The organism is Paenibacillus sp. AN1007, assembly GCF_040702995.1.
Lineage (GTDB): Bacteria > Bacillota > Bacilli > Paenibacillales > Paenibacillaceae > Paenibacillus.
Window position 1 is genome coordinate 707,501 of sequence record NZ_CP159992.1, and the last position, 922,746, is coordinate 1,630,246.

General features: G+C 46.5%; 815 protein-coding genes, 13 tRNA genes, 2 rRNA genes, 1 other RNA gene, 8 pseudogenes, 1 riboswitch and 2 other annotated features (2 of these 842 only partly in view). Of the genes and pseudogenes, 693 read left to right on the forward strand and 146 right to left on the reverse strand.

Going from position 1 to position 922,746, the window contains the following annotated elements:
• The 20 genes from ABXS70_RS03170 to tnpA form a co-directional block, all read left to right on the forward strand.
• Positions 1–1,883 (forward strand): 23S ribosomal RNA (locus tag ABXS70_RS03170) (it extends 1,043 nt beyond the left edge of the window).
• 95 nt (positions 1,884–1,978) lie between these two features.
• A 5S ribosomal RNA gene (gene rrf / locus ABXS70_RS03175) occupies positions 1,979–2,095 on the forward strand.
• An 84-nt stretch (positions 2,096–2,179) separates the two neighbouring features.
• A tRNA-Asn gene (locus ABXS70_RS03180) sits at positions 2,180–2,255 on the forward strand.
• Positions 2,256–2,259: 4 nt separating this feature from the next.
• A tRNA-Glu gene (locus ABXS70_RS03185) sits at positions 2,260–2,331 on the forward strand.
• A 7-nt stretch (positions 2,332–2,338) separates the two neighbouring features.
• Positions 2,339–2,414, forward strand: a tRNA-Val gene (locus ABXS70_RS03190).
• Between the two features lie 17 nt (positions 2,415–2,431).
• Positions 2,432–2,505, forward strand: a tRNA-Met gene (locus tag ABXS70_RS03195).
• Between the two features lie 26 nt (positions 2,506–2,531).
• A tRNA-Asp gene (locus ABXS70_RS03200) sits at positions 2,532–2,609 on the forward strand.
• An 18-nt stretch (positions 2,610–2,627) separates the two neighbouring features.
• A tRNA-Gly gene (locus ABXS70_RS03205) sits at positions 2,628–2,702 on the forward strand.
• Positions 2,703–2,708: 6 nt separating this feature from the next.
• Positions 2,709–2,785: transfer RNA gene (locus ABXS70_RS03210), tRNA-Arg, on the forward strand.
• 15 nt (positions 2,786–2,800) lie between these two features.
• Positions 2,801–2,879: transfer RNA gene (locus ABXS70_RS03215), tRNA-Leu, on the forward strand.
• A 7-nt stretch (positions 2,880–2,886) separates the two neighbouring features.
• A tRNA-Pro gene (locus tag ABXS70_RS03220) sits at positions 2,887–2,960 on the forward strand.
• Positions 2,961–3,150: 190 nt separating this feature from the next.
• Entirely contained in the window at positions 3,151–3,843 is a 693-nt protein-coding gene (locus ABXS70_RS03225) for a BofC C-terminal domain-containing protein (RefSeq protein WP_342552505.1), read from the forward strand.
• A 295-nt stretch (positions 3,844–4,138) separates the two neighbouring features.
• Positions 4,139–4,642, forward strand: a complete 504-nt coding sequence (gene ruvC, locus ABXS70_RS03230) for a crossover junction endodeoxyribonuclease RuvC (protein WP_342552504.1) — start codon at positions 4,139–4,141, stop codon at positions 4,640–4,642.
• Complete coding sequence (gene ruvA, locus ABXS70_RS03235) at positions 4,639–5,253, forward strand: Holliday junction branch migration protein RuvA (protein ID WP_342552503.1); 615 nt, start codon at positions 4,639–4,641, stop codon at positions 5,251–5,253. Before ruvC ends, ruvA begins: the two co-directional genes overlap by 4 nt.
• Before the next feature lie 56 nt (positions 5,254–5,309).
• Positions 5,310–6,320, forward strand: coding sequence for a Holliday junction branch migration DNA helicase RuvB (ruvB, locus tag ABXS70_RS03240; RefSeq protein WP_342552502.1), 1,011 nt, complete (start codon positions 5,310–5,312; stop codon positions 6,318–6,320).
• 116 nt (positions 6,321–6,436) lie between these two features.
• A complete protein-coding gene (locus ABXS70_RS03245) occupies positions 6,437–8,521 on the forward strand; it encodes a SpoIID/LytB domain-containing protein (RefSeq protein ID WP_366293817.1) in 2,085 nt (694 codons plus the stop codon).
• Between the two features lie 7 nt (positions 8,522–8,528).
• Positions 8,529–9,557 carry a tRNA preQ1(34) S-adenosylmethionine ribosyltransferase-isomerase QueA gene (gene queA / locus ABXS70_RS03250; protein WP_342552500.1) on the forward strand — a complete coding sequence of 343 codons (1,029 nt, stop codon included), beginning with the start codon at positions 8,529–8,531 and terminating at the stop codon, positions 9,555–9,557.
• Between the two features lie 34 nt (positions 9,558–9,591).
• Positions 9,592–10,728 carry a tRNA guanosine(34) transglycosylase Tgt gene (gene tgt / locus ABXS70_RS03255; protein WP_342552499.1) on the forward strand — a complete coding sequence of 379 codons (1,137 nt, stop codon included), beginning with the start codon at positions 9,592–9,594 and terminating at the stop codon, positions 10,726–10,728.
• 68 nt (positions 10,729–10,796) lie between these two features.
• A complete protein-coding gene (yajC, locus tag ABXS70_RS03260) occupies positions 10,797–11,108 on the forward strand; it encodes a preprotein translocase subunit YajC (RefSeq protein WP_342552498.1) in 312 nt (103 codons plus the stop codon).
• 222 nt (positions 11,109–11,330) lie between these two features.
• Positions 11,331–11,804, forward strand: coding sequence for an IS200/IS605 family transposase (gene tnpA, locus ABXS70_RS03265; protein WP_366293454.1), 474 nt, complete (start codon positions 11,331–11,333; stop codon positions 11,802–11,804).
• A gap of 159 nt (positions 11,805–11,963) precedes the next feature.
• Here the strand turns inward: tnpA and ABXS70_RS03270 are convergent, their stop codons facing one another.
• On the reverse strand, positions 11,964–12,353 hold the full coding sequence (locus ABXS70_RS03270; RefSeq protein ID WP_366293822.1) for a TIGR04086 family membrane protein: 390 nt from the start codon (positions 12,351–12,353) through the stop codon (positions 11,964–11,966).
• 178 nt (positions 12,354–12,531) lie between these two features.
• Here ABXS70_RS03270 and ABXS70_RS03275 point away from each other — a divergent pair, with 178 nt between their 5' ends.
• Entirely contained in the window at positions 12,532–13,284 is a 753-nt protein-coding gene (locus tag ABXS70_RS03275) for a DUF421 domain-containing protein (protein ID WP_366293825.1), read from the forward strand.
• Between the two features lies 1 nt (position 13,285).
• On the opposite strand, the pseudogene ABXS70_RS03280 reads toward ABXS70_RS03275, so the two are convergent.
• Positions 13,286–14,922, reverse strand: a pseudogene (locus ABXS70_RS03280) (polysaccharide biosynthesis protein).
• Between the two features lie 250 nt (positions 14,923–15,172).
• Between ABXS70_RS03280 and ABXS70_RS03285 the strand changes: the two are divergent.
• The 6 genes from ABXS70_RS03285 (at position 15,173) to ABXS70_RS03310 (ending at position 21,692) form a co-directional block, all read left to right on the forward strand.
• A complete protein-coding gene (locus tag ABXS70_RS03285; protein WP_145332921.1) occupies positions 15,173–15,412 on the forward strand; it encodes a post-transcriptional regulator in 240 nt (79 codons plus the stop codon).
• Positions 15,413–15,503: 91 nt separating this feature from the next.
• Positions 15,504–16,754: a protein translocase subunit SecD gene (gene secD, locus ABXS70_RS03290; protein ID WP_342552494.1), complete on the forward strand. Its 1,251-nt coding sequence runs from the start codon at positions 15,504–15,506 to the stop codon at positions 16,752–16,754.
• The gene (gene secF, locus ABXS70_RS03295) at positions 16,744–17,655 is read left to right on the forward strand and encodes a protein translocase subunit SecF (RefSeq protein WP_342552493.1); all 912 of its coding nucleotides are present in this window, start codon (positions 16,744–16,746) and stop codon (positions 17,653–17,655) included. The genes secD and secF overlap by 11 nt, the downstream gene beginning before the upstream one ends.
• Before the next feature lie 73 nt (positions 17,656–17,728).
• Positions 17,729–18,688, forward strand: a complete 960-nt coding sequence (locus ABXS70_RS03300) for a cation diffusion facilitator family transporter (RefSeq protein ID WP_342552492.1) — start codon at positions 17,729–17,731, stop codon at positions 18,686–18,688.
• 42 nt (positions 18,689–18,730) lie between these two features.
• Positions 18,731–21,139 (forward strand): single-stranded-DNA-specific exonuclease RecJ, encoded by a 2,409-nt coding sequence (gene recJ / locus ABXS70_RS03305; RefSeq protein WP_342552491.1) that lies wholly within the window; start codon positions 18,731–18,733, stop codon positions 21,137–21,139.
• Between the two features lie 37 nt (positions 21,140–21,176).
• The gene (locus ABXS70_RS03310) at positions 21,177–21,692 is read left to right on the forward strand and encodes an adenine phosphoribosyltransferase (protein ID WP_342552490.1); all 516 of its coding nucleotides are present in this window, start codon (positions 21,177–21,179) and stop codon (positions 21,690–21,692) included.
• A gap of 215 nt (positions 21,693–21,907) precedes the next feature.
• On the opposite strand, the gene uraA is transcribed toward ABXS70_RS03310, so the two are convergent.
• Positions 21,908–23,224, reverse strand: a complete 1,317-nt coding sequence (uraA, locus tag ABXS70_RS03315) for a uracil permease (protein ID WP_342552489.1) — start codon at positions 23,222–23,224, stop codon at positions 21,908–21,910.
• 315 nt (positions 23,225–23,539) lie between these two features.
• Here uraA and ABXS70_RS03320 point away from each other — a divergent pair, with 315 nt between their 5' ends.
• The 14 genes from ABXS70_RS03320 (at position 23,540) to ABXS70_RS03385 (ending at position 40,535) form a co-directional block, all read left to right on the forward strand.
• Positions 23,540–25,717 (forward strand): bifunctional (p)ppGpp synthetase/guanosine-3',5'-bis(diphosphate) 3'-pyrophosphohydrolase, encoded by a 2,178-nt coding sequence (locus ABXS70_RS03320; RefSeq protein ID WP_342552488.1) that lies wholly within the window; start codon positions 23,540–23,542, stop codon positions 25,715–25,717.
• A gap of 14 nt (positions 25,718–25,731) precedes the next feature.
• Positions 25,732–26,181, forward strand: coding sequence for a D-aminoacyl-tRNA deacylase (gene dtd / locus ABXS70_RS03325; protein ID WP_342552487.1), 450 nt, complete (start codon positions 25,732–25,734; stop codon positions 26,179–26,181).
• A gap of 95 nt (positions 26,182–26,276) precedes the next feature.
• Positions 26,277–26,444: a hypothetical protein gene (locus ABXS70_RS03330; protein WP_366293832.1), complete on the forward strand. Its 168-nt coding sequence runs from the start codon at positions 26,277–26,279 to the stop codon at positions 26,442–26,444.
• A 477-nt stretch (positions 26,445–26,921) separates the two neighbouring features.
• On the forward strand, positions 26,922–27,428 hold the full coding sequence (locus ABXS70_RS03335; protein ID WP_366293835.1) for a type 1 glutamine amidotransferase domain-containing protein: 507 nt from the start codon (positions 26,922–26,924) through the stop codon (positions 27,426–27,428).
• Positions 27,429–27,557: 129 nt separating this feature from the next.
• Positions 27,558–28,004, forward strand: coding sequence for a hypothetical protein (locus tag ABXS70_RS03340; RefSeq protein ID WP_366293838.1), 447 nt, complete (start codon positions 27,558–27,560; stop codon positions 28,002–28,004).
• Positions 28,005–28,954: 950 nt separating this feature from the next.
• Entirely contained in the window at positions 28,955–30,220 is a 1,266-nt protein-coding gene (gene hisS, locus ABXS70_RS03345) for a histidine--tRNA ligase (RefSeq protein ID WP_342552483.1), read from the forward strand.
• 71 nt (positions 30,221–30,291) lie between these two features.
• Positions 30,292–32,070: an aspartate--tRNA ligase gene (aspS, locus tag ABXS70_RS03350; RefSeq protein WP_342552482.1), complete on the forward strand. Its 1,779-nt coding sequence runs from the start codon at positions 30,292–30,294 to the stop codon at positions 32,068–32,070.
• An 18-nt stretch (positions 32,071–32,088) separates the two neighbouring features.
• The gene (locus tag ABXS70_RS03355) at positions 32,089–32,847 is read left to right on the forward strand and encodes a tRNA threonylcarbamoyladenosine dehydratase (protein WP_342552481.1); all 759 of its coding nucleotides are present in this window, start codon (positions 32,089–32,091) and stop codon (positions 32,845–32,847) included.
• Positions 32,848–33,063: 216 nt separating this feature from the next.
• Positions 33,064–34,362: an NCS2 family permease gene (locus ABXS70_RS03360; protein WP_342552480.1), complete on the forward strand. Its 1,299-nt coding sequence runs from the start codon at positions 33,064–33,066 to the stop codon at positions 34,360–34,362.
• 38 nt (positions 34,363–34,400) lie between these two features.
• The gene (locus ABXS70_RS03365) at positions 34,401–36,212 is read left to right on the forward strand and encodes an ABC transporter ATP-binding protein (RefSeq protein ID WP_342552479.1); all 1,812 of its coding nucleotides are present in this window, start codon (positions 34,401–34,403) and stop codon (positions 36,210–36,212) included.
• Positions 36,213–36,403: 191 nt separating this feature from the next.
• On the forward strand, positions 36,404–37,066 hold the full coding sequence (locus tag ABXS70_RS03370) for a TetR/AcrR family transcriptional regulator (RefSeq protein WP_342552478.1): 663 nt from the start codon (positions 36,404–36,406) through the stop codon (positions 37,064–37,066).
• Between the two features lie 110 nt (positions 37,067–37,176).
• Positions 37,177–37,986, forward strand: a complete 810-nt coding sequence (locus ABXS70_RS03375) for a DUF4097 family beta strand repeat-containing protein (protein ID WP_366296527.1) — start codon at positions 37,177–37,179, stop codon at positions 37,984–37,986.
• A gap of 13 nt (positions 37,987–37,999) precedes the next feature.
• On the forward strand, positions 38,000–38,170 hold the full coding sequence (locus ABXS70_RS03380) for a hypothetical protein (protein ID WP_342552476.1): 171 nt from the start codon (positions 38,000–38,002) through the stop codon (positions 38,168–38,170).
• A 184-nt stretch (positions 38,171–38,354) separates the two neighbouring features.
• A complete protein-coding gene (locus ABXS70_RS03385) occupies positions 38,355–40,535 on the forward strand; it encodes a UvrD-helicase domain-containing protein (RefSeq protein WP_366293845.1) in 2,181 nt (726 codons plus the stop codon).
• A 174-nt stretch (positions 40,536–40,709) separates the two neighbouring features.
• Here ABXS70_RS03385 and ABXS70_RS03390 read toward each other — a convergent pair whose 3' ends face one another.
• Positions 40,710–41,660, reverse strand: a complete 951-nt coding sequence (locus ABXS70_RS03390; RefSeq protein WP_366293848.1) for an EamA family transporter — start codon at positions 41,658–41,660, stop codon at positions 40,710–40,712.
• Positions 41,657–42,400, reverse strand: a complete 744-nt coding sequence (locus tag ABXS70_RS03395; protein ID WP_366293851.1) for an SDR family NAD(P)-dependent oxidoreductase — start codon at positions 42,398–42,400, stop codon at positions 41,657–41,659. Before ABXS70_RS03395 ends, ABXS70_RS03390 begins: the two co-directional genes overlap by 4 nt.
• A gap of 217 nt (positions 42,401–42,617) precedes the next feature.
• Here ABXS70_RS03395 and ABXS70_RS03400 point away from each other — a divergent pair, with 217 nt between their 5' ends.
• The 4 genes from ABXS70_RS03400 (at position 42,618) to crcB (ending at position 45,668) form a co-directional block, all read left to right on the forward strand.
• Positions 42,618–43,499: a LysR family transcriptional regulator gene (locus tag ABXS70_RS03400; protein WP_342552472.1), complete on the forward strand. Its 882-nt coding sequence runs from the start codon at positions 42,618–42,620 to the stop codon at positions 43,497–43,499.
• A gap of 61 nt (positions 43,500–43,560) precedes the next feature.
• Positions 43,561–44,868: a replication-associated recombination protein A gene (locus ABXS70_RS03405; protein WP_342552471.1), complete on the forward strand. Its 1,308-nt coding sequence runs from the start codon at positions 43,561–43,563 to the stop codon at positions 44,866–44,868.
• A 42-nt stretch (positions 44,869–44,910) separates the two neighbouring features.
• Positions 44,911–45,312 carry a CrcB family protein gene (locus ABXS70_RS03410; protein ID WP_342552470.1) on the forward strand — a complete coding sequence of 134 codons (402 nt, stop codon included), beginning with the start codon at positions 44,911–44,913 and terminating at the stop codon, positions 45,310–45,312.
• Positions 45,309–45,668, forward strand: coding sequence for a fluoride efflux transporter CrcB (crcB, locus tag ABXS70_RS03415; protein WP_342552469.1), 360 nt, complete (start codon positions 45,309–45,311; stop codon positions 45,666–45,668). The genes ABXS70_RS03410 and crcB overlap by 4 nt, the downstream gene beginning before the upstream one ends.
• A 142-nt stretch (positions 45,669–45,810) precedes the next feature.
• Here the strand turns inward: crcB and mnmA are convergent, their stop codons facing one another.
• Complete coding sequence (gene mnmA, locus ABXS70_RS03420) at positions 45,811–46,935, reverse strand: tRNA 2-thiouridine(34) synthase MnmA (protein ID WP_342552468.1); 1,125 nt, start codon at positions 46,933–46,935, stop codon at positions 45,811–45,813.
• Between the two features lie 353 nt (positions 46,936–47,288).
• On the opposite strand from mnmA, the gene ABXS70_RS03425 reads away from it, so the two are divergent.
• The 16 genes and pseudogenes from ABXS70_RS03425 to ABXS70_RS03500 all read left to right on the forward strand — a co-directional run bounded on the left by ABXS70_RS03425 (position 47,289) and on the right by ABXS70_RS03500 (position 64,674).
• Positions 47,289–47,708, forward strand: coding sequence for an Rrf2 family transcriptional regulator (locus ABXS70_RS03425; RefSeq protein WP_342552467.1), 420 nt, complete (start codon positions 47,289–47,291; stop codon positions 47,706–47,708).
• A gap of 141 nt (positions 47,709–47,849) precedes the next feature.
• Complete coding sequence (locus ABXS70_RS03430; protein ID WP_342552466.1) at positions 47,850–49,001, forward strand: cysteine desulfurase family protein; 1,152 nt, start codon at positions 47,850–47,852, stop codon at positions 48,999–49,001.
• Between the two features lie 163 nt (positions 49,002–49,164).
• Positions 49,165–49,686, forward strand: a complete 522-nt coding sequence (locus ABXS70_RS03435) for a PRC-barrel domain-containing protein (RefSeq protein WP_342552465.1) — start codon at positions 49,165–49,167, stop codon at positions 49,684–49,686.
• 10 nt (positions 49,687–49,696) lie between these two features.
• On the forward strand, positions 49,697–49,906 hold the full coding sequence (locus ABXS70_RS03440; protein ID WP_090915543.1) for a hypothetical protein: 210 nt from the start codon (positions 49,697–49,699) through the stop codon (positions 49,904–49,906).
• A 348-nt stretch (positions 49,907–50,254) separates the two neighbouring features.
• On the forward strand, positions 50,255–51,322 hold the full coding sequence (locus ABXS70_RS03445; protein ID WP_342552464.1) for an AI-2E family transporter: 1,068 nt from the start codon (positions 50,255–50,257) through the stop codon (positions 51,320–51,322).
• Between the two features lie 494 nt (positions 51,323–51,816).
• The gene (gene alaS / locus ABXS70_RS03450) at positions 51,817–54,438 is read left to right on the forward strand and encodes an alanine--tRNA ligase (RefSeq protein WP_342552463.1); all 2,622 of its coding nucleotides are present in this window, start codon (positions 51,817–51,819) and stop codon (positions 54,436–54,438) included.
• A 129-nt stretch (positions 54,439–54,567) separates the two neighbouring features.
• Positions 54,568–54,828: an IreB family regulatory phosphoprotein gene (locus ABXS70_RS03455; RefSeq protein ID WP_036616950.1), complete on the forward strand. Its 261-nt coding sequence runs from the start codon at positions 54,568–54,570 to the stop codon at positions 54,826–54,828.
• A 126-nt stretch (positions 54,829–54,954) separates the two neighbouring features.
• Complete coding sequence (ruvX, locus tag ABXS70_RS03460) at positions 54,955–55,371, forward strand: Holliday junction resolvase RuvX (protein WP_184186045.1); 417 nt, start codon at positions 54,955–54,957, stop codon at positions 55,369–55,371.
• A gap of 12 nt (positions 55,372–55,383) precedes the next feature.
• Complete coding sequence (locus tag ABXS70_RS03465) at positions 55,384–55,683, forward strand: DUF1292 domain-containing protein (RefSeq protein WP_090915532.1); 300 nt, start codon at positions 55,384–55,386, stop codon at positions 55,681–55,683.
• Entirely contained in the window at positions 55,684–55,998 is a 315-nt protein-coding gene (locus ABXS70_RS03470; RefSeq protein ID WP_342552462.1) for a DUF1292 domain-containing protein, read from the forward strand.
• Positions 55,999–56,073: 75 nt separating this feature from the next.
• Positions 56,074–57,114, forward strand: a complete 1,041-nt coding sequence (gene mltG / locus ABXS70_RS03475) for an endolytic transglycosylase MltG (protein ID WP_342552461.1) — start codon at positions 56,074–56,076, stop codon at positions 57,112–57,114.
• Positions 57,115–57,128: 14 nt separating this feature from the next.
• Complete coding sequence (locus ABXS70_RS03480) at positions 57,129–58,058, forward strand: peptidase U32 family protein (RefSeq protein ID WP_342552460.1); 930 nt, start codon at positions 57,129–57,131, stop codon at positions 58,056–58,058.
• A gap of 17 nt (positions 58,059–58,075) precedes the next feature.
• Positions 58,076–59,402, forward strand: a pseudogene (locus tag ABXS70_RS03485) (U32 family peptidase).
• Positions 59,403–59,456: 54 nt separating this feature from the next.
• A complete protein-coding gene (locus ABXS70_RS03490; protein WP_342552458.1) occupies positions 59,457–60,227 on the forward strand; it encodes a pentapeptide repeat-containing protein in 771 nt (256 codons plus the stop codon).
• A gap of 247 nt (positions 60,228–60,474) precedes the next feature.
• Positions 60,475–62,757: a methyl-accepting chemotaxis protein gene (locus tag ABXS70_RS03495; RefSeq protein ID WP_342552457.1), complete on the forward strand. Its 2,283-nt coding sequence runs from the start codon at positions 60,475–60,477 to the stop codon at positions 62,755–62,757.
• 207 nt (positions 62,758–62,964) lie between these two features.
• Complete coding sequence (locus tag ABXS70_RS03500) at positions 62,965–64,674, forward strand: penicillin-binding protein 2 (RefSeq protein ID WP_366296529.1); 1,710 nt, start codon at positions 62,965–62,967, stop codon at positions 64,672–64,674.
• Here the strand turns inward: ABXS70_RS03500 and ABXS70_RS03505 are convergent.
• Positions 64,653–65,801, reverse strand: a complete 1,149-nt coding sequence (locus ABXS70_RS03505; protein ID WP_366293867.1) for an AI-2E family transporter — start codon at positions 65,799–65,801, stop codon at positions 64,653–64,655. The genes ABXS70_RS03500 and ABXS70_RS03505 overlap by 22 nt on opposite strands.
• A 172-nt stretch (positions 65,802–65,973) precedes the next feature.
• On the opposite strand from ABXS70_RS03505, the gene ABXS70_RS03510 reads away from it, so the two are divergent.
• The gene (locus tag ABXS70_RS03510; protein WP_342552454.1) at positions 65,974–67,392 is read left to right on the forward strand and encodes a polysaccharide deacetylase family protein; all 1,419 of its coding nucleotides are present in this window, start codon (positions 65,974–65,976) and stop codon (positions 67,390–67,392) included.
• A gap of 187 nt (positions 67,393–67,579) precedes the next feature.
• Here the strand turns inward: ABXS70_RS03510 and ilvD are convergent, their stop codons facing one another.
• The 3 genes and pseudogenes from ilvD to ABXS70_RS03525 form a co-directional block, all read right to left on the reverse strand.
• Positions 67,580–69,265: a dihydroxy-acid dehydratase gene (gene ilvD / locus ABXS70_RS03515; RefSeq protein ID WP_145332657.1), complete on the reverse strand. Its 1,686-nt coding sequence runs from the start codon at positions 69,263–69,265 to the stop codon at positions 67,580–67,582.
• A 328-nt stretch (positions 69,266–69,593) separates the two neighbouring features.
• Positions 69,594–69,836: pseudogene (locus ABXS70_RS03520) on the reverse strand (general stress protein); the annotation flags it as partial.
• Between the two features lie 120 nt (positions 69,837–69,956).
• Positions 69,957–70,997 carry a fucose 4-O-acetylase gene (locus ABXS70_RS03525; RefSeq protein WP_342552453.1) on the reverse strand — a complete coding sequence of 347 codons (1,041 nt, stop codon included), beginning with the start codon at positions 70,995–70,997 and terminating at the stop codon, positions 69,957–69,959.
• A 232-nt stretch (positions 70,998–71,229) separates the two neighbouring features.
• Between ABXS70_RS03525 and ABXS70_RS03530 the strand changes: the two genes are divergently transcribed.
• From ABXS70_RS03530 to mgrA, 6 genes are all read left to right on the forward strand, one after another.
• A complete protein-coding gene (locus ABXS70_RS03530; RefSeq protein ID WP_342552452.1) occupies positions 71,230–72,195 on the forward strand; it encodes a sugar kinase in 966 nt (321 codons plus the stop codon).
• A 90-nt stretch (positions 72,196–72,285) separates the two neighbouring features.
• The gene (locus ABXS70_RS03535) at positions 72,286–72,951 is read left to right on the forward strand and encodes a bifunctional 2-keto-4-hydroxyglutarate aldolase/2-keto-3-deoxy-6-phosphogluconate aldolase (RefSeq protein ID WP_342552451.1); all 666 of its coding nucleotides are present in this window, start codon (positions 72,286–72,288) and stop codon (positions 72,949–72,951) included.
• Positions 72,952–73,039: 88 nt separating this feature from the next.
• Positions 73,040–73,807, forward strand: coding sequence for an alpha/beta fold hydrolase (locus ABXS70_RS03540; protein WP_342552450.1), 768 nt, complete (start codon positions 73,040–73,042; stop codon positions 73,805–73,807).
• A gap of 27 nt (positions 73,808–73,834) precedes the next feature.
• Positions 73,835–74,602 (forward strand): HAD family hydrolase, encoded by a 768-nt coding sequence (locus ABXS70_RS03545; RefSeq protein ID WP_342556427.1) that lies wholly within the window; start codon positions 73,835–73,837, stop codon positions 74,600–74,602.
• A 60-nt stretch (positions 74,603–74,662) separates the two neighbouring features.
• Positions 74,663–75,406 (forward strand): NAD-dependent protein deacylase, encoded by a 744-nt coding sequence (locus ABXS70_RS03550; RefSeq protein ID WP_342552449.1) that lies wholly within the window; start codon positions 74,663–74,665, stop codon positions 75,404–75,406.
• A gap of 200 nt (positions 75,407–75,606) precedes the next feature.
• Positions 75,607–76,623 carry an L-glyceraldehyde 3-phosphate reductase gene (gene mgrA, locus ABXS70_RS03555; RefSeq protein ID WP_366293874.1) on the forward strand — a complete coding sequence of 339 codons (1,017 nt, stop codon included), beginning with the start codon at positions 75,607–75,609 and terminating at the stop codon, positions 76,621–76,623.
• 166 nt (positions 76,624–76,789) lie between these two features.
• On the opposite strand, the gene ABXS70_RS03560 is transcribed toward mgrA, so the two are convergent.
• Positions 76,790–77,692: an AraC family transcriptional regulator gene (locus ABXS70_RS03560; RefSeq protein WP_366296532.1), complete on the reverse strand. Its 903-nt coding sequence runs from the start codon at positions 77,690–77,692 to the stop codon at positions 76,790–76,792.
• A 252-nt stretch (positions 77,693–77,944) separates the two neighbouring features.
• Between ABXS70_RS03560 and ABXS70_RS03565 the strand changes: the two genes are divergently transcribed.
• From ABXS70_RS03565 to ptsP (ABXS70_RS03615), 11 genes are all read left to right on the forward strand, one after another.
• The gene (locus ABXS70_RS03565; RefSeq protein ID WP_366293877.1) at positions 77,945–79,126 is read left to right on the forward strand and encodes a galactokinase; all 1,182 of its coding nucleotides are present in this window, start codon (positions 77,945–77,947) and stop codon (positions 79,124–79,126) included.
• Between the two features lies 1 nt (position 79,127).
• On the forward strand, positions 79,128–80,117 hold the full coding sequence (gene galE / locus ABXS70_RS03570; protein WP_366293879.1) for a UDP-glucose 4-epimerase GalE: 990 nt from the start codon (positions 79,128–79,130) through the stop codon (positions 80,115–80,117).
• A gap of 14 nt (positions 80,118–80,131) precedes the next feature.
• Positions 80,132–81,730, forward strand: a complete 1,599-nt coding sequence (locus ABXS70_RS03575; protein WP_366293881.1) for a UDP-glucose--hexose-1-phosphate uridylyltransferase — start codon at positions 80,132–80,134, stop codon at positions 81,728–81,730.
• Between the two features lie 272 nt (positions 81,731–82,002).
• Positions 82,003–82,590: an MSMEG_1061 family FMN-dependent PPOX-type flavoprotein gene (locus ABXS70_RS03580; protein ID WP_366293884.1), complete on the forward strand. Its 588-nt coding sequence runs from the start codon at positions 82,003–82,005 to the stop codon at positions 82,588–82,590.
• Positions 82,591–82,682: 92 nt separating this feature from the next.
• Positions 82,683–83,846 carry an iron-containing alcohol dehydrogenase gene (locus tag ABXS70_RS03585; protein ID WP_342552443.1) on the forward strand — a complete coding sequence of 388 codons (1,164 nt, stop codon included), beginning with the start codon at positions 82,683–82,685 and terminating at the stop codon, positions 83,844–83,846.
• A gap of 273 nt (positions 83,847–84,119) precedes the next feature.
• A complete protein-coding gene (locus ABXS70_RS03590; protein ID WP_342552442.1) occupies positions 84,120–84,656 on the forward strand; it encodes a protease in 537 nt (178 codons plus the stop codon).
• Positions 84,657–84,740: 84 nt separating this feature from the next.
• Positions 84,741–86,297: a flotillin family protein gene (locus ABXS70_RS03595; protein ID WP_342552441.1), complete on the forward strand. Its 1,557-nt coding sequence runs from the start codon at positions 84,741–84,743 to the stop codon at positions 86,295–86,297.
• A 163-nt stretch (positions 86,298–86,460) separates the two neighbouring features.
• The gene (locus tag ABXS70_RS03600) at positions 86,461–87,315 is read left to right on the forward strand and encodes a PRD domain-containing protein (protein ID WP_342552440.1); all 855 of its coding nucleotides are present in this window, start codon (positions 86,461–86,463) and stop codon (positions 87,313–87,315) included.
• A gap of 288 nt (positions 87,316–87,603) precedes the next feature.
• Positions 87,604–89,658, forward strand: coding sequence for a glucose-specific PTS transporter subunit IIBC (ptsG, locus tag ABXS70_RS03605; RefSeq protein ID WP_342552439.1), 2,055 nt, complete (start codon positions 87,604–87,606; stop codon positions 89,656–89,658).
• A 78-nt stretch (positions 89,659–89,736) separates the two neighbouring features.
• The gene (locus ABXS70_RS03610; RefSeq protein ID WP_036617010.1) at positions 89,737–90,012 is read left to right on the forward strand and encodes an HPr family phosphocarrier protein; all 276 of its coding nucleotides are present in this window, start codon (positions 89,737–89,739) and stop codon (positions 90,010–90,012) included.
• The gene (gene ptsP, locus ABXS70_RS03615) at positions 90,005–91,717 is read left to right on the forward strand and encodes a phosphoenolpyruvate--protein phosphotransferase (protein ID WP_366293891.1); all 1,713 of its coding nucleotides are present in this window, start codon (positions 90,005–90,007) and stop codon (positions 91,715–91,717) included. Before ABXS70_RS03610 ends, ptsP (ABXS70_RS03615) begins: the two co-directional genes overlap by 8 nt.
• Before the next feature lie 344 nt (positions 91,718–92,061).
• Here ptsP (ABXS70_RS03615) and gcvPB read toward each other — a convergent pair whose 3' ends face one another.
• The 3 genes from gcvPB to gcvT form a co-directional block, all read right to left on the reverse strand.
• The gene (gcvPB, locus tag ABXS70_RS03620) at positions 92,062–93,579 is read right to left on the reverse strand and encodes an aminomethyl-transferring glycine dehydrogenase subunit GcvPB (protein WP_342556425.1); all 1,518 of its coding nucleotides are present in this window, start codon (positions 93,577–93,579) and stop codon (positions 92,062–92,064) included.
• An 86-nt stretch (positions 93,580–93,665) separates the two neighbouring features.
• Positions 93,666–95,021, reverse strand: coding sequence for an aminomethyl-transferring glycine dehydrogenase subunit GcvPA (gene gcvPA, locus ABXS70_RS03625; RefSeq protein WP_342552437.1), 1,356 nt, complete (start codon positions 95,019–95,021; stop codon positions 93,666–93,668).
• Positions 95,018–96,160 (reverse strand): glycine cleavage system aminomethyltransferase GcvT, encoded by a 1,143-nt coding sequence (gene gcvT / locus ABXS70_RS03630; RefSeq protein ID WP_366293896.1) that lies wholly within the window; start codon positions 96,158–96,160, stop codon positions 95,018–95,020. The genes gcvPA and gcvT overlap by 4 nt, the downstream gene beginning before the upstream one ends.
• Positions 96,161–96,450: 290 nt before the next feature.
• Positions 96,451–96,574, reverse strand: a riboswitch (glycine riboswitch).
• A gap of 346 nt (positions 96,575–96,920) precedes the next feature.
• Here gcvT and gcvH point away from each other — a divergent pair.
• From gcvH to ABXS70_RS03655, 5 genes are all read left to right on the forward strand, one after another.
• A complete protein-coding gene (gcvH, locus tag ABXS70_RS03635; RefSeq protein ID WP_342552435.1) occupies positions 96,921–97,310 on the forward strand; it encodes a glycine cleavage system protein GcvH in 390 nt (129 codons plus the stop codon).
• 443 nt (positions 97,311–97,753) lie between these two features.
• Positions 97,754–99,199: a PTS mannitol transporter subunit IICB gene (locus ABXS70_RS03640; RefSeq protein WP_342552434.1), complete on the forward strand. Its 1,446-nt coding sequence runs from the start codon at positions 97,754–97,756 to the stop codon at positions 99,197–99,199.
• Between the two features lie 67 nt (positions 99,200–99,266).
• The gene (locus ABXS70_RS03645; RefSeq protein WP_342552433.1) at positions 99,267–101,375 is read left to right on the forward strand and encodes a BglG family transcription antiterminator; all 2,109 of its coding nucleotides are present in this window, start codon (positions 99,267–99,269) and stop codon (positions 101,373–101,375) included.
• A 1-nt stretch (position 101,376) separates the two neighbouring features.
• Positions 101,377–101,811 (forward strand): PTS sugar transporter subunit IIA, encoded by a 435-nt coding sequence (locus tag ABXS70_RS03650; protein ID WP_342552432.1) that lies wholly within the window; start codon positions 101,377–101,379, stop codon positions 101,809–101,811.
• Positions 101,808–102,953 carry a mannitol-1-phosphate 5-dehydrogenase gene (locus ABXS70_RS03655; RefSeq protein WP_342552431.1) on the forward strand — a complete coding sequence of 382 codons (1,146 nt, stop codon included), beginning with the start codon at positions 101,808–101,810 and terminating at the stop codon, positions 102,951–102,953. Before ABXS70_RS03650 ends, ABXS70_RS03655 begins: the two co-directional genes overlap by 4 nt.
• 215 nt (positions 102,954–103,168) lie before the next feature.
• Here ABXS70_RS03655 and ABXS70_RS03660 read toward each other — a convergent pair whose 3' ends face one another.
• Together ABXS70_RS03660 and ABXS70_RS03665 are read right to left on the reverse strand one after the other, a co-directional pair.
• Positions 103,169–103,417, reverse strand: a complete 249-nt coding sequence (locus tag ABXS70_RS03660) for a cysteine-rich CWC family protein (RefSeq protein ID WP_366293901.1) — start codon at positions 103,415–103,417, stop codon at positions 103,169–103,171.
• Between the two features lie 233 nt (positions 103,418–103,650).
• On the reverse strand, positions 103,651–105,702 hold the full coding sequence (locus tag ABXS70_RS03665) for a DNA mismatch repair protein MutS (protein WP_342556424.1): 2,052 nt from the start codon (positions 105,700–105,702) through the stop codon (positions 103,651–103,653).
• A 532-nt stretch (positions 105,703–106,234) separates the two neighbouring features.
• On the opposite strand from ABXS70_RS03665, the gene ABXS70_RS03670 reads away from it, so the two are divergent.
• The 14 genes from ABXS70_RS03670 (at position 106,235) to ABXS70_RS03735 (ending at position 129,385) form a co-directional block, all read left to right on the forward strand.
• Positions 106,235–108,571: a helix-turn-helix domain-containing protein gene (locus ABXS70_RS03670; protein ID WP_342552429.1), complete on the forward strand. Its 2,337-nt coding sequence runs from the start codon at positions 106,235–106,237 to the stop codon at positions 108,569–108,571.
• 304 nt (positions 108,572–108,875) lie between these two features.
• Entirely contained in the window at positions 108,876–109,829 is a 954-nt protein-coding gene (locus tag ABXS70_RS03675; RefSeq protein ID WP_342552428.1) for an ABC transporter permease subunit, read from the forward strand.
• 45 nt (positions 109,830–109,874) lie between these two features.
• Complete coding sequence (locus ABXS70_RS03680) at positions 109,875–110,747, forward strand: carbohydrate ABC transporter permease (protein ID WP_342552427.1); 873 nt, start codon at positions 109,875–109,877, stop codon at positions 110,745–110,747.
• A gap of 167 nt (positions 110,748–110,914) precedes the next feature.
• Positions 110,915–112,414 carry an extracellular solute-binding protein gene (locus tag ABXS70_RS03685; RefSeq protein WP_366293906.1) on the forward strand — a complete coding sequence of 500 codons (1,500 nt, stop codon included), beginning with the start codon at positions 110,915–110,917 and terminating at the stop codon, positions 112,412–112,414.
• A 23-nt stretch (positions 112,415–112,437) separates the two neighbouring features.
• Positions 112,438–113,541: a glycoside hydrolase family 88 protein gene (locus ABXS70_RS03690; RefSeq protein WP_342552425.1), complete on the forward strand. Its 1,104-nt coding sequence runs from the start codon at positions 112,438–112,440 to the stop codon at positions 113,539–113,541.
• Between the two features lie 121 nt (positions 113,542–113,662).
• Positions 113,663–115,192, forward strand: a complete 1,530-nt coding sequence (locus ABXS70_RS03695; RefSeq protein ID WP_342552424.1) for an extracellular solute-binding protein — start codon at positions 113,663–113,665, stop codon at positions 115,190–115,192.
• 352 nt (positions 115,193–115,544) lie between these two features.
• Complete coding sequence (locus ABXS70_RS03700) at positions 115,545–116,810, forward strand: S-layer homology domain-containing protein (protein WP_342552423.1); 1,266 nt, start codon at positions 115,545–115,547, stop codon at positions 116,808–116,810.
• Between the two features lie 619 nt (positions 116,811–117,429).
• Entirely contained in the window at positions 117,430–120,498 is a 3,069-nt protein-coding gene (locus tag ABXS70_RS03705) for a DUF5704 domain-containing protein (protein ID WP_366293911.1), read from the forward strand.
• A gap of 402 nt (positions 120,499–120,900) precedes the next feature.
• Positions 120,901–122,997 carry a type I pullulanase gene (pulA, locus tag ABXS70_RS03710; protein WP_366293914.1) on the forward strand — a complete coding sequence of 699 codons (2,097 nt, stop codon included), beginning with the start codon at positions 120,901–120,903 and terminating at the stop codon, positions 122,995–122,997.
• 274 nt (positions 122,998–123,271) lie between these two features.
• Positions 123,272–126,151 (forward strand): type I pullulanase, encoded by a 2,880-nt coding sequence (pulA, locus tag ABXS70_RS03715; protein ID WP_366293917.1) that lies wholly within the window; start codon positions 123,272–123,274, stop codon positions 126,149–126,151.
• Between the two features lie 281 nt (positions 126,152–126,432).
• Positions 126,433–127,065: a 50S ribosomal protein L25 gene (locus ABXS70_RS03720; protein WP_342552418.1), complete on the forward strand. Its 633-nt coding sequence runs from the start codon at positions 126,433–126,435 to the stop codon at positions 127,063–127,065.
• Positions 127,066–127,212: 147 nt separating this feature from the next.
• Positions 127,213–127,731: a hypothetical protein gene (locus ABXS70_RS03725; RefSeq protein WP_366293921.1), complete on the forward strand. Its 519-nt coding sequence runs from the start codon at positions 127,213–127,215 to the stop codon at positions 127,729–127,731.
• Positions 127,732–128,019: 288 nt separating this feature from the next.
• Positions 128,020–128,997, forward strand: coding sequence for a transcriptional regulator (locus ABXS70_RS03730; RefSeq protein WP_342552416.1), 978 nt, complete (start codon positions 128,020–128,022; stop codon positions 128,995–128,997).
• Positions 128,998–129,031: 34 nt separating this feature from the next.
• Positions 129,032–129,385: an HIRAN domain-containing protein gene (locus tag ABXS70_RS03735; RefSeq protein WP_342552415.1), complete on the forward strand. Its 354-nt coding sequence runs from the start codon at positions 129,032–129,034 to the stop codon at positions 129,383–129,385.
• Between the two features lie 23 nt (positions 129,386–129,408).
• Here the strand turns inward: ABXS70_RS03735 and ABXS70_RS03740 are convergent, their stop codons facing one another.
• Positions 129,409–130,512 carry a glycosyltransferase family 4 protein gene (locus ABXS70_RS03740; RefSeq protein ID WP_342552414.1) on the reverse strand — a complete coding sequence of 368 codons (1,104 nt, stop codon included), beginning with the start codon at positions 130,510–130,512 and terminating at the stop codon, positions 129,409–129,411.
• A gap of 212 nt (positions 130,513–130,724) precedes the next feature.
• On the opposite strand from ABXS70_RS03740, the gene ABXS70_RS03745 reads away from it, so the two are divergent.
• The 6 genes from ABXS70_RS03745 (at position 130,725) to msrA (ABXS70_RS03770) (ending at position 136,916) form a co-directional block, all read left to right on the forward strand.
• Entirely contained in the window at positions 130,725–131,039 is a 315-nt protein-coding gene (locus ABXS70_RS03745) for a DUF3817 domain-containing protein (RefSeq protein ID WP_366293926.1), read from the forward strand.
• A 273-nt stretch (positions 131,040–131,312) separates the two neighbouring features.
• Entirely contained in the window at positions 131,313–132,134 is an 822-nt protein-coding gene (locus tag ABXS70_RS03750) for a TerC family protein (RefSeq protein ID WP_366293929.1), read from the forward strand.
• Positions 132,135–132,883: 749 nt separating this feature from the next.
• Positions 132,884–134,335, forward strand: a complete 1,452-nt coding sequence (locus tag ABXS70_RS03755) for an RtcB family protein (RefSeq protein ID WP_342556422.1) — start codon at positions 132,884–132,886, stop codon at positions 134,333–134,335.
• Positions 134,336–134,355: 20 nt separating this feature from the next.
• On the forward strand, positions 134,356–135,639 hold the full coding sequence (locus ABXS70_RS03760) for an AAA family ATPase (protein WP_342556421.1): 1,284 nt from the start codon (positions 134,356–134,358) through the stop codon (positions 135,637–135,639).
• 280 nt (positions 135,640–135,919) lie between these two features.
• Complete coding sequence (locus ABXS70_RS03765; protein WP_145406117.1) at positions 135,920–136,177, forward strand: GlsB/YeaQ/YmgE family stress response membrane protein; 258 nt, start codon at positions 135,920–135,922, stop codon at positions 136,175–136,177.
• Between the two features lie 223 nt (positions 136,178–136,400).
• On the forward strand, positions 136,401–136,916 hold the full coding sequence (gene msrA / locus ABXS70_RS03770) for a peptide-methionine (S)-S-oxide reductase MsrA (RefSeq protein WP_342552411.1): 516 nt from the start codon (positions 136,401–136,403) through the stop codon (positions 136,914–136,916).
• Positions 136,917–136,993: 77 nt separating this feature from the next.
• Here the strand turns inward: msrA (ABXS70_RS03770) and ABXS70_RS03775 are convergent, their stop codons facing one another.
• Positions 136,994–138,268 (reverse strand): hypothetical protein, encoded by a 1,275-nt coding sequence (locus ABXS70_RS03775; RefSeq protein WP_366293934.1) that lies wholly within the window; start codon positions 138,266–138,268, stop codon positions 136,994–136,996.
• A 240-nt stretch (positions 138,269–138,508) separates the two neighbouring features.
• Between ABXS70_RS03775 and ABXS70_RS03780 the strand changes: the two genes are divergently transcribed.
• Together ABXS70_RS03780 and ABXS70_RS03785 are read left to right on the forward strand one after the other, a co-directional pair.
• Positions 138,509–139,099 carry a restriction endonuclease gene (locus ABXS70_RS03780; RefSeq protein ID WP_366293937.1) on the forward strand — a complete coding sequence of 197 codons (591 nt, stop codon included), beginning with the start codon at positions 138,509–138,511 and terminating at the stop codon, positions 139,097–139,099.
• 152 nt (positions 139,100–139,251) lie between these two features.
• Positions 139,252–139,527: a hypothetical protein gene (locus tag ABXS70_RS03785; protein WP_366293940.1), complete on the forward strand. Its 276-nt coding sequence runs from the start codon at positions 139,252–139,254 to the stop codon at positions 139,525–139,527.
• Between the two features lie 60 nt (positions 139,528–139,587).
• Here the strand turns inward: ABXS70_RS03785 and fabV are convergent, their stop codons facing one another.
• Positions 139,588–140,784 carry an enoyl-ACP reductase FabV gene (fabV, locus tag ABXS70_RS03790; protein WP_342552407.1) on the reverse strand — a complete coding sequence of 399 codons (1,197 nt, stop codon included), beginning with the start codon at positions 140,782–140,784 and terminating at the stop codon, positions 139,588–139,590.
• Positions 140,785–141,091: 307 nt separating this feature from the next.
• Between fabV and ABXS70_RS03795 the strand changes: the two genes are divergently transcribed.
• The 3 genes from ABXS70_RS03795 (at position 141,092) to ABXS70_RS03805 (ending at position 144,232) form a co-directional block, all read left to right on the forward strand.
• Positions 141,092–142,375, forward strand: coding sequence for an XRE family transcriptional regulator (locus ABXS70_RS03795; RefSeq protein WP_366293944.1), 1,284 nt, complete (start codon positions 141,092–141,094; stop codon positions 142,373–142,375).
• Positions 142,376–142,877: 502 nt separating this feature from the next.
• Entirely contained in the window at positions 142,878–143,297 is a 420-nt protein-coding gene (locus ABXS70_RS03800) for a hypothetical protein (protein ID WP_342552405.1), read from the forward strand.
• Between the two features lie 140 nt (positions 143,298–143,437).
• On the forward strand, positions 143,438–144,232 hold the full coding sequence (locus ABXS70_RS03805) for a hypothetical protein (RefSeq protein ID WP_366293947.1): 795 nt from the start codon (positions 143,438–143,440) through the stop codon (positions 144,230–144,232).
• A 144-nt stretch (positions 144,233–144,376) separates the two neighbouring features.
• Here the strand turns inward: ABXS70_RS03805 and ABXS70_RS03810 are convergent, their stop codons facing one another.
• The 3 genes from ABXS70_RS03810 to ABXS70_RS03820 form a co-directional block, all read right to left on the reverse strand.
• Entirely contained in the window at positions 144,377–145,030 is a 654-nt protein-coding gene (locus ABXS70_RS03810) for a hypothetical protein (RefSeq protein WP_366293950.1), read from the reverse strand.
• A 38-nt stretch (positions 145,031–145,068) separates the two neighbouring features.
• Entirely contained in the window at positions 145,069–145,887 is an 819-nt protein-coding gene (locus ABXS70_RS03815; protein WP_342552402.1) for a class I SAM-dependent methyltransferase, read from the reverse strand.
• 68 nt (positions 145,888–145,955) lie between these two features.
• Positions 145,956–146,954 (reverse strand): YafY family protein, encoded by a 999-nt coding sequence (locus tag ABXS70_RS03820; protein ID WP_342552401.1) that lies wholly within the window; start codon positions 146,952–146,954, stop codon positions 145,956–145,958.
• Between the two features lie 141 nt (positions 146,955–147,095).
• On the opposite strand from ABXS70_RS03820, the gene ABXS70_RS03825 reads away from it, so the two are divergent.
• On the forward strand, positions 147,096–148,529 hold the full coding sequence (locus ABXS70_RS03825; RefSeq protein ID WP_366293954.1) for a glycoside hydrolase family 1 protein: 1,434 nt from the start codon (positions 147,096–147,098) through the stop codon (positions 148,527–148,529).
• 128 nt (positions 148,530–148,657) lie between these two features.
• Here ABXS70_RS03825 and ABXS70_RS03830 read toward each other — a convergent pair whose 3' ends face one another.
• On the reverse strand, positions 148,658–149,326 hold the full coding sequence (locus ABXS70_RS03830) for a phosphatase PAP2 family protein (RefSeq protein WP_366293957.1): 669 nt from the start codon (positions 149,324–149,326) through the stop codon (positions 148,658–148,660).
• Positions 149,327–149,565: 239 nt separating this feature from the next.
• Here ABXS70_RS03830 and ABXS70_RS03835 point away from each other — a divergent pair, with 239 nt between their 5' ends.
• A complete protein-coding gene (locus ABXS70_RS03835) occupies positions 149,566–150,135 on the forward strand; it encodes a hypothetical protein (protein ID WP_366293960.1) in 570 nt (189 codons plus the stop codon).
• 227 nt (positions 150,136–150,362) lie between these two features.
• Here ABXS70_RS03835 and ABXS70_RS03840 read toward each other — a convergent pair whose 3' ends face one another.
• Positions 150,363–151,142 carry an AraC family transcriptional regulator gene (locus ABXS70_RS03840; RefSeq protein WP_342552397.1) on the reverse strand — a complete coding sequence of 260 codons (780 nt, stop codon included), beginning with the start codon at positions 151,140–151,142 and terminating at the stop codon, positions 150,363–150,365.
• Positions 151,143–151,173: 31 nt separating this feature from the next.
• Positions 151,174–151,758: a LysE family transporter gene (locus tag ABXS70_RS03845; protein WP_366293964.1), complete on the reverse strand. Its 585-nt coding sequence runs from the start codon at positions 151,756–151,758 to the stop codon at positions 151,174–151,176.
• Between the two features lie 466 nt (positions 151,759–152,224).
• On the opposite strand from ABXS70_RS03845, the gene ABXS70_RS03850 reads away from it, so the two are divergent.
• The 6 genes from ABXS70_RS03850 (at position 152,225) to mmsB (ending at position 160,672) form a co-directional block, all read left to right on the forward strand.
• Positions 152,225–153,238, forward strand: coding sequence for a substrate-binding domain-containing protein (locus ABXS70_RS03850; RefSeq protein ID WP_342552395.1), 1,014 nt, complete (start codon positions 152,225–152,227; stop codon positions 153,236–153,238).
• Positions 153,239–153,362: 124 nt separating this feature from the next.
• Positions 153,363–155,234 (forward strand): sensor histidine kinase, encoded by a 1,872-nt coding sequence (locus ABXS70_RS03855; RefSeq protein ID WP_342556420.1) that lies wholly within the window; start codon positions 153,363–153,365, stop codon positions 155,232–155,234.
• A 20-nt stretch (positions 155,235–155,254) separates the two neighbouring features.
• Positions 155,255–156,508, forward strand: a complete 1,254-nt coding sequence (locus tag ABXS70_RS03860; RefSeq protein ID WP_342556419.1) for a response regulator — start codon at positions 155,255–155,257, stop codon at positions 156,506–156,508.
• Between the two features lie 293 nt (positions 156,509–156,801).
• Positions 156,802–157,887, forward strand: coding sequence for a multiple monosaccharide ABC transporter substrate-binding protein (chvE, locus tag ABXS70_RS03865; protein ID WP_342552394.1), 1,086 nt, complete (start codon positions 156,802–156,804; stop codon positions 157,885–157,887).
• Between the two features lie 87 nt (positions 157,888–157,974).
• Positions 157,975–159,525 (forward strand): multiple monosaccharide ABC transporter ATP-binding protein, encoded by a 1,551-nt coding sequence (mmsA, locus tag ABXS70_RS03870; RefSeq protein WP_342552393.1) that lies wholly within the window; start codon positions 157,975–157,977, stop codon positions 159,523–159,525.
• Entirely contained in the window at positions 159,509–160,672 is a 1,164-nt protein-coding gene (gene mmsB, locus ABXS70_RS03875; RefSeq protein WP_342552392.1) for a multiple monosaccharide ABC transporter permease, read from the forward strand. The genes mmsA and mmsB overlap by 17 nt, the downstream gene beginning before the upstream one ends.
• Positions 160,673–160,788: 116 nt before the next feature.
• On the opposite strand, the gene ABXS70_RS03880 is transcribed toward mmsB, so the two are convergent.
• The 3 genes from ABXS70_RS03880 to ABXS70_RS03890 form a co-directional block, all read right to left on the reverse strand.
• Entirely contained in the window at positions 160,789–161,568 is a 780-nt protein-coding gene (locus tag ABXS70_RS03880) for a class I SAM-dependent methyltransferase (protein WP_366293969.1), read from the reverse strand.
• 155 nt (positions 161,569–161,723) lie between these two features.
• Positions 161,724–162,383 (reverse strand): magnesium transporter, encoded by a 660-nt coding sequence (mgtE, locus tag ABXS70_RS03885; protein WP_366293972.1) that lies wholly within the window; start codon positions 162,381–162,383, stop codon positions 161,724–161,726.
• A complete protein-coding gene (locus ABXS70_RS03890) occupies positions 162,373–163,095 on the reverse strand; it encodes a CBS domain-containing protein (RefSeq protein ID WP_366293975.1) in 723 nt (240 codons plus the stop codon). Before ABXS70_RS03890 ends, mgtE begins: the two co-directional genes overlap by 11 nt.
• Before the next feature lie 187 nt (positions 163,096–163,282).
• Here ABXS70_RS03890 and ABXS70_RS03895 point away from each other — a divergent pair, with 187 nt between their 5' ends.
• From ABXS70_RS03895 to ABXS70_RS04080, 38 genes are all read left to right on the forward strand, one after another.
• Positions 163,283–164,029, forward strand: a complete 747-nt coding sequence (locus tag ABXS70_RS03895) for a DNA alkylation repair protein (protein ID WP_366293978.1) — start codon at positions 163,283–163,285, stop codon at positions 164,027–164,029.
• Positions 164,026–164,580 carry a methylated-DNA--[protein]-cysteine S-methyltransferase gene (locus ABXS70_RS03900; RefSeq protein ID WP_342552388.1) on the forward strand — a complete coding sequence of 185 codons (555 nt, stop codon included), beginning with the start codon at positions 164,026–164,028 and terminating at the stop codon, positions 164,578–164,580. Before ABXS70_RS03895 ends, ABXS70_RS03900 begins: the two co-directional genes overlap by 4 nt.
• Positions 164,581–164,771: 191 nt before the next feature.
• Positions 164,772–165,095, forward strand: coding sequence for a YfzA family protein (locus tag ABXS70_RS03905; protein WP_342552387.1), 324 nt, complete (start codon positions 164,772–164,774; stop codon positions 165,093–165,095).
• A gap of 469 nt (positions 165,096–165,564) precedes the next feature.
• Entirely contained in the window at positions 165,565–166,839 is a 1,275-nt protein-coding gene (locus ABXS70_RS03910; protein WP_366293983.1) for a pitrilysin family protein, read from the forward strand.
• Positions 166,840–166,844: 5 nt separating this feature from the next.
• The gene (locus ABXS70_RS03915) at positions 166,845–168,125 is read left to right on the forward strand and encodes a pitrilysin family protein (RefSeq protein ID WP_342552385.1); all 1,281 of its coding nucleotides are present in this window, start codon (positions 166,845–166,847) and stop codon (positions 168,123–168,125) included.
• A gap of 26 nt (positions 168,126–168,151) precedes the next feature.
• Positions 168,152–169,003, forward strand: a complete 852-nt coding sequence (locus tag ABXS70_RS03920; RefSeq protein ID WP_342552384.1) for an ABC transporter ATP-binding protein — start codon at positions 168,152–168,154, stop codon at positions 169,001–169,003.
• Entirely contained in the window at positions 169,004–169,645 is a 642-nt protein-coding gene (locus ABXS70_RS03925) for an ABC-2 transporter permease (protein ID WP_366293987.1), read from the forward strand.
• 127 nt (positions 169,646–169,772) lie between these two features.
• The gene (gene lanKC, locus ABXS70_RS03930; protein ID WP_342552382.1) at positions 169,773–172,394 is read left to right on the forward strand and encodes a class III lanthionine synthetase LanKC; all 2,622 of its coding nucleotides are present in this window, start codon (positions 169,773–169,775) and stop codon (positions 172,392–172,394) included.
• A 68-nt stretch (positions 172,395–172,462) separates the two neighbouring features.
• Positions 172,463–172,585 (forward strand): class III lanthipeptide, encoded by a 123-nt coding sequence (locus ABXS70_RS03935; protein WP_342552381.1) that lies wholly within the window; start codon positions 172,463–172,465, stop codon positions 172,583–172,585.
• A gap of 171 nt (positions 172,586–172,756) precedes the next feature.
• The gene (locus ABXS70_RS03940) at positions 172,757–173,590 is read left to right on the forward strand and encodes a methyltransferase domain-containing protein (protein ID WP_366293991.1); all 834 of its coding nucleotides are present in this window, start codon (positions 172,757–172,759) and stop codon (positions 173,588–173,590) included.
• A 164-nt stretch (positions 173,591–173,754) separates the two neighbouring features.
• Positions 173,755–175,011: an amidohydrolase gene (locus ABXS70_RS03945; protein ID WP_342552379.1), complete on the forward strand. Its 1,257-nt coding sequence runs from the start codon at positions 173,755–173,757 to the stop codon at positions 175,009–175,011.
• 302 nt (positions 175,012–175,313) lie between these two features.
• A complete protein-coding gene (locus ABXS70_RS03950) occupies positions 175,314–175,781 on the forward strand; it encodes a GNAT family N-acetyltransferase (protein ID WP_342552378.1) in 468 nt (155 codons plus the stop codon).
• 9 nt (positions 175,782–175,790) lie between these two features.
• On the forward strand, positions 175,791–176,222 hold the full coding sequence (locus tag ABXS70_RS03955) for a GNAT family N-acetyltransferase (protein WP_342552377.1): 432 nt from the start codon (positions 175,791–175,793) through the stop codon (positions 176,220–176,222).
• A gap of 27 nt (positions 176,223–176,249) precedes the next feature.
• Positions 176,250–176,993, forward strand: a complete 744-nt coding sequence (locus tag ABXS70_RS03960) for a DUF1361 domain-containing protein (RefSeq protein WP_366293996.1) — start codon at positions 176,250–176,252, stop codon at positions 176,991–176,993.
• Positions 176,994–177,054: 61 nt separating this feature from the next.
• Positions 177,055–178,179 (forward strand): DNA polymerase III subunit beta, encoded by a 1,125-nt coding sequence (dnaN, locus tag ABXS70_RS03965; protein WP_366293999.1) that lies wholly within the window; start codon positions 177,055–177,057, stop codon positions 178,177–178,179.
• Between the two features lie 76 nt (positions 178,180–178,255).
• On the forward strand, positions 178,256–178,750 hold the full coding sequence (locus tag ABXS70_RS03970) for a hypothetical protein (RefSeq protein WP_366294002.1): 495 nt from the start codon (positions 178,256–178,258) through the stop codon (positions 178,748–178,750).
• Positions 178,741–178,881, forward strand: a complete 141-nt coding sequence (locus ABXS70_RS03975; protein WP_366294005.1) for a hypothetical protein — start codon at positions 178,741–178,743, stop codon at positions 178,879–178,881. Before ABXS70_RS03970 ends, ABXS70_RS03975 begins: the two co-directional genes overlap by 10 nt.
• A gap of 3 nt (positions 178,882–178,884) precedes the next feature.
• Complete coding sequence (locus ABXS70_RS03980; RefSeq protein ID WP_366294008.1) at positions 178,885–179,829, forward strand: GNAT family N-acetyltransferase; 945 nt, start codon at positions 178,885–178,887, stop codon at positions 179,827–179,829.
• Positions 179,826–180,557 carry a metallophosphoesterase family protein gene (locus ABXS70_RS03985; RefSeq protein WP_342552372.1) on the forward strand — a complete coding sequence of 244 codons (732 nt, stop codon included), beginning with the start codon at positions 179,826–179,828 and terminating at the stop codon, positions 180,555–180,557. Before ABXS70_RS03980 ends, ABXS70_RS03985 begins: the two co-directional genes overlap by 4 nt.
• Positions 180,558–180,615: 58 nt before the next feature.
• The gene (locus tag ABXS70_RS03990) at positions 180,616–180,771 is read left to right on the forward strand and encodes a hypothetical protein (RefSeq protein WP_342552371.1); all 156 of its coding nucleotides are present in this window, start codon (positions 180,616–180,618) and stop codon (positions 180,769–180,771) included.
• 113 nt (positions 180,772–180,884) lie between these two features.
• Positions 180,885–181,397, forward strand: a complete 513-nt coding sequence (locus tag ABXS70_RS03995) for a hypothetical protein (RefSeq protein ID WP_366294012.1) — start codon at positions 180,885–180,887, stop codon at positions 181,395–181,397.
• Complete coding sequence (locus tag ABXS70_RS04000) at positions 181,394–181,684, forward strand: hypothetical protein (RefSeq protein ID WP_366294015.1); 291 nt, start codon at positions 181,394–181,396, stop codon at positions 181,682–181,684. The genes ABXS70_RS03995 and ABXS70_RS04000 overlap by 4 nt, the downstream gene beginning before the upstream one ends.
• Positions 181,685–181,724: 40 nt before the next feature.
• On the forward strand, positions 181,725–182,219 hold the full coding sequence (locus tag ABXS70_RS04005; protein ID WP_366294018.1) for a DinB family protein: 495 nt from the start codon (positions 181,725–181,727) through the stop codon (positions 182,217–182,219).
• 6 nt (positions 182,220–182,225) lie between these two features.
• On the forward strand, positions 182,226–183,104 hold the full coding sequence (locus tag ABXS70_RS04010) for an aminoglycoside phosphotransferase family protein (protein ID WP_366294021.1): 879 nt from the start codon (positions 182,226–182,228) through the stop codon (positions 183,102–183,104).
• A 145-nt stretch (positions 183,105–183,249) separates the two neighbouring features.
• On the forward strand, positions 183,250–183,597 hold the full coding sequence (locus tag ABXS70_RS04015) for a hypothetical protein (RefSeq protein ID WP_342552366.1): 348 nt from the start codon (positions 183,250–183,252) through the stop codon (positions 183,595–183,597).
• A gap of 129 nt (positions 183,598–183,726) precedes the next feature.
• Positions 183,727–184,725 carry an endo-1,4-beta-xylanase gene (locus ABXS70_RS04020; RefSeq protein WP_366294024.1) on the forward strand — a complete coding sequence of 333 codons (999 nt, stop codon included), beginning with the start codon at positions 183,727–183,729 and terminating at the stop codon, positions 184,723–184,725.
• Between the two features lie 251 nt (positions 184,726–184,976).
• Complete coding sequence (locus ABXS70_RS04025) at positions 184,977–186,095, forward strand: response regulator (RefSeq protein ID WP_366294027.1); 1,119 nt, start codon at positions 184,977–184,979, stop codon at positions 186,093–186,095.
• A gap of 4 nt (positions 186,096–186,099) precedes the next feature.
• A complete protein-coding gene (locus ABXS70_RS04030) occupies positions 186,100–187,848 on the forward strand; it encodes a sensor histidine kinase (RefSeq protein WP_342552363.1) in 1,749 nt (582 codons plus the stop codon).
• A gap of 24 nt (positions 187,849–187,872) precedes the next feature.
• Complete coding sequence (locus ABXS70_RS04035) at positions 187,873–189,426, forward strand: response regulator (protein WP_342552362.1); 1,554 nt, start codon at positions 187,873–187,875, stop codon at positions 189,424–189,426.
• Positions 189,427–189,568: 142 nt separating this feature from the next.
• Positions 189,569–191,227 carry an ABC transporter substrate-binding protein gene (locus tag ABXS70_RS04040; protein WP_342552361.1) on the forward strand — a complete coding sequence of 553 codons (1,659 nt, stop codon included), beginning with the start codon at positions 189,569–189,571 and terminating at the stop codon, positions 191,225–191,227.
• Between the two features lie 121 nt (positions 191,228–191,348).
• Positions 191,349–192,314, forward strand: a complete 966-nt coding sequence (locus tag ABXS70_RS04045) for an ABC transporter permease subunit (RefSeq protein WP_342552360.1) — start codon at positions 191,349–191,351, stop codon at positions 192,312–192,314.
• A 13-nt stretch (positions 192,315–192,327) separates the two neighbouring features.
• Complete coding sequence (locus ABXS70_RS04050; RefSeq protein ID WP_342552359.1) at positions 192,328–193,230, forward strand: carbohydrate ABC transporter permease; 903 nt, start codon at positions 192,328–192,330, stop codon at positions 193,228–193,230.
• A gap of 209 nt (positions 193,231–193,439) precedes the next feature.
• The gene (locus ABXS70_RS04055) at positions 193,440–193,607 is read left to right on the forward strand and encodes a hypothetical protein (RefSeq protein ID WP_366294033.1); all 168 of its coding nucleotides are present in this window, start codon (positions 193,440–193,442) and stop codon (positions 193,605–193,607) included.
• Between the two features lie 471 nt (positions 193,608–194,078).
• The gene (locus tag ABXS70_RS04060; protein WP_342552358.1) at positions 194,079–194,444 is read left to right on the forward strand and encodes a hypothetical protein; all 366 of its coding nucleotides are present in this window, start codon (positions 194,079–194,081) and stop codon (positions 194,442–194,444) included.
• A gap of 30 nt (positions 194,445–194,474) precedes the next feature.
• Positions 194,475–194,645 carry a hypothetical protein gene (locus tag ABXS70_RS04065; protein WP_342552357.1) on the forward strand — a complete coding sequence of 57 codons (171 nt, stop codon included), beginning with the start codon at positions 194,475–194,477 and terminating at the stop codon, positions 194,643–194,645.
• A gap of 81 nt (positions 194,646–194,726) precedes the next feature.
• Positions 194,727–195,074: a hypothetical protein gene (locus ABXS70_RS04070; RefSeq protein WP_342552356.1), complete on the forward strand. Its 348-nt coding sequence runs from the start codon at positions 194,727–194,729 to the stop codon at positions 195,072–195,074.
• 131 nt (positions 195,075–195,205) lie between these two features.
• Complete coding sequence (locus ABXS70_RS04075; protein WP_342552355.1) at positions 195,206–196,024, forward strand: purine-nucleoside phosphorylase; 819 nt, start codon at positions 195,206–195,208, stop codon at positions 196,022–196,024.
• A 207-nt stretch (positions 196,025–196,231) separates the two neighbouring features.
• Positions 196,232–196,564, forward strand: coding sequence for a GRAM domain-containing protein (locus ABXS70_RS04080; RefSeq protein ID WP_342552354.1), 333 nt, complete (start codon positions 196,232–196,234; stop codon positions 196,562–196,564).
• A 256-nt stretch (positions 196,565–196,820) separates the two neighbouring features.
• Here ABXS70_RS04080 and ABXS70_RS04085 read toward each other — a convergent pair whose 3' ends face one another.
• Together ABXS70_RS04085 and ABXS70_RS04090 are read right to left on the reverse strand one after the other, a co-directional pair.
• Complete coding sequence (locus ABXS70_RS04085) at positions 196,821–198,059, reverse strand: MFS transporter (protein WP_366294040.1); 1,239 nt, start codon at positions 198,057–198,059, stop codon at positions 196,821–196,823.
• A gap of 56 nt (positions 198,060–198,115) precedes the next feature.
• The gene (locus ABXS70_RS04090) at positions 198,116–199,021 is read right to left on the reverse strand and encodes a winged helix-turn-helix domain-containing protein (protein WP_342552352.1); all 906 of its coding nucleotides are present in this window, start codon (positions 199,019–199,021) and stop codon (positions 198,116–198,118) included.
• 414 nt (positions 199,022–199,435) lie between these two features.
• Here ABXS70_RS04090 and ABXS70_RS04095 point away from each other — a divergent pair, with 414 nt between their 5' ends.
• The 10 genes from ABXS70_RS04095 to ABXS70_RS04140 all read left to right on the forward strand — a co-directional run bounded on the left by ABXS70_RS04095 (position 199,436) and on the right by ABXS70_RS04140 (position 211,691).
• Positions 199,436–200,842 carry a stalk domain-containing protein gene (locus tag ABXS70_RS04095; RefSeq protein WP_366294043.1) on the forward strand — a complete coding sequence of 469 codons (1,407 nt, stop codon included), beginning with the start codon at positions 199,436–199,438 and terminating at the stop codon, positions 200,840–200,842.
• A 103-nt stretch (positions 200,843–200,945) separates the two neighbouring features.
• A complete protein-coding gene (locus ABXS70_RS04100) occupies positions 200,946–201,809 on the forward strand; it encodes a phosphate ABC transporter substrate-binding protein (RefSeq protein ID WP_342552350.1) in 864 nt (287 codons plus the stop codon).
• A gap of 130 nt (positions 201,810–201,939) precedes the next feature.
• Positions 201,940–202,908, forward strand: a complete 969-nt coding sequence (pstC, locus tag ABXS70_RS04105) for a phosphate ABC transporter permease subunit PstC (RefSeq protein ID WP_366294047.1) — start codon at positions 201,940–201,942, stop codon at positions 202,906–202,908.
• A complete protein-coding gene (gene pstA / locus ABXS70_RS04110) occupies positions 202,905–203,813 on the forward strand; it encodes a phosphate ABC transporter permease PstA (RefSeq protein WP_342552348.1) in 909 nt (302 codons plus the stop codon). Before pstC ends, pstA begins: the two co-directional genes overlap by 4 nt.
• A gap of 51 nt (positions 203,814–203,864) precedes the next feature.
• Positions 203,865–204,620, forward strand: coding sequence for a phosphate ABC transporter ATP-binding protein PstB (gene pstB, locus ABXS70_RS04115; protein WP_366294051.1), 756 nt, complete (start codon positions 203,865–203,867; stop codon positions 204,618–204,620).
• A 402-nt stretch (positions 204,621–205,022) separates the two neighbouring features.
• Entirely contained in the window at positions 205,023–206,429 is a 1,407-nt protein-coding gene (locus ABXS70_RS04120; RefSeq protein WP_366294054.1) for a sucrose-specific PTS transporter subunit IIBC, read from the forward strand.
• 21 nt (positions 206,430–206,450) lie between these two features.
• On the forward strand, positions 206,451–208,697 hold the full coding sequence (bglX, locus tag ABXS70_RS04125) for a beta-glucosidase BglX (protein WP_366294057.1): 2,247 nt from the start codon (positions 206,451–206,453) through the stop codon (positions 208,695–208,697).
• The gene (locus ABXS70_RS04130) at positions 208,694–210,067 is read left to right on the forward strand and encodes a glycoside hydrolase family 32 protein (RefSeq protein WP_342552344.1); all 1,374 of its coding nucleotides are present in this window, start codon (positions 208,694–208,696) and stop codon (positions 210,065–210,067) included. The genes bglX and ABXS70_RS04130 overlap by 4 nt, the downstream gene beginning before the upstream one ends.
• Positions 210,068–210,080: 13 nt before the next feature.
• The gene (locus tag ABXS70_RS04135) at positions 210,081–210,587 is read left to right on the forward strand and encodes a PTS glucose transporter subunit IIA (protein ID WP_342552343.1); all 507 of its coding nucleotides are present in this window, start codon (positions 210,081–210,083) and stop codon (positions 210,585–210,587) included.
• A gap of 276 nt (positions 210,588–210,863) precedes the next feature.
• Positions 210,864–211,691: an AraC family transcriptional regulator gene (locus ABXS70_RS04140; RefSeq protein WP_366294059.1), complete on the forward strand. Its 828-nt coding sequence runs from the start codon at positions 210,864–210,866 to the stop codon at positions 211,689–211,691.
• Positions 211,692–211,759: 68 nt separating this feature from the next.
• On the opposite strand, the gene ABXS70_RS04145 is transcribed toward ABXS70_RS04140, so the two are convergent.
• Entirely contained in the window at positions 211,760–212,119 is a 360-nt protein-coding gene (locus tag ABXS70_RS04145) for a hypothetical protein (RefSeq protein ID WP_366294061.1), read from the reverse strand.
• A 182-nt stretch (positions 212,120–212,301) separates the two neighbouring features.
• Here ABXS70_RS04145 and ABXS70_RS04150 point away from each other — a divergent pair, with 182 nt between their 5' ends.
• The 9 genes from ABXS70_RS04150 (at position 212,302) to ABXS70_RS04190 (ending at position 220,209) form a co-directional block, all read left to right on the forward strand.
• Positions 212,302–213,249: a YafY family protein gene (locus ABXS70_RS04150; RefSeq protein ID WP_366294064.1), complete on the forward strand. Its 948-nt coding sequence runs from the start codon at positions 212,302–212,304 to the stop codon at positions 213,247–213,249.
• 67 nt (positions 213,250–213,316) lie between these two features.
• Positions 213,317–213,856, forward strand: coding sequence for a DinB family protein (locus ABXS70_RS04155; protein ID WP_342552339.1), 540 nt, complete (start codon positions 213,317–213,319; stop codon positions 213,854–213,856).
• A gap of 262 nt (positions 213,857–214,118) precedes the next feature.
• Positions 214,119–214,712 carry a YdeI family protein gene (locus tag ABXS70_RS04160; protein WP_366294067.1) on the forward strand — a complete coding sequence of 198 codons (594 nt, stop codon included), beginning with the start codon at positions 214,119–214,121 and terminating at the stop codon, positions 214,710–214,712.
• 186 nt (positions 214,713–214,898) lie between these two features.
• A complete protein-coding gene (locus ABXS70_RS04165) occupies positions 214,899–215,903 on the forward strand; it encodes an ATP-binding cassette domain-containing protein (protein ID WP_342552337.1) in 1,005 nt (334 codons plus the stop codon).
• A gap of 15 nt (positions 215,904–215,918) precedes the next feature.
• The gene (locus ABXS70_RS04170) at positions 215,919–216,707 is read left to right on the forward strand and encodes an ABC-2 family transporter protein (protein WP_342552336.1); all 789 of its coding nucleotides are present in this window, start codon (positions 215,919–215,921) and stop codon (positions 216,705–216,707) included.
• Positions 216,708–216,732: 25 nt separating this feature from the next.
• The gene (locus tag ABXS70_RS04175) at positions 216,733–217,527 is read left to right on the forward strand and encodes an ABC-2 family transporter protein (protein ID WP_366294071.1); all 795 of its coding nucleotides are present in this window, start codon (positions 216,733–216,735) and stop codon (positions 217,525–217,527) included.
• A gap of 317 nt (positions 217,528–217,844) precedes the next feature.
• The gene (locus tag ABXS70_RS04180) at positions 217,845–218,096 is read left to right on the forward strand and encodes a type II toxin-antitoxin system HicB family antitoxin (RefSeq protein ID WP_342552334.1); all 252 of its coding nucleotides are present in this window, start codon (positions 217,845–217,847) and stop codon (positions 218,094–218,096) included.
• Between the two features lie 712 nt (positions 218,097–218,808).
• Positions 218,809–219,384 (forward strand): papain-like cysteine protease family protein, encoded by a 576-nt coding sequence (locus ABXS70_RS04185; RefSeq protein WP_342552333.1) that lies wholly within the window; start codon positions 218,809–218,811, stop codon positions 219,382–219,384.
• Positions 219,385–219,405: 21 nt separating this feature from the next.
• Positions 219,406–220,209, forward strand: coding sequence for a hypothetical protein (locus tag ABXS70_RS04190; protein ID WP_366294075.1), 804 nt, complete (start codon positions 219,406–219,408; stop codon positions 220,207–220,209).
• Positions 220,210–220,352: 143 nt separating this feature from the next.
• On the opposite strand, the gene ABXS70_RS04195 is transcribed toward ABXS70_RS04190, so the two are convergent.
• From ABXS70_RS04195 to ABXS70_RS04210, 4 genes are all read right to left on the reverse strand, one after another.
• On the reverse strand, positions 220,353–221,675 hold the full coding sequence (locus ABXS70_RS04195; RefSeq protein ID WP_342552331.1) for an amidohydrolase family protein: 1,323 nt from the start codon (positions 221,673–221,675) through the stop codon (positions 220,353–220,355).
• 279 nt (positions 221,676–221,954) lie between these two features.
• Positions 221,955–222,566, reverse strand: coding sequence for a TetR/AcrR family transcriptional regulator (locus ABXS70_RS04200; RefSeq protein ID WP_342552330.1), 612 nt, complete (start codon positions 222,564–222,566; stop codon positions 221,955–221,957).
• A gap of 320 nt (positions 222,567–222,886) precedes the next feature.
• A complete protein-coding gene (locus ABXS70_RS04205) occupies positions 222,887–223,942 on the reverse strand; it encodes a hypothetical protein (RefSeq protein WP_342552329.1) in 1,056 nt (351 codons plus the stop codon).
• The gene (locus ABXS70_RS04210) at positions 223,932–224,876 is read right to left on the reverse strand and encodes a hypothetical protein (RefSeq protein ID WP_342552328.1); all 945 of its coding nucleotides are present in this window, start codon (positions 224,874–224,876) and stop codon (positions 223,932–223,934) included. Before ABXS70_RS04210 ends, ABXS70_RS04205 begins: the two co-directional genes overlap by 11 nt.
• Before the next feature lie 348 nt (positions 224,877–225,224).
• On the opposite strand from ABXS70_RS04210, the gene ABXS70_RS04215 reads away from it, so the two are divergent.
• From ABXS70_RS04215 to ABXS70_RS04225, 3 genes are all read left to right on the forward strand, one after another.
• Positions 225,225–225,347: a hypothetical protein gene (locus tag ABXS70_RS04215; protein WP_366294080.1), complete on the forward strand. Its 123-nt coding sequence runs from the start codon at positions 225,225–225,227 to the stop codon at positions 225,345–225,347.
• Positions 225,348–225,571: 224 nt separating this feature from the next.
• Entirely contained in the window at positions 225,572–226,609 is a 1,038-nt protein-coding gene (locus ABXS70_RS04220) for an ROK family protein (RefSeq protein WP_342552326.1), read from the forward strand.
• A gap of 265 nt (positions 226,610–226,874) precedes the next feature.
• A complete protein-coding gene (locus ABXS70_RS04225; RefSeq protein WP_342556418.1) occupies positions 226,875–228,074 on the forward strand; it encodes an MFS transporter in 1,200 nt (399 codons plus the stop codon).
• A gap of 84 nt (positions 228,075–228,158) precedes the next feature.
• On the opposite strand, the gene ABXS70_RS04230 is transcribed toward ABXS70_RS04225, so the two are convergent.
• Positions 228,159–228,791 carry a DUF4515 domain-containing protein gene (locus tag ABXS70_RS04230; protein ID WP_342552325.1) on the reverse strand — a complete coding sequence of 211 codons (633 nt, stop codon included), beginning with the start codon at positions 228,789–228,791 and terminating at the stop codon, positions 228,159–228,161.
• Between the two features lie 23 nt (positions 228,792–228,814).
• Entirely contained in the window at positions 228,815–229,084 is a 270-nt protein-coding gene (locus ABXS70_RS04235) for a hypothetical protein (RefSeq protein WP_342552324.1), read from the reverse strand.
• Positions 229,085–229,634: 550 nt separating this feature from the next.
• Here ABXS70_RS04235 and ABXS70_RS04240 point away from each other — a divergent pair.
• A complete protein-coding gene (locus ABXS70_RS04240; protein WP_366294085.1) occupies positions 229,635–233,432 on the forward strand; it encodes a DUF4073 domain-containing protein in 3,798 nt (1,265 codons plus the stop codon).
• A gap of 220 nt (positions 233,433–233,652) precedes the next feature.
• Here ABXS70_RS04240 and ABXS70_RS04245 read toward each other — a convergent pair whose 3' ends face one another.
• Positions 233,653–234,246 (reverse strand): DedA family protein, encoded by a 594-nt coding sequence (locus tag ABXS70_RS04245; RefSeq protein WP_366294088.1) that lies wholly within the window; start codon positions 234,244–234,246, stop codon positions 233,653–233,655.
• A 390-nt stretch (positions 234,247–234,636) separates the two neighbouring features.
• On the opposite strand from ABXS70_RS04245, the gene ABXS70_RS04250 reads away from it, so the two are divergent.
• Complete coding sequence (locus ABXS70_RS04250; RefSeq protein WP_366294091.1) at positions 234,637–237,864, forward strand: GNAT family N-acetyltransferase; 3,228 nt, start codon at positions 234,637–234,639, stop codon at positions 237,862–237,864.
• A complete protein-coding gene (locus ABXS70_RS04255; protein WP_342552320.1) occupies positions 237,851–238,729 on the forward strand; it encodes a TatD family hydrolase in 879 nt (292 codons plus the stop codon). The genes ABXS70_RS04250 and ABXS70_RS04255 overlap by 14 nt, the downstream gene beginning before the upstream one ends.
• Before the next feature lie 178 nt (positions 238,730–238,907).
• On the opposite strand, the gene ABXS70_RS04260 is transcribed toward ABXS70_RS04255, so the two are convergent.
• The gene (locus ABXS70_RS04260) at positions 238,908–239,318 is read right to left on the reverse strand and encodes a hypothetical protein (RefSeq protein WP_366294094.1); all 411 of its coding nucleotides are present in this window, start codon (positions 239,316–239,318) and stop codon (positions 238,908–238,910) included.
• 253 nt (positions 239,319–239,571) lie between these two features.
• Here ABXS70_RS04260 and ABXS70_RS04265 point away from each other — a divergent pair, with 253 nt between their 5' ends.
• Positions 239,572–241,632, forward strand: coding sequence for a methyl-accepting chemotaxis protein (locus ABXS70_RS04265; RefSeq protein WP_366294097.1), 2,061 nt, complete (start codon positions 239,572–239,574; stop codon positions 241,630–241,632).
• Positions 241,633–241,780: 148 nt separating this feature from the next.
• On the opposite strand, the gene ABXS70_RS04270 is transcribed toward ABXS70_RS04265, so the two are convergent.
• Positions 241,781–242,830, reverse strand: coding sequence for a hypothetical protein (locus tag ABXS70_RS04270; protein ID WP_366294100.1), 1,050 nt, complete (start codon positions 242,828–242,830; stop codon positions 241,781–241,783).
• Between the two features lie 241 nt (positions 242,831–243,071).
• On the opposite strand from ABXS70_RS04270, the gene ABXS70_RS04275 reads away from it, so the two are divergent.
• From ABXS70_RS04275 to ABXS70_RS04290, 4 genes are all read left to right on the forward strand, one after another.
• Positions 243,072–243,287 (forward strand): hypothetical protein, encoded by a 216-nt coding sequence (locus ABXS70_RS04275; protein ID WP_342552316.1) that lies wholly within the window; start codon positions 243,072–243,074, stop codon positions 243,285–243,287.
• A gap of 8 nt (positions 243,288–243,295) precedes the next feature.
• A complete protein-coding gene (locus ABXS70_RS04280; RefSeq protein WP_366296536.1) occupies positions 243,296–243,496 on the forward strand; it encodes a colicin E5-related ribonuclease in 201 nt (66 codons plus the stop codon).
• A gap of 36 nt (positions 243,497–243,532) precedes the next feature.
• Positions 243,533–243,958 (forward strand): SMI1/KNR4 family protein, encoded by a 426-nt coding sequence (locus tag ABXS70_RS04285; RefSeq protein WP_342552315.1) that lies wholly within the window; start codon positions 243,533–243,535, stop codon positions 243,956–243,958.
• A 276-nt stretch (positions 243,959–244,234) separates the two neighbouring features.
• The gene (locus ABXS70_RS04290) at positions 244,235–244,777 is read left to right on the forward strand and encodes a class I adenylate-forming enzyme family protein (RefSeq protein ID WP_366294104.1); all 543 of its coding nucleotides are present in this window, start codon (positions 244,235–244,237) and stop codon (positions 244,775–244,777) included.
• Between the two features lie 35 nt (positions 244,778–244,812).
• Here ABXS70_RS04290 and ABXS70_RS04295 read toward each other — a convergent pair whose 3' ends face one another.
• A complete protein-coding gene (locus tag ABXS70_RS04295) occupies positions 244,813–245,163 on the reverse strand; it encodes an iron-sulfur cluster biosynthesis family protein (protein ID WP_342552313.1) in 351 nt (116 codons plus the stop codon).
• A gap of 105 nt (positions 245,164–245,268) precedes the next feature.
• On the opposite strand from ABXS70_RS04295, the gene ABXS70_RS04300 reads away from it, so the two are divergent.
• The 11 genes from ABXS70_RS04300 (at position 245,269) to ABXS70_RS04350 (ending at position 260,203) form a co-directional block, all read left to right on the forward strand.
• Positions 245,269–246,141, forward strand: coding sequence for a metallophosphoesterase (locus ABXS70_RS04300; RefSeq protein ID WP_342552312.1), 873 nt, complete (start codon positions 245,269–245,271; stop codon positions 246,139–246,141).
• A gap of 92 nt (positions 246,142–246,233) precedes the next feature.
• Positions 246,234–247,262: a LacI family DNA-binding transcriptional regulator gene (locus ABXS70_RS04305; RefSeq protein WP_342552311.1), complete on the forward strand. Its 1,029-nt coding sequence runs from the start codon at positions 246,234–246,236 to the stop codon at positions 247,260–247,262.
• Between the two features lie 334 nt (positions 247,263–247,596).
• Positions 247,597–249,093, forward strand: coding sequence for a glycoside hydrolase (locus ABXS70_RS04310; RefSeq protein WP_366294109.1), 1,497 nt, complete (start codon positions 247,597–247,599; stop codon positions 249,091–249,093).
• Positions 249,094–249,208: 115 nt separating this feature from the next.
• The gene (locus tag ABXS70_RS04315; protein ID WP_366294112.1) at positions 249,209–252,238 is read left to right on the forward strand and encodes a beta-galactosidase; all 3,030 of its coding nucleotides are present in this window, start codon (positions 249,209–249,211) and stop codon (positions 252,236–252,238) included.
• A gap of 541 nt (positions 252,239–252,779) precedes the next feature.
• Positions 252,780–254,114 carry an AbfB domain-containing protein gene (locus ABXS70_RS04320; RefSeq protein WP_366294115.1) on the forward strand — a complete coding sequence of 445 codons (1,335 nt, stop codon included), beginning with the start codon at positions 252,780–252,782 and terminating at the stop codon, positions 254,112–254,114.
• Positions 254,115–254,129: 15 nt separating this feature from the next.
• Entirely contained in the window at positions 254,130–255,974 is a 1,845-nt protein-coding gene (locus ABXS70_RS04325; RefSeq protein ID WP_366294118.1) for an RICIN domain-containing protein, read from the forward strand.
• Between the two features lie 394 nt (positions 255,975–256,368).
• Entirely contained in the window at positions 256,369–256,926 is a 558-nt protein-coding gene (locus ABXS70_RS04330; protein ID WP_366294121.1) for a GNAT family protein, read from the forward strand.
• 88 nt (positions 256,927–257,014) lie between these two features.
• On the forward strand, positions 257,015–257,770 hold the full coding sequence (locus ABXS70_RS04335; RefSeq protein WP_342552305.1) for an exodeoxyribonuclease III: 756 nt from the start codon (positions 257,015–257,017) through the stop codon (positions 257,768–257,770).
• Positions 257,771–258,174: 404 nt separating this feature from the next.
• Positions 258,175–258,324: a hypothetical protein gene (locus tag ABXS70_RS04340; RefSeq protein ID WP_366294124.1), complete on the forward strand. Its 150-nt coding sequence runs from the start codon at positions 258,175–258,177 to the stop codon at positions 258,322–258,324.
• A 101-nt stretch (positions 258,325–258,425) separates the two neighbouring features.
• Complete coding sequence (locus ABXS70_RS04345; RefSeq protein WP_366294127.1) at positions 258,426–259,001, forward strand: hypothetical protein; 576 nt, start codon at positions 258,426–258,428, stop codon at positions 258,999–259,001.
• A gap of 224 nt (positions 259,002–259,225) precedes the next feature.
• The gene (locus ABXS70_RS04350) at positions 259,226–260,203 is read left to right on the forward strand and encodes a diaminopimelate dehydrogenase (protein ID WP_342552302.1); all 978 of its coding nucleotides are present in this window, start codon (positions 259,226–259,228) and stop codon (positions 260,201–260,203) included.
• Positions 260,204–260,277: 74 nt separating this feature from the next.
• Here ABXS70_RS04350 and ABXS70_RS04355 read toward each other — a convergent pair whose 3' ends face one another.
• Positions 260,278–261,132, reverse strand: coding sequence for a pentapeptide repeat-containing protein (locus ABXS70_RS04355; RefSeq protein WP_342552301.1), 855 nt, complete (start codon positions 261,130–261,132; stop codon positions 260,278–260,280).
• Between the two features lie 224 nt (positions 261,133–261,356).
• On the opposite strand from ABXS70_RS04355, the gene ABXS70_RS04360 reads away from it, so the two are divergent.
• Complete coding sequence (locus tag ABXS70_RS04360; protein WP_342552300.1) at positions 261,357–261,836, forward strand: GNAT family N-acetyltransferase; 480 nt, start codon at positions 261,357–261,359, stop codon at positions 261,834–261,836.
• Positions 261,837–261,958: 122 nt separating this feature from the next.
• Here ABXS70_RS04360 and gdhA read toward each other — a convergent pair whose 3' ends face one another.
• A complete protein-coding gene (gene gdhA / locus ABXS70_RS04365) occupies positions 261,959–263,335 on the reverse strand; it encodes an NADP-specific glutamate dehydrogenase (protein WP_342556417.1) in 1,377 nt (458 codons plus the stop codon).
• Positions 263,336–263,734: 399 nt separating this feature from the next.
• Between gdhA and ABXS70_RS04370 the strand changes: the two genes are divergently transcribed.
• The 7 genes from ABXS70_RS04370 (at position 263,735) to ABXS70_RS04400 (ending at position 269,195) form a co-directional block, all read left to right on the forward strand.
• The gene (locus ABXS70_RS04370; RefSeq protein ID WP_342552299.1) at positions 263,735–264,262 is read left to right on the forward strand and encodes a GreA/GreB family elongation factor; all 528 of its coding nucleotides are present in this window, start codon (positions 263,735–263,737) and stop codon (positions 264,260–264,262) included.
• Positions 264,252–264,758 carry a cation:proton antiporter regulatory subunit gene (locus ABXS70_RS04375; RefSeq protein WP_342552298.1) on the forward strand — a complete coding sequence of 169 codons (507 nt, stop codon included), beginning with the start codon at positions 264,252–264,254 and terminating at the stop codon, positions 264,756–264,758. Before ABXS70_RS04370 ends, ABXS70_RS04375 begins: the two co-directional genes overlap by 11 nt.
• A 3-nt stretch (positions 264,759–264,761) precedes the next feature.
• Positions 264,762–265,967, forward strand: a complete 1,206-nt coding sequence (locus ABXS70_RS04380; protein WP_342552297.1) for a cation:proton antiporter — start codon at positions 264,762–264,764, stop codon at positions 265,965–265,967.
• A gap of 379 nt (positions 265,968–266,346) precedes the next feature.
• Positions 266,347–267,063 (forward strand): expansin EXLX1 family cellulose-binding protein, encoded by a 717-nt coding sequence (locus ABXS70_RS04385; protein WP_342552296.1) that lies wholly within the window; start codon positions 266,347–266,349, stop codon positions 267,061–267,063.
• A 33-nt stretch (positions 267,064–267,096) separates the two neighbouring features.
• Positions 267,097–267,306 carry a hypothetical protein gene (locus tag ABXS70_RS04390; protein ID WP_342552295.1) on the forward strand — a complete coding sequence of 70 codons (210 nt, stop codon included), beginning with the start codon at positions 267,097–267,099 and terminating at the stop codon, positions 267,304–267,306.
• Positions 267,303–268,229: an NADP-dependent oxidoreductase gene (locus tag ABXS70_RS04395; RefSeq protein ID WP_366294135.1), complete on the forward strand. Its 927-nt coding sequence runs from the start codon at positions 267,303–267,305 to the stop codon at positions 268,227–268,229. Before ABXS70_RS04390 ends, ABXS70_RS04395 begins: the two co-directional genes overlap by 4 nt.
• A 228-nt stretch (positions 268,230–268,457) precedes the next feature.
• On the forward strand, positions 268,458–269,195 hold the full coding sequence (locus tag ABXS70_RS04400) for a cyclase family protein (RefSeq protein WP_342552293.1): 738 nt from the start codon (positions 268,458–268,460) through the stop codon (positions 269,193–269,195).
• Positions 269,196–269,288: 93 nt separating this feature from the next.
• Here ABXS70_RS04400 and ABXS70_RS04405 read toward each other — a convergent pair whose 3' ends face one another.
• Positions 269,289–269,492 carry a hypothetical protein gene (locus ABXS70_RS04405; protein ID WP_342552292.1) on the reverse strand — a complete coding sequence of 68 codons (204 nt, stop codon included), beginning with the start codon at positions 269,490–269,492 and terminating at the stop codon, positions 269,289–269,291.
• 208 nt (positions 269,493–269,700) lie between these two features.
• On the opposite strand from ABXS70_RS04405, the gene ABXS70_RS04410 reads away from it, so the two are divergent.
• The 4 genes from ABXS70_RS04410 to ABXS70_RS04425 all read left to right on the forward strand — a co-directional run bounded on the left by ABXS70_RS04410 (position 269,701) and on the right by ABXS70_RS04425 (position 273,451).
• A complete protein-coding gene (locus tag ABXS70_RS04410) occupies positions 269,701–269,949 on the forward strand; it encodes a hypothetical protein (protein WP_366294139.1) in 249 nt (82 codons plus the stop codon).
• Between the two features lie 146 nt (positions 269,950–270,095).
• Positions 270,096–271,295: an MFS transporter gene (locus ABXS70_RS04415; protein WP_342552290.1), complete on the forward strand. Its 1,200-nt coding sequence runs from the start codon at positions 270,096–270,098 to the stop codon at positions 271,293–271,295.
• Between the two features lie 226 nt (positions 271,296–271,521).
• Positions 271,522–272,529: an ROK family protein gene (locus tag ABXS70_RS04420; protein ID WP_342552289.1), complete on the forward strand. Its 1,008-nt coding sequence runs from the start codon at positions 271,522–271,524 to the stop codon at positions 272,527–272,529.
• Positions 272,530–272,809: 280 nt separating this feature from the next.
• The gene (locus tag ABXS70_RS04425; protein ID WP_342552288.1) at positions 272,810–273,451 is read left to right on the forward strand and encodes a sugar O-acetyltransferase; all 642 of its coding nucleotides are present in this window, start codon (positions 272,810–272,812) and stop codon (positions 273,449–273,451) included.
• A 63-nt stretch (positions 273,452–273,514) separates the two neighbouring features.
• On the opposite strand, the gene ABXS70_RS04430 is transcribed toward ABXS70_RS04425, so the two are convergent.
• The 3 genes from ABXS70_RS04430 to ABXS70_RS04440 form a co-directional block, all read right to left on the reverse strand.
• Complete coding sequence (locus ABXS70_RS04430) at positions 273,515–275,335, reverse strand: ABC transporter substrate-binding protein (RefSeq protein ID WP_342552287.1); 1,821 nt, start codon at positions 275,333–275,335, stop codon at positions 273,515–273,517.
• Positions 275,336–275,632: 297 nt separating this feature from the next.
• Complete coding sequence (locus ABXS70_RS04435; protein ID WP_342552286.1) at positions 275,633–277,147, reverse strand: ABC transporter permease; 1,515 nt, start codon at positions 277,145–277,147, stop codon at positions 275,633–275,635.
• A 12-nt stretch (positions 277,148–277,159) separates the two neighbouring features.
• A complete protein-coding gene (locus ABXS70_RS04440) occupies positions 277,160–278,536 on the reverse strand; it encodes an ABC transporter permease (RefSeq protein ID WP_342556416.1) in 1,377 nt (458 codons plus the stop codon).
• A 212-nt stretch (positions 278,537–278,748) separates the two neighbouring features.
• On the opposite strand from ABXS70_RS04440, the gene ABXS70_RS04445 reads away from it, so the two are divergent.
• A complete protein-coding gene (locus ABXS70_RS04445; RefSeq protein ID WP_342552285.1) occupies positions 278,749–280,500 on the forward strand; it encodes an ABC transporter ATP-binding protein in 1,752 nt (583 codons plus the stop codon).
• 73 nt (positions 280,501–280,573) lie between these two features.
• Here the strand turns inward: ABXS70_RS04445 and ABXS70_RS04450 are convergent, their stop codons facing one another.
• From ABXS70_RS04450 to ABXS70_RS04460, 3 genes are all read right to left on the reverse strand, one after another.
• A complete protein-coding gene (locus ABXS70_RS04450) occupies positions 280,574–281,362 on the reverse strand; it encodes a hypothetical protein (protein ID WP_342552284.1) in 789 nt (262 codons plus the stop codon).
• A 102-nt stretch (positions 281,363–281,464) separates the two neighbouring features.
• Entirely contained in the window at positions 281,465–282,226 is a 762-nt protein-coding gene (locus ABXS70_RS04455; protein WP_366294146.1) for a LuxR C-terminal-related transcriptional regulator, read from the reverse strand.
• A 28-nt stretch (positions 282,227–282,254) separates the two neighbouring features.
• A complete protein-coding gene (locus ABXS70_RS04460) occupies positions 282,255–283,319 on the reverse strand; it encodes a suppressor of fused domain protein (protein WP_342552282.1) in 1,065 nt (354 codons plus the stop codon).
• A gap of 149 nt (positions 283,320–283,468) precedes the next feature.
• On the opposite strand from ABXS70_RS04460, the gene ABXS70_RS04465 reads away from it, so the two are divergent.
• The 6 genes from ABXS70_RS04465 (at position 283,469) to ABXS70_RS04490 (ending at position 291,969) form a co-directional block, all read left to right on the forward strand.
• Entirely contained in the window at positions 283,469–283,762 is a 294-nt protein-coding gene (locus ABXS70_RS04465; protein WP_342552281.1) for an MbcA/ParS/Xre antitoxin family protein, read from the forward strand.
• 337 nt (positions 283,763–284,099) lie between these two features.
• The gene (locus tag ABXS70_RS04470) at positions 284,100–285,557 is read left to right on the forward strand and encodes a glycoside hydrolase family 1 protein (protein WP_342556415.1); all 1,458 of its coding nucleotides are present in this window, start codon (positions 284,100–284,102) and stop codon (positions 285,555–285,557) included.
• Positions 285,558–285,733: 176 nt separating this feature from the next.
• Positions 285,734–287,419, forward strand: coding sequence for an S-layer homology domain-containing protein (locus ABXS70_RS04475; RefSeq protein ID WP_342552280.1), 1,686 nt, complete (start codon positions 285,734–285,736; stop codon positions 287,417–287,419).
• A 23-nt stretch (positions 287,420–287,442) separates the two neighbouring features.
• Positions 287,443–288,879 carry a glycoside hydrolase family 1 protein gene (locus ABXS70_RS04480; RefSeq protein ID WP_366294150.1) on the forward strand — a complete coding sequence of 479 codons (1,437 nt, stop codon included), beginning with the start codon at positions 287,443–287,445 and terminating at the stop codon, positions 288,877–288,879.
• A 223-nt stretch (positions 288,880–289,102) separates the two neighbouring features.
• On the forward strand, positions 289,103–289,954 hold the full coding sequence (licT, locus tag ABXS70_RS04485) for a BglG family transcription antiterminator LicT (RefSeq protein ID WP_342552278.1): 852 nt from the start codon (positions 289,103–289,105) through the stop codon (positions 289,952–289,954).
• 128 nt (positions 289,955–290,082) lie between these two features.
• Positions 290,083–291,969, forward strand: coding sequence for a beta-glucoside-specific PTS transporter subunit IIABC (locus tag ABXS70_RS04490; RefSeq protein WP_366294154.1), 1,887 nt, complete (start codon positions 290,083–290,085; stop codon positions 291,967–291,969).
• Between the two features lie 167 nt (positions 291,970–292,136).
• Here the strand turns inward: ABXS70_RS04490 and ABXS70_RS04495 are convergent, their stop codons facing one another.
• The gene (locus ABXS70_RS04495) at positions 292,137–292,514 is read right to left on the reverse strand and encodes a PilZ domain-containing protein (protein WP_366294157.1); all 378 of its coding nucleotides are present in this window, start codon (positions 292,512–292,514) and stop codon (positions 292,137–292,139) included.
• A 142-nt stretch (positions 292,515–292,656) separates the two neighbouring features.
• Between ABXS70_RS04495 and ABXS70_RS04500 the strand changes: the two genes are divergently transcribed.
• The 12 genes from ABXS70_RS04500 to ABXS70_RS04555 all read left to right on the forward strand — a co-directional run bounded on the left by ABXS70_RS04500 (position 292,657) and on the right by ABXS70_RS04555 (position 304,245).
• Positions 292,657–293,124, forward strand: coding sequence for a DUF6386 family protein (locus tag ABXS70_RS04500; protein WP_342552275.1), 468 nt, complete (start codon positions 292,657–292,659; stop codon positions 293,122–293,124).
• 39 nt (positions 293,125–293,163) lie between these two features.
• Complete coding sequence (locus tag ABXS70_RS04505) at positions 293,164–293,859, forward strand: hypothetical protein (protein ID WP_342552274.1); 696 nt, start codon at positions 293,164–293,166, stop codon at positions 293,857–293,859.
• 21 nt (positions 293,860–293,880) lie between these two features.
• Positions 293,881–294,207, forward strand: a complete 327-nt coding sequence (locus ABXS70_RS04510; RefSeq protein ID WP_342552273.1) for a hypothetical protein — start codon at positions 293,881–293,883, stop codon at positions 294,205–294,207.
• 38 nt (positions 294,208–294,245) lie between these two features.
• A complete protein-coding gene (locus ABXS70_RS04515) occupies positions 294,246–294,650 on the forward strand; it encodes a hypothetical protein (RefSeq protein WP_342552272.1) in 405 nt (134 codons plus the stop codon).
• Positions 294,651–294,779: 129 nt separating this feature from the next.
• Positions 294,780–295,328 carry a sigma-70 family RNA polymerase sigma factor gene (locus ABXS70_RS04520; RefSeq protein WP_342552271.1) on the forward strand — a complete coding sequence of 183 codons (549 nt, stop codon included), beginning with the start codon at positions 294,780–294,782 and terminating at the stop codon, positions 295,326–295,328.
• Positions 295,318–296,496, forward strand: a complete 1,179-nt coding sequence (locus tag ABXS70_RS04525; RefSeq protein WP_366294164.1) for a DUF4179 domain-containing protein — start codon at positions 295,318–295,320, stop codon at positions 296,494–296,496. Before ABXS70_RS04520 ends, ABXS70_RS04525 begins: the two co-directional genes overlap by 11 nt.
• Before the next feature lie 234 nt (positions 296,497–296,730).
• A complete protein-coding gene (locus ABXS70_RS04530) occupies positions 296,731–297,741 on the forward strand; it encodes a pectate lyase (protein ID WP_342556414.1) in 1,011 nt (336 codons plus the stop codon).
• Between the two features lie 250 nt (positions 297,742–297,991).
• Positions 297,992–299,539, forward strand: a complete 1,548-nt coding sequence (locus tag ABXS70_RS04535; protein WP_366294168.1) for a methyl-accepting chemotaxis protein — start codon at positions 297,992–297,994, stop codon at positions 299,537–299,539.
• Between the two features lie 533 nt (positions 299,540–300,072).
• Positions 300,073–301,605, forward strand: coding sequence for a methyl-accepting chemotaxis protein (locus ABXS70_RS04540; RefSeq protein WP_366294171.1), 1,533 nt, complete (start codon positions 300,073–300,075; stop codon positions 301,603–301,605).
• A 208-nt stretch (positions 301,606–301,813) separates the two neighbouring features.
• On the forward strand, positions 301,814–302,515 hold the full coding sequence (locus ABXS70_RS04545) for a DUF4274 domain-containing protein (protein WP_342552267.1): 702 nt from the start codon (positions 301,814–301,816) through the stop codon (positions 302,513–302,515).
• Positions 302,516–302,521: 6 nt separating this feature from the next.
• Complete coding sequence (locus tag ABXS70_RS04550) at positions 302,522–302,983, forward strand: hypothetical protein (protein WP_342552266.1); 462 nt, start codon at positions 302,522–302,524, stop codon at positions 302,981–302,983.
• Between the two features lie 32 nt (positions 302,984–303,015).
• The gene (locus ABXS70_RS04555) at positions 303,016–304,245 is read left to right on the forward strand and encodes a GNAT family N-acetyltransferase (protein ID WP_366294174.1); all 1,230 of its coding nucleotides are present in this window, start codon (positions 303,016–303,018) and stop codon (positions 304,243–304,245) included.
• A 108-nt stretch (positions 304,246–304,353) separates the two neighbouring features.
• On the opposite strand, the gene ABXS70_RS04560 is transcribed toward ABXS70_RS04555, so the two are convergent.
• Positions 304,354–304,728, reverse strand: coding sequence for a VOC family protein (locus ABXS70_RS04560; RefSeq protein WP_342552264.1), 375 nt, complete (start codon positions 304,726–304,728; stop codon positions 304,354–304,356).
• 158 nt (positions 304,729–304,886) lie between these two features.
• On the opposite strand from ABXS70_RS04560, the gene ABXS70_RS04565 reads away from it, so the two are divergent.
• Positions 304,887–307,586, forward strand: a complete 2,700-nt coding sequence (locus tag ABXS70_RS04565; RefSeq protein ID WP_366294178.1) for an endo-1,4-beta-xylanase — start codon at positions 304,887–304,889, stop codon at positions 307,584–307,586.
• Between the two features lie 173 nt (positions 307,587–307,759).
• Here the strand turns inward: ABXS70_RS04565 and ABXS70_RS04570 are convergent, their stop codons facing one another.
• On the reverse strand, positions 307,760–309,379 hold the full coding sequence (locus tag ABXS70_RS04570) for an alkaline phosphatase (RefSeq protein ID WP_342556413.1): 1,620 nt from the start codon (positions 309,377–309,379) through the stop codon (positions 307,760–307,762).
• 195 nt (positions 309,380–309,574) lie between these two features.
• Between ABXS70_RS04570 and ABXS70_RS04575 the strand changes: the two genes are divergently transcribed.
• The 6 genes from ABXS70_RS04575 to ABXS70_RS04600 all read left to right on the forward strand — a co-directional run bounded on the left by ABXS70_RS04575 (position 309,575) and on the right by ABXS70_RS04600 (position 317,284).
• Complete coding sequence (locus ABXS70_RS04575; protein WP_366294181.1) at positions 309,575–311,551, forward strand: AraC family transcriptional regulator; 1,977 nt, start codon at positions 309,575–309,577, stop codon at positions 311,549–311,551.
• 583 nt (positions 311,552–312,134) lie between these two features.
• Positions 312,135–312,569: a hypothetical protein gene (locus ABXS70_RS04580; RefSeq protein WP_366294184.1), complete on the forward strand. Its 435-nt coding sequence runs from the start codon at positions 312,135–312,137 to the stop codon at positions 312,567–312,569.
• Entirely contained in the window at positions 312,535–314,394 is a 1,860-nt protein-coding gene (locus ABXS70_RS04585; protein WP_366294187.1) for a carboxylesterase family protein, read from the forward strand. The genes ABXS70_RS04580 and ABXS70_RS04585 overlap by 35 nt, the downstream gene beginning before the upstream one ends.
• 183 nt (positions 314,395–314,577) lie before the next feature.
• On the forward strand, positions 314,578–315,396 hold the full coding sequence (locus ABXS70_RS04590; protein WP_342552260.1) for a MerR family transcriptional regulator: 819 nt from the start codon (positions 314,578–314,580) through the stop codon (positions 315,394–315,396).
• A gap of 42 nt (positions 315,397–315,438) precedes the next feature.
• The gene (locus ABXS70_RS04595; RefSeq protein ID WP_342552259.1) at positions 315,439–316,626 is read left to right on the forward strand and encodes an MFS transporter; all 1,188 of its coding nucleotides are present in this window, start codon (positions 315,439–315,441) and stop codon (positions 316,624–316,626) included.
• Between the two features lie 214 nt (positions 316,627–316,840).
• Entirely contained in the window at positions 316,841–317,284 is a 444-nt protein-coding gene (locus tag ABXS70_RS04600) for an Hsp20/alpha crystallin family protein (RefSeq protein WP_342552258.1), read from the forward strand.
• Positions 317,285–317,478: 194 nt separating this feature from the next.
• Here the strand turns inward: ABXS70_RS04600 and ABXS70_RS04605 are convergent, their stop codons facing one another.
• The 4 genes from ABXS70_RS04605 to ABXS70_RS04620 all read right to left on the reverse strand — a co-directional run bounded on the left by ABXS70_RS04605 (position 317,479) and on the right by ABXS70_RS04620 (position 320,581).
• Entirely contained in the window at positions 317,479–318,036 is a 558-nt protein-coding gene (locus tag ABXS70_RS04605; protein ID WP_366294192.1) for a DUF1697 domain-containing protein, read from the reverse strand.
• Positions 318,037–318,092: 56 nt separating this feature from the next.
• Entirely contained in the window at positions 318,093–318,740 is a 648-nt protein-coding gene (locus ABXS70_RS04610) for a hypothetical protein (RefSeq protein WP_342552256.1), read from the reverse strand.
• A gap of 67 nt (positions 318,741–318,807) precedes the next feature.
• Positions 318,808–319,374 (reverse strand): TetR/AcrR family transcriptional regulator, encoded by a 567-nt coding sequence (locus ABXS70_RS04615; RefSeq protein ID WP_342552255.1) that lies wholly within the window; start codon positions 319,372–319,374, stop codon positions 318,808–318,810.
• A complete protein-coding gene (locus ABXS70_RS04620; protein WP_342552254.1) occupies positions 319,367–320,581 on the reverse strand; it encodes an MFS transporter in 1,215 nt (404 codons plus the stop codon). Before ABXS70_RS04620 ends, ABXS70_RS04615 begins: the two co-directional genes overlap by 8 nt.
• A 212-nt stretch (positions 320,582–320,793) precedes the next feature.
• Here ABXS70_RS04620 and ABXS70_RS04625 point away from each other — a divergent pair, with 212 nt between their 5' ends.
• From ABXS70_RS04625 to ABXS70_RS04640, 4 genes are all read left to right on the forward strand, one after another.
• A complete protein-coding gene (locus ABXS70_RS04625; RefSeq protein ID WP_342552253.1) occupies positions 320,794–321,600 on the forward strand; it encodes an alpha/beta hydrolase in 807 nt (268 codons plus the stop codon).
• A 29-nt stretch (positions 321,601–321,629) separates the two neighbouring features.
• Entirely contained in the window at positions 321,630–322,610 is a 981-nt protein-coding gene (locus ABXS70_RS04630; protein WP_342552252.1) for a sensor domain-containing diguanylate cyclase, read from the forward strand.
• Between the two features lie 65 nt (positions 322,611–322,675).
• The gene (locus ABXS70_RS04635; RefSeq protein WP_342556412.1) at positions 322,676–323,332 is read left to right on the forward strand and encodes a DUF2625 family protein; all 657 of its coding nucleotides are present in this window, start codon (positions 322,676–322,678) and stop codon (positions 323,330–323,332) included.
• A gap of 54 nt (positions 323,333–323,386) precedes the next feature.
• Positions 323,387–323,854, forward strand: coding sequence for an SMI1/KNR4 family protein (locus ABXS70_RS04640; protein WP_342552251.1), 468 nt, complete (start codon positions 323,387–323,389; stop codon positions 323,852–323,854).
• A 73-nt stretch (positions 323,855–323,927) separates the two neighbouring features.
• Here the strand turns inward: ABXS70_RS04640 and ABXS70_RS04645 are convergent, their stop codons facing one another.
• Positions 323,928–325,277: an MFS transporter gene (locus ABXS70_RS04645; protein ID WP_342552250.1), complete on the reverse strand. Its 1,350-nt coding sequence runs from the start codon at positions 325,275–325,277 to the stop codon at positions 323,928–323,930.
• A gap of 238 nt (positions 325,278–325,515) precedes the next feature.
• Here ABXS70_RS04645 and ABXS70_RS04650 point away from each other — a divergent pair, with 238 nt between their 5' ends.
• The gene (locus tag ABXS70_RS04650) at positions 325,516–325,896 is read left to right on the forward strand and encodes a VOC family protein (RefSeq protein ID WP_342552249.1); all 381 of its coding nucleotides are present in this window, start codon (positions 325,516–325,518) and stop codon (positions 325,894–325,896) included.
• 183 nt (positions 325,897–326,079) lie between these two features.
• Here ABXS70_RS04650 and ABXS70_RS04655 read toward each other — a convergent pair whose 3' ends face one another.
• Both ABXS70_RS04655 and ABXS70_RS04660 read right to left on the reverse strand, forming a co-directional pair.
• Positions 326,080–328,731: a cation-translocating P-type ATPase gene (locus ABXS70_RS04655; RefSeq protein ID WP_366294199.1), complete on the reverse strand. Its 2,652-nt coding sequence runs from the start codon at positions 328,729–328,731 to the stop codon at positions 326,080–326,082.
• A gap of 223 nt (positions 328,732–328,954) precedes the next feature.
• Entirely contained in the window at positions 328,955–329,326 is a 372-nt protein-coding gene (locus tag ABXS70_RS04660) for a hypothetical protein (protein ID WP_342552247.1), read from the reverse strand.
• A 231-nt stretch (positions 329,327–329,557) separates the two neighbouring features.
• Here ABXS70_RS04660 and hcp point away from each other — a divergent pair, with 231 nt between their 5' ends.
• The 6 genes and pseudogenes from hcp to ABXS70_RS04690 all read left to right on the forward strand — a co-directional run bounded on the left by hcp (position 329,558) and on the right by ABXS70_RS04690 (position 337,120).
• Positions 329,558–330,850, forward strand: coding sequence for a hydroxylamine reductase (gene hcp, locus ABXS70_RS04665; RefSeq protein ID WP_366294204.1), 1,293 nt, complete (start codon positions 329,558–329,560; stop codon positions 330,848–330,850).
• A gap of 343 nt (positions 330,851–331,193) precedes the next feature.
• Positions 331,194–332,585: a PTS transporter subunit EIIC gene (locus tag ABXS70_RS04670; protein ID WP_366294207.1), complete on the forward strand. Its 1,392-nt coding sequence runs from the start codon at positions 331,194–331,196 to the stop codon at positions 332,583–332,585.
• 74 nt (positions 332,586–332,659) lie between these two features.
• On the forward strand, positions 332,660–333,109 hold the full coding sequence (locus ABXS70_RS04675) for a V4R domain-containing protein (protein WP_342552244.1): 450 nt from the start codon (positions 332,660–332,662) through the stop codon (positions 333,107–333,109).
• A 188-nt stretch (positions 333,110–333,297) separates the two neighbouring features.
• Positions 333,298–333,840, forward strand: coding sequence for a CueP family metal-binding protein (locus ABXS70_RS04680; RefSeq protein WP_342552243.1), 543 nt, complete (start codon positions 333,298–333,300; stop codon positions 333,838–333,840).
• A gap of 229 nt (positions 333,841–334,069) precedes the next feature.
• A pseudogene (locus ABXS70_RS04685) lies at positions 334,070–335,072 on the forward strand (iron-siderophore ABC transporter substrate-binding protein).
• Positions 335,069–337,120, forward strand: a complete 2,052-nt coding sequence (locus ABXS70_RS04690; RefSeq protein ID WP_342552241.1) for an iron ABC transporter permease — start codon at positions 335,069–335,071, stop codon at positions 337,118–337,120. The pseudogene ABXS70_RS04685 and the gene ABXS70_RS04690 overlap by 4 nt, the downstream one beginning before the upstream one ends.
• Positions 337,121–337,178: 58 nt before the next feature.
• On the opposite strand, the gene ABXS70_RS04695 is transcribed toward ABXS70_RS04690, so the two are convergent.
• Together ABXS70_RS04695 and ABXS70_RS04700 are read right to left on the reverse strand one after the other, a co-directional pair.
• The gene (locus ABXS70_RS04695; protein WP_342552240.1) at positions 337,179–338,390 is read right to left on the reverse strand and encodes an aminotransferase class I/II-fold pyridoxal phosphate-dependent enzyme; all 1,212 of its coding nucleotides are present in this window, start codon (positions 338,388–338,390) and stop codon (positions 337,179–337,181) included.
• A gap of 93 nt (positions 338,391–338,483) precedes the next feature.
• A complete protein-coding gene (locus ABXS70_RS04700; protein WP_366294214.1) occupies positions 338,484–340,556 on the reverse strand; it encodes a methyl-accepting chemotaxis protein in 2,073 nt (690 codons plus the stop codon).
• 223 nt (positions 340,557–340,779) lie between these two features.
• Here ABXS70_RS04700 and ABXS70_RS04705 point away from each other — a divergent pair, with 223 nt between their 5' ends.
• The gene (locus ABXS70_RS04705; protein ID WP_342552238.1) at positions 340,780–341,808 is read left to right on the forward strand and encodes a hypothetical protein; all 1,029 of its coding nucleotides are present in this window, start codon (positions 340,780–340,782) and stop codon (positions 341,806–341,808) included.
• Between the two features lie 120 nt (positions 341,809–341,928).
• Here the strand turns inward: ABXS70_RS04705 and ABXS70_RS04710 are convergent, their stop codons facing one another.
• Together ABXS70_RS04710 and ABXS70_RS04715 are read right to left on the reverse strand one after the other, a co-directional pair.
• The gene (locus ABXS70_RS04710; RefSeq protein WP_366294217.1) at positions 341,929–342,648 is read right to left on the reverse strand and encodes an SDR family oxidoreductase; all 720 of its coding nucleotides are present in this window, start codon (positions 342,646–342,648) and stop codon (positions 341,929–341,931) included.
• 221 nt (positions 342,649–342,869) lie between these two features.
• A complete protein-coding gene (locus ABXS70_RS04715; protein WP_342552236.1) occupies positions 342,870–343,235 on the reverse strand; it encodes a helix-turn-helix domain-containing protein in 366 nt (121 codons plus the stop codon).
• 203 nt (positions 343,236–343,438) lie between these two features.
• Here ABXS70_RS04715 and ABXS70_RS04720 point away from each other — a divergent pair, with 203 nt between their 5' ends.
• Positions 343,439–343,993, forward strand: coding sequence for an NAD(P)H-dependent oxidoreductase (locus ABXS70_RS04720; protein ID WP_342552235.1), 555 nt, complete (start codon positions 343,439–343,441; stop codon positions 343,991–343,993).
• Between the two features lie 94 nt (positions 343,994–344,087).
• Here the strand turns inward: ABXS70_RS04720 and ABXS70_RS04725 are convergent, their stop codons facing one another.
• Complete coding sequence (locus ABXS70_RS04725) at positions 344,088–345,653, reverse strand: glycoside hydrolase 43 family protein (RefSeq protein WP_342552234.1); 1,566 nt, start codon at positions 345,651–345,653, stop codon at positions 344,088–344,090.
• Positions 345,654–345,685: 32 nt separating this feature from the next.
• Positions 345,686–347,620 (reverse strand): carbohydrate-binding protein, encoded by a 1,935-nt coding sequence (locus ABXS70_RS04730; RefSeq protein ID WP_342552233.1) that lies wholly within the window; start codon positions 347,618–347,620, stop codon positions 345,686–345,688.
• A gap of 598 nt (positions 347,621–348,218) precedes the next feature.
• On the opposite strand from ABXS70_RS04730, the gene ABXS70_RS04735 reads away from it, so the two are divergent.
• Positions 348,219–348,740, forward strand: a complete 522-nt coding sequence (locus tag ABXS70_RS04735) for a DJ-1/PfpI family protein (RefSeq protein WP_366294222.1) — start codon at positions 348,219–348,221, stop codon at positions 348,738–348,740.
• A 116-nt stretch (positions 348,741–348,856) separates the two neighbouring features.
• Here ABXS70_RS04735 and ABXS70_RS04740 read toward each other — a convergent pair whose 3' ends face one another.
• A complete protein-coding gene (locus ABXS70_RS04740) occupies positions 348,857–349,825 on the reverse strand; it encodes a phosphotransferase (protein WP_366294225.1) in 969 nt (322 codons plus the stop codon).
• 385 nt (positions 349,826–350,210) lie between these two features.
• Between ABXS70_RS04740 and ABXS70_RS04745 the strand changes: the two genes are divergently transcribed.
• The 18 genes from ABXS70_RS04745 to ABXS70_RS04830 all read left to right on the forward strand — a co-directional run bounded on the left by ABXS70_RS04745 (position 350,211) and on the right by ABXS70_RS04830 (position 365,494).
• A complete protein-coding gene (locus ABXS70_RS04745) occupies positions 350,211–350,762 on the forward strand; it encodes a sigma-70 family RNA polymerase sigma factor (RefSeq protein WP_366294228.1) in 552 nt (183 codons plus the stop codon).
• Entirely contained in the window at positions 350,755–351,990 is a 1,236-nt protein-coding gene (locus tag ABXS70_RS04750; protein WP_366294231.1) for a DUF4179 domain-containing protein, read from the forward strand. Before ABXS70_RS04745 ends, ABXS70_RS04750 begins: the two co-directional genes overlap by 8 nt.
• Before the next feature lie 32 nt (positions 351,991–352,022).
• Entirely contained in the window at positions 352,023–352,967 is a 945-nt protein-coding gene (locus ABXS70_RS04755; RefSeq protein WP_366294234.1) for a DUF5643 domain-containing protein, read from the forward strand.
• Between the two features lie 254 nt (positions 352,968–353,221).
• A complete protein-coding gene (locus tag ABXS70_RS04760) occupies positions 353,222–354,667 on the forward strand; it encodes a nucleotidyltransferase family protein (RefSeq protein ID WP_366294237.1) in 1,446 nt (481 codons plus the stop codon).
• Positions 354,668–354,684: 17 nt separating this feature from the next.
• Positions 354,685–355,194 carry a thiamine pyrophosphate-binding protein gene (locus tag ABXS70_RS04765; protein WP_342552226.1) on the forward strand — a complete coding sequence of 170 codons (510 nt, stop codon included), beginning with the start codon at positions 354,685–354,687 and terminating at the stop codon, positions 355,192–355,194.
• Between the two features lie 8 nt (positions 355,195–355,202).
• A complete protein-coding gene (locus ABXS70_RS04770; RefSeq protein ID WP_342552225.1) occupies positions 355,203–355,775 on the forward strand; it encodes a thiamine pyrophosphate-dependent enzyme in 573 nt (190 codons plus the stop codon).
• Positions 355,756–356,769 carry an aldolase gene (locus tag ABXS70_RS04775; protein WP_366294241.1) on the forward strand — a complete coding sequence of 338 codons (1,014 nt, stop codon included), beginning with the start codon at positions 355,756–355,758 and terminating at the stop codon, positions 356,767–356,769. The genes ABXS70_RS04770 and ABXS70_RS04775 overlap by 20 nt, the downstream gene beginning before the upstream one ends.
• Positions 356,759–357,646: a phosphoenolpyruvate mutase gene (aepX, locus tag ABXS70_RS04780; protein WP_342552223.1), complete on the forward strand. Its 888-nt coding sequence runs from the start codon at positions 356,759–356,761 to the stop codon at positions 357,644–357,646. Before ABXS70_RS04775 ends, aepX begins: the two co-directional genes overlap by 11 nt.
• A gap of 18 nt (positions 357,647–357,664) precedes the next feature.
• Entirely contained in the window at positions 357,665–358,924 is a 1,260-nt protein-coding gene (gene thrC, locus ABXS70_RS04785; protein WP_366294244.1) for a threonine synthase, read from the forward strand.
• Between the two features lie 14 nt (positions 358,925–358,938).
• Positions 358,939–360,039: a hypothetical protein gene (locus ABXS70_RS04790; RefSeq protein ID WP_366294247.1), complete on the forward strand. Its 1,101-nt coding sequence runs from the start codon at positions 358,939–358,941 to the stop codon at positions 360,037–360,039.
• Positions 360,032–361,168 carry an amidohydrolase family protein gene (locus ABXS70_RS04795; protein WP_366294250.1) on the forward strand — a complete coding sequence of 379 codons (1,137 nt, stop codon included), beginning with the start codon at positions 360,032–360,034 and terminating at the stop codon, positions 361,166–361,168. Before ABXS70_RS04790 ends, ABXS70_RS04795 begins: the two co-directional genes overlap by 8 nt.
• Positions 361,168–361,524 carry a Rieske 2Fe-2S domain-containing protein gene (locus ABXS70_RS04800; RefSeq protein WP_366294253.1) on the forward strand — a complete coding sequence of 119 codons (357 nt, stop codon included), beginning with the start codon at positions 361,168–361,170 and terminating at the stop codon, positions 361,522–361,524. The genes ABXS70_RS04795 and ABXS70_RS04800 overlap by 1 nt, the downstream gene beginning before the upstream one ends.
• Before the next feature lie 17 nt (positions 361,525–361,541).
• Positions 361,542–361,769, forward strand: a complete 228-nt coding sequence (locus ABXS70_RS04805; protein WP_366294256.1) for a hypothetical protein — start codon at positions 361,542–361,544, stop codon at positions 361,767–361,769.
• The gene (locus tag ABXS70_RS04810; protein ID WP_366296539.1) at positions 361,750–362,904 is read left to right on the forward strand and encodes a nucleotidyltransferase family protein; all 1,155 of its coding nucleotides are present in this window, start codon (positions 361,750–361,752) and stop codon (positions 362,902–362,904) included. Before ABXS70_RS04805 ends, ABXS70_RS04810 begins: the two co-directional genes overlap by 20 nt.
• Positions 362,901–363,671 carry a metallophosphoesterase family protein gene (locus ABXS70_RS04815; protein ID WP_366294259.1) on the forward strand — a complete coding sequence of 257 codons (771 nt, stop codon included), beginning with the start codon at positions 362,901–362,903 and terminating at the stop codon, positions 363,669–363,671. The genes ABXS70_RS04810 and ABXS70_RS04815 overlap by 4 nt, the downstream gene beginning before the upstream one ends.
• A complete protein-coding gene (locus tag ABXS70_RS04820; RefSeq protein WP_342552216.1) occupies positions 363,661–364,062 on the forward strand; it encodes a YjbQ family protein in 402 nt (133 codons plus the stop codon). The genes ABXS70_RS04815 and ABXS70_RS04820 overlap by 11 nt, the downstream gene beginning before the upstream one ends.
• Positions 364,063–364,083: 21 nt before the next feature.
• A complete protein-coding gene (locus ABXS70_RS04825; protein ID WP_366294262.1) occupies positions 364,084–365,250 on the forward strand; it encodes an alanine--glyoxylate aminotransferase family protein in 1,167 nt (388 codons plus the stop codon).
• The gene (locus tag ABXS70_RS04830) at positions 365,228–365,494 is read left to right on the forward strand and encodes a glutaredoxin domain-containing protein (protein ID WP_342552214.1); all 267 of its coding nucleotides are present in this window, start codon (positions 365,228–365,230) and stop codon (positions 365,492–365,494) included. The genes ABXS70_RS04825 and ABXS70_RS04830 overlap by 23 nt, the downstream gene beginning before the upstream one ends.
• Positions 365,495–365,547: 53 nt before the next feature.
• Here the strand turns inward: ABXS70_RS04830 and ABXS70_RS04835 are convergent, their stop codons facing one another.
• The gene (locus ABXS70_RS04835; protein ID WP_366294265.1) at positions 365,548–365,988 is read right to left on the reverse strand and encodes a hypothetical protein; all 441 of its coding nucleotides are present in this window, start codon (positions 365,986–365,988) and stop codon (positions 365,548–365,550) included.
• A 172-nt stretch (positions 365,989–366,160) separates the two neighbouring features.
• Positions 366,161–366,934, reverse strand: coding sequence for a CPBP family intramembrane glutamic endopeptidase (locus tag ABXS70_RS04840; RefSeq protein WP_342552212.1), 774 nt, complete (start codon positions 366,932–366,934; stop codon positions 366,161–366,163).
• A gap of 563 nt (positions 366,935–367,497) precedes the next feature.
• Here ABXS70_RS04840 and ABXS70_RS04845 point away from each other — a divergent pair.
• The 11 genes from ABXS70_RS04845 (at position 367,498) to ABXS70_RS04895 (ending at position 381,404) form a co-directional block, all read left to right on the forward strand.
• A complete protein-coding gene (locus ABXS70_RS04845) occupies positions 367,498–368,430 on the forward strand; it encodes an ABC transporter ATP-binding protein (protein ID WP_342552211.1) in 933 nt (310 codons plus the stop codon).
• Positions 368,423–369,166 carry an ABC transporter permease gene (locus ABXS70_RS04850; protein ID WP_342552210.1) on the forward strand — a complete coding sequence of 248 codons (744 nt, stop codon included), beginning with the start codon at positions 368,423–368,425 and terminating at the stop codon, positions 369,164–369,166. The genes ABXS70_RS04845 and ABXS70_RS04850 overlap by 8 nt, the downstream gene beginning before the upstream one ends.
• Before the next feature lie 7 nt (positions 369,167–369,173).
• A complete protein-coding gene (locus ABXS70_RS04855) occupies positions 369,174–369,899 on the forward strand; it encodes an ABC transporter permease (RefSeq protein WP_342556410.1) in 726 nt (241 codons plus the stop codon).
• A 3-nt stretch (positions 369,900–369,902) separates the two neighbouring features.
• Positions 369,903–370,625: a LytTR family DNA-binding domain-containing protein gene (locus tag ABXS70_RS04860; protein ID WP_342552209.1), complete on the forward strand. Its 723-nt coding sequence runs from the start codon at positions 369,903–369,905 to the stop codon at positions 370,623–370,625.
• Positions 370,626–370,947: 322 nt separating this feature from the next.
• Positions 370,948–371,166, forward strand: coding sequence for a plantaricin C family lantibiotic (locus tag ABXS70_RS04865; RefSeq protein ID WP_366294270.1), 219 nt, complete (start codon positions 370,948–370,950; stop codon positions 371,164–371,166).
• A 145-nt stretch (positions 371,167–371,311) separates the two neighbouring features.
• A complete protein-coding gene (locus ABXS70_RS04870) occupies positions 371,312–374,476 on the forward strand; it encodes a type 2 lanthipeptide synthetase LanM family protein (protein WP_366294273.1) in 3,165 nt (1,054 codons plus the stop codon).
• A 98-nt stretch (positions 374,477–374,574) separates the two neighbouring features.
• Complete coding sequence (locus tag ABXS70_RS04875; RefSeq protein WP_342552206.1) at positions 374,575–376,719, forward strand: peptidase domain-containing ABC transporter; 2,145 nt, start codon at positions 374,575–374,577, stop codon at positions 376,717–376,719.
• Positions 376,688–377,440 carry a response regulator transcription factor gene (locus ABXS70_RS04880; protein ID WP_342552205.1) on the forward strand — a complete coding sequence of 251 codons (753 nt, stop codon included), beginning with the start codon at positions 376,688–376,690 and terminating at the stop codon, positions 377,438–377,440. Before ABXS70_RS04875 ends, ABXS70_RS04880 begins: the two co-directional genes overlap by 32 nt.
• Before the next feature lie 2 nt (positions 377,441–377,442).
• The gene (locus ABXS70_RS04885) at positions 377,443–378,387 is read left to right on the forward strand and encodes a HAMP domain-containing sensor histidine kinase (protein WP_342552204.1); all 945 of its coding nucleotides are present in this window, start codon (positions 377,443–377,445) and stop codon (positions 378,385–378,387) included.
• Between the two features lie 522 nt (positions 378,388–378,909).
• Positions 378,910–379,497 carry a DUF1629 domain-containing protein gene (locus ABXS70_RS04890; RefSeq protein ID WP_366294278.1) on the forward strand — a complete coding sequence of 196 codons (588 nt, stop codon included), beginning with the start codon at positions 378,910–378,912 and terminating at the stop codon, positions 379,495–379,497.
• 353 nt (positions 379,498–379,850) lie between these two features.
• Positions 379,851–381,404: an acetamidase/formamidase family protein gene (locus ABXS70_RS04895; protein WP_342552203.1), complete on the forward strand. Its 1,554-nt coding sequence runs from the start codon at positions 379,851–379,853 to the stop codon at positions 381,402–381,404.
• A 208-nt stretch (positions 381,405–381,612) separates the two neighbouring features.
• Here ABXS70_RS04895 and ABXS70_RS04900 read toward each other — a convergent pair whose 3' ends face one another.
• Entirely contained in the window at positions 381,613–386,586 is a 4,974-nt protein-coding gene (locus ABXS70_RS04900) for a discoidin domain-containing protein (RefSeq protein ID WP_366294281.1), read from the reverse strand.
• A 592-nt stretch (positions 386,587–387,178) separates the two neighbouring features.
• Between ABXS70_RS04900 and ABXS70_RS04905 the strand changes: the two genes are divergently transcribed.
• On the forward strand, positions 387,179–387,862 hold the full coding sequence (locus tag ABXS70_RS04905; RefSeq protein WP_342552201.1) for a hypothetical protein: 684 nt from the start codon (positions 387,179–387,181) through the stop codon (positions 387,860–387,862).
• A 255-nt stretch (positions 387,863–388,117) separates the two neighbouring features.
• Here ABXS70_RS04905 and ABXS70_RS04910 read toward each other — a convergent pair whose 3' ends face one another.
• Positions 388,118–388,963 carry a sulfurtransferase gene (locus ABXS70_RS04910; RefSeq protein ID WP_366294284.1) on the reverse strand — a complete coding sequence of 282 codons (846 nt, stop codon included), beginning with the start codon at positions 388,961–388,963 and terminating at the stop codon, positions 388,118–388,120.
• A gap of 131 nt (positions 388,964–389,094) precedes the next feature.
• Positions 389,095–390,039, reverse strand: a complete 945-nt coding sequence (locus ABXS70_RS04915) for a DMT family transporter (RefSeq protein WP_366296542.1) — start codon at positions 390,037–390,039, stop codon at positions 389,095–389,097.
• 290 nt (positions 390,040–390,329) lie between these two features.
• On the opposite strand from ABXS70_RS04915, the gene ABXS70_RS04920 reads away from it, so the two are divergent.
• From ABXS70_RS04920 to sigK, 8 genes and pseudogenes are all read left to right on the forward strand, one after another.
• Positions 390,330–391,232 carry a polysaccharide deacetylase family protein gene (locus ABXS70_RS04920; RefSeq protein ID WP_342552199.1) on the forward strand — a complete coding sequence of 301 codons (903 nt, stop codon included), beginning with the start codon at positions 390,330–390,332 and terminating at the stop codon, positions 391,230–391,232.
• 130 nt (positions 391,233–391,362) lie between these two features.
• Positions 391,363–392,019, forward strand: coding sequence for a YkyA family protein (locus ABXS70_RS04925; protein WP_342552198.1), 657 nt, complete (start codon positions 391,363–391,365; stop codon positions 392,017–392,019).
• A 230-nt stretch (positions 392,020–392,249) separates the two neighbouring features.
• Positions 392,250–393,143: a hypothetical protein gene (locus tag ABXS70_RS04930; RefSeq protein ID WP_342552197.1), complete on the forward strand. Its 894-nt coding sequence runs from the start codon at positions 392,250–392,252 to the stop codon at positions 393,141–393,143.
• A 526-nt stretch (positions 393,144–393,669) separates the two neighbouring features.
• A complete protein-coding gene (locus ABXS70_RS04935) occupies positions 393,670–394,614 on the forward strand; it encodes an ADP-ribosylglycohydrolase family protein (protein ID WP_342552196.1) in 945 nt (314 codons plus the stop codon).
• 106 nt (positions 394,615–394,720) lie between these two features.
• A complete protein-coding gene (locus ABXS70_RS04940; RefSeq protein ID WP_342552195.1) occupies positions 394,721–396,004 on the forward strand; it encodes an MFS transporter in 1,284 nt (427 codons plus the stop codon).
• Between the two features lie 395 nt (positions 396,005–396,399).
• Positions 396,400–397,347, forward strand: coding sequence for an alpha/beta hydrolase-fold protein (locus ABXS70_RS04945; protein WP_342552194.1), 948 nt, complete (start codon positions 396,400–396,402; stop codon positions 397,345–397,347).
• A gap of 298 nt (positions 397,348–397,645) precedes the next feature.
• The gene (locus ABXS70_RS04950) at positions 397,646–397,825 is read left to right on the forward strand and encodes a hypothetical protein (RefSeq protein WP_342552193.1); all 180 of its coding nucleotides are present in this window, start codon (positions 397,646–397,648) and stop codon (positions 397,823–397,825) included.
• Positions 397,826–397,990: 165 nt separating this feature from the next.
• A pseudogene (sigK, locus tag ABXS70_RS04955) lies at positions 397,991–398,422 on the forward strand (RNA polymerase sporulation sigma factor SigK); the annotation flags it as partial.
• A 6-nt stretch (positions 398,423–398,428) separates the two neighbouring features.
• On the opposite strand, the gene ABXS70_RS04960 reads toward sigK, so the two are convergent.
• The 4 genes from ABXS70_RS04960 to ABXS70_RS04975 all read right to left on the reverse strand — a co-directional run bounded on the left by ABXS70_RS04960 (position 398,429) and on the right by ABXS70_RS04975 (position 402,498).
• Positions 398,429–399,976 (reverse strand): recombinase family protein, encoded by a 1,548-nt coding sequence (locus ABXS70_RS04960; protein ID WP_366294291.1) that lies wholly within the window; start codon positions 399,974–399,976, stop codon positions 398,429–398,431.
• Between the two features lie 105 nt (positions 399,977–400,081).
• Positions 400,082–400,426, reverse strand: coding sequence for a hypothetical protein (locus ABXS70_RS04965; RefSeq protein WP_110896477.1), 345 nt, complete (start codon positions 400,424–400,426; stop codon positions 400,082–400,084).
• 20 nt (positions 400,427–400,446) lie between these two features.
• A complete protein-coding gene (locus tag ABXS70_RS04970; protein WP_366294294.1) occupies positions 400,447–401,808 on the reverse strand; it encodes a DUF4041 domain-containing protein in 1,362 nt (453 codons plus the stop codon).
• A gap of 315 nt (positions 401,809–402,123) precedes the next feature.
• Positions 402,124–402,498 carry a helix-turn-helix transcriptional regulator gene (locus ABXS70_RS04975; RefSeq protein WP_110896479.1) on the reverse strand — a complete coding sequence of 125 codons (375 nt, stop codon included), beginning with the start codon at positions 402,496–402,498 and terminating at the stop codon, positions 402,124–402,126.
• Positions 402,499–402,652: 154 nt separating this feature from the next.
• Between ABXS70_RS04975 and ABXS70_RS04980 the strand changes: the two genes are divergently transcribed.
• A complete protein-coding gene (locus ABXS70_RS04980) occupies positions 402,653–402,877 on the forward strand; it encodes a helix-turn-helix transcriptional regulator (RefSeq protein WP_366294297.1) in 225 nt (74 codons plus the stop codon).
• A gap of 255 nt (positions 402,878–403,132) precedes the next feature.
• On the opposite strand, the gene ABXS70_RS04985 is transcribed toward ABXS70_RS04980, so the two are convergent.
• The gene (locus tag ABXS70_RS04985) at positions 403,133–403,405 is read right to left on the reverse strand and encodes a hypothetical protein (protein ID WP_366294300.1); all 273 of its coding nucleotides are present in this window, start codon (positions 403,403–403,405) and stop codon (positions 403,133–403,135) included.
• 145 nt (positions 403,406–403,550) lie between these two features.
• Here ABXS70_RS04985 and ABXS70_RS04990 point away from each other — a divergent pair, with 145 nt between their 5' ends.
• The 6 genes from ABXS70_RS04990 to ABXS70_RS05015 all read left to right on the forward strand — a co-directional run bounded on the left by ABXS70_RS04990 (position 403,551) and on the right by ABXS70_RS05015 (position 405,585).
• Positions 403,551–403,715, forward strand: coding sequence for a hypothetical protein (locus ABXS70_RS04990; protein WP_366294303.1), 165 nt, complete (start codon positions 403,551–403,553; stop codon positions 403,713–403,715).
• A gap of 25 nt (positions 403,716–403,740) precedes the next feature.
• Positions 403,741–403,986 (forward strand): hypothetical protein, encoded by a 246-nt coding sequence (locus tag ABXS70_RS04995; protein ID WP_366294306.1) that lies wholly within the window; start codon positions 403,741–403,743, stop codon positions 403,984–403,986.
• 119 nt (positions 403,987–404,105) lie between these two features.
• Positions 404,106–404,612, forward strand: a complete 507-nt coding sequence (locus ABXS70_RS05000) for a helix-turn-helix domain-containing protein (protein ID WP_366294309.1) — start codon at positions 404,106–404,108, stop codon at positions 404,610–404,612.
• A 10-nt stretch (positions 404,613–404,622) separates the two neighbouring features.
• Entirely contained in the window at positions 404,623–404,895 is a 273-nt protein-coding gene (locus ABXS70_RS05005; protein ID WP_366294312.1) for a hypothetical protein, read from the forward strand.
• Positions 404,892–405,122 carry a hypothetical protein gene (locus ABXS70_RS05010; RefSeq protein WP_366294315.1) on the forward strand — a complete coding sequence of 77 codons (231 nt, stop codon included), beginning with the start codon at positions 404,892–404,894 and terminating at the stop codon, positions 405,120–405,122. The genes ABXS70_RS05005 and ABXS70_RS05010 overlap by 4 nt, the downstream gene beginning before the upstream one ends.
• A gap of 79 nt (positions 405,123–405,201) precedes the next feature.
• On the forward strand, positions 405,202–405,585 hold the full coding sequence (locus ABXS70_RS05015; RefSeq protein WP_366294317.1) for a hypothetical protein: 384 nt from the start codon (positions 405,202–405,204) through the stop codon (positions 405,583–405,585).
• Here ABXS70_RS05015 and ABXS70_RS05020 read toward each other — a convergent pair whose 3' ends face one another.
• Entirely contained in the window at positions 405,586–406,206 is a 621-nt protein-coding gene (locus tag ABXS70_RS05020) for a hypothetical protein (protein ID WP_366294320.1), read from the reverse strand. It lies immediately after the preceding gene.
• A gap of 319 nt (positions 406,207–406,525) precedes the next feature.
• Between ABXS70_RS05020 and ABXS70_RS05025 the strand changes: the two genes are divergently transcribed.
• From ABXS70_RS05025 to ABXS70_RS05110, 18 genes are all read left to right on the forward strand, one after another.
• The gene (locus ABXS70_RS05025) at positions 406,526–407,473 is read left to right on the forward strand and encodes a lambda-exonuclease family protein (RefSeq protein ID WP_366294323.1); all 948 of its coding nucleotides are present in this window, start codon (positions 406,526–406,528) and stop codon (positions 407,471–407,473) included.
• 9 nt (positions 407,474–407,482) lie between these two features.
• Positions 407,483–408,340 (forward strand): recombination protein RecT, encoded by an 858-nt coding sequence (recT, locus tag ABXS70_RS05030; protein WP_366294326.1) that lies wholly within the window; start codon positions 407,483–407,485, stop codon positions 408,338–408,340.
• A gap of 196 nt (positions 408,341–408,536) precedes the next feature.
• Positions 408,537–408,752 (forward strand): hypothetical protein, encoded by a 216-nt coding sequence (locus ABXS70_RS05035; RefSeq protein ID WP_366294329.1) that lies wholly within the window; start codon positions 408,537–408,539, stop codon positions 408,750–408,752.
• Positions 408,749–409,033, forward strand: a complete 285-nt coding sequence (locus ABXS70_RS05040) for a hypothetical protein (protein WP_366294332.1) — start codon at positions 408,749–408,751, stop codon at positions 409,031–409,033. Before ABXS70_RS05035 ends, ABXS70_RS05040 begins: the two co-directional genes overlap by 4 nt.
• Before the next feature lie 16 nt (positions 409,034–409,049).
• The gene (locus ABXS70_RS05045; protein WP_366294335.1) at positions 409,050–410,036 is read left to right on the forward strand and encodes an HTH domain-containing protein; all 987 of its coding nucleotides are present in this window, start codon (positions 409,050–409,052) and stop codon (positions 410,034–410,036) included.
• Entirely contained in the window at positions 410,023–410,361 is a 339-nt protein-coding gene (locus ABXS70_RS05050; RefSeq protein ID WP_366294338.1) for a hypothetical protein, read from the forward strand. Before ABXS70_RS05045 ends, ABXS70_RS05050 begins: the two co-directional genes overlap by 14 nt.
• Before the next feature lie 13 nt (positions 410,362–410,374).
• Entirely contained in the window at positions 410,375–411,745 is a 1,371-nt protein-coding gene (dnaB, locus tag ABXS70_RS05055) for a replicative DNA helicase (protein WP_366296544.1), read from the forward strand.
• Between the two features lie 12 nt (positions 411,746–411,757).
• Complete coding sequence (locus ABXS70_RS05060) at positions 411,758–412,108, forward strand: hypothetical protein (RefSeq protein ID WP_366294341.1); 351 nt, start codon at positions 411,758–411,760, stop codon at positions 412,106–412,108.
• A gap of 12 nt (positions 412,109–412,120) precedes the next feature.
• Entirely contained in the window at positions 412,121–412,279 is a 159-nt protein-coding gene (locus tag ABXS70_RS05065; protein WP_167433668.1) for a hypothetical protein, read from the forward strand.
• The gene (locus tag ABXS70_RS05070) at positions 412,276–412,473 is read left to right on the forward strand and encodes a hypothetical protein (RefSeq protein ID WP_366294344.1); all 198 of its coding nucleotides are present in this window, start codon (positions 412,276–412,278) and stop codon (positions 412,471–412,473) included. Before ABXS70_RS05065 ends, ABXS70_RS05070 begins: the two co-directional genes overlap by 4 nt.
• A 138-nt stretch (positions 412,474–412,611) precedes the next feature.
• The gene (locus ABXS70_RS05075) at positions 412,612–413,031 is read left to right on the forward strand and encodes a RusA family crossover junction endodeoxyribonuclease (protein ID WP_366294347.1); all 420 of its coding nucleotides are present in this window, start codon (positions 412,612–412,614) and stop codon (positions 413,029–413,031) included.
• A gap of 20 nt (positions 413,032–413,051) precedes the next feature.
• Positions 413,052–413,924 carry a hypothetical protein gene (locus tag ABXS70_RS05080; protein WP_366294350.1) on the forward strand — a complete coding sequence of 291 codons (873 nt, stop codon included), beginning with the start codon at positions 413,052–413,054 and terminating at the stop codon, positions 413,922–413,924.
• Positions 413,925–413,977: 53 nt separating this feature from the next.
• Entirely contained in the window at positions 413,978–414,289 is a 312-nt protein-coding gene (locus tag ABXS70_RS05085; RefSeq protein WP_366294353.1) for a hypothetical protein, read from the forward strand.
• The gene (locus ABXS70_RS05090; protein WP_366294356.1) at positions 414,286–416,202 is read left to right on the forward strand and encodes a DNA cytosine methyltransferase; all 1,917 of its coding nucleotides are present in this window, start codon (positions 414,286–414,288) and stop codon (positions 416,200–416,202) included. Before ABXS70_RS05085 ends, ABXS70_RS05090 begins: the two co-directional genes overlap by 4 nt.
• Positions 416,203–416,215: 13 nt before the next feature.
• On the forward strand, positions 416,216–416,440 hold the full coding sequence (locus ABXS70_RS05095; RefSeq protein WP_366294359.1) for a hypothetical protein: 225 nt from the start codon (positions 416,216–416,218) through the stop codon (positions 416,438–416,440).
• The gene (locus ABXS70_RS05100) at positions 416,440–416,619 is read left to right on the forward strand and encodes a hypothetical protein (protein WP_366294362.1); all 180 of its coding nucleotides are present in this window, start codon (positions 416,440–416,442) and stop codon (positions 416,617–416,619) included. Before ABXS70_RS05095 ends, ABXS70_RS05100 begins: the two co-directional genes overlap by 1 nt.
• Positions 416,620–416,745, forward strand: coding sequence for a hypothetical protein (locus tag ABXS70_RS05105; protein ID WP_366294365.1), 126 nt, complete (start codon positions 416,620–416,622; stop codon positions 416,743–416,745).
• Positions 416,746–416,847: 102 nt separating this feature from the next.
• Positions 416,848–417,339, forward strand: a complete 492-nt coding sequence (locus ABXS70_RS05110; protein WP_366294368.1) for a hypothetical protein — start codon at positions 416,848–416,850, stop codon at positions 417,337–417,339.
• A gap of 44 nt (positions 417,340–417,383) precedes the next feature.
• Here the strand turns inward: ABXS70_RS05110 and ABXS70_RS05115 are convergent, their stop codons facing one another.
• A complete protein-coding gene (locus ABXS70_RS05115; protein WP_366294371.1) occupies positions 417,384–417,806 on the reverse strand; it encodes a hypothetical protein in 423 nt (140 codons plus the stop codon).
• Between the two features lie 15 nt (positions 417,807–417,821).
• Positions 417,822–418,241: a hypothetical protein gene (locus ABXS70_RS05120; protein ID WP_366294374.1), complete on the reverse strand. Its 420-nt coding sequence runs from the start codon at positions 418,239–418,241 to the stop codon at positions 417,822–417,824.
• A gap of 386 nt (positions 418,242–418,627) precedes the next feature.
• On the opposite strand from ABXS70_RS05120, the gene ABXS70_RS05125 reads away from it, so the two are divergent.
• From ABXS70_RS05125 to ABXS70_RS05155, 7 genes are all read left to right on the forward strand, one after another.
• Positions 418,628–419,239: a restriction endonuclease gene (locus ABXS70_RS05125; protein WP_366294377.1), complete on the forward strand. Its 612-nt coding sequence runs from the start codon at positions 418,628–418,630 to the stop codon at positions 419,237–419,239.
• Positions 419,240–419,689: 450 nt separating this feature from the next.
• On the forward strand, positions 419,690–420,328 hold the full coding sequence (locus tag ABXS70_RS05130; RefSeq protein ID WP_366294380.1) for a hypothetical protein: 639 nt from the start codon (positions 419,690–419,692) through the stop codon (positions 420,326–420,328).
• 250 nt (positions 420,329–420,578) lie between these two features.
• The gene (locus tag ABXS70_RS05135) at positions 420,579–420,824 is read left to right on the forward strand and encodes a hypothetical protein (protein ID WP_366294383.1); all 246 of its coding nucleotides are present in this window, start codon (positions 420,579–420,581) and stop codon (positions 420,822–420,824) included.
• A 109-nt stretch (positions 420,825–420,933) separates the two neighbouring features.
• The gene (locus tag ABXS70_RS05140) at positions 420,934–421,617 is read left to right on the forward strand and encodes a hypothetical protein (RefSeq protein ID WP_366294386.1); all 684 of its coding nucleotides are present in this window, start codon (positions 420,934–420,936) and stop codon (positions 421,615–421,617) included.
• Between the two features lie 27 nt (positions 421,618–421,644).
• Positions 421,645–422,160, forward strand: coding sequence for a ParB N-terminal domain-containing protein (locus ABXS70_RS05145; protein WP_366294389.1), 516 nt, complete (start codon positions 421,645–421,647; stop codon positions 422,158–422,160).
• Positions 422,153–422,761, forward strand: a complete 609-nt coding sequence (locus ABXS70_RS05150) for a protein Mom (RefSeq protein WP_366294392.1) — start codon at positions 422,153–422,155, stop codon at positions 422,759–422,761. Before ABXS70_RS05145 ends, ABXS70_RS05150 begins: the two co-directional genes overlap by 8 nt.
• Before the next feature lie 133 nt (positions 422,762–422,894).
• Complete coding sequence (locus tag ABXS70_RS05155; RefSeq protein WP_366294395.1) at positions 422,895–423,104, forward strand: hypothetical protein; 210 nt, start codon at positions 422,895–422,897, stop codon at positions 423,102–423,104.
• Here ABXS70_RS05155 and ABXS70_RS05160 read toward each other — a convergent pair.
• Positions 423,095–423,679, reverse strand: a complete 585-nt coding sequence (locus tag ABXS70_RS05160; protein ID WP_366294398.1) for a hypothetical protein — start codon at positions 423,677–423,679, stop codon at positions 423,095–423,097. The two genes, ABXS70_RS05155 and ABXS70_RS05160, sit on opposite strands and share 10 nt — an antisense overlap.
• 83 nt (positions 423,680–423,762) lie before the next feature.
• On the opposite strand from ABXS70_RS05160, the gene ABXS70_RS05165 reads away from it, so the two are divergent.
• The 31 genes from ABXS70_RS05165 to ABXS70_RS05315 all read left to right on the forward strand — a co-directional run bounded on the left by ABXS70_RS05165 (position 423,763) and on the right by ABXS70_RS05315 (position 449,169).
• Positions 423,763–424,650 carry a phage terminase small subunit-related protein gene (locus tag ABXS70_RS05165; protein WP_366294401.1) on the forward strand — a complete coding sequence of 296 codons (888 nt, stop codon included), beginning with the start codon at positions 423,763–423,765 and terminating at the stop codon, positions 424,648–424,650.
• Positions 424,647–426,335 (forward strand): DNA packaging protein, encoded by a 1,689-nt coding sequence (locus ABXS70_RS05170; RefSeq protein ID WP_366296546.1) that lies wholly within the window; start codon positions 424,647–424,649, stop codon positions 426,333–426,335. The genes ABXS70_RS05165 and ABXS70_RS05170 overlap by 4 nt, the downstream gene beginning before the upstream one ends.
• Positions 426,336–427,817, forward strand: a complete 1,482-nt coding sequence (locus tag ABXS70_RS05175) for a phage portal protein (protein WP_366294404.1) — start codon at positions 426,336–426,338, stop codon at positions 427,815–427,817.
• Positions 427,810–428,643, forward strand: coding sequence for a phage minor head protein (locus tag ABXS70_RS05180; protein ID WP_366294407.1), 834 nt, complete (start codon positions 427,810–427,812; stop codon positions 428,641–428,643). The genes ABXS70_RS05175 and ABXS70_RS05180 overlap by 8 nt, the downstream gene beginning before the upstream one ends.
• A 335-nt stretch (positions 428,644–428,978) precedes the next feature.
• The gene (locus ABXS70_RS05185; protein WP_366294410.1) at positions 428,979–430,220 is read left to right on the forward strand and encodes an XkdF-like putative serine protease domain-containing protein; all 1,242 of its coding nucleotides are present in this window, start codon (positions 428,979–428,981) and stop codon (positions 430,218–430,220) included.
• A gap of 29 nt (positions 430,221–430,249) precedes the next feature.
• The gene (locus ABXS70_RS05190; protein ID WP_366294413.1) at positions 430,250–431,182 is read left to right on the forward strand and encodes a major capsid protein; all 933 of its coding nucleotides are present in this window, start codon (positions 430,250–430,252) and stop codon (positions 431,180–431,182) included.
• Positions 431,182–431,514, forward strand: coding sequence for a hypothetical protein (locus ABXS70_RS05195; protein ID WP_366294416.1), 333 nt, complete (start codon positions 431,182–431,184; stop codon positions 431,512–431,514). Before ABXS70_RS05190 ends, ABXS70_RS05195 begins: the two co-directional genes overlap by 1 nt.
• A gap of 76 nt (positions 431,515–431,590) precedes the next feature.
• Positions 431,591–431,869 (forward strand): hypothetical protein, encoded by a 279-nt coding sequence (locus tag ABXS70_RS05200; protein WP_366294419.1) that lies wholly within the window; start codon positions 431,591–431,593, stop codon positions 431,867–431,869.
• Positions 431,866–432,189 carry a hypothetical protein gene (locus ABXS70_RS05205; protein ID WP_366294422.1) on the forward strand — a complete coding sequence of 108 codons (324 nt, stop codon included), beginning with the start codon at positions 431,866–431,868 and terminating at the stop codon, positions 432,187–432,189. Before ABXS70_RS05200 ends, ABXS70_RS05205 begins: the two co-directional genes overlap by 4 nt.
• Positions 432,179–432,703 carry an HK97 gp10 family phage protein gene (locus tag ABXS70_RS05210; RefSeq protein WP_366294425.1) on the forward strand — a complete coding sequence of 175 codons (525 nt, stop codon included), beginning with the start codon at positions 432,179–432,181 and terminating at the stop codon, positions 432,701–432,703. The genes ABXS70_RS05205 and ABXS70_RS05210 overlap by 11 nt, the downstream gene beginning before the upstream one ends.
• Positions 432,700–433,170 carry a hypothetical protein gene (locus tag ABXS70_RS05215; protein WP_366294428.1) on the forward strand — a complete coding sequence of 157 codons (471 nt, stop codon included), beginning with the start codon at positions 432,700–432,702 and terminating at the stop codon, positions 433,168–433,170. The genes ABXS70_RS05210 and ABXS70_RS05215 overlap by 4 nt, the downstream gene beginning before the upstream one ends.
• Positions 433,167–433,415 carry a hypothetical protein gene (locus ABXS70_RS05220; RefSeq protein WP_366294430.1) on the forward strand — a complete coding sequence of 83 codons (249 nt, stop codon included), beginning with the start codon at positions 433,167–433,169 and terminating at the stop codon, positions 433,413–433,415. Before ABXS70_RS05215 ends, ABXS70_RS05220 begins: the two co-directional genes overlap by 4 nt.
• Positions 433,396–434,748 (forward strand): phage tail sheath subtilisin-like domain-containing protein, encoded by a 1,353-nt coding sequence (locus tag ABXS70_RS05225; RefSeq protein WP_366294433.1) that lies wholly within the window; start codon positions 433,396–433,398, stop codon positions 434,746–434,748. Before ABXS70_RS05220 ends, ABXS70_RS05225 begins: the two co-directional genes overlap by 20 nt.
• Positions 434,749–434,751: 3 nt before the next feature.
• A complete protein-coding gene (locus tag ABXS70_RS05230) occupies positions 434,752–435,195 on the forward strand; it encodes a phage tail tube protein (RefSeq protein ID WP_366294436.1) in 444 nt (147 codons plus the stop codon).
• A gap of 132 nt (positions 435,196–435,327) precedes the next feature.
• The gene (locus ABXS70_RS05235) at positions 435,328–435,678 is read left to right on the forward strand and encodes a hypothetical protein (protein WP_366294439.1); all 351 of its coding nucleotides are present in this window, start codon (positions 435,328–435,330) and stop codon (positions 435,676–435,678) included.
• A 117-nt stretch (positions 435,679–435,795) separates the two neighbouring features.
• Positions 435,796–436,206, forward strand: coding sequence for a hypothetical protein (locus ABXS70_RS05240; protein WP_366294442.1), 411 nt, complete (start codon positions 435,796–435,798; stop codon positions 436,204–436,206).
• A gap of 158 nt (positions 436,207–436,364) precedes the next feature.
• Complete coding sequence (locus ABXS70_RS05245) at positions 436,365–439,661, forward strand: tail tape measure protein (RefSeq protein WP_366294445.1); 3,297 nt, start codon at positions 436,365–436,367, stop codon at positions 439,659–439,661.
• 3 nt (positions 439,662–439,664) lie between these two features.
• Positions 439,665–440,330 (forward strand): hypothetical protein, encoded by a 666-nt coding sequence (locus ABXS70_RS05250; protein WP_366294448.1) that lies wholly within the window; start codon positions 439,665–439,667, stop codon positions 440,328–440,330.
• Between the two features lie 15 nt (positions 440,331–440,345).
• The gene (locus ABXS70_RS05255; protein ID WP_366294451.1) at positions 440,346–441,326 is read left to right on the forward strand and encodes a hypothetical protein; all 981 of its coding nucleotides are present in this window, start codon (positions 440,346–440,348) and stop codon (positions 441,324–441,326) included.
• Positions 441,327–441,340: 14 nt separating this feature from the next.
• Positions 441,341–441,649 (forward strand): DUF2577 family protein, encoded by a 309-nt coding sequence (locus ABXS70_RS05260; protein ID WP_366294454.1) that lies wholly within the window; start codon positions 441,341–441,343, stop codon positions 441,647–441,649.
• Positions 441,650–441,652: 3 nt separating this feature from the next.
• Positions 441,653–442,096, forward strand: a complete 444-nt coding sequence (locus tag ABXS70_RS05265; protein ID WP_366294457.1) for a DUF2634 domain-containing protein — start codon at positions 441,653–441,655, stop codon at positions 442,094–442,096.
• Positions 442,093–442,917 carry a baseplate J/gp47 family protein gene (locus ABXS70_RS05270; RefSeq protein WP_366294460.1) on the forward strand — a complete coding sequence of 275 codons (825 nt, stop codon included), beginning with the start codon at positions 442,093–442,095 and terminating at the stop codon, positions 442,915–442,917. The genes ABXS70_RS05265 and ABXS70_RS05270 overlap by 4 nt, the downstream gene beginning before the upstream one ends.
• Complete coding sequence (locus ABXS70_RS05275) at positions 442,914–443,567, forward strand: putative phage tail protein (protein WP_366294463.1); 654 nt, start codon at positions 442,914–442,916, stop codon at positions 443,565–443,567. The genes ABXS70_RS05270 and ABXS70_RS05275 overlap by 4 nt, the downstream gene beginning before the upstream one ends.
• Positions 443,567–443,887: a hypothetical protein gene (locus ABXS70_RS05280; protein WP_366294466.1), complete on the forward strand. Its 321-nt coding sequence runs from the start codon at positions 443,567–443,569 to the stop codon at positions 443,885–443,887. Before ABXS70_RS05275 ends, ABXS70_RS05280 begins: the two co-directional genes overlap by 1 nt.
• Positions 443,880–446,324, forward strand: coding sequence for a tail fiber protein (locus tag ABXS70_RS05285; protein ID WP_366294469.1), 2,445 nt, complete (start codon positions 443,880–443,882; stop codon positions 446,322–446,324). The genes ABXS70_RS05280 and ABXS70_RS05285 overlap by 8 nt, the downstream gene beginning before the upstream one ends.
• Before the next feature lie 12 nt (positions 446,325–446,336).
• The gene (locus ABXS70_RS05290) at positions 446,337–446,699 is read left to right on the forward strand and encodes a hypothetical protein (protein ID WP_366294472.1); all 363 of its coding nucleotides are present in this window, start codon (positions 446,337–446,339) and stop codon (positions 446,697–446,699) included.
• On the forward strand, positions 446,692–446,823 hold the full coding sequence (locus tag ABXS70_RS05295; protein ID WP_366294475.1) for a hypothetical protein: 132 nt from the start codon (positions 446,692–446,694) through the stop codon (positions 446,821–446,823). Before ABXS70_RS05290 ends, ABXS70_RS05295 begins: the two co-directional genes overlap by 8 nt.
• Before the next feature lie 61 nt (positions 446,824–446,884).
• Complete coding sequence (locus ABXS70_RS05300; RefSeq protein ID WP_366294478.1) at positions 446,885–447,016, forward strand: CD1375 family protein; 132 nt, start codon at positions 446,885–446,887, stop codon at positions 447,014–447,016.
• A 133-nt stretch (positions 447,017–447,149) separates the two neighbouring features.
• Positions 447,150–447,536 carry a phage holin family protein gene (locus ABXS70_RS05305; protein WP_366296548.1) on the forward strand — a complete coding sequence of 129 codons (387 nt, stop codon included), beginning with the start codon at positions 447,150–447,152 and terminating at the stop codon, positions 447,534–447,536.
• Positions 447,523–448,443, forward strand: coding sequence for a glycoside hydrolase family 25 protein (locus ABXS70_RS05310; protein WP_366294481.1), 921 nt, complete (start codon positions 447,523–447,525; stop codon positions 448,441–448,443). The genes ABXS70_RS05305 and ABXS70_RS05310 overlap by 14 nt, the downstream gene beginning before the upstream one ends.
• Before the next feature lie 150 nt (positions 448,444–448,593).
• Entirely contained in the window at positions 448,594–449,169 is a 576-nt protein-coding gene (locus ABXS70_RS05315; RefSeq protein WP_366294484.1) for a sce7726 family protein, read from the forward strand.
• On the opposite strand, the gene ABXS70_RS05320 is transcribed toward ABXS70_RS05315, so the two are convergent.
• Entirely contained in the window at positions 449,105–450,217 is a 1,113-nt protein-coding gene (locus ABXS70_RS05320) for a beta family protein (protein ID WP_366294487.1), read from the reverse strand. The two genes, ABXS70_RS05315 and ABXS70_RS05320, sit on opposite strands and share 65 nt — an antisense overlap.
• Positions 450,218–450,619: 402 nt before the next feature.
• On the opposite strand from ABXS70_RS05320, the gene ABXS70_RS05325 reads away from it, so the two are divergent.
• From ABXS70_RS05325 to ABXS70_RS05350, 6 genes and pseudogenes are all read left to right on the forward strand, one after another.
• Complete coding sequence (locus ABXS70_RS05325) at positions 450,620–451,102, forward strand: hypothetical protein (RefSeq protein ID WP_366294490.1); 483 nt, start codon at positions 450,620–450,622, stop codon at positions 451,100–451,102.
• A complete protein-coding gene (locus tag ABXS70_RS05330; protein ID WP_366294493.1) occupies positions 451,095–451,583 on the forward strand; it encodes a hypothetical protein in 489 nt (162 codons plus the stop codon). The genes ABXS70_RS05325 and ABXS70_RS05330 overlap by 8 nt, the downstream gene beginning before the upstream one ends.
• Before the next feature lie 110 nt (positions 451,584–451,693).
• The gene (locus tag ABXS70_RS05335; RefSeq protein ID WP_366294496.1) at positions 451,694–451,894 is read left to right on the forward strand and encodes a hypothetical protein; all 201 of its coding nucleotides are present in this window, start codon (positions 451,694–451,696) and stop codon (positions 451,892–451,894) included.
• Between the two features lie 2 nt (positions 451,895–451,896).
• Complete coding sequence (locus tag ABXS70_RS05340; protein WP_366294499.1) at positions 451,897–452,190, forward strand: hypothetical protein; 294 nt, start codon at positions 451,897–451,899, stop codon at positions 452,188–452,190.
• A gap of 13 nt (positions 452,191–452,203) precedes the next feature.
• Positions 452,204–452,539: a YolD-like family protein gene (locus ABXS70_RS05345; protein WP_366294502.1), complete on the forward strand. Its 336-nt coding sequence runs from the start codon at positions 452,204–452,206 to the stop codon at positions 452,537–452,539.
• A 63-nt stretch (positions 452,540–452,602) separates the two neighbouring features.
• Positions 452,603–452,878, forward strand: a pseudogene (locus tag ABXS70_RS05350) (sigma-70 family RNA polymerase sigma factor); the annotation flags it as partial.
• Between the two features lie 100 nt (positions 452,879–452,978).
• Here the strand turns inward: ABXS70_RS05350 and ABXS70_RS05355 are convergent.
• Positions 452,979–453,140, reverse strand: coding sequence for a hypothetical protein (locus tag ABXS70_RS05355; protein WP_366294505.1), 162 nt, complete (start codon positions 453,138–453,140; stop codon positions 452,979–452,981).
• Positions 453,141–453,668: 528 nt separating this feature from the next.
• Between ABXS70_RS05355 and ABXS70_RS05360 the strand changes: the two are divergent.
• A pseudogene (locus tag ABXS70_RS05360) lies at positions 453,669–455,025 on the forward strand (amino acid permease).
• 90 nt (positions 455,026–455,115) lie between these two features.
• Here the strand turns inward: ABXS70_RS05360 and ABXS70_RS05365 are convergent.
• Positions 455,116–455,775: an ArsR family transcriptional regulator gene (locus tag ABXS70_RS05365; protein ID WP_366294507.1), complete on the reverse strand. Its 660-nt coding sequence runs from the start codon at positions 455,773–455,775 to the stop codon at positions 455,116–455,118.
• 242 nt (positions 455,776–456,017) lie between these two features.
• On the opposite strand from ABXS70_RS05365, the gene ABXS70_RS05370 reads away from it, so the two are divergent.
• Together ABXS70_RS05370 and ABXS70_RS05375 are read left to right on the forward strand one after the other, a co-directional pair.
• Positions 456,018–456,323 (forward strand): helix-turn-helix domain-containing protein, encoded by a 306-nt coding sequence (locus ABXS70_RS05370; protein WP_366294510.1) that lies wholly within the window; start codon positions 456,018–456,020, stop codon positions 456,321–456,323.
• 27 nt (positions 456,324–456,350) lie between these two features.
• Positions 456,351–456,710, forward strand: coding sequence for an iron-sulfur cluster assembly accessory protein (locus ABXS70_RS05375; protein WP_342552188.1), 360 nt, complete (start codon positions 456,351–456,353; stop codon positions 456,708–456,710).
• A gap of 71 nt (positions 456,711–456,781) precedes the next feature.
• On the opposite strand, the gene ABXS70_RS05380 is transcribed toward ABXS70_RS05375, so the two are convergent.
• Both ABXS70_RS05380 and ABXS70_RS05385 read right to left on the reverse strand, forming a co-directional pair.
• Complete coding sequence (locus ABXS70_RS05380) at positions 456,782–457,603, reverse strand: alpha/beta hydrolase family protein (RefSeq protein WP_342552187.1); 822 nt, start codon at positions 457,601–457,603, stop codon at positions 456,782–456,784.
• 52 nt (positions 457,604–457,655) lie between these two features.
• Positions 457,656–458,006, reverse strand: a complete 351-nt coding sequence (locus ABXS70_RS05385) for a MarR family transcriptional regulator (protein ID WP_366296550.1) — start codon at positions 458,004–458,006, stop codon at positions 457,656–457,658.
• A gap of 478 nt (positions 458,007–458,484) precedes the next feature.
• On the opposite strand from ABXS70_RS05385, the gene ABXS70_RS05390 reads away from it, so the two are divergent.
• The 17 genes from ABXS70_RS05390 to ABXS70_RS05470 all read left to right on the forward strand — a co-directional run bounded on the left by ABXS70_RS05390 (position 458,485) and on the right by ABXS70_RS05470 (position 478,040).
• Complete coding sequence (locus ABXS70_RS05390; RefSeq protein ID WP_342556407.1) at positions 458,485–458,724, forward strand: helix-turn-helix transcriptional regulator; 240 nt, start codon at positions 458,485–458,487, stop codon at positions 458,722–458,724.
• A complete protein-coding gene (locus ABXS70_RS05395; RefSeq protein WP_342552186.1) occupies positions 458,714–459,043 on the forward strand; it encodes a hypothetical protein in 330 nt (109 codons plus the stop codon). The genes ABXS70_RS05390 and ABXS70_RS05395 overlap by 11 nt, the downstream gene beginning before the upstream one ends.
• Positions 459,044–459,058: 15 nt before the next feature.
• Positions 459,059–459,985: an ABC transporter ATP-binding protein gene (locus tag ABXS70_RS05400; protein WP_342552185.1), complete on the forward strand. Its 927-nt coding sequence runs from the start codon at positions 459,059–459,061 to the stop codon at positions 459,983–459,985.
• Positions 459,969–460,712, forward strand: coding sequence for an ABC transporter permease (locus ABXS70_RS05405; protein WP_366294515.1), 744 nt, complete (start codon positions 459,969–459,971; stop codon positions 460,710–460,712). The genes ABXS70_RS05400 and ABXS70_RS05405 overlap by 17 nt, the downstream gene beginning before the upstream one ends.
• 431 nt (positions 460,713–461,143) lie before the next feature.
• Positions 461,144–461,350 (forward strand): plantaricin C family lantibiotic, encoded by a 207-nt coding sequence (locus ABXS70_RS05410; protein WP_342552183.1) that lies wholly within the window; start codon positions 461,144–461,146, stop codon positions 461,348–461,350.
• A 59-nt stretch (positions 461,351–461,409) separates the two neighbouring features.
• On the forward strand, positions 461,410–464,433 hold the full coding sequence (gene lanM / locus ABXS70_RS05415) for a type 2 lanthipeptide synthetase LanM (protein WP_366294518.1): 3,024 nt from the start codon (positions 461,410–461,412) through the stop codon (positions 464,431–464,433).
• Between the two features lie 102 nt (positions 464,434–464,535).
• Positions 464,536–466,686: a peptidase domain-containing ABC transporter gene (locus ABXS70_RS05420; RefSeq protein WP_366294521.1), complete on the forward strand. Its 2,151-nt coding sequence runs from the start codon at positions 464,536–464,538 to the stop codon at positions 466,684–466,686.
• Between the two features lie 159 nt (positions 466,687–466,845).
• The gene (locus ABXS70_RS05425; protein ID WP_342552180.1) at positions 466,846–467,025 is read left to right on the forward strand and encodes a class II lanthipeptide, LchA2/BrtA2 family; all 180 of its coding nucleotides are present in this window, start codon (positions 466,846–466,848) and stop codon (positions 467,023–467,025) included.
• 114 nt (positions 467,026–467,139) lie between these two features.
• Positions 467,140–469,980 (forward strand): type 2 lanthipeptide synthetase LanM, encoded by a 2,841-nt coding sequence (gene lanM / locus ABXS70_RS05430; protein WP_366294524.1) that lies wholly within the window; start codon positions 467,140–467,142, stop codon positions 469,978–469,980.
• Between the two features lie 39 nt (positions 469,981–470,019).
• The gene (locus ABXS70_RS05435; protein ID WP_366294527.1) at positions 470,020–472,155 is read left to right on the forward strand and encodes a peptidase domain-containing ABC transporter; all 2,136 of its coding nucleotides are present in this window, start codon (positions 470,020–470,022) and stop codon (positions 472,153–472,155) included.
• Between the two features lie 81 nt (positions 472,156–472,236).
• Positions 472,237–472,905: a ribonuclease H gene (locus ABXS70_RS05440; protein WP_342552177.1), complete on the forward strand. Its 669-nt coding sequence runs from the start codon at positions 472,237–472,239 to the stop codon at positions 472,903–472,905.
• A gap of 210 nt (positions 472,906–473,115) precedes the next feature.
• Positions 473,116–473,985, forward strand: a complete 870-nt coding sequence (locus ABXS70_RS05445) for an alpha/beta hydrolase (RefSeq protein ID WP_342552176.1) — start codon at positions 473,116–473,118, stop codon at positions 473,983–473,985.
• A 340-nt stretch (positions 473,986–474,325) separates the two neighbouring features.
• Positions 474,326–475,315 (forward strand): serine/threonine-protein kinase, encoded by a 990-nt coding sequence (locus tag ABXS70_RS05450; protein WP_342552175.1) that lies wholly within the window; start codon positions 474,326–474,328, stop codon positions 475,313–475,315.
• 181 nt (positions 475,316–475,496) lie between these two features.
• Positions 475,497–476,078: a hypothetical protein gene (locus ABXS70_RS05455; RefSeq protein ID WP_342552174.1), complete on the forward strand. Its 582-nt coding sequence runs from the start codon at positions 475,497–475,499 to the stop codon at positions 476,076–476,078.
• A gap of 44 nt (positions 476,079–476,122) precedes the next feature.
• Positions 476,123–477,028, forward strand: a complete 906-nt coding sequence (locus ABXS70_RS05460) for a nucleotidyl transferase AbiEii/AbiGii toxin family protein (protein WP_366294532.1) — start codon at positions 476,123–476,125, stop codon at positions 477,026–477,028.
• A gap of 16 nt (positions 477,029–477,044) precedes the next feature.
• Positions 477,045–477,485: an Imm48 family immunity protein gene (gene imm48, locus ABXS70_RS05465; protein WP_342552172.1), complete on the forward strand. Its 441-nt coding sequence runs from the start codon at positions 477,045–477,047 to the stop codon at positions 477,483–477,485.
• 18 nt (positions 477,486–477,503) lie between these two features.
• On the forward strand, positions 477,504–478,040 hold the full coding sequence (locus ABXS70_RS05470) for an RNA 2'-phosphotransferase (protein ID WP_342552171.1): 537 nt from the start codon (positions 477,504–477,506) through the stop codon (positions 478,038–478,040).
• Positions 478,041–478,201: 161 nt separating this feature from the next.
• On the opposite strand, the gene ABXS70_RS05475 is transcribed toward ABXS70_RS05470, so the two are convergent.
• The gene (locus ABXS70_RS05475) at positions 478,202–479,059 is read right to left on the reverse strand and encodes an SDR family oxidoreductase (protein WP_366294535.1); all 858 of its coding nucleotides are present in this window, start codon (positions 479,057–479,059) and stop codon (positions 478,202–478,204) included.
• 517 nt (positions 479,060–479,576) lie between these two features.
• Between ABXS70_RS05475 and ABXS70_RS05480 the strand changes: the two genes are divergently transcribed.
• Genes ABXS70_RS05480 through ABXS70_RS05495 form a run of 4 tightly spaced genes read left to right on the forward strand, consistent with a single transcriptional unit; the run spans position 479,577 to position 484,752 of the window.
• A complete protein-coding gene (locus ABXS70_RS05480) occupies positions 479,577–481,910 on the forward strand; it encodes an FtsX-like permease family protein (protein WP_366294538.1) in 2,334 nt (777 codons plus the stop codon).
• 12 nt (positions 481,911–481,922) lie between these two features.
• Positions 481,923–482,690 carry an ABC transporter ATP-binding protein gene (locus ABXS70_RS05485; RefSeq protein WP_366294541.1) on the forward strand — a complete coding sequence of 256 codons (768 nt, stop codon included), beginning with the start codon at positions 481,923–481,925 and terminating at the stop codon, positions 482,688–482,690.
• A 60-nt stretch (positions 482,691–482,750) separates the two neighbouring features.
• Positions 482,751–483,392, forward strand: a complete 642-nt coding sequence (locus ABXS70_RS05490) for a TetR/AcrR family transcriptional regulator (RefSeq protein ID WP_366294544.1) — start codon at positions 482,751–482,753, stop codon at positions 483,390–483,392.
• Between the two features lie 31 nt (positions 483,393–483,423).
• A complete protein-coding gene (locus ABXS70_RS05495) occupies positions 483,424–484,752 on the forward strand; it encodes an MFS transporter (RefSeq protein WP_366294547.1) in 1,329 nt (442 codons plus the stop codon).
• Positions 484,753–484,817: 65 nt separating this feature from the next.
• Here ABXS70_RS05495 and ABXS70_RS05500 read toward each other — a convergent pair whose 3' ends face one another.
• The 4 genes from ABXS70_RS05500 to nirB form a co-directional block, all read right to left on the reverse strand.
• Positions 484,818–485,450, reverse strand: coding sequence for a YfbR-like 5'-deoxynucleotidase (locus tag ABXS70_RS05500; protein WP_342552165.1), 633 nt, complete (start codon positions 485,448–485,450; stop codon positions 484,818–484,820).
• 244 nt (positions 485,451–485,694) lie between these two features.
• The gene (locus ABXS70_RS05505) at positions 485,695–486,480 is read right to left on the reverse strand and encodes a formate/nitrite transporter family protein (RefSeq protein WP_342552164.1); all 786 of its coding nucleotides are present in this window, start codon (positions 486,478–486,480) and stop codon (positions 485,695–485,697) included.
• 58 nt (positions 486,481–486,538) lie between these two features.
• Positions 486,539–486,865: a nitrite reductase small subunit NirD gene (nirD, locus tag ABXS70_RS05510; RefSeq protein ID WP_366294552.1), complete on the reverse strand. Its 327-nt coding sequence runs from the start codon at positions 486,863–486,865 to the stop codon at positions 486,539–486,541.
• Positions 486,866–486,923: 58 nt separating this feature from the next.
• Entirely contained in the window at positions 486,924–489,353 is a 2,430-nt protein-coding gene (gene nirB / locus ABXS70_RS05515; RefSeq protein WP_366294555.1) for a nitrite reductase large subunit NirB, read from the reverse strand.
• Positions 489,354–489,634: 281 nt separating this feature from the next.
• On the opposite strand from nirB, the gene ABXS70_RS05520 reads away from it, so the two are divergent.
• Positions 489,635–490,342, forward strand: coding sequence for a metal-dependent hydrolase (locus tag ABXS70_RS05520; protein WP_342552161.1), 708 nt, complete (start codon positions 489,635–489,637; stop codon positions 490,340–490,342).
• 283 nt (positions 490,343–490,625) lie between these two features.
• Here ABXS70_RS05520 and ABXS70_RS05525 read toward each other — a convergent pair whose 3' ends face one another.
• Positions 490,626–490,946: a hypothetical protein gene (locus tag ABXS70_RS05525; RefSeq protein ID WP_366294558.1), complete on the reverse strand. Its 321-nt coding sequence runs from the start codon at positions 490,944–490,946 to the stop codon at positions 490,626–490,628.
• Between the two features lie 197 nt (positions 490,947–491,143).
• Entirely contained in the window at positions 491,144–492,217 is a 1,074-nt protein-coding gene (locus ABXS70_RS05530; protein WP_342552159.1) for a M42 family metallopeptidase, read from the reverse strand.
• A 645-nt stretch (positions 492,218–492,862) separates the two neighbouring features.
• Between ABXS70_RS05530 and spoVAC the strand changes: the two genes are divergently transcribed.
• The 17 genes from spoVAC to leuS all read left to right on the forward strand — a co-directional run bounded on the left by spoVAC (position 492,863) and on the right by leuS (position 509,794).
• The gene (spoVAC, locus tag ABXS70_RS05535) at positions 492,863–493,315 is read left to right on the forward strand and encodes a stage V sporulation protein AC (RefSeq protein ID WP_342556406.1); all 453 of its coding nucleotides are present in this window, start codon (positions 492,863–492,865) and stop codon (positions 493,313–493,315) included.
• Positions 493,312–494,328, forward strand: a complete 1,017-nt coding sequence (gene spoVAD, locus ABXS70_RS05540; RefSeq protein WP_366294561.1) for a stage V sporulation protein AD — start codon at positions 493,312–493,314, stop codon at positions 494,326–494,328. The genes spoVAC and spoVAD overlap by 4 nt, the downstream gene beginning before the upstream one ends.
• Before the next feature lie 5 nt (positions 494,329–494,333).
• Positions 494,334–494,684 (forward strand): stage V sporulation protein AE, encoded by a 351-nt coding sequence (spoVAE, locus tag ABXS70_RS05545; RefSeq protein WP_090914950.1) that lies wholly within the window; start codon positions 494,334–494,336, stop codon positions 494,682–494,684.
• Positions 494,685–494,864: 180 nt separating this feature from the next.
• Complete coding sequence (locus ABXS70_RS05550; RefSeq protein WP_366294565.1) at positions 494,865–495,821, forward strand: MoxR family ATPase; 957 nt, start codon at positions 494,865–494,867, stop codon at positions 495,819–495,821.
• 66 nt (positions 495,822–495,887) lie between these two features.
• Positions 495,888–497,072, forward strand: coding sequence for a DUF58 domain-containing protein (locus tag ABXS70_RS05555; RefSeq protein WP_342556405.1), 1,185 nt, complete (start codon positions 495,888–495,890; stop codon positions 497,070–497,072).
• Positions 497,069–499,282, forward strand: coding sequence for a transglutaminase domain-containing protein (locus ABXS70_RS05560; protein ID WP_366294568.1), 2,214 nt, complete (start codon positions 497,069–497,071; stop codon positions 499,280–499,282). The genes ABXS70_RS05555 and ABXS70_RS05560 overlap by 4 nt, the downstream gene beginning before the upstream one ends.
• Positions 499,283–499,391: 109 nt before the next feature.
• Positions 499,392–499,919: a YqeG family HAD IIIA-type phosphatase gene (locus ABXS70_RS05565; RefSeq protein WP_342552155.1), complete on the forward strand. Its 528-nt coding sequence runs from the start codon at positions 499,392–499,394 to the stop codon at positions 499,917–499,919.
• Positions 499,916–501,043 carry a ribosome biogenesis GTPase YqeH gene (gene yqeH, locus ABXS70_RS05570; RefSeq protein WP_342552154.1) on the forward strand — a complete coding sequence of 376 codons (1,128 nt, stop codon included), beginning with the start codon at positions 499,916–499,918 and terminating at the stop codon, positions 501,041–501,043. The genes ABXS70_RS05565 and yqeH overlap by 4 nt, the downstream gene beginning before the upstream one ends.
• A 59-nt stretch (positions 501,044–501,102) precedes the next feature.
• A complete protein-coding gene (gene aroE / locus ABXS70_RS05575; protein ID WP_366294572.1) occupies positions 501,103–501,978 on the forward strand; it encodes a shikimate dehydrogenase in 876 nt (291 codons plus the stop codon).
• 68 nt (positions 501,979–502,046) lie between these two features.
• Entirely contained in the window at positions 502,047–502,340 is a 294-nt protein-coding gene (gene yhbY, locus ABXS70_RS05580) for a ribosome assembly RNA-binding protein YhbY (protein WP_342552152.1), read from the forward strand.
• Between the two features lie 14 nt (positions 502,341–502,354).
• Complete coding sequence (nadD, locus tag ABXS70_RS05585; protein ID WP_366294576.1) at positions 502,355–502,945, forward strand: nicotinate-nucleotide adenylyltransferase; 591 nt, start codon at positions 502,355–502,357, stop codon at positions 502,943–502,945.
• Positions 502,929–503,495, forward strand: a complete 567-nt coding sequence (gene yqeK / locus ABXS70_RS05590; RefSeq protein WP_342552150.1) for a bis(5'-nucleosyl)-tetraphosphatase (symmetrical) YqeK — start codon at positions 502,929–502,931, stop codon at positions 503,493–503,495. Before nadD ends, yqeK begins: the two co-directional genes overlap by 17 nt.
• A gap of 17 nt (positions 503,496–503,512) precedes the next feature.
• The gene (gene rsfS, locus ABXS70_RS05595) at positions 503,513–503,860 is read left to right on the forward strand and encodes a ribosome silencing factor (RefSeq protein ID WP_342552149.1); all 348 of its coding nucleotides are present in this window, start codon (positions 503,513–503,515) and stop codon (positions 503,858–503,860) included.
• On the forward strand, positions 503,857–504,762 hold the full coding sequence (locus ABXS70_RS05600) for a S1-like domain-containing RNA-binding protein (RefSeq protein WP_342552148.1): 906 nt from the start codon (positions 503,857–503,859) through the stop codon (positions 504,760–504,762). Before rsfS ends, ABXS70_RS05600 begins: the two co-directional genes overlap by 4 nt.
• 216 nt (positions 504,763–504,978) lie before the next feature.
• Positions 504,979–505,749: a class I SAM-dependent methyltransferase gene (locus ABXS70_RS05605; protein WP_342552147.1), complete on the forward strand. Its 771-nt coding sequence runs from the start codon at positions 504,979–504,981 to the stop codon at positions 505,747–505,749.
• A 202-nt stretch (positions 505,750–505,951) separates the two neighbouring features.
• Positions 505,952–506,908 carry an aminoglycoside phosphotransferase family protein gene (locus tag ABXS70_RS05610; protein ID WP_342552146.1) on the forward strand — a complete coding sequence of 319 codons (957 nt, stop codon included), beginning with the start codon at positions 505,952–505,954 and terminating at the stop codon, positions 506,906–506,908.
• Positions 506,909–507,023: 115 nt separating this feature from the next.
• Positions 507,024–507,276: a binding site (T-box leader), on the forward strand.
• Positions 507,277–507,349: 73 nt separating this feature from the next.
• A complete protein-coding gene (gene leuS, locus ABXS70_RS05615) occupies positions 507,350–509,794 on the forward strand; it encodes a leucine--tRNA ligase (RefSeq protein WP_366294582.1) in 2,445 nt (814 codons plus the stop codon).
• Here leuS and comER read toward each other — a convergent pair.
• On the reverse strand, positions 509,775–510,620 hold the full coding sequence (comER, locus tag ABXS70_RS05620; protein WP_366294585.1) for a late competence protein ComER: 846 nt from the start codon (positions 510,618–510,620) through the stop codon (positions 509,775–509,777). The genes leuS and comER overlap by 20 nt on opposite strands.
• Before the next feature lie 183 nt (positions 510,621–510,803).
• Here comER and ABXS70_RS05625 point away from each other — a divergent pair, with 183 nt between their 5' ends.
• From ABXS70_RS05625 to ABXS70_RS05635, 3 genes are all read left to right on the forward strand, one after another.
• On the forward strand, positions 510,804–511,463 hold the full coding sequence (locus ABXS70_RS05625) for a helix-hairpin-helix domain-containing protein (protein WP_366294588.1): 660 nt from the start codon (positions 510,804–510,806) through the stop codon (positions 511,461–511,463).
• 45 nt (positions 511,464–511,508) lie between these two features.
• Complete coding sequence (locus tag ABXS70_RS05630) at positions 511,509–512,030, forward strand: cytidine/deoxycytidylate deaminase family protein (RefSeq protein WP_342552142.1); 522 nt, start codon at positions 511,509–511,511, stop codon at positions 512,028–512,030.
• A 183-nt stretch (positions 512,031–512,213) separates the two neighbouring features.
• Complete coding sequence (locus tag ABXS70_RS05635; RefSeq protein ID WP_366294591.1) at positions 512,214–515,144, forward strand: ComEC/Rec2 family competence protein; 2,931 nt, start codon at positions 512,214–512,216, stop codon at positions 515,142–515,144.
• Between the two features lie 101 nt (positions 515,145–515,245).
• Here the strand turns inward: ABXS70_RS05635 and ABXS70_RS05640 are convergent, their stop codons facing one another.
• Positions 515,246–515,452, reverse strand: a complete 207-nt coding sequence (locus tag ABXS70_RS05640; protein WP_342552140.1) for a DUF5316 family protein — start codon at positions 515,450–515,452, stop codon at positions 515,246–515,248.
• 209 nt (positions 515,453–515,661) lie between these two features.
• On the reverse strand, positions 515,662–515,964 hold the full coding sequence (locus ABXS70_RS05645; protein WP_110898026.1) for a hypothetical protein: 303 nt from the start codon (positions 515,962–515,964) through the stop codon (positions 515,662–515,664).
• Between the two features lie 350 nt (positions 515,965–516,314).
• Between ABXS70_RS05645 and ABXS70_RS05650 the strand changes: the two genes are divergently transcribed.
• The 3 genes from ABXS70_RS05650 (at position 516,315) to holA (ending at position 519,428) form a co-directional block, all read left to right on the forward strand.
• Complete coding sequence (locus tag ABXS70_RS05650; protein WP_342552139.1) at positions 516,315–516,863, forward strand: sigma-70 family RNA polymerase sigma factor; 549 nt, start codon at positions 516,315–516,317, stop codon at positions 516,861–516,863.
• Positions 516,860–518,155, forward strand: coding sequence for a zf-HC2 domain-containing protein (locus tag ABXS70_RS05655; protein ID WP_366294596.1), 1,296 nt, complete (start codon positions 516,860–516,862; stop codon positions 518,153–518,155). Before ABXS70_RS05650 ends, ABXS70_RS05655 begins: the two co-directional genes overlap by 4 nt.
• A gap of 256 nt (positions 518,156–518,411) precedes the next feature.
• Positions 518,412–519,428, forward strand: coding sequence for a DNA polymerase III subunit delta (gene holA / locus ABXS70_RS05660; RefSeq protein WP_366294599.1), 1,017 nt, complete (start codon positions 518,412–518,414; stop codon positions 519,426–519,428).
• Positions 519,429–519,622: 194 nt separating this feature from the next.
• On the opposite strand, the gene rpsT is transcribed toward holA, so the two are convergent.
• Positions 519,623–519,895 (reverse strand): 30S ribosomal protein S20, encoded by a 273-nt coding sequence (gene rpsT, locus ABXS70_RS05665; RefSeq protein ID WP_090914815.1) that lies wholly within the window; start codon positions 519,893–519,895, stop codon positions 519,623–519,625.
• A 174-nt stretch (positions 519,896–520,069) separates the two neighbouring features.
• Between rpsT and gpr the strand changes: the two genes are divergently transcribed.
• From gpr to ABXS70_RS05695, 6 genes are all read left to right on the forward strand, one after another.
• A complete protein-coding gene (gpr, locus tag ABXS70_RS05670) occupies positions 520,070–521,071 on the forward strand; it encodes a GPR endopeptidase (protein ID WP_366294602.1) in 1,002 nt (333 codons plus the stop codon).
• 173 nt (positions 521,072–521,244) lie between these two features.
• Positions 521,245–522,537, forward strand: a complete 1,293-nt coding sequence (locus ABXS70_RS05675) for a stage II sporulation protein P (RefSeq protein ID WP_366294605.1) — start codon at positions 521,245–521,247, stop codon at positions 522,535–522,537.
• Between the two features lie 49 nt (positions 522,538–522,586).
• Positions 522,587–522,946, forward strand: coding sequence for a DUF3679 domain-containing protein (locus ABXS70_RS05680; protein WP_366294608.1), 360 nt, complete (start codon positions 522,587–522,589; stop codon positions 522,944–522,946).
• Between the two features lie 147 nt (positions 522,947–523,093).
• On the forward strand, positions 523,094–524,908 hold the full coding sequence (gene lepA / locus ABXS70_RS05685) for a translation elongation factor 4 (RefSeq protein WP_366294611.1): 1,815 nt from the start codon (positions 523,094–523,096) through the stop codon (positions 524,906–524,908).
• A 319-nt stretch (positions 524,909–525,227) separates the two neighbouring features.
• Entirely contained in the window at positions 525,228–526,412 is a 1,185-nt protein-coding gene (hemW, locus tag ABXS70_RS05690; protein ID WP_366294614.1) for a radical SAM family heme chaperone HemW, read from the forward strand.
• Between the two features lie 117 nt (positions 526,413–526,529).
• The gene (locus ABXS70_RS05695) at positions 526,530–527,000 is read left to right on the forward strand and encodes an N-acetyltransferase (RefSeq protein ID WP_342552131.1); all 471 of its coding nucleotides are present in this window, start codon (positions 526,530–526,532) and stop codon (positions 526,998–527,000) included.
• A 258-nt stretch (positions 527,001–527,258) separates the two neighbouring features.
• Here ABXS70_RS05695 and ABXS70_RS05700 read toward each other — a convergent pair whose 3' ends face one another.
• Positions 527,259–527,600 carry a hypothetical protein gene (locus tag ABXS70_RS05700; protein WP_366294617.1) on the reverse strand — a complete coding sequence of 114 codons (342 nt, stop codon included), beginning with the start codon at positions 527,598–527,600 and terminating at the stop codon, positions 527,259–527,261.
• Positions 527,601–527,664: 64 nt separating this feature from the next.
• Between ABXS70_RS05700 and ABXS70_RS05705 the strand changes: the two genes are divergently transcribed.
• The 15 genes from ABXS70_RS05705 (at position 527,665) to ABXS70_RS05775 (ending at position 541,362) form a co-directional block, all read left to right on the forward strand.
• Positions 527,665–528,186, forward strand: coding sequence for a hypothetical protein (locus ABXS70_RS05705; protein WP_366294620.1), 522 nt, complete (start codon positions 527,665–527,667; stop codon positions 528,184–528,186).
• A 263-nt stretch (positions 528,187–528,449) separates the two neighbouring features.
• Positions 528,450–529,175 (forward strand): response regulator transcription factor, encoded by a 726-nt coding sequence (locus ABXS70_RS05710; protein ID WP_366294622.1) that lies wholly within the window; start codon positions 528,450–528,452, stop codon positions 529,173–529,175.
• Positions 529,172–530,521: a HAMP domain-containing sensor histidine kinase gene (locus ABXS70_RS05715; protein ID WP_366294625.1), complete on the forward strand. Its 1,350-nt coding sequence runs from the start codon at positions 529,172–529,174 to the stop codon at positions 530,519–530,521. Before ABXS70_RS05710 ends, ABXS70_RS05715 begins: the two co-directional genes overlap by 4 nt.
• 183 nt (positions 530,522–530,704) lie before the next feature.
• Positions 530,705–531,736 (forward strand): heat-inducible transcriptional repressor HrcA, encoded by a 1,032-nt coding sequence (gene hrcA, locus ABXS70_RS05720; protein ID WP_342552126.1) that lies wholly within the window; start codon positions 530,705–530,707, stop codon positions 531,734–531,736.
• Positions 531,737–531,748: 12 nt separating this feature from the next.
• On the forward strand, positions 531,749–532,342 hold the full coding sequence (gene grpE, locus ABXS70_RS05725) for a nucleotide exchange factor GrpE (protein WP_366294630.1): 594 nt from the start codon (positions 531,749–531,751) through the stop codon (positions 532,340–532,342).
• Positions 532,343–532,490: 148 nt separating this feature from the next.
• Positions 532,491–534,329: a molecular chaperone DnaK gene (dnaK, locus tag ABXS70_RS05730; protein ID WP_342552124.1), complete on the forward strand. Its 1,839-nt coding sequence runs from the start codon at positions 532,491–532,493 to the stop codon at positions 534,327–534,329.
• A 132-nt stretch (positions 534,330–534,461) separates the two neighbouring features.
• A complete protein-coding gene (gene dnaJ / locus ABXS70_RS05735; RefSeq protein WP_342552123.1) occupies positions 534,462–535,580 on the forward strand; it encodes a molecular chaperone DnaJ in 1,119 nt (372 codons plus the stop codon).
• A gap of 191 nt (positions 535,581–535,771) precedes the next feature.
• A complete protein-coding gene (locus tag ABXS70_RS05740; RefSeq protein WP_366294635.1) occupies positions 535,772–536,140 on the forward strand; it encodes a hypothetical protein in 369 nt (122 codons plus the stop codon).
• A gap of 22 nt (positions 536,141–536,162) precedes the next feature.
• Entirely contained in the window at positions 536,163–536,342 is a 180-nt protein-coding gene (locus tag ABXS70_RS05745; protein WP_123062588.1) for a YfhD family protein, read from the forward strand.
• The gene (locus tag ABXS70_RS05750; RefSeq protein ID WP_366294638.1) at positions 536,335–536,727 is read left to right on the forward strand and encodes a hypothetical protein; all 393 of its coding nucleotides are present in this window, start codon (positions 536,335–536,337) and stop codon (positions 536,725–536,727) included. The genes ABXS70_RS05745 and ABXS70_RS05750 overlap by 8 nt, the downstream gene beginning before the upstream one ends.
• Positions 536,728–536,921: 194 nt before the next feature.
• Positions 536,922–537,887, forward strand: a complete 966-nt coding sequence (prmA, locus tag ABXS70_RS05755) for a 50S ribosomal protein L11 methyltransferase (protein WP_366294641.1) — start codon at positions 536,922–536,924, stop codon at positions 537,885–537,887.
• 2 nt (positions 537,888–537,889) lie between these two features.
• On the forward strand, positions 537,890–538,573 hold the full coding sequence (locus tag ABXS70_RS05760) for a site-2 protease family protein (RefSeq protein ID WP_366294644.1): 684 nt from the start codon (positions 537,890–537,892) through the stop codon (positions 538,571–538,573).
• 135 nt (positions 538,574–538,708) lie between these two features.
• On the forward strand, positions 538,709–539,473 hold the full coding sequence (locus tag ABXS70_RS05765; RefSeq protein ID WP_366294647.1) for an RsmE family RNA methyltransferase: 765 nt from the start codon (positions 538,709–538,711) through the stop codon (positions 539,471–539,473).
• Positions 539,474–539,475: 2 nt separating this feature from the next.
• The gene (mtaB, locus tag ABXS70_RS05770) at positions 539,476–540,822 is read left to right on the forward strand and encodes a tRNA (N(6)-L-threonylcarbamoyladenosine(37)-C(2))-methylthiotransferase MtaB (protein ID WP_366294650.1); all 1,347 of its coding nucleotides are present in this window, start codon (positions 539,476–539,478) and stop codon (positions 540,820–540,822) included.
• A 102-nt stretch (positions 540,823–540,924) separates the two neighbouring features.
• Positions 540,925–541,362, forward strand: coding sequence for an NUDIX domain-containing protein (locus ABXS70_RS05775; protein ID WP_366296553.1), 438 nt, complete (start codon positions 540,925–540,927; stop codon positions 541,360–541,362).
• Positions 541,363–541,427: 65 nt separating this feature from the next.
• On the opposite strand, the gene ABXS70_RS05780 is transcribed toward ABXS70_RS05775, so the two are convergent.
• A complete protein-coding gene (locus ABXS70_RS05780) occupies positions 541,428–542,429 on the reverse strand; it encodes a Na/Pi symporter (protein WP_366294653.1) in 1,002 nt (333 codons plus the stop codon).
• 223 nt (positions 542,430–542,652) lie between these two features.
• Between ABXS70_RS05780 and ABXS70_RS05785 the strand changes: the two genes are divergently transcribed.
• The 31 genes from ABXS70_RS05785 (at position 542,653) to rnpB (ending at position 581,237) form a co-directional block, all read left to right on the forward strand.
• Positions 542,653–542,892, forward strand: a complete 240-nt coding sequence (locus ABXS70_RS05785; RefSeq protein WP_366294656.1) for a hypothetical protein — start codon at positions 542,653–542,655, stop codon at positions 542,890–542,892.
• 186 nt (positions 542,893–543,078) lie between these two features.
• Positions 543,079–544,455 (forward strand): class I SAM-dependent rRNA methyltransferase, encoded by a 1,377-nt coding sequence (locus ABXS70_RS05790; protein WP_366294658.1) that lies wholly within the window; start codon positions 543,079–543,081, stop codon positions 544,453–544,455.
• Positions 544,456–544,874: 419 nt separating this feature from the next.
• Positions 544,875–548,378, forward strand: a complete 3,504-nt coding sequence (gene addB, locus ABXS70_RS05795; protein WP_366294661.1) for a helicase-exonuclease AddAB subunit AddB — start codon at positions 544,875–544,877, stop codon at positions 548,376–548,378.
• Entirely contained in the window at positions 548,375–552,610 is a 4,236-nt protein-coding gene (gene addA / locus ABXS70_RS05800) for a helicase-exonuclease AddAB subunit AddA (protein ID WP_366294663.1), read from the forward strand. The genes addB and addA overlap by 4 nt, the downstream gene beginning before the upstream one ends.
• A gap of 119 nt (positions 552,611–552,729) precedes the next feature.
• A complete protein-coding gene (locus ABXS70_RS05805; RefSeq protein ID WP_366294665.1) occupies positions 552,730–553,914 on the forward strand; it encodes an exonuclease SbcCD subunit D in 1,185 nt (394 codons plus the stop codon).
• On the forward strand, positions 553,911–557,330 hold the full coding sequence (locus ABXS70_RS05810) for an SMC family ATPase (RefSeq protein WP_366294667.1): 3,420 nt from the start codon (positions 553,911–553,913) through the stop codon (positions 557,328–557,330). The genes ABXS70_RS05805 and ABXS70_RS05810 overlap by 4 nt, the downstream gene beginning before the upstream one ends.
• Positions 557,331–557,559: 229 nt before the next feature.
• Entirely contained in the window at positions 557,560–558,045 is a 486-nt protein-coding gene (locus ABXS70_RS05815; protein WP_366294669.1) for a hypothetical protein, read from the forward strand.
• A gap of 272 nt (positions 558,046–558,317) precedes the next feature.
• Positions 558,318–558,677 carry a histidine triad nucleotide-binding protein gene (locus ABXS70_RS05820; protein ID WP_366294672.1) on the forward strand — a complete coding sequence of 120 codons (360 nt, stop codon included), beginning with the start codon at positions 558,318–558,320 and terminating at the stop codon, positions 558,675–558,677.
• Positions 558,678–558,857: 180 nt separating this feature from the next.
• Complete coding sequence (gene rpsU, locus ABXS70_RS05825; protein WP_005547957.1) at positions 558,858–559,031, forward strand: 30S ribosomal protein S21; 174 nt, start codon at positions 558,858–558,860, stop codon at positions 559,029–559,031.
• 15 nt (positions 559,032–559,046) lie between these two features.
• Positions 559,047–559,490, forward strand: coding sequence for a GatB/YqeY domain-containing protein (locus ABXS70_RS05830; protein WP_342552108.1), 444 nt, complete (start codon positions 559,047–559,049; stop codon positions 559,488–559,490).
• A 382-nt stretch (positions 559,491–559,872) separates the two neighbouring features.
• Entirely contained in the window at positions 559,873–561,186 is a 1,314-nt protein-coding gene (locus ABXS70_RS05835) for an NfeD family protein (RefSeq protein ID WP_366296555.1), read from the forward strand.
• A 161-nt stretch (positions 561,187–561,347) separates the two neighbouring features.
• The gene (gene floA / locus ABXS70_RS05840) at positions 561,348–562,355 is read left to right on the forward strand and encodes a flotillin-like protein FloA (RefSeq protein ID WP_342552107.1); all 1,008 of its coding nucleotides are present in this window, start codon (positions 561,348–561,350) and stop codon (positions 562,353–562,355) included.
• Positions 562,356–562,368: 13 nt separating this feature from the next.
• Positions 562,369–562,974: a hypothetical protein gene (locus ABXS70_RS05845; RefSeq protein WP_342552106.1), complete on the forward strand. Its 606-nt coding sequence runs from the start codon at positions 562,369–562,371 to the stop codon at positions 562,972–562,974.
• 189 nt (positions 562,975–563,163) lie between these two features.
• Complete coding sequence (gene yqfC / locus ABXS70_RS05850) at positions 563,164–563,457, forward strand: sporulation protein YqfC (protein WP_251507221.1); 294 nt, start codon at positions 563,164–563,166, stop codon at positions 563,455–563,457.
• Entirely contained in the window at positions 563,454–564,647 is a 1,194-nt protein-coding gene (gene yqfD, locus ABXS70_RS05855; protein ID WP_366294677.1) for a sporulation protein YqfD, read from the forward strand. The genes yqfC and yqfD overlap by 4 nt, the downstream gene beginning before the upstream one ends.
• Positions 564,648–564,653: 6 nt before the next feature.
• Positions 564,654–565,625 (forward strand): PhoH family protein, encoded by a 972-nt coding sequence (locus ABXS70_RS05860; RefSeq protein WP_342552104.1) that lies wholly within the window; start codon positions 564,654–564,656, stop codon positions 565,623–565,625.
• A 16-nt stretch (positions 565,626–565,641) separates the two neighbouring features.
• Positions 565,642–567,891 (forward strand): HDIG domain-containing metalloprotein, encoded by a 2,250-nt coding sequence (locus ABXS70_RS05865; RefSeq protein ID WP_366294680.1) that lies wholly within the window; start codon positions 565,642–565,644, stop codon positions 567,889–567,891.
• Positions 567,892–567,923: 32 nt separating this feature from the next.
• Complete coding sequence (ybeY, locus tag ABXS70_RS05870; RefSeq protein WP_366294682.1) at positions 567,924–568,421, forward strand: rRNA maturation RNase YbeY; 498 nt, start codon at positions 567,924–567,926, stop codon at positions 568,419–568,421.
• Positions 568,421–568,798 carry a diacylglycerol kinase family protein gene (locus tag ABXS70_RS05875; RefSeq protein ID WP_366294684.1) on the forward strand — a complete coding sequence of 126 codons (378 nt, stop codon included), beginning with the start codon at positions 568,421–568,423 and terminating at the stop codon, positions 568,796–568,798. Before ybeY ends, ABXS70_RS05875 begins: the two co-directional genes overlap by 1 nt.
• Before the next feature lie 382 nt (positions 568,799–569,180).
• Positions 569,181–569,594 carry a cytidine deaminase gene (locus ABXS70_RS05880; protein WP_342552100.1) on the forward strand — a complete coding sequence of 138 codons (414 nt, stop codon included), beginning with the start codon at positions 569,181–569,183 and terminating at the stop codon, positions 569,592–569,594.
• 32 nt (positions 569,595–569,626) lie between these two features.
• Entirely contained in the window at positions 569,627–570,526 is a 900-nt protein-coding gene (gene era / locus ABXS70_RS05885; protein WP_342552099.1) for a GTPase Era, read from the forward strand.
• Positions 570,527–570,670: 144 nt separating this feature from the next.
• A complete protein-coding gene (locus ABXS70_RS05890; protein ID WP_342552098.1) occupies positions 570,671–570,811 on the forward strand; it encodes a YqzL family protein in 141 nt (46 codons plus the stop codon).
• Positions 570,812–570,844: 33 nt separating this feature from the next.
• Positions 570,845–571,597 carry a DNA repair protein RecO gene (recO, locus tag ABXS70_RS05895; protein ID WP_366294687.1) on the forward strand — a complete coding sequence of 251 codons (753 nt, stop codon included), beginning with the start codon at positions 570,845–570,847 and terminating at the stop codon, positions 571,595–571,597.
• 412 nt (positions 571,598–572,009) lie between these two features.
• Positions 572,010–572,897 (forward strand): glycine--tRNA ligase subunit alpha, encoded by an 888-nt coding sequence (gene glyQ / locus ABXS70_RS05900; protein WP_366294689.1) that lies wholly within the window; start codon positions 572,010–572,012, stop codon positions 572,895–572,897.
• Complete coding sequence (gene glyS, locus ABXS70_RS05905; protein ID WP_366294692.1) at positions 572,890–574,965, forward strand: glycine--tRNA ligase subunit beta; 2,076 nt, start codon at positions 572,890–572,892, stop codon at positions 574,963–574,965. Before glyQ ends, glyS begins: the two co-directional genes overlap by 8 nt.
• A 205-nt stretch (positions 574,966–575,170) precedes the next feature.
• Entirely contained in the window at positions 575,171–575,659 is a 489-nt protein-coding gene (locus ABXS70_RS05910; RefSeq protein ID WP_342552094.1) for a DUF188 domain-containing protein, read from the forward strand.
• A 47-nt stretch (positions 575,660–575,706) separates the two neighbouring features.
• A complete protein-coding gene (gene dnaG, locus ABXS70_RS05915; protein ID WP_342552093.1) occupies positions 575,707–577,527 on the forward strand; it encodes a DNA primase in 1,821 nt (606 codons plus the stop codon).
• 44 nt (positions 577,528–577,571) lie between these two features.
• Positions 577,572–578,711 carry an RNA polymerase sigma factor RpoD gene (gene rpoD / locus ABXS70_RS05920; protein WP_154888049.1) on the forward strand — a complete coding sequence of 380 codons (1,140 nt, stop codon included), beginning with the start codon at positions 577,572–577,574 and terminating at the stop codon, positions 578,709–578,711.
• Positions 578,712–578,895: 184 nt separating this feature from the next.
• Positions 578,896–579,654 (forward strand): class I SAM-dependent methyltransferase, encoded by a 759-nt coding sequence (locus tag ABXS70_RS05925; protein ID WP_366294697.1) that lies wholly within the window; start codon positions 578,896–578,898, stop codon positions 579,652–579,654.
• A complete protein-coding gene (locus ABXS70_RS05930; protein WP_366294700.1) occupies positions 579,630–580,745 on the forward strand; it encodes a Nif3-like dinuclear metal center hexameric protein in 1,116 nt (371 codons plus the stop codon). The genes ABXS70_RS05925 and ABXS70_RS05930 overlap by 25 nt, the downstream gene beginning before the upstream one ends.
• Positions 580,746–580,827: 82 nt before the next feature.
• An RNA gene (rnpB, locus tag ABXS70_RS05935) (RNase P RNA component class A) lies at positions 580,828–581,237 on the forward strand.
• 258 nt (positions 581,238–581,495) lie between these two features.
• Here the strand turns inward: rnpB and ABXS70_RS05940 are convergent.
• Positions 581,496–582,725 carry a PLP-dependent aminotransferase family protein gene (locus ABXS70_RS05940; RefSeq protein ID WP_366294703.1) on the reverse strand — a complete coding sequence of 410 codons (1,230 nt, stop codon included), beginning with the start codon at positions 582,723–582,725 and terminating at the stop codon, positions 581,496–581,498.
• Between the two features lie 112 nt (positions 582,726–582,837).
• Between ABXS70_RS05940 and ABXS70_RS05945 the strand changes: the two genes are divergently transcribed.
• On the forward strand, positions 582,838–584,364 hold the full coding sequence (locus ABXS70_RS05945; RefSeq protein ID WP_366294706.1) for a PLP-dependent aminotransferase family protein: 1,527 nt from the start codon (positions 582,838–582,840) through the stop codon (positions 584,362–584,364).
• 85 nt (positions 584,365–584,449) lie between these two features.
• Entirely contained in the window at positions 584,450–584,701 is a 252-nt protein-coding gene (locus ABXS70_RS05950) for a hypothetical protein (protein WP_342552088.1), read from the forward strand.
• A 77-nt stretch (positions 584,702–584,778) separates the two neighbouring features.
• On the opposite strand, the gene ABXS70_RS05955 is transcribed toward ABXS70_RS05950, so the two are convergent.
• Positions 584,779–586,653, reverse strand: a complete 1,875-nt coding sequence (locus tag ABXS70_RS05955; protein ID WP_366294709.1) for a S8 family peptidase — start codon at positions 586,651–586,653, stop codon at positions 584,779–584,781.
• 300 nt (positions 586,654–586,953) lie between these two features.
• Between ABXS70_RS05955 and ABXS70_RS05960 the strand changes: the two genes are divergently transcribed.
• The 6 genes from ABXS70_RS05960 (at position 586,954) to thiI (ending at position 591,965) form a co-directional block, all read left to right on the forward strand.
• On the forward strand, positions 586,954–587,460 hold the full coding sequence (locus ABXS70_RS05960; protein WP_342552086.1) for a YpuI family protein: 507 nt from the start codon (positions 586,954–586,956) through the stop codon (positions 587,458–587,460).
• A 248-nt stretch (positions 587,461–587,708) separates the two neighbouring features.
• On the forward strand, positions 587,709–587,927 hold the full coding sequence (locus ABXS70_RS05965; RefSeq protein ID WP_110897971.1) for a DUF1540 domain-containing protein: 219 nt from the start codon (positions 587,709–587,711) through the stop codon (positions 587,925–587,927).
• A gap of 64 nt (positions 587,928–587,991) precedes the next feature.
• Complete coding sequence (locus tag ABXS70_RS05970) at positions 587,992–588,381, forward strand: hypothetical protein (protein WP_342556402.1); 390 nt, start codon at positions 587,992–587,994, stop codon at positions 588,379–588,381.
• Between the two features lie 219 nt (positions 588,382–588,600).
• Complete coding sequence (locus ABXS70_RS05975; protein WP_366294712.1) at positions 588,601–589,347, forward strand: lytic transglycosylase domain-containing protein; 747 nt, start codon at positions 588,601–588,603, stop codon at positions 589,345–589,347.
• A 219-nt stretch (positions 589,348–589,566) separates the two neighbouring features.
• Positions 589,567–590,715 (forward strand): cysteine desulfurase family protein, encoded by a 1,149-nt coding sequence (locus ABXS70_RS05980; RefSeq protein ID WP_366294715.1) that lies wholly within the window; start codon positions 589,567–589,569, stop codon positions 590,713–590,715.
• An 8-nt stretch (positions 590,716–590,723) separates the two neighbouring features.
• Complete coding sequence (gene thiI / locus ABXS70_RS05985; protein ID WP_366296557.1) at positions 590,724–591,965, forward strand: tRNA uracil 4-sulfurtransferase ThiI; 1,242 nt, start codon at positions 590,724–590,726, stop codon at positions 591,963–591,965.
• Positions 591,966–592,107: 142 nt separating this feature from the next.
• Here thiI and ABXS70_RS05990 read toward each other — a convergent pair.
• Positions 592,108–592,808 (reverse strand): annotated as a pseudogene (locus ABXS70_RS05990) (TerC family protein).
• Between the two features lie 88 nt (positions 592,809–592,896).
• Here ABXS70_RS05990 and ABXS70_RS05995 point away from each other — a divergent pair.
• From ABXS70_RS05995 to ABXS70_RS06020, 6 genes are all read left to right on the forward strand, one after another.
• Entirely contained in the window at positions 592,897–593,556 is a 660-nt protein-coding gene (locus tag ABXS70_RS05995; protein ID WP_366294718.1) for a TerC family protein, read from the forward strand.
• Between the two features lie 385 nt (positions 593,557–593,941).
• Positions 593,942–594,436 (forward strand): hypothetical protein, encoded by a 495-nt coding sequence (locus ABXS70_RS06000; protein WP_366294721.1) that lies wholly within the window; start codon positions 593,942–593,944, stop codon positions 594,434–594,436.
• A 188-nt stretch (positions 594,437–594,624) separates the two neighbouring features.
• Entirely contained in the window at positions 594,625–596,472 is a 1,848-nt protein-coding gene (typA, locus tag ABXS70_RS06005) for a translational GTPase TypA (protein ID WP_342552080.1), read from the forward strand.
• Between the two features lie 311 nt (positions 596,473–596,783).
• On the forward strand, positions 596,784–597,080 hold the full coding sequence (locus ABXS70_RS06010) for a YlaH-like family protein (RefSeq protein WP_342552079.1): 297 nt from the start codon (positions 596,784–596,786) through the stop codon (positions 597,078–597,080).
• A 92-nt stretch (positions 597,081–597,172) separates the two neighbouring features.
• A complete protein-coding gene (locus ABXS70_RS06015; protein WP_366294725.1) occupies positions 597,173–598,234 on the forward strand; it encodes an LCP family protein in 1,062 nt (353 codons plus the stop codon).
• A 96-nt stretch (positions 598,235–598,330) separates the two neighbouring features.
• Positions 598,331–598,783, forward strand: a complete 453-nt coding sequence (locus ABXS70_RS06020; protein ID WP_366294728.1) for a pyridoxamine 5'-phosphate oxidase family protein — start codon at positions 598,331–598,333, stop codon at positions 598,781–598,783.
• Between the two features lie 7 nt (positions 598,784–598,790).
• Here ABXS70_RS06020 and ABXS70_RS06025 read toward each other — a convergent pair whose 3' ends face one another.
• A complete protein-coding gene (locus ABXS70_RS06025) occupies positions 598,791–599,447 on the reverse strand; it encodes a YhcN/YlaJ family sporulation lipoprotein (RefSeq protein ID WP_366294731.1) in 657 nt (218 codons plus the stop codon).
• A gap of 228 nt (positions 599,448–599,675) precedes the next feature.
• Here ABXS70_RS06025 and ABXS70_RS06030 point away from each other — a divergent pair, with 228 nt between their 5' ends.
• Positions 599,676–601,010 carry a PhoH family protein gene (locus ABXS70_RS06030; RefSeq protein ID WP_342552075.1) on the forward strand — a complete coding sequence of 445 codons (1,335 nt, stop codon included), beginning with the start codon at positions 599,676–599,678 and terminating at the stop codon, positions 601,008–601,010.
• 244 nt (positions 601,011–601,254) lie between these two features.
• Positions 601,255–602,529 carry an ABC transporter substrate-binding protein gene (locus ABXS70_RS06035; protein ID WP_366294735.1) on the forward strand — a complete coding sequence of 425 codons (1,275 nt, stop codon included), beginning with the start codon at positions 601,255–601,257 and terminating at the stop codon, positions 602,527–602,529.
• On the opposite strand, the gene ABXS70_RS06040 is transcribed toward ABXS70_RS06035, so the two are convergent.
• Both ABXS70_RS06040 and ABXS70_RS06045 read right to left on the reverse strand, forming a co-directional pair.
• Positions 602,526–603,605 carry a hypothetical protein gene (locus ABXS70_RS06040; protein WP_366294738.1) on the reverse strand — a complete coding sequence of 360 codons (1,080 nt, stop codon included), beginning with the start codon at positions 603,603–603,605 and terminating at the stop codon, positions 602,526–602,528. The genes ABXS70_RS06035 and ABXS70_RS06040 overlap by 4 nt on opposite strands.
• A 179-nt stretch (positions 603,606–603,784) precedes the next feature.
• Complete coding sequence (locus ABXS70_RS06045) at positions 603,785–604,021, reverse strand: DUF2626 domain-containing protein (RefSeq protein WP_342552072.1); 237 nt, start codon at positions 604,019–604,021, stop codon at positions 603,785–603,787.
• Between the two features lie 316 nt (positions 604,022–604,337).
• Here ABXS70_RS06045 and ABXS70_RS06050 point away from each other — a divergent pair, with 316 nt between their 5' ends.
• The 36 genes from ABXS70_RS06050 (at position 604,338) to ABXS70_RS06225 (ending at position 646,644) form a co-directional block, all read left to right on the forward strand.
• Positions 604,338–604,988 (forward strand): RsfA family transcriptional regulator, encoded by a 651-nt coding sequence (locus tag ABXS70_RS06050; protein ID WP_342552071.1) that lies wholly within the window; start codon positions 604,338–604,340, stop codon positions 604,986–604,988.
• 166 nt (positions 604,989–605,154) lie between these two features.
• Positions 605,155–606,093: a 2-dehydropantoate 2-reductase gene (locus tag ABXS70_RS06055; protein WP_366294742.1), complete on the forward strand. Its 939-nt coding sequence runs from the start codon at positions 605,155–605,157 to the stop codon at positions 606,091–606,093.
• 17 nt (positions 606,094–606,110) lie between these two features.
• On the forward strand, positions 606,111–606,485 hold the full coding sequence (locus ABXS70_RS06060; protein ID WP_342552069.1) for a DUF3397 domain-containing protein: 375 nt from the start codon (positions 606,111–606,113) through the stop codon (positions 606,483–606,485).
• 150 nt (positions 606,486–606,635) lie between these two features.
• Complete coding sequence (locus tag ABXS70_RS06065) at positions 606,636–608,336, forward strand: peptide ABC transporter substrate-binding protein (RefSeq protein WP_342552068.1); 1,701 nt, start codon at positions 606,636–606,638, stop codon at positions 608,334–608,336.
• Between the two features lie 190 nt (positions 608,337–608,526).
• On the forward strand, positions 608,527–609,459 hold the full coding sequence (locus ABXS70_RS06070) for an ABC transporter permease (RefSeq protein WP_342552067.1): 933 nt from the start codon (positions 608,527–608,529) through the stop codon (positions 609,457–609,459).
• A 2-nt stretch (positions 609,460–609,461) separates the two neighbouring features.
• Positions 609,462–610,388 carry an ABC transporter permease gene (locus ABXS70_RS06075; RefSeq protein ID WP_342552066.1) on the forward strand — a complete coding sequence of 309 codons (927 nt, stop codon included), beginning with the start codon at positions 609,462–609,464 and terminating at the stop codon, positions 610,386–610,388.
• Positions 610,389–610,405: 17 nt separating this feature from the next.
• Positions 610,406–612,175: an ABC transporter ATP-binding protein gene (locus ABXS70_RS06080; RefSeq protein WP_342552065.1), complete on the forward strand. Its 1,770-nt coding sequence runs from the start codon at positions 610,406–610,408 to the stop codon at positions 612,173–612,175.
• Positions 612,176–612,329: 154 nt separating this feature from the next.
• On the forward strand, positions 612,330–613,961 hold the full coding sequence (bshC, locus tag ABXS70_RS06085; RefSeq protein WP_342552064.1) for a bacillithiol biosynthesis cysteine-adding enzyme BshC: 1,632 nt from the start codon (positions 612,330–612,332) through the stop codon (positions 613,959–613,961).
• A gap of 83 nt (positions 613,962–614,044) precedes the next feature.
• Positions 614,045–615,310 carry an adenosylhomocysteinase gene (locus ABXS70_RS06090; protein ID WP_342552063.1) on the forward strand — a complete coding sequence of 422 codons (1,266 nt, stop codon included), beginning with the start codon at positions 614,045–614,047 and terminating at the stop codon, positions 615,308–615,310.
• 275 nt (positions 615,311–615,585) lie between these two features.
• Positions 615,586–616,023, forward strand: coding sequence for a division/cell wall cluster transcriptional repressor MraZ (gene mraZ, locus ABXS70_RS06095; RefSeq protein WP_342556400.1), 438 nt, complete (start codon positions 615,586–615,588; stop codon positions 616,021–616,023).
• A gap of 18 nt (positions 616,024–616,041) precedes the next feature.
• Complete coding sequence (rsmH, locus tag ABXS70_RS06100) at positions 616,042–616,992, forward strand: 16S rRNA (cytosine(1402)-N(4))-methyltransferase RsmH (RefSeq protein WP_366294749.1); 951 nt, start codon at positions 616,042–616,044, stop codon at positions 616,990–616,992.
• Positions 616,993–617,018: 26 nt separating this feature from the next.
• On the forward strand, positions 617,019–617,447 hold the full coding sequence (locus ABXS70_RS06105; RefSeq protein ID WP_342552061.1) for a hypothetical protein: 429 nt from the start codon (positions 617,019–617,021) through the stop codon (positions 617,445–617,447).
• A gap of 12 nt (positions 617,448–617,459) precedes the next feature.
• On the forward strand, positions 617,460–619,808 hold the full coding sequence (locus ABXS70_RS06110) for a penicillin-binding transpeptidase domain-containing protein (protein WP_342552060.1): 2,349 nt from the start codon (positions 617,460–617,462) through the stop codon (positions 619,806–619,808).
• Between the two features lie 91 nt (positions 619,809–619,899).
• The gene (locus ABXS70_RS06115) at positions 619,900–621,852 is read left to right on the forward strand and encodes a stage V sporulation protein D (protein WP_342552059.1); all 1,953 of its coding nucleotides are present in this window, start codon (positions 619,900–619,902) and stop codon (positions 621,850–621,852) included.
• A gap of 198 nt (positions 621,853–622,050) precedes the next feature.
• Positions 622,051–623,538, forward strand: a complete 1,488-nt coding sequence (locus ABXS70_RS06120; RefSeq protein WP_342552058.1) for a UDP-N-acetylmuramoyl-L-alanyl-D-glutamate--2,6-diaminopimelate ligase — start codon at positions 622,051–622,053, stop codon at positions 623,536–623,538.
• Complete coding sequence (murF, locus tag ABXS70_RS06125) at positions 623,538–624,950, forward strand: UDP-N-acetylmuramoyl-tripeptide--D-alanyl-D-alanine ligase (protein ID WP_342556399.1); 1,413 nt, start codon at positions 623,538–623,540, stop codon at positions 624,948–624,950. Before ABXS70_RS06120 ends, murF begins: the two co-directional genes overlap by 1 nt.
• 12 nt (positions 624,951–624,962) lie before the next feature.
• Positions 624,963–625,931 (forward strand): phospho-N-acetylmuramoyl-pentapeptide-transferase, encoded by a 969-nt coding sequence (mraY, locus tag ABXS70_RS06130; RefSeq protein ID WP_366294755.1) that lies wholly within the window; start codon positions 624,963–624,965, stop codon positions 625,929–625,931.
• 3 nt (positions 625,932–625,934) lie between these two features.
• Positions 625,935–627,356, forward strand: coding sequence for a UDP-N-acetylmuramoyl-L-alanine--D-glutamate ligase (murD, locus tag ABXS70_RS06135; RefSeq protein ID WP_342552056.1), 1,422 nt, complete (start codon positions 625,935–625,937; stop codon positions 627,354–627,356).
• A gap of 48 nt (positions 627,357–627,404) precedes the next feature.
• On the forward strand, positions 627,405–628,502 hold the full coding sequence (gene spoVE / locus ABXS70_RS06140; protein ID WP_342552055.1) for a stage V sporulation protein E: 1,098 nt from the start codon (positions 627,405–627,407) through the stop codon (positions 628,500–628,502).
• An 8-nt stretch (positions 628,503–628,510) separates the two neighbouring features.
• A complete protein-coding gene (gene murG, locus ABXS70_RS06145; protein ID WP_342552054.1) occupies positions 628,511–629,620 on the forward strand; it encodes an undecaprenyldiphospho-muramoylpentapeptide beta-N-acetylglucosaminyltransferase in 1,110 nt (369 codons plus the stop codon).
• Between the two features lie 429 nt (positions 629,621–630,049).
• A complete protein-coding gene (gene murA / locus ABXS70_RS06150) occupies positions 630,050–631,333 on the forward strand; it encodes a UDP-N-acetylglucosamine 1-carboxyvinyltransferase (protein WP_342552053.1) in 1,284 nt (427 codons plus the stop codon).
• 59 nt (positions 631,334–631,392) lie between these two features.
• Entirely contained in the window at positions 631,393–632,160 is a 768-nt protein-coding gene (locus tag ABXS70_RS06155) for an FtsQ-type POTRA domain-containing protein (RefSeq protein ID WP_342552052.1), read from the forward strand.
• A gap of 295 nt (positions 632,161–632,455) precedes the next feature.
• A complete protein-coding gene (gene ftsA, locus ABXS70_RS06160; protein ID WP_342552051.1) occupies positions 632,456–633,730 on the forward strand; it encodes a cell division protein FtsA in 1,275 nt (424 codons plus the stop codon).
• Positions 633,731–633,880: 150 nt separating this feature from the next.
• Positions 633,881–634,990, forward strand: coding sequence for a cell division protein FtsZ (gene ftsZ / locus ABXS70_RS06165; RefSeq protein ID WP_342552050.1), 1,110 nt, complete (start codon positions 633,881–633,883; stop codon positions 634,988–634,990).
• Between the two features lie 359 nt (positions 634,991–635,349).
• Positions 635,350–636,330, forward strand: coding sequence for a sigma-E processing peptidase SpoIIGA (gene spoIIGA, locus ABXS70_RS06170; protein ID WP_342552049.1), 981 nt, complete (start codon positions 635,350–635,352; stop codon positions 636,328–636,330).
• 11 nt (positions 636,331–636,341) lie between these two features.
• The gene (gene sigE, locus ABXS70_RS06175) at positions 636,342–637,064 is read left to right on the forward strand and encodes an RNA polymerase sporulation sigma factor SigE (protein WP_342552048.1); all 723 of its coding nucleotides are present in this window, start codon (positions 636,342–636,344) and stop codon (positions 637,062–637,064) included.
• Between the two features lie 112 nt (positions 637,065–637,176).
• On the forward strand, positions 637,177–637,959 hold the full coding sequence (sigG, locus tag ABXS70_RS06180) for an RNA polymerase sporulation sigma factor SigG (protein ID WP_056696161.1): 783 nt from the start codon (positions 637,177–637,179) through the stop codon (positions 637,957–637,959).
• 213 nt (positions 637,960–638,172) lie between these two features.
• Complete coding sequence (locus ABXS70_RS06185) at positions 638,173–638,565, forward strand: YlmC/YmxH family sporulation protein (protein WP_342552047.1); 393 nt, start codon at positions 638,173–638,175, stop codon at positions 638,563–638,565.
• 54 nt (positions 638,566–638,619) lie between these two features.
• A complete protein-coding gene (gene pgeF / locus ABXS70_RS06190) occupies positions 638,620–639,519 on the forward strand; it encodes a peptidoglycan editing factor PgeF (protein ID WP_366294764.1) in 900 nt (299 codons plus the stop codon).
• A 7-nt stretch (positions 639,520–639,526) separates the two neighbouring features.
• On the forward strand, positions 639,527–640,228 hold the full coding sequence (locus ABXS70_RS06195; protein ID WP_342552045.1) for a YggS family pyridoxal phosphate-dependent enzyme: 702 nt from the start codon (positions 639,527–639,529) through the stop codon (positions 640,226–640,228).
• Positions 640,219–640,686, forward strand: a complete 468-nt coding sequence (locus ABXS70_RS06200) for a cell division protein SepF (RefSeq protein ID WP_090923746.1) — start codon at positions 640,219–640,221, stop codon at positions 640,684–640,686. Before ABXS70_RS06195 ends, ABXS70_RS06200 begins: the two co-directional genes overlap by 10 nt.
• Before the next feature lie 7 nt (positions 640,687–640,693).
• On the forward strand, positions 640,694–640,960 hold the full coding sequence (locus ABXS70_RS06205; RefSeq protein WP_342552044.1) for a YggT family protein: 267 nt from the start codon (positions 640,694–640,696) through the stop codon (positions 640,958–640,960).
• Between the two features lie 16 nt (positions 640,961–640,976).
• Positions 640,977–641,759, forward strand: a complete 783-nt coding sequence (locus ABXS70_RS06210; RefSeq protein ID WP_342552043.1) for a YlmH/Sll1252 family protein — start codon at positions 640,977–640,979, stop codon at positions 641,757–641,759.
• A 239-nt stretch (positions 641,760–641,998) separates the two neighbouring features.
• Complete coding sequence (locus ABXS70_RS06215; RefSeq protein WP_090923744.1) at positions 641,999–642,508, forward strand: DivIVA domain-containing protein; 510 nt, start codon at positions 641,999–642,001, stop codon at positions 642,506–642,508.
• Between the two features lie 57 nt (positions 642,509–642,565).
• Positions 642,566–642,857 (forward strand) — a binding site (T-box leader).
• A 103-nt stretch (positions 642,858–642,960) separates the two neighbouring features.
• On the forward strand, positions 642,961–646,059 hold the full coding sequence (gene ileS, locus ABXS70_RS06220; RefSeq protein WP_366294770.1) for an isoleucine--tRNA ligase: 3,099 nt from the start codon (positions 642,961–642,963) through the stop codon (positions 646,057–646,059).
• A gap of 222 nt (positions 646,060–646,281) precedes the next feature.
• Positions 646,282–646,644 carry a DUF5665 domain-containing protein gene (locus tag ABXS70_RS06225; RefSeq protein WP_342552041.1) on the forward strand — a complete coding sequence of 121 codons (363 nt, stop codon included), beginning with the start codon at positions 646,282–646,284 and terminating at the stop codon, positions 646,642–646,644.
• 59 nt (positions 646,645–646,703) lie between these two features.
• Here the strand turns inward: ABXS70_RS06225 and ABXS70_RS06230 are convergent, their stop codons facing one another.
• Positions 646,704–647,441 (reverse strand): TraR/DksA C4-type zinc finger protein, encoded by a 738-nt coding sequence (locus ABXS70_RS06230; RefSeq protein ID WP_366294773.1) that lies wholly within the window; start codon positions 647,439–647,441, stop codon positions 646,704–646,706.
• Between the two features lie 236 nt (positions 647,442–647,677).
• Here ABXS70_RS06230 and lspA point away from each other — a divergent pair, with 236 nt between their 5' ends.
• The 8 genes from lspA to ABXS70_RS06270 all read left to right on the forward strand — a co-directional run bounded on the left by lspA (position 647,678) and on the right by ABXS70_RS06270 (position 654,225).
• Positions 647,678–648,172 carry a signal peptidase II gene (lspA, locus tag ABXS70_RS06235; RefSeq protein ID WP_366294776.1) on the forward strand — a complete coding sequence of 165 codons (495 nt, stop codon included), beginning with the start codon at positions 647,678–647,680 and terminating at the stop codon, positions 648,170–648,172.
• Complete coding sequence (locus ABXS70_RS06240) at positions 648,165–649,127, forward strand: RluA family pseudouridine synthase (protein WP_366294779.1); 963 nt, start codon at positions 648,165–648,167, stop codon at positions 649,125–649,127. Before lspA ends, ABXS70_RS06240 begins: the two co-directional genes overlap by 8 nt.
• A 110-nt stretch (positions 649,128–649,237) precedes the next feature.
• The gene (locus ABXS70_RS06245) at positions 649,238–650,491 is read left to right on the forward strand and encodes an LL-diaminopimelate aminotransferase (protein WP_342552037.1); all 1,254 of its coding nucleotides are present in this window, start codon (positions 649,238–649,240) and stop codon (positions 650,489–650,491) included.
• Between the two features lie 179 nt (positions 650,492–650,670).
• Positions 650,671–651,582 carry a decaprenyl-phosphate phosphoribosyltransferase gene (locus ABXS70_RS06250; protein WP_342552036.1) on the forward strand — a complete coding sequence of 304 codons (912 nt, stop codon included), beginning with the start codon at positions 650,671–650,673 and terminating at the stop codon, positions 651,580–651,582.
• Positions 651,583–651,629: 47 nt separating this feature from the next.
• A complete protein-coding gene (locus ABXS70_RS06255; protein WP_342552035.1) occupies positions 651,630–652,262 on the forward strand; it encodes an HAD family hydrolase in 633 nt (210 codons plus the stop codon).
• 26 nt (positions 652,263–652,288) lie between these two features.
• Complete coding sequence (locus tag ABXS70_RS06260; protein ID WP_342556398.1) at positions 652,289–652,579, forward strand: EamA family transporter; 291 nt, start codon at positions 652,289–652,291, stop codon at positions 652,577–652,579.
• Positions 652,566–652,886, forward strand: a complete 321-nt coding sequence (locus ABXS70_RS06265) for an EamA family transporter (RefSeq protein ID WP_342552034.1) — start codon at positions 652,566–652,568, stop codon at positions 652,884–652,886. The genes ABXS70_RS06260 and ABXS70_RS06265 overlap by 14 nt, the downstream gene beginning before the upstream one ends.
• Positions 652,887–652,920: 34 nt before the next feature.
• A complete protein-coding gene (locus ABXS70_RS06270) occupies positions 652,921–654,225 on the forward strand; it encodes a DUF6080 domain-containing protein (protein ID WP_342552033.1) in 1,305 nt (434 codons plus the stop codon).
• A gap of 174 nt (positions 654,226–654,399) precedes the next feature.
• Here the strand turns inward: ABXS70_RS06270 and ABXS70_RS06275 are convergent, their stop codons facing one another.
• Positions 654,400–657,075, reverse strand: a complete 2,676-nt coding sequence (locus tag ABXS70_RS06275; RefSeq protein WP_366294784.1) for a YhgE/Pip domain-containing protein — start codon at positions 657,073–657,075, stop codon at positions 654,400–654,402.
• 688 nt (positions 657,076–657,763) lie between these two features.
• On the opposite strand from ABXS70_RS06275, the gene pyrR reads away from it, so the two are divergent.
• The 20 genes from pyrR (at position 657,764) to ABXS70_RS06375 (ending at position 678,624) form a co-directional block, all read left to right on the forward strand.
• Positions 657,764–658,327: a bifunctional pyr operon transcriptional regulator/uracil phosphoribosyltransferase PyrR gene (gene pyrR, locus ABXS70_RS06280; RefSeq protein ID WP_342552031.1), complete on the forward strand. Its 564-nt coding sequence runs from the start codon at positions 657,764–657,766 to the stop codon at positions 658,325–658,327.
• A complete protein-coding gene (locus tag ABXS70_RS06285; RefSeq protein WP_342552030.1) occupies positions 658,324–659,238 on the forward strand; it encodes an aspartate carbamoyltransferase catalytic subunit in 915 nt (304 codons plus the stop codon). Before pyrR ends, ABXS70_RS06285 begins: the two co-directional genes overlap by 4 nt.
• Before the next feature lie 126 nt (positions 659,239–659,364).
• Entirely contained in the window at positions 659,365–660,669 is a 1,305-nt protein-coding gene (locus ABXS70_RS06290; RefSeq protein WP_366294789.1) for a dihydroorotase, read from the forward strand.
• A gap of 393 nt (positions 660,670–661,062) precedes the next feature.
• Positions 661,063–662,205 carry a glutamine-hydrolyzing carbamoyl-phosphate synthase small subunit gene (gene carA, locus ABXS70_RS06295; protein ID WP_342552028.1) on the forward strand — a complete coding sequence of 381 codons (1,143 nt, stop codon included), beginning with the start codon at positions 661,063–661,065 and terminating at the stop codon, positions 662,203–662,205.
• A 1-nt stretch (position 662,206) separates the two neighbouring features.
• Positions 662,207–665,422 carry a carbamoyl-phosphate synthase large subunit gene (gene carB / locus ABXS70_RS06300; protein ID WP_342552027.1) on the forward strand — a complete coding sequence of 1,072 codons (3,216 nt, stop codon included), beginning with the start codon at positions 662,207–662,209 and terminating at the stop codon, positions 665,420–665,422.
• Between the two features lie 106 nt (positions 665,423–665,528).
• Positions 665,529–666,269 (forward strand): orotidine-5'-phosphate decarboxylase, encoded by a 741-nt coding sequence (gene pyrF / locus ABXS70_RS06305; protein WP_342552026.1) that lies wholly within the window; start codon positions 665,529–665,531, stop codon positions 666,267–666,269.
• Positions 666,266–666,907, forward strand: a complete 642-nt coding sequence (pyrE, locus tag ABXS70_RS06310) for an orotate phosphoribosyltransferase (RefSeq protein WP_123062502.1) — start codon at positions 666,266–666,268, stop codon at positions 666,905–666,907. The genes pyrF and pyrE overlap by 4 nt, the downstream gene beginning before the upstream one ends.
• A 290-nt stretch (positions 666,908–667,197) precedes the next feature.
• The gene (locus tag ABXS70_RS06315) at positions 667,198–668,124 is read left to right on the forward strand and encodes an ABC transporter ATP-binding protein (RefSeq protein ID WP_366294796.1); all 927 of its coding nucleotides are present in this window, start codon (positions 667,198–667,200) and stop codon (positions 668,122–668,124) included.
• A complete protein-coding gene (locus tag ABXS70_RS06320; RefSeq protein ID WP_342552024.1) occupies positions 668,087–669,202 on the forward strand; it encodes an efflux RND transporter periplasmic adaptor subunit in 1,116 nt (371 codons plus the stop codon). The genes ABXS70_RS06315 and ABXS70_RS06320 overlap by 38 nt, the downstream gene beginning before the upstream one ends.
• Positions 669,202–672,120, forward strand: coding sequence for an FtsX-like permease family protein (locus ABXS70_RS06325; protein ID WP_366294800.1), 2,919 nt, complete (start codon positions 669,202–669,204; stop codon positions 672,118–672,120). The genes ABXS70_RS06320 and ABXS70_RS06325 overlap by 1 nt, the downstream gene beginning before the upstream one ends.
• A 2-nt stretch (positions 672,121–672,122) precedes the next feature.
• The gene (locus ABXS70_RS06330) at positions 672,123–672,986 is read left to right on the forward strand and encodes an ABC transporter ATP-binding protein (protein ID WP_342552022.1); all 864 of its coding nucleotides are present in this window, start codon (positions 672,123–672,125) and stop codon (positions 672,984–672,986) included.
• Positions 672,987–673,007: 21 nt separating this feature from the next.
• Positions 673,008–674,468 (forward strand): extracellular solute-binding protein, encoded by a 1,461-nt coding sequence (locus tag ABXS70_RS06335; protein ID WP_342552021.1) that lies wholly within the window; start codon positions 673,008–673,010, stop codon positions 674,466–674,468.
• Between the two features lie 168 nt (positions 674,469–674,636).
• Positions 674,637–674,804, forward strand: coding sequence for a hypothetical protein (locus ABXS70_RS06340; RefSeq protein WP_342556491.1), 168 nt, complete (start codon positions 674,637–674,639; stop codon positions 674,802–674,804).
• 69 nt (positions 674,805–674,873) lie between these two features.
• A tRNA-Met gene (locus ABXS70_RS06345) sits at positions 674,874–674,947 on the forward strand.
• A 57-nt stretch (positions 674,948–675,004) separates the two neighbouring features.
• A tRNA-Ile gene (locus ABXS70_RS06350) sits at positions 675,005–675,078 on the forward strand.
• 198 nt (positions 675,079–675,276) lie between these two features.
• Positions 675,277–675,702, forward strand: a complete 426-nt coding sequence (locus tag ABXS70_RS06355) for a hypothetical protein (protein WP_342552020.1) — start codon at positions 675,277–675,279, stop codon at positions 675,700–675,702.
• A gap of 300 nt (positions 675,703–676,002) precedes the next feature.
• Positions 676,003–677,553, forward strand: a complete 1,551-nt coding sequence (locus ABXS70_RS06360; RefSeq protein ID WP_342556397.1) for an SAM-dependent methyltransferase — start codon at positions 676,003–676,005, stop codon at positions 677,551–677,553.
• Positions 677,554–677,683: 130 nt separating this feature from the next.
• Entirely contained in the window at positions 677,684–677,863 is a 180-nt protein-coding gene (locus ABXS70_RS06365) for a hypothetical protein (RefSeq protein WP_342552019.1), read from the forward strand.
• A gap of 152 nt (positions 677,864–678,015) precedes the next feature.
• Positions 678,016–678,138: a YjcZ family sporulation protein gene (locus ABXS70_RS06370; protein WP_342552018.1), complete on the forward strand. Its 123-nt coding sequence runs from the start codon at positions 678,016–678,018 to the stop codon at positions 678,136–678,138.
• A gap of 156 nt (positions 678,139–678,294) precedes the next feature.
• Complete coding sequence (locus ABXS70_RS06375; RefSeq protein WP_342552017.1) at positions 678,295–678,624, forward strand: DUF1904 family protein; 330 nt, start codon at positions 678,295–678,297, stop codon at positions 678,622–678,624.
• A 97-nt stretch (positions 678,625–678,721) separates the two neighbouring features.
• On the opposite strand, the gene ABXS70_RS06380 is transcribed toward ABXS70_RS06375, so the two are convergent.
• Both ABXS70_RS06380 and ABXS70_RS06385 read right to left on the reverse strand, forming a co-directional pair.
• A complete protein-coding gene (locus ABXS70_RS06380; protein ID WP_366294806.1) occupies positions 678,722–679,354 on the reverse strand; it encodes a hypothetical protein in 633 nt (210 codons plus the stop codon).
• Positions 679,355–679,518: 164 nt separating this feature from the next.
• Positions 679,519–679,710 carry a DUF6199 family natural product biosynthesis protein gene (locus ABXS70_RS06385; RefSeq protein ID WP_342552015.1) on the reverse strand — a complete coding sequence of 64 codons (192 nt, stop codon included), beginning with the start codon at positions 679,708–679,710 and terminating at the stop codon, positions 679,519–679,521.
• 271 nt (positions 679,711–679,981) lie between these two features.
• Here ABXS70_RS06385 and ABXS70_RS06390 point away from each other — a divergent pair, with 271 nt between their 5' ends.
• Together ABXS70_RS06390 and ABXS70_RS06395 are read left to right on the forward strand one after the other, a co-directional pair.
• Positions 679,982–681,130, forward strand: a complete 1,149-nt coding sequence (locus tag ABXS70_RS06390; protein WP_342552014.1) for an ATP-binding protein — start codon at positions 679,982–679,984, stop codon at positions 681,128–681,130.
• Between the two features lie 111 nt (positions 681,131–681,241).
• Positions 681,242–681,724, forward strand: a complete 483-nt coding sequence (locus tag ABXS70_RS06395) for a NucA/NucB deoxyribonuclease domain-containing protein (RefSeq protein WP_342552013.1) — start codon at positions 681,242–681,244, stop codon at positions 681,722–681,724.
• A 236-nt stretch (positions 681,725–681,960) separates the two neighbouring features.
• Here ABXS70_RS06395 and ABXS70_RS06400 read toward each other — a convergent pair whose 3' ends face one another.
• Positions 681,961–682,185, reverse strand: coding sequence for a hypothetical protein (locus ABXS70_RS06400; protein ID WP_342552012.1), 225 nt, complete (start codon positions 682,183–682,185; stop codon positions 681,961–681,963).
• Positions 682,186–682,408: 223 nt separating this feature from the next.
• Here ABXS70_RS06400 and ABXS70_RS06405 point away from each other — a divergent pair, with 223 nt between their 5' ends.
• The 14 genes from ABXS70_RS06405 to ABXS70_RS06470 all read left to right on the forward strand — a co-directional run bounded on the left by ABXS70_RS06405 (position 682,409) and on the right by ABXS70_RS06470 (position 729,599).
• On the forward strand, positions 682,409–682,858 hold the full coding sequence (locus tag ABXS70_RS06405) for a general stress protein (RefSeq protein ID WP_342552011.1): 450 nt from the start codon (positions 682,409–682,411) through the stop codon (positions 682,856–682,858).
• 224 nt (positions 682,859–683,082) lie between these two features.
• Positions 683,083–683,168, forward strand: a tRNA-Leu gene (locus ABXS70_RS06410).
• A gap of 51 nt (positions 683,169–683,219) precedes the next feature.
• Positions 683,220–683,444: a hypothetical protein gene (locus ABXS70_RS06415; protein ID WP_342552010.1), complete on the forward strand. Its 225-nt coding sequence runs from the start codon at positions 683,220–683,222 to the stop codon at positions 683,442–683,444.
• Between the two features lie 93 nt (positions 683,445–683,537).
• Positions 683,538–683,855, forward strand: a complete 318-nt coding sequence (locus tag ABXS70_RS06420; protein ID WP_342552009.1) for a PadR family transcriptional regulator — start codon at positions 683,538–683,540, stop codon at positions 683,853–683,855.
• Positions 683,852–684,412: a DUF1700 domain-containing protein gene (locus tag ABXS70_RS06425; RefSeq protein ID WP_342552008.1), complete on the forward strand. Its 561-nt coding sequence runs from the start codon at positions 683,852–683,854 to the stop codon at positions 684,410–684,412. The genes ABXS70_RS06420 and ABXS70_RS06425 overlap by 4 nt, the downstream gene beginning before the upstream one ends.
• Positions 684,402–685,172 (forward strand): DUF4097 family beta strand repeat-containing protein, encoded by a 771-nt coding sequence (locus tag ABXS70_RS06430; RefSeq protein WP_342552007.1) that lies wholly within the window; start codon positions 684,402–684,404, stop codon positions 685,170–685,172. The genes ABXS70_RS06425 and ABXS70_RS06430 overlap by 11 nt, the downstream gene beginning before the upstream one ends.
• A gap of 40 nt (positions 685,173–685,212) precedes the next feature.
• On the forward strand, positions 685,213–685,989 hold the full coding sequence (locus ABXS70_RS06435) for an ABC transporter ATP-binding protein (protein ID WP_366294814.1): 777 nt from the start codon (positions 685,213–685,215) through the stop codon (positions 685,987–685,989).
• Positions 685,990–685,991: 2 nt separating this feature from the next.
• Entirely contained in the window at positions 685,992–688,400 is a 2,409-nt protein-coding gene (locus ABXS70_RS06440; protein ID WP_366294817.1) for an FtsX-like permease family protein, read from the forward strand.
• 360 nt (positions 688,401–688,760) lie between these two features.
• Positions 688,761–689,984: an ACP S-malonyltransferase gene (gene fabD, locus ABXS70_RS06445; RefSeq protein ID WP_342552004.1), complete on the forward strand. Its 1,224-nt coding sequence runs from the start codon at positions 688,761–688,763 to the stop codon at positions 689,982–689,984.
• 42 nt (positions 689,985–690,026) lie between these two features.
• Positions 690,027–705,890 carry an amino acid adenylation domain-containing protein gene (locus tag ABXS70_RS06450; RefSeq protein ID WP_366294821.1) on the forward strand — a complete coding sequence of 5,288 codons (15,864 nt, stop codon included), beginning with the start codon at positions 690,027–690,029 and terminating at the stop codon, positions 705,888–705,890.
• Positions 705,891–705,960: 70 nt separating this feature from the next.
• Positions 705,961–713,733, forward strand: coding sequence for an amino acid adenylation domain-containing protein (locus tag ABXS70_RS06455; RefSeq protein ID WP_366294824.1), 7,773 nt, complete (start codon positions 705,961–705,963; stop codon positions 713,731–713,733).
• A gap of 24 nt (positions 713,734–713,757) precedes the next feature.
• On the forward strand, positions 713,758–724,812 hold the full coding sequence (locus tag ABXS70_RS06460) for an amino acid adenylation domain-containing protein (RefSeq protein WP_366294827.1): 11,055 nt from the start codon (positions 713,758–713,760) through the stop codon (positions 724,810–724,812).
• Positions 724,809–726,095 carry an MFS transporter gene (locus ABXS70_RS06465; RefSeq protein ID WP_342552000.1) on the forward strand — a complete coding sequence of 429 codons (1,287 nt, stop codon included), beginning with the start codon at positions 724,809–724,811 and terminating at the stop codon, positions 726,093–726,095. Before ABXS70_RS06460 ends, ABXS70_RS06465 begins: the two co-directional genes overlap by 4 nt.
• A 582-nt stretch (positions 726,096–726,677) precedes the next feature.
• Positions 726,678–729,599 (forward strand): insulinase family protein, encoded by a 2,922-nt coding sequence (locus ABXS70_RS06470; RefSeq protein ID WP_366294830.1) that lies wholly within the window; start codon positions 726,678–726,680, stop codon positions 729,597–729,599.
• A 242-nt stretch (positions 729,600–729,841) separates the two neighbouring features.
• Here ABXS70_RS06470 and ABXS70_RS06475 read toward each other — a convergent pair whose 3' ends face one another.
• Positions 729,842–730,549 carry a helix-turn-helix transcriptional regulator gene (locus ABXS70_RS06475; protein ID WP_342551998.1) on the reverse strand — a complete coding sequence of 236 codons (708 nt, stop codon included), beginning with the start codon at positions 730,547–730,549 and terminating at the stop codon, positions 729,842–729,844.
• Positions 730,550–730,812: 263 nt separating this feature from the next.
• On the opposite strand from ABXS70_RS06475, the gene ABXS70_RS06480 reads away from it, so the two are divergent.
• The 5 genes from ABXS70_RS06480 to ABXS70_RS06500 all read left to right on the forward strand — a co-directional run bounded on the left by ABXS70_RS06480 (position 730,813) and on the right by ABXS70_RS06500 (position 734,675).
• A complete protein-coding gene (locus tag ABXS70_RS06480) occupies positions 730,813–732,063 on the forward strand; it encodes a MalY/PatB family protein (RefSeq protein ID WP_366294834.1) in 1,251 nt (416 codons plus the stop codon).
• Between the two features lie 335 nt (positions 732,064–732,398).
• On the forward strand, positions 732,399–733,067 hold the full coding sequence (ung, locus tag ABXS70_RS06485) for a uracil-DNA glycosylase (protein WP_366296560.1): 669 nt from the start codon (positions 732,399–732,401) through the stop codon (positions 733,065–733,067).
• Between the two features lie 20 nt (positions 733,068–733,087).
• Positions 733,088–733,507 (forward strand): hypothetical protein, encoded by a 420-nt coding sequence (locus tag ABXS70_RS06490; protein ID WP_342551996.1) that lies wholly within the window; start codon positions 733,088–733,090, stop codon positions 733,505–733,507.
• Between the two features lie 316 nt (positions 733,508–733,823).
• Complete coding sequence (locus tag ABXS70_RS06495) at positions 733,824–734,387, forward strand: TIGR00730 family Rossman fold protein (protein ID WP_366294837.1); 564 nt, start codon at positions 733,824–733,826, stop codon at positions 734,385–734,387.
• A gap of 159 nt (positions 734,388–734,546) precedes the next feature.
• On the forward strand, positions 734,547–734,675 hold the full coding sequence (locus ABXS70_RS06500) for a hypothetical protein (RefSeq protein WP_272037590.1): 129 nt from the start codon (positions 734,547–734,549) through the stop codon (positions 734,673–734,675).
• A 170-nt stretch (positions 734,676–734,845) separates the two neighbouring features.
• Here ABXS70_RS06500 and ABXS70_RS06505 read toward each other — a convergent pair whose 3' ends face one another.
• Positions 734,846–735,130 carry a hypothetical protein gene (locus ABXS70_RS06505; RefSeq protein WP_342551994.1) on the reverse strand — a complete coding sequence of 95 codons (285 nt, stop codon included), beginning with the start codon at positions 735,128–735,130 and terminating at the stop codon, positions 734,846–734,848.
• A 225-nt stretch (positions 735,131–735,355) separates the two neighbouring features.
• Between ABXS70_RS06505 and ABXS70_RS06510 the strand changes: the two genes are divergently transcribed.
• The 7 genes from ABXS70_RS06510 to ABXS70_RS06540 all read left to right on the forward strand — a co-directional run bounded on the left by ABXS70_RS06510 (position 735,356) and on the right by ABXS70_RS06540 (position 742,398).
• The gene (locus tag ABXS70_RS06510) at positions 735,356–736,093 is read left to right on the forward strand and encodes a glycerophosphodiester phosphodiesterase (protein WP_342551993.1); all 738 of its coding nucleotides are present in this window, start codon (positions 735,356–735,358) and stop codon (positions 736,091–736,093) included.
• A 276-nt stretch (positions 736,094–736,369) separates the two neighbouring features.
• Complete coding sequence (locus ABXS70_RS06515; protein WP_342551992.1) at positions 736,370–737,425, forward strand: iron ABC transporter permease; 1,056 nt, start codon at positions 736,370–736,372, stop codon at positions 737,423–737,425.
• Position 737,426: 1 nt separating this feature from the next.
• Positions 737,427–738,458: an iron ABC transporter permease gene (locus ABXS70_RS06520; protein ID WP_342551991.1), complete on the forward strand. Its 1,032-nt coding sequence runs from the start codon at positions 737,427–737,429 to the stop codon at positions 738,456–738,458.
• A 50-nt stretch (positions 738,459–738,508) separates the two neighbouring features.
• Complete coding sequence (locus ABXS70_RS06525; RefSeq protein ID WP_342551990.1) at positions 738,509–740,224, forward strand: ABC transporter ATP-binding protein; 1,716 nt, start codon at positions 738,509–738,511, stop codon at positions 740,222–740,224.
• Between the two features lie 456 nt (positions 740,225–740,680).
• The gene (locus ABXS70_RS06530) at positions 740,681–741,004 is read left to right on the forward strand and encodes a hypothetical protein (protein ID WP_342551989.1); all 324 of its coding nucleotides are present in this window, start codon (positions 740,681–740,683) and stop codon (positions 741,002–741,004) included.
• A gap of 90 nt (positions 741,005–741,094) precedes the next feature.
• Complete coding sequence (locus tag ABXS70_RS06535; protein WP_366294845.1) at positions 741,095–741,880, forward strand: barstar family protein; 786 nt, start codon at positions 741,095–741,097, stop codon at positions 741,878–741,880.
• A gap of 131 nt (positions 741,881–742,011) precedes the next feature.
• Positions 742,012–742,398, forward strand: coding sequence for a DUF5071 domain-containing protein (locus ABXS70_RS06540; RefSeq protein WP_342551987.1), 387 nt, complete (start codon positions 742,012–742,014; stop codon positions 742,396–742,398).
• A gap of 170 nt (positions 742,399–742,568) precedes the next feature.
• Here ABXS70_RS06540 and ABXS70_RS06545 read toward each other — a convergent pair whose 3' ends face one another.
• Entirely contained in the window at positions 742,569–743,471 is a 903-nt protein-coding gene (locus tag ABXS70_RS06545; protein ID WP_366294848.1) for a manganese catalase family protein, read from the reverse strand.
• Positions 743,472–743,757: 286 nt separating this feature from the next.
• Here ABXS70_RS06545 and ABXS70_RS06550 point away from each other — a divergent pair, with 286 nt between their 5' ends.
• From ABXS70_RS06550 to ABXS70_RS06565, 4 genes are all read left to right on the forward strand, one after another.
• The gene (locus ABXS70_RS06550) at positions 743,758–744,072 is read left to right on the forward strand and encodes a hypothetical protein (RefSeq protein WP_342551985.1); all 315 of its coding nucleotides are present in this window, start codon (positions 743,758–743,760) and stop codon (positions 744,070–744,072) included.
• Positions 744,073–744,129: 57 nt separating this feature from the next.
• Entirely contained in the window at positions 744,130–744,462 is a 333-nt protein-coding gene (locus ABXS70_RS06555) for a DUF3889 domain-containing protein (RefSeq protein ID WP_366294851.1), read from the forward strand.
• A 180-nt stretch (positions 744,463–744,642) separates the two neighbouring features.
• Positions 744,643–744,870: a hypothetical protein gene (locus ABXS70_RS06560; protein ID WP_342551983.1), complete on the forward strand. Its 228-nt coding sequence runs from the start codon at positions 744,643–744,645 to the stop codon at positions 744,868–744,870.
• Positions 744,854–745,135 carry a hypothetical protein gene (locus ABXS70_RS06565; RefSeq protein WP_366294855.1) on the forward strand — a complete coding sequence of 94 codons (282 nt, stop codon included), beginning with the start codon at positions 744,854–744,856 and terminating at the stop codon, positions 745,133–745,135. Before ABXS70_RS06560 ends, ABXS70_RS06565 begins: the two co-directional genes overlap by 17 nt.
• 102 nt (positions 745,136–745,237) lie before the next feature.
• Here ABXS70_RS06565 and ABXS70_RS06570 read toward each other — a convergent pair whose 3' ends face one another.
• From ABXS70_RS06570 to ABXS70_RS06580, 3 genes are all read right to left on the reverse strand, one after another.
• Positions 745,238–745,474 carry a DUF3892 domain-containing protein gene (locus tag ABXS70_RS06570; RefSeq protein ID WP_342556395.1) on the reverse strand — a complete coding sequence of 79 codons (237 nt, stop codon included), beginning with the start codon at positions 745,472–745,474 and terminating at the stop codon, positions 745,238–745,240.
• 137 nt (positions 745,475–745,611) lie between these two features.
• Entirely contained in the window at positions 745,612–746,055 is a 444-nt protein-coding gene (locus ABXS70_RS06575) for a GNAT family N-acetyltransferase (protein ID WP_366294858.1), read from the reverse strand.
• Between the two features lie 271 nt (positions 746,056–746,326).
• Positions 746,327–746,602, reverse strand: a complete 276-nt coding sequence (locus tag ABXS70_RS06580) for a hypothetical protein (protein ID WP_366294861.1) — start codon at positions 746,600–746,602, stop codon at positions 746,327–746,329.
• 194 nt (positions 746,603–746,796) lie between these two features.
• On the opposite strand from ABXS70_RS06580, the gene ABXS70_RS06585 reads away from it, so the two are divergent.
• From ABXS70_RS06585 to ABXS70_RS06625, 9 genes are all read left to right on the forward strand, one after another.
• A tRNA-Val gene (locus ABXS70_RS06585) sits at positions 746,797–746,868 on the forward strand.
• Between the two features lie 240 nt (positions 746,869–747,108).
• Positions 747,109–747,828 carry a recombinase family protein gene (locus ABXS70_RS06590; RefSeq protein ID WP_366294864.1) on the forward strand — a complete coding sequence of 240 codons (720 nt, stop codon included), beginning with the start codon at positions 747,109–747,111 and terminating at the stop codon, positions 747,826–747,828.
• Positions 747,812–748,735 carry a recombinase zinc beta ribbon domain-containing protein gene (locus ABXS70_RS06595; RefSeq protein WP_366294867.1) on the forward strand — a complete coding sequence of 308 codons (924 nt, stop codon included), beginning with the start codon at positions 747,812–747,814 and terminating at the stop codon, positions 748,733–748,735. Before ABXS70_RS06590 ends, ABXS70_RS06595 begins: the two co-directional genes overlap by 17 nt.
• A gap of 164 nt (positions 748,736–748,899) precedes the next feature.
• The gene (locus tag ABXS70_RS06600; protein WP_342551978.1) at positions 748,900–751,116 is read left to right on the forward strand and encodes a M1 family metallopeptidase; all 2,217 of its coding nucleotides are present in this window, start codon (positions 748,900–748,902) and stop codon (positions 751,114–751,116) included.
• A 155-nt stretch (positions 751,117–751,271) separates the two neighbouring features.
• Positions 751,272–752,981 carry a CotH kinase family protein gene (locus tag ABXS70_RS06605; protein WP_342551977.1) on the forward strand — a complete coding sequence of 570 codons (1,710 nt, stop codon included), beginning with the start codon at positions 751,272–751,274 and terminating at the stop codon, positions 752,979–752,981.
• A 204-nt stretch (positions 752,982–753,185) separates the two neighbouring features.
• Positions 753,186–753,605 (forward strand): organic hydroperoxide resistance protein, encoded by a 420-nt coding sequence (locus ABXS70_RS06610; RefSeq protein ID WP_184190451.1) that lies wholly within the window; start codon positions 753,186–753,188, stop codon positions 753,603–753,605.
• 259 nt (positions 753,606–753,864) lie between these two features.
• A complete protein-coding gene (locus ABXS70_RS06615) occupies positions 753,865–754,053 on the forward strand; it encodes a hypothetical protein (protein WP_342551976.1) in 189 nt (62 codons plus the stop codon).
• Between the two features lie 514 nt (positions 754,054–754,567).
• The gene (locus ABXS70_RS06620) at positions 754,568–755,122 is read left to right on the forward strand and encodes a copper amine oxidase (protein ID WP_342551975.1); all 555 of its coding nucleotides are present in this window, start codon (positions 754,568–754,570) and stop codon (positions 755,120–755,122) included.
• 97 nt (positions 755,123–755,219) lie between these two features.
• Entirely contained in the window at positions 755,220–755,537 is a 318-nt protein-coding gene (locus ABXS70_RS06625; RefSeq protein WP_366294874.1) for a DUF1292 domain-containing protein, read from the forward strand.
• Between the two features lie 155 nt (positions 755,538–755,692).
• Here ABXS70_RS06625 and ABXS70_RS06630 read toward each other — a convergent pair whose 3' ends face one another.
• Positions 755,693–757,168 (reverse strand): aminotransferase class I/II-fold pyridoxal phosphate-dependent enzyme, encoded by a 1,476-nt coding sequence (locus ABXS70_RS06630; RefSeq protein WP_342556394.1) that lies wholly within the window; start codon positions 757,166–757,168, stop codon positions 755,693–755,695.
• Positions 757,169–757,345: 177 nt separating this feature from the next.
• Between ABXS70_RS06630 and ABXS70_RS06635 the strand changes: the two genes are divergently transcribed.
• Complete coding sequence (locus ABXS70_RS06635) at positions 757,346–758,656, forward strand: MFS transporter (protein ID WP_342551973.1); 1,311 nt, start codon at positions 757,346–757,348, stop codon at positions 758,654–758,656.
• A 434-nt stretch (positions 758,657–759,090) separates the two neighbouring features.
• Complete coding sequence (locus tag ABXS70_RS06640) at positions 759,091–759,690, forward strand: hypothetical protein (protein WP_342551972.1); 600 nt, start codon at positions 759,091–759,093, stop codon at positions 759,688–759,690.
• Positions 759,691–759,825: 135 nt separating this feature from the next.
• On the opposite strand, the gene ABXS70_RS06645 is transcribed toward ABXS70_RS06640, so the two are convergent.
• Positions 759,826–760,431: a suppressor of fused domain protein gene (locus tag ABXS70_RS06645; RefSeq protein WP_342551971.1), complete on the reverse strand. Its 606-nt coding sequence runs from the start codon at positions 760,429–760,431 to the stop codon at positions 759,826–759,828.
• 208 nt (positions 760,432–760,639) lie between these two features.
• Here ABXS70_RS06645 and gndA point away from each other — a divergent pair, with 208 nt between their 5' ends.
• Both gndA and ABXS70_RS06655 read left to right on the forward strand, forming a co-directional pair.
• Entirely contained in the window at positions 760,640–762,049 is a 1,410-nt protein-coding gene (gndA, locus tag ABXS70_RS06650) for an NADP-dependent phosphogluconate dehydrogenase (RefSeq protein ID WP_366294879.1), read from the forward strand.
• Between the two features lie 221 nt (positions 762,050–762,270).
• Positions 762,271–762,780 carry a shikimate kinase gene (locus ABXS70_RS06655; protein ID WP_342551969.1) on the forward strand — a complete coding sequence of 170 codons (510 nt, stop codon included), beginning with the start codon at positions 762,271–762,273 and terminating at the stop codon, positions 762,778–762,780.
• Between the two features lie 154 nt (positions 762,781–762,934).
• Here the strand turns inward: ABXS70_RS06655 and ABXS70_RS06660 are convergent, their stop codons facing one another.
• Positions 762,935–763,240, reverse strand: coding sequence for a rhodanese-like domain-containing protein (locus tag ABXS70_RS06660; RefSeq protein ID WP_342551968.1), 306 nt, complete (start codon positions 763,238–763,240; stop codon positions 762,935–762,937).
• A gap of 118 nt (positions 763,241–763,358) precedes the next feature.
• On the opposite strand from ABXS70_RS06660, the gene aroA reads away from it, so the two are divergent.
• From aroA to ptsP (ABXS70_RS06685), 5 genes are all read left to right on the forward strand, one after another.
• A complete protein-coding gene (aroA, locus tag ABXS70_RS06665; protein WP_342551967.1) occupies positions 763,359–764,654 on the forward strand; it encodes a 3-phosphoshikimate 1-carboxyvinyltransferase in 1,296 nt (431 codons plus the stop codon).
• Between the two features lie 36 nt (positions 764,655–764,690).
• Complete coding sequence (locus tag ABXS70_RS06670; protein WP_342551966.1) at positions 764,691–765,125, forward strand: CoA-binding protein; 435 nt, start codon at positions 764,691–764,693, stop codon at positions 765,123–765,125.
• A gap of 147 nt (positions 765,126–765,272) precedes the next feature.
• Entirely contained in the window at positions 765,273–766,553 is a 1,281-nt protein-coding gene (locus ABXS70_RS06675) for a hypothetical protein (protein WP_342551965.1), read from the forward strand.
• Positions 766,554–766,658: 105 nt separating this feature from the next.
• Entirely contained in the window at positions 766,659–768,539 is a 1,881-nt protein-coding gene (locus ABXS70_RS06680; RefSeq protein ID WP_342551964.1) for a glucose PTS transporter subunit IIA, read from the forward strand.
• Positions 768,536–770,296: a phosphoenolpyruvate--protein phosphotransferase gene (gene ptsP / locus ABXS70_RS06685; RefSeq protein WP_342551963.1), complete on the forward strand. Its 1,761-nt coding sequence runs from the start codon at positions 768,536–768,538 to the stop codon at positions 770,294–770,296. Before ABXS70_RS06680 ends, ptsP (ABXS70_RS06685) begins: the two co-directional genes overlap by 4 nt.
• 146 nt (positions 770,297–770,442) lie before the next feature.
• Here ptsP (ABXS70_RS06685) and ABXS70_RS06690 read toward each other — a convergent pair whose 3' ends face one another.
• A complete protein-coding gene (locus tag ABXS70_RS06690) occupies positions 770,443–770,991 on the reverse strand; it encodes a type 1 glutamine amidotransferase domain-containing protein (protein WP_366294886.1) in 549 nt (182 codons plus the stop codon).
• Positions 770,992–771,267: 276 nt separating this feature from the next.
• Between ABXS70_RS06690 and ABXS70_RS06695 the strand changes: the two genes are divergently transcribed.
• The 4 genes from ABXS70_RS06695 (at position 771,268) to ABXS70_RS06710 (ending at position 774,108) form a co-directional block, all read left to right on the forward strand.
• Positions 771,268–771,681, forward strand: a complete 414-nt coding sequence (locus ABXS70_RS06695) for a hypothetical protein (RefSeq protein ID WP_342551961.1) — start codon at positions 771,268–771,270, stop codon at positions 771,679–771,681.
• Between the two features lie 123 nt (positions 771,682–771,804).
• The gene (ytxJ, locus tag ABXS70_RS06700) at positions 771,805–772,152 is read left to right on the forward strand and encodes a bacillithiol system redox-active protein YtxJ (RefSeq protein ID WP_342551960.1); all 348 of its coding nucleotides are present in this window, start codon (positions 771,805–771,807) and stop codon (positions 772,150–772,152) included.
• Between the two features lie 92 nt (positions 772,153–772,244).
• Positions 772,245–773,252, forward strand: a complete 1,008-nt coding sequence (gene ccpA, locus ABXS70_RS06705) for a catabolite control protein A (protein WP_090923671.1) — start codon at positions 772,245–772,247, stop codon at positions 773,250–773,252.
• 160 nt (positions 773,253–773,412) lie between these two features.
• Positions 773,413–774,108 (forward strand): 5'-methylthioadenosine/adenosylhomocysteine nucleosidase, encoded by a 696-nt coding sequence (locus ABXS70_RS06710; RefSeq protein WP_366294890.1) that lies wholly within the window; start codon positions 773,413–773,415, stop codon positions 774,106–774,108.
• A 143-nt stretch (positions 774,109–774,251) separates the two neighbouring features.
• Here ABXS70_RS06710 and ABXS70_RS06715 read toward each other — a convergent pair whose 3' ends face one another.
• Positions 774,252–774,884 carry a GNAT family N-acetyltransferase gene (locus tag ABXS70_RS06715; RefSeq protein ID WP_342551958.1) on the reverse strand — a complete coding sequence of 211 codons (633 nt, stop codon included), beginning with the start codon at positions 774,882–774,884 and terminating at the stop codon, positions 774,252–774,254.
• Between the two features lie 270 nt (positions 774,885–775,154).
• Here ABXS70_RS06715 and acsA point away from each other — a divergent pair, with 270 nt between their 5' ends.
• Positions 775,155–776,879 (forward strand): acetate--CoA ligase, encoded by a 1,725-nt coding sequence (acsA, locus tag ABXS70_RS06720; protein WP_342551957.1) that lies wholly within the window; start codon positions 775,155–775,157, stop codon positions 776,877–776,879.
• 154 nt (positions 776,880–777,033) lie between these two features.
• Here acsA and ABXS70_RS06725 read toward each other — a convergent pair whose 3' ends face one another.
• The 3 genes from ABXS70_RS06725 to rpsD form a co-directional block, all read right to left on the reverse strand.
• Positions 777,034–780,135: a transglycosylase domain-containing protein gene (locus ABXS70_RS06725; protein ID WP_342551956.1), complete on the reverse strand. Its 3,102-nt coding sequence runs from the start codon at positions 780,133–780,135 to the stop codon at positions 777,034–777,036.
• Positions 780,136–780,287: 152 nt separating this feature from the next.
• Positions 780,288–782,393, reverse strand: coding sequence for a methyl-accepting chemotaxis protein (locus tag ABXS70_RS06730; protein WP_342551955.1), 2,106 nt, complete (start codon positions 782,391–782,393; stop codon positions 780,288–780,290).
• A gap of 189 nt (positions 782,394–782,582) precedes the next feature.
• Positions 782,583–783,182, reverse strand: coding sequence for a 30S ribosomal protein S4 (rpsD, locus tag ABXS70_RS06735; RefSeq protein WP_342551954.1), 600 nt, complete (start codon positions 783,180–783,182; stop codon positions 782,583–782,585).
• Between the two features lie 463 nt (positions 783,183–783,645).
• Between rpsD and ABXS70_RS06740 the strand changes: the two genes are divergently transcribed.
• The 5 genes from ABXS70_RS06740 (at position 783,646) to ABXS70_RS06760 (ending at position 788,738) form a co-directional block, all read left to right on the forward strand.
• Complete coding sequence (locus ABXS70_RS06740; protein ID WP_342551953.1) at positions 783,646–785,637, forward strand: sensor domain-containing diguanylate cyclase; 1,992 nt, start codon at positions 783,646–783,648, stop codon at positions 785,635–785,637.
• Between the two features lie 159 nt (positions 785,638–785,796).
• Positions 785,797–786,654, forward strand: coding sequence for a hypothetical protein (locus ABXS70_RS06745; RefSeq protein WP_342551952.1), 858 nt, complete (start codon positions 785,797–785,799; stop codon positions 786,652–786,654).
• Between the two features lie 111 nt (positions 786,655–786,765).
• Positions 786,766–787,881 (forward strand): aminopeptidase, encoded by a 1,116-nt coding sequence (locus ABXS70_RS06750; protein WP_342551951.1) that lies wholly within the window; start codon positions 786,766–786,768, stop codon positions 787,879–787,881.
• A gap of 96 nt (positions 787,882–787,977) precedes the next feature.
• Positions 787,978–788,223, forward strand: a complete 246-nt coding sequence (locus tag ABXS70_RS06755; protein ID WP_090923662.1) for an HPr family phosphocarrier protein — start codon at positions 787,978–787,980, stop codon at positions 788,221–788,223.
• A 221-nt stretch (positions 788,224–788,444) separates the two neighbouring features.
• Positions 788,445–788,738, forward strand: coding sequence for a YlaN family protein (locus tag ABXS70_RS06760; protein WP_111271074.1), 294 nt, complete (start codon positions 788,445–788,447; stop codon positions 788,736–788,738).
• Between the two features lie 227 nt (positions 788,739–788,965).
• On the opposite strand, the gene cax is transcribed toward ABXS70_RS06760, so the two are convergent.
• Positions 788,966–790,036: a calcium/proton exchanger gene (cax, locus tag ABXS70_RS06765; RefSeq protein WP_342551950.1), complete on the reverse strand. Its 1,071-nt coding sequence runs from the start codon at positions 790,034–790,036 to the stop codon at positions 788,966–788,968.
• 184 nt (positions 790,037–790,220) lie between these two features.
• On the opposite strand from cax, the gene ABXS70_RS06770 reads away from it, so the two are divergent.
• On the forward strand, positions 790,221–790,583 hold the full coding sequence (locus ABXS70_RS06770; RefSeq protein WP_090923659.1) for an Asp23/Gls24 family envelope stress response protein: 363 nt from the start codon (positions 790,221–790,223) through the stop codon (positions 790,581–790,583).
• 201 nt (positions 790,584–790,784) lie between these two features.
• Here ABXS70_RS06770 and ftsW read toward each other — a convergent pair whose 3' ends face one another.
• Together ftsW and ABXS70_RS06780 are read right to left on the reverse strand one after the other, a co-directional pair.
• On the reverse strand, positions 790,785–792,071 hold the full coding sequence (gene ftsW / locus ABXS70_RS06775; protein WP_342551949.1) for a putative lipid II flippase FtsW: 1,287 nt from the start codon (positions 792,069–792,071) through the stop codon (positions 790,785–790,787).
• Between the two features lie 12 nt (positions 792,072–792,083).
• Positions 792,084–792,431 (reverse strand): YugN family protein, encoded by a 348-nt coding sequence (locus ABXS70_RS06780; protein WP_090923657.1) that lies wholly within the window; start codon positions 792,429–792,431, stop codon positions 792,084–792,086.
• A 210-nt stretch (positions 792,432–792,641) separates the two neighbouring features.
• Here ABXS70_RS06780 and ABXS70_RS06785 point away from each other — a divergent pair, with 210 nt between their 5' ends.
• The 8 genes from ABXS70_RS06785 to ABXS70_RS06820 all read left to right on the forward strand — a co-directional run bounded on the left by ABXS70_RS06785 (position 792,642) and on the right by ABXS70_RS06820 (position 801,009).
• Positions 792,642–793,814 carry a M20 family metallopeptidase gene (locus ABXS70_RS06785; protein WP_342551948.1) on the forward strand — a complete coding sequence of 391 codons (1,173 nt, stop codon included), beginning with the start codon at positions 792,642–792,644 and terminating at the stop codon, positions 793,812–793,814.
• A 101-nt stretch (positions 793,815–793,915) separates the two neighbouring features.
• Positions 793,916–795,637 carry a DNA repair helicase XPB gene (locus ABXS70_RS06790; protein ID WP_342551947.1) on the forward strand — a complete coding sequence of 574 codons (1,722 nt, stop codon included), beginning with the start codon at positions 793,916–793,918 and terminating at the stop codon, positions 795,635–795,637.
• A gap of 28 nt (positions 795,638–795,665) precedes the next feature.
• Positions 795,666–797,429, forward strand: a complete 1,764-nt coding sequence (locus ABXS70_RS06795; RefSeq protein WP_342551946.1) for a helicase-associated domain-containing protein — start codon at positions 795,666–795,668, stop codon at positions 797,427–797,429.
• Between the two features lie 156 nt (positions 797,430–797,585).
• On the forward strand, positions 797,586–798,023 hold the full coding sequence (locus ABXS70_RS06800) for a YlbF family regulator (RefSeq protein WP_342551945.1): 438 nt from the start codon (positions 797,586–797,588) through the stop codon (positions 798,021–798,023).
• Between the two features lie 87 nt (positions 798,024–798,110).
• The gene (locus tag ABXS70_RS06805) at positions 798,111–798,374 is read left to right on the forward strand and encodes a YlbG family protein (RefSeq protein ID WP_026080981.1); all 264 of its coding nucleotides are present in this window, start codon (positions 798,111–798,113) and stop codon (positions 798,372–798,374) included.
• A gap of 164 nt (positions 798,375–798,538) precedes the next feature.
• Complete coding sequence (locus ABXS70_RS06810; protein ID WP_090923653.1) at positions 798,539–798,976, forward strand: hypothetical protein; 438 nt, start codon at positions 798,539–798,541, stop codon at positions 798,974–798,976.
• Positions 798,977–799,131: 155 nt separating this feature from the next.
• The gene (locus tag ABXS70_RS06815) at positions 799,132–800,043 is read left to right on the forward strand and encodes a selenium metabolism-associated LysR family transcriptional regulator (protein WP_342551944.1); all 912 of its coding nucleotides are present in this window, start codon (positions 799,132–799,134) and stop codon (positions 800,041–800,043) included.
• Positions 800,044–800,145: 102 nt separating this feature from the next.
• Positions 800,146–801,009, forward strand: coding sequence for a PHP domain-containing protein (locus ABXS70_RS06820; RefSeq protein WP_366294906.1), 864 nt, complete (start codon positions 800,146–800,148; stop codon positions 801,007–801,009).
• A 149-nt stretch (positions 801,010–801,158) separates the two neighbouring features.
• On the opposite strand, the gene ABXS70_RS06825 is transcribed toward ABXS70_RS06820, so the two are convergent.
• On the reverse strand, positions 801,159–802,955 hold the full coding sequence (locus tag ABXS70_RS06825; protein ID WP_342551942.1) for an NFACT RNA binding domain-containing protein: 1,797 nt from the start codon (positions 802,953–802,955) through the stop codon (positions 801,159–801,161).
• 453 nt (positions 802,956–803,408) lie between these two features.
• Between ABXS70_RS06825 and ABXS70_RS06830 the strand changes: the two genes are divergently transcribed.
• The 19 genes from ABXS70_RS06830 to spoVM all read left to right on the forward strand — a co-directional run bounded on the left by ABXS70_RS06830 (position 803,409) and on the right by spoVM (position 825,126).
• Positions 803,409–806,267 carry a cation-translocating P-type ATPase gene (locus ABXS70_RS06830; protein ID WP_342551941.1) on the forward strand — a complete coding sequence of 953 codons (2,859 nt, stop codon included), beginning with the start codon at positions 803,409–803,411 and terminating at the stop codon, positions 806,265–806,267.
• 176 nt (positions 806,268–806,443) lie between these two features.
• Positions 806,444–807,277, forward strand: coding sequence for a diaminopimelate epimerase (dapF, locus tag ABXS70_RS06835; protein ID WP_342551940.1), 834 nt, complete (start codon positions 806,444–806,446; stop codon positions 807,275–807,277).
• Between the two features lie 216 nt (positions 807,278–807,493).
• Positions 807,494–809,383, forward strand: a complete 1,890-nt coding sequence (locus tag ABXS70_RS06840) for a bifunctional homocysteine S-methyltransferase/methylenetetrahydrofolate reductase (RefSeq protein WP_366294911.1) — start codon at positions 807,494–807,496, stop codon at positions 809,381–809,383.
• A gap of 19 nt (positions 809,384–809,402) precedes the next feature.
• Positions 809,403–810,302: a YicC/YloC family endoribonuclease gene (locus ABXS70_RS06845; RefSeq protein WP_342551938.1), complete on the forward strand. Its 900-nt coding sequence runs from the start codon at positions 809,403–809,405 to the stop codon at positions 810,300–810,302.
• Positions 810,303–810,353: 51 nt separating this feature from the next.
• On the forward strand, positions 810,354–810,614 hold the full coding sequence (gene remA, locus ABXS70_RS06850; protein ID WP_006209218.1) for an extracellular matrix/biofilm regulator RemA: 261 nt from the start codon (positions 810,354–810,356) through the stop codon (positions 810,612–810,614).
• A 13-nt stretch (positions 810,615–810,627) separates the two neighbouring features.
• The gene (gene gmk, locus ABXS70_RS06855) at positions 810,628–811,200 is read left to right on the forward strand and encodes a guanylate kinase (RefSeq protein WP_342551937.1); all 573 of its coding nucleotides are present in this window, start codon (positions 810,628–810,630) and stop codon (positions 811,198–811,200) included.
• Between the two features lie 163 nt (positions 811,201–811,363).
• A complete protein-coding gene (rpoZ, locus tag ABXS70_RS06860; RefSeq protein WP_272037527.1) occupies positions 811,364–811,576 on the forward strand; it encodes a DNA-directed RNA polymerase subunit omega in 213 nt (70 codons plus the stop codon).
• A 147-nt stretch (positions 811,577–811,723) separates the two neighbouring features.
• Positions 811,724–813,001 carry a bifunctional phosphopantothenoylcysteine decarboxylase/phosphopantothenate--cysteine ligase CoaBC gene (gene coaBC, locus ABXS70_RS06865; protein ID WP_342551936.1) on the forward strand — a complete coding sequence of 426 codons (1,278 nt, stop codon included), beginning with the start codon at positions 811,724–811,726 and terminating at the stop codon, positions 812,999–813,001.
• 3 nt (positions 813,002–813,004) lie between these two features.
• The gene (gene priA, locus ABXS70_RS06870) at positions 813,005–815,554 is read left to right on the forward strand and encodes a primosomal protein N' (RefSeq protein WP_366294918.1); all 2,550 of its coding nucleotides are present in this window, start codon (positions 813,005–813,007) and stop codon (positions 815,552–815,554) included.
• 126 nt (positions 815,555–815,680) lie between these two features.
• Entirely contained in the window at positions 815,681–816,169 is a 489-nt protein-coding gene (gene def, locus ABXS70_RS06875) for a peptide deformylase (RefSeq protein ID WP_342551934.1), read from the forward strand.
• A gap of 12 nt (positions 816,170–816,181) precedes the next feature.
• Positions 816,182–817,141, forward strand: a complete 960-nt coding sequence (gene fmt, locus ABXS70_RS06880; protein ID WP_342551933.1) for a methionyl-tRNA formyltransferase — start codon at positions 816,182–816,184, stop codon at positions 817,139–817,141.
• A complete protein-coding gene (gene rsmB / locus ABXS70_RS06885; protein WP_342551932.1) occupies positions 817,138–818,682 on the forward strand; it encodes a 16S rRNA (cytosine(967)-C(5))-methyltransferase RsmB in 1,545 nt (514 codons plus the stop codon). The genes fmt and rsmB overlap by 4 nt, the downstream gene beginning before the upstream one ends.
• 265 nt (positions 818,683–818,947) lie before the next feature.
• On the forward strand, positions 818,948–819,988 hold the full coding sequence (gene rlmN / locus ABXS70_RS06890) for a 23S rRNA (adenine(2503)-C(2))-methyltransferase RlmN (RefSeq protein ID WP_366294923.1): 1,041 nt from the start codon (positions 818,948–818,950) through the stop codon (positions 819,986–819,988).
• A gap of 7 nt (positions 819,989–819,995) precedes the next feature.
• On the forward strand, positions 819,996–820,772 hold the full coding sequence (locus ABXS70_RS06895; RefSeq protein WP_342551930.1) for a Stp1/IreP family PP2C-type Ser/Thr phosphatase: 777 nt from the start codon (positions 819,996–819,998) through the stop codon (positions 820,770–820,772).
• The gene (gene pknB / locus ABXS70_RS06900; protein WP_342551929.1) at positions 820,769–822,988 is read left to right on the forward strand and encodes a Stk1 family PASTA domain-containing Ser/Thr kinase; all 2,220 of its coding nucleotides are present in this window, start codon (positions 820,769–820,771) and stop codon (positions 822,986–822,988) included. The genes ABXS70_RS06895 and pknB overlap by 4 nt, the downstream gene beginning before the upstream one ends.
• Positions 822,989–823,048: 60 nt before the next feature.
• Positions 823,049–823,966: a ribosome small subunit-dependent GTPase A gene (gene rsgA, locus ABXS70_RS06905; protein WP_342551928.1), complete on the forward strand. Its 918-nt coding sequence runs from the start codon at positions 823,049–823,051 to the stop codon at positions 823,964–823,966.
• Position 823,967: 1 nt separating this feature from the next.
• Positions 823,968–824,627: a ribulose-phosphate 3-epimerase gene (rpe, locus tag ABXS70_RS06910; protein ID WP_342551927.1), complete on the forward strand. Its 660-nt coding sequence runs from the start codon at positions 823,968–823,970 to the stop codon at positions 824,625–824,627.
• 3 nt (positions 824,628–824,630) lie between these two features.
• A complete protein-coding gene (locus ABXS70_RS06915) occupies positions 824,631–824,888 on the forward strand; it encodes a hypothetical protein (RefSeq protein ID WP_342551926.1) in 258 nt (85 codons plus the stop codon).
• Between the two features lie 157 nt (positions 824,889–825,045).
• The gene (gene spoVM, locus ABXS70_RS06920) at positions 825,046–825,126 is read left to right on the forward strand and encodes a stage V sporulation protein SpoVM (RefSeq protein ID WP_019424875.1); all 81 of its coding nucleotides are present in this window, start codon (positions 825,046–825,048) and stop codon (positions 825,124–825,126) included.
• Between the two features lie 299 nt (positions 825,127–825,425).
• Here the strand turns inward: spoVM and rpmB are convergent, their stop codons facing one another.
• Positions 825,426–825,614, reverse strand: coding sequence for a 50S ribosomal protein L28 (gene rpmB / locus ABXS70_RS06925; RefSeq protein WP_024631107.1), 189 nt, complete (start codon positions 825,612–825,614; stop codon positions 825,426–825,428).
• 277 nt (positions 825,615–825,891) lie between these two features.
• On the opposite strand from rpmB, the gene ABXS70_RS06930 reads away from it, so the two are divergent.
• From ABXS70_RS06930 to glsA, 10 genes are all read left to right on the forward strand, one after another.
• A complete protein-coding gene (locus ABXS70_RS06930) occupies positions 825,892–826,200 on the forward strand; it encodes a hypothetical protein (protein WP_342551925.1) in 309 nt (102 codons plus the stop codon).
• Positions 826,201–826,249: 49 nt separating this feature from the next.
• Positions 826,250–828,049 carry a DAK2 domain-containing protein gene (locus tag ABXS70_RS06935; protein WP_342551924.1) on the forward strand — a complete coding sequence of 600 codons (1,800 nt, stop codon included), beginning with the start codon at positions 826,250–826,252 and terminating at the stop codon, positions 828,047–828,049.
• Between the two features lie 96 nt (positions 828,050–828,145).
• Positions 828,146–829,009, forward strand: a complete 864-nt coding sequence (locus ABXS70_RS06940; protein ID WP_342551923.1) for a DegV family protein — start codon at positions 828,146–828,148, stop codon at positions 829,007–829,009.
• Positions 829,010–829,019: 10 nt separating this feature from the next.
• A complete protein-coding gene (gene recG, locus ABXS70_RS06945; RefSeq protein WP_366294932.1) occupies positions 829,020–831,065 on the forward strand; it encodes an ATP-dependent DNA helicase RecG in 2,046 nt (681 codons plus the stop codon).
• Positions 831,066–831,190: 125 nt separating this feature from the next.
• Complete coding sequence (locus ABXS70_RS06950) at positions 831,191–831,478, forward strand: stage VI sporulation protein F (RefSeq protein ID WP_342551921.1); 288 nt, start codon at positions 831,191–831,193, stop codon at positions 831,476–831,478.
• 854 nt (positions 831,479–832,332) lie between these two features.
• Positions 832,333–833,994: a sensor histidine kinase gene (locus tag ABXS70_RS06955; RefSeq protein WP_342556393.1), complete on the forward strand. Its 1,662-nt coding sequence runs from the start codon at positions 832,333–832,335 to the stop codon at positions 833,992–833,994.
• Positions 833,995–834,004: 10 nt separating this feature from the next.
• Positions 834,005–834,913 (forward strand): LytTR family DNA-binding domain-containing protein, encoded by a 909-nt coding sequence (locus tag ABXS70_RS06960; protein ID WP_342551920.1) that lies wholly within the window; start codon positions 834,005–834,007, stop codon positions 834,911–834,913.
• A 133-nt stretch (positions 834,914–835,046) separates the two neighbouring features.
• Positions 835,047–836,357, forward strand: a complete 1,311-nt coding sequence (locus tag ABXS70_RS06965) for an OFA family MFS transporter (protein ID WP_342551919.1) — start codon at positions 835,047–835,049, stop codon at positions 836,355–836,357.
• Between the two features lie 428 nt (positions 836,358–836,785).
• Positions 836,786–837,268, forward strand: a complete 483-nt coding sequence (locus tag ABXS70_RS06970) for a GNAT family N-acetyltransferase (RefSeq protein WP_342551918.1) — start codon at positions 836,786–836,788, stop codon at positions 837,266–837,268.
• 196 nt (positions 837,269–837,464) lie between these two features.
• Positions 837,465–838,406, forward strand: a complete 942-nt coding sequence (gene glsA / locus ABXS70_RS06975) for a glutaminase A (protein ID WP_342551917.1) — start codon at positions 837,465–837,467, stop codon at positions 838,404–838,406.
• A 294-nt stretch (positions 838,407–838,700) separates the two neighbouring features.
• Here glsA and ABXS70_RS06980 read toward each other — a convergent pair whose 3' ends face one another.
• Both ABXS70_RS06980 and ABXS70_RS06985 read right to left on the reverse strand, forming a co-directional pair.
• Entirely contained in the window at positions 838,701–839,054 is a 354-nt protein-coding gene (locus ABXS70_RS06980) for a YolD-like family protein (protein WP_342551916.1), read from the reverse strand.
• On the reverse strand, positions 839,051–840,295 hold the full coding sequence (locus tag ABXS70_RS06985; protein WP_366294938.1) for a DNA polymerase IV: 1,245 nt from the start codon (positions 840,293–840,295) through the stop codon (positions 839,051–839,053). Before ABXS70_RS06985 ends, ABXS70_RS06980 begins: the two co-directional genes overlap by 4 nt.
• Before the next feature lie 873 nt (positions 840,296–841,168).
• Here ABXS70_RS06985 and ABXS70_RS06990 point away from each other — a divergent pair.
• The 6 genes from ABXS70_RS06990 to ABXS70_RS07015 all read left to right on the forward strand — a co-directional run bounded on the left by ABXS70_RS06990 (position 841,169) and on the right by ABXS70_RS07015 (position 849,345).
• The gene (locus ABXS70_RS06990; protein ID WP_342551885.1) at positions 841,169–843,394 is read left to right on the forward strand and encodes a hypothetical protein; all 2,226 of its coding nucleotides are present in this window, start codon (positions 841,169–841,171) and stop codon (positions 843,392–843,394) included.
• Positions 843,395–843,440: 46 nt separating this feature from the next.
• Positions 843,441–844,652, forward strand: coding sequence for a HEAT repeat domain-containing protein (locus tag ABXS70_RS06995; RefSeq protein ID WP_342551884.1), 1,212 nt, complete (start codon positions 843,441–843,443; stop codon positions 844,650–844,652).
• A 22-nt stretch (positions 844,653–844,674) separates the two neighbouring features.
• Positions 844,675–846,075 carry a glycosyltransferase gene (locus ABXS70_RS07000; protein WP_366294942.1) on the forward strand — a complete coding sequence of 467 codons (1,401 nt, stop codon included), beginning with the start codon at positions 844,675–844,677 and terminating at the stop codon, positions 846,073–846,075.
• A gap of 33 nt (positions 846,076–846,108) precedes the next feature.
• Complete coding sequence (locus ABXS70_RS07005) at positions 846,109–846,912, forward strand: response regulator (protein ID WP_342551882.1); 804 nt, start codon at positions 846,109–846,111, stop codon at positions 846,910–846,912.
• A 115-nt stretch (positions 846,913–847,027) separates the two neighbouring features.
• On the forward strand, positions 847,028–848,395 hold the full coding sequence (locus ABXS70_RS07010; RefSeq protein WP_342551881.1) for a nucleotide sugar dehydrogenase: 1,368 nt from the start codon (positions 847,028–847,030) through the stop codon (positions 848,393–848,395).
• An 8-nt stretch (positions 848,396–848,403) separates the two neighbouring features.
• Positions 848,404–849,345, forward strand: a complete 942-nt coding sequence (locus ABXS70_RS07015; RefSeq protein WP_342551880.1) for a hypothetical protein — start codon at positions 848,404–848,406, stop codon at positions 849,343–849,345.
• A 235-nt stretch (positions 849,346–849,580) separates the two neighbouring features.
• Here ABXS70_RS07015 and ABXS70_RS07020 read toward each other — a convergent pair whose 3' ends face one another.
• Both ABXS70_RS07020 and ABXS70_RS07025 read right to left on the reverse strand, forming a co-directional pair.
• Positions 849,581–850,054 (reverse strand): stalk domain-containing protein, encoded by a 474-nt coding sequence (locus ABXS70_RS07020; protein ID WP_366294946.1) that lies wholly within the window; start codon positions 850,052–850,054, stop codon positions 849,581–849,583.
• Between the two features lie 203 nt (positions 850,055–850,257).
• The gene (locus tag ABXS70_RS07025; protein ID WP_366294949.1) at positions 850,258–851,142 is read right to left on the reverse strand and encodes an AraC family transcriptional regulator; all 885 of its coding nucleotides are present in this window, start codon (positions 851,140–851,142) and stop codon (positions 850,258–850,260) included.
• Between the two features lie 486 nt (positions 851,143–851,628).
• Between ABXS70_RS07025 and ABXS70_RS07030 the strand changes: the two genes are divergently transcribed.
• The 8 genes from ABXS70_RS07030 to ABXS70_RS07065 all read left to right on the forward strand — a co-directional run bounded on the left by ABXS70_RS07030 (position 851,629) and on the right by ABXS70_RS07065 (position 860,017).
• Positions 851,629–852,840 (forward strand): LLM class flavin-dependent oxidoreductase, encoded by a 1,212-nt coding sequence (locus tag ABXS70_RS07030; protein WP_342551876.1) that lies wholly within the window; start codon positions 851,629–851,631, stop codon positions 852,838–852,840.
• 210 nt (positions 852,841–853,050) lie between these two features.
• Entirely contained in the window at positions 853,051–854,325 is a 1,275-nt protein-coding gene (locus ABXS70_RS07035; protein WP_342551875.1) for an extracellular solute-binding protein, read from the forward strand.
• A 3-nt stretch (positions 854,326–854,328) separates the two neighbouring features.
• Positions 854,329–855,201 (forward strand): sugar ABC transporter permease, encoded by an 873-nt coding sequence (locus ABXS70_RS07040; RefSeq protein WP_342551874.1) that lies wholly within the window; start codon positions 854,329–854,331, stop codon positions 855,199–855,201.
• A 114-nt stretch (positions 855,202–855,315) separates the two neighbouring features.
• Complete coding sequence (locus ABXS70_RS07045; protein WP_342551873.1) at positions 855,316–856,131, forward strand: carbohydrate ABC transporter permease; 816 nt, start codon at positions 855,316–855,318, stop codon at positions 856,129–856,131.
• Between the two features lie 163 nt (positions 856,132–856,294).
• Positions 856,295–857,512 carry an MFS transporter gene (locus ABXS70_RS07050; protein WP_366294954.1) on the forward strand — a complete coding sequence of 406 codons (1,218 nt, stop codon included), beginning with the start codon at positions 856,295–856,297 and terminating at the stop codon, positions 857,510–857,512.
• 660 nt (positions 857,513–858,172) lie between these two features.
• Entirely contained in the window at positions 858,173–858,799 is a 627-nt protein-coding gene (locus ABXS70_RS07055) for a cell wall hydrolase (protein ID WP_342556388.1), read from the forward strand.
• A 170-nt stretch (positions 858,800–858,969) separates the two neighbouring features.
• Positions 858,970–859,293 carry a hypothetical protein gene (locus tag ABXS70_RS07060; protein ID WP_342551871.1) on the forward strand — a complete coding sequence of 108 codons (324 nt, stop codon included), beginning with the start codon at positions 858,970–858,972 and terminating at the stop codon, positions 859,291–859,293.
• Between the two features lie 49 nt (positions 859,294–859,342).
• Positions 859,343–860,017 carry a hypothetical protein gene (locus tag ABXS70_RS07065; protein ID WP_366294957.1) on the forward strand — a complete coding sequence of 225 codons (675 nt, stop codon included), beginning with the start codon at positions 859,343–859,345 and terminating at the stop codon, positions 860,015–860,017.
• Between the two features lie 145 nt (positions 860,018–860,162).
• Here ABXS70_RS07065 and ABXS70_RS07070 read toward each other — a convergent pair whose 3' ends face one another.
• Positions 860,163–860,927: a hypothetical protein gene (locus tag ABXS70_RS07070; protein ID WP_366294960.1), complete on the reverse strand. Its 765-nt coding sequence runs from the start codon at positions 860,925–860,927 to the stop codon at positions 860,163–860,165.
• Between the two features lie 321 nt (positions 860,928–861,248).
• Here ABXS70_RS07070 and ABXS70_RS07075 point away from each other — a divergent pair, with 321 nt between their 5' ends.
• The 7 genes from ABXS70_RS07075 to ABXS70_RS07105 all read left to right on the forward strand — a co-directional run bounded on the left by ABXS70_RS07075 (position 861,249) and on the right by ABXS70_RS07105 (position 866,383).
• Positions 861,249–861,536, forward strand: coding sequence for a DUF3139 domain-containing protein (locus tag ABXS70_RS07075; RefSeq protein ID WP_366294963.1), 288 nt, complete (start codon positions 861,249–861,251; stop codon positions 861,534–861,536).
• An 87-nt stretch (positions 861,537–861,623) separates the two neighbouring features.
• Positions 861,624–862,376, forward strand: a complete 753-nt coding sequence (gene yaaA / locus ABXS70_RS07080; RefSeq protein WP_366294966.1) for a peroxide stress protein YaaA — start codon at positions 861,624–861,626, stop codon at positions 862,374–862,376.
• A 285-nt stretch (positions 862,377–862,661) separates the two neighbouring features.
• Complete coding sequence (locus ABXS70_RS07085; protein ID WP_366294969.1) at positions 862,662–863,009, forward strand: hypothetical protein; 348 nt, start codon at positions 862,662–862,664, stop codon at positions 863,007–863,009.
• Between the two features lie 158 nt (positions 863,010–863,167).
• Complete coding sequence (locus ABXS70_RS07090) at positions 863,168–863,656, forward strand: HEAT repeat domain-containing protein (protein WP_342551864.1); 489 nt, start codon at positions 863,168–863,170, stop codon at positions 863,654–863,656.
• 235 nt (positions 863,657–863,891) lie between these two features.
• On the forward strand, positions 863,892–864,677 hold the full coding sequence (locus ABXS70_RS07095) for a hypothetical protein (protein ID WP_366294972.1): 786 nt from the start codon (positions 863,892–863,894) through the stop codon (positions 864,675–864,677).
• Positions 864,678–865,180: 503 nt separating this feature from the next.
• Positions 865,181–865,813 (forward strand): hypothetical protein, encoded by a 633-nt coding sequence (locus ABXS70_RS07100; RefSeq protein WP_342551862.1) that lies wholly within the window; start codon positions 865,181–865,183, stop codon positions 865,811–865,813.
• Between the two features lie 54 nt (positions 865,814–865,867).
• Positions 865,868–866,383, forward strand: a complete 516-nt coding sequence (locus tag ABXS70_RS07105; RefSeq protein ID WP_342551861.1) for a hypothetical protein — start codon at positions 865,868–865,870, stop codon at positions 866,381–866,383.
• 269 nt (positions 866,384–866,652) lie between these two features.
• Here ABXS70_RS07105 and ABXS70_RS07110 read toward each other — a convergent pair whose 3' ends face one another.
• A complete protein-coding gene (locus tag ABXS70_RS07110; RefSeq protein WP_342551860.1) occupies positions 866,653–867,210 on the reverse strand; it encodes a DUF4879 domain-containing protein in 558 nt (185 codons plus the stop codon).
• A gap of 515 nt (positions 867,211–867,725) precedes the next feature.
• On the opposite strand from ABXS70_RS07110, the gene ABXS70_RS07115 reads away from it, so the two are divergent.
• The 17 genes from ABXS70_RS07115 to ABXS70_RS07195 all read left to right on the forward strand — a co-directional run bounded on the left by ABXS70_RS07115 (position 867,726) and on the right by ABXS70_RS07195 (position 884,272).
• On the forward strand, positions 867,726–868,859 hold the full coding sequence (locus tag ABXS70_RS07115; RefSeq protein ID WP_366294977.1) for a WXG100 family type VII secretion target: 1,134 nt from the start codon (positions 867,726–867,728) through the stop codon (positions 868,857–868,859).
• 20 nt (positions 868,860–868,879) lie between these two features.
• Positions 868,880–869,224 carry a hypothetical protein gene (locus ABXS70_RS07120; RefSeq protein ID WP_154983734.1) on the forward strand — a complete coding sequence of 115 codons (345 nt, stop codon included), beginning with the start codon at positions 868,880–868,882 and terminating at the stop codon, positions 869,222–869,224.
• Positions 869,225–869,354: 130 nt separating this feature from the next.
• Entirely contained in the window at positions 869,355–869,684 is a 330-nt protein-coding gene (locus ABXS70_RS07125) for a hypothetical protein (RefSeq protein ID WP_342551857.1), read from the forward strand.
• Between the two features lie 235 nt (positions 869,685–869,919).
• Positions 869,920–870,408: a hypothetical protein gene (locus ABXS70_RS07130; RefSeq protein ID WP_342551856.1), complete on the forward strand. Its 489-nt coding sequence runs from the start codon at positions 869,920–869,922 to the stop codon at positions 870,406–870,408.
• A 406-nt stretch (positions 870,409–870,814) separates the two neighbouring features.
• Positions 870,815–871,252, forward strand: coding sequence for a hypothetical protein (locus ABXS70_RS07135; RefSeq protein WP_342551855.1), 438 nt, complete (start codon positions 870,815–870,817; stop codon positions 871,250–871,252).
• Positions 871,253–871,396: 144 nt separating this feature from the next.
• The gene (locus ABXS70_RS07140) at positions 871,397–871,996 is read left to right on the forward strand and encodes a pentapeptide repeat-containing protein (protein WP_366294982.1); all 600 of its coding nucleotides are present in this window, start codon (positions 871,397–871,399) and stop codon (positions 871,994–871,996) included.
• Between the two features lie 224 nt (positions 871,997–872,220).
• A complete protein-coding gene (locus ABXS70_RS07145) occupies positions 872,221–872,688 on the forward strand; it encodes a DUF2004 domain-containing protein (RefSeq protein WP_342551853.1) in 468 nt (155 codons plus the stop codon).
• 75 nt (positions 872,689–872,763) lie between these two features.
• Positions 872,764–873,249 carry a hypothetical protein gene (locus ABXS70_RS07150; protein ID WP_342551852.1) on the forward strand — a complete coding sequence of 162 codons (486 nt, stop codon included), beginning with the start codon at positions 872,764–872,766 and terminating at the stop codon, positions 873,247–873,249.
• A gap of 20 nt (positions 873,250–873,269) precedes the next feature.
• Entirely contained in the window at positions 873,270–873,686 is a 417-nt protein-coding gene (locus tag ABXS70_RS07155) for a hypothetical protein (protein WP_342551851.1), read from the forward strand.
• Positions 873,687–873,763: 77 nt separating this feature from the next.
• Entirely contained in the window at positions 873,764–874,159 is a 396-nt protein-coding gene (locus tag ABXS70_RS07160) for a hypothetical protein (protein WP_342551850.1), read from the forward strand.
• Between the two features lie 85 nt (positions 874,160–874,244).
• Positions 874,245–874,712, forward strand: a complete 468-nt coding sequence (locus ABXS70_RS07165) for a hypothetical protein (protein WP_342551849.1) — start codon at positions 874,245–874,247, stop codon at positions 874,710–874,712.
• A gap of 130 nt (positions 874,713–874,842) precedes the next feature.
• Positions 874,843–876,441, forward strand: coding sequence for a protein kinase (locus tag ABXS70_RS07170; protein WP_342551848.1), 1,599 nt, complete (start codon positions 874,843–874,845; stop codon positions 876,439–876,441).
• Between the two features lie 585 nt (positions 876,442–877,026).
• Positions 877,027–878,433, forward strand: a complete 1,407-nt coding sequence (locus ABXS70_RS07175) for a Wadjet anti-phage system protein JetA family protein (protein ID WP_342551847.1) — start codon at positions 877,027–877,029, stop codon at positions 878,431–878,433.
• On the forward strand, positions 878,423–879,064 hold the full coding sequence (locus ABXS70_RS07180; RefSeq protein WP_342551846.1) for a DUF4194 domain-containing protein: 642 nt from the start codon (positions 878,423–878,425) through the stop codon (positions 879,062–879,064). Before ABXS70_RS07175 ends, ABXS70_RS07180 begins: the two co-directional genes overlap by 11 nt.
• 2 nt (positions 879,065–879,066) lie before the next feature.
• Positions 879,067–882,468: an SbcC/MukB-like Walker B domain-containing protein gene (locus ABXS70_RS07185; protein WP_342551845.1), complete on the forward strand. Its 3,402-nt coding sequence runs from the start codon at positions 879,067–879,069 to the stop codon at positions 882,466–882,468.
• The gene (locus ABXS70_RS07190) at positions 882,461–883,714 is read left to right on the forward strand and encodes a Wadjet anti-phage system protein JetD domain-containing protein (protein WP_342551844.1); all 1,254 of its coding nucleotides are present in this window, start codon (positions 882,461–882,463) and stop codon (positions 883,712–883,714) included. Before ABXS70_RS07185 ends, ABXS70_RS07190 begins: the two co-directional genes overlap by 8 nt.
• A gap of 276 nt (positions 883,715–883,990) precedes the next feature.
• Entirely contained in the window at positions 883,991–884,272 is a 282-nt protein-coding gene (locus ABXS70_RS07195) for a DUF6809 family protein (protein WP_342551843.1), read from the forward strand.
• 180 nt (positions 884,273–884,452) lie between these two features.
• On the opposite strand, the gene ABXS70_RS07200 is transcribed toward ABXS70_RS07195, so the two are convergent.
• Both ABXS70_RS07200 and ABXS70_RS07205 read right to left on the reverse strand, forming a co-directional pair.
• Positions 884,453–885,823, reverse strand: coding sequence for a right-handed parallel beta-helix repeat-containing protein (locus ABXS70_RS07200; RefSeq protein ID WP_342551842.1), 1,371 nt, complete (start codon positions 885,821–885,823; stop codon positions 884,453–884,455).
• Positions 885,824–886,413: 590 nt separating this feature from the next.
• Positions 886,414–888,006 (reverse strand): catalase, encoded by a 1,593-nt coding sequence (locus tag ABXS70_RS07205; RefSeq protein WP_342551841.1) that lies wholly within the window; start codon positions 888,004–888,006, stop codon positions 886,414–886,416.
• Between the two features lie 200 nt (positions 888,007–888,206).
• Here ABXS70_RS07205 and ABXS70_RS07210 point away from each other — a divergent pair, with 200 nt between their 5' ends.
• Complete coding sequence (locus ABXS70_RS07210) at positions 888,207–890,189, forward strand: ATP-dependent DNA helicase (protein ID WP_366294993.1); 1,983 nt, start codon at positions 888,207–888,209, stop codon at positions 890,187–890,189.
• 208 nt (positions 890,190–890,397) lie between these two features.
• Here the strand turns inward: ABXS70_RS07210 and cysK are convergent, their stop codons facing one another.
• The 4 genes from cysK to ABXS70_RS07230 form a co-directional block, all read right to left on the reverse strand.
• A complete protein-coding gene (cysK, locus tag ABXS70_RS07215) occupies positions 890,398–891,441 on the reverse strand; it encodes a cysteine synthase A (RefSeq protein ID WP_366294996.1) in 1,044 nt (347 codons plus the stop codon).
• Positions 891,442–891,505: 64 nt separating this feature from the next.
• Positions 891,506–891,889 carry a hypothetical protein gene (locus tag ABXS70_RS07220; protein ID WP_366294999.1) on the reverse strand — a complete coding sequence of 128 codons (384 nt, stop codon included), beginning with the start codon at positions 891,887–891,889 and terminating at the stop codon, positions 891,506–891,508.
• A gap of 599 nt (positions 891,890–892,488) precedes the next feature.
• Positions 892,489–892,722, reverse strand: coding sequence for a hypothetical protein (locus ABXS70_RS07225; protein ID WP_342551837.1), 234 nt, complete (start codon positions 892,720–892,722; stop codon positions 892,489–892,491).
• The gene (locus ABXS70_RS07230; RefSeq protein WP_342551836.1) at positions 892,719–893,756 is read right to left on the reverse strand and encodes a nucleotide-binding protein; all 1,038 of its coding nucleotides are present in this window, start codon (positions 893,754–893,756) and stop codon (positions 892,719–892,721) included. The genes ABXS70_RS07225 and ABXS70_RS07230 overlap by 4 nt, the downstream gene beginning before the upstream one ends.
• Before the next feature lie 900 nt (positions 893,757–894,656).
• On the opposite strand from ABXS70_RS07230, the gene ABXS70_RS07235 reads away from it, so the two are divergent.
• Positions 894,657–895,385, forward strand: coding sequence for a YitT family protein (locus ABXS70_RS07235; protein ID WP_342551835.1), 729 nt, complete (start codon positions 894,657–894,659; stop codon positions 895,383–895,385).
• A gap of 203 nt (positions 895,386–895,588) precedes the next feature.
• On the opposite strand, the gene ABXS70_RS07240 is transcribed toward ABXS70_RS07235, so the two are convergent.
• Positions 895,589–896,080, reverse strand: a complete 492-nt coding sequence (locus tag ABXS70_RS07240; RefSeq protein WP_366295003.1) for a DUF2188 domain-containing protein — start codon at positions 896,078–896,080, stop codon at positions 895,589–895,591.
• Positions 896,081–896,346: 266 nt separating this feature from the next.
• Here ABXS70_RS07240 and ABXS70_RS07245 point away from each other — a divergent pair, with 266 nt between their 5' ends.
• The 3 genes from ABXS70_RS07245 (at position 896,347) to ABXS70_RS07255 (ending at position 899,253) form a co-directional block, all read left to right on the forward strand.
• The gene (locus ABXS70_RS07245; RefSeq protein WP_366295006.1) at positions 896,347–897,147 is read left to right on the forward strand and encodes a lipid II flippase Amj family protein; all 801 of its coding nucleotides are present in this window, start codon (positions 896,347–896,349) and stop codon (positions 897,145–897,147) included.
• Positions 897,148–897,323: 176 nt separating this feature from the next.
• On the forward strand, positions 897,324–897,917 hold the full coding sequence (locus ABXS70_RS07250) for a TetR family transcriptional regulator C-terminal domain-containing protein (RefSeq protein ID WP_342556387.1): 594 nt from the start codon (positions 897,324–897,326) through the stop codon (positions 897,915–897,917).
• An 82-nt stretch (positions 897,918–897,999) separates the two neighbouring features.
• On the forward strand, positions 898,000–899,253 hold the full coding sequence (locus ABXS70_RS07255; RefSeq protein ID WP_342551833.1) for an MFS transporter: 1,254 nt from the start codon (positions 898,000–898,002) through the stop codon (positions 899,251–899,253).
• A gap of 344 nt (positions 899,254–899,597) precedes the next feature.
• Here ABXS70_RS07255 and msrA (ABXS70_RS07260) read toward each other — a convergent pair whose 3' ends face one another.
• Together msrA (ABXS70_RS07260) and ABXS70_RS07265 are read right to left on the reverse strand one after the other, a co-directional pair.
• Positions 899,598–900,560: a peptide-methionine (S)-S-oxide reductase MsrA gene (gene msrA, locus ABXS70_RS07260; RefSeq protein ID WP_366295009.1), complete on the reverse strand. Its 963-nt coding sequence runs from the start codon at positions 900,558–900,560 to the stop codon at positions 899,598–899,600.
• A gap of 219 nt (positions 900,561–900,779) precedes the next feature.
• Positions 900,780–901,391, reverse strand: a complete 612-nt coding sequence (locus ABXS70_RS07265; RefSeq protein ID WP_342551831.1) for a VTT domain-containing protein — start codon at positions 901,389–901,391, stop codon at positions 900,780–900,782.
• A gap of 233 nt (positions 901,392–901,624) precedes the next feature.
• On the opposite strand from ABXS70_RS07265, the gene ABXS70_RS07270 reads away from it, so the two are divergent.
• Positions 901,625–902,569: a Gfo/Idh/MocA family oxidoreductase gene (locus ABXS70_RS07270; protein ID WP_342551830.1), complete on the forward strand. Its 945-nt coding sequence runs from the start codon at positions 901,625–901,627 to the stop codon at positions 902,567–902,569.
• 35 nt (positions 902,570–902,604) lie between these two features.
• Positions 902,605–902,919 carry a hypothetical protein gene (locus ABXS70_RS07275; protein ID WP_342551829.1) on the forward strand — a complete coding sequence of 105 codons (315 nt, stop codon included), beginning with the start codon at positions 902,605–902,607 and terminating at the stop codon, positions 902,917–902,919.
• A gap of 94 nt (positions 902,920–903,013) precedes the next feature.
• On the opposite strand, the gene ABXS70_RS07280 is transcribed toward ABXS70_RS07275, so the two are convergent.
• Entirely contained in the window at positions 903,014–903,832 is an 819-nt protein-coding gene (locus ABXS70_RS07280; protein WP_342551828.1) for an AraC family transcriptional regulator, read from the reverse strand.
• A gap of 192 nt (positions 903,833–904,024) precedes the next feature.
• Here ABXS70_RS07280 and ABXS70_RS07285 point away from each other — a divergent pair, with 192 nt between their 5' ends.
• The 7 genes from ABXS70_RS07285 to ABXS70_RS07315 all read left to right on the forward strand — a co-directional run bounded on the left by ABXS70_RS07285 (position 904,025) and on the right by ABXS70_RS07315 (position 909,494).
• Positions 904,025–905,137, forward strand: coding sequence for a Gfo/Idh/MocA family oxidoreductase (locus ABXS70_RS07285; RefSeq protein WP_342551827.1), 1,113 nt, complete (start codon positions 904,025–904,027; stop codon positions 905,135–905,137).
• 178 nt (positions 905,138–905,315) lie between these two features.
• Positions 905,316–906,284 (forward strand): sugar phosphate isomerase/epimerase, encoded by a 969-nt coding sequence (locus ABXS70_RS07290; RefSeq protein ID WP_366295016.1) that lies wholly within the window; start codon positions 905,316–905,318, stop codon positions 906,282–906,284.
• Between the two features lie 24 nt (positions 906,285–906,308).
• Positions 906,309–907,037 carry a ThuA domain-containing protein gene (locus ABXS70_RS07295; protein WP_342551825.1) on the forward strand — a complete coding sequence of 243 codons (729 nt, stop codon included), beginning with the start codon at positions 906,309–906,311 and terminating at the stop codon, positions 907,035–907,037.
• A 303-nt stretch (positions 907,038–907,340) separates the two neighbouring features.
• Positions 907,341–907,664, forward strand: a complete 324-nt coding sequence (locus ABXS70_RS07300; RefSeq protein WP_110895346.1) for a helix-turn-helix domain-containing protein — start codon at positions 907,341–907,343, stop codon at positions 907,662–907,664.
• A 185-nt stretch (positions 907,665–907,849) separates the two neighbouring features.
• The gene (locus tag ABXS70_RS07305; protein WP_342551824.1) at positions 907,850–908,578 is read left to right on the forward strand and encodes a hypothetical protein; all 729 of its coding nucleotides are present in this window, start codon (positions 907,850–907,852) and stop codon (positions 908,576–908,578) included.
• Between the two features lie 191 nt (positions 908,579–908,769).
• On the forward strand, positions 908,770–909,213 hold the full coding sequence (locus ABXS70_RS07310) for a hypothetical protein (protein ID WP_366295021.1): 444 nt from the start codon (positions 908,770–908,772) through the stop codon (positions 909,211–909,213).
• A gap of 107 nt (positions 909,214–909,320) precedes the next feature.
• Positions 909,321–909,494 carry a hypothetical protein gene (locus tag ABXS70_RS07315; protein WP_366295024.1) on the forward strand — a complete coding sequence of 58 codons (174 nt, stop codon included), beginning with the start codon at positions 909,321–909,323 and terminating at the stop codon, positions 909,492–909,494.
• A 138-nt stretch (positions 909,495–909,632) separates the two neighbouring features.
• Here the strand turns inward: ABXS70_RS07315 and ABXS70_RS07320 are convergent, their stop codons facing one another.
• Complete coding sequence (locus tag ABXS70_RS07320; RefSeq protein WP_366295027.1) at positions 909,633–910,349, reverse strand: Crp/Fnr family transcriptional regulator; 717 nt, start codon at positions 910,347–910,349, stop codon at positions 909,633–909,635.
• A 429-nt stretch (positions 910,350–910,778) separates the two neighbouring features.
• Here ABXS70_RS07320 and adhE point away from each other — a divergent pair, with 429 nt between their 5' ends.
• The 8 genes from adhE to metG form a co-directional block, all read left to right on the forward strand.
• Complete coding sequence (gene adhE, locus ABXS70_RS07325; protein WP_342551821.1) at positions 910,779–913,391, forward strand: bifunctional acetaldehyde-CoA/alcohol dehydrogenase; 2,613 nt, start codon at positions 910,779–910,781, stop codon at positions 913,389–913,391.
• A 114-nt stretch (positions 913,392–913,505) separates the two neighbouring features.
• Positions 913,506–913,811 (forward strand): hypothetical protein, encoded by a 306-nt coding sequence (locus tag ABXS70_RS07330; RefSeq protein ID WP_342551820.1) that lies wholly within the window; start codon positions 913,506–913,508, stop codon positions 913,809–913,811.
• A 300-nt stretch (positions 913,812–914,111) separates the two neighbouring features.
• Positions 914,112–916,370 (forward strand): formate C-acetyltransferase, encoded by a 2,259-nt coding sequence (pflB, locus tag ABXS70_RS07335; protein ID WP_342551819.1) that lies wholly within the window; start codon positions 914,112–914,114, stop codon positions 916,368–916,370.
• A gap of 86 nt (positions 916,371–916,456) precedes the next feature.
• Complete coding sequence (pflA, locus tag ABXS70_RS07340) at positions 916,457–917,209, forward strand: pyruvate formate-lyase-activating protein (protein ID WP_342551818.1); 753 nt, start codon at positions 916,457–916,459, stop codon at positions 917,207–917,209.
• 258 nt (positions 917,210–917,467) lie between these two features.
• Positions 917,468–919,753 (forward strand): stalk domain-containing protein, encoded by a 2,286-nt coding sequence (locus ABXS70_RS07345; protein ID WP_342551817.1) that lies wholly within the window; start codon positions 917,468–917,470, stop codon positions 919,751–919,753.
• Positions 919,754–920,060: 307 nt separating this feature from the next.
• A complete protein-coding gene (locus ABXS70_RS07350; RefSeq protein ID WP_342551816.1) occupies positions 920,061–920,528 on the forward strand; it encodes a Fur family transcriptional regulator in 468 nt (155 codons plus the stop codon).
• 2 nt (positions 920,529–920,530) lie between these two features.
• The gene (gene yidD, locus ABXS70_RS07355) at positions 920,531–920,785 is read left to right on the forward strand and encodes a membrane protein insertion efficiency factor YidD (RefSeq protein WP_342551815.1); all 255 of its coding nucleotides are present in this window, start codon (positions 920,531–920,533) and stop codon (positions 920,783–920,785) included.
• Positions 920,786–921,251: 466 nt separating this feature from the next.
• Positions 921,252–922,746: the 5' portion of a methionine--tRNA ligase gene (gene metG / locus ABXS70_RS07360; protein ID WP_366295035.1), read on the forward strand. It continues 557 nt past the right edge of the window; 1,495 of the gene's 2,052 nt are visible here — the first part of the coding sequence; its start codon is at positions 921,252–921,254; the stop codon falls past the right edge of the window.

Here is a 922,746-nt window from a genome sequence, read left to right on the forward strand (position 1 = left end):
AGCTAAGGTCCCCAAGTGTGTGTTAAGTGGGAAAGGATGTGGAGTTGCACAGACAACCAGGATGTTGGCTTAGAAGCAGCCATCATTGAAAGAGTGCGTAATAGCTCACTGGTCGAGTGACTCTGCGCCGAAAATGTAACGGGGCTAAACACACCACCGAAGCTATGGCTTGATGCTTGCATCAGGGGTAGGGGAGCGTTGTATAAGGGTTGAAGGTGTACCGTAAGGAGCGCTGGACATTATACAAGTGAGAATGCCGGTATGAGTAACGAAAAGATCAGTGAGAATCTGATCCGCCGAAAGCCTAAGGGTTCCTGAGGAAGGCTCGTCCGCTCAGGGTAAGTCGGGACCTAAGGCGAGGCCGAAAGGCGTAGTCGAAGGACAACAGGTCGAAATTCCTGTACCACCGTAAATCGTTACGAGCGATGGGGGGACGCAGTAGGGTAGTGACGCAGGCTGATGGATGCCTGTCCAAGCAGTAAGGCTGATGTGTAGGCAAATCCGCACATCATAAGGCTGAGCTGTGATGGGGAGTGAAAATTACAGTAGCGAAGGTCATGATCTCACACTGCCAAGAAAAGCCTCTAGCCAGATGAAGGTGCCCGTACCGCAAACCGACACAGGTAGGCGAGAAGAGAATTCTAAGGCGCGCGGAAGAACTCTCGTTAAGGAACTCGGCAAAATGACCCCGTAACTTCGGGAGAAGGGGTGCCCCGGTAGTGTGAATAGCACGAGGGGGCCGCAGTGAAAAGGCCCAAGCGACTGTTTAGCAAAAACACAGGTCTGTGCGAAGCCGTAAGGCGAAGTATACGGGCTGACGCCTGCCCGGTGCTGGAAGGTTAAGGGGAGTGGTTAGGAGCAATCCGAAGCTGTGAACCGAAGCCCCAGTAAACGGCGGCCGTAACTATAACGGTCCTAAGGTAGCGAAATTCCTTGTCAGGTAAATTCTGACCCGCACGAATGGCGTAACGACTTGGGCGCTGTCTCAACGAGAGATCCGGTGAAATTTTAATACCTGTGAAGATGCAGGTTACCCGCGACAAGACGGAAAGACCCCATGGAGCTTTACTGCAGCTTGATATTGAATTTGGGTACGATCTGTACAGGATAGGTGGGAGCCTTTGAAGCATGAGCGCCAGCTTGTGTGGAGGCACCGTTGGGATACCACCCTGATCGTATCTAGGTTCTAACCTGGTGCCCTTAGCGGGTACGGGGACAGTGTCAGGTGGGCAGTTTGACTGGGGCGGTCGCCTCCTAAAGAGTAACGGAGGCGCCCAAAGGTTCCCTCAGAATGGTTGGAAATCATTCGAAGAGTGCAAAGGCATAAGGGAGCTTGACTGCGAGACCTACAAGTCGAGCAGGGACGAAAGTCGGGCTTAGTGATCCGGTGGTACCGCATGGAAGGGCCATCGCTCAACGGATAAAAGCTACCCTGGGGATAACAGGCTTATCTCCCCCAAGAGTCCACATCGACGGGGAGGTTTGGCACCTCGATGTCGGCTCATCGCATCCTGGGGCTGAAGTAGGTCCCAAGGGTTGGGCTGTTCGCCCATTAAAGCGGTACGCGAGCTGGGTTCAGAACGTCGTGAGACAGTTCGGTCCCTATCTGTCGTGGGCGTAGGAAATTTGAGAGGAGCTGTCCTTAGTACGAGAGGACCGGGATGGACGTACCGCTGGTGTACCAGTTGTTCCGCCAGGAGCACCGCTGGGTAGCTATGTACGGACGGGATAAGCGCTGAAAGCATCTAAGCGTGAAGCCCCCCTCAAGATGAGATTTCCCAGTATGTAAGACCCCTTGAAGACGACGAGGTAGATAGGCTGGGGGTGGAAGTGCAGCAATGCATGGAGCTGACCAGTACTAATCGGTCGAGGGCTTATCCAATAGCAAGTTTTAAGTCGCGTAAGTTTCGTTTCGAATCTAGTTTTCAGAGAACAATCACTCTGATGAATGGAAGAAGCTATGCTTCGACCAATCGCGTTTGGTGGCGATGGCGGAGGGGTTCCACACGTACCCATCCCGAACACGACCGTTAAGCCCTCTAGCGCCGATGGTACTTGGACCGCAGGGTCCTGGGAGAGTAGGACGCCGCCAAGCGAACTCTTTCATCATACATAGAAAACAGGTTATGCATGTGGACGTTGTACGATGAATTGCATTTGTTCAGCAGATGCATATTATTCCCTGATAGCTCAGTTGGTAGAGCACTCGACTGTTAATCGAGTTGTCACAGGTTCGAGTCCTGTTCGGGGAGCCATTAAGGCCCGTTGGTCAAGGGGTTAAGACACCTCCCTTTCACGGAGGTAACAGGGGTTCGAATCCCCTACGGGTCATATATATGGAGGCTTAGCTCAGCTGGGAGAGCATCTGCCTTACAAGCAGAGGGTCGGGGGTTCGATCCCCTCAGCCTCCACCATATATTTTTATTAATGACGCGGGGTGGAGCAGCCCGGTAGCTCGTCGGGCTCATAACCCGAAGGCCGCAGGTTCAAATCCTGCCCCCGCAATTTAACTTTCTAATCGAGAGTGATTTGGAACCGTGGTGTAGTTGGCCTAACATGCCTGCCTGTCACGCAGGAGATCGCGGGTTCGAATCCCGTCGGTTCCGCCATTTTATACTTTTTTTCATGCGGAAGTGGCTCAGCGGTAGAGCATCGCCTTGCCAAGGCGAGGGTCGCGGGTTCGATTCCCGTCTTCCGCTCCAATATTTGCGCCCTTAGCTCAGCTGGATAGAGCGTTTGACTACGAATCAAAAGGCCGGGAGTTCGAATCTCTCAGGGCGCGCCATTATTTACATAGTTTGCCGGCGTGGCGGAATGGCAGACGCGCTCGACTCAAAATCGAGTGGGAAACCGTGGAGGTTCGAGTCCTCTCGCCGGTATATATAACGGGATGTAGCTCAGCTTGGTAGAGCACCTGGTTTGGGACCAGGGGGTCGCATGTTCAAATCGTGTCATCCCGATTCAAGAAAGCACTATCTAATCAGATAGTGCTTTTTACTTTTTAAAATAATAAATTATACATATAAGGTTCCAGAAAAGGATAAATGCTCACCGAGTAAGGCTTTTATCCTTTTCAAGCAGGCTTGGTTATGCATAAAATTTCATCCATTAGGTCACAATAGCTTTAAAAAAGTGATTGAAGGGGTTTATGTGAACAGGTTCAGCTTCAGAAAACAATTAAAGAAACGATGGCGGCGCTGGAAACGGACATTTTGGATGACTGCAGCGGTATGCGCAGTTATGATACTAGCATATCGTGGTTTATCTATATCTGCAGCAGTTGAGCGGTTATTAACGACTAATTTTGGTGAGGCTGTAAGCGTTATGGGTACAGTTAAAAAGGATACACGGTCGGATCAAGAGATTCAGCGTCTTGTCACACAGCTTAAAGCTGACAAAGAGCAGCTGATACGTGTTGTTTTACAAACGGAATATATTTGCGGTGTAGAGACGGAACAGTTGGGGAGAATGGATATTCCGCGGCTTAAAATACTGCTTGCTCAGCATCCGGAGTGGGAAGCGAAGATTACTTCTTCGGATACGATGCAGCTGAATCAGAGGGTTGAGGACCTTTCACCGATATGTAAACAAGAAGCATATATCAGCATTGATGCTGCTGGTAATCTTAAACTGTATGAGGGCAAACCTGCTGAAGAGAACGTCATTCGCACGTTTTTTCAACTCGATGTAGGTACGCTGGAAAGTTCACTGCCCGAAGGGGTGTTAGAGCAATTGCAGGAAGGCATTCGCATACAGGATAAAGATGAGTATGATAGTGTAATCTCGACATTTAGTGATTTTGCAGTGGATGAAACACACCGATTGCTTCGTAATGGCGGATAATTGGTGAAACAGGAAATTTTTAAGAATTGAATCGTAAAGGTAAAGGATATGCTAAAAAAAGGCTAGGCCGTATAAGTAAGAATTTTGACTCATGCCTTTCAACTAAGGACATCAAGAGGATGTCCTTTTTGTCGTTTTTAGAAAAGGCATCAAGGATATAAGTGACATGAAGAAAGAATACGCTCGAAATAAAGCAAGCTTTAGCATAGACAAAGTTTTTCCTGCCGCAAGGCGTATCTAATGTTATAATGAAATGAACGATACATATGTTCGCTTTTGTAAGGGAGAGATGGTTTTGCGTTTTTTGGGAATTGACCCGGGGATTGCGATTGTTGGGTTTGGCTTTGTGGACAAAATCGGGAACAAAGTAGTACCCGTACAATATGGATGTATTCAGACGGAGGCTCATACTCCTGATGAGGAACGGCTTCTTCACGTTTATGAGGGGATGGTGCAGCTGATCGATAAATATAAACCCGATGCAGTAGCACTGGAGAAGCTCTTTTTTAACCGTAATGTAACTACAGCAATGTCTGTCAGTCAGGCCAGAGGGGTCATGATCCTTGCTGCTGCTCAGAAAGGTTTGCCGATTGCAGAGTATACTCCGATGCAGATCAAACAGGCGATTGTGGGTTACGGCAAGGCGGAGAAGAAACAAGTGCAGGAGATGGTCAAAATGTTTCTTCGCCTGCAGGTTGTGCCTAAACCGGATGACGTTGCAGATGCGCTGGCTGTTGCCGTTTGCCATGCACACTCATATACATTAAATTCCAAATTGAATGAGGTATTGCGAAAATGATCGATTTTCTAAGAGGACAGTTTATACATGTCGAGAGTGATTATATTGTGCTGGACGTTCATGGCGTAGGTTACCGCGTATTCTGTCCTAACCCTTATGCGTTTGCCAAGCAGGAAGGCGAAATTATTGTATACACTCATCACCATGTGCGTGAAGATGCAATGTTTTTGTTTGGATTTGTGACGAGAGAAGAACAGCGTCTGTTCCGCAAATTGATTGAAGTGTCGGGAATTGGGCCAAAGGTGGCATTAGGTATTCTTGCTGGAGGTACACCAGATCACGTGGTTACGGCGATCTATCAGGAGAATCTGACATTCTTGACGAAACTGCCGGGCATCGGCAAAAAAACAGCACAGCGTATGATCCTTGATCTGAAAGACAAATTGGACGGCTTTGGAACGGCAGCGTATGAAACGGGGCTGTTTGCACCCCCATCGGAAGAGAAGGGAAGCGGGTCTGCGTGGGATGAAGCACGTGAGGGCTTGAAGGCGCTTGGATATACGGATAGTGAATTGGATAAAGTATGGCTCAAGTTGAAAAAAGACGTAACGACTGCAGATTCAGTTGATGTCCTGATGAAGCGGGCACTGCAGATGTTGTTTACGGGATAAGTTCAGGTTTCATAGTATACTAGAGGTGCAGCCTGCAAGAAAAGGTAGGGATAGACATGGATGAACGGATTATATCCGCTAACCTGATGATGGAGGATCAGAACGTTGAACTCAGCCTCCGTCCCCGGTATTTAAATGAATACATCGGGCAGAATCAGGTCAAGGAAAATCTTAAAATATATATCGAAGCTGCCAAGTTACGAAATGAAGCACTGGATCATGTGCTTTTATATGGTCCGCCGGGACTTGGAAAAACGACTCTCGCTAATATTATAGCAAACGAACTTGGTGTTAATCTGAGAACAACTTCAGGTCCTGCGATCGAGCGTCCAGGTGATCTTGCGGCTCTGCTGACCAATCTGCAGGAGGGGGATGTCTTGTTTATTGACGAGATTCATCGACTTCACCGTACTGTTGAAGAGGTCATGTACCCGGCTATGGAAGATTCTGCTCTGGATATTATGATTGGCAAGGGGCCGAGTGCACGTTCCGTTCGTTTGGATCTGCCCCCATTTACATTGATTGGGGCTACGACGCGTGCTGGACTTCTATCCGCCCCCCTTCGGGACAGGTTTGGTGTAATCAGCCGTCTGGAGTTCTATACCGTTGATGAGCTGGCATACATCGTTTCACGCTCGACAGAAATTTTGGGTGTCGAGATTGTAGGCGATGCTGCAGAAGAGATTGCCCTGCGTTCGCGCGGGACACCACGGATTGCCAACCGATTGCTAAAACGGGTGCGTGATTTTGCACAGGTGCGCGGTGATGGCATTATTACACAAGCTCTGGCAGAAGAAGCACTGCAGCGTCTTCAGATTGATCCGCGCGGATTGGACGAAATCGACCACAAGATGCTTAAATCCATGATTAACAGTTTTCGTGGAGGGCCGGTTGGACTGGATACCATTGCGGCTACGATTGGGGAGGAGTCACAGACAATTGAGGATGTTTATGAACCCTATCTGCTGCAGATCGGTATGATTCAGCGTACACCGAGAGGTCGGGTGGTAACAGATCTGGCATATCACCATCTTGGTCTGCCCGTTCCGCCAAGAGACGGCAAATAGCGCCTTACCTTCTTTGGTTATGGAAGTGAATCGAGGGAGTTATCATCAAATGAAGTGAATTCTCTATAGAATCTGACCGATATAAACGAAAGACATACGTGGAGAGGAGTCTGATTGTGGGAAAAGCAATACGAACGAAAAAGTGGAGTCGTCGATTGAAGGTACTGGCGGCTGCTCTATTAACAGCGGGATGTTTGCAGGTGCCTGCTTATGCGGCTGGTAATGATGGACAATTAATCAGAGTAGCCTTGTTTGCCAATTTAGGGAGCACATATAAATCAACGACTCCTATGATTACACTTGAATCGGCCGGAGAATGGAGCCTTCAGTCGGGGGGCGCTGCGAATGCTTCACTTCCTTCCGGACAGGCCAGATTTAGTGCGGATGGATTTCGAGTAAAAGTGTTAGAAACGGCTGATTTCAAAACAGCCGCAGCAGCCGCAAAATTGCTGCAGGCTTCAGCTGATAAACCTTTGCTGTACACCGCATCGTTTAATGGCAAGACGCTTTATCAGCTGTATACAGGTAATTACGGGACAGCTGCACTTGCCGCACAAGCTGTGACACGTGTTCAGAAAACAGCCGCAGCACAATTGGCAGGACAGCAGCCTGTTGTAACAGGAAGCGAACGTTTGTCGACAGGCACGTACAGTTCACTTCAGGAGGCAGAAGCTGTACAGGCAAATCTGCTTTCGGCAGGATTCACTGCATATCCTGTGCTTCTGTTGAATGGAAGCAGTCAAGGATATACAGTATGGGTTGGCGAGGCCTCATCCGCGGCGGAGTTGGACTCATTAAAGCAGCAGGTCGAAGCAAGCGCAGCCGGGATCAGTCTCTCCCCTGTAGGAAACAGTGCAGGTCTGATTATCCGACAGGATGCAGGATTGAGTCTGGATGCTCTCAAAACGGCTCCACACTACACTATTGCAGGCAGTGATGCCAAAGTACTCGTACAGGGGACAGGCAGCGGTATAAAAGTTGTGGAGCGATCTCAACGGATATACCGCGGAGATATGGAGGTCAGCATCGTAAATGGGGACTTGGCTCTAGTAAATGTTGTGCCGCTGGAAAAGTACCTGTACTCGGTTGTCGGTGCAGAAGTCTATTCTTCCTGGCCAGCAGAAGCACTTAAGGTACAGGCGGTAGCAGCACGTTCCTATGCGCTTCAGCAGGGGGAACGATTCAAGATTGCCAATGTGGTCGATACAACACTGAGTCAGGCTTACAACGGAATGAATTCGGAGAATGACAAAGTAACGAGTGCAGTAAATGCGACTGCAGGAGAAGTGATCAAAAGCGGCGGCAAAATTGTAGAAGCCGTATTTTCTTCCAATGCGGGAGGACAGACTGCTCATCCTTCTGAAGTATGGAACAGTGGAAACGGTCTGTTTACCAATGTAGACAGTCGTGGGGATCAGTCTGCGCAGGCCGGACTCCATACATGGTACCACGTTCTGCTGAATACAGGTGTGAGCGGATATATTCGTGAGGACAACGTAAAAGAAGTAACAACAAAAACAGAGGCGGGCCTTTCCAAAGTGACGGTTACAGCTCAAAATACAAATGTAAGACCCATACCGCTAATTCAATCCAATGTAGAGCCGGTTGCGAAAATCAATCCGGGCACTGAAGTTGTTGTACTGGCAAAAGTCGCTCAGTCCAATGATTACGCTTGGGTGAGAGGGCCATTTACTTCGGCACAGTTGGTCAAAACGCTGCAGGGCAAAACGACAAATGCCGTTCCTTCCTCCATCTCAACACTGGAAGTAACCAAAAGGGGGCCTTCAGGACGGGCCCTTGAAGTGACAGCCAATGGGCAGCCGTTGACGGTCAAATACGGAGATACGTACCGTTCTGCCTTAGGGGGATTGCCGAGCACTTTATTTGATATTGCGGGGACCGGAAGTTATACTGTATTAGGCGCTGACGGCAAAAAAGTCAGCAAAACCGGATCGCAGGGTGCTCCTGTTTTATCTGCTTCAGGCACAGGAAGCTCTTCCAGTAATGCACTGGTTGTGATGAGTGCGGATGGACAGGCCAGAGCCGTTACACAAGGTCAGACTTTTATGTTTATTGGTCAGGGTAACGGTCATGGACTTGGTTTATCTCAATGGGGAGCCAAGGGTATGGCGGATGAAGGGTATGATTACCAGACAATATTGAAACACTATTATCAGAATGCCACTATTGTTAAGGAATGAAATGAACATGAATGTGAACTTATATGATTTTGAACTGCCTGAAGAATTGATTGCACAGACGCCGCTGCTGGACCGCACAGCGTCTCGTCTGCTTACGTTGAACAAAGAGACAGGTGAGATTGGTCATCACCACTTTCCTCATATTATTAATGTTCTGGAGCCTGGGGATACGCTGATCTTAAATGATACACGTGTACTGCCTGCCCGCCTTTTTGGTACAAAAGAGGACACGGGAGCGAAAGCCGAGGTGCTGCTGCTTAAAAACCTAGAAGGTGACAAATGGGAGGCGCTGGTCAAGCCGGGTAAAAAACTGCGGGCTGGTTCTGTGATTGTGTTCAGCGATGAGTTAAAGGCCGTCATTAATGAAGTTGGCGAAATGGGGGCACGTACATTAACATTTGAGTACAGCGGAATCTTCCAGGAGATTCTGGATCGATTGGGAGAAATGCCGCTGCCGCCTTATATCAAAGAAACGCTGGACGATCGGGAGCGTTATCAGACGGTATATGCCAAACATGAAGGCTCAGCCGCTGCACCGACCGCAGGTCTGCACTTTACCGATGAGCTGCTTGATCAGATTCGAGCTAAAGGTGTGCATGTCGGCTTCATTACTCTCCATGTTGGCTTAGGCACTTTCAGACCGATGTCCGTGGATGTGGTGGAGGATCATGTAATGCATGAAGAATACTATTCTTTGTCTCAGGAAACAGCTGATTTGATTAACCAGACCAAAGAGCGAGGTAATAAAGTTTTTGCGGTAGGTACCACCAGCTGCAGAACGCTGGAGACAGTGGGAAGTAAGTTTGAAGATGGCATACTGCAGGAAAGCAGCGGCTGGACGAGTATTTTTATCTATCCCGGATACTCCTTCAAAGTCATTGACGGAATGCTTACCAACTTTCACCTGCCAAAATCCACACTAGTGATGCTTGTTAGTGCACTTGCAGGGCGAGAACATATTATGCGCGCCTATGAGGAAGCGATCAAAGAGAAATACCGTTTCTTCAGTTTTGGGGATGCGATGCTGATTTATTAATAAACGATTAACTTTTAGAGGATGATTATAACCAATGGCAGCAATTACGTACGAACATATCAAAACGTGTAAACAATCCGGTGCGCGTCTGGGACGGGTACATACACCTCATGGAGTTATTGAGACACCAACCTTCATGCCGGTAGGTACGCAGGCAACGGTAAAAACGATGAGTCCTGAAGAGTTGAAAGAAATGGATGCTCAGATTATTCTGAGCAATACCTATCACTTGTTCCTAAGGCCCGGACATGAAATTATTCGTCAGGCTGGTGGGCTGCACAAATTTATGAACTGGGATCGACCGATTCTGACAGATAGTGGTGGATTTCAAGTGTTTTCCCTCAGTGAGATGCGTAAGATTACGGAAGAAGGCGTACACTTCCGTTCCCATCTGAACGGAGACAAAAAGTTTCTTTCCCCGGAAGTAGCCATGGAAATTCAGAACGCACTGGGATCGGATATCATGATGGCTTTTGATGAATGTCCTCCATATCCAGCTGAATATGAATACGTTAAGAAGTCGCTTGAAAGAACGAGCCGCTGGGCAGAGCGCTGTCTTGAAAGTCATGCTCGTCCGCATGATCAAGGTTTGTTCGCCATCGTACAGGGAGGCATGCATGAGGACCTTCGTCGTCAAAGCGCGGCTGATTTGACTTCCATGGATTTCCCGGGGTATGCTATTGGTGGACTGAGTGTTGGAGAACCGAAACATTTGATGTATGGTGTATTGGACTATACAGTGCCTTTGCTGCCTTCCAATAAACCGCGCTATTTGATGGGGGTAGGTTCACCCGATGCATTGATTGAGGGATCGATTCGTGGAGTGGACATGTTTGACTGCGTGCTGCCGACCCGAATTGCCCGTAACGGAACAACGATGACAAGCCAAGGACGTCTGGTCGTTCGCAATGCCAAGTTTGCAACCGATTTTGGGCCGCTTGACCCGGAATGTGACTGCTACACTTGCCGCAACTATTCCAGAGCTTATCTGCGCCATCTGATCAAAGCAGATGAAACATTTGGCTTGCGTCTGACAACGATCCATAATCTTCATTTCCTACAGAACTTAATGCGCAATGTGCGCAAAGCCATAATGGAAGATCGTTTGCTTGATTTCCGGGATGAATTTTTCGATCAATATGGTCTGCATGATAATGACAAAGGTTTCTGATTAAAGGTTTTTGCGGAACCGATGCAACAAGCAATATCTGTATGTATAGTCGATAAGGGGGAGTTTTGATGTTTCAAGCTATGACTGCTCAAGCTGCAAATCCTGGTGGTGGAATTTTTTCGTTGATCGTACCTTTGGTACTGATGGTCGCCATTTTCTACTTCCTGATGATTCGTCCACAGAACAAAAAACAAAAGGCTCGTAATGCGATGCTGGGTCAGCTGAAAAAAGGCGACAAAATTGTTACGATCGGTGGTCTTCACGGTACGATTGCTGAAATTACAGAGGACATCGTGGTACTGCGTGTAAACGATGTTACCAAGCTTACGTTTGATCGTAATGCGATCAGCAGTGCTGTAAGTCGTGAAACGGCTGAATAATCGAATATATATTGAGAATATGCACCCGCATATTCCCGAACAGAGAATCGGATCTGAGCAGATCCGATTCTCTTTTTTTTATGGCTTTAGCCAGTTGAGTGCGTGAAACGCGCGAAACAAAAAACCACCCGCTATGCGGGTGGAGGGATGAAGGGTTTGACCATTATGACCATTCCAATACAATTGAGATGTTCAGGCTCAAAAAGAAAGGAATGGTCATTCATGGCAACCAAGAGCTACAGCCTAGCTCACACAAAGTGGATGTGTAAGTACCACATTGTGTTCACCCCGAAGTATAGACGGAAAGAAATCTATAATCAAGTGAGAAGAGATTTAATCGAAATCTTTAAACGTTTGTGCAAGTACAAAGGAGTCGAAATCATAGAAGGTCACATGATGCCCGATCATGTCCATATGTTAGTAGCCATCCCTCCAAAAATTGCGGTCTCCACGTTTATGGGATATCTAAAGGGAAAAAGTTCGCTCAAGATCTTCGAAAAACATGCCCAGCTTAAGTATAAATACGGAAATCGAAAATTTTGGGCCGAAGGGTACTATGTGAGCACAGTGGGTCTAAATGAAGCAACCGTAAGAAAGTATATTCGTGAGCAAGAAGCACATGATCAGGCGGTAGATAAGCTGAGTGTAAAAGAATACGAAGATCCATTCAGCAGTAATCGAAGCAAAAAGAAGTAAAACCAGTTTACTGGTAAGTGAAAGAGACAAATTACACTGAGCCTGAACAGCCCTGCTGTCAGGCTAGCGTCTTTAGGCGCAGTTTGGCAACAGGGGGTTATACCCCAAGAGCAAACCACCCGTTGGACGGGTGGTCCTGATTATGGGAGTTGATCACGATTAACGCTGTGTATTGACACCAAAGATACCGCCTAGAGCTGAGAGCAGAAAGGCACTAAGCAGCTGTAAGCTGTCCTTCCAGTTAAAAGAAGCGTCAAGGGCCAGAAATCCAATAAGCAGCACGAGGAGCCCATAAACGATGCCTGTAACTCCGCCATAATACCATCCCTTCTCACCAGACCGTTTCCCCGCAATGAAACCGCCAATGAGCAGTGACAAACCATGAACGACATAGGTATAGGTAGATAGCTCCTGTTCCCGTAAGCCGCTCATCCACAAGAAGAAAGAAAGAACTAACGCTCCAATAAACATCCAGACAAAAGCATGGCAGAGACCAGACAGAATCGGATTGGACATCCGAAATGAGAACAAGCGGCGAATCAATTGCATGAAGCAACCCCCTTGTACAAGTTTGAAATTATTACAGTGTATGGTCAAGCCTTCTCACTTATGAACTGATTTCCATTAAATGAACGGTTTATTTCTGCATGAGCATTTCAGGTTCAGGTCAAAATAGGGATTGCACTTAAAATATCCCCAGATGCTGAAATTCGAAGGAGGTCCTGTTATGAATTTCACGGATATCGGCCCCCATGTTTACCGAACCGTACTCATGTATTTTCTGGTCTATTGTGCGATTCGTGTTATGGGCAAACGTGAGATCGGCAAGCTGTCCATGTTTGATCTGGTCGTGTCGATTATGCTCGCTGAAATGGCTGCTTTTGTCATTGAGGATATTAAAAAACCGCTCTCTCATGGTATAGCTCCGATGCTGACGGTAATTGTTATGCAGATTGGGATGGCCTATGTTGGCTTGAAAAGTAGAAAGCTTCGCTTGATGATTGATGGGAAACCTACGGTGTTAATCTCTAAAGGTAAACTTCATCGGGATGAAATGCGGAAACAGCGTTATAATTTGGATGATCTGCTCCTCCAGCTGCGTGAACAGAACATAGACAGCATAGGTGATGTAGATTTTGCGCTTCTGGAGACGACGGGCAAATTAACCGTTTTTCCAAAAGATCAAAGTTCCGAAGGCACTTCTTCCGGGTCAGGTTCAGGTTCCAGCAGCTCATCTTCACGAAAAAAAAATCATATTCACTTGAAAGGTTTCCCCGACATCAAATATGAGGGCCTGCCTGTACCGCTAATTATGGATGGGAAAGTGCAGGATGAGAATCTGGAAATGATTGAGAAAACACGTTTCTGGTTGAAAAATCAAATTCAGCAAAAAGGCATCATGGATTTCAAAGATGTGTTTATTTGCTCAATTGACCACAATGGCAAGTTATATATCAGCCCTCGCGAGGACAAAAAGTAAATTACTTGCGGCGTTTAAACCATGAACCAATGAGCGGAGCACGGGATAAATCATGGAAGTCAATCATTTTGGTGATGCCCATAATGAGAAAATAAACGAGTAAACCTGTCGCTGGGGCTAGGATCATTCGCAGCCAAAATGGAAGAAGGGCAGCTGTGTGCTCGTAGACGAGAAGGGTCGCTGCACCCATAATGAACATGCCGGCTCCTGTTTTGACCCAATCCATCAACTTAAATCGGAAATTTAACAGCTGACGTACACTTCGCGCATGTAATAAGGTCACAATCATGGAATTAATACAGATGGCAATGACAGCACCAAAAATACCATATTCGGGCTGCGAAGCCAGCATCAGAATTAAAGAGATTTTGATGACAGCGCCAATAAATGTATTCAGCAAAGCTTTACCTGGACGATCAAGTGCCTGCAGCGCTGCCTGCAGCGGGGCTTGAATATAGATAAATAAAGCAAAAGGTGCCATCAGTTTCAGCATGCTTCCAATCGATGCATCATCATAGAGCAGCAGACACATCGGTTCGGCAAGCACATACATAAATACAGAAAACGGTGCACCAGTGACCAAAGCAAGCCGCAGAGCCTGATGCATTCTTTTATGAATGAGCGCACGATCACCCCGGGCAGCAGCTTCAGACAAAGACGGGACGAGTGATGTCGCAAGAGATGAGGTCAGCGCACCAGGAAGCAGCAGTAACGGGATGACCATCCCCTGTAATGCACCATATTGAGCTGTAGCGAGCCCTTTGGCGATACCGGCAATAGCAAGACTCTGGGCTGTTACGATTGTCTCAGCGAGGTAGGATAGAGAGCCAACAAGACGACCTGCTGTAACAGGGACAGATATAGCCAGCAAACGGCGGATTAATCCTCTTTGGGCATGATTCTTCCCCTCAGACAGCTCTGCTTCTGTTAACAAACTGGATTCCGGTTTCACTGACTTGGATGAAGGAGAGGGCTCCTGTTCTATTTTTATAGAAAGGGGCAGCTCTTTTTTGATTTTGCATAATTCCACAGTAGAATCAGCATTCCACCCAGCTCCCCGACCATTGCCCCCAGCATTGCGCCGGCCGCCGCATGTTCAATTCCTTTAGGAAGCAGCAGCCAGGCAAACCAGATCACACAAATGATGCGGATAATTGTTTCTGTAATAGACGAAATCGCTGTTGGCATCATGTTCTGCCTGCCTTGGAAATAACCTCTGTATACAGCGGAAACAGCGATGATAGCAATCATAGGACTCATGCTGACAAACGTATGATATACCCGTTCATCGGTGAGAACATACTGAGTGATCCAAGGGGCAAACAGAATGCAAAGAAACATAAAAACGACACCGAGAGTGAGTGTGAAACTGAGGCTTATCTGTAAAATACGCTGGGGCGAATAACGATTGGCACCCGTTTCGGCTTCCGCAACAAGTTTGGCTACGGCTAACGGAATCCCTCCGGTAATCAGCGTCACCAGCACGATGAAAAAGGGATAGCTCAGCTGATAGATGCCAACACCTTCTGCGCCGATCACTCGAGGCAGTGCGATACGCGGAATGAAGCCCAGAATACGGTTGATAATGCCTGCCGCGAGCAGAATCATGGCCCCCTGAATAAATGTCTGTTTCTTCAAAACTACCCCTCTTTCCCGGTTGAAGGTACAGGTTATCCTCATTGAAAGTACTGGTTATCCTCATTAATGGGACAAAGCCGTTGTACTTCATCCTATGCTGGCCTTTCATCATCTCATGACAACTTGGACACGATTAACAAAAAGAACCATATCCAGCAAGAAGGAATATGATCGGGGAAGGTCGAATGATGTAGTACTGATGCCGCATAAAGGCTTGTAAGCACGAAGGGAGGCTCCCCGCTTGGAAGAAATGAATGATGTGGAGTTGGAACAGTCCATAGAGATACTCTGCCGAAGCAAGGCAGAAGAATTAAGGCTTGTCGGTTACGAATATGTCACCAGCAAAGATGTTTGGAATTGCGTCAGTCATAAATACGAAAAACAGGGTATTCCACCGCTTCATCAACTGGTGAACGACATATTGTCACTGAAAGCAACAAGCTTTATGAACTTTATGACCGTGTCTGCATACCGGGGGTCCTCTTTCTAGACGAAAGGGATCTTTTTTGTTGAAAATTGACTGCTTTTTACGGCATCGCTATAATAGGAATATTGAGAACGAAAGGGGATCTAGGAACGGCATGAAAAGAATTATCAGTTTCATTCTGGTCGTGCTTGTCACCACAGGGGTTATGGTGGGTACAAGCCCGGAACTGCTCAAAAATATACGCTTGGGCCTTGATTTAAAAGGAGGCTATGAAATCCTGTATGAAGCAGAACCGCTCGATTCAGGGCAGCAGGTGAACAAAGCCTCCTTGGTGCAAACTGCCAAAAGCCTCGAAAGCCGTGCCAATGCACTCGGAACAAGTGAGCCGGAAGTAACCACGGAAGGAAGTAACCGCATCCGGTTGAAATTGGCAGGTGTTACGGATGAGGCGGAGGTTAGAGCCAAAATGAAAGAACCTGCGGTTCTGACTTTCCGTAGTAAAGCTCCGGGTGACAAAGACGGGGAGTTCAGTAAAATTGAGCTTCGCGGTAATGAGTTTGTCGAAAATGCGGCCAAGGTTGTCTTCACTCAATTAAATGAGCCGATGATTGACATTAAAGTAAAGGATAAAGCGAAATTCTCTGAAATCACCAAACGTTTGATCAATAAACCCCTTGCTATTTATCTGGATGATCAGCTGCTTTCAGCACCAGAAGTTAGGCAGCAATTGACCGACGGATCTGCTCAAATCTCAGGTTCTTACACGCGAGAAGAAGCAAATCAGCTCCGTGATACCATTAACCTGGGTGCACTGCCATTGAAACTTACGGAGAAATACTCCCAGAGCGTAGGAGCAACCCTCGGTAAATTGTCTCTGGATCAAACGATCAAAGCAGGCTTGATTGGCTCTGTTATCATCCTGATTTTCATGATTGGACTGTATCGCATACCGGGTATCATCGCGAGCTTTGCACTGATTACTCATACGTGGTTAGTGCTTGCGATTTTCTATTTGGGCGAATTCGTGCTCACCCTACCAGGTATTGCGGCTTTCATTCTAGGGATAGGTATGGCGGTGGATGCCAACATCATTACGTATGAACGGATTAAAGAAGAGATGCGCAGCGGCAAATCAATCTTGTCGTCCGTCAAGGCGGGAAGCAAACATTCATTCCGTACAATTATCGATTCTAATATTACGACGATTATTGCTGCGGCTGTAATGTTTTTCCTCGGTACCGGTGCGGTTAAAGGTTTTGCACTCGTACTGATTTTCGACATTGTGACCAGTATCATCACGAATATTTTCTTCTCCCGCTTCTTGTTGACCCTGCTTGTACGGGGGAACGTAGTCAAGAAGCCTAAGTACTTCGGAGTGAAGGAGAGTGAAATTCGTGCGCTTTAATTGGAATTATGATTATGTAAAAGGCAGTAAGATTGCCTATATTTTCTCGATTATTCTTACCGTTACGGGAATTGTCAGTATCCTCGCATTGGGATTGAACTACGCTGTTGATTTCCGTGCAGGTTCCAACGTTGATATTACGGTATCCAAAGCTATCAGCACAGAGCAAGTTAATCCGATCATCAAGGATATGGGTGTCAATGAAGGTGATGTACACATCACACCAGGCGCAGATCGGGTAAATGTTCGTTTCTCCAATGTATTGGACGAAAAACAGGAAAGCAAATTCAAACAAGAGTTCAGCAAGCTGGATGCAACTGCTTCCTACGATGTCAATACAGTAGATCCAGAGATGGCTAAGGAATTGGAGCGCAATGCGATTTATGCCGTTCTTATCGCAAGTATCGGGATTATGATCTATGTGGCCATTCGTTTTGAATGGCGCTTCGGTCTTGCAGCCGTTATTGCACTCTTCCATGATGCATTTGTTGTTATCAGTGTATTCTCCATTTTCCGTCTGGAAGTGGATCTGACCTTTATTACAGCGGTTCTGACGATCGTTGGTTTCTCGATTAACGATACCATCGTTATTTTTGACCGAATTCGGGAAAATCTGCGTTTTGCCAAAAAGACAAGCAAAGCCGATTTGCGTGAGGTCGTCAATCACAGTCTGGCTCAAACCATGACCCGTTCCTTAAATACAACGTTCACGGTATTTGCTGCTTCAATCTGTTTGTTTATTTTTGGGGGAGAGTCCATTCGCATGTTCTCACTTGCCATGGTAATCGGAACTTTGTTCGGTGCCTATTCTTCAATCTTCATCGCTGCTCCGCTCTGGCTTGTGCTCAAAGGCAAACAAATTAGCAAACCAAAAACAGCAGCTGCGAAAACAACTAATTAAACATCGGAATGTAAAGCCGCGTCTGCCAGGCGCGGTTTTGCAGCGTTAAGTACAGAATGAAGGGGGAATCAACATGACAAGAGCACCTGGCCCGTCTGCACATGCGGCTGCATGGAGCGGGATCGTCGGAAACATGGCACTTGCAGTCATCAAAACAGGAGTAGGATACATGGCAAACAGCAAATCTTTGCTTGCTGATGGCTTGTACTCTGCTTCTGAAGCTGCCTCTTCCTTGGTTGGTCTTTTTCCCTCAAGGTCTGTACATTCCAAAAGTAAAGTTCATAAGGAGCGTCTCAAGGAACATGCACGGGCTGCGAAACCCGGTATGACGGTGCTGTTAGCAGTGCTTATTCTGATGGGTGGCCTACAGCTGGCAATCTCGGCGTTAAGTAGTTTATCTAGTGGTGAACTCGCTGCACCAGGAAAGTCTGTACTTTTGGTCGCTGTTGCGGCACTGGCTGTAAAAGAAGCCATATTTCAGTTCCAGTACCGATACTTCCGTAAACGAAATCAGTCTCTAGCAATGTCGTATGCACTGCAGCATCGGCGTGCGCTGTATTGTTCGCTTACCGTTTTAATCGGCATCATTGGCGCCATGGCGGGTGAAGAAACGGGTCTAGGTCTGCTTCTCTATCTTGATCCCGCCGCTGCCCTCATCGCTTCTGGCTTTATCTTGTATAAAGGGTACAGAATGATTGTAGATACGGTGTATGGTTCCCTGATTCAAGAACTGGAGCAGGAGGATGCCGCTGATTACAAGGAAACCGTACAGCGGGTATACGGCATTATCACGATTGAACATCTCGTTGCTCGCGAACAGGAACATGATGTTACCATTGAACTGACTATTAGTGTGAATCCGAGAATCTCCATTCTGGAGGCGCAGGAAATCGCGAATCGGGCCAAGACCTTGTTATTAACACGTTTCAGTCATGTCAAAGAAGTTCAGATCCAGGCTGTACCTTATGATCCCGGATATCCTTATAAATCCAATCATGAACTGCCCGATCATGAAGCGACATTAATTCAGTAATGGCGCGCGCGGATCTTGCAGGTCAGGAAAGGAGCGTTATCATTGCTTTATTCGCAATATCAGTGGAATACACCACATATTAATCTGGAGGCGGCTGCGGGACTTTCGCAGGCGCTTTCCGTTTCCCCTCTCGTTGGACGTTTGCTTGCAAGCCGAGGTGTGCACAATGAAAAGGAGGCAGAACGATTTTTGCATCCTGACTTGAATCAGATGCATGATCCGTATCTGCTGCTGGGCATGAGTGAAGCGATTCCTCGAATTAAGCAGGCATTGGAACGGGAAGAACATATTTTAATTTATGGAGATTATGACGCAGATGGAGTATCCAGTACGTCACTTATGATACATCTGATGCGTCATTTGGGAGCTTCATATGATATCTATATCCCTCACCGCTCGAACGAGGGGTATGGTCTTCATAACCATGCCTTGGATTGGGCGCATCAGCAAGGAGTTACTTTGATTATTACCGTCGATACCGGAATTAGCGCTGTAGAACAGATTGCGTACGCTGCATCACTGGGCATCGAAGTCATTGTGACAGATCACCATGAACCTCCTGAAGTATTACCCGAGGCCTATGCATTAATTAATCCGAAACTGCCGGGCTGCCCGTATCCATTTAAGGGTTTGGCGGGAGCAGGTGTAGCTTTGAAAGTTGCACAGGCCCTGATCGGTGAAGTGCCGGGTGAATGGATGGAAATCGCCGCCATTGGGACAGTAGCGGATCTGATGCCGCTTGAAGGCGAGAACCGCGTAATTGTTAGTTATGGTATAGAATCCATGCGCGGTTCGAAACTGCCAGGGGTTAGTGCCTTGCTGGAGATTAGTGGTGTGGATCAAAGTCAAGTGACATCAATTAATATTGCCTTTGCCATGGCTCCACGGATTAATGCCAGCGGTCGGTTGGATCATGCCGGAAGAGCAGTATCACTGCTCACAACTGAAAACCTGGATGAGGCCCATACCCTTGCGGGACAGCTGGATCTGCTGAATCGGGAGCGACAGCAAGTCGTTGAGGGCATACTACAGGAAGCCACAATGCAGTTAGAACAGAAAATTGAGCAGCGTTCCGGTTCCGTGCCGGATGTGATCGTACTGGCTGGTGAAGGCTGGAATGTGGGCGTGGTTGGTATTGTCGCTTCCAAATTGCTGGATCGGTATTACAGACCCACACTGATTCTGGGTATCGACCCGGAAAGCGGCGTTTGTAAAGGCTCTGCACGTTCAATTGAAGGTCTGGATATCTATGAGGCACTTACAGCGAACAAACATTTCATGGATCATTATGGAGGACATCCTGCAGCAGCTGGAATGACTCTTCATCGTGATCAGTTGGAAGAACTTGAATCAGGTTTGAACGAATTTGCCGCAGCTGTGCTGACGGAGGAAGACTTTGTTCCGCAGCGGCAGGCTGATGATGAATGCAGCATCAGTGATGTTCCGCTCAAAGTAATTCAGGAAATTGACAGATTACAGCCATTCGGTATGAGTAATCCATCGCCGCGTTTTGTATTAAGAAACGTGACGATTAAGGAGATCAGGACGATGGGGCGTGAAAAGCGCCACTTGAAGCTGGTCCTTGAACAAGATGGACAGCAGCTGGAGGCTGTTGCTTTTGGTAAGGGAGCACTGGCTGAATTTCTGACTGCAGGTTCGGTCATTGATGTCATGGGTGAACTGTCGATAAATGAATGGAACGGTATGAGAAAGCCGCAGATGATGCTTCAGGATATCCATGTTCCCGGGGCACAGGTATTCGATATGCGAGGACATGCTGACCCGGTAAACGCCATGAGACACTTCCTGAGCACGCTTGATGTGCATCTCCGTTACAAAGCAGGTTCGATCGGAGCGATTGTAAGAAATGAAGCAAATGTTTCTGAAGGAAATTCATTGTATGAACCGTGCCTTTGGGTATATGATAGAAAGGTCGGGTTATTTCCGTGTAATGCTGCAGCAGAGCAGTATGGACAGGAACAAGTCCGGACGTTATTTGTGTTTGATACGCCGGAAACCCCGGAACAACTTGATGCAATGCTGGCTTTATTCAGCGGAGCCGAGAATATCATCCTTCTGCACGGATCAGGCAGCCTTCGAGATCGACTTCAGATGCCCTCCAGAGAACTGTTCAAGCGTATTTATATGCTGGTGTTTAAATGGAAAGCGGAACCCGTGGACGAGCAAGAGATAACTCCTGTGCTCAGTCGTCAGTGTGGTTGTTCTGCGCGAATGATTACGATGATGCTTGATGTATTTGAAGAGTTATCCTTCATTTCGCGTGAGGACGGCAAAATTACCGTTATGGACAATCCTCCAAAACGTGATTTGACCTCAGCACGTCAGTATCAGGCGCTGGAACATATGGCCGAGACAGAACAGGTGATGCTGGATGCATCTACACCTCAGCTGACACAATGGATGATATCCCGGATGAAGGGCGTATCTTAGATGGAAGTTTGTGTATTTATTTTAGGAGGAGATTATTTTGGATTTTAAAGAGTATATTCGTGTTATTCCTGACTTTCCACAACCGGGAATCAGCTTCAAGGACATCACAACATTGCTGAAAGATGGAGAAATGTATCGCAATGCAATCAATGAACTGAAACAAATGGTTGCAGAGCTGAAAATTGATGTCATTGCCGGACCTGAAGCACGCGGTTTTGTGGTAGGTGCACCATTGGCATACGCTCTCGGTGTTGGTTTTGCTCCAATTCGCAAAAGTGGGAAATTACCTGGTGCGACCATTGAAGCGGGATACGATCTCGAATATGGCAAGGACACACTGGCAATGCATACAGATGCAATCGAAAAAGGGCAGAATGTCCTGATTGCAGACGATCTGCTCGCAACGGGCGGTACCATTGCAACTTCCATCAACTTGATTGAGCAGCTGGGCGGTAATGTCGTTGGTGCTGCTTTCCTGATTGAACTGACAGATCTGAACGGCCGTGCCAAACTGCCTGAGAACATGAATGTATTCACATTGATGAACTACTAGAAACAGAAATCGCTTTGTACTTTACAGTGCTGCTGTGAATAATGAATTACAGCTTCCCCAGTTTCCCGGGAAATAATATACAGCATGAATGATTGGCAAAAAAGCCTGTTTCTCCAACGCTATGTTGGGAGACAGGCTTTTTGAGTTGTCTTTTACAAAGGTAACTGTCGATGGTCGAGAGAAGCTTGTGCAAATAAAATGTCGCGCTTCTATAACTAGTCTGGATTTTTTTCTGTAATCGGTTGTTTTTGTGTTTCCTCATTCAACAAACCAAGCACATCAAACAGTTTGAACAGCAGGCTGAGAAGCATTCCGGCGATCGTAGCCAGTGCCATGCCTTTCAGATGTACACCATAGAACGAAATTTCCGTACCGCTCAGACCGATCACAAGTACAAGTGTAGTCAGGATCAAGTTCGTCGGTTTGGCAAAATCCACTTTTTGTTCTACGAGAATACGCAGACCAGATGCTGCAATAACGCCGAACAGAAGCAGGGAAACACCGCCCATAACGGGTACCGGAATGTTGGCAACAAGGGCCGAGAACGTGCCGGAGAAGGAGAGAAGAATGGCAATGACAGCAGCACCGCCAATTACATAGATCGAGTAAACCCGAGTCAATGCCATAACACCGATGTTTTCACCATAGGTTGTATTCGGTGTTGATCCGACGAAGCCGGACATTATTGTAGATACACCATTACCAAGCAGGGAGCGATGCAGACCAGGGTCTTTGGACAAATCCTTGCCCACAATACTGCTTGTCACGAGCAGATGTCCAATATGTTCAACAATCACGACGAGTGCGACGGGTAAAATCGTGAGAATCACCGACCAGTCAAATGAAGGTGTTGTGACGGTTGGAAGAGAGATGAAATCAGCGTTAGCAATTGCACTTGTTTTAACGAGCCCCATGGAGTAGCCAAGCCCGTAACCGACCACAATACCAATGAGGATATGAATGATTTTAGGGAAGCCGCGGAAAGTTACAGCCCCAAGCACAGTGACTCCTAGAGTGACCATGGATAAGATAATAGGTTTGGCTTGAGGAAACCAACCGGGGTTGTTTACGGGGTCTGAGTTAATTAATCCAGCCATTCCGGCAGCGACAGGAACAAGTTCCAGACCAATCAAAGCAACGATGGCACCCATAACTGCTGGGGGAAAAACAACGTTGATCCAACCTGTTCCGGCATATTTAATAATGAGCGCCACGAGGCAGAATACGATACCTGTTACGATGAATGCTGCGAGGGCCATGGAGTAACCATTTTCAGGGTGTGCTTTTAATACCGCCATGACTGGAGCAATAAAAGCGAAGCTTGATCCGAGATATGCAGGGATTTTCCCTTTACACATCAGGATGTACAGCAGGGTACCAATTCCGTTCATTAAGAGAATCATGCTTGGATCGACCTTGAAGAGGTTAGGTACCAATACGGTACTTCCAAACATAGCGAACAAATGCTGCAGACTCAATAATACGCCGGGGCCCAAAGGCATCTTTTGATCAACCTGAATTTCACGTTGCAAAGCATCTCATCTCCTTTTTCCGATACACAAACTTTCAATAGATTACAGAGTTTCTTTCAAATAAGCAATAACAATTTTCAGGTTTGGGGTGCAAATCACTTATTTTCTCAAAATTCCCTTCTATTTCAGCAAATATCGGCAATAATGCATAATAACTGAATGAATTCAAATATTGGATAAACGGTCTTATTCGTCAGCAGTTGACGGGAAACGGGTGAGGCGTCATAATTATAGGAAATTACTTTTACGGGGAACCTGTGTTGATATATTGTCACGGGTTCCATTTTGTATAGAAAGGACACGGAACAGATCAGAATGGGCATAGAGCAATTACTCGAGAAGGCCGGGGCATATATCAAAGAACCCGATTTGGTGCGCATACGAGAGGCTTATGAATTTGCTGATCAGGCCCACCATGGACAGACGCGAAAATCGGGAGAACCGTATATTCTGCATCCGCTTGCGGTTGCCGACATTGTTGTGAATATGCAGATGGACACCATCTCCATTATAGCAGCACTTCTTCATGATGTAGTCGAGGACACTACGGTGTCGCTTGATGAGATCCGAACTCATTTCGGCAATACGTGTGCCATGCTTGTTGACGGCTTGACGAAGCTGGAACGTATCCAGTTTCGCTCTAAGGAAGAACAGCAGAACGAGAACTACCGCAAAATGTTCATCGCCATGGCGCAGGACATCCGTGTCATCGTGATCAAATTGGCTGACCGTCTGCATAACATGCGGACCCTCAAGTTTCAGTCAGAAGAAAGCCAGCGCCGGATCTCGTACGAGACGCTGGAGATTTTTTGTCCGATTGCAAACCGTTTGGGAATATCAGCAATCAAATGGGAAATGGAGGACATCGCCCTCCGTTATTTAAATCCGCAGCAGTACTACCGTATTGCAAATCTGATGCACAAGAAACGTGCAGAACGCGAGCAGTACATCGATACTGTAATGGACGGCATTACAAGTAAGCTCGAAGAGATGGGCATTCAAGCAGACTTGTCCGGCCGCCCGAAACATATCTATAGTGTGTTCAAAAAAATGACGACCAAGAACAAGCAGTTTAACGAGATTTATGACCTGCTTGCAATTCGTATTATTGTGGATAATATCAAGGATTGTTATGCTACACTCGGCATTATCCATACGTTATGGAAGCCCATGCCTGGACGGTTCAAGGACTATATCGCAATGCCAAAAGCGAATATGTATCAGTCCCTGCATACAACCGTGGTCGGTCCTAACGGTGAGCCGACTGAAGTCCAGATTCGTACATGGGATATGCATCGTACGGCTGAGTTCGGTATTGCTGCACACTGGGCTTATAAAGAAGGAGCTGCGGCTGGACCTCAGTTTGAAGATAAAATCACCTTTTTTCGGGAGATTCTTGAGCTTCAAAATGAAGCACAGGATGCTTCCGAATTTGTGGAATCGCTCAAAATGGATTTCTTCTCCGATCTGGTGTTTGTCTTTACACCAAAAGGTGAAGTCATTGAACTGCCCAGCGGCTCGGTGCCGCTAGACTTTGCCTATCGTATTCATACAGAAGTGGGTAACCGGACTATCGGTGCCAAAGTCAACGGACGAATTGTTCCACTCGATTATCATCTCAAGACGGGCGATATCATCGAAATTTTGACTTCCAAGCATTCTTATGGGCCCAGCCAAGACTGGCTAAAGATCGCGAAATCTTCTCATGCAAGAGCGAAGATTAAACAATGGTTCAAGAAAGAACGCCGTGAAGAGAACGTGGAAAAGGGCCGGGAAAGCTGTGAGCGTGAACTGAAACGGATGGGACTTGATCCTTCTGCGTGGATGACTGACGACAAGCTGATGGAAGCGGCGAAAAAATTCGCGTTTAACGATATCGATGATATGCTGGCGGCGGTTGGTTTTGGCGGAATTACAGCCGCTCAGATCATCACCAAAGCAACGGAGAAGCTCCGCAAGGAGCAGGAAGAATCCAACCAGCTGGAACTAAATTCCGAGATGCGAGAGCTGAAACCTGCGCCTGAACGCAGAAACAGACCAACCAACGGCATCCGTGTCAAGGGAATCGACAATCTGTTGGTTCGGTTTGCACGATGCTGCAACCCTGTGCCTGGGGATGACATTATCGGTTATGTTACACGCGGTCGCGGCGTTTCTGTGCATCGCAGTGACTGTCCAAATATCCCTTCAAGTGCGGATGGAGAAGAGGCAGCGCGGGTCATTGAAGTCGAGTGGGAAGAGAATATCGAATCCAGCTACAGTGTAGATATCGAGATTACAGGACATGATCGCAATGGACTGCTCAATGAAGTGCTTCAAGCTGTTTCGGAAAGTAAAACCAATATATCTGCGGTCACCGGACGGACCGACAAAAATAAATTAGCATTGGTGCACGTCACCATTCTGATTCGCAATACAGACCATCTGCATTCCGTCGTGGAACGAATCAAACGAGTGAAGGACGTTTATTCTGTGCACCGAATTATGCAGTAAGGAGCCCCTGTAGGATGAGAGTGCTGGTACAACGCTGTAAAGAGGCTCAGGTAACCGTGGGAGATGAATTGACAGGCAGCATCGAATCTGGGCTGATGCTGCTTGTGGGGATTACCCATGAGGATACCGAAAAAGATGCAGTATATCTTGCTGATAAAATTAGCGGGCTGCGTATATTTGAGGATGAGCAGGAGAAGATGAATCTCAGCCTGCTCGATGTGGGTGGAGCTGTTCTTTCGGTTTCACAATTCACCTTGTATGGCGATTGTCGTAAAGGCAAACGGCCCAGCTTTGCTGCGGCAGCCCGTCCAGACACCGCTGAGCGGTTGTATGAGACGTTTAATCAGCTGCTTCGAGATAAGGGGATTCAGGTGGAAACAGGACGTTTTGGAGCCATGATGGACGTTTCATTTACGAATTGGGGTCCTGTAACCCTGATGCTGGAAAGTCCGCTGCGGGATTGAACCTGCGCATAATTATTTTGTAAAAAGGCCATAATGGGAATGATTAAACGTTATTGCAGCGTTGTATCCTCTGATAACCAAAGGAGTCCTTATCTATGCGCCAATCTGCAAAATTAACCAAGGCACGGATCGAACCGCTGCTGATCCCCGGCAGTATGAGCGAGTCGCTTCATCTTGCCCGTTCTGCGGCATCGTGTGTTTCGACGTTATGGATGCTTCAAACTTCAGATAAAGACAGGCAGGATTATCTACCTCGTCCATAGAGTACGCTTGTTAAATGAATGGAGTACGCCGTAAAATGAATTATTGCGTGTTTTTCTAGGGCGTGTCTGAAAACGCTGAAGAGAGCAGATTTTGCCGAATTTTCGTTCCAAGCAAGGAAGTTTCACGCAGGTGTGCCGGGGCACGTCAAAGTAAACTGATGCAGCAGGGGGCGAAAAGAGGGTAAAAGATGCTCTTCAGTAGGTTTCAAGACACGCCCTAGGGCAGCAGCGCTGTAAGCTGCAAAGTTGAGAACACAAACGAAAGCCTCGATTGTTAAACAATCTGAGGTTTTTTTGCTGTTCACTGCCTCGGATAATTGGTCTACCTGACACATGATTGCAAAATCAATTGAACCTCGATTGTTATAAATCAGGCTGCCCGGGGTAATAACAAAGCGAGGCACCAATGACGTGCCATAGAGCAGCAGTGCTGAGATTCAAACCAAATTTTCGATTACGGAAAGGAGAACATACATTATGAGTAAAGTTGCTTTTTTACTTGCAAATGACTTTGAGGATTCCGAAATGCAGGTACCGTATGAAGAGGTGAAGAAGGCTGGACACGAGGTGCAAATTATTGGCTTGAAAGCCGGTGAAACGCTTCAGGGTAAGGGAGGCAAAGTCTCTTACACAACGGACAAAGCCATCTCGGAAGTGCAGGCTTCTGACTATGATGCCGTTGTGATTCCAGGCGGATCATCCCCCGAAAATTTGCGGACTGACGCAAACATTCTGAAATTCGTGACAGAAATTAACGATGCCAAGAAACCGATCGCTGCGATCTGCCATGGGCCGCAAATTTTGGCCAGCGCCGATCTATTGAAAGGACGCACCATCACATCTTACCCGCCGCTGAAGGATGACATGGTTAATGCTGGGGCGGAGTTTAAGGATCATGAAGCTGTGGTGGATGGCAATTACATTACATCTCGCACACCGGAAGATGAGCCGGCATTTGTCCGCGAACTGCTGAAAGTCATTTAAGGATACAGAGGTTAAAATCAAGGGTACGATGGCATTCTATTCATATATAACAACGTATCTAACATTGGTTACATCGTGCCGCCTCATGAGGTGTCACGCTGCATTTCATTCCATAAAGGAGGGTTTGACATGGCAAAGCATATTCAGGCGTATTTTCGAACGGAAGACGAGGCAGAGGGTGCAAGAACTTCACTACAGGCATTTCGTACCGAACAGCTGGAAGTAGGTCAGCTTGATGCTGCAATTGGCAGGGATACAAAAGTTATGGTACCGCTGGTTCCTTATAATACAGCTGGCGGTGTAGGTACGAACGGTGCGATGGGTGTAGGTGCAGCTCCCGGGGTTCCAGCAAGTGAAAATGTCATTCCGGTTGTCACCGACGTAGATCGTAATGCTGAGCGTGATCCACGGAACAGAGTGAATGAGGATGGAGACATGCTGGATGCAGCAGATGTGACTTCGGCCGATTATGATGACCTGCATTATGTTCTGTCTGCCAAAGTTAGCGATGAGGACTATGATGCCATTGTTCATAAACTCCGCTCCAACCATGCTTACGTGGAAGAATTGGATTAATATATAGATACGAGTATGCCCTTACACAGCCTGATATCATTATCAGACGGTGTAAGGGCTTTTCGATATATCATTTTTTAATGGTTAATGCCAAATAAACTGACGAAGAACCGAATACAATGTAAAAATATAAATTTTTAAAGCGCTATCATTTTTGTAATATTACTGTAATATTAGTAACACAAGCCTTTAACATACTGCGTTTATAATAACACACATGACCCCCTTTTTTTATATATCCTTTGAACCTGCACACCGTGTGCAGGTTATTTTTTTTCTATCTTTGCATGTTAGCCCTTGACTTTAGTACTGCGGTTCATTACAATCAGAAAATAATACGTTGACTATAGTCAACTAAAGTCGTTTTTTGAATAATATGACTGATTTGATGACGGGACCAAGTACTCCGTACCCACGTGACTAGAGAGGAATCCCTTAGGCTGCAAGGATCCCCATGATGAGCGGATGAATGACTTCCCCGAGAACAGACGGCGAACAAGGCAGAGAGAATCTGCGGATAATAGTAGCCGGCCTGCGCATGACGTGCGTTACACGTAGAGCGGAAGAGCTGTCGACATGGGTGCATTCTTGAATCATCCTGAACGAGCAGACCAACCTGAACGGCTATAGGATCAGGCTTCCGGAATGTGGGTGGTACCACGGGTGAATGTCTATACAATCTCTCGTCCCTTTGTTTGCTGTATATGAGCAAACAGGGCGAGGGATTTTTTTGTTTTTCAAGTTGAGATATCAGATTACACGAAGAACGGAGAGGACAGAAAGAACCTGGAAAAGCGAAGTGCTCGCCTTTATCACCGAATTTTATACATTTATAAATGTAGATCAGAAAAATTCGGGGATAACAGCGATTGAAAGGTTTTCTGTCCGCGTAGTGGGACTCGTGGAATATCTTAACGTTTACAAAGAAAATCAATGCTGGAGGGATACAGATGGCTTTTCAGAAACCAACAGGAACGCAGGATTTGCTGCCTGGAGTAGTCGAAAAGTGGCAGTATGTAGAAGAAAAAGCACGTGATCTGTGCCGTCGCTTTAATTATCGCGAGATTCGTACGCCGATCTTCGAGCAGACATCCTTGTTTGTACGCGGAGTAGGAGAAACCACGGATATCGTTGAGAAAGAAATGTACACCTTTGATGACAAAGGCAACCGCAGCATGACACTTCGTCCAGAAGGCACAGCGGGTGTGGTTCGGGCTTACGTGGAGAATAAACTGTATGGCGAACCCGATGTGAGCAAGCTTTATTACATCGGACCGATGTTCCGGTATGAACGTCCGCAGGCGGGGCGGCAGCGTCAGTTCCACCAGTTCGGTGTTGAAGCTCTGGGTGCGGTTGATCCGGCGATCGATGCAGAAGTTATTGCACTTGGTTACCAGTTATGTGTAGAGCTTGGCCTGAAAGACGTTAAAGTGGAAATCAACTCGGTTGGTAATGCGAAGAGCCGGGCGGAATACCGCGAGACACTGCTTGGGTTCCTCAGACCCATGAAGGACACGCTTTGTAAGGATTGCCAATCCCGGATGGAGCGTAATCCGCTCCGTGTACTGGATTGTAAAGTGGATCAGGACAAATTCGTGGGTGCTCCGTCCATACTGGACAGCCTAGACGAGGAGTCATTGAGCCATTTTGCCAAGCTTCAGAGCTATCTGGACGATTTCGGTGTCGATTACGCGGTGAATAATCGCCTGGTGCGGGGGCTGGATTATTACACCCTGACTGCATTTGAGTTGAAGGCCCAGGGCATTGGCGCTATCGATACCGTTGGCGGCGGCGGCAGATACAACGGTCTTGTCGGCGATATTGGCGGACCGGATCAGCCGGGGATCGGCTTTGGAATCGGTCTGGAGCGTATTCAGCTGATTCTCGAGCACCAGAATATTGAAGTAACAACACTGGCTCCGCTGGATGTGTATTTTGTCGCTCTGGGTGAAGCTGCGGATCGGGAAGTGAATCGCCTGCTCTTCAAACTTCGTCAATCCGGGTTATCCGGTGAACGCGATTATCTGGGCCGGAAGATGAAAGCACAGATGAAATCGGCAGACCGCTTTAAAGCCCGTTACACAGCAATCCTTGGGGATGATGAACTGGAACGCGGCGAGATTGCACTGAAGGCAATGGATACAGGTGAACAGCAAACCGTGAAGCTGGATGATCTCGTGACAGCGGTACGCGGGAACAACGAAATGTATAAATAACCGGGATCGTGTTAGAAAGGGCATCAGCCTGACTGCACAGAACGGAAATTCACATATTGAGGAGATTAATTATGAAAAGAAGTCATCATTGCGGCGCATTAACAAACGCACATATCGGTGAAACAGTAACATTGAACGGCTGGGTACAGACTCGCCGTGACTTGGGAGGCGTACTTTTTATCGATCTGCGGGATCGCAGCGGTATTGTACAAGTTGTTTTTAACCCGGCTTACTCCGGTGAAGCTTTGCAGATCGCAGATCGTGTACGCAGTGAGTATGTCATCGCGGTAACGGGCAAAGTAGTTAAACGTGATGCAGAGACTGTAAATAAAAACCTGCCAACAGGCGAGATCGAAGTTCAAATTACGGAAATCGAAGTGCTGAATGCAGCGAAAACACCTCCGTTCTTTATCGAAGACGGTGTTGAGGTGGACGAGTCCCTTCGTTTGAAATATCGTTATCTGGACCTGCGTCGTCCGGAGATGTTCGAAACATTGAAACTGCGTTCCAAAGCGTCTAAAGTATTCCGTGACTTCCTGGACGGAGAAGAATTTGTTGAGGTGGAAACACCAATCCTGACCAAGAGTTCCCCGGAAGGTGCACGTGACTATCTCGTACCAAGCCGTGTGCATGAAGGTGAATTCTTCGCCCTGCCGCAATCCCCGCAAATTTATAAACAATTGCTGATGGTTGGCGGACTTGAGCGTTACTACCAAATCGCACGTTGTTTCCGTGACGAGGACTTGCGTGCAGACCGTCAACCGGAGTTCACTCAAGTCGACATCGAGACATCCTTTTTGCAACAAGATGACCTGTTGCCGATGATGGAACAGTTGATGGCAAAATTGCTGCGTGAAACAAAAGGTATTGAGCTGGAATTGCCATTCCAACGGATTACGTATGCTGATGCAATGGGCAAATACGGTTCCGACAAACCGGATCTGCGTTTTGGCATGGAACTGGTGGAAATGAACGATATCGTTGCAAACAGCGGCGTGAAGGTATTTGCTTCCGTCATCGAAAAAGGCGGCGAAGTGAAAGTACTGAACGCCAAAGGCTGTGGTACGTGGAGCCGTAAAGAGATCGACGACCTCGGACCATTCGCTGCCCGTTACGGCGCTAAAGGTCTGGCGTGGATTCAAGTAAAAGACGGCGAGTTCAAAGGGCCAATCGTGAAGTTCTTCACGCCGGAAGAGATTGAAGCTGTTAAAGAACGTACAGGCGCTGAAGAAGGCGACCTGCTGCTCTTCTCCGCTGACAATAAAAAAGTGGTTGCTGACGTTCTCGGTGCTCTGCGTCTGAAAATCGGACGTCAACTGGGCCTGATCGATGACAGCAAGTTCAAGTTCGCTTGGGTTGTGGACTTCCCGCTGCTCGGCTATGATGAAGAAGCGAAACGTTATGTGGCAGAACACCATCCGTTCACACGTCCCAAAGATGAAGATGTACATCTGTTCGACACGGACCCGGGTGCAATCCGTGCTCAGGCCTATGACCTTGTGCTGAATGGTTATGAAGTCGGTGGCGGTTCGATGCGTATCTACAAACGGGATGTACAGGAAAAAATGTTTGCTGCACTTGGACTTACACCAGAAGTGGCTAACGATAAATTCGGTTATCTGCTCGAAGCATTCGAATATGGTACACCACCACATGGCGGTATCGCCTTTGGTCTGGACCGTCTCGTGATGCTGCTGGCAGGACGCACGAATCTGCGTGAAACGATTGCCTTCCCGAAAACGGCAAGTGCAACTGATCTCTTGATGAATGCACCTTCCGAAGTGGATGGATCACAGCTTGAACAGCTTCATATCCGTGTAGCCCGTAAACCGGTCGCGGAAAAGAAATAAAGGAGGCATCGATTCTCAATGCTCCATCAATTTTCAAGAACAGAGCTAGCGATCGGACCTGAAGGTCTGAATACGCTCAAAAATAGCACGGTAGCCGTACTCGGTATCGGCGGTGTTGGCGGGATTGCTGTAGAAGCGCTTGCCCGCAGCGGTGTTGGCCGCATCATCCTGATTGACAAAGATGTAGTTGATATCACGAACATTAACCGGCAGATTCATGCACTTACCACCACGGTAGGTCAGAAAAAGGCCGACTTGATGGTAGAGCGTGTGAAATTGATTAATCCGGAATGTGATGCCATCGCGCTCAACATGTTTTATACCGAAGAAACGTATGAGGAATTGTTTAAGTACGATCTGGATTACGTGCTGGATGCATCCGATACGATTATCTACAAAATACATCTCATTAAAGAGTGCCTGAAACGCAAAATTCCGATCATCTCAAGCATGGGCGCTGCCAACAAAATGGACCCGACGAAGTTCCAGGTTGCGGATATTTCAAAAACCTCCATGGACCCAATTGCTCGTGTGGTTCGCACCAAGCTGCGTAAAGATGGCATTAAAAAAGGGGTGAAAGTGGTATTCTCCACGGAGGAGCCGCTTAAGCCGCGTGCAGACGTGACGCAGAAAATCGTTCCTGAGAATGCGCCCGAGATTCGTAAAGCGAAACAGCCGCCAGCTAGCAATGCCTTTGTTCCCCCAGTAGCCGGATTAATTATGGTCAGCGTAGCTGTGAAAGACCTGCTTGAAAAAGCAGAGAAAACACAGGCATAAGGGGAACAAAACCAACAACATGGTATAAGCTCTACGCATGAAAGCGCGGGTGCATATGTGCACCTGCGCTTTTTGCTGTATAATATTGCGTATATGCTGTGATAACCGAACTGAAGTGCTGTGGATATATCATCACTATGTCATGTACTTCACTTTAAAAACGGTGTAAGATATGGGGTGGTGCGTGAATCGCAGTCAGAGAGGGGAACAGAACGAATGAAACACGGATGGTTGTCCAGACAGCTGGGCATGGAACCAGAAGATCAGTGGAAAAAGGAAATTGTTGCGGGAGCAATTTCTTATTTTGCTGTTGTATATATCGTAATGGTTAATGCAGCTATTCTTTCCGATGCAGGAATGCCGCTGCAGGCGGCTATGGTGGGCACACTGCTCACGTCCATTGCAGGATGTCTGCTCATGGCATTTGGCGGTAAATCCCCAGTTGTGGTGGTACCCGGCATGGGGATTAATGCTTTTTTTACATATACACTCGTGCACTCGATGAAACTGACATGGCAGGAAGCGTTGGCTGTGGTAGCTGTTACAGGCCTGCTGTTTGCTGTTGTCGCTTTTACATCATTATATAAAATGATCAGTGAAGCCATTCCGAAAAATCTGCAGCACGGCATTACCGTCGGGATTGGACTATTTCTTACCTTTATCGGTTTGCAAAAAAGCAGTATTGTAATCGCTCACCAGACAACCTTTGTTGCAATCGGTCATTTTAATGACCCCAATGTAATTACAGCCTGTGTAACACTGGTATTGTCTGTTATTCTATTTATCCGAAATGTGCAGGGCGGACTGCTCATTAGTATTCTGATTGGAACAGGACTTGCTTACATACTCGGTGCAGTGCATCCCGGGGAAGCCGTATCTGCGATGGATGCACTGCGGCAGTACAGTGGTTTGTTTGGCCAACTGTCTCTCATGAAGCTGGCAGACATCGCGTTCTGGATTGCCGTGTTCCTGCTGCTGTTAATTGTGGTATTCGAAAATATCGGACTCATTACCGCCCAGACGAATATGATTGGCCGTCCGGCACGGTTCAAGGGCAGTCTGCGCGCACTATCCATCAGCACGGTGCTGGCAGGGGTTTTCGGCAGCAGTCCGCCAGTGGCGGCGGCGGAGACAACAGCAGGTATTGCGGCAGGCGGGCGCACGGGATTGACCCCGCTTGTGACAGCTGTGCTGTTCGGAGCAACTTTTTTCTTCATTCCGCTGCTCGGGTATATTCCCGACAGTGCTATTGCTCCTATTTTGATTATCATTGGCGGTTTGATGGTGCAGGGTGTTAAGGATATGGATTTTAGCGATTTTACCGAGGCATTTCCTGCTTTTTTAATTATGGTCATGATTCCTTTTACTTACAGCATTGTGGATGGCATGGCTTTTGGATTCATAGCATATCCGCTGGCAAAACTGGCTGCAGGGAAAGGCAAGCAGGTACCGCTGGTCATGTATGGCATTTCCATTCTGTTTCTGGCTAACTTTGTCCTGCATGGTATGTTGTAAAACAAATACGAAAAGATCGAGAACGGGAGGAATGGGGAATGGAAGAACAGATGTTAGAGTCTAATGAGCCAAAAGTAGGGAAAAAGGGGTTTAAGGATTTTGTTAAACTGATTGCCTCCACGAACCCGCCAAAACTGATCCTGATCCTGGCTCTCATTCTGACGTTGATTCAAACGACGGCAGGGTTGATTGTGCCTTTGATGACCAAAGGTTTGATTGACGGGCTGACCGCTTCTGCATTGAACAAATCTGTTATTTGGCTGCTGCTTGGTGCTTTTGTTATTCAAGCGATCGCTTCCGGTATCAGCATCTATATGCTGAATTATGCGGGACAGCGTGTCGTGGCGACCCTTCGCACGAAGCTGTGGAATAAAGTGTTATCCCTGCGCATGCCTTATTTTGACCGTAATCGCACAGGGGATACGATGAGCCGGATCACCAATGATACAAGCCAGATTATGACGCTGATTGCAGATTATCTCGTATCATTTGTCTCTAACATTGTGGCGGTGGTTGGCGGTGTAGCACTGCTCTTTTATCTGGACTGGGTGATGTCACTCATCATTCTGAGCTTGGTACCGCTGACGATGCTGATTCTGCTGCCAGTGGGCAGAAAAATGTACAAAATCTCCAAGAGGCAGCAGGACGAAATGGCCGGGCTTACATCTGTGCTTAGTCAGGTGATCAGTGAAATTCGTCTGGTTAAAGCATATGGAACCGAAAAGCAGGAAGCGGAGGCGGGCGATTCACGCATTCGTAAAATGTTTGCTTTTGGATTACAGGAAGCGCGTATTCTCGCGTTGATCGGACCGTTATTTTCCTTTGTTATGACGGCTGTATTGGTTGTAATTCTTGGTGTCGGAGGTATGCGCGTTGCTTCCGGTCTATTATCACCGGGGGAGTTGGTTGCGTTCATTCTGCTGCTGTTCCAGGTCATTATGCCGATGGGGCAGTTTACAACTCTGTATTCACGTTTGCAAAAAGTAGTCGGTGCCACCGAGCGCATTCAATCGATACTGGCAGAAGAGGAAGAACCCGATCACAGCACGAAGCCGGCTCCACAAGGGAATGAGACGATTGCATTTCACAATGTACATTTCTCTTATGTCACAGGGGAAGAGGTTCTTCACGGGATCAATTTAACGGTTCCTACGCGCAAAGTGACGGCTATTGTTGGTCCAAGCGGCAGCGGCAAATCCACGCTGTTCTCGCTGATGGAACAATTTTATCTTCCCGATTCGGGTCACATTTCGTATGGAGGGCAGGACATAGCGGAGTATTCGCTGTCCTCATGGCGTAACAAGATCGGTTATGTATCACAGGAAAGTCCGTTGATGGCCGGTACGATTAAAGATAACATTACTTATGGTTTAAATCGGGAAGTGACAATGGATGAAATCAGGAAAGCTGCTGAAATGGCATATTCCGCTGATTTCATTAACAAGCTGCCGCAAGGCTATGACACGGAAGTAGGTGAGCGAGGCATCAAGCTATCCGGCGGACAGCGCCAGCGAATCGCCATCGCTCGTGCACTGCTGCGCAGCCCTGACATTCTGATGCTGGATGAAGCAACCTCTAGTCTGGACAGTACCTCGGAACACGAAGTACAGCAGGCGTTGTCCAACCTGATGGAAGGCAGAACGACCATTGTTATTGCACATCGATTATCGACGGTTGTGGATTCTGACCAAATTGTTGTGCTGGAGCATGGGCATGTTACCGGAACGGGGACTCACACCGAGCTGATCAGCACTCATCCGGTATACCGCGAGCTGGCGCAAAAGCAGTTCGTTGCACAGGACGGAGAAGACGTCTCGGTCACTCATCATAACATACAAGACGAATCATAATTATTTGCTCTCTTACGCTTATAAAACATAATTGTTGTAACTTGATGTGTGGAAGGGTTTCAGTCATTGCCTGTACGGGGAATGAGCTGAAACCCTTTTTATCTCCTTTCAAATCCCTCATATTGACAGTAAGACCATCCTATTCTATATTATAGATACCGACCGTTGGTATGTAAAAGGGGGTTCAAATCATGGCTAGGAACAAATATCCCGAGCAGACACTGGATCAGATATTAACCGTTTCAGCACAGATGTTTACCCAAAAGGGATACGAGAAGACCAGCATTCAGGACATTATCAATGAGTTAGGCATGTCTAAGGGTGCAGTATATCATCACTTCAAGTCTAAAGAGGATATTCTCAGTGCAGTCATGGAGAAGGAGCTTGGGCGGGCTGAAGAGATGTTTATGGAATTGATTCAAAATACATACGCTCCAAATGCAAAGCAGAAACTCATCAGCATATTGGAAAATATTGTTGTTGATCCTGGTATTCAATCGAACTCGATGGATCAGGTTCTGAGCACTCAGATCAAGAATCCGCAGTTTGTTCTTGGTGGAATCCAAAAAGGAGTTCTGAAGGATGCTCGCATGATTGCTGAACTGATGGAGCAGGGCATTGAGGACGGATCTATTTCCGCTGCATATCCGCTGGAGTGTGCTGAAATTTTCATGCTGCTCGTCAATATCTGGGTTAATCCACTTCTCTTTGGACGTGATCAGGCACAGACAACGGAAAGACTCCGGTTTTTGCAGCATATGATGCGTCTCCTAGGGGCAGATATCGTAAGTGATGAGCTTATTCAACGTATTATCAATAGGCACGCCAGTACAGGAAGTTACGTGGATAATTAACCATGCTGCTGTTCAACGGATTTTCAGGGGAGCAGCTTCGTTTTACTTATGATTTCATCGGATCTGCATGCCGGCTTTTTGGTGATGACCTAATGTCAGGGAGGGAAATGATGTTAAAGCACAGTGAACTCAGCCTCTGTAAAACGCTTGATGTGGACCAGCCCATAAATGATATTGATTTGGATTGGCTGTCGGGGGGGATCCGATTGCTTCCGAGTACTGATGAGATGATACATGTCATGCAGTATGCCAATAAGCATTATTCAGAGCGTAAGCTTATGCAGACCGGTATTAATGGGGATCGATTATGTATCACTGATGGACGAAAAAGGAGAGGTTTCATCGGATTGAATATCGGTCGGACGCTCTTGGAGCTGCACATCCCTCGGCGTGTCTTAACCTCTCTTCAAGTAAAATCAACAGGCGGACAGATGGAGATACATGAGATTCTGGCCAGCCGCTGTCAATGCAAAATCATTTCTGGCAGCATCGTGATGTCTGGAAAAATGGAGGAACTTGAGGTATATGCAGCGGCTTCACAGATTGTTGGAAGGCATCTAAAGGCAGACACACTTATGCTGCACTCCAATTCATCGAAGGTCAAAATCTCGGGAGAATTCCGGCATGTGGAATCCAAGACCACCGGGAGAGGGCTTTATATGGATTGTCTTCGGATTCCAGATTATCTTGGTTCTATATCGACGGGAATGAAAGCCGTAGTGTCGATCCCGGATCATGAAGGTTTTGAAGTCCATCTTCAGGAGAGAGCCGGCACGTTAAAAAGTGATTTTGAACTGACACCTCTGCATGGGAAGGTGGGATGTTTCTCATACAAAAACGGAAAGAAGCAGTTTCAAATTGAAATTCGTGGGGGAAGTTTTCATCTGAAGCAAAGCAGCGGAACAGTCCATCGATACTGAAGGAGGCACGCAAATGGCAGGCTGGATTGTAGGTATAACCTTTTCCATCATCATACTGATCATTGGAATCTATGGTGTAATCAACAGCAGACACAGGCGTGTGAGCACCAAGTGGGCGTGGTGGTTCGTTTTGTTCGGATGCTGCGCACTTGTCAGTGCTGTGATTAATTATCAATTCAGATGACAAGGGTTGACGATGTAGAGACGAATAAGTCGAAGTCAATGGCATATCAAGAAGTGAAATGAGGTCCGGATCATAAACCGGGTGTGGCTTTCGGGTTCCCTATGTGATATATTGGATATCCTTTTGTATTGCACGATCTACAGCGATGCAGAGCAAACATATATTCTTAGGAGGTAACTGAAACATGTCAGACAGCTTTCAAAGTGCCTATCAAGAAGAAGAGTACAGGTTAGAGCGAACGATGGAGGAAGTGGACCGCCAGCTGGAACGGCTGCGGAATTTCCCGGTGTATACCGGCCATGACTTCACGGAACAAGTGCTGGAAGCCGGGCGCGAAGAACGCCGGAATGCCTTGTCCAAGAGCGCGCAGCAGCCCTATTTCGGACGCTTGGATTTTGAAGAGCAGGGCAGTGGTGAACGGAAACCGCTGTATATTGGCAAAATCGGCGTAGACCGCGAAGAGGTCGGTGAGCATCCACTTGTCATCGATTGGCGTGCTCCCGTTGCGAGCCTGTTTTACTCTTTTACGGGAGGCGAGGCCTCCGCGACGTATGAAGCCCCCGAAGGGCTGATTGAAGGTCTGGTGTACTTGAAACGAAATGTGGTGATTCGTCAGCGCATATTGGAGCGAGTTGCAGATACCTATAATCGGGACAGTGACCAGCCCGCCGTATCGGATGAATTCCTCGTGTACCGCCTTGGCGAGAACAAAGACAACAAGCTGCGGGATATCGTATCCACGATACAGGCCGAGCAGGATCAGATCATTCGTGCGGCGAGAAACACCGCGTTAATCATTCAGGGGGTCGCCGGATCGGGAAAAACAACGGTTGCCCTGCATCGCCTTGCCTTTTTGCTGTATCAGTATAAGGAGCAGGTATCGGCCGAGAAAATGGTCATTTTTGCACCCAACCATATGTTCCTCGATTATATCTCGGATGTGCTGCCGGAACTGGGCGTAGGGGATATTCAGCAGCAGACATTCCCGGATTGGGCTATGAACCTGCTGGGGCTGGATATGCCGCTTGCAGATGCGTCAGAAACGCTGCACACGTGGTTTGAAACTCCCGCTGCACGGCCTGAACTGAATGATGATGTTCCAGGACGTTACAAAGGATCAATCCGTTTCATGGAGCTGATTCGTGAGTGGTTATCGGGGATGGAAGAAGCGTCTGTGCCGGATCTTGATTTTAGTCCATGGGACGGTGCTGTGCTCAGTAAAATGGAGATCGAGAACTGGTTTGGTACAGAGTACAAACACTATCCGCTGGCCAAACGCAAAGAGCGGGTGATGGCACGTATTCACCGCTGGATTGAGATGGAACTGAAAAAACCGATGCCGGAAGCGCTGCGTAAAGAACGTAAGAAGAAGGCTGCCACCCGGGAGAAGGCCTATGCCAAAAAGTGGCCTGAGTATGATCCGCTGATGCTGTATAAACAGCTGTTCAAAGCGGTGAAAGGCGGGGCGGTACCTGCTTCGTTAGCTAATCTCATTCCCAAACCGATCATGAAACAAACGGGTGCTGATCTGAAACAGGATATCATTCGAGAGGAAGATCTTCCTGCACTCGTATATATCCATACGCTGGTTCATGACATTGATGGATCAGAACGTTTTGATCATGTTGTCATAGACGAGGCACAGGATTTCTCTCCATTTCATGTTGCGCTGCTGGATCACTTTGTGAAAGGGCATTCCTTCACCATTTTGGGAGACTTGTCTCAAGGTATTCATGAGTATCGCGGCGTTCATACATGGGAAGAGATGAGCTCGCTTTTTCCGAAAGAGCAGCAGGCATACTTTGCTTTGACCCGAAGTTACCGTTCCACGATGGAAATTATCGATTATGCCAATACCATTCTGGAGCAGGGTGTGAAGAGCGGGATTACGGCCATTCCGGTGTTTCGGAGTGGTGATCCGGTGCGTACGCTTATGTATGGAAGGGAAGGGAGAACGGGCAGTTTGGAGCGAGCACTGAAGCTGCTTACCTCTAAAGACTACCGGACAGTCTCGATCTTGACGCGAACTCTGCATGAAGCCGAGGAGCTTCATCGTGAGCTGCAGACTGCGGGCTGGGATTTAAACCTGATCGATGGCGGCAAAAAGCAGTACAGCGGCGGACATTCCATTTTGCCCGTATATCTGTCGAAAGGGCTTGAATTTGATGCTGCTGTTGTAGCTGATGTTGATCCGTATCATTATTTGCCTGGCTCGGGCGATGCGAAACTGCTTTACGTCGGCTGTACACGTGCGCTCCATGAATTGTGGTTATTCCATGATGGAAGTATGCCGGTGTATGCAGCGGCAGCGCATAATCCAGAGGGAGAACAGATTACAACCCAAGGTTGGCCGGACGAGGCATAAGTCTGCCCTATAACTCGATTTGAACCTGCCAAGTACGAGCGCAGACAAACGGACGATTACTATTATAGGGAGAAATGATCCATTATTGCTTCCCTTCATGTATATATGGAAAGGCATGACGTTTAGGGCTGTCCCTATACGTCATGCCCTTTTTGTGTTAAGAACAGGATCGGGCTAGACTTGATCATGATCCGAAACCCCAGGGAGTGACGCGGCTTGTTTCTTCCGTGCTGGACGGCGGTTTACCATATAAATGCCTGTGCCAATCATTAAGCCTCCTGCTCCGGTAAACCAGTAGACCTGCTCTCCGAGCAGAATCCAGCTTGAAAGCACACCGAAGAATGGTGCGAGAAACAAATAGGAACTGGTCTGGGCGGGATCACTATGCTGTAATAGATAAAACCAGAGGGAGAACTGTAACATGGAGCAGGCAAATGTCAGCCACAGTAAAGACACAACGGAAACTGCGGTTATTGTAAAATGAGGCCGTTCCGTCCACAGACTGAGCAGAAGCAGTGCTGCGCCTCCAGCAAGCATCTGATAAGCCGTCAGCACAAATGGTTCAAAATCATTACCCCAGCGCTTAATAAGCAGTGTAGACACGGCAAAAGATATCGCGCCCCCGAAACCGATCCAGGTTCCGGGTGTGAGGCTCATATGCCATCCAAAAGTGAGCAGGATACCTGCAAAACCTAAAGTTACACCAATCCACTGGCTTAAACGATAGCTCAGACCGTATAGAACTGCACTGAGAACAATAACGATCAGCGGATTCGTAAATGTAAGGATGGCCGATTCACTGGATGAAATCCAGTTCATACTGTAATAGGCACAGCCCATCACCCCAGCAGATTGAAACAATCCAATGAGAATAATGCGGCTCCAAGCCTGCCATCTTTTTGGTAAAGGACGCTTACGCAGTAATAGGGCCATCAACCCTCCTGCCAGGATGTAGCGCAGTCCCATGAGAAGGAATGGAGGTGCATACGCCATACCTATCCTGCCTACAGGAAAAGAAGTACCCATAATGAGCGTCGTTAAAATAACCAATAAGGCAGCTTTAGCTGGAGTTAAAGCAGTGGAGGCGCTTGTTTTTGGTGCAGTGCTGCCAATCGCCTCGCTCATAATGTCTGCCCGCCATCGACAGTAATAAGCTGCCCTGTCATGGATTGCTGCTCAAGAGCAGCACAGATCATGTGAGCGATGTCCTCTGGCGAAGCGATGCGCTGCAGCAGTAATTGTCCGCCAAGTTGGTGCATCCGCTCTTCATTGCCGGCCCACCAGCGCGTTGCAGCGGCTCCGGGAATGATGGCATTAACCCGAATATGAGGAGAGAGTGCATGAGCCAGTGATAACGTCAAGCCGTGAACTGCAGCTTTGGATACAGCATACGGAAGCGATGAACCGGAACCTGTACTGCCTGCAATGCTGCCTAGGTTCACAATGGCCCCGCCTCCAGCCTGCACGATCCCTTCTTTTACAGCACGAGCGGAGTGAAACATGCCTTTCACATTAACATCAATGAGTTCATTCCAGACATCATCGGTGACCGAATCCAAATCATGTAAAGGAATGTGATAGGTCATTCCGGCGTTATTGACCAGATCCGTAATGGGGCCATACATTTCGGTTACCGCGGCGACCATTCGGCGTACCTCTCCATCACTGGCAATATTCGCCTGAATAGAACATGCCTGCCCGCCTAGTGCGAGTATGTGCCGAACGGTTTCTTCTGCGGCCTGCTGTGAGCGGGAGTAATTCAGGATCACCTTTGCTCCTCGTTCAGCAAGCTGTATACCTGCAGCCCGGCCTATGCCTGTGCCCCCACCTGTTATTAAAACAATCCTGTTTGTCCAGTATCTCATGCTGTACACTCCTTCTTTGTATTAACTTTTGGAGATCGGTGATTGGAGATTATATCCTGTAATGATCATGTGTGGTCTGATATGCAGGTAACAGGGATTAAGTCTCAATGAAATAAGCGCAATAAATCTAATGTCATTGTAGTCGCTTTTGTATATGGCGTATAATGATTACTAATGAACTGGACATCATTTTGAGTGATGTCAGAGTGGAGGCGTGATGGAAAGCGGGGATCTTCGAATATTTCAATGTGTTGCCCGGGAAGGGAATCTGACGAGAGCTGCAGCGAGGCTCGGGTACGTTCAATCCAACGTTACGGCACGCATACGGCATTTGGAGGCTGAGGTGAATACGCCCTTGTTCATCCGGCATAATCGGGGAATGACACTTTCTCCGGCGGGAGAGATGCTGCTGGCTTATGCCGATAAGATTATTGGTCTGCTGAATGATGCTTCCAGGGCACTTCAGGCTGCCAATACGCCATCCGGCCCTTTGCAGATTGGGTCTATACAGACAGCTGCCGCGGTGAGGCTGCCGCGTTTGCTTGCGAAATACTACAGCCAGTACCCGGATGTTGCGCTGGCGCTGGCATCAGGTCATTCACAGATGCTTATTGATCAGGTCATCGGGTATGAATTGGAAGGAGCATTTATCGGCTGCGCCTGTGACCATCCCGATATTAAATCTGTGGATGTATTCGATGAGGAACTATTTATTGTCTCGGCTCCAGTCCTGTCAGCGGATGAACTGGAACGAAAGCCGATTTTAGTGTATAGTCTGGGCTGCTCTTATCGTAAAATTCTGGAGGACTGGATGCTTCTAAGAGGTGTTCATCGCCCAGTCATTTTGGAGTTCGGGACATTGGAGGCGATTATCAGCGGCGTGACCTCGGGCATGGGGATTTCGCTGCTGCCTGAAATCGTCATTCATCAGCAGGTCGAAAACGGTCTGCTCCGCAAACATTCTCTTCCTCCCGGAATGAACCGTATGATGACACGGTTTATTACACGTAAGGATGTGTTTGTCAGCAGTGCGCTTGGGGCTTTTATGGAAATGCTCCCGCAGGAATGTGGTATGATAGGGAATGGAGATTTAATTTAAAATCTCCATTAATGTTATAACTGAGCAGAGATCGGTAATCCGTTAAGGAAGTGAACTATACATGGATTTATTTTCGTTTCAACAGGATACACAGCCGCAAGCCAGACTGCTGGCAGACCGTATGAGGCCTGAGCATCTGGATGAATATATCGGACAAGAACATATTATTGGACCCGGGAAGCTGCTTCGCCGAGCCATTGAGGCTGACCAGATCTCATCCATTCTGCTGTATGGCCCCCCGGGATGCGGCAAGACAACCTTAGCCCACATTATCTCTCAGCACACGCAGGGACAGTTTGTGCGGCTTAACGCCGTGGATGCCTCGGTTAAAGACGTACGCGAAGTGATTGAGCAGGCACAGACGAACAAACAGCTGTACGGCACCAAAACGATTCTGTTCCTTGACGAGGTACATCGTTTTAACAGCTCACGCCAAGATGCGCTGCTGCCCGCGGTAGAGAAGGGCACCATTATTTTCATCGGGGCGACAACAGAGAACCCTTTTCATTATGTAAATGGAGCCTTAATGAGCCGTTCTACTCTGTTCCAGCTTGAGTCGCTGACCAAGGAGCATTCACTGGTTGCCATGCGCAGAGCGCTAAGCGATGCGGATAAAGGGCTTGGTTTTATGGAGCTGCGAGCAGACGATGAAGCTTTGGAACACATTGCAGCAATGGCCAACGGCGATATTCGCCGCGCTTTGAACGCACTGGAGCTGGCTGCGCTCACTACACCGCCTGAGCAGGATGGAACGATTCACGTCACGCTGGCTGTTGCGGAAGAGTCCATTCGCCGTCCCATCGTAAAGGCAGACGAGTCCACGCAGTATGATGTCTTGTCTGCTTTTCACAAAAGCATCCGTGGTTCAAGCGATGCAGCGCTGTTCTGGTTTCTGTATGCGGTCGAGAAGCTCGGCATGGACCCGATGACGTTCATTCGCCGCCTGATTGCAGCAAGCAGTGAGGATATTGGACTAGCGAATCCGCAGGCGATGACTCAGGCGATCGGTGCGCTTGATGCGTATCGGAATAACGGCTGGCCTGAAGCCAAGCTGAACATTGCGCAGGCTATTTTGTTTGCGGTGGAAAGTCCGAAATCCAATGCGGTGTATACGGCCATTTCCAAGGCAATGAGTGCAATAGACGAGGTCAAATCGGCTGAAGTGCCGCTGCATCTGAGGGATACACATTATTCGGGAGCTGCCAAGCTGGGACATGAGGGATATCAGTACCCTCATAACTATCCCGGACATTATGTGAAGCAGGAGTATTTGCCCAAACAGCTGTCCCGCAGAGTCTTCTATGAAGCCACAGAGCAGGGGAATGAATCAAAGATCAGGTTGAATCAGCAGCGGCGAAGAGAGCTGTAGCCGCACTTGGATTCTCAAGCCTGAAGCAGGAGATGGACACAGATGAAAGAGTTCGTATATATTGGAGCTGGCGGTTTTCTGGGCACATTAACCCGTTATACCATCCAGCTTCTGATCCCCTCGGCCAATACAGGTTTTCCATGGGCAGTGCTGCTGATCAATGCGATCGGCAGCCTGTTTTTAGGTTGGTTCTTTACCATTGCCATTCCCGAAAAAGTAACACCGCAGCTTCGTCTTGCCATCGGTACAGGCTTTACCGGAGCCTTCACCACCTTCTCCACATTCACACTGGATATCGTTCGTTTATCAGAGGGCGGAGAATGGCTGAAAGCTGCAGCGTATCTCCTTTTTAGTGTGGCAGCCGGACTGCTGCTCTGTGCCTTCGGCATCAAGCTTGGAAACCGAATGCTCGCTGTCTCTCCAAAAGGGAGTGATACCCGATGATCGTGTGGATCGGAGCAGCCGGCGTATTAGGTGCGCTTGTTCGTTACAGTCTGGGGAAGGCCGTCTCCGGCAAACTGGGGACTTCGTTTCCTTGGGGCACCTGGATCATTAATGTCAGCGGTTCTCTTCTGCTTGGCATGCTGTATGGTGCGCATCAGGCCGCGATGCTGTCAGACTTCACGTGGATCGTGTGGGGAACCGGCTTCTGCGGAGCGTATACCACCTTCTCCACCTTTGGCTACGAAACCTTAACGTTAATGGGGCAGCGGCGATACGGCAGAGCAATTCTTTACGTGGTGAGTTCTGTTGTGGTGGGTGTGTTAGGTTGTATGACAGGTGTTTGGCTTACTGCATAATTGAAATATTTAAATTTTTTTGTGAAAAAAGCAGGAAAAAAGCCTTCCTTCATGGTAATACATGAAAGACGGCTTTTTTTGTAGGAATACATGGAATTGGCTCCATCACCGTCTGAGCGAAGGATACAAGCCCGAAGTACTTTTACTGCATTGCCGGTACAGGTACTTTCTGCACCTGATCAATCGTACCACCGCCGAGGCAGACCTCTCCATCATAAAAAACAACGGCTTGTCCCGGTGTGATCGCTTTTTGCTGCTGATCAAACTGTACATCTACGCTGCCGTCTTCCTGCCAAGTCAACGTAACGCCTTGATCCGGTTGACGATAACGGAATTTGGCTGTGCAGCGGAAAGGTTCTTTCGGTGTATGCTGCGCACCTGCAATCCAGTTGACACCTGCTGCTGTCAGACCTGTGGAGTACAAGCTGGCGTGAGCATCGCCCTGCACGACAAGCAATTGGTTTTTCTCCAAGTTTTTGTCAGCGACAAACCAAGGCTCGCCGCTGCCGGAACCGCCAATGCCAAGTCCTTGACGTTGACCAAGGGTGTAGTACATCAGACCGTCATGACGGCCTTTGACCTCACCTGTCACAATATCAACCATGTCTCCGCCTTTGGCTGGCAGATAGCCGCTCAGGAACTCTTTGAAGTTGCGTTCGCCGATAAAACATACACCTGTGCTGTCTTTTTTCTTAGCCGTATACAGACCGGCAGCTTCAGCAATTTTACGAACTTCCGGTTTGGGCAGATGACCAATCGGGAACATTGCTTTGGAGAGCTGCTTTTGATTAAGAGCATTCAGGAAATACGTTTGGTCTTTATTGTTATCTACACCGCGCAGCAGCTTAAATGTTCCATCCTCTTCAATGAGGCGTGCATAGTGGCCTGTAGCTACATAATCTGCGCCGAGATCCAGCGCTTTGTTCAGAAATTCACCAAATTTGATCTCACGGTTACACATGACATCCGGGTTCGGCGTGCGACCCGACTTATATTCATCAAGGAAATAGGTAAATACTTTATCGAAGTATTCTTTCTCGAAGTTGACAGTGTAGTACGGAATGCCGATCTGTTCGCACACCCGGCGCACATCCTCTGAATCTTCTTCAGCAGTGCAGTGGCCGAACTCGTCTGTATCATCCCAGTTTTTCATGAAAATGCCGATGACATCGTAACCCTGCTCTTTCAGAAGCAGTGCGGTAACGGATGAATCCACACCTCCGGACATGCCAACGACGACCCGTGTGTTTTCATTAGCTTTGGACATCGTTATCACCATTTCTATATATAAATGTGTTTCGTTACTATTCTAGCATAACCCGAACGAACTTACGATACACCCGGCCAATTTTGGATAGTGTCCACTCCAGGCGTACATTTCGGGATATCGTCAATCTTTCTTTTCCATAACACATGCAGATATGTTAACATTACTTGAGGGTTATGATCGGAATACGGAGGATTAGAAGGTTGAGACCTGTTCTCCCTGAAGTTCGCCTGGCGGAATCACGGAATTAACGGTCATGAACCACTTTGAGAAATACCATAAAGAACAGCGATGCGAACAATAAACCATGATGTTCCGCCTTGTTTTTTTGAAAATTGAAAGAGGTGACTCCTTTGAAAATATCGACAAAAGGCCGTTACGGCCTCACAATCATGATGGAGCTGGCTGCCAGAACCGGCGAAGGCCCCACATCACTGAAAAGCATTGCCGAGCGCAACCAGCTCTCGGAGCATTATTTGGAGCAGTTGATTGCACCGCTGCGCAATGCCGGATTGGTCAAGAGCATCCGCGGTGCATATGGCGGTTACATTCTGGCCGGAGACCCTGCAGCAGTAACGGCAGGGGATGTTATTCGTGTACTGGAGGGACCCATTTCACCAGTAGACTTTACCGAGGAAGATGATCCCGCGAAGCGTGATCTGTGGCTGCGCATCCGTGACGGCATTGCGGAAGTGCTGGATTCGACAACGCTGAAAGACCTGATTACATTTGAAGATCAGGAGAAGAAAGATAGTTATATGTTCTACATTTAGGAAGAAATTAGATGATCATCCAGAGGACACACTAAAGCCCCCATATTGGGGGCTTTAACCATGCCAACGGAGAATAAAGCTTGCTTTTACTAATGATTTGAACATAAAAATGAAATCCAACAACCAATGAGGTGACAAACTATGAAACGTATATATCTGGATCACGCCGCTTCGACACCCATGCATCCACGCGTCGCTGAAGTGATGATGAATGTCATGACCAATCAATACGGTAATCCGTCCAGTATCCACGCCTTTGGGCGAGAAGCCAAACGGACGGTTAGTGGAGCAAGGGACTTTATCGCAGCGTCTTTGGGATGCAGCCCCGATGAGCTTGTTTTTACGGGCGGTGGAACAGAGAGTGACAACCTGGCCATATTTGGCGCAGTGGCTTCCAGAGCAGAGAAGGGAAAACATGTGATCACTACGGCGATTGAACATCACGCTGTGCTGCATTCGTGTCAGGAACTAGAGCGGCAGGGATATGAAGTGACCTATCTGCCTGTGGACGAATCGGGGCGCATTAATCTGGAACAGCTGCAAGAAGCCGTTCGACCGGACACTGTGCTGATTACGATGATGTATGCCAATAATGAAGTAGGGACGATTCAGCCTATCCGTGAAGTTGGAGAACTGGCACGCCAGCATCATATTTTATTCCACACGGATGCAGTTCAGGCGCTGGGCAGCCAGCCGATCTCCTGCAAAGACCTGCCTGTGGATCTCGTCAGCTTCTCGGCACATAAAATTAATGGACCGCAGGGTGTTGGTGCATTGTATGTCAGACGCGGCGTTACATTGGAAGCCAGATCTCACGGTGGATTGCAGGAACGACAACGTCGTGCAGGCACGGAGAACATGGCTGGGATTGCCGGGTTTGCAGAGGCACTGAAATGGATCACGGAACAGGGAGACGAGCATCTGCAGCATGCCTTGGAACTGCGAAAGCTGCTGCTTGATCAGCTTGCTGTTCATGTGGGCGCAGAACATTTTCATGTCAACGGACATCCGGAGCATACTCTTCCCAATATTCTTAATATCAGCTTCCCCGAGGTATCTACCGAAACGATGCTGATGAATCTGGATATGGAGGGTATAGCCGCAGCCAGCGGTTCGGCCTGTACTTCAGGTTCGCTTGAAGTATCCCATGTGCTGAAAGCAATGAATTTACCAGAGGCATTTTTACAGACTGCGATTCGATTTAGCTGGGGCTTGGGTAATACTACAAAAGAAATCATCACAACCGCCGAAAAAATTGGAACCATTCTTGAACGGCTGCGTAATAGACCTTAAGGGGCTCTTTACGCATGGAACAAAAGGAGGGAAGAAGTTCCATTTCATCGGTTGGATAGAAGCGGTTTGATGACCGGCGTTTGACTGCCACTCATCAACTTTGGGCATACCTAGCAATAGCGCCGCGCCTATACAATGTGAAGAAGATGAGGGGGACCCAGCGATGAAGCTTCAGGAAATGATCGGACTTGCCGTTTTTGATGTTGAGGATGGGAAGCAGGTCGGTAAAATCCAGGATTTCATTGTGAACGATGATTGGGAGATTGAAGGCATTGAACTTGAGAATAAAGGCCTGTTTACCAATCATGTGAAAATAGTGCAATGGGAAGATATCGTTGCCTATGGCGAAGATGCCGTCATGATCCGTAATCAACAGGCTGTCCGCAAGACGGGGGCCGACGACATAAAATACACGTACCTCCTCGGTCGTTCGAAATTAAAGGAGATGTCCGTGCTCACCGAAGAAGGATTGCTGCTCGGACGAGTCTCTGATGTTTATTTTGACCAGGAGTTGGGAAATACAATAATAGGGATTGAAATTACGGACGGTTTTGTGTCCGATCTGATCGAGGGCCGTAAATGGCTGCCATGTACAAGTGATATGTCTATCGGAGAAAGTGCCATAATGGTGCCGCCGCTGAGTGAACAGCGCTTGGAAAATGCCATTCATTCTGTTAACGGATAGGTGAATGAATATGAAATGTCCAAATTGTAGTTCGAAAGATATCGGAAAAATTGGCTCCCATCAGTTTTACTGCTGGGGATGCTTTATTGAATTAACGGTAAATGGTGAGAAAATGTCTGTGTACCAAGTGGAAGAAGACGGCACATTAAGCTCTCTGGATGATTTGTTCTTTGGAGAAGAGCTGCCGCAGGATTTTCCTCACATTCATGCTTCTTCTTAAAGAAGCAGTTTAACTTCCTCTATATGCGGTTTTGTGACAACAACTGTCATTTTACGCTGCTGCATTTTGCTGGCAGATGGATATAGATGTGGTTACATAGCGGTCAGGAAGGACATGTATAATTAAATATATGATTTACTGATCCGTAAAATGCGCTTTCCTCTTTTCGAAGAGGGGAGCGTTTTTTTTGTTTTGACCTGAAGAGCTGTCTCCTTTGCTCCGACCGACTCTTCTTCCACAGCTTATCTCTGTTTTTGAAGTTAATAAAAATCCCCTCGCCTACATATACTGATTCTCAGAGCCAGTCCATATACTGAACTTTAGAGCCAGTTCAAAGGGGAGATCGAAGTGGAGCAGCTAACTAAAAATAAAATATTTCGTTATGCGATCTGGCTCCTGCTCGGATTGATCATTCTATATTTTATCTGGCTGCTGCGGCCATTACTTTTACATATTTACGGTTTCTTGAAAACGGTACTAGCTCCATTCATCGTCGCACTGATCATATCCTATGTGCTTAATCCAATTGTGAGCATGCTTGGCGGACGGAAAGTCCCGCGGTCCATTGCCGTTCTGTTAATCTATGCTTTTTTTCTGACCTGCATCGGAGTCATATTAATGAATGTCATCCCTGTCCTGATTGAACAGCTCGAAGAACTCAATGAGCATATGCCGGAGCTGTCCATGAGGGCGCAGAATCTGATGAATAACATGGACCATAAATTGATGCCGCCAAGTATACGAACAGGTATGAACAGCTGGTTTTTTCAGATGGAGGATCGACTTACGCAGGGAATTACCGTACTGATGGACAATATTGGAGCCACGATTAATGTGCTGTTTAACGTATTTATTGTACCGTTTCTGATTTTCTATATGTTAAAAGATTTTGATGTGTTCGAACGCACTGTCGTGGCCTATCTGCCTCGTGCCCGCCGTAAAGCAATTGTTTCCGTGATGAAAGAAATTGATACTGCACTCGGAAATTATATTCGTGGTCAATTTATCGTGTGTGTCATCGTGGGCATCTTCGCATATATCGGATACATCGTGATCGATATGCCCTATGCGCTGCTTCTGGCGAGTATTGTGGCTGTATTTAACATCGTTCCATATCTCGGGCCTTTTCTGGGAGCTGCACCTGCGGTGGTGATGGCTTCAACGGTTTCTTTTAAAATGGTACTGCTGGTCATTGCCGTGAACACACTCTGTCAGGTGCTGGAGAGCAATGTGGTTTCCCCGCAGGTGGTAGGTCGAACGCTGCATCTGCATCCGCTCTCGATTATCTTTGCGCTGCTTGTTGGCGGTGAGCTGGCAGGTGTTGTGGGACTTATTTTGGCAGTGCCTGTCTTTGCCGTGTTAAAGGTCATTGTGCAGCATTTTTTCGCGTATTATATCAAACGGAGGACAGAGTGACTCCATCCCTGCAAAAGTGGATCCAACTCTCCATGAGCCGTTCACAAGGCTGTACTTATGCCCTTCGCAAGGCGCGTTGACACTCGCAGACTCTATCGATATAATGAGGGTGTATGTTTACATGATAAAATCAATGATGAAATGAAGTATGCCGAGGGTTCCTTTCCTCAGAGAGCAGACTCCTTCGAATTCAGATAAGTTCTGAGTTCGCTGGCTGGAAGAGTCTTGAAAGTTGAAGCGGCAGAAAGCTGATTTCGGAGTGCAGGACAACCCTGCCGGGCGCGACCGTTACTCGCTTAAACGAGGAGATTGTTTGTTCATCCGTTGATCTGCGGGAGAAGAACAATAACCAGGGTGGTACCGCGATAACATCGTCCCTGATCATTTCAGGGGCGTTTTTTGTGTTTATTTTTAACACAGGTTATATCCAGATTTTCGTTAACCAACCGGGGCGATTTCGCTGCGGAACTTATAATTTAATGGGGGCAACCAGTATGAAAGCTAGTGAAATCCGTTCCAAATGGATCGAGTTTTTTGCAAGTAAAGGACACAAAATTGAACCAAGCGCATCACTCGTGCCGCATAACGACCCTTCCCTGCTGTGGATTAATGCGGGTATGGCACCGCTGAAACCTTATTTTGACGGACGGGAGAAGCCGGAGAATCCGCGTCTGGCGAACTCGCAAAAATGTATCCGTACCAACGATATTGAGAATGTCGGCAAAACACGCCGTCACCATACGTTCTTTGAAATGCTGGGTAACTTCTCGATCGGTGATTACTTCAAAGAAGAAACGATTACCTGGGCTTGGGAGTTTCTAACGAGCAAAGAGTGGATCGGATTTGATCCGGATCGCCTCTCTGTTACGGTTTACCCGGAAGATGAAGAAGCATTCAAGCTGTGGAATGAAAAAGTAGGACTGCCGGCTGAGCGCATCATCAAGCTGGACGAAAACTTCTGGGATATCGGCGAAGGCCCATGCGGTCCATGTACCGAAATCTTCTACGACCGCGGTGAAGCTTACGGAAACGATATGAATGACCCGGAGATGTACCCAGGCGGGGAGAACGAGCGTTATCTGGAAGTTTGGAACCTGGTATTCTCGCAATTTAACCATAACAAAGATGGCAGCTACACACCGCTTCCGAACAAAAACATTGATACAGGCGCGGGTCTGGAGCGTTTTGCTTCCATTCTTCAGAATGTAGATTCCAACTTTGACACAGACCTGTTCCAGCCAATGATTCAAAAAACAGCTGCACTCGCAGGTGTGAAATATAATGAGAGCGTTGAAATTGACGTTGCGCTCAAAGTTATCGCTGACCATATTCGTACGGTAGCATTTGCTGTTGGTGACGGCGTACTGCCGAGCAACGAGGGACGTGGATATGTTATCCGCCGTTTGCTGCGTCGTGCGGTTCGTTACGGTAAAGTATTGGGTCTGGATCGTCCGTTCCTCTATGAGCTGACCACAACCGTTGGTGAAGTGATGGGGATGTACTATCCGGAAGTTGTAGAAAAGCAGGAGTTTATTGCCAAAGTGATCAAAACCGAGGAAGAGCGTTTCCACGAAACGCTGTCAGACGGGCTTGCGATTCTGGCTGATATTAGCGGTACAGCGAAATCCGAAGGACGCACCGTAATTAGCGGACCGGAGGCATTTAAATTATATGACACGTACGGATTCCCGTTTGACCTGACAGAGGATTATGCGGCTGAGCATGGTCTGACAGTAGATCGTGAAGGCTTTGATGCATCTATGCAGGAGCAGCGTGATCGCGCCCGTGCGGGACGTCAGGAGAACGAAAGCATGAAGGTTCAGGGTGGACCGCTGGCGGATCTGGAGGTTAAAAGCGAGTTTGTTGGATATACTGACCTGTTGACGGAAGCAAAAGTAGTGGCGATTGTTGCGGGCGATGCTCTCGCAGATTCCGTAGGAGAAGGGCAGACAGCTCAGATCATTCTCGATAGAACACCGTTCTATGCGGAAAGCGGCGGTCAAGTGAGTGACCAAGGCTTGCTGCGCGGCACAGGTGCTGCGGCAAAAGTCCAAGGGTTGTTCAAGGCTCCGCAAGGGCAGCATGTGCATATGGTAACGATTGAGTCCGGTGAGCTTCGTGTGGGCGATGTGATCCAGGCCGAAGTAGACCGGGAGAAACGCGGCGATATCATTAAAAACCATACAGCTACACACCTGCTGCACAAAGCGCTGAAGGATGTGCTGGGAACGCATGTGAATCAAGCGGGTTCCCTGGTGGAACCGCAGCGTCTGCGTTTTGACTTTTCTCACTTCGGCAGCATTACACCGGAAGAGCTGACTGAAATTGAACGTCAGGTGAATGAACAAATCTGGAATCGCCTGAACGTTAATATTGAACTGAAGGGCATTGATGAAGCGAAGGAAATGGGTGCAATGGCCCTGTTCGGAGAGAAATACGGCGATATTGTACGCGTTGTTCAAATTGGTGATTATAGTTTGGAACTTTGCGGCGGCTGTCACGTAAATAATACTTCAGAGATTGGAATCTTCAAATTGGTCAGCGAAAGCGGAATTGGCTCTGGTGTACGCCGGATTGAAGCTGTTACGGGTCGCGGTGCATATCTGTATGTGGAAAGCCAGCTGGAGCTGCTCAAACAGTCCGCTGCGCTGCTTAAAGCCAATGTGACCGATGTGCCGAAGCGGATCGAAGGTCTGAATCAGCAGCTGAAAGAAGCGGCGAGAGAAACGGAATCGCTGCAGAGCAAACTGAGTGCGATGGAAGCAGGTCAGCTGACTGACCAAGTCGTACAAGCAGGGAACACACAAGTGCTGGCAGCCCGCGTAGATGCACCGAATATGGATGCACTGCGTACCGTTGCGGATGAACTGAAAGTAAAACTGCCGGATGCTGTTCTCGTACTCGGAGCACCAGCAGACGGTAAAGTGAATTTCGTTGTCGCCGTACCTGCTGCACAGGTGAAACAAGGTCTGCATGCCGGTAAAATTGTCAAGGAAGTTGCTGCAGTTTGCGGCGGCGGAGGTGGCGGACGCCCGGATATGGCGCAGGCTGGAGGCAAGGACGCAAGTAAGCTGGATGAAGCGCTAAAAGTGGCTGTTTCCATCATTAGCCAGTAAAGGACAAGCAAAAAACACAATTGCCTTATCCTTTGTGTACTTGTGGCAGTCAGAATATGTTATTATATAAACAGAAATCAATTCGGCAGGACATGGTCCCCATGTCCATGCAGGAGCGAGGTGTCATCAATGGACTCCATGGATAAGACGGTTAAATTCAATGTGAAAGGTGACGAGCAGGAAGCATCCTCGAAAGAGATTCTGCTCACGGTATATGACGCGCTGGTCGATAAAGAGTATAATCCCATTAACCAGATCGTTGGATATCTGATATCCGGCGACCCCGCGTATATTCCGCGTCACAACAACGCACGTAGTCTGGTCCGGAAAAAGGAGCGCGACGAGCTGATTGAAGAGCTTGTACGTTCTTATCTGGCCAATCACCGGTAATGTACGCCGCTTCCGTTTGTCTGCAGCTGTGCAGGCAGGCGGACAATGAACCGACAGAAGACAGACTGAAGTCTGAACAGGCGGTAGGAATATCGTTCTGAACAGGCCGCAGGATGGGAGAGCATGATGAAAAAATTAGGTTTGGACTATGGGGACCGCAGAATCGGGGTAGCAGTGAGTGACGCCTTCGGTTGGACTGCCCAGGGATTAGAAGTGCTTGAACGCCGCCGGGATGAAGGTGAGTTCACACGAATTGCGGAACTGGTGCGGGAGCACGAGATCAGTGAAATCGTAGTGGGACTCCCCAAAAACATGAACGGCACCGTAGGACCGCGTGGTGAATTATGCATTGCGTTTGCTGAGCGCCTGCGGGGCGAACTGAATTTACCTGTTCACCTTTGGGATGAACGGCTGACAACGATGGCAGCCGAACGTACGCTGATCGAAGCGGATGTCAGCCGCAAAAAACGCAAACAGGTCGTGGACAAAATGGCCGCCAGCCTGATTTTGCAAAATTATTTGGATGCCAATAGTACAAGGTGAGGGGGATCAACAATGGCTGAAGATCAACTGGGTATGGAAGAAGAAGCTGAGATCATTTACATTGCAGATGACGAGGGTAATGAAGAGGAATTTGAAGTCATCATGAAATTCGAAGTAGACGGTTCGGAGGCCAAGTATATGATGGTTGCTCCGGTTGAACCTGAAGATGGCGAGACGGATGTGTATGCATTCCGTTATGAAGAAGATGGCGATGATATTAAACTTTTTGTGATCCAAGATGATGCCGAGTGGGATATTGTCGAGGAGACCTTTAATACATTTCTTGCTGAAGATGAAGAGGAAGCGAACTAAATGACGGAATATAATCGCAAAGACCTGAAATGGACAGATTCGCTGCGTCTGGCATTCGGTGCTCATGTGGAGCTCGAGGAAGAGAACGGTAAATCACATCCGTATGAACTGCTCGCTGAATTTGAGGTACACGGGCAGCAGTACGCGGTGCTCCGCAGTTCATTGCGTCCGTATGACGAGGTTGAACTGCTGCGGGTTGTACCTGGCAGTGAGAACCAGGTCATGCCGGAATTAGTTACGATTGATGATGACGATGAGTGGGAGAGCATCTCGGAGCTGTATGATGAGTGTACACTCCCGATTGACGAGGATTAATCAGCTTCAAATCGAAAAAACCGGAAGGGCGGAGAAGTCCGCTCTTTTTGGTTGTGTAAAGGAGTTGTGTCTCTGTTGAAAGGCAAAGTCATAGGTATCCTGCTTCTCGTCCTGTTCATTCTGGCTGCAGCAGCTGGCGGGTATGTATGGAGCATGATGCGTCCGATGCAGGCTTCTACCGAGCCTGTTGTATTCGAAATCAAGAGTGGATCGGGAATTTCGAAAATTGCGGATCAGCTGCAGCAGGAAGGAATTATTCGAAACAGTCTCGTTTTCAAGGGATATTTAAAGTGGAATAAGCTGGGCAGCAATTTTATGGCGGGGAAATATGCCATGAATCCGGGGGTAACGTACGATGAGATTATTCATAAACTGAGCAGCGGCGATGTCGTACCTGAGGAGATGGTGAAGTTCACCATTCCAGAAGGGTATACGGTTCTGCAGATGGCGGACAAGCTTTCAGCAGATGGCATTGTGGATAAAAAAGAGTTCCTGAAGCTGGCTAATGACCCATCGGCCTTCGACGTGGATGTCATCAAAAATATCCCGGTAGATGAAGAATTGCGCTATGTGCTGGAGGGGTATCTTTTCCCGGAGACGTACGAATTAAAAAAAGGCAGCACTACTCATGAGGTAATGCAGCGCATGTTAGAAGAGTTCCAGACTAAAGTGAACTCCATTCCGGATTTGCAGGCAAAGCTGGAGCAGCGGAAACTGTCACTGCATGAATTGCTGACGATTGCATCACTTGTGGAACGAGAAGTAGTTGTGGACAAAGAGCGTGCACTGGTAGCAGGTGTAATCTACAATCGGATCAAAGAGGATATGAAGCTGGAGATCGATGCGACGGTGCAGTATCTGCTCGACAAACCGAAGGCTCGGCTGCTCTTTAAGGATCTGAAGGTACAGAGTCCATATAATACGTACTTGAACAAAGGGCTGCCGCCGGGGCCGATTGCCAGTCCGAGTCTTGCATCCATTGAAGCGGCACTGAATCCGGAAGCCTCAGAGTACCTGTTTTATGTAACCAAAAAGGATGGGACTTCAGGACATCTGTTTGCCAAGACATACAGGGAACATCAGCAAAATATAGCCAAAAGTAAGGCTGCGCAATAAGCGGAGGGGATTAGATGAGTAAGAAACATGAACTGCTCGTTACGGCGGCAAATGTAAAAGAAGCAGAAGCCATGCTTCAGGCCGGAGCGGATGCTTTATTGATTGGAGATGATCGCTTTGGCATGCGCCTTCCGGGCAGCTTCAGCGTGAAAGAAACAGCAGCGGTAGTGAACTTGGCTGCCAAACACGAGGCGCGAGTCATCGTATCCATGAATAATTTGATGTCTAATGAATTACTGAAAGAACTGCCAGAATATGTGCAGGCTTTGGGCCGAATTGGTGTTGACGCCGTCGAGTTTAATGATCCGTCCGTGCTGGCTGCGATCAAGGAAATTGCACCTCAGATTCGTCTGCACTGGAACGCAGAGATGACGTCTACAAACTATGCCACGGCCAACTACTGGGGAACCAAAGGGGCGAGCCGGGTTGTGCTTGCTCGTGAGCTGAACATGGATGAGATCACGGAGATGGTTCCCTTTTTAAAGGTTGAGGCGCAGGTTCAGGTCCACGGGATGACGAACATATACCACTCCAAGCGCAGTCTGGTCCAGAGTTATATGGCTCATCAAGGGCGCCCCGTAGAAGGACATCTTGGTAAGGAACGCGGGTTATTCCTGATCGAGGCGGAGCGTCGGGATGAGAAGTTCCCGATCTATGAGGATATCAACGGTACGCATATTATGAGTTCAGAGGACATCTGCATTCTCGAAGATCTTCATTTGATGATGGAGGCAGGTGTACACAGCTTCAAAGTGGAGGGAATCCTCAAGCCCGTGGCTTACAACGAAGCTGTTGTTCGTGCATATCGCAAGGCTATAGATCTGTATGAAGCAGACGCAGAGGCTTATGCATACGACGAAGAATGGCTGCGTGAGGTTCGTGAGCTGCAGGACCCTGAGCGGGAATTGTCATTTGGATTTTTCTACAAAGAACAAGTGTATTAATAGAAGAGGTGAACAAGATGGAAACAGTGGCGGTCAAGCGGAAGTTTTCCGGTAAACGTAACCGTCTGGATAAACCGGAGCTGCTGGCTCCGGCGGGTAATCTGGAAAAATTAAAATTTGCGATTCACTATGGAGCAGATGCTGTATATATCGGCGGACAGGCTTACGGACTTCGTTCGAACGCGGATAACTTCAGTTTTGAAGAAATGCGTGAAGGTGTAGAATTTGCGAAAAAGTACGGGGCCAAAGTGTTTGTAGCTACAAATATTTATGCCCATAACGAAGATGTGGCGGGAATTGAAGCGTATTTGCAGAATCTGTATGATGCAGGCATCTCGGCGGTTATTGTTGCCGATCCGGCCATTATTGAAGTGGCTTTGCGTGCGGTTCCGGGTCTGGAGGTGCATCTCAGCACCCAGCAGTCCACATTGAACTGGCAAGCCGTGAAGTTCTGGAAGGACGAAGGACTGCCGCGGGTTGTACTTGGTCGTGAGACGAGTTTTGAAGAGATTGAAGAGATCAAGGCGAACGTGGATATTGAAATCGAAGCTTTCATCCACGGGGCAATGTGTTCATCTTATTCGGGCCGCTGTGTATTGTCCAATCACTTTACAGACCGGGATTCCAACCGGGGGGCTGCTGTCAGTCCTGCCGCTGGAAGTATGATTTGTTCGAGGATGCGAGAGAAGATACGGTCTGGGTAAGCGAGGAGGAAATGCAGATGAAGGCTCCTGCGCCATTTAAGCTGGGAGATAATCAGCTGCCCTGTTCCAGGAACAGGATAATTCTTTCTCCATGGGCTCCAAAGACCTGTGCATGATCGGTCATATCCCTGAATTGATTGATGTGGGTGTGGACAGTTTCAAAATTGAAGGACGTATGAAATCCATCCATTACGTAGCAACGGTTGTCAACGTATACCGTCAGGCCATTGATTCGTACATGGCTGATCCTGAAAATTATGTGCTGAAACCGGAATGGGTAGAAGAAATGAACAAAGCGGCGAATCGTCCGCTCAATACAGGGTTCTTCTACGATACGCCTGATCATGAAGATCATATCTATGAGCCGGAAGAGAAGGCAGTGCCTTACGACTTTGCGGGCCTGGTTATGGATTACGATACAGAAACAGGAATGGCAACGATTCAGCAGCGCAATCACTTCAAGCCGGGCCAAGAGATTGAGTTCTTCGGTCCGAACGGTACCTTTTTCAAACAGGTGGTAGGGGAAATTCAGGATGCAGAAGGCAATGTGCTGGATGCTGCGCGTCATCCGCTGCAGCTGGTGAAGATGAAAGTGGATCAGCCGGTTTCCTACTTTGACATGATGAGAAAAAAGAAATAGGTTTATATAAAAGTTATGCTGTGCGTTCTCATCATATATGATGGGGGGATCGGGATGAGAAGACTTGAGTCTGGTATGTCAGCAGACAATGAATTATTTTCGGATATAGTTAGGTATGAACACGAAACGATAAGTGAAACGACCGTATCAAACTCGAATGTGGGTTCACCTATATTTTGGAGCTGTACCCTGCATCATCTTGTATTTGATACCTGTGATCTTACGAATGCGAGATTTTTTGCCGGTAGTACAATAGATCACTGCACATTTGTTCGTTCCGACCTGCGCTCTGTCGGCATTGGCAAAGATGAAGCTGTGTTTACCAATTGTGAGTTTTCCTCCTGTGATCTGAGAGGCATGACATTGGAAAACGCTGCGTTTATCAACTGTACTTTTGCTAAATGTAGATTTAATGACCGGGTTTTACAAGCAGCGAATCTCGTCAATTGTACTTTTACCGGCAAGCTGGTGGATATTACGTTTGAGGGAAATGGCAAACAAAAGCTGATCGCCAATTTGGAGAACTGCATCCTTGACGGTGTTCGTTTTGTGGGCTGTGACCTGACGCAGTGCATCCCGCCAAAATCCAAAAACCATCTGTATGTTGAACAGGTATCCGCACGTGTGAAAAATGCCCTGCAGAAGATAGAACATAACGCTGATCTATCTGAAGATGAACGAAAAGTCCTGGTACGCAGTCTGCGCAAGCTTGAGCAGACGGATCAATATATTTTTAACACGGCGCATATGAAGAAAATATATAGTGAAGATTTTGTTGAACGATTTTTCAGCAGTCTGGGAATTAGTCCCGATCTTAGAGGCTAACAAAAAGTCATCTCCAAAGCACTCAGAAATGAGGTGAAGGAGGTGACTTTTTGACAAATCAAATTTATGAGAAAAAAGACCCCTGTATATCGGCATATAGAGGTCTTTTTTTTATAGAAAAATAGGAAAAAAGTTGTAATATATTTCTGAAAAGTTGGAGGGAAAGCAGGAAAGCTGTCGAATACTACATATTTATAGGGGAGAGATTAAAAGAGTTAACAAGAATACTACTGGCAGGTGAATGAGAATGGTTCAAAAGAAGGATAAGGACAGTGGGGAAAACATGAAACAACCCGAGCAGGCTAAGCCTGATAAGACACAAAAAGAGAAGAAAATGAAAACGATTAAAATTAAAAAAGAAGGGGTACATAAAAAAACACTCAAATTTGATCGCAGCAAAATCCGATGGGATTGGATCAAGATGGATCGGATCAAAGAGAAACTGAAAAATAGAGAGTGGAAGGAGCTTGGCGGCACCTCATTCAGACAGATCAAGAAGGTGAACCCGGTCAAATCTGTAGGTGTTAAGCTTTTCTTAATCTTTTTCTCGGCTATTATGATTGTGGTTATTAGTTTGGGGCTAATATCCTATTCAAAGGCTAAAAACACGATTGAGGCGAACGCATCCAGAGCCAATCAGGAGACGATCGACCAAACCAAGCAGAAGCTTGATATCATTCTGGAACGATTTGTGGATACGTCTACACAGATTTTCTTCGATCCAGAGATGCAGTCTCTGCTGCAGAAGATGTCAGATCCGAATCTGACGGCATATGATACTTTCGTCAATTCGAGTTCAATCAATAAACAGTTATCCAATGTAGCTTTTACTAATAAATCCATGGAAGCGATTTATTTGGTACCTACGGATGAATCCAAATCCGTTATGGGCACAGGAAACAGCAGTTCGAGCATGGGAAGCATCCGCCAGGAAGCTTGGTATACGGACCTTATCACAAAAGGGGGTTACCGCTGGCTGCCCACAGAGGAGAAGACAGACGGGACAGCGTCAACCTTCCGAATTGCACGTTCCATGAAGAATCTGCAGGGTACAACGCAATCTTACGTGCTCATCATTGAGTTGAAGCTGGAGGTGCTGGAGGAGCAGTTGAAGTCACTGGATCTGGGGGCTGGATCTGTACTTCAATTGATTGCCCCGGATAACAAAGTGGTTGCCTCGTCCGTTGCAGGACGTTCAGGTAAAGAGACGGATCTTGGCTTTGTGAAAGATTTAAAGGAACCAGCGGGAAGCACAAACACCGAATATGATGTGGATGGCAAATCGACCAACATGCTGGCTGTTTACAGTACGCTGGATTCATCTGCCTGGAAGCTGATCGGTATGGTTCCCACTTCAATGCTGGTTAAGGACGCTCAAGGCATCCTAACAATAACATTGTGGATGGCCCTTGCGTTTGCAGCACTTGCTGTGTTGATTGGCGTCTGGATGGTTCGCATGATTGCTCGGCCGCTTAGCAAATTGAAAGATCTAATGCAGGATGGTGCAAAAGGAAATCTGAAAGTACGCACGCCGTATAGCTCCCAAGATGAGATTGGACAGCTTTCATCTGCATTTAATACGATGATGGAGCAGATTACCAAGCTGGTGGAGCAGACCAATCGTTCCGCACAGGAAGTGTTGGATACAGCTGCAGAACTGAGCAGTGCTTCCAAGAAAACAGCGGTATCCGCTTCTGAAATTGCGGTAGCCACGGAAGAGATTGCCGGTGGTGCAGGCAGCCTGGCGACGGAAGCTGAACGTGGCAATGAACTGACCGATAACATCTCGCGTCAGATGGAAAGTGTAATTGCCGCCAATGAAGAGATGGGGGATTCTGCCCGCCACGTTGAGAAGTCCAGTCAGACCGGAACGCAGCATCTGAATCAATTGATGACCAAAACGCAGAAGACAGAAGAGATGATCGGAGCATTGGTCAGCAAAGTGGATTCGTTAAAAGAGAGCACATCTTCTGTACTAAAAGTGCTCGATGTCATGCAGAATATTACGAAACAGACCAATATTCTGTCTCTTAACGCAACAATTGAAGCAGCGCGGGCAGGCGCGGCTGGACGTGGTTTCATGGTCGTCGCTGATGAAGTTCGCCAGCTCGCTGCGCAGTCCAGACAGTCCATCGATATGGTTGGGGAGATCACAGACAAAATTATGACAGAAATGAACGAAACGGTTAAAGCGCTGTCCGACGCTTATCCATTGTTCAAAGAACAGATGGATGCGGTAAAAGATACAAACGTGATTTTTGCTTCTGTGCAGGATCAAATGGGTGCTTTCGTGGAACGTCTCGGCATGGTAACGGGTTCCATTGGAGAGCTCAGCAAATCACAGGCAACGCTGTCTGAGGCGATGAGCAACGTCAGCGCTGTTGCTGAAGAGTCCTCCGCCACTTCAGAGGAAGTAGCTTCACTGAGCAGTGAACAGCAAAATATCAGCAATCAGCTCGTTAGTCTGTCTGGCAAGCTGGAAAATGTATCGAGTGAACTGAAAGAAACACTCTCGCGTTTCACAGTATAATCCCTACTAACAAACCTGTCTCTTCGTTGAGGCAGGTTTTCTATATTTTCCGGGTAATTCCAGAGAGGTTGACGCATAATACATGAAAAAGGCAAGGGTGGAATATTTGTGAATCTGCGGCTTGTATGGAAACGCCGTATAGCGATAATCAGTGCAGGTTTGACGCTCGTTTTTGCCGTGCTGCTCCTCAGACTTGGCTGGATTCAAATGGTCCAGGTAAACCGGACTGTTCCTGGAGACCAGCGAAGTATGAGAGAAATGTCTGTACTGCAGCGTGAACGGGGTGTAATGCTCGATTCCGGTCGTGGACAGTTTACAGATGTCCATGGACGTCCCTTAACCGGTAAGCTGCAGTGGGGTGTTGTACTTTTTCCACAAGAACATTCTTCGAAAGGAAACAGGAAGGAAGGCGAACTCAGCCAAATGGCATCGATCCTGCATACGAATACAGATCAGCTGAGGGAGGAGTGGGAGAAAGAAAAAACTCCGCATTTATGGACAGGAGGTCAATCAGAGCCTGTGCTGTTAAACGATAAGCAGCGTGAACGCTTACGTGAGCTTCATATACAGGGAGCTGATGTATATCCCGTCATGACGAGATATTTCCCTAAACCCGCTGGCAGCCAGTGGCTGGGTTACCTGAATGAACAGCCAGAGCCTGCAGGACGATTGAAAGAACATCAAGATGAGGTAAGACAGCCCTTTGCAATGAAATCGGGAGCAGCGGGGCTGGAACGAACGCTAGAACCTTTGTTAAGAGGAATAGGACCTACATTGGTGACGCGGATGGTATCGGGCAGCGGGCAGATCATTCCTGAAATAGAGCCGCGTGTGATTGCGCCTGCCAATGTTCATTATCCATTAACAGTGGAAACAACGATTGATGCGCGCCTGCAGCAGGGAATAGAAGAACTGACGCAAGCTTCCGTGCTGCAGGAAGGAGCCGTGGTTGTGCTTGATGCTGGGAATGCGGATGTACGCGCAATGGTATCACGTCCTTTTTATCAGCCGCAGCATGTAGATCCAAGGCAGCAGTCCTCCTGGGGCAATCGAGCCGTACAAGGTGCTGTACCAGGTTCTATTTTCAAAATAGTGACGGCTGCAGCAGCACTCGAAAATCGGGTCGCTTCTCGCGAAGAGAAATTCCATTGTGAAGGAGCCTATGGAAAGTATGGCTTCTCCTGCTGGAAGCATCATGGACATGGTGAACTGAATCTCGAAGAAGGATTTGCGCAGTCATGCAACATTGTTTTTGCTGAAACGGCTCGCAGACTGCGAATGGAACAGTTGGAACAGACCGCTGACCGTCTTGGACTTGGGCGTATGGTTGGCTGGCAGGCACAGCAGGCTGCGGGTATGCCGGTGTTAAAGCACTTTGATCATGAAGAATCGGGGCGTATTCAGACAGAGGCTGTAAAGTATTCAGATGACGAAGGAGCCAGGATACAGACCGCGATCGGACAGCGGGATGTACTGGTCACCCCGCTGCAGGCAGCTAACCTGATTGTCACACTGCTGCATGACGGAAAGGTGAGTGCTCCCCGGCTTGTACAGCGAATTCGATATGCGGATGGAGACACGATGCTGGACATGCCTCTGCATGACTCTCGTTCGGCAATAGGACAGATTTCTCCAGCCACAGCGCATCTGCTGTTAAGCTGGATGAATACAGTTGTACGGGAGGGAACAGGAAAATCCCTGCAGCATGCAAAATGGCATACTGCAGGGAAGTCAGGCACGGCTCAGGTCATGCAAAAGGGAGAGCCTAAAAACCACCAGTGGTTTATTGGCTATGGTCCCGTAGAAGAGCCGAAATATGCAGTCGCTGTGCTCGTTCAGAACGTCTCTCCAAACAGCTCGCATCAGGCAGCGGCCTTGTTTCGAAAGGTGATGGATTACTTGGCAGCCTCGTCGTGAGCGGAATCAGATATAGGCGTGTCCATCACTAACGGTGAAGACTCGAATTCGTCATTGGGCAGATGAATCCATTTTTGCAGATAGCCCTGCTGCAGCAGTTCTTTTAACAAAATCAGAAGAACGGGTGAAAGCACGACACCTGCGAGGCCGAAGATTGATAGGGAAATCAGCATAAACGACAGCATCAGATAAGCAGAAGAAACACCGATAGAGTTTCCTGAAATTTTCGGTTCAAGCAGCTGCCGCGTCAGCATGGTCACGGCCAAAATAACGATTAAACCGATGGCAAGTGTACTGTTACCCACGATAAATAGATAAACAATCCACGGAATAAAAATAACGGGCACACCGAGCAGCGGCACCAGATCAAAAATGGCGCAGACGGCTGCGATTGTAAAGGCATTGGAGGTTCCAAGAATCAACAACCCCGCATATATCAATACAAATGTAATCAGCATCATAATCAATTGTGCTTTCATGTAGGAACGAATTGTCTTGAACACATGGGTACGCATGAACGCATTGGCTGTCTTTAGTGTTTTGGGTGTCTTGGCACGAGCGAATTTGCGCCATGATTCAATCTCAATACTAAGGAAAAATGCCAGAATGATTGCGATACCGAAATTGGTAATAAAAGTAGAGAAAGAGCTGAGAAAACCGATAATAAATTGTGCCCCGCCGGTAACCCATTTGGACAGGATTCCAGACAGTGTGGCAAAGTATTCATTCACCTTTTCGAGCATCCCGTCGGGAAGGGCATTGGACTTGTCCTGTATAAACACGACCAGATTGGTGAATTCTCGCTGAATCATCTCGATATATACCGGGAAATTGAGCTGCAAATCTGATATTTGCGAGATGATGAAGAAACCTGCACCGAAAAATCCTGCGACAATCAGTCCTAGAAACAGCAGAACAGATATGGCGGTACCCAGTGTTTTGGGCAGGCCTTTTCGATGCAAAAATTTGGCCAAAGGCTCAATCATCCAGAAAACAATAAACGAAAGGAAAACGGGCGCGGCGATATGATACAACTTGCTGAAAGCAAACATGATCACATACACGGTTAACAGGAGTAGAGCGATATCAAAAACCGTACGTCCGTATTTTTTATAAAGCGGCAGCATGGACATAGACTCCTTTACAGGCAGAAATTAGATTGTATTCATTGTACATGATAGCGGTGTCTTGAGGAAACAGCATTTCATAAAAGAATGAACTGTGATAAAATTAAAGGCGGTTTATTTTAGAAAGTGCCTTATAGCTGTAAATTAGCAGAAGAAGTGGGGAATTCACATCATGACAACGATACTTCAGAGTATTTTACTGTGGTTATTGTATCTGTCCTCTTTTTATGCTTTTATTCCAAGTCTGATCAGCAGATTGTTCGGTTTCCGGGTGTTCAGAAGGGGAAAAAGTGATACTCAATATGCCCTGACTTTTGACGACGGGCCAGATCCTGATTACACCCCTCGGCTGCTCGATCTGTTACGTGAGCACGAGGTTAAAGCCACTTTTTTTGTGGTCGGAGAACATGCTGCAAGTCATCCCGACTTAATCAGACGAATGCATGAAGAAGGACATTTGATTGGCATTCATAACTACATTCATAAAACGAACTGGCTGATGCGTCCGCGTACGGTTCGGGATCAGATCGAGCGCACAGGTCATATTATTCAGGAAATTACAGGTGAGAAAACCTGTTATTACCGTCCACCCTGGGGCATTATGAATCTGTTTGACTTTTTCAGTAAAAAAGATCGCAAAATCATTCTGTGGTCCGCCATGTTCGAGGACTGGAAATGCAGTGTGGGTGCGGAGCAGCTGAAACAGCGTATGCTGAACAAGTTAAAGGGCGGTGAGGTGCTGCTGCTGCACGATCGAGGCACAACCCTCGGGGCAGATGCACGAGCGCCCGAACAGATGCTTGAGGCACTCGAAACTGTGCTGCAGGAAGCCCGGCGCAGAGGGCTGGAAAGTGTACGTGTGGATACGTTAATGACCGGCAGCGCTGTGAATGGATGGCGGTCTAATGTAGGCCCAGTACAAACGGCAGCCCGCCCGAAGCTGAAACTGTGGAAACGAGCTGTGGTTGCTTTGTGGTTAGGCTGGGAAAAGCTGTTTCACTGGGTTTATCATCTGCGGACGGCTTCATCGGAAGATCCCATGCTTCATTTCCGTTCCCGTGTATACCACGGTGCGCGAGTAGAGATGGAACATGGTCATGTGATGCAGAACGGTGATCCGATTATCGAACTGCATTTTGATAATAAGAAATTGTTCGAACTGGGTGTTACTTCACGCTCAACCATGCATTTGGCTATTCGTATGATTCGTACGATGGAGCAGCAGCTGCCTGACCTGGCACAGCTTGTGGCTTCAGAACCTGAATTACGCTCAGCCAAAGCAATTTACGGGGTGAGCATGATTAACCGTGGACCTGAAAAATTCGGTTTCACGGTGCAGGAGTTGGCCCCAGGTCCTTTCAGTATGGCCTCGAAGTTATATCTGAAGCTGCTGCTTCGTGTTATCCATCCTTCAGGCAAGGAGCGTTTGAAGCAGCGTACAGATCAGCTGGTGCCTAAAATGATTGTGATGCCCGTGGAGGAACTGCTGAAACGTTACGGACAGCATCATAAGCTTGTATCAGCCGCAGTGGAGGAAGAGAGAGACGAGTCTCTTATGATCGAAAACGAGATTTTGCCTGAGCGAAACTAAGGTACAGCTTCAGCTTTTCTATGACAGCGGCTTTATTATGGAATTATTATAATGTTAATTATGGATTACAGATCATCCAACCTATCCGAATTTCAAACGAAAAGAAAGGATGCGCTCTGCCGGTGAGGCAGGACGCATCCTTTTTTAATCCTGATATGTTCAGTACTATATCAGCACTTCATCCGTATTAAATTTTCAGTACGCCACCGTTGCTTGCATTGGTAACAAGCTTGGAGTAGCGAGCCAGCAAGCCGGTTTTGACTTTTGGCTCAAAACCTTTCCAGTTCGCACGACGTGCTTCGAATTCCTCGTCGCTAATTTGCAGCTCAATAGTACGGTTGTTCAGGTCGAGTTCGATGATATCTCCTTCTTCAACAAAGGCAATCGGGCCGCCTTCCGCTGCTTCCGGAGAGATATGGCCGATACTGATTCCGCGGGATGCGCCGGAGAAACGTCCATCCGTGATCAGACCAACTTTGGCACCAAGTCCCATACCTACGATCTGGGAAGTTGGCGCGAGCATTTCAGGCATTCCAGGTCCGCCTTTTGGTCCTTCATAGCGAATAACCACGACATGTCCTTCTTTAACTTTACCGTTAGCAATACCTTCAAGTGCTTCTTCCTGAGAGTCGAAACAGATGGCAGGGCCTTTGTGATATCCGCCAACTGAAGCATCAACCGCGCCAACTTTAATGATTGCACCTTCTGGCGCAAGGTTACCGAACAATACAGCCAGTCCGCCTTTTTCGGAGTGCGGGTTGTCCAGCTTGTGGATTACGTTGGTATCTTTAATTTCCTGACCTTCCACGTTTTCACGGATCGTTTTACCTGTTACGGTAATGCAGTCTGCGTGAATCGCGCCTGGTTTTTTGAGCAATTCATTCAGAACCGCGCTTACACCGCCTGCATTGTGAACATCTTCGATGTGCAGGTCAGAAGCAGGTGCCAGTTTCGCAAGGTGAGGAACACGGTTAGCAACTTCATTGATACGCTCGATCGGGTATTCAATGCCGGCTTCGTGTGCCAAAGCCAGTGTATGCAGTACCGTATTCGTAGAACCACCCATTGCCATATCCAAAGCGAACGCATTGTCGATCGCTTCTACCGTTACGATATCGCGTGGTTTCAGATCCAGTTTGATCAATTCCATCAATTGTTTTGCTGATTGTTTAACAAACTCACGGCGCTCAGGTGCTACCGCCAGAATCGTTCCGTTCCCCGGCATAGCCAGACCCATAGCTTCTGCAAGGCAGTTCATGGAGTTAGCAGTAAACATACCGGAGCATGAGCCGCACGTTGGACAGCCGAACTGTTCAAGCTCAAGCAAGCTCTTGTCGTCAATTTTACCGGCCTGGAAGGCACCTACACCTTCGAATACGGAAGTCAGGGAGAGAGCTTTACCGTTGCTGTCACGGCCTGCTTTCATCGGTCCACCGCTTACAAATACAGTAGGGATGTTGCAGCGCAGTGCGCCCATCATCATACCCGGTGTAATTTTGTCACAGTTCGGGATACAAACCATGCCGTCGAACCAGTGTGCAGAAACAACCGTTTCTACGGAATCCGCAATAATGTCACGGCTTGGCAGGGAGTAACGCATACCGATGTGTCCCATCGCAATCCCGTCGTCAACCCCGATCGTGTTGAATTCGAACGGAACGCCGCCGGCTTCGCGAATGGCATCTTTAACAATTTTACCGAATTCCTGCAGGTGAACGTGACCAGGTACGATATCGATATACGAGTTACATACCGCAATAAACGGCTTGCCGAAATCCTCTTCTTTTACGCCCGCTGCACGGAGCAGACTCCGGTGTGGTGCGCGGTCAAACCCTTTTTTGATCATATCGGAACGCATCTTATTGGCTGACATGGTGTATTCCCCCCAAATATATAATATTGAGCAGCATGAATGGAAAAATAAATGGCAGTACATCTGTCGTTTAAATTCATCCGTACTCTAAAAAATAGACCGGTAATCCGGTATCGAGCTTCCCGTAGTTTGTGAAATTCTCTGCTGCTTTAAACCCGTGAACACCCGGTTTTTCTATAGAGTCTATCACAACCATCGTCATATTTCTACAATCAATAGACAATAGAAAAGAAGCCTCGTCCCATTTTAATGGAGTTTGGCTTCTAATTAAGTGAAAGTGGTGTATACCGTAAAAGGGAGATGACTGCCCAAGTTAGGTTTAACTGCTTCCGCCCTTACGCCCAATTTCGCGATAGAATTCCTTGCTGTGATTTTCCGAAGTGGCTTCACCGCCCTTGCGGCCGATCTCTTTGTAGAAATCTTCATTATGAGCATCTGAAGTGGCTTCACCGCCCTTTTTACCAATCATCTGGTAGAAGCTGCGGTCATGATTTCTCGATGTGGCTTTCCCGCCTAACCGGCCAGCTTCCTCTCTGCTCATCTTGCGTTCTGGTGTTTGCCCTCGTGCCATTACGAATCACTCCTTACCCTGATAAGTTGTTTCTGCAGCGTGTATCTTGAATTACCACATTATTTCCAGCCTGAAACAGGATAAATGGAAGCCGCTGGGTGTACAGGATAAGGCAGAGAGTTACAAGGAACGTTTAAATATACCTGGTCGATGAAGTGAAATTCGTGAAATATCCGGTTCGATCAGAGCCTTGAAGGCATGACGTACAAGCGGGTGAGCCAGTGTAACCGAGAACAGCACAGCAGCGGCTAGGATAATCGGGATGAACAATGCACTTCCCATGTAACCGTATACTCCTGACCAGATTGCAAGGCGTACAAGAAAGCCGTGCAGGAGGAAAACGTACAGTGTACGACGTCCCATATCTGTAATTTTGGAGGTCAAGTTCGGCACCCAGGCAAGGAATAAAACTGCCGAAGTGATTTCCAAAAGGTATACACCAAGCCGGTAAATTCCGGCAAACCACTCCTGATGCCCCAGTTCAGCATACGTTTTGCTGCCAAGAAGCCATCCTTGTGGAATATTCAAGCCGCCGTACGCAATATATAACAGCAGGGCAGCAGAGAGAACCGCAGCAGCTCTGCGGCCCCAGCCTGGAAGGAGCCGAGCACGAATGGCTGCCCCGTAATCATACCCAATGACGAAGAATGGCAGAAATACGAAGGTACGGCTGCAGCTGAGCCAAAAACCGTCGACTGGCAGATAACCGGCAATAACACCCAGAGCGATTGAAGCAATCAACCGATATACCGGTTTCCAGGAGATGGTGAACCGAACCAGTAACCGCCAGCAGAAATGGCTGGCAAGGAACCAGAGAAGCAGGTAGGGTGCAAAGAAGGACAGCCGCATATGAGGTGTATGGAATACGGTCGCGTCCATTAACGCATACAGCGTCTGGAACAGCAGGTACTGTAACGCGATCTGCTTCAGCACGCTGCGTCCGGATGTGCCCTGAATCGAAGGTCTGGCAAAATATCCGGTGACCCAAACGAAAAGCGGCATATGAAACGTGTAAATCCATAGAAACAACGCTTCCGCTCCGGCAAAGCGGGTAATCAGCGGTTCAAGTGCATTCCCTGCCAGCACGCAGACAATTAACATAAAGCGTAAGTTGTAAAAGAAAGATTCCTGATCATCCTGAATCAGTATCTGGTTTCTCATGATGCAGCCCCCTCAAAACATCCTTAAAAGTTGTGTATGTGCAGCCGTTATACCTCTGTAATAAGGTTAATATGGATTTGCTTTGATCATTGTGATTTAATTCACATTGGTAAGCGTTATCTTTTCTCAAAGATGTGACAACAAAAAGAATGCTTCGGGATTGACAACGGTTGCATACGGGATGACAATGGTAGAAGAAGATGAGGTAGTCAATATTAAGGAGGAAGGCAGCATGTCAACGAGTCCCTTTCAGAGCCCTGATATTATTACATTCGGGGAGAGCATGGGGTTGCTGACGGCCAGAGATACAAGAGGGCTTGAATATGCAGCTTCACTGGACAAGACATTTGGAGGAGCTGAGAGCAATCTGGCCATCGGCGTATCACGCCTTGGACATACCAGCGGCTGGTTTGGGCGTCTCGGCAGCGATCCGATTGGAAACATGATTCTGAAAGCCATTCGCGGCGAAGGCGTGGATGTATCCCGGGCAAAATTAAGTAATGATGAGCCTACAGGTCTGATGATTCGTGAGAACGCTTCCGGGAAAGCCTCGGTGCATTATTATAGGAAGTTATCTGCTGCAAGTGCAATGACACCGGATGATCTCGATCCGGATTATATTGCGGGAGCCAAAATTTTGCATGTCACAGGTATTACTGCAGCCATCAGCGAATCCGGACTTGCCACGGTGGAAGCGGCCATACATATTGCCAAGCAGGCAGGGGTTAAAGTGAGCTTTGATCCGAATCTGCGCCTGAAGCTGTGGTCGGTGGATCAGGCTCGGCCTGTGCTGCTGCGGTTGGCTGAACAGGCCGACTACTTTTTACCGGGCCTGGACGAGATGAAACTTTTATATAACGAAGAAAGTGATCAAAAGGTGCTTGAACGATTAACAGCATTGAATGCAGTATGCGTCGTCAAAGGCGGTCCTGATTTGACCTATGTACTTGCGGATGATACCCTAACGGAAGTTCCGTACTTTAAAGCAGATCAGGTTCTGGATACCGTTGGGGCAGGAGATGGATTCTGTGCGGGTTTTTTAGCGGGTCTGCTAAAAGGATACACACCGCAGGAAGCGGCTCGTCTCGGTAATCTGACAGGTTCGATGGTGATTCAGGCCGTTGGGGATTGGGAAGCACTTCCGACTTGGGCTCAGGTTGAGGCCAAGCTGAATAATGCTGCACACATCGAGCGTTAAGTTCCGTTAAAAACAGGATGACTCATCTTCGTTCTTCAAATGTAAAGCTTGTATATACACAACCACCACATGGACAAGGGAGAGAATGAAATGAAGAAGCTTCAACTGCTGCAAAAAATGACGGACAATGGTGTGGTGGCGGTTCTGCGCGCAGATTCTGCCGATCAGGTCATTGCAATGGCTGAACAGGCAATCGCAGGCGGGATCAAGGTAATCGAAATCACGATGACCGTTCCAAGCGCACTCAAAGCGATCGAAAAACTAAGCCGTGTATACCATTGGAATACGCAGGATCCGGAGAAATTCGCTATCATTGGAGCCGGAACCGTGCTTGAGGCGCAAACGGCGAGAGCCGCAATTATGTCAGGTGCAGAGTTTGTCGTAGGTCCTTCTCTGAATCCCGAAACGGTGCAAATGTGTAACCTGTATCGCGTACCCATTCTGCCGGGTGTCATGACGATTGCTGATGTGCAGCGAGCACTGGAGCTTGGTGTCGATATTATCAAACTGTTCCCGGGCAATTTGTATGATCCTTCAATTATCAAAACGATGAAAGGACCTATGCCGCAGGCGAATTTTATGCCGACAGGCGGTGTGTCTCTGTCCAATCTGGGTGAATGGATCAAAGGTGGAGCTGTAGCCGTAGGGATCGGTTCTGATCTGACGTCAGAAGCTGTGAAAACGGGAGATTTGACTCACGTTCGCCGTAAAGCCGAACAATATATGGAAGCTTATCGTAAAGCCAAGGCTGAATAGTGTTTTTTGAATATGGAAGGGAGTCTGGTATAAGCAGGCTCCCGCTTCCATAAGCCGCGGCATCCGCGGAAGCAAAGAAAGGTGATTGATGTTGAGAAATCGGTATAATACGGGGCGCAAGAAGAGGGGCATTGGCAAGTTTCTGCTCGTACTTCTGGCGCTCATTGTCATTGGATGCGGCTACGTTGCATGGAAGCTGTTTACGCCTTATGGACCTCAGGAGGCAGCTCAGGCAGCGATGAAGACATCTGATGGCGTTGAAGTCAGCGAGCAGGAAAACTGGATTGATTTCAAGCCGGATAAACCTGTTGGCAAAAGTATACTTTTTTATCCCGGGGGTCTGGTTAAACCACAAAGTTATGCCCCTCTGGCTCATGAACTTGCAGCAGCCGGTCATCATACGATTATTGCTAAAATGCCCGTTAATCTGGCTGTAATCAAGCCCAATCTGGCAGATGATATATTGGCAGCATACCCGGACGAACAGTTTGTCATGGGAGGACACTCGCTAGGCGGATCGATGGCGGCTCGTTATACAGCTGCACACCCGGATGCACTTAAAGGTATTTTTTTCCTGGCATCCTATCCGGATGAAAAAGGAAGCGTGCAGAAGCTGGACATTCCGGCGTTATCCATTCTGGGTACCAATGATGGAGTCGTGAATATGGCCAAGTATCAGAACGGACGTATGTATTTGCCACCGGATACCGTGTATTACACTATTAAAGGAGGAAACCACGCTCAATTTGGCGACTATGGTCATCAAAAGGGAGATGGTGAGCCGGAAGTCAGTGAAGAAGATCAACTGAAGCAGACGGTTAAAACGATGATTTCTTGGTTGGATACCATCAAGTAGTCCCGATAATCTTTGGAGGTGGTCATTCTGGCAGTGCTGCAGGTGCAGGGAGACGAAATCTGCTGTAGGGCAATTCTGTTTGACAAAGATGGAACTTTACTGGATTTCTTGCAGCTGTGGGGGCCCTGGGCAGAGAGTATGCTTGAGCAGCTGCAGGGGTGGATGCATGAACGATCAGCTTCCTTTACGGTTGAGCTGGAAAAGGTGCTGGGCACCGTTCACGATCGGCACGGCCGCCTTATCGGGTACGATGTGCAGGGGCCGCTGGCTATAGCTGCGATAGATGAATGTAACGGCTGGCTTGCAGGGCAGATCTATGCAGCCGGTACACCGTGGAATGAAGCGATAACGACAATACGTCAATTTTCGAGTGCAGCGATGAAGTCTGTACGAGAGCGGAAATCGGCTGAACCTATGCCCGGATTGCTGGAACTGCTGCAGCGCTGCAGGGAAGCACAGATTCCGCTGGCTGTAGTCACATCTGACAGCACGTCAGCAGCGGAAGCACACCTGCAATGGATGGGCATCCGTTCCTTTTTCACTTCGATTGTTGGCTGTGACCGGGTAACTCGCGGCAAACCGGATGGCGAATCGTTCCAGTTGGCTTGCCAGGAGTTATCGGTTGAACCGCATGAGGCGGTAGTCATTGGAGACAGTAACGGCGATATGCAGATGGGGCGTTACGCAGGAGCAGCATATACGCTTGGATACTGTCCGCAATTGGATCAGGTAGTGCATCTGCATGATGCTGATGCTGTTATTCGCCATTATGATGAGCTGCGCGTCATGTTATAGAGGCTGCGCTGCGTCTCATATGTATCTTATGAATAGGGATATATCAAAGGAGGAGAGAGGATGAATGCAGCAGAGCAGCTGGCTGCCTGGATTCAGGAAAGCTCACGCATTGTTTTTTTCGGAGGAGCCGGAACTTCAACGGAAAGCGGGATACCCGACTTTCGCTCGGCCGCGGGGCTGTATCAGACGGAGCAGCACTCCCCCTATCCTCCTGAGGAACTGTTAAGTCGTCATTTTTTTGATCAGCATGCCGATATTTTTTATGACTTTTACCGGGGGAAGATGCTCCATCCCGATGCAGAGCCTAATGGCTGCCATCGTTTGCTTGCCCGACTTGAGCAGGAAGGGAGGCTGCACGCTGTCATTACGCAGAACATTGACGGACTTCATCAAAAGGCAGGCAGCAGTCATGTGCTTGAACTTCACGGTTCGGTTCATCGCAACGCGTGTATGGACTGCAAACAATTTTATTCACTGCATGATATTATGCATTCCAAAGATGTTGTACCTCGCTGCACCTCATGCGGCGGCGTAATTAAACCGGATGTGGTGCTGTATGAAGAGGAACTGGATCAGGCAACGCTGTACCATGCGATTGATGCCTTGTCTTCTGCAGATTTGCTGTTGGTTGGCGGAACGTCGCTGACCGTATATCCGGCAGCTCAATTAATTACCTATTTTCAGGGAAAACATACCGTCCTGCTCAATGCCACACCTACGGCTTATGATCAGCGAGCAGACTTGTTGATTACAGAGCCGATTGGCGAGGTAATGAAGAATGTGGACCAGCTCTTGGTTAATTAAAGAATGTGAACGAGCTTTTGCCTAAGTGAAGAATGTGGAACAACTCACTGCATAATTGAAGAATGTAAACCAGTTTATCGTTTCATTTGAAGTTTTGGCTCTGCTTTTTGGTGCAAACCTTGGATGGAATTATGGCATCCTCTAGCTGAGGCTGGACCTGGATATGGGATGCCCGAACCTGTGGAAAGAAGGGATTCTTGATGGTCTACGTAGTTGCTGAAACACGTTACGAAACGATGAAATATAATCGCGTTGGACGTTCAGGTCTGAAGCTTCCGGCAATTTCACTTGGACTGTGGCATAACTTTGGCGGGATCAACAGTTTTGAGAATGGACGCAGCATGATTACCCGCGCATTTGATCTCGGGATTACACATTTTGATTTGGCAAATAATTACGGCCCGCCTCCAGGCTCGGCGGAGCAGCTGTTTGGCCAGGTACTGGCTCAGGACTTGAAACCATACCGGGATGAATTGATTATCTCCACCAAAGCCGGTTATTATATGTGGCCAGGACCTTACGGTGAGTGGGGTTCCCGCAAATATTTGATTTCCAGTCTTAATCAGAGTCTTACTCGAATGGGACTGGACTACGTGGATATATTCTATTCTCACCGATATGATCCGGATACGCCGCTGGAAGAAACGATGATGGCACTGGACCACATTGTTCGATCAGGCAAAGCACTTTATGTGGGCATCTCCAACTATCCTGCGGAGCAGACAAGACAGGCTGCCGACATGTTGAAAAGTCTGGGCACGCCGCTGCTGATTCATCAACCAAGGTATTCCATGCTGGATCGCTGGATTGAGGATGGGCTTCAAGATGTGCTTGATGAGTACGGTGCAGGCAGCATAGCGTTCTGTCCATTGGAGCAGGGAGTGCTTACGAACAAATATTTGAATGGCATTCCGGAAGATTCTCGCGCCAAAGGCCCTTCCGTATTTCTGAATGAAAATAATATCTCTCCAGAGACACTCCGTAAGGTACGTGCCCTGAATCAGATTGCGGCAGCCCGTGGTCAGAGTCTTGCTCAGTTTGCACTGGCTTGGGTACTGCGGAACGGAAAAGTTACTTCTGCGCTGATTGGTGCAAGCCGTCCGTCTCAGATTGAAGAAAATGTCGCTGCGCTTAACCAACTGGAGTTTTCTTCAGATGAACTGGAGCGAATTGAATCGATTCTGCGACCGGAGTCTACGAACAAAAACAAGGATTAGAACCTGCCCTATACGTGAGGGAGCGTTCTGAAATAAATCACACACAAAAAGTGCATCTTAGCCATAAAGGCAGGATGCACTTTTTTAGTTTGCATACGTGACCCTAACCCCGTTGCTCAAGTCCCTAGTCTTGAATACATTTCCTGGCGAAGTAATGTTCAGCTGCTTATTGAGATGAATGATCCGCCGTACTTGTTGAATGTGACGGACGCGCGAGCAGTTTCTCGCGATAGAGGCTGGGGGCTTCTCCGTGGAATCGTTTAAACTGCTTCGAGAAATATAGTGCGTCGGGCATACCGACCGAGGCAGATACTTGTTCTATAGACAAATCCGGGCGTTCACGCAGCAGCTGGCGCGACTTGTCGATCCGCAGTTTCAGTAAATAGGTCACAGGTGTAAGTCCAGTTTCCTGTTTGAAAATACGTGACAGATACGCACGGTTATATCCCAGGCTTTCGGACATTTGTTCAATGGATACGGGGTAGGCATATTGAGTCGACATATACTGAATCATTTGTTTGACAGTCCGCCGGATTGAAGATTCGCCGGAAGTTAAGGTTTGTCCCTCCGAAAGGTGATTTTGAGCCTCGGCCAAAATCAGATATAACGTGCCGAGAGAAGTGAAATGAGCGCTCTCTTTACGTTCGGCAAATGCACCCTGCATAACAGCCAGCCAGTTCGATAGGTCGCCTGAGGTTCCGGCATGAAAAACGGATTTTTCTGGCCGAAATCCGGCTTCTTCTACATGCTGTGCGGCTTGACTGCCTGTGAAGGCAATCCAGCGATACTGCCATGGGTTACGTGCATGAGACTTGTAACTGACGAGCTGACCCGGGTGAATGAGAAAACAATCACCTGCATAGAGGTCGTAAGTATGCAGCTCGGTACGAAACGTACCTGCTCCCTTTTCTACATAATGTAAAAGATAATAATCATACAGCTTCGGCCCGAGCGCATGTCCGGGAAGGGTCTGGCTTGCACCAGCAAAGAGGACATGCAGCCCACCCTCGTTATAATAGACAGGGTTGGAAGCAACCGAATAACTGAGTGCGCCGCTCTTGGCTCCCATGGATTCCTGCGCTGATCGGGGAATACACGAATCTGTTGTACTGCGAGATGATGCTTGGGGCACAGGGCTTATTTTGGATTCCTTCATCTATGATCCTTCTTTCCGTTTTTCGTGCTTTAATGATTATAACCATTATAGAATGAAAGGTCACATTTATCCATATGAATCACACATGGGTTCATTTCAAGCGTGATCGCTTCCTTGTATAATAAGCTTAAGAAAACCACAACAAAGAGGCGAGGTGCATCAGCTTTGAATGTAACTGATTTGCAACAAAAGTTTATTGAGAAGTACGGAGAAAGTGGAGCGGACATCCGTGTATTTCATGCCCCTGGGCGTGTGAATCTGATCGGTGAACATATCGACTACAACGGTGGTTATGTGCTTCCGGCCGCGCTTGAGTTTGGCACAACGTTGCTCATTCGTGAACGTACGGATAACAAGCTGCATCTGGCTTCCACAAACATGGCTTACGAGGGAACGCTGGACACAGGTTCGATCGGCCAGGAGAAAACGGGAGAGTGGACGGACTACGCGGTAGGCGTCATGGTTGGACTGCAGGGCAAAGGTGTCCAGGTGACGAGAGGGTATGATTTTCTCTATCATGGCGAAATCCCGAACGGAGCAGGACTCTCTTCCTCTGCATCTCTGGAGGTACTTACCGGCTATGCCGTTCAATCCATGGAAGGGATATCAGCCATCGATACCGTAGAGCTTGCGCTGTTGTCCCAGAAAGTGGAGAATGAGTTTGTTGGTGTCAACTGCGGCATTATGGATCAGTTTGCTGTAGCGAACGGTGCCAAGGATCACGCAATTCTGCTCATGTGTGATACGTTAGAGTACGAGAAGGTTCCGTTCCGTACAGGTGCGTACAAACTGATTATCGGTAACACTAATAAGCGCCGTGGTTTGGTCGATTCAGCATACAATGAGCGGCGCTCCCAATGCGAGCAGGCACTTGCCGTTTTGAAGGAACAGCTGCCTGCACTGAAATACCTGGCTCAATTGAAGCCGGAACAGTTTGACACATTACAGGATCAGATCAAGGATGAGAAAGTCAGACAGCGTGCCCAGCACGTTGTGGAAGAAAATGCGAGGGTGCTGGCTTCTGTAGAAGCATTGCGAAACAATGATCTCGAAGCGTTTGGACAGCTGATGAACGCTTCGCATGAATCGCTGCGTGATCTGTATGAAGTAAGCTGCAGTGAGCTGGATGTTATGGTTGAAGAAGCACGGCGGATTCCAGGTACATTAGGTGCACGTATGACTGGCGCAGGTTTTGGCGGATGTACAGTATCTCTGGTACACGAGAATGATGCTGACCGTTTTGTGAGTGAAGTGGGTGCGGCGTATGAAGCACGCACGGGTCTTAAAGGTGATTTCTATGTATGTGGCGTAGGCGAAGGCGTTAACGAACTCAAGGAGGCGAAGTAAAATGGCAATTTTGGTGACAGGTGGAGCAGGATATATCGGTTCTCATACGGTGGCAGCATTGCTTGAACGCGGCGAAGAGGTTGTTGTACTGGATAACCTGCAGACAGGACATCGGGAGGCGCTGCTGGGCGGTAAACTGTACGAAGGTGATCTTCGTGACAAGGAGCTTTTGGCGAAACTGTTTGCGGAAAATTCAATTGATGCCGTCATTCACTTTGCAGCGAACTCGCTGGTTGGGGAAAGTATGAAGGAGCCAGCGAAGTACTACGACAACAACGTATTCGGTACACTCTGCTTGCTGGAAGCAATGAATGAAGCCAATGTACGCCGCATTGTCTTCTCTTCAACAGCAGCAACTTACGGTGAGCCTGAGAAAGTGCCGATCGAAGAGAGCGACCGTACCGAGCCTACCAATGTTTATGGAGAAACCAAATTGATGATGGAGCGCATGATGTCCTGGTTCGACAAAGTGCAGGATATCAAATACGTTTCCCTGCGTTACTTCAATGCAGCTGGCGCACACGAAAGCGGCAAAATTGGTGAAGACCATCAGCCGGAGAGTCACCTGATTCCGCTTGTGCTGCAAACCGCATTGAAACAGCGTTCGCATATCGCCGTATTCGGAGATGATTATGCAACAGAAGACGGCACATGTATCCGTGACTATATCCATGTTAGCGATCTGGCGGATGCGCATCTGCGTGCCGTAGATTACCTGCGCAAAGGGGAGAACAGCAACGTATTTAACCTAGGTAACGGTACTGGCTTCTCGGTAAAACAAGTGATTGAAACCGCGAAAAAAGTGACCGGTTTGGATATCCCGGTTGTTCAGGAACCACGTCGTGCGGGTGACCCTGCTGTGCTGGTGGCATCGTCTGCAAAAGCCAGATCCGTTCTGGGCTGGAACCCGAAATGGACAAACCTCGAAGACGTGATTCAAAGCGCATGGAACTGGCATCAATCCCGTCCAGAAGGCTACGGAAAAAACTAGGAGGCGAACATCTAATGTCACAGACTCAACCTGGAGCAGAGGCCACAGAGCGTACACACGAGCAGCAGGAAGCACTGCATGCCATTGAGCGTCTGGTCGCATTTGCCTTACAGAAAAAGCTGATCGAGGAAGCAGATTACGATTACAGCCGCAATCTGTTGATGGAACAGTTCGGCTTCTCAGAACCGTACGCCGGTGAACCGGATGCAGCCATTCCTGATGGTCCACAGACGATGCTGGATACCCTGATTGATTATGGATACACAATTGGACTTATTCCTGAGAACAGCGACACGTTCCGTGATCTGCTGGATGCAAAAATTATGGGTCATCTGATGGCGCGTCCATCGGAAGTTATCCGTGCATTTCGTCATACCGAACAGACTGAAGGCATTGAGGCGGCAACATCGCAATTTTACGACTTGTCCATTAACTCCAACTATATCCGGATGGACCGTGTCTCCAAGAACGTCTACTGGACACAGGATACTGCTTATGGCGAGATGGAGATTACGATTAACCTGTCCAAACCGGAGAAAAGCCCAAAGGAAATTGCTATGGCGAAGCTGCTTCCACCCCCGGTATATCCAAAATGTCAGCTGTGTCGTGAAAATGTAGGTTATGCTGGTCGGGTCAATCACCCGGCCCGCCAGAACCTGCGTGTCATTCCGCTGCAGCTTAACAATGAGCCGTGGTTGTTCCAGTACTCGCCGTACGTGTACTATAATGAACACTGCATTATTTTCCATCATGATCATGTGCCGATGAAACTGACGAAGGATACGCTGCGCAGACTGCTTGCATTTGTTCAGGAATATCCGCATTATTTTATCGGGTCTAACGCCGATCTTCCGATCGTAGGCGGTTCGATTCTGACTCATGATCACTTCCAAGGTGGACGTCATACGTTCGCCATTCAAAATGCACAGCCTGAGGCGGTTTTCCGTCACGCGGGTGCACCTGGGTTGACACTCAGCCTTGTTAAATGGCCGATGTCTGTGATGCGTCTTCATTCGCATGATCCTGCGGAACTGCTCGAAGCGGGTAATGCCGTTTACGAAGCTTGGAAAGTGTACAGCGATTCTGCAGTAGAGATCGAAGCATTTAGTGAGATCGATGGGGAAAAGGTGCCTCACAACACGGTAACGCCGATTGTTCGCCGCAGTGCGGATGGCGGTTTTGAGATGGACCTTGTTTTGCGTAACAACCGTACAAATGATGAGCATCCGGAAGGCATTTTCCACCCTCACCGGGAAATGCATCATCTGAAGAAAGAAAATATCGGTCTGATTGAAGTCATGGGACTTGCTATTTTGCCGGGTCGCCTGAAGCAGGAGCTGGACGGCATTGCCGACATTTTGGCAGGAAATACACAGCTTGCAGAAGCTGCTCAGGCGGCAGATCATGAGCTGAACAAACACTTACCGTGGACAGAAGCGTTGAAGCAGGAACATGGCTCCAGCTTGACGAAGGAAGAAGCGGTTGCCCTTGTGCAGAAGCAGGTTGGCTTGAAATTTTCCGAAATTTTGGAGCACGCAGGTGTGTATAAACATGATGAAGCTGGGCGTCAGGCATTCCGCCGTTTCGTAAGCAGCATGGGATATACAGAGTAATTGAGCTGTATAGGATTTGAAAAGTTCGCTCATTACCTTAACACCTGGACGTACCAGGAGTTTGCGGCAATAGAATGAATAGCAGGCATCCGTTCGATGATGAACGGATGCTTTTTATGCCCGTTGTTATAATGCGATAAACTACGAGCTGCGTTGTAACAGATGCTGTCTTTTTAGACTTTTTCCCACTTGCGGGTCATGTATAATGGAGAAAAAGGATAGAATCTCCACAGATAAACAAAAAAACTACATATTGAAATGGGGACGATTTAGTGGAAAAGCAGCCGCTTAACCTTCCATTGATCTCGGATGCCAAGGAACTCAAAAGCATGGTAGGAGAATCGAGCGAACGCGTACGTAACAAAGTAATCCCATTTGTTGATTCGCATGTTCAGAAGTTTATCGCTAAGTCACCTTTATTTTTCTTGTCCACTTCGGATCAGAATGGGAAATGTGATGTATCACCCCGCGGGGGAGACCCTGGATTCGTCCATGTAATGGACCCCTACAGACTGGTTTATCCTGAACGCCCAGGGAACCGCCGAATCGATTCCTTATTGAACATTTTATCGGACCCGGGTGTAGGTATGCTGTTTGCAATTCCGGGATTAAACGAGGTGCTGCGCATTAACGGAACAGCATGTATCACGAAGGATGAAGAATTCATTGCAGGTATGAACTGGAGTGGTAAAACGATTGGAGCAGCCGTCATTGTGGAAGTGGAGGAATGTTTCATTCATTGTCCAAGGGCCTTCAGTCAAGCCGGGTTATGGGATACTGAAACATGGGCAAACTCAGAAGATTTGCCATCCGTTAGCGAGCTGCTGCAGGCGCATCTTCAGATCAACGGGTTGAACTAAAGTGAGCGGCTATCGATTTGTTTTTCGATAAAAGGGGTACTATAATTGAGGTTGCACTAAAAATTAAACTCCCTTGGAGGCGATTATAGATCATGAGATCTTTTCAATTTTATAACCCAACCCGTCTGATCTTCGGTAAAGGCCAGCTGGAAGCACTGAAAACGGAAGTGCCGAAATACGGCAAACGGGTTCTGCTTGTATACGGCGGTGGAAGCATTAAACGCAGCGGACTGTATGAGCAAGTGCTCGGTTTGCTTCAGGAAATTGGAGCAGAAGTGACTGAGCTGGCAGGAGTTGAGCCTAATCCGCGTCTATCCACTGTACACAAAGGCGTAGACCTGTGTAAAACGAATGATATTGAGCTCATTCTAGCCGTTGGCGGCGGAAGTGTACTCGACTGTGCCAAAGCTATTGCTGTTGGAGCTAAATATGATGGGGATATGTGGGACTTTGCGCAGCGTAAAGCCGCTGCACAAGATGCACTTCCGCTGGGCACCGTGCTGACCATGGCAGCTACCGGTTCAGAGATGAACTCGGGGTCCGTTATTACGAATCAGGAAACTCAAGAGAAGCTGGGCTGGGGAAGCGCATATTCCTTCCCTGCATTCTCCATTCTTGATCCTGTAAATACATACACGGTACCGAAGGACCAAACGGTATACGGTATGGTGGACATGATGTCTCACGTATTGGAGCATTATTTCCATCTCGACCCGAACACGCCTGTTCAGCTGGGTTTCTGTGAAACCATTTTACGCACCGTAATGGAAGCAGCCCCACGATTGGTGGAGGACTTGGAAAATTACGAACTACGCGAAACGATTTTGTATTGTGGAACGATGGCGCTTAACGGTGTGCTGAACATGGGGCTGGCAGGAGACTGGGCAACCCATAACATTGAACACGCAGTGTCTGCGGTATATGATATCCCGCACGGCGGAGGACTTGCGATTCTGTTCCCACACTGGATGAGACATAACCTGGATGTGAAGGTAGATCGTTTCAAACGTCTCGCGATTAATGTGTTTGATGTGAACCCTGAGGGTAAATCAGACAGACAGATTGCCGAAGAAGGAATCGATGCGCTGAGCAAGTTCTGGACGTCCATTGGTGCACCGAACCGATTGGCCGATTATGATATCGATGACAGCCAGATTGAAGTTATGGCGGATAAAGCGATGCTGTTTGGACCTTTTGGTAACTTCAAAAAACTGCAGCGTGAAGATGTAGTATCCATCTACAAAGCTTCTCTGTAAGTGGGAGCTGAAATGCTCGCCTGTTTAAATACGTTTAAAATAGCAGTAAAAAAACGCAAGCTTCTATCTGGAGGCTTGCGTTTTTGTGCTGCTCTGAATACGCGCGAGAGAGGGAAATGGAGCATTCGTTAAGATTGTCATGATAATACCCATTAGCGGCTTCTGAATACAGCTTAGGAAAGATTTTGAAACATTTTGCCTGGAAGTACGTATTTATTTACATGTGGAATGCACAGTTGGGAGAACACGCAGCGCAGAGAGGAGGAAGAGGGGATGGAAGCAATTTATTGGGGATGTCTCATCGGAGGCGCCGTTTTTGCTATTGTAAGCCTTGTACTGGGTGATTTGATTGACGGGCTGCTGGATGGTGCCTTTGAAATGCCTGGTGTTGATTTTTTCAAACCTGTTGTACTTGCAGGGTCCATTACTGCTTTTGGCGGTGCAGGTATTCTGCTAACGCGGTACAGCTCACTCAGTGTGATGTCGAATCTAATCTTATCCCTATTGATCGGTATCGCTGCAGCCATGCTGGTATTCTTCGCATACATTAAACCGATGCGTAACAGTGACGTATCCATTGGTTTCTCGATGAAGGAGTTGTCGGGAAAAATCGGAGAGATCACGATTCCGGTACCTGCGAACGGATTTGGTGAAGTGATGATTCGTTTTGCATCCGGTAACACCATTCAGACCGCATCCAGCTTTGAACAGCTCCCCATTGCGGCGGGAGCACGAGTGGTTGTCATTGATGTGGTGGATGGCGTGCTCCGTGTATCCGAATGGGAGAAAGATGTACTTAAGGAAGTGTAAAGGTCAGCAGGTTTAGTTATACGATTATGGATCGCTGACAATCTAAGAGATTCAAGTACTTACGAGATAAGGGGAGAGATGTGAATGACAGCTAATTTGGATTGGGATGTATTGTTGATACCTATCGTGGTTGTGGGTGTTATTTTGATTTTGGGATTGGCATTCTGGGCGAGATACAAGACGGTTGGTCCGGATGAAGCCATGATTGTGACAGGTTCATTTCTGGGAAGCAAAAATATTTCAGAAGATGAATCAGGTCGTAAAATTAAAATCGTGCGCGGCGGCGGTGCGTTTATTCTGCCCGTGTTCCAGCAGTCCGAATTTATTTCGTTACTGTCACACAAGCTGGATGTATCTACACCGGAAGTGTACACCGAACAGGGTGTTCCGGTTATTGCAGACGGTGTGGCAATCATCAAGGTTGGAAGCGCTGTAGAGGACGTTGCCACAGCTGCTGAGCAATTTATCGGTAAACCGGTAGATTCACTGAGAGGTGAAGCACAGGAAGTGCTGGAGGGGCATTTACGGGCCATCCTGGGTACGATGACGGTGGAAGAGGTATACCGGAACAGAGATCGTTTTGCACAAGAGGTGCAGGGCGTGGCAGCCCGGGATCTGAAAAAGATGGGTCTGCAGATTGTTTCCTTCACCATCAAGGATGTTCGCGACAAGCAGGGGTATCTGGATGCGCTCGGTAAACCGAGAATCGCAGCTGTAAAGCGGGATGCCGAGATTGCCGAAGCAGAAGCAATGCGGGATGCTCGAATTCAGAAGGCAAACGCAGAGGAACAAGGACAGAAAGCCGAATTGCTGCGTGACACCAACATTGCTGAAGCAGCCAAAGAGAAAGAATTGAAAGTAGCAGCCTTTAAACGTGATCAGGATACTGCCAAGGCGGAAGCCGATCAGGCGTATCATATCCATGAAGCACGTGCGAGACAAACAGTTGTTGAAGAGCAGATGAAAGTTGAACTCGTACGTAAAGAGCGTGAGATCGACCTGCAGGAAAAAGAGATTACGGTTCGTGAGAAACAATATGACGCAGAAGTGAAGAAAAAAGCGGAAGCGGATCGTTATGCCGTTGAGCAGGCTGCGGAAGCAGACAAAGCAAAACGGATGCGTGAAGCCGATGCAGTTCAGTACTCTATCGAGACCCAGGCCAAAGCAACAGCCGAGCAAAAGCGGCTTGAAGGTCAGGCCATGGCGGATGCAGAACGGGCCAAAGGTACAGCCGATGCAGAAGTTATTCGTCTGCGCGGTCTTGCAGAAGCGGAAGCCAAGGAAAAATTGGCTGAGGCGTTCCAGAAGTTTGGCGAAGCTGCAGTACTCGATATCATCGTCAAAATGCTGCCTGAGCTGGCTGGTAAAATTGCTGAGCCAATTTCCTCCATTGACAAGTTGACGGTGGTTGATACAGGTAAAGGTGAAGGGGCTGCACGTGTCAGCAACTATGTAACGGAACTGATGTCGACGGCACCTGAAATGCTGAAAAGTGTATCCGGTATCGACGTGGAGCAGCTGATCAAAGGGCTGACCAAAACGAAAACACCTGCACCAGTGGCTGTCCATTCAACCGAACCTGTGAAAGCAGCTCCGTCAACGATCGACAGCATTGTGGAAAGAAGCGAAAGCAAAGAGTAAGGAATGGCATTGTGTTCCAATGCTCGTCTATTGACCTTAAGGCGAATTTTTGTTACTTTTTAAGCGAGACGTCCGGCGCGGTTTGCCCGCTCCGGATGTTTTTTGGTTTGTAACAAAGATGTGTGCAGCACATCCAAGATGGTGTGAAAAAAGAGGTGCAAAAATGAGCAGCCTGCATGTAGATAAAGCGCTAAATAATAATGTAATTATTGCACAGCATCCTGAGCACGGCGAAGTTGTGGTGATCGGCAAGGGTATCGGCTTTAACCGGAAGCCGAGTGATGACATCCCACTGACCGCTGTGGAGAAGATGTTCATTTTGAAAAACCAGCAGGAACAGGAGCAGTATAAGCAGCTTCTTCCGCAGGTGGATGAAGCTTTAATCGAGATTATTAACGAAGTCATCACGTATATCGCAGAGCGTACGGATGTTCCGCTCAATGAACATATTCATATTGCTTTAACGGATCATATTTCTTTTGCGTTGAAGCGCAAAGAGCAGGGCATTGTCATTCAGAATCCATTTTTATATGAAACAAGGGAAATTTACCCGGACGAATATCGGATGGGCGAATATGCGGTTCGCTTAATTAAGGAAAGGTTAGGCGTGGATCTGGGGCAGGATGAGATTGGTTTTGTTGCGCTGCATATTTACAGCGCGATGACGAACCAGAATATATCCCAAGTGCGCGAGCATTCGCAATTAATTACGGACTTGGTAAATCTGGTTGCGGACCAGCTGGATTATTCTTTTGAAACGCAATCCTTGGACTACTCCCGTCTTTTAACTCATCTTCGGTTTGCCTTGGAGCGCATACGCCGGGGAGACAAGGTGGAAGAGCTTCATAAGCTGGATTCTCTGCTTAAATTGGAGTATCCCGAAATGTACTCGCTTGCATGGAAGCTGACCAAAGTGATGGAAAAACGGTTGAAATTACCCGTTTATCCGGCAGAGGTTGGTTATTTAACCATACATCTGCAGCGGCTGAACCAGCGGAAAGAAGAAGAGAATAAGTGAAATCATATCAGAAATTTTAGCGAAATCACGTTTTTTTCTGTAAAGGCTTGCAATGCATCTGAAGTGGTGCTACAATTGTGACCGTAATCAAGCAACTGAATAAACATAAGCGACGTGTTACTGACTCGATCAGGCATGAGTTAATTAGAGTGTGATTGTTCTACCTTTTTAAGGGTATGCTATACCCTGAGGTTGGCACAGTTCACTTTTATTAGTTCATGCCTTTTTTGTGTTCCCTTGCTTGCATCACGACATACAGACTCATTATGAAAGGAAGAATACGACGCGATGTTTAAAAAGCTTTTTGGTGTACTGCAAAGAGTAGGTAAAGCTCTCATGCTGCCTGTAGCGATCTTGCCAGCCGCAGGTTTGCTGCTCGGAATCGGTAACATGCTGGTAAATGAAGACTTCCTGCAATATGCAACTGCGCTCGACACCCCTTGGGTAAACTCGATTGCAACCATCATGATGAACGCAGGTCAGATCGTATTTGATAATCTGGCATTGCTGTTTGCGGTCGGTGTAGCCGTCGGGCTCGCTGGCGGTGAAGGTGTAGCAGGTCTTGCAGCGATCATCGGTTATCTGGTCATGAACGTGACTTTGGGTTCCGCAGTAGGTGTCACACCTGCCATGATTGGCAAGGTGCCGGGTTATGCAAGTGTCCTGGGTATTCCTACATTAAGCACAGGGGTGTTTGGAGGTATCATTATCGGTATCGCCGCAGCACTGTGTTATAATCGGTTCTTCAAAATTGAACTTCCGTCTTACCTTGGATTCTTCGCAGGTAAACGTTTTGTTCCGATTGTCACGTCAGTAGTCTCTCTTCTGTTAGGGCTGCTGCTTGTAGTCATCTGGCCGCCAATCCAGAACGGATTAAATACGGTTTCTCACTTCATGGTAGATACCAGCCCGACCTTGTCGGCCTTCATCTTCGGTGTCGTAGAGCGGTCACTGATTCCGTTCGGGCTGCATCACATTTTCTACTCCCCATTCTGGTTTGAGTTCGGTGAGTATGTGAACAAAGCCGGCGATGTGATTCGCGGAGACCAGAAGATTTTCTTCAGCCAGCTGCGTGATGGCGTTGCGTTGACTGCGGGAACGTTCCAAGTGGGTAAATTCCCGTTCATGATGTTCGGTTTGCCAGCAGCCGCACTTGCGATGTACCATGAAGCAAGACCTGAGCATAAAAAATATGTGGCAGGTATCATGGGTTCAGCTGCACTGACATCGTTCCTGACAGGGATCACTGAACCACTTGAGTTCTCATTCTTGTTCGTAGCACCAATCTTGTTTGCTGTACACTGTATCTTTGCAGGTTTGTCTTTCATGACTATGCAGCTGCTTGATGTTAAGATCGGGATGACCTTCTCCGGGGGCTTTATTGACTTCCTGATCTTTGGTATCATTCCAAACCGCACGCCATGGTGGGACGTTATTATCGTCGGTCTGATCCTTGCCGTGATCTATTACTTCGGTTTCCGATTAATTATCCGCAAGTTCAATCTCAAAACACCAGGACGTGAGGAAGCATCTGCGGAAACGGCATCCGGCGGTTCTTCAGGTTCCACGGACGATCTGCCTCACAATATCCTTGAAGCCTTTGGCGGCAAGGAGAACATTAAACATCTGGATGCATGTATCACTCGTTTGCGGATTGAAGTCAATGAGAAATCCAATGTGCAGAAAGATCGTTTGAAACAATTGGGTGCATCTGGTGTGCTTGAAGTGGGTAATAATGTTCAAGCCATCTTCGGAACACGTTCCGATACGATCAAATCCCAAATGCAGGATATCATTGCAGGGCGTACGCCTGCACCGACTCCGGCTGCTGATGTTAAACCGACTCCTGAAGAGGAGAAAGCAGAAGGAGAACAAGGTGAACGCATTGTGGCAGAGGATATCGTCATGCCAGTCAATGGTGAGCTGATGGATATTACGAACGTACCTGACCCAGTCTTCGCTGAAAAAATGACAGGTGACGGGTTCGCAATTCTGCCACATGACGGAACGATTACTTCCCCTGTGTATGGTAAAGTATTTAATGTATTTCCAAGCAAACATGCCGTAGGTATTATGTCAGACGGCGGCAAGGAAGTGCTTGTTCACATAGGAGTTAACACGGTGAAACTGAAAGGTCAAGGTTTCAACGTGCTGGTTCAGGAAGGTGACCTTGTATCTGCAGGCCAACCGATTATGGAAGTGGATCTGGAGTACGTGAAAGCAAACGCTCCGTCCATCATTTCTCCAGTGATTTTCACCAACCTGCCAGAAGGCTCCACCATCACGCTGAAGAAGAGCGGCGTGCTCAAAGTTGGCGATCAGCCGATCATTGAGATAAAATAAGAACTGTTCCAAGCGATGGCAAGCAAGTGTAAAAATATGCAATGCCTAAACCAAACTACTGAAAGCGAGATGATTGTAATGCAACAAACATTCAGAATTACAGACGAAGATGGTATCCACGCACGTCCAGCGACAGCTTTGGTGAATACAGCAAACAAGTTCAAAGGTGCTGAATCCTTCGCAGAAGCTAACGGTAAAAAAGTAACATTGAAATCGATTCTGGGCGTTCTTTCCCTCGGTCTGGAGCAAGGTGACACGATCAGCATTATTGTTGAAGGTGAAGGCGAAGCAGAAGCACTTCAAGCTTTGACTGACGTTATGGTTAACGAAGGGTTGGGCGAAATTAATGCTTAATGTTTCCGGGATCGCGGCTTCGGCGGGTATTGCTATCGCCAAGGCGTTTATCTTGGAGCATCCTGACTACTCTGTAGAAAAACGCCAAATCAACGACGTTGACGCAGAGATCGCCAAACTTGACTCAGCTCTGGGTAAATCCCGGGCTGAGCTTGAGGCGATCAAAGAGCGTACTTTACAAGAGCTTGGCGAGAAAAAAGCTGAAATTTTTGCCTCACACTTGCTCATTCTGGATGACCCGGAACTGATTGATCCGGTGAAATCAAAAATTGCCGATGAAATGGTGAATGCAGAGTTTGCTCTGAATGAAACAGCTTCCCAATTTATCTCCATGTTCGAAAACATGAAGAGTGCATACCTGCAGGAACGTGCAGCGGATATGCGTGACGTAACCAAGCGTGTGCTAAATCACTTGCTTGGCATCGACTTCATGAGCCCGGCTGAGATCAGTGAAGAAGTGATCGTGCTTGCGGAGGATTTAACACCTTCCGATACAGCTCAATTGAACCGTCAATATGTTAAAGGTTTTGCAACCAACATTGGTGGACGTACTTCTCACTCTGCCATCATGGCTCGTTCCCTTGAAATTCCGGCTGTTGTCGGAACCAAGGACATTCTGGCTCAAGCGAAACAGGGTGACCTGATTATCGTTGATGGCCTGGATGGGCATGTTCTGGTTAACCCTACAGACGACGTCGTTGCTGAATACCGTGCCAAACAGGAACAGTATGATGCACAGCGTGCGGAATGGAGAAAACTGCGTGACGAACCAACCGTAACGGTAGACCATGTTCATGTGGAACTGGCTGCAAACATTGGTACGCCGAACGATGTAACAGGGGTATTGGAGAATGGCGGCGAGGCTGTAGGCTTGTACCGTACCGAGTTCCTGTACATGGGCAGAGACAAGCTTCCTTCCGAAGACATTCAGTACAATGCTTATAAAGCCGTACTTGAAAAAATGGAAGGCAAACCGGTTGTTGTGCGTACGCTCGACATCGGTGGAGACAAAGAGCTTCCTTATCTCGATCTGCCAAAAGAAATGAATCCATTCCTCGGCTTCCGCGCAGTTCGTCTGTGTCTGGACCGTCTGGATATTTTCCGTACACAGCTGCGTGCTTTACTGCGTGCAAGTGTACATGGAAACTTGCGTGTCATGTTCCCTATGATCGCAACACTGGGTGAATTCCGTGAAGCCAAAGCTGTCCTGCTCGAAGAGAAGGAAAAGCTTGTCGCTGAAGGGATTGCTGTTTCCGACAGCATTCAGCTCGGGATCATGGTCGAAATTCCTTCAACTGCTGTAATGGCGGATCAATTCGCCAAAGAAGTGGACTTCTTCAGTATCGGTACTAACGATCTGATCCAGTACACGATGGCTGCTGACCGGATGAATGAGCGCGTATCTTATCTGTATCAGCCTTACAACCCAGCCATTTTGCGTTTGGTTAAAATGGTTATCGATGCAGCGCATCGTGAAGGTAAATGGGTTGGCATGTGCGGTGAGATGGCAGGAGACGAAACAGCAATTCCACTGCTGCTTGGTCTTGGACTGGATGAGTTCAGCATGAGCGCAACTTCCATTCTGCCAGCGCGCAGCCAGATCACCAAGCTGTCCCGTGCGGACATGCAGGAACTCGCTGCCAAAGCTTTGGAAATGCAAACCGCTGAACAAGTGGTTGAACTGGTTCAAAGCATTCAAGCGTAATTTTGCCGGAGTTTCCTCCGGATTTAAGGTCTTCTTTTTCCGATAAAGGGCTGCTTCCATGCAGCAGTATTGCCGGTTTCCACGAGTAGTGGGGGCCGGCTTTTTTTGTTATGCTGCGCGTGAAACGATAGTTGGTGCTGCAGGTTAAAACGATAAAATCCCCTTGTAAGAAAGGAGATGGAAGCTCTCTTTCCTTACAAGGGGAGTACATGGAGTAAACCCACTAAAGGATTTTAATATCACGTTGGCTATTTTTTACACTTGAACGGAGTCAGAGTCATGGAAAAACTTATAGTGAATCTATCCACCCGGGTGGGCTTGGTATAATCTCTCGTTCAAGTTGTTTAGCTGCAGGCGCAGTTTAATACAGGTTTACGTGCTGCGGTCGTTTCATCCAGACGAGTAACTGGTGTACCATAAGGAGCGTTAAGCACCAATTCAGGTGTTTCTTCCGCTTCTTTGGCAATGCGGATCATCGTATCAATAAATCCGTCCAGCGTTTCCTTACTCTCGGTTTCAGTAGGCTCAATCATAATACACTCTTCCACATTAAGCGGGAAGTAGATTGTTGGCGGATGATAACCAAAATCGAGCAGACGCTTTGCCACATCCAGCGTGCGCACACCATACTGTTTCAGGCCGCGGCCTGACATAACAAATTCATGTTTGCATACACCCGGATACGGAATCTCGTAGTGAGGCGCCAGACGGGCCATCATATAGTTGGCATTCAGCACGGCGCATTCGGATACACGGCGCAAACCTTCCGGTCCATAGGTTCGAATGTAGGCATAGGCACGTACCAGAATGCCGAAGTTTCCATAGTAGGCTTTCACGCGGCCGATGGATTGATCTCCTTCGTAATCCAGAGCGTACACACCTTGTTCATTCTGAACAACCATCGGTTTAGGCAGGAACGGGATCAGACGGCTTTTCACGCCGACAGGCCCGGCGCCTGGTCCGCCACCGCCGTGAGGGGTGCTCATCGTTTTGTGCAGGTTTAGATGTACAACATCAAATCCCATATCTCCGGGACGCGTAATGCCCATTATGGCATTGGAGTTGGCTCCGTCATAATACAGCAGGCCGCCAGCTTCGTGCACGATGGATGCAATCTCTTGAATATCCTTCTCGAACAAACCGAGTGTGTTCGGATTCGTCAGCATCAGAGCCGCGGTATCCGAACTAACGGCTGCACGCAGCGCTTCCAGATCGACCAAACCGTCTGCACGCGAAGGAATTGTCACCGTTTCGAATCCGGCAACGGCTGCACTCGCCGGATTGGTACCATGCGAGGAGTCAGGTACGATTACTTTCGTACGCAGTTCCCCGCGACTTTCGTGATAAGCCCGGATCATCATCAGCCCGGTCCATTCTCCGTGAGCTCCGGCAGCAGGCTGCAGCGTTACGGCATCCATACCTGTTAGACCTGCAAGATCATTTTGTAAGGTATAGAGCAGTTCAAGCGCACCTTGAAGGCTGGATTCATGCTGATACGGATGTATTTTGGCAAAACCGCTGTATCGTGCTACATCTTCGTTAATCTTGGGATTGTATTTCATCGTACAGGAACCGAGCGGGTAAAATCCGTTATCTACCCCGAAGTTGCGGCGGGACAATGCAGTGTAGTGACGAATGACGTCAACTTCAAACACTTCGGGCAGGGCCGCCGCTTGGGAGCGAAGCATTTCCCGGGGAATCAGCGTATCAGCTTCCTGACGGGGAACATCACATTCAGGCAGGGAATAAGCCACGCGCCCAGGGCTGCTCAGCTCGAAAATCAATGTCTGCTCGGGAGCGTCAGATGGCGTTGACGGCACGGCTTGGGAACTGCCCGTGCTTTCAGGAGCTTGTGAGTCCATGCCATTCTGATGATTCACTGCCTGACTTGTTTTAGGCGTTTCAGATAAGCCGCCGTCAGCCGCTGCTTTTGTGGTCGTATTTTGAGTCACAGTGATCCCTCCAATGCACGTGCGAATTCGTCAATCTCTTCTTTGCTGCGTCTTTCAGTAACCGCGATGAGCATATGTCCCGCAAGCTCCGGGTACTCTCGGCCCAGTTCATATCCTCCGATGAAGCCGGCCTTCAGCAGTTTCAGCTGGAGGGCATCCAGATCCAACCCTTCAGGAAGCTGAATGACGAATTCGTTAAAAGTAGGAGCAGTAAAAGTCAGGTTCACGCCTGGAATGGCTTTAAGCGTATTCCGTGCATAGTGACTCTTCTGCAGATTAAGATCGGCGACATCAATCATGCCCTGTCTCCCCATGGTGGACATATAGACCGAAGCACTGAGCGCCAGCAGCGCCTGGTTCGAGCAGATGTTGGATGTCGCCTTTTCGCGGCGGATATGCTGCTCGCGGGCCTGCAGTGTCAGGACGAAGCCGCGTTTGCCGTTACGGTCAGTCGTCTGGCCGACGATCCGGCCGGGAATCCGGCGCATGTGAGCCTGAGACACGGCGAAGTATCCGCAAGTCGGTCCGCCGAGCGAAGCGGCGATCCCAAGGGGCTGCGCATCGCCTACAACGATGTCGGCACCCAGCTTGCCTGGAGCTTCCAGCAAACCAAGCGACAGCGGGTTGGCGCTGACCACGAGCAGGCCTTTGTGCGCATGCACAAGGTCGGCGGCCATTTTTACATTTTCCACAGCACCGAAGAAGTTGGGACTCTGAATCATCACTGCAGCGGTATCATCCGAGATGGCTGCCTGCAGAGCATCCCAGTCCGTCACACCGTCCTTATAATCAATCTCGACAATCTCCAAGCTCAAGCCATGCGCATAAGCCTGCAGTACCTGACGGGATTCGGGATGAACGGTGCGGGATACGATCAGCTGTTTGCGGCGTGTGGCTGCTGCAGCCAGATTGCCTGCTTCTGCAAATGCCGTTGCACCGTCGTACATGCTGGCATTCGCCACGGCCATGCCTGTCAGCTCACAGATATAGGATTGAAATTCAAAGATCGCCTGCAGCTCTCCTTGACTGATCTCGGGCTGATAAGGGGTATAGGCAGTGTAGAATTCTGATCGGGAAATGACATGGTTGATGACAGAAGGGATGTGATGGTCATAAATCCCTGCGCCAAGGAAACTGGCATGTGTCTCAAAGTTGGCATTGGAGCCAGCCTGCTTCGACATATGGCGTGTTAATGCGTATTCGTCCAGCTTGGAGGAGACAGGCAGCTCGCCCTGATAACGAATCTCTTGCGGGATATCCTTGAACAGATCTTCGAGCGTATCCACACCGATTGTGTCGAGCATCGCGCTCTGGTCCTGTTCAGTCATGGGAATGTAGCGGTGCTTGCTCATGCTTGTTCAGCTCCTTGGATGGGGGTCTTTGACGGACGCGGCCGTTTATGAAAAGGGGTTCTGACGACCTCGGCTTTGAGCTTCTTGCCGCGAATCTCGATTTCCAGTGGTGTACCGAGTACAGCATATTTGCTGTCAATCAAGGCGAGGCCGAGATTACGCTTCAATGTTGGTGACTGCGTGCCGGTTGTGACTTCGCCAATCTGTATCCCATCGGCATAGATCGGATAGTGCGGCCTCGGGATACCGCGTTCCAGCACCTCAATGCCAACCAGCTTGCGGGCAGGACCGTCCTTTTTCTGCTGTAACAAAGCTTCATGTCCGGTAAAAGGCCCGGTCTCAAGTTTCACAAACATGCCTAAACCAGCCTCGAGTGGAGAGATCGTTGGAGACAGCTCCTGACCATACAATGGCAGCTTGGCTTCAAAACGCAGCGTATCACGTGCGCCCAGACCGGCCGGGATTAATCCCGAATCAGCACCTGCTTCCATCAGCCCGTTCCAGATGACAGCAGCCTGTTCAGCTTTGACATACAGTTCAAACCCATCTTCACCGGTATATCCAGTGCGTGACAGCAGCAGTTTGACTCCGCATACCTCGGCATTTTGGATAAAGCGGAACGGTTCAATGGAGTTTGCATCTGTATTTGTGCCTGTAACCTTGCTTATAATCTCGGCGGACAGTGGACCTTGAAGTGCCAGCAGGGCCGTTTGCTCCGAATCATTAGTCATGTTCACACCAGGAACGATATGTTCCTGCAGCCATGCCCAATCCTTGTCGATATTGGAGGCATTAACAACCAGCATGTAGTGCTTCTCTGCGAGTTTATAGATAAGCAGGTCATCTACGACACCGCCATCCGGATAACACATCAAGGTATACTGTGCCTGACCTGGTACAATTGCAGTCACATCATTCGTCATCATGCTTTGTAAAAAGGCTTCTGCCTGTTCGCCGGTTACAGTGAATTCGCCCATATGGGACACATCAAACAGACCGGCACGCTCACGCACTGCCTCATGCTCTTTCTGAATGCCGCTGAACTGCACCGGCAGTTCCCAGCCTCCAAAATCAATGCAGCGTACACCTTCATACTGCGCATATAGGGGGAACAGTGGGGTTCTCAACAAATCGGACATCTAATCACCTCGTCATAGGCCGCATTCGGGCCGAGTATCGTGAAATGTACGTAAGTATTTGATCCATAGATTATGAAAAAAACGGCCAAGGCAGTCGATTCTTGCTTCCTGTGTTTCTTTTTTGGGGAAAAAGGAAAAGGACAGGCCAAAGAACCGGCATGCCTTATAGCACGCTGTATTCTTAGGCTCTGTCCCTTGTACCTGAGAGTTACCCCGCCGTGTATTCAGGCAGGTTTCCCCTTGGGTGATCATAACGTCCATACCGGACGATTAGATGCTCTCCAGAGTTGCGTCCTGTAAAAGTCCTTTTGCCTGAGAGATTCACCTCCGCTTGTCGGCAGGTTTACTCCTTCGGCGCCGCTTTGTGTACATCCCCGAAACGGGCGTACAGGCAGTCTCTCCCTTTACATTCATCCGCGGTTCGTACGTAGTTCTAATGGACTTCAGTTGCTCCTTTCATTAAAACGTGAATCTGATGGCGATGTCAAGAACAATATCATGCAATTTATTTCAAATACGAATATTTTATATTGAGAATAACTTAATGTTCGTTTATTTTAGAAGAGTGCGCTTACTATGTTAATATTCACCATTATATGTAGAAAGAGTGCTGCTTTGTTACAAGAGTTAAGGCAAGGATTTCAAATAAATTGTGAGCTATCTTGACATTTGAATCCGAAATATCTTACGCTGTTGTTTGGGGAAAAGGTGAAGGTCAAAGATCGCATGCACTCATTAATGAAAAGCGAGGCGGATATCGATGAGCGAATTAAGAAGTGATTTCCTTTACAGTGAAGAGCACGAATGGGTGCAGACCGTAGGGGAGGATACCGTACGTATCGGCATTACCGAGTTCGCGCAGCATCAGCTGGGTGATATTGTGTTTGTTGAACTGCCTGATCTTGAAGCGAATGTTAAAGCAGAAGACAGCATCGGTACCATTGAATCGGTAAAAACAGTGTCAGACCTGTTTTCGCCAGTCAGCGGTACAATTATTGCAGTCAATGAAGCACTGCAGGACTCGCCTGAACTGGTAAACAGCTCTCCTTATGAAGAAGGCTGGATGATTGAAATTCGTGTTGATGGCGATGTATCCGCTGCTTTATCTGGACTGCTGAATTCAGATGCATACCGTAAACACATCGAGTAGAAGATGAGTTTTTATTGAATTGGTTTGTTTGTACTTATTAACATATACGTCATCACATAATCATAGAAAGAGTTGTTCTCCAGACCTGCGTAAGCTGTTCAGCTTATGCAGGTTTTTTAGTGTTTTTTCGGGTGGATCGGGAGGGGAATCCAGCAGCAGCTGCTTAGATTCAGAATGAAATAACGGTAACAGAAGAAGCAATTATGTCTCTTTGTGAGCTGTATATGAACAAAAACATTAGCAGTTAAACCCTTACATATCAAAGGTTTAAACAGATATTCCAAAATAAAAACGATTACATAATCTAATGCTGTCATCATTGTTCATGACGAAAGTACGCTTTCATTTGATTGAACAGGAGAGGTTTCTCGCTTAGGATTACAGCAGGGATAAGTGATAGCCCTTTCATATGAATAACGACTTGATTCAAGGAGGATATACCAATGAGCAATTTGGACCAAACGTCCAATTCCAAAGGTGGGTTACGTGTCGGCGTGCAGCGTTTTGGACGATTCCTGAGCGGCATGGTCATGCCTAATATGGGAGCGTTTATCGCTTGGGGATTAATTACTGCCATGTTTATTAAAACAGGATGGTTCCCAAATGAGACATTAGAGCAGCTTGTAGGCCCCATGATTAATTATTTGCTGCCGCTCTTGATCGGTTACACCGGAGGTACAATGGTGCATGGAACACGGGGCGGGGTCGTCGGGGCGATTATGACCATCGGTGTAATTGTGGGTAGTGACATTCCAATGTTTCTCGGGGCCATGATTGCGGGGCCATTCGGGGCATGGGTGATCAAGAAGTTCGACAAATCGGTTGAGGGCAGAATTAGAGCCGGCTTTGAAATGCTGGTCAACAATTTCTCGGCAGGAATCATCGGCGGTATCTTAGGCATCATCGCTTTGTTAGGTATCGGACCTGCCGTGGAGGCGATCAGTAAAGTATTGTCTGCAGGCGTACAAGGTTTGATGAATCTGGGCATGCTGCCGCTGGTCAATCTGATCATCGAACCGGGTAAAGTGCTGTTCCTGAATAATGCGATTAACCATGGAATTCTGACACCGATCGCTACGGATCAGGCCAGAGAATTAGGTCAGTCAGTGCTTTACATGCTGGAGTCTAATCCAGGACCGGGGCTGGGGATTTTGCTGGCATACTGCTTCTTCGGACGCGGCATGGCAAGGTCATCTGCACCTGGTGCGGTAGTGATTCATTTCTTCGGCGGGATTCACGAAATTTATTTTCCATACATCCTGATGAGGCCGATTCTGATTTTGGCTGCCATCGCTGGAGGTGTAGCGGGTACATTAACTTTTATGCTGACAGGAGCAGGCTTGGTATCGGCACCTTCGCCGGGAAGTATCATCGCTTATTTCCTTTTGACACCAAAAGGGGGGTACATCCCGATGCTCGCAGGGGTTATCGTGGCAGCCCTTGTTTCCTTCCTGATCGCATCGCTGCTGCTCAAAACGGGCAAACAGAAGGATGAAGATCTGGATGCGGCATCCAGCCGGATGAAAGACATGAAGAGTCAAGGAAATACAGCAAATGCGGCCATTACATCGGGTAACCGTGAAGCGGACACAGCAGCAGCTTCGACTGTAAAAACGGATGTGAGCAAGATTGTTTTCTCCTGTGACGCCGGAATGGGTTCAAGTGCGATGGGGGCTTCGATTCTTCGCAAAAAGATGAAAGCCGAAGGCATCGACGTTACCGTAATCAATACGGCGATCAGTGAAATTCCACAGGATGCAGATGTTGTTATTACACAAAAAACATTAACAGATCGAGCGCGTACAGTTGCGCCGAATGCAGAGCATATATCCATTGACAACTTCCTAAAAAGCCCGGAATACGATGCGCTTGTTGAACGTTTGAAGTAAGCAGGAAACAACCTGCAATCCAGCTTCAAACCGGGCCAGCCGTTTTCCAAGAGCCGGAGGCTGAGACATGAGTATTACCAAAAGACAACGTGAAATTGTGGAATTCCTGCTGGAACATCCCCATGAGGTCACAGCCGGCGAAATCGCCGTTGAAGTAAAAGTGAGCACCCGTACGGTTCATCGTGAGCTGTTAATGATTGAGCAGTGGCTTGAACCGCTCGGAATGCGATTGGAAAAAAAGTCGGGAACCGGAATCCGTATTGATTCCGGTTCAGATGACCTCAGTACACTGCGTCAGCAGCTGGAAGGTCATGAATATATAGAATTTACGCCGGAGGAGCGTAAGCTCTTCATGCTCTGCATCCTGCTGGATGAGGCCGAGCCGGTCAAGCTGCTGGCACTAGCTTCCGATCTGAAAGTGACTGTGTCCACGGTCACCAATGATCTGGATGATCTGGAGTCACGCATACAGCAGGCAGGGTTGAGGCTTGTTCGAAGGCGAGGGTACGGCGTCAAAATTACCGGAAGTGAAGCGATTTATCGCAGAGCCATTGCAGCACTTGCGATAGAAGTTCTGGATGAGTCGGACCTTTTTGGCAGACAGCCTGATCAAAGCAGCTCCATTGTTAACCAGAAGCTTCTCAGCATGATTGGTCACGGTGATGTGCTTACGATTGAGAATGCCTTATGGCAGCCGGATATTGAATGGCTCGAGAAGATACCTGAACGGCAGTATATGAAGCTGCTCATCCAGTTATCAGCAGCGGTCGTTCGCATTCGTAAAGGTTTTAGTATAGGACGCTCCTTGTCAGGACCAAGAATGAATGCAGCTGCTGGTCAATCGGCGGAGCAGGTTGAACCGCGAGTACCTGGTTTTATGGCTTCCCGTTTGTGCAGCGTATTATCCTCGCAGCTTGAAGTGTCGTTCTCCGAGGAGGAGCAGGCTTATTTTCATCAATTACTGGTGGACACGGAGCAGCTGCTTCATTCTTCGCGTCTGCTGCCGATTGATGATCTGATTTTGATGGACAGAGTGCATTCACTTATAGATCAGATGCAGGAAAGAACAGATTATGCCTTCCAAGAGGATCGCTTACTTCGAGAAGGATTGATTGCACATATGGTGCCTGTGATGGAAAGGCTTGAGGGACATCAGGTCATTCGTAATCCGCTGCTGCAGCAGATTCGCAAAGATTATGACCTTCTTTTCGAACAAGTCAAAAAGTCAGTGCTGCAGGCCTGGCCCGGAGCAGATGTTCCGGATGAAGAGATCGGTTTTCTCGTCATGCATTTTGGGGCATCGATCGAACGGCTGCGTGCTTTAAAGCAGGAAATCCGGGCGATTATCGTGTGCAGCAGCGGCATTGGTTCCTCGCGCATGCTGTCCAGCCGGCTGTCCAAAGAGTTTCCCGAAATCCGGATTATAGACAGCGTCTCTTGGTACGAAGCTGCTCGAATGCCAGCCGAAGAATACGATCTTGTTCTATCCACCGTCGATTTGCCAATGGAGGAAGAGCAGTATTATAAGGTCAGTCCGCTTCTGACTGCAGAAGAGAGTGAACGGCTCCGGCATTTTATTAAGACAAGAACATTACGGCGACAGCATCACAAAGCGCATGCTGGCAGGAGGAACGAGACAGCGGAGCGTTATTCGGACTCTGACGGCATGGAAGCGACACTGCTTGAAATCGTGCGTATTATTGGTCAATTTCAGGTGTATGCACTGGACAATGCTCATCTTGATTTTGCCCAAAGTGTGCTTGCCATGTGTACGTCTGCTCATCGATCGGGTGTATTGAAAGACCCAGGAGAGGTTGCCAAGCTGCTTGAGGTGCGTGAGGCGATGGGAAGTCAGAAGATCCCCGGTACTCGGCTGGCCCTGTTTCATACACGGAGTGAGAGCATCTACAGGCCATCCATCCATCTGTTCCAGCTGGAGGAACCGCTGCTTCGGACCATGGATGATCCGGAGGGAGTGAGCGAAGTACTGCTGATGCTTGGTCCAAAGGCATTGTCGAAGGAAAGTCTGGAGGTTCTCAGCGAGATTAGCGCACTGCTGCTGCAGGAAGAGATGGTTTCGCTGCTGGGCAGGGGAAACAGGGATGATATCATTCACTACCTGTCTCGGGAACTGGTTGGATTTTATCGCAGTAAAAATGAAATGGGAGGGCAATAAGATGAGTATGTTAACAACAGACAAAGTCATCATGAACGCGACGGCTCAGGATAAATACGAGGCAATTCGCATGGCAGGACAGATGTTGAAGGATGCTGGACATATTACGGCAGAGTATATTGACAAAATGCTGGAGCGTGAAGAGATTGTATCCACTTATGTTGGTAACGGACTCGCCATTCCTCACGGTACGAAAGAGTCCAAAGCTTTCATTCTCTCTACCGGAATATCGGTGATTCAGTTCCCGCAGGGGGTTGATTTTGGAGAGGAAAAAGCATATATGGTGATCGGTATCGCAGCTCAAGGCGGAGAACACATGGAGATCCTGACGAGTATTGCGGTGATCTGTGCCGAAGAAGAAAATATGGAAGCGCTGCGTCATGCAAAAACAGCATCAGAAGTCATTACGATTCTGGAAAGTGAAATGGAGTTATGAAGGCTCTACACTTTGGTGCAGGCAATATTGGACGTGGATTTATCGGCTTGATTTTGTCCCGTGCCGGATATGCGGTGACGTTCTCGGATGTGAATCAGGAACTGGTGAATGCTCTTCAGCAGCGTGGTGAGTATACTGTCGAGCTTGCTAACGAGAATAAGGATCAGGAGATGGTATCCGGAGTAAAGGCAATTGATGGACGTGAACTCCAGACCGTCGCTGAGACAGTGGTTGAAGCTGATCTGATTACAACCGCAGTGGGAGTAACTGTGCTGAAGCGCATTGCTCCAGGCATTGCCGAAGGTCTGGAGCAAAGAAGACGTGCAGGTCCTGTGCAAAAGCCGCTGCATATCATCGCTTGTGAAAATGCGATCGGTGGAAGCGCGCAGCTGAAAGATCATGTATATGCTTTGCTGGATGAGCAGGCACGGGCGTTTGCCGATCAATATGTTTATTTTCCGAATTCAGCCGTTGACCGGATTGTGCCGATTCAGAATCATGAGGACCCGCTGCATGTTCAAGTAGAGCCTTTTTATGAGTGGGTAGTGGATCGCTCCCAGATGGCGCCTGCTTTTAAACCTATAGATGGTATTATCTATGTGGAGGATCTGGAACCCTACATTGAGCGTAAACTGTTTACCGTAAATACGGGTCACTGCGCTGCGGCATACATCGGTTATGTGAACGGATATGATACGATACAAAAGGCCATTACCGATGAAAACGTGAAATCGGTTGTCTACGGGATACTGCAGGAAACAGGCCGCGTGCTGGTGAAACGATTTGGCTTCAACCCCGAAGAACATGAGCAGTATATTGTGAAAATATTGGGGCGGTTCGTTAATCCTTATCTGACCGATGAGGTAACTCGTGTAGGACGCTCGCCGATCCGCAAGCTGTCTCCGAACGACCGGCTTGTCCGCCCGGCACTTCTGGCGCATGCGGAAGGCATGGAGGTGACTTATCTGGCTAAGGCCATGGCGGCAGCGTGCAGATTCAATGCGGCTGATGATCATGAGGCTGTCGAGCTGCAGAGCATGATTCGGGAAAAAGGTGTCACGGCTGCGCTGCAGCACTACACCTCCCTGGATGAGGGACATCCGGTGTTGGTGGAAGCGGTAAAGCAGTACCATCAGATGTAATTCCAGCGTCACAGATTGTGATATTACAGATTATGGATCCGTAAGGGGATACAGGTTTAAAATGCGCAGCAGTCAGATCTTAATTATCTGTTTATATAGAATTATAGATATACGGATTTAATCATGGATCAATGAATATATGATGAAAAAGAGCGAATGATTGCGGCAGCTGTATTAAAACGAATGGCTTTCAACAGAGCGGTTTGTCACCACAGTTAGGTCTGTTCGCGAACGAAGCTGTCCAAACAACGCTGGCAGATGCATGATTTACGACGCTGTTCAGCTGGAATACGCTCAAACACACCTTCTGGGAATGAAGCATGATTGCACCAGCATTCCGAATGCGGCTTACCAGCGGCGTAGGCGCAGCCGTTGCGATCCCCGCAGAGTGGGCAGACAAGTACATGGACTGGTTTACTTTGATGGCTGCCTTGTTGGTTATATACGCTCGTTTGCTTAGGCATGGTCTGTTCCCCTCCTTCATATGTTCAATCTGGACGACGATAATCAGATGTGTTCAGTATACCAGACATAAGCATCAAACCAATACTGTTATAGACGTATGCGCGAATGCAGCCAGGTTTTTAGATATACCACCGTATCAAGACTTCATCGTAAAAGCAGCTAATCATATGCTCGATCTCATCTTATAGAATCAGCCTAAATGATACATCCATTTAGGCTGATTCGTGTTATTTCATTCTTCCGGTGGCAGTTCAATCTGCAGACCTTCGACATGTTTGCGTCCCATCAGTTTTCGCTTTTTACGGTTTTCCTTACTTTCGAATACGATGTCCAGATCATATTGTTCTGGATACAGCATATCAGCGGAGATGTGCAGCCTCAGGCGTTTCTTGTGAATCTTGACTTTGCGCCCCCGAATCATAACCCCGATCTGACCTCGGTTGTCCTCTTCATCACTTACAATGCCGGCTTGATCCAGATAGGCTGCATAAACACGATCCCCTTTACGAAATGCCCGAACTGGGACTGGTGCCGTGTTCGCGTCGGAAGACGTATCTTCCGTAGGAGTGCTGTGTCCTTTAGAAGCATCGGTAACTCCCTCAGGCACAGCACATTCCTTTGGAGCTTTAAGCTTATTAGAATTATCCTGCTGTATACTGGCGGGGTTAGGATTGGTTATTTCGTCGTTATTCTGTGACTGTACCTCTTTCTGTTCGGTTTGCAGGCGATTTTTGCTCCAACGTTGATCTGCTGCAGCCTTCGAACGATCGATGATATGCTTGGGCATGCCGAGCTTCAGTGCGATGGAATAAGCGTAGCTCTCCCCGGCTTCCCCGATTCGAAGGCGATACAGGGGCTGCAGGGAGACGGTATCAAACTCCATACGTGCATTTTCAAAACCTGGTGTGGCTGCCGCAAAATGCTTGATTTCTCCGAAATGCGTTGTAGCTGCAACCGTGGCTCCGCGGCTGTGAAGTTCCTCCAGCATGGCGATCGAGAGCCCAACGCCTTCTCCAGGATCTGTGCCTGATGCCATCTCGTCAATCAGGACAAGCGTAGAAGAATTTGCCTGTTCCAGTATTGCAATCATATTCCGAATATGTGCGGAGAATGTGCTGAGAGCCTGTTCAAGACTTTGACCATCCCCAATATCCACGGCGATTTGCTCATACACAGCCATTTCACCGCCTTCGTCTACAGGAACCAGCAGTCCGGATTGCATCATTAGCGTGAGCAGCCCCAGTGTCTTGAGAGCAGCGGTTTTGCCGCCTGTGTTCGGACCCGTAATGATAAGTGATGAATAAGAGTATCCAATGGAAAAATCAAGTGGAACCATCGACGCCCCCATCAGGGGGTGTTTCGCTCGCCGCAGGTTAACCCTGCCGCTGCTGTTAACACGTACGGATCGCCCGTCTATGGCCGCTGCATACTTGGCTTTTGCAAATAGAAAATCCAATATGCCGACGGTTTCCGTATTAAGTGAAATCTCGCGGCTGTAAGATTCAGTCAGAGAAGTCAGGTCACCAAGGATTTTCATCTCTTCTCTCGATTCCTCAGCTTGCAATAGAGTCAGTTCCATCTGCAGACCTGCCAGCTCGGCGGGTTCAATATATACGGTTTGGCCGCTGCCCGATTCATCGAGTACACTGCCTTTGACATGTTTGCGGAATTCTTTTTTGATGGGCAGTACGGTCCTTCCATTACGCTGGCTGACGACCTGCTCCTGCATAATCGAACGGTGTCTGCTAATTAAAGCATCCAGTCTGCGCTTCATCCGTTCCTCATTCACACTTATTTTTTTACGGATTCGGACGAGTTCTTTGCTGGCTTGATCCTGTATGCGTCCGCTGTGGATACAGCGTTCGATCTCGCCTCGCAGGGTGTCGATGAGCATCATGGAAGATGAATATCGACTGACAACCGGAGCGATGCCGGATTTGCTCTCCATATACTTCATGAGCTGCGCACAACTGCGGATAAATTGGGCGAGATGACTGAAGTCACGTTCACTGAACAGATATCCGGTACCGAGCAGATCGATGATATTTTCCATGCCCTCCAGTGAAGGGATCGGCACACTTGCCCCAAAACGGACAAGAGCCGCCGCTTCTGCGGTTTCGTCCAATCGCATCTGAATCAGATGAGCATCGTTCATCGGTTTGAGTTCCCCTGCGTAACGTTTGCCCAGATAGGAAAGGGCATAGTCTGCAATGTTTTTTTGAATATGATGGAAGCCAAGAGTGGTTAAGGTTTGTTCGTTTGAACTCTTGATATCTGTCGCCATGTTATGGTTGTTGTTCACGTCTAAATCTCTCCTTCATGTAAAATGTTTTTTTGCTTTATTGAAAAATATTCCTCATTGAAAACACAAAAAGGGCGGAGAATGAACAAACGTCATTCTCCGCCCTGTACGTATGGGAAAGCAGAGTCCATATAGGGTCTATACCAAAAAAATCCGCGCTGAACACAGCGCGGAAATAGACCCGGACATAGGCAATCCCGGAGGCGATGTTTGATTCCGCTGTTCTTAACTAAGTACAGGGATCTGGCGCATCATGAAATACACATATGCCATATGGGCACAAGCGTCATGAAAGGCCATACTCCTGAATATGAAACTTGATTAGTTAAGAACGCTCACCGACATCAAAATCTCTCCTTCGACCTGAGGAATTATAGTAGTAATATAAACTGGAAATCACTTCAAGTCAATGGTTCAGAATAAAGATGTAGACTTGATTAAGAATGGGTTTTAAAATAACAATAGTAATTTAATCCAATGAAAGCGATTTTATTAGAAAAGGGAGATGCTCTGCTTGCCTAAATATTTACTGCGTCTGCTCTGCTTTACGATGATTCTTGGGGCCCTGCCGGTCATTGTGATTGGTTCCGTTTCCTATACGATTGCTTCGCGTGATATCGAACAGAAGGTGCGGGAGAGCAATCTTCAAATATTACATCAGACCCAGATGCGAGTGGAACAGGTATTACGAAGCTTACAGCTGTCCGCGATCCAGTACGTCAATTCACCCTTGGTGCTGCGGTCAATGAAGCAGCCGCTTGACAGCAGCGAATTTCAGGAAATTCGTGATCTGACATCTGGGTTCAACAACCTGCAGGCCGTGACAAGCATCGATCAGGCTTACCTCGTGAATCTTGATGAGGACTGGGTCGTATCCATGCGTTCATTTGGCAGGCTGAATGACTTCAGCATTCGAGACCGGATCGGAACTTATCTTACATACACCAACAGTTTGTTCTGGGTGACTCAAAATAAAAGTTCATCCAAAGAGAGTGTACCTGTATCGGCAGGCATGGGAGAGGCTTTAACAGAACAGGCGCCAGCCATGATCTCTTCTGATAATGTAGTCAGCATGGTTTTTAAAATTCCAATGGTTCCGACAAACGTTAAACCCAAGGGGTTTCTTGTCATCGATATTGCAGATGCCGAGCTGAGCAGCTTTTTGAGTCGAAATCCGAATTCAGGTGATCTGTATGTTCTGGACAAGGATCAAAGATATTTTTTAAATGACACGAATTATGGAAATAAATACGACCTGCTGAACAAAGATATTCAGGAGACGGTTCGGACGACAGGGGAAGCACAAGGTTTTTTCAGTGCAGAAGTGGAGGACAAACCCGTAGCCGTCAGCTATAGGCAGTCGCCGCTAAATGGCTGGTTATATGTATCGGTTGTATCCCTTGGCCAGATCACAGCCCAGTCGCAAAAAATTGCCGTGGTCACCGGGGTGGCCACGTTGATTATGTTATGTGTCACAGGGCTTGTAGCGATATACGGCAGCCGGCGCATGTATTCACCGATCTCAAGACTGCTGCAGTTTACGAAAGCGCTGGATTCACCGCTTCCTCCATCAGGACGCCGTCAGGATGAGTTCATCTATATCGAAGAACGATTATCGACACTGTTTAGTTCAGAAAAAACGATGCGTGAGCAGATGAAAGGGCAGCATGTCCACCTTCAGGAGTTTTTTATGACCAAGCTGCTGACAGGCAGGATATCGGAAGAGGACTTCAGATACCAGAGCGACGTGTACGATTTTCCGACGGGTTGGTCCCATCTGGGTGTACTGATGCTGCAGATCGATACACTTGAAGGCACGAGGTATGAGGAACAGGACCGGGATTTGCTGCTGTTTGCGGTCAACAACATGGTCGGTGAGCTGCTGCCTTCTGCAATCCGGTTTACACCTGTCATGCTGGATGATGCGCAGGTTACTGTACTTGCTTCTGAACTGGACGATGAAGTGCAGCTGAAGGAGTGGATGCATACACAGGCGGATTGGATTCGTGAACGAATCGTAACATATCTGAACCTGCCGGTAAGCATAGGCATTAGCCGGGCATACTCCCGCATTGGAGATACGCCTAGAGCGTATCAGGAGAGCAGGCAGGCTCTGCAGGGAAGAGTCAGCCTGGGCAGCCGTATCATTTTACACTACGAGGATATCCAGCCAAGAGGTCAGATGGAAGCTGCGCTGTATACGCAGCTGCGAATGATCGAAGATCAATTAGCCTCTGCACTCAAACAGGGGGACGAAGAGAAAACAGATACCTATTTCACACAATATTTAGGGCTGCTTGCGGACAAGAAACTTCATTTCAGTGAGTATCCGGTCATCATGGTACAGCTGTTGTCACGAGTATATCAATTGGTTCAGGAGCAGGGCGGGGATGTGGCGGAAGTGCTGGGAGAGAAGGCTTCCATGGCCTATCTGCTCAAGCTGTCTACTTTAGACGAGATGACGAACTGGTTCCGCAAGCGATTATTTCGGCCTGTGATTCGTTTTTGGAAAGAGCAGGAGGAGTCACAGTACATGAATATCGCCCGCCGGATGATTCGACTGATTGAAGAGCGGTATGACCGGGACCTGTCACTGGAGGCCTGTGCGGAAGAACTGAACTTCCATCCCGTCTATTTGAGCCGGGTATTCAAGAAGGAAGCAGGCGTTAATTTTACCGAATATCTTGCCGAGTACCGGATGGAAAAAGCCAAAACATGGCTGCAGACAACCGATCTGAAAATAGCGGAAATCGCCGAAAAATTAAATTATACGAACCCCACGGCATTTATCCGTACATTCCGCAAAATAACAGGAACAACTCCCGGCAAGTACCGGGAGCAGCAGCGATAGAGCAAAAAACCACATGGCCTGCTCTGCCCACCACGGCAGGCAGGCTTTTTGGCATTCGGCTTGAGGGTGTTCCAGACGAAGCGTCTGTTCAAAAGGCTGAGTTAAACCGGGAACATCCAGGTTAAAAGCGGTCCATTATGTGTAATATCCTGCACTCAGAAAACGCTGAAACCCTTGATAGCCAAAGGAAAACAAGAAGCTAAAACGAGATGATAGCCAGTGATTGCATTTATCCGCCACAATGGAGACATGAATTCAGGAAGTGATCTTTTGTAATCGTTTCCAACGTGGGGAGGAAGACACTATGAAAGCCGAAACGGCGGCTCGGACACGTCCCGCTGCCCGCAGTGACAAAAACCTGCTGTGGAGGGACATCATCAAAAATCGGTGGCTGTATATTATGCTGCTTCCGGGAGTGCTTTACTTTGTTATTTTTAAATACATACCGATGTATGGCATCACGATGGCTTTCCAGGATTATACGCCGTACAAAGGCATTCTGGGGAGCGATTGGGTAGGATTCAAACACTTCCAGCGTTTCTTTGGAGAACCGCAGTTCTGGACATTGTTCCGAAATACGTTTTTGCTTGCGATCTACAATCTGGTTTTCTTTTTTCCACTGCCAATCGTACTTGCCTTGATGATGAATGAGGTCCGGCGGGAGCGATTCAAACGATTCGTACAGACATTGGTTTACGTGCCGCACTTTGTTTCCTGGGTTGTTGTAGTCGGTGTGTTCTACATGCTGTTTACGACCGAAGGCGGCGCAATCAACGAACTGCTCTATAATCTGACGGGACAAAAAATTGCTTTCCTGCTTGAACCGGGATGGTTCCGCACGATGATTGTAGGACAATCCATCTGGAAAGAGGTAGGGTGGGGTACGATTATCTTCCTGGCTGCACTCTCTGGCGTAGATACACAGCTCTATGAAGCTGCCCGCATTGACGGGGCTAACCGCTGGCGCCAGACCTGGCACATTACGCTGCCGGCCATTCGCAGTACCATCATTATCCTGCTCATTTTGCGTCTGGGTCACTTCCTGGACACAGGCTTTGAACAGATCTTTCTGATGCTGACACCTACCAATCGTGATGTCGGCGAGGTGTTTGATACCTACGTGTACACGAAGGGTCTTACTCAGGCACAGTACAGCTATAGTGCTGCTGTCGGATTGTTTAAGTCGGTTGTCGGTCTTGCGTTGGTGCTTGGTGCCAATACGCTGGCCAAAAAATTCGGGGAGGAAGGCGTCTATTAACGCAGCTTAGGCAGACGCTCTTCATCAGACAGGAGTGAACATTAGATGCAGCAGGACAAAACATGGGGCAACCGAATCTTTGATTTTATGAATCATGGTTTCCTGTTATTGATTGGAATCGTAACTGTAATTCCTTTTATTTATATTTTGGCTGTTTCGTTTACCAGCCCGCATGAGGTGGCTAAAGGCGGATTTATTCTTTTTCCAAAAGAGTTCTCCTTGGCCGCTTATCGTTACATTTTTTCCACGGATACATTGATACGCAGTCTCGGTGTGTCGATCTATATTACGGTTGTTGGCACACTGATTAACCTGCTTGTTACGTCACTTATGGCTTACCCGTTGTCCAGAAAATATCTGCGCGGACGTCAGCCGATCCTGCTGGGAGTGCTGTTCACAATGCTGTTCAGCGGCGGTATGATCCCAACGTATTTTGTCGTAAAATCCCTGCATCTCACGGATACACTGTGGTCTCTGATGCTGCCAACGGCGATCAGTGCGTTCAACCTGATTGTGCTCAAAAACTTCTTCCAGGCCATCCCGGACGAACTGGAAGATGCCGCTAAAATCGACGGGTGCAACGATGTCAGCGTATTGTTCCGCATTGTGCTTCCGCTGTCGATGCCAGCGATGGCCACCTTCTCGCTTTTTTATGCGGTAGCACATTGGAACAGCTTCTTCAGCGCCGTCATCTACATCAACGATAGTGAAAAGTGGCCAGTCCAAGTCTGGCTGCGTGAGATTGTTATTCTTGCACAGAGCCGGATCGGGGATACCAGCATTGAGGAAACCGAAATCCAGCCGCTTACCATCCGCATGGCCGTTATCGTGTTCTCTACCATTCCGATTATGCTTGTCTACCCATTCCTGCAGAAGCATTTCGCCAAGGGAGTGATGCTTGGTTCGGTAAAAGGTTAACATGGGGCAGTCCACCGGCATGAAGTGCTTTCGAGAAAGCAAAGAGATGCTGCTTCCTGTGGTGAGGACTGAAGAGCTGCAGGAACGGAGAACGGACATATGTTTTAAATTCTGAAGCTGCAGTTGTATGTCAATGCGATTGTATATCAAAGGGAGGTTTTCATGAGATGAGAGCAGTAAAAAAGAAAGCCGTGGCTGTTTTGAGTACACTGGCTCTAGTGAGCGGGTTGCTGGCAGGATGCGGATCGGATGAAGGCCAGGCCGCCGAAGGCGGCATGCAGAACGTATCCATTGCTATTGCACAGGTAGGTGACGTGCCAAGCAAAGGCAATGAAGTTCAGAAAAAAATCGAAGAGTATACCAACACCAAGCTGGATATCCAGTGGATTCCGGCCTCGGCTTACAATGACAAAATCAATGTTATGATTGCCTCCAGCGACATGCCCAAAATCGTCAAGGTGCAGTATAACCCAACGGTGACCAGTGCAATGCGGAATGACGTGTTTTGGGAAGTAGGACCTCTGCTGAAGGATTACAAAAACCTTTCTGCCCAAAATGAACGTTTCTTCAACAACATCAAGGTTGAGGGTAAAATCTACGGCGTGCCTGTATTCTCTGATATTGCACGGGCAACGGTTATCTACCGTAAGGACTGGTTCGATAAGCTGAATCTGAAAGTACCAACAACACCGGATGAGTGGTACGAAACGATCAAAACGCTGTCCACTTCCGATCCAGAAGGCGACGGGCAGGCGAGTACTTTTGGACTGATGCTGTTTAAAAAGTATAACGAAGACCAGTATTCCTTCACGACACGGCTTGGTGTAAGTTTCGGTGCGCCGAATAAGTGGAAGGTTGAGGATGACGGCAGCTTCACCCCTGAATTCATGACACCGGAATATATGCAGGTGCTGGATCTGTTGAAGCGGCTGTATGAAGAGAAGCTGCTCAACCAGGATTTTGCCGTATTCGATTCAACGGAAGCGGAGAAAAAGTATGATTCCGGCGTAGTTGGTATGCGAGTGGGTGTGGCGCAGAACGGTAAAAGTCAGCAGGAACGTCTGTCCAAAAATAATCCGGATGGCGTAGTGGATATTGCGGGTCTGCTTGGACCAAACGGTGACCGGGTAGCTGGACAGACAGGTAATTCAGGCATCCTGGCATTCCCGAAAGCAGCAGTGAAATCAGAAGAAGAGCTGAAAAATCTGCTTTCGTTCATCGATAAACTGATGGACCCGGAGATGGCCACGCTGCTGATGCGTGGTGTGGAAGGCAAGCATTACGCTAAAGTTGGAGATAACGAGGTGGAAATGAGTGACTTTGATGCCTTCCAGCGTGAAGTGAAACCTTATCGTGACAACTTCCCTTATATTGAAGGCTACAATGTGCCTAAACTGAAAGATACCGAGCTTGGGGAGAAAGGCACAGCACTGGTGAAAGAACTGGCAGAACATGCTGTACCCAATCCTGCTTTGACGCTGTATTCCCCAACATATGGTGACCGCGGGGCAGACCTGGATCAGATGATTGCCGATGCACAAACCAAATATATCATGGGCAAGATCGATCAGAACGGCTGGGAAAAGGAAGTTGAGAATTGGGCTAAAGCAGGCGGAAGCAAAATTCGCGAGGAATACGCTGAAGATTACAAAAAACAGGCTCAATAAGGAGCGAAACCGGAGGTTAAATCATGAAGGAAACGCTGCAGCATACACCTATGCGTATGGCTGACCAATATATGGAGAGTTATCGCAGCCATGAGCTGTATACGACTTGGCATTATGAAAATGGCTGTCTGCTCAAAGCACTGGAAGAGCTCTACGCTCGTACAGGCGAACAGAGATATTTTGATTATATCCAGGAGCTTATGGATCATTTCGTTCAGGAGGACGGGTCGATTCGCTCCTACACGGTAGAGGAATATAATCTGGACCAGATTAACCAAGGAAAATCGCTGTTTTTTCTGCTGGAGAAGACGGGTCAGGAAAAGTATCGCAAAGCATCCGAACTGCTGATAACGCAGCTGAAAGGACAGCCTCGTACAAGTGAGGGCGGGTTCTGGCATAAGAAAATCTATCCATTCCAGATGTGGCTGGATGGATTGTATATGGCGACACCTTATTTGACTCAATATGGAGCCGTTAATGGTGAAGCAAAGTGGTTTGATAAAGCTGCGCTGCAGCTGCTGCTGGTGGAAGCACGCACTCGTGATCCGCGCAGCGGGCTGCTCTACCATGCCTGGGATGAGAGCAAAGAGCAGCGCTGGAGTTCCGGCGAGACGGGATGTTCGCCGCATGTTTGGAGCCGGGCTGTGGGCTGGTATGTGATGGCGGTTGTTGATACGCTGGATTATCTCCCGGTCGATCATGAGCAGCGCGGGCAGATTATCGGTATTTTCGAGCGGCTCGCCAATGCGCTTGTTCATGTGCAGGATCAGCAGACCGGTTTGTGGCCGCATCTGCTGGATCAGCCGGGGCGTGAGCGGAATTATCTGGAAGCCTCGGGCACCTCGATGTTTGTTTACGCATTGGCGAAGGGCGTGCGCAAAGGGTACTTGAGCGGAAAGTTCAAGGCGATCGCGGAAAAAGGATATCAGGGTCTGCTGCAGCATCTGCTGCAAACAGATCAGGAAGGTATACTTTCCCTGACACAGTGCAACGGAGGAGCAGGCCTTGGGGGAACACCTTACCGTGACGGATCTTACGAGTATTACGTGACCGAATCCATTCGTATTAATGATCCGAAATCGGTTGCTCCGTTTATTTTGGCGGGAGTAGAGATGGAGCTGGCGTAACGCTGGTTCTTTTCTCAAAAATATTATGATAACGCATACATTCTGAGTCGGAGGCATCTGTGAGTAAGGAATGAGGGCAAGTTCGCTGAACAATAGGCTTATCCAAAAGGAGAGATGGTTCATGAGTCCAAAAGGTCCAAAACGTTCAAGAAGCTCTATGTTTCGCGTGGGAAGCTTTATTATCGTTGGTGCTGTATCTGCTGGTCTCCTGGCAGGATGCGGAGTAGAAAAAGCACCAGCTGCGGGGGAAGGCAGGCTGCCGATTTCCATCTCATTGATGCAGGTAGGTGATGTGCCCAGCAAAGAAAATGCAGTGGAGAAGAAGATTGAGGACTACACAAATACCGATGTAAACGTGCAGTGGATTCCGCAGTCGGCATTCGACGACAAGGTGAATGTGATGGTGGCATCAGGGGAGATGCCAACGATTATGCGTGTCAATTACGTGCCAACCACATTTAATGCCGCAAGGACTGGACTGTTCTGGGAACTGGGACCTTATCTGAAAGATTATAAAAACTTGTCTGCCCAGTCAGAGGCCCATTTTAACAATATCAAAATCGAAGGGAAAATTTACGGCATCCCGAACTTCCGGGATATTGGCCGGACGGCTATCGTTTATCGTAAGGACTGGTTTGATAAGCTGAAACTGGATATTCCGAAATCACTCGATGATTGGTATGAGGTTATGCGTTCTGTCCGCAAGGACGATCCGGATGGTAATGGCAAGGAAGATACGTACGGTGCACTGCTTTTTAAAAAATATAATGAAGGTGTCTCTTCACCCCTGACCAGGATTGCTGTAAGTATTGGCGGAGTTAACAAATGGGGTGTGGACGATGCCGGGAAATTAACACCAGAGTTCCTAACACCGGAATATGTGGATACGATGAAGCTGTTCAAGCGTCTGTTCAATGAAGGGCTGATTAATAGTGATTTCCCTGCACTGGACCCTTCGGATGCAGACAAAAAAATGGATTCGGGTCTCGTGGCCATGAAACTGAACGGTGTCGCCCAGAACGGAAAATCATCGCAGCAGCGGCTTACACCTAATGCACCGGATGGTGTCATTGATGTAGCGCCATTTCAAGGTACGGATGGCATTCGTATTGCTGGTGAGCCAGGAAACTACGGTATGCTTGTCATTCCGAAAGCCTCTGTCACGGACGAGGAGCAGCTGAAAAAAGTACTTACATTTCTGGACCAACTGATGGATGAAGAACTCAGCACGCTGCAGCTGCGTGGATTGCTGGATGTGCATTATACCAAGACCGCTGACGGTAAGACGGAACTGAAAGATTTCGATGCTTACCAGCGTGAGGTCAAGCCGTACCGTGATAATCTGCTGAGTGTTGAAGGATATAATGTGCCTGAACTTGTCGATGTTCCAATTGGTATGAAAGGCACGAAGATGGCTCGTGAAAATGAACAGTATGCGGTTGCTAATCCTGCACTTACCCTTTCCTCTGAAATCTACACGGAGCGCGGTCAGGAACTGGATCAAATGATCTGGGACGCACAGACCAAATACATTATGGGCAAGATTGATGATGCGGGCTGGGAGCAGGAAGTTGGCAAGTGGAGAAAAGCAGGTGGTGACCAGCTCATTACGGAGCTGGAAGCTTCGTATAAAGAGCTGAACGGAAAATAAATGAGGGTGAAATAAAAAGACTTGATTTTATGTGATGAAAAGGTTTAATCTATAAAAGAGTAAATATTCCAAAATTTTATAAGTGAGACCGACCTTAAAGCATAAGGCTGTGAATCTGCGGATTCATGGCCTTTTTTGTGTATTCAGGGTGAGAAACGGGTCTTCGGAAGGAGGGATACTAACCTTAGAATAAGGGGGGAGAGTTATGAAAATATACCATATTACTAGATGTCCGTGGTATAATATTAACTATTATACCAAATTTAGGATTTTACGTTCTTTATGACAAGAACAAAAAAAGGTCGTGTAGATGGAGCAACCCCAAACTAAGGTACATAGGAGCGTGAACAAAGTGAAGTTGAAGCAGGTGGGACAGGGGAAGAAGAAAAACGCTGTTGGTTTGATTGGAATGTTGACTGCCGTTTTGATGGCAGGCAGTTATTTTTCCTTTGGAGCGGAACCCGGGCAGTGGACGACGACAGCGAGTGCGGCAAGTGTGAGTGATAATGCGATAACCCAGTTCAAGGATATTAAAGGCCATTGGGCTCAGGCCGCGATGGCCAAAGCGTACGAGAAAAAACTGATCTCCGGTTACCAGGATGGAACATTCCGGCCTAATGGCAGGATCACCCGCGGGGAATACGCGGCGATACTGGCTCGTGCGACCAGAATTGAGAGTGTTGAGGGGCAGGAAGCAGCTCCTTTTCCCGATCTTCAGGGCCATTGGTCTGAACCGGCAGTTCGTCAACTGGTCGGACAAGGTTTCATTCATGCTGGTGATTATGCAGGCGGCTTCAAGCCGAATACGGAGCTGACGCGGTACGAGATGATGAAGTGGATTGCAAACGGATTGATCCAGTCAGACCGTAGTTTTCAAGATGCTTTTAACGATACGAAGAATACGCTGCTGCCTACACCAGAAGTAAATCGTGGAATGATCCGTGATGAGCAGATTCCATACCTCGCTCTTGTACGCGGAACAGGCATTGTAAGTGGATTTCAGGATGGGACGTTGAAACCGGCAGATACAACCACTCGTGCAGAAATTGCGTCTATTATACTTCGATACATGGAAGTGGAGGGCAAAGATGCTTCGAAATACAGCGAGCTGAACGAGTTACGAGAGGTGGGAACAACTGGTACAAATTTAACGACGATTAGTAATTATAAGTATAGTTCTGGATCAGCCACAATTTCAGATTTATCAAGTGCTGACATTAGCCTTAGTAACAAGTCAGGAATATTACAAATTCATCGATTAATCGTTGTGGATGCCACTCGAAGCAAACCAAAAGGTATTTATGCTAGATTCTTTGTGCCTGATAAGTATGCGAGTGGCTCGTATAGAACCTTTGCAGATATTTCCTTCACGTCTAATCTGGAAAAATCAAATTTAATTACCTTTAACAAGGGGTTATCGGATTCACTGATACAATTTAATCGTATTAATTTGGATTTAGCTAAAGAACAACATAATGAAACGATACCTATGGATTCAGATCTTCTTATTAAAAAAGGAATTAAAAAAAGGTTTTGGATAACTTCAACTTTGAGGAATACATCATGGTCTTATTTTCTGAAATCTGATCATAAAGGAGAATTTAAAATTCAAAGGTAGTTTTGTAGGATGGTGAGTAATTTGTAATGAAAAAAGTGATATTATCTTGTTTAAATGTACTATTAGGATTATTGGTATTACAAATGTTGATTTTAACAGATGTACCATTAAACACGGTAAAAGCGCTGCAAACGAATATGGCCCTAAATCAATGAAAAGTCCCCAGAAAGTAACTATTTTGGCTACCCCTACCGTAGGGAATCCTGGAGTGTACTGGTACCAAGAAAATAACGGACAGTTTAGAGCAGATCATTCAGGAGGTCCAACTTACGCAAATAATGTAGGTAGCTGTTCAAATCCATTTCCTGCAGCTACGGAAGTTCCTGATAGTGTAGATTTTAGTAAATGGCCACCTAAAAACTGGCCTGATTATAATAACAACCAAATCAATGCTTCTCAGATTCATAATGTACGTATTCATGATATTAGTTATCAAGGAAGATCAGATCAAGATTCATACACTGGAATAGGAGAAATAAGACCGCCTTTTTCTTCAACAATAGTAGGCATAAGAACAATTACTGGAGGGTATCATGTACCAACAGAAACAGAACCATTTAAAAATGGTGGGAAAACAACATCTGGTTGTCCAAAATATAACGTTGTATACTACACTCCGATGGATATTATCTGGGAGGGTGACTTAATCGAAGAAAAAGAAATTGACGTCACACCTGATGCTGCGCTGAAGATTGGTCAAACGAAGCAGATGACAGCCAAAGTGAAGACGAAAAACTATGGTTCCACAGCTTGGGGTGAAGGTGTTGATGTGTCTGGCAGGGAGGCCGAGATTAAGTGGTTTACTTCGGATGAGACGGTCGCAAGTATTGAATTGAAGACGGGGATGTTAAAAGCTAAAAGTCCGGGTACCGTTACGGTACGTGCAATCTGGAACAACGGGACCTATCTTATCTCTGATACAGCCACCATTAAGGTTACGTCCGAGCCGGGATTGGTGGTGAATCTGCCTAATGCATGTAAGTCGTCAACGACACTATTGCAGGCAGAGGCTGTTTTGACTAAACCGGATGGGAGTATCCACAAGGTCACGGCACATCCCAAATTAACTTGGTACAGCTCCAATTCAGCAGTTGCGGTGATCGGTGCCGATGGCAAACTGACGACTAAGGGCATTGTGGGCAGCACGATGATTAAAGCTCATTTCCGGGATAGCGCCCAGCGTCTGGATGAGCAAGCTGAACAGGAGCTTGAGGTCAAGGATTGTTCGGATGGTGGAGGTACAGAAGGTGAAGGCCCAGGCGGTAATCCGCCGAATGCCTGTCCTGTCGGCATCAGTCCGCCAAGTAGAGGTGCAGTGATCGAGGCTAAGGTGATGGATCCTTCAGTTCGGGGTGTACTTCAGGCAGATACTCGGGGTGCAGAGAAGTTTGATGTCATTCAAGGAATCCCTACGTCGGAAGACTTGTATGCAAACGTGATGACCAAAGGCTACCTATTCCAGCACCGATGGGTGAATATGACTGGCACGGTCACTTATACGGTTAATGTCAAGAAAATGTACCATAAAACATGGACAATTCCGGGGCGTGCATCAAGTGGAAAAGATGATCCAGGAACAGAAGCGGAGCCAAAAGAAGTGGACGTGCCTATAGAGCTTTCTATGCAGGTAACAAGGACATACAGCTACTGGCAGATTGACCAGTTGGAGGTTTACAAACTGAATGAAGCGAGCATATCAAACTATGCGCTGGGCGGGTTTGGCGGTACCGTCACATTATCGCCAAATGCATATACGCCTCCAGCGTTACAGGCTGCAGCAGACCCCGAGGTGACCAGCCATGTCAAGGCGGCCAAATGCCAAGAACTTGATCTGGGTACCGAATCTGTTCCAGGTGGCTCCAAGGAACCGCCTACACCTGATGAAACTGCCCTGTTTCAATCTGAAGCTGAGGCTGAAGTTGGCGAAAATACCGTAAATAATGACAATGTGATTTTTGATGATGCAGTAGTTATGGATGCGGGTCCGGTTCAAAAAGAAGCCCCTAGGCCTGGAGTGATTCCAGAGCCGTATACGATTGGGGACGATGTGCTCTACCGGAGCGGATTAACGATCCAGAATACATTAATGAACAAAGCCGATCAGGCAACTACAGGTGTGATAAATTATGGTTTGCTGCCTGGAAACGTAAATGGTGGACAGAATCAGCGTTTTCCGATTCCAGGAATCAATCCGGTTACGGTACATACACCTGTCGTGAATTATTCATGGGTGTCTGATGACCAGGCGCATAATCAGAAAACGAACCCTGATCCCATGCGAGCTGCATTGATCCTGGAGCGTGAATTCCTGGTGCGCATCCCTACCACTGGACAGCACTTGGATACAGCGCGTTATCCGGGGTACGGTGATCGTGATTACGCAAAGTATTTTCGAAGTAAACAGGTGCGTTTTCCGTTTGATGTTTACACGGCTGACCGAAACCACTACATTCCAGCCGATACCTGGATTGATATTCCTATCCATCAACTGGACACCACCTTCGTACTTCCCGTGTGGGTCGATGAAGGAAACTATCAGATTGAGTTTTGTAACACTGCAGAGAATGCACCCATGAATTTCACAGAGCAATCGGATGCCAATACGAACCTGAACCATCATGCAGCTGTAGATACCATCGCTGTGGAGGTCATTGGCAGGCTGTACGATTTTCAGATAACGGATATCGCAGATTATAACTGGGAGAATGTATTTCGCAAACGACCGGGTAGTCCTGAAGCAGCAGGCATAAGTTACTGGACGGGTACCAACAAAATTGATGGTGATCCGCGAGGTAATTCAGCTCCATATGTTCTGCCGATTCGGCCAGGAAGTCATCCCGTGCAGGGATTTCGTAATGCTGCCGTAAAGACGGGGTACCATTTCAAGTTTGATGTAAAGACCAAGGGCAATATGTTTGGTAAACAGGATGGCATCCGAATTACGCCAACCTTTTATCATATACGCAAGGACGGTTCCAAGAGACAGGAAGTGGACTTGTATTACCATCGGGGGCAGGAGCGGCTGATTCAGATCGGTTCTGCACAAGATGTGGAGAAACGTTACGTAATCCTGAATGCCAGATTGCGGAACGTGCCAGGGATGGAACTCGGTGATGCCGCGCGTTATCAGTACAATCATGAATGGACTGCGGAAGAGCGAAGGAAATATACTATGGAACAGGCGATGGTTCGGTTCGTAAATCAGACTTCGCACAGCAAAACATGGACAGGTCGTTACAATTGGATGATCCTTCCGTCGCAGATTCGAACACTCATCGGTCCTAAAACAGAGATCCCTCCTGATGTGGATGCAGACCGGGCAAATGCTTCCATCCAGCGCTGGTACGGTGAATACAGCTTGCCGGCCGATGTATACGCTGTGCCCAAGGGAACGAATCTGGAACGTTTGGCACGGGAAACGCCGCTGGATGATAAGGCTGCTGTATTTCTAAATGATGGTTACATCATCGTGAATTTCAACTTGGAGACGCTGCAGCATGGAAACACCCTGGCTCCGCATCTGCAGTATATTCAGGCACCTTTGATGAATCAATGGCAGCTGGAAGGGTTTAATCCCAGTCCGCTGCATGAAGAAGGAAGAAATTGGCCAATGAAGGACGGCGATGTGGTATTCTATCATGTGGATCAGTCCAGTCGTGATGATTTTCAATCGCAAGTCCCTCATTAAAGCCTTATTCAAACCGCATTGAAGTTTAAATAGACGATTCATCCTCGTAACCTCTTAAGAAGCAGTTGTGGCGTTAATCCACGCAGAGCTGCTTCTTTTTTGTGTTAACCTATTATGCTTGGTCCGAGGAACGGGTATAAAAGGTAAGGAGCACTCATTGTAATTCACATTGACCATACATGATTCACTTCACCATTCTAGCGGATGTCTGAAAGCGCTGAAGGAAGCCGATCCTGCCGAAATTTTTGATCCAAGCCATGGAAGCTACCGAAGCCGTGCCGGTGCACGTCATGGGAAAATGAAGCAGCAGGGGTCGAAAAGGGGTAATAGATGCACTTCAGTGGGGTGCAGGACATGCCTAATCACATTACGTTCATACTACGCTCTGAGAGGGGATTCACTATGATTGATGATATGCAGAAAAAACAAACAGCCGAGAGCACGAGTACAGTTTCGATGGACAGTACATATACAGGAAGAGATCTGGGTGTTACAACCGGACCGAATGTTTGCTGTTTCAAGGTATGGTCTCCAGCAGCTGTTCAAATGGGGCTCGTCTTGTATCCTCCCTTAACGGGTGGGAATCCCGAGCAGACTCCTAATCAGTTGAAGCAAAGCATCCTGTCAATGCATCCGGATGAACAGGATTTGTGGGTTTTAGATGTGGAAGGGGACTTGCGGGGCTATCGATATATGTTTAAATCAACCTTCGCAGATGGAACGTCAACAACAGCGGTTGATCCATACGCTCGGGCGGTAACGATGAACGGAGAGATGGGTGTCATTGTGTACATGGAAGAGACTCATCCTGAAGGATGGGAGCAGGATATCCGTCCAGAGTGCAGTCATCCTACGGATGCGGTTCTATACGAACTGCATGTCCGTGATTTCTCCATCCATCCTTCTTCCGGCATTGTGAATAAAGGGAAGTATCTTGCATTTACGGAGACCGGGCTGCGTGATGCCGCAGGTAATAAGCTGGGGATCGATCATTTGGCTGAGCTGGGCATTACCCATGTGCATCTGCTGCCAGTATTTGATTTTGCAACGGTAGATGAGTCGAATGCAGATAATGATCTGAAGGATGCATCCAACTATAACTGGGGCTATGATCCGCTGCATTACAATGTACCGGAAGGTTCATATGCCACGCGTGCAGATGATCCCGAAACGCGAATTCGTGAATTCAAGTCTATGATTCTTGCGCTTCATCGTAAAGGTATAGGTGTTATTATGGACGTGGTTTATAACCACACGTTTGATACTGCGGAGAGTTCGTTTGAAAAGCTGGTTCCAGGGTACTATTATCGTCAGCACGCAGACGGGACGTACAGCAATGGATCAGGCACAGGCAATGAGACTGCATCGGAACGAGCGATGGTTCGCAAATTTATTATTGATTCGGTTCGCTTCTGGGCAGAGGAATATCATGTGGACGGTTTTCGTTTTGATCTGATGGGACTGATCGACATCACCACGATGAAACAGCTAGCATCAGAGCTTCATCATCAGGTGTCTCCCTCCATCTTGTTATATGGCGAACCTTGGGCAGCGATGGACTCGCCTTTGGGTGATGAGATGACCGTGAAAGGAACACAGCGCGGTGCAGGTTTTGCAGTGTTCAACGACGATTTTCGCGGCCTCATTAAGGGAGATAGCGACGGAGACGGCAAAGGATTTGCAACCGGCGAAAATGGGAAGGAAGATCAGTTATGGACAGGTGTACAGGGATCAATTCATGATTTTACAGAAGGCCCGGCCGAGACGATTAACTATGTAACGGTTCATGACAATCTTAATCTGTGGGATAAGGTGGCACGAACACAAGGGCTGCAGGATACGCTGGGCTTTCTGGTTTATAACGAGGATGGAAGTATACGAGGGTTTGACAACGTGGAAGAAGCCGTTCGGAAGGCTGATCCTTATCTTCAGATCGATCCGGACAATGTGCTTGAGAACGAAACGGTCAGACGCTGCCTGCTGGCGAACGGTATTGTACTCACATCACAAGGTGTCCCGCTGATTGCGGCTGGAGATGAGATGCTGCGCAGCAAATTTGGCGATGCAAACAGCCATGAGAGTGGAGATATAGTCAACGCCATCCATTGGGATCAGAAACAGCGTTTTAAACCGGTATTTGACTATTATCGGGGTCTAATTCAACTGCGACGGGAGCATCCGGCCTTTCGAATGCGCACACGTGAAATGATTGAGCAGCATGTCCGTCTTTTACACAAAGAACAAGGTCTGCTCGTATTCGAGCTGCAGGGTGAGGACGTTCAGGATACGTGGAAACGGATCATTGTAATCTTTAATGCTTCCCCAAAAACACGTTCTGTCTCCATCCCTTCAGGCAGATGGAAGGCAGCTGTTGAAGATGGGTGTGTACATGCAGATTCGCTGGGCACAATGGAGAACTCCAAAGACCACCAATACAGTGATAACAGCCAGGTGCAGGTCAAGAGATTATCCATGACCGTGTTATATTCTGAGTGCTGAAGGGCAGGGTTCTCGTAGGTAATCAACAATCGCAATCTAACACAATGGCAGCACTCTCTTTAATATCCAAGGGAGTGCTTTTTTTAGTTCCGCAGGTACAGACGCTGTCAACCACAGCGCTTGTTTACATAAGATATAGATGAAAGCGATTGCTCATGAAATGCTTCGCTCTAGCCGATATGTTGAGTATTGACAACCCCGGGTTGACAAATAGCGTCCCGCTTCGTAACATCGGGACAATACGAATTCAAAGGATATAAAGGCGGTGGGAACGATGCCCGAATGGACTTCTTTTCGTTATGAAGGCAGCGATCTTGGTTTAACGTATACCTGTGCCGCGAGTACGTTCAAAGTATGGGCGCCTACGGCACAGCTGGTTCATATATTGATTTTTGAAGATGAAGGCGAGTACAACGACCTTGGCATTGTAACGAATCATGATAACGGTCAGGCATATGAGATGAGGCGTGATACTGATGGAATCTGGCAGCTGACCCTTTCGGGAGACTGGGCCGGTTATTATTATATGTACCGCATCGTTCATCAGGACCAGCGGGTGGAAATCGCAGCGGACCCTTATGGCAGAGCTGTGACGGCCAATGGGCAGCGAACAGCAATCATAGATCTGGACACAACCGATCCGGAGGGTTGGGACCAGGATGTGAAACCGTCTTTTCTGCACCCGGTTGATGCCATAATCTATGAACTGCATGTACGTGACTTCTCTTCTGACCCTCAGGCAGAACTTCCTTACAAAGGGAAATACCTGGCTTTTACGGCTTCAGGACTTACCGACAGCGCCGGCAATCGGATCGGGATCGATCATTTGGTTGAACTCGGTATTACTCATGTACATTTACTTCCTACAGCTGATTATCAGACGGTAAATGAGCTTGCTGCAGCGCATGCCGAATCCAATGTCAAAGCACCGTACAACTGGGGTTATGACCCGCAGCATTACAATGTTCCTGAAGGATCTTATGCAACGAATCCACGAGAGCCGGCTGTTCGCATCCGTGAATTTAAATTGATGATTCAATCGCTGCATCGGCAGGGTATTCGCGTTGTCCTCGATGTCGTCTACAATCATACGTACAGCGTTGAAAAGGGTCCTTTTGATCGTATCGTGCCTGGTTATTTCTATCGATCTTATGAAGATGGTACACGCAGCAACGGTTCGGGAGTTGGCAATGAACTCGCAACCGAACGTCCGATGGTACGAAAATATATTTTAGATTCACTGCGCTTCTGGGCTGCAGAATATCATATTGACGGGTTCAGGTTTGATCTGATGGCACTGATTGATCAGGATACGATGAGTGAGCTCACCCGTGAATTAAAAGAACAGTTCGATCCTGCATTTCTTATCTATGGAGAACCATGGATGGGCGGAGATTCACCGCTAATGCGTCCAACACTAAAGGGAACACAGAAGGGGCAGGGCTTTGCTGTATTTAATGACCACTTTCGCAGTGCGATCAAAGGGGATAGCGACGGCAGCGGCAGAGGATTTATCACGGGTGCGGGAGGTCTGGAGTACGAGATCTTAAAAGGTGCTGCGGGAGCGATCGATGATTTCGCCACTTCTCCGGCGGAAACCGTCAATTATGTAACTGCTCATGATAATCTGAATCTGTGGGACAAAATTGCAACCTCCCTCAATCTTCGTCATGATCTGGGCTTTCCCGTATGGAAAGACGGACAGCCCGTGGGGGGCGGCAGTGCCGAGTCAGCGGTCAAGGCAGCCGATCCTTATCGGTATGTGGATGAAACGAATGTAATGGATCATGAGATGGTTCGCCGCTCGCTGCTTGCATCAGGCATCCTGCTGACGTCCCAAGGTATACCGTTTCTGCATGCCGGGGATGAGATGTTAAGGTCCAAGGTTGGAGATCATAACAGTTATCGAAGTGGTGATGCCGTGAATATGATTTCTTGGGCGAACAAGGAACGCTTTAGACCCGTATTCGACTATTATCGCGGGCTGATCCAGCTAAGGCGTGCACATCCAGCGTTCCGTATGATGGAGGCAGGGCAGGTTCGCAGTCATCTTCGCTGCCTGCGGATGGACGGAAACGTTATTGTTTACGTGCTCGAGCATGGAGCGAATGAAGATGCGTGGAACCGGATCGTCGTGATTTATAATGGCTCGGACGAATCTCAGTCCATACATCTGGAGGCGGGGGAATGGAAGATTGTCGTGAATCATCATAAAGCTGGAACGGACGTCATTGAAACCGTCACAGGCGAAGTTCAGGTGGAACGGTGGTCGCTCATGGTTCTATACGATATGGAGCGTGCTGTTGAAGCTGATCCTGCTGCGCTGGAAGTCAGTGCGCCGCGCCGGGTATTCGCTCCGCAGGAGACTTCAATCCTGCGGGCCATCGTGAGAGATCGTACTGGAAATATTCTGGAAGATATACCTGTCGTATGGAGTTCTTCCGATCCGGATATTGTAAGTATGGAAGAAAATGGTGCATTCCATACCCTGGCTCGAGGTGCGGCTTCCATCACTGCGCGCTGCGGTCCGATTATGACCTCCTGTACCATTCAGGTCGATGTTCGGTATGCTGACCGAATCGAAATTGTAGGGGAACCCGTACTGTACACAACGCGAATTAGCCGTTTCCGCGCGCTGGTGTTGGATCAATACGGGCAGCCCCTTACAGATGCAGATATTCGCTGGAGCTCCTCTCACACGGATGTGGCAGCTGTAAGTCACACGGGAATGGTTAGGGCGCTGACTTCAGGCAGCTCAGTAATCATCGCAGAAGCTGGATCAGTACGGGCAGCCTATGCCGTCACCGTCCACAGACATATGTCACGAACGGTAACGATTCGATACGAGCGGTCGGATCACTGCTATGATGGCTGGGATGTTTGGGTGTGGGGAACAGGTATGGAGGATGGTGCCGTTCGATTAGAGCGTGCTGGCAGTGCTGCAGAAGCCCGGTTTCGCGTGGCTCCGGGTCTGCATCATCTCGGCTTTATCATTAGGCTTAACGAGTGGGAGGCCAAAGATACTTGCGGAGACCGTTATGTGGATATTGCACCTGAGGATGAGGACGTGCAAATTATCGTGAAAAGCGGATCAGAAGAGATGCAGATTGTGCGCGAAAATGATCGTGAAGCTGATGACCGGAATAGTGCTTGATTTTTAATCTTTGCTTACGCTCATTGAACTTAATTTAACAGAACGAATTGCACAGCCGGAACGAAATTCGGCTGTTTTTTTATGTGCATAAAAAAGCATATGTTAGTAAAAAAAGGTTATAAAAATAAGGATTGATGTTTTAGAAGCTGGATCATTGGGGTAAATATAGATATGGCCCAACATATGGCCTCAGAAAAAAGACCTTTTTTGGTCTACGAGAGAAGCCGCAGAGCTTGCCAACAAAATCAAAGTAGGGATCCCTTGAAGGAGGATGTTCAATCATGAAATCCAACGGAAAAATGGCTCAACTTACAGCAGCACCAAGAACAGAAAAGAAAGGCGCGGCTTTGCGCCTGTTAAGACAAGGTGGACGAGTACCCGCCGTTGTATACGGACCGGGACAAGAAGGTGCCGCCATACATGTGGATGAAAAAGAAATGCTAAAAATGGCTCGTACAGGCCGCTCGGAGATGTTTAACCTCAACGTGGAGGGTGGCAAAACGATCCCTGTACTGATCAAGGATCAGCAGGAGCGTAACGGGCGTCTGCTGCACGTTGACTTTTTGCAAATTTCCAAAAACAAACCGATCAGCGTCAGCGTAGCGATTGATTTTCAGGGTACGGCCGCAGGTTCCAAAGCAGGCGGTGTATTCCAGACCCAGGAAACGCAGCTTGAGGTTGAAGGGCTGCCTGCAGACCTGCCAACTTCAATCGAAGTGGATGTCAGCGGTCTGGAAATCGGTGATCGCTTGACGGCAGGCGACATTAAATTGGATAAAGGTTTAACGCTTGTTACGTCACCGGAATCCATCGTTGCTTCGGTTATGCCGCCGCAGGCTGTTGAAGAGGAGCCAACCGCTTCTGCTGATGAGGCAGCACCAGAATCGGAAGATGAGCAATCCAAAGAAGAATAGACGACGCTGGAATCCAGGAAGATTCCTCGTAGAGCTTGTCCTAGCCCAGTCCACTCCTTGTGGGCTGGGCTTTTTCATTTGCGTTGGATTCTAGATCCCATTTGTGGTACAACGGGAAGATAGATGAAAAAGAAAGCAGGTTGCTGTATGTTTGATCCCACCATATACGATAATCTAAAAGTAGCCATTGAGAATGTTCTGTATGACCTGGATAATCTGGATGAGTGCATTCAGATCACCGGGCGAAGAGATCAACTGGAGATGGCAAGCATGTCCAGAGAGTTTGGTTTGCAATTCTGTCTCAGAGAACAAGCAGGCGTTACTGCTGAAGTGATCCTGAAAAGTTCATTGGAGACTATTGCAGCAGAGATTTTAGAAACACCCGGAGGGCCAGCGGGCTGTGAACTTGAACTCCGTTTTGCATTCACAACCAAAGAACCGGAAGCATGCTGTCATGATATTCAAGAGGTGATGCAGGAAAATTGGCCTGATCAGCTTATACTGCAGCATATTCATTATATTTTTGGAGAATCGCCGATGTCATTTCACGTTTCCGCCAATATTTATTTCGGCAGGCATGTGAACGAGGAACAAATGCATGATATTCCAGTGTTATGTGACCGAATGATTCATGTCCTGAACAAGTTGAAAGAAATACACGGATAGATCTGAGAAGCAAATAGAATTTTTCGAAGCCTTGTCTCGTTTGGAGATCAGGGCTTTTTTGTATTTATTTTAGATTTTTGTATAGGCTTTCAGGCTTAGTAAAATCGGATTATGGGTTATTAATTTACGCAAGCAAGTAAGAGAATGTATATTTAAAGAGGGGAAAAGTGCAATTGTACTATAAATAAAAGGTGAATTTGCGAAAAAAATACTTGGGACTAAAGATTTATATATGAACTAAAGGAACTAGTTTTCCTTGCCGATAAAATATCGAAGGGGAGAAACTACATGACAGAGAAATTAATTCGTCTGCTGCGTATACTTCAGGCTATACAAGCTAATCCCGGAATCTCTGCCAAGGAATTGGCACTGAAATGCGGTACAACTGTGCGCACAATATATCGTGATCTCCGAATTTTGGACAGGGTAGCCCCCATAATGAACGAAGGATACGGAAAGGGTTATCGCTTTATTGGCGATTTTGCCATGTATCCACTGGACTTTACCGAACAGGAAGCCATGCTCTTCTGCATGATTCCAGCCTTGGTCGATACATCTCAATTACCGGCTGAATTTGATTCTGCTTTTGATAAGGTAATATCGACTCATACCAAACTAAAAACAAGGAACCGTGAAATTGTGGAAAATATTGCAGGCATTATTCGAATGGGGATACCTGCTTACCGTGAAGAAGGAAAAGACCCCAACTTGTTAATTCCCATTATCGAAGCGATTTTAGACGGGCATACAATACAGGCTCAATATCATACGCTCACGGATAACGAAATTACGGTTCGGCATATTGACCCATATTATCTTATACCGCGCGACCAGCGTTTTTATCTGATAGGGTATTGTCATCTGCAGCAGAAAGTTCAAATGTTTCGTATAAGCCGTTTTCTCGATGTAGTAAGAACCAATGCTGTATTTGACATGGGCGACTTCAACATAACCCAGTATATGAAGAACACCTGGTCCGTTGACCGTGGTGACGAACTTATACATTTTAAGGTGAGATTCTCTGAAAAGGTTGCCCCCTACATAAAAGAAGAAGAGCTGTTTGTTCGCCCGCGAATGACAGATCTTGTGGATGGCGGATTGTTATTCGAAGTAACGCTGAACAGCAGTCGTGAATTTTTACAATGGTTATATCAGTTTGGCCCGGAAGCCGAGGTGCTTGAACCTCGTGAGTATAGGAAAGAAATTCGTAAACAACTTTTGGCATGGCTGGACCACTATGGAGATGAAGAGGCCCTGCAGCTGTAGACCAAGGAATATAGTTATAAAAAGGAGCATGTATATGAGTATCAAAATTTTTGCCGCCATGATGGGCATGGATAATTATCAAGGAGCACAGGCTCTGCATGTGGGGGATACGATTTATCTTGTAAAGGACCCGGACAATCGCCTGGATCACCAAGCCATTAAAGTCGTTATCCCACCGATTGGTGAGGTAGGTTATATCATAAATCACGCTGCAGAGGTACCTCACGGCTGCTGGACTGGATCTGGATTCTATGATGCTTTCTACCAACAGACCTGTGCAAAAGTGAGATTTATGATGAAGGAAATGGTCATTATTGAATTAATTGAAATTACACGTGTACCGATATCTCAGAAGGACTCGATCATTGCAGATTGGCAGTATCGTTAGAAAACTTGAACAGGAAATAAGGCTCATGAGCGAATGAGCCTTGTGTACACAGCTTCCAAGTGTAAGGCAGTCCTTGCCCAACCGAAGTTTGAAAATGCTGTTTCACGGCCGCTTTTCCCCATGGACTGCACAAGATCGGGACTGACAGCCAAATGGCGTAAAAAGGAAGCAAACTGCTGCGGCTTTTTGTAACCAGAGATCAGGTATCCGTTTATTCCTGAATGAATAATTTCACGTATACCGCCATTATCCGAAGCGATGACAGGTATTCCGGAAGCCATAGCCTCCACATTGACCAGGCCAAAGGCCTCGTGATTTTGCGAAGGGCATACCAGGCAGTCAACGCTTCGATAGAGCTGGTCGATCTGCTCATGATTCATCTGACCCAGAAAGACAGCATGCACGTCATGTTTCTGCGCAAGGTTACGAAGGGAACGTACATATTTCGGAGGTCCTTTGCCCGCAATAACCAGTTGTAAAGGGATTTGCTTCTGCGCTGAAGCAGCTGCGCGTATAAGAATATCTACCCCTTTGCCAGGGATCACTCGCCCGACATACAGGACAGCGAAATGTTCGGTAATACCGAATTTCTCACGCAGGTGCTGACGCTCTCCGCTGCTGGCCGCTGGCCGGAATCGATCAAGGTCTGTGCCAAGTGGGATCACGTTCAATCGTTTCTTTACAGCAGGGAAACGGCGGCTGAGTCTGCGTTTTAACGATTGGCTGTTCACTGCAATACAGTCGGCTTTTTTTAGTGAATTCATTTTTCCCGGTCCAGGTTGTGCGAAGGTGAGTGAGTGGAGATATAGGATAACAGGGGTTTGGGGAAAGGCCTGTTTGATCGCCGCCATGCTGTAAGGTCTGTTGTCTACTTGAATGACATCACAATCAAGTGCACGGAGCAAACGAATGGCTGAACGGGTATACCCCGCAGCGTTAGAAGCAGGGATTCGCCGAATCGTTATATCATCGATCTGTTCAAGCGCCGGGAGTCCTTTGACACTACGGCAAATAATGGTTACCTGATGGCGGAGGGCAAGCTCGCGTGCGATCCCCAATATACAGATTTCCACTGAACCATTGCCCGGCAGAGGCAATTTCTCCGGTGCAACCATAACAATATCCATGAATCCGCTCCTTCTTGTCCGACATCGGTAATACCTCTTGTCATTCATTGTATGTATGAGTAATGCGTTTGGCTCCTGTGAGACATATGAATCAAGTTAATGCATGAAAGTGGAATATTCTACTGCCGTACTGAGTGCGGATGAAGACGGCTTTTGTGATATACTGTGAAGGACACAACTTACGTTATTGCATAGAAGCAGGAGGAAAGAGGATGTTACGTTCAATGCTGGGGCGTTTCCGGCTGATGTTATGGTTACAGGGAGTTTCATATGTATTGCTGGTGTTCGCTGCGTTTCCCCTCCGGGATGCGGGAATTATGCCTCAAGCGGTCACTTGGTTCGGTAACTTGTATGGTTTTCTGTTCCTGATGTACCTCTTGTTTATGGTATCTTTATATACGGTCCAGAAGTGGCGTTTGCGCCGTCCCATCGCGCTGTTTTTCATTTCTTTTGTACCGCTGGGAAATATGATTTATGATTTTTTTGTTTTTCGAAAATTGTATCGTGACGCCGGAAATAAAGCTTGACTTTATTTTGTGTTATGAAATATGATGTTTACAAGTTATTAATCCGTTTCAACTAAAACTACATATTCCTGTTAAAGGGGAGTAGCTTTTACAGTAAAGTCGTCAATTCGGGATCACATCCCCGGCTTTATTGGCAGCGATTGTTGTTAGCGAGACCTTTACCAAGTCTATTGATGCTCGGTAAAGGTTTCTTTTTGTGGTTATAAAAGGACCTTACCAGTGATGGTAAAGGTCCTTTTTTTTGTACATCATAAGTTTAATAAGGAGGAGTCAATGTTGGAACCAGCACTATTATTAGAATACGGGTGGGTACTCGTGGTCCTGGTGGTTCTTGAAGGATTACTGGCAGCAGATAATGCCTTGGTACTCGCGATTATGGTTAAACATCTGCCTGAGGAGAAGCGTAAAAAGGCCTTATTTTATGGTCTGATGGGTGCATTTATTTTCCGTCTGGGATCATTGTTCCTGATTTCATTCCTGGTGGATGTGTGGCAGGTTCAAGCAATCGGGGCACTGTATCTCCTGTACATTTCGATAAATCATATCGTCAAAAAGATCATGAGTGGCCGGAATAAAACAGACGAAGCAGTCGACGATGCACCTAAAAAAGCGAAGAAACAATCCGGTTTCTGGATGACGGTGTTCAAGGTAGAAGTAGCGGATATTGCTTTTGCAGTAGACTCCATTTTGGCAGCCGTAGCTTTGGCGGTTGCTTTGCCACCGAGCGGCCTGCCGCCGATTGGCGGATTGGATGGCGGACAGTTTATCGTCATTTTCCTTGGCGGTTTCATCGGACTTGTCATCATGCGTTTTGCAGCTTCATTTTTCGTGAAGCTGCTTCATTCCCGCCCCGGCCTTGAAGTTGCTGCTTTTGTGATTGTAGGTTGGGTAGGAGTGAAGCTGTCAGTCATTACACTGGCACACCCTTCCCTGGGTGTTCTGGATGAGCATTTCCCTGAAAATAAAATATGGAAAATCGGTTTCTATATCATATTAATCACGATTGCTGTATGTGGATGGTTTCTATCCTCCAAAGTACCTGCCAAGGAAGACGAAAACCCTGTGAAGGAACTAGAGAAACAGGCAGATTTGTAAAGACAACGAAGTTCTTTGGCGCTGTATGAACTGCTTAAAGGTACAGCGATGACTGTTGGATCAGAACTGGAAAAAGAGGAGGCTGCCCAAGGGCGGCCTCCTCTTTTTTTAACTTCTTGGAAAGTATAGTGGTATTGAATTTCCAAGAAAAGGGTTGACATTTGAAAAGATGAGCCTTTAATATATACATATCAATGATGAAGGGAGGCCGAAAGACATGACGTTAGGTTATGATTTGAATCCAAAGCACAGCAGCACAACTGCATATCCGGCTCATCGTCTTTTTGGCCTCATACGGACGACATGAAAGAACGGGCATATTGTTTAAGGCATAGACTATTACGTCTTTAGACAGTATGTGTTCTTCGCTATATCAAGCGATGGATGACAGGTACAAACTTGATTTGTCCTGTTATCCATTATTGTCATGCAGTATAAGCCATGGACGATATGTCCGTGGCTTTTTTTATATTGTTTTACACCGAAACGAACGGAGAGGACAGAACAAACGAAGAAATCAAATGGGCCGCCAAAAGGAATTTTGAAAGAAAGCTGCTTCGCAAACATAGGCTTATCACCGGTATTTCCTTTAACAAAAAGGAATAAAAAAACGTAGTGATACCATTGATTGGACGCTTATTCTGTCATCGGAGTCTCCGTTCAGACATCTTTAAATCAACAATATATCCCATTAAAATGAAATTTGCTGAACGCACAGGAAGGAATTAAACTTAGATATGAATAACAAGATGAATGGTTTTGAAAATGTAAACGAGTTGACAGAGGGGTACCGTCATCAAGTCAAATTACCAGCAGGGGAACTTACCGTTTATGCAGCACAGCAGCTGTTCTCTTCACTGGATTACAAAGTTTTTGAGATGGCTAACAATAATTTGCAAATACCGGGCATTTCGTATATGGGCTATACCCCAGACGTGCATGTCGGTGTAGGCACATGTATTGGAACGACGGCGGTCTGGGAGGCGCAGAGCGGATATGTGTCGCCCTCGATCGTGGGCAGTGATATCGGCTGCGGCATGAGAGTACATCTGACCAATCTGCATAAGGATGACCTGAAAGAGGTAAAGCTGCGCCGTAAATTAGTTAAAGCGATTGAAAAGGTGCTGCCAATGGAGGCCAGCCAGCGGGGACATTTCTCGGATATAAGACTGGAGCACATTGTACGAAAAGGACTGCACGGACTGCCGAAAAAATACATTCCAGACAGTTACACTCCGAAGAAATCTACTTCGCTTACACATGTGGAGAGCAGTAAGTTCACATATGATGAAAATGTATTAAACCTTGTCCCGGATATGACCTGGCACCGGTCTCATCGTCAGCTAGGCACACTGGGCGGAGGGAATCACTTTGCCGAGATTCAGGCTATTGAGATCGCTGAGGAAAATCGTGAAACAGCCGAAGCATGGGGACTTTACGATGGACAGATTGTGGTCATGATTCACTCCGGTTCACGGGCATGGGGCGGGTATGTAAGCCAGACCAGCTCGTCTGCGATTGCCAAAGTAATGCAGCGGCTGGGACTCGGAACTTCCGATCCCAGATTGGTATTTGCCCCGCTGGAGCATGCGGAAGGCCGTCACTACGTGAATATGATGTACTCTGCGTTGAATTATGCTGTAGTAAATCGTCATCTTATCGCCTATGCCATGCGGGAGGCCTTCCAGGACGTGTTCGGACCGAAATGTGAATTCCGTACACTATACGACCTGATGCATAATTATGCTTGGGAGGAATCCCATGCAGCGCGAGGTTCTGTTTTTGTACACCGTAAAGGGGCAACCCGTGCTCTGCCTGCAGGTCATCCGGATAATCCAAAACCTTATATAGCTACGGGCCATCCGGCACTGATTCCGGGGTCTATGGGCACGGCTTCATATATCATGGTCGGTCAGCCTGAAGGAGCAGACAATTATTATTCAATATGTCATGGTGCGGGCCGGATTCGGTCGCGTACAGCGACCAAACGCCTGGTGACCGTAGACGATTTTGCGGCAGCGCTGGGCGTCGGAACAGAAGACGAGATTGTAGTCAACCAGCGGTCTTTGGAGTCTATTATTGATGAATCACCCCAGGCTTATAAAAATGTCGATGAAATTATAGATAGTGTTACCGGCGCGGGACTGGCTCAGGTGGTAGCCAAATGCAAACCGCTTGCTGCGGTAAAGGGAGCGAAATAATGAACGAAAAGGATAAAGAAATGACTAGAGCAGAAGCGATCTACACCTATGATGAGCAGCATGATACTCGTATTCGGGTGGAAGGGTATGCCGTATATTCCAGACTGATTCGCGGCATTGGCGAGGCTCTTTTGAAGCGTTACGGCGTAGAATACAAGCTGTATTCAAGCTCTGATCCGAACAATGAATATTGGGAACTGCTGCGAGAGGATTTGCAGAATGGCAGTGCTGATGTCGAGCTTGTAGCCCGTATCTTCGAGGATCTTGAGCTTCAGACACTGCATTACGAAGATGACGGAGATGTGCCTACATATGGCGTACATTACTCCATTCGTAATAACGTATTTGCGTATCCCAAATGGGGCGTTGCCCTCGTGCGGGTACCCTTTTTCCGCGAGAACGGAATCTACAGTGAAGATTTTGTATTTGCTGTAGGGGACGAAGAGATGAAGCAATTTCTGGGAAGTGTCCGGGAACGGGAGCGTCAGCAAAATATGAAAAAAGTAACGGTGTACACGGATGCCCGCAATGGCAGTGATCGGCATGTGGAGTCGATCACCCGTTCGGTAAGCAGAGAAGATGTGGTTCTCTCTGCACAGATTAAGCAGGATATTTTCCGCTCACTGGACCAGTTCTTCGAAGCAGACCGCTCCTTTTACCGGGATTACGATATCCCTTACAAACGCGGCATTTTGCTCTATGGCCATCCGGGAAACGGAAAAACAACACTTGTGAAATCCATCGCAGGAAGTATTCCCGGGCCGGCCGCTTATTGGCAGATTACGGAATACACGAACAGTGAATCGGTGCGTGAAGTATTTGATGCCGCAAAACGACTGGCACCGATGGTGCTGATCATTGAGGATATCGACTCGATGCCGGATGAAGTCCGTTCCTTTTTTCTAAATACGCTGGATGGCGCGACGTCCAAAGAAGGAATCTTCCTGATCGGTACGACAAATTATCCGGAAAAAATTGATCCCGGCCTCATGAATCGTGCGGGACGATTCGACCGTGCTTACGAAATTCCGCTGCCTGACGAAGCTTTGCGGCTGCAGTATTTGCGGCAGCGTGGATTCAGTGTGTTTGCGGGTGAAGAAGGAACCCTGGAGGCGGCTCGTCTTACAGATACGTTCTCGCTTGCACAATTGGGCGAATTATATGTCAGCGCTGCGCTGGAATGGCATCAAAATGGTCGGACGGATATCGTTCAGGTTATTCAGTCCATGCGGGGAGAGCTGGACAAGAGCCATAAGCATAATTGGCTTGCACAGCCGGGTAAAGGCCGGGCCGGATTTTATTGATCTGATTATAAAATATAAATTCACCTTAACTGGGTATACTAACCTTGTCTCTGCTAACATACAATGACATTCGGGAGGTCCAATCGCAGCCATGTGCTGATGAAAAGCAGGAAACTGACACGGCCTGTTGCCAAGCCTCACGGAATGCCTGTTTAGCAGAGAAGGATGCATGTTGACAATAGGTTATTTACTGCATTTTTTATGCCAATTGTTTAAATGCCTCCGGAGCGGTTAATAGTATGTCAGACGCAACAAAAACTTAAAATTAGAGGTGAATGATATGGGTTGGTTATGGTCATTAATTATCGGTGGTATCATTGGTTGGCTGGCAGGTCTGATTGTTGGTCGTGACATCCCAGGCGGCGTTATCGGTAACATCGTTGCCGGATTTATCGGTGGATGGTTAGGCGGAGTAATTCTTGGAGACATGGGTCCAGAAATGGGCGGGTTCCACATTGTACCGGCATTGATTGGTGCGATTGTGCTTGTCGCCATCGTTAGCTTGATTTTCCGTTCAATGGGACGAAGCCGCGGGTAAACTGCAGCATATCAAATGTCCTAATTGACAAGCTGGTGTACAGCTCCGAGCTGTCCCATAACATTGGTTTATAACTGCTTCCAAGTGAAGCTGAATGAAGAGGTTGATGAAGAGCCATTTCGGTGGCTTTTCATCAACCTCTTGTTGTTTTACAATATAAGAATGATTGCGTATCTAAGCTTATGCTTTCAATATAGTGTTTGGAACCAGAGGAGATGAGGAAATGGAGAAGGCAGTGTTTGCCGGCGGATGTTTCTGGTGTATGGTCACCCCTTTTGAGGAGCAGCCGGGAATCCACAGTATCGTATCAGGTTATACAGGCGGTCATGTCGAGAATCCGACATATGAGCAGGTAAAGACAGGGGAAACAGGGCATGTGGAAGTGGTGGAGATTACCTTTGATCCGGATGTATTTCCTTACGAACGTTTACTTGAGCTGTACTGGCCTCAGATTGATCCAACCGATGACGGAGGACAGTTTCAGGATCGGGGTTCGCAGTATCGTACCGCCATCTTTGTATACAATGAACGCCAGCGCCAGCTTGCGGAGCAATCCAGGCAGGAACTGGCGGCCAGCGGCCGTTTCAGTCAGCCCATTGTGACCGAAATTCGGGATGCTGTAACCTTTTACCCTGCTGAAGACTATCACCAAGATTATCACAAAAGAAACGAGAAGCATTACAAAGAAGATCGGGCGATGTCCGGAAGAGACGAATTCATTAACGAGAACTGGAAATAAGTGAAGCCGGAAAAGCCTGTCAGGGCTTTCCGGCTTCTTTTTACTTGAGTTAAAAGCGTATCAGGATAAAGGGGATATTACTTGGCTGACGACTTAAGTACAAATTTGGACAGCGCTTCATCCTTCATGGAATAGAAGACATCGTTGGTATAGGCCGATACACGATCTAATGAAGGAACGGCAGTGCTGACGGTATACACATGGACATCTTCCAGAGTCTGGGGATCAAGAATATATCCGGTTTTGGCAAAGTCAAGCTGATACTGCCCGTCCTGCGTTCGGTCAACATGCATGAGTACAGGCTTGGCATCCTGGAATAAACGCTCGGTTACTTTGCCTTTCATCGTATACAGTTCCAGCTTCGGACCAGTTAGAACGGTATATCCGCTGCCAGCCGTCTGAATGAAAGCATCACCCGCGATTGCACGTCCCCACGCGAGTTTGCCATCCGGACCAAATCCCATCAGACGATTACCTGTAGACTCAAAGTTGGCGCGCATCAGAACAGAGCCGTCGTCCAGAATCGCCAGAGACTCACCGCCACCATCGCCTTGCGTATTGGCATCTGCCGGGAATTGATAGAAGGACAGACGAGTTAACGAGGAATCATAGATTTCGATCTTGGGATTCGCTACCGGCTGCCAGAAGCTGCCTGATTTTACCTGTTTGCTCGCATCCACCACGATCCGGCCATGACCTGCTTGAAGCACAGTCCCTGTAATCGCTTTTTCAGTTAACAGTTTACCCTTCTTGTCATACAGGGAGAGCGTTGAACGCACGGAACCGTTAGCCTGTACACCCTGACTGGCAGCGACCAGCAGATTATCATTATCCATCAGCGAAATGGATGCAGATGAGTTCACGGTTTTCACCCAGTTGGTTTTACCGGAAGTGTTAAAAGAATATATTTTTTTGCTTTTATCCGAATATTCCATGTATACATAGGCTGTTCCGTTACTCGTGTATAAAGAATTGGAGTATGTCGTATAAGGTCCACTTTTTTCATGGAAAATTGTACTCCACTTCAGCTGTCCTGTCTTGGCATCCAGTGCTTGGAGGGAATCGAGCTGCCAGTCCAGAGTTGTTTTGCTGCTGGTTTTGATGACAGGCTGCGAAGCGTGCACATACACCAGGTTTTTGGAAGGTACAGCGTAGATTTCCTTGATCAAGACATCTTTTTCCGTGTTGGCTTCGGTTAACATGAGGGAAGTAGAAGTCCATGCCGGTTTAGGGAAGGACTCTGCCGCCGCTGCTGCGTATCCTGTTGAATTCATGTTGAGAAGAAGCATGCCGCTGAGCAAAAGAACTGCCCATTTTGTTGACTTATGTTTGTGAGTGTTAAAAATATGCAAGTCATAAACCACCTTTCGTTTTCGGTCAAAAATGCAACCGATTGTAGAATTCTACCATTAAATTCTAGTGTAATTCAACCGAACACGCTGTAACCTTTTTGCACTTTGCGTGTGATGATGCAATGTTACAGGAAATGAAACAGTTACAAGGAATTCATCTTCTTTAGATGTTCACCGAAGTTTGATATATTAAGTGCTGTGACACGAGGATGAGGAGTAATCTAGACAAGGAGAACAGACATGAATTGGAGTGAGAATCTAATCTTATGGGCAGTCGCGGGAATCGTCCTGTTATTGCTGCTAACCTGGATTATACGCCGAATCGTTTATCGCGGACAGCGAATACGAAGCGAGGCGAATCCCCACAAAATTACGATTAAAGATATCGATAAAATGGAAGACGGGTCAGAGTTCGAATTATATTTATACAACCTGTTCAAGCGGCTGGGCTATGACGAGGTCCATAAAACGACGAGCAGCCGGGATTTCGGAGCTGACCTCGTTTTTGTAGATCGAATGGGCAGGCGCAATGTGGTGCAGGCCAAACGATACGGGGCGAATCATCCGGTTGGTCTCAGTGCGGTGCAGGAGATTTATACGTCGATGCGTTATTATGAGGCCGAGCGGTCCATCGTGCTGACGTCTGCCCGTTACACGGATGCATGCCGAACGCTGGCCGCAGTCAATGGGGTGAAGCTGCTGGACCGGGAAGACTTGATGGACCTGATCGTTTTGTTCAAATCGCGAAGGCTGGACGAAGCGATGGACCTGATCGAAGAGCAGGATCATGAACCGATCGAGACGTGGCATTCTCGCCGCAAGCGTACTTGATGTCAGTCAGATGTGCGGGCTTGAAGCACGGGCTGCATCGCTTTTCTTTTCTAAAACAGTGCAGCTCACATTCCCGGCTGGCTTTACCTTCACTTGTATCGATACACATGATATATTGGAAGTAGTTCAATCTAAGGAGTGTGTAAACCAATATGGCACGTACACAGACACAAAAAGCGCTGCGCAAAGCAGCACGATCAGGACAATGGTGTCCCGAGCAAAGCCGGAGAGTCAATGGAGATTACGGGGCAGTATCCCAGCATGTCCGCCTCACGCCGACGAAACAGGAAAAATTGCAAAAGGTCAAACACAAGAAGCAGATCATCCAGGATGGTGGTGCTTCTTTTTATTTTATCTTGGGACAGAGAGAATCGGGAGTAGAGACTGGAAGAGTGAACAGAAGAAGTTACCGAATGAATGCCGTGTGACAATAAAAAAGGAGAAGCTGTGCAGCTCCTCCATGAATGCAAAACAAGATCGATCAAATTCTAGGATTGAACGAGGTGGGGAACTTCCACGTTAGGGTCAACATCGGCTTCATAGTCGACACCATCGGTCTCAAAACCGAACAGTTGGAAGAACTCGCGGCGGTAGCCTTCGAGATCAGACAGGTCGTAGATGTTCTCTGTTGTCAGCTCGTTCCAGATCTTCGCTACTTCCTCCTGTACGTCTGCTTTCATCTCCCAATCATCGATTCGAATGCGCCCCTGCTCGTCTGTCGGCACATCACCGCCAGCATACAGACGATCTGCAAACAGCCGCTGCAGCTGTTCGATACATCCTTCATGCAGTCCTTTTTCCTTCATCACTTTGTACAGCGCGGAAATATACAGCGGCACGACTGGAATGGCAGAGCTGGACTGGGTAACAAGCGCTTTGGCTACGGTAACGTAAGCACGTCCACCTGTTTTGCTCAGACGCTCATGCATGCTGCGTGCAGATGCTTCCAGGTGAGCCTTCGCCTGACCAATGGAGCCATCGCGATAGATCGCATGCGTCAGCTCAGGTCCGATATAAGAGAAAGCAATAGTCGTTGCGTCGTCTGCAAGTACGCCGCCCTGCTGCAGTGCATCTATCCACAGCTCCCAGTCTTCGCCGCCCATTACGTTGACGGTCTGACGAATCTCTTCTTCCGTGGCAGGTTCGAGCGTAACCGAACTAATCTCGCCTGTATGGAAATTTACCGTTTTGTTCGTGTAGGATTGTCCGATCGGCTTCAGCACCGAGTTAAAAACTTCGCCTGTATTCGGATCCGTACGGCGCGCCGAAGCCACGCTGTATACGACCAGATCCACCTGACCCAGTTCGCTGCGGATCAGCTCAATGGCTTTTGCCCGGGTTTCATTGGCAAAAGCATCCCCCGTGATGCTGTATGATTTCAGGCCAGCTGCATCAGCAGCCTTCTCAAATGCCGCGGAATTATACCATCCTGCGGAAGCTGTCCGTTTATCCGTAGAACTGGAAGGGCGATAAATGCCGATTGTATTCGCTCCTGCTCCAAAAGCGGACACGATGCGTGAAGCCAGTCCATAACCTGTAGATGCTCCAATGACGAGCACGTTGCGAGGTCCCTGAATCGCTGGCTTTGATTTTACATAATCAATCTGTTCCCGGACTTGTGCCGCACAGCCGACAGGATGAGAAGTTGTACAGATAAAACCGCGTGTTCTTGGTTTAATAATCATTATTGTGACACCCTTTCGTGTTTAATTCATGTCGGATCATGTTTAAATTCATGTTCAAATCTTTTAATTCATTTGCAAAATGTAATTAATTCATTGTACTACACCGCAGTACTGTGCCGTGTGTACTGATTGTAAAGCCCTTAAGCATCCTCCCTATTGTAAAACAATTACGTTCGAAACGGAAACCGTTTTGGTCAATTTTACTGAGAAGCTGGAAATTTTGCTCCCATTTTGGGATGATAAGCATGAAAGATGATAGACTTGATTGCAGCGGATGGACTTCTTACGATGAAAGGATAAATCGGTTATGTTGAAAGAACGGATCGAGTTTCTAAGCAAAAGAAAACAAATTTCGCGTAAAGACCTTGTGGAAGGTCTGGTTACGCAGGCACATTTTGCGAATATTCTGGCTGAGCGTTACCCGCTGCCGGAGGATTTGGCTGAGAGCATTGCCAAACGCCTGGGCGTAGGTGCTTCCTATCTGCTGCAGACGGCTGTGCAGGATGAGCAGACATTGGCCCGGGCAGAAGCGGTATTTGCACAGATGGCGGTGCCAGCCTCGGCGATCCCCGAGGAGACGGTACATGCACTCCAGGATCGGGACGATTCGCTTACCGTAGAGCTGACAACCGCTCTTATGAAGGCGGTATATTATCAGCAGCTGAATGATGCGGCTGCGCATGAATATATACATACATCCTATTTGAATTTTTATCTGGAGAAATACGGCCGTCCGGATGACGTGCAGCTGCCTCGGCCGCTGGCCAAGGCACTTCTTTTCTACAAAATTCAGTATTATCGCTCCAAAATGGCTTTTGTCGATGTGCTTACGCATGCAACCAGACTGGGCGGCCTGACGGAACCCGGCAGTGAACTATGGCTGTCTATACAGAATATCCAGATGGAGGCATATATTCAGACCCGGCAGTATGAAGAAGCGAAGCGTACGTTCGAACAGACGATGAAGCATGTGTATGATCAGCGGCTGTTTCATCGCCTGTCCGGTCTGTATGTGGCTTACAGCGGTTATTGCTTTACAATGGGACTGGTACAGGAAGCTTTGTCGGCATTATCGATGGCCGAAGCGAGTTTAGTGTATGCAGGGAATCCCGGAGATCTGGTAACCGCGATTGCAAACAACCGCATTGTGATGTTAACGATGTCAGGTGATCTGGATCTGGCACAGGCGGAGATTGAGCGTTTCGACACCCTGCTGCATGCAGAAACAGAGGAGACACGGCAGGCAATGAAGCCGCTGCTGCTGGTGTATCGCTGTGAGGTTGCATCCGCCCGCAAAAGCTGGGGCATGCTGGCGCAGAGCGTAGATCAGCTGTTAAACTGTGCTGTAACCGAGGATCAGAAGATGAACGCCATTTTCTATCAAAGCCAACTGGCGCTGGCACATGGTGAACAGGAGGCATTCTTAAACCATGCTCAGGCCTGTCTTCCTTACTTTGAATCGGTCCAGCAGTCGATGCGCCTGGAAGCTTTATATGAAGGAATGGCTGTAGTGAGCGAGGATCAGCGAAAGTATAAGGAAGCGGCAGCATATTATCGCAAACTGGTGTATTTGCTGCGGAAATCTTCCTGAAGTGATTCGGGAAACCGTGACAAACCGATTCAATAAAAACCGGAAGGAACGCTTCAACGCGTACCACCCGTGTCATGAAGCAGGGCAGCGCTGCTCCGAGGCGCTGTGACGTGAGGATAGCGAGGTTAGGTAAAGTAAATCCAAAGTAAAGTAACTTGAGGATAGGTGATGTGGTTTAATATAATGTAGTGTAATGTAATTTTAGAAGTGGAAGGAACAAGTGAGACATCCAATATATTCGTCTAAAAGCGGGTGTTTGAAAGGCTTGAACTGCCATTTTCGGGGTGAGTTTTGCAAAAAGATATGACTAGATGCTCGGTGAGCGGGGGAAAAAGACCTTTTTTTTGTGGAAAGCAGGGAAAAGAGCAAATAAATGAATGGAGGTGTGTGTTTAACAGGCACATATTTTCGTTTTTTTTGTATGTGACCAGATGTGTATTCAGAAGCTGCGGGTTGTGTTTATAATAAATCATATCCAAAAAAAACAAATGAGGTGTTCGATATGATGGGATGGTTTTCACGTAAAAACAAACAGGAAGATGCTGTTGCCAAAGCGGATCGCGTGATGAATAAAGGGCTTACGGGCATGATGATGAAAGGCTTGGTTCCTAAGGAGCATCGGGATGCGATTAATCAGAGTCTGGACTCGGCCAAACAGGCACAGCTGGCTTCCAGCGGCTCACTGCCCCTGACGGCCACTGGAACTGTGCTGCGTGTGACGGATACCGGGAAATTAATTAATTTTGATCCAATCGTTGTGCTGGTGCTTGAGGTGACAGAAACAGGAGGGCGTACTTATCAGCGCACCATGGAAACGCTCGTATCCAAGCTGCAGATTCCGCGTGCAGGTGATCGTGTAGGTTTGGGGCAGAACCCCGCGAATCCTTCTGAACTGATCTACATGGGACTGATGTCTGTTTAAGCGGCAGGGATGACGGGAGTCATGCGGAACACTTTGTACCGTGGAGTCGTTTTTTTGGAAGGTAAATAGGGAATATTAGGAAATAGTAGTACAGATATTACAGATAACAACGATAAATAGATATAGATAGGATGATGGACATGAGTCGTTTTTTTAGAGTAATTGGTATGCTTCTGATTTTTGGGGCGGGGTTTTCCCCGTTCGTGGCCCAGTGGCTGTGGAATGATCCATTTATGGTGATGCAGTCATGGTGGTTTAAACCGATGATCTTTAGCGGAATTGGTCTGGTGGTCATTTCAGCCATATTCGGTACAAGTCTGGGTCAGCGCAGAATCAAATCAGGATTGCCAGCGGTTGGCGTAATTCAGAGTATACAGCAGACGGGCACCTATATTAATGAACAGCCTGAAGTACGAATGATGCTGAAGGTATCTCGTCAGGGCCGCGATACGTATGACGCCGAACTCAGAACTATTGTTCCTTTGACCTCCTTGTCCCAGTTTCAGCCTGGAGCTTTCATCCCGCTTGTGGTATCGGAAAAAGATGAACGCAAAGTCGGGCTGGATCAGCATGGAACGGTATCGCAGGAGCACATGCAGCAGCTGTTGAACGAAAAAATGATGCAGCAGGGCATAGCGCCCGAGATGGTGGATATTGCACGTAACGGGGAGAAGGCAATGGCTAAAATCCTGGATGTCACCCCTCTGGGAAGTGGAAATAACGGAAATATCAAGCTGCAGCTTAAACTGAGCATCACGAAGCCGAGCGGTGAAACCTTTGAAGTAATTACGCAAAAGGAGGTTCTTCCTTCTACGCTGTCACAGATCCAGCAGGGCTATGTCATTAACGTATTTTATTCGAAAGAGGATCCTTCCAAGGTAGCTCTTGCACTTCAAGTCCAAGAGGAACAGCTGAACAATCTCTTCTCATCTTGAGTGTTCTTCATGCTCTTGAGAGCTATCCAGCGCTCAGCGCTTCAGCACTACATACGCTCATAACTTATTATTCAGCCAAATAAACCAGCCCTGCTTCAAGACGATGAAGCAGGGCTGGTTTTTAAAATTTTTAACACCAGTATATCAGGAACGACTGCTCGAAGCAGCGCTTATCAGCATCTCCCGGAATGAGGGGAATAGAGGGCGGGCGTACTGTTCAAGTTTCTCCCGGACAGGCTGTTCTTCAACTGCCAGGACCTCATGATCAAACGATACGACGGCGTAATCATTCACCTCGGTGGGTTGGTTCGTATCCCAGCACACAGGTCCTGCACCATCTTCATAACCTGCAAACGGAATATAACCTGCGGCAATTAATGGTTTCCACGCGGACCAGAGCCCAGACACTTCCCGCAAAGGGGCATCTGAAGCCAGATTTGGCAGAGCGACCGTAAATGCATCGTAACGAAGATAAATGTTCAGCACGCAGCGACTGCTGAGGTAAGCGGTGTACAGTGACGGAAGAGAAAAAGAAATAGCATGAGCAGCAGGGTGAATTAAAGTTTGTACCAAGTCGTTAATTTGTTTTTCTGTAACTTCCGAGTCCAACATTTTCCAACGGACCCAGCCCTCTTCGTCGATTTCACCATCCTGCATAGCCGCAGGCACGCCATAATCCCCTTCTTCTGTCTTAGCAGGGGAGGACATCAGCATCTCCCGGTGCGGAGAGTCAAAGTATGTGTCGAGCCAGCTCTTGATGAAAAGCCGGTCTTGTTCAAGTGTTTGTGCATCATTCATAGCAGCCACAACCCTTCATAGCTCATATCCCTTTTATTTTATACAATCCCGATTCGCATACGGTAAGAGAAAAGTGCTTCTTTTGATTTTCCGGCAAAAACAAGCTCTGCCTGACGTCTGAAATGCTCCGCCATGTCGTTCACTTCTGCTGCGCCCAGCTTGAGAGCTGTCTGCAGTCCGCCTTGACTAAGTGCCAGATTAGCATAGCGATCCGCCGTAAACTGCTCATAATGATGAAAGACAATCTCCCGGCTGTAGCGGAACAGACCGGACTCCCTAATCTGCTGCAGATGGCCTTCCTTATTCCATTTATGTGCCTGCTGCGCCTCACTCGATAGATGTGAAGCGAGCTCATCCGCTGTGCTCACGAGCTGCTGGTATGCAGCTTCAAGCTGCCAGTCCAGCACGGGAGGCCAGTCGCAGTCGTAGGCAGCAAAAATGCCGCCTGGCCGCAGCACCCTCGCGAACTCACGCAGGGTAGATTGCGGCTCCATCCAGTGAAACGATTGGGAGCAGGTGATAATATCCACACTGTCATCCGGCAGGCCAAGATCGTCGGACATGCCTGATGCGAAGCGAAGCTGCTCCGGCTTGCCTGCGGCTTCCCACTTGGCTGTGGCAGTGGAGCGCATGTCATCACTGGGTTCCACACCGATCACTCGCGACGCATGGTCCAGCCAGATCCAAGTGGACAGCCCTGTACCACAGCCAACATCTGCGACGAAGCGCGGCGAGGTGCCCAAATAATTGGTCAGAATATCGACGACTTCAGGGGGAGCGGAGGGTCTATTCTGATCATACAGTGTGCCAAATCCTTTAAAACGTTCCACGTTATTGAGCCTAATCTGCTGATTCATGTGTTTGCCTCCCAACATCAATGAAGTCCAGTGCATCTTACGGCTATGCTGTACAGTATAAACTCATCCTATATTCTATCATCATCGTGCATTTCCCGCCCATCATTTGCCAATAAATGCGCGGCAGCTTCCTGATGCCTGCAAAGCAGCTCCTCGCGTACAGCTGCAGGTTCTGTTACCGTTACTTTGGAGCCAAAGGACATTAGAAAAGAGTACAGCCGCTCACCCTCCTCGGCTTGAAAAGAGACCCGCAGCGTTCCATCTGCTCTCTGCCGAATCATGGCAGGATCAAGCACATCATAAACCCGGTAGGCGATGGATTGATCAAACAGAAGTTTAATCTGGATGGGTTCAGGCTGTCCCAGAGTGTCTCTATGTTCTCCTTGTGTAATGTCCTCATTCATTTTTCCATTTCTTACGGGTGCTGCGAGAGTACGTTCATATCCGCCGTGAACAAAGCGCAGCCCTGTAATCCGTTTGATTTTGTAGGTGACGAAGGTGTCGAGCGAATGGGATGCCGCAGGCTTGGATTGCTTCAAACCTTTGAAGTACCATGTATTGTTCTTAAAGATCAGCTTGACCGGCAGAGCAGTCTCCTCACTGGCCTCTCCATTGGAATCGATATAGTGAAACGAGAGCAGTTGACTGGCGAATATCGCCTGTTTCACCTGATTAAACAGCTCCATCTCCTGCTCAGGGATACTGCCCCAAGGAGAGTACTCAAATTCAATCCAGTCCAGTTTATGATCAAAAAGAGTCGTTAACCTGCTCAGCATGCGGGCGCTGTTCAGGTGGGGAATGGCACTGACGCTGTACAAGCCCAGCAAAATTTCATTTTGTTCATCCTCGCTCAGCAGCGACTTGTCCATGACATAGTGATCCATCAGATGAATGCCGCCGTGTTTGCCCGTTGTAGTATAGACGGGAATACCTGCGGCACTCAGGCGATCAATATCCCGGTATACGGTGCGAACTGAAACTTCGAACAGGCGCGCAAGCTCCGGGGCAGTTGTTTTCTTTTTTTCCAGCAGCAGCAGCAGTATTCGGAATAATCGGTTATGTTCCATGACAAAATTATATCATGACAACCCTTGTCAGGGTATGGGTGCTACACTTGGACTATAACGTTATCGTTCTTAACGAGTTTCAGTGGATTAAAGATAACAGACTTGCTCCTGCAGCAGTCAGCAAAAGAGGAGGAACGCAGCATGAAAATGAAGGACGGATTCTTTTGGGGCGGTGCTACGGCTGCCAATCAGTTTGAAGGCGGATGGGATCGGGACGGCAAAGGACCGAGCACAGCAGATAGGATGACAGGAGGAACACATACCACGCCCCGCCGAATTACACCTGTACTTGAAGAAGGTACCTATTATCCGAGCCATGAAGCGGTTGATTTTTATGGACATTATAAAGAAGACATTGCGATGATGGCCGAGATGGGTTTCAAAATGTTTCGCATGTCGATCAATTGGTCTCGCATTTACCCGAACGGTGACGATCTGGAGCCAAACGAAGAAGGTTTGAAGTTCTACGATAACGTCTTTGCCGAGTTGAAAAAATATAATATTGAGCCTTTGGTGACGATCTCTCACTACGAGACACCGTTTGGCCTCACACAAAAATATAACGGCTGGGCTTCTCGTGAAGTAATCGAGTTTTACATCCGCTACTGTACAACCTTGTTCAACCGTTATAAGGATCAGGTAAAATACTGGCTGACCTTTAATGAAATCAACTGTCTGACCATGCCGATTGGTGCATATATGGCAGGTGGATTGTTGTTTGAGGGCAAAGAAACATTGACGGACGGAGTAGATCAGCCACAGACTCGGTTCCAAGCGCTGCATCATCAATTCGTGGCCAGTGCCAAAGCGGTGAAGCTGGGGCACGAGATCAACCCGGATTTCAAAATCGGCTGTATGGTTGCTTTCATGACAACGTATCCGAATACGTGTAATCCTGACGATATTTTGCGTGCGCAGAAGAAAGATCAGTTGTCCAACATGATCTGTGGCGACGTACAGGTTCGGGGAGCATATCCAGGATTCGCAAAACGTTTCTTCGCAGAAGAAGGCATCGAGATTCAAATGCAGCCGGAAGACGAGCAGACGCTGCGTGAAGGCTGTGTAGATTTCTACTCCTTCAGTTATTATATGTCTCTCGTAGAGAGTGCGGATGCATCGCTGGATCGAGCGGAAGGAAATCTGCTGGGTGGTATCAAGAATCCATATCTTGAAGCCTCCGACTGGGGATGGCAGATTGATCCGAAGGGGCTGCGCTACACGCTGAATCATCTGTATGATCGTTATCAGGTGCCATTAATGGTGGTGGAGAATGGGCTCGGCGCGGTCGATGTCGTAGAAGAAGATGGTTCTATTCAGGATGACTACCGGATTGATTATCTGAAAGGTCATATTGAGCAGATGAAAGAAGCGGTTGCGGACGGTGTAGACCTGATTGCATATACAATGTGGGGCTGTATTGACCTTGTAAGTGCTTCGACTGGAGAGATGAAGAAACGTTATGGTTTCATTCATGTCAACAAAGATAATGATGGCCATGGTGATTTGAGCCGCACACCGAAGAAAAGCTTTTATTGGTACAAAAACGTGATTGCTTCCAATGGTGAGGAACTGTAAGAAGTGTTTACTATCCGAAGAAGCAGTTTGTGAAGTGAAGTAACTTTTGTTAAAAGAAGAAGAACAAAGACCCCAGCAATCTTAGGATCGCTGGGGTCTTTGTGATGCTCCCTGCAGGATGCATGCAGCTATGCGAAGCTTTTGGCATGCCGTCGGGACAGCCGCTGCAGGTGGCGTCTATAGAACCAGATGCAGGTGAATAACCAGCACCCGCTCAGAAAGTAGCCGCCAACGATGTCACTAGGGTAATGCACGCCCAGATAGATCCGGCTAATGCCGATCATCAGGATAAAAGCAGCACTGGCTGCAATCATACATACCCGCCCGGCAAAGCTCGGGATATGTTTCCAGATGAGAAAGGCCAGTCCGCCATACAGGCTGAATGCAGCCATGGAATGTCCACTGGGGAAGCTGTATCCGCTAACTTCGATAATGCGGTTAATGGTTGGGCGAGCTCTTTGAAACACCAGCTTGATCACGGTGTTCAGCAGAGTAGAACCGGCAAGCACGCTGGCCAGAAAGAGCAGCTCGCTTCTGTGGCGCAGAAAGGCATAAAGCACGAACATGACAATAACGGTAATGACAACCACCTGAAGTTCACTGCCAATCCAGGTAAAGAACTGCATGAACTGAGTCATGCCCGGCGATTCCATGCCCTGAATCCGGTCGATCAGCACAGCATCAAAGCGGTGAATTTGATTATCGCTGATGGAGAGTGCGGTGCTGATAAAAGCGAAGAGGCATAACGCTGCAGCGAGCAGCGGAATAGAGATTTTTTGCGTTCGATTATGCTTCAAATGTAGGGTTCCTCCGTGATGTAGGGTGTCTTTGTTACGGCTATATCTGTCGAACGAAAGTATGGTTTGCACGAATGCACCGATAAAGGTTCAATCATTCCATTCAATCGATATAGTCGAAGTATGTACATAACCTTTTTAACATAGTGTTAACATTCTACAATAAAACAAACAAAAACGAAAATGGATACGTTAATAACATAAAAGTAGTTTAAGTGAAGCTTATGGGGGGCGTAAGAATGAGGAGAATCATTTCGGCTGTTTTGATTCTGATGTTGTGTGCAGCAAGTTTAATCGTTTGGTCAGGAGATCGTGCCTATGCGTGCAGCTGTGTGGAATCCAGTGTCAAGGAGAAGCTGGAGAGGTACAGCGCAGTATTTACGGGGAAAGTGGTCAAGATCGGGGGAGACTCCATATTCAGCAGCAGGCAGTATAAGAAATATACGCTGGATGTGGACACGGCATGGAAAGGCGTAGATGAAAAAAAGATGAAAATTCTGATCAATAATATGGGCGAAGATGCCTGTGGAACAACATTGACCCATAATCAGTCTTATCTTATTTTTGCTAATCAGAATGAGAAGGATGGCAAATTATACAGCAGTCTATGCAGCGGTAATCTGCAGCTGGAACAGGCTGGAGAGGCGATCAATATGCTGGGTAAAGGCACTCCTGTAAGTTCTGTTGATTTCAGGGGCAGCAGCGGATATCGAAATTCGTGGATGATCTACCTATATGGTGGAGGTGCAGTTGTGATCCTTGCGCTGACGGGTGGTTGGCTGTGGAGAAGAAAGCAGCGGAGAGCATAATATCCATGGTGGGATTGACTGCAGTAATATCATAGTTAGTAGGTTTGAGAGCGGCCAAATGAAGGAACAGGAGCTGCACTGCAGTGAGCGCAGTGTGCAGTAACATTTGACAGACCAAACATCCCCTTATGGACGTGAGCACGTTCCGTAAGGGGGTGTTGATCTTTCAGCTGTGTTTTTGAGTTCGGTTGGTGATGAGCATCCGACCGGAGAGCTTTAACTCCATATTAACGCTGGAGCTGTAACATATAATCATACGCGGTAACACCGAATACTCGCTTGAAGTGTCTGTTCAGATGAGTCAGATCCACAAAGCCGCAGTCGGCTACAGCGGCATAGATGTCTTTGTGTTTCTCAAGGGATTGGCGGGCATGCTCAACCTTGCAGTTCAGAAAAAATTGATAGGGCGAAATTCCAGCATGGGCCTTGAACTCTCGAATAAATTGAAATTTGGAGAGGCCGAATTCAGCAGACAGATTATCCAGTTTCAGCACATTAGCCGTGCTGCAAAACATGATTTCTTTTGCTTTGCGAACGAGACTGTCCTGAGGCTTCCAGAGCTTTGAGGGCTGTTCTTCCCGGGCAAGCATATGCACCAGATCGAAGAGCCGGGTGCTGCACTCGGCTTCATCCTGTCTGTGCTGCACGGCATCGTTCAGCATCAGAATACTTCGGGCAAGCTTCGGATCATAAACGATAGGCGTGGAGAAGCGAAGTTCTTTTTTACCCATAATCTCTTCAACTAATTCGGGCTTCAGGTAAAGCATCACATAATCAATACCCTCTTTATCATACGAACTTCCATCATGGAACTGCTCCCGGTTAAACAGCATGACGCCGTTCGGATGTGAAGCCTGATAGTGACCGTCCAGATGATATTGCTGAATCCCGCGCAGGGTTACCCCTACAGCATATTCCTCATGACAGTGTTTTTTATAGGCGAAATCGGTGAAGCTGGCGGACAGAGCCAGCACGTCTTCGGATCGTTTGTAGCTAAACTGTTCCATACCGCACACCTCCGCAGATGAAGTAAGTTTGTTAGATCAGACCTGACACGATAATGGCTGAGTATATCAAAAAAAGTGCCATCAGCATACTGCATGTTCGCTGGTATCGGTTCAATAAGGACCGAAAAATAGTGCCGAACACAACCCAGCTCGAGTACGCCAGAAAACCAATACATGTAATCAGCATAACATAGAAGAACGCAGACCAGGATTCTGCATCCGTGTAGGGAAGTACATAGGCCGGAATGACGGTAAACGTAAACAGTACCACTTTGGGATTCACAAACTGCATCATGACACCGTTCCAAAAGCCCAAAATGGCCTGCGGAACTTCCTCGGTAGAGCCCATTCGATAGACTTGATATGCAAGGTACAGCATGTAGATGCTGCCGATCACCTGCATAAACTGTAATATGCCCGGCAAGATGTTAGCGAGAAGCTGATTCAGAAAAGTAGAGGCGATCAGCAGCATGCCAAAAGCCAAAGTGGCTCCCCAGACATAGGGCATGGTGCGGCGTGCACCTACCTTTTGAGCAGAAGAAAGAATCACAATATTGCTGGGGCCGGGTGTGAACGTAACAACGGTGCAGTAGATTAAAAAAGAAAGAATATTCATTTCCAGCTCCTTCCTCGATGAGAGATTTGTATAAAATTGAAAGACGATTGTTGTAATCATACGGCGAAGCATACCAGAGCTATAGTACATTATTGCAGCCGTGCTTGAGGTCATGGGGCGTGTTTCCTGATCAGTGCACTCTCTATAAAAGTTGTGCGTATTTTATTTACACGTTAACGGAGAGGACAGAAAAAACCTGAAAAAGCGAAGCGTTCGCCTAAAAGGTTTCTGCAAGAAAGCTGCATCGGAAGCATACGCTTATCACCAGATTTTCCCCTTTGAAAAAGGGAATCAAAAAAATCTGGGGATAACCGCTACTCTCCAGGTTATTCTGTCATCGGAGTGGACTGTGTAAATTTTTAGTCAACTTATATGGAGAGGTTCCCTTTTTGAATGATTGCGTTTACAATCTATAACGGAGTGAGGGTGTACAAACAGACATAGACCACTTGAGGAAGTGAATGAAATGAAAAAAATGCTGCTGATCTATATTGTGCTGATTGCGGCGTTTGCCCTTTATGTTTTGAGATTTGAATATACCAGTCAGGTGGACAGCTCGTGGGAAAACCGCGGACTGCGCGGTGATCTGGGTGAAACGTACATGATGATCACGTTCCAGTCGGGTCTGGAATATTGGAAGAGTCCGTTGAAAGGTTTTGAGGATGCTGCGGATGCGCTTGGCGTGACCGTCGAATACCGCGGGGCTACACGGTATGATGCAAAGGAACAGACCACCGTGATTGAGCAGGCCATTGCACGCAAACCCGCAGGCATCGCTATATCGGCGATTGATCCGAAATCATTGATTCCGGCCATCAACAAAGCAGTGGAAGCAGACATTCCTGTGATCCTGTTTGACGCAGATGCACCGGGGAGTAAGTCATATTCTTTTTTGGGGACAGATAACTACAAGGCAGGCGTAACGGCAGCGGATAAAATGGCCGAACTGCTCGGCCGTGAAGGAGAAGTGGCTGTATTAACGCTGCCGGGACAGCAGAATCATGAGGAAAGAACGAAAGGATTCCGTGAAACGATTGAGCAGCGATATCCTTCCATGCAAGTGGTTGAAGTGGCAGATGGACATGGGGATACACTTAAATCCCGGGATGAAACAATGCGCTTGATGAAGGCACATCCAAAGCTGGCAGGTATATTTGTTACTGAGGCCACAGCAGGCGCTGGGGCTGGCGAAGCGGTGCAAAATGCAGGTTCAAGCCATGGTCAGAAACTGCATATTATTTCTTTTGACACGAATAAAGCAACGCTGGATCTAATCCAAAACGGCACGATATCCGCTACGATTGCACAAGGAACCTGGAACATGGGATATTGGTCGCTTCAGTATCTGTTCCATCTGCATCATCATCTAACCGTACCCGCGCCTTCACCTTCCGGGGAAAATGCACCCCTTCCTGTTACGGTCGATACGGGGATCTCGGTCGTAACCCGTTCAAATGTGGATGATTATTATGCCAAATAACCAGGAGTCCAGCTCTTCTGCCAATCAATCAGTCAACGAACATGAGGCAGAAAATAACGTGTGGAGCCGGAGAACATGGCGTTCTGTGCTTGGCGATCGTGTCCGTCGTTTGCGTTTACGCAATATGCCGCTGCGGTATCAGCTGATGCTGCTCTTCCTGCTGTTCGCGATCGTGCCTTCCGTCGGAATGGGAGTGCTTGTCAACTGGACGGTTGAGCGGGTCGTGGAGCGTCAGGTAGAGGGACACACGATGCAGTTGATAGGCAAGGTCAATGAAGCGTTAAACACAAAGATGGAGAATTTGCAAAATATGACCTACCTGATCGCGTTTAATCCCGATGTGAATGCATTTATGGATGAGAAGCTTATCGGAGATGGTGGCGGTCGAACAGAATCATCCACCACTGAAGGTCATTCAGAATCTGAGCAGAATCGTCTCTATGGTATGAAGCAGACCCTGCAGGGATTCACCACGTTATACCCGGAAATTGCCGGCATTGTGCTTGTGAACAGCGGCGGTGACTACATCAGCAACGAAATGTATCCTCGAACGGACCAGCGTTTGACCCGGGAAGATTGGTATCAAAATGCTGCAGCGCAGCCGGGTATTTTCACCGTGCTGGGTCAGCCGCAGGAGCGCAACATGACAACCCATGTGCGGTATAAGAACGATGAGATCGTGTCGGTCGTCCGCTCGGTCACGGATGAAACGAGTGGAGCTGTGAAAGGTGCTGTATTGATTGATCTTAAGCTGAGGTCTGTTTCACAGGCCGCGCGTAATGTGACACTTGGGAAATCCGGGTATGTCATGGTGACAGATGCGAATGGACAAAGCGTATATAAACCAGAACATCCGTTAATTGAACATATTCCGGTCAGCTGGTTTAACGCCGGGGAGAGCGGAACATTTACGAAACAGGTGGATGGAGAGACATTGCTGTTCATGTATCAATCCTCTACGTTTACAGGCTGGAGAACGGTAGGGGTATTCCCAACCAAAGAATCGATATCCGAGGTGCGGCAGATTCAGTTTTATGTCGTCAGTTTTGTTTTTGTGGTGTGTTTATTTGGTCTGAGTGCATCTTTGTGGTTCTCGCGTTCGATTGCCCAGCCGATATTCCGGTTGATGTCGTATATGCGCAGGGCAGAGACGGGAAATCTCAATGCGGGCCGCTGGAGTGATCGGGCCGATGAAATCGGCATGTTGGGCAGCAGCTTTAACCGAATGCTGAGCCGGATTCGCCAGCTGATCTTGCTGAATGAGCTGCGTGAACGGCAGAAACGGGATGCGGAGATGCGCAGTCTGCAGGAGCATATCAAACCTCATTTTCTATATAATACGCTGGATACGATTCACTGGATGGCTCGCAAGGAAGGCGCTGACGGTGTATCGGATATGGTAGGGGCACTGTCCCGTTTGTTCCGGATCGGACTGAGCAAGGGGCAGGATTATATTCCGCTTCATTCCGAGCTGGAGCATATCAGCAGTTATTTGCAGATCCAGCAGACCAGGTACCGTGATCGTCTTCGCTGTACAGTAGATGTCCCAGATGATTTACAGAACCTATATGTGCTCAAGCTGCTGCTCCAGCCATTGGTGGAAAATGCAATTTATCATGGTATTAAAGGCAGACGCGGCCCGGGTCATATAGTCATTAAAGGGAATCTGCATCAGGGGCGGCTTCATCTGACGATTCAGGACGACGGAGCCGGAATGACCAAGGAACGGTTAGAGGAGATGCTGCGGCTGCTGGATATGCCTATGGAGAGTCTGGAATCGTCTTCACCAGAATGGACGGGCAAAAGTTATGGGATGCTGAATGTGCAGGCGCGGTTACGGTTGTCATTTGGCGGTGATTACGGGATTCTGCTGGACAGCAGGCCGGGTGAAGGAACCTGTGTGACAATAGTTCATCCACTGATGCGAGAACTGCCCGCAGCACCACTTCCCCAGAATGAGACGCGAGATCATCAGGATGAATCGAAAAAGGAGTGAAGAAGGCCGTGGATTATTCAATGACACCCGTCAATGCCAATGCAGCGGATACCTTGTATCGTGTGCTGATTGCAGACGATGAACCGATCATTCGGGAAGGAATCCGGGAGGCTATAAATTGGGCCGCACTCGGCATGGAGGTTGTGGGTGAAGCCGAGGACGGCGAAGAAGCACTCGAACGGGCAGTAGAGCTGCATGTACATGTGGTGCTGGTTGATATGAATATGCCGTTCCTGAATGGCATTGGACTCATTCGCGCCTTGCAAGAGCGCTGCCCGGGAGTTCGATATCTGATCATATCGGGACATGATGAATTTGCTTATGCTCAGGAAGCGGTCCGTCTCGGGGTGGAAGACTATATCCTGAAGCCCGTACAGGCAGAACAGCTGTATGCTGCACTCAAGCGGCTGCGTCAGCGGCTGGACGAGGAACATCAGCGGACAGCGTATGTCAGACAGGCAGCGCATCAGATTGAACGGAACATTCCACTGCTGCGTCAGCGATTTTGTCAGGAATGGATGGAGGGGCAGACGGGCGGTAAAAATCTGACAGAGCAGCTCACCTTTCTGCATCTTCCTGCGGTATCACCTGTGCAGATCGGTGTTGTGCGCTGGCCTGCTGCTGAAGCGCGCCAGACCATTTTGAGAGAAAATGACCGCCAGCTGTTTCTGTTTGCCGTGGAAAATATCATTACGGAACTGCTCGGAGACCGTGCGCATGTGCTGTTCCGCGATGCCAGCAGCGTCATTGGCATTTGTCTGTGGCAGGAGGCACCGGAGGAGATCGCATCTCTGTTGGAGCAGCAGATCAGCGCATGTCTGAACATTGCAGTGCATGCCCATGTGGAGCCGCACACCGGAACGCTGGAAGAAGTGCCGGATACATATCGGCATTGCCGTGGGCAGGTCTATGAAGAAGTGAAGCTCTCTCCACTCGTCCGCAGAGCAAGGCAGATGATTCAGGAAGAGTATGCGGAGCGGGAACTGACGCTGGAATCACTGGCATCCCGTTTGCAGGTGTCGGCGGTGTATCTCAGTCGTGTGTTGAAGAAAGAACTGGACGATTCTTTTGTTACGCTTGTCACTCGTGCCCGAATCCGTAAGGCTGCACAGCTGCTGGATTCCACTGCACTCCCGATCCATACAATCGCCGAACGAGTGGGGTATGATACGCAGCATTATTTCAGCACGGCGTTTAAGAAAACGATGGGCATCTCCCCTGCCCAATATCGCAAGAATGGCGGAACCGAACGTTCCACCGCAGATCCGATATAGGTAGGAATCCATCTGTCATGCGTCTGTATGTGCAGAGCAGCTTAAGTTCAATATATCGAGAATAGAAGTAGACCCGCCGCTAAAGGTAAAATGCCTGCGGCGGGTTTTTCGCTGTCCTCTTCCATCAAAAGTTAAATTTTTATAAAAAAGGTTCAAAACCTGCAAAGACCCTGCTGGTACTGAAATGCTACCATGGGATGCAGAGAGGAACAATAAGCTGCAGGATACTCTATATGTTGTAAGCGTTATCTTATGAAAAACGAACGCGATACGTGGAGAAAGGGGAACTTCATATGAAAAAAGGAGCAGCATTGATCTGGCTTCTAATCATGGCTATGATGCTCTCGGCCTGTAATCTGGCTGAAAGCGATGTGGGCAGCAAGGAAAAAGGGTATGTCGGCATATCCATGCCTACCAAATCATCGGAACGCTGGGTAGGAGACGGAGAGAACATGGTTCGTCTGTTTCAGGAGCAGGGCTACAAAACAGATCTTCAGTATGCGGAAGACGTGGTTGAGAATCAGATTTCACAGATTGAGAACATGATTACGAAAGGTGTAGATGTCATGGTCATCGCATCCGTAGACGGCAACACACTGACGGATGTTATCAAGAAGGCACATGACGAAGGCATTCAGGTCATCTCGTATGACCGACTTATTCGTAATACGCCATATCTGACTTACTATGCTACGTTTGACAACTTTAAAGTTGGAGTGCTGCAGGCCTCCTATATTGAACAGAAGCTGGGGCTTAAGGATGGTAAGGGGCCGTTTAACATTGAGCTGTTTGGCGGATCACCGGATGATAATAACGCGTACTTCTTCTTCGACGGTGCGATGTCCGTACTCAAACCATACATTGATTCTGGCAAACTGGTCGTCCGCAGCAAACAGATGACCATGGCGCAGATTGCTACACTGCGCTGGGACGGTGCTTTGGCCCAATCACGGATGGATAATCTGCTGAGCGCTTATTATTCGGGTGATAATCTGGATGCCGTGTTATCTCCGTATGACGGAATCAGTATCGGGATTATCTCGTCTCTGAAAGGCATTGGCTACGGCAAGCCGAACAAACCGCTGCCGGTTATTACGGGGCAGGATGCGGAACTGGCATCGATCAAGTCCATTGTGGCTGGAGAGCAGACACAAACGGTCTTCAAGGACACACGCAAGCTCGCCGAGAAAACAGTGGAGATGGCCAACAGCATTTTACAGGGAAAACAAGCAGAAGTTAATGATACTAAGTCATATAACAACGGATTAATGGTGGTTCCTGCATATCTGCTCGACCCGATCTCAGTGGATCGAACCAACGTGGAGAAAGATATTGTGGGCAGCAAGTATTACACGAAAGAAGAAATCGGCCTACCGTAAAGTGCGATGAAAGAGATTGGTTTGCCTTAAAATACGATGCAAAAGATCGGCGTGTTATACGCATGATCCAGGAAAGGAGCACATGCCATGACGGACGTCATCCTTGAAATGAAGAACATTACCAAAACGTTCCCGGGCGTCAAAGCGCTGGAAAACGTCAACCTGAAAGTACGGGAAGGCGAGATTCATTCCATATGCGGCGAGAATGGAGCAGGCAAGTCTACGCTGATGAAGGTGCTGAGCGGAGTGTACCCGCATGGAAGCTATGAAGGAGACATTTTGTTCCGCGGTAAGACATGTGAGTTCAAAGATATCAAGCAAAGCGAGGATCTGGGCATTGTCATTATCCATCAGGAGCTGGCGCTGATCCCGTATCTCTCCATTGCGGAAAATATATATCTGGGCAACGAGCGTGCAAGCAAAGGTATCGTGAATTGGAAGGAAACCTTTGTCGGGACACGTGAACTGCTGGGGAAAGTAGGGCTGAACGAAAACCCTAACACGCTGGTATCCAGCATCGGAGTAGGTAAGCAGCAGCTTGTTGAAATTGCGAAAGCGCTCTCCAAAAAAGTACGTCTGCTCATCCTGGATGAGCCCACCGCGGCGCTGAACGAGGACGACAGCGAAAATCTGCTGCAGCTGATGCTGGAATTCAAAAAGCAGGGCATTGCCTGTATCCTCATCTCTCACAAACTGAATGAAGTGTCGAAGGTATCGGATGCAGTGACGATTCTGAGGGACGGCAGGACGATTGAAACGCTGGACATGAAGAAGGATAACGTCACCGAGGACCGCATCATCAGCGGAATGGTCGGACGAGATCTGACGAGCCGCTATCCTGAACGTCATGCCACCATTGGTGACGTGGTGCTGGAAGTGAAAGACTGGACGGTGTATCACGAGCATCAGGCGGAACGTAAGGTGCTGGATCAGATCAATATGAACATCAGACGTGGTGAGATTGTCGGGATTGCGGGGCTGATGGGTGCCGGACGCACGGAACTTGCGATGAGCATCTTCGGCAAATCTTATGGACGTAACATATCCGGACAGCTGATCAAGGATGGCAAGCCAATTCAGAACAATAGTGTGACCGAGGCGATTCAGAATGGTTTTGCTTATGTGACGGAGGATCGCAAGGAATATGGCCTTATTTTAATGGATGATATCAAACGCAACATTTCCCTTACCGGACTAAGCAAACTGACTCGTAATGCCGTTGTAAACGAACATGAAGAAGTGCTGGTCGCGGAAGAAATGAAAAAAAGCATGAACATTAAAGCACCTAACATTCTGCAGAAAACCGGCAATCTGAGCGGAGGTAACCAGCAGAAGGTAGTGCTGAGCAAATGGATCTTTGCCGGGCCGGATATTCTGATTCTGGATGAGCCGACGCGTGGAATTGACATAGGGGCCAAGTTCGAAATCTATACGATCATTCATCGGCTTGCTGCCGAAGGCAAGGGTGTGCTGGTGATTTCATCGGAGCTGCCGGAAGTTCTGGGCCTGTGTGATCGGATCTATGTGATGAATGCCGGACGAATCACGGGTGAAGTCAGCCGGGAGCAGGCATCGCAGGAAACACTGATGAGATATATGACCAAGTCTGGAGGCGGTAAGCATGGAAACGGTAACTAAACTATTCAAAAATAACATACGTCAATATGGGATGATCATTGCTCTCGTTGTCATCATGCTTTTATTTGAGGTGCTGACCAGCGGGCTGCTGCTGAAGCCCATTAACATTACGAATCTGATTTTACAAAACAGTTACATTCTGGTCCTCGCCATTGGTATGGTGCTGGTTATTATTACAGGGCATATCGACTTGTCCGTCGGTTCGATTGCGGCTTTTGTCGGTGCCGTTGCCGCTATCATGATGGTCGATTGGCAGCTGCCTGCATGGCTTGCAGTCATTGCTTCCCTGCTGGTAGGTGCGCTGATTGGTGCTTGGCAGGGCTTCTGGATTGCGTATGTGAGGATTCCGGCCTTCATTGTTACGCTGGCGGGCATGCTGCTGTTCCGCGGACTTACAATGATTGTACTTGAAGGGCAGTCTATTTCACCTTTCCCTGGTGGATTCCAGAAAATCAGCTCGGGTTTCCTGCCGGATGTTCAATTCTCCGGTTTGGGTCTGGTATCCATTATTGTGGGGATTGCACTCACCATCTGGTACATTATTAACGAAATGCGGGAACGGGCTTCCCAGCGCAAGTATGGCTTTGAAGTGGTATCGCAAGGGCTGTTCCTGCTCAAGCTGATTGTAGTCGCAGCGGTAACCAACCTGTTTACATTCGTACTAGCAAGTTACGCAGGTATTCCTAACATTCTGGTGCTCCTGTTTGTGCTGATTGTCGTGTATTCCTTCGTCATGAATCGTACGGTGATGGGGCGTCACGTGTATGCACTTGGAGGCAATGAGAAGGCTGCAGGCCTGTCCGGGGTTAAAACGAAAAAAGTGACCTTCTGGGTGTTTGTGAACATGGGCACACTGGCCGCTGTATCGGGTCTGATCTTTGCCGCTCGTCTGAATGCGGCTACACCAAGAGCAGGTACCAACTTTGAGCTGGACGCGATTGCAGCCTGCTTCATCGGTGGAGCTTCAGCTTCGGGAGGGATTGGAACCGTATTTGGCGCCATCATCGGTGGTCTGGTTATGGGCGTGCTGAACAACGGAATGTCCCTGATTGGTCTCGGTATCGACTGGCAGCAGGGAATCAAGGGCTTGGTGCTGCTGCTGGCGGTGGCATTTGATATCTATAATAAAAACAAAAGAGCGGCTTAATATTATAGATGTAAAATATAAAATATACTGAATGTAACGTTTACTAAAGGTAAATATAACGAAATTTAATATGGATTTAGCGAAAAGGCTTGGCAAATGCCAAGCCTTTTTTGTCTTTATTTTGGAACAGCAATCCATAATGTCCATGAATCTTTTTCAATAATTGGAGTTGTACTGTTTTTAAGTTTGCTGTTAATAAATACAATCAGCTCGCCAAGCTCATGGTCTGTCAATTCATGAAGAATCGAGCGTCCAGTCCGCTGCGCCAGATCTTTATTTAATGCAGCCAGGTTCTGGTGAACACATCTGGTTTCCCAAAGCTGCACGGTTCTAACGATCATGAATCCATTGGAATCAAGCGATCTCTGGACCTCATGGGCTTCGTGCCGACGTGAGCGTTCCATGCCAATCAATTCAGGATACTTCTCAAAGAAGTAACCTCTCATGTTATGTTCGTCTCCTGGGAGTAAACAGTCTTCAGGTGTTCTGTCTTGGATGATGAACACACCATTGTTTTTCAGGATACGTTTTGCTTCTTGAAAACAGCTGTCTAAATCTTGCAAATGATGTATGAGCGCTCTTTCCAAGACGATATCAAAAGTATGGTCTGGAAGTCCCGAGTTGTAGGCGTTCCCCTGCTGCAATGTGACATTGCTCAAATTCTCACAATGCCGAGCAGCCCCTTTTAACATCTCATCTGAAAAATCTACACCCGTCACATGTGCAGCTCCTGAGTTTGCTAAAGCTCGGGTATAAATTCCTCCGCCGCAGCCGATATCAACAATCTCTTTCCCCGATACATCCACATACTCCTGAAGCAAAGAGAGCCATGATGCATCCGCAGTTCTGGTCGTATACGTCATTCTGTTGCGTTGATCGTGAAAATTGATGGGCACATTACCACCTCTTGTTTCATTGTGTGAAACGTAGTTTCAATAAATGATATATCTTACGATACCATATTATTCTTTTTGGTCAAGAGGTTCCAGCCCATATCCAAGTTTCTTACCTATAGACAGCTCGGTGTAAATTAAGCCTTGCACCGTTTTATCTACATCAGCGCACCTATGAAACGGGTGGCAATTCCAAAGTAGATAAACAGTGAAAGAATATCGTTCAGTGTTGTAATTAAAGGACCGGATGCAACAGCAGGATCAACCTTGAAGCGGCTGAGCAGCAGCGGAATGCAGGTGCCTGTCAGTGTGCCGATGATCAACGTGAAGAACAGGGATACACCGATAATCATACCGAGCAGCCAGTCCCCTTGCCAGAAATAAGCAATTACTGTAATCAGCAGACCGCAGACAAGGCCGATCATTGTACCCACTTTAATCTCTCGTCCAATTAAAGCCAGCACAGTTGATCTGTCGAGCTTGCGTCCAATAAGTCCGCGTACGACGACAGCGAGGGACTGAGTCCCCGTATTTCCCGTCATTCCGGCAATCATAGGCATGAAAAATGCGAGAGCAACGACCTGATTCAATGTATCTTCAAAAAAATCGACAATGCTTCCCGAAATCAATCCGATCAATAACAGTAAAATGAGCCAGGGCAGTCTGCGTCTGACCGCGACCAGCGGTTTGGTATCAAAATCAATATCCTTGCCGCCGCCGCCCATTTTGGCAAGGTCTTCGCTGGCCTCATGCATAATGATGTCAATGACGTCATCCATTTGGATAATCCCGCACAGCCGATTGTTCTCATCCACCACCGGAAGGGCAATGAACTCGTAACGCTCGCAGCAGTTGTGCCGCTTCTTCCTGATCCATATCTACGGTCGCGTGAATAACCCTCCTGGTCATTAACTCTTCAACCTTGGTTTTGTCGTCAGCCAAGGCGAGGGATCGATAACTAACGACACCAGCCAGCTTACCCTCATCGTCGACAACATAGAGATAACTGGAGGCGGATAGATGTAGTGTACCTTGCGACTGTCTAAGCGCTTCCTTCGCTGTATCGTGAGTGAACAAGGTACGATAGCGGTCTGTCATAATTCGTCCGGCCGTTTCCGGCGGATAGCTGAGTACAGACCGAATAATGGCGGAGTGATCCAGGTTCATGCTGGACAGCAATTCTTCCCTGCGCTTCGCTGGCAGATCGTGCATGAATCGGATAAGGTCACTTTTATCCATCTGCTGCATGACTTCCAATGTACGTTCTGGTCCAAGCCTTTCAAAAAGTTCGGCCTGTTCATGCAGCTTCAGATTTTCGGCTAAATCAGCAAGAATATCCGGTTTGAACAGAAGAAGAAAACGATTTTTATCGTCTTCAGGGAACTTTTTATAGATGAGTGAAAGATCATAGGGACGCAGCTCCTTCACGAGTTTATAGAATTCCGGCAGATTCTGAGACTGCACGTGCTGCTTGAGCTGCTCGGTGATTTCCTCTACGGAAAGCTCTTTGTTGGTCTGTGACCCTTTCATATCGACACTCCTTTTCTGTAAGATGGGCTCCATATTTTTAAACGAAAAGGGCCTGCAGCTAAACAACCGTACATGCATAGGGAGAAGCAGGATGTTGAAATCTTGCTTAAACATTCGACATAGGCTTACAAATGGAAGCGCTCAGGATATACTTGTTCTACAGCAGCAAATGAGGAGGTCGTGTGTATTGGAAACAGAGATTCGAACACAATTGCTCAGCCTGGCTGAGCCGGAATACCAAAAATTCTCAGCTTCTCTCATCCCGAATATTACAAATGTTTTGGGTGTGCGGCTGCCCGCTATCCGCAAAATAGCTAAACAGATTGCCGCGGAAGACTGGCGTACGTACCTGGATACGGCGAAGGATGAATTTTTTGAGGAGGTTATGCTGCAGGCAATGGTTATTGGTCATGCACAGGCGGATTTACATGAGCTGCTGACAAGAATTGCCGCGTTTGTGCCCAAGATTGACAATTGGTCGGTGTGTGACAGCTTCTGTGCCGGACTGAAATATACCAAAGTGCATCCCGAAGCGATGTGGAACTTCATTCAGCCCTACCTGCGGTCAGATCAAGAATACGAAATCCGGTTTGGTGTGGTGATGCTGCTGAATTTTTATCTGGAAGAGCCTTATATTCATCAGGTTTTACCTTTACTTGATCAGATTAAACATGAGGCATATTATGTGAAAATGGCTGTAGCTTGGGCCATCTCGATCGCTTATGTGAAACAGCCCGAGGCTGTTATGCCGTATTTGAAGCAAAATACGCTTGACGATTTTACGTACAATAAGGCTCTCCAGAAGATTATAGAATCGTACCGGGTGACGCCAGAGGATAAGCAATTGATGCGAAGCATGAAACGTAAGGTGAACAGACAGACACAAAAAACGGCTGACGTAATCGCGGGAAAAAAGAAGGTGAATATGGGATGAGACAAAAGATAATGTATGCCAATATACAGCTGGACGGACGCCCATGGAGTCTGCTTGCAACCGAAAAGGGAGTGTGCAGGATCGTGATGCCCAATGAAAAACTGGAGGATTGGACTGGCTGGATTAGTAAAATTGCACCAGGCACTGCACTCGAAGAGAATGAGCAGGCATTAAAGCGGACTGGAATGATGGACTGGCTGGTGTCTTATTTTGCAGGAGAAAAGACAGTCTATACGGAGGACATCCCGCTCGACCTGATTGGCACGCCGTTTCAGCAGCAGGTGTGGAAGGCACTCGGGTATGTGCCCTATGGACAGACACGTACGTATGGAGATATCGCTGCAGTGATCGGCAGACCTTCAGCTGTACGTGCTGTAGGTGCGGCAAATGGGGCCAATCCGATTCCCGTATTACTTCCATGTCACCGCATTATCGGTGCTAATCGCAAGCTGACGGGTTTTCGCGGCGGACTGGAGATGAAGCGCAGGCTGCTGGATATTGAACATATTGAAGGCGTGGCAGACGGAGGGCATGCGAGATTTGATTTTTGATATAGAATGCTCCTCCTGTTTGAGTTGGAATTTTCTCTTTATTTGTAATGTTACAAGTGAATTGTAAAAGAGATGTGGTATAAATCTATCTGTGACATGTATATTTATTACAGGTAAAGAGAAGTACATACATCAAAGAAAAAACAGCCGCGCCGCGCCTTCATTGTATAACACCCGGGAATTTCTATTTCATGAGAGGAGATGATGTGATGTCGTACGTTTCGCAGAAATCTCACCCGAATCGTACAAAACGCTGGATGATCCGAATTGGAATTTTTATAGTTATTCAAATCATCTTTATGGTTATTGACGGTACGTTCCTGGAACCCAAGTTAAATGATAGTAACAATGTATTTACTGAAATGCTTAAGGGGATATTGCAATCAAGATTGCTTAATGAATGGGTTGCTCCTTATTCCTTTCCTTTGTTTAATTTAGTTCTGATCGTTCACGCTGCTGCTTTATTGCTTCAAGCTGCGGCAGAGATGATCTCAGCTGTTCTCAAAAAAAGATAAACACAGGCACTGTGGTCAAATACAAATGTGAATGTAAATGCTGAATGAAATCAAAAACAAGCTGGTTTTCGGTTTAACGAAAGCTGGCTCGTCTTTTTTTTTATTAGGTATATGCAGTCTTCATATGTCTATCTTTATATTCTCCTTTATTTATATGACAAAATAAGACAGGGGATTGTCGATTTACTGTGAGGAGTGTCGTTTTTTATTTGGCGCTTTCGAGGATTTAATGGGCAATTATGGTATATTTCTATATTGGATTGTGATACAATAGTGGAAAATATATGTAAATATAGATTAAGTAATTTATTGAAAGTTTAAGGCATAACATAGGGGATGAAAGATAGTCTCTTGCTTTGACTGCATATAATAGAGTGAAATGTACATTTTATGAGAACATAAGAGGAAGCTGCAGCTTGGAAACAGCACATCATCCGTGACATGATATATTTAAGAGAGGAGATCTCAATTGGAAAATATAACGATAAATTCCGATGAAGGAGATAGCCTGAAACTTCACCTATATAACACGGATAAATTCAAGACCATAAGTCTGATGTTGACAATGAGAGCACCCCTGGATAAGCAATCCATCACTTCGAGAGCTTTAATTCCCCAGATTCTCACCGGAGGCTCAATGAAATACCCGACTCGCAAGCAATTACAACAGAAGTTGGATGAGATGTACGGGGCAGAGCTTTCTTGGGACACATACAAAAAGGGAGAGGATCATTGTATTTCCTTAAAAATGGAAATCTCAGCAGAACAATTTCTGAATGATAGCGATTCCTTATTGCATTCCTCCCTGCTTCTATTACACGAAATGATCTATAACCCTTTAATCGAGGATGGAGCGTTTCATCCACAGATTGTTGAACGGGAAAAACAGTTTTTAAAACAGCGCATGGATTCGATGTTCAATGATAAGGTGTTGTACGCCCATGTTCGTCTGGTGGAAGAGATGTTTGAAGACGAGGCGTATGCCAGTCCGCCGTATGGTAGAAGGGAAGAGATAAATTCTCTCCATGCGCAATCCGTATTCCAAGTCTATAATGACATGCTTCGAAATGATCGCTTTGATTTATTCATCGTTGGAGCTTTTAACGAGAGAGATGTCAGAGTCATGGTCAATGAAGTATTTTGTGAAAAGTATAATAATATCTCTTTAAATAGAAATTCTTCAATTAGATCCAAAGTAGATGCGGTGAAAGTGGTACAGGATCATCTGGAGGTCAAGCAAGGAACGCTCCTTTTGGGATATAGAATGTCTACAACCATACAAGATGAGCATTACGAGGCGGCAAGAGTAGCAAATGCTGTTTTCGGAAGGTTTCCATCCTCCAAGTTATTTCGTGCGATACGCGAAAGAGAAGGTCTTGCTTATTATGCTCACTCCCAGATTCAAAGCAGCAAAGGCTTGCTTGTAGCGATGGCAGGAATTGATTTTGAACATTATGAACGTGTGATCGAACTAATGAGAGATCAAGAATACGCGATGAAAAAGGGCGATTTTACGGAAGCCGAAATGGAACAAGGTAAAGCACTGCTGATCAACTTATTGTTAGAAGCACATGATTCCCCTGAAGGCATTATGGATATCTTTATTCAAGCTGTGGATAGCGGATTTTCTGCTGCGATTCAAGACCATATTAAAAGAATCAGCTCAGTAACCAAAGAAGATGTCGTTAACGCCGTGAATAAGTGGGAGCTGGATACAATCTACTTCTTGAATAGAAAGGAGTAAACGCTTTGGAAGCTATCCAATATAATATACTGGAAGAAACAATATACTTTGAGAAGCTGAACAATGGTCTTGAAGTTTACATACTTCCTAAGAAAGATTTTCATAAAACAGCTGCAGCACTCACTGTTAAATTTGGATCTGTAGATAAGAATTTCGTTTTATCAGGAGAAGATTCTATTACACTGCCAGACGGGCTGGCTCATTTTCTGGAACATAAAATGTTTGATTGTAAGGATTGGAATGTGTTTGACAGGTTTGCCCGGCTGGGAGTAAATGTCAACGCTTTCACGAGCTTTACTCGTACAGCTTATACAATATCGGCAGCTTCCAGCGTCCATGAAAGTCTTGAAACTTTGCTGGATTTTGTCCAAGAGCCTTACTTTACGGATGAAGCCGTAGAAAAGGAAAAAGGAATCATAGAACAGGAAATAAAAATGTACGACGATAATCCAGGCTGGCGTGCTCAATTCGGAGTTTTAGACAATTTATACACAAGCCATCCAGTAAAAATTGATTTGGCCGGGACAGCAGCATCCATTCGAAGTATTACCAAAGAGGATTTATACACGTGTTACCAGACATTTTACCATCCTGGCAATATGCTGCTTTTCGTTGTTGGGCCTGTAAGTCCTGAAGAAACGATGGAGCTTATTCGACAAAATCAAGAGCATAAGAACTTTCCGCAAAAGGTAGAGGCCAGCTGTATTTTCGCTGACGAAGATCGCGGCGTGAATCGAAGCTCCAGCGTAATGCGGATGCCGGTCCCTATTCCCCAAGTATTAGTAGGATACAAAGAAACAAAACCGTTACGACGAGGGCGGGAACTGCTTAAGTATGAGTTAGCTGTGAATGTATTGTTGGAGTTAATGTTTGGCATCAGTTCAGAGGCATACAATACAATGTATAACCTCGGCTATGTGGACAGTTCATTTCATTTCGAATATACAAGCGAGAAAAATTTCGGATTTACAATCATAGGTGGGAACAGCTGCGAACCGGAAAAAGTAATATCCTGTATAAACGAAACGATACAGCGGTTTAAAACGGAATCCATCCCTGAAGAAGATGCAGAGCGTGTGATCAAAAAAGAAATTGGCCGTTTTCTAAGTTCCATTAACTCCCTGCAATTTATTGCAAATCAGTTTACACGTTATCGCTCTAACGATACCGATTTATTTGACGTATTACCTGCACTGGAGCAGTTAACTCAATCTGATCTTGAAGATGTACTGCACTTGCATTTTTCTGATGAATCCAAAACAACGCTAGTTGTCAAAGATTACTGAACATGCAGAAAAACAGGAGTGAAAACATGACTAATCTTCTGGAGATTAAAAATATCAGGAAATCATATGGAGCCAAGGAGGCATTAAAAGATGTTTCTTTCAATGTTCCTCCTGGATCTATCGTTGGTTTCATTGGTGATAACGGTGCCGGTAAATCAACAACGTTCAAAATAGTACTGGGCCTTATTTCTAACGATGCCGGTACAGTTCAGTTGTTTGGCCAGAAAAATATGAATAAAAATCCTCAGATCAAGGAGAAGATTGGAGTTGTATTTGATGCAGCCAATCTTCCAGCCCATCTGACCATCAAGCAGTTAAATAACGTGTTTGGACATTTGTTCAAAAACTGGGACGAGAATAACTTTCAACGTTTAGTCCGTACTTTCTCGCTGCCTATGGATAAAAAAGTAAATGAGTTCTCACGTGGAATGTCGATGAAGCTGTCTGTAGCGGTTGCCTTATCACATCATGCTGAGCTGTTGATTCTCGATGAAGCGACGGGAGGACTTGACCCTTCATCAAGAGAAGAAATGTTAAATGAGTTAAAAAGCTTTGTAAGTGATGGCAGAGGGGGAATCGTACTTTCCTCACATATCATGAGTGATATCGAGAAAATAGCAAGTCATCTTGTCATTATAAAGGAGGGCGAGATCTTGCTGAATGAAGAGAAGGAAAAGGTCTTTGAAAAATATGCGATTGTCGACCTCGCTGGAGAACAGCTTGACTTACTTCATCCGGAAATTGTGGTGGCCAAGAGAAGTTGCGATTCTTATTATAATGTACTTGTATCAGATAAAAAACAATTACCAGAAGGTATGGTGACTAGACCAATCTCTATGGATGAGATCAGTTTATTATTAACAAGGAGTCATGAATAAATGAAAGGTTTATTAATGACAAGTTATTACTTGGTATATCGGAGTTCACTGTGGTACACAGGTCTGGCTATTTTGCTGTCGGTCATCATTCTAACGTACGCAGATGATTCCATGCACCGTTTGGCTGCCATGTTAAATATTTTGCTCATCGTCATGTCTGCACTCGATGTCATTAAATTTGAGGGAAAGTCAGGATATGATAAATATGTCCTTACCTTACCTGTGAGTAGAAGCCATGTCGTTCAAAGTCACTACCTATTCTATTTTCTAGTCGTCATTTATGGTGTTCTGTTATCTTTCGCTATCTTTTATGTCTATAGTCTTGTGTCAGGTACGGAGATATACAATATGTTCCATGCTATCTTTTTTGGCACTTTTGCAGTTCTCATAACCGGCGGTATCAATTTCCCTCTCTATTATATTTTTGGACCGGAAAAGTCAGATTCCATTACGTTGGGAAGTGTTGGCGGAGCAATTTTAATTACGATCGTTTCACAAGGTATTGTTGGCGGATTGGCCACGAGCCTGAATGCCAATGATCCTGACCAATTTGTTCCTATCATTTATTTATTATTTGGTTTACTTGTCTATATAATATCTTTATGTGTCTCTATGTTTATCTATCAGAAAAAAGAGTTTTGATAAGGGGATGTCTTCAGCGACAATAAGGTCAAGTGTTCTATCTAACTTGGCCCAGTGAATATAATTCTTATAACAATGTAAATTAGATATCTGATAGGGTGGATACTTAATTTTAGGAGGGAATGGAATGGAAGGGAACATGCTGTACAACCTGTATCTAAAACCGAATTCGGAATACTACGGGAAGTCGGAAAACAGCGAAGAAAAGATGCACATCTATGAGCTGAGTGACCTTCCTGACCCTTACGTTGTAATATCAGCAAACGAATCGGTTTGGAAACACTATCATGTTAAGGATTCACCTCTTCCTGATCAGGGATGGAAAATTCATGTCTCTGCATTATTCGAAGAATCAAAACGTTTATTAGAAAAGGTTTCGAAAATATGTATAGATGAACGGGTTGAATTCAAACACCTTAAGGATAAACAAAGCTTTATCAAGATGAATTCGAAAAACGCGAACCGAGCATCTTCAGGCAAATTCATAACGGTATACCCTGTGAATAATGATGAGTTCGTAAAGCTGCTGGATATGATCTCTTTTGCAACCTCAGGCTTCCAAAAAGGACCTTATATTCTGAGTGATAAACGGTGGAAAGATAGTAACGTGTTTTACAGGTACGGCGGTTTCAGGAGTATTTTTAATGAATATGGGGAGCATTGTATCAAAGATGATCAAGGTCGATTAATTAAAGACGAGAGAACCCCGTATTATCAGGTGCCTGATTTCGTCAAAGGTTTTGACGATTACCTTAATACAATAAATATATCAAAGGACTCGGATGATGCAGATTCCAGTGGTGACAGCAGCCTGGAACGGTATGAGATTGAAGCCGCACTGAGCTATAGTAATGCGGGCGGGGTATACGGTGCGACTCGTAAGCAGGACAATCTGAAAGTAATCATTAAGGAAGCCAGACCTAATGCAGGTCTGGATGGTGCAGCTCGGGATTCATTGTCCAGACAAACCAAGGAATACGAGGCGCTGAAGAAACTTAAAGATCTACCTGGAGTCGTAGAGCTAATCGAATATTTTCAAGAGTGGGAGCATTTCTTTTTGGTGGAAGAATTCATTGAGGGGGGAGATTTAAGGCAGTGGCTTGCTAAATATTTCCCGTTCTTTAGGGATCATGAAGACCTGAACATACATGCTGAACATGTCAAAAAGATACTGCTTCAATTATTTGCGTTAATCGAAGAGATGCATCATAAAGATATTGCTATGGGAGACTTCCAACCGGCCAACATTATGGTGATGGAGGATCTGACTGTAAAACTGATCGATTTTGAAACAGCTATGCCTGTAAATTCGGATGAAAAGCCTAGTATGATGACAATCGGATTTGCTTCACAAGAGATAAAAATCAGTGGTGCGCGAGATTGGTTTGGCTTAAAAAAATTGACAAGATATTTGGCTCTTCCAATTTTATCTTCCGAAGTTTTAGATACGTATTTACAGCATAACCACTTTCGGTGGATTAAAGAGCTGTATGATGATTCGTTTTATCAATTCATTGTAGACCTGCAGGGGAAGTGCGATCTTAAGATCCAGGAGTACCAGTCATATGTACCTGAAGCCATTAAAATGAATGAACAAACCATTGATCTGGATCTATCTTCAATTACAGCGAATTTAATTAAAGGTATGCAGCACAATTTAACGAATGATGAGCGATTCATTAACGGTGATATTCGTCAGTTTGAGATGAATGGAGGCAAATATAACTTTTTGACAGGAGGAAGCGGCGCTGCCTATGTTCTCACGAGAAATAAGGTCAGTTCAGTAGAAGTGAACCAATGGATTCAAGATTTCTTGCTGAAACATCTGAATCACATGGATGGGAACGGTCTGATAACAGGGAAAACGGGAGTCCTGGCCTTATTGTACGAAACGGGATATCAGGATGTTGTTTTACAAGAATTGAAGATGATGAGACGGAATATGAACGAAACCAATATCTCTTTACGCTCAGGTCTTTCAGGAATAGGTCTGTTTGTTGTCAGCTTATTTTTTGAAACAGAAGATTATGAATATGTGAAGTACGCTAAGGAAATAGAAGAATTAATAGAGAAGAACCTGGATCACGAAGGAAAGTTAAGTACCAATGACTGGATGGCTGTAGAAATCGGTGTAATAGATGGTTTATCAGGTGTGTCACTCTTCTATTCCGCCATGTATTCGGCAACGAGGGATACTTCATATTTGGACAAGGCAAAGCAGCTCATATCTGAAGATCTGAAGAAAACAATTATGGATGAATCTACCGGCTCAATCCAAACGGTGGATGAGAGAAATCGACAACTGCCCTATCTCTCCGGAGGATCGATAGGTATCGGCATATGCATATGGTTTCTCAATCATGTGAGTGGACAAGATTTTTTCAAAAGTGAAATGAAGGCGGTTTCAAAATTGTCGCGTATATGTTCTACCATCAGTGGAGGGTTATTTGATGGGGCGGGCAGCTTTCTCTTACTGCCTTCTATGGTGGAGCAGGGACAGGAACGTGAACAAATGGAACAAGAGGTTTTGAATCTACTGAATCTATTTTTAATAGATAAACGGGAATATTATGTTTATCCCGGTCAGTTTTCTTATCGATTAGCGGATGATGTGTATTCAGGCAGCTCGGGAATCATATTGGCCTTGATGGGCATCGTCAAAAATAATCCGCTGTATTGGCTTCCGTTGATCCATTCAGATCAATTTGCCGCAAAAACCAAAGCTGGTTCTGTACTAACAGCCAACTAAGCCGTTTTATAAACAAGACATGTGCTGCATACACAGGATTTCTAATCGCAGGAAAGGAGGTGAAATCTATGAATAAAGTATTGGAATTGCAAAAATTAGCAAACAAAGAGGGAAAAGGTAAGGCAGCAGAAGCTACCGTAACTGTAGTTACCGTTACTGTTTTTCTGTCAACAGTAAGCAACCACTGCTAACTTGAAATTCCAGTTAGTGCATAAAGTCCGCATTGATAAATTGCTGTAATAAGGTAATGAAGTGCACTTTACTTGCTGCTTAGCTGAGATACGCAGCTGCTTCTTCAGCTAAGCAGCAATCCCTCTTCTGTATAGACCACTCAATCAAATTCAACAGAAGGAGAGACCATAATGGAAAAATTATTAGAAATGGCGAAAATTCCCGAGCCATTTGAGGAAGGATCAGTACAAATCTGGCTTGACTCTAGCCGTGATGACCTAGTTTTGAAAGCTCATTTTGATGAAAATATTCCTGGTGGCAGTAAGAATAATGAATTTATTAATGAAACCGTTGATTTCATTCATACTATTGCTCCTCTAGATCAGTATACCAAAATTGTTGATCTTGGTTGTGGCCCAGGCCTGTATGCTCAAAAATTAGCGATGAGAGGTTATAAGGTCGTTGGTGTCGATTTCAATAAAAAGTCAATTGAGTATGCAAAGCGGGAAGCCGCAAAAGAAGGTTTATCCGTTGAATACAGAAACGAGGACATCACAAGCATTGAACTCGAGAATGAATTCGACATGGCTCTATTGATCTATGAAGTTTACAGCTTTTTTAGCCCGGAAAATAGAAAAAAAATACTTAACAATATCCACCGAGGTTTAAAACCCGGGGGATTAATTCTACTGGATGTATTATCAGAATACAGCTATAACAAATTTGAAACTCAACTGATGTGGGGACTGACCCGAAAAGATAACCCCTTCTCAGAGAAGAAACATTTGTCCTTATATGCTTCTGTGAAATATCCTGATTATGTGACTTTATCAAAAAATGTTTTGGTTTTTGGAGATGGTGAGTTGGTAAACTATCATTACTGGAATCAACATTTTACGGTACAGAGCCTGGAAAAAGAAATGAACGATGCCGGATTTACGCTTGAAAAAGTATACGCAGATGTGAATGGTGGAGAGTACCAATCGGACCGGGACTCTTTCGCGGTTCTTCTCAAGAAAAATTGAAAACTTGATTGCATCGCCTGCAATCCTTACATATGACCAAACATGATTTCCTCTTCTCTCACCTATATGATTGTTTATTGAAAATCATACGGTATGTTAATATAAAATTAATATAAAGGATTAGATTTAGTAAGAAACATGCCGAATGAAAAGAGGAATAGTCTATGGAAAAGACATATTGGCTCACTAATGTCATTTTGGAACAAGGATATATTCGTGAGGGAACAGAAGTAACAGGAACAAAAACTGGGCCTGCCCATCTTCGTATTGAAAATGGAGTAATTGCTGCCGTTGTGGATGGGGGCGAGCAGCCAACGGATCATTTACCACAGGTGGATGGTAAAGGGCTGCTTCTGCTTCCCTCGTTTGAAGAAGCACATATTCATCTGGATAAAACCTATTATGATGGACCGTGGAGAGCGGTTAGACGAATCTCCAGCATCTTTGAACGCATTGAGGAAGAGAAAGTGCTGCTCCCCAAACTGCTGCCTGAGGCCAGACGTCAGGCGGATGGTATTCTTGCCTTAATTCAATCCTATGGTTCCACGCATGTACGTGCACATTGTAATATTGAACCGGTCAGTGGGCTTCGGAGGCTGGAAGTAACCAGAGAGGCACTGAATAGCTATGCAGGCAAAATATCCTCAGAGATCGCTGCGTTTCCACAGCATGGGCTGCTGCGCTCGAATTCGGTGGGACTCATGGAACAAGCCATGTCTGAAGGGGCCACTCATGTTGGCGGACTTGACCCGTATACCGTAGATGAGAACATGGAAAAGTCGCTGCATACGATGGTTGAACTTGCAGTGAAACATCGGGCGGGCATTGACATGCATCTGCATGATGGAGGAGAGGCAGGCAGACAGACACTGCTTGAACTTGTCAGACTGACCGAAGAGGCGGGGCTTCAAGGTCAAGTTACGGTCAGTCATGCATTCTGGTTTGCTGGAGCAGAACAGCAGGAGGCCGAAGAGATGGCGGGCCGCATGGCATCGCTGGGAATGGGCGTGGCTTCAACCGTTCCCATTGGCAGAACAATGATGCCGCTTCCTATGCTGCAGCGCGCTGGTGTAAACGTGAAGCTGGCAACGGACAGTTTGACGGATCACTGGTCTCCTTTTGGTAGCGGCGATATGCTGGAGAAGGCCGGGCGCTTCGCTGAGCTGTACGGGTTTAGCGACGAGTTAGCTTTATCACAATCCCTGGCTGTTGTTACTGGCGGAGTAACACCGCTGAACGCCGCAGGGGAAAGGGTGTGGCCGATGGCTGGAGATGCCGCGAGCTTTGTGCTGGTCCATGCGAGCTGTGCTGCGGAAGCGGTTGCCCGGAGATCTGCAAGGGAGGCCGTATGGTATCAAGGCCGATTGGTGAGCGGATCCACAGCAGATATGAAGGGGCAGGCTGCAGAAAGACCGGATTAGAATAGAACAGGATCGTCACAGCGTGAGCCACGGAATCCGTGGCTTTTTTTGCTATTGCAAGAAAAGGAAGAATAAATTAAAAATGACAAAGGAAGAAAGGATGCGCAGATTCCACATTTTGGGTTATGATAGACGTGAATTACAAGAAAGAAGTCGTTCAATAACTTCCACAGCATTGGAGGCAGATGCGCAGTATTCTGTTTGGAATTAGTGGGGGGACAGACGCTGTTGCCGGGTACACAGCTTCTCAAGATTGTAATGGTCATAAAGACTTAAACATGGACAGATGAAGGAGATTGAAGATGGAACATTCGTTTGAAAAATTAGTAACTTTACAGCAGATAACCCAGGAAAATGAGCAGGAGTGCATTCTTCTCCAACCACGAGAAGATCAGCTCGCACTGGTAGCCAGCAATGCGGACTCTTTAGTTCATGCGACCAAGGAAGTGACTTCAAGACCTTACGGAATTTATGCAGACGATCAGATGGTGGGATTTGTTTTATTTGATAATGAAATCTATACAGACGGTCATTACTGGATTCTGCGTTTTATGATTGACAGAAATCACCAGGGTCAGGGGTATGGCAAACGTGCTATTCAGGAAATTATTCATTTCTTGCAGGAGCGAAGTGACTGTAAGCAGATCAGAGTATCACATGTACCACACAATATTGCGGCTAATACATTGTACAAGCGTTGTGGCTTTCAGGAAACGGCTGAAAGAGAGGACAACGGTGACATTATTTTGAGTTACCAGATGAGAGTATAAGGGGTAGTTATGATGATCAGAGAAGCTGAATTTAGGGATGCAGCAGCGATTGAAAGATTGTACAGAGAGCTGCTTCCGAGCCATACGCATACAAAAGTGCTCGCTGAACGAATAGAAGAGATTAGACGCCACGAACACAGCTATCTCTTTGTGTATGAAGTTGAGAAACAGGTGGTAGGTACGGCGCATTTACATATTTGTCTGGATGCTCTCGCGGGGAACCAACCGTTTGGTGTGGTGGAGAGGGTCATTATATCCAGTGAGGTGCAGGGCCAGGGGTATGGTACAGAATTAATGGAACATCTGGAACAGATATGTATACGGATGAATGCATCGAAGATGCTGCTCGCCAGCGGCGCTTCCAGACATGAGGCCCATCATTTCTATCAAAAGCTTGGATATGATGGGGAGTCCAGCAGAGCTTTTAAGAAATATCTATAATTTTAGGAGAAGGATCAGATCAATAGAATGAGGACTAACCAAGATGGATATAAACACAATAAGCTCTGGAATAAAGGACGTACAGCAGTGCTCTTGACGCTGCTGCTTATGACGTTATGCTGTCTTGGTACTGCGGCGTATCTGCGGGCAAAATCAGGATCGAATATGTATGCTTTTTTGGTCTGGGACATGTTTCTGGCATGGGTTCCACTGCTCATATCATCATTGATCGTTTATGTATTAGAATGTAAAGGTTTCAAACCCGGATGGTTGGGCGCTGCTCTAGTGGGCCTGCTTTGTCTGATTTGGCTTTTCTTTCTGCCCAATGCGGCCTATCTGTATACGGAGATGCTGCATGCCTTCCGGTATTTCACAGCTCAGCCAGAGTCCCCATTTTGGTATAACATGGATTTTTGGTATAGTCTTACACTTTCACTTGGTACGGCTATCGTGGGTTTATTACTCTCTACATGTTCTGTTAGGCAAATTGAAAACGTGCTGTATCTGTTTGTACATAAATATGTCTGCTGGATAATTATAAGTTTTATATTACTTCTGAGCAGTCTAGGCGTGTATATCGGCAGGTATAATCGCTGGAATTCATGGGATGTTGTATCCAGACCGGAGCAGATTATAACGGACTTGCTGCATGATTTCGGCGCAGTGGACAGTATGCTGCTCGAATTTGTAATCCTAATGTCTGTGGTGCAGGGATTCGTGTATATCATTGTTTCACTAATGAGTTCAAGAACAAACCAGCGGCAGCACTGAAATAGCGTTTCGGAACAGAATGGAATTCATGAATTTTTCATAAAAGCAAGGAGCGACCCCGATGAGAGTGATTATAAACCGTGTTCGTTTGTTGGAGCAGTTAACCAAAGCGGTTCGCTTCGTATCATCCAATGAGCATGTCCGAGTGCTCGAATGTATATATATGGAGACGTTTACAGACCGGATCAGCTTGATTAGCGGAGATGGTACAGCTTTTTTTATGACGGAGATTCCTGCAGAGGATATTCAGATCCAGCAATCAGGGAAGGCTGCGGTTCAAGCAAAGCTGCTGGCTGATATTGTACGAAAGATGCAGGAGAACGAAATCATATTATCCAGCGAGGCAGCAGGTGACCGCCTAATCGTCACCACTCACTCCGCCAGATCAACTTTTGTACTCCAGCTGCTGCAGGCTGATGAATATCCGCTTCCAGAGTCGATCGAGTGCAGTACGTTATTTACGATCAGCGGGGCAGGCTTAAAAGATGGGATTCGTCAAACTTTGTTTGCGGTCCAGAAAAAAGAACATATGCCTACGCTGACTGGAGTGAAAATGGAGGTTAAGGATGCTGCGTTAACGATGATCGGCTGTGACCGATATCGGATGGGGAAGGTGAAGCAGGCTCTGACATCTGAGATGCATGTAGTGAGCGAAACAGCTATCGTTCCTGGCCGAACGATGAATGAGCTTGAGAAACTTCTCGGAGATGAATTTGTGAACGTTAGATTGGGCAAAACCAAGATTGAATTTACGGGTGAACATTTCACCCTTCTGACTCATTCAATTACAGGAACTTATCCGAATGTTGAAATCGGTACAGACTCGGCTTATGCAGCTCGTTTTGTCGTTCCTGCATCTGATCTGATAGCCGCACTGGACCGCACTGCAATAATCGCATCTCAGGAAAAAACCAATCTGGTCCAAATGCGGGTCCAAGCGGAAAAGGTTGAATTCAACGCCTCAAGTCAAGTAAATCAATCATCAGAAACACTCTCTACATATCGTTTTCTAGGAACGGAATGTAAAGTGTCATTGAATGTAGGTTACGCATTAGAAGCTATAAAAGCGCTGGACGCTGAGCAAGTTCAAGTACAGATTAACCAGGGGATGCAGATGATCCTTTTTACCTCAGATGAAAAAGAGGGGGCACTGCAGCTGATTATGGCGGCTCGTACCGCAGGTTGATATTGGTTCATGCATAATGAGGAGATAGAAAACCAGGGTGAATATATATATGACACTGCTCAGGAGGTAACGACACATGGGTGAGGCTTCTGTTTTTATCAAACGTTTACCGGATATTGGTGAGTGTGAGCGGATCTTTAAGGCAGCAGCGATGATGGATGCGATATTGATGCCCGAATGGGAGTACCGGTATTATTCTTACAATGCACAGTGGGACAAAGGTGAACAGATGGCCTCGATGAGAGACGGAGAAGGGGATCACTATTTTGCATGGTTTGATTCCGGCAGTCTGATTATAAAAGGGTATGACAAAGCTTATGCTTCTCTTCATAAAAATCGGCTTGGTGATGTGTTGAAGGGTGTGCCTGCGGTATTTAATGCATTTCTGCATGAGCCTGCCTTTATGATGGATCAGACGACATTCTGCATTTGGAACGAAGCAGGGAAGAACGGCTGGGCTTCAAGTCAGCAGCTGACGGATGAAGCCTGCGTTTTAATCGAGATACTTGCGGGTGGTGCAGTGTATTATCATGCCTGGGCTCAGCGTATTATGAGGTCGAATTGGATCTAAATTGGGTTCAGCATGTATTTGCCTTGAAACCGCTGAACGAACAGCTGCTGCAGCGGTTAAATGCAGAGATTGAGCTTGACGAACTGGAAGAAGATATTGCAGAAATTGGTTATCCGGAGATGGAGGAATGACATATGAGTCTAACCGAATGGACTGCGGATACGCTTCAATATGATCTGTCAGATGAATATTCGATTCGACTGGCTGATGTTAAGGAGTGGGGGTTATTCTGTACCGTTTATTATGATATGGGGTACGTTGGATTTTTCAGAGAAGAAGAGTTCAATTCCTCAAGGTGCAGTGCGTACTGGATCTATCAAGGGGAGCGCAAAGTAGGCGGTGTAAGGATGGAGCCCAACAAGATGTATCACTTGTTTCTCATCCCCCCTTTCCAGCAGGGCTTTGAGATCGTCAAGCTTCTGAAACGGAAATTAATGCAGTGGTCAGACCGCAGCAAACGCATCGTGACCTTTGAGATTTTACCGAGCCAAGCAGACTGGTTTGCAAGGGCCGGATTCTGGCCGGCCGAGTTCAGATGCCGCTGGATGCAGCGGCCTACGGATCATTTTGATATCGAGTGGGACCCTAGGTGGTCTGTACAGAGTCCGAAGATCATTGAAAACGGGGCGGGTGGATTGAAGTACGTCAACGAAGAAGAAATCGCCCGGTGTGATCTGGAAAGTTTCGGTGGAAGTCTTGAAGCGGCTCGAAGAAAGCAGAAATCACTGGAAGATTTTACACCTGATGAGGACCCCAACTACACTAACGAGATTCTGACGCAGGCCTCTACACTGGTATATGATCAGGAAACCGGTCAGTTGATTGCCAACTGCCGCTTGTGTCTGCAGGACAATCAGGCTGCCGTATACAGTATCGGTGTGATCCCTTCGTACAGAGGAAGAGGACTCGCTTCCCAGATGTTACAACGAGCATTAACCATGCTCAAGGGGCAGTATCCTTTTTTACGGCTGTACGTCATGGAGGGAAATGATGCGGAGTCGGTGTATTTGAATCTGGGTTTTGTCCAGGGGGTTCAGGAGATTCAGACCATGTATATTCCTGAGGAGGAATCGGAATGAAGGCCGCCATTTTAACCGATATTCATGGAAATGCTCCAGCGCTTCAAGCCGTGTTAAGTGATATTGACCAGCAGGGGGACATCGAGCAGTTATTTTGTCTGGGAGACATGATTGGTATAGGTCCATATTCCAATGAAGTGATTGAAATGTTATACAGCCGTGAACACATGACGGCCATTGCAGGGAATCACGAAGAAGCGGTACTCCATTTACTTGAGGGAAGAGGTCCGTTGAAAGGGCACAAAGAATTGCAAGAACATCATGAGTGGGTTGGCAGACAGTTAAGCGAAGAATCCATCAAGCTAATACAGCGTCTGCCCAAATCTATAGACAAAGAAGTCGAAGGACAGCATGTGCTGCTGACTCATTATCATATGAGCGATAACAAGCTGGATGACATTGATCGGGAGCCTTCCGGCGTGAAGTTGGATGCAAAGTATAAAGAAACCTCGTATGACCTGATCTGTTTTGGACATTATCACATTCTTCATTATTTCAGGACGGCGCAGCGGGTCTATATGAATCCGGGAGCTTTAGGCTGTAATGAGTTTGCGGTTGCGCGATATGGCATTGCAGAGTTTCATAAGGATCGACTGGATGTGAAGTTCACGGCCGTTACCTATGACAACAGGCAGTATCTTCAAGCTTATGAGCGTCTGAACGTTCCGAATAAAGATTTTATTTTGAAAGCGTTCCATGGGAATCAACTTGACAAAGAAGTGCAGTAATGACTAAGGGCGATCTGGCGAGATTGCCTTCTTTTGTTTAGAAAAGGGAGGAAAAATAATGATGTTCGTTATAATTATTTGTTCACTCTTAATTTTAATTTTAGGCCAATATGTAATTAAAGCAGCCATTGATACTTCACGAAATAGCCAGCATACGAAAGAGATTTTGGTAGAGCTGCGGGAGATCAAAGCGCTTTTGAAAGAGAGACAGTGAACACAAGCGGGAACAATATGGCTTCTGGCTGCGGGAACTGCTGAATAGTTTGAAAATAGGATGTAACTAAAGTCGGCTTTAGGTTGTTTAAGTATTGGATGAGGTGATAAAAAATGAAGAAAACCCAACATTTCAAACGACTCTGGCTGTTTGTTGGGATGGCCGCGGCTGCTGCTGTCCTGTACTTCTGGTTGATGAATAACCGATTTGTGGATATTCATACTCCTCTGTCAAGTGCCGAAGTCGTGCGTGCGGATACGAGCAAAGCTGTATATACCAAGATTGGCGGCGGTGCCCATATCCGTTTTGACGATGCTGTTTTGAACGAAGAAGATATAAGCCGGGTTGTTCATTGGTTGAATGAAGCTCCAGGACTCGCCAAGACACCTGTGGATCGCATTGATGGCAGCATTCATATAGGGATTGCTTTGAGACTTAAGCATCATACTGGGGTCACCATTCAATACAACGGCAGCCAGATTTACGTTACGAAAAATGGCCGTTTTAACCAGACATCGAGGTATGCACTGCACCATCCGGAGTTAAAAAATTATTTGGATGAAGAACTAGAGGGGACGTATTTTGGAGGAAGTCCTGTTAAGGGAGAACAGGAGGGAACATCATGAAGATAAACTTGAAAATATTCAATCTTTCCGCTTGGCTTGCCGCACTGGCAGTCTGGTGTCTCCCGGGTACCATAGAGACAGAAGGCGGGCCGCTCCGAACCGAGTATGGATTTCCATTTCGTTTTTTGACGGATTATCATCTCCCGAACCCGGATGGAGCGATCTGGTTTATATCCGACATGCATATCAATTTGCTGGTGTACTTCTTTAATATTTTGTTTATTTATGCTGGAATACATGTGATTTTGTATCTCAAAAAGAGAATAAAAGAGAAGCAGCCGGGGTGAATTACAATGAAGCATCTTTGTTGAATAGGAGTGTGCAGATATGGAGACGTTTTTTCGCTATAACTGGATCGTACGTGAACAGTGGTATGCATGGTGTGCAGACCTGCCGCCAGAAGAGCTGCTTCGCCCGCGTACAGGAGGGGTTGGGAGTATACTGAGAACTTTGTTTCACGTTATTGATGTGGAATGGAGCTGGCTGCAGCTGCTGCAGGGAAAACCGGACGATGAGGAGGATTTTGCCAACTATCAGACGCTCCAAGCCGTGCGTGAGCTGGATCATAAACTGCACAAGGACGTGGAAGCATTTGTTCTAGCCTGGGAGCCTGGTATGGAAAAGAAAGCTTTCATAGACCGCCGAACCGACGGGCGCGCGGACATGGATGCTTGGGGTGAAATTATGCGGCATGTGATTGCACATGAAATTCATCACATGGGACAGTTATCCGTATGGGCCAGAGAAATCGGTCGGGTACCTGTATCCGCTAATGTTATAGGCAAAGGCTTGATCAAGCCTAACCCGAACGGAAGGTCGTGAACAAACGTGATACGGCTTGGTGACATGAACTGGGTTCATCTGGACGAAAAGATCAGGCAGGGTATGCAGCAGCAGAATCAGCAAATTATTCCGCTTACACCTGGGTTGGAAGCCGATGTGATGTGCATTAGATGGAATGATCAGTCGTACGTTCTGAAGATATGGAATAAGGAATCACGCCCGGATATCGGCAAACAATATCACCTGCTGCTGAAGCTGGGCCAGAGTGGAATTCAAGTGTCCAGACCCTATGGCTGGGGGAAGGATCAGGATCACAATCAGGTGCTGCTTACAAGTTACGATGGCGTACCAGTTACCCGGCTGGATCAAAAGGTTTTAAGGCGAATGGCCTGTACATTAAATGATATCCACCAGTATCTATTCAGCATCGCAGATACAGATGCAGATACAGAGGCGTCCAAAGAGTACATCCCTCGCTGCCGTTTTGTTGACTATTTTTTTCCTCAGATCGATAAACATGCTGATATTTATGATCGTGTGAATGATGTGATGCAGCGTGTACAGATCAGACAGGATCACTTGATTCACGGTGACTACAACTTGGGGAACATTGTCGAGATGAATGGACAGCACACGGTTATTGACTGGACCAATGGACAGTACGGAGATCCGAGATATGACACGGCATGGTCTGTCTTTTTAATCACCATCTATAACGGAGAAGAGTACGGTAAGCTTTATCGGGATGAGCTGCGGACTGTTTCAAGCTGTATGTTGGATGAAGAACGAGCCTTTGAGGCGCTTGCCTGGCTGCGCTGGGTGCTGCTGTCACGCGAGGGGGATGTTCCAAGAAATTCGGAAGTCATGCGGCGTATGCTGAACATTGCTGCGCATAACCTGTATCTGCACACCAGTTTGTTGTGAATGAAGTAACGTCTTCATCGAGCATATTTCCTTATACCCCAAGATGCCGTTTGGGTATTCCGAATATCTTTTCAAGGCGATTCCCAAGCCTGTCCTAAACTCATATTTTCTGCATACCTATGGTAGTAGAGGAGCGTGATGAGTTATGGAACAGAAAGTGCAGACTTATTTTGAATTGAAACAGCAGCAGAAAGAGATTGAACAGCGGTTATCCGTATTGCGAGATGAGATTGTGGCTTATTGTGCGGAGCAGGGGATCTATGAGACCGAAGTAGGCAGCTACAAGGTGAAAACGGTGCTCCAGCACCGCAAGGAATACGATGATCAGAAGCTTTACGCGTCCCTGCCTGATCCGGAAATTTGGAAGCTGGTGTCCAAGGTGGACAGCCATAAGCTGAAGAGTTTGATCAAGCTTCATATTCTTACTGAAGAACAGGTCAGCCCGGCGTGTACGGTGAAGCAGGTTACGATGCTGCAGGTCGACAAGTTATAACGTATGGCTTCAACCCTTCTTTCGTACCGAAATTGGTAGAATTTCAGGGGGCAAAAGTTTATTTTGTTCATGGAAAGCGCATTCATAATCCGTTATGATGAAGTAATAAACCTGCGAGGAGGAACCAGGATGTCTACTGAAATTCCGTCCCTACATACTGCTTATGCCGATTTGTTCAAGATAGGTGCGGCAGTACATACGAGAATGCTGCAGTCCGAAGGGGATTTTATTGCAAAGCATTATAACAGTGTTACCGCTGAGAACCAGATGAAGTTCGAAGAAGTTCATCCGCGAGAGCATGAATATACGTTTGAGGCAGCAGACGAGATTGTTGATTTTGCTGTTGGCCGGGGAATCGGTGTGCGCGGTCACACCTTGGTATGGCACAATCAGACACCAGCATGGGTGTTCGAAGATGCTTCCGGTGGTCCGGCTTCAAGAGAAACGATGCTGTCCCGGTTGAAGCAGCATATTGATACAGTCGTTGGCCGTTACAAAGGACAGATCTATGCTTGGGATGTTGTGAACGAGGCTATCGAAGATAAAACCGATCTGATTATGCGTGATACGAAGTGGCTGCGCTTGGTCGGAGAGGATTATTTGCATCAGGCGTTCAGTATGGCTCATGAGGCAGATCCGGATGCACTGCTGTTCTATAATGATTACAACGAGACAGACCCCGTGAAGCGGGAGAAAATATACAATCTGGTTCGGTCCCTCCTGGACAAGGGGGCACCTGTTCATGGTATTGGTATGCAGGGACACTGGAACATTCATGGTCCTTCCATTGAAGAGATCCGTCAGGCTATTGAACGTTATGCCTCACTGGATGTACAGCTTCATGTCACTGAGCTGGATCTGTCCGTCTTCCGTCATGACGATCGACGTACCGATCTGACGGAACCAACATCAGAGATGATGGAGCTTCAGGAGAAAAGGTATGAGGACATTTTTCGATTGTTCCGGGAGTATAAATCCAACATTACTTCCGTGACATTCTGGGGTGTGGCTGATAATTATTCGTGGTTGGATCATTTTCCGGTACGCGGCCGCAAAAACTGGCCGTTTGTATTCGATACACAGCTGCAGCCGAAGGGTTCGTTCTGGCGTATTCTTGGGCAGGACTGAGGCTCAGGCTTAGGCAGTAATTCAGGTATAAGCTCAGCTCAGTTTAGGTTGAAGTTTCAAGCTGCAGTGTACCGCAGTCTGTTGACGGTTACGAACTCATAGCCTTGCAGGCAGGCCCATAAAAAGGGCGAGCCTGCAGGGCTTTTTTGAAGTATCTTATAAATAGAGCAGATTTATTCTAATCTTAGCATTGTCACATTGACTATACGGTGCCATACTGGAGAAAAAAAGGGGAAATGGCAGGTGAATCCATGTACAAGGTCATAGTAGCAGATGACGAGCCATTTATGCTGGAAGGCTGGAGAACGATGATCGATTGGCAGGGCTGCGGATATGAGTTATGTGGAACTGCGACAGATGGAGAAGAAGCACTTGAACTGATCAGCCATGTGAATCCGGATCTGGTTGTAACCGATATTCAGATGCCGGTACTTGATGGACTTGGCTTGATTCGAACGATGCGTGAAGAATTAAACTATGATTCCCAGATCGTCATCGTGACTGGTTATTCCGAATTCGGTTACGCACAGCAGGCGATACGATATCGGGTGAATGAATATGTACTCAAGCCTTTGGTGCCTGAAGAGATTCATGAGTTATTGAAAAATCTGATTATTCCTCTGGACACCCAGAGACAGGAAATCGAGACGAGGTATGCGGAAGAACGAAATGAGGCAGCGGAGATGCTGGATACGTTTACTGACGCAGGTGGTGTGATTGAAGAAGCGGATCTCGAAAAAATGACTTCTCGTGCCAAGCAGTTCCTGGCTTTGATTGAAGCGGGAGATGTGAACCGGATTGATCGTGCTGTGGACGATATGCTGCAGGAGATGCGCGAATCCCGGGCTGCGAGGGGCTGGACTCAAAGCGCTGTCAGGTATGTACATGGAGAACTGCTGCGGAGATATGGGATAATTGGAGCGGATCAGACGCTTCTGCAAAAACGAACCTGGCATCACACAGAGAGTTGGTTCCATGGAGAGTTAAAGCAGCTGTTTAGGCAGATTGCCGAAACGTTCGCTTCATCTGCTCAGGCTGATCCGGGTTCAGGAGGGCTGGTAGCAGAAGCTGTTCAGTATTTGAAGGAACATTACCGCACCAAAATCAAACTGCAGCAGCTGGCGAATCACATTCATGTGAATGCAGCTTATCTGGGCCAGCAGTTCAAGCGGGAGATGGGCATCAGCTTCAGCGAATATGTGCATCGTCTTCGAATCGAAGAGGCACGCCGGATGCTTCGCCGAACGAATATGAAAATTTCAGATATTGCATTCGAATTGGGTTATCATGATGCGGAGTATTTTACCGAGAAATTTAAAGCGCTTACAGGCGAACTCCCGTCCTTATATAAAAACAATAATCAAGGGTGATCATGTGCATAAAAAAAAGTGGACTTTTCATACAGTGAATGATATCCCCCTTCGATACAAGTTTTTGCTAATTTATGTCGTGAGTATTCTTCTGCCCATTATCGCGATTAATCTGTTTTTCTATCAACGGACATCGGCAGATATCAAGGTGCGGGAACAGGAAAATCTGCGTAAATCCATTGACAGGGCCGCAGGTGAATTGGTGGGTATGATTGATGAGAGTGTTGCACTGAGTCGTATGATTGCAGCGGATGACTCCTTGTATGAAGCACTTGATCGTACTTATGAGTCACCTGTGGAGTATTACAACGAATACCACATTTTCCTGCGTGATAAATTGACTCGGTATATGTCAGCCAATATTCTTGAAGTTCGGATTTTCACGGATAACGATACCATTCAGACAGGTAGTCACTACATTGTCATGAAAGACAAGGGAAGTTCACTGCCTGGAATGAAGCAGTTAAATCAAGCAAGTGGGGATATTCTCGTTATCGATTATGAAGAACAGACCGGATTCAGCCGGGGGAAGCGAATCAGTGTCATCGGGAAGATGAAAACTTTTACTTCGTATGCTAACTATGCGAAGTATTCCAAAATCGATCTGGAAGTGAACCGGATTTTCAGCATACTTAATCGCGAGACGAACAGCCTGCAGCTCCGGCTTGTGGACGGAAATAGCCGCCCGGTTGTGTCCAGTGCACGCTTCCCTGCAGATGGACAGTGGTCTGCCAATGTGAATTCGGAATATGTGCTGGAGAAACCACTTGGCAATCTGGCTTATCTGGACGGCTGGAAGCTGATCGGGGTTGCGGACACGCGGCATGTCGACCAACTGCTGAAGGAAGCGCGGAATTCTATTTTGTGGCTGGCCTTAATAAGTGTAATCGTACCTTCGGTGCTCATCTATTTTATTCTGCGCTCGTATCACTATCGGATTCGCAAACTGTCACGGCATATGGAGAAAGTGCGTAATGAACGTTTTGATCTGATTGAGATACAGGAAGGCCGGGACGAGATCGGTGGTTTGATCCGCACATTTAATATGATGATTAGCAAAATTCATTCCCTGATCAATGATGTGTATAAGCTGGAGATCAGGCACAAAGATCTGGAACTGGATCAAGTACGAACCGAGTTATCCATGCTTCAGAGCCAGATGAACCCGCATTTTCTGTTTAATACACTAAATGCACTGCTCGTTGTGAGCACCAAAAACGGTTATACAGAAGTTTCGGAAATTATAAAGAGTTTATCGCTGCTAATGAGACAACTGCTCAGCAGATCAGATAATCTTATTACACTGGAGGAGGAGCTGCAGTTCACTACGCTTTATCTTCAGATTGAGAAGTTCAGGTTCGGGGAGTTGTTTGATTATACTTTTGATATTGATCCGGAGGCTGCGGGTAAACGCATTCCACGTATGAGTATTCAGCCGCTGGTTGAGAATGCATGCAAGCATGGTTTGCAGGCGCGCAAAACAGGACGATTAATTCATATTACTGCCAAGCTTGGCGAATCCGGGCTGGTTATTCGTGTCATAGATAACGGAATCGGGATGGAACAGGACAAACTGCGCCAATTATTACAGGATGTGCGGTCGGATCAGGCAAAAGACGGCTCACATGTAGGCATCCGCAACGTATACCGCCGCCTGGAGCTGTTTTATGACGGGGATGCAGCGTTTACGATTCGCAGTGAGAAAGGCAGCGGTACGGAAGCCGGGTTTCATATTCCGACAGATAGACTGTGACGTATGAATAAGGGGGTCAGCAAGATGTATAAGGTGCTTCTGGTAGACGATGAGCCGTTTGCGATCGAGGGGCTTCAGCTGCTCATTGATTGGCAGAAATTCGGTTTCGAGATTAACGGTGTATGTGCCAACGGAGAAGAGGCTGTTGAAGCTATACGTACAGACAAACCTGATCTGGTCGTCACGGATATTCATATGCCTGCGATGAACGGGCTGGAACTAATTGAGGAGGCACGTCGCCTGGGATATGATTCCACGATGTTTGTCATTACGAGCGGGTACAGCGATTTTAATTACGCAAGGCAGGCGATTCGTCTTGGGGTATGCAATTATTTGACCAAACCGGTGGATACGGTGGAAGCGGATGATATGCTGGAGCGTCTGGCACAGGAGTTGAAGGAAAAGCAGCAGCGGGATTCTGTTCGTGAAATGGCCAAAGCTCAGGAGATAAGGCATGTTTTGAGTACATTGATTACGGGTCAGGATGCTGAGAATGAAGAGGACATGGCACGCGATATATCTAAATTGAAGGAGCAGGCTCATAAGTGGACGTATGTAAAAGTAAGATTTCAGCGTGCCGATTCCGGTCAGATCCGCTCCACTATTAATGATATGGTGAGCCGTGAACCATGCTGCTATGTAGTTGAAAATGAACAGGATGCCTGCGGCATCGTATGGGGTGAAGGAGATGCCGTGCCAGATAATATGCAGGGCAGGAGCCATCGCGATTTTGCAGAGCGCCTGCTGTCTGCTCTGAACGAAGACATTCCTGACGGGGTACAGCTCGCCGTAGGGCTGCCTGTGCAGCAGCCGGAAACGTTATCTCTTTCCAAAAGTATGGCTGTTGAAACGGAGCGTTTTTTGTTTTTACATCCGGGGAATCTGTTGTTTGCCGAAGATATTCAGGAGCAGCATTTAAAATTCAATCCCGAATTTCTCCATGAAGTGGACAATATTATGGAGCGTTTGGAGAACGGTTCGCCTGAGCAGTTAAGTGTGTCGATCCGGGAAGCGTTCCATCAATTTGTAATCAACAAGACTGCACCTGAGTTTGTGCACATATTCATGACCCAAATTTTATTTCGAGGCCTTGCCCTGTGCAAGGAGCTTGGGGGGGAAACGAAAGAGCTGCTTCAGAATACGGCGTTCTATCCCGGCGATCGGTATCATCGGAACATTGAAGAATCAGCCAGTCTGCTTGAAGCGTTTTGCCTGAAGTGTCAAGCTGCCGCCGCAGCTCTTCGTCAAAAACAGCTCGGCGGAACACAGGCGATGGTGGCCGACTATTTGCAGGAGCATTTCAGGGAGACCTTCACCATTAAAGAACTGGCAGAACGTTTCTTCATGCATCCTGTGCATCTGGGGCAATCGTTTATGCGAAAGTATGGCAGAGGCGTGCTGGACATGGTGCATGATCTGCGGATCGGGGAAGCCAAAAGGCTTCTCAAAGATTCGGACGCTGCGTCATGTGCCATTGCGGAACAGGTTGGTTATAAGAGCTACCAGCATTTTCTTAAGCAGTTCGAGCGGAGGACAGGGATGAAACCGGCGGAGTACCGCCTTAAACATGCAAACTGAAGCATGTTTAAGGCGGTATGTGTGGATTAAAGACCTCCTGCAATTAAGGGGGGCAGATGCTTAAATCTGTTTATTTTGAAACCGCATACATTTCCTCATAATGAAGACAGTAAGGCAAACCACTTCCAAGGAGGCGCAATACATGGGGGGATTGAAGAAAAAGAAACTTTGGGGTTCCGTTTCTCTCGTTCTGGCATTAACTCTGGCACTTGCTGGATGCAGCAGTGAAGAGGCTAAAACGACGACACCCGATGGTAAGGAAGTATTAAACATCTCGGCTTTTATCGGAACACCGAATCAGGCACCTGCAGCGGATAACCGGATCTACAAAAAGATCGAAGAAGAGCTGGGTGTCAAACTGAACATGGAGTTTCTGGTAGGTGACTTGCAGCAGAAGCTGGGTGTTATGGTTGCGGGTGGAGATTACCCGGATCTTATTACGGCAGATACCAAACTGGTTGCGGCTGGTGCGGTGATCCCGCTGGAAGATCTGATCGAGCAGCATGCACCAAACCTTAAGAAGCATTATGCAAAAGATTGGGAACGGATGAAAGATTCCAGTGATGGACATATTTACTGGCTGCCTAACTACGGTGTATATACCGGTGAATTCATCAGTAACTATTATTCCGGCCCTGCGTTCTGGATTCAAAAGCAGGTGCTGAAAGAAGCTGGATATCCAACACCGAAAACGCTTGATGAGTATATGAAGCTGATTCGTGATTATACAGCGAAGCACCCGACAACAGAGGATGGTCAGCCGACCATTGGTTTCACCACACTGGCTTCTGACTGGAGAACATTCCCTCTCCTTAACCCGCCAGAGCACTTGACCGGTCATCCCAATGATGGCGGCGTTATCGTAGATGACAAAGGTGTTGCAACCGTATTCGCGGATAAAGATATTTCGAAACGATACTATAAAGAGCTGAACAATCTCTATAACGATGGATTGCTCGATAAGGAAGCATTCGTTCAAAACTATGACCAGTATTTGGCGAAAATCTCTTCGGGCCGTGTGGTCGGCATGTTTGACCAGCACTGGAACTTCCAACAAGGTGAAGACCCGCTTGTAGCTCAGAACAAAATTTCTCAAACCTATGTTGGCTTCCCGCTGGTTTACGACACAAGCATCAAGGATCATTACCTGGATCGCCCGGTAATTAACTTGAATAATGGCTTCGGTATCAGTAAAGATGCTAAAGACGCTGTTGCCATCATCAAATTCCTCGATGCATTGATGGATGAAAAATATCAAAAGCTTCTTTCCTGGGGTGAAGAGGGCGTTGACTATAAGGTAAATGATAAAGGCAGATTCTATCGTACACCTGAACAACGTATTCAACAGGAAGATCCGGCATGGAAATTGGCTAACAAAGCAGAAGGTTTCTATGGCGCAGCACCGAAAATGGAAGGTACGTTCTCTGACGGCAATGCAATTGGTGCAACGAACCAACCTGAGGAATTCTACGACAGCTTGAAGCCGGAGGATAAAGAACTTCTGGATGCATACGGTTTCAAAACATGGAGTGACTTCTTCTCTCCTGCACCTGAGAACCCAGTGTATTATCCGGCATGGCAGGTGGACCTGAAAGAAGGTTCAGATGCATCGGTAGCAAACAAACAAATGACGGATACATCTCTGAAATACCTGCCTAGAGCCATCATGTCTAATTCCAATGAGTTTGATTCGATCTGGAGCGAATATGTGGACGCTTACAAGAAAATTAATGTGAAAGCATACGAAGACCGAATCAATGAGCAGTTACAATGGCGGATTCAGAACTGGACCGTGAAATAAATAAAAGCGGTTGTTGGATCACTTCGGAAGGCGGCAAAGGGGGATGGATACAGCTTATCCCCTGCGCCTTCCGAACAATCCATCCCTATAATCCGCTGTATGTTGATAGGAGGAGTGAAGGATGGCGAATACGCCGGGAGCCATACAGGATAAATCTGCTCCAACCGTTGTTACCAAGACGCCTCTGATGAAGCGCCTGCGCAGTCAAAAACAACTAATGTTTATGTCTCTGCCCATCGTTGCTTACATTCTGGTTTTCTCGTATTATCCGATCTGGGGCTGGGTTATGGCGTTTCAGAATTACAGTCCAGCGAAGAAATTCTCGCAGCAGGAGTGGGTCGGACTTAAGCACTTCAAGTTTCTGCTTACGGACGACGCGTTTCTGAACGTGCTTCGCAATACGATCGCGATGAGTTTGATTAACATGATTCTTGGCTTTGTGACAGCCATTGTTTTTGCGATTTTGCTGAATGAAATCAAGAACAAACTGTACAAACGTACCATTCAAACGATCTCGTACCTGCCTCACTTCCTGTCATGGATTATCGTTACGGGCATTGTTGCCAGTTCGTTATCCGTAGACGGCGGGATTGTGAACGTGGTGCTGATGAAGCTGGGATTCATTAATGAACCGATTATGTGGCTCAGCGTTCCAGAGTATTTCTGGGGGATTGTCGGTGCATCACACGTATGGAAAGAGGTCGGCTGGAACGCTATCATCTATCTGGCAGCAATTACCTCCATTGATCCTTCACTCTACGAGGCGGCCGAAATTGATGGTGCCAACCGTTATAAGAAAATGCTGTATGTTACGCTGCCGGGAATCAAGTCCATCGTCATTATCCTGTTGATCATGAACATGGGTTGGATTCTGGAAGCCGGTTTCGAAGTACAGTACTTGCTTGGAAATGGTGTCGTTGTTGACTGGTCACAGACGATTGATATCTTTGTCTTGAAATACGGACTGCAGATTGGTAACTATTCACTTGCTACCGCCGCCGGTATATTCAAAACCGTCGTCAGTATCATACTGATTTTTGCGGCGAACTCAATATCTAAACGATTCGGCGAAGACCGATTAATATGAGGAGGACACATCGATGGGAATAAACAAATCTCGGATTGAGCCGATTGTCTTCCATACATTTAACGGCTTGCTGATGATCTTTATTGCAGTAGTGACTTTATATCCTTTCTTGAATACGCTGGCTATCTCTTTTAACGCCGGGAACGATACGATTCGGGGTGGAATCTATCTATTGCCAAGGGAATGGACCACTCAGAACTACAAGGCGGTATTTGCAGGAGGCACGATATTCCAGGCATTTGGAATCTCCGTCGCCAGAACAGTGCTCGGTACGGTCCTCAGCTTGTTCCTGACCTCCATGCTAGCTTACACCCTGAGCCGCAGAGATTATATTTTGCGCAAACCGATTACGATTATCGTCGTTATGACGATGTACTTCAGCGCAGGTCTCATTCCAACGTACTTCTTGATCAAAGACCTGCACCTGCTGAACAACTTCCTGGTATACATCATTCCAGGTCTGATCAGCGCATTTAACATGATCGTTATTCGAACGTATATCCAGACGCTGCCGGAAGGGTTGATAGAATCAGCCAAGATTGATGGTGCGGGTGATTTCAGGACTTTTATGTCCATCATCCTGCCGCTCTGCCAACCCGTACTCGCAACCGTAGCTTTGTTCATTGCGGTAGGACAGTGGAACTCATGGTTCGATACGTTCCTGTACGCTTCTTCCAAGCAAAATCTGAGTACGCTGCAGTACGAGTTGATGAAGCTGCTGTCATCTTCCATGAATACGAACAGCAGTGCAGCTGTATCCAGTGGGGCAGACATGGGGCAGGCACGCAACATGGTTACGCCGATATCCATTCGGGCTGCGATTACGATTGTTGCAGCACTGCCAATCCTGGTTGTATATCCGTTCCTGCAGAAATACTTTGTACACGGTTTGCAGCTGGGCAGTGTGAAGGAATAGAGTGAAAGCAGAAACAAGGGTGTAAAATCAAGAAAAAGAATGAAATCGATCTATGGTAAATGATCGATTCATTCTTTTTTTTTTTTTTTGTATAATTTTGAAACTTTTTATTTTTTTAGATGTTATTTATTATAGGCACCCGCCTGAAAATAAACAAAGAGATGACATAATGGAAAGAAAAATCATTTTTGGAGCAGGAGCAGTTAAGCTTGCTTATGATAGTAAACTTTCTGGTGCAAGCGGAAATGCTGTGTCATACATGGGATACAACATATGGGGATAATGTTATTCTAAAAAGTAATGGTAGTTTTTCAGTAACCATAAAAGGCGGTACCGATGCTGTCGATACTTTAATTGGACCTGACTATGCGTATTAATGTTCATTAAGTTACAGTGTCTATATATATAAAACTCAGCTACTTCTTTTTGACATATCTAATAAACCAAAATAAAAAAATCCAAGGCAAGATGTATAGCGTTATCCACTCAAATAGACTGATAAGATCAATTACACTAATGCCATTCTGAAACCTTTGATAACTTACTATTGATAATATAAATATAACTATAATACAAATTGAAATTTTCAATGGTCTGTTCGACATGATTGATCACTTCCTTCTTTTAATATGGAATATAATATGTTTTGTAAGCAATAATTACAATGAAGTATTTATTTGTCAATAGTGAAATGAAGTACACTTTTTTAGTATGATGTATTGTGAAGCCAAGTGCCACAGTTCCTCTGAAAAGGATTCTTGAGCGACTCTCGTTTTCCTTAATGTCAGGGATCTGCATAATGCCATGAACTAGTCTTACAGCAAGCATACTCTCACAAGGAGGTAGATATGAGAATTAAATACCTGGTTATGATTCTACTTATGTTTATGCTCGTGGGCTGTTCAAACAGAGTGATATCACTTGATGGAAAAAGCGAAAATTGGCGGGTGATGCTCACCAACAGCTCCGCAGCAGAGATGGTTGAATTCACCATTCGCTATATCGGTGACGAACAGATTGTGAAGGACGTACATTATCAGTTTGGCGGTCAAGAATTCGATGCAAACGGATATGAAGAACATTTGGGTATGCCGCAGCGGCATATTAAACACGCTTCAGGTTCCAAGTTTCTGGATCTTGAACCCTTTCCGATGCCTGTTCATATTCAATGGAATGAGGATCAAGTGGAGACCGTATATCTTCAGGGGTTGTAAAACCATATCTTCATGACGGAGTTGAAGAAGATGAAAAATATTCGGAATAATTCGTTAACTTTTGTCGGGAATTTCGTGATGGCCTATTTTATTTTCGGAGAAGGAACGCTCGGCAGACCGCTGATCTTTGCCTTCTGCATGCTCATGCTGATGATGGGGATAGACTGGTATAAAAGCAGAGCTAACTATACGCTGTATTAGTGTGCGTATGTGTACAAAGAGCCGATTTTGCAGAGGATCGGCTTTTTGGTGTACATTTTTAGAGAGGAGGTGCTTGATCTTTTGTCACAAACGCTATGTCTTGACCTATTCAGACGCTGGATGATGCAGAAACAGGAAAAGCTGCAGATGCTTCAGATCACTACAGAAGAGAGAAGACGAGATCCTGAGAAGGAGGAGGAGGGCACTTCTGACATAGATCTCTTCATTGGATATATTCATGAATCAGAAAGAGCCATTGGTCAAATCACGGTATGGGCCTCTAGGCAAATGGAATTTGAGGTCATTAATATCGACACAGAGGAGCGTTTGCTGTGGACGTATGTTGAACAGATTGAAGAACAGGATACCTATTTCGAAACGATATTGGAACCTTATTTTGGGGCGCTGCAGTCCGGGGTTAAGGCTTGATTCTGCTTATCCGGCTCCTGCATTGGAGAGAGAAAAGAGACTCGCATTTACATTAGCGCAGTTGTTCATTACACTTGATAGGTAAAGCTTATGTTTCTAAACCATTTCAGATGTTCAGGAGGAAGTTCATTATGCATCAATCTGCACATATTCAGGAAGCACGGGATTACATATTAAATCGAATCGATACCAAGCCGGCTGTAGGCATGATTCTGGGTTCCGGACTGGGAGCGCTGGCGGACGAGATTGAAAATGCCACGGTTATTCCGTATACGGATATACCTTATTTTGCTCAATCCGAGGCGATCGGTCACGCGAATGAGCTTGTTATTGGGGAACTGATGGGTCAGACGGTAGTAGCGATGAAAGGCCGTTTGCATTATTATGAAGGCTTCACATTAGACGAAGTGACGTTTCCAGTGCGTATCATGAAAGCATTGGGTGTAGAGAAGCTGCTTATTACCAACGCTTGCGGTGCCATCAATACCAGCTTTGAGCCAGGTCAGCTCATGCTGATTACGGATCATATCAATCTGGTGGGGAATAATCCGCTGATGGGACCCAACAATGCTGAACTGGGCGTGCGGTTCCCTGATGTATCCCAGGTGTATAATCGTGAACTGCGCAGCATCGCACTGCAGGTTGCTGAAGAGCAGCGTGTGAATCTGCAGCAGGGGGTTTACGCTTGGTGGAGCGGTCCTGCTTATGAGACGCCTGCCGAAATTCGCATGATTCGTACGATGGGGGCAGATGCTGTCGGTATGTCCACTGTACCAGAGGCAATCGTCGCGATTCATGGGGGTATGAAAGTACTCGGTATTTCTTGTTTGACCAACATGGCATGCGGCATTCTAGATCAGCCTCTCAGTCATGATGAAGTTATTGAGGTAGCCGCGCAGGTGAAAACTACATTCATCGGGTTGGTTAAGGGCATCCTGGAAAAAATGTAATACAGCATCCTAGGGTGTGTAGAGCAAAAGCAGCTATGCAGCGTATCGTGAATTCCCCAAGCACGGTCTGTCAGAAAATTCTGACGGGCAGTGCTTTTTTTGGCACATCAGAGGTTACAGGATTATTCCTTAATCGGAAGATTCCCCCTATAATATGTAAGAGTGACATCAAGACAAGGTTCAGCTGAATAAAAGGAGACTATAACAATGGAAGATTTACGCGAGGATGAATATGTCATTTTTAAACACGTTCATGCGAATTGGTTAAGAAAATTCGAAGGTGTGGGGGGCAAGCTGTTTCTGACGAACCAACGATTGATTTTTATCCCTCATAGTTTAAACTTTCAGACCGAATGGGTGCAAATGGAACTGTGGGGGATGGCCAAAATTGAAAAACATCAAACGTGGGGAATAATACCTAACGGAATTAAAATTACAATGGATTCGGGGGAAGTTGTCAAATTTATCGTATGGAATCGATCAAAGATCATTCGTGAGATTATCTATGCTAAAAGAACCGATGATATTATTTTAGGCTAGTTTTATAGGCATCACATACATACCTGCATGTGTAAGAAGTGATTATTCAAATACCTGCAGACGGAGCCATCTGTATGAAGCATTAGGATTAGGCCCCACCGTTGAGCACGGCATAAGATACAGCCTCATTCTATGTGCTAAGGAATGAGGCTGTTTTTGTGAGTGCATTATTCTAAGATTGTTCTTCCAGAAGGACATACTTATGTAGATATATTTATTAAAATCATTCGCAGCAGTTGTACATTTCAAACCTTCCTCATATGGTTGATTCATTATTTCTAAGCGTCGATAGATCTCCATCCAAAACTTTCAGTGTTGGCAGGAAGGAAGCGGCTGAGGAGCAGACGATAGGAAGTAATCCAACAGTTATAAATAGAGCGGGGATTCCATATTGTTCTGCTGCAGCTGCACCTGCAAAAGCACCTATAGGCTGCAGTCCTCCACCAATGAGGAAGCGAATGGAATTGACTCTGCCTTGTAGAGATACAGGTACAAGTGTGCCATGAAGTGTAGAACTAAGGACACCAAAAAAGGGGCCTGCAGCACCCGAGAAACATAAGATCAGCAGTGCAAATGGATAACTGGGTAACAGGCCGAGCAGGACGTAGCTTAGCCCAATCACGGTTAAACTGCACAGCATGACGGTTCTTCGTTTTTTAAACTCACCCAGCTTCGAGATAATCAGCAGGCCTGCAAGTGTGCCAAATGCCGACGCAGAAGTCAACGTCCCCATGGTCGCTGCGTCCTTGTGAAGAACTTCACGTACAAAAGGAATCATCATCGTCCAAACAGCTATGGATGACATATTACTTATGGCAACCATGGCCATGATGGTTAACATGGCTGGGAACCTTCGATAAAAGGAGAAAGCTTCCCCAATGTCCTGGATGTATTCTTTTGCAGAAAAATGAACCTTATTAGCTGTTTTCTGATAGATGGCAGGCATATAGAGCAAAGCAGTCAAGGCTAGAATGTAACAGGCAGCATTAATGCCTAAGGTGGGCAGGGAACCTGCAAGAGCGATTAAAGCTCCAGCCAGAGCAGGACCAATCAAAGCAGCGGCGTTACGACAGCCATCGATAACGGCAAAAGAACGTGTTAATTGCTGTTTGCCCACTACGCCAGGAATAACGGCCATGGCTGTCGGCATGAACAGAGCGGAGCAAGCACCACTGAGTGCTGCCGCGGCGAAGAGATGCCAGACATGCAGATGACTGCCTGTCATACTCAGCGTCAGTGGAATCAAAAGAGCCGTTAGTCTAACCACTACAAGTCCAGTCATGAATTTTCCCCGGTTCAATCGATCGGAAAGCGGCGACCCGAGCAGGCGAAAACATACTTCGGAGATACTGAAGCAGAGTGCCATAGCTCCCATCGCCAGTTTGGAAGCTGTCAATTCATAGACTAGCCATTCCATAGCTAAGAGACCAAAAACATCACCGAAGGAACTTAGAGTAACTGTGACCAATAGATAGTAGTAACTTCGTTTAAACATGAAGGTTCCCCCGTAGATGTAGATTAATGTTTACTGATTGGAGAGAAAGGACCAGATCAGCCTTGAAGATAGGTTTTAATCTGCTGCGGAAAGTCATTCAAGGCTTCTAATCGCAGGCTGTATTCCGTATTTTTGTGTTTGTAGTGAACGATGATGAGACCTGCAGCGCGTAAAAAAATGAGATGATAATGAATTGTGCTCTTGGAAAGCTTGACTTGGCGGACAATTTCAGAAAAGGAAAGCTGTTTACCCGCAAGGATACGCAAAATAATTAATCGGGTTTCATCAGACAATGCCCTTGTGAGACGCAGCAGTTTGGGATCAGGACGACCTGCTTCGGTTGGAATAATGTCACAAGAGTAATTCGTGAAAATAACCTCGTCCAACATCGTGGATGTGACAAAAGGGCGTGCGTGGTATTGGGGAATCAGGATGACCTTTTTTAATTGTGAGTTCGAGTATATTCGCATTCCCTGCGTTGCTTGTTCATAAACTTCCTGGTCATCTGTGTTGTCAAGACTGGCGCGTCTTGTCTCTGCCTCGCGTGTAAGTTCATCAAGGATAACCGGGTTGATCTCACTGAAATAGTGGTTATTCCATTCCCTTAACACCTCTATTGTATGGCTGCGTAGGAGTGGAAGATTAGAGGGGACAGACATGTGAAACTGTGACGCGATGTCAAATAACTGTCCTGTTGACAGGTTTTCAAGCCAATCCAGAAATCCATTCACCGTGCGTTCTTCCGGGCAGGTCCAAATGTAGGGAGCCAGAGTGAAATTATCTGTGGCTTTCATCATTTCGCGCATAAGTTGAAGCTTGGCAGGCGTAAATCGATGCTGCACATCACGGATCCAGGTTTTTCCCGCATCCAGAGCATTATGATTTTGCTTGTTCATAAAAGCAGCAAGACTGTTTACACATTCGTACATCGGGGCAAAATCGACTTCTACTGTATACTTCATAGAATAAAACCTCCATTAGTTCTATATTTATAGAACAAGTATGTTGTTTTATATTATATGAACTATTTGGATTTAGCAATAGGACGAGTTCATTGGTGATAACACGTTTGAGTAATGGTACGGCTCTGCTTGGCAATCTTTATCGTATGCTTGCACCCTTCCGTCTTTACCTGCACAGATGCTGCATGGATCTCTGAATATGAAAACATTGACATTATGTTGACAATTCCAATATTTCCCGTTTACAAATCACTCCTATAATTACAAACGTGATAGGTCATTTTGACTATGAACGTGGATAGTTTGGGGGGATGAGCAGACAGCTCTCATATTGACGATACATGCAAGAATTCCGAACAGGGCACAGCAAAATCAGGCAGGAATATATGGAGAAAAGAAGGGTGACAAGAGCCAATGTCAATGAAAAAGGTGTTTGTAGTGTCCATGGCAGCCGCAGTGATCACAACGTCTGTGGCTGGTGCAGTATCGGCTGCTCCTGCAGCAAAACCTGCTGCGGGTACGAGTACAGCGCAGGTGAAAAACGCCACGTTGACCATAAACGGTAACAACATCATTGTACGGTCCATCGTAAAGAACGGGGAAACCCTTGTAGCGGTGCGCGACATCATTAATGCCATTGGAGCACAAGCCGAAGTTGTAGGCGGAGCAACCGTGATTCAACTGAATGGTCATAAGGTCAGCTTACAGAACAAGTCGAAGCAGCTTGATGTTGACGGTACAAAGGTAGACCTGAATCAGCCCATTTCGATCATCGGAGGCACCAGCTATGCTGCGCTTCGTCCGCTGGTATCCAGTGTAGGTGGGACGGTCAGTTTAAAGAACGGTCAGCTTGAGATCAGCACCATTGCACTCATTGAAGGCGCAGAGAACCCGCGTATTGCCGGAGCAGGTCATCTGATTGTCTCCAAAAACGATGAGCAGGGTAGAAACGACTATCTTGTAGATACAGCCACTGGGAAATATGAACTGCTGTTAACAACGGAAGGCGGTTCAGACCTAGTGGTGTCTCCGAGCGGTACTCAAGCAGTCTATACCAATGCAGAAGGAGCCGTATATGTTATCGATCTGACAACCAAGGCTTCCAAACTCATTACAAGTGATACAAGTATCAAGCCGGAACTGGTCTGGTCTGCGGATGAAAGTTCGATTTACTTCCTGCAGGGGGATAAAGGTTCGGTAATTGCGAATCTGAATCTGGCAGACGGCTCGATCAAAAAGCTGGTGGAAGATAAGGTAGATTACAAGGAAAACCTGAATGTTTCCGCAAGTGGTAAACGATTCATTTACACCGTAACAACGCTGGGTAAAGTGACAGCAGATGCGACCAATGTAGATGAAGACAATATCGACATTGATTTCTCGGCTAACCAGCAGCAGTTATTTTCATATAACAACGGTGATGGGAAACCTGAGGCTGTGAAGTTGACAACCTCAACCGATGATAAAGTATTTATCTATTCGGCAGACGGACAGAAAGCCTACTACGTAAGCGTACCGTCTGGGGAGGGTAATGCTTCACTGATGTCTGTAGACGCATCTCAGAAGCCGGTTAATGTGTATAACGAGCATGATGTAGAGCAGGCGATATTGTCAGGCAGTATACTGTATGTGCTTGCTTCGCAGGATGAAAAGAACAGCGTGATCCTGGCCATTGATACTGTAACCGGACAGCAATCCAAGCTGTATACCGTATCTTCCGATGTATCCTCGATTGTGGTGAAAGGTGCTCAGATTGCGGTTGTTGAGAACGGACGAGTGCTGGTTCAGGCAGAGGGCGGCTGGAAATCCATAACGAAGTAAAGCGGCATATACGCAGCGATGCGGATGTAAATAAAAGTACGTAATCCAATAATGAATGAACTGAGATAAAAAAGATCGTTACATTCGAGAGGAGTTTATAACAATGAAAAAATGGATTAAACCGTTCACGGCAATGCTGATGGCTGTATCTCTGGTCGGGGGACTTGGTGGTGCATTGACTGCAGATGCTGCCAAAAGCAATGAGAAGGGTAAAATCGTCATCAATGGTTCTTCTGCGCTGCTCCCATTGACGCTTCAGGCTGCAAGTGAGTTCAAGAAAGATAATCCAAAAGTTAAAATTTCAGCTTCGGCTGCAGGCTCGGTGACAGGCCCACAATCCGTTCGTAAAGGCATTGCGGACATCGGAGCAGTAGACTGGGATGCATCCAAGGATGTACCTGGCTTCAAAAAATTTGACGGACAGGTCGCTCATCCGGTAGCGGTAACCGTGTTTACTGCCGTAGTGAATACGAACGTGAGTGTAACGAATCTGACTACGAAACAACTGCAGGATATCTTCTCTGGCAAAGTAACGAACTGGAAAGAAGTTGGCGGTACAGACGGTAAAATCGTTGTCGTTAACCGTAAGTTCGGATCAGGTACACGCGTTAATTTCCAGCAAAAAGCACTCGATGGCAAAGATTTCATGAGCAAAGGGGACAACTACAAAGAAGTGGGTTCCAGCGGCGACATGAAAACAACAATTGAAACAACACCTAACGCGATCGGTTATATCGACCTGCCGTACGTAACAAGCAAAATGAAAGCTGTATCCATCAACGGTGCGGCTCCCACAGAGAAAAACGTGCTGAACAAAACGTACAAAGTATGGGGGATCGGATACTACATGACCAAAGGTGAGCCAACGGGTGCAGTCAAAGCATTCATTGATTACATCCAAAGCAGCAAGTTCCAGAACGGTTCCCTCAAAAAGTTGAAATTCATTCCGCTGGCAGCCGTGAAATAAGTATTGATTCCGATCTAATCTATCTATATCAGTATTCGTAATCAACATCCTGCAGTTCATAAGAAAGGGATAGCCAGCTTCCGCGCGTGGTCGCCAAGCTGGCTTCTCTATGTGAAAGGAAGAGCCCTTTATGATGGAAATGAATCCACCGGGGAACAGCCCGACTCCGCAGGAGCTTGGTCCAAGCCTTGGCAGAGCGCCTGAGAAGAGAAGACGTTTTGACCGCAAAGCCCGCCTCCGGTGGTCCAACCAGTTGTTTCGTATCCTCTGCATTGGAAGTGCGGCCTTTGTCTGCCTTGTCCTGTTGTGTATTCTGGTACTTATGCTCCGCACAGGTGTGCTGACTTTTGCAGACGTCTCGCTGAAGGAGTTCTTTTTCTCAACGAACTGGGACCCGGAAAATGAGCATTACGGTGCACTGACCTTTATTCTCGGCACGTTTGCGCTCACCGGACTAACTATGCTGATGGCGATTCCGCTATCGATTATTATTGCTGTCTTTCTGGCGGAAATGATGCCCAAATGGCTTCGACGTCTGCTGCGTCCTGTGCTGGATCTGCTGGTGGGTATTCCGTCTGTCGTTTATGGCTTTCTCGGTTTGACGGTGCTGATTCCATGGCTCAGAGACTTGAGCGGGCGTGATCTGGCAGATGGTCTGCTCGCAGCGGCTATTGTGCTCACAATCATGGTACTGCCGACGATTAGCCGGATTAGTGATGATGCGATCTCGGCGGTGCCCAATAAATACCGGGATGCGGCCTATGCGCTGGGTACGAACCGCTTTCAAACGATTACCCGTGTCGTTCTTCCCGCGGCAAGAGGCGGCATTATGTATGCTGTGATTCTAGGCATGACACGAGCCATTGGCGAGACAATGGCGGTGGTGATGGTCATTGGTAATACGGCGCAGCTTCCGAGCAGTCTGTTTACTCCGACAGCCGTGCTGACCAGCAACATTGTGATGCAGATCTCCAGTGTAGAGTTTGATTCAACCTGGAATCATGGCCTGTACATGATGGGCTTTATTTTGCTGGCCATCTCGATTCTGATGATTGCTGCCGTAAGAATGCTGCAGAAGAGAGGGGGACGCAGCCTGTGAGCGTGAAGAAGGAAGTCCATCCGGCTCCAGCCTATTCCTTTGGCAGACGACGGGCGTCCTCCGCGTGGACGGATCGGCTGTTTACAGGCACAGTGTGGGGCATCGGTATCGTTGTCATTTTATTCATTGTTGGACTGTTATTCCTGCTGCTGCAGAAAGGGCTGCCGATGCTCAGCTGGGATTTCCTGTACGGTGTACCGAGTGAGATCGAAGAAGGGGGAGGCATTGGCCCCGCACTGTTTAACTCCTTTTACGTGCTGATTCTGTCACTTCTCATCTCGATTCCGATCGGGTTTGCAGCAGGGATTTACCTGGCTGAATTTTCACCAAACAACAAATGGATTGAGATGGTTAGGATCTGTGTGGAGGGATTGTCATCCGTTCCATCCATTATTTTTGGTTTGTTTGGGATTGCGCTGTTTGTTGAGTATTTCGAGATTGGTCTGACGATTCTTGGGGCTGCGGTCAGTCTTGCTTTCCTAAACCTGCCCGTGCTGACACGGGTGACGGAGGAATCGGTCCGAGCTGTTCCCACAGAACTTCGCAGCGGCTCGTTTGCACTGGGGGCGACGCATCTGCAGACAATTCGGAAGGTCATGCTGCCGGTTGCTTTGAACGGGATTATGACAGGCATCTGTCTGACCGCAGGGCGTGCTTTTGGTGAGAGTGCCGTTATTATTTTGACTGCGGGTGTGTCCACGTCGGGTGAAATGTGGGATTTTAATCTGTTATCGCCAGGCGGAACGCTGGCTGTGCACCTATGGTATATCCAGTCCGAGGCCATCGTACCGGATGCCGAACAGATTGCGCAGAAATCCACGGCCGTGCTGATCTTTGTTGTACTGCTTATCAATATTTTGTTCCGTCTGCCACTATGGTTCAATGCTCGCAAAAATCAGGTCTGAGCAGCGCACCGAACATGCAGTATACTCTATGGATCAACGGAGGACACAATTGTGAAATCGATTATTGAAATTAACAAGCTGAGCTTATTTTATGGCAGTCTTCAAGCGCTGAAGGGAGTGTCCATTGATATCCCGGAACGCGCTATTACAGCGTTTATCGGTCCTTCTGGCTGCGGCAAATCCACACTGCTGCGCACCCTGAACCGTATGAATGACCGGATACCCGGAACGCGGATCGAGGGCACTGTGACTGTGGGCGGCACCAACATTTACAGTGGTGATGTGCATGTCGAAACGATACGCAAGAAGATTGGTATGGTCTTTCAGCAGCCGAACCCTTTCCCCAAATCCATCTACGACAACATTGCGTTTGGACCGAGACAGCACGGGATTCATGGCAAAAAAAAGCTGGATGAGATCGTTGAACACAGCCTGCGTTCCGCCGCTCTCTGGGATGAGGTCAAAGACAGCCTGAAGCGCTCAGCGCTCAGCTTGTCAGGTGGACAGCAGCAGCGTCTCTGCATCGCTCGTGCCTTGGCGGTTGAGCCGGACATCCTGCTGATGGATGAAGCGACGGCTTCCCTTGACCCGGTATCCACCTTCAAGATTGAGGAGCTGACTCATGAGCTGAAGGAGTGTTACACGATTGTGATGGTCACCCACAACATGCAGCAGGCGGCTCGTGTTTCGCAGCAGACGGTATTTTTCCTGAACGGTGAGGTCATCGAGTATTCAGCTACCCAACGTATGTTTGCTGAACCGGTCGATGTGCGTACACAGGATTATATCAGCGGTCGATTTGGCTGAGATCGGTTGTAAGCGAGCTTCGATACAGAGCCTATCTATAGAGCCTATCTATAATACTATCTATAGGGAAGGAGAGCCTTTCAGTGAGAGCTGAAGGGCATTTTTTGTCTTTACAGATGCCGCCCATGAGTGCATACTGCGCAAAGGGCAGGTAGACCCTGGATTAAACAGTTCCAATATGGTGTATCCTTAGGAAACGCGTCATAATCAGAAATAGATTATATTGGTGGAAGTAGATATTTTTGCGGGAAAACGAATGCTGCCCAGGCGGTGTACCTCATCAAAAACAGATAAAAGGTAAAAATTTGACCTGAATCACGTAAAATAAGACCGCTGTTTGTAAGCGTCATCTTGTTATGCTTATAAGCAGGTAAACACTTAAGAACTGAAAGGGAGAGACAGATGGGTCTTGATAAGGAATATGAAAAAATTGCCCAGGATGTAATTAAAGGGCTCGGTGGAAAAGAAAACATTATTTCAATGGCACACTGCGCGACACGGCTCAGACTGATTGTGAAGGATAGAGACATTATTGATGATGAGTTTATCGAGAACGTCGATAAAGCCAAAGGCGTCTTTTTTACTTCAGGGCAGTATCAAATCATTTTTGGAACCGGTACCGTTAACCGGGTATATGAAGCGATGGTAGGCCAGGATGTATCTTCTTCGTCCAAAGCAGAATTGAAAGAAAAAGCCTCGGATCAGGATGATAATTTCTTCAAACGAATGATCCGCATTTTCGGAGATGTATTCGTACCGATTATTCCTGCACTTGTAGCAACCGGTTTATTTATGGGTGTCAGAGGTCTGATTACGCAGCCGGCTATACTTGAATGGTTTGGATTGACCCCGGATAGTATCTCGGATAATTTCTTGTTATTTACACAAATATTGACGGACACCGCTTTTGGCTTCCTGCCTGTACTGGTGTGCTGGTCAACGTTCCGGGTGTTTGGCGGGTCACCGCTGCTCGGGATTCTTCTCGGCTTGATGCTCGTCAGTCCAGCTCTGCCTACCTCATGGGATGTGGCACAGGGCGCACAGGAACCGCTGATGTTCCTTGGATTTATTAAAGTAGCCGGGTATCAGGGATCGGTGCTGCCTGCGTTTATAATCGGGATTGTAGGCACGTTGTTGGAAAAAAGAATACGGAAATGGGTCCCGGAAGCCCTGGATCTAATTTTAACTCCTTTCCTGACACTGCTCGTCTCTTTATTACTGGGACTATTCGTGATTGGTCCTGTATTCCATGAAGTTGAATTATTCATTCTGACCGCTGTTACATGGATTCTGAAGCTTCCGTTTGGAATCGGCGGATTTATCTATGGCGGGATTAACCAGTTCATTGTCGTTACAGGGCTGCATCATGCTTTGAATTTGATTGAGATTCAAATGCTGAGTGACAGCGGATGGAATATGGTTAATGCGATCAGTTCAGGCTCAATTGCTGCCCAAGCGGGAGCTGCCCTCGCTGTAGGTCTGAAAGCCAAAAGCGCAAAAATCAAGTCGGTTGCATATCCATCGTCCTTGTCCGCGCTGCTCGGCATAACGGAACCGGCGATCTTTGGTGTAAACATCCGTTACGGAAAACCATTTTTGATGGGCCTGATTGGCGGCGCATTTGCCGGATTCTTTGCACGGCTCATGGATGTTCAGGCAACAGGAATGTCTATCACCGTGATCCCGGGCATGCTGCTGTACTTGAATTCGCAGATTATTCCTTACATTTTGACCTGTGCGATCGGGTTTGGAATTGCCTTTGCGCTGACCTGGATGTTTGGTTTCAAAGAAAAAGCTAACCTTAAATAAAGAAACAGGTGGAGAAAAACCATGCCTAACAAACTGTTTGAACGATTGAACCGTCTTACTGTACAAGAAAAAATAGGACAGCTGGTTCAGCTGACCGGAGATTTTTTTGAAAGAGATCTGGACACGGTTGTCACCGGCCCGCTCAAGAAACTGGGACTGCATTCGGATTACAATGTGTATAACACAGGCTCCATTCTTAATGTAACAGACCCGGACCAGATTATTCGGCTGCAGACGGACTATCTGGAGCGGTCCAGTCATAACATACCGCTGCTGTTCATGGCGGATATCATCTATGGATTTCGGACGATTTTCCCGATTCCGCTGGCCCAGACCTGCAGCTGGAACTTTGAGGAGATTGAGAACGCCGCGAGCATTGCTGCTCGCGAATGTTATGACGAAGGAGTACACGTCACCTTCTCTCCGATGGTGGATATCGTAAGAGATCCTCGCTGGGGCCGGGTGATGGAATCGCCAGGTGAAGATACGCTGCTGGCCCGGAAATATGCGGAAAGCACCGTTTACGGACTGCAGGGCCGGGGAGACGGCCGTATTCCGGCAGATAAACTAGCCGCTTGCGTCAAGCATTTTGCCGCTTATGGCGCACCTATAGCCGGACGGGAATATAACGCTGTGGATATGTCCGAGCATATGCTTCGCGAATATTATTTGCCTGGATATCAGGCTGCAGTGGATGCGGGAGCCAAGCTGGTGATGACCGCATTTAATACATTGAATGGGATTCCGGCCACCGGTAATGAATGGTTAAACCGGGATCTGCTTCGAGAAGAAATGAAGTTCGATGGAGTGCTCATCTCGGATTATGCAGCAGTCGAAGAATTGATTATGCACGGTTACGCCGAGAACGCTGCGGAAGCCGCCAAGCTGGCTTTGAAAGCAGGTGTAGATATGGATATGAAGACTGCCGTGTATGCGAACCATCTGGAGAACCTGATATCGGAGAACAAACATCTGGAACAGCTTTTGAATGACGCGGTGTACCGTGTTCTTAAGCTTAAGGAGGATCTCGGCCTTTTTGAAGACCCGTTCCGTGGTTTGACAACAACACGTCCGCAGCGGCCTAATCGCATTCTATCCGATGAGCACAAAGCGGCTTCGAGAAGCCTTGCTGAACAGTCCATTGTGTTATTGAAAAATGAAAATGATGTGCTGCCTTTGACGAACAAAACCCGAATCGCGCTGATTGGACCTTACGCCGAGGAAACTTCTACGCTGGGCATGTGGGCCATTAAGGGGAATGAAGCAGACACCGTTCACTTGAAACAAGGCTTAATGCAGCATATCGATGCTGACAACCTGTCGGTCTGTCGTGGTGCTCATCTGCTTCCTGAACATGCACGCGAGGCACTGGGCAAATATGTAGACAAACTGCCTGTCGAAACCGTGGATGAAGATGTACTGCTTCAGGAGGCCATTCAGAAAGCAAGTGCTGCGGATACGGTGATCCTGGCAGTTGGAGAGAGTATTTATCAGAGCGGAGAGGGCGGATCACGTACGAATCCGACACTGCCTGAATCCCAGTTAAAGCTGATGCGTGCCTTAAGCGAACTTGGCAAAAAGCTGATTGTGATTGTGTACAGCGGGCGTCCATTAATCCTTACGGAAGCTGCGGAATACGCGGGTGCACTTATTCAGGCCTGGTACCCTGGAACCATGGGTGGAGAAGCGCTGGCTAACATTTTATATGGAACCGTCAATCCGTCCGGTAAGCTGACCATGACTTTTCCTCGAAGTGTGGGGCAGATCCCGATCTATTACAATGAACTGAATACAGGTCGTCCTGACCTGCCTGAGAACGGGTCGTATCGATTTGCATCCAGATATATAGATGAAGTTAATGAAGCGTTGTATCCGTTCGGGTATGGTAAATCGTACACGACGTTTGATTATCAACTGCTTTCCATAAGCCGGAAGGAGATTAGTGTAAGTGAATCCATGGATGTTGAGGTATCTGTCACCAACACCGGTAAGTACGATGGAAAAGAAACGCTCGAGCTGTACATTCGGGACCGTTTTGCCAGTGTGACAAGACCCGTTAAAGTATTAGCCGACTTCCGGCAGCTATTTTTAAAGAGCGGAGAGACCCAAACGGTGCATTTCTCCATTCAAGAAGACATGCTCCGGTTCTATGGAAGCCGTATGAAGTATGAGAGTGAACCCGGAGAGTTTGATGTTTACATTGGGACAAGCTCACAGGATACACCGCTGACCTTTCGTTTTTCTCTTCGAGGGGAGCAACCGTCATGAGTAAAAGTGAAGCTTATCATCTAAAGTATCACATTACTCCGCCGTACGGTCTGCTGAATGATCCCAACGGTCTGTGCTATTTTGAGGGGCAGTATCATGTGTTCTATCAGTGGAATCCGTTCGGGACAGAACATAGAAATAAAAGTTGGGGTCATGTTGTGTCTGACGATCTTGTCCACTGGCATCGAAAAAAAGCGGCTTTGGTTCCTTCGGAACCTTATGACAAGGACGGAATCTACTCCGGCGGGAGCGTTGTGCATAACGGGAAGATGTATTTGTTCTACACGGGCAACGTGATCCGTGAGGATGGAAGCAGAGCGAGTTATCAGTGCGCCGCAGTCTCTGAGGACGGAGAACAGTTTCAGAAGCTGGGCCCGCTCTTTGAGCATCCTGCAGGGTATACAAGACATGTTCGCGATCCGAAAGTATGGCAGGACCGGGCCGGGGATTGGTGGATGATCGTAGGTGCCCAGCGAGAGAATCTCACAGGAGATGCACTGGTATACAAATCAGGAGATCTAATCCATTGGTCACTCCAAGGTTCCTTTCTGGAGCAGGAAAGTCCCTTCGGTTATATGTGGGAATGTCCGGATGTTTTGCAGTTCCCGGAGCAGGATGTGTTTGTATTTTCACCCCAAGGTCTGCGTGAAGAAGGGGATAAATACAGAAATCCGAACCAATCCGGATATATCGTTGGTCACATTTCAGACGAAGGGAGATTCTCGGGCAGTTTGTCTGAATTTGAAGAACTGGATCACGGGTTTGATTTCTATGCACCCCAGGCATTCCGGACAGAAGACCGAATCATCATGTTTGGGTGGATGAGTGCGATGACCGAAGAGGCAGAGCGAGCCGTGCCAACCATACAAGAAGGATGGGTTCATACCCTTACCCTTCCAAGAGAAATGGTGATGAGAGAAGGGACCCTGCGGCAGCAGCCAATACCAGAGCTGCAGGCGCTAAGAAGCGATGAATCCCAGCATAAAGTTCACGGCGGGGGGCAGTGGAATCTTCCTTCGCTTTCATCCGAAATTCTCATTCGATTCACGGAGCCGTCCAAAGATTTTTGCATCGTCATTCGCAAAGCCGTTCGTATTGAATTTGAACATGAACATCGTCGTGTAACGGTCTGGAGAACGAACTGGTTGACCGGAGAGAAGGAGAATCGCAGCACGGTGCTGTGTCACATCCCTTCAGTGATGCAGATCTATGTGGAAAGCTCCAGCATCGAGCTTTTTGTGAACGAAGGCGAGGACGTATTCTCGTTGCGATATTTCACGGACGATACTGCTGAGCTCAGCCTGGCCTTGGAATCCGAAGGCGTGGAAGCGGAGTTACAAGTGTATGCACTGCAGAAAAGTATAGATTAGGAGAGGATTTCACATGTTCTCATGGGGAAAAAACAAAAAGACACTGGAGGCACTGGAAATCCTGGCTCCAATTCCTGGTGAAGTAAAGTTATTAAGCGAAGTGCCTGACCCCGCATTTGCTGGCGGTCATATGGGAGAGGGAGCAGCGATTGAGCCTGCCGAAGGCCGTGTGTACGCCCCGTTTGACGGGAAAGTCGCTCACGTGATGGACAAAAGCAAACATGCGGTTATCCTTGAACATAAGAGCGGCATTCAGGTTCTTATTCACGTGGGCATTGAAACCGTGTCCCTTAAGGGAGAGGGCTTCACCGTACATGTTAAAAACGGGGCGAAAGTCAGACAGGGACAGCTGCTGCTTGAGTTTGATATACAGACGATTAAGGCTGCGGGTCTGTCCGTAATGAGTCCGATTATTGTACCGGAAGGACTGGAAGCTGCAGCCCGGGTAGACGTTCACGACCCTCAGAAGCGTACAAGCCCGGATGATCCAATAATGACTGTGCATCTGAAGTCATCATAAAAGGCATTTACTGCTGCAGCAGCTTGAGTATGGTGAGTGAGGTAATGGGCTGCGGCTTTAAAGAAATGAAGAGAGCGGAAGACGTATAGATGGAGTAGAGAAGGCGAAATCATGCACTTGTGGATGAACTTGCCTTCTTTTTTTGTTCTGCTCACTTTATACATGGCTGCTTGTTTGCGTATTTTACTACAGGTATAGTAGAGATAGACAGTCGAACATATCCTGTACGAAAACAAGCGCTTGATGGTGCTTGGCTTGATTAACGGAGTGACAACAATGAAAAAAATATATGAGCATATTGAAATAGATCGCAAAAAATTAATTAATCTCTTTGTCTTCGAAGCCAGCGACACCGAGCGGGTTATTCCTATGCATTTTCACAGCAATATGGAACTGATCTACTGTATTAGCGGAAGCTTGAGAGTGTGGCATGAAGGTAAGGTCACCACGCTGCGCAATCAGGATGTCATGTTTATCAACAGCAATATCCCGCATTCCACGCAAAGTCTGACGGAGAACCGTGTGCTTGTTCTTCAATTTCCCGAGTCTTTTTTTGCTAACGAGCAGGTGATGATCCAGTTGAATACGGCGGAACAACATCCGGAGGAGGCGGTTCTGGCTCATCTGAGGGCTCTGCTGATGGAAATATACCATCTGCATCTATCGACAGGCATGTACGATTATATTTTGACGCAGAGCAGAGTGCTTGAACTGAAGTATGAACTGGTTGAACATTTTGGCCGGGCATCCCAGGTTTCGTCTGCCGTAAATACGGTGAAGCAGCAGCGTATCCAAACGATTCTGGATTTCATCAAAGCACATTATACCGAGAATATCAGTTTGGCTGAAACAGCTCATATATGTGGTTATTCCGGGGCTTATCTGTCCAGAATGTTTCACGAGTATACAGGTCAGACTTTTACCGAGTACAAGCAGATTCTGTGTTTGGAAAAGGCGATTGAACTGCTGGATACAACGGATAAGTCACTCACCGAGATTTCATATGAGACCGGATTCCCTAATGTGAAGTCTTTCCGAAAAGCATTTAAAGAGGTCATGGGCAAAACGCCTTATGAATATAAAAAGTCAACAGTCATGTACTAGTACTAGAATCAGCGGATCACGGAGTAGATGCGAGCCTTTCGGATGTGGTCTGAAAGGCTCTTTGGCAATTACATTTTCCACGGCAGCTTGGGATGCTTGTAGCGAAAAACGGTATCCTTTTCCTGGATTACATAGATCCAGGGAGGCGGAACAGGGGTGCCAATGGCTTTGTAGAGCGTCGTTCCGTCATCACTTGTCGAATACGATTCCAGGCTGTTCAGAATGTCCATACGATCTTCCCGCTGTATTTTTCCTTGGTAAGATAAGATCTGCCCTTGTGTGGTAATCTGCGGTGCACCTGAAATGAAACGGTATACTGTATTGAGCATGCCGACCTTTTCGGAATGCAGCTGCATAAGTTCAATTAGAAGCAGGATGCTGATTAAAACAGAAATGATGAGACTCGCGATCCAACGTTTTTTTCTCATCTGCTGACCTCCAAGCGCAATCCATGAGCACCTGTAAGTTTGAGAGCACGGTGCACACGGATGTATCGTTTTCTTTTCCAGCTATACCAAGTATAATCCCTCCTTGATCTTGAATAAATGATTTCAAGGTACTGTGATAGAATAGTTTAGGTCTGAATGATGAAACGGTGGGGGCTGGGAGCATGAACAAAACGGAGCGGCAGCTTGCAATCACGCTTGAGTTACAGCGCAGGAAGGTGATAAGAGCAGAGGATTTAGCATCTCTATTTGAAACAAGTGTACGTACAATATATCGGGATATTCAGGCATTAAGTGAGGCGGGGGTCCCTATCATGGGAGCACCTGGTCATGGTTATTCGCTCATGGAAGGCTACTTCCTGCCACCTGTCAGCTTCACTGCGGAAGAAGCAGTGTCCCTGCTCATGGGAGCCAGATTCATCGAACAGAGAATGGATCGAGCCTACGGAATGCAGGCCCAGTCTGCACAGCGCAAAATCGAAGCCATTTTACCAGAATCCGTCCGTAAAGCGTCCTCGCGTGTTCAAGAAACGATGCGTATGCTTCATCCGATGGAACCGGATACGACAGATAGGGTTAAAATGTACCTTAACGATATACGTAACGCCATTTTGAAGCAGCTTAAAATCCGGTTTAACTATTTGAAAAAAATACCGGGGGCGGATGGGAAACGCTCTAATCAGCGTGTTGTTTCTCCGTACGGGCTCGCGTTTGTACGTGAGAATTGGGTGCTGATCGCAAGATGTGAGCTGAGGCAGGACATTCGCCATTTTCGATTGTCCCGCATGACAGAGCTTTCCGTGCTGGAGGAAGAGTTTCTTTTACCCCCGGATTTTGATCTGAATCGGTATCAGCCGCCGGATGATCGCAGCGAGCACGTGCTCATCCGGGCCCAATTCGAAGCTGCTGACAAGATCAGGGAGACGCTTCATTTTTATATCGATCATATGGAGGAAAAGAGCAATAGTGTGATTTTTGGCTTCCGTGTTCGTTATCCCGAGGAAATTCTGCATCATTTGCTTGGATTGGGCGGAGAGATCGAGGTGATGGAGCCGGAGTCGCTGCGTACGCGTATTCGGGAAATCGCCACAAATATGTTGAAACACTACTGACATACTCTTGTCAGCAGCGCTCTTCTATACTGGGAACTATCCAGAACGAAGAGGAGTTGGTTGAACGATGAGAAGTACCCCGGAAGTGCTGCAGTCTTTTGAAACCGCAGTAGAGAGATATTTGGCCGAGCTGAACCTGCTGGATATGAATGATTTGCTGAGAAAAGAGAAGGAAGAGGAATGGTCCATCGGACAGATGTACGTACATTTGATTCAATCCGCACTGTTTATGCATTTGCGCAATATTGAGCAGTGTTTGGAAAATGGAGAGCACACCTTACAATCAGACGCCGAAAAAACGGAGCTGGGCAGTCAGGTGTTTGCGTTGGGACAATTCCCTCCTGTTCGTGTTAAGGTACCGGCCTCCCCGCAGTATACACCGCTGCCGCCGGAGAATAAGGAGCAGCTGGTCGAGGGGCTTGACCAGGTTGTGGACCGGATGCGAAGTACAGCGGCTGTTCTTGTTATAGAAGAGGCTGGAGGTTCCAAAGTGCTTCATCCCCGTCTTGGAGCGTTAAATGCGCAGGAGTGGTTCCGATTAATTGCTATGCACTATCAGCATCATTTTTTACAACTGGACCGATTGAAGATGAATCTGCAGCATTAAAAATAACTTATATGCATCCGCTCATGAGAAGTCAGTTTTGGTGAGGAAATGACCAGTTAATTCAACCACAGGAAGGACCCGTAGATCGTTTTACGGGTTCTTTTGGCATGAGGTCCATCCAAGCTTGATGAGTGCTTCTGTACAACTTGTTAAAAATCAGTACAATGAAACCTGAAAGATAAGGGAATAACTTAATTAAACCAAGAAGGTACTTCACGTTCATGTCTATAAATATAACTTACTGAATGAGAGGAAGATTGCTGTGACCTTGCAAAAAAACAACCCTAAAGTAGACGAGTATTTCAATAAAATCAAAACATGGAAAGAAGAATCCGTGAAGCTGAGGGAGATTATTCAGGCCTTTGACCTGACCGAAGAGTACAAATGGATGCATCCCTGCTACACGTTGAACGGGAAAAATGTAGTGCTGATCCATGGCTTCAAGGCGTACTGTGCCATTTTGTTTATCAAGGGAGCTTTGCTCAAGGATTCCCACGGTCTTTTGATTCAGCAAACGGAGAATGTACAGGCAGGGCGCCAGATTCGTTTTACCAGTCTGCAGCAGATTGTGGAGCAGGAAGAACTGCTGAAAGCATACATTCGGGAAGCGATCGAAGTTGAGCAAGCAGGTCTGCAAGTGGAGAAAAAGAAGACCGAGGACTACACGGTTCCCGAGGAACTCCAGCAGCAATTCGAGGCGAGCCCTGCCTTTCAGGAGGCATTTGAAGCGTTAACACCTGGACGCCAGCGGGCTTACCTGCATTATTTTTCACAGCCAAAGCAGTCCAAAACCAAAGTGTCGCGCATCGAAAAATATATGCAGCCAATCCTGGAAGGGAAAGGGTTAGACGATTGATCGCATTCTGTTTGATGCAGTATATTGTGTTTGGATGTAAGCCGCAATATCTAATTATAATATGAAAAATAGTATAATTAGCAGGGTACATTTTCAATTGACAAAAAGGTAATATGTTAAAAACGTTGGTTAAATTTGTAATCGCGCTGCCTGTGTTTCATAAATGACTTGGATGAGGTGTGATTTATGAGCATTATTGATGTAAGCGGTATCACCAAAATCTATCGTCAGTACAAACGATTTCCGGGATTGGTGGGCTCTCTAAGGAGTCTGGTAACCAGACAATATACGGAGGAAGTCGCAGTACGCGATATCACATTTTCAATTAAGGAAGGGGAGGCAGTAGGGTATCTGGGGCCCAACGGTGCAGGCAAGTCTACAATGATCAAGATGATGACCGGAATTCTTGTACCTACGTCGGGTGAACTGAGGGTTATGGGGATGGTCCCGCATGAAGCGAGACAGCGTAATTCTCAACATATCGGGGTAGTGTTCGGACAACGCAGTCAGTTATGGTGGGATCTGCCTGTCCGTGATTCGTTTGATCTCCATAAATACATATATAAGCTCTCTGACACCGACTTTCAGAACAATCTGAATTATTATACCGAGCTTTTATCTTTATCCTCATTCATGAACAAACCTGTACGACAATTAAGTTTGGGTCAGAGAATGCGGGTAGAAATCGCAATGGCTCTGCTGCATGATCCCAAAATTTTGTTTTTAGACGAACCGACGATCGGTCTGGATGTCATGGCTAAGGAACAGATCCGGGAGTTCCTGAGAATGATTAATCAGGAGAAGAAGGTCTCGATTGTGCTGACGACGCATGATATGAAGGATATCGAAGAGATTTGCCATCGCATGATTGTTGTGAATAAAGGCAATATGGTCTATGACGGTTCTGTCGAGCAGCTTCGGAAAACACTTGGAGATCAGCGCCAGGTCATTATCTATTTTCGTGAAGACCCCGGTCTGATTGATCTTCCCGAGATGAAGCTTACCCATGACGAAGGTCTGCGAAAGACATATCTGTTTGATAAAAAAGATAGAACCGTGTTCGATTGCGTGAACCAGATCGCGAGTAAACACGACATTGAGGATGCAGTCATTGAAGGGGTGGATATTGACTCCGTCATTCGTAATCTTTATCGGAAACTGGAAGAGGATGATCGGGCGAACGACGCGTGAGAGGAGAGACGTTAATTGAAAACCTATATCATGTTTGGAGTGAAAACCTTTTCGAATCAACTCTCCTATCGTTCGGAAGTGTGGCTGAGATTGTTGGGTAACTTTGTGGCCATTCTGATTCTCACAGAAATCTGGAGAGCGGTTCTGGGTAACGGGGAAGTGGAAGGCGTAGGTCTGGAACAGATGATTACATACAGCATTATCAACACGCTTCTGGCCGCTCTGCTGCTTACCGGCATTAGTGCCAAGGTGGATAACAGTCTCAAAACAGGCTCTATTGCTTCCGAGCTGATCAAACCCATGTCCTATCCTATGCATTTATTAGCCGATGGGCTGGGGAATTCGTTATATCAGTTCCTATTTACTTCGCTTCCTTCTTTACTGATCGCCTGGATTTTCTTTGGTTTTCTTCCCCCAGCTTCGGCGACTCATTTGCTGCTGTTTATCCTGGCACTGGTACTCGCTTTGACCATTTCGTTCCTGCTTGGATATCTGATTTCTCTGCTGGCTTTCTGGCTGATGAATCACTTCGCTCTGAACTGGATGATGGGCGGGCTCATCACCATTTTCTCAGGCGCTTTTTTACCCTTATGGTTTTTCCCGGAATCGTGGGTGACGGTAACTAAAATGCTTCCATTCCTCTACTTGGGCTACCTTCCTGCAGCAATCTATTTGGGAGCCATTTCGATTCAGGAGATAGGGATTTCTCTTCTTACAGGGTTGGCATGGAGTGTGGGGCTGACGCTGCTGGTGTACTGGTTATGGAATCGGGCAATCCATCGTTTGGTGGTCCAAGGTGGATAATGTAGCTGTAGAGAGGCTGATCTAAATGACATTGAAACTTTTCGGGAAATTGGTCTTTTTGTTAACGAAAGAAAGAATGGAGTACCGCGGGGATTTCCTGCTTTCCGTTCTGGCTCAGATCATTAATTACACCGGAGATTACATTATCATATGGCTTTTTTTGCAAAAGTTCGATACCCTCGCCGGCTGGACCTGGCCTGAGATTGCGCTGCTGTATAGTCTCGGTTTGTTCACATACGCAATTGGAGCTTCCTTTTCCTTTGTGCAGATGCGAGAGCTTGAAAGTCAGGTGAAAAATGGAACCTTTGATGCCATTCTGGTCAAACCGGTGAATCCGTATCTTTATCTGGTATGCAGAGGCTTTAACCTGGGGTACCTGGCGCATGTGGTAATCTCAGGGTCTGTGCTGGCCTGGGCTTTGATCAAACTGAACATCAGCTTATCAGGGATTCAAATATTGTACCTTGTTCTCTGCATTTTGGGAGGCGCCATGATTCAGGCCGGCTTTATGTCGGCGATCGGAGCTGTATCTTTTGTATGGGTAAGGACCAATTTCCTGTTCACGTTATTTTTCAAGTTCAAAGAATTCATCTCATACCCGTTACCTGTTTTCGGTACATTCATTCAAGTGCTGTTAACGTTTATCCTCCCGTTTGCTTTTATTAATTTCTATCCTGCAGCATTTTTGCTGACTAAGGAGACTCCTTTGCTATCATCATGGACGATGTGGATCGTACCTGTTGTTGGACCGTTAGTATATTGGCTGGGTTACCATCTGTGGATGCGGAGTGTGAACAGATATCAAGGCGCAGGCGGATAAAGCAGGCTGGGCTGCGGCGGAAAATACCATAAGTAACTGAATAGAATAGTGCAGCGTATTTTTTCAGCGTATTTTGCTATAGTGTTTTTACATGCCGTTGGTTTCCAGTTTATGAGGAGCCAACGGCTCTGTTATTTCAGAAAAGCAAAAAAGCGAAGGTACCAGGCAGGGATATACTTTAATACTGGCAGCAGCATAACCCTCCAAAAAAGTTACATATGCAGCAAAGCATACACTGGAATGAGCGGATTGAAGCTGTAGAAGCGCTGTAGAAGTGGACGATGATACCAGTATACGGATAAAAGGAGTACACCTAAATGATTCGAACGTACAAATATTATGCCATTTTTAACTTTGCTGAGGACGGAATTAACGTTTCGTTTCCCGACCTGCCGGGCTGCTTTACTTGTGGCGATACTCTGGAAGAAGCATTAATCATGGCAAAAGATGCGCTGGGATTATATCTGAAGGGAGAACCGGTCGATAAACTCCCGCCTCCTCAGACCATGCCTCAGTTATTGGACCCAAATGATAAAGCATACTTGATCGAAGTGAGTATCCCTTATTAAGACATGGACTGTACAGGACACAAGGAAATAGCTTGATTTTTACCGATTCTACTCGGATTCTGATTCTGATTTAATTCTTCTTTCTAATTAACGCTGACCTCAACACGGCATTTGGATGATTAAGTAATCACTTAGCCGCTCTAGTATTTGTGTTTTAATCCATTTCGTTAGTATCATCAGAAATGTTTTTTTTGTTCTCATTTAAAGTTTTTTTTAAATCCAAAACTTCATTTTGTAAATGATCAATTTTTGATTTTAAACCTGAATGATTAAGAACAGAGCTAACAACAAGATACATGATTAGATAGTTGGCGGCCATTATTATTAGAAAAATAATGAGCTCGGGTACTCCTCGTACAGCTAACGGCATATCATTTTCCTTTCTTTAAAATAATATTTTATATATCCTCTTTATTTGGATAATTATAACATAATACATTTAGTATATTGGCTGGGTTGCATGAGATGAGATCGGCGGAGAGAGAACGTTTATTGGCGAATAATTCAAGTTGTAAAGGTCTGTAGTTTTGCTGCGGTTTTTTTGTTGCAGCAAAAAAATGAATAAATAAAGAAACATTTCTAATAAATACCATGTTATATACAATGTGAATGAATTGACTATTGAGAAGGCGGAACGAAAGAAAGAAGTAAAAGGAAATGGTTTTACCCGAAAATTTAAAAAATTCAGTCTAAAGAGGAGGCAGATTTACAGATGAGAAGTCGCAAAGCGCTGTTATTCTCCGTATTTTCTCTAATATTTACACTATCTTTTATATCACAGGCATATGCAGCTTCCACGAATTTACCATCATATCCAATAGCCAAACAGGAGAAGGATGAATGGTGTTGGGCAGCGGTAAGCTCAAGTGTTCTTAAATTCATGGCTAATAAGAATGTATACCAATGTGATTTCGTCAAAAAAGCAAAATTAACCAGTTCTTGTGCAAATGAAGCAGCAACTACAGTACAAGCCCAAGGAGGTATGCATAAGTATGGAGTGTCCTCCAATTATTACTCAGGTAATCTAAATGTTGCTCAAGTCAAAAGTCAAATTGATGGAGGGCGTCCTGTATATGTAAGTTGGAAGTGGAATAGTCCTACGGCACAAACTGGTCATGCAGTCGCCATATACGGATATAGTAACACACCAACGTATACGTATTATATGCATTATCTTGATCCTTGGGATGGTGTGAAAACTTCTATGGAGTTCTCGAAATTTAATGGAGGCACGGGAGCAGATAGAACATGGAGATGGGGATTAAAGGACTTTTGGCATTATCAATAAATTAAGTTTGGGAGGTCCATAATGATGGTTATGAAGTATGTCCGGTTTATGATGATGATATGTATTGGTCTAATGTGCAGCTATTTCATTGCTCCAAATACGTATGCTGGCAGCGTACCCCAAGATGTGCAAAGCTTTGCAGAAGGAGAAGGTTTAGATCAGTTCAAAATGATGATTCTAGAAGATCCCGAGGGCTATGGTTATAAGAATGAAGAAGAAGTTAAAGGTGTTACTTTAGGGAGGGGGTTTGAAGTCTATTTATTTGATGTTAACAAGTTCCCAAATATATCCGATAGCTTAATTGATGTTTCAAAGCCTACGGCTCAATATGATTTTATCGTCAAGTCAGGTGGGATGGGGAAATCTTTTCTTAGTGTAGAACGATATGAGGGGAAGTTCAGGGTTGTACTTGCGGGAGGAGATGCATCAAGGTTGGATGAATCTCTTCATGTCATGTCAAAAGCGCTGTCCACTGATGTAAGTACTGTTGATCCAGTATTAATTAAAGACGGAAATATTCGTTATCTAGCGATGAAAGTTGACGGAAAAGAAGTGAATATACCAGATGTACCCAAAGAGAAAAACTCGCTTATGGGAGGTATGGATAATCATCAGTTATGGGATTCTGCTAAGACAATTGATTTATTGAAAGAATTTCAAGCACAGGAAGTTGATCCTAATACAGACGGTGCAGGTGGTTATCCAGCCATTCACTCTGATAAATCTAACAAAGACTACACCAATATAGCGCTAATAAGTTTAATTATTGCATTAGTAGGAGTGGTAGTACTTTATATGTTTCTGAAAAAAAAAGAAAATATCTAATTAATCCTTCTATCTCTGATAACGATGAAATCATTTATTTATCATGAAGTCACCTAGGAGTTCGGTATTCCTAATTCGAAATTACTAGGTGACTTCATGTACAAGAGATGATTTTATTCCTGACTTATCAGGCTAACCCGCTCTCACCACACGATGTTAAGAACCTCATCTACCTCTTTGATGCGATTAACGGATGGATTCTGAATCAGATTACCTTTGACCATAACCATCGACATGTTGGATAAGGCTGCAATCTGCTCTAGCGGATTTTGATCCAGTACAATCAAATCGGCCTGTTTACCAATGTCTAATGTACCTGTCACGTCGTCGATCCCGAGAATTTTAGCATTGCTTCGGGTAACCATGTCGATGACCTCTTTATTGGTCAGATTGGTCTGTCTCATGTAGTGATCCATCTCTCTCCACATATCATAGTGGGTTACGTAGGACATGGCTGCATCGTTTCCAATTCCAATAGTGATGCCGTTGTCGATGGCCTGTTTCACCCCTTTGAGCATGGAGTCGTAGACGAGTCTGGCATTTTCTTTGACCGTCGGACTTAACTTGGTCACACTTGGATCGAGCGAAGCGGATGGATAAGCGGCTTGCAGCGTAGGGATCACTGCGGTGTAACCATGAAGAGCCTTGGGATTATTTTTATACAAATGAATAATCTCGTCATCCATCTCAGCCCCATGCTCAATCGTGTCCACTCCCCCACGCAGCGCAACACGCACACCTTCCGTGCTCTCCACATGAGCGGCAACCTTCATTCCAATCTTATGTGCTTCATCGCAAACCGCCGCCACCTCGTCCACCGTCATCTGCAGACGCCCAGCTTCGCCAACCATCTTGGCATCCGTTACGCCGCCCGTCACACAGATTTTGATCCAGTCCACACTGTTCTTCACATTAATCCGTGTATTCTTGCGCATCTCCCAAGGTGAGTCACCCTCCAGCGCCAAATAAGGAGCACCATGTCCACCTGTCACACTCAGAAAAAATCCCGAAACAAGTAGATTCGGACCAACCCACTCCCCGCGGTTCATCTCATCTCGCAGCTGCACATCGGTATAAAAGAATTCACCCACACTGCGCATGGTTGTCACACCCGAATGGAGTGCGGTAAGCGCGTTGCGTTTCATGCGTTTCTTCAAAACATTTCGACCGAATCGGGTATTCAAAATCCGATGATAGGCAAAATCGAGCAATCCTTCACTCACGGAGAGGGTGAGCGGTTTGCCATCGGCAAAAAGATGCACATGTGCGTTAATCAGCCCTGGCATCACATATTTTCCGGTAAGGTCGATTGTTGTGTAGTGGCTGGGGATGTTCAGCTCCTGATCTGGGGCGATGTTTTCAATGCGTCCCTGTTCGTTGACGAGAATCGTCATGTTGGGCTGCAGATGGCGGCTTGCGTCGCCGTGGATCAGATGCACGTTTTTCAAAGCATAAGCGGTGTTCATGATGTGTTCCTCCTTGGGTGTGGGTGGTGTTACATGATGTTAGATGCTGCATCAGTTGAGTGATATGGTTCTGTGCTATTTGGTTTCTCTGTGCAAAGTATTCTTGTGGTCTAAAAGTGAATTTATAATTCATTTTTGGGCTAAAAAATAGATCGGCTTGCCTATGCTTATTTTTTGCGTACAAATCAGAGGAAAGTACAACTGATCTGCACGCTGTGCGATGCGTAGTGATCTATGGTAAAAATGGATTTTTGCTTTGCAGCGACCAAGCACTATTCCTTATTCGTTCAAGCTTTTCATGCCGTACAGTCGGTATACGTACAACGCTTCAAAGATTTGCTTGCGGCTCTCCTCGCTCATGTCTCGTTTCAATAAATCCAGATTCATGTCGATGACATTATGTGCCAGAATGTTCAGCAGAATCAGGTTCTCCTCGGTGCCGATCTCATAGTGTTTGTATTGATTTTTGAGATAGGCTTTCTTCGTTTCGATCATCAGCTCAACCAGCTCGTTCTTGGCGTTGGTGTAGATGGTGCCCTTGTTCTTTTCAAAAATAATAACGATCTGATTCCGATACTTCCGCAGCACATCTATTTGTTCTTGCATAAGGAAGGATCGCTGCTCACTGTTCGTTTCCTCAAACGCGTTCTGGTTATCAAAATGAATCGTCTCCACCAGTACCTTTTTCAAATAATCCACCAAATCCGGCGGAACAACGGCGTAGAACAGCTCCTTCTTGTTCTTGAAATAGGTATAGATGTTGCCGACCGATATGTTGATCTCATTTGCAATATCGTTCATCTTGGCATCCGCATAACCCTTCTCAAAAAACACCTTCAGCGCCGCGTATTCAATCTCTTTCCTGACTTCGTCTTTCTTGGCCTGCACCATCGGGAACGACTCCTTAATAGTGAATGGAAGATTCGTTATTAGGATAGACCTTTTTGAAGGGGGTGTCAAATGGGGGATCTATTAGAGAAGGATATATAATTTAATGGTTCGGCTCATACAAAAGTGCATGAGGTTTCTGAACCGACAATAGACTAGGTGTCATGGCCAAAAAGAGCAGATTCAGGAATTTCTAAAGAGAGAAAGAGTCTCTATTATCCTGACGAAGTATTACATGAGGGATTTCGATATGAAGAAGAAGGCCTGTAATTTCTTTACCGACCTTCTTGTATTGGGTAGACTCGAACGACTAGACAAGAGTTTTAGTAAGCTAGCTGAGCTATCGCATAAGGAGATAAAACAACTCTCATTTTTTTCCAGTTTTCATGTAGGGATTTTAAGTGACTTTCATCGTAATTCACCAAAGACGAAAAATCAATTTTTCCATAAACAGAATTGTATAATGAATTTGCTTTAATGATTGAAGTCTTAATTATATCTAAAATTTCTGTTTTACTGATTATCTCAGAAGCTTTATAAGAAAGGTTAACTTTTGCAGCATCTAACACAGTCAAACTTCTAACTAGCTCAGGTGAATATGTGGAGTTTTTAAGCTCATACTCATCATTTAAAATTAAGAATAAAATATGAATTGAGATAAATAAAATAAAGCAGAAATTAGAAGGATTTTTTATATGATTCGAATAGAGCGTATCATTATTAATGAAATCAATCATCTCGTCGATTAATTGAGAAATCGCAAATGCGTCAGCATCCATTTCTAATGTTTGCTTGTCTAAAATTCTTTCTTCATTGGCTTTTCTTACTATGTTAAGTGTTTCATCATTAAAATACGTTTTCATATATAAAACATGACCGTCAAAATGGTGTGCTATTTCATGAAGAATTACAAATTTTATTGCGAACATAGCCATTATTTCAGCAATTATTTTTCTTTCTTTGTTGATAGGTAAAAGAAAAGTGTATTCATACTCTGGAAAGGTATCATTAAATGTATATATATTTTTAATATGAAGACTGCCGTCATCAGTTTCACTTAATGTATCAATTAGATTATCTATTGAGAGAATGCTATAGAATGTTTTATATAGCTTGAGCAGTACTCCTTCATTTATTCTTATTATTGCTCTTTCATCATATAGTTGGACACTTCCATTAATTGTGAAATTTTGTTTGTAACTAAAATCTAGAGGGAAATAAAATTTTACATTTTGAGTATGAGTATTCCAAAAACGTTCTGCATATTCTTTGTAGTAATTAAAAGCTATAAGATGATCTGTAGAATTTTCAGCGAGATTGAACAGGGCGAATTCAGTTGAACCACTTAAAATTTCAAAAAAAATATTATTATTTTCCATTTTTATACATACCTATTGTCTTATCAAAATCTTTGAATATTGTCTTTATTATTGATTCCTTCGACTGGTTCTCGCATTTATTTCCATCGTTAAACATTAATTTGTCAAATTCTAAATCGAAATTTGGAAAAACGATTTTTAGTTTATAACTTATTATAGAATTATCAGTTATGCCCAAGGAATCCAAGGTCACATTTTCATTCTCAGGTTTTGTGTTGTACTCTATATCGTCAACTATGATTGATTGAACTATATCGAAATTACCGTGATTTTCAGAATATATTCTTCTTAGATTAAAAAGATCCATTAGAAGTTTGTTGAGTTCGTTTAAGTTAAGAGTTTTTGGGATTTCAATTGCGTAAACTTTGTCATGTTCATAGCTATAAATTAGGATCTTAATAAGCTCAGAATCAAACTTATCTTTCAATGAAGAATAAGAATTACTTAACACAAAGTTTGAATGGTTTATTATTGTTCTTTTAGATAAAGGTAATAGAGTTCTAAAATTTCTTTCTACCTGACGAGAAAACTTTTCACATAAAAATGTCCAATAGTCTTTACCCCGTACCTTTATATCTATGTTGGAGTAACTCTCCTTCAGTTGTTTCGAGAAATCTCCTGTTATATTCTCATTACAACACACAATATATTCATCCCAGGGTAATGAATTCTTAATTTTAATCGCAGAATCTATAGAATTTTTAATTTTCTTTTTATTTATTCTGTGGTTTCTATCATAAATACTTTTGCATTGAAATGCTATTTTCTTATCAGGAAAATACAAGTCTACTCCACTTTCTGGTGGATTTCGTTTCTCTATATCATTGGTGCCTAAATCTAGCTTGAGTAACTTTAAACAAAAAGATTCCCATGCAGCCGAGAAATCAGTTTCTTCAGGAACTACTAGAAACGGTGGATAAAGTATGTACCTCATCAAACAGTCACCTCATAATTATAAGTTATACATAAACTTTTTTTGTATAGTACAATGTATATTTTCAAATTGAAAAATACGAGATTGAAACAGTACTATAAATATTATAGTTCGTTTATGCAAAATAGGGAACTCAGATAGTAGTACGTCTTCTCGCACCATATTATTTTCACACTATGTATACTCTCTTTATACAAAGGAAAGACGAGCAATCTAAGCGAAGATCTGGCTTCGCAGTACGCACAACTCGTAAACCAAGAAGACGATTACGTCGATCAACTGGTTACGTGTCACAAACTCATTCTGGATGCCATGGACATTATCGCAAAGCGGGCAGGGGTGCTGCATATGGATACGGTGAAACAGGCGGCGTATCACCTTCATGCGATGGAACAGGATTTGAACCGAAAGTTATTTGAAGTCAGGCTGGAGAAGAGCATCTTGGCCCATCACATGAGCCAGTCTACATAAGCGTTTGAATCAAAGGACAGCACAGGATCATTCCCAAGATGATCTTGCCCTGTCCTTTTTCTCTTTTTACTTGTCCTCAAACCACTTCCAAATAAGCATTGACTTTCCACACCAATCCCCCTAAACTTCAATTATTAAAATACTTTTAAAAACTTCCCTCCAATACTTTCTCGAATACGCGATCATCCATATACATACAAACGAAAGGAGGCACACAACAAACGATGTTACCCACTTCCCACAACACCCAACAGGTCAAACGGATTAACGTTGAAATTGTGAAAAATACACTTCGGTCGATGGGTATAGGAACGAAGGCTTCCATCGCAAACCTGACCAAACTCAGCGTGGCAACATGCGGCACGATTCTGAACGAACTGCTCCAGACGGGCGAGATCATTGATCTCGGCCCGGATGAGTCGAGCGGGGGGAGACCTGCGAGTCGGTATCAGTTTAATGCGGACTACGCGAGTGTGCTGTGTCTGATTATTCGTACGGAAGGCGGCATTCATTCGATCACACATACATATGCCAACCTGAACGGAGAAATGGCAGACGAACAGACGCTTATTTTAGAAGAGATAAATGTCACGGTGGTGGAGGAACTCATTGCTGGGCTGATCGAGCAGCATCACAATGTGCAGGCCATTGGAATCGGTATACCAGGGGTTGCGCACAATGGTGTGATCGGTATCTGTGACGTACCAGAGTTAGCTAATCAGCCGCTCGGTTTAAGACTCAAAGAGCAATACGAAGACATCGAAGTGGTCATTGGTAACGATATGAATCTAACCGTGTACGGATTGTACAACGAACAGCAATTTGAGGAAGAGAAGAACTTTGCGGTGGTGACATTCCCTGAAAATCATTTTCCGGGGGCAGGTTTTATTATCGATGGTCGCCCGCTCACCGGGAATACGCAATTTGGGGGCGAAGTATCCTTTTTGCCGTTTGGCGTGTCACGGGATGAGCAGCTGCGCATGCTGCAAACGACAGACGGATTGCAGGAGCTCGTCGTACAGACACTGGTCTCCATTATTGCAATAATCAATCCGGCGGCCATTGTGGTGACGGGTGATACGATGGACCCCGCGATGCGGGACGGCCTGATTCAAGGCTGCCGGGATCACCACATTCCACAGGAGCATATGCCTGAGCTGATGATTCGCCGCGACACCCGGCGCGAGTATGTTAACGGGCTGATAGCCGTAACACTTGAAAGCCTAACCTACCGCATTCAGGTAGTTGAGAAGCAGTGGTAGAAACGACTTATTATGAAGTGAAGTTAAGCAACATTTTTTACACGAGAGCGGAGAGGGCAGAGCCAATCTGGAGAACGCCTTTATCACTGTATTTTCACCTTTAGAAAGAAATTCATAAAAATACAGGGATAACAGCGGGCGGAAGATGGCACTGCAATCGGAGGTAGAGCGTGTAACCATTTTTCTGGACACAATGGAGGAACTTATTTTGAATCAGCAAGCAAGTACACAAGGCAGCAAACGAAAGTTTAACAAGCTGTACGCCATGCAGCTGGCAACGATCTTTCTTGGATTTATCGTATTTGGCATCTCGGAAAATATTAAGGGCCCGGCCATTCCGCGCATTCAATTTGACTTTAATCTGGATGAGAAACAGCTCGGAACGTTGTTGTCCCTGAACGCTCTGGGATATCTGATCGCCTGCTCGTTCACGGCTATACTGGTTCGCAAATGGGGCATTAAGGCGGTCAGCATTATTTCATTTGCCTCGATGATTCTGTCGGGTGTGTTCATCTATGTATCGCATACGTATCCGCTCTTTGCGTCATCGTACTTCTTCATGTACATCGGTAACGGGATGCTGGAGATTGCGCTGGCAATTCTCGGGGCGCGGATTTTTGTGAAAAATACAGGCACGATGATGAACCTGTCCCATTTCTTCTACGGACTCAGTTCAACGGTGGCGCCATTGCTGGCGACAGGTGTCATGTCTCTTACCGTATTTGGGCATCTGCTGGACTGGCGCGGCATGTATCTGGTCATGTTGTCACTCTGCCTGCTGCCGATCATTGCGGCACTGCGCAGTAAATTTCCCGGGGATGATCTTGCCCATGAAGATCGCACCTCGCTTAAGACGTTAACACGTGATCCGGCCCTGTGGCTGATGGTGCTTATTCTTTCTTTTGGCGTGGTATCGGAACTGGCGGTCGGAGGCTGGCTTGTTAACTTCCTGGAGAAAGCATACACATGGGACACGGTTAAAGCTTCGGGATTATTGTCGGCATTCTTCCTCACATTCTCGCTTGGACGTCTGCTGCTTGGCCCGTTGACGGATCGCATCGGATTTGTACTTTCGTTGATTTTGTTCTCGGCTTTCTCGGCGGTATGTACGTTTGTGGCACTTGCAGGGGGAGAGAGTCTGGCGATTTTCTTTGCGATATCGGGCGCAGGCATTGCGATGATCTATCCCACGGTGATGGCCTTTATCGCGCGCAGATATCCGAACGGCAGTGATACGGCAATTACGTTTACGGTAACGCTCATGGGGGTGGGCAGTGTCATCGGCAACTATATAATAGGCTGGGTCATTGAAGGTGTGAAGAATATGTACGGTGCCACCACGCAGCTCGGTTTGCTGCGCGGACTACAGGCAGGGTATGGATTCATTGGTTTATGTGCGGTCATTTGTGCAGCGTCTGGTGTGGTGCTGTACGTTTATTTGAAAAGAAGGCGTGAACTGATTTAGTTCCTGAATCATTGAATTCTCAATTGGAACTCTTTCCCTATCTTTTTGGGGAAGGAGTTTTTAATTCTTCAAACTAATTCTAAACTAGCTTAGTCGTTTCAATACTTCTTTTGCATATGCCGTCCAATCTTTGTGATCTGTATTTATTTCGATTGTTGGCAGGAGAGACAAAGCTGACTGTTTACGAAGTTCTGATTGAGTATGTAAAAAATCTTTGGCCGATCTTCGAATTTCATCTTGTGTCTTGTTTTTCCATTCGTGAGGCGTTCGGCTCTGCATTCGTTGTTCGATGTTCTCTGATGAAACGGTCAGTAATACGCATTGCGCCCCAAGCTGAAGTAATTCATTTTCGATGTTTTCGATCTCGTGTACGGGGTCGGTGGAGAAAGCCGCTCTATGATTCAAATGAAACCTTTCCAACACAAAGAATATTCCTCTAGACGCATTAGATGCCTCTGGACCTAAATATGCTGCCCAATCATTTAGCTTTTTTAACATGCTGATCCGTTCTTTCAACAAATTAAGATGTTCATCACGATTCAAGCTTTTATATTCTCCATGGACATTGTTTAATATTTGGGAATAATGTTCACTGAGCACAATAATACTTCGCTCTGATGATTCATCGACTGCATGAAGCTGCTTCAATGCTTTTAGAACAGATGTCTTTCCTGCATGTGAATAACCCTCCAAAACAATTCCTCGAATATGGCTCATCTAAACCTCCAACTAACAAAGTGTTATTTGCTTCGTGATGTATTTGCTAAATTCAACACTAACATTCCAAGTAAAATGAATAGAATTCCTTCAATTTTGTAAGACCAAATCTCTGATTTGATAAAATCCCCAAAAATATCAGTCGTGTCTGATTTTACATTCTGATATTTTGCCAATACCAACATTGCTTTGTCCATACCCCAATCCGTACTTCGGACGATGAATAGAAATCCAAGAATAAGTAAGACGAGAGAAATGATAAGTGCCAACAAGGAATTCATTTTACTTTTCAAAGTTAATTTCTCCTTTGGTAATATAATCATGCTAATGTATGCGCTATTATACTACCAATAATATAAAATCGTGTCTAGTTACCAACTAGTGGTATCTTTCCAGTAAAAGTATAAAGATGTTGGTTCTTTATACTCGTAAGTGCCAATATGAGAATTTGGAAATAGACCTTGTCTCGTATTTAAAATATCAGTAGCTATATGTTGGGGCACAATAAATCGTATATGTTCTGTTTGCAGGGATTTTAATGAGGCCAGATGACTTTTTGTAGGTGTGAGTTCCCTGATAGGTTGTTCCCAGTTTTGCAGCAGTCTCTGCCCCCAACCTACTTTAGAAGAGATTTCAGCTGAGAAAGTAGTAGACACAACGTTACCAACAGATAAGGAGAAAGGCGCTGGCCCTTTTCCAGTGCGATAAATTCCCATAATTAAATGATTTTTTTGGAAATCACATATTGTTATAAGTCGAATTACATATTATGATGAATGGGTCTTTTGATTCAAAAATATACAAAAATCAGGAGAAAAGACTTAAGTGTTAATAGGAGGCTTTATGGATATTTCAAAAAAAATGGGCGCAGCAGCTATAGCGTCGATAGTTATTACGCTAAGCACAGCCATGCAGTCCAACGTATCGGCAGCATCCTCTCTTCCGTTCAAAGATGTTGAACAGGCTTCGCCTTGGGCTAAGGCGGTTATACTTGAAGCTCAAGAGAAAAAGATCATGAGTGGAGACCCTAAAGGGTTCTTTCATCCGTTACAGCAGGTTACTCGTCAAGAGGCAGCCGTTTCAATTGCCAAACTTATGGGGCTTGAACTGGGTGAACATGCAGCTTCTAAGTTTTCGGATGTGTCTCCCGGTTCATGGAGTGCAAGTGCGATTGAAGCCGTGCAAAAAGCGGGATGGATGAATGGAGATCCAAGTGGAATGTTTCGTCCACAAGCTGTCGTTACACGGGAGGAACTGGCTTCCATATTGGTTAGAGCAACTCAAACAGATCCAGCGCAAGATCAGGTTGAAGAGCTGTCGAAGATTAAAGACAATGAGCAGATATCAACGTGGGCTAAAAAATCGGTAACATCTGTTGTCTCGTCCGGTCTGATGACAGGCAATAACGGCAGCTTTCATCCTCAGCAGCCTGTGCTCCGGCAAGAACTAGCTGCTATTCTAGTACGAATAGATTCTACGGTGGCAAGCAGTCAGCTGCAAACCATCCAGAAAGTAGAAAACGGTACAGTTACGATTGGAAATAAGCAATATGGGGTAGCCGAAGCATTAAAACCGTTATTTGAGGCTAAAAATGCAGCTGCACTTGCGAATGCCGGAGTCCGAATGGAAACGGTAGATGAGCAGATCACCAAAGTGTTAGAGCTCAAACTGGTTGCGCCAGGTCTGGCAGCAGAGGCAGGGAAAAAAGAGTTCTCAGGGAACGTCGTACTCGATGGTGGACAAGCGGTTATAGCGGGTAACGTAAGAGCTGCAGCAGACTACATAACGATCAGGAACCTCAATATTAGCGGTGATCTGGAAATTTCAAAAGAACTTGAGAATGATTTTTACGCGGAGAAAGTTACCGTTAAAGGGACAACTTATGTAAAGGGTGGAGATGACAACACGGTTGTATTCGACCAATCGTCACTTCAGCAAATGAATATCAGCAAGGAAGATGTTCGGGTTGAATCCTTAAACAAAACGGTCATTAAAGAGGTTCATATTGACTCCAAGCTTGCGGGGTTGTGGGGAGATGAATCCATCACATATGATACTGTAACGGTAGGAGAAGGAGTTCACAACGCTTCATTATATGCGCACATCCGTAACTTGGAGATTATCGCAGGTAGTAAGGAAACAAGCATCTCTGGAACAGGGCGTATAGAATCACTCACCATTAAAGGTACAGGAACCATCGCGCTGCAAGGTACAGGAACGATAGGAACTGTAACAATTAAGGATCGTGCCAGCCAAGTATCGATTCCAACGAATGCTTCCATTCAACGCTTGGTTCTGCCAGAGGGAGTATCACCCGAAAAAGTCATTGCAAACTACGATAAGGTCAAAATGCAAATCGCTACGATTAACGGTGTAAGCAATCCGACATTCGTACAACCAAGCTCTGGAGGAAGTGATTCTTCCGCTAGTGGAGGCAGTGGAGGAAGTACAGGGAATTCAGGAGGAGGGACGCCTTCCAATCCGGGTACACCATCAACTCCTGCGAATCCAGATCCGACATCATGGTATCCGTATACGTACAAGAGTTATCAGGACCGTACAGAAAATGCAGCTGTTGGTCTGATGACCACAAATAAATCAGGTACAGTTTATTACATGGCTGTTCGTGCCGATGATCGTGTACGTCCTACAGCGGAACAAGTGAAGAATGGATCACTTCCTGATAACTTGCCTTCAACCCATGGCATGTTTTCGGTGACAGCGAATCAACCTGTGACGTACAAAGTAGAAGGACTTGAGCCATCCAAAACCTATCATATCTATACCATTTTCAAAAATGGAGAGACGGGTCAGGAAACGCAGCCGATGTTTATTCATTCGATTATGAATTATCGTGCCAATGACAGCGATGTCCTTCCATACGATAAATCGAACCTGAGCCAGATTAGGATTCAGTTTACGGGTGTACTCACACCTCCAGCAACAACCACGACTAACCCGGCTGCGATCTTTAAGGATGGTCGCCTGCGAAACTATGGATATGGATTTATTGAGATCAAATCGATCCATTGGGATCTAACCATTCCGGAAATGCCTATTCTTAATGTGAATTTTGACCCGGTAACATTGGGAGACGGGACGTCTTATTCTTTCGATTGGACTTATGTTAAAAATGCGTTGACTATTAAAGATTCAGATGGAAGTGGTTCCCGTTCGTTCGGGGGACATGGCAGTTACTCGGGGCCAAATGTTGTCTCGTTGATCACGAAGCAATTATCCATCGAAACGGGCAATCGAATCGACCCAACCAAGGCTGAAGATGTCATGCATATCCTTGGAGCCTACCCCTCTGAATTGAAAAGGGAACTGGGTTTGATTGAATTTAACGGACAGCATTATCAGAAGGCTTTGGCAGAAAAAGCTGGCCAGTACAGCACATTCAGTGATGTTAAACAGATTATTGAGACGACTAACCAGCAGTACCCTGCACCGTCCAATACCGAAGCTGGTGTGATCCATAACTTCAATTATGCCGGAACGAACTCCATCACAGAATCTTATCTGATAAGGTATGCGGATACACTCCATATTGATGCAGCGCAATACAGCAGTATGAACCAAGCAGCTCGAACCGAAGTTGCTAAAATGATCCTAAGTGAGCGCAGTCTTTTACCGGAAAACAAATTTATAAGCATTGAACAGATTCGTCATGCTTACGAGTTGGCCTACACCAAATCGTCCTCTATGCCCCTATCTCTTTCTTTTGTTGATACGGATAGAGCTGCAGGAACGATTGGAGGGGAAATTAATTGGACACCAGGCACAGATGACACTGCAGTCGTTTCCTATCAGCTGATGTGGGGAAATACGGGGGGAAGCCTGGCTGCAATCAAGACATTGGATAAGTCAGACGGAAACAGCTATACGCTGCCCCAAGGGACGTCCATTCCTGAAGGAGCAACTCATTTGCTGATTCAAGCTGTGCTGCAAGATGGAATTCATACAGCACCGATCTCTATCGCGATCAAAGATACGCTGCCTTCTGCTCCTGAGGAACCAGAGGTCAAAGCGGATGAAAAACAAAATATTTTGGTCGGAGCCAATGCAAGTATGGAATTTTCACTTGATGGAAGAAAGTCCTGGATCACGTATGATGAAGCCAATCCACCTGTTTTCCCAGGGGATATATACGTACGAGTACGTGTGAAAGCTGATCCGGACAATCAAGTTCCTGCGGGTAATGTGAAAACTGTTGATTTTGTAGATAATGTGAAAATGTTTGTTAGTCACAATGATGCCGGCAATATGTTCTTTGCCTCAGAAATGTCCTCTGCAATGGAATATTCAGTGGATGATGGCAGGACGTGGACCACGTACAGCGAAGAGAACCCACAACAATTTCCAGGGGATCTCACCGTTCTTGTTCGTGAGAAAGGTGGTCAATATCTGGATGCTGCTCCAGCAAAAGAGTTTAAATTCACATCCGAAGTTCATGTGATGAATTTGAACAATTCAATATCCACCTCTTTACCGACACTTGAATACTCGAAGAATGATGGAGAATGGACTCCATTGCTCGTCGACCAAACCGTTCCGTTCGAAACGGGGGATTCAGTTCGAGTACGTGAAGCGGCTCAACCTCCTTTTCAGGCGGGAGCAATCGAGACATTTACTTTCTGAAAAAGTAATGTTATCCCGATAAAGTACTTCGTGATTAAGTACCTCTATAATCTATAATTTATAAAGCCTCACTCATTTCTAGGAAATCAGTGGGGCTTTACTTCTATTCAGATGAGTAATAACAGCAAGAACGCAATTTTAAAACCAAAAGCCCCGGTCGATCGTGATGATCGCGGGGCTTTAAATCTACCTTCCTTACTTCAACAAGCCTTCATCTTGCCTAAGCCGGTCTTTTTTTCCAACGTTTCAGTAGCATATACAAGCCGAATCCGATCAGGAAGATCATGCCTGCCGGGATGACATACGGTTTAACGACGTCGCCAACTTCTTCCCATTGTGCGCCCAGTTTGTAGCCGAGATAGACGTAAATGGATGTGATCGGAAGCATGGCAAGAAAGGTAAAGATACTAAACTTGAATACGTTCATCTTGGCCATGCCGCAGGGGATGGAGATGACGGTGCGAATGCCGGGCACAAAGCGTCCGTAGAACGCGACCCCGCTGCCGTATTTCTCAAAAAATCGATCTGAAGCTTCCACATGGTGAGGGCGAATGAGGAAGTATTTGCCGTACTTCTCCACCATCGGTCTGCCGCCGTAACGTCCGAGAGCATACAACGTCAAGGGACCGAATGTGCCGCCAACGGTTCCTGCCAGGATCGCCAGCCACAGCTTCATATCTCCGAGGTATACCCAATATCCCGCCATGGGCAGCACCAGTTCAGCAGGGACAAATTCAAACGACAACGCGATAACAAGACCTGCGTACGACAAATCCTTAAAGAAAAGTATAAATTGCGTAATCCACTCCGTCATGCTTTCCCTCCACAAATCTATCTATTTTTGATATAAGTAGGCATCTCTTTCTCTTCAGAGTAACAAGTACGAACGACGGTTGTCAAAACTCACAGATTCACCGATTTTATCCGGTCAACACGGGATATGTTAGCCTGTACATAAGCCCTGCAGGAGTCCAAAGGTACATACGGACCACCATGGTCTAAGGTTTCTTATTACTTATAATCGTTCTGGACCCAATATGAATCTAGGAGACAAAGACGCTCTGAAAATGTTTCCAATTATAGTATGATAAGACTATCGCTAGATTTGCCGCACAGGGCCTGGATTAGTTCTGCGGCGATCAGAAGAAGGCCAGTTAGTTGTTTATGAAGACCATCCTATACATATAGAGAAGGAGAGCAGAACATGAGCGTACAACCCATCATCGATCAGATTCAGATTGTTGAATACGACCATTCTTACGCTGCCAGTGTGGCAGAGATGTGGAATCGAAGCAATGAGAGCTGGGGAGGCGGCACAAGGCAGAGAACAGAGGAGGCCACTCGCCAAGAGATGGAGAACTCCTCTAATCTTCACGTGTTTCTGGCGATTCATAACGAAGAGGTCGTCGGTTTTTGCAGCTTTGCCCATTATCGATTCGACGAGAATGCACTATATGTACCCCTGCTTAACGTGCGCCCGGACTACCATGGTTACAAAATTGGCCGTAATCTGATTTTGAAGGCAGTGGAGAAAACGGTGCAGGCCGGGTGGCCGCGTCTGGATCTGTTCACTTGGCCGGGTAATACCAAGGCGGTGCCGATGTACAAGAAGTGCGGATTTTTCTGGGAGAAAAAAGACGAGAGCGTACACCTGATGAACTTTATCCCGACGGTGCTGCAGACGGAGGCACTTGCGCCGTACTTCGAAACACTGGATTGGTACGCGGACAGTACGCGTGAACTTGTTATTGAACCGGATGGACGTGAGCATCAGGGGTTTGATTACTTTGACTACTCTTGGAGTAAAGGAGACACTTCCCTTCGGGTATCTTTTGAAAAAACAGGCCGCGGACTGGCCGCGATCGAAACACCGGATTACGAAATTCACACCGAAGTTGACGAGCATAATCTGGTGTTTGGTTCAAGTTATCCCGTGCGTTATCATATCCAAAATAAATCAGCTGCCGCTCTTGCCATCGAGATCAGCGGACAGGATGACAAAAACATCCGTTTTGCTCTGCATACCGTGCAGACGGTGCAGCCGGGTGAAATGATCACGGTAGATGGAGTATTTCACCTTGATCCGGTGACAGAAGAACAGGACAAAAACAAAACCCATCCGGTCATCAGCAGTACCTGGCTTATTAACGGGAAGAAGGCTCATTTCCGGCTCGGTATCCACCCCAAATTTCCTGCCAAAATCACATCTGTGCTGCCTGTGAAGGAGCTGTATCCGGGTGTCCCGGCAGAACTGCTGCTGAATGTGGAAAACAATGTGGATGCTGAAACGGAATTCAATCTGGAGCTGCCTGCAGATGAATTCCTGGATTGGACGGAGCGCAGGCTGCGCTTTACGGTGCCCGCAAAGGGGAAATGCTCTGTGCCCGTTCCATTTACGCTGCATACGTATGGCATCTATGCACAGGACATTGAGATTACCGCTGCTCCGGCAGGGGGATCGGAGATTTCTTTTACAAGAAAACTGTCTGTGCTGATGAAGGGCATCGAAGGCAGGTACGGCGGGGAGGCAAACGGCCAGTGGGTTGTCGTGAACGGTGCATTTTCTCTTCATATGAACAAACATGATAACGTCATGTGGATTGAATACCCCGGGTCGCGTCATTCGTTCTGGTGGAACTATCCGAAGCTGGGTAAGCCGTATTCGGAAGAGCTGTCCAGAAAAGAAGCCAAAGAAGTGAACATTGCTGCAGAGGGCAGTTATCAGGTTCTTGAGGCGGTCTATGAATTGGAAAATTTCCCGGGACTGCTGTTGAAAACGATTGCCAAGCTGTCCGCGAGCGGAATGGCCACGTTCTCTCATGAGGTTGTAAATACACGTGATACGGCATGGGAAGAAGAACTCTTCCTGATGGATAACTTCGGCTTCTATGGAAACGGGCTCATATTACCATACCAAGGCCGTTTTGTGGATATGGGTGATGACTACGCTGGAGATCCAAACCACTGGGATAGTGGGCAGATTACAGAGAACTGGCTGTTCTGCAAGGAAGAGTACGGGACATGCGGCATCTATTGGGACCCTTCGCTGAAACTGATTAAACCTGAATATACACTGGGACTGCAGCATGAGCTTGGACGCTTGAAGGCTGGAGCTTCGGTACATACCAAGGAAACGGTGTTTGCGCTGAATACGTTTGGGAAATGGTCGGATTTCCGTGCATTTGCCCGTAAACAACCGAATCAGACCATCCCGATGCTGGATAGTCATCTGGATGTGACGTTGAATGGCGGGAATCCATTTACCCCGGATGTACTTCAGGCAGAGCTGAACGAACGTAAGCTTGTTCCACTTGCAGGTACATTGGAACTGTATGTGCAGCAGGGTGGCGAACCGGAAATGAAGGCGGGTACGATAGCGTTCGATGCGGCAGAACATCTGGACGCAGCCAAGCTGGAGTTTGCGCCCAAGGACATTGGAACGGCAGGGAATCTCCGTGATCTGCAGCATTCAGAGTCCGCAGCCCGTCCTGACCAGCCTGAGCACATCGGCGGCTGGAAAGTACGCGGTGTATATCGTGGAGAAGACCGAATTCAGGAGCGAACAGCCCTCTGGTTTCCACAGACAAGGTCGGAAGTCCAGCAGAAGATTGAAGAGGGAGCAGCGGAATCAGGGACATTGTATACCGTAAACAATGGTGTATTATCCATTACGGCTGATCCGGCTTTCGCTGGTGTAATACACTCACTGAAAGTTCAGGGAGAGGAATGGCTGGACAGCTCCTATCCTGAACCTGCTCCTCGTTCATGGTGGAATCCGTGGTATGGCGGAATGACTGTCGATATTCCGGGCATGAATGGGTTCAGTCGTCAATTGGAGCAAACGAGTATATCGTGGTCGGAACAAGAGGATCAATTCGGCAATGTTTGGAAAGGCATGAAAACGAGTATCTGCATCGACAAACATGAAGCGAATCGGGGAATGACGGTTCAGCAGCATTATCTGATGCTGCCGGGTGTTCCGGTGCTGTGTACGTTAGTTTCTGTAACCAACAAGAGCGGTCTGACACGCGCGAATTACACGATTACAGAAGCGCGTTTCTTCAAACCTGCGGATGCGTATACAGAAGGCTGGATCGAGCAGCCGAACGAGGACCGTTTCCCGCTGGGGAAGGTGGATATCGGCCTGCCATTACGGAATATTTTTCGAACAGGCTCTACTTCACGGCATAACATGCTGCATGCGATTAATCGTTACCCTAATCAGAGTGCCTGGGCTTTTGCCAACAATCTGGTGACCGGACATAACGTAACGCATGAGCTTACGTTGAAAGACGGAGAAACCGTCTGGACGGAGCCGACATATCTTGTGCTGGGGCCGATCCCGCTTCAACCGGCGGATGTACATGATCTGTTGAAGCTCAACTTTGTAACAACGACAAGCGAAGAGGAGGACTCCGATGCCCATCATTGATATTCATATTCATCTGTCGGATATCGACAGCTTTCACCGTACCGCAATTGATTTGTCCAAAGTAGACTACAGCACGGCTGGCCTCAAAGCGGAATTTGACCGAAATGATGTTATCCTTGGCATCGGCATGGGGGTCAGCGAGCAGACAAAGGGGGCTTTCCCGGATTCCAGTTCCCCTAACCCGATGAGGCTGGACCTGGAAGAACAGGTTCCATCGTTTCTGATGGAATGTGTCGGGATTAACCCGAACCGGCTGGACGGCAAGCATGCTCAGGATGAGCTGGACCGGATCGAAGCCAGACTGCAGCTGCCCGAGATTGCGGGAATCAAGCTGTATGCCGGATATTACCATCACTATGTGTATGACAAAATCTATACCCCGGTCTATGAACTGGCGGCAAAATACAATCTGCCTGTGGTCATCCATACCGGAGACACCTACTCGATGAACGGACTGCTTAAATACGCGCATCCGTTAACGGTGGACGAGCTTGCCCTGCAGCAGCGGGGCGTTAACTTTATGATCTGCCACCTGGGCGATCCTTGGGTGATGGATGCGGCCGAGGTAGTGGCAAAAAATCCTAACGTGTATGCGGATTTGTCAGGACTGGTGGTCGGAGATCGGCCTCACTTCGAACGCTTTATGAACGAACCGTTATTCATGGATCATTTCCGCCGAGCCTTGGTCTACTCGGATCATTACGAGAAGATGCTGTTCGGTACCGATTGGCCGCTGGCCCCGATCGACTTGTATGCTGAATTTGTGCGCAGACTGGTGCCGGAGCAGCATCATGAGAAAGTCTTTTATGAGAATGCCTTTGGCTTGTTCCCGCGCATTAGCCAGCGAATTGCGGAGCTTTCCTAACAGCCTAACGATAATGGGATGCATGAAACAATACGCATCACTGTCCATGTCTGTAAGTATCTTCATATTTAATGCATATTCCACCCCAAAAAACCTGCCGTTTTGCCGGCAGGTTTTTTCGCTGTCTATATCCTGAAAAGTTAAGCTTCGTTCAGCTGCCATCCACAATCGATGTGAGCTATAATCGCAGATCCTTTTGGTTGTACTCTCGCGAAGAACCTTCCTGCTTCAGATACATTTTGCTGGGCTGATGAAGCAGCAGGGTGAGCAGCATGAAAACGTGCAGCAGGACGAGAAGGCTTGGAATAAACAAAACAGTGAAGAACAGGGTTAGACTCATGAATGTAATCGTCAGCTTATAGCTCTGTCCTGAGATATACATGATCGTCAGGAGCGGGGGAGCCAGAATCAAAATGATTCGAAGCGCAATGTTGGCAAAGTAGGCGACCTGATCGAATAGCGGAAATGCGGAGTAATCCGCACTGCTGCGGAATACATCTGCAACCAGGAATGCCATGGAAATGCCAATGAAGATGGACTGCAGTCCCAGAAGGGCACGGATGACATTTAATAAAGTGGGCATTTTCATATAAAAATATCGTTCCTCTCTCTTCACAATATGTAGTTCATCCATTATACGATGATAATGTTATATTTTGTATTACCCTGAAGTCCACTTTTGCTAATCCATTCAAACGACTTTTGTCCTGCATATAAACCTTAGGCTGATATTTTTTTATGCAAGCGCTTTATAACTGGACGATTATTTAATAACAACCGATATTAAAATAGCGCATATTATATGGATTCTACACAAATGAGGATGGATGGTGGAAGTATTTATGTTTTTTGCAAAGGCAAGGCAGCGTATAACCAATATGTCTTTTCGAATCAAATTACCGTTAATGATCAGTCTTCTCGTCTGTGTTGTGCTGACTGTAACGGCTGTACTGTGTTATAAGGTGGCCGAAGGCATTACGATGGTTAAAAGCAAAGACGAAATTCGATCGACTTCAGATCGGATCAGCGAAGGATTGTTTACCTCACTTAGTCTGGAGCAGCAGTCAACGTTTCTCATTACGACTCATCGTACATTTAGAGATTTACTTGAAATTAGCAATGCGGCTGAGGCTCAGAATGATGACACATTTACCTCAGACAACCAGGAGCTGGTGGACAAAGCGAATGGCATATTGGCAGACAGTTTGACCGGTATGGAGGGAACCAGCATTCTAACGCTGCTGGATCGCAGCGGTAAAGTGGTAGCAGCCAGTGACCCGGAATCTTTGGGTGGGGAAAGAGCGGATCGTACATATTTTCAGGAAGCTATTCAGGGACGCACGGTCATCAGTGAAGGCATGATCTCCAAGACACTGGGTACGCTGGGCATCGTTTTTGCGTCTCCAATCTATAATGATAAGAAAGAAGTGGAAGGGGTACTCGTTTCTACAGCAAATACATCATTTTTCATAAATCAATTTCAAAATGTCAAAATCAACAACGAGGGCAAAGTCATCATTCTGGATCGCGTTGGCATGGTTCTGTATCATTCGGCAGACGAGAGTCTTGCGGGCAAACCGCTCGAATCGGGAGAATACCAGTCCATTGTTGATCTGGACTCAAGTGATAAGCTGTTTCACGGCGAGGCAAGCAGTGACCAAAAAGTTGTATTTTATTCCAGAATCCCACGTTCGGATTGGACGGTTATTGTAGAAGATTCATATGTAGACGTCAATCAGCCCTTAACCAGCATGGCGAATAAGATGTATATCGTTCTCTTCAGCTCTATTGCCTTCTCAGTCATTGTTGGCATTCTGCTCTCACGGGTGATGACGAGACCGGTTGCTTCCATTACAGCGCTGTTTAGACAACTGGCTGGAGGTGACTTAACGGTACAGGCGAAGGAGAAATACAGCGGAGAATTCAGAGAACTGGCTGACAGCTTCAACACCATGACCGAGGGGAACAGGCAGCTGATTGCCAGTATGAATGCTTCTATTGGTGTCCTGAATCAAAGCACTGCGGAACTGGATCGATCTGCGCAGCAGACATCGGCATCCATCACCGATACATCAGCCACGGCACTTGAGATCTCACGCGCGATGGAATCACAGGCGAAGGATACCGAGGCGATTGTGGATCAGTTCATGAATGTGGGCAGTAAAATCGTCAGCGTGAATGAAATATCCCAATCCGTCATGGCACAGGCCGATGAACTTACGGATGCGTTCCAAAATAATCATGAAGTCATCGATGCGCTCATCGCTGTGAATGACCGGAACGAAGCAGAGGTTCATAATATTTCTAACATAACCGTACAGCTCGCAGAGAGCTCGTCGGGTATTCAGCAGATTACAAGCACCATTACCGAAATTGCCAATCAGACCAAGCTGCTCGCACTGAATGCATCCATTGAAGCAGCGAGAGCAGGCGAGCAGGGGCGGGGATTTGCTGTGGTGGCTTCCGAGATTCGTAAGCTGGCAGAACAGACAACCGCACAATCCGACGATATTAACCGAATCGTTATGCAGACGATTGAACATGTGGAGCAAAATAACCAGAGTGTGAAGACGATTGAAGCGATTGCGAAGCAGCATAAAAGCAGTGTCATACAGACCAAAGATACGTTCCAATTCGCGACTCAAAATATGCAGCGTATGATGGAGCAAGTGCAGGCCATTGCCTCCCAGATTGAGTCCATTGAAAGGGACAAGGACGAGGTCCTGAGCGCAGCGCAGAGCTTGTCGGCTTCAGGTGAAGAAGTGTCCGCATCCATTGAGGAAGTCACTGCTACCATGGAGGAGCAGTCTGCCATGACCGGGCATCTGGCCGAGCTGGTGCAGACGATTGACGCCTTGACGAAGCGGCTGGCTGAGGAATCGGCAAGGTTTAAAACAAGTTAGAAGAAAGAAGATTTAACGTGATTGCTGCACAGCGATCAAACTCTCACACAGGTACACACGTAAACCTCCCATCCAGAACAGTGGACATGGGAGGTTTTTTTGAATGTTCTGCAGGTTCGCTATATGCAGCAGGCGGAAAGAGCAAGTTTTATTTTTGGACAGGCTCAGACAGGAGCATGAAGTTGTTGATGAAGCCTTTGTTTTGCAGGAAGATCGTCTCGATCTTTTTTGATTGCATATGATAGAAATAAATGCCTCGTTCTGAACTGCCGTTTCCTTTTTCGCCTAGAAAATAGAAGCCGTCTCCTTCGTTGTTCAGGAATAACTCACTGCTTGCCTTGATTGGGAGTTTAAGTTCCTGACGCTTACCGGTCTTCACATCTACCAGACTGTATCGGATCGGCCTTTTGTTAATATATTTGGCAGTCGCTATAAGGAGCTGATCCCCTCTTGCAGATAAAGTTAGAATCTGTTCATCTTGGAGCTCGAATATTTTCCGGGTCTGTTTCGTTTCCGGATCGATTTCAATGATGGTATGACGGGGAGGAACCATCGGTTTTTGGGTCTGATTTGACTTTTCCATCTGCTGATACTGTTCTTCCTCGGAGTATTGAATGGCATATGCTTTTCCGGCTTTGGGATCATACGCAATGTCCCATGTGGTCGTATCCGAATCCTGCTCATGTAAAACCGTCAATTCCTGTGTATCTTGGTCCAGAAACATGACTTTTACCGGGCGCTCTCCTTGCTTCACAGCAGCCAACATGAGTGTATGCTCAGCGACATTCGGGATGATGGCATTCACAGCAAAGAGATTAGAGCTTAACTGCTTCACCTGATGTGTTTTCATATCATAAGCAAATAACTCATCTCCTTTATTTTGGCCAGTACCCGAATAATACGTAGTGTTATCCGCCAGAGAAACGACCGTTAAAGGATATTGCGAGTTATAGGGCAGATCAGTCATTTTGGTGAGAGCTTTGGTTTGCAAATCATAGGTATAAACGTTCATGGTCATTCCATCGCTCTGATCGGTCTCATTCACGTACTCGGTATTGGTAATGGACAGGTACTCATGGGTCTGCGCAGCACTTGGTTTAATTTGGGGTGGTGGGCTCGCAGCACTGTTTTCGCTAGAGCCGCAGCCTGAAATGAGCATGAGTGAGAACGCTGCAATCAGAAAGAACGTTGAGAACATAAACACAGCAGTTAACGGGTGTATCTTATCATTCTTCGGCTTCGGTATCTTAATGCCTCCTTTCTATGGCTGCTGGGTGTTTAGCAAGTTTGTAAAATAAACGCTGCAGGTTCCCAAAAGGTTTTGGTTATAAATCAATAAATCGTAAATATATAGATGATCTGGTTGTTTTGTGTTATTTTCAATTTATTCCAAATTATCCTTGTAGGATTAAAAGGATATTAAATTTTAGGGGGACATTATGCTTTTATCGGAACGATTGCCACGAGCAGCAGGTCTGTATCCAGAGGCACCAGCATTCCTGCACCAAGGTTGCGTAATGAGTTACAGCGAACTTGATCAGCTTGTAACCTTTATTCTGGATCCCCCTATCACTATAGCCAAGAGCCTACAAAAAGAGGTGGTAAAAGTATTGCAGATCAAATTACTGAACGTGGCTGGAATGATCAACGACTGAGTGAAGCTATAAATGAGCCGGCAGGTACTGTAGACTGGGTTGATCAAAGAAAAGGGCAGAAGAATGTACCGGTTACAGTATATTATCACGAAGATAGTGGTTATGTTGTTAGAAGAAATGATACAGGAGAAATTATCCAGGTTAGTCAAGTGGATGACCCCGATTGGAGCACCTACTGGTCAGATGATGATATCAATTGGGTAAAATAGATTTAGTTAGTTTAAATCATAAAGGGAGTAGAACATATGGTCGATAATAATACCTGGAGTACGGAGTATTCTTCTGTTGATATGCATGCAGTAAGGTTAGTAGAAAAAAAATGGGGTATACAGTTTCCTTCAGAGTACATTAACTTTATTCAAAAGTACCACGGTGCAGAGCCTGTACAACGGACGTTGAATATCAATGGAAAGAAAGTTATATTTTCTTCCTTCTTAACCTTCATCGCATTTGATGATCTTGATATATTAGATGTATATAATGAGCAAAAGAGCAGTCTTCCTCTTAATCATTTTCCTTTTGCTATAGATGAGGAGGGTAACCTGTTTTGCTTTAATTTCAGCAGCTTGCCTCATCCTAGTATTATTTACATAGAAACGATACGTTCTGCCGATTCTCAGGGTGTTTATATTGCCTCAAACTTTACAGAGTTCATCCAAAAATTTATTTAGCTGATCTAACCTCAGCATGGTTAAATCTATACTTGATTCCTCATAACAATATCGATTAGGTCAGCGAAATGCTGCCTTCACATTGAATAGTTATGTGATTTCTTAAAAAAATAGTCATCAGCATACGAGGACCAAAAGATCGAATTGGCTAAATCTGATGTCAAGGGACAAGAACATGGCCCATCGAAGTCGCTATTTCAGCGGCTTTTTTATTTTATCGGTACAAGTTCTTGTCCCAAGCTAAGGACAAGAACATAGTCCGATTACCGATTAGATGTGTATCTACTTCGCGCAGGCGATCGTTTCGCCCTGTTAGGTGACCCGAGTCCCGCACTTGTGGTCGCGCTATATGCGGCGGTTGCGGTCGGCGCCATACCGCTTGTGCCCTCTCCGTTGTTAACCGTCTCTGAACTGACCGCCATACTGCAGGATGCAGAGCCGCACATGATTATTCATGATGAACATCACCTCGAGAAAGTGAAAACGTTAATCCATCTTTTGGAATATAGTCCACAATGGTTCACAACACATGAGGAGAATTCGGTTAGCAGATCGCTGCCAACGCTTTTGAAACGGTTATTCTCATCTCGACCCACAGAATCGGTGAATGCAGGTGCCGAAGATACGGCTGTACTGATTTATACAGGAGGCACGACGGGGCGCCCTAAAGGGGTGATGCATTCACACCGCAGCAAACAAATAGTGTTCAAAAACAGCTTCAAGGTTGCAGAGATGGCTCAGGAGACGGGCTGTTCTGCCCGGCATTTTCCATTCAAACAAACCTCCCTTTTCGCGAAGTGCCGATTAGGGAGGTTTTAATCTTAATGTGCATATAAGTGATCGACGACAATCGATTATTCCCTGCACTCAGACGTCATCATTGCAGCTTCCCGCAGATCGTGAACCTTTATACTGTTCCCGTAGATCATCGAACCGCTGCTCAGATGAAACGAAGGGGAGCTCTCATCGGACTGCAGATGTAAACAGGAATCATAATAAAGCTGCTGCTGCTTATTAATCACAAACGGCAGCGAACCCGCATCAATCGATACGTCATCACTGTCCCGCTCGTTTAAAATTAAAAGTACCGTAATTCCGTCACTGCTGCAGCCGGTAGTATCATAAAATAATTTGAAAAAGCCTGGCTGCTCTCCCAGCTGTTCAACAAGTTTTGCTTCGGCCTGCGGACTCACTTGAATGATCATGACGTCGTCACACTCCTCTGTCTCCCAATGAATTCGCTTACAATTTAATATATGGACCACGGCAGTCGATTAGAAGGTAAAATAAAGGAGAAGGAGAGAGATGATATGGAAATACTGACATTAAACGATGAACCCATTGAATATTTTTCTTATTTAAATGTGGTCCCTGGCGGAGAAGTCGTTCAGGCACAGCTTCCGATTTATCATGGTACCCTGGCTGGACTGCCGGACGGAATGCACGCTCTGATTGTAACTTCGGATTTGCAGGGAATTGTACCTGGAACGGAGAAGAAGTCTGGTGCGGCATCTGACGCGGAGGCTGCGGACAAGCTTCTTGGCGAGCTGCTGCCTGCCTATATTCGCCTGCTGATGGAGATAGAATGGCCTATGCTTGATCCTCGGAAGACGGGGGTGCTGTTATGTGGAGACATGTATGCCCTGCGTGGGAAAAGGGGAGCGACTGGCAATCCGGTTCCCGTCTGGCTTGCCTTCAGGGCAGCCTTCGGCTGGGTTGCCGGCGTCCACGGCAACCACGATCTCACCGATGATGCAGACGCTCATCGGTTACACTGCAGCGAGGGCATCCACTGTATGGATGGCCCGGCTGCCATGATCAGCGCTGGCCCCCCACCGGGTGGCCCAGCGCCGAGTGCCGCCAAGACCAGCCAGCTGCGCATCGCGGGCCTTGGCGGCATCATCGGCCGGCCGGACAAGCCGAACCGGCTGCCGGCAGAGCCGTACCTGCAATCCGTACGCAAGCTGCTGAAGCAGCAGCCGGATTGCCTGCTTTTGCACCAAAGCCCGGGCATCGCCGAGCTTGGGCTTATGGGTGAACCGCTCATCCGGCAGGCCTTGGAGGCCGGGCCGAAGACACTGGTGTTCAGCGGGCATACCCATTGGGATACGCCGCTCGTTGAGCTGAGCAACGGCACACAAGTGGTGAATGCCGACAGCAAGGTGTTTGTTTTCACGCGCTGAGACGCACAGGTATACATGAAATGCATTTCATCGCTATATCTTATCTGGTATGATAAGCAGGAAAATAGAGAGAAAAGGAAGGTTCCCCCCTTATGACACCGATCACCATATATGATATTGCGAAAGAAGCAAACGTATCTGTATCGACGGTCTCCCGGGTGCTGAATGACACGGCTCCTGTTCGTGCCAGCACGCGAGAGAAGATCATGTCGATTATCGAGAAACATCAATTTCAGCCCAACGCACAGGCACGCAGTCTGATTAAGAAAGAGACAGGCACCATTGCGATTATTCTGCCGGATATTACCAATCCGTTTTTCCCCGAGGTGTTCTGGGGTGCAGAGAACGAAGCACGCGGACTAGGGTATACGTTCTTTCTGTGCAATACGGCAGGGGATTATAACCGCGAGTCTGAGTACCTCTCCATTTTGCGGGAGAAACGGGTGGATGGCATTATCTTTCTTGGCGGACGCATTAATCTTCAGGTGTGTCCAGATCAGATGGCACAGGAATTGATGGACATGAGCAGGCACATGCCCATTGTGCTGGTTAACGGCAACATTGCCAAAGGCGGATTCCACCGCGTCTATACAGATGAAGGGGCCGGAGCCGCTATGGCAGCCGAACATCTGCTTGAACTTGGACACCGGGAGATTGCATTTGTCGGGGGATTGAAGGAATTATCAACTACGATGGTCAAGGTCAAAGCGGTGCAGAAAAAACTTCGTGAATACGGACTTGAGATCCCGAAAGAACGTCAGCTGCTCGGCAGTTTCTCCATTGAGGACGGTAAACGGGAAATGTCCAAGCTGCTGCAGCAGGACAATCCGCCTACAGCCGTCATTTGTGTGAACGATAACACGGCGATTGGAGCGATCAAGTCAACACTTGAGCATGGACTGTCCATACCCAAAGACATATCCATCATCGGTTTTGATGATACACCGCTGGCGAGTGCTGTAATCCCTGAACTGACAACGATATCCCAGAATACGTATCAGCTGGGTAAGCAGGCTGTAGATGTGCTCCATGAGCTGATTAACCAAGGCAAACCGAAGAAACAGAACATATTGGAACCTAAGCTGATTATCCGTCAGAGTACAGGACCTGCCGCCCGGTAGTAGGCCTGTATTTCTAAAAAAGAAAGCGTTGACATTTCCGGGAAGGGTGAAATATAATGAGGGCGTAAATGAGACCCCTTTCATCATGTGGAACGGGTTTTATATTTACACTTAATGAAACCGATTTCATGAAATGGGTTTCAAAAATATTTTTTCCCATCCTCCTCCTCCTCTACAGGTCTGCTTCTGATTCTCGCATGAATAAGAAATATCCATGAGATATACAGGATTCATGCGAGCGAGTAGGAGACGATCGATTGTAATAATATGAATACAGTTTCAACTACAGCTTCAATATTCAGAAGATCAATGGGTCATGAAGGAAGGAAAAACGATGGCAGATCGTAAGCAGCGTTTCTCAGGCAGACGAGGTTTGGTCCTTGCAGGGACAGTGCTTCTTGCCTTGGTGGCTGCAGGAGGAATTGTTATGCATCATTACAAGAATCCATCACTCGAGACACTTGTATTTCAGGATGATCCGGTGCGTCTGAAGCTGGAACAGTCGTATGATCATTTTGAAGGCTGGGGCACGTCGCTGGCTTGGTGGGCTAATGACCTCGGTGGCTGGGAGAATCAGGCGAAGGTCGATGAGATTATGGATTTGGTATTTGATCCGGTGAAAGGCTTGGGACTTAACATTGTTCGTTACAATATTGGCGGTGGCGAAAATCCCGAGATGAAGGAACTCCGCCCAGGCGGCGATGTTCCAGGCTTCCAGCCTAAGCCAGGGGTGTGGGACTGGGAAGCGGACGCAGGACAGCGTTCTGTGCTGCAGAGTGCGATTAAACGCGGGGTGAACATTACAGAGGCTTTCTCCAATTCCCCTCCGTACTGGATGACGATCAGCGGCTCGGTTACTGGCGCGGAGGATGGCGGCAGCAATCTGCGTGAGGACCAGTACGATGCATTTGCCGACTATTTGACCGAAGTGGTGAAGCATTACCGGGATACGTGGGGCATTACGTTCCGTACACTGAATCCGCTGAACGAACCTTCTGCCAACTGGTGGAAGAAGGGAAACATGCAGGAAGGCAGTCATTTCAATACGGAGCAGCAGGCCGCAATGATTAAGAAAACAGCTGCTTCACTCCGCAGCAAAGGACTGGATGGCACCGTAATCAGTGCTGCGGATGATAACAGCATCGACGAGACGATGTTTAATTTCAGCCTGTATGATCAGGATACGGTGGATGCTGTGCAGCAGATCAATACCCACTCGTACAACGGCAGCAGAATGGAAGAACTGCGTGCTCTGGCTGACAAGCTGGGCAAAAAGCTGTGGATGTCCGAATACGGTACCGGCGGAAGCGAGCCGCATCATCATGAAGACATGACATCGGTACAAGAGCTGGCAGAGCGCATCATGTTTGATCTGAAAATCATGCAGCCATCTGCCTGGGTATACTGGCAGGCTGTAGAGGATGAAGGCGCGAGGAACAACTGGGGCTTCATCCATGCCAATTTTAACGGTGATGAGCAGTACGAGATGACCAAGCAGTATTATGCTATGGCTCAGTTCACCAAATACATTCGTCCTGGCGCGGTTATCATTCCAACAGATGAAGGCAGCACACTTGCAGCTTATGATGCCAAGGCGCAGAGACTTGTTCTGGTGATTCGGAATGAACGGTCTGCAGAGAGCAAAGCGTTTGACCTGAACGGCTGGGATTATGCCCAAACCACCTCTGCTCAAGTGTATCAGACCTCACCAGATCACAATATGCAGAAGCTTGAGGATATCCCGGTGTACGCGAACGGAATTGAAGTACCAATCGCGGATAACTCTATCACCACCGTTGTGCTGGAAGGTGTCAGGCCACCAGCAGCGTAAATAACTCAGGACAACAGTGATCTTGAAGTGATTTTGGCATCGTAATGCACTGTATACACGTGTATTTCAATAGAGATCAAGACTTATTCATAAAAATAAGAAGGAGGGGATCACGTTGACAGAACAGGCATCCCTTTTGACACAGGAACAAGAGAGCAGCAGGCTCAGCAGCGGGCGGGGAGTGCAGTATGAATTGACGTATGATGCACGCAGCTTTTATCTGAACGGTGAACGTATTTTTCTGAACAGTGCAACCATCCATTATTTTCGCATGCCGAAGGAAGAATGGCGCGATGTTCTAATGAAGGCAAAGCTGGCAGGTATGAACTGTATTGATACCTATTTTGCATGGAACGTGCATGAACCGGAGGAGGGACAGTGGTCCTTCGAAGGGGATAACGACTGCGGCGCATTTCTTGATCTGTGTGCAGAGCTGGGCATGTGGGTGATTGCACGTCCAGGACCGTTTATCTGTGCAGAGTGGGATTTCGGCGGGTTTCCGTACTGGCTGGGTACGAAACCGGGCGTGAAATTTAGAGAGAATAACGAAACGTATCTGCATTATGTGCAGCTGTACTTTGACCAGCTCATTCCGATTATCCGGAAGCGCCAGCTGTCCGCTGGAGGCACGGTGATCCTTGTGCAGGTTGAAAATGAGTATGGATATCTGATGGATGATGAAGCAGCAAGTGCCCACATGACAACGCTGAGGGACGGGATACTGGAGCGAGGCATAGATGTTCCGCTTATCACCTGTGTTGGCGGAGCAGAAGGCACCATTGAGGGGGCGAACTTCTGGTCGGGAGCCGATGGACATTATGCCAATCTGCGGGCCAAGCAGCCGGGTACACCGAAGATCGTTACCGAATTCTGGACGGGATGGTTCGAAAATTGGGGAGGGCCTTCGGCAATTCAGAAGACCGCATCGCTGCTGGACAGAAGAATTATGGAGATCCTGCGAGCCGGATATACAGGGATCAGCTATTACATGTTTTATGGCGGTACCAACTTTGGCGGATATGGCGGAAGAACGCTGGGAAGCAGCGATATTTTCATGATTACATCCTATGATTATGATGCTCCGCTGAGCGAATATGGACGCGTGACACCCAAATATGCAGTGACGAAAAACCTGTCCTATTTGGTGCGTGCATTCGGATCTCTGTTGATGGAATCCGAGGATATAGCGGCTGATCAGATTCAGGTCCGACACCCGGGAAGCATTTCCGTACGAGGAAGGCAGGCAGGGCCGGAGAAGATCTGGTTTGTAGAAAGTCATAAAGATGAACGTGAAACGGTGTACATCACCCTTGATGAAGAACGGACGCTGCCGGTTTCAATCCATCCGGGTCAGATTGTTCCAATGCTGGATCGTGTGCAAATTGCTGAACGGGTATACCTGACTGCAGGTGCCATGATAACGGGTAACGAGGTGATTAACGGTGAACTAACGCTGTTTGTCACGGCGGATCGAGGACAGCGTTCGGTGATTGAGCTTGAACTGGGAGCGGACCAGGGATCTGCGGCGGGTGCACTTGTGGTGAAGGACAGCACGGTACAGGTGCTGGTTGAAGAGAATGAAGCGAGAAATGCATATCGTTTAGACCTGTTCCACTTTCAGGAGCCGGGTGTGATACGTGTAGAGGCAAACGGAACTTCCATTCGCTTTGTCATTCTGGACCGTGACACGATGAATCGCACGTGGCGTGTGGAATCGGCTGATCGGCAGAGCCTGCGTTATGCGATCGGATTTGACGATGTGGATGTTACGGCTTCAGGGCAGGTCAAAGGTATGATCTCTGATTCTGAACGCACCATCCTGCTGCTGGGCGATTGGCAGGATGGCGAACAGACTCGGACAGGACGTGAGTTCATCACCCGGGAAGCGGAGAAACAGCCTGATTTGGCATCTGGTGAAGTGAAAGAACATCTTGGCTGCATGACGCTTGGCACGCCAGCTGCTCCAGTACTGCCAAGTTCACCTGATATCTCACGCGTCACTCTGAGAGCGGAACAGCATTCTGTGAGCGGGCAGCCTGTGGATTTTTCCGAGTATGGTCAGGACTTTGGATATCTGTTATATGAATGTGATTTGGACCATGCCGTGAATGAAACGACGAATCTCATTCTGCCGAAAATTCAGGATACCGCGAGGATTATTGTGAACGGTTCCGAGCAGGCGCTCGTGCGTCAGGTTGGCGCGGCTTCAGTGCCGATTCGTCTCGTCCAGGGCCGGAATACGCTGCAGCTGCTTGTACAGCAGATGGGCAGACTGAACTTTTCCCCTTACTTGGGTGAACATAAAGGTGTGTCAGGAGCGGTGTACCTTGGCGGTCAAGTGCAGGATATTCGCCGGGATTGGCAGATGGACACAGAAGTTATTCATCTGGATGAAGTGAACACGATTCAGGCAGGAACCGTGCTCCGCCGAAGCTTTACGCTGGATGGCATGGACAGGGCAGTACTGGTGGGTGCTTTGAGCAAAGGACTGCGTGTTAACGGCATTGAAATTCCGATGCCCGCTTATCAGGACTGGTTTGCCTTTCAGACACTGGATCTGTCCAGCTATGTGAAGCCGGGAGAGTTAAACACACTGGAGATGCCGTACAGCCGAGCACCGCTCAATCGACTGGAACTGATCACTTATGCGAATGCGGGCGAGCTTCAGAACTGGCGGATGGCAGGTACGGATGAGCTGCTTCCAACAGGGTGGGAATCGTATGATACGGCACAGCGTCTCACTTCAGGTGCATTGCAAACGAAAGGGACTGAGGTTGGCAAAACACCTGCTGAATCAGGTTCAATCACGGTTGAACCTAAGTCAGGACGGACTTCCCGGGGGGCTTCGTACGGTCAGCCGGTATGGTACCGTTGGCGTTTTGCCAAACCTGTCACAGACGCACATCACAAAGTAAACCTAATGCTTCGCCTCACGGGTATGAGCAAAGGAACCATCCATGTGAACGGGCATCACCTCGGCCGATACTGGCAGATTGGGCCGCAGGAGGATTACAAAATTCCGACTGCCTGGCTGCAGGAAGAGAATGAACTGCTCATTTTCGATGAAGAAGGCAGGACACCGGAACGGGTAAGGCTGATGCTGGATGAGATGTCACGATATCCGTGGATTACAGTGGGAAAATAGATGTAGAAGGTTAGAATTTGGAAGTAGCAGTAGAAGCAGCACCAACTCCATCCCATATCAACAGCAATAGTAAGCAGCAGTATAAGCATTAGCATCAATATAAGCAGCATTTTGAGTGAGCAGCAGTAGAAGAAGCAGCAGTACAGCAGTGTCAAATATAGCGAAATTAGAATTCGAATAGATTCTCCCTCATTCTTATCTATACCTGAATCACAAGAGAGCTTGATACCTCAGGCGAATCTTGTACCAAACCGGTTGTATATGAGAATGAGGGTTTTGCTTATTTTATAAGCTAACCATGAAGGATCGTTTGTTCACAGCGCTTATGAAGCGGAGAGTAGTCTTATTTGTAAGCGTATACATAAATGAATAAGCATGGTTGTTTCACATATATAAAGGGGGTGATATTCCATGTGAGTAGACGGAAGCAGATACCGGAAGATGCTGCATGGCTAATTGAAAGCAGGTTATAACCCACTTACTCTTCGATCAGTCAGAAGACAGTCCGATATCATTTTGTGAAGGATAAGGAGCTGAATGGATGCTGCTGAAAAGGAAAGGCAGAGTACAGTCATGGGGTAGATGTAAGGCTGTACCGCTGCTCATGCTGGGATTGTTAATTTTGTATACTGCTGCATTTCCCGGTTCAGTCCAAGCAACAACCAGTGTGTACACAATGACAGCCTTTACGAACACAAGCGAATCCAACATGTATATTTATGAGTCCTATAATGCGAAACATTATGGTTTGCTGAAAGGTCCGGCATACACACCGCCTGGATCTGATCTGATTCGCGATCCCAGCGTTATGAAGCATACCGATGGATTATATTATGTGGTGTACACCACGAACTGGTCAGGTCATACGGTTGGCATTGCTTCCAGCCCGGACAAAATCAACTGGACATTTGTTCGCAACATCACACTGTCTACCGCAGCCCCGATCGCACATACGTGGGCACCGGAATGGTTCATGGACACGAACGGCAGTGTGAACATCATCGTTTCGCTCTCTCCTGGCAATTACGAGAATTTCAAGCCGCATGTTATTACCGCACTGGGCAGCAATCTGTCATCCACATCATGGTCTGCACCTGCGCTGCTTGCAGGTCTGGCCCCCAATTATATTGATACCTTTGTAGTGAAGACAGATTCAACCTATCATGCGTTTACTAAGAACGAAACGACCAAAAACATCGAATACGCCACAGCCAATTCCCTGACAGGTCCGTATACGTTCAAAGGCACAGGTGACTGGGCAGGCTGGGGTTCAGGACTGGAGGGACCCGCCTTGGTGCAGCTGGATAACGGTTCCTGGCGAATTTATTTTGACGGATATGCAGATCACAAATATTATTACAGCGACTCGGCGGACAACTTTCTAAGCTGGAGCGGCAAACAGGAGATCGAGGGCCTGTCCGGAATGGTTCGGCATATGACTGTGCTGAAGGAGCCAGGACAGCCTGGGGATATCCGCAAGCTGGAATCGTTTAACGAACGAGGAAGCTTCATTCGTCACTATTTCTATCAGGCTCGTATCGATGACAGCGTGAATCCGGCAGAAGACGCTCAGTTTCGGATCGTGCCCGGACTGGCGAGTCAAGAGGGCATCTCGTTCGAAGCGATGAATTATCCCGGTTATTTTCTGCGCAACCATAATGGTAATATCATGCTGGTGAAAAATGACCGCAGTACTGCATTCCGTAATGATGCTACATTCAAACGTGTTAACGGGCTGGCAGATGCAGGCTGGACCTCTTACGCTTTATTTTATAATCCGAACCTGTACTTGCGGCATTCTGATCAAATGCTGCGATTACAGCCCATTGTTACCCCAATGGACAAATCCGATGCGACTTTCCGTGAGATCAATTGATAAGGAGCTGAGTATATGAAGTGGTTGAAACGAATGAGTGCAGTGCTGCTGAGCGGAACACTGCTGGCGGGCAGCATGGGTACTGCGACGGACGTGTCGGCTGCGGGAGCTTATACGGCCGCCGCTGATCCATCGAAACAGTATCAGACCGTTGAAGGTTGGGGAACATCGCTGGCTTGGTGGGGCAAGGTGGTTGGCGAGTATTCGAATCGGGACGAATATGTAGAGAAAATGTTTAATCCAGTGACGGGAATCGGGATGAATATTCTGAGATATAACATTGGAGGCGGGGATGATCCGTCGTCCAACATACTTGAATATCGCAAAGCGGTTCCTGGTTTTCAGCCATCTCCGGGCGTATACGACTGGACCGCCGATGCGAACCAGCGATACATGCTGCAGGCCGCCAAGGCACAAGGGGTCAACATCATTGAAGCTTTTGCAAACTCCGCACCGTACTGGATGACGATCAGCGGCAGTGTATCCGGTGCAGCGAATGGCGGCAATAACCTCAAGCCGGATTATTATGATGATTTTGCCGATTATTTGACGGAGGTTGTTAAGCATTTCCGGGATCATTGGGGCATTACGTTTGATACGGTGACCCCACTGAATGAACCAATCTCGAATTGGTGGAAGCTGGGCAATGATCAGGAGGGCATGCACTTCGGCCGGGCAGAGCAGAATGCGATTTTAAGTCAGGTCCAAGCATCTTTGAATGCCAAGGGGCTGACCACCAGGCTGAGTGCACCAGAGGAGAATAACCTGGATGATACCAATACTTCCTATAAAAGTTACAGCAGTGCCGTTCAATCGGCGATCAGCCAGATTAACACACATACGTATAATGGCAGTAACCGGACAGCTCTGCGCAATACCGCAGCGTCTGCAGGTAAAAAACTGTGGGCATCCGAATACGGAGATGGGGATGCAAGCGGCCTTACGATGTCACGCACAATCCTGAAGGATATGCGCAGCATGGGTGCGAGTGCGTGGGTGTACTGGCAGGCTGTAGACAGCGCAGAAGGCTGGGGATTTTTTAAGAATGTACTCAACAATACAAAAACGACCAGCTACACGGTGAACCAAAAATATTATGTCATGGGGAACTACAGTAAATTTATCCGCCCAGGGTATAAAATTATCGGCATGAGTGATGCCAATACTCTTGCAGCTTATGATGCGGCATCGGGCAAAGTAGTATTGGTCACGACCAACTCAGAATCCACGGATACAACCGTAACCTATGATTTGAGCCGTTTCTCAAGCATTGGTTCGTCTGCGCAGGTGTACCGTACTTCGTCAACGGAGAAGCTGCAGCAGCTGACGAACATTCCGATTCAAAACAAAACGTTCACAACGACAGCTAAAGCGAACTCGGTGACCACTTATGTGATCTCTGGCGCATCATACAGCGGCAGTACAGGATATGAAGCAGGAGCAATCTACAAGCTTGTTAACCGTAACAGCGGTCTTGTACTGGATGTGAACGGTGCTTCATCGGCCGGAGGAGCGACGATTATTCAATGGAGTGATAACGGAGCAGCCAATCAGCAGTGGAAGCTGAAGCCTACAGGGAGTGGATACTACACCATTCGTAACGTAGGCAGCGGGCTGATGCTCGATGTTAACTCAGGCTCTACCCAGGGCGGCGCATCACTCATTCAGTGGCAGGCTAACGGAGGTTATAATCAGCAGTGGCTGCCAATTGATGTGGGCGGATATGTTGTATTGGCGAATCGCAACAGCGGCCTTACCGTCGATATCAACCAAGGATCGATGAATGCAGGTGCTTCCACCATCCAGTGGGAGGATAACGGTGGGGCCAACCAGCAGTGGAATCTGGTTAAGGTGAATTAGAGTAAACATACCATGATGAAACCATGTTGAGTTTGTTCTCTAAAGTGTTAGTGAAGTTAAGAAACAAATAAAAGCAGGCCGTAATTTGCAGAAGCTGGTTACGGCGAGCAGGATATAGCGGCACTTGTGAAAGTGATGCGATGAAATTCAATAGATCGAATTGATCTTGAATGAACGCGAATCATTTAATGCATCCGAAAAATTATAATAAGATACAAACATCTCGTGGCCATTCCCACTCTCAGCAGGTAGGGAATGGCCTTTTTTGAAACATCATATTTATCCTGATCATTCTATGAGATGACTTGGTTCTATCCATTTAACGTAGTAGAATGACAAAGGGACTGTAACATACATAAACACAGAAGAAATTTGACTTTAAGGAGAAATACGTATGAGTGAGTTATTTACATTTGACACATTTCCACAACTGGAAACAGAGCGATTTGTGCTCCGTGCAGCAGCAGACAGTGACAGCCGGGATTTACTGGCGCTGTACTCGGATGCAACGGTTGTAGAATATATGCCCTTCACGCCCTTCGAATCCGAACAGGATGCGCTGGATGAGATGAGCTGGTATAAGAAGATTTTCAAGGAACATACCGGTCTGCGGTGGATGATTGAAGATAAGGAGTCTCATCGAGTGATTGGAACATGCGGATATCTGGGATATGAGGAGGAACATCACCGGGCAGAGATTGGATATGATCTGCTTTCGTCCTGCTGGGGCAGGGGCGTGATGACAGAGGCTGCCAGAGCTGTACTGGATTTTGGATTCAATCAGATGCAGCTGAACAAAATTGAAGCGAAGGTGGACCCGGGGAACGAGGCGTCCATTCGTTTGCTGCTTAAGCTGGGTTTTCAGCAGGAAGGCCTGCTGCGGCAGCATGAATTTGAGAAGGGCAGGTACGTTGATCTGGCGATCTTCCCGAAGCTGCAGAGCGACAACTAAACCATTTCCGGTCTCCATCCCCAATCATGATGCCTTGTTCCCCAGATTGGGCTCATGTTATATTGGAGAGATGTGAGGAGATGAGACTATGAAGCTGGTGTCCTGGAATGTGAACGGACTTCGAGCGTGTGTGAATAAAGGATTTATGGATTATTATCATCAAAGTGAGGCCGATATTTTTTGTCTTCAGGAGACGAAGCTGCAGGCAGGACAGATCGAGATGGATCTGGGCGAAGACGTCTATCAGTACTGGAATTATGCGATCAAAAAAGGCTATTCAGGTACGGCTGTATTCAGCCGCATCAAACCGCTGTCTGTCCGTTATGGTATGGAAGAGGACAGCGAGCCGGAAGGCCGGATGATTACACTGGAGTACGATGCCTTTTATCTGATTAATGTCTACACGCCTAACGCTAAACGGGATTTGACCCGGCTTCCTTATCGTCTGGAGTGGGAGGATCGGTTCAAGTCTTATGTGCTGCAGCTGGAGCAGTTGAAGCCGGTCGTCATCTGTGGGGACCTGAACGTGGCTCACCAGGAGATCGATCTAAAGAATCCGAAGCCTAATATGGGCAACTCCGGATTTACAGACGAAGAGCGTGGTAAGATGACGGACCTGCTTGCGGCAGGATATACAGATAGCTTCCGTCACCTGCACCCGGATCAAACGGATGTCTACAGCTGGTGGTCCTATATGCCCAAGGTCAGAGAGCGGAACGTGGGCTGGCGGATCGATTATTTTCTCGTTTCCAATCAGCTCGTACCCAGCGTGACCAATGCCTATATCGACTGTCATGTGCTGGGCAGCGACCACTGTCCGGTAGGGCTTGTGCTGGGCAGTTGAATTTAATGGACTGCTTCTGGCTCAAAGATATACTGCATAAAGAATGAATCTGAAAACTCGCTTCCTTTACGGAAACGAGTTTTTTTACGTCCGAAAGAGGCGTAGTCCACATTTGGGGATTTGGCGTATGATATGACCTGAGAGCTGCTGCAGCATGATTCGTACCTGAATTGGGAAAGAAGGGCGTGCGGCATTTCCGTTGCTCCAAAGGAGGGGTCTTTTTTTGATATACACAAAAAGCGGTAGAGGAGAAATACTGGACTTTGGTTGGGGAAAAGGACTGGACTCCGGATTGTTTCAATTCGGCCATTTCTTGGGTAGGATTGAAGCATACATACATATTGTTGAATAGGATTAGTCTCTATAGAACATGAACAATCTGTACATCGAAGGAGGAGGGTTATATGAAAAACATCAGAGTTATCACCCGATTCCTGTCCATATTTATTGTCAGCTGCCTGTTGTCTTTGAGTGTGTTATCGGTATCGGTCCTCTGGATTAAACATACCGTAGATGCTGTACCTGTTATGGAGCAGACACTGGAACTCGACTAAATAAAGGAGGGATGTGCAAGCGCCGTGCAGAGATATCGTTCTGATATAAGAACATGAATAGAAGAAATGACCATATAAGACAACTTGAAGGAGAGATATTTATGGTGAAAAAGAAAACATATCTGCTGGCCTGCGCCGCATTAGCCATGATGGTGGCGTTAAGTGCCTGCAGCACGGCTGCTGACCAGCCAAAGGGCGAGTCCGAGAAGGTAAATAGCGAGGCAGCATCGGGAACAGGTGAGCCAGCGGCTGCAGAAGGCACAAGCGAACCGGCGACAGGTACGGATACGGAAGCCTCATCTACACCGGCAGCTTCTGAATCTGCATCAGGCCAAGGTGATACGAACACGGTGGAGGGACTACCGGAGTACCTGCCAAAAGATTTCCCGTTACCGGACGATGCTGCAATTACGACAGCGAATTCCAGAGAAGATGAAGGCAAAAAATCGGCAATGCTGATCTTCACCACCAAGCAGGACATGGAGACGGTATCGAAGATGTACAAAGAGTATTTTGAAGCCAAAAAACTAACCGACTCCGGACAAACAATTGACGCCAAAAATATCATTATACAGGGAACTGAACCGGATACGGAACAGCATTGGTCTCTGATTGGCGGGACACTGGCAAGTAAGGAAGGCACTATTGAACTTACGCTGAGCTGGTCAGAGTCTTAAAAATGATGCATCGTTAAGACAGGCCGATTTTTAATTTTGGAAGAGAAACAGAATCTTTATACATGCTGTTGTTTTTTTATCCATACCCTGCATGGCGCGGCTTTAACGCTGTACCGATGCAGGGTATTTTTGAATTGCATCTGGAAACCGGACAAGCTACATGGTATGTTATATCCTTAGAAAGACCAATAGACAAAAGATTCAGACAGGGAGAGGATTAAAACATGATTAAAGTTGGCATCGTAGGTTACGGTAACTTGGGTAAAGGTGTGGAGAAAGCCATCGCCCAGAATGATGATCTGGAGCTGGTAGCTGTATTTACACGTCGTAACCCGGAGCAAATGGCGGCTGAAGGTACAGAAGCTCGCTTTGAGCATATCTCTGCGGCTGAGCAGTATATAGGCAAAATTGATGTCATGATTTTGTGTGGAGGTTCTGCGACAGATTTGCCAGAACAGACACCTGTCATTGCCAAGCTGTTTAATACGGTAGATAGTTTTGATACTCATGCAAAAATCCCTGAGTTCTACGAGGCTGTGAACGCAGCGGCTGAGCAGGGCGGACATGTAAGTGTGATCTCGACAGGCTGGGACCCAGGTTTGTTCTCCATGAATCGGCTGCTCGCCCAATCCATTCTGCCGGAAGGAAAAGAGTACACATTCTGGGGCAAAGGGGTCAGCCAAGGACACTCGGATGCGATTCGTCGTGTACCAGGTGTTAAAGCCGGTGTGCAGTATACCGTTCCTGTAGAAGAAGTCATTGACCGCATTCGTTCAGGCGAGACGCCGGAATTGTCTACACGCGAGAAACATCTGCGTCAATGTTATGTGGTTGCAGAAGAAGGCGCAAACCAGGATGAAATCCGTGAAACGATTGTATCCATGCCGAACTATTTTGCAGATTACGACACAACAGTGACCTTCATTAGTGAAGAAGAATTGAAATCCAACCATGAAGGCATGCCGCATGGAGGCTTTGTTATTCGCAGCGGCGTTACAGGTAACGGGCAAAAGCAAATCATTGAATTTGGCCTGAAACTCGACAGCAATCCGGAATTCACTGCGAGCGTGCTTGTCGCATATGCCCGGGCAGCACAGCGTTTGAGCAAGGAAGGACATAAAGGGGCGAAGACGGTGTTTGATATCCCGCTGGGCCACCTGTCTCCGAAATCGGCTGCAGACCTTCGTCGTGACCTGCTGTAATCCTGATTTTTCATATCGTTAGAAAAACACCCCGCTCTTCAACCTGAAGGGCGGGGTGTTTGCATGGTGTGTTATTAACGCCAATGGGAAGGTTGATTCAAATGGTCAGGCAGCAGCGTATTCGCATTTCCCACAGCAGCGTTTAACTGAGCTTGCGTCAGAAAAATTCCGCCGCGCAGATCCGCTCCGCCAAGGTCAGTATCCCGCAAGTCTGCGCCAATCCAATCAGCGTTCCGTACATCGGCATTACGCAGATTGGCTGCAATCAGGAGTGCCCCCCGGAAGCTTGCTCCTCGCAAATCAGCGCCCTGAAGATTTGCTCCCAGGAAGTCCATGCCGCTGCGCTTTTTGGTTTTGGACTTCTTATGAGCAGCAGATGCGGCTGACGGAGCGCTGCCGCGGACCAGCTCACTGGCCTGAGTTAGCAGTATGTTTACTTTCGCCCGATGGCTCGTGATATCCAGGTGCAGCAGAGCCGGAGGTTCCAGATCGCTCAGGCGTTCAATGTCAGGATAGACCTTACCCATTGCGGCATGAAGTGAAGATGTATCTGAGCGCATCATGACTTCTCTCATGTAACTGATAAGTTCATGAACCTGGCGCAGTACAGGCAGGCAGTCGAACATTTCACGGGCTGATTCGGGATGAGTCCGCCAGCTTCTGTCCGCATACGTGACCTGTGACAGCTTCTGTCCTGCACCAAAGCAGTCATAAACGGTGCAGCCCTTGAAGCCTTTCTGACGAAGCTGGGTATGAATGCCGCAGCGGTCATCCTCCCGCAGGTTGGGACAGGGGGTGCCGCCGGACTTGTCAAAAGCAAAATCGGAAGATTTGCCATAAGGCAGAGCAACACAGCATAATCCATAACACTGCTCGCAATCTGCGAGCAGATGTGGGGCTGTGCTGCTGAACGTTGGTTGGTTAGACAAAATACACACTTCCTTATCATGTTGAAAAAAAATTCAGCTCAAATTTACGAATAACATCATGTCAGTATTACTTTACCATTGTAGGGAAATGGCTTCAATCCAATGAATGTTATTGATTCATGCCCTGTTCAAATGACATTGGGAAGTGCACATATATGTTAAAATGTAAAACGCATGATAAACAAGAAAAGGTGCGGATGGATCATGTATGGAGGTGTGAGAGTATGGATGGAATTGTAATGCGTCAGGCTGTCCATGCCGATCGGGAGCAGCTGGCAGATTTACGAGCTTTGGTACTGTGCGATGATTTGACACGTTTGGGTCGATATGACGAGATTAAGGTGAGGGAGCGTTTTCGAAACACGTTTCACCCGGAACATACCCGGATACTGGAGCTGGAAGGGATTTTAATCGGTTGTGTGGCGTTAAAACCAAAAGATAAGGAATATTTGCTGGAACACTTCTACATTCATCCGGATTATCAGGGTAGAAAACTCGGTACAAAAGTGCTCAGCCTGCTGCTGGAGCAGGAGGCAGTCAGGAGCAGCCGTGTAACACTGAACGTGCTGCAGGGCAGTCCGGCACAGCGGCTGTACGAACGTTTCGGGTTTACCGTGGATGGGCAGGACGAAGTGGATGTGTTTATGTCTAGGTTCATATCTAGAAATGACCCAGGGATGCGATCCTCCCGCAGCCTTAAGTAAATTACTGCATAATACAAAAAAAGAAGCCTCTCCCCAAGCAGCGCCTGAAAAGGCCGCTGGACGAAGGAAAGGCTTCTTTCTTATCTATCTGCTAAACATGTGCTGAAAAGCACACGAAGGGATTACACGACGCCTTGTGCAATCATAGAGTCGGCTACCTTGAGGAAGCCGGCAATGTTAGCTCCAGCCAGCAGGTTGCCCTCGCATCCGTACTCTTCTGCCGCTTCTACGCAGCTCTTATAAATATTTTTCATAATGTCATGCAGTTTGGCGTCTACTTCTTCAAATGTCCAGGACAACCGCATGCTGTTCTGTGACATTTCAAGAGCGGACACGGCTACGCCACCAGCGTTCGCAGCTTTCGCAGGGCCAAACAGCACTCCGGCACCGAGGAATATATCAATGGCCGCCAGCGTAGATGGCATGTTTGCACCTTCTCCGATGGCCTTCACGCCGCCTTTGACTAGAAGGGCCGCAGATTGTTCATCAATCTCGTTTTGTGTGGCGCAAGGAAGAGCGATGTCACACGGAATAGACCAGATCCCCTCGAACCCTTCGGTATAGGTTGCATGCGGATGTTCTTTGACGTAATCGCTGATCCGCAGGCGTTCAACCTCTTTCAGACGTTTAACCGTATCCAGATTAATCCCTTGTGGATCGTGGATGTAACCGCCAGAGTCGCTGCAGGCTACGACATGGGCACCAAGTTCCTGAGCCTTCTCAATGGCATAGATGGATACATTACCGGAGCCGGAAACTACAACGGTGCTGTCTTTGAAGCTGAGCCCTTTGGAAGCAAGCATTTCATTGACGAAGTATACGCAGCCATATCCTGTTGCTTCTTTTCGAGCAAGACTTCCGCCGTACAGCAGTCCTTTGCCTGTCAATACGCCTGCTTCATGACCGCCGCGAATGCGTTTGTACTGACCAAACATGTAACCGATCTCCCGTGCACCTACACCGATATCGCCAGCAGGTACGTCTGCGTCTGGACCGATATATTTGTACAGCTCTGTCATGAAGCTTTGCGTGAAACGCATGACTTCCTGATCCGATTTTCCTTTTGGATCAAAGTCAGATCCGCCTTTACCGCCACCAATGGGAAGGCCGGTCAGCGCATTTTTGAAAATTTGTTCAAAGCCCAAAAATTTAATGATACCGGAGTACACCGATGGGTGGAAACGAAGTCCGCCCTTGTACGGACCGATGGCACTGTTGAACTGTACCCGGAAGCCGCGGTTCACCTGAACCTTGCCTTGATCATCCACCCAAGGAACACGGAAAGTAATAACTCGTTCCGGCTCAACGAGCTGCTCTAACAGACTGTGATTTCTGTATTTGGGATGTGCTTCGATGACGGGGATCAGTGAATCCAGGATTTCCTTGACGGCTTGATGGAATTCATTCTCATTCGGATTTCTCGCGATAACCGACTCATAGACGGAATGAACATACGCTGCGGCAGCAGCTTTTGATGACGTTGAAGTTTCTTTTGTAATCGTGGACACTTTTTCAATGCACTCCTTTATCGTGTTAAAGTCTGCAGATACCTATTTGTACAAATTGCATAAAAGTTTGTAGTTAAATATACAGGAAAGAAAATAAAAATACGAGACAAAAATCCATAAAATGTTTTTTATGAGGCAATTAAAATGTTCTATGGACCTATCATTAAATGTAAAGAATATCGTTAATTTTTGGATAATAGTCCCAAGATATAGAATAAAACCGCAAGTTAGCCGAATAGATTGGATTAATAAATTCATTTTGGTAAGATGGTAGGGAGGGCTCAACAACTTTGGGCTCTTTTATATATACGAAGGAGGACAACAGGATGATAAGTAACAAGAATCGAATCAACGTGGAGAACAAGGCGTGTATAGGAGGTGAAATCTACTATGAACCGTAGTACTCCACTTCACAATTGTAGAGAACAGCTGGTAAGTCAGCTATTAACCCTGGGCGAAGAGAAAAGAGCTTTTCTTGACGCTTATTTTGACGTGCGTAATGCCGAGCGTGTGCAGCTGGATAAACAGCTGACAGCTTATACGGAACGAGTGGAGCAGCTGCTCGCCGGACCGGATGAGCTTCTGAATTCCGTCGTGCTGATCGGCAGTCAGATTGAACTGGAGTATGTTGATTTCCATACGTCGGATGCGCTAACCATTGTTATGCCGGAGGAAGCAGACCCGGATGCAGGGCAGATTTCATTCCTTTCTCCTGTAGGACGTCAGCTGCTGCTCGGCAGCAAAGGTGAAATAAGAGCAATCTCTACTCCGTCAGGTTCCATGAGGATTCGAATTGTGGACATTCAGTGGGCTTCCGAGTCGAACAAAGGAAAGGTACAGGAAGCCGGACAGATGGACGACCTGAAACCAAATCCGCAGCAAGGTTTCACTCAAGGAGGTGCGAATCATGCACTTTAAAGAGACGGACCTGCCGGGGATCGGACGCAAATTTTGGCTTCACACCCGCAGCGGAGAACATCTTGTTATCGTGGTTCATAATGATGAGCGGCGTGATCTGTTTCATATGGAATCAGGAGATCAGGCAGAAGAACTGGGAGATATGGTTTCGCTGGTGACGCTTGATGACGATGAAGCAAGGGCTGTAGCAGCGATTGTTGGCGGCATGACGTATAAACCCCAGTTTCAGAACGAGCGGGAAGTGATGCTGGAAGGGCTGCTTATCGAATGGCTTCGCATTGAACCCCATGCTGCCTGTGTCGGAAAGACAATCGGGGAATTGAATATCCGGCAGGTAACCGGTGTGGCAATTCTGGCGGCCATCGACAAAGAGAAGGAAAAACAATTTAATCCGGGACCAGAGTACGTGTTTACCAGTGGGGCAACGATCGTTGTTGCGGGTGAACGTGATCAGCTCAAGCAGCTTAAGCAATGGTTGACCGATGGACGGATGTAGCGTATGGATATGCTCATATTCGAAGTGGGGGTTGCCGTTGCGCTAATTACGCTTACAGGATTAATATCTACACGACTACGATTTTCGGTTATTCCATTTTACATTCTAATCGGTATGGCTGTTGGACCGCATGCACCACAGTTTGGCATTGTGGATTTACGATTTATCGAAAGCTCGTCTTTTATCGAATTTATGGGCAGGCTGGGAATCTTATTTTTATTGTTTTATCTGGGATTGGAGTTCTCGGTTTCCCGGTTATTAAAATCGGGTAAAGCGATTCTTACCGGTGGTATATTCTATGTCGGTCTTAATTTTGTCTCAGGCCTGCTGCTCGGCTGGTTCATGAATCTGCCGCTTCAGGAGACGATGGTCGTATGCGGGATCATGACCAGCTCGTCTACGGCCATTGTTGCCAAAGTACTCGTGGATTTGAAGCGGACTGCGAATCCCGAGACAGAGATTATTATGGGTATGATTATGTTTGACGACTTGTTTATTGCTATTCATATTTCCATTCTGACCGGTCTTGTGCTTAGCGGGGCAACTTCGTTTGGAAGTGTACTGCTCGTATCTTTATCTGCTTTGCTGTTTATTGTGCTGTTCCTGATTATTGGCAGGAAGAGTATTAAATATATTGATAAGGCACTTAATATCAAGTCATCGGAGTTATTTCTGCTCACGATTATGACACTGCTGTTCCTGGTGGCGGGTTTCTCGGAGACGCTGCATGTTGCTGAAGCCATCGGAGCGTTAATGATTGGACTTGTTCTCGGTGAGTCCAGACATGTCAGCCGAATTGAACAGCATATTATGCCGTTCAAAGACTTTTTTGGTGCCATATTTTTCTTCAGCTTTGGCCTGACGATTGAGCCATCGACCCTCGGCGGAGCTGTAGGGATGACGGTGATTGCTGTTATTCTGACGATTCTGAGCAACTTTGGTGCGGGCATGATTGCAGGTAAAATGGCTGGGGTATCGAACAAAGCCTCTTTGAATGTTGGTTTTACACTGGTGTCCCGGGGCGAATTCTCGATTATCATGGCCAACATCGGCAAGGCCGGGGGACTTATGGCCTCCATTCAATCCTTCGCCGTGTTATACGTGCTGATACTGGCTGTACTGGGGCCTATTTTGACAAAAGAGTCTCCTAAGCTCTATGCACGTTATGAACGATTCAGGAATCGGACGAAACGTAAAGAGACGGGATAAGCGGGGAATAAATGCTGTTCAAAGATATAAGAGATCTAGAATAGATATACAAAGTGACAAAGATATGAAGATATGAAGAGCAGCAAGATATACAAGAAAGTGAGACGGAATTACAGATATACATGTTCTATATTATAGACATGGTAGGATGGTATCCAATGTGATCCAGGGCAAGAGAGAGGCGTCGTACACTGCTGGAGAATGAATTTTCTCCCGGTTGCGGCGCTTTTTTTATGTGATAAAGCAGGACTTTGGATGTGATTTACCAGAAAAACATTTAAATATTTTATTATTTATGTAAAATAATGTTCTACATTGTCTATGACAATGTAGAAATATATTTTGTATCACAGCCACAATGATAAGGAGGAATCACACTATGAGCAGGAAAAGTAGATTCCAGCGTTTCGGATGGTCTGCCGCAGGTATGCTGCTTGGTCTTATCTTATTTGCGCTCCCAGCATCTGCAGCCTGGAATGATACATATCAAGGATACGCCACCTATACGGGCTCCGGTTACTCAGGTGGTGCTGTGCTGCTTGATCCGATTCCGGCAGACATGAAGATTACAGCACTCAATCCGTATCAGCTCAATTATAACGGGGTCAAAGCAGCTTTAGCTGGAGCCTATCTGGAAGTTCAGGGACCCAAAGGCAAAACTGTAGTATATGTAACGGATCTGTACCCGGAAGGAGCCAGTGGAGCACTGGACCTTTCGCCTAACGCGTTTAACCAGATCGGCGATCCCCAAGCCGGGAAGATCGATGTCAGCTGGAAGGTTGTCAAAGCTCCGATTGAAGGGAATGTATCTTACCGGATCAAGGAAGGCAGCAGTCAGTGGTGGGCAGCCATTCAGGTCCGCAATCATAAATATCCGGTGCTGAAGTTTGAAGTGAAACAGAAGGACGGTTCATGGCTTAGTCTGGAGAAACAAGATTATAACCATTTCCTTGGCACCGGGCTGGGTAAGGAGAAATTAAGTATTCGGATCACCGATATTCGTGGTAAAGTGGTGTATGACACCATTCCGGCTCTGCCGAATGATGGATCGGGTGGTGCAGCCATTGTACCGGGTCACGTACAGTTCCCGGATTAATGGATATGCGGCATAAAATAAGGATGATCATAGATGAATCTTAAAGTCGTACATCGTACGGCTTTTTTTGATGCAGAAAAAGGAGCGCACATATGCGAGATGATTCGCCTTCCTATAAAACAGCACATTGATATTGGAAGGTCAAGTAAACCGATGAATGGGGTAATCATAAATAGAGAAGAGTATGAGAATAACCCATCACAAGTCACTCCATTTCTTAGAAAAGGCAGGGATTTTATATGAAAGCAATTGTGATTGAAGCATTTGGCGGACCGGAACAATTAAAAGAAAAGGAAGTGCAGAAGCCGGCATGCGGTGTGAATCAGGTATTGATCCGCACACATGCAGCGTCTGTGAATCCAGTTGACTTCAAAATAAGACAAGGTCATCTGAAGGAGGCAGCAGATCAGCTGCCAATGATTCTGGGTGGTGACGTGGCAGGTACTGTAGTCCAAGCAGGATCGAACGTTACCCGTTTCAGAGAAGGGGATCGTGTATTTGCCCGCCCGCGTCAATTCGGAACCTATGCGGAATACGTTGCTGTAGATGCAGATATTGTGGCCCGCATTCCTGAGCAGCTGAGCTTTGAAGAGGCGGCGGCCATTCCGCTCGCTGCAATGACAGCTTGGCAGGCGCTGGTTGATCATGGTCGTTTGGGCAAAGGTCAGAAGGTTCTCATTCATGCAGGTGCGGGTGGAGTAGGGACTTATGCGATCCAGATCGCCAAATCTTTGGGTGCTGAAGTGGCTTCTACCGCGAGTGCAGGGAATGAAGATTTATTACGCTCGCTCGGTGTGGACCATTTCATTAACTACAAAGAACAGGACTTCTCTCAAGTTCTCTCCGATTACGATGTTGTATTGGATACGATGGGTGGCGACATCCAGCGGAACAGCTTCAAGGTATTGAAATCTGGCGGGCGTCTAATCTCTCTTGTGGAACAGCCGGATGAAGAGCTGGCGAAGGAAGAGGGTGTAACGGGCAGCGTGTTTATGATGGAGCCGAAGGGAGACCAGCTTGAACAGTTGGCTGAGCTTGCTGCGGATGGGAAGCTGAGATCGATTATTGATGGAACATATCCACTGACTGAACAGGGCCTGCGTGATGCTCACGAAAAAAGTGAATCGCATCATACACGGGGCAAACTGGTTATAACCGCAAATTAGTTTAATCAAATTACATGAATCACACGCCGTTCTCCACACAGAGAACGGTTTTTCTCTGCTTTTCGCTGTAAGCAGCCTGCTGCACAGCGTAATTTTGCTTGCTGCGGCGGAGAATCAGTCTTATCATGCACTCCCTCTCTACGAAAAGAAAATCATTATGTTCACCAATACGCAGCATTGAGATATAATAGGAGAAATTTATTCCATTCTGCATATGAGGTGAAACAGATGACGAACGAACTTATTCAAGCCATTCAGGTGTTAAAAGAAAAAAAATGGGTAGATCTTACCCATACTTTCGGCCCGGAATCTCCGCATTTCTCTGCTTTTGATGCTGCGCAGTTCGATACACTGTTTAACCATGATCAGGGATTCTTCGCCCAAAGCTTCAAGTTCCCGGGTCAATACGGCACTCATCTGGATGCGCCAATCCATTTCGTGCGTGATACACGCTACCTGGATGAGTTGGGACTCAAGGAGCTTGTGCTGCCTCTCGTCGTCATTGATCAGTCCGAGGCTGTGAAGAACAATCCCGACTTTGCCTTGGAAGTGGAGCACATTGTTGAATTTGAGAAAGAGCATGGCAGAATCGAAGCAGACAGCTTCGTGGCGCTCCGAACCGATTGGAGCAAACGCTGGCCGAACCATCAAGATTTTGACAACAAAGATGCTGACGGGAACAACCATGCGCCGGGATGGTCTGTAGCGGCGTTAACATTTCTGTTCGAGGAACGGAACATTAAAGCGATCGGCCATGAAACGTTTGATACGGATGCTGCAGTCGATTATCAGAAAAATGGGGCTCTATTAGCCGAGTATTATGTGCTTGCTCAGGATACATATCAAGTAGAACTGTTAACGAATCTGGATCAGGTTCCAGCGAAAGGCGCCGTAATCTTCAATATCGTTCCGAAAGCGGAAAAAGCATCCGGATTTCCCGTGCGGTCATTTGCCATTCTGCCCTAATTGTGCATCGATACCAAGCTGTAGTAAATATATGTAGTGAATCAGGGGAGGCTTGTTTGGCCTCCTCTTTCAGTTATGAACGATAAACTCTATTTACTCATGATTCGAAGAGGAATCGGAGCCGAATCGCTCCGAAATACTTTTCTGAATTTTCCGCCGCCGCAACCACCGCTTGAATACACCTTCATCTTTGCGTTCCTGCAATGTTTCCTTCATGCCCTGAATCATGAACTCCGATCGGCGTCTGTCATCACGGCTGATTTTGCGTAATTCCTTAATAAATTTGTCATCCATCATATTATGCCTCGCTCATTCAGTATATAAGCATATTATACCGAACATACGTTCTTTTATCAAGTTTTACCATCTGGACAGGTTCTTGTACTGCTGCTGGTGAGAAGGAGCACAGGATAATGTCTCGGTTTGTGAGAGAATGGGATCACAAGGTGTACGGTTTATCAGTCGGGTAACCAATTTAAAATGGAATAGAAGGGGGCACTCTCATATGACGCAGCGCACAACTCCATCATATCTGCTTGCAGCAATGCATGGTTTGCTTGGAATAGGGGCAGTCGCCGGAGGGTTAATGCTGATGATAGATCCATCTGGGAAAATGCTGAACATACCTGCTTCACTGCTGGAAAAATCCCCTTTCACTCATTTTTTAATTCCTGGAATGATCCTGTTTCTGATGCTCGGCGTACTTCCCCTGCTGATTTGTGCTGCTCTCTTACGTCGCTGGTATACCTTGTGAGCAGTGGAGAAGGTGTACTTTGATGAGAACATTAGACATTCTTTTTATATTGACAAAGAAACGTTTGGTCTGCATACTTACGATATAAACTTTATAAAGTGCATTAATTAAGTTATGACAGACACATTATGAAAGGAGATCTGCTGTTGACAACCTGGTTTTTAATTATCATCTACTTGGCATTTATCAGTTTGGGGCTCCCGGATTCTCTTTTGGGTTCGTCATGGCCGGTCATATGGCCTGAGATTGAATCTTCGGTTGGCGCTGCAGGCCTGGTCTCTATGATTACTGCTGCTGGAACCATCGTCTCGAGTCTCGCCAGCGGATATATGGTCCGCAAATTGGGCACAGGCAGTATTACCTTATTAAGCTGTTTGCTCACTGCGGTTTCCCTGCTTGGATTCTCCATAGCCCCTTCTCTGGTTTGGTTCATTATATTGGCTGTCCCGCTTGGACTAGGTGCAGGTGCGGTGGATGCGGCGCTGAATCATTATGTGGCAGAGCACTACGGGCCCCATCATATGAACTGGCTGCATTGTTTCTGGGGTGTAGGTGCAGCGACGGGGCCCTTCATCATGGCAGCATCTATTACGGGTCAGCATTCCTGGAGAGGCGGCTACACAGCCGTTGCCCTTATTCAATTCGGTCTCGTAGTGGTGCTTCTGCTGACCCTGCCATTGTGGAAACGTGTGGCGGCGACCCGCTCAAAGCCGGACCTGCCGAGCATCAAGCCAAGGGAGGAAATGGACAAAGTTTTACCGACTAAGCTCCTGAATATAAAAGGGGTTAGACCTACCCTTGTTGTTTTTATGCTCTATTGCGGCGTTGAAATGACTGTTGGGCTGTGGGGAGCCAGCTATCTCGTCGGCACAAGAAATGTATCTGCAGAAACGGCTGCCAGCTGGATATCGCTCTATTATGGGGGGATCACGTTAGGAAGGTTAATTACGGGCTTTATTACATTAAAGATCTCTAATCTCCTGCTCATCCGCTTCGGTCAATGGACGACGATCGCCGGCGGCATTGTTCTGCTGCTTCCCCTGCCTCCGGTGTTCGCTGCAGGTGGACTAATACTGATCGGCCTCGGTCTGGCTCCAATCTATCCCGGACTTCTGCATGAAACTCCCACCCGGTTCGGTAAAGGGAGTGCAGCCAGACTCATGGGTTACCAGATGGCGGTTGCTTATACCGGAACTACGCTGCTTCCGCCGCTGTTTGGACTGCTGGCATCGCATACAGGAACGGCCTCTTTTCCAATGGTTGTCCTGGTCATGTTTGTTCTGATGCTGATCTGTGCAGAGACGGTTAACCGTTTAATCGTGAAACCACAGCAAGCAGGGAGGTGAGAAGGATGGCTTATGTCATTATGGCCTTCATTATCTGGGCAGGTGTTTATGTGAATATGGCCTTGTCCAAAGAACCGATGGAGGTACAACCTGTACGATCCATAAAGGATCTGTTTGAATGAGCGTTATGTGTTGAAGCGTTGTATTATGTTATGATATGAAAAGGAATATATAACATGAATACGATTGCTTTGGTCTTTTGAACCGGGCTGGAAACGAGAGGCATATGAGAAAAGCTAATGCTACAATGATGAAACACATCAATATGAATAATGTGCGTGAAGTCATGCAGCAGATCGGAACTGCAACGAAACCACAGCTCGCTTCGTTAACCAGTCTCAGCGTGGTCACAATTAACGCACTGATTCAGGAGTTATGCGACGGTGGAGAACTGATTCAGGATAAAATCGTGCCTTCCAATGGCGGTCGTCCTGCCCAGGCATATCGATATAATTTTAACTATAAGCTCGCGCTTGTTCTGTCCATGAAAGAGATGAGAGGTCAGCAGTTAATCTCGGCCTCGGTAATTAATCTTGAGAATGAGGTTGTAATGAAGGAAGAGAGCCTCCTGCCTGTTTTTGATAAAGAGCATGTGCTGCATCTCATTGCACGTTTCACAGCAGCAAATCCTTCCATCCAGATGATCGGCATGGGAATCCCGGGGCAGGCCGTAGATGGGGACATTACCGTGAGCAGTCATGAGGAGCTTATTCACTCCCAATTGATTCGGGAGATTGAGGATAAGTTCCAGATGAAAGTACTCGTAGAGAATGATGTGAATGCCGCGATCAGCGGATATTGTACACAGCATGCCAATCTTCAGGAGCAGAGTGTGGCAGGCATTTATTTTCCGCATCGTTATCCGCCAGGTATGGGGATGGTGCTGAACGGACAGATCATTCGTGGCAAAAATGGCATGTTTGGAGAGATCAAGTATCTTCCGTACTCCCCTGATTGGAAGCAGGAAATGAGTAAGAAGGATTTTATAAACCAGGTATGCCGGACGCTGCACACGGTTAATGCCGTTGCGGCCCCACATCAGATTGTAGTCTATCAGGAACGGGTGGAGAAACAAGAATTGGACTTGGCATGGAGACAGTACACCGAAGAACACACGATGCCGACTCTGCCGGAGATCGTTCATCAGGACGCGTTCCAGGATGATTTTAATACGGGATTAAAAGAAATGGTTCTTCAAACGTTGAAGTCTTCCATTTTATCGGATGCTTTATGATCCGCAGAACGAGTTCTGTGGATTTTTTTGCACTGCAGGAACCGAAAATGAGCTTACGAAAACCCGTTGTTGACATGGAACCAGTTACAAGGAGTACGATCATATCATGAGAGAGACGCCATCTGCACACTTATTAAATATAATTTATAAAGATAAATTATAAAGTGGTGAATGAGCAGGAAGAAACGATTGGTATTACGCTCTCTGTCTGCATCTTTAATTCAATTGGAGGGACACATGATGGATCTGCAGGAACAAGGAATAGATGAGGAGAAGCACAATGCGTGAAGAAGAGAGAATGATGAAGGGCATGTTATTTAATCCGGCTGACCCGGACTTAAAGACAGTAAAGCGGCGGGCTCACGATCTCAGCCAGCGTTACAGTCAGACCTTTGAGGAGCAGACGGAGGAAAGACAGCAGATATTACAGCGGTTGGTGGGGGAAATGGGGGAGGGCGGATATATACAAGGCCCCATATTCTTTCATTACGGCGTGCATACCCGGATTGGCCGCCGCTTCTTCGGTAATTACAATCTGACTATACAGGATGATGCGCAGGTGACGATCGGAGATTACACCAGCTTTGGGCCCAACGTCACCATCGTGACGCCTGTTCATCCTTTGATCGCAAGTGAGCGGAGACAGATGCTGGATCAGCATGGCGAATTGAAATCACTCTGTTACGCCAAACCTGTTACGATTGGTAACGATGTATGGCTGTCCGCGAATGTTACCGTGTGCGGGGGTGTAACCATTGGTGACGGCTGTGTCATTGGAGCAGGCAGTGTGGTTACACGTGATATTCCGCCGCATTCGCTTGCAGCAGGTGTGCCGTGCAGAGTCATGCGCAGCATTACCGAAGCGGACAGCATGCGGAATTACCCCGATATTTTGGCGGACTGCCAAGTGCCGGAATCATAGGAAAAAGGGTGCCACCAGGATCAGTAGAAGATTGATCGGCGGCACCCTTTTGCGTTCAGGTGTTTATTTTGATGTGTTATAGCTGCTCAGGAATTGTTTCACTTTGGCCGGATCAGCTTTCAGTTCGTTTCCGGTTTGAACAAGCGGGCTTACGGTGGAGTAAGCTTTGAGTTTGTTATTTTTGTAGAACTGCAGAATCTCATCCTGATTAATGGAATACAGTACCGCTTTTCTCAGATCACTGCTCTTGGCCACTTCTCGGTTAGCTGTGTTGAACAGCAGATAGGATACGGCATTGCTCGGAATGCTCTGCAGCTGCAGTTTGCTGTCATTCTGGATAATATCATTTTTGGTCTCAGACACCCCGTAGTACAGGTGGATTTCACTGCTGCGAAGCGCAGACAGGGCACTGTCCGGATCAGCGATGAAGCGTACATTAACCTGATCAATCTTCGGAGCGAAGTCCGAACCTTTACGGTATCCCGGGTTTTTCAGAAAGACGCCTTCGTAGTCATTTTTATAAGAAAGGATATAAGGGCCGCTGGTATAAAGTGTGTTGTTATAGCCTGCACCTTCGGTTACGGTATTTTGGTCACCATAAGGAATATCCTTGTTCACATCGAAGGATGCGACATCATATGTGTTGATGCTTTCCACTTGTTTCTTGGATACGATTCCTGCGGATTGGTGGGCCAGATAGTTCAGCACCTGCGGGAACGGTTCAGTGGTGGTCACTTTAACCACCTGGTATTTGCCCGCACCGTTATTGGCTTGTGTTTTATCGCTGACAAGTTCCTTGATATCGCTATCCAGTCCTTGATTCAGAGCTTCGAGCACGGACCCGCTGCCCCCGGATTGTTTAACGGATTCCAAGGCGTTCAAGTCGGTAACCAGCTCTGCCTGCTTGATATGTTCGTGCAGACTGTATGTGCGGTGATCTGGAACGGAGTCTTTATTTCTGGCACGGTCGAGAGAGAAGATCACGTCATCCGCACCTACGCGTTCGCCGGTATCTACTGCTTTCTTGTTCTCAATTTTGGCAAAATTGATGTCGTCACGCAGAACAAAATAGTAATCGGAATTTCCGTCAGCAATTGTGAAATTTCGTGAAAGTGACCCGTCAGCCGTCAGTTGATCATCATCCGTCAAGTTGACGAGACGAACATACAGATTGGTATTAATCTGGTTAATTGAACCATCGTTTCCTTTGATCGGGTCAAGGGAAGTCAGTACGGATGCAGCTTGGGTCAAAATCAATGGATCTTTGCTGTTTTTGGTGCTGTCCTTGAACTCAATCGGCTCCCATGCCAGCGCACGGGATTTGGACAGGCGAACCGTATCGACATTCAGTATGTCTTTGTTTACAGCCTGACTTTTCATAGAGATATACAGCGGAGCGATATATGCCTGATCGGTAACCAGACGGTCTTCCAGCTGTTTATACGTATTTTTGTACGCTTCAGGTGTTTGGGTGGCAGCCTGATCGATGAGCTTGTCGATTTCTTTATCCGCAACGATGCTGTAATCTCCGCCTGTTTTGAAAAGGGAGCGCACCGCATAGTCCGGATTGCCCGTTACCGTTGTCCAGCTGGACAATGCGATATCGTAGTTGCCTGCATCCTGCTGAGATTTGAAGCTGCCGTAATCCGGCTGCAGATTCAACTTCACATTGAAGCCATTTTTGGTCAGTTGGTCGCGGACAATGTTGACATCGCTCTCGGAAGAACTCATGGCAAGCAGCTCGATGTCCACTGCTTTAGGAGCAGTCTGGTCGGTATCGGACGGTTTGTTCTGCTCCTGAGATTCCGTTTTTGTTTTTACACTGCAGCCGGAGATCACAAGCACGAGAATCAGCAGCAGGGTGACAAGTGTACGTTTTTTCATGGGAATACCTCCATTGTATCAATAGATGTGATGTATGATTTTTCTATGGAAATTGAACTAAGAGGTTTACACGGAGCACTCCGATGACAGAGTAACCTGTAGAGTAGCGGTTAACCAGATTTTTTTGATTCCTTTTCGAAAGAGGAAAATCCGGTGATAAAGGCGTGGCATATGCTTCCGATGTAGCTTTCTTGCAGAAAGCTTTTAGCTCCGCTTTTCCAGGTTTTTTCTGTCCTCTCCGTTTCTGTGTAAAAGAATAGTTCAACTTTTAAAATCATGTAAATTAAAATCGATCCGTCACGCTTTCTCCAGTTTGGGATCCAGTGCATCCCGCAATCCGTCACCGAGAAAGTTAAACGAAAGCACAAGCAGAATAATTGCAAGTCCCGGGTAAATCGCCATATACGAATGGGTCTCCAGGTAGGTGCTGCCCAGCTTCAGAATGTTACCCCATTCCGGTATATGCGGTTCTACGCCAAGCCCGAGGTAACTCAAACTGCTGGTTGCAATGACAGCTCCGCCAATGGTCAGTGTAGATTTGATGATCATCGGTGCAAGTGAATTGGGAATGATGTGTTTGAAAATGATCGTACGGTTGTTGTAACCGAGAGCACGTGCTGCCTCCACAAACTCAAAGGTGGATACATAAAGCACACTGGCCCGCATCGTTCGGGCATACGTTGGAATTGAACCCAGACTCAGGGCAATGATCAGATTAACCGTGTTGGCCCCAAAAGCTGCAATGATCGCGATGGCGAGCAGAATCCCTGGAATGGCGTACAAAATATCCAGAAGACGCATGATGATGTTATCCGTATGTCTCCCGTAGAAACCCGAGAAAGCACCCAGTACACCGCCAATCACAACCGGAATCACCGTGGACATCAAACCGACTATCAAGGAAATCCGTGCACCAAACACGATGCGGGAAAACAGACATCGGCCAAAATCATCCGTCCCCAAGGGATAAGCCAGGGAAGGCGGCTGAAGCAGGGCTGCATAATTGTTTTCCACCGCCATGCTGTAGTCGAACGTAAAGAAACTGCAGATGGAGATCGAGAACAGGAAGATGATAAAAAAGAGCCCGGACATCGCCGTCATATTCGGTGCAAGGCGCTCCCACAGGTCATTCCAAAAATTGGTTCCCTGTTTGCCCTGCCTGCGAATTCGGCGAAGGATCGAAATCCCCAGCAGCAGTGCGAAAATATTGCCCGTAATCACGCTAACAATCATCACTATGCCTACAGCTGTCATCCAGCGAGGCAGAGGAGAAGACGCATCATATCGGGATACGATGATGAGTACAACCAGATCCACAATCAGAATACATAATAGTACCGCCATAGAAGGCAGAAAGGTATCGGCCACATAAGGTTTAAACACATTCAACGCGGATACACCAATCACAAATAGCTGTGTCAGCAGTGTATATACGGCGAACGTATACTCAATACTTTTCTGCCGTCGAAGCAGATGGAAAGCGGCTGTTACGATAAAAATATTACCGGTAAAAGCAGCCAGCAGCTGCACCCAGGCCAGTCTGCGCGTCAGAACACTTACAGCTCCTTGCTGCATTAGATCCCGTCTGATTCGAATGACGAGCAGACTTTGCATGAGCGTAAAGAACAGATAGATGCCGGCCGCTGCGGCTGTCAAAGATTTGAACGCCTGCCCGGTCCAGTCATAACTGTTCAGCAGCAGTAACAAGGTCAGCAGAACCGAAGTGATCCATGCGAAGCTGGCTTGACTGTATTCGTGTGAAGACTTGAGCCGGAAACGCATTGTCTGCGTAAGGGAGCTTGATTTTGTCATAATACACCTGCTTTAATATTGTTTCATTTTGGAGCGGACCCTCGGATCGATAAACGCGTAAAACAGGTCAACCACAACATTCACGATAGAGATGGTGATTGCCGTATAGATTACTCCGCCCATAATACTCGGAATATCGGGAATAAATTGTTTATCCACAATGTAACTGCCCAGTCCGCTGATGTTAAACACCTTTTCGGTTACCGCTGCCCCGCCGAGCATGGCCCCGAATTGAAGCCCCACGACTGTAATAATAGGAATAAGGGCATTCCGCAGCGCATGTTTCAGCATGACTTGACGTTTACTTAAACCTTTGGCCCGAGCGGTCATGACATAATCTTCATGAATGACCTCCAGCGTGGATGAACGGGTCATCCGGGCGACAGCTGCGGTTAGTCCTGTACCAAGCACAATGACCGGCATAATCATGGACAGCCAGTTCTGCGGATTAAACGTGGCGGGAAGCCACTGCATTTTAATCGAAAAATTCAGAATAAAGATCAGGCCCTGCCAGAAGTTCGGGATCGACAGCCCGATCAGGGCGATGAACATAAACGTGTAGTCAAACCATGAATTGGGCTTAATTGCAGAAATAATTCCAATCGGCAGCGCGATCACAACAGCGATCAGCAGGGAAATCGCGGCAAGTGTCAGGGTAATCGGAAACTTTCGCGCAATCGTTGCCGTGACATTCTCATTACCCGCAAAAGATTTGCCAAGATCAAACATTGCAACGCCCTTGATATTGTTCCAGAGCTGTGTCAGATAAGGCTGATCCAGACCATACACATGATTAAAAGCTGCAATCTGCTCTTGTGTAGCGGTTACACCGAGAATGTTGGCCGCCGGGTTGAACGGAGATAAGTAAAGTATCGTAAATACGAGCGCTGCTACACCAAGAATGACAAAGATTGTCATGAGTACTCTTTCAAATATGTACTTGAGATACGCATTACCATAGAGAAATAGGATGAGATACATCATACAGCCGGGAATGATGGATAAAACCAAAAACCAGGGCTGCGCAATCAGCGTACCAAATGTATCAGACATTCCGAGGCGACGACGTCCCTGTTCCTGCAGTTTGCGGGACATTCGCTCCTGCAGTTCTTGCTGGAACGTTTCCTCAAGCCAGCTCTCGGCCTGCTGCTTGAATGCTGCCTCGCTGACTTCCTGCCTGAAAAAACGATGTTTGCGTCTCAACTGGTCTTCCAGTTCCAGTCGTTTGAAGTCCCGATAGGAAGTGCTCTGCATTTCCTCTTCAACCGATTGTCTGACAGCCGACCAGTCATCCTGCTTGCGATCGGAGCGCCAGACCATATAAACGATCAGATTGATCGGTAATCCGAGTATGATCAATACATATCGATAAACGGGATGGAGCAGCATTTTACCATAAATAAAGCTTAAATGATCTACCAGACGTGAGCTTCTGTGGGGTACTGCTCTAACAGTCAATCCTGAGATCTCCTTTCACCGAGGTTTAAATTGCATTATTCCGATCAATATAGTATATATTATTTAGGGCGTAAACAATTGTCAAGGTATGGAACTGTATACATATAAAAAGATGGAGAAGCCATGAAAGGAATGGTGTACACATGGAGCCTTTATTAAAAGTAAATGAGTTGTCCGTCTCTTTTTATACAGGAGACAGTGAATTTCAGGCAGTGAGGCAGGTCAGTTTCGAACTGCGGAAAGGCGAGACGCTTGGCATTGTAGGGGAATCGGGCAGCGGGAAAAGTGTGACTGCACGTTCCATTATGAGGCTTCTTGCCTCGCCTCCTTCGCAGATGAAATCGGGTGAGATTCTCTTTAAAGGGGTGGATCTTGCGGGCAAATCACAAAAAGAGATGGAGCATATTCGCGGAAGGGATATCGGCATGATCTTCCAAGACCCGATGAGTTCGCTTAATCCGACCCTTAAAGTTGGTCAACAAATCGCGGAGAGTCTGATTAAACATCAGAAACTGTCCAAAAGGGAAGCGAAGAAACAGGCCATCGCGATGATGGAACGGGTAGGCATCAAACAAAGCGCTATCCGTTACAATCAGTATCCACATGAATTTTCAGGAGGGATGCGGCAGCGGGTGATGATTGGTATCGCCCTTGCATGCCGACCGGAACTGCTGATTGCTGACGAACCGACAACGGCACTGGATGTAACGATTCAGGCTCAGATTCTGAATCTGATGAAGGATATGCAGGAGCAGCTGGATACGTCTATTATTCTCATTACGCATGACTTGGGCGTCGTAGCCGGCATGTGTGATCGGGTTGTCGTAATGAAAGAAGGACAGATCGTGGAGACAGGTACAACGGAGGAAATCTTCGCCAGCCCGAAACATCCGTATACGATTCGTCTGCTGCATGCACTGCCGCGCCTGGATGAGAAGAAGAAACCAAAACCGATATTCCAGGTGTCCAAAGAGCTGCAGGACCATCAGCCGCTCCTTGAGGTCAGATCCCTCAAACAATATTTTAATCTAGGCAAAGGCAATACGTTAAAAGCGGTGAATGATATCAGTTTTCATATTCGTCAGGGAGAGACCCTTGGTGTCGTAGGCGAGTCGGGCAGCGGGAAATCAACGACGGGACGGGCGATACTTCGTTTACATGAACCTACGGGTGGAGACGTGCTGTTTAAAGGCATTCCGCTGCAGCGGCTCACTCCTGCGGAGATGAAAACGATGCGAAGACATATGCAGATCATTTTCCAGGACCCGTATGCTTCATTGAACCCTAAAATGAGGATTATGGATATTATTGGCGAAGCTCTTGATATTCATCAGCTCGCCGGGACTGCAAGGCAGCGGGAAAAAAGGGTAGAGGAACTGCTGGAGCTGGTTGGTCTTGATCCTTCGCATGCACAGCGGTATCCGCATGAGTTCTCGGGTGGACAGCGTCAGCGGATTGGCATTGCAAGAGCGCTTGCGGTAGAACCGGAGTTTATTGTCTGCGACGAGCCGCTGTCTGCCCTGGATGTCTCCATTCAGGCGCAGATCGTACAGCTGCTTGAAGAACTCCAGCAGCGATTGGGCTTAACGTATTTGTTCATCGCACATGATCTGTCTATGGTTAAACATATCAGTGATCGGGTTGCTGTCATGTACAGCGGTAAAATCGTGGAGCTTGCCGAGAGTGAGGAACTGTACGCGAACCCGCAGCATCCCTATACGAGAGCGCTGCTTTCAGCGATTCCGGTTCCTGATCCGGCTGTTGAGAAGAATAAACCGCGTGCGATGGTGACGAACCAGGAGAAGGAAGCGGAAGGCACGAGTGACCGGTATAATCTGGAGCAGTCCAGATGGGTCGAAGTGAAGGAAGGACATTGGGTTGCCTTGTCCGGTTAAACGATTATTTGTATAGCAAAAGACAACAAAGAACCCCGGCGTGATCGGTTTAGATCGCTGCCGGGGTTTGGTCTTATTTGAATTGAACCGACTTTTTGATGGTGTCGATCTCTGATTTGGATTTTTCGTCTACATACGTGAAGATGAAGTTGAATGCATAACCTTCAATAATGGTGCTGTAGTAGTCCTGTGTAATTGTCGTTCCGTCTCCGGCATCCATCGTAATTTGCATCAGATTCATCTCTTTACCACCGATCGTTTCGGTTGTGAAGTCCTTGTAGGTATAAGGGAAATTGCTGTCTTCCATGAACTTCTTGGTAGCTTTCAGGTAGTCCTCTCCGGTACGAATCCCCTGCAGCAGGCTTACCTTTTCGGCAATGGCCATCGCTGATGGACCTACTTTACCGCCATCCAGCGGATATTGGGATGCCATGAGCAGGTTCAGTGTTTTGGTCTGGGAGAGTTCCATCTGCTTTTTCTTGGCTGCATCATCACCGGCAATCGCTTCAGAGGAAGCACTTGTCAGTTGATTCATGCCCTCGGCGTCCTGGAATTCCCATGCCTCTGGAAATTTAAGGGATACACCGAAATAATCATTTGTGTATGAGCCCTTTTGTGTTGTTCCCAGCTCCACTTTAGATGTGTTATCCGTTTCTTTGCTGTCTTCGCTGGACGCTTCTGATTTGTCGTTTTTATCCGAATCATCGGTTTTGGCTGTGCCGGCATCTGCCCCTGCAGTTGTTTCCGCAGCAGCGGGCTCATTTGATTTTGTATTGTTATCTGCTTTGTCACCGCAGGCGGCGACTGCAAGCATCATCATAATGAGCATGGCAAATAAAGACGTTTTTTTCGTAATAGACATAATACCCTCCTGAGATGTGTGTTATTCTCTCTTCTGTTGTGCGTACAACAATTGTAGCACGTGTGTTCTCTTTTTCCACCTATAGGATACTATAGGGGTCTTCTATAAATAAGACAAACGGCTGGCCATTGAAACAGCTTCTGTGCTGGACTGAACACCTAATTTGTTGAAAATGACTTTTTTATGATGATTGACGGTACATTCCTTGATCTTTAACTGCAGTGCGATCGCCTTCACCGTCCAGCCTCGGGATATCATCTCCAGAATGGTTAACTGCCGGTTTGTGAATTCGATGTGCTGCTGTTCCTCTGGTTTTGCCGCTTGCTGACTCTGGTAACTGTTCTGCATATATGCGGGGATCAGCTTGGCAATAGCCTTTAATTCATGCTGCATATCACCATTAATCGTAGATACATCAAGATAGCCGAAGTGCTGAGACCCCATATACAGAGGAACGGCATAACAGTGCCAGCTTTGGAAAAACGGGCTTTCATGCTGCTCCGGCAGCAGAAATACAGGCTCGTTGGCCTCCATCGTTCGGGAGATGGCATTGACGCCACAGCTCTTGGCGGCGAAGCTGAGTCCCGGCTGAATAGGGGATTGCTTCACCTCGGATTCAAGGTTAAGGCTGTAGTCCAGAGACAGCAGTACGCCGTTAACGTCTGTCAGGAGGAATAGAAAGGTTCCTGTCAAATGCTCTTTAATATCCGAAATGCTGCGGCGGAATGCCTGAATCAGAAAATGATTGATTTTACACAGCCGATCGGTTCCGGTTTGCGTTAAATAATGAAAGTTCGCTGGCGCTGCCGAATGAACTCCAGCACGATAGTGATAAGGCCGTGAGGCCGATGTATGGGCAGACATGTCCTTCCTCCTTGCTTTCCTTCAGTGATCAACCGATCGTTTTGATCACATTGCCTTCTTGATCTGTAATTTGTGTGGGTACAACTTCAATAACAAGCTTGTCCAGAGAAGGAACTACAAAAGAACCGGCCTGCGGACGAAGCTGTCCTGTAATTTCGTCAACTGCCTGCTGATTCACGATCAGCTTGACCTCCTGCTCTGTTTCCGTCAGAGACGGCTGATTCCCGGGTTCAATGATGATACGGACATCCGGTCCAATCAGGGATAAACTTCTTTTCTTGGCGATTCGGCTGCGGAGAATGCTGCCCAGAAGTGCTGTCTGTTTCGCACCAAACTGCAGCTTAGCAGGGATGTTTTTCTGCAGCAGCTTTTTGCGCGGGGACTCCCAGCTCAGTTGTTGTATGAATAAAAAGGCAGTGCTTGAACCGTCGGTTTCAATGCCGCGCTCCGTGGCCTGAATAACCGAAGGGATATCAGCATAGGAATTTCTCATTAGATCGGTTACATACTTGGGCATATAGCTCTCACAGGCGGCTAGAAAACCGCGAGTATTCCAGCTCTGGATCATCTCCAGTTCCCGACAGGTTATGCCGATCATCTGAATAAACTGAACGGAGCCATTAGGGCTGTTTAGTTCATGCAGATCCGGGTCTTCTAGAAAAGCCAGCGCAGTGAGCAGCGTATCCGAGTCCAGGCAAATAGGACCGTTCGCATCCAGATAATCTCCGGGTTGAAACAGATTACCGCTGTTAAAGACATATCGGCCCATGTTTTGTAACAAATTCAGCGCCCATGCCGGCGGTTCCGATTCATCTTCACAGCGGGTCAGGCGAAAGGTAAGCTCGAAACCGTATCCGCTTCTGGATGGATCATCAGATTCTTTGTCATACAATTCCGAGAAACCGTACGTAACAAAGTGCCAGTGAGGCATAGGCGTATCGACAGCGTAAGCGCTGATGCCGTCCAGCGGGTCCGGGCCGCCGAGCATATACGGAATGGCTGTACCGTAATGTTTAGGTTCCTGTTCTCCATACAACTGCTGCATCGCATGATCTATGGCATCCCAGCCGGATGTATTCTCTTCTTGAGTCATTGCTTGATTCCTCCTTGGCTGTTCTTCCCCCTGCAAATCATTTAAAATTAAGTCTACTAGTTACAACAGACGCTGCAAGCGGCTTAAGGATGAATTCTATGAGCTAGGACCTAGGGGTTATACATCTAATGAATGAGGAGGAATATTACATGAGTATGCAAGATACATATTTATCTGAATTTAAGCAGGAGCATTGGGATTCCTTCGTTGAACTGTTTGATGAATGGTATGCTCAATTGCCGAATGACTGGAAAGAAGAAGCACAATTAAAAGGAATTCCAGACGATATAAGCCGGGTACTCTTGTGTGAAATGAAAGACTCTGCGTTAAAGTGGATAAACAAAAAGATTCCAGCTTTAGGTGACAAAAGTCCTGCAAGTTATCTGGAAACGGAGCAGGGAGCCAATGCACTTCGGGCAGCAATCATGCGAATGCCGCGTTAGAAATGAGGTTAGAAATAAGATGTTATCCATTAAAAATCAGCTGTTTTGGTCAGGTGAGGTCAAGTGGCTTGGATCGAATGGTTTTGGTGAATTTGATTTTACAAAATAAATGTGTTACGCTTACAACACAAGAGCAAAACAACAGAATATGTTATAACATCTTTTGATGGATTGTAACTGTGAAGACAGGCAAAACCTAAACTGATGGTGAAATGTAGGCTCCTTTTTTCGGTGCCATTTTACCCTGAGTTTAGGTTTTTCTTGTTTTCTGCTCTGTTTTGGAGCCGCTCTTGCGTATTTGAAAAACCAAAAACCATTTCGAAAAGAGGTTGTTATGATGACCACGGCAAAAAAAGGATTCCCTGAAAACTTCTTGTGGGGCGGCGCTACTGCTGCAAACCAACTGGAAGGCGCATTTGATAAGGACGGTAAAGGTCTTTCCACAGCGGATATGATCGCTCATGTGCCAAAAGAAAAGCGTACAGGCGGACATGCCATGGAAATTTCCTCTTCCCGAATCGAAGAGATTCTTTCTGGCCAAATTGAAGAACGCTTCCCGAAACGTTTTGGTATTGATTTCTACCATCGTTTTAGAGAAGATATTGCATTGTTCGCTGAAATGGGCTTCAAAGTGTTCCGTTTGTCTATCCACTGGGCACGTATTTTCCCGAACGGTTACGATCAGGAGCCGAATGAAGCAGGTCTGAAATTCTACGATGAAGTATTTGATGAACTGCATAAATATGGCATCGAACCGCTCGTTACGCTGTCTCACTATGAGACTCCGCTTGGTTTGACGCAAAAATATAATGGCTGGGCCAGCCGTGAAGTGATTGGACACTATGTGCGTTATGCAGAGACAGTATTCAACCGTTATAAAAACAAAGTAAAATACTGGCTGACGTTCAACGAGATTAACGTGATGGTGTTCAGCCCGTACACTGGTGGCGGTATTCTGATTGATAAAGTGGACAATAAGCTGCAAACAACGTATCAAGCACTGCACCATCAATTTGTAGCAAGTGCTATGGTGACGAAGCTTGCACATGAGATTATTCCTGGCTCCCAAGTGGGCTGTATGCTTGCACGTATGGAAACATATCCGGCCACTTGTAATCCGGTTGATGTCCGTCTGGCTCAGCATGAGAACCAGCTTAACCTCTTCTTTACAGACATGCATGCTCGCGGTAAATACCCGAACTACATGGCGCGTTATTTCGAAGAGAATAATATCGTGATTCAAAAAGAAGCAGGCGATGACGAAATGCTGCTGAACAACACGGTAGATTTCATCTCGTTCAGTTACTACATGTCCGTAACCAAATCGGCTTCCGCCGATGCGGCTGAGACATCGGGCAACCTCACGGGCGGCGTGAAAAACCCTTATCTCGAAGCATCCGACTGGGGCTGGGAGATCGACCCGATCGGTCTGCGCGTAACGTTGAATAACTTCTGGGATCGTTATCAGAAGCCGCTCTTTATCGTAGAGAATGGTCTGGGTGCGTATGACAAAGTCGAAGAGGATGGTTCGATCCATGACTCTTATCGTGTGGATTATCTTAAAAAGCACATCGAGCAGATGAAGGAAGCGATCAAGGATGGTGTCGAACTGATCGGATTTACCGCATGGGGCCCGATTGACCTTGTAAGCATGTCCACGTCCGAGATGTCCAAACGTTACGGCTTCATCTATGTGGATCTTGATGATGAAGGTAACGGTACGCTGGCACGCTCCAAAAAAGATTCATTTGAATGGTACAAAAATGTGATTGCCAGCAATGGTGAGCATTTGTAATTCGATTGTCTTGAACGAACTGAAAAACGTTTAGGATTGTTACCGGATATAAGCGGGCAAAACCTGACTTGAAAAGAGTGATATGAGCTATGTGCATCATACCTTGCTTTTAGTCGGCGTTTGCCCGCTTTTATTTAGGAATCAGCACACATGAAATGACCTGGGAGGGGTTCTGTTTGAAAAGATGGAGTAAAGGCATAAAAAATGTATCCTGTATGTTAGCACTAACGCTTAGTTTGAGTGTAATATGGCCTGGAACAACAGGTGCTGAGCGTGCACAAGTGAAACACATTCAGGCAAACACGTTTGTTGGGGATCCGGGAGAGATGGTTGAATCGTTCGACATCACCGTTGCAGACGTAGAAAAGTACAAGAATCTCAAGGCTTCCGATTTCGATGTTACAGGCAACTACGACGGTTATCCCTTGAATGCTGCTGAAGAGATTGTACAAAACAATTATGAAGACGACGGCATCACATTGACCATGAAGGACGATACCATTCACATGGCTGTGAAGCCTTTCAAATATCCGGGAGGAATGAAATCTGAGTTTGCTGTAACGAGCAAAACGTACCCGGAGCTTTCTTTTGATAAAAAAAGCGTAGACCAAGTGAAAACACGTACTGTGGACGAGTTTGAAAAAGCACAATTCACTGCGAGCAATGGCGTGAAACTGTCCTATAATCTGAAGCACAGTCCTTCCAACGAAGCTAAGCCGCTTGTGGTATGGCTTCACGGTGGCGGTGAGGTTGGAACAGACGGACGTAATCACCTGACCGCGAATCGCGGAGCGGTAGTCTGGACCGAATCGGGGTATGATACATCTGTACTTGCGGTACAGTACCCTGAGAATTACAGCTTCAAAATCTATAATAACGCAGAACAGCTGCCTATCATGCAGGATTATTTCACGGCCCAGTATGAGTTGATTCAGAAGCTCGTCGCAGATGGGAATGTAGACCCTGACCGGATCTATCTGGCGGGTGTATCCAGCGGCGGTGGCGGTGCTTTCCGCTTTATGATTCAGTATCCAGATTTGTTTGCTGGAGCGATCATCGCTGCAGCCAAAGATACCGTTGCGGATTATACAGGTTCCGTTGATGCGTTTAAGAAGGAACTCAAAGGTATTGTAGACGTACCGATCTGGATTATGCATGCCAAAAGCGACCCAACGACAGATAGTCGTACAAGCTCGCTCGCTTATCAGGCATTGACAGAAATGGGAGCGAAAAAGGTTCATTTGGATCTGTACGATGATGCATATATGGATAGTCAACGATTGTACGGAGGCTTGAAACATTGGTCATGGGTACCTGCTTTTAACAATAAAGAGGTAATCGACAGCCTGTTCAAACTCCACAAAGGAACAGTGGAAGAGCAGGGTACAGATGAGGGTGCGTCAGAGCATATTGTAAAGCCGTCTGAACCCGTAACTCGGGCACAAATGGCAGTCGTTCTCGCTGATGCTCTGCAGCTCCCCGAGGTGACGGGAGATTACCCTTATGCAGATCAGGCTCCGGATTGGGCCGCTCAAGCCATTGCGAAAGTGACTAAAGCGGGACTGATGAACGGAATCGGAGCCCAAATGTTTGCGCCGGAGAAGGAAGTAACCCGAGCACAAATGGCAGTTATCACTGATCATATTTTAGCAAGTAAAAAATGGAAGCCTTCGGCGAATTCCACCTTGCCCGCGTTCAAAGATACCACCAGCAAACACTGGGCGTACACAGCAGTTCAGAACAGTGTTCTTGCAGGTGTGATGACAGGGATGAGCAAAGATCAATTTGGTGTGACACAGCCTGTAACAGGTGAGCAGCTTGAACGAATGATAGCGCAGCTGCAGGAACTTGGAGCCAAATAGACCAATCAATCATGAGAGGATGGATGAATGTGACAACACCATTTCCGAAAGACTTCCTCTGGGGCGGCGCAGTAGCGGCTAACCAGCTTGAAGGAGCATATAATACCGATGGCAAAGGTCTGTCTGTACAGGATGTGATGCCGGGTGGCATTAAAACACCTAGAACGGAAGGACCTACAGAAGATAACCTGAAACTGATCGGCATTGATTTTTATAACCGTTATAAAGAGGATGTTAAGCTGTTTGCCGAGATGGGATTCAAAGTGTTCCGTACATCCATCGCCTGGTCACGCATTTTCCCAAAAGGTGATGAGCTTGAGCCGAACGAGAAAGGGCTCCAGTTTTATGATGATCTATTCGACGAGTGTCATAGATACGGGATTGAACCGCTAGTAACGATCTCTCACTACGAGACGCCGCTGCATCTGTCCAAGACCTACGATGGCTGGGTGAACCGCAAAATGATTGAATTCTACGAGCGTTATGTTACAGTCCTGTTTAACCGTTTCAAAGGTAAAGTGAAGTACTGGCTGACGTTTAATGAAATTAACTCCATTCTGGAGGAGCCGTTCATGAGCGGAGGTATTTATACGCCAAAAGAAGAATTGTCCAAGCAGGATCTGTATCAAGCGATTCACCATGAACTTGTCGCAAGTGCTCTTGCGGTCAAATTGGGTCATGAGATCATGCCCGAAGCCAAAATTGGCTGCATGGTGCTGAGCATGCCAACTTATCCGCTTACGCCGAATCCGGATGATGTCGTTGCAGCGATGCATGCAGAGCAGCGCAATGATATTTTTGCCGATATGCACGCTCGCGGTTATTATCCGAAATACATCAATCGTTACTTCAAAGCGAATAACATCAACATCAAGTTTGAGGATGGAGACGCGGAGATTCTTAAACATACAGTAGACTTCATCTCATTCAGCTACTATGTAAGTATCTGTGAGACTGGTGACCCTGAGAAGCGCAAAGAAGGTAAAGGAAACCTGTTTGCAGGTGTACCTAACCCATACTTGAAAGCAAGTGAATGGGGCTGGCAGATTGATCCGCAGGGCCTGCGTGTAACCCTTAATAAATACTGGGACCGATATCAGAAACCGTTGTTTATTGTCGAAAATGGCTTAGGGGCTGTCGATGAATTGATCACTGATGAAAACGGCAATAAAACTGTCAACGATGACTACCGTATTCAATATCTTAACGACCATCTGGTTCAAGTTGGTGAAGCTCTTGAAGACGGCGTAGATGTAATGGGTTATACATCCTGGGGCTGTATTGACCTTGTGAGTGCTTCTACGGCCGAGATGAAGAAACGTTACGGGTTCATCTATGTAGATCGCAATAATGACGGTTCGGGCACACTGGAACGTTACAAGAAAAAGTCGTTCCACTGGTACAAAGAAGTGATTAGTACAAATGGTGCAGCACTTACAAATATTAACGCAAAATCCTGATTCTAAAGTCCTTATCATATGAATGCCTATATGTCGTATTGACGTACATTAAACGCTTTCAGAAAAACATTGTCACATGCAATTTAATATGGTAAGATAGGCCCAAGGCTAATGAATACTGGATTGTTACTGTTCAATCAGGCAAAACCAGAGGCAGGCATACTTCGTGACCTGTTTTGGTTTTGCCTTTTACTACTTTGACGGTGCAAGGTGATGTGAAGAAATGAAAATTGAGAAGGTACTGAACAACAACGTAGTTACTGTAATTGACCCGGGAGGTAACGAACTGGTCGTTATGGGGCGTGGAATTGCCTTCAAAAAGCATACAGGTGAATCAGTCGACGAGAGTCTCGTCGAAAAAATATTTTCGCTCGAAAGCAAGGAAGTATCCCAGAAATTGAAGACGCTTCTGTCGGATATTCCGGTTGAATATGTGGAGTGTTCGGATGAAATTATCCGTTACGCCGAGACGGTACTTGGTGAGAGGCTTCATGAAAGCATCTACATTTCACTAACCGATCATATTCATTTTGCCATTGACCGGCATCGTCAAGGATTACAGATTCGTAATGCGCTGTTTTGGGAGATCAAACGCATGTACCGCAAGGAATATGCGATCGGACTCAAGGCACTGCAGATTATCGAAGAGACACTGGGTGTTCTGCTTCCCGAGGACGAATGCGCATTCATCGCTATGCATCTGGTTAATGCCCAGATGAACGGTGAGATGAGAGAAACGATCAGTATTACAAATATCGTAAAAGATATTCTGAACATCGTTCGGCGCAGCTTTGTGATTGAACTCGACGAAGATTCACTGAGCTATTACAGGTTCCTCACCCATCTGAAATTCTTTGCGCAGCGTGTACTGCAGGGCAAGGCCATTGAGGACAAAGAAGAGGATAACCCGCTTCATGATCTGGTGAGCAAACAATATCCTGAAGCACATGCATGTGCAGTCAAGATTAACGATTATACACGTAAAATATATAATCGGGTCTTGTCCAAGGAAGAAGTTCTGTATCTCACCATCCATATTGAACGTGTTGTTCGAAATGAACAGCCAATTGAATAGTTTTGGGATTGTTACTGCAAAAAAGGCAAAACCTAAACGTTGATTGATGATAAGCTCTTATGCTTGGTCATTATTCAGTGTTTAGGTTTTTTTTTAACCTTGAATACACACAAAAGGAGCAAAACATAATGGATAAACAACAATTGTCCAAAGATATTCTGAAATTAGTCGGCGGCGAAGAGAATATTGATCAAGTCACCCACTGCATGACAAGACTCAGATTTAACTTGAATGACAACAAAAAAGCGGATAAAGAAACATTAAAGAACACACCTGGGGTTATGGGTGTTATGGAGAATGGTGGACAGTTCCAGGTCATCATCGGTAACGATGTACCGAAGGTCTACAATGCACTGGTGGGTAACATGTCGAAAGGTGCTAATGCCGGATCTTCTGCAGTTTCTGCAGGTGAAAAGAAGAAGAGAAATCCGATAAGTGCCCTGTTCGACTTCATTTCAGGTGTATTTACTCCAATCCTCCCGGCTATTACCGGCGCAGGTATGATCAAAGGGATCATAGCCATCCTTGTTGCGTTCAACTGGCTGTCCGATAAGAGTTCGACTTATATTATTTTATCTGCGATTGGTGATGGTGCTTTCTACTTCCTGCCAATCATCCTTGCCATCAGTGCTGCTAAGAAATTGGGAAGCAATATGTATATTGGAGCAGCGCTTGCGGCCGGGATTATGCACCCAACCATTACAGCTTTGCTGACAGAAGGAGACTCATCGTTCGCGGGGATTAAAGTCGTCGCAGCAACCTATTCTTCAACGGTTATCCCGATTGTTATTGCGATCTGGATTGCTTCTTACGTGGAAAAAGCGGTTGACCGCATTACCCATTCATCAGTAAAACTCATCGTCGTACCAACGGTTACCTTGCTGATCATGGTTCCACTTACATTGATTGCGATTGGACCACTGGGTTCCATTATCGGTAATGGTATGTCTGGCGGTATTGCTTGGTTGTTCGATAATGCGTCCATCCTTGCAAGTATTCTGATTGGTGGAACGATGTCACTGTTAATCATCACAGGTATGCACTATGCCCTGCTGCCGATCATTGTAGGTTCCATGACTACATTAGGTTATGACTTTATTATTCCTTTGATGCTTGCAGCGAACTGGGCTCAAGCGGGTGGAGCGATTGGTGTAGGACTTCGTTCCAAAAATGGACAAACGAAATCTATGGCTTATTCTACAGGTCTGACAGCATTTATGGGGATTACTGAACCAGCGATGTATGGTGTTAATATGAGATACAAAAAACCGTTTGTTGCTGCACTCATCGGTGGGGCAATTGGCGGTGGCTTTATGGGTATTGTGAAGGTTAAAGCATATGTATTGACAGGTCTTGTAGGTTTACCGGGACTTGCAGCATTTATCAGTCCGTCAATCAGTACATTAATATATGGTATTCTTGGTGGTCTCATTGCAATTGCCTCTGCAGCGATAATTACGTACATCTTGGGATTCCAGGAAAATAATACTCCACAAGCTGCAGCTGTAACCGAGCCGGTTAAAGAATCAGCTCCAGTTGTAACGGAAGAAACAAAAGCGCAGGATGAGCAGGTATTCAGCCCGATCACGGGTGAAGTCAGACCGCTGAGCGAAGTTCCGGACCCTGCATTCTCTGAAGAAATTATGGGTAAAGGGTACGCAATTCAACCGTCTGAAGGTCGTGTCGTTTCTCCGATCAACGGTACTGTGTTCTCCCTCTCGAAGAGCGGACATGCCATCGGATTGGTCAGTGACACTGGAGCCGAGATGCTGATTCATATCGGTATTGATACCGTGAAGCTGAAAGGCCAGTTCTTCTCGCCTAAAGTTCAAGCAGGTGCGAAAGTTTCTGTAGGTGATGTCTTGATGGAGTTTGACCGGGAAGAAATTGAAAAAGCCGGCTATACGACGATTACGCCAGTCATTATTACAAACATGCATCAGTATGCATCCATTGAGTCTGCTGGTCGTACAACCGTGAAGGAACAGGAACTGCTGTTCACAGCAAAAGCCTGATTCCATATCATCCGTATAACAAAAGCAGCTGTTTTCCTGAAATGTATCCAGGGAAACAGCTGCTTCTTTTTTTGCTGCATGAGGAAAGCCCTAAGTCATATGTATATTGGACAGAAGAAGGCTCTAACTCAGCTTTTATATATATGATCCGTCAGAAGAATGTTCGTTTATTTGACAACAATTTTGCCTTGTCCTGCGAGCATACGCATCTCCCGGGAAAGGCGGTCCTGATCTTCTTTTTCAACATCAAGCTGCACGCCGTAGTACCATGACATATTTTTCTCCAGCCCCCAGCGGAGTGTGCCCTCGATATATAATAAATCTTCAAACAGCTTCAGGTTGATCGCAATACGTATATCGTTATTTTCGACAGGAAGGGAGAGCGGAAAAGCCAGCTGACAGCCGGAACGGCTGATATCAAGCAGCTCGGCCTGAATAGGCTTGGGAGGACCGTCCATGCCATTAATGCTTAGAATGTAAATTTCAAAATTCATAGGTTCCTTCAGCGTATAACGAAAAGGTTCTTTCCTGTTATTAATTGGCATAGATTCCTCCATCAAATTCAAAAAATTCCGTTATCGTTATATCGTCAATTTTGAACCAGAAATGAAGAGTGCTGATGCGATGGTTCGAGAGTTCCATTTTATGTGCGGTACAGGCTTGTTATAATGGAAGGAAGAGAGGGTGATGAGTATGCAGGGAACATTTCAGATGGATACAGATACAGCCACAATGTGCTGCTATGATTTGGCGTCATTAGAGCATCGTCTTGAGGATACATCGGACTGGTGGTCCATCCCGGAGGATGAATTAGGGGAGAGCAACGCGGGCCATTGTTTGTTTTTCAACCTCGGTGAGGACGGTACATACGAAGTGCAGTGGAGTGTGCATGAAGCTGGTTGGCAAGCTGAGGCTGAAATAGCAGAGGGAAACACGTATTATCTGCAAGTTCCTTCTGGCAGGGTTTATATAGGTGCTGCAGATGATGTCAGCGGCGGAGAATTGGAGCCGGATGAGCTGTCTCAGGGGATCTTTATACAACTGGTACCCGGAAATTATGCCTGCACCGTACGCAGAAAAGCAAACCGGATATCCGTTATCATTCAACCTGGTAATCAAGGGAAGAACGCGCTGCACGATCTGATTCGAATATAGACTGCATTACATACTTACTTGATGTTAGGAGAGATGCATATGCAGCATTGGACAGGCACACCAATCATAGATGCCCCTGTTTTGCATCGGCTAATGCGGACACTTGCGGCACTTGATATTATTTTGTCTGAAGAGGAATGGCTCCGCGTACATCGTTATCACAACAACACTCTCCAGTCGGATGCAGCATGGGGAAGTGTGCATAACGGAGCAGGAGATCACCTGCATGTACTGTTTACCAATAAGGGCACATTACTCAAAGGATTTGATCATGAATCTCCGCTCAGTCCACATAACGGTGAAGACGATGAAATCTATCCGGGAATGTACGACGAGGTACCCGAGTGCTTCATGCGTATTCTAGACCAGCATGAAGATGCGCTGGATCGGGATGATGTGACTTTCTGTATATGGCAGGAGAAAGACCAGCTGAATTGGATGACAGGCCGCTGGCTTGAGCTTGCTGCAGCTGAGGAGGATGAATCGGATGCCGAGGGTGGAGCAGCATTTCTGCTCGGTTATATTGAGGAGACCCCTGAAGCGTACATAGATTGGGCTGAAGGATACTACGATATACAGGCGATGTCTTTAGCCGCTGTGACGGAAATATATAACGAAGCACCGATTAGTGCAGAACTGATTCGAAGATTGAATCCGAAGCGTGATGTGTCAGCAGCCCTGGACGAACTGGAGCGGTACGGATACGCTGTGCTGCGAGGCGAAGGAAGTAAATGACTTTGAGTGAGGAGGCGCATTATGGGGTGGGAATACGTAATCGGAACACAAGAGCCCGCGGTGCTGCCCGATATGATTCAGCGACTGGCGGCCTCGCTTACATACGGAAGTATGTACAGCCTGAAGCAGTACAGCGAAGGTTTTATCCTTGAGCGTGACGATGCATCTTGGCCGCGAGCGCTGGAAGTATGGCTGGAGGAAGCGAGTGGTCTGGAAGAAATAGCGGATGGTGAACGATATATCTATTGTCTTTTTCATATCGCGGGAGAAGAAGGACGAGTCTGGAGACAGCAGCTTGAGGGCGTAACCAGTCAGTTTCCTGAAATATTTGAATGGTTTGAATTGTAATGGTGAAAGTGACGAACACGAGGATGGGAGGGGAAGCTGTGGCGAGAACATCCAAAAGCAAAATCCCGGTACTTGCGTACCGATATGAAGGGCCGGAGAGGAACATCGGGTTTACCTTGTCACCTTTGTACATTAACGAAGATGCACATGAGGCACGGCAGGAGGATATGCTGTTTATTTATGATGAGGATTTCAAGTATGTTCGACCCGCGATCAATCACGTTTTTCCGTTAACGGACCCGCGAAGTGGAGAAGAACTGGAGGCATTTGATCCATGCTGGGACAATCCGATTGTGAAAGAGGTATGGCTTAGGATCTTGACCGAGATAGAGCAGGGGCAGCCTGCTGAGCCGGAGCTGCAGTTGTTTTTGCAATCGTTAACGGCCTGGATTCGGAAGGTACTGGAGTCGGCTGACGGTATTGAAGTTACGGGCAATCTTTGAATAGCGTGTGATAAGTGAAGGATAGAAGCTCCGAGAAGTTGAGGCGGAGCTTTTTTTAATGCAAAAAAGAAAAACGATCTGACGCTTTCACCCGTCTTATACCAAAGAGAGAGAAGGAGGGGAAAACGAGTGGATACCGAGACAGGCATGAAGCCATTGATTGGCGTACAGATTGAAGATGAATCTGCATTTGTGCAGTCCGTGATGGAGCATCAGGATACGTTATCTGCTATTGCATACAGTTATCTTCGTAACCAGCAGGATGCGCAGGAAGCAATCCAGGAGATGACCTGCAGAGCCTGGAGTAAACGCCGTACGCTCAAACATGGGAAGGCCTTCAAATCATGGATCATTCGTATTTTGATCTATATCTGTATCGATGAACAGCGCCGCCGGAAGCGTGCTGTACCTCAGGCGGAGGAGAGCATGGAGAATCACGTTCCGGCTTCGTGGATGATCAGTGTGGAGGAAAACCGAATTGCGATGCAGTCTCTTTTGCAGAAAATAAAACCGAAGTACCGGCATGTCCTGCTGCTGAAATACTACAACGATATGACCGTGACTGATATTGCCTTGATTCTTGAAAAACCGGAAGGCACGATCAAGACATGGCAGCATAAGGGGCTCGAACAGCTGCGCAAACTGATGAAGAACAGGAGGGATTGGCATGACCATTAGCCCGGAGGAAAAAGCACTGCTGGCAGATGCCTACGAGGTTAAGAAGGAACAAAGACAATTGAACCCCGCAGATACGACGGCAGCCATTCAACGTGGATTGGCAAAAGCCAGAACGAACAGACCGCGAATAAACAAACGGATGAAATGGATTACAGTCCTATTTGCCATATCACTGGCCATGGTGGGGCTGCTGTTAGGGCCCTTCAGAGACTACGGACAGCAGCAGCAGACGACTTCTCCCGAGCCTTCCGTTCATTGGGGCAAGCTGGAACCTTTTCGCGAATTATTAAGCAAAGATCAAGAACGTATCACTCTTGCATCCGCACTTAAACATGATTATGTACAGCTTATAGATCAGACGGTAAAAAGGGGGAAATACGAGCTTACCGTAGATGCAGTAATGGCCGATGAGAATCGAATCACGATGCTGTACTCGGCCCAAATGGACACTTCTGGTGGAATCTATTCCATTGTGAACACCAAATTAACGGATGCCTCCACAGGATATGTAATAGATAACGGCAGCATCGGCAGTTTACATTACTCGGATGAACATCATATCCTGCGCGGCCGAACCACGTTTGAGCGCAGCCGCAGTCGGTCGCTTCCAGAAAAATTAAATTTTCAATTTCAGCTTTCCTCAGTTGTTCAAGAGAATCCTAAGCGTGTAAATGGAGAAGGACAAGAGAAGCAGGGACCTCAGACGCAGCAGACACAGGAACGAAAGTACGAATTCTCCAAAAAAATGAATATATCGGTTGTGTTGGACCCGAAATTTTCAATTCCTAAAACAGAGATCATTCCTGTGAACCGAACATTCAAATTTGGGGACTATGAAGTATTGGTTGCGGAGGTGGAATTGTCACCGCTGGTTGCAAGAGTGAAATTTGATTATGATCCTACGCAAAAGCTTGACTATGAGACGGAGTCGTTCATTAGCGATATAATTCAGCCCTCGGAGATCATAACGATCTCCAAAAATGGAGAACGGACAAACCTACCCCAAATTGGAGGTAGCGGAACTGGAAATGGGATGACGTATTCGTTCAGCAGCAATATGCTGGATAAACCCGAATCAATTCTATTGAAGGTGCGGGGGAAACCTGGCAAGGCCTATGCTGATTTGAAGGAAGCTGCGGAAGATCAATTCGAAATCAAAGTTAAATAAATGCAGAACATAGACGGGATGAGTTAACGGTCGAGTATAACCGGGGCTCATCTTTCTGTTTTTTCACTATATCTGACCAGCTGTTGCAAAAAAGATAAAATTATTGTCCTTTTGCAGGGAATGTATTGTCACAATGCAGGTTACAAGCTATAATCGAGTTGTTTGAAGGAACAAATTACAAAGGATGGTGATATTTTGAAGAAATTCTCATTGCTTTTACTTGCAGTCACACTGATGCTGTTAACGGTTTCGACGGCCCCTGCTTCCTATACCTATGGTGCGGCCGGTTTCCCCAACACGGGTACGAATGGACTAACCGGTTTTGCAGGCAATGCCAAGAATGAGAACGGTGTATCCAAGGCAGCGACGACAGGAGGCAGGAACGGGCAAGTTGTGTATGTCAGCAATCTGAATGATCTGAGAACACATATGGCCGGCTCCACAGCCAAGATTGTCGTTGTTGAACAGAATATTTCTTCCTCCAGCTTGCAAAAAGTTGAATTTGGTTCCAACAAAACGTTAGTAGGTTCTTTTGACAGGCATACCTTAACGAACATTCATTTCAGATCTACTTCAGGATCAAGCAACGTGATCTTTCAAAATCTGACGTTTAACCATTCAGCGAACATCAATGCCAACGATGATATCCAGATGTACATTACTTCCGGCTCGAATTACTGGATTGACCATGTCACATTCTCCGGCCATAACTACAGCTCGGGCGGCAGCGATCTGGACAAACTCTTGTATATTGGTGATCGTGCAGATTATATCACCATCAGCAACTCCAAATTTGCTAATCATAAATATGGCATTATTCTGGGACATCCCAATGATGGTAACAGCAGCTACAACGGTGTGCCGCATGTAACGATGTCCAACAACTATTTCGAAAACCTGTATGTACGCGGGCCTGGGCTTATGCGCTACGGGTACTTCCACATCAAAAACAACTATGCTAACAATTTTAATCAAGCAATTACCATTGGAGAGAAGGCCCGGATTTATTCCGAAAACAACTACTTTGGAGCAGGCGCAGAAAAAGGCGGTATTCTGGACGATAAAGGCAGGGGCGAATTCACAGATACAGGCAGTACACCTGCGCTGAGCAGCAAAGTTTCTCCAAAAACGAACTGGAGACCAAGCTCCAATTACAGCTATCAGGTCGAAAGTGCCAGCTACGCGCGTGAATTTGTTACAAAATATGCTGGATCATCCAATACAACATTGGTATTTGGCAAATAACAGAGGACCGGATTCCTGCTGAATATGAAAGAAAAACAGAGCCTGCTTTGTGTGTAACTGCACATGAGCAGGCTTTTTATTTTGGCATGATATGATATGCAAGCATGTTATTTTGCGGATTTTATTTCATTTGCATGAACTGCCGCCGATATATAGTTTAAAGCAGTCGGTGTGTATATTTTTGAAGCTGCATATCTGCCTGCATCCGATTAAACTTACATATTAAACCTACATCAAAGGCGGGGTACACATGAATCGTATGGACGAAATTATCTGGAAAAGAAATAAAATCATCACCATGATGTTATGGATTGTAGTGGCATTTGGAATGAGTATTGCTTTTTCCGCTCCAAAGTTGTTTATTTCCAATAGTATTGTAGTGCTGTATGGCATTTGGCTGATTTATGCTAACACCAAAAAGAAACATATCCATCTGATTCCGTGGATAAACGCCGCTCTTATCATTGCATGCGGTATTTTTGCTAGCTGGGGAACGGTCGATTCAATCATAGCAATCGTTATATCGGCTCTACTGCTCGTGTATCCGGATAAGCGCCTATTTATCAGTGGATTCTCGGTTTTGCTTGCAAACAGCATTCTGCAGCTGTTGATTGTCCCTGTTTCTACTCGTGAGCAGTTTATAGACGATTTAACGAATGTGGTGCTTTTTGCAGTGGCGGGCGTTATTTTGGGCGTTGTGTCTGCGTTAAACCAAAAGCTGTTTCAAGAGAGTGAAAACAGATGGAATGAGGTAGAGAATTCCCGGAAGCGTGTAGAAGAGATGCTTGAACGTGTGAAAAAATCCGTGACAGGGCTTTCCCATTATACGGAACAGCTCAAGCAAAAGGTGGATATGACTGGCTCCATTACGAATGAAGTGACGGTTGGATTCAGCGAAGTTGCCAAAGGAGTAGAGTTTCAAGCATCAAGTATTGCCGAAATCTCCGAGTCTCTTTCTCTGTCTGACCGTCAGATCCAGGATGTGGCCACCCATTCTTTGCAGATGAAAGAGCTGTCCGCAAGCATGGCTTCAAGCACACAGATGGGAAGTGAACAGATAGATCATTTGAATGTGCAGATGAGGGAATTGTATACCGCTATTCATACGACTGCTGAAGATATGCAGAAGTTCAATGAACAGAGCGAGTCCATGACGATGATGCTGAACAGCATCTCCGATATTGCAACCCAAACGAACCTGCTTGCGCTGAATGCGGCAATTGAAGCAGCGCGTGCAGGAGAGCATGGACGGGGATTTGCAGTTGTGTCAGAGGAAGTACGCAAGCTGGCTGAGAGCTCGGGTCAATCTGCCCACGAGATTACAACGATTCTGACAGGGGTGAGAACACAAACACAGGCGCTGACAAGCAGGTTTGAAGGTATTCGCCAGTCCTTGCAGCAGGGAAGAGAAAGTGTGCAGACAGCCGGTGAAGTATTCCAGTCTATTCATTCCAGTTCACAGGATGTGCTCACGCAGGCTGCAGATATTGAAACAAGTTCGGCAGTCATGAAGGCGTCCTCGACCCGGGTGGTGAATGAAATCTCCGAAATCTCCAGTGTGACACAGCAGTCCAGTGCGGCAGCTGAAGAAATACTGGCGAGCATGGAAGAACAGCGTAATCTGACACAACGTATGGTGGAAAGCTTTGGTGGGCTCGAGAGGCTGATTGTCGATTTAAGCTTATTAGTGTCGGATCATCAGACAACGAGTGAAGCTTCAGACAAGAAAGCTGAGGAAGCGAATCTTAAAGTAAACGCTGCGGCAGTCCAATCCGGCCTGGAAGCGAAGAGCGCTTAGGTCCTGTGGAGAAGCAGCAAGTACAATGAACAAGCAGGTTCAGGTTAAATATGACAAGCTGAAAAGAGCCCGCCAGTGCGTAAATATAACGTGCTGTGCGGGCTTTTAATTATCCACGCAATATAGGGACTAAAAACGAGCCGTTAAAGCGTACATGCCATAAAAGCATATATTTTTTTATACATATTAATTTTATACATAAATTACCGATATACATAAAGTGGTACGAAATGCATGTTTATGAAGTTACTATGTACTATGCTTAGGGTGCCATTATTACCGAATGGTGTATAAGCAGGACTATGGGCCGATATTAAATCTGCAGCGACCACATGTTTTTAAGGGTGTGTCTGAAACGCTGAAGGGAAGAGGTTTTGCCGAATTTTCGTTCCCAACCAGGAAGTTTACCGCAGGCTTGCGGGGGCACGTCAAGAGAAACTGACGCAGCAGGGGGTAAAAAGGGGGGAAAGATGTACTTCAGCGGGTTTCGAGACACGCCCTAGTTTGAAACCTACATAAAGGACGGGGTACGCATGAATCATATTGATGAGATTACTTGGCAAAGAAACAAACTAGTAAGTTACATGATGTGGGCCATTACCGCGATCAGTGCGGGAATAACCATTATTGTCCCCGATCTGTGGCTGTCCACACTAATCTCCATTGTGGTCACTGCAGCTGTGACTGTGTGCAATTTTATGAAAAAAGGTATTCATGTTATCCCATGGTTTGTAACCGCAGCGGTTATTGCGAGCGGAATCTATGTAAGTCGTGACGCAATGAATGCGGTCCAAGGCATTCTAATTGTTTCACCGCTGCTGCTGTATCCGAACAGCAAGCATTATAACATCGCCTTTTCGGCGATGGTGGTTTTTTTCGCGGTCCAACTCGTTCGTGTATCCTCGGCCAGCATTGAACTGCTCTTTGCTGACCTGATCAATTTCAGCATGTATATCGTCACCGGAATTATTATGATTACCGTATCCCGGGTCAACAAAAGATTGTTCTCGGATAGTGAAACACGGCGTGAGCAGGTAGAAGAGTCCAGCACACGCATAGCCATGATGATGGAGCGGGTAAAAGACGCTGTTAACGGACTGTCTCGCTATACCGACCAATTGAAACAAAAAGTGAATGAAACAGGTGCCATCACCAATGAAGTGACAGCAGGATTCAGCGAAGTGGCGAAAGGCGTCGAGTTCCAGGCCACCAGTGTTGCTGAGATTTCCGAATCGTTATCTTTGTCTGATCGTCACATCAAGGATGTGGCCTCTTATTCTCAGCAGATGAAAGAACTGTCCACAAACATGGCTGCAAGCACACAGACCGGCAGCGAACAGATGTCCCAATTAAACATGCAGATGCGTGAGCTGTATGAAACGATTAATACGACAGCGAGCGATATGCAGAAATTCAATGATCAGAGTGAAGCCATGACATTGATGCTGAACAGCATCTCGGATATCGCAACTCAAACGAATCTGCTTGCGCTGAATGCAGCCATCGAAGCAGCGCGTGCAGGCGAGCATGGACGCGGGTTCGCTGTCGTATCGGAGGAAGTTCGCAAGCTGGCTGAAAGTTCCGGTCAATCGGCACATGAGATTACAACGATCCTTACCGGGCTGAGTACGCAAACGCAGGTATTAACCAGCAGGTTCGAAGGAGTTCGTCTGCTGCTGCAGCGTGGAAGAGAAAGTGTTCAGACGGCGGAGGACGTATTCCAATCCATTAATCACAATTCGCATGATGTGCTGAGTCAGGCCACGGATATTGAAACGAGCTCTGCCACGATGAAGGAATCTTCAACACGAGTGGTCAACGAGGTATCCGAGATCTCCAGCGTGACGCAGCAATCCAGTGCAGCAGCCGAAGAGATTTTGGCAAGCATGGAAGAACAGCGTAATCTGACGCAAAATATGGTACAAAGTTTCACTGAGCTGGAGAAGCTTATCGTTAATCTGAATGATCTCGTGTCAGATCACCAGGTATCCGCACCGGATACTCAATTCCAGCGAGAATCTGCCCCTGCATCAGGGGCTGTCCAGACTAAGGCAATACCGGCGTAGTCTGGTGCCCGTCTTCGGGGGACGTGCTTAACCTATTAACCCGCCCAGCAATCCTGTCAGGTCCGTCAGTACGTGGATACGTACTGTACGGGCTTTTTTTGGGCGGCCAAAGGTCCCTTGTAGCTGTCCGTCTTTTTCGATAGAGTAAGATATAAAAGAACGAGTGAGAGAGTCAGCCGCAGAGCGGAATAGACAAGGAGGAACGACATTGAATTGGACAGAGATCAGTAAATCCAAAGATGCAGCACATATTTGTGAAGCGATTGCTTCATGCGTAGTGGATTTGAATGAACGAGATGAACGCGGACGTACACCACTAATGATATTTTTGACGAACCGTACCCCAATTGAAGGAATTCGCTGTTTACTGCAAGCCGGGCCGGATCTGGAAGCGGAAGATAAACGGGGAGATACCGCTTTGAAAAAAGCCGTAAGGTTCAAGCAGCCTGAAGCGATCAGTCTGCTGCTGGAACATGGCGCAAAGCTGGATTCACCTAAGGGGATTCAGGCCACGGCATGGAATCTGGCAAGAGAGCACAATCCGAACATAGCCGACATGCTGCTGGATACACCGGGAGCGGTTCGTTTGAAATTGACAGCGGAGGAACAGCAGATTGTAGATGATATTATCTACGAGGAATCTTCTGACACAGCGTGTGAGAGAATTCGCGCGCTGGATTCTGAAGTGTTGGTGCACGCCGTGGTGAACGAATTCAATTGGGATGACAGTCCGGAACCTATGATTGCAGCAGCTGAGCATCCCAAATGTGCCGAGATTACACGGCTTGATATGATGGAGCTGATGGATGCAGATTATTGGCTGGAAATGGATCTGGAAGAAGTAAATCAAAAAGCAGACGGTCCAGTATATCGGCACCTCGCGGAGTACTTGACACGAAGGAAGGGCTGATTTTGGATGCTGCCTGAACGGTTTCATGAGCAGGCCAGAAAGGTAGAGCTGCTGCAGCAGGAGCTGCGTGCGGCCAACATCGAACATTTTTACATAACAGAGCCTATGCAGCCTCAGAGCCAGCAGCTGGTTTTGGCAGGCAGTTTTGATTTTTCGTATTATCATAATGTGGAGATTACCTTTACGGAAGTGGAGTTTATCCTGTGTCCAGGAAGCGTATTTACTGTGGAGCTGTTCCGACTTGCGAACGAAGAAGAAATCATTCAGTTACATTCAATCATGCATGGCTGTGAACGCAATGGGATCGTTTTTTGTCTGGAAAATGAGTTTGAACAACAGCGGTTTTATATCGTGGCCGAGCAGATGACCTATCATTTTGGCATGGTCTATTACTATGAACGTCCGAATCTGCAGCCAGGGGAGCGAATCGCCGAATTTGTAATCAGACGCAGGGGCGGTCAGGAGTAGAAACGCATTATACATCATGGGGGAATCAGAGATTGGACAATAATAAAGAGGAAGACCGATTTTCCAGCAGCAGGTACGGAGCGGAACATGAGAGTGGGACCAAAGCCAGGCGTGTTCAATTCTATGATTGTGATTCAGTTCAAGAGATGGTCTGGCCAGATACAGAGGATGCGAGGTATGCACGGGCTTATCTGGAACCGATGATGACCCAAGGGACCACTGAATTTATGACCAACGTAAATACGACACTGCTTCTTGCGCGGATCGATGAACTGGTTCTGCCCGTGACGGTGAACGAGGAAGAGTATGATAATGCTTATGTCTGTTCGCCGTACACCCATTATGTGCGGTATGCCAAGCAGGAGCTGATCCTGCTGCAGAAGCCGATGTTGGAAAAGGGGCTCTCCGTACTGCTCAGTTTCATTGGCTGGGGGATGAAGAAGTCCCGGATCAATAAGGTTGTCCATGTGAACAACTGGCTGTTATCGACCAATCTGTATCCTGCTATGACTGGCGAGCAGGCTGTACAGCTGCTGGAAGCGGTCAAGGAGCGCTATCCTGGGCATACGGTGATTTTCCGTTCTTTGAGTGCCGCGCTGCATTCGGAACTTCTCAAGAAATTACAGGAAGAAGGATGCCGCTCTATACCGAGCCGGCAGATTTATTTATATCAGGCGAATGATCCGAACTTTGGCAGTGCCAAGTCGCGCTGGCTGCTTAAACGGGATCGGGCACTGCTGGACAAGCACGGTTATGAGCTGGTGTCTGGTGCAGCGCTCACCGAAGCAGATATCCCGCGAATTGTAGAATTATACCGGATGCTCTATCTGGAAAAGTATTCTTATGACAATCCGCAGTTTAACGAGCATTTCATTGCCGCAGCCAGAGCGAATGGTGCGTTAAACCTGTACGGATTGCGCAGGCAGGGGCAGGAGCGTTTGGATGCAGTGATGGGTTATTTCTGCCGAAACGGCATGATGACTACACCTCTATTCGGCTACGATACAGACATTCCTCAGTCTGTCGGATTGTACCGCATGCTGTCAGCCTGTCTTATTGCCCAAGCCCGTGATCACGGAATGCTGCTTCATGAGAGTGCCGGTGCAGCTCAGTTCAAAAGGAATCGCGGCGCAGTCGCGGATTTCGAATATGCTGCGGTGTATGATCGGCATCTCCCGATGCGCAGACGTTGGTGCTGGGCACTGCTGGATCGTTTGTTAAACCGCATTGGCGTACCGCTGATGCAGCGCATGAAGCTGTAACAGACGGTGCAAGCCGTACGAATTGGTGATGCAGCTTGCGGCTTGCGCACTGCAGCGTTACAACTTTGTACGAATACGATCCGTTGAGCAGCATCATATACACACGTCTTATTCCAGATGCTCGGCAAGCTGCACCTCAAACCCGTCCGGGTCTGCGATATAAATGAAACGCAGGCGTTCATTGGGCTGAATGGGCCCACGCAGGACAGGGACCTGCATGGCTGCCAAACGTTCCATTGCCGATTCGAGTGTCGTTACTTCATAACCGATGGATATCCCCGCTTCCGGTTTCAGTACCTGCTCGCTGCCTTCAATTAGCTCCAGCGAAGTCTCGCTGGTCAGTCCCAAGCCAAGCATGGCGATCTGGCGCCCGCGGCTCTCGAATCTGCGCTGCACCGTAAGTCCGAGCACATGGTGGTAAAAGTGAATGGATGCTTCCAGATTACTTACCCGCAGGGTAATCCAATTGAGTTTGATTAACATGATGGCTATTCCCCTTTTTTAGCTGCTGTGTGTCGATAGATGTTAATTATACGCGAAGAAAGAGATTTGGTCTGAAATTATTGAAAAAATTTACAAAAATATATATGTAAGCGTTATCTAAATGTGTATAATACAATTAAATTGAGAGGAGGCATGAAATGAAAACGGTTAAAAAATGGAGTTCAACCCTGCTGGCCGCAGCGCTGGTAATGACGACGGTTCCTTTTCAGCAGACGGCTTTTGCGCAGGAGCAGCAGACTGAGCAGGCAAGCAGCACGGAATCTTCGGTGTCATCGACGGTGTCCAAACAGAACGTCAATGTGCTGCATGCCGATTTTGAAGATGGGACACTTCAAGGCTGGATTCCTCGCATTGGCAGCGAGAAGCTGACGGTATCACAGCAGGAAGCGCACCAAGGTACATACAGCATGCTGGTCTCTAATAGGGAGCGTTCTTATTACGGGCCGAGTTTGCCGCTGAAAGGCCTGTTAAAACCGAATAAGACGTATAATATATCGGTTTATGTCAAGCTTACGGAGAAGCCTGCTTCAGATCAGACCATTCAGCTTACGGCTTATAAGAAGAACGGGGCGGAGAGCTGGAACATGCTGGACAAGGTCACGATCCCCAAAGATGACTGGCAGCAGTGGCATAAGATTACTGCGACATTCCAATACAGCGATAATCCTGCGGAATTGAATTTGTTTATTGAGACGCCTTATGTCTCTGAGGATGCGGTAGATACGCTGTCATTTTATGTGGATGACGTAACGATTGAGGAGGCAGGGGAGCTGGCTATCGAGACGGATATTCCTTCTTTGCAGGATCTGTACCAGAGCGAGTTTCCGATTGGAGCTGCTGTCTACCGCTGGCAGTTGGAAGGAGCTTATGGGCAGTTATTATCCAAACATTTTAACAGCTTGACGGCAACGTATGAGATGAAACCGAAATTCGTTTCGCCATCCAACGGTGTGTATGATTTCCAAGCATCGGATGAGTATGTTGAATTTGCAGCGAAGCATGATATGGGCTTGCGAGGACATGCCCTGCTCTGGCATATCGATGCAGCGGAATGGATGTTCAAGGACGATCAGGGCAATCCTGCAAGCAGGGAGCTGCTGCTCAGCCGAATTCAGAACTACGTCGATACCGTGATGAAAAGATATAAAGGCAAAATTTATGCCTGGGACGTAGTAAATGAAGCGATTGCGGACAGTAACGGTGATGCAAATGGACTGCGCAAAAGCCCGTTCTACGAGTTGATCGGACCGGATTATATAGAGAAAACCTATGAGTTCGCACGGGCTGCCGACCCGGATGCGAAATTATACTATAACGAGTACTACACCGAAATTCCTGAAAAAAGAGAGCATATGTACCAGCTGGTCAAACGGTTAAAAGAAAAAGGGTTGATTGATGGTGTCGGTCTGCAATCCCACTATAACCTTGAATCTCCGCCCATTGAAGAGATTGAAAAAACAATCAATCTGTTTGCGGGACTTGGACTGGATATCCAGATTACCGAGCTGGATGTAGACAGCGGTATCCCTTTTGGTGAGGAACTGCCTCAGGACGTCGCGGTGAAGCAGGCCTATCGGTATAAAGAATTGTTTGATCTGTACAAGAAACATAGTGACGTGATCTCATCCGTGACCTTATGGGGTCTGCAGGATGAGAAATCGTATAACAATCAAGCCTTTTTATTCGATCAAGCCCTGCAGTCCAAACCGGCCTATTGGGGTTTAGCTGACGAATCAAGCCTGCCAGTTCTGACAAAACGCGCGGTTACACTGTCCGGCACACCACAAACGAAGGCAGCCAAACAAGATCCTCTATGGAACAAAGCCGTGTCGACAGCATTAAAAGGAAATACGGGTGCAGCATCGTTCCGCACCTTGTGGGATAACAAAAATCTGTATGTGCTGATTGATGTTAAGGATACTGTCAAAAATGCAGGCGATAAAGTGGAATTGTTCGTTGATCTGAACAATGGTAAAACACCTGTTTATGAGGCGGATGACCGGCATATTACGATAAGCCGTGCAGGCAAAGTGACAGGGCCTAAACCGCAAGCCTATCGTGTTCGTGAGGGAGCTCACGGCTATCAGGTTGAAGTCTCCATACCGCTGTCTGATGCGCCAGGCATTTCCGCACGTGAGATCGGGCTGGATGTTCGGGTGACAGACGGTGGAAACGGCGGGGGAGAAGAACAGTCTGTTCTATATTGGAATGACAGAACATTATCCCAGGAACAGGATACAAGTAAATATGGTGTAATTCAGTTTGCAAGTATGCCTAAATCAGCCAAAGCGCTGCAGGGGATGGCGACCATTGATGGGGAGAAGGACGCAAAGTGGAATAAAGTCGCTCCATTCCAAGTTACACCTCTGAGTGCGAACGGGGGTGCATCGGCGGAAGCCCGTGCGATGTGGTCTGGTCAGGATCTGTATCTGCTTGTTGATGTCACCGACCCGCAGATTATAACGGACGCCGCCGACCCTTGGGATCAGGATTCAATAGAGATTTTCCTGGATGAAAATCATCAGCGCACTCCGTTCTATCAATATGATGATGCCCAGTTCAGAATTAGTGCAGATAACGTGGCTACTTTTGCAGGCAGTGCTTCCCCGGGCCGCCTTGAAAGTGCAGTCAAGAAAACAGCGAAAGGATATCAGATCGAGGCCAAAATCAGACTGCAGTCCCTCACACCGAAAACAGGTGATGTCATCGGATTCGAACTTCAGATTAACGATAATCAGGGCAATAACAACAAAAGCACGGCGAAGTGGAATGACCTAACCAATGATAGCTGGAAGAACACTTCCCAATACGGCATTCTGACGTTCTCTAATAAGTAGAGGTATAGGATGGTACAGTCTCAAATGTGAGAGTACATTTGTTGTTCTAAACGGAGTTGATCTCGGTTTACAGATGGATCGGAGATGATATATACGTTCGTAAAGAAACCAAAAAGCTGCGAGAACATCTCGGCAGCTTTTTGGGTATTTGTTTGTTTTTTAGCGGGTTCTTCTTACTGGATTAGATTCACAGCGCCCTGTGGTACAAAAGCATCTACGCCATTGTATACAATTACGCCTTCGAGTTCTGTTTTCTTACCGTTCACAAGGGCTGTATTTTTATAAATTTGCAGTTCAAGCTTGGTGCTGCCTTTGGTTACGAGAATCTTCGGATTTTTAACATCCGTCAGATCCAGTTTGTAAGCTGCACCTTTTGCTGTAAATGCCTGCTTGGCAGGTACGAACAACTGCTTGCTTACGCTGTCCAGATCCAGATCGAGTACACGAGCCATATATTTGGCTACATCCGTATTATCAATAACACCGAATGGACGATCATTGTTAGGAGCATACGTGTAGAGTACAACATCTCCGCCTGTATGTCCGCCAGTTGTCCAGCCAATGCCTGCGCGTTTGCTGATCATCGGACCAACAACGTAGTTCAGGCTGCCTGACTCCGCGTCTTTAATCGCAGCGACTTCCTCCGAAGTCAAATCCGTAATGCCGTAGTACTGTTTCATCAACGCTTTGATGTTGGTACGTTTCGCATTCAGCTTCGCTTCTACGCCCTCACCTGTCAGCTTGGCTTTTTTCAGAGGTCCTATAAACGTAGACAACGGCTCTTTATCATACGTGCCTGTTGTGGACGCGTTACCGATGGTCAGTCCGCCGTTCTGGTGGTCGGATACGGCAACAACAACCGTTTCTCCGTCGGATTTGGCGAAATCCATGGCAGCTTTCACGGCATCATCAAAAGCAAGCACGTCACTTATAATACCAATCGGATCATTGGCGTGAGCCGCCCAGTCCACCTTGCTGCCTTCGACCATCAGGAAGAAACCCTTCTCGTTTTTGGACAGCACTTCAATCGCTTTGGACGTCATCTGGGCAAGACTTGGCTGCTTGGCAGGATCACGGTCCATATGGTATGACATGCCTGTCGGAGCAAACATCCCCCACAGCTTGCCCGAAGTTGATGCTTTCATCGCAGCAGGTGTAGTTACGTAATCGTAGCCGAGCGCTTTGATGGAGGCCACGAGGTTGTTGCCATCTTTGCGTCCTGCCGGTTCCAGATATTTGCTGCCGCCGCCGAGTACAACATCAATGCCATTGAATACCTGCTGCTTGCTGAGTGCATCGTAGTTTTTACGGTCAGGATAATGCGCTGAGAAGTCCGCCGGTGTGGCATGCATAATTTCGGATGTAGCTACAATACCGGTTGATTTGCCCGCCAGCTTGGAAGCTTCCAACACGGAAGCCACCGGTTTTCTTTCGTCTCCTGGTGCAATCGCCTTTTGTCCAGGCATCGTGGCCTTGTCCGGCAGTACACCGACATAACCGGTATGGGATTTATGTCCTGTCGCAAAGGCTGTTCCTGCAGGAGCAGAGTCCGCAATCGGAGCATCCGCAGAGTGTGTACGCACCATACCGCTTGCCATGGAATCAATGGTCAGAGAAGAGCCTTTGTACCAACGAGCCAGAGCGGCAGCATCATTAGCCATACCGTCAGGAATGAGGATGATTACATTTTTAATAGGTGAACCAGAAGTGGTTGAAGTACCATCTTCCACAGCCCAAGCTGCGCTGCTGCCTCCCAGCGCAGCGGTAACAATGGTGGTCACCGCGAGCATCATTTTGGCTGCACGGGTACTGAAACGATTTAACATGAACATCCTCCTAAGATATATGTATAGTTTAGTATCCAGAACCCAGTGTATACATCAATTGCTAAACCAGCGTTAGATTTGGGTTAATTAAATGTAAAAATTACGATTATAAGTCAATGCTGTCATAACAAACGAACTGGACAAAAGGATGAGCGCTCTTGTATGTTAAGGAATAAATCGGACTCACAGAAAAAGGGTCCAACGAAGATTTTGGGGTGGTCCATGATGGGGGAATGGTCAGAAGCCATTCAATGGTGGAATAACAACCAAGTGAAACTTATAGATATCCGATACCGAATGCTGCAGCCAGGTCAGGAACTGGCGGAATATATGCTGCCAGCCCGGGCTTTTGTGATGATCAGTAAGGGTGAAGCTGACATTCAGTTTGGAACAAACAGGATTATATCGGATCAGTCGCTCCTGCTGCACGGTGAAAAAGGTATACTGTTGAGTATAGGCAGTGTGAAGCAGCCTCTGCATTTTTTTCTAATCCTGTATAAACCACAATTGAATGCGGTTAGTGCTGACTCATCCCTTAATGTAAACATGCTGGCTGCAGCGGCGTCTTTGCCGGCTGTGTACCATTTTGCACTCTCCTATCCGTTAACGATTTTTCCTATCGTGGAAAAAATGACGGAGTTCTGGACGAGCAGCGAGGAACTGGATCGCCTGCAGGTTACAGGGCTATTTTACCAATTTGTCTATGAGCAATTCCGCCAGTGGAAGATGGCACGTCAGCAGCTGGTTGAATCCATGGAGCTGCCAGAGCAGATTGAAGCCTACATTCAGGAGCACTATGCACATTCCATCTCGATGGAGAATATGGCGGCACATTTCCATTACAGCACACATTATCTGGCCCGGGTATTTAAGCGCAAATACGGATGCAGTCCGATGGATTATGTCATTCAAACCCGGATCAAACGGGCCCAGACACTGCTGGCAGAGACGGAGTTCCAGATTCGGGAGGTGGCAGAGACTGTGGGATACAAGGACCTGTACTACTTCAGCCGCATTTTCAAACGAACGACAGGAGAGACACCGGCACAATACAAAATGCGCAGCCATCGAATCCAAGGTTCAAATCGTACGAACAAGAGGTCGGAATCGTTCATTGCTGACGGTAACTTGTCTCGTTATATTGGTAATAACGATAATCATTATCAATACGACACATGGAGCGTGAACGATTTGAATTTTGGTTTTAAGCCTACATTGGCAGTCAGTTTATTATTTAGTTTATCTCTGCTGCTCGCAGCTTGCGGGGGTGGGGCGGAGACCCCGACTGCAGCAGGTACGGATACAGCAGCAAAATCCATGCGAATGTATACGGATGCTTCAGGAAGAAAGGTTGAGATTCCAGCACAGCCTTCGAAACCTGTCATCATTACCTACGGAGGCTATCTGCTGCCTCTTGGTATGAAACCCGCAGGAGCAAACACGGAAACGCTGGAGCGGTATCCTGAAGAACTCGCAGGTGTGCCGGACATTGGTTCGGGTAACGGTAACGTTGAAATGATCTCAGGCCTGGAACCCGACGTAATCATCGTACCGGACTACACAAGCAAGGAAATTGTAGGCACATACGAGAAGATCGCACCAACGATTACAGTAGCTTGGGGCGGTGATCCGGATGTAATCAATACGCTGAGAACGATGGGCGACATTATGGATCGCAAGGATGAAGCGGAGCAGTGGATTGCGAAGTTTGAGGAGAAGCTGAAGAGCATTCGCAGTGAATTAAACATCAATATTAAACCGGGGACAACTGCGATGTCATTTGTGATCTACAATAAGGAGGTTCTGCTCGGCGGTGAAGGTGGTACATTAGGCAAACTGATCTATGAGGATTTCGGGTTCTCGATGCCTGAGCAGTATAAAGTATACTCTGACGGCGGCACGGTGCTTTCTTTGGAAAAGCTGGCAGACAAGCCCGCAGACTACTTCTTCACTCAGATGGAAGACGAAGAGATGGACCAGATGATGGAACTGTTTGAGGAGCCGGTATACCAGAGCATCCCTGCGATCAAAAATAACCGAATTATTAACGTGTCCCGAAACTACTGGAATTACGGGCCGTATCTGGCGGATAAGGGTCTGGATAGTTTGATTGAGCAGGTGAAGAATCTGCAGCAGTAGGCTGACCCAGACGAGCTGCAGTCATCTGATCTCAACATAGGCTATGGATGAATCCAATAGGATTCGTTCATGGCTTTTTTTGAGGGGAAATTGAAATGGAGGAGATGCTGCAGTATTCGGGATTGCATGATAAAAAGGTATTGCTAGCGCTTTCATTATGTGCTAATATCACGATAATAACAGGATTGTAACCGATCTGAGGGCAAGACCTGTTCCAGTTCATTCGTTGGATCATTCATCAGACGATTGATTGCGTCTATTAAAGTAAGCCAATTTAATACCATACCTCATTATTCTCAGGGTTGTTACGTAATTGCAGGCAAAACCTGAATTGAGGGCGGCAGACCATGCTATAGCACAGTCTGTTTGCCTTTGATTCAGGTTTTTTTATATAAAAAATCGGCCTGAATGTCATAACTGAAAGGGTGCAGCAGTTCATGTCAGCAGAGAGGGGGGCCGCTCTTCCATTCATCCACGAACCAGAAATAGAATGATCCGAACTTTGGAATACTGTACCGAGCGGTGCATAATTTCTAAACTATTTTCCTATCATACACGACTAGACAGCGAGGAGATTAAACCCATGAAAAAAATGAAACGTTCTATTGCAGCAGCAGCGATTCTGAGCATGTGTGTATCTGGTCTACCTGCATTTGCAGCAGGAAATACAGCTCCATCCTTGTCCCCGACTATGGACAAACTGGTAAAAGCAGAGCTGATTCGCGGGAACGGACAGGGCGTAAATACGGCCTACCTGGATAAACATGCCACACGTATTCAAGCCGCAGTGCTTTACTTGCGTTTATCTGGTCTGGAGAAAGAAGCACTTGCCTATCAAGGAACCGATACGTTTAAGGATGCCGCTCAGGCAGGCAAGGTGCTGCAGCCCGTCGTTGGATACTTGAAGCAGCATCCTTATTTGGCTGGCGTGGTTACGGAACCGGAACGTTTTGCGCCTAACGCTCCACTGACGGCAGAGGAATATGCAGCGCTGCCTGCTCAAAGTTCTTGGTTATGAAGCAGGTACGGATTACAAGTCAGGAGAAGCTTCCGCGTTTGCGGCAAACCACGGCATCAAAGCCCTTCAAGGAAAAGGCACGGCACAGCTGACCAATCGTTTGATGGCAGAAGCGACCGCACAGGCATTGCAAGCTCAGCTCAAAAATGGTACAGGTACGCTGGAACAGTTCTGGTCAAAACATAAGCAGGACGGTGCATTTAAACCTCAAACGTTACAGCAAACGAAATATGGTGCCATCGATGGCAAAACTTATGAAGAATATGGCACGCTTGGTTGGCTTGGTGTTCCATATGCGGCACCTCCGGTAGGCGAACTGCGCTGGAAAGCACCGCAAGAACCGAAGGCTTGGACAGGAACAAGAGAAGCCAAAGAGTTCGCGGCAAACAGCCTGCAAATATCCGGTAAAACAACAGCAGGCAGTGAAGATTCCTTATATCTGAACATCTGGCGTCCGAATACAACCAGCACCAAACTGCCGGTTATGGTATTCCTGCACGGCGGTGGTAATATGACCGGATCAGGAAAGGACTTTCAGGGGGAACAGCTAGCACGAAATACGAATAGCATCGTTATCTCGGTGAACTATCGTTTGGGAGCGCTTGGTTTCTTCCAGAATGCTGCGCTGAAAACAGGTAACGCGCTTGACGATTCCGGTAACTACGGCCTGCTGGATGCATTCCGTGCACTAGAGTGGGTGCAGGATAACATTGCAGGTTTTGGCGGCGATACAGGGAATGTGACACTTGCAGGTCAATCTGCTGGTGCACGGGATGTTCTCGCAACACTTATCTCCCCGCTTAGCAAGGGATTGTATCAAAAAGCGATTGCTTTCAGCGGTGGTTTGACGACGGCTTCCTCTGAGGAAGGACAGCAGAAATCCGAGGATGCCATTGTGAAGCTGATTGTCCAAGAAGGCAAAGCTGCAAATGAGGATGAAGCCAAAGCTTGGATTAGCAAGCAAACACCTGCACAGCTCGAAAGCTATCTGCGTGCACTGCCTGCGGACAAACTGGTGACGGTATTCGGTGCAACGGCTATCCGCATGCAGCCCTTCCCGCATCTGTTCCGTGATGGTACGGTGATTCCAAAAGAAGGTTTTGATGCGATCAGCAGCGGCAATTATGCTAAAGTCCCTGTGCTGCTCGGCAGCCTGGAAACGGAGTTCTCCGCTTTTGCTTTTGGCGATCCCAACTTTGTTCCATCCATCAATGACGGAACATTGTTCACAGATCAGACGAAAGCGGCTCAATATGCGGCTGCAATTAAATATGGCAGCGAGGCGTACGCAGGCTTTAATGCGGAGCGTGTAGCAGAGAAATTAACCAGTGCGGCAGGTCAGCCGCCAGTATATGCGTATCGTTTTGCATGGGGAACCCAGCCTGGCGTCATCTCGGAACGACTGTACACCCTGTTGGGTGCTCCGCATGGTGCCGATATGGACTTCTACACAGGAAAAGCAGCAGGTATTGCAGCGTACTTCCCTGAAGGTTACTTTAGCGATGCTAACAAGCCGGGGCGTGAACAGCTGTCTGCTGCGATGGCAGCCTACCTAAAGCAGTTCCTGTACACGGGGAGTCCTGGTACGGGGAGTCCTGGTACGGGGGGAACGGCCGCTCTTGCTGCATGGACACCATGGACGAAGAATGCCAAGGCTCCGATTATGCGTCTGGATGCCAATAACACAACCGCCGAGATCGGCATGTCATCCCAATATAATCAGGGCAAAGATGCTGTGATGGCCAAGATGAAGAAAGAGCTGCCTGAAGAGACATACCAGCTGTTGAACGAAAAAGTGCTTGCAGGCCGTTTCTTCTGGGATTGATGAAAAAGTATAGAAATTAACTTAAAATGAGAATGAAGGACAGGGGATCGCTGCTCTGTCCTTTTTGGTTATCCTAAACAAATACATAGTAAAGATGATAAATAATCGGATGAAAAGGGATTGACTTTCCCCTGCACGGGAGACTGTATACTCACGTTAAGTTAATGGATTGGAGATGATACATTGTTCAAAATCAGTACATTTGCCAAGCTCAGCAAGCTTTCTTTAAAAACACTGCGCTATTACGACCAGATCGGTATCCTCAAGCCGCGAAGGGTAGACCACGACACGGGTTACCGATATTATTCCGCAGATCAGCTGCTTGAACTGAACCGAATTCTGCTCTATAAGGAATTAGGTTTTACACTGCCTCAGATCGCGCAGCTGCTTCAGGAAGACATCTCTCATGAGCAGATTCAGGGTATGTTCAGACTGAAGAGAAGTGAAATCCAGCATATGATTGATACGGAGCAGGCCAAGCTTACCCGTATTGAAGAGCGGATCCAGCTTATGGAGAAAGACGGGCAGTGGGAGAATGGCCAGGAGATCCGAATTAAGGCGGAGGCTGGCCAGACCTTCATGTTCTACAGCGCAGGCGGGAGAGAAGAGCATATTCCCGCGCTTCTTCTTCATCTGGATTCACTGCTGACCAAAGAGCTGCGTCAACGGATTCAAGGACCACAGGTTGTTTTGTGGCGAGAGATGGACGGAAAAGAGGACGAGTTCGAATTCGAAGTCGGTTATTACGTAACCGATGAACCGGCTGCTGTCCCTGAGCCGTTCCAGCTGCGAAATCTGCCACCAGAGCCCAGCATCGCTTCCATGGCGTTCCATTCACATTCGAATTTCGATGTGGCAGCCTGTGTGTATTTAGCCAGATGGATAGAGAAAAATAATTATCAGATTAAAGAGAACGAACCGGGTAGAGAGTTATATTTGCCCTTATCCCCCGAACAGGATGCACAATATATTGAAATCCAGATTCCTATCACCTGCTGGTAACGGGGATCGATTAAAAACGTATAGAAGATGGAGTGAACACGATTGAAAAATAAAGGAACCATATATATTCTGGCACTGGCCGTATTTTTGATTGGTACAATTGAATACATTATTACCGGAATTATCGAGATGATTGCTGGGGACCTTGGTGTGTCCACTGCCGAAGCCGGATTGCTTGTGACGGTATTTGCCCTTGCGGCAGCCATTCTTGCTCCGATTCTGATTGCCGTGACAATCAATGTAGATCGCAGGAAGCTGATGCTGCTGACCTTCGGTGTATTTATTGCCAGCAATGGCATCATGATGTTTGATCTTTCGTATGAAGCGATGCTCGGCATACGCATTATTCAGGGAGCAAGCGGAGGTATGACAACTGTTGTTGCCATGGCCGCAGCGACAAGGCTGGTGGAGAATGAGAAGAGAGGCAATGCGATCGGAATCATTCTGATGGGACTCAGCAGCTCGCTGGTGCTTGGCGTCCCGATCGGTACATTTTTCAGTGAGATGTTTGGCTGGAAGGTTCTATTTATTGTCATTGGTATCCTGAGTATTATTCCATTTCTGATCATCCATCGTAAGGTTCCGGCAATCAAAGAGGAAGAGCAGGTGACGATGGGCATGCAGCTCTCGATGCTGAAAAATAAAGCAGTTCTGGTCGCGCTGATGATGACACTGCTGTACGTGGGCGGTTACGCAGCGTTGTTCACGTACATTACGCCATTTTTGCAAACGACCTCGTCTCTGTCCATGACCGAAATCAGTCTGATTTTGTTCCTGGCGGGTGTCTGCAGCTTTATCGGTTCCAAACTGGGTGGACAATTGGCTGATGCCAAAGGGCCCAAATTCACCATTTTCCTCGGGCTGGTCCTGCAGGGGCTAACGCTTCTTTTATTTGCTGTGACCGGATCACATCTGATTCTGCTGATTCTGGTACTGATGGTGTTTATGCTAGCTACGTGGAGTATTTCCCCTGCTCAGCAGCTGTATCTGGTTACACTGGCACCTCGCAGCCCGGACATCGCGCTGAGTATAAACACATCATTTATTCAATTTGGCTTTGCCATGGGCTCCGGATTGGGCGGGCTTGTCATCAGCCGGGCTTCGGTCCTCGCTTTGAACTGGGCAGGTTTTGCCGCGATCTGTATCGCTCTCTTATTCGCCATATTACAGTTTAGGGGAACAGGCAGCAGGAGAGCCGCAGCCTCTGGCGAGAAGGTCAATGCGCAGTAAGATGCGTCGAAGCAGCGAATATTGGTCAGATAAAGTCAGAAGGTCAAAAATAGTCAAAACAAAAGAAAAAACGATCTATTTTTATTTATTGAGCCAAGACAGGGGATTATCGCTTTATATCGATTTTCATCGGCTTTGAACCTTGGCGGTATCCTGACTACAATAATAGATGTAAGCAGTATTAAATCCAACCACATTTAAGGAGATGGTGTTTATGTTTGATCTGATTCCATTTCGCAGAAGAAATGAAGAGCCGTTCGGACAGATGCTGAAATCCTTCCATGACATGGTTGATACCTCATTTTTCTCGTCATTCGGAACCGGTATGCAGCCATTTCGCACGGATATTCGGGAGGAAAACGGCAAATATCTGGTCGAGGCGGAGCTTCCGGGCATTGCGAAAGAAGACATCGACATTCAGGTCGAAGGCAATGAGCTTGTGATTCGCGCGAAACGCAATGAACTGGTTGAGCAGAAGGATGACGATAATCGGATCATTCGGCAGGAGCGCCGCGCCGGAGAATTTGTCCGCCGTTTCTACGTGGATCATATCGATGAGGAAAATATTAAGGCACGGCTTGAAAATGGGGTGCTGAAGCTGGATATTCCGAAACGTCCAGGCGATGAGCATCCGCGGAAACGCATTCAGATCGACTAAGTGAACCGCTTAGATGAGAAGTACAGATGGCGCATATAGATTGAATATGTATACAAATGATACGTAAAAGAATGATAAGTAAAAGGCGTTAACATTCTGCAATGGATGTTAACGCCTTTTTTTGAACTGCATTTTTACATAGAGAACGAAACTCAGATACAAGCAGTGTTCTTAGAAAGAGGCGGGAGTGTGGCTCATTTTTCTGCAGCAGCCTGCATAAGTGCATAGATTTTACGTGTGGTATTGACGTTTCGGACGGTCATATACGAATAAACTTTGGATCCGCCCAGCTTGTTCATGCCGCTTTTTGATGCTTCCTCCCTGCTGACCGAATACAGAAGGGCTCCAGGGACATAGATCAACGTTCCGATTCCCGGTTTGAGGGGAAGTTTCTCGATCACATCGGCATTGTTTATTTCATCCCACAAAAAAAGAACATCACTTTTGGCCTGATCATCATTGGACCAGTCTGGAGGCAGTGCCTGCATGACCCTATGCATCTCATTCATATCACGCACGAGCACTTTGATCTGCAAACCGAAATCGGCCGCAATGGCCTGTTCCAGAAGTTCGGATAACTCCATATGGGCATCCGTCCGCTTCTCGTGATCTGCAAAGATGATGTTACCGGAATTGATGTAAGTCACCACCTCCTGCATACCAGCCCGTTCAAACGTTTCCTTCAGCTGCTTCATCCCGATTTTGTTATTGCCGCCTACATTAATGCCCCGCAGCAGAGCTGCATAGATCATAGATCCACCCCCCGTTTTCGATTTCTTGATATGGTGTGCACAAGATGCCGTGCAGATTAGATGGACAGATATTCAAGAAGGTGCGCTGTCCATTTTTCGCCAAGCAGAGCCTGTAGTTTCGGCTGTACTTGAGAGAGATATTCAGGCTTTGTCTCGTAGGTTTCTTCGTCCTTCACTTCTCCGGCCATAGAACGTGCTTCTTCAATCAGAAGGGCAAGAGCGCTGAAAAAGTCGGCAAGAGAATCGGCGATACGTTTCGGTTCCCCACCCTCAAATGCAGCATAGACAGGAGAATGGGGAGCTTGTGTGTCAACGATAACAGGATCATCATTCACATTGGCGATCACAACATGATGCGGCGGCCAGGAATCAGATTCTTCGTAAGGTTCCTGAACCCCAATCCAGCGAAATCCCAGCTGCTGACGATGCAGATGCTCTGGAGAGGCGAAAAACAGCAGGGCGGCATCGCCGATTTCGACAGCTGCATTCTTCATTTTCAGTGTTCCTTCGGCTTGAGCGTCTACCATCTCATAGTGACTATAGAGGTATTGGAGTTCAGGCGAAAGAAAAATACGCTTGTCCACTTCCGGCTGAACGGGAAGCACCCGAGGCCGCAGATCGTGATTTTGAAAAAGTCCGTAGGCTTCATTATATAAGTCTTGTTGTTCCACAAAACGGGTTAAGGCTGCATTCAGTGATTGCATAGTTGTGCGTCCCTCCTAATCAGTTTTTGTTGTCACTGGTGTAAAGGTTACGAGGGGGCGGCTGACCTTAGCTTTGGATCCCTGACCAGAACACATTCCAAGTAATAGCCATAGCTTGTTCGTACGACTGTCTTGTCTCGTATACGAGCTGTATATCAAGGCCGTCCATCAGTGTGACAAAAGCTAGTGTTGCTTCTTCCGGGCTCAGCCGAATCCCTTCGTAACTTGCAAACAAAGCGGTTACTTCTTTTTTTAGGGTGCCAAGATATGTCCGGTATTGAGCCAATATAAAATCATGTACTTCCAGCGGTGTCATAAAGGACAAAATATACATAAAGGCGACATTTGGCTGTGTAAGGAATCGGTTTTTATGTTCCAGTAAAAAGGCGTATAATTTCTGCTCCAGCGTATCTCCCGCAGTGGAACAGCCTAAAAAATCTTGTACAAACTGCTGCTCCTCCTGCACAACTTCCTCGTATACCTCCAGCAGCAAAGCTTTCTTGGAAGAATAATGATAAGCCAGCGATTGTTTACGGATACCGGCTTCTTCGGCAATCTGTGCCATTTTTGTTCCCTCGTAACCGAAACGATTAAAATGCTGAATCGCAATCTCTTTAATTCGTTTTTTACTCAATGTGTACCCCCAGTGAACGATCTTCGTACTGCTTCTGCTTTAGAGCGTATATCAAATATAACAAGATGTATATCACCAAAACAGCGATAGAGATAGTATACACCACCGTATAGGAGAATGCAGATGCCAGCATGCCCAGAACCAGTGAGCCGCCGCCGATCCCGAGATCAAAAAAATTAAAGAATGAAGCCATCGCATTCTCATGCTCATGTTCTTCCACGAGATTGACACACCATGTTTGGATGGCAGGAAAAATGGCGCCGAATCCAAAACCGTACAGCGCGCCGGCAATCAGAAAATGGATCTGATTCTGTGCAATGATCAGAACGAGAAGCCCTGCCATAGCGAAAACTGCCGAGGGAAGCAGTACAGATCCCGGACCCAGACGATCAAACATGGTTCCTGAGAATAGTCTGACCACAAAACTAGCAATCGCCACAATAAAGAAAAACCAGGCGATATTATTGAAACCTTTCTCCGCAGCAAACAAAGCGACAAAAGACATAATTGAACCAGCTGCGATACCAACAAGCAGGATGAGCAATGAAGGAAAAAGTACCTTTTTCTCAATAAGTTTTACCGAGGTTGAAAGATTATCTGAAGAGGCTGCTTCCCATTTTGTCCGAGGCGTTCTGGATACGAAAACGGTCATCAGAAGTGCCAATAACAAGATGCACAATCCGCCTAAAAACAGGCTTTGATAATTATATTGAAGGAGCAGGCTGGTTCCGATTAATGGACCGATGGATATGGCGACGGTTTCCCCGACCCCGAAATACCCCATGCCTTCTCCGCGCCTGTTTTTCGGAATATTTTCCGCAGCTATCGTTGCGAAATAAGTCGTTGCCAAACCAAAACCAAATCCGTGGATTACACGTAAGACAAGAATAGTTCCTATACCTGACGAAAGGTAGTATGAACCCGTTGTTAATGCACAGATGGCGATGCCGATAATCAGGAGATACTTTTTGTTCAGTTTCGCTGCCAGAACGGAAGTGAAAGGTCGAACTAATATGGCTGAGAACATAAAAATGCCGGTTACAAGTCCGATCTGTGAGGCATCGCCTCCCAGACTGGACACGAATAACGGTAAGGTAGGAAGAAGCATTTCAAAGGCCATGAACAGGAGTGCATTGGCCAGCATGATAAAAATAAATGATTTTCCCCACAGTTTTTGTGGTAATGAGTCTGATGTCAGGGTATTCATGAGATTCCTCCAAATAAGTTCTGTAGTCGCGCGACATAATGGATTGATTCTATCTGACGGTGGTCAGGTTGTAAAGATCGTTTTTTTAATTCAGATAATTAATTCATTTTTGATAGAGTGCAATAAATTAATATTTTTAACCCTAATCCCAACATTTTCCGATATAATATTCTGATGAAAATAAATAACGAACTCTCGGAGAGGTGAGTGAGATGACCGTTGACGTCCTCGTACGCAACAATGTAAACATATTGGGAACCGGCAGTCAGACCATCGTGTTTGCACACGGCTTCGGATGCGATCAAGATATGTGGAGGTACATTGTTCCTGCTTTTCTTGAACAGTACCGTATTGTCCTCTTTGATTATGTAGGTTCCGGACAATCCCAAATTAACTATTACGATGCACTTAAATATAATGATCTTCACGGTTATGCCCAGGACGTGCTGGAGATTATGGAGGCGCTGGAACTTCGGGATGTGACCTTTGTCGGTCATTCCGTCAGCAGTATGATCGGCATGCTTGCCTCCATTCAGGCACCGCATTTTTTCAAAAATATCGTCATGCTGGGGCCTTCTCCGCGTTATCTGAATGACCTGCCCCATTATTATGGCGGATTCGAACGGCGAGATATTGATGAGCTGCTGGAGATGATGCAGTTGAACTTTATTGGCTGGGCAAGTTATATGGCACCCATTGCGATGCAGAACCCGGACCGTAAGGATTTGACTCAGGAACTGGAAAAAAGCTTTTGTTCACGGGATCCCCACATTGCTAGGCAGTTTGCCGAAGTGACGTTCCTGTCCGATTGCCGCATTGAACTGGGATTGGTGTCTGTGCCTACGTTGATTCTACAGTGTGCGGATGACAGCATTGCTCCTGTGGAAGTGGGGGATTACCTGCATTCACATCTCAAAAACAGCAGGCTGCAGCAGATGAATGCGAAAGGGCATTATCCCCATCTGAGTCAGCCGGACGAGACGATTCGGTTGATTAAAGATTATTTGGCTAGTGCATAAAATGCAGAAGAAAGAAAGGCTGTTTTTTCATGGATAATCAATTAGATACGGCACCTTGCGGATATTTCTCGATATCGGACTCGGGCTCGATTCTGTCGGTGAACCAAACTTTACTGAACATGATTGGACGGGAACGGGAAGAACTTATAGGCAAACATATTGAATCCACGATGTCGGTTACGAATAAAGTTTTTTTTCATACGTATTTCTATCCGTATATTCAGCTGTACGGTCATGTAGACGAGATGTATTTTTCTTTCCGCAATCGCGACCAGGAGGATGTTCCGGTCCTGCTGAACGGGGTGCGTCAAATGAGGGACGGGCAGCACGTGGTAGATTGTGTTGTCGTTATTATGCGCAAACGGATCGAACACGAAAAGGATATTTTGAACACAAAAACCAGGCTGCAGGAGTTATATCAAGCAACACATGATGCCAACAAGGAACTGGAACGTCTGCATGAGGAGTATAAAATCAAAGAGCAGGCGCTGATCAAAGTGAATGAACAGCTGGAAACGATGGCTTCCACGGATTTGCTGACGGGTTTGAAAAACCGGAGGTTTTTTGAGGAGAAAATGGCTCATCATCTGTCTCTCTACCATGAGAAACAGCGCGAATTCTCGCTTCTTGTATTAGATATTGACCACTTCAAGAGCATTAATGATACCTACGGACACCCCATCGGAGATATGGTGCTCGGTAATCTGGCAGGGATGCTGCAGGCCATATCGCGGGATACGGATGTAGTGGCACGTTACGGTGGTGAGGAGTTCGTGATTATTCTGGCGAATTGTGGGGAGGAACTGGCCATCAGCATCGCTGAACGATATCGTGCACAAGTGGCTTCGGCGGATTGGGGGGAATATCAGGTTACGGTGAGCATTGGCGCAGCAACAGTCTCGGCAGCAGATACAGAGCAATCCTTGTTTCAACAGGCAGATGATGCGCTCTATGCATCCAAGAAGGGCGGACGCAATCGGGTAACACACGCCTATACCAGATTTGAATGACAGCATTATGCCATGTTATGCTTTGAGGAGTCATGGATATGGATACGGAAGGAGCCGGTACCAAGATGAATAGATTAGCTGCTGAAGAATTAATCGACCGGGAGAATCATGCCTGGGGAGAGCTCAAGGAGCTTCTCGATCAGGGGAAAAATACATATACCTATGCTCCGGCACAGCCAGAGATTGGGGAGGATGCGCTGTACCAGCTTCAAGTGAGTACCCGCTCCTATCTGGGAGCGGTGGCTTATGAGACGCAGGGCATCGTGGTGGACCATGGATGGATCACGCTGCTGGGTGCGGGGGGTGACAGTGTGTATGGCAGTTTGACCCGGTGGAACGGCCTGAGTACGGATCCTTGTGTACAGGCACTGCAGGGCATGATGGTTGCTGCGTACGATGCAGCGGGTGGTTTTTTTGCGCTGGATACTGGCAAGTTCGGCGGGACAGGCCAGATTTATTATTTCGCACCCGATGCTTTGGAGTGGGAAGCAACAGAGCTTTCGTATTCAGAGTTTATGACCTGGTTGGCTGAGGGAGATATTGAGTTATTTTACGAAACATTTCGCTGGAAAGGCTGGCAGGAGGATATGGCACAGCTGGACAAAGGTCAGGTGTTTGCCTATTATCCTCCGCTGTGGACCAAAGAAGGCGGCGGAGAGAAAAGCCGCAAAGCGCCGGTTCCTATTGCCGAAGCTTGGAGGACAGTGCTCGAAGGGAAATGACGTGCAGGCGGAGTTCGTTTACAATGGACCAAGCTCAGAGGAAGGCGGATCGGTGTGAGAGAGCAGAATAGTGATGTGAATGTAATGCGTATTCAGTCTCATTATGGTATTGTTTTCCCACAAGATTATCTGGACTTTATACGGCAGCATACCGATGCTTCTTTTGATCTGATACAGGATACAGAGGCGGAGGATTGGGACATTCGTTTTCATGTACTGGATGATCGGTTTATCCCGAATAATGCTGCGCTGGTGGATGAAGTCAATCCTGATCCGCAGCGGATTATTCCGATCGCATGGAGTGTAAGCAGCGGTAACAACTACCTGCTCGATTATCGTGAGAACAAGAGTATACCCTCTGTGCTGGTCATGGAGCATGAGCTGGCGATGGTGCGTGAGGACGCCGAGAGTGAAGCGGAGACGAGTGAAGAAGCACAGCAGTTGATGGAGGAGAACGTGAAGTCGATCGCGGCCGATTTTCTTTCATTTGCCGCCCTTCTCCAGGCACGGCCAGTGCTGTAATAAAGCTGAATCATGTTTGGTAAAAAGGCTCGCATACCGATGCGAGCCTTTTTATGTACATTCCATGTCGTGATTAGCGTCCTGATGATACAGATTTTACATCCCGATTTGGAAGTGAGCCAGCTTTGCTGTGCCATAGAGTAAGGCAAAGTGAAACTGCGCATACAAACAGCAGGCATCCATATACCACGTGGTAGGCTTCTTCTACCGATACCCCGGGTATGGCATGCAGCAGGAGTCCACACACCGCTACAGAAACCGAACCGCCGAAAAACTGAATCAGCTGCAGCAGACCCATGCCTGAGCCGATCTGGTTTTTGGGCAGTACGCGTGACGCTTCGTTGTTCAGGGAGGCCATGGAAGCAGACAGCGCTGGTGAGAAAAACACATAACCTCCGGTGATGATCAGCGCCGACTGGTCCAGCCCAAGCATGAACAGCACAAGTACGGCGGCGAGCATGCTTTGTCCGATTAGCATAAATCGCATATTGCCGTAACGATCAATCCATCGCCCGACATAACGGGTACAGAAGGCTGATATGATCGCTCCGGGAGCGATGAACAAACCAATAGCAAGTGGAGAACGATGATACAGATCCGCAAGCACCAGCGGCATGAGAAACAGATTCCCGAGATTAACGACCAGCACGCAGAAGCCAATCATAATGAGCCTAGTGAATCCTGGTACCTTGAACACATGTGGATTTACAAAAGGAAGTGCGGCTTTACGGATATAGAGAATATGTGCAGCTAAAGAGAGTGCACCGATCACTAACCATATCCATGACCGCTGTGTTATGGCTACCAGTAGGGTTGTTGCATTAATGACGGTGAGTAATGCACCGGTAAAATCAAAAGGCTGCTCACTGTTCACCGTTTCTCGCGGTAAAAAATAGAGCAGTACAGGCAGAGCCAGCAGTACCAGCACCGTAATAGCAAACAGGCCGTTCCAGCCCATGTACTCACTGATCAATCCGCCGACAATGGGGCCGAGACCAAAAGCCATTGCGCTGCCTGATGAGATGAGCGCCAGAGCTGCGCCGCGTCGTTCCACCGGAATGTAACGGCTCGCAATGACCAGACCGAGTCCAGCCATAACTCCGGCCCCTGCCGATTGCAGAATACGTGTCGTGAGCAGCAGGGCAAAGTTATGTGCGAACAAACCGAGCAGGGACGAGCAGCCGAGAATCAGCAGCCCAACCGTGACCAGCTTACGTACCGGAATTCGGTCGGACAAGCGGCTGTAAATCACGGTAGACAGGGCATATCCGATGGAGTAGCTGGAGATAACCCAGGAGCCGAGGTCAGAAGTGATCTGAAGATCACGGATAATGACAGGCAGCGAAACATTAAACATGGTGGTGTTCATCACTACGATGAAGAGGCAGCACGTCCAGAGCGGCATCACAATTTTTTCTTTCACGTAACCATTCCTGTCTTATATAGAATTGGAGTATAATCTGGGCGGGACTTTGCAGCATCCATTTGGAGGCAAAACAATATTCTATTTTACGCCTCCTATTTTGATATGGCAATAGTGTCATATTTTTTGGCGTTTATACATAACAGGCCTGCTGGTGTGAACAAAGATACTACAGCAGCATGTGCAGCACCCTGTACAAAAGCAGTACCCCACCATTTGATCTAAGGAGACTTGTTCTATGAATTCAGTTTTATTGCAGTCCCACAGTGTGTTTCCAACCCTTGATATGCGGAGAACGGCTGCATTCTATGAAGAAAAATTAAAATTCCGGGTAGTTGAATATTTGGATGCCGCGGAGCCTCATGTCTGCCTGTACCGTGATTCTACCGAGATTATTTTAACCCAAAGTAATGGACAGAAGGTGATCCCGAATAGAGAACTGTATGGCTATGGATATGATGCCTATTTCATTACGAAACAGCAAGAAGAGCTTGAACAGGAGTTTATCGACGCGGGTGTAACGATTGTTCGTTCCTTCCATCATTCTGATTATAATAATAAAGAATTTGTGATTGAGGATATTGATGGACGATGGATTGCCTTTGGCATCAAGCAGTAAAATGAGGAGCAAGGTGCAGGAATAGAAACAAGAAACAAGAAACAAGAAACATGGGACAGCCCAGTCTTATGTATAGGTGAAAATAGACCCGGATAAACAAACAGGCTCCCTTCCAAAAGGGGCCTGTTTGTTTATCCAATCTATGATGCACATGGCGATGTCCGTCGGTACATCTTGTGTCAACTAAGCCGCCGCGGTTTGTTTGCCGCGATTACGAATCCATTTGATAACATCCATCAAAATAACGGCACCAAGTGCAAGGCCGCCAGCGATCAGAAACTCATCCCAGCCGAATGTGTCAGGGATGGCAAAGATGCCGCGAATACCCGGAATCAGTGTAATGCCGTAGAGGCAGAGACACACCACGATCGAACCAAGCACAAATTTGTTGGTCAGGAAGCCAACCTGGAAGATGGTCTGAGTGTTGGAGCGGGCCGCAAAGGTTTGCAAACTGCGTGCCAGTATTAGTGTAGTGAACGCCATCGCGACACTAATCTCTTCCGAGATGCCGAGTCCGATATACTGCGATATAATCACGGCAGCGCCGATCAGCACCCCGCGTGTAATCACGGCCTGCAGCGTCCCTCCAGCAAAAATGCCCTCATTGATGTCCCGCGGCTTGCGCCGCATCACATCGGGTTCAGCCTTCTCCGTGCCAAGCGCAATAGCTGGCAGCGAGTCGTTAACTAGATTGATAAACAGCAGCTGCAGCGCTGTGAATGGATTGACCCAGCCGACAACCAGTGCGAAGAGGATGGCGATAATGGCGCCGAGGTTCCCGGCGAACAGATAGGCAATGGCCTTTTTAATATTATCAAATACCATTCGTCCAACACTGACTGCATTCACGATGGATACAAAATTATCATCGGTCAGAATCATCGCTGCCGCATCTTTGGCGACATCTGTTCCACTGCCCATGGCTACGCCGATATCGGCCTGTTTCAGTGCAGGTGCGTCGTTGACACCATCTCCGGTCATGGCTGCAATTTTGCCTTTACGCTGCCATGCACGTACGATCCGGATTTTGTTTTCGGGGGACACCCGTGCATAAACAGAGATGTGCTCCAGCTGCCCATCCAGCTCTTCATCGGTCATCTTATCCAGCTCGGCGCCGGTGATTGCGAGGTCGCCTTTGTCAGCCAACCCAATGTCAATACCGATGGCCTGGGCCGTTGTTTTGTGGTCGCCTGTGATCATGATGGTGCGAATACCCGCTTTTTTCGATTCCTCAATCGAGCCGTATACCGCTTCACGCGGTGGATCAATCATGGCGGTCAAACCCACTAATGTCAGATCGGATTCATCTTCTGGAGTGATTTCTTTTTTATCATCAAAACGTTTGTATGCATAAGCAAGCACCCGAAAGGCACGTTTGGAGAAGGCTTCATTCTTCTCTTCAAACTGGGTGCGAATCTCCGGGGTCAGGGGCCGCACTTCGCCGTGGATAAATACATGGCTGCAGCGGCTGAACAGTACATCCGGTCCGCCTTTGGTCAGCAGTGCAGTCTGTCCCTCAAAGGTGTGTACGGTGCTCATCAGCTTGCGATCCGAGTCAAAAGGAAGCTCGGCTTCCCGCGGAAACTGATCACGGATTTCGTTGTAATCCTTGTTCACACGGTTGCTGAAAGCGATGAGTGCAACCTCGGTGGGGTCGCCAAGTGCCTTGCCTTCCTGGTTGATGTTCGAATCGTTGCAGAGCACGGCAATATGCAGGAGCCGACGTTCCTCTTCCGACCATTCGGCGGGATCATCAGGGAATTCGTCTTTGGTGCCGTGAGGGATGTAATAATCCACAACGGTCATTTTATTTTGAGTAAGTGTACCCGTTTTGTCCGTGCAGATAATACTTGCCGATCCCAGTGCTTCCACTGCAGGCAATCTGCGAATAATGGCATGCTGCTTGGCCATCCTGCTCGTACCGAGGGACAATACGATGGTTACAATGGAGGAGAGTGCTTCTGGGATGGCGGCTACAGCAACGGCTACAGCAAACATTAATGCATTAACAAGCGATGGGCCGATATTTTCGGTGCCCTCCGTCAGCCACACCCGTCCAGCTTCAATGGCAAAAATAAGAATCGACAGGCCGAGAATAAAGAAACCCAACTTTTTGCTGAACGATTCCAGCTTGCGCTGCAGCGGTGTTTCCTTGGCTTCTGCATTTTCGATCAATTCGGCAATTTTACCGATTTCGGTTTTCAGTGCCGTACCTGTAATAACGATTGTGCCGCGACCGTACACAACTAGCGACCCGCTGAATGCCATGTTGCACCGATCTCCAATTCCGGCTTCTTCATGAATGATATCGGCATGTTTCTCTGCTGCTTCGGATTCCCCGGTCAGCATGCCTTCATTAATTTTCAGACTGCCCGATTCCAGAATGCGTCCGTCCGCCGGTACATAATCTCCCGCATCTAACAATACGATATCGCCCGGAACGAGTTCACGTGCAGGAAGGGTTTGTTTCTGTCCATCTCGAATCACCTTGGCCTCCGGGGCAGACATCTGCCGAAGGGCATCCAGGGAGCTCTCCGCCTTCTTGGTCTGTACAACGCTGATGACAGCGTTAAGCAGAATAACGAGAAAGATGATCAGGGATTCGATCAGATGTCCAAGCACAATCTGTACAGCCGCTGCGATCAGAAGCACGATGACCATCGGGTCTTTAAAATTTTCCAGGAACAATTTCCAGATCGGCGCTGCGTCTTTTCCCTTTAGCTCGTTATATCCTGCCGATTCTAACCTCTTTGCTGCTTCGGACGTGGCAAGTCCTTGTTCGGAACTCTGAACGTCCTGCAGTACTTCCACTGAACTATGTCTGTAGTGTTGCAATCGACCAGCTCCTCGACATGTGATTTATATGTGTATTACCCGAACGAACAAAAGCTAGAACCGCCAAATGATGTTGTTTTTCAACATTTCATATGTAGTTTGACGATAGGCCTGGGCAGCATCAGCTGTCTATGTCATTATTCATAATTCCAGTGATACTTATGCGCAGCACCACTGGAATGAAAGGTTTGATTTTTGATACAGAAGAGACTCTTAGCTTGGCTTAAATCAAGCGAAAGCCGGGAGGCAGTTGACCTGTCCGCTGGATTCTTCGAATCTGTGCTGCAGTTAAGCGTCGGTTGGACGAAATCAAGGATGCAGCGTCGCTTCTTCTAAAGAAATCATCCAGATCGCGGATGCTGCGATTTCCCCGGAGGATCACAAAGTTCCCCCGAAAACGAGAACGATCAAACAAAACAAGGGTAGCGTTTGGATTGGTAGAGAAGAAACGCAGACTTTCGATTCCGGTCAATACAGCATCCAAATCCGAAATCCCCAGATTGCCGCGATAGACTCTTCGTAAACCTCTGAAATTCTCCTGGCTGTAAACAGCGAGCCGAGGATACCTCTGCAGGATCGGTAATGGTCGAAGCATGACATATTCCCCCTTTGCTTGTAGAGCATCTGCCCGTAGGGTCAGAATACTCTGCTCTCAAAGTATGCTGCGGAACTGGTAATTGGTTGGATGATAGTCTTAGATAAATTAAAAAAGGTAGAATATGGTTGTTAGTTTACAAAACTGTGTGTAATATCACAATTGTCTTCCCTCAGCTCTGTTACGCTGTTTCATAACGAAGAGAGTTAATATGGTTTGGAGGGAATTTATATGTTTTGTTATCAATGTGAACAGACGCCAAGCGGTGGATGTAAAGTGATTGGGGTCTGTGGTAAAAATGAAACGATTGCCAGTTTGCAGGATACGATGATCTTTGCCCTGAAAGGGATCGCTGCTTACGCAACACACGCTCGTCAGCTGGGGTATACCGATCCGGAAGTGGATCGGATTACACACGAAGCTTTATATATGACACTTACGAACTCGAACTTTAATCAGCAGGAACATCTGGACATGGCGATGAAAGTCGGAAATGCTGCAATTCGGATCATGGATGTGCTGGATCGTGCACATACCGATCGATTTGGTATTCCGCAGCCGATCACAGTGAGTCAGAACCAGATTGAAGGTCAATGTATCGTTGTAACAGGTCACAATTTATATGCGCTGGAGGAACTGCTGCGCCAGACAGAAGGCAAGGGCATCAACATTTACACGCACTCGGAAATGCTTCCCGCACACGGATATCCAGCGTTGAAGAAGTACGCACACCTCAAAGGGAATATCGGTAAAGCCTGGTACGATCAGCGCAGACTGTTTGAGGAATTCCCGGGTGCCATTTTGGCAACAACGAACTGTGTCATGCCCATCAAAGGTACATATGCGGATCGTTTCTTCTCGTACGAAGTGGCAGGACTTGAAGGTGTAACGAAGATTACGGGAGAGGATTTCTCGCCACTTATCGAACGTGCGCTGTCACTGCCGGCGGCGAATGTACAATCCGAACAGGTGTTAACGACAGGTTACCACCATGAGACGGTGATTGGACTTGCACCGGAGATTATCCAGGCAGTCAAAGACGGACATATCCGGCGCTTCTTCGTCATTGCAGGATGCGATGCACCGGGCAAGGGCGGCAGCTACTACCGCGAGCTTGCAACATCCCTGCCGAATGATACCGTCATTCTCACCACCTCTTGCGGCAAATTCCGGTTTAATGATGTGGATTACGGTACCGTTGGGGACACAGGTATTCCGCGGTATATCGACCTCGGACAATGCAACAACTCAGGTTCAACGGTTAAAATTGCGATGGCTTTGGCTGATGCTTTTGGCTGTACGGTGAATGAGCTTCCTGTGAGCATCGTATTGTCGTGGTTTGAGCAAAAAGCAGTAGCTATTCTTCTCGGTCTGTTCAGCCTTGGCATTCAGGATATCCGGATTGGACCGAAGCCGCCTGAATTTATTTCAGAAGGTGTACTGGATGTTCTTGTAGACCTGTTCGGCTTGAAACTGATCACGACAGCGGAAGAAGATATGAATGCGATGCTGGCTTTGTCCTAAGAGCTGAGTAAGCTGCGTAATCAGGATGAGCAGGCGGGATAAAAGCTGTGATAAAAATGCCAGAGGATACAAGAAGAACAGCAAAGCCGTGCATATTGCACGGTTTTTTTGCGCTGTTGCCATGTTTGTGCAGGATCAGCTTTACTTCAGGTAAACCACAAGACAGGCTTGCATTAGAACATTCGTTTTCCAGCAATAGGTCCATATACCTTGTACGAATAGACATGAAAATGTAAGGGGAATTAGTTTTTTTATCCTATTGAAGTTTTTTCATGGAAATGTATATATAGATAAAGGCACATCATAAAACACGGGTTTACCGTATCTTAAGGAGATTATACAGATGTATGACAATCTAATTGACGAATGGTTAAAGCTTGCGGGAGGTAGGGAAAATATCATACGGATCGAGCAGGATCTGGAAACAACCACACTCACTTTAAAAGATAGAATGCGAATGGATTTGTCATATACTACCTCAATTGGGGTAGAAGCAGATATCCAGTTCACTGGTGGACAATGCCGATTGAGATTAAGGGATGAATCGGGTGCTATTTATGATTCCCTGCAGGAAATGGGCATCGGAAGTCAAGACAAGACAAGCCTTCAAGAAGCAATGTCTAAGATAAAAGGCAAGTTTTCAGTGATGCAGTTTGTGTCCAGCGTGTTCAGACCTTTAATGCCTGTCATTCTCGGTGCAGCTGTGATCAAAATTATAACTGCTCTGATTCTGTTTATCGATTCTTTAGGCTCTGAAGGTTCTTCGTCCTTGATGGACAACCAGACATTCACGATCTTTAGGATAATTGGAGATAGTGCTTTGTATCTGCTGCCCGTGTTGGCTGCCGTCAGCACTGCTTACAGGTTAAAGAGTAATATCTATGCTGCCGCAGTCATTGGCGGATTTATGTTTTATCCAGAGGTGGCCCCGTTATTTTCAGGTGAAAAAGAAGTATATTTTCTCGGTCAGCAGCTGGCTTCGCAGCTTACATTTTATTCGTCGATCCTTTGGGTGATGCTGACGGTCTGCGCAGCCGCTTATCTGGAGAGAGGCATCGCACGACTAAACCTGAAAGGGTTAACTGTAGGCCTCGCTCCTTTTTTGACTTTGCTGATTCTTGTTCCATTCATGCTTCTGGTCTTGGGATACGCTGCTCAATGGTTGGATGAGAAACTGCCGCCCATTGTGGAGACGAACGTCGCTGATGCTCCGATCCTGACTTTGGTCTTGTTGGGTGCATTTTTCGTGTTGATATGGATGATTGGACTTCCATCTTTACTGCTTCCTGTGATCTTGAACGAACTGTTGATGAACAGTTCATCTTTACTGCTCTCAGGCATGTTGGCCGCCGTGGTTGCACAAGCTGGAGCCTCCCTTGCCGCTGGACTGCGCTCAAAAGAAGCATCATTCCGCAGCATGGCATTCTGTGCATCGGGAACAGCTCTATTCGGCATTATTGAGCCCGCACTGTATGCAGTCAATATGAGAAGGAAATCTTCGTTCTTTGCGGCCATGCTGGGCGGGGCTGCAGGCGGGCTTTATTTTGGATGGTTATCTGTTGGTGCATTTGCATTAGGGGGAAGTTCCAGCTTGCTGGAGCTGCCGCTGTATATAAAGCCGGGCAGTCTTAATCTGCTTCATGCTTCTGTGGGGGTTGTGATCTCGTTTGCAGTTTCTTGTGTGCTGACCTATATTTTTTCTGGAAAAAGAGACAAAAGCACTGTTTCTCATTGATTTGAATCAAGGCACCTATCCGTCTTTTTAGTCAAAATAGAGACATAAGGACAAAGGAAGGGATGGCGCTGCAGATGTTAAATTATACGTTTGAAGATATGAAGCAGATGAATCGGAAACAATTAGGAGACACGGTTCCGCTGGAGCTGTTTCGCACCATTCGGTTGATCGGACTTCATCAGGGGCTTCCTATGGGTGGCAAAGGAACGACACTTACCGTCGGGCGTAAAATAGGTGAGAATCTGCCTGTACAGACCGTGGAAGAACTGCTTCAGCTGTTTGAAGATCTACGGATCGGTATTCCCCGGATCGTAGAAAAAAGCGAGCATAAGATGGTTGTGGCGGTGGATGACTGTTTCTGCAAAGGACTGCCGGCGCTTGAAGAAGAAAAAATGGTCTGTGATCTGGAAGGTGCAATTCTTGAAGGAGCACTGACCAAAATGCTGCAGCGCAGAGTTTCGGTGAAAGAAACCAAATGTAATGTGAGCGGCGATGAATACTGTGAATATGAAATCAAGATGTAATTGGAGTTGTCTTGCTTTAGAATTAACGTCAAGTAAGCAGGAACCTTCGATAGACAGGGTAGGTATGAGCTGACATGTAATCTCAGCGAAGAACCAAAAATGTGAATATATAGTGAAATAGATCTGGTTATGGACCGGTAAGTCTCCTTTTCTTGTATAATCAGAAGGGATAAGAAGGGAGCTTCCAGATGAAAAAACCGTTATGGATCATGGTCAGTGCTGTCATTGTAATCGTATTGGGAACGTATATCACTGCTAATAAGGCAGGCCAAGAGAATACCGAGCAGGCTGAGATGTCCGATATTCCAAAGCTGGTTGAGGAGATCAGTACAGGCCGAACGAAACCGCAGTCTGCTTCGATTAGTGCAGCAGCCTTGATGGTAACAGAGGCGGACGGACGGAAAGTAACCTATGATCTGCCAGAAGATCAATTTTTCCTGTCGATTGCTCCGTATGTGCAGCAGACACATCCCTGTGAAATTCACAGTTTAACCGGCTGCCAGGGAGAGATGGCAGATGAGGAATTCACGGTGACGATTCAGGACTCCGAAGGCAGTACCTTGATGAAGAATGAAGTGCTGCAGTCCGGAACGAACGGATTTATGGACTTTTGGGTGCCAAGAGATCGAACGTATCTGATTCGTATTGAACAAGGCGGGAAAGCAGCTGAAACGCAGTTGTCTACATACCAAACGGACCAGACCTGCATCACCACAATGCAGCTAATCTAACGGGAGTTCTACACGAGCGCGAGTTAAACTGACCTTAAGCTGAATATGATCTCATGAGAAACAAGGACAGAATAGATCAGGAAAGGACGGCCTCAGGGTCCGTTCTTTCCTTTTTTTAATGCGGTGAAAAATGTGAAAATTATGAGACAACGTTGACAAAAAAGAATTCCATAGGTGATAATGATAATTGTTATCATATAAATACATACAGACAGAGGAGACAAGAAAGATGAAAAAAGGGTTACATGCACTACTAGTCATGATGGCATTTGTTTTGGTGCTGGCAGGATGCGGTAAGAACGCTGCAGCTCCAGAACCAAGTAAAGATACAGTTTCGGGCGGTGCTCCTGCTGAAGAGTCTGCTGGCCCGGTTACCGTGCAGCATAAACGTGGGGAACTGAAACTGGACAAGCCTGCTAAACGTGTTGTCACACTGGAATGGACGTACACAGAGGATGTTGTTGCTTTAGGAGTTCAGCCTGTAGGGAACGCAGACAATGCCAACTATAAAGTGTATGTAACGAATGAAGCGGCTCTGGATGATAGCGTTACAGATATCGGAACACGCAGTGAGCCGAATATGGAGGCAATTGCAGCACTTAAGCCGGATCTGATCATTGCTAACGCAGACAACAATTCAAACGTGTATGAACAATTGAAAGCTATTGCTCCAACACTGGAGTTTGATCCATACGAAGGCGACGGTTACAACTATGAGAAGATGACGACCATTTTTAATACCATTGCAACCGCTCTGGGTAAAGAAGATAAGGCCAAAGAAGTGTTGAACAATCTGGATCAGCATTATGCCGAAGCAAAAGAAAAGCTGGCTGCGAGCCGGAAAAGATAACTTCCATTTTGCACTGACACAGGCCTTCACTTATCAAAATGCAGCTTCCCTGCGTATGTTCACCGACAATTCGGTCGTGGTGGGCACCTTGAACAAGATTGGCATGGTGAATGATTGGCAGCCGGACAAACTTGAAAACTATGGTTTCACCACAGTGGGTATCGAAGCATTATCCAAAGTGCAGGACAGTAATTTTATCTATATTACGCAGCCAGATGATGACGTATTTGGCACAGCGATGAAAAATAACTCGGTATGGAACGGTCTGAACTTTGTGAAAGAAAAGCGCACATACCAACTGGGCAGTACAACGTGGACATTTGGCGGACCGATTTCTTCCAAGGTGCTGGTTGACGGTGTGGTCGAGGAGATTACCAAATGAGTTCGATTCAACGAACAAAGCCAGCTGTGAACTGGCGCATGATAAGCATTTATGGGGGCGGTCTAACCGCCCTTATCGTGCTTTTTTTTGTAAGCTTGTGTTATGGCGAGGCCGCTATTTCTTTGCATGACGTTTGGAGTGCACTTACAAACAGACAAGATACACTTGAACACAACATGGTATGGGATTTGCGTATGCCGCGTACCGTTATCGGCATCCTTGCGGGGGGTGCACTGGCTGCTGCCGGTGCGCTGCTGCAGACTATTACACGCAACCCGCTTGCAGCCTCGGATACACTCGGGATTAATGCGGGGGCGTATTTTATCGTAGTGCTGGGTGCGATTCTTTTTCCGGGGGTACTCAGCAAGTCACCGTTTCTTTTTGCCGCCATGGGCGGTTTGCTTGCTGCGTTCGCGGCTTATTTTATGGGTGGCGGGCGTACATCAACTCCGGTCCGGCTGGCGTTATCCGGTATGATTGTGTCCATGGTGCTTGGTTCATTTACGAGCGCCCTTCATATTTTCTTCTCCATGGAAACGCAGGGGTTATTTCTGTGGGGTTCAGGAACACTCGTCCAGAATGACTGGACAGGTGTGAGCTATGCTTGGCCTTGGGTTGCGGGAGTAACGCTGCTGGCTCTGATTTTGTCCAAACAGTGGGATATGCTGGAACTGGACGAATCCACCGCTTCCTCCCTGGGCCAGAGAGTCGGACTTGCCCGAACAGCTGGACTAATTATTGCCGTTATTTTGGCTGCGGTTATCGTTAGTGTTATTGGACCTATCGGCTTTGTGGGTCTGGTTGCGCCACATCTGGTTCGCCTGAGCGGTGTTCGTTCCAGTCGTCTCTTGATTCCGGGTGTATTCGTGTGGGGGGCAGCGCTGCTGGTGGGCGCGGATGTGCTTGCCAAAATGATCCACAACTCCAGCATGGAACTGCCTACAGGTGCTGTAATGGCGATTATTGGTGCACCTTGGCTGATCTGGCTGGTGCTTACCCGGATGAAAACCGGGAATGGCGCCGGGATGACGTCATCGATGAGTACAGGTGGACGTGTTCGTCGTTTTGCTTTTATGCCCGTCGCCATATTATTCTCAGCAATAACGCTAATATTGGTGCTGCTTAGTACAATGTTCGGTGGAATGCGTATTCCTCTGGCCGATCTGCTGCCAAGTTTGTTTCAGTCAGATGGGTTGTTTTCCGGATTAATTCAGCTTCGTATCCCGCGTACCTTGGTGGCTGCAGGAGCAGGGGCCGCTCTCGCCATCAGCGGGGTACTGATCCAGATGGCAGTGCGGAATCCACTGGCGGATGCCTCAATCGTAGGCGTTTCTTCTGGAGCAGGACTTGGTGCCATGATGGTGTTCATTTTATGGCCTGGACTCCCCATGTATATCCTGCCTATCGCTGCCATTGCAGGTGCGGCTGCGGCTGCCGCCGTTGTATTCTCGCTTTCCTGGAAAAAAGGCCTAAATCCATCAGCCGTTGTACTGCTTGGTATTGCGATGTCGGCCATTGCCGGAGCAGGCATTCAAATTCTGATCGTACGCGGAGCCGTGTACGGCAGCAGCGGTTATATCTGGCTGACGGGCAGCACATATGCTCGGACATGGGATCAAGTCAAAGTGATTGGCCTCTTCCTGCTCATTCTGGTTCCAGTGGCCTGGTGGCTTGCTCGCAGGTTTGAACTGCTCGTATTTGATGACAACAGCGCTTCAGGGCTTGGCATGAATGTACGCCGCACTCGTCTGCTGGCGATGACAGTAGGAGTGCTGCTTGCGGCTGGAGCCGTAGCCGTTGTAGGAACTGTCGGATTTATTGGTCTGATTGCTCCGCATATGGTCCGTTTGCTGACGGGACATAAACTGAGACAGTCGATGTTTCTGTCCGCATTGGCAGGAGCAGTCATGCTCGTGCTCGCTGATACGATTGGCAGAACCGTGATGGCTCCGACGGAGATTCCATCCGGTATTCTGATTGCGATCATTGGTACACCGTATTTCCTATACTTGATGTACCGTTCAAACTGGCGCAAAGCAGTGAAATGAAAATGAAAGTACAAAAGCACCAAACCCCGACGCATAGGGTTTGGTGCTTTTTATTTTGTCACAGCTGCTGCTCAACCGCAGATTGTTTGTCAGATTGTTTTGCAGGTGTGAGTATGCCGCTGGCTTCTACATATTGAAGGGCTTGGCGCAGCTGCTCCAGGTCCTGTACCAGAGCAAGTCTCACATAGCCTTCACCTGAAGGTCCAAAAGCGCTGCCTGGTGTGACAATGACACCCGTTCTGGTAACGAGATCGGCAGCAAACTGTTCGGATGTGTCGTAATGTGCGGGAATCCGTGTCCAGATGAACATCGTGGCTTCGGGTTTACTGATGTGCCAGCCCAGTTTGGCGAAGCCCTCACATAACATATCCCGCCGTTCTTCATAGATTGCCCTTACCCGCCCCACATCGCTTTGATCACCCGTAATCGCGGCAATGGCTGCCTGTTGAATCGGGATAAACATGCCGTAATCCATGTTGGATTTCAGCTTTTTCAGCATAGAGACCACCTCCCGGTTCCCCACACAAAAACCGATTCGTGCTCCAGCCAGTCCGTACGTTTTGGATAGAGAGTTGAATTCGATCCCCACATCGATTGCACCGGGATAGGCCAGGAAACTGCCGCATGTTTTATGATCAAAGACAAGCTCGCTATATGCGTTATCATGCAGCACGATAATATCGTATTTGTTGGCAAAAGCGATCAGTTCTTCGTAAAATGAGTCCGGAGCCATCGCTGTTGTCGGATTGTTCGGATACGATACAAGCATGAATTTGGCTCGTTCTGCCACAGATTCCGGGATGTCACACAGCTGAATAACATAGTTGTGTTCCTCTTTTTGCGGCATGTAATACAGCTCTGCTCCGGCCAGAAGCGGCCCATCAGCAAATACTGGATAACAGGGATCGGGGACCAGAACGAGATCACCTTCATCGACAATCGAGAGGGAGATATGCGCAAGTCCTTCCTGCGATCCGAGCAAAGAGCAGATTTCTGTTTTGGGGTCCAACTCTACTTGGTACCGCTGTCTGTACCAGTCACCTGCTGCCTGCAGCAGTTCGCTCTGATCGTTCACAGCATAGATGTAATTGGCTGGATCAGCAGAGGCTTCACAGAGTACCTTCATAATATGCGGAGCCGGCGGAATGTTTGGTGTCCCGACGCTTAGGTCGATAACGGGCTGCCCACTCTCCAGACGGCGGCGCTTGATCTCCAGAAGCTTGGTGAAGATACCTTCACTAAAGTGATCCATTCGTTTTGCAAATTTCATGATATGTCCATCAGCCTCCAATGCTCTTCGTACGCCTATAATTCAATAATAAATGGATAGCGAACAAAAGAGAAGAGCAGGGGAGGGCGCAGCTTACTCCACCTTGAAGTGACCCAGTTCTTCCTGCAGCTTGGCAGACAGCTGATTCAACTGATTCGATAGATCGGCCACCTGCTGAATACTTTCCAGTTGTTCCTGCGTACTCGCGCTGACTTCTTCCGTTGATGCAGAGTTCTCCTCCGTCGTCGAGGAGATCACTTCCAGTGCCTGGAATATTTCATCTTTGTGTTGATGTACGGCTGCAGTGCCGTTTGTAATCTGCAGCATGCGAAGCTGCAGCTCTTTCAAATCCTGGTTGATGCTGTAGAATACCTGTTTGGTACTGTCTACTGCCCTCGTGTTCTCTTCGGCAATCTTCATACCACGCATAGTGTGTTCTACGGATAATGATGTTTTCTCTTCAATGACATTGACCTTTTTATTGATTTCTTCTGTAGCCAGGGCGGTCTGCTCAGCCAGCTTGCGAACTTCTTCTGCAACGACGGCAAATCCTCTGCCATGTTCCCCGGCACGAGCAGCCTCGATGGAAGCATTAAGTGCGAGCAGATTCGTTTGGGAGGCAATTTGTTTCACCGTGTCCACAAAACTGGATATTTCATTCCGGCTCTGATCAATCTCTTGAATTATAGAAGACACAGCTTGAGTAGAAGTGTGGTTCTCCTCGGACCATTTCGACAATTGCTCGACTACAGTCAGTCCTTGGCTGCTTTGATCCGCAGAGATCTGTACCATAGCACCCATCTCCTGTGCATCTGCAGCCATTTCATCCACTTGACTGGATAACGAGCCTGTTTTGCGCAAAATATTTTCCGTTTCAATGGACTGATAATTGGTTGCATTCGCGATCTCATTGATCGCTGTCGATGTATCATTCATAGTCACAGCGGTTCTTGAAGAGATGGACTGCAGATCATGGGAGGATTGATTCAGCACTTGAGCCGAATTTCCTACGATTTGCATCATGCTTTGGATCTTCTGCACCATCGAATTCAGACCCGCGGCAATCTGTCCGATCTCATTATTCGATTGGATATCCAGTTTAACGGTCAAGTCACCCTGCTCAATCTGTTTAATTTTACGCAGCAGCTGCGGTATGGTGCGCAGCAGGCGGCGAAGGGTAACGTAACAGATCACGACAAGCAGCAGGGCAGCAGCCGTGAATCCGCCAAGTGTATACCACGTGAACGTACTGAGTTCTGCCAGCACTTCTTTCTCCGAAATCGTCAGACCTACGGACCAGCCAGTGTCCTTGCTGGTTGCATACCCGATGTATCGGCGTTCCCCATTATCATTTATCAGCTGTATACCAGATTCACCGGCCGTCATTTTTTTGCCGACTTCGCCCATGTCTCCGGTACTGTTCAGAATATTTTCCTTCAGCACTTTACGCTCGTCCGGATGGTACAGAATTTCCCCGCTCTTGGATAGCAAAATGGAATACCCTGTGTTTCCCAGAGAATAACTTTTCATAATATTCGGAATATCTTCAAAGGCAATGTCCGCTGCGGCAAAGCCAATCATGTTATCGTTCTCGTCTTTGATCGGATAAAAAATACCCATGAGCACTTGGCCTGCAGCAATATCGATGTACGGATCAGAATAGTAAAGTCCATCGCCATCCTTCAGGGCTTGGTAATATGGACGTGCCTGGATATCAAAATCCGGGGCAGACACGACGCCGTCATTTTGCATCCAGAAGCCTTTGCCCTCCAGGCCAGCGATCCAAGCATCGTGGAACGAAGGCTCTTCCTTCACAATAGCAGCAAGGGTATCCCTTGTTTCAATCGCATAAGCAGAAGTGGCTGCTTCTGCCGCGGATTTCGTTGTTTCTATGTACTGCCTGAACAATTTGTTCGTGGACATTTGTTTGACCAATGCGCCTTTTTCTTTGAACAGTGCGTCAAACTCACTGACAATGGCTTGTGTTTTGGTCTGCAGCATGGACTCTTGTTGTTTAACCAAAATATTTCTTGTACTTGTGAACATAAACGTTCCTAACACGGCGAACACGACAACAATGATGGCGAGCAGTACAATGGACAAGGTGTTGGCCATACTGGATGTCCGTGTCCCTGTGTTCCCCCGCTTTTTGAATGTATTTAGCATGTTCCATCTCCCCAGATGATTGATAAGAAGTTCTCAACTTCTGAGTTATATGTCGGCATACAATATAGATTTATGTATATTTTTGTCGAATGAAAAAAAATTAATTTAAATGTCAGACTTCATACTTCAGGCGGATAGTTCCTTCAAGACGAGTTGTTTATAATGGAATGATATGGAATTCTATGGACTTGATCTGAACCAAACAGGATAGGGGGAATGGAAAATGACTGCGTTTTGGCATGCTTCTATACAGGGAATGCCTTGGAATGAGGAAAAAATGCATCAGGCGGTCCAGCATCTGCGCCGCAGGGCAGTGGTGCATTTTCGCGTTGGTGTGGATACTTATGAGGATTTGTCCAAACTGGATGCAGACGTTTTCTCGGTCAGGCCGGATCTGATTCTCCACATATCCAACGCGGATCCGAAATCGAAGCTTCCCTCCAGTTTTCTCGGGCGTTTAGCACAGTTAAAACATGTGTCTGCCTTACAGCTGGATTGTTCGCAGGTGCAGGATTTGACGATTCTGGGTGCGATGGAGCAGCTGCTCTTTCTAAGGTTAAATTCACCCGCGAGAGCAGCCGACTTGAGTTTCATCAAACACTATCAGCAGTTAACGTATCTTGAACTGCATGGCAAATTTAAAAGCATGAACTCGGCAGCACAATGCCAGCATCTGGAGACCATCATCCTGAACTGTCCGGTGGATGGTCTTGACGTATTATCAGAACTGCCGAGGCTCCAGTATCTGTCTCTGGATCATTGTGAGTTAGAGAGTGAGCTGGATGTACTGACACAGTCGACAATTCGTATGTTAAAACTCAGCTCGGTACGGAAACTGATGAGTATCAAAGGACTGGAGCAGATGCACCGACTTGAATTTCTGCATCTTTCCTTGTCCAAGCTGGAACAATGTTGTGATTTTTCGCAAATGCCCCGGCTCAGGCAGCTTGAACTGGTTTACATGAAATCTCTTCAAAATACCGATGATTTATGGACGGCCAGCTCACTGGAAGTTCTGGAACTGAAAGAGATCAACACGGCTCTTAAAGCAGCGTCCTTCGCCCGGTTGGCAGAACTTGAGCAGCTGCGTCAGGTGGATTTTCGTTTTATTGATTTTAATAAAGGACGCATTCATGCAATGCGTGAACAACTCAGCCAGCAAGGGAAGGAACACATCATATACGAGCATATTCCTGAACAAAAACGAGTGCAGTCCATGGAGATCGAGCATATATCCCAATACTTAATGTAACAGACGCTTATCAAACGAGACAGCATACGTCCCATTGAGGAGACGAGTACTGCAGCATAGACGAGGTCAACTGAAAATGATCCGATTGAATTCGTGTTAAGCAGATGTGTGATCCTTTTCCTACGTATTAAGGTCCGTAAGCGCAGGTACATTAATTTCTTTGACACAGGCTGCTGTGGACAAGCTGACGACGCACCGGACGATGGATACCATATCCTGAAGCGGAATGCGTGTTCCTTCATACTCCGACAATGCACGTTCCATTCCATCTTCGTACGGAATTTCTCCTGCCAGTTCTCCCGGGTTGATGCAGGTTACTGCAATGCGATCCTGCCGGGTGTGCTCTCTTAAAGCTTCTGTAATTCCACGTATCGCAAACTTGGAGGCGACAAAAGAAACTTGGGTGCTGCCCGCATTGCTTAACCCGGCTGTAGAGCCGATGAGAATGATCTTTCCTGCTGCTGACTTACGAAGCTGAGGCAGTAAAGCCTGAATACATACAATGGTTGAAGTCACGTTCACATGGATCAGCTGTTGAATATCCGATGGCTCATCCTGATCAAAGGTGTAGTGATCTTCAAAGCCTTCTTTTTCCCAGATTCCAACGTTATAAATAAGTACATCCAGCGTTTCGCTGCGCAGCTGCTCCGCAATCTGTCTGGAAGCCTGGAGTTCCGAGAGATCCGCCTGAATCCAGACTCGCTGTACACCATCCTCCAGTTTCAAGCTCCCCGGCTTGCTGCGCGATACAACCCAGACCTTATCTCCTGCCTGCGGCACACCTCGGACAAAGGCATCGCCCAATCCTTTGCTGGCACCGAATACAATATAATTCGTCATTTGTAAAAAAACCTCCTTAACGACATGGACCAGATGAATTTAAACATCTTCTAAAACTTCACTCATGAAGTCATAGAAACAATCCAATCAACGTCTTTATTAATTAGAATAAGTATATTTTACTATAAAGGCCGGATATGGAATGTGAAGGTTGAATGAGGGAAGCTTCATTCATCGGATATCGTTGTTCATAAAGAAGAGCGATGTGCAGCCTGTAATGTTTAATCGTGATTTTGGTCTGAGTCTGATAATAAAACAACCTCTTCCCCGCGCTGCTGCCTAAGCGTAATATTATCTCTTCCCCAAGCACACATCACATCCACAATCGTATTCGCTGTGACGCCATATTCGGTAAGGCTGTACTCCACTTTAGGAGGCATTTGCTGATAAATATGTCTTCTGACAAGGCCGTCGCGTTCCAATTCGCGCAATTGCTGAATCAGTACTTTTTGTGAAATGCCGGGTATGCCGCGCTCCAATTCTCCTGTTCTTTTGACACCCGACATTAATAAACAGATGATGATCGCTTTCCACTTGCCGCCAATGATTTCGAGTGCAGCTTCAATGCCCAAACGATACTGCTTCATATATATCACCTCGTTTTATATTTACGTGTTCACAGCGATAACTATTTATTTTCTCATAACCGTAAAGCAGAAGTCCATACACACCTTGAGGTAAGCATCTTACTTCATTGTGTGTATTTTCTTTTGGTCTGACGTGGCGGATAATGATCCATATTCATATTCAAGAAAAGAAATCAGCATGTGATGAGAAAGGAATGTATGAGATGAAAACACTGGTTATTCTGGCGCATCCCGATATAACAAATTCAAGAGTGAATCGTCGCTGGAAAGAGGAGCTGCATCGGCATGCAGAGGATGTACACATTCACGAATTATATGAGGCCTATCCTGACTGGAATATTGATGTGGTTCGTGAGCAGAAGCTGCTGGAGGCCTATGATCATATTATTTTACAGTTTCCGCTGTATTGGTACAGTTATCCGCCGCTGCTCAAAAAGTGGCTGGACGATGTGTTCACGCATGGTTGGGCTTATGGTTCAAAGGGCAAGCGATTGCATGGTAAGCGGATGGGGCTGGCGATAACGATCGGGGATAAGCAGGAGAATTATGCGAAGGGAGCACCCATCGGGTACAGTGTTGAGGAGCTGATGGCACCATTCAAGGCGAGCATGAATCATGTCGGCGTTACTGCACTGCCGCACTATGCTGTCTATGGTGCCTCATTTCAGGCAAGTGATCAAGAGATTGATCAAAGTTCTATGAATTATATCCAATACATCCAAACGTCTAAATCAGATCTTATCCGCAAAATGGAATGAAAAGGGCCTGGCTCCGACAAAGCGGAGTTCCAGGCCAGAGTATGACTTACGATTGCGGCACTGCTGCAAAAGATCACCAGCACCCTAATCCATGTTACTCAACACGGAAAAAGTCAAAATCAGCATATCCTCCCGCAGATTTGGTCGCATAATTGAACAGTGCAAAACGATAGCCCATAAAGTGCGGCAGGGTATACGACATCTGCAGTGTGCTGCCAATTGTTGTCCAATTGGTTCCATTCAGACTATAGGCGAAGTAAGCTTTATCCGTCTGATTGGTGAAATCACAGATCACTCGCAAATAGATTCTGTTCTGATTCAAGGGCACACTGGCGACTTCAGTCATCGTTCCTGAACTGGCATGGGTCATTACGATAGACTTCGTACTGCCCGTCACCTTGACGCCAACAAAGCCGTATTTCGCCTGAAAAGCAGCCAGACCCGAATAATCGCCATCCTTCATCCCTGCCGTTTCCAAGGCAGTCATGCCTGTACTTTTTGGCCCAAACGTACGCTGTGTCAAAGTATTGCGTGCTTCCAGTATGTTTTTGCTGAGCTTGCCTGTGGTCAACCGCATGAAACCGGGACGCTGGCTCAAGGACCATTTTGAAGGATCAGGATTATGATTCCACTGCCAAAATTTAGAGAGAGCTGCTGAGCCTGATGCTGCATTAAACTCATCAGAACCGAAAATTTTGGCGGGTGCCTGTCCTTCAACCGGCATGTTCATCGTCAATGGAACTTTGCCGTTGACCCCGAATACGGGCCAGTTATCCGACCAGGTTACGGGTACAAGATAGGGGATGCGTCCAACGGCACCTCGATCACGGAACAGCATACCGTACCATGAGCCTGAGGCGGTATCCACAATCCCGCCCTGTGCGATGCCCGAATCTCTTAACACGACTTTACCGGTATAGGGCCCGGTTAACGTATTCGCACGATAGGCTAGCTGGATGCGTCCATCCCCGGAAGGCCAGGCGATCAGGAAGATGTAATACAGGCCATTGATCTTCTGAATGTGCGCACCTTCCGCCTTTACAATCATGTTAGAGCCGGCAATACTGCTCGCATTATGAATTAATACCTGGTTCAAACCGCCGGATTTCACGGCTTTGGCATCAGGTGTCAGCTCCACAATGCTGATGTTATCACTGCCATGTACAAGAAATGTACGGTTCCCGTCGAAGAGAAGGGAAGGGTCATGATAATAGCTGTTCAAAGTGTATGGCGTCCACGGTCCGTTCTCGATATTGCTGGTCTGATAAATGTACGTCTTTCCGGTGGATAACGAACCGAAAGCGACATAATAGATACCGTTATTGTAGCGAAGACTGCTGGCCCAAGAGCCGCGTCCATATTCATTCTGGCCGTTGTTTAAATTCTGTACATCACTGTTACCAAGTGTGTCATACACATAGTTTACAATGCTCCAGTTCACCAGATCGGTTGACTTCATGACAGGCACGCCCGGGTTCATATGCATGGTGGTACTGGTCATATAAAAGGCATTGCCTACACGAATGACGTCACTGTCCGGTACGTCTGCATAAAGCACCGGATTGTTAAAAGTCGCCGCAGAGACGGGCTGATGAGTTAGAGGCAATGTTGTCAGCAGCAAGGGAATGGTGAGCAGAAGCGCTCCGATTTTTTTCCACATAACGATGCCTCCCTGAATGTCATGATCTCAAATTATAGAGAGTATTCCAGATAATCAATGTAAGCATCCCAGGTTCCGTTATCTGTGGTTACAACGAGCTTTACTTCCTGATTCCCCGTAGCATGTGTGATGTTTGAGAGCGTCTGCACCGTTGGTTGTGTTCCGGTAAAATAAAATGAACCTGCCGTTACACCGCCGATCACCAGATCGACACGGGCTGTACTGTTATTGTTGGAAGCGCCTCTTAGAGAGAACTGATGGGTTGGGAAAGCAAAGTATTGATTGTAAGACGCAGAATCATTGTTCGCATAGAGCGCCACGCCGTTAAAAGGAGAACTAATCAGCCCGGCATATTGACCGGCAAGGGTCATGCTCTCTGCTTCAACCCGAGTAACATCGGGATTGGGGTTCGGATTTGGATTGGGGTTACCTCCAGAACCGGAGGTGAACTGCCAGTAATCCAGATTGAACAGGTTTCCGTTACCTGAACCTGTAAACACCAAATACAGATGATGCCGTCCTGTCGTATTGGTAATATTGGTTTCGAGTTCACGCCAGTTCTGTACGCCACCCGTTGAAGTGACGTTAAGCGTGCCGATCAGTGTGCCTGTCGGGCTGCCAAGCCGGAGTTCAATGTTACCATTTCCGGTAGAGGCCACGTTTGCTTTGAATTTGGATGCACCTGTTGAACCAAAATCCACATTACTTACAGCGATCCAGTCCCCATTATTGATATTCGTCACATTTTGGTTGGCTGTTGGTCCACCGCTTGCTTGAGTCGGTTGTGTATTGATGCCAGCCTGCCAAGCAATCGTCTCGGCTTCCACTCTGTTATACGGATTTAGGTTAGCTGTTTGAGGCACACCGGTCATGTTACCCTGTACTTCCTGAATCGATCCGTCCGCGTTGTGCGTCAGCCTGTTGATATGGGTAGAACGGTATCCTTTGCCATCACCGAGGAAAGCTTTACTCACCGTCTGCGCATGATACGCGACATACCATTGGTTATTGAACTGGAACACGGCATGGTGGTTGTTGCCACCTACACCGAAGAATGTACCCGGATTTTTGAGGAAATGTCCTTTGTATGTGAAAGGTCCCATCGGGCTGTCACTTACCATATATCCGATTTCACCCTTTGGGTAAGCTGCCGGATGGTTGCCGGCAAAGTTGATGCAGTACGAATAATAATACTTGCCGTTGTACTTATGAATGCCTGAATCTTCAAACATATACGGTGCATCAATCGTTGTGGCGCTGCCAACCACACTGGTCATATCGGCACCGAGACGAATAACACGTGCTGTTCTTGGATTCGCAATGGATGCTGCATTGTTCTCGTTCGGAATACCGCCGCCTGCATACAGATAAGCAGAGCCATCGTCATCGACAAGTACAGCTGGATCAAAAAGCCAGGTTACTCCTGACATGCCAGGTGTTCCGTGAGTGACAAGCGCACGTCCGATTGGATCAGACCAAGGGCCGATCGGGGAATCTGCTGTCAGAACACCGATTCCTGCACCTGAGTTGGCGAAATACAGGAAAAATTTATCTTTGCCTGCGATCGTTTTCTTCGCCATGGCTGGCGCCCAGGATTGGCTTGCCCATCTGGCAATGCCTTGTCCGTTGTTGGCATTATTCGCACCGGCTACCGGAATGTAGCCATGGTCAGTCCAGTTCACCATGTCAGCTGAGGAGATCACACTGATTCTCCCGATGGTGCCGTAGTTATTTTCCCGGACAGAGCCGTCGTTGTTGTAGAGGAATGTATCTCCTGTCATATAGACATAGACACGATTGTTGTGGACGAGCACATAAGGGTCTGCTCCCAATTTATGATCGACAAGTGGGTTGGCATTCACAGGCGTTTTGGCAACAGCATTATTAGCTGCATGGCTCGACTCTGCGGGCAGCATGGCAAAAACAAGGATTAACGACATCAGCAGTGCTAGTGGTTTACGAATCATACGTTCGCCTCCATTGGATTAATGTGTAATCGTCATCTTAAATGCGCACAATGAACTCTAGAACAGGGGGGATGAGAGTCTGACGAGTTGGATAAGGAGAAGAAAGTTCTTCATTACACCTCCTTTCTGATGAGCAGCTGAGAATGTTATCCAAGCATATTTTTATATGGCTCAAGCCAGACGACATGCACACCGTGTGTCGGACCACTGAGGCAGACTGCTGGCTATAACCCGGAACAAGGGGAAGCGATGTGAAGAGAGGGCACAGGATGCGTAATTAGGGCGAATGAGAAAATAGTACTGTAATATGTCCGGTTGTTTTGTGTAATCGCTTACAATAAACTGGGTTTGAAGATTCAGAGAGGAAAGATAGAAAGAGATTTAATGTAATTATTTTTCATATTTTCTTTTAAATGTTTATTTATTTGACGATATCATACCACAACTGGATAAGAATACAATCATTTTTTATCAAAATTTGTAAGGGAATCTTTCTGTAATCCAATGTCTGTCGTACCCTTTTTATGTGATATGCTTATACAGATCCAATTTTTCAATAAAGCTGGCAGTTTAGAATACATACAAGCAGGTGAGATGAATGAATACATATGTGGTAATTTACGATGGGTATGTAAGTTTTGAGGTTATGCTGGCCATGTACCTCATGAAAACGAAAGGAGAGATCATCACGCTTGGCATGACATCTGATGCGGTGAAGTCTTATGAGGGTTTGATCGTCACCCCCCATCAGTCCATAGATGAAATAGATCACCGGGACATTGAAGTGATGATCATACCAGGAGGGGATATCAGCGAACTGCAGCATAATACACAGCTGATTACACTGCTGCAGAAGCTGGAAGCGGATCGCAAATATGTCGGCGCGATATGTTCCGGAGTAGACCTGCTGCATGAGGCAGGAATTTTGGAAGGAAAACAATACACAAGTAATGATGCAAGCCGGTCCGAAACGTATAAAGTACATGACAACATCATTACAGCGAAAGCGAACGGATACGTCGATTTTGCCATAGCGCTGGGACAGATGACAGGCATTTATGCTGATGCAGCAGATTATGAAGAGACCGTCCGGTTTTTTAAATACTTTGAGAATGCTTAAAAGGAATAGAAAGATAATAACGAGCGATCCAGCTCAATTTACGTGAGAAAGCCCGGCGATTTAAGCCGGGCTTTCTGATTGTTTATTTTTATGCCATCCAGTTACAGAATCTTATCTTAAAGCATCTCTACTGCATGTTTGGCATGATAGGCAGCGAGGTTTCTGGCGAACTGCTGATCTGGAAATTGACGATGGAGCAGCTTTAAACCTCCGGCCATCAAGGATAGATGATGACAAAATCGATAAAATGACAATCGGGCGGGATCAAGCTCCTTTTGCTCAAAATAACGATAATATTCGCCGAAGCGCAGCGCGAGAAAGCTGTGTTCGTGTTCAAGGTCGAAGAATCCTGCACCTTCTATATCAATAAGACACGGCTGCAGTTGATGATCTACTAAAATATGATTGGGTCCAAGCTCATCATGAATGAAATGATAACGGCTTCGGGGTTGAATTTGTGCCTCCAATTCGTATAATTTCTCCAATAGCTGATTGTAATTTTCTTTTACATGCTGTAGGTGCCTGGAGGCATACAAAAGGGATTTTACAGCATCGTTCTGTTTCAATCTGGAGCACGCAGTTTCCTTCACATCGATATTGTCGACTTTTCCGTAAACGTTTCGTTCCATGCTGTGCATGACAGATATCATCTCTCCGATCCGTTGAAATAACCGATCCTTGGATATCGAATCTGTATGTTGAAAGTAGTCTTCAGCTGTCTGCCCGTCAATGTATTCAACCAGGGCAAAGTCGAAATGATGCTGTTTCCCTTCATTGTTGAGATCATATAAGGCAGGTGTACGAATTCCATGTGCTTGAAGGTAATTCGTATTCATAGAGAAAAGTGAACTTCCGTATGAGGACCGAAAGGTGGGCCCGTGCAGCAGTTCCTCTTGAAAATAGTTGGAAGAAATATCCCAAACGTACAGCATACAAGCAAAACCGTTTGTGCATCTAACTTTGTAGATGGCTTTTTGCGCACCGCCTTGCGATTTTGTTTGTTCGGTCAGATGATAACTGCTGCCAAAAACATGCTGTACATATTCCTGTAATTCGATATTCGTAAGATGACGATTCACTTTCATTGCTTGACGCTCCCTTTTTCCATTGGATTCGCCGGCCAGCATCATAAATATAGAGGAATCCCGCCTAAAAATATAGACTGTTTCTTTGCTTTCTGCTATAGTGTTGCTTAAGGTCTGTACATTTTATAGTAACAATAACAAATATACATAGGCAGGGGCTGGAAACTCACCATAGAGTGAGTTCCCAGCCTCTTATTTTTTATTAAAGTGATGTCTTAATCCTGAAGGATATATAGTTGAAACGTATTTGTACATGCTGGAGTCCGTACTAACGGGCTTTTTTTGTTGTTTTTTGTATATGTAATTTTTTTTGGGGTCTTATATAACCTTTTGCTGCACTTGTCCATCTAATGTTATAGAGGGCCCTCAGAAGGAGATGAAATTCGTGCATCAAACTATGGAACAAGAAGTCAAGCGAGCACAGCAGGGGGATCGTGAAGCATTCATTCAGCTGTTCCGGAAGCTGGAGCCCGAGCTGTATCGTTTGGCCAAGTCCATTGTGGGACGGGATGAGGATTGCGCGGATGCTCTTCAGGAAACGACGCTGAAAGCATACAAAGGCATAGTCGGCTTAAGAAAGACAGCTTATTTCAAAACGTGGCTTATCCGTATACTGATCAATGAATGTAATCAGGTGCTGCGTATGCGTAAACGAACCATCGTCATGGCGGAACTTCCCGAGCAGATGAGGACGGGCAGCAAGGAAGAGGATGTTGTGAACAGCCGGCAGCTTGATTTAAGGGAAGCTGTGGAGAATCTGGACGAATCGTTACGTTTGGTTGTTCATCTGTTCTATTATCAGGATTTATCGATCAAACATATTGCAAGTGTCCTTGATCTGTCAGAAGGAGCTGTTAGAGCCCGGTTACACAGAGCTCGAGGAGTGCTGGCAAAGCAAATCAGCGAAATTGGAAAGGGGAGAGTGGCGTATGAATAACCGAGATCTTGAACAGCAGCTGCGGGAGTTGGGAAGTAAGGATGCAGGCAAGGTCCCCGATATTATTCGTTGCCGTCAAGAAGAGGTGTATGCCGCTCTGGAAACTTTTCCGATGCAGGAACGCAATCACCGTAAAAAGGCTGATCGTGTTGTGTCCCGGGTTCGCCGTATCCTTTTGACCGCTGCAGCGGTATTGATTGTTACGATAGGTGGCCTGCTGGGCGGTGCTGCTGTATCACCGACCATCGCAGCATCACTGCAAAGTGTTCCACTCATCGGCAGTCTGTTTAAGCTGGCCGCCGACGACTTAGGCCTGCAAACCTTGGAGGAGCGCGGTCTTGTAGATGCCGTGGAAGCCAGCGCCACCCATGATGGAATCACTCTCCGTATTCCAGAGCTTGTCTACGATGGCACAAGGCTATCGATGGTAGTTACTCGTGATGGAGAAAAGCGAGGTGGCGGTATTCTTGACCAAATTTCTACGGGCAACGGAACAAAGCCCAAATACCCTAAAGGAGCCATTCATTCCTTTGAGGCGCAGATCGATGGACGTCCCATCGATCGGCAGGATAATGGATGGAACATGGGTCTTGCAGCAAAACCCACATCCGATCCAAATACAGCTATTTACGAACTTACGACACGCTCCGTAACAAAGCAGTTTACATCAGAACTTCCGGATGCGTTCACGCTGACAATTCAGGTCGGTCTGGAGGGTGTGGAAGAACAATTTAAGTTGGAACTTCCTGTACGCAAACAGCAGGCCAAAGTGATATCCACCATTCAGAAGTCAAGAGAATGGAAAGGCCACAAGCTGATTTTAAGCGAAATCCAGTTCACACCGATTACAACCCAAGTGCTTCTAAGTGTTGTTTCGGATGATCAGAAATGGCAGCGTCGGCTGTGGTTTGAACTGTGGGATGACAGGGACAATGTGCTGGGTCTCATTGGCGGATATGGGGCGTATGAAACTGACCGCGCAGGAGAGCTTCGTCATAATGTGCTGTTTGAACGTTTGGCCAAGGCTCCTTCGTCAATTAAACTGAAATCTTTTATACCTGAAATGGAGGATTCTTCTTCCTCTTCAGGCAGCTTTAAGCTAAACGAGCGCGGGGAAGTCATTAAAAATTATATCAACGAGTTGGAGATCACCGTTCCGGTTGATCAAGCAGAAATACAGAAACTATACGAGATTTCATTCGAAACAAGAGGAGACGATAAATCATGAAAAACACATCTAAAATTATGGCGGTAACAGCTTTGACAGCAGGATTGTTAGTTGGAGGGGGGGCTTGGGGATATCAAGCAGCAACGGTCGATGCTGCGGCATCTCAAACTGCTGGAGAAAAAGGAAAGACCGCGACGGCGAGTAAAGCGAAAAGCATTCGAGTAACTCAGAGCGGCATTACCCTTGAGGTGGCAAAAGCACAATTTGATGGAAACTTCATTGATATTTCACTCAACCGAAGCGGCAAGGAACTAAAGAGCAGCTTTGTGCACAGGGGCACAAAAGATGAAGGAAGTGCTCAAATTGAACATGGAAGTATCGAGTCCATCGATGGGTTTATTAATGGAAAATCTATTTTAGAGCTTGGCGGAGGAGGGTTGGGTCAAAGACCGGGTCTGAAGTGGGGACCTGGAGCGGCGCCGGAAAGTGCTCGTATTCTTCTTACGGATGCTTCCTGGTTAGGTGGCAAAGGCTACACTTTTCCAGGGAAGTTTCAGCTTAAACTAAAGGTGAAGCTTACAGGGGTGGATAAACCTTACATTGTAGAACTTCCGATGCAAAGGACAGCAGACAAACCAGTGTTGCTAACAGACAGCTTGACCAAACAGGCTGGGAACCTGACTCTTGAGCTTGGTAAAATAAGTCTTACATCAACTTCAACTCGTATTCAACTGATTGGGAAGGGAGGTACAACAGAGGAGCTTTTTGGTATGATGTATGAGGTTGTGGATGACAGCGGCCGTCAGCTGGATTGGCTAACAGCGTTTGGTACGGATGTAAACAATAAAGAAAAAGCACTATATCAGGACATCGTGTTACCTCCGATTCATGGTGATGCTAAATCGATAACAATCAAACCGTTCTATCCCGAGATGGAAGTACCTGGTGAAGCAAGTGGCGCGTATAAGCTGGATGCCGATGGGGAGATCGTAAAAAATTACATTGAAGAGCTGGAAATGAAGGTTCCGCTAAAATAAAAGTTAACGATGTGATAATGATAATGCGACTCTGATCAGCGGTAACTTGAAAGCCTCCTCAACGGAGGCTTTTTTGTTTTGGCGGCTTATTCCGGCAGTGATTCCTTGCTCTCTTCAACCTCATTTTTTTACATTATCTTTACAAAAACTCTTGCTTTCGCATTTTTTTTATTTTATGATTACTGAAAAATAAATCTAAAATTTTACATGTGTGGAATGTTATGTTTCAATCTGAGTGACATGGAGGTAAGCACATGGAGGAAATGGCTTGGTTGAAAAGAATCATGAGGTCAGTCGTACACAAGGAAACCATGGCACCTGACAGTAATGAACACTTCAAAGCCATGTTAAGCACAATAAGCAGACATAAGCTTGAACCCTATGTAAAAGAAGTACAGTGTAACGATATACCAGAAATTGAACATCGTCTAACAAGGGTTAAAGAACAATATCAGCATCATATTACGTTTCTTAAGAAGCTGAGAAATTCGCTGGACAAGCCTATTGTTGTTGTAAAGGGATTCAGTAATTACCATGCTGCTGAGGGACGGGTGCTTCTAAGAGAAACTTCCGATTTAGACATTTTAACATATGACCCTGTGAAGTTGAGAGACGATCTATTAACCGCAGGGTTTGTCGAAAAAAAAACAGAGACGGATCATGAGCTCTCCGAGCTTGAAAAGGATGGGATTTTAGTTGATATCCATAAATTTGTACCTGTTGCGAGCTATCCGGCAGGCATAGAGGAGATATCTGTAGACAACCATTGGACGACAGCCGAAGGAATGTTTTTCTCAGGAGAAATTATCTACAGTGATATCGCATCGCACTCTATTGAGATCATGGATAAAGTACTCGTTCCCAATGTCAATATGTCTCTCCTTATTTCATGTGCTTCGATGTTTAGAGATTATATTACGTCTCTTGAGGATGTGCCTCATTTCAAATTGATTAATCTGTTGGAAATATATCTCCTGATGCAGGAACCGACGTTTGATAGAGCAGCGTTTATGCAGTTGGTTCGTAAGTATCAGGCAGAGCAAAGTATCGAATTCACTAACAAGCTTTTGCTGGAGGTTTATGACGAACAGCTTGTTCACTTGGAAGAAAATTTAAAGCGCTTTCCACAAATTCTTTTTTGGAGTGAAAAGTGGATTGTTCCTCAACATCTTTTACAATCTGTTTGTAATACCTATTTCGAAAACGTTCTCGAAATGCTGGGAGCAGAACAGAAACAGCTCGATGAGCTTCATCCACTAAAGATCACAGCCGCATCTCGGAACCCCAAATACCCTACGTTTAATGATGACTTTGATAAACAAATCACGGTGGAAGTCGAATGGACAGACTGCCTTCATATTTCCCTGGAAATGACACCTTTCGATCAGCTGCATGATCATGATATTTTTCGGTTCAACTTCGGCAGTTCGCGAAATAAAATCTTTCTTTTTGGCTCGGAGGAAAGAGGAGCCCGTTTGTTTGGAGAGACATTCAACGATTATGCCAAATTTGTCTCTGTTGAAGAAAAGCTAAAGATAGATATTTTAATACCTTCTGAAGATATGGATACGTATCTGCTGGATCAGCATAGGGTTGGAGTAAATATCTATGTGGAAAAGCATGAACATAATAAGCAGTTCAGCATGTATATCCCTTTGCTGCTGTCTAAAATATCAGCTGAGCTAAAATCCAACATTTAATAGAAAGGAAGAGTGAATTGAACTCGACTACAGTAAGCACAGCTGCTGAGAAGATATTATCTATCCTGCAGGCGAATGGATACAATCATTTTACGGGTGTTCCGTGTTCTCTTTTGAAAGGCATTTTCGCTTTATTAGAGCAAAGCGATACTGCTGCCGTGCGTTATATACCTGCAGTTCGAGAGGACGCGGCAATCGGAGTCGCTTCAGGGTTTGCTATTGCTGGACACAAGAGTGTTGTTTTAATGCAAAATTCGGGACTTGGTTACTGTTTAAACGTACTTACGTCCTTCAATATGATTTATGAGCTGCCGATCTTGCTTGTAATCAGCTGGAGAGGGGCATACGGCGATGATGCAGTCGAGCATGACATCATTGGGGACAGATTAACTCATCTTTTAGAGGCAGTCGAAATTCCATATGTAGAACTTGGAAAGCAGGATATGGAACAAACGATTGCCAAAGCGATTGAACAGCTTGAGCTTACCCAAAAGCCAGCAGCGATCCTCATTAAAGATGAAGTGTAAGGAGGGAAATGATGAGAAAAGATGAGGCAATCCAGCTGATGCTGGACCAATTTCCGGATGCATATATAGTCAGCACCTGCGGACACATCACTAGAGACTTATACAATCTATGTGATCGAAAAGAACATTTTTATATGGTGGGCTCCATGGGAATGGCTGCTCCTGTGGCGCTTGGGCTTGCACTTGCGAATGAGCAGCGGCAGATCCTTATTTTGGACGGTGATGGCTCATTTTTAATGAATCTAGGCGCTGCTGCAATGATTGGAGAACAACAACCTCATAATCTGGTACACGCAGTATTGGATAATGGAATGCACGAAAGTACTGGTGGACAGCGCACCGTCGGTATGGAACACATGACCACCGCAGTACTCTCAATGGGCTATAGAGCAGGCTTGAAAATGCAGCATCATGAAGATTGGCAGCAGGTGCAGAACGTTGAAGGCCCGATTTTAATTCATATTAAGGTTGATCCTCGAACAGAAAAGATTGGAAAGCGGGTAGAATGGACACCTCAACAGATTCTCTCTCGTTTTTCGGAAGCGATAAGGGGTGAAGCGAGTGAGTATTCAACTTATTGATTGTACGCTGCGTGACGGAGGCAATTTGAATCAATGGCAGTTCAGTGATATGTCCATTCGGCAAATCATAGAGGGTCTTGATCGGGCAAGAACAGATTATATTGAATTGGGATATTTAGGGGGTTCCGGGAGCAACCCCTCCAAACAGGCCGGTAAAACGTTTGACTGTACTCCTGAGTTTCTGGATGAACTGCCTCAGACTTCTCATGCTAAAAAAGCAATCATGGTTGTCCCTTCGGTGTGCAGTCTGGAACAGCTTCTGAAGCTTAATCCGAATACAGTTTCGTTGGTTCGTGTTGCTTCCTATCCCCAAGACATAGCATACGCGATGCCCTATATAGAAGCATTGAAAAAACGAGGGTTTCAAGCTGCCATGAATCTAATGGCTGCAAGTTATACGGAGCCGGTTCAAGCTGCGCAGATTGCAGTGGAAGCAGCACGGCACGGTGCAGATGTGTTCTATATTGCGGATTCATTTGGCAGCATGACACCTGGAAGTGTACGTGAATATATTTCGGTTTTGAAGCAATCTACGGATTGTGACGTTGGATTTCACGGGCATAACAATCTCGGTCTTGCTTTCGCCAATGCTTTAGAGGCTGTACGAGCAGGTGCGGTTTTTGTTGATACCTCTCTTTGTGGAATGGCGAGAGGTGCCGGGAATCTGCCGACGGAACAATGGATAAGTGCTATGACTCATTGGGGGGGATTTTCCACAGATTTTGATGTGCTGTCGATCATTGAAACGGCCGAGTATGTACTTCATAACGTACTGGAAAAACCGATGAGAATTGCAGCCCCCGAAATGATTTGCGGACTCCATAATATTCACTATTACTACTACGATAAAATAATGGATTCTCGTTCAGAAATGCAGCTGAAGTCAGCATGGAAAATCGCACAATCCCTTGGAAAGATGCGTCCACCCAAAGTAGATGCTGCCTATTTAAATAAAGCCATGGAGCTGACAGGAGGAATGAATAATGAAAGCTAAAGAACTGAGAGAGCTTCTGAATTCCAAAAAATTAATACGTGTTATGGGTGCACATAACGGGCTCAGCGCAAAACTTGCTGAACAGGCCGGCTTTGATGCGATCTGGGCAAGTGGTCTTGAAATCTCGGCTGCTCACTCTGTTCCGGATGCAAATATTTTGACCATGACGGAGAACCTGCAGGCAGCCATTTCAATGAACGAGGCGACTTCCATTCCTATTATATGTGATTGTGATTCAGGCTACGGAAACGTTAATAACGTCATTCGAATGGTGAGGGAGTATGAAAGAAACGGCATGGCCGGCATATGCATTGAAGATAAACAGTTTCCGAAACTGAACAGCTTTATTGATGGGCCTCAAAAGTTGACACCGATCGATGAGTTTGCGGGAAAAATACGCGCAGCAAAAGATACACAATCCGATCCTGATTTTGTAGTTATTGCTAGAGTTGAAGCTTTAATTGCAGGACAAGGTCTGCAGGAAGCGTTGAATCGAGCTTACGCCTACGAAGAGGCAGGCGCTGATGCGATTCTGATTCATTCCAAACAAAAGCAGCCGCATGAAATTGTCTCGTTTGTGGAGTTGTATAAAGGTACTGCTCCGATCGTCATTGTTCCAACGACTTATCCGACACTGGATGTTGAGCAAATTCGGGATTTCGGAATTCAGATGGTAATCTATGCAAACCATGGTTTGCGCAGTTCGATTAAAGCGATGAAAGAAACGTTTGATCGCATTCTCAGGGAAGGCAATACGGCTGGTGTTGAACTTGATATTTCGACCATGCAGGAGGTTTTCGAACTTCAAGGTATGTTTGAGATGCGACAGCGGGAAGACAGATACAGCAGTACAGGCTCTGTAATTCTTAATAACTAGCTGTAGGGAGAGATATGAATGAAGCTTCATTGTAATGATTGTGATCAGAGATATGCACTAAGCGAGTTCAGGTATGCGTGCAGTTGTGGTGGACTTTTAGAAATCGAGCAGGATTTCAGCCATATCGATTCAGATGAATTGAAGCGAAATTTTCAGCATCGTTTATCTGAAAGAATAAGTCCTTATGCAAGTGGGGTATGGCGCTATAAAGAACTGATTTTTCCTGAGCTGGAAGAGAGGCATATGGTCACAAAATATGAGGGGAATACCGGTCTTTATCAAGCAGAAAAGGTGAGCCAATACACAGGTCTGCGGCAAATCTGGTTAAAATGCCAGAGCGAAAACCCGAGCGGTTCATTTAAGGATAATGGGATGGTTGCTGCCGTCTCTCATGGCAGTTCACTCGGACTTGATAAATTTACATGTACATCTACAGGTAATACCTCTTCCTCCCTGGCGATGTACAGCTCACTCATAGATCGGCAGGCTTATGTTTTTGTGCCGGATCAGAACATTTCGCTTAACAAGGTATTACAAACCGTTTCGTACGGGGCTAAAGTGATCGCTTTTGACGGGACCTACGATCAAGGGATTGAGTTTTTGGAGAAGTACCATCAGGAACTGGGCATGTATATTTGCAATTCCATTAATCCATTTCGCATAGAAGGGCAAAAGAGCATTATTTATGAGATTGCCCAGTACCTTCAGTGGGAATTGCCGGATTGGGTTGTTGTCCCCGGGGGCGCACTAAGCAATGTCTCGGCACTCGGAAAAGGGCTGGCTGATCTGTATGCACTGGGATTCATTCGTAAGCTGCCCCGTGTAGCACTTGTTCAAGCTGAAGGAGCAAGTCCTTTTCACCGGATGATAAGCAGCAAAGAGGATACACTCCAGCCGGAACCTCATCCAAGCACAATTGCTTCTGCACTTAACATTGGCCATCCTCCAAGTTGGAAAAAGGCAAGGCGTACACTGCAAATGACCAATGGATTGACTGTGTCCGTAACAGATGAGGAGATTCTTAATGCTAAAGCCATGATCGATCAAAGCGGGATCGGATGTGAACCTGCATCTGCGTCTACCATCGCTGGTCTTAAAAAGCTGCATGCTTCCGGTGAAATTCATGCTGATGAGACAGCAGTATGTATTCTCACTGGAAATCTCTTGAAAGATACCGAAGTGTTGAAGAAATATCACCTGGAGGACGACGCAGGTGCTTTGTTTGCGAATCCTATACGTCAATCCGCACTGGATATAGATCGGATTATGACTATATAAAAGGGGTGTACAAGGTGGCAGAAACAAAAGCGAATCAATATACGATGTCTTTTCTTCACTCCGAACTTAACTTTAATCTGGAAGGATCGATATCCCTGGGCTCCATCTTTGACTTTTTTGGTACACATTTTGTTATCAAAGAGGGAACTTCCCATAATGCTCTAGCCCATATCACTGTTGCGAAAAATGATGATTCCTTCAATGGGATTGATTTTGCCAAGGGAGAAGAGGTCTATCTTCGAAAAAGTGCTTCTGATTTTTTCACCATCCCTGCGAAACAAGTACGTCTGGGGGAGACAGTCTATCTGCAATGCTCCAAGACCGACACGTACATTGCGATGAACGCCAATAAACGTACAATTGTCATCTCCACTCCATGGGAAGATGTGAAAAGAGAAGAGCTGGTTCTGATCGAGCTTATTCGTGATCTTGTGCTCAAAAATGAAGAAAATCATGGAGTTGTCGTGCTGCATGCGACCTGTTCATATGACGAAGGCAGAGCAAATTTGATTATCGGGCCAAAAGGAGCAGGAAAATCAACAACGCTGTTGGAGTTGGTAAGCAAGCTTGGGCATCAATTTATGAGTGGTGACAAAACCTTTTTATGGGTGAAGGAAGGACAATTACATGCATCAGGCTGGCCTGATTATCCTCATTTGGGACTAGGTACGTTATCCAAATATCCTGACTTTGTCGGAAAGTTCGGGTTGTCGGAGGAGATCGATGCAGCCCAAGAAACGTTGTGGTCTACCGATCACAAAAGGGCAATTCCACCTGATGTGTTCAAGTCGATGATTCCTCATGTGCCTGCTGGTTTTACTGCGCCTGTAGGTGCGTTTATTTATCCTAAACTTGAGCCTTCTGCTAATAGCGAGATTAGGCAGCTGCAGAACCATGTCGCGTTCATGGTTCCTCACATTGAAAGAATGTTTGACGAAGAGGGTCTGGCAAAACAATGGAATGAGTTTGTGAAACCGGGGCGACTGGATGAAATAGATACGATGATTGAACAATGTAAAGCCGCTGCATATGTACTGCCCGCATTTGAGATTACCGGTTCCGGCATCTTAACAAGCCACAACTTTTTAGATGGGGGTGTAATATCTTATGAGTAAGAAGGGGCAGTACGAGGATTTATTCATTGTGGATGCTGATGTGCATATCAATGAAACGCCTGAGGACCTGATTCCCTACTGTGATTTGCCTTGGAGAAAAGCGCTTGAATCCATTGTCGATGTTCCTCGCCGTTATTTAAACATTCCGGGCTTTGCACCTCAATTTTCAGGTAATCGTCCTTTTTGGCCGGGTGGATTTGACAAAAAAACGGTGAATACGCCGGATCAGCTTCGTCAAGAGCTTACGGAACTTGGCATCGATATCGCTATCATTTTCCCGGACAATCTGTTATTAATAGCCACATTTCCTCAACGGGAGTATGCCGCGGCATTAGCGAGGGCTTACAACGCTTACCTTGTGGACCAATGGGCTGATCGGCGTGAAGGGCTGAAAGGCTTGATTTTGGCGGTACCACAAGATCCTCATGACGCTGCCAGAGAAATTCACAAGTATAAAGATGAAGAGGGGATTGTTGGTGTATATCTGCCTTGTGGCGGACTGCATACCTTGTGGGGACACGAGATGTACAATCCTATATTTCAAGCGGCGGAGGAAGCGGGCTTGCCGGTTATCTTCCATTCTGTCCTCACATTAAATACGGCATTTCCATTCAACGGGCTCGAGCAGTTCGAGACAGAGTTTGCACGGCATGCACTGGCACACTCGATGTCATTGATGTTTAACATGCTGCGTCTGATTGAAACAGGAGTTCCAGTTCGATACCCGGACTTAAACATGTGTTTTATTGAGGGTGGGGTCTCATGGGTTCCGTACATGTCCATGAGACTGGATAAAGAATATATGGAACGGCGCCGGTATGTTCAGCATCTTGAGAAACCGCCCAGTCATTACATTAAAAACTTTTATTATGGAACTCAGCCCATTGAGGAGCCGGAGAACCCAAGTGATCTCGCTAAAATTATCGAGCTGTATGAAGGCGAAAATACAACGATGTTTGCATCAGATTGGCCTCATCATGATTTCGACCATCCTCGGGCGATCTTAAATTCTGGATTATCCAAAGAGGTCAAACGAAAAATCTTGGGTGAAAATGCGCTTGCATTCTTTGATATAGACAGGCAGGGAAAGCGTCTGCGTTCAAAAGCACAAAAGGGGATACTGCGCTGATGGGACGAATTTTTGACGCTGCTGCTGTGGACGAAATTCCTGTGGGAAGCCATAAAGTGGTGACCGTTAAAGGGCGCACGATCGGCATTTTTAATATTGATGGTACGTTTCACGCCCTGCCCAATATCTGTCCTCATCAGATCGGGCCGCTGTGCGAAGGCAAAGTATCAGGGACGCTGTACAGGGATAAAAAAACATGGGAACTGCACTGGACAGAAGAGGGGCAAATTGTAACCTGTCCTTGGCACGGTATGGAATTCCGGGTACAGACAGGCGAATGTTTGGCTTATAAGCAGGTGAAGCTGCGAACCTATAAGGTTACCCCAGTGGATGGCAGGCTCCTGGTGGAGCTGTAAGTGAGCGTGATGCGGTGATGGAAAACAACGAAAAGCTGCAGCTTGTAATGATCGAAGAGGAGACGGAATACCTGGTTTCCTTTTCAATCGATCGTGAGGACTGGATCGCACGTTTCGATAAATCTTTGAGTAAATCACGTGAATGGGCATTGAACATGATTGCATTATATAACAACGAGATAATGATCGATTCGGATAACAAGAAGGGAGGAAGGAACGAAATTGATGTATCGTTCGGAGAGTGAGGCATGGTCGACATTGTCTAACGAACAGCAGTTGATGATTTTATGTTCCCGCATTCATCTGGACGAGGAGCAAGAGCGGAACATTCATTCCATTTTACAGCGCGGCATTGCCATCGATTATTTTATGGCACTTTGTATCAAACACAAAGTACTGCCTCTCGTAACTCCTCACCTGATCAGGCTTGACCATTTCAAAGCCATCAAGCTGGAATATAAAAAGATCATGAATCATGCATACCAGGGCAATCGGATGAAAAACGAGCTTATGGCAGAGGAATTAAAGCTGATTTTAAAACAAGCTCAAAAGAAGGATTTGGAGCTGATTCCGTTAAAAGGAGCATGGCTTATTCCTCATGTGTACAAGGACCCCGGGCTGCGCATATCGAATGACTTGGATTTCTTGGTGTCATTAGAGCAGGGACAGGCTATTTCGGAAATGCTGCAGCATATGGGGTATAAACCAGGTCATTATGATTGGGCTTCAGATCGTGTGTCTGAAGTGAGCGAGGAAGAGGTGATCCAGTGGAGCACTCGTTCAGGGAATTTACACCCTCATATGAAACGAGTGGATAACGGTTTTGCCAAATATGTTGGCGTTGACTTCTCTTACGATGTGGATCTGACCCGGACATTTATCGCATCGGGAGGGCTCGAGCGAGGGGCGTGTATCAAAGAATTATATGGTATCCCTGCAAGGTGTCTGGAAACCGTTGATTTTCTCATCCATCTGACCATCCATCTCTATAAGGAAGCCAGCCATGAAAAATGGGTTCGAATTGATCAGGATATCAATCTAATTAAATTTTGTGATGTTCGCGAATATATATTAGCACACCTGCGGGAGCTGGAATGGCATATAGTCGCTGCCCGGGCTAAGGAGCTGGCTTCCGAAGAAGCGATGTACTACGCTCTATATTATTTAAAAATAATATTTAATGATCCTTTTATAGATATGGTGCAGGGCTATTTATCCATCCAGGGAGAGGATATATTGAAGCGTTATGTTGCTTTGGAAGGTGGACAAACATCGACATGGCAGAAATCATTCTTTGATCGCTTCTTTAGTTTAAGCCATTCAGCCGATCAGGACAGCAGCGAATTGACACCAGCAGAACAAGGCGGAAGATCGCGATGAAACTGGCGATTATCTCGGATATTCACGGCAATGCCGCAGCGCTGGAGCAGGTTTTGGAGGATATTTTCAATAAAAATATTAGTGAGGTTATTGTATTAGGGGATTTGGTTTTTCGTGGTCCTGAGCCGCAAAAAGTGCTAAACATGCTCCGGGGTACATCGGCCCTCGTCCTGAAAGGCAATACGGATGAATGGATTATACGAGGTATTAAGAAAGACGAGGTTCCGGAAACGGATTACGAGATCATGAACCTCGAAAGGTTGTGGACATTGGATCAGATCACAGAGGAGGATATCGAATATCTGGATTCTCTGCCAACTGAACTGTCCCTAAATATATCTGAAACGCTGTCGCTGCATGGTTTCCATGCAACACCGAAAGACCTGTTCGAAGTTGTTTTGCCTTCCGAGTCAACCGATGTATTTCGAGCGAAAATTATGACGAATCCGCAGGCATCCATCTATGCTTACGCGCATACGCATCATCCCCTGCTGCGGTATATTGATGGTAAATGTATCATTAATCCAGGTGGAGTCGGATACACATTCGACGGGTTTACTCAGTCCTCCTATGCCATTGCTGAAGAAGAGAATGGACAGCTGCGAGTTAGCATAGAGCGAGTCAAATATGATGTAGACCGAGTCGTCAATATGTATGAGGAATTAGGTTATCCGAACGCTGCGCTTATGAAACATGTGCTGCTTCATGGAATTCATCCATATGAAGTTAAACTGAAATATAAAGGAACGATAAGCCATGTTGTATGAAATTAAAGTATCATCCGCCGGATACAACGCTCACTATGACATCACGGATCAAGCAGCAGCGCTGCTTCCCAGGCTGGGCACTGCCGAGGGGATGGCCAAAATATTTGCTGCTGGAAGTACAATTGGTCTGGTCAGCATGCGTTATGAGCCTGGAGCGGTAGAAGATCTGTTAGATGCTTTGGAGAGCATATCACCCAAAGGACGCTCGTATGCTCACTTTCGGACAACCCAGGACAGCAATGGCTTTGCACATATCTGGTCATCCATCATCGGCAGCAGTCTGCTGGTTCCATACCGAGATAACAGGCTCGCTGTTTCAGATACGCATCGAATTGTATTGTTTGATTTTGATTTACAACCTTCTACCCGGACCATTTTTGTCAGTAACTAACCGAAGGGGCTGATGTTTTTTATGAAAAAATTGCGAATGGCGACTCCGGGACCAACGTATGTTCCGCAGGACATTCTGCTTGCCGGCGCTCAGGAATTGGTTCACCATCGCTCCTCTCACATGGAAGAGGTTATGAGTCAAATCAACGGTTCTCTTCCGCTTCTTTTTGGGACAGAACAGAAGGTGTTCACCCTGCTATCTTCCGGAACGGGAGCGATGGAAGCAGCAGTGGCCAATTGCTTTCAAGAGCAGGACAAAGTGCTGGTCGTGTCAAACGGTTATTTTGGCGAGCGGTTTGCAGACATATCCAGGGTTTACGGAGTGACGCCAATCGAAATTGCTTCTCCTTGGGGAACCTCTGTAGATATGGAGCAGGTGGAAAAAGCTTATCATGAACATCCTGACGTGCGGGGCATTCTTGTGGTGTACAGCGAGACTTCCACCGGAGTTACTAATGATATTCAACGCATCGCCGCATTTTTTCGAGACAAGAATGTCCTTGTCATCGTAGACGCCATCAGCGGATTGCTTTCACATGAACTGCACATGGATGAGTGGGGGCTGGATGTGGTTTTGGCTGCGTCTCACAAAGGATTTATGATGCCGCCAGGTCTTGCTTTTGTATCCATTTCGGAGAAAGCATGGCAGCGGTTGGAGCAGATCGAGCCCAAAACGTATTATTTCTCATTCAAGAGATTTAAGAAATTTTATCCGATGTCTCCATCGAGTCCAGGTGTATCACTTATTTTTGCTTTGCAGGCGTCTATTGAGATGTTAATGAAAGAGGGGCTGCAGGAATGCTGCCAGCGCCATCATTGGAATGCTCAGGCTGCTCAGGCAGGGCTTGCCGCCTTGGGTTTTGAACTATTTGTTGCTGATCCCCAGCGACGAAGTCACACCGTTACCACTGCGATTGCACCGCAGGGGCTGGATACTTCGAAATTACTGCAGATTCTAAGTTCCAAATACGGGATGACTATTACGGGAGGACAGGGAGAATTTAAGGGGAAAATGATTCGTGTTGGTCATATTGGTTCCGTTGATATATTGGATCTGTTTACTGTATTCGGAGCTATTGAGCTGGCTCTTACCGAAATGGGAGCATCCTTTACCAAAGGAGCAAGCATCGCAGCGATCCAAGAGATTCAGGAAAGGAGTGTATACCATGCTGATTTTGTATCAACGTGAAACCTGCCCTTACTGTAAGCCTGTTCGCGAACGTCTAACCGAGCTTCAGGTCACTTATATCAATGTAAACCTTCCCAAAGAACGTGCTGAGCGTAAAGCCTTGATTGAAAAAATGGGGGGACCCTTCATACCGGCCATTGAAGATGATGGAGTGCTGATTCCGGGGAAACTCGAAGACAATGCTCATATTCTTTCTTACATTAATGAACATTATGCCAAGCGGGAGGAGGTAAAGAAAGTATAGTCGGTCCGGTAATAGGTAAGCATCACCTGAAAGCCTCCTTAACGGAGGCTTTTTTATCGGCTCGGCCCGGCAGTGTGTTGAATGATAAGGGATTCAGCATCAATCGTCACAGTAAGATCGAAAAAACGATCGCTGTATCCTTCTCTCCAGTCCTCAGGTCCATCTTCGGAGTGAAACCAGAAGCGAAGCAGCCGCTTCCCGGGGATCAGCATATACTCATCAGCGCAGTCGATGGAGCACTTGGACAGATCAAGGGTGAGCGGCGGTGACCAGTGCTGTGCTGCTTCAGTCCACTCTACCGCGAGCTGCTGTGCAGCTGCTGCGGCAAGGAGCAGATGAAGGGCATAATCTGGACCGACCAGTTGTTCAGCGAGTATCTCCTGCTGTTTGACGTCCAGTGCAGACAATAGTGCAGCAGTATACTTGCGGTCAATATTAAAAATGCTGTTTGGGAACTGCAGATTGGAACGGATGTCATAGGATGACTCTGGCATAATAGTCCACCTCTTCTAATGCATCATTTATTTCATATTCTTCATTATAACTGAGTTGTGTACCTGATGTATGGGGGATTGCATCCGCTATGATTGTGGGTCTAGAGCAGATAATGCTGTCTCTAATATGAAGTAAAGCACGACGGCCGTGCGTCGCAGTATATTTTACATGTTATGCAGGCTTCATGCTTGCTTTGCCGCGTTTTATAAATAACAAAACAAGAGCGATCGTTATTATTCCAATGGCAGCTGTGAGTTTAATAAAGAAGCGTTCGTCCATAACCCATGAGGCTGAAAAAGCATTGATCATGCTGTGAAACAAAATACATAACCAAATACTTTTGCTCAATCGATAGATGACTGCCAGGGCAAACGACATTCCAATAACAAGAAGGGTGAACAGTCCGAAATTCCAGTTATATTGGCTGGTTCCTTGAATAAAAAATAGCGGGAGATGCCACACAGCCCAGATCAAAGCCGTAACAAGGACTGCCTTAACAAATCCAATTTTCTTCTCAAGCATCGGTTGCAGAATATAACGCCATCCCAATTCTTCCAGCCCACCTCCGATGATCATAATCGGAATGAACAATACGGCCGTATATACAGGGAGATTGGGAGTGATCCCCCCTAGAAGTGCGGGAATACCAAAATACGCAGCGGTGAATATAAACACAATGATATAAGCAATAGGCGGCTGTTTCACTGCAAAAGCTTCTTTGATGAAAGGTTTGAATCCTGTTATTTTGCCGTGATGTCTCAACATAAAATACGCGGCAATGGGCGGCCCGCTCCCGCCGATGGTCAGCAGCAGCATACCCAAGGGCGTTCTTAGTTCTAACAGTCCCATCTGGCTGGCTAACCATAAAATTCCCCACGAACAATACGTGATGAGGAAAGTCCAGATGATATACTGAAACATTAATTTGTTGCTGCTTTTTCTCAAATTAATCCCTCCTGTTTACTGTAGGCTGTAGAGGATGTAGGCTTTTTATTACTCTTCTCATTTCTATAAGTATCCTCCACATTGTGCTGCGCGATTGTTCTCCTGGTAATGAGTATAGAACGTGGAGCAATCTCTTGAATCAAGCCCCGGAAGGAATGAAACTAAGTCTATAGACTGAATTCTGTTTGCATGAAGTGAAAATGAGAAAGTTACTGTCTTCCAGTCGCAGACAGACGTCGATTATTTCAAGACGACCACAGGAGCGAGAGCTGTATCCGATGATTTTAAAATGAATTGGAACGAACTGCATCGATCTTGTTCACATTCGCTTCGTTTCTTGTATATCTGCAAGCTGATCATTCTGCTTAAGGGATGTTTTTATCACATCTGGTTTGAGAAAGGAAAGCAGCAGTTATCCCCACTTCAGAAATTGCCGGGAACATTCAAATACATAATGGATCTTTATAAAAACACAAGAATTACTAGAAAAATGCAAGCTTTTAGCATATTGGAAATGGTATCGTATGAATTACCAAGTGTCGTAAAGGGAGTTGATCTATCTGATGAATAGTACAGCAATTAGAACTACAAATTTAACAAAACAATATGATAACCAGACTGCAGTAAATCAGGTCAATCTTGAAGTGAAACAAGGATGTATCTATGGTCTGCTTGGCAGAAATGGTGCTGGTAAGACGACGATAATGAAAATGATGATGGGTTTAGTAAAGCCGAGCTCAGGGGAAATTGAGATTTTGGGAGAAAGAATAGGGGCCTCCACCAAAGAGCGTAAGCGTTTATATTCACGAATCGGAGCAATTATTGAAACCCCCGGTTTTTATCCGAATTTAACAGGAACAGAAAATATGGATATTTTCGCTAAGCTGCGTGGTACAGTGAGCAGAAATGCTGTCAAAGAAGCACTTGATATTGTAGGACTTCCTTATAAGGATAAAAAATTGTTTGCAAATTACTCTCTGGGAATGAAGCAAAGATTGGGGATAGCTAATGCAATAATGCATGATCCCGAATTACTCATTTTAGATGAGCCTACTAATGGTCTTGATCCCATTGGAATTGCCGAAATGCGGGATTTAATAAAAAATATGAGTACATTAACAGGAAAAACTATATTTATATCAAGTCATATTTTATCCGAGATAGCGTTACTAGCAGATGATATTGGAATTATTCATAATGGCATTCTTCTAACAGAAAGCAGTTATGCAGAGTTAGAGAAGAACAACAGTAGGTATTTTTTGCTTAAGGTATCTTCTTCCGCACAAGCAGCTAGAATATTAGAGCAACAACTCGGCTTGTTTCATTATAGTGTGGATGATGACTTTACGATTCGGTTATTTGATACAAAAGCTGATATTGCTCAGGTTAATAAAGCTTTAATGCTCAGTAATATAGATGTTAATACCTCACAGCTGTGCAATGATACGCTGGAGGATTATTTTAGAAAGATCACCGGAGGTGAGGGGATTGCATAATATCGTTCTAGCTGAATTCATGAAGCTAAAGCGTAAAAAGCTGTTATTAACGGAATTTTTAATTGCATTTGTGATGCCCGCAATCGTAACTTATTATGCTGCGAATATTTCCAGAAATGCTTCATTTATGAATAGCTTTTCTGATTTTTATAAACTGAGTCTAGGTTATATGAGCATATTAATTTTACCAATTATGCTGGGTATTTTAGCCACATCGATTTTCTCGGATGAATATAAATATAACACGATGAAGGAACTGTCCAGTGTACCAGTGAGTAAAAATGAAATATTAATTTCAAAAATAATTACCTTATTTGGTATTTCTCTTAGCATTATGATGCTAACAGGCTTATTAATCTCTATAGGTGCTGTAGTTGCCGGAGGCTTTCCAGATATTAATTTCACACTTCTTATCAGATTGTTTACTTTATGTCTGTATAGTGGACTGCTTACACCACTCGCAATGCTGCCCATTGTTTTCATTATTACAATTTCTAAAAAGGGGTACGTACTCCCTATTTCGATCTGTGTTGCCTATGTATTTTTTGGTTACATTGCAGCTTCATCCTTGGTTGGAATTCATCCCGTTTCTAGCGCCATGAATGTGATTTGGTATAACAACTTTGAAGGAATAACAGTTGAGGGAAACATCCTAATATCACTCCTTAATATTTTATTCGTATCTTTGTTTTCTCTGATGGGCTCCTCAATTGTATTAAACAAACAGGAAGGGTAGGGTGAATATGCTCGTTAGTATTGAATTTAACAAGTTAAAAAGAACCCGATTACTTCTTATATCTGTCATTACTATTGTATTGGTAGCATTCATTATTGTTCTGCAAGGGCTGAGATATTTCCAAGGTGAGAGGTATATTAATACGTTGGGATGGCTATCTGAAGGCACATTATCCTTATTTACTTATTACATTTTTCCGCCTCTATTTGCATTAATAGGCAGCTTCATTATATGTAGAGAACTCCAGTATGATACATTGAAAAATCTTCAAATGATCCCCATTTCAAAAACAAAGCTTATGCTGGTAAAACTATGTACTGCCTGTTTAATTAGTCTCTTGATGTCTGTTGTGCTTTTCATGGTTGTAATATGCACAGAGTATATTTTTAACGGCAGAATGATGACAATCAATTTTGTGATTACTAATTTTAAGCAATATTTACTGCAAGGAATCGGCTGTTTTGTTGCCGTTACCCCAATTATAACCATTGCAACTGTGTTAAGCAGGGGATATTGGATTTCAGCAGCTATCGCAATTGTGTATTCATTTATTGGTGTATTTACTACAAATTCACCTATTCATAGTTTATATCCAATATCAGCAATCTTTGAGGTATCAGGGGCTCGTACGGTTGCAGCTGGCGAGTATGTTATCGCAGTAGGCAGTCTTTCTGGCGCATTGTTACTTAGTCTCATCTTTATAGGGTTACCATTTAAAAGAGAGGGTGAATAAACTGTGTTATATATAGCAGTTTGTGATGATGATCGGTTAATGAGTGCACAGTTAGAACGTATTTTTGACCAAGCTAGTTACAATTTGCTTATAGATATCAAAGTAGAAGTGTTTCTCTCAGGAATGGATCTTTGTAAATATTTAAGTAGTGGAGAAGAAATAGATTTGATTTTCTTAGATATTGAAATGAAATCAATGAATGGAATAGAGACTGCTAAGATAATTCGGGAGCAAATGAATAATAATACCACTCAAATTGTTTATATGTCTGAAAAGGCAAGCTATGCTATGCAGTTATTTGATACGAGACCACTAAATTTCTTAATCAAACCACTTCAATATAAATGTATTTTAGACGTTCTAAAAACATCTATTTCTCTGTTGAATTTAGATAAAGAGCATTTTGAATATAAGATAGCAAGCCATAAGTACAAAGTTTGCTCAGAGCAGATTATGTATTTTGAAAGTAGAGGAAAGAAAATTAATATAGTTCTTGTTAATGGCGTTCGCAGTTTTTATGGGAAGCTGTCGACAATCGAAGAAAAGTTAAATAATCGACAATTTATTTCCATTCACAAATCATACTTTGTCAATCTTAAGTATATTATAGAAACTCAGTATGATCATTTAATTATGGAAAATGATGTGGTCCTGCCAGTTAGTCGAAAAAATAGAAAAACAACTCGTGAAACATTAAATAAAATGAGCTGCATCAACGAAATGTAATAATCACAAATATAAATTACATATGGTCAAGTCAAGTGCGACAATTCATTTGTGAAAGATTCGTGAGCGGTTCTTCAACCAAAGCATTTTTGAGGCTGGTGATTCCGCAGAGCCAGTGAGTATGCAGCAGAATCTTTTAATTAAATTAGTCAAATACGATAAGATTACCTGAATAAATAACAATTTCTTCCTTTATTTGATACTAAATTTTCCAAGTTAGGGTGTTGAAGGTGAAAGATATGTACAATATGGACTATCAACATGTTTACGATTTGTACACACCCTAACTAATAAATTTCTATTTTATGAGGAGATGTTAAAAATGAGTAACAGTACTCTTAGAAACCCATTGAAAAGAAATGCGCAATTTGAAAACCCAGCCGGAAATATCATGATCGAACTAAGTGAAGCCGAGTTAAATAAAGTACATGGTGCAGCAGATAGCCCAAACACGTATAACAGCTGTTATTCTAAACAGAAATCATGTGGTAATTTCTGTACGTTTACTACAGAGTGCCCTTTCTTAAGCTTCTGCTGCTAAAAGTATAGGAATTATCTAAATTAATCGCAATCATTAGTTAGGGTGGCTACAAGTTGTAAACTAATGATGAAGTAGGAATAGATTTCAAAGTATACACTTGAATATGGAAATGTAAGTTATATGCAACTTTGAAGGGGAGTTAAATATGAATACAATTTTTATTAATTCAAGCTATATTAGGGAGAGAGAATACAGCGGAATTTCATACAAACCAGACCATCAAGCATATGATTATTGGGAGAATATTTTAGGACAGGAGCTCATCACTTACTTAAAGGATGATGAGAAATTAGATATAGATATGCTGTACAGCTCAGAAGATTATTGTGTAAACCTTCCGAACTATTTTGAAGAATTAAATGAGATTTATAATGCTTATATGATGGACGAGCATCAAGAAATGCAGCTTTCATCTTCTTTTTTAGAAAGTACTGATATTGTGTTTAAACCTTTGTTCGGGGATTTACTTAAACTAGGGTTGTATTGGTTTAATAAGAAACTTGATTTATCCCATATACAATTTTTGAATCGAGTGGTAGAGGAGAGCTTTCTCGGTACTCTCTTTGCAAAACTATCTAATGTATGTACAAGAACACTTATATTAGAAATGTATATCAGTAAAGAAGAAGGGATGCTTCAGGGGGATAATTCAAGTGAGGAGTATGAGTATTACTTAAACAGGTATCTGAGCGATAAGAGCTACATTTCTCAATTGTTATCCTTCTATCCTTGCTTGTGCAGATTAGTACTTGAAAGTATTAATATAGTTGTTATTAATTATGTTACTATATTACAACGTTTACAGCAGGATAGAGATCTTATTATTGATGAAATATGTGGGGGGGAAAGCTTTAACCAAATTGATAAAATGAGTTCTAGTGTATCTGATTCACATAAAGGTGGCAGTGCAGTATATAAATTTGAATTAGATAATAAAATCAAATTAATCTATAAGCCTCGTTCTCTGAAAGCAGAGGAAGCGTATCAAACCTTTGTCAGTGATTTGGCACATAACTGCAATATGATGATGCTTAATTACAAAATTATTAATATGGAGCAATATGGTTGGGTAGAGCAGGTAGAGTATAGCTCATGTTCTTCAATAGAAGCACTACAGCGTTACTACTATCGGTTTGGAATTACAATTTTTGCGAACTATATCCTGCATACAAGTGATATTCATTTAGAAAATATTATAGCCTCTAATGAATTTCCTGTTCTTGTTGACTTAGAAACGATCATGGATAATCGACCAGAAACACTAGATAAAACAGCACTAGATGCTGTTTATTCTCAACTATCTGATTCGGTGCTGCATTCAGGTATGCTTCCGCATCATAGCTGGGGGAAAAATGGAGAAGACGGCATTGATCTAAGCGCAATTAATGGAGTTGAGAACCAAGCACTTCCTATAAAGGTTCCTCGACTTGTTAATCTGCAAACTTCATCGATGCGATATGAGTATGTTAATCCTACAACATCAACCAATAAAAATTTAGCTAAGCTTGAGGATGAATTTATCCCACCCTCTAAATTTATTAAGTACATCATTGAAGGATTTAGAGCAGCGTACATATACGCAATGGAGAACAAAGGTACGCTTCTAGAAAAATCAGTTTTATTTGAAGAGATTGAACTGCGCCATATTGTGAGGGAAACGCAGCATTATGCAATGATGCTTCATGCTTCCTATCATCCTGACTTTTTACAAAATGGACATGCCAGAGAACTTTTTTTAAAAAGCTTGTATAAGTATATTGATGTAACTGACAAAAGAATGATTGAAATTACTAAATACGAACTCCAGGATCTTTTAGGAAATGATATTCCTTATTTTTATTACAATTCTTCTGAAAGAACACTTTATAGTTCTGCCCATGATGGAATTAAAGATTATTTCGAATACAGCAGTATGGATAAGCTGCATGATAAAATCGCGAAATTAAGTGAAGACGATCTTAAGCAGCAAACTCTTTATATCGTACTTTCATTATATACTCAAGATAAATCGAAAGATTTAACAGGCAATCATCATTACAGCTTATCAAGCTGCGCACAAGAAACAGATCAAGTCCTTGATAATTCAATCTATATTGAAGCGGCACAAACGGTTGCAAGGGATATTATGAAGAAGGCGATTTATAACAGAGATGGGAAGGATGTAAGTTGGATTAATATTTCACTGATGGGCACATCTAATACAATGTGGAATATAGCTCCGATGACTTTTTATCTGTATGAAGGGATTGCTGGTATTGCGGTGTTTATGAATGCACTCAAAATGATGACACACGACGGTGAGTATGATTCGATATGTGAAGCGCTGGACCAAACTATATTTAATTACTCTGATACAGTAACAGAAAATCTAGTTATGCTGCCGAGCCAGAGTAACGGTGCATTTTCTGGTGAAGCTTCGTTGATGTACACTTTTGAATTGCTATTTTCAATAACAGGTAATAAAAAATATTTAGATTATGCCCAAAAACATTTTAAAATTGTAGATTTTCTAATTGAATCTGATGAGAGTTTCGACATAATGATGGGAAGCGCAGGTACGATTCAAGTTCTTTTGAATCTTTATGAAATGACAAACGAACAAAAATATCTTGATTCTTCGATTCGAGCTGGAATGCAGTTATTGAAGCATAAAATTCAGCTGCCCGAAGGAATAGGATGGCTTCCGTCAGAAGCAAGTAATCCTTTAGGAGGATTCTCGCATGGTTCTACTGGAATTGCAATGTCTTTGCTGCGATTATGGAAATTCACCCTTAATGAAGAGTTCCTTCAGGCGGCGATGCAAACAATAGATTATGAAGATGCATTATTTAATCCACAAGAACAAAATTGGGGAGACAAGCGAGTATTCGATGGTCAATCCAATGATGAGTTAGGTTTGTATCCTGTTGCTTGGTGTCATGGCGCAAGTGGAATCTTATTAGGCAGAATGCAGATATTAGAACTTGTACCTCCTTCGATTAAAGATAGGATTGAAAAGGATATAACAACTTCTGCTAACACTACGATTTCGAAAGGGTTTTGTGGAGATCATTCTTTGTGCCATGGCGATTTAGGTAATTTGGAGATTTTACTTCAGTATGCAAGCTATTATAATAAATCTGATTTAATGAAGTTATGTGAAAATGTAAGTAAAGAGATTGCAGTCATGGTTAAACAAGGGCATTGGAGGTGCGGGTTGCCTGACTCTCATGAGAATACCAGCTTTATGGTGGGTACTTCTGGTATAGGCTATTCTTTATTAAAAATGGTTAAGCCATCGCTGCCATCTGTAATTTCAGTTGGGGTTTAATTAAATACGTGAATAAAATGGTTATATGACGACCAGTCTCATGGATTTCTTGAGCAGGTCGTCTTTAATCTATAATAATTCAGGGGCGTGTGATTATAATGATGAAAAAAATGAGGCTAATTCGGCAATTAGGAATGACCGATTGCGGAACTGCTTGTTTAACCATGGTATTTAATTATTATCACTATCGTTCAGATTTAACAGCAATATCTTCACTTGCTAATGTAGGTAGAGATGGGATTTCGTTGGAAGATTTGAAGCGAATAGCCGAACAGCATTTTTTTCAATTTAAAGCTTATAATTATGCCAACAATGAACAAAATCTAATTGATAATTTACCCGTTATTATGTGCTCCAATAAGAATCATTATATTGTAATAGAGAAGAAAACCAGACATGGATTCCAAGTGTTAGATCCTGCAAAAGGAAAAAGAGTACTTTTATTTTCAGAAATTGTTGAACAATTTTTAAGTATCATTGTGGTGATTCGACCAAGCAAAGCTGTAAGGGAAATTCCTCTACAGAAATCAGCTAATATAAAATTTAAATTAGATTGGGTTAAAATACTTATTAGTATCTTACTAACAGTTGCCGCCCAGTTAATCGTATTGATTATCCCCAGCATCATACAGAATATAATAGATATTTTAAGCATAGACAATGCAGCGTTTAATGTTAGCAATATTCTAGGTGCTGTTTTACTTATTGCTGTGACATATTTCGGCGTTGCTTGGTTACGAAAACGTTTAATTCTTATGATTCAAAACTTGCTCTATAAAGATGTTATTCTTCAAATGTTGAAAAAGGTGTTTAAAATAGATACACGTTTTTTCGAAAGCCACACATCCGGGGACATTGTGAACAGATTCAATAACATCAGTATGATAAATGAGTTTTTATCTAGTGTTGTGGTTACTGTCTGTATAGATGTTGTAACAGCGATTGTTTGTGGAATAGCCATGTTTAATCTATCAACATCGTTATTACTTGTTGTATGCATTGTAACATTAGCGCAGCTTACTATCATTCTGCTGCTCAATGGGGTAGTGCAAAAAAAGACCAGTACATATATGGCTAACCAAGGGCTTCTACAAGGTGAATTATTTAATTTGGTAAACAATATTATTCAGATTCGAAACATGGGAATCGAAAAGATCATGTTTGATAATCTTAATCAAGGTTATTCTAAAGCGATACTTCTTCATAAGGAACGGACACAAACCAGTGATCTTATGGAGTCGGCCATTAGTTCTATAAATATAGTAACGTCACTGTTATTGTATGCGGTAGGAGGGGGCTTAGTTGCTTCTGGTAACTTGTCGCTTGGACAACTAGTAGGGTTTATTGCTTTGTCTGCTTTTTTTATCAATCCAATTCGCGCATTATCAACTATGCTTCCTCAACTTAATACGCTAAAAGAGGTGTTCATACGTGTCAAAGAATTGCTTAATTACAGTGATATTCCACCCTCAGGTTCTGTAGAAGTAAATACATTTGAAATCATGGAGTTTTCAAATGTGAATTTTAGTTATTCACGTAAAGAGGATCGTAATTTGCGTAATATTAATTTAAAAGTAATAGCCGGACAAAAGGTTGCGATTGTCGGTAGTTCAGGCAGTGGAAAAACAACAATAACCAAACTAATTATGAATGCACTACACAATTATGAAGGAATAATAACAATCAATCACTATAATATTGTTGAAATTAATAAAGAGCATTTCTACCAAAAAGTTGCCGTCGTGACACAGACACCTTTAGTAATTAATGGTACAATTAGAGAAAATATAGATTTCACAGGAAAAATGTCTAACGAACAGATATATGCTGCGTTGCAGAAGGTTGAAATGGAAGAGTACGTTAAATGTCTGCCATTGCAGCTAGAAACGGTCATGGGTGAAAATGGACAGAATCTTTCTGGAGGACAGAAACAGAGAATTGCAATTGCAAGGGCTCTTGCTTCAAAACCTTCAATAATTATTTTTGATGAAGCTACAAGCAATCTAGACCCAATTACAGAAAGAAAAATATTCGCTAATTTAGATAATGAACCAGTCACTTTACTAATGATCACACATCGACTTAATGTTCTTCAAAAAGCGGATCATATTTACGTGCTGGATCATGGAGAAATCGTGGAGAATGGGACGCATAATGAGTTAATGGATAAAAAGATGTTTTACTATAAAAGTTTTTATGGAATCATTTCTGATGAAGTTAATGAAGCTGTACTTACGAAGTAGAGGGGGATCTCCCATTAAACAAAATCGAATTTTAATTATAGATGATGATGTAGAGCTATGTCAGCTCCTTAAACGCTGTATGGATAATAACGAGCATACACAAGCAGATTACTGCCATGATGGATCAAAAGGCTTAATTATGTTGAATGAACAGGACTATCAACTCGTTGTACTTGATGTCATGCTGCCAGAAATTGATGGCTTTGAAATTCTTACAGAAATCAGGAGAGCGAGCAGTGTTCCGGTATTAATGCTCACAGCTAGAGTAGAGGAAAGCAGCAAGGTGTACGGTCTTAGACTAGGTGCCGATGATTATTTGTCTAAGCCCTTTAGTATTAATGAATTTTTAGCTAGAGTTGATGCACTTGTACGCCGATATACAGCGCTAAACTATGCAATCAAACCAGAGACCATGCAGTTAACCTTTAAGGGTGGACTGCTCATTGATATGCTGGCAAGATCAGCTTCTATTCATGGAAAAGCTATAACATTAACACCGAAGGAATTTGATTTATTGTACTATCTTGCAGCTAACAAAGGAAAAGTGTTTACTAAAAAACAATTGTATATTCAAGTTTGGCATGATCAATATGCTTTTGATGATGGAAACATAATGGCGTATACAAGTAAAATCAGAAAAAAGTTAGAAGCTGCAAATAAAGAAATCAATTATATTGAAACAATTTGGGGAATAGGTTACAGGTTTAATCCGGAGGTATGATAATGGTACTCATGTCGCTAACAAATGTAGTTATAATGGTTTTGGCTCTGATCGTAACGTATCTGTTCTTCTATATCTATCGTTTACGAAGCAATTTATCTGAAATGATGCTAGTCCTTGAAGATATTATTCGGGGGAATACGAATCGAAGATTGCTTATACCTCACCATGATATTTCAACTCAAATTTGTTATAAAATAAATGAAATTGTAAAAATTAATAATGAAAAGCTATCAGGCTTAAAAAAGGCAGAACAATCGAATAAACTCTTAATGACAAGCCTCTCCCATGATATAAGAACACCACTTACCTCATTACTGGGTTATTTAGAAGCTATAGATAAAGGCATTGTTGATGGAGTGGAAAAAGATGAATATATACAAATTGCAAGGGCTAAGGCACAGGACTTGAAGGAATACATAGATATTTTGTTTGAATGGTTTAAACTAGATGCTAAAGAACAAACTTTTCATTTTGAAGAGGTGGAAATTTATGAGTTAACACGTAATATTGTGGCAGGATGGATTACGGTTTTTGATAAGCACCATTTCCAATATAAACTTGATATTCCGAGTGATGAATTGTGTATGTACGTGGATAAAAATGCTTACAGTCGTATCGTCAACAATCTGATTCAGAATGTGATTACACATAGTGGTGGAAACTTAATCGAGCTGGCAATGAGCTATAGGGAAGAGCAAGTGAAAATTACAATTACAGATAATGGACGTGGGATTTCTGAAAAGGATTTACCCTTTGTATTTGATAGGTTATATGTATGTGATCCATCTAGAAAATCCAAGAGCAGTGGGCTTGGGTTGTCCATTGTCAAGGAGCTTGTCAAAGGGCATAATGGAAAAATCTTTGCTGAAAGTCGATCTTCTCAATATACACAATTTATTGTTATACTTCCGCTAAATATAGAGGAAGCAGAACGGAGGTCGTAGAAAACACGAATGGCTAGATGAATTTCATCCTCGGACACTTCAAAGTCAACCCCGTGTTGGTGGTAGGCATTTTCCCATTTTACAGATATAAAAATCCCGATTCCATATTTGGAAACGGGATTGGATCACAGATGTTTTTCCTCATGTTAATTGTGAGATATAGTAAGCGCTGCTCAAATTAGTGCTGCTTTCGAATACCAGGACTTTACCTTCCACCTCGTACCAGCGTACCATTGGTCCTCCAGTCTTGGTTGCATTCGGTGTTCCATAGACTGCAATGACGTGCTTCAGTTTATCTAAATCAAAAAGAATGTTTCGTAATGTGCGGTTGCCCGCATTATGAATAGAAGCTGCATTTACGAGTAAGCCATCTTTGAAAATGAGACTGGTTCCGTCGAAATAATAGATATTGGCTTCCGACGGTCTTGCGACCGGGAATCTAAGTTGCCTTACTTTTTTATTTATCGTTATATAACCCGTATAAAGGATGAAAGCACTTCTTCGGAAAGGGGGCATCACTCTTTGAACTATTTTTTCCTGGAATCTCAGTATCCACGTAGAGGATTTATTAGCGGGGGAACGACCTTCACTCCTGAATTAGATATGAATTATTTGGCGATAGAGAATCCGCTGCCAGAGGGGACCACGGCAGAGGTGGAGTTACTGTCTACGGTGCGAAGCCTGAACGTCGATTATTTCGAGACAATCACAGGAACGAGAGCTGTATCCGATGATTTTAAACTGCTGTTGGAACAAACGAGGACAAACACGCAGTTTATTCCCGCAGCAGTGTGCTTCCACAATGGACGTCCCGTTGAAAAAAACTATTGGATTGCACATCCTCTGGATCGTTTGGATGTTTTTGATTATGAACGTTCAGAATATGGGCGCAAAGCGGTCATTGCTGCATCGGTACAGCAGCCTCCACGTAAGACTGTCAAAGTTGTATCTCGAATCTGCCTGCATGAGGAGCGAATTGGCGACCATGAGTTTTTTATGCTGGACCATATAAATATCTTCAAACCTATCATTTCAAACGAATTTTACGAACTATGCCGAAAAAACAAGCTCAACCTGAATGTTACAGAAGTAAGTGATGTAAGTATCTAAAAATGGTGCATCAATATAATGCAAGCACAGAGAAGCCCTCGCATGACGTGGGCTCTTTAGTCTTTATTCTACCCCGTCGCCACCGTATTTTCCTCATAACTGATCCAGTCGCTTCAGTTCAATATTTCGATTGTGCAAATTTCTGAAGGTCCTTAAGTTTAGTAAATGTATTTAAATCACGTCGCTTTTTTATGTCAGGTATATTGACGTAAATTTGAATTCATAGGTTTTTTTCTTGGTTTATATCTTTTAATGTGATTTTTATTTACATAAATGTATTGTTGTTCATATACTTATATGGTAATGTGTTTTTATGAGTTACATAATATAACATTATATAGAGGGGGGACGTCATGTTTATTAACCGAGCTGTTAGGAGATTTGGAGTTTCAATAGGGATTGTTGGTATATTTACATTTGCTCTACCTTCAGTGGGCTTGAGTATGCCGCTGCAGCCAACAACCCTTGATAAGGTAGAAGGTGATTATTATGTAACGTCTGCGATTGAGAACATTCGCTGGGGGTCACTGCCTAATCGAGATAGCTCTCCTATTCTTACAGTACCATCAGGAAGTGCTGTAACATTTGACACGGTATCGCATGAGGGACTGATCGAGGATCAAGGGAGAAATCCAGTGGAGTACTTCGGCAAATTTGGTATCTCACCTGATGGAGTGTTGGATGATGCGAAGGTAATTGCGACTTCTGAGATTAAACATGATTATGTAAAAGACGGACCTCATATTATCACTGGACCAGTAGCGGTTGAGGGAGCGATGCCAGGAGATGTCCTTAAAGTAGAAGTCCTTTCGCTGCAGACTCGAGTTCCCTATGGTGTTATTTCTAACCGTCATGGTAAAGGTGCCCTCCCTAACGAATTTCCAGAAAATACAGGTCCACAAGAGGGAGCTGGCGCGGCAAAACCGGAATTATATAATAATGTATCTATCTTTACGCCTATTGAAGAAATCAACGGCAATTGGTATGGTTTATTACCAACAAAAGCTGGCAAGAATGTACGTTTCCCAATTAACCCGTTTCTCGGTGTTATGGGGGTTGCGCCAAATACCAGTGAAGTTGTGAGTTCTATCCCGCCTATTGAAACAGGAGGGAATATGGATATTAATGAGTTAGGTGTTGGTTCAACTATTTATTATCCGATTCAAGTTAAAGGCGGGCTATTCTATACTGGAGATCCACATTTTGCTCAAGGAGATGGAGAAGTAGCATTAACTGCATTGGAAGCATCCTTAAGAGGTACAGTTCGGTTAACAGTGTTAAAGAAAGGTGATCCATCAATACCACATCGTGGAGAATTCACGCAGCCCTTTGCTGAAACAGAGGATTATTGGATCCCAATTGGACTGGATCCTGATTTGGATGAAGCCATGAAAGAATCAGTACGTGAATCGATTCAATTTTTATCCGATAAGCTTGATATGGATAGAAGTGTGGCTTATGCATACCTATCGGCCGCAGCGGATTATGAAGTATCTCAGGTCGTAGACCGAACCAAAGGGGTTCATGGACTCATTCGAAAGACTGATTTTCTTGAATATGTTGACGCTGCAATGAATGTAGGTGGTACCTTAATCAAGCCGGTTGTTCATAACGATGAGTTCTACGTACCGATTCGAACCATTTCGGAGCTGTTGGGCGGAACAGTAGAATGGGATATTAAGACGCGTACAACGAAAATCAAATTAGGTTCCAAAAATATAAATGCTCAAATTGGTTCAGATGTATATTCAATTAACAATAAATTAGTGTTTAATACTAAAGTACCTAAGCTTTTAAATGGCGAAACCGTAGTTCCAGTTTCTATTATTAATGAAATACTAGGTGCTTATGTAAACTGGACGACGATCGACAAGACCCTAACAGCAAATGTTTCGTTAAGTAAATAGCAATAATGTTTCTTTATTCAACCGTGGTGGACAGGTCCATCACGGTTTTTGGTTATCATGAATCCAACAATAGAAGCGGGTTATTACCAAAAACCACCCCTGTCCCGCAAAATTAAGGGAGAGGGGTGGTTGGCTGCATGAACGATATTTAAATCTTAGATTCATGTTTTTTAATTCGCGCAAGATGGATGCTTTATAATTCAGCGTATCATCGGTACAGCTTCAACTCAGCAATAGACCACCACCATTCAGCATTGTCCGAAGTCAAAGCAATTTTGACATATCGTGCCTGCTGGTTCGTGAACATCGCGGAGATTAGAGGATCGGTTCCCAAAGCATCTGAAACTAAATTCCATTGCTCTCCATCCGTTGAAGTGAAGATTGTAAAACTACGGGCATAGTCATTCGTACTGCTGCCTGAGTCCATAGTTAACCGGCTAAAATTTTGGATGCTCCCCAAATCAATCTGAATCCACTGGTCTGTTTGCTGTCCGGACGCAGAGGTCCAGCGTGTGTTCAGATCATCATCGAGCAGTGCGCTAACGTCTTCAGACGTGGAAGCTGTAACTGTCCAAGACGTCCGATCCAGTTCGGTAGGCAGCAGCTCATCCTGTTCTCCAGGTGTCCATGGCGTCTGATCAGAGGTATAAACCGCAATTTCAGATACAGACCACCAGTGAGAATCCGTTCCGGTCTGAACGATCTTGATATAGCGAGCCTCATGGGGAGCGAAAGCAATAGAAAGTACGGCATTTTCCCCTTCACCCGCAGCTGCAGCTTTACCCCAATCCATGCCATCCAGTGAGGTGAATACTTCATAGCTGCGAGCATAATCCTCACTGCTATGAGCACTATCCAGTACAATCCGGTTCACCGTCTGTGAATGGCCCAGATCCAGCTGAAGCCACTCACCACCTATTTGTGTCTGACCGGAAGTCCAGCGTGTTTGGTCCGAGCCATCCAGTATCGCCGCTGCAGCTTCATCACCAGAAGACGCTGTGACGGACCATCCATCTGGCAGGAGACGTTTTTGTTTTCCTGTTCCATAGTGCTGAACGAACAACTCAGAAACCGACCACCATTGGTCGGATTCACCCGTCTGCATAATCTTCACATAACGGGCTTCCTGCTCAGGGAAGGTGATGGAGAGACGTCCTGTCACGCCTTCGCCTCCAGCAATAGATGTTCCCCAGTTCTGCCCGTCATCGGAAACGAAGATGCGATACTGTCGTGGATAGTCATCCTTGGCGTTCCCCGGGTCCAGTTCTACCGCATCAAAAAGACTCGTTTGCCCAAGATCAATCGTGATCCACTGTCCTTTGGATTGCTTTCTCCCGTTCGTCCATAACGTCTCGTTTTTTCCATCCAGCATATGAGCCGTGATATCCGTTCCTTGTGTGGAGGAAGCAGTCACGATCCAAGTTGACCGATCGGGCAGCGGGGCTGGATTTGGATGTTCAGGTGCTTGAGCCAATTTACCAAATCGGGCGAGCTTGAGTTCCGAGATGGACCACCAGCTGTCTGCGGGAGCAGTCAATACAATTTTAATATAACGTACACTCTGCATCCCCAAATCGACGGACATGCTCGGAGATGAGCCTGTTCCCTGTGCAATCGGCTTGCTCCAATTCTCATCGTCCTTCGAAACGTAAACTTCATACCCGTGGGCATAATCACCCCCGCTGCTGCCGGAGTTCATGAAAAGGGTGTCCATCATCTGCTCGCTGCCCAGATCAATATGGAGCCAGTCTCCAGGCTGCTGCGTTTGTCCAGATGACCAGCGGGTGGCCAAATCTCCATCAATCATGCGTTTCACTGCTTCCGAACTGGAAGAGGCGGTGATCGTCCATGCGCTGCGATCCAGATAAGTGACGCCTTGTGAAGCATCCGGCTGCTTAACTACCGTATGCTCCAATGGATTGACCTTCACTTGAGCCTTCGCATAGACGGCAGCCGAACCCAAAGCCCCGCTCGCATTAAAGAAGCGAACCGTCTTGGTGGTATCCGACGGATTCCAGATTTGTGCCGTGTAGACGCCATCCTTTTCGTAGACAGTTACTGCCGGAGAATCAGCCCAAATATCCATTGTACGTGTTCCTGTGGATGCCATACTATGCATGAACCAGTAGGCGTTAAAGACTTCGTTTTGCTGCATGTCTTTTGTATTCCATTTCGCAAGAGCAGCCTGCGGGTCCCCGATGGATTGGAAGGGCCAAATGATGTGCTGCCATGTGCGCTCCTGCTGACCACCAAGATCCTTGATCATCCCGTTGTATAGTGCGGCAGTATTCTTCGGATCACGGCCGTAATAGGTCATCCACTCCGCCGGCGGCAGCCAGTGAATGCCGTAAATATGTTCTGCGTCGTTGGAGAAGTACGTGCCATACAGGTAAGCACTGCCGTATACATGCCCTACGGTAGCGTGTTTGTATCCTTCCAGCCAGTTGTCCCCATCATAGTTGAACCAATACTGCTCGGCCGCTTTTTCTTCGGTGACGAAGCCCCAGATGCCTGTATCACGATAGGCTTTATTCCCTGTTACTTCGCCCCACATATATTGTCCGACCCAACTGAACAGAGCTTCACCTGCCGCTTCCTGATTGTTTCCGCTGCGATTGTCGGCATAACCTCCTGCCCAGGAATGACCTGAATAAGGATCAAAATTACGCATCCATGGGAATTGATTGTCTGTACGCGAAGGATTGGCATAATCCCGGATCAGCAGTTCAACCATATCGCCATAATCTTCTACAAACGTTGGATCATACATGGCCAGCACCGCAGATGCAAAAACGTAATAGCCATACGTAAAATGATGATCCGTCAGTCCGGTGTTGACACCAAACCCGCTCCCATAAGGGAAGATCGTTCCCCATTGATCCGAGTAATAAAAATAATAGGAGTGCAGACGTTCATCCGGTGAAAAGGTGTACCAGTCGGTCAAAATGGTTCTTAACAGGGACAGGTAGTGGTCCCGACGTTCGTGATCCCCAAGCTGATCGCTAATGAGCACACCCAGTGCAAGCGGATGAAGCTTTTTCCCCTGCCAGTATGGATCTTCGCTCATTAAATTACCCGACGTATCTGCATCAAGCTGATCCAGATAACTGATTAATTGCGCGCGTGAGTATGTCGGATCGTCCGGCTCTACAAATTGCGGAATAATACCGTAGAAACGATCCTTTGTCGTAAAGCTATTGCCTTCGCTCACTTTCATCATCCCACGAATGGAAGGATACGTGAGCTCCGTGAGTGGAGTAGTTGCAAGTTTCCACTGATGAGGGAACAAAGCCATTAATGTGTTCGCAGAGAAGTTGGCACGCTTCGTTTGTGTAACGGAGCTGAAGGTCGTTGTAACTTGGGAAGTGCTCTCGTTATAGTCGTAATCGACCTTCGTATCCGTTACAAAAGCATAGGCATGCTGGTAATAGTATGCTAATTCTGATGCATTCGGCAGGGTGGCTAGCGATAAATAATTTTCGCCTGATCCCAGCTTGATCTTAAGTGTATTGCCAAGCTTTATAAATGTGGTTCCTTTAGGCGCATAAAGGCCGTAGTTTCTTGTAAAGGTTTGCGGCGAAGGAGCCCTGTCTTGATTGGTGACTTCTACACCGATATGATCGCTTGTCCATGATTCCCCGTCCTGCAGCACAATCTCGCGGTCTTGATCATCAAAGAGACGTGTGATGTTCGGTGAACGGAGCAGGATCGTGTCCGGGTTCTCGAACGTGTTGTACAGGAAAGGGGAGCCTTTGACAAAGGTTGTGTTGACCTTCGCCGTGTCATCATCACTCATGATGATGTTTGCGGAGTAATCCCCGTACCCTGCCACCTTGGTATTAACCTTGGCTGGGTTCATACTGCTTGTTGTCAGGATAAGGTCAGCTTCACCATCGGCATCCATAGAGCTGCCGTCAGCAGAAACGTATCCAGCACCAGGGTTCAAAATATGAAGCCCCTGCTTGGTGTATCGGTTTTTGAACGGCAGCGTGACCAGACTGTTTCCATCTCCTAAATCCGAAACAAGAATCGACTGCCACCAGTCATTAGATGGAATCGGGGCAGTGATGTCAGCTGTACGATTCTTTGGGTTTTTCGGCTGCAGCATTGTAATGTCGTTAATGGCATAACTGCCAGCCCCAACCTGTACTGAGCTCATCTCAGGGATAGCCGGAATGGTGTAGACCGGCTTTTCATCACCTTGAATATACTCATATACATCAAAAGCATAGAGCGAATATCCGTTGGTTGTACCTCTGCCAAGCCCTGCGAACTTTACATATCTGGCTTCTGCATATACAGCAATGTCATCTCGTCCACCGTTACTGTGTATCTCCCGGTACAGCGTAGTCCACTGCTTTGCATCGTTGGATACCTGAATGTCATAAGCACGTCCAAACGCATTCTCCCATTGTAGAGAAATTTCTCCGATTTCATGACGCTTTCCAAGGTCCACAACAATCCATTCCTGATCCTTGTATATGGAAGACCAGCGTGTGCCTGGATCACCATCCGTCACATTGCGCGCCTCATAATTGCGTTTCTCCATTTTGGCCTTGTCTTCGGCGGAGCGGCTGGGTTCATCAATCTCTTCTGATGATGCCATGACCGATTTACCCAGAGCGAGGTTGGCGGCAACCGGTTTTGGAGGAGAATTTGCTCCACCCGTTCCATAAACATCGAACGAGTAGAGAGATACACCATAGGCTTGCTGTGCCCGTTCGTGGCTAAACAAACGCACATATCGTGCGTTGGCAGAAACCTCGACTTCCGTCAGACCGCCTTGGCCCTTCGTTGTGGAATATACTTGCTTCCAGTTCACCTCGTCATCTGATACTTCAAGGTCGAAGGCGGATGCATAAGCATTTTCCCACTCAATCGAGATATTCGAGATGGACGCCGCTGCGCCCAAGTCAACATAGATCCACTGAGGGTCCTGCTGCCATACACTTTCCCATCGGGTATTTTTGTTTCCATCCACGGCATGATCGGCTGTATTCCCGCCAAGGGATGAGGAACTATACACCGGTCTGTTCAGGGATAAGAGATATGACCCTTCTACTGCTGCGTTTGCTGCTTTGCTTGGCCAGAGTGGTACACTGCTGATCAACAACAGCATAGATAACAGCAAGTTCACGCAGATGCTGCGCTTGTTTCGTTTGTGACTCGTTCGTCCCTTCATATCTTCTTCTCCTTTGTTAGCTCTTGTCTGTTCACAAGACAGAACTTTCTCTTTTCCTAACAACCTGTTATATGTATGATTCTGTTCTCCCGTGCCGCATTCCTGAGATCAATTTCAGAATGTAAACATGGGATATGCGGATGCTCATTTGTTGTATATCGATCATTTGGATTGGATTATAAAGCTTTTTTAAACGTTTTCGCAGAAAAAGAGACATATGTCCTACAGGCGGAAAGCATGGTGTGCAACTATGAAATGCCGAATTGGGATTACGGTCTGATAGAGAGGGTTTGTTTACAGGGAAGTCAAAAAGCCCGTTTATCGCGAGCTTCAAGACTTTCTATAGGGGATCTGGCTGACAAATTTAGTTCTTGGTGCATTGGTTACTGGACGTTCGGCGAAAAACGTTTATAATGAATACCAAAAAGCGGAAGAAATGTATCCAAGGGAGAGCAAAAGAGTCATAAAATTGACTGGGTACTATAAATAAAACCATGGAATGGTCCCCCTCTCAAACTTTTTGTATTCAGATGGGGATTCAGACTGATTGCTATGTCATCGAATCGAATAATAGTTTACTGGAGGAAATACAATGAAACGTGTATATCTTTTATTCTTATTAGTTATTGTATTTACTCTTAGTGCATGTCAAGAGACTGAACGTAATATGGGGATAAGTGAGGAATCAACTGCGGTTGCGGTAGGGGACAACCATACCGAAAATGATGAGGTTTCAGATAGCTTATTGAGTGTGAATAAATCTAATGATTCATCTAATTTTTTGACTATAGAACCAAACAATCTGTCAACATTGGATTTCGAGAAAGCATATAAATTATGTACAGAGGCCTTATCAGGATATTATAAGTCCATCTGGAACGGAATTCAGATGGACGTCAGCAAATATATTGATAATCCGAATCTTAAGCAGTATACGGAAAAAAAGATCACCTCACAACATAATCTGTTTCGCAAAAATAATCTTACCTCTAATCAAATAAAAGAAATCAAGATTGGCGCTGAAAAAGTAGATTATGTTGAAGGTGACAACAGTTTTTTCTATCTAAAATTAAATGCACGTATTACGAAGGATGTAGGGAGCTATGCTGAACCTACTGAATTTCTGGTACAAAATATGAATGGGAAATTAGTGATTGCAGACTGGTACACCTTTGGAAAGGATAGTTACGATTCCACTGTCCGAGGAGAAAATCAAAATATAAATAATCCATATATATGGAACGAAAGAGAATGGGTAGATAAAATTAAACAGTGAATAATACTCATCTATTATTATCAAACCTTACTACAGAAGCCCTTGTTAGTGGGCTTTTTTTGTTTTTCTAAAAAAAGCATAAATTTTGTTAACCTTATATAACCTTTTGATGTACTTGTTTATCTAAAAGCTATATAGAGTCTTTAAAAGGAGATGTTCCTGCTCATCCCTCGATTGTGATTGTACAAGCATAGTAAAATGCCGCCTGAAGCTTTTAGACTCCATGCGGCCATCGCCCAATTTATACATTCAAGCTTAAGTCGAGCTATCATCCCCCGTCTCCACCGAATTCTCCTCATAACTAATCCAGTCGCTCCAGCTTCCGGAATACAGCTTCACATTCGAGTACCCCGCTTCTTCCAGCGCAATCACGTTCGGGCAGGCGGAAACACCGGAACCGCAGTACACGATAATGGAATCATCTTTCTCCAGCTTCGCGAACCGCTCCTCCAACGCTTCAACACCAGACCAGCGACCATCTTTACCAAGCACGTCTTTCCAAAAATAGTTCACCGCTCCCGGAATATGTCCGGCCTTGGCATCGATCGGTTCCTCCAGCCCCGCATAACGGCGGGCATCACGGGAGTCGATGAGCACGGCGCTGCCGCTGTCTGATGCTTGCTGCACATCCGTAACACCTGCCAGCATTTGCGGTTGCAGCTTCACGTCAAATGAAGACGGAATCTGTACCGGTACGTCCGTTGTCACCGGGAACTTGGCGTTTTGCCAAGCGGTGAAACCTTCGTCCATAACATATACTTGTTCATGACCCATATAACGCAGCAGCCACCACAGACGCGAGGCGTTCATACCGCCTTGATCGTCATAAGCAACAATCCGACTATTGGAGCCGATGCCAGCTTTGGAGAGACGACTTGCGAGCACAGCCGGATCAGGGAGCGGATGGCGCCCGCCATGCTCGGTTACTGGGGCAGAGAGATCCTTTTCGAGATCAAGGTAAACGGCCCCCGGAATATGTCCAGTTTCATAAGCGAGCCGCCCGGCATCGGGCTGTCCCAGCAGGAAACGGCAATCTGCGATGACGACATCTGGTTCGTACATTCTGGCGAGCAGCCAGCGCATGGATACAATATTTTTCATAACAACACACCGCCTTCATATGTAATAAGCTGTACTCAATGCAGCCGGAGTCTGCTTCATGCGCGCCCCGGTGTTTGTTTATCCATCCATATCATTTTCTTAGAAAATAAAGTTAAATCAATGAAAAGCTGTTATACTATTTTAGGTTCAACAGGACCTGAAGCCGTGATGGGCGCATCAGCCGGAATGGGCTGGGGTTTGGTTTTGCCGTAACGAATGAAGACCCATACGCCGAACAGGATGACGACACCAGCTGACATTTGAAGTGTGCTCAGTGACTCTCCCAGAAGTACCCAAGCCAACAGGGATGAGAATACAGGTTCTCCGAGAACACCCATCGATACAGTCGTCGCGTTCATATACTGCAGCAGCCAGTTAAATAGATAATGTCCGAAGATCGTAGGTACGATAGCAAGCAGCAGGAAGATCCCCCATTCTGAAGCCGCATAACCCCCGAACGGATGACCCATGGCCAGATTGTAAACGGCGAACGTACAGGCTGCGACGAGAAACACCCAGAAATTATATGAAAATGCACTGAGTCCTGTTCGCAAAAATTGACCCAAAAGCATATGCACAGCTACCGCCATCGTGCCGAGCAAGGATAGAATGTCCCCCTGCAGCGCAGTGCCTGCCACCTGGAAATCTCCAGCACCAATGATGATGGACCCTAGCAGAGCAATACCCATACCAATGAGCATCATGCGGTTGATTTTGGCTTTGAACAGCCATACCGAACCTGCGAGAATCAGAATGGGCTCCAGAGCAAGGATCACAGTGGAACTTGCGACACTGGTCAATCTGAGCGATCCCATCCAGAGCAGAAAATGCAGGGCCAGCATCACGCCGGAAGCGATCAGTAAGATCCACTGGCGGAAATTCAGGCGCATCATCTCATGTCTGTGCGGCCAGATGAACGGAAGCATAAGCAGATTGGTTAAAAACAAGCGATACATGGCAACGACCGCAACATCTGCGTCAGACCAGCGTACAAAAATAGAGGAGAATGAAATTGCAATTATGCCGACAACAAATAACACATAAATGGATCTGCCGGCACGGTTCAGGCTTGTCATTGGTGCAGCTCCTTTAATAAAAAATAAGATCACCTAAATCACCTCATTATACAGGAGAAGATCAGCACAGGGAAGATGTCCACAGCGGAAAGAATGCCAGATTACGAATGAGTGCAGCTGTACTGCGAAGTTAGAGGAATATAAGCAAGAGATAAGCAATTTGTAACCGGGCTTGTAACTATTCTGTCATTCACAGAGCCTGGTTTTCTATTAATCTTCTATATATAGACATGAATCGAGAGAATATTCCATTCATCGGGAAAAAATGAAAGTTAGGAAGTGGCCAGGTCGTGAGAGTACAACAAGAAACAACGCGAGAGTATGGAAATGCAGTTCGCAGCGTAAGTCGCAAACAAACCCATAGAAGAAGAAAAATCCGCTACGGCAGATTAAGTGCGGCGCTTATGCTGCTGATACTGCTTGTTACGGGATTAACATATGCGTTTATCGGTATGACTCATTGGATTAAATCGGTGGCAGCTCCGCCGCCCATTGCTGTAATTGAACAACCAGCCAAGCTGGGTATGATCCAGGTTACACCGGAGGCGAAGGAGGAACCGGCACGGTTTCTGGGGCAGGTTCGCAAAGTGGCATACATAACATTTGACGACGGGCCAAGTAAATTTACAGATCAGCTGCTGGATATTTTGAAACAGCATGAGGCGAAGGCAACCTTTTTCATGGTTGGACGCCAGTTGAATGAGCACCCGGATGCAGTGAAACGTTTGTACAAAGAAGGCAGCTATCCTGGGCTTCACAGCATGACCCATGACTATAAAAAGCTGTACAAAAGCGGAAGCTCCGCTAATTTTGTGAATGAGTTCAAAAAAGAGCAGGAAAAGGTAGAGAAACTGATCGGATACAAACCGCATCTTATCCGTGCTCCTTATGGAAGCAGTCCGCAGATCGGTGAAGCTTTCAGGGGAAATATCGCGGCGGCAGGATTCAAAATGTGGGACTGGACAACGGACTCACTGGACTGGAATCTTCCAGGTCAGCCAGACAAAATTGTAGACCGGGTGAGCAGCAGTGTACACCGGGATAAAGAAGTTATTTTGATGCATGAACGGGAACAGACGGTGCAGGCGCTGCCGCGCATTATGAAACTGCTGGAAGAACGGGGTTATGAGTTCGAAGTGTACGATCCGGATGCCCACTGGGTTGTCAATTTCAGTCATGATACTCGTCTGTAATGGATGAACGGCAAACATTACACAAACAAGATCGGGCCTTATGTAACTTTTGTGAAAATAAAATGCATATAATTTCAGCAAGACGAAGGCATAGGAATTTTATACGGTTAGGGTAAGAGAGGGAGAACAAATGGTAATAACGAGTAAAAAAATAGCATTGGCAGCATGCAGCTTACTGCTTGTGCTTCTGCTTAGCGGATGTGGAGAGCCGCAGGAGCCTGCAGCCAACCAGGTGGATCGATTGGTGCAGGGGGGGCAGGGGATTGACAAAAGTCTGAAGGAATTGTCTCGCTATGAAGAAGAGGATATGGCACTATATAAATCCATTTTAAGCAAAGGCCAGAATAAAAATAGCGATATTGAAGCACTGCTGGATCAAGCACAAGCTCATATTCAGGAACGAAGAGCACTGCTGGAGAAGACCCGTAAGGAAATGCAGGATACGGATGAGAAAACCGAAGCGCTGCGCCATTCTCTTAAGGAACTTACCATTGAGAAAGAAGAGACGCTTGCCCACGCGGGAAAAGTGCTGGATCAATATGAGGCAAGGGCCAGAACATTTGAGCTGTTTACTGCCTCTTACGGACACAGTCTGGACGCGGAAGAGAAGCTGTACGGCCTAATGCGCGCAAGTTCGAAACCAAATCTGGCTCAAATTAAACGTGCTATTCGGACACGCAATGAAGAGTACGCCAAACTGGCTGAAGTGCGAAAACAATTCAACCTGCAGACTCAAGCGTTTAACGCGGCTCATGCACAATTGGTGAAGCTGGATCAAGCAGGTTGAGGATGGAAGCCAGGCCCACGAATACCGTTTATACGTGATTGAGCTGTCTGCCTTCCGTGTAAGTAATATTAAGCGAGGCTGTATAAATAGAACGAATCTTTAGTCTTTGCACAGGAGCGGCGATGGGTAGGCTGCTCTGTTATGGAAGTGATTGTGTGAGGCATGGTTAATTCCACGTGTACAGCGGCATGGATAAGCAGCATTGCGTATAAGCTAACGGAGGTGTTCATATGCGAAAAGGGAATACAACAAAGGTAAGCACCACACTGGTGGTACTGCTAATGGGATTCTCGCTTGTGGCTTGCGGGAGCACTGCACCCGAAATTCAGCCATCTGTGAACAATACGAAAGAGTCGTCACCAGTACCGGAGCAGCAGACGGAAGAACGTAATGTCATCGAAGCCGAGGGTATTCTGACTGGCTGGGCAGATCCACATACGGTCGAGATTCGAGTGAAGGACCAAGCAATGTCCTTCCAGGTAGAGGAAGAGATGCAGAAGTCATTAGATGATATCGATGATGAGGATTCGGTTCGTTTCAAATATGTAGAAAGATCGGTGGATGCATCGACCAAACAGCTGGTGCTCACCGGAATTACGAAAATTGGCTCACCTGCCAAGGATAACAGTGGTGCTGGGGAGGAAGATGCGGTAACCTCGGATCGCCCCAAAACGTCAGAGCTGGAAGTCACTGTGGAAGGAATCACCGAGAAACGGCCGGCAGCCTTGGCACAGGCTGAGGGATATTCGTTTTATATTTTGGAGCCCATGGCTTTTGATGCAAAAGAACATGAGTTAACGATGAAGGTTAACCCCGCGTACAAGGTAGGGATCGAGAAACTGCCTGCGGATTTCAATCTGGATAATTTGAAAATGAATGCGAAAGAAGAATTATCGAAGACCGGAGAGGTAAAACAAGTAACAGGTGAACAGCTCAGCAGCGGACCTATGAAAGATGCGAGACTGTTCATGATGTCGCAGAACGAGAAGAAGACGCAGTATGTTATCGTCAAAGAATTGGACGGAAATGGATTTATCTTCCATGTTAATGCGCCGGTTGGTGAACCTTCTGAAGGATTCCTTCCGATGGTGTATGCTTCGGTGAACACGATTATGAATGAATAGACTAGATCATCCATCATAGTGAACAGCGTGTTTCCTTACAAAGGGGAAAGACGCTGTTTTATTTTATGCAGCTTGACGACATGAAGAGCTGGAAAGAACAGAGCTGCCGTGCATAGGTTCCTCCCGGCTCTTTGTCGTATACATGATACTGTTGGTTGGATTATATGCTGCATCCGTAGGTTGAATGGCAAGTCAAATGAGTGCGGTAGTAGACAGCCTGTACCCTTGAAGTTCTTGATAGCGGGTATTATCTGCTGATGAACAGAATGCGCTTCAAGGATAGCCATGCGTTCACGGATGGGAGCAGCAGGGCCGTCTTCACGAAAGAGATACTGCAGCTTCGCTCGATATAGGGTTCCTTATAATGAATGAAAGAATTGAATAAGCTTGTGATGTTTTATTCGCTTTACGCCGCATCAGAACATGTGGGAAAATGAGAGAATGCGTGCGCGAAGCCGTAAAAAATGCATTGGAAGTATAATGAGGCCATTGGTAGAAGCATGAGGAGCAGAGGAGGAAGTGGAATATGCTGCAAAGAGATCGTTTTGAAGGAAGTCTGATCGGACTTGCCGTGGGAGATGCGCTGGGCACTACTGTTGAATTCAGCAGCCCTGGCAGTTTTGAGCCTGTTACCGATATGGTGGGCGGCGGCGTTTTTGGATTAAAAGCGGGGGAGTGGACCGACGATACGTCCATGGCTTTATGTCTGGCGGAAAGTCTGGTGCGTCAGCAGGACTTCGATCCTGCGGATCAGATGCGCCGATACACGAACTGGTATAAGGTGGGGTATATGAGCAGTACGGGCAGCTGCTTTGATATAGGCGGAGCTACGCGAAGTGCACTGGAACGTTTTGCCCGAACCGGAGAAGCCTACAGTGGATCAACGGACCCGATGACAGCAGGCAACGGCTCTATTATGAGACTTGCTCCGATTGCTATGGCTTATGCTGACCAGCCGGAAGATGCTGTTCGTTATGCAGGACTGAGTTCCCGGACAACACATGCGGCTGTAGAAAGTGTAGAGGCCTGCGAAGTGCTGGCAGCTGTTCTTGTGGCAGGATTTCATGGAGCGGAGAAGACCGATATGCTGGCACCAGAGACGATGAAGCGCTGGCGGACGGAGAAGGGATCGTCTTTTTCGCCTGCGATTGAAGAAGTGGTTATGGGATCATATCAGCATAAAGAGCCGCCAGAGATTCAGGGCAGCGGTTATGTGGTACGTTCTCTGGAAGCTGCGCTGTGGGCGTTTGCGAAATCATCCAGCTTTTCGGATGGGCTGCTGCGGGCAGTGAATTTGGGAGATGATGCGGACACAACTGGTGCGGTATATGGTCAGATTGCGGGTGCATATTACGGGCGCAGCGGAATTCCTTCACATTGGCAGGACAGGCTGGCGATGAGAGATACGTTTGATCGATTAAATGATGCGTTATGGCTGAAAGCGGCAGGTCATGGCGTACAGAAGAAATAAAGCATAGTCAAAGTAAGAAAACAGAACGAAAAACAAAAAAAATACAAAACAAAAGAATACAGAGTAAAACAATAGACATATGAAAGACAGGAGAAGAGATCACATCATGAGCAGGACAGGACGTTTAAACGAAGAATCAACGGATACATCGGCAGAACATAGGGGGACGTCACACGTTTCAGAGCCTGGCAAAAGAAAGGCATTTCCTTTGTCTCTGCTGTGTTTGACAATCGGGGCATTCGCTATTGGCATGACGGAGTTTATCATTATGGGTCTGCTGCCTAATGTGGCAGCTGATCTAGATGTGAGCATTCCACAAGCGGGACAATTAATTACGGGTTATGCACTTGGTGTAGCCGTAGGTGCGCCAATACTAACGGTATTTACGCACAAGATTCCGCAGAAAAAACTGCTGGTGCTGCTGATGTGCATTTTTATCGTTGGCAACGCATTGTCAGTCATTGCCCCTACTTACGGGCTGCTTATCTCGGCACGTATCCTGACGGCATTTGCTCATGGTACGTTCCTTGGTGTGGGGTCAATCATGGCAACCAAGCTGGTGACACCCGATCGAAGAGCTGGCGCTGTATCGGTAGTGCTTGCCGGGCTGACCATTGCCAATATTATTGGTGTTCCATTTGGCACGTTTATCGGTCAACAGCTCGGCTGGCGTTCCTCGTTCGGGGCGATCACCATTCTGGGCATAATTTCACTGCTGGGGATTATTCGTTTTATTCCGGTTATTCCGCAAGGAACACCGGCTGACCTCGGACAGCAATTCCGCAATTTAATCCGCCCACAGGTGTTATTAGTGCTGCTTATCGGTGCTTTGGGCTGCGGCAGCTTATTCGCGGTTTTCACATATATTACGCCAATGCTGGTGGATATTAGCGGTTTTGCAGAACAAAACGTTACCTGGATTCTGGTACTGTTTGGCTTTGGAGTGACGCTGGGGAATATGGTCGGTGGCCGTCTTGCAGATTGGAAGCTTATGCCTTCGCTTATCGTTAACTTTGGCATTCTTGCCGTGCTGCTCGCTGCATTAACGCTGACGCTGCACAATCCATTTTTGGCGGTAGTCACCATATTTTTCTGGGGTGTTGCGGCCTTTGGCATTATGCCTGGACTTCAGATTCGTATTATGAATATGACGCGAGAAGCTCCGCTGCTTGCAACGACATCGAGCCACTCTGCATTTAATCTGGGGAATGCGGCCGGAGCTTATATTGGCGGATTTGCCATTACGCACACGGGACTGCTTTCAGTGCCGCTCTATGCCGCTGTGATTGCAGCGCTTGGCCTTCTTGGACTGCTGCTCAGTCTGTTAATGCATGACAAAAAGGGCGCGTCTGAAGGTGGAGATGTCATTCATCCCGTGTCGGCACAGTAGTTCAGCGCATTGTAAGGAAGTCTCCGGTCCTCTATAAAAAGAGAACTGGAGCTTTTTTTTACATAAGTTCGGAAGCGTTCTAAGAGCAAAAGCATGAAAACACTTTTCCACTAAAAGGTATATTTTTTGAAGTGAAAAGTATGATTATTCAAGTTTTTTGATCATGTATATGTCAATTAAGGTGATATAATGGAGTTGCAATTGGAATTGTTTGTAAAATTTGTCGGATGGATGTTTTTTTATTGTGCACCAAAGACTTTGGTAGAGACATGATTAGGTACAGAAGGGAGGAATTATATTTCATTATGTAAGGGCTTTCAATTTGGTTGTTGTTGAAGGGCTGGACCGTAAGGTGATTACGATTTGAAATCGAATGTTAAAGGAGAATGATATTGATGAAAAAACGTTTGTCTCGTATTGTGAGTCTTTCAATTGCTGCTGCACTCCTTGTGCCAACCATGGCATCTGCCGCAGAAACGGGTGAAAGTGCAGCTGCGGGCCCGACTCAGGCTGTTATTGATCTGGGAACGGAGAACGCTGCTGCCAGCAATGGACAAAATGCTCTGGCTAACAGTCAGGTTGTACCGGCACCACCGGGTTATGATGGCTATCGCAATAATATTCCGCATGGGAATATGAACCTCATTACCTATAATTCAACGACGGTTGGCAATGCACGGAAAGCGATGGTGTATACGCCGCCTGGATATTCACCTAATAAAAAGTACAGCGTGCTGTACCTCCTGCATGGTATTGGCGGGGATGAGTACGAGTGGGCTAATGCGATGAAGCCGAAGAACATTCTGGACAACCTGTATTCGGAAGGCAAACTGTCTCAGATGATCGTGGTTATGCCGAATGGCCGTGCAATGAAGGATGATCGCCCTGTTGGTGACATTTTTGCACCCGATAAAGTGGCGGCATTTGAGCGTTTCGAGCAGGATCTGCTGAAGGACCTCATTCCTCATATTGAGGCAAACTATCCTGTTTACAAAGACAAGAACAATCGTGCACTTGCCGGTCTGTCCATGGGTGGCGGACAATCTCTCAACTTTGGGTTGAAGAATCTGGATACGTTCGCTTATGTAGGTGCCTTCTCGGCAGCACCGAATACGAAGCCTGTGAACCAATTGATCACGAATCCTGGACAGGCTGCCAGCAAACTGAAATTGCTCTGGATATCCTGCGGCGGAAGTGATGGCCTGTTGTGGGTGAGCCAGAACTTTAAAAATGGTCTTAGCAGTATGAACGTTCCACACATTTGGTATCAAGATGTAGGCGGACATGAGCCAAAAGTTTGGAACAGCGGCCTTTATCAGTTCTCGCAGCGTATTTTTAAATAGTTCACAATCTCCATCTAAAAGTATCATTCGAAGGTTCAATTTCAAGCATTCTCTGTTATTATGGGTGCATGCGTTCGAATGATGATCAGCCTCAGGCCTGTCTTGTGCAGCGCCTGGGGCTTTATGTATTTTTATTCGACGCAGATGCTGACGCTGGTAGGGCGGAAAGAGGTTACGCCGGATTAAGATTAAGACGACTTCAGTCCTTGTGGGGCAGCAGCAGATGGGAAGGGTAGATAGTATAGTATACAATGAAATGTACATAGACATATACATGAAAGAGAGGCATGCAATCACGATGTTTTATTATAAAGGGGCATTTCGGGAAACAGACAATGTTATCTATTTCAAAAGCGAGGTTCCGCTGGCGCAGCATGACGTAGTTCTGTTTGGGGAAAGAACATATTTTATTGAAAGCGTGGAAAAAGAGTTTCTGCTGCTGCAGCGAGTAGGTTCCATCATTACCGTGAGTGTGTGAAATAGATTTCCCTTAAGGTATGTGTTCTTCTGCAAGTTTCGTTTATTTCCAGACAGATTTAAATGTACGTGCACTTCTGGGCCCCTGCCCACATACAATAGATCGACCCTGTTCCCTCATGAGCTCAGGCCAGATCGCGTTGTAAAACTGCAGGAGGTGTCATCTGTGCCCGGATTGTTTACCGCAATAGCCCTGTTCATTAAAGAATTAACGTTACTCGTTTCGTATGTCAAAAATAATGCGTTTCCCCAGCCGCTTGCTGAGGATGACGAAGCCAAACATCTGCGCCTCATGGCTGAAGGCAATGCCCACTCGCGCAATCTGCTTATTGAACACAATCTGCGTCTTGTGGCGCATATCGTCAAAAAGTTTGACAATACTGGCGAAGATCAGGAGGACCTGATTTCAATCGGGACGATCGGTTTGATCAAAGCCATCGAGAGCTTTCAGCAAGGAAAAGGTACCAAGCTGGCCACATTTGCTGCGAGATGTATTGAAAACGAAATCCTGATGCATCTAAGATCACTGAAGAAAACACGCAAAGACGTATCTCTTCATGATCCTATCGGTACGGATAAAGAAGGAAATGAAATAACACCCACATCATAGACGTGGGTGTAGATATACTTCAAAGTCCGCCCCCTGCTGGGGTTTTTCTTTTTTATAGACGACTTTATGCAATACGGATTTTAACAGCTTATTACGTTTGACTGGATCGTCTGTTTCATAATAAGACTTGACCACAGACTCTGCAATGGGGATTACATTATGCTGAGCCTTCTGTTTTCTTTGTTCCAGGCTGATCTCCTGTATAGTTCGTTCAATCGCGTGCTCGGCAGATGAGATGCGTTCAGACAAGTTTTGGGACCGTTCAAGGAAAACATCCTCCGTGTATATGCCTCGCTCCAAAAAATCATAAAGACGTTCTTTTTGTGAATCTAATTCCTTCAACTCTTTCTCTAGAGCATCAAGTGCCGTTTGTCTAAAATCAATAGATTCATCCGGAGCTTTATGTTCTCGCTTACTCCACTTTACTTTATAGTCCGCCAGCCATTCCTCCAAGCCTTCAATGATCTTGGCTTCGACCAGCTTATATTGACTACTCCTAGTGTTGCAAGAGGGCGTGTTGCAGCGCAAGTGCGCGGGCAGACTCGTATAAGGGCGATAGACCATCGTCATACCACAGTTATGACACTTCACCAGGCCCGCCAAAGCCGTTGTTATTTTCGGTTTCCCATTTTCGTCGAGCTGATAAGGTGCATGGTAGCTACTCGAGATCCGTTCTTGAGCTTTAGCAAAGGTTACTTCATCAATAATAGCTTCGTGCTTCCCTTGCACACTGATCCAGTCTTGGGTATCACGCGTGCGTACAGTGCGCCTTTTGCCGGGTTCTGTACTTTTTTTCGTCTGCTTCTTTTTCCATTGTATCTTGCCGGTATAAACGGCGTTCTTGAGTATATTTAATACCGTAGAAGGAATCCAGTCTTTCCCTGTTGCAGAAGGTATTTTCAGAGCATTCAGAGCAGTGGCAATTTTGCTGGAACCTTTCTGATGTTCGGGATCGGAATGCACGTACCATTCAAATATTTGTCTCACAATAGGCGCCTGGATAGGATGGGGCTTCAATGTTCTACCGTTCGTTAAGTCTTCAATCTCGTAACCATAAGGTGGACGCGTTCCAAGATAATTACCTTCTTCCACCGATCGCACACGGCCCCCTTGCATCCGGCGTGTGATGATCTTGAGCTCTTTACGAGCCATGAAGGCTTCGAACTCACTGTATTCCTCGTCAAATTCATCGTGCAAATCATACGTCTTTCGAGGGGTGATGATTTTGGTATCGGCATTCCGAAAAGTCTCCAGTATCAAGCCTTGTTCTTGCATGTTACCGCGCCCGAAACGGTCGATATCCATGACCAGGACGGCATCATACAGTTTGGCTTCCACGTCTTTCAGCAATTTGAGCATTTGAGGGCGGTGAACCAAGCTTTCCCCGCTCACAATTTCCTCATAGATTTCTATGATATTAGCGCTAACATAACGCGCATGCTTCAGGAGAGCTTTTCTATGCTTAGCTAAGGTTTCACCTTCTCCACGGCGTTCTGCTTCTTCATCTGCACGAGATTTTCTAAGATAAATGGCAGCTTTCATTTGTACCTCCTGTAAGACTTGTTCCTATATAGTTTACTGTATGTTTGTTCGTTTCACGACTATATCAATCCACAAAAAAGAAAAGCCCCGAAGGGCTTAATGTTATTATGAATTATCATCTAACCATTGATTAGCCCAGATGTGAGCTCCGCCAGCTGCTAGTGCAAAGAGAACAGATAATACAACACTTGCAGCTGTGCTATCGAACCAATGGCCAATTATCCAACCTACATAACCACAGGCTAATGATAATAAAACTAAAATTAATATTCGCAGCGGTTTAATCATTAAAGCGATCATAGTAACTACAATTGCTCCTCCAAATACCCACCAAGACGTATAATAAATACCCAGAACAACTGAAATGATGAATATTTCAGTAAAAAGCCACGTTACTCCATTGTCGCTTTCTTTAGCTTCATTAACACCTTTTCTTATCTCATTTTTCAAATAGACTACCTCCCTTGGGGTTATTCTGATGAAACTGCAACTTCTAAATATCCAGATGAAAAGGGATTAGCATCATTATTGACTGGCTGTTTCACTTTTCGCATAGCAAGACTTTCTCTGTATTGTTCTGCATCTGCGTTTCTTATAAATTCGGCAGTATTATCATGATTTTTTAATACAACATCTTCAATCTCTTTTAGAGTAACACGGAAAAACTCTCTTCTTGAATTGACTAGATTAAGTTTGCGATCATCAAAGGCTCTATGCAAAGTTGCTTCTAATTTGGGGGCATCGTTTGAAAATATCATTGCATGCACGTCGAAATTAAACGGAACTGAAGCGTCTCCTAACTCGTGGACTCTATCGTACGGATCAAGACGGCGAGTCATGCCAATCTTGTAAACATTCTCTCCGAAGGAACCAATATTTGAAATTACATAAACATATCCGGCGCGTTGGTTTGCTTCGCGATAATCTATATCAGCAGTTTGCTTTTCAATTTCAGTAAGACTCTCTGATAATTCAGAGATCTTAGCTCTTAAAAGGGCAGCTTCGGCTTCATCGGAGCAATTTTCTAGTTGTTTTTCAACTTTTTGAAGCGCGTTTGAGTAATGCTTTCGCTCTTTCTCAATGTTTTTTCTTAGATCTTCTATCTCTTTTTGGAGTTTGGCTTCTTCTCGCATTTGTTCGCGGATTTGCTTCTGTTCTTCTTTCTCTTGTTGTTTTTTCTCTTTATATTCATGGGCGAGATAAAGCTCTAAGAACTTCAATTTGAGATAGTATTCAGAAATACAAACTTGCATTATTTTTCCCAGTTTATTTAAAGTATCAAACGAACTATTAATACGTTTTTCGCAGATTTGTATATTGTTGAATTTTACATTGCTGATACAGGAATCACACTCATTATTGAAAGAGCGTAATACAATTTTAACCATATCATTAACCATTTTTTTGCCCTGAGCTTTACTATTATTGACTGACCAATCTGTACTACCTACGCATGCAGTTCCATTCTTTATCATTTCTTTCTGTTCGTTTCTTATTAACTCCAATTTTTCTTTGTAGATAGCGCTATTTTGGAAGTCATATCTAGGTTCGTATAATGAAAATGATTCTAGGAGTATTTGATCATCCATAGCAAGTAGAGAGTTATTCTTTTCTTCATAAATTCTTTGAATTGATGATAAATGTTCTTCATAATCCATAATCGTAGTATGTAAACTTTCTTTTTCTTGGGACAATTTTCTGATTTCTTTCTGAATTTCTATCAACTGAACGTGCTCAGGACGAAGCAAATCTTTTAAAGAGTTGTTTTCTTCTTGAGTAATTCGAAGTTCCTCTTTTATTTTTTTTAATCTGAATACATCAAAAATGCTCATATTAAATCTCCTTATTATTGTATTTTGAAAGCAAGTTGTATTGTCTCACCTCGTAATTTTCAGAAACACGAGGTGAGGGATGAGAAGAAATAACATCACAAATAAGTCATTTTACCGTCAAATCTCAGTCTTATTATCTACCTAAATTCTTCCTGTCAGCCATTTACCTCCTACATCACAAATGCTAGAATTTTATGAGCACACTTGTTCTTGTGAAACCTATAAATGGGAGCGGAAGTGATAGTATGAATGATGACAAATTAAAAGAGGAAATATTTATTGTTTTCAAGGAACTAGGATGGGAGATCCCTAAATCTATTCTTGATTTGCTTTATAACGTGCATAAGAAATGATCTCTCTTATTGTTTCATCTGAAAGTTCTTTACCATGGTGAACAAAATTATCTTTAATAAACTTGTGAGCTTGCTCGTCAGATAGTTCAATAGCTTTTAGAAAATTCTTAGTATTGGTAGAAATTTTATTAGTAGTTTCTGTGTTTCCATATAACCAGTCAATTGATACCTCATAAAGTTGAGCTAAAATTTTTAACGTATCCATATCAGGTTGACTTACTCCGTTTTCGTACCCACTAAGAGTTTTATTATTTATCCCTGTTTTCTCCTTAACTTGCGTTTGACGCAAGTTTTTTTTCTCTCTCGCTTCTCGCAAGCGTTCTCCTATTGAAGACATAAGAACACCTCCTAACCTACAAATTATACCGGAATTCCTAGTAACAAAGATTTTATTCTTGAAATATAAGAATATTCACTTGACTTCTCATATTCTAAGAATTATTATGTAAATATAACATTCTTAGAAATTAAGAAAAATGGTGGTGATAAAGTTGAGAATTAACAAGAAAATTCGAGCATTGATTAAGCAACGAGGTTTGACTTTCACTTATGTTGCCGATAAATCGGACATTCAATTTAAGAAATTTTCTCGAATGATGACAAGTAGACAAAAAATAGGTACTGATGAATATGAGAGAATTTGTACTGTGTTAGGTGTTGCTCCCGGATATTTTTTTGAAGAAAAATTCTTAGAAAATAAGAAAGGAGCAAGCTGATGGACCAGTGCCCACGATGTGCTAGTAACGAAATCGCATCGACAGATAACTTTTGTAAAGTCTGCGGATTCACATTATTTCAAATTACTCTGGAGCAAGTTGAGGTTATTCCAGAAACCGCCGCGGCTACGGCAGCTTCTGAACAACCTAAATTAATTATGACGAGTAGATTCTTCATCTTTCCTGATCTCAGTGACGAAGAGATCGACATGCTACACATGGCTTTAATGAGAAGAGCTTTTGAATGGGCAAGGGCTAATGGGTTTTCGAATAAGTAACCGAAACTGGTAAACCACAAAGAGTGCACTTCTCATTGTTTGAAGGGAAATAGCCTTCCGGAAACTGGACTTCCTTGTTATTAGGACAAGAAAGTATGTAAAAACTCACTTTACTTTCAGATGGAATGTGATTTGGAGAATGAGCCATAGATGCTTCTCCACCAATTTTCCACCCAAATCTTTCAAGTTCGTTTTTCATATTTAACTTATCTTCATCAGAAAGTTGTCTGAAATAAATGTAATGATCCATATCTTTCACCTCCTTTCCTACAAAATAGTGCGACAACTCTATTTTAGCAGAAGGAAGAAGGACGAACAGTAAAGGAGGTTTCAAAAAAACAATGGCCGTCCCACAACGAGGTTCGCATATAAATAATCCCGGGAGGGATGCAGGCATGATCGTAGCAGCTTATCAGTTTGGTGAAACCAAGGTCTTTATTTGTAACGATCATATCGCAACAGATCAAGATGAACTTGATCGAATTGACAGAGAAATCGCAACCGCGGCCTGGGCATGTGTTCAAGATGCGGCAAACAAAAACAATAATGAGGAAGCCTAACAAGCTTCCAACGGAGGACAAGCCTATGCGATTCCGCTGGATCAAGCCTACATCCCGAGCATGTTTCATAGCTGGTGTCGTCACCCGAGTTCATGTTGGCAAGATGACAATGGATCAAGCGATTGACTATACGTTGTCACTCGAACGCCAGTGCAAAAACTCACATCTTATTCCAAAGCGAGAGCTGCAGTCATTGAAACGTGACAGCAAAACAGAGCTTGAGAGAATAAGAAAATCCGCCAGAGCTGTACCGGCAGCCGGCGGACGATGAAGGGATCTGGGGAACAACTTATAACCCAATAGTACCCCTGAGAGATGTCACATAACAATTGAGGTTATGAGTCATTTTGTCCCATTTCCCCATCAATTAAACGAGGGGAGACGAGATATTTGACTATTGGTGAATTGATACAAAACTACCGAAAGGAACAGGGTTTGACGCAAAAAGAATTTGCAGATCAAGCGTTTATTGAAAGGTCATCCATTGCAAAAGTAGAGACCGGGGAACGGCCTGCGCCGAAAGGATTGATTACTCAAGTGGCAAGGTCGTTCGATGATCCGCGGTTGTACTTGGCGGCTCAGGAGGAAGTAACCGGCGGTGCTATAACGCCTTGGCTGGACAACGTGGACTTACATAGGGCATCGGTGTTATTCAAGACGGTGGAAGAAATGAAGGAAGTCTTGGAGTTGACTAATGCAGTGCCGATCAGCAAGACAGTTGATCAACTCACAGAAGCGGATAGACAGGTCATGAAGCGGCTGCTGATGGAAACGGTCGAAGCGATCACTGCACTCACACACTTCGCGGCTGTACTGTGCAAGGAATATTCCTTCTCATGGTTCGCCACTTGGAAGGAACACCGCGCGGATCTGAAGGCCAAAAAATACATGAAATGAGGTTGATTTTATGTCACGAGAACAACTGGTAGCCGCAGCGCTGCAGGTAGGTAAAAATTCGAAGCATAACTTGAAGTTGATACAGAACGAACCTGAAAGGATGTTACCTGGACGAATGGAGAACGCAGAGGAGTATTTGAATCGGATGATTCGATTTGCGGAAGTAGAAATGAAAAATGCCCGCCTGGCAGGGCGGACACTTGGTCTGAGAACTCGGTTAAAGTCTCTTCTGCTGCTCATTTTATCGTCTCCCGAGCAAAAGCGCAAGGGGGAATCGGTATGAGCGAACAACTGGCACGCCAGATTATCGACAATTATATCGTTTCGACACTTGCCCTGCGGGAGAGCAGCGCGGTTCCAGCAGCAGAAGCCGCTAGTGATATAGATGCCTATCGATCTGAACGGATGGACATCTTTATCCGTTGGGAAAATGCAAAGTTCAGCCTGCAGGAGTTGCCGCATGAATATAAGCTTCAAGCGATTCAAGCAATAGAACAGATTACCGCCTGATGAGTCTGCTACGGTAGCAGACGAAACGCCGTGAGGCGTCGCGGGTAACCGCAATTACATATGAAGGGAGGACGAACCTATGCAAATCATTCATAGACTGACCGTTGTCAGTAACCCGACTCGTATTTTTGAAGTGGGTACCGAGATTGACGGCCGTGAGGTCATTGAAATCAAGCAAGTTGGCACTGACTTTGAAAATCATGTGCATTCGGAATATTACGTGCTTGATGAAAATGAACATTTGCTTGCAAGTATTGAGAACGCTCCTGTGATTGTTGATTATCGACAGATTGTAGTTCACGATTCGGAAGTTTTGGATGAGAAGGGATTAAAAGCCGCCGCAAGTACAACGGCTCAGAATACTTGTTGTTTATGTGAGGAAGTTGCCGGACTGGAACTCGAAGAAGGTCGCTTCATTTGTTACAACTGTGCTCAGATCCAAGGTGAATTGGCGCCAATGTAATTATGATTCAAGGCTATTCCAAATTTGAATGAAATGAGCTGCTTCACCCTGTAATGAAAGAAGACGGTCACTAGTTACATCACTAGGCGTAGATTCAAACATCCTACACTTCATAACATTAAGCAATGATATCGATGCTTGTTGATCATTATGTGCTCGATCAGAAGTTGTCATAAGCGTTAAAGGAGAGGCTGCCTTCCGCTTATCTAATTTTTCGCTTCGCTCTTTAAAATACAACTTTAACAGATGGGGCTTTCCGTTTATGAATAGACCGAGCTCAGGGGTAGAACGAACGAATAAACCATTGAAGCTCCAATGAGCATCAGCAGGCTGAAACCATTCTATATGTTTATTTTTTATGAATTTTTTATACTGTTCAACCGTGTCGGCATAATTAGATTTTTTCTTATCGTTGGCTTTCTGAACTATGTGATCTAAGTAATCAATTGAATAATTCTTTTCGTGAACTTCTCTAATTGCAAGCCTTAAATCTCTCCAATAATCAGTTGCTGGAGAATACTCACTATATTTGACTTTACGAACAGTTGAAACTTTAGCTGGGCCAGATTGCTTTGTAGTAAACTCCATGAATTGTGTAAAACTGATTGGGATTTTGTCCATAGGCCTTGCTTCCTCTCTACTAAGATGATGTGTGACAACTCCATTTTAGCAGAAGTTCGAAGGACAAGCATTTAATTGAAAAAGAAAAATGACCGCGTGCAGGCGGTCATCACTGATCTTTCACAACTAAATATGGATACACGGCCATCTTACCGTGGGTGGCCGTGTCAAACAAGGAGGATTCATATGTCTGAAATGGATGATTCCCAAGAAGAAAGTGGATGCGTTGAGGAATACGGTTCCCAATATCCTACAATACGCGAAGAACTGTCTGAACGGGGTATGAGCATTCACGATTTCATTTGAGGGAGGAACGATCATGGCAATGAATATTGTAGCCAGTACAAAGAATATGGCCCGTGATGAGTGGTTAAAGATTCGCCGGAAAGGTATCGGCGGTTCTGATGCTTCTGCTGTCGCTGGTCTGAATCGTTATAAATCGCCTGTAGGGGTATTTGTGGATAAGACGGGGCAAGTCGAACCTGATGAAGCTGGAGAAGCAGCCTACTGGGGTAACGTGTTGGAAGATGTGGTGGCGAGGGAATTCACGATCCAAACCGGGTTGCGGGTTCAGCGTAGTAACAAGCTTTATCAGCATCCCAAACATAAATTCATGCTCGGAAACGTAGATCGCCTGATCTTGGACAAAGGCGGACGTGGACTCGGCATCTTGGAGTGTAAGACTGCCAGCGCCTACAAGATGGGCGAATGGGAGGACGACCAAGTACCTGATGAGTATGCGATCCAACTGCAGCATTACATGGCTGTTCTCGGTGTGGATTACGGATACTTTGCAGTCCTGATCGGCGGCCAGAAGTTCCAATATAAGTTGGTTGAACGTAATGACAGGATCATCGATTCCTTAATCCAGATTGAGGACGAGTTTTGGAACAAGCATGTTGTGCCCGGCATCCCTCCAATGATTGATGGCAGCACAGCATCTACGGATTTGCTCAATCACTTATATCCTGTTTCCACTCCGGCAAGTGAAGTGATCCTGGATGATCAGCAAGCCGGACTTGTTCAAAAACTGGCGGCTGCCAAAGAAGATGCTGCTGTTGCTACGGAACAGGTCAAACGGTATGTGAACGAGCTAAAGTCCATCATGGGCGAGAATGAGTTGGCTGTTCATAACGGCGACATTTTGTTGTCTTGGAAGTCGAACGATACCACTCGAATTGATAGCAAACGGTTGAAACAAGAGCAGCCGGATTTATATGAAAAATACTCAAACACCACATCGGCCCGCCGATTCTTGGTGAAGTAGGGAGGACACATGGCACAAGCAAAAGGAACATCCCTTGAAGGAAAGTTGCAAAACAAGGCTGCGGGAGCGAATAACGCTCCTGCAGTTAACCCCTCACAGACCATTGCTGCTTATCTGAAAAAAATGGAATCTCAAATTGCTGAAGCAATGCCGAAGCACATGAATATTGAACGTCTGAGCCGTATAGCTCTTACAACGATCCGGACGAATCCGAAATTGTTGGAATGTTCAATTCCTTCCTTGATGGCTGCGGTCATGCAGTCAGCACAACTGGGGCTGGAACCGGGATTGATTGGTCATTGCTATATCATTCCTTATGGTAAGGAAGCAACTTTCATCATCGGATACAAGGGCATGATTGACCTGGCCCGGCGTTCTGGAAATATTCAATCCATCGCCGCGCATGAAGTCTATGAAAATGACTTCATAGAGTTGACATACGGTTTGGAAGAGAATTTGAAGCATGTTCCGTGGTTCCTGCGGAAAGACGAAAAGCCTACCGAGTCAGGCAAAGTAATCGGTGCATACATGGTCGCCAAATTCAATGACGGCGGTCATTTCATTCACTATATGCCGATCAGTGAGATTGAAGCCCATAGAGCACGTTCTAAGGCTGCGAAGAATGGTCCATGGGTCACGGATTATACGGAAATGTGCAAGAAGACGGTTGTACGTTCCGGATGGAAGTGGCTGCCAATCAGTGTGGAGATTGCTTCTGCAGTAACGCAGGACGAAACCACACGGAAGGACATTACCCCTTCGGATGAGCCATTCATCGATATCACACCACCCTCAGGAACGGACGATCCACCACAGCCAGAACAACCGGACGATGCCAGCACTAAACAGGTTGAATTCCAAGAATGAGCCAGATAGATTCTATCACTGGTCAGCTGCTATTACGCAGTATGATCGGTAATCGGATATGGCACTTGATGGATTCTGACCCTGCACTATTCAAACAAGAAGTTAGAGATTACTTCGCACGAGGTTATCCAGATTGGTCAGTTGTTCGTGCAAAGTATCCTCACATTTATTTAAGGGACGATAGGAGGCGTGATTAATGAGCGGCAAACCTATTCAACTCGATTTGTTCTCATCCATTCAGACGCAACCAAAGTCACCAAAACCGCAAGTTTTAAACGGGGTGTACTATGAACGGTCATCAGGCCTTTTCGTTTCCTATGTGCAGGGCAGACGTCATTTTGAAGTACCGCCTGCTCGTTGCCTGGGGGACAAGGCTTGGAAAGAAAAAACGATGAGGGAGCGTGCGATATGACCACAAAGCAGCAAAGGAAGGCAGTATTTAATCAACTTCAGGATATGTTCGAAGAAGCTGTTGCTGAAGGACCGAGAGCTATTCAGTCTCATTTGCAAGACGTTGCTTTTTCATTGGGAGCACAGGCAGCAATTGTCACTGAACCAGACCAAATGCCGCAAGCCATCAACGATTTGATTACTCATTTTGGACGTGGAATACAAACGATTATTGAAGAAATAACAGGTAATGAAAGCAAGTTTGATGTCGCTGTTTACGCCGTAAATAGTTCACAGCATTAACGAGGGGATGAGCAGCATGCCCGAAGGCAGTTACCCGTTTCCTATGTACTCCGGATTACTGGAGCCAGAACACTACAAACGAATAGGCAGCGCGATATGGCTTTTCCTCTGGTGCGTAAGCTCCACGACATCCGAGAAGGAGAAAGAAGGTACTGTGTGGGGCATCGTTCTCGGAAACAAGCCGATCCGCATGTCAGACCTTGCAGAACAGTTTGATGTGAGTGAACGAACAATCAGGGATTGGATAAAGAAGCTGGAAGACCAAGGATATATTCGTGTAACGCGTGCACCATACGGGCTGATTTTTACAGTCAGGAACTCTAAAAAATATCAAAACAGATCGGAAGAAAAGTTCCAGTCTGGTGAAGGAGATCGGAAGAAATCTTCCGCTCTGGAAGATGGAGATAGGAAGAAAAGTTCCGATCTCCCGGAAGAAAACTTCCGATCTAATAAAGATATTACAAAGATATTGATTGATAGATGGATTGATAGCTTACCTGAAATTGATGCAGAAGAGTTGAGATCAAGGACCGGGGTTCTGTCCGCCGCTGTGGGTTCCTTCTCCACAGGCCAAATAGTCCTTGATAAACCGACAACCGAAACACGGGCTCTCGAAACAGAAAACTACTTTCTGCAGCGCAAGGGGGCTCTTAACCCCAGCGCCTCTGATTGGGAGCATGTGCATCAGGTTGCGAACGAACCCATTCCGTTGGAGTTCGTACGCTTTGGCATTGATTTGGCTATTGCTCGGCATAAAAAGACACGCCGCAGGGTGACGGATAAGATTCGAACCTTCGCTTATTGCAAAACGGTGATCTTTGACTGCTGGGATCAATTGACTTCGGCAATGGATTCGTTTCAAACTCCCCCGGTCACTCCGGGAACAGTCGCCCCGAAACCGTCCAAAACGTTGCCGTTCAGGAGCCGTCAACAGGAGAAACATGAACAATTAAGCGAACTTGATCGCTTCATCGAGGAGGAGAAACAGCGTGGACAAAGCTGAGGTGGCGCAGTTATTTAAAAAGATTAAACAGCGGTATCCAACCTTTGACGCGAGCCTTGAAGAAGTGAACGAGTGCCACAAACATCTTCAAGACTTCCCGTTTGAGACAGCGATACAAAACGTTGACCAGCACATCAAAACAGAGAAATGGCCACCGACCATTTCGGAGATTCGTGGAAGACTTGGTGAACAGATTGAGCGTGATCGGATGCGGGATTTAACAGCAACTTATTTTGCTGAGAGAGAAGCAGCGGCTCTTAATGCTTGCCCACCACCGCCGGGATGGAAGGATGGTTTGATTGAACGGCTTCGATATCGAAAATAACTTACCCTACAGCATGGAGTTTGAACAGGCAGCCCTGGGCGCGTTGTTACTCAAACCAGATGAATCACTGGAACACGCTGAATCACTAACGGTTGATGCGTTTTACAACAAGGCACATAGCCTGATCTACGGGACAATATCGGATTTGGCGGAAGGTCAACAGCCGATTGACCTGGTGACTGTAACGAGCAGCCTGAAAGAAAAAGGCGAACTGGAAGACATCGGCGGGGTAAGTTATCTGTCCAAATTAGCGATGGGAGTGCCGACGACTGCAAATGCTGGCTATTACTTTGAGCAGCTTCAGGACATGGCCATCCGAAGAGAGCTGATCCGGACGAATATGCTATTGATTCAGCAAGCGGCTGCTGGAACGGAAATGTCGCAATTGATGTCCAGTGTCCAACAAGCTCAAATCAAGATTGCGGACAGGGCAGCGCCAAAACGAGATTTTAAACGCATCGATGATGTTCTTATCGAGGTTGTCGAGTCTGCGGAGATTCGTTCAGACAACTTCAAGAATGGTACGGTAACGGGCATTCAGACCGGGTTTACCGACCTTGATAGCATTACTGCAGGTTTGCAGAAAAGCGATTTGATTATCGTTGCAGCTCGTCCGTCGGTAGGTAAGACTGCCTTTGCTTTGAACGTTGCTCAGAACGTGGCCATTCGTAACACCGAACCTGTAGCCATATTCAGCTTGGAGATGTCATCAGCGCAGCTTGTACAGCGGATGGTATGCGCCGAGGGCAACATTGACGCTAGTAACATGCGTATGGGTGATTTTGCATCGGAGGACTGGACGAAATTTGCTCAAGCAGTAGGAATCTTGGGTGCTACGAATATCCGAATTGACGATTCACCAGGGATTACCGTTCACGAGATCCGCGCAAAGTGCCGCCGCCTGAAAAAGCAGGAAGGTCTGGGGATGATCGTTATTGATTACCTGCAGCTGATTGCTGGACGAAGCGGAAAGGGAGCGGAGAATCGGCAGCAGGAAGTATCTGAGATATCCCGGACATTAAAGCAGTTAGCGCGTGAACTGGATGTCCCTGTTATCGCTCTATCCCAGCTCAGTAGGGCAGTCGAGCAGCGGCAAGACAAGCGTCCAATGATGAGCGACCTCCGGGAATCAGGTTCCATCGAGCAAGATGCCGACATTGTAGCTTTCCTGTACCGGGATGACTACTACAACCAGGAATCGGAAAAGCGCAACATCATCGAAATCATCATAGGCAAGCAGCGTAATGGTCCCGTTGGCACCGTCGAACTGGTCTTTCTGAAACAGTTCAATAAATTCGTCAACTACGAGAGGACTCATAACGACGCCTTTGGACCAACACCACCACAGCAGCCAAAGGACATGAATAAACGCCAGTGGGCGTAAGGGAGGTTTCACATGATTCAAATAGTTAGATTTACATCCGTTATAGGAAATCGTGACGATTTGATTGTCTTACGTCGTTCAGCAGACGGTTCAAGTATTACAGTGGCGCTGCCGTTCCACGAAGACACGCCTAACTTGCTCTTTTCTATTCCGGAAGCCCTGAATCTGGGGGAAGCAATTAACGATCTAATCTCAGTGCCGCTTTTGAAAGCACCGTTACCGCCCATCGTTGATGAAACTGTCATTAGCTATAAACTCCAATCGGAACTTAGTGGTTTGTTTGATCGCTATCCATCGGACAGCGAAGCAGATCGGACAGCACGTAAGGCATTGCATGAGGCAATACACATTCTTGGATTGTGAGGAGGAACAGGCATGAAACAGGGGAAACGGCCGACAAAACGGCAGAAAATTGAGATTAAAGCCAATGGTTTGAATGCGGAGAACTGGCTTGTTGAAAGGGATACACCAAGCATGATGGTGATTGTCCATCGCTTCTCAGGTAAACCGAGAACTATTCGGCGGGGAGCATGATGGACAGCACTCTAAACAGATGGTCCGTGTCAGAGTACATGAAGCACCGTTACATCCGGACGGGACATGTTCCTGATCGTGAAGAGCTGCAGACGGAATTTATGGGAATTGATCAAACTGAGCTTCTTGAAGGGATCGCTGAGTTTGATGCAATTGTCGGTACCGGAGGTGTGCTGCATGCGGAAGTTGATTGATCCGCACCACCAAACACATTTGAGTTATGTCGTACGTGGTGACGATGGTCGGAAACTGGCCGAGATTTTCGTCATTCGGCGGGACATGCTGCCGGTGCGCCAACGGCGCAAGCGACGAGCAAAGGAGTTACGGCAAACATGACTATCTATTTTACGGTTTACGGGGAGCCAGTGGCGCAGGGGCGGCCCCGGGCGTCAACGAAGGGTGGTTTCGTCCGAATGTACGATCCAGAGAAGTCGAAAGACTACAAGGATTATGTCCGATTGGCAGCCGCTGAACATGCACCGGATGCATTGCTGTTAGGCCCACTTGGAATGATGCTGACAGTGTACAGGCCGATACCCAAATCATTCAGCAAGAAGAAGGCGGCACTGGCTGAAGCGGGGGAGATCAGGCCAGTCAGCAAGCCAGATGTGGACAATTACCTGAAGGGTGTTAAGGATGCGTTAAAAGGTGTGATGTGGAAGGACGATAGCCAAGTGGTCGAGGTATTTGCTCAAAAAAGATACAGTTTCCGACCACGAATCGAAGTGAAAATCAAGGACTTATCCAAATAAATTTAGGGAGATGAATTATCATGACAATCGAATTCGCGAAATTTACAGCAGAAGTGGCAAAGGGTATCAAAATTGGATCTGACGTTGAAGTGAAATTGCTTATTCCGTTGAAGTCTGCAGTTCCATTCTTGGAGTTTTTGAGCAACAGCCAAGGTGAAGACGTTATGGTATATCTCGGCGATCCGCAAGCGTCTTTTGACTTCGATAGTGAGGATCGTGACCCAATGTACAACACTTGGGACGGCGGTCGTCGTGTAACAACTGATGCATCCGGGGTGGTCACCAAAATTGAAGGTACTGGACAAGAAGAAAAGGACGAGAACCAGGCGGAATTGTTCAACGGTGAAGGAAGTAATCCTGAACAGCAGGAGGCTGACGGAGACGGCTCCGAGCAGACTGAAAGCACTACTCAAGAACAAATGGAAGGAGAGGGAGCAGAAACGCCTGGTCAAAAACCCGCTGAAGATCACGTTACTGATCAGGACGATCCTTATGGTGATAACGATGACAATGAAATTCCTGACTGGATGAAAGAAGGCGGAGGGGATCAATCCGGACCAAAGGAAATGGACTTCTCCTCTGAAGATGAACAGAAGCAGCCGCCAGTAGATCAGAATGAGGATGCTCCAACGGATGCCGAAAAAGAAAATGCTGCTGAAATCAGTAAGGAAGAACTTGAACAGTTTATTCTTGCTCAACGTCCAATTTTTGAAGATATCAAGTTGGCTGATTCACCTGCCGATTTCCCTGCACTATTGCAAATGAAAAACGAAGGAAAGACGTGGCTGGAAATCTCTCGGGAAATGAAAGTCCCAAGTTCACAAATCAGTTCTAAGTTGAACGTGTACAAAAAGCGTGTCACTAAAATGATGCAGGATGGCGTAGCAGTCTAAACCTTCATACAGCAGCACCCCCCGGTCTATCGTAGGCCGGGGTGACCAGCTGCATGCATCAAACAGAACGTATGATCCCAAATCAGTTGAAAAGGAGCATTCAAATGGAGCTTAATGCGAACCAAATCGAAGTGGGCAAACAATACATTCTTGTTGAAGAACCTTTTAATAAATCGATTGTAACCATCGAAAAGGACGAGAGTGGGAAATCGCCCAATTGGGTCGGTTGGGAGGTTCGAGTGGTTAAAAGTCTCGCCGGAATTGAACTTCCAATTGGTAAAGGAATCTCTGTTGGTTGGAATCAGGAATACAAACATTATTGTCCTGCTAAGTTTTACGCATTGGAGGAAGGAGCGACCACATGAATGCATTGCTAAACAATATTGAATACAAAACATCTGCTTACCTCTTTGCTGGAGTCGGCGGGGCAACCGCTGGGGCAATGCGCAGCCAAGTGGAGTACGGCGGCAAGCTATACAAATTTAAAGTGCTGTGCGCTATTGATAGCGATCCGGTGGCGTGCCGCAATCACGATCTGATTACAGGCGAAGACACATCGGTTTGCATGGATCTATTTGAGCGCTGGCAATACACAGCCTGGCACGGACATGAACCGTCTGAGGAATGGAGAGAGGCAACAGCATGGGATATTTGGCAGGCATTTAAAGAGCAAGTCCCGTTCTTCTTATTTCTTTCTCCACCATGCAAAGGCCTGAGCGGATTGCTACCTGCAGGCAAGGCTGCATCCGACAAATACCAAGCCCTGAACTATTTGACGGTCCATGGACTGGAGCTGACGCTTCGTGCATGCCTTGAATACGGCGGATCGGTACCGGCCATCATTCAACTCGAAAATGTGCCCCGGATCACCAGTCGTGGAAAACACTTACTGGCCAAAATTAAAAAGTTACTCAAGAAACACGGATACGCGGTAAGTATCCGGGCTGATCACAACCTTGGAGAGATCGGAGGGCTTGGCCAAAATCGTGTGAGATTCCTTATTCTGGCCAGACATGAGGCTCAGCTGCCAAACGTGATTTATTATCCGGTCAAAAAGGCATTGCGTTCAATCGGTAATGTGCTTGCTGATCTGCCAGAACCGGGCGACATCGTAGCAGGTGGTCCGCTCCACAAACTCCCGCGGCTCCAGTGGAAGACGTGGATGCGGTTGGCCTTGATACCTGCAGGTGGAGACTGGCGAGATCTAAATAAAGTGGATTGGGAAAACCTTCGGGTTGTTCACGAGCCGCGCCGCGGTGCTTACGAGGTGGCTGACTGGAACAAGCCGAGCAGGGCAGTTACCAGCACAGCAGGACCTGGACGGAGCAATGGAGTAGCTGCAGTATCTGATCCACGCCTGACAAAGAGGGAAGGGCGTCATCCGGGAGTGTATCGAATTGTTCCCGCTGATGAACCAGCTCCATGTGTAACGGGGACACGCTTTGGTTCGGGGGCAATTGCAGTTGCAGATCCACGAGTTAACACTAAACTCCATCCGGACAGTTACGGTGTGCAGGATTGGGACGCTACGGCCAAGACGGTCCGATCAGCTAATCGCATTATGCAAGCTGCTGGCAGCGTGTCTGACCCACGAGTACCGGATAGACCGGGACGCTACACGGATCAGTTCCGGGTGCAATCAGCAGAAGGACCAGCTGCTACCGTGACAGGATCAACAGATGTGCAAAATGGCGCACAACTCATTGCTGATCCAAACGTTTCGGGTCAATACCATGACGGCGCGTATAGGGTTTCAGATTGGGAAAATGCATCTCCAACTGTAACCACAGGTGGCGTGTCTGCAGGGCAAGGAAAGGTCATTGCCGATCCTCGGATAAAAAGCGCACCGCGTGCTGACACGATGGGGGTTCTGGATTGGAATCAACCTTCCAAAACAGTCATCGGCAGCGCGGACGTACATGCTGCGGCCGTAGCAGTAGCTGACCCGCGTATCCCTGCTGACAATGAGCGGGGAGTTTGGACTATTATTTCAACAGACGGCACATGGCATCGTCCTCTCACAACATATGAACTGGCTATGATTCAAAGCTTCCCGCAGCGACTTCCAGACGGAAGACCTTTCCAACTTGAGGGGTGTAGCGATGCCAAAGCACGGGAGTACATCGGTAACGCCGTTCCTCCAGATGCACAGGAAGAGATGGGCAATGTTCTTCTGCTGGCAGCCGCTGAAGCTGAGGCAGGCATATCATTCACACTGAGCTGGGACTCGGTATGGGTTGCGCCAGTTACAGACGAGATTACAGCAATCATTCATTAGGAGGTTTTGACCAATGAAAGAATATGCAGTTTACAAAGGCGACAAATTGATAGTCATGGGTACAGCTTTTCAATGTGCCCAGAAGATGGGGGTTTCAGAGAAATATATTTACTGGCTGACAATGCCGACTGCGAAAAGACGGTTTGCTCAGCGCAAAAATCCTCATAGATGCACAGTTGCTGTCGTGATTGACGATGACGATACGGAGGAAGGCATCCAGACAGGGAGGATCTGCTGATGGTAGATTATCGCAAAGTTGATAGAACGATATGGACACCGGAGCAGATAGCTGATCATTTGAAAGCAATCGGGGCTGAGCATCCACCTAAACGGCCAGACAAGCTGCAAAAGGCAGTTACTGCTCCACAGCAGCGTAACGGTAACAGCAAGTATCACAAACGTGGAGGTGAGTGGTAGTTGGAACGAGATCATAGAGCATTGTTACTGGAGTACGGATATCCGCAGGAATTGGTAAACGGCTGGAGCGCAGACGATTGCGCAGCTGAATGGGATGAATTTTGTAGCGAAGTAATTGCGGAATAAATAAATATCCCCCGCGAGCTTGGTGGCCAGGTGGGGGACAGGGTAATAATATTATGTCATTCCTCTTATTAGTATATCACAGGATGAAGGGGAATGAGGGGAATGGCGATGGCATGGGGACAAGGGGAACTCTTTGCAAAAGCAAGTAAACAGGAAATCCAGCGAACAAAGTTCCTGCTCGACAAATATACAGATATGCTTTCCCTTATGAGGGATTTTGAGCAATTCGAGCAGGACTTACAACAAGTAGGCATTGATGGCGAAACAGCTCGCCGCATCGATCAGACTGATTTGCATGCGGACAAGACGGTTAACGCCACGATTCTTATTGAAAAGCAACGTTGGGTGTATAAAAAATATGACTTCTATACACACCAGTTGGAAAGGGCACAACGGTTAATCAAAGACGAAGACGCCCGCAATGCAGTGGACTACCGATACATTCAGGGTTATTCACGCAAGGAAACAATACTTTTCTTCCGTCGCGCCCTCAGTGACAGCACGATCAAACGCAAAATCGATGAGGGATTGGAGAGCGTTGCAAATACATTGAAGCTTATCGGTTTCTTTGAACAAGATGATGCCGAATTTTAATGCAAAAAAGCAGGACTCAGACTTAACCCTGAGTCCTGCTTTTTTTAGATCGCATTAATAATGAATTGTCCTTGTTGAGCTTTGACCTCAAAGAAATACTGCTGATCTTTGCTGAGATCATCTAATTTCTTACTTGTTCCAGGGGAAACCTCAAATTCGTTAATTACAATATTACCTTTATCATCCTTGACTCTCAATAGCACGTTGCCTTCACTGTTCGCATCATTAATGATTGTCTTATCCCAGAAAACACTATCGAATTTAACAAAATCATTCCCGCCAAATTTTACACTGTTCCATTCCTCAGATTTTGCATCGATAGCGAGCACTGAACTGGTTTTAGGAGAAAAGTAATTGTGAACGGATTCGACGTTTTGGTAGACTTGATAAGAACAAACAAAAATAATGGTTAATGTAACTAAGATTCCACCGAACCAACCGACTTTCTTAAGTTTACTATTAACCATACTTGTTTCAGCTCCTTAATCAATTGAAATATTATAATATCCTGCTTTACTTCCTTTTGCTTGGAGTGTGTACGTGCCACTGTTCCAAGGGATTGTATCCATTACTGCAGATTTACCAGCCGCTATAGTCTTTGTGCCTCCGACTTGTTCACCTGAAGAGTTCACTATCCTTACGGTAATAGTTCCGGGACTATTTGCATCATTTGTAACAGTAGGTGAATCATCAAAGAAATTGTTGGACGATGTAACGTTACTGAAAGCATTGGTAGTTAGATAGGCCGATCCAGACCAATTGACATAAGGAACGATGATTGGGTCATAAGCATTCTGGCCAGCGTCTGGATTTGGGGCAGCTGATGCTCCAGCTACTCCACCAAGGGCTAAAGCAAGTACACAACTAGAAGACAATAAGGCTACTTTTTTTGCTAAGTTCAAGTAGAACACCTCTTCTGCGATTTTTTTTGTAATTGTTGTATATATATGTATTCCTGATTTAAATTTATCTTATTTTTCTATTTTAATCAATAATTTTCCATAAAATATTTTGTTTATTGCGCTGTTTTTAAATTTACTTGTATTTCTTTTTTTTGAACTAAAACTGAACCCAGCCTGACCTCATCGTGAGACCATGTTGAACCCCACATGACCATTTTTCCGTGATACATTAGGAGCATAGAAAAAGGCGAGAATGAAACGCACAGCTGCACATGCGGCATATGACTGGGGCGTTCCTCTTCTCTCCTTTTTCTACATCTTGCAGGGAATTAGTCCCAAGTGTCGAAATGTGTTTAGGACAATATACATACTTGGGGGAAGAAATAATGGCAAGAAGGAAAAGTAAGGCGAAGCAAGAAGAGGAATTGTTTCAAGGATTGGCTGGTATGGCGATGTTAGGAGGAATCATTGGAACCTATTCGATAACAAAATCATGGCAAGCATCATTGGTTGTCGGATTGCTGGGCGTTATTGGGGTTATTGTTATAATGGTTGTTATCCAACAAAAACGTGCAGAGCGATTGAAGCGGTCAGGTATAGCGGAGATTGATAAGATGGATGGTGTACAATTTGAACATTATCTTGGTCATCTGTTTCGCTCCCAGGGCTACAAGGCTGAAGTAACAAAAGCTGCAGGCGATTATGGAGCCGATTTAGTTATCTCCAAAGATGGAAAAAGAATTGTTGTGCAAGCTAAACGTTATAAAAAAAATGTTGGTTTAAAAGCTGTTCAAGAGGTACAGGGTGCTAAGGCACATTACAGAGCAAATGGAGCATGGGTTGTTACAAACAGCAATTATACTGAGCAAGCATATCAGCTCGCCAAATCAAACGGGGTAAGACTTATTGCTCGGGATGAATTGGTTGAAATGTTGCTTGCAATGAAAGTGAAATTGTCTGCTCCCAAGAAAACGGGAAATGTAAAGACGAGTGCTTAATCGAATTAATGAGGAATTGAAAGTAAAACATGTATGGTATCAGTTTCTTCGCTAATGATGGAGATTCCCAATATTGACCTTGATTTTGTAACTTCGTTAAAATGGTCTTGTTCTTCCTCTCTTGTAACTAAGTACGTATGCATTTAAAGCAAAGAGCGCAGCGTTTTTGCGGCGACCGTAACGGGCGCATGCTTTTAAAACGTAACACCAACATCATACATATCACATTTAAAGTCGTTCCTTCACTGGATCGGCTTTTTTTATTGGAGGAATTGAAGTGATCAGCAGAAGACGCAAGAAAATACGTGTTCGTCCCAACAAGCAACCAGATAAATGCAAAGGGTGTGTATGGGGGAGATGGGATGGAGTGAAGCAGTTTTGTAGTAGACCTGTTTGTCCTAAAGAGGTAAAATATCCCTATCATATTAGACAACAGGAAGGGAATTTTTGATGAGTGAAATTGATTATACAGGATTATTAACTATACCTGTACTTACTGCAATCTTTACTACGGGAGCGTTGCTGATTAAAGAATGGTTTCAAAGCAGTAACGCTACCAAAAGAGCTCTAACCGAAAAAAAGCTGGTTGAACTCTATAATCATCTGTACAGCATTGTTATTCGTTATGAAAAGAGATTGCATTTCACGTATCGTGAAGAGGTGTATGCTATTGATCCTAACGGTAACGAAAAGACTCACGAAATCCCAGAAACTGAGGACCCTGAAGTATGGGAGGAAGCTATTAAAAAAGCCTCAGAAGAAATATACAATAAGATTCATTTGTTGGAATACGAAGATCTGATTTTGTGGATTAAAGTTGAGAATGGCTTGCAAGAAGAATATGCTATAGAAGATTATTCAGTAAATAAAGCTTTTTCTTATCGAAATTTCAGTAAGAGTGTTAAGAAAAGCTATGGACGTTTATATAACGAATTTCATTTAAGCACGCGAAAAAGAAAGAAAGCGAGAATAAAGGAATTAAAAATCGATCTTAAGAATATAAAACGAAATCCCTTTATGGAGAAAGATGAAAAAACTAAAAAGAAGAAAGCTATAAAAGAAGAGATTAAAACGATCAAGAGAACGTAGCACCCATCGTGGTGCTTTTTCTTTTGCTCTCATATGACGAAATGTGAGCCGTTTTAAGCTCCACAGCATGAGAACGTCCGTTTGCAGGGGCTAGCTATTTGAAGAACGGAGAACAGGCGCTGAGTGAGCGTACGCACGAATATGAAGCTTACCCATACATTGAAACCAACTCAACACAATTCCCCTCAAAATTGCCTTTGGTATAACTCCCAGAATTTGAGTATGATAGTTCTGAGAGAGGAGGGGTTGGATGCGTAATGAGGGAGTAGACACGTTGTATCTGGAACCAGGAGATATCATAGAAATTAAATCATATCTTGCGAATGGCACATCTTTTCTGGGATCGTTAGAGACAAAAGCTTTTCTTGATCGAGTAACTTCTAGCGGTAAGATACCGGAGTATTACAAGAAACTAGAAGCGAGTGAAACCGACAAGGCTCAGTATCCGGATTTGTTCGCAAAGTTAGAGTATGCATTGAAAACACGAAGCAGTTAGTACGATTATTGGGGACAAGCTATGTTGCTTGTCCTTTTTTATCTTGACCAGCATCATTTCTTGTCTGATACTGAAGAAAATATTAACAATCTTTTGGAGGAAGAATTGGATGATAAGTTGGATTAAAAAAAACATATGGATGATAATAGGCAGTGTGACATTAGTAGTGGTTTTTCCGATACTGCTGAATTATTTAGTGTTTTCTTGGCGTGCTCCTGGAGTGAATGGTGATTGGATGGACTTTTTAGGAAGTTATCTTGGGGCGATTATTGGCGTTATAGTTGTATATACGACAGTGCTAATGCAATTAAATGCTCAGAATAAGGTAAGTAATGAAGAAAGAACTTTTCAAGTTAGACCATATTTACGGGCAGAAACAATTGAGAATATTTCTTATGAATTAGAACAAATTAACTTTAGTCCACTCACTCCTTCGGATGATCACATTTCACCAGAATTATCCAATAATCTTGGATATGGTCAATTTAAGTTATCCAATATAGGACTCGGTACAGCAATTGATATTCAATTCAGAGTAGATACTTACATGCATAGGTACACTTACAATAATTCAGCTTTATTGGTAAAAGAAGAGTCTGGCTTTCATATAACTACTTTTTTATACAACACTAAAGAGTTTCAACTGATAGTATTGTATTGTGATATGTTAGGGAACAGTTATAAACAAAAAATTGATTTTTCTACTCAAGATATAGATTCAGGTGGATACTGTTTGCAAGTGAAGAAGACACATCCTCCAGAATTACAACAAATTCTTGTAGAAGCACCCTAATCGGTGCTTTTTTTAATGGAGGTAACCATGGAAATTAGAATCATGCCAATCGATCAGATAAATACAGCAACCTACAATCCCCGGATGGACCTTCAGCCTGGGGATGTTGAATATGAGAAGCTTCGCCGCAGCATAGAGGAATTCGGTTATGTGGAGCCAATCGTCTGGAACGAACGTACCGGGAACATGGTCGGCGGTCATCAACGGTATAAGATCATGGTCAACGAGCTGGGTCATACCGAACTGCAGGTGTCTGTCGTGGATCTCGACGATCAGCAAGAGCGTTTGTTGAATATCGCTTTGAATAAGATATCAGGTCGCTGGGATGATGATGCCCTCACTCAGTTGCTTGTTGATCTGCAGCAGGCAGGCGCCGACATTTCCTTGTCCGGGTTCGACGATGTGGACTTGAAACAGATGCTTGGTGACATTGATATTCCAAACTTTGATGCAGGGACTCCCGAGGATCAGGGCGACCTTGGCGTATTGAGTTCAAAGCTGGTGAAATGTCCGCATTGTGGAGAGGAATTTGAACATGATTGATTTAAAGGTGGATTGGGCCACGCATGCAGCAGCGAAGTTTGCTTGCGAGAACTTCCACTATAGCCGCAGCTTGCCCGCAGGAAAGTCGGTGAAGGTGGGGGCTTGGGAAGATGGCCAGTTTATAGGTGTTGTCATCTTTAGCCGGGGAGCAACGCAAAACATCGGCTCTCCTTACGGTCTGACGCAGCGTGAATGTTGTGAGCTGACGCGGGTTGCATTGACCAAGCATCAATCATTTGTATCGGAGATCCTTGCCAAAGCAATTCGATTCTTAAAGGAACAATCTCCGAATGTGGAGCTGGTCGTCAGTTATGCCGACGTTGAGCAAAACCATCACGGCGGTATCTATCAGGCTACAAATTGGATTTACGAGGGCAAAACTGATGGGGAACATTATTTCATCATCAAAGGGAAAAAGATACACCCCAAATCAATACACAGTAAGTATGGTACCGGCAGTCAACGCATTGAATGGATCCGGAGCAACCTTGATGCCAATGCTCAATTGTACCGCACCAAGGGCAAGCACAAGTACCTGATGCCGTTAAACAAGAAGATGCGGCGCAAGATCATGCCCCTGCACAAACCTTATCCAAAATAAAAGGGAAGACGCGGTAACGTCTCCCCATTCTCCCAGGGTATCCCCCGGCTGAGATAGCGGCCCGCCGCGCGCGGCATTTATGCAGACATCCGCTATCTCGCATTCCAGTATATCGGAAAGTCGGGGATTCCACATGAGAACACAAGATGAAATTTTGTTGCAGCATGAACTCGAAGTCATGGAGGGCATTCTTGAAAGCAAGGAACAATACCGCAAAATTGTTAAAGCTGCCATTGCCCAGTGGGTGAAAGACCTGCAGGCTGGACATATAAAAATGCAGACCGTTCAAGATTTGGAGCGGCTGATTGAGTTGGATATCAAGCTTCAGCAGGACTATTTGTGAGATAGTTCTTTCTCTACTTCTTCAATAACATTTAAGTGGAAATTATGTTGTTGCTGCTTTAATGAAGCCAAAAAGAGGTGATTTAATGCTACCACAACTATTAAGGTGCCACTAAAGCCGAGGGATTGATAGAAATCGTATCCATTTGTAAAAGTTGTGAAAATATCTTGTACGCTATCAACCCACTTTGATTTGTCTTGTTTCATCAATTCTTCTTTATTATTGTTTAAGTATGTAAGCAGTGCAGATGAAATGGCCACATGAAATCCAATAAATGCAATAGCCAAAGTAAAAACAAATTTACTAATAAAGTCAAAGGATTTTTCAATAAAACTATTCTTCACATTCATAGACTTTACAGTTATTTTTATAAGCCTTAGCTTATGTTTGGATAACGCTTTATATGATGTGTACAGTGACAACGTATCTTCATGATAAGAAAAATACGTAGTCCATACTTTCCTATTTACAGGTTTATTCAAGCCATGTTTAAACACAAAAAACGAAATCCATTCCAGTACAACTATCCCACCCAAAAGGTATAGGATAAGAATATTAGTTGGAGTAAGTTGCATTTTTTAGCCTCATTTCATTAGTTTTATAAATTATTTATCGGGCGTAACACCAATTTACTTTATGGGGGTGGTGATGAATGTAGATGGCCAGAGAACGCAGTCCCGAGCGGGACAAGGCTAAACTGATGTGGCTGGAGAGCGGCGGGCAGATGAAGTTAAAAGACATCGCCGCCGCTCTTTCTGTTCCCGAGTCCAGGATCCGTAAATGGAAGTCCATGGATCGTTGGGAAGACGAACTCAATGGGAGCGTTTTGGGCGATTCCAAAGGGAGCGCTCCAAATGGAACGAATGGGAGCGCTCCTAAATCAAGGGGAGCGCCCAAAGGCAACAAGAATGCAGTTGGCAATCGCGGTGGTGCTCCACCCGGGAATAGAAATGCTGTGGGGAACCGTGGGGGTGAAGGCGGCCCCTATCGTAACAAGCATGCGCTCAAGACAGGTATGTATGAAACGATCTTCTTGGATGCATTAGAGCCTGATGAACAAGATATGCTCAATCAGATTGACACTGACCCTCTGGCGCAGCTCAACGAACAGTTGATCATGTTGTCCTTGCAAGAGCGCCGGCATATGAAACGGGTTAAGTCGCTTGAATCTGGTCTGACGGATGAGGAACGTAAGACCAAGCAAGAGCCTATGGAACGTCAGGACAAGGTTTCTATGTTGAGCCCTAAGACGGGAAAACAAATCACAGTGCCTGTTACAACCGAGGGAATGAAGGTCACTGAGATTACGACACTCGTCACGTCTAAGCTGGACAAAATCCTTAAACAAGAGGAAGCCTTGGTAAAGACGAGGGATAAGAAGCTGCGGGTCATTAACCTGATTGCCAGCCTGCAACAAGAAGAAGAGAAATTGAGAATCGCCCGCGAACGTCTTGAGCTGGACAAGTATAAGGCGTTGGGTCATGGTGGTGATGAGGGAGAAGGTGAGGACGATGAAGATAACGATGGGGATGATTTAGATTGGTGATTGCACTAGCTAAGGAACACCGTCGTCGGATTAAGCGAAAATTGCAACAACGTCCGGACAAACTGGCAGAGCTGAAGGCGATCCTGCTTGATTTCGAACAGTTTTGCTTCCGCATGCTCAAGATCAAGGACAAGTCTGGTACCATGGTTCGTCTGATCCTTAATGATGCCCAGCGGCGTTATGCTGCCAAAGTGTTTGAGGACATAGCAGCATGTAAACCCGTGCGAATAATTATCCTTAAAGCCAGACAGATGGGTTTCTCCACGGTGACGGAGGCTTTGATCTACTATTTCACTTCTCTGCAGGAAGCGAAGAATGCTTTTATCGTTGCTCAGTCTTCCGATGCTTCAAGTAACTTGTTCGATATGTTCCAGTTGTATTATGAGCGGGTACCGTCGGTCATCCAGCCGATGACACGTAAAAACAATGCCAAGAAGCTGACCTTTGAGAACCCAGCGATCCGGACGGCAGACCGCCGCAGGAACCCGGGGCTGAAATCGAAGATTACTGTACAAACAGCTGAAAGCCGTGTACTTGCCCGTTCAGACACGATTCATTACTTGCATGCATCCGAAGTTGCGTTCTGGCCAGCCAAGAAGAAGAAGCGGCATTTGCTGTCACTCTTGGCGGCACTATCCAAGGAAGCGGGAAGCATCGGGATAATCGAATCCACGGCAAACGGCATGGAAGAGTTTAAACAAATATGGGATGCAGCCGTGAAGGGCGAGAATGATTTTTCTCCGCTCTTTTTTGCGTGGTTTGAAATGCCAGACTATCGCAAGCCGTTACCGCCTGGCTTTGAACTGACCGAAGATGAACTGGAGCTGAAGGCCAAATACGGATTGGATGATGAACAGCTTCAATGGCGACGTTATACGATCCGAAATGATTGCGGCGGCGATCCGCGGCAATTCGATCAGGAGTACCCATCCGAACCGGATGATGCTTTCCTACTGTCTGGCGAGGGCATTTTTGATAACAAGTTCATCAAGCGATTGCGGGATGCGATCACACTTAAAGGCATCCTGTATGAAGTTGATTTTGTTAAGGAGAAGGTTATCCCGGCTCATGCAGGAGAACTGGTCATATACCGCCAGCCTGAACCGGGTAAACGATACATCTTAGCTGCAGATACGGCCAAAGGGACCGAAGATGGCGACTACGATGCTGCTTACGTGATCGATGCCCGAACTGGTGAAATGTGTGCAGCACTTCATGGCAAATGGGACACGGACCTGTACGGGAAGAAGCTGAACAGGTTGGGCTTGTATTACAATACAGCTTTGCTTGCTGTTGAGAACAACAATACCGGGGAATCCGTGCTGAATACGTTGTTCAACACTTGTCATTACCCGCTGCTGTTCTTACACAAAAAGGGGCGGCTTGGCTGGGAAACCAACAAAGCAACCCGGCCTGTAATGATTAGTGATTTCAAGGAAGCAATCCGCGATCAGCTTTACGATATCTACTGTCCAGAGCTTTACGGCGAGTGTATGACGTTCATCGATAACAAAGGTAAGGCAGAAGCAGACAGCGGTTGTCACGATGACCGTATCATGGCATATTCGATTGCACTGCAGGTACGTCAGGTAGCTGATAAGTGGTTTGAATGGTTCAAGAAAAAACAACAGCAGCGGGAGGAATCGGAGAATGAAGAACACAATGGGGGAGCGGGGTGGATTTAATTGAGTGAAGGCAATGCGACTTGGGTTCCATTTTCAAAGGAAGAAGGTAGGCACATTCCATCCAGTGCCCAGCTTCCTGATGTATTCGACAGCTTATACGATCAACACGGCCTGTTGCCATTCGAACCGGGTAACGATCCGACCAGCTGCAGACAACTTGTTAAGAACAGCAACATCATTCCTCAGTGCATCGAGGCATACAAGCGGAACATAGCTGGACATGGAATTGCTCTGGAATATGTGTCGGGTGAAGATGACAATTCGGCCAAGGATGAATGGAACCAAGCTGAACGCTTCTTGGAGACTTGTAACCTTGAAGACAATCCAGAAGAGATTATAGGCCAGCTCATTGAGGACTTGGAAAGCACGGGGATGGCCAATATGGAAGTTGCTTGGCCCGCAGGGAGCGAGTTTCCGACGATCTTCCGGATGGATCCGAAGTACGTTCGTTATACCAAAGAGAGTAACCCTGCGACAATCAAACGCAAACGGCGGATCAGTTCCACCAAAAAGATTGAAGAGTTTTCACAGCAAATATATGCTCGGCGTTATGCCATGAAGCGGGGGACATCCGTAGTTTGGTTTCGGTTATTCGGTACTGATGGTACTGAGAATCAGGTTATTCCGTTGAAGATTGGCAATGACGGGGCCTACGGTGAACCCCGTTGGTTTGGGAACGCACCTGGTGTAGTCGGTTCCCGTGAAGCGGAGGAATTGAACGTATCCTATTTCTCGAATGGCCGCATGCTTTCCATGATTCTGACTGTAACTAACGGGCGGTTGACCAAGCAATCTATGGAGCTGCTGAAGAATGTGAAAGGTTCACAGTCTCAGGGTGGTATCCTGTACCTCGAAGCCCAAGGAAAAGAGACGGGCGGACCGATGGACGAGAAGGTTGAAAAGGTATCCGTCAATTTGGATAAGCTGAATGACCTTCTGCAGCAGGATGCCCTGTTCCTTGATTACGGGAAGGAAAAGAAGGCGGATATCCTATCATCATTCCGTTTACCGCCGATTCTTGTCGGGCAAAGTTCAGACTATAACCGGGCGACAGCACAGGCAGCCCTGCAATTCGCTGAAGAGCAGGTCTTTGAGCCGTATCGCAAGTGGATTATGAATGAGATATTCAACAAACGACTTTTCCCAGCCATGGGGATATTCCGGGTTAAGGCGGTTTTACGTGGACCAAGCATCATTGATCCAGAGGATCGTAAGGCAATGCTTGAATTTATCGCTGATCGTGGCATTATGCTGGTTCGTGACCTGATCCCGATCGCTGAGGATGTCCTTGGTACGACGGTCGATGAAAGCAAGTTCAGCCAGGAATACCTTGATACACCGATTGCTCAATTGGCGAGCAGCCAGCCTGCTGTTCTTGATCTTGAAGGCGAGGGCGACGCCGACGACCTGCAGGAGCGTGTATCTACCATTGCGAAACGCCTGCTTCGGAAGGGCACGGCAGAGGTGGGCGTCCATGTGTGAAGCATGTTGGACGCTAATCGCTAAAGCTGATGACGATGAATTTCTTGATAGCTTGGAATTGTCATACGTGGAGCGTAAGCTGCTGGAAGAGTTGTACAAGCAGGGTGAGGACCAGATCATGGAGATTCTGGAGCTTCAGGGACAAGCCCTTCAAGACGCGATAGCTGAACTGAGCGAGGAATCGCTTGGTGACATCGGTGAGTTGGGCAAAGTTCTTATTGCCTTGCATGCTACCGATGTCTTTGCTGATCTCTTTGAAACAGCGGTGCAGGAAGCATTTGAACCGTTATTCGTTTTGGCAGGAGAATCGGAGCTGCTGCAGCTGGACGAGGGAAAGGTTTGGAGTACCAAGAACAAGGCAGCCAAACAGTTTGTTAAGGAGATCCGCGAGCTTGTCCCCGATATGAATCAGGCTTCAACGGATACACTCTTGCGCAGCTTCGAAAAGGCGATTGAGGAAGGGAATACACCGTCTGAACGTGCTTTGTTGGTGCAGGAGATCAGCGCTATAGCTGCGGAAGGTGAAGATGGTCCCTTTTCCATGCAACGGGCTCAGCGCATTTCCCGGACCATGAGCACAGCTGCGGCCAATGGAGGCAAATTGGAAGGCTGGAAGCAGTCCGAGATTGCCAAGGGCAAGAAATGGCGGTCGGCTGCCGGTACGAGGACCCGTAAGACGCATAGGAAGGCAAATGGACAAGTCGTGGATCTGGATAAGCCGTTTAAGGTGGGCAAAAGTAAGCTGATGTACCCCGGTGATCCTGCAGGGGATCCTGAAGAAATCATAAATTGCCGTTGCGCGATGCAACTAGTTTTAGAAAAATAAAAGAACCTCAGGATTCCCTGAAGTTCTTCATTGTATGCTCAGGCCGAAGCCCAGTTAACTGAGAGTCCGATCACAAATGCCCACCCTGTTTCTGCAATAGACGACAGGAAACCTTTAAATACTTTTGGTTTATTGTTCATGGACATCACTTCCTTTTTTGTTGTATTAGCTTTTTTAAATAACTGGTTGCCAATAAAACGAATAAAACCAAGGAGGACGATTGCGATGACTATTATCAACATTGGGGTAATACCAACGCTGCCCAGCAACAACCTCAACATACAAGAAAATTATACCATATGAAATTAAATTAGTAAAAGGAGGTGAGAGAAGAAATGACCTACAAAATGAAAGACGCAAAGATTACGCACTTGTCGCTGGTAGATAAGGGCGCCAATGGCGTGCCATTTGCCATCATTAAGGCAGCGGGCAAAGATACTATCCAGAAGCAAGTACAGATCGCCAAGGTGGATGACACAAAGCACATCGTTATTGGGGTCGTATATCAACCCGATGTGGAAGATACTCACGGTGACATGATGGATGCTGATGAGATCGAGAAGGCCGCGCATCTGTTCATGGAGAATCAGCACACCTACAACATCGATAAGCAGCATGACCTGGACGCTGACAAAGGGTACGTAGTTGAATCCTATATTGCCCCGTGTGATATGGAGATTGGCGACCAAGTGATTGCTAAAGGTTCGTGGGTTGCTGGCGTTAAGGTCACTGACGATGACACATGGGAAGACATCCAGAAAGGTGAAATCACAGGCTTTTCAATGTGGGGTGTCGGTAAACGTGAAGAAGTCGAGGAAGACACGACTGTTTCTAAAAGCATCATGAAACGTATTGCTAAAGCGCTCGGCCTGATTGAGAAGGGCGCAGTTGCTGATAAGTACAACAAGAACCGAAAGAACCGTGAGTTCTGGGCAGCGCAAGACGCCTTGAACGCGGTTCTTTTTCGTTGGGATTCGTGGGAATCGGGGATGGAAACAGACCCAGAAATCATTCGTGAAGCCTTGCAGGATTTCGTAGAGATTGCCCAGGATGTGCTGGTGCAGGAAGACATCGTGAAGGCTATCGGGAAACCTCCTGAAGCCATTGCCAAAGCTGGCAAAAAGATTTCTGCCAGCAATCTGAAGCACATTGATGACGCTATTGCTACACTGACCGATCTTAAAAACAAGACAGCGCCTGCAGATGATGAGCAGGACGAAGGGGAGGAAGACGATTTGAAACCAGAAGATATTGCAAAAGCCGTTCAGGCTGCCGTTGCACCGATTGTTAAACAAATGGAGGGACTTGCTGCCGATGTAACGGAGCTAAAAAAGCAGGACTGTGAAAGTACTCCTGATGCCGGGACACCGGAGGCAGGCACTGGAACAGAGCCGCAAGCAGATGCTTTGACTGATGCGATCGCCAAGGCATTGGCTCCTTTGACCGAGCAAATGTCCTCGCTGGCCACTGACGTACAGATTGTTAAAAACAGCCGCGGTGGATCTGCTCAGGGTGGTGCGCAGGATGAGAATATTCACAAAGCTGATGGCACCGTTAGCTTCGGCAACCTGCTGTAGTTCAAATTCGAAGGGAGACTATTAAACATATGAAAACCAATGGACAAATTATTAAATCGACTACCGTAACATCCATGGACCAAACGGCCCTCAACTATCAGCAAGTGGATGCATTTATGGCCATGGCTTATGAGTCGACGGAGTTCTTGAAAGGCGTTCGCACGATTACCCGCACAAGTGCCAAGGGTACAATCGACAAAATTGGGGTAACTGGTCGTAACCTTCGTGGCAAGGTGGAGAACAACATGGCCACCAATATTACAGGCCCTACGTTCCCGCAGGTTCCTTATGCAGTTGCACCAGTTGTGTTGCCGTTCGAGATTACGGAAGAGTTTATTCGTCAGACTATGCGTGTTCGTGGTCAAGATGCTGAAGCTATCATCATGACGGCAATGACGAAGAACTACGGAGACAATATGCAGGACTTGGGCTTTAACGGGGATATTGCGACACCGAACACTGATCCCGACTATGACTTCCTTAAAATTAACGATGGTTGGTTGAAGGTTGCGAAAACAAAAGGTAACGTCATCGACTGGTCAACATTGCCTACTGATAAAAAGGTCGGTATCTTCTTCGAATTGGAACGTTCTATTCCAACGCGTCTGCGTGCAGCTGGGGTGTTCAAATATTTCATGCACCCGAACACATTTAGTGAGCGTCTGCAGAAACTGGCTGAAAAAGACACCAGCGCATCCATCCAGCTGCAGATCATGGGCGGCGTGAAAAAAATCAACTCCTATGACGTTGAGGAAGTGCCGCACATGCCTGAAGGCGCTGTGATCTTCACATACCACCAGAACTTTGCTTTGGTAAATACCTATGACATGCAAATCCGCAAAACGACGGAAGGTAAAGAAGCCATCTATGCGGATAAACGATTCTATGCTATCCATTCTGACTTGGATGCTATTTTCGAAGAGCCTGCAGCGGTAGGTTATGCGGAAGGGGTGACGTTCTAATGCCATACATCACTTATCGTGGGAAAAATGCATCACTAATGCTTCATGGAATCCGGTTCGCTGCGAAAGTGCCTGTCTTGGTTGAAAGTGAATCTGTAGTTAAGCACTTCCGTGAACGTGAAGACTTCGAAGTGCAACAGGAAAAGGTTATTCCTTTGGAAGAGTTATCTGTTGTGCAGTTGAAGGATAAAGCGAAATTAGCAGGAATTCCGGGCTTCGCTGATATGAAGAAACCCGAATTGCTTAAAGCGCTGAAAGGTGAAGGGGGAGGCACACAATCGGAGGGAGCTGACGGTAAAAATGCTGACAGCAACGATCCTCCAACAGCGTAGCCGTGTAACTCCCGTTCAGGAAGCAACGCCTGAACAACTGGAGCAGTACATCGATGACGCCCAGGTGCGGATAGAGTTGTATTTGCCCATTCCTTTCCCTGAAATCGTGGATCGGCAGCTCATGCTCGCATGGGTGAAGCTGGCTGAGGGGCTTGCCCTGCAGGATAGCGAGGAATATCTTGCTGCTGTCGCCCGGAACTATGCTTCCGAGAGCGACGGGGCTTGGACGTACACCCGGCAAGCTATCGCAGGTAAGACCACGGGGAACCCGGACGTGGACGCAATCCTGTTCTTGTGGGTCAAGAAACAACAGGAAGGGCCGGACGATGGCAACATCACGGCTTATTTGCTATGAATCACCGATTTAAAACGCCCCTTGCTGTTTACCGGGTTGGTAGCAAGCGAGACGGTGACGACCTGTTTAACGATCGTAAGAGCAGCAAAATTGCGGACCTCAAATGTCATGTGATCAAGACGGAGACATCTGGTCAGGCTGATGCTAAACCTGTTGTGTATATCGTCAAGAAAACAGTTGGCTTGTCCAAAACGGCTGATGTTCGAATCAGTGACGAGGTTGTACTGTTCGGTCGCCGCTATTTGGTGATGGATGCTAATCCGCGCCGGTACTGGATGGAACTGCTGCTGACGTGTGAGGTGAAGGGCAATGATCGTTAACGACTTTGATGGGGTGGCCAGACGATTTAGAAAGCTGGCTGATCAAGGCATGAAGCAAGTCCTGACCAACGTTGCTGAAGCGATGGGCGAAAGCCTGCTGAATCATATCATCGATGAGATAAACCGTCAGGATCTGATTGATACGGGCTTGATGTGGAACTCGTTTACTCGAGGCGGTGATGGTAATGTGTGGGAATGGGACGTGGATCGTAATGCGATTACTTTGGAAGTCGGCTCAGACCTCGGGTCTGGTTCAAACGGCCAAAATGATTGGGGCTATCCACGCCTGATCAATGAGGGATACACCATCCATAAGGCTCACTTTGTTCCGGGATACTGGAACAGCGGTGGGTCTTTTGTGTATGACCGTAATGCCAAAGGTGGATTCATGGCAAAGCCGCGTAGCTTCATCGCTAGGCGTTATTTTGACATAGCAATCACTCAGTTTGAAGGCGGTATGAATCAGCTCATCATACAACGCCTAGAGAAAGAGTTAGAAAGGGTGTTGCGATGATGGATGCGGGTTTAAAAGCTTGGGCTGAGATTGTTCGTACAGTGTACCCGGATCTGACCATCCTTCGGGACCGGGCGCAATGGCTTGCTGGGAACTTCGATACACCATCCGTTTTTATTGAGACAGACCTTGTATCAGACAAAGTTAACAGCCCGCGTGCTAACCGGATCGTGGAGGATGTTGGACTGGTGTTTCACTTCGACAAGGAACGAACTACGGAGAAAGATGAAGGCGAACCTATTCCCTTTGATATGGCCCCGTTTTTCACATTCCTGCGTCAGAAACGCTATTGCTACGCTTCTAAACGCTTTGGTGTTGCATTGGTGATGGAACCGCCGCGTACCCGGCCCGAAAAGGATCGGATAGAAGTCACCTGCAGGTATTCGTATCTGCTGGCTGTTCCGAAATCGCCTGTACCGAAGATCAATGAATTCCACATTGGTTATGGAAAGGAGATCAATTCATGAGCACAACACGTAAGGAAAAGCTTGTCGCCGCTACTGTCCAGGAAGACCTGAACAAGCGGACCAAGCAGGAATGGATTGAGGGTGCAGCTGCCTTGAAGCATGAACGCTTTGAGGTGGCGGGCGCCCTTTTTGATTGCAAAGCAGATGCCCTGCTGTCCCAGCAGGAAGTACAAAACCGATTGGATGCATACTTGCGTCCAGCGGTACAGAAGGAGGAAACGATGAATGTCGATTCAAAGGGTTAGACCAGGCGGATATGTCGAACTGATTGCGCTGGCAAAGGCCAGAATAGTACCCGTTACGGGACGCGTGCTGATCCCGTATCAAGCCGAATGGGGAGCAGCTAATCAGGCTGTAGACATGGCTGATATGTCTGAGCGTTTGAAGGAAAGCGGCCTGCAGGTGGATGAGTTGGAGCTGGCATCCGAAACAGGGGCAACTGTGGTCGGGTACCGCGTGACGAATGGTTCTGAAAAAGCTGCCGCTGTTACTGTCACGGATAGCTACACGATTGAAGCGCGTTATCCAGGTCTACGCGGGAATGATTTTGAATACATGATACGTGCCAGCCTGGTCGATGCCACCAAAAAGGAAATCATTATCCGCGACACCAAAGGGATTTACGACACAGAGACTTATACCGTGGCTGATAAGACGGCAGCTGAAGAAGCGCTGAAGAAATCCAGTATGGTCCGATTTAAGGCTGTGGGTGCAGTTGCTTGGGCAGATGTAGCATATACACCGTTAACAGGTGCTGTGTCCGGTACCGCATCGATCACGGCATCAGATTGGAGCCGTATCTTTAACCGGGTAGATGGCCTGACCTTTGATGTGTTTTACCTGCCCTCTACGGATGCGGCAGTCCAAGCCGCTGCCAAACAATGGCTGTTGGATCGGCGTTCAAAAGCCCGCAGACTTGCTCAGCTAGTTGTTGCAGGGCTTGCACTGGATGACACGGACATTGAGAAGCACAATGCGCGCAGCAGGAACATGAACGCCCGATACATCGTCAACTGCTCCCTTGCCGGTACACACATCAACGGCAAAACATACAACTCAGTGCAATGGGCTGCATGGGTGGCTGGTCTGATGGCGGGTACCCCTGCGAATAAGTCCTTTACAGGGGTTAAAGTGCCAATGACCCAAGCGGCCATTGATTGGAGTCACAGCGAGGTCATCAAAGGACTAGCTGAGGGTACGCTCATGGCTACTCGTGACGGTTATGACTATATCATTGAGTCGGCGGTTAATACGCTGACTACGATGGGCACAGGTGAGCGTGAGGACTTCGGTAAGATCCGTGTCTCAATGACGATTGATCAGGTCCTGAACGACATCTATTCCACAGCGAAAAAATGGAAAGCTAAGCTCGACAACGACAAGGATGGCAGAGGTATGTTTATCGCGGCCGTGCTGGAGTATCTGGCGATCCGCAGGAGTCAGAAAGCAATTGATGAGGGTTATACCTTCACGGAAGATCCGAACAACGTAAGTGACTTCGATTACGCTTATTTCAAACTGTTTGCCAAACCGCTTGATGCCATCGAAGCATTCTACATTACATGGGAGGTGGCTTAATAAATGGACCGCGAACTAATTGGCCGGAATCTTTCCGTTGAAGACGATAACGGGGATGGTGTTCAGACTATCAAGGAAATTGAAGTTACACTGAATCCCGAAACATTGGATGTAGTCCGGGCACGGCGCATGTCTAAGACAAAACAAATTGTGGGTTACGAGATCCCGGTTAAACTGGTCATGTCCAAGTTGGAATCCAGGTTGCGTTACCGTCTGTTGGAGGACTTTAAAGCAGGTAAGACCATGTTCCTCGATCGGATCACCGGAGCCTTGGAAGACATGCAAACGGGGAATACTGAACGGGTTCTTTTGACCGGTATCCATATCCACGGGAACATGGATATTTTGGTTGCTCAGATCGACAGCAATACAGGTATCGATATCACGTTGGAGGGAACGGCTACAGACTTCGAGTTCGTAGAAAAATTTCCGGATTACATGGCATAAAAGTTAATTTTAATTTATGTGGTAAAAGAATAGTTCACGTAAAGTTCAGAATCGAAATGAAAAATCCATTCCATTAATTGAATATATGATATAAAATAGAAATGTATTCCAAATACGAAGGGAGAATGTAAAGTGAGTAAAAAACTATTGTTAGGAATTGTTTCTATTGCTGCCTGCTTCTCTTTGGGATCTACTTCTTTTGCTGATACTTCATTAGTCCCAACAAGTCCTCAAATCTCGCAATCAGTGACCTCTCAAGTAAATGCTATGGACAAAATTAATGTCGAAATTACTCTTAGAGTAGGAGAATCAAGGAATTTGTCGGGTTCAAATTTTTGGATTAGTGGAGATCAAGGGAATAATAGCCCTATTTACTTGGATCGGAACGGATTTGTACTTGGTCTTAAGGTAGGAGACGCTGTCGTGGTAGCAGACCTGCCAGGTGGAGCGGGGAGCGTTCTTTATTATATTCATGTAAGATAATAATTAATAGTACAGAATAAATAATAATAAGCCTGTAGACGAGCTCCGATAGGAGTAGTTCTGCAGGCTTTTTAAATGTGAAAAAACAGAAAACAAATTATTAATGGAGGAATCACGATGAGCGACAAATTACAGAAATATCTTGCGGCTGGAACAGAAGCAGCCGAACCAGAACAAATTGAAGTACCAGTAGACGGAGAGAAATGGTCTGTTCGTCGTTTGACCACTATGGACTTGCGTCGGGCATATGAAGCAGCATACAACGAGGATGGAAGCGCGAAAAGTTCTTTCAATGACATTGATGTCATGATCGTAAAAGCCACAGAGCATGATTTCGACTGGAAAAACATCGAACTCCTGAAGGCTTACAATTGCGTGAATAAAAATGAACTGCCACCACGCCTGCTTAATGATCCTGATCATTATGCCATCTTGGCCAAGGCGGTCCGTAATTTTAAAGAGACGAAGGAAGAGCTGCTGAAAGAAGCAAAAAACTCATCCGGCGGGACGGAGAAGCAAGCTGGGTAGCAGCTTTTTGGATTAACCAAAAGAAACTGCCCGCCGAAGTCTTGCCCTATGAAGTAAATAAGAACAGGCAGTATCATTTTTGCTTAGCTGCCTCGATGCTGGCAGAAGAAGAGTTGAAGAAGCTTAACAAAAAGTAGGCCGGGAAGGGGGTGCATACTATGGCGACGGCCAGGAGGATAACGGTACCTATTGAAGCGAAGGATCTTGTATCTGGTACGCTGCGCCGCATGCAGGGTGGACTGAGAAATACACAGGACGATGTGGGAGGACTTCGCCGTGCTGCAGATCGAATGGGACAAGAGTTCAGTTCCTCCATCCATCGTGCAGGTGAGTCAGCCCGGGATTTGGGGGCCAGAGTCGGACAGGCAGCTGACGAGACCAGACAACTCGGACGTGCTGTTGTTGGTGATCTGTTCCGCCGTGCTCGATCAAGTGCAGAAGCATTTCGAAGAACAGTTTCTGGTGCTGACCGTGATGTAAAGGAGATCCCTAATGCTCATGTCAGATTACATGCTGATGACCAAATTAGTCCACTGATCGATAACATATCTACAAAGTTATCAGCTCTCGCTGCTCTTGGTAGTGGGTTGGTACTGGGTGGTGGAATGTCCGATGCCATTTTTGGGGGCGTGGGCGATTATTACAAAGAAGCTTCCAGGCTTGCACCTTATTTATCATCACAGCAAAGATCTGATGTTTTGGCTACCAACGACCAGTTAGTTGCACAAGGGCTTATCTCTGATAGGGCAACAGGGGCGGCTGAGCTTTCCACGCTTACCCCGATGGTGCAAGACAAATCACAGGTGAGCGAAGCTTTTGCGGCTACGACCAAGCTGCAGTCGATAATTCCAGATTCCGAATCAGAGGAAATGCAGAGAGCTGTCACACAATCGGCAAAGAACTTTAAAGAATCATACTCGCAGGTAGCGGACAGTATCGCGCATGCTTATATGTCAGTAGGAGATCCGCAGAAAGATATCGCAGACACGTTTTGGGAGTACAGCCCTTACTTTGCGAGTAGCGGCACAAGTTCGGCCCAAATGAGTAATTTCCTGAGCAGCACTGTCAAAGAAGGGGCCTTCAATTTTGACAAGCCAGGCGACTTTTTCAAGGAAGTATTTGGCGTGAAAGCCCTTAACGCTGACGACATGGCGGATTACTTTGGTGCGCGGGGATCGGGTAAAAAGGAGGCTGCTAGACAGGCGGACGCTTTCACTGCTGATATTAACTCTGGTGACACCCAAAGAGCAAAAGGCGCTATAGCCGCTTTGTTGGCTGATATGGCAAGTCAGGATAGGAACGAACTGAAACAGACTTTAACCAAATTGGGGTCAGCAACGGGTGAAGACAACGCTGACGCAATCTTGAAGACCTATGGCGTTGCTTTTGAAAAAGCGCCTGACATGACAGGTACAACTGACCGAATGGTTAAGCAGCAGCAAGAGGCCGATCCAATGACTGCATATAGACAGTCACAAGCTGATATTCAGATGCAAATGCAGGACATTGGCGGCAACATCATGCAAGCTTCGGTCCCAGCAATGAAGGAGTTCAACTCTTTGCTGACAGACAACAAGGCACAGATTGAAGCATTAGGTTCAGGGTTAGCAGCAGGAATTAGCAACATAGTTAGCTTTTATCATGAATTTTCAGGAGTCATTAATAAAGTAGTGGTTGGATTAGCAGGCATTTTGGCACTTAAGGGTGCAGTAGGTATTATTAAAGGAACAAAACAACTTATACAGGATATGGGTAGTGTAGGGAAATTGATATGGAAGGCTATACCTGGTAAAAAGGGACTCGGGGGCGGGTTAACCCCCATCGGTGGAGCTGACTTTGTATCCAGTATGAACGTCAATGCGACAAGCGTCTATATCAATGGCAATATTGGAGGCAATAGCAGAAGAGGCAAAGGTAAGGGGAAAGACAAAGGGAAAGGTAAGGGAGGAAAATCTGGCAGTAGTAATAAGACCAGTGTAGTAAGTAATAAGAATAAAACTGAAGCTGTTGTGAGTAAAAAAGATACGGTCAAAGGCAAGGATACGAAGGTAACTACGAAGACTCCCAAGCAACCCAAAACTCCTAAATTCAGTCCGAAAATTGGTGCAGACGCTCTGTTATCGACGGGTGTAAAAAGTGTGGGTGGTGCAACCAAAGGTGTTCTAAAAGGACTTGGTGTGCTCGGCACGATAGCTAATGTCGGCATGTCTGCATATGACATGTACGGGATCGCTAAGGAACAGGGATGGAAGGAAGCTCTTTCTACAAATGGGGGTTCTACAGCAGGTAGTCTTATAGGCGGTGGTCTTGGTGGTGCATTGGGGACGATAGCCGGTCCGCTTGGGACGGCATTAGGCGCTGCTGCAGGTAGTTGGGTTGGAGAAAAGTTGGGCTCACTTGCTGATTCCAGTGGCGTGACCCGTGACATCGTGGATTGTGTATCCAATCTCACGAGCTCTATCAAGGATTGGATGGGTTTTGGACCAAAAGAAGAGCCTAAGCCCGTTACGCCGCAGTTACCTAAAGAATCGTTCATCACCACAACTTCTACAACAACAAAGGAAGGAGAGAAAAAGATCAAGGAGACGATGGATAACATCGTTTCTCATGTACAAAAAAGCGGCCTGAAGCAAGGAATAAAAGATGCAATGGATGACAGCGATATTGTGAAATCTGCAGATAAATTTAAGGATATCGTTGTTGGTATGTTCAAAGGGTCTGACTCCAAAGAGGCTGAGAGCAACGTCAAGGCGGTTGGAAAGGCGGCCAAGGAAACGGAGAAGCAAGCCAAGGACTTGGGTGTCACCTCGAAGAACAGCACAAAGGATATTATCAGCAGCAACAGTCAGGCTGCTTTAAGTTTCAGTGGTGTGAGTTCATCGGCCAAGAGCGCAATCGATTTGACCCGCCGCCAACTGGAGTCACTATCTACAATATCAAGCAAAGGAAGCACCTGGGGTAGCAACCTCATTAGCATGATGGCATCTGGTATGCTTAGCCAGATCCCGACTTTAACCTCTGCCGTTTCTAACGCCGCTAAGATCATGCATAGCTATCTTGGGTTCTCATCTCCTACCAAAGAAGGCCCCGCCAGCAAATCGGATAAATGGGCGCCGAACTTTGTTTCGATGTTTTCTGATGGGCTGCGGTCTGACTCCATCAAGAATCGTATGGATAATATTGCTGGAACAATGCGTGATGGTGTGGATGGCATTGAGGGAGCGAGTTTATCCAGCGGTAGCATTCCTGTCCGGACGTCTCCGCTATCTGCAGAAGCATCAAGCGGGAACAAGTCGGTAACGATCGGCAATGTCACCATTGATTTGAGTGGAGTTGCGGCAGGTATTACGGACTTCCAATCCTTTGCCCGAGCTTTAACAAGCCCTGCAGGTCGCGCTCTAATTCGTGATGTAGCCGGCGAAGAGATTTACAAAGCATTGGAGACAGGGGGTTAAAGCATGTTGGCCATGTCACAGGGAGCTATCCGGCTGACTTTTCCGATCACTCCAGCTGAGATTCAAATTACAACAGGTAATGACGTAGATACATTCAACGTCATCATTGGTCAAGAGAGAACAGGGCAACCCACTGCCAAGCTGCAGCGGGTTTCTTTTTCGGCCATCTTGCCGCGTGAATGGCGTGATTTGTGGGAGACGGATAAGAAACAGACTGTCACATACAAGCGTCCAGAAACGACTTGGCAGCTGTTGGAGAAGTGGAAGCCCAAGCCGGTAGTTATAAATTTTGAAGAGCTTTTTTCCCAGACCATGTTAATTGAAAACATGGAGATCGTTTATAAGGATGGCCAAGGTAATATACATATTACCATGAGCCTTGTAGAACATAAGCCTGTCAAAATCATTTCATATTCCAACACCAAACAGCTTCTAAAGCCTGGTGTAATCATCACCAAGGCAAGTAAGAGCAGGCCCAACACGACCAGTAAAAAAGACAAAAAGGACAAAAAGAAGAAGTCAAAAAAGAAGAAGAAGTCCGAGGATAAGAAGAAAAGCAAAGCAGCTGCTAAGGAAGCTGCTGACAATGCAACAGGATCATTCGACTACACGGGTCGTAAAAACAAAATTGCAGCTGCTACGAATAAAGCACACTATATTCAAAGCTAGATAAGGAGGATGACCATGGACAAATTTGCAGTTGTATACGGCAAGCAGGATGCCAGGGCGACCCTCGCTCCTGCTATTACCGATATATCATGGTCATCTCAACGGAACGAAATAGCACGCAGCATGACAGTTCGACTGCGGGACATTCCAACAATTAGCGTAGCCGGTATGCTGATGTGCTTTTCGCATAAGATCGGTAAGTCCCTTCTTCATCACAAAAACCAATTCTTCCATGGTCCCATCATTGACTACGAAAAAGATGAATTTACGGGCTCATGGGAGATCAAGGCACGTGAGATTGGCTGGTATCTGGCGAAGAATAAAGGCACTCGTCCATACCTGAAGGGTGAAGCGGGAGCCGAGCTGCAGAAGTACATCAAAACAACAGGTATCGATTTTCGTTGCCCCAAGCTCGGCTTTAACCTCGATGAACGATATGGGACGATGGCACACTCTGAAGTCATCTTGGATGTACTGCAAAAAGCATATGAGCGTAGCGGCTATCGTTACCATGTAGATGTAGTCCGTACAGAAACAAATTTTTACCTGCAGGTCGTGAGGGAAGGTACGAACGAGGTTGTTCCCATTTTTGTACCTGAGCAGATGGAGGCCAGCAGCGCAGGTTACAACATCGAAGAAACGTACACGGTGGTCACTGCGCAGAAGTACAAGGATGACAAGCTATCAGCCTCAGTCACCAAAACGGATGCCAGCGCCTTGAAAACTTTTGGCCGCATGGAAGAGATCATCGAAGTTGAGGAGGACGAGAATCCGACCACAGTTGCCACTCAACGACTGAAAGCGATGGCTAAGCCCAAGCAGATCAAGAAGATCACTGTACGTCATGAGGACCATACATTGGCGGGGTTGCGTGCTGGGTGGCTCGTGTTGATCAAAACAACGATCGTCACCAAATGGATTGTGGAGAGTGCTGACACAACTTGGAGCAACGGTATATTCACGGTCAAGATGGTACTGGAACGGAGGGAAGCTTAATGATGGGTGAAGCAATGAAGTTACTGCGACAGAAAGTAGCTGGCCACATCGATGCGAGGGATACTGAACGTGCAACTCTCCTTAGCTGGCCGAATGCCAAGATTGAGGTGGATGGCGATCCGTACCCATATGAATCAAGCAGCCTTGTTTTTGCTGACTACCTGCAGGAACGTGAGATAGAGGTTACTTTTGAAGTCGCGGAGCCAGAACCAGCGATCTTGAAAGGTAAACTCCTGATCCCTAGCCCGCTGGAGGTCGGTGATCGGCTTCTTGTCTCCCGTATGACGGGTCAACGGTATTACGTTTTGGGAAAGGAGCGTTAGCCGATGGATGAGGAAGAATCAATGTTCCCTCAAATGGATCTCGAAGAAGTAGACGTCACGGATCTGGTGGATAATATCCCATCCGCATCCAAATGGACCTACAAAATGGACTATCGAAACCGCAGGGCCGTTCTGGATGAAGCCGGTCGTCCGATCCGGACAACGAGCTATGAGGAATTTCTTGTTGAAACGGCCATGAAGATTATTTGTACTGAGCGATTTCAATATGTCGTTTACGGTGCTGACATTGGCGTGGAAAAATCAGAATGGCCAGGCTGGGAAGATACAGAAATCATTCGTGACATTGAGGAAGCTCTGACAGCTCACCCTGAAATTGAGCAAGCAGAAGTGATATCTATGACACGTGTAGATCGTGGAATGGATCTCACAATCCAAATTACAGGGCTTGCTGGAGCTGCCGAACTTAATGAGGTGATCGATACATGAGTTTGATGATTAATGATTTACCCAAATTCCCGGTTGTACCAGTCCTTGAAGAAACCCCGGATATGATTTATCAACGGTGGGTCAACCGGGCTATTACGTTGGCAAATGAAAGAGGGCTGCCACCGCCTCCAGTGGGGGAAGGAGAATACTTTTACGACCTCTGGTATCCGATTGCTCAGGAGTTGGCTGAACAGCAGGAGTTATGGGGTTATGGTGTGCTGCAGTCGACTCCGATTTGGGCAGATGATGAGTTTCTGGATGCTCACGGCTGGGCCGATGGGATGACTCGTAAAGAGGGAGAATCCAATGATGATTACCGTTTGCGGATTCTGGATCGTGCTTTTACCGAAGAAGGAAATGGCCGCCGTAAGGACTATGAACTATGGGCCAAGGAGATTCATGGCGTAGGTGGGGCCGTTGCAGTTGAGAAAGAGCGCCATGACAATTCCATTGATCTGTATCTGACAGATATGGACGGTCAGCCTATTACTCCAGCGTTTGCGGAGACGGTTAAATCATTAATGTGGGAAGATTACCGCATTGCAGGTCACGACTTGGCAGTGCACCCAGCTCCAATTTTCCTTGTCACTGTACAAGCAACCTTGGAGACATCGGAAGACATGCAGAAGCTGGCCGAAACGATCCGGCAGCGTGTAGTCGCTTATGCCAACGGGCGCAGTAAGCTGCTTTACAACTACATCGCAGCTCTCCTGCTCGTGCCAGGCGTGGAGAATTACAGTAACTTCACGCTTAATGATGATATTCAGGACATTGATGTTCCACCTGTATCGTTCCTGCAGGTTGAGGTGGTGCTGCTATGATCCCAATTCGGTACCGTGAAGTCTTACCGCCCTATTGGTATGAAAACGAAGTAGCAGGCTGGCACTTTGGCGTAATGGAAGAAGAGATCGATCTGCGTGAGAAAAAGATGGATGAATTAGTGGATCAGTTTCTGCTTCAGCGGGCAACTTGGGGGCTTGGCCTTTGGGAATGGATTTACTTCCGTACAGAACAGGTAGGATCGTTGGCTAACCGACGCGAAGCTATTCGACGAAAAAGGTTGGCCAAGAAGCCGTTCAAGCTGCCAATCCTTCGACAAATCGGATCCCAGTATGGAAAGCTCCTGCAGGTGACAGAAGAGTTTCTGGCCAAAGAGATTCATTTTGAGTACGACAGCAGCTCCCCTATCAACGTGGAGGGGCTATTTACTGATTTTGAGTACATTCGGCCCGTTCATATTAACCGGGCAATGCCAGTGACCAAGACATCAACCCCGGCTATTACGCTGGGTGGCAAAGGGTGTGCTTTCTCTTTAGATTTTCCGATCTGCGGGTTAGAAATGCCGCAGGAGTTGGGGACAAGTGGTGTACTGGCTATTGAGAACATTACAGTGGGTTCAACAACGTCTTACGCCCGAATCGATAGCCCGATTACTGGGTTTGAAATACCAATGCAAGGAGGGACAGCGTAATGGCAGAAGTAATACAGCCTTTGATGCTTGATTATGCCGTAACGGATGCAGATTCTCATTTTGATCATGCTCTGGTAAACGTTGGCGGGGAGTTGGTGAAATACCCAATCCATAATACGGTCATATCCGGGCGTACAATCCGCAAATACATTTTTCTAAATGATACCGAGGTAGTGGGCAAGCAAATCCTTGGTGCATCTCTTATGGATAATCAAGGCCGGACATTGGCTAACCAGCCTCTGAATGTTATTAAAAATGATCGGGGTTTCCTGATAGGGTTTGAATTTACGATCAAGTTGGAGGTGAAAGCAGTTGTATAACAAACAGGAATGGAAAGATGAGATCCCCGACCTGACCAAACCAATTTTGGACCCTTCCACCGGGAAACAGAAGACTGATCCACAAACGGGGCGACCGCTATTCGAACTTGTACAGGAAGGGACTCGAATCACATCAACCCGTCTAAACACAATTGAAGACGGCATCGATGCAGCTCACACCTTGGTCGAACTGTTAGCGAAAGAAATAGCAGGAAACTTTGTTGCTGTAGTTGATGGATTGATGGGGTTAGCGTGCACTGCTACAGGACTAAAAGTGACATGGACAGCCGGGGTAGCTTACGTAGGCGGGCGAAGATATGAGGTTACCGCTGGAGAAATGTCACTGAATCCAACCCAAGGACAATATCTATACGTGGATGTTGATGGAGTTGTCAAAAAGACCACATCACAAACGACAGCCAAATCAGGTTTGTCGATTTTTTACGTGGCGACAGATACCGGTGGTGTTATTACTGCAGCTGACCAAAGGGTAAATGTTAATTTGGAAGAGATCCTAAAAAAAATAGAAAACTTAGATTTACCAGATGCATCTCTTACAGTAAAAGGTAAGGTACAACTATCCAATAACATTGCAAGTCAAAGTCAGACAGTCGCGGCGACATCCAAGGCTGTAGATGATGCTCGGACATCTGCTATGTCTGCAAGTTTACCACGCACAGGAGGCTCTTTGACTGGTCCACTCCGTATAAGTAGCTGGGGGGAGGTCAGTGCTAGTACAGGTGGTTACGTGTTGTATGGTCATAACTGTTACCTGGACGCGTCAGGAGTCGTATACCGATATCGCAATACTCATGAAACTATGGGCGCGCGCGGAATTGTATTTAGACTTGGCGCTGGACTAGAGGGAGCATGGATGTTTGATACCGGGCAAGTTGCGGTAACAGCGGGAGCCTCTTTTACACCGAGACTTAAGCGTATACTAAACACGGATGATTACAACGGCATCGTACAGGATTACATTCGACAGCCGGGGTACGCAAACACAACCGGATCAGGGACTGCTTATGCAGTGACACTTAATCCAGTTCCAGCATCATTACTGGATGGGTTTGGGATTACAATCGTACCTCATGTTACGAATTCAGCAGGAGTCACACTTAATGTAAACGGTTTGGGAGATATACCACTTAAAAAGCAGGATGGGAGCGCGTATGCTGCAGGGGAGATGCTGGCTGGTAAACCTTACAGCTTTAGGTTTATTGAGAAAAGTTTTTTAGCAGATAGTGGTAGCAAGGAGGTGATAAATGGAACGACTGATTATGAAGTCATACTCAATGAAGATGTTAATAAAGGTGATTTTGTTCGTTTAGTGAATACAACCATATTTACTTTATCAGATAGACCCCCCGTGTCCACAATCTATAGTACACGCATTAAAGTTAGTACCGATGGGAAAACGCTAGTCGCAAGTAACGGATATAATGGAAGTGCTGGGCCTGTGTTCAATATAGGCGATAATGGAGAGTTGACACCATATACTGTCTCTCCAAATTTCACAGGTGGTATTTCGGGTGCTGATGTCTGGGGTGATTATCTGGCTGCTTCTGTTAACTATGTACTCACTATATTTAAAAGAACTAATGGGGTGTATACGAAGATAACTGGTCCAGACGTACCACCTCCATCGATGCAATCTATCTCGAATTTTACTCCTGATGGAAAATATCTCATTGTTACACTGGACTCGGATACTAGTCCAAACTGGTGCATGTACAAACGCAATGGGGATACATTTACAAAGATGCCTAATGTCAATATTGGTAGACCTGGCGGTACTAAGATGTCACCAAATGGGGGATTTCTAGGAGCACGATTGAATGGTACAAAGACGGTTGGGCTGGTTAAGATTGGTCAAGACACACTCATCCCTATATCACAATACGAACTTGATAGTACGCTGAATGTCAATCATTTGGAATTCACAGCTGACTCCAATAATATTATTGGAGCGACTAATGGAAAACCTATAGTCCTTTCTATTAAAGCAGATGGATCATTAGTTCGTAAGGACATAAATGATACCATGGGAGGCTGGACTGCAAATATGGGATATACTCTGGCTGCAAGCCCAGATGGAAAGTTGGCTGTTGCGAGTAAACGTTTTAAGCCCAATAGTGTAATCGGTGTTATAGGCATAGAAAATGATTCCTTCAGTATTTACCCTGATGCACCAATATCTCTGAATCTGGAAATCACTTATGTGGCATACAGCCCAGATAGCAAATATATATACATTGTAACTGAGGCAAATAGCGCAGATATCAAGATTCATCAGTTGCGTGCTGAAAAGAAAGTTATCGCTACAAAAGTAAATGGTGTTAACGATCTGAACGGGAATGCTGATGTTTTGGGTATTGGCTATGCTAAAGCCGCTGGTAAGAAAGGTAGTTTGGTTTCAATTACGAGAATATTTTAAAGGAGGACTAAAATGTATCAGACATACTATATTAAACGTGATAAAGCAGGATATGTACGAGACGTTATCACTTATGAACATGAAGGATTTGAAAGAATTGAATACGATGATATGCTGCCAATTGGAATTATGAGTGGATGCTTTAAATGGATTAATGCTGAATTTGTCTTCGATAAGGCTCGAAAAGAAGAATTGGATGTTATTACACAAAGCACCGACGTATTGGAATTAAAAAATCGATTAGACGAAGCTGAAAACACAGTAAAATCAGTCGCACAAGAAAATGCAGCATTACGAATGAGTGATTTGGATAACAAAGAAGCGATAGCCGGATTAATTGAATTGGTGCTTGCTGGAGGTGCTACGAATGGATAAAACGGTGGTTGCTAAAATTTATCGGGACCTAGTGAAAGCGAATCGGCGAGATGAATCGAGCATTCCTGAAGAATTCAGAACTGAATATGAGCGTTTAAAGAAAGAGAATGCCGATGCTAAGTAAACCTATAGCTCGGCTGTTTTTATTTCTAAGTCTATTATGTCTGAAAGGAGGCGAAAATCTTATGACTGAAGCAATGAAAAGAAGTTTTGCAACAACGTATGTGTATCTGATTATGAATGGCCGTCGTGAATTGTCAGACGTTCCTGCAAGTTTTGTAGAGTATGTTAAGGCAGACCTTGGTATTACTGAGTAAGAAGCGTATCCAATTGCTGCGCTATTTTTTATGCCCTCTGGAGTAGTCAGGGGGCTATTTCACATACTTAATATAGATCGGGGATAGTAAGTTGGAAAACGTGGGGAAATGGTCTTTGGCCGTAGGCAGCTGGATGCTGTCTTATTTTTTTGGGGGTTGGTCTGGGGTGTTGGGAGTATTGCTTGTATTCGTGGTGCTGGATTACCTGACTGGTGTTGCTGCTAGTTGGATGTCAGGGGAACTCAAAAGCAAAATCGGCCTTATCGGGATTGCCCGTAAGGTCTTTATTTTTGCCATGGTAGCGGTTGGTCACTTGGTGGATGGTATTCTGGGCGATGGCCATCTGTTCCGGGATACGGTGGCGTTTTTCTATATCGCGAATGAGCTGCTGTCCATTACTGAAAACGGTGGAAAGATGGGCGCGCCGATCCCGGCCGTGATCAGACAAGCTATTGAAGTGTTAAAGGGCAAGGGCGGCAACGCTAACGATAAAGGAGCTGGTAGCGATGCAGGCGCGTAAAGCGGGAAATGCACAGGGGATCGATGTATCCCATCATAACGGCAACGTTGATTTTAAGAAGGTGGCGGCTGACGGGATCTCCTTCGTATTTATCAAGGCCACACAAGGCAAGTCCTTCCGTTCGTCCAAGTTCCTGCAATTTGTCCGAGATGCAAAGGCGGCAGGCTTGCTGGTGGGGGCATACCATTACGTGGATGACTCTGCTGGTAGCGTTGATACGGCGAAGGGGGAAGCGCAGAATTTCTACAGAGCCATTCAGGATGCTGGTGGAATTGGTGTATTTGATCTTCCGCCAGTTATGGATTACGAGTCTAACAAAAACGGGTACAGCAAATCAGTGATTACGTCAGTGGCCAAAACGTTCCTTGAAGAGATCCACAAGCTGACTGGAGTTAAACCGCTGGTATATACATATCCGGCGTTTATCAGCAATTTCAGTGGTCTGTCCTCTTATCCGCTGTGGATTGCACGTTACAGCACGCAAACGCCTGCTGATGCATCTGGTTGGACACGATGGGACTTTTGGCAATACAGCGATGGTGCTGCAGGTGGATACTTGCCCCGTGGAAACCGTAAGGTTGACGGAATCAGTGGTGCGGTTGATTTGAACGAATTTGACGGGACGGTTGCAGAGCTGAGAGCCAGATACAGCAAAACAGGGAAGGAGGAAAAGCCAGTGACGCAGGAACGTGATATCAACGTGCCGAGCAAGTGGGCTGCAGCATCGTGGGAGGAAATGACGAAGAATGGATATTACGATGGTACACGTCCTGGCGCAATGATCACCCGTGAAGAGTCTGCAGCAGTGATGAACCGGCTCAGGAAAAATTTCCTGAAGTTGATTGCAGTGGTTAAAGGTGATGTGGTGAATCTCGATGAGCAGTTACAAAAAATTGAAAAATCATAAGTTTACAATCGGTTGATTTTGAATTATGCTTAAATTATAAGGACTGGAAGTACGGAAAATGATATCTAGAAATGACTCCGCTGGTACTTGGCGGAGTTATTTTTATGAGGTTGGTGCAACACAATTAATGAGTATGCGGGGTGTGAGTAGATGAAGACCAGAGATGTAGATATTCGAGCATCGCTCCATCTTATGTTGAATAAGGAGCACGAGAATGAACCAGATACATTAATTCTTAACGAGCTTTCACTTTGTCAGGGCGATGCAAGAATTGATGTGGCAGTTGTCAATGGAGCCATTAATGGTTATGAAATCAAAAGTGAGAGTGACACTCTAGCAAGATTACCAATACAATCGGAGTTTTACAATAAAGTTTTCGATAAGGTAACAATTTTGTCGGCTTCTAAGTATATTGAAGGTATTAATGAAATAGTTCCTGAATGGTGGGGGATTACTCAAGCTGAGAAAGAGGAAGATGGCGTTGTGCATTTCTTTGTGGTAAGAGAGCCTCAACAAAACGAAAATGTAGATTCGCTTTCCTTAGCTCAATTGCTTTGGAGGGATGAGGCAATTACAATCTTAAAAGAAAGAGGCTTACATAAAGGATTATTAAGTAAGCCTCGAACAGTATTGTGGAGCGCACTTGCAGAGATGATACCAGTTAAGGAGTTACAGGATGAAGTGAGGAAGACGTTGAAGGCGAGATCCAATTGGAGAGTTCAGTAATAACAAGGGTTAAATGATGATTGGTTCCTGCTTTGCGCCAAGAGGTTGCATTGCCGGGACCATCGTTATTATTGGCGACTTCATTAATATAGTAATCCCCCGCACTAAAACCTGCACCATAATACTCATGATGTGCTACAACCTGCTGGGCAATTTGAAAGTATTGTGCCCCACCGAATCTTTTTATCACTCTTCCTTTAAAAATGATGTATTTATCATCAGCTGTATAACGGATATTAGCGCTCATATTTATAAAGCGTGGATCTGCCTCAAAAGGTGCTGGATTAGAAATTCCATAATCCCCGAAATTGAGTGATCTTTTCAATGAATGAGTAGTAACAACATCTTTCCAAATTAACCATTCACTTCTTTCTATCTCACCAATAGAATTTGAATCTATTGATCCAAGATCCGCTGGAAAAGACGTACCAGTTAAAGTTAGGCTTCTCCAGTCATGCAAATACGGGATAGTGTCTAGTACACCTTTTAGGAAAATTGAAGTTCTATTTTTATTCTCAGTAGATGCGTATTCGTAATCGATAACTAAATCAACTTCATTAGGTGAAATATTTTGTTGTTGTAGCAACTGATTAATGTGGTGCTGCAGATTGTTAAAATGAGCTTCCTTTAATCTGATACATACACCGTTCTGATCTGTTTGGTTTGCCTTCATAACTTCTAGCTGATAAGCTGAATCGCGATTTGGATCAGTAACTGGGATGAGATTAATTCCTCTGTTACGACCCTCTTGAAGAACATAGGACAGGGGATGAGAGCCATCCTGCATTCTTTCACTCGGATCGATGTAAATGAGATCAATAAAAACAGGTTCGGTAATCCCCCACGAGTTGTACAGACTTTCACCAGTTTTCGACAGATGTTCATCAATTGTTTTTTTAGGACAATCATTTTCATAATCCCAATCAATTTGCGGGATCTCGATTAATGGTGTCATAGATTGCTTTGTTGGAATTTGTAGACCCTCTACAGCTTTTTGCTCTCCTTGTTTCCACTTTAAAACAGGTACATACTTTAATTCTGTTGTCATAATCTGTGCCTCCGCGACTTTCTTCATCGGCTGAAGGATTCACTAAATTCATCTAGTTGGGAATAGTATACATCAAAAGTCCTGTAAAAGTGGGTAAATATGATTATTTTTTGCAATGTGTTACATATTAAGTTTATGAAATCGAATTACTTATCGAATTAAGTTGTCTTGATCTGATAATCATGATATATTTTAATTTTAGGAAAATAGTGGTTATATACACTTGAATCTGAGAGTATTGGTAAAAATCATCTCACTGAGAATAGCGCTGGTGAAGTGCTTTTTTTGAAAAAAATGATGAAACTTATGATCCTATATTTTCAGAATTCGCTTACCTATGTTCATTTTTAATCGTATAGAGTAAAATAAAGCTACAGATTGTAAAAGCAAGTCCTCCAGCCGATGGAGCATACATATGGTGATTTTATGACTCAAGAACAAGTTAATGCAGTATCTTTTGTAGTTATATCTGAAGATGTAGGAAGAACTACGTATGGCGGGGCAATGATACTCAAACCTATAGTTAAAATTGAAACGGAGGTATTACCTTATCATCTGAAGTATAGTGTTTCATTTGGTTATATTCTTAGAAATAAAGAATTGCATACCGTAGAGATCGAGATATCAAACAAAGATGGTGATGTTGTCGATATTTCAGATATTACCAAAGTACAATTCAGCGACACATCGCTTTACGATGATGAAGGGAATAGGCAAGACTTCTCATTAATTGGGGATGCTGGATTGACTAGCTCCCCTGGAATACATTTGCAGGAATATGGAAAGTTCTCGATAAAGATCAAGTTTAATGGTGAAGTACTAGGAGAAACGTTTTTTGTGGTCATGCCTACTGGCTCCTATAACGAGGGCGTAAATTATGAGTAAGTATGATGCTGTTTCAAGAAAAGAACATAATATGAAAATAATCAAGAATATGTATCAAGATGAGGTTGCTACTGCAAAAGAGCAAAGAGGGGGTGTGAGAATGGACGATGGAACGAAGATGATACTTGAAAGAATGGATAAAGACTCCAGAGAACGGGAAGCTAGGTATCATAATGACGCTAAAGAACGTGAGTCGCGTTATAAAGCGGAAATGATTGAGCAAGATAAAAGATGGCGGGATGAAATGAAAGAACGCGAAGAGCGCATTCTTAATGCCATCAAAGAAGGATCAGAGAGAACGGAGAAAAAAATTACTGCAATAGAGGATGAGGTCAAGCAAATTAAGTCTGACGTTTCATCTAGTGTTCAACACACACAACAATTAGTAACAGCTAACAAATGGGGATCTATCGGAACTATAGCGGCCATCGTGGCGCTTTCAATTACAGTGATTATCGCTATGATCCAGCTAAAGCCATAACAATGATGCCTAGTCTACGGACTGGGTATTTTTTTCTGTTGAATAACGAACGTATATTCGCATATACTGATAAAAAGCGAACGAATGTTCTTATTTCTGGAGGGATGAACATGCCAGTAAAATACTTGGGTTGGTTAGTCGAAATCATTTATCAAGATCAGTCGGGAAAGATCACGAAGCGCCGTATCCAGATTAAAAGTATCCGGTCCGGAATGATCAAAGCAGATGATTTGTTGTCTGGCCAGCCACGTACGTTCCGTGAATCAGGACTACTGGCATGGGTTCCAATTAAAACAGGGGAAGGGGCATAAACATGCTGACTGATTATCAGCGCAAGGTGTTGAGAATCTTATACAACTACAAAAGTGGCCGCCGCCGATTTCCTACGGTACATGAGCTGACGGTAAAGACGGGGAAATATAAACCTGATGTCATGGCTGCATTGGACGCCCTTGTGTCTGCGAATTACATACAATGGGATGACAAGTCAGATACGGCCAACATCGTGATTCTGGAAGGTTGGGAGCGGGAATCTGAGAAGCCGCAGCTTCCTGCGCCACCACAGACGATTAAGCCGAATAACACAGATTACTGGACACAATATTGAGGGGGAACGAGTTATGGCAAGCAAATTGACAGGGAACGGAGTTTTCGAGGGATCACGCATAATTCTGCCAGAACATCGTGATGCATATCTTCGGGAAATGAGTCTGCAGGAAAGAAGGGGCAAGCCGGTCCTGGACGAACAGGAGATGCAACTTATTGAGGAAGCTATCTTCGAATCATACCAGGAACGTCACTCTGTTACGCTTACGGTATTCAATCCTTTTGATGATGAAGAGATAAAAGGAGTTGTAGCATCGATCGACAGACAGAGTAGGAGAGTCAAGCTTGTACGTGGTGATGAAGATTACAGCTGGATTCAGATCGAAGAAATTATAAATGCGAGCATATAATAATGCAGAGGATTTGAACAGCATAATCCACAATAGCACTATGTCTATAATGAACATGTTATTGAAATTACATTAATTGATATCCTCGGCACCGAAGCGGATGATGTGGTAGACCGTGTGCAGCTCAAAATCGAAAAGAGTAAGATTTACCGCAACCTCGACATTTTGGATGATCGGGAGAAAGAAGTGGTCATTGGGCGTTTTGGCCTGGAAGCTGGCGGAGAAGAGCGTACCCAGCGCGAGATCGCCAAAGAGCTTGGCATTTCACGCAGTTATGTTTCGCGGATTGAAAAGCGTGCGCTGATGAAGCTGTATCATGAATTTTATAAGCAGAAATAAATGTAACGATCTATATGCATAAAATCAGGAGGGCTGCTTTTCGTCTGTGAGAAAGGCGGCCCTTTTATGGGGACTACTTAATTCACGTATATAAGCGAGGTCACGCCCTTTTTTTAGAGAGAAAATAATAACTCAGTGTAATAATCAAAATGCCTGTAATGGAATATACCCATTGAAAAGTATCATGTCCGAATCGAGTGACAACACTACCGCCGATTGCAACAGCCAGAATGATCAGGCCAAAAGGAATTTTGTTTTTCATATGGGGACCTCCTCTTTGCGTTTACCGCACAAGTTTCTATGGCGCGAAATGTAATGAGAACCAAATCTTAATGTATTTATATTCTCTAACAAAGACCGATTCAAAACTTTTCTACAGATAAAGAAGAAATTGATATGACGCTTATTGATACGGATCAAGGAATTAAATTTTAACAACGAATTCAGCACTCTTTTTATGATACTCAAAATAGTACTTGTCCATATTTTAATTCAAATGAAGGACTTTGTCTGCTAATTATGGATTGTCTTCCGCACAGATAAATTTAAGCGTTATAGATTAACTGCTTAATGCTTGTAATATCAGTTTATAAAATCAGGCTCACCAAAGAATTTTCTTTGAGGTTTAATATATCCGCAGCGAGCAGACCGTTTTCGTTGAATAGGGTCTTTTTTCCATACGGATTTATGAAAAGTAATGATAGGTATTCTGGACAGATTATTATATATTTAATGGTATATTATTTTTGCATCACAGAGAGCATGCGCAGAAAGAGAGTGGTGGTGTACCATGCAGGAAGAAACATTAACAAGAGGACTAAAGAACAGGCATGTGCAGTTGATGGCTATTGGAGGAGCGATCGGAACCGGGCTATTTCTTGGGGCAGGCAAAACCATTCAACTCACCGGGCCTTCGATTCTGCTGGCGTACATTGTCACAGGCATTGTATTATTCCTCATTATGAGGGCGCTCGGGGAAGCTGCTGCTGAGCAATTTACAGTATCACTCATTTGTAGATTTTGTTCGTGATTACCTGGGAAATATGGCAGCATTTATTACGGGCTGGACCTACTGGTTCTGCTGGATTTCTATTGCGATGGCAGATATTACGGCAGTTGGCCTATACACGCAGTTCTGGTTTCCGAATGTACCCCAGTGGATGCCTGGATTGATTGCGCTAGTCATCCTGCTGGTGATGAATCTGGCTACGGTCAAGCTGTTCGGGGAGATGGAGTTTTGGTTTGCCCTGATTAAAGTGCTGGCTATTCTGGCTCTTATTGTGGTCGGTTTATATATGATCTTTACAGGTTTTACAACCAATCAGGGTCCTGCAAGTTTCACCAATCTGTGGAGTCACGGAGGCTGGTTCCCGAATGGAATGCATGGTTTTATCATATCGTTTCAGATGGTTGTATTTGCTTTTGTTGGCATGGAACTTGTAGGACTGACCGCAGGAGAAACGGAAAATCCGGAAAAGGTTATTCCCAAAGCCATTAACCAGATTCCGATTCGGGTACTGCTTTTCTATGTAGGAGCGCTGCTGATTATTATGAGTATCTATCCCTGGAATGCGATCGTGCCAACCGAAAGTCCCTTTGTGCAGGTATTTGCAGCGGTAGGTATTGCTGCAGCAGCCGGTGTGGTGAATTTTGTTGTGTTGACGTCTGCGGCATCGGCATGCAACAGTGCTATTTTTAGTACAAGCCGGATGGTATATTCCATGGCGAAAGATCATAATGCTCCCAAATCATTTGCACGTGTAAACAATAGGAAAGTTCCAGCCAATGCACTGTTCTTCTCTACCGTTGTAATCTTTGCTGCGATTGTGCTGAACTACATTATGCCGGAAGGTGTATTTACACTAATTACGAGTGTATCCACAGTATGTTTTATTTTCGTCTGGGGCATTATGGTGATCTGCCATCTGCGCTATAAGCGTACACAGCCTGAATTAGCAAGTCAAAGTCGGTTCAGACTGCCGCTGTACCCCTTGTCCAATATTCTAATTCTGGCATTCCTGGCCTTTGTCATTATCGTATTGGCGCTCGCAGAGGATACCCGGGTAGCCTTATTCGTTACACCAGTGTGGTTTCTGATTGTATCCCTAATTTACATGTTCAAAAAGAAGAAGAGAGATCAGGAATAACACTTTTCACTTGAAGAACAATTTCCAATGAAGAACAAAGGTATAGACGATATGGCAAAAGAGCAATCTCCAAGGAGGTTGCTTTTTTAATTACTTTTTAACAGGGACAACGGTATAAACGCAGTTTCTTCCTCCCGCCAACATATATTCTCCCCGTTCAATCTGAACCTCATTTCCTAGAACCGTCCTGAATAAATGCAGTTCATTTTTGCATAATCCGGTACATACCGCGGCAGCTGCACAGATTGGACAGTGCTTCTCAATGAATAAAAGACGGCCATCTTCCTGTTCTTTCACCTCTGCCATGTAACCCTCGATCGTTCGAATCTCGGCCAGCTTCTCCAATTTCTCCCTGACATTTGCTGCACCTTCAAGATGCTGCGCATATTGTTTCTGCATCTTTTGATTGCGGACAGCCAGCAGTTGATTGAGCCCCTCCTCCCCAAAAGCTTCTTTCATGGATTGAATCAGGCTGACAGATAAATCCGAATAACCGCTGGGGAAAAATTGATCTGCTGCAGGTGTCAAAATCCATCGTTTGGTCGGACGGCCCATAGGCCGCGTTTCTTCCACATGAGTGACAAACCCTTCCTCTTTCAGGGCATTAAGATGCTGACGAATAGCCATGCCAGACAGGGAAAACTGAGAGGAAAGAGAGGTGACATCCATGCCCCCTTGGTGCTTCAATGCATCAATGATGGCCCGCCGTGTTCGAGTCGAGACGTCTTTTTTCGTTTGGTTTTCGTTCATGAGGTACCTCCTTTGTTGAAGCATGAAACGCGCGTTAATCCTCTACATTTTAAACAAAAATGTTGACAAAGTCAAAGCTTCACGATAGTTTATACATTATAAACAAAAATGTTTACTAAGTATCCGGATACGCTGTATACATACTATTTAAGGTTCAAACATTTATGAAATAGACCATATTTGGATATCCAGACATTTAAACGAAATAGGAAGGACGGCTTACCAAAGGAGGTTTCCGATCATTGCCGCATGAGGAGACGGAAAAACATTTTACAGCTTACCGCATCATTGGAACGAAATGGACCATTCATATTTTATTTACGCTCTATAAAGGACCAAAAAAGTTCAGTGAACTTGCCAGAAGTATACCTTTGATCTCGGAGATGGTCCTTACCCGACGTCTGAAGGATCTGCAGCAGGACGGATTAGTCCGGAAAATAAGTTTTACAGAGCAGAGACGGATTTTCTATGAACTTACACCTAAAGGGGCCGCCCTTGCGAGCTTTATCCCTTGTTTAATCGAGTGGACAAGGCTGCATAATTTTTAAAACAACTTTAACAAAGGAGGAAAAAAGATGAACATCGAGGTCACTCCGAGTGCTTCCATTAAAATGTTGCAAATCTTGTCCGATGCCAATATGCAGGCTTCATTTCTTCGTGTCGGCGTAAGTGAAGGAGGGTGCAGCGGTTTATCCTATACACTTGTAGTCGATGATCAGCAGACTGGAGAAGATATCGTGCTGCACAAAGATGGATTCGGCATCATGGTTCACAGGCACAGCGTTCCTTATATTGACGGCCTGGAGATTGACTATGAAGAAAGCGGCATGACTGGAGGATTTACGATGAACAATCCAAATGCCAAAGTGTCATGTGGATGTGGGGCCAGCTTCAGAATGGCTAAAGACCGCGGCAGGGTTCAAAAGTGTGATTAACATTAGACAAGAATAGGAACTGTCCCAGGCAGAAGTTGGCCAGTAAGGGACAGTTCTCTGTATATATTTGATTAACCAAGCCACTCCAGGATTATATCCACCGCTTCCTTGTACCGCTGACCAACAAGCAGGCCTGTATGTGTGGTATCCCAGAGTCCTGCATAACTTGCTCCAAGCTGATCGGCAGTCAATCGTCCTCTCTGGTTCTCATCCTCCGACAATACCGCTTTGATGACCAGACTGGGACAAGCGATTCGGCTGCCATCGATCGATATGCCTTCAGCCCCGCAGAGGACGGAAAAGGTACGGAAGGCTTCAGCAGACTCCATCTGCAGATACCGGCGCTGAAAAGCGATATCTTCTGCCGTCTCATCGATCGTTTCCGACTCCTCACGTAAAGGTGCCGGCATAATGATCCCCGGATTAATCCGGTCCTGAACAGGATAGGGGAGGGCATTATGGACTTCTCTGCTTATGCTGGAGTCAATGACAACTAAACCTGCCAGGTCAGCCGTCTCTGCAATCTTTTGGCTGAGTATTCCGCCCATGCTGAAGCCGATCAGTATAGGAGGTGCAGCAACAAAAGACAATACCTCCCGTATATCCTTCATGTAATCGTCAACCGTAATACGGCTCAAATCCATCACCCGGCTCTTATAATGACTTCTCAGATTCAATGCACAGCAAGTCCACCCATGCTCTACAAAATGGGGAATATACCTGCTCCACATCCAGCTGCCTGTGTAAGCTCCGTGGACAAATAGAAGGGGGGGACGCGAGACGGCTGCTTTGGAGCTGGCTGCCGGATTTCCCTGGTACAGTTCAACACATAAATCGTTCTCTCCAATCTGATATATTTCGTGTGCAGGCAGGAATTGCGTATAATCAGTCATAGTAAATTCTCCTTTTGATTAGTTTGATATCAAACTATTAATCCAAAAAAAATTAGAAATTGTCGTGAATTTTAATTAAAATGCGAAGCAGTTCTCTTCTCTCATTATCTGTAATCCCGGCATAAAAAGTATCCAGCATCCGCTGCGATATATCTTCAAAAGCCGGCTCTAATGCTTCGCCTTTGTCTGTCAAAGCGACATGAACAATACGTGAATCAGCTGCATCACGCTCTTTGAGCACATATCCGGTTCGCACCAGCTTATCCACAAGCGCGGTTACGGTTGATTTATCCTTACGGATCTTCTTGGCGATCTCCGCCATCGTCATTCGCTGATGGTTATAGAGCGCATAGATAATATCACCATGAGAAGTCGCGAGATCATGGATGCCCTGCGAGGCCATTTCTGTCAAAATAAAACGACTGGTTTTCTCTTTTATTTTGGATATAAGTGAAACTGCATCTCTTGTTTTCATATCTGTAATATAGTTTTATATCAAACTAATGTCAAGAGCAAAGCTTCTTAAGTCATTTATGAAAAATGTATAGTAAAGAAATTTGTGCTAATCTTTTCCTTCTTAAAGTACGAAAGAATGTACGAAAGAATGATTCTTAGAGAAGTGGTATCAGACAATTACCTCAACGTGAATGAACCAACTCAATCCCACTCCGTTCCAAGATACGAACAAGCCAAGGTCTACCAAAAGAATGGATGAGATCCAAACCTATATACGGAATCATCCAGCTTCTGGTTGAATTTTATACCTTATAGGTTTTTTTTGAAAATCTTATAGGTCTTTTTCTTTAGTTTACTTCATAAAGTATAATCAAACTTTACTTTTTTAAATAAATACTTTACAATCGAAATGGAAGGGGTGATCAATATTGGAAAATAAATCTGATCAAATCTTAAACAAAGTTTACGAGTTTAGGGTTTTGAGAAAAATGTCCCAAAGTGATCTTGCAAAAGTTGTGGGAGTCTCAAAACAAACAATCTTTGTTATGGAAAAAAATAATTATTCTCCATCTTTACTTTTGGCGTATAAGATTGCTGATTTTTTTGGGGTAAGTGTTGAGGAGATTTTTATATATAAAAAGGGGGAATCTGGGGATGATGAATAACTTAGATCGCTGGTTAGATGTTAGCAGCAATTTCAACATTTTTATAGGTGTAATTACATGTATAGGAATAGTGAGTATAGTCATTTACACTTTATTTTTGAACAAAATTGGAAAAAAAGATGAATATAGTTTACAAATCCGGCTCAATGTGACGAATAAGATGTTTATTTCACTTATCATTTTATTCACTCTGTTTGTTTTTTTAGTCCCAAATAATATGCTGCATTACAAGCAAATCATTTATATGTGCTTTGCACTCACAGTTCTCGTTGGAGCAGTATCAGCCGCTTATTACTATATAAGGGACTTTAAAAACTGAGAGGGGCGAAGAACGATGACTACATTAATCAAAACAGAAAATTTAAATAAACATTATCGTAATACATTGGCTTTGAATAATGTAAACCTAAGTATTAACGAAGGCGATATCTATGGATTAATTGGAAAAAATGGGGCCGGTAAGTCCTCTTTGCTCCGAGTTTTGTGTGGTCAATCTACTCAATACTCAGGCAGAATAGAATTGTTCGGGAAAAACCTCAAACAAGGTTCCGAGCAATGGGGGGACATTGGTACTTTGATAGAATATCCCGCATTTTACCCCGAATTAACAGGTAGGCAAAATCTAGAATATTATAGAATTCAAAAAGGAATCAAAGAGAAAAATCGCATTGAAAAAATACTAAATGACTTAGATTTAATAAAATTTGCGGATAAAAAGTTCAAACAATATTCTCTGGGGAACAAGCAAAGACTCGGAATTGCTCTTGCTCTACTAAATAATCCTAAAATTTTAATTTTAGATGAGCCTACAAACGGATTAGATCCTATAGGAATTAAAGAAATAAGGAGATTATTGCTGGAAATAAACAAAAAATCAAAGACGACTATACTAATTTCCAGCCATATTTTGTCTGAGTTAGAACATCTGGTTACAAAAATTGGATTTATTGATAACGGTAAAATTATTGAGGAAATCAGTGTGGAGGATTTCAGGAGTACTGCTAAAAATTCAATTATCATAAAAGTTCTGAATTACAATAAAATATTCCCGATTTTGAAAGATACCTTCAAGAACAACGAAGTAACGCTTCTAGACAATATGGATATCAAAATTTCTGGTAAGCACATCGATATTTCAAGTATATCCCAAATTATCCTGCAGGCTGACGAAAAAATACAATCTATTCATGAGAGAACGGACTCTTTGGAAGAATATTTTATTAATTTAGTTGGGGGCATGGATAATGAAAAATTATCTTAAAAGTGAAGTATACAGAATAAAATCTAAAAAGCTTATATACTTTCTGCCTTTTATTATAGCCGCAATTCCTATATTTGGAGTCTTTCTAGTATGGTCCGTTGGGCTTTCCAATCCTGATTTCGAATATAATAATACAGGTTTTATATATCGATTTTGCAGGCTTTCTTTTAACAGTCTTATTTTACTCATTCCTTTTCTAACCATTTATTTGTTCTCGAGTGAGTATTCCAATGGTACGTTTAAAAATGTGGTTTCTTCAGGAATAAGCAGGAGAAGTATATATATATCAAAATATATTATCATACTTGCTGTATTAATTTTAATTAGTATTATTGATTTGCTTCTTATTGTTTTTACTATTGAGTCACTTATAGTACATAAAGATCCCAATGAACAAACGATTTTTTTTAAAAGTATAGTTCAAACCATTCCTCTTCTTATCGCAGCGTTTTCAGTATCTGTTATGCTTTGTTTTACAGAAGAGAAAATAATTTCCAATTTAATTAAATACTATCTCTTATTATATGTTATACCTGTTTTCTTTGGGAATTTTGAAAATTTAATTCCTATAATCAAACCTTATTTGAATGTATTTCCTGTTATTAGAATGACTAACGATATATCTTTTTCAGCTGGAAGTGTGTTGTTTAATTGGTTAGAAGCTATAATTTATTTTTTGATCGCATTTATGATAGGGAATTCAATTTTCAACAAAAAAGAAATATAATCCAATTGATCTTATTTGGTTAAAACAGCATATTGTGAAATTTAAATAGATCCACAGCAAAGCTGACGACGGTAGTCTAGATTACCGAAACCTGTTTTGCTGTGGATCTTTTAAGGTTGTATGACCAAACATAATTCTTACAATTTTCATAGTGACTTTTGAAAGGGTAACAGCAGCGTGGTTCGAGTTAATTATTGTCCCTATAGTCACGAGATGTTTTCAATTCTGCCCGATTTAGCAGTCTTTTTAAGAGAAAGATTTTGTTCAAAATGATGCGTAAAAGATGAAATAATTCTCATAATGTGTCGCAGAGAAATGGAATTTATTCCTTAAAAATGTGAATGTAAACAAAAAAACTATTGATAAAGTAAAAAAATGACTTATAATGTAAGTCAGCTGGGTATATATTCTAAAAACTGGGAGTGATTGTAATGGTTAACGATAGAAATCCTTTTGTTGCTTTTAATAAAAAAGAAAATTTAGAGTTTTTATCTCCTGTGTTAGCAGAAGAGATCACTGAAGTCGATATCAGTATCCAAGGTGGATGCACGACGAATACGTTTACACTCAGCAATTTCTTAGGTAATCAAGGCGGATGGTGTACTTTGTCGAAAGAATGTCAACGCGCTTGTAACTAAGTGAATTAGGCTATACATATACCCAGCTAATTTTATCAAGATCTTAGGGAGGAACTATCGTGAATTTGACTAAAGAGGATGTAATACCATTTTGGAAATCAATACTTAATATTCAAAATGAAAGCGATTTAGAGTCGCATCTTAAACATTTTTTCGGTGATGATATAGATAGGTTAGTTGAAAAAATTAATAGTGAGAATGCACATAAAGAAATCAATATCGAATCTGTTAAATCAGATCAAGAGAAACAAGATTTTTTCAAGAAAGAGTTTGATCTATTCTTGAGTAGATTGAATAACATTATTGGGTCTTGTGAATTTCTAATGGACAAAGACAAATTTAGTGAATCGCAGCATCATCAGTTGGAGAAAATCATAGAGAATGATTTGTGGTATTTTCTAATTGATGAAGCCACACTTTATTTTAAGGAAAATAACACCAAATTTAAAAAAATAAATGGTGAGAAAGCTCTTCAAATCTTTATCGAAGAAGTTTTCCATACCAAACGTTTTAGAAGTCAATGCGAGATATTATATCCTGACTTGTTCGCTCTTATTAATTTAAGGATTAACCACTATTTGGAATACATTGAAGAAATCATTAGTAATATAACAGGAGACTTTAACAAAATACAATCTTTATTACCTTCATCTAATTCATCTTTTAAATTGAAAGATATCAAGATTGGAAGTGGTGATACACATTCCAATGGTAGAAGTGTAGCAAAAGTTGAATTCGATCAAGGGAATGTTTATTACAAGCCGAGAACCGGAGAGCTTGATATTAATTTTTTTGACTTTATGGACGAATTGTCTACATACAATGAAAAATTCAATTTTAAACGGGCAGAAGTGATCAGTGAACTTAAATATTCTTACTTTAAGGAAGTAGAACACAAACTCGTTGAAAATCAGGAAGAAATGGAAATATATTATGAGAAATTAGGCTATATCTTATGCATTATGTATACATTGAATGGAACAGATTTTCACAGTGAAAATATCATTGCGCACGGGAAAGATCCTGTTTTAGTTGATCTAGAATCACTTTTTCACTCCAATATATTTTTAAATGAAAATTTGTATGATCATGGCTTTTTAGAAATTATCAAATCTTCTGACCCTACTGTACTGGATGTAGGAATACTGCCAAAAAAAATTGTTAAAAATTATGACTCAGACGATTATTCTCTTGAAATCGGTGGGATTGGTGCAGAAAAACAAAAAACTTCACCGTTTAAGTTCTCGGAATTTAGCATTGACGCAGATGGAGAACCAAGGCATGTCAGGAAATTTGGATTCAATGGGGTGAGTGAGAATAATCCAATCAAAGAGATTGATGATTCTACAATATTTGAAATGAATATAATAATGCAAAAAAGTTTCGAATATTTTTATAAATGGATTCTGAATAACAAGACCGTTTACCAAAACATGGTATCCAAATATTTCAGTAATCAAAAAATCAGAGTGATTCTGCGTCCAACTTTTTTATACTCAAAATTATTACTTTTAAGTAAAAATATTTATATTATAGGCAATAAAACGAATCGAGAAATACTCTTCTCTAAATTGTCTTTTGAACGTGAGAATCAACTATCTTTTGTGTACAGTGAGTACAATCAATTGATGAATTACGATGTGCCTATATTTTATACGAATACTAACAGTTTGGAAATAATGGACTCTGATAATAATATTTTAGGTGTACTCTCAGACAAGACTCCATTGGAAAGCTCACTTCAAAAAATAAATAGGATGTCCTTGGATGACCTAGATAATCAGAAAACTTTGATTGATCAAGCAATGCGGCTAAAGGAATACAAGGGGGATAAAACAGATATTGTTTTTGGATCTTTAGAAGGTGAAAAAAATAGTATTGAGTTGGAGAGCGCTGAAAAACTTATCGAAAATATTGGCGATTTATTGTTGAAAAGAGCAATTCATGCTAATAAAGAGTCTGTTACATGGATTAGTACTACGATTCTAGGTAAAGAAGAATCCGAATTTGGTGTTGGACCTGTAGGGAATGATGTTTATTTGGGTAATGCTGGAATTGCTCTCTTTCTCGCTCAACTTTATAAATTCTCAGGAAATGAAAAGTATAAAGAGATTGTTAACAAAGCGATAAATTATAATATTAGATTTTTGAAACAAGAAAAATTGTATGAAAATGGTAATACTGGTTATTACAACGGGACTAGTGGCTTGTTATTAAGTATAGCGGTCATTAACAAAATAATACCTATTGAAGGTTTTCAAGAGATTATGTCTACATCGCTGCAAAGGCTGAATAGATTAGTGAAAAAGAGTAATAATTATGATCTTTTCTCTGGTTCTAGTGGTTTAATCACATGTTTGATTGCTTTAGATAACATATATCCAGATTATCGGGAACATATCCGCCCACTGTTAGAAGAATCCTACTCGAATTTGTACACGAATGCTGTACGTAAGGGAAATACTTGCTATTGGGAAAACAAAAACACATTAGCCTATGTTGGCTATGCTCATGGTAATGCAGGAATATTAGCATCATTAATAAAATTAAAATCAATTGAGAATGAAATTCTAGGTTACGAACTTGTAAATAGCGATTTTTTACATGAGATATCCAATTATATAGATACAGCGTATGATGATGAATTGAATAATTGGGAAAATATACCTGGATCTAAAAAATATTCATATGGATGGTGTCATGGAGCACCAGGCTTGTTACTAACACAAATAACAGCTAAAGAATGCAATTCAAAAATGTTGAAAGATGAAAGTTATATAAGAAATTTAGTTGATATTGTCATCAAAAAAGGATTTGGAGCGAATCCATCTTATTGTCATGGGGATTTAGGAAGCTTAAAAATCATTCAAAAATACGCAAAGGTATTTGGAGATAATAAACTTCTTGAACAATGTAATACAACGTACACCAGTATTTATCACAAAACTATAGATAAAAAATGGGAAAAACAAGTACTATCTCATTCAGAATCCTTAGGGTTATTGATCGGTGTAGCAGGTTGGGGATATTCGGTATTGGATCATCTGTACCCAGAGGAAACTTTTGACTTTTTTACGCTATAAATATTTAAGCGATGCTGATGAAAAGCTCCAAAGGATAAATTAGCGTGAATTGCACGGCTTCATAAAAAGGTGAATAAAAGATTGCTTCTATGAGGTATCTAAATGAAGAGAATCAAGGTAATAAGACAATTACAACCTAACGAATGTGGGCTTTGCTGCTGCAAAATGGTACTGGATTTCCATGGCTGTAATGTTCAATTAAGAGATATCCGTAATGAGATTGGTTCGATTAGAGACGGAGTTAATATATTTCATATAAAGAAATATATTGAAAAGTACAATTTTAAGGCTAGAGTGCTGAAACTAAAGACTTCAGATGTGTCAGACACATTAAAAAAGTTGAAACTTCCAGCTATTCTTTTTTGGGACAATAGACATTTCGTCGTCTTAGAAGGTATAAAAAATAATCGATATTCCATAATTGATCCTGAATTGGGTAGAGTTTCATATGCTGAAAAAGATATACTTGCTCATTTCAACAACATATTATTGGAAGTTCATCAATTAGAAGACTCTTTGAAGATCTCTGATATCGGATTTTTCAAAAAATGGTATTTCTTTATTTTCTCTTTGAAATCATCAGCAGGCAAAATAGTATTAAGTGTTGTACTATCGATCTTTATGTATCTAATCACTATTTTTTCAGCAGAGTTTTCAAAAATAATAATTAACCGTATGTCGGGTTTAACAAATCCTACTAACCTTGAACAGCATATAGGAACTTTTAATGATTTTCTGATCGTTTTATTGTTATTTTTTGTAGTTGTAGGTGCAGCCGTGTTCATTCGTGAAATTATCTCATTGTCTCTTCGTGTGGATACCGAAAAAAAAATAGTGTCTGAAGCATTTAAAAAAACATTGAGCTTACCGTATTCATTTTTTGAATCACGAACTAATGGAGAGTTAATGACCAGCTTAGGTAGTGTGAACCTCCTAAAAGATTTTCTATTGGATAAATATATAAAGATGTTCTTTGATATTGGATTATTTATCATTTTAATTGGATATGTCTGTTCAATATCAGTGAAATTATTCTTTATACACATTGTGTTATTAGTACTGAACCAAGCTCTTATTATTAGTTTATCCAATAAAATCAAAGAATTGGGTCATCAAGAATTCACGTTGAACTCACAATCTAATGGTATCCAAATAGAGACACTGCACTCGATTCAACTGACAAAGGTAATGCGGTCTGAAAATGAAATATATTCAAAATGGGAAAATATTTTTTCTGAGCTGCAGAATATTAGGAAAAGAAAACAATTTTACCAGGGTATTCTCGCTACATTTGGAAATACCGTTAATATTATAATTCCGTTACTGCTGCTCGTTGTTGGATTTTATTTGTTCATACATCAAGAAGTAACCCTAGGCGATATTATCATAGCTCAAACTTTTACCATTATGTCGATTTCTTTAATAGCTCAAGTGCTAAACACATACAGTGAATATATTGTCAATTCAAGTTTTATAGAGAGAATAAATGATATTGTGCTGCATCCTGAAGAAATTCAAGGAGTTAGAGAAATAGATAAAATAAAGAAAATCGAGATAAAAAATTTAGATTTCACGTATTCCAAGGATGCAAATCTGGTTTTAAAGAATATTAATCTCTGTATTAATAGCGGAGAGAAAATAGCTTTTGTAGGTTCGACCGGTTGTGGTAAAAGTACACTAGTGAAATTGTTGTCTGGACTGTATAGAGAAGAAAATCTTCCTATTTTTTATAATGACGTGCCGGCTAATGAAATAGCTGCTGTTTCTTTAAGTAAGCAAATCTCCTGCGTTCTTCAGGACATGCATATATATGCAGATACGATTCTTGAAAATATACGTGCACAAAGACATGGTTATAATGAGGCAGACGTAAAAAAGGCAGCAGAGGCTGCTTGCTTAGATCAAGATGTATCCAAATTTCCTATGCAATATTATACAGTCCCTACAGACTCAGGTATGGATTTATCTGGTGGCCAAAAACAAAGAATTGCTATTGCAAGAGCTGTATTAAACAATCCAACTGTTCTGATATTTGATGAAGGCACAAGTTATCTTGATTATATAACTGAAAGAAAAATAATGAATAACATTCTCGGTCAAGAAAATATTTCTATTATTGTTGCTCATCGATTAGATAGTATAAAAAATTGCGATCGTATTTATTTTATGGAAAACGGAGAAATAGTTGAACAAGGAACCCATTATGAACTTATGGATCTTAAAGGTAAATATTATGACTTATATTCCAATTAGATAGATTGAGTAATATTGTGCACAAACCACCGTCTGAATTAAAGAAAAATATCATTGCTTAATCAGGCGGTGGAAAGTGAAAATAATTATGGGTACGACTTTGACAAAAAGTTAACATAGTATAACTAAAAAATATGACACGAAGGGAAGTATATTCAAATGACAAAACGCGAAATTAGAAAAGAAATTTTGGAGAACAACACTTTTATTTGTGAAAAAGAAGTCGGTGAACTGCATGATAAAGTGGGAGCTGCAGTTCCGATCACTACATCGTCTTGGATCTGTGGTGTAGTTACTGCAGCATTATGTCCAACAACAGCTTGCAGCAGTAAGTGCTAATCTTTTGAAATTTTAATTTTTTAGAAAAGAGCAAATTAGTCAAAGTCGTACTAACACTTGATAATTTGCTCTTTTTGTATGATTAAACTTATTCATGAACGACAAGGAGCTGAGATGATGAATAGCGTTACCTTCCCGATATTAAAAAATAATAAAGAGCTGCTAAGCATTCTTCAAGACTTTTTTGTTGTGAAGGAGAGAATGGGTTCAGAATCTGATGAATACTTCTATACTTTTTATAATCCTTTTAGATATTTAATAAAACGCCTGATTGAGAGTGAATTTGCAGCAATTAGGAATTCGACTAAAATTAATTACAATTACTTCGATATCATTCAAGATGAATTTATAAATAAGATTAAAGAAATTTGTTCAAATATTTTATTAACAGAGTTGAATATTAATCGAGTAACTGGTTCGCTGCTCGGAGAAACAAAAGAAGAACGTTATTCCTTTTTTGTAGAACAAATATTAGGTTCTAAGAAAGGTTTTTTTGAGATTTTAGAAGTATATTCAGAGTTAGTCCCATTAATAACGATTAATGTAAATCAGATCTTGGAAGAACATGTCTTTATACTTACAAAAATAGAAGAAGATTATGAAGAGATTAAGAATGTTTTTTTTGACAATAATTTCACAATATTAGGGTATAAATTTGGGATGGGTGATTCTCATAGAAAAGGAAAAAGTGTAAAAATAATAGAAACTTCTGTTGGGAAGTTTGTATACAAACCTAAGTCACTTAGCTTAGAGAAGCACTTTAATGTACTATTGAATTGGATTAATTCTAAAGGGATCACTGATAATCAATATTTAAGGTGTCCGAAACTCATTGATAAACGAGAGTATGGGTGGCAAGAATATGTTAGTAATAGAGACTTAGAAAGTCAAGATTCGGCTTTTGATTTTTATTATAGACAGGGTATGAATTTAGCTCTTATGTACGTGCTCAATGCTAGTGATTTTCATTATGAAAATTTAATAGCAGATGAGTCATACCCTGTTCTTATCGATATCGAAACATTTTTTTCAAATATAGAACTTTCTGAAGGGGACGAACTTACGGCTTCATACCAGTCATCTGTATTGTCTACGATGATGCTTCCTATGGATTATGGAAAGTTATTAGATTTCGAGATAAGTGGATTATCAGGAAAAGATGGACAAGTATCTAATATACACACTGATCTACAGTTGATGAATGCTAATAGTGATGAGATGCAGTTTGCCAAAAAACCATTTGTAGTAAAGGGTAAGAAAAATATTCCATCTTTCAAAGGGGAGAAAAAAGAAGCATTTTATTATGTTGATGAAATCTGCGAGGGGTTTACATATTTATATAATTTAATAAGGTCTTCTAAAGATGAATTTATAACGCTTCTTGAAATTTTCAATATGGATGAAATAAGAGTGGTTTTAAGGCCTACTCAAACATATGCTGAGTTTCTTGCAATGTCCAAATATCCTAAATATTTAGTAAGCAATGAAAAGAGGAAAGAGCTTTTTAATTTATTGTTCGATTCGGATTCTCAAAAGTTCCCCATTGCTGCTATAAAAGAAGAGATAAAAAGTTTGGAAAATGAAGACGTTCCCTATTTTCATACTTTAATAGGACGTAAATTTTTGAGGATTAATAATATTCAAATGGATGAATATTTTAAAGAATCACCACTCTCCAATGCAGTTCAGAAAATTCAATCACTAAATAACGCTGATTTGAAATTTCAGGTTAAAATTATCAGTCTATCTCTGAAATTCGAATTAACAAAAGCGGATGTTGACTCTAAATATATAGCTCCAGAAGAAACGCTGAAAATACACGTTGAAGACAAAGCTGCTGTTAAGGAACAAATAGATTATTGGGCAGAGCACATATTAAAGAATTCTACAAAGCTGCCAAGCGGTCGGATTCAATGGTTTTCACACATCAATGATGGTGATCATAAAGCTAAATTAGGCTACATGATGTACGGTTTATATGATGGCATTTCAGGAATGTGTATTTTATTTGGTTTGCTTTCTAAATATGTTAATCATGAAAAATATGAACCTTTTTATTTATTATTACTCGAGGACATTATAACCAATGAAGAGAAAATACTTGAGCATGAAAATAGTATATGTGGATTTGGTAACACCGCTTCTATTATTTTCACATATCTCTATTTGGGGAAATTAAGAAATGAAGAAGCTTTAATATCTAAAGCAGGACAGCTGGCAGTCCGATATTCCAATAAAGTAATACGTATGATCGAACCGGATGAGGTGGAGATCGATTTTACGAGTGGGTTAAGCAGTTTGTTGGTGGTTTTGTGCAGAGTCAACAAAAATTCGGAAAATAAAGAATTGAGTAAAAATATAGAAGAGATTGCGCAGTATATTATAAATGCTGTAAAAGTTGAACTGTCCTCTGGGGAGTACCGTACAGGTTTCGCTCACGGCTATACAGGTATTGCCTTTGCGCTGGATACTGCTTCAGCACATAGTAATATTCCTCAAGATATAATTGTGGCACTTATCGATATGGAAAACGAGAAATATGATCCAATTATGCACAAGTGGCATGATACTAGGAAAAATGATAATAAGTATAGTGAGGACTACTGGTGTCAAGGTTCTATAGGTATGTTGTATGCGAGGAGTGTAATGAAATATAATTTACCTGAAAATAAGTTAATGCTGGAAGAATTGAAAAGTAATTCTGTAAACTCGTATGGAAAGTTTACTAATTATTCCTTGTGTCATGGGTATCTTGGAAATTTCCTGATTCTGAAGCATAAAGATGTTATAAGTGATAAAGAAATTAATTTCCCCAAAAATGGAGATGCTTACATTGGTGGTTTGGGAGCAGATGCTGAGTCTATGGGGCTGTTCTTAGGGGAAGCAGGCTTGGTATACTTTTTAATTTCTATCTTAAACGATGATGTTCCTAATATTCTTTATTTAGAAGTTTGATGCCGTTCATTAATTACTAATATATTGGGAGAGCCTAAAGTGAAAAGAAGAATAAAGATGGTTGGACAAATCCATCAGACAGAATGTGGATATTCTTGCATAGCCATGATATGTGATTTTCACAAGTACAGCGTTACTCTTAAAGAATTGAGAGAAATGGGCAAAACAGGCAGAGACGGATTGAGTTTGTTGAATATTATGGAAATCTTCGAGGGGTTGAATTTCGAAGCAAAAGTTTTTCAAATTGAAGCAAGTGATACTAAAAGTTTTGGTTTACCCTGCATAGCTTACTGGGAAGAAAATCATTTTGTGGTTATTGAAAATTTTGATAAAAAAGGGGTTTGGATATTCGATCCAGGATTACCGGATAAGGTTAGAATACCCTATGATGAATTTAACAGCAAATTTAGTAACTACATTATAGAAGTTAGCACAACTGAACAGACGGAAGTTCGGAAAAGGGAGAATATATGGAATTCTTATTTTAAGTATATATTTATGAATAAAAGATCCATGATGATTTTTTTAATCTCCTCATTATTGTTGTATGGGATAACGCTAATATTAAGTTACTTTATACAAGAGATTATCAATCGGTTAAGTAACGATGGAATTAATATAAACAGTATATTAATTGCTGCCTTGTTGGTTGTAGCTTTCCAAACTATTATAAAACTAGTGCAGGGAAAATCAGTATTATATATTAATAATAATGTCGATCATAAATTCATGGACGATTTCTTTTCTCATCTATTGAAACTGCCGTATCACTTTTTTCAATTTCGTTCATCAGGAGATATTTTATATAGTGCTTCCAGCATAAGGATTATTAGGAGTACACTCTCGACAGAAGTGATTACAAGCGCAATGAATTTATTTTTTCTTGCTTTTATGATTGTCTATATGTTTTTTTTCTCCCCAACGATCGCATTGTTTTGTTGTGTTTTAATTATAATATACAGCTTACTTTTGCTAGTTAATAGGACGTATTTATCTAAATTCACTAATAATGAAGTAATGAATACTTCGAAGCTGCAATCCTATCAAAATGAAATGATATTTAATATGTTTTCCATAAAAATCAACGGGATTGAATCAAAAGTTTATATGGAATGGAAGAAAAAATTAGATAATTTCATTGCATCGATTAAAGCAAAAGAAAATTATTCGAATTACATGCAAACTTTAATAGGGGCATTTGAAACTGCTTCTCCATTACTTGTTATTGGACTAGGAGGCTATCTTTATTTTCAAGGGACAATCAACATTGGAGTAGTTGTAATGCTGTATTCTTTATCTATTCAATTATTTGGTATATGTAAGTCTTTATTTCAGCTATATTCTTCTTTTGTTGCATCAACTTTGTATTTAAATAGAGTCCATGATGTTTTGGTTGAGGACGAAGAAATAGGAAACCGAGAGGGGATAAAGCCTGAATTAAAAGGAAATATATGCCTCGATAATATAAGCTACAAATATGGAAAAAGAAATGTTTTGAATGGAATAACATTACAAATAAACGCTGGAGAAAAAGTTGCGTTAGTTGGAGAAAGTGGGAGTGGAAAAAGTACATTAGCTAAAATTATAGTTGGGCTGTACCCACCAACCTCCGGAAACGTGTACTTTGATGGATATGACAGTCTTGAGATGGAGACCAGTTATTTGAAAAGTTTAATTGGAGTCGTTCCACAGGAAATTACTCTTTTTAACAAAAGTATAAAAGAAAATATTATACTCCATGGTGACGTGGTAGACGAGGAACATTTAATCAATATCTCTAGAAAAACTAACATTTACAATGATATTATGAGTATGCCTATGAAGTTTAACACATTAATATCTGAGTCAGGTACCAATTTATCGGGTGGACAAAGGCAGAGAATTGCTATTGCAAGAGCACTTATAAATAATCCTAAATTCATCGTTTTTGATGAAGCGACAAGTTCATTGGACTATAAAAATGAAAAGCAAATTGATGATTATCTAAAAGAGATCCATTGCACTAGAATCATTATCTCACATAAGATTTCATCAATTCGAGATGCGGATAAGATTATTGTATTGAAAAATGGAGAAATTGAGGATATTGGCAATCATGAATATTTGTTAGAAAACAATGATTTTTATAGAAATTATTTCGATTTGCTAAATTCGACCTCGATAATGTACCAGTAGAAAAAGATTGAAACCTATCAATTACCTCTCCTAATCGTTTACAATAAGGTATTGATGCAGTGAATAAAGGAGCGTTTACGCATGGCAAAACAAAAATATTATGTTGTATGGGAAGGAAAGCAGCCGGGCGTATATGCAACATGGGCGGAATGCAAAGCACAGACGGATCAGTATGCCGGAGCCAAATATAAATCGTACGAATCGAGAGAAGCAGCCGAAGCGGCGTACCGTGCGGGTTGGAAAGGGAACTGGGGTTCAAGTGCGGGAGGAGCAGGCGGTGCTTCGAAGTCCAAGTCGAAGGCCAGCAGCAGCAGTAGAAGTGCCGGGATGGAAACATCGGAGGAAATTGAGTATGACAGCATCTCCGTTGATGTAGGGACACGCGGTAATCCAGGACCAGTCGAATACAAAGGGGTGGATACCCGCACAGGTGAGGTGCTTTTTTCCGTTGGACCAATCTCGAAAGGCACCAATAATCTGGGTGAATTTCTGGCTATTGTGCATGCACTGGCTCATCTTAAAAAAGAAGGCAGCAGCAAAACGGTATACACCGATTCGGTTAATGCAATGAAGTGGCTTAAACAGAAGAAAGTCGCCACAACTCTGCCGCGGGACAGCTCGACTGAGGAGATCTGGTTGATGATTGATCGGGCTGAGCAGTGGCTTCGTTCAAATACGTATACCAATAAAGTGCTGAAATGGCAAACGAAACAATGGGGTGAAATCAAGGCGGACTACGGCCGGAAGTAACACATTTTATCCCTTCAAAAAAAGAACCAGGCTTGTCTATTAGAATCGATATTTACAATTTCCAATTTCCATTCTATAATCATCAGCATATGATAAGTCGCACATATGGAGGAGCCTGTCATTCACAGGCCCTCCTTATCTTTTAGGCCGGGGATTGTCCCGGTCTATCACTGGAAAAGGTGATATGAGTACACATTGCAGGAGGCAGACATGAGTTCCATTTATAGAAGTGAAGAAGGAAAGAGCAGTATTCTCGAAGAGTACGAAATTTATTTGAGTGAGTTGGGTGAAGGATTTACAAGAGAGTATGTGGAGACACGTTTCGGAAAAACGCATGTTTTGTTAACCGGACCGGAAGGTGGCAAGCCATTATTTATTCTTCAGGGCGGCAATTGTGTGAATCCGATGACACTGTCCTGGTTCTCTTCCTTATTCCAATCCTATCGGATCATTGCACCGGATACGATTGGCCATCCCGGGTACAGCGAGGAAGCGAGCATCTCGGCACGTTTTGACAGCTTGGCCTTGTGGGTATCCGATCTACTGGACCATTACCAGATCGAACAAAGTGCATTTATTGGTCCCTCTTTTGGCGGCGGCATTATTCTTCGACTGGCTACTTATATCCCAGAGCGCATTGCATGTTCGGTTTTGGTGGCGCCAGCGGGTCTCGCTCTCAATTCGAGAATGAAAACTGCTCATGATATTACACTTCCACTCGTCAAGTACCGTATGACTTCTTCGCCAGCTTCTTTGCAAAAGATCACGGATAATCTGTCATGCCATTGTATGAAGGAAGCAGATAAAAACTTGATTGGTAAAATTTTCAAATACGTCAGTCTGGAGCAGGATTTGCCTAAACTTGCGGAACGAGAAGAGCTTATCAACTATAACTCGCCGACACTGCTGCTGGTAGGGGAGAAGGATGTCTATTTCCCGGGGGATAAATGCATTGATCGTGCCCGTCAGATTATTCCGAACGTACAGGCAATCAAGTATGATACAGGGCATTTTCCGTCTCAGGATGTGCTGCAGGAGATGAATGCCGAAATTCAGCAATTTTTAAGCAGGCACTACTAGAAGCAGTACCGATTGTTTGCAAAATGACTTAGAAAGATCAATAAAACGCAGCGTTGAGAACACGGGGCAGTTCGCATTTTTGCGAATGAATTAAAGAAACTGCCCCTTCTGTCGATACTATGTATAGAAGAGTGTGCAGACACATCTTCGGACTGGATTATGGAAGCTTGAACGAATGAAGACTTTCTACGAAGAAATGTTTCAAACTTCGTGATTTGGTTTATATAGATGGTTGGCGATGAACGGCCATCCGGTTGGACTCATCCATGATGAGTTGATGGATCAATAACAAAGTCATGCGGCAAGTCTTCCGATCGACAAGGTTGAAAAGAGGTTTGTTATGAGAAAAGATAATTGGAATATGGCACTGCAGCGCAATGTCATTTTAAATGATACATATCAGGTACGGCAGGTTCTGACCTGCAGTGAGCTGGCGATTGTGTATGTTGGACGGAATCGGCATACAGGTACAAAAGTGGCCATCAAGGAGTTTTTCCCTGAGCGAATCGCTGCACGTCAGACGGATAAACGCAGGGTGTACTGTGCATCCCGAGGATATGGCGGACAATTTCAGGAATTGCTGTCTGCGTTTCTTCAGGAAGGGGAGCTGCTGTCCTCGCTAAACCATCCGCACATTATTTCGTATGTGGATCACTTTGAGGCTAATGATACCGGGTACCTGGTCACGGAATACTGTACCGGCTTGATGCTGACAGATTATTTGAATGAGCGCAACCATGCACTTCAGGCAGAATTTATTACAGATACGCTGCTGCCGCTGGTGGACACACTGGATTACATACATAAACAAGGCATTCTTCATCGGGATGTCAAACCATCCAATGTGATGGTGATGGAAGATGGTACGCCGAAGCTGCTGGACTTTGGTTCAGCTGTCCGCTGGCCGACACAGACCGGAATCAAGCAGGCTATTTTCACCTCCAAAGGATATTCGCCGCTTGAGTTTTATTCAGAAAGATCCGTGCAAGGGCCGATGTCAGATATTTATAGTCTGTCCGCCCTGCTTCATTACTGGACCTGTGGTCAGCCGCCGATGGATGTTAAGCAGCGATTGTTCCAGGATGAACTGCCATCGGTGCGCAAACACAATGAATATGTGAATCCATGGCTTGCCCGGGTCATTCATTGGGGGCTAGTGGTTCGATCGGAGAAGCGCTGCACCTCTCTGTCCTGGGTGAGAAGATCACTGCGTGTTCAGGCTTTGGTGTGGAAGGTTCGCAAGCCTGGGCCAGTGGAGTGGCTGCTCGAAGAGAACGAGCATACTCAGGTCTACGAGCCGGAGCCGAAGAACCAACATGAGACGGCCTGACCGTGGTGAGTTTCAATGAAAGCGGAGTAAGACTGTGTTGCGTATAGCTGTGGTGTTTAAAGGAGACCAAATCGACTCTATCTGCAGAGAAGATTTGGTTTTTTACTATTTTGGGTTTTACTATAATAAAGGTAGAGTTAATCTAGTATAAGCACGTTGGAGGAAAGAGGGTTGTGAACGAATGGAGTTTGAATTTCATGTTACCCTAAGTGATCTGAGCCAGCAGGAAAAAGAAATCTTTATCCGTATCTGCAGCGAAGAGAATGTAAAACCGGTCCTGATCGAGCTCGATCAGGGAGAGCACATCCATCAACCCATGATTACGAGCATTGTCCATAGCGAGGATTTTCAGGATGTACAGCGTGTCATTGAAGAGATTTCAATAACATTTAGGAATAACGGGTTTACTGTGGTACGTACAAAAGTAGAGATACCGGCTAAGGAGGAACGGTTTTTCAAACAACCGATGGTGCCTCAGTCCAGACCCTATTTTGAATGGCATGGTAAAGTGCAGGTGGATGATGTGCACAGACTGAAGCAAATATGTGCGGGTACAGGCGGTCATATCTCCCGTAATTCTCTTCATAAGGATGGTAGTATCCGATTTGTGACTGTGCGAGAATATGAACATGCGGATCACTTTTATCGTAGCGTCGAGGAAATTCATAACATTTTGCAAAGCAATCAAATTGAACTGATCAAGCAACAATATGAGCTGTGTATATATGATAGTCGGGAAGAGTTGGATCGGGGCTGGATCTGATTGAACCAGCTTGATGTGTTTAAGATAAGATTGGAGGAAAAGTTGTGACGAGAAACGGGAATGACATACCCATCCATTGCTTCAATGAAGACGAGAGATTAATTATTGTTTTGGAAGCGCTATTGAAACGGGCTGCGCTAGTCCATTCATCCTTTATTTTGAAAGGTAGCCTGTTAACGAGACAGTACTTGGATAATCCAAGTCTGCGCTATGCTGAGGATATCGACTTTTTGTATAAAGGTACGATTGAACATGCGGATCAGGCCAAGCAGATTTTTACGGATTGGATGATTCAGGTGACTGAACTTGATCTGAATGATGGAGTCCATTTTCGCAGCTTTCGGGAGAATGCATTCTGGCGTGAAATTGATTACGCAATGGATGATGACTTTCCAACGGTGAATACCGATATTGCCTATGCGATCCAGAGTGAGTCCAGTGAAGGGAATCGGTACGAAGATGAGCTTTTTCTTGATATTTCATTTAATCTGAAGCTGGATGCAGAGCCTGTGGAGTTAAACTACCAACCGTTAAGAGGTGAGCCTTTTGTAGTTCCCTACACAGTTCAGCTGTCCACTCAAGTCGCTTGGAAGCTGCATCAGACGATTGTGAGACCGAGGTTTAAGGATCTATATGATCTGCAGTATCTCGTATCTCACCTGTCCTATGACAACCAGGCTGTAGAAGATACGTTACAGACCCTCGTTAATGAATGCAGCATGACGGCTAGGATTACGAGTGAAGATATGAAGAAAATATTAGTCGAAGATTTGCATCCACTGTATCAAGGTCTGGAAAATGATTATCTATTGAAGCAGCTTGCAGGGGATCGGGTACCTGAAATTTATTTTATGGAAGTTGCTACTCGCTTGCGAAAAGCGCTGAATCGTGCGGGTATCCATCAAGAGTCTTTCAAACATCTGCCGTCCCCGATATGGAATAAAGGATAGAACGGAGAATATGGATATGAATGATTTTATGAACAAGGATGATAAGAATGATGTTATTTTGGGCACAGCAGCCCATGAACTGGAGCAGATGGTGGAGCAGGTCTGCGAACTGATTGGCACACCGCTCCCAGAAACGACAGAACTGCAGCGTCAAGTGCTTGCGGCTTTTGGTTTTGGCGCAGTATACAGCATTACTCATCGGGATCGCCTGGCAGAAGCTCAGGCGCATGCACTAAGTATTCGTATGCTGATCAAGCCGTTTAATTACAGCGAACAGCAGGCTGTTGATTTTGCCGATGATCTGATTCGGGTTGCATCGAATGAAAAGACTCATCCAGTGATGAATACAATTATTCATCGAGGGATTAACGGGCATATTCAATTTACTCAGGAGGACTTCGAAGCGCTCGCACGCAACATTCAGGAGATTTTGGCGGCAGTACAGGAGCAGAGTTAGAATTAGGGGGTGAACGCCATGGACTACATGAAATTGAGCAAAGAGCTTTCTTATGCATTGCGGCATGCTCCATGGGAATACGAGCTTGAACTGGATGAAGAGGGTTGGGTGGAGATTTCGCAATTGCTTATCGCTCTGAACGAAAGCCCGCAATGGCGTGACGTTACAGAGGCTGATCTGACACAGATGATTGCAGGTTCAGAAAAAAAGCGGCACGAGGTGCATTCGGGGCGTATTCGTGCGCTCTATGGCCATTCCACACCGCAGAAAATTTCCAAAGCAGCTGCTCAGCCCCCGGAGATGTTATACCACGGTACACCTGTGCATGCCGTGGCTTCTATTCTGAAGCAAGGTCTGCAGCCAAGGCAGCGGCAGTATGTACATCTGTCTGCTGATATGAACACGGCACGCCGGGTTGGAAAAAGGCGAGATGCTCAGCCTGCCATTCTGCACATTCATGCCGGACGTGCCGCACGTGAGGGTATTTTATTTTATCATGGCAGCGAAAATATTTGGCTGGCTGATGCTGTTCCTGCACGTTATATTGAGCAGTGACAAACCAGCTGCAGGTTAATCTTCATCATCGTATGCTGCTCAGAGTTCAGACTGGGCCTAAAACATGTAAAAAGGGCTGTTCCCCGTCATCCTATGACGTATGGAACAGCCTTTTTTAGATCCCGATTGGATCGACGAGTGCAGATCGCAGCACGGTTAGTTTATTTGCCCAAAATCGCTTTAAAGCCTTCGCTTAGCGGTTGAACTGGACGACCAAGCAGTATTTCGAGTGTGTCACTCTCTACAGCCAGTGCACCTTGACGGATTGCTCCCTGCATCTCAACCAGCATGGATACAACAAAGTCAGGCAGTCCTGCACCTTTCATGATATCCGCGTAAGCAGCGTCGTCCACATTTTGTACGTTGATTTCCTGTCCGAGTACTTCACCTGCAATGGCAGCAAGCTCAGCCTGTGTACGCAGTTTGCCAGACAATTCATATACTTTGTTTTCGTGTCCTTCGCCTGCAAGTACGGCAGCAGCAGCTTCAGCATAATCACGGCGGGCAGCCCAGCCAACTTGACTGTCACCCGTCGCATGCACCCAAGGAGCGCCATGGGTAACAGCCTGTACACTGCCAGCTTCGTTTTCAAGATACCAATTGTTGCGCAGGAAGGTGTAAGGGATACCAGACTCACGAATGGCTTGTTCGGTCTTACGGTGTACCTCGGCGAGAGAGAGCGGGTTATGGTCCGCATTGACAACACTTGTATAAGCGATGTAACCGACCCCAGCTTTTTTAGCAGCTTCAACAGCAGTCTGATGCTGACGAATGCGTGTCTCATTATCTCCGTCTGTGGAGATGAGCAGCAGGCGATCTACACCTTCAAAGGCTTTCTCCAGTGTTTCCGGCTGATCGAAATCACCTTGACGAACATCTACGCCTTGGAAGCGCAGTGTATCTGCTTTCTCCGGTGAACGCACACTAACTGCCAGATTCGAGGCGTCCTGCGTTTTCAGAAGTGCTTCAACGACCAGTGATCCTAAGTGACCTGTTGCGCCTGTAACTAACCATTTCATTTTGTTTCCTCCTTAAGGATGTATATAGGGCGTGTCTTGAAACCCGCTGAAGTGCATCTTTTACCCCCTTTTCGCCCCCTGCTGCGTCACTTTCCCTTGACGTGCCCCGGCACGCCTGCGGGAAACTTCCTGGCATGGAACAAAAATTCGGCAAAATTGGCTTTCTTCAGCGTTTTCAGACACACCCTAGATGATCCATTCATTCGTTAGTTTATTCTTTTTCTTCTTTGTAACTATAATAGTTACAACATAATAGGAAGTCAAGTTTATTCTTTTGATTAACGTTACTTATGAAATGAATTGACAAATACGAGCTTGAATATATAATTTGGAATAACTACATAGATTTACACAAGAAACAAATCGTTCCATTCAAAATGAAGCAAGGAGTGATGCCTGCCTCTTCTCATAACATTGGGTCATGATTTTTTGCCTCTCCCTCAATCTTTATTAGACAAAAAATCGGCGGCTTATGCCAATGAAACAACCAAGTAGATGAGAGGAGCCATGTTCGTTTATGCTGCTGCGAATGCTCAGAAACGATTTAATGAGGAAAAAAGGAATTACTGCAGCACTGTTTATATTTGTACTGCTTGCTGCTTTGTTAGTTTCATCCGGTTCTCGCATGATCATAGAGCTGACAAGTTCCATTCAGTACCTGTTCTTTGAGTCCAAGACACCTCATTTTGTGCAAATGCATGCTGGAGAACTGGATCAGGCCAAGGTGAATACCTGGGCTAAAGGAAATACAATGGTTAAACAGCATCAGATTGTCGAGATGGTTAACATCGATGGAGCTGACATGTACCTCGGCGCTGAATCGGAAAAGAACACGGTTATGGATATTGATCTGGTTACACAAAATCAGCAGTTCGATTATCTACTGAATCTGAACAGTGAGATTATTCAGGTTCGTGACGGTGAGATCGCAGTACCCGTCTATTATTTGCAGCAAAACAAATTAAACATCGGTGATCAGGTTCGGATTAACAATGGAGCGTTTGAACGTTCTTATACCATTGTTGATTTTGTACGTGATGCGCAGATGAATCCGTCCGTTGTGCACTCCAAACGATTTATCGTTAGCCCGGCGGAGCTGCAGCAGTTGAAACAGGGTGTCGGGGAGATGGAGTATCTCATCGAGTTCCGTCTGCATGATCCTTCCAAAACCAGTGAGTTCACGCAAGCCTATCAAAATGCAGGACTGCCTAATGCTGGTCCGGTGGTGACATACGGTTTGTTCCAACTGCTCAATGCGATGACTGACGGAATTATTGCTGCTGTCATTATTTTGGTCAGCCTGGTACTGATTCTGATTGCCATGCTGTGTATTCGTTTTACGATGCTTGCAGCCATTGAGGAGGATTACCGCGAGATCAGCGTGATGAAAGCCATCGGTATTGCCGAGAAAGAGATCAAGCGGCTCTATCTTGCCAAATATGTGTTCATGGCAGGTGTGGCCTGCATATTGGGATATACGGCTTCGCTTGGATTGAACCAGCTCTTCATATCCAATATCATGCTCTATATGGGAAAAGCACCGACTGCTCTGCTGCATTTCGTCGTGCCTCTGCTTGCGGTGGGTTTGATCTTTGCCATGGTTGTCCTGTTCTGCCGCGCAGTGCTGCGTCGTTTTCGTTCGATTTCTGCTGTGGAGGCCCTTCGTACAGGAAGTCTGGGCGATACCCAGATGGCTCGAAACCGGCTAAGATTGTCATATAATCGCTGGTCTTCCGTACCTGTTTTTCTCGGGATCAAAGACGTCATGCAGCGTGTTAAAATGTTCCGTTTATTATTATTCGTGTTCATCATCAGTTCGTTTATGATGATTGTACCGCTTAACTTTTTGAGTACACTGCAGGCTTCAAGTTTCATTTCCTACATGGGTGTGGGGCAAAGTGATATTCGAATCGATCTCAGGCATACAGATGATGTAGAGCAGCGTTATGCACATCTGCTGAACCAGATTAAAAATGACGCAGACGTTCAAAAGTACTCACCTCTCGTAACAAGCCAGTTCAAAATTCGTAATGCAGAGGGCAGCTACGATAATCTGAGCGTGGAAAGTGGAGACTTCAGCATTTTTCCTTTGTCTTACCTAAGTGGAAATGCTCCAGCGAACCATCAGGAGATTGCGCTCTCGGATGCAAACAGCAGTGAACTCAAGCTCAACACGGGTGATCAGTTAACCTTGCGGGTCAGTGGTAAGGATAGGGTGATGACGGTAAGCGGTATCTATCAAGATGTGACGAATGGCGGAAAGACGGCGAAGGCGCTGCTGCCTTATAACCCAGATCGTGTGCTCTGGTACGTCGTCAGTGTGAATCTGAAGGACCGCGAAGTTATGGATGCGAAAATTGCAGCGTATGAGAAAGAATTTTCGCCAGCGCGCGTAACGGATCTTCGAGGATATTTGAATCAAACCCTTGGCGGTACGATACAGCAATTAAAATTGGTGACGACACTTGCGCTGACTATTGGTGTCTTCATATCCATTTTGATTACTTCACTATTTCTGCAGATGATGGTTGCCAAAGATAACCATGATATTGCAGTAATGCGGAGTCTCGGATTTGCTTTATCTAAGATCAAGCTGAAGTATATGGTGATGTCACTCACCATTCTGATTATAGGTGTGGCAGCAGGTACGGTCCTCTCCAATACACTCGGGCCGAAGCTTGTTAGCGGTATTATGTCATCGTTTGGTGCTTCTAAGATTGTGTTTGTCATCAATCCGGTGCAGGCATATGTGCTGTGTCCTTTATTGCTGGCAGGAACGATCACCGTTACGGCCTGGATCAGCATTCAGTCGATTCGGGAAACCAGCATTTCGAAAATGATTGTGGAATAAGGAGGTGCAGCAGTGACAGCGATACTTGAAGCAAGAGATGTGAATAAGTCTGCAGGTGTGGGTGAAAATGAGGAGCAGTATATTCTGAAAAATATCAATCTGCAGCTTGAAAAGGGAGAATTCGTTTCGATTATGGGCCCATCGGGCTCGGGCAAATCGACCCTCCTGTATACCATCAGCGGAATGGATCAGATCAGTACAGGCAGCGTGTATTTCAATGGCAGGCCCATATCAGCATTTCCGGAGAAAGAGCTGGCAAGTCTGCGCTTGACTCAAATGGGTTTTATTTTTCAGCATATCCATCTGCTCAAAAATTTGAATCTGTTCGATAATATCATCCTTTCCGCTTATCTGGCTAAGCACAGCAGTAGAGATGCCATTAATCGACGTGCGATGTCTTTGATGAAAAAAATGGGGATTGACGGGCTGGCCGAGCATAATATCACCCAGGCTTCAGGGGGACAGCTCGAGCGGATCGCAATCTGCCGGGCATTGATCAATAATCCGGATATTATATTCGGAGATGAACCGACCGGAGCACTGAATTCCAAATCTACACAAGAGATCATGGATATTCTTGGTGATATCAATGCTTCAGGTACAACAATTTTACTCGTGACGCATGATGTCAAGGTTGCATCCCGCTCGGAACGAGTGCTGTTTATGATGGACGGACAGTTAGTGGCAGACAAAAGGTTCGGTAAATACGAGAAAGAACGAGAAGATTTAAAAACTAGAGAACATCAGTTAGGACAATGGTTATCAAGTATGGGGTTCTAAACATAAAACATAATGATTAAAATAGACCGACGGTCGGTCGATGAGGGAGAGGCTTTATCTATGAGAGTGATGAAAAATCCGGAGGAACGTAGAAACGAGATTCTTGATGCTGCCGAGATGTTGTTTGTGACCAAGGGCTATACCAAAGCAACCATCATGGACATTCTTCAGGCATGTGACATAGCTAAAGGCACATTTTATTATTATTTTCAGTCCAAAGAAGAAGTGATGCATGCAATCGTCATGCGTTTTATTATGAGCGGTGTAACTGCAGCAAGGCGCATTCTTTCCAATTCGGAACTGAGCGCTCATGAGAAAATTTTTCACATCATTACGGCCCAGAATCAACCTGACGAGCGCAAGCTGGGAGTCATTGAGCAGCTTCACGATGTCCAAAATGTAGAGATGCATCAAAAAAGTCTTGTTGAAACGGTGCTTCAGTTAAGTCCTATCCTGGCTGAGGTCGTAGAGCAGGGGATTCAGGAAGGCGTATTTAATACGCCAACACCTAGGGAAAGCATCGAATTTTTGCTGGTGTCCTCACAATTTATTCTGGATCAGGGTATCTTTCAGTGGGAGGAAAAGCAGTTCATGAAGAAAATCGAAGCTTTTGCGGATATCATGGAACGTGTTTTGGGAGCAGCGCCAGGAAGCTTTGCTTATGTTACCCGCTTATATTTCCCATATCAAGATCAAGGTTAGTGAGGAAGAGGAAAGAAGGGAGTAACATCCGATGGAAAACAGGGTACAGCATTCATTCCGCAAATTCCTGATCGTTTGGTTGGGTCAGCTGATCTCGATGATCGGAATCGGACTGACCGCATTCTCACTAGGAGTGTATGCTTTCGAAAAAACAAACACAGCAACCAGCGCAGCACTGATTACGTTATTTACGTTTTTGCCTAACATTCTGCTTCGCCCTGTTGGAGGGGTGCTTGCTGATCGGTTTGACCGCCGTACGATGATGATCATCGGGGATCTTGGCTCAGCAGCCGGGCTTGTTTTTATCCTGTCTATTATGCTGGCCGGGGATATTCAATTATGGCATATCTATGTGGGGGTGGCGTTCAGTTCCGTATTCACGGCGCTGCAAAGCCCGGCATATAAAGCATCAGCCACAGACCTGCTGGATAAGGATCAGTTCTCCAAAGGCAGCGGACTGGTGCAGCTGGCGGAATCCTCCAAGTTTTTGTTTTCACCTATTATTGCAGGTATACTGCTCAGCGTTACAACGATTGAAGTTATCATGATCATTAATATCGCAACGTTCCTCATTGCCATTCTGGCCGTGCTGGTTATTCGCAAGAGCATGAAGGTAGAGCGGGAAAACAAGGAAAATCACAGCTGGTTAAGCGATATACAGGAAGGCTGGAGAGAGGTCGTTACGAACAAGGGCGTGCTGCTGCTTGTCATTATTATTTCTCTCGTCACCTTCTATCTCGGGTTTCTGGAGACGCTTATTGGTCCAATGCTGCTGTCGTTTACCGACGCCAAAACGCTGGGGACTTTTCAGTCCGTTAGTGCCATCGGAATGCTGATCAGCAGCTTGTGTATCGGTATTTTTACAGTGACCAAGAAATATGCAAGTGTGTTGACTGCAGGTTTAGTGATGTGTGGTCTGGCTTTCTCGCTGCTGGGTGTATCAACGAATATTTTCTTTATTATCTTTGCGGGTTTTTTGTTCCTGTCATCACTGCCGTTTGTGAATATGAGCGCTGACGTGTTAGTCCGCAACAATATCGCCAACGACAAGCAGGGAAGAGTGTGGGGAATTATCGGTATTTTGTCTCAGCTTGGCTTCGTTATCGCGTACAGCTTGGCTGGATTTTTGGCGGACCACGTGTTTAATCCACTACTGGTGCAGGGGGGCATGCTGGCATCATCTGTAGGCCAAATTATCGGAGTTGGACCAGGCAGAGGCATCGCTTTGCTGTTCATTATTGCAGGCTTGTTTGTTATACTGATCGGTCTCGTAACGTCACGTCTTAAAATGATTAAGTCACTGGAGCAGCAGGGTAACATGACGTCACCACCTGATGTAGGCGGGTTGGCACACGATTAATATGGATCACAGATTGAAACAGCAAAAAGCTCAGTCCATGGATAAAGTCATCCGGTGGGCTGAGCTTATTGCTGCAGGAGGGCTTCTTCGGTTATTTTGCGGATATCAAACGGGGAGCGGATTCCTTCTTCGATAATGTCAGGCAGGATGTGGTTCAGAAAATAACGAACACAGTGGAGATCGATGTTTTTGATCTTGATCAGTGCATAGCGATACATAACGATGAATTCTTTTTCCGTATTGCCGCGCTGCAGTTCTGCGAATGCTTCATACACTTGATCCATTTTGTCAGCAACTTCAAGAATAAGCCCTTCAACAGAGTTATCTTTGCCTTCGCGAAGCTGTCTGCGGAAAATATCCTGAAACTCCGGCGGAATATTCTCACTGATAAAATGAGATACCATGCCTTCTTCCACCTGCTGCAGCATGGAACGAAGCTCTAGCGAATAGTGTTTGACCGGCGTTTTGATATCACCAATGAAAATTTCGCCATAATCATGGCTGCTGGTGATCTCGTATAACTTTTTCCAGTCAATGCTCACGCCCTGCTGCTCTTCAATATCGGCAAGTGTTTTAGCATACTGCACCACTTTCCAGGAATGAGCGGATACACAATGTTCTTCAAATTTGAATTTGCCGGGGGTTCGAATAATACGCTCGAGATCGTTGAGTGACCGGAAGTACGTATGGATTCCCATAGATGTGATCATCCTTTGCAAGTTTGGGTAGTCGATACACCGACTATACTGGTGTTATGTTAACCCGAGATTAAAGATGTATGCGCCCTTTGTTAATTTGTAAAATGAAGATCAAAAAGCCACGAGAAGCTGAAGATGCAGCATTCCCGTGGCAGTGAGAAGAAAGAAGGTATAGGATATTCCAATCCCGCCTCAGCAATCAATGAGTTCGATTGAACGCAGTGGAACTGGACAGAATGTTAGGTTATTTCGCTTTTTTACGTACTGGTGAAGTGTACCAGTAAGCCATACCGACAAACAGGGCGCCGCCAATGATGTTACCAAGTGTGACCGGAATCATGTTGTGGAACCAGCCTGCCAGAGAGATTGTATCCGGGTGATTAGGCAGCAGCCATGCCAGGGACAGAAGGGTCATATTGGCTACGCTGTGCTCATAACCGCTCGCGATAAAGGCATATAGACACCACCAGATGAGAACCAGCTTGGCGATATCCTCTTTGGAACGGGAGGACATCCAGATCGCCAGACAGACGAGCCAGTTACAGAGAATGCCGCGGAAGAAAAGTTCAGTCACTGGAGCTGCCATCTTTTTGGCCGAGACAACGAACAGCAGATGCTCCGGAGTGGCTGCTTTGAACAAACCGCTTCCTACAATCAGCAGGCTGAGCAGGACAGCACCGATCAGGTTGCCGAGAAAGACAAGTCCCCAGTTTTTCAGCGTATCATTCACTGTGGTCCGTCCGGCAAGGGTGCTCATCGTAAAAAACATGTTGTTGCCTGTAAACAGTTCAGACCCGGCAAAGATCACCAGCGTCAGGGCGAGTCCGAAGGACATGCCCATCAGCATCGTCTGCAGCGGCGATTGCGCCGCGAGCAGCGGGGCCCCGATACTAAAGATCAGGATAATACCCAGTCCTACATATGCACCTGCCATCAAGGCTGCGACCATGTATCGCGGCAGGCTGGCATTCATCTGGTCTCTTTTTTTGACGGCTGCTTCAATAATTCCTTCAACACTTGGTGTATACATCACGGTTTCCCCCATTAGTCAACATCTATCTCAAATCTATGGTTGTTACAGCTTGAATCTATACAGCGATCCAGACCTGATCATGTTCCACTTTGACAGGGTACATCTGTACTTGACCTTGGTCAGGTGCCTGCACTTGTCCTGTCGTCAGATCAATTTTCCAATCATACAGCGGATCATATAGATAGTGTCCTGAGACAATGCCTTCAGCCAGCGGCCCACCCTTAGGGTGGGGGTTATGGTTGTCAGCAGCGAAGATGGTGCCGTCCGATGCACGGAAAACCGCGAGCTGCAGATTTTCAATCTCTACAACTCTGCCGATGCGGGGTAGAAATTCATCTACAGCTCCAGCCGGGAAGTACGTGCCTGTTTGTTGGGTAGTCATCGTAAACCACTCCTTTATCCAAATTTAATTTTATCTACTTTATTGAATCTATTCCTGCTTATGGGCGAGCCGAAACTTCAATGCTGTGGAACATTTTGCTTTGGCCTTCCTCATCACGAATCGCTTTTTGCCATGGCTCTTCCACATGTTCAAGGGCGAACTCGATCCGCTGCATCAGCGCTTTACGTTCTTCAAGGTTATCGACAACTACCGAACGGATATGCTCCAGTCCCATGCGTTCCACCCATTCGGAAGTACGCTCCAGATAATTACCTGTCTCGCGATAGTACTGCATAATGGCTCCGCACAATTCGATCAGTTCATCATCCGTTTTTACTTTACACAGCGTGTCCGCGAGTCTTGCTTTGATACCGCCATTACCCCCGATAAAGATTTCCCAACCGCCGTCGTTGCCGACGATTCCAATATCTTTTGTGCAGGCTTCTGCACAGTTCCGAGGACAGCCGTTCACCGCATATTTGAATTTGGCTGGCAGATCCAGCCGCTCGAATTTGCGTTCGATTCTTGCACCCATCGCCATCGAATCCTGTGTGCCGAAGCGGCAGAATTGGGAACCAACACATGTTTTAACGGTACGAAGCGATTTTGCATAGGCATAACCTGAAGGCATATCGAGTTCAGCCCATACTTTTGTCAGGTCTTCTTTTTTAACACCGATGAGATCCAGACGTTGACCGCCCGTCACTTTAACTGCCTTAATGTCGTATTTGACTGAAACATCAGCGATCCGTTTCAGATCGGCTGGTGTGGTTACCCCGCCGTACATCCGAGGTACAACGGTATAAGTTCCGTCTTTTTGAATGTTTGCGTTCATTCGTTCGTTAACAAACCTGGATTCTTTTTCATCCTCGTGTGTGTCTGGATTGATCATGCCCAGATAGTAGTTGATGGCCGGACGACATTTCGAACATCCCTCAGGCTGGCTCCAGCCAAGTACGTTCATAACCTCTTTGGTCGTCTGCAGTCCTTTTTGTTTAATCTCTGCTACGATTTCATCACGCCCCATAGTGGTGCATCCGCAAATTCCTTGTTTGGTACTGGTGCTGAAGCTGTCTCCAAGCACGTATTGCAAAATCTGTTCCACCACCGGTTTGCATCCTCCGCAAGAGCGGGTTGCACCCGTGCAGGCTTTGATCTCATCAACTGTAGTCAAACCTTGATTGGTAATGACATCAACGATAGCACCTTTGGTTACGCCGTTACATCCGCAGACAATTTCGTCTTCGGGCATCGTTTCAACAGAGGTCGTTTTTTTGTGACCGCCGCAGCCTGTGCCCATGAGTGAACTGTACAATTCTTCTGTCATTTCGGTCTGATTCTTGATCAGTTTTTGCAGTTCAGCGGAGTCCGTAATGTCACCGAAAAGTACAGCACCTACCATTTTGTTGTCTCGAAGCAGAATTTTTTTGTACGTCCGTTTCCAGTCGTCTTTCTGTGAAATCACGGTATGTTCAGTGCTGTCGATGAATTCGCCAGTAGAGAAAACATCCACACCCGAGATTTTCAATTTGGTCGATACAACCGAGCCTTCATACGGAGCAGTTTCGACGCCGCAGATATGTTTCGCAAGAATCATGCCCTGTTCGAAGAGAGGCGCAACAAGCCCGTAACACACACCGCGATGTTCGTTACATTCTCCGACAGAGTAAACGTCTTTCAGCGAGGTCTGCATGTAGTCATCCACAATGATGCCCCGGTTGACTTCGATACCGCTTTCGCGGGCTACAGCTGTATTTGGCTTGATTCCAACAGCCATCACTACGAAATCAACATTCAGCACGGAATCGTCAGCAAAACGAATACCTTCAACCCGTTGGCCGCCGAGCAGTTCAGCAGTTTGTGCTCCCATTTTGAACTTGATTCCCTGGCGTTCCAGTTCGGCTTTCAACATGGCAGAAGCTTGCGGGTCCAACTGGCGTTCCATCAGATCATCCATCAGGTGAACAACGGTAACATCCATACCCAGCTGCACAAGTCCTTTAGCTGCTTCCAGGCCTAGGAGTCCGCCACCGATGACCGCCGCTTTTTTATATTCTTTTGCAGCTTCGAGCATGACATTGCAGTCTGCAATGTCACGAAATCCTACGACGCCTTGCTTGTCATGTCCGGGTACAGGAAGGATGAAAGAACTCGAACCCGTTGCAATAATAATTTTGTCGTACGGAGTGCGCTGTCCATTTTCTGTTACAACTTCACGACTCTCTGCATCAATGCGGGCAACCGTTGTTCCTGTGTGAAGAGTAATACCATACTCCTCATACCAGTGAAGATCATTCAGTACGATATCATCAAGCGTTTTGCTGCCTTCCAGTACATACGACAGCATAATCCGATTGTAGTTAGGATAAGGTTCTGTTCCAAAAACCGTAATATCAAAGCGTGAAGTTAATTTTAAAATTTGCTCCACGGTGCTGATCCCGGCCATACCATTGCCGATGACAACTAATCTTTCTTTATTTCCGTTCATGTGTAGCCCTCCCTTGGATAAATACTGCGAGAATACCAACATTTTTAATTTCTTATATTTTATATTTTAAACTATAACACGTATTTCCAGTTAATAAATGTGATTAATTTCACTAATTACGATAGATCATTCATATAAAAATAAGTGTGATGAGCATCACGAATATAAAAAAAATTTTGAGAAATGAGAAATACGAACTATTGTTCTTGTTTTTCTTTCGTTGTATGATCAGATCGGGGTCGGAACTAATCCCTATTTCTTCGAAAGGACGTTTTTGCAACATGATGGGAAGATCCCACCTCATTATCGGTACAGGCGTTTCACTATCCGTTCTGCAGCTGCTCGGAATGCCTGTTACGGCTCCAGCTGTAACGGCTGCCTTGATTGGCTCACTGCTGCCGGATATCGATGAACCCAATTCATTGCTGGTATCCAAAGCGCTGCCTAACAGCCTGATTCGGCTGCTGCAGACGGTTCTTTTGCCTGCGGCTGTATTTGTATATTTTTACGTCCCAGCAAAACCGTGGAATCTGCTTCTCGCCATTCTCATCGGGCTTGTGTCGTTTCTGCCATCGCGATCGCTGCGTAAAGTGCTCATGTTTGCCATCGGGCTGGGCCTTGTTTTTTATGGTCATGCTTTTGCACCGTGGAATTGGATAGCGGGCAGTCTGCTTATGCTGTGTACAACACTGACGCACAGGGGATTGACGCACACGCTGTACGGAACGGCTGTGTGGGCAGGACTGCTGTACAGCACAACGCAGGTGCAGGGTCCGGAAATCTGGGTTGCAGGAGGTTCTGCTTATGCCCTCCATTTAATTGCGGATTCGTTGACGAATCGGGGGATTCGCCCTTTGCCGCCGTTTAAGCTCCGGATCCGGGCAAACCTGATGAGTACAGGGACCAAACATGGAGCGGTCGTAGAGAACGTGTGTGTGGTATTGACACTCATTTTAGCTTGGTTTGCGTTCTCGCCTTTATTTCTGTAGAACAGCAGGAAACGCCAGCCCATTTCATATGGACTGGCGTTCTTCAATCAACAAGTTGTTTTTATCACGCAGGAGAGAGTCAATGGCGACTGCCTCGGAACCGGCTGCTCAATACCCTGTAAGGAGACAAGCAGGATCAAACTTTTGTAGGTGTACCGCTAAGCGTATCGATATCTGTAGAACCAAACACAAATAAAACGACAAGAATAAGTACAATTAACGTCTCGGCAAATCCAACTCCATCAAACTCAGACATCACAGCCACCTCTTTTCTTGCCTGCATTTAGGAATTCATGCGCTGCTGAAAAGCCTGAATCACATCATTCAGGGTCATATCGCCGCCCGTTTCATCCAGGAATTGTACCAGTTTATCTGAATTGGACGGTTGTACCTTTTGAAGTGTTTTATACTGGCCTACTAATTCTACAACTAAGGTAGCTTCTCGAAACAGCGTGACCGCATCCACTCTTAACTTCCCGCTGACCAATAACGCTGCAACAATCAGTTCCAGTTTCTTTCCATTCATATTGCCACCTAGAAGGGTACTCGCAGCATTGGTTTTTCTAGAACCTTTATTTGATTTACCATTCCTTCCTGCTGCCATATAAAGGTCCCCCGCTAATTTATATTTAGTGATTTCATAACTGGTTATGGGTCTTTCATTAAGCTATCTTATGTAATTGATCTCCAACATGTTCTACGATCCAGCTATTTATGAAACCAATCGAAAGAAAAGATACCCTCGAAGAACTTCGATAAGGTATCTCTGCAGTTAAGCTCTACATATTTTCTTAGCATGGATCAAGCATTATTAATAATTGTCTCCATCGTTGTACGGTCGAGACCCTTCACCAGCTTGACGATCAGCTCTTTGGCAGCATCATAGTCATCCGTGTGAATGATGGAAGAAGAGGTGTGGATGTACCGACCGCAGATGCCAATAACGGTGGAAGGTACGCCAATACCGCTCAAGTGGACCTGACCTGCATCGGTGCCGCCCGGCGAAATAAAGTACTGCATTTTAATCTGATTGGAAGAGGCTGTGTCCTGAACATATTCAACGATCCCACGATGTGTGAACATTCCCGGGTCGAATATGCGAAGCAGTGCACCTTGACCGATATGTCCAAAGGACTGCTTATCTCCAGTCATGTCATTGGCTGCGCTGCAGTCCAGGGCAAAGAAAACGTCTGGCTGAATGAGATTGGCTGCAGTACGTGCACCGCGCAGTCCCAATTCTTCCTGTACCGTTGCTCCCGAATAAAGGATGTTGGGCAGCTTCTCCTGATGCAGTGCTTCCACAAGTTCAAGCGCCAGCCCAACACCATAACGATTATCCCAGGCTTTAGCCATAATTTTCTTGGGATTTGCCATCGGCGTAAATTCACAGATCGGTACAATCTGCATTCCCGGATGAATCCCCCATGATTCTGCCTCGGCACGATCATCTGCACCAATATCCAGATACATAGAATTCAAGTCTACCGGTTTGCTGCGCTGGGATTCATCCAGCAGATGCGTAGGCGTAGAACCGACAACACCGATAATCCGACGTTCAGGAGTTATGATCTGAAGACGCTGCGACAGCACAGCTTGACTCCACCATCCGCCAAGTGGACGAAATTTAATCATACCTGTTTCCGTGATACCCGTTGTCATAAAGCCCACTTCATCAAAGTGTCCGGCGACCATCACTTTCGGTCCAGATTCATCTCCCCGCAGAACACCGAAGAGACTGCCCAGGCGATCTTGTACAAATTCATCGGTATACGCAGACATTTGTTCCTTCATCCATCCGCGCAGTTCACGTTCAAAACCGGAAGCGGAAGGGAACTCCGTTAACGTTCGGAACATGTCCATTGTTTTTTCATTCATGTGTCCAACAACTCCTCTGTTGATATGTATATCAGGTCACAGCAGAACGGCTGCCGGCCTGATGTCCTCTCTTGAGCAAAGGACTTAATTATTAACCACTGGTCACATTATAGTATGAACCTTGTACAAGTGATTGTCCATGTTTATGTTACGTTTTTAAGGCATGAGTTTGCTGGGCCCAACTTCATTTTCCGTCTGTATTTCCGCGATTGTCCCAAGCCTGCAGCCGCTTTCCTGAATAAGATTATAGAAGGGGAACTCGTTCCTCTGCATGCATTTTGTTCTGCTAAGCTTAGTACCGCATGGGGAAGGAGCAGGGATATCAGATGAAGCCTCCTGAGGAAGGTCATGAGAAGGTGCTGTTCATTGTACTTTTTATTTTGCTCGTCATCATTCTTCTTTATTTATAGATTCGAAAGATTGTAATCATTACTGCGGCGTGATCTCCTATACATTCCCCATCTCCCCCATTTTGGAAACATATGCTGTTCCTCGCCGGATACATAACCTTCCCGAAAATAACAAACAATGAATAGAAGTGATTCTCATCGGCATTCAGCTGCCGCTCTAAACATTCACATAAAGGAGGTCCTGTGCTTGCCAGAACAATCTGCAGCCGGAAAAAAGAAAACCTCATCGCTGTCGATGGATGAAAAGGAATATAAAAAGGTAGCCAAAAAACATGAGCCTTCACGCCCCATTTTGAAAAACTGCATCAAAGCTTTCCTCGTAGGGGGAACTGTCTGTTTGATTGGACAAGCCATTCAGGAAGCCTTCATGGCCGGTATGGACATGACGTCCAAAGAAGCTGCCAGTCCTACCGTGGCCGTCATGATTCTGATTTCGGTTATTCTGACCTGTCTCGGTGTATACGACAAAATCGCACAGTGGGCGGGAGCGGGTACGGGAGTGCCCGTGACGGGATTTGCCAATTCCATGTGTTCGGCTGCGCTGGAGCATCGTGCTGAAGGGCTTGTGTTAGGTGTCGGAGCAAACATGTTTAAACTTGCCGGTTCCGTCATTGTTTTCGGTGTTGTAGCCGCGTTTATTATCGGGATTGTGTATGCCTTCCTGGGGTTCGGGGGTGGGCATCTATGAAACGACTGGGCCGCCAGACATGGGAATATGATCATCAGCCTCGAATCATTGGCAGAGCAACCGTTGTAGGACCGGATGAAGGGAAGGGACCCTTATCTTCTGATTTTGACTACATCTATGACAATCTGGAGATTGGTGAGAAAACATGGGAAAAAGCGGAGCGTAAACTGTTCGAACAGGCTTCCCAGCTTGCATTGGTGAATGCCAATCTCACAAAGGAAGAGCTGCATTATTTTGTTGGTGGCGATCTGATGAACCAGATCATCAGCAGTTCATTCTCTGCACGACAGCTTGGGGCTCCTTATCTAGGCGTATTTGGTGCCTGCTCAACTTCGATGGAAACGCTGGCGCTGGCTGCCATGATCGTGGATTCCGGTGCCGGAGATTACGTGCTTGCCGGAACCGTAAGCCATAACTGTACGGTGGAGAAACAGTTTCGGTATCCGACGGAGTATGGCTCTCAAAAACCGCCATATGCACAGTATACCGTCACAGGTTCTGGATGCGGTGTTATTTCTCGCACGGGTGAAGGGCCGGTGATTGCGAAAGCAACCGTTGGCCGAATTATGGATCTTGGCATCAAGGACCCGTTTAATATGGGAGCTGCCATGGCACCGGCAGCAGCCGATACCATTATTTCGCACTTCAGAGATACCGGGCTTGAACCCGGTTATTATGACCTGATTGTTACAGGAGATTTGGCCTCCGTTGGTCTGCCTATTACCAAGGAACTGCTGCATAAGGAAGGCATTCCGATGGAACAGACGGTTTTCAATGATTGCGGATTGATGATCTATGATCGTGAAAAACAGCCTCAGGTTGTTGCTGGAGGAAGCGGCTGCGGGTGTTCCGCGACCGTGACTTACGGTCACATTCTGAACCGGATGCAGAAGGGGGATTTGAAGCGAGTGCTCGTCGTTGCAACAGGAGCGCTGCTTTCGCCCCTCTCCTACCAGCAGGGTGAAAGCATTCCTTGTATTGCACATGCGGTAGCTATTGAACAGGGGGGGTGACATACATGCAATTTCTATGGGCTTTTATCGTTGGTGGTCTGATCTGTGTTATCGGACAGCTGTTGATGGACGGTGCAAAGCTGACGCCAGCACATACGATGAGTACTCTTGTGGTAGCAGGTGCGGTAGCTGATGCATTTGGTCTATATGACCCTTTGGTGAAGTTCGCAGGTGCAGGTGCATCCGTGCCCATTACGAGCTTTGGCAATTCCTTGGTTCACGGAGCATTGACCGAATTAGAGAAAGAGGGCTGGATTGGCGTAATTACCGGTATTTTTGATTTGACGGCTGCGGGAATATCGTCGGCGATTATCTTTTCTTTTCTCGCGGCGCTGGTTGTTCGCCCTAAGGGTTGACCTTTCAAATAAGCAAGGGCTTCGGATAAATTTATCCGGGGTCTTTTTGTCGTTTTCATGCGATAACTGCGGCGAATCCGACGACTGGAAACAAATTGTGAGTTCCTTCGAGTGTACTCGTGAGTCTGGATCATGTACAATAAAAGGAAATCTGTATGCTTTTTTAGGAGGTTAGACCACATGCCTGTGCGCAAAGAGTCGATCCAAATCATATCTGCAGTTCGTTCTAATCTGGAATCCTGCATTATGGGGAAATCCTTTGAAATTCAACTTTTACTCACAGCTTTGCTTGCAGGCGGACACGTTCTGATTGAAGACGTACCGGGAACGGGCAAAACACAGTTAATCAAAGCACTGTCCAAATCGATGCGCGGAGAATACCGCCGTATTCAGTGTAATCCTGATATTTTACCGAGCGATATTACGGGGGTATCCGTTTTTCATCCGAAAGATGAGCGTTTCTATTTCCGGCCCGGCCCGGTTATGACCAATATTTTGCTGGCGGACGAAATCAACCGTGCAACGACCAAAACACAGTCCGCTCTGCTCGAAGTCATGGAAGAACGCAGTGTAACTGTAGACGGTGATACCTACAATCTGCCTCATCCTTTCATGCTGTGCGCAACTCAAAATCCGATTGATTTCGAAGGAACATATACGCTGCCTGAAGCGCAGCTTGACCGTTTTATGTTAAAGATCAGTCTCGGTTATCCTGACAAGGATATTGAAAAAACACTGCTGAAGCAGCATCAATCCGGTCAGCCTGTGGACCGGCTGCAGTCGGTAACCCATATGGATCAGATTTCGGCGATTCAGCAGGAGATCAAGGAAGTGTTCATCGGGGATCCTGTAATGGACTACCTGCTGGACGTTGTTCGCCACACCCGCTCCCATCCGTCTGTACTGCTGGGTGCCAGCCCAAGGGCAGCTATTTCCTTTATGATGGCCGTGAAAGCTTTTGCCTTCCTGCAGGAGAGAGACTACGTGCTGCCGGACGATGTGAAAACGATGGCTCCGTATGTCATATCTCATCGTATCGTACTTCGTCCGGAATCCAGACTGGACAGCATGAGCTCGGAGGCCGTTCTGAATTCCGTGTTACAGCAGGTTCGCGTACCTGTATCGATGGGGCAATAGTTGATGAGACCGCTTTTGACTACAGTCAATCGAAACCTGCGCCACCCTCGCGTATGGGGCATCGCAATGGTGTGGATGTGCTGTCTCGCGTACGTTTTGTTTCAGGGAGGAAAGACCTCGCTCATGCTCCTGTCTATGGTGACGCTGATCTGTGTTTACCTGGCGATCGCCGGATTCAGTGGAGTCAAACGGGCTCAGGGGGTGCGCAAACTCTCTTCTGGCCAGGATCATGAAGAACTGCTTCATGCTGGCGATCAGGTCCAAGTGCGGCTGAGCCTGACCATTCCCGGTTTTCTTCCTCTGCCTTACGTGGTTGTTCGTGAGATGCTGCATCGGCATAACGGGGAATCGTGGTCTTTTAAAGAAAGTCTGATCCCCAGTATGCGGGGATCTGGTGAGCTGTCCTTCCAGACACCGCCGCTTGAGCGGGGGAAATATGTTTTTTCAGAGACGGAATGTGCCAGCGAGGATATCTTCGGGCTGATTGAACACCGCGGGACTTTCAAAGCTATCGGAGAATTCCGCGTACTGCCTAGAACGGTATTCATTCCTTATTGGCAGCTCTATGATCGCAAGTCGCGTTTGTCAGGTCCGCAGACGGCATTGACACGTTCACGCAGAGAAACAACCCAGATTAACGGTGTGCGCGACTATGTGTATGGGGATCGTCTTTCCCGCATTCACTGGAATGCGACAGCAAAGACAGGGAACTGGAAGTCCAAAGAGTTCGAACACGAGTCTGTGCCGAAAACCATTCTCGTTCTGGATGCAATGGCAGGAAGCTATCCGCACGGAGAAGCATTTGAATTGGCCGTTTCCACCACAGCTTCCCTGCTGGATTACGGCACGAGGGAACGTATGGGGATGGGGTTGTTAACCTTAGCTGAAAAGTCGTCCTTCATGCCTCCGAGTGAGAGTCCGATTGAGCGGCAAAAGATGATGCATCATCTGGTGGACATACAGGATAACGGTCAAGATGCGTCCCTGCTGCCGGGTGTGGAGAAAATAGCTCGGCAATTCCCGCAAGGGGCATACTTTGTTGTCATTTCTCCGCAAAAAGACGAAAAAATACTTGAGGTGCTCCGCTGGGCAGATACCCGCGGCATGACCCCATGTCATATACTGATCGACCCGGCGGAATCTCGTCGAAGCTCGGAATGGAATGCCATGCTGCGCGGCAGAGGCACGAGATCATTCACAGTTGCCCATCTGCAGGAGCTTCCAACGGTCATGGGGGGAGGTTCGGTATGAGCGGCAGCAGACATGACAACTTGGGATTGAAAAGATCTTGGTACCACGCCGCATCCCTGCTCTGGATATTTCTGATTGCTCTGCAGTGGATATCGTTCACCCAGGAATCCTGGTATACCGAGACAACCTCGCTCGTGCTGTGGACGCTGGCAGCTGTAAGCATTCTGGAGGTTATTCTCCCTCTCAAAGTGCTGTATCGAGCGATCATCAAGGCCGTTGTTGTCGTATACATCTTGCATAAAACGTTGATTGATTACAGTGTGTATATTCCTTACGGCACGTTAACAGAGCGCATAGAGCAGTTTATTATGCATATGCCTCCGTATATCTGGTTTTCTTTGTGTGCGTGGGTGATGTTAGAGGCGGCGATTCGCCTTGTGAATACAACCCGCCGGATTCTTGTGTTCCTGGGTGTTAATATTATATCCTTGGGCATCCTGGATTCCTTTACTCAGATTCCACTGTGGGTGGAGATTGCCTGGGTAATGTTTGCGGGCATGGGCTGGCTTGTATGCCAGCACTTCCGTAATTATCAGCTGCAGTATCCGCAGGGATGGAAACGGTTGATTCGGTATCCTTACAAAATACTGGCGAATATTGCTATCATCTTTTCATTAATCATTGTGGCCAGTGTAAATATGCCGGAAATTCCGCCAACCTTGACGGACCCGTATACGGCATGGCGGAATTACACCGGAACAACGTCGAACCAAGCGGGGAACGGCGTACTGGATATTCCGGCTGCAACCGAGTCTGGTTACAGTCGCGAGGACAATCAGCTTGGCGGAGGATTTAACTTTGATTACACGCCTGTGATGTCCATAACGACCAGTGACCGCAGCTACTGGCGCGGTGAGACACGTTCGGAGTATACAGGAACAGGCTGGGATGAGCCCGGACGTGCGTCCATGGAAAATGTGTCAGCCAGTCAGACGCTGGCCAATGAGCAGGCCGGAAAAGTGAATACGAAACAGGTCACACAGAAAGTGACGATGTTGAATGATACAGTATATCCGATCATGTTTGGAGCGTACTCTATATCGCAGGTAAGCTCGGTGAACGGTGAAGAGCGCGCGAGCCGTATGCTTTGGAATGCAGAGCGGGCTGAACTGCATGTTGTAACGACACGGCAGCAGCCGCAGTATCCTAAAAACTATACGGTTGTGTCAGAGGTGCCGATTATCGTAGAAGATGAGCTGCGTACCAAATCATCTGAAGCCCTCTATTCCAATAATCCGGCTGAGGACAAGTATTTGCAGCTTCCCTCCCGATTTCCTGAGCGGGTAAAAGACCTCGCTTCCGAGATTACGGCATCTGCAAAAACACCGTATGAAAAAGTGGCATTACTGCAAAACTATTTACAACAAAACTTTAATTACACCAACAATCCGGATCTGTCCCGAAAAGTGAGCAGCGACTTTGTCGAAGGTTTCTTATTTGATATTCGCGAAGGGTATTGCGATTACTTTTCTACTGCACTTGTGATGATGGCCCGGTCAGAAGGTATCCCGGCAAGATGGGTTAAGGGGTATGCACCTGGACAGATGTCGCTGAATTCCGATATGCAGGCTCCTCGTCAGCCTGGTGCACCTATCGAAACGACGTACACGGTAACCAATGCGGATGCTCACTCTTGGGCTGAAGTTTACTTTGGCGAGTACGGATGGATTCCGGTTGAAGCAACACCGGGATTTGATATGCCGCTGCTGACCGAAGCACCGGAGGTGCAGCCAGCTGACCAGCCAGCTGACCAGCCAGAGGAAGAACCGGTTCAAGAAGAAGAACAAACGCCGGCTCCCGAGCAGACGACTGCGGCGATTCCGACCTTTGTCATCTGGATTGCCGGTGCTGTAATCGTATTGTGGGTAGCTTACATGTTCTGGCGCAGCCGTCTTTCCCTGCGATTCCTGCTGCTCCGCCTGCGAACAGGCGGACCGCTGACACCTGAACAGAAGGTGCTGGCTGAGACAGAGCGCTGGATTCGTTATGCGAGAAGACGAGGCCTGACTCGCAGCGGGGACGAAACGCTCCGCGAGTCTGTAAACCGCTGGGGTCAGCTTAAACCGTCCGCTCGCGAGACATTGGAACAGCTGCTTATGAAGTTTGAACAGACCCGCTATAGTCCAGAGGCGGTAACCGCTGATGACTGGAAGGTTGTCTATCAGGCAGCCTTGAAGCTGCGGAAGGAATTGAAAGCGGAACGGGCTTAAGTACTGCCCGTCCCGTTTTTCCTTTTTTTCATAGCCATAAAGGCTGTTTGCATTTTCAGGAAAGACGGATTTGTGATATAGTGTGTCGTATGAAACTGAGGTGACTTCTTTGTTTAAAATGTTACTGCCCAAGCTGCGTGTAGACACAGTTTTTGACATTAATCTGGAAGAGCTGTACGCTCAAGGGTATCGTGGAATCATAACTGACCTGGATAATACGCTTGTTGGAGCAAAAGCACCTGATGCCACACCCGAATTGATCGAATGGTTCGCGCGTGTCAAAGAGGTGGGATTCAAGCTGATGATTGTGTCCAATAACAATCTGAATCGGGTGTCCCTGTTTGCGACTCCGCTGGATATCCAGTTTGTGCATAGTGCACGCAAACCATCGAATGTACCGTTTCGTAAAGCAATGAACATGATGGAGCTGCCTCCCGAGAAAACCATTGTTGTGGGGGATCAAATGCTCACCGACGTTTACGGAGGGAACAGACTTGGACTATATACCGTTCTGGTGCTGCCGATTTCCATCGGAGATGAGGGATTCATGACCCGCTTTAATCGGAGAGTAGAACGAATTGCCCTGTCTAATTTGCGGAAGAAAGGCTTATGGCTTGAGGAGGAAAAGAAGAAATGACAGAACCGCATAACGGCAGTATTGCCGTAAGATGCAGTGGATGCGGCGTGAATCTGCAGACGGAAAATCCGGATCTGCCTGGATTTATTCCCGAGAAAGCACTTGACCGTGAACCGGTCATCTGCCAGCGCTGTTTCCGTATCAAAAATTATAACGAATCATCATCTGTCACAGTGGATCAGGATGAGTTCCTGGCTCTGCTCAGCAAAATCGGGGATAAGGATGCTTTGGTCATTCATATCGTTGATTTGTTTGATTTTGATGGCAGTATTATTTCGGGCCTGCAGCGCTTTGTTGGAAACAATCCGGTACTGCTAGCCGTGAACAAAACGGACTTGCTCCCTAAAGTAACCAACTGGAATAAAGTTCGGAACTGGGTGCAGAAGCAGGCGAAAGAACAGGGACTGCGAACGGTAGATGTTGTGCTGTGCAGTGCGAAGCAGAATCAAGGTTTTGATCGTCTGCTTGAGCTTGTTGGTACGTACCGTGGAGATCGGGATGTGTATGTGGTCGGCGGAACCAATGTTGGTAAATCGACACTGATTAACCGCTTGATCCGAGACTACAGCGATCTGGAACAGGAATTGACAACATCGCGTTATCCGGGAACAACGCTGGATATGGTGAACATTCCGCTGGACGATGGAAAATATATCATTGATACGCCTGGAATTGTGTATCCATGGCGCTTCAGCGAGATCGTATCTCGTAAGGACCTTGCAGCGATTATGCCGGAGAAACCGCTTAAACCCGCGGTATATCAATTGAATTCCGGTCAGACGCTGTTCTTTGGCGGTATGGCCCGGTTTGATTTTATTGAAGGCGATCGTCAATCGTTCACCTGCTTCATCAGTACTGCGCTGGATATTCATCGGACAAAATTGGAGCGGGCAGATGATCTTTACCGTGATCACCTCGGAGAATTGCTTTCTCCGCCAACCCGTGAGAATGCCGCGGAGATGCCTGAATGGACGAGACATGAATTCCGGATCAAACGCGGCAGTCAGTCAGACGTATTCATCTCTGGTCTGGGCTGGATCAAGGTTAACGGAGATAACGGTGCTTTGGTGGCTGTCCATGTACCAAAAGGGATTCGAGTACAGATTCGTCCTTCCCTGATCTAGTTTCTAGTTTGGGTACAAGCTTTACATTCAAACAAACGGATCAGATCGGAGGCGAGTTCATGTCGACAGAGAACAAGTTCAATTCTTCACTTCCGCTGCTGCTTGGTGTGATGGGTGACCCGATTGCTCATTCCAAGTCACCGGCGATGCATAATGCGGCGTTAAAGGCAGCGGGTGTGCATGGAATGTACATGCCGCTTCATGTGCACCCCGATCAGCTGGAAGCTGCTGTTCGTGGAATCACTGCACTGGGCTATCGTGGTGTTAATGTCACGATTCCGCATAAGGAGCAGGTGATGCAGTATCTCGATGTGATCGATGAAAGTGCACGCTTGATCGGGGCAGTGAATACAATCGTGAATGAAAATGGTACACTGACAGGGTACAATACAGACGGAATCGGATATGTACGTTCGCTGAAGGAGGAGGCTGTTCCTCAGATTGAAGGGAAACGAATCGCAGTTCTCGGAGCAGGCGGCGCTGCAAGAGGTGTCATCTATGCACTTGCACTGGAGAAACCCGGACAGATCAGCATTCTGAATCGAACAGCGGACAGAGCGGTCAGTCTTGCTGCCGATTTGCAAAGTTATGATTTGGGGAATATTTCCGGAGGTGGCATGCAGGATGCTCAAGCTGTACTTGCTGCTGCTGATATCGTAATTAATACGACAGCAGCTGGTATGCATCCACACATGGATGAAGTGCCTGTTGATCCTGCATGGATTCGTGAAGGGGCAGCTGTCAGTGATCTGATCTACAACCCGCTTGAGACTCGTCTGCTGCGTGAATCCCGTTTACGCGGCTGTACGGTACATGGCGGGCTGGGAATGTTTGTTTATCAAGGAGCTGTCGCATTTGAACACTGGCTTGGCATCTCGGCTCCGGTTGATGCGATGAGACGAGCAGTACTGGAAAGTTTTGAGAATAATAATTGAACGGTCAGGTCCCTAAGCGGTTCATACGCTTAGGGTGACCTGCTCAACATAAGGAGTATGGAGTATTCATGTTAACTGGTAAACAAAAGCGTTTTTTGCGGTCACAAGCACATCATCTGACCCCTGTTTTTCAAATTGGCAAAGGGGGGACCAACGATCACTTGTTCCGCCACATTGAAGAGGCGATCGAAAAGCGTGAGCTGATGAAAGTGCAGGTGCTGAACAACAATCTCGATGATAAAAACGAAATTGCTGCAGAGGTTGCTCGTGAAACAGGCAGCGAGCTTGTGCAGGTCATTGGAAGCACCATCATTCTGTACAAAGAATCGCGTGATAATAAACAAATCGAACTTCCAAGATAAGGAGCGTGGCACGGGTGAAGATCGGCATCATGGGCGGTACGTTTGATCCGATCCACATGGGGCATCTGCTGGCAGCCGAAGCGGCACGGGATTCGCATGCATTGGATGAAATCTGGTTCATGCCCTCCCATGTCCCCCCTCACAAACCAGAAGCAGGTGCAGCTGGACAGCAGCGTCTGGAGATGACAAAGGCTGCTGTAAAAGATACTCCCCAGTATGAGGTATTAGGTATCGAAATGGAACTGGGAGGCGTATCTTATACGATAGATACGATGCGTGAATTATGGCGGCGTCACCCCGAACATGAATTTTATTTCATCATCGGAGCAGATATGGTGAATTATCTTCCCAAATGGGAAGAGATTGAAGTACTGGCGTCCAAAATGACCTTTATCGGTGTTGGACGCCCGGGCTTCCAGCTGCATCTGGACGATTTACCGGATGAACTGCAGGGACGGGTTCTGCTGGCCGAGATGCCGCTTGTCGATATTTCATCCACAGCCATTCGCAGACGTCTTGCGAGTGGACATTCGGTGCGGTTTATGATCCCGGATGCAGTTCATCAATATATTGTTAGGAGCGGTTTATATGGCACTAAGCCGTGAGGAATTAATAGAGGCTGTCTCCGCACAGATGCCAGCCAAGCGCTGGAAGCATACCCAGGGTGTCATGGAATCAGCAGTCGCTTTGGCAGAGAAGTATGGTGCTGATCCCGTAAAAGCAGATGTGGCAGCGATTCTGCATGACGTGGCCAAATATTGGCCGGTAGCGGAGATGGAAGCGGTCATTCGTGATAACGGATTAAATGCAGAACTTCTGCAGCATGATAAACAGCTCTGGCATTCGGAAGTGGGTGCTTTTGTAGCTGAACGTGATTATGGTGTGTCGGATTCTGAAATTATTCATGCGATTCGGTGGCATACTTCTGGTAGGGTAGGCATGAGTCTGTTAGACAAAGTGGTATGCCTTGCCGATTATATTGAGCCGGGACGTGATTTCCCGGGTGTAGAGTATATTCGTGAGCAGGCACAGCGCAGTCTGGAGGAAGGTTTGATCGCGGGGTTTGATTCGACAATCAGCCTGCTTCTTTCCCAGCGCCGTGTCATCTATCCGCTGACGGTGCTCTCACGTAATGACTTGATTGCACAATTATAGATTATGGAGGTTGGTTCATGACGGTATCATCGAAAGAACTTATGAATATGGTGGTTGCTGCCGCTGACGATAAAAAAGCATCGAACATCGTAGCGCTTGACCTGAATAATATCTCGCTCGTTGCCGATTATTTTGTAATCTGCCACGGTAACTCGGATACACAGGTGCAGGCTATTGCTGCCGAGATCCGCAAACAGGCTCACGCTGCCGGTGCGGTTATTAAAGGTATTGAAGGTATGGACTCTGCACGTTGGGTCCTGATGGATCTGGGCGATGTGGTCGTTCACGTCTTCCATCGCGATGAGCGCGAGTATTACAATATCGAGCGTCTCTGGTCTGATGCCAAAGTGGTGGAAACGGTATGAGTTTGATCGCAGGAACAGTCGTCTCGCTGCCGGTTTCACGCGAAGTGTCTCCTTTTGGCTACTTTTTGACGACAGGATCGGAAGATGTACTGCTTCACTATACCGAGCTGACTCGGGAGATCAAGATTGGTGAAACACTGGAGGTTTTTGTATTCTTCGATACAGAAGATCGCCTCGCTGTTACGATGAAAAAACCTTACCTTACGCTGGGTGAGATGGCTAAACTGGTTGTAGCCGATGTGCATCCGCGTCTCGGCTGCTTTCTGGAGATGGGACTCGGTCGTCAGCTGCTGCTTCCGATTCGTGAACTGCCTGAACTCGAAGAACTTCGTCCTCAAGTAGGAGATGAAGTGTTCGTGATCATGGAACACGACAAACAGGGACGTCTGCGTGCCAAATTAGCCGGAGAACGGGAACTTGCACCTCTTGCCTTCCATGCTCCAACTACGTGGGTGAATGAGTGGGTGGAAGCGCTCGTGTACAAGCCGCTGCAGATGGGTACGTTTGTACTTGTAGACGGCGGAGTACTGGGCTTTGGGGCGATTGGTATGATCCATTCCTCCGAGCGCAGTCATATGCTGCGTTTGGGTGAGAAGGTGAAATGCCGGGTTACGCTCGTGCGTGAAGACGGCCGGGTGAATCTGGCTATGACGCAGCGTAAAGAAGTTGGGCGTAATGAAGACGCAGACAAGCTGCTTGCATTCATGAAAGAACGTCCTATGGGCGGCATGCCGTATTCTGATGCGACTCCGCCTGATATTATCAAGCAGCGCTTCGGCATCAGCAAATCCGCGTTCAAACGTGCTCTCGGTAAGCTGATGAAGGATGGCCTGGTAGTACAAAAGGAAAGCTGGACGTATCTGTCCGAATCTGCGCCCAAACCACAGCAGGAAGAGAAGTGAGTTTGGCGCAAACAGAGCAGTATGTATTTATTTAAGAGTGTTAAATGATTGCTCTGTACGAAGTAAATATAAAGTATTCGTTTCATAACCCCGAAGCATGATGCATTGGGTCGAGCAAAGCAGGGCCAGACTGGGTAAACACCGGATGCCCTGCTTTTTCTTTGGATTTGGATATCATCCGATTGAGGAAAATGAAATTGAAAGTGCGGTGCCGACATGTCTTACCGGAAATTTGCCTACGTTTACGATGAATTAATGGAAGATATGCCTTATCCGGACTGGATAAGGTTTGCAAGAACAGCCTGGGAACAGCATGGCATGCCTAAAAGTGTGGCGGAGCTTGGCTGCGGAACGGGTTCAATCACCATTCCGCTGGTGAATTCCGGCTTTGAAGTGACGGGCATTGACCTTTCGGCAGATATGCTGTCGGTTGCCCGCAGCAAGATGGAAGCAACGTCTCAAGGACATCGGTTGTACCGGGGAGGCAGCGTGCGCTGGGTGCAGCAGGATATGCGGGAGTGGAGAGTGCCTGAACCTGTGGACTCGGTCATATCGTTCTGTGATTGTGTGAACTATTTGCTGGAATCAGAAGATGTGATTCGTACATTCAGGCGAACATATGAGATGCTGAAGCCAGAAGGTACGTTTCTGTTTGATGTGCATCATCCGAACACACTCATTCGTTATGATGAAGAGCAGCCTTTTGTACTGGATGAGCGTTCCGTGTCTTACATCTGGACATGTGATCTGGACCAGGAGCGGTGTGAAATCGAGCACCATCTAAGCATTTTCTCGCGTATTGAAGACGGCAGCAGGGATACGTACCAGAGATTTGAGGAAGTTCATGTGCAGCGTGCTTATGATCCGGATTGGATGAAGCTGGAGCTGTGCAAAGCGGGCTTCCGAGACGTGAAGGTGTATGCGGACTTTGAGTGGCAAGAGGCTGGAGACAGTGCGCAGCGTTTGTTCTACGTGGCTGTAAAATAAATAAGCAGCTCGTATGTACATGGTTTGAAATACGATGGTTAGCTGTCCTTTGGCTGCATGTGATCATGCTGCCAAGGACAGTTTTTTTAACTGATAGGATAAAAGGTATTGCTGCTGGAAGGAAAGAGAGACATAATAAATTTAATTCGGAAAGCGTTTTCCGAAATGAGATGAACTATTCAATAACGGGAGGATGACAACGATGGAAAGTACATATAAAACGAGATTATCCAAAGAGCAGCTGGATCAGATCATTACACATCAACTCGCTGCGGCCATTCAGGAATGTGAAGAAATGATTGACGGATGGGCAAACCATGCCTATAAAATAGTGCTAAGTGACGGACGAAAAATTGTCCTTAAAATTGCGCCCTCGGCTGCAACCAATCTGATGCGCTGTGAGCAGGATCTGATGACAGCAGAAGTGGAAGCACTCCGGCTTGCTGCCGGTCTGAAGGATGTTCCTGTGCCTCAGGTGCTGGCTTATGATGCTTCGCTTGCTTTTGCACCTGCACAGTATTTTATTATGGAATACATGTCCGGGACGCCGTATAACCAGGTAAAAACTCAACTTACAGTGTCAGAGCAGGAAGAAATTGAGCAGCAGTTAGGACAATATAACAAGCGAATCAACGAGATTAAGGGGGATCGATTCGGTTATTTTTCGGGGAAGGACAGACAGCGCAGCACATGGAGAGAAGCATTTTTGATGTTGATGGAGGATATGCTTGCCGATGGAGAAAAGGCAAAGATTGATATTGGTATTGACTACAATGAGCTGCGGCGTCTGATCGAGGAAAGATCAGATGTACTGGATGAAGTGACCGAACCCATGTTGATCAGCTGGGATCTGTGGGATGGTAATGTGTTGGTGCAGGATAAACAGATTACGGGCATTATCGATTTTGAACGCTCGTTGTGGGGTGATCCGCTGATGGAGCACTATTTCAGTCATTTTAACTATACTCCGGGATTTCTGAAAGGGTATGGCCGAGAGATTGTGACGGAGAGTGAGCGGAAGCGCAGAAGCTTGTACGATTTGTATTTTGATCTTGCACTTCGAATTGAATGTGATTACCGGCAGTATGATAATCAGGAGCATATCCAATGGACGATTCAGAATCTGAAGAAGGGTATTGAACGTTTTCGGAATGTTTGAAGAAGCATCATTGTAGTCGGGGAGCACGGAAATTATATCATCTGAGAAGGATGAATGTGAAGTGTCATATTGACTTTGAGCCTGCATTTTTATATAATGTTCCCGATATTGTATACATATTTCGATGATAAGGATCAGTAGTAAATTCTGTACACGACAGAGAGTCGGCGGGTGGTGCAAGCCGATTGACAGTACTTTGCGAACTCGCCTTGGAGAAATGCGGTGACTACACCTTTCTATGCCTTCTGCATTGAATAGGAAATCCGCATCGGTTAACCGCCGTTACAGGTCTAGAGGGAGTGGATGACGAAGCACGTTCGTCCGCTAACTAGGGTGGTACCACGGGAATTCAACCTCTCGTCCCTAGCGCTGCAAACGCTACGGGATGCTGAGGTTTTTTTGTTGTTATCAAAGCGCGTATAACCTGAAGGAGGAATATAGATGAGTGAGAATCATCAGCCGAAGCACGGCTATCAACCGCAAGTGATGGAAAAAAACTGGCAGCAGTATTGGGATGAAAACAAAACATTCAAAACAGGTGAGGACCCGTCGAAACCGAAGTTTTATGCTCTGGATATGTTTCCTTATCCGTCCGGTTCCGGACTGCACGTAGGTCATCCGGAAGGATATACAGCAACGGATATCGTATCCCGTTACAAACGGATGCGCGGATACAATGTACTTCATCCGATGGGTTGGGACGCGTTCGGTCTGCCTGCAGAGCAGCACGCACTGGATACGGGGGAGCACCCGCGTCATATTACATTCCGCAATATCGACAATTTCCGTCGTCAGATCAAATCTCTCGGATTTTCGTATGACTGGGATCGCGAGATCAGCACAACGGACCCGGAGTACTACAAATGGACACAATGGATTTTCATCCAGCTGTACAAAAAAGGTTTGGCTTATGTAGATGAAGTGCCGGTGAACTGGTGTGAGGCATTGGGTACGGTTCTGGCGAATGAAGAGGTTATTGACGGTAAAAGTGAACGCGGCGGCCACCCCGTTGTACGTAAACCGATGCGTCAATGGGTGCTGAAAATTACGGAATATGCGGAGCGTTTGCTGGAGGACCTGGAAGAGCTGGACTGGTCGGAAAGCATCAAGGATATGCAGCGTAACTGGATCGGCAAATCGACAGGTGCTGAAGTGGTTTTTGCCATTGAAGGCCGTGAAGAAGTGATCAAAGTATTCACAACTCGCGCAGATACATTGTTTGGTGCAAGCTTTGCAGTTCTCGCTCCAGAACATGAACTGGTGGACGTGATTACGTCTGAAACAGAGCGTGAGGCAGTGAAAGCTTATCAGGAGCAGGCTGCGCGTAAGAGTGATCTGGAACGTACGGACTTGGCCAAAGAAAAAACAGGTGTGTTCACAGGGGCGTATGCGATCAATCCGGTTAACGGAGCAAAGCTTCCGATTTGGATTGCGGATTATGTACTGGCTGGTTACGGTACAGGGGCTGTTATGGCTGTCCCGGGGCATGATGCACGTGACTGGGAATTTGCGAAGCAGTTTGACCTGAATATCATCGAAGTCATTGAAGGCGGCGATGTCACAAAAGAGGCGTATACAGGCGACGGTGCACACGTGAACTCCGATTTCCTGAACGGATTAAACAACGAAGAAGCTGCGGCGAAGATGATCGCTTGGCTTGAAGAGAACGGTAAGGGACAAGGTAAAACAACATATCGTCTGCGTGACTGGTTGTTCAGCCGTCAGCGTTATTGGGGAGAGCCGATTCCGATTCTGCATCTGGAAGATGGAACAATGAAGACGGTGCCGGAAGATCAACTGCCGCTGCTGCTTCCTGACATTGACCAGATCAAACCTTCAGGTACAGGAGAATCTCCACTGGCTAATGTGACAGATTGGGTGAATACGGTCGATCCGGAAACAGGCATGAAAGCGCGCCGCGAAACGAACACGATGCCGCAGTGGGCAGGAAGCTGCTGGTATTATCTGCGGTTCATCGATCCTCACAATGACAAGGAACTGATCTCGAAGGAGAAACAGCAGCAGTGGCTGCCAGTGGACTTGTACATCGGTGGAGCAGAACATGCGGTACTTCACCTGCTGTATGCTCGTTTCTGGCACAAAGTGCTGTATGATCTGGGCGTTGTACACACGAAAGAGCCATTCTACAAGCTGGTCAACCAAGGTATGATTCTGGGTACCAATAACGAAAAAATGAGTAAATCCCGTGGTAATGTGATTAACCCGGATGAGATTGTTAACGAATTCGGTGCAGATACACTGCGTCTCTATGAAATGTTCATGGGACCTCTGGAAGCGACCAAACCTTGGAACGCCAGCGGGGTCGAAGGGATGTATCGTTTCTTGTCACGTGTATGGCGTCTGTTCATCAACGAAGATACAGGTGCAGTTAATGAGAAGATTACAGCAGATGGCGGAACGGATGAATTCAAACGCACAGCGCATAAAACAATCAAAAAAGTGACGGAGGATCTGGAGCATCTGCGTTTCAACACCGCGATAAGCCAATTGATGATCTTCATTAACGATGCATACAAAGCGGATACACTGCCTCGTGAAGCAATGGAGAACTTTGTTCAGCTGCTGTCACCTTTGGCACCGCATATGGCGGAGGAACTGTGGAGTCGTCTTGGATATGAAGGTGGAATTTCCTACGTGGCTTGGCCTGAGTATGATGAGTCGATGACCGTGGATGCAGAAGTGGAGATCGTGGTGCAGGTCAACGGCAAGATTGTAACTCGCGCAACAATTTCGAAGGATCTGGATGCACAAGGAATGCAGGACTATACGATGGAACTGGCACCTGTGAAACAGGCGCTGGAAGGCAAGACTATTCGCAAAGTCATTGCCGTTCCAGGCAAACTGGTTAATATTGTTGCCGGTTAATTTCACTGGCACGAAACACCTCATCCAGCTTGACTAAATCTTCATCATATTTCTCATGTGTCGTATGGATCAGGTTGTCGAATACACCATCCAGGTTGTTTCGCAGCAGTGCAAGTGCCTGAGCGGTTATTCCGCCAGGTACAGCGACACGAGCTTGAAGTTCTTGCGGTGTGTAACCCCCTTCGGTGAGCAGCTTGCCTGTTCCCAGAAGCATCTCACCGGCAAGAGCACAGGCGTCTGCTCGTTTGATACCTGTCAGGCGTACAGCACTTTCGATCCATTGTTCCAGAAAGAATGATATAAATGCAGGTCCGCAGCTGGAAAAGTCCGATGTGATTCGGGTGCAGGCTTCATCCACTTGGTAAGGCTTGCCGATATGACTCAGCAGACCTTCCAGCACTTTGCGGTCTTCGGCCGTCATTCGCTCGCCATGGATGAACAGAGTTGCTCCGCTGCCGACCTGGTGAGTAACGCTGGGAATAACCTTGGAGACTTTGCAAGGAAGTGAAGATTCCAGATGGCGCAGCTGCACGGGACTGGTGATCGAGACAATGATATGATTGGGAGTCACGACAGGCAGGATATCATCAATCACATGTCGGAATTCCAGCGGCTTCACACACAGGAAGATGATGCTGCTGCGAATCACCGTTTCCCGATTGCTCTGTGATTCATGCAGTCCAGGGTAACGGAGGGATAGCTGACGTACTTTGGAAGGGGTGCGGTTGCTTGCTGCAATCTGACGGGGTTCGAGTGCACCGGATTGGATCAGGGCATAGATCAACAGACTGCCCATGCTGCCGGTTCCGATAAATCCAACCTTCATTGGTTCAGGCCTCCTTTCATGCTTTACGGTAATGGCGCAGTATCTTCCATCTATTGTATGCAGGGGACTCTGGTCCACATGACATGAAAATATGTAATTTATATACGCTATAGCATGAAACGGTTCGGAAGCACCGCCCGTGTTCGAAATGGTTTTTATTTTGAATATGAGGGAGTGCGGAAGATGAGATGGAACAAAACGATGTCCATTGCTGCGGCAGTGGTTGGAAGCGTACTGATATTATGGTCGGGCAAAAGTGAACAGCCACCTAGCGGCTGGGAACCGATGCGGCTCGGCGCCAATCAGCCGACAAGTGAGCAGGACCACTCTGCTGCACCGTCGGCTGCTTTGGTTAGAGAGGATGCAGCTGCTCCAGCAAGTGATAGGAAAGAACATCATCCCGCTGCAGCATCTGAAGCAGGAGCAGCGCAGGATGCACAAGTTCAAGGTGAGACGTCAGGTGATTCGTCGCCTCAGTCACAGGTTCCTGTTAATGAGAATCGGATCCCTGCAGCCGAACCAGCCGGGGCATCGGCTGATGAAACGACCGGAGTGAAGACGAAGGGCTCAGGTGCAAGTCTTTCAAGTTCAATCGAAGCGGCTGCTGTTCCCCATCCGTCCAGCACGGGCTCGGAAGCAGCAGGCAGTGACAGGATCGATGTGAACACGGCGTCAGTCTCCAAGCTCACAGAGCTTCCAGGGATTGGGCAGAAGAAAGCTCAGGCTATTGTGGATTATCGGAATGCCCATGGCCCTTTTACTAGAGTCAGTGAACTTACCAAAGTGAAGGGCATAGGCAGCAAGATGCTTGAGAAAATGGCACCATATGTACGGGTTCGCTAGGGACAACAGGATAAAAATGCATTCAAAGCGGGAGGAGGAAACTGTATGGGTACAGTAGAGCTTCGCAAGGATTGGGATACGTATTTTATGGATATTGCTTATATGGTTTCCACGCGTTCCCGCTGTCCGCGCCGGCACGTAGGGGCTGTTCTGGTTCAGGGAAAGAAACTGCTGGGGACAGCTTATAATGGTGCACCGATGGGGGTGCCGGATTGTTCCGAGGCCGGCTGCATGATCGCAGAAGAATACGAACTTGTAGTAACGGACGACCACGAGGAAATGGTTAAAAAGCAGCGCTGTATTCGTACCATTCACGCGGAGCAAAATTTGCTTTTGTTCACAGATCGTATTGATCGTGAGGGCTCCTCTGTGTATGTTACGGATGAACCCTGCTGGACCTGTGCCAACATGCTGGCGAACAGCGGTGTTACTGAAATTGTTTTTCATCGCTCGTATCCCAAGGATACAAGCAAAGTGAAGAATATGATGCAGCAGAAAGGCATTTCGTTCCGCAGACTGGACAGTTACCAGCCTCCTCGGGAGACGATGATGACGGTAAGCAACTAAATAAAGCAACTAAACTGAACAGCGGATCGCGGCAGTTAGGCAGGAAATGTTTCAAGTGATGAGTGGCTGTATCGAAAAGAATATACATGAAAAAGAAAAGTACGGGGAAGAACCTCCGGCAAGCCTAATTGGGCTTCCGGAGGTTTTTTGTGTATTCATAGGTGTGAGAGAGGAGGGGCCGCAGTGAAAAACAGACCGCTGCTTCGCTTTACAATCTTTTGGCTGTGTGGAAGTGGAATGGCATGTGTGCTGACAGGCTGGAATCTATTATGGGGAATGATAGGGGCGGCAGCTTGTCTCCCGCTTGTATTGCGATTATTAAATATTCGGGGATGGTCTGTCCTTCTGCTGCTCATTGCGTTTATAGGCGGGGCGGTGCAATGGCAGTGGAATGATACTCGTAACTACAGCCATGTGCCGGAGTACTTCGATATGACTGCTGACGAAATCCACGGGTTAAATGGAGAAATTGAAGGGGAGCTAGTATCGGACGTACGGGTAGATGGGGATCGGGCGGGTTTTGAGATGGTCATTTCATCCATGACAGCGGATCAAGAAATGCATCCAAAAACAGAAGATTCAGATCCAAATCATGTTTTATCGCCAAGAACGTCTGAAACACTAAAGCTTCCGTCCAGAGTAAACGAACGAATTATCGTGCAGGTTCGACTGATGGAAGAATCAGAACAGCAGACAGCAGCCTCCTGGAAGCGAGGAGACAAGCTGACGCTGTCAGGTTCTTGGGCTTTACCTGGAGAAGCCAGGAATTTTGGTGGATTTGACTACCGCAGTTATCTCAAAACGCAGTATATTCATTGGATGTTTAAGGTGAAGGGGGCTGATTCTGTTACTGCGGTGCCTCCCGAAGGATGGAAACGAATCAGTATACTGCGATGGACAGATGCCGCAAGGCAGCTGCTGGGTTCAGCGGTAGACCAGCTGTTCCCCGAACCGCATGCCGGATATATGAAGGGGCTCATCATCGGCATGGCAAAAGATATTGATCCGGGTACGTACGGTCAATTCTCACAGCTCGGATTAACGCATATTCTTGCGATCTCTGGAACACATGTTGCTGTATATGTTGCATCACTACTGATGCTCATGTCATGGCTGAAACTTACGAGAGAGACTGCCTTAACTGTGGTACTGTTTCTGATTCCGGCGTATGTACTGCTTTCGGGCGGTTCCCCTTCTGTAATTAGGGCAGGCATGATGTCTATGATTGGTTTATATATGGCGAAGCGTGGACTGGCGAGGGACAGTCTGCAGATCATCAGTGCAGCTGCTTTGCTGATGATGTGGTGGAACCCCTATTTTTTGCTGAATGTCAGTTTTCAGCTGTCTTTTCTGGTGACGGCAGGATTAATGATTTATATGCCGCTCATCAACAGGATGTTCAGTACATGGCCAAGATCGCTGGCGGCGACAGCTTCGGTGACGGTGACGGCGCAGCTGATCTCTTTTCCGGTGACCATTCTGTACTTTAACCAGTTTTCGCTGCTCTCTTTTGCGGCCAATTTTCTGCTGGTGTCCCTCATTAGTGCGGTGGTTTTACCTCTAGGAACGGCTGCCATGATGGTGTCATTCGTGTGGTTTCAGGCTGCAAAGCCGCTTGCATGGATTGCGATTCAGTTAAATCAACTAACCTTTTTGAGCGTGGAATGGATGAACGGCCTGCCCGGTTTTGTGATGATCTGGGCCTCCCCTTCTCTGGTATGGATTGCAGCCTATTATGCGATTTTGTACGCACTGCTTCATTTGCTTCATCAGAGGAGTGCCAGTGATAAGCCGCCGTATATACATGCGGAAGAAGAGGATACAGCTCCGCTTGATATTCGCGGACGAACTGCTGCTCCCCCGCGCAGCATGTGGGGAACGGTGAGGCCATCTTCTCGTTTTGAAGGTACGGATTCAGTTAATCCTGTGCAGGCCTATACTCATAATCGTTTGTCCCTCACAGCACACCATGCCCTTCCTGTCCAGACAGCAGAAGTGAGTCGGGGTTCACTCGCTGCCCTTGGTGCGAGTATTGCGTGGCCGGAGTACGCAGGTGCATTTACAGCCAAAGGTGCGGGATATTACAGCGAAGTACGAATGAGCAGGGTTCAGCGCTGGTTAAGTGGTGTGCTTGCCGTAAGTTTGGCAGCCGGATTATGGTGGGCTTATCAAACTCCTCGGCCTGCGGGAACAGGAGTGGTTCAGTTTCTCGATATTGGGCAGGGAGACAGTACTTTGATTACAACGCCAGAAGGCAGACATATTCTCGTAGATGGCGGAGGTACAATTGACTTTGGCGGCAGTAAACACTCGTGGAAAACAAGGCGTGACCCTTACGAAGTGGGGGCGAAGGTGGTCGTTCCTTTATTGAAAAAGAGAGGTATTCATCAACTGGACGCGGTGATTGCGACCCATGCCGATCAAGATCATGCAGGCGGACTGCAGGCTGTTCTGGAGCAGATTCCGGTGAAACGCTTCATGTTTAACGGAACGACAAGTGGAAAAGAGAAGTTTGATCAGCTGATACATACAGCGGTGGAGCGCCAAATACCGTTATTCGCGATTCGTCAGGGCATGATCTATAAGCCGGATCAGGAAACGTCGTTGTATTTCGTTTCACCGGACTTTAGTGATGAACTGGATGATATGTCGGGAGGCGTACCTTTTCATGAGAATCAGAACGCTGCGTCGGTTGTCTTTTTGCTGGAGATGGCGGGAACGTCTATGCTCTTTACGGGGGATATGGATGCGGCAGCCGAGCAGGACGTGCTCTATGCTATTCAGGATGGTTCGCTGGCAGTCCCTATGTCAGACCATACGGGTCAAGATTTCCAAGGAGGTGGGATATCGATAGACATCCTCAAGGTTGCTCACCACGGCAGTAAAACATCCTCCTCAGACGCATGGCTCAGGTACTGGAATGCTAAAGCTGCACTAATCTCTGCGGGTGTAAACAATACTTATGGCCATCCCAACCCGGGGGTAATGCAACGTCTGGAGGCGACGGGTTCGCGGATTTATCGAACCGACCAGATGGGCGAGGTACAGATGAGGGTGAAAGATGGCAGGGTGGATGTTCGGTATAAGCTGACTGAGGACATAAAACGAAATTAGCAGCTTAAAGTAGGAGATCCATTGTTGGGCCTTATTTCCGCAAAGTTCATTCAAGAATCCAACGTTAAAATATTCGAGGAATGATTGATAAAGCTTGCCTGTTAGCTTAGTAAATACATCATTCCAGCAGCTGCAAACGAGCAGACACCTGCTAAAGTAGACCATGCAGCGACTTTCTTCTTTATTACACGGTCTCTCTTGGACTCTGAATAAAAATTACCTCTTTGTTGGTAATCTGTTGTCCATGCTCCAATGCACAGTCCGGAAATAAAAATGAGAATGATTCCTAGATAGATAAAAAAAGTCATATTTCATCTTCCTTTCCGATTCCTTTAGTTCTTAATAAAACGTTTATCTCAGGGAAAGGTTCCAAGCGAACTCTTATGTCGAATTACTATAATGTAAGAAAACACAAGAAAAAAGCCCTCTCTCCAGAATTCTCTTCAGAAGAGAATTTCGAGAAAGGAGCTTTTTTCATAACCGTTCGTATTGCTGAATAAGAATGAGGGGAAATAGTTTATTCCACGCCGTCCTTGAAATGTTTGCTCCAGTGTTTGTCACCTTTATGCAGAATATCTTCTACTGTTTTTTCCAGGGTCATCAGAAGCTGTGCTCTTACATCAAGTACCGTTTCTCTGTACAAGCGTTCTTCCGATCCGACGATTTTATCGCCGTATAACGCCTGTGCAGCTACATATTTCCGATGTTCCTCAACCAGTGTATCGATGGATTCCAAAGCGTGCTCCACAAAGTGGGAGATGCTTTGGTATTCCTTTGGCATTTGTTCTTTTAATTCTTGAATTTTCGCTAGAGCTGGCATGCTCATCACCTCGTCTTATGAATGTAAATTTACAATACACCATTTTCATGAAAATTGCATTAAAAAAACCTTAAGTTTTGGACAAATTTCGACTTTTTTTGTTTTTGGCCCCTAAATAGTACTTAACCATAATGTATGCCGTTGCATTTGTTTTGAGTCGTGTAAGTACTGGAATCTTATATGTCAGACGTTTGGTGACTACGTTTGCATTTTCTGTTATTCTAAGATAAGATTCGGCGGCCACTGTACATAAGCCGTTATTTTGTGATGGAAAATTAAAATATACTTAACTTTGCAACAATTTTATCGATGACTACGTCAGTAAGGTTGCAGGGAGAGGGGGATCCTTTGTGGTAGAGCCGGAACTCATCAGAGCCGCTCAATCGGGCGATCGCGACGCTCTAATTACCCTATTGCGGGAGATTGAACAGCATGTTTATCGTACCGCATATTACATTCTAAATAATGAACAGGACGCCTTGGATGCTGCGCAGGAAGCGTTGATCCGAATTTACACCAAGATTAATTCTTATGAAGAAAAAGCCCAGTTCAAAACTTGGGTGCAGCGCATTGTGACCAACATCTGTATTGACAAGTTTAGAAGAACCAAGCCATCCGTCTCTATTGATGAACATGAAATGGTTTTTCAGGATAAACAGGATGTTGAGCACGAAGTGATGTCCACTTATGTGGCAAGGGACATTCAAGATGCGATCAACAAGCTGCCGGAGCATCATCGGACCGTCATTGTTCTAAGATATTTGCAGGATTTATCTTATAACGAAATTGCGGATTGTCTTGATCTTCCGCTTAATACAGTGAAGTCTTACTTATTTAGGGCTAGACAACAATTACAAAATCTACTACAGGAGTATCAGAAAGGTGGTGTGACAGGATGAAATGCGAAGAGGTGGTGGAATGGATGCACCGGTATCTGGATCATGATCTGGGCGAGGCGGAAACGACGCAGATGCTGCAGCATGTGGCCAAGTGTCCGGAGTGCGCCGAAAATTTTAGTATGCTCAGAGCTCTATCCAGGGAACTGGAAGATTTGCCGCAAGTAAGCCCCAGATTCAGTTTGGTTGATGCCATTATGCCTCAGCTGGATGCAATTGATGAAGCGCGTAAAGAACAAAGCAGTACCGTGCAAGAAATGAGTCCTGTCCCTGCGGCGTTTGAGAATTTGCAGCGTTCCAAGCCAGAAGAACGGAAAGCGAAGTCCAGATGGTTTAACTCCATGGCTGGTCGTATGTCCGTTGGTGCAGCAGCTGCGGTTGTCGTATTGGGGTTTGGCATCTGGGGATATGAGCCTCAGCAGATAGAGAATGCAGAATCGATGATGAGCAGATCTGGCGCACCTCAGGAAAGTGTTAACAACGATCAGTCTGAGCTGAGCATGGGAGTGAATAATGATCAAGCGGATCCGACTCCCCAAGACGAAGGCAGTGTGATTGCACCTGATCAGCCTGATGATTCGGGGACTGAACCATCAGAACCGCCGCAAAATGATCAACCCGATGAAATCAAAGGTGTTGAACCTCAGATACCAAGTAATCCAAAAGATCAGACGCCTCCAGAGCCTTCAACTGGAGAAGGACCTGTCCCGGATCAGGGCAAGCAGGAAGATAAGTCTTCTACAGACTCAACCATTAATCCAAAGAACACAAACCCGAACCAGCGCACGGAGCAGCAGCCGGATACTCAAGAAAAAGACGGCGCAGCTTCGAACAACCCGGAACAGGGCCAAACGCCTGAATCTAATGATCAAAACGAAAACTTTTCAGCACAAACAATCATTCCTAACGAAGACGCACCAGCACGTGGAATTACGAATAATGATTCCGGGAGCGGAACGGGAGCAGATGTTGGTGACCAACAACAATCCCAGGGTCTTGTGGCTCCTGATGAAGGAAGCACAGGAACGGAAGCACCCACAGCCAAAGAGTGGAAGTCACCTGACGGCTCTTATGTTGTTATGCTGACGGGGGACCAGTTAAGTGTTTACGCGAAGTCAGCGAATGATCCGGATGTTCTGAATTTAATCGAGCAGCGGAGTGTAGAGGGCCCGGTAAAGTCAGGAAGTTGGTCTAAGGACAGCATGCAGTTTAATTATGAAGTGGATAAAGATGGAACGACGACCAAGAACTCGTTTAAAGTGAATACGGCATCAAATGTTTCACCTGCAAAATAGTTATAGGTATGCGTTTGGTCTTGAGAAAAAAAAGAACCTTTTGTAATGACAAGCATATACTGCAGCTAACTACAGATCTTTTATGCTGAATGCAGCATCTGACGTCGTATGACCGCAGGCCGGGTTATTTCTAGAATGGCTGGTGCCTGCGTTTATATAGATGCAGAACAGGGGACCTTTATCCATAACCGGATGAAGGTCCCTTTGTTGTCACACCTTTTTTCTGGTAGGATATAGAGATAAGGAGGCACGGCGAATGGATGTAAAAAGCGCAACAAAGGCAGTACGCAGCGGAGACACGGCCCCAATCTATGTGCTGTATGGAACCGAGAAGTATCAGATTCAGCAGTTCACGGAAATGTTAAAGACACATGTCATTGAAGAGGAACATCAGGATTTTGCTGTGATCCCTTACGACCTCTCCGAAACGCCCATTGAAGCAGTCGTAGAAGAAGCAGAAACGGTTCCGTTTCTCGTTCCCCGTAAATTAATTATTGTAAGGGACACCAGTTTGTTTACCGCGGGAAAAGAATCAAAAATAGAGCATCAGGTCGATCGACTGATTACATATATGGATAATCCAGCTGATTACAGCACGATCGTATTTTTGGCGCAGGGAGACAAGCTGGACGAGCGAAAAAAATTGGTTAAGGCGGCCAAGAAGCAGGCCGTTGTTCTGGCATTTGCACCGCTGAGCGGTGAAGAATTGATTCAGTGGATCGTTAAACTTGCCAAGCAGCACGAGGTTGCTTTTGAAGCGGGAGCGGCAGACACGCTGATCAGTTATGCCGGAACGGGACTGCAGGCCTTATCCGCTGAAGTGGATAAGCTTTGTCTTTTCGCGGGAAACGGAGGAACGATTCGCCGGGCGGATATTGAATCGCTCGTGGCTCGCAGTACGGAACAGAACGTATTTGCACTTGTGGAGGAGCTGGCTAATTTGAGGCTCGAAAAAGCACTAGGGCTGTTCTATGAGCTTTTGAAACAGCGGGAAGAGCCTATCAAGATTGCTGCGTTAATTGCCCGGCAGTTTCGCATCATGATTCAGGTCAAAGAGTTGGGGCAGCAGAGTTACTCCCAGCAGCAGATTGCCGGTCAGTTGGGGCTGCATCCGTATGCCGTGAAAATTGCCGGGGAGCAGGCTCGGAAATTTGATGCTGACCGTCTGCGAAAGATACTCAGTCACTTGAGTGAGCTGGATTATCAGATGAAAACAGGAGCTGTAGATAAAGTGCTCGGACTTGAACTGTTTTTATTGCGACTCGGTGCCTAACTGAAACAGGCCATTTAACTGAAAAAAACAACCTGAGAAAGCTCCATATGTTTGATTTGTCATCCAACATACAACTGGAGCTTTTCGGGTTGTTTTTTTGCTGCTTAGCTTTTACTCGACGGAACAGATGCTAAAAAATCCTGAAAGCCTATGCTGTTCAGGATTTTTCCATTGGTTCGTATAAGTAACGCTTCTTACGCTTGTGCGGAAAGAGCGTTCAGTTTTTTCGCCAAGCGAGACTTTTTGCGTGCAGCTGCATTTTTGTGAACCAGACCTTTAGTTACAGCCTTGTCCAGCTTTTTGGAAGCAGCTTGAATCGCAGCTTTAGCAGTTTCAACTTCGTTGCTTACCAGAGCAGCATCAGCAGCTTTGACAGCTGTACGGAGTGCAGACTTCTGAGAAGCGTTGAGTGCGCGGCGCTTGTCGCTCGTTTTTACGCGTTTAACAGCGGATTTGATGTTTGGCATTACATTCACCTCCTGTAAGGCATTCGCATGAATACAAACGTTTCACAACTTAAAATATTCTATCACGCTAGCATGTAAATTGCAACAGATTTTGCATCGTTGTTCAGCAAGCTGCATAAAGCAGGCCTTTTTCCCACACAATATGCTCAAATGTAACAAGGGAGGCAGGGACAGATGACACTCGATTTGCAAAATTATACCGTGCGCACCGACTTGGCCATCGATTCGAAAGAAATGGCACAAGGCAGCCAGAGACAGACCATTCCCGGATTGCGGGAAGATGTGGATACGAAAGATGGCATTACCATTACCCGGATTGATGTGTTGAATGATGAAGCTGCCCAAGCGATTGGGCGTGTAAAAGGTCACTATGTCACGCTTGAGGTACCTTCCCTTCGCAACGGTGATACCGAACTGCAGGAGCGGGTAGCCGCTGAATTCACACGTGAGATGGAAGCTTTTATGACCAAGGCGGGTATTGGCAAAGATTCAAAGGTACTAATTGTAGGACTCGGCAATCTAAACGTTACGCCAGATTCCCTCGGTCCGCTGGTGGTGGAGAATTTGATGGTTACCCGGCAGTACTTTGAATTAGTACCGGATCAGGTGGCACCGGGTTATCGAGAGGTCAGTGCTATTGCTCCAGGTGTGCTGGGTACAACGGGCATTGAATCGAGTGACATTGTACAGGGCATTGTTGAACGCACCCGCCCGGATGCCATTATCGCGATTGATGCGCTGGCCTCCCGATCTCTGGAACGTGTGAATACAACGATTCAGGTGGCGGATATCGGTATTCATCCAGGTTCGGGCATTGGAAACAAACGGCGCGGATTAACAAAGGAAATTCTGGGTGTTCCCTGCATTGCCATCGGCGTGCCGACCGTCTGTTATGCCTCAACCATTGTGAACAACGTTATTGAGATGATGCGCTCCCATTTCCGCCAGGAGACCGATCAGACGAAACAGATCATGGGTATGCTGGATGACATCGGTGAGGCAGACCGTTTGAGTCTGGTAAAAGAAGTGCTTGAACCGCTTGGCCATGACCTGATCGTTACACCAAAGGAAATTGACGAATTTATAGAAGGCATCGCCAATGTGATCGCAACAGGACTTAACGCAGCCCTCCATGAAGCCGTTGACCCGGGTAACGTTGCGGCGTACACCCATTAAGTCTGTCGTTTACCCTTTGCTGTTGAGCAAGGAGTAAACGACATCTAGAAGGTCCGAATCTATCGGACTTTCTTTTTTTGTTCACTTATCTCTCTACTTCCTGTTCTATCAAATCGGACACGCTCATAGAGTTGAAGTATAAGAGTTGTTCTGCAAGGGAAGGAGACATAAGAATGAACAAGATACTGGCATGGAATATTGGCAGGTGGAAAAAAAGATGTCTGCACGTGCTGGCTATGGGCCGTACACTGCTGCTGCTTATGATGATATCCGCCCTCTTTTTTGCTGTACTCGGGCTTGGGGGATTGGCGGAGAAAAAGCTGAATAATTCGCCTGTCTCTTCGATGAAAGGATTTGCAGGTTCGGTCTCCAGTCGTTTCTTTGTAGACATGCTGGGCATGGAGATGCCCCACCTTACCCGAAAGGAGCAGAATGCTGCGATTTCCGGTGAAAACCTGACCTCTTTTGTATTTCAGCTGCTGACGAATGTAAATCCTCAAGATCCCAAAAGTTTAATCGCACGTGAAATGCCGGGTATGGGCGCAAATCAACCTGTGCTGCTCCGTCCGGGGTCTGGTAATGCCAAAGCAGAAGCGCCTGAAGATTATCAACCGGGTCCGGGACTTACGGACACAGCCTCCTCGGGTGGAGGCAAGTCAGGCAGTGAGCTGCATGTTCCCCCGGGCCAGGATGAACCAGACGTAACCGACGAAGATGATCCTAAGAAAGGCACAGTAGATGAAGAGCCGCCATCCAAGGGAAGTGGGCAGGATAAAGGCAATCCGGCTGTAGCCCAAAAGTCCGTGCTGATCTATCACTCTCATCCGCGTGAGGGGTATAATCCGTTACTTGGTACTAATAGTGACAATCCTTCTTCCGGTAAGCCGACTGGGAATGTTTTTCAAGTGGGTACCTATCTAACGGACAGTCTGGAGAAGCTGGGCGTCGGTGTAGAGCATGCGAAGGAAGATTATCAGACCAAAATTAAAGACTATAACTGGAATTTCTCATATAAATATTCGAGGCAGACCGTCAAAGCGGCGCTTGCTCAGAATGATAATCTGACATATTTAATTGATATTCACCGCGATTCACAGCGCCATAAAAAAACGACAACAACCATCGGTGATCAAAGTTACGCCAAGGTATATTTTATCATCGGACATGAGAATCCCAATTGGCGTAAAAATGAAGCCTTTGCCGCAAAAATTCATAAAAAGCTGGAGGCGAAATATCCAGGGGTGTCCCGGGGGGTGTGGGGTAAAAATGGCGGTGGGGGCAACAATGGAGAATATAACCAGACACTTTCGCCGAACAGCATTTTGATCGAAATTGGTGGTATTGACAACACGGCGGCTGAGCTGAAACGGACCTCCAAAATTCTAGCGGATATGATCGCCGAAGTATATTGGGATGAACAAAACGTAGATAAAGCAAGTGCAAAACCCGTTTCAAAGAATGGATAAAAAATATGCTGCAAGAGGTACAAATACTTAAAGAGGGGCGGTTTGCGAGATGTCCAGATTCGGTAAAAAAATGCTGTCTGTCAGTGTACTTATGTTACTCGGTGTCCTGCTTGGCATGCAGCTGGCAGGCACCGGTTTGCAGGATGATAGACCTGCGGATCGAATTCCGGTCGTCGCGAAGACAGAACCGGCATCAGCCGATACCAAGCCTGCATCAGCTGAACCTGCCCAAACGGAGGTGGTCAAGAAGCCCGTAGTTCCAGTCCAGACTCCAAGCCAGGTGCTCGGGGCAGACCAGAACAAAGCCGCGGTGGATGTTTTGGCTGAAAAAACAGCAGGTTTACTGCAAAACCTGTCTAACAGCAGCATCAAGTGGGTTGTCTCTCTTTTTGGTGGAGTGGATGAATAGAAGCAGATGAAATAAAGGCAAACTAAACCTCTGAGACATTCATTAACTGCACTTTTATTATGAAGTTGGAACATCATGGGATTGATGCACCCTGCAGCAACTGTTATAATGAAGTGATTGACACTAGGCTGTTTCTGGGGGTAAGGAATGACTGACATTCGGGAAAGACAACGTAAAATTCGTAACTTTTCAATTATTGCACATATAGATCACGGTAAATCGACACTTGCGGACCGGATCTTGGAGTACACAGGTGCGCTGACATCACGTGAAATGCAGGAACAAGTGCTGGATCAGATGGATCTGGAACGTGAACGCGGAATTACAATTAAACTGCAGGCCGTTGCTCTCAATTACAAGGCGGACGACGGCGAAGAGTATCTGCTGAATCTCATTGATACGCCAGGACACGTAGACTTTACGTATGAGGTTTCACGAAGTCTTGCTGCATGTGAAGGGGCTCTGCTTGTCGTTGATGCGGCTCAAGGGATCGAAGCGCAGACACTAGCTAACGTATACCTTGCGCTGGACAACAATCTGGAGATCCTGCCGGTCATTAACAAAATTGACCTGCCAAGTGCTGATCCGGAGCGGGTAAAGCAGGAAGTTGAAGATGTTATCGGACTCGATACCAGCAACGCTGTGCTGGCTTCGGCCAAGGCGGGCATCGGGATCAAAGAGATTCTGGAGCAGGTGGTGCAAAGTGTACCTGCGCCTGTTGGTGATCCAGATCAGCCGCTTAAAGCGCTGATTTTTGACTCCCACTATGACCCGTATAAAGGGGTTATCGTGTATGTGCGTGTAATTGACGGCAAAATCAAAGCAGGTTCCAAAATCAAAATGATGGCGACAAACAAGTCATTTGAAGTTATCGAAGTAGGAGCGTTCAAGCCGCGCATGACCATTGTGGACGAGCTGAACGTTGGTGACGTAGGATTCATCGTGGCGGGTATCCGTCACGTCGGCGATACACAAGTCGGGGATACCGTTACCGATGCTAAACATCCGACACCTGAACCGCTTCCGGGTTATCGTAAAATTAATCCAATGGTTTACTGTGGTCTGTATCCGATTGAAACATCAGACTACGTAGATCTGCGCGAGGCTTTGGAGAAGCTGCAGTTGAATGATGCTTCACTGAGCTTTGAGCCGGAGACATCCAGCGCACTGGGCTTTGGATTCCGCTGCGGATTCCTGGGACTCCTGCACATGGACGTTATTCAGGAGCGGATTGAGCGCGAGTTCAACATCCCGCTGATTACGACGGCTCCAAGCGTAATTTATCACGTAACGCTGACGAACGGCGAGATGATCCAGATCGATAACCCTTCGAACTATCCGGAGGTAGGACGGATCGATTATGTTGAAGAACCATATGTCAAAGCTTCAATCATTGTACCGAACGATTATGTAGGAACGATTATGGAGCTGTGCCAGAACAAACGCGGCGAATTTATCAATATGGAATATATGGACACAACACGGGTTACGATTACATATGAGATCCCGTTGTCCGAGATCGTATATGACTTCTTCGACCAGCTGAAGTCCAGTACCAAAGGGTACGCCTCCTTTGACTATGAGCTGTCCGGTTACCGCCAGTCCAATCTGGTGAAAATGGACATCCTGCTTAATAGCGAACAGGTCGATGCCTTGTCCTTTATCGTTCACAGAGATCGCGCATACAATCGCGGACGCATCATCTGTGAGAAGCTGCGCGAACTGATCCCGCGGCAGATGTTTGAAGTACCTATTCAAGCGTCGGTAGGTACGAAGGTAGTTGCTCGTGAGACAGTTAAAGCAATGCGTAAAAACGTACTAGCCAAGTGTTACGGCGGTGACATCTCGCGTAAACGGAAACTGCTTGAGAAGCAGAAGGAAGGTAAGAAGCGGATGAAGCAGGTGGGTAACGTAGAGGTGCCGCAAGAGGCATTTATGGCGGTACTGAAAATTGATGATTAATAATTTAATTTCGGGTACAGCACAGATTGTGCGTATCGAAATTAAAATACTGTTAATTAAACTATATAAGGTGAACTATTTTTACACACTAACGGAGAGGACAGAAAAAACCTGAAAAAGCGGGGCGTTCGCCTTTATCAACGGATTTTTCCCTTTTGGGAAAGTGAATCAAAAAAATCTGGGGATAACAGCGATTGGAAGGTTATTCTGTCATTGGAGTGGACTGTGTAAAAGGTTAGATCATTTTATATAGATTAACATTTTAGCTGAAAGGGAAGCCAACTGGCTTTCCTTTTTTCAAATCAAGGGGGGACTTGTCGTGACACTTGCAGCAAACAGCCAGAAAACAGGTGCACCCCAAGCGGTGTATCTGCACATTCCATTTTGCACGAATAAATGTTTTTACTGTGACTTTAATTCTTACGTTCTGAAGGATCAGCCGGTGATGCAGTACTTGGAGGCGCTGGAACGGGAGATGGAGCATACCGTCAAAGTGAATCCGCCTGGCGAGATTAAAACGATCTTTGTCGGTGGTGGTACACCAACCGCATTGAAACCGGATGAGATGGCATATTTCCTACGTTCAGTCAAAACCTATTTCCCGAATTGGGCAGAGGATATTGAATTCTCAATGGAAGCCAATCCGGGAACAACGGATGCCGAGAAGCTTGCAGCCATGAAAGAAGGCGGTGTTAACCGTGTCAGCTTTGGTGTTCAGGCATTTCAGAATGATCTGCTGACAGGTATTGGACGTATTCACAATACAGACGATGTATACCGCAGCTTGGAGAATGCACGTAAGGCGGGATTGGATAACCTGTCGATTGATTTGATGTTTGGCCTGCCAAATCAGACCGTAGAGATGCTGAACGAAAGCATCGACAAGGCGCTGGAACTGGATTTGAAGCATTATTCCATCTACAGCCTGAAGGTGGAGGAGAATACCCTTTTCCATACCCTGTATCAGAAAAATCAACTGCCTCTCCCTCACGAAGATGATGAGCTGCAGATGTATCTTCTATTAATGAAACGTATGAAAGAAGCGGGTTATGAACAGTATGAGATCAGCAACTTTGCCAAACCGGGCTTCGAGAGCCGTCATAATATCACCTATTGGCGTAATGAGGATTACTACGGACTCGGTGCTGGAGCGCATGGATATGTAGGTCGTGAACGCCATATGAACATCAAGGGCATTAACCCTTACGTAGAAGCCTCGCGTGCAGGACTGCCTCGTCTGGATCATTTCGAGATTGGGCGTGCAGAAGCGATGGAGGATTATTTGATGGTAGGCCTTCGTATGCTGGAGGGGGCTTCATCTTCTCGATTCCAGGACCAATTTGGAGAGTCGATGGAAGATGTCTTTGCCAAACCGCTCGGCAAAATGCTGCATGCAGGATTGCTTGAGCGGACAGCAGACGGCTTTAAACTGAGTGAACAGGGTATTCTGTTCGGCAATGACGTTTTTGCCGAGTTTATCGGCTCCATATCGCTAAATTCGTAGCTTGAAATTCTATACGCTCTGTTGTATATTTATTCATATTGTTTTACAGGGCGTGTCAATTTAAACAACTACGAAGCTGGCTTTCCTCGGAAAGCGTCGTTATAGGAGGAGAGCTGGATGTCGGTTATATGCAGGAAAGCTGTACCGGAAGATGTTGAGCCGCTGTTTGAAATGATTAAGGGATATGCCGAGCGTGGGATCATGCTTCCGCGTTCAAGGGAAGTCCTGCATCGGCAGCTGGAGCATTTTATTGTGGCTGAAGTAGAAGGCGTAGTTGTAGGCTGCGGCTCACTCTGCCGTCTGGGGAATGATTTGGTGGAAGTCAGATCTCTGGGTATTTCTGAGGGATATAAAGGACTGGGCATTGGTTCCCGCCTGCTTGACCGACTTGTTGAAGAAGCCGAGAGACAGCAAATTCCGAAGGTGATGGCGCTCACTTATGAGGTTTCCTTTTTTCTGAAGAATGGCTTTGCTGTAGTAGAGAAGGAAATTTTCCCTGAAAAGGTGTGGACAGACTGCGTTCACTGCAGCAAACAGGATTGCTGTGACGAGATTGCCGTTCTGAAGGAATTGAATGTTTCAGCGTAAATGTATGCTTCAACAATATGCTTCTAAATAGAAAGATCACATGCCGGAAACCTGAGGGTTTTATATGGATGTGGTCTTTTTTTTGCTGTTTATTTTCATATACTTTTCACACACTTCTCCCATTATTCTCACACAACCTCTTGATAAGATGAACTTACATAAGCGATCCGCAGTAAACTCCAAGGCCAAACAGCCGGAGAATACGGACTGGAGCAAAGTTTCAAACTTCTCCGTTACCGATTAAGCGGATGGCTCAATCTAAAGAATGAGGTGACCAATCATGAAAAAATGGACAAAAAAAGTGGCAGCTTTGGCAGCAGCATTTAGTTTAATTGGCGGAGCAGGAAGTGCTTTTGCCGCAGCAGCACCTGTCGTCAATTCGGTGAAACCGGCCGAGACACAAAAAGCGGGATCCGCAGCAAAATCAACGATGAAATCTACAGCGACTCCTACGGCCAAAACATCAGCAGCGCCAGCAAAATCGACGGGAACTAAATCAGCGGATAAAACGGCAGCTGCGGCGTCAAGCAGCACTTCAACCAAGACACCTGCTAAAGCTGAGGTTAAAACAACATCTTCCAAAACAACAGCTGTAACCAAGAAAGAAACAACGACTCACAAAGCAAATGCGGTAACACATAAAGCCAAAAAGGTGAAACATAAAGTGAAAAAGGCTGTGCACAAATCAAAAGTAACTCACAGAGCCAAAAGAGCTTCTCATAAAACAACAGCGATGCATCATAAAGGAAGAAAAGCTGCACACAAAGCAAAAACAGTAACACATAAAGCAAAAACAACGACCCATAATGTAAAAGCAGCTGCCCATACAGCAAAACAGACTTCGCATAAAGCTTCAGCGGCAGCAAAGACTGCTGCACATAAAGCCAAACAAACGGCACACAAAGCGAAAAAAGCCGCTCACAAAATCGCAGCGCAAAAAGTAACAGCTAAGAAAACGGTTGGGACTAAAACGCCCGCAGCGAAGACAACGGTAAACAAAACAACTGCATCAAAAACGGGAGTGAAAAAATCAACAGCGGTAATATTTCCAAAAACAGCGGCAAATAAAGTAACTGTGACTACGACACACAAAACAAAGTCTCCAGCAGCAGCGGCAAAAGCACCGGCAGCATCAAAGGGTACCGATAAAAAAGTGGAAGCAAAATCAAGCACAACCCATAAATAAGAATATGCGCTCTGATGTGTCCGATCTCTACCCTCTCAGCCAATGATTTAATGCATCAGTGACATATGTTATGCAGCGGCATACAGACGGAGTCCTCTTATGGGAATCTCCGTCTTTTCCATGTTAAGCGGTTGTTTGGAGACGGGAATAGGGTGTATTCACTGAAGTTTTGAAAAACAGATGCTGACTCTGTTACATTAGTAGTGACATATTTAATAAACAACATATCAGAAGTGATATATTCATGATTGAGGTGACTGCCAATGCCGCGTATTTTTGTAGTCGATGATGATCCGTCCATACTGCAGCTCATTACAGGTTATTTGAAAAAGGAACAATATGAAGTGAACTCGTTCGCGCATGGCAGGGAACTGGTTGGGGAAGTTCGTTCCAAAAAGCCCGACTGCTTGATTCTTGACATTATGATGCCAGGCGTCGATGGGCTTACACTTTTGACCGAGCTGCGGACCTTTACCGAAATTCCGATTATTATGGTGTCGGCACGGGGTGAGGAGATTGATCGTTTAAATGGTCTTGAACTGGGGTGCAGCGATTTTCTGAGCAAACCTTTCAATCCTCGTGAACTGGTTGCAAGAGTTAAAAGTATGCTTCGTCTGATCAGCAGCAGTCGGTTATCCCATGGTAAAGATTCCAGGGAAGCGACTGATTTGCCTAAGGAAGGGTCTTATTTTAATGTGGGTAACGTCCAGATTTCAGAAGAATTCCGGCGCGTCAATGTTCGGGGGGAGGAACTTGGACTAACAGGCAGGGAATATGAGCTTCTATTGTTTCTGTCGCAGCATCTGGACCGTCCCTTCAGCAGAGAACAGCTGATTCAGCAGGTCTGGAATTATGATTTTTATGGTGAAGTACGTGTGGTTGATGATATCGTGAAACGGATTCGCAAGAAGCTTGTGCAGGTTCAAGCGACGCTGAGCATCGATACCGTCTGGGGGTTCGGCTATAAAGCAGCTGTACATGCGCGATGAAAACGATCCGCAGCAAAATGCTGCTCGCCTTGTTCGCAAGCATGCTGGTTACGGTGGCATTTACCGTGATGTTTTTTATCCATCTTTTTGATGATATTTTGCTCAACCAGGTGAAGCAGCAGTTAAATGATCAGACGAAAAAGGCTGTCAAAGTTATTCGTGTAGATGACCTCGAAGATCTGGATAATAACAGTTTTCGTTTTTTTATCAAGGATATTCTTTTTTATGCAGACTATTTTGTCATTGATGGAGAAAATAACATCGTAGCCTCAAGTAGTTCAGGTCGTGTCGGAATGAAGCTGGAAGGATTTCCGGGTACACACGAAGGTTATATGATTTTAAATGGAAAAAAGGTTCTCTATAGTGAGGCTGAGCTGTCACATAAACAGTTTCGGGTTATTTTGTATTCTCCCCTATCTTCACTAAGGGCGATGTATATTCCGCTGTTTCGCACAACGCTTCTGTCTATTGCTGCCAGCTTTGTTGTGATTCTGCTGATCGGATTATTTGCTGTATGGCGTACAGTTCAGCCGCTGAATCGACTGAAAGAGGCTGTGAGCAAGTATGAACCAAACATGCCTGATAAGGAGCCGTTTCTGCAAGCCGACCATACCGAAATTGGCGAACTGATTCATACCTTTCAACTCATGAGCAGCAGACTTGATGACCATCATCGTCATCAGCTGGAATTTTTGCAAAATGTATCCCATGAATTGAAGACACCGCTGATGTCTATTCAAGGTTACGTCTATGCGATTCAAGATCAGGTGGTTTCCACCGATCAGGGGCTTGATATCATTGCTGCCCAATCCCAGCGGCTCATTGATATGGTAGGGAAGCTGATCCAGCTCTCCAGACTGGAAACTGTGGATGAGGAGTGGCCGATGACCATGATTGACCTGAAAAGCATGGCCGAAGAGGCGGTGTACCTGCTTATGCCAACCGCACTGCAGCGCGGAGTACAGTTGACAGCAGCAGCTGATTCATTCATGGTTGAGACAGCCGGAGAGCAGTTGTTTCAAATCCTGTTAAACCTCTTGCAAAATGCAGTTCGGCATACCCGAACTCAAGTGAAATTGAGTTTGGAACACCCGGCCAGTGATGCTGCTGACTGGATTTTTCATATTGATGATGACGGACCAGGCTTGAATGAGCATGACCGTCAGCATATTTTTCGGCGATTTTATACGGGAAACAATGGAGTGACCGGCCTTGGACTGGCGATCAGCAAACAGCTGGCAGCACATCTTCATGCTGATTTGGTGTATAGTGACTCGCCGCTGGGAGGCGCGCGCTTTAGTCTGAGACATTACTCAGTCGATAAAGAATTACAGCAGCAAGACTAATAACCTGCAACCTGCGTTATAAGTGCAGGTTATTGGCCTATACTATAAATAGATGATTACAATCCGCAAACTCACTTGACAATGATCATGTCAGTTTGGTATTTTTGTATTACCGATTAGCACTCATCTAACCGGAGTGCTAACGACATGGGACAGTACAGTCAGAAGGAGGGAATACTCACCATGTTAACAGAGCGTCAACGAATGATTCTGAACGCTATAGTGGATGACTATATCCGTTCAGCTGAGCCCGTAGGGTCCCGAAGCATTTCCAAAAGAGGAGATGTTGGATACAGTCCGGCGACCATTCGGAATGAAATGGCCGATCTTGAAGAGATGGGTTTTCTGGAACAGCCGCATACATCAGCTGGACGCATTCCTTCACACAAGGGTTATCGATATTATGTCGATCATTTGGTTCCTTGGAATCAGGTGGAGCCGCAGGAATTGGATGATTTAAAGTCATTCTTTGCAGAAAAACTGAATGTTATGGAACAGGTTATTCAGCACGCTTCGAACATTTTATCTCATATGACTAACTATACTTCCATTTTGCTCGGACCAGAGGTGTTCCATACTTCACTTCGTCACTTCCAGCTGCTTCCGCTGAATGACAATGAAGCTGTGGCGATTATCGTTACCAACACGGGTCAGGTGGAGAACAAAACAGTCCAGATCCCCCCTGAAATTTCGGTGGCCGAGATGGAGAATGTCGTTCGTCTGTTAAACAGCAAATTGGTAGGCGTACCGATTTACAAGTTGAAATCACGGCTTTATACCGAGCTTGGTCAAGAGATGGAGCGCCATATCACACGTTATGAGGAAGTTATGCAGGTACTCAACAGCGCGTTTGATAATGAGCATGACAATCGTCTTTTCCTCAGCGGTGCGACCAATATGCTGACACAGCCCGAGTTCAGAGATGTGGAAAAGGTTAAAGACATTCTGGATTTGTTAGATGAGACACCAACATTAATGAAATTGATGATGCCAGTGCCCGGCGGGCCCGGAATTCAGGTGCGAATTGGTACCGAGAACGATCATGAGGCCTTTGCGAACTGCAGTTTGATTACAGCGTCCTATTCATTGGACGGCGAGGCACTTGGGTCCATCGGAATTCTGGGACCAACCCGGATGGATTATGCACGTGTCATCCATATTTTAAATACATTATCCCGTGATCTTACGACGATGCTGACTACTCGCTTCAAATAAGCAGCGGGAATTATGATTCATTTATATAAGGAGGTGAACATCTTGAAAGAGGAGCAAACATTCACAGAAGAGCAAGAGGTAACAGCCGCCGAGCAGGAGCCAGTCAATGAGGCTGCAGCTGCTGAAGCACAGGCTGAGGAAATAACCGATCAGGAGCAGGCTGAGCTGGCGCGTTTGAAAACAGAGGCTGAGGAAAACCAGCAGCGTTTTGTACGTGCACAGGCTGATTTTGATAACTTCCGCCGCCGCACACAGAAGGAAAAAGAGGAGCTTGCGAAGTACGCTTCGATGAAGCTGGTCACCGAATTGGTTCCGGTTTTGGATAATTTCGAGCGTGCTATGGCAACTGTACCGGAAGGGACAGAGACTGAATCTTTTGCCAAAGGAATTCAAATGATTTTACGTCAATTGGAAACCGTGCTGACGAACGAAGGCCTGACTGCGATGGAAGCGGTTGGACAACCGTTTAACCCGGAGTTCCACCAAGCGATTATGCAGGTGGAGAGCGAGGAACACGAAGAAGGCATCGTGGTGGAAGAGGTTCAAAAAGGCTACATGCTGAAGGATAAAGTGCTTCGTCCGGCTATGGTTAAAGTCAGTTCTTAATTCTTTTGAAGGAATAAAGACCCCAGGCTGAACAAAGGACGAAGTTTAATATACAGGTTTCGTACACATAGAGCAGTTTACTTACCAGCACAATAAGGCAGACAAACCAGCCTATTGATTTTAAATTGTTGAGGGAGGAAATTTTCCGATGAGCAAAGTAATCGGTATTGACTTAGGAACAACCAACTCATGCGTAGCCGTTATGGAAGGCGGCGAGGCAGTTGTTATTCCAAACCCGGAGGGTGCACGTACAACGCCTTCCGTTGTAGGTTTCAAAAAAGATGGCGAGCGTGTTGTTGGTGAAACAGCGAAACGTCAAGCAATCACGAACCCGGATCGCACGATCATCTCCATCAAACGTCACATGGGTTCTTCCCACAAAGAGACGATCGACAGCAAAGATTATTCACCACAAGAGATCTCTGCAATCATTTTGCAAAAATTGAAAGCTGATGCAGAAGCATACCTGGGCCAGACGGTAACTCAAGCGGTTATCACGGTTCCGGCTTACTTCAATGACAGTCAGCGTCAAGCGACTAAAGATGCAGGTAAAATCGCAGGTCTGGAAGTACTTCGTATCGTCAACGAGCCAACAGCAGCTGCATTGGCATACGGTATGGAAAAATCCGAAGACCAAACGATTCTTGTATATGACCTGGGCGGCGGTACGTTCGACGTATCCATCTTGGAACTGGGCGACGGTTTCTTCGAAGTTAAAGCAACCAGCGGTGACAACCAACTGGGTGGCGACGACTTCGACCAAGTGATCATCGACTATCTTGTTAATGAATTCAAAAAAGATCAAGGGATTGATCTGAGCAAAGATAAAGCAGCGGTACAGCGTTTGAAAGATGCAGCGGAAAAAGCGAAAAAAGAACTTTCCGGCGTATTGACTACAACGATTTCCCTGCCATTCATCACGGTTGCCGATGGCGTTCCTCAGCACTTGGAATTGAACCTGAGCCGTGCGAAATTCGAAGAGCTTTCTGCTGATCTGGTTGAGCGTACGCTTGAACCAACTCGCCGTGCACTGAGCGATGCAGGCATGACACCTAACGATATCGATAAAATCGTATTGGTGGGTGGTTCCACACGTATTCCGGCTGTGCAGGAAGCAATCAAAAAACTGACAGGCAAAGAGCCGCACAAAGGCGTGAACCCGGACGAAGTTGTTGCACTGGGTGCAGCTGTACAAGCGGGCGTACTGACAGGTGACGTTAAAGACGTGGTACTGCTCGACGTAACTCCACTGTCCCTGGGTATCGAAACTGCGGGCGGCGTATTCACGAAAATGATCGAGCGTAACACGACGATTCCTACAAGCAAATCTCAAGTGTTCTCCACTTACGCAGACAATCAGCCTAGCGTTGAGATTCACGTTCTGCAAGGTGAGCGCGAGATGGCTGCTGGCAACAAAACGCTTGGTCGCTTTATGCTGGGAGATATCCCGCCAGCCCCACGCGGCGTGCCGCAAATCGAAGTTAGCTTCGATATCGATGCCAACGGTATCGTTAACGTGTCTGCAACAGACAAAGGTACAAACAAAACGCAAAAAATCACAATCACTTCTTCCAGCGGTCTGAGCGATGCTGAAGTCGAGCAAATGATGAAAGATGCCGAACTCCATGCTGAGGAAGACAGAAAACGTAAAGAGCTTGTTGAAGCGAAAAATAGTGCAGACCAATTGATCTACTCTGTAGACAAAACAATTAAAGATCTTGGTGAAAAAGCAGATGCTGGCGAAGTAGAAAAAGCAAATGCAGCCAAAGAAAAACTGCAAGGTGTGCTGGCTTCCGACAATCTGGAAGATATCAAAGCGGCTACAGAAGAACTGACGGAGATCGTACAGCAGTTGTCTGTTAAACTGTATGAGCAGGCTCAAGCTCAAGAGCAAGCAGCTCAAGGCGCTGAAGAACAGCAGGGTTCCGCAAAACGCGACAACGTCGTAGACGCTGATTACGAAGTTGTGGACGAAGATAAAAAATAATTAATTCGCAGCTGCTGCGAATTAAACATCGGTGACGTTCGGATTAAAGGGAAAGTCATAGCCGGGGCTCCCGTGCTTTGACTTTCCTTTTGTCACGATGTGCGATAAGGTGAATGTTATGGGGGTGGAAGAGTGGCTGAAAAACGTGATTATTATGAGGTGCTCGGCGTAAGCAAAAATGCGAGCGACGAGGAAATCAAGAAGGCATACCGCAAGCTCGCCCGTCAGTATCACCCTGACGTGAACAAGGCTGCAGATGCGGAGGCCAAATTCAAGGAAGTAAAAGAAGCTTATGATGTCGTAAGTGACAGCCAGAAGCGTGCTCAGTACGATCAGTACGGTCACATTGATCCGAATCAGGGTGGATTCGGCGGTGGAGACTTCGGCGGAGGCGGGTTTGGCGACATCTTTGATATGTTCTTTGGCGGAGGCGGTGGACGTCGTGACCCGAATGCACCGCAGCGGGGAAATGACCTGCAGTACACTATGACTATTGAGTTCAAGGAAGCTGTATTCGGCAAGGAAACGGATATTACGATTCCGCGCACCGAGGGCTGTGATACTTGTCATGGTTCAGGTGCCAAACCAGGAACGAAGCCGGAAACATGTTCCGTATGTCACGGCAGTGGACAGCAGGAAGTCGTACAAAATACGCCGTTTGGCCGTATGGTGAATCGTCGCGCTTGTTCCAACTGCAGCGGAACCGGACAGATTATTAAAGAAAAATGCACGACCTGCAGCGGCAGCGGCAAAGTTCGCAAACAGCGTAAAATTCATGTTCGCATTCCAGCGGGTGTGGATGACGGTGCACAGCTGCGCATGACAGGTGAAGGTGAAGGCGGTCTTCGCGGTGGCCCGGCAGGAGACTTGTACATTGTCATTCGTGTGAAATCTCATGATTTCTTTGAACGCGAGGGTGATGACATCTACTGTGAGGTTCCACTGACATTTGCTCAAGCAGCGCTTGGAGACGAGATCGAAATTCCGACACTTACGGAAAAAGTGAAGTTGAAAATTCCGGCCGGCACACAGACCGGTACGTATTTCCGTCTCAAAGGCAAAGGTGTTCCGCGCCTGCGTGGTATGGGACAAGGGGATCAGCATGTGAAAGTAGTTGTAGTTACACCAAGCAAGCTGAGTGATGAGCAGAAAGACCTGCTTCGTCAAATCGCTGCACTGGATGGCGAACAAACACATGAGCATGAGCAGTCTTTTTTTGATCGAGTAAAACGCGCCTTTCGCGGCGACTGATTAACATATATAAGAGCGTAGTATGGAGACACTTTCGATTATCGGGGGTGTCTTTTTTTATGTGATCATATCTTTTCAAGTAATTGTAGAGTGAGCGGTTCGGTATATTCTGGGCTCCGCTGCGGAAAGATAGCAGGGCGGGAACGATATGTTAAACAGGTATGAGAGAACGAAGGAAGCAGGTGGCACAAGTGACGGAAAAAAATATTTTGGCCTATTTTCACAGCCCAGAGCAGGCACAGGGAGCGGCCAAAAAATTGGAGGCACTGCGAGTGGAGGATCTATCCATAAATCGTTTCAGCCGTTATGCAGGTGTCGGCCCAAGCGGAGCCTCCTACAGACCGGGCATCTCTGGAAGTTACTCATCGTGGTTGCCCGATGCGATGCAGACCAATGCCAGCTCGGGCATTATGGCTGCGGCTGACCCTGCTGCCAGCGGAATGAGTGATGGCGGACAAGGCGGTCCTACGGGAAGGGATGTTTTGCTAACTGTCGTTGTAGATGAAGAGGTACATCACCGGGCAATGTCGATCATTGAACAAGCCGGTGGCATGATCTAATTTCAAAAGGAGGAAGAACAAGATGGCTAATCGACAACGACCAGGCGAGATTTTAACGAAAACAGAAAAGATGAAACGGCTGCAGTCCGCTAAAAATGAGGATGTAGAGTTCAGCGCAGAAGCGGCGGATCACGAGGATATTGAAGCATTGCGCCGCAGTGAGGCGGCAGATCGCCGCCAAGGAAGAGAAATTCATGACTGAAGATCGCTCGGCGGTCACACTTGAAGCCGTATTTACGAGTTGGTCTGAAGCAGAATCTGCACGCAGAGTACTGGAGCTGCTGCATCCTAATCAGCTCCGGATCGAGAGTCTGCGCGAACATACAGGGACAGCTGGATCAAGCGGGGGCAAGCAGGATGACAGCTCGCCAACAGCGGTTGTTGGCGGCTTCAGCGGCGAGCTGAATGTGCTTGCTCTAATTAGTGATGAGACCGAGGTTTTATCTAAGGGACAGGTTTATGATGATCCGAAGGGCAGTGCAGCGGGAAGCTCGAAACAGGGTATTCTGCTGACTGTCTCCGTCTCACAGGATTCTCTGCCGCAGGCTGCGGAGATGATTACACAGAACGGTGGTCGTTTCTACTAGTTTATTCGTAATAAGAACCAGCAGGCGAAAAAACAGAGCAGGATATCCGGGCAGTCTGGCTGCGGATATCCTGTTTTGTTTTCTTTTATGTGCAGGCTTTGTGCTCCGGCTTGCTTGTGTAGTACAATAGTTGGGATGTTTAAATTATAAGCAGGCAAAACCATGTTTTAATTATTGAGGAGGCAAAACCACGTATGTTATGGCATGAACTAACAATACATACCACAGAAGAAGCTGTGGAGATGATTTCCAATTTTTTGCATGAAGCGGGTGCTGGAGGGGTATCGATTGAAGAGTCCGGTACTTTAAATAAAAAACGGGATACAACTTATGGCGAGTTATATGATGTTCCGCTCAACGATATTCCTGAAGGTTTTGCTGTTATCAAAGGATACTTCTCCGAAGGTACAGACATGGATGCGCTGCAGGCAGAAGTTAATCCGAGAATTGAGGAATTATCCGATTTTGGCATTGATGCCGGCCAAGTTCGGTATGAAACACGCACGGTGGATGAAAATGACTGGGCTACAGCATGGAAGCAGTACTTCAAACCTGTTCGTATCTCCGAACGTCTGACGATCAAGCCAACATGGGAGGAGTACACGCCGGAAAGTGCAGAAGAGAAGATTATTGAGCTGGACCCCGGGATGGCCTTCGGTACAGGTACGCACCCGACGACAACGCTCTGTCTTCGTACGTTGGAAAAAGTCATCCAAGGCGGAGAAGAGATCATTGATGTTGGTACAGGGTCTGGCATTCTGGCGATTGGCGCGGTACAGTTGGGTGCAAAACATGTGCTGGCGCTTGACCTTGATCCGGTTGCTGTAACGAGCGCTGTGGAAAATGTAGAGCTGAACAACATGCAGCAGCGGATTACAGTCAAAGAGAGCGATCTGTTATCTGTACTGGGGAGTCAAGACCCAGCCTTGGGCGTAAAACTTCCTGTCAAAATTATTGTAGCCAACATTTTGGCTGAAATTATTTTGCTGTTTGTGGATGATGTGTATAACGCACTGGAGTCTGGCGGCATTTATATCGTTTCGGGGATATGGAAAAACAAGGAGCAGGTTGTGCATGATGCTCTTGTATCATCCGGATTTGAAGTGCGGGCCATTGAGCGTGAAGAGGACTGGCTGGCGTTTGAAGCCAGAAAGAGGTAAATATGGATTTTCTGGATCGATTCCTACGTCTTCCGCTGGAACAACTGCCGTTTTTTCTGGTGACCATTCTGATTGCATTTACGGTTCATGAATTCGCGCATGCGTACTTTGCTAACAAGTTTGGTGATCCGACAGCGAAGCTGCTCGGAAGAGTCACGCTGAACCCGGTTGTGCACTTTGACCTGCTGGGCGTGCTGCTGCTCGTGATCGCAGGTTTTGGGTGGGCGCGTCCTGTTCCCGTAAACCGTGCAAATTTTGATAAACCGAGACTAATGGGTACAATCGTGTCGGTAGTAGGTCCACTTAGCAATCTGCTGCTTGCGATCATCGGTGCAGTTATCTATGGAATATTGTTTGGATCAGGTGTATTGGGAAACATTGAGAATGAGCGGGTCGCTACAGCCGTGATGACTTTTTTGCCGATGTTCAGCATAACGAACTTCTTCTTGTTTATGTTTAATCTGATTCCGCTTCCGCCACTCGATGGTTACCGTATTCTCGAAGATGTGCTTCCGCCATCGATCAGCCGCAAAATGCAGGGGATAGAACAGTGGTCCATCATTGTATTTCTGCTGATTCTGATTATTCCGCCACTGCAGGCCGTTACGATTCAGCCGTTATATTTGTTTGCCAGCAATATGTACATGGATTTGGTAGGTCTGGTTATTGAGCTGTACCGATCATGATCTGTCCTGAAAATGGGCTGTAAAGCTGGTCAGAAATGAATAAAAGTTGTATGATCATCTGTGGCGACTGGAATCCTGCCTGTTTTCCTGCGGGGGAATTCCAGTCATAACAGGAAAGAATGGGTGGACAGACATATGCAGCGGTATTTTATATCTGCAGAGCAGTTTAGTGAACATGAAGTGCTTATTACGGGTGATGATGCTCGTCATATCGGCAAAGTCATGCGCGGCAAGCCTGGAGACAAGCTGATCGTCAGCGACGGGAACTCCAGAGAAGCTTTGGTTGCCATCGATAGTATTGAAGCGGGCGAAGTAAAAGCAGTCATTCTGGAACCGCTCGTTATGGATCATGAAGCAAAATTGAGTGTTACTGTGGCACAAAGTTTGCCTAAAGGCGACAAGATGGAAACGGTAATCCAGCGATGCACGGAAATCGGAGCCGTATCATTTGTACCTTTTTTATCGGAACGCACGATTGTACAGTATGATGCCAAAAAAGAAGGCAAACGTCTGGAGCGGTGGCGGAAAATCGCCAAGGAAGCTGCTGAACAGAGCCATCGTAATCGAATTCCAACTGTTGAGCAGCCGCTTTCCTGGAAAGGGCTGTTATCTTCTTTTGGGGACTATGATCTGGTATGTTATTGTTATGAAAAAGAGGACGGCAAGCAGCTTAAAGATGTTCTGAAGCCGTTTGTAGGACAGCTTGCTCCTGATGCAGGAGCGAAAGTGCTGATTGTTGTTGGACCTGAGGGCGGATTTTCCGAAAAGGAAACGGCCCAGGCAGATGAGGCAGGTGCGGTATCCGTTGGACTGGGCAGGCGCATTTTGCGTGCCGAGACGGCAGGTATGGCTGCATTGACATGTGTTCTATATGAATCCGGAGAAATGGGGGGAATGTAATTATGCCATCCGTGGCGTTTTACACCTTGGGCTGCAAAGTTAATTTTTATGATACAGAGGCAATCTGGCAATTATTCAAAAACGAAGGATACGAACAGGTAGACTTTGACGAACAGACAGCAGATGTCTATTTGATTAATACGTGTACCGTAACAAACACAGGCGACAAAAAGAGTCGTCAAATTATCCGCCGAGCGATTCGGCGTAATCCCGATGCGATTGTAGCGGTAACAGGCTGTTACGCACAGACATCTCCTGCTGAGATTCTGGATATTCCTGGTGTTGACCTGGTGATTGGAACTCAGGATCGGGATAAAATTTTGCCATATGTGAGAGAAATACAGGAATCGCGCCAACCCGTTAATGCGGTGCGCAACATTATGAAAACACGGGTGTTTGAAGAGATGGACGTGCCGGATTTTGCGGATCGTACGCGTGCATTCCTCAAAATTCAGGATGGATGCAACAACTTCTGTACGTTCTGCATCATTCCATGGTCTCGTGGTCTGTCCCGCAGTCGTGAGGCACACAGCATTGTTCAGCAGGCACATCAGCTGGTACAAGCGGGTTACAAAGAGATTGTTCTAACAGGCATTCATACTGGCGGGTACGGAGATGACATGGAGAACTATGATCTGACCGATCTGCTGTGGGACTTGGACAAAGTGGAAGGACTGGAGCGTATTCGGATCAGCTCTATTGAAGCAAGCCAGATTGATGACCGGATGCTCGATGTAATCAAACGTTCGGACAAACTGGTTCGTCATTTCCACATTCCGCTGCAGGCAGGAGATGACACCGTTCTGAAACGCATGCGCCGCAAATATACGACTGCAGAATTCTATAACAAAATGCTGCGTATACGTGAGGCTATGCCGGATGTTGCGATCACAACCGACGTTATCGTAGGTTTCCCGGGTGAAACGGACGAGATGTACCGCAATGGGTATGATCTGATGCGTAAAATCGGCTTCTCGGAAATGCACGTATTCCCTTACTCCAAACGGACAGGCACTCCGGCAGCACGCATGGAAGATCAAGTGGATGAGGACATTAAAAATGCGCGGGTGCATGAATTAATTGAACTGTCCGAACAGATGCAGCTGGAATATGCACAGAAGTTTGTTGGACAAGTGCTGGAAGTAATTCCAGAAGGTGAAGCCAAAGGCCGCGAAGGCAGCGGCAAGCTGCACGGATACAGTGACAACTACATTCAGCTGGTGTTCGACGGAACACCTGACATGGTCGGTAAAGTGTGCCGTGTGAAGCTGACTGAAGCAGGTGCGAATGAAAGTCAAGGTACGCTGGTTCGTGTATTGGAAGAGAATCTGAAATCTGCTGCGATGTAATCGAGGCGTTAGGAACAAGGATTTCATTTCCTTGGGGAGAGTACCCGAGGAGATGAGGTCCTTCTTTGCCAAGGGAAGAAATTGAAGCGTGTGGGGGAGAATATCATGAACAAAAAGGAAATTTCAGCAGGCGGCGTTGTATACAGAACCGGAGAAGACGGTCAGCTTCAAATACAACTTATTATGGATCGTTACGGTAAAATAACACTTGCCAAAGGCAAGATGGAAGATGGAGAAACGATCGAACAGACGGCCCTTCGTGAAATTCTGGAAGAAACAGGTATGGTGGGCCGTATTATCGAACCGATTAATATCATTGCTTATACGTATCAGCATGCTGAATTTGGGCCCGTGGACAAGGAAGTGCACTATTACCTCGTGGAAGCGGAAAGCGGTGATCTGCAGCCTCAGATTGAAGAGATCAAAGGTGTGGATTGGTATACTCCGGAAGAGGCTTGGTCCAAACAGCAGCAGAACGGATACGACAACAACGATGATGTTGTGCGCGCTGGCTTGAACAAACTGGGTGTCAATGTATAAACAGTGAGTATTTCGCTGCATCGATGTCTGCATGTTCTACAAGCCCGGGAAGGGTTGACAGCATTTCAAACCACAGGTGTCTTGGCCGAAGAGGCGATGACAGGTGTTTTTTTGTGCCAGATGGGCAGGTAACAGAACGGTAAAGCCAGCAGTGAGCTGATGATATTAAAAAGAGTCTGGGCATGCGCAATCTGTGCCCCTTGATCCGCTGAGAGCCAGGCCGAAGCTGCATGCAGCTGGCTGATCAGCGGCATAAACAGCAGCGCTCCCGCAATGTTAAGCACCACATGGGAGGCTGCCACAAATTTGCCTGCCGACGCCCCGCCCGCGGCTGCAATAACAGCGGTGATGCAGGTCCCGACATTGGACCCGATCACGATAGCGATGCCGATCTCCACAGGCAGTACGCCTGTGGCGGCCAGCGTGATCGCCATGCTGATGACCGCGGCACTGCTGTGAATCAGCGCGGTCAGGCAGGCCCCTGCGAGAAAGCCCCACCACAGGCTGTCCGCCGAGCGGTCCAGAAACCATTGAAATACCCCCATGCTGCGGAGCGGAATGGCAATGGACTGCATGACCTGAATGCCTGTCATGACGAGCGCAAAGCCTGCTGCTGCGAGGAAGCTGAATTGTATGTTGGCCAACGTCCGGCGGGTGCGCGCAGGAGCAGCTTGATTGCGTTCAGCAAGGATAACAAATATGGACCATCCTGTCAGCGATAGGAGCAGCAGCGGCAGTGAAGCACGTCCAATCTGAAGGCCGACCAGTTCCGTTGTCAGACAGGTTCCGATATTGGTTCCAAGGATAATGCCGAGCGTACGGCCGTAGGTAATTAATCGTGCATTAGCCAAACCAATCGTCAGTACGGTTACGGCTGTGCTGCTCTGCAGCAGTGCCGTTGCACCAGCGCTGAATGCCATGCCCTTCCACGGGGCAGAGGTGGCGCGGTTCAGCCAGCCTGCGAGCATAGGCCCGGCCATTCGCTGCAGCGCCGTCTCCATCAGCTTCATGCCGCCAAAAAAAATGATAAGCCCATACAGCAAAGGCAGAATTATATCCCTGAACATGATTACATCATTCCTCCCGTCCCGATTGCTTATCACTTATCCTATGAGAAAGTGGAGACAAGCATGACAGGTGAAGGAGTGTTATAAAAAGATGCTATATAAGTTGATATTCATTTACACGTGAACGGAGAGGACGGAAAAAACCTGAAAAAGCGGAGCGGTCGCCTTTATCACCGGATTTCCCTTTGAAAAAGGCATTCAAAAAATCTGGGGATAACAGCGATTGGAAGGTTATTCTGTCATCGGAGTGGACGAAATCGAATCCAAAGAAGCGAAGCGTGCGCCTGAAAGCTTTCTGAAAGAAAGCTGCTCGGAAGCATTGGCTTGTCACCGGATTTTCCCTTTGGAGAAGGGGAATCAGAAAAATCTGGAGACAACAGCGATCGTAGGATCAATTCGCCCCCGGAGCGCCATAAAACTGCCGGCCCCCAATTCAAAAGATACGGTGATTCGGCAAACGTAGCGGAGGGGACGAAATCGAATCCAAGGAAGCGAAGCGTTCGCCTTTGTCCTCGGATTTTCCCTTTGAAGAAAGGGAATCCAAAAAAATCTGAGGACAACAGCGATCATAGGATCGATTCGTCCCCGGAGCGGCCTCTGCCGCCCAAACCTGTCTTTTCAACTAAAATAAGAAAGAAGTGGATCAATCTTGCCATCCGTAACACTGGAACGCAGCCGCAAAAAACGGCTGGAACATGCACATCCCTGGGTTTTTAAAAATGAAATTGCGTCCGTAGACGGCAATCCGGAACCGGGTGATATCGTCAATGTACTGAATCATCAAGGTCGTTACTTGGCGACGGGTTATTATAATCCGGCTTCGCAGATTACCGTGCGCGTGGTCTCGTACCAGCCTTTGGAATTTGAACAGATGGACACGGCCTTTTTCGCAGCACGTTTTCGTGACTGTCTGCGTCACCGGGAACGCTTCATACAGGGTGGGGAAGCGTATCGTCTCGTTTACGGCGAAGCCGATTTTCTGCCTGGACTGATCGTTGACCGATTCGGCAGCATTCTAGTGGTGCAAATCCTGACCCTTGGGATGGATCGCTGCCGTGAAGCCATTGTACAGGCGCTCATTGAAGTCATGCAGCCAGAAGGCATTTATGAGCGAAGTGATGTATCTATTCGTGAACTGGAAGGTCTGGAGCAGGTCAAAGGTCCGCTCTATGGAGATTGTCCGCGTCATGTTACGGTGACTGAAAATGGACTGCTCATCAAGGTGGATATTGTGGAGGGTCAGAAAACAGGCTACTTCTTCGACCAGCGTGAGAATCGTGCGGCCATTGAACCGCTGATGAAAGGCTGGGGGTATAAAAGCGGCATCACACTGCAGCAGATCGAGCACGAAGGAAGCGAGCAGCAGCTGCCTGTGAATAAGGGAGGCAAAGTGGTGACTTTCCCGTATTGGGACGGGGCCACGGTGCTGGAGTGTTTCTCGCACACCGGCAGCTTTACCTTGAATGCATGCAAATATGGAGCGAAGAAGGTAACTTGTCTTGATATTTCCGAACATGCCATCGAAAGTGCACGAACGAATGTAGAACTGAACGGTTTTACGGATCGGGTAGAGTTCGTTGTAGCCGATGCTTTTCAATATCTGCGTGAGCAAGTCAAAGGACTTGATGAGCGCAATGCACGCGCACGAGCATCGGAGCAAAAGGTGGATACCTCCAAAGCATTATCCAATGCTGGAAAAACGTTTGATGTCGTTATCCTTGATCCGCCTGCGTTTGCGAAAACAAAATCCGCAGTCAAGGGAGCATGCCGTGGTTACAAGGACATTAATCTGCAGGGTATGAAACTTGTCAACGAGGGCGGATATCTGGTAACGGCAAGCTGTTCTTATCATATGCGTCCTGATCTTTTCCTTGAAACGATAGCGGATGCCGCAGAAGATGCAGGTAAAGTGCTCCGTTTGATTGACTGGAAAGCCGCTGGCAAGGATCATCCGCAAATTTTGGGCGTAGATGAAGGGCACTACTTGAAATTTGCTATTTTTGAAGTGCGAAGCAAAAAGAATTAAGCATATTCTCTTTTATTTAGAATGAATCGTACCCTATGGGATAGGCACTTTAAAAAGTCCATCTTATAGGGTATTTTGTTTATGAGGAAAAGCTTGATCTTGGCGGACAAACTTTTATTATTAGTCGAAAAGGATACTTTGTTCGGTCTTCGTCCCGACTCATTTATGTCTAGGCCGGCAGCCGAAGGATTGAATTTGAAAAAGGAGGAAGTCTGCTTCTATAGTTACGGATATGTTGGTTGAAGTGTAATTGTAGACGCAAATCCATAAGAAGCTGCTGGCTGTATTGTACAGGCGGCTTTTTTTATAGCCATATTGTGTTCTTATTTGGTGGATCATGGCAAACGTATGTTCCGAAGTGAGTAAGGTATGATATACTGGAAATTAAAATCTTGTACGTGCAGTTTGGAGGATGACACATGTCCGTACGCTTTGTTATTGGCCGGGCAGGCAGTGGCAAAAGCACACTGATTACCCGGGAAATCACATCCCTGCTTAGGCAGGAGCCTCAAGGAAAACCGCTGATTCTGCTTGTTCCTGAACAAAGCTCATTTCGGACAGAGCAGGCACTGGTTTCTTCCGAAGGCATTAAAGGTACGATGCGTGCCGAAGTACTTGGCTTCCGTCGTCTTGCTTATCGCGTTATGCAGGAGGCTGGCGGTTCTGCCCGCATTCCGATTGGAGCTGAGGGCAAGAAGATGCTTTTATATAAAGTCATCCAGCGTCGGAAGGAAGAATTGAGGTTGTTTGCTGCTTCGGGCAGCCAGCTTGGTTTTATTGGGGAATTGACCCAATTATATAGTGAGTTTAAACGATACGAAGTGCATGCTTCGGTACTCGAAGAGGGGCTTGCAGCGTGGGAGATTGCATCTACTTCACCTATTCTGGAGGATAAGCTGCATGATTTGAACTTGATCTACCACGACTACGAGAGGGAACTGACTAATTTATATATTGATGATGAAGATACACTGAACGAGCTGACGGGGCGTTTGCCGGAAAGCACATGGCTGCAGGGAGCTGAAGTCTGGATTGACGGTTTTCATGGATTCACTCCGCAGGAGATGAGTGTCATAGGACAGCTCATGCTGCAGGCCTCGTCTGTAACCATTTCCTTAACGCTTGATCGTGCTTACGAGCAGGGTGTACTGCCGGGAGAGCTGGAATTATTTTATCCAACAGCTAGTGCTTATACGCGGCTCAAAGGCATGGCAGAGCATTTGGGTGTGTCCAGCGATACGACAATACTTCATGACGAAGTACTGCCGAGATTTAAGGATCGGCCAGGACTTGCCCATCTGGAGGCTGGGTTTGATCGGCGTGTTCGCTGGAGAAGCGAAGGCGAAGACTCGGGAATTCGCTTGGCTGCTGCGGAGAATCGCCGGGCAGAACTGGAGGGCGCACTGCGTGAAATGCGTCGTCTTGCGCAGGAAGATGGGGCCAGATATCGGGATATGGCAGTGCTTGTTCGCGGATTAGAGACCTATGCTGATATTGCGGAGCCGTTATTCAGGGATTATGATGTTCCGGTCTTTCTGGACCGAAGACGAAGTGAACTGCATCATCCATTATCCGAATTTATTCGTGCGGCATTGGATATTGTTCGCCGCAACTGGCGGTACGAGGATGTATTTCGCTGTGTCAAAACAGATCTGCTGCTTCCGCTGAATGGTTCCATTACACGTGAAGACATGGACCAGCTCGAAAACTATGTACTTGCCTGCGGTATCCATGGATATCGCTGGACGGATGGCAAGCCGTGGAAGTATGTTCCAAGTTTGTCTCTGGAAGATAACGCCCAGGAAGGACGCAGCCGGGGACGGGATGCTTTGTTATCACAGATGGAAAGCTGCCGGACTGTAATCACATCGGCACTCGGCATGTTTGAGAAACGAATGAAAAAAGCAAAAACAGCCGCTGCTCAATGTGAAGCATTATTCGGACTGTTAGAGGATGCAGATATTGCACGTAAGCTGGATCAGATGTCCGCTCTGGCCAAAGCACAGGGGGATCCTGAGCGGTCCAGAGAGCATCGTCAGATTTGGGGGGCTGTACTCGATCTGCTGGACCAGATGGTTGATATGATGGGAAATGAACGCTTGGACATTTCTTTATTTGCAGGCATGATCGAAACCGGATTGACTGAACTCAAGCTGGGGCTTGTTCCCCCGGCACTTGATCAGGTGCTGTTTGGTTCCATGGATCGTACGCGTCTGCGCGATATTAAATATGTATTTATTCTTGGGGCGGTCGATGGAGAGCTGCCGGCAATCCCTCAGGATAACGGTGTACTCACGGAACAGGAGAGGCTGCTGCTGACGGAAAGAGGCATGGGCCTCGGTCCCGGAGCAACGAGATTAATGCTGGATGAACGCTTCCTGATCTATACCGCTTTGACAGCTGCCAGCAAACAGTTATGGCTGAGTTATCCGGTGGCGGACGATGAAGGCAAGCCGTTACTGCCTTCCGAAATTGTGCGTCATGTGCGTAAAATGTTCGGATTGCAGGAGCAGCTTTTGCTTGCGCAGCCGCCAGTAATGGATTCAGACTCGCTGCACGCTTCATATGCTGTTCATCCCGAACGGAGTCTTTCGATGCTGATTGGACAGCTTCGCAGATGGCGCAGGGGAGAAGAGATTCCCGAGATGTGGTGGGCAGTCTACAACTGGCATGTAACCCGGGATACGAGCCGTCCGCAGCTGGAACGGCTGCTCAGCTCGATCTTTTACCGCAACCGTGCCCTGACGCTGCAAACATCGACCAGCCGCAGACTTTACGGTACAGAGGTACGGACAAGTGTGTCACGTATGGAACGATTTGCAGCCTGTCCTTTCTCTCATTTTGCATCACACGGGCTGAAGCTCAAAGAGCGGCAAATATATCGTCTTCAGGCCCCGGATATCGGTCAGCTGTTCCATGCTGCACTGAGTCAGCTGGCCATGCGTCTGCGTGAGGAAAATCGCAGCTGGGGCAGTCTGACGCCGGAACAGTGCCGACAGGAAGCCGAGCAAACGGTCGAACAGATCGCTCCTCAGCTTCAGGGAGAGATCTTGCTGAGCACGAAGCGTTACGGGTATATTTTTCGCAAATTGAAGGATATTGTCAGCCGCGCGTCCGTTATTCTTGGCGAGCAGTCCAGACGCGGCAGTTTTGAACCGATCGGGCTGGAGCTTGATTTTGGTCCAGGCAAACCGCTGCCTCCACTGCGTTTTGAACTGGAGAATGGCTGTGTGCTGGAAATCGTGGGCCGGATTGACCGCGTGGATGTCGCTGAAGGCGAGAACGGACTGCTGCTGCGCGTGATTGACTACAAGTCCAGTCAGACCGATCTCAAACTTCATGAGGTGTACTATGGATTATCGCTGCAAATGCTCACTTATCTGGAAGTACTGCTGAGTGCAGCTGAAGAGTGGTTAGGAGAAACGGCGCTGCCGGGAGGCACTCTCTATTTCCATGTGCATAATCCTCTGCTGCAGTCAGCAAACGGTATGACATCAGAACAGGCGGGGCAGGAGCTGCTGAAACGATTTAAAATGAAAGGCCTGCTTTTGGCCGACCGCGATGCTGTGGCTCAAATGGACCGCACACTGGATAAAGGACACTCTGCAATTATTCCGGTGGCTTTGAAGGCGGATGGCAGTTTCTACAGCAGTGCCGCAGTAGCCGCACCTGAACAGTGGGACACACTGCTTGCGGCGGTTCGAGGTAACATTCGCGATATCGGAACGCGGATTACGGATGGTGATACAGCGATTGAGCCGTATCGTATACAGCAGGAGGTTGCATGCACGTTCTGTCCGTACAAACCGGTCTGCCAATTTGATGAGAATATTGAGGGGAACGACTATAAACTGCTGTCCAAACCGGGCAAACAGCAGATTTGGGACATGCTGTCTCACAGCAGGGAAGGAGAAACGTTATGATGCATATGCCTAAACCGGAAGGCAGCTTCTGGAGTGATGATCAGTGGAGTGCCATTGCCGAGCATGGAGAAGATATTCTGGTCGCTGCGGCTGCGGGATCAGGGAAAACAGCTGTTCTGGTTGAGCGAATTATCCGCAAAATAGCAGATCCTTCCCAAGGCTTCAGTGTGGACCGGCTGCTCGTGGCTACATTTACAAAGGCGGCGGCGGCCGAGATGAAACAGCGTATTCGTGAAGCGCTGGAGCGTGCACTTGAGGAACAGCCCGAGGATGAGCATCTGCGCAGGCAGTTATCACTGCTTGGACGAGCTTCCATTACTACGCTGCATTCCTTCTGTATGGAGGTCATTCGCAGATACTATCAGCAGATTCCGCTCAATCCGGCTTTTCGTATTCTCAATGAAAATGAAGCCGAAATGCTGCGCCAGGAACTGCTGGAGGAGCTGTTCGAGGAAAAGTATGGTGAAGAAGATGAGGGCAGCACATTCCGGGAACTCGTCGACTGGTTCAGCGGAGAGCGAAACGATGATGCGATGCATCGGCTGGTGCAGCGACTGTATGATTTCTCACGAAGCCATTCCTGGCCGGATCACTGGCTTATGGAGATGGCATCGGCTTTTCAGGTGGAAAGTGTGGAGGCGCTGGGACAATCGGCATGGGTGCAGAGCATTTTGCGAGATGCGGCTCTTGCTTTGAGCGGGGCCGCAGGACTGCTGCGTCAGGGTATTCAGATTTCAATGCAGCCTGAAGGTCCGGCACCTTATGCGGTGACACTCCAAGAGGATTTGGCAGTGGTGGAAGAACTGATATCCGCCGTTGAAATCATGCCCTGGGATAGACTTCCAGAGGTATTCCAACCGGCTGCATTCGGCAAATTGAAACCTTGTAAAAAAGATCAGACAGATCCTGGATTGCAGGAACAGGTGAAAGAGCTGCGGGAAACGGCCAAAAAGGCGGTTAATGATCTGAAAGGTTCTCTTTTCGGCAGGAGTGCGTTCTCCTTCTGGCAGGAACTGGAACAGGCTGCGCCGCTTATGCAGGAGCTTTCCCGACTAGTCAGCACCTTTGGTGAGCGTTACCGTCAGGCTAAGCAGGAACGTGGACAGGTTGATTTTAATGACTTGGAGCACTATTGTCTGCAAATTTTGCGGCATGAGGATTCCACACCTGAGAACTCTATGCCTTCTGATGCGGCTGTGGAGTATCGTGCACGTTTTGATGAAGTGCTGCTGGATGAATATCAGGATACCAATACGGTTCAGGAAGATATCGTCCGATTGATTTCCAGAGAGAACCCGGGCAACCGATTTATGGTTGGTGACGTTAAGCAGAGTATTTATCGTTTCCGATTAGCTGAACCGGGTCTTTTTATGAACAAATATCGTAACTACCAAGCGAGTACTGATGTGGATGCGGACGGGGATAAAGAGAGTGTTGAGGGTGCAGGAAAACGCATTGATCTTGCCCGCAATTTCCGCAGCCGCGCCCAAGTTGTGCATGCTGTCAACGTAATATTCAGGCAGCTTATGAACGAGGGCGTCGCCGAGATTGCCTATGATGAACGGGCGCAGCTGGCTTACGGTGCATCATTTCCATCAGAGACACTTGGAAGTGAAGCGTACACTCCTGAGCTGATGCTAATCGACCGCCAAGGCGGAGGACCGGATGTGTCGGAGAGTACGGAAGATGGCGTGGAGGCAGTGGCTTCTGCGGAACTAGAGAGTGCAGAACTCGAAACGGCTCAGCTGGAAGCACGAGCTATCGCTGTGCGAATACGAGAGATGGTCGGAGAAACGGACAAACCTGCTCTCAGTGTGTATGACAAGACGCTGCAGACCATGCGTCCAGCACGCTATGGAGACATTGTTATACTGCTGCGTTCGACCCTGATGTGGGCTCCGCTGATGATTGAAGAATTCAGACAGCAGGGCATCCCTGCTGGTGGAGAACAGAGTAAGGGATACTTTCAGGCGACGGAAGTCGAAATTATGTTATCTCTGCTTCAGCTTGTGGACAATCCGAGACAAGATATTCCGCTGGCATCTGTGCTTCGATCTCCTATAGTTGGTCTGGATGAAGAGGAACTCGCGCAGATTCGTCTCGGTGACAAAAGACAATCTTTCTATGATGCAGTTGTATCTGCTGCCGGACCGTGGAAGGACGAACCAGGGGCTTCTGGACAGGCTGTGCCAGCACAAGATTTGCATGATGCTCAATTGACTCAGATACAGTGGCCTGAAGGTTGGACGGAGCTTGAGCAGGGATACCGCGAATCAGCTGTTACGGCTGAAATGGAAGCTGATGCGCGAACGGAAAGATTCGCAGACCATTCAGACTTTATGCATGAAAATGAACAAGCTCATTCGGAGCTGCGTCAAAAACTTATTCGTTTCATGCGCCAGCTGGAGCAGTGGAGACAAGAGGCTAGACAAGGCAGCTTAAGTGAGTTGATCTGGCGCGTTTATCAGGAAACCGGATATCTGGACTGGGTTGGAGGACTTCCTGGCGGTCAGCAGCGGCAGAGTAATCTGAAGGCTCTGTACGACAGGGCACGCCAATATGAGGAAGCAACTGCGAATCGCGGGCTGTTCCGTTTTCTGACGTATGTCTCCAGATTACGGGAAAATGGCGGTGATCTCGGAACCGCAGCGAGCGGTTCGGGCGAGCAGGACAATTCGGTGCGGATTATGACGATCCACCGAAGCAAAGGTCTGGAGTTTCCGATTGTGTTTGTCGGCGGTATTTCCAAGATGTTTAATCAGCAGGATCTGCACGCGCCGTTTCTAATGCACAAAGAACTTGGATTTGGCCCGAGATTTGTGGATCGTGACAACCGCGTGGCTTATCCGACATTAGCTAATTTGGCAATTCGGCGGCGGGCTCAATTTGAGCTGCTTGCGGAAGAGATGCGTGTATTGTACGTAGCATTAACTCGTCCAAAAGAAAAGATGATCCTGATCGGTACGGTGAAGGATGCAGCGAAGAAGGCGCAGGCCTGGTCTCAGGTTAAAGACAGCCCGGAACTGGCACTGCCTGATTATCTGCTTGCAGCCGGACGGAATTATCTGGACTGGATCGGACCGGCACTGATCAGACACCCGGATGCTGCGGTGCTGCGTGAGCTTGCAGGGGAGCGCGATTCCTATGCGGCTTGCTTAGCTGTTGATGATTCACGCTGGAACATATCCGTTGTCGCTGCAGAACAGGTGTCTCGTCATCAGAACACAGATCTCACGGAGAACGAAGATGACGGAATAACTGAATTGCGGAGAGAACGTATGGAAGCCCTCCAAGCAGTGAAGCCGGTCGAATTAATGCCATCTCCGCTTGTTAAAGAGCATTCCGTGGAGATGTCGGAAGGTCCACTGGTAGAGGAATTGGTTCATGAGATTGATAAAAAACTCTCCTGGACCTATCCGTTTGAATCAGCTTCACATGTGGCGGCGAGTACTTCTGTGACAGAGATCAAGAGTTCGCTCCCTGCACAGGAGGACGTTTCGTATCCCGTAATCGAAGAGCTGCTGGAGCAGTCTGAAACAGTCTATATGCAGCATACCCTCGGCACAGGCAGCAGGAAGAGTCAAGCGGATGAATCCTCATTCAAGTTACATCTACGCCGTCCTAAATTCATGGGAGAGAGGCAGCTGACGGGAACAGAACGGGGAACGGTATATCATACCTTGATGCAGCATCTTCCTGTAGATGGTGCTGCCGTAGATGCAACGGTTGTTGAACAGACGATCTCACGTCTGCTTGCGCTTCAGATTCTGCTGCCTTATCAAGCAGAAGCCATTGATGCCCGTGAGCTGACGAACTTTTTTGACACGCAGCCTGGAACGGAGATGCTTCGTGCTGCATGGGTCAGAAGGGAAATTCCATTTACTTACGGGCTTCCCGCTCATCAGTCTCCTGCAGCGTGGCTTCATGGACTGCAGCTGAACGAGGAGCAGGAACAGTTCGGTGAAAACAGCAGAGTACAGGCAGGGCTTGAGAACGAAACGGTGCTCGTCAGAGGAATTATTGACTGTCTTTATGAGGTCGATGGCGAACTTGTTCTGCTTGATTATAAAACAGATCGGGTTCTTGAGCATCGTGGTGGGCTGGAGCTTCTGACTGCCAACTATCGATTCCAGCTGCAGCTGTACGGACGGGCCATTGAGGAAATTTTGGGCCGGCAAGTGGATCATAAATGGCTATATTTTTTCGATGGTGGTCATGCGGTCAAATTGTAATTATAAATAGCTGTGAATATCTAATGTTTAAAACATCTCTATTTCAGCGGTGGATGCAGTGATAGAAAGAGCCGTGGATCAACGGATAGTAGATGTTATGGAGAGAGGTGGAACGGACGATGCGTATCTTGCATACGGGGGACTGGCATCTAGGGAAAACGCTGGAGGGACGAAGCAGGCTTCGTGAACAGGAGGACTTCGTTGATGAACTTGTTAAACTAGCTGATGATCAGCAGGCCGATGCTGTATTAATGGCCGGAGATGTATATGATTCGGTGAATCCGCCTGCTTCAGCAGAGCAGCTGTTTTATGAGGCAGCGGCACGTTTGACGGAACACGGCAGGCCGCTGGTTGTCATTGCAGGCAACCACGATCAGCCCGAGCGGGTGGCTTCGGTGACACCGCTGGTAAACAGACAGGGGATTACGCTGGTAGGTACACCCGTGTCCGAAGCTGTGACCATCCATGCACGGCGAACCGGGGAGACAGCACATATTGCGGCTCTGCCATACCCGTCGGAAGCGAGATTAAACGAGCTGTTGACTAGCGATGGGGATGAGAATGTACTTCGTCAAGCTTACAGCCGCAGAGTGGGAATGTTAATGCAGCGTTTGGCTGCTTCCTTTCGTCCGGATACAGTGAATCTCGCCATGAGTCATATTTATGTATTAGGCGGGGTAGAAAGTGATTCTGAACGGCCTATCCAGGTTGGCGGAGCCTACACGGTAGATCCTTCTTCTCTGAATACAGGAGCACAGTATACTGCCTTGGGACATCTTCACCGGGCACAAGCCGTCAAAGGGGAAGGTGTCATCCGATACAGTGGTTCTCCGCTGGCTTACAGCTTCTCGGAGGCGGGACAAAGTAAATCAATCACGATGGTGGATCTTGCACCAGGCGGAGCTGCACAGATAGAAGAAGTGCTGTTAACCTCCGGTAATCCACTCGTGCGTTGGAAGGCGAGAGGGGGGCTGGCCGAAGTATACCGCTGGCTGGATGAAGGACGTGATCCCCAGGCTTACATCGATATGGAAGTCTGGCTGGAGGATGCCATGTCTCTCAAGGAAATTCAGCAGCTGCGAAAAGCCCATGAAGGTATCATTCATATCCGTCCGATCTATCCGGAGATGGAGGCGGCAGGTCTTATGGAACAGCGCTCGGAGCTGCCTGTGCATGAACTTTTTCGCAAGTTTTATCAGCGTCAGACCGGTGGAGCGCAGCCCGAAGACAGCCTTGTACAGCTTTTCTTGGAGCTAGTCGATGAGGACGAGCCGGGTGTGCGCGAGGAGGTCGAAAGCAGATGAAGCCGATTTTACTTAAAGTCGCAGGACTGCAGAGTTACCGCGAGATGCAGGAGATTGATTTCACGGTCCTGACGGAGACTGGACTGTTTGGTATATTCGGGCCGACGGGAAGCGGAAAGTCATCCCTGCTGGATGCAATTACGCTTGCCATGTACGGCAAGGTGGAGCGAGCTGTAAACGGCACGCAGGGCATTATGAATCATGCCGAGGATTCACTCTCGGTTGCTTTTACATTTGAACTTGCTTCGGCAGAGGCCACCCGCAGATTCCGGGTTGAACGGCGCTTCAAGCGTAACAATGAAGTGTCGGTCAGCAATACAGTCAGCAAGTTTATCGAGACGGTGGATGGGGAAGAACATGTACTTGCGGACAAGCTGGCCGAAGTGAATCGGTGTGTTGAAGATGTGATTGGTCTGAAAATGGATGATTTTACAAGAGCGGTTGTGCTGCCGCAAGGGAAATTTGCCGAGTTTCTTTCGCTAAAAGGGAGCGAACGCAGGCAGATGCTGCAGCGGCTCTTCCATCTGGAAAAGTACGGAGATCAGCTTGCGATCAAATTAAGCCGGCGAGTTAAGGATAATGATGTGGCTCATCAATCCCTTGCTGCCGAGCAACAGGGACTGGGCAGCGCCAGTAAAGAAACGCTTGAAGAAACGAAACGGCTGCTTCAATCTGCAGTTCAGCATGCCGAAGCTTCTCGGAAAGTGCTGGATACAGCGGCGAGGGAAGCTGAACAATTAGGCAGAATTCGTGATTTGAGTCAGGAAAAACAAACGCGTATGGAAGAGCAGCAGAAGCTCCATTCGAAGACGATGCAGGTTGAGGCGGATGAAGAGCGCTTGAAGCTGTCGGGAGCAGCTGAAGCGATGATGCCTGTGCTTCAAACCTTGCGTGACGCTTCATCAGTCCGGAAGCAGCGGCAGATGGAGGCAGAAACGGCAGGGAAGCAGGCGGCAGAGCATGAACGTTTGGCTGCTCAGGAAGCCGAAAAGGCGGAAGAAGCCCGAAAACAGCTGACGGCAGAAGAACCGAAACTGCTGCTGCGTCTGGATCAGCTAGAACAAGCCAAGGAGCTGCAGCGGGAACGCGATAGTTTACAGGCGGATTGTTCACGCCTTGCACAGCTAATCGAGAAAGGACAGGCGGAACAGACAACGGCGCGGCAGCAGCTGGATAAAGAGCGGGAGCTTCAACTGCGTGGACGTAAACGGCGTGAGGAATTACAGGAGAGTCTCAAACCGAACGAAGTGAAGTCGGATGAACGCAGACAGCTGCAGGCTGCACTTGAACTGAAGCATCGGATCGATACGGCTTCTGAGCAGGTGAAGCAGCATAAAGCGGATGTGCAGACCTATCAGCAGTCTGCAGAACAAGGTGCCGCAAAGCTGGAAGCGGCGGCTGCGGAGGAAAGACGCCTGACCGAACAGCGTCAGCTGTTGGTGGAACAGGCGGCGGCGGGTTTAGAGGCCCTGCTTGCCTGTGAGCGGGATGTAAATCGTGAACAGCGCTTGCTGGCCCAGGCGGAGGAACAGCTGCGCGGCGCGATGCGTGAGCAGGAGCTGCACCGGCTGTCCACCGCCCTGCGCGCCGAGCTTCGCGACGGCGAGCCGTGCCCGGTGTGCGGCTCCGCACACCACCCGCTCCCGGCTGCACCGCCGGGAGAAGGTCCGCACGCAGACGATGCGGACCTCGAACTGCTGCGCAGCCTGCACGCGGAGCTGCAGGAGCTGCGCTTTGGGCTGCGCCAGCAGCTGCACGAACGCCGCAGCCTGCTGACGCAGCTCGGCGCCGCGGCCGGCAATGCCCCGGCCGCAGCCGAGGCCGCGCCTGCGGCAGCAGCGCCCGAGCCTGCCGAGTTGCCCGAGGACGGGCAATCTCCGGCGGACTGGGCAGCGCGTGCCGCTGCGCTGCGCGAAGCCGCGCAGGCGCTGGCTGGCGAAGCCGCGCCGCTGCAGGGCAAAGCCGCAGCGCTGCAGCAGGCGGCTTCGAGTGCGCAGCAGTGCCGTGTGGAAGCGGCGGCCGCACAGGAGGCCGGCCGTGCCGGGCTCGCTCAGGCGGAGCGCAAGCTGGCCGAGAGCGAAGCCGCTGCGGCAGCGCTGCAGAGCCGCTGGGCCGCGGAACTGCCTGACATCGCACAGGAACAGGCCGCCGGCCTCTATCAAGCGATGCAGGAGCGCGATGCACGCGCGGAAGACATCCAGGAACGTCTGGGCAAAAGCGTGACGTTCCTGGAGGAGAAAGAGCAGCTTGTCCAGACACTGCAGCAGAAGCTGGTGGATTTAGACAAGCAGCTGATTCAGTGGCAGACCGAATGGCAGGGAGGCAGCAGGCAGCTTGCCGAGAAAGAAGAACGTCTGCGTCAGTGGGTCGGTGAGCAGCGTGTAGAGGATCTGATTCGCGGTACACAGAAACGCCTGGAGGAACTTCGCAGCGCGGCCGAAGAATCTGCACAGCGCTTCAAACAAAGGGACGCGCAGAAGCAGGAATCCGTGAAGCGTGACGTTATGGCGCAGCAGGCTGCCTCTTCTGCGCTGGAGCATTTGGAACTGGCACAGAAGCGCTGGCAGCAGCTGCTGGAACAGTCTCCGTTTGAAACGGATGATGCTGTGATGCAGGCGGCAATAGCTGCAGAAGATGCGGAACGCCTGAGAATTGCAATTCAGCAGCACCGCGAACGTGAGCGTGAACTCGCTTCTCAACTGCGTGAGCTGGAGCAGAAATTGGGTGGTGCATCTGTTACCGAGGAAGATTGGACAGCCTGTACGGAACGGTTGAAACAGGCCAGAATCGAGGATGAGACAGCGCTGCAGGCGAAGGCACGTGCTGAACGGGATCTGGAGGATGTGCAGCAGCGCCATGTTCGCTGGACGGAACTGGAGACGAAACGGCTGGAGGTCAGCCATCAAGGGGAGCTTCTTGGCAAACTGCAGTCTGCTTTCCGGGGAAATGCATTTGTCGAGTACATTGCCGAAGAACAGCTGATGCAGGTGAGCCATGCAGCTTCTCAGCGTTTGCGTTTTCTGACCAAGCAGCGGTACTCGCTTGAGGTGGATTCAGGTGGCGGTTTTGTTATCTGTGACGATGCTAACGGGGGAGTGAAACGTCCGGTGTCGACTCTTTCAGGGGGAGAGACCTTCTTGACCTCATTGTCGCTGGCCTTGGCGTTATCAGCCCAGATTCAACTGCGCGGGCAGTATCCGCTGCAATTTTTCTTCCTGGATGAAGGATTCGGCACATTGGACCCTGAACTGCTGGATACGGTCATTACATCGCTGGAAAAACTGCATGACGACCGGTTGGCTGTAGGGATTATCAGTCACGTCCCTGAACTGCGTGCACGTTTGCCGCGCAAACTGGTTGTAATTCCGGCAGGAGATGCCGGTGCAGGCTCTAAAGTTGTTCTGGAAAGTTTGTAAGTACTGGAAGGTTGAAAATGATCGTTTTGTAAAAATATTTCTTTTTTTGATGCTCATATGATAACGAGTGAGTTTCATCACAGATACAGGTTCAACACGCTGTTATACTACAGTTAAGCCGACAAACTTGTTTTAAGCCCCCCGTCGGACATCTGTTCAGGAAGCTTCCTGTATGGATGTCCGCGCAGCGGACTTCTATAGGAAGCCGCTCACGAGGGGCTTCTTTTTATTGAGCGCTCTTAAGCGCGTTTCGTTTTTTTTATATCCTCCGCTGCTTGATCTGGAATCTAACTTCTCTGAATTAGTGTCAATCCGCCCAGATCTGAATACGATGAAGGGTGAAGAAGAGCTGAACTGGGAGGCGATCGGCGTGGATAAAACAGCCGCAAAGAAACTGTGCAAGGATCACATTCATCGTTATGTATGTATTCAGATGAATGATGGTTCCTATTATGACGGCATTGTTGAAAATGTAGATGATGAGATGATTTATTTGGCGGTACCTGTTGGAAATGAAGTCATGGCAGGTCATGCCAATATGGGCCCGAATATGATGCCTGTCGCTCATTACCCGGCAGCGCATGCCCGCGGATTTTATCCGGGCTACGGCTACCCTGCTCCTTATCCGTATTACGGATATGGGCGCAGGCGCTTTAACAGGCTGGTGCTGCCGTTATTTGCACTGACTGCACTAACTTTACTGCCTTATTATTAATCATAATGTAAGGCCGCATCAGACCAGCACTGATTCAAACCAAAATTCAAACAGGTCATACCCGGGCAGTGGAATACACTGCTTTAGGGTGTGGTTTTTTATTTAAAAACGACTTCCGCCTAAACGCGTTCCTGGTTCGTATAACATCAATTCAATATGGTTAACCGTCATTCGAAATAGACATGTCCGATCAGCATTGGACGTACGTTTTTACTTTTAGTATGATATAGGAGTATACATAATTTGAACTCAAAGGAAGGAGGGATTGTACGATGGACTGCTTATTTTGCAAAATTGTAGAGGGCACCATTCCCTCCAACAAAGTACTGGAGAACGATCATGTTATCGTTTTTCATGATATTCACCCTGCGGCACCGACACATGTGTTGATCATTCCAAAGAAACATATATCTTCCATGAATGAAATTACTACGGAAGACCTACCTCTCATCGGAGAAATTCATGCGGCTGCACTGGAAGCGGCCAAGCGGCTTGGTGTACAGGAATTGGGATACCGCCTTATCAACAACTGCGGCCGAGACGGTGAGCAGACGGTGCACCATTTGCACTACCATTTACTGGGTGGAACTAGACTGGGTGCACTCACAAGTTTGTCTGATTCGCACCGATAAAACTGCAGTCTGACGTCACTCAAGTCGAAAAATCATTTTTAGACTTGTAAAACAGATGCAACTCAGCTAATATTAAGGGATCACGTTAAGGTTGACACTTTTATTGCCTTTCGCCTATAATGAAAGATGATGAACCGTGTTATTGCTCTTGGACGGTCTGGTCGGAGGGAGGGAAAACTGGTGTCTGAAACTAAAGTTCGCAAAAACGAGACTATTGATGCTGCACTTCGTCGCTTTAAACGTTCCATCGCTAAAGATGGCGTATTGGCTGAGGTGAAGAAACGTAAGCATTATGAGAAGCCAAGCGTAAAGCGCAAGAAAAAGTCCGAGGCTGCTCGTAAGAGAAAGTTTTAGGAGGATTTTAACTACATGAATCTTAGCGAACGATTGAACGAAGATATGAAGCAAGCGATGAAGAGTAAGGACAAGTTCAGACTCTCCACCATTCGGTTGATTCGTTCGACGATCAAGAATCTTGAAATAGATTTGAAAAGAGATTTGGATGACAACGAAGTGCTTGATATCCTGAGTCGTGAAATCAAACAGCGCAAAGATGCCCTCCAAGAATTTGGCAAAGCAGGTCGCGAAGAACTCGCGGCAAATGCCGAAGCGGAAATTGAAATACTTATCCAGTATCTTCCTGAACAGCTTACCGAAGAAGAAATTAAAGTTATTGTACAGCAGACCATCCAGGAAACCGGTGCTTCTTCGAAAGCCGATATGGGGAAAGTGATGGCGGCCCTTATGCCGAAAGTTAAAGGCAAAGCGGACGGCAAACTGGTTAATCAAGCAGTTCAACAATTTCTGCAATAAAGCAAATTCAATAAACACCTCCTGACTTGTCAGGAGGTGTTTTTCTATCCAGGATTTCGCGTGGAGAAGCTGCCGAGAGAACAGAATCAGTCCTTTAACAGTCTATCGTGATAAGTCGTCCACAATCATTTTATGAAGTGTACGTGTGTCTTTTCACTGAATATACACAAAAATATATAAAATATGGGTTTAAAACATGATTTTGGATATGTATTTCTTGCATTTGCGGCAGTATTCAAATATAATTTTAAGTTTTTGAAACGTAATGCTGCATTGTACGTAATAAATACCATAAGCTGGACAGTATAACATTATTGGAAAAGGGGGGACTAATGTGAAGGGAAAGCGCCGGAAGAAGCTTACGGGGTCCATACTGCTCTTAATGCTGCTGACGCTTTTGCTTCCTCTCTGGATTGGAATACCGTCAGCACATGCAGCTGAGAAAAGCGGAGCCGTATATGTAATTCCGGTTGATAAACCAATCGAGCAGGGGTTAGGCAAATTCATGGAACGCGGTTTCAAGGAAGCGGAGAAAATGAATGCCGGCTTGATCATTCTTGACATCAATACACCAGGAGGCCGTGTCGATACTGCAGAAGTGCTTGGCACGTTGATTAAAGACAGTCCAATCGAGACGCTGGCATTTGTTCGTGGTGATGCTGCATCCGCGGGAAGTTTTCTTGCGCTGAATGCAGATAAGATCGTGATGTCACCAGGGAGCATGATTGGTGCTGCGGCCATGGTGGACAGCACAGGCAAACATGTTGACGATCCTAAGCTGGTTGCATTCTGGAAAAGCAAAATGCAGGGAGCTGCCGAGAAAAGCGGCCGGGATGGGCAAATCGCGGCTGGTATGACGGATGTTAATATGGTGGTGGAGATGCCGGAGATTAATAAAACCAAGCAAAAAGGTGAGATCATTGCTCTCTCCGCTGAGGAAGCGCTGAAAGTGGGTTATGCGGACCATATCAGCAGCTCACCTGAGGAAGCCGCAGCCTGGCTTGGTTACGGTCAAGGAGATGTGTTCAAATTGGAACGCACTGCTGCAGAGAATATCTCTACCTTTTTGACCAATCCGATAGTGATGACGGTACTGCTGTTCCTTGGTATTGCGGGTGTCATTATTGAACTGATTGTGCCTGGGTTTGGCGTTCCGGGAATCGTCGGGATTGTATGTTTTGTGCTTTATTTCTCTGGAAACTACATTGCGGGGTTTGCAGGGGCTGAGACATGGGTATTATTTACGGTCGGGCTTGTCATGATGATTCTGGAGATGTTTATCCCGAGCTTTGGTATACTGGGTATATTGGGTTCCATTGCATTGGTGGCCGGAGTTGTAAGGGCGGCTTATGACACGAGTGATGCATTTGTTTCTCTGGGGATTGCCTTTGGAGCTGCGCTGGTGGTCATTGCCATTATCGCTGTGGTCTTCAAAGATCGCGGAATATGGAATCGATTCATATTAAGCGAAAGGTTATCTGCTGATCGCGGATACTCCTCGGCTGAAGAGCGTAAAGAACTGATTGGCATGCAGGGCATCAGCATCACGCCGCTCCGTCCAGCGGGGACAGCCATGATTGATGGCGAACGAGTCGATGTCGTCACGGATGGTGCATTCATTCCTGTGGATACGCCAGTGATTGTCATCAAAGCGGAAGGTACCCGGATTGTTGTTCAGCAGGCTTTGCCGGTGTAATTTCGCGATTGCCGAAGTGATGATATCGCTTCGGCAAAGTACATAACATACTGCCGAGCTGCGGGCAGTATGGTGAAACAAGTTTCAGCAGCGGATTAACAGCGTCAGTTCTGATACTCTTTTTTTTAAAAAAACATATTGCAAACGGAGGAATTTAATCTATGGATCCAATGATTACGATTTTGCTCATCGCGGTGCTGGCTATTATCGTACTGAGCGTATTTTTCAGCTTTTTCCCGGTTATGCTCTGGATCTCAGCTATTGCATCCGGCGTACGTGTTGGCATCATTACACTGGTGGCGATGAGATTGAGACGTGTAACACCAAGCCGGATCGTTAACCCGTTGATCAAAGCAACTAAGGCAGGTCTGGGTTTGAATATTAACCAACTGGAAAGTCACTTCTTGGCTGGTGGTAACGTTGACCGTGTTGTTAATGCACTGATTGCAGCGCAGCGTGCCAATATTCCACTCGAATTTGAACGTGCTGCGGCGATTGACCTTGCAGGCCGTGACGTATTACAAGCCGTACAAATGAGTGTTAACCCGCGTGTTATTGAGACTCCAATCGTATCCGCGGTAGCTAAAGACGGTATCGAAGTTAAAGTTAGAGCGCGAGTTACGGTTCGTGCCAACATTGATCGCCTTGTCGGTGGTGCTGGTGAAGAAACAATCATTGCCCGTGTCGGCGAAGGTATTGTAAGTACGAACGGTTCCTCGAACTCTCACAAAGATGTCTTGGAGAACCCGGATTTGATCTCCCGTACCGTATTGTCCAAAGGTTTGGATGCTGGAACAGCGTTTGAAATCCTGTCTATTGATATCGCGGACGTAGATGTAGGTAAAAACATTGGTGCATTCCTGCAAACGGAGCAAGCAGAAGCGGATAAACGCATTGCACAGGCAAAAGCGGAAGAGCGTCGTGCCATGGCCGTAGCGCAAGAGCAGGAGATGAAAGCGCGCGTTGTTGAGATGAGAGCACGTGTTGTAGAGTCCGAGTCTCAAGTGCCGCTGGCAATGTCTGAAGCACTTCGCAGCGGTAAAATTGGTGTCATGGATTACATGAACCTGAAAAATATTGAAGCAGATACTCAGATGCGCAGCACTTTGGGAAAACCTGCTGAGGGTTCGAATTCCAGCGATCAAGGTGATTCCAAAAACGGAAGATAGGCGGTGAATGCATATGAGCCTATTCGAATGGATATTTAATAATCTGTATGTTGTAGCGATTGTGGCTTTTGCTCTTTTTTCTTTTCTTGGAAAGCTGGGCAAGGCGGGAAATCCTAACCAGAAGCGTCCTGGCAGCGGTATGCCGACCTTTGGTGGGGGTGAAGACACGAAGCGCCGAGCAGGAAATGCTGCTCCGCAGCAGTCCTCCAGTCCGCAAGAGCGTCGTTACGAAGAACAGTATGATGAACGTTATGAAGATGAGCGTTATGATGAAGAAAGATATGACGAACGTTATGACCAGCCGTACTCTGAACCAGCCGCGTCTTCTCGTACCGGGGATGACCTTCGGGGTGACCAATCCCTGAACAGCATGCGGAGCTCAGTGGATGAGCAGATGAGATTGATGGAAGAGCAGCAGCGTATGATACAGGATCGGCTGAACCGCATCTCCTCAGCGAGTTCTCCTTCGGTATCCAATTCAAGCTGGGAAGATACGGATACAGCGGCTTCAGCAGCCTCTAGTCTTCGTCGTGAAGATATTCGAACTGGAGTTCTCTGGGCAGAAGTGCTCGGTTCTCCTCGTTCGAAGCAGCCTTTTGGCACAAGAGGTAAGCTCTAGCTTGTGTTAAATAAACCTTTATATTGAAGATTGAACGAGCCTTTTCTGGTGAGCGTTATGCCTCCAGAGAAGGCTTTTTTCGTATGCCTGTTTTTTCACCAAAATATGTACGTAACCGCTCACCAATTCTTCATAATTTCCTGAATTTGCGCATAAGTTGAACTGTAGAGGAAGGGGGAAGACCTTCGAATGACCCGGATCAGCCGCAAGCTGCGCAGATGGACCAGTGAGGTGCTGGATCTGCCGCAGGATGTGCTTTATGATATGCCACGGTTAACCCTGATCGGCAGTAAGCAGCTGTATATAGAGAATCATCGCGGTGTCGTGCATTTCACACCGGATCGCATCGTACTCGCCCTGTCACAAGGGCAGTTGGAGATCAAAGGCAGTGCTTTGGTTATCCGAAACATTTTGCCGGACGAAGTAGCCATTGAAGGTACTATTCTGGATATTCATATGAATGGAGTGGAGGGGAACGGATGAAACAGCCCAGTCTGTATAAATTGCGGGGAGCCGTGCGAATCACGGTTACAGGCGGAGACATTGAGACGTTAATCAATATGATAACAGAGCAGAGGTTGAGTGTATGGGACCTGCGTGCGCAGAATGGACGCCAGGCGGAGATGAGCATTTTGCTTCCGCATTTTTTCAGGCTGCGTCCCATTGTAAAAGGGACAGGCTGCAGAGTGAAAATCACTCACCGTAGTGGTTTTCCTTTTTTCCTCGCTCGTTTGTTTCGAAGAAAGTTTTTTGTCTTGGGTATGCTGTTTTTTGTGACGGCCCTGTTCGCTCTATCGTCCATGGTCTGGAATGTAGAAGTCAAAGGTAACGTTACCATTCCGACAGACGAGGTGCTCGCTGCAGCCAAAAAGGAAGGCATTTATCCCTTTCAATGGAGTTTTCGAATGCAAAGTCAGGACAAGCTCTCCAGACAGCTGGCGCTCGCGCTGCCGGATGTAACCTGGATAGGTGTAACGAAGGAGGGAACAAAGGTTACGATTCAAGTCGTCGAGTCGGCACAGCCGAAGCGTGAGCCTCTCCTGAGTCCGAGACATCTCATCAGCAAGTCGGATGCGGTTGTTACCCAGATCTATGCAGAACAGGGGCGTCCCGTGGTTCAGAAGAATATGCGTGTCAAAAAAGGACAAGTGCTGATCTCGGGCATTCTCGGTGATGAGGAGAACACCCAGACGGTTGTTGCCAAAGGTGAGGTCCGAGGTATGGTCTGGCGGGAATATGAGATACAGGTTCCTCTGATTCAGAAACACCAAACGATGACTGGTGAGAGTAAAGAACGCTTTTATGTGGTGCTTGGGAAGTGGGCGGTACAATTATGGGGTTATGGGGATACGCCCTTCCGTTCATATGATACAGAGACTTATCATAAACCTCTAACCTGGCGCTCGTTTACTTTGCCGATGGGCTGGATGACGGAGAGGGATATGGAGACGAATTTCCACCAGGAAGAGCAGAGCGCAGCGTGGGCCAAAACGAAAGGTTTGGAAGGGGCTCGGAATGATATTTTAGCCAAGAACGGTAAAGGCACGAAAATTTTAAGTGAAAAAATTTTGCATGAGAAGAAAGAGAATGGTAAAGTTTATATGAAAGTACTATTTGAAGTGGAAGAAAGCATCGCGGAAGAACTTCCGTTAGTCCATAGTCAAGGAGAATGAGGATATTTGTCAGAACAAACACGCAGTATACAAATCTCGCTCCAAAGCGCGGGAGAGGGGCAATCTCTGTTTGGACCCCAAGATATTTTTCTAAAACTGATTGAATCCGAGATTCCTGCCCAGATCGCTTCACGTGAAGCAGAGATTAATATCTTTGGTACTGTGCAGCAGGTAGAATCACTTGAACAGCTATTTGATGTATTACTGCAATTGATACGCAATGGTTATGTGTTAACCGAAAGAGATGTTTTGTATGCGATAGAGCTTGCCAAGGATTTACGTGCAGATCAGCTTCTGGATCTGTTCAAAGGCGAAATTACGACGACCTACCGTGGGAAACCGATTCGTGTAAAAACGATTGGACAGAAACATTATGTGACCACGATTAAAAAACGGGATATTGTATTCGGAATTGGTCCTGCCGGAACGGGAAAAACGTACCTTGCTGTTGTGCTGGCTGTGGCAGCGCTTAAAGAGGGCAGTGTCAAACGCATCGTACTTACACGGCCTGCGGTTGAAGCGGGTGAAAGTCTGGGGTTCCTGCCAGGTGATCTGCAGGAGAAAGTAGACCCGTATCTGAGACCGCTGTATGACGCGCTATACGACGTTATGGGACAAGAACAGACGGCGAAGGCACTGGAACGAGGATTGATCGAAATCGCTCCTCTGGCTTACATGCGCGGGCGCACATTGGATGATTCCTTTATTATTCTGGATGAAGCTCAGAACACTACGCCAGAGCAGATGAAAATGTTTTTGACCCGTCTTGGTTTTGGCTCCAAAATGGTCATCACCGGAGATGTAACACAGATTGATTTACCGCGCGGCAAAAAATCAGGACTAGTGGAAGCGAGTACGATTCTGAGCGAAGTGCAAGAAATCGGGTTTGTACATTTCGCCGAGCAGGATGTTGTACGTCATTCCCTCGTTCAGAAAATTATTGTGGCTTACAACCACGCCGCAGAAAATCAAGCATAGAAAGGGATTGTCTAAAGTGACCTCGAAAGAAATGTCAAAAGGCAAATCTTTTCAGAATAGAGCGACAGGATGGAAGTATAGCGTGTGGGCACGCTATCTTCTCTTTTTGTTTTTAGTGATCCTCTTTTACGTGAGTCTTTCTTCCAAGCTCTTACCTGAGCGGTACGACATACAGGAAGGCACACGAAGCGAGGTGGATATCGCTGCCCCTATGCAGATCCCGAATAACAAGGCTACACTCAAGGCTCAGGAAGAAGCAGCTGAGCGTGTGCAGCCAATATATCAGATCGTGCAGATGCGCAACGAGAACTTGATGACAACGCTGCTGGACCGCATTGATCGTTTAAATCAGGATGATCAGATCTCGAGTCAGGATAAAATCGATATTTACCGGGATGAAATTCCGCAGCGTCAGAAGGATTTTGTATCCAATTATATCAATAACAATCGAAAAACCGGTACATACTCCGACACACTACTTGAAGAAATTCGAAATGTAGTGCAGGAACAAAGCTACCGCATTCCTGAAGAAACGTACATCAAAATCTCACGTCTGACTTCAGACGATATTCAGGAGATGAAACCAGTTGCACGAGACATCGTTGCGAGGTTGATGACGGATCAGGTCAGCGAGGCGACAGCAGCGCGGGCAAAAGTGGCGGAGATGGTTAGTGCAAGCTCGCTCAGTAAACGAACGCAGCGTGAAGTTGTACAGGAGCTTACAAGGTTGGTCGTAACTGCTAACCGTTTTTACGATGAAGAGGGAACCAAAGAAGCCAAAGTGCAGGCGCGTGAAAATACACCGACGGTGTTTATCAAGCAGGGGGATACCCTTGTTTCCAAAGGGGAGATTATCACCCCGGAGATGTACGCACTGCTTAATGAGAATGATTTGCTGAAAAACGAAGTCAACTACTGGCCGCAGCTGGGATTGCTTTTGTTCTCATGTATGCTGTCGGCAGCGATTTTAATGTTTATCCAGCAGGGAAGCGGCACACATTTCAAATACAATAATGCCCAGCTGCTCATGCTTGTTCTCATTTTTATTATTTCCATTGTTGTGATGCATGTGACAGCCTTGATTCAAACGAATGAACGTCCGTTTATCGGATTTCTTGCACCGGTGGCTGTAGGGGCGATGCTGATTGCTCTGCTGCTGGATACATCACTCGCTTTTGTTTGTTCGATACTGGTCGGCATCTTGTCCAGCATTATTTTGAATACGCATCAGGGACAGCTTTTTGATTTTGAGCTTGGTTTCTTTGCGGTTGTCGTTTCGTTTGTAGCCATTTTTGCTACGCATCGGGCAAGTCAGCGCTCAACCATCTTGAAAGGGGCCATTATGGTCTGTCTGTTTGGGTCATTGGCTGTCTTCACACTGGCTTTAATCGACACAGGGGACTGGAACCGCACGACAACGCTGTATGGTATCGGCTACGCGTTTGCAGGCGGGGTACTGACCGCGATTCTGGTCATCGGACTGATGCCGTTTTTTGAAACGTCATTTGGTATCTTATCTGCACTTAAATTGGTGGAGCTTTCAAATCCGAATCATCCGCTGCTTCGCAAACTGCTCACGGAGACACCGGGTACGTATCACCACAGCGTGATGGTTGGCAACTTGTCTGAAGCGGCGGCTGAGGCGATCGGTGCGAACGGGCTGCTCTGTCGTGTCGGCTCCTATTATCATGATATCGGGAAGACCAAACGCCCGATCTATTTTATCGAGAATCAGAACAATATGGAGAATCCGCATGATTCGATTGACCCTAAGCTCAGCAAGTCAATCATCGTAGCACATGCAAGAGATGGTGTAGAGATGCAGAAGGACTACAAGCTTCCTAAGCCGATTCGTGACATTGCCGAGCAGCACCATGGTACAACGTTCCTCCACTACTTCTACCACAAGGCGCTGCGTCAGGCGGAAGAAGCTGGGGTTGAACCGGATTTCACGGAAGAGGATTTCCGTTATCCGGGGCCGAAGGCTCAATCCAAGGAATCTGCTATAGTGGGAATTGCGGATAGTGTAGAAGCGGCTGTGCGCTCACTGCGCAAGCCGACCGTAGAGCAGGTAGAGTCCATGATCGAAAAAATTATTAAAGGTCGTCTGGACGATCATCAGTTTAATGATTGTGATCTGACAATGCGCGAACTAGATGTCGTTGCCAGAACGCTGAAGGAAACGGTGATGGGGATTTTCCATTCCAGAATCGAGTATCCGGAAGAAATCAAGAAACCAAAGCCGACGTCGCCTGAAGCCGGCTGACCATATTATGAGCAGACAGGAGTTATGGAAGAATGAGTCTTAACCTCGCATGGAATAATGAACAACAGGATAAAGAAATTACCGAACCGATGATCGCAATGCTGGAGCAGTTGCTGGCCCTTGCTGGTGAGGCTGAGGGAGTCACTGAAGGAGAGGTAGCACTTACGTTTGTAAATGATGAGCAGATTCATGAACTTAACCGTGATTATCGGGGGATCGATCGTCCGACGGACGTGCTTTCCTTTGCGATGAACGAAACCGTAGATGAAGAATTGGACATCATCTATGAACTGGACGAAGATGAGGAAATGGAAGAGATGCCTGATGTTCTTGGAGACATCATTATTTCAGTTCCGCGAACCATCCTGCAAAGTGAGGAGTATGGACATTCATTCGAACGTGAGCTTGGATTTCTGTTTGTTCACGGCTTCCTACATTTGCTTGGCTATGACCACCAGGATGAGGCAAGTGAGGCAGAAATGATGGGCAAACAGGAAGCTGTTCTTGCCCGGGCCGGGTTGACACGATAATGAAAAGGCGCTCCTGGGGTCTGGTATTCTTCAATGCTCTCGAAGGTATTGCATACGGCTTGCGGACGCAGCGCAATGTTAGAGTTCACACAGGAGCTGCCATATTGATGTGTGCAGCCGGATTTTTTTTCCACATCTCGAAAACGGACTGGATGTTTGTGCTGACAGCTGTTTTTATGGTTCTTGTCACCGAATTGATGAACACAGCTGTGGAAGCCGCTGTGGACTTAGCACAGCCCAACATACATCCGCTCGCAAAAGCGGCAAAAGACACCGCGGCTGGAGCAGTTTTGCTGGCTGCGGTGTTCGCCGTCATCATCGGATGCATTGTTTTCCTCAAACCAGTGCTTAACTGGTTGAGGATTTTACTGGGATAACAGTAATCGAAAGGTTATTCTGTCATCGGAGTGCCCAGTGTAATTAAAGGTTCTAAGATTTTATTGTTTTAATTGCACACCACCAAATAAAGTGTGTCTCTGTTTTTAAGTTGATTTTCCTGAGATTACACGATAACGGAGAGGACAGAAATAACCAGGAGAAGCGAAGCGTTCGCCTGAAAGCTTTCCAAGGGAAAGCTGCATCGAAAGCATAAGCTATCACTGGATTTTCACTTTGGAAAAAGTGATTGAAAAAATCCGGGGATAACAGCGATCGGAAGGTTATTCTGTCATCGGAGTGCCCCAGTGTAATCCCCGAAGGTTCGAATCAACTTAACTCAAAGAGCACACCTTTATACCCACCCTAAGGGAGAGAAGATAAATGGATAATGGCTTGTTAATGCAGGAAGCAATAAAGGCACGTACGAAGGCGTATACGCCATATTCCCATTTCGGGGTAGGCGCAGCATTATTGGATAGCGAAGGTCAGGTGCATCATGGATGCAACATTGAAAATGCAGCCTACACACCGGGAAACTGTGCCGAGCGTACGGCGATGTTCAGTGCCATTGCTGGAGGGCATAAGCCGCGCAGTTTCAAAGCGATGGCGATTGTAGGAGATACCGAAGGACCGATCGCACCTTGTGGTGTATGCCGCCAGGTGATGTTTGAGCTGTGTGAGCCCGACATGAAGGTTATATTGGGTAATTTAAAGGGTGACTTGTTGGAAACAACCGTTGCTGAACTGCTGCCATGGGCTTTCGGGCCTTCAGATTTGAATTCTACCAAAAAATAAATTTCAGGCCTAGGCGCCTGATGGAGGAACATATGAAAAAACAAGCATTTAAATCCGGATTTGTCGCGATTATTGGACGTCCTAACGTGGGTAAGTCTACTTTAATGAATCAGGTTATTGGACAAAAAATAGCAATTATGTCGGACAAGCCGCAAACGACACGGAACAAAATTCATGGGGTGTACACATCAAATGAGGAACAGATTGTTTTTCTGGATACGCCTGGTATTCATAAACGTCAATCCAAGCTTGGGGACTACATGAATGAAACGGCATTGAACACGCTTGGAGAGGTTGAGGCAGCCTTGTTCCTCATTGATGCATCGGAAGGTATGGGAGGCGGGGACCGCTACATCGCCGAGCAGTTAAAAAGTGTACGCACACCGGTCATTCTGGTTATGAATAAAATTGACAAAATTGCGCCGGAAGCACTGCTGCCGCTGATTGAGGAATATCGCAAACTGCATGATTTTGCTGAAATCATACCCGTGTCGGCGATGCTTGGCAGTAATGTAAGCACACTGCTGGAGCAAATTGGCAAGTATTTACCGGAAGGACCGCAGTATTATCCGGAAGACCAAGTGACGGATCATCCCGAGCAGTTTGTATGTGCAGAGCTGATCCGTGAGAAAATTCTGCAGATGACACGTGAGGAAGTGCCTCACTCCATCGCCGTGACAATTGAAGACATGAAAGTGCAGGATAACGGTGTAGTGTATATCTCCGCTGTTATCTTTGTAGAGCGTGATTCACAAAAAGGGATTATTATCGGTAAGCAGGGAGCGCTGCTGAAAGAAGTCGGCAAACGAGCTCGTCAGGACATCCAAAACCTGCTTGGTTCCAGAATTTTCATGGATCTATGGGTGAAGGTGAAAAAGGACTGGAGAAATCAGGACCGTGTTCTGCGTGACCTAGGTTTTGGACGCGAGTAAACTTGGCATAACCATGTGATCGCTGTGATTTTCTTAAAAAGTTTATTTCATATCCATTAATTGCAACACATAGTTTTCCTTGCAGGACTCCATCCTATCGGGTAGAACCAAACGTCATTTCCGAAGAGAGAGGATGAATTTCCGATGCGGGATTTTTCATGGAAGGTATTTGCAATGACAGGGGATGTCGAATCCTATTTGTTATATACCGAGACGTGTAACTCGTCAGGACAGGAGTCAGACACTGCAGGGGAAGTGAGTGAAGATGAAGAAGCTGAAGTATAATGGGCCGATTCAGGAATGGTCAGGTGACGAGGCATGTTATATCGGGTGGAAGGCATTGTCATCCGCAGTATGGACTACGGTGAAGGGAATAAAATTGTAACGCTTTGCACCGAAAGCGGCGGAAAAGCAGGTGTACTCGTCCGCGGTGCCAAAAAGCCCAAAAGCCGTCATGCTGCACTGGTGCAGCCATTTACTTATGGTCAATATGTTTATTTTCGCAATACGGGTCTCGGAACTTTGAACGCTGGTGAGATTATTGAATCCAATCATGAGCTTCGTGAGGATTTGGTGAAAGCAGCGTATGCATCCTATGCATGTGAACTGCTCGATCGAGTGCTTCAGGATGAAGAGACGGGTGCGTTTTGGTTCAAGCAGTTAAAAGCCTGTTTACAAGCTTTAAAAGAAGATAAAGATCCTGCGGTAATCATCAGTCTTTATGAGATGAAAATATTACAGGCTGCTGGTTACGGCCCGCAGCTGGATGAATGTATCTCCTGTAATCACGAACGGCCGGACGAGCAGTTATTGATTAGTCCCAGACTTGGCGGGGTGCTGTGCAGGGCTTGTAAGCATTTTGACCCGCCTGCAATGTCAGTTAGTCCAAAGACGCTAAAGCTGCTGCGTCTGTTTGTGCAGCTGGACCTGCAGCGCTTGGGAAATATATCGGTTAGCGATGCAACTCGCAATGAAATAAAAAAAATAATGCGAGCTTTTATGGACCATCAACTAGGTCTTCATCTTAAATCCCGTTCTTTCCTAGACCAGATGGAGAAGTACGGGATTTGAACTGTAATCTGTTTTGAAAATAGTTATTGACTTCATACTTGATTTTATATATTATGAAATATAAATTCTCTTTTTGGAGACATGCATTGAACGAGAAAGTAGGAAACTGGATTCAAAATAGGATGGATATATAAGCTGTTGTTATAGCGGTTTATATTTCATAGTTAAGCGAGTCAGGGACGGTGGGAGCCTGATTGAATCGGTTTGTGAACAGGGCACTCGGGAGCATGAATGGACACGGAAAAGTGGGCCGGATCAGACATGAACATGTTTGAATTAGGCCAAGTAGGGTGGAACCGCGGGAACAGCTCTCGTCCCTACGTCTGTACATCAGGCGTAGGGCGAGGGCTATTTATGATTTGCTGTACTTCTCCTATGCTTGCTATCAAACCAACCGAAAAGGAGCATGTTTATGAATTTTCAGCAGATGATCTTAACGCTCGAGCAATTCTGGGCCGAGCATAACTGTATTATCGTTCAGCCATATGACACGGAAAAGGGGGCAGGTACAATGAACCCAATGACCTTTTTGCGTTCACTTGGACCAGAGCCTTGGAAAGTGGCTTATGTTGAGCCTTCCCGCCGTCCGTCCGATGGCCGTTATGGCGAGAACCCTAACCGGTTGTATCAACATCATCAGTTCCAGGTAATTATCAAGCCTTCTCCAGACAACATCCAGGAAATCTATCTGGAAAGTTTGAATCGTTTGGGTATTGATCCTCTTAAACATGATATCCGGTTTGTTGAAGACAACTGGGAAAACCCTTCCCTTGGCTGCGCAGGCCTTGGCTGGGAAGTTTGGCTGGACGGGATGGAGATTACGCAGTTCACGTATTTCCAGCAGGTCGGTGGAATCGAAACCAATCCGGTAGCCGTGGAGATTACGTATGGTATGGAGCGCCTTGCTTCCTACATACAGGATAAAGAGAATGTATTCGATCTGGAATGGGTTGAAGGTATTGCCTATGGCGATGTATTCCGTCAGCCTGAATTTGAACATTCCAAATATACGTTTGAAGTCTCTGACGTTAAGATGCTGTTTACCCTTTTTAATATGTACGAAGAAGAAGCAAACAAAGCGATGGCACAGCATCTGGTATTCCCGGCTTATGACTATGTGCTGAAATGCTCTCATACGTTCAACTTGCTGGATGCACGCGGGGCAATCAGTGTGACAGAACGTACCGGTTACATTACCCGGGTTCGCAACCTTGCACGTCAAGTCGCAGCAACATATGTAGAAGAGCGCGAGAAGCTGGGCTTCCCGCTGATCAAGAAAGGGGGGGCCGAGAATGTCTAAAGATCTATTATTTGAGATTGGTCTGGAAGAAGTGCCTGCACGTTTTATCCGGGCTGCAATTGCACAGCTTCAGGAACGCATCGTGAAATGGCTTGATGCATCCCGTATTGCGTATGGTGAAGTACAGGCTTATGCCACACCCCGCCGTCTAGCCATTCTTATTCAGAACGTAGCGGAAAAGCAGGAAGATGTAGAGGAAGATGTAAAGGGACCTTCCCGCAAAATTGCGCTGGATGACAGCGGAAGCTGGAGCAAAGCAGCTCTTGGATTTGCACGCAGTCAAGGCGTGGAGCCCGATCAGTTTACATTTAAAGAGCTGAACGGTGTTGAATACATCTATGCCGTGAAAAGCAGTAAAGGTGTCGATACAGCATCTGTTATAGGTGAAGGTCTGCTTTCCGTTCTGCATGCTATGACTTTCCCGAAATTTATGCGCTGGGCATCATATGATTTCAAGTTCGTTCGTCCAATTCGCTGGATTACTGCACTGTATGGCACGGAAGTGATCGACCTTGAAGTAACGGGTGTCAAAGCAGGCAATGTAACGCGCGGCCATCGTTTCTTGGGTAATGAAACGGTTGTGTCCGAGCCTGCAGCCTATGTGGAGGCACTTCGTGCGCAGCATGTCATTGCGGATATTTCGGAACGCGAACAGATGATTGTATCCCAGATTCAGGCGCTGGCTGCTGAGAAGAACTGGAATATCGCGATCAAGGAAGATCTGCTGGAAGAGGTATTGTTCTTGGTGGAAACACCGACGGTACTGTTCGGCACCTTTGATTCTGCTTTCCTCAATATTCCTCAAGAGGTTCTGATCACATCCATGCGTGAGCATCAACGCTACTTCCCTGTGTTGAATCAGGAAGGTCAGCTGCTGCCTTACTTTGTTACCGTCCGTAACGGTGGCAGTGATTCCCTTGATATCATCGCCAAAGGGAATGAAAAAGTACTCCGCGCCCGCCTGTCAGATGCAAAATTCTTCTACGAGGAAGATCAGAAACTGGAGATCAAGGATGCCCTGTCCAAGCTCGAAAGCATTGTATTCCAAGAAGAGCTTGGTACGGTTGGAGATAAAGTTCGCCGCATTCGGAAAATCGCTGACAGTCTGGCGGCGAAGCTGCAGGTATCTGGCGATGTGGCTGAATCCGTCAGCCGGTCTGCAGATATCTGCAAGTTTGACCTTGTTACATTGATGGTTGGAGAATTCCCTGAACTTCAAGGAGTGATGGGGGAAGATTACGCTCGAAAAGCAGGAGAAAAAGAACAGGTTGCCAAAGCTGTGTTTGAACATTACCAGCCTCGTTTTGCTGGAGACCAGTCACCCGCATCACTGGTTGGAGCGATCGTCAGCGCGGCAGACAAAATCGATACAATCGTTGGCTGCTTCTCCATCAATATTATCCCTACAGGATCTCAAGACCCTTATGCACTTCGTCGTCAAGCTGCGGGTATTGTACAAATTTTGCTGGATCATCAGCTTCCGCTGACCTTGTCCGATGTATTCGGCGCAGCGCTTGAAGTTCACGCACAGATGAATCTGTTGAAACGTGCTGATACAGAGATTCGTAAAGACCTGCAGGACTTCTTCGCACTTCGTGTGAAAAAATTACTCTCTGAAACGGTCCGATATGATGTTGTTGATGCGGTGATTGCTTCCGGATTTGATGATATCAGTGCAATCGTTCCAAAAGGTGAGGCATTGATGAGAGCTGTGCTGGCAGGGGATGAATTCAAAACAACAGTGGAATCCTTCAACCGTGTAGGAAACCTAGCAGCCAAAGCCTCTAATGCTGCCGTACATCCTGAACTGTTTACAGAAGACGGAGAGCGTCAGCTGTTTGATGCCTGGAATCAAACCCGTGGAACCTATCGTGATGCACTGTCTAAGCATAACGCTGAAGAAGCTTTGGCCATCGCATCCGGATGGAAGGGTGCCATTACTGTTTTCTTTGATTCTGTTATGGTTATGGCTGAAGATGAAGCGGTTCGGGCGAATCGACTTGCGCTGCTTGCATCCATTGATCAGGATCTGAAAGGATTCGCTGATTTCTCCAAATTGGTTGGATAGTGCTGCTGTAATCTGTGATTCGTTTCATAAGTTCGGCAGAACACAAATGCAGTATTAAAGAACGTTATATGAGGGTATAAATATACGGAACGGGTTGTTTTGTTTGTAGAAAACAGCCGCTCCGTATTTTAGCCTTTGTTTTCTCCAATGGGGACAGAAGGATTTTCAGTGACTGAGGTCGTATATTACAATATGCAGATATTTTATGAAACCGGGTGGTTTGGGTTTGAGTGAATTGAATGTACGTCATATCGTTGTTGATGGAGATGCTTGCCCGGTGAAGACGGAGATTGCCAATACGGCGCGCCTCTTTCAAATTCCTGTACTGCTGGTATCGTCTTTTGATCATTTGCTGCAGGGAGGAGAAGGCATACGAACCGTGCAGGTGGATCGCAGTGATCAGAGTGCAGACCTGTACATTGCGAATCATATCAAGCCGTATGATGTCGTCATTACACAGGATTACGGACTTGCTGCGCTTGCGCTTGGCAAACGTTGTTATGTTTTATCGTTCAGAGGTAGAGAATTCAACGATCGGGATATTGATTTTATGCTCGATTCCCGCCACACTGCGGCCAAAGCTCGGCGTAGAGGGCATTATGGGAAAGGCCCAAAACCCTTTACAGAGCAGGATCGAGAAATTTTTCAACATAAACTGACAAAACTTTTGAAAGATTTGCAGGAGAATGTGTAAGTTTATCGAATTATATTTACGTGTTAGAAGAGATGAAGGTGGCCGAGATGAGTAGCGGACAAGGCGGTATACCCGAAAGTATTATTGAATCGGTATTGCAGCAGCATGATATCGTCGATACGGTGAGCCGATTTGTGCATCTGACCAAGCAGGGGAAGTATATGAAAGGCCTCTGCCCTTTTCATTCCGAGAAGACGCCTTCGTTCACTGTTACACCTGAGAAACAGATTTTCTACTGCTACGGTTGCGGCACGGGCGGAAACGCCATCAAATTTAGGATGGAAATCGAAGGATTATCCTTTCCCGAGGCTGTCAAAACGATGGCAGAAGAAAGTCATATCTCCATGGGTGACTGGCAGGGGCGTGAAACAGCTCATGTTAATCCGGAGACGGCACGTCTTCTGGAGGCTTATGAGCTTACCGCGAAGCTGTATCATTTTTTGTTGAAAAATACAGAGCATGGCAGGGTTGCCATGGAATATTTACGTTCACGCGGTATTGGGGACAAATTAATTGATCAGTTCCAGATTGGTTATGCACCAAATCGTTGGGACACGCTCGTACAATTTTTGGAGAAGCGCAGCTATCCCCTTGAAGAGATGGAACGGGGAGGGCTTCTATCAGAACGAAGCGAAGGTCACGGATATGTGGATAAGTTCAGAGACCGAATCATGTTTCCAATCCATGGCCGAAGCGGCAAGCCGATAGCATTTGCCGGACGTATATTGGGAGACGGGCAGCCAAAGTATTTGAATTCGCCGGAAACCCGGTTGTTCAATAAAGGCCGTGTTCTTTACAATCTGCACCAGGCTAAAAATGCAATACGCAAACAGAGACAAGTTATTTTGTTTGAAGGATACGGTGATGTGATCTCTGCATGGGATCAGGATGTTCAGAATGGTGTTGCAGCCATGGGAACGGCATTAACGGAGAATCAGGCATTGATGATCAAGGGCATGTGTGATGAGGTCATCCTATGTTATGATGGCGACCGGGCCGGACAAGCTGCAGCAATGAAAAACTTTCCCATTTTGGAGGAAGCCGGATTGCAGGTTAAGGTAGCACTCATTCCAGAGGGACTTGACCCGGATGATTTTATCCGAAAGCACGGTGGCGAACGATTCCGCAACCAAATTGTAGACGGTGCCGTGACAACTACAAAATTTAAGCTTATAAACCTCAAAAAAAACCATATACTGCTAGAAGGCGGCGGACAAATCGCTTATTCCAAAGAAGCCGTGAAATTAATTGCTCCACTGTCTTCACCAACGGAACGCGAAGTATATCTTCGTGAACTTGCGGCGGAAGTCGACGTATCCTTTGAAACATTGAAGCAGGAATGTAATGAGGAACGGGAAGCGATGAAAAATAACCAGGATTATGGGGATAATAACACGAAAAGGTGGAATAATGGTAGGCAACAAAATAGGCAGGTGCCTACACCTAATCTGCTGCCGGCTTACCATGCTGCTGAGCGCAAGCTGATCGCCTGGATGTTACAGGATGATGAAGCAGCCCAGTATGTGAATGAACATCTTGGCGAAGCTTTTAACTTGGATGATCATGCAGCTATTGCTGCTTATCTATATGCCTATTATGCGCAGGGCAAACCGCCGGATACAAGCCGTTTTATGTCTTCCCTGCATGATGACCGTCTTGAAAAGACAGTCAGTTCGATCTCAATGATGGATGGTCCAGGTGAATGGAGTGTCCAGGTACTTGACGATTGCATCAGAGAAGTTTTAAAGTATCCGCGCAAAAAAGAGTATGATTTAAAAAAGGAAGAAATGATTGCTGCAGAGCGGGCAGGTGATTCTGTACGCGCGGCACAAATTGCACTTGAGATGATTGCCCTAGAGAGACAGTGAACGTCTGGCTTATTGGATGTTTCTAGGGAGGAGGGAGTCGAGTTATGGCGAATGATCAGCATACTGAACTAGAAACAGAATTAACACTGGATCAGGTTAAAGATCAATTGATTGAATCAGGTAAGAAAAGGGCTTCATTGAACTACAAGGAAATTATTGAGAAACTCTCACCGTTTGAGCAGGATGCAGAGCAGATGGATGAGTTTTACGAACAGCTTAGCGACCTCGGGATCGATGTTGTTAATGAAAATGATGAAGAGGTAACCCTTCGTCCTAGCGAGGATTCCGAGAACAATGGTCGAGAGGGAGACGACGAGTTCCACTTCGATGATGATCTAAGCTTGCCTCCTGGTATCAAAATCAATGACCCTGTGCGAATGTACCTCAAGGAGATTGGACGTGTACCTTTGTTATCAGCCGATGACGAAGTGCAGCTCGCCAAACGGATTGAGAACGGGGATGAGGAAGCGAAGCGCCGTCTGGCCGAGGCCAACCTTCGTCTCGTGGTCAGTATTGCGAAGCGTTATGTTGGACGCGGAATGCTGTTCCTTGATCTGATTCAGGAAGGTAATATGGGTCTGATTAAAGCGGTAGAAAAGTTTGACCATAAAAAAGGTTACAAGTTCAGTACGTATGCAACATGGTGGATTCGTCAGGCAATTACACGTGCGATTGCCGACCAGGCACGTACCATTCGTATTCCTGTACACATGGTAGAAACCATTAATAAGCTGATCCGGGTATCCCGTCAGCTGCTGCAGGAACTTGGACGCGAACCAACTCCTGAAGAAATTGCTGCAGAGATGGATCTGAGCGTAGAAAAGGTACGTGAGATTACAAAGATTGCACAGGAACCGGTCTCCTTGGAAACACCAATTGGCGAAGAAGATGATTCCCATCTGGGTGATTTCATCGAGGATCAGGAAGCGCTGGCTCCAGCAGATGCTGCTGCCTATGAACTCTTAAAGGAACAACTCGAAGATGTTCTGGACACCTTGACTGAACGCGAAGAGAATGTACTTCGTTTGCGTTTTGGTCTGGATGACGGACGTACAAGAACACTTGAAGAAGTAGGTAAAGTATTCGGCGTTACGCGTGAACGTATTCGTCAGATCGAAGCCAAAGCTCTTCGTAAATTGCGTCACCCGAGTCGAAGCAAACGACTCAAAGATTTCCTCGAATAATCAAACTGTGGGAGACTTTCCGCGAGACGCTTTGGCGGCAGCGGGGTCTCCTTTAGTTTTAATTTGAATGTATAGATTTCTTTCTTTTGGAAATTCATCCTTGAAATGTTTGATTGGATTTTATTTTATCGCTTTTCCTCGCTCAATGCAAATCAATAAATTAAATGAATGGTGTAGGTGTTCCATGAAACTTTCGAATCGATTACAACGAATACATGATCAAATTCCTGAAGGGAGCCGGATGGCGGATATCGGATCGGATCATGCGTTACTGCCTGTCGCTGCCATCCGAAGCGGAAAAGCCGTGAGTGCCATAGCGGGAGAAGTGAACCCGGGTCCATATGATGCAGCTTGCAAACAAGTCAGTGATGCCGGGCTGAAAACGGAAATTACGGTACGTCGTGGGGACGGTCTGGATGTCATCTCCCCGGATGAAGTGGATGTCATTACGATCGCAGGTATGGGCGGTGCGCTGATCGCTTCCATTCTCGACCGGGGAATATCCAAACTTAAAGGGGTGCAGCTGTTGATTCTGCAGCCTAATGTAGGTGAAGATATCCTGAGACGCTGGCTGCTGGAACATCAATGGGTTGTTGTGGCTGAACAGCTTCTGGAAGAAGACGGAAAAATTTATGAGATTATTACCGCGATGCCGCAGGCCAGCAGTCCGATTGCGAACGAAGAGGTATACCGTGCTCGCCCTCTGCAGGGTGACGTAGAATTAACTCAAGATTTACTGCTGCGCATGGGACCGTATTTGACGGACCGTCCAACGGAAGTGTTTTTTGCCAAGTGGAAGAGCGAGATTGTGAAGCTGCAGGGTGTGGTGCAGGCCATCTCCAGATCCGATCAGGATTCTTCCAAAGACAAGGCGGCCGAGGTGGAGCGGCTCATTACAAGTTTGAAGGAGGTTTTGGCATGTTTGCCAAAGGTCAAACAGTAATTCAACTGATGGAGCGTCTTGCTCCAAAACATATCGCTGTACCAGACGATCGCATTGGTCTGCAGCTGGGAAGTCTGCAAAAGGAGATTACTCATGTTCTTGTGGCACTCGATGTCACGGATGAGGTTGTGGATGAAGCAATTCGAATCGGAGCCAATCTGATCATTGCCCATCATGCTATTATTTTCCGTCCTGTTAAATCACTCAGCACCGATACGCCTGTGGGCAAATTGTATGAGAAGCTGATCAAACATGATATTGCGGTTTACATCAGCCATACCAATCTCGACGCAGCCGAGGGCGGCATCAATGACTGGATGGCTGAGGCACTCGGTATTGAGAGCAGGGAATCACTGGAAGAAGTGTACACAGATCAACTGTACAAGCTGGCGGTATTTGTGCCAAGAACTCACCATGAGCAGGTCCAGCAGGCGATTCTGGATGCTGGAGCAGGAAGTATCGGTCAGTATAACAAATGCAGCTTCAACATAGAAGGAACAGGCACATTTGTACCAGGCGAGGGTACACAGCCTTTTATTGGATCACAGGGTCAAATGGAACGTGTGGAAGAGGTGCGTATTGAAACGGTCGTACCTCAAAGTTTACGGAGCAGGGTCATCCAGTCCATGCTAAAGGCGCATCCCTATGAAGAAGTGGCATATGATCTTTACGCAATGGACATAAAAGGGCGCACATTTGGCCTGGGACGGCTCGGCCCTCTTCGGGAGACCAAAACCCTTGGGGAGCTGGTGGAGGTCGTGAAGGCCCAATTTAATGTGCCTCATGTGCGAGTAGTCGGTGATCTGAATAAAAAGATCAAAAAAGCAGCCGTGCTGGGCGGTTCAGGCAGCCGATATGTGCTCACTGCACGTTTCAAGGGAGCGGATGTCATTGTAACTGGTGATATTGATTATCACACAGCGCATGATGCCTTAATGGCAGGTATGTGTATTATCGATCCGGGCCATAACACAGAGAAAATCATGAAACCAAAAACAGCAGAGTGGCTGCGTGCCCAGCTTGCGGAACAGCGATATGAGACTCAGGTGACTGCATCCGACGTAGACACTGAAGTGTTCCGTTTTTTGTAAAAGACAGGATGCAGTCGGATTTCCATTAATATTTAGCTTGTATGGGACTGCAAATCCCTGTATACTATGTAATGTTGTTCGGAAAGCTTGACAGACAATCGCTGGTGGCCTTTGTTGCCACGAGAGGAAAGTCCGGGCTCCACAGGGCAGGATGCTGGATAACGTCCAGTCAGCGCGAGTTGAAGGATAGTGCCACAGAAATGGACCGCCGATGGCCGGGTTTCCCGGCACAGGCAAGGATGGAACCGAGGTGTAAGAGACCCCGAGGAACGCTGGTGACTTCGTTCCTGGTAAACCCCATCTGGAGCAAGACCTAATGGGACACAGTCGCCTCACTGGAGGAGACAGCCTTAGCCCGAGGTGTGTCTAGGTTGGTCGCTTGAGCTGTGCAGCAATGTACGGCCTAGATAGATGATTGTCGCTTCTGGTGGGAGGGTAGTTCCCGTTTGAACCACGAAGAGCACAGAACCCGGCTTACGGTAAGCTTTCCTAACTGCAACAACGATACAGCATCAGACATTGGATGTTTGAAGTTCAATCCATGAACATCCCAATTACATTTTCTATGGAATCCTGTGTATTTGTATGGCAGGATGGATGATATACAAGAAGGCGGCAGGTTTGGAATATTCCGAACCTGCCGCCTTCTTGTATAAAAACAAAAAAGAAAACCGCTTATCCTGTTGTGCAGCATAAGCGGTTAACTGTTATGTTAATCAATTACGTTTAAGGGGTACAGCTGCGATTATTTTACAGCGTAACGACAGGGTCTGAATGATTTGAAGCATGCCAGCGCTGAATGGCACGATCCATGCGCTCTACGGCTTCAGGGAGAAGTTCAGGGTCGGTATGAGTAAAATTAATACGCATGCGGTTAAGCTCCGGCGTGCCTGCGTAGAAGGAATCTCCAGGTACAATACATACTTTCTCCTGAATGCCATATGTGAACAAATTGCTCGCGAGCATGCCTTCAGGCAGCTGCAGCCACAGGAACATACCACCTTGCGGAGAATTCCATGTGATGCCATCCCAGGACTTGGCAGCCATTAGCGAAGTCAACTTTTTCATGCGCTGCTCATAGTCTTGGGAGATGTGCCGAATATGGGCATCCAGTTCAAAAGTTTCAAGCAGAGCGTGCAGTGCCCGCTGATCAATGCTGCTGGAATGCAGGTCTGCGCCTTGTTTGGCACGGGCAGCAATTTTGATAATGTCGGGAGCAGCCAAAATCCAGCCTGTACGAAGGCCTGGAGCTACCGTTTTGGAAAAAGTACTGGTGTAAATTACATTAGATGGTCCTTCATAAGACGCCGCATCAAGTGCTGCAAGGGCAGGGGCATCCAATTGTTCCGGGTTAAAACGGATTTCACCATAAGGATCATCCTCCAGAATAAGTACACCGTACTTACGGCATAAGTCTACAGCCTGCTGCCTTCTTTCCCGTGACCATACTTTTCCCGTCGGATTGGAGAATGTAGGGTTAATGTAAACCAGTTTGGGACGGTGGAGCTTGAGCTGCTCTTCCAGCGATTCAGGCAGCATGCCATGATCATCACAAGCTACGCCGTGAGAGATGCCTTGGTAAGATTGAATGACTTGGAGAGCGGCCAGATAAGTAGGTGATTCAACTAGCACACAATCGCCCGGGTCCACCAGAATACGGCAGACCAAGTCGATAGATTGCTGTGAGCCTGTAGTTAAGAGCATATGATCCGGTGAAGCAGGAAGTCCTTTCGATTCCAAACGCTCGGCAATTTTAACGCGCAGCGGGCGATAGCCTTCCGTTTCTGCATATTGAAGAGCGGCTGAACCACCCATGAATACTTTTTCGTAAGCTGCCCGAATGGCTTCGAGCGGGAACGATGATTGTGCCGGAAGACCACCTGCAAGTGAAATCATTCCAGGTGCCTGCGCGGCCTGTAACATGTCGCGAACGACAGAGGACGGGGTGTTTTGTGCCATTTTAGACCAAGGTGTACTCATATTATTCTCATCTCCTGTTATTCACTGTTATACTGATATTATAAACTATAATAGACAGAGTGCACTATAACAGTAAAACGATCATCATAACAGTTGGGAGCGATTAGTTAAGATGCATATTGAGCTCAAAAGAGGAAGCAGTACCAAATTGTATGTGCAGATTGCTCTGACGATTGCCGACCGCATCCGCTCAGGCTTAATTGAACCGGGGACTCGTCTGCCATCTGTTCGCAAGATGACTGCCAATTTAGGGGTTAGTCTGGTCACCGTGACCAAAGCCTACGCGGAATTGGAGGCTGTTCAGCTTATCCGCTGTTCTCAGGGCAAAGGTTGTTATGTGACCGGAAAGGAGCCTTCTGCCTTGACCAATCCTATGGGGGATGAAGGGGGTGTACACAGGAAAGCCAGCGGCGATTCAGGTGCTGCGCTCAACTGGCAGATGACGCTGGTTGACTACTTGCCCAGAGCACAGCTGTGGCGGCACTTTGACGCTTCCCCTCAAGTGCGTTATGAACTGCATATGTCTGCGATTCAGCCTGAATTACTGCCTACCCGTGATATTATTGACAGCGCCTACCACCTTTCCTCAGATCACACAGAGCGGATGGCAGCTTATGGATCATTCCAAGGCGATTGGGAACTAAGGCAGGCCTTTGCTTCACATTTTGCTGCACGTGGGCTCCAGGTGACACCTGAACGAATGTTAATTACGAGCGGTGCCCAGCAGGGCATTGATCTCGTGGCCCGGACATTTGTTGGTCCTGGTGATGTTGTTTATATGGAGGCTCCAACGTACACGGGGGCTATTGATGTGTTTACGAGCCGCGGGGCCAAAATTATTACTGTGCCTATGGATGACGAAGGGATGCGTATTGATCTGCTCACCCGTCTATGTGATACTTATCCGCCCAAGCTGATCTATACGATCCCTACATATCATAATCCGACAGGTGTAACGATGAGCGCAAGAAGACGGGCCCAACTGCTTAACATCGCACAAAGTTATCACTGTCTCATTCTTGAGGATGATCCATTTGCGGACCTGTACTTTCGGGAGCCGCCGCCAGCTTCCATTAAATCTATGGATCATGCGGGACATGTCGTATACATTAAAAGTTTCAGCAAAGTGCTGTCTCCAGGCTGCCGCGTAGCGTGTGCCGCCGCTGACGGAAGTGTGTTGACGCGGCTTGTGGCCGCTAAATCAACGGCTGACCTCGGAAGCCCGTTATTAACACAGAAGGCGCTGCAGACGTACATTCAGCATCAATATGAACCATATGTGAATGAGCTTCGGGAAAAATTGTATGCGCGGCTGTGTGCTGCTTCCGAGGTTCTGGAAAAGCATGCAGCGAAGGAGATGCACTGGCGTCTTCCAGAAGGGGGACTCAACCTGTGGCTTGAGCTGCAGGGAAACTTCGATATGCACGAGCTTCATCGGCAGTCTCTTGCTGCAGGGGTATCTTTTCTACCTGGTTCAGCCTGTTTTGTGGGAGAGAGTGACACTTCAAGCTTACGAATATGTTTCACCGTGACCAGCGAAGAGTCGTTAAGGCAGGGACTAATCACATTGTGCAGTGTTTTTGAAAAATTTAACTCACATCAGGCAGGGGCAGCGGCGGACAGGCTTCCGCTCATTTAATTTTTTGCACTATGGACATCCATCCATACCACTTCGGGCCCACTGCAATAGGTTATAGTATCACTTGAAAGGGAGTTGGTTTTGAATGAATCACTGCTGTCCACCGGTTTGCCCGATTGTATGTGACCCGATCCAGGTTGTTCAAGATTATTATATTCCTCAGATTGTACCTGTTATCCACCCGATCGAAATTGTGAAACAGCATCACTGTGTCCCGATTCCTCACCATATGTATCCTGTTGTTGTAAAAGAAGAAGGACCGCTGTACGTATCCAGCCATAAGAAAAAATCCGTGAAAAAAACAAGTAAAGCCCGCACAACTTCTCGCAAGCGCTAGTCGCAGCGGGTGCCCCGGGGAAAAAAGAAACGCAATTCAAAGAGAGCAGCATACGCCCCGGGGCGCAGCTGCTTTTGTTATTGAATATATTTTTTCATCGTATTATCCATCTGCTGTCTGACATGCTGCGGCCAAAACTGAAGCGGAGCACTGCTGCCCGAGGCAGCCTGCAGTGCTTTGAATACATCAATCTGTCCATAGCCGTAATATTTATCGTGTCCCGGTTCACCCAGATCAATTACACTTTGCCGCATCAGGTCCATAACTTCGGTATTGGTCAAATCCGGATTCAGCGAGCGAATCAGCCCTGCCAGTGCGGCAACGTGTGGACTTGCCATGGATGTTCCTGAAAGGGCAGCATACTGATTGCCCGGATAGGTGCTGGCGATACTTGATCCGGGAGCCATCACATCCACATAATCCCCGTAATTGGAGTAGGAGGCTTTGTTCATATCCGGGTCTGTGGCAGAGACAGCAAATACTTCGGGATAAGCAGCAGGGTAGCCTGGACGCTCCGTATTATCATTGCCAGTTGCGGCAATCAGCACGATATCCCGGTCGAACGCGTATTTGATGGCATCATGAAGAAATTGAGCATCCGCATAATTGCCCAGACTCATATTTATCACTTTAGCGCCGTGATCGGCTGCCCAGATGATTCCTTCAGCAACCGCATACGTTGTACCTGATCCCGAATTGTCCAGCACTTTGACCGGAAGAACTTTATTGTACCAGCTCATGCCGGCTACGCCTTCGTTATTGTTCACGATAGCTCCAATAATGCCGGCAACGTGTGTGCCGTGACCAACATCGTCCAGAGGTTTACTTCCCGGATTAACGACGTTGTATCCTTCAAGCAATTTTCCTTTGAGATCCGGGTGGTCTACATCCACGCCTGTGTCTACTACCGCAACGATGACATCTTTGTTCCCTTTCGTAATATTCCATCCGCGGTTTGTCTCGATTGCAGGCAGGTTCCACTGATAATCCGAGAATAGAACATCATTGGGAATGGGGACATCTGTTTGTTCAGCAGCCGTTTCGTTGGTTAAGTACATATAGTGAGGTTCCATGTAGAGTGGATTCCATTTGCTTCCGAAATAGTCACGTAATTGTTTATAGTTCATCGTCTCAGTCCGAAAAACATACGTATACCCAAGTTTGCGAACAGACGGCGTTTTCAAGTCTGAGCGAATGATGCGCATGTCCCGTTCACCAGGGTCCTGCCGGAAACGAATTACAATTTCATTTTCGTAAAAATGGCTCGCATTAGCGTTGTCATGCCCTGTCTTTACCGTAATTTCATTTAAGGTATCAGGGTGAACCGATTCAATTTTGAATTTCCCTTCACGTGGATACGGGATCATACGCAGGTTTTTGCGCTGATGTTCCTCGACGGCGTTTAATACGCTTTGACTAAAAAGAGCGATGATGGCCCGTTTGCTATCCTTGGAGGGCTGTCCCATCACAAAATATTTTTCTTTACCGAGCGGAAAGGAAGAGGATTCGAAGCTTTGGCCTTTACGGACTGCTTTTTTGGCCAGATTCAGGGCATGATTTAATTTCTGCTGCTCCAGCGTGCTGCCTTTTTTAAGTGCACGATCAAATCGTTTAGTCGATGAGCCTGGAATGTTCATAAGCTGAATGGATCGGATATGCCCGTGGGAATCTTGAAGTTCTTTCATATACCGTTTTAACTGTGTATCCGTCATTACAGCACTTTTATCCAATATGATACGGAGATGCTGTTTGGCATCGACACGGGTAAGAAGATCGGTAGCCTTGATATCCTGAACCTTCAAACGCTGTTTGCTTGCATGCTCTTTCTGTGGATTTTCCTGCACGGCACTCGGTTTTGGGACGGTACGGTTGGATGTGGGAAGCAGAATAGTAAGTGCGAGTACGCCTGCACCTGCTGCAAGAGCCCAATTCACCCATCGCGGTCTGGACATTGAACAGAACCTCCTTCGTTCATTTTGCACAATTTGGTATGGCAGGCCTTGATGCATCGTCATCGCCATGGTTGTAGTTATCGTTAGGAGAAGCTTATATTTTTATGCAAAAGAGTTCTGGAGTATTTAGCCGAAACCCGGCCAATTCACGACAGGAAGCGAAAGCGCGATTAAGGGATACCGCTCGTCAACTTTTTATGGTAGGATTATATCTGAGTATTCAAAAGGTCAGAGCACAAGTACGGTTTGGCCGACCTATACGTAAATATGTAAGGACTTATTTAAGGGGGAGCTACCTTTATGTCAGCAGCCAATGTACAAAAAACATGTGAGTCAACCAGGGAAAAGTTAAAACCGGCGATCGATCGGATCGAAAAGTTTTTGAATGAAAATGCTTTGCCTGAACTGGATCAAAACCAGACGGAGGAATCAACTGCCTTCTACAAAGGATTTCTTTCAGATCTCCGTCATTTGCTCGTTTTTTCTGAAGTTTCTTACGAAAAACTTGGCGTTGTGCTGCGTCGTGCCAACTTTGATGTTGAATTTGCCGAAAAGGCTCTTTATAATACGTATCACCAAAGTGTAAACAGCTTTTTCTATCCAAAGAACGAATGTTACTCTGAGGACGGAAGATATGCTTACACTGGTCAGGATGCTATTCGTTTCCGTGACAAACCGATTCGAGCAGTGCGCGACGTTATTCTTGAAATTTCCAAAACGTATGAAGAGTTACGCGACGATCTGGCATACTACGAGAGTGACTACCTGACTCAGCGCCGTATGCAAAAAGAGCGGAATCACGCTTAGTTTTGCTTTGAACCGATAAGCTGAACTGTTTGATCATTCTTGGCTTATGAAATGAACTTAAATTTTCATTTAAATGATTACCAATTACCATAACTGTAAGATGAAACCGCCCTCGTGGCGGTTTTTTTGTGCGGGTTTGAATAAACAGACCACGAGTGACTGTGCTTTCCTGCATGTTATCATCTGGCATTTAACCGAAGAATATCGGATTTATCAAGGGGAAACAATAGATGTCGAGGTGATAAAAAATGAGCCATGACAAACCAATTGTCAAATGCAGCGTCTCCAACTGTCATTTTTGGGGAGAAAATAACTTTTGCCAGGCCGATGCCATCATGATTGACATTGACCAGCATGCTACCCGTCGTCTGCATGAAGAATTTGCCGGAGAGACATTTGATTCCGATCATCACGATCATGCACGTACCTCTTCAGCCACTTGCTGCCACACATTCAAACCCAAGTAAGCAGTCATCCACTTAATAACGGAGGTGCTTTCACGTGAAGAATGATGATCTTAAAGACAATGGTCTGGACCGTTATAACACGGAAGCGAAGGATACCCATCAACGTCAACGTGTGGATTATCCAAGAAAAGCGTATCGCGAGGAATACGGGGCAGAGATGGCACCACCATCTGCAGTGCGGACCGGGGACAGAGAACGTGTACGTACCGAGAAGGCACCTGTGAAACATGAGGCAGATCGTGTGATGGAGTCAACAGGCCGTGCTGCAGGTTATATGGGACTTGCTTTTGGGATCGCATCCTTGTTTATGTGGTCCATCGTGCTTGGCCCGGCTGCGGCCGTGCTTGGTTATTATGCTTATGTTAACGGTCGTAAAACGGCAGGAGCGTGGTCCATCGGACTAGGGATCGTCGCTACTCTGAGCTACTTTTTTATGATTCCTTTTGCACGTTAAAAAGCGAAATATCTCCTTTGGGTCTACCGATGTTCTCTTCGATCCTGAGAAAATCAGGCCTTCCGCATTCACCCACGTGGTGAATGCGGAAGGTTTTTTCGCATTGACGCATAATTAAACATCTAATCTGCTATTTTTTATGAAAATGATGGAACCTGCTTGTAAAACATTGTAGAATAAAGTCATCAAGTTTGAATGAAACGGGAGTGAATACAGCACATGCAGATTGATCCACGCAGTTCACGGCAGTTACTGGAGCTGCAGTTGTCCAATATCAATAACCAATCGAGCGGATCAGCTGTACAAGCTGGCTCGACGACTGATTTTTCAGATGTAATGGATGGGCTGCTGGAGACAGATTCTCATGATCAGAACCATGCACAGAATCAGGCTCCGATCTCCAAAAGATCGAATGACGGGTTGCTGTGGCTTCAGCTCGGAAGTACTTACAGTCCAGATGCGAACACGATTAGCTCATCCAGAGCAGACAGTCTGGAATCTCTGCCAGCTCTGTCCGGAACAGGACAGGCTGATTCCGGTAAATCCGTACCTACGGATTTCGAAACGCTGATCTCACAGGCCAGTATTAAATATGGAGTTCCCGAGTCGCTGATCAAGGCGGTCATCGATACGGAATCAGGCTTTAACCCGAGTGTAGTCTCTTCGGCAGGTGCCAAGGGCCTTATGCAGTTAATGGATGGTACGGCAGCTGGACTTGGAGTAAGCGACTCTTTCGATCCGGGTCAAAATATTGATGCAGGAACCAAATATTTATCGCTGCAGCTCCAGCGTTTTGGAGGACAGGAAAAAATGGCTTTGGCAGCTTATAATGCCGGACCAGGACGGGTAAACAGACTTGGTGTTACGGACGATGATGAACTGATGAGCAAGCTTCACCTGTTACCCGTTGAAACACAGAACTATATTACCAAAGTGGAGCGGGCCCGTTCCAAATATATGATTTAAAGTAAGCAGCACTGACTCTTCAGGCTGTCTTGTCATCGGGTGAGTATACAGATTATGTACAGCTTAACCGATCAAGTCGGGCAGAAAGGATCCAATGCAGGAAGGCAGGTCTTCTATACGATCTGCTCCTGGTTGGTCTTTTTGTGTTGTACAGAGATCGTGGTACAATGCTCACTGTAGATGTTAATGAACGAAATGATAAGGAAGGTGTACCCCCTTGTGAAATATTTTGATTATGCGGCAGCGACACCTCCGTATCCGGACGTGATTCGCACAATGTCAGAGATTATGGAAACCCAGTTCGGCAATGCTTCGTCCATTCATGGATATGGTGAACGTGCGGATCAGCTGCTTCGCCGGGCACGTGCGGCCTGCGCTGCTGCAGTAGGTGTCAAGGCAGATGAGATCATATTTACTTCCGGGGCAACGGAGAGCAATAATCTTGCCATTAAGGGGGCGGCTCTCCGGTACTGCTCACGAGGAAAACATATTATAACTACGGCAGCTGAGCATGCATCAGTCTATGAGAGTGTACTTCAGCTGCAGCAGTGGGGGTGGGATGTCACTTTTCTCCCAGTTGATTCGAGAGGTGTTGTTACTGCTGACCAAGTCATGAGTGCCGTCCGTTCGGATACTGTGCTTGTCAGCCTGATGCATGTGAACAACGAGACAGGAGCGATTCATCCGCTGGAGGAGATTGGCAGCATCCTCAAAAAAAATGCGCCGCGTATCCTTTTTCATGTGGATGGTGTGCAGGGATTCGGAAAATTGCAGGCCGCACCGACTCAGTGGAAAGCAGATCTGTACAGCTTGTCTGCGCATAAGATTCGGGGACCGAAAGGTGCCGGACTTCTGTATGTCAGAAGCGGTATAGAGCTTACTCCGCTTCTGTCAGGGGGGGCGCAGGAACATGGGCTCAGAGCAGGGACAGAAAATATGGCTCTGATTGTCGGCATGGCCAAGGCTATGCGAATCGCAGCGGAGGGGCAGGTCGAGTTTTCAAAACGCATAAGCGTGCTCCGAGACCGTGTTATGGATGCGATCGCTGCCATTCCAGAGCTCCAGCTTAACAGTACGAAAGAAGGGGCACCGCATATTGTACATTTCTCCTATCCTGGTATGAAGGCCGAAGCAGCACTGCATACACTGGAACAGCTTGGATGCACGGTGTCGACCCAGTCCGCATGCTCCTCGCGTTCGGCAGAGCCAAGTCGGGTGCTGCTTGCCATGGGAAGAGATGCAGCCTGCGCTGCTGGAGGACTGCGCATTAGTTTCGGTGATGAACATACTGAAGAGGATGCAGCTGTGCTGGAAAAGGCGCTGCATCAGATGGTGGCTCAGCTGCGGCCACTCGAAAGGCGGATGTAAATTAAATGTTGAATTATGATATGCTGCTTCTCCGTTTTGGAGAGTTTATGTTAAAAGGGAAAAACCGTTCACGTTTTGAAAAAACGATAATCACTCAAGTAAAAGCGCTGCTTAAACCTTTTCCAGGAGCAAGCCTGCGTAAAGAATATGGCCGGGTATATGTGGATCTGGGCGGCGAATCTCATACCAAGCTCATTCCCGTGTTAAAGCGTGTATTTGGTGTGATGTCAATTAGTCCCGTTAAAGTCACGCCGTCCGAAATAGACGAGATTGTACAAACGGCGGTTGCGTTCATGGATGAACGTGCTGAAGAATTCGGGGAAGTCACAACCTTTAAGGTGAATGCACGGCGGGTATGGAAGGCATTCCCCCATTCTTCTCATGAAACCAATCATATGGTCGGTTCACCCATCCTGCGCAAGTTTCAGCAGCTGAAGGTGGATGTACGTAATCCGGATATCGAACTGCGCGTAGAAATCCGCGAACAGGGCACGTATATTTTCAGTGAAGTTATTCCTGCCGCAGGCGGATTCCCGCTCGGAACGAATGGCAAAGCTATGGTTCTTCTTTCTGGCGGCATAGACAGTCCTGTAGCGGCCTGGTCCTCTATGCGCCGTGGACTGGAAGTAGAGTGTGTGCATTTCTACAGTTATCCATTTACAAGCCAGCGGGCGAAGGAAAAGGTGATTGATTTGGCTCGTGCTCTTGCAGATCATGCGGGTACAATCAAATTACATCTTGTTCCGTTTACGGAGATTCAGACAGCATTCACGCAGCTCGGGCAGGATAATCTCATCATTACTCTAATGAGGCGTTCCATGCTGCGAATTGCGACCCTATTGGCAGAACGCGAACGTGCTCTTGCGCTGATCACCGGAGATAGTCTGGGCCAGGTCGCGAGCCAGACCCTTCCAAGCATGAACGTCATCGGAAGGGCCACGGACCTGCCGATCCTCAGACCACTGGTCATGATGGACAAGCAGGAAATTATCTCACTTTCCAAACAAATTGGTACGTATGATATTTCCATTCTGCCTTATGAAGATTGCTGTACATTGTTTGTTCCCAAATCCCCATCGACCAATCCGAATCTTCGGATCGTGGACAAAATTGAAGCGACGATGAGTCAGCTGCCGGAATGGCTGAAGAAGGCGGTAGAACAGACCGAAACAATCACCCTGCATGCTGGAGAGACTTCCATACTGGCGGGACAATCGGAGGAAAGTGGGATCAAGGACGACTGGTTCTAAACTGCGGTATCGCAGGTAGACATAACAAATGAAATGTTAATAAAACACAAAAACAGGACGGACCGATGAAATCATCGGTCCGTCCTGTTTTGTTTTGTCTGGATATTTCAAATGTTTAGATAAGCTGCATCCCAAGCTTGTCTTAGGAATAGGAGCGCTGTCGTTCATGTCGAGCTTTACTGCTTGAAGTACGTTTGCGGTAACCGGCAAACACTACGCCGCCAATAACCAAAACGATAAACAGGATGCGCAGTACAGGATGCTCGGTGAAAAACGGCATGATTCGTTTCTCTTCCGTAATCATATTTGAGGCGGTATAACCTAGTACGATCGCGCCAACATAGATGATCCAGGGAAAGCGATTAATCAATTTGATAAACAAGGTGCTGCCCCAAACGATAATGGGAACACTGATCAACAATCCGAGGATGACAAGAACCAGATGCTGCTGGGCAGCCCCAGCAACGGCAATCACGTTATCGAGCCCCATGGCCGCATCCGCGATGATAATCGTACGGACAGCGGTCCAGAGTGAGGTTCCTGCCTGAATGTCGTCGTGCTCATCCCCCTGATCCGCCAGCAGTTTGTAGGCAATCCAGATGAGAAGCAGCCCCCCACGAGCAGAAGCCAAGGTACTTTGAGCAGCCATAATACAACGACGGTAGCCGCAATTCGAATGAGAAGGGCACCGCCCGTGCCGTACAGAATGGCTTTTTTTTGTACGGAAGGGTGCAAATTTCTGGCTGCAAGACCAATAACGATCGCATTGTCGCCAGCCAGGATGAGATCAATAAAGACAACGTTCAACAAAGCCAGCCAGAATGCAGGACTAAACAGCTCCATGGCGATATGTCACTCCCTATATATTCTTCGATCACTAAGAATAGCATGTACATCTCTTACATACAAGTTAGAGTGGGGGGATGAGAACATGGATACACTGTGGCTGTTAACACAAATTTTAATGATTAATCTGGTGCTGAGTGGAGATAACGCGGTTGTCATTGCACTGGCGAGTAAAGATTTACCTCCGGCGCAGCGTAAAAAGGCCGTATGGTGGGGCGCATTCGGCGCCGTGCTGTTACGCTGTGTACTTACTTTTGCAGCTGTATTACTGCTGGGCATTCCATTCATTCAGGCAGCCGGCGGACTTTTATTGTTCTGGATTGCGCTGAAACTGCTGCTTCAAAACGATGATGAAGTACATATTCGCAATGCGTCGACAACATGGAAAGCGGTCCAAACGATTCTGGTTGCCGATTTTGTAATGAGTCTGGATAATGTATTGGCTATAGCGGCTTTAGCGGATGGCGATCTGGCTTTGATTGTCATTGGCATTGCGATCAGCATTCCTATCGTTGTATGGGGAAGTGGAATCATTGTCGATCTGCTGAAACGGTTTCCTGTTCTGGTGTATGCTGGATCAGGTATACTGGCCTTCACCGCCGGTGAGATGTTGATGAAGGACCCCAAGCTTGGAGAATGGTTGGGAGGCATGGCAGCGGAAGCACATGCGATGCTGCCTGCGGCTATGGCCTGTCTGGTTATGGCAGCAGGGGGAGCCCACAGATTTGTTCGCCGCAATACGTAGGCACTACTCGTGAAGAAAAAGGCAGTATTAAAAATAATCCCTAGGTGACATTTAACAAAGGTTCCTGAGGGGCTAAAGTGAACGTTCAAACCAATAGGTGGGGACGTTTATTTTTTTGTATGTAAAAGGATTTTTTGAGTAATGCTGCTGCATAAAATTATATCTGGTGACACTTAGGGGAATACAAAATATTGTCGAGAATTGCGTTCATTCTAGTACCGTTTAGATCCTTTCATTTTCGACATCAAGTATAGTTTTTTGTGGAAACATCAGATACACTAGAAACATAAGATGAAGCTTGTTTGGCAGTTAAAAGATGTCTTTAGTCTGGAGTGCAGCAGAGCTTGAAAATTACATAGTTTAATCAAAACAAGGGGGGAAACAGATGAAAAATGAAAAAGCAATCGGATTGTTTATTATAGCAGCCGGCTTGGTTATTTTACTTGGTAAATTAGGGGTGTTTGGATTCATTGGCCGAAATTTCTGGCCGCTGCTGCTCCTGCTGCCGGGGATTGCCCTTTATGTGCTGTTCTATGCACGATTGACACCGTCCTGGTCTTTAGTACCTGCTGGAATACTTACGGTGTATGGTGTGCTGTTCAGCATAACGAACATAGGGGGGGCTGGACTGATGAGCAATCTGTGGCCCGTTCTTTTACTCGGTATTGCTGCCGGGCTGATTGGGTACAGCATGGTTGAACGGCACAAACCTGAATACGTTTATCCTGCGGCACTCATCTTCGGGGCAGGATCCATCGTATTATTAGCTTTTACGCTGCTCCAAACAGGTATCATCTATGTGCTTGCAGTCCTGCTTATTCTGGGGGGAATCTGGTTACTCATTGGCCGAGGACGTACAGGCCGGGGCAGGGGATGGTAAACATCTCCGCTCCTAAAATGTGCAGTTGCGAGCGAAATATCTTGATTTTTACCTATGATAAACTATAATATAATGGATATAGACATGCGTCGGGTTATCACCGACGCTTATTTTGGTGAGTTAACCTGCGATTTTGTGGGAAGTTTAGTAGATAAGAATTGAAATTGGAAAGGATATGGATACAAACCATGCATTCAAGAGAACACATTCGCAATATTGCGATTATTGCCCACGTCGACCACGGGAAAACTACACTCGTCGACAAGCTGCTCCAACAATCCGGTACATTCCGTGATCACGAAACGGTACAGGAGCGTGCAATGGACTCCAACGATCTGGAGCGTGAACGCGGTATTACGATTTTGGCTAAAAACACAGCTATAACTTATAAAGACTACCTGATTAACATTGTGGATACACCAGGACACGCCGACTTCGGTGGAGAAGTGGAACGGATCATGAAAATGGTTGATGGCGTGCTGCTCGTCGTTGATGCTTATGAAGGCTGTATGCCGCAAACCAAGTTTGTACTTCGTAAAGCATTGGAGCACAACCTGACTCCGATCGTTGTTGTAAACAAAATTGACCGTCCAGCAGCTCGTCCTGCTGAGGTTATCGATGAAGTACTTGACCTGTTTATTGAACTAGGTGCCAACGATCAACAACTTGAATTCCCAGTTGTATATGCTTCTGCATTGAACGGAACGTCCAGCATGGAAGATGATCCTGCCAAACAGGATGACAACATGATGGCGATCTATGATACCATTATAAGTCACATTCCTCACCCAACAGAAAATGTTGAAGAGCCGCTCCAATTCCTCGTTACCCTGATGGACTATAACGAATACCTCGGTCGTATCGCAATCGGTCGTGTAAATCGTGGTGTAATTCGTCAAGGCCAATCCGTTACCGTCATTATGCGTGATGGCAAAAGCAAAACCGCACGTATTGAGAAGCTGTTTGGTTTCCAAGGTCTGAAACGTGTCGAGACCGAACAAGCCGGAGCTGGCGATATCGTTGCAATTGCTGGTATTAAAGACATCAATATCGGTGAAACGATCGCTGATCCTAATAATCCTGAAGCTCTGCCAGTCCTGAAAATTGATGAGCCAACACTGCAGATGACATTCCTCGTAAACAACAGTCCATTCGCGGGCCGCGAAGGTAAATGGGTAACATCCCGTAAACTGCGCGAGCGTTTGTTGAAAGAATTGGAAACTGACGTATCCCTTCGTGTTGAAGAAACAGAGAGCCCTGACGCATTTATCGTTTCCGGACGTGGTGAGCTTCACCTCGGTATCCTGATTGAAAATATGCGTCGTGAAGGATATGAGCTTCAAGTATCCAAACCAGAAGTTATCATCAAAGAAATTGATGGTAAGAAAATGGAGCCAGTTGAGCGCTTGTTGATTGATATCCCTGAAGAAAGCATGGGTTCCGTAATGGAGAGCCTGGGCGCACGTAAAGCAGAGATGGTTAACATGGTCAACAATGGCAGCGGTCAAGTCCGTCTGGAATTCCTGATTCCTGCACGTGGTCTGATTGGATACAGCACCAACTTCCTGACGTTGACTCGTGGTTATGGGGTAATGAACCATGCATTTGACAGCTACGCTCCAGTCGTATCCGGTCAAGTGGGTGGACGTCACCAAGGTGTACTGATCTCAACTGAAACAGGTACATCTACATTCTACGGAATGATGGGTGTTGAAGATCGTGGTACGCTCTTCCTTGAGCCAGGAACAGAAATTTACGAAGGTATGATTGTTGGTGAGCATACACGTGACAATGATATCGTTGTTAACATCTGCAAAGAAAAACAACTGACTAACGTCCGTTCTTCAGGTAAAGATGATACGGTTAAAATTAAAACTCCGATTATCTTTTCTTTGGAACAGGCGCTTGAATATTTGAATGATGATGAGTACTGCGAAATCACGCCGAAATCCATTCGTCTTCGTAAGAAGATCCTGAACAAATCCGAGCGTGAGCGTGCAGAAAAACAACGCAAAATGGCTCAAAATAACGCGTAATACCCACTACCCTAAGAGGTACAAAAGTCAATGTTTGAGGGGACATCATTGTACGATTGAATGATTCCTGCCTTTCGCCACAGGTAGTGGAGGGAGCGGAATCGATTCTGAAGAAGCGAAGCGCTCGCCTTTGTCACCTAATTTCAACACTTGATAGAGTGTTCAAAGAAATTCGGGGACAACAGCGATCGAAAGAACGATCCGAACCCGGAACGGTCGAACGAGCGACGAAGAATCTCATGGCGCAGCAGTGAGGTCCAATCAATGAATTGATTTTTGTACAGCATGATCATGAAAGGAGATGCCTTAACATGCAAGCATGGTTTGCATCACACCCGATCATCGCCTATATCGTCATCTTTGTGCTGATTACTTACGTGTATAATAAGGTCTTTCGGGTTCGTCAGAAACTGCCCCTTGGTAAGGAAATTGTGCTGTATATATTGATGGCGATGGGCACGTTCATGCTTCTTATTTTTCAGATCGACAAGCTGCCTATCATTCAATGTCTGCTGGTAGCTGTAGGACTGATGCTGTTAGTGCGCGTGCGTTATTTCGTTGAAGGTCGTCAGAAGAAAAAAGCGGAAGCTGCCGCTCGAAATTCATAAATGCTGTCTATGCATGAACACATCCGTTTTCCCTAGGGAAAGCGGTTGTGTTTTATATAGACCAAAACAGATGTGATAAAGGTGTTGAGCTTATGAACGCAAATTCAAACGGACTTCCTCCACGGAGACAAGCTCCGAATTCATCCGGCACTTCAGGGAAGAAAAGCAGTAATGGGAAGCCGCCGAAGAAGAAGAAGCGTATGCGTGGATTCGTCAGGGTGTTTCTCAGTTTAATGGTAATTGGCATTTTGACGGGTGCGGGGTACTTGTACTGGATTTATAATCAGGTCGCAAACACGGGAATCGATAAACCGGTTCCTCCAGGGATGTCAGCGACGACAAAACCACTTACGATGCTGCTGCTGGGCACCGATAATCGTCCGGAAACAGGTACGTTTCTATCAGATGTTGTGATGGTGGCTGCACTGAACCCAAATACGAAGACAGCAACGGTAGTATCATTGCCGCGCGACACACGTATTCAGCTTGATGGTTACAAGTCCAACAAACTCAATGCGTATTATCCAAGATTTAAAACGCAGGAGAAGACCTCTGGCAAAAAGGCAGAGGACCAGATGAAGGACATGATGGGCAAATACTTGGGCGTGGATATTAACTATACAACTGTACTGAATTTTCAGGCTTTTCGTGATGCGGTGAATGCCGTGGGCGGAGTGGATGTCACGGTGGATAAAAATATGTGTTACCGCGATACAGCCGACAACACGGACATCAATCTGAAAGCAGGACCGCAGCGGCTGGATGGGAAAGAGGCACTTGATTTTGTTCGCTATCGGAAGTCCAATTGTAAACCGAAAACGGCGGAGTCGAATGATTTTGATCGAAACAAGCGGCAGAATCAGGTGATGAATGCCATGCTGGATCAGATGAAATCGCTTGGGGGAATAACCAAGATCGGGAAAGTGATCAGCGCGGTAGATAAAAACATGACAACAGATGTGGAATCCGAGCAGATGAAAAACTTTATATCTACCTATTGGAACATCTCAACATCGGATGTACACTTTACTCCCGTTACTGGCGAGTGGAGAAGTCCTTATGTATATATTAATGAGACCGAACTTGCAAATGCCAAGCAGGCACTCCAAGACACGCTTGCAGGCAAAGTGCCTGCCGCGTCACCAGCACAATAGAAGCATCTTTGGGGGATTGGAAGCGCAGATCACAGTATGTTATAATGGCATCAATCAAGAACAGAATGGCATAAAGAAGGTCAGGGGGCTGGTTGAATGTCCGAAGCCGTCACACAATTAACAGAAACTCTTTTACAGCAGTTCAAAGACGAGACCTTTGTGCTTCTGAACACCATTGATGCAGAATCTGGAGGGCCAACTTCAACAGCGATCTCCTGGATCTATGCTGAAAATGCGTCTACTTTCCGTTTGGCGATTGATCATCGATCCCGTCTCGTCAGTAACATGATGCACAATCCGCTCATTACGATTACCGTATTTGGCGAAGAAATGGTGTATGCAGTCAATGGACGTGCTTCGGTACGGCAGGATCCGCTGCAGGGTGTGCCTTTTAATATGTGCTGTTTCGACATTACGATTGAAGCGGTGAGGAATGCCCTTTTTTATGGGGCTCAGCTGTCCTCTGTGCCTCAATTTGTCAAAATATATGATCAGCGTGCTGCGGAGAAGCTTGATGAGCAGGTCTTTGCAGCCATGAAAAAAGCCTAGTGAGAGATCACTGGGCTTTTTGTTGTCTTTTTTCTGATGTGTGCTGCTGCATGTATTGGTCCTGTGCAGGTTCATCGGGGTTTTGACGAACTTTGACGTCTTTTGGAAGCTGCGGAATGATTCTGCCTACCATATCGGCCAGTTCTGAAGCGAAACCTGAAATCGGATGTCCTTTGCGGATATGTTCACCAATCTCTTTAATTCGTTCGGAGACATCCGCATCAGCGGTTACGATAGAATCTACACCTTCAGGGTCTTTACGCAGCGCTTCTGCAACTGCATATTTAATCGTGCCAACACGTGCTCGTTCGAGATCACCATCAACATCGATGCCTACGACAGCTGTATTTCCGAGTATGACACAATTGGCATCCTGTACTCCTTCAACTTGCTTGGCTAGGGCTTTAAGATGACTCACTCGTTTTTCATTGCTCATTGGGCCTGTTCCGGAATCCTCGGCGACATTAAGATCGTGAACTTCACCTGTATTTTCATTAAAGCTGTCCAGACGAGAAGGATTTATTTGATCTTCCTGCTGTGTTGTTATATTTCCTCCGTAACTTCTTGGATGCATTTGATGCGGCTCCTGTGAGGCATTACGTGTAGAAGTATTACAGCCTGTAAGTACACAGATTAGAAGCAGCGTGCATATCCCCATTTTCATAAATGTTCATCCTTTCTTGGAGTTTTTCAGAATGGTTGACAATTATTTTGCCCTAGTCGAATACATTTATGTATGGGAGCATGATTGTCCATGCCGCTGCTGAAGTTCACACGATCAAGATGAACTCGGGATTGAAGGGAAACGGAAGGCTCGCACGGAGCACCTTCTTCCATCCCGAGAACACGTTCCAGCCCATGCCTTTAACGACGCCGCTTTGGAGGGGATTGAATGAAAAAGATTTTTGTATTGGATACCAACGTGCTTCTGCATGACCCCAATGCCATATTTGCCTTTGAAGAACATGAGGTAATCATTCCCGCGGTTGTACTGGAGGAGATTGACTCCAAAAAAAGAAATGCCGATGAGATCGGCCGTAATGCACGCAATGTGTCCAGGCTGCTGGATGGACTTAGAGAACTAGGCCATCTGCACAGCGGTGTACCTCTTGCGAATGGAGGCAATCTAAAAGTTGAGCTTAATCACCGCAGCTTTGTGAAAGTTCAGGAAATGTTCGGGGAAGTGTCCAATGACAATCGAATCTTGGCCGTCGCGCTGAATTATCAGATTGAAGAGAATGAAAAAGAAGTGGTAGAACGGCAGGTCGTTCTTGTCAGCAAGGATGTTCTGGTACGAATTAAAGCGGACGTACTCGGACTGTTTACGCAGGATTACTTATCGGATCGCACGGCAGGACTCAGCGAGATGTATCCAGGTTATACGGCGCTGAAAGTTCACCCGTCAGTGATTGATGAGTTTTACACATATCGTTTCTTACCAATCAAACCGTTACAGCTGTCTTATTCCCTCTACCCGAATGAGTTTGTCATTTTGAAGGATGAGATGGGCACGAACAAATCCGCTTTGCTTAAAGTGAATACGGAAGCCACGAAGCTTGAGCCGCTGTTTCTGAGCAACGATAATGTCTGGGGCATAAGCGCCCGTAATGCACAACAGCGGATGGCGCTGGAACTTTTGCTGAATGACGATATTCCGCTTGTAACGATTACAGGCAAGGCGGGTACGGGAAAAACGCTTCTGGCATTAGCGGCAGGATTGTTAAAAGTGGAGGATGATCACAAATACAAAAAGCTGCTGATTGCTCGGCCTGTTGTGCCGATGGGCAAGGATATCGGGTATCTGCCAGGAGAGAAGGAGGAGAAGCTCCGTCCCTGGATGCAGCCGATCTATGATAATCTTGAGTTTTTATTTGATACGAAAAAAGCTGGAGATATTGATAAAATACTAATGGGCCTAGGCAGTATTCAGGTAGAAGCACTGACATATATCCGTGGAAGATCCATTCCGGGCCAATTTATCATTATCGATGAAGCCCAGAACCTGTCTCGTCACGAGGTTAAAACGATCGTATCCCGTGTAGGGGAAGGTAGTAAAATTATTTTGATGGGTGACCCCGAACAGATTGACCATCCTTATCTCGACTCCGCAAGCAACGGACTGACATATATTGTGGAGCGCTTCAAGCAAGAAGGAATCAGTGGACACATTATGCTCGAAAAAGGGGAGCGTTCCAAGCTGGCACAGCTGGCAGCAGACTTATTATGATAAGCTTTTAACGGTCCTAAGTTGGATTTATTTCCCGGAAAATGTTCTGAACCAGCCGACTCCAAAAGTCGGCTTTTTTTTGCTGAAAAAATAATAATCGGTTGTTAAACAGAACTGGATATGCTCTAAATATGCAAAATACAAGAAAAGTGTTTTTTGGCAGGGTAGGACAAGAGCACTATATATTTGTTACAATAATTGCTGCGGGAAAATATGAAGAAAGTTAGTTGAAGGAGGAGAGTGAATGAAGCGTAGACATCAGGTTGTTTTATTTGCAGTGCTGCTGCTTTCGCTAACGATCCTTTCTCCCAGTTTTGATTTTAGAGGTTCGCAGCATAATGAGGGACGAAATCAAGAGAAAGATACATATCCAGGTACTTCATTCCGCAGCGAAGATACACATGCGCCTCTCAATATCGTGGTGGCTATGTCCAAAAAGGAGTTTGCCGCATTTCAAAAACTTGCAAAAGAAGTGGCAGCCTCCCGCTATATTGAGGTGAATGTTCGGAATGTGAAGCCGGAAGAGTTTAAAGATGTATTAGACGAGGAGTTTTCCTTGGGGGACAACGGAGATATTATTTTACTAGATAGTGAACAGGTTCAGTATTATGCGAGAAAGGGCTATTTGGTTCCTCTTAATGGAACTACACTTTCCAAGTCGCTTGGGGATACGGCTGCTGAACTGCGAGGCATGACAGAATGGAATGGATATCAATGGGGACTGCCCTTTGATTTTGATCCTTATGTATTCGCAGCATCGGCTTCATTACTCAATAAAGCGGGGGTGCAGGGGCTGCCTCAAACCAGACATCAATGGTCCAAGCTGATCAAGACGTCTCAAACAGAAGGCACACCTCTGATTGCGATAAATATAGATGATATTTACGGAGCAGGTGCATGGATGAACTATTTAACGCCAGGCATGAGCCCTGATCAGATATTAAATATATCATCTTCATCACGGGTAATTGAACTTCAAGAGGGGATTAGTCTACTGAACGAGCTTCGACCTCAGATCATGACATTGTCTGCTGATCCTGTGCTGTCAGCTTCAGATTACAAGGTGAAAACCCCAATGTTCGTATCCACATTGTCTCGTATACTTCAAGCAGATGAAACGGCCGAAGGACAGGGGACGTTTAAATCACCTCTTCCTCTCCAATCACTGCAGGCGGTAGAAGCCAGAAGTCTGGTCATTACCTCGGGATCTGTGGAAGTGGATGCGGCAAGTCGGTGGATCGAGGGAATGACTGCTGCTGCTGTCCAGAGAAACTGGCATAAACAAACCAAACGCCTGCCAGCAGGGAAGCAGTGGAATGAACAGGAAGCGAAAAATATGGATGGGCATTATGGTACGGTTCAAAATCAATCCTGGTTCTCTAAAAATTTCAGTCCATTGCAGTGGGCTGAGAGCAGGGTGATAATCTTACGTTTCAAAAAACAGGTACATCAGGTTCTCACAGGAGAAATAAATGCTGCCCAATATGTGAGCAGCATTCAAAAAGCGTATACTCCTTAGAATGAAATAGCCAATTTGACTTCGAGAAAACCTTCGTCCGTCGAAACATCCGTAGCTTTAACAAAGGACAAAATTTTCTGCGGATAAAAGCCAAGATCAAAATCCTTCTCCAGCATGCTGCGCGTTGTATCCGGTAGTTCGAGCTGGTTAAACACCAGCTTATCCACATGGAAGCGAATGGAGTTCTGAGGTTCATTCTCTACTGTGTAATGTCCTTCAATGCTCAGCTGCAGCTGATCACGCTGGCCTGATGCAGTGATTTTATCTTGATCAAAAGTAAAAGCAAAATCTTCAAAGATTTTATTTTGTGAACGTAGAAACGCATTTAATTCATCCTGGCCAATACGAATAGTATAGGTGGTTCCTGTAGTGGATATAGCTCCGTTTTGCTTTTGGATAAAATCTGGCAGCTGCTGCATTGCTGCTGCCAGCGCTTTGAAATAACGTTTCACTTCATATATGCCGATGTTTTCCCAATATAAAGTTAATTCATTCATTAATTTCTGAATAGCCGCTGCGTCACCGCTGGCGGTTATTTGTTTATCCACTTCTTTCTGCAGTGAGGCTACCCTTGCTCGCTGATTTTGCAGGTTATTTTTCATCTCCGTAAGCTCCATGGAGGTTTGGCGAATTTGACTGGAGGTTTGCTGCAGCTGGTCGTAGCGAGTCTGGTACTTGTCCAGAACGGCCTGATCTCTACCTATGATGATCTGATAATAGTCATACAGCACAAATAAATCTTTGAATGATCGAGCTCCAAGAACCGTCATGAGCAGGCTGTCGCGTTCTCCTGTGTAATAGGATCTTACAACAGCTCCGGCCCGGTCTTGCTGGATATGTATTTCCTTTTCCTGCTGCTGCAGCTGGGCGGATAAACTCGTATGCTGTTCGGCCAGTTCCTGCTGTTTCTCTGTGATACGTTCAATTTCATGATCGATCTCAACGATGGATAACGTTTTTTGTAAGATAGCCTGCGTCTCCTCCGGTGAAGATTCTCCATAGACATAGGATGATGCAGACTGTACGAACAATATGATAATTAATATGATGGCAGTTGAGCCATATCGAGACTTCACAAGCATGCTCCTTTCTCTATTCTTTAAAGATGATACAGATTTGTACTCTTTCAGACAATATATGAAATCGATGCGCAAAATATCCTTAGTGGTTACATAACACCATATCTTTATAAGTAATCGAAAATAACAAAAAAGCAACCCGACTATAGCCGGATTGCTTTGATGCTGCTGGCGGATTAGAGCGGCAGTCCCATTTCGAATACAGTCCAGTAGCTGAACCCTGTGAACGTCACAATCATATAACCCCAGAAGAGCAATACATATGTGCGTTCCGTAAACTTCAAGTATCCCAGTAGGACAAAAAACGCAGTCTGCAGGAAGAAAAGTAAGGCCATTTCGACCAAATCTCCCGCAAAAGCCATCAGGCCAATCGCAAGCGTGAAGAACCCGAGTACCCGAAACATGCGTGCCACGGTAAATCCTCCTCTCCTATGTACGTTCATAGATTGTCTACACAACATTATACCGAGAAAGGAAAAACGTGTAAACAAATTTGGGTATGAAAGCGAATTCTTTTTTTATGACTTCCTGATTAATTGTAGGCAGAATTATAACAATTACGTATGAGGGAACCTGAATGTGGAAATACATTTTAGTATGAAAATCAATTCTATGAACTCTATGAGAGGCATAAGAATGAGTAAAGCAAATTTTTATACCTAATTCACATAACGGGTTACCGGTTATGGGGACGGTTATTTCAGGATGGTGTTAGGAGGGTATTATAGCATGACTGCAGTGAGACAGGATGCTTGGAGCACAGAGGACGATTTGATTTTAGCAGAGGTTACATTGCGTCATATCAGGGAAGGAAGCACGCAGCTGGCAGCGTTTGAAGAAGTGGGCGAAAAAATAGGCAGAACTTCTGCCGCATGCGGTTTCCGCTGGAACAGCTGTGTTCGTAAAAAGTATGAGTCGGCGATCAGCAACGCCAAAGCTCAAAGACAAAAACGGAGTTATCTCAGAAAACAACCGGCGATGCTTGGCCCACAAGTTGCCGCACTGGCTGCAATGGATACCGAAGAAGGGGTTTACAAGGCAGATGGCGTATCCGATGAATCGTTATCCATGGATGCGGTGATCCGTTTTCTGCGTCAGTGGAAAGGGACTGTACAGGAGAGCAGCAGACAGCTAAAAATGCTGGAGAAAGAACTCCGGGAAAAAGAAGATGAACTGCTGGAACTGCGCTGTGAAAACGACCGCCTCTCCAAGGAAGTGAATGAGGTGCAGACGGATTATCGTGTGGTTAATGATGATTACAAAGCATTGATCCAGATCATGGATCGGGCACGCAGGCTTGCCTTTCTATCGGAAGAGGAAGAAGAACAGAAGACCAGGTTCAAAATGGATGCTAACGGAAATTTGGAACGGATTGAATAGAACATTTGAGTCTGATTGTAACAATCGTAGTATGCGCCCGCCACACCTCCGTCATCGTACGGCAGGTATGACGGGTTTTTAGTTGTGTGTATTTTGTTCTATTATAGAAGAAGAAGATCACCGGAAGGATAAGAGGAAGTAATCAAAATGGAAGTAGGGGCATCAGATGATGATAGACGTTGTTGGAGCAGGCTCGTTAGGGCTGCTGTTTGGAGGTAAACTGCAAGCCGCTGGTGAACGTGTTCGATTCTGGACTAGAACATCCGAACAGGCGAAGCAGCTTAAGCAGGAAGGGTTTGTAATTACAGATAAGGGGAGAGATATACATATTAGTTCGGAAAGCATTCAGGCGCAGCCTGCATCGGAACTGGCGGCTGCTTGGAACAGCAAGCCCGGGGACTGGATACTGCTTGCTTTGAAGCAAACTCATATTGACGGTTTTATTGAACAGACCCGAAATTTAAAAGGTATGCAGTCGTTAAAAATAGCTTGTTTTCAAAATGGCTTGGGGCATCTGGAGAAGCTGCGAGCCGCGCTGCCGCATTCTCTCCTGTGCAGCGCAATAACAACAGAGGGAGCAAAACGTATCCGTGCTCAAGTGTATCGTGCGGGTTCGGGTGAAACGCGTTTGGGTCTGAGCGGAGCTTTGGCAGCAGCAGCTGGAAACGAACAATCCATATTTACTTTAGCTGAGGCACTGCTGCAGGCAGGATTTGACTGTACAGTGTCGAATGAAATCGATAAGCTGGTATACAGAAAACTGCTGATTAATGCGGTCATTAACCCTCTTACAGCAGTGTGGAGAATACCCAATGGTGAATTGCTTCACAAGATGGAACGAGTCAGCATCATGCGTCAGCTGTATGACGAGACGTTAACGGTATACAGCGCCATGGGCGTGCAGCTGGAAGGGGACTTGTGGGAACAGATCAAGGGAATCTGTCATGATACGTCATCCAATACCTCATCCATGCTTGCAGATGTGCTGCATAAACGCAAGACAGAGGTTGAATCAATTAATGGATCGATCATAAGAATGGCGAAGCAGTTCAATCTGAATGTACCTGCACATGAAATGCTTCTTCATCTCATTCAAGGAATGTAATCAGAAGGAGTGAGTTAATGGAATTTTTCATCGTATTGAGTATTCTGCCCTTTTTTCCATTTTGTCTTGTCTATTGGGGCATGGTGGTAGGGAAGAAAGAGAAATCAGCTGCACTGCGAACCGCGATGGACGTTACCACATTTTTTCTGATCTTCTCAGTGTCAGCGTTATTCAACTTAACATTTGATTCGAATTTTGGTTTTTATCTGACATTAATACTCATACTAATAGCGCTAGGATTTATAGGAGGTGCGCAAAATCGACTAAAAGGAAAGGTTAATGGGGGTAGAATGTTCCGGGCCGTATGGCGCATGTCATTCGTTATTATGAGCTTTGGATATATTTTGTTTACTTTATTTGGATTATTTAGATACATTATGAATCAAATGTGAGGTTACATAACGCAAAAAGCCTAAATGTTGTGTCGATTTTGTCGAAAACTGAAAAAAACATTACTTTCTGAAAAAGTAATGTAGATTTTTTTGACCGGTGGTTGTATAATCTATAAACATAAACCACATCAATTTAGGGGGAAAAGTTAGATGAAAAGGAAAAGTCTATTAGTCCTTTTGACGCTGATCTTGGCGTTCGGTACCGTACTTGCAGCGTGCGGATCGAAAAATGAAGGCACAGGTACCACAACAGATAACAATTCTGCAAGCGGAGAAAAAGGTCTTGCCAAAGATCAAGTTCTGAAAATTAACTTGTCAGCTGAACCTCCTACGTTTGACCCGGCTCAAGCAAAAGACAGCCAAACGAACACGGTTTTGAAATTTTTGTATGAAGGTCTGGTACGCATCGATGAAAACGGTAAAGAAGCTCCAGGTGTTGCTACAAAATGGGATATTTCTGAAGATGGTTTGAAATATGTATTCAACCTGAATCCAGAAGCGAAATGGAGCAACGGTGATCCTGTAACAGCTGAAGATTTCGTTCGTTCTTGGGAACGTGCATTGAAACCGGAAACAGCTTCTCCTTATGCATACCAATTGTACTACATCAAAGGCGCTGAAGGCTTCAACATGAGCAAAGATAAGAAGTTCAAAGGTACTAAAATTACTGATTTCTCCCAAGTGGGTGTGAAAGCAACGGACGAGCACACACTTGAAGTAACGTTGGAAAATCCAACTCCTTACTTCTTGGGTCTTACAGCATTCTATACGTACTATCCAGTACACAAGTCTGCTGATACAAATGACAAATTCTTCGCTGACTACAAAAACATGATCGTTAACGGACCATTCGTAATGGATCAATACGCTAAAGGTCAAAAAATTGTCGTGAAGAAAAATGAAGGCTACCATGCAGCTTCTGATATCAAATTGAGTGAAATTAATATGTCTCTGACAAACAGCAGTGCTTCCGAGCTGCAGGCTTACAAATCAGGACAATTGGACTACACTGGTGCACCTAACGGTGAAATCCCGTCTGACCAAATCCCTTCTTTGAAAGCTGAACTTCCAAATGAGTTCAAAGCTACTGGTATTGCAAGTACGTACTACTACCAGTTTAACGTAAATGAAGCACCATTCAATAACGCTAAAATCCGTAAAGCATTTGCAATGTCTATTCAACGTCAACTGATCGTTGATAAAGTAACACAAGGCGGACAAATTCCGGCATTCGGTTTTGTACCTCCAGGTATCCGTGGTGAAAAAGAAGAATTCCGTACAGAACATAAAGATGATTACTTCACTGAAAACGTAGACGAAGCTAAAGCATTGCTTGCTGAAGGTATGAAAGAAGAAGGTTACACTACTCTTCCTGCAATTACGTTGATCTATAACACTAGTGACGGTCACGCGAAAATTGCACTCGCTATTGCTGATATGTGGAAAAAGAACCTTGGTGTAGATGTGAAAACAGAAAACCAAGAGTGGAAAGTTTTCTTGGATAACCGTCAAAAACAAAACTTCCAAATCGCTCGTGCGGGTTGGTCTGCTGACTACAACGATCCGTTCAACTTCTTGGAAATGTGGAAAACTGGCAACACAAACAATGACTCCAAATTCAGCAATGCACAGTACGATAAAGATCTCGAAGATACTGTAAAAACAACTGATGTTGCTAAACGTATGGCTGCTTTTGCTGACGCTGAAAAAGTTCTGGTTCAAGATGAAATGGGCGTACTGCCAATTTACTACTACACGAACGTATCTTTGACTAAGCCTTACCTGAAAGGCGTACAACTTGATTTCAGTGGAGCAATTGACTTCACTCGCGCATATCTGGAAGAGAAGTAAGTTGTTCTGAAGTCTAATATGATTACTTCGGGATATATATGTGGAATTCCATATATATCCCGATTTTTTTGTATGTGCACTGATTTTCCTTATAATTCTTGAAATTTCCGATAAATGGATTGGACTTTATTGCTGTCTAATTCTACAATCGATTTGTATACAAAATATTGTTTGTGGAGGTGTGCAAGGGTTGTTAAAGTACGTTTTGAAAAAACTGCTATTTATGCTGCTATCGCTTTTCATACTCGCATCGATGACCTTCTTCTTGATGAAGGCCATTCCTGGTGACCCTTTTACATCGGAGAAGAGAGTATCACCTGAAATCCGGGCTCTACTCGAAGAAAAATACGGTCTGGACAAACCGATGTATGTGCAATATTTCAAATACATTGGCGATATTGTACAAGGTGACTTCGGAGTTTCGATGAACTATCTCAACCAAGGTGTCACAGACATGATTGTGAAAACATTTACGGCTTCCCTGAAGATTGGTATTTTTGCAATCATTATCTCCATTATTGTGGGGGTACTGCTGGGACTGCTTGCTGCGGTATACCATCGAAAACTGATCGATGATGTCACGATGGTGCTTGCTGTCATCGGGATCGCCGTACCAAGTTTCTTGCTGGCTTCCTTATTACAGTATGTGTTTGCGTTCAAACTCGGGTGGTTTAACGTTATGGGCTTTGATGGACCACTTGACTATGTGCTTCCTGTTGCGGCTCTATCCGCATCACCGATTGCCTTTATCGCACGTCTAACGCGTTCAAGCATGCTGGAAGTTTTACATGCAGACTATATCAAAACGGCGAAAGCTAAAGGTTTGAAATGGCCTGCCATCATGTTTAAGCACGTTGTACGGAACGGTATTTTGCCGGTTGTCACGTATGTGGGTCCAATGACCGCCAATGTCATTACGGGTTCAGTCGTTATTGAACAGATCTTTAACATCGGTGGTATTGGTAAAGTGTTTGTCGAAAGTATCACGAACCGTGACTACACAATGATTATGGGGATTACGATTTTCTACGGTATTCTCTTGATGTTGGCACGTTTCCTTACAGATATCGCTTACGTATTGATTGATCCTAGAATTAAGCTGGAAAGCCGGAAGGGGGCATAACGTTGTCTGGCACGAATAATAACAATAATGGAACGGCGAACACTGACCTGAACAGTCAGGCAGCGGTAAAGCCGAAAGAAAGTATATCCCTTTTTAGAGACGCGATGTACAGACTGGCAACCAACAAAGCTGCGATGATTAGTCTCGGTGTTCTGGTGCTTGTTGTACTCTTTGCTTTGATTGGTCCAACTTCTTTATTTACAAAATATAATTATTATTCCAATGATCTGCTTAATGCGAACGCTGCGCCAAGTGCGGAACACTGGTTTGGTACGGACGACTTGGGTCGTGATGTATGGGTAAGAACATGGGTCGGCGCTCGTGTATCCTTGACGGTAGGTCTGGCTGCTGCATTGATTGACCTTGTAATCGGGGTTATCTATGGTGCGATCATGGGTTACTATGGTGGACGAGTTGACGGAATCATGAACAAGTTCTCCGAGATTTTGTACTCCCTGCCTTACATGCTCGTTGTTATCCTGCTTCTGGTTGTTCTGGAACCAAGTCTTACAACGATTATTATTGCACTCACCATTACAGGCTGGATCAGCATGTCCTGGATTGTACGTGGTGAGATTATGCAGCTCAAAAATAGAGACTTTATTCTTGCCGCTCGTTCGATGGGTGCAAGTACTGGACGTCAGCTGTTCCGTCACCTGCTGCCAAATGCAGTCGGCCCGATCATCGTTACGCTGACGTTGTCCATTCCAAATGCGATCTTTGCTGAAGCATTCCTGAGCTTCCTTGGCTTGGGTGTGTCTGCACCGAGATCTTCCCTTGGATCAATGATCAACGATGCACTCACAGGCTGGACACTGTATCCTTGGCGGATGTGGTTCCCTGCTGGTTTGATGGTTATTACAATGCTTGCATTTAATTTGCTCGGTGATGGACTGCGCGACGCACTTGATCCGAAATTACGTAAATAGAAACAGGAGGTGGGATTATGGAGCCGATTTTAACAGTCAAAGACTTAAGCGTATCGTTTTCGACGCGCTCTGGTGAATTTGATGCCGTTAAAAATGTGAGTTTTGAAATTGGCAAAGGAGAAACGCTGGGGATCGTAGGTGAATCGGGTAGTGGTAAGAGTGTTACCGCCCAAACCATCATGAAATTGATTCCCTCCCCGCCTTCGAAGGTTAAGAGCGGAGATATTACGTTTCACGGGCAGGACCTGCTGAACAAAACAGATAAACAAATGGAATCTATTCGTGGTAAAGATATCGGGATGATCTTCCAAGATCCGATGACTTCCCTGAACCCTACGATTAAAATTGGTAAACAGATTACAGAAGTGCTGCGTAAACACCAAAATATGTCCAAGCAGGCAGCGAACAAAGCTGCACTTGAGATGTTGGAACTGGTAGGCATTAAAAATGCAGCCATTCGTATGAATCATTACCCGCACCAGTTTTCCGGTGGTATGCGTCAGCGTGCGATGATTGCGATTGCACTTGCTTGTCGTCCGTCTTTGCTGATTGCGGATGAGCCGACAACGGCACTCGACGTTACCATTCAGGCTCAAATTCTGGATGTTATGAAAGACATGCAGAAAAAGCTTGGCACATCGATCATGCTGATTACGCATGACCTTGGTGTCGTAGCAGGAATGTGCGACCGCGTAGTTGTAATGAAGGAAGGCGAAGTTGTTGAAACAGGAACGACGGCTGAAATCTTCAGCAACCCGCAGCATCCGTATACAATCAAATTGCTGAACGCTCTCCCGCGTCTGGACGAGCCGAAAAAGGAAAAGCCAGCTCCGGCAGGTATTGTTAAGGGCAGCAATAAACCTTTGGTTCAAGTGAAAAACTTGAAGCAGTACTTTAACCTTGGCAAAGGTAATATCCTCAAAGCTGTAAATGACGTAAGCTTTGACATCTTTGAAGGAGAAACCCTTGGCGTCGTAGGTGAGTCGGGCTGTGGTAAATCGACAACCGGTCGCACCATTTTGCGCCTTTATGAGCCAACGGGTGGAAGTGTTAACTTCAATGGTACAGATATCTACAAGCTGTCTCCGCGCAAGATGAAAGAAATGCGTAAAGACATGCAGATGATTTTCCAAGATCCATATGCCTCACTCAATCCGCGTTTTAACGTAATGGATATTATCGGGGAGTCTCTGGATATCCACGGGCTGGCAGCAAGCACCAAAGAGCGTAAAAGACGGGTAGAAGAGCTGCTGGACCTAGTAGGCTTGAACCCAAGTCATGCGCTGCGTTATCCGCATGAATTCTCTGGCGGACAAAGACAGCGGATCGGAATTGCGCGTGCACTCGCGGTTGATCCGAAGTTCATCATCTGTGATGAGCCGCTTTCTGCACTTGACGTTTCCATTCAAGCTCAAGTTGTTAAACTGCTGGAAGAGCTGCAGCAGCGCCTTGGCTTGACATATCTCTTTATCGCGCATGACTTGTCCATGGTTAAACATATCAGTGACCGTGTAGCGGTTATGTATATGGGTAAAGTGGTAGAACTGGCTGAAAGTGAAGAATTGTACTCCAATCCGGTTCATCCGTATACCAAAACATTGCTTTCTGCTATTCCTGTCCCAGACCCGGAAGTGGAAGCAAATAAACGCCGTATTTTGCTGCCAGAAGAACAATCTGGTCCAATTCAAAATGCAGCGGGCGGTCCTGTGAACGATCCTTACAATCTGGAAAACGCTCAATTGATTGAGATTTCCAAAGGCCACTGGGTTGCGGAACCTTACGTATAATAGTAACGAAAACGAATATGCTATTATATACATCATAACCGCCGATTTTGATCGGCGGTTTTTTCATATATTTTATGACTTTGCTTTGACGAAGAGCTATTGAATTCGGTACAATCAAGAAAGGCTCTTTGAAGCAGAATAGGAGGCAGACCTCATGAATGGGATTACTGAGGCGCTCCGCAGCGGATCACAGCTTGCAGAGGATTACATCTGTACGAAAGATGCTGCGCGAAGCCTTTATGAATATGATATTCGCTGGGAAAATGGCCTCCACGCGCGTGCTGCATGGCTGAAGCAATCGGAGCATACACGTGTTGACCGTCAAGAACTAACGGAATATCTGCGTATATATAATAAGCGAGTTAACGATCATGACAAGGTTCATGCTTCGATAACCCGCCTGGTTGAAGAGGATGCACTGGTGGTTACTGGTGGACAACAGAGCGGCTTGTTTACCGGGCCGTTGTTCGTGATTTACAAGGCGGCAAGTGTCGTTGCCGCTGCACGTGAAGCTGAACAACAGTTGAAACGTGCGGTTATTCCTGTCTTTTGGATTGCCGGTGAAGACCATGACTGGGATGAGGTTAATCATACGTATCTGCCTGATTCGAAGGGGAATATCCAGAAAGTCAAACTGCAGGGGCACTTCACTGGAAGAGAATCTGTAAGTCATGTACAGGTGAAATGGGAACAGTGGGAGACGGCTTTGGAGCAAATAGAACAATTGCTGCCCGACACAATTCACAAGCCGGGTTTGATGAGACAGATCAAGGAAATTCATCATTACAGCTCTAATCTGAGTGATGCGTTTGCGCGAATGATCTCTGCTTTATTTGCAAACACAGGGCTGGTTCTTATGGATGCTGCTGATCCGGAATTGCGCAAATTAGAGAAACCTGTGTTCGAGCGTTTGATTCGGGAAAATGATTCGCTGCGAACAGCTTATCTGCATGGAGCGTCACTTGTGGAACGGGCAGGTTATGCTATGCCGGCTGAAGTAGCCGAAGATGGAGCTAATCTCTTTTATCTTCATGAAGGGACCCGCTTGCTGTTAACGCTGAAAGATAATTTGTACCAGGATCGCAAAGGGCTTGTATCGTTTACGGAAGAGCGGCTGTTACAAGAGCTGCAGGATCACCCTGAACGTTTTAGCAATAATGTGCTCACACGCCCATTGATGCAGGATTCGCTGCTGCCAGTTGCGGCTGTTATTTTAGGTCATGGAGAAATTGCATATTGGGGCCTCACACGTGAAGCATTCCGAACATTTGGGCTGCAAATGCCGATATTACTGCCGCGCCTATCCTTCACGATACTGGAGGAAGTGCATCACAAACATATGAAGCAGTACGGACTTTCTTTCCAGGATGTGCAGCATCAACTGGAAGAAAGGAAGGAACAGTGGCTGGCACAGCAGGAAACGTTCCAGGTCGATGAGGAGTTCAAACAAATTCGTGAGCAGTTTACGGACTTGTACCGTCCGCTGCTGGACCAGGTTGCTGCAGTGCATCCCGGGCTGAGCCGGATCGGTGAAACCAACCTGGAAAAAATAAATGAACAAATTCAATATCTGGAGCGGCAGACTCGCAAAGCTATCGAAGATAAACATCAAGTGAGCTTAACGCATTGGAACGGTATCCAGAACGCTCTGTTCCCCATGGGCAAACCGCAGGAACGAGTACATAATGCACTCTTTTACCTGAATCGTTATGGAACCGACTGGATTGAGGAATTGATTAAGTCATCAGCTGCATTCCAGGGACAACACAAAGTCATTACAGTGTAAGCATCTTGATACTATTGATCTTTATATGTATCTTGATAATATGGTCTTTATAATAGAAGGAACACATATGAGGAGGAGATAGTGTGACCACATCTGCACTGCAGAACAGTATCGTTCAAGATATGGGTCTTGCTTCAGAAGGACATTTGAAAATTGATTGGGTCGAGGCGCATATGCCGGTGTTGAACCGAATTCGACGTCAATTTGAACAGGATCTGCCTTTTAAAGGTCTGAAAGTGGCAATTTGCCTCCATCTGGAAGCAAAAACAGCCTATCTGGCAAAAGTGATTCAGGCTGGCGGAGCTGAAGTGACCATTACGCACAGCAATCCGCTGTCCACTCAAGACGATGTATGTGCTGCTTTGGTAGAAGACGGCGTTACCGTTTATGCGAAATATAATCCCGAACCAGCTGAATTTAAAGCTCTTCAGCTTCGTGCTCTGGAAGTGAAACCGGATCTCATCATCGATGACGGTGGGGATTTTGCAACCATTATTGCTTCCGAGCGTCCTGACCTTGCGTCCACCATTCGCGGAGGCGCAGAAGAAACGACAACAGGCATCATTCGGTTGAAAGCTTTGGCGAAAGAAGGACAGCTGAAATTTCCGATGGTTGCGGTCAATGACGCATATTGCAAATACCTGTTTGATAATCGTTACGGCACAGGGCAGTCTGCCTTCGACGGTATCATTCGGACAACAAATCTGGTAGTAGCAGGTAAAAATGTTGTCGTAGCCGGGTATGGCTGGTGCGGTAAAGGCGTGGCTATGCGTGCGAAAGGTTTGGGCGCCAACGTTATTGTAACTGAAATCGATCCGATCAAAGCGGTGGAAGCTCATATGGATGGTTTCCGCGTGATGACGATGGTCGAAGCCGCAAAGATTGGGGACTTCTTTATCGCGGTGACAGGTAACAAGGATGTTATTACTGGAGAGCATTACGATGTTATGAAGGACGGAGCTGTTTTGAGTAACGCAGGTCACTTTGATGTTGAGGTTAACAAACCGGAACTCGCGAAACGCTCTGAGTCTATTCGTACGGTTCGTCGTAATATTGAGGAATATCGTTTCAAAGATGGTCGTAAAATGTATCTTCTCGCAGAGGGTCGTTTGGTAAATCTGGGAGCTGCGGATGGGCACCCGGCCGAAATTATGGACACTACATTTGCACTTCAAGCCCTTGGTCTGCGTTATGTTAGTGAAAACTATGAAACCCTTGGGAAAAACGTAGTTAACGTTCCATTAGAGATTGACCAGCAGGTGGCAAGTTACAAGCTGGAAAGCCTGGATATCACGATTGATTCATTGTCTGCTGAACAGGAGAAGTACCTGGACAGCTGGAAATTCTAAAGCGATATCCAACATTTACAAGCAGATAAACCGTTTCAAAAGATATAAAATGGTGTATTGATGATATGGCTCATGTACGGGTGCACATACGATTGCCCGTAACCGGGAAGCGTCTCTAATCCTGAATGACAGGATCGGAGACGTTTTTTTGGGTGGAATCAAATAAAAAAACAGTAATGTCAAGAAGGGTTTTGATTTTTTTAACCGAATCTATTATGCTTAGGTGGTGGAAAGTGGGGCAAAGTGGGGGAAATGGGTGAGGAGTGAGTGGACCAATGTTTATGGGCGAGTTTCAACATAGCATTGATGATAAAGGCCGAGTCATTATTCCGGCTAAATTCCGCGAATCTCTGGGGCCCTCTTTCGTTGTCACGCGAGGTTTGGACCAGTGTCTTTTCGTGTATCCCATGGAGGAGTGGGGGATCATGGAACAGAAGCTCAAAGCACTGCCGCTTATGAAATCCGATGCACGTGCGTTTACCCGTTTTTTCTTCTCGGGTGCGACTGAATGTGAATTGGATAAACAGGGCAGGGTAAATCTGCCGGGCAGCTTGAGAGAGTATGCCAAAATGGACAAGGATTGTGTTGTTCTTGGTGTGTCGAACCGGGTGGAGATTTGGAGCAAAGACATATGGGAGAGTTATTTCAATCAATCCGAGGAAGCATTCAACGACATTGCCGAAAAGCTGGTCGATTTTAATTTTGACTTATAACGTAAGGAGGGGTGCAGGTTGTTTCACCACATAACCGTACTCAAAGAAGAGGCAACCGAGGGACTTAACATCAGGCAGGACGGTATATACGTGGACTGCACTTTAGGAGGCGCGGGACACAGCTCCGTCATCGCATCCAAGCTGGGTCCGGGGGGACGTCTGATCGCACTCGATCAGGATGATTGGGCTTTGGATAATGCACGCGAGAAGCTCGCTGCTTATGAAAACCAGGTTACATTGGTGAAAACCAATTTCAGGGATTTGGAACAGGTCCTCAAAGACCTTGAAGTTCCTATGAAGGATGGCATACCTCAGGTCGACGGTATATTGTATGATCTGGGTGTTTCTTCTCCTCAGTTCGATGAAGGGGAACGCGGGTTCAGTTACAATCATGATGCACCGCTGGATATGCGCATGGATCAGGATGCGCTTCTGACAGCCAAAGAGATTGTAAATGAATGGCCGGAAGAAGAGATTGCCCGAATTCTCTATCGTTACGGCGAAGAGAAGTTTTCCAGACGAATTGCTCGTGTCATTGTGGAGAAACGTGGTCAATCCGAGATCGAAACGACAGGTGAGCTTGTGGAATTGATCAAGGAAGGCATTCCGGCAGCGGCCCGCCGTACTGGTGGACACCCTGCCAAGCGAAGCTTTCAGGCACTGCGTATTGCCGTTAATGATGAACTGGGTGCTTTTGAAGAAGGGCTGCATCAAGCTGTTCGTTGTCTTGCGCCAGGGGGGCGCGTATCTGTGATTACCTTCCACTCCCTTGAGGATCGGATATGTAAACACATCTTCAGCAGCTATCTTGAAAAATGTACATGTCCACCTGACTTTCCGTTGTGTGTATGCGGTGGTAAAGGGACCTTGCGTCTTGTGAACCGCAAACCGCTGATTCCAACAGAAGCGGAACTGACCGAGAACTCTCGGGCGCGTTCAGCAAAGCTGCGCGTAGCTGAGAAATTGTAGAACAAAAGTGGAGGAGGAGCCTTCGAATGGCATACACACGTGGCAATCTAGCGGTCAAACCTAAAGCCCAGGAACGTGCAGCGCAGCAGCAGCGCTACAAGGAAACAACCAAAGTCGTGACGCGACGTACCGGTCTGCCGGCTCGCGAGAAATTTTTATACCTGATCACACTTATCGCTGTCATTGTTGTTGGCGGTGCCCTGATGTCTCGTTACGCTCATATTTATGAACTGAATAAACAGGCTCAGTCGACAATAGCAGATGTTAAAGAGGCGCAGAAAATGATTGCCGATTTGCAGGTAGAGAAAGAAACGCTGAATAATCAGGTTATCGAGAACGCAAAAAGTCTGGGTTACGTTGAATCTTCCGATAAGGATGTAATTTTTGTACCACGCTCATCAACGACTAAATCAACAGGTACTGAATCATCCTCGAATGCGGCAAGCAGCAAATAAAGAGGTGTTTCGATGGTAAAAAGAATAAAGATGCGCACGTTGTTAATAGGGGGATGTATTACCCTCTTTTTTCTTGTACTCGTAATCCGCATATTTTTCATACAGGTAGTTAATGGTGACAAATGGCAGGAACATGCGGCTGGTCTGATCCAAAGGGAACAAACCATCAAGGCTGCTCGTGGAACGATTACCGATCGTAACGGAAATGTGCTTGCTGTGGATTCTCCGGCTTATACCGTCTCGGTGAACCCGCTCCTAATCAATAAGTTGGGTATTGAGGACGTGGTGACGAAGAAGCTGTCTGTGCTGCTGAGCAAAAATGAGAGTGAGATGCGTGTGCTGGTCACAGCTAAGAATAAAGACGGTGAATTTTTTCAGCAGCGTGAAGTTCGGAGTGAAGGGTACAAGATCAGTCCTGAACTTGCAGCGAAAGTGAATGAGCTGCGTGAAGAACTACAAGATGAATATAAGGCACGAAATGCGATTGTTATGACGCAGGAATCGAAGCGTTTTTATCCTGAGCAGACGCTGGCCTCGCATGTGCTCGGTTATATGAGCCGTGACGGTAAAGCGGTCAATGGGCTGGAAGTATCCTATAATGACGTACTCACAGGTACGGACGGTTTCCTGAACTACCAGAAGGATGCTAAAGGCATCAAGCTTCCGGATTCACAGGATAATTACCTGCCGCCAAAGAACGGTAAAAACCTGAAGCTGACCATTGATGATACCATCCAGCTGTATATTGAGAGTGCGATGAAAGAAACGGTTGCGAAATATAACCCGCTGAGTATGACCGTGATTGCAGCCGATCCAAATACGATGGAGATTCTCGGGATGGCAAACTGGCCAACCTTTAATCCCAATACGTATGCGAGCACACCGGATCAGAAAAACTTTATCAACCATGCAACGCAATCGATCTATGAACCGGGTTCCACGTTCAAAATTGTGACGCTTGCGGGAGCTGTGGAGGAAAAACTATTCGATCCTAATGCGATGTTTGTATCCAAACCAACGCGTATTGGCGGGTATACAATCAGTGATAATGGACATTCCTATGGACAAATCTCGTATCTCGAAGGTGTGAAACGCTCCAGTAATATTGCCTTTGTTAATCTCGGGTACAGCATGCTCGGGGGAGAGCGGCTGCGTCACTACATCGATGAGTTTGGTTTTGGTAAAAAGACAGGCATCGATCTGCCAAGTGAAGCTGCGTCACCCATTAAACCTCTGGTCTACAAATCAGAGATTGCTACTGCAGCATATGGTCATGGTCTTGTTCAGGTGACGCCGATTCAGCAATTGACTGCCATCTCTGCCGTCGCGAATGGCGGGAAACTACTGCAGCCTCATCTGGTGAAAGAGATTATTAATCCGAATGACGGTTCCACTGAAGTGATCAAACCCAAAGTCATTCGGCAGGTCATTTCGAAAGATTCTGCCAAATTGGTTAGCGGTTATCTGGAACAGGTAGTTGCGGATCAAACTAGAGGTACTGGACGCAATGCCTATATCGAGGGATACCGCGTTGCGGGCAAAACGGGAACAGCGAGAAAAGTAATCAACGGCCAGTACAGCAAAAGTAAAGACGTCGTTTCGTTTATTGGATTTGCTCCGGTCAACAACCCGAAGATTGCCATGCTGATTGTGATAGACCAGCCTGATGGCACGAACATCGGAGGCGGCACCGCAGCCGCACCGGTATTCAAAAAGGTTGTGAGCCAAACGCTGCAGTATATGGGCATTCCGAAAGATATTGCCAAAACTGCAGATAAAAAGTCAAATGAAACGCCAGTTGTGCAGGCTAAAGCTCCAGATTTGAGCGGTAAAACGGCCAAACAGGCCAGAAGCCAACTCTTGAATTCGGGTATAGCTTATGTAACGCTTGGCCAGGGTGAGAACGTGATTCGACAGTATCCACAGGCGGGGGCTTCGATGAATCCAGGCCAGCGAATCTATCTGCTTACAGAAGAGAGCAGCAAAATGAAGGTGCCTGATTTGACAGGGGAATCCCTTCGCGATGCTTTAGAGGTTCTCTCCCTTATGAAGGTAGGCGTAACAGTCAAGGGTGAGGGATATGTTGTGAAGCAGAAAGAACAGATTTCGGGCGAGCAGCGAACGGTGCAGCTGACATTACAGACAGCAAAGGCTGCCGTAACGGGTATCGCTGATGAAGCTCCGGAATCTTCTGATCCGGATGATAAAAAGCAGGCTCAGGATGCGAAAACGGATGATGAAGGGAAAACGGATGGGGATAACCCTTCTGGAAGTACCGAGAATCAGAGTCAGTCCAAGAAGCAGACCGATCAAAGCGAAACATCTGATCAACCATCGACTGAAGGGGCTTCCCTGCCATAAGCTTCATAGACAGCTTGTTCTAACCCCCGGTTGTCCTGAATATTCATGAAGAGACAGTTCATGATTTTGGGACGAGTGGGGGGATCTTTTCGTGAAGGGATCAAGTGTAAATCTGCGGCGCAGGCTGCTGTGGAGTTTATTCATTCTGGTCATGTTATTTTCGGCCCTGTTTATCAGGCTTGCTTATGTACAGTTGGGAGAGGGGCCGGAATTATCGGCAAAAGCGGAGGAATCCTGGCGCCGCAACATTCCATACACAGCCAAAAGGGGAGAGATTCTGGATCGCAACGGAACATCTCTGGCCTACAATGTGACAACCCCAACCATTATGGCTATTCCGGCTCAGGTCAAGGAAGCGGAGACAACGGCCAGGTCGCTTGCACCGCTGCTGGGCATGACGGAAGAGAAAGTGCTGGCAGCCATCAAGAAACGTGAATTGATCGTACGACTACAACCCGGCGGCCGCAAAATTACGATGGAGAAAGCTCAGCGCATCCGTGATTTGAAGCTTCCGGGTATCGTTGTTGCCGAGGATAACAAGCGGTTCTATCCTTATGACGATCTTGCTGCTCACATTCTCGGGTTTACCGGGATTGACAATCAGGGACTCACAGGTGTTGAGAAAAGATATGACGACAAGCTGAATGGGTTGAATGGCAGCGTATCCTACTTGTCCGATGCGGCCGGAAGGCTCATGCCGGGCTCATCCGAGAAGTATGTGGAACCGAAAGACGGACTTAACCTCAAGTTGACGATTGATAAATCTATTCAGTCGATTATGGAACGGGAACTGGATCAGGCTATGGTTAAGTTCCAAGCCAATTCCGCTCTGGCGATTGCGATGAACCCCAAAACGGGCGAAATTCTCGGCATGTCCAGCAGACCAGGATACGAACCGGCAGACTACCAGCAGTACCCGGCTGAAATTTATAACCGGAATCTGCCCATATGGATGACGTATGAACCGGGTTCGACCTTCAAAATTATTACGCTGGCTGCTGCACTGGAAGAGAAAAAGGTAAATCTGAAGCAGGATCAATTTTTTGATCCCGGATTTGTCGAAGTTGGGGGTGCACGTCTGCGCTGTTGGAAGAAAGGTGGACATGGCAGTCAGACCTTCCTGCAGGTAGTGGAGAACTCCTGCAACCCTGGATTTGTTGCTTTGGGACAGAAGCTGGGCAAAGAATCGTTGTTCTCCTATATTAAAAACTTCGGTTTTGGTAAAAAAACGGGAATCGATCTCAGCGGAGAAGCGAGCGGCATTCTTTTCAAATTAGCAAATGTAGGTCCGGTTGAACTTGCCACAACGGCCTTCGGTCAAGGGGTATCCGTAACACCGATTCAACAGGTTGCGGCGGTATCGGCTGCGATCAACGGTGGAAAACTCTATAAACCTTACGTTACAAAGGCTTGGGTACACCCCGAAACGGGCGAGGTGCTGGAGGAAGTGAAACCTGAAATGGTACGTCAGGTGATCTCGGAGGATACGTCCAAACAAGTGCGAGAAGCGCTCGAAAGCGTCGTTGCCAAAGGTACAGGCCGCCCGGCGTTTATTGATGGATACCGGGTTGGAGGGAAAACAGGTACAGCCCAAAAGGTGATTAACGGACGTTATTCTTCAACCGAGCATATTGTATCTTTTATCGGATTTGCTCCGGCTGATGATCCACAGATTGTAGTGTATACAGCGGTTGATAATCCGAAAGGGATTCAGTTTGGAGGCGTGGTTGCGGCTCCGATTGTACAAAACATTCTTGAGGACTCTCTGCATTATATGAATGTGCCTGTACGCAAGGATCAGCTCACCAAAGAGTACAAATACGGTGAAACTAAAATTGTGACGGTTCCTGATCTTACGGGGGCTACCGTGGAAGATCTGTACGAGGATCTGAATATGAATTTTATGCTGGCGAAGTCCGGCAGCGGTAAATATGTTATAAACCAGGCACCTAAACCGGGAGCAAGAGTAGATCAGGGCTCAACCATACGCATTTATATGGGCGATGTATTGAAGGATGAGCATGATCATACGAAGCACGAATGAAGGCTCTTAAAGAAGGGTGTCAGGTGAGGTCTAAGAGAGGTTTCAAGTAAGGGTTTAATAAAGACTGGGATGGGGTTTCGTACTTCCACCGCAACAAAATCAAGGGGAGTGCGTTTCATTATTTGGTGATATGGTCGATATTAAAAATACAGGAATCTGCAGATACAGAAGTATATTAGGAAAAGTGAGGTTATTCATGTGCTTTTAAAACAGTTTGAATCCAAGTTGATTACCGCCCGTCTCGTGGGCGACCCCCATACAGAATGTCACAACCTTCAGACAGATTCCCGGCAGGTCAAACCGGGTGATCTGTTTATCTGTCTTCCGGGACATACGGTGGATGGACATGATTACGCAGATCAAGCAGTGCAGGCTGGAGCCGCAGCTCTCGTTGTGGAGCGTCAGCTCGATCTGCCTGTACCACAGCTGATTGTCAAAGACAGCCGATTTGCAATGGCTGTTCTGTCTGACTTCTTTTTTGACTCGCCAAGCCGCAAAATGAAAATGATCGGTGTAACGGGGACCAACGGCAAAACAACAACGACCTATCTGATCGAAAAAATTATGAGCGACTATGGGCAGAAAACCGGACTGATTGGAACCATTCAGATGCGCTATGACGGACGTACTTATCCGATGTCGGGGACAACACCAGAAGCGCTTGATCTGCAGCGCAGTCTGCATGATATGGTCCAGGCTGGTACGGACTGCTGTGTGATGGAGGTTTCATCGCATGCACTGGAGCAGGGCCGCGTCAAAGGTACGGATTTCCGTACAGCCGTATTCACCAACCTGACGCAGGATCATCTGGATTACCATCATTCGATGGAGGAGTACCGCGGGGCAAAAGGATTGTTCTTCGCTCGGCTCGGTAACGGCTATGCGGGAGATGCTTCTGAGCGCAAGTATGCAGTCATCAACGCTGATGATCCGGCAGCAGCGTATTTTATGTCCGTAACGGCTGCCGAGGTCATTACATACGGCATGGGAGAGCAGGCGGATGTACGTGCATCCGGTATCTCCATCACGGCTCAGGGAACCTCTTTCCATGTGGATACATTTGCGGGCAGCACAAACATTGAACTGCGCATGGTGGGCAAGTTCAACGTGTACAATGCGATGGCTGCCATCTCGGCAGCGCTTGTGGAAGGTGTTCCGCTGGAAGAAATCAAGCGCAGTCTGGAAACTGTACCGGGCGTGGATGGCAGGGTAGAAGCGGTCAACGAAGGTCAAGCCTTTGCGGTTATCGTCGATTATGCCCATACACCGGATGGTCTTGAAAATGTGCTGCGTACAGTTAAAGAGTTTGCAGAGGGCCGTGTTATCTGTGTATTCGGCTGCGGCGGGGACCGGGATCGGACCAAACGTCCGTTGATGGGCAAAATTGCAGCGAAATACAGTGACTTTGTATTGGTGACTTCTGACAACCCGCGGACTGAAAATCCTGATCTGATTTTGAAGGACATTGAGCAGGGGCTGCTGGAAGAGTCTGTTCCATCCGACCGCTACACGATGATCGCAGATCGACGCAAGGCAATTCATGAAGCTATTGAAATGGCAAGCCCAGCCGATGTAGTATTGATTGCGGGCAAGGGGCATGAGACCTATCAAATTATCGGAAAGACCAAAACGGATTTCGATGATCGGATCATAGCCAAAGAAGCGATAAGGGGCAAATCCAATTGATAAAACGAACATTGGCGCAAATCGCCGACATGTGCGGCGGCACACTAAGTGATGCTGCGGTTTATAGCGAGATTACAGCCGAAGGTGTATTTACGGATTCACGTAAACCGGTGGCAGGCAGTCTGTTTATACCCTTGGTGGGTGAACGTTTTGATGGACATGAATTCGTGCAGGCCTGTCTGGAGCAGGGTGCCGCAGGAGCGATGTGGCAAAAGGATCATGGTGTTCCACCACAGGGGGCAGTTATTCTGGTGGACGATACCCTTGCAGCCTTACAGGCGCTTGCATCGGCATATCTTGCTGAAACACAGGCATCTGTCGTTGGCATTACAGGCAGTAACGGTAAAACAACAACAAAAGATATTGTGGATGCCCTTCTCTCAACGACATTCAACGTGCATAAGACGCAGGGCAACTTCAATAATCATATCGGTCTGCCATTAACTGTACTGAGCATGTCTTCGGATACGGAAATTATCATTCTGGAGATGGGCATGAGCGGCCGCGGCGAAATTCATGATCTCTCTGTTATTGCACAGCCGGATGCAGCAATCATCACCAATATTGGCGAATCACACCTGCTTCAGCTCGGCTCAAGGCTTGAAATTGCAAGGGCGAAAGCTGAAATTGCGGCTGGAATGAAACCGGGCGGATTACTCATCTACAACGGAGACGAGCCTTTGATTGCTCAGGTGCTCGAAGAACCTGAAACGGAGCAGCCTGAGGATATGCAGCGGTTTACGTTTGGCCTGCAGACGGATAATGATGATTTTCCAACAGGAGTTATGAATGCGCAGAACGGGATGGTGTTTACGACCAAGCAGTCTGGAGATCAGGCGTATACACTACCGCTGCTCGGCACACATAACGTGGTCAATTGTCTGGCTGCTATGGCTGTCGCACGTCATTTCGGAGTTACTCCGGAAAATATGGCGGCAGGTCTGTCCCAGTTGAAACTGACAGGTATGCGTATCGAAGTCACGCAGGCAGTTAGCGGTCTTACACTTTTAAACGATGCATATAACGCAAGCCCGACTTCAATGAAAGCCGCAGTAGATGTGTTAGAAGGATTAAAAGGGTATCGGATGAAGGTGGCCGTACTGGGTGATATGCTGGAATTGGGCCCGCAAGAGGAAGAGCTTCATCATGATATCGGAACGTATATTACCCCTGACAAGTTGGATAGAGTGCTGGTATACGGACCATTATCCCTGCACATTGCTGAGGGAGCGAAGAAGCATATGCCAGCTGAAGCTGTGCATGCTTTTGAGAGTAAAAACGAATTGATCCGTCATCTGCTGGAGAATCTTCATCCTAAAGACGTTGTCTTGTTTAAAGCCTCACGAGGCATGAAACTGGAGGATGCGGTTCAAGCACTGCAGACAGCACCATTACACAATCGAGTAGACTAGAGGGGTGAACCCATGGATTTTCAGGTATTACTGTTAACAATCGGCGTTTCATTTATTTTGGCGGTGATTGCCGCACCGCTGCTCATTCCGCTTCTCCGGCGGATGAAATTCGGACAGCAGGTCAGGGAAGATGGACCTCAGAGCCATTTAAAAAAAAGCGGAACACCAACGATGGGCGGAGTTGTTATTTTACTTGCGTTCACGCTGGCTTTTCTGAAGTTCTCGGCTGTTAAAAATACAGATTTCTATGTGCTGCTTGTTGCTACATTGGGATTTGGTCTTATCGGATTTCTGGATGACTATATCAAAATCGTATTCAAGCGTTCGCTCGGGCTGACAGCCAGACAAAAAATGCTGGGACAGCTGTTTTTCAGTGCCCTGATGTGTTATCTGCTTATTCAAAACGGACACAGCACGGCGATTTCCATTCCGGGAACTTCGGTTTCATTTGACTGGACCGGATGGTTCTATTATCCGTTTGTGGTGTTTATGATGCTGGCCATCACCAATGCAGTTAATTTTACGGATGGTCTGGATGGTCTTCTTTCCGGAGTAAGTGCAATTGCTTTTGGTGCATTTGCTATTGTGGCAATGCAGGCAACATCGATGCCGGCGGCTGTGTGTGCAGCTGCAATGATTGGTGCTGTCCTTGGTTTCCTGGTCTATAATGCGCATCCTGCGAAGGTGTTCATGGGTGATACGGGTTCCCTTGGAATTGGAGGAGCAATTGGTGCAATTGCCATCGTAACCAAGACGGAACTTCTTTTCCTCATTATCGGTGGTATTTTTGTCATTGAAGTGCTTTCTGTCGTAATTCAAGTGATATCCTTCAAGACCCGAGGCAAGCGTGTGTTTAAAATGAGCCCGATTCACCACCACTTTGAGCTCAGCGGCTGGTCGGAATGGCGGGTTGTCATCACCTTTTGGGCGGTAGGTGCGATTTTGGCCGCTCTTGGACTTTATCTCAACAAGGGGTTGTAAATTATGAACCATCCAGAAACATATCGCGGACAACAAGTGGTTGTGCTTGGGCTGGCCAAGAGCGGCGTACAAGTTGCCAAGGTACTGCATCGTGCCGGGGCTGACGTAATCGTAAACGATAAAAAAGACAGGGAACAGTGTCCCGAAGCTTCCGAATTGGAGGCTTTGGGAATTTCTGTTGTATGCGGGGGGCATCCGGATGATCTCATTCATAGCGATGTGAAGCTGGTCGTCAAAAACCCGGGTATCCCTTACCATGCGCCTCCTGTGCAGCAGGCACTTGAACTGGGGATTGAAGTGGTGACCGAGGTAGAGGTAGCCTATCACCTCTGCGGGGCACCTATAATCGGCATTACCGGTTCCAACGGAAAAACGACAACAACAACGTGGGTAGGAAATATGCTGAATCAAGCAGGATTGAAACCTATCGTTGCCGGTAATATTGGGACACCTCTCTGTGAAGCGGCTGAACAAGCTGCATCCGACAACTGGATGGTCGTGGAGCTGAGCAGCTTCCAGCTCAAAGGCACGGTGGAGTTTCGTCCGCGCATTGCTGCGCTGCTTAACGTAGCAGAGACCCATTTGGATTATCACGGGGGCATGGAGGATTATGTAGCTTCCAAAGCAAAGCTGTTTGCCAACCAGCAGCCGGATGACATCGCCATTCTCAATTGGGATGATGCAGTATGCCGCGAACTTGTTCCATATATCAAGGCCAGATTGATTCCGTTCTCGTTGACGGAAAAACTGGAAACAGGCGTGTATGCTGATCCACCCTATGTAGATGGGGAAGAAGATGATGTGAGACGTCAGTTAATTTACGCGGATGGCAGCGGCAGTAAGCATATGATTATTGATGCGGATGACGTTGGCATACCTGGTCGCTTTAATGTGGGAAACGCGCTGGCTGCGGCAGCCATCGCAATCGCAGCTGGTGCTGACCCGTCACAGCTTGCGGCTCCGCTTGCCGATTTTAAGGGCGTCGAACATCGACTGGAGTACGTCCTTGAGCATAACGGCTCCGTGTATTATAACAATTCGAAAGCCACCAATTCGAAAGCCACAGTGATGGCACTGAATTCCTTCAAGGAACCTGTTGTCCTGATTGCTGGCGGGCTGGATCGCGGTTCGGATATGATGGAACTGCTGCCGGTATTCGAGGAGCGTGTCAAGGCGCTGGTGGTCCTTGGTGAAAACCGGGCTAAGATTGCTAAAGTCGCTGAGCTTGCTGGATTAAAGCAAATTAAGGTCGTCGATAATGAGGAGGACGCTGCCCGTACATTGACGGCTGCCGTTCAGGAAGCAGCAGGGTTGGCTGAACCGGGGGATGTTGTTTTATTATCGCCTGCATGTGCAAGCTGGGACATGTTTGCCTCCTATGAAGAACGGGGACGCATTTTTAAAGAGGCGGCGCATAACTTGTAAGTAGGGGGGTGGAAAAGCCCCTACTTCCATGCAAGGGGTGGCCTCCTGATGAAACAGACGCGACCGGCGCCGGATCTTTGGCTCCTGATTTGTATTTTGGCTCTGCTTGCCATCGGCATCATTATGGTGTACAGTGCAGGCTCGGTGCTTGCCTTCCGCAACTATGGCGATTCATTTTATTTTGTGAAAAGGCAGATTTTATTCGCCGTATTAGGACTTGCAGCAATGTTTGTAACAACAAATGTGGATTACAGGGTATGGAGAAAGTATGCCAAACCCATTCTAATTATCTGTTTTATTATGCTTATTGCTGTATTGATTCCAGGAATTGGTGTCGTTCGCGGTGGTGCACGAAGCTGGCTGGGAATTGGTTCTTTTGGGATCCAGCCATCCGAGTTTATGAAGCTGGGGATGATTCTGTTTTTGGCTCACTGGCTGAGCAAGGACCCCGGCAAAATTAAAACGTTCACGACAGGGCTGCTTCCCCCGCTCGGACTGATGGGGCTGGCTTTTGGCATTATCATGCTGCAGCCGGATTTAGGTACAGGCACCGTGATGATGGGTGCGTCCATGCTTATCATTTTCACAACGGGTGCACGTATGAAACATCTGGGTCTGCTTGCACTTGGGGGCATTGCAGGATTTGCGGCCCTGATTGCGGCTGCGCCTTATCGCCTGCAGCGCATTACAGCGTTTCTGGACCCTTGGTCTGATCCGCTCGGGGCTGGTTATCAGATTATCCAGTCGCTTTATGCCATCGGTCCAGGTGGACTGGCTGGTCTGGGTTTGGGAATGAGCCGGCAGAAGTACAGTTATGTGCCTGAACCGCAGACGGACTTTATTTTTAGCATATTGGCGGAAGAGCTCGGTTTTATTGGTGGAATGATTGTTTTATTACTGTTTTTGGTGCTGGTGTGGAGAGGGATGCGCGTAGCGATGACGGTTCCGGATGCTTTTGGCAGTCTGCTGGCTGTGGGAATTATCGGCATGGTAGCAGTGCAGGTCATTATTAATATCGGTGTCGTGATCGGACTGATGCCCGTTACAGGCATAACGCTCCCGCTGATTAGTTATGGCGGTTCATCACTGACTCTCATGCTCACAGCGCTCGGCATATTATTGAATTTATCACGTTATGCGAGGTGACTTATACGATGCGAGTCGTTCTTAGCGGCGGCGGTACGGGGGGGCATATCTATCCGGCCGTTGCCATAGCAAGACAATGCGAGGCGGAGAATCCCGACTCGACGTTTTTATACATTGGTGGAACCCGTGGACTTGAAAGCAAACTGGTTCCCCAGGAAGATATTCCTTTTCAATCGATCGATATTACAGGGTTCAGACGCAAGTTATCTTTTGATAATGTGAAGACGGTCATGCGGTTTGTTCAGGGTGTGCGCAAGTCCAAAAAAATGCTGAAGGAATTCAAGCCTGATGTTGTCATCGGTACTGGTGGTTATGTCTGTGGACCTGTAGTGTATGCAGCGGCGAAGCTGGGAATTCCAAGTGTGATTCACGAACAAAACGCGATCCCGGGTCTGACAAACAAGTTTCTCATGCGTTATGTAGACACAGTCGCTGTCAGTTTCGAAGGTTCTGAAAATTCATTCTCTGGTGCCAAAAATGTAATTTATACAGGTAACCCGCGAGCGACAACTGTAGCTCAGGCCAGCCGGGACCGCGGATTTGCCACATTGGGTGTTCCGATGGACAGTCGGGTCGTGCTTGTCGTTGGCGGAAGCGGAGGAGCTAAAGCCATTAACCAGGCGATGATCGAGATGGCCCCAATGCTGGAACGGCTGGATGATGTGCATGTAGTGTACGTTACGGGTGAGAGCTATTTTGATAAGACCCGGGAAGCGATCCGTAGTGTTCTGGGAACGATGCCTAATCATCTGCATGTACTGCCTTATGTACATAACATGCCTGAAGTGCTGGCCTGTACCTCGCTAATTGTTAATCGTGCCGGAGCTTCGTTCCTGGCAGAAATTACTTCACTCGGCATTCCATCGATTCTGATACCGTCACCTAACGTGACCAACAATCATCAGGAAGCCAACGCGCGTACGCTTGAAAAAGGAGGCGCGTCACTCACAATGCTTGAGAGAGAGCTTACCGGCGAGAAGTTGTATGAAGCGATTGCAGGCATTATGAATGATGAATCGGGGCGTAAACAGATGGCAGAGGCTTCGCGGAAATTAGGTAAACCCGATGCGGCAGAAGTACTCTTAAAGGAAATCAAGCGTCTCGCTTCGCGGCGGTAAAGTGTGTTAGTGGGCGATTGTCACACACCAGACGGGACTTACATAAGATACCGTATAAATCGTGACAATCGTTCCACAATACTGCAGCAGAGCATTCAAAAGGAATGAACTGCAGGCGTGCATGGATCGGATGTGTCGCGGATAATCAATTCGCTGCAATTGTACTGGAGACAATGGAGGGCACGCTGCAGGAAAGAAGGACATGGCACTTATTTTTCTCCACAAAGTTTTGTGCGATTGGAGAAAGGCACAGGTGCACAGGTAGTCCGCGTAGATGCGCCCGTTTCATTGTTCATACAGGCCAAGCAACAGCAGAGGACGTCATCACCCTTATACAGTCTATTCCAAGCATTATATCATCTCATGGCGGTATTGACCTGATACCGTATCTCTTCGCATCGGGTGAGCGTAAACCCCGGAGGTGATACATTGGACAAATTGGTGATTGAAGGCGGGAAACCCCTATCAGGATCCATACGCATCCATGGAGCGAAGAATGCTGCTTTACCGATTATGGCCGCAAGTTTGCTCGCAGACGGAGAAGTTACGCTGCACAACGTTCCACACTTGCTGGACATCGAAGTAATGCTGTATATCCTGGAACGGCTTGGATGCACCTGTCGGCATGAACAGGGAACAGTGACGATCAATACGTCATTGGTCCGGTCACATGATGTGCCAGAAGATCTCATGAAGCAAATGCGCTCTTCCATTTTTTTGATGGGGCCGCTGCTCGCTAGGTTTGGTAGAGTATCGGTGTACCAGCCGGGCGGCTGTGCGATCGGAGAACGGAAAATTGATCTTCACCTCCGGGGGCTGGAAGCACTCGGAGCACAGATCGAAGAGCAGGACCAGCAGATTATCTGCCATGGAGCCCATCTTACCGGTTCAGATATTCATCTTGATTTTCCAAGTGTTGGGGCAACCGAGAACATTATGATGGCTGCTGTACTGGCTGAGGGCACAACGACGATATTTAACGCTGCGAGGGAGCCCGAGATTCAGGATCTGCAGCACTTCCTGAATGCCATGGGTGCAAGAATCATGGGTGCCGGAACCGATACAATTACGATCAGCGGTGTAAAGAAGCTGCAGCCATGCACGTATGAGATCATACCGGATCGAATTGTTGCTGGAACTGTCATGATTGCGGCTGCTGCAACACGAGGCAGTGTTACGCTTACACACTGCAACCCGGCTCATCTTACTTCGCTTATACATGTGTTGAAGCGCACTGGTGTTCAAATCACAGTTTGCAATGATATAATGACTGTGAGCTGTATGACCCGCCCCAAATCAGTGGATCGTATCGTGACTTCTCCGTATCCTTCGTTTCCGACCGATCTTCAATCACAGATTATGGTGCTGCTCAGTTTGGCAGATGGATTCAGTGTGATGAAAGAGACCGTGTTCGAAGGCCGGTTCAAACATGTGGATGAACTGAACGTGATGGGAGCCGATATTTCAGTGGATCTGAACGCCGCGTTTATCCGTGGTGTTCCAAGACTATATGGGGCTACTGTGGAAGCGACAGATCTTCGCGCAGGGGCAGCATTAGTTATTGCAGGTCTGGCGGCTCAAGGTAAAACCGTTGTGGAGCAGGTGCACCACATTGACAGGGGATATGATCGAATCGAAAAGTTGTTCCAGAGTCTTGGAGCCTCGGTGGAGAGACAGTCGACTGTTTCTAAGCAGTTGGATTTTGCCAATTAACGTCCTTGGCGTCCCCTTCTTCGAGGAGAAGGGGACCTGAGGCTTTGTGGAGCGTTATTATGCCTAAAAGTCAAATTCCGGTTCTCAAGGAGAATCGCCCAAAAAAAAACACAAGCCGCAAAATTGTAATTATCTTATTACTACTATTTATTGCACTGCTGGCTGTATTATTCTTTCGTTCTTCGGTAAGCCGTATATCGGCCATCGAAATAACGGGTAATGTATACACGGCAGCTTCAGCGCTGCTTGAAAAGAGCGGTCTGAAGGAAGGTGACCAGTTTTTTGGAACAAGTGCTGCTGAAGTCATTGAACGGATCAAAACGATTAAAGCTATCTCCACCGTTACTGTGGACAAGCAGTTTCCAGGCACCATCCATATCAAGGTTAAGGAATTCCCGACAGTCGCTTATGAACTTGACTCAAGCGGGGCACTCAAGGCAATTCTGTCCAATGGGACAAGCCTGAATGTTCCGCCGACAATCGGTGTTGCGGTAGAGAAACCAATTCTGACCCAATGGAAGCCGAATGATCCACTCAAAGCAAAACTGAGTGAGGCGCTTGCCCAAATTCCAAATGAACTGACAACGGATATTTCGGAAATTATTCCGAATCCGACGCCGTCATTTCCGGATCAGATCCGCATGTATACCAAGTCACAGTTTGAAGTGATCACAACGGTCTCGTTGTTAACGGATAAAGTGGAGTATTTAAACCAGGTTATAGAGACTGAACGGCCTGGTAAAATCACAATGCTTGAAGCGGATACGTATGTGCCGTTTATCCCGGAGAATCCGGAGGACAATGCTGAGCCGGGGACGTCGCAATGATGTCATTCGGTGATCGGCGGCACATTGCACAAAAGTGCAGGTGGAATCGGGGTTTGGCCCCGGTTCACACATGAAACTTGTTCTTTCTGAGATGAAGAAAAAATGGTACACTTGAACATACGGCAATTGAGTTACCTCCTTCTTTTTTCTTCAAGGTTTTATGTTACGCATCCAGAACTTGGCACCCAAAAAAATTGTAGAAAAAAGAGGGAAAGCCTAAGCTGTGTTGAATATGTTTTAATGAGTGTTTAAACCCGAACGTAATTTACTATTGGAGTCAGGAGGTGCCACAGACTTGAGCAGCAATGACATCATTGTTAGTTTGGACATCGGTACATCCAAAATTCGCGCTATTATTGGGGAAATTAATAATGGAACCTTTAATATTATTGGAGTTGGATCTGCCGACTCGGAAGGAATTCGCAAAGGTGTAATCGTAGATATCGATCAGACGGTTCAGTCGATCCGCAATGCAGTGGATCATGCAGAACGTATGGTAGGTATTCAAATATCCGAAGTATATGTTGGAATCTCGGGCAACCATATCGGACTGATGAGCAGTCACGGAGTGGTGGCAGTATCGAACGAGGATCGTGAGATCGGAGAAGAAGACATGGAGCGGGTGTTGAAAGCAGCCGAAGTCATTGCGGTTCCGCCGGAACGTGAAATTATTGATGTTGTCGCCAAGCAGTATGTTGTTGACGGCTTGGAGGGCATACAAGACCCGCGTGGGATGATTGGTGTTCGTCTGGAAGTTGAAGCAACCATCATTACAGGTGCAAAAACCGCGATACATAATCTTTTGCGCTGCGTGGAAAAAGCGGGATTAAAAGTAAGCGATCTGGTTCTCATGTCATTGGGAGCAGGGCAGCTTGCTCTGTCCAAGGATGAGAAAACGATGGGCTCTGTGCTGGTGGATATCGGAGCAGGTGCTACAACGATTGCTATCTTTGAAGAGGACAGTCTGGTTGCAACTTCAACACTGCCAATCGGCGGGGAATTTGTAACGAATGATATTGCCTACGGTCTGCGCACTCTGACGGACCAGGCAGAGAAAGTCAAGCTGAAATACGGTTGTGCCTGGCTGGATGATGCTGCCGCAGATGTGATGTTCAAAGTTACGCGCATTGGCAGTAACGTAGACAAGGAGTTTTCACAAGAGGATCTGGCGGCTATTATTGAACCGAGAGTTCAGGAAATATTCCAGATGATCGGTCAAGAAGTGAAACGCCTTGGTTACAACGAACTTCCTGGAGGTTATATACTAACGGGAGGTACGGTCTCTATGCCTGGCGTTCTGCAAGTAGCACAGCATGAGCTTGCTGCTTCAGTACGTGTTGCCGTTCCGGATTACATTGGTGTACGTGATCCTGGGTATACCAGCGGCGTTGGTATTTTACACAACGTTATCCGCAGTTTGCGCATCAGGCCCTCAAGCAGCAGCGGCGGTAACAACAACACCACCAGCAAGAAACCGGCGAACCGTCCGAAGCCGAATGCGGCACAGGAATCGGAGCAAAAACCGGGTCTGTTCGAACGACTGAAGAATATGTTCAGTGAATTTATATAACAGGTTGGATCCATTTCATACATTCTTGAAGCCGTCTGAATGCGCTGGTACTAAAATAAACGCTTTCGTTCGTCGATATATGAAATTGATTCGGTTCAAATCAAAAATTGGACGGGCCATTCATGCACATTGAGGGGGAGATGGAATAATATGTTGGAATTTGATTTTGAAATGGAGAGCTTGGCTCAGATTAAAGTTATCGGGGTAGGCGGTGGCGGAAGCAACGCTGTCAACCGAATGATTGAAAATGGTGTGCAAGGTGTAGAATTCATTACAGCGAATACGGATGCGCAGGCGTTACATCTGGCGAAATCCGAACACAAATTACAGATTGGCGATAAGTTGACACGGGGTCTTGGTGCCGGTGCCAACCCTGAAGTAGGCAAAAAAGCCGCCGAAGAATCTCGTGATCTGATGATGAATACCTTGAAGGGTGCCGACATGGTTTTTGTAACTGCCGGTATGGGCGGGGGTACAGGAACAGGGGCTGCTCCAGTCATCGCTGAGATCGCCAAAGAATGCGGCGCTCTCACAGTAGGCGTAGTAACACGACCATTTACGTTTGAAGGACCGAAACGTTCAAGGCATGCCGAGCAGGGCATTGAAGCGTTGAAGGAAAAAGTAGATACGTTGATCGTTATTCCGAACGATCGTTTGCTTGAAATTGTTGACAAAAAGACACCTATGCTTGAAGCATTCCTTCAAGTAGATAACGTCCTCCGTCAAGCCGTTCAAGGTATTTCTGACCTAATTAAAGTCCCGGGCCTGATTAACCTTGACTTTGCAGACGTCAAGACGATTATGACAGAACGTGGATCGGCCCTAATGGGAATCGGTGAAGCAACGGGAGAAAACCGTGCTGCTGAAGCTGCACGCAAAGCTATCATGAGCCCATTGCTTGAAACTTCGATTGAAGGAGCACGTGGTGTCATCATGAACATTACGGGCGGAAATAATCTTTCCCTGTACGAAGTAAATGAAGCAGCAGAGATTGTCACTGCGGCCTCAGATCCGGAAGTGAACATGATCTTTGGTGCGATTATTGACGAAAACCTAAAAGAGGAGATCAAGGTTACGGTAATCGCAACTGGATTCGAGGATAAGCCCGAGGTTCCTCAAGTGCGTAAACCTGCTGCCGCCGCAGACACGGCAGAGACACGTTCACCGAATCTTCGTCCATTCGGAAACCAGCCAAGTAATGATCAGCTGGACATTCCGACATTTTTACGTAATCGTTCCCGGAACAACAATAACGAATAATACGCTTGTGTATAACTTGGAAACCCGGTACTGCTTCTGGAGCAGCCGGGTTTTTTTGCTGTTTTCTTATATATCTTAACATACAAGAATGAACAAATTCTGAACAACCTGCCTGATACATTCCGACAAAAATAGTTGAAGACAAGCTCCCACATTTAGACAGACTTTGAACAGGAGGCTCCGTATACTTGGGAATATGCTCATGAATATCGAAATGATGATGCATGTAAGAGCGGTTCATTCTGAAGCATTCAAAGATCTTTTCAATCCGAGGGGTTCAGGATCGTTCGATTTGAAGCGTTCGCAAATCTCATTCGTAACATTTATTTCGATAGGTCAGCTGCAGGCAGGTGAAGAGCGTGGTTGTTTATGTCGATCTGATTTTTCTAACGAACCTTTGCATTGATGGAACGCTTATTGGATTGACGGCCTGGATGCGCCAAACGAAGCTGGTCTGGTGGAGATGGCTGTTATCGGCCATCGTTGGCGCGTTATACGTTGTGATGATGTTTGTGCCGGCGTTGGATTTTCTGTTTACGTTTTTAATCAAGTTTGGTTTTTCTCTCGTTATGTTGAGCATTGCGTTTGGATATAAGGGACTGCAGGCTTTTGTGAGGACGCTGGGTACATTTTATGTGATTAATTTTGTCGCGGCTGGAGGCATTTTGGGTGTGCACTATATGCTTCAGAGTTCAGGAGAGCTGTTCAACGGGATCTGGTTTACTGCTTCTGGCGGCATGTCGTTTGATCTGAAGATTGCGTTCTGGTTCACATTCATTGTATTCTTTGCGGTCCTCTTATTATTCAAAATTGTACAAAGTGCCAAACGAAAAACAGATCGCCTGACCACTTACCTAGGAATCGTTGAGGTTTCTATTGATGAGGTTATCGTTTCCTGTACAGGCCTTCTGGATACGGGGAATCAGCTTACAGATCCCTTGTCGCGCTTGCCGGTGATGGTTATGGAGGTTTCATTGTGGCAGGAGATGCTGCCTGATTCCTGGAAAAGCCGATTAAAGCACGAACCGCCGGACAACCTCATTATGGAGCTGGACCAGGAACATTTTCAGTGGCAGGATCGACTGCGCCTGGTTCCCTATCGAGGGATAAACAAAGGAACGGCGTTTATGTTGGCGATCAAACCAGATCGGGTAAAGGTGACGATGGAGGGAAGAGATTATGTGACGACAAAGGTTCTGATTGGGCTGGATGGGGGTGTTTTGTCGTCAGACGGGAAATATCAGGCTGTAATTCATCCTGAACTGGTGCAAGAAGCAGCTTCTGCGCAGTCTACGGCTAAATCCGCGGAAGCAACAGAAAAGCCGCTGAATGTGGGATAGGAGGAACCTGGATGCTTGTGAAATGGAAACTGGTTGCGCAGCTGAACTATTACCGTTTATTATTCCTGTTTGGACTGAAGAGTGAAGAGATTTATTACATCGGGGGAAGTGAGGCACTTCCGCCTCCATTGACACGCGAAGAAGAGGAATACCTGCTGCAAAAATTATCGTCGGGCGATTCGGCTATTCGTGCCATGCTGATTGAACGAAATTTGCGTCTGGTGGTATACATCGCACGGAAGTTCGAGAACACAGGCATTAACATCGAAGATCTGGTGTCCATTGGGGCAATCGGACTGATCAAGGCTGTGAATACGTTTGATCCGGAAAAGAAAATCAAGCTGGCCACCTATGCTTCGAGGTGTATCGAAAATGAAATTTTAATGTATTTGCGCCGCAACAGCAAAATCCGTACCGAAGTTTCTTTTGACGAACCGCTTAATATTGACTGGGATGGAAATGAACTTTTATTGTCTGATGTGCTGGGTACGGAGAACGATACAATCTATCGAAATATTGAAGAACAGGTAGATCGCAAGCTGCTGCACAAGGCGCTGGAGAAACTGACGGATCGTGAGCGAATGATTATGGAGCTTCGTTTTGGCCTGACAGACGGTGAAGAAAAGACACAAAAGGATGTGGCAGACCTGCTTGGAATCTCCCAATCCTATATCTCTCGTCTTGAAAAAAGAATCATCAAAAGGCTGCGGAAAGAGTTCAACAAGATGGTCTGATCCTGTGGAAAATAGAGAATGGGTATTACTGGCAAGGGTACCAATGACGAATAAAAAAGCCTGCCCCGGAGATAATGTACATTAATGTTTCTCCTTGGGAGGTAAAATCACGATGACCCGAAACAAAGTCGAGATTTGTGGCGTGGACACCGCAAAGTTGCCTGTTCTCACCAATACTGAAATGCGGGAATTATTTCATTCCCTTCAGCAGCACCATGATCGCTCAGCAAGAGAGAAATTAGTGAATGGCAACCTGCGTCTGGTACTCAGTGTCATTCAGCGTTTTAACAATCGGGGGGAGTTTGTCGATGATCTGTTCCAGGTTGGCTGCATCGGCCTGATGAAAGCCATTGATAATTTTGATTTATCCCAGAATGTCAAATTTTCAACCTATGCGGTGCCGATGATTATCGGTGAAATTCGCAGATATCTGCGTGACAATAACCCGATTCGAGTATCCCGGTCATTACGGGATATTGCCTATAAGGCACTTCAGGTTCGTGACAGCCTGACGAATAAAAATTCACGCGAGCCAACGATATTCGAAATTTCAGAGGCACTCAACGTGCCGAAGGAAGATGTTGTTTTTGCACTGGATGCTATTCAGGACCCGGTATCTCTGTTTGAACCCATTTATCATGATGGCGGAGACCCCATCTATGTGATGGATCAAATTAGTGATGACAAAAACAAGGACGTATCCTGGATTGAGGAAATTGCACTCCGTGAAGCGATGCACCGTCTTGGTCAGCGGGAAAAGATGATATTGTCGATGCGCTTTTTTGAAGGCAAAACCCAGATGGAAGTAGCAGATGAAATCGGCATATCGCAGGCCCAAGTTTCACGTCTCGAAAAATCAGCTATACAGCAGATGCAGAAACATGTGAAGTCGTAATGTGATATAAAGCAAAAGGACGATCCAGCGGATAATTACTCCAATGATCGTCTTTTTTGTGCGGCAGAAAGGAAGATATCCGAAGAGAGTACGCTGCCGTCCAGATTTGCATGAGCGCCTAAGCGAAAAACAGGACATTTTTCGCCTGCAGCACATATATTGTTATAGAAGGATGCAGAACGGGCAGATGAGCGTTAACAGGGGGCGAGAGCAATGAGAGCGAATGCGAATGAATCGACATCACGGGGCATGAAAATTTCCGATTTTCAAACGAAGGATGTTATTAATATTACGGATGGCAAACGTCTCGGTCAGATTAGTGATCTGGAACTCGATCTCAAACAAGGACGAATCGAAGCCATCGTTGTACCAGGATACAGCCGTTTTATGGGGTTATTTGGAGGAGGGACGGATCTCATCATTCCCTGGAGAAATATTGTGAAGATCGGCTCTGATGTCATTCTGGTTAAAATGGATGAGGTGAAGGAACAGGTTTATGACGAGCGCGAACGAGAAGCGCGGCTGTATGATGAGCAGCAGCAGAGTCGTACGGAACGGCTGGAACGGCTGGATCGGTTGGATCGGAATCAGCGGAGAACGATATAAGCGAGACAGAACGCGTCTGCATTTGGTACACTGGAAGTTGTGAGGTGAGAAAGAATGGAACCATTTGTATTGGACAAAGATGTAATGAAGGATATAGAAGAGCAAAGGTATCACGGTAATCAAGATCCGCTGTTATTATATATTAAGCCCTGGAAACTTTCGTTTGATCGGTTAACGGCTGGATTTACAACGAGACACGGCGGCGTTGGTCACGAACCGTACGCTGCCCTTAATTGTGCTTATCACGTTGGGGATGATGCTGAAGCGGTGCTTGAAAATCGCCGCCTTGTGACCGAGAAGCTTGCTTTTCCACTGGAAGCATGGACTTGTGGCGAGCAGGTACATGGTAAACATGTGGCTGTGATCACAGCCAATGACCGCGGCAGAGGTCTGCTGGATCGTCAATCTGCGCTGCAGGATACAGACGGGCTGGTCACAAACGTGCCGGGTGTACTGCTGGCTTCATTTTATGCTGACTGCGTTCCGCTGTATTTCTATGATCCGGTGAAGCAGGCCGTAGGTTTGGCTCATGCGGGCTGGAAAGGTACCGCTGCAGGCATTGCTGTCTCCATGGTGGAAACGATGGAACAAGAGTATGGAAGCCGGAGAGAGGATATCCGGGCGGCCATCGGTCCTTCTATTGGGGGCTGCTGCTACGAAGTAGATGAGGTTGTTATGCAGCAAGTCCGGGTTTGGCTGGATGAACCTCAGGGTAATGATGAATACGATCTTTCTGATTCAAAGCGTATTTGTACACCTGCTGCGAACGGAAAAACGATGTTAAACTTGAAAGAATGTAATCGACACATTATGATGAAAGCAGGAATATTGCCGGATCATATCGAATGTACAACATGGTGTACAAGTTGTCATCCCGAACTATTTTTCTCCTATCGCAAGGAAAATGGGGTAACGGGAAGAATGGCAAGCTGGATTGGGCTGGAAGAGAGGTGACCCTCTGGTGTCATTGGAGGAGCGTAAACAACAGGTAAATCAGAAGATCAAAGATGCGTGTAAGCGCAGCAACCGCCCGTTTGAAGATGTGAATGTGATTGCAGTCACGAAATATGTCTCATTGCAGACGACGGGGGCTGTGCTGGATCATGGTCTTGAGCATATTGGAGAAAACCGCTGGCAGGATGCGCAGGCGAAATGGGAAACCTTCGGACAGAAGGGGACATGGCATTTCATTGGTCATCTGCAGACGAACAAGGTGAAAGACGTCATTGGCAAGTTTGCGTACATACATTCACTGGATCGTTTGTCACTGGCGAAGGAACTGGACAAAAAGGCCGCTTCGCTTGGAATTCAGGTGAACACGTTTATGCAGGTGAACATTTCGGGTGAAGAGAGCAAGTATGGTTTGCAGCCTGAACTGGCAGGTTCATTTCTGAAGGATATTCAATCGTTTAACAACCTTAGGGTCATCGGTCTGATGACGATGGCGCCTCATGAGGAAGATCCGGAGATGACGCGTCCTGTGTTTAGGGGGCTGCGTGAGCTGAGAGATGATTTGAATGGACAAGCTCTGACAGCAGAACCGTTGAGAGAGCTGTCCATGGGCATGTCTAATGATTTCGAAATAGCCATTGAAGAAGGGGCAACCTGGGTGCGGCTTGGATCGATTCTCGTAGGAAAAGAGGAGGGGACACGATGGGCGTGATGAATAAATTCATGAATTTCCTGGGTCTTCAGGAAGAAGAAGAAATTGTGGAGCGTGAACGGCTTGCAGCACAAGAGGAACATGAGCCTGAACAGCAGGAAAATGAAACCTCTGCACTTGATAAACGTAGAAACCAAAGGGGTAATAATGTGGTTAGCATTCATTCCCAGAAAAATGTTAAAGTTGTGCTGTATGAGCCTCGTTCCTATGACGAAGCACAGGAGATTGCCGACCATCTGCGCTCGCATCGTACCGTTGTTGTGAATCTGCAGCGAATTCGCCAGGATCAGGCTTTACGTGTAATTGACTTTCTAAGCGGAACGGTTTATGCATTAGGCGGGGGGATATCCAAGATCGGCGGCAACATTTTTCTCTGTACGCCAGATACGGTTGAAATTCAGGGAACGATTACGGAAATACTGGCTGACAGCGAGCAAGATTATAACAGAATGAGGTGAGCCGTTTTTGTATCAGATTGAAGTCCTATTGGGTACGCTGTACCAGATTTATTTTTACATGGTCATTGTCTACATATTGATGTCCTGGCTTCCCAACGCACGGGAAAGCTTCATTGGTGAATTGTTAGGCAAATTTGTGGAACCTTATCTAAGACCATTCCGCCGATTTATTCCGCCGCTGTTCGGTGTGCTGGATATTTCCCCGATTGTGGCATTGATTGTGCTTCAACTCGCACTTCAAGGGCTTGTCACAATTCTGAGATACTTCTACTAGTTAGGGTGACATATAGATGAGCGGTGATATTTACGAACATTTTAGTCATGATGAACGGGATTTTGTAGACAAAGCCTCGGATTGGATCGAGCGGGCCAGCAAGTATCATGATATGAAGCTGACCGATTTTCTTGATCCAAGGCAGGTGTTTATTCTGCAATCCCTGGTGAATCGCAGCCAGCATGTTCAGATTCGTCTGGACGGCGGTTACGAAGCGGCTGAACGTAAGCGTGCATTGATTGCACCTGACTATCGATACCTCGATGAGGAAGATATGGGGATGCAGGTGCTCAGTATTACGTCGGACGACCGAAAAATCTCGGAACTGGAGCACGGGGACTATATGGGTTCCCTGCTCGGGCTCGGGATGAAGCGAGGCAAGATTGGAGATATTCAAGTGCTGGATGATGGCTGCCATACCGTGGTGGCAGCGGAAACCGGCGCTTTTTTATCGCTTCAATTGAATCAGGTGCATCGCGTTCATGTGTTCACAGAGCTGTTGCCGTTGAACCAGCTGAAATGGTCTGCGACGAAATTGGACACCATAGATATTACCGCTGCTTCGCTGCGGCTGGATGGCATCTGTGCAGATGTGTATCGGCTGAGCCGGAGCAAGGTGCTGGTCCCAATCAAGGCAGGACGCTGTAAAGTGAACTGGAAAGTGGTGGAGGACCCTTCGAAGCCGCTCAAGGAAGGGGATGTGGTATCCATTCAAGGGTTTGGTCGTTTCAAGGTGTTGGAACAGGATGGAATGACCAAAAAGGGACGATGCCGATTGAAAATCGGGAAATTTGCTTGATGCTGCTGCAGGATAATCCGAATTCTTGTCGAAATGTTAAACGTAAAGGTAAAAAAATACTCGGTGTTTCCGATATACATTAAAGTACAAGATATGTGGAATCTGACGATGTAAGGGCAGAACCTGCATCCGTACAAGCTGCCCAATTCGGCATCTTTCATACGGCCCCTTGGGTGGAACCCATATGCTGCAAACCTTCTCTAACACGCGAGAAGGAATTTTTACAGGAGGTGGACAGCATGCCATTAACGCCGCTGGACATACATAACAAGGAATTCTCCCGACGCCTGCGTGGGTATGACGAGGATGAAGTCAACGAATTTCTAGATCAAGTCATCAAAGATTACGAAGGCGTCATTCGCGAGAACAAAGAGCTGAGCAATCAGCTGCTGTCCGTTCAGGAGAAGCTGGATCATTTTGCAACCATTGAGGAGACCCTCAGCAAAACGATCATCATTGCACAGGAAGCTGCTGACGATGTGAAGAATAACGCCAAGAAGGAAGCTCAGTTAATCGTAAAGGAAGCAGAGAAAAATGCAGACCGAATCGTTAACGAAGCACTTGGCAAATCACGTAAGATTGCTTTGGAAGTGGAAGAACTGAAGAAGCAGGCGTCCATCTATCGCGCGCGTTTCCGTACGCTTGTTGAAGCTCAGCTTGAGCTGCTTACGCAGGATGGCTGGGAAGCGCTGGAGAGCCGTGAACAGGAAGTGCGTGACCGTGAGCGGGAGATGAAGGAAATTTATTAGTCTGCCGCCCGGTTGACTTTTGCGGGCAAAGAAGCTATAACTATATTCATATTGAATAGTGATTCCATGACGGGCTCAGTACGTTATGATCTCATCCCTCAGAGAGTTGGTGTCTGGTGAAAACCAACGGATGAGTTATAGCCGAATATCTCCCCGGAGAAGTGACGCTGAAGCGGTGAATGCATTGCCGTGTGTAAGCCGAACCGTAAACCGTACGTTATAACGGTACCCTGCATTAGTACAGCGGGGCTTAAGCGCTGTTGATGACAGAGCATACTCGGGGTGACCTGAATGTGGTTTGTGATGAACAGAATTAGGGTGGTAACGCGAGCAGAACCTCGTCCCTTTCCAGGGATGGGGTTTTTTTGTGTCCCGAAACGGTGAGTGAAGCGAGTCGTATTGTGCACATTTTACAAAGGCCTCGTACAAAAAAAGGAAGGAAGTTGAACAGCATGCAGCGAGTCGATGTCAAAGAGAAAGCACGTGCAAGAGAATTACGTGTATTAAATAAATGGAAATCGGAGAACACGTTCAAACGATCCATTGAGAACCGGGAGGGCAAACCAAACTTCGTATTTTATGAAGGTCCGCCTACAGCCAACGGTAAACCGCATATCGGTCACGTCCTTGGACGTGTCATCAAAGACTTTGTCGGACGTTATAACACGATGAAAGGTTATCGCGTTGTACGTAAAGCCGGGTGGGATACACACGGCCTGCCAGTTGAACTCGGAGTACAGAAGAAGCTGGGCATCTCCCACAAATGGGAAATCGAAGATTATGGTGTGGAGAAGTTTATCAACGAATGTAAAGCGAGCGTATTCGAATACGAGCAGCAGTGGCGTGATTTGACGGAAGGCATCGGATATTGGACTGATATGGATAACCCTTATATCACGCTCGACAACAACTACATCGAGAGTGTGTGGAACATTCTTGCAGCGATTCATGAGAAAGGTCTCTTGTACCGCGGTCATCGCGTAAGCCCATACTGTCCTTCCTGTCAGACAACATTGAGTTCGCATGAAGTTGCACAAGGGTACAAGGATGTTAAAGATCTGAGTGCTACCGCCAAATTCAAACTGCATGAAAGCGGCGAATTCGTACTTGCCTGGACGACGACACCATGGACACTGCCTTCTCACGTGGCTTTGGCTGTAAACCCGGAAATGGAATACTCCCGTGTCCGTCAAAATGATGAAGTATTCATCATGGCGACAAATCTGGTGGAAAAAGTAATGAAAGACAGCAAAGGTGAATATGAGATCATTGGCACGCTGAAAGGTGCGGATCTGGTCGGCAAAACGTACAGCCCGCCGTTTAACTACGTTCAGGCTGAGAAAACGAACATCATCCTTGGTGCAGGATTTGTAACGGATGCAAGCGGTACGGGGATCGTACACATGGCTCCGGCACATGGTGAAGATGACTACCGTGTATGCCGTGAGAATGGCATCAGTTTTGTAAACATGGTTGATCTGGAAGGCAAGTTTGTGGCGCAAGTTACTGATTTTGCAGGTCGTTTCGTGAAGGATTGCGACATCGACATTGTGAGATACTTGTCTGAGCATGGCCGTCTGTTCAGCAAAGAGAAATACGAGCACAGCTATCCGTTCTGCTGGCGCTGTGATACTCCACTTCTGTACTACGCAATGGACAGCTGGTTTATTCAAACAACAGCGATCAAGGATCAGCTGATTGCCAATAACAGCGAAGTGGAATGGTATCCAGGGCATGTGCGTGAAGGCCGCTTCGGGAAGTTCCTCGAAGATCTCGTGGACTGGAACATCAGCCGCGACCGTTACTGGGGAACGCCGCTGAACATCTGGGTGTGTGAAGAAACAGGCGAACAGTTTGCTCCGCACAGCATTGCTGAATTGCGGGCGCGTGCTGTAGGTGATGTGCCGGAAAATCTGGAGCTGCATAAGCCATATGTGGATGAAGTGAAAGTGCTCAGCTCTTGCGGCAAATACGAAATGAAGCGTACACCTGAAGTCATCGATGTATGGTTCGACAGCGGCTCTATGCCGTTTGCACAGCAGCATTATCCTTTTGAAAATAAAGAAGTATTTGAACAGCAATATCCGGCGGATATGATCTGTGAAGGGATTGACCAGACGCGCGGCTGGTTCTACAGCCTGCTCGCGGTGTCCACCCTTTTGACAGGTAAAGCACCATATAAAGCGGTCATGGCAACAGGACACGTGCTTGATGAAAACGGACAGAAGATGTCCAAATCCAAAGGCAATGTTATCGATCCATGGGAAGTAATTGAGGAGTACGGTACAGATGCATTCCGCTGGGCGCTGCTGTCTGATAGTGCACCGTGGAACAGCAAACGTTTCTCCAAAGGCATCGTAGGGGAAGCCAAATCCAAAATGGTGGATACACTGGTGAATACCCATGCATTCCTGACGCTGTACGCAACCATTGATGGATTTGATCCACAGGAGCATCCATTCCTATTGTCCGCTCACAAGCTGGATCGCTGGATCTTGTCGAGATTGAACAGTCTGATCCTTGTCGTGGAAAAAGCGTTGTCTGTAAACGACTACCTGAATTCATCCAAAGCGATTGAAGCCTTTGTGGATGAGCTCAGTAACTGGTATATCCGCCGTTCCCGTGATCGCTTCTGGGGAAGTGGCCTGACGGAAGATAAACTGGATGCGTATCGCACGTTAACTGAAGTGCTCGTGACTACAGCGAAGCTGGTAGCCCCGTTCACGCCTATGCTGGCTGAGGATATTTACCTTAACTTGACTACTGGCGAAAGCGTGCATATGGATGATTATCCTGCAGCTAATGAAGCATTGATCGATGCAGCATTGGAGCAGGACATGGAAACAGCTCGCCGCGTCGTTGAGCTTGCACGCAACGTCCGTAACGAGACAGGCATCAAAACGCGTCAGCCACTGTCCGAATTGATCGTTTCTCTTGATAAAGGTTTCGATCTGGCAAGTTATGAAGAGATCATCAAAGAGGAGATCAACGTCAAAGGAATTCGTACAGAGCATAACGATGCGGAGTTTGTTGATTTCACACTTAAGCTGAACCTCAAAGTCGCGGGTAAAAAATACGGTAAAAACGTAGGTTTCCTGCAAAATCTGTTTAAAGGCATGACGGCTGATGAGACACGTAAAGTGGTATCTGATGGTGCGTTTAATGTTGTTTCTCCAGAAGGGGAGGAACTTCAGGTGACTGCTGAGGAACTGCTGGTTGAGAAACAGGCTAAATCCGGCTTTGCATCGGCATCCGGTTACGGCTTGACGGTTGCCCTGAATACGGAGATCACAACGGCGCTGGAGCAGGAAGGTTGGGTGCGCGAAGTTGTCCGGGCAGTACAGGATACACGGAAACGTCTGGATCTGCCAATCGAGAAAAGAGTGCGTCTGACGCTGGATGTGGATGCGGATCTGCAAGCAGCAATTGAAGCGTTTGACGATGTCCTGCGCGAAAATGTGCTCGTGACTGACGTGACATTTGGCAAGGCGGATGCAATGGAGCGTGTAGAAGCCGGAGGCAAAGCCATCGGAATCTATATTGAAGGATAGCGTATAAAGTCGTTTCTGTCCTTGGGATGACAACTTCTATATGTATGGACAGGTAATTAAATAAAGAATAAAAGAGAATATAAATAAACGAGCCTCAGCTAAGGAAGTCATTTCCGGTGCTGGGCTCGTTTGTTTTTTCGCAGATAGGGCAATGATTAAATTGTGCAGTTTTAAAAAAAATTCGAACGTTACATCTATAATCATGCAGGGATGGAGCAAAACATGAGCAAACAAGAACAGTCGGCGGAATCCATTAAGGCAGCCTCTGTCACGGATTCCGTTGATACACCCCATGACAAAATTGAAGAATTACATACGTTGACCAATCGACTTGCGAACGAATTGGAGCGTTCACGGATTGCGCAGTATACAGAGCTGCTGAACCGGCCATGGAAGCTGATCGGTTTAAATCTGTTGTCAGGTGCAGCAAGAGGTGTCGGAATTGCGATCGGATTTACCTTTTTCGCTGCAACCATCATTTATGTGCTGCAGGTTCTTGGTGCATTAAATCTGCCCATTGTTGGAGATTACATTGCAGATATTGTACGAATCGTACAGCGGCAGTTGGACATGAATACCTATTAATAAACTTGGAATGGATCAATCACAATGGAATAAGGCTAAGGACTAGCCATTAGGAGTCTTCATATCGGTTCATCCTGCCCGGCATCCGGTTCAAGCAGTCCCGAACCTTCGCCATTCTCGAGGTACTGTCGGTATTGGCGATTACGGACGATGGATACATCATGACCGTAAATATCGGTTGCGACAAAGCTCTCGTAAGCCTCAACAAAACCATCCAGCTCTTCAGCAGCTTCAATAGCCATAACATCGTAGCTGTCAATATTACCGTCTTCTGCCATTGCCGGAGAATTCGAATTGCCCCAACTCTCTACAATCTGCCAGGCATCTTCACCGTCAAAGCCATTCTGATCATCCCGTTCGTCCAGACTGGTACGTCCAAAAGAGGGCGCAAGAAATTCTTCCTCCACAGGTCGATTCTCGGAAACGACCGTCTCGGGTTGATGTTTTTTACAGTATTTTGTGTAGGGGACGGCTTCCATTCGCTCGTAAGGAATGGGCTGCTGGCAGACGGCACATGTGCCGTAATGGCCTTCTTCCATCGCATGCAGGGCTGAATCAATTCGTTCGAGTTGGAACTCATCATGTTCCAGCAGGGAAATGTCTTTTCCGCGTTCGTACACTTCTGTGGCAAGATCACCAGGGTGATTATCAATAGGTGACAGTTCACCGGTCTGCAGTTTCAAAGAATCCCCGAGGCCGTAGTGCTCGTTCTCCGACAGCCTGTGTTCAATATCATGTTTATCGGACAAAAGCTGGGATCGCAGAGATCGCATCTGCTCGGCTGTGAAATGTGACATGGCTTACCCCTTTCTGTTCCATCTGGAATCCGGTTGATGTCTCCATTCTAGGATGTGCTTTTTCGAGCGGGATTAGAGAAGGCAAATGTTATCGCTTTTTCCAAAGCCAGCTGGGACGGCTGCTGTCTTGTAGGTCTGCCACGTCATGGACGATCTCTAAACAGCTGTGCTACAATAAATAAATCTGGCGAAAGCCTGGTATCGTTGGAAAAGACAAGAACGGAGTGACAGCAAACGTGGTGTATTATATCTTTGCTTTTATCGTATTCTTAGTGGATCAGGGAACGAAGTACCTGATTTCTACCCGGATGGAACTTAGAGAGGAAATTCCGGTCATTGGCAATTTTTTTGTCATCACCTCCCATCGAAATTCAGGTGCGGCATTTGGCATTTTGCAGGATCAACGCTGGTTCTTTATTGTGGTGACCCTGATTGTGGTTGTTGCCTTGATTTGGTATTTGCAAAAAGTAAAAGATACTCCGCACAAATTGCTGCCGGTAGCGCTCAGTCTGGTGCTTGGAGGAGCAATTGGCAACTTCCTGGACCGTGCATTGACAGGGGAAGTTGTAGACTTTGTACAGCTTAATTTTGGAAGTTACACGTTTCCGATCTTTAACATTGCTGACTCAGCCATCTGTATCGGGGTAGCACTAATTATCGTGGAAACACTGCTTGAAGGACGCCGTGAAAAAGCGGCTGCGAAGATTGAAGGGAATGAGCATCATGAGTAATGTGAATGAGGAACAGTTAAATAATGATGAACAATTTAACGGTGAGGAACGTATGGAATGGACCGTTGCCGCTGAACATAAGAAAGAACGTGTGGATAAATATATTACCGATGCTGTAGATAATGTATCCCGTTCACAGGTTCAGCTGTGGATTGGAGACGGCGCTGTTACGGTTAATGGAACTGTGGTGAAAGCCAACGCCAAGCTGGCCGAAGGCGATCAGATCGTACTGCAGATTCCCGAGCCAACGGCTGTGGAGATCATTGCAGAGGACATCCCGCTTGAAGTGGTCTACGAAGACAGTGATCTGATTGTGATCAACAAACAGCGTGGACTGGTTGTACATCCTGCACCGGGACATACGTCAGGTACACTTGTAAACGCATTGATGTATCATTGCAAGGATCTCTCCGGCATTAACGGGGAACTGCGTCCGGGGATTGTGCACCGAATTGATAAAGATACGTCAGGTCTGATTATGGCTGCCAAAAACGATCGCGCTCATGCTTCTCTGGCCGCCCAGTTGAAGGAACACAGTGTCAACAGACGTTATATTGCGCTGGTTCACGGTCATCTGAGTCATGATCAAGGTACTATTGATGCCCCTATCGGACGGGACACAAATGATCGTAAGATGTACACGGTCACAGAGCGCAACAGCAAACATGCAGTGACTCATTTTACAGTGACGGAGCGGATTAACGACTATACCCTGGTTGAGCTGAAGCTGGAGACAGGTCGCACTCACCAGATTCGGGTGCATATGAAATTTATTGGTCATCCACTCGTTGGTGATCCGACATACGGACGCAATAAGGGGATTAAAATGAACGGACAAGCCCTGCATGCTGCGACACTTGGCTTCGTACATCCGTCTACTGGCGAATACATGGAATTCAGTGCACCGATCCCGCAGGATATGGAAGATGTACTTGCTTCGCTGCGAAGCCGTTGACGTTTGAAGAAAGTACAAATGTTCGGATATTTTGTCCATGGTGTTGAACGCTCTAATGCTTCATATTAAAACATGAGAAATTTGCGTCAAACGAGGAGATGAACGACATTATGAGTATCGATAAATACCAAGAAACTTATATCCAAACAAATTTTGCCGACCGTATCGGCGGCTCCAACTATGGTAAAGACACTAACATCTATAAATTTGAGAAAATCAAACGTGCGAAAGCTTCCGCTAAAAAAGATTTTCCCGATGTCGAACTGATCGACCTTGGGGTAGGTGAACCGGACGAGATGGCAGATGCGGGTATCGTAGCTGCCCTTGCTGAAGAAGCGGGTAAACCGGAGAACCGCGGATATGCCGATAACGGTATTCCTGAGTTCAAGACTGCTGCAGCGGCGTATCTGAAAAATGTTTTTAACGTAGATGCAATTGACGCGGATACAGAAATCGTACACTCCATCGGTTCCAAACCGGCTTTGGCAATGCTGCCTTCCTGCTTCATTAACCCGGGTGATGTAACGATTATGACGGTTCCTGGGTACCCGGTCATGGGCACACACACGAAATACCTCGGTGGAGAAGTATTCAACGTTCAATTGACGAAAGAGAATAACTTCCTGCCGGATTTGAAGGCAATCCCTGAGGACATTGCGAAACGTGCGAAATTACTCTATCTGAACTATCCGAATAACCCGACTGGTGCAAGTGCTACGGTTGAGTTTTTCACTGAGGTTGTAGAATGGGCAAAAAAATACAATGTGGTCGTTGTGCACGATGCACCATATGCCGCGCTGACGTATGACGGCAAAAAACCATTCAGCTTCCTGTCCGTTCCTGGAGCCAAGGATGTGGGTGTAGAACTGCACTCCCTCTCCAAATCGTACAATATGACCGGTTGGAGAATTGGATTTGTAGCGGGTAACCCACTCGTTGTAAAAGCATTCAGCGATGTGAAGGATAACAACGATTCCGGCCAATTTATTGCCATCCAGAAAGCGGCGGCTTATGGATTGAATCATCCAGAAATTACGGAGAAAATTGCCGAGAAGTATTCCCGTCGTCATGATATGCTGGTAGCCGCATTGAACGAACTGGGCTTCAAGGCAGAGAAACCAAAAGGATCTTTCTTCCTTTATGTTGAAGCACCAAAAGGAATTGTCGGTGGACGTCGCTTCGAGTCAGGGGAAGATTTCTCGCAATTCCTGATCCGCGAAAAATTGATTTCATCCGTACCTTGGGATGATGCAGGTAACTTTGTTCGGTTCTCCGTTACGTTTATTGCAAGTGGCGAAGAGGAAGAAAAACGGGTTATCTCTGAAATCAAACGTCGTCTGAGTGATGTCGAGTTTGAATTTTAATTCATACCTGCGGTAAAATAGACTAAGATTCGTGTGAAGAGACCGGAAACGGTCTCTTTTTTATGTCGAAATATACACTTTGTCCTCTTTACAAAAATAACCAAGCAACTTATGATTAAGTCTTTACGTTATTTGTATAGACTACTCAGTTAGAAATGTTTTGAAAGGAGTAATTACCATTGTTCTCATCACGGCAAGACACGGTATCATCGGCTGGAGGCGGTGCTGGAACGATATCCGGCTTATTTAGACTGCTGAGGCCCAAACAGTGGACTAAAAATCTGTTATTGTTCGCAGCATTGTTATTTTCTTTTGAGGAAATTCGAACGGAGACAATTACTGCAGTAGTGGTTGGCTTCCTGTTATTCAGTCTGGTTGCCGGCTGTGTTTATATACTGAATGATTATGTGGACCGAGAGCGTGATAAGCTGCATCCGACCAAAAAGTTCCGTCCTATTGCTTCAGGTCAGGTCCAACCGGCACATGCTTTAATGTTCGGTATTGCACTGCTTGTGCTTTCCCTCGGAGCGGCTTTTACCATGAATCCGTTATTCGGTGTGCTGTGCATCGTGTACTTTCTGCTGAATGTTTCTTATTCTTTTGTGCTTAAACATCTCGTTATTCTGGATATGATGACCATTGCGGCCGGGTTTGTCCTTCGTGCCATTGCTGGTGGTGTCTTGATTCATGTACCGTTCACACCCTGGTTCCTCATATGTACCATGCTTTTATCCTTGTTTCTGGCGATTGGTAAACGGAGAAATGAGCTTACCCTGCTGGAAGGAAACACAGGGTCACATCGTAAAGTGCTCGATAACTACTCGATTACGCTGTTGGATCAATTCAACACCATTGTGACTACGGCAACCATTATCAGTTACTCTCTGTTCACTTTTACGTCAGATCGCACGATTCATCTCATGTGGACCATTCCGCTGGTGATCTATGGCATGTTCCGGTATTTATATCTAATCCATATGAAAAATCAGGGCGGATCACCAGACCGGGTATTGTTTGAGGACAAGCCGATCCTGATTACGGTGATTTTGTATGTGGCCAGTGTCATAACGATCTTTGCCATCTTCGAGTAAAAGAATAAATATAAAGAGAGAGAAATCTAAAGCGGAGGGGGATCAGGGTGAAACGTACGAAAGTGGCCATTTTCGATATTGATAAAACGATTATACGCAGCGACTCCATGTTCCAATTTGTATTTTACGGCATGCGCCGTTATCCGTGGCAGGTATGGCGTTTGCCTGTCATTGCTCTTCATACCATATTATTTAAAGCGGGACTTATGACGGTTGAGCGGGTTAAACGATCTTATTTTCAAGAAATTAACCGGATGTCAGAGCAGGATTTGGAGCATTTTTTTGATACCCGCCTGCGTACGTCCATATTTACCGAGGCGAGTGTAGAGATGCAGCATCGGAAGGAAGCGGGATATCATGTGCTGCTCGTGACGGCTTCCCCCCATGCGTACATGAAGCATTTCAAACACTTTCCATGGGTAGATCATGTCATTGGAACTGAACTTGTGCGTCATGAAAAAGGTTATACATGCGTGATTGAAGGCGCTAATTGTAAAGGAGAAGAGAAGGTACGCCGAATTCAGGCCTATTTGGCCGAACAAAACATGGAAATTGATTATGATCAATCCTGTTCTTATTCCGATTCGCTGTCCGATCTTCCCGTGATGCAGCTTGTGAGCCAGCGATATTTTATTAACAAACGTGTTCCGGGGATGGAGGCCTTAACGTGGGGGAAATAAGTTCACGCCATACCGGTAAGCTGCTGATGCTGGCCTCTGCATTTCTGACTGCTACCGGGCAGCTGTTCTGGAAGTGGGGATTGACGGAGTGGATTTATATGGGCATCGGTTTTCTATGTTACGGGCTGGGTGCGATTCTAATGATTAAGGCTTTCGCGCGGGAAAAACTATCGGTTGCTTATCCGCTGATGTGCGCTAGTTATGTTTTTGCTCTAATCTATGGTCACTTTTTGCTTGGTGAAGAAATTACGGTACAAAAGCTTGCTGCGGTTGTGCTCCTGGGAATCGGGGTGACGTTAACCAGTGTGGAACGATAGCTGGATGGCTGCTGTATTAATTGTGATGACGCTATGCGGTGCGATGGGCGGTGCGGGTTTAAAATATTATGCAGCCAGCCGGAAGCGACTGCATGTGCTTGTTGGACTTGGTTTTTACGGAACAGGTGCACTGCTGAATATTGTACTGCTGAAGTTTCTGCCTCTAACCGTCGTGCTGCCTGCCAATGCATTAACTTACGTCTGGACGCTTATTATTGCGAGATGGGCCTTTAAAGAGACGGTAGGACCTATGCGATGGATGGGGGTAGCGTGTATTATGGGCGGGTTATGCCTGCTCGTACTCTAGATTTAACCTTATATCAAATATTGGATGTGAATGTATGAAATTTTTAGACTACATATTTTATGATCGCAGAGTAACCTCGACTGCTTTTATTCTATTTGCAGGTTTTGCCTTGTTTTATGGTTTGATGAATGGACCTTATGTTTTGTACATGAGTCAGCATGCAGAGATGCTGGGGAAATATACGCCGTTTAATACGACGCTGTTTTCCGTTAATCTGTTTAATTTTGACCCATCGATGTATTACGGGGACAATAGTTCATCCGTTATTCATCCCTTGATTTCTTTTTTGGCAGTTACGCTGGCGGCTGTCTCCAAGCTGCTGGGAGGAAATTGGTTTTTCCTGATCCTGCAATCCCTTGTGAATGCGGGCTCGGTTGTAATGGCCTTTGTTTTTCTAAGCCGAAATGAAAATAGACCTTCCCATACACCGTTACTGTTCGCTTTGCTGTTTGGATGCAGCTCGTATCTGATGTACACCGCATTGATCCCGGACTCTTATCCGTATGTACAGTTCGTTATTCTTTTGTCTGTTCTATACCTGCAGTATACGCGTGTACAGCAGCACGTGCATTATGTGCCCAATGCACTGCTTGCCACGATTAACTTCGGATTAACCTCAACCAACATTATTCCGTTTGCTGGAGCTGTGTTCTTTAATATGCAGGCTTGGCGAAACAAGGCGGGGTGGAAAAAATATTTTGGTATCATGGCACTGGCTGTGCTGATGATTGTGGTGGTCACCGCGATTCAGTATGTTGCGTTTGGCGGACGAAGCTGGGTAAGCAACTGGCTGTTAGGCATTCAAAATGGGGGCACGAGCTATGCCACTCCATTCCAATGGGCGGCACACGTTAAGGCGTTAGTGCTGCTGACGATTAACCCAATGTTATCACCAGAAGTGCACCTGCTTGACCCAGGCATGGTGGCGTTTGTTACGGATCTTTCCCGCTCTAACCCGCTTTATGTTCAGATTACAGGGACGTTCCTGCTGCTGATTGCGTTAGCCGGTTTCATTCGCGGCATCCGCGAACGCAGTGTATGGACGTTGATGCCTTACATTATTTTTGCATTCCTGCTTCATCTCGTTGTAGGATTCGGGCTTGCTGTGTATCAATATGACATGTACCTGTATGCAGGACATTATTTGTTTGCTTTTTATCTGCTCGGCGGCATATTCATCAGCAGCCTGCGCTCAGGGTTTGGAAAAAAAGTGCTGATTGGACTGCTCTTAGCATCGGTGCTTGTTACGGCTGGAAACAATATCTATCGTCATTTCGAAACACTGTCGACAATCAAGCAATCCTATGAACAGCTGGAACAGCAGCGTGCTGTGAAGTAAAGAATTGAAGTAAAGAATTGAAGTGAAGAATTGAAACAAAAAATGAAGTGAAAAAGTGAAAAGTGAAAAAGCATAAGCGCAAAGTGTAAAAACAAAAGCAGGGCTTCGCGAACATAACGTTCTAGAAGCTCTGCTTTTGTTTGGGTAAAACTCGAACACAGTTATATTTTGGAATCAAGCGATAATCTTTGTTTTTTTTGCATTTTCAGCAGAACGTCTGGTCAGACTGCTCAACGGTCGTTTGAGTAGAAGAGCAAGGATCAGGCTTAACGCAATAAACAGACATAACCACAGAATGTCTTTGATGGCCGTAGACCACAAAATGCCGCCAACGGCTTCTCTGAGCAGGCTGATGGCATAGGTGAACGGCATGAACGGATTTAACGCCTGAAAAAAGGGTGATGTCATGCTGATGGGAAACGTTCCGCCCGAACTGGAGAATTGAAACACCATGAAGACTATTGCAATCCCTTTCCCGATATTGCCGAATACAGATAAGAGGGTGTAAGTGATGGTTACAAAGACCGCACTTACCAGCATGGCAAATAGAATAAACCACCATTTGTCTGCTGCATAGGTTCCCAGAAACAGAACGTCTCCTGCTGTAACACATACAGCCTGCAGTATACCAATCGTTAGGAAGGTTGCAAGACGACCGAGATATAGTTCATATCCGCGGAACCTGCCGTCTGGATTCTCTGCTTCTGCACGAAGCAGGGAAATTAACAATGTAGAACCTACCCATAGAGACAATACGGCATAAAAGGGAGACATAGCTGAGCCGTAATTCGGAATCGGGTATAACTGCTGCTCCTTAATCTGTACCGGGCTTGCAAGAAACGCACTTTCCTCTTCAATATCACCTCGCAGCAGTTTGGCAAGCTCGGCAAATTGATTACTGCCTTCAACTTCCCGAAGCTTCTCGGCAGCCTTGCGGATGGAACTCTCCAAGGCAGGCAGATCCTCTCGAACAAGAGCAGCCACGCGATGCACTCCCTTTTGCACATCAGGCAGCTGCTGCTGTACAAAGCTGGACGCTTTGCTAATCTGTTTCTCGGCCTGAGGAAGGTCGTTACGGACAAAGTGGGCGGCTGCATTCAGCTTGTCTTCCAGCTTTGGCAGATCACGTTGAATGAGAGAGGAGACCGTGTCCAAAGTGCTGATGAACGCTTTGCTTTTTGTTTCCAGGGTTTGCGAGATTGCATGCACCTTGGCCTGAATTTGCGGTAAATCACCCTGGATTTTTTCAAGTTCTGATTGACCGAATACAATACCTTCCTTGGCTGAGGCAAGAATATTTGCAATGTCGGGCAGACGTTCTCTTGTGCTCTGCAGCGTATCTGCAGATGTGGAGAGGACTGTCTTTAATTGAGATGTACCAGCCGTAAGAGCAGGGGAAACCTGACTGTCAAAGGTGCTGATGAAACGATCTATTTCTGTACTTACATTTTGATTCAATTCATTCAGTCTGGCAGCGATGTCTGCAGGAGGAATCGTATTTTTCCGCAGTGCTTTGCTTGCAATTCCAGCCAGCTGAACCTGCAGCTGGAGCCGCTCGGATATCGTCTGCAGCTGCTGCACCTTTGCAGTCAGCGGATCAGAAGGTAATATGGCATCTATTTTGCCCAGCAGGGCAGCTGTACTGTTCAGGATTTTCACTGCTGCGGCTGCACGTGCCATGATGCGGTCTATATCATCTGCGCTCTGGAGCTTACTGAGATCGGTTCCTTGCAGCTGCGCGAATACATCCTCAGCTTCATTTGTGATCTGCTGTACGAACAGAAGATTTTGCCGGATCGTTGGTGTAATGGTCTGGAAGGCTGCTTCACTGGCCTGGATGAATTGATCCAACCCGTCAGCCAGCTGAGCTCCATGATCGGAAATTTCGGATATCTTACCGAGAGCCTGCTCAGCAGCAGATACAATAGCGAAGGCTTTATCTGTCTTATCCAGTGCTGTTTGAATCACTGCGGATACCTGTCCAAAGTTTGCATCAACCTCCTGAATACGGGCGTCAGCCTGCTGTATTTCAGGGCTTCGAGCCTGAAGGGAAACCACTTCAGCCGCAACCGCTTTGATCTGCGGCCAGTACTGCTGTACTTTCAGGACATACCCTGCAGCTTCATTTATTTCCGGAAGCCGCTTCTCCAGCTCCACAATTTTCTGAGCTTGCTTAACAATTTCCGGCATCATCTGGTCGACTTCAAGTACCTTTTGACCTGCAGCCTGAATGGCAGGCAAATTTTTCTCCAGCATGAAAATTCCGTTCTCCATTCTGCGCAGTGTTGGAAGCTGTGCATTAATTTCGATGCCGGCTTCTTTCAACTTGTTCAATACAGTTTCACTGACAGCTTCAGTGAAATTTTCATTAATCTGAGTTGTGATGGCAGATACGCCAGACCCGGTAATTTTGGGAGCGATCGCATTTACCTTCTCATTAACGGTATATATGACCTCCGGCCGGTTCACTTTTCCATCTACAATGCCGGTTATTTTGGATGAAAAGTCGGCAGGGATCAGCAGACTGGCATAGTATTCCCCCGTTTGAACACCGCGGCTTGCCTCGGCTTCACCAACAAATGTCCATCCCAACTTTTTGTTCTGGCTCAAACTTTTGATTAATTCTTCTCCAATATTAATCGTCGTTCCTGTAACTGCTGCGCCTTGATCTTCACTGGTAACAGCTATTTTAATGCCTTGGGTATTGCTGTAAGGGTCCCAGACGGATTTAACGTTCACCCAATCATATACGCCAGGCAGTAAAATAATGGCGGCGATTAGAAATATGCCTGTGGGTACTTTTAGGATGTGCATCCAGTCTGTCTTGTAGATCTGCCATATGTGACGCATAATGTCCTCCTTCTAAATAACGCGGCCGGGTGCTTTTACATCGGAGATATGCTGCCTTGTCTCCTGCTGCTTTTCCCGAACCTATATGTATATCGGATAAAATACAGATTCAATAAACGAGGTTGTGTATAAACTTTCCCCTATTAATAGAAGACTGATTCATGTTTTTAATCCATTCAGAGAAATAGACCAACCGATTTCGAAACCGGTGAAATTTGGATCGAAATCATATTGTAATTGTCTATGGATAAATATGCAGTATTGTTGTATAATTATAAATGACGAATGACATATGATGTGACATGGATGTTTTTTCGCCTAAATGCTGACTCTAATATGAGGAAGCAGAGGATTTGCACCTGCGATGGTGAGGTGTTGACAGAGGGTTGTCTTTCTGTCATAATTCATGAAGACATACGGGCATATTGAGCCAGAACTCTGTGAGGTTCCTCATATGCACGACATGAATAGCACCTTTAAATCAGTCCCGTGAGACTGGCAAGGTAACGTGAATGATACATCGTTTATTCGCTGCGGCAGATAATACGATGCATCCCGAGAGTAAACTTTCTTCAGCGACGTCTGAAGTTCGGAGACTCCTTGCCAATAAACACGGCAAGGAGTCTTTTTTTGTTCTCCTCGTCATGGGGCCATGGTTTCGAAGGAAAATCCTGAGGAGGCTGAACGCATGAGCACAGAAACACATGTCATTATGGATGAAACGGCGATCCGCCGTGCATTGACAAGGATTGCCCACGAAATACTGGAGAAGAACAAAGGAATCGACGATTGTGTTCTGGTCGGAATTCGCACACGCGGAGTATATCTGGCCGAACGAATCGCCGCGAAGATTGAAGAGATTGAAGGCGCCAAAGTTCCCTGGGGAGAGCTGGATGTCACCCCTTATCGTGATGATCGTTTGGATAACAACCAGATCAATCGCAAGGAACTGTTGATTATGACACCTGAATCCCTATCCATTCACAACAAAAAAGTGATTTTGTTCGATGATGTGCTGTACACCGGGCGAACGATTCGGGCTGCGATGGATGCACTGATGGACTGTGGAAGACCACAGAACATTCAGCTGGCTGTACTTGCAGACCGCGGACACCGGGAACTTCCGATCCGGCCTGATTTTATCGGTAAAAATGTACCGACATCCAAATCAGAAGAGATCGAAGTTGCACTCATGGAAGCGGATGGACAGGATGAAGTCAAAATCATACAGAACCGAGGGGAGCAGGCATGATGATTACACAGTCAGCGTTGAGAGACCGAAGCTTGCTTGGATTAAAAGACATCAGCCGTAACGAGATCGAATCCATTCTGAACCGTGCGGCCCACTGGGAAGGACAGAAGGAAAAACTTGTCCCGATTCTAGAATCCCGCTTTGTTGCCAACATGTTTTTCGAGAACAGCACGCGCACCCGCTTCTCCTTCGAAATGGCAGAGAAACGGCTGGGAGCTCAGGTATTGAACTTCACTGCAGCTGCTTCTAGCGTAGAAAAGGGAGAATCGATCTACGATACGGTACGAACACTTGAATCCATGGGCATTGATGCAGGAGTTATTCGCTTAAAACCGGCTGGTGTCCTGCAGCAGCTGGCTCAGAAGGTGAGTGTACCGCTTGTGAATGCGGGAGATGGCAATAATGAACATCCAACGCAGGCGCTCCTTGATCTCTACACGATGCGAAAGGCGTTTGGTGAACTGAAAGGTCTGCGTGTCTCCATCATCGGAGATATTCTGCACAGCCGGGTAGCGCGCTCCAACTTGTGGGCGCTGCAAAAATTCGGTGCGGATGTACGCTTCTGTGCTCCGCCAACGATGCAGGCGCCTGAACTCGCACAGTATGCACCTTATGTAGGTCTTGAAGAAGCGCTGGACGCTGATGTAGTCATGATGCTCCGGGTTCAACTGGAACGTCATCAGCATGGCCTGATCACTTCAGCTGAGGATTATCGCGAACACTACGGATTGACGGAAGAACGGGCGTCACGCCTGAAGCCAAATACGATTATTATGCACCCTGCCCCTGTAAATCGTAACGTTGAAGTGGACGATGCGGTTGTCGAGAGCAAAGCATCACGAATTTTCCCTCAGATGGCCAACGGTGTTCCGATCCGCATGGCGGTGATGGAACGTGCGGTGAAGCTGTAACAGGGTCTAGCATAGAGTCATAGGCTGACTAGGGCAGTGTTCTTATAGAGCAACGAACAGAGTAGACGATAAATCAATCATCCGGTGGATTCCAATCTCTGGACAGAACCGAAGTGGAGGTCAATTATGGTACAGGTGATAAAGAACGCAAACGTCTTGAGTCAACAAGGGGAACTTGAACGGAAAACCATTCTTATAGAAGAAGGTAAAATTAAAACGATCGCTGGCCCGGAAGATGAAATTGTACGGAACGCCGAGAAGTCAGCGCAAAGTATAACGGATGCATCAGGCAAACTGGTCATTCCTGGATTAATCGACATGCACGTACATTTGCGCGAGCCTGGATTCGAACATAAAGAAACGATCGAAACAGGGGCTCGTTCTGCGGCACAAGGTGGTTTTACAACGATTGCCTGCATGCCGAATACAAGACCGGTAACCGACACAGCTGAGGTTGTTGAACTGGTATTGAACAAAGCGAAGGAAGCAGATCTGGTTAAAGTGCTGCCGTATGCAGCGATCACCAAAAACGAACTGGGCCGCGAACTGACCGACTTTGCTGCATTAAAGGCAGCGGGAGCGATCGGTTTCACGGATGACGGTGTAGGTGTACAGAACGCGCAGATGATGAAGGACGCTATGAGCCTTGCAGCCAGCATGGATATGCCGGTGATTGCTCACTGTGAGGATGATTCCCTGGTGGTTGGCGGATATGTCACCGAAGGTGAGTTCTCCAAACGTCATGGCATCAAAGGTATTCCGAACGAATCTGAAGCCATTCACGTAGGTCGGGACATTCTGCTGGCAGAAGCAACGGGAGTACACTACCATGTGTGTCACGTCAGCACAGAACAATCCGTTCGCCTGATACGCCTGGCGAAATCGATCGGTATCAAGGTGACTGCAGAGGTATGTCCGCACCACCTGGTGCTGTCCGATGAAGATATTCCGGGCATGGACGCGAATTGGAAAATGAACCCGCCGCTGCGCTCACCACGTGATGTGCAGGCATGTATTGAAGGATTGCTGGACGGAACGCTCGATATGATCGTAACCGACCATGCCCCGCACAGCGAAGAAGAGAAAGCAAAAGGCATGGAACTGGCGCCATTCGGTATCGTTGGGTTCGAAACAGCCTTCCCGCTGCTGTACACGAAGTTTGTTGAAACAGGGTTGTGGACCTTGGACTTCCTGGTCAAACGCATGACGGCTGATCCAGCCCGTGTATTCCGATTGAATACCGGCAGGCTGGAAGCAGGAGCACCTGCCGATCTGACGATGATTGATCTGAACGAGGAAAAAGCTGTTGACCCGGCGAGGTTCGCAACGAAAGGCAGAAACACACCGTTCACAGGCTGGAAGCTGAAAGGCTGGCCGGTACAAACATGGGTGGATGGCAAAAGCGTGTGGAATAACACGTTACAGCAATAAAACAGCACCATGCTGACGTAATACATCATTAAATATGTACATCAGTACTCATAACATACAATTTTCCTTGAAATATCAGAGTAACAGTAATTTCTTTTCTTTAAACAAACTCAAGGCAAGTCATGCCGAGAGCCCAACATACAAAACAAACATAGTTAAATGTACTTTTTTGAACTTTGAGCACCACCTTAGCTGCGAAGTGGACAGAAAGGACCCGAAGAAGCGAAGCGCGCGCCTTTATCACCGGATTACACCATTTAAAAAATGGAACCAAAGTAATCCGGGGATAACAGCGATCGCAGGGTTTTCTGTCCACGAAGTCCCACGCTAACGTAACTCCACGTTCAACCCAAGGCCATTTAACTTTGATAAACACAGAGGGAGTGAGATGGGATGCAGGGACAGGCAAGATTATTGTTGGAAGACGGCACGCTGTTCACCGGAAAAGCGTTTGGTGCGGAAGGTGAAACGACAGGAGAGGTCGTTTTTAATACGGGAATTACAGGCTATCAAGAGGTGCTTTCAGACCCTTCGTACTGCGGCCAGATCGTTACGATGACGTATCCGCTGATTGGTAACTACGGAATCACACGGGATGACTTTGAGTCGATCCGTCCATACGTGCACGGTTTCGTGGTAAGACGCCATGAGCCAACGCCGAGCAACTGGCGTGCGGAGTACAGCGTGGATAATCTGCTGAAAGAATACGGCATCGTAGGGATCAGCGAGATTGATACACGGATGCTGACGCGCCGGATTCGTCACCATGGCACAATGAAGGGAATTCTCACAACAGGATCGAAACCTGTCGAAGAACTGCTGGAGATGATGGGAGACACTACGATTGAGCAATTGCGCAACCAGGTGCCAATGACGTCTACAGAGCATGTATACAACAGCCCGGGAACAGCAGAACGTATCGTACTGGTCGACTACGGTGCAAAAACAGGAATTTTGCGTGAACTGAGCAAACGTAACTGTGACGTTGTTGTCGTACCTCATGACGTAACGGCTGACGAGATTCGCCGCCTGAACCCGGATGGCATTCAATTGTCCAACGGCCCTGGGGACCCGAAAGACGTACCACATGCGGTGAACATGATCAGTGAACTGCTCGGCGAATACCCGATCTTCGGTATCTGTCTGGGTCATCAATTGTTCGCTCTGGCAGCTGGTGCAGACACGGAAAAACTCAAGTTCGGACACCGCGGTGGTAATCACCCGGTTAAAGAACTGGAGAGCGGACGCTGTTTCATCACATCCCAGAACCACGGTTACACCGTAAATGAAGAATCTGTGAAAAGTACGGATCTTGAAGTTACACATATCAACAATAATGACAAGACCATCGAAGGTCTGAAACATAAAACGTATCCTGCCTTCTCCGTACAGTATCACCCGGAAGCAGCGCCAGGACCTTATGACAACAGCTACCTGTTTGACCGTTTCATTGAGATGATCCGCGAACACAAGATCACTAACCCGCAAAAGCCGCGTCAAGCCGTATTGGCAGCCGCAGTGAAAGGAGCGCAATAACATGCCGATTAACAAAGATCTCAAAAAAATCCTGGTGATTGGTTCCGGTCCAATCGTCATCGGTCAAGCGGCTGAGTTCGACTATGCCGGTACGCAAGCCTGCCAGGCCCTGAAAGAAGAAGGCGTGGAAGTTGTACTCATTAACAGCAACCCTGCGACAATCATGACAGATACAAATATGGCTGATAAAGTTTACATCGAGCCGATTACGCTTGATTTTGTAACGCAAATTATTCGTCAGGAGCGTCCGGACGGCCTGCTGCCAACGTTGGGTGGTCAAACGGGTCTCAACATGGCTGTAGAACTTGCACGGGCGGGCGTGCTTGAGCGTGAAAACGTAAAATTGCTCGGCACACAGCTTACTTCCATCGAAAAAGCGGAAGACCGTGATCTGTTCCGAGATCTGATGCGTGAACTGGAACAGCCGGTACCTGAGAGTGTCATCGTTACAACGCTGGAAGAATCCCTGCAGTTCGCTGGTGAGATCGGTTATCCGATCATCGTTCGTCCTGCCTACACCCTTGGCGGCACAGGCGGCGGTATCTGCGCGAATGAAGAAGAACTGCGTGAAACCGTAGCAGCCGGGCTTCGTTACAGCCCGATCGGTCAATGTCTGGTAGAGAAAAGCATCGCCGGCATGAAAGAAGTCGAGTACGAGGTTATGCGTGACAAGAACGATAACTGTATCGTGGTCTGCAACATGGAGAACTTTGACCCGGTAGGCGTTCATACAGGTGACAGTATCGTTGTGGCGCCAAGCCAAACGCTGTCTGACCGTGAATACCAAATGCTGCGCTCAGCTTCCTTGAAGATCATCCGTGCCCTGAACATCGAAGGTGGATGCAACGTGCAGTTCGCACTTGATCCGCACAGCTTCCAGTATTACGTCATTGAGGTGAACCCTCGGGTAAGCCGTTCATCAGCACTCGCTTCCAAAGCGACAGGTTATCCGATTGCGAAGATGGCTGCCAAAATCGCAATGGGTTACACACTGGATGAGATTGTTAACCCAGTTACAGGCCAAACCTATGCTTGCTTTGAACCTACCCTTGACTATATCGTTAGCAAAATTCCGCGCTGGCCGTTCGACAAGTTTACATCTGCGAACCGTAAGCTGGGTACACAGATGAAAGCAACAGGCGAAGTGATGGCGATCGGACGCACATTTGAAGAATCCATTCATAAAGCGGTTCGTTCCCTGGAGATCGGTGTACACCGTCTCTACCTTAAAGGTGCAGAAACGCTGGATGAAGAGACGCTGAACGAACGTCTCGTGAAAGCGGACGATGAGCGTATGTTCCTGATCGCAGAAGCATTCCGCAGAGGTTATACCCTGCAGCAGCTGCAGGACCTGACCAAGATTGACTGGTGGTTCCTGGACAAAATCGAAGGCATGATTCAGTTTGAGGATCGTATTCGCGAAGAAGCAGAATTGACTTCCGAAACGCTGTATCAGGCGAAACGCCTTGGTTTTACAGATCGTGCTATCGCAGAACTGCGTGCCGAAGGACAGCCTGGAGGTTCCTTGACTGCCGAATCCGAAGTCAGAGCACGCCGTGAAGAGGAGAATCTGCGCCCGGTATACAAAATGGTAGATACCTGTGCGGCGGAATTTGAGGCAACAACGCCTTACTACTACTCGACATATGAAACAGAGAATGAAGTCATCCCTTCCGACAAGAAAAAAGTCGTGGTGCTGGGTTCCGGTCCAATCCGGATCGGTCAAGGAATCGAGTTTGACTATTCCACAGTACACGCAGTATGGGCGCTGCAAAAAGCTGGTTATGAGGCCGTTATTATCAATAACAACCCGGAGACCGTATCGACGGACTTTAACACCTCTGACCGCCTGTACTTCGAACCGCTGTTCTTCGAGGATGTCATGAACGTTATTGAGCAGGAGCAGCCGGTCGGTGTTATCGTGCAGTTTGGTGGTCAAACAGCAATCAACCTGGCAGCACCGCTGCGCAATGCAGGAGTAACCATCCTCGGAACAGACCTGGAAAGCATCGATGAAGCAGAAGACCGCAAAAAGTTCGAGCGTCTGCTCTCCCGTCTGGAGATTGCACAGCCGAAAGGTAAAACGGTCACTTCCGTAGACGATGCTGTGGAAACGGCTCAATCACTTGGATACCCTGTACTGGTACGTCCCTCGTATGTTCTGGGCGGCCGTGCGATGGAAATTGTATACTCCGATGCGGAACTGCTGACTTATATGGAACAGGCAGTAAAAATCAATCCGGAGCATCCGGTTCTGATCGACCGTTATATGCTGGGTAAAGAGGTTGAGGTAGATGCGATCTGTGACGGTGAGACGGTACTGGTGCCGGGCATCATGGAGCATATCGAACGTGCAGGGGTGCACTCCGGTGACTCGATCGCGGTATATCCACCGCAGCATCTGTCTGCAGACCTGAAAGAGAAAATTGTAGAGATTACAATCAAAATTGCCAAGGAACTCAAAACGATCGGACTGGTGAACATCCAGTTTGTTATCCACGAGGGTCAGGTTTACGTCATCGAGGTGAACCCGCGTTCTTCCCGGACGGTTCCTTTCCTGAGCAAAGTAACCAATATTCCGATGGCAAACCTCGCTACACAAGCAATCCTGGGCGTAAAACTGAAAGACCTGGGTTATGTGGATGGACTTTGGCCTGAAACGGATCATGTGTCGGTAAAAGTACCTGTGTTCTCCTTTGCGAAGCTGCGCCGCGTGGAGCCTACCCTTGGACCTGAGATGAAATCCACAGGTGAGGTTATGGGACGTGATCCGAACTATGCGAAAGCCCTGTTTAAAGGTCTAATTGGAGCGGGAATGAAAATTCCGGCTACCGGGGCAATCGTTGTTACTGTAGCAGATAAAGATAAAGACGAGGCTGTACCTTTGCTTGAAGGTTTCTATAGACTGGGCTACAAAATCATGGCAACCGGCGGAACGGCAGCTGCGCTTCAAGCGGCGAACATTCCGGTAACCGTTGTGAACAAATTGAGCGAAGGCTCACCTAATATTCTCGATATGATCCGCAGCGGTGAAGCGAACTTTGTGTTCAACACCCTGACTAAGGGTAAAACGCCGCAGCGTGACGGATTCCGTATCCGCCGTGAAGCGGTTGAGAATGGTGTGGTATGTATGACTTCCCTGGATACGATTCGGGCGCTGCTGATCATGCTGCAGACGATCAATTTCTCCTCGGAGGCTATGCCGGCCTTTGTATAATGAATAGTCACTTGATGAAGGACATCAGTCAGCCTGCGGGCTGGCGGGATGTCCTTTATATCGGGCAAAAACCTCTAAAATGAGCACGCGGAAGGGGCGCTGGGTTATGAATCACCCGAATTTCAATGAAATGGCTGGACGTCTGATGGTTGCACTCGATTATCCGGGAGCAGAGGAGGCACAGAAACTGGTACGAGCGCTTGAGGGCATTCCTTGTTATCTCAAAGTGGGCATGCAGCTTTTCTATGCGGCAGGCCCGGACTTTATTCGGCAGCTGAAGGCGAAAGGATACTCCGTGTTTCTCGACGTGAAGATGCATGACATTCCAAACACGGTGCGCGGCGGAGCCGAAAGCATTACACGTCTTGGGGTGGACATGTTCAATGTGCACGCCGCGGGCGGATCCAGCATGATGCGTGCAGCACGTGAAGGCGCAGAAGCAGCACTTGCTGCCAACCCTTCGCTGGACAGACCCCAGATTATCGCTGTGACGCAGTTGACCAGCACGAGTGTTGAGACGATGAATAACGAGATCGGCATCCCTGGCGGTGTAGAGGAAGCTGTAGTTCGTTATGCCGGACTGGCCAAGGAGGCCGGGCTTGATGGCGTTGTGGCATCTCCACTGGAAGTGCCTGCGATCCGGGCAGCATGTGGTAGTGATTTTCACACGGTCACTCCAGGCATTCGTCCGGCAGGAAGTGGTCTTGGTGATCAGACACGTGTCCTGACACCCGGTGAAGCCATCAGCAGAGGCAGTCATTACATCGTTGTGGGCAGACCCATAACCGGTGCACAAAACCCGCGTGAAGCGGCAGAGACCATTTTGAAGGAGATGTTGAACGTATGATCGAACTCAGCCAAATTCCAAACCATATTGCTTCCCAGCTGCTAAAAATCAAAGCGGTGGCACTTCGTCCACAGCAGCCATTCACATGGACATCCGGCATCAAATCGCCAATCTATTGTGATAATCGGCTGACGATGTCTTATCCTGAGATCCGTAACGATATTGCCGAAGCGTTTGCCGCGATTATTCGTGACCAGTATCCAGATGCTGAAGTCATTGCAGGTACAGCAACCGCGGGTATTCCACACGCTGCATGGGTGGCTCAGAAGCTGAATCTGCCGATGGCTTATATCCGGGATAAAGCGAAAGGCCACGGCAAGGAGAATCTGATTGAAGGATTAATCAGCGAAGGACAAAAAGTAGTTGTGATTGAGGATTTGATTTCAACCGGAGGAAGTTCGATTAAAGCGGCAGAAGCTGTACGTGCAGCAGGGGCGACACCGCTCGCAGTTCTTGCCATTTTCAGCTATCAGCTGGATAAAGGCGTAAAAGCGTTCGAGGAAGCTGGAATCCCGCTGCAGACCCTGTCGAATTATACGGCGCTGATGGATGTTGCATTGGCTCAAGGTACCATTCAAGAGAGTGATTTTGCACTGCTGCAGTCGTGGCGTGAAGATCCTTCTTCATTTGGTAAATAATATCATTCATAGAATAATAGACTGCCGTTCGGTAAACGGTATCAAAATTGTAATGTTTGCCGTAATGACGGCAAAACGATCGAATTTCCAGAGGCATCCCGTATGTTGGGGTGCTTTTTTGTCATGTTCATCAAAATATTAACTTTTTCACACTGACGTTGTAAAAAGCTTGTAACTTTTAGTGGAGAGCAGTCGTTTATAATTCAGTGTAGGATGGAACAGATTTCTAGTTTTAGGGCGCATGAAGGAAATGCGCGGCATAACAAGAGAGGATGAGCGTGATTGCTGGCATGAAAAAGTTATTTTCAAGGAAAAGAACTGCCAAGAGCCAATCGGGTGATGAACGCGAACAGGAGCAACCTAAGCTGGAGAAAAGGGCTGCATTGGAAGAACCTTCGTACATAACGGAGCCCGAGCCTCTAAGCGCGGAAGCACTCACGCCAGATGAGGTATCTGCTATGGAGGAGTCTGCAGCGGCTGCAGCCATAGAGGAAACACCCCAGAAGACCAAAGATAAGCCGAGAAAGGAACTGCTGCCTCCGTATGATGGACCCGTGTTGGAAGTACGTAATGTTCATCGCAGCTTTCAGACAGGCAGTCGTATCATTCATGTGCTCAAAGGCATTGATATGGAAGTAAAGCCGCAGCAGCTTGTAATGCTGAAAGGACGGTCTGGATCAGGTAAAACAACACTGCTGAACATGCTGGGCGGACTTGACCAGCCTTCCAGCGGAGAGATTTTATTTTCCGGACAACCTCTTCAGGATTGGGGGGATCAGCGGCGAACCGCTTTGCGGCGCAGGGAGATTGGTTTTATTTTTCAGGCGTATGCACTTATGCCCTTATTGTCTGCATGGGAAAATGTAGAGCTTTCGCTCCGCATGGCGGATGTACCGCGATCGGAATGGAAAGAAAGAGTGGGTCATTGTCTGGATTTAGTTGGACTGACCAAACGGGTGAAGCACCGGCCTTTTGAAATGTCCGGGGGGAGCAGACGGGTGGCTATTGCCAAAGCCATTGCACACAGACCCCGTTTGCTGCTTGCGGATGAGCCAACGGCCGAGCTGGATTCCAAGATGGGCGCACAGGTTATGGCTGTGTTCCGCAATATCATTGAAGTAGAACAAGTAACGATATGTATGACTACACACGATCCTACAATTTTGGAGGTTGCGGACCATGTTTATGAAATGGCGGACGGCAGATTTCTCAAGTAAAGGTGCCGTTCGAAAGAAGGGGAAACGCGCAGCTTTTATTGTACTTGGTGCAGTACTCGCTGCCGCAATGTCAGGCTGTTCATTACTGCCGTCAGAGTCGGAGGAAGAAGTGCTTCCACCAATAACACCGCCAACGATCTCCAAAAAACCGGAATATGAGGTTCGTACAGAGACGCTGGAGAAAAAGGTGAGCGGCAGCGGCAAGATGATGAGTCAGCGTGAAGAAAAGGTTTATTTTACGTTGGATGGTATGCACATTCAGGAGTTGAATGTGAAAACGGGGGATAAAGTGAAGAAAGGACAGGTTCTCGCTGTCCTTGACGTAACAAGTGTGGAGAAGGAGATTCGCGGCAAACGGCTCCAGATTCGCAAATCGGAAGTACAGATGAAGGAAACGCTGCGCAAGAAGGATGAGATGGACCCGGTGGAGTTTGAAGAAGCGACAATCGCATTCGAAGAACTTCGTCAGGAGCTTGCTGATCTGGAAGAAAAGCTGGGACAATCCACGTTGACGGCTCCATTTGGCGGTACCGTTATTGCGGTTCAAGTGGAGAAGGGCGCAGCGGTCAAAGCGTATGATCCGATTGCGACTATTGCGGATACGTCCAACCTGGTCGTGGCAGCCACATTTGCCAAGGAGGATCTGGAGAAATTTACGTCTGGCATGAAGGCTGAGGTTGACATCAACGGTGCTGGCAAAGTAGCCGGTAAGATCAAAGCAATGCCTACCGCTAATGCTTCAAGTAACAATAGCGGCAATGGCTCAGGTCAGGGTGAAGGTGGCTCACCTCCGCCGAAGGAAACGCTGGATCAATATGTCCTTGTTACCTTGGCGAAGATGCCAAAAAATGTAGAACGCGGTACACCTTTAACGGTTTCGATCGTAACTCAGCGCACCGAGAACGCAATTGTCATTCCTGTATCCGCTCTGCGCTCCATCGGTTCCAGAACCTATGTACAGGTCATCGAGAATGATGGAAGCAAGCGTGAAGTGGACGTTGAGGTTGGACAGCAGACATCAACTGATGTCGAGATTCTGAAAGGTCTGACGGTTGGTCAGAAAGTTGTGGGACGCTAATGGGGCTGCCATTGCTTCGACTGCTGTTCCGCAAAATGTGGAACACACGCTGGATGACCTTCAGCACATTAATCGGTTTAATTGTGGCGGTAGCGTTCACCGTCAGTATTCCAATGTATGCCGATGGTGCGTTGAAACGGGTTGTCGCGCAGACGCTGCAGGATAACAGTGAAGGTTTACCAGCAGGATCGCTGTTGATGAGTTATCAGGCACCCGGGGGTGCAAAGACCGATACTAGAGGACTGGATGAGGTGGATCGCTACATTCGTGAGGATGTTCCTCGCGACATTGGATTTCCATTTCACACGTATGTGAATTCGAGATCCATTCGCAGTGCAGAAGTCAATCCTGAAGATCCAACCAAAGTGGATGCAAGCCGCGTGCGGAGTATGACGCTGGGTACGATGAGCGGGCTGGATGCACAGGTGAACTATTCGGCGGGTGTCAAACCCGGGAATCAGGTCAAAGACGACATCATTGAAGCTGTAATGCTGGAAGAAGGGATGTACCGTAATGACCTGCATGTGGGAGATATTCTGGAATACCCGATATACAGCGGTCTGAATATTACGCTGCGTGTCAAAATAACCGGCTCCTTTAAGGCAGATGATCCGAACAGCCCTTATTGGGTTCAAGGCTTTGACGGTATGATGAATGGACTGTATGTGAATGATTCCGTTTTCAATGATGTATTACTCAAGGAAAAGGGCATTCCGCTTCAGAATTCACGCTGGTATTATGCGTTTGACCTGAAAGAGATTCAAACCAGTCAGCTGTCCGGCATAAGCTCTGTACTGGAGCGGCTGGATATTGATTTGTATCAGCGGCTGAAAGATACCAAAGTTGATATTACCTTCGGTGATCTGCTCAAGCAGTTCCGCAGTCAGAGTCTGCAGCTGCAGACAATGCTGTTTACATTGGCGGCACCGATGATAGCAATGGTTTTTTATTTTATCGCGATGAATGCCAGACAATCCCTGCAAAAGCAGGAAAGCGACATTGCTGTGCTTCGCAGCCGCGGAGCCTCGGCTCGTCAGATCTTTTCGCTCTATCTGCTTGAAGGTATTTTCCTGGGAGCCATCGCATTGGTTGTTGGACCGCTGCTGGGATGGTTTATGGCCAAAAGTATCGGCTCGGCAAGTGGATTCTTATCCTTTGTCGATCGCAAATCCATTCCGATAGGGGTCTCCAAAGAAGCGGTTCTGCTTGGCGTGGCGGCGGTACTTGTTGCCATTATTGCATCTTTGATTCCAGCGATTACGTATGCACGAGCGACGATTGTATCTGCTAAACGGCGTCAGGCGCGTACGGACCGTGCGCCGCTGTGGCAGCGCTGGTTCATTGATGTTGCGCTGCTGGGCCTGGCTGGTTACGGCTATTACCTGTTTTATGAACGACAGATGCTGACGTTTCAGACGGGCATGACAACGGATCAGTTACAAGTGCAGCCGTTTCTGTTCTTTGTACCTGCTCTTGCCATTTTTGCGCTTGGACTGTTCTTTCTGCGTTTGTTCCCGTGGATTCTGAAGCTGATCCAGCTGATTGGCCGCAAGCTGCTGCCTGTTCCGCTGTATCTGACGCTGACGCAGCTGTCACGCTCGTCTTCTTCTTACTATCCGCTTATGATTCTGCTGGTACTGACGCTTGGACTTGGCGTGTATAACTCGGCTGCGGCTCGGACCATTGATTTGAATTCAACGGAGCGTACACTTTATCGTTATGGTTCGGATGTCATTATGCAGACGGTATGGGAAGGAACACCTGAGGTCAAGCCGGGAGGTTCCGGACAGGCCGGCGGATCAGGCGGCGGCCAGCAAGGAGGCAATGCAGGAGGTGCCGGTGGTGGTACAGGTGGAGGAAATGGCGGGGGAGGAGCTCCTGGTGGTAGCGGAGGCGGCGGTCAATCGCAGCCATCCAAAATTATTTACTCCGAGCCGCCGTTTGAAGTGTTCCGCCAATTAAATGGTGTGGAGCATGCTGCGCGTGTACTGCAAACAAAGGGCAACATTATTGTATCTGGTAAATCGGGCGGCCAAGGGATGCTGGTCGGCATTGATAATGTGGACTTCGCCAAAGTAGCCTGGTTCCGTAACGATTTATTCCCTGCACATCCGTACAAGTATCTTGATTTGCTCGGCAAATATGAAGGAGCTGTTCTGATCTCTTCGAAATTTGCCGACAAGTTCAAGCTCAAAACGGGAGACATGGTTTCCCTCGGTATACAGGGTCAGGCGATTGAATTTGTAGTGTTTGGCATTATTCCATACTGGCCTTCCCAATATCCGGATCAGATGCCATTTTTCGTGGCTAATCTGGATTACATCTACGATCAGGTACCTCTAATACCCTATGAGGTTTGGCTCAAAATGAAACCGGATGCCAAGGTCGCTCCATTAATGGAGAAACTTGCGGCAGAAGGTATCGAGTTATCCTCTGTCCGTGATGTGCGAACCGAACTGGTCACCCAGGGGAAACATCCTTCAAGGGGCGGAGTATTCGGCATTCTGAGCCTGGGTTTCCTTGTATCCGTGATTATCTCGTTAATCGGTTATGTGCTGTACTGGTTCTTTAACCTCTCGGGACGTGTAGTACAGTTCGGTGTGCTGCGGGCTATGGGGCTGTCGAGAGCACAGCTCAGCGGCATGCTGCTGCTGGAACAGGTATTTACGGCCGGTCTTTCGATCGTGCTCGGGATTGGTATTGGTCAGGTTTCAAGCAGACTCTTCCTGCCGTTCCTGCAAACGACAGACAATGTATCTGCACAGGTTCCACCGTTCCGCATTGTCTTTGAAGAACAGGATATGCTGCAGCTCTACGGCGTAACCGTAGTGATGCTGTTTATCGGAGCGTCCATGCTGCTCTGGCAGATTCGCAGGCTGCGGGTTCATCAGGCGGTCAAAATGGGAGAGGAGAGGTAAACGTGATCCAATGCGAAGGACTTGTCAAAATTTTTAAATCCAGCGATGTGGAAGTCGTTGCCCTTCAAGGTCTCAACCTGACCGTCAATCAAGGCGAGATGATGGCGATCATCGGCAACAGCGGCAGCGGCAAATCAACACTGCTTAACATTCTGGGCGGCCTGGACCGTCCTACCGCTGGCACGGCTGTTGTGGGTGACTGGGATCTGCTCAAAATGACAGATGCACAGCTGGTCGAATATAAACGGCATACCGTCGGGTTCATCTGGCAGAATAACGGTCGAAACCTGCTGCCTTATCTGACCGCGCTGGAGAATGTGGAGACACCAATGATTCTGGGAGGCAAACGTGATCGTGCCTATGCCATACAGCTGCTGGAATGGGTCGGTCTGAAGGATCGGATGCATAACAAACTGCATCAGCTGTCAGGAGGGGAACAGCAGCGCGTCGCCATTGCGATCTCTCTGTCCAATCGGCCAAAGATTTTACTGGCGGATGAACCGACAGGTTCAGTCGATTCGGAGACTTGTGATACGATCATGAACATTTTTCGCAAAATGAATAAAGAGCTTGGTGTAACGATTGTCATCGTTACCCATGACTTGACGCTTGCCGGCAAGGTAGACCGAATCGTTGCGATTCGGGATGGCCTGACCAGCACCGAATTTGTGAAGCGCAATCCAAATCTGGATGATGATCAGGGACTGTCTGAAGCAGGTGCTCCTGACATTCATGAAGCTTTTGTCATTATTGATCGTGCAGGTCGGCTTCAGGTGCCTAAGGAGTATCTGGAAGCCTTGTCGATCGACAGCCGGGCAACATTGGAGTTTGACGGTGAACGCATAGTCATTACACCGCCAAGATAATTAATGAGGGGGAAACAGGAAATGAAGAACAGGTTGTGGGGAAAACGTATGCTGGCCATCATGGCAACAGCGACACTGGCACTGCCGCTTATTGCGGGATGTACAGCCAGCGAGAATAAAGATAATGAGCAGCGTGTGCTGCGGGTAGCTACACCCTGGGGAGGACAGGATGACAGCTACTTCCGTCAGCAGTTCACAGATGCTTTTGAGCTTACGCATGGCAACGTTACGATTGAAATCGTACCCGCTGTAGATCAAGGCAGCATGTATGGTTATGGAAATTCAGAGGAGCAGCAGGAAGTACCGGATACGCTGGAGAGCTTAAAGAAAATTATGACTGGCGACAACCCGGTTGACGTCATTGTAGCGGATACATCCACGATCAAATCGTTAATTCAGGAGAACATGGTTAAACAGCTCGATCCGTTGATGCAGGAAGACAAGTTTGACACGAGCGACATCGTACCAAGTGTACTTGAAGGAATCAAGGATTTGGGAGATCAGAACATTTATGCGCTGACACCAACTTTCTCTTCTTCTGCTTTGTTCTACAACAAGGGGATGTTTGAAAAAGCGGGTGTTGAACCGCCAACGGACAACATGACATGGGACGATATCTTTAATCTGGCAACTCGCCTTACTAAAGGAGAAGGTAAAGATCACGTCTTCGGATTATCATTCAGCACGCATAACGGCGGCTCACCGTATTACTCTATGCAGCAGTACTACAACTCGCTGCAGTTGAAGGTTTTTGATGATAAGGCAGAAAAAATGACCGTGGATTCTCCGCAATGGGAAAAAGTGTGGAGTACGGTCAGCAAACTGGCGATTGATAAGGTCATCCCGAAAGGGGATGAGCCGCAGGATCAGGATCAAAATTCCAACGGACGTTACAATCCGATGCAGGGCGACTTGTTCCTAAGCGGCAAGACGGCGATGGCCATCGGAGATTACTATTACATCAATCAGCTAATTGATGCAAATAAAAACGCAGATAAAATGAAAGATTTTACGAAAGTAGATTGGGATGTAGTTACTCCGCCAGTTCATCCAGAGGCTCCTGAGATTGGGGGCAACATCTATCTGAGCAGTTTGATGGCAATCAACAGTTCAGCTCAGAACCCGGATGATGCATGGGAATTAATCAAGTATATGAACAGCGAGGATTGGGCGAAGATTAAAGCACGCAGCAGCTATGAACTGGTGTCCCGGAAAAGCTATATTAAACCTAAAGACGGTTTGGACTACAACGTTCAGGCATTCTATACATTAAAACCGGTACCGCCAACCAATACAAATCTTGATAAAATGTATCAGAAGATGCCTGGTCTGTGGCAGGTATCTGATAAAGGGATGGAATACTTTAATCAGGTGCTCGAAAATAAAAAGACACCGAAAGAAGCTTTAGGTGAATGGGCAGCCAAAGGGAACGAGATGTTAGCAAAGTTGAAAAAAGACCCTAAGACTACATTCCAACAATAAGTTAAAATTTGATCGGCATCAGCACACTCGTCATCTTCAAATTTGACCTCATCGTTACAGAAGAAATGGCCGCTGGAGATTTTTATGATCTCGGGCGGCTATTTTTACGAAATTGGGGTATTCTACAATTAACAGCAGGATATGAAGCCATTGGAAAGGACGAGCACGATGATGAAATGGGTATATTTCGGCAAGCTGTATACGACTAAATTTCAGGCAGGATGCCTGGCAAAAAGGCTGGAACAGGATGGCTGGATTTATGGACACAATGAGCCTGAAGAAGTCGAAGTATATCGTTCGCGGAAAGGTCGTTACGGCGTACGATTTATTCCCTGAGATTACCCCTTGACTTATTATGTATTAATAGTGTATATTAATTAAGTCGCTGTTTATTATTTTTAACGACGCGGGGTGGAGCAGCCCGGTAGCTCGTCGGGCTCATAACCCGAAGGCCGCAGGTTCAAATCCTGCCCCCGCAATATAGCTTTACCGGGTGATTACAGCGATCATCTGCACTGTTATATATTATTTGTCTAGGGCCCTTAGCTCAGTTGGTTAGAGCGGTCGGCTCATAACCGATTGGTCACAGGTTCGAGTCCTGTAGGGCCCATATTTTAGAACCCTTGCGATGCAAGGGTTTTTTTCTGTTTTCATAGACAATCAAGGCTGGATTATGGATAGAGTTAGAAGCTTACCTGGCCCAACAATTGCGGACATTTGACTTTTTTTCAACAAGGGTGTGTATGTCCATGCCAGAAGATGAGTCTCGCATATACTATCTCAATCCCATATATAGGAGGTAGATTTCATGACTCAATTAATTGATGCAAGAACCTCGCAAAATGCGAGTTTGGCTAACTCCATAGCCATTCCGATTCTCGTCATCAACACGCCTCAATTGTTTGGACAGATTGGTTTGGTGACAACAGCAGGGATCGGAGCAAACCCGCGGGTTCAATTTAAAGGAACGGTGACTCTGCAGCTTCCTTTGGCGCTTGTCGGTGTAACGATCACCGTTGTACGGGGAACCGCAGCAACAGATCCAGTCATTTACTCTGCAACATCCACATTTAATTTGAGCGTTCTGGCACCACAAGTCATTACATTCTCTGCCGATGATTATAATCCGCCAATTACACCACAATTAACGTATACGGCCTTTATCAGCACGAACTTGCTCGGTACTGTTCGTGTAGGCCCAGAGAACTTTGATGGTGTATTGTACTCTGACTAAAATAATATATGCTCATTGAGATAGAAGGCCAACTCCTCAGCTATGCTGTTGATGAACAGGGCTTCATTTACTCCTGCCTGCTTCGCTGTGAAGCAGGTTTTTTTATTATGAATAGTAAAAGAAGCAGCGGATGCAGTCATTTATTTTTGGGAAGTATGATAGACAATAGAGCAGAGATAAAATAAACAGGCATGAAGAAAGAAAAAGAGAAAATGGGCAGTATGATATAATAGTTTGTTACATAGGATAGGATGGATTTGGTCCTGTATTTATAGATAGAAAGTGGGTTTGATGCAAGCAATGACGGACAAAGAAAGCCGGTCGTTCCGGTTCAGCGAAGCGCCGCTCTGGGATTGGCAGAGGGCTTATTACGAACAGATGGGTCCCCAAGCCTGGGGGGATCGCCAGGTGCCTCAGTATATCACGAGCAATCCGGTGATTGCGACAGCGTATGCAGAGATGATTTTTGGCTTTCTGCAGGATTTGTCGGCTAAAGGCGAGCAGCGGGAGCCTGTAACTATTGTTGAACTTGGTGCTGGTGCTGGCAGATTAGCCCATCAGGTGCTCTGCAAGCTGTGTGCGTTGAACGAATTTGCAGGCACGGAGCTGCCGCCTTTTCGTTATGTGATGACAGATTTGGCTGAAGAGAATGTTACGGGATGGAAGGAACATCCATCGATGCAGCCATTTATCGAGCAGGGGATACTGGATTTTGCACGTTTTGACGCGATGAAGGATACGGAATTGAAGCTGGTTTTGACTAAAACGACGATCAAACCAGGAGATTTGCAGCAGCCGATGCTGCTCATTGCCAACTATTTTTTCGACAGCATCCCGCAGGATTTGATTTACATTGGGGAGGGACAGGTGTTTGAATGTGATCTGCTTGTTGAACTTCCGAAGTATGCAGCTGAGCAGAAACCTGCCGAGCTGCTGGAAAGTATGACACTGCAGTATACATATCGCTCTGTACCCGAATACAGTGCCGAGAACTATCCCTACTCTGAACTGATCGCGCTGTATCAAACGAATTTGGAGGATTCACATATTCTGCTCCCAAACGCTGGCTTGGATTGCCTCGAACGGCTGAGCAGGCTATCCCGGTCAGGATATGTACTGATTACTGCGGATAAAGGGGATCACCGACTGGATTACTGGAAATATGCAGAGCCGCCTGAATTTGCACTTCACGGCAGTTTCTCGCTGTCTGCCAATTATCATGCGATAAAATATGTGTTGGAACAGCAGGGGGCAGCTGCACATTTTACAGCACACCACTATAAAGACCTGAACGTTGGCATGATCTTAATGCTGAACAAACCAAAAAGCTATGTGAATACAAGGCTCGCCTATCATCGCTTTGTTGAGCGGTTCGGACCGGATGATTTCTTTAGTCTAAGAGAATGGGTGGACCATAAAGTGGACCAGATGGAGTTGAAGCAGCTGCTGGCTTTCTGGAGGTTGGGCGGGTACGATGCCGAATTTCTAATCCACGCTTCACTTCGATTCAAAAATCTTTTACCTGATGCAGGCGATGAGGAATTGTTTGATCTTCAATCGGGGATCAGACAGATGTGGTGCTCTAATTATATGATGGAATATCGGGAACAGACGGCTTTCGTTTCAGGGCAGCTGTTATTAGAGATGTTTATGTATGAAGAGGCCAAGGCTTTTCTGGAAGAAACACTGACTGCTCATCCGGACACACAGCAGATCGCGGTCCTGTATGATCTTGCTGTGTGCTGTTATGAGCTGGAACAGGAACAGGAAGCCCTTGTTTATGCTCGCCGTGTACTTGAATTGGACCCGATGCACGAGGAAGCTGCAGCGCTTTTGGCAGGGGCGGAGTAGTGTATGTTTAATCACCAGCTTGTTCAATCTATTCCATAAAAATGAAACCTTCTTTAGGACTTTAACGTATAATAAAGGGAATTCAATTCATTCAATTGTGAGGAATGACTAGGGAAAGGAGAGAGTTAAAATGAAAAAAGGTCTTTCGGTTGTGCTTTACCCGCTGTTTTGGATTCTGGGAGCTCTTTCTATACTTGGTGGAAATGGAAACAGTATCGGGAACATGGTCCTGTTCGGTAAAGATATTGCCACAGATCAAAGTTATGATGGACAAGCAATCTATGATCAGATTGAACGTAGAAATGGATGAGTACATAATAAGGCAATGAGCTGCAGGCTGGGCCATCTTTTCTTCTTTCTTTACCTGAGGATTGGGCAGCTGAACTTGCCGATTCGCCCGGTCACTTGCGAAAAACACGCATATGTTATGGCATACCTTGAAATTCAAAGGAGGCCAATCAAATGAGTCAAGTTGGATACGGTTGTGGCAATGTTGGTGGATTTGGCGGAGCGTGGACTTCGACCAGCGCAATCCTTGTTCTCTTCATTCTGCTCGTCATCATCACAAAATCTTTCTGGCTGTAATGTAACGGTTAGACGTGCAGGCATCAGCTCCACCAGAACTTTGGTGGGGCTTTTCTTTGTTCTGATGGGAATATGACATCCATAATATTTGACAAGTGAAAACAATGTGCTTAAAATCACATATGGAGACTACTAACAGAGATTGAAGGGATAGCAATGCCGTTTATACGATTCAAAGGATTCACGGGCCCCGAGCTGGAGGAGGTTGTACCTCAAATTACGGAACAAATGGCCTTGATCACTCATATTCCGCAGGAAAGAATGAAAGCAGAGCGTCATGACGTACAAGCCCTGACACCTTCCCCGGCGTCTATAGAGATTCTGATGTTTCAACGTGACCAAGAGATACATGATCGCATCGCCTCATCCATGCAGTGTATTTTGGAGAAGGCCAAACTGCCGGATGTACACATTTTTTTCAATATATTATCGCCGAACTTGTACTACAAAAAAGGCAAGCCGTTGACGGACTACAGGCTGGATTAAAAATATTTGTGATGTATTAAAAATCAAGCATATCAAGGAAATCAATCAAGATTAAAAGCTGCTTCCAAAGAGAAGCAGCCTGAGACGAGCAAAATATCTATGCGCGTCTTTTTTTTATTTTATGGAAGGGCCGGCTGGTACCCTGTTTGATCGAATAGCTGGAATAGCTGTGTATCAGATGATGAACAGTCAAGATCATAGCCAATGCGGCCAGAGATAGACATGCGGCTGCCCAAAGTGACTGTATGGGTCCAAGATATTGAATCGTGATTCCCGTCATGACCAGGCCGATGGCGGATACGGTATATTTTGAAAAAGAAAGCAGACTGTTTGCTTTCACTAAATCTTCGCGTTCAACCAGTTTCGGCCGGAGTTCCTCCAGGAACAGTGATTCCCAGTGCGATGCTGCGGAGAGTGCGACTGCGCCTGCAAACACAAGCACCATATGTAATGTCAGGTGAGGCAGGGAGAGAGCGATCCCGATGAGGAGTAGGGTCTTGATCAAAGGAATCCCAATAATTAGTCTGGACAATGCAGCGCGTTTCATTAGAAACGGGAACGCAAACTTGGCCGCTGCAAATGACCCTGCGTATAAGCAAAGAAACAGCAGTGTACCTGGAATGAATCCAGTTTGTTTGTATACAAGATAGGTCATGGTTGTGATTGAGACCACTTGTATAAGTGAGAGCAGTGTTCTGGCAGCCCAGAATGGATAAAATGCGATGTTCATACCAGATTGTCCTTTCTGAAACGATACGTCTGTATCCTCTATCTTACGGTGCACGCTGCAGTAACACCACAAACAAAGTTATCATTTTCCCGTCAGTACATGCCAAAAAGCCAGCTGAATAGGGCCAGCTGGCTTTTTATTTTTCAGCTTTTATCATTTGATGATTATGCCATGGCAAGAGTAAAAGCTATGAGCAGCATCAACAAACTGGACATTCGAACCATAGTCATGTAAGATTTGCTGGGTTCTGTCTCTCCGTTCACGATCCAGCCATAACGAAGAAACCAGCCAAATTTGGGAAAACACAGATTGATCATACATAACACCATAAATATAAAAAAGAGGGTTTTCATCATCGATCTTCCTTCCTCGTCAACCATTAACGGTCCTGCCTTCAAGGTTTAAGTCTGGAGTAAGTTAGATACTCAGCATTATGACGATGATGATCCAAAGTTTCATACTTTATCTGAATAACAGGCAGGTAATTGTGAATGGATAAGGATTAATATGATTAAGAACTATTACCCAAGAACTACATGGGTTGAATAACTGTGGTACAATAAAACAGATTGTTTTATATCAGCACATACCATCTGGAGTTAAGGATGTGAGATGGAGGAGGCAGACATGAGTCTATATAATCAACTCCCGATGCAATGGGAATTTATCATCTCGAAATTAAAATCCTCCCTTACGGTAGTTGACGCTACCTCGCCTGAGTTTCCGCTCATGTATGTAAACGAACATTTTACCAGGTTGACCGAATATACACATGAAGAGTCGATCGGCCGAAATTGTCGATTCCTACAGGGAGCGGATACAGATCCCGAAACCGTTTCACAAATTCGGGAAGCATTAAGCAAACAACAATCGATTAAGGTTGATATTCTAAACTATACCAAAAGCGGTCGGAAGTTCTGGAACGAACTGAATATCGATCCCATTTTTGATGAATCAGGAGCTTGCTTGTATTTTGTGGGCATTCAGTATGATATCTCTGAACGAAAATTTGCGGAACAGCAGCTGAAGACGGCTGCATCTATGGCTGAGAAAACGAGCAGAGGGCAGCTTGAATTCATTGGCAAGTTAAATCATGAGCTTCGTACACCTCTGAACGGCATTATGGGCATGATTGAACTGGCAGGAATGGGTGATATTACCGAGGAGCAAAAAGAATATCTGGAACTCGCACGTCATTCAGGAGAGGCGCTGCTGAATATCGTAAATAACAGTCTGGATATGGCAAAGCTGGGTCGAGGCAAAATGGGAGTGGAACACATTGAGTTTCAGCCATTAAAGATGATTCAGCAAATTGTAAAAACGCATGAGCCAGCAGCGATGAATAAACAAATTCGTTTATTGTGTCATGCTGATCTAAATATTCCTGAAGTGCTTTGGGGAGACCCGCTCAGACTGCGACAGGTGCTGGATAATTTACTGAGCAATGCGATCAAGTTTACGCAGCGGGGACAAGTGAAGCTTCAAGTGGATGTCAAACAGCATTCACAAGAGCAGACGGTATTGAGCTTTTCGGTACGAGACACCGGTATCGGTATTGCCTCTCATCAGATCGACCAGCTGTTTGATGCCTTTACTCAATCGGATATTTCACATGCGAGAAGGTTTGGCGGAAGTGGACTTGGGTTGACGATCTGTAAAGAGCTGCTGGAGTTAATGGACGGCAGCATTACAGTGGAGAGTGTCGAAGGCAAAGGAACGGAGTTCCATGTAACGGTGCCTTTTCTTAGCGGACATAGCATTTCCAATGCAGGGTAAGAACACAGAGGAAGCAGCCAGAAGGATCTGGCTGCTTTTTTATGTGGGAATTTATTGTTTTGCGAACTGGCGTTCTGTTATAATGCTAGTGTTACATGGGGGAGGTACATCATGAGTAAGAGACGCAGTAGAAGAGGAAGCAGAGGGAATCGACCATTTAAAGGAAAGCTTCTGGCGGTAGTAGGTATGATACTTGCTGCACTTTATGCATGGTCAGGTGGAGAATGGCCGCTGGACATCCCGTCTCCGTTCAAAACAACCGACAGGAATGCAGATCATACGATTACATTTCCGGCAGATCGGTATCCAGAGACAGCTGGTCATATCAGAAAAGCGATCAAAGATGGGCATTCCGATGTCTGTACCATTGATCGAAAAGGGGCTGAAGGGAACAGGGAGCTGTCACTGAGAGGGGTACCTGTCAAAAAGGGTAAGGATCGCGATGAGTGGCCTATGGCCATGTGTGCAGAGGGCGGGAAGGGGGCGGACATCCAGTACATTACGCCTAAAGATAATCGCGGAGCAGGTTCATGGGTAGGCAATCAACTAAGTACATATCCAGATGGTACACGAGTCAGATTTGTCGTGAAGTAGTACTGGTGATGCAGATGGAGAGTGTTTGCTCGAAAAAAAATTTAACGAATAAGAAAAACCAGACGCTGCTGACGTCTGGTTTTTTTGGATATAGTACTTGACGAAAGAAATCAAATTTCTCGCATCAGGTTATTTTAAGAATAGTTGGATTTCTGTTCTTTATTCGTTCAAGAGAGTTCGTCATGATTGTGATCTGAAGTATGAAGTAACTGGTGTATATAAATACCTATACGAGCTTATACGAGCTGCATTGTATCTAGATGGTGCGAGCGAAGAGTTAACAGGCGAGTGACATGTTCGACTTCGTCAAATGGAATCCACACATTTCCCTGTACAGTGCGTAAAGAAAGAATGGAGCTGTCAGCCGAACGCTCCGGGAAGCCGGTTACGGTCTGTCCGCTTGTGTTATGAACTATAATCTGTTGATTACGCTTAATGGCAATTTCTACCTCTTTTTTCATAAGTCATTGCTCCTGATTATAAGATGCTTACCCATATGTCTAAGTTTTCAATGGTTAATTTGTCTTCTTTATTTAGTCTATCAGAACTAGGTATAGATTTCCAGTAGGGAAATAATTAAGCTTCTATAGGTGAATTGACTTAGCGAATGGAATTGTCGTTACTGAACGTTAGCTGCAGGGTTATATTAGGATATGAGGGTATGAGAAAGGGGAGGGAAATAGAATGACGAAACTGTTTGTTGGGCTTGCCCGCACGGAACACGAGGCTATTATCATGTTGAATGCGTTAAAAAAGGAAGGCATTAAAGATAAACATTTGGGAGCTGTAGCCAAAGAACAGCTGGACCTGGATATGATCAGCGAGAAGACCGGGCTGCCCAAGCCGCTGAAAGGTGCTGGAACGGATGGAGCATTTGGTGCACTGAAGGGGATATTGGCCGGACTAGGAAAACGAATGGATCAGACGGCATCCATCGGAAAAGCAGTGCGAAGGCTAGCTGGCAATGAGATTGGCAGTGAGACGGATGATCTGGTCTTAACGTTGACCGAAGCAGGCATTACGGAGCAGGATGCGCGCTGCTATGAGGACTGGCTGCTGCAGGGGCATATTCTGGTCATTGTGGAATGCAGCGAGGAGCAGGCGGAGCGTGTGAAATCGATTTTGCTTTTTTAGTTTAATTTAAGGCTGATTTTAGGTTCCTTTAATGTTGGGGAGGTATTCTTATCTCACACCTCCCTTAATATAGATGGCTTACCGGAAGTCCGGGACCGCAACTCGGACTTTCTAGGCACTGTGAGCTGATGCTTGCAGTGCCTGTTTCATTTTTTAGAAAAAGGGTTGCATTATTGGTTTATCCATGGTAAGATATTTCTTGTCGCCAAGAAAGTTATACATACGCCGGGGTGGCGGAATTGGCAGACGCACAGGACTTAAAATCCTGCGGTAGGTGACTACCGTACCGGTTCGATCCCGGTCCTCGGCATATTTGAAGAAAAAGGAAACTCCTTGTTACACAAGGGGTTTCCTTTTTTTTATGTCTGAAAATGAAAAAATGGATTCACAGCAATGGAGTATCTTCTTTATTTTGAGGACGGATTGTGGGGCGAAAAAGCTAACGTTTAACAGGGAGTTCATGTCGCGCGCACGAATGGGTTCTCTCATTCCGATAGGTCTTGATGGGGTCGATTATTCTGATTATAAAATGAGCATGTCAGTTAGGTTGGTGCCTAAAAAATGGAGTTTAAAGGAAAAATATTGAAAGGTACCTTGCAATAAACAGTAGCAGGTGGTAATATTTGTATTAACAGCTACTGTTTATTGCTCAGTACTAAATAAAGCGTGGTGAAAAATAATGAATGTTCAATTCAAGAAGGGTGTGTTGGAGCTTTGTGTTCTTGTTTTAACATCAAAGAAAGACCGTTATGGATATGAGTTAGTAGAACAGATATCGCAAAAATTTGAAATAGCGGAGGGAACTATATATCCCTTATTACGAAGGCTGGCATCGGAAGGATTATTTTCAACCTATTTATCCGAATCAGATGAGGGGCCTCCCCGGAAGTACTATAAGATTACCCATGAGGGAAGGAAAGTCATGAACAAAATGGTCAACGAATGGAATGCATTTGCCGTAGGCGTACAGGAAATGATTGGGGGCGAATCGGATTGAATAAAGAAGCCTATCTCAATGAATTGGCACAGAATCTAAAGACGCTTCCTCCTGAGGAATTGACTGATATTATGGTTGAATTTAGGGAACATTTTGAGTTTGCTCAATTAAGCGGACGGTCTGAAGCAGAGGTGATTTCCAAGCTCGGGAATCCCCGACTGGTTGCTCGTGAAGTGCTTACCCAGTCACACATTGAAAAGGCGGATAAATCCCCTACCCTCATTAGCGTAACTAGAGCGGTTATGGCAACGGTGAGCTTAGGATTGTTCAACTTAATTATCGTGATGCTGCCCTTTGCTGCCTCCTTACTACTCATTGCCGGGATATTCGGCTTTGCCATTTTTCTGATTATTTCGCCGATCTGGTTAATGATTCAGAATCCGTCGCTCATGGCTTTCTTCAATGATATTTTTCTTATGCTTGCCTTGGTTGGTGGAGGACTTTTGATCCTCACTGGAGCGATAAAGTTTACCCGGATTTATTACAATCTGGTTATCAGGTATCTGAAATATAATTTGAAAGTTATAAAAAAGGATGTGACCCACATTGAAAAATAGATTCCGTAACGTAATCAGACTTGCTCTTCTGCTGATTGTCATCGGCGCGATTGGAAATGTAGTGCTGTATATGCTGGGAAAGTCGCCATTTAATTTAGGTGATCTTTCTACTGAACAAAATGTTAGGATGGACCAGACAACGAACCTGCTTATCCGTACAGAAACGGGGACGGTAGATGTAGTACCAATTAAGGGGAATGAAATCAAGGCCGTTTTGGAGGGAAAGACGACAAAGCAGTCGCTGAAGGATTACCAGCTGCAAATCTCTCAGGATCAGGGACAAACCAGAATTGAAGTTACTCAGGAAAGCAAATTCCGTTTTTTTGATATCTATACGAACCTTAAGCTAACGATAGGAATTCCTGAAACCCAATTAAACCAGCTGCAGGTTGTGACCGACACAGGAAATATTTCAGTAGACTCCGTCATAGCGAGCGAATATCAGATCATAAGCGACACGGGTTCTATAAAGATGGATATAAAAGAAGGGGTAATCAAAGCGGAAACAAATACTGGAGCCATTACTGCTTCGCTTGATCACATCATTCAAGATATTCATGCTAAATCCGATACGGGAGATATTATCATCCAAACAGCCGAAGCTCCCCAAGCACTCCGCACCAAATTTGCTGCAGACTCCGGGACCATTAAGGTGACACTGCCGAATTATCAGGATGGTTATATCGGTGAGGGAGGACCATTGGTAGAACTGATCTCGGACACCGGTGATCTTGAGATTGAACAGTATTCAGCAAAATAAATGAATGAAAAAATAAAGTTAACTTTGGGAGGCGCTCTTAATGATAACAGAGAATCGCAGAAAAGAAACGTTAATCAAAACTGTTGATTTGTGCAAAACCTACTCCTCGGGAAATGAACAGTTTCTCGCAGCTAAAAGTATTAATCTCGAAGTATACAAAGGTGACTTTACAGTTATTATGGGCAGTTCGGGCTCAGGGAAATCAACGTTATTGTACCTCCTGAGCGGTCTGGATGGAATCACTTCCGGAGAGGTGATTTTCAAGGGACAACGAATTGACGAATATTCGGAAAAAGAAATTACGGATTTCAGGTCCAATAAAATTGGCTATGTATATCAATCGATCAATTTGATTCCTGATTTCTCCCTGATTGAGAATGTTGCTTTTCCGGGATATGTGGCTGGTCGCAGCAAAAAGGATGTGAATAAACAAGCATTAGATCTGTTGAACAGGATAGGGATTGGGGCTCAAGCCGAACGTCTGCCATCCCAGGTATCTGGAGGGCAACAGCAGAGAGCAGCCATTGCCAGAGCTTTAATTAATTCTCCCGAAGTAATTTTTGCGGATGAGCCGACGGGGGCATTAAGTCAGGAACAGGGTGCAGTAATTTTGGATCTCTTGACCGAGATGAACCAGAATGCTCAATCGATCGTGATGGTGACGCATGATATAAAAGCTGCCTGCAGGGCAGACCGGTTAGTTTTGGTCAAAGACGGAACCATCGAAGGGATTTTGGAACTTGGCAAATATTCACCGGATGAAATGAAAGCAAGAGAAAACCAAATATTCATGTTTATGACAAAAAAGGAGGAGTAGTGATGTATGCTGCATGGAAACTATGTTGGACCAACCTGAAGCATAAAAAAGTGCAAAACAGCTTCATTGCAATTATCATCATGCTGGCGGCCCTGCTCCTTTCAACGGCCGTGTCGGTTCTTAACAACACAAACCATATGTATGAGAGTATGCATGATAAGTCCCATGGTGCTCACCAAATATTGCAGATGGAGAACGGCATCCATGATCCGAACCAGGTACACAATTGGTGGGAGAAGCAGAAAGGTGTAGTGGTTTCGGATTTGATGCGGTACCGTTATCTGTCCAGTATGTCTTATGCTGGAAAAGAGATCCCTAATGTTGATTTATTCATGATGGATGCGCCAAGCGGACCTTTTCCCGTCGACCGGCTGCAGTTTGTGGAAGGGCAAGAAAAAGCTTCACCGGAAGCAGGAACCGCCTGGATTCCTACCTCTCTGGCTTATCCCAATGATATTCATGTTGGAGATCCAATTGAATTCAAGACGGATGAAGGGGTCATTCGGTTAAACGTTGCGGCCGTGGTCGTGGATATTTCATACTGTTCGCCATTTGCTACGAGCGGGAGAATTTGGCTGAATCATCAGGATTACAATACAAATATGACCACATTACCGGGCGACGACAAGTATATGACCGGATTGCGGTTTGATGATTACAGCCAGAATAGGGCCTACTGGGAAAGATTTGAACAGTTTCTCGGTACCCCTTATCTGGAATCGGTTAAAGACTTCGAGAGCTTGTCTTCGTATTATATGATTGCGAACCAGGTTATCAGTTTCGTTATGATATTTCTTGCAGTCGTCATGATCTGTGTTGCCCTCTACACCTTAGGGTTCACGATTTCCGATGCGATTCTTTCCAGCTACAGAACGATCGGAATTATCAAATCTGTCGGATTATCCTCCAGCAAAGTAATTATGGCTTATGTAGGACAGTACACGCTCTTGGCGCTCGTCTCGGTCATTCCGGGGATTCTGGTCAGCAATATGCTTTCTGGTACAATTGTTGCCAAATCTATGGCTTATCTCAATACAGGATCATCAAGTATAAATGGGCTGTTTTCAGCAGCGGGGATATGGACTGGTGCGGCAGTCGTAATGGTTATCTTTCTCTCTGCCCTGCTTTTTTCGAATAAGGCACGCCGTGTCGAGCCAGCACAAGCCGTTCGTTATGGTATGTCGGAGAAAGAGTATTCGCAAAAATCAGGGGGAAAGGCAGCTTGGAAACGGAAGCTTCTGCAGATAGGTTCTCTTCCGACTTCCATGATTATTGGGTTAAGAAGCGTCACGAAGAATATTCGGGGTTCGCTGCTGATTGTTCTAATGTCCGCTTTGTCCACCGCTGTACTTGTTTTTGGTTTCCTGTTTGTATACAGCATTTCTTCCATACACGGAACCATTGCCAAATGGGGATATGATTCGGCTGATCTGTCCGTAAGAATTGATAATCCAGCCCAATTAACCTTTGAACAGCTTAAAGAAAAAGTCCTTTCGGATCCGAGGGTTAAGAATTATTCGCGTTATGGAGATGCAAATGCAGTATTACCAGTGCCTCAAAAGCATGGGGCTAATGAACAAGATACAAAGGGGATATTACTGACGGTGGCTGATGGGAACTATGATGAAATAGGCTATCAAAATGTGGAAGGTCATAACCCTGCTTCTGACAATGAAATATCGGTCGGTGTGAACGTTGCGAGAACTTTGGGTATCAAGTCTGGCGACTCACTGGACATCTACATTGAAGGTGAAAAACATACTCTGACAGTCACCGGGATTTACCAGGCCATTGCGAACATGTCCAATACGGGGCGAATTACTGCTGATGTCATCAGAAAAAGCAATCCAGACTATGGAAGTGCGATGAACACTACATTTGTTAATCTGAATGCAGGAACTTCAGTCGATCAATTCGTGAAAGAATTGAATCAGCAATATGGAAGTGTGCTCGGGATCGCAAGTCAGGCTTCGTTGGTTGATGAAGTATTCTCCCAGGCTGTCACGATCATCGTACTGCCAATGTCGGTCATGGCCCTTTTGTTTATCGTCATTACGTTTGTTATCATCTACAGTATATGCCGGATTAACATGAAAAAAGAGAGCCGTACCTACGGGATTTACAAGTCAATCGGTATGACATCCCGTCAAATCCGTCTTTCGGAAACAACGGGTATCCTGGTTGTATCGGGAATCGGTGCTTTGGTCGGCATTCCGTTAGGTCTATTAGGACTTCCCCCGCTGCTTAACTTTATTTTAGCCGATTATGGGATTGTTGAAGTTCCCTTGATTATGAACGGTGGAGGAATAGCCTTGATGATACCTCTAAGTATTATTGCCGCTGGTTTAGGTTGTTGGGCAGCATCCAAATCTATTCAAACGACATCACCTCGTCTTTTAACCATGGATTAATAGAAAAGGGTGTCACAAAAAGCCTTGAAATGGCTGCTTGTGACACCCTTCGCTGTTAAGGTAAGAGATACATATAACTGAGATAAGATAGCTCCGTCTTCCTCCAACAGCAGAATATCTCCTTATGGACCTCCTCTTTTTTAAGCTAAATACTCACTTGACATGGAAATAAATTGTATTGTATTGTATTTTTATGCTTAAATTACAACTATATCCTAAATTTTTGAGCAATATTTAAAAAACACCCCTTCTTCTATCAACCACAAAACGACAATTTTCTCCAAAACCTCCCAACATAGAATATTTTTCACACTGTTTTAATCGTGTTTAAAACAAAATACTACGAATCGAGGTCTGCTTATGCCAACGACGGCATTTTTGTTTCCGGGTCAGGGATCACAATATGTCGGTATGGGAAGAAAGCTGTACGATGAATTTACTCTAGCAAAGCATTACTTCGAAGAAGCGAACGACACGCTGGGTTTCAATCTTACTGAATTATGTTTTGAAGGCAGCCATTCACAGCTTATGCAGACGATGAATACACAACCGGCCATATTAGCTGTAAGCGTTATTGCCTTTGAAATCGGCAGGAGAGAGCTGGGGTGGGAACCTGATTTTATGGCCGGACACAGCCTTGGCGAATACTCCGCACTCGTATGCAGCGGTGTTTTATCTTTTCGGGACGGGCTTGAGATCGTAAGGAAGCGGGGATTGTTAATGCAAGCTGCACATTCTTCCGACAGTGGAGCAATGGTCGCTGTGACACATGCTGCTTCTGATCAGCTGGAGGAATTTTGTCGACAAGCCAGTAACGAAAGCTCACAAGTTGTGATCGCTTGTTATAACTCCTTGAACCAACATGTACTTGCTGGTCATCGAGCAGCTGTTCAGTTGGTCGTCGAGCGGCTGCAGGTTCAATTTCCGGATGTAAGCATTAAATATTTAAATGTTAGCGCCCCCTTTCATAGTCCGTTGATGCAGTCGGCAGCGGAGAAATTAGCCGTTGAATTACAGAAGCTGGAGACCAGGGACGCAAGATGGCCAATCATCTCGAACGTAATGGCAAGACCGTACGGAAGGCAAGAACTGCTCCCGCTTCTTTATCGCCAAATGATCCAGCCCGTGCGGTGGCTGGAAACGATGCATTATCTGAACAGTCAAGGAATCCGTCGAACAGTGGAAGTCGGGCCGCGCCAAGTATTGACACGCCTAATGAAGGAAACCTATCCTGCTGTTCAGACATGGCAATTCGATCATCCTAAGCAATTGGAGGAGCTGCGGACATATTTTGACGGAAGCGACAATGATCGTGAAGCAATCATCGTCAGCATTCGACAATCCTTAACAGCTGCCATTATTGCGCGAAATCGGAATCATGATGCCATGGCTTACAGTGCCGGCGTAATCCTGCCTATCGAACAAATCAGGGATTTGATCGAAAAGTTAGCTGAAAATAATTCTTTGGATTTTACGCAAACGTTAATTCGGATTAAAGGTCTGCTTCAGTCAGTGCTGTTCACCAAACAATTACCGCTTGAAGAACAGATGATAATTATGGACAAGTTACCAGCAAATTTTTAGAAGGCTGCACGAACAATTTCATCATTTTCTGGGGGGAAGAACGTGTACACAAAGCAATTTGCAAGTCTGGTGGATGTAATGAAAGAAAGAGGAAGCACGGCGGAACGAAGGATCATTTTTATAGAAGGGGATGACCGAGAAAACCAGCTTACATATAAGGGGCTCTATGAAGAAGCTTGCGGATTTTTGGGCTATCTCCAAAAGCAGGGAGTCGAAGCAGGGCAGGAGGTTGTGTTCCAAATCGACGATAATCGTCACTTTATTATCGCTTTTTGGGGCTGCATCCTTGGCGGTATCATTCCTGTCCCGGTCAGTACCGGCAACAATGACGAACATAAGAGCAAAGTATTTCGGATTTGGAATATATTAAATCGTCCTTACCTGCTTGCAAACTCAAAAATTTTGCGAGATTTAGAAAACTTTTCAGTGAAGAGCGGACAGCTAGAATTATTCGATAAGCTTCGCGGCAGGGTATCTATTCTTGATGATCATTCGGTATTCTCAAAGGAATTCTCTCCCCAGATTTACAGTCCACATCCCGGAGATATTGCGTTTATTCAATTTTCATCAGGTTCGACGGGAGATCCGAAAGGGGTTATACTGACCCATCGCAATCTGATCTATAACGTTAACGGTATTTTAAATAGAACAAAAACCACCTCTGAAGATTCCTATTTGCAGTGGATGCCTCTGACTCATGATATGGGACTGATATGCAACCACTTGGCACCTCTGATAGCCAACTCGGATCAATACATTATTCCAACATCTTTATTTATAAGACAGCCGATACTCTGGCTCAAAAAAGCAAGCGAACATCGGGTTACTATCATCTCCTCTCCGAATTTCGGCTATAAATACTTAATGCAGTTTTTCAAACCGGAAAAAGCTGAGAATTGGGATTTGTCGAATATCCGCATGATTTATAACGGAGCAGAGCCAATTTCAACGGAGCTGTGTTATGAATTTCTGGACACTTTCGCTCCTTACGGTCTGAAACGGACTGCGATGTATACTGTTTATGGACTTGCTGAGGCTTCTGTAGGCGTTGCCATACCTTTGATCGAAGATGAATTTGTGACTGTATATGTTGACCGCCGTCATCTTAACGTCGGGGAACAGGTTATTGAAGTTAATCAAGAATTGCCCTATGCGCTTTCCTTTGTTGAAGTTGGTTGTGCGATCGACTACTGCCAGCTGCGGATCTGTAAGGAAGACGGCACAGAATCCATGGACGGTGCGATAGGCCATATACATATCAGGGGGGATAACGTCACAAGAGGATACTATAATAACCCCGAAGCAACCCGTGAATTATTGACTCCGGACGGCTGGGTCAGAACCGGGGATTTGGGATTCCTCCGCAGTGGTCAATTAGTGGTCACTGGGCGGGCCAAGGATATTATTTTTGTGAACGGGCAGAACGTATACCCTCATGATCTGGAGCGGATCGCCGAGGAAGTAGAAGGTGTGGAGCTTGGCCGGATAGCCGCATGTGGGATTTACAATGCAGAGAAGAAAAAGGAAGAAATTATTCTATTTGTCGTTTCCAAAAGAAAATTAGAAAAGTTTCATCCGATTGCGTTAAAGCTTAAACGGCTTTTGAACGAACGGGGAGGCTGGGAAATTGCGGATGTGGTGCCAACCAAGCGCATGCCTAAAACGACCAGCGGAAAGATACAGCGATATGTGCTTGCCCAGCAATATCAGAATGGCGAGTTTACCGAGGTTTTGCAGGAATTAAAGAGTATGCATTCAGCAGAAAAAAAGGAAATGGCGGGCAAGCAGGAAGAATCACTTCGGCCTAGGAGTTCGCAATTGGAAATCGAGCGTGATATCCAGCGTATCTGTCGTGAAGTACTCGGGAAAGACGAGGTGGGTGTTCGGGACAGTTACTTTGATATGGGAGTAAACTCCCTCCATATGGCGCAGATGGCTGAACGGATTGAGACAATGTTTTCAGTTAAGCTGGCCGTTGCAGATTTGTTTGCCTATCCGACGATTCATGACTTGGCTGCTTTCCTGAAGTCAGAACCAACGTTATCCCATCAACAAGAAAGGAATGGAATTGGTTCATCGAAACAGGATAAGGATATTGCCATTATCGGGATGTCACTTCAGCTGCCGGGTGCGGAAGACGTTCAGGAGTACTGGGGAAATTTGATGGAAGGCAGCCATTATATTGGAGAACTGCAGGGTGATCGGCGGGAAGATGCTAAAGATTATTTATCCGTGATGGGGCTGGATGCACAGGAACCCGATTTTAGACCTGGCGGATATCTAGAGGAAATTGATAAATTCGATTATACATTTTTCAAAATCACCCCTAACGAAGCGAAGTTAATGGACCCGAATCAAAGGTTATTTACGCAGCAGGCCTGGAAAACGCTGGAGGATGCTGGATATGCCGGGGACAAGCTGCGCGGCCGGAAGGTGGGCGTGTACGCCGGTTATTCAAAAGTTGGGTATGATTACGAACGTCTAATTTCCAAAGCACAGCCGGATCAAATATCAAATTATATCGTCGGAAACTTGCCTTCCGTCTTGGCCAGCCGCATTGCTTATTTTCTTGATTTTAAAGGCCCGGCGGTAACCGTAGACACGGCATGCTCCTCTTCCTTGGTCGCTGTTCATATGGCATGTCAGGCGATCCGCTCTGGCGAATGCGAGATGGCGCTTGCCGGTGGAGTCAGAACTTCTATACTACCCTTGTCATTAGGGCTGGATATGGAATCCGTGGACGGATATACCCGTGCTTTTGATGCGGCTTCGAATGGAACGGGTGTGAGCGAAGGCGTGGCATCCGTGTTGTTAAAACCTTTGACTCAAGCGCTCCGTGACGGAGACCAGGTATATGCTGTCATTAAGGGCAGTGCAGTGAATCAGGACGGAACGACAGTGGGCATTACAGCGCCTAACCCTGTCTCCCAGAGCGAAGTGATCCGTGCAGCCTGGGAGGATGCGGGCGTGGACCCGGCAGCCCTTACGTTTATTGAAGCTCACGGAACGGGGACAAAACTGGGAGATCCAGTCGAGTTTTCAGCTTTGGAGAAAGCGTTTGCCGGATATACAGATAAAAAGCAGTTTTGTGCGCTGGGTTCCGTGAAGGCCAATATTGGACACACGTTTGAAGCATCCGGCATTGCGGGTCTGATTAAATCAGTGCTGATGCTTAAATACAGGAAAAATCCACCACTGCTTCATTTCAGAGAGCCTAACAAAAATATAAATATAGAGAATTCTCCTTTTTATATTAATTCCGAGCCCGCTGCATTTGATGCTTCGGAGCAGCCGCTTCGCTGCGGAGTCAGCTCCTTCGGATTTAGCGGGACGAACTGCCATGTGGTTATGGAAGAATTCGTTGATCCAAGAGCGGAAGGATCAGAAGAAGAGAATGGACAATCCCATTTGTTCACCTTGTCTGCCAAAAACGAAAGCGCTCTTCAAGAGCTGATTCTGAGGTATGTGCAGCACTTGAACTTATATCCGAGCCAGACTTTATCGGATATTTGCGGCACGGCAAGTACGGGGAGGGCTCATCTTGAGAACCGCATCGCATTCGTCTGCCGCTCACGCGAAGAATTAACCCGTAAACTGACAGGCCTTGCTGAGAACAAAGGACATCCGGGAATATTTCGAGGCGTATATCGGATCGTTTCCGAATCAAACCAGAAATTAGGGCGCGGAGAAATCACTGAGGAAGAATTGTCACGCATCAATGAAGAAGCCGCCGGAATGATTTTGGAGCTCGTTTCCGCGACGCCAGAGAGCCGGGGGCGGCAGCTTGAACGGTTATGCGAGCTGTACGTTCAGGGCGCACGTATCGAGTGGGACAAGTTCTATTCCGCGAGAAAGGTTCCTTTACCGCTGTATCCTTTTGACCGTAAGCGATGCTGGATTGAAATCGAACGAAGCGATGGGCTTAAGGAGGATGAAACTGCGATTTCTAAACAAACCGAATTAATGACGGCGACCGCTGGAACTTTTGATTTGTCAGCTGATGTAGAGAAAACAGTGAAGAAAATGATCAGTGATGCCTCAGGGTTGGATGTGACTGAGATAGACAGCTCTGCCCACTTCCTTGAAATGGGACTGGATTCCATTATGCTTGTCCGAATTCGCAAGGAAATTGAAGATGTTTACCTGCTGGATATTGCGATTGAAAGGTTTTTTGATTCGATCACGAATGTTCACACGTTAACCCAATATATTATCGAAAATGCTAATTTGAAATCGGCTGTGGCTTCGGTCAATAAGGAAGTACGGAATCGGGAGCACGAGTCGCATAAGAGAGTGATACTGCAGGAAGCGGAAGATCAGAAGCTTCAGGCAGCAGCGGCTGTTTCTATGGAGATGAAGGACGAGATTTCTCCTCCGGTTACAGGAGGCTCGGCAGTGGAGCGAATTTTAACCCAGCAGATGGAGCTGATGACCCTTCAGCAGCAGCATGTCAATGATATTCTGGGCAAGCAGTTGGAGCTTTTAAGCGGCAGCGGGGTTAAAAGGAGTGGAAGTGAGGGGGGCGGACGGAATTTTGACGTTTTGCCTGGTGGATACAAGCAGGCGGAAAAAGACAAGACAAGACCGGACAGCCAGAGCACGAATCTGTCAAGTTATGGATCCTCCTCTGATTCCTTCGCCGTTCCCGAATCGGCTGCAGTGATCCAGACCCACCCTGTTGTACGTGCTGAACCAACCGGCAGCGGTGCTCAGGAGCCTAAGCCATTTATTCCCTATCAGCCGATGGTGATTGGTGAAGATGGGGACTTTACAGAGCAGCAGCAGGAATATCTGAATACGTTTATCGCAGATTATACAAGACGTACAAAAGGGTCCAAATCCTATGCGCAGCGTACGCGTTATGTCCATGCAAACAACCGTAATGTACCGGGATTCCGCTCCTATTGGAAAGAAGCCATCTATCCGATCGCAGCCGAACGCTCTTCCGGTTCGAGAATGTGGGACGTAGACGGCAACGAATATATCGATTTGACAATGGGCTTTGGAGTTAATCTGCTCGGACATAATCCGGAATTTCTCGTTACAGAGATGAAAGAACAATCTTCTTCTTCGCTGCCACCGTTAGGCCCGATGTCGGATCTCGCGGGTGATGTGGCTGAACGAATTAGCCGAATTACGGGTATGGAACGCGTGGCCTTCTACAATTCAGGAACGGAGGCTGTCATGGTTGCACTGCGTACGGTGAGAGCTGCGACCGGACGCTCGAAGGTTGTCATTTTTTCCGGATCCTATCATGGTACATTCGACGGAGTGTTGGGGGTATCCCATCCGGAAGCCGATGCTTCCGCTTACCCGATGGCACCAGGGATCGAGGCCAACTTTGTGCGCGACGTTATCATGCTGAACTACAATAAACCTGAATCGTTGGAACTCATCCGCAAGTACGGCCATGAGTTGGCGGCGGTGCTCGTCGAGCCCGTGCAGAGCCGCCGTCCGGACCTGCAGCCGCGCAAATTTTTGCAGCAGCTCCGAGAAATCACCTCTGATTCGGGGACTGCGCTTATTTTCGACGAAGTGATCACTGGGTTCCGGATCGGTCTGGAAGGGGCTCAAGCCTGGTTTGGCGTGAAAGCCGATTTGGCAGTGTATGGGAAGGTAGTTGGTGGTGGCCTGCCAATCGGGATTGTGGCTGGAAAAGGCGATTTCATGGACCCAATCGACGGTGGGGAGTGGAATTTTGGAGATGTCTCCTACCCAGCAAAGGCTGATCGTAAAACCTTTGTCGGAGGCACGTTCTGCACTCATCCGCTTACCATGCGCGTGGCTCTAAAAACGATCGACTATTTGGAGTCGCAGGGCCCTGCCTTGTATGAGGAGTTAAATAGTAAAACGGATTATCTTGTGCACGCATTGAACACGTTCTTCAAAGAGCGGAAAGTTCCGATTTATATGGTGAATTTCGGATCTTTATTCCGTTTCGTTTCCTTCGGAGATATCGAGCTGTTCTTCTATCATTTGAACTACAGAGGGCTTTATGTGTGGGAGGGCCGTAATTGCTTCATGTCAACGGCCCATACCTATGAAGATATTGACATGATCATACGCATCGTAAAAGAGACCGTGAGTGATTTACAGCGCGGCGGCTTTCTGCCGGGAGACCCTCCTCCGGACGATGACGGCGGGAGAATAAAGCGGGTCAAGCTGTCCAATGAGCAGAAACAGCTTTGGATTTCTTCCGCCGCGGGCGGACCAGCTTCCGCTTCGTTGAATGAGTCCGTACTGCTTCGAATGAAGGGATCTTTGAATATAGATGCGTTACGACAGGCGGTCGATATACTGATCCGCAGGCACGAGGCACTGCGAACGGTCATAGACAGCAGTGGTGAGTACCAAGAGATTTTGCAAGAGGTGCAGGCACCGCTGAAGGTACAGGATATGCGCGGTGATTTGGCTGATAGCAGTAAGGATAATCTGGACCGCTGGCTGGCAGCAGATGCTTCTGAAGCGATCAGTCTGCATACCGGACAGCCGCTATTTCGAATTACCGTGCTGCAGTTGGCTGATGAGGAATACATGTTGGCACTGGCCTTCCATCATATCGTCATTGACGGCTGGTCCATCGCTATATTTGCTGGAGAACTGGAAGAGGCTTATTCGGCGGTCTGCGAAAAGCGTGTACCGCAGCTGCCGCAGCCGGTCCAATTTGCTGAATATTTACAATGGCAGGAACAAAAACTTCATCAACCTGATGCCAGCGAAGCTGCGGCATTCTGGTCAGCCCAATGCAGCGAGCCAGTTCCAACCTTACAGCTGCCCTCTCCGCATGGATACATTAGAAAAAAGAAGTTTAATGGCGGCAGGCTTACAGCAGTACTGGACAGGGAAGAGACCACGAAGTTAAGAGCGCTCAGCATTCGCAGTAAGAACAGCATGTTCATTACCATGCTGGCTGCTTACGGTTTGTTTTTGTATCGGCTCACCTTGCAAAGAAAAATGGTCGTCAGCATTCCAACGGCTGGACAATCCCACATGGGGGAGACCCACCTGATGGGGAATTGTGTCAATTTGCTTCCTATATATATGGAGCTGAACGGCAGTGAAACCATTGCTGACCACTTAGGTGCCGTAAAGGAAATATTGCAGCGGGTGGACCGACATCAAAGTTATTCGCTCGCCAGTCTGATGGAGCACATGCCTGAAGTGCATATACCGAATTTGAATATGATGTTTAATATGGACCGGCCTGTTCGTCAGCTCAACTTCAGTGGATTGGAAACCGAACTTGTTCCTTACCCTGTTCGTCATTTGCATTATGATTTGTTTCTTAATGTAACGGAAATTAATCAAGAGCTGCGGCTGGATTTCGATTTCAGTACCGATTTATTCGACCTGGAAGTTATGAAGATTTGGGCGGAAGGTTACCGTCATCTATTACTTTCTATGACGCAGGATTCTTCTGTGAGTGTATCGCAGTTGTCGGTTAGTACTGAAGATCATGCTCGTATGCTGACGAAGTTCGGGAACAAGCATGAAGGTAAGTATATTCTTGATTCGCAGCGGAATCCGGTCCCGATGGGGGCCATCGGCGAACTGTATACCTTGGATTTGAAGAACGATGTAATGATGTCCTCAGGGAAGCTGGCGATGATTGTTCCTTCCGGGGCGATGATCATGTGTGGTGACGCTGATCGCTGGGCGGAAATCCGGGGATATCGGATCAACTTGACACAACTTGAATCCGAGCTGATGCAGCTGGAAAGCCTACAGCAGGCTCAAGTGGCTGTTCGGCTAGTATCATGTCATAACGCTTCTCCAAGGCTTGCGGCTTATTTGGCATCTCAGATGCCGATCGATGTTTCGCGTATTCGAGTGGAGATGGCCGAACGGTTGGCCGAGTATGCGATTCCTGCTGATATAGCGGTAATGGAATCGTTCCAGCGATTGGAAGACGGGTCCATTGACGAAAATGCACTATCCAGTCTGGATATATTCTCTCAGGATCAGGAGCCGTTAAATGAAACCGAGTCCAGCATTGCTGCAATCTGGAATGAACTTTTAGGTACGGAGTATGTTGGTCCTAACGATCACTTCTTTAACATTGGCGGCAACTCTTTGAAAGCGACAGTCATGCTTTCGCGAATATATCGGGAGTTCGGTATGCAAATTCCGATCGGCGAGTGGTTCCAGCATCCTACGGTCCGCCAGTTATCCAGTTTATTGAACGGGCATGCGGAGGAATCATACAATCTGATTCCGGTACAGCCGCAGCAGGAGTATTATGGCATTTCCGCATCCCAGAAGCGGATTTATATATTGGAGCAGTTTGAAGCGAACAGTCTTATTCATAACATCCCCGGGCAGATCCATCTTGCAGGTGAGCTGGATCCGGACCGGTTAACTGCTGCTCTTGAGCAAATTGTCGACAGACATCGAGTGTTTCGAACGTCTTTTGAAATTCGGGGTCAGGAAATTGTGCAGAGAATCGGTGATGCGGTTGTACTGCATGTTCCGTACTCGGAACTGTCTTCTGAGGAAACAGCAGATGACCGGTTCAGAAATTTCGTGAAGCCGTTCGATTTGACCCAAGCACCACTTTTTAGGGCAGAGCTTGTCAAACTGTCGAATGACGAATCTTTGCTGTTTGTAGATATGCATCATTTAATTTCGGATGGTTATTCTATGGCCGTATTTATGAGAGAACTGGTGGAATTGTACCAAGGACATGCGCTGCCAGAGCTCAGGGTGCAGTACACGGACTTCGCTGTCTGGCAGCATCAAACGTTTAACGAACAACGCATGAGAGAACAGGAAGCTTACTGGCTGCATGAATTTGCAGGAGAGCTGCCTTCGCTGAATATGCCGTTGGATTATCCTCGGCCTGGACAACGGAGTGTGGAGGGGGAGCGGCTGACGTTTTGCTTGGATGAAGCATTGACGAAGCGGCTTCGCCGGTTGGCTTCGGATACGGGCACTACATTATACATGGTTATGCTTACCGCTTATAAAGTACTGCTTCATAAATATACTTCTCAGGATGATCTTATTGTTGGCACTCCGGTTTCGGGGCGTATTCATCCCGACATTGAGCCGCTGATTGGTGTGTTTATCAACACTGTTGCGATCCGCAGTTATCCGGCCAAAGACAAGACGTTTGCCGAATATTTGGATGAAGTTCGGCACAGCAGCATCGGAGCATTCGAAAACCAAAGTTATCCGTTTGAAATGCTGGTAGAAAAGCTGAATATTCGGAGAGACTCCAGCCGAAATCCGTTGTTTGACGTTATGTTTATATTTCAAAATATGGAACTCGAGGGTGTGTCCGCAGCGGGAGTGACTTTTAAGCCGGAGGAGAAAAATCCCGGTGTGTCCCCCTACGATCTGACCCTTAGCGCTGAGGACTGGAATGAGGAATCGATAACCTTAAATCTGGATTACAGCAAAAAGTTGTTTAAGCATGAAAAGGCAGAGCGGATGCTCATGCATTATGTGAATATTTTGAATGGCGCAGCGGATCAATCTGCATTGACTCTATCGGAGATTGATATTTTATCGGCGGGGGAGCGTCAGCAGCTGCTGGCTGCATTTAATGCAGGTGAGCTTCTTTATGACAAGCAGTTGACCATTGATCAGCTGATCCGGCGGCAGGCGAAACTTACTCCTGATGAGGTTGCAGTGATTTGGGAGGATAAGTCTTACACCTATAGTGAACTGGATGCCAAATCGGACTTGCTGGCAGCTGCGCTTCGGCGTAAAGGAGTACTGCCTGGGACAATTGCTGGAGTAATGGTCACCCGTTCGATTCATTTGATCGCAGCTTTGCTCGGCGTATTGAAAACAGGTGCCGCGTATCTGCCGATTGATCCGGAATATCCGGTACAGCGGATTGAGTATATGCTGGACGACAGTGGTGCACAAATTTTGCTGACCGATCAAGAAATGAACATTCAGGCTGAATCCAATGTCACAGTGATCGATATACAGGATGAAAGCCTGTATAAGGGGATCACACCGGAAGATATTCCTTCTTCACCCGTTCATACAGCCGATCACATGGCTTACGTTATCTATACCTCGGGCTCTACCGGAAATCCCAAGGGAGTCATGATATCGCACCGTGCAGTTCATAACTTTATTGAGGCAGCGACCAAGGAGATCGCATTCTCTCCCGGCAAGAGCATACTGTGCCTGACGACGGTTTCATTCGATATTTTTGTACTCGAAACGTGGGTGCCGTTAACCAAAGGGCTCACTGTCGTCATCGCAGGAGAGTCGGACCAGCGAGACCCTTTAGCGCTTAACCGTTTGATCACGAAACATCATGTGAAGATGCTCCAAATGACGCCGTCCCGTTTGAAAATGCTTCTGGGTGATGATCCTGACATGACATTTCTGAACAGCGTGACCGATATTATGCTCGGCGGAGAACCTCTCCCGATATATTTTTTACACCGACTTCAGGAGATTTCGGGTTTAAACATATTTAATATGTACGGTCCGACAGAGACGACGGTATGGTCCTGTATCAGTGACTTAACTAAGAAGGAAATAGTGGATATCGGTACACCGATTGGCAATACACAGATTTATTTACTGGATGCCAGCGATATGTTGGTCCCGATCGGACTGCCCGGGGAGCTGTGCATCGGTGGAGATGGTCTGGCTGAAGGTTACTGGCAGCGCGACGATTTGACGAATCAGAAGTTTGTCGACAATCCGCAAGTCCCGGGACAAAGAATGTACCGGACTGGGGATTTGGCTAAATGGCGGGAAGATGGATGTCTCGAATATATAGGCAGAATGGACTTTCAGGTTAAAATCCGTGGTTACCGGATCGAGCTTGAAGAAATTGAGGCCGCGATGATTCGTCAGCTCCCGGTAAAGGAATCCGTCGTGGTGGCTAAACAGGACAACCAAGGAAATTCATACCTCTGCGCTTATTATGTTCCGCAAGAGGGAAGCGAACCGGGATCGATCCGGGAAAGCCTGCTAAAGTCGCTTCCTGAATATATGGTACCGTCCTACTTTATACCGCTAGAGCAGATGCCTTTGACACTTAACGGGAAAATCGACAAAACAGCAATGCCTGAGCTGGAAGTGAGTGCACTTCCTATGGAGTCTTATACACCTCCAGAAAATGAAACCGAAGGTCGACTGGTTCGGATATGGGAAGAAGAACTGGGCCTTGAGCAGGTCGGTACTCATGATAATTTCTTTGAACGAGGCGGTCACTCCCTGAAAGCGACCATTATGATTTCCAGAATTAATAAAGAATGGGGTGTAGGAGTATCTGTAGGGGAATTTTTTAATCATCCTACGGTACAAGGATTAGCCAGGTTGATTCAGCAAGGGAACCGTCGTGCATTCGAAGAAATTCCCGTTGCGGAAACTCGCAGTCATTACGCATTGTCGGCGGCACAAAGACGACTTTTCATTCTTGAACAATTGAATGGGGGCAGCACGGCATATAACATGACGGCAGCTTTTGAGATTGAGGGAGATCTGGATATCTGGAAGCTGGAAAACAGTTTCCGTACCATGATGCAGCGACATGAGGCGTTCCGCACCTCCTTCCAGACGGTCAACGGGGAGCCGGTGCAGATCATTCATCCTGAAGTTGAATTTGCCATCGAACTTGTCGAAAGTCTGGAAGATGGTAATTTAGATTGGCTTTCCGAGAGGTTCATTCTGCCTTTTGATCTGAGCAAAGCTCCATTATTCAGGGCATATCTTGCGAAAAGAGATGCAAACGATTATGTGCTGCTGATTGACATGCATCATATCATTTCGGACGGTTCTTCTATTGAAGTATTCATAGAAGAATTCAATACGCTGTACAGCGGCGGTGAGCTTCCAGAGCTTCGAATTCAATATAAAGACTATGCCGCTTGGTATAACGGGCAGCTGCATAAAGGAGTGTTCGAGGAAGACAAGCAATACTGGCTCAAGCAATTTGCCGTAGAGCCGCCAGTATTGAGTATGCCGACCGACTTTCCGCGGCCCCAGTACCAAAGTAATGAGGGAGCAAAACTTGAAACTTCTCTCGGTTCGGAACTGACAGCCGAGCTGCAGCAGTTAGCGCTCGAAACAGGGACAACTCTATATATGATCTTACTTGCCGGGTACAGCATTCTTTTATCCAAGTACGCGGGGCAGGAGGACATCATTGTAGGGTCGGCGTCAGCCGGAAGAGATCATGCTGATCTGCGCAAGGTGATGGGCGTGTTCATCAATACATTGGCGATTCGAACCAGGCCGGCGGGCCGGAAGAGCTTCCGAGAGTATTTAATGGAAGTCAAAGACGTATGCCTGAACGCTTACGAACATCAGCAGTTCCCGTTTGAGAGCTTGGTGGAAGCATTGTCAATTCCGAGAGACTTGAGCCGAAGCCCGTTGTTCGACGTGATGCTGACGATGCAGAATGCAGACGAAGACGATTTTCAAGTGAAAGGTTTGGCGGTCAAGCCGTATGCGCTGCAGCAGCAATCATCCAAGTTTGATATCTCCCTGCTGGTCAAAGTGACCAAGGATAATATTCTTCTGGAATTCGTCTATAGTAAGGCTTTGTTTACTGCGGATACAATGGAACGTTTTGCCCAGTTATTGGTCCATGTGCTTCATACATGTTCGAACAGGCCGGAGCTCGAGCTGTCCAAGCTCTCCCTACTGTCGGGTGAAGAGAAGACAGACAGTTCATATAGGAAGATGCTCCAGGATACAGAAGATACGGCGAAACCTACTTTTGACACGATGATTGAATGGTTCGAGTCGACTGCAAAACGGATGCCGAATCAGACGGCCCTTGTTTGCGGAGAGGATCGATGGAGCTTTTCCGAACTCAATACGAAAGCCAATCGGTTGGCAAAAATGCTGCTGGAGAACGGTTTTGAAGAAGGCAGCCGCATTGCCGGGATTGTGATGGAGAACCGACCGGAAACGATAGCTGCCGTGCTTGCTGTTTTCAAAGCGGGAGGTGCATACCTGCCGATTGATCCAGAGTTCCCTCAGGAACGAATGAAGTTCATGTTGGCGGATTGCGGCGCGCAGTTCCTGCTGACCTATGCTTCCGATCTGTTTGCCGCTGAGACTGCAGATCAGTTATTCCTACTAGATCATCTCAAAACGACTGAGGGTCTGGAGAAAAATCTGTATATTCCGGTGAAAGAAGACGATTTGGCCTATTTGATCTATACCTCCGGGACAACGGGGATACCCAAAGGCGTTATGATTGAACATCGAAATTTGGTCAATTATGTGCACTGGTTCGCGACGAGTCAACGAATAGACGAGACAGGCAAAACAATGCTGCTCTCTTCACCTGGTTTTGATTTGTGCTACACCGCGCTGTATCCGGCGTTAGCGTGCGGATGCGAGCTGCACCTGCTCGATCGACACGATTATGTAGATCCGGCTTTTGTGTTGGACTACATGTCAGTGAATGGCATTACATTTATTAAAGCGACACCATCTTTGTTTCACATTTTGGCAAATCATGAGCGATTTGATACGGAAGGGCTGCTGGACTCGCTGGAACTGATCGTTCTTGGAGGCGAGAAAATAAGGATACCGGACGTTAAGCGATATTTCGATCGATATCCTCATACCAGATTCGTGAACCACTACGGCCCTACCGAAGCTGCAATTGGATGCATTGCCCATCCATTCGACCGGCATACGTTCCAGGAATTCAGCAGCCAGCCTGTGATCGGGAAGCCGATCTTTCACACTGAAGCACAAATTATGGATGCTTATGGAAACCTGCTGCCGGATGGGATACCAGGTGAGTTGGTAATCGCCGGGCGTGGGGTAGGACGCGGATATTTGGGACAACCAGAACTTACGAACCAAAAGTTCATTTCCCATCCCCTGCTTCCTGAGCACCGTCTGTATAAAACGGGAGACCGGGCTAAGCGATTGCCGAATGGAAGCATCGAGTTCATCGGCAGAGCCGACCATCAAACCAAGATTCGTGGTTACCGGGTAGAGCTTACTGAAATCGAGTTCCAGCTTGCAGCTCATCCGGATGTGCAGGATGCCGTAGTCACTGTGAAGGAGGACGACAACGGCAGCAAATACGTTTGTACTTATCTGGTTGCTGCTCAAATACTGACCGCGCAGGATATGCGGGACTATCTAGGAGCCAGACTGCCGGTATATATGCTGCCTTCTGCTTATGTATTCCTTGACCACGTACCGCTTAACGAGAACGGTAAAGTGAACTTCAGAGCGCTTCCTGATCCGGTTATGGAAGTCAAGCCTTCTGGAGAAGATTCGACTCCAACAAACGAACTTGAGGAAGTGATGGTGCGTGTATGGGAGGAGACGCTTGGCGTACGAGGTATAGGCACGGATCATAACTTCTTTGAATGCGGCGGTGATTCCATCAAGGCACTGCAGGTTTCTTCACGATTAACTGCGTACAGCCTGCGTATGGAAATGAGGGATCTGTTCAAACATCCGACAATTCGGGAGTTGAGCAGATACGTACAGACGATGACCGTCAAAACAAGTCAGGAGCCGGTTACAGGGGAAGTGGGTCTGACTCCGATCCAATATCGGCTGTTCGAGCAAAAATGGGAGCATGTCCATCATTACAATCATTCAGTCATGCTGCACAGGCCGGAAGGCTTCATTCCCGAGTTGGTCAACGAGGCCTTTGACCGTCTGGTGGAGCACCACGACGCACTGCGGATGAGGTTTGGTGTGATGGATCACAGGATCGTCCAGTTCAATCATGGATTGGATGAACAAGCGTATTACAAGCTGAGTGTGATCGATCTCAAAGGGACTGCAGCTGCAGACACGAAAGCCGAGATTGAGCGGCAATCAGCCAAACTGCAGACGGAATTGAACATTGAGCAGGGACCGCTTATCCGACTGGCAATCTACCATACAACTACCGGTGATTATTTGCTGTTCATCATTCATCATCTGATCGTTGACGGGGTGTCCTGGCGGTTCATTCTGGAGGATTTCTCCACTGCCTACATGCAGTTGCTTGAACAGTCGGAGGTGAAGCTCCCGGACAAAACGGATTCGTTCAAAGTATGGTCGGAGAAACTCAGAGAGTATTCCGCAAGCTCATCACTATTGAAAGAAAAAGGTTACTGGAGTGCCGTTGAGCAGGCTGCTGTTACCGAGCTTCCCGTCGATCATTCGATTTCTTTGAATCAGGTAGGAGATCATGCGGTTCAGAAGCTGACATTGGATACCAGTCTTACCCGCAGTCTATTAACTGATGCTCATCATGCCTACAGTACTGATATACAAGACCTTCTTCTTGCGGCGCTAAGCCGCACGCTGAAAGAGTGGACAGGTTCCGGTAACATACTGATCCATCTGGAAGGGCATGGCCGGGAGGATGTGATAAAAGAAGTGAATGTGTCGAGAACGGTAGGATGGTTCACATCTCTGTTTCCGTTCGTGCTCGGAGCTGAAGAGACGGACGATCCTGCCGAATTAATCAAAAGAACCAAAGATAATTTGCGTAGAGTACCCGGTAAGGGACTGGGCTATGAATTGATGAAATATTTGACCTTCCGTGACCCGTCTCACGAGCTTCAATTGAATTACCGGCTCAAACCGGAGCTTGTCTTTAATTATCTTGGGCAGTTTGACCAAGGTACAGCACGGACGGAGGCATTCTACATGTCTGACATTTCAACCGGACCTGAGGTCGGGCCGCAAGTTCAAAAGGGATATAAGCTGGAGCTGAATTCCATGGTTAGCAATGGTCAATTTAGTATGGAAATCAAATATAACAAATATCAATATCTTCAGGAAACGATGCAGCGGCTTGCGAAGCGGTTCGGAGAACATCTTGAACAAGTTGTTCAGCACTGCTGCCGTAAAGAGGTTAAAGAAATGACGCCGACCGACTACCAGTACAACAAACTTTCGCAAAAACAATTGGATGTCATATCTCGTAAGCTGAAGAAGAAGCTGTAGTGCTGCCGTAGGTGGAAGCTGCCGGATTGGTGGCAATCCGGCAGCCAATGTAGATGGGGAGAGTGTGACATTGAGCAATCATGAAATTGATAAAATTTATCCGCTTACGCCGACTCAAGAAGGAATTTTGTTCCATTCCTTATTAGAACCCGATTCTGAAGCGTACTTTGAGCAGGTTTCCTTCACCATTCAAGGGATGCTGTCTATTCCAACAATGCAGCGCAGTTTTACAACATTGGTAGAACGTTATGATGTATTAAGAACGGTATTCATATATACGGAAGTGGAGCAGCCTCTGCAGATTGTCTTGAACCAATGCGAGCCGGAAATGAGCTTTGAAGATATTTCGACCTATCCTAAGGAAGAACAGCCGAGACACATTGAGCTGGTGAAAGCACGGGACCTGGAGCACAAATTCGATTTAGAGACAGGCCCACTCTTCCGAATGACGGTGTTTAAACTGGATCAGGACATCTATCAAGTCGTTTGGAGATTTCATCATATCATTATGGACGGCTGGTGTATGGGAATCCTTGCCCAAGATTTGTTCCAGATTTATGAGGCTTTGGATAGTAATTCTCCGCTGCGGCTGGCCCCGGTTTATCCCTATAGCGACTATATAAGATGGCTCGGGGAGCAGGACCAGCAGGATGCACTCCATTACTGGAGCCAATACCTCGAGGGTTATGAGCTGCGTGCAGTGGTCCCATCTCTGGGGGGAGGGGAAGATCGGAGAGGATTCGATCATCGAAAATTCCATTTTAAATGGGATGAAGATACGACCCTCCGCTTGAAAAAGCTGGCTGTCCAACACCAAGTGACATTAAGTACGGTCTTCCACGCCATCTGGGGTGTGTTACTGCAGCGTTATAACGATAGCGAGGATGTTGTATTCGGTTCTGTCGTATCAGGCAGGCCCCCAGAATTACCGGGAATCGAGAGCATGGTGGGGCTCTTTATTAATACAGTTCCCTTACGAATCAGAACCGATAAGCACACATCATTTCAAGAGCTGCTTGCCCAAGTGAATGAATCCATGCTGGAAGCGAACCGATATAACTATGTTTCCTTGGCGGATATTCAGTCCAAAACAGTACTTAAAAATCAACTGATCGACCATATTCTCGTATTTGAGAATTATCCGCTGGAAACAACGGGCGGCGATAAAGGCAGCCTGTCCATCATCGACAGTAATATGGTGGAACACACCAATTACAATTTGGACGTGACCGTGTTTCCGGAGAAGGAACTCGAAGTGCTGTTTACTTATAACGGATTTCTCTATGACGAGCGCTTCCTGCACAGCCTGGAAGGGCATTTGAAGAGAATTGTGAACATGATATTGGACAATGATGGGGTATGTTTGCAGGATATCGAGATCATCTCCGAACAGGAGAAAACGGTCATATTGACCGAATTCAACAACACCGAAAAGGAATTCAGGCTGGATAAGCCTGCGCATGAACTATTTGAAGAGCAGGCAGGGTTTCATCCGGAAAAAACGGCGCTTTGCTATCAGGATGAATGCCTGACTTATGATCAGTTGAACCGAAAAGCGAATCGCCTGGCACGCTTGTTCAGACAGCTCGGACTTGAAAAGGGAGATTTTGCAGCGGTAATGCTGGACCGTTCACCGCTTATGGTGGCGAGCATACTCGCCATTTGGAAACTTGGAGCGGCATATATACCTGTCGATCCTCATTATCCACAGGAGAGGAAGGCCGGAATCATAGCCGATTCGAATGCGAGAATCGTTATTACACTATCCGGATACGTGGAGGATGAGCTGAAAGCACGTTATCCGGGGCGATTCGCGGAGATGGATAACCTTGTCCTTCCTGAGGGTGAAGAGGCCGAAAGCAATATCTGCATCCCGGCAGCAATGACTGACTTGGCTTATACACTCTTTACTTCGGGTTCGACGGGAAAACCGAAAGGCGTCTTGATTGAGCACCTGGGTATGCTGAACCACATTTGGGCTGAGGCGCATGATCTTCATTTATCTGATGAGATTGTGTTCGCACAGACGGCAAACCACTGTTTTGACATTTCGGTATGGCAGTTATTCGGTGCATTGGTGCTGGGCGGGACTACGGTGATCTACCCATATGATCTGATCCTTGCACCCGAGCGTTTCATCCATCAGGTCATCCGAGATCGGGTAACACTTCTCGAAGTGGTACCTTCGTACTTGAGTGTACTTTTGGATATCGTTCAGGCACGTTCTCTTCGCTTCGAATCTCTAAAGCATCTGATGATTACAGGAGAAGCTGTCACTCCTTCGCTGGCTGCACGCTGGTTTGAACTGTGCCCGGGAATCAAAATGGTCAACGCGTATGGGCCAGCTGAGGCATCCGATGATATTTGCCAATATGTTATGAATGGTGCACCTGAGAACAAGGGATATGTCCCGATCGGCAAACCGTTGTCCAATATTCGAATGTACATTGTTAACAAACAAATGCAGCTGTGTCCGATTGGAATCGTTGGTGAAATTTGCGTGGCTGGAATTGCGGTAGGAAAAGGTTATCTTAATAATCCGGAGCAGACTGCAAAAGGGTTCATGGAGGATCCCTTTACTTCGCGCTCAGGCGTTCGATTATATAAAACTGGCGATCTGGGGAGATGGCTTCCTGATGGTAATGTCGAGTTCATCGGCCGCAAGGATCAACAGATCAAAATCAGGGGATTCCGAATCGAACTTGGAGAGATCGAACACCGGTTAAGCGAGCATGAACAAATTCAGGAAGCAGCAGTGCTTGTCAAGGGTGAAGTCGAGAAATACTTATGTGCGTATTATACCGCTTATATCGATCTGAAGGCTTCTGAATTGAAGGAGTATTTAACTGCCTGTTTGCCGGATTATATGGTTCCTGCAATTTTTGTGCAGCTGGAGGATATGCCGCATAATGCCAACGGGAAAATTAACCGAGGTGGTTTACCCGAACCGATCACCGACCGTAATGAGGGCGAATATGCGCCTGCACGTAACGATACGGAGAGGGCATTGGTTTCCATTTGGACAGAGATTCTGGAAATAAAGAGGGTAAGCATTGAAGATAATTTCTTCAGTTTAGGCGGACATTCACTAAAAGCAACGATCCTTGTTTCCCGTATTCAAGGTGAACTTGGCGTTGACATAACCGTGAGAGACATTTTCGAGTATCCGACTGCTGCTCTTTTGGCGGAGCGAATCCAGGAATTGAACGGCGCTGTGTACGAAGTGGAGTCCATTTCATCGGCACCTGCTGATGACGCCTATCCGGTGAGTCCGGCGCAAAGAAGAATATACGTGTTACATACGCTGGAGGAGTCCGAATCAACGGCATATAACATGCCGTTTGCCTACCAAGTTAAAGGTGATTTTGACGCTGTGCGCTTACAAGATTTGATCAATCGGTTGATTGACCGCCATGAAGTATTTCGAACGTCGTTTCGGTTTGCTGACGGGGACCTGGTTCAGATCATTCATCCCGAAGCAGTCTGTATGCTTGAAGAGGTAGAAATGACCGATGCGGGCAAGGAGCAAATCGATGAACAAATCAAGTCGTTTATACGCCCGTTTTCTATGGAAGAAGCACCGCTATGGCGAGTTCAATGGCTTCGTACCGGACAAGCTGAGGGGGTGCTGCTGATTGATATGCACCACATCATTTCCGATGGTTTGTCGGGAGCCATTCTTCTAAATGAACTGGAGCGGATGTATAACGACAACGACCTGCTTCCGCTTGACATCCAATATAAGGATTATGCCTTCTGGTTGAATGAACGGCTCGGCGGAGAAAAAATGAAACGCCATGAATCATATTGGCTGGAGCAATTCCGTGGAGAACTGCCTCTATTAAACCTGCCGCTGGATTACCGAAGACCAGCCGTGCAGCGTTTTAACGGCAGAACGCTGCATCTAGCGCTGTCTCCGGAGCTTGCCGGGTCCCTGCAGAAGCTGGCTCAGGATACGGGCGTAACTCTGTTTTCCGTGATGTTAGGTGCTTACTGTACCCTGTTATCAAAGTATAGCGGTCAGGAGGAAATTATTGTCGGAACGCCGGCGGCCGGGCGTAATCACCCGGATGTACAGAACATGCTCGGGATGTTTATCAACACAGTGGCGCTTCGGAGTTTTCCGAAAAATCAGAAGACATTTCGCGAGTTAGTCAGAGAAGTAATGGATCACACGTTATCAGCAATCCAACATCAAGACTTCCCTTTCGAGCGTCTAGTCGAGCTCCTTGATCTAAATCGAGACACAAGCCGAAACCCGCTTTTTGACACCATGTTCAATTTGACGGATCGCGAGAAGCCGGAAGTTTCTTTAGGCGATCTGCGACTCACTCCATATGAATTGAAGAACGACATCTCCAAGTTCGACTTGATGCTGGACGTTTACGCAGATCATACGGAGATTTCTCTTGATTTACAGTACAACACCGATTTGTTTTCAGAATTGACTGCACAACAAATGGGTCGTCACTACCTGCAGCTCCTCCACAACCTTGTAACGGCGCCGGATATACAGCTGGCTAACGTCGAGCTGCTCGGTTTGGAAGAGCGCAGGGAAATAATGAGCTGGGGCCAAGGACAAAAGGCAGACTACGATTTCAATCGGAGTGTTTCCCAACGCTTTGAGCGTTTCGCAAATGAACAGCCGGATTCACCAGCAGTGAAATTCGCTGGAAGGGTATGGAGTTATGCTGAACTCAATGCTCAAGCCAACCGGATTGGCCGCTGCCTTGAAAAGCGCTTGGGTGGTCTGCCGGAGGAAGCAATTACTGCTGTAATGCTGGAGCGTTCCCCCGATTTCATCCAAAGTGTGCTTGGAATCTGGAAGGCGGGAGGCGCCTATGTTCCGATCGATCCCGAGTATGGAGTAAAGCGCATAACAGGTATTTTGAAGGATTCCGGTGCAGGAGTTCTTATTACCCGCTCGGAGTATATCCGGGATGGGATGGAAGAGCAGTATGAAGGAGTAATCCTTTGTCTTGATCAGGCGCTGGAGGAAATAGAGACAGAAAGTCCGGTGAATATCGGGAAACTGCAGCGTCCGGATAGTCTGGCATATGTATTGTTTACCTCCGGCTCGACCGGGAAACCCAAAGGCGTAATGATTGAGCATCGGGGGTTATTGAATCACATTCTTGCTGAAGCGGATGCTCTGACGCTGGATCACGGCTTGGTCTTTGCCCAAAACGCCAATATCTGTTTCGATATTTCGGTATGGCAGTGCTTCGGCGCTCTTGCATTGGGCGGGACGACTGCGATATATCCACAAGATGTAGTGCTTGAAACAGAACGGTTCTTGGAGGCAGTTACCTCTGATCAAGTGACACTTTTGGAAGTGGTGCCATCTTATTTGACAGTCATGCTGGATGTGCTGGAACAGAAAGGGATGAAACTGGACTTTCTAAGTCATTTGATGCTTACGGGTGAAACGATAAAACCGGATTTGGCCCGGAGATGGCTGAACCTGTATCCCGGCATTCCAATTGTCAATGCTTATGGCCCTGCGGAAGCTGCTGATGATATCAGCCAGCTTGTGATCTGCGACCTGCCTAAAGATACGGATTTCGTTCCGATCGGTAAACCGCTGGCAAATTTAAATTTGTATGTATTGGATAATCAGATGAACCTTTGTCCGCCTGGGATTTACGGAGAAATTTGCGTATCCGGTGCAGGTGTAGGGCGCGGGTATATCCATGATTCGCAAAGAACGGACCAGTCCTTCGGTAAAGATCCATTTGCTCCATCTATCCCGGAATTGACTGAAGGTCTTAGGATGTATAAGACAGGTGACTTGGGACGCTGGCGGCATGACGGAAATCTGGAGTTTCTCGGACGTAAGGATTTTCAAGTCAAAATAAGAGGTTACCGCATTGAGCTGGAGGAAATCGAAGTTTGCATTATCCAATCTTCGCATATCAAACAGGCAGTTGTATTGGCTAGAGAAGACGATGACGGAAGCAAATATTTGTGTGCGTACCTGGTTCTTGAGCCGGTTGTGCAGGGCAGCAAAGAGATGTGTCTCTTGGAGTTAAAAGATGAATTGGCAGCAGCACTGCCCAGCTATATGATCCCGGCGTACTTTATCATACTTGCAGAAATGCCGCTCTTGATCAGCGGCAAAATCGACCGAAATGTACTGCCTGCTCCCGACCGCAGCGCTGCACCGGATGAGAATTATGCGGAGCCCCGTAATGAAGTGGAACAAATGCTGGTGACGATCTGGGAAGAGGTTCTCAGCGTCCGCAAGATCGGGATTGATCATAATTTCTTTGAGATGGGCGGGGACTCGATTCGAGCCATTCAAATTTCCTCAAAGCTGAGCAATCAAGGCTATAAGTTGAAAATGAAGGATCTGTTCCAAAATCCGGAGATTCGGAAGCTGTCCAAATATGTTCAGGCGGATTACCGCGAGATTGATCAGGGGCCAGTCGAGGGTTTGGTGAAGCTTACCCCCATTCAGAAGTGGTTCTTTGAATGTGGATTCTCACCAGCAAATCATTGGAACCAGGCTGTCGTTCTTCATAAGCGGGAAGGATTCAATGAGGACCTGTTAAGAGAGGTCTTCACCGGGTTGATCCGCCATCATGATGCGTTAAGAATGGTTTTTAAATACGATGAAGGATTATGGACGCAGTATAACAGGGGAGACAATCGGGAGGAGCACTCATGGTTCGAACTGGTCATCAAGACAGTGGCCGACGGGCATGATGGCCGGCTGGAGATGTCCCGAATGATTGATGAACTGCATGGCAGTCTGGATTTGGCAAAAGGACCTTTGGTCAAGGCGGGATTGTTCAAGACACGCCAGGGGGATCATTTGGCAATCATCATTCACCATTTAATCATTGACGGGATTTCCTGGCGGATTTTATTCGAAGATTTGACACTTGCGTATCATCAAGCAGAGCGTGGTAATCCTATTGCGCTTCCATCCAAGACGGATTCCTTCCAAACGTGGGCCGATCGATTAACGGAGTATGCAAACAGTGAGATGCTGCAAAAAGAAAAGTCCTACTGGCAGCAGCTCGAATCGCAGCACGTTAAAGCCCTGCCTAAATCCGGTCTTTTTGAAGGAACGCCAAGAGTCTCGGATAATATGGAGTATTCGTTCAAGCTGGCTGCAGCCGAAACCGGACAGCTTCTCGGTAAAGTGCATAAGGCCTACAACACCGAAATCAATGATATTCTTCTTGCTGCATTGGGACGGGCCGTAAGGGAATGGACCAGCGAGGACAATGTTTTGATCTGCCTTGAAGGCCATGGCAGGGAAGACATCATCAAAAATGTGACTATCGGCAGAACAGTCGGATGGTTTACCTCCATTTATCCAGTTGTATTAAATATCCCGGGTTCGGCTGATATATCCTACCATATCAAATCGGTCAAAGAGAACTTACGGCGCATTCCAAACAAGGGTATTGGCTACGGCATCCTGAAATATCTTGGCGCGAAACGGCAGGAGGAAGAGCAGCAGTTCCGGCTGGAGCCTGAAATCAAGTTTAACTACTTGGGGCAGTTCGATAACGATGTGAACACAGAGCTGTTTGGTGCTTCTGACGTGCCGTACGGCCAAACCGTCAGCCCCGAAGCCGAAAGAGAAGTCGCTTTAAATATTACGGGTCTTGTGGAAGATGGCTGTCTGACGATGTCCATTGAATATAATCTTGCAGAATATACGGGAGCTGAGATCAGCCTGCTGGGAAGCCGTTTTAAGGCTCATTTGATGGATATAATCAAGCATTGTATGGAAAAAGAGACTCAAGAGCTGACGCCTTCCGATGTGGGGGGAGACGATCTGTCCATTGAAGAGCTGGAAGCCATTATGGATTTTTATAACCAATAAAAATGAATTTAGGGAGAGATGGTCTTGACCGATAAGCTGACTATTGCGGGGGTATACAACTTAACACCGATGCAAGAAGGAATGCTGTTTCATTCCTATTTGAACCCGGCTTCCGGCGCATACTTCGAACAGTTCTCCTGCACCGTCTCGGGAAGGCTCGATGCCTTGATATTGGAAAAAAGTTTTAATGTTCTGATCGACAAATATGATGTACTCAGGCTTAATTTCATCCATGAGAACACGAAAAGTCCAAAGCAGGTTGTATTCAAAAAGCGCTTCATGCCTGTGTTCTATAAGGACTTATCGTCGTTTGACGTAAAAGAGCAGGAGCGGCATATCCGCAGTTACATCCAAGATGACCGGAAGAAGGGGTTCGACTTGGCCAAAGACGTACTGCTTCGTGCGGCCGTGCTTCAGACCGGTGAATTCAGTTATAAGCTGATTTGGAGCTATCATCATATTATTCTGGACGGTTGGTGTTTAAAAACAATCGTTGAGGAATTGTTTGACGTCTACAAATCACTCAGCCAAGGGACGTTCTCATCGGTGGAAGAGGCACCGCCTTTCTCACGGTACATCCAGTGGCTTGACAGGCAGAATCGCGAAGAAGCCCGAAGTTACTGGGCAGGATACTTGGAAGGTTACGAATCCGATATTGAACTGCCGTCCTTTGGTATGGACACCCAGGTGGGCCGAAATGGCCAAGACCGCAGGGAGGCACAGCAAGAAGAGCGGGCTGTTCAAGTGGATCGCACCTACAAAATAAGCCAGGAAACAACACATAGGCTGGAGCAGCTGGCCAAAAGTCATCAAGTGACTTTAAACACGGTGCTTCAGTCGGCCTGGGGCTTGCTAATGGGGCGTTATAACGGAACCGAGGATGTGATTTTCGGTTCCGTCACCTCCGGCCGACCGGCTGAAGTGGAGGAGATCGAGAACATGGTCGGACTGTTCATCAATACGGTTCCGATCCGCATCACCTTCCAAGGCGGGATGCCGTTCTCTGCATTAATCCAGGAGGTCCAACAGGCTTCCTTAGAAACACAAAGTTATGACTTTTATCCGCTGGCTGAGATTCAATCCCTGACTTCCAAGAAGCAGCAGCTGATCTCTCATATCTATGCTTTTCAAAATTACCCGGTGAGTGCAGATCCTCTGGATGAAGAGGAAGCGGCGTTTGTAATTACCGAGCTTGAAGATTTTGAACAGACGCATTATGACTTTAACCTGATTCTTATGCCGAACGACGGGCTCCAAGTCAAATTCAAGTATAACTCGGCCCGGTATGCCCAGGTCGCAATGGACCGTTTGTTCGGACATTTCGAGCAGGTACTCGATCAGATCAGCGGCAATGCGGACATCCTGATTCAGCAAATTTCAGTCATGACAGACGACGAGAAGCAGCAAATCCTGCATCAATTTAACACCGTCGGTGAATATCCAAGGGATCACACGATCGTGCAGCTGTTCGAGCGTCAGGCTGAAAAGAACCCGGGAAATATCGCTATCGTGAATAAGGAACACAAACTAACTTATGCGGAATTGAATGCGCGGGCTGATCATCTGGCATCCCGGCTGAGAAGAAAAGGCATCGTTCCAGACAGCGTCGTGGGCTTGATCGGCGACCGTTCCCTGGAGACGGTTGTGGGGATGCTGGGTATTTTGAAGGCGGGTGGCGCCTATCTGCCTATTGATCCGGAGTACCCGGAAGAACGCATTGCCTTTATGTTAAGGGATAGTGAAACGAGATGGATCGTTACGCCAGAGTGTTATGCGGATAAGTATATGGACGGAGTCGAATCTATTATTCTGGATCGGGAAGGGTATGATTGTTCTCCTGCTCTGATGGATAACCATGCAGCTGACAGGGAGAAGATTATTACGCCCGCAAATCTGGCCTATGTCATGTACACCTCCGGTTCGACGGGGCGTCCTAAAGGGGTGATGATCGAACATCATAATGTGGTACAGCTCGTGCAAAACAACAGCTATGTCCCTTTTGAACCCGGCGATCGCATTCTGCAAACCGGAGCACCTGTTTTTGACGCCTGCACCTTTGAGATTTGGGGGGCTCTTCTGAATGGTCTGGAGCTGTATATCATCGATAAAAACTCCATTCTGGATGCACAGCTGTTAGGAGAAGCGATTCGTGAATACCGCATTACAACGATGTGGCTTACGTCTCCCTTGTTCAATCAGCTGTCTCAATTAGACCCGACTTTATTCCGTCCTCTTCGCTTTCTAATCGTCGGCGGGGATACGCTTTCTCCCAAGCATATTAAGCTGGTATCGGAACAATGCCATCATACAACCATCATTAACGGGTACGGGCCGACTGAAAATACGACGTTTTCCTGCTGCTATACGATCCGTTCGTTCGAGGAAAAAAGAATTCCAATCGGTGGACCGATTGCCCATTCTACGGCTTACATCGTCGATGCATACGGGCATCTGTGCCCTGTCGGTGTTCCGGGAGAACTGTGGGTCGGTGGCGATGGGGTCGGGAGAGGATACATAAACAATCTATCCCTGACTTCGGAGAAGTTTATTGCGAGTCCTTTTATCGAGGGAGAACGAATTTATCGTACGGGGGATCTGGTCACCTGGCTCCCGGACGGAAGCATCGATTTCATAGGCCGGTTGGATAATCAGGTTAAAATACGCGGTTTCCGTATTGAAACCGGGGAAATAGAAAGCCGGATTCAAATGCATGACAGCGTGAAGGAAGCTGTAGTCACAGTAATAGATAAGGGTGACGGTCTGAAATCGTTGTGTGCTTATGTGGTCGGTGCGGAGCATCTCGATGCGTCGGGTATGAAACGGTATCTTTTGAATGATCTGCCGGATTATATGGTACCTGTTCATTGGATATTTATGGACCAGCTGCCGCTTACTCCGAATGGCAAAGTCCATCTTCAGGCATTGCCTGAGCCCGAAGAGACAAATGCTCTTGGGGACGAAACGTTTACTGCGCCTCGGAATGAAACGGAACAAAAGCTGGCGGACATTTGGAGCGCTGTTCTCGCCATTCCTTCCATCGGGGTGAATGATCATTTCTTTGAGCTTGGCGGTCATTCACTGACGGCATTAAAGTTAGTCACAGAAATGAAAAAGCAATTTCAGATCCAGCTCCCTTTGAGCGAGATATTCCAGAAGCCGATACTGGCAGAGATGGCGGCGAGGATCAACAGGAACGAAGAGGCGGAATTTGTTGGAATCGAGCCTGCTCCCCAAGCCGAGTTCTATCCGGTGTCCTCCGCGCAAAAGCGCCTGTATGTTTTGAATAGTATGGCAGGAATTACAACAGCGTATAATATGCCGTTTATCCTGCAAATCGAGGGTAAGCTTGATGCTGAACGTTTGGAACAATCTTTCCAATTGTTGATTTCCCGGCATGAGTCTTTACGTACTTCTTTTGTGTCTCTGCATGGGGAACCCGTTCAGAAGGTGCATGAGAACGTATCCTTTGCCATAGCGGAATTGGAGTCTCATCCTGAAGAGGATATAGAAAAAATCGTTGACCGGTTCGTCGTACCGTTTGATCTCGCGAGTGCTCCCTTACTGCGGGCAGGACGATCCACCATAGGGGAAGAAAGCTGCCTTCTGATCATTGATATCCACCATATCGCTGCCGACGGCGCTTCGATTGGAATCATCGTTCAGGAATTCTGCGAGCTGTACAACAGTCTGGGTAAAAAAACAGATGCAAAACTTCATGCAGGGCAGCCGGCTCAGCGTGTTCAATATAAAGATTTTGCCGTTTGGCAGCGCAACCAGTCCGGTTCCAAGGAGAAGCAGCAGCAGGAGAATTACTGGCTTGATCAGTTTGCCGAAGAGCCGCCCGTGCTTAACTGGTTGACCGATTATCCACGACCACAGATTCAGAGTTTTGAAGGAGCCTTTTTCTCCGTAAATCTCGATAAAGAGCTGGCGCTGAGGCTGAAGCAGCTGGCCAACGAAACGGGAGCCACCTTGTATATGGTTATGATGGCTGCCTACAGCATACTGCTGTCCAAATATGCCTCCCAAGAGGATATTGTAATCGGATCTCCGACGATGGGCAGATCTCATGCGGACGTGCTCCAAACGGTGGGTATGTTCGTCAATACGCTTGCTTTGCGTGTGAAACCGGGAGGAACAAAAACATTCGATCAATTCCTGAGTGAAGTAAAACAAACGACGCTTCAGGCTTTCGAGCACCAGGACTATCCATATGAGGAGCTTATCGAGAAGCTCGGACTCAGACGTGATCTAAGCCGCAACCCGCTGTTTGACACGGTATTCACGCTTCAAAACCTCGGTATTGAAGAGTTGGCTTTAGATGGGCTTACCGTACGTTCCCGTTCATGGGATGGACGGATGTCGAAGTTTGATTTGACATTGACGGTAACGGAAAATGAACGAGGAATGTCCATTGAAGCAGAGTATGCTTCCAAATTGTTCAAAGCCGGGACGATCGAGCGACTGATGACGCACTACATTGAGGTTTTGAGATCAGCATCTGCCAGCAGGCATATCAAGCTGGAAGATATTGAACTGCTTCCGCTGAAGGAACGGACCCTCATCCTGGAACAATTCAATGGTCCCCAAAAGGACTTTGCAAACAGCCGAACTGCTTATGAGTGTTTTGCAGAACAGGCCAAGCGAACGCCGGATCGTACTGCTGTTGTTTTTAAAGATCGGCAGGTGACTTACCGCGAACTGGAGGAACAAACGAGCAGACTTGCTTACGTTCTGGTGGAAAAGGGCGTAAAACCCGGGGACATCACGGCAATCATGGTCGACCATTCGGTCGAAATGATTGCGGCAGTGCTTGCAGTATTACAAACAGGTGCGGCGTATCTCCCCATCGACCACGAGTACCCTGCGGATCGTATTACTTACATTCTGGAGGACAGCAAGGCTGGACTGCTGCTGACAAAAAACGAACTGGTACAATCGAAAGAATTGAGCGTTCCCTGGATCGATATAGAAGAAGCCCTAGTGTCGAACCGTAAGATTCATATGCAGGAGTCGTTCCCCACACCTAAAGGTTCGCCCACCGACTTGGCCTATGTGATCTATACGTCAGGCTCTACGGGGAAACCCAAAGGGGTGATGATCGAACACCGCTCCCTGCTCAATATGACAGGATGGTATCAATCGTACTACGGGCTGACGCCAGAGGACAAAAATACCAAATATGCCGGATTCGGCTTTGACGCCTCCGTATGGGAGATATTCCCGTCGCTTTTGTCTGGCGGTGAGCTTCATATTATTCCGGAAGAGATTCGATATGATGTGCGGCGATTGGCGGATTACTATAACGAACAGGGCATCACTGTCAGCTTTCTGCCAACGGCCGTCTGTGAGCAGTTCACCCAGTTCAGGAACGATTCACTGCGTGTGCTGCTTACCGGAGGAGATAAGCTCAAGTCTTATCATCCCGGATCTTATGAGCTTGTAAATAATTACGGGCCGACAGAAAACACCATTGTGACGGCAGCTTTCAAAGTGGACGGCGAATACGATAACATCCCGATCGGCTCCCCGATTGACAACGTAAGGGTGTATATCCTTGATAAAAAAGACAAGCTTCTGCCGATCGGCATTCCTGGTGAACTATGCATTGCCGGAGACAGTTTGGCACGGGGATATATGAATAGAGACGATTTGACAGCGGAGAAGTTTACCGCTGATCCGTTTCACACCGGGGAAAGAATGTACAGAACCGGTGATCTGGCTAGATGGCTGCCTGACGGAAACCTGGAGTATTTGGGACGGATGGACGAGCAGGTCAAAATTCGCGGTTACCGCATCGAGCTTGGAGAAGTGGAGAATGTTCTGCTCAAACAGGAGGGCATTGCAGAGGCTATCGCAGCTGTGGTTCAAAATCCGAAGCAGGAAACAGAATTGTGCGCTTATATTACGACAACCCAAGAGCTTTCCATCCGCGAGCTTCGTGGACGTCTGGGGCGGGAACTGCCGGAATATATGGTCCCTGTTCACTATGTGGAACTGAACAAAATTCCGCTAACCTCCAACGGAAAGGTGGATCGCCGTGCACTTCCGCAGCCGGACTTTGCATCTGCGGCGGATAATTATGTGCCACCGCGCGGCGCATCGGAACGAAAGCTGGCCGAAATATGGTCGGGAATTCTTGGAACGGCCTCCATCGGAGCCTACAGCCATTTCTTTGAACTGGGCGGGCATTCACTCAAAGCGGCAGCGCTGGCGGCCCACATCAAGGAAGCTTTCCAGATTGACTTTCCGTTAAGCAGTGTTTTTCAACATCCTGTGCTGGAACAGATGGCTGCGGCAGTTGACGCTTTGGAGCAAACAAGTTATTCCCCAATCACAAAGGTGGCGGAGAAGGAACATTATCCGGTGTCGTCGGCACAGAAGCGCTTGTTGATTCTCAACGAGCTTGTAGGGGCGGGAACAGCTTATAATATGCCTTTTGTTTTACAGCTAACGGGGCAGCTGGACCGTGCACGGCTGCAGCAGGCATTCAATACCCTCATTCGCAGGCATGAAGCATTCAGAACCTCGTTTCGATTTGTAGAAGGGGAGCTGATGCAGATGGTGCATCACGACGTATCTTTCTCTGTTCAGGAGCTTGAGGCACCGGAAAATCCAGACCATATGGCGGAAATGATAGAGCGGTTCGTTGAACCCTTCTCCTTACAAAAGGCACCGCTTATGCGTGTAGGTCTGGCTAACATGGGAGAGGACAGGCATATTTTGATCATCGATATCCATCATATCGTTTCGGATGGAGGATCGATCCGCCTTCTTGTTGAGGAACTGAACTTGCTGTATAGCGGTCAGGAGCTGGATGATAGCCCATCACGTATTGAATATAAGGATTACGCGGCATGGCAAACGGAGATGTTTCAATCGGAAAGCTACGCGAAACAGGAACAGTATTGGCTGGAGCGTTTGGCAGGAGAGCTGCCCACTTTGAACCTTCCGGCAGATTATCCACGGCCGCAAATTCAGAGTTTCGAAGGAGACGCTTTGTCTATTGCAATCGATGGTAAATTAAGCTCACGAATTGTTGGGGCTGCTGCCCAGACCGGAACTACGTTATACATGTTCCTGTTGGCCGCATATAACATTCTTTTGTCCAAATACGCAAACCAAGAAGATATTATTGTCGGCACACCGACCTCCGGTCGACTGCAAAAGGAATTGGATGGTGTCATGGGTATGTTTGTCAATACCTTAGCAGTTCGAAATCAGCCGGAAGGAAGTAAACGATTCATTGACTTTTTGGGGGAAGTTAAAGAGCATTCGCTGCAGGCATTCGAGCACCAGATGGTTCAATATGAAGATCTGCTCGAAAGGTTGAATGTACGGCGGGATGCCAGTCGAAACCCGCTGTTTGATACGATGTTTGCTGTGGATAACGTCGGCGTTGGGGAATTACGGCTTGGTGAACTTCTAATAGAGCCGTATGACTTCGATAACGGTACTTCCAAATTCGATCTGATGGTTACGGCAGCAGAAGAGGAGGCACACATTCGCCTTGATGTAGAATATGCTCGTAAGCTCTTCCTTAAAGATACGGTGGAGCGGATGATGGCGCATTACGTTCAGATTCTGGAGAACGTGACCAGAGATGTGGAGATCCGGCTCTCCGAGATCGATATGCTGACGGAAGAAGAACGGCATCAGATCATCACGGATTTTAACAATACGAAAACCGATTACCCCCGGCAAACCATTCACGAACTGTTCGAGGAACAGGCAGCTGAGCATACAGAAAGCATCGCGTTGGCATGTGAGGGTATCGAACTGACCTATGGCCAACTGAATGCCAAAGCAAATCAGCTTGCGGCGCTGCTGCGGGAGAAGGGCGTAGGGCCTGATTCAGTCGCTGCCATTATGGGTGACCGTACGCTGGAAATGATTATCGGGATGCTTGCCATTCTCAAAGCGGGAGGCGCTTATCTTCCCATTGATCCTGACTATCCGCGCGACCGGGTGGAATATTTCTTCCAAAACAGCGGAGCCAAATGGCTGCTTGCTCGAAGCTGTTATGCTGATCGAGCAGCCTGCGGCGCAGAAGTCATCTCGATGGATCATCGTCAGCTCTCTGACGAAAGTGCCCCGAACCTGCTGCATAAGACGGGTACCGACAATCTCGCCTATGTCATGTATACATCGGGATCAACCGGACTTCCTAAAGGTGTTATGGTAGAACATCTGGGTGTCTCCAGATTGGTGAAGAATACTAACTATGTTCGCTTCAGTCCGGAAGACCGGGTCCTGCAAACGGCAGCACCCGTATTCGATGTCAGTGTATTTGATATATGGGGGGCGCTGCTGAACGGAGCAAGGCTGCACCTGGTTGACAAACTTACGCTGCTGGACCCAGTCCTCTTTGAATCTGCACTTCAGCAGCATGACATTACGACTTTATGGTTAACGTCGCCGTTATTTACACAGTTTGCTCAACACAAGCCAAGCATGTTCCTCAGTGTAAACTATTTAATTGTCGGTGGAGATGTTCTCTCCCCGAAACATATTCAGCAGGTAAGAGAGCAATCCGGTCCGTTAACCGTTGTAAACGGGTATGGACCTACAGAGAATACAACCTTCTCCTGCTGCTTTGTTATTGATAAGGCGTACGTAAATAGCGTTCCGATTGGGCCGCCTATCAGCAGCTCTACCGCCTATATTGTCGATAGGTACGGGAATTTGAACCCTGTCGGTGTTCCCGGCGAGCTTTGGGTAGGGGGAGACGGCGTGGCTAGGGGATATATAAACAATGAAGAATTGTCGGCGCAGAAATTTTTCTCCAACCCGTTTGTTCCCGGGGATCGGGTCTACCGGACCGGGGATGCTGCCAAATGGCTTCCAGACGGCTCTATCGAGTTTATCGGCAGAATGGACAACCAGGTGAAAATTCGGGGATTCCGGATCGAAACAGGTGAGGTTGAGAATGTACTGCTCAGTCATCCTTCCGTGAAAGAAGCTGTCATTCTGGTCAAACAGGTAGGAGGATCACAGGATAAAATCCTCTGCGGATATGTTGTGGCAGAGGTTGAATTGACCATACAATCGTTAAAGGAATTTATGGCACAGCACCTTCCTGACTACATGATTCCGACCGTAATTTTATTTATGGCTCAGCTTCCGCTCAACGTGAATGGTAAAGTGGACCGAAAAGCGCTTCCCGAGCCGGATTATGATGTAACCGAGACGGAATATACTCCGCCAAGGAATGAGATGGAAGCTGCAGTTGTGCAGATCTGGTCGGAAGTGCTTGGACTGGAGCGGGTTAGCGTCCACAACAATTTCTTTGAAATCGGAGGACATTCCTTAAAGGCCATGCAGGTTGTTTCAAAGCTGGGTAATCTCGGCTTTGAACTGAGTATAAATCAGGTGTTCGCCCATCAGACTCCTGCCGAGCTGGCGGCATCTATGGTACGTTCCGTAATGGTAGAAACGGAGCACCGTTTGACGGATATTCCTGCGGCGGAGCAGTGGCTCGGGGAACGCCTGGATCGCACCTGCAGCTGGGAAAATTATTCCGTTGATGGTGAAGAATTCATGGTTCTCTACATTTCAGGGATGGATGAGGGACTGAAGCGGAGAGCAGAGAATTTGATTGCTGCACACCTGGACGAGCGGATTCAACCGCACTTCATTGAAGATGCTTCGAGGGCGCTGGCATCGGCATCAGAACGGATCCTAAGCAGGCAGGAACTGAACGACCGTTTGGGTTTGCGGCAAATGAATGGTACAGACTGGATAGAGTCTATCATGGATTCAATCTCACAGAAGCAGAAAGAGTACGCCCAAGGCATTACAAATCAGGCAGTAGTCAAGGAGTATGACATATCGCCTTCGCAGACGTATCATTTCAAACATAAAGATGTGTCTGGTACGATGGTTAAATTCAGAAAAGGGATTCAGCCGGAGTTGTTGGGCCGAGCCCTGCAGCGAGTTGTATCCGCCGAGGAAGTCATGCGCAGTGTACTCCTCGAAGATACTGAAACGGAAACCGTACGTTGGCGATTGCATGAAAGTCCGGAGCAGCTTGATCTACCTATGCTGGATATTTCCAGTTTTGAATCGGAGTCGCAAAAAGATATGCTGCGGGCACTTATGAAAAAATTCTTCATCAGGCCATATACGAACAGCGATCCATTAATGTACAGGGTGCTGCTGGTCAAGCAAAATGTAAAGGAATACGTGCTGCTGCTCCCATTCTCACATACGATTTTCGATTACATGAGTAATGAAATTCTGCGTAATCGAGTAATCCATGAATATGAATCCCTATGCCAAGGGAACGTTCAGGAAACGAGAATAAGCCGGACCTTTACGGATTTCGCCGATCAGATTCGCAGAGGACCGGAAGGAATGTCGGCGGCAAGATTTAATGAGCTTTACAATATTTCGTCGTTTGCAGACGCTGCTGGAGAAATTGCTGTCAGTATGTATCAGCGCAGCGAACTGGACCCGGCAAAGATTATGGTGCTGCACCACAGTGTTCCGTTTGAAATGGATTTATCGGAAACGCCGGATGAAGAGCTGAAATGGAAGACTGCTTTGGGGATCTGCGCTGCATTTTTCGGAACGTACTTCGGTAAAACGCGAATTCCGTTATGGATGACACATTTTGGCAGACAGTATCAGGATCAGTCCTACTTCGATATAGTCGGTGAATGCATAGATTATATTCCCCTGTTGTTGGACTGCGAAGAAGGAATGGAGAGGCAAACCGAACAAATCAAAGAGATGCTGAAATCCGCCTCTGAGCATAACATCCATTTTGCGAATCTGTTGTACAACGAGTCGATTGATCCGTCCTTTGCGGATGCGGCGCAGCGGTTGGCCGCAGCCCATCAGGAGATGCCAATCAATTTCAACTATTTGGGTGAACTCGGCACGGAAACGGATTTGGACTATCTGGAAGAAGATGGCGTGAATTGTGATGAACCAAACCGGATCTTGTGCATGGCATGGCATCAAGAGAATCAGATTCACCTGACGCTGGTTATTCCTGCGGAAGAGAATCCCGATACTCTTCGCAGCATGCTTAATGAAGCTGCACGGAAGCATATGAAGGGTGTAAAAATATGAGAGACTCAACCAACATCATCGTTTTTAGTCTAAGCAGATTAATCACCGAACTGGGAACATCCATTTTTCGTTTTGCACTCAGTCTGTATGTTCTGGATCTTACCGGTTCATCAAGTATGTTCGCTTTAGTGTTGAGCTTTACCTATATTCCGGGTATATTCGTCAATATTATCGCTGGTGTGTTTGTAGACCGCAGTCGCAGTAAAAAAAGGATTATGATCGTCTGTGATTTCCTATGCGGTATTTCAGTTCTCACGCTTATGTTCTTGTTTCAGTCGTTTCACGACAGTATCTGGCTGTTCGTTGTTTACTCGATGATCTTGAGCGCGCTTCAAGCGCTCTTTACTCTGACGGTAAACTCATCCGTTCCCAACATTGTCTCCCCGGAAAGAGTTCCGACGGTCAATTCCAGTACGCAGAGCATCGCCGCCCTAATCGGTATACTGGGACCGGTGATCGGTGCAGCGGCGTACAGCAAATTTGGGCTGGAGCATATCTTTTTGATTGAGGGAGCCGCGTTTATTCTCTCCGGGTTTTTGAATTTGTTATTGAAATTCACCCCGCGCAAAGAGGAGATCGGGGAATCAAAGCCTTATTTTGAAAGTGTAAAAGAGGTTTACAAATACATTCGCGGCCGGGCTGCGATTAAGTATCTGCTGCTGATTTTTGTTTTTATTAACTTTGTGATTGCTCCAGCAGTTTCTCTTATCCTGCCCTTTATCGTGTATCAAGCGCTTGATATGACGCCGCAGCAGTTATCATTTATTGAAGCAGCGCTGGCGGCAGGCGTAATTATAGGGGCCGTTATTGTGTCAATACCGGTCATCAACCGGTTTATTACCAACAAAATCTTCATTCTAATCCAGATTCAGGCGCTGATGATTGTCCTGTGGATGTTCCCACAGTGGCCTATCTTTGAAGCAAGCACCAAGGTTGTACTTATGGTAGGTTTCATGATTGTCTTGATGTTTACCGGGATACTCAACACAATGGGCAATATTCCAATGCTTTCTTATGTTCAGCTCTATATACCCGAGCGGATAAGGGCCAGCGTTTTGGGGGTGGTGAACACTGTAATAACGATCGCTGTACCTATAGGAATGGGAGTATACGGTGCACTTCTGGAAGTCGTAGACTGGTACTATATCACACTGGTTTCCGGTGTGGGTTTACTTGCGGTCGGCATCCTGGCTTATCGTAACCGTGATCTCAGAGAGTTCTTTACTCAAGGCATGGAGCCTGAACCTGAACCTCTAAAAGTGGCCGAAGTACACGAAGCCTGACACATTCTATAGAAACAGCAGCATCGGAACCGTCAAGCCTGAACTGGGGATGCAGTCAAAAGCGAAAGACAAGTTTACTTTTTTGTTTTCAAAGCATGTCTCTCGGTCCCGGGTATTTTATAAAAGAGATCATATCGGACTTGGTTAAACAAGACGGATATGATCTTTTTTATATGTCTTTTGTTTTTTGGCTGCCTGCCGGGCACCTCACTTACTCTTCCACATCGCTTAGTTCATAAACACAAATCCTGCATAATACATATCAGAAAGTGGGTTCGCCTGGTCATTTTATGAAGAGAGGCCACAATGGTGTATACTATCGATAGGCATATTTTACCTTCACCTTGCTGACGGATAATTCGAGTGAGATATTACATGAAATGAAGAGAACAGAAAAAAGCCGGAGAAGCGGAACGTTCGCTTTTATCCCAGGATTTCTCCTCCACAAGCAAAAATCAAAAATTGGGGGATAACATGGATCGGAAGCTTGTTCTGTCATCGGAGTGCTGGTGTAATTTTCACATTTGAGCGAGAATCCAGTCACAACCAATACAACAATCTATGGACGGAGGACTCAAGTTTATGTTGAAACAGCTTAAGCCATACAAGGTGTTACAGGAGCGCAGAATCGAGGAATTGAAATCGGATGCGTACCTGCTGGAACACCAAAAATCCGGTGCCCACATCGTACTGCTGTCCAATAGCGATGATAACAAGGTGTTCAGCATTGGTTTCCGCACACCTCCCGAAGATGATACAGGTGTAGCCCATATTCTGGAACATTCCGTGCTCTGCGGGTCCAAAAAGTTCCCGGCCAAAGATTCCTTTGTGGAGCTATTGAAGGGATCTCTGAATACGTTCCTGAATGCGATGACTTATCCTGACAAAACAATCTATCCCATTGCCAGCCGCAATGATCATGATTTCCATAATTTGATGGATGTGTATCTGGATGCGGTATTAAATACGAACATTTATGAGAATGAAAAAATATTTCTGCAGGAGGGCTGGAATTACAATCTGACTTCTGCAGAAGACGAATTGACGTACAATGGCGTTGTGTACAACGAAATGAAAGGGGCTTTTTCCTCGCCAGAACGCATGGTGAGACGCGAAGTGCTGAACTCCCTTTTCCCGGATACGACGTACTCTTGTGAATCTGGCGGGTTCCCGGAAGCGATTCTGGATTTGACCTATGAAGGACTGCTCGATTTCCACAAACGCTACTATCATCCATCCAACAGCTATATCTACCTCTACGGCGATATGGATATGGAAGAAAAGCTGCAGTGGCTGGATGAGCATTATCTGAGCGGCTATGATCGTATCGAGATTGACTCCGAAATTAAGCTGCAGCCGGCTTTCCCGGAACGTGTAGATGCAGTGAAGTCTTATGCTGCAGGAAGCACAGAATCCGAAGTGGATAACAGCTTTTTGACGTACAACGCGGTTATCGGCACAAGTCTGGACAAGGAACTGAACATCTCGTTTCAGATTTTGTTATATGCTCTGCTTAACGCGCCGGGTGCTGTGCTGAAGCAGGCACTACTGGACAAAGGCATCGCGAAGGATGTTTACGGCTCCTATGACGACAGTCTGTATCAACCCGTGTTCACGGTGGGATTGAAGAAGAGCAATCTGTCCAGCAAAGAGGAGTTCCTCGGAACAATTAAGGAAGTGCTGGAGCGTGTTGTGCAGGAAGGATTTGATCCGAAAGCACTGCTTGCTGGCATTAATTCGTATGAGTTCAATCATCGGGAAGCGGATTTCGGCCGTATGCCGAAAGGGCTGATCTACGGATTCTCCTCCTTGCAAAGCTGGTTGTATGATAAAGAGGCACCGTTCACCCACTTGGAGGCTAATGATGTATTTGCGGCGCTCCGTACCAAAATGAAGGACGGTTATTTTGAGCAGCTGGTGGAGAAATATCTCTTACAAAATACGCATACATCATTTGTGGCGCTGACTCCCGACAAAGGGTTGAATGCCCGCAAAGAAGAGGCGCTGAAGGCTCGTCTCAAATCGGTGCAGGCCGGACTTAGTCCAGAAGAGGTACAAGAGATGATTAAACGTACCGAAGCACTGGCCGAGTACCAAAACACCCCTTCGACCAAGGAGCAGCAGCAGGTGATCCCGACGTTATCGATTGAGGATATTGATACAAAAGCATCCAAGCTTCACCAAACGCTGAACAGCGTAGATGGCACAACGATTCTGCATCATAATTTGTATACGAATGGCATTGGTTATCTGAGACTGCTGTTTGATATCAAGGAAGTGCCCCGCCGTCTGCTGCCTTATACAGGATTGTTGAAAAATGTATTGGGATACGTTGATACCCAAAACTACTCGTTTAACGAGTTGTCGAATGAGATTCATATTCACTCGGGGGGGATTAACAGCGGACTTGGCACCTACGTCAATGCACATCAGCATCATGATTTTAAGGCGACGTATGAATTTAATGCCAAAGTGCTGTATGACAAACTTGGATTTGCTTTTGATATGATCAAGGAGATTGTATTTACGTCCCGTTTTGACAATACCAAGCGGCTTTTCGAGATTATTTCTCAGGTCAAAGGCGGTCTGCAGCGCAATTTGATCAACAGCGGTCATTCTGCAGGGATTGCCAGATCGTCCGCGAAACATTCCGCCGCTGCAGATTTCCGGGAGCTGGTTAGCGGGATTGCGTACTATCAGTGGCTTGAGGATTTACAGGCGAACTTTGATTCGAAAAAAGAACAGCTGTCCTCCAGCCTGCAGGAACTGATGGGTTACATTTTCAGACCCGAGAATCTGCTTGTGAGCTATACTGCGGATGATCAAGGTTACGAAGGTCTGGAAGAGCGGGTGTCCGACCTGAAAGCCAAGCTGTTCACACAAGAAGTGGCGAAGGAAGCTTTCGCGTTTACGCCTGCAGCCCATAACGAAGGGTTCCGTTCTCCATCCGAGGTTCAATATGTAGTGCAGACCGGGAACTTTATTGAAAAAGGGTACGCCTTTACGGGCTCCCTGCGTGTATTACAGGGGATTTTGTCCCTGGATTACCTGTGGAACAATATTCGCGCCAAAGGCGGGGCTTACGGCTGTATGTCTGGGTTTAGACGAAACGGGGATAGTTATCTGGCTTCCTATCGGGATCCGAATCTGGATAAAACCTATAAGGTGTACGAGGGGATTCCACAATATTTGAATGATTTCCGTGCTGATGAACGGGAGATGACACGTTATATCATCGGTGCAATTCAGGATCTGGATACACCACGAACCCCATATAGTGAAGGAGCGTTCTCCCTGGAATGTTATCTGTCCCAAGTGACAGAGGCCGATCTGCAAAAGGAACGTGATGAGGTGCTTGGTACGAAGGAGAGCGATATCATCGGTTTTGCCGGGCTTGTGTCTGCGATTCTGGAACAGCAGCATCGGTGTGTTATTGGAAATGAGCATAAGATCGAAGAGCAAAAGCAGCAGTTTGACGAAACACTTGATCTGATTAAACACTAAGTCATGCTGCTGCTGTGGAATGATTCATTGAGAAGGTTCCAGAAGCAAACGATACAATGCTGTAAAAAAGGAAAAGACACCTGCATGGGCTGGTATACAGCCTCGGCAGGTGTCTTTTTTGTACGCGCGATACTTAAAATGAAGTCTGATATTTTAATAGGCGGAAGCTGTTTAAAGTACAGCGGACAGCAAAACATGGCATGGCAAAGTAGAACATATGCTGTCCCGGTTGGGGTTACTGCTCAGGTTACCGCAAGCATGTTATAAATCTTTAATGTGCGCAGATCCTCTTTGGAGATTTTGAGCTCATTAAAAAGCTCCGGCGTTTCCGGCAGGGGTGTGCGGGAGAAGAGCATTTTCAGCGCAATCGGCATGAAGGGCCGGAACGAGACACCTGCCATCAACCCCCATTTTTTCTCCGATTCCTGAAAAGATGCCAAAATATTAATATACAGATTCTCCAGCGGCGTGGCCTGATTTTTCAGAATCAGCGTTGTCAGCGTATCGTAATGCTCCGTATGGCCCCAGTACATATTTTCACATTCCTGATAATTTTCAAAATCCTTCACATTCATATACATCACGGTACGATAACGGTTAGCATCCGACTGAGCCATCATGTCAATAACGCAGCGAATGAGACTGTTGTTCCGGCCGTCATAAAAGTATGAATAGAAGCGGGTGGAGTTTTTGAAAAAGCTCGACTGAACGGTATTCATCAGCGGAGACGCATGTCTCGGTTCCTTATAAAGCAGCTGCTCGACCTGGATATTCAGCGCATCCGCAATCTGGTGCAGTGTCACAAGATCCAGGGTGATATCACCGCTCTCATATTTGGAAAGGGTACCTTTGCTTTTGAAAATCTGGTCCGCCAGCTGCTGCACGGTGAGTCCACGCCATTTGCGGAAGTTTCTTATTTTTTTGCCCACTTCCTGATTGATGTTGTTCATTGGGGTGCTCCTTATCGGGTGGAAGTATCCTAAGTGTTTCCTGAGAATAGATGAATAAGCTGAAAGTCATTCTTAAATGCCAAGGCTTATCAGAAATATATCACTTTTTCAACAAAAAGCCTATTCTGAGGAAACATGAACGTTTATTTGTTTCTTCTGAGTAGATTATCTTGTGTTTGATGCAGTTCCGGTGGTATGGAACAATAGGTTCAGAAGCTATGCACTGATGATGCTAAAACGAGAAGACAGAGGAGCTAATCCCCATGACCAAGATAAGCAGGATCAATGCACCGTATGATTTTGATGAACTGATTGACCGTACGGGAACCAATGCGATGAATACGGATGGTTTCCGCCAATATATTTTTAACGCACCGAGTGAGATGAAATTTCCGTTCAAGGATGACGAGTTTATCCGCATGTGGATTGCCGATATGGATTTTGCCACCCCGCCCGAAATTTTAGATGCTGTAAAAGAACGTCTGGATCGTCGGATTATGGGGTACTCCCAAGTTTTTGATCCGGCTTATTACGAAGCGGTGGCCAGCTGGATGGAACGATATTATGACTGGTCTTTTCCCAAGGAGCATCTAGAAACGTCTAATGGCATTATTCCTGCGCTGTATGAACTCGTGGAATATATTTGCGAGAAGAACGATAAGATGCTGATCCTGACCCCTTCCTATGGATTTTTCAAATCAGCAGCAGATCATAATCAACTTGAACTGGTCTGCTCGGACATGTTAAATGAACAGGGACAATACACGATTGATTTTGACGATTTTGAAGCAAAGGCGAAAGATGAGAAGGTTCGTGTATGCATTTTCTGCAACCCGCATAACCCGTCTGGACGCATCTGGAGTACCGAGGAACTGAAACGGGTAGGCGAAATTTGTCTGAGCAATGATGTCTGGATCATCTCCGATGAGATTCATTGTGATCTGCTGCGCACAGGCAAAAGGCATACCCCTCTAGCCAAACTGTTCCCGGATACCGACCGGATTATTACCTGTATGTCTCCCAGCAAGACGTTTAATATGGCGGGTCTGATGTTCTCCAATGTCATTATTCCGAACAAAGCACTGAGGGACATCTGGCAGGCGCGTCATTACGGCTTCAAAAACCCGCTCAGCATCGCAGCCACCCAAGCGGCTTATGAACATGGTGATGAATGGCTGAAACAGCTGAAGAGTTACCTGGATGACAACTTTATGGTTGTTGACCAATATGTGAAGCAGCATCTGCCTCTTGCGGTGTTTCATATCCCTGACGCTACGTATTTGGCCTGGATTGATATTACGGCTTATGCCCCGAAGGATGTCAGCCTGCCCTTGTTCTTTGCGCAGCAGGCAGGCGTACTGCTGGAGGATGGGAGAATGTTTGTAGCGAACGGTGAAGGATACATTCGTTTGAATCTGGCTTGTCCGCGTTCTGTGCTGGAAGAGGGATTGCGCAGAATCGTCCGCGTGCTGGTGGGGCAGAAGCAGGCAGATGAGATGCCTGTGTTCGTCTAATACCCCCTCCCAATTGATTCTGAATGGCTGGAGAGTATCCTGAGAAAGCTGAGAGGAACATATTCGGAGAGACCTGTGAGAATTCTATATAGAACGATCAGAGAGAAATAACATATACTGGTGATCAGAATGTATCCAAGGGGCGAAGCAGCGTGAAAGCTGTTTCGTCCTTTTTTTGCGTTCTTTTCCGGCATAGCACACTTCTGGTCTGTCGACCGTGGTTATGTTAAAATGATGGATAGTCTATGAGTTGCTGGACATGTGACTCTTGCAGGGAAGAGCCCATCCAAACGGGCTGTACGGATATATTCATCAGGGGAAAGGAGCCATACATGATGTTTGGAAATGATTGGGATGAGGTGTTGAAGGAGGAGACGGAAGCCGAGTATTTTGACAAAATTCGTTACGCACTCGCTGCCGAGTACAAAACACAGACGGTCTATCCGCCCAAGGAAGATTTGTTCTCGGCTCTGAAGCTGACTCCGTATCATCGGGTGAAAGCGGTCATTATTGGTCAAGATCCTTATCACGGGGCAGGACAGGCCCACGGATTAAGCTTCTCGGTCAGACCCGGAGTGCGCGTTCCGCCTTCACTGAAAAATATATACAAGGAACTTCAGGCTGATTTGGGTGTACCTGCTCCCAAACATGGTTCACTTATTCATTGGGCGGAGCAGGGTGTGCTGCTGCTCAATGCGGTTCTCACCGTTCGGGAGGGTCAGCCTAATTCTCATCACGGGTTAGGTTGGCAGACGTTCACGGATGCCGTCATTCGTGAGCTGAATGAACGTACAGAGCCTATGGTGTACATGCTGTGGGGAAGTCATGCTCAGAAGAAGGGGGCTTTTATCAACCGAGACAAACACCTGGTTCTGGAATCGACACATCCGAGCCCTCTGGCTGCCCATCGCGGCTTTCTTGGCAGCCGGCCGTTCTCCAAAGCCAACGAATTTCTCGTCTCCCAAGGTATTAAACCGATCGATTGGACAATACCTGAAAACTAGATAGAGTGGAGGCGAGCACATTGCGACATTGGATTGGACGAAAAGTGGCAGTATACCGGGCAGCAGGAATCCGCGAGCCTCTGAAGGGAACGCTGGTAGAGTGGGACGAAGAAGCGGAATGTGTTCGAATCGGACCGAAACGGATCAAGGTATCGTTTGACAATATAGCAATGATCAAACCTCTTCCTGAAGAAAGTTTGCCTCTGAAGAAGGCGCGTTCTGAAGTACACAAGATCGGATATGTTATGAAAAAGGCAATCCAGTTTGAAAATGCGATCTATTTCAAGTCGCAGATTATGATCTGGCGGCGCGCCAAAATCGTGGCGTTATCTACGACGATTGTAAGACATGATGAAGATCAGGTCGAACTTGAAGATGGACGCCTGCTTCGCAAAGACAAGCATATGTTTGTTGTGCGTTCACGGCGCGGTATACGATAATGCAGCGAAAATTTAATATGTATTTCATACAGCGATCATACAGTATTAATGTTTCGACTTTATAGTAGGTACTAACAACCCCTTCTAATTGATTGTGTATGGATTTGGGAGCCCGGCCGGCTGCAAACGGCCGGGTATTTTTTTGCCTTTTTAGCGGTAGAGACATGAATAAGTATAGACCAGCTGTGAAATATATGATTTTTGAGTTCCTAAAACAATGTGCATACGTTCTGTTAACGTGCTGTAACATACCAATGACATTTGTGATGTATACTAGGGAGATAGATAAGTTGAACTCAAGAAGGAGTGGAACGACTTGAAACGGATATGTGTATTTGCAGGATCTAACCCGGGAAATCATCCCGATTATATTGAGCACGCTGCCCGGCTGGGTCAACAGATTGCAGGCAGCGGTTATGAACTCGTCTATGGCGGCTCTTGCATGGGGTTGATGGGTGCAGTAGCGGATGCGGCTCTTGCAGCAGGCGGAGAAGTCATCGGTGTTATGCCTACGGGCTTATTTCGGGGTGAGGTCGTTCACGGAGGGCTTACCAAACTGATTGAAGTGGGCACGATGCATGAACGAAAAGCCGAAATGGCCCGGTTATCCGATGGATTCGTCGCACTTCCGGGAGGCATGGGCACATTTGAAGAATTGTTCGAGGTGCTGTGCTGGGCCCAGATCGGCATTCATCGCAAGCCTGTAGGACTCTTGAATGTTAACGGGTATTACGAACCGCTCATGAAAATGGTTGAGCATAGTGTACATGAAGGCTTCTCTAACACATCACACCTCAGTTTGTGGAGCCTGGAGTCCGAGCCTGCCGAGCTGCTTGCTCAAATGGCGGCTTATATTCCTAAGGATTTGACTCAGAAATGATCCGAGTTAAGCGAAAAGTAAAGGCGTATACAACGGTCAACCGTGACGGGGACCGTTTCAAGCGAGATCCTGCGTGAGAAAACTTCTTCATCTGCCCAAGCAAATTATACATGCGGACATAGTCTATAGTGTACTTTGAAGAAGAGGGGAGTGTCACTCATGAGCGAACTCAAAGGAACAGGTTACGGCTACTGCGGAGGTTTCGGCGGCGGAGCGTGGACATCAACAGGCGCAATCCTGGTATTGTTTATCCTGCTCGTTATCATCTCCCGCACTTTCGTACTGTAATTTAAGACCATTCCATGACGGATGCTTGAGCCCCCGGGCAGCGTCCAGAGAAAAATGGCCTTTCCAAAGAGACGCCGGCGGCTGTCGGCGTTTCCGGGGAACGGTTTTTTCTGCTTGTACAAAAAAAGACCTCCATCTCATTGGAGTGAGATAGAGCCGTATAGCGGGAACTATACAATAATTTCTGCAGTATCGCTCGGTAAAATAAGTGTCTGCCAGGCAATGTATAGTCCAATGGCTGCAGCAATCAGTGCAAGAATAGCCGCAACAAGGGCCAGCTGATCAAGTCTTTTCTGATGAGGATCAACGACGGTGGACTGATTACTCGTTCTGTCAGGTATAGAGAGTCCTCGAACAGAAGCTCGCGGAATGGCTTGTCGGGGTCCGGGAGGTTTTGGCGGGCTGAATTTCGGTCCTGGTTCTGATCTGTTTTGTTTCCTTATACGTGATTTCAATGGGCAACCTCCTTACAGCGGAGTGCGATGGTCTACGACTGATATTATATTATGTAAATTCTCAGATTGAGTTCGCAAAATGAGTGAATCCCCAGCCGTTTAAATGCCGCACCAAGCACTCAAATAAAAGCCGCTGCATAATTAAATGTTCTCTTAATACATGTATAACAAACGGCGTATATAGTGAGGTTTATAGAATCCACTTTGAACGCAGGAGGGGCTGTATTGAACAAGGTTGAAATTATCGCTCACCGAGGTGCATCGGCTGTATGCCCAGAGAACACGATGCATGCTTTTGAGCGGGCTCTGGAGCTTGGTGCAACAGGAATAGAGACGGATGTACAGATGTCTGCGGATGGCCGATTAGTGCTGATCCATGATGAGACGTTACAGCGTACGGCGGGAACGACGGGCTGGGTCAAAGACTGCACTTATGATATGCTGCGTACTCTGGATGCAGGCTCGTGGTTTCATCCCGATTTTGCGGGAGAGTCCATTCCATCACTTGAGATGTTATTCAACCTGGTGCAGGGCAGGAGAGTGCTGCTTAATCTCGAATTGAAGAATGGAATCGTGCCGTATAAAGGCATGGAAGAGAAGGTCATTCAGGTGATTCGGGAGTGGGACATGGAGCAGCAGGTCGTACTTTCCAGCTTTAACCATGCATCGCTCGTCAAATGTAAACGTATTGCCCCGGATATTCGTACAGCGCTTTTATATATGGAGAAGCTGTACCGTCCTCATGATTATGCAGCCAAACTGGAGGCTTCAGGTCTTCATCCTTACAAAATGGCCGCTTCAGAGGAGGAAGTAGCCGCTGCACTTGCGCAGGGCATAGTCACATACCCTTTTACTGTAAATGATCCGGACGAGATGAAGAGGATGATCGAAATGGGAGTGCAGGGCATCATCACCGATCTGCCGGATGTACTCGTTTCATTGATGACTGTGCGGACTCGCTAAGCCAAGCATCGGAATTAGATTAGTATTATACACTTATAAAGTGGGGGCCAATCATGAGCATGAAAGCTCTGTATGGCCTTTTTTCATGCATAATAATGTGAAAATATTCATATCTGCAAGAAAGTTGTCCTTTTTGTCCATTGCCAGACGGGGGGGATTCCCTTACAATGTTCTATGGGAATGAGAATCAATATCAATAAGAAGCGGTAATTTTGGAGAGGTGATTGTTATGTACATAAGGTTGACAGGATTCACTCATAACGCGGGTGGACAAGTATGAGCTCGAACAGTTCATCCACGCATTCGAATACGGAGTCACCCACAGCCAAGATCCACACACGCCCGTGGACAGCCACTCTCATTCTGACAGGTGGTATTCTGCTGCTGGCTCTGGGTATGGCGCTGTCCATTTCATTTGGTGCTGCGGACATTCAGCTCGGCGTGGTCTGGCAGGCTGTATTTAACTTTAACCCTGACTTGACGCCCCATCAGATTATATGGGAGATCCGGCTGCCGCGTATCCTTGGTGGAGCCATGGTAGGTGCCTGCTTCGCTGTGGCGGGGGCTATTATGCAGGGCATGACCCGGAATCCGCTGGCTGATTCGGGACTGCTTGGATTGAATGCAGGTGCCGGATTTGCGCTGGCTATCTGTTTCGCCTTTTTCCCGGGTTTGTCGTATATGTACATCATCATGTATTCATTCCTTGGAGCGGGACTTGGCGTGCTGCTTGTGTACGGTTTCGGTGCGGCGTCCAGATCAGGTCTGACACCGCTGCGGCTTGTATTAGCCGGGGCCGCAGTATCGGCAATGCTGTCTGCACTCAGTGAGGGGATCGCGCTGTACTTCAGAATTGGACAAGATCTTGCGTTCTGGACTGCCGGCGGGGTAGCCGGAACGAAGTGGTCTCAACTTGAAGTGATGTTTCCCTGGGTTCTTGCGGCACTCATCGTTGGTTTAATCATCTCGCGCTCGATTACGTTGCTCAGCCTCGGTGAGGACATCGCAGTAGGGCTGGGACAGCGTACAGGTCTGATTAAGCTGATTGGTCTGATCGTAGTACTTATTCTGGCGGGCACCGCTGTATCCGTAGTGGGGGCAGTCGGCTTTGTCGGTCTGATCATTCCCCATCTTACAAGAAAGCTGGTCGGGGTTGATTATCGCTGGATTATCCCGTGTTCTGCTGTCATGGGCAGTCTGCTGCTTGTATTCTCGGATTTGGCTGCACGTATGATTAATCCGCCTTACGAGACGCCAATTGGCGCACTGGTTGCCCTGATCGGAGTGCCATTCTTCCTGTATCTGGCGCGGAAAGAAAGGAGGACGCTATAACATGGGTTCCTCAACAATGGTTAGTACAGAGCGTAAAAAGAAAACAAAAGGCATCGTTGTTCTTAGTGTGCTCGCGCTTTTGATTATCATCGTTTTTATTGTCAGTATGAATACCGGATTTACGAAGCTTTCGCCGCTGGAGGTGCTGCGCACGCTCTTTGGGGGCGGCACAGCGAAGCAGCATTTAATCCTGTTTGAATTCCGTCTGCCCCGCATTGTCATTTCCGTCCTGATCGGAGCGGGATTGGCATTGTCCGGCTGTATTCTGCAGGGGGTATCACGCAATGCGCTTGCCGACCCGGGGATACTTGGTATTAATGCAGGAGCAGGACTTATGGTGATGCTGTTTGTTTCCTTTTTCCCAACGACGACCGCAGCTCCGATTTTTCTGCTTCCGGTTCTTGCTCTGATTGGAGCGGGTTTTGCGGCATTTCTGATCTATGTACTTTCTTACAAAAAGGGTGAAGGCATCCTGCCTACCCGAATGCTGCTCACAGGCATCGGGATTGCGGCCGGGATCAGTTCAGCTATGATCGTATTAACGCTTCGGCTTAGTCCGGAGAAATATCAGTTTGTAGCCACTTGGCTTGCAGGCAGCATCTGGGGCTCCAACTGGAAGTTTGTAAGTGCTCTGCTGCCGTTTATGGTGGTGCTTGTACCACTCGTGCTGATGAAGGCACGTGTACTTAACGTGTTAAACCTCGGTGATCAGACCGCAAGCGGGCTCGGTGCTCCCGTAGAGCGTGAGCGTTTGATTCTGCTTGCCGCCGCCGTAGGTCTTGCGGGATCATGTGTCTCTGTCAGCGGTGGTATTGGTTTTGTTGGATTGATCGGACCTCACCTGGCACGCCGTCTGGTTGGTCCCAAACATCAACTTTTGCTGCCTGCGTCTGCACTGGTCGGGTCTTTACTCGTTCTAATTGCCGATACGCTGGGCCGTGTCATCCTGCAGCCTTCGGAGATTCCGGCCGGGATTCTGGTTGCTGTTCTCGGTGCACCATACTTCCTGTATCTCTTAAGCAGGACGAAATAAAAGGTAATCACCATATTGACGGAGGATTGCCGTAAGGGGGAACTTGGTTCATGCTTCGTCGTTTTTTTGCCTATTACAGGCCTTATAAAAAACTGTTCATTCTGGATTTCACCTGTGCAATTCTGGTCGCGCTGCTTGAACTTGCGTTTCCGCTGGCCGTGAACCGGGTAGTGGATGATCTGCTGCCAGGCGGACGCTGGGACTGGATTTTGTGGGCGTGTCTGGCACTGCTGGGCATTTACCTGCTGAATTCATTCCTGAATTATGTTGTCACCTATTGGGGACATAAGCTCGGGATTAATATCGAGACGGATATGCGTAAAAATCTGTTCAATCATGTGCAGAAGTTATCTTTCCGATATTTTGACAATACAAAGACCGGACATCTGGTATCCCGGATGACAAATGATTTGATGGATATTGGGGAGATTGCCCATCATGGACCGGAGGATGTATTTATTGCGGTGATGACGCTTGTGGGTGCCTTCAGCATCATGATGAGCATCAATGGTAAGCTGGCCATTCTGACGTTTATCATTGTGCCGCTCATTATCTATCTCTCCTTGTATTTCGGTAACAAAATGTCCAAAGCATTCAGCCGAATGTTTGGCGATATTGCAGATTTCAATGCTCGTGTGGAAAATAATATCACAGGTATTCGCGTGGTACAGGCTTTTGCCAATGAAGAGTATGAAAAAGCACAATTCGCCGTAAACAATGGTCGATTCCGTCAAACCAAGCTGGTTGCGTACAAAATTATGGCGTGGAACTCTTCGATCAGTTATGTGCTGATGAAGCTGGTATCTCTATTTGTACTTGTATGCGGCACATGGTTTGTTATTAATGGCAGTATGTCTTACGGTCAATTTATCGCGTTTATTATGCTGTCGAATGTGTTCCTGACACCCATTCAGAAGATTAACTCGGTTATTGAAACCTATCCCAAAGGGATTGCAGGTTTCAAACGCTACACAGATCTGCTCGATATGGAGCCGGATGTCAAGGACCGTGCTGATGCTGTATCGGTATCCCATCTGCGCGGGGACATTCGGTATGAGCAGGTGACTTTCGGTTATTCGGACCAGGAGCCTGTGCTTAAAGGTGTCGATCTGAGTGTGCAGGCCGGTGAAACGGTAGCTCTGGTTGGCCCGTCAGGAGCAGGGAAAACGACGCTCTGCAGTCTGCTGCCGCGATTCTATGATGTGCTGGAAGGGCGCATTACCATTGATGGCCAAGACATTCAGCACATGACGCTGGACTCCTTACGCAGCCAGATCGGAATCGTGCAGCAGGACGTATTCCTCTTTGATGGTACGATTCGCGAAAATATTGCGTACGGCCGGCTGGATGCTTCGGAAGAAGAAATATGGATGGCCGCCCGCCGTGCCCAGATGGAATCTTTGATTCTGTCCATGCCAGAAGGATTGGATACCCTTATTGGTGAGCGTGGAGTGAAGCTCTCGGGTGGACAGAAGCAGCGGTTATCCATTGCACGAATGTTCCTGAAAAACCCGCCGATTCTGATTCTGGATGAAGCGACCTCGGCACTTGATACCGAGACGGAAGCTGCGATCCAGCAGTCCCTCGCAGAGCTGTCCGAAGGCCGGACGACGCTTGTTATTGCCCACAGACTGGCTACGATCAAAAATGCAGACCGCATTGTCGTTGTTGCTGAACAGGGTATTACCGAGCAGGGGCGTCATGAGGAACTGCTTGCTTCAGGTGGTGTTTACAGCCGTCTGCATTACGCGCAGTTTGGTGCGTAGGAGAGAGAGCGGCTTGCCAGGCCAAAATCAAGCTGAACTGCTGCGGAGTTTGATGGGTTGGCGTGATAAGGAACGTATTTAATCAGGATCGTTCTTATCGAACATGAGGTATGTGTGTCAGTGCTTAATTATTTACGTATGTATGGCTGTGTATGTATGCATGTATGTAACAAGAGATATGTATGCAGCGAAATTAAGATGTAACACGTTTGGGAGTGCGAAGCACACTGGAGTAAGAACAGCTGTATTACCATCGCCTATGACTTGGAAGGAGTCGGGGCGGTGGTCTTTTTTTATTTTGGAGGGAGGAGAATGCAGGTTGACGAGGGTGAAATTGCATCAACATTGAAAATGGGTAATAATGGGCAGGGTGTGCTCTGAATTGTATGATAGGTTCATGATGAGCGGCGCTGTGCATATCTTCTGGAGAATGTTTGAAGTTAGGAGGTAGACCATATGTCGGATCTCGTTAAAATTGTACTCACGTGTTTCATTTTTATTTTGATTTTGTGGTTGTTATTTGTGGGGATACGTAAACGCACAGGATATAACCAAAGCCTGGACACCCGAACGTTGATTGGCTGGTTTATGGGACTTTTCATCATCGGCGCTGTGCCGCTTGCTTTTGCGTTGTATACCCATATCACCGATGAACGTCTGGATGCCAATATTGGATTAGGGTTGGCGATGCTGTTTGCCTGGGCGTACTGTGCGATGCTGCTGTGTGGAGTTTTAGGAGTTTGGGGAAGGTATCTGTGGCTCAGGAATAAAGAGAAATGATATGGACAGACAAGGCACGGATAGGTAAGAATGGGCGAAATGATTGTGCCTGTACCAGGGAAGAAGAGGGGCCTAAAGGAGTTTGAGCAGATGATTAATAATAAGTATTCTTTAATTGATGATGAGACCGGCTTAACCATCGGAAGATGCCTGGATCAGAAGGGGCTGACTGGAAGCTGTATTGAGAAAATAGATGGCGAAGATTTTCATAAAATCACGTTCGTAGATTTTGGATATGATGAAGAGTTTGCAGCGTACTGCAAGCATCGTAAAACATATATTAACAACGTATATCTGACTATTCTTAACGATGAAGAAAATCCAATTGGATCTTATTATTTTGTTCTTAAAGAGTCTTATGCTTATGATCCATTTTCGGATTTCGATGAAGTGCTGCAGCAGCTTGAATTCGTTGGAAATTTGGTTGAAGTGGCGGCAGAAGAGAGTCTTTTGGTTTGGGATATGCGCAGAACACCTCTTGCTAAAAAGAATGAGTGGATAGGATTGTCCTGCGAACAACGCCTGGCATGGTTAGAAGCTGCCCGATTATTTTCCAGTACCAAACCAATTACAGAAGATCAACAGCAAGGCCATTATTATATCGATGCAGCCCATGTAACCGATCCTGCTTCTTTTTTCTGTGCACTAGGTGAGGCTGTAAACGGGCCGGGCGGGTACTTTGGTTACAGTTTGGATAGTCTGGAGGACTGTCTTTGCGGTGGATTTGGAGCAAGAGAGCCGTTCGTCATTCATTTATTTAATGTAGATGATAAAATGAAAGCACAGGACAGCTTCTTTTATCAAATAAAAGAAATACTTACTGAGAGGAACGTAACGATTAGCTGTAGTTCATTTGATAAAACGGGTTCATATTAGCGGACTTGGCTTGCTGAATGAGCATTACTTCATAATTGATGGATAGTTTCGAGGTGCAGGCGGAGTAGAGAATTTAGAGAAAATACTTATACATTTTCAAAAATGGGCAGATTCCTTAGGGGAAATAACACATGAATATCATAACGATGTTACCCAAAGATAAACATGACTTTGAAGCTGTAGAGAAGCTTTCCAAATGCAGTAAGGATGAGCTGAGAGATGTCTTACCTGAGCTTATGAAGTGGTTACAGGATGGGAACTGGCCGATTTCTCAGCCGGTGGAAGACATACTGTTGAGGTTTGGAGACGAATTGATTCCGCATGTTCGAGATGTATTCCAAACGAGAGATCCGCAGTGGGAGTATTTCATGCTGACAGGCCTTATCTCCCGATTACCTTTAGAATGTTTATATATGCTAAAGCCTGACTTAGAAAGAATAATTGACCAGCCTACGTATAGCGAGGTGCTTGAGGAGATGGATGAAGCCATCATACTTTTGCTCAACAAGATAAAGTAGTGTGTATGCTCTAACATGCTTATTGGAGCCATGAGTCGACCAATCTCATAACAAAGCCCTCAGATCTTCGCTGCATTGAAGCAGCTGGGAGTGAGGGCTTTACTTCTACTTAAGACAAACTGCATTTTAACAGGAGGAAACCTTTCAAACAAATACTAAACATTAATTCCTTAATCCGCAATATTACCTGCCATTTTCAGACGGCGCGCAATCTCCTTGAAATCCTCGTGTGAGATGCCTGGTGCGAATTCTTCCTCCACCGCCGGAGCTTCTGGAATCGGGAAGCCTTGAGGGATGCCCTGAATCACTTCCAGAGGTTGTCCATCTTCGGGGTGTGTGCCCTTCCAGATCTGGTCAATGGCATTGAAGTCGTTGTCGCTGTAAGTGTACAGTTTGGTGTGAACGCCTTTTTCTTCATATTTATGAGCCTCGTTGAAGGCTTTGTTGTCCAGTGACGGAATCGGAATCAACTTGGTCACATTGACACCTGTCGCAATCTCGATTGCTTTGGCATACGCCACGACGTGCACGCCGCCGCGTACGAGCAGGAAACCGACAACTTCGCGCGCTGCGGGATGGTCCGTCATTTCGTACACTTTCATCTTGTGCGTACGGGCGCCGCATTCGAGGAAGAAATTATGCAGCAGATCCTCCACCAGATTGCCGCTGTTGAAGACATTGGCACCTGTCCATGGATTACCCATAGAGTCAAAAGGCATCGCGCCTTGGGCACCTGCCAGGAAATGATACGACAGCCTTGCATCCTTCACGGAACCCAGCGGCGTCTGATCGGGTTCTTTATATTGGGTTGATCCTCTGAGACAGTGGTTTATACCATGTGACACCAGTTCAACATGTCCTAATTCTTCAGCCGTAATACTCATGACGAGGTCGTAGAAAGGCTTGAGCTTTTCTTTGGAACGAAAATTAAAGGATTGATAGAGGTAGTTGTTCAGGGTGGACATTTCTCCAAATTTACCACCAAGCAGTTCCTGTATGGCTGCCGCTGCATTGGGATCAGGCTTTTCGACGTTGGGGATCTCAATCAGAATTTCATCCAGACGTTTGAACATACAAATATAACCTCCTCGAATATGGGGTGCAAATGAGTTCAGGTAGTGTGCCTACAGCTTGGTCAGTCAAAGCCCATTACACGATATATGGTTTTCCTAAACAGATAAACTAAGAAATGGGTCTAAAGGGTTATGTGCTAATTCGTCAAGAATGCTTGCTGAATGTGGTGAATAATTCACCGTTTGGTATTCCCATTTTCACAATGATTATGTACAATCAGACAAGTTGTGCAAAGTGTCGTACTGATCTTGGTCATGGATTCGAAGCAGAAAGGGAGAAATACATATGAGATTTAGATGGTTACTTACAGCATGTTTATTGATTTTTTTAATGATATTGTTAACTTACACAAACAGTGCACATGTGCTGGCAAGCGGTGTAGGGAATGATGTCCAGGTGGATGAACAGACAAGGGGAATACTTATGGAAAAGTATGGTTTGGAGCCTACTGAAGAATCACAGGCACAGCAGCATTTTCTTTCCGGGGATTGGGGAATGAGCTTTAGTCATACTTCCGAGGTTGGAGCACTGGATAAGCTGATGCTTGCTGTCCCCTTTTCGCTGTGGCCCGCTGTCTGGATTTTTCGAATGTGGGTGTAAAATGCAGACCAAAGGGGCACGATATCAGCAACACATTGGTCCCAAGGGGTGAGATGCATGAGAGCGCTTATGGTTACGATACTAACGCTGATGCTTGGGTTGTCAGGCATTACAGCTGCAGCAGCAGCCTCCACATCCAGCAGCATACCGGATTATGCGAAGTGGGGGATCATAGCGGTGAAAGAAACCCAAACCAAGTACAATGTCGACATTCTAGACTACAAACATATTGGCCGCTCCTCGCTAAGCGCCAATCAGTCGAGAGAGCAGTTCAAGCTGTGGGTTCGTGCCAAAGATGGCAAGCAGTTTGCCGTATATGTTAATGTTGATTTTAATCCGAATACGCAGCAGTTAAAAAAAGTGCAATTTGCTGAATCAGATCGTCACTGATCAGATCAGGCTGTACCCCAAACTAAACTCTCCAAATTAAAGCAGAACCAGACTCCTGTTCCTTTAGGACCAAGTCTGGTTTTTTATTTTGAAAAATTCCTTTTTTTTGTTATTGAATAAAGAACTTACGTTCGCATATAATAATGAATACAAACAAACGTTCTTACTGGAGGGATGATCATGCTTGGAAAATATGTTGGCCAGATGGTGGAGCTTGTATATATGGATCGTGCAGGACAGATTACGCAGCGGCAGATTCGAGTTAATAGTGTGCGCGGCGGAACGATTCGGGCATCCGATGGCAAAGAAGGGGCACCACGGACGTTTCTGGAGCAAAATATTCTGGCATGGCGTCCTGTCACCGAAGGGAATCGGAAGGGAGTAATCAAGTATGCTGAACGACTTTGAACGCAAAATTTTACGCATCATCGTGAACTATGCAGGGCAGCGGCGGCGAATCCCGCGAATGGATGAGTTGGAGAACAAAACGGGCCGCAGTCGCGTCCAGATTCGGGAATCCCTGCTCGAACTTGAACGGAAAGGTCACATAGCTTGGGATAACCCGTCTGCGATGGAAAGCATACAGATTCTGCAGGCTTGGGAGCAGGAAGCGCAAATGGTTCGAAAACCGCAGCCTGCAGGGAGTGCGGTGAAATATTTTACCGATTATTAATCAGTCATCCGAGAGCCAAGGTTAAGCACAGCACAGTCAGACATAAAACAGAGCAAAAAACGCCAACCCGGTTGGATTGGCGCTGTATGTTCAGTCATTCTTTTAGAAAGTCGGAAGCTGGTCCAGATTGTTGGTGGGGTCCCCGTCGGCATCGCCGCGAATATACATTTCTCCATCCTTACCTTTGAATACATTCACACCCGCAATCGCTCCGGCTTTCACTTCGTTCAGGGCCTGCTGATAATCCAGTACACGTCCGTTGGATGTCTGGAAGGCGGTCAAATCACCGTCACCATTTTTCTGCACTGCTGTGAACGTTTCACGTGTTGTTTGATCCATCATGTCACACTCTCCTTCTATGACCAAATGGGAATGGGTTACCCTGTTAGCCTGTCCGAAATAGAGAGAAGTATTCATCCCATGCAGTGTTTTCCGAAGATTAATTGAACCGCTATTGAACTGGACTCCGAGAATGATTAGAGTGTTTTTCGCATACGAACGTGCAGAATACCCGCATCATAAAAAGGTTCTTCCGAAATCACTTCATAGCCGAGTTTATCATAAAATTTCTGAGCCTGACACTGGGCATCCAGTAGTGAATAGGTTAGCCCCAGCTCGCGAGCAAGCTCCTCCATTGCTAATAGAAGCACACGTCCATAACCAAATGACCGGTAGGATTCGAGTACAGCGATCCGCTGCATTTTGGCCGTGTCTTTGCTGTAATAGATCAGACGCCCTGTGGCAGCAGCCTGGCCATCCGTATGAAGCAGCACATGATGTACATCGGGGCTGATCACGTCATATTGATCAATCTCAAGTTCAGCAGGTACCTGCTGCTCCATTACAAATACCTGACGACGAATTTCAAGTGCCTGCTTCAATTCTTCTTCTGTCGTAACATAACTGATTTCAGCTGCCAAATTCAATTCCTTCTTTCTGCTCCATGCGCGGCAAGTTCAGACTGCATTATACAAAAAAATGCTTTTCCTGTATAGTTAAGTTTGGTACATACTGGGACTTTGGAGGAGGAGAGAGTGATGGGAATGGCAGGTATTATGACGATTACACTTCTGATGTCGGCGGGCATGATCGCTTTGTTGTATGTTGTGACCAAAAAAGCTTATTCTCGCAAATGGGATGAAGATGAATGATGCTGCGGACAGCGCCTTATTCTCCTGCTGCATCCAGCTTTCACGGTAAGATCTCGGTATTCCCCTGTGGGGAATAAACATCATGGACAACTGATTTGGAATATACATCCATCCACACGGGCAGCGATTCGCTCTGTTCATTCGGCTGCTGCAGCTGCTGGAACTGCACCGTATGTTCATCCCGCTGTAATGTGCAGCCTGTCATCGTAAGGAGAACAAGAGCGCATGTGACCAGCCAATTCATTGTGCGGAAGAGAGAATGTTTACTCTGACACTGCTCGCGCTGGTATAGATGATATCGAACGGCGTATTTCACAGGAATTCACCTCGTTTCCCAAAATGGTAATGTTTCCATTATTCTGCTCCAATCCAGCCAATTTATAACCAAATTAATGATTGACAATGAACGCGTTTACTTGGTATGATACTGTTACTTCATTGAAGTTTGATGTATAGATGGGGTGACATATTGAATCATTAATCTTAACTGTATTATAATGTAATTAATGAAGGGCGATAGCTCAGCGGGAGAGCATTATCTTGACAGGGTAAGGGTCGTGGGTTCGATCCCCACTCGTCCTATATATAACAATATTACTTAGCTTAGACAGCCCTTCACGGCTGTTTTTTGTTATGTCCGATTAATTGAAGAAGATGACAACTAAACATGGTTTGAACCGGAGGGCTGCCTGCAAAAATATGTGGGTAGTCTTTATTATATCTTATTGATTTAATGCTATAATCTAGATATTAACTAATTGTGAAAGTAGTAGTAGGGAGTTCAGATTTATATAACAGAAAAAAGATATGGTGGTGAAATAATTGGTACAAATTAAACGAGTTGCAGCTCTATATCGAGTATCTACAAAAGGACAATTGGACGGAAATGACATACCCATGCAGCGGCGATCTTGTAGAGCAATGATTGAAAAGCAGCAGGGGTGGAAGTTGGTAAAAGAATATACTGAAAGAGGTGTCTCAGGGTTCAAAGTATCTGCTTTGAACCGAGATGTAATTCAAAGGACTAAAGAGGACGCAGAAAATGGATTGTTCGATGTATTGCTAGTATTTATGTTTGATAGATTAGGCAGAAAAGATGATGAGACTCCCTTCTTAGTTGAGTGGTTTGTAAACAAAGGAATCGAGATGTGGTCTGTAATAGAAGGACAGCAAAAAATTGAAGTACATACAGACAGGATGATCAACTTTCTTAGATTCTGGCAGTCGAGCGGAGAAAGCAGAAAAACTTCGGATCGGGTGAACGAAAAACATAAGCAAATGGTGGAAGAGGGTATATTTCGAGGTGGTGGTATACCATATGGGTATAGAGGTGTTGATTCCGGTAATTTTAATAAAAAGGGTAAGGTGCTGCTTAAATTAGTAAAACACGAAGAAGAGTCTTTGGTGGTACAGAGAATGTTCCGACTGGTACTAGAAGAAGGATACGGACAATTAAGGATAGCTAAATTGTTGAACGAAGAGAACATACCCACAAGAAAGGCTAAACAGTGGGGGGGCGGCTACTGTGAATGTCATACTTAAAAATCCTATATATAAAGGAATTATGAGATACAGGAAAGGATTGGGAGACGATACATTTTCTAAGCCCATTCCTGAATTAATTATAATATCCGAAAAGGATTGGAATTCAGCTCAAGATATTAGAGAAAAAAAGAATCCTAAAAATAAGAAAATGAACGATAATTCTGTTCCCATAAGCACAAAAGGCAGTTTACTTCTAACTGGGATAGCGAGATGCGGGTGTTGTAATTCAAGGCTAACTTCAACAACATTTGTTAATAAATATAAGGCTGCAAATGGAGAAATACTTAGATACAATCAAAATAAAAGTTATCGATGTACCGGAAAATTACAAGGGAAAACCGATTGTATTGGTCAAGCTACTTTCTCGTCTAAGAAAGTTGAGCAGCAAGTAATGAAGCAAGTAAATAGTTACTTGAATCAACTCGAAACTATAGATTTCAGTTCAAAAATAGATCTAATCAAAGAGAAAATATCAAATGAGGAAGAGACAAAAATTAAGAACCTGCAGTCTATACTTGAAGAAAATTATAATGAGCTATCGGTTCTAAACGCCGAAGTCACTAAATCAATTATGGGCAAAAGTGCCTTCAAACCAAAGATTCTTAATGATCTCATTGAGAAGACAGAATTGGAGATTATGCAAAATACCAATGAAATGAATGAAACTGAAGGAATACTTTCTTCTAAAAAGATTGAACTGTCTGAAATGGAAACATTAAAAGAGTATATTCCGGTTTGGCATGATGTTTTTGATGAAGCCTCAATGGAAAAAAAGAAAATGATGTTAAGTACATTGATTGATGTTGTTTACGTTAGTAAAGAGAAAATCTCAGTAGAGATCAAAGCTAGGCTTAAAGAGTTCTTAGGACTTTTATCTAGTGAAAGTAAATATGCTGAGAGTTAACAGAGTAGTGTGGTTCGTGCCCACTGCAGATCAATACGAGAAGTCCTGCGCAGCAGGGCTTCTTTTCTTTTTTTAACAAAATTTAAACTTCACCTACACTTCAACGTAAGGTTAAGCCTCTATTGTTATATGTGAAGAACATACAGCAGAAGGAGAGAGACAACATGCACCTTTCAAAAATCAAATCCACGAACTTTATTCAAAAAGCGATGCTGAGCACACTGGTGATGACACTTGCGGCATCCCCACTAATCTATGCTGCGCATGCGGAGGCGTCACAAGGGTCCATGGCGGCCGCTGGTGCGGAGCAGGTACAAGCAAATTACGGCACGCAGCAGGCTGTATCTCAATATCAATCACCGATCCAGTATCTGATTCAGGCGCGTCTGGATGAGAAAGAGATGAATATACAGGCAAGCCAGACCGTGACTTATCGGAATACAAGCAAAGATACGCTTAAGGAGTTAGTGATGCATACCTATGCGGATGCCAATCGATCTAAAGCGACCCAGACACAAATGTATATCGGTCAGAATGAGCATATAGCCAAAGAAAATCCGGATAAAAAAGCATCAGACTTTCTGGGCGGGATAGATATTTTGGAAGTGAAGCAGCAGGAAAATCAAAAACCAGCGGATAAGCTTCTTTTTAGCAACCGAAATCAGGCATTAAGCGTGCAGTTAAAAACGCCTCTGCAGCCGGGTGAATCGATCACCCTGCAGGTGGACTTTCTGCTCGATATTCCGTATGGGATGCAGCGGCTCTCTTACTATAAGGATCAGATTAATGCGGCACACTGGTTTCCGGTCATGTCTGTATATGACGAAAACAGCCATCAGTGGAACAAGACAACGTACAGCACTTCCTTTGAGAGTGATTACTATACCTCGTCTGATTTCGATGTTGAGCTGAATGTGCCCGATTCATATAAGGTCGTCATGCCGGGAGAGATCACTTCCAAAGACAGTGCCGAACGCGGACGGAAAGTGGTCACAGCGCGCGCCGCGAACACCAGAGAATTTGCTTTTTTTGCTGGTCCGAATTTAAAGTCAGCACGTGAGACGCGAGATGGGTTAACTGTAGAATATTTTTATTCCGGCGATGACCCTGTCAAGAAAGCTGCAGTGGACAAGTACGTCGATTATGCATTTAAAGTCATCGCGTTTTATAGTGAGAAATATGGTAAATATCCTTATCCCGATTTTCGGATTATCGAAACGTATGTGGATGGTTTTGGCGTTGAATATTCAAGATTAATACAGATGCCGCAGCGTCCTGCAGAAGTACTGCCTGAAGATGATACGACGTTTGTGCATGAAATTGCACATCAGTGGTTCCATGCTTTAATTGGGAACAATTCAGAAACGGAATCCTTTCTGGATGAAGGTTTTGCCGATTTCTCCACGGTGTATTTTTTAGAAAAGCAGGGCAATAAGCTGGGAGGTTTCAGATCGATTCAGCTCGATCCGTCACCTATTGATATACCCATTGCTTCAACAAATGAGCAGGCAGGAGAAATGGCTGATTATATTTTCTACCAAAAGGGACGTCAGGCGATCTACCAATTATACCGCTCCGTTGGTGAACAGCAGTTTGATGCGTTTATGAAAGAGTACTTTAACCGTTTTATCTACCAAAACGCTTCGATTAATGGATTGCTTGATACCATAGGGGATGTGCTGGGTAAAGAACAGCGTCGGGAAATGGAAAAAGCGTTGATTCAACCTGGATTTGAACTCAAGCAGGAATATCAAATGTCCAAAGATGAGATGGCAGCCTATATGCACGACGCATATCAGCCGCAATACGAGTCTCTTATGAATAATATTCCAAACATGCCTTATGAAGTGATGGTTCGTCTAATGGACAAGTCTTTCCGAGGGGAACCGTTAACCATTGTACTTGGTGATCAGGTGAGCAAAGCAGCTGCAAAACAGCAGGAACAAGCAACCAGCCAATTAACTCAGATTTTTGATGTATTTGGCATAAAATATGATATCGTTCGTGACCGCAAGCAGTTGAAGCAGAAGCTAAAACGTGAGATTGGCGACAGCAACCTGATTCTTATTGGTAATGCGAAGTCTAATGGCATTGTGCAGGCTCTGAAACAAAGCATGAATGACCGGGCAGGTAAAATTGGTTTGGACTGGAAAAACGCCATGAACGCATCTGGCCATTCGGGAGCCTATGTCATTAAACATCCATATAATCAGAATCGGCTCCTGATTCATTATTATTGGAATGACGACCACCTCGGGGATAAGGCTGCAGCATCTTTTATGGAAAAAAATCAGGAATCCCTTACAATTTCCCAAAATCTTTACCAATATTACGAGCTGGATCGTAACGGTAAGTTGAAAACTAGCAAAAAAGTCGAATGATGCATTTTACAATAAATTAGAAGCATAAAAAAAGATATGTTTATGGAGAGCCGCTATAAGAGGCGGCTCTTTTTGCCTGTTCAGTTCCATTTAAGGTTTCTCCCTTAAACTTCTCCGTAGCAGAATTAAAAAAGAGATGTAAGGTGGGAAAACGGATGATGAACAACAAATGGAGAAACGTCATGGCAGGAACGGTGATTGTCTCGATACTGTTATCAGCTTGCAGCAGCGAAGCGGAGACAACGACGATAACACAACAAACGGCTGTAAATACAGAAAAACAAACGAGTGAAAGTAATGCCCAAACTACGTCTTATGCACAGAACTTTGATAAAACGGAAGTGATGTCTTTTTCCATTGATGTGGATGAGGATGCCTGGCAAAAAATGCTGGACACAGCGGCAGAGGAGAATTATATCAAAGCCAATGTAACGATTAACGGAACAACGATTCAAAATGTAGGCATTCGAGCCAAAGGAAACTCGAGTTTGAGACAAGTGGCAGGAGACGATACAACGGATCGGTATAGTTTCAAAATCAAGTTTGACGAATACGTCAAAGGTCAGACCTGGAATGGACTCGACAAAATGGTTGTAAATAATATGATCTCGGATGCCAGTTACATGAAAGAATATCTTAGCTACGACATCATGAGTTATATTGGCGTTGACGCACCGCTGTTTGCTTTTGCCAATATCAACGTAAACGGAAAGACATGGGGCTTATACCTTGCTGTTGAAGATATAGATAGCGGGTATCTGGACCGTGCGAAGAATGGTGAAGGCGAAATCTATAAACCCAATAACGATGGCAATATGGGAGCGGGCGGAATGGGGAATCCAATGGGTAACCCGCCAGCAGAAGGTGACGCTGCAGGGATGGGAGATTTTCTGCCCCTTGAAGGCATGGAACCACCAAGTGATGCAGGTGCAGCAATTGGCAAGGACACTACCGATTCACAGCCCGCAAGAGGTCGTGGAGAAGGTAATCGCGGACCGGGTGGAGGCGGCAGAATGAAGGGTGACACGAACGGCGTATCCTTAGTTTATACGGATGATAAAGTTTCCAGTTATTCTGGCATTTTTGATAATGCAAAGACCAAAACAACGGAAGAAGATGAACAACGTGTCATTGAGGCACTTAAAAACTTGAATGCAGGCTCTAATCTTGAGAAAGTTGTGGATGTGGATGCTGTGCTGAAATATTTTGCAGCGCATATCGTGGTTGTGAATATGGATAGCTATACTTCCAATATGGGTCATAACTATTATTTGTATGAGAATAATGGACAGCTCAGTATGCTGCCATGGGACTATAATATGGCTTTTGGTGGATTCATGGCAGGTTCAGCATCCGATGTAGTTAATCTTGCTATAGATACACCACTGTCCGGTGTGACGATGGAAGAACGTCCTATATTAAGTAAACTGCTGGAGGTACCTGAGTACAAAGCGAAGTACCATAAATATTTGCAGGAAATTATAGACGGTTATTTCGCAGACGGGCAATTTGAGCAAAAGGTACAGACGCTGAACCATCTGATTACCGATTATGTTAAAAATGATCCTACGGCATTTGTTACGTACGATAAGTATAAAGCGGCTGTGGCCGAATTGACCAAATTAGGCACGCTGCGTGCGGAAAGTATACAGGGACAACTTGACGGAACGATTCCTGCTGCTGCGGAGGAACAAAAATCGAGTCCGAATACCCTTATCGATGCTTCTTCTGTCGACCTAACAAAGCTGGGAGATGATCTTAATAAAGGAAAAGGGATGAATGGCGGTGGCCCATGGCAGGGCTTCGAGCCCAATTCAGGCAACCAAGAAACTAAAAAAGCGGAGCAATCGGATACAACCCAATAGGTTCTGCGATCTCTGCTATGTAATGTGAAAGCTTGTTCATTAGATGATACCAAGAGACGCGTTTCAAAGGCGTCTCTTTTTTATATTATAAAAAAACTATTTACAACCCAAATTAAATTGTGTACAATCAATTTGTGAACAAGTTAAATGAAATGATGTTTAGCCAATATAACAAATATGAAATCGAAAGAGGAGAGATTGAATATGAAAACTTTATATGAAACAACAGTCATTAATACAGGTGGACGTCAAGGGATCGTACAATCGCCGGATAATGTATTTATGATGGATGTTGCTGCACCGCCTGAGCTTGGTGGACAAGTAACTACGGCTACGAACCCGGAGCAGCTGTTTGCGGCAGGATACAGCGCATGTTTTAACTCTGCATTGGAGTTCCAATTGAAGAAACATAACGTAACCATTGAACGCAGTACGGTATCTGCAACTGTAGCACTGGTAGCAGACCCGGCAGATGGTGGTGTGAAGCTGGATGTTGAGCTTGAAGTGAAAATTTTGGGTCTGGATGAGGAAACTGCAGAGAAATTTGTGAAGCTTGCTCATGATTACTGCCCTTACTCCAAAGCGATCAAAGGAAATGTTAACGTTAAAGTAGAACGTGCGTAAGTAAATCAGGACTCGAGCTTACTATTCTCAATAATGGAATATGATTAGACTAAACCTCCGAGTAATCGGAGGTTTTTCCTTTATGAATGAAGTTGGGAAAAATATAATTCGGCTCCGAAATATATTGAATGTACGGTGAAAATTTAATAAATGTAAAAATGTTGAAACTTTAGCAAATGGGTCTGCGTATATGGATATAAGAAAGTTCACAATTAACGAAGCTAACCCATTATCGCAGTCGCTGAAAGAGAGGTGCAGCATGGATTTTAGAGAATTTGACAGGCCGACGGATGGATCGGAATCATATACACATCAGCAGCGTCATGAAGAACGTTCACAGCAGCTGATCTCTGGCGTAGGGAAAAGCATTTGGTGGGAGATTAGCAACTGGCTAATTCTCGGAGGTATGCTGCTGTTAATCTTTTTATTATTTAAATACGTTTTTTAGAATTGAACATGCAAATATGATTAGTTCAGCGTATCCAAAATAGGCACACAATTGGGCGTTCCCCCATATGATGCAGTATTCAGTAAGCATTAAGGGAAATGGGGAATCCGGGATGGCAAAGGCAAAGGGAAAGAAGGCTCCCGCGTTAAAAAGTGATAAGTTGCGTGTATCCATGAAGCTGGTTACATCCGATGTATGTGAACGCTGTAAGACTCCCTGCTCACGAGGCACGGAATATGCCTCACGAATGAGAGAAGGCGGGGCAGTCGGCAAAGGGGTTCCCTGTATTCTAACCCGTCATGTATCCTCTTGAGACTTCGTCTAATAGCGTATATATAATAAGTGGCATACTAGGGTATCCTGACAGCGGGATAGCCTTTTTTTACGTTTCCCAAAGCGTGGTAAATATTTTGGATAAAAAATGAAAAATGATGAAAAACAGCGCAACTTTGTAGCCGCGTTCGCAGTATAAATGTACAAACAAGCAAACAGCAGGGGAGGGAATATTGACGGAATGAAATGGAAAAGAGTACTGCTGTGTGTCATGGTATTCTCCTTGCTGGGCGGGTCTTTGTTATTTGCGGACGCTGTGAACGAGAAGATTCGCGTGCTCATTAACGGCAAGGAAGCATCTGACGGAGGTTATTTGATTAATGGAACGACATATGTACCTGTTCGGGAGGCAGGAGGGCTTGCTCGGTGGGATAACAGCAGCAAGCGGGTAACGGTAATTAAGCCTAATGTACATATTTTTCTCTTTAAAGGAGACACTGTGTTTGGGAATGTTAATGTGGGCAAATTGAAATTCAATGTGTTCTCACAAGTAGACAGCCTGACTGCAGATGTGGCCGCCGTGAAAGTCACGATCACGGACCCGAGCGGTCAGGTGAAAGATATTCAGGCTCAGGATCTGACGACACAGAAGGATAACTTCTGGTTCCGCACGTATGATTTCACATATGATTTTAGTCGTGCAGGCAAGTACCAGATCGGTTTTCATATTAAAGAAAATGCAAACAGCAGCTATGTTCTGGTGGCCGAAAAAATCATTACAGCCCTGAACAATTAATGGCGCAGTAACGCTGTGCGTTAAATTGACCTGGCTCTGCGAACATGTTACGATATGCAGGGTTACACATTTTCTATTGATGAAGCGAGGTATTACAATGAGCGATCACAAACACGAGCATGGAGATAACTGCGGATGCGGTCACGACCATGATCACGATCATGAGCATGAAGAGATCCTTCTCACGCTGACCGACGAGAACGGTCAAGACGTGGAAATGGTTTTGGTAGAGACGTTTGACGTGCAGGATCATGTTTATGCACTCCTGCTGGAACGCAACAATCCTGAAGCTGACGGCATCATCCTGCGTATGGAAGAAGAAGACGAGGAAATGGTGCTCTACAATATTGAAGACGAATCAGAGTGGAACCGTGTTGAAGCGGCTTACAACGAACTGGTTGCTTCTCAAGAATAGTCGATCTTTTGCAGTATAACATGAAGGCTCCTTGATTTCAGGGGGTCTTTTGTATTTTATTCATCCCGTATAACAGGATTACAATGCAATCAAACAAAAGGACCAGGAGCTTCATCCAGCCCGGTCCTTTTGCGAATCATTTGTTTTTCGTTTTTCTAGAAAATGGCGTCAGCTTCCACAATAACTTTAACGTTAGTTACGCTGCGGTCCTCCGGCCCTTTAACCGGCAATCCAACCTCAACATGGTCAATAATATAGTCGATGTTTTCCTGTGTAATAACTTCGCCCGGAAGCAGGATCGGAATACCTGGCGGGTACACATAGATGAATTCCGATATAATACGTCCAGCGGATTCCTTAAACGGAATGACCTCGGTATCTCCATAAAAGGCATCACGTGGTGTCAGCATAAGCTGAGGAATATCTGGAACCTTAACAACCAGTTCATGTGCCGGATTGACCTGATAATACGTACGGGAAAGATCCTGCAGTGCATTCAGCAAGATATTCACGCTGTCATCAGTATCACCTGGCGTGATGAGGCACAGAATATTGTACATGTCGCTAAGTTCAACTTCGATCTTATAATGCTCACGCAGCCAGTTTTCGGTCTCATAACCTGTGATTCCGAGATGACGCACATGAACTGTAACTTTGGTCGGGTCGTAATTAAAGGTTGCTTCTGTACCCAACAGTTCTTTACCGAAGCAGTACAATCCATCGATGTCATTAATCGTACGGCGTGCAAACTCCGCAAGCTCAATGGCCTTTTGTGCAATTTCGTGACCATGGAGGGCGAGATTGCGTCTCGACGTATCCAGCGATGCAAGCAGTACGTATGAGGTAGATGTTGATGTAAGCAGACTCAAAATGGTCTGTACACGTTGTGGATTGACAAAGCCGTTTTTGGTGTTCAGATTCAGAACGGAGCTCTGAGTCATTGAACCGCCAAGTTTATGCACACTCGTAGCCGCCATATCGGCTCCAGCAGCCATAGCTGACAGCGGCAGATCCTCATGGAAATGGATAAGCACACCGTGTGCCTCGTCCACCAGTACAGGCACCTGGTAGCTGTGAGCCAAGTCTACGATGGCTTTAAGGTCTGTACATACACCATAATAGGTTGGATTAATGACAAGCAGAGCTTTTGCATCCGGGTGGCGTTCAAGCGCACGGCGAATGGACTGAATGGTTACACCATGATCTATGCCGAGATTGGCATCTTGTGCAGGAGAGACGAATACGGGCTTGGCTCCTGAGAAAATGATAGCAGACAAAACGGACTTATGCACGTTGCGCGGCACAATGATTTTGTCCCCAGGACTGCATACCGATAGAATCATCGTCATGATCGCACTGCTTGTACCCTGTACACTGAAGTAGGTATAATCGGCTCCAAAGGCATCCGCGGCCAGCATCTGTGCTTCCTGAATGACACCTGTGGGTTGATGCAGGTCATCGAGTGGTGCGATATTGATCAAATCTATGGAGAAGGCGTTATCGCCAATAAATTCACGGAATTCGGTATCCGCTCCCAATCCTTTTTTATGTCCCGGAATATGAAACTGTACCGGATTGAGTGCCGCATGATTTTTCAAAGCGGTAAACAGCGGCGTACGGTGGTGATTCATCAGTGCTGTCACAACCCTTCCTAAGTAAAATGGTAAACAAAGATGAGTATAGCAAAATAAGAACCGAATGCAAGCAGTAGAAACGACATTTTTTTGAATTGGTGAGATTTGGTCGTCATCCCCCCGGTTACACTAAGTGTAGAGGACGAGCAAATGAACCTTGAAAGGGGAAAAAGAATGCAAACCGACATCAAACCAGCCAAAATCCTGAGATCGCCTTTTTTTATTGCGATGTGGCTGACACTTTTTCTGGTGGAGATTATCAAAGGGGCGCTGCTGGTCGCTGTTCTCCCCGTATATATGGATAATATTCTGGGGCTGTCCGCAGGCGTCATCGGTGTGGCTTTTGCCCTGCAGTATCTGGGAGATAATCTGTTCAGAGCACCTTCAGGCTGGGCGGCAGAACGCATCGGCTTTCGCGCTACGATGGTAACGGCTCTGATCTGTACGTTAATTGCCGTTATTATGATTCTTTTTCTCAAAAGTGCCCTCGGGCTGTCCATGGCATGTCTGATTCTTGGCATTGGTACATCACCGCTGTGGCCCTGTGCGATGACGGGAGTCACAGCAATGTCAGGCCCGCAAAATAAAAATGGTACAGCGATGGGTGCCCTGGAGATGGCGGCTTTGGGAGGAACAGGGCTTGGTCCTGTCGGTATGAATTGGCTGCTGGAACGTACCGGTCATGATTACCGTACGATCTTTCTTATCCTGATGGGCTGTGCTGTTTTGGTCATTCTTGTCGCCATGATACTGCCAGGACGTGTCGTTGTTCAGGGAGGCCAGACAGGAGAAGCGGGAGATGCTGCAGAAGGTCGAACGTCCGCGAAACAGAAGTATCCAGCCAAGCCGAATCTGCTCACCCCCTTTATACGCCTGCAGCAGAGCGTGAAGCGAACCTTACACCGGGTGCGAAGCACGCTTAATGTGAATCCGCTTGTGTATCCGGCGCTCTTCATGCAGTCATTCGTGATCGGCCTGCTTAGTCCTGTTATTACGCTGTACACTCGAACAGATCTAGGTATCTCACCGAACCTGTACAGCCTGCTGCTCATTGCAGGGGGAGGTATTACTGTCATTGCACTGCTTCCTGTAGGTAAAATGGTGGACCGATTTGGTACGAAACCGTTTTTGAACATCGGATTTTTGATGGCGGCTGCGAGTCTGTTTGCCTTCTCGGCATTAACATCCGTTCCGGTTGTTTTTGGCATCGTCATGCTTGTCGGTATCAGTTATGCCATGATACTTCCAGCCTGGAACGCGTTTGTTGCGACACTGATTCCTGAAGGGGAACGCGGGGCAATCTGGGGCTTTTTTCTAACGCTGCAGGGATCAGGTATGGTTGTTGGCCCCATCGTATCAGGACTTTTATGGGACCATATCAGTCATCCTGCGCCGTTTGCTGCCAGCGCTGTTGTGATGGCAGGACTTTTCGTGGTGCACTTTGTCTTGGCACGAAAGCCGTTCCGTACCGCCCCCACAGGGTAAGCGTGCTTCACATCGAATAAGGGAGGGTCTTAAACCGGATCATCTGATCATGGACTTAAGGACCTCCCTTTTTGGTTTGCATGGATGTCTGTGAACTGTCATTTAGTGCAAATCATATTTTATTTATATTGCCATACAGTAATGATCATAATTTCGACACGTTTGTCATTTGAGAAAATGACATTTTATACAGCAGCAGCGTTTGAAAGGTGGAACGAACAGCAGAAAAAGAAATTCCCACAATCCGATGAATATCCAGGGGCCTGCCCCTGTGCACCTGCGGAAAGCTGCAATTTGGATTCGCATTCCGTGAAAAATAGTCAAATAACCAAGTACCCTTACATAAAATGAAGTATAAAATAGGGTAAGCCGATGTAACAAAAGCGCTTGAAACATGAGGCCGGAGCAAATCCGGTACAGATGGAGGGAGTGCCGTGAACAAAAGTTATGAAGTTGAATATTGCAATCTGGAGCTGCGGTTCAACCGTCGGCATATCCAAAATCTAATTAAAGACCTAATTCGTGAGGGGTATTCACTATATTGGAGCGAGGACGAATCCTTCTTTATCCTGTCAGTCCGCACCGGACGCAAGCTGGTAAAGCTCCGTTTTCAACAGACGCGCAGCGGGAATTACAAAATGACAGGAGATTACCTGATCAAGGACGCCAAGCTCGCGGAGTGGCTGGAGAAGCTGATTGGCGATACACGCGGGCATGCTGTGGTAAAAAGATTCAAGGATCAGCAGATGACGGTGGAGAATATTTTATTTGGTGAAGTCATTCGTCTGGTGGAAGTGTCGGGATTCAAGCAGCGGGTCATATTTCAAAAGGAACCAGCGCCAACGGCGGAAGAGATGGAGGAAATGTTCCTCTCGCGCGAAGGAGAAGAGCGGCTTATGCTGCTGCGCATGGAAGTGGACGATGAACTGGAACGCCTGCATCATGCCATACAATTGAATAATGTAGAGAAAGCCGATACCTGCCGTGAAGCACTGCGGCGATTGTCCGGTCATCTGTTGATGCTGGAAGGGTGAGGCAGAAGGTGTTTGACCCTTATCATTCAAAAGGGCTGTTCCCAAAAGTCTTAAACGGTAGGGGCAGCCCTTTGATATGTAGAGAAAGGGTGGTTTGAACATTGCAATCGTCAGAGCGTTTAGCCTTCCGTTCGTCTAAGGACGCCGAGGATCGATAATGGAATCGTCGGAACCCTCCACATAAGCATCGAATTCTTCAATCCCTTGTTCCAGAATGAGATCGGCTTCATGTGCAGTGATTGGAATGACCCACAACAGGGGAACCGTCTCATGGCCCGTGTATATCTGTTCAAGAGCTTCGTTTTCTCCCCTCAATTCATCGATTAAGAGGGCATCTGCATTCCATTCTACAGGTGCTAATGCACTTGATTTCATCACACGGGGGGTGACGGAATTCGGTACATTTTCGATATGATGTGTGATCAAATCTGCAAGGTAGCTGTTGACCCGATCTGCCGTTACACCGCCTAGATCCGATTGCAGCGCAAGCATCCACTCTGCAGCGACTGATTCCCCTGAAGGCCGGATGGCTTGAGACAAGCCTACAGTAACAAAGCGAGAGATACCGGACTGCATCGCTTCAGGAAAAAAGTAAATTTCCACATGAATGTTTCGATCTGCTTTGGAAAGTACCATTCTGCTCTCAGGCATGCCCCATTCATTCATATAGGTTCCGAGAAGAAATGTTCTTCGGATATCCAGTGATAACCGTTTTTCGTTTGAAAGCTGTTCATAGGTCATTTGCAAGCCCCTCCTGATCATGATTTGCTCCTCTTCCTAATAATAACGTATTTTATGAAAATACGATGAACACATTTGCAGAACGAGGCGTTTTCTCGCTGCAGGAAGGGTATGCGGGGTTCACTTTCATACATAAAACCGTTAAAATGAGTGTATTGTTGAGATTTTTTTTCAATAAAATTAATTGGAGCAAAGGATGGAGGACCAGATGACAAAACAACAAATCGGCGTAATCGGCCTGGCAGTCATGGGTAAAAATTTGGCCTTTAATATTGAAAGCAGAGGATTTTCAGTATCGGTATTTAACCGTTCGCCTGAGAAAACACATGACCTGCTGAAAGAAGCCGAAGGCAGAAACCTGACAGGTACATTCTCCATTGAAGAATTCGTAGCCTCCCTGGAATCCCCGCGCAAGATTCTGATCATGGTGCAGGCAGGTAAAGCCACAGATGCAACGATCGAGCAGCTTCTGCCTCACCTGGATGAAGGCGACATCATCATCGACGGCGGAAATGCATACTTCCCTGATACGGTTCGCCGCAGCAAAGAGCTGGAGGACAAAGGCATTCGCTTTATCGGTACAGGCGTATCCGGCGGCGAAGAAGGCGCACTGAAAGGCCCTTCCATTATGCCTGGCGGACAAGAAAGTGCTTATAAACTGGTAGAACCGATTCTCACGGCGATTTCGGCCAAAGTCAGTGACGACCCATGCTGTACATATATCGGACCAGACGGTGCCGGACACTACGTGAAAATGGTACATAACGGCATTGAATACGGTGACATGCAGTTAATCGGAGAAGCGTATCATTTGCTGAAATCGGTACTGAACGTATCGGTAGAGGAGCTGCATGAAATCTTCACAGAGTGGAACCAGGGAGAACTTGACAGCTATCTGATCGAAATTACAGCGGATATCTTCTCCAAATACGATCCGGAAACAGGCAAACCGATGGTGGATGTCATTCTGGATGCAGCTGGACAAAAAGGAACAGGCAAATGGACAAGCCAAAGCGCGCTGGATCTCGGCGTACCTTTGTCCATGATTACGGAATCCGTATTCTCCCGTTTCTTGTCTGCGATGAAAGACGAGCGGATCGCTGCAAGCAAAATCCTGAACGGACCTAAAGCAGAAACATTCTCCGGTGACAAAAAAGCATTTATCGAGAGCGTGCGCAAAGCGCTGTTCGCAAGTAAAATCGTATCTTATGCGCAGGGTTTCGCACAGATGCGTGCTGCATCTGACGAATACGGCTGGGATCTGAAATACGGTAACATCGCCATGATCTTCCGCGGTGGCTGTATCATCCGTTCGCAGTTCCTGCAAAACATCAAGGAAGCTTACGACAAAGACGCAGCTCTGAAAAACCTGCTGCTTGATCCATACTTCCAAAACATTGTGGAATCCTATCAGGATGCATGGCGTGAAGTGGTGGCCGCTGCGGTAAAACAAGGCATTCCGGTGCCTGGCTTCTCCAGCGCATTGTCCTACTACGACAGCTACCGCACAGAGCGTTTGCCAGCAAACCTGCTGCAGGCGCAGCGTGACTACTTCGGTGCACACACGTTCAAACGTGTGGACAAAGAAGGAAGCTTCCACCACAACTGGATGGAGTAAACTTCTACGAATGAACAGAGGGACTTGGCAGTGCCGGGAGGATGCGGCACTTCAAGTCCCTCTTTCATTTTGAGATAACAACCGCCCAATGAGCCCGCATATGCAGGATAGATGCTTCGATGGAAAGCTCGCTGCAGACATGGCCTTCCCCCGTTCGCAGGGCTGTGTTATGATAGGACAAAAGTGCTCATGAAATGCTTGAATTAAAGGAGTGTACACCCTTGAGCAAGTCTAAAAATATTATTCTCATCGGCATGATGGGGACTGGGAAGTCAACCGTCGCTGACATGCTGTCACGCGAACTGGGATACACGTTAATTGACGTAGATGCCGCGGTTGAACAGGAGGAAGGTTGTACGATTCCGGAATTATTTTCCAGTAAAGGCGAGACATATTTCCGTGATGCGGAGAGCCGGATGCTGTGTTCGATGCTGGAGAATGATTCACAGGTCATTGCAACTGGAGGCGGCGTTGTGCTTCGCATGGAGAATTGTGAAGCGATGGCAGCGAATGGCTGGGTTGTTGCGCTAACGGCAGATCCCGAGGTTATTGTGGAACGGGTGAGCGGCTGTGATAACCGACCCCTGCTTGCAGGCAATGCGGAGGAACGGATTCGGACAATTATGGAAGAACGCAAAGATGCATATCGGTTTGCACATTACACAGTGGATACAACCGCGCTGTCTGCGGCTGAAGTGACTCATTTAATTTTAGCGCATTACCGCGTCTAAGCTTGTGATTAGCGAAGTTAAATAGATGAAGGCAGGAAGTGAAAACATATCAAAAACGGGCCAGATGGCCCGCTTTGAAATGTAAGGGTGTTAGGGTGATCATGTAAAGTGTAACGCTTTGAAAGGATCGCCGCCTTTTACATTAACCCTGTTTTCAGTTTTCCTGCTGCCACTGCAGCATACCGCCGACCATATTCGTACAGCCGTCGTATCCAAGCTGCTGCAGATATTCACAAGCTCGTTCACTGCGGTAACCGCTGCGGCAAATCAGAATGATTTCGCCTGATTTGTCAATCTCGGATAAACGATCTGGAATCTGTCCCAGCGGAATGTGTTTGGCACCATCGATCATGCCCTGCGCGACTTCTTCGTCTTCGCGGACGTCTATCATCTGCAGCTTCTCCCCTGCCTGTAAACGGCGGCGAAGCTCGGATGTTTGAATTTCAGCTATTTGTGTCATATTCAGGTCCTCTTTTCTATATGGACTTAACGCCTATAATGATACCCAAGCGATACAGGGGATGTCAATTTGGCCTTAACAACCTCACTAATACGATCAACGAAGGAGAGTATCATTCATGGACGTTATTGTTAACCCTACCCCTAATCTGAGCGGAGAAATTGGAGCTTTGTCTTCCAAAAACTATACGACTCGTTACCTGCTTGCTGCTGCGCTGGCGGAGGGAACCAGTACCATTCATTTTCCGGCTCACAGTGAGGACAGTGATGCGATGCGCAGATGCATTCGTGATCTGGGCGCTGTGCTGGAGGAGGATGACAGCAAAATTGTAATCCAAGGTTTTGGCAGCCGTCCTCGGGATGTGCGCGAATTAAACGTTGGCAATGCTGGCGCCGTACTTCGATTCCTGATGGGCGTTACTGCGCTTTGCCCGGATGTTACGTTCGTGAATACGTACCCCGATTCTCTCGGTAAACGACCGCATGACGATCTGATTGATGCACTTGGCCAAATGGGCGTACAGGTAGAGCATCAGCAGGGGCGCCTGCCGATCACGATTAAGGGCGGCCAAGCCAAAGGCGGGCATATCCGTGTGTCGGGCTCGGTAAGCTCTCAATATTTGAGCGCACTGCTGTTTGTGACCCCTATGCTTGCTGAAGACAGCACAATCGAGGTGCTCAACGATCTGAAATCAAAAGTAGTCATCGGACAGACTCTTGAGGTGCTTGAACAAGCGGGTATTGTCATTCACGCAAGTGACGACTACATGTCATTCCGTGTACCTGGCGGACAAGCTTACAAACCCACAACGTACACCGTTCAAGGGGATTACCCAGGTTCGGCTGCTGTACTTGCTGCCGCAGCGGTCACACAGTCTGATGTGAAAATTCTCCGATTGATGGAGCAGAGCAAACAGGGGGAGCGTGCCATCGTTGACGTACTTCGTATGATGGAAGTGCCGCTCACTCATGAGAATGATGTTGTTCACGTCCGGGGAAACGGCAGATTAAAGGCAGTTGAATTCGACGGAGATGCGGCTACTGACGCTGTATTGGCCATGGTAGCAGCGGCTGTATTTGCGGAAGGCACGTCACGGTTTTATAATGTAGAGAACCTGCGCTACAAGGAATGTGACCGGATAACGGATTATTTGAATGAACTGCGGAAGGCAGGAGCGAACGTCGAGGAACGTCAGGCCGAGATTATCGTACACGGGCGTCCGGAAGGTGTTGAGGGCGGCGTTGAGATTAATGCTCACTATGACCATCGTGTCATTATGGCGCTTACTGTCGTGGGTCTGCGTGCCAAACAACCGCTTCGTATCCGGGATGCACACCATGTAGCGAAGTCATATCCGCAATATTTTGATCATTTGCAGGCGCTTGGCGCCTCGGTTCAGTGGGTAAAAGAGTAAATTAACACGTTAAGCAGAAAAGGATGGTGCTTGAACATGGAATTTAACAACCCTACTCGCGAAGAAATTGGACACATTTTGCGCAATGCAGGCAGCATTGCTGTTGTTGGCTTATCAGACAAATCAGATCGTACCTCGTATATGGTTGCTGAGGCGATGCAGAGCAGGGGCTACCGCATTATCCCTGTTAATCCGCAGGCACAGGGGGAGATTCTTGGCGAGAAGGTGTATGCCTCACTCGCAGATATCCCGGAGCCGGTTGACATTGTTAATGTGTTTCGGCGTGAAGAGTTCTGTGCCGAAGTTGCTCGTGAAGCTGCAGCGATCAAGGCGAATGTGCTATGGCTCCAGCTGGGCATTCACAACGATGAGGCTGTTCAGATTGCCGCTGAGAACGGTATGACGGCGGTAACCAATCGCTGTATCAAAGTAGAAGATTCCATCGTTCTACGCGGCGCTGGGCGCGGCTAAAAGGCCGTGCTGTCGTCATGAATTTGTTTATGGCATCGCATATTCAACTTAGGATTAATGAGCATCCCGTGACTTTTCAAAATCACGGGATTTTTCATGTTCAGCGTAGTAAAATGAGGTTGAAAATATAAGGAGGATGGAATACAGATGAGAAGGTGTTTTAAAAAAGCAGTCATGCTGCTGCTTGTTGTTGTATGTGCAGCAGCTTTACGACTAGAGGCCCCCGTTTATGCAGCGAATGAAGCGATTCATGCAACGGATGTGTGGACAAGTCAATCACTTTTCGCTGCACCTGCCAAGAAGCCAGAAGTGAAATGGGGATTGGATTTTAAAAATTATGTACGACACTTGGTTGTGGATTCTAAAGGCACGCTCTATGTGATTTCACATCATTTTGGTCATCCGTTATTGACGGCCGTCACACCACAAGGCAAAGTGAAGTGGGCTAAACGATTAGAACATATTAATAGCATATCAGACATGTATTTGTACAATGACAGTTCTCTGGTTATTCTTGGTAATGATATTCCCGAACGAGGTAGGAGTTCAGAGGATTTTGGAACGACGAGTATATCGAACTACACATTAAACGGAGAACAGATCTGGGAGAAAAGATACAAGGATTACACAGCTAATTATAACGTGGATGTTAGTAAGGATGGAGTTATTATTTTTACGGCTTCTTATGTACAAGTTATACATAACAATAAGCCTATAAGTCAGGGAGAAGATATTAAAGAAGAGAAAAGATTGATCGGCGTTAATATGGACGGCAGTGAGAAGTTTAACAGTCTTCTTGGAACAGAGATCAATTTAAGTCCTTTTTTTGTTGTCTCTGACCCAATCTTTGTTAAGGATCGGATTTTTTTGACCTTGTCCTCCTTAAGCAGTATCAGAGAGAAAGGCAGAGTGAAATCAGGTGAATTGATTCAATACAACCTAGAGGGTAAAAAAATATCAGGTACCCGGTATACAGGGGAGAATCTTCAGAGTCCGATTTATGATAATCATCAGATTTATGTGGTGGGAAACGATGACCTTCATATTTTTGATGCTCAGGGTAAGCTGAAGAAAACCGTTAAGGGAGGTTTCCAAAGTACAAGTAACTCACTTGCCCCTTCAATCAGCAAGCAAGGTGACGTCATATTTGGAACAAATATTTATCATGCCCTGAGCAAGAAAGTAACCAGTTTTAACAAAGAGAATCAAACCTATTTTACCAGTGAACCCATTATTGATCGTAACGGCAATCTAATCTATCATTACAAAAACTATGCTAAAAATATAAACGTTCTGGTTTCCATGAAACTAGCCACATCCAAAATCAATTGGAAAATAAATATTAATCATAATTTAGGCGACCAGTGGCTAATTTCAAGGGATGGAACAATATATGTAACTGGAACTAAACTGCTGGCTATCCGATAAAAATGTAACCTTGTATTCAAAGTGGAAAGGGGATTTTCTTCCCCTTTTTTACTTTACAAAACGCGGTGTAAAGCTTACCATCTAGGATAGAAAGGAGAGGTCGCCATGAATTGGCTCGGATCCTTGCAGCAGCTCGGAAGAGCAGTTATGCTGCCTACAATGGTCCTTCCCGCTGCAGCTATTTTGCTCAGTGTGGGCAGTCTGCCCTGGAACGCTTGGGGATTGGATATCGTTGGTGAAGTGTCTACCGTGGCCGGACACGGTATTTTTTATTTTTTGCCGTATTTGTTCGCAGTCGGCGTGGCGCTCGGACTCTCCAACCAGGCCGGGCAAGCAGGACTTGCAGCACTGGCTGGTATTGTCATCTATGATCAGGTTACCCGGAATTTCGGAGATGGTACGGTGCAGCCTGCTTCACTGATTGGAATTATACTCGGTGCATTAGCCGGTTTAACGCATAATCGGTTTAAAAGCATTAAACTGCCTGAAATCCTTCAGTTTTTCGGGGGCTCAAGGTTTGTTTTGTTAATTGTCGGGCTCTGTTCTGCCCTTTTTTCCTGTTTTATGTTATGGATAGCTCCCATGCTGCAGCTGGGACTGAACGCGATTGCGACATGGGAATACAGCCTAGGCGGTTTCGGGTTGTTTATCTATGGCGTGTTATACCGGGTACTGGTTGCCTTCGGACTTCACCATCTGCTCAATAATGTTTTCTGGTTCCAGTTGGGAACCTACGAAACGCCTGGCGGCAGCATCGTGCAGGGTGATTTGCCGCGATTTTTTGCAGGCGATCCGACTGCCGGATTTTTTATGGCTGGACTGTTCCCCATTATGATGTTTGCTATCCCTGCCATTGCCTTTGCGATTATTCAGGAGGCCAGGGAAGACCTGAAACCAAAGATCAGGAAAACGTTCCTGACCTCTGCGCTTGTCTGCTTCTTAACTGGCGTGTCCGAGCAGATTGAGTTTGCTTTTCTCTTCGCGGCGCCATATCTGTTTATTGTACATGCAGTGATGTCCGGGGTGGCCATGTGGCTCAGTTACTGGCTGGATATAAGGCACGGCTTTTCCTACTCGGCTGGCGTCATAGATTACATACTCAATTTTCATCTGTCTGAGAATGCTTGGAAGCTGATTCCGATTGGCATACTATATGGGCTGGTCTATTATTTCCTGTTCCGCTGGGCGATTCGCACGTTCAAGATACCAACACCGGGACGGGAAGAAGGATCGATGCTGGAAGATTGGGTTGGCAATATCCCGTACCAGGCTCCATTGGTGTTGGAAGCATTGGGCGGGAAAAGCAACATTGTGCAGGTTGAGGCATGTATTACACGCCTGCGCCTGACGGTTCACGATGATCGGCTGATTGATACAGGCGCAATGAAAAACCTGGGATCAGCCGGGTTGATCAAACTTGGCGGCGGAAACGTACAGGTGGTATTCGGTACTTATTCCGAGCTCATTCGGGAAGAAATTGCGAAACTGCTTGAACGTGATCTGCAGCAAGTGCTGTTTGCCGCACCCGTGCAGGGTAAGATGTTGCCGATTGAAGAGGTGCCGGATCAGATTTTTGCGGCCAAACTGGTTGGAGACGGCGTTGCTTTTGTACCGGAGCGGGGAGAACTGGTGTCGCCTGTCTTTGGAACGATTATGCATCTGTATCCAACCATGCACGCCCTGGGTATTTCCACACGGGAGGGGCTGGAGGTCCTGCTGCATATCGGGATCGACACTTCACAGCTGAAGGGACATTTTGAAGCATTTGTGCAGGAAGGGGACACGGTAGAACCTGGACAACTGCTCATCAAATTTGATCTGGCTGTACTGCGTGAACAGGCGGCATCACTCACGACTCCAATGGTTATTACGAACCCGGATCGTGTGAAATCATGGAGTTTTGCTCCATTCAAGCAAGTGAAGAAAGGTCAGGCATCCGTCATGTCCGTGGTGCTCTATGACAGGAACGTTGGAGGGGTAGAATGAAGATACAAGGCATCAATGGAGCTGCAGGCATCGCCATCGGCAAAGCATTTGTCCTGCCCAGCTGGGAATGGGACCTGCCCGATCAGAAGATGGATTCGGTGGATCTCGCCCAGGAATTCGAACGGCTGTACGAGGGGATACGGACATCGAAGGATGAGATTGAATATATCAAAAACGAGTTCAAGGAAGTTGTGGGTCCAGAGGAATCCAGCATCTTTGATGCTCATCTGGCCATCCTCGAAGATCCGGTTTTCATGAACGAAATTCGCGGTATTATCGAACGTCAGTACAAAGCGGCAGAGGTTGCGGTAAAAGAAGCGATAGACCATTTTGTCACCATGTTTGACCTGCTGGAGGACGAATATATGAAGGAACGGGCGATCGACATCAAGGATGTCGGCAACCGCCTGCTTAAACATCTGCTGGGTGCCCCGGAGATTACGCTGCCTTCAGATACGCAGCCTTATATTCTCGTTGCCAAAGAACTTTCGCCATCGCAGCTGGCCCATCTCAATCCAAGCTATGTTCTGGGGATTGTAACCCTGATTGGCGGTAAGACGTCTCACTCGGCTATTATGGCGCGTGCACTCGGCATTCCTCTCGTTTCTGGACTTGAAGCGAGTCTTGGCATGCCGGTAGAGACGGGAGACATGCTGGTAGTGGATGGCGATAACGGTCTGGTATTTACGGAGCCGGACCGCAAAACCATTGAACGATACACTATGCTGCGCAGTAAGGAGCTGAAGAAAAAAGAACAGCTGCAGGTCCTTGCCACCGTGGATGCAGTGACCAAAGATGGGGCAGTGCTGCAGCTCGCTTCCAACATCAGTTCCGTGAAGGAACTGGATTTGGCGTTGAAGCACGGAGCCAAAGGAGTAGGCTTGTTCCGAACCGAATTCCTCTATATGGACCGTGCTGCATTCCCCGGAGAACAGGAGCAGTATGAGGTATACCGGCTGGTGGCAGAGAAAACAGCAGGGCAGTCCGTTGTCATTCGTACTCTTGATATTGGGGGCGACAAACAGCTTGATTATTTCGAATTGCCTGAGGAAGACAATCCGTTTCTGGGGTATCGTGCCATTCGAATCAGTCTAGACCGCAAAGATCTGTTCAAAACACAGCTGACTGCCATCCTGCGCGCAAGCGCGGCAGGTAATGTGAAAATTATGTATCCGATGATTTCATCGGTCGAAGAGCTTCAGCAGGCTAATGAGGTCCTTCGGGAAGCGATGGCTGATCTCGATGAGCGCGGCTTGGCCTATGATCGCAATATTCAGGTGGGCATCATGATTGAGGTTCCTGCAGCTGTGATGATTGCAGACCTGCTTGCGGAAGAAGCTGACTTTTTCAGTATCGGGACGAATGATCTGGTCCAATATGTACTGGCTGTAGACCGTATGAATGAACAGATTGCCCATATGTATCATCCGTATCATCCGGCGGTGCTGCGGATGCTGCGGACGACTGTAGACGCTGCACATACGGCAGGCATTGACGTCAGTGTCTGTGGCGAGATGGCGGGGGACGAGCGTTCCATACCATTATGGCTTGAACTGGGAATTCGTCACCTAAGCATGTCGCCTCAATCACTGCTGCGTGTGAAGCATCGGGTCTTGAATACAACTGCTGCGGAAGCTAAAGAGGAGGCCCGTAAATGCTTTGCTTTGAGAACGAGCAGCGATATCGAGGAGCGTTTGCAAATATTCAACGATGCAAGCGGCAGTCCTGACGATCACAGCGGCTCCAATGCATCTTGAATGATCTGAAGTTTTAACAGACGTATAATCCCTTTAAATTAATATATTCACTTTTGTACCACTTTTTACAAAAGATATCAAAAACCGCCATGCATTGGATTGCATGGCGGTTCTTTTTATTGATCTCGAGTTTTCGATTTTTGTATTCATGGCGTGCAGTTTTTATTTGAAGCTCTCGCAGCAAGTGCATCACAGAATGCTTTGCCGTAAGGGGGAAGATCCGGTGGCCGACGAGCGGAGATGATATGTCCGTCAACAACGACAGGTTCATCTTTCCATACTGCGCCTGCATTTTCCATGTCATCCCGAATACCAGGCGTAGAAGTTACGGTAACCCCATCCAGGATTTTGGCAGAGATGAGCACCCACCCTGCATGGCAGATTTGTCCGATCGGTTTGCGGTCGGCATGCATTTCTTTGACCAGTTCGAGTACCTTGGGATAACGCCGTAATTTGTCAGGAGCCCAGCCGCCAGGGACCAGGATTCCATCATAGTCGGAGCTGTTCAGCTCTTCAAAACTGTATTCGGCTGCAGCGGGAACACCATATTTGCCGATGTAGGTTTTACCTTTTTGTTCACCGGCAAGATGCACTTCTGCACCCTCTTCACGAACACGGTGTACCGGATACCACAGCTCCAGATCCTCGAATTCTTCATCGACCAATGCAATGATTTTTTGCCCAGTTAATCTCATATTTCAGCTCTCCTCCAGCAGTGATTTGTCATCTTGTGTCTTATATTGTACCAGATTCGCTGTGCTGCTTCATACAAGCGCATTTACCACCTGAATGGAACGTTTTCAAACCAATCGAAACCAGCATTCGACAGCCTTGATCTGGGGACAGTGGTAATTTGTGCAACCTTTAGTTTACAGCAGGATTTAAGCCGAAATAGGTCGAATGGTACATACATAGAGATGAGATCGAATGAGGTGATGGTTGTGCGCAAGTCGTGCAGATGTGGACATGTAATGGAATTGGAATTAAGAACGGTGGTTTACGCCAAAAAAGTAGAAATACGAAACGTACCCGTCTTTGCGTGTGCGGACTGTATATCCTACGAAGTGCTTCAGCCGGTCAAAACGGATTTGACGGAATGTATCAGCAAACTTGGAGATCAGCCGGTGAAGCAGGACGTATCTTTTGGAGAGCAGAATGAGCTGGCCGATTTGTTTCATGAGCAGCTGCTTGCCTGGCCGGATGCATCGGATCAGGAGATGGAGTATCGAATGAAAGAGGCCGTGGAAGAGCGGATTAATCTGCTGCTGGACATTATGGGCTGTGCACACAAAACAGGTGACAAGGCGTGGGCTGAAGATACGGAGCGCAGACTTGGCCAGTTATCCGGTTTTGTATGGCATGCGCATTTCTCAAATGCCGTCTAGTTTTGACGTGCGAAATGCTTGTTTTCATGAAAATTGGATTTTTCGCTCACTTTTTGTTAAGATATCGAAGAGTGAAAACGCTCAACACGGCGTTATGGCTGATTAAAGGGGGATGTATAACGAATGGCTGACATGACTAAAATGACAAGTATTGAACAGCTAAACTCCGCAGTGCAGGCGACGGAGGATCAACCCTTACTTCTATTCAAGCACAGCACCCGCTGTCCAATCAGTGCGCATGCTTATCAGGAGATGAATGATTATCTGCATAACTCTCCTAATGAAAGCGTGAAATACGGTATTATCTATGTGGTGGAAGATCGCCCGGTATCTAACGAAGCCGCCGAGAGGCTGGGTGTTAAGCATGAATCTCCCCAAGTCATATTAATCAAAAATGGCACACCGGTATGGCATACTTCTCATTCGGAGATTACCAGCAGGAGGCTTGCTGACACTTTAAGTGAGGCTTAGAGCCTATTTTAATTGATTAATGCTATAATTTGTCGTAATATAAATCTTAATGAAAATGGAATGAAAATTTACTGGTAATGGAGCGAAGTACTGTGACGGTAACCATTTATGATGTGGCACGTGAAGCCGGAGTGTCTATGGCAACGGTATCACGGGTAGTCAATAACAACCCTAATGTCAAACCGCAGACGCGGAAAAAAGTATACGAAGCAATTGAACGGCTCGGATATCGTCCTAATGCGGTAGCCCGGGGTCTGGCGAGCAAAAAAACAACGACGGTCGGAGTCGTTATACCGGACATTTCGAACTCGACCTTTGCGGAGATTGCCCGCGGAATCGAAGATATCGCGAATATGTATCATTACAATATTATTTTGTGTAATGCCGACAAGAAGAAGGAAAAAGAAATTCGCGTAATCAACACACTGCTCGAGAAACAAGTCGACGGATTGCTCTTCATGGGCGGAACCGTAACGGATGAACATATTCAGGCGTTCCAGTCTGCAGCAGTGCCAATCGTATTGTGTGCTACGAGTGATGAGAAAGGCACGTTCCCTTCCGTTGATATTGATCATGAGGCGGCCGCATTTGATGCAGTCAATACGCTGATCCGTCACGGTCACAAGGAAATTGCAATGATTAGTGGTACGCTGCAGGACCCGGCTAACGGTTTTGCCCGTTTCCAAGGTTACAAGAAGGCTCTGGAAGCAGCGGGGATCGAGTACCAGGAGGATCTGGTACGCATCGGTAACTACCGTTATGAGTCTGGTGTAGAAGCTATGAAATATTTCCTTGGATTGAAGAAAAAGCCGACGGCTATCTTTGCTGCAACGGATGAAATGGCAATTGGTGCGATTCACAGCATTCAGGATGACGGCCTGAAAGTACCGGATGATTTCTCTATCATTAGTGTGGATAACATCCGTATGGCTTCCATGGTACGTCCGCAGTTAACGACGGTTGCTCAGCCAATGTACGATCTTGGCGCGGTTGCGATGCGTTTGCTGACCAAATTGATGAAGAAAGAAAATGTGGAGAATCCGAGAGTGATTCTGCCTCATGAAACGATTCTTCGTCTGTCTGTAAGTCACGCCGGTTAAGCTGCGGCATTAAGCAGTAGAAAGGGAGAAGGAATTCTCTCTACATAACGTTTAGTTGTGCAGAAGCTCCGGAAACGGAGCTTTTGTGCTGAAAACTGCTTTTGGGCAGGATATGACTTGTTCTCATATCAAGAGGATCGGAAACAGGGAGGATACAGCAATGCGTGAAACGATAGGTATTATAGGCGCTATGGATGAAGAAGTAGAGCTTTTGCTCCAGGGCATGAAGCAGCAGGAGACGGTGAAACAGACCGGCATTACCTATGCTGCTGGTGAATGGCTTGGCAAGCAGATCGTTGTATGCAAGTCAGGCGTAGGGAAAGTAAATGCGGCGGTAACTACCCAGATTCTGATTGATCGCTTTCAAGTGGATCATGTCATCTTCACAGGTGTTGCCGGAGCCGTTCATCCAGAGCTGAACATTGGGGATATGGTGATTTCTTCGGTATGCGTGCAGCATGACATGGACGTCACGCCGCTGGGATTCGCACGTGGAGTGATTCCGTATCAGGAGACCTCGGCATTTCCGGCTGAGCCTTCGCTAATTAAGCTGGCCGAAGAGGCGTGTAAAGCCCAGGGAGCGCATTACTGGATAGGCAAGGTGCTGTCAGGGGATCAGTTTATTGCCAGCAAAGAGACCGTAAATATGCTCTTTACAGAGATGGATGGAGCTTGTGCCGAGATGGAGGGGGCAGCCGTTGCTCAGGTATGTTATATGAACCGTGTACCTTTCGTTGTGCTGCGCAGCATGTCTGACAAAGCTGATGGTTCCGCACATGTAAACTTTGCCGAGTTTACAGTACAGTCCTCTCAGCGTTCCCACCGCATTGTTGCGCATATGCTCGAACATATGTGATCTTCGACACCTAGACAAAGCTGTAAGGCCATATAAGCCTCATAGGCCAAAACACAAACAAACCGCCTTACAGATCGCTTTCCATTACGCTGGAGAACGGTCTGCAGGACGGTTTTTGTATGTATTCGTTCCACATCATTCTTTTAATACATAAATCGATGGCGGAAGCGCACGCGGTCAAACTGTTCTTCCGAGGTCATAGGAACCTTACTTCCAATGCGAACCATTAGGCAGTTTGCAGGGTGAGAGCAGATCTCGGGATCATCTGTAGCATACCAGGTCATATCAATGTTTTGCATCAGCCGCTCCATCATTTTTCGGTAATCCCATACCGTCAGTCCGCTTCCCTTCAGGTCCCAGTGCCAGTAATATTCTGTCGTGAAAATAATATAGTTTTCCATATATTTGTCTTCCATGGCCGTAAGCAGCATTTCACGTCCAACCCCGAGGGAGCGATAGTCATCTGCGACTTCAATGGCTCCAAGCTCAATAAGGTCCGTCATATTGCCTTCAGACCAGCGTTCGCATTCATCAGCATAATGAAAAGTAACATATCCGATGATTATTTCATTTTCATGTGCAATGATAATTCGCCCCTCTGGTAATCCGGCAATCTCGGCAAGGGCTTCCTGCTGATCGGCCGGGCGCCGAAAGGCATCCAGATCTGAATGGAAAGCCATGCTCGTAATCTGTTCTGCAGGCACAGGACCCTCAACGGTAATTCGGCGGCCGGACTTGAGAATGGAACGTATATGATGCTCCTTGATATGCTCCATGGTTCATACCCCTCTCTCCCCCTACTTATAACAAAAAACCAAAAAAATGAAAAGCCATAGACGATGTTTGATTAAATTTGATATAATTGCGTTGACAAAAATTGTTCACAATTCAATACCATTTTACGTGCATCGGTTGGTAAAGGCAGTACATGATGAGAATTTCTCTCTCTACTAATGTAAGCGCTAACTGGAAGTTCAGTCAACACAAAGGCAATACGAATGAACCCTGAAGGGAATCGAATGTCGAGTTGAAGGAGGCTGGCAAGCATGAGTCAAGCACATAATGAGATGCTGCAAACGGTGGTGTCTGAATCGAATCTGGGCGATTACACGGAAGCCAGAAGCCGGTTCGATTGGGAAACGGTAGAAAGGCACTTTACGTGGCACGCCAGCGGAAAAGTGAATATGGCACATGAGGCGATTGATCGCCATGTTCTGGAAGGAAGAGGCGGGAAGACGGCACTGCTGTACAGCGATGCTTCCCGAGAGGAAGCTTATACCTTCGCTGATCTGAGCGAGCAGTCCAGTCGTTTCGGGAATGTACTGCGTAAGTACGGCATAGCCAAAGGAGATCGTGTCTTCATTTTTATGCCGCGGAGTCCGGAGCTCTATTTCAGTCTGCTCGGTATTTTGAAGGTGGGCGCTGTAGCGGGGCCTTTATTCGAGGCTTTCATGGAAACGGCAGTGAAGGATCGGCTGGAGGACAGCGGTGCTGCTGCACTTGTGACCACGCCGGAGCTGCTCGGACGGATCAAACGTGCCGAACTGCCTGAGCTGAAACATATCTTTGTCGTTGGTGGCGGCCCACAGACAGAAGCAGGACTGATTGATTTTGATGCGGAGATGGCTGCGGCTTCGGATGATATAGAGGTAGAATGGCTGACGCGTGAAGACGGATTGCTGATTCATTACACTTCAGGTTCTACTGGGAAACCAAAGGGAGTATATCACGTTCAGAACGCGATGATTCAGCATTATTATACAGGTAAGGTTGTACTAGACCTGCGCGAAAACGATGTGTACTGGTGCACCGCCGATCCAGGCTGGGTAACAGGTACCTCCTATGGTATTTTCGCTCCTTGGTTGAACGGCGTAACGAATGTGATCCGTGGGGGGCGTTTCAGTCCACAGGATTGGTACAGTACCATTGAGAAAAACAAGGTAAGTGTATGGTACAGTGCTCCCACGGCATTCCGTATGCTGATGGGGGCAGGAGACGAGACGATTGCCCAGCATGATTTGAGCAGTTTGCGCCATGTCATGTCGGTAGGGGAACCGCTGAATCCGGAGGTCGTACGTTGGGGTTGGAAGGCGTACGGGCAGCGAATTCATGATACGTGGTGGATGACCGAGACGGGAGCACAATTGATCTGCAACTACCCAGGCATGCCGATTAAGCCGGGTTCGATGGGGCGCCCCCTGCCGGGGATCGAAGCGGCAATTATCGATGATCGTGGACAGGAGCTGCCGCCATACAGCATGGGCAATCTGGCCATTCGTACACCTTGGCCATCAATGATGGCCAAGATCTGGAACAATCCAGCCAAATATGAAGAATATTTCAGACTTACAGGCTGGTATGTATCCGGGGATTCGGCGTACATGGATGAGGACGGATACTTCTGGTTCCAGGGACGCATTGATGATGTCATTAACTCCTCTGGCGAGCGGATTGGTCCGTTTGAAGTGGAGAGCAAACTGGTAGAGCATCCAGCGGTTGCTGAGGCTGGTGTCATCGGCAAACCGGATGTAACACGTGGCGAGATCATTAAGGCGTTTGTCGCACTCCGTGAGGGGTATGAGGCCACACCTGAATTGAAGGAAGAGATCTATCGATTTGTAAAAGAAGGCTTGTCGGCTCACGCGGCACCGCGTGAGATTGAATTTAAGGAGAAGCTGCCAAAGACACGTTCAGGCAAGATCATGCGCCGTGTATTGAAGGCATGGGAGCTTGATCTGCCGACGGGTGACTTGTCTACAATTGAGGACTAATCAAGCAAGATAGTACTGATTGGGGAATTCCAAGATTCATTTTAAAGACCAGCCACCGGATATACACACACCAAAACACAAGAAAAGCCGCATGCCAGTGTAATCACTGAACATGCGGCTTTTGATCATGTTATGATATGCGTTTGCCATGGAATTATGGCTGATAGTTTATGGCTGCTGAAGCCTCGGATTCCCCAACACTATTGCTGGCAGATACTTTAAACCATCCGCTGGTGGAAGAGGGAACACCGTAATCCATACTTGTGCCTGACGTGGTTCCAATCTTGGTAAACGGTCCTGAACTTGTCTCGCTGAAGAAGACAGCATAACTCTGTACCTTATCTGCTTCCGGATTCGATGCCCACTGAATCCGAAGCCCTTGGGAGAGAGCAGAGACATTGACTTGACCTGGTGTTCCAGGAGCTGCCGTTGGTGCATTGTCAATCGCTGCTTCTCCTGGAGTAACGACTGTACCAGGAACTTCAATCGGCTCTTCCTCTTCCGTTTTAGGTGGGTTAACACCTGCGCTGCTTACGATTGCACTTGGTGCAGATTCTTTGCCGGCAACGTCCACGGCAGTGACATAAAAGGCAAAGTTACCGCTTGTTGTTGCATAGGCTGAGAATGATCTGGACTCACCCGTAAGCACAACCTGGCCCTGATTCTGGAATCCGGCACCGCCTACGGAACGATAGAGACGATACCCGACGACATCATTTTCAGGTGTACCATTAAATGTGATCACCGCGCGCTCTCCTGAAATAGAGATACGAACATTGCTAGGGGCATCAGGCGCTTTGCCATTATCCCTACGAGGATCAATTTCAGTCGGCAGGTCAGCACCGGCGTCTTCCGGCAGGTAATAAGCAAGTGATTCGTGACGACTCATCCGTTTGAATGCATTTTGCAATTCTTTAATGAGATCAGAGATCGGCTTTTTACGCTTAACGACCGTTTTTTCTTTCAGCATATCCCCAGGTGTTTCATCCCGCGGAATGTAGTTTACACCATTGTACGTAATATATTTTGTTTTAGCGACGGCATCATCACGTTCCTTCGGAATAAATTTGCTGTTGAAAATATCGGTGACAAATTTATCGGTCAGAGATGTTGGCAGCTTGCCGCTGTATGCAGATACTGTCCGGGTTTCGATCCCGGAAGGTTTTTTGAATGAGTTTGTGACAAACAAATCTTTTTGTGTTTCCACCACTTCATTCATAATTTTGGCCCAAAGCTGCTGGGCGCGTTTACGCTGTGATTTGTTATCCAGTGTATTAATAGGCTGCTTATAACCAACCCACACACCGAGTGTAACGTCCGGCGTATATCCTTCAAACCAGACATCGGCGTAGTTTTGGGTCGAACCTGTTTTACCAACAATCGGAACACTGGATCGGTATTTGTAGTTGTCTCGAACTTTATCGGCTGTACCTTCAGTTATTACGGTACGCAGCATGTCGGTCATAAGATAGGCCGTCTGCTCCGAGAAAGCCTGCACAGGCTCCGTGTCGTGTTTATATACAATATTGCCTTTGGAGTCAACTATTTTGCTGATCATGTAGGAGTCATTATATACGCCTTTATTGGCGATTGCACCGTAGGCGCTTGTCAGTTCTTCGACGGTTACACCATATTGGAGTCCGCCGAGTACACCGGTCTGTGCCTGATAATCCTGCTTCTGGATCGTTGTAATTCCGAGCTTTTTAGCAAAAGTCCAAGCTTTTTCAATGCCAACTTCTTCATTGAAAAGTTTCAATGCCGGTATATTCAGGGAATAATTCAATGCCCGGCGAGCCGTTACCAAGCCCTGGTAGCGGTTGTTCGCATTTTTGGCGATATGATATCCACTGGGTCCGTTTTTCAGGATAATTGGTGCATCGTCTATGATGGAGGCTGGTTGAATAAGGCCTTCATCCAAAGCTGGCAGATAGGCGGCAATCGGCTTCATCGTTGAGCCTGGTTGACGGACCATCTGGGTTGCGTAGTTCATCTGTTCATCCTGGAAGCTGCGCCCTTCAATCATCCCGAGAATAGCTCCGGTTTTGTGGTTGATCAGCATTGCTGCTGTCTGCTCTTTTCCTTTGACAGGATCATCGGCAGAGAAGTTGCTGTTATCTTCGGCAATTGTACGCATCGTTTTGTAAATGTTTTTGTTAATCGTTGTATAGATGCGATATCCGCCTGTACGCAGCTGTGACTGAGCTTCCTCCAGCAGTGCACTGTTTTCCTTCTGTAACGCTGCTGCGTCTGTACTTTTGCCTTTTTCTTTTGTTTTGTCCTCGCTCAGCTGCTGCATAATAATCTGTGCAGCTTGGCGCTCCGTTTCCATCATAAGGTATGGATAAGTGTTATAAGCTTTAACGGTTTTTGGAGCAAGGGAGCTTTTGATATCAAAGGCCAAAGCTTTATTGTACTCAGACTGCGTAATCTTGCCAAGTTCAAGCATACGGCGAAGCACGAGATGCTGACGGTTGATGGCGCGATCAAAATTGTCCTCTACAAAGTCGCCTTTACCGTTAAAGGCGGAATAGGAAGAGGGCAGCTGCGGTAAACCAGCCAGATAGGCCGCTTGGGCAGTATTGATTTTTTCAAGATCATTGATATTAAACAGTCCCTTAGCGGCTGCTTTGATTCCATATACGTTATAACCGCTGGAACCATTACCGAAAGGTACCTTGTTCAGATACGCTGTCATGATCTCGTCTTTCGTCAGAAAACGTTCCAGGCGAAGGGACAACAGAATTTCCTTCACTTTACGGTCTTCCGTACGATCCAGATTTAGAAATACACGTCTTGCGAGCTGCTGTGTGAGCGTACTGCCGCCCGTTTGTACCGATTCTTTCAGTACTTTCTGTTTCACGGCGCGCAGTGTCCCGCTCATGTCTACACCTTTATGTTCGTAAAAATGATTGTCTTCAATCGAAACAACGGCATCAATAACCTTTTTTGGAATCTGGTCAAAGGTGACCGGACGCCGATCTTCTTCCGTACGAAGCTGCCCAATCGGACTGCCGTCGGAAAAGTAAGCAAAGCCTGTGATGGAGTTTTCGCTGACTTTTTGTTCAATCAGGGCCCTTGAACGGACAGGTTCGTCTTTTACGATAGAACTGACGTAACCCATCAAAGCGCCGCCGACGAACAATATGCCCATAAATCCAAGCACAACCATCCACTTAACGAAACTGCCCAATTTGCGGACAAAGCTGCGTTTGCGTACAGGCTGTTCTTCAGGCTTTTTCTTAGTAACATCACCCATTCAGTGTCTTCCTCCTTTTAACAGCACTTATTATAGCATAAAAAGACCCGTTTGCATGCCTGAGAAATACAAGTAATGGTCGAAATTTGCCAATCTGGCATGGATTATGCTATATAGCATGTGATATCGGAGGACATTTCATGAGTTCGTCATCAGGTTCTGAACTGCTGGATCAGCTCCAGCAGTTCCTGTGTGAGATGTGCCAGAGAGGCGGAGGCGGCAGTGATCTCCTCCATGGAAGCAAGCTGCTTCTCGGAAGCGGACGCTACCTCGCCTGCATGTAATGCCGTTTCATGTCCAATCGTCTTAAGCTGCTCCAGCGATGAATCGACCTGCTGCGAATCGTCTGATATCTGCTTGGCTATGGCGGAGACCTGCTCGATCTGTCCATTTACATCAGCAATCTGTGAGGAGATGGATATGAAAAGTTCACCACTTTCATTCATCACATCAGCGATGTGAGTGACTTCACTGCTTCCTCTTTCCATATGTTCAACGATCGCGTGGACCTCCTGCTGCACCGATTGGATCAGTGCGGCGATGTCGGAAGCGGATTGTCTGGACTGCTCGGCCAAATTGCGAATTTCGGCTGCTACGACGCCGAATCCGAGGCCGTGTTCACCCGCTCGTGAAGCTTCTATAGAAGCGTTGAGAGCGAGAAGGTTGGTTTGGCGGCTTACTTCGGTAATTATGCCTGTAATACGGCCAATCTCTTCCGAGCGCTGCTGGAAGTGCTCCAGTGCGGTCATGGATGACTGCACTGATGAACTGGCACGCTCCACCATAGCCATGGCTGTCTGTATTTTGTCTGTTCCCGATGAGGTTCGTTCCGTTACGGATCTGGATGCATGGCTCACCTCGGCAGCGGCTTCAGCTATTCTTCCGATCCCTTCGGATATCTCATTCATTGAACGGGAGGAATGCTGCAGCTCCTGAACCTGTTTCTCGGCTTTGTTAGCAACTTCCAGCCCCGTTAGGGCCATCTGTTCTGCCGCTTTACTTGTATCTTCTGCACCGGCGGTTAACTGCTGCGAAGTCGAACCGACCGACAAAGCATGCTCGGATATAACTGAAATCGTATGCCGCAGCGTATTCATCATGTCATTCATATGGACGGCCATGACACCAAATTCGTCTTTGGATTTCACAGGTAATTTCTGTGTCAGATCCCCCTCGGCGAGCTGGCCAACAGCGGCATTAACTCTGTTCAGCTGTTTCACGATAGAGAGGATTGTATAAGTAACCACACCTGCCAGCAGGAGCACGGCCAGGATTGCAATAAGTACGGACCATTTAAGGCTCTCATAGAAAGGCTGCAGAATCACGCTTTTGGGCAGGGCAGAGACCAGATGCCAGCTTGAATCGAGCCCCCGCATTGTCGCGGGTTCAGCGATAAATAAATCCGGCTTACTGCTGTCAACAGCAGCATAGAATCCCGACTCTCCCGTGAGGATTCGCTGAATTAGCCCTTGAGTATCGGCAGAGATCTGAGCGTTTTCCTTCGCTAGTTCGGGCTTGGAGCCGTGAGCCGCAATATGCCCGCCGCTAGTAATCAACATGGCGTAACCTTGATCCGGGTTAAGGGATGCGATATTTTCCTGGAAACGTTCGATCGTAAAATCGGCTCCTACGATGCCGAGGAATGTATTATTTTCATCAAGCAAAGGAAGAACGATAGAGATGAGCAGTGTTTCTTTACCAGCAACCTTATATGTGGTGGGTTCGGACCAATACATGGTTTTGGTTGCTTTTGGCTGTTGATAGTATTTGCTTGTCTCGCTGGTTCCCTCATAAGTGGTGAGTGGTTCGAAATGCAGGCTGCTGCCGTCTCGGATGACATAAGGGACAAAGCGACCGGTAGCATCGTCATACTTCTCTTTATTGACATGTTCGGTGTCCCTGCCATCAAAGGCATCTGGTTCCCATCCAGTATAGAAGCCGAAAACCTTTTCATCCTTTTTCAAGTATTCCTCCAATAGACGCACCACATCCTGACGACTCAGTGATCCGCTCTTCGAAGCATCGAGCAGGGTTGTACTTAAGCTGTCCAACGTGTTTTTTACCTGATTCATGTCTGTCATAAATTCGCTCGCAGCTGCATTTGCAGATCGTCCTGCAACGGTTTCGCCATACTGCAGGCTTTTGTCGTAGATGGCTTTGGTGTTAAAGGTAATTAATGCGCCGATGGAGAAGAGCAGTACCAATCCGAGCAGTAATCCCAGCTTTACGCCAAGCCTGGTGTTTCGTAAAAATTGCATATACACACCCCCTATGATGTCGTTCTAGTTATGTTCAATTGCTTCGTACGTTCGTCTTGCCTCCAAAAGGGGACTAACCATATTATCGTTATGTAGGGGCCGAGAATGAAGATTTTAGGAGGAAAAGTGTAAACCAAAAAAAGCTGCCGGGAAAATCCCGGACAGCTTTTTTTGGTTGTGATCCAACGATTAACGGTTGTAGAACTCGACGATTTGTTTTTCGTCGATGTCTTGGGACAATTCAGCGCGCTCAGGCAAGCGGATGAATTTACCTTCTACAGCAGCTTCATTGTATTCAACGTATGCTGGAAGATGCGAACGGTTTTCCAAAGCTTCCTTAACGGAAGACAGACCGCGGCTTCTTTCACGCAAGCCGATTACATCGCCAGTGCTTACTTGGTAAGAAGCGATGTCGACTTTTTTGCCGTTTACAGTTACGTGACCGTGTGCTACCAATTGACGCGCTCCAGCGCGGGAGTTAGCAAAGCCAAGACGGTAAACGAGGTTGTCAAGGCGGCACTCAAGCAAGAACATGAAGTTCTCACCGGCAATACCTTGCATTTTTTGCGCTTTGGAGAACAATGTGCGGAATTGTTTTTCACCCAAACCGTACATGTGGCGCAATTTTTGTTTTTCTTGCAACTGCATACCGTAGTTGCTCATTTTTCTGCGTTGGTTAGCTCCGTGCTGACCTGGAGGGAAAGGACGTTTCAATTCTTTGCCTGTTCCGCTCAGGGAAATGCCGAGGCGACGGCTTAATTTAAATTTAGGACCAGTGTAACGTGCCATGTTTAAAGTAGCTCCTTTTTAGTTAAAGTTCATATAGGGCTCTGTTTGCGCTCCAATTTGTTGATGCGGGCTTGGCCTCGCATAGAACGATCAGGAAAGTTCAGCCGCTGTCCTGAAAGCAACAAAAAGAATGAGGGTGACACAACCGGTAATGCCCAAATTTAAAGACCGTTTAGTAGTCTTCATCAACAATTTATTCTACATCCCCGGAGACTTAAAGTCAAGTAATACATGAAGTCAGAAAAACGTCTAAATTTGTCGATAGGTCATTGGGCCTAAAATAATGGGACAATTTTCTGAAATATGGATGCAAAAAAGCTTCAAACAGAGTAAAATAGATGGTATCTTAACTTTAAACAATCTTGTCTATCAAGGATTTACTAATGTTTTGCAGATTTGCGATAATCGATGCAGATTAATGCATCCTGCCGGGATGCAAAAACGGTGCAAAGGAGCGCCTGACATGTTGGAACATCTAAGAAGTTTACCTGCCAGCCTGAAATCGCGAAGTGCGGGCGATTCCACATCGTTTACTGTGCTTCCATCTCATGATGACCACGCGTTGTGGATGCAAAAAATGGATATCACACCTTTCGATTTCTCATATTTAAGCAGTTTATTGGAACAAGCGTATAAGGATTGGATAAACCAGAATGATACTGCATCGGACAGGCCGTATGCTGTTTACAGCGTATGGAACACCGAAGGTGAGTGTGTGGGGGGAGACCCAGTTCATGGTATGGATTCAGATATCAATGTACGTTCGATGGTTGTGGAATGTACCGAGAAGGGACACACCTTGTCCCAAAGCGGCAGCAGCAGGCAGGGAAGTTATCTGCTGATTGCCGAGCCTCTTTTTTCAAGAATAAATAAAGACATGTTCGCCGTATTTACTGCATTAGTTTTTGAGGATGGCCGATCCGAAACGTCAGAAGCTGTAGTTCGATCTGAGGCACTGCATTATCGCACCTGCTTTTACCGAAGATTTGAATACATATTTATGACGGACCTGCTGCATGCGCATGAACAAACAGCGAGGGAAGAACACCGGAGATCCATTCTTTTTCAGATTGTACAGCGCATGCATGACAAGATGGATGTCGGAGCCATATTGGATGAGGTATTTGTCAGTATGGATTATCTTTATCCATCCACACACATTATGCTGTATATGTCTCAGGATCAGAGGAACTTTAATCCCCGGATTAAACCGCTCCATGTGCATGAACGTGGAGAAGATATCTGTGTGCGGTCTTTCATGGAAGGAAAGCTGATCGTTTCCCGGTCTGAGGAGCTGGACAGACGCATTATCGAAGTCGGTTTGCCGCTGAAGGGCAAACAGGGGATCTATGGCGTTTTTCATATCGAAATGAATGAGGAATTGATGGAGGATTCCGATCTGCAGCTGATTGCGATGATGGCGGATACCGCGGGGACCGCCTTCGAAAATGCGAAGCTCCATGAACAATCGCATAAGCTGATTCAGGAACTTCGTGTAATCAATGATCTGACACAGCGTCTGAATAAAAGCCTGCAGTTGATGGAAATCTATCAATTTTCCGGGCAGGAGCTTAAGAACATATTTCTTGCAGACTTTTTCTGTATCCTGCAGTTAAATGACACAACAAGCCGGTTTGAGGTGATGTCCACCAATATAAAAAACTTAGGGGATAGAACGTATCCAGTCGACTCCGGGATTGCGGGTTATGTCTATCAGACCGAAGAGCCGTTGATTATATCTGACTATACACAGTTTGATAAAGTGACATCCAGTTTCATGGAACTGACCAGCGCGATGTCTTTAATCGCATCTCCAGTCAGAGTGGATGGACATGTGAAGAGTGTCATTTTGCTTGCCCATGTGCGAGAGCATTTCTTCTCCTATGAGAACTACAGGCTGCTGCAGATGTTGTCCATTCACATTGGCCTTGCGCTGACTAATGCCACCCTGCATGCTGAAGTGCGGCGTTTGGCTAACCTGGATATGCTGACAGGACTATACGTAAGGCATTACCTGGATAACATTATTCATGAACGTCAAGCCCATGATTACTGCGGTTCGTTAGTTGTTGTCGACATTGATCAGTTTAAACAGGTGAATGATACGTTTGGTCACCAGACAGGGGATCAGGTACTCAAGCAGGTGAGCGATATTGTCACAAGTTCGGTTCGGGCCGAGGATATCTGTGCAAGATGGGGCGGGGAAGAGCTTGCGATCTACATGCCCCAGATTGGCATTCAGCAGGCTCTTGTATATGCGGAACGGATTCGAATGCGAGTGGAGGCGGAGACTCGGCCGTCCGTAACGGTATCCAGTGGGATCGCCGAGTGGAACTGGATGGATGAAAAAGTCAGTGTGGAGTCCCTGTTCTACCGTGCAGACATGGCGCTGTACAGTGCAAAGAACGGTGGACGTAATCGAATTGTTATTGAGGAACAGGAAGTTACACGTTAAGAGAGAATCATTCCGGCTGCGGAGTGGCTTCTCTCTTTTTGTTTTGAAGAGCAGCTCTGTACGAAAGCAAGGAAGGTTCTGTCAAGTCGTAAAGTATGAAGTATAAGTGCATATTGTCAGGGCAATCTATGGAGAAAATGACTGAAAGGTGGAATGGATATGCTGAACCGCCAGTCCAAGCTTGTTTTATGGCTGACATTGGGCCTTATCTTGACGGCTGTTCCGGGCTGCGGGATGCTCCAGCAGGACCGTACGCCGGAAGAAGTGTTCTCTCTGGCATTATCGGGCATAGCCGGCAAGGAAACTTTAACGTTCGAAGGACAGGCAGGATTACGACGGGAGAACAGCGGAATGTTTGAAAATCAGTTCAAGTTTGAAGGCAGGCTGGAAGATCATGACCGGCTGACGCTGCAGACCCGATTACCAGGTGCGGTGACCGCAGCGGGTTCTGGAGTACATCTCAATGCGGTCAATAATAACGGGCAGCCCAGCGGCTTCAGTGCCTCTTTTGCGCGGAAAAAAGGACAGTGGACGGCTTTGACGGCGCAGCATGAGCCTTTGCGTGGATCCTTATCCCGGTTTAATCCTATTGCACAATTAGAGAAGATCGACAGTATGAAGAAGACGATTCAATCCGAATATGGCTCGGGTCGTCACACCCGCATCCTGCGCATCGAACTTGCGCCAGAGGCCGCCAAAGCTTGGGCCGCCAGCCAGCTGACCGACGAGATGAACGCCATCCGGGCTGAATATATGCATAAGGCAGATCAAGTAAAAGGTGCAGACAGGAAAAAGCTGGAACAGGAACTGGAGAAGGTGTGGCAGCAGGGAGAGGATACGATGCAGCAGTTGATCCAAAAGGCTGACGTACAGACAGTGTATCATCTGACGGTCGATCGCAAAACCAGTCTGCCAACACGTCTTTCCTCCGAAAGCCAGGTGAAATACACGGATAACGGCAGCAGAAGGAATGTGGAAGCTTTGGTAACCGATGTGAACTTTAAATCATATCAATAAACAAAACCTGTGACTGCCTGCTGACGGGATGCCTGGTGCGTGCTACAATAGTAACGTAATTTACCGTTGTTCAATTCCATTGAATGGCAGATGACAGGAGGATTTATCATAATGAAAGACCCTAGAATTCAGAAGCTTGCTGCGAACCTGGTAGGTTATTCTGTTGATGTACAGCCCGGCGAAAACGTATTGGTTGAGATGATTGGATCAGAGCGTGATTTGATTAATGCCATTATTGAAGAAGTGGGCAAAAAAGGCGGTAACGTTTTTGTACAGCTGACGGATCGAACCGTTCAGCGCGCAATGCTGCGAAATGCTACGGAAGACATGATGAAAACGTGGGCAGAGATTGATTTGAACCGTATGAAACAAATGCATTGTTACATCGGTATTCGTGCTGGAGAGAACGTGAACGATCTGTCCGATGTGCCGGAAGAAAAAATGAAGCTTTACAACTCCCTGTACTCCCACCCGGTACATAGCGAACAGCGTGTCAAACACACGAAATGGGTTGTGCTTCGTTATCCTAACGCAAGTATGGCCCAGCTCGCGAATACAAGCACGGAAGCTTTTGAAGACTTTTACTTTGACGTATGCAACCTGGACTATGCCAAAATGGACAAAGCGCAGGATTCGCTTGCTGACCTGATGAAACGTACCGACAAAGTACGCATCACAGGACCGGGAACCGATCTGAGCTTCTCTATTAAAGATGTCGGTGCAGAGAAGTGTTCCGGGCAGAAAAACATTCCGGACGGTGAAGTATACAGCGCGCCTGTTCGCGATTCCGTGAACGGTACGATCAGCTATAACACACCAACGCTGTATAACGGAATTACGTTTGAGAATATTAAATTCACATTCAAAGACGGCAAAATTGTGGAAGCTTCCAGCAATGACACGAAACGTCTGAACGAAATTCTGGACTCAGACGAAGGTGCACGCCATATTGGTGAGTTCGCGATTGGCTTCAATCCGCACATTCTGCACCCGATGAAAGACATTTTGTTTGATGAAAAAATTGCAGGCAGTCTGCATTTTACGCCAGGTCAGGCATATGAAGAAACCGATAACGGAAATCGTTCATCGATTCACTGGGATCTTGTATTGATTCAGCGTCCGGATTACGGCGGTGGCGAGATTTATTTCGATGATGTGCTCATTCGCAAAGACGGCATCTTTGTCATTCCTGAGCTGGAATGTCTGAATCCCGACCAGTTGATGTAGGCGCTGTATTTTGCAGTTGCTAGGAAAACGGATTCACGGTATCATGTAGTGGTAATTAATAGATGATACCAAAAGTGAAAAGACGGAGGGATTCCTATGTCGAGTAATAACGCGGCTGTAGTGGAAATTGCTCAAACAGCAGGCAAGTTTACTTCTTCAATCGTGCTTCATTCAGAGAACAAGTATATCGATGTAAAAAGTATTCTGGGTTTGTTTACAACGCTGATCAGCACGCACAGTTATGAACTGCATGTTCATGGACCGGATGCGGATGAAGCGAAGGCAGCAATGTCGGAAGTATTTGCAAAGCACGGCCTGAATGTGAACATCGCATCTGAATAACAGCATTTAAGAAACACCTCTGCCGCTGGCAGGGGTGTTTTTAAATAGCAGCAGCGCAGCCCTTTGGGCAAAGGCACTTGGAAATAAAAGAAAAGGCTGTAATAGAGCTCACAGTTCGGATGGATATTTTGGTCAGGTTCTTGTATTAGGTCTTCATTTCGTCTAATATTAGAGGTAGAACGTCTTTACGCGATTTTTGGGACATAGGGGGGAAATGATGCATGACTTCATCTGATCTGCAGGACCAGCTGAACCTGAAAGCAATCAGTCTTCTTCAAGAAGATGCAGATAAAATACAGAAGCTTATTGAAGTACAGATGGAGAATCTGGCTACCCGCTACTGCCCTCTCTATGAGGAAGTATTGGATACACAGATGTATGGGTTCTCCAAAGAAGTTGATTTTGCTGTTCGTGCAGGTCTCCTTCCAGAAGGTACAGGTAAGCAGATGGTTAGCGCGCTTGAGCGGAATTTAGCGATTTTATATGAAGCCTTGAACAAAAAGAATGAGCAATAGCCTGCAATCGCGCGGGTCAGAATAGAAGGCATGCAAATTCGTTGCATGCTTTTTTTGTATGTGAAAATGCTGTGCAGCCGCACGGGTGTAAGTCTAAATCCAAGAGAAAACACTCGGAATAAGCAGGGTCTTTGCTGCGCTGTAACCAAGTAAAGACAGCCGCAGGTAATGGAGTCACCGCGGCTGTCCGATATTCGCTGAAACATGTAAACATAAGTAGCTTGCTGTTATACAAGGAAGAAAGAAACACCCAGAATGATATAAACGACAAGCAGGAGCAGACCTTCATACCAGTTGGTGGAGCCGTCCTGTGTGATCGACTTGGCTATAAATACGGATACGCCGATGGCGACAAGTTCAATCGTGGTAAACACGATATCCATCGTACGGCCAGTAAAATAACTGACAAAGATCAGCACGGGAGCTACAAAAAGTGCAATCTGCAAACTGCTGCCAACGGCGATTTCCACCGCGGCTCCGATTTTATTTTTCATGGCAAGCATGATCGCTGCGCTGTGTTCGGCTGCATTTCCGATGATTGCCACCAGGAATGCACCAACAAACAGCTCGCTTAGTCCGAACTCGGAAGTAAATACTTCGAGTGTGCCGACAAGCCATTCACTGACAAAAGCAACCATGACTGTTGCAATAACGAGATAAAGGATGGACTTTTTCTTCGACCACGCAGGAGCGTGCTCATGAGGAAGTTCCTCGTCTTTATCATCCGTTACGTCAGCAAGGTAGCTCTTATGTGTGACCATCGAGAATAGCAGCCACGCGATATAAGCCAGAATAAGCAGTCCGGCCACGATTAGACTAAGCGTATTGGTGTCCCGCTGCGTAATGGAATGAGTGTTGAGGAATACGGCAGGCACGAACAAGGCAATGATGGCTACAATCATGAGGGAGCCGTTCAGCCCCGCCAGTGAGACGTTATAGTTCTGAATTTTATACTTCAGTCCCCCGGCAAAGATGCTGAGTCCCAGCACGAGCAGCAGGTTCCCGATAATCGAACCGGTCAGGCTGGCTTTAACCATGTCGAACAAACCCTCTTTGACGAGGAAAATGGCGATAATTAATTCGGCCGCGTTGCCGAAGGTGGCATTCAGAAATCCACCCAGCCGCTGACCGGCATAGTGGGCTACATTTTCGGTAGCTTTGCCTAGAAATCCAGCCACAAAAATAACCGAAATGGCAGATATGACGAACTGCAGAATCGAATCCCATTTCAAGTAGTGGGCGATGGCACTGAGCGCAAAAAAAGCAATCAGCAAAAAGGATGAAATCCGGTTTCTCACACAAAAACACCTCGGTTATTCACTTATTTTGTTTTGAAAATCATGTTATGTACCTATGCGATTAATTTCATATATCAATATAACCAAAAGGTGGCAGGTTGTAAACGCATCTTTTACAGTTAAATTTGCTTTTTAGGGTGGAAACGATTTAAAATACGAGTAACGAAGTGAAGGAGGATGTGGCATGGCAGAACAACTTCAAATGGAGAGCGGAAACATCCGGATTGCCGATGACGTGGTTGCGAAAATTGCCGGAATGGCTGCAATGGAAACGCCTGGAATCGCTGCAATGTCTGGAGGTTTGTCAGAAGGCTGGGCGAAGCGTCTCAGTGGTAAAAACGTGCAGAAGGGCGTAGGCGTGGAAGTCGGCCAGCTGGAAGCAGCCATTGATCTGCGCATCATCGTCCTGTACGAAACCCCGATTCATGAAGTCTCTCGGATGCTTCAACAGAATGTAAGAGAAGCGGTAGAGACGATGACCGGATTACGTGTAGTTGAAGTGAATGTAAAGGTCGAAGGTGTGTCTTTCAAAGGCGACGATCTGTAAAATCTTCAGCTTCCGCAAATGGGATTGAGGATGGAACAGAGCGGATCTCTCCTCATACAGAAGAAAGCGAAAAAAGACTATGCATCCGCTTGATGCATAGTCTTTTTTGTAATTTGTATCATTCGCTGAGTGCGAAGCGTGTCATCTGAGCCCAATCGCTGTCCATTCAAAACCGTAAATATTCCGAGCGTAGTCCATATTCTAGCGAACACGCCGGATCGAATCACGGGAACGCAGCGCTGGAGATGTGCGCGTCTGTACCGTCACGGATTTGGTCTTTTCTTCCTTGATGGCTTCCAGGTTGTTGGTACGTGAAATGCTGAGCACAATGCCCATCGCAACCATCATAACAAAGAGCGAAGTCCCCCCATAACTGATAAACGGAAGGGTAACACCCGTTACCGGTATTGTTTGGGTGACACCCCCGATATTGATGAAGGCCTGAATCGCAATAAGTCCCATAATACCTATGCCCACCAGCGTTCCGAATGGATCAGGACAGCGCAGTGACACGATAATCCCCCGCCAGATAAAATACAGATAAACGAGCAGGAACAGTGAACTTCCAATGAAACCGAGTTCTTCTCCAATGACGGAGAAAATAAAGTCATTATAGGCGTTTGGCAAATAATGCAGCTTCATGGTGCCTTGTCCAATACCCGAACCTGTAAAGCCGCCATCACCAATGGCTACAAGAGAGCGGTATAAGTTAAGACTTCCCCCATTGATGTCAGACATCGGATTCAGGAAAGCTTGAATTCGGCCGATTTTGTAGTTCTGCTGCGCTGTTACGGTTGTGGCGGGATCCAGCGCAGGAGGATCTGGTGACATGGAAGAAAAGAGGGCATTCGCTCCAAAGGCAAGTGCACCACCCAGTACAACCAGAAGAACAGAACCCAGGATATGCTTCATGCTGGCTCCGCCAGCATAAATGACAAGACCGCAGGTAGATACCAGAATAAAGCAGGTACCAAAGTCAGGCTGCAGCATGATTAATCCTGCAATAAATCCAACGATAATCAATACGGGAAAATATCCTGTTCTGAAGTCGCGGAACCGTTCGCCTTTTTTGGTGATTAAAGCAGCCAAATAAAGAATGATAGCAATTTTGGCAAATTCTGCGGGCTGCAGACTGAATCCAAACACTCGAATCCAACTTCTTGCACCATTTAACATGGCACCCGTTACCAATACAAGTAAGAGCAGTGCTGTGGTGAACAGGAAAAAGGGTGCATAGAGCTTTTTGTACTTGTTAAAACGGATATTCATGGCAAAAAACATGCCAACCAGACCGATCATCGCCCACATAAGTTGTTTTTTCGTGAAGTAAAGGGCATCGTTGTTAAAACTTTTGCTTGCAATTGCGATGCTGGAACTGGAGCTGAATACCATTACCAGTCCAAAGCCCACCAACAGTAAAGTGAGGATTAGCAGTTGAAAATCCGGCGTGCCTCTCTTCGTTCGCGTCTGGGCCTTTTGTTGTTTCATGATATGGCCCGCCTAAGCTTCGAGCAGTTCTTTAAGCTGCTGCAGTTTTTGGGTGGCCAGCTTCACGACTGGCTGTGGAACGGAAGAGTCATAATCAAGTCCATGCGGGAAGGTGGCCTTGCCAAGATAGACCGCTTCGACGGCCAGAACCGTGTCGGGTTTTTCCAGCTTGCCTTCTACCGCGCGCGTATTAATGCGTACAAAGTATTCTGAGTTAGTTTGTTCATCTTCGATTTTGTAGTCATATGTAGCACGGTAGTATTCCCACTGCCACCGGACAAATCCGACTTTCTCGGCGCTCTCATCCAGGTATGCCAAGTCGCTCTTCAAGCCATCCAAGCCTGTATTCTCAAAAATCATAAGCGTTTGATCCTCCTCATAAGCTTCCGAGTATAATTCTCGTGTATTTCTCTAGTTCATGATAGTATGTTTCCCCTTCCCGTGCAAGCTTTCTAAAGGCCTTTCGTATCGGTTTTCATGCAATTCTGCTACAATATACAGCAATAGGTTTGAAGAGGAAGGTTTGGGACGGTTTTGAAGTCCTGTTGACGAACGAAAGGATGGGGTTACATGACAAATAATATATGGTGGGAAGATCTGCAGATCCACATGGTGGAATGGCGGCGTCACCTCCATCGCAATCCTGAGGTTTCCTTTCATGAGGAGAAAACATCCTCTTTTGTGGCTGATATGCTGGAGAGCTTTGGCATTGAGGTCAAACGACATGTAGGCGGTCACGGGGTGATCGGAATTCTCCGCGGGGACAAGCCTGGACCTGTTGTGATGCTGCGGGCCGATATGGATGCACTGCCGATCCAGGACGAGAAAGATGTTGAATACGCCTCGCAGCAGGCCGGGGCGATGCATGCTTGCGGTCACGATGGGCATATCTCGATGCTGTTGGGAACCGCGCTCTATTTCAGCAGGCATAAACATGAAGTGCGGGGTGAAATCCGCTTTTTGTTCCAGCCGGCGGAAGAACTGCTTCCGGGCGGTGCCGTGCAGGTCATTGCTGACGGCGCACTGGAAGGTGTAGATGTCATCTATGGCATACATCTATGGACGCCGATCCCTGCCGGCTTCGTTGCAAGCACAGCAGGCCCGATGATGGCGGCGGCAGACGATTTTTATATCGATATCAAAGGAAAAGGCGGTCACGGCGGTATGCCGCAAGCTACAATTGATAGTGTCGTTGCCGGCTCCGCACTGGTGATGCAGCTTCAGACAATCGTCAGCCGCTCGGTTGATCCACTGCGCCCGGCTGTACTGACCATTGGTACAATGCAGGCGGGATCTGCACAAAATGTGATTGCCGAACAATGCAAATTGAGCGGTACAGTACGCACATTCGATGAAGAGACGCGAAATGCAATGAAGGAACGAGTACTTGCTATGGTGTCGCAGACCGGTGCCGCATATGGGGCAGAGACTCAGGTGAAGTATATTATGGGATATCCACCTGTTGTTAATGATGAGCATGAGACTGCACGGTTTTTCCGTGAGGCTGGAGCCGCGTTCGGGGCGGATCGGGTTCAGAATTCTCCCATGCTGATGCCTGCAGAAGATTTTGCTTATTACCTGCAGAAGATTCCTGGGTGCTTCATGTTTGTCGGTGCAGGCAATCCGGAGAAAAATGCGGTATATCCGCACCATCACCCGATGTTTGATTTTGACGAAGACGTTATGCAGACGGGCGTAAAACTGTTTGCTGCTATGGCTAAGGGTTACGCAGCCGAATGTTAAATATTGTAGTTGGGCATCCTGATCATACCGAGGTATGGACAGGGTGCTCTTTTTGTTTCTTAAATGAAAAAAGATCAGCAGATGGCGAGGAAGGTGGAAAAATGGACAGATTGAATGAACATGGTGCCTGTATTGTACAGCGGGATTTTACTGTGCTTCTCGAAACGGGGCATTCGGGCTTCGAAGCAGCACGGGCACAGCTCTGCATGTACGCAGAACTTGTGAAGACACCCGCATCGTTTCATACCTATCGTATTACACCTTTATCCTTATGGAATGCGGCGGCATTAGGCTGGAATTCGGAACAGGTGACTGCCAGTCTGGAGCAGATGTCGCGCTGGAAGGTGCCCTCAGCGCTCACGCAGGACGTGCATCGGATAATGCAGCAGTATGGCAAATTAAAACTGCATGCAGAGCCGGATCATGAACGCATGTGTCTGATAAGTGAAGATCAGCAGCTGCTTGATGATTTGAGCAGCATACGTTCCATTGCTGCTTTCCGCATGCAGCGAATCAACCCGGGTGAACTTCTGCTATCAGGCGAACAGCGTGGTTTATTAAAACAGGAACTGACACGGCTGGGTTATCCGGTGTTAGATTATGCAGGTTATCGGAAGGGGACTGAACTTTTATTTGGCTGGAAGTCAGGCCGAGTTCTTCCTGAATCAGCCAATAGACTCGAGGCGAAGGAGCAGGCTGCATTTGCACTGCGCCCTTATCAGCAAAAGGCGGTGGATGCGTTCGCTGGCGGTGAAGGGATCGGCGGAAGCGGTCTGCTGGTGCTCCCCTGCGGAGCAGGCAAGACGATTATTGGCATAGCTGTTTTGGAACAGCTGCAGTGCGAGTGTCTTATTTTAACGTCCAATACTACATCTGTGCGGCAGTGGATACAGGAGATTCAGGATAAAACGACGATAACTGCGGAACAGATCGGAGAGTATTCGGGTCAGAAAAAACAGGTGAAACCGGTGACGGTGGCGACGTATCAAATTTTGACTCACCGGAAAGCGAAAGATGCGGCGTTCACCCATATTCATCTGCTGCAGGAGCGAAAGTGGGGGCTTATCATCTATGATGAAGTACATCTGCTGCCAGCACCGGTATTCCGGGCCACTGCGGATATTCAAGCAACACGACGACTGGGTTTGACCGCTACCCTTATTCGTGAGGATGGCTGTGAACAGGATGTGTTCTCACTGATCGGGCCCAAGTTATATGATATGCCTTGGAAAGAACTGGAGCAGCAAGGCTGGATTGCCGAGGTGAAGTGCCAGGAAGTGAGAATCCCCTTTTCGCCTGAATGGAGATCAACTTATGTGCAGGCTGAGGGCAAACATCAGTTTCGTCTGGCAGCCGAGAATCCGGCAAAATTAGACGTTGTGAAGCGGCTGTTGAAACGTCATCAAAATGTGCCGACGCTTGTCATCGGACAATATCTCGATCAGCTGGAGACGATTGCCCGGGAAATTGACGCGCCGCTGATCTCCGGATCGATGCCGCAGCAGGAGCGAATCAAGTGGTTTTCTGCCTTTAGAAAGGGAGAGATTCGGACCATTGTCGTATCCAAAGTCGCCAATTTTGCTGTAGATTTGCCGGATGCTGCAGTAGCGCTCGAACTGTCCGGCAGCTTTGGTTCAAGACAGGAAGAAGCCCAGCGGCTCGGGAGGATTTTACGCCCGAAAGCAGGTGAAAATAAGGCTTATTTCTATGCACTTGTATCTGAAAACAGCAAAGAACAGGACTTTGCGCTGAATCGGCAGTTGTTTTTGGTAGAGCAGGGGTATGAATATGGCATTGTACAGGAATCGGACATGTTTCATTAACACTACTGCAGAAGGGGAGGAACTTGTGTTGTCTGATCAGGGGTTCGAGATGGAGCAGGAAATACAATCGACAATGGTACGCGAAAAGGAAGCGTGGTCTGCACTTGGCTCAGCAGAGCAGCGGGTACTTGGTGCTCTTTTTCACCAACATGCAGGTCAGACCTTCTCTTCTCTTCTCCCTTCTGAAGCGTGGGCTCGGGAAGGGTTGAGCGGAGCAGAAGCCAAGCTTGCTTTTGCTGTGCTCTGCCGCAAAGGTTGGATCTGCTCTATGCACAAAAGCTGGGGGGAACGTTCGTATTATATTCCAACATGTCACCTGGCCGCGTTAACGCTTGTCTATGCAGACCGTGTGGGTCTGCATATTGCACCGATGACCGGATCGGTTAAAAAGGTTATTAAAGAAGGGAAACCGCATATCGCAGCTGAGCTGCTTCATCTGCTTGCATGGGTTCTAAGAGAAGGATTACCTGTGACAGGAAAAGGCACAATACATAAGAGAAACGTACAAAAGTTAAGCACATTAACCGTATTGTCCTGCGATGATTTTAAACATATAGAGATTTCATATGAACATGATGACCTATATCCGGTACATGTAATGATGATGCTGGATCTGCTGCTTTGTCTCCAACTGGTGCAGAAGACAGGCAAGGGGTTTGAAATTAATGAAGAGCCGTTGCGGCAGTGGTTGAAGCTGCCTTGGTCTGCGATGCATCGTGAAATTTTTCGAATCTGTATGGACCGATATGGAGCGCAAGATGCAGAAGGGCAGCATTTCCGTTATCAATTGGCACTACTTGGGCCTGGTCTGGATGAATGGTGTGTCATATTGAATGAGGAAGAGAATTTCGGGATCAAAGGCTGGGTATATGCTTTGGCTGGCTGGGGATTCGGTGAGATTGGCGAGAGTACAGCCGGGGAACTGGTGTTCCGCTGGCTGATGAATCCAGTGGATCTTTTACATGATACAGTGTGTTGGATGATTGAGCCTGATCGGAAGCAGGAAAAGGACGAGAAACGATCCGGTGGAATTTATGTGCAGCCTGATTTAGAAATTATGGTGCCGCCTGACGTATCTGCCGCGGTCTGTTGGTGGCTGGAATGCTGCAGTGAACGGATTACACGCGACCAGCTGTCCATCTATCGATTGTCTAAAGAACGGATTGTGAAGGCACACGCTGGAGGCTTTACATACGAAGCCATCGCTGATTTTTTACAGAGACATGCGGTGAACGGAGTGCCAAAACATGTACTTGCTGCGTTGAAGGATTGGACACAAGCATGTCAGGAAATAGAGGGCAGCAGCACACACCTGACATTGTCTTTGGAAGGCGTGAGAGGGCAGTCAGAGGATCAGGGCAAAGGCAGTTTAGGGGCTGCGGAGTGCACGGAAAGCCCGGAAGGGTTACTGCGGCTGCACGTTATGCCAGGGGCGATGGTGAATCCGTCTGATGCAGCACTGGATCTGCTTCAGGATGTGAATGGAAAAGCGGCATGGGATAAAAGAAAAGCTGATGTACCCGAGACATGGCACAGAGACTGGAGAAAGTATCACATGTCTACAGCACGTCAAATTGCAGTACAAGCTGTGGAATGGCAGGTGAAGTTGGGAATTCGAGAGGGGGATGAGACGTTGGTTCTGATCCCGCATCAAGTGCAGGGACATGAGCGCTGGACGCTGGAGGCATGGTGTATTGTGAATTCCGACGAAACGGCTGTGCAGACCGAATGGCGAACATTAATTCCTGATCGTTGGGATTCAATGCGCCTTATCCTGCCAGATGATGTCTAAACCTAATCGTATAAATAAAAAAATGATTTAAAACCGAATTTTCAAAGTTTCCCTTTTTGCAATTACAGGAAAAACTCTTCTTAACCATCCGTGGATATGCTATTATGAAGTAGTCTACGTAAGTAGAACTTTATATATAGATAGGATGAATAATTCATGAGCGTAGCGGAAATAAACACGGTCGATATGGCCCAAGTGTTAACGGGCGCATATGAACTGGGCGACATGATTAACCAATCTGCCGAAGTATCGGATTATTTATATTGGAAGCAGCAAGTCGAGACGAGTCCCGAGATTCAGGCAGGGATTCGGAAGTTAAATGCCAAGAAAGAGCTGTTTGAAGAAACGCAGCGCTTTGGTCACTTTCATCCAGACTATCACGCAGCCAAAGATCAGGTAAAAGAACTGGAAAAGGAACTGGAATCCTTTGAAGCGGTGGTTCGGTTCAAACAGGCTGAGAAGACACTCGACGAGATGCTGTTTCAAATGTCAGAAACCATTGCTTTTGCTGTTTCCTCCACCATTAAAGTGCCTAGTAATGACCCAAATCCCAAAGGCGGCTGCGGAAGCGGCGGCAAATGCGGGTGCAGTTAATAGCTGTCAGATGATTGTATTTCAGATTTTGTACAGACCGGGCCTTTCGAGGGCCGGTCTCCATTTATAGAAGGGCGGGGAACGATGGTGTTTGCGGAAAGAACAGGATTCATTATTTGGGTTAGTGATTTGAAAGCGGCCCGCAATCTCGAAAAATACGGTACCGTGCATTATATCTCCCGCCGTATGCATTATGTTGTGATGTATGTTAATGCAGAACGAGCCGACGATACGATGAAAAATGTAAAGCGGCTTTCCTATGTGCGCAAAATTGAGCGCTCCTATCGGAACGAGATTAAAACCGAGTATGCCAGCAAAACGATGGACAAAACAAGTTTCTACGGTATATAACCCGAAATACAGGAGGGGCCCGGCGGGTCGCTCTTTTCTTAAAATGAGGCTGAACGGACTTTTGCGAATAAAGTTAAACTTATGCCTTGAGGTTACGGGACTAATGTTGTAATATATTTGGTAATAAATAGATAGAAAGTCCTATATGGTGGAGAGTGATTCCCATGCGTGATAAGGTGATGCAACGTTGGAGCACCTACGAGCCGTTTTTTGTGGCTCTCGGAGACAAGAAAGTGGCTGACATCGTCATTACCCATCATGCAAAGATGCGGTATGCAGACCGTATTGAGCCTGCACGTAGTGATGATGACCATATTGCGGCCTGGTTATGGGAGTGTCTGAAGCAGGACCGGGTAACACCATATTACCGCAATGAACAGGACGTTTACTTAATTGATGATGATCTGGTTGTGGTTGCCGAGTTTTCCGAGCTTGAAGGAGAATATGATATTACAGGCAATCCGCTGCACAAAATGATTGTAGTAACATTTTTGGGACGTATGTCAGAAACGATTGAACTGAGAGATTTGAAGTCATATTATTCATGGCTCAGGCACTCCAGAAGAATGACACTGGTCAAAAATAGCCGCAAGCATAGATAACAAAGCAGGGTCGAGATTGCAATCATAGATGTTATGAAAGATTTTATTCGAAGATTTATTGTACTTACGCATGCAGACAAGCTGCATGCTTTTTTTTGTTGCCGGTCTGGAAATCGGATACAATATAGAAAGCGTAATTGAAGAGGGGCGAACATATGAATTTTCATCAGCTGCACATTTTTTATACGGTTGCGGAGAAGGGGAGTTTTTCCGCAGCTGCACTGGCATTACATATGACTCAACCGGCTGTGACGATGCAGATTCAATCATTGGAGGATTATTTTGGAACCAAGCTGCTGCATCGTTCCACTAAAAAAATAGAGCTGTCAGAGGCGGGGCGGACGCTGCTCCCCCATGCCAAACGAAGTGTAGAGCTGGTTAGACAGACAGATGAGGCGATGTCTGCCTTCACACAGAAGCTGCAGGGGAGACTGCAGCTTGGCGCAAGTCTAACCATTGGGGAATATGTGCTGCCTCGTATGCTGGGGCCTTTTGCACGGCAGTATCCGGATATTTCAATTGTAATGAAAGTCATGAATACCACACAGATCATGGATGAAATTCTGAAGCATCAGTTGAACTTTGGGTTAATTGAAGCGCCTGTAAACCACCCGGATATGATCGTTGAACCAGTGATGCAGGATGAATTAAAGCTGATTGTGCCAGCGGGACATGATCTGGCCGGGCGCGGCAAAGTGAATCTGGAAGAGGTAATGAATTACCCGTTTGTGCTGCGGGAGGAAGGATCGGGCACCCGCCAGGTGATGGAAGGACAGCTGAAGAAGAAAAAAATTGATCCAAGTGATATGAATGTGGTTATGGAGCTTGGAAGTACAGGTGCAGTCAAGTCGGCTGTAGAGGCTGGCGTGGGCATTACGATGCTGTCTCCTTCTTCAGTACAGCATGAACTGGCTCTCGGACTGGTTCACATTGTGGACATTCGCGGGCTTGAATTCAAACGGCAGTTTTATGCGATCCACCTGAAGTCGTCTCTGCTGCCGTTATCAGCTGTTGCCTTTTTGGGATATTTGCGTCAACAGGAACATGAGCCCGGCGAACAGGTTTAAGTATATTACGAGCTTTGGATACATGAATACAAGTAGGGATTATAAAATCAGAAGTGCCCGATCTAAAAAGTCGGTATTTCATTTGGAAAGGAACGATTACCGATGAATCAGCATCAAGGACGATGTGATCTTCATACGCACAGTCAGGCTTCAGATGGCATGCAGTCGCCAGCGGATAATGTGAAGCTTGCCAAGCGGAAAGGGCTATCTGCGGTTGCCCTGACAGACCATGATACCGTAGCCGGTGCAGCCGAAGCACAGCGGGCGGGGGAAGCATTCGATATTACAGTTGTAGCAGGGGTTGAGATCAGTACTCGGGCAGGTGATAAAGATATTCATGTGCTGGGTTATTACATCAATACTGAGGATGAACTGTTTCTGCAGCGGCTGCGCGGATTAAGAGAAGCGCGAGAAGACCGTAATCATCTGATCATTGGCAGGCTGCAGGAGCTTGGGCTCGATATAAGCTGGCAGGATGTGCTGGATGAGCTGGGGCGGCCGCTGGAGCCGGATGAGAGTATTGGAAGACCCCATATGGCTGATGTGTTGGTGAAGAAGGGATACGCTGTCGATATGCGGGATGCATTTGATCGTTATCTTGCTGAAGGCAGGCCTGGTTTTGTATCTGTGCCCCGAGTCACACCGAAAGATGCCTGTGAGTGGATTAGAGCAGCGGGCGGTGCTGCTGTGATTGCGCATCCAGGCCTCTATCAAGATGATGAATTGGTACGTGCAATCATTGCAGACTGTCTTCCGGATGGGATTGAAGTATTTCATTTAGACCATGGCCCGCAGGAGGAACGCAGGTATAGCGAGATGGCGAGAGAATATGATCTTATTGAGACAGGCGGCTCAGATTATCATGGAGAACGGCAGGGCGTTGTTTTCCATGGAGATCTCGGGAGCAGGACAGTATCGGTGGATGTGCTTGACCAACTGCAGGCGGCAGTACAGAGCAGGCGGTAGAACGCAGATTGTAAAACGATCCGGCGTGTTTAATGTCAGTCTATGCTTGAATCGAATATCCATTTTTTAACCCAAAAAATCCCCTCAGCATTTGATGGCAGGGGATTTTTTGGGTTAATGCTGCATCTCGCCCTAATGAGATAGGCTGCTTATCCATTTTTAATCGTGGATGGCAGGCTCTTGATCAATTCATCATTGGGTGTAACAAACAGCGTTTTTTGATGATCGTAGATGACAAAGCCGGGCTTCGCACCGCTTGGTTTGCGTACGTGACGAATGTAGGTGTAGTCAACAGGTACGCTGCTTGATTCTTTTGCCTGACTGAAATAAGCTGCCAGCTGTGCGGCTTCTTCCAGCGTAGCTTCACCAAAATCCGTGCTGCGAATGACAACATGAGAGCCCGGAATGTCTTTGGTATGCAGCCATGTATCGTTAGCAGAGGCGAGACGGTTAGTGACATACTCGTTCTGCAGATTGTTTTTGCCGACCAGAATGTCAATGCCTTCCGAAGAAGTGAATTGATGCACGGTTGGACGATCATTTTTCTTTTTCTTCTTGCCTTTTTTGTTCCGGTCACGCAGGTAACCCTGCTGTACAAGTTCGTCCCGAATTTCCTCGATATCATTCATAGATGCGATGGACAGCTGCTGCAGCAGGTTGTCGAGGTAGGCAATTTCATCCTTCGTTTTACCAAGCTGCTCGTGAATGACAGCGAGACTGTTTTTGTATTTGTTATATCGTTTGAAATACCGCTGTGCATTATCGGATGGCGTGAGCAGTGGATCAAGCTGGATGGTAATGCTTGCCTGATCTTCATCGTAGAAGTTAACCAGTTCCACACTTTTGTCACCCTTGTTCACCAAGTGCAGGGAAGCGAATAACAGCTCACCCCATAGTCTGTACTTGTCCGCGTCGTCCGCTTCCAGCAGGTCTTTATTGAGGTTGTCGAGCTTTTTAATGTTCTTACTGCGTTCATTCTGCAGAAAACGAAGCAGATCGCTGACTCTTTGTTTGACCGTATCCCGCTCAGCTTTGTCTCCGTAATAATCCTCCATACATTTGCTCATCGTATCGTACATTTTTTCCTGATCCTGAATACTCTGCAGACGGATGGCAGAAAAGATCATTTTACCTTTGACGTTCAGTCCCGTCACAGGGGCGTACTGATGCTCTTTTACAGGCCTAACCACTGACTCAAAAGCAGTCCACAGCTCTTGCGTATCGAACCGTTCTGAGTCAGAAGCTGTTCGCGCTGCGATCTCTCCTGCAATCAGCGGACTTATCCCGCTAAATGCATTGACAAGCCACCGTGAGGCATCTGCTCTTGTCTCTGGAGCTGTTGCTGCTGCTGCATCTGTTTCAGGTCTGTTTTCTTCTGTATCCACAGCGCCTGAATACAGCTGTTCAAACTCATCTTTGGTCACTTCCAGCGGATTGCTCTTATGCTGCTCAGGAGGTGAAGTATATGAGAAACCCGGCATGATTACGCGGTAGCTGCTGATGGATGGTGTGACATGATGGATTCCGTCCAGAATGGTGTCCGTCGCAGGATCAAGCAAAATGATATTACTGTGACGTCCCATAAGCTCAATGATGATGCGTTTAGCCGAAACGTCGCCAAGCTCGTCCCGCTGACGTACATCGATATGAATGATTCGCTCCATACCGATCTGACGGATACTCTCAATGATAGCTCCTTCGCAGTGCTTGCGCATCAGCATGCAAAACATCGGTGCCTCTGTCGGATTCAAAAATGTCTTCTCCGTAAAATGTACACGCGGATACGTTGGGCTTGCCGAGACAAGCAGTTTGCTGTTGCCGCGCTGGGCACGAAGAGTAAGCACCACATCATGACCATTGGGCTGATGGATCTTGCTGATACGACCGCCGGTGCAGCCCTGCAATTCATGTACGATGGCTCGGGTAACGATGCCGTCAAGTGCCATATTATCCACTTCCTCTCTATCGAGCATCTGCTTTACTATGCAGCATGCTTCATCTATAACGGTTTTCAGGCAGCCGCAGCATATGTAACAGCAATCTAATAAACAAGTGGCTGTCTGCAGTTTTAATGGCATGCTGTCTGCCAGGCGAAGAACGTTTATTCATACCGTGACTGAAGAACGTTTATCCATACCGCGACTAACGCGGCGTTTTACAGCAGGCAGATTCATCAATCGACATGCGAAGCTGCGCTGTCATCTTCGCAGACTTTTATTTTAGCTTATTCTGCCCATCAGGGAAAGGATTCACCTTCCGGGTGCTATTCATTGACCTGTCCGAATACATATAGAGCAGGTAGTTTGTCCGGCACAGTGTACAGCCTGCCCTACAGCATGCCGGGGAGTGATGAGAGCTTGCATTGCAGATGAAATAAGACTGGGAGGGAATTTTGGAGCATGGAACATACCAAGTGGCACCAACTAAGCGACGAAGAGCTTCGTGAAACTCTTGGCGTGAACCCGCTGGAAGGGTTGACGGACGAAGCTGCAGTTGAGAAACGTAAAGTCAGTGGTTCGAATGAACTGAGTGAGGGAAAGCGGATCTCGCCGATCACACTGCTGCTGAATCAGTTTAAGGACTTCATGGTGCTGGTCCTCATGGGAGCAACGCTTGTATCCGGTCTGCTTGGAGAGTATCTGGATGCGGTAACGATCGTGGCCATAATTGTGCTGAACGCCATTCTGGGATTTGTACAGGAGTTCCGGGCAGAACGCTCTCTCCGTGCACTTAAACAGCTGTCAGCTCCTGCCGCGAAAGTGCTCAGATCCGGGCAGGAGGTACATCTTGCGGCCAAGCAATTAGTACCCGGAGATATCATCATGGTAGAAAGTGGTGACCGCATACCTGCCGATGTACGCTGGCTGGAAACAAACAGCCTCGATGTAGAGGAGTCGGCACTCACGGGGGAATCTGTGCCTGTCAGCAAACACTGCAGACCCATCGCCAGTGAAGATGTGCCGCTGGGGGATCAGAAAAACATCGGTTTTATGGGAACGATGGTCACGAGGGGTACAGCCAAGGGGATTGTCATCCGGACAGGTATGGATACAGAGATGGGGAAAATCGCTGACCTCATCCAGAATACAGAGGAGCAGGAGACTCCGCTGCAGCACAGACTGGAGCAGTTAGGCAAAATTCTGATCTTTGTTGCACTCGGACTAACGGTGATGGTGGTCGTCGCAGGAATCCTGCATGGACAACCCGCAGTAGGTATGTTCCTGGCAGGTGTCAGTCTGGCTGTGGCAGCCATCCCGGAGGGCTTACCGGCTATCGTTACGATTGCACTGGCGCTGGGTGTACAGCGAATGATCAAACGTAAAGCCATTGTGCGCAAGCTGCCATCGGTGGAAACACTGGGCTGCGCCTCGGTGATCTGTTCTGATAAAACAGGCACATTGACGCAGAACAAGATGACAGTGACTCATGTGTGGCTTGAAGGACGAAGCATCAAAGTGACCGGAGACGGTTACGCACCAGAAGGTCATATGCTGGAAAATGATCAAATCATTGAATTGAAGAGCGACCAGTCACTCCGAAGAATGCTGCAGATCAGTGCGCTGTGTAACAATGCCAGTATTGTGGAGACGGTCCTCCATGATCAAGGCGAAAAGAAAAAGGGTAAGGAGCCCAAAAAGGACAGCAAAAAAGGACGGAAAAAAGGTCAGCAGGAGGAAGATCAGGTTAGTGCCAGTCAGGTGATGTGGGAATTAAAAGGTGATCCCACAGAGGGGGCTCTGGTGGCGATGTCTGCCAAAATGGGACTTACTCCGACCGGACTCAAGGAATTATACGATCGGGAGCAGGAATTTCCGTTTGATTCGGAACGTAAACGTATGTCGGTTATGGTTAAACATCAGGGCGGCCGTATGATCTACACAAAAGGTGCACCGGATGTACTGATCGAACACTGCAGCTATATTTTATGGGAAGGCAAAGTGGTTCCGTTTACCGGCACACTGCGTCAGAGAGTGATGGCTGCTAATGAAAGCATGGCAGGTAACGCTCTGCGTGTGCTCGGTATGGCCTATCGTGAAGTCAAGCCCAAAGAACATGTCGCAGACGAACATGCTGCAGAGAGCCAGCTTGTATTTGTTGGACTTGCAGGAATGATTGATCCCCCTCGCCGTGAAGTACGTGACGCCATTGCCACTTGCCGCAAGGCGGGGATACGTACGGTCATGATCACGGGGGATCATGGAACGACAGCAGAAGCAATCGCTCACCAGCTTGGGATTTTACCACGCGGAGGGGCCTCGTTAAGCGGACAGCAGCTGGCGGGGATGACGGACGAACAACTGGATAAACAGGTGAACGACATTTATGTATTTTCCAGGGTATCGCCTGAGCACAAGCTTCGTATCGTCAAATCACTGCAGCGCAAAGGGCATGTTGTGGCTATGACAGGTGACGGGGTAAACGATGCGCCTGCTATCAAGGCTGCAGATATCGGAATCGCGATGGGCATCACGGGAACGGATGTGACCAAGGAGGCTTCCTCCCTTATTTTGAGTGATGATAACTTCTCGACTATTGTCGCGGCCATTGAAGAGGGGCGCAACATTTATGAGAACATTCGCAAGTTTATCCGGTATTTGCTGGCCTCCAATGTAGGCGAGATTCTGACCATGTTTTTCGCGATGATGATGGGTCTGCCGCTTCCGCTCGTGCCGATTCAGATTCTGTGGGTCAACCTCGTAACGGATGGTTTGCCAGCGATGGCGCTCGGGGTAGATCAGCCGGAAAAAGATCTGATGGAGCACAAGCCGCGCGGCGCGAAAGAAAACATTTTTGCCCGCAGACTGGGTTGGAAAATTATCAGCCGCGGTGTGTTAATCGGATTGTGTACGCTTGGTGCTTTCTGGCTCACACTTCAGGCTGCACCGGATCATCCGGGGCAGTTGATCAAAGCGCAGTCCGTTGCTTTTGCAACTTTGGTTCTTGCCCAGTTGATTCACGTATTTGACTGCCGCAGTTCGCGTTCCATCTTCCACCGAAATCCGCTGCAGAATAAATATTTGGTTCTTGCCGTCATCTCATCGGTTGTGCTGATGCTGGTGGTGATGTATGTGGAGCCGCTGCAGCCTATCTTCAAAACGGTGCCTCTCGGTCTGCGAGAGTGGGCAATCTGTATCGTAGCTGCAGGCATTCCAACGTTCCTGATGGGGGCGGGAAGTGTCTGGGGCGGACGCCGCAACCGCCGCCGTATGGGCGGTCCTGGACGCTTCGTACCGAAAAGTACAAAGTTTTCAGCATAAAATCAATAGCATTTAATGACCTGTTTCGGTATGCTATCCTCAAAATGGTTCAAAGCGCGAGCTTGGATCTTTTGCAGGATAGCTTTTTTATATGCTTGGTATGCATGATATGAAGATTAGCTATAAATAAACTATAAAGCTTTGGCAGCAGTCTGCCAAAAGGAGTGGGCACGGTTATGGAATTTACGAAAATGCATGGACTTGGCAACGATTTTATTATTGTATTTGGGGAAAAGGTGCTTCCGGCAGACGCGGCTGATCTTGCGGTCAAATGGTGCAATCGATTCTTCGGCATCGGAGCGGACGGCCTGGTATATATACTGCCTTCGGAGAAGGCGGACTTTCAGATGCGCATCATGAATTCAGACGGTTCGGAAGCGGAGCAGTGCGGTAATGCCATTCGCTGCGTGTCCAAGTACGTATACGACCATGGGCATGTTGACCGCGAGCAGATTACGATTGAAACGATCGGAGCAGGTGTTCAGCCTGTAACTCTCAATATTCGGGATGGCAAAGTGGAGACGGTTCGGGTAGATATGGGCGAGCCGATTCTGGATGGGCTTCAGGTGCCTACGACAGTGGATGCGAATCCGGTAATCGATCATAACATTGAAGCAAACGGGCATGGCTTCAAATTCACGGCCGTATCCATGGGTAACCCCCACGCGGTCATCTACGTAGATGATGCGGTGAACTTTGATCTGACCACTTGGGGACCGCTGCTTGAGGTGCATCCCATGTTCCCCAAAAAAATCAATGTTGAATTCGCAACGGTACGTGACCGCGGATATGTCGATATGCGTGTATGGGAACGCGGGGCAGGGCCGACACTGGCCTGCGGAACAGGGGCTTGTGCAACTTTGGTGTCCTCCGTACTGAATGGTCACACGGATCGTACAGCAGTGATCAGTCTTAAAGGCGGTGATCTTCACATTGAGTGGAGCGAGGCGGATAATCACGTATATATGACGGGACCCGCAGAAGTTGTTTTCAAAGGAAAGACTGCATAAATACGAGTAGACGGTATACCGAAGAGGCCTGCGGGCCTCTTTTTTTTATCAGATGTGGACTAGCTGTCCAGCTATAAAGGACGAATTTACGGTTTGGATGGCAAAAATGTCTACTGGAGCCGGACATACAGCAAATACCTGTGTTTTTCTTCGTTTTTTAACGTTTTTTGTGTTACATTAGTATGAAATGATCATAGTCAAGCGGGGGGAAATGGGATGAAGGCAGATTTACGCACCGTGATGAAGCAGCGTGTCCTTGTTGGTGATGGGGCTATGGGGACATTTCTATATCAGATGGGGTTTCCCGTCGGGATCTCCTATGAAGAGTTGAACTTGATTTCACCTGAAGTTGTGGCTGACGTACATCGCCGTTATCGTGATGCAGGGACAGATATATTCGAGACCAATACGTACTCGGCGAATTTTGACAAGCTGTCCAAGTTCGGACTGGAATCCAAAGTGGAGGACGTGAACCGCGCAGGTGTCCGTATCGCCAAAGAAGTAGCAGGTGCAGAGGGGTATGTACTTGGTGCTGTGGGTTCTATACGCGGCGGCAAGCGCACGAACGTATCTACCAGTGAATTGAAACGGTTCTATCAACAGCAGATATATGCCCTGCTGGATGAAGGCGTGGACGGTATACTGCTCGAAACCTTCTATGACATCGAAGAGATGGATATTGCTCTTCTGCAGGCCCGCAAACTGAGTGACCTGCCTGTGATTGGGCAGTTCGCTGTTGAGGATGTGGGCCATACGCTGGATGGTTACACGATGCCTGAAGCATTCCGTATTATGCGCGAACAGGGGGCAGACGTTATCGGTTTTAACTGCCGATCCGGTCCGAACGGTATTATGCGTGCAATGGAGACGGTATCCGGACGCATCGGAGTTCCGATGTCTGTATTTCCGAATGCGGGTGCGGCGGATTACGTAGATGGCCAGTTCCGTTATGGAGCGACACCTGAATATTTCGGTCAAACGGCAGTACAGTTTGCAGATCTTGGAGCGCGCATCATTGGCGGCTGCTGCGGAACAACGCCTGATCATATCACTGCAATCAAACAAGCGCTCGAAGCATACGTGGCGTCGCCGATTGCAGAACCCGATCCGGCAGAGACCCTGCCGCGCATCGTGCTTCATGAGAATGTGGATGAACGCGCAGGGCGCGGAGGCCAGCCAACCATTGTTGATCTGGTCAAACAGCGTCACACCGTTATCGTCGAACTTGATCCCCCGCGTGATCTGGACGTTGCCAAATTTATGAAGGGTGCCGAAACATTGAAAGCTGCAGGAGCTGATGCTCTTACGCTTGCAGACAACTCTCTTGCTGTAACACGCATGAGTAATATGGCACTTGGACATCTGGTACAGGATCGGACAGGTCTTCGTGCACTTGTGCATATCGCCTGCCGTGACCGTAATCTGATTGGAACCCAATCCCACATGATGGGCTTTGATGCACTTGGGATCAACCATGTGCTTGCTGTAACAGGCGACCCTGCAAGGTTCGGGGACCTGCCTGGTTCCAGCTCGGTGTACGACCTGACATCATTTGAAATTATACGGATGATCAAACAGCTGAATGACGGTGTTGCTTTTTCAGGTAAACCGTTAAAACAGAAGGCCGGGTTCGTTATAGGAGCTGCTTTCAACCCCAATGTAAAACATCTGGACAAAGCGGTACAGCGGCTTGAGAAGAAAATAGCCTCCGGGGCAGACTATATTATGACGCAGCCGATCTATGATCCGGAATTAATCGTTACGATGCGTGAGGCAACCAAGCATCTGGACATTCCTATTTTTGTCGGTATTATGCCGCTAGCAAGCGGCCGAAACGCAGAATACCTGCATAACGAGGTTCCAGGTATTCAGCTCTCGGATGAAGTACGCTCCCGGATGGCAGGATTGGAAGGCGAAGAAGGCCGCGCCATGGGGGTAACCATTGCGAAAGAGCTGCTTGATGTGGCCGCAAAGCACTTTAAGGGCATCTATCTGATGACTCCGTTTATGTTCTATGGCATGACTGCCGAACTGACCCGATATGTCTGGGAGAAATCGGAGCATCAATGTCCTACTTGTTTCAACCCTAATAATCAATTACAATAGTAAAACGGATGTGATGCCGATGTCATTCAGTATGACCGGATACGGTCAATCCGCCTTTCAATATGGCGGCTACAAGGTACAATTGGAGATCAAATCAGTCAATCATCGTTATTGCGAGGTCATGATGCGCCTGCCGAGAGAATGGACGTATTATGAGGATGGTTTGAGAAAAATCGTACAGGGCCGCTTGAAGCGTGGGCGGATTGATGTTTATGTAATGAAAGAAAAAGAGGAAGACCAGGCTCTCCCCGCTGTTCTGAATGAACAGGCGGTCAGGGCCTATCTGCAGGCTGCAGAGCAGCTCGAGACTCAATTCGGAATGCAGGGCAAGCCGAGTATTGTGGATATGCTGGGGCTGCCGGATGTCATGGTTCAGCCGGATGGGACAAGTTCTGTTCCGGAAGAACAAAAGGACGAATGGGAGCAGGTGCTGCAGGCCGGATTGAATGAGGCTTTGTCCAGTCTGGAGCAGATGCGCGCTCGCGAGGGTCTTCATCTGGCCAGTGATCTGGAACGGCGGATTACCCGCTTGGAGTCACTGCACACCGAGATGCTTGAACTTGCACCAAGTGTGGTGAGCGATTACCGCAATAAGCTGAGACAGCGTCTTACGGAACTGCAGGAAGATGGCTCTTTCCCTTTTGATGAGCATAAATTGGGTATGGAAATCGCAGTCTTTGCCGATCGTTCCAACATTGAAGAGGAGCTTACGCGTTTACTCAGTCACTTTGGACAATGCAGAGAATTGCTGAAGAGTGAGGACCCTGTAGGCCGTAAGTTGGATTTCCTGATTCAGGAGATGAATCGGGAGGTTAATACGATTGGATCAAAAGCCAACCACTTGGCTCTGGTGAACCGTGTTGTCGAGATGAAGGCGGAACTGGAGAAGATTCGTGAGCAAGCAGCGAACATCGAATGAACGGCCAAATTTCGGCAGAAGAGTCGCATGTATAGGGGGAAGAACCTGATTATGGCAATCAAACTCATTAACATTGGATTCGGTAACATCGTATCGGCGAACCGGATTATATCCATCGTGAGTCCGGAATCGGCGCCGATCAAGAGAATTATACAAGAGGCCAGAGATCGTCACATGCTGATCGATGCAACCTATGGACGACGTACACGTGCCGTAATTATTACGGATAGTGATCACGTTATCCTGTCTGCTGTTCAGCCTGAAACGGTCGCCCATCGTCTTTCTTCGAAAGATGATGATAACGACGAATAAAATGGAGTGTAATATGTCTAAGGGATTACTGATAGTGTTGTCCGGCCCGTCCGGGGTCGGGAAGGGTACAGTATGCAGCGCACTGCGCAAACGGGTGCCGAATTTAACGTATTCGGTATCAGCAACCACTCGTCAGCCGCGTCTAGGTGAAGAGCATGGGGTGAACTATTTCTTCCACTCGCATGATGAGTTTCTGAAGATGATTGCCGAAGATCAGCTGCTGGAACATGCAGAATATGTTGGCAATTATTACGGTACTCCGCGTGATTTTGTGGAGAAAACCATTAATGAAGGCCGCGATATTATTCTCGAGATTGAGGTTCAGGGTGCACTTAAAGTGAAGGAGAAATTCCCTGAAGGAATTTTTGTTTTCCTGCTCCCGCCTTCTTTGGACGAGCTGAAAGATCGCATTCAAGGTCGCGGCACGGAAAGCCAGGCCACGATTGATCACCGTATGTCCGTTGCAGTCGATGAGATTAATCTGCTGGAGCAGTATGATTATGCTGTGGTGAATGATGAAATTGATTTGGCCTGCAAGCGAATAGAAAGTATCATTATCGCCGAACATTGTAAGATCAATAAATAATCCTTTTTGCCGCCGCGTACAGCGATATTCATGGGGCTGTTGTCATATCATGTTAAGGTTAAGGCTCAGCCTGGACTTTCTGGAACATGGAGGACACGCAGTATCAGGGTCCTGTCCGGCGGCAGCTTGTGATTATACTAAAGCAAAGAGGTGTTTTGTTAATATGCTGTATCCTTCAATTGATGAAATGATGAACAAAGTCGACAGCAAGTATTCCCTGGTTGTTGCTGCATCCCGCCGGGCTAGACAGCTTCGCGAAGGTGAGAAATCCGAGCTGCGAAACGCGAAATCCCATAAACAGGTTGGCGTTGCACTGGAAGAAATCTACGGAGATCATCTGGTAGTAATCAAAGGACAGGACGAAGAAGAAGAGTAAGCCCCTCGGGCTGCTCTTCAACTGCATAGGCGGAAGCCCGAATTATTTTGACAACCGCGAGGTTGTTATTTTTTTACGAATAAGCCTTAATCAGATTCTATCATTACTACGTGTACAGACGTCTTAACATTATCGGGGGATATAAATATGTTGAACGGTAAAAAAATCGTGCTTGGCGTAACAGGGGGCATAGCGGCTTACAAAGCAGCGACATTATGCAGCAAGCTGGTGCAAAAGGGAGCGGATGTACATGTTATTATGACCGCTTCGGCAGCACAGTTTATTACCGAATTAACGCTGCAGACCTTGACCCGAAATGCAGTATATACGGACACATTTGATGAACGTGAGCCGGCTGTAGTTTCTCATATCCATCTCGCCGATCTAGCTGATCTGGTGCTGGTCGCTCCGGCGACAGCAAATGTGATTGCCAAGATGGCACACGGAATGGCAGACGATATGCTTACAACCACACTGCTTGCAACCACTGCGCCAGTGATGATTGCGCCTGCGATGAATGTGCATATGTACGATCATCCAGCGGTGCAGCACAATATGAATCTGCTGGCCGAACGGGGCACATTAATGATTGAACCGGGCGAAGGACTTCTGGCCTGCGGGTATGTAGGCAAGGGACGACTGGAAGAACCGGAGACGATTGTAGATGTAGTGGAGCGTTTCTTTGCGCAGGGTGAGCTGGAGGGGCAAGTGCAGGATCAGGTGCAGCGTCAGCGGCATAACCAAGTGCAGGTAGAAGAAGCTCAGGCATCACTGCTAAAAGGCAAAAAGGTCGTCGTTACCGCTGGTGGTACGGTGGAACGCATTGATCCGGTTCGTTATATTACAAATGATTCTTCCGGAAAAATGGGGTTTGCGATTGCTGCCGCTGCGCGTGAACTGGGAGCAGATGTGAAGCTTGTTCTGGGTAATACACAGGCACAGCCGCCAACGGATGTAGAGATGATTCCGATTCAGTCTGCACAGGATATGTACGAAGCGGTAGCCAGAGAATGGGACACTGCGGATATCGTCATTAAAGCAGCCGCCGTGGCTGATTATCGCCCGAAGGAAGTTTATACGGAGAAAATCAAGAAAAAAGGCGACACCCTTTCGCTCGAACTTGTGAAAAATATAGATATTTTGGAGACGCTGGGGAAAAGGAAGACCCATCAGTATTTGATCGGTTTTGCTGCCGAGACCCAGTCGCTCGAAATGTATGCACGTGAGAAACTGGAACGGAAAAATTGTGATCTGATCGTAGCCAATGATGTTACCCGTTCGGGGGCAGGATTTGGAACAGATACCAACGCGGTGCACATCTATGACCGTGAAGGGTTGGTAGAGGAGCTTGAACTGATGTCCAAGAAAGAGGTGGCACATCGTTTACTCCGAATTGCGGCGGAGCGCATTGCCGGGAGGAATTAGAAGATGGAGATTGCCAAGGTCATTGTCGATGTGCCTGTGAAGCAGACCGACCGGCCTTTTGATTATCTGGTTCCCGACTCCATGAAAGAATGGATTGAGGTGGGGAGCAGGGTAGGTGTACCTTTTGGACATCGGACCGTGCAGGGATTTGTTGTTGATCTGGTTCCCCGTACAGGAGAAGAATCATTTAAACTGAAGCCTATTCAGGAGCTGCTCGACATTGTGCCGCCGCTCTCCAAGGATTTGGTGGAGCTGGCAGCATGGATGAGTGATCGATATGCGAGCAACCGGATTCTGTCTCTGCAGGTGATGGTGCCGACGGCATTAAAAGGAAAAGCCGAGCGGTATATTTCGCTGGGAGAAGCGCTGGATGGACAGACTGCCGGAGGTTCTTCCAATGAGGAAGTTCTGTTTGTATGGGGAGAAGAATCCACAACGGAGAAGGTACAGCAGGATATTATCCGTTTTGTCAAAAGCCGGGGACAGGTGCCCCTGCAGCAGTTAAGCCGCAAATATCCGAATCATGCAGCCTTGATCAAAAAGCTGCTGCTGAGCGGTGTGCTTCTGGAAAGTCAGGTAATTAAGGACAAGCTGAATAAAAAAACGATGAAATCCGTGAATCTGGCTGTGGATATTCATGCTGCGGAAGAAGCGCTTGCCTCATTCCCGGCCAAGGCGCAGCGTCAGAAAGAGATTCTTTCTTTTTTGCTGGAGATGAAGGATTTGCTGCCCATGCCTTTGAAGGAAGTTTTGTCTACTCTGCAAGTTTCGGCCGCAGCCATTAAGGGGCTTGAGGAAAAAGGGTTGGTTATGACAGAGGACGTGGAAGTTTTCCGTGATCCGTATCAAGGCAGACGTTTTAAACCGACAGAGCCGCTGGAATTGACTGAGGAGCAAAAAGGAGTTTACAGCAGCATTAATGGGCGTTTGCAGGAACAGCGTCATGGTGTTTTTTTACTGCACGGTGTCACCGGAAGCGGCAAAACAGAAGTCTATCTGCAGACGATTCAGCAGTGCATTAACCAGGATAGACAAGCAATCGTGCTTGTGCCAGAGATTGCCCTAACCCCTCAGATGGTGGAGCGTTTCAAAGGACGCTTTGGCGATCAGGTCGCAGTCATGCACAGTCGTCTGTCTGGCGGTGAACGTTATGACGAATGGCGTAAAATCCGGGAGGGACAGGTGAAGGTAGGGATTGGCGCCCGTTCTGCCGTATTTGCTCCATTCAGCCGGCTGGGGCTGATTATTATGGACGAGGAGCATGAGACTTCATATAAACAGGAAGAGACACCTAAATACCATGCGCGTGACGTAGCTGTCAAAAGAGCGCAGCAGCATCAGGCTGTAGTAGTTTTGGGTTCGGCTACCCCTTCGCTGGAAAGTTATTATGCTGCGCGCTCGCAGAGCAGTGATGATTTTGCCCCTCTTTTGCTGGAAATGCCTACAAGGGCGCTTGGCAACAATCTGCCGACGGTACGTATAGTCGATATGCGTGAAGAATTGAAAGATGGCAATCGTTCCATGTTCAGCAGAGCGCTGCACAAAGGGATCGAGGAACGGATGGAGCGGGGGGAACAGACGGTACTGCTGCTTAATCGCCGCGGGTATTCAACCTTTGTGATGTGCCGCAGCTGCGGATATGTAGCGGGTTGTCCTGAGTGTGACATCTCTTTAACGTATCACCAGCGCTCCAACAATTTACGCTGTCATTATTGTGGATATGCGGAAGCGGCCCCCGAAACCTGCCCGGATTGCGGCAGTGAACATATTCGGTATTTTGGGACAGGAACCCAGCGGGTTGAGGAAGAACTGGCCAAGCTTTTTCCGGGCATTCGGGTGATTCGGATGGATGTGGATACGACGACGGAAAAAGGCTCTCATGAAAAGCTGCTAAAACAGTTTCGGGAGAAAAAAGCAGATGTACTGCTGGGGACCCAGATGGTTGCCAAAGGACTGGATTTTCCTGACGTGACTCTGGTAGGGGTCATCACTGCGGATTCAGCATTAAATCTGCCGGATTTCCGTGCCGCGGAGAAGACGTTCCAACTGCTCACACAAGTGGCAGGGCGGGCGGGACGGCATCAATTGCCGGGTGAGGTCTTTGTACAATCGTATACGCCGGAGCACTACTCGATTGGACATGCAAGCCAGCATGACTACGTATCCTTCGTACGGGAGGAGCTGCTTCACCGCAGAAATCTGCAGTATCCGCCATACTGCCGCCTGATTCTGGTGACATTCTCCCATGAACAGCTTCCTGTACTGATTCGATTAGCTGAGAACTATACCCGGCTGCTGAAAGAGAAAGCGAACGCTGCCGGATGGCTGGGCAGTCTGGATCGTTTCAGTAATGAAGCCTTTGATGTGCTTGGCCCCGTAGCTTCGCCTATTCCACGGATCAAGAATAGATACCGATTCCAATGTATGATAAAATGGCGTGGGGATGTGGACGCCATCGGTCTGGCTCTGGCAGTGGCCCGGCACATGGACGATGATGTTCAGGCCCAGAAGCTGCTTATTAGTCTTGATGTAGACCCGCAGATGTTAATGTAGACATTTCACAGTTCTTTTCATAATAACGTGGATGTGAACAAGCGGTATAAACATAGATTAAAACCAACATACGAAATTAAAGATGATTCGTGAAACTATGATAAGGATTAGGAAGGTGCTTACAACATGTCGATTCGTATTATCGTTAAAGAACCAGATGAGGTGCTTCACAAAAGAGCCAAAGAAGTAACCAAGGTTACACCCAATGTACAGAAACTGCTTGATGATATGGCAGACACGATGTATGACGCCGAAGGCGTAGGTCTGGCCGCTCCGCAAGTGGGCATCCTGAAGCGTTTGATTGTCATTGATGCCGGGGATGAGCAGGGGCTGATCAAAATGATCAATCCGGAGATTATCTCCAGTGAAGGAGAGCAGTTTGGCCCCGAAGGATGCCTGAGTATCCCTGGAATTAACGGTGATGTTCGCCGCTTTGAGACGGTTACGGTTAAAGGCCTGGACCGGGAAGGCAAAGAGCTTATTATTACTGGCAGCGGCCTGCTGTCCCGTGCGTTCCAACACGAAATTGACCATTTAGACGGTGTACTCTTTACAGATATCGCCGAAAAAGTATATGAAATTGCGCCTGAGCAGACTGGACCGCGTCGAAATTAAGGAGTGATTGATTTGAACATTGTTTTTATGGGAACACCTGAATTTGCCGTTCCTTCGCTGGATATGCTGATGGCAGAGGGATATCATGTGGTGGGTGTAGTGACCCAGCCTGATAAACCGCAGGGACGTAAAAAAGTGCTTACACCTACACCGGTCAAGGCCGCAGCTGAACGCCACGGTCTGCCGGTGTTTCAGCCTGTCAAGCTTCGTGATCCGGAAGCGACAGCTCGCCTTGCGGAATGGAAGCCTGATCTGATTGTGACTGCAGCCTTTGGACAGATTCTTCCGAAGGCAGTGCTGGATATGCCGATTCGTGGATGCGTGAATGTACACGGATCTCTTCTGCCCAAATATCGCGGAGGCGCACCGATCCAGCGTTCCATTATCAATGGAGAATCGGTGACAGGCGTTACATTAATGTATATGGCTGAAGGATTGGATACCGGAGATATGATCTCACGAGTGGAAGTGCCGATTACAGATGAAGATACCTCGGGAACGATGTTTGCCAAACTGAGCGAAGCCGGTTCCAAGCTGCTTCAAGCGGAGATGCCCCGTCTGATTGCAGGAGAAACGAAAGCCGTTCCTCAGAATGAAGCGGAGGCTACCTATGCTCGTAATCTGACTCGTGAAGACGAGAAGATCGACTGGAATCGTACATCCCGTGAATTGTTTAACCAGATTCGCGGGTTGGTGCCTTTCTCAGGCGCATTTACGATGTGGGATGAACAGGTGTTTAAAGTTTGGGCGGCGGCTAATCCCGATCAGACTGCAGATGAAGCCTCTTCTGCTTCGAATGCTGGACAAGCCGAGCCGGGGACCGTGCTGCAGCTGAATAAATCAGGCATAGAAGTAAAGACAGGTGATGGCTCTCTATGGCTGACCGAAGTGCAGCCTGCTGGCAAAAAAGTGATGCAGGCCGCTGACTTTGCACGTGGTGGAACCTTGAAGCCTGGAATGGTGCTGCGATGAGTACTCCAAAATCAGGACATTCTTCAGGTAAAGAATATCAAGCAGCGGCCAGCCGAGCAGGCGGTAACCATGCGAATCGTCGTCATTCCAGTAAGGGTTCTTCTGACAATCAAGGGGGGCGTGCAGGAAACAGGCCTGCATCGACTTCTTCTGCGAAGGGGAGCCAGGCTCACACTCGTGTGCAGAAACCAAAAACTTCAGCCCGGGCACTTGCTGTCAAGGTACTTAGTGCGGTTGAGCAGGATGGAGCGTACAGTAATCTGGAATTAAACCGTCGTCTCAAAGAGGCAGAGCTGAGTTCTGCGGATGCCGGACTGGCTACAGAACTGGTATACGGAACGATTGCAAGACGGAATACGCTGGACTATTATTTGGAGCGTTTTGTTGCAAAGGGAATGGCAAAATTACAGTCATGGGTGCGAAGCCTGCTTCGGATCAGCGCGTATCAGCTGATCTACCTGGATCGAATTCCGGAACATGCCGTCGTCAGCGAAGCCGTGAACCTGGCGAAGAAGCTTGGTCATCAGGGAATCTCCGGTATGGTTAACGGCGTGCTGCGGAATATGATTCGCAATAAAGAACAGCTGCATATTCCCTCGGATCTGCCAGCTCCAGAACGGATCTCGCTGGAGCATTCCCATCCGCTCTGGATGGTGGAGCGGTGGATCGCTCAATATGGAGAAGAGACGACAGAAGCCATTTGCCGGGCGAATAACGAACCCCCGGCAGTGAGTGTGCGTGTGAACACCACGATGACTACACGTGACAAGCTGATGGAGGAGATGGCAGATGCCGGGGCTGTTGTGGACGTTTCCCGTCTCAGCCCGGATGGTATTCTGGTACGAAGCGGCGGTAACATGGCTCTCACGTCCTGGTATCGGGACGGCCTGTTCTCTGTACAGGACGAAAGTTCTATGTTGGTTGCCGAAGCTGTAGCGCCTGAAGAGGGACACCACGTACTGGACTGCTGCGCGGCTCCAGGCGGCAAGACGGCTCACATGGCAGAAAAAATGCGAGACCGCGGTCATATCACGGCTAATGATGTCCATGCACATAAACGGGAACTTATTCTGGAACAGGCTGAACGTCTTGGACTCAGCTGCATTGATGCGGTAACCGGGGATGCGCTTGATTTGAACAAGCGATATGCCGAGTCTTCTTTTGACCGGATTTTGCTGGATGCACCGTGTTCGGGACTAGGCGTAATTCGCCGCAAGCCGGATGTGAAATGGACCAAGTCCGCTTCGGATATTGAAGAGATTTCCAGCCTGCAGCGTGAGCTTTTGGACCGTGCTGCACCGCTGCTCAAACCCGGGGGTATTCTCGTATACAGCACATGTACCATTGAAGCGTCGGAGAACGAAGAGATGGTTGCGGACTTTTTGAACCGTCATCCGGAATATCGGGCCATCGGAACGCCTTTCTGGTCGCAGCCCGAAGCCGCGAACTGGAAACCCGTGAATGGCGGTGTTCAGATCCTGCCGCAGTACGCGCACAGTGACGGTTTTTACATCGCAAGGTTGACAAGAGTGGCTGATTAACCGTTTAATAGAGCACTGAAGGAAGGCCGCCGAGGGAAACCCCGGCGGATTTCTTTGTGAGAGGACATTCGCTAATTTCTAGTCGGCAAATGGATGTCAAGGTGCGATGGCAGCAGCGAGGTGTTATAATGCATGAAGAACGGGTTTGAAGGGTATACATGGATGTAAAGTGGCGTTTGTGATAGAATAGGACGAATGCAGTAAAACGATGGAAAGCCATTGAAAAACAAATGAAAAGAATAAAGGAATAGGTGTTGACAACAAAATGAAACCTTTTATATACGATTTTTCCCTCGAGCAGCTGCAGCAGTGGGCTGTAGAGAACGGGGAACCCGCGTTTCGCGGCGGCCAGATTTTTGACTGGATTTATGTGAAACGTGTGAATGATTTTAGTGAAATGACCAATCTTTCCAAAGCTTTACGCGAGAAGCTGGCAGACCAGTTCGAATTCGTAACGCTGAAGGAAATTACCAAGTTTGAATCGAAGGATGGAACGGTGAAATTCCTCTTTGGTCTGCATGACGATCATGCGATTGAGACGGTTATTATGAAGCATAACTACGGAAACAGCATCTGTGTAACAACACAGGTTGGCTGCCGGATCGGCTGCACGTTCTGTGCGTCCACGCTGGGCGGTCTCAAACGCAACCTGACAGCCGGAGAAATCGTTGCCCAGGTCGTACAGGCTCAGAAAATTCTGGATGAACGCGGTGAGCGGGTCAGCAGCATCGTGATCATGGGTTCGGGTGAACCTTTTGAAAACTATGAAGCAACGATGACGTTCCTGCGGATTATGATCCATGAAAAAGGACTGAACATCGGGCAGCGTCATATCACCGTGTCCACGAGTGGAATTGTGCCCAACATCTATAAGTTTGCAGATGAAGACACGCAGATTAATCTTGCCATTTCGATCCACGCGCCTAATGACGCTCTTCGTTCGAAATTGATGCCTGTAAACCGCCGCTTCCCGTTTGAAGATGTGATGGAATCTCTTCGCTATTACCTGGCGAAGACAGGCCGGAGAATTACGTTTGAATACGCATTGATTGGCGGCGTTAACGATCAGCCTGAGCATGCAGCGGAACTGGCAAGTGTGCTTAAAAACATGTTGTGCCATGTCAACCTGATCCCGGTTAACCATGTGCCTGAACGCAAATATGTGAGAACATCAAGAAGTGACATTTTTAATTTCCAGAGAATTCTCTCGGAAGAGGGAGTGAATGTTACGATTCGCCGTGAACAGGGACATGACATTGCTGCCGCTTGCGGCCAGCTTCGTGCAAAGCATATGGAGTTGAGGTGAGAGCGTTTTGATCAAAACAGTTCATGTGAGCCATATCGGACGAGTACGTTCGGTAAATGAAGATTCAGCCTGGATTCGTAATCTCGATACAGGATATATTCTGGGAATCGTCGCGGATGGCATGGGCGGACACCTTGCTGGTGATACAGCAAGCCGCCTTGCGGTGGAGACGCTGGTTCAGGATCTGGCGACACTTGAGCCAGGTTTGTCCCATGCTTCTCTGTCCGCAGCTCTGAGCGATGCGATTCTTCATGCGAATGAAGTCATATTCCGCACGGCGTCCACGGACGACAAGTATCATAACATGGGAACGACCGTAGTCGCAGCCTTGTTGAATGATGCGGAAGGTGTGATTGGACATATCGGGGACAGCCGTGCCTACAAAATTGCGGGCAGGGAAGTATTCCAGCTGACCGAGGACCATACACTGGTGAACGAATTGTATAAAAATGGTCAGATCAGCAAAGAGGATGTTACTCATCATCCACGCCGCAACGTGCTTACCCGTGCGCTTGGCACGGATGCCGAGGTGAAGGTTGATATGGATACAGTGAAATTGGAAGAAGGCGAAGTGCTGCTTCTCTGCAGTGACGGACTTAGCAACCTGGTCAGCAATGAGCAGATTATTCAGGTCGCGGGCAACCTTGAACTTGCACTGGAAGACCGTGCTGACCGATTGCTGCAGCTGGCACTGCTTGCTGGAGGAGACGATAACATAACGGTGGCTTTATTTGAGCCCCAGCAGCAGGATACCGTACAAACGGAAACGGGGTGTGAGTCATGATCGGGCACCAGCTAGGCGGACGCTATGAAGTCATTGAGCGTGTCGGTGGCGGCGGCATGGCTCTAGTGTACAAAGCCCAGGATCTGCTCTTGAACCGCAATGTAGCGATTAAAGTACTCAGACAGCAGTTTGTGCATGATGAAGAGTTTATTCGCCGCTTCCGCAGAGAGGCACAATCGGCGGCATCGCTCTCTCATCCCAACGTAGTCAGCATTTACGATGTGGGTCAGGAAGATGACGTTCATTATATTGTCATGGAGTACGTTGAAGGCAAGAATCTAAATGAAATTATTAAAGAACGTGCGCCTTTGCAGGTCGACGAAGCGGTACACATTGCTTCCCAGATCGCGGATGCTCTGGATCACGCGCATCATAATCAGATTATTCACCGGGATATTAAACCGCATAACATATTAATTGGACGGAATGGACGCGTAAAAGTAACAGATTTCGGGATTGCGCGTGCAGTTACCTCTACAACGATTACGCAGACAGGCTCGGTTGTAGGCTCAGTGCATTATTTCTCGCCAGAGCATGCTAAAGGTATTGTGACTGGGGAGAAGTCGGACTTATATTCTCTTGGAATTGTACTTTATCAAATGCTCACCGGGCAGCTTCCTTTTTTAGGGGAGAGTCCGATTAGTGTAGCTCTGAAACATCTGCAGGAAGAGTTTGATGAACCGCGCAAATTCAACCCGCTCATTCCGCAAAGTGTTGAAAATGTCATTCTGAAATCCATGCGCAAAAATCCGCAGGAGCGCTATCAATCGGCCAAAGAGATGCAGCATGATCTGGAAACCTGCCTCATGCCGGAGCGCCGCAATGAGTCCAAGGTTGATTTTCCGGATGAGGATGATATTGATCAGACACGGGTCATGCCGGCCATCAAACCGGAGCCGCGTGGAATGACATCCACCGGAACGGTGCCTGTGATGGAGATAGATAAAGAAGTGAACTCGGGTAAACCGAAGAATAAAAACTGGAAGAAACCGGTGCTGATCATTTCATTGACTGTTCTTATTCTGATCGCTATGGTTGCGGTGGTGTGGTATGTAAAAGATATGCTCGTCGTGCCTGAGGTAAAGGTCCCTAATGTGATCAGCCAGACGGAAGAAAAAGCCCGTCAAATGTTGGAGGAGCAGGGTTTGGTTGTGAGCGGCGAGGTCATCCGGGAATACAAGGAAAACGTTGAACCCGGCATCGTCTTTGATCAAAGCAGAGATGAAGGCGATGTGGTCAAAAAAGGCACTGAAGTGCAGCTCAGCGTTGGTGCGAAAAAAGAATTGAAGAAGATGATTGACGTTAAAAGTGACTCATATACCGAAGCTGTCAAAAAACTGACTGCACTCGGTCTTAAGGAAGACCAGATCAAACGCAAGGATGATTTCTCCAATGAAGTGCCTTCAGGTTCAGTCATTTCCCAGACGCCTGGTGTGAACGAAGAGTTTGATCCGGAAGCTGTTGAAATTGAGTTAACCGTCAGCAAGGGTACTGAAACGGTCAAAATGCCTGATTTGAAAAATCATACGCGCAGTGAAGCAGAACAAATGCTGAAAGAAAAAGGTCTTGTGCTCGGACAGGTGCAGGAAGAATCCAGTTATACGGTGGACCAAGGTAAAGTCACCCAGCAGTGGCCTGTGGAAGCAGGAGCGGACGTGAACCCTGGCGACAAAATTACGATCTTTATCAGCACAGGATATCCACCTGAAGCACTCCAGTATCCTTTTAACATCAATGTATCACCGAAAGAAGCAGGCAAAAACAGCAAAATCCGTATCACCTTTGAAGATGCACGCGGTAAGAATCAGGAGTGGGGTACACGAACCATCAATTCCGCTCAAGTCCTGACCATCCCGCTTGTGCTTGCTCCAAATGAAAATGGTGCGGTATCCGTCTACCGGGATGGCAAATTCCTGGATACGTACGTCGTATCTTACAGTGAAGCGAAGAACGGTACGGTCAATGTTCCTTCTATTGACCCTGAACAAAACACGCAAGCACCACCAGAGAATAATCCTGATCCCGGGAATAGTGACAATGGCAGTGTGGACAATGGCAATGAAAATGGCGGAGAAGACCAGCCTGAGTCCACTCCGGCTGACGGCGAAGGGGACAATCAGGAAGGTGACACTTCGGCAATGAAGACAGATAAAGGACCGGGCAAGCATAAAGAGGATAAGAAAAAAGGAGTTGTCAACGCATCAGGCCGTCCATAAGGACGGCTTATGCTGACGTAGGGAATGAATGTAACTGATCTGAAGGAGGGCGACGGAGCTGTGCCAGAAGGTATCATCGTTAAAGCATTAAGTGGTTACTACTATGTCATGCCGGTGGAAGACAACGGGGTTCCTTCGGTTGAAGGTTCCGCCGTTCAATGCAGGGCCAGAGGCATATTTCGCAAAAGAGGCACTTCTCCGCTTGTTGGTGACCGTGTAAGTTATATGCTGACGGAGAACGGAGAAGGAACAGTAGACGAGATTCACAAGCGTGATACAGAGTTGATTCGTCCTCCAGTGGCCAATGTAAGCCTGGCTGTTTTGCTGTTCTCGGTGAAAGAGCCGGACATGAATCTGAACTTGCTGGACAAGTTTCTCGTGCATATTGAGCAGGCCGGACTCGATGCACTTATCGTGCTGACAAAACAGGATCTTATTGATCCTGAAGCCGAAGATCGGAACGTTGTCGCCGAAGTTAAGGCAATGTACGAGCAGATCGGCTATGAGGTCATCTCGACCAGCTCACTTACCGGAGAAGGCAGCGAGCTGCTTAGAGAACGTCTCGCTGGCAAAATCAGTGTATTTTCGGGCCAGTCTGGCGTCGGAAAGTCATCGATGCTGAATGCACTGATGCCAGGGCTCACGCTGGAAACCAGTGCCATCAGCATGCGTCTTGGGCGCGGTAAACATACAACCAGACATGTGGAGCTCATTCCGCTGGATAATGGTGGATTTGTGGCAGATACACCGGGGTTCAGCCAGCTCGACTTCCTGGAGATTGGTGTGGAGGAATTGTCGACTTGTTTCCGGGAGTTTGCCCAGTTTGCTGACCAGTGCAAGTTCCGCGGCTGTACGCATACGCATGAACCAGGCTGCCGGGTGCTCGCGGCAAAGGAGGAAGGACTGATCTCCGAAAGCCGATATCAGCACTATGAGCAGTTTCTGACTGAAATGAAAGAGAAGAAGCGGAGGTATTAATATGATTAAAATTGCCCCATCCATATTATCAGCAGACTTTGCCAAATTGGGGGCAGAAGTTGCCGAAGCGCAAGCAGCGGGCGGAGACTGGATTCATGTTGACGTCATGGACGGTCACTTCGTTCCTAATATTACGCTCGGCCCTGCGATTGTAAAGGCTATTGCGCCTCACACAACGCTGCCGCTGGATGTTCATCTGATGATCGAAAATCCGGAGCGGTACGTAGAAGAGTTCGCCAAAGCAGGCGCAGCAGTGATTACAGTTCATGCCGAGGCTTGCGTGCATCTGCATCGTGTCATTCATCTGATTAAAGAGCAGGGAATCATGGCAGGAGTAGCGCTCAATCCGGGAACGCCGGCAAGTGCGATTCAGGAAGTGCTGGATGATGTAGACATGGTTCTGGTCATGACGGTGAATCCAGGTTTCGGTGGACAAGCGTTTATCTCCGGCACGATGAACAAAATCAAACAAATTCGTACATGGCTTAATGAGAGAGGACGTCATGACGTACATATCGAGGTAGACGGCGGAATTGCTGCCGATACGGCGCCATTAGTGGTGGAAGCAGGGGCTGACGTGTTGGTGGCTGGCAGTGCCGTATTCGGACGGGAAGACCGATCTGCCGCGATTGCCGAGATTCGCAGCAGTTACGAGGGTTAATTCATGACTCTCAGAGAGACGCTGTGGACGATGGCGGGGAGTCTTGTCACAGGCCTGGTACTAGCATTATTTGCAGTTCTCCAGGCTCCATTCAATGCACTCACGTCATTAATCGGGGTTGGGGTCGTTATTATGTACTTCCGCAAGTTCGACCGAAAGGGACTTCGGATTACTTTTGTCATTTTCAGCATACTGTATTATCTCATGAGTGTTTTCATGATTGCGGTCTATCAGTATCTTCCCCAAACGCAAATAGGCTGATCTTCGGGCTTGTCATTGTGGAATAGGGACAGCAGGTTCCGCATAAATATGGTTACATGAGCAGGTTTCTCATGTAGCCTTTTTTGTCGTGTTTGGGTGAAAAAGGCCTGAAGCATAGGATACGGCGGACGCATGAGCATGATGGGGAGGGTGAAGTATGAAATTTTACACATTCAAACTGCCGAAGTTTTTGGGAGGGTTTGTAAAGGCGATCCTGAATACGTTTCAAAAGAACTGATTTGATCAGCAGCACCGTTAAACGAATACCGCCGCTTTGGCTCAAAGCTCATCTGGAGAACCGGATCTGCATGACGTGCCATGCGGCGGCCATTCCTGTGTACGGTAGACGTAATGTACTTGGAAAGTTGGAAAGGATATCAAACGGTTCGTTTATTGGAACAAGCTGATTATAACAGATCCTGATTGATCATAACTGATCTGAGCGTAGAGGAAGGCTGTGCTTTTTTGAATACCAAAAAAGCACCTGCAAGGAACAAGGTGCTTTTTGCTTACCCGATTTATAGCAGCTTTGCGTGATTATACGCGAGTCACTTTACCGGCTTTCAGTGCACGGGTGCTTACGTATACACGTTTTGGTTTGCCGTTAACGAGAATACGAACCTTCTGAACGTTTACGCCCCAAGAACGACGGTTACGGTTGTTAGCGTGGGATACGTGGTTACCGGTGCCCGGTTTCTTACCTGTCACATAACATTTGCGAGACATAGATTACACCTCCTATCCTAAAATAACCAGTGCCTTCGGAGAGACGAACGTCATTCCATCAGGACTTAATTGTTCTTTCCTGATCCTAAAGATCAGGCTTCAGTAGCTAATGGTGTTGTTCAAGCCGGCTTGGCCGGATCATTTCCATTACTTAACCTGCATAAAACAATACTTAAATATAATATCATAATCAAAAAAGCTTCGTCAACTGATCCAAAAACTTTATTTATTTCTCTTGTCTAATATAGTACAATGTTGAATAGTCCATAGTACAGCCATGAACAGGCTGTTGCCGCGGGAGCCGGAGAAAAAACCGTACGTAGAGGTTGGAGGTTTGCTTTTTTGGCAGCGCTGTGAGATGCGGCATTCCATCATTGGCACCAGTCTCCATGCGGCATTCATGTCGGCTTCTGATACCGGCGCATATCCCTATGCCCGCATAACGGGCTGCAGAGAATGGCAGGATATTGGTAGCCCGGCCGCCCAGACCGTTCATCCGGCTGACATGCTGTATTGTGTGCCTGGGCCGGACAAGGTATGGACGAAGAATAACGCAGCCGCGTTAGCGCATGAACGACCAAAATGATTCTTGGTGCAAGGTGTTCGTGTATCAAGCTAGGAAGGGGAATTCTCACTTGAGTATACGTTCTTTAAATGGAACAGATTTCACCGCGATGGTTATTGCCGGAGCGGAACAACTAGGGCAGCACGCAGAACATGTCAATTCCCTGAATGTTTTCCCTGTGCCGGATGGCGATACGGGAACAAACATGAATTTGACGATGACTGCAGGTGTTGCAGAGATTAAAAGAAAGAGCTCGGCATCCATTGGAGAAGCTGCCGGAATATTATCCAAAGGTCTGCTTATGGGCGCGCGCGGAAACTCTGGGGTTATTTTATCCCAACTGTTCCGTGGGTTCAGTCGTTCAGCAGCTCCTTTTGAAGAATTGAATACGATTCAATTCGCAGCCGCCCTGCAAAATGGAGTTGACGCAGCTTACAAAGCGGTTGTGAAACCCGTGGAGGGAACCATTCTTACCGTAGCCAAAGAAGCGGCCAAACATGCCAGCTACTATGCAAGACGGACGAATGATATAACTGAATTAATGAACGAAGTTTTGTTAAAAGCAAAAGAAGCCCTGGCGATGACTCCAGAGATGCTGCCTGTACTGAAACAGGTTGGTGTTGTGGACTCGGGTGGTCAGGGACTTGTATATATTTATGAAGGTTTTATGGAAGTGCTGCTGAAAACGGAGGGTGGTTCACGACCTTCACTGCAGAAAGAAACGGTTTCGTCACCAGCGGTACCGTTGAAAACGCCTGCATCTGAACCGGCTGCAGCGAAGACGGCACAGGTCATTGCTCCTGAAATGCCTCTGTCAGCTCAAGCCAGATTGGAAACCGAAGATATTGAATTCCTGTACGATATGGAGTTCTTCATCAACCGTGAGCTTGGAGAGAATGCTGGAACCGCATTTGACGATGAGATGTTCCGAAAAGCGCTGTCGGTAAATGGTGACTCCATCATTATTATTGCTGATGATGAAGTGATCAAAGTGCACGTGCATTCCAAGACACCTGGTGATGTATTAAATCTGGCATTGAAGTACGGTGAGATCACACAGATTCATATTTTGAATATGCGTGAACAGCATCGTGATTTGTTAACCGCGGGCATGGATATCGCTGCATCACCCGAGCTCTTTGCTGAGATTCCGCAGGAGAAAACAAGCACGCTTGAAGAAGCAGTGCTCCCCGCAGACGAGATGGCACCTTATGGCTTTATCGCGGTTTCTTCCGGCGATGGTATTGCGGAAATTTTCAGAAGTCTGGGTGTAGATGTAGTGATGTCGGGTGGACAGACAATGAACCCGAGTACAGAGGACTTTGTGAAAGCCGTCCATTCGATCACGGCGGAGCAGATATTTATTTTGCCGAATAACTCCAACATTGTGCTGGCTGCTGAACAGGCTCGGGAATTGCTGGAGGATGAGCGTCGTATTACGGTGATCCCAAGCAAAACGATTCCACAAGGTATGGCCGCGGCGTTTGCTTTCCAAGAGGACGAGTCCCTAGAAACGAATCGTGATCAGATGTTAGAGGCGATCAGCCGTGTGCAGTCTGGTCAGGTGACTCATGCCGTTCGGGACACCCAGTATGATGAACTGGATATCAAGGCGGGCCATTATATCGGTATCCATAACTCCAAGATTGTAGCAGCGGATGAAAGTATGCTTCATGCCTGCGAAGGTCTGCTCGGACAGATGATGAAGAGCGGGGATGAAGTGGTTACTATCCTAGAAGGAGAAGAGGCTGACGCTGAGATTACGGCAGCTCTTGCAGCATGGGTAGAAGAGCAATATCCTGATGCGGAAGTCGAGGTACATCAGGGAGGACAACCGGTTTATTATTATCTGTTCTCTGTAGAGTCCTAATAGAGGTAGTTCTAAAAGTCTCGGACTTTCCCTATACTGTCTCAATGACTTTTTGAACATGCACTAATAGTACTTTATCGAAGAGGAGGAGAGCCCGTGAGCCACAAGGTTGCGATTGTAACGGACAGTACAGCCGATATTCCTGAGGAATTGATTAAAATGTACGGTATACATGTCGTTCCCCTGCGTCTGTTATTCGGGGAAGAAACGTATGCTGACGGGATTGAACTGACTTCGGAGCAGTTCTATGACAAGTTAAGGCAGAGTTCTGTGCTGCCTACGACTTCACAGCCTTCACCTACCGATTTCATGAACGTGTACCAGACACTGCTGGATGAGAATCCGGACAGGCCTATTGTATCCATACACCTGTCTTCCGGCATGAGTGGTACATATCAGTCGGCTGTGCTTGGCAAGTCACTTTTGGAACGTGATTCAGATCTTACCGTGATTGATTCAAAGTCGGCTTCATACGGGTATGGGTTAATGGTGGTACACGCTGCCGAGCTTGCCGAACAAGGCAAGTCCCCAGCTGAGATTGCAGCTGCTGTTGAGGCAATGCAGCAATCGCGCAAGCTGTTTTTTCTGGTGGATACCCTGGAGTATTTGCAGAAAGGTGGACGGATTGGCAGAGCCTCGGCTATTTTGGGAACGCTGCTTAACATCAAGCCGATCCTGTCTATTGATGAAGAAGGCGTAATCTACGCTGTAGAGAAAGTCAGAGGTCATAAAAAGGCAATGGCCCGTATTATTGAGCTGTTCCAGAAGGATCTGGCCGGAAAGCGAGTCAATCTGGCGGTAGGCCATACAGCAGATCCTGCGTCAGCGGCAGCTTGTGCAGAGCAGTTAAAGGGTCATTTCACACTGAACGAAGTGATCTACACCAATATCGGAGCCGTCATCGGAAGTCATGTGGGACCCGGTGTCATTGCAATCTTTATGTGGCCTGTTCCGGAATGAGGGATTAGACATGAATTTGGAAGAAATATCAGTGAAGCAAATTAACGGCGTGAGTGCTCTCAAAGAGGGAGAGCTTCACGCCTTTGGCATCTCTAGTGTAAAAGATTTGTTAGAGTATTATCCGTTTCGTTATGAAGATTATCGTCTGCGTTCGCTCAGTGAGGTTAAGGACGGAGACAAGATTACGGTACAGGGACAGGTAATGGGTGTTCCGGTACTGCAGCGCTATGGCAAAAAGTCACGTCTGACCTGCAAAATCATGACCGAAGAGTGGATGATCACGGCAACGTGGTTTAACCGTCATTTTCTCAAAGACCAGCTTACACCCAATCGGCAAATTGTACTGACTGGCAAATGGGAACAAAAGCGCATGCAGCTTACGGTGTCGGATTCGGAATTCCCTGATAAAGGAGATGGACGTTCAGGTACATTACAACCTGTCTATTCCGTCACGGGTAAGATCACGCAGCAGTGGATGCGCAAAACGATTAACCAGGGATTGATTCAATACGGTGAGATGATCCCCGAAATCTTACCGCAAGCGCTGATTAAAAAATATAATCTGGTGCCGCGCAAGCAGGCTATCGCCGGTATTCATCGTCCTCAGGACAATCAGGAGGGTCAGCGGGCCAGACAGCGGATGGTCTATGAGGAGTTGTTTTTATTCCAGCTCAAAATGCAGGCATTCCGTGCGTTGAACCGGAATCGCATGGACGGCATGGTACATACCACCGACAATACGACGATTCGAGAATTCGTGCGCAGTCTGCCGTTTGAGTTGACCGATGCGCAGAAGAAGGTTGAGCTTGAAATTCTGCATGATATGCGTTCCCCGTATGCGATGAATCGACTGCTGCAGGGGGACGTAGGTTCAGGTAAAACGGTGATTGCAGCGATTGCACTGTATACATCCGTTCGCTCCGGTTTTCAGGGGGCACTGATGGTGCCGACCGAAATTCTGGCAGAGCAGCATATGCGCTCGCTTCAGAAGCTGTTTGAACCATTTGGCGTGACGGTAGGACTGTTGACCGGTAGTGTGAACGGGCGCAAACGCAAGGATTTGATCGCCTCATTGCAGATGGGCATGATCGATATTGTTGTGGGTACACACGCCCTGATCCAGGAGGATGTTTTTTTCCGGGAGCTGGGCCTTGTGGTTACGGACGAGCAGCATCGCTTCGGGGTAAATCAGCGCAGCGTTTTGAGACGCAAAGGGTATAATCCTGACGTGTTAACGATGACCGCTACGCCGATTCCTCGAACACTTGCGATTACGGCTTTTGGTGATATTGAGGTGTCGACGATATCGGAGCGGCCGAAGGGACGAATTCCGATCTCCACGTATTGGGTGAAGCATGACATGATGGAGCGGGTACTTGGTTTTATCTCCAGAGAGGTAGACCAAGGCCGCCAGGCTTATCTGATCTGTCCGCTCATCGAAGAATCAGAGAAGCTTGATGTGCAGAATGCCATAGACCTGCATGTGCAGATGCAGCAGAATTTCCCGAAATATAAAGTGGGGCTGCTCCATGGACGCATGTCGGCGGCGGAAAAAGAAGAAATGATGCGTGAATTCTACAACAATGACATTCAGCTGTTGGTATCCACGACGGTCGTGGAAGTTGGTGTGGATGTGCCTAATGCTACATTAATGGTTATAATGGACGCGGATCGTTTTGGCTTGTCCCAGCTGCATCAACTTCGCGGTCGGGTCGGTCGTGGTGCGCATGCATCCTATTGTGTGCTGATCGCTGATCCCAAAACGGAAGTTGGTCAGGAACGAATGAAGGTCATGACTGAAACCGAGGATGGATTCGAGGTGTCTCGCCGTGATCTGGATCTGCGGGGTCCGGGCGATTTCTTTGGCACCAAGCAGAGCGGACTGCCTGAGTTCCGTCTTGCCGATATGGTAGCGGATTTCGCCGTACTGGAACAAGCCAGGGATGATGTGTCCGCGCTGATTGCGAATGCTGCGTTCTGGACATCTGTTGATTATGCGCCGCTGCGTGAATATCTCCAGCAGGAGCAGGTGTTCAAGGGCGATCTGATTGATTAAGAAAGCTTAATTTTGAATGTGCTGCGTTTGTGTAAAGGCATGTTTTGTAAAAAGTGACAAGTGAACAAGCCCTCCCGACATATGAATAAGAAGTGAGTTCATTTTTTTGGGAGGTGCTGTACGTTTTGGGTTACCAACAATATGGAATCAGTCCGCAGCTGGTGGAGCGGATCAAACTAAAGATGAAAAATCCTGCAGTCAAAGAGCGCATTAAAAAGCTGATTGACGGTGTGACCAAGGCTGATTTACAGGATAAGGCGAAGGTGCGCAGGTTGATCAAGTCGTCAGCAGTCATTATGAATGAAAATTTCTCACCTGCACAGGAAGAGCAGTTTGTTGCTTTTGTCATCGCACAAAAGATTGATCCAAACAATACGTTCCATTTAATTAAGCTGTGGGGCATGTTTAGGTAAAGTTAAATGTAATGATTCCTGTAAAGAAAGATGGGTGTTTACATGTGGGTACTCCGAGAACAGAATACCCTTCTGATCGCTTTTATCCCTGGATTTTTTGTGAATTACCCTCTTATAAGGGTAAAATCCGGTGATAAAGGCGAAGCGTATGCTTCCGATGCAGCTTTCTTTCAGAAAGCTTTTAGCTCCGCTTTTTCAGATTGTTTCTGCTCTCTCCGTTATAGTGTAAACTGAATTTTTTGAAAGACCGCATTACATTCAAGTGGAATGGTCATGTAAAGAATAATGTAAAGAAGGGTGTTTCATCAGTCATGTATGACTTGATGAGATGCCTTTTTTTGATTTTTACAGCATACCCTTTGTTAATCTCCAAGGGAGAAGGGAGAAATTAACTAGGTCACCAATACAGAGAGGCTGAGTCCCAGGGCTTGTTTTCCTAACGATCTCCAGAGACGCTATTTTGGTGATATCACACATTTTTATTTTCTAACGATCTCAGGGAAACCTATTTTAGAAATTAGATGTGAAAATGGGCATTTTTCTTCTGCTTCCAGTGAAATAAGCTCTCTGGAGATCGTTATAATTCAAGACAGCACTATATCGCTCAGATAAGCTCATCTGAGATCGTTAGATTTTTTTCAGAGCTATGCGTTTATTGGATATTTCGTAAGATGGCTTGCCTATGTGACGTCGTTTTTTGATTTTCACAGGATATTCTTTGCTTTCCTTCGAGGGGAGGGGTAAACTGTTGCATACGAGTAGTGTAGGTATATTGCCGCAGTGCGGAAATCAGCATATGCGGTTACCTGGCTCTGTTACTTTTTCAGATAGATGTGGAGGAAGTTCGATTGGAAATGTTTACGATGCTGCTGGGGCTGTTTGAGCGAGCGGCGCTGCTGATTATATTTTTATTTTTTCTGTCGCGGGTGCCGCGGTTTAGGCAGATTTTGCAAAAGGGTAAATTAAGATGGCAGGAGTATGCGGCCTTGACCCTGCTGTTTTGTGCGTTTGCCATTTTTGGTACATATACCGGTATTAACGTCGAAGGTTCACTGGTCAATGTACGGATTATTGCGATTTTGTCAGGCGGAATCCTGTTCGGATCACCTGTAGGTATTATTACCGGCTTCGTGTCCGGGGTGCACCGTTATTTGATTGATATGGACGGCATTACGGCCATTCCGTGCCTCATTACAAGTATTCTTGCGGGCCTCGTGTCGGGGTACATTCACAAATACACTCCTAAATCCAAGCGCTGGATTATTGGCATTGGTGCAGGCATGATCATCGAAGCGCTCACGATGCTGCTGATTCTGCTCTATTCTTATCCCGACCCGCTTGGAGCGGACATTGTCTCCAAGATTGCACTGCCGATGATTCTGGGTGAGATGAATATTGGTCTGATTGTGCTTTTGGTGCAGAGCGTGGAGGGGGAAAAGGAGCTGATTGCGGGTCGTCAGGCCAAGCTGGCTTTGGAGATTGCGAATAAAACACTGCCTTACTTCCGCTCGATTGATGAGGATTCCCTGCGTAAAGTATGTAAAATCATTCAAGAAGATATTCAGGCGGATGCGGTAGCGATTACCGATACCCGTAATGTACTGGCTTATGTTGGCTTCGGGGAGGAACGGTATCATATTGGCAATGAAATAATTAGTGAAATGACCAAGAGGACGATATCCAGCGGAGAAATTATGATTAGTAATGATGTGACGGATGAGAAAACCCCGGATATTCACTCACTGTTGATTATTCCGCTTAAGGAGCGGGGCGATGTGACGGGTGCACTCAAGATCTATTACCGCAAAGCTTACAAAATTACGTATCCGCTGCAGACAATGGCGGTAGGACTCTCTCAGATTATTTCCACTCAGATGGAGGTATCCCGGGTAGAGGAAATTAAGGCTGCGGCGAACAAAGCGGAGCTGCGCGCACTGCAAACAACCATTCATCCTCATTTTCTGTTTAATGCGCTAAACGCTATCGCTTCGTCTATTCGAACCAAGCCGGATCGCGCACGCGAATTGATCGTTAACCTTTCCGGTTATATGCGCTACAATCTCGAACTGTCGGACGAATTAATTGATATTCATAAAGAGCTGGAGCAGGTCCGCAACTATGTCGAGATTGAGAAAGCTCGCTTTGGCAGCAGACTCACCGTCATATATGAGATTGATGAAGTGGCAGTGCATATTCCCAGCCTGGTCATCCAGCCGCTTGTGGAAAATGCGATTATACATGGCATTCTGAAAGTGAAAGGTCCCGGGATCGTCCGGATTCGGGTGCAGGATCATCCTGATGTTGTGCGTATCAGCGTGAGTGACACGGGTGCAGGTATAAGCGCCGATATTATCGAGAATGTCTACCACGACCGCATGCCTGGAAACCAGATTGGACTGTACAACGTGCATCGGCGCGTGAAACTGATATACGGGAAAGGTTTAACGATTACAAGACTGGAGCAAGGAACGGATATTTTATTTGATGTACCCAAAGGAGATGTCATAACAAGGTGATGATGAAGCGATGAGAGCGTTAATTGTAGAAGATGAAATTCCGGCAAGTGAAGAACTGAGTTATCTGATCCAGGAGCACAGCCAGATTGAGGTTGTAGATTGTCTGGAAGATGGCCTGGATGTACTTAAATTTTTGCAGGAGCAGGAAGTGGATGTGCTTTTTCTCGATATTAACATTCCTTCGCTGGACGGTATGATGCTCGCGCATCATATCGGCAAGTTTGCGCGCAAGCCCTACATTGTATTTACAACCGCTTATAAGGAGCACGCGGCTGAGGCTTTTGAGCTGGAAGCATTTGATTATATTCTGAAGCCCTATGACGAGAAACGAATCGCGGCCATGCTGCACAAGCTGGAGCTGACCTTCAAGAGGGACCGTGAGCAAAGTGAGAACATTTATGGCGAAATACGGGAGGAGGACCAGATATACCGGCGTGCAGAGAGGCATGAATCAGGGAATGGGCTTGGAGTTGAACCCGGATATGCACCAAACCAAGCTCAGGCTCGTTCCGGCACACTGCAGGCACAGGATGGACTGGATCAGCGAGCGGTATCCGTCCATTCTCCAGCCCAGGCGGACAACCTGATGGGCACACGAATCAATCTGCTGCGTAATGACAACATTATTGTTACCGATACGGCAGACATCTACTATGCAGAGGCTCAGGAGAAGGTGACCAAGGTGTATACCAAAAATGGAGAATTCACGATGCCTGTCAGCATATCGGATTTCCACAGCCGTCTGCCGCAGGATGCTTTCTTCCGGTGCCATCGTTCCTATCTCGTTAATCTCTCCCAAATTCGTGAAATTGTACCCTGGTTTAACAATACGTATCTCCTTCGTCTGCGTGATCTGGAAGCCGAAGTGCCCGTCAGTCGCGGCAAAGTCAAAGAGTTCAGGCAGCTCATGCGCATATAACGGCATTTCATTCCGCATTTGATGCAACTCATGCTCAAAACAGCTCTATGAATCCCCTTTCATGTATGATGGTCTTGTGAACGTACAAGAGAATGTTCAACAGGTTATAGACATCGACAAAGGGGAGATTACGATGAAAGCAGCTGTTTTATCCGCTTCATCAGCATCTAATTCAACAACGACATCATCTATAAAAGTGAACCGCTGGCTTATTGTACTCGGTACGATTATTGTACAAATGGGGCTTGGCACAATCTACACCTGGAGTTTATTCAATCAACCGCTGTCTGATCGTTTCGGATGGGACGTCAGCTCGGTCGCAATAACTTTTTCGATTACGAGTTTTGCTTTGGCGATTGCCACTTTGTTTGCAGGACGATTGCAGGAACGCTGGGGTCTCCGACGTTTAATTCGTGTGGCTGGGGTTGTGCTCGGTCTGGGACTGATGTTGAGTTCCCAAGTCAGTTCGTTAACGCTGCTGTATCTGCTTGCCGGTTTTGTGGTCGGGTTTGCGGACGGCACAGCGTATATTACATCTCTGTCCAACTTGATCAAATGGTTCCCTGAACGTAAGGGACTGATCTCGGGGATTTCAGTGGGAGCCTTCGGTACAGGGAGCTTGTTGTTCAAATATGTGAACTCCGCCCTGATTGGTGCGGTTGGTCCAGCGCAGGCCTTTATGTACTGGGGGATGATCGTTCTTGTCCTGGTTACTGCAGGATCATTCCTGATCCGTGAAGCAGTGGTTCGTGAACAGTCTCCGGCAAAAGTCAAAGACGGTTCCGGTGAGAAACCAGCAGAAGTCCGTCATGAATATACAGTTAAAGAAATGCTTCGTACGAAAGAAGCGTATATGCTCTTCGTTATTTTCTTCACGGCTTGCATGAGCGGTCTGTATCTGATCGGTATTGTCAAAGACATTGGTGTGCAGCTTGCAGGTCTTAACGTGACCACGGCGGCTAATGCGGTTGCGATGGTGGCTATTTTCAACACGGCGGGCCGTATTATTCTGGGTGCTTTGTCGGATAAAGTAGGCCGAATGAAAGTCATCGCCGGAGCCCTGCTCGTTACAGCTGTAGCGGTCATGACACTCAGTCTGGTGCCGCTGAACTTTGGAATCTTCTTCGCTTGTGTGGCAGCGATTGCCTTCTGCTTTGGTGGTAACATCACCGTGTTCCCAGCCATTGTGGCCGATTATTTCGGTTTGAAAAATCAAAGCAAAAACTATGGTGTAATCTACCAGGGATTTGGATTGGGTGCTCTCGCCGGATCATTCATCAGCGCGCTGCTGGGCGGATTCCATCTCACCTTTATCGTGATTGCGGTCCTCTGTGCGGTATCGCTCCTGATGGCACTGATGATCACTCCTCCGGGTGCAGGTCGCCGGGCTGGCTCTTCTCAGACCAAACCAATGCATCTGAATCCGTCTTCACGGGCGAGCTGAACAGCGGTTTTTATCGTAAATGCTGCCATGTGCTCCTCCACGATGCTTACACTTGGAGAGAGAAAGAAACCCTGGCATGAGTGTATAACTGAATCATTTTTCTTCATACTATAAAATAGTTGACAGGCAAGCGGTCTCCAGGCGAGACCGTTTTTGCTTTTTTTTGTGTACCAGCTTAGAGCAGCACTTCAATCTCTTCTTCTGTGTGAATGGCCCTACTCAGTCCTACTCAGTCCTACTCAGTCCTACTCAGGCATATGCGGCTGCAAATACTTATGTAAAGGCGCTGATGTGCATTGTATGTTCAGCTTCTGTTATACTCTAGGTGAATCGGAGACGATGCTGTACTCTGACGACAGCTGTATTGGATGGATGAATGATCTGCGTCACGACCACATACCATTGATGTATTCCAAGGAGGCCTATTCATGAACTTTGTAAAATACACCGAACCAGACTTTGAGCACTATTATGCACTTGTTTCGAATGCGGAAGTCATGAAGCAGATTACAGAGCGCGCGATCCCTGAAGAAGAAGCCAAAACACAGTTTGATGCCATGCTGGATTTCAACCTTCGTTCCCTGTGCGGACATTATCGGGTCACTTCGCAAGAAGGTGCGGGTACAGCTTATGCCAAACTGATTCCAGATGAAGATAATCCGGGCCGGGCTGAGATTGGTTATATGATCCTGCCAGAATATTGGGGCAAAGGTCAGGGGACATCCATTGCTTCCCGACTGATTATCCAGGCTCAGGCCGCCGGCATTGAGGTCCTTTATGCTGTTATTGATCCATCTAATGCGGCCTCCCGGCAGATTTTGCTTAGACAGAACTTCGAATCCACGTGGACGGGAGACTATGATGGGCTGCCCGGTGAGATTCTGGAGCTGAATTTGCGTGTGAAGCGCTAAAAGCTGTGGAAACTGTGGAAGGAACGAATCGAATGGCAGCATGACTTTACGGATCAATGTGTAACTTTCCGGATGAGAGGGTAATGCACAAGAAAGGTATCAAACATCCTGTATGAGATACGAACGCTGTTTTTTCGCTGCAGCGCTGGTTCCTCGTGCAGGATGCTTCTATAGATCTAAGTAGAGGAGATGACATATGAGTGAATCAACGATGGATCGATTGAATGCTCTGCTGCCGGAATGGCTGGAGACCAGCCGCCTGCATACAGGACAGGGCAAGGTCGCTTCTTATATTCCGGAGCTGGTCAAAGCATCGCAGGATGAACTAGGTATACATATTATGGATGCAGAAGGAAACTATGTGTCCGCCGGCGATTGCGGTGTTCCTTTTACGATGCAGAGTATCTCCAAAGTGTTCACACTGATTCTGGCCCTGATGGATCATGGGGAAGAAGCCGTCTTCTTTAATGTAGGAAAAGAACCCACAGGCGATGATTATGACTCCATGATCAAGCTTGAACTGGTTGAACCGGGTATCCCGTTTAACCCCCTCATTAATGCGGGAGCAATAACCGTATCCTCCCTCGTTGGCGGTGACTGTAAGGAAGAGAAGTCTCGCCGTATTCTCGAATTTTTCCGCAAGCTGTCTCACAATGAACAGCTGGGCTACAACGAAGAGGTTTTTCGCTCCGAATCCGAAAGCGGTCACCTGAACCGCTCACTCGCTTATTTTCTCAAACATAACGGTGTAATCAAGGATGAAGTGGAAGATGTACTTGCAGTTTATTTTCGCCACTGCTCTATTGAAGTGACCTGTGCGGACTTGGCCCGCATGGCACTTGTTCTCGCTTACGACGGGACCGACCCGATTACGGGGAACGAACTTATTCCCCGCCGCTATGTGCAGATTGCCAAAACCTTTATGACCACTTGCGGGATGTACAATGCTTCTGGTGAATTTGCCATCGAGGTGGGACTTCCTGCCAAAAGCGGTGTTTCCGGCGGCATTTTGACGTTAGTCCCGGGACAATTTGGTATTGGCGTGGTCGGACCGGCACTCAATCGCAAAGGCAACAGCATTGCAGGTGTGCATCTGCTGGAGCGTCTATCCAAAGAGTTTGACTGGAGTTTCTTCTGATTTGAGGACCGGCGATCCCCAGATTTGTTGGATTTCTTTCTTCTAATGAAAATAAATAAGCGAACCAAACAATTACCCTTACACGCAGTGGACGAATCAGATTACGGGCATTTTGCTTCTTTCGAACGAAGCAGGGCACGAAAATCGCTTTGTCCGCTGCTTTTTTGTTTCCATATAGATTGTAGGGATTCAGTCCTGCACAGCTTGAACCCGCTGCGTCTATCATGGAGTTTTCGCAATATCTGTATGTGAAGAAATGCTCATTTTGCTGCATGACTCACGCATTTATTCACTTCATTCATCCATCCATTCACCTGCTGGTGCTGCACCCGTGATCAGATTCATCGGAAGATCCCGAACTCCGTCTGCTGTCAGCAGCCTGAGTGTACGGGAAGGCAGGTCCAGTCTGAGCACACGTCCGGTATAAGCAGTGTCGTCATGTTCGTGGAACAGCGTGATGGTAACTCGGTCACCGAGCACCATGGAGCTGCTCAGCAAACGGGATATTTCTTCCGCAGCCTGAGCATCGAGAGATGGACGGGCGCGGGGAGCGAGCTGCTCCTGATGAAGAATATAAGCTTCCCGATGTTCGGGGAGCATCATACGTGAGGACTCGAAGAGTCCGTTTTGCTGCAATTTTTTACTCATTTATAGTGACCTCCAATTTTGTGAGAACGGTCTTGAGCCTGCGCGGATGAACATAACGAGGATGCACGCATGATGGCCGTGTCTCCGAACTTGCGTTTGATATCATCCGTAGCTCGTTCCAATTCTCTTTTACGTTCGCGGTCGTCAAACCAGGACAGCTGTACTTCCGAATCGGGTACAAGTCCGCTCAATGACACATGGATGCGGCGAATGGGTAATCCGTCCCAATGGCGCAGAAACAGAGCCGCTGCCGCATCATACACTTCATCCGTAATGTTGGTGGGTTCATTCACCTTCATCTGACGGGAGAAACCGGTCGGCCTATCGTAATCCTGCCCGCGGCACCCCACGGAGACGACGTGCCCCATGAGTGATTTGTCACGGGAACGCCGGCTGACCAGCTCCGCCAGCTCCAGGAGCACAACCTTGATCTCATCCCAGGTCTCATAATCTCGCGGCAGCGTCATCTGATGCCCGATTCCCTGCTGCTGGTGGGTGTATGTCCCGGGTTTTACCGGAGAATCATCCATACCACGGGCGATACGCCATAATACTTCGCCGTTGACACCCCAGCGCTCTTTCAGCCGGGACAGCGGCGTATGTGCCAGATCACCGATCGTATGAATGCCCATCTTGTAGAGATGCTGTCCCATGCGTGAACCAACCATAAACATGTCACGTACAGGCTTCTCCCAGATCGTGGATGGCATATCCTTACGCGGCAGCGTGTAGATGCCGCCTGGAACTTTTTTTGCATATAGATCACAGGCCATTTTGCTGACTACCTTGGTATCACTGATCCCGATCCGAATGTAGACACCTGTCTCCTCCATAACCCGGGACTGAATACTGCGTGCAATGGTTTCGGGACTGCCGAACAAGTCCAGGCTTCCGGTGACATCGAGAAATTGTTCATCGATACTATAGGGCTCCACGAGGTCGGTGTAAGACTGCAGAATGCGCGTAATATGAAGGGATACCCGGATATACTCAGCCATGCGCGGACGAATAACCACGACATCAGGGCATTTGGCCAGGGCTTCGCCCAGCCGTTCTGCGGTTGTAATGCCATAGGACTTGGCGAGGGGACAGGCGGCCAGAATGATACCCGAGCGCCTGGCCGGATCACCGGCTACAACGAGGGGCCGATCCCTGTACTCGGGATGTGCAGACTTCTCCACACTGGCATAGAATGACTGGCAGTCTGCCAGCATGATGACACGTCTGTCTTGGCGGGGCATGATGTTTCCTCTCCTTATCTGCGATTCTTGATGCTGCTCCTGTCGTCTAACCCCTGCAGGGAGCTGGTTATTTACAGTTTATTTACAGTATGGAACAAGTGTTCCTGTTTTATAAGCATAAAGGACAATTCAAAATGCGGCAACCGGAATTATTTTGCAAATTGGACACAATTACGTTGAACATCAGGTGGAAGGTGCATAATAGGAAATAAGAAGTGCTTTTTTACATATAATGAGAGGCAGCTGTGACTTCAGGGTGATGACTGGCAGTTCATTTTGTTTTTTGTAAGAGGGTGATTAATGGGCGGAGTCCTATAAGGGGGGACTGATGTCCTTTTTTTATTTTCAGTACTTTTCTGAAAACCTTGATACGACGCGGATTTTCACTGATGCGTTATCGGACTATAGTATCAATTTTGTAATCTTTATGGTTAATACTGTAAAAAAGGCGCAACTTTAGAAAAACACTCGCGTTTAATGGGGTATATGTTTTTCGGGGGAAGAGTGCCTGCATCCGCGCTGCACATAACAATATTACATGAAGATGTGCAGCAGCTGCAGTGCGTTCATCTGTGCTTTTCCGGCAGATCGTGAATGTAAAAAGACCGCAAATGGAACAGCTGCCTTGGTGTGCTGGCGGATGGGGAAACGGACTGAGTATGGGCAGAACGTTCCATATCATGTTTGCTTCCATCAGCCTAGTTACAATGCAGAGGCTTAGCGCTATAGTGAGAACTACACCGCTGACATCTCTACCAAGCGGACATCCGAAGCGGAATGATCGTATGTTTCCTGTACGGGTTCATTTCTAACGCATGAACCTGAACCATGGGGAAGCAGGATGCATACCAGAGAGGTGAGCAATCAGAAGTCATGAGCAGACAACGACGAAGACGCTGGTTACTGACAGCTTTGACGGGCGCCGTAGTACTGACTGGCGGTTTACTTGCCGGATGGCATTACATGCAGCCCAAGCTTGTTACGTATACAGCGGAGAACGGCACGGAGATGAAATTCAAGACCGATGGAGACCAGTTTATGCAGTACGGGCCGGATGGAACCTGGAAGGAAATGTTCGTCAAAGGGGTGAACCTGGGGGCAACCTCACCAGGGCATTACCCAGGAGAATTTCCACTCACCGAGGAGGATTACCTGCGCTGGTTCGAGCAGATTCAGGATTTGGGCGCGAATGTGATTCGGGTGTATACGGTCCATCAGCCGATTTTTTACTCTGCACTGGTCGATTATAATCGCGGCCGGGAGCAGCCGTTATATTTTATACAAGGCATATGGTCCCCTGAGGAAGAATTGATTGAGAAGCAGGATGCCTATGCGGATCATATTGAGCAGCGGTTCAAGCAGGAAATTGCAAAAGCGGTATCTGCTGTATACGGGGATGCCGACATTCCTGCCCGAAATGGTGAATCCAGCGGTAAATACAGGACAAATGCAGGGAAATATCTGATGGCCTGGCATGTAGGCACCGAGTGGGACCCGTCCATGGTGGATAATACCAATAAGGTGCATGCAGATGTCCCGCAGTACAAGGGGGTTCATTTCTCTGCAAGTGCAGAGGCTTCCCCGTTTGAGAACTGGCTTGCCGAGCTGCTGGACTATACAGCGGTTCAGGAAAAAAAATACGGATGGGAACATCCAATGACTTTCACCAACTGGGTCACAACCGATGTACTCGATCATCCGGGCGAGCCGCTCTATGAAGAGGATCTGGTCAGTGTGGATGCACGACATATTAAGCCGGAGGCGTGGGAAGGCGGGTATTTCGCTGCCTATCATGTGTATCCGTATTATCCAGACTTGTTCCACACCGACAAGACACTTCAAACGATCAAGGATGAAAAAGGCGAGTACAACACGTACAAAAGTTATCTGCGCAAGCTCAAAGCCGAGTTTTCCGATATGCCTGTAATGGTTACAGAGTATGGCGTACCTTCCTCTCTGGGTATTTCTCATCTGGGCATGGGCGGCCGAAATCAGGGCGGACATAACGAGGTGCAGCAGGGAGACATCGATGCTTCGCTTACGCAGGATATTTATGATGAAGGGTACGCAGGAGCGATTCTGTTTATGTGGCAGGATGAGTGGTTTAAAAAAACCTGGAATACGATGCCGCTGGAAATTCCGGCTGACCGCCGGGCTTACTGGCTGAATGTGCTGACGAATGAGAAAATGTTTGGCCTGCTGGCGATGGACCCTGGTAAACAGGAACGGCTGACCATTGATGGCAGGCTGGATGACTGGGATACGCTGAAAGATGAAGAAGTCACCGTCTGGCAGGGAAAGGTGCAGGGGATCCGGGAGATGAAGATGACTCACGATGAAGCCTATCTGTATATAGGTTTGACGCTGGATCAGCCTTATGACCCTGAGCAGACCATGCTCCGTATCGGAACAAACACCCTTGACGGAGGCAGTCAGCCAAGCAATATGCTGCCGGGAAAAACGCTGAGTGATGGGCTGGAAACGGTCATCACATTAGGCAAAGATGATGAGTCCCAGGTGCAGATCGCCAAAGACTATGATTTCAACCAGCGGCTGTATGGCAGGGACGGATATAACATGATTCCAGCCAAGCAGCTCAAGTCCAGCGATCCGTTCCATCCATGGGAACTGGCCGTCAGTCTGAAGATGACACCACCAGACACACGTTCGGCTCATCCATTCATGGCTGAAAATGTAGGGACGTTAAAGCGGGGCACGACAGCCCCAGGACAGGCAGATACCGATTCGTTAACAGCCTGGCAGTATAACGGCAATCAGGTGGAGATGCGAATTCCATGGATGCTGCTTGGTTTCGGTGATCCCAGCTCCTTGCAGGCGATTGAATACGGACCGCTGAAAAACGGCCGGGAGTTTTCTACGACTACCGTTGAAGGTATCACGCTGGTTCCGTGGCTGACGAATCGTTCCACGCAGCAGGTATCCTGGCCAGGAGGCGAACAGGCAGCGCTGGATTTGAAAACTTTACCCGTCTACAGCTGGAAACCATGGGAGCAGGTCCAATACAGCGAAAGACTAAAGTTAAGCTATGAGAAAATGCGGCAGAACTACGAAAAAATGCCTAGTTTTCGGATGGAATAAGTCAATATAGAATTTCATAAACGAGCATAAAGGAGGACTTTTTCACATGTTCCAGAGTTTGGCTTTGGCCTATTGGTTTTTGATTGCCTGCATCGCACTTGTGATTGTAGGTGTCATCGTTCTGTTTGCCATGAAAATGTCCCACAACGGCAAACGACGCAAAATCGCCTTGTATGAACTAAAGCAGCGGGACTATTTCACGTATTTGCAGACCGCTTTAACAGAGAACAGTCCGCTCAAACTGCCGCCAGGTAAGCTGGCCCCGCTAGAACGCCGGGTTATTCAGGACAAATTAATTGAATGGATTGACCAGTTCAAAGGAGAATATCGCGATAAATTGATCGAATTGTGCCGCGAAGCAGGGTTCGTCGAACATGATCTGAAGGAGCTGGGGCGTCTGCGCTATGGACGTCAGATTGATGCAGCCTATCGTCTGGGAGGTATGCGCTGTCCCGAAGCCGTGCCGGGATTGATGGAACTGCTAAAAGATGAAAAACCCGGCCCGATGGCCATTATGATTGGTCGTTCGATTGCGAGATGTACGACCCGGCATGGCGAGCTGAAGGACATGCTTGCCCTGCTTTTGACCAAAGGAAAATCGATCCATCATCTGGCTGCGGATATTCTGCTGGAAGCTAACCTGGATACAAGCCGCATACTGCTTGAGCTGCTGGAAGATCGCAATCCTGATTTTGTCAAAGTCGGACTTGTGGCGATGTGGGGACAAGCGGTACCTGAAGTGATGCCTGCACTCGACAGACTGGTTGGGGCCGAGCATCAAGATGTACGTGCTGAAGCCGTGAAGCTGTATCTCAGTGCAAGTCCGGCGCTCAAGGATGAGACGATTCTGAAGCTGATTCAGGATTCAGACCCGGAAGTCCGCGCCGAAGTAGTACAGGCGCTTGGTTCGAAACATGCATCAGGCAGCATTCCGCTGCTTCGCAAGGCACTTCGCGATGAAGACTGGAGAGTTCGCTGCAGCAGTGCGGAAAGCTTGAGCAAGCTGGGCGAACCCGGATTCGAAGCTTTGTGTCAGGCGGCGGTGCAGGGAACGGGTGCGGAACGCGAGATTGCCATGCAGCAGATTGAGAGCACAATGCAGCAATCGGGATCCGACCATAAAGTGGTGGAGCAGATGATTGCGCATAACAAAAAAAGACTGCTGTACGAACGTTATTTTGGCCCTGTGCGAGGTGACCAGCGTACGCCTAAGAAACGCACAGGTGTTGCAGCGGTAGGAGGGGATTACACTGCTTAGAGATCTATTACTCATCTACGGTATGGTCGCCATCTATTATGTGGTGTTCGTTAATACGCTTTATTTTTCCATACTCGCTTTATCATTCCGCAACATCTGGACAATCTTCCGGCGGTCACATTACTCCAAGTACAACACGTTATCCGGCTCCGAACTTGTACCTTCGGTCTCGCTGCTGGTGCCGGCATACAACGAGGAACTGACCATTATTGAAAATGTAAACTGCCTGATGACACTGAACTATCCGACGTATGAGGTTATTGTAGTCAATGATGGATCAAGCGATTCCACGTTGAAGGTACTGCTGGAAGAATACCGTCTGAAGCCGGTGCCGAATACGCAGATTCGCGGAAAAATTCCATGTCAGAACATTCGCGGCATCTACCATAACCCGGAGTTCCCGGATCTGTATGTCATCGATAAGGAAAATGGCGGCAAGGCGGATTCCCTGAATGCAGGCATCAACTTGTCCCATTATCCGCTGATCTCTTCCATTGATGCCGATTCACTGCTGGAAAAGGACGCCCTGATCCGCATGGCACGCATGTATATGGAGAATCCGGAAGAGACCGTTGCGATCGGAGGGGATGTCCGCATTGCCAACGGCTGCAAAATTGAAAACGGTGCGGTTCAGGATGTATCCCTGCCGCGCAAAATTTGGCCGATGTTCCAGTCCATCGAATATTTGAAAGCTTTCCTTGGCGGACGGATCGGATGGAGCCACATGAACGGTCTGATCATCGTTTCGGGTGCATTCGGCATGTTCCGTAAGGATGCTGTCATCGCTGTAGGCGGCTATCGCGATGGTTATCCAGGCGAAGACATGAACATCATCATCAAACTTCATCGTTATATGCTGGAAAATAAACTGAAATACCGCGTCGCCTTCTGTCCTGAAGCCGTGTGCTGGACGCAGGCGCCGGATTCTTACCGCATTTTGTCCAGTCAGCGCAAGCGCTGGGGCCGCGGAAATCTGAAAAACATGCTGGAGAATCGCGGCATGCTGTTCAACCCGAAATATAAGGTCATGGGCATGATTACCATGCCGTATAACGTTATTTTTGAAGCGCTGAATCCGTACTTCCGAATTACCGGACTGCTGGCTCTGGCTGGATACGTGCTTCTGGATATGACTCAGTGGCCGGTTCTCGTCCTGTTTGGATTGCTGAACTTCGTGAGTGGATATTTGCTGAGTGTAGGGGCGTTGATTCTGGAGGAGATTGCGTTCAAACGCTACAACAAGCTCTCCGATCTGGTCAAAATGCTTGTCTACTCCGCGCTGAAATTTGTGGGGTATCATCAGCTCGGCGTGCTGTGGAGATTGCAGGGACACATTCAGTTTTTGCAAAACAACAATTCCTGGGGCACGATGACACGCCAAAGCTGGTCTGAAGAATCCAAAGACGCGAGCAAAGCGGCTTAATTGTAACAACATTATAGAAGGGTGGAAAAGAACATGCCAAATACGGCGACACTGCAGCGTGAGGCTGCCGTTAATGTGTATCGCAATGTAGAACAGGGATTGAAGGAAACGGGTGCCGAAGCTTGCGGCTTAATGTTCATTCACTGTGCAGGTCAGGTTCAGCCGGAGCAGCAGATCAGAACACATCTGGAACAGGCGGGATATTTGTCTTTCCAAGTGTGGCAGGACGGACCGATGCAGACCGTAGCTGTGCTGCTTCCGGGGCTTTCGCTGGATGAGGTTCATTATGAAGGACTTCGTATCAAGCATGCGCTGCAGGAAAGCGTTCCTGGTGCTGATCCGCAAATTACACTGGCCAGTTTCCCGCCAGGGGAGCGCCCTTCAAAGGCAACGATTCAGCATATGGCTGAATCTTCGAAGCTCGTGGACTCCTCGGAGATTCACATCTATACGCTGGAGCATACCGCGGATGAACCGGAACGGATTCTGATCGTGGATAATGATCCGACGGTTCGCGAATTTTTGCAGCTGCGTCTGAAGATGCAGGGATACGAAACCTACGAAGCCGTGGATGGACTCGCTGCACTCGACCTGATCGAAAAAGTGACACCTGATCTGGTGCTGACCGAGCTGAATCTGTACGGCATCGATGGACTGCCGTTCATTCATCACATCCAGAAGCTGGAGATGGAGCAACCGCCGAAAATTGTTGTTTTGACGGAACAACGGGTTGAGCAGACGATCAGCCAATGCTTCCGCAGCGGAGTGGACGATTATATGACCAAGCCGTTCTCCCCTGTGGAACTGGATGCCCGAATCAGACGCTGCCTGCACTAGAAGATGATTAGAGTCAGAACGATTACAACTACAACTACATCTAGAACTACATCTATATGATCTGAACTATTCTTTTACACTTTAACATCAAAATAAACTGCCCGGAGGGAATATCATGGAGAATCAACAATTTCACACCTTACTGAACGCGATCGAAAATAAAGAAGCGGTACTGGGCGTTGTCGGCCTCGGTTACGTCGGCCTTCCCCTTGCGGTGGAGATGGTCAACCAAGGGTTCACCGTCATCGGCATCGACCTGGATGCTTCCAAAGTCGACAGCATCTACAATGGAGATTCCTATATTCACGATATTTCGTCCGAAGAATTGAAAAAAGTGATGCAGAGCGGCCGTTTCCAGCCCACAACCGATTACAGCATGCTGCGTGTCATTGACGCACTGAGTATCTGCGTACCAACACCGCTCAGCGAAAACCAGGACCCGGATACCTCTTATATCGAGACGGTTGTCGATCAGATCAAGCTGCATATGAAACCAGGCATGCTGATTACGCTGGAAAGCACAACGTATCCGGGAACAACGGAAGAGCTGATTCAGCAGGAACTGGATAAAGTCGGACACGAAGCGGGCAGAGACTATTTCCTTTGCTTCTCGCCTGAGCGCGTAGACCCGTCTAACGGACGTTTTACCACGTTTAATACACCGAAAGTTATTGGCGGAACCACGGAAGCCTGCCTGAAGCTCGGAACAGCGCTGTACAGCAAATATGTAGAGACCGTAGTTCCGGTATCTTCACCAAAAGTAGCCGAAATGTCCAAACTGCTGGAAAACACCTTCCGCAGTGTGAACATTGCCTTCGTGAATGAAATGGCCATGATGTGTGACCGCATGGGCATCGATATTTGGGAGGTTATTGACGCGGCTGCGACGAAACCGTTTGGCTTTATGCCGTTCTATCCAGGGCCGGGTATCGGCGGACACTGCATCCCGCTCGACCCGATGTATCTGTCGTGGAAGGCGAAGGGATTCCGTTTTTACAGCAAATTCATTGAACTGGCGCAATCTACGAATGACAATATGCCGTACTATGTACTGAATAAAACATCAACGATCCTGAACGAATACGCGAAGTCTGTGCGCAAATCGAACATCCTGCTGCTCGGCATGTCGTACAAACCGAACATTGCCGATCTGCGTGAATCACCAGGACTTGAAGTGTACGAGCTGTTCAAGGAAAGCGGCGCAAATGTTGACTATTATGACCCGCATGCCGAGTCATTCAAGGATAAACATGGCGAAACCGTGCACAGCCAACCCTTTAATCTGGAGCAGTTCAAAACGTATGATTGCATCGTGCTGATTACCAACCACAGCGACCTGGCTTATTATGATATTGCGGAACTGGGAGTGCCTATTCTGGATACACGCAACGCATTCCGTACGTACAATCATTCACACATTTACAAAATCGGTCACTCGGTACAGCACCCAGTGTTGGAGCCAAGTGAAGCGGTTCTCGTCTGAGGAAGCTTATGAGGAAACAGGACATTTTGGCAGGTAAGGCTAAATGGGCTATCGTGGCTGTGGTGTTCTGCCTGCTGCTGCTGTCCTGGGTGTTCAAATGGTTCTCGCACGAAGAACATAAGGCGACCTGGCTGTGGGATACGTCGATCATTACGAAGCAGACACCTGAGATTATCGCGTTTTCCAAAGAGCAGGGCGTGGATACCATTTTCCTGCAAATTCAGGATGAGGTACCCGATGCGGCATATCGCAAATTCATCGCGGCTGCCACCAATGCGGAGATCGAAGTACACGCGCTGAATGGTCATGCCGATTGGGCTTACCGCGAAAAGCGTGCAGAGGGACTTGCCTTTATTGAACGGGTTCGGGCATACAATGCTTCGTCTGCGAAAAATGAGCGTTTTGAGGGCATCCAACTTGATGTCGAGCCTTACCAGTTAAAACGCTGGGAGAATGAGGAGAGCAGCGTCATTACCGAGTGGCAGAACAATATGGAGGTTTGGACGGAAGCCGGAAAGGCCGCTGGTCTATACATGAGTGCAGCGATTCCCTTCTGGCTGGATGCCCGTCAGTCGGCTGGAGGCAAGGAGACGTTCAGCCGCTGGGTCATCTCCCGTTTCGATGCGGTAGCCATCATGGCTTATCGGGACAGCGGGCAGCAGATGTACGATCTGTCCAAGGAAGAGCTGGCTGAAGCAGATGATCTGGGCAAGAAGGTCTGGATTGGAGCAGAACTCGCGGATACACACGAGGGAGATCACCTGACCTTTTTCCGCAAACCGATCAGCAATATGGACGAAGAGATGCAGAAAGTATTTGAGCTAGGTGCTTCTCATTCATCTTTTGCAGGTGTAGCTGTGCATCATTATGAGGCTTGGTATGCAAAACAGAATGGCATTCCGCTTGCGCGCAAGACCGAGAAATCGAAAGAGGAGCTGCCAACAAAATAGTAGAAGCTTCAACATTGGGTGGTAATCCCTTCTGGGCAAAAGCTGCAGGTATTCGTGCCTGCGCTTTACGGCTCAGAAGGGATTTTTACATCTTATAGAGAATGTGAAACGTTGAGAGTGGAGATTGGAGGTTTGTTTATGACGAAAAGAGTTAAAACCAGCTTGTTCGCTGCTCTAGCGTTCATTGTTGTGTTATCAGGATGGGGATACTTGAGTTTATTCGGTAATCCAATGTCTATTCTTTACTAACCTGAACCGTCTTCGTCTGCGAGTCATAAGAAACGTTAATGTCGTAGATCGAAACGATATCTTTTAGCGGAAAATAAATACGGTTTTGAATTAAGAGAACAGGGCTGTGCATCTGAAATGGCTCGTCATTGTGCTGGAACGTATCACTTCCAACCTTAAACTGCAGGAGAGGCGTAGAAACATCAAAGTCTTCGTTAAGCACTCTGAACGTTTTGATTTCGGATTGGAAGGATAACGCTTTGGAGTTAATCTGGAACGGGAGGCATCTCACAAATCCGTCGAGATCAACGTAGGTGTGCCCTTTGATGATCAAACCTGTGAATGATTTTTCATCCAATACATTGGATTTGATATTCACAGTTGAGTCGGAAGCGGGGAGAGAAGCAGCGTTTACGGATGAACTGAAGCCAGCCATAGCAAGGGTTAGTACGCTCACAAATAAAAATTTGGAAATACGCATGATCAACCACTCCTTTGATATATTCATTAGAAGTAACGCGGTACCCCGTACATAAGTTGCATAGGTTCAGGAGTAAATGGAAAAAAATGAATAAGGCACATCCCGATCACTCGTTGAGCGAAGGGAGGTGCCTTATTCAAGTTATTTAGCGCTTGAGAACATGGAAGTATCCCATTAGCGCCCATTTTCTTATCCAACGTTGTTTAATCTCTCTTCTGTTCCGCTGCCGTTGTCCGATAACGGTTAGGAGGCAGGCCGACCTGCTTTTTAAAGGCTTTGGAAAAGGAAAATAAGTCCGGATAACCCACCGAATGAGCCACCTCCGTTAAACTCAGTGTGGTCTGCATAAGCAGGATCTTGGCTTGCTTCATTTTGAGCTGCTGAATATACTGCACAGGAGACAAGCCGTAAGCTTTGCGAAACTGCTTGGCAAAATGGGTTCGATCCACACCTGCATGCGCAGACACACCTTCCACTGAAATCCCGCCTGCAAAATGAAGTTCAATGTACTCTTTGCCTTTCTGAAGCCAAGGGGTGGCTACATCCGGTTGCAAATCTTTGGTCGCCGGAGAACGCGCAATGCGGTCGAAAAGGCTGAGAAACCGGATCAGTCGCCCCAAGTCAGTGGCACTATCCTGCGTTTTGCGAACGTCTTCCATAAATGAACGCATACTGCTGGCTGTCTCGGGTGTTAGGACACCTGAACGATATGGATTGTCAGGACTGAGGCCAATCCGGGAAAGCAGCTCGGCGGCATAGGGTCCGTCGAAGGCGATAAATATTTTCTGCAAGGGCTGTTCGGGGTCGGTCCAATACTCATGGGTAACATGTGGAAACAGACAGAAGGCATCTCGGGCTCGCAGTGGATACTGCTGTCCGTTCTGAATAAATGTACCTTCCCCCTCCAACACAAATAACAAATAGTGATAAGGCGTAGTTCGAGGACCAATATGATAGCTGCTTTTGGCAATGTTGCGACCAATTCGTAATGGCCATGCGCCGCTGGCCTTCTCGAATTCAGACGGAGTGAAGAATAGAATATCCAGGAACTCTTGGTGGTCCTCCTTCATGCGCTCAAGCTCGGTCATCAGGAACACCTCTTTATAATATAAGTATCGTCGATATCTTCTAAAAGATTCATTTATAACCTATTATACAGGTGGGTTTTGTATAAATTCAAGACAGTAGCATGTGAATATAAATAATGACCACAAAATGACAAAAATAAATTACCGCGAAATGACATTGATCACAGACAAATCAACTGATATGATGTCCATACCTATTAAACCAAGTTAATTAATCGGCTTTTAGATGTATGCTTTACAAAATGATTAGAAATTAGGCGCACTTTAAAAATAGGGTTTAACGAGTGCGAACGTAGTGGAGGGGACGAAATCGATTCTGAAGAAACGTAGTGTTCGCTGTTATCTCCGGATTTTCCCTTTGGAAAAGGGAATCAAAAAAATCTGGAGATAACAGCGATCGAAAGAACGATTCGTACCCGGAACGGCCATGTCTGCACAACACCGATCTTATTTTTAACATGAGACTTTATTTATCGATAGAAGGGAATGACGTTTGTGAGCGAACAGGAAGAGATGAAGTTTGGATGGTTTTTACCCACCGCTGGAGATGGAAAGTATGTAGGTGTCGAGCCGGAACGTGAGCCAAGTCTGGATTATCTGGTGCAGGTGGCACAGACGGCGGAGACGGCAGGGTTCGAATTTGTACTGATTCCGACAGGGGGAGCCTGTCTGGACGCATGGGTGGTCGGCTCGGCGGTAATGAGTCACACCAAGACACTGCGTCCCCTTGTAGCGATTCGCCCAGGTCTGGTGACACCCGTACTCGCGGCTCGCATGGGTGCGGCACTGGATCAGCTCTCGGGTGGTCGTGCCATGATTAACGTAGTTACGGGCAGCTCGGTTCGAGATCTGGAAGAACTCGGTGATCCGCTGGCACATGCGCATGATGAACGGTATGTTCGCGCAAGCGAGTATATGGAAGTCATGAAGCGTTCGTGGACGCAGTCGACAGGCTTGAACCTGACGGAATTCGCCGGAAGTGGCGCTCAATCAGGTGCAGATGCATCCAGCGATCCAAATCCTGAATTCAACGGTCAATATTATAACTTCAAAGGTCCGGTAGGCATGCCGGAGACGGTACAGAAGCCCCATCCACCATTCTATCTCGGAGGAAGTTCTCCGATAGCAAAGCGGGTGGCGGTTGAACATGCGGATACGTTCCTCATGTGGGGCGAGCCGCATGACTGGATTCAGGAACAGATCGAAGAGATCGAGATCATTCGCGAACAGGTGAGAGAGGAAACGGGACAAGATCGTCAGCTTCGTTACGGTATGCGGGCACAGGTTCTCATCCGAGATACCGAAGAAGAAGCTTGGGCAGCGGCGTGGGAGATCATCAGCAAAGTGCCGCCGGAAGCGATTGAGAAAGCCAAAGCTGCATTCGCCGAAACCGATGCCACCAACCAGCGCAGACAAAATGAGCTGCGAGAGCTTTCCGAGAAACAGCAGTTTGTCGTTGGGCCGAACTTATGGACAGGGTTGTCGGTCGTGCGCTCCGGGGGAGCCATTCTCATCGTGGGTACAGCAGAACAGGTGGCGGAACGTTTGATGGAATACGGGGACCTGGGCGTGACGACATTTATTCTATCCGGTTATCCGCACTTGGAAGAAGCCGAAATCTTCGGCAAGACGGTAATGCCGATCATCCGCGAGAAATGGAAAACAAGACAGAAGCAGCATTCTATTACTGCCCACTAAATAAGTTAAATGTGTTTTTACACGATAACGAAGTATTCAAAATAAATCTGGAAAAGCGGAGCGCTCGCCTTTATCCCCGGATTTCTCCTTATATTAAAATTGAAAAAATCCGGGGGTAACAGCGATTGGAAGATTGTTATGAATACGTAGTGTTCAGTGTAAATTTAGTCGTTTTAACTTACATTAATCATCCTTAGGAGGTCGTCTTTCATGAAAAAAACAAAAAAAATGCTGCTGCCGCTGGTCAGTATGCTGCTGATGTCCATCCTGCTGTCCGCTTGCGGTGGCGGAAATAATGCGGCATCCGGAGAGGGCGGCTCCTCAGGTTCAGGTAAAGTGACCATCAGTTTCATGCACTGGCGTGGCGAGGATTCCGAAGCATTCAACAAGACCATTGACGCCTTTGAAAAAGAAAACCCGAACATCCATGTGGAAATGCAGACGCTCCCTTCGGACCAGTATCAATCCACGGTGCAGTCCAAAATCAGCGACGGCTCCACGGGTGATGTGTTTGCCTCTTTCCCGGGTGCCCAGTTCCAAGCGTTCAGCAAAGCCGGATTATTTACGGATTTGACGGGATCATCCTTCCTATCCAACTATAATCCGAAACTAATCGAAGCCGGACAGCATGATGGCAAACAATATGCAGTTCCGTACCAACTTGTATATAATGATCCGATCTATAACGTGAAGTTGTTTGAGAAATACGGCCTGACACCACCGAAAGATTGGGAAGGGTTCCTGGCTCTGTGCCAGAAGCTGAAAGACAATGGCATCATTCCGATTGCTTTTGCCGGAGCGGATATTGGTCCAGGCCAATTCATGAATACGATGGTGATGAACAATGCACCAAGTGACGACATTTTTACCAAAGTTGAAGCAGGAGAAGCCAAACTGACAGATGAGTTCTGGGTGAAAACGTTGACGCAAATTAAAGAGCTGAACGATAAAGGATACTTCCAGCAGGATGCGCTAGGTACGAAAGACCCGGCAGCGGGTGCACTGTTTATTCAGGAAAAAGCAGCCATGCTCGCAAGTGGTTCATATCAACTGGCTCAGAACAAACAGCAAAACCCGAATCTGGAGCAAAAGCTGCTCGCACCAATTACGGTAAGTGCCGATCAGGCGAAATATGAAGGGGTGCACACCACCACGTTTATGCTTGCGGTAAACAGCAAGTCGAAACACCCGGAAGAAGCGAAGAAATTCCTTGAATTCCTGAGCAAACCGGATGCAGCTGGCGCATACGCCAACCAGACAGGACAAAATGTAACAGTGAATGACGTGAAGTATGATACACCTGAGCTTCAGGTTGCGGGAGAATGGGCGAACAAAAAGACCGTGTTCCAGCCGCGGTTTACCATCCTGAACGGAGACAACCAAAAGGCTGTAACTAACTCCATTCAGGCCGTGCTGAGCGGCACTTCCCCGGAAGAAGCAGCACAGCAGGCACAAGCGATCATTGATCAGCATATCGGGAAATAAACGATGAAAAACCGACTTCAGCTATCCCTGTTTCTGTTACCCGGATTGCTGCTGTACGTTGGATTGTTCGTATTTCCTACATTGACGGGGCTGTTCTACTCCTTTACGGATTGGGACGGGGTATCCCCGTCGTATGCATTTGTAGGGCTGGATAATTACAAGGACAGTCTCAGCAGCATCGTATTTCGCAAAGCCTTCGGCAATAACGTGGAGTTTATGCTAACCGTTGTTATCGCACAAACGTTTATTTCACTTGTTCTGGCTCTGCTTTTGGTACGTAATACCAAGACAAAAGTGGTGCTTCGTGCATTGTATTTCCTGCCGGCGATTCTGTCATCGGTGTCGGTTGGTCTGATCTGGGCATTCATGTATGACCCGTCCATTGGACTGATCAATTACGGATTAAACGAGGCGGGCATGAGCAGCATGGCTCGTAACTGGATCGGTGATCCGAAGATTGCGATTTTCTCCATAGCTGCAGTGCAGGTCTGGGCTCACGCAGGACAGATGATGATTGTATTCATTGCAGGTCTGCAGGGTATTCCGGCAGAGCTGTATGAAGCGGCGCGCATGGATGGCGGCGGCAAATGGCAGGTATTCCGTACCGTGACCTGGCCGCTGCTGGCTCCCTCGGCAACGATTGTGGTGGCCTACACGACCATTCAGTCGTTCAAGGCATTTGACCTTATTTTCACGATGACGGACGGAGGTCCGAACTACGCGACTGAAATTTTGACCACCTATATTTATCATACAGCCTTTGGCAGCTATTCGTTTGGTCTGGCTTCTGCGGGTTCGATGATCTTTCTGGTGCTGCTCGCCTTGTTGACACTGCTGCAGTTCAAAGCGCTGCGTGCCGACCGGGTAAGCTATTAACGGATAGATAATGGGTTCGTTTCGTGAGCCGTGTTCGAAGAATACGAAGTAGTTGAAACTTTAGATGTGGAGATGAACTTTAAATGTGAAGTTGAGAGGAAGGAGGGAGTTTATATGGTTTTCAAATGGTTCAATCGACTGATCCTGTTGGTGTACGCGCTGCTGATCCTTGTACCGCTGTATTTTGTATTTGTATCTTCGTTTAAAACAAGCAGCAATTTCTTCACGAGTCCATTCAGCTGGCCGGACCCGTTTACGTGGGATAATGTCACGGGCTTGTTTCGCAATCAGCCGATGTGGCAGTATTTCGGGAACAGTATGATTGTGACGCTGGGAACCGTTGCGATTGAGCTGCTGCTCAGCAGCATGATTGCTTACGCTATTGTCCGCTGGGGCGGCAGCGTAGGCAAAATTGTGTTTGCGCTGTTTGTGGCAGGTCTAATTGTACCGTCACAGGTCAGCATGCTGCCGATCTATTCCCTTACGCGTACACTCGGGTGGTCCGACAGCCTGACGGGTCTGATTATCGTATCGGCGGCCATGCTGATGCCTGTCTCGGTATTTATGCTGACAGGTTTTATGCGGATGCTGAATTCGGAAATTTTAGAAGCAGGCAGCATGGATGGAGCAAATGAGTGGAGACTCTTTACCCGGATTGCTCTTCCTCTGGCAGCACCTTCACTGGCGGCAACAGCGACGTTTCTGCTTGTGATGGTGTGGAATGATTTGCTCATTCCGATGCTTATGCTCACCAGCAAGTCCAAACTTACCCTGCCGCTCGCCCTGATGCAATTCCGCGGGGAGTACGTGACAAATTATCCGATGATGCTGACAGGCGTTCTTGTGACGGCCATTCCAATGATTGTGCTGTTCCTGCTGCTTCAGCGTTATTTTGTTGCAGGTCTTACGGCAGGTTCCCTTAAAGGTTGAGGGCGAGAAGAAGGCTGAAAGATCCTTCACATAATCGAGTTCGTTTTATATTTGTTTGTAAATTGGCTTCACGTCGTATTTTGCATTGATTTCTCGTTCATTCTGCATAATAATGGTTTAGTGTCAGGATGACTACATAGAGATCAAGGGAGCTATTAATCTGATGAGCAAATTGGAAGTGTTGCGGAATCCCAAGCAGCGCAAGCTGCTGTTCAGTGCCGGCATGAGCTGGCTGTTCGATGCGATGGAGGTCGGCATGATTTCCTTTATCGTGGCTGCACTTGCGAAGGAATGGAGCCTCAGTCCCGGACAGGTGGGAGTGCTGACGAGTATCAACTCCATCGGTATGGCACTGGGTGCCCTGCTTGCGGGTGCACTCGCAGACCGTTTTGGGCGAAAAGCCATTCTGATGTGGACGCTGTTAATTTTCACGATTGCAAGCGGTCTATCTGCACTCGCTACCGGGTTTGCGGTATTGTGTGCATTGCGTCTCGTTGCAGGTATTGGTCTTGGCGGCGAGCTGCCGGTGGCATCTACGCTGGTATCGGAATCGATGCCTACAGCGGAGCGTGGACGTGCGGTTGTGTTATTGGAAAGCTTCTGGGCAGGGGGCTGGATTGTATCGGCGCTCATTGCCAATTTTGTTATCCCGGAGTATGGGTGGAGAATTGCGTTTGCGATTGGTGCACTTCCGGCGTTCTACGCGCTGTATCTGCGCCGTGCCATCCAAGATCCGCCGCGGTACAAGAATCATACAAAATTGCATAAAATCACGTTTCGCGAGAAGGTTGCGACGGTCTGGTCTGCACCGCACCGCCGGACCACGTTGATGCTGTGGATTTTATGGTTTACCGTTATTTTCTCGTATTATGGCATGTTTTTATGGCTTCCTTCGGTTGTGATGGCGAAAGGTTTTACATTGGTCAAAAGTTTCCAATATGTGCTGATCATGACGATCGCACAGCTGCCAGGGTACTTCACCGCAGCGTATTTCATTGAACGTTATGGCCGTAAATTCGTGCTTGTCGTATATCTGACGCTGACTGCAGTTAGCGCGATTGCCTTTGGACTAGCCACGACGGAAGCGACGATTTTGGCCGCCGGAATCTGTTTGTCATTCTTCAACCTGGGCGCTTGGGGCGGACTCTACGCGTACAGCCCGGAATTGTATCCCACTTCGGTGCGTTCCACAGGCGTTGGACTGGCTACATCGGTAGGTCGGGTTGGAGGTGTGCTCGCACCGCTGATGGTTGGGATGCTGGTTCAGCGAACAGTTCCAATCAGCCTAATTTTCACTATTTTCTTCGTAACAATCCTGATCGGGGCGGCTGCCGTGCTGTTCTGGGGCCGGGAAACGAAGGGACAAGAACTCACAGAGTAATTGTCAACATATTCAAACGCAACTTTTGTGCGGGTCCGTTTGCCTACGAAGATAGGGGCTGGACAAGTGTCAGAACGTTGATACATGAAGAGGTGTGACCCTGATATGACCATGGGCTCATACCTCTTTTTGTTCTGTACAGGACTCATTTTTTCATGCTCCATCGGTCCGATAGACGTACTATTTTCGATATCCTATAATGACACTCGGGATGTCCATCCGAGAGGATTCAGGGGGAAGCAGTACATCTGGATTCAGAAAAAATGGAGGGTTAATGAGATGACGAATAAGAATAGATTTGAGATGGATCAGACGTTTGATATGAATCTAGGATTGAATGAAAAGAATGAAATCGAAGCGAAGAACAGGATAGATCACAATATTGGAACGAATGAAGAGCATAACGTGCATGCATTGGTACAAATGATTGAGCATGCCGGGATGGAAGTGATATACAGCTGCGATGGCATGAATATGAAAAATGAGACACAGGGGAGTTTTGACGTAATTGACCTTACACCTATGAACTACAGGATCGAAACGAGGCTGGATCTACAGCATTTGCACACTGCTATAGATTCTATGGAACCTATCACTGTGAGTCGTAAAGTCACCCATCGCAGAAGAAGAAAGACTGGCAAGAGAGCAGGCAGAGTCAGTATGCTTCTTGGTGCATGTGCATTGACCTTAGGGTTGACCGCTGCTGCGCCTTCCGCAGGCGCACAGAAGCTGGAACAGGGCATTCGCAGTGAACATGTGGTGCAGCTGCAGGAGCAGCTGAGTGAGCTGGGATATTTTGACGCTGGAATCACAGGTTATTACGGTTCCATTACCAAGAGCGCGGTCCGCGATTTTCAGCAAGCGCAGGGACTGAGCGCCGATGGTGTGGCAGGACCGATTACTTTGGAGAAGCTGAACAAGAAGGTCAAAGCCGAAGGAGAAACGCTGCGGCAGCTGGCGAAGCTGATCCATGGGGAAGCACGCGGGGAATCTTTTGAAGGCCAGGTTGCTGTAGGAGCAGTTGTCTTAAACCGGGTGCAGTCGGGAGAGTTCCCGTCATCCATCTCCGAAGTTATTTTCCAGAAAGGTCAGTTCACCGCTGTGGACGATGGACAGTTTAATTTGAAGCCAACCGCGACTTCGTTTAAAGCTGCACGTCAAGCTCTCAATGGCGTTGATCCGACGAATGGTGCACTGTATTATTATAATCCGAAGATTGCCACGTCCGAGTGGAGCAAGAGCAGACCGACACTGCTGACCATTGGCCAGCATGATTTTACGAGATGATTTTGGAAAAGTAAAAAATCAATACCACTAATAACCTTGGCTGCACTCTATACCTGAGCTGTAAACCAAGGTTATTTGTTCATCGCTTTTTTCTAGAAAATTGTTGTTTTGAAGGATAAGGATTATATTGAACGAATACATTAACGAAGAATTTTTGAAAGGGAATGATTATGAAAATAATAACTTTATGCGGCTCTACAAAGTTCAAAGAACAATTCGAACAGGCTAATGCCTTCCTTACACTTCAAGGAAATATTGTAATCAGCCTTGCCTTCTTTGAGCAAAGTGAAGGGTTAGAAATAACTGAGAAACAAGCTGAACTGCTTGGAAATCTCCATTTTAGAAAGATCGATATTTCTGATGAAATATTTGTGATTGATGTGAATGGTTACATTGGAAGCAGCACAAAAAGAGAGATTGAATATGCCAAAGAGAAAGGAAAGGCAGTTCGTTACTACTCGAGTGGCGAAATTTCTTCAAATGTATCCAACTAAATGTGAAGCGTATCCCTTTCAACAAAATTAGCCCTTAAAGGAGTTTTGAATGGAACTACTTAATGAGTTGAATAAGATTAGAACTGAAAAACATTCGACCAATTCACAAAGAGCATATTCTTTGGTATGTGCGGCTGTACTTGGAGGGATTCTGGGTCTAGCAGCCAAACTTGTAGATACTCAGGGGATTAATCCCCTATTTGATGATATTGGTGGACGTTTAGGTATTTGGATTTTTACTGCAGTACTTGTATCCGTTTTTAGTTATTCTCCTAAATTAGCGGCAGTTAAGATATTCTTCTTTTTCTCTTCACTGCTCATTGTTTATTATGTGTACACCGTGTTTTTCTTACATTTCTTTTCAGTGAAGGAGACGGTGTTTTGGGGAATTTGCGCAGTCTTATCTCCCATATGTGCTTATGTGATGTGGTATGCACGTGGTAATGGATATGCAGCCAGTATAATTTTGTCCCTTCCCGCAGCCGTTTTAGTGTCCGAAGGTTATGAATTAAGGAACGCTTACCTGCCTGAACATGAGCATTATTATTTAGTTCCAATCCTTATGGGGATTTATTTCATTATGGTGTTGACTTTACTACTGGTTGTTCCTGAAAAAAAGATAAAATCTCTCATTGTATTTCCCATAGCCATACTATTGTCTTGTATCATGATCTACTTCAATATTCTAGGGAAGGTTTTTGGCGGATTAAACGGGGTACTGTAACTCGTAATCTATTATTATTCATACATACCGTGAAATAAATGCTTAAATAAATAAACCCTGGATCGCTGTGAGCTGCCAGGGTTTATAACGAATGTGCGCTCACGCAGAACTGCTTATTTACAAAGGATATATACGCGATCATAAGCTACTTTTGCGCATTGAACGGAATAGTTAACGAAGTTGGCTCTACAATAGTTTCTCCAGTGTCATAATCATAGATTTTATTAAAAACCAGCTGTATGGATTCCAGCTTATCGGGATCATCCGTGTATATAAATCCATTTTCAAAATTATCGATGACTACACCGTCATATTGATGATATACATAGCTATCCCTTAAAAAATTACGATCGGATGAGATCGGATTGCCCACGTTTGGATGGACAGAATTTAAACCGTAAAATCCGATATTTCGATCCGTTGTATTTTCAACGCTGTAGAGAACTCTAATAAACGTTATAGTCGAACCAATTTTCTCTTGATTCAAAGTGGAAATGTCCTTCTGGGTATCCTCTGGAATTTCACTCGCCTCTAGTATTTGAACATTATACAGATAAACTTCCAGTGGACCAAAAGAAATAGTCTGATCCAGAGGGAGTGTTCTTAACAGTTTCACTTGTCCGCCATAAGGAAATGGTCCAGTATCCCCGACTTTGGATGGGAGCGGTGATGAATTACTGTAACTGTCATATCTCTTGTCCCTAAGGTTTTTGGCTGCTTGCTCGAATGGATCGAGATTTTTAAAATCCCGTTCAGCTCGGAAGGGTTTTAAACCAGACTCCATTATAAGTTCTGAAGAAGCTGTTTGAGGCTGTAATGACTTGATTTCCATGTGTGGAGATGCGGCATAACTGGAACTTCCTTGACCGCTCAACATTGCAAGAACAACCATCAATTGAATAATAAACATAAGAAGCGGCACCCTTCCTCTCTAGACATCGATTGTTTACGTATATGCTCCAATAATCATAACAAATTGGGTAAGTATGACCATGAGAATATCGACCTAAATTCTGATAATAACATATTGACGAGTTCATTATACCCAATAGTAGCAAAGACCCATGATATAAGATAGGCGCCCGCAAGTGTTGATTTCGAGATCCAAGTCAGTTTACTACAAGTATTTTTAATATCCATTGCAGAAATTGAAACAGGTCAACAGCCCGATATGTGAAAATAATCCATCTGGTAACATAGATTTAATGAAAAAAAGTTAGGGTGAGTAGAAATGAAGCCGCTAAAGACCTTATTGGCTGCAGTCGCAGTACTAATTATTGCTTCTTTGGCCTGGTACGGCTCTTATCAGAGTGATATGAAGAAACTTGAGGATGAGATGAAGACGTATCTAACAGTTGAAAAAGGAATCGAGGAGCATACGATTATAAGCATCACAGCTCGTCGCAGTAAAATGCCGATGTATCCTGTTGTTGTCCAATTTAAGGATAATCCAGAGGAACATATTTACTACTATAGAGAAGATGAATGGATTCAGCTGGCACCTGATCCGAATTCGTAATAATATGCCTCACGATTGGATTCATCTGCCTAATCCTGTACAATGAATAACGACATAACAACGGTAGAGTAAGGATGGATTAGAACGATGAGGATTATTATATCACCAGCCAAAAAGATGAAGGTCGACACCGATCTGATGGCGAGCGCGCAGATGCCGCAATTTATTAACGAGTCAGAACAACTTCTGAGTCTGCTTCAAACGTTATCGTATGACGACCTCAAAACGCTGTGGAAGTGCAATGATACAATCGCAGAGCTGAATATGGAGCGGATTCGGAGCATGAATCTGAAGGCGAATCTTACGCCTGCTATCTATGCCTATGAGGGCATTCAGTATCAATATATGGCACCGGGTGTTTTTCAGCATGAGGAACTGACATATCTGGAGCAGCACTTACGTATATTATCCGGATTTTATGGCCTGTTACGCCCTTGGGACGGGGTTACCCCGTATCGGTTGGAGATGCAGGGCAAGCTGCAGGGTCCCGGGTTCAAATCCCTTTACCAGTTCTGGGACAGTAAACTGGCTGATCAGCTTCAAGCGGAAAGCAGCTGCATTCTGAATCTGGCTTCCAAAGAATACAGCAAGAACATCGTCCCTTTTCTGAAGCAAGAAACCCGGTTTATTACGTGTGTCTTCGGGCAAATGGTGAACGGAAAGCTGGTTGAAAAGGCCACCCGCGCCAAAATGGCGAGAGGTGAGATGGTACGTTATATGGCAGAGCGGAAGATTACGGATGTGCAGGATATCCAAAGCTTTGATCGGTTAGAGTTTGTTTTCTCGGAAGAACAATCGGATGAGCGTACTTATGTGTTTATTTATTCAGAGAAGAAGTAAGTCTGATATAAATACTGGATTAATTACTAAAGTAATATCTAAAGTAATATCAAATGATTCTAATGACCAAAAAGTCGCCGCTGTGCGGCTTTTTTTAATCTCTTGAAATAATCATGTGTGAAAGGAAAATAGTCCCTATTGTAGAGGTCTAAAAGACTATTACCAAAATTAAGGGAAATGACGATACTTATACTTCCAGGCATTTTTGTCCCTTTTAGGAATGAACTTTAGCATACTAGCGCCGTATTTTCATTCTAAACTTCATGAACACTAGGAGGTATTGAAGTGGAAGGATTTGATTTTGAAAAATTAAATAAAAGAAATTCAAGGAAAGCCGCAGAGGTGTTACGCTCCTTTATCGAAATTGAGGTTAACGAATACAGTAAGAGTGATATTATTCAGTTTCTCAAACACTCTTCCGTAGGGGAGGAACTCGAATTGACGGATCACTTTATCATCCGAAAAAATGAAGATGAAGTGCTTGTATTTAACGAAACGACTGAAATGTTTGTCATAAATCCTGAAGATTACAGAGTATATGTCGAGGTCAGCTCTTTAATATACCTAATAAATAAACCATGGAGATTGAATAAATGGACATTACGAATATCAAGATGTTACCTGATCGAGTAGAAGCAGGAACGTTATTGTTATTGTTTAGTTGAAGCTCATAAGTAGGCGAACCAGCAAAGGGCACAACAGAACTTAGATAGAATCATTTGAAGGTCCATCTTGCGGCGGCAAATTAAAAAAGGGAATGAGATAACCTATCGGTATCTTAACGAGGGAGGTTGTATCCAATACAGACGACTATCAAGGAATTATTAGCTGAAGAGAGGTTCGAAGAAGCGATGACTCTGATTGCTGAGCTGGGAGACAAAGGAGATCGTTCTTCAGTTGAGTTCCTCATTGGAATTTTGACCGGAACCCAGAATACTCTTGTCAGAAATGAAGTGGCGATTGCACTAAAAGATATTGGAGACAATAGAGCGGTTTATCCGCTAATTAAGGCTCTGTCCAACGCAGAGATGAGAAGGAGCAGGGGCACTTTGCTGTACGCGATGGAAGAAATGCATTATGAGCCTTATATTAAGATCATTGCAGCATTGATTGGTGACGCCAGTCTGGAAGTAAGGATGCAGTCTTTTCTATTATTTGAAAAGGTAGCGGGAAAATTAAGCACGCAACAAAAGCAGATTTGCAAAGAGGCTTTATTGAAGTGCAAAGTTGAACGTACTAATGACATGTTGGATGAGGCATTAGCGTTGTTGAGAAACTAGTCAATCCGACTCTTTCAAATGATCAATCATCTACAAGATTGTAAGCTGTACTGAGTAGACTTTATACAGCCCGATGTCTCACAAGAGATATTGGGTTATTTTATTGCTTACAGATATATGCAGGAATAACGAGATGAAAAAAGTTTAACAGTATGTATTTTCTGTAATATGTTTGACCGATGGTAAATTAAGTTATATAATGTTATTAAATGGGATTTTGTGAAGGGGGTCAAGCATGTCTAGTAAATTATACGATCATGGCGAACTAGACTCTGCTGTCAAACTGCTCAGAATGGCATACGGATTCGAAAACTGGTTTGAGGTTTTAAGGTTATCTGAGGATTTATATGAAGATTCGCTGCAAGCTTATAATTTGCAAATGATATCCACAGATACTATCTTACATACAAAACGAACTATAATTTACTATGTAGGTTACGCACTGCTGATGCAGGGCATTGGGCATCAAAAACTTTCAGATTTTGATAAAGCAAAGGAGTGTGTTCTTAAATATGGTGATTTTGGCTGGGTGAACAATCCTGATGATGAAGCCAAATCAGAGATTGAATTTTATGCTAATACATCAAAACTCAATCTCATAGTATTGGAGCTATTGCAAGGAAATAGTGACAATATAAGGGGATACATCTCTTTTATACAAGAGAATCAGGAAGAAACCAATGCCGGTTTACTTACTCTTTTAGAAGCTAACCGCATCAACGGTTTACAAGTTAGCGACTACCAGCATTTGTTTGAAGAACATGCTAATACAAGAGAATCTATAAAACCTGCAGACATGCCATCCTATTTAAAGTATCTTTACGAGTACTCACTTTACATGATTAGAACATCGGATCAAGAGACTGCAATTAATAATATACTTTATTGTTTGGCAATATCATCTAAAGTTAGTGCTGATAAGACATCAATTAAGTATGTTAATTTGTTTGAAAAACTAAGAGACCATGCTTCCAGTAATCAAATAGATAAATATAAATCTATATTAGAGGGGATGCACTGATATGAAGGGAAAAATGACGAATCTATTGATTTTATCTATTACTTTTTTGGACCCAATTATACAATTGTTTAACCATGGTACAGGGCACTGACTTATAGAAAATGAATCAACTCTCGGAGGGCTGAACCTAATAGGCTGGGAGCAGACTGGTCGAGTAAAACGTACTCAAAGAAATGTGAGCCTAAGGATGCCGCCAACTTTAAAGTCAATGGGTTACTTTTTGGTTGGAACTGAAATAGGTGGAGATCCAATTGGGGTAAAACTTAATGATACAGGAAGGATCAATAACACTTCAATCATCAGTATCGCGGTGTTTTTAAAATAAACACAATAAAAGGTGTCTACTTGAAAATAAGTAGACACCTTTTCATTATAAATTGGCTGTCAAACCTGCCGGTTCTGAGCATACGAGTTGAATGCAGCGTTTGATTTGAATTTATATATTTTCTAGATAATATTAACGATGGGGTGGAAGGCAGTTTGCTGAATTTGGAGGTGAGTGTGTGTCGAGTTGGATCAAATGGATTTGGAGTGCTGCGGTTCTCGTTAATCTAGCTGTGTTTATTTGGTTTTTAGTTGAGACTACATCTAATTTTCAAAGATCACTCGATTTGGTCGGTATGCCGATCATGCTTCTCTGCGGTATACCTTCGCTTATGATTCATATGATTTCAATAGTCGTTTTAATAAGGAAATGGAATTCTCAGTTAAGTATAAGTAACATGATCTACGGAGTCGTCTTCATCTTTATATTAATGTTCTGTACTCCAGCTTTTATAAACGCATTAGAACATACGGTGAAACCAGAGCGAGTAGAAAGTGATCCTGTCAGCCGCACATCGGATGAGAAGTACGAGTACAATCTGGAGATAATCAACATGTCCCAGCGAAATAATCAGGTGAATTTAATTGTGAAAGAGGTATCTAATCAAGCTGATCAATTAACGATCTCGCTAGCTCTGGATGCGAAAGAGATTGCAGCCATCACGACGGGGCCAGGATCTGATTGGCAGTGGACTGTCCTAGAACCTACGGAAAAACCTGGAATATACAAACTTATTACTACCGAAAGATTAGGCATGCATAAGGTCTATAGGATTGATATTGCAGAGGGCATATCCCAAGAAATGAAGTGAGTGTGAGACAGAAGTGTACGATCCGTATGAGATTTGATTGGAGAGTAAAGCAGCATGAATAACTATATAAATTCGTTTATAAAAAAGTTTGATTATTATTTTGAGCAAAAAGAAATCTCACATATTATTTATGTACATGATCAGGACGATCATGAGAGATTAGATCAAGTCCTGTTTCTAGAGAAAGATGATGGTCATGTCATAGGCTTGTATATAAGAGGCATGAATCCGTTAATCTCAGTGAATAGAATCGACGATTTGGATGATTTTAATTTATTTGCGAGTTATGAACGATTGGTTGAATCAAAGGAAAATATTAAACTCCGAATAGAGAATATACGTTTGTTTTTTAGCTCTAAATATAACGAATTATTAGGTTTTTATTTATCGAATAAAGATGAATCCAGTTCTCTATTTGTATTGTTTCTACAAGATGAGATGGATGTAAAGAAGAATGAGAGTAAGTCAGACGCCAGCAAGATACTGAAGAGTAGGTATTCAACTGAAGGATTGTTCACTTACGAGAAAAACAGTCAGGGTGACTGGGAAGAAATCGAAATGGAATATTAATCGGAAGAATAATATCAGAATCTCGAATGATGGGGTGAAGTAAACTGTACCCTGTAAAGTAGACGTTTTACAATGTCTCTTTACGTGGTACAGCTTTTTTCATTTGATGATGCTTTGTGCTGCGTAATCTGTGAGAGCTTCTTCAAAACTTATTTTAAAGATAATGTCCTAATTCAATTGTTAAAAGAAGAAACAGACGCAACATCACCGTGCTTAGGCGTAGTTACATAAAAAAGAATATCAAGCCTTTGTAGGTTGGGCTTTAGAACTTAACGAACATTAATCCAACCGGTCCACTGTGTTGGAATATTAATGGAGTAAACGGTTCCTACGAACTGCCCACCCGTACTAGGTGCCTCATATAGCCAAGAATAAGCAAAGGCATCTATAACACGATCACCGTCCAGATCTATAGGTTCAGACCAATTGTTTGTCATTTTATTTCCTGCGAGTGTGCCGAAGTGAGAGCTGTCATAACCGATCTGGAAAGTAACACACTGTATCCAGTCCCCCCCATGATCATGGGCAGTGGAGAACGGGTTGCTATTGAAGCCGTAAATTTCTTGACCACCATTAGGGGAAGCGACAGCGTATACATTAATGTGAGATACCTTTGGCGCAGGTGCATGCAGCACGGGGCCGCCATTGTCTTTTTGTGCTTTCAATTCCGCTCTGGCTGCCTCTACAGCTTCACGGAATGCTTTTGAATTCACCACTTCTTCTTTCGTTAAAGGTTTGGGTTGAGCCGTCTGAGCCTCGGCAAAAACAGCTGCATTAAACGAGAAGACTAAAACAAGAATAAGAGCCAAGCTAAACAACTTTTTCATAGAGATCAATTCCACCTTTCTTGTAATGGATGAGCCGCAGATAAAGATACACATACTTACTTAACAAAGATGAACTTGCAGATGGAAACCTACGTATCCTCCTTTCGTTGTGAGAATGATCCTTCCCATAATATCTGTTTCTGTTTCTATTGATAGCACGAAGAGGGAAGAAAGCTGCAGGCTGGAGCGCTCTGGCAGGTTCAGAATGATATAATAAGTAAAGCCTGATAATCGGTTTTAAATTACAAAATTATTGTTTAAATTGAAATATATTCCATATGTATAATCGTATAGTACTTCTTGTTGTTGAAGGAAGTCAAGCATATTCACAAATTACACAAAATGTTAGAAGGATTGTTTTCATACTAAAAAGAAAAATGTATAAGACTTGAGCACGATTGTAGTTAAATCTGGTACAGGATAATGTATCAAAATCAGGAAGTTAGCCGGATGAAATTGCCATCAAACTTCTGCTAACATAGTTTTATTCTACATAAAATAAGCGGTGAAAACGGATGAGTACAATCAAAGTAACACCTGAGCAGTTACATCACGTATCAAGTCAGGTGGATCAGGCGAGGCAGCAATTGGAGCATATCCAAGATAATCTCTCCAGGCAGATGATGTTCCTTCAAGCCATGTGGATGGGTGTGACACAGGAGCGCTTTTATGATGATTTTGCGCGGTCGCGTCCCGTACTACAGAAAGCACTTGAGAGTATGGTGTATACTTCGAAAGAGTTAAAGGATATCGCGATCCGGTTTGAGAATGCAGATGCGGAGAAAGGGAGTCTGGGCGGTGTTATTGGTGCTGTTGGTGCGGCAGCAATGATGAAGAGCACAGGGAGTGATACGGGTTCGGAGGACAAAGGCTACCGGATGGCACAAGTCGATGTCCTTGGTAGGCTGATGTGGATGCCTGTAAACGAAAAGGGTTTTCCCGATCAGGCATCTCTGCAAGCTTATGAGAAGGATCAGGGGCATTTGGATATCAATCGGATGCAAGCAGCAGGTTATGTGGAAGAGCCGGAGGAAGATATTCATGCGTTGCAGATTAAAGCTTTTGAAAATCGAATCCATCCCTTCACGGGCGAGCCTGTATCCGATAAGTATGCTCAGATCATGCTGACTTCTCTGAAGTTCAGCCAGATCGTTATGGCTTTTCAGATGGTTCGCGGAAGTATGCCTGGTCGCAAAGGTCCGTTTCGCTTGCCTGCTTCTGATCCGGCGGTGGCGAAGATTAAAAAGAATTTGGAAGCGGCTGAAGTGAGGAAAACTAGCAGTACTGAGCGTACTAGTAACGTTAGGACGTTTATTTCAACCGATAAATATGTAGGTGAAACTGCTAATGCTATTGAAGCAAGATATCCTGGTAAAGTGGTAGATGTAAACAAGAAAGTATATAGAGATGATGGAACACCATTGACAGATTATGATATTGAGCTTGATAACGCAATAATTCAAGTTAAACAAGGTGGTGGAAAAGGTGCGACGCGACAAGCAATAAATACTGCCTCAAGTACAAATAAAGAAGTTATTGTATATTTACCTAATCAAATTTCAAATTCTGCTGTTGTAAAAGGGCTTCAAAAAGAAGGGTTCCAAGTGTTTACAAGTGAATCAGACTTAATTAATTATGTGGGTAGGTAATAAAAAGGGGAGAATGCTGTATGCAATGGATAATTCTTATTGGCAATGAAAGTTTCAATCTTAACCGTATTCGTAATCTGAAACATTACGGTGAAAATAAATCTACTAATCTTACTGAGAATAGATTTGTTGTAGATTACGGTTACGATCATGTTTTTTATGAAAGTGCAGCAGATATCATTAATGATTATGAAGAAGATGATATAAAACGAATTCCTTTTTCAAACCCTCAATTTATAATGATGACGTATACGAATGAAAAATTGATGAAACAAATATTGTCCCAAGAGAATTTTCCGCGTGACATTTATATTGATGATGATAATGGGAATATAGTTCCAATAGAAGATTTCATTGTGTCTTAATTATTATTTGGAGTTGACCTTGAAGGGGGGCATCCCTCAAGGTTTTTTTACTTTAGAAAAAGCATTAATAAACTAAAAGAAGAGTTTCCAGACTACAAATTTAGTGCTGCTTTTGGAGGCGAATAAATGCATGTCAATTAGTGCTGTAATATATGAACCACAAAATGATTTTGAACAGAGTTTCTTTGTCCCAATTGCTACGGAATCGTTTTTTAAAGAATGTTGGCAACCTGCGATTGAGGAACTAGGGTTACAATGGATGGACCTCTTTTCATCAGGTGTTGATGTAGAGGAGGAAGATGTACCGTCAATTATTGAGGAACTAATTCAAATCAAAGATTGGGCCGTAAAAAATTTAGCAGAGGAACAAAGGGATAAAATGATCGAAAGAATAACGAGTCTACAAAATAAATTGCCACTAGCATTTCAGCGCAAAGATGCTGTTTTTTTTATAGGATAGATCGAATATTAGTCATGTTAAAATTTGATGGATTTACCCTTTGCAGAGTGAATCCATCATTCAATCAATACATAAGATTCGTATAAAGATTTCTTCAATGGGGTGAAACAGGAGGAGATACGTTGACTGCTCAAATGAATAAAAATTTTTTCGACGAATTTATCTAAAGCCCTTGCTTCTGAGGATTTTAATAAACATTTTGATAAAGATATCGAATACGAATGAGGTGAAAGAAATGTATCTTGAGAATGCAAAATTAAAAATAAATAATATACATTGGGATAAGATAGGAACAACTGTGACTGATGAAGATTCTAAATTGGGTTATGAGTTTTTAAGAAGATTAGCTATTTTTTTTAAAGAGGAACAGCTAAAACCCCTACCACCAGCTTTTACGAATATAGCAAAATTGCTGGGTGACGTTGAGGATGAAATAGAGATTTCAATGTTTTGTAGTCCAGAAGCAGTAAAATTTTTAAACAAAAATTTGTATGTACAAAGAATATTTGAGTATTATTTACAGCTGGCTAAGTATGCAGATAAATCACCAGTTGCCCATAAATACTTGAATATTTATGAACTTTTAATAAGAGTTTTTGAAAGAGGAGGCTCATTTTCAATTAAACCGCTTGCATTAGATATAACAAATGTTGCTCATTTCCCTTTGAATGAATGGTATACTAGGTTTTTGGAAAAAGAACCGATTGACATTAAAGACCTGTAGTCTTGGATAACGAAAATTTCAAATAATATGCAATGAAGCAAATTTAAATTTACCACGTACTGGACAAGTTCCAATGAATGATTTAAATATTTCAACGCTCCAGCAAGACAGCGGCAAGTTGTGGGGAGTCTATAGCACACATATGGCTGACTAATCAACGCATTGATTATGAAAATTTATCAAACCAGGAGTTACAGTGATTGAAGCGTTGTCTGTGATTAAAGCAAACCGTCCTGATTGGTATAAGACGTATTCAGAATTGTATTATCAATCATAGGTTAAAGACAGCCCTAAAGACCATCCTTTAGGGTTTCTTTGTTGTGAAGCTAACCGATGGTGTCTCAGTTTTTTTTAAAATGTAGGAGTTCAACCTGGTAGTTTCAAAGATTAGGAAGGAGTACTTACTGTGTTGAATATAAAAAATGTAAAGCAGTCAGATGCAGGATTTTATACGGAATCTACTTATACCCCATCTGTACAAACATATAATATATTGACAGAACATATGTCAGGTGATTGTATTCCAATTCAAATTGAATGTGGTGGATGTATTTGGTTGGATACTGAAGGGGCTCTTGGGGAAATTGAATTTATTTATCCCAAGACAGTTCAGAGTCCTTTACTTCACAATGTGGGACGAAATATTATGGGAACTCCGCATTTTGAAGTAACAGACTCCATATATGAAAGTCCATTCGTTCAGGTTTTTGAAGGTGGTTTTGTAATTTGGCTAAAAGAAGTAACCCATATTGAATTGGGTATATCAGATGGAGAAATTATCTATTTTATTTCTAACGACGAACTATGTGGAATATTAGCAACGAAGACAGTAATAAATGAGTGAAATTTCAACCCTTACAGGCATAGATTGAGACGTCAAAAGTTTTCAAATCCAAGTGGGCCTGAGCATATTGAACAACTGAAGAAAATCAATGGATGAAGCGGCAATAGAAGTTGGAATACTGTGGTATCCGTATGGAGTGAGAAAATGGAAGAAATAAATGTTTTTAATATGTTTAATTTGCATAAAAAGTGGGTTGAGACAATTGGTGATGAAGGTGAGCAGTTAAAGTTAGATGAAGTTGATTTAAGAGTTTTTGACTTATCCGAAGTATTACTTGAACAATCCTATTTAATAGATTGCACTTTTGATGATCTCAAACTGGAAAATGTTGATTTTCATTCATCATTATTAGCCTCATCAACGTTTATCAATGCATCTTTAGATAAATGTGACTTTTATAAATCAGATCTCAGGTATACGGATTTTTCCAACTGCATCATTAAAAATAGTAGATTTAGTAAAGCTGATTGTTGGGAAGCAGCATTTAATAACGCATGTTTAGTCGATTGTAATCTGATTAATATATCTTTCCATTTAACAGATTTTAGAAATGCAAGACTAGAAAATGTAGATATAAGTGTATCAACATTTAAAGATGCGTTGTTAAATGAAGTAAAACTAAAGAGTATTAAAGGGATAGAAGAAGCTTTTTTTCAGAGTATAAATATTGGCACACCGGAAAAACCAGTGTTGTTAGAAAAAGAAGAAGCTAGGAAATGGTTTTTAGAAAAGTGTGAACCCTAATATTTTTTCACTACATCAGACAGGTTGATCTTAGTTGGGTACTACAATGATTGACCTGTTTGGGTTATCTTCGTTTTCTGCCTGCCAGGTTTGCAGATAACAAAGAAGGGGATGCTGCAATACAATATTACAGTGAGAACAATTTGCTAACTTCTCTGAGAATAAAATTGTCTGGCGTGTGAACCTAGAGGACTTGCAAAAAAATAGTTGAGGAAGATTTTATAATGAAAATGAATGATTCAGTTTTCGGAGAGCTTGAACATGATTATGTGTGGACTAAGGACATGACTATTCAATTTTTTGAAAATGAAAACAAAATATCACTCATAATTGAAGGAGATGAAGATGGTATATTTGATGAAGGACAGTACCTGGCATATCAGGCATTAATGAAAAATTGGAATGATTTGCAACAAATTTTCTTACAATCACTCCTAGAGTATTATCAACAAAGGCGATATGAACTGGGTTATGATATTGCTTTTAATGAGAACTATCCCTTAGTTGAAACAACCGACCAAATTCTAGAGATGATTGAGTTAGATGGAATTGTTGTTCCCTATGGAGATATAAGGGACGGCCGAGATATTGGAGTACTATTTAATTGCTCATGGGACAAGGAAAATGGAGTGGGACTTCGTTTATTGGATGAAGAAGTGATTGAGGTAGGATACCAGGATATCGTAATTTAATTTTGCTCAAGCTTGCAAACAACTACAAAAGATCAGGTCGTCCGTGGAACATAATCAGGAGGGGATTACAATCTCATGGGCACTTCAGCTGTTATTTTAACGCAAAAAGATAAATATTCTCCAGACCAGCTCCTGGCTGATACTATTGTTGCCGCTTTTCATTCAGATTCTGCTCTTTATTTCTATAACAACAAAACATATACAAATGAAGGAGAGTTTTTGTATACAACGCTTAACATTAAACGTAAGTCATTTACTGGAGACATTGAATCCTCATTTATTTTCCATATTCACAGCATAAGCAGCCCGAGTACTGAATTTTATTATCACGAAGATTTAGGTTTAGACACTAATGAATCGCTATGTCAGGTCGGTCATATTGAAGATATCTATGGTAATCAGGAGTTAATACTTCATTTTATTTATGAATATCTCAAACTGAATCCTGATGATTATTTCTGGATAACAGACAATGATTGGCTATACAACTGGGGGGACATTCAAAAAATGAAGTCCGTACCATATGATCCAGACTGGTGCTATCAGAATCCTAGAGACTAATGAGAAAAAGGATGAAGGCTTTGACTTTACAAAAAACAGTGGAAACACTGCATCAGTGGATTGACCAGAATTGGTCGACATTAGATCAGACAGAGTTAAAAACAACGAGAGAGACGGTAGACTCTTTATACCATCAATTGATATCTGAAATAGATCATACGGACAACTCGGATCATTTATTGAAAGCAATCAATTACGAACTTACTCATTTCTTTCTGCCGATTCCTTGTGTAATGAAGATGTATCAAAGATTGATTTGGTTAAATCCATCCAACCGTTCCTACTATGCAGGGTTTACAGATTACCTTTTACAATATGGTCCCGATTGGGAAGAAGAGGCAAATGTTTTAATCGAACTTTACATGAAAGAAGATTTTCGAAAGGCTTGCGATTTTTCACAAAAGATTGAGCAAGTTAAAGATTTTGAGAATAAGTAATCCATGTCCAGGTATCATCCCAAATGGTGATCCTATAAAAGACTTTATCAAGGTTCGAAGTTCGAATAGGAGGAGATATGTTGATTACTCAAATGAATAAAGAAATTTTTTCGACTAATTTATCTAAAGCAGTTGATACGATAAGAAAGACTACAAACATTTCGAGCGATATCGTTAAGTTTGTCATCGAGCCCGTTGAGGAAGAGGGGAAAATGTTAGATGTTAGCGATGAAATGATGAGACGCCTTGTGTTATCCACAGAGAATGTTGGCGGTAAGAAACTATGGTTAAAAGATGTTGTTGGGGTTTTAGGAGGGCTTTTCCCGAAAGCTCCGATATGGATTAATGTATCTTTTGTAGAAATGGACGGAGATAACGCGATCTTCAAGCTGGAAACCAGTTTGCGCTTTAGAAAATCGAGTTTATTAAGGAATACTGAAACAGGTCATGCTCCTTTTAAAGCCATGGTATAGACGGAGACTCTTTGAAATAAGAAGATGATGGGATTGGGAATATCCAGGACGAAATAATGAATTCATACTTATAGGAGATACGAACATGTTTAAATACAGGTATGCCATTGAATATAAAGCAGATTTCAACGAAGTTATCCTGGACTTAGGCATTGATTCATCATTAAAGAATGGTTATCTGATAACTAATTCTTTGGGATCAGATATTTTTGGAGATTCCGCCACGATCCAGGAAGAGGTTGGAAAACTAATTGAATTACTGAAAGGAAAAATAAAGCTATACGAAGGTGGAGGGAACGTCAATTTAATAAGATCAGACAAGTTTTTTACAAATTTTGAAGATATCTTTGCTGAAGATGATGAAGAAAACAGAACATGTGAAATTGAGAAGGTAGAATATGTAAAGATCTTATTGTTATGGGCAAAAGAGAATTTCAAATATAAAAGCCAGCGAGGTGTTATTATGAAAGAAGAAGCGGAAGGAGCATTAGACTGGATCAAAAAAATCCATATCGAGATATGTGAGATTGAGAGACAACAAGTTGAATGGTAGATCTAATTATGTAAAAAGAACATGAATCTTGAATGTGCAAAGACACTAAGGACATTAAATCAATGATAAAGCAGAATTTCACGGAACGAAATGGATATAACAGTCGTTCTATAGGAATGGAGTTTAATAAATGAATAATTCACTTTTAGATGCTGCGGAGCGATTAAAAATAGGTTTGCTTGCCAAAGCTACAGATGGAGAGTATCCCGATCCGGACTATAAAGAAGATTTAAGAATTCTATCAACTGATAATGAATTAAATATGATGTTACCAGCTTTTATTCGATTGAATCGCTCTAGCTCAGATTTTAGAAGAGCTATGCAAACTAAATTTAAAGGCTACGCGGAACGTAGAAACTTTATTGATCAAGAATTAGAACCAATCTTTAAATACTTAGAAAAATATCCTAGTGACAAATTTGAAATTAATATTGATGCTTATGAATTAGGTGAACAGCTTGGTAATGGAGGATTTGGAGTAGTATATAAATACCACCACAAATTGTTAGAAGTTGATTTTGCTGTTAAAATATTCGAACCCGTATTTGTTTCTAACGATGACCATATAGAAGGTGAAAGACGTTTTTTTAGAGAAGCAAAGATGTTATTTCAATTAAACAGTGATTATATTGTTCGAGTGTACGACATAGGTCGCATAGATGGAAAACCATTTATTCGAATGGAGCTAGTGGAAGGGGATACATTACTTGATTTCATATCGCAGAATGGTTCAGTTTCTTTTACACGATCTATAAAACCTATTACTGCAATATTAAAGGGGTTGAATTATGCTCACAAAATGGGCGTAATTCACCGAGACTTAAAGCCCAGCAATATTATGGTCACAAAGGATGGAAAGTTCAAAATTATAGATTTTGGTATCAGTGCCTTCTTGGAGAATGAAAATCATACAAAACTAACGAAAACTGGAGAACGTGTAGCCGGTGGAGCATATACCGATCCTGCGTTGATAAATGATCCTAGATTACGTGATATAAGAAGCGATTTATATTCTGTAGGTGCAATTTGGTATTATCTATTAGTGGGACGATCTCCTGTTGGAGGAGATGCCCGGAGAGTTTTATTACAGTCTGGTAACGCCACAGAACTTCAAAGTGATATCATCTTTAAATGTTTGACTAGTGATCCTGTTGATCGTTATCAATCATGTGAAGAGATATTAGCCATGTTATATCCGAAGGAAATCGTATCCAGTTTACCTTCTGCTATTACAATGCCTAACAGAATTACAGAGATAACAAGAGAAGCGGTTTTTGATTACTTAACTGAACGTTATTATGATGATTGCAATACTTACGTATTTTCACAATCAGGTGCATATCAGGAGCCAGAACGTGTTTTTCACTATTATGGTAAAAGAAATTGTGTTACATTTCTCAATCGGTTATATGACTTGGAGAATATGCCAAGTAGAGATTCTCGTTTAAAAACATTCAAAGAGGAAATACAACGACACACTGTGGCGAATGAAGACTATCAGTATGATTGGATTTTTCACGATGAGAGCTTGGGATTAGTAGCTGGTAACGATGAAGTATTGCTTAAGTTTCTATGTGAAATGTTTCATCCATTAGTACGTTCAGAGAAAAGTGATTGGCAAAGTGTCAAAGAGAGTATCAATGAGCTAATAAAAATAGATGGATACGAAATATACGAAAGCGAAAAAATATCTGGGCGCTCTGTTTTCTCTTATCAATATTGTATTTGAAGAGAATGTTTCTCTCGGAAATGGAGGTCAGGTCAAATATAATTCTGATGGAAATCTCACAATCTTCACCTCGGAGTTTAATGTTTTTTCCAGTATATTATCTACAAAACAAAAGCCGTGATTCGGTGCAGTATGGCCACCAAGCTGGTAAATTCTCAGTCAGTTCTTAGGCAGAAGTCAATTATATTTTCATTTTGAGAGTACCACCTAAAGTGATGCCCCATGATAACTAAAAAGTACCCAATAAATTAGCCAAGAAAAAGTCACCATACTTGTGCAGCACGCACGTAATTCAGTGAACTGATTCCCTAGGTCGAAAAAAGATTTTCACAAATTTAATATGATAATAAACTTATTTTCTATTTTAGCTAGTTGTTGATTCACAAGTGCCTCTAACCTAATGGGGGAGCGTGAAAATGAAATTCAAAGAAGCTTCTGTTGATTTTTTGACAGGAGTTTTTTTGTTATAAGTATAAGTCAACATAAGTCGTCATATTCTTCCATTTTATAGTATAATATGACTGTATTAAAAGACCTACTGCAAACAAATGAATTATAATACCAAATGGATTGGCAGGTGGACACGTGAACATTTTTGACACAATTCCTGAAAATTTTTTCTCTGTGCTGTCATCGGGGAACAAAGAAATATATGTTGATGCGCTCATGCTGCTACATCAGATGTTCAAGTATGAACTTAATATACGGGTAGACGATTATATCTCGTCTTTGATAGCCCAAATTGAGGATAAATCCTTTATGCTCGAAGAAGATGACGAAGTAACCGAAGTCAACTTGACATCTAATGTTAAGGCGCGTTTGATATTGAACCGCCTGGTTAAAACGGGATGGGTAGATAAGGAGTTTCTGGATGGATCATTTATTGAAATTATTACTCCACGTGATTACGCCATTAAAGTAATGAAGCTTTTGAGTGAACTAAGTGATCAGACCCTGCACGATTATAACTCCCTCGTATTCGCGACTTATTCTGGTCTCAAGCAAGCTAAAAATGAACATCAAGGGCAAATGTATGAGGCAGTCTTGTCCGCAAAGACAAACACCGAGCAACTTACTTACGAGCTAAAAAGGCTTTATCATGGAATTCGCAGTTATTTGCGGAGAATACAGGAGCAGAGCGAAGTGAATGTGCTGCTGAAAAACCATTTTGAAGAATACAAAAGGATGTCCGACAGTATTTATCATCCGATTAAAACAATGGATTCTATTCATCGTTACATGGCACCAATTCAGGAGATACTGTCAGATATTCTTGCGGATGAAGAACTCATGGATGGAATGCGATCAAGAGCCATGACGATCCGAAAATATGAGAATGATGATGAGGCGGGGCAGGAGATCATATCTTCAATTGATTATGTTTTGGATGTATACCAGTCAATTGGAGGAATTGTGAATGAAATTGATAGAAAGCACAACGCATACACAAAAAGCTCTATTGAAAAAATCCAATACCTGATGACTGCAGACCAAAGTATCAAGGGAAAACTGGTTGAGCTGTTGAAAGAATACTCAAAATCCTCAGATACCAAGCGCACGGTAATCGTTGAAATGCTTGAAAAGAATATAAGAGTCAATCGACAAGAATTTATTGATGGAAAATCTCTCTATCATAAAAATGTACGTAGTAGGCGTGTCAATTCTGAACCGCTGGAAATCACAGAGGATAATACGTTTTCTAATGCGGCTATGACTGGAATGCTGCAACAAATTAAAAATGGATACCCCGTGGAAAGAATTCGAAAATATGTAAACAGTCTTTTCAAAGAAAATGAATCGTCTATTAATAGTGAGACAATATCGATTAATAACGATGAGGACTTTGTACTTCTGATACTGGCTATGGTTCGTGCTAATGAACGAGGCATGAATTACAAGGTGCAAATGAACAATGGTAGACTTGATAGAAATGGTTACATAATTCCTAATATGACGTTCTGCAAAAGAGAGGTGGACCACCATGTGGAATGAGAAGTACATAGGACTTACTACTTATGAGAAAGGCGAGTTCAAACGTTTGGCGAATTACCTATTATCTCATACATATATGGTGCGATATGAATATCAGTCTTCACAGCAGATGACCTTGCCAAACTACGACTATCAGATCGCTTCACGTCTATTTGAAATTTTGCAAGATTATTTTGCGGTCACTGGCTGGAGGCTTGAAAAAGATGATAATTATGGAATCATGTCCTTAATAAATATATTTGACCATAATCGCCTGAGGATTGATCGATTCACTACATTGTTTTTATATACATGCCGTCTTATATACGAAGAAGAGCGAGAACAAGTAAATAGCTTCCATACGGTTAAAACAGATACTCAAGCAGTTGTTGAAAAAATGCGTATACTTGGTCTTCTTGATAAGGGGAAAACAACACAAAAAGAACGTATTGAGGCTCAAAGAACGCTTGCACATCATAATATTATTCAGAAAATGGAATCTTCTGCATGGAACAATGAAGGCAATCAAATTCTCATTCTTCCATCCATCTTATCTATTATTTCCAATCAAGGCATCAACGATATGATAACAGAATTAGATGAGCTTCGAGTAGATGACGACACTAGTACAACTGGAGAACAGGAGGAATAGAAATGAAACGGATGACAAAACTCTTACTGATTCATTGGCACTACTTTGTCCATGAAGTTATTGAGTTAGATAAAGTGAATTTTCTGACCGGAAAAAATGCCTCCGGGAAGTCGACGGTTATGGATGCTTTGCAGTTGTTACTTCTTGCCGATACTAGTGGTAGTTTCTTCAACAAGGCTGCCAGTGGCCGTGGTAATCGAAACTTAAGTGGATATTTACGCGGTGAATTAGGTGACGATGAGGATTCTGGTTTTAAATATCTACGTAATGGACGTTTTACAAGCTATATCGCTTTAGAGTTCTTTGATGAGGAAAAGAAAAAATATTTTACCGCAGGGTGTTGCTTTGATACTTATTCGGAAAACGATATGCAAAAACTATTTTTTCGATTTGACGGAGTTATGCCGTCAAATGAGTTTGTCATTAATAGGAAGCCGATGGATATTACAACTTTGAGGGCACATATCAAGGAACACTATTCGATAGGACGTAGTTATACTACCGATGTAAATCGGGATTTTAGGCAGGATTTATATGGGAAACTTGGAGGCTTGCGTGATCGCTTCGGCCAGTTGTTGAGGAAAGCTGTTTCGTTTAATCCCGATGTTGACATACAAAAATTTATCTCAGAATTCGTCTGCGATACGCAACAAACAGTTGATGTCAGCCGTATGCAGGAAAATATTAGAAGCTATAAAAGCCTGGAGCAAGAGGCTGAGGTGCTTAAGGATCGAATCACGTTGCTTGAACACATTGTTACGGATCATCAAACCTTTGAAACCCACAGACAAAATGAAATTCTATATTCCTATCTGATTGACCGCGCGCAAGTAGATATCAAATTGACTACTAGTGCAGGCGAGAAAGAAAAAGTAACCGCTTATTCTGCCCAGCTAACTGTATTGAAGGATACGTTAGCTAAGGAAACTGAGCGACAGAGCAAACTGCAGGGTGACCGTAATATCATGCAAGCCAACCTGCTCAGTAATAAGGAAGCGCAAGTTTTAGCGAATCTTCAATCTCAAATCTCAGAGAAAGAGCAACTAATATCTACGCTTCATGGGGATTTCGGTAGGACTTCTGCATTACTTTCAAAAAGCATTGCTTCATGGAGGATGAACATTAATGGGTTCATTAAGAAAATTCAAGGGACAGATACTAGCTCCCTCGATCCGATATTGACGACTCGTGTTCATGACCTTGTTGACGAAGGACAACAGTTTTATGCCAAGCTTGAAATACTCGGAAATAGTGATGCAGCAGCCATTTTAACAGTTGGGGAGAAAGGGCTCATTCACTATGCAGCCAGAGCGGATGCTATACGTATGCAGTGCAACGGCCTCGTTTCACGATTCTCCGAAGAAATACAGAAGGTTGCAGATAATCGTAAAGGATTACAGACGGAGCAGCAGTCCCTTGAAAAGGGTATCTACCGCTTTCCACAGGATGTACTTGATCTCAAGGAAGCTGTTATAGGGCGTTTGCATACCCAAACTGGTTCATCAGTTAAGGTAGTAGTAGTGGCGGAAGCAGCTGAACTTAGGAATAAACGCTGGCGTAATGTTATTGAAGGATATCTTAATACACAAAAATTCTATCTGATTGTTCCCCCGGAGCACTTTGACACTGCACTTCGTGTTTATGATGAAATTAAGAGACAACGAAACATCTATAACACTGGTATTGTGGATATTGAAAAGCTGCAGAGAATAAATCCCATAGCAGAACCTGGAAGCCTTGCTGAAGAACTTGAAACGGATGATCGCAATGTGCGCTTATTTTTAGATTTTACACTTGGTCGTGTGAAAAAATGTGACCGCGTCAGTGATTTACGCCGGCATCGAACAGCGATTACAGACGATGGAATGTTATACCAGAATTTTGTTGTAAGAGCGATGAATCCAGACAGATGGGCTAAACCTGCCATTGGCCAAGGTGCGATTCAGCAACGCTTGGAAGATGTGAAAAGAGAGATTAAAGAGTTAACTGATAAAATAGCTGTTTGTGCATCTGTAAAGATTGCCTTTCAATCGGGAAATGCTCTAATGATTTTAAGCGAATCGGACGCCAAACAAACTGTTACGGCAGCAGTAAATGTTGGACAGATTCCAGAGATAGAACAAGAAGTCATTTTGCTGAATAAAAGTATGGAGTCTATTGATAAAAGTGCTGTTGAAGCAATGCAGGAACGCATCGAGTCATTGGATCAACAACTGGGGGCTCTTTATAAACAGATTGACGTATATAAGCACGAATCCAGCACCATCGAAGAACGCTTGCGTGTATGCATAGAGGAAACAATTCCAAGACTTTCTAAAGAGTTGGAAACAATGCAGTTAGAACTTTCTAGAAAATACGAAGCAGAATGGCTCCAGAGCACAGGAAATACAAGATATCAACGAGAGCTCTTAAGTAGAGGTAATGCAGTTGATATTGAACGGGCATTTCCGAGAGAACTTAGTCGCTCCGTAAACGCTAAAAACGCTTTGTGGGACGGGTTGCGAACTTTGCGCCGCCAATATAATGATAAGTATAAAATGGGGTATGATATTGACGTCGTGAGTAATGACGCTTACGATAATGCGTGGATTGAGCTCAGCGATATTAAACTTCCGGAATATTTGACTCGTATCGCCGATGCCCGAAATAAAGCTTTTGAGCAGTTTCAGGAGGATTTTTTAAGCCGTCTACAATATAACATTAAGGATGCAAGGCGGCAGATTGATGGACTAAACAGTGCATTAAGCGGAAGTTCCTTTGGGGAGGATACATATCGTTTTCTGATTATTCCAAAACAGGAATATAAACGATATTATGATATGATTGTAGATCCAATGCTGCTGGAAGGCGGGTATAATCTTTTGTCTGATCAGTTTAATGCAAAATACAAGGATGAGATTGCAGAACTGTTTGCAATTATTACGAATGAAGGAACCGGATCGAAAGCGCAGGAACGCGATGATTATGAAAAACGAGTACAAGCTTTTACGGATTATCGTACTTACCTTTCTTTCGATTTAGAGGTCATTAACCGCGAGGGAGAATCACAAAGACTCTCTAAAACACTTGGGAAAAAATCTGGTGGAGAAACTCAGACGCCATTTTATATTGCAGTGTTAGCATCGTTTGCGCAATTGTATCGCATTGGCCGGGACAAGACAGCTAATACATCTCGTATCATTCTGTTTGATGAAGCATTTTCCAAGATGGATGGCGAGCGAATTGTGCGTAGTGTTGAATTGTTACGTGAGTTTAACTTTCAAGTGGTACTTTCAGCACCACCTGATAAAATTGGGGATATTGCCACTCTTGTAGATAGGAATTTATGCGTTTTACGTGTAGGAAAGCAGGCATGCGTGCGTAGTTTCGACCCTAGGAAGTTGGAGGAGCTTGAATATGAGTGAAGGATTTAAGCGCCAATTAGTTTCAGCTTTACTTGATAAATATGAGCGTAGTAGTTTTTTTTACGCGGAAAAACGTCCGACACGTCGAATTATGCTGAAATTATATGATGGAGGACAAACAGAGTTCCCACAGTATGATATAGAGCAATATGAAAAGCGCAGTATGATAAATTTTGCAGTACAGGCCTTGTATGAGGCGCAGCTCTTATCATATCGATGGATGAAGGGTGAAGAAAGTCATATCATAGCAGAGGTATGGCTGAATTTTGAGAATATCTCATCTGCGTACTCCTTGATTGGGCGGCAACCAAAGGGCGATGTGGTGGATGAGGTTTGTTTAGAACTGTTGAATTCAATAGATAAAGTTCGTAGCGGATGGGCAAAACAGTTTCTGAGCGATGCATATGACATCATTTCTAGAAAACGCTCTATTGGAAATAGATTACCAGTAGATAGAAGCGAGCGTAGTGATCTCCTTCGTGCAATATGTTTTATTGATCAAATGGGTGAGTTAGAAATGCTTGAACGTGTATTTTCGCTTCAATGTTTCGGGGATTCAAAGAGATTCGAGAAGGCGATAAGAGCACGGCTGCTTGGCATATTGTACAAATATCTAGATTATCAAGATGATAATACTGATGAGGAAATTCTTAGACAAGTAGGTATTACGAAGTATCCAGAACAATTGGAGTTTTGTGGGCAAGTAACCATGTCATTTGATAGCGGAACCATTGACTTTTCACATTTGATTTTTGGGGGCGTTGTGAACTCGAAAGATTTCCAACGAGGTCAGTTAAGATTATCTCCAACAATAGAACGTGTGATCTCAATAGAAAATAGGGCAAACTATATTGAGTATATCTATAAGCAAAAAAAGGACCATGAATTAGTTGTGTTCCACGGAGGGCAATTTAGCCCTGCTAAGCGGAAATTTTTAATGGCTGTTGCTGCATCCATACCTACGAATAGCCATTGGTATCATTGGGGGGATATCGACTTTGGTGGATTTTCTATGCTGGCAAGACTAAGACGGGAAATTAAGAACGATGTTATTCCGTACCGCATGGAAAAATCGGAATTGATAAGATATTCTTTGTTAACAGCATCACTACAGCCGAAATATATTGAAAAGCTATGTGGCTTGAAGCGGCATAGCGAGCTTGTCGATTGTTTACCCTGCATTGACCATATGATAGAAAATCGTGTCAAACTGGAACAGGAAGCTATGTTGACCGATCTTATTTAATAATTCAATTACCCGGTTTCGGAAGTTAATCTCTACTGGTCTGAATAATCAGCCAGCTTTATAAATAAAGCCGTTGGAATAATCAGAATTGCCACGTTCGTAGCTTCATAAACACGTTTACCACAGCAAGATGAGCGGACATTTGGTGTTTGAGGCATGGTTTAACTTTAATTTCGACTCAATTTCACCAAAAACGAAAAAATACTAGCGCATTTCCCGCTAAATCCTCATCCTACCTCATCCCTTGAGTTACAATCTTTCTGAGGTGACCTTATCATGAGGGATAATATGTCAAACTTGATCGAAGATTTGTTTCACGGAAACCTAAGATTGGACGAGTCGATTCATCCTGATCAAGCTGAGTATCGAGAGATTAATAGTCAAATATCGGACCTCATGCAAGGCTACAAAACAAAGCTTACCAAGAGCGAATACGATGATTTGGAACAACTGGTAGACCTGATCGAACAGTCCACGTCCATGTATGTGGAAGCAGCGTTTGAGCAAGGTTTTCGTACAGGCGGTAAACTCATCATTGAGGTTTTATGCAAACCGTAATTATCTATTCAATCTATCCATCCATAAGTTAGCAGGGTATGCCCAGCAACTCAAAAATCCCCTTCACCAACACCAGCATCCAGCTGGCATGGAGAAGGGATTTTACGTTTATCCGTTTCTTTTATTTCACATGTGCACTCAACACACATGTTTAACTCTAACTCCAAACTACGCTACATCCTACCGCGCTCCAATATTTTTCCCCGCTGGCGTACCTGACCCAATCAGATCACTGCCACCTGCAAGCTTTAGGAAATTACCCAGTACCGGCGTTCCATCTGCGGCGCGGGTTACCGAAGGTACGAGGGAGACAAAGTCGGCTGCGCTGGCGAGCAGGCCTTTGTCGTTGACGCTTTTTTTGTTTTTCCACCAGACGTTGGTGCTGCTGACATCGGTCCCGCTGGTTTTGTCGCTGGCGCCGCCTTGGAAGGACAGGTTGTTGGTGAAGATGTGGGTACCTTTGTCAAAAGCAAAGTTGCTTTGCCCATTGTTCCATGAGGTGTTGTTAGTCATCTGTATCGAACCCGGATTGCTGTTATAGGTAAAGCCATGTTTTTTGTTATTAAACGCAATGTTGTTCTCGACAATATGATTTACGGCAATTTTCTCGCCGCCCAGCTTAAAGCCGTTACCATCACTGTTCGAAGTGGATGTTCCGTCTGCGGTGGCGCCGTTACCGTATGCGATACTGTTGCGGATCGTCACTGCACCGATAGCGCCTGTGTCTGTTTTGCTATAGAGATCCCAGCCATCGTCTACGTTATAAGCGGCAATACAGCCGTCAAAGACGTTCCCCGGACCGACCGTCAGCTTGGCGGCAAAACCGTCCGCATCCTCGCCGTCATCCGGGTCGTAGTTGTTGTGGGAGTAAGAACGAATGACTTCGTTATACGAAGGCCATTCACTCTTGGCAGCCGTTGAAGCATAACGCCCGATCTGAATACCTGTATCCCGGTTATGATGGGCTTCGATCTGCTCCAGACGGTTGTAGCTGCCACCGATGAAGATGCCGTTATCGCCAGCACCTTTGACTTCGAGTCCTTTTACGAACCAGTAATCTCCGAACATTTGCAATCCCCGATTCGTGGAAGCAAAGGTTTGAGCCGAGAAATCGAAAACAGGTTTTTCCGATCCGTAGGCAACCAGATTTTTACGTTGTGAAGAGGTGCCGCTGTTGCCGCGTTCAATGGTAATCGTTTGCGAGAAGCTGTAGGTTCCGCCGCGTAGATAGATCGTTTTGCCAGGGGCGATCTGGGTCAGAGCGTTAGCGAGTGACGTTGGACTATTGATCGTTCCCGGATTGCTGGCAGAACCGTTAGGAGACACATACAAATCGCCCGCAGCCAGCGTAAGATTGGAACTGTTCACCACTGACTCTGATTCTGAGGTATTAGGCAATCCACCTTCCAAAAGTTCTGCGGCACCCACCGAACCACCGCTTAGCAGTAATAGAGGGAACGCAGCACTGAGACAGATGTTAGTCATTTTGGATTTCAGGGAACGCTGGGATCGTGCAGATGCATGAGTAGATGTGGAAGGGAATAATTTCATGATGCAAGCCTCCTTGGTTAATTGGGATAAAATATCGAGCTGGCGGGTAACCGGGTATGGACTGAACAGAGCAGAACAGAACAAGCAGAACAAAGCAGAACAGAACAGAGAGTACCTTCAATGAAATCACAATATGATACGTCACTTGCTTCGTCCTACCTGGCTCACTGCCTAAAAGGTATCCACCCGGACACAGCTTCATGGTAAATGTTGTAAACGCTCTCATCAATAATCATTTGATCAGGTCGCGTTCAAGACTGGCAGGACAGGCATAACTGCTCCGAATCCCATCCCATCCACAGGTAAAATGTAATCCGATCATTGGCTGATCGCCTTTTTTTAACGAACCATCGTCTGAAATGAACGTAAATATGCCTGTTTTTCCCGAGCTGATCACACGAGACTTATCCCGAATCTACCGCTTTGAACTTCATTTTTCTCCAATATCAACAGCTTTCTCCAAACAAAAAGCCCCATAAGCGGCTGCCAACACTGGCACCCAGACTCACGGGGCGATAATTCATCTGACTTTTTATGCAATAATACTCATCTAATTATGGACAATACTCGTCCAGCTCATCTAGCGCCAATTAATACCCATCCGTTTCCCGACTGCGCTTTTCGGTCTCTTCAACGCTCGGATCATGTTTCGGCTGCACTGTTTCACTATCGTCTGTGGATACAGCAGCCAGTCCTTCTGCCACACGTCGCCCGTAATCCGCATCCGCTTGGGTAAAATAAGAAATCATGCGCTCCCGGATATCCGGTTTGCATTGGGCCAATGCGCCGACCATGTTGATGATTAACTCATTCCGCTCCCAATCCTCGAACGCCCGGTACGTATCCCCGGCTTGTCCAAAATCATTCGTACGCTCAATTTTCTCCCGCACCAGATGGCCTTCCACCAGCGGTTCATGCTCCTTGCCGCGCGGCTGAGCTTCCGTTAATCCCCCGAGCGAAGAAGGCTCGTAATTCACATGTGGATTTTGACCTGGTGCCCGGTCCACTTTGTACTGCATTTGCCCGCCGCTTTGATTAGTAGCTACCCGGTTCTTCGGCGCATTCACGGGCAATTGCAGATAGTTTGCACCCACCCGGTGACGCTGGGTATCCGAATAGGAGAAGGTACGTCCCTGCAGCAGCTTGTCATCCGAGAAATCAAGCCCGTCCACCAGCACACCCGTCCCGAATGCAGCTTGTTCCACTTCATTAAAATAATCCTCGGGATTGCGATTCAGCGTCATTTTGCCTACAGGCAGAAACGGAAACTGATCCTGCGGCCACAGCTTGGTCGGGTCCAGCGGGTCAAAGTCCAGCTCCGGATGCTCACCGTCCTCCATCACCTGAACGCATAGCTCCCATTCCGGATAGTCACCCTGTTCAATGGCATGATAGAGATCGAGCGTGGCGTGGTTGAAGTTCTGACCCTGAATTTCACTGGCGTCCTTTTGCAGCAGGTTGCGAATGCCTTGTTTCAACGGTTCCCAGTGGTATTTGATGAGCACCCCTTTGCCGTCCTGGTTCACCCATTTGTATGTATTTACGCCCGACCCCTGCATCTGCCGATAATTCGCCGGAATGCCCCATGGAGAGAAGAGAAAGGTCACCATATGTGTCGCTTCGGGACTGAGGGAGACAAAATCGAAAAAACGCTCCATATCCTGTGCATTGGTCAGCGGGTCGGGTTTGAACGCATGCACCATATCCGGGAATTTCAGCGGGTCACGGATGAAGAAGATTTTCAGATTGTTGCCGACCAGATCCCAGTTGCCGTCTTCGGTATAAAATTTAACGGCAAATCCGCGCGGGTCCCGCAGCGTCTCCGGGGAATGCCCGCCATGAATGACGGTCGAGAAGCGCACGAACACGGGCGTTTGTTTGCCTTTTTCCTGAAAAAGACGTGCTCTGGTGTACTTCGATACGGGTTCATTCCCAGCCGTTCCATACGCTTCAAATACGCCATGAGCGCCAGCCCCGCGGGCATGCACGACCCGTTCCGGGATACGTTCGCGGTCGAAGTGTGTAATTTTTTCGAAAAAGTGATAGTTCTCCAGCGTAGTTGGTCCACGGCTGCCCACGGTTCGTACGTTCTGATTGTCGGTAATCGGATGGCCCTGCCGATCTGTCAGCGTTTCGTTGGATGGGTCTGAGGAATGCCCGGATGGTGAAGAATGTTTATCCATAGAGCGGTATACCACCTTTCCTGAAGTTGGATTCCTGTATATATTTTCCCTGTGCTCAACATCTATACATAGCCCTATCCAAGCTTCTCCGTTAACCAAGTAAAAAAAGCTTGTCTCCTGATCCATCACATGCGATAATTAACTTTTGCCCTGCGGCCTTTTTTGAACGGAAAATGAATGAAAGAGGACCGCATCTAAGAATGGAGGCTGACCCAGGATTGTCTACACAACGTTACCCTTTTGCATATGATCCGGCTGAACCTTTTGTATCCCGTCTGGGAGAGTGGGTTGCCGATGTGTTTTATGATATTTTGCCAGAGTCCGGCTTCGAGGTACGGGACGAACAGATTTTTATGGCGTACCAGCTCGAACGGGCCTATGGAGATAAAAAAACGATTATGGCCGAGGCCGGCGTAGGAACAGGTAAAACACTCGTTTATCTGCTCTACGCGGTTTGTTATGCACGTTATACGGGCAAACCGGCGGTAATCGCCTGTGCCGACGAGTCTTTGATTGAACAGCTGGTGAAGCCGGGCGGTGATATTGCGAAGCTCGCTGAACATCTGGATTTGCAAGTGGATGCACGTCTGGGCAAGTCGCCAGATCAATACGTCTGTCTGAACAAGCTGAGTGCCGTCCGATTCGCCGATGAGGATGCGCCAGTGATTGAAGAGGTATACGAAAGCCTGCCCGAATTCGTGAACACGCCGGGAACACTTCAGGCGTTTCATCCATATGGTGACCGCAAACAGTATCCGCATCTGAATGACCGTCAGTGGAACAAGATTAACTGGGACCCGTTCCAGGATTGTTTTGTGTGTCCGAAAAGACAACGCTGCGGCCTGACGCTGTCGCGTGATCATTACCGTCGTTCCAAAGACATCATCATCTGTTCCCATGATTACTACATGGAGCATGTGTGGACCTATGAAGCGCGCAAACGTGAAGGACAACTGCCTTTATTACCAGATCACAGCTCGGTAGTATTTGATGAAGGCCATCTGCTGGAAGAAGCGGCGCTGAATGCCCTGAGTTACAAGCTGAAACACCGCATTTTCGAGGAACTGGTCACACGTTTGCTCGAAGGCGAGATTCGTGAATCCCTTGCAGAGCGAGTAGATGAGGCGATTGAAAGCAGTGAGCGTTTGTTCCGTCTTCTGGATACGTATACGGTGGCCATTCCCGGATCGGAACGGAAAGAAGTCAGAGTGGAAGCACCGCTGCTGCGCGAGATTGAACGTTTGACGAATGTACTGGATGCAATCGGCGAAGAACTGGTATTCGAGAGTGGATTGTTCTCGCTGGACGGGTATCAGATGCGTGTTGTAGAAGAACATTTAGACATGATTCAGACGGCCTTGGCCCTGTTCCGCAAGGAGGATGGTTACATCTGCTGGGCGGAAGAGAGCGAGGACGAGACTACATTGTCGATCATGCCGCGTACGGTAAAAGAAATCCTGAATGAGCGTGTGTTCAATACCGGCATTCCGATTGTCTTTTCATCGGCTACGCTGTCTGTGGACAACTCATTCCGCTACGTGGCGGATAGTCTGGGGATTGACGATTTTGTATCGTTCTCGGTCGCTTCTCCGTATGATTACGCAGATAAAATGCAGATGAAAATTGCCGAACAAGCTGTTCCAGGTCATGCAGCGAACGAGAACCGTCTGCGTGATGCAGCGGCTTTGCTCCAGGAGAGCGGCGGTCGGGCACTGATTCTGTTCCGTACGATGGAGGAACTGCGTGCGTTCAAGCAGGATATCGTGCATGTGCCGGAGGCGCAGGGATTGCGCTTTATGTATGAAGGGGATCGGGAGATCAGTGATCTGATCGCGGCGTTCCAGCAGGATGAGGAGAGTGTGCTCTGCTCCGTCAATCTGTGGGAAGGACTTGACGTGCCGGGGCCTTCGCTGTCCAACGTGATGATCTGGTCACTTCCGTACCCACCGCAGGACCCGGTATTCAATGCCAAACGGAATGCGTCGGCTTCGCCATATGAAGAGATCGATTTGCCGTATATGCTGTTGCGGGTGAAGCAGGGTCTTGGACGTTTGATTCGGACAAGCAGTGACTCCGGTTCGGCCGCGATTCTGGATGAGTCAATCTATACCCAGAAGGAAGCCAAAGACCGCATTGCGGCGCTGCTTCCCGAAGGTGTGGAATGGACAACCTTGGCACATTAATCGATGTAGATCACATATAGATTTCATATGAAAATAAAAATAAGCTCCTGTTCACTTGGATACATGATCCGAGGTGAGCAGGGGCTTATTTGTTTTGATTATCTATTCGGTTAGGTTATTCATTTGGTTCTCGATTTTGTTATGCGATATGAACGTAGAGCTTGTTGTGTAGAGATTGTCGTGTTATGGACCGCTGCCTTTGGCTTTGTTAAAAAATACCCATGCTCAGATACCGTTCCCCGGTATCCGGCGCAATGCAGAGCACCCGGTGCCCCGGCCCCAGTTCCTTCGCAATGCGAAGGGCGGCCCACACCGAAGCGCCAGAGGAAGGGCCCAGCAGCAGCCCTTCCCGGGCAGCAAGCTGCCGCATCGTATCCAGTGCGTCCTCATCGGACACCTGGATGATGGCGTCCCATACGTCGGTATTCAAGATGTCCGGGATGAAGCCCGGACTTGTACCGACGAGCTTGTGCGGTCCGGGCTCGCCGCCGGACAGCACCGGGGAACCCTGCGGCTCCACCGCATAGATGCGGAGGGCGGGAAGCTGCTTGCGCAGCTCTTCGCCCGTTCCCGTGATCGTGCCGCCGGTTCCGGCTGTAGCGATGAAGGCGTCCAGCCTGCCATCCATCTGCTCCAAAATCTCGGGCGCTGTCGTGATCCGGTGAATATCCGGATTCGCCTGATTCTCAAACTGCTGCGGAATGAAGCTGCCCGGCAGATCAGCGTGGAGTTCCTTCGCCTTGCGAATCGCTCCAGGCATCCGCTCCGCAGCGGGCGTAAGTACAACCTCTGCGCCATAAGCCTTCAAAATGTTGATGCGTTCCTTGGACATGTTATCCGGCATGATCAGGATCGCTTTGTATCCTTTGGCCGCGGCATTCATCGCGAGGCCAATCCCGGTGTTGCCGCTGGTCGGTTCGATAATGGTTGCCCCAGGCTCGAGCAATCCGTCTCGTTCAGCCTGAGCGATCAGGTTGTAGGCGGCACGGTCCTTGACGCTGCCGCTTGGGTTGAAATACTCCAGCTTGACGAACACGTCAGCGGAGTCAATGGCTGTGAGCCTGCTGAGCCGAACCGCAGGGGTCTGGCCGATGAGTTCGGTCACATTCGCGGCGACGAGCGGATGTTGGTGTGTATTTTTTTGTGAATGGGAATTTGAATGTATATTCATTGAGTACAGCTCCTTGGTTGAACAGACGTTGAACGCATATCCGATTCCCGGATTGGAATGGTTGGATATGTCTGTCTCCATCTTAATGAACAAAGCCGATTATGGTCAAGCTGTGCAAAAATCACACCTCGAAATCCAATCGTACTCAGGTTTGCGCCAGATCCATCCGCAGATGGCGGCTCAGCTCTTTTTTGACCTCATTACGCGCAAAAGTCCAGAGCATATAGAACCGCTGCTTGTATCCCCTGCACAAATAAACGGTTTCAATGCCATCCTTTCCCCGTGTTTCCTCCAGAACTTTAACTCCGCGGGTTCTCATCTGTTTGCGCAGTCCCAGCATCTCTTTAAGTATGTCATTCTGGATGCGGGTGAGCGACAGGATGTAGACCTCGGGCATTTTCAGAAGCAGTGTATCCAGAGTACGAATATCCCGTTCCAATACATCCAGCAAAAGCGTGCGTACAACCAGGCCTTTAATCAGACGATGATCTTCATCCGTAGGCGATGGGGCGGAAGTAGAGGATGTCATACGTTCACTTCCTTAACCTATAATTGGAATTAAATGTTTACAGAACATGTGTTCCTATATTATAATCAATATATGCAAAAGAGATACATTGTACAACAGATAAATAATGGAAGGCGGCTTTAAAGGTTATTATGGCGGTCATCTTTCGTATCCTACTTCATAAGCATTTAGCAAAAACGGACAAGCCGGCTCCAAAATTAGGTATAATTTATGGGTTTTGCAGGAAACCTAAGGTCAGAATCAAGATAGCAGTGGTGATCCGACTTAGATCAAAAGGGGAGTTCTTCGGAAATCTGTGTATATGAATTTGGTATATTGAATTACAGCTGTTCTTAACCATCCGCAGTCTGCAGGTTTAGAATGAAATGAGGTATTTGAGTGCAGGTGCTGCAGCGGAACTGTGGCTGACGGGGTGGCTTATTCAAAAAGCATACAAAAAAAGCCCGGCCATAGGCGGCAGGGCCTGGTAACAAACTGCCGTTACAGCGGCAGCAGAATTGAAGGTTTGTGTGCTGAAAAATTTCATGCTGGAGTTCAGTAATAATCAAGTACAACAATCTCACTAAGTCATCATAACTCAATACAAATTGTGTCAGAGATTAAGCCAGATATTGAGGTTTCTCATAGTACGCCTCTTTTTCCAAAATGACCTTGTATGGCCGCTCCTTGCCTTTCAGTGAAGGGCCGATCGTAATGAGCGGTACAGCCGGTTTGTGGAAACGATCCTCTTCCTTGGGTTCCGGAACCGGTCGTGATGAATCAGGCGCAGAACTAAGGCGAACTTTCTTCTCGCTGCCCCAGCGCTTGCTTATTTTTTTCATTTCCGGTCTCATTCCGGTTCGCCTCCTAACAGATCGTTGATGGCGTTAAACAATTGACGGTTTTGCAAGTCAATGTTCTGAAATACCGCCTCATCCGCTTCAACATGACCAATAATGTGAACGGTAATTACGTACCTCTTGGCTACAGGATAGCATAGCAGATACTCTTTCTCAAGGTAATCGTCGTACAGATTTACTTTGATTTTGTTTTCTTGATACGAATCGACAACGAGAATACGCTTCGGATCATCGGGCGGTTTGTCATCATTCGCGGACAATTCGTATTTTCTGCCCGGTTCTCCCACATTACCACATAACTGCTCAATATAACCTTTACCATCTGTACGATAGATTGCAGTGCCGCGAACAGTAAACGGCGGGTGGGAGACAAAGGCACTTCGCAGTGCATCGCTCATGCGTTCGAGCATCTGGGGGTCTGCTTTGCGTGTACGCAGCAATTCACGGAAGAAACGAAGCAGTTTAAACAGCTGCAGGCGTGCTTGGTCTTCAGACCGTTTATGCATCTCAATGATACGCTCGGCTTCGGGATCACTCCATCGTCCTTGTTCTTCAATACTATCTGCGATTTTGGAACAGGCTACGGATACGGCTGGAGCCCACTTTCCGTCAGAACGAATCTCATATACCAGCGGATTTAAGCCCAGCAGATCGGTAGGCATCCGCAGTCCTTCGACTTTGGCAGCATCCTTGATGTCCGTAATATCCTCAGGAAGAATGAAAAAAATACGCTTTCGTCCCAGACGGCCCATGAATAGGCCCATTTCAAGCATTGTATTATCCCGAACCGATGCGTAGTACTTTCCGCGAATTTTGGATATGTCATCCGGATGGAAGATAAAAATGGCAAAGTCCGTTGTGCGTACCTCGGCTTCCAGATCGTCCATGGTATAACTGCTTGGATTAAATACCCCCGAATACCACGGGGTGACTTCGGCAGAAAAACGCAAGTTTTCGTGTACAGCGGCTGCAATCGGCTTCGCTTCCAGCGAGCAGCCAATAAAGACTCTCGGCTTTAACGTTTTCATCAATCCGCCTCGCTTAAACGGTAATGGGATTCAATTGTTATATTATACCATAAACAGCAGAGTAAGTCTGGAAACGTTCGAATCGATTTGCAGTTACCGTCTGCTATAGTGTATGTGCAGAAGGAAGAGGATTCCTTTACTAAAGGCCAGAAAATAAAAAAAGGCCCGTAATTGTCACAGTTGGGTGACCGCACTGTTATATTTACATGCTTCGGTCATAGAATAAAGGAGCAGGCAGCACCATTCGCAAGCTTTGCTTATCCTGGTGTGCCTGTATGACGACTGGAGCAGTCCAGAGCATGCTTTATGCGTGTTTTTGCTGGATTGCTTGTTTAGACCCGGTCACATCGGTGTTATATAATAGAAGTACAAGCAAGTTAGCTTTGGTGTTTAAATTGAATTACATTTAAATGCTGTAAGTTGGATCTCCATTTTACACGTTAACGAAGAGTGCAGAACCCATCTGTAGAAGCGAAGCGCTCGCGTTTATCACAGGATTTTTCTTTTGAAAAAAGGAATCAAAAAAATCCGGGGATAACAGCGATCGAAAGAGGGTACTGCAATCGAAGCGGTAAGTGTAAAGTGACCTGTTCAATCTTCTGCATCATTTATTTTTCAATTTAACCAAGCACAGCTAACCACAACACACAGAAAGGATCAGGATACCATGAGTCCCCGAAGGACAATCTCCCCAAGGACAATCTGGAAACGTTACGATCTCTCATACACATAGCGCCCCTTGTAGAGTAAACCAACCGTATTTCAAAAAACGGCTGACTCTGCGAAAGAGGGGATTGGAATGAATATTCGAAGGACGTACACGATGATTTCTTCCAGGCTTACCTTTAGCAGGGTACGGTCGGTCTAACAAACCAATCTACAAACTGCGAGGGAACCTGTATGAAGAGAACATCGTTAATCGTACAACACGTAAAGACAGAAGCAATCAAGTTTGCAATTATGCTGCTTGGTACATTTATTTTGGCATTTGCTTATTATCACATTAACTTTCAGAATCATTTATCGGAGGGCGGATTTGTTGGTCTGGCCCTGCTCGGAAAATATGCAACGGGTTTATCGCCAGCGATCGGCATGCTGCTGCTCGACATTCCTGTCATGATCCTGGCCTGGTTCCTTAAAGGCTGGAAATTCATGATTCAGGCACTGCTGGGTGTAGGTGCATTTTCACTGTTCTATGACGGCTTTGAACGATACTCGACACTAGTGATGAATTTCAACGGAAACCTGTGGATTCCTGCAGTACTGTCTGGTGTATTGACCGGAATCGGTGCGGGAATTGTGCTTCGTTTTGGTGGAGCCACAGGCGGAGACGATATTCTCGCTGTACTCGTCAGCCGCTGGAAAGGATGGAAGCTGGGGACCGTTTTCTTTGTTAGTGATGCATTCGTATTAGGATTGTCACTTTTCTTTCTTCCGGTAAAAGAAACTTTATATACAATTTTGGCTGTATGGATTGCCAGCAAAATGATTACGTATGTGGTCAGCATTCCGGCACGCGGCACGGTTGTTACGACTTCGGCTGTGAAACTGCCGATCCCGACGGCTGCTGCTAAAGCGGTCAATGCTGCTGCAGCACGGACTTCCGTGGCACAAGGCGTAACACATTGAGCATGCAGTTCAGAACGACCCATGGCTTATATGGCATTAAAAGTATTCGGGCTTTATTCAGCTTTTTGAAGTTTGAAGCAAGCTTTGATTTGGAGAGGAAATCCCTTTTGTCTGCAGACTGCGCAGCAAGAGGGATTTTTTTTGGTTATACATCCTGAAAGCGAATGAAGAAGAGAACAGTCTTATTTATGAATGAGTGGAAATTAAGACTTAAGAGAACGAGCAATTTGTCCATCCTGATTATGAATAATGGCTCGAATATGCTGCTTGCTGCTCCATTCTTGGGCCGCATCCACAGCTTCTGCTTTGGTGTCATAGGTGGAATGATAGTCCGACGTACCTTCTTGTTTAATGGCCCAACCCGAATCCGTAGGCACGACATGGATGTTATGATGACTTTTGGAAGAAGAGACCGGTTCGGAGTGGCGGCGCTCCTTGGAGGAAGATTCCGAACGGGCTGACTCTTTATCGTTTTCACTGGAAGCTGAATGAGAAGATGCATTTGAGCTTGCCGCCGCTTGTCCATCGGGATGATTTTCATCCCATTCCTCGGCTTTGGCCGTTGCAATGGCAATCGCGCGTCCTTCTTCATACCCTTCATCCAACAAAGCGTTGGCAATTTCGATGGCTTTGTGCCGGACGCGCGGCTTCAGGTTTTTCATGGATACCGGGTAATCCTGTTTATTCCATGGCATAGGTTTTCCCTCCTGTATAGTATAGGTTAGTAGTATATTACCCTGAGGGGAGAGGGATAAACGAAACCATTCTCATGAGCTGACGAATGATATTTAACAAAGGGGCAGCCATTAGCCCAACCATAATTCGCAAACAGCCGAAGTCATGCTTCTGAATGTGGCATTGGACTGCTTTTCTATACTTTCGAGCATGTAAGACGTATAATACGTTAATACAGAATTGGATAAAATCAATCATTAGAACTAATATAAAGAAGAACATACATATGTTTAGTTTGAGTCTTGCTCTTCCTATGCTGTTTACCATGCTGATTCACGCGGCGGACAGCTTATCGTATGCGCTCCGCCTTGGCGGCCTGCGTACGCGTAGAATTGCCCTGGCCATATCACTGGCAGGCATTCTGCTGCTCGTTTCCCGCACTTCCAATATGGCACAGGGCCCGATGATCGGGAGTTTGGTAGATGCGGCGACCCGAGGAAACAACCCGCACTTTGCAGCACAGCTCCATTGGTTAATGGGGGCGGCAGCTGTAGGAACAGCAATAGCTATACTTTGTTTTCCGACGATGGTCAAGCTCTCGTCCAGATTGGTTGTGCATTTTGAAGCCGCCGGTTCCATTCCCGGGATGGTTCGGCAGCTGCTGAATCGGAGCAAGATCCGCAATGCAGCGTATTACATTACCCCGCCATCCTGGAAAATGGCCAAACGTTTGGTACAGCACGGTATGCCAAGACGGCTAATGCTTCTCAATGCAGCAGTGACGGCAATTTATACCACAGGTGTGTTATCCAGTTTATACGCAGCGTATTTGTATCCGGGACAAGCTGTTGCTGCCTCTCAATCGACCGGAATGATTAATGGGATGGCAACGATTTTACTTACGATTCTGGTCGACCCGCGCATATCGCTGCTCAGTGATCGATCCTTACGCGGCGAGATTCGGTTGGACCGCATGAACCAGATTTATGGCTGCATGCTCGTATCTCGACTTTTTGGCACCCTTGTGGCCCAGCTGCTGCTCATTCCTCTCGCATATTGGATTGGCTGGATTGTAAATGTGATGTAACCATTCTAATCTCTTGAGTGCATGCATGCTCCGCTTAGGCAGACAAACACACTTCGGCATCCTTTACTCGTTCCGGCACGGGGGAGGGATGCCTGTTTTGTATGAATTGACAGGAAATATAGGCCGTGCTAATATTAGACCGAATAGTCGGTTTTTTAAAAAAGGGGGGAAAGGTTATCGAAGTCAAACGGAGAAAAGACACTGCCCAGATTAAGAAAGATATCGCGCGGAATACGAAGGAACTTTTTGCCCAGAAGGGGTACGGGGCTACTTCGATGGAAGACATATGTACCATTAACAATCGGAGCAAAGGCAGCATCTATTATCATTTCAAAAGCAAAGAAGAACTGTTTATGTATCTGATCAAGCTTAATAACGAGGATTGGATGAATGAATGGCTGGAGAAAGAGTCTCGCTACAAGACAGCTGTAGAGAAGCTGTACGGGCTGGCCGACCACTATGTAGATGACATGGCGAATCCGCTGAATCACGCCATTAACGAATTTGTATCTGGTCAGGTTGTCAGCAAGGAGATGATGGACGATATGCTTTCGCTGATCCGAATCCCCTATGCAACATATGAGTGCATTATCTCCGAGGGTATCCGGGACGGGGAATTGAAAGACGAAAGTCCGCAGGACCTGATGCATATTATTTACGGTCTTTTTAACGGACTTAGTACGCTGTATTTTGAGAAAGATCTGGATGAAATCCGACGGCTGTACCATATCGGAATCAGCAGTGTGCTGACGGGTATAAAGCAGCGTTAACCAAGAAAAAGCTGATGAAATATCAGTTTTTCTTTTTGAACATTAGTGGACCGGACAGTCGGTTTAAAAAAGGAGATGGAATATGAATACATTAATCAGAAACAGGGCTTTTCTTATCATCACCGGGTCCGACCTGCTGCAAAACCTCGCGATATGGATACGAAATATGGCCATCCTCTATTATATTATGGAGCAGACACAGGGGAATCCGGTTGCAATCTCCTTTATTACCGTACTCGAGTACGCTCCAATCTTTGTATTTTCCGTCATTGGCGGTGCGCTCGCAGATCGCTGGAATCCCAAACGGACGATGATTACGGGGGATATCCTTAGCGCTTTGTCGATTGTAATCATAATAGGTATTCTAAGTTCGGGCTATTGGCAGGTGCTCTACGCTGCAGCGCTGATTTCCTCCATTGTCAGTCAGTTCTCTCAGCCCTCGTCTGTCAAAATTGTCAGGCGTAACGTTAAAAGGGAACATGTGCAGACGGCGATCGCCGTAACGCAAAGTGCGAGCTCCCTTTTTCTTATTTTAGGGCCAGTCGTGGGTACCTTTATTTATACGACCATGGGTATTCAAACATCCATGATTGTACTTCTCATATTATTTATGGTGTCCGCAGTGCTTCTGACGTTCCTGCCCAAGGATGAAGTCAAGCGGGAGACGAGCGATTCTTTACTAGCTGATATCAAAGAGGGATGGCATTATGTCCAGCAGTCACGTTCTCTTAAAATGCTGAGTCTGGTGTTTGCCTGTGTTGGGCTTTCCGCCGGGCTCATCAATCCATTGACCATATTTCTGGTTACCGAACGGTTAGGACTGGAACAGACCGCGCTGCAGTTTCTGTCGGGGGCTTCCGGGCTCGGTCTGCTTATCGGCGGTGGAATCGCTGCAGCTCTCAGCAGCAAGTTGAATCAAACGAAGACATTAATCATCGGCCTGCTCTGCCTTGCAGTAACTATGCTGGGTGAAGTTTTGTCCAGCTGGCTCTGGCTGACGATGGGTCTGACCTTCCTCAGTTCAATAAGTCTCGCTTTTATTAACGTCATCATCTCTTCTTATATGGTCAGCCGGATTGATGAGCATCTGATCGGCAGGGTAAATGGAACAATTACCCCTCTGTTTATGGGAACTATGCTGCTTGGTTCCTCGCTCGCAGGTGTGATTATGAACCATACTTCACTGCTTATCGTATATGTGATCTCGGTGATTATCATGCTCATAAGTATGATTCCGGGGCTGAAAGTTCAGTTTAACGAAGCAGAGATTACAGCAGAAGAGATTAAACATGCAAATACAGAGGAGATAACGCGCCCGACAGAGACCACGATGTAGTTTGAATTTTGCGAAGAGGTGAGAAGGAACAGCGGTGAAGGGAACGACTGCGGCGTCATGGTGATAATCATAAAGTGCCTAAGCTAAGTGAATCTCAAATGAAGCAGACTTATGGAAATTGCGGCAGAGATACAAGAGGAAGGTTACAGTCATGGGTATGAACAGCTAGGTTTGGAAAATCGGCGGGACAAATCGATTAAAAGCATAACGACGATACAGTATGAAAATGCAGCACGCAAGTTTAACCCGGTCCAAAAACGTCAAAAGAGCAAGCGGGATCAACCCGATGCTCTTTTGCCATTTATCCTTGGGACGCTTTTTCTACAGCCGTTCACATCTGCAGGTTATTCGAACAGAACGCGATATTCGCCATAGCCTTCTTTTTCTAGATCCTCTTTCGGTACAAAACGAAGAGCAGCAGAATTGATGCAGTAACGCAAACCACCTGCTTCTGTAGGACCATCCGTAAATACATGTCCGAGGTGGGAATCGCCTTCACGGCTGCGGACTTCGGTACGAATCATAAAGTGGCTGAGATCCGTTTTTTCCTTCACATTGTAGTCCCGAAGCGGACGTGTGAAGCTTGGCCAGCCGCAGCCGGAATCGTATTTGTCGGTAGAACTGAACAGGGGTTCACCGGATACGATATCCACATAGATGCCGTCCCCGTGATGATCCCAGAATTCGTTATGAAATGCGGGTTCCGTAGCGCTGTTCTGAGTCACCTCATATTGAAGCGGGGTCAGGCGATCTTTCAGCCCGCTTTTGTCTACCTTACCCGACCAGCTGCGTTCAATGAAGTCCTGGCGGCCTGAGCCCTTGCTGTAACGTTTGTAGTGAGCCGGGTTTTTACGGTGATAATTCTGGTGATGCTCCTCAGCCTCATAGAACGTTTTTGCGGGCAGGACCGGTGTGAAGATGGGCTTGTCAAAACGTCCGCTGTTCTCCAGCGCGGCTTTGGAAGCTTCGGCAATTTTGCGCTGTTCCTCACTGTGATAAAAGATAGCCGTCTGATAAGATGATCCGCGGTCATGGAACTGACCGCCTGCATCTGTCGGATCAATCTGCTGCCAGAAGAGTTCGACCAGTTTCTCGTACTGGAATATGGAGGGATCAAACGTAATCTGAACGGCCTCAACATGCCCCGTCGTTTCCGAGCAGACCTCCTCATAGGTTGGGTTTTCGGTATGTCCGCCTGTATAGCCCGAAACGATTTTATGAATACCGGGCAGTTCCTCAAAAGGGGATACCATACACCAGAAGCATCCGCCTGCAAATGTTGCTTTCTCTAATGACTGTTGTTCCATTCTTAATTCACTCCATTTCTGATGAAGATCCAGCATTCCGTACCGGAGCATGAAGCCAATCGGCTCTGTTTTGATCTCTCGCTCCAGCAATCTGCTGTTTAATCTATTTGGTTACTCTACATATTGGGCTTACCCTACTATTATATCCCGAATGGTCAAGTCAACCAAGCGGCATCGCGTGAGCAAGCTTGAATGAGAGTTGAGGCTGCGTGGTATTACTTACGCTTTCTTGCGTGACCGGCGGCGGAACAATAAAAAGACGAACGTCATAAGGACCATATAACCAGCGAGTATCGCCAAACTCAGCCAGATTGATGAGCCTGCCTGGGCACCTGCGTATGCAAATACAAAGATGGCAGGCATTTTACCAATCGCCGTTGCTGCCATGAACACCCAGAAGGGTATATATGTGATGCCTGCATAGATGTTAACGGCCATCTGAGGCACAACAGGCAGCAGACGCATCGTCATCACACCCATGAATGGATGTGCCTCCATCCATGTGGTAAAACGGTTCAAGCCGCGAATACGTTCAAGATAGACCCGAGCCTGCTGCCTGAAAATAGTTCTTGCTCCAGCATAAACAAGTATCGCCGCAATCGTTGTGCCGAGCCAGCAAATCCATGCTGCCATGGTCATGCCGTAGCTGTAACCAAACGCAATAATAATAACTTTGTATGGGATGACAGGTACGAGAGCAAACAGCGTCGCCATGGAAAGTAAAAGCGGGATGGACTGATGGCCATCGGCCCATGCCAGCAGTTCATATCTGTAAATAAACGTGACTCCGGCAAGTAAAACATAAACGAGGAGCCATAACCATTTTCGCAAAAGTCAAAACGCTCCTTTCAGTTCAGAACCTTGTGTAATGCTCAGCATAAGCCGGTTCTGCTGTCTTATATAAGTTTACCACGGCAGACCATCTTGTGAACAATGCAGCCTCTGCTGCTGCGGTATACTGGCAAGTTGGAAGCTGAGAGGTTACACTATAGGACGTAGAAAGTCATAGGCCGGGTTATTCAGAAGGCTGACGAATGAATTCAAATGAAGGTGGAATGCTCATCATGGAAACAATCAAGCGTACCCGAATTGCCATCATCGGACTCGGAGGAATCGCACGTAAAGTATATTTGCCGCTTTTATCGGCTCATCCGCATGCCCAGATCGTTGGCATCATGAACCGTTCACCAGAACCGGTGAAGGAGATGCAGCATGCATATCGGATTGAGCGGGGCACAACGGATCTGAAAGAGCTGCTGACCTGGGAACTGGATGCGGTGTTTGTACATACAGCCACGGAAGCGCATTTTGAAATTGTGATGGCTTGTCTCGAGCGTGGATTGGCCGTTTATGTAGACAAGCCATTATCCTATACAATTCGCGAATCTGAAGAAATGACTGCATTCGCAGAAGCACAGGGTCTGCTGCTCGCAGTGGGATTCAACCGCAGATTTGCACCGATGTATCAAAAGGCAAAAGAGTGGATGCAGGCAGGAAGAGGTTATCAATCGCTCACCCTCACAAAGCACCGTACAGAAATTCAGGAGCGCCCGGCCGCCGAGACGATCTATGATGATCTCATTCATATGCTTGATCTGATGTTATGGTACGCAGATAACGATGTGCAGCTGCTGGACCAGTGGCTTCGTCAAGATGATCAGGGTCATTTGCTGCATGCGGCTGGAACAGCGGGGCAGGGAAAGACTGCACTCGCCCGATTTGAAATGATTCGTGCCGCAGGGGCTGACCTAGAGAAAGTGGAGCTGCACGGCGGAGGAAGATCGGTAGAAGTTGTGAATATGGATACCGCCCACTATGCAGAACAGGAGAAACTGGAGACGAAAGAGACCTTTGGAAGCTGGGATATGGTGCTGACACGCAGAGGTTTTGCCGGAGCTGTAGATCATTTCCTTGCTTGCTTGGACACCCCCGATGACTGTCAGATCAGTGCGAGTTATGTTATGGACAGCCATGAGCTTGCGGAGCTGCTGATCAAGAAGATGAATTGAATTAAGAATTACACATAAAGGGGTGCAGATCCATCATGGATGAATATCAAAGGGAACGCAGCAAACAGATTGAGGAAGCCGTTATTGAGTCCTATAAGCAGGAAGAAGAGATGATGATCCTGGTGTTTGCTCAGTGGTGTGTGAATAACGGACTAGACCCGGAGGAGCTGTACCGCCAGGCATATCCGGAGCAGCAGAGTAATGAGCGTTTACAGCAGGTGCAGAAGCTGATTATATCCAAGGAGGAAGCCGGAGATATTCCCGACGACACCGTCCTTGGCGTCCTTTCCATGTTTGGCAACGAGGACCTCGCTATGGTGGTGTCCGAGGCCATCGCCGCGCGCAAATAAGTTTATTGGACGTATACTGCTCCATATCCCAAAATTCAACTGAACAGTGAATGACAAAAAAATACAGCATGGCGTGAACGAAACGACGGCATCGTTACATCTGTTCCCGGTGAATCAGGCGAAATTCTTTCGGTGACATACCGAACCGGGAACGGAATACACGGTGGAAGTATGTATAGTTGTTAAAGCCGGAGGATTCAGCGACCTGCTCCAGCGTCATTGGACTAAATATGATTCGCTCTCTGGCCATGTTAAGCCGCACATCGAGTGTATACTGCATGATGCTTTTGCCAAACGTTTCTTTAAACAAATGCACGCCCCTGGATACGCTGATGCCCAGATGTGCTGCCACATCGTTCAGTTTGAACAGAGAGGAAGCATTCTCCTCGATGTAATTTTTAATTTCGTAAGCGACAAAATTGGTTTTGGTATTCGTCGGATGCTCCGAGAGCAGCCGGTCCACCTCTAGACACAGGATACGCATATAATAACTTGAAATTTCGGGATAAGGATTGGAGAGGCGGCGCTGCTCCAGAATCAGCTGTCTGAACAGGGTTAACAGGCTCTCCGACAATTCAACCTTGATTCGAGTCGGTCGTTTATGGCGTTTCCACCAATCGTCCACCCACGAACCGTTGAAGAAAATATGATAATCTCCGCTCTCCACAAGCCGCTCTCCCATAGGATTGTACTCATTATCAATTCGCAGCTCATAAGGCTCGTCCGGGTCAAAAAGAAGCAGATCCCCTGCGTCAACCATGGACATGGAGCCGTCAATGCGAGCACGACAGCGTCCATCGGTCTGCAGCCGCATCAAATAGTTTTTAACTCCGTCGAGCTGCACCATGGAATAGGGTTTGCGATGGAATGAAAAGCCTGCTGTAAGAACTTGGCAGGTATGATCTGTTGGCATATGTGCACTCCTTAAAATTCGAAAAATTATGACCAGATAGTTCATGTTTTAATCATATTATTCATTTTAATTGAAGCGCAAACAGAATACCATAGACTTAGAGTTGAGCAGTATAAACGATCTAAAGTGATAACAAGCATATTAAACAGAAGAACATAGCTCTTACAGGTACGTAAGGAGATGAACATCATCGTGGAGAAAATGAAAGCAGGCATCATCGGGTGCGGTAACATCAGTGCCATCTACCTGGAGAATCTCAAAACAAACCCTCATATCGAGGTTGTGGCGGTCGCTGACCTGATCCGTGAGCGTGCCCAGGAACGGGCAGATGAATTTAATATCGCAAACGTTTACAATGTAGATGAGTTGTTACAAAATGATGAGATTGAACTTGTGCTGAACCTTACGGTTCCTGGCAGTCATGCCATGACCGATGTGGCTGCTTTGGAAGCTGGCAAACATGTGTATGCGGAGAAACCGCTGGCCATTTCACTGGAAGATGGACGCAAAGTGGTCGAGCTTGCCGAGGAAAAAGGGCTGTATGTTGGCTCCGCACCGGATACATTCCTTGGCTCAGGCATCCAGACTGCGCGTAAAGCGATTGAAGAGGGCTTAATTGGCAAGCCGATCGCAGCAACGTCCTTTTTCATGGGTGGTGGACCGGAGGCATGGCACCCTGATCCCGAGTTTTTCTATGCTGCAGGGGGCGGGCCGATGTTTGACATGGGGCCTTACTATTTGACAGCTCTGATCACGCTGCTGGGTCCGATTCGCCGGATCAGTGCATCCGCAGGCATCCAAATCACGGATCGCAAAATTGGTTCAGGCCCGAAGGAAGGGACGGCACTTCGCATCCAGACGCCAACCCACTTGGCTGGGACGATTGATTTTGCTGAAGGTGCGATCGTAACGATGATTACAAGTTTTGATATCCGCGGAGCTTCAGATCTGCCCCGTATCGAAATCTATGGCACGGAAGGCACACTCAGTGTACCTGATCCCAACTTCTTTAATGGTGAAGTCAAGCTTCGCCGGTATGGTCAAGACACGTGGGAGACGGTTCAGCCCGCATTCGAAAGCGGCCATAACGAGAGAGGGATTGGTGTGGCCGAGATGGTGGAATCCATTCGGGCCGGACGCGAGCATAAGGCAAGCGGCAAACTTGCATATCATGTGTTAGAAGCCATGCATGCTTTTCAGCGTTCTTCTCTTGAAGGCAAGCACATTCATCTGGAGAGCACCTACGACAGCGTTGTAACAACGAATGAAGGTCAATCCGAGAACGAGACAGTTGAATCTCACTAATGGATGATAAAGTCTCCACGAATGTGTGATGAAGTCTCACGTTTGGAGATCCATGAGTGGATACGTTTAATTTTCGGGATAGAATCATGCTTGTTTTTCCACAATAACTAAACAAGCATGAGAACGGAACAGCAAAATACAGCAATCATACACTATTTAATCCAAGGAGGAATTGCACTTGAAACTCGGCGTATTTTTGGTACTATTCGGTGGACGTAAATTAGAGGATGCACTTGATTATGTAGCTTCCAAGGGACTCAAAGCAGTAGAAATCGGAACGGGTGGACACCCGGGGAACGCTCACTGTAAGCCAGATGAACTGTTGAGCAATCCTGCAGCACTCAAAAACTTCAAGAACGCAGTGGAATCACGCGGTCTGACGATCAGCGCTCTGAGCTGTCACGGCAACCCGCTGCATCCGCAAAAAGATATTGCGAAGGAATTTCACGATGATTTCGTAAAATCCGTAGAGCTGGCGGAAAAGCTGGAAGTGCCTGTTGTGAATACATTTTCCGGCTGTCCTGGAGATCACGAAGATGCGAAATATCCAAACTGGCCTGTTGCGCCTTGGCCGAATGATTTTCAGGAAATTTTGAAATGGCAGTGGGAAAACAAAGTGATTCCTTACTGGACCGAGTGGGGTAAATTTGCTGCAGATCGCAACGTAAAAGTAGGTCTGGAGCTGCACGGTGGATTCTCCGTTCATACGCCAGCAACCCTGCTCAGACTGCGTGAAGCAGCAGGCGAAGTGATTGGAGCCAACCTCGACCCGAGTCATATGTGGTGGCAGGGTATTGATCCGGTACAGGCGATCCACATTTTGGGTCGGGAAAACGCGATTCATCACTTCCATGCCAAAGATACAACGATCGATCCGGTAAACGTGAACAAACACGGGGTAACGGATATGCAGGATTATACAAACATGCTGGATCGGGCTTGGCAGTTCCGCTCCGTGGGTTACGGACATGATAACAAAACATGGGCGGACATTATGAGTGCCCTGCGTCTGGTTGGCTATGACTATGTTGTAAGTATCGAACACGAAGACGGTCTGATGTCGGTTGAAGAAGGATTCTCTAAAGCCGTACAAAATCTCCAGCAAGTATTGATCGAGGAACCGCTGGGCGATATGTGGTGGGTTTAGAGCTATACTAGGGGGAAATTAATTATGATTAACGTCACCATTTGGAATGAGTTTGTCCATGAGAGAATACATGATGAAGTAAAGGAAGTTTACCCTGACGGCCTGCACCGTGCGCTTGCTGACGGACTTGGCGGCGAGGGATTTGCGATTCGTACAGCTACACTCGATCAGCCTGAACATGGTTTGAGTGATGAAGTGCTGCACTCTACAGATGTGCTTATATGGTGGGGACATATGGCACATGATCGCGTTAGCGACGAGATTGTACAGAAGGTCACGCAGCGTGTATTGAACGGCATGGGCATGATTGTGCTGCATTCCGGTCATTTTTCAAAGCCTTTCAAGGCGCTGATGGGAACGAGCTGTGATCTCAAGTGGCGTGTAGCAGATGAGCAGGAGATCGTATGGTGTGTCAACCCTTCCCACCCGATTGCGGAAGGCATCGATGCTAAGATTGTACTGGAAAAAGAAGAGATGTACGGCGAATTCTTCGATATTCCAGTACCGGATGAGCTGGTGTTTGTGAGTAACTTCCAAGGCGGTGAAGTATTCCGGAGTGGGTGTACATTCCGCCGCGGAGAAGGTAAAATCTTTTATTTCCGGCCTGGACACGAGACGTATCCGACCTACTATAACCCGGAAATATTGAAAGTGATCAGCAATGCTGTAAAATGGGCGTACCCTGCACACAGCTCCAAGCCGCAATATGGCAAAAGCGAACCTGTAAGACCAATTGGTGGCGTGCTGGTCTGAGCCGCAGCAGCTTTATTCATGGATAAACATCATAATGTAATAAGGTCATACCGGGAACTCTTCTCCAAGTCATCTGACTGTGGTAGAAGGGTTCTTTTTGGGTAATATATGGATATGGGTTGTTACACGATATTTCCCATGGTGACCTGCCATAACGTGTTGTATACTGAAGGTATCTGATTTAGCTGCAAGTTCTGCTTCTCAAATTTGAAGTTTTTTGCGGCAGGCGTTTTCTTTACAGCTCAAATGTGTTATTATGAAATATACTAACAAAACGTAAGTTGAGTGATCTCTAAAGAGGTGATGAAAGTGGAAGACCAAGATCTGCGGATGTGTCCGCGTTTTGAAACGGCGTTTTCTTTTTTAGGCAAGCGCTGGAACGGGTTAATTATCCAAACATTGATGAGTGGGTCAAAACGATTTAAAGACATCTCTAATTTGATTCCGTCCATGAGTGACAAAATGTTATCTGAACGGATGAAAGACTTGGAGAGCGAAGGCATTCTGGTACGTCATGTCTACCCGGAAACACCGGTTCGAATCGAATATGAATTGACCGAGAAGGGCAAGGCACTGCAGCCTGTTATGAATCAGATCCAGGATTGGGCTGAACATTGGGTAGAATAAACCCGGCAGATGCGGTTACCAGGTATAACATAAACTCTTGATTTCCAGTGAAATCAAGAGTTTTTTGTCTTACGGGATCGTTTACGTGATGCTTTTTCCTGCTTCCTGTGCACATGTTGTCATGAGATGTAGTATAATCTATAGAAAATGGCCGCAAACGGCCGGAGCGAAGGAGGCCACTTGTCATGAGAGAAGAAAGCTTATCCCGTGAAATACGCTACGGCAAGCAAGATATTGCAGAACTTGAGAGCGCATCCATTCAGGTTCATCTGATTTATCAGAAAACAGCAGAACTGTTCAAACGCTCGGCAAATTCACATTCGGGTAGTGATAACCCTGCTCAAGCAGAGGATTATTTTGTGAACAGCGCTGGCTCAGAATCGTCTCCGGCGGTGCTGCAGAAGTGGATTCAAGCGCCCAGCGGCTGGAAATGTATCGGCTGTGAGCTGCGGCTGCCAGATCGTGTGTCTCATGTGAAAAAAGAGCTTCACAACGACCGACTGTGCCTTAAAGCCGGTAACGGGAAGCTGGTTCAGATTGAAATGCTGATTCAGGCTGTCGTCTGGTCACAATATGAAAAGATTCGTATGTTCGCACCGTGGCTTGGTGATGAGCCCTTCTATACAGCGGATGAACTGGACGTCATTGCACGATATATTGTGCCAACGTATTTCTCCGATCGCCCGCTGCATGAGCAGGGCAAGCTGTTCAAGGTCCATCAGCCATACGGGCATATTCCTTTGTATCAGGAATACGTGGATGCTCCGTCCTGCTGCGTGCAGGTTGACGGTGCCCTACTTGAAGGGCGTTTGCTTACTGGCGTTTTTGTATCAGACAACCAAACGTTCGGACTCAATCCATATCTGAAGGATGGTGACGGAGGCCGCACCTATATGCAGGCTTTCATTCAATAACGGCCTGGTTAACAGCACGGTTATGCAGCACAGGAGGGTCTGCTTGCAGACTCTCCTTTTTGAATAGGATAAGTTCAAGCTGCAGCAGTACAAAAGTAACGGCTTTGACACTGTTTTTTACTGCAGAATGTGCCATAATAAAGGGTATGGACAACAGGGTGAATGATTTTACGCAGGGTGGTGTTACCTACATGATGAAGAAAATTCCCGGTTACATAGGTCTATGCTTGCTTATTCTCGCCATTTTGACGGGGTGTACCAGAGAGACGCAGCCTTCCGAGCAGCCGGTTGTCTCAGAGAAAGATTCAGCCAATACAATTACTGTTGCCATTGATGGCAGTACTTTTTTACCTGATGCGACGAAGTCCATCAAACGTGATTTCAGTGAAGGGTTAACGCTCAAAAAAGCTTTGCTGAACAGTGGACTGGTTGATTTTACGGCTGATGGCAGCCGCATCCAATCCGTGGGTGAGGTTTCGCTAGACTCCTCTCTAACCTGGGCAGTCAAGCTGAATGGCAAGGATGTTGAACTAGAGAATTGGGATACGGAGCTTCATGCCAAAGATGAAGTGATTATATACGTCAAAGCCGCTGACGGCGGGGCAGCGGTGCCGCTTATCAGACAACCCTGCTGAAAGTAAGTGGCGGCCCGGATAACCCGAATCTGAATCGGCAGTATGCCGGTATTTATGTACAGGAGTGCACGGTTCGTGACGTATTGAAGTCCAGTGGGGTTGTGCGGTTGTCGGAAAACAACAAATTTGTTGTAGCCGTGGAGAATATTACACCTAGGATGAACCAGCGCTGGGTGATTAAGGTGAATGAGAAGGAGTTAATGGAGAACGGATTGGATATGAAATTAAGTCCGCGTGATGCGGTAAAACTTGAACTTGTCAACACGTCCAATGCGTCCTGAAAAATAATAGGAAGCACGAAAAGCCCAATGATGGTTCATTTTATTGGGCTCTTTACGTATCATGAATTCTTTTACAAGTCATATCTTTAAGCGGCCTGAACAGCTCGGCTCGACTCAGCAAAAGGCAGACTGCAGATTTTAGATGCGGCAGATTTCATTCGGACACAGTTCGCAGTGACAGATGCCCTGCAGCATTTTCAGATCTTTGATAACAATCATGCCGTTGTCATATTCAATCGCGTCTTTCTTGCGAAGATCACTAAGCATGCGGTTCACACTTTCACGTGTAGCTCCAATCATATTGGACAGGTCAGTGTGTGTAATTTTTTTATGAATCATCACATGATCCCCATGGAGTTCGCCATAGGAATTAGACAGCCGAATCAAGGTAGAACAGAGCGCCCCTGGTTTGCCGTACAGCATCAAATCCCGAAACTTGGTTTGGGTGAGACGATGGTGAATGCCCATCCACTTCATGAAATCAATCGCAAAGTCACAATGCTGACAAATCAGCATCTCCAGATCCTTATGTTCAAGTACGCCAATCTCGCTGTCCTCCAGGACTTCCGCCGAAAAGCTGTGTCTGGAGCCGAAGAACGGATCAGCCTGACCAATCATGTCTCCCGTCTGGTACATATACATAATCAGTTCCTTGCCCTCGTCCGTTGATTTGGTAATTTGGGCACGTCCCCGTTTCATATAATAAAGTTTGTCAGAGACGTCACCTTCCCAGTACAGATGTGTTCCTTCCGGGTAAGTACGGTCTTTCATCGTGACGAGCAGATGGTTAAAATTTACTTCCGAGAAACAGTTGGTATTTCCGCGCTTTTCCAGTACATTTGTTAGTTCTCCCATACGTTGATCTCCCCTTTGTCTCCCCGGTCAGCTGATCATTACCTGCTTGATGCTTCCGAGGTTCGCCGCAAACTGTGCCATCCTGATCTGGGCATCTCGGCCGTGTGGAGGTACGGTACAAATTGCGGTGGTTCAATTTTTAAGTTCAGTATATACCTAATCTTACCGTTTGAGGGGCATGGAAAGCGTTTAAAAATGGCGAAATTTCAAACATTGTGATTAAATTCACTTTTGGAGGGGAAGCATGAGGCTAAAGGGCTGCTATTTTAAATAGAAAGGGAAATGTCCCTTTCGCGGGGCTCTTAAAAACTTAACTAAAATTTGTCATACTTTGTGAAAAAAATCACATAATATATCTTTTCCCCATGATACGATGTGGATGTAAAGAAGAGAGACAAACCAATACGAACCTTTAGGAGGATGAGGGAGATGGCTGTAAAGAATGAAGTCGCCCCAACAAAAGAACCGACAGCAGGTCAGTATATTCAAACGTTAATTGACAAAGCAAACAAAGCACATGCAGCATTCATGTCCATGGATCAGGAACAAATTGACCGGATTGTGCAGGCTATGGCGCTTGCGGGACTGGATAAACATATGATGCTCGCCAAGATGGCCGTAGAAGAAACAGGACGCGGTGTGTATGAAGATAAAATTATTAAAAATATATTCGCTACAGAGTATGTTTATAACAGCATTAAATACGAAAAAACAGTAGGCGTTATTGAAGACAATGAGTACGACAGCTTCCAGAAAATTGCGGAGCCGGTTGGTATTATCATGGGGATCACGCCTGTAACCAACCCGACATCCACCACGATGTTTAAAGCACTGATTGCGATTAAAACACGTAACCCGATTATCTTTGGTTTCCACCCTTCAGCACAGAAATGCAGCCGCGAGGCAGCCAGAATTCTGCTTGAAGCTGCTGTGAAAAACGGCGCTCCAGCCGACTGTATCCAATGGATTGATGATCCGTCCATGGATCGTACCAACGCACTGATGAATCACAATGACGTGGCTCTCATCCTTGCGACAGGCGGATCAGCCATGGTGCGTGCAGCATACAGCTGTGGTAAACCGGCGCTGGGCGTAGGACCGGGTAACGTACCTTGCTTTATTGAAAAAAGTGCAGATATCAACCAGGCGGTAACGGATTTGATTCTGTCGAAGTCTTTTGACAATGGTATGATCTGTGCTTCCGAACAAGCGGTTATTATTGAAGAACCGATCTTCGATCAAGTGAAAAAGAAAATGATTACGAATGGCTGTTACTTTGTAAACAAAGACGAAGCCGCCAAATTGACGGCAGGTGCGATCAACGCAGAGAAATGTGCAGTTAACCCGACCATTGTAGGTCAGTCCGCTGTGAACATTGCCAAAATGTGCGGCATTGAAGTACCGGCAGGCACTAAAATTCTGGTAGCCGAGATTGAAGGTGTGGGCACCAAATTCCCATTGTCCGCAGAGAAACTGAGTCCGGTGCTGGCATGTTACAAAGTAAAAACCGCAAAAGATGGTATTGAGCGTGCAGCAGAAGTGGTTGCTTTTGGCGGAATGGGTCACTCCTCCGTGATTCACTCGAACAATGAAGAAGTGATCAACCAGTTTGCGGATCGCCTGCAAACCGGACGGATTATCGTGAACTCACCTTCAACACATGGTGCAATCGGAGATATCTACAATACGAATATGCCATCACTGACTCTGGGTTGTGGATCGTACGGACGTAACTCAACATCTTCTAACGTAACGGCTGTAAACTTAATCAACGTGAAAAGGGTGGCTCGTCGTACCGTGAATATGCAGTGGTTCAAAGTGCCGAACAAAGTATACTTCGAAAAAGGGGCAACCCAATACCTTGCCAAAATGCCGGACATTACCCGTGTAGCGATTATTACAGATGCGATGATGGTCAAACTCGGATATGTGGAAAAAGTAGAGCATTATCTGCGTCAACGTCAGACACCGGTTGCGATTGAAGTTTTCTCTGAAGTTGAGCCTGACCCGTCAACAACAACAGTAGATCGCGGTAAAGCAATGATGGAACGCTTCCAGCCGGACTGCATTATCGCGCTCGGCGGCGGATCACCGATGGATGCTGCCAAAGCGATGTGGTTGTTCTATGAGTACCCAGATACCGACTTTAACAACCTGAAACAAAAATTCATGGATATTCGTAAACGGATCTACAAATATCCAAGACTCGGATCGAAAGCAAAATTTGTAGCTATTCCAACAACATCAGGTACAGGTTCTGAAGTTACATCGTTTGCGGTAATTACGGATAAAGAGCACGGCAATACCAAGTATCCGCTGGCTGACTATGAATTGACACCAGACGTAGCGATTGTTGACCCAGAATTCGTATACAGCTTGCCAAGAACCGCAGTAGCCGATACCGGCATGGACGTACTGACTCACGCGATTGAAGCATACGTATCCGTCATGGCGAATGACTATACAGATGGTCTGGCGATTAAAGCGATCCAGCTGGTGTTCCAATACCTGGAACAATCGTCGCTGCAGGGTGATAAACTGGCACGCGAGAAAATGCATAATGCTTCGACGATTGCCGGTATGGCCTTTGCCAACGCGTTCCTGGGCATTAACCACAGTTTGGCGCACAAATGGGGCGGTCAGTACCATACTGCACATGGACGCACCAATGCGATCTTATTGCCGCACGTTATTCGTTACAATGCGAAAAAACCAACGAAATTTGCATCGTTCCCGAAATATTCGCACTTTGTAGCTGATGAACGTTACGCCGAAATTGCACGTATTCTCGGATTGCCGGCACGTACAACCGAAGAAGGCGTAAACAGCTTGATCAAAGCGATTCGCGATCTGAACAAAAAACTGGGCATCGAAGAATCGTTCCAGGAAATCGGATTTGACGCCAAAGACTTCGAATCGCGTGTAGATTACTTGGCTGACCGTGCCTTCGAAGACCAATGTACAACAGCGAATCCAAAACTGCCGCTGGTCACTGAGCTGGCTGATGTATACCGCAACGCTTTCTACGGCAAATTTGAATAAGACGCATAGAGTTGAGGCAATTGATTCAGGGTTCCCCGTATTGGGGAGCCCCCATTGCCGTATCCATGTGGAAAGAGCTAATAAAGAAAAAGGAAAGGGGGTGAGAAAGGAGAGGTGGGCAAGCGGAAATGGCAGAAAAACGGAGGAGCAAAGCGTCCGTTTTTCAGGAACTTCATTCAAGCCCTTAGTTGCTCCAAGCATAGCGGAGCAATGGTTCCCCAAATGGTAGGAACGGAAGAGGGGGTGGCTGTTTGCACAATAGAGGTTCACACGATAACGGAGCGGGCAGAAGAAACGGAAGAAGCAGAGCGTTCGCTTGAAAGCTTTCTGAAAGAAAGCTGCATCGGAAGCATACGCTTATCACCGGATTTTCACTTTGGAAAAGTGAATGGAAAAAATCCGGGGATAACAGCGATCTGAAGTTGTTCTGCCCGCGGAGTGGTTAAGTGTGAACAGCCCTCGTGTCGTGCAATAAGACACCCCCAACTGGAGTGACATACATTGCTTGCTTTGTGACAAAAATCACAGATGATGAAACCAACAGGACGTATACTGAAAATGTAAGAAAAACATTCATTCCGCGGTTCCGGTTCCCCAGTAGAGAGAACGTGTTCCGGCTCATGTGAAACAATTCACATAAATCGCGGCTCTGGACTCACGATGATTTGTTTTTGCAATGATGTGAAGTGTCCAGAAATCCAAATTAGCGGAGGGATTACGATGTCGGTGATCGAAAAAGATGTTAAACAACAAACAGGCTGGAGAAACTTTACCAAAGGAACATGGACAAAAACTGTAGATGTGAATGATTTTCTGGGACATAACCTGTCTCCATACTACGGGGATGAATCTTTCCTCGCAGGTGCTACTCAAAACACAAAAGAACTGTGGGATATTGTATCGGATCTGACCAAAAAAGAACGCGATAATGGTGGCGTGCTTGATGTGGATGTGAATACACCTTCTACAATTACATCCCACCAGCCGGGTTACCTGGATCAGTCCAAAGAGCAGATCGTTGGTGTTCAGACAGACGCTCCATTCAAACGTTCCATTCAGCCATTCGGCGGAATTCGCATGATGATTGATGCATGTGAAGCATACGGCTTCGAAATGCCTCAAGGTGTCATTGATATATTTACAAACATTCGTAAAACGCATAACCAAGGTGTATTTGATGCTTACACTGCCGAGATGCGTGCAGCACGTAAAGCGGGTATTATCACAGGTTTGCCGGATGCTTACGGCCGTGGCCGGATTATCGGTGATTATCGCCGGGTTGCTTTGTACGGTGTAGATTTCCTCATTCGTAACAAAAAAGGCGAACTCAACGCGCTGGAAGTAGACGTCATTGATGAAGATGTCATTCGTCTGCGGGAAGAATTGTCCGAACAGATTCGTGCACTGCAGGAACTGAAACAACTGGGCGAGATGCATGGCTTCGATATTTCTTTGCCAGCAACAACGGCTAAAGAAGCGTTTCAGTGGCTGTACTTCGGTTACCTTGCAGCAATTAAAGAGCAAAACGGTGCAGCGATGTCTCTTGGACGCGTATCTTCTTTCTTGGATATCTACATTGAACGTGACTTGCAAGAAGGCATTCTGACTGAAGAACAGGCTCAAGAACTGGTTGACCACTTTGTGATGAAACTGCGGATTGTTAAATTCCTGCGCACGCCGGATTACAATGAATTGTTCAGCGGTGACCCAACTTGGGTGACCGAGTCCATCGGCGGGATGTCTATGAACGGTGAAACACGCGTAACCAAAAACAGCTTCCGCTTCCTGCACACGCTGCATAACCTGGGACCTGCTCCAGAGCCAAACTTGACTGTACTGTGGTCCACGAAGCTGCCTGAAGCCTTCAAAGATTACTGCAGTAAAGTATCTATTGAAACCAGCTCCATCCAGTATGAGAATGATGATCTGATGCGTCCAATCTATGGCGATGATTACGGTATTGCCTGCTGTGTATCCGCAATGAAAATCGGTAAACAAATGCAGTTCTTCGGAGCGCGTGCCAACTTGGCGAAAGCACTGCTGTATGCGATCAACGGTGGACGTGACGAAAAATCTGGAGCACAGGTTGGACCAGAGTATCCTGCCATCACAAGTGAAGTACTCGATTACAATGAAGTCATGAAACGTTTCAAACCGATGATGGAGTGGCTGGCAAAACTGTACATGAATACTCTTAACGTTATTCACTACATGCATGATAAATACAGCTACGAACGGATTGAAATGGCGCTTCATGATCGTGATATTCTGCGTACAATGGCCTGCGGTATCGCTGGACTCTCGGTCGCAGCTGACTCACTCAGTGCAATTAAATATGCCAAAGTTAAACCGATCCGCAACGAACAGGGCATTGCCGTTGATTTTGAAATCGAAGGTGAATTCCCTTGTTACGGCAACAACGATGACAGTGTTGACAGCATTGCTGTAGAATTGGTAGAAAGCTTCATGGGCATGATTCGCAAGCACAAAGCATACCGCAATGCGATGCCAACACAATCCGTACTGACGATTACTTCCAACGTAGTTTATGGTAAGAAAACAGGAACCACACCAGATGGACGTAAAGCAGGCGAGCCGTTTGCACCAGGGGCAAACCCAATGCATGGTCGGGACAAAAAAGGTGCACTGGCATCCCTCGGATCTGTAGCTAAACTGCCGTATGAACACAGCCTTGACGGTATTTCCAACACCTTCTCCATCGTGCCTAAAGCACTGGGTAAAGAAGATGCAGTTCGGAAATCCAATCTGACAGCGATGATGGATGGATATTTCGGTCAAAATGCGCATCACTTAAACGTAAACGTATTTGATCGTCAGCAGCTGATCGATGCGATGGACCACCCGGAACAATATCCGCAATTAACTATACGGGTGTCGGGTTACGCAGTTAACTTTATTAAACTGACACGTGAGCAGCAGCTGGATGTCATTAACCGTACATTCCACGGTTCAATGTAACTCACTTTTCTGTAATCCAGAGAGGGATTTCGAATCATCATAAAAAGCAGGCGCATAGCGGATGCGAATAGAAAGGAAGAGGCAGCATGGTTAACGGACATATTCATTCACTCGAAACTTTCGGGACGGTTGACGGCCCCGGCATCCGCTTCGTGCTTTTTATGCAAGGATGCCTGCTCAAATGTCAGTACTGTCACAACCCTGACACTTGGGCACTGGACGGCGGTAAAGAGATGACACTGGAGGAGGTACTGGCTGAAATCCAGCCGTACCTGTCTTACTACCGAAGCTCTGGTGGCGGACTCACTATCTCTGGCGGTGAGCCTACGCTGCAGGCCCATTTTGTCGCAGAAGTATTCAAGGAAGTAAAACGCCGCTGGGGACTTCACACTACGCTGGACAGCAACGGCTTCAATGAACCGGATCGCATTCATGACTTACTTGATCATACAGACTTAGTATTACTCGATCTAAAGCATATTGATGACGAGAAACACATCAAGCTGACGGGGAAATCCAATGAACGTACGTTAAAGACAGCAAGATGGTTATCTGACAATGGGCGAAAAATGTGGATCAGACATGTCTATGTACCTGGTATTCATGATCAGGAAGAAGATTTGTTGAATCTTGGCCGCTTTATCGGTACGCTGAACGGGGTGGAGAAATTTGAAATTCTTCCTTATCATCAAATGGGAATTTACAAATGGGAGGCGCTGGGTAAAGTTTATCCGCTGGATGGTGTTCCTTCACCAACCGAAGAAGAAGTTGAACGAGCATATCGCTTGATTGAGCAGGGGCGTACGGATACAGCAGACTTGACTTGTTCAGGAAAATAAATATATCTATTGTAACCAAGCAGCTTTTACGAACTTGTTTCGTGAGGGCTGCTTTTAACTTTTAACCTGCTGTACCTCTGTAAAACCATGCAGCATGTTCATATTAACAGATAACTATTTTCATAGTTTTTCACTTCTATTAAAAGTTTACAATTCTGTTTCATTTTTTTTAGCAACTTTTCCCGTTTCTTAGCGTCTAATCATATGACTTTTAGAGGGGATATTAATAATGGGAGCAGAAGGAGCCAAAGACTAAGAATGAATTTGAAGAAGAAATTATCCATACTTACCGCTTTTGCTGTGTTTCAAGCCTTTGCAGTAATTCCTGCAAACGCTCAAGCAGCCGAATCAAGCGAACAAACGCCAGTGAATACTGCAAAAGTAAAATCGGTTGAGGTTGTGAAGAAAGAACAGCCGATCGCCGAGTCGGAAGTAAAATCAGGAACGGCGAGCGAGTCAGCTAACACTTCATCCAGCAGCACACAACCCGTCAATAATGAAAACACGATAGAGACGAAGCCTGAAACAACAGCTCCTTCTGGAACAGAAGCTGTACCGGTTGACCCAGAGGCTGGTACAGACGAAGAACAGGGAACAGGTGAAGCGACAACACCACCGGTACCTGTTGAAGTGGAGCAGCCAGCAGCAGGCGCTGCATCCGCAGGAGGAAAATCGGGCGGAGACCTGACACTGTACATGAACAGCAATAAAATGGTTCAGGATGGAAAAACGTATTTGGCTGGACAGCCTATGGCAGTAAAAAATGGTGTGTCTAATGTAGCTATCCGTGCTCTGGTAGACCGGGTTGGCTACACTGTAAAATATGATAATACGACGAAAGAAACCATTATCATCAGCGGTTCGGATGAACTTCGCTTCAAAACCAACAGCAAGGTGTACACCGTCAATGGGGAATCAAGAACGATGAAAGGTCCTGCATACCAGGAAAAAAATACGTTCATGATTCCACTGACTTCCATCACACAAGCGTTGAACATCACGTATACTGTCAATCAGTCTGCCAAAACAGTTGTGCTGAAGCTCAATACGAAGCCGGTAGCCAGCTTCACCGTGCAAAAAGAAGTTTTTGCAGGGGACCCGGTAACCTACACAACAAAGAGCAGCTCACCTAGCGGCCTCCCGATTGTGGATGAGCGCTGGACAGGACGTGAGGATGCCTTTGAACAACCAGGCGTTTATACAGTAACCTATTCCGTTCAGGATTCGAGCGGTCAGTGGAGTGACCCATATACGCTCACCATCAAAGTAGAGCAGCCTAACCTTCCACCGGTAGCGATGTTTACAACGGACAAAGAAGAATACAAAATGGGTGAAAAAATCACTTATATTGATCAGAGTACAGATGATGAGAATGCGATTGAAAAAAGAGAGTGGGATAATAATGCCCTGGCATTCTTCGTACCAGGACCAAAGACTGTATCCCTTACTGTTACAGATAAACATGGTTTGAGTAATACGATCACCAAAACCATTATAATTACAAATGAGACGTTATACACGCAGTCCGATTTCAATCAATTGTTTACACCTGTAGGCGACAAGTTTGTGTTTAACGGCGGTGAAGTGCCTGCTATGGAGAAATTGGCATTTACGTATTCAGACGAGCCAAGCTTGCTCATCCGCAGCAACAGCCCTGAAACCGTTAACCAGGAAGGTATCGTTTATAAGGAATCATCCATTGGACAGACACGTTTCATGATTCACCATGTCAACAATACGGGAAAAAGAGTGAAAATGTATGTAATTGCAACAAATAACAATGAATATACAGCTGTATTCGAACAGCAAAATATGGGCTTTGCTGGACCAACGCCATTTGCTACCGTAGCAGGTAAATTGTCCATTGATAAATGGTTCAAATCCATGCAGATTGGAGCAGATCAGAAGAAAGTATACATCCAACCTGGAGAAAGCAAACTGATTTTGACGGAACTGAACGCTACTCCGATGAAAGAAGGACAGGTTATCTCTCTGTACTCGGACGCTTTCAGTGACTACACCCTTGACTATAACATTGTCATGATTGAAGAAAACAAGGACCCGATGGCGGTATTGTCCACACTTCCTGTTCTGGATCGTGACGGAGTTCATAACCGTGGTACGTATCCTAATGCCACTCGTATCATCACGTACGATCAGGAAGTTGGTAAGAAGCCTGCACGTCTTCCATTAGGAGATAATGGAAGTGATCCGAATCTCGACGGTACTGATCCGATGGCCTTCACAATTGCTTCTAATGCGGGCAACTTCGGTGTACTATACAAAATTACCCTGAACAACGTTGCTCCGCGGACGCTGATTTCGTTTAATCCTCGTGGAGGTAAATATTATGGTTCAGCACTGGTGAATGGTCAACTGGTACAGCTCTCCAATGACAGCAGATCCCTGAGTGCACCGAATGAACAAGGTGTTCTATACCGTACAGGCACTTACGGTGAGAGTGTGACGATTGTTTTCTCTGCTGCACCAGGAAGCAACTTGCCGGTTAACCTTCTGTTTACACCGCTTCCGGCTGAGAAGTAATACTTTAACGAATCAAACATGTACGGTTTGGAGTGAAAGCTTATATTATATATACCCGTTCACCCCAAAAGTCACCTGAAAGACACCATCTTCTGAACCGTCAAGAGAGGACTCCATGAAAATGGGGTCCTTTCTCATTTAAATACAATGTGTAAACGCTTGGGCTGAGTAAGCCTGCGTTGACTCTGATCTTCATTTCATGCATTATTAGAGGTATACTAATAGCGCGGAAGCACCAGCTTTTGCCGAAAGATGGTCGCATGATGAACAATGCAAAAGGCTTGTATGACAGGAGGTGCTTTAAATCATGCTGTCAACGGAAGAAATTATAACTACCATGTCCTCACAGGGGCTTCGTATAACCGATCAGCGCAAAACACTTGCGCGGTTATTTGCCGAATCTCCAGGGTATCTTACACCTAAGGACGTCTACGAATATATGGGTAAGACTTACAGCGGATTAAGCTTTGATACGGTATACCGCAACTTGCGGGTAATGCAGGAATTGGGCGTACTGGAGCAGGTTATCTTTGAAGATGGTGTTAAATTCAAAGCTCACTGCAGCGAAGACCATCATCATCATCACATGATCTGCCTGAAGTGCCAGAAGACATACCCCATCGTTTTTTGTCCGATGCAGCTTGCTGATGCTCCTGAGCAGTTTCAGGTCGTGGATCACAAGTTTGAGGTGTTCGGATACTGTAAAGATTGTGCTGAACATGCTCCAGCCAAGAAGGCTGCTGCACATCATGCGCACAGTCACGGGAAGAACTGAAGATGAAGCTTTCGCGAAAAATCATGCAGGCTCCTATTCGGGTGTACCGCAATTACATTTCGCCGTTGAAGCCGCCAACATGCCGTTTTTATCCTACATGCTCGGCGTATGCGATGGAGGCTATTGAAGTCCATGGTGCACTTAAAGGCTCTTATCTGGCTGCCAAACGCATTGCGAAATGCCATCCGTTTCATCCAGGCGGTGTAGATCTGGTGCCGCCCAAGTCTGAAAATAATATGGTCGTTCCGGAACAGTAACGGAACGGGACGAGCTGGAAGTTATGCAGCTGCTCTATAAGGTACAGGTAACCCGGAGTAAAGAAGCGAGGCTCTGTTCGGCACTGTACTTGACAACAAGGGCAGTATTTCAGTATATTTTTGGTATATGATTTTCCAGTGAAGGGATAAGTACAGACACACCCCCAGTGCAGAGAGCCGGATTAGCTGAGAACCGGTCTGGGAGGAGGATGGAAGATGGTCCCGGAGGAACCTCTTTCGAGCGTGCATACAGCATCTAGTCGCTGTTGTCGTAAGACTGAGGCGTGATCCAGCGTTAATGGGCGGTCGAAGGACCGGAAGAGCCTGTGTTTTGCGAAAAATGCGGGGAATTTGGGTGGTAACACGTGAGAGATACTCTCGTCCCATAGGGGCGGGGGTTTTTTTGTGTTCATTTGCAGAAGAAGAACATGTACCCATTCGCACATTTTAAGCCATTTCACACCATTTGAAGGAGGAGAAGTCATTCATGACGGATCAAAAAACATTTTATTTGACGACACCGATTTATTATCCAAGCGACAAGCTGCATATCGGGCACGCGTATACAACGGTAGCGGGAGATGCCATGTCTCGTTACAAACGTCTGCGCGGATATGAGGTACGTTATCTGACAGGGACTGACGAACATGGTCAGAAGATTGAACGCAAAGCTCAGGAGAAAGGTTTGTCTCCACAAGCCTTTGTTGACGAGATTGTTGCAGGGATCAAAGACCTGTGGAACAAGCTGGACATCTCCAATGATGATTTCATTCGGACAACCGACGAGCGTCACAAAACAGTTGTACAGGAAATCTTTGATCGTTTGCTGAAGCAGGGGGATATTTACAAGGGCGAGTACGAAGGCTGGTACAGCATCCCGGATGAAACCTATTACACTGAAACACAGCTGGTGGATGTAGAAAAGAATGAACAAGGCGAGATTATCGCGGCTAAAAGCCCAGATAGCGGCCATCCGGTGGAACTGGTCAAAGAAGAATCATACTTCCTGCGCATGAGTAAATACGCTGACCGTCTGCTGCAGTACTATGAAGAGAATCCAGGTTTTATTCAGCCGGAATCTCGCAAAAACGAAATGATTAACAACTTTATCAAGCCAGGTCTTGAAGATTTGGCGGTATCGCGAACTACATTCGAATGGGGTGTCAAGGTTAAAGGCGACCCAAAACATGTCGTGTACGTGTGGATTGATGCACTGTCCAACTACATTACAGCACTTGGCTACGGTTCTTCCGATGCTTCACTGTACGACAAGTTCTGGCCGGCGGATGTTCATCTAGTAGGAAAAGAGATTGTTCGTTTCCATACGATCTACTGGCCAATCATGCTGATGGCACTGGATCTTCCGCTGCCGAAAAAAGTGTTCGCACACGGCTGGCTGCTCATGAAAGACGGCAAAATGTCCAAGTCCAAGGGAAACGTAGTGGACCCGGTAACTCTGATCGATCGTTATGGTCTGGATTCTCTCCGGTATTATTTACTGCGTGAAGTACCGTTTGGTTCGGACGGGACATTCACACCGGAAAGCTTTGTAGAGCGTGTAAATTCCGATCTGGCTAACGACTTGGGCAATCTGCTGAACCGTACTGTGGCAATGGTGGATAAATACTTCGAAGGTAAAGCTCCTGCTTTTGCTGCCAATGTGACGGAGTTTGATGCTTCGCTTGAAGAAGCGGGCCATGCAACGGTGGAAAAAGTGGAGCAGGCGATGGAAAACTTGCAGTTCTCTGTAGCGCTAACGGCCATTAGCCAATTTGTCAGCCGCAGCAACAAATATATCGACGAGACTCAACCATGGGCTCTGGCTCGCGATGAAGCCAAGCGTGATGAGCTGGCATCTGTGATGTCCCACTTGATCGAAAGTCTGCGCATTGCTTCTATTCTGCTGCAGCCGTTCTTGACTCGTGCGCCGCGCAAAATCTGGGAGCAGCTGGGTATTCAGG

Bases quoted from the DNA above. Each gene is read 5' to 3' on its own strand.
- ruvA (WP_342552503.1), top strand. From the start codon at position 4,639: ATGATCGATTTTCTAAGAGGACAGTTTATACATGTCGAGAGTGATTAT.
- ruvB (WP_342552502.1), top strand. From the start codon at position 5,310: ATGGATGAACGGATTATATCCGCTAACCTGATGATGGAGGATCAGAAC.
- queA (WP_342552500.1), top strand. From the start codon at position 8,529: ATGAATGTGAACTTATATGATTTTGAACTGCCTGAAGAATTGATTGCA.
- tgt (WP_342552499.1), top strand. From the start codon at position 9,592: ATGGCAGCAATTACGTACGAACATATCAAAACGTGTAAACAATCCGGT.
- yajC (WP_342552498.1), top strand. From the start codon at position 10,797: ATGTTTCAAGCTATGACTGCTCAAGCTGCAAATCCTGGTGGTGGAATT.
- tnpA (WP_366293454.1), top strand. From the start codon at position 11,331: ATGGCAACCAAGAGCTACAGCCTAGCTCACACAAAGTGGATGTGTAAG.
- ABXS70_RS03270 (WP_366293822.1), bottom strand. From the start codon at position 12,353: ATGCAATTGATTCGCCGCTTGTTCTCATTTCGGATGTCCAATCCGATT.
- ABXS70_RS03275 (WP_366293825.1), top strand. From the start codon at position 12,532: ATGAATTTCACGGATATCGGCCCCCATGTTTACCGAACCGTACTCATG.
- ABXS70_RS03285 (WP_145332921.1), top strand. From the start codon at position 15,173: ATGAATGATGTGGAGTTGGAACAGTCCATAGAGATACTCTGCCGAAGC.
- secD (WP_342552494.1), top strand. From the start codon at position 15,504: ATGAAAAGAATTATCAGTTTCATTCTGGTCGTGCTTGTCACCACAGGG.
- ABXS70_RS03300 (WP_342552492.1), top strand. From the start codon at position 17,729: ATGACAAGAGCACCTGGCCCGTCTGCACATGCGGCTGCATGGAGCGGG.
- ABXS70_RS03320 (WP_342552488.1), top strand. From the start codon at position 23,540: ATGGGCATAGAGCAATTACTCGAGAAGGCCGGGGCATATATCAAAGAA.
- dtd (WP_342552487.1), top strand. From the start codon at position 25,732: ATGAGAGTGCTGGTACAACGCTGTAAAGAGGCTCAGGTAACCGTGGGA.
- ABXS70_RS03330 (WP_366293832.1), top strand. From the start codon at position 26,277: ATGCGCCAATCTGCAAAATTAACCAAGGCACGGATCGAACCGCTGCTG.
- ABXS70_RS03335 (WP_366293835.1), top strand. From the start codon at position 26,922: ATGAGTAAAGTTGCTTTTTTACTTGCAAATGACTTTGAGGATTCCGAA.
- ABXS70_RS03340 (WP_366293838.1), top strand. From the start codon at position 27,558: ATGGCAAAGCATATTCAGGCGTATTTTCGAACGGAAGACGAGGCAGAG.
- hisS (WP_342552483.1), top strand. From the start codon at position 28,955: ATGGCTTTTCAGAAACCAACAGGAACGCAGGATTTGCTGCCTGGAGTA.
- aspS (WP_342552482.1), top strand. From the start codon at position 30,292: ATGAAAAGAAGTCATCATTGCGGCGCATTAACAAACGCACATATCGGT.
- ABXS70_RS03355 (WP_342552481.1), top strand. From the start codon at position 32,089: ATGCTCCATCAATTTTCAAGAACAGAGCTAGCGATCGGACCTGAAGGT.
- ABXS70_RS03360 (WP_342552480.1), top strand. From the start codon at position 33,064: ATGAAACACGGATGGTTGTCCAGACAGCTGGGCATGGAACCAGAAGAT.
- ABXS70_RS03365 (WP_342552479.1), top strand. From the start codon at position 34,401: ATGGAAGAACAGATGTTAGAGTCTAATGAGCCAAAAGTAGGGAAAAAG.
- ABXS70_RS03370 (WP_342552478.1), top strand. From the start codon at position 36,404: ATGGCTAGGAACAAATATCCCGAGCAGACACTGGATCAGATATTAACC.
- ABXS70_RS03375 (WP_366296527.1), top strand. From the start codon at position 37,177: ATGTTAAAGCACAGTGAACTCAGCCTCTGTAAAACGCTTGATGTGGAC.
- ABXS70_RS03380 (WP_342552476.1), top strand. From the start codon at position 38,000: ATGGCAGGCTGGATTGTAGGTATAACCTTTTCCATCATCATACTGATC.
- ABXS70_RS03385 (WP_366293845.1), top strand. From the start codon at position 38,355: ATGTCAGACAGCTTTCAAAGTGCCTATCAAGAAGAAGAGTACAGGTTA.
- ABXS70_RS03390 (WP_366293848.1), bottom strand. From the start codon at position 41,660: ATGAGCGAGGCGATTGGCAGCACTGCACCAAAAACAAGCGCCTCCACT.
- ABXS70_RS03395 (WP_366293851.1), bottom strand. From the start codon at position 42,400: ATGAGATACTGGACAAACAGGATTGTTTTAATAACAGGTGGGGGCACA.
- ABXS70_RS03400 (WP_342552472.1), top strand. From the start codon at position 42,618: ATGGAAAGCGGGGATCTTCGAATATTTCAATGTGTTGCCCGGGAAGGG.
- ABXS70_RS03405 (WP_342552471.1), top strand. From the start codon at position 43,561: ATGGATTTATTTTCGTTTCAACAGGATACACAGCCGCAAGCCAGACTG.
- ABXS70_RS03410 (WP_342552470.1), top strand. From the start codon at position 44,911: ATGAAAGAGTTCGTATATATTGGAGCTGGCGGTTTTCTGGGCACATTA.
- crcB (WP_342552469.1), top strand. From the start codon at position 45,309: ATGATCGTGTGGATCGGAGCAGCCGGCGTATTAGGTGCGCTTGTTCGT.
- mnmA (WP_342552468.1), bottom strand. From the start codon at position 46,935: ATGTCCAAAGCTAATGAAAACACACGGGTCGTCGTTGGCATGTCCGGA.
- ABXS70_RS03430 (WP_342552466.1), top strand. From the start codon at position 47,850: ATGAAACGTATATATCTGGATCACGCCGCTTCGACACCCATGCATCCA.
- ABXS70_RS03435 (WP_342552465.1), top strand. From the start codon at position 49,165: ATGAAGCTTCAGGAAATGATCGGACTTGCCGTTTTTGATGTTGAGGAT.
- ABXS70_RS03440 (WP_090915543.1), top strand. From the start codon at position 49,697: ATGAAATGTCCAAATTGTAGTTCGAAAGATATCGGAAAAATTGGCTCC.
- alaS (WP_342552463.1), top strand. From the start codon at position 51,817: ATGAAAGCTAGTGAAATCCGTTCCAAATGGATCGAGTTTTTTGCAAGT.
- ABXS70_RS03455 (WP_036616950.1), top strand. From the start codon at position 54,568: ATGGACTCCATGGATAAGACGGTTAAATTCAATGTGAAAGGTGACGAG.
- ruvX (WP_184186045.1), top strand. From the start codon at position 54,955: ATGAAAAAATTAGGTTTGGACTATGGGGACCGCAGAATCGGGGTAGCA.
- ABXS70_RS03465 (WP_090915532.1), top strand. From the start codon at position 55,384: ATGGCTGAAGATCAACTGGGTATGGAAGAAGAAGCTGAGATCATTTAC.
- ABXS70_RS03470 (WP_342552462.1), top strand. From the start codon at position 55,684: ATGACGGAATATAATCGCAAAGACCTGAAATGGACAGATTCGCTGCGT.
- ABXS70_RS03480 (WP_342552460.1), top strand. From the start codon at position 57,129: ATGAGTAAGAAACATGAACTGCTCGTTACGGCGGCAAATGTAAAAGAA.
- ABXS70_RS03490 (WP_342552458.1), top strand. From the start codon at position 59,457: ATGAGAAGACTTGAGTCTGGTATGTCAGCAGACAATGAATTATTTTCG.
- ABXS70_RS03495 (WP_342552457.1), top strand. From the start codon at position 60,475: ATGGTTCAAAAGAAGGATAAGGACAGTGGGGAAAACATGAAACAACCC.
- ABXS70_RS03500 (WP_366296529.1), top strand. From the start codon at position 62,965: ATGGTCCAGGTAAACCGGACTGTTCCTGGAGACCAGCGAAGTATGAGA.
- ABXS70_RS03505 (WP_366293867.1), bottom strand. From the start codon at position 65,801: ATGCTGCCGCTTTATAAAAAATACGGACGTACGGTTTTTGATATCGCT.
- ABXS70_RS03510 (WP_342552454.1), top strand. From the start codon at position 65,974: ATGACAACGATACTTCAGAGTATTTTACTGTGGTTATTGTATCTGTCC.
- ilvD (WP_145332657.1), bottom strand. From the start codon at position 69,265: ATGTCAGCCAATAAGATGCGTTCCGATATGATCAAAAAAGGGTTTGAC.
- ABXS70_RS03525 (WP_342552453.1), bottom strand. From the start codon at position 70,997: ATGAGAAACCAGATACTGATTCAGGATGATCAGGAATCTTTCTTTTAC.
- ABXS70_RS03530 (WP_342552452.1), top strand. From the start codon at position 71,230: ATGTCAACGAGTCCCTTTCAGAGCCCTGATATTATTACATTCGGGGAG.
- ABXS70_RS03535 (WP_342552451.1), top strand. From the start codon at position 72,286: ATGAAGAAGCTTCAACTGCTGCAAAAAATGACGGACAATGGTGTGGTG.
- ABXS70_RS03540 (WP_342552450.1), top strand. From the start codon at position 73,040: ATGTTGAGAAATCGGTATAATACGGGGCGCAAGAAGAGGGGCATTGGC.
- ABXS70_RS03550 (WP_342552449.1), top strand. From the start codon at position 74,663: ATGAATGCAGCAGAGCAGCTGGCTGCCTGGATTCAGGAAAGCTCACGC.
- mgrA (WP_366293874.1), top strand. From the start codon at position 75,607: ATGGTCTACGTAGTTGCTGAAACACGTTACGAAACGATGAAATATAAT.
- ABXS70_RS03560 (WP_366296532.1), bottom strand. From the start codon at position 77,692: ATGGGAGCCAAGAGCGGCGCACTCAGTTATTCGGTTGCTTCCAACCCT.
- galE (WP_366293879.1), top strand. From the start codon at position 79,128: ATGGCAATTTTGGTGACAGGTGGAGCAGGATATATCGGTTCTCATACG.
- ABXS70_RS03575 (WP_366293881.1), top strand. From the start codon at position 80,132: ATGTCACAGACTCAACCTGGAGCAGAGGCCACAGAGCGTACACACGAG.
- ABXS70_RS03585 (WP_342552443.1), top strand. From the start codon at position 82,683: ATGAGATCTTTTCAATTTTATAACCCAACCCGTCTGATCTTCGGTAAA.
- ABXS70_RS03590 (WP_342552442.1), top strand. From the start codon at position 84,120: ATGGAAGCAATTTATTGGGGATGTCTCATCGGAGGCGCCGTTTTTGCT.
- ABXS70_RS03595 (WP_342552441.1), top strand. From the start codon at position 84,741: ATGACAGCTAATTTGGATTGGGATGTATTGTTGATACCTATCGTGGTT.
- ABXS70_RS03600 (WP_342552440.1), top strand. From the start codon at position 86,461: ATGAGCAGCCTGCATGTAGATAAAGCGCTAAATAATAATGTAATTATT.
- ptsG (WP_342552439.1), top strand. From the start codon at position 87,604: ATGTTTAAAAAGCTTTTTGGTGTACTGCAAAGAGTAGGTAAAGCTCTC.
- ABXS70_RS03610 (WP_036617010.1), top strand. From the start codon at position 89,737: ATGCAACAAACATTCAGAATTACAGACGAAGATGGTATCCACGCACGT.
- ptsP (WP_366293891.1), top strand. From the start codon at position 90,005: ATGCTTAATGTTTCCGGGATCGCGGCTTCGGCGGGTATTGCTATCGCC.
- gcvPB (WP_342556425.1), bottom strand. From the start codon at position 93,579: ATGGACTCACAAGCTCCTGAAAGCACGGGCAGTTCCCAAGCCGTGCCG.
- gcvPA (WP_342552437.1), bottom strand. From the start codon at position 95,021: ATGAGCAAGCACCGCTACATTCCCATGACTGAACAGGACCAGAGCGCG.
- gcvT (WP_366293896.1), bottom strand. From the start codon at position 96,160: ATGTCCGATTTGTTGAGAACCCCACTGTTCCCCCTATATGCGCAGTAT.
- gcvH (WP_342552435.1), top strand. From the start codon at position 96,921: ATGAGCGAATTAAGAAGTGATTTCCTTTACAGTGAAGAGCACGAATGG.
- ABXS70_RS03640 (WP_342552434.1), top strand. From the start codon at position 97,754: ATGAGCAATTTGGACCAAACGTCCAATTCCAAAGGTGGGTTACGTGTC.
- ABXS70_RS03645 (WP_342552433.1), top strand. From the start codon at position 99,267: ATGAGTATTACCAAAAGACAACGTGAAATTGTGGAATTCCTGCTGGAA.
- ABXS70_RS03650 (WP_342552432.1), top strand. From the start codon at position 101,377: ATGAGTATGTTAACAACAGACAAAGTCATCATGAACGCGACGGCTCAG.
- ABXS70_RS03655 (WP_342552431.1), top strand. From the start codon at position 101,808: ATGAAGGCTCTACACTTTGGTGCAGGCAATATTGGACGTGGATTTATC.
- ABXS70_RS03660 (WP_366293901.1), bottom strand. From the start codon at position 103,417: ATGCCTAAGCAAACGAGCGTATATAACCAACAAGGCAGCCATCAAAGT.
- ABXS70_RS03665 (WP_342556424.1), bottom strand. From the start codon at position 105,702: ATGGCGACAGATATCAAGAGTTCAAACGAACAAACCTTAACCACTCTT.
- ABXS70_RS03675 (WP_342552428.1), top strand. From the start codon at position 108,876: ATGAAAGCCGAAACGGCGGCTCGGACACGTCCCGCTGCCCGCAGTGAC.
- ABXS70_RS03680 (WP_342552427.1), top strand. From the start codon at position 109,875: ATGCAGCAGGACAAAACATGGGGCAACCGAATCTTTGATTTTATGAAT.
- ABXS70_RS03685 (WP_366293906.1), top strand. From the start codon at position 110,915: ATGAGAGCAGTAAAAAAGAAAGCCGTGGCTGTTTTGAGTACACTGGCT.
- ABXS70_RS03690 (WP_342552425.1), top strand. From the start codon at position 112,438: ATGAAGGAAACGCTGCAGCATACACCTATGCGTATGGCTGACCAATAT.
- ABXS70_RS03695 (WP_342552424.1), top strand. From the start codon at position 113,663: ATGAGTCCAAAAGGTCCAAAACGTTCAAGAAGCTCTATGTTTCGCGTG.
- ABXS70_RS03705 (WP_366293911.1), top strand. From the start codon at position 117,430: ATGGATATTATCTGGGAGGGTGACTTAATCGAAGAAAAAGAAATTGAC.
- pulA (WP_366293914.1), top strand. From the start codon at position 120,901: ATGATTGATGATATGCAGAAAAAACAAACAGCCGAGAGCACGAGTACA.
- pulA (WP_366293917.1), top strand. From the start codon at position 123,272: ATGCCCGAATGGACTTCTTTTCGTTATGAAGGCAGCGATCTTGGTTTA.
- ABXS70_RS03720 (WP_342552418.1), top strand. From the start codon at position 126,433: ATGAAATCCAACGGAAAAATGGCTCAACTTACAGCAGCACCAAGAACA.
- ABXS70_RS03725 (WP_366293921.1), top strand. From the start codon at position 127,213: ATGTTTGATCCCACCATATACGATAATCTAAAAGTAGCCATTGAGAAT.
- ABXS70_RS03730 (WP_342552416.1), top strand. From the start codon at position 128,020: ATGACAGAGAAATTAATTCGTCTGCTGCGTATACTTCAGGCTATACAA.
- ABXS70_RS03735 (WP_342552415.1), top strand. From the start codon at position 129,032: ATGAGTATCAAAATTTTTGCCGCCATGATGGGCATGGATAATTATCAA.
- ABXS70_RS03740 (WP_342552414.1), bottom strand. From the start codon at position 130,512: ATGGATATTGTTATGGTTGCACCGGAGAAATTGCCTCTGCCGGGCAAT.
- ABXS70_RS03745 (WP_366293926.1), top strand. From the start codon at position 130,725: ATGTTACGTTCAATGCTGGGGCGTTTCCGGCTGATGTTATGGTTACAG.
- ABXS70_RS03750 (WP_366293929.1), top strand. From the start codon at position 131,313: ATGTTGGAACCAGCACTATTATTAGAATACGGGTGGGTACTCGTGGTC.
- ABXS70_RS03755 (WP_342556422.1), top strand. From the start codon at position 132,884: ATGAATGGTTTTGAAAATGTAAACGAGTTGACAGAGGGGTACCGTCAT.
- ABXS70_RS03760 (WP_342556421.1), top strand. From the start codon at position 134,356: ATGACTAGAGCAGAAGCGATCTACACCTATGATGAGCAGCATGATACT.
- ABXS70_RS03765 (WP_145406117.1), top strand. From the start codon at position 135,920: ATGGGTTGGTTATGGTCATTAATTATCGGTGGTATCATTGGTTGGCTG.
- msrA (WP_342552411.1), top strand. From the start codon at position 136,401: ATGGAGAAGGCAGTGTTTGCCGGCGGATGTTTCTGGTGTATGGTCACC.
- ABXS70_RS03780 (WP_366293937.1), top strand. From the start codon at position 138,509: ATGAATTGGAGTGAGAATCTAATCTTATGGGCAGTCGCGGGAATCGTC.
- ABXS70_RS03785 (WP_366293940.1), top strand. From the start codon at position 139,252: ATGGCACGTACACAGACACAAAAAGCGCTGCGCAAAGCAGCACGATCA.
- fabV (WP_342552407.1), bottom strand. From the start codon at position 140,784: ATGATTATTAAACCAAGAACACGCGGTTTTATCTGTACAACTTCTCAT.
- ABXS70_RS03795 (WP_366293944.1), top strand. From the start codon at position 141,092: ATGTTGAAAGAACGGATCGAGTTTCTAAGCAAAAGAAAACAAATTTCG.
- ABXS70_RS03800 (WP_342552405.1), top strand. From the start codon at position 142,878: ATGATGGGATGGTTTTCACGTAAAAACAAACAGGAAGATGCTGTTGCC.
- ABXS70_RS03805 (WP_366293947.1), top strand. From the start codon at position 143,438: ATGAGTCGTTTTTTTAGAGTAATTGGTATGCTTCTGATTTTTGGGGCG.
- ABXS70_RS03810 (WP_366293950.1), bottom strand. From the start codon at position 145,030: ATGAATGATGCACAAACACTTGAACAAGACCGGCTTTTCATCAAGAGC.
- ABXS70_RS03815 (WP_342552402.1), bottom strand. From the start codon at position 145,887: ATGAATCAGCAGATTAGGCTCAATAACGTGGAACGTTTTAAAGGATTT.
- ABXS70_RS03820 (WP_342552401.1), bottom strand. From the start codon at position 146,954: ATGGAACATAACCGATTATTCCGAATACTGCTGCTGCTGCTGGAAAAA.
- ABXS70_RS03825 (WP_366293954.1), top strand. From the start codon at position 147,096: ATGAAAATGAAGGACGGATTCTTTTGGGGCGGTGCTACGGCTGCCAAT.
- ABXS70_RS03835 (WP_366293960.1), top strand. From the start codon at position 149,566: ATGAGGAGAATCATTTCGGCTGTTTTGATTCTGATGTTGTGTGCAGCA.
- ABXS70_RS03840 (WP_342552397.1), bottom strand. From the start codon at position 151,142: ATGGAACAGTTTAGCTACAAACGATCCGAAGACGTGCTGGCTCTGTCC.
- ABXS70_RS03845 (WP_366293964.1), bottom strand. From the start codon at position 151,758: ATGAATATTCTTTCTTTTTTAATCTACTGCACCGTTGTTACGTTCACA.
- ABXS70_RS03850 (WP_342552395.1), top strand. From the start codon at position 152,225: ATGAAAAAAATGCTGCTGATCTATATTGTGCTGATTGCGGCGTTTGCC.
- ABXS70_RS03855 (WP_342556420.1), top strand. From the start codon at position 153,363: ATGCCGCTGCGGTATCAGCTGATGCTGCTCTTCCTGCTGTTCGCGATC.
- ABXS70_RS03860 (WP_342556419.1), top strand. From the start codon at position 155,255: ATGACACCCGTCAATGCCAATGCAGCGGATACCTTGTATCGTGTGCTG.
- chvE (WP_342552394.1), top strand. From the start codon at position 156,802: ATGAAAAAAGGAGCAGCATTGATCTGGCTTCTAATCATGGCTATGATG.
- mmsA (WP_342552393.1), top strand. From the start codon at position 157,975: ATGACGGACGTCATCCTTGAAATGAAGAACATTACCAAAACGTTCCCG.
- mmsB (WP_342552392.1), top strand. From the start codon at position 159,509: ATGGAAACGGTAACTAAACTATTCAAAAATAACATACGTCAATATGGG.
- ABXS70_RS03890 (WP_366293975.1), bottom strand. From the start codon at position 163,095: ATGAAAGGGTCACAGACCAACAAAGAGCTTTCCGTAGAGGAAATCACC.
- ABXS70_RS03900 (WP_342552388.1), top strand. From the start codon at position 164,026: ATGAGACAAAAGATAATGTATGCCAATATACAGCTGGACGGACGCCCA.
- ABXS70_RS03905 (WP_342552387.1), top strand. From the start codon at position 164,772: ATGAGAGGAGATGATGTGATGTCGTACGTTTCGCAGAAATCTCACCCG.
- ABXS70_RS03920 (WP_342552384.1), top strand. From the start codon at position 168,152: ATGACTAATCTTCTGGAGATTAAAAATATCAGGAAATCATATGGAGCC.
- ABXS70_RS03925 (WP_366293987.1), top strand. From the start codon at position 169,004: ATGAAAGGTTTATTAATGACAAGTTATTACTTGGTATATCGGAGTTCA.
- lanKC (WP_342552382.1), top strand. From the start codon at position 169,773: ATGGAAGGGAACATGCTGTACAACCTGTATCTAAAACCGAATTCGGAA.
- ABXS70_RS03935 (WP_342552381.1), top strand. From the start codon at position 172,463: ATGAATAAAGTATTGGAATTGCAAAAATTAGCAAACAAAGAGGGAAAA.
- ABXS70_RS03940 (WP_366293991.1), top strand. From the start codon at position 172,757: ATGGAAAAATTATTAGAAATGGCGAAAATTCCCGAGCCATTTGAGGAA.
- ABXS70_RS03945 (WP_342552379.1), top strand. From the start codon at position 173,755: ATGGAAAAGACATATTGGCTCACTAATGTCATTTTGGAACAAGGATAT.
- ABXS70_RS03950 (WP_342552378.1), top strand. From the start codon at position 175,314: ATGGAACATTCGTTTGAAAAATTAGTAACTTTACAGCAGATAACCCAG.
- ABXS70_RS03955 (WP_342552377.1), top strand. From the start codon at position 175,791: ATGATGATCAGAGAAGCTGAATTTAGGGATGCAGCAGCGATTGAAAGA.
- ABXS70_RS03960 (WP_366293996.1), top strand. From the start codon at position 176,250: ATGAGGACTAACCAAGATGGATATAAACACAATAAGCTCTGGAATAAA.
- dnaN (WP_366293999.1), top strand. From the start codon at position 177,055: ATGAGAGTGATTATAAACCGTGTTCGTTTGTTGGAGCAGTTAACCAAA.
- ABXS70_RS03970 (WP_366294002.1), top strand. From the start codon at position 178,256: ATGGGTGAGGCTTCTGTTTTTATCAAACGTTTACCGGATATTGGTGAG.
- ABXS70_RS03980 (WP_366294008.1), top strand. From the start codon at position 178,885: ATGAGTCTAACCGAATGGACTGCGGATACGCTTCAATATGATCTGTCA.
- ABXS70_RS03985 (WP_342552372.1), top strand. From the start codon at position 179,826: ATGAAGGCCGCCATTTTAACCGATATTCATGGAAATGCTCCAGCGCTT.
- ABXS70_RS03990 (WP_342552371.1), top strand. From the start codon at position 180,616: ATGATGTTCGTTATAATTATTTGTTCACTCTTAATTTTAATTTTAGGC.
- ABXS70_RS03995 (WP_366294012.1), top strand. From the start codon at position 180,885: ATGAAGAAAACCCAACATTTCAAACGACTCTGGCTGTTTGTTGGGATG.
- ABXS70_RS04000 (WP_366294015.1), top strand. From the start codon at position 181,394: ATGAAGATAAACTTGAAAATATTCAATCTTTCCGCTTGGCTTGCCGCA.
- ABXS70_RS04005 (WP_366294018.1), top strand. From the start codon at position 181,725: ATGGAGACGTTTTTTCGCTATAACTGGATCGTACGTGAACAGTGGTAT.
- ABXS70_RS04015 (WP_342552366.1), top strand. From the start codon at position 183,250: ATGGAACAGAAAGTGCAGACTTATTTTGAATTGAAACAGCAGCAGAAA.
- ABXS70_RS04020 (WP_366294024.1), top strand. From the start codon at position 183,727: ATGTCTACTGAAATTCCGTCCCTACATACTGCTTATGCCGATTTGTTC.
- ABXS70_RS04025 (WP_366294027.1), top strand. From the start codon at position 184,977: ATGTACAAGGTCATAGTAGCAGATGACGAGCCATTTATGCTGGAAGGC.
- ABXS70_RS04035 (WP_342552362.1), top strand. From the start codon at position 187,873: ATGTATAAGGTGCTTCTGGTAGACGATGAGCCGTTTGCGATCGAGGGG.
- ABXS70_RS04040 (WP_342552361.1), top strand. From the start codon at position 189,569: ATGGGGGGATTGAAGAAAAAGAAACTTTGGGGTTCCGTTTCTCTCGTT.
- ABXS70_RS04045 (WP_342552360.1), top strand. From the start codon at position 191,349: ATGGCGAATACGCCGGGAGCCATACAGGATAAATCTGCTCCAACCGTT.
- ABXS70_RS04050 (WP_342552359.1), top strand. From the start codon at position 192,328: ATGGGAATAAACAAATCTCGGATTGAGCCGATTGTCTTCCATACATTT.
- ABXS70_RS04060 (WP_342552358.1), top strand. From the start codon at position 194,079: ATGAGAATTAAATACCTGGTTATGATTCTACTTATGTTTATGCTCGTG.
- ABXS70_RS04065 (WP_342552357.1), top strand. From the start codon at position 194,475: ATGAAAAATATTCGGAATAATTCGTTAACTTTTGTCGGGAATTTCGTG.
- ABXS70_RS04075 (WP_342552355.1), top strand. From the start codon at position 195,206: ATGCATCAATCTGCACATATTCAGGAAGCACGGGATTACATATTAAAT.
- ABXS70_RS04080 (WP_342552354.1), top strand. From the start codon at position 196,232: ATGGAAGATTTACGCGAGGATGAATATGTCATTTTTAAACACGTTCAT.
- ABXS70_RS04085 (WP_366294040.1), bottom strand. From the start codon at position 198,059: ATGTTTAAACGAAGTTACTACTATCTATTGGTCACAGTTACTCTAAGT.
- ABXS70_RS04090 (WP_342552352.1), bottom strand. From the start codon at position 199,021: ATGAAGTATACAGTAGAAGTCGATTTTGCCCCGATGTACGAATGTGTA.
- ABXS70_RS04095 (WP_366294043.1), top strand. From the start codon at position 199,436: ATGTCAATGAAAAAGGTGTTTGTAGTGTCCATGGCAGCCGCAGTGATC.
- ABXS70_RS04100 (WP_342552350.1), top strand. From the start codon at position 200,946: ATGAAAAAATGGATTAAACCGTTCACGGCAATGCTGATGGCTGTATCT.
- pstC (WP_366294047.1), top strand. From the start codon at position 201,940: ATGATGGAAATGAATCCACCGGGGAACAGCCCGACTCCGCAGGAGCTT.
- ABXS70_RS04120 (WP_366294054.1), top strand. From the start codon at position 205,023: ATGGGTCTTGATAAGGAATATGAAAAAATTGCCCAGGATGTAATTAAA.
- bglX (WP_366294057.1), top strand. From the start codon at position 206,451: ATGCCTAACAAACTGTTTGAACGATTGAACCGTCTTACTGTACAAGAA.
- ABXS70_RS04130 (WP_342552344.1), top strand. From the start codon at position 208,694: ATGAGTAAAAGTGAAGCTTATCATCTAAAGTATCACATTACTCCGCCG.
- ABXS70_RS04135 (WP_342552343.1), top strand. From the start codon at position 210,081: ATGTTCTCATGGGGAAAAAACAAAAAGACACTGGAGGCACTGGAAATC.
- ABXS70_RS04140 (WP_366294059.1), top strand. From the start codon at position 210,864: ATGAAAAAAATATATGAGCATATTGAAATAGATCGCAAAAAATTAATT.
- ABXS70_RS04145 (WP_366294061.1), bottom strand. From the start codon at position 212,119: ATGAGAAAAAAACGTTGGATCGCGAGTCTCATCATTTCTGTTTTAATC.
- ABXS70_RS04150 (WP_366294064.1), top strand. From the start codon at position 212,302: ATGAACAAAACGGAGCGGCAGCTTGCAATCACGCTTGAGTTACAGCGC.
- ABXS70_RS04155 (WP_342552339.1), top strand. From the start codon at position 213,317: ATGAGAAGTACCCCGGAAGTGCTGCAGTCTTTTGAAACCGCAGTAGAG.
- ABXS70_RS04165 (WP_342552337.1), top strand. From the start codon at position 214,899: ATGAGCATTATTGATGTAAGCGGTATCACCAAAATCTATCGTCAGTAC.
- ABXS70_RS04175 (WP_366294071.1), top strand. From the start codon at position 216,733: ATGACATTGAAACTTTTCGGGAAATTGGTCTTTTTGTTAACGAAAGAA.
- ABXS70_RS04180 (WP_342552334.1), top strand. From the start codon at position 217,845: ATGATTCGAACGTACAAATATTATGCCATTTTTAACTTTGCTGAGGAC.
- ABXS70_RS04185 (WP_342552333.1), top strand. From the start codon at position 218,809: ATGAGAAGTCGCAAAGCGCTGTTATTCTCCGTATTTTCTCTAATATTT.
- ABXS70_RS04190 (WP_366294075.1), top strand. From the start codon at position 219,406: ATGATGGTTATGAAGTATGTCCGGTTTATGATGATGATATGTATTGGT.
- ABXS70_RS04195 (WP_342552331.1), bottom strand. From the start codon at position 221,675: ATGAACACCGCTTATGCTTTGAAAAACGTGCATCTGATCCACGGCGAC.
- ABXS70_RS04200 (WP_342552330.1), bottom strand. From the start codon at position 222,566: ATGGTGCAGGCCAAGAAAGACGAAGTCAGGAAAGAGATTGAATACGCG.
- ABXS70_RS04205 (WP_342552329.1), bottom strand. From the start codon at position 223,942: ATGGAAAATAATAATATTTTTTTTGAAATTTTAAGTGGTTCAACTGAA.
- ABXS70_RS04210 (WP_342552328.1), bottom strand. From the start codon at position 224,876: ATGAGGTACATACTTTATCCACCGTTTCTAGTAGTTCCTGAAGAAACT.
- ABXS70_RS04215 (WP_366294080.1), top strand. From the start codon at position 225,225: ATGGATACGGTGAAACAGGCGGCGTATCACCTTCATGCGATGGAACAG.
- ABXS70_RS04220 (WP_342552326.1), top strand. From the start codon at position 225,572: ATGTTACCCACTTCCCACAACACCCAACAGGTCAAACGGATTAACGTT.
- ABXS70_RS04225 (WP_342556418.1), top strand. From the start codon at position 226,875: ATGCAGCTGGCAACGATCTTTCTTGGATTTATCGTATTTGGCATCTCG.
- ABXS70_RS04230 (WP_342552325.1), bottom strand. From the start codon at position 228,791: ATGAGCCATATTCGAGGAATTGTTTTGGAGGGTTATTCACATGCAGGA.
- ABXS70_RS04240 (WP_366294085.1), top strand. From the start codon at position 229,635: ATGGATATTTCAAAAAAAATGGGCGCAGCAGCTATAGCGTCGATAGTT.
- ABXS70_RS04245 (WP_366294088.1), bottom strand. From the start codon at position 234,246: ATGACGGAGTGGATTACGCAATTTATACTTTTCTTTAAGGATTTGTCG.
- ABXS70_RS04250 (WP_366294091.1), top strand. From the start codon at position 234,637: ATGAGCGTACAACCCATCATCGATCAGATTCAGATTGTTGAATACGAC.
- ABXS70_RS04255 (WP_342552320.1), top strand. From the start codon at position 237,851: ATGCCCATCATTGATATTCATATTCATCTGTCGGATATCGACAGCTTT.
- ABXS70_RS04260 (WP_366294094.1), bottom strand. From the start codon at position 239,318: ATGAAAATGCCCACTTTATTAAATGTCATCCGTGCCCTTCTGGGACTG.
- ABXS70_RS04265 (WP_366294097.1), top strand. From the start codon at position 239,572: ATGTTTTTTGCAAAGGCAAGGCAGCGTATAACCAATATGTCTTTTCGA.
- ABXS70_RS04270 (WP_366294100.1), bottom strand. From the start codon at position 242,830: ATGTTCTCAACGTTCTTTCTGATTGCAGCGTTCTCACTCATGCTCATT.
- ABXS70_RS04275 (WP_342552316.1), top strand. From the start codon at position 243,072: ATGCTTTTATCGGAACGATTGCCACGAGCAGCAGGTCTGTATCCAGAG.
- ABXS70_RS04285 (WP_342552315.1), top strand. From the start codon at position 243,533: ATGGTCGATAATAATACCTGGAGTACGGAGTATTCTTCTGTTGATATG.
- ABXS70_RS04295 (WP_342552313.1), bottom strand. From the start codon at position 245,163: ATGATCATTCAAGTGAGTCCGCAGGCCGAAGCAAAACTTGTTGAACAG.
- ABXS70_RS04300 (WP_342552312.1), top strand. From the start codon at position 245,269: ATGGAAATACTGACATTAAACGATGAACCCATTGAATATTTTTCTTAT.
- ABXS70_RS04305 (WP_342552311.1), top strand. From the start codon at position 246,234: ATGACACCGATCACCATATATGATATTGCGAAAGAAGCAAACGTATCT.
- ABXS70_RS04310 (WP_366294109.1), top strand. From the start codon at position 247,597: ATGGCAGATCGTAAGCAGCGTTTCTCAGGCAGACGAGGTTTGGTCCTT.
- ABXS70_RS04320 (WP_366294115.1), top strand. From the start codon at position 252,780: ATGCTGCTGAAAAGGAAAGGCAGAGTACAGTCATGGGGTAGATGTAAG.
- ABXS70_RS04325 (WP_366294118.1), top strand. From the start codon at position 254,130: ATGAAGTGGTTGAAACGAATGAGTGCAGTGCTGCTGAGCGGAACACTG.
- ABXS70_RS04330 (WP_366294121.1), top strand. From the start codon at position 256,369: ATGAGTGAGTTATTTACATTTGACACATTTCCACAACTGGAAACAGAG.
- ABXS70_RS04335 (WP_342552305.1), top strand. From the start codon at position 257,015: ATGAAGCTGGTGTCCTGGAATGTGAACGGACTTCGAGCGTGTGTGAAT.
- ABXS70_RS04340 (WP_366294124.1), top strand. From the start codon at position 258,175: ATGAAAAACATCAGAGTTATCACCCGATTCCTGTCCATATTTATTGTC.
- ABXS70_RS04345 (WP_366294127.1), top strand. From the start codon at position 258,426: ATGGTGAAAAAGAAAACATATCTGCTGGCCTGCGCCGCATTAGCCATG.
- ABXS70_RS04350 (WP_342552302.1), top strand. From the start codon at position 259,226: ATGATTAAAGTTGGCATCGTAGGTTACGGTAACTTGGGTAAAGGTGTG.
- ABXS70_RS04360 (WP_342552300.1), top strand. From the start codon at position 261,357: ATGGATGGAATTGTAATGCGTCAGGCTGTCCATGCCGATCGGGAGCAG.
- ABXS70_RS04370 (WP_342552299.1), top strand. From the start codon at position 263,735: ATGAACCGTAGTACTCCACTTCACAATTGTAGAGAACAGCTGGTAAGT.
- ABXS70_RS04375 (WP_342552298.1), top strand. From the start codon at position 264,252: ATGCACTTTAAAGAGACGGACCTGCCGGGGATCGGACGCAAATTTTGG.
- ABXS70_RS04380 (WP_342552297.1), top strand. From the start codon at position 264,762: ATGGATATGCTCATATTCGAAGTGGGGGTTGCCGTTGCGCTAATTACG.
- ABXS70_RS04385 (WP_342552296.1), top strand. From the start codon at position 266,347: ATGAGCAGGAAAAGTAGATTCCAGCGTTTCGGATGGTCTGCCGCAGGT.
- ABXS70_RS04390 (WP_342552295.1), top strand. From the start codon at position 267,097: ATGAATCTTAAAGTCGTACATCGTACGGCTTTTTTTGATGCAGAAAAA.
- ABXS70_RS04395 (WP_366294135.1), top strand. From the start codon at position 267,303: ATGAAAGCAATTGTGATTGAAGCATTTGGCGGACCGGAACAATTAAAA.
- ABXS70_RS04400 (WP_342552293.1), top strand. From the start codon at position 268,458: ATGACGAACGAACTTATTCAAGCCATTCAGGTGTTAAAAGAAAAAAAA.
- ABXS70_RS04405 (WP_342552292.1), bottom strand. From the start codon at position 269,492: ATGATGGATGACAAATTTATTAAGGAATTACGCAAAATCAGCCGTGAT.
- ABXS70_RS04410 (WP_366294139.1), top strand. From the start codon at position 269,701: ATGACGCAGCGCACAACTCCATCATATCTGCTTGCAGCAATGCATGGT.
- ABXS70_RS04420 (WP_342552289.1), top strand. From the start codon at position 271,522: ATGAGAAAAGCTAATGCTACAATGATGAAACACATCAATATGAATAAT.
- ABXS70_RS04425 (WP_342552288.1), top strand. From the start codon at position 272,810: ATGCGTGAAGAAGAGAGAATGATGAAGGGCATGTTATTTAATCCGGCT.
- ABXS70_RS04430 (WP_342552287.1), bottom strand. From the start codon at position 275,335: ATGAAAAAACGTACACTTGTCACCCTGCTGCTGATTCTCGTGCTTGTG.
- ABXS70_RS04435 (WP_342552286.1), bottom strand. From the start codon at position 277,147: ATGACAAAATCAAGCTCCCTTACGCAGACAATGCGTTTCCGGCTCAAG.
- ABXS70_RS04440 (WP_342556416.1), bottom strand. From the start codon at position 278,536: ATGCTGCTCCATCCCGTTTATCGATATGTATTGATCATACTCGGATTA.
- ABXS70_RS04445 (WP_342552285.1), top strand. From the start codon at position 278,749: ATGGAGCCTTTATTAAAAGTAAATGAGTTGTCCGTCTCTTTTTATACA.
- ABXS70_RS04450 (WP_342552284.1), bottom strand. From the start codon at position 281,362: ATGTCTATTACGAAAAAAACGTCTTTATTTGCCATGCTCATTATGATG.
- ABXS70_RS04455 (WP_366294146.1), bottom strand. From the start codon at position 282,226: ATGTCTGCCCATACATCGGCCTCACGGCCTTATCACTATCGTGCTGGA.
- ABXS70_RS04460 (WP_342552282.1), bottom strand. From the start codon at position 283,319: ATGACTCAAGAAGAGAATACATCCGGCTGGGATGCCATAGATCATGCG.
- ABXS70_RS04465 (WP_342552281.1), top strand. From the start codon at position 283,469: ATGAGTATGCAAGATACATATTTATCTGAATTTAAGCAGGAGCATTGG.
- ABXS70_RS04470 (WP_342556415.1), top strand. From the start codon at position 284,100: ATGACCACGGCAAAAAAAGGATTCCCTGAAAACTTCTTGTGGGGCGGC.
- ABXS70_RS04480 (WP_366294150.1), top strand. From the start codon at position 287,443: ATGAATGTGACAACACCATTTCCGAAAGACTTCCTCTGGGGCGGCGCA.
- licT (WP_342552278.1), top strand. From the start codon at position 289,103: ATGAAAATTGAGAAGGTACTGAACAACAACGTAGTTACTGTAATTGAC.
- ABXS70_RS04490 (WP_366294154.1), top strand. From the start codon at position 290,083: ATGGATAAACAACAATTGTCCAAAGATATTCTGAAATTAGTCGGCGGC.
- ABXS70_RS04495 (WP_366294157.1), bottom strand. From the start codon at position 292,514: ATGCCAATTAATAACAGGAAAGAACCTTTTCGTTATACGCTGAAGGAA.
- ABXS70_RS04500 (WP_342552275.1), top strand. From the start codon at position 292,657: ATGAGTATGCAGGGAACATTTCAGATGGATACAGATACAGCCACAATG.
- ABXS70_RS04505 (WP_342552274.1), top strand. From the start codon at position 293,164: ATGCAGCATTGGACAGGCACACCAATCATAGATGCCCCTGTTTTGCAT.
- ABXS70_RS04510 (WP_342552273.1), top strand. From the start codon at position 293,881: ATGGGGTGGGAATACGTAATCGGAACACAAGAGCCCGCGGTGCTGCCC.
- ABXS70_RS04525 (WP_366294164.1), top strand. From the start codon at position 295,318: ATGACCATTAGCCCGGAGGAAAAAGCACTGCTGGCAGATGCCTACGAG.
- ABXS70_RS04530 (WP_342556414.1), top strand. From the start codon at position 296,731: ATGCTGTTAACGGTTTCGACGGCCCCTGCTTCCTATACCTATGGTGCG.
- ABXS70_RS04535 (WP_366294168.1), top strand. From the start codon at position 297,992: ATGAATCGTATGGACGAAATTATCTGGAAAAGAAATAAAATCATCACC.
- ABXS70_RS04540 (WP_366294171.1), top strand. From the start codon at position 300,073: ATGAATCATATTGATGAGATTACTTGGCAAAGAAACAAACTAGTAAGT.
- ABXS70_RS04550 (WP_342552266.1), top strand. From the start codon at position 302,522: ATGCTGCCTGAACGGTTTCATGAGCAGGCCAGAAAGGTAGAGCTGCTG.
- ABXS70_RS04560 (WP_342552264.1), bottom strand. From the start codon at position 304,728: ATGTTAATCAAACTCAATTGGATTACCCTGCGGGTAAGTAATCTGGAA.
- ABXS70_RS04565 (WP_366294178.1), top strand. From the start codon at position 304,887: ATGAAAACGGTTAAAAAATGGAGTTCAACCCTGCTGGCCGCAGCGCTG.
- ABXS70_RS04570 (WP_342556413.1), bottom strand. From the start codon at position 309,379: ATGATGCTCGCGGTGACCACCATTGTTACCGCTGCGCTGGGAGGCAGC.
- ABXS70_RS04575 (WP_366294181.1), top strand. From the start codon at position 309,575: ATGTTAAGGAATAAATCGGACTCACAGAAAAAGGGTCCAACGAAGATT.
- ABXS70_RS04580 (WP_366294184.1), top strand. From the start codon at position 312,135: ATGAAAAAAATGAAACGTTCTATTGCAGCAGCAGCGATTCTGAGCATG.
- ABXS70_RS04585 (WP_366294187.1), top strand. From the start codon at position 312,535: ATGCAGCGCTGCCTGCTCAAAGTTCTTGGTTATGAAGCAGGTACGGAT.
- ABXS70_RS04600 (WP_342552258.1), top strand. From the start codon at position 316,841: ATGTTTGATCTGATTCCATTTCGCAGAAGAAATGAAGAGCCGTTCGGA.
- ABXS70_RS04605 (WP_366294192.1), bottom strand. From the start codon at position 318,036: ATGATCTATGCAGCTCTGCTGCGGGGCATTAATGTAGGCGGCAATAAC.
- ABXS70_RS04610 (WP_342552256.1), bottom strand. From the start codon at position 318,740: ATGCAATCACTGAATGCAGCCTTAACCCGTTTTGTGGAACAACAAGAC.
- ABXS70_RS04620 (WP_342552254.1), bottom strand. From the start codon at position 320,581: ATGAATACCCTGACATCAGACTCATTACCACAAAAACTGTGGGGAAAA.
- ABXS70_RS04625 (WP_342552253.1), top strand. From the start codon at position 320,794: ATGACCGTTGACGTCCTCGTACGCAACAATGTAAACATATTGGGAACC.
- ABXS70_RS04630 (WP_342552252.1), top strand. From the start codon at position 321,630: ATGGATAATCAATTAGATACGGCACCTTGCGGATATTTCTCGATATCG.
- ABXS70_RS04635 (WP_342556412.1), top strand. From the start codon at position 322,676: ATGAATAGATTAGCTGCTGAAGAATTAATCGACCGGGAGAATCATGCC.
- ABXS70_RS04650 (WP_342552249.1), top strand. From the start codon at position 325,516: ATGAATTCAGTTTTATTGCAGTCCCACAGTGTGTTTCCAACCCTTGAT.
- ABXS70_RS04660 (WP_342552247.1), bottom strand. From the start codon at position 329,326: ATGCTTCGACCATTACCGATCCTGCAGAGGTATCCTCGGCTCGCTGTT.
- hcp (WP_366294204.1), top strand. From the start codon at position 329,558: ATGTTTTGTTATCAATGTGAACAGACGCCAAGCGGTGGATGTAAAGTG.
- ABXS70_RS04670 (WP_366294207.1), top strand. From the start codon at position 331,194: ATGTATGACAATCTAATTGACGAATGGTTAAAGCTTGCGGGAGGTAGG.
- ABXS70_RS04675 (WP_342552244.1), top strand. From the start codon at position 332,660: ATGTTAAATTATACGTTTGAAGATATGAAGCAGATGAATCGGAAACAA.
- ABXS70_RS04680 (WP_342552243.1), top strand. From the start codon at position 333,298: ATGAAAAAACCGTTATGGATCATGGTCAGTGCTGTCATTGTAATCGTA.
- ABXS70_RS04690 (WP_342552241.1), top strand. From the start codon at position 335,069: ATGAGTTCGATTCAACGAACAAAGCCAGCTGTGAACTGGCGCATGATA.
- ABXS70_RS04695 (WP_342552240.1), bottom strand. From the start codon at position 338,390: ATGAAATTTGCAAAACGAATGGATCACTTTAGTGAAGGTATCTTCACC.
- ABXS70_RS04700 (WP_366294214.1), bottom strand. From the start codon at position 340,556: ATGCTAAATACATTCAAAAAGCGGGGGAACACAGGGACACGGACATCC.
- ABXS70_RS04705 (WP_342552238.1), top strand. From the start codon at position 340,780: ATGACTGCGTTTTGGCATGCTTCTATACAGGGAATGCCTTGGAATGAG.
- ABXS70_RS04710 (WP_366294217.1), bottom strand. From the start codon at position 342,648: ATGACGAATTATATTGTATTCGGTGCCAGCAAAGGATTGGGCGATGCC.
- ABXS70_RS04715 (WP_342552236.1), bottom strand. From the start codon at position 343,235: ATGAAGCAGTATCGTTTGGGCATTGAAGCTGCACTCGAAATCATTGGC.
- ABXS70_RS04720 (WP_342552235.1), top strand. From the start codon at position 343,439: ATGAAAACACTGGTTATTCTGGCGCATCCCGATATAACAAATTCAAGA.
- ABXS70_RS04725 (WP_342552234.1), bottom strand. From the start codon at position 345,653: ATGTGGAAAAAAATCGGAGCGCTTCTGCTCACCATTCCCTTGCTGCTG.
- ABXS70_RS04730 (WP_342552233.1), bottom strand. From the start codon at position 347,620: ATGATTCGTAAACCACTAGCACTGCTGATGTCGTTAATCCTTGTTTTT.
- ABXS70_RS04735 (WP_366294222.1), top strand. From the start codon at position 348,219: ATGAATACATATGTGGTAATTTACGATGGGTATGTAAGTTTTGAGGTT.
- ABXS70_RS04740 (WP_366294225.1), bottom strand. From the start codon at position 349,825: ATGAAAGTGAATCGTCATCTTACGAATATCGAATTACAGGAATATGTA.
- ABXS70_RS04750 (WP_366294231.1), top strand. From the start codon at position 350,755: ATGAATAACCGAGATCTTGAACAGCAGCTGCGGGAGTTGGGAAGTAAG.
- ABXS70_RS04760 (WP_366294237.1), top strand. From the start codon at position 353,222: ATGGAGGAAATGGCTTGGTTGAAAAGAATCATGAGGTCAGTCGTACAC.
- ABXS70_RS04770 (WP_342552225.1), top strand. From the start codon at position 355,203: ATGATGAGAAAAGATGAGGCAATCCAGCTGATGCTGGACCAATTTCCG.
- aepX (WP_342552223.1), top strand. From the start codon at position 356,759: ATGAAAGCTAAAGAACTGAGAGAGCTTCTGAATTCCAAAAAATTAATA.
- thrC (WP_366294244.1), top strand. From the start codon at position 357,665: ATGAAGCTTCATTGTAATGATTGTGATCAGAGATATGCACTAAGCGAG.
- ABXS70_RS04795 (WP_366294250.1), top strand. From the start codon at position 360,032: ATGAGTAAGAAGGGGCAGTACGAGGATTTATTCATTGTGGATGCTGAT.
- ABXS70_RS04800 (WP_366294253.1), top strand. From the start codon at position 361,168: ATGGGACGAATTTTTGACGCTGCTGCTGTGGACGAAATTCCTGTGGGA.
- ABXS70_RS04805 (WP_366294256.1), top strand. From the start codon at position 361,542: ATGGAAAACAACGAAAAGCTGCAGCTTGTAATGATCGAAGAGGAGACG.
- ABXS70_RS04810 (WP_366296539.1), top strand. From the start codon at position 361,750: ATGTATCGTTCGGAGAGTGAGGCATGGTCGACATTGTCTAACGAACAG.
- ABXS70_RS04815 (WP_366294259.1), top strand. From the start codon at position 362,901: ATGAAACTGGCGATTATCTCGGATATTCACGGCAATGCCGCAGCGCTG.
- ABXS70_RS04820 (WP_342552216.1), top strand. From the start codon at position 363,661: ATGTTGTATGAAATTAAAGTATCATCCGCCGGATACAACGCTCACTAT.
- ABXS70_RS04825 (WP_366294262.1), top strand. From the start codon at position 364,084: ATGAAAAAATTGCGAATGGCGACTCCGGGACCAACGTATGTTCCGCAG.
- ABXS70_RS04830 (WP_342552214.1), top strand. From the start codon at position 365,228: ATGCTGATTTTGTATCAACGTGAAACCTGCCCTTACTGTAAGCCTGTT.
- ABXS70_RS04835 (WP_366294265.1), bottom strand. From the start codon at position 365,988: ATGCCAGAGTCATCCTATGACATCCGTTCCAATCTGCAGTTCCCAAAC.
- ABXS70_RS04845 (WP_342552211.1), top strand. From the start codon at position 367,498: ATGAATAGTACAGCAATTAGAACTACAAATTTAACAAAACAATATGAT.
- ABXS70_RS04855 (WP_342556410.1), top strand. From the start codon at position 369,174: ATGCTCGTTAGTATTGAATTTAACAAGTTAAAAAGAACCCGATTACTT.
- ABXS70_RS04865 (WP_366294270.1), top strand. From the start codon at position 370,948: ATGAGTAACAGTACTCTTAGAAACCCATTGAAAAGAAATGCGCAATTT.
- ABXS70_RS04870 (WP_366294273.1), top strand. From the start codon at position 371,312: ATGAATACAATTTTTATTAATTCAAGCTATATTAGGGAGAGAGAATAC.
- ABXS70_RS04875 (WP_342552206.1), top strand. From the start codon at position 374,575: ATGATGAAAAAAATGAGGCTAATTCGGCAATTAGGAATGACCGATTGC.
- ABXS70_RS04880 (WP_342552205.1), top strand. From the start codon at position 376,688: ATGAAGTTAATGAAGCTGTACTTACGAAGTAGAGGGGGATCTCCCATT.
- ABXS70_RS04885 (WP_342552204.1), top strand. From the start codon at position 377,443: ATGGTACTCATGTCGCTAACAAATGTAGTTATAATGGTTTTGGCTCTG.
- ABXS70_RS04895 (WP_342552203.1), top strand. From the start codon at position 379,851: ATGTTTATTAACCGAGCTGTTAGGAGATTTGGAGTTTCAATAGGGATT.
- ABXS70_RS04900 (WP_366294281.1), bottom strand. From the start codon at position 386,586: ATGAAGGGACGAACGAGTCACAAACGAAACAAGCGCAGCATCTGCGTG.
- ABXS70_RS04905 (WP_342552201.1), top strand. From the start codon at position 387,179: ATGAAACGTGTATATCTTTTATTCTTATTAGTTATTGTATTTACTCTT.
- ABXS70_RS04910 (WP_366294284.1), bottom strand. From the start codon at position 388,963: ATGAAAAATATTGTATCCATGCGCTGGCTGCTCGCCAGAATGTACGAA.
- ABXS70_RS04915 (WP_366296542.1), bottom strand. From the start codon at position 390,039: ATGACAAGCCTGAACCGTGCCGGCAGATCCATTTATGTGTTATTTGTT.
- ABXS70_RS04925 (WP_342552198.1), top strand. From the start codon at position 391,363: ATGGTAATAACGAGTAAAAAAATAGCATTGGCAGCATGCAGCTTACTG.
- ABXS70_RS04930 (WP_342552197.1), top strand. From the start codon at position 392,250: ATGCGAAAAGGGAATACAACAAAGGTAAGCACCACACTGGTGGTACTG.
- ABXS70_RS04935 (WP_342552196.1), top strand. From the start codon at position 393,670: ATGCTGCAAAGAGATCGTTTTGAAGGAAGTCTGATCGGACTTGCCGTG.
- ABXS70_RS04940 (WP_342552195.1), top strand. From the start codon at position 394,721: ATGAGCAGGACAGGACGTTTAAACGAAGAATCAACGGATACATCGGCA.
- ABXS70_RS04945 (WP_342552194.1), top strand. From the start codon at position 396,400: ATGAAAAAACGTTTGTCTCGTATTGTGAGTCTTTCAATTGCTGCTGCA.
- ABXS70_RS04950 (WP_342552193.1), top strand. From the start codon at position 397,646: ATGTTTTATTATAAAGGGGCATTTCGGGAAACAGACAATGTTATCTAT.
- ABXS70_RS04960 (WP_366294291.1), bottom strand. From the start codon at position 399,976: ATGAAAGCTGCCATTTATCTTAGAAAATCTCGTGCAGATGAAGAAGCA.
- ABXS70_RS04970 (WP_366294294.1), bottom strand. From the start codon at position 401,808: ATGAGCATTTTTGATGTATTCAGATTAAAAAAAATAAAAGAGGAACTT.
- ABXS70_RS04975 (WP_110896479.1), bottom strand. From the start codon at position 402,498: ATGTCTTCAATAGGAGAACGCTTGCGAGAAGCGAGAGAGAAAAAAAAC.
- ABXS70_RS04985 (WP_366294300.1), bottom strand. From the start codon at position 403,405: ATGGATCATTACATTTATTTCAGACAACTTTCTGATGAAGATAAGTTA.
- ABXS70_RS04990 (WP_366294303.1), top strand. From the start codon at position 403,551: ATGATCGTAGCAGCTTATCAGTTTGGTGAAACCAAGGTCTTTATTTGT.
- ABXS70_RS04995 (WP_366294306.1), top strand. From the start codon at position 403,741: ATGCGATTCCGCTGGATCAAGCCTACATCCCGAGCATGTTTCATAGCT.
- ABXS70_RS05005 (WP_366294312.1), top strand. From the start codon at position 404,623: ATGTCACGAGAACAACTGGTAGCCGCAGCGCTGCAGGTAGGTAAAAAT.
- ABXS70_RS05010 (WP_366294315.1), top strand. From the start codon at position 404,892: ATGAGCGAACAACTGGCACGCCAGATTATCGACAATTATATCGTTTCG.
- ABXS70_RS05015 (WP_366294317.1), top strand. From the start codon at position 405,202: ATGCAAATCATTCATAGACTGACCGTTGTCAGTAACCCGACTCGTATT.
- ABXS70_RS05020 (WP_366294320.1), bottom strand. From the start codon at position 406,206: ATGGACAAAATCCCAATCAGTTTTACACAATTCATGGAGTTTACTACA.
- ABXS70_RS05025 (WP_366294323.1), top strand. From the start codon at position 406,526: ATGGCAATGAATATTGTAGCCAGTACAAAGAATATGGCCCGTGATGAG.
- recT (WP_366294326.1), top strand. From the start codon at position 407,483: ATGGCACAAGCAAAAGGAACATCCCTTGAAGGAAAGTTGCAAAACAAG.
- ABXS70_RS05035 (WP_366294329.1), top strand. From the start codon at position 408,537: ATGAGCGGCAAACCTATTCAACTCGATTTGTTCTCATCCATTCAGACG.
- ABXS70_RS05040 (WP_366294332.1), top strand. From the start codon at position 408,749: ATGACCACAAAGCAGCAAAGGAAGGCAGTATTTAATCAACTTCAGGAT.
- ABXS70_RS05045 (WP_366294335.1), top strand. From the start codon at position 409,050: ATGCCCGAAGGCAGTTACCCGTTTCCTATGTACTCCGGATTACTGGAG.
- dnaB (WP_366296544.1), top strand. From the start codon at position 410,375: ATGGAGTTTGAACAGGCAGCCCTGGGCGCGTTGTTACTCAAACCAGAT.
- ABXS70_RS05060 (WP_366294341.1), top strand. From the start codon at position 411,758: ATGATTCAAATAGTTAGATTTACATCCGTTATAGGAAATCGTGACGAT.
- ABXS70_RS05065 (WP_167433668.1), top strand. From the start codon at position 412,121: ATGAAACAGGGGAAACGGCCGACAAAACGGCAGAAAATTGAGATTAAA.
- ABXS70_RS05070 (WP_366294344.1), top strand. From the start codon at position 412,276: ATGATGGACAGCACTCTAAACAGATGGTCCGTGTCAGAGTACATGAAG.
- ABXS70_RS05075 (WP_366294347.1), top strand. From the start codon at position 412,612: ATGACTATCTATTTTACGGTTTACGGGGAGCCAGTGGCGCAGGGGCGG.
- ABXS70_RS05080 (WP_366294350.1), top strand. From the start codon at position 413,052: ATGACAATCGAATTCGCGAAATTTACAGCAGAAGTGGCAAAGGGTATC.
- ABXS70_RS05085 (WP_366294353.1), top strand. From the start codon at position 413,978: ATGCATCAAACAGAACGTATGATCCCAAATCAGTTGAAAAGGAGCATT.
- ABXS70_RS05090 (WP_366294356.1), top strand. From the start codon at position 414,286: ATGAATGCATTGCTAAACAATATTGAATACAAAACATCTGCTTACCTC.
- ABXS70_RS05095 (WP_366294359.1), top strand. From the start codon at position 416,216: ATGAAAGAATATGCAGTTTACAAAGGCGACAAATTGATAGTCATGGGT.
- ABXS70_RS05100 (WP_366294362.1), top strand. From the start codon at position 416,440: ATGGTAGATTATCGCAAAGTTGATAGAACGATATGGACACCGGAGCAG.
- ABXS70_RS05110 (WP_366294368.1), top strand. From the start codon at position 416,848: ATGGCGATGGCATGGGGACAAGGGGAACTCTTTGCAAAAGCAAGTAAA.
- ABXS70_RS05115 (WP_366294371.1), bottom strand. From the start codon at position 417,806: ATGGTTAATAGTAAACTTAAGAAAGTCGGTTGGTTCGGTGGAATCTTA.
- ABXS70_RS05125 (WP_366294377.1), top strand. From the start codon at position 418,628: ATGGCAAGAAGGAAAAGTAAGGCGAAGCAAGAAGAGGAATTGTTTCAA.
- ABXS70_RS05130 (WP_366294380.1), top strand. From the start codon at position 419,690: ATGAGTGAAATTGATTATACAGGATTATTAACTATACCTGTACTTACT.
- ABXS70_RS05135 (WP_366294383.1), top strand. From the start codon at position 420,579: ATGCGTAATGAGGGAGTAGACACGTTGTATCTGGAACCAGGAGATATC.
- ABXS70_RS05140 (WP_366294386.1), top strand. From the start codon at position 420,934: ATGATAAGTTGGATTAAAAAAAACATATGGATGATAATAGGCAGTGTG.
- ABXS70_RS05145 (WP_366294389.1), top strand. From the start codon at position 421,645: ATGGAAATTAGAATCATGCCAATCGATCAGATAAATACAGCAACCTAC.
- ABXS70_RS05150 (WP_366294392.1), top strand. From the start codon at position 422,153: ATGATTGATTTAAAGGTGGATTGGGCCACGCATGCAGCAGCGAAGTTT.
- ABXS70_RS05155 (WP_366294395.1), top strand. From the start codon at position 422,895: ATGAGAACACAAGATGAAATTTTGTTGCAGCATGAACTCGAAGTCATG.
- ABXS70_RS05160 (WP_366294398.1), bottom strand. From the start codon at position 423,679: ATGCAACTTACTCCAACTAATATTCTTATCCTATACCTTTTGGGTGGG.
- ABXS70_RS05165 (WP_366294401.1), top strand. From the start codon at position 423,763: ATGGCCAGAGAACGCAGTCCCGAGCGGGACAAGGCTAAACTGATGTGG.
- ABXS70_RS05180 (WP_366294407.1), top strand. From the start codon at position 427,810: ATGTGTGAAGCATGTTGGACGCTAATCGCTAAAGCTGATGACGATGAA.
- ABXS70_RS05185 (WP_366294410.1), top strand. From the start codon at position 428,979: ATGACCTACAAAATGAAAGACGCAAAGATTACGCACTTGTCGCTGGTA.
- ABXS70_RS05190 (WP_366294413.1), top strand. From the start codon at position 430,250: ATGAAAACCAATGGACAAATTATTAAATCGACTACCGTAACATCCATG.
- ABXS70_RS05195 (WP_366294416.1), top strand. From the start codon at position 431,182: ATGCCATACATCACTTATCGTGGGAAAAATGCATCACTAATGCTTCAT.
- ABXS70_RS05205 (WP_366294422.1), top strand. From the start codon at position 431,866: ATGAATCACCGATTTAAAACGCCCCTTGCTGTTTACCGGGTTGGTAGC.
- ABXS70_RS05210 (WP_366294425.1), top strand. From the start codon at position 432,179: ATGATCGTTAACGACTTTGATGGGGTGGCCAGACGATTTAGAAAGCTG.
- ABXS70_RS05215 (WP_366294428.1), top strand. From the start codon at position 432,700: ATGATGGATGCGGGTTTAAAAGCTTGGGCTGAGATTGTTCGTACAGTG.
- ABXS70_RS05220 (WP_366294430.1), top strand. From the start codon at position 433,167: ATGAGCACAACACGTAAGGAAAAGCTTGTCGCCGCTACTGTCCAGGAA.
- ABXS70_RS05225 (WP_366294433.1), top strand. From the start codon at position 433,396: ATGTCGATTCAAAGGGTTAGACCAGGCGGATATGTCGAACTGATTGCG.
- ABXS70_RS05230 (WP_366294436.1), top strand. From the start codon at position 434,752: ATGGACCGCGAACTAATTGGCCGGAATCTTTCCGTTGAAGACGATAAC.
- ABXS70_RS05240 (WP_366294442.1), top strand. From the start codon at position 435,796: ATGAGCGACAAATTACAGAAATATCTTGCGGCTGGAACAGAAGCAGCC.
- ABXS70_RS05245 (WP_366294445.1), top strand. From the start codon at position 436,365: ATGGCGACGGCCAGGAGGATAACGGTACCTATTGAAGCGAAGGATCTT.
- ABXS70_RS05250 (WP_366294448.1), top strand. From the start codon at position 439,665: ATGTTGGCCATGTCACAGGGAGCTATCCGGCTGACTTTTCCGATCACT.
- ABXS70_RS05255 (WP_366294451.1), top strand. From the start codon at position 440,346: ATGGACAAATTTGCAGTTGTATACGGCAAGCAGGATGCCAGGGCGACC.
- ABXS70_RS05260 (WP_366294454.1), top strand. From the start codon at position 441,341: ATGAAGTTACTGCGACAGAAAGTAGCTGGCCACATCGATGCGAGGGAT.
- ABXS70_RS05265 (WP_366294457.1), top strand. From the start codon at position 441,653: ATGGATGAGGAAGAATCAATGTTCCCTCAAATGGATCTCGAAGAAGTA.
- ABXS70_RS05270 (WP_366294460.1), top strand. From the start codon at position 442,093: ATGAGTTTGATGATTAATGATTTACCCAAATTCCCGGTTGTACCAGTC.
- ABXS70_RS05275 (WP_366294463.1), top strand. From the start codon at position 442,914: ATGATCCCAATTCGGTACCGTGAAGTCTTACCGCCCTATTGGTATGAA.
- ABXS70_RS05280 (WP_366294466.1), top strand. From the start codon at position 443,567: ATGGCAGAAGTAATACAGCCTTTGATGCTTGATTATGCCGTAACGGAT.
- ABXS70_RS05290 (WP_366294472.1), top strand. From the start codon at position 446,337: ATGTATCAGACATACTATATTAAACGTGATAAAGCAGGATATGTACGA.
- ABXS70_RS05295 (WP_366294475.1), top strand. From the start codon at position 446,692: ATGGATAAAACGGTGGTTGCTAAAATTTATCGGGACCTAGTGAAAGCG.
- ABXS70_RS05300 (WP_366294478.1), top strand. From the start codon at position 446,885: ATGACTGAAGCAATGAAAAGAAGTTTTGCAACAACGTATGTGTATCTG.
- ABXS70_RS05305 (WP_366296548.1), top strand. From the start codon at position 447,150: ATGCTGTCTTATTTTTTTGGGGGTTGGTCTGGGGTGTTGGGAGTATTG.
- ABXS70_RS05310 (WP_366294481.1), top strand. From the start codon at position 447,523: ATGCAGGCGCGTAAAGCGGGAAATGCACAGGGGATCGATGTATCCCAT.
- ABXS70_RS05315 (WP_366294484.1), top strand. From the start codon at position 448,594: ATGAAGACCAGAGATGTAGATATTCGAGCATCGCTCCATCTTATGTTG.
- ABXS70_RS05320 (WP_366294487.1), bottom strand. From the start codon at position 450,217: ATGACAACAGAATTAAAGTATGTACCTGTTTTAAAGTGGAAACAAGGA.
- ABXS70_RS05325 (WP_366294490.1), top strand. From the start codon at position 450,620: ATGGAGCATACATATGGTGATTTTATGACTCAAGAACAAGTTAATGCA.
- ABXS70_RS05330 (WP_366294493.1), top strand. From the start codon at position 451,095: ATGAGTAAGTATGATGCTGTTTCAAGAAAAGAACATAATATGAAAATA.
- ABXS70_RS05335 (WP_366294496.1), top strand. From the start codon at position 451,694: ATGCCAGTAAAATACTTGGGTTGGTTAGTCGAAATCATTTATCAAGAT.
- ABXS70_RS05340 (WP_366294499.1), top strand. From the start codon at position 451,897: ATGCTGACTGATTATCAGCGCAAGGTGTTGAGAATCTTATACAACTAC.
- ABXS70_RS05345 (WP_366294502.1), top strand. From the start codon at position 452,204: ATGGCAAGCAAATTGACAGGGAACGGAGTTTTCGAGGGATCACGCATA.
- ABXS70_RS05355 (WP_366294505.1), bottom strand. From the start codon at position 453,140: ATGAAAAACAAAATTCCTTTTGGCCTGATCATTCTGGCTGTTGCAATC.
- ABXS70_RS05365 (WP_366294507.1), bottom strand. From the start codon at position 455,775: ATGAACGAAAACCAAACGAAAAAAGACGTCTCGACTCGAACACGGCGG.
- ABXS70_RS05375 (WP_342552188.1), top strand. From the start codon at position 456,351: ATGAACATCGAGGTCACTCCGAGTGCTTCCATTAAAATGTTGCAAATC.
- ABXS70_RS05380 (WP_342552187.1), bottom strand. From the start codon at position 457,603: ATGACTGATTATACGCAATTCCTGCCTGCACACGAAATATATCAGATT.
- ABXS70_RS05385 (WP_366296550.1), bottom strand. From the start codon at position 458,006: ATGGCCTCGCAGGGCATCCATGATCTCGCGACTTCTCATGGTGATATT.
- ABXS70_RS05395 (WP_342552186.1), top strand. From the start codon at position 458,714: ATGATGAATAACTTAGATCGCTGGTTAGATGTTAGCAGCAATTTCAAC.
- ABXS70_RS05400 (WP_342552185.1), top strand. From the start codon at position 459,059: ATGACTACATTAATCAAAACAGAAAATTTAAATAAACATTATCGTAAT.
- ABXS70_RS05405 (WP_366294515.1), top strand. From the start codon at position 459,969: ATGAAAAATTATCTTAAAAGTGAAGTATACAGAATAAAATCTAAAAAG.
- ABXS70_RS05410 (WP_342552183.1), top strand. From the start codon at position 461,144: ATGGTTAACGATAGAAATCCTTTTGTTGCTTTTAATAAAAAAGAAAAT.
- ABXS70_RS05420 (WP_366294521.1), top strand. From the start codon at position 464,536: ATGAAGAGAATCAAGGTAATAAGACAATTACAACCTAACGAATGTGGG.
- ABXS70_RS05425 (WP_342552180.1), top strand. From the start codon at position 466,846: ATGACAAAACGCGAAATTAGAAAAGAAATTTTGGAGAACAACACTTTT.
- lanM (WP_366294524.1), top strand. From the start codon at position 467,140: ATGATGAATAGCGTTACCTTCCCGATATTAAAAAATAATAAAGAGCTG.
- ABXS70_RS05440 (WP_342552177.1), top strand. From the start codon at position 472,237: ATGGCAAAACAAAAATATTATGTTGTATGGGAAGGAAAGCAGCCGGGC.
- ABXS70_RS05445 (WP_342552176.1), top strand. From the start codon at position 473,116: ATGAGTTCCATTTATAGAAGTGAAGAAGGAAAGAGCAGTATTCTCGAA.
- ABXS70_RS05450 (WP_342552175.1), top strand. From the start codon at position 474,326: ATGAGAAAAGATAATTGGAATATGGCACTGCAGCGCAATGTCATTTTA.
- ABXS70_RS05455 (WP_342552174.1), top strand. From the start codon at position 475,497: ATGGAGTTTGAATTTCATGTTACCCTAAGTGATCTGAGCCAGCAGGAA.
- imm48 (WP_342552172.1), top strand. From the start codon at position 477,045: ATGAATGATTTTATGAACAAGGATGATAAGAATGATGTTATTTTGGGC.
- ABXS70_RS05470 (WP_342552171.1), top strand. From the start codon at position 477,504: ATGGACTACATGAAATTGAGCAAAGAGCTTTCTTATGCATTGCGGCAT.
- ABXS70_RS05475 (WP_366294535.1), bottom strand. From the start codon at position 479,059: ATGAAATGGTTAGTTACAGGCGCAACAGGTCACTTAGGATCACTGGTC.
- ABXS70_RS05480 (WP_366294538.1), top strand. From the start codon at position 479,577: ATGCTGCTGCGAATGCTCAGAAACGATTTAATGAGGAAAAAAGGAATT.
- ABXS70_RS05490 (WP_366294544.1), top strand. From the start codon at position 482,751: ATGAGAGTGATGAAAAATCCGGAGGAACGTAGAAACGAGATTCTTGAT.
- ABXS70_RS05495 (WP_366294547.1), top strand. From the start codon at position 483,424: ATGGAAAACAGGGTACAGCATTCATTCCGCAAATTCCTGATCGTTTGG.
- ABXS70_RS05500 (WP_342552165.1), bottom strand. From the start codon at position 485,450: ATGGGAATCCATACGTACTTCCGGTCACTCAACGATCTCGAGCGTATT.
- ABXS70_RS05505 (WP_342552164.1), bottom strand. From the start codon at position 486,480: ATGTATACACCAAGTGTTGAAGGAATTATTGAAGCAGCCGTCAAAAAA.
- nirD (WP_366294552.1), bottom strand. From the start codon at position 486,865: ATGACTACCCAACAAACAGGCACGTACTTCCCGGCTGGAGCTGTAGAT.
- nirB (WP_366294555.1), bottom strand. From the start codon at position 489,353: ATGAACGGAAATAAAGAAAGATTAGTTGTCATCGGCAATGGTATGGCC.
- ABXS70_RS05520 (WP_342552161.1), top strand. From the start codon at position 489,635: ATGATGGGAAGATCCCACCTCATTATCGGTACAGGCGTTTCACTATCC.
- ABXS70_RS05525 (WP_366294558.1), bottom strand. From the start codon at position 490,946: ATGGCAGCAGGAAGGAATGGTAAATCAAATAAAGGTTCTAGAAAAACC.
- ABXS70_RS05530 (WP_342552159.1), bottom strand. From the start codon at position 492,217: ATGAATGAAAAAACAATGGACATGTTCCGAACGTTAACGGAGTTCCCT.
- spoVAC (WP_342556406.1), top strand. From the start codon at position 492,863: ATGGATGAAAAGGAATATAAAAAGGTAGCCAAAAAACATGAGCCTTCA.
- spoVAD (WP_366294561.1), top strand. From the start codon at position 493,312: ATGAAACGACTGGGCCGCCAGACATGGGAATATGATCATCAGCCTCGA.
- spoVAE (WP_090914950.1), top strand. From the start codon at position 494,334: ATGCAATTTCTATGGGCTTTTATCGTTGGTGGTCTGATCTGTGTTATC.
- ABXS70_RS05550 (WP_366294565.1), top strand. From the start codon at position 494,865: ATGCCTGTGCGCAAAGAGTCGATCCAAATCATATCTGCAGTTCGTTCT.
- ABXS70_RS05555 (WP_342556405.1), top strand. From the start codon at position 495,888: ATGGTGTGGATGTGCTGTCTCGCGTACGTTTTGTTTCAGGGAGGAAAG.
- ABXS70_RS05560 (WP_366294568.1), top strand. From the start codon at position 497,069: ATGAGCGGCAGCAGACATGACAACTTGGGATTGAAAAGATCTTGGTAC.
- yqeH (WP_342552154.1), top strand. From the start codon at position 499,916: ATGACAGAACCGCATAACGGCAGTATTGCCGTAAGATGCAGTGGATGC.
- aroE (WP_366294572.1), top strand. From the start codon at position 501,103: ATGTCGACAGAGAACAAGTTCAATTCTTCACTTCCGCTGCTGCTTGGT.
- yhbY (WP_342552152.1), top strand. From the start codon at position 502,047: ATGTTAACTGGTAAACAAAAGCGTTTTTTGCGGTCACAAGCACATCAT.
- yqeK (WP_342552150.1), top strand. From the start codon at position 502,929: ATGGCACTAAGCCGTGAGGAATTAATAGAGGCTGTCTCCGCACAGATG.
- rsfS (WP_342552149.1), top strand. From the start codon at position 503,513: ATGACGGTATCATCGAAAGAACTTATGAATATGGTGGTTGCTGCCGCT.
- ABXS70_RS05600 (WP_342552148.1), top strand. From the start codon at position 503,857: ATGAGTTTGATCGCAGGAACAGTCGTCTCGCTGCCGGTTTCACGCGAA.
- ABXS70_RS05605 (WP_342552147.1), top strand. From the start codon at position 504,979: ATGTCTTACCGGAAATTTGCCTACGTTTACGATGAATTAATGGAAGAT.
- ABXS70_RS05610 (WP_342552146.1), top strand. From the start codon at position 505,952: ATGGAAAGTACATATAAAACGAGATTATCCAAAGAGCAGCTGGATCAG.
- leuS (WP_366294582.1), top strand. From the start codon at position 507,350: ATGAGTGAGAATCATCAGCCGAAGCACGGCTATCAACCGCAAGTGATG.
- comER (WP_366294585.1), bottom strand. From the start codon at position 510,620: ATGAAGGTTGGATTTATCGGAACCGGCAGCATGGGCAGTCTGTTGATC.
- ABXS70_RS05625 (WP_366294588.1), top strand. From the start codon at position 510,804: ATGAGATGGAACAAAACGATGTCCATTGCTGCGGCAGTGGTTGGAAGC.
- ABXS70_RS05630 (WP_342552142.1), top strand. From the start codon at position 511,509: ATGGGTACAGTAGAGCTTCGCAAGGATTGGGATACGTATTTTATGGAT.
- ABXS70_RS05640 (WP_342552140.1), bottom strand. From the start codon at position 515,452: ATGACTTTTTTTATCTATCTAGGAATCATTCTCATTTTTATTTCCGGA.
- ABXS70_RS05645 (WP_110898026.1), bottom strand. From the start codon at position 515,964: ATGCCAGCTCTAGCGAAAATTCAAGAATTAAAAGAACAAATGCCAAAG.
- ABXS70_RS05655 (WP_366294596.1), top strand. From the start codon at position 516,860: ATGAAATGCGAAGAGGTGGTGGAATGGATGCACCGGTATCTGGATCAT.
- holA (WP_366294599.1), top strand. From the start codon at position 518,412: ATGGATGTAAAAAGCGCAACAAAGGCAGTACGCAGCGGAGACACGGCC.
- rpsT (WP_090914815.1), bottom strand. From the start codon at position 519,895: ATGCCAAACATCAAATCCGCTGTTAAACGCGTAAAAACGAGCGACAAG.
- gpr (WP_366294602.1), top strand. From the start codon at position 520,070: ATGACACTCGATTTGCAAAATTATACCGTGCGCACCGACTTGGCCATC.
- ABXS70_RS05675 (WP_366294605.1), top strand. From the start codon at position 521,245: ATGAACAAGATACTGGCATGGAATATTGGCAGGTGGAAAAAAAGATGT.
- ABXS70_RS05680 (WP_366294608.1), top strand. From the start codon at position 522,587: ATGTCCAGATTCGGTAAAAAAATGCTGTCTGTCAGTGTACTTATGTTA.
- lepA (WP_366294611.1), top strand. From the start codon at position 523,094: ATGACTGACATTCGGGAAAGACAACGTAAAATTCGTAACTTTTCAATT.
- ABXS70_RS05695 (WP_342552131.1), top strand. From the start codon at position 526,530: ATGTCGGTTATATGCAGGAAAGCTGTACCGGAAGATGTTGAGCCGCTG.
- ABXS70_RS05710 (WP_366294622.1), top strand. From the start codon at position 528,450: ATGCCGCGTATTTTTGTAGTCGATGATGATCCGTCCATACTGCAGCTC.
- ABXS70_RS05715 (WP_366294625.1), top strand. From the start codon at position 529,172: ATGAAAACGATCCGCAGCAAAATGCTGCTCGCCTTGTTCGCAAGCATG.
- hrcA (WP_342552126.1), top strand. From the start codon at position 530,705: ATGTTAACAGAGCGTCAACGAATGATTCTGAACGCTATAGTGGATGAC.
- grpE (WP_366294630.1), top strand. From the start codon at position 531,749: ATGATTCATTTATATAAGGAGGTGAACATCTTGAAAGAGGAGCAAACA.
- dnaK (WP_342552124.1), top strand. From the start codon at position 532,491: ATGAGCAAAGTAATCGGTATTGACTTAGGAACAACCAACTCATGCGTA.
- ABXS70_RS05745 (WP_123062588.1), top strand. From the start codon at position 536,163: ATGGCTAATCGACAACGACCAGGCGAGATTTTAACGAAAACAGAAAAG.
- ABXS70_RS05750 (WP_366294638.1), top strand. From the start codon at position 536,335: ATGACTGAAGATCGCTCGGCGGTCACACTTGAAGCCGTATTTACGAGT.
- prmA (WP_366294641.1), top strand. From the start codon at position 536,922: ATGTTATGGCATGAACTAACAATACATACCACAGAAGAAGCTGTGGAG.
- ABXS70_RS05760 (WP_366294644.1), top strand. From the start codon at position 537,890: ATGGATTTTCTGGATCGATTCCTACGTCTTCCGCTGGAACAACTGCCG.
- ABXS70_RS05765 (WP_366294647.1), top strand. From the start codon at position 538,709: ATGCAGCGGTATTTTATATCTGCAGAGCAGTTTAGTGAACATGAAGTG.
- mtaB (WP_366294650.1), top strand. From the start codon at position 539,476: ATGCCATCCGTGGCGTTTTACACCTTGGGCTGCAAAGTTAATTTTTAT.
- ABXS70_RS05780 (WP_366294653.1), bottom strand. From the start codon at position 542,429: ATGTTCAGGGATATAATTCTGCCTTTGCTGTATGGGCTTATCATTTTT.
- addB (WP_366294661.1), top strand. From the start codon at position 544,875: ATGTCCGTACGCTTTGTTATTGGCCGGGCAGGCAGTGGCAAAAGCACA.
- addA (WP_366294663.1), top strand. From the start codon at position 548,375: ATGATGCATATGCCTAAACCGGAAGGCAGCTTCTGGAGTGATGATCAG.
- ABXS70_RS05805 (WP_366294665.1), top strand. From the start codon at position 552,730: ATGCGTATCTTGCATACGGGGGACTGGCATCTAGGGAAAACGCTGGAG.
- ABXS70_RS05810 (WP_366294667.1), top strand. From the start codon at position 553,911: ATGAAGCCGATTTTACTTAAAGTCGCAGGACTGCAGAGTTACCGCGAG.
- ABXS70_RS05820 (WP_366294672.1), top strand. From the start codon at position 558,318: ATGGACTGCTTATTTTGCAAAATTGTAGAGGGCACCATTCCCTCCAAC.
- ABXS70_RS05830 (WP_342552108.1), top strand. From the start codon at position 559,047: ATGAATCTTAGCGAACGATTGAACGAAGATATGAAGCAAGCGATGAAG.
- ABXS70_RS05835 (WP_366296555.1), top strand. From the start codon at position 559,873: ATGCTGCTGACGCTTTTGCTTCCTCTCTGGATTGGAATACCGTCAGCA.
- floA (WP_342552107.1), top strand. From the start codon at position 561,348: ATGGATCCAATGATTACGATTTTGCTCATCGCGGTGCTGGCTATTATC.
- ABXS70_RS05845 (WP_342552106.1), top strand. From the start codon at position 562,369: ATGAGCCTATTCGAATGGATATTTAATAATCTGTATGTTGTAGCGATT.
- yqfC (WP_251507221.1), top strand. From the start codon at position 563,164: ATGACCCGGATCAGCCGCAAGCTGCGCAGATGGACCAGTGAGGTGCTG.
- yqfD (WP_366294677.1), top strand. From the start codon at position 563,454: ATGAAACAGCCCAGTCTGTATAAATTGCGGGGAGCCGTGCGAATCACG.
- ybeY (WP_366294682.1), top strand. From the start codon at position 567,924: ATGAGTCTTAACCTCGCATGGAATAATGAACAACAGGATAAAGAAATT.
- ABXS70_RS05875 (WP_366294684.1), top strand. From the start codon at position 568,421: ATGAAAAGGCGCTCCTGGGGTCTGGTATTCTTCAATGCTCTCGAAGGT.
- ABXS70_RS05880 (WP_342552100.1), top strand. From the start codon at position 569,181: ATGGATAATGGCTTGTTAATGCAGGAAGCAATAAAGGCACGTACGAAG.
- era (WP_342552099.1), top strand. From the start codon at position 569,627: ATGAAAAAACAAGCATTTAAATCCGGATTTGTCGCGATTATTGGACGT.
- ABXS70_RS05890 (WP_342552098.1), top strand. From the start codon at position 570,671: ATGCGGGATTTTTCATGGAAGGTATTTGCAATGACAGGGGATGTCGAA.
- recO (WP_366294687.1), top strand. From the start codon at position 570,845: ATGTTATATCGGGTGGAAGGCATTGTCATCCGCAGTATGGACTACGGT.
- glyQ (WP_366294689.1), top strand. From the start codon at position 572,010: ATGAATTTTCAGCAGATGATCTTAACGCTCGAGCAATTCTGGGCCGAG.
- glyS (WP_366294692.1), top strand. From the start codon at position 572,890: ATGTCTAAAGATCTATTATTTGAGATTGGTCTGGAAGAAGTGCCTGCA.
- ABXS70_RS05910 (WP_342552094.1), top strand. From the start codon at position 575,171: ATGAAACCGGGTGGTTTGGGTTTGAGTGAATTGAATGTACGTCATATC.
- dnaG (WP_342552093.1), top strand. From the start codon at position 575,707: ATGAGTAGCGGACAAGGCGGTATACCCGAAAGTATTATTGAATCGGTA.
- rpoD (WP_154888049.1), top strand. From the start codon at position 577,572: ATGGCGAATGATCAGCATACTGAACTAGAAACAGAATTAACACTGGAT.
- ABXS70_RS05925 (WP_366294697.1), top strand. From the start codon at position 578,896: ATGAAACTTTCGAATCGATTACAACGAATACATGATCAAATTCCTGAA.
- ABXS70_RS05930 (WP_366294700.1), top strand. From the start codon at position 579,630: ATGTTTGCCAAAGGTCAAACAGTAATTCAACTGATGGAGCGTCTTGCT.
- ABXS70_RS05940 (WP_366294703.1), bottom strand. From the start codon at position 582,725: ATGAGTACACCTTGGTCTAAAATGGCACAAAACACCCCGTCCTCTGTC.
- ABXS70_RS05945 (WP_366294706.1), top strand. From the start codon at position 582,838: ATGCATATTGAGCTCAAAAGAGGAAGCAGTACCAAATTGTATGTGCAG.
- ABXS70_RS05950 (WP_342552088.1), top strand. From the start codon at position 584,450: ATGAATCACTGCTGTCCACCGGTTTGCCCGATTGTATGTGACCCGATC.
- ABXS70_RS05955 (WP_366294709.1), bottom strand. From the start codon at position 586,653: ATGTCCAGACCGCGATGGGTGAATTGGGCTCTTGCAGCAGGTGCAGGC.
- ABXS70_RS05960 (WP_342552086.1), top strand. From the start codon at position 586,954: ATGTCAGCAGCCAATGTACAAAAAACATGTGAGTCAACCAGGGAAAAG.
- ABXS70_RS05965 (WP_110897971.1), top strand. From the start codon at position 587,709: ATGAGCCATGACAAACCAATTGTCAAATGCAGCGTCTCCAACTGTCAT.
- ABXS70_RS05975 (WP_366294712.1), top strand. From the start codon at position 588,601: ATGCAGATTGATCCACGCAGTTCACGGCAGTTACTGGAGCTGCAGTTG.
- ABXS70_RS05995 (WP_366294718.1), top strand. From the start codon at position 592,897: ATGGATACACTGTGGCTGTTAACACAAATTTTAATGATTAATCTGGTG.
- ABXS70_RS06000 (WP_366294721.1), top strand. From the start codon at position 593,942: ATGAAAAATGAAAAAGCAATCGGATTGTTTATTATAGCAGCCGGCTTG.
- typA (WP_342552080.1), top strand. From the start codon at position 594,625: ATGCATTCAAGAGAACACATTCGCAATATTGCGATTATTGCCCACGTC.
- ABXS70_RS06010 (WP_342552079.1), top strand. From the start codon at position 596,784: ATGCAAGCATGGTTTGCATCACACCCGATCATCGCCTATATCGTCATC.
- ABXS70_RS06015 (WP_366294725.1), top strand. From the start codon at position 597,173: ATGAACGCAAATTCAAACGGACTTCCTCCACGGAGACAAGCTCCGAAT.
- ABXS70_RS06020 (WP_366294728.1), top strand. From the start codon at position 598,331: ATGTCCGAAGCCGTCACACAATTAACAGAAACTCTTTTACAGCAGTTC.
- ABXS70_RS06025 (WP_366294731.1), bottom strand. From the start codon at position 599,447: ATGAAAATGGGGATATGCACGCTGCTTCTAATCTGTGTACTTACAGGC.
- ABXS70_RS06030 (WP_342552075.1), top strand. From the start codon at position 599,676: ATGAAAAAGATTTTTGTATTGGATACCAACGTGCTTCTGCATGACCCC.
- ABXS70_RS06035 (WP_366294735.1), top strand. From the start codon at position 601,255: ATGAAGCGTAGACATCAGGTTGTTTTATTTGCAGTGCTGCTGCTTTCG.
- ABXS70_RS06050 (WP_342552071.1), top strand. From the start codon at position 604,338: ATGACTGCAGTGAGACAGGATGCTTGGAGCACAGAGGACGATTTGATT.
- ABXS70_RS06055 (WP_366294742.1), top strand. From the start codon at position 605,155: ATGATGATAGACGTTGTTGGAGCAGGCTCGTTAGGGCTGCTGTTTGGA.
- ABXS70_RS06060 (WP_342552069.1), top strand. From the start codon at position 606,111: ATGGAATTTTTCATCGTATTGAGTATTCTGCCCTTTTTTCCATTTTGT.
- ABXS70_RS06065 (WP_342552068.1), top strand. From the start codon at position 606,636: ATGAAAAGGAAAAGTCTATTAGTCCTTTTGACGCTGATCTTGGCGTTC.
- ABXS70_RS06080 (WP_342552065.1), top strand. From the start codon at position 610,406: ATGGAGCCGATTTTAACAGTCAAAGACTTAAGCGTATCGTTTTCGACG.
- bshC (WP_342552064.1), top strand. From the start codon at position 612,330: ATGAATGGGATTACTGAGGCGCTCCGCAGCGGATCACAGCTTGCAGAG.
- mraZ (WP_342556400.1), top strand. From the start codon at position 615,586: ATGTTTATGGGCGAGTTTCAACATAGCATTGATGATAAAGGCCGAGTC.
- ABXS70_RS06105 (WP_342552061.1), top strand. From the start codon at position 617,019: ATGGCATACACACGTGGCAATCTAGCGGTCAAACCTAAAGCCCAGGAA.
- ABXS70_RS06110 (WP_342552060.1), top strand. From the start codon at position 617,460: ATGGTAAAAAGAATAAAGATGCGCACGTTGTTAATAGGGGGATGTATT.
- mraY (WP_366294755.1), top strand. From the start codon at position 624,963: ATGGATTTTCAGGTATTACTGTTAACAATCGGCGTTTCATTTATTTTG.
- murD (WP_342552056.1), top strand. From the start codon at position 625,935: ATGAACCATCCAGAAACATATCGCGGACAACAAGTGGTTGTGCTTGGG.
- spoVE (WP_342552055.1), top strand. From the start codon at position 627,405: ATGAAACAGACGCGACCGGCGCCGGATCTTTGGCTCCTGATTTGTATT.
- murG (WP_342552054.1), top strand. From the start codon at position 628,511: ATGCGAGTCGTTCTTAGCGGCGGCGGTACGGGGGGGCATATCTATCCG.
- ABXS70_RS06155 (WP_342552052.1), top strand. From the start codon at position 631,393: ATGCCTAAAAGTCAAATTCCGGTTCTCAAGGAGAATCGCCCAAAAAAA.
- ftsZ (WP_342552050.1), top strand. From the start codon at position 633,881: ATGTTGGAATTTGATTTTGAAATGGAGAGCTTGGCTCAGATTAAAGTT.
- sigE (WP_342552048.1), top strand. From the start codon at position 636,342: ATGCTTGTGAAATGGAAACTGGTTGCGCAGCTGAACTATTACCGTTTA.
- sigG (WP_056696161.1), top strand. From the start codon at position 637,177: ATGACCCGAAACAAAGTCGAGATTTGTGGCGTGGACACCGCAAAGTTG.
- ABXS70_RS06185 (WP_342552047.1), top strand. From the start codon at position 638,173: ATGAGAGCGAATGCGAATGAATCGACATCACGGGGCATGAAAATTTCC.
- pgeF (WP_366294764.1), top strand. From the start codon at position 638,620: ATGGAACCATTTGTATTGGACAAAGATGTAATGAAGGATATAGAAGAG.
- ABXS70_RS06200 (WP_090923746.1), top strand. From the start codon at position 640,219: ATGGGCGTGATGAATAAATTCATGAATTTCCTGGGTCTTCAGGAAGAA.
- ABXS70_RS06210 (WP_342552043.1), top strand. From the start codon at position 640,977: ATGAGCGGTGATATTTACGAACATTTTAGTCATGATGAACGGGATTTT.
- ABXS70_RS06215 (WP_090923744.1), top strand. From the start codon at position 641,999: ATGCCATTAACGCCGCTGGACATACATAACAAGGAATTCTCCCGACGC.
- ileS (WP_366294770.1), top strand. From the start codon at position 642,961: ATGCAGCGAGTCGATGTCAAAGAGAAAGCACGTGCAAGAGAATTACGT.
- ABXS70_RS06225 (WP_342552041.1), top strand. From the start codon at position 646,282: ATGAGCAAACAAGAACAGTCGGCGGAATCCATTAAGGCAGCCTCTGTC.
- ABXS70_RS06230 (WP_366294773.1), bottom strand. From the start codon at position 647,441: ATGTCACATTTCACAGCCGAGCAGATGCGATCTCTGCGATCCCAGCTT.
- ABXS70_RS06240 (WP_366294779.1), top strand. From the start codon at position 648,165: ATGAGTAATGTGAATGAGGAACAGTTAAATAATGATGAACAATTTAAC.
- ABXS70_RS06245 (WP_342552037.1), top strand. From the start codon at position 649,238: ATGAGTATCGATAAATACCAAGAAACTTATATCCAAACAAATTTTGCC.
- ABXS70_RS06260 (WP_342556398.1), top strand. From the start codon at position 652,289: ATGCTGGCCTCTGCATTTCTGACTGCTACCGGGCAGCTGTTCTGGAAG.
- ABXS70_RS06270 (WP_342552033.1), top strand. From the start codon at position 652,921: ATGAAATTTTTAGACTACATATTTTATGATCGCAGAGTAACCTCGACT.
- ABXS70_RS06275 (WP_366294784.1), bottom strand. From the start codon at position 657,075: ATGCGTCACATATGGCAGATCTACAAGACAGACTGGATGCACATCCTA.
- pyrR (WP_342552031.1), top strand. From the start codon at position 657,764: ATGAGCACAGAAACACATGTCATTATGGATGAAACGGCGATCCGCCGT.
- ABXS70_RS06285 (WP_342552030.1), top strand. From the start codon at position 658,324: ATGATGATTACACAGTCAGCGTTGAGAGACCGAAGCTTGCTTGGATTA.
- ABXS70_RS06290 (WP_366294789.1), top strand. From the start codon at position 659,365: ATGGTACAGGTGATAAAGAACGCAAACGTCTTGAGTCAACAAGGGGAA.
- carA (WP_342552028.1), top strand. From the start codon at position 661,063: ATGCAGGGACAGGCAAGATTATTGTTGGAAGACGGCACGCTGTTCACC.
- carB (WP_342552027.1), top strand. From the start codon at position 662,207: ATGCCGATTAACAAAGATCTCAAAAAAATCCTGGTGATTGGTTCCGGT.
- pyrF (WP_342552026.1), top strand. From the start codon at position 665,529: ATGAATCACCCGAATTTCAATGAAATGGCTGGACGTCTGATGGTTGCA.
- pyrE (WP_123062502.1), top strand. From the start codon at position 666,266: ATGATCGAACTCAGCCAAATTCCAAACCATATTGCTTCCCAGCTGCTA.
- ABXS70_RS06315 (WP_366294796.1), top strand. From the start codon at position 667,198: ATGAAAAAGTTATTTTCAAGGAAAAGAACTGCCAAGAGCCAATCGGGT.
- ABXS70_RS06320 (WP_342552024.1), top strand. From the start codon at position 668,087: ATGTTTATGAAATGGCGGACGGCAGATTTCTCAAGTAAAGGTGCCGTT.
- ABXS70_RS06325 (WP_366294800.1), top strand. From the start codon at position 669,202: ATGGGGCTGCCATTGCTTCGACTGCTGTTCCGCAAAATGTGGAACACA.
- ABXS70_RS06335 (WP_342552021.1), top strand. From the start codon at position 673,008: ATGAAGAACAGGTTGTGGGGAAAACGTATGCTGGCCATCATGGCAACA.
- ABXS70_RS06340 (WP_342556491.1), top strand. From the start codon at position 674,637: ATGATGAAATGGGTATATTTCGGCAAGCTGTATACGACTAAATTTCAG.
- ABXS70_RS06355 (WP_342552020.1), top strand. From the start codon at position 675,277: ATGACTCAATTAATTGATGCAAGAACCTCGCAAAATGCGAGTTTGGCT.
- ABXS70_RS06360 (WP_342556397.1), top strand. From the start codon at position 676,003: ATGACGGACAAAGAAAGCCGGTCGTTCCGGTTCAGCGAAGCGCCGCTC.
- ABXS70_RS06365 (WP_342552019.1), top strand. From the start codon at position 677,684: ATGAAAAAAGGTCTTTCGGTTGTGCTTTACCCGCTGTTTTGGATTCTG.
- ABXS70_RS06370 (WP_342552018.1), top strand. From the start codon at position 678,016: ATGAGTCAAGTTGGATACGGTTGTGGCAATGTTGGTGGATTTGGCGGA.
- ABXS70_RS06375 (WP_342552017.1), top strand. From the start codon at position 678,295: ATGCCGTTTATACGATTCAAAGGATTCACGGGCCCCGAGCTGGAGGAG.
- ABXS70_RS06380 (WP_366294806.1), bottom strand. From the start codon at position 679,354: ATGAACATCGCATTTTATCCATTCTGGGCTGCCAGAACACTGCTCTCA.
- ABXS70_RS06385 (WP_342552015.1), bottom strand. From the start codon at position 679,710: ATGATGAAAACCCTCTTTTTTATATTTATGGTGTTATGTATGATCAAT.
- ABXS70_RS06390 (WP_342552014.1), top strand. From the start codon at position 679,982: ATGAGTCTATATAATCAACTCCCGATGCAATGGGAATTTATCATCTCG.
- ABXS70_RS06395 (WP_342552013.1), top strand. From the start codon at position 681,242: ATGAGTAAGAGACGCAGTAGAAGAGGAAGCAGAGGGAATCGACCATTT.
- ABXS70_RS06400 (WP_342552012.1), bottom strand. From the start codon at position 682,185: ATGAAAAAAGAGGTAGAAATTGCCATTAAGCGTAATCAACAGATTATA.
- ABXS70_RS06405 (WP_342552011.1), top strand. From the start codon at position 682,409: ATGACGAAACTGTTTGTTGGGCTTGCCCGCACGGAACACGAGGCTATT.
- ABXS70_RS06415 (WP_342552010.1), top strand. From the start codon at position 683,220: ATGTCTGAAAATGAAAAAATGGATTCACAGCAATGGAGTATCTTCTTT.
- ABXS70_RS06420 (WP_342552009.1), top strand. From the start codon at position 683,538: ATGAATGTTCAATTCAAGAAGGGTGTGTTGGAGCTTTGTGTTCTTGTT.
- ABXS70_RS06435 (WP_366294814.1), top strand. From the start codon at position 685,213: ATGATAACAGAGAATCGCAGAAAAGAAACGTTAATCAAAACTGTTGAT.
- ABXS70_RS06440 (WP_366294817.1), top strand. From the start codon at position 685,992: ATGTATGCTGCATGGAAACTATGTTGGACCAACCTGAAGCATAAAAAA.
- fabD (WP_342552004.1), top strand. From the start codon at position 688,761: ATGCCAACGACGGCATTTTTGTTTCCGGGTCAGGGATCACAATATGTC.
- ABXS70_RS06465 (WP_342552000.1), top strand. From the start codon at position 724,809: ATGAGAGACTCAACCAACATCATCGTTTTTAGTCTAAGCAGATTAATC.
- ABXS70_RS06470 (WP_366294830.1), top strand. From the start codon at position 726,678: ATGTTGAAACAGCTTAAGCCATACAAGGTGTTACAGGAGCGCAGAATC.
- ABXS70_RS06475 (WP_342551998.1), bottom strand. From the start codon at position 730,549: ATGAACAACATCAATCAGGAAGTGGGCAAAAAAATAAGAAACTTCCGC.
- ABXS70_RS06480 (WP_366294834.1), top strand. From the start codon at position 730,813: ATGACCAAGATAAGCAGGATCAATGCACCGTATGATTTTGATGAACTG.
- ung (WP_366296560.1), top strand. From the start codon at position 732,399: ATGTTTGGAAATGATTGGGATGAGGTGTTGAAGGAGGAGACGGAAGCC.
- ABXS70_RS06500 (WP_272037590.1), top strand. From the start codon at position 734,547: ATGAGCGAACTCAAAGGAACAGGTTACGGCTACTGCGGAGGTTTCGGC.
- ABXS70_RS06515 (WP_342551992.1), top strand. From the start codon at position 736,370: ATGAGCTCGAACAGTTCATCCACGCATTCGAATACGGAGTCACCCACA.
- ABXS70_RS06520 (WP_342551991.1), top strand. From the start codon at position 737,427: ATGGGTTCCTCAACAATGGTTAGTACAGAGCGTAAAAAGAAAACAAAA.
- ABXS70_RS06525 (WP_342551990.1), top strand. From the start codon at position 738,509: ATGCTTCGTCGTTTTTTTGCCTATTACAGGCCTTATAAAAAACTGTTC.
- ABXS70_RS06530 (WP_342551989.1), top strand. From the start codon at position 740,681: ATGTCGGATCTCGTTAAAATTGTACTCACGTGTTTCATTTTTATTTTG.
- ABXS70_RS06535 (WP_366294845.1), top strand. From the start codon at position 741,095: ATGATTAATAATAAGTATTCTTTAATTGATGATGAGACCGGCTTAACC.
- ABXS70_RS06540 (WP_342551987.1), top strand. From the start codon at position 742,012: ATGAATATCATAACGATGTTACCCAAAGATAAACATGACTTTGAAGCT.
- ABXS70_RS06545 (WP_366294848.1), bottom strand. From the start codon at position 743,471: ATGTTCAAACGTCTGGATGAAATTCTGATTGAGATCCCCAACGTCGAA.
- ABXS70_RS06550 (WP_342551985.1), top strand. From the start codon at position 743,758: ATGAGATTTAGATGGTTACTTACAGCATGTTTATTGATTTTTTTAATG.
- ABXS70_RS06555 (WP_366294851.1), top strand. From the start codon at position 744,130: ATGAGAGCGCTTATGGTTACGATACTAACGCTGATGCTTGGGTTGTCA.
- ABXS70_RS06560 (WP_342551983.1), top strand. From the start codon at position 744,643: ATGCTTGGAAAATATGTTGGCCAGATGGTGGAGCTTGTATATATGGAT.
- ABXS70_RS06565 (WP_366294855.1), top strand. From the start codon at position 744,854: ATGCTGAACGACTTTGAACGCAAAATTTTACGCATCATCGTGAACTAT.
- ABXS70_RS06570 (WP_342556395.1), bottom strand. From the start codon at position 745,474: ATGGATCAAACAACACGTGAAACGTTCACAGCAGTGCAGAAAAATGGT.
- ABXS70_RS06600 (WP_342551978.1), top strand. From the start codon at position 748,900: ATGCACCTTTCAAAAATCAAATCCACGAACTTTATTCAAAAAGCGATG.
- ABXS70_RS06605 (WP_342551977.1), top strand. From the start codon at position 751,272: ATGATGAACAACAAATGGAGAAACGTCATGGCAGGAACGGTGATTGTC.
- ABXS70_RS06610 (WP_184190451.1), top strand. From the start codon at position 753,186: ATGAAAACTTTATATGAAACAACAGTCATTAATACAGGTGGACGTCAA.
- ABXS70_RS06615 (WP_342551976.1), top strand. From the start codon at position 753,865: ATGGATTTTAGAGAATTTGACAGGCCGACGGATGGATCGGAATCATAT.
- ABXS70_RS06620 (WP_342551975.1), top strand. From the start codon at position 754,568: ATGAAATGGAAAAGAGTACTGCTGTGTGTCATGGTATTCTCCTTGCTG.
- ABXS70_RS06625 (WP_366294874.1), top strand. From the start codon at position 755,220: ATGAGCGATCACAAACACGAGCATGGAGATAACTGCGGATGCGGTCAC.
- ABXS70_RS06630 (WP_342556394.1), bottom strand. From the start codon at position 757,168: ATGAATCACCACCGTACGCCGCTGTTTACCGCTTTGAAAAATCATGCG.
- ABXS70_RS06635 (WP_342551973.1), top strand. From the start codon at position 757,346: ATGCAAACCGACATCAAACCAGCCAAAATCCTGAGATCGCCTTTTTTT.
- ABXS70_RS06645 (WP_342551971.1), bottom strand. From the start codon at position 760,431: ATGACCTATGAACAGCTTTCAAACGAAAAACGGTTATCACTGGATATC.
- gndA (WP_366294879.1), top strand. From the start codon at position 760,640: ATGACAAAACAACAAATCGGCGTAATCGGCCTGGCAGTCATGGGTAAA.
- ABXS70_RS06660 (WP_342551968.1), bottom strand. From the start codon at position 763,240: ATGACACAAATAGCTGAAATTCAAACATCCGAGCTTCGCCGCCGTTTA.
- aroA (WP_342551967.1), top strand. From the start codon at position 763,359: ATGGACGTTATTGTTAACCCTACCCCTAATCTGAGCGGAGAAATTGGA.
- ABXS70_RS06670 (WP_342551966.1), top strand. From the start codon at position 764,691: ATGGAATTTAACAACCCTACTCGCGAAGAAATTGGACACATTTTGCGC.
- ABXS70_RS06675 (WP_342551965.1), top strand. From the start codon at position 765,273: ATGAGAAGGTGTTTTAAAAAAGCAGTCATGCTGCTGCTTGTTGTTGTA.
- ABXS70_RS06680 (WP_342551964.1), top strand. From the start codon at position 766,659: ATGAATTGGCTCGGATCCTTGCAGCAGCTCGGAAGAGCAGTTATGCTG.
- ptsP (WP_342551963.1), top strand. From the start codon at position 768,536: ATGAAGATACAAGGCATCAATGGAGCTGCAGGCATCGCCATCGGCAAA.
- ABXS70_RS06690 (WP_366294886.1), bottom strand. From the start codon at position 770,991: ATGAGATTAACTGGGCAAAAAATCATTGCATTGGTCGATGAAGAATTC.
- ABXS70_RS06695 (WP_342551961.1), top strand. From the start codon at position 771,268: ATGGAATTGGAATTAAGAACGGTGGTTTACGCCAAAAAAGTAGAAATA.
- ytxJ (WP_342551960.1), top strand. From the start codon at position 771,805: ATGGCTGACATGACTAAAATGACAAGTATTGAACAGCTAAACTCCGCA.
- ABXS70_RS06710 (WP_366294890.1), top strand. From the start codon at position 773,413: ATGCGTGAAACGATAGGTATTATAGGCGCTATGGATGAAGAAGTAGAG.
- ABXS70_RS06715 (WP_342551958.1), bottom strand. From the start codon at position 774,884: ATGGAGCATATCAAGGAGCATCATATACGTTCCATTCTCAAGTCCGGC.
- acsA (WP_342551957.1), top strand. From the start codon at position 775,155: ATGAGTCAAGCACATAATGAGATGCTGCAAACGGTGGTGTCTGAATCG.
- ABXS70_RS06725 (WP_342551956.1), bottom strand. From the start codon at position 780,135: ATGGGTGATGTTACTAAGAAAAAGCCTGAAGAACAGCCTGTACGCAAA.
- ABXS70_RS06730 (WP_342551955.1), bottom strand. From the start codon at position 782,393: ATGCAATTTTTACGAAACACCAGGCTTGGCGTAAAGCTGGGATTACTG.
- rpsD (WP_342551954.1), bottom strand. From the start codon at position 783,182: ATGGCACGTTACACTGGTCCTAAATTTAAATTAAGCCGTCGCCTCGGC.
- ABXS70_RS06740 (WP_342551953.1), top strand. From the start codon at position 783,646: ATGTTGGAACATCTAAGAAGTTTACCTGCCAGCCTGAAATCGCGAAGT.
- ABXS70_RS06745 (WP_342551952.1), top strand. From the start codon at position 785,797: ATGCTGAACCGCCAGTCCAAGCTTGTTTTATGGCTGACATTGGGCCTT.
- ABXS70_RS06750 (WP_342551951.1), top strand. From the start codon at position 786,766: ATGAAAGACCCTAGAATTCAGAAGCTTGCTGCGAACCTGGTAGGTTAT.
- ABXS70_RS06755 (WP_090923662.1), top strand. From the start codon at position 787,978: ATGTCGAGTAATAACGCGGCTGTAGTGGAAATTGCTCAAACAGCAGGC.
- ABXS70_RS06760 (WP_111271074.1), top strand. From the start codon at position 788,445: ATGACTTCATCTGATCTGCAGGACCAGCTGAACCTGAAAGCAATCAGT.
- ABXS70_RS06770 (WP_090923659.1), top strand. From the start codon at position 790,221: ATGGCAGAACAACTTCAAATGGAGAGCGGAAACATCCGGATTGCCGAT.
- ftsW (WP_342551949.1), bottom strand. From the start codon at position 792,071: ATGAAACAACAAAAGGCCCAGACGCGAACGAAGAGAGGCACGCCGGAT.
- ABXS70_RS06780 (WP_090923657.1), bottom strand. From the start codon at position 792,431: ATGATTTTTGAGAATACAGGCTTGGATGGCTTGAAGAGCGACTTGGCA.
- ABXS70_RS06785 (WP_342551948.1), top strand. From the start codon at position 792,642: ATGACAAATAATATATGGTGGGAAGATCTGCAGATCCACATGGTGGAA.
- ABXS70_RS06790 (WP_342551947.1), top strand. From the start codon at position 793,916: ATGGACAGATTGAATGAACATGGTGCCTGTATTGTACAGCGGGATTTT.
- ABXS70_RS06800 (WP_342551945.1), top strand. From the start codon at position 797,586: ATGAGCGTAGCGGAAATAAACACGGTCGATATGGCCCAAGTGTTAACG.
- ABXS70_RS06810 (WP_090923653.1), top strand. From the start codon at position 798,539: ATGCGTGATAAGGTGATGCAACGTTGGAGCACCTACGAGCCGTTTTTT.
- ABXS70_RS06815 (WP_342551944.1), top strand. From the start codon at position 799,132: ATGAATTTTCATCAGCTGCACATTTTTTATACGGTTGCGGAGAAGGGG.
- ABXS70_RS06820 (WP_366294906.1), top strand. From the start codon at position 800,146: ATGAATCAGCATCAAGGACGATGTGATCTTCATACGCACAGTCAGGCT.
- ABXS70_RS06825 (WP_342551942.1), bottom strand. From the start codon at position 802,955: ATGGCACTTGACGGCATCGTTACCCGAGCCATCGTACATGAATTGCAG.
- ABXS70_RS06830 (WP_342551941.1), top strand. From the start codon at position 803,409: ATGGAACATACCAAGTGGCACCAACTAAGCGACGAAGAGCTTCGTGAA.
- dapF (WP_342551940.1), top strand. From the start codon at position 806,444: ATGGAATTTACGAAAATGCATGGACTTGGCAACGATTTTATTATTGTA.
- ABXS70_RS06840 (WP_366294911.1), top strand. From the start codon at position 807,494: ATGAAGGCAGATTTACGCACCGTGATGAAGCAGCGTGTCCTTGTTGGT.
- ABXS70_RS06845 (WP_342551938.1), top strand. From the start codon at position 809,403: ATGTCATTCAGTATGACCGGATACGGTCAATCCGCCTTTCAATATGGC.
- remA (WP_006209218.1), top strand. From the start codon at position 810,354: ATGGCAATCAAACTCATTAACATTGGATTCGGTAACATCGTATCGGCG.
- gmk (WP_342551937.1), top strand. From the start codon at position 810,628: ATGTCTAAGGGATTACTGATAGTGTTGTCCGGCCCGTCCGGGGTCGGG.
- rpoZ (WP_272037527.1), top strand. From the start codon at position 811,364: ATGCTGTATCCTTCAATTGATGAAATGATGAACAAAGTCGACAGCAAG.
- coaBC (WP_342551936.1), top strand. From the start codon at position 811,724: ATGTTGAACGGTAAAAAAATCGTGCTTGGCGTAACAGGGGGCATAGCG.
- priA (WP_366294918.1), top strand. From the start codon at position 813,005: ATGGAGATTGCCAAGGTCATTGTCGATGTGCCTGTGAAGCAGACCGAC.
- def (WP_342551934.1), top strand. From the start codon at position 815,681: ATGTCGATTCGTATTATCGTTAAAGAACCAGATGAGGTGCTTCACAAA.
- rsmB (WP_342551932.1), top strand. From the start codon at position 817,138: ATGAGTACTCCAAAATCAGGACATTCTTCAGGTAAAGAATATCAAGCA.
- rlmN (WP_366294923.1), top strand. From the start codon at position 818,948: ATGAAACCTTTTATATACGATTTTTCCCTCGAGCAGCTGCAGCAGTGG.
- pknB (WP_342551929.1), top strand. From the start codon at position 820,769: ATGATCGGGCACCAGCTAGGCGGACGCTATGAAGTCATTGAGCGTGTC.
- rpe (WP_342551927.1), top strand. From the start codon at position 823,968: ATGATTAAAATTGCCCCATCCATATTATCAGCAGACTTTGCCAAATTG.
- ABXS70_RS06915 (WP_342551926.1), top strand. From the start codon at position 824,631: ATGACTCTCAGAGAGACGCTGTGGACGATGGCGGGGAGTCTTGTCACA.
- spoVM (WP_019424875.1), top strand. From the start codon at position 825,046: ATGAAATTTTACACATTCAAACTGCCGAAGTTTTTGGGAGGGTTTGTA.
- rpmB (WP_024631107.1), bottom strand. From the start codon at position 825,614: ATGTCTCGCAAATGTTATGTGACAGGTAAGAAACCGGGCACCGGTAAC.
- ABXS70_RS06930 (WP_342551925.1), top strand. From the start codon at position 825,892: ATGAACAGGCTGTTGCCGCGGGAGCCGGAGAAAAAACCGTACGTAGAG.
- recG (WP_366294932.1), top strand. From the start codon at position 829,020: ATGAATTTGGAAGAAATATCAGTGAAGCAAATTAACGGCGTGAGTGCT.
- ABXS70_RS06955 (WP_342556393.1), top strand. From the start codon at position 832,333: ATGTTTACGATGCTGCTGGGGCTGTTTGAGCGAGCGGCGCTGCTGATT.
- ABXS70_RS06960 (WP_342551920.1), top strand. From the start codon at position 834,005: ATGAGAGCGTTAATTGTAGAAGATGAAATTCCGGCAAGTGAAGAACTG.
- ABXS70_RS06965 (WP_342551919.1), top strand. From the start codon at position 835,047: ATGAAAGCAGCTGTTTTATCCGCTTCATCAGCATCTAATTCAACAACG.
- ABXS70_RS06970 (WP_342551918.1), top strand. From the start codon at position 836,786: ATGAACTTTGTAAAATACACCGAACCAGACTTTGAGCACTATTATGCA.
- glsA (WP_342551917.1), top strand. From the start codon at position 837,465: ATGAGTGAATCAACGATGGATCGATTGAATGCTCTGCTGCCGGAATGG.
- ABXS70_RS06980 (WP_342551916.1), bottom strand. From the start codon at position 839,054: ATGAGTAAAAAATTGCAGCAAAACGGACTCTTCGAGTCCTCACGTATG.
- ABXS70_RS06985 (WP_366294938.1), bottom strand. From the start codon at position 840,295: ATGCCCCGCCAAGACAGACGTGTCATCATGCTGGCAGACTGCCAGTCA.
- ABXS70_RS06990 (WP_342551885.1), top strand. From the start codon at position 841,169: ATGAGCAGACAACGACGAAGACGCTGGTTACTGACAGCTTTGACGGGC.
- ABXS70_RS06995 (WP_342551884.1), top strand. From the start codon at position 843,441: ATGTTCCAGAGTTTGGCTTTGGCCTATTGGTTTTTGATTGCCTGCATC.
- ABXS70_RS07000 (WP_366294942.1), top strand. From the start codon at position 844,675: ATGGTCGCCATCTATTATGTGGTGTTCGTTAATACGCTTTATTTTTCC.
- ABXS70_RS07005 (WP_342551882.1), top strand. From the start codon at position 846,109: ATGCCAAATACGGCGACACTGCAGCGTGAGGCTGCCGTTAATGTGTAT.
- ABXS70_RS07010 (WP_342551881.1), top strand. From the start codon at position 847,028: ATGGAGAATCAACAATTTCACACCTTACTGAACGCGATCGAAAATAAA.
- ABXS70_RS07015 (WP_342551880.1), top strand. From the start codon at position 848,404: ATGAGGAAACAGGACATTTTGGCAGGTAAGGCTAAATGGGCTATCGTG.
- ABXS70_RS07020 (WP_366294946.1), bottom strand. From the start codon at position 850,054: ATGCGTATTTCCAAATTTTTATTTGTGAGCGTACTAACCCTTGCTATG.
- ABXS70_RS07025 (WP_366294949.1), bottom strand. From the start codon at position 851,142: ATGACCGAGCTTGAGCGCATGAAGGAGGACCACCAAGAGTTCCTGGAT.
- ABXS70_RS07030 (WP_342551876.1), top strand. From the start codon at position 851,629: ATGACGTTTGTGAGCGAACAGGAAGAGATGAAGTTTGGATGGTTTTTA.
- ABXS70_RS07035 (WP_342551875.1), top strand. From the start codon at position 853,051: ATGAAAAAAACAAAAAAAATGCTGCTGCCGCTGGTCAGTATGCTGCTG.
- ABXS70_RS07040 (WP_342551874.1), top strand. From the start codon at position 854,329: ATGAAAAACCGACTTCAGCTATCCCTGTTTCTGTTACCCGGATTGCTG.
- ABXS70_RS07045 (WP_342551873.1), top strand. From the start codon at position 855,316: ATGGTTTTCAAATGGTTCAATCGACTGATCCTGTTGGTGTACGCGCTG.
- ABXS70_RS07050 (WP_366294954.1), top strand. From the start codon at position 856,295: ATGAGCAAATTGGAAGTGTTGCGGAATCCCAAGCAGCGCAAGCTGCTG.
- ABXS70_RS07055 (WP_342556388.1), top strand. From the start codon at position 858,173: ATGCTTCTTGGTGCATGTGCATTGACCTTAGGGTTGACCGCTGCTGCG.
- ABXS70_RS07060 (WP_342551871.1), top strand. From the start codon at position 858,970: ATGAAAATAATAACTTTATGCGGCTCTACAAAGTTCAAAGAACAATTC.
- ABXS70_RS07065 (WP_366294957.1), top strand. From the start codon at position 859,343: ATGGAACTACTTAATGAGTTGAATAAGATTAGAACTGAAAAACATTCG.
- ABXS70_RS07070 (WP_366294960.1), bottom strand. From the start codon at position 860,927: ATGTTTATTATTCAATTGATGGTTGTTCTTGCAATGTTGAGCGGTCAA.
- ABXS70_RS07075 (WP_366294963.1), top strand. From the start codon at position 861,249: ATGAAGCCGCTAAAGACCTTATTGGCTGCAGTCGCAGTACTAATTATT.
- yaaA (WP_366294966.1), top strand. From the start codon at position 861,624: ATGAGGATTATTATATCACCAGCCAAAAAGATGAAGGTCGACACCGAT.
- ABXS70_RS07095 (WP_366294972.1), top strand. From the start codon at position 863,892: ATGTCTAGTAAATTATACGATCATGGCGAACTAGACTCTGCTGTCAAA.
- ABXS70_RS07105 (WP_342551861.1), top strand. From the start codon at position 865,868: ATGAATAACTATATAAATTCGTTTATAAAAAAGTTTGATTATTATTTT.
- ABXS70_RS07110 (WP_342551860.1), bottom strand. From the start codon at position 867,210: ATGAAAAAGTTGTTTAGCTTGGCTCTTATTCTTGTTTTAGTCTTCTCG.
- ABXS70_RS07115 (WP_366294977.1), top strand. From the start codon at position 867,726: ATGAGTACAATCAAAGTAACACCTGAGCAGTTACATCACGTATCAAGT.
- ABXS70_RS07120 (WP_154983734.1), top strand. From the start codon at position 868,880: ATGCAATGGATAATTCTTATTGGCAATGAAAGTTTCAATCTTAACCGT.
- ABXS70_RS07125 (WP_342551857.1), top strand. From the start codon at position 869,355: ATGTCAATTAGTGCTGTAATATATGAACCACAAAATGATTTTGAACAG.
- ABXS70_RS07130 (WP_342551856.1), top strand. From the start codon at position 869,920: ATGTATCTTGAGAATGCAAAATTAAAAATAAATAATATACATTGGGAT.
- ABXS70_RS07140 (WP_366294982.1), top strand. From the start codon at position 871,397: ATGGAAGAAATAAATGTTTTTAATATGTTTAATTTGCATAAAAAGTGG.
- ABXS70_RS07145 (WP_342551853.1), top strand. From the start codon at position 872,221: ATGAAAATGAATGATTCAGTTTTCGGAGAGCTTGAACATGATTATGTG.
- ABXS70_RS07150 (WP_342551852.1), top strand. From the start codon at position 872,764: ATGGGCACTTCAGCTGTTATTTTAACGCAAAAAGATAAATATTCTCCA.
- ABXS70_RS07160 (WP_342551850.1), top strand. From the start codon at position 873,764: ATGTTGATTACTCAAATGAATAAAGAAATTTTTTCGACTAATTTATCT.
- ABXS70_RS07165 (WP_342551849.1), top strand. From the start codon at position 874,245: ATGTTTAAATACAGGTATGCCATTGAATATAAAGCAGATTTCAACGAA.
- ABXS70_RS07170 (WP_342551848.1), top strand. From the start codon at position 874,843: ATGAATAATTCACTTTTAGATGCTGCGGAGCGATTAAAAATAGGTTTG.
- ABXS70_RS07180 (WP_342551846.1), top strand. From the start codon at position 878,423: ATGTGGAATGAGAAGTACATAGGACTTACTACTTATGAGAAAGGCGAG.
- ABXS70_RS07185 (WP_342551845.1), top strand. From the start codon at position 879,067: ATGAAACGGATGACAAAACTCTTACTGATTCATTGGCACTACTTTGTC.
- ABXS70_RS07190 (WP_342551844.1), top strand. From the start codon at position 882,461: ATGAGTGAAGGATTTAAGCGCCAATTAGTTTCAGCTTTACTTGATAAA.
- ABXS70_RS07195 (WP_342551843.1), top strand. From the start codon at position 883,991: ATGAGGGATAATATGTCAAACTTGATCGAAGATTTGTTTCACGGAAAC.
- ABXS70_RS07200 (WP_342551842.1), bottom strand. From the start codon at position 885,823: ATGAAATTATTCCCTTCCACATCTACTCATGCATCTGCACGATCCCAG.
- ABXS70_RS07205 (WP_342551841.1), bottom strand. From the start codon at position 888,006: ATGGATAAACATTCTTCACCATCCGGGCATTCCTCAGACCCATCCAAC.
- ABXS70_RS07210 (WP_366294993.1), top strand. From the start codon at position 888,207: ATGGAGGCTGACCCAGGATTGTCTACACAACGTTACCCTTTTGCATAT.
- cysK (WP_366294996.1), bottom strand. From the start codon at position 891,441: ATGGAGACAGACATATCCAACCATTCCAATCCGGGAATCGGATATGCG.
- ABXS70_RS07220 (WP_366294999.1), bottom strand. From the start codon at position 891,889: ATGACATCCTCTACTTCCGCCCCATCGCCTACGGATGAAGATCATCGT.
- ABXS70_RS07225 (WP_342551837.1), bottom strand. From the start codon at position 892,722: ATGAGACCGGAAATGAAAAAAATAAGCAAGCGCTGGGGCAGCGAGAAG.
- ABXS70_RS07230 (WP_342551836.1), bottom strand. From the start codon at position 893,756: ATGAAAACGTTAAAGCCGAGAGTCTTTATTGGCTGCTCGCTGGAAGCG.
- ABXS70_RS07235 (WP_342551835.1), top strand. From the start codon at position 894,657: ATGAAGAGAACATCGTTAATCGTACAACACGTAAAGACAGAAGCAATC.
- ABXS70_RS07240 (WP_366295003.1), bottom strand. From the start codon at position 896,080: ATGCCATGGAATAAACAGGATTACCCGGTATCCATGAAAAACCTGAAG.
- ABXS70_RS07245 (WP_366295006.1), top strand. From the start codon at position 896,347: ATGTTTAGTTTGAGTCTTGCTCTTCCTATGCTGTTTACCATGCTGATT.
- ABXS70_RS07255 (WP_342551833.1), top strand. From the start codon at position 898,000: ATGAATACATTAATCAGAAACAGGGCTTTTCTTATCATCACCGGGTCC.
- msrA (WP_366295009.1), bottom strand. From the start codon at position 900,560: ATGGAACAACAGTCATTAGAGAAAGCAACATTTGCAGGCGGATGCTTC.
- ABXS70_RS07270 (WP_342551830.1), top strand. From the start codon at position 901,625: ATGGAAACAATCAAGCGTACCCGAATTGCCATCATCGGACTCGGAGGA.
- ABXS70_RS07275 (WP_342551829.1), top strand. From the start codon at position 902,605: ATGGATGAATATCAAAGGGAACGCAGCAAACAGATTGAGGAAGCCGTT.
- ABXS70_RS07280 (WP_342551828.1), bottom strand. From the start codon at position 903,832: ATGCCAACAGATCATACCTGCCAAGTTCTTACAGCAGGCTTTTCATTC.
- ABXS70_RS07295 (WP_342551825.1), top strand. From the start codon at position 906,309: ATGATTAACGTCACCATTTGGAATGAGTTTGTCCATGAGAGAATACAT.
- ABXS70_RS07300 (WP_110895346.1), top strand. From the start codon at position 907,341: ATGAAAGTGGAAGACCAAGATCTGCGGATGTGTCCGCGTTTTGAAACG.
- ABXS70_RS07305 (WP_342551824.1), top strand. From the start codon at position 907,850: ATGAGAGAAGAAAGCTTATCCCGTGAAATACGCTACGGCAAGCAAGAT.
- ABXS70_RS07310 (WP_366295021.1), top strand. From the start codon at position 908,770: ATGATGAAGAAAATTCCCGGTTACATAGGTCTATGCTTGCTTATTCTC.
- ABXS70_RS07320 (WP_366295027.1), bottom strand. From the start codon at position 910,349: ATGGGAGAACTAACAAATGTACTGGAAAAGCGCGGAAATACCAACTGT.
- adhE (WP_342551821.1), top strand. From the start codon at position 910,779: ATGGCTGTAAAGAATGAAGTCGCCCCAACAAAAGAACCGACAGCAGGT.
- pflB (WP_342551819.1), top strand. From the start codon at position 914,112: ATGTCGGTGATCGAAAAAGATGTTAAACAACAAACAGGCTGGAGAAAC.
- pflA (WP_342551818.1), top strand. From the start codon at position 916,457: ATGGTTAACGGACATATTCATTCACTCGAAACTTTCGGGACGGTTGAC.
- ABXS70_RS07345 (WP_342551817.1), top strand. From the start codon at position 917,468: ATGAATTTGAAGAAGAAATTATCCATACTTACCGCTTTTGCTGTGTTT.
- ABXS70_RS07350 (WP_342551816.1), top strand. From the start codon at position 920,061: ATGCTGTCAACGGAAGAAATTATAACTACCATGTCCTCACAGGGGCTT.
- yidD (WP_342551815.1), top strand. From the start codon at position 920,531: ATGAAGCTTTCGCGAAAAATCATGCAGGCTCCTATTCGGGTGTACCGC.